Consider the following 922,746-nt stretch of genomic DNA (forward strand, 5'->3'; position numbering starts at 1 on the left):
AACTAATACGACGAGCGCGGCAAAGATTTCCTGATATTGTTGTAATCTAAGCGTCGATAAATCGAGCTCCATGGAAATGTAGCCAAGGGGTTGATTGAGATCAGTCGCGGTCTCACTCTGCAGAAAAAACTTTCCTTCGGCAATAATGGGTGCTCTTAGTATCAAACGAGAGTCAACCAGTTCGATATTGGTCAACAGAGGTATTGGTTTATCTCGGGGAAATGTTAGCGCTTCAAAGTTTGGATGAAAATTAGACGTTACAAATAGCTGATGGTTAGCATCAAAAACGGCAATGCTCCGAACGATAGCCGAATTTTTTCTGTGCGCGTAACTAATAATGCGCCGAACCGCTTCATGGCTTTGTTCCGTCATTCCATATTCGCTTGCAATCGCGAGAGGTTCTAGAATACTAGTTCCTGAAGAGATCAGCTGAGTTTCCAAATCGTTATAACGATTTGAAGTAAAAAATGTACTCAATAACAAGCCAACAATTAACGTTGGCGCTAGAGTTAGAGTGATTACGCGGGCTCGTAGGCCATATCTGGTCATTATTATCTGATTACTTATTCGCTAATTACAATGCGGTCTGGATATGGGAAAATATATCAATAGCTTAAACAAAGCACATCAATTCGACAATCTTCCCAAGTAAGAATAGTGATACTAGGACAAAAGAGACTTAACATGGCGCGTTTTTATCAACCTAAAAAGAAAACTTCATTAGATCCAAAGCATCAGCCGGTTCGTGTTGAAAGGCTCGACCATCAAGGTGCTGGTATAGCATTTTTAAACAAAAAAACGGTTTTTATCGATGGTGTATTGCCTGAAGAAGAAGTGTTGATTCAACTCACTGAGAGCAAGAGTAAATTTTCTCGTGCAAAGTTGATCAAAGTACTTAAACCAAGCCCTGAACGTATGGAAGCATTTTGTCCTGTTTATGAAGAGTGTGGAGGTTGCAATATGCAACACCTAAACCATTCTGCACAGGTAGAATATAAACAGAGTTCTCTTCGTCAGCTGATAAAAAAGTTCTCTGGTGAAGAACTCGAATTGGCAGCGCCAATTCTTGGCGAAGATCAAGGCTACCGACGTCGTGCGCGCATAAGCCTGTATTTCAATACCAAAGGTGGGCAAAGAGGGAACGGTTCAAAACTTGAGTTTGGTTTTCGCAAAAAACAGAGCAAACAAATTGTTCAGGTATTCGATTGTGCAGCCCTAGAACCCAAGCTAAATGAATTACTGCCTGAACTGTATAGTTTGCTCACTAGCTTCAAAAAACAGACAGAGTTAGGCCATTTAGAGCTGGCGTTGGGTGATGATCAACCGGTACTTATGTTGAGAGTGATGAAACCGTTACCCGATGTAGATTTGTTATCGTTACGTGAGTTCTCAAAAAGAAAAGCGTTAACGCTTTATGTTTTATCAGATCAAGACACATTACAGCGATTAGAAGGCGAAAAGCCAGCATACAGTGAAGGTGGATTTGTCATTCCATTTTTGCCGACGAACTTTATTCAGATTAACCGAAAGGTGAATCAACAGATGGTGAGCCAGGCGATAGAGTGGCTAGATATTACCAGCGAAGACAGAGTGCTAGATCTATTTTGTGGCCTTGGAAACTTTAGCCTCCCAATGGCAATTAAAGCAAAAGCGGTTGTCGGCGTTGAAGGTATACAAGAAATGGTCGACCAAGCCAAAGCGAATGCAAAGAAAAACGAGATTAATAATGTCGAGTTTTTTCAAACCAATCTTGAACAAGATATATCAAATAATGAGTGGGCTAAATCTAAGTTTGATAAAGTGTTGCTAGACCCAGCTAGAGCAGGGGCAAGCGGTGTTGTAGATCAACTTTTTGAGCTTGGAGTTAAGAGCGTAGTGTACGTTTCTTGTAATCCTGCTACGCTTGCCAGAGATTGTCAGAGTTTACTTGACCAAGGCTTTAAATTGACCCGACTAGGCATGTTAGATATGTTTCCACATACTAGTCATTTAGAGTCGATGGCTCTGTTTCAAAGAAATAGTAAATACCAAATAAATAAGACGACAGACGACGTGTCAGTCTTCAAATAGAAAAAGCTAGGAATCAAAATGGTTGCGGTACGTAGTGCGCACTTAAACAAAGATGAAGAGTTTGAGTTAGAGACATGGGTTTCTAGCTTAGGGCAGGATAATAAAACCAGTAAAAAGCTTCTGGAAGTCTATAGGCAGTGTGAGGCTCACCTTGAGGGTAAGGAGCAAGCATCGTTATTGCTTTGGCGAGGTCGAGAGATGATCGAAATATTGATCACACTTTCTATGGATAGAGCAACCTTGATTGCGGCTCAGTTATTTCCTGTTGTTTCTAGCGGTTTCTTTGAAAGAGAGGCGCTGGAAGAAGTCTATGGCAAAGAGATTATCAAGCTTATTGATGGTGTTGAAGAGATGGCCGCCATCGGTCAACTCAACGTCACCAGAGCGGATTCAGCTGCGTCTGGTCAAGTGGATAACGTCCGTCGTATGTTACTCGCTATGGTCGACGATTTTCGCTGTGTGGTTATCAAGCTTGCTGAGCGTATCTGCAATCTTCGTGAAGTCAAAGATAAGCCTATTGAAGTGCGCCAAACCGCAGCAAAAGAGTGTGCCAATATCTATGCCCCTCTGGCCAATCGACTCGGTATCGGTCAGTTAAAATGGGAAATAGAAGACTACGCGTTCCGTTATCAGCAATCAGATATCTATAAGCAGATAGCCAAACAAATTTCTGAGCGTCGAATTGTACGCGAGTATTACATCGATGATTTTGTGACAGACTTGATGTCTGAAATGAAAGCAACGAATATCAATGCTGAGGTGAGTGGTCGTCCCAAACATATTTACAGCATCTGGCGGAAGATGCAGAAAAAAAATCTCGCATTTGATGAGTTATTTGATGTTCGTGCGGTAAGGATTATTGCCGATGAACTTCAAGATTGTTATGCCGCACTAGGTATTGTTCACACCAAATACAAACACCTCCCTAGCGAATTTGATGATTATGTTGCCAATCCAAAACCAAACGGATATCAGTCTATCCATACCGTTATCCTTGGTCCAGAAGGCAAAACAATTGAGATTCAGATCAGAACGAAACAGATGCACGAGGATTCTGAACTAGGTGTCGCGGCGCACTGGAAATATAAAGAAGGCGCATCGACTGGACGCAGTGGCTATGATGAGAAAATCACGTGGTTGCGTAAGTTGCTCGACTGGCAAGAAGAGATGTCTGACTCTGGTGAAATGTTGGATGAACTTCGTAGCCAAGTATTTGATGATCGTGTTTATGCCTTTACTCCAAAAGGTGATGTCGTCGATTTACCAATGGGAGCGACACCACTTGATTTTGCCTATCATATTCACTCTGAGGTAGGGCATCGATGTATCGGCACAAAAGTGGCCGGAAGAATTGTACCGTTTACCCATAAGCTGGAGATGGGTGATCAAGTGGAGATCATTACTCAAAAAGAGCCGAACCCATCGAGAGATTGGTTGAATAGTTCACTTGGGTTTGTTCACTCAAGCAGAGCGAGAGCGAAGATTAACGCCTGGTTTAGGAAAGAGAGTCGTGAGCAGAATGTAGAAGCGGGTCGGGAAATCCTAGAGACAGAATTAGCAAAAATTGGCGCAACAGTGAAGGATGCTAATGATTACGCACTTCGACGGTTCAATGTAAATACACCGGATGAGCTTTATGCTGGCATTGGTAGTGGTGACTTGAGAATAAATCAGGTTATTAACCATATAAATGCCCTCGTAAATAAGCCGACGGCAGAAGAAGAAGATAAACAAGCGCTAGAGAAACTACAAGAATCAGAATCTAAATCGTCAAGCCAAAGCCACTCCCATAAAGACGCCATCGTGGTTGAAGGGGTCGACAACCTTATGTCTCATCTCGCGCGCTGTTGTCAGCCAATACCTGGAGACGTTATCGCAGGTTATATTACGCAAGGACGAGGCATTTCTGTTCATAGAAGTGACTGTGAGCAACTGGCAGAGTTAAGGTTACATGCACCTGAACGTATTATTGATACGGTTTGGGGAGCGAGCTTTGCGGGTAACTTTATACTTACGTTAAGGATAGAAGCATTAGAGCGAAGCGGCTTACTTAAAGACATAACCACGCTACTGGCAAACGAAAAGTTAAAGATTTCTAGTATGAAAAGCCGCAGCGATTATAAGCGTCAAATGTCGATAATGGATTTCAACATAGAGGTTAGAAATGTTGAAATACTTAGCCGAATTGTTTCAAGGATTGAGCAGATTAAAGATGTCATTTCAGTCAGAAGATTAAACTAGAGTCTCTCAGACACTCTATTCAATTATTATAAAAGGTTAAAAATGACAGCTAATCCTATTGATGAACTGATTTTGATTATGTCCCAACTCAGAGACCCAGAGCACGGCTGTCCTTGGGATCTGAAACAGAATTTTGAATCCATCGTGCCTCATACTATTGAAGAGACATTTGAGGTAGTGGATGCGATACATAATAAAGATTGGGACAATCTCAAGGAAGAGTTAGGTGACCTTCTTTTTCAGGTCATTTTTTATAGTCAATTGGCGAAAGAACAACAGCTTTTTGATTTTAATGACGTTGTAGAAACGGTCAACGAAAAGCTTATTCGTCGTCATCCACATGTATTTTCTCAAGCTAAATTTGAGAGCGTTGACGAAATAAATACGCACTGGGAAGAAGAAAAGGCGAGAGAGAAGGCCAAGTTAGGCAAAACAGAGGAGAGCATTCTCGATTCTGTACCATCGTCACTTCCTGCGCTTTCAAAGGCGAATAAAATTCAAAAACGCTGCGCTAAACATGGATTTGATTGGGATACGCTTGGTCCTGTGGTAGATAAAGTAAAAGAAGAACTCGATGAAGTTCTGGAAGAAGTGCTTCAGGTAACGCCTAATGAAGATGCTGTAGAGGAAGAGCTGGGTGATCTTCTTTTTGCCACGGTTAACCTAGTTCGTCACCTAGGGAAAGATCCCGAAGCGGCATTACGTAAAGCAAACAATAAATTCGAAAAGCGCTTTAAAGGCGTTGAGCGTCTCGTTCGTGAGAAAGGAAAACAATTGGACGATTTTAGTTTGGATGAATTGGATGCAATGTGGGATGTTGTGAAAAAGAGTGGTTAGTGAACGTTATCGAAAATAGGTTTTTCAATTGATAAGATCTGACCAGTCGCGCTGGGCCTTGCTAGAGTGAAGTATCGGTGTCTATACTTTGTTCCGAGAATAAGCCTACCCGCTCAGCGTCAGCTTATGATTGGCGGAATTGATTTGAAGCAAAAAATAAATTAACCAAGTGTGATAAGTTTCACGTTGTGGCGATAAAGGGCTTCTGGTATATTTACATCCCGTCCAGAAAGCACCTTTTTTCCCTCATTCAACCAATTTCAGGTTAAACATGACGACAAATTACATTTTTGTTACTGGCGGGGTTGTATCCTCACTAGGTAAAGGTATTGCAGCCGCATCTCTTGCCGCTATTTTAGAAGCTCGTGGTCTTAAAGTGACCATGATGAAGCTTGACCCTTACATCAACGTTGATCCGGGCACAATGAGCCCAACTCAGCACGGTGAAGTATTTGTTACAGAAGACGGGGCAGAAACCGATCTTGATCTTGGTCATTATGAACGATTCATTCGTACCAAAATGACGAAACGTAACAACTTTACTGCAGGTCGTGTTTACGCCGATGTTCTTCGTAAAGAACGTCGTGGCGATTACCTTGGCGCGACTATTCAGGTTATTCCGCATATTACTAATGAAATCAAAGATCGTGTTTATGCTGGCGCTAAAGGCCATGATATCGCACTTGTAGAAGTTGGCGGTACTGTGGGTGACATAGAGTCTTTGCCATTTATGGAAGCGATTCGTCAGCTAGCGGCTGAAGTAGGGCGTGAACATGCTATGTTTATGCACCTAACATTAGTTCCTTATTTAGCTGCTGCTGGTGAACTGAAAACGAAACCGACTCAACACTCAGTTAAAGAGCTGCTGTCTATTGGTATACAACCTGATATTTTGGTTTGTCGTAGCGATCGTATTATCCCTGCGAATGAACGTAAGAAAATTGCTCTTTTCTGCAACGTACCAGAAAAAGCGGTTATCTCTATGAAGGATGTAGATTCAATCTACAAAATCCCTCAATTAATAAAAGCTCAATCTTTAGATGATTTAGTATGCACACGCTTCGGTATTGATGCACCAGACGCTGATCTATCTGAGTGGGAGCAAGTCATCTACGAAGAAGCAAACCCAACAGCGGATGTAACCATTGGAATGGTCGGTAAATATATCGAGCTTCCAGATGCTTACAAATCTGTTAACGAAGCACTTAAACATGCCGGATTAAAAAATCGTCTAAACGTAAAAATTAAGTACGTTGATTCTCAAGATGTTGAGAGTAAAGGTGATGAGGCACTAGCAGGTCTAGATGCTATTCTTGTTCCTGGTGGATTTGGTGACCGTGGCATTAACGGAAAAATCCTTGCGGCACAATACGCACGTGAGAATAAAGTACCTTACTTAGGTATCTGTTTGGGTATGCAAGTCGCCTTAATAGAGTTTGCAAGAAATGTTGCAGGACTTGAAGGGGCACATTCAACAGAATTTGATAAAGAAACAAAGTATCCGGTGGTAGGATTAATTACCGAATGGGTCGATGGTGAAGGTAAAGTTGAAGAACGTACTGAGCAATCTGATCTTGGTGGTACTATGCGTCTTGGCTCTCAGCTATGTCATCTAGAAAAAGGCACATTGGCAAAAGAGCTCTACGGTAGCGCGACAATTCATGAGCGTCATCGCCACCGTTATGAAGTAAACAACAATCTTCGTCCGCAAATTGAAAAAGCAGGCCTTAAAGTATCAGGCCTATCCGCAGACAAGAAACTTGTTGAGGTAATAGAGAATCCAAATCATCCGTGGTTTGTTGCGTCTCAGTTTCACCCAGAATTCACGTCTACACCTCGCGATGGTCATCCGTTGTTCGCAGGATTTGTAAAAGCAGCTGGTGAATATCAGCGCGGTGAGTTAGAAAATAAATAAGTAATACAAGAATCCGGATAATCGCGCATAAGGTGTGGTTATTCTTAGTTTTGATATACAAATGAATGAGAGGAAACATCAATGTCTAAGATCGTTAAAGTTCTAGGTCGCGAAATCATCGACTCACGTGGTAACCCAACTGTAGAAGCTGAAGTACACCTAGAAGGCGGTTTCGTCGGTATGGCTGCTGCTCCATCTGGCGCATCTACTGGTTCTCGCGAAGCTCTTGAGCTACGTGATGGTGACAAAGCCCGTTTCCTAGGTAAAGGTGTTCTTAAAGCGGTTGACGCTGTAAATGGTGCAATTGCTGATGCTCTAATTGGTAAAGATGCTAAAGCTCAAGCTGAAGTTGACCAAGTGATGATCGACTTAGATGGCACAGAAAACAAAGCTAAATTTGGTGCTAACGCAATCCTAGCGGTATCTCTTGCTAATGCTAAAGCAGCTGCAGCGGCTAAAGGTATGCCTTTGTTTGAGCACATTGCTGAACTAAACGGGACTCCAGGTCAATTCTCTATGCCTCTACCAATGATGAACATCATCAATGGTGGTGAGCACGCTGATAACAACGTTGATATCCAAGAATTTATGATTCAACCTGTTGGCGCTTCTACTCTTAAAGAAGCTCTACGCATTGGCGCAGAAGTATTCCACAACCTAGCTAAAGTACTTAAAGCTAAAGGCCTAAGCACAGCAGTTGGTGATGAAGGTGGTTTTGCTCCTAACCTAGAATCTAACGCTGCTGCACTAGCTGCAATCAAAGAAGCTGTAGAGCTTGCTGGTTACGAGCTAGGTAAAGACGTTACTCTTGCTATGGACTGTGCAGCATCTGAGTTTTATGACAAAGAAGCTGGAAACTACAACATGAAAGGCGAAGGAAAAGTCTTCACTTCTGAAGAATTCAACTTCTACCTACAAGATCTTGCTAGCCAATACCCAATCGTATCTATCGAAGACGGTCTTGACGAATCAGATTGGGATGGTTTCAAGCATCAAACTGATCTTATGGGCGATAAGCTTCAACTAGTTGGTGACGATCTATTCGTAACTAATACTAAGATTCTTGCTGAAGGTATCGAGAAAGGCGTTGCTAACTCTATCCTTATCAAGTTCAACCAAATCGGTACTCTAACTGAAACTCTAGCTGCAATTAAGATGGCTAAAGATGCGGGTTATACTGCGGTTATTTCTCACCGTTCAGGTGAAACTGAAGATGCAACTATCGCTGATCTAGCGGTAGGTACTGCTGCAGGTCAAATCAAAACTGGTTCTATGAGCCGTTCTGACCGTGTTGCTAAGTACAACCAACTTATCCGTATTGAAGAAGCGCTAGGTGCTCGTGCTCCTTTCAACGGTCTTAAGGAAGTTAAAGGTCAATAATCCATTAGGATTGTTTGATTTTGTAACTCTTTAGTTGTTAGTAATATTTAAAAGCGTCTCCTTGTGAGGCGCTTTTTTATGTCTAAAGGAATCTAGGTTCTCGATCTGAAACGCTTGCTTTCTTCCCTTTTAGATTCAGATTCTCAGATTCATGGATGAACCACTAATCTCGCCCCTAGCCCTAATTTATGCTATATATACTTCCCATATCATCCACAATTAATACAACGAGAATAATCTAGCGTGCGTCTATTTACTCTTGCCTTAGTACTACTGTTTTCTTTACTGATCTACACCCTTGTTTGGGGGAAGAACGGTATGCTTGAGCGTACCAATGTAGTGAGTGAAATAGAGGTTCAACAGTCGGTAAACAGAGAGTTGAATGAAAGAAACGCGAAGATGTTTGCCGAAATCGAAGATCTAAGACAAGGGTTGGACGCTATCGAAGAGAGAGCGAGAAATGAGCTTGGCTTAGTTAAAGAAGGTGAAACTTTTTATCGAATCATCGACGACAGCTCTCAATAGGTCGAATGCGTAAATGACGACACCACACTTAAAACCACTTTATGCCATTGTTCCTGCTGCCGGTATTGGTAGTAGAATGAAAGCAGATTTGCCTAAACAATACTTAAAACTACACAATAAAACCATTTTAGAACACACCGTTGATAAGCTGTTAGAACATCCTTGTATTGATAAGGTTATTATTGCCGTTTCTGATGATGATGCTTATTTCACGCAGCTTTCACTGGCGTCAAACAAAAATGTTATCCGTGTCATCGGCGGTTTAGAACGTGCTGATTCGGTGTTATCTGGCCTTGATTATTTATTGCATACAGTTAAGAAACCGGATGCGTGGGTATTGGTACATGATGCGGCTAGACCTTGTATAGATTTAGCTGACATCGATAAATTAATTAAGCAGGTAATAGTGACAGAAGACGGGGGTATTTTAGCGGCGCCGGTACGAGATACAATGAAACGCGGAAACCGTTCGGCATCGATAAATGAAACCGTAGAGAGAGAAAATTTATGGCATGCATTAACACCCCAAATGTTTAAGGTCCAGCCACTACATGATGCACTGTCTGGTGCGATAAAGGCGGGAATTAACATTACTGATGAAGCATCAGCAATGGAGTGGGCGGGTTGTAAGCCTAAGCTAGTTGTAGGAAGAATGGATAATTTTAAGATAACGCAGCCCGAAGATTTAGCTTTAGCCGCTTTTTATCTAGGTGAACGCGTTAGTTGAATGAATATAATATTATCTCGAACAAAATGTAACCATGAAAGAACAATAGACCCTAGCATTTAGGAAGAAGGAAATAGTTGATGATCCGAATTGGCCACGGTTTTGATGTGCACAAGTTTGGTGGTGATGGCCCAATAATAATTGGCGGTGTGTCTATTCCTTATGAACAAGGATTGATTGCGCACTCCGATGGTGATGTAGCACTTCATGCTTTAACAGATGCACTTTTAGGTGCCATTTCGCAGGGTGATATTGGCCGTCATTTTCCGGATACGGATGAACAATGGAAAGGTGCAAATAGTCGTGAGTTGATGAAAGAAGTATACCGACTTGTCAACGAGAAAGGCTATCAAATTGGCAACCTAGACGTGACCATTATTGCCCAGTCTCCTAAGATGTTACCTTATATTCAATGTATGCGTGATGTTATTTCAGAAGACCTACGAACGTCTGTGGATAATGTAAACGTGAAAGCAACAACAACAGAAAAACTTGGCTTTACCGGAAGAAAAGAAGGTATTGCGTGTGAAGCTGTTGTTTTATTAAAGAAGACAGAAAACTAATGACAGATATCCTAGCCGAATTGGCTTATTTACACGGTAAGCCAACTTCAAAAGCTAAATTGAAAGCGAAACCCGAGCACTTTGTTGTAAAAGAAAATCTGGGGTTTGAATTTTCAGGATCTGGTGAGCACTTAATGGTTCGTATTCGTAAAACAGGTGAAAATACCAGTTTTGTGGTGAATGAATTAGCCAAAGTATGCGGTGTTAAATCTAAGAATATTGGATGGGCTGGCTTAAAAGATAGGCATGCGATAACTGAGCAATGGCTCAGTATCCAGCTTCCAAAATTGGAGATACCTGATTTTTCAGCGTTTGAACAACAGTATCCAAGTATTCAAATTCTCGAAACGGCACGCCATAACAGAAAGCTCCGTCCGGGAGACCTCATTGGTAACGATTTTGACATTACGTTGTCTGAAGTGACGGATACAGACGATGTCGAAGCGAAAATACAGCAAGTGATCGAAAATGGTGTACCTAATTATTTTGGTGCGCAAAGGTTTGGTAGAGAAGGCAATAATCTATCTGAAGCAAGACGCTGGGGTAGAGATAACGTTCGAACTAAAAATCAGAATCAACGTAGTCTTTATTTATCGACTGCTCGTTCTTGGATATTTAATCACATTGTGTCAAGCCGGATGAATAGAGGGGTTTTTAATACCCTTATTGCTGGCGATATCGTTAGTCAATCTGATAAGTTGATTGAGATTGATGCAGTAAACATTTCAAGCTCTCAGGTAGAATTAGAGGCAGGTAAATTCGCCTTAACAGCGGCATTAGCAGGTGATAACACTTTGCCTACAAAAGAAGCTGCGCTTGAGGTAGAACAGGCTGTGGTTGATGCAGAGCCTGAGCTGATGGCCCTCATCCGGGGTAACAGAATGCGTCACGATCGAAGGGAAGTACTATTAAGGCCTTTAGGCCTTCGCTACAAAGTGGAAGATAGTATGATCGAACTTTCATTTTCATTAACATCTGGCAGCTTTGCAACGTCTATTGTTAGAGAGTTAATTGAAGAAATCCCGGTAGAGCGTCATTTTGATCAAGGATAAGCAATGAAAATTCTACTAAGTAATGATGATGGTGTGCATGCAAGTGGAATTAAAGCACTTGCCGAATCATTAAAGGATATAGCCGAAATTGTTATTGTTGCCCCAGATCGTAATCGTTCTGGTGCATCAAACTCGTTAACACTAGAAAATCCTTTAAGGGTGGTCGAAATTGAGAAAGACATCTACTCGGTTCAAGGGACGCCAACCGATTGTGTTCATTTTGCATTAAATGAGTTGCTTAAAGATGATATGCCCGATCTTGTGCTTTCTGGAATCAATCATGGTGCTAACTTAGGCGATGATGTGCTTTATTCGGGTACGGTTGCCGCCGCAATGGAAGGACATTTTCTTGGTGTTCAGTCGATTGCATTTTCATTGGTAGGCGATCAACATTTTGAGACCGCGGGTAGAATTGTCCGTGCTATTGTCGAGCAACATAATGTGTCGCCTATTCCGGCAAACCGACTTCTTAATATCAATATACCGGATGTACCATTTGATGAACTGAAAGGGCAACAAGTCACACGACTTGGTGCACGTCATCATGCAGAAACCATGATAAAACAGCAAGACCCTAGAGGTCATGATGTTTATTGGTTAGGGCCTCCTGGAAAAGAGCAAGATGCGGGTTTAGGTACCGACTTTTATGCAATAGAGAATGGATTGGTTTCTATTACTCCAATGCAGGTCGATTTAACGGCGCATGATTCTCTTGGTAGCATGGATACTTGGCTAAAAGGTAATGTGAAATGAGCAACCCTCAAGCAGATAGATTAATAGACTTTCTATCTTCTAGTGGAATTCAATGTCCCAAAGTACTCGATGCAATTCGTCGAGTACCGAGAGAACATTTTATATCTGAAGCGCTAATGCATCAGGCCTATGATAATAATGCTTTACCGATTGCTCATGGACAAACAATCTCTCAGCCATATATCGTCGCCAAGATGACGGAATTGTTAAATTTGTTCCCTAATTCTAGATTACTAGAAATAGGGACAGGTTCAGGATACCAAACCGCGGTGTTGGCACAACTAGTGGACAAAGTTTATTCCGTTGAACGTATCAAATCATTGCAATGGGATGCGAAAAGACGGCTTAAGTTACTCGATATATACAATGTCTCTACTAAGCATGCCGATGGTTGGCAAGGATGGTCGACACAAGCGCCTTTCGATGCGATCGTCGTCACGGCCGCGGCAACTCAGGTTCCGCAAGAGTTGTTAGCTCAGCTAGCAGACAAAGGGTGTTTAGTTATTCCAGTTGGTGGCGATAATCAACAATTGTTGAAAATAGTAAGGCAAGGTGGTGAATTCATTTCAACGGTTATTGAACCGGTTCGATTTGTACCTTTAATAGCAGGTGATTTAGCGTAAAGCATGAAAAGTAAATTGAAACTGAAATTTTGTATAAGCATTTTGAGCTGCGTACTTATAGGGTGCACGGCAACTTCTCCTGCGCCGGTTTCAAGCATCAATAAAGACTACAGTACGATAGAAAGAGGCAGTTACAGAGGAAGTTTTTATCAAGTACAAAAGGGAGATACCCTTTATTTTATCGCATACGTCACAGATAAGAATGTAAATGATCTAGTTCGTTACAATAGACTTTCTGCACCTTATACGATCCGCCCCGGCCAAAAATTAAAATTATGGAGCCCTACTTATAGTGCACCGTCATATGGGGAAGCGAGTAAAGGATCATCCGCAGTCACTGTTGCATCAGTAGGCGTGGGCGCTAATGCAACTCAAGGCACATCAATTGCCTCTGTTTCTGGAGCGAAATCAAGTACTCAATCTGCTAATAAATCGACAACTAATACTAAAAAAGCAGCTTCAAATAATTCAAGTTCAACCAAAAACCCCACTAAAAAGAATGTTGATCAGAGTAAATCAAAAGAGTATGTTGGCTCTAAGAGTAAACAAAATGTTAACAAAACCGTCAGTAATCCAAAGCCAAAGAATAACAAGATTTCTAAATGGATTTGGCCTACTAAAGGTAGGGTTATTAAGAAGTTTTCTTCCGGAGACCAGGGAAATAAAGGCATTGACATAGCAGGGCAGCGAGGTCAATCCATCATTTCTACGGCAGGCGGTAAAATAGTTTACTCTGGGAATGCACTTCGAGGATACGGTAACTTAATTATTGTGAAACATAATGATAACTATCTAAGTGCATACGCCCACAACGACCGTTTGCTAGTAAGTGAAGGACAAAATGTAAAAGCAGGACAAAAAATAGCGACCATGGGAAGTTCCGGTAGCAATAACGTAAAACTGCATTTTGAAATTCGTTATCAAGGTAAGTCTGTTAATCCACAGAGGTACTTGCCTTAAGAAAAATTACTTCAACGACATTTATAAAAAGAATGTCTTGCTAGCTCGCCAAGGGGAGGCACTATGGGTATCAGCAATGCAGCAACAAAAGTCGAAGAGTTCGAGACAAACGAGAAAGCTCTGGAAGAGCTGGGTTCGGGTCGTCTTGTACAAGAAGTTAAATCTAAAAAGGTAGCCAAAGAAGAGTTAGAAGTCACCGCTAAAAGCCTAGATGCAACACAGCTTTATCTTGGAGAAATTGGTTTCTCTCCACTATTAACGGCAGAAGAAGAAGTGTTGTACGCTCGAAGAGCTTTACGTGGCGACGAAGCAGCACGCAAGCGTATGATTGAAAGCAACCTGCGTCTTGTGGTTAAAATATCACGTCGTTACAGTAACCGAGGACTCGCGTTACTTGATCTCATTGAAGAAGGTAACCTAGGCCTTATCCGTGCAGTTGAGAAGTTTGATCCAGAACGTGGGTTTAGATTCTCTACATACGCCACGTGGTGGATTCGTCAAACAATAGAACGTGCATTGATGAACCAGACACGCACCATCCGTTTACCCATCCACGTTGTTAAAGAGTTAAATATCTATCTAAGAACCGCGCGTGAACTTTCACAAAAGTTGGATCACGAGCCTACAGCAGAAGAAATTGCTGAAAAACTAGATAAGCCTGTGAGTGATGTCAGTAAGATGTTACGTCTAAACGAGCGAGTAAGCTCGGTAGATACACCGATTGGTGGCGATGGCGAAAAAGTACTACTCGATATTATTCCAGATACCAACCATTCAGATCCTGAAGTATCAACTCAAGATGATGATATTAAAAATTCGCTTATCGACTGGTTAGATGAATTAAATCCTAAGCAGAAAGAAGTACTCGCGAGACGGTTTGGATTACTTGGTTACGAACCGTCAACACTTGAAGAAGTCGGCCGTGAAATTAGCTTAACACGTGAACGTGTACGTCAGATACAGGTGGAAGGTTTACGCCGGCTACGTGAAATCTTACTCAAGCAGGGATTGAATATGGAATCTCTATTTGATGTCGATCAGATGTAATTCTACTTCGTTAAATTGAAAGGCGTTTGCTTGGTTAATTAATCTACTAACCTAGCAGCGCCTTTTTTCAATGCTTTTAAAGCAGCTTTTTCAAACGATACAACTCATCTAAAGCCTGCCTTGGCGTTAGGTCATCCGGGTCAATATTCGATAACGCTTCTTCTACTTCACTTGGTTCAGGTATTAAGCTGAGTTGATTAGCAATATCGACTTCATTTTTGTTTCCACGTGGTTGATCGGCAAGTTTTTCCAGTTGATTTAATTTTGCCCGTGCGTTTCTGATTACGGTCTTAGGTACGCCTGCTAATCCAGCCACTGCTAAACCGTAGGATTTGCTTGCGGCGCCTTCTTGCACTGCATGCATAAAGGCGATGCTGTCGCCATGCTCGACGGCATCTAGATGTACATTGGCTAAGTGGTCGACTAAATTTGGCAATTCTGTAAGCTCAAAATAGTGGGTAGCAAACAGCGTCATTGACCCAATTTGATTAGCTAACCATTCTGCACTGGCCCAGGCCAAAGACAACCCATCATAGGTGCTGGTTCCTCTACCTATTTCGTCCATTAACACTAAGCTGTGTGGGGTTGCGTTGTGTAGAATATTGGCGGTTTCAGTCATTTCAACCATAAAGGTTGAACGACCAGACGCGAGATCATCTGAGGCACCAATTCGAGTGAAAATTCTGTCAATCGAGCCAATGACTGCCTCTTCTGCTGGTACATAGGAACCAATATGGGCGAGCAATACAATAAGCGCAGTTTGGCGCATATAGGTTGACTTACCCCCCATATTTGGACCCGTAATAATCAACATTTTTCGATTTGGATTCAGGTCGATAGGGTTCGCAATAAATGGGTCATTCATCACCTGTTCAACAACCGGGTGTCGTCCATTTTTTATCTGTATTCCAGCGGAATCAGTCAATTTTGGACGGCAATAACCTAAGCTATCGGCTCTTTCTGCTAAATTTTGCAGAACATCTAATTGTGAAATCGCAGACGCTAAATTTTGCATCTGTTCTAAATGAGGAAGCAATAGGTCAAAAAGTTGCTCCCAAAGCTGTTTCTCTATCGCCAGTGCTTTAGATTTAGAGCTTAGCACCTTATCTTCATGTTCTTTCAGTTCTGGAATGATATAGCGTTCAGCGTGTTTTAGTGTTTGTCGACGCAAATAATGTGCGGGAACCAGATGGCTCTGGCCACGGCTTACTTGAATATAAAAGCCATGTACATTGTTGAATCCCACCTTTAGCGATTCTATACCGTGTGTTTCTCTCTCCTCTAATTCTAGCTTTTCTAAATATTCTGTCGCGCCGTCAGCGAGTGCGCGCCATTCATCGAGTTCTTCACTGTATCCTGGGGCGATAACGCCACCATCTCTGATAACAACAGGCGGGTTTTCTTTCACTGCGATTTCTAATAGATGACAGGTGTCGTCCATTGGCGCGGCATATTGAGCCAGTTTAGCCACGTATGGATTTGATAAGGTTTGCAAATAGCTTTCAAGTTCAGGAAGTTGTTGCATAGCATGACGCAGGCGGGCTAGATCTCTAGGTCTAGCGGTACGAATGGCTAAACGAGCAATGATTCGCTCAATATCACCAATCTGCTTAAGAACTGGCTTGAGTTCGACAAATGCACCTTGATCTTTTATTTCTGATATTGCCGATAAACGCTGATTTAAGGTCTCTTTACAACGCATAGGCTGATGGAGCCAACGTTGAAGCATTCGACTTCCCATTGCGGTAGAGCTATGATCGATTACAGATCCGAGTGTATTGTCGTATCCACCAGATAGGTTTTGCGTTATTTCTAAGTTGCGGCGAGTGGCTGCATCGAGGATTACAGAATTATCTTGGCTGTCAAAGGTGAGCGAGCGAATATGTGGCAGTGCAGTTTTTTGAGTATCCTTTACATATTGTATTAGGCATCCCGCGGCACATAGGCCTAAGCTCGCGTGCTCTACGCCAAAACCAATTAAATCACGCGTACCAAACTGTTGATTGAGCTGTTGTTTAGCGGTGTCTAGTTCAAACTCCCAAACCGGACGGCGACGGCTCCCTTTAATGCTTGAAATAACATCGATAGGTTCAAAGTCTTCAGGAAAAAGGAGTTCTTTTGGTGTGGTTCGCTGTAGCTCTGCAAGCATAGCCTCTTCAGTCTCGGGCTGAGATAACTGAAAGCGGCCAGAGGTAATATCCAATGTGGCATAACCAAATTTGCCTTTCTGGTGATAAATAGCCGCAACTAGGTTATCAGAACGTTCTGAAAGTAAGGCTTCATCAGTCACTGTTCCGGGCGTTATGATGCGAACAACTTGTCGTTCTACTGGGCCTTTACTGGTAGCGGGGTCGCCAATCTGCTCACATATAGCAATAGATTCACCCAACTGAACTAGCTTGGCGAGATAGCCTTCAACGGCATGAAAAGGAACGCCAGCCATCGGAATCGGTTCACCAGCAGACGCCCCACGTTTTGTGAGCGAAATATCTAAAAGCTGGGACGCTTTTTTAGCATCATCGTAGAAAAGCTCGTAGAAATCGCCCATGCGATAAAATAGTAAAATCTCAGGATTTTCTGCCTTGAGTCTTAGGTATTGTTGCATCATTGGCGTGTGTGTGTGAGTCGCTTTTGTCATGGTGACCTTAGTGATCGCTAGTGAACTAATTTTTGTGACGTTAAGGATACTTGAATCGACATTACAGGCAAGATGATTTAGAGGAATTTTGGATCGTCCTTCATCCAGATAACGTTAATTTAATATAAGTGACATTCCTCAATGTCATTCTTTTCGTTAGATATAAGGGCATTGCATAACCATTCATTTTTCGGATTGTCTGCGGTTGAAAATAATTAGCAAATAAAAACGAGTTCTTTGACAATGATTTTTAGAGCGTTAGGATATGTAAATAAACAATAAAAACAGAGTCAATCAGAGGGTTTTTGACCGATGCTATCACTAAGCGAATTAAGCAAAAAAGTAGGTGTTTTATTAGCAGATAATAATCATGTTTTGGTTACGGCAGAATCTTGTACCGGTGGAGGAATCGCGTCTGCCATCACAGATGTTTCAGGGAGTTCCGCTTGGTTTGATAGAGCGTTTGTTACCTATAGCAATGAAGCAAAAATGGACATGATTGATGTCAATCCTAAAACACTCAATATCTATGGTGCAGTAAGTCAGGAAACGGTAGAAGAGATGGCCTCTGGTGCGTTAAGACATTCACAAGCAACGATATCAATATCGGTGAGTGGGATTGCGGGTCCGACTGGAGGAACGGAGGATAAACCAGTAGGGACTGTATGGTTTGGTTGGAAAATAGGCAACCAGTTTGAAGAGCAAGAGATGGTTTGTTTCAGTGGTAGTAGAGAAAGTGTCCGCGAACAGGCGTGTTATCACGCCCTTGCGAAGTTAGTAGAGTTATTAAGTTAAGTCCATTACCGATGAAGAGCGAAAGTGGGTAGTGAAAGGTGCCACTTAATCGCCCCCAATCGAATGATCAATGTGGCGAGAGCTCCCGCGATAAATGCCGTTCTATTGCTGTAGTCGAAATAGAGAGCTCCAACGTGGATGCTGCCCCCGATAATGCAAGCGGTGGCATACACTTCACTTCTTAGAACCATTGGCACCTCTCGTGCGAGTACGTCACGAATAATGCCACCACCACATCCCGTAATAACTCCCATAATCACCGCAATCAAGTACGAATCTTGAAACAAGAGTGACTTTTCTACACCGATACCGACGAATGCCCCAAGCCCGATGGCATCACAAACTGGCAATACAAACCAAGGTAAACGCTTCGGTCTACGGATAATTATCATGGTTAACAAGCAGGTGATGATAATTATCCAGATGTAGGCGATGTCTGTAATCCAAAACACAGGCGTTGCACCCAACGCCATGTCTCTGATAGAACCGCCCCCAATAGCCGTAACGCTACCAAGCACAATGACACCAAATGGGTCCATCTTTAACCGTCCAGCGAGCAGTACGCCTGAAATAGCAAAAACAGCGGTACCAAATATATCAATAAAGTAAAGTAGGGTAGAATCCATAGGTGACTAAAAACTAGTTAGGGTAAAAATTGGCTCGATTTTACTCCAATTTCTAGTGTGATGACGAAGTATTTATCCTAATCCGTCGGATTACATTAATGATGGATACATTACGCGTATATTTTATCTAAGTGCCTCCGGATTGTATTCCTTTCTGGCGATGTCAAAAAATTCACAGGCTTGTGCGACGGCTTTTAATGAACGAGGAGTAGGCCGGTTTAACCAATCGGCATTAAGCGACCAGATAAACTGATGTTTAACCGCGGGTATTTGCTCTTGCCATGGTTGCCAAATTTCCGTGTTTTGTATCGTGTGAGGTGACGTAAACATCACTTCTGGTGCCTTCAAGATAACTTGTTCTAAACCTACTTGTGGGTAGGGTATGGGGGATTGCTCAAAAATATTCACGCCACCACACAGTGAAAAAACTTCGCTAGGCCAGTGGTTTTTCGCAATGGTGTATATGGGTTTACTACTTAATTGATAAAAATAGGAAACTGGAGCGTTGTTGGAGTAATGATTTTGTAACCTTTTTAACTCCGTTCGATAGGCTTGCGCATTGTCGTGACCAATCTTTGCAGAGTCCGCATATTGACTTAATTCGTCAATTCTGTCGGCTATTTCAGACAAATAAGTAGTATCAGAATAGTAGATGGAAAAGCCAAGCTCTCTAAGTTGGTTGAGAGATTTAACTGAACCTCCAGATCGCCAGGCAACAATAAGATCAGGGTTGAGAGCGACAATCCTTTCAATGTTAACACTGTCAAAACTGGCCACTATTTCTAGTGACTGTGCCTCTTCTGGATAGTTACTGTATTTGCTCACGGCAACCAGTTTATCACCTAATCCTGCCGCGTAGATTAACTCAGTAGAAGATGGCGCAAGCGAGATTACGCGCTCTATGCAATAAACAGATGAGGAGACTGAAAATAATAAAACGAACAGAGTAAGACGCAAGCTAAATCCCTTGATAAAACAAAAACATAATTATGCTTTGCAGTGCTATCCAGACAAAAAGTCGCCATGCGAGTAGTTTTTGGATTTGGCCAAGATGCAACGCCCCTGGTGCAACTCTGCCACCTATTTTTGGTCGGATAGTTTTATTGTTACCGTAAATAGCGGGCCCACCTAAGGAAAGCTCTAATTTATTGCCAACCGAAGAAAGAAGCCAAGCGGGTCCGGTCGTTGGCCATGTTTTGCTCTGCGTTAATACTTGAGCAAAAACCTGCATTGCATTCTTTCCAATGATGATCATGATACTGAACATGCGCAGTGGTATAAACTCAAACAGTGCCAACATTCGAATAGAAGTAAGGCCAAAAGGGAGAAACTCACTGCGACTAGGAGACCATGCTCTGGCTAATTCGGATATCAACCTAAACATGAGCGCGCCAATCCCGCCGGTTAAGCCAAACCAAAAAAGCACGGATACAACGTTTCGACCATAACCCAGAATCAAGGTTTCAGCACCCGCTTTGCCAATACCTAAAGGTGATAAAGACTTTGTTTCTCTATTTAGAATCGGCAGAAGAAGGCTTCGGGCAAGCTTTTTATCTTCTTTCGCAAGCGCATCCGCCAGAGCATGGCCTAGTTTTTCACTATTTCGCCAATCAATAGCAAGCAATAAAAGAGCAAGATCGAATAACTGAGGTTGCCAAACCAATGGTTTTAGTGCAACCAAAACGGCAAATGCGGGCAAGATCATCAACATCCACGCTAAAGAGCCTGAAAGAATACTTTGGGAATGGCTTTTATTTGTATTGACCTTTTCTGCCAATATTCTGGCAAAGGCGCGCCATAATGTTGCAGGATGCGCGGACATAGGAATAGGTAAGATTAAGTGGAAGAGCAATCCCCCCCACAAAACCAATAGAGCGCCATTGCTTACTATCTGGTCGAATGCTGTTTGCATATTGACTATTTCAACAATTTAACCATGTTGATTACCATCTCAGATGAATTTTTTGCTGCCAGTGGCAGAAACTCATCAAAGCTCATTGGAGACTCTTTATCCGCAACATCAGATATCGCGCGTACAACGACGAATGGGATATTAAATTGATGACAGGTCTGAGCAATGGCTGCCGCTTCCATTTCGACGGCGATAACTGACGGAAAGTAGTTGTGGATATATTGTGCTTTCTCATCGGTACAGACAAAAACATCGCCAGTACAAATAAGACCTCGAACAGAGTGTTGCCCATCTTTCATCGCAATCGCTTTTTCAGCGATGCTGATGAGATTATCATCGGCAGTAAATGCGGCGGGTTGTGCTGCCATTTGCCCCATTTCATAACCAAATGCGGTAACGTCTACATCATGATGACGTACCTCTGTAGATACAACAACATCACCTAGGTTTAGGCTCGAGTCAAAGCCTCCAGCAGAGCCAGTATTAATGACAATATCTGGACAATATTGGTCTAAAAGAATGGCGGTTCCAATGGAAGCGGCAACTTTACCAATACCCGATTGAAGCAAAACAACATCAACCTCTTCTATTTGGCCAGAAAAAAAAGTACTGCTTCCTTTTTTCTCTTCTACACAGTTAGACAATGCGTCTTTTAAGATGGAAACTTCTTGTTCCATCGCACCAATAATGCCGATTTTCATGATTTTCTCTTAGAGATTTAAATAGATAACTAAGGTGAGATTGTAGCATATAGATTTGGACTGGGAATCTAGAATTTAAGCGTGAAACTATGCCTATCTGGAAAATTAACGGTTCGGCGATGTGGATACCATAAACCAGACATCAATAGGTTGGGAGCTTCATTATTAAGTGTACAAAGAGGTCTATGTCAAAGCGTACATGGACGTTTTGAGTGGTTCGCGGAATCGAAGATATTTTGGGCATTTGATGTTTAAGATTCAAGAACAAAAAAGGCCAGCTAAAATAGCTGGCCAAAACAAAGTTTGGAAGGAAACCTTTGTTATATAAAAAGATTAAGCATTTGAAAGCATCAATGAATCTGCTTTGGCCTCCAAATTAGTCCCCCCCATCAAGTAAGCATCTACTGCGCGAGCACATTCACGGCCTTCGTTGATACAACGAACCACTAATGATTGACCTGTACGCATATCACCTGCAGCAAAGATACCTTTTTGGTTGGTAGCAAAGTCTTCTGTCGCGACGTTACCGCGATCATCCAATTTGATGTCAAGTTGGGCGAGAACACCGGTTGGTTCCGGGTGAAGGAAACCCATTGCCAAGAAAGCTTTATCACAAGGAACAACGCGTTCACTACCTTCAACTTCTTTAAAGTTTGGACGTTCGCCTGGTTTCGCGTCTTGCCACTCTATATCCGCTAAACGTAAACCCGTTACTTGGCCTGATTCGTCACCGATGAACTCTTTGGTTAGAATGTTCCAGTGACGTTCACAACCTTCTTCATGGGAAGACGATGTACGAAGAATCATTGGATACTCAGGCCATGGCATGTTTACAGGACGCTTCTCTGGTGGCATTGGCATGATTTCAACTTGAGTAATACTTGTTGCACCATGACGGTTTGATGTGCCCACACAGTCAGAACCAGTATCGCCCCCACCAATGACAATCACGTTGCAGTCTTTCGCATGAATCTCTTCAGTCTTTAGATTCATGTTGTTTGCACGGCGGTTATTTTGACCGAGGAATTCCATCGCAAAATGAACGCCTTTAAGTTCACGCCCAGGGATCGGAAGATCACGAGGAACGGTAGAACCTCCGGTTAATATAACGGCATCAAAGTCTTGACGAAATTGCAGAGCGTTAATGTCTACACCGATATGAGAATGGGTTTCAAAAATGATTCCAGCATCCTCCATCAGATTGATTTTACGATCAATAACATCCATGCCAAGTTTAAAGTCAGGGATACCAAAACGTAATAAACCACCTATTTTCTCATCACGCTCATAGACAGTCACGCAGTGGCCAGCGCTGTTCAGTTGCTCTGCAGCAGCAAGACCAGCCGGGCCTGAGCCGACAATAGCCACTGTTTTACCAGAGCGAATACGTGGCTTTTTAGGTTGAGCATACCCTTCACGGTACGCTGTCTCTACAATCGTTTTTTCAATGTTACAGATAGTGATTGGGTCTTGGTTAATACCCAGTACACAGGCTGTCTCACAAGGAGCAGGGCAAATACGACCCGTGAACTCTGGGAAGTTGTTTGTGCTGCTCAGAATGTGCCATGCTTCTTCCCAGCTATCACGATAGACCGCATCGTTAAATTCAGGAATGATATTACCAATAGGGCAGCCGCTATGACAAAACGGCACGCCACAGTCCATACAACGAGAAGCTTGAGTTTCAATGTTTTCACCAAACTCTTCGTTTAGAACGAACTCTTTATTGTTTTGAATACGAACACTAGGGTCGGTCTTCTTTGGCAGTTCACGACCATGCTCTAAAAATCCAGTAGCCTTACCCATTATACTGCCTCCAACATTTCCGTGTTTACTGCTTGAGCATCCGCTTTACGCTTTTGCATTACTGCTTTGTAATCGCGTGGCATTACTTTGATCATTTGCGCTAAGTTTGCGTCAAAATCATCAAGGAAAGCTTTTGCTACCGAACTTCCAGTGAACTTGATGTGTTTAGTTAACATCTCTTCAAGAAGATCTCTATCTTCTTGTTCAATTGGATCTAGGTCGACAAGTTCGGGGTTAAGTCTCTTATCGAAGTCCCCAACTTTGTCCCAAACATAAGCCGTACCGCCACTCATGCCTGCTGCAAAGTTTCTACCTGTTGAGCCAAGGATAATGGCAATACCACCGGTCATATATTCACAACCGTGGTCTCCAATACCTTCTACAACTACTTTCGCACCTGAGTTTCTTACACAGAAACGTTCGCCAGCAAGGCCTCTAATGAATGATTCACCAGAGGTCGCGCCGTAAAAGCAGACGTTACCAACAACGATATTCTCTTCTGGCACAATGGTAGTATTTGAATCCGGGTAGAGCACGAGGGTACCGCCAGATAGGCCTTTACCCCAGTAATCATTCGCATTGCCTTCAACTTCAAACTTCACGCCTTTTGCAAGGAATGCACCGAAGGATTGACCTGCAGAACCGGTGAATTTAACTTCCATCGGTTTTGGTAGCCCTTGGTCTTTGTATATTTTCGAAATTTCATTCGACAGCATAGTACCGGTACTACGATCGGTGTTTATTATTGGCAAGCTTGCTGAAACAGATTCGCCTTTCTCTAATGCAGGTTTCGCTATTTTAATCAGCTTACGGTCAATAACGTCGTCAAGTTGGTGGTTCTGTTTGATTTGGTTATAGACACCATCTGCTTCACGCGCTTTTTCAACATGAAGTACAGGTGTTAGGTCAAGGTTCTTATATTTCCAGTGTTTGATATCATCACGTACTTTTAGTTTGTGAGATTGACCAACCATTTCTTGAATAGTACGAAAACCAAGTTCTGCCATTACTTCACGTAGGCCTTCAGCCATGTACTGGAAGAAAGTAACCACGTCATCTACACGGCCATCGAAACGCTCACGTAGGGTCTTGTTCTGTGTGGCGATTCCTACAGGGCAAGTGTTTTTATGGCACTTACGCATCATGATACAACCTTCCACAACCAGTGCTGCCGTCGCTACACCCCACTCTTCAGCACCTAACAGTGTTGCTACTGCAAGGTCACGTGGTGTTTTCATCTGACCATCTGACTGAACAACAATACGGTTACGTAGACCATTTTTCAGTAACGTTTGGTGCGTTTCTGCCAACCCTAGTTCCCAAGGAAGACCAGTATGACGAATAGACGAAATAGGTGAAGCACCTGTACCGCCATCAAAGCCCGCAATAAGGACGACATCGGCTTTGGCTTTTGCAACACCAGAAGCGATAGTACCTACACCGGCTTCAGACACGAGTTTCACGTTCACTCGACCATCACGGTTCGCATTCTTCAAGTCGTAGATCAACTGAGCCAGATCCTCGATTGAGTAGATATCGTGGTGGGGTGGCGGTGAAATTAAACCGACACCTGGAGTCGAGTGACGAGTTGCCCCGATCCAGTCATCCACTTTATCGCCTGGTAATTGACCACCTTCGCCGGGTTTCGCTCCCTGCGCCATCTTAATCTGAATTTCATCAGCATTCGTGAGGTAGTAAGAGGTAACACCAAAGCGACCAGAGGCAACTTGTTTGATTGCTGAACGTTCCCAATCTCCATTCTCTTTTCTTTCGAAACGATCAGGGTCTTCACCACCTTCACCGGAGTTCGATTTCGCTCCAATACGATTCATCGCAACAGCAAGTGTTGAGTGCGCCTCGTAGGAGATAGAACCAAAGCTCATTGCACCAGTGGCAAAGCGCTTGAGAATGCTTTCAATTGGTTCCACTTCTTCAAGAGGAATGGAGCCAGAAGGGTTGTTAACGAAATCTAGTTGACTACGTAGTGTTGCTGCGTTGTCCCCTTGAGCGTCTACAGCATTGGTATACTGTTTGAACTGATCGTAGTCTTTGTTACGCGTAGACTTTTGAAGCAGTGAAATCGTTTCTGGATTAAACAGGTGTTTTTCACCACGTTGTTTCCATTGATAAACACCACCCACATCCAGCATCTGCACTGGAATCTCACGAGTCGGGAAGCCGATACGATGACGTACCAATACTTCTTTCGCAATGTCGTCGATAGTCAAACCTTGAATACGAGTAACGGTACCTGTGAAGTACTTATCAACCACAGATTTGCTGATACCAAGCGCTTCGAAGATCTGTGCGCCATGGTAAGACTGCAGTGTAGATATGCCCATCTTAGAGAAGATCTTAAGCAAGCCACCATTGACACCATTACGATAGTTGCAAAACAACGTTTCTGATGGCGTTTCTGCGTCTAATTTCTTCTTCTTCTGAAGGTCAACAATGGATTCCATTACTAGGTAAGGGTTAACCGCATTGGCACCATAACCAATAAGTGTTGCGAAATGGTGAGTTTCACGAGCATCACCTGTTTCAACAACGATGTCACATTTAGCACGTAATCCTTTACGAATTAAGTGATGGTGAACGGCACCAACAGCAAGCATGGCAGGAATCGCAGCATGATTAGAGTTGGTTGCACGGTCCGTTAGAAGAATAATTGAGTAGCCATCGTTAACCGCATCTTCAGCATACTGACATATTCGTTTAAGAGCGCGCTCTAGCTTGCCTTCTTCTTCACTGGCACGGAATACTATATCAAGTGTTTTAGCTTGGAGGTACTCGTTATCAATCGCTCGTAGTTTCTCTAACTCAGAGTTAGAAAGAACAGGCGACTCAAGCTCAACTTTTTGACAATGTTCTGCTGTTTCAGTCAGTAGGTTCTGATCTTTACCTAGGTAAGTATTCAGAGACATAACCATACGTTCACGAATCGGATCGATAGGTGGGTTGGTAACCTGAGCAAAAAGCTGTTTAAAGTAGTTAGATAAGTGTTGGGACTGGTGAGAAAGTATCGCCAGTGGCCAATCCGCGCCCATGGAGCCAAGAGGTTCTTTACCTTCTCTAGCCATAGGAACAATAATTTCGTTTACTTCTTCAGTGGTGATACCAAATGCCTGTTGGCTATGAAGTAAGCGTTCTGCTGAAGGTTGGTGATGCATGTTATCCGCATCAGGCAACTTCTTCAGGCTTAATAGGTTGTCTTTAACCCACTGCTGATAGGGTTGAGATGAAGCGATGCCATCTTTCACTTCTTCATCAGAAATAATGCGGCCTTGTTCAAGGTCAGCCACAAAGATACGACCTGGTTGTAAACGACCGTGATATTCCACGTTGCTTGGTTCAATTTCTACCACACCAGATTCAGATGCCATCACTAGGAAGTTATCTTTGGTTACTGTATAGCGAGAAGGGCGAAGACCGTTACGGTCTAGTGTCGCTCCTACTTGAACACCATCAGTGAAACAGACAGAAGCTGGACCATCCCATGGTTCCATCAAGTTCGCATGATACTGATAAAATGCGCGGCGGGTCTTGTCCATGTTTTTGTTTTCTTGCCACGCTTCAGGAATCATCATCATGAGTGCATGTGGCAATGAACGACCAGAAAGAACCAGCAGTTCTAGCGCCATATCAAAGTTAGATGAGTCCGACATCCCTTCCTGACAAATAGGAAGCAACATATCGATTTCAGCTTGAGTGAACAGGTCTGACTCAAGAATCGCTTCACGGGCCTTCATCCAGTTTAAGTTACCGCGTACGGTGTTAATTTCACCATTGTGTGCGATATAACGGAAAGGCTGCGCTAGACGCCATCTAGGGAATGTATTGGTAGAGAAACGAGAGTGTACTAACGCTAGAGCGGTAACCATGGCTGGATTGCCAAGGTCTAAGAAGTATTGAGGTACTTGCTCAGTAGTTAACTGGCCCTTATAAACAAGCGTCTTATAAGACATTGAGTTGATATAAAACTCGTCTTTAATATTAGAGACACTTTCTAGGCATACACGAACGGTGTAGTTACGTAATACATACAGTTTACGTTCAAGTTCTTCAGGTGTTGTTCCTGGGCTACCAGAAATAAAGACATGCTCGAATTGTGGCTCAGTAGTTAATGGATCATCACCAAGCATTGAGTTATCTACAGGGAGAACTCGATAGCCTACGATTTCTAGATCTAATCGACGTGCGTTACGCTCTAAAATATCGCGGCACTGCTGACGTTTGTACTTATCTTTAGGGAAAAGTAATACGCCCACACCATACTTTTCAAAAGACGGTAGCTTAATACCAAGCTTTACCGACTCTTCAAGTAAAAATTCATGAGGTTTTTGTAGCAAGATTCCAGCACCGTCTCCGCTGCATGGATCACAACCCTGACCGCCACGGTGTTCCATTCTCGCTAGCATATCTAGCGCCTGGGTTACAACGTCGTGCGATTTACGGTTTTTTAAGTGAGCAACAAAACCAATACCACAAGCGTCATGCTCCAATTCAGGAGTATAAAGACCTTGTTTTTTCTGCTCTCTATCTACCATAAGATACATCCTTCCAATTAAATTTCAGGCGTAACATGCCTAAGGCATTTCCACCCTGTCATTTTATTATTTGTATAGTTCATAGCATCATCAAGTGTGATGAGCTTGAGTCCATTCCGTTCTTCACAGGAAATTTATTTGTGAAAAAAACATCTCCGTTAGTGTTATCCGTTATTATCAGGCCACTTTATGGTGGTTTATGTTGGCGGGTTGGATATACACAGATTATTCTGCATTAAAATGCGGGCCCTTTCCCTAGGGTTCTAAATGCAGACATCCATCCATCCTACAATTTTGTGTAGCTTAATTCCATCAAAAAGTTGAGCTTGATTCTGTTTTTTTAATAAACACATGAATAATAAACAGTAAAAATGCCCCAAAGATGTCGATTTCAAGCGAAGATAGTGCATTTTTATTAAAATCTGTATCGCTTTATTGATATGGGATAGTGAATCACTTCGTACCACTACCTATAATTTCGCGGCGTTATTTTTCAATGATGTAATTTTCTTTCATATGCACTCAATCTTTTTTTATTGTTCATATGGAGATAACACATTAAAGCAAGTTCTTAGGCCGTTAGTACATATAGGTCAATAGCAAGAAATAGGTAGTTCGAATCGATGCAATTACATGAATTAGTCAATACCCTTGGTCAAGACCTGCAACATAGATATGGAGAAAAAGTCCATAAACTAACGTTACATGGCGGTTTTAGCTGCCCTAATAGAGATGGAACGCTAGGGCGAGGTGGCTGTACTTATTGTAATGTGGCTTCTTTTTCTGATGAGAAAACTCAGAAACAGAGCATCTTAGAACAGCTAACAGAGCGAGCGGGTGAGGTGAAGAGAGCCAAAAGGTATCTCGCTTACTTTCAAGCTTATACCAGCACCTATGCTGAAGTTCAAACCCTCAAAAACATGTATGAAGAAGCGTTAAAGCTCGCGGATATGGTTGGTTTGTGTGTGGGGACTCGGCCAGATTGTGTTCCTGACGCGGTTTTAGATTTGCTGTCTGATTATGTTCAGCAAGGTTACGAGATTTGGCTGGAGTTGGGTTTACAAACAGCAAATAACGATACGTTGAAACGTATAAATAGAGGGCATGATTTCGAATGCTATGCTGATATCACAAAAAAAGCTCGGGCATTGGGTATAAAAGTGTGTACGCATCTCATCATCGGTTTACCAAAAGAGACCAAAATCGACTATCTAGACACGATGGAGAAGGTTTTGGAAGTGGGCACCGATGGTATAAAACTTCACCCACTGCATATCGTCGAGGGCAGTACAATGGCCAAAGCGTGGAGAGCGGGTCGATTAGAAGCCCCAGAAATGGATGAATATGTTGCTATTGCGAGTGAACTCATTCGAATGACACCTCCAGAAGTGGTGTATCACAGAGTCTCTGCCGCCGCCCGCCGTCCGACCTTACTTGCTCCACTTTGGTGTGAAAATAGATGGTTAGGGATGACAGAAATCGGACGTGCATTGGACAAAGATGGTGCGCAAGGCTCTTTGATCGATGTTCCATTCGTGTACTCAATACCGATAGTTAAAGAACAGAGCAGAACAAACTGATATATTCGTAACAATTATTTATAAATGAACACGATACGAAATGGACAACCTGTTTTATCAGATAGCAAAATGGAATTACTTTGCAGAAATAGAAGTGCTGGTGGTCGTAATAGCATTCTCTATCATCATTATGCAGAGGCGAAAGTATCAAAATCAAATTACCTCTTATTATAAGAATGCGCCAATCGCAATAATGGTGATTGATAGAGAGTCAGGTATCATTTCGTTATCTAATCGAAGTGCTATGCAACAACTAGGCATAAGAAAAATTGGGGAAAAATACCTATACCCATCAGGGTTAGAACAGGCCTCTTTTCTAAAGACATTTAAACCGATCAGTGGCAAGAGCTTTCAAAACCTTGAACAGACGTGGACCACTTCAGATAGACCTCCAATCAATATTGACTTTTCTGGAAGAAAAATCCGCTTCAATAACCGCTCATCTTGGTTGTTGTATGCAACTTTGCATCAAAACTCTGGCTTAGAAAATGAACAAGTAAAAACGTCCTTAAGGATTGCTAGAACCTCTCTCGATACACTTTCTGAGCTAATTTATATTAAGAATAAAGACGGTCATATTGTCGACACTAACCACGCCTTTGATAAGTTTTGGAAAGGAAGAGTTGACGAATCCGATGTCGATATTGAGGGAATCCTTCAGGGAAGAAGTACACAGAGGCGTTGGACGACAGATCCAGAAGGTCGAGGTTGCTTGCTGGAAACCTCTCAATCGACACTGTTATCGAGCGATGGTGAGGTTCTTGGTTCCCTAGGTATAAGCCATGATGTAACTGATTGGTTTAAGATGCAGCAAGACCTACGTGATGAAATGGAGAAGCGTAAAGGAACAGAGATAGCTCTGGCACAAAGAGATACTATTTTAGAATCCTTGTTAGAATCTTCACCCGACGGTATTGCATTGTTCAATGAAAACAAAGTGTATGAAGCATGTAACCAAGCCTTTGCTGATATGCAGGGCATTGCTGATTACACGACGCTAGTGGGAAAACGAATTGAAGAGGTTTTGCCTCAGAAAATGGATAAAGATGCCTCTCGCACCGATGAGCAAGTACTCAAAGACGGTAAACCATTGAGATATCGTGAGCAGACGTTTGATGAGAACGGCCACCCTAGATGGTTTGACGTTGTAAAATCGCCTTATAAAGATCCCAACTCTGGGGCGAATGGTGTATTGCTTATGACTCGAGATGTGACCGATAGTTGCCTAGTGGAAATACAGCTAGAAGAAATGAATCATGAATTAGAAAGGCTAAGCTTTTTGGATGGCTTAACGCAGATAGCGAATAGAAGAAGCTTTGACGAACAACTTGATACGATTTTGAATATCCATAAAAGACAAAAAATGTCACTCACAGTGATGTTGTGCGATATCGATTTCTTTAAAGGCTTTAATGATAACTATGGGCATCAGAAAGGTGATGAGACGTTAAGACTCGTAGCGCAATCATTTCAAAAGGTCCTGACACGTTCATCAGATTGTGTAGCAAGGTATGGTGGTGAAGAGTTTGGCTTCGTTATTCCGAATACCAATTACAACGGTGCACAAGTACTGGCAAGAAAGATTCATGATGTGATTAAAGATCTAAATATTAAGCATGAGTTCTCGTCAGTGAGCGATCGAATTACATTGAGTATTGGTGTTGTATCGGTAACACCGACTAGCAACGATGTACCCACTAGGTTAGTGGGTTATGCAGATCAAGCTCTTTATTCAGCGAAAAAACAGGGTCGCAACCAAACCCGATATCATCAGGATTAGTGGTAAAAAGTGATAGGTAGTACTTACAAGCCGCTTTCTAATGGATAGAATAGCGTATCTTCTTATTCTCGGAGTAATAAATGAAACCAATCAAAAGCTTAGCTCAGTATTATGTTGATCTTCTCGTTAAGCTAGGCATTCTTCGGTTTTCGATTCTTCTCGCCCTTGCGCTCGTTGCTCTTGCGGTTTTCGTTCAGGTTGGTATTACATTAGGCCTGCAAGGGAATGTTGATGATATTGACATTATTCGCTCTGTTTTCTTTGGTCTTCTTATTACCCCATGGGCTGTGTACTTTTTGTCTGTTGTGGTTGATCAGTTAGAAGAATCTCGCCAGAGACTCTCTAAGTTGGTTTCTAAGTTAAAAGAAATGCGCTCACGAGACAAAGAACTGAATAATCAACTACAACAGAACATAATTAAGCTCAATCAAGAGATAGAAGAGAGACAAAAAGCGGAAGAAGCTCGACAAGATGCTATCAATGATCTTGAGAATGAAGTTTATCAGAGAGAGAAAACACAATTAGAGCTTGCTGAAAGGACAACACTACTTCGGTCTTTTATCGATACATCACCAGATCTTATTTATTACCGAAATGCAGATGGCATTTTTTCTGGGTGTAACCGCGCGGTTGAAGAACTAACGGGTCGTTCAGAGCAAGAGTTAGTTGGTTTGACTCCTTGGGATGTTTACAGCAAAGAGATTGCACAGGAAGTCGTTACCACGGATGAGTTGGTTTTTCGTAATAATGAAGAGATCACTTATGAACAGTGGTTAGAATATCCAGACGGAAAAAAAGTATATTTTGAGCTTCGTAAAGTACCATTTTATAACAAAGAAGGCCGTCACCTAGGGTTGGTAGGCTTTGGACGAGACATCACAGAGCGTAAGAAGTATCAAGATGCTTTAGAAAAGGCGAGTAGAGATAAAACCACCTTTGTCTCTACCGTGAGTCATGAATTAAGAACCCCCCTTAACGGCATTGTTGGCTTAAGTCGAATGCTGCTGGATACTTCACTTTCGGAAGAACAGCGCCAACATATGCAGACTATCAATGTCAGTGCTATTACCTTGGGTAATATTTTTAACGATATTATCGATATGGACAAATTTGATCGTCGAAAACTAGAATTATTGCCAAAAGCAATCAATCTAGAAGATTTTGTTTCAGAGATGGAGAGTATTTCGGCGTTGATGGCCGAGCAAAAAGGTTTGCGATTCGATCTGGAGCGACTGACCAACTTCCCTAGTTTTATTGAAGCCGATGCGACCCGTCTACGTCAAGTGCTTTGGAATTTAATTGGAAACGCCACTAAGTTTACCAAAGAAGGTGGTGTGGTAATGAGTGTCGGTGTTGATGTTGAAGATGGCATGGCTGATATTGTATTTGAAGTAGAAGATACGGGCATTGGTATACCTGAAAAAGAACTCGATAAAATCTTTGCGATGTATTATCAAGTGAAATCGGGTAAGGATAATTTACATGCGGTAGGGACAGGGATTGGGCTGGCTGTCTCCAAGCAATTGGTCAAAATGATGGGCGGAGATATCCTTGTCAGCAGTGAAGAAGGGTTTGGAAGCACCTTTACTCTAAATATCCGCGTACCGGTTGTTAAAGCTGTCACTGAAGTGAAGAACAAGCCGAAGCAACAAAGAGCGATTCGTATTTTCATGATAGAAGATATTCAACTGAATATTACGGTTGCTAAATCTTTGCTAGAAAGTTTGGGTCACTCTGTTGATATCGCGATGGATGGGGAGGACGCCATCGCACAGTTCTCACCGGATAAATATGATTTAGTTTTGCTGGATATTCAGTTGCCAGATATGACGGGTTTTGATGTCGCACAATATTACCGTGAAAAATTTACAGAGTTGCCTCCGTTAGTCGCATTGACCGCGAATGTAATGAAAGACAAAAAAGACTATATCGAAAAAGGAATGGATGACGCACTTAGTAAGCCTCTCTCTGTAAAAGCGATTCAAAGGGTCATTGAAAAATGGTGTATTGCCGATGAACCTAAAAAGAGTGGAGAGCCACTAAAAGAACAAGAAAAAATATCAAGCTCAGATGTTGCTTCGACGCTTTTAGATATTGAAATGCTCGAATCTTATGTGGATATCGTTGGTACGCAGCCAGTGTTAGATAGTATAAAAATGTTTGAAGATATGTTGCCGGGCTACTTAGAGATATTAGACTCTAATATGGTGGCGCAAGATCAAGACGGAATTGTATCGGAAGCGCATAAAATAAAGGGTGCAGCGGGGTCTATCGGATTAATGCATATTCAAAAGGTTGCACAAAAAGCTCAGTCACCAGAAATGCCGGCATGGTGGGAGAATATCGCGGACTGGGTGGATGAGATTAAAAATGAATATCAAAATGACATTGATATCTTGAGAGCATGGTTAGCGGGACAAGATAAGTAATAGCCGTTGAGTAGGATAACCGTAATATAAGCTTAAGGTGATAGGCGACTAATTTATAGTGCCTATCGCCGAAAGCGAATTTGTTACTCTTCTAAATCACCACAAAAACGATACCCTTCACCGTGGATCGTAGCGATGATTTCTGGTGTATCTGTGATTGATTCAAAATGCTTACGGATACGACGAATAGTGACATCAACCGTACGGTCATGTGGCTTAAGTTCGCGTCCAGTCATCTTCTTGAGAAGATCCGCTCGAGTCTGGATTTTTCCTGGATTCTCACAAAAATGAAGCAGTGCTCTAAACTCTGAACGAGGTAGCTTATAGCCGTCACCCAATGGGCTGACTAAAGAACGGCTATTTATATCTAATATCCAGCCATTAAATTCGTACTTTTCAACACTTCTTTTCTCTTCAGAGACGGTATTATCGTTCATTGAGCGAGTCAGGAGGTTGCGAGCTCTAATAGTAAGTTCACGTGGGTTGAATGGTTTGGTGATGTAATCATCGGCACCTATTTCTAAGCCCAAGATCTTATCAACTTCATTATCACGACCAGTTAAAAACATAAGAGCAACATTTGCTTGCTCTCTAAGTTCACGAGCTAAAAGTAGTCCATTCTTGCCAGGGAGGTTGATATCCATGATAACCAAATTAACTTGGTTATCAGCAAGTACATGATGCATTTCTTCACCATCACTTGCTTCGAATACAGTATATCCCTCAGCTTCAAAAATACTTTTTAACGTGTTACGAGTAACTTGCTCATCTTCAACAATGAGTATTTGCGGGGTTTGCATTGGCGACACCTAAATTGTAAAGATTTTGTGTATATTTTAAATAATGCTAAGCAAAAAGTAACATATGGGTAAAGTCTTTGCGACAACTTGTAACAAAAACCGTTAAAAAACACTTTAACTAGGTACGCCAGTCCCTGGAAATAACCTATTTTTAGAGGTAAACATATAATCGAGTATGCTTATTTACATTTTTGCTATATTTGCGATGGATTTTATTATCTTAAACGTATCGCAACAATAACAGTTTGTTAATTCTTTTCACTTTGTTGATTTACATCAATAGATATAACATAACATTTGCTCTATTTATTGAGTTTTATGTCAAGGAAGCAAGCGTGGGTAAAAATTCAAAATTGTAGAGTATTTATAAGGAGGTTTATTTCTTTATTAACAGCGAGTTAAATCTGCCTCAGTTTTTCATCAATACCGCATGAAATCCGTCCATCTGTGTAGGGTTAAAAGATGAAATTGATAGGGTAAATGAGGCTGTCAAGAGAGATTTGGGTGATTTTAGTTATTGCAAAATGTTGGATGGTGATTTAAAAAGAGCATGGTTCGAAGAAATTTGTGCTGTAAAAATGCCTCAGAATTAATGATAGAGCTCGAAATACTGTTCACCATAATGCCATATAGTTCGTGGAAAATGATCAGCTCTATTTCATATCCTGCTTAAAAAAATAACGTCTCGAGATGATACGTGGTTTCTCTCAGAAGATCGTCTTACAAAAATATTAATAGCAGATATTCATTAGCAATGAATAAGTAGAACAGAATTTAAAATCAATCACAGTTGATCTGTGTTTCGAGAGACTGTGTAAATCAAGGAGGAAAAATGAACGATATACTTCCAGATATATGTGACAAGTACGAGGATCAAGTAACATTGCTTGACCTACCACTACAAAACTTTGGTCAGCGCTATGCTTTCTTTGGTCAAGTGGTCACCGTACGCTGCTTCCATGACAACTCTAAAGTGAGAGAGGTTTTGGAACAAGATGGAAAAGGTAAAGTTCTTTTTGTCGATGGGAATGGTTCCCTTAAGAAAGCACTATTAGGTGATCAACTTGCTATCTTAGCTATTGAAAATGGCTGGGAGGGGGTCATTGTTAATGGTGCAATACGAGATGTTGCTGTTATGTCGGAACTCGACATCGGTATTAAAGCCTTGGCAGCTTGTCCATTTAAAACGGAAAAGAAAGGCGCTGGTGAGGTAAATGTATGCCTAACCATGAACCGTCAGATGGTTCACCCAGGCGATTATGTTTACGCAGATTGGAATGGCACATTGTTGTCAAATAAATTGCTCGAACTCTAAAAGCGGAAACCTAAACCCACTTCAACACCTTGCTGCCACTGTTCGTAATCGAAAGTGGCATGCAAGTCTACATTATCTGATATTTTCATTAGGCTGGTGACTTCGGCGGACACTGTACTTTCTTCAGTCCCATCTTCAAGAAACTCTTTTGTAGTATGAATTGTACTTTTAAGCGACAGTCTTTCGTTAAAGGTATAACTGACCCCACTTAGAAAACCATTCTCATTATGCAACTCGGAAGAGTTGTCTAAACGTGCCCCTACATAAAGATCGACAGAGTCAAACAAAGAATAAGCATAACCACTATCTATCTTCCAAGAGTCGGATTCATTATTGGATTCAGTTTGACTAGACAAAAACAGTTTATGAGGTGAACCTTCACTTTGAGTAGGAAGGTTTGGTAACGTAGCCGCAAAGGTGTGTGCCGAAAAAACAGAAAGGCCGACACATATGAATAGTGTTGTCTTCATTTACGCCTCCCTGCTGATTGTTATTGTTATTATGCTTGTTCGATTTTTGTTCTGACTTTGACTGTCAGTAACTTTAATTAAAACACAAAATCAGAAAAGCGGATCCTTCTATTTTGTTCTTTATATAGTTGTTTTGGTTATTTAGAGATTGATATTTCAAGCTATTTATTTGAAAAACAATCAGTTAATAAGTGAGTCTCAAAAATGGGTTTTTGTCGAAAATAAGAGGCAGAGCGAAAAAAAATTGAACTTTAAATTGACTCTATGAGTGAAAATCGGTAAATGTATGGGTAAGCAAACACAAAACACGAATATAAATACATAATTATGCATACAGTACGCCACACAATAATGACCATAACCATTATTACCGACATTACCAATGTTGGGGCAGGCTGCTAAACGAAAGAAATTTCAAAAAAAGGCCTGTATCCAAGAAGATACAGGCCTTTTTTTATACAAGTTTTAAACATACTGGAGGTAGGTAGGGATGCGAGTTCTCAAGTTTGGTGGATCATCGTTAGCAGATGCTGACCGTTTTTTAAGAGCGGCAGACATTATTGCGAACAATGCTCAACAAGAAGAGGTTGCGGTGGTTTTATCCGCACCAGGGAAAACAACAAATAAATTGGTTGCTGTTATTGAAGGCGCACTTCGAAACGGTGATGCCGATCTGCAAATTGCAGAGTTAGAGAACTCTTTTGCTCAACTATTTACAGAAATAAAAGCGATATTGCCAAATGTAGACAATGCAGCATTTGATGAACAAGTAAATGTATCTATGTTGCAACTACGCCAGTTCGTCCATGGTATTGCGTTGCTAGGTATGTGCCCAAATAACGCGAACGCTCGAATCATCAGTAAAGGAGAGAGGATCTCAATTAAACTGATGCAGGCGGTATTGGAAGCGAAAGGTCAACCGGCAAGCCTTATCGATCCTGTCAAATTTCTGTTTGCTAAAGGTGATCACCTAGAAGCGATGGTTGATGTTGAAGTTTCAACGTTAAACTTCAAAAAAGAACCACTGCCAGTTGGTCACGTGAATATCATGCCTGGTTTTACTGCGGGTAATAAAAAAGGTGAACTTGTCACCCTTGGTCGTAATGGTTCTGATTACTCCGCTGCTGTTCTTGCTGCCTGTTTGAGAGCGGATTGCTGTGAAATCTGGACAGATGTTGACGGCGTTTACAATTGCGACCCACGGTTAGTTGACGATGCAAGGTTGCTTAAGTCGCTTAGTTACCAAGAAGCCATGGAACTGTCTTATTTTGGCGCATCGGTACTTCACCCTAAAACCATTGCCCCTATTGCTCAGTTCCATATTCCCTGCTTAATCAAAAATAGTTTTAATCCTCAAGGCGCCGGTACGCTAATTGGACAAGACACTGGCGAAGATAACCTTGCAATTAAAGGTATTACAACGTTAAACAAACTGACCATGGTAAATGTATCAGGCCCAGGAATGAAGGGCATGGTAGGAATGGCTAGCCGTGTATTTGGTGCGATGTCCTCATCAGGCGTTTCGATTGTATTGATTACTCAATCTTCATCGGAATACAGCATTAGTTTCTGTATTGAAGCAGTCGATAAGCAACGAGCTGAACAGGCTCTGCATGATGCCTTTGAGCTTGAATTAAAAGATAGCCTATTAGAACCAGTCGAATTTATTGACGATGTAGCGATTGTTACCTTAGTTGGTGATGGTATGCGTACATCGAAAGGCGTCGCATCGCAGTTCTTCTCATCACTTGCAGAAGTGAACGTAAATATCGTTGCTATTGCACAGGGCTCATCTGAGAGAGCTATCTCTGCAGTGATTCCTGAAAACAAAGTGTCTGAATCTATCAAAGCTTGTCACGAGAACTTCTTCAACTCTAAGCATTTCCTCGATCTATTTATCGTTGGTGTGGGTGGTGTGGGTGCTGAACTGGTCGATCAGGTACAACGTCAACAAGCAAAATTGGCACAAAAGGGTATTGTTATTCGCGTCTGTGGCCTTGCAAATAGTAAAGGTGTCTTACTTGATGCGAAAGGATTGCCTTTAGGTGACTGGCGTGAGCGTATGGAGCATGTTTCTGAGGAGTTCTCACTAGCTGCGCTTATCTCTACGGTACAACGAAATCATATTATTAACCCCGTGTTGGTGGACTGTACGTCTAGCGAAGGAATAGCGGAGCAGTATGCTGATTTTCTAGCCGCTGGATTCCACGTTGTTACTCCGAACAAAAAAGCCAATACGGCAAGCATGGCGTATTATCATCAGTTGCGTCAGGTCGCTCGTAGTTCTCGTCGTAAACTATTGTATGAAACAACGGTAGGTGCAGGTCTACCTGTTATTGAAAACCTTCAAAATTTGATCTCTGCGGGTGATGAGTTAGACAAGTTCAACGGCATTCTTTCCGGTTCTCTGTCCTTTATCTTTGGCAAGCTGGACGAAGGTTTGACGCTTAGTCAAGCAACCAATATTGCAAAAGAGAATGGTTTTACAGAGCCTGATCCTCGAGATGATCTATCGGGTATGGATGTCGCTAGAAAACTGCTTATCCTTGCTCGTGAAGCAGGAATGGAACTAGAACTGGAGGATGTCGTTGTTGAACAAGCATTGCCACCGGGTTTTGATGACACAGGTTCTGTGGATGACTTTATGGCTCGTTTACCAGAAGCGGATGCTTACTTCACTGATTTAGTCGAGAAAGCGGCACAAGAAGACAAAGTACTTCGTTATGTTGGTGAAATCGATGAAGGAAAATGTCGAGTACGAATTGTTGCTGTTGATGGAAATGACCCAATGAATAAGGTGAAAGATGGGGAGAATGCCTTAGCATTTTATAGCCGTTATTATCAACCCATTCCACTCGTACTGCGTGGTTACGGTGCTGGTGCTGAAGTCACCGCAGCAGGCGTATTTGCAGATGTAATGCGGACCTTAGGCTGGAAACTAGGAGTATAACTGATGAATTCAAGTGATATGGCTGTTGTCGTTTATGCGCCTGCTTCTATCGGTAATGTAAGCGTCGGTTTTGATGTGTTAGGGGCTGCCGTCTCTCCTATTGATGGTACGCTTCTTGGTGACCGTGTGTTGGTGAAAGCGGGTAATTCTCCGTTTGAGTTAAAAACATCAGGTAGTTTTGTTGCAAAATTACCTATCAATCCTAAAGAGAACATTGTTTACGATTGTTGGGTGGTTTTTGCTCGCGAATTAGATAAAAAAGAGATTGAACTTAAGCCTCTAGAGATGACTCTTGAGAAGAATATGCCTATTGGTTCTGGGTTAGGTTCGAGTGCTTGCTCTATCACTGCTGCTCTTGACGCACTTAATCGTTTCCATGGTCAGCCGTTGAATGAAACAGAACTACTTGTTCTAATGGGGGAGATGGAAGGCAAAATCTCTGGCGGTATCCATTACGATAACGTCGCACCGTGTTACCTAGGTGGTTTGCAATTGATGCTAGAAGAGCTCGGCACTATCAGTCAAGAAGTGCCCTGTTTTGATGAATGGTATTGGGTTATGGCCTATCCAGGTATCACCGTGTCTACCGCAGACGCGCGCGCGATATTGCCATCGCAATACCGCCGTCAAGATGTCATTGCTCACGGTCGTCATTTGGCTGGGTTTATTCATGCTTGTCATTCTGGGCAACCTGAACTCGCTGCGAAGATGATCAAAGACGTGATCGCAGAACCATATCGTGAGAAACTATTACCGGGTTTTGCTGATGCGCGTAAATATGCAATGTCTGCAGGTGCTCTAGCGACTGGAATTTCTGGGTCAGGCCCGACACTATTTAGTATTTGCAAAGAAAAAGATGTCGCTGAGCGAGTTGCTCGCTGGTTAGAACAAAATTATATCCAAAATGAAGAAGGATTCGTTCACGTTTGTCGTTTAGATAAACAGGGTTCGAGCGTGACAGGAAGTGAGCTATGAAGCTTTATAATATCAAAGAAAATGACGAACAAGTATCCTTTGGACAAGCTGTACGCCAAGGGTTAGGCCGCAATCAAGGTCTATTCTTCCCATCTGAACTGCCAAAGTTTGATGATGTGGACGCACTGCTAGCAGAAGACTTTGTCTCCCGCAGTGGTAAGATTTTATCCGCACTTATTGGTGACGAACTTAGTGCAGAACAGGTGCTTGAACTCGTTGGAAATGCATTTCAATTTCCGGCACCAATCAAAAGCATTAAAGAAAGCGTTTATGCGCTTGAGTTATTCCACGGACCCACCTTGGCGTTTAAAGATTTCGGTGGCCGCTTTATGGCTCAGTCACTTGTGGCCGTAACGGATGGTGGAAAAATTACGATCTTAACCGCAACATCTGGTGATACTGGCGCAGCTGTAGCTCATGCCTTCTATGGAATGGAAGATATTAACGTTGTGATCCTTTATCCGAAAGGAAAGATCAGCCGACTACAAGAGCAGCTCTTCTGTACTTTAGGTAAAAATATTCATACGGTTTCAATCAACAGCGATTTCGATGCGTGTCAGTCCTTGGTTAAACAAGCATTTGACGATCAAGCACTGCGTGAAGAGATTGGACTTAATTCGGCAAACTCAATCAACATTAGCCGCTTAATGGCTCAAATCTGCTATTACTTTGAAGCTGCCGCTCAGATGAGCAAAGCAGAGCGAGAGAACCTCGTTATCTCCGTTCCAAGCGGTAACTTTGGCAACCTAACGGCAGGCCTGCTGGCGAAAGCACTGGGTTTACCGGTTAAACGCTTCATCGCCACGACTAACGTGAATGATACGGTGCCTCGTTATCTAGAAACAGGGAAGTGGGATCCAAAACCAACGATTGCTACCACGTCTAACGCCATGGATGTTAGCCAGCCAAACAACTGGCCTCGTATTGAAGAACTATGCCGTATTAAAGGCTGGGGCTTGGATACATTAGGTAAAGGTGTGGTAACGGACGAGCAGAGCGCAGAATCGGTAAAAGAGCTGAACGATCTCGGCTACCTATGTGAACCACATGGTGCTATTGCGTATCGCAGCCTAAATGAGCAACTTCAAGAAGGTGAAACAGGCCTTTTTTTGTGTACTGCTCATCCTGCAAAGTTCAAAGAAGTCGTGGACGATATTCTAGGAACCGATATTGACGTACCCGCACCGCTTGCCAAGCATGCGGTGATGGAAAACCTATCGGAAGAGTTGGATGCTGATTTTGAAGCGCTGAAAGTGGTGTTGAGAAAGGTTCAGAAGTGATTCCTATAAAAACGTGTAGTTAGGCATCAACTGCCTAAAACCGTTAATACTAAGTGTTAAGACTTACTTAAAGCGGGTGATTCAATAGAGTCACCCGCTTTTTTATGCCTATACCAAACTAACTAAGTTTGTAATCAGTATGAATATTACAGTTTTTCTTTGTGTGTTTTAAGCCGATGGACTAATTGTAATTGAATGGATTTCATCACCAAAAATTTCTGCGAAGATCGGTTGTGAGTAAGACTAACGCCATTTTCTTCCGTGGCGCTAACCATCGCTCGCAGCTTGTATTGACTGAAAAATAATAAACTAATAGCAAAAATGACAACAAAAGTAATGGAGTCAACCTGAGGAATAAATGCCAAAGTGGCAGATGAAAGCAGTAAAGATAAAGAGAATATATTAACGATATTGTGTTTTAGCCCTAGTTTTCTTGCGTCTCTTTGAACAATGTTGTCTAAAAGGTAATTATTTTTTCTCGTTATTAAGGTGTTATCAGTAAGTTGAGAGTCTGTCGCTTGGTAGGGTTTTCGTAATATCATTGATTTACTATAGTGACGTTGCTCATAAATCCACTCCTAATGGTGTGTGGGTCCGGCATACTGGTAATAAATTGCGTACAAAGAGGATTCGTTTCTACTAGGGCATCATCTTCATAAAGAATTCCGCGAACTTTCTGTCTACGCCATCTTAATGTATTTGCCGTATCGGTTTATCTACTCTCCTTGCAATATACGAAAGTATCGTCGAAGTAATGAATATTGATTAGTTCAGGTTTAACAGGTGGACTAACTTTCCATGTATAGACTTGATGACGTCGAACTCTTTGGCTGTGCGGCAACTAGCAAGGCAAACCCAATAATCTCCCGCTTCATCTGTACCTCTAAACAACGCTCGTAGTTCGTAATTCCGCCATGAAAACAGACTAAAAAACAGCGCAACAATAAATGCGATGAAGCCAAACTGAGGCACAAACGCCCACGTGACTGCGGATAACACTAAGGCCAAGCAGATGACATTGATTAGGTTACCTCTTAAACCTAATTTTCGTGCCTCTACCTGAATAATGTTATGCAAAGTGTAGTTCTTTTTTCTGATTTTTAAGTTGGTGTCTGTTAAATGAAAGTCGCTAGATTTGTATGACTTATGGAATATCATCATTGACCTCACTTTTTGAGTTTGACAATAATATTGTCTTCTCGATTAATGGTATGTAAATTTAAATACATTCACTCAATGTATGTCATTTCACTATACTTTAGTTTGGGTGACTGTTAGAAATTATGGTTATATGATGTCCTATTCTATATAGAAGTAAAACGTCAATACTTAAATGAAAAATCAAATCTATTAATGATGTGTCATTTTTATCACGAATGATCTCGAATGGTATGTAAAAAATAGCAGTAATGAATATAAATCTAAGAGATGTAACCCAACTTACCAATATAAAACGCAATAAGAAATTTTTACCGTTGTCCTTTTTGTTGCATATGTATGAGAAATAGATTCCGAGAATAATGACAACTGAACTTAAGATATCGTAACCAATATCAAAGTTGTTTAATTGGTTGTCTTTTAGAAAGACATCTAAACCTGCGATGATGCTGTAAAGTATCAAATACCAGACAGCATCGTTGTCATTTATATCGCCTTTGATTAGGTCTTCTCTTAATTTACGTATATTCACGAAATGCATAGTGATATTTCTTATTAAAGTAACCTAAAAAACTAATTAACTTCCCAAAGCCTACTCCAGTCCTTTTGAGTACAGAAAGTGCCAATAATGTAACAAGATGGCTCAAAAATCAGACGTATAATTTTTCCAGTAATAGAGCCTCTTTGTGTCACTCCCATCTGATAGGCAAGCTCTATTGCCCTGTATTTCGCAATAGGGTACATGATTTTTTCAAAGGTGCTATTTTTGCGCATTAACTTTACATAGGGAATTGCCCAATAATGATACCCTCGAACGGTTGTTTGACTTAGGTTTTTCTGAGTGAATTCAAGGTCAGCTCTCCAAATGTCATGATCTAGCATTCCTCTCTGATAAAAATGAGTGCATATTACTCTACTTTCTTTACTCCTATTATTTCTTTCTTTCGCTTCAGCTACTCGTTTCTTATAGTGCTCTGCTTTTTTCTTTGTTCCCCAGTTTGTCTTTGCTCGTTCAGCAACTTTATCTGGGTCTTTATAATATTCCTTTGCTGCTTTGGTTATAACCTTTCGTCCAATATTAACTAGCGTCTTATTACCACCGTTTATACACACTGCTTCTGATGAGTTTAATTCTTTCATAATTATGTCCTTTATGTTTTTAATGGGAAGTAAAGGTGTTAATCTTGGCGTGTTAATATTAACAATACATGTGCTTTGATAGGGTCGCTTTTATATAGTTTTATTTTATTATTTTTTTGAGAACTTGATTCAGGTTTGTTCTGAAAACGGTACGGTGTTCTAATAGTTTTTCTGGTATTAGTTTTATTTTTTCATTTGATAATTATTTTTGGTGTATATTTTTTTGGTAGTTATTTATCTTGTAATTATTTAGACTGACTTTAGTGGTGTTTATTTGTTTAGGGAAGAGGTGATAAAGGCCAAAAAACAACGATTACTGGGTGACGTTATAATCATCCAACCTGTTTCTATTTATCTAACGTGCTTTGTTATTTTTGTTCTGTTTTTATTGCTCTCTTTATATTTAACTCAAGCTTACTATTCTAGAAAGGAGACGGTGAAAGGTTATCTCATTCCTGATAAAGGTGTCGTGAGGGTTTACTCGAATCGTACAGGGGTTATAGAGCACTTATACGTTAAAGAGGGTGATGAAGTTATTCAGGGAGATAACCTTGCAAAAATCAAAAATAGCCAAAGCTTATCTTCTGGGGTTGAATTATCCGTTGCGCTGGCCAAAGAACTAACAGTCCAAATTAATGCTCTTAATCGAGAGTATGACGCAACCACATTGATGTATGAAAAAGAGTTAGCTAGCACTAAAAGCCAACTTGCCCAACTGTATCAAAGCTTAAAGGTGATTAAGAACGCTCAAAAGACAAGATCTAAAAAGCTGGCACTTAAAAAACAACAGATAACCAATAACAAGCATTTGTTTGATAAAGGGTTTCTTTCATCTAATCAGTTTGACTTATTGCAAGGCGAATATTTAGATGAACTCGAATCGAACGATCGATTAGAAAAAGAGTTGGTTACTATTCAAATTCAGATCTCGGAACTAGAGTCCGAACGCCTTGTTTTTCCAGAGCAAAAAATAGTAAAACAATCGGCCATTACACGACATATCTCAGAACTCACAGCGCAGCTTACTGAAATGCAAAACCAGTATGAATTTGTCGAAAAAGCCCCCGAAAGTGGCATTGTAACCACTGTCCAGCCAACTCTAGGTATGCGTGTAGATACCGACACACCATTGCTTAGTATTATCCCCATTGATTCACCATTAGAAATAGAATTACTACTACCGACACGCTCTGCTGGGTTTGTTCAGATAGGAGATACTGTCAATATTCGCTTCGATGCATTTCCCTACCAAAAATTTGGTTTAGTGGTTGGTAGAATATCAAGCATAGATAAATCCCTTATTCTTCCAAGTGAGAAAGCACTTCCAATATCGGTCAATCAAGCGATGTATCGAGTGCGAGCATCGCTTACTCAGCAGTCTATCCGAGCCTATGGGAAAGTATTTCCGCTTAAGGTCGGCATGATTGCCGATGCCGATATTGTTTTAGAAAGACGTAGCTTATTAGAGTGGTTGCTTGATCCTATTTACGCAGTGAAAGGTAAGTTGGGATGAGCGAGCATAGCCCGAAACCTTCAATACAAGAGGCGTTAACGAGTGCATCTGAATTGCTTGCCTATTCTGGTAAGAGAAAAGTACCTTTAGTTTTACAATCGGAAGTCGCGGAATGTGGCTTAGCTTGTATTGCAATGATTGCCTCATATTTTGGTCAGCGGATCAATTTATCTCCGTTAAGGCAACACTTGAATCTCGACACACAAGGTATGAACTTCAATCAGCTTATGGGTGTTGCAAGTGATTTGAATTTTTCGTGCAGAGCAGTTCAATGCTCGTTACATGAGGTTGGCCAGCTTAAGCTTCCCTGTATTTTACATTGGAATATGGACCACTTTGTTGTTCTTATCGGGGTAACGAAAAAAGCTATTTTTATCAATGATCCTGCGTTTGGTAAACGAAAAATAAATCTAAAACAACTCAGTACATCCTACACTGGTGTGGCTTTAGAGCTTTGCCCTACCGCTGAGTTTAAAAAGCAAGATCTTCGAGTAGTGATGAAGATCCAACAACTTTGGCATAAGGTCTCTGGCCTAAAGCGCTCTTTGTTAGCGCTATTTTCTCTTTCTATTATCTTGCAGGGCATAGCACTACTTTCGCCTTATTACATGCAATGGGTAATCGACAATGTTCTATTAAGTAACGATAAGCCACTATTGATTGTATTGGCTTTTGGTTTCGCACTGTTGATGGTCTTAAAAATTGGGGTTGGGGTGTTTAGAAGCTGGTTGGTGTTGCGTTTCAGTAGTGCTTTGAATATTCAAATGGGTGCGAATTTGTTTCATCATCTATTAAGATTGCCAATGTCTTTTTTTGAGAAAAGACACATAGGGGATATTGTATCCCGATTTGGCTCATTAGGATCTATCAGAGAAATGCTGACAACAGGCTTAGTGGAGGCTTTGATTGATGGATTAATGGCCGTTGTCGTTCTTGTTGTTATGTACCTTTATCACCCTGTTTTAGCTACGCTGGTTCTCGGTGCGGTTTTTGCCTCATTTATTATTCAGTTGCTTTTTTATTATCCCAACAGACGAATTACCGAAGAATCGATTGTTGCTGAAGCAAAAGAAGATTCTACTTTTTTGGAATCGATAAGGGCGATTCAAACCATCAAGCTTTTTTCCCATGAAAGCAGCCGTCAAAACAGATGGTTAAATCGTTTTGCCGAGGTGATCAATACCAATATTAGACTTGGAAAATTAAGCATTGCTGAAGATACCATCAATAGTTTGTTGTTTGGTTTGGAGTCTATTTTAGTTGTTTACCTTGGCGCATTAGCAGTGATGGAAGGAAGCCTTACGGTTGGTATGTTGTTGGCCTTTATCGCCTATAAAGGTCAGTTTATTGGTAGCGTAACCAGTTTTGTTGATAACTTGTTTGCCTTTAAGTTGCTTAGCTTACATTTAGAGCGTATTTCGGATATCGCATTGCAAGAGAAAGAGCAGCAAGTGAGTAATAGTGCGGTACTTCCTCGTGTAGTCAGAGGGCATCTTAGACTAGAGAAAATCTGTTTTCGTTATGCAGATAATGCAAAATGGATCCTTGAGGATATTTCTTTTGAGGTTGCGGCAGGGGAGTCGGTCGCGATCACGGGTGTTTCTGGTTGTGGTAAAACAACCTTGTTTAAAATAATTTTAGGATTGCTGAAACCAACTTCCGGAATGGTATTTCTCGATGGGATTGATGTAAACAAATTATCAATAAACGATTATAGGCGTTGTTTTGGTGCCGTAATGCAAAATGACAATCTTCTTTCCGGTACATTAGCGGAAAATATCACACTTTTTGACTCAAACTACGATGAAAATAAACTAGAGCGATGTTGTGAGATAGCGTGTATCAAGCAGGATATTGAGGCGCTACCGATGCAGTTCTATTCGTTGGTTGGTGACATGGGCAGCAGCTTTTCTGGGGGGCAATTGCAACGGCTATTTCTTGCTAGAGCTTTGTATAAAGAACCCCGAATATTGTGCTTAGACGAGTCGACTAGCCATTTGGATCATGGAAATGAGCAGGAAATAAATAGAAATATTAATGAATTAGAAATAACACGAATTTTAATTTCGCACAGCAAAGAAACGATTAGCTCGGTCGATAGGGTTATCTCTTTAACTTAGCGCTTCGTTAGGAGCACCCGTCGCTTACTATTTGCCAGTTGCGAAAATTAGTTCTTCTTATCCTTCCCAAATAAGGCTTTATACCCTTCTATAGCGAGTTGAGCGACGACGTACATGGGATATGATTTACCATACTCTTCAACGACTCCAGCAAAGCCAAAACGGTAGTATTTTACAGCATCTTCTGCGCTGTCGGCTAGGATTGGTTCGCCATCTACTTCAAATTCCGCATTGAGTAACTGCTCTTTTTCGACTAAAAATGTTTCCGAATTCATATCTAAGTAAGTGAATGTTGAACTCTGGCGACTTGGCACAATAAAAAATTGATACTTAGGCATAGAAATTCTCTCATTAGTATTAATAATCCATTATCTATATATGCCACATAATCTGTGTCAGTCGACAAATGAAGGGTGAAATTGAAAAGCATACCCTATATTTTTTTCTCAATACGCTTAACACAACACCTTTTTATCTCTTGCGGCTAGGGCTGCAAAACCGGTACAAATGAGTGCTACAACAGAGATAAGCAGTAAAGGAATAGTCCATGAATCGCTTTGAGCATGGATCTGACCCACAATCGTTGGGCCCGTTGCTGCTAGAGCATAGCCAATGCCTTGGGACATACCAGAAAGCGCTGCGGCTTGGCTGGCGTTCTCGGTTCGCAAGCCAATAAATGACAACGCAATGATAAACGTAGAGCAATTTGTAAGGCCAAACAGTCCAACCCAAAATATGGCTAAATCGGGAAGGTAAAGTAAGCCAATTAAAGCGATAAACACACTAAAGGCACATACAGTAATAAGCCATCGCTGGTTGTTCTTTCTGCCCAACACTGGAAGTAACAGTAACCCAGGAACCATCGTTGAGAACTGCAAGAAGCCGTAGATATAACCGGCATCAATCTCGCTGTAACCAAGGTCGCTTAATATTTTTGGCAGCCACCCTGCTAAAGAGTAAAAAGTGAATGAGTTTAGACCTAAGGCCAATGTAACTTGCCATGCGACACTGCTTTTTAGCAAACTGCGTATTGAGGTCGAACTCTCGACAGTATGTTGGTTTTTCACTTTCGACGTTTTTTTTCTGATTTTTGGAAACCAAATGATGAGAGCGAGGATTGGAAATAATACGTTCATAAAGAGAGCAAGCTGCCACCCAGTTGAACCAAAAAAAGTAAGCTCAGATAGAGGCACCATTAGGCTAGAACTTAGTGTTGAGCCAATTCCCATCGTGAATATATAAATAGAGGTGACGACCGCGATGCGTGTCGGATAATTGATTTTTACGACCACAGGCAAAAGTACATTCCCTATGGCGATGCCGATACCGATGAGAATAGTGCCCAAGTACAATGTTGAAATGAATCCCCATGACCGTAGACCAATACCAAATGAGATGAGCAATAGCGCAAGCAACAAGCTAGGTTCTAGGCCCAGTTTGCGAGACAAATGGGTAACCATTGGGGAAAACAGAGCAAAAGTGAGCAAAGGTAATGCGGTTAGGAAGCCAGCAGCGGATGAGGCTAGGTCAAGATCATGCATTATCTGCGCGAGCACAGGGGCCAGACTTGTAAATGGACCTCTTAGATTGAGCGCTAAGAATAGTATGCCTAGCATAATTAGAATGCTTACTCGGGTAGGCGCTCTCATGTGTTGATTCACTTCTGAGGTAGATAAGGTGTTATAGCCTACAGAGCATTGGGCTGGGAAACAATTGTAGGGAGTAAAATATCGTTAAATTAGAGCATAAAAAAGAGATCAAAAAAGGCGCCAATGTGGCGTCTTTTCGTTAAGGCTTTATTATATCAGTGATATTACCACTTCCAGCTGTTTTCAATCCAACTCCAGTGTACCGTAGGATAAGGTGCTTTTAGAGGCGGAGGGCCGACCAAGGCAAATGAGAGTACCAAGTTCGCTACAATAAGGAACAATACTGCCCAAAATGTGAACTTTTGTAGATTATTAAAAAAAAAGCCACAGGATATATTTCATTATCCTATGGCTTCGTTATCGGTCTATAACGACGATGTTTACATAGTTTCTGTAAAAGTACGCGCAACAACGTCTGCTTGCTGCTCTGGAGTCAGCGAGTTAAAACGTACAGCGTAACCAGATACACGAATCGTTAGCTGAGGGTACTTCTCAGGATTCTTGATAGCATCTTCTAACGTTTCACGCTTAAGAACATTAACGTTAAGGTGTTGGCCACCTTCAACAAGTGGTGCTGTTTCTACTGCAACTTCACGGCTCTCGAATTGACCCAAAGCAGAGGCTGAAACAACTTGGTCAGCTTCAAAGCCAGAAACCGCTGCTATGCAACGAGCTTCGTTTTTTTCTGAGTCTAGTAGCCAGATAGAGTTTAGTAGCTCATCGTTTGCTGCTTTAGTGATTTGAATACCTTGGATCATAAACTTCTCCTAGTTCACTTACGTGATTAAATTAATTAGCATATTTCGATAACTTGTTGAAGCCATAATAATATTGATTTAGGTCAAAATACAACTAAAAACCTTGTTTTTTTTGTGCTAATTTTATTGATGTAGGTCAAGAACCCTTTAGTTTCAGTGTTTTCCCGTAAAATGTTGTTCTATATGATAATTTTGTCACTTACGTATTGTAGTAAATTGACTACATTTTGATATCATACTACTAACCGTATTGCTTAACTAAATTAACAATTTGAGTGTTTGTATTGTTGACCTTATTACTATAACGTCGTTAAAAACTAACAAATGAAAGAAAGAGTTCTAATGGTGAGTAAAAAATTTATTGGTGCGCATGTATCTGCTTCGGGTGGAGTAGAGAATGCACCAATTAGAGCGAAAGAGATTGGCGCAAATGCTTTTGCCCTGTTTACTAAAAATCAGAGGCAATGGGTGGCTAAACCCCTAACAGAAGAGAGTATTAATCAGTTCAAAAAGAACTGTCTCGAATTAGGTTTTGGACCGGAAAAAATACTTCCTCACGATTCCTATCTGATTAACCTTGGCGCACCAGAGCCAGAGAAGTTAGAAAAGTCGCGCGCCGCATTTATCGATGAGATGGAAAGATGCCAGCAACTTGGTTTGCATTTGCTCAATTTTCATCCTGGGAGCCATTTGAAACAAATCTCAGAACAGGCGTGCTTAGCGGCAATTGCAGAGTCGATTAACCTTGCCCACCAAGCTGTACCAGATGTTGTGGCTGTTATTGAGAATACAGCAGGGCAGGGAACGAACCTAGGTTGGCGATTTGAACATCTTGCTGAAATAATTGATCAAGTGGAGGATAAAGAACGGGTGGGGGTTTGCCTTGATACCTGCCACACTTTTACTGCTGGGTATGATCTGCGTACGAAAGAAGCATGCGAAAAAACGTTTGCTGAATTTGATAGTGTCGTTGGTATGCACTATTTAAGAGCGATGCATCTAAATGATTCAAAAGTAGATTTTGATAGTCATGTCGATCGCCATCATTCTTTAGGTAAAGGGAAAATTGGTTGGGATTGCTTTGAATATATAGCTCAAGATAGCCGATTTGATTCTATACCTTTGATTTTAGAGACAATTGAACCTGAGATATGGGGAGATGAAATTCAAGCTCTCCGTCATTTAGAGATGCAACAGTAAGTTAAATTGAGGCGTTGAATGACGAGTTAACAATAAAATAAAAAGTTGGCATCCTTCTTTCATAGCTAGATTAAGTAAATGATCTTTAGACCGTTTGCTATACAAACCTAGCCACAACTAGCCACAATAGGATGCCAATATGCGTTTTTCATCTTTGTTACACAGCCGACCTAGAACCCCAGTGCCATACCGTCATGTACAAGGTAGAGGCCATTTTAGAACACCTCAAAGACACGCTTGATCACACTCGAATTTAGTCGTCCCCATGGAAGTGAGGGTCATCGGTTCAAAGAACCTCGCTTTCTGTTTCTCTTTTAGGTGTATATTATTCACTTCTTGTTTTAAAGGAGTGCAAACATGAGCGATAGATTGGCTTGGAACGATGTGATTGAACAAGAACAAAAGAAAGACTACTTCAGACAAACCTTAGCATTTGTTCAGTCTGAACGAGAGGCTGGCAAAGTTATTTATCCGTCAGATGCGGATGTTTTTAATGCTTTTTTTCTGACCGAAATTAGCGATATAAAAGTCGTGATTATAGGGCAAGATCCTTACCACGGTCCGAATCAAGCTCATGGTCTTTGTTTTTCTGTTTTACCTGATGTTAAGACACCTCCGTCGCTCGTCAATATCTATAAAGAATTAGCGCAAGATATTGCTAGCTTTGAAATACCCAAACATGGCTTCCTCCAAAGTTGGGCTAAACAAGGTGTCTTGTTGCTTAATACCGTGCTAACTGTGGAGCAAGGTAAAGCGCACTCTCACTCCAAAGCGGGTTGGGAGGTGTTTACAGATAAGATAATTTCCGTGATTGATACGGAGTGCCAAGACGTTGTTTTCTTATTGTGGGGGGCACACGCTCAGAAAAAGGGCAAAGTTATTGACCGTAATAAGCACCATGTTTTGAATGCTCCGCATCCCTCACCATTATCGGCTCATCGTGGTTTTTTGGGGTGTAAGCACTTCTCTTTAACCAATAAAATTCTGGTTGATACAGGTCGAAAACCGATTGACTGGCAACCTAACTTTGATTGATATGCATATTGGTAGCCTGTAATTAATTGGTTGAATTTCGACCGCTATCAAAGCACGCTTCCCATTCTTTATATACACTTATTACGGGTATGGATATAACTAACCTGAGTTCAGGTTAATTAAAAAGGAGAAGCAAGCAATGATGATGGAGCAAATCCACCGCGAACACGGGTATATGGTACGCTTGTTAGCTATTCTTAGGAGCAAATGGAATGCACTGAAGGATGAGAAACCAATTAATTACAGTTTGATCAAAGAAATTGTTGATTACCTATCTAGCCATTCTGAAACAGTACATCATCCAAAAGAAGATATACTTTATCGTTATTATGTTGAAAAGTATCCAGCAAATTCTGGAATTAAAAATTTGGAACTTGAGCACCAAAAGTTGTCTGAGAAAACTCAAGATTTTATAATAATTGTGGATATGATTCTTCAAGATGCTGTGGTACCTCAGGATGTCTTTCTGGATCAGTTAGAAAGCTTTATACAAAACCAGAAGCGTCATTTAGATATTGAAGAAAAAGAGATACTACCGCTGATAAAAAGTACCTTCACGACAGAAGATTGGCAGGAAGTGGAAAGTCGCTGGGATCATAGCGATGATGACCCTGTCTTTGGTAATACTATTGCTGACCAATATAAGCAGCTTGCTGAACGTGTCAGGCAAGTAAAAGCCGAGTAAGAATGACGGTTTAGTATGAAAAACCATTACCATCTGTAGGTTTAGAAACAGGTACTTAAGTGCCTGTTTCTGTATTTTAATTGGTATTTAATAATGATCGTTCTCTTTTAAACCATAGCTATTACAAACATCTAATTCCATCAACTCTCTTTGCAGGCGTTGACGATCTTTTATTGCTTCTATTTCACGCCATCGGCGCTTCGCTGGCTTGGCACGGCCAGAACGAGTTGGGTTAGAGTCCGATTCCATAATGTCATCTAGTAGAAAGCCTTCCATGTTGACCTCTCTTATTTAATGTACTCCTAACGGAGTCTTTTAAGTACCATAAGTGCGGTAAGAATAACTATGATGTGTTTCTCATTTGTTACCCTTTGATGAAGCTTTTATTAGAAAATCTACCTTAATTCACAGTTTTATATGGTTGAACTGTTTAAAAATTAATCAGTTAGCGCCTTCCTCCCGAGTTCTGGTTTTGTAAGTTGACTTCTGAATGAGTTCAACCAGAATGTTGTAGGTAAAATATTCTATTCGCCATCATCCACGGAGAGGACCTTGTGGCAGAAACTATCCGTTTACTTAATGATCTTTTATGGGGATCGATACTTGTCTATATACTCGTCGGTGTTGGGGTTTTCTTTACTGTTAAATTAGGTTTTATTCAGTTTCGGCATTTCACTCACACATTTAAAGTACTTAGAAATAGCCGAACCGTTGAAGGTTCAGGTATTTCTTCATTTCAAGCTTTGTGTACTAGCTTAGCCGCTCGAGTAGGAACCGGTAATATGGCTGGTGTGGCGATTGCGTTGACGGCTGGTGGACCGGGAGCTATATTCTGGATGTGGTTGATTGGTATGCTAGGTATGGCGACCTCTTTTGCTGAAAGCACCTTGGCACAGCTTTATAAAACCCGAGATGACGACGGTAATTTTCGTGGTGGTCCAGCTTACTATATGGAGAAAGGATTAGGGATGCGCTGGTTAGGCGCGCTTTTCTCTGTGTTTTTAATCATTACCTTTGGTTTGGTATTTAATGCTGTTCAAGCCAACGCTATCGCAAGTGCAATGGAAACCGCCTTCGGCTGGGATTCACTGTCCGTCGGTGTATTCGTTGTAACCCTATCGGCATTCGTTATCTTTGGTGGTATTCGCAAGGTTGCGCGTACCGCAGAAATCGTCGTGCCCTTGATGGCTCTTGCTTATTTAGCGTTGGCGGCCGTCGTGGTTGTCTTAAACGTAGATAAGGTGCCAGGGGCGCTGTTTCTCATTGTTAAGAGTGCCTTTGGGGTTCAGGAAGCTGTGGCTGGTGGTGTAGGGTATTCGATTTCTCAAGCTGTCATTAATGGGGTAGAGAGAGGCTTGTTTTCAAATGAAGCTGGTATGGGCTCAGCGCCTAATGCCGCCGCAACGGCAACGCCATATCCTCCGCATCCCGCATCCCAAGGCTATGTACAGATGCTTGGCGTATTTCTCGATACGATAGTGATATGTACTGCCACTGTAGCGATTATTCTTGTGTCTGGTGAATACGAACTTCACGGATCAGTGACTGGCATCGAACTGACTCAAAGGGCGTTGAGTTCTCAGGTAGGCGAATGGGGTAGTTCATTCATTGCCATTGCCATTTTTCTTTTTGCTTTTACTTCCATCATTGCAAACTATTCCTATGCAGAAACGAATCTGACTTTTCTAGAGCATAATCATAAAACAAGCAGTATGGTTTTGCGTGTATTGGTGTTGTGCATGGTGATGTATGGATCGGTCGAAGCATTGCCAACGATATGGGCTCTGGCCAGTGTTTCTATGGGGATGATGTCTATCGTTAACTTGATGGCGATAATGTTGCTGTCTGGTATTGTGATTAAACTTGCCAAAGATTATAACCGCCAATTAATTATGGGACGAGTGCCCAAATTTAAACCGAATGAGTTTCCAGAGTTAATGGCTCAACTGGAAAAAGATGTTTGGGAAGATTGACCAAAACCATTCATTGCTAGGAACGATTAAATAAATAGAAAAAGCCGTGCTGACTGGGCGTGATTTTTTCTATAATCTAGTCGCATAACAAATAGAATCACCAGGGAAGAAAAATTATGCTCATTGTTGTTTCACCAGCTAAGACACTGGATTATGAATCCCCGTTAGCTATTGAAAAATATACTCAACCAGAACTGATTGATCACGCTAAATTACTCATCAAAGAGTGCCGGAAGCTAACGCCTTTGGATATTTCTACCTTGATGAAGGTAAGCGATAAGATCGCTGGCTTAAATGTGGCGAGATTCGAACAGTGGAATGAAACCTTTACACCAGAGAGTGCTCGTCAAGCTATCTTGGCCTTCAAAGGCGATGTTTACACGGGTTTAGATGCCCAAACGATGAGTGAAGATGATTTTGATTACGCACAATCTCATTTGCGTATGTTATCGGGTCTTTATGGGGTATTAAGACCGTTAGATCTTATGCAACCATATCGCCTAGAAATGGGTAGCAAGTTAGCGAATGAACGCGGTTCAAATCTGTATCAATTCTGGGGGAGTGTGATTACCGATAAGCTTAATCATGCTTTAAACGAACAGGGCGACAATGTTCTGATTAATCTTGCGTCTAATGAATATTTTAAGTCAGTGAAAACCAAACAGATTGATGGCACTGTTGTTACGCCAATATTCAAAGATTGCAAGAACGGCCAGTATAAAGTGATCAGCTTTTTTGCCAAGAGAGCTCGTGGCATGATGACTCGCTATATCATAGATAACCGTACCTCCTCAATTGAGGCATTAACTCAGTTTGATGTGGCGGGTTATTATTTTGTAGAAGAAGAGTCCTCAGCGACAGAGTTGGTATTTAAGAGAGAAGAGCAGAATTAGAAAATTAATCGAATAAAAAAGCGTCATTTCCAGAGTATGGATATGACGCTTTTTATACATAGAGTAATTAAATAGTTTATTTAGTGAGACTATTTTTTCTTTTTATTTTTCTTCTTCTTTTTCACTGGCGCTGCGGTTTTCGCTTTTACTTTCTTCTTCTTGCCAACATTTGGCTTTTTATGCGTTGGGCGCATATCTTTTACAAAACGCTCTTTCACATCATCTTGGATATAACGAGCGATACGAGCCATCATTGATTGGTCGTGTGCTTCGATCAAAGATATCGCGTTACCTTTTTTACCAGCACGAGCAGTACGACCAATGCGGTGTATATAAACATCGGCAGTACGCGGTAGATCATAGTTAATTACATGGGACACATCTGGAAGGTCGATACCACGAGCGGCAACATCCGTCGCGATGAGTACGTTCACCTCGCCTTCGCGAAAACGACGAATTGCATTGTTACGGCGATCTTGTTGCATCTCACCTTGGATCCAGCTACATGGTATCTGTGCACTTTCTAGCAATGATCTTACATCCGCTAGACGATCTCGGGTTTTTACAAATATGATAGACCGATCAGCCTGTTCTTTAAGGATATGCTTTAACAGGTCGTTTTTGTGTTTTAGTGTGTCGGCACGATGATACCACTGGGTTATCTTTTTACGCTCACGTCGAGAAGGATCCGCTTCAATTTCTGCTGGTTCCTTTAGAAGATCGGCAGTAAAGCCTTCCACCCCTTTGCCTTCTAACGTCGCAGAGAAAAGCAGCGTTTGCTTTCTCCATCGGCATTCGCCCGCAAGACGGTCGACAACAGGTGCAAAGCCCATATCTAACATTCGATCCGCTTCATCAAGAATCAACCATTCGATAGCACGGCAATCAAATTTTTCACCATCGATGTATTCCATCAATCGACCCGGTGTTGCTACGACAATATCTTGTGTTTTTGCCAAAATATCAGCGTGATCTTGATACATTACACCACCTGTAATCGTAATGATTTTCAGATTGGTATTTTTTGCTAGTGCACGAGCTTGATCGGCAACCTGCATTGCCAACTCTCTTGTTGGCGTTAAAATAAGAACGCGAGCAGGTCCAGCTCTTCTGCGAGGGAAATCCTGCAAAAATTGCAAAGCAGGCAGAACAAAAGCAGCGGTTTTCCCTGTTCCTGTGGGTGCAGAAGCAAGAATATCTCGGCCATCTAATGCTAGTGGGATCGCCTCAGCCTGAATTTGAGTCGGGCGCTCAAAACCCAGTTCGGTAATAGCTTCAACAAGGTTTTCATCAAGCTCAAGGTCAGAAAAATTATTGATCACAGTAGGATCTCCACAAGCAGTAGTTAAAAGTTCGGTCGCGCATTATAGAGGAATAATGGTTATATCAACATCATTATATCTTACATCTTCAAATAAAAATCTTTCGTTAGAGCAATAAAGTCTGCCGAGTATTGCCCTGCTTGATGAATGACCAATTTTGATGGTTCGGTTTTGTGTTCTTTTAGGCTTAGTTCTATTAACAAACGACTGACTGGCTTGGTATCCGTTGGTGCAACTTGGCATAACCGAGAAACCGACCACCCCAAAGATTTCGCGGCAGAGATAAACGCCATGCCCTCAACTTGCGGGAGAATAAAGTTCGCTTTTCCATCTGGTGTTAGTCGCTTTTCACACACAACCAATAGTTGGGAGTGTGATAAAGAATCGGTATGTCGTGCGGTCGCTCTATGGGGTGAATGAGATTGTTCACCATCAGTGAAGTAAGGTGGATTACAAATAATCGTGTCGAATGGATCTACGGCTTCCCATTGTAAAATATCACCATGAATAAGATTAATTTGATCACCCCAGCCTGAATGCTGAAAATTGATTTTAGCAGCATCATAGGCCTCTAAGTCTATTTCAATCGCCGACATTTGTGCATGTGGAAAGCGTTGAGCACACATTAGTGTAAGTAAGCCAGTTCCTGTGCCTATGTCTAAAATAGCATTGCTTTGATCTGAGTCAATCCAAGCACCCAACAGTACACCATCAGTACTTACAGGCATGCCAGAGAATCCACCATAAATGTTGAACCTTTTGAATTTAAAGTCTTTTGTTCTTTTTTTTGATTCTGTCATTATCTTCTGTATTCACTATTATATGCGGAGTTTATAACTAGTTTGAATTAACTGAATGAAGTTATTAACTATATTCTGTAGTGCAAATCGTTCGTTATTCGAGTCGTATAAGCTAGGTTTTTCTATATTACTGGTCAATAAAACTGCCTTTATGTTCATATTGTGAAGTTAAATTCCGTTTTTTCTAACCTTATTGATTGTTTTTCTCTTTTTCTTCATTATCACCAACCTTAAAAAGTCAGATGTTCTGGCTGTTGTTGAATTTATGAAATATTATTATAAGGTTGACCTATGAGTCAGAACTTAAAATTAACGGATATTATTGCTGTAGGATTTATGCTCTTTGCCTTTTTCTTAGGGGCGGGAAATATCATTTTTCCTCCTTTGGCAGGGCAACTTGCTGGTGATAATGCGTTTTTAGCCATGATTGGTTTTCTGCTAACGGCTGTAGGGCTACCTTTAATAACTATCATAGCAATAGCTGTTGCCGGAGGCACGTGGGAGTCACTGACTAAAGATCTCCCCAAACGAGCGGCAACAATAATGGCGGTTTTAATCTTTGTCATCATTGGTCCTGCATTTGCGGCGCCACGTACCGGCCTTGTTGCCTATGAAATGGCAATTAAACCTTTCATTGCTAATGCGGTGCAACTTGATCTCACACTGTTCTCGATCTTATTTTTCTCCGTTGCTATGTTTTTTTCTTGGTTTCAAGGCAAGCTTATTGATGTGATTGGTAAGTTTTTAACTCCCGCGCTATTTGTCACACTCGTTGTTCTTGCGATTGCTGTATTTGTAAATCCTCAGGGCACTATTTTGGCTGCTCAAGGTGATTATATCTCTCAACCTTTGATCAAAGGATTTCTTGAAGGTTATAACACCATGGATACCTTCGGTGCGTTGATGTTTGGTATGTTAATAGTAGATTCATTGCGCAGCAAAGGCATTACGGACAAAGCCGCGACGACAAAATACTTAACTATTGCAGCAATTATTGCTGCGTTAGGGCTAGCATTTGTGTATATCTCACTATTCTATTTAGGTGCAACAAGTGGTGGTGTGGTAGAAGGCGCGGATAATGGTGGGATTATTCTTAGTCAATATGTGCAATCACTATTCGGTTCGTCTGGTCAATTTGTCCTATCGACTATCGTGTTACTGGCATGTTTAACCACGGCTATAGGGCTAGTATCAGCCTGTTCTGATTTCTTTAGTACGTTAACTCCGATCACGTACAAGGCTTGGGTCATCATTATCGGCGTTATATGCGCTACGGTAGCAAATATTGGCTTAGCTCAACTTATATCACTATCAGTGCCTGTGTTATTTGCGCTATATCCGGTGGCGATTGCGTTGGTCGCGTTAACGTTCTTTAGAAAGCGTTTACCAGACCCACAATTAGCCTATCGAAGTGTTATTACCGTTTCGCTGTTATTTGCAGTAATAGATGCCGCGAAGATTGCTGGGGTGGATGTTTCGGTATTTACGTTCTTACCATTATTTGAATATGGTATGGGTTGGTTGCTACCGACAGGGTTAGCATTGATTGCCATGCTATTTGTTGGTCGGAAGAAACAGAAGTCTCTGGTGGAAGAAGCGGCTTAGTTTTTTACTAAAAAGCCGTCTCTTAATACAATGCCCCCGCGGTTGACGCAGGGGCATTGTTGTTTATAGCCAGCAGTATTATCTCGGTGAAGGGAAGGTTGCCTATGCCAAGCAAACCAAGCTTATGCACCGCTATCTATTGAATACTAGAGGTTTAAAGTGTTTCTTGGTATTCAGTGAGGATTTGTTCACACCAATTCGCAATACGTACATCACTATGTTCGTACTGAGAATCTTCATCGAGTGCTAATCCTACAAACAATGTGCCATCTTCAGTAAGGGCTTTTGATGCCTCAAATGTGTAGCCATCCGTAGACCAATATCCAAGAAATTGTGCACCTGTTGGTATTAGCTCATCATGAAGTAGGCCCATAGCGTCCAAAAACCATTCGCCATAACCTTCTTGATCACCCAATCCAAACAGCGCGACGTGCTTGTTCTTCAATGAAACCCCTGCGATTTCTTGCCAAATCGCGCTCCAATCTTCTTGTATTTCACCAAAATCCCATGTTGAAATGCCCAGAATCAATAGATCATAATCGTTCATTACACTTAATGATGTCTCTTTGACGTTGTGAATGTCGACAAGTTCTTCTCCAATAATGGCACGTATTTTTTCCGCTGCCATTTCTGTATAGCAGGTGGTTGATCCGTAGAAGAGTCCAATTTTCATGTTAGATAGATTCGCATATTAGGTCATTGCTAAGGATTTTACCTATAAACAAGGTATGATTGCAGTCCTTAGTTTCTGTTTTGATAAAATTCTAGTAATTTAGCTTTTGCTGAATTACTCTGAAGGCCAGTGTTTGAGTGATGATAAAAGATGAATGACCAAGCTTTTGTAGAACAGTTCCTCGATGCATTATGGATGGAAAAAGGGCTTTCTGAAAATACCCTGTCTTCATATAGAAATGATCTTTTTAAGCTGATTAAGTGGATGGAAGACAATAGCTTAATGTTTACTACCATTACTATTTCTGATTTACAAGATTATCAGGCGTGGTTAACAGACAAAAACTACAAGCAGACGTCTAAAGCGAGAATGCTGTCAGCGATTCGCCGTTTATTTCAGTATGCGTATAGAGAAAAAGTGCGAATTGATGATCCTAGTGCATTGTTAATTAGCCCTAAGTTGCCAAAGCGATTACCTAAAGACCTTTCTGAACAACAGGTTGAGTCTTTGTTAGATGCACCAGACCCTAATGACCCTTTGGAACTAAGAGATAAAGCGATGTTAGAGCTTCTCTATGCGACTGGGTTACGAGTGACTGAACTGGTTAGTTTAACAATGGAGAATATGAGTCTGCGTCAAGGTGTCGTTCGTGTTATAGGCAAAGGCAATAAAGAACGTTTGGTTCCTATGGGAGAAAATGCAGTCGATTGGATTGAAAACTTTTTGCAGGACGGACGGTCTATTCTATTGGATGAAAAGAGTTCGGATGTGGTTTTTCCTAGTAAAAGAGCCAAACAGATGACAAGACAGACGTTTTGGCATCGAATTAAACACTATTCAGTGATCGCGGGAATAGATACAGACCTGCTATCACCCCATGTATTAAGACACGCATTTGCTACACATTTGCTTAACAACGGGGCAGATCTCCGTGTAGTGCAAATGTTATTAGGACATAGTGACTTATCAACAACGCAAATTTATACTCATGTTGCCACGGAAAGGTTAAAACAAATCCATTCGCAGCATCATCCTAGAGCATAAATAAGTAATATTTTTAAAAGGTGTTATTAATGAGCGTGTTACGCAATATATTGATTTTAGCTACTCCATTTCTCGTTGCGGCATGTGATGCCGCGGATACAAATGCTTCGGATACAACAAGTACCGCTGAAGTGACGACCCCTATTCAAGAAACCGTAGACAGCGCTGCTGAGGCTGGAAGTCAGTTCGATGAAGCCAAATTAAGGCGTCGATTTGAAGCGATGGGGGTGAGTATTGTTTCTATTGCACCTGCAAGCATCGATGGTCTATATGAAGTTGATACATCGAGCGGGTTGGTTTTCTCTAATGCACAGGGTGATCAATTTATTGCGGGTACCTTGTATGCACTTGGTGATAATGGTGAATATGTTGATGTGCTTGCCGAGCGACAAGCGCCACTTAATGCAGAAAAGATAGAACAATACACAGAAGACATGATTGTTTATCCGGCTGAAAATGAAAAATATGTGATTACCGTATTTACCGATACAACGTGTGCATACTGTGTGCGATTGCATCGTCAGATGAAAGACTACAATGATTTAGGTATTACGGTTCGTTACCTTGCTTACCCTCGCCAAGGTCCAACAGGTAAAGTGGCTCAAGAAATGGCCAATGTATGGTGTGCAGAAGATCCAGCTAAAGCGATGACACTCTCTAAATCGGGACAACCTTTCAAAGCAGGAACCGCGGATATAAAACAGTGTGGACAAAAGATCATGGAGCAATATGCATTGGGTCGTGATTTAGGTATCAGTGGCACGCCTGCAGTCTTTCTACCGAATGGTAAATTGTTGGCTGGATATATGCCACCAGCCGGTATGTTCCAACGCATTGAGCAAGAGATGGCACAATAAATACGATGATCATATGAAAATCGGATAGTCATTAATTTTCTCTCTAATTCCTCCTTTTTGCATATAAGGGAGCTTTAGAGAGAGATATGATTCGGCTTTCACATGTTGCTGCAATCTGGACATTTGCTCTAAAGACCTATTTCACTCACCGAGTAACCTAATTCATCATGACAGAAATAAAACGCCGTCCTCAAATTGACCTTTCAAACCTTCCTGATTCTATTCCTGAATTGCTTAGGCGCATCTATATCAGCAGAGGTATAGATAATATTAGCCAGCTTGAAAAATCAGTCCAAGGGTTACATTCCTATAAAGCACTTGGTGGAATAGAAAAAGCCGTAGAGCTACTTTTTACTGCTATTGAGCAGGGTAAGCGAATTATTGTTGTGGGCGATTTTGATGCCGATGGTGCAACCAGCTCGGCATTGTCCGTACTGGCATTACGAGCACTTGGTTGTCACAACGTTGATTATCTTGTTCCTAATCGATTTGAAGATGGATATGGGCTGAGCCCGGAAGTGGTTGATCAGGCCATTGAATATAAAGCGGATGTCATCATGACTGTGGACAATGGCGTCTCCTCTATCGAAGGGGTGAGATACGCTAAACAGAACAACATCCAAGTCATCGTTACCGATCATCATCTACCGGGAAAAGTCCTTCCCGATGTTGATGCTATGGTGAACCCGAATCTAGATACGTGCCAATTCCCATCCAAATCTTTGGCTGGGGTTGGTGTCGCTTTTTATCTTATGCTCGCGCTTCGTGCGTTCATGAGAGAGCGAAACTGGTTCTCATTGAAAGGTATTCCTATACCTAATCTTGCCGAGTTTCTCGATCTGGTAGCGTTAGGGACGGTTGCCGATGTAGTTTCTCTTGATGAGAATAACCGTATATTGGTTCATCAGGGTGTTCAGCGAATTCGTGCAGGAAAAGGGCGGCCTGGTATTCAAGCGTTAATTGAAGTCTCAAAGCGTGATGCGCGTCGTTTGATTGCCGCAGATTTTGGCTTTGCTTTAGGTCCAAGGATTAATGCGGCTGGGCGTTTGGATGATATGTCATTCGGTGTTGAGTTGTTGATGAGTAATAACATACACGCAGCAAGAAGAATGGCGAGTGAGTTAGATGGATTAAATCAGACCAGACGTGAAATAGAACAAGGCATGAAACAAGAAGCGATGGCTTTTTGTGAGCAGCTACAGTTTGGTGAGGATACCGAGCTTCCTTATGGGATAGTGTTGTTCCAGAGAGACTGGCATCAAGGTGTTATTGGAATTGTCGCCTCGCGAATTAAAGATGAATTTCATCGTCCAGTCATTGCTTTCGCTGACGGTGGTGATGGTGATATAAAAGGGTCATGTCGATCCATTCCCGGGTTGCATATGCGTGATGCTCTGGACCTTTTGGATACGACGCATCCGGGTTTAATTCTTAAATTTGGTGGCCATGCCATGGCGGCCGGTTTAACCATTAAAGAAGAGAACTTCCAAACCTTCGCGTCACTATTTGACGAGATTGTACGCAACAAGCTTGATGAGTCCGCATTGCAAGGTATTGTTTTATCTGATGGTGAATTACAGCCAGAGCAGTTCTCAATGAATACCGCTACGGAACTTAGAGAAGGTGGCCCTTGGGGACAAAATTTTCCTGAACCTATCTTTGATGGTGAGTTTAAGTTACTGCACCAAAAATTGGTTGGTGAGAAGCATCTGAAAATGATGGTGGAACCACTTTTCAAAGGACACCCTACCAATATAATGTTGGATGCAATCGCATTTAATGTGGATTTACGACGCTGGCCTGATGCCACTGCAAAAACAGTGAAGCTTGCTTTCAAGCTTGATATAAATGAGTTTAGAGGCAATCAGTCACTGCAGTTAATGGTTGATCATATTGATTGTTAGGCGAGTTTCATAAATGTTGGCAGTATTGCGCGTATTTCGTTCGAATAAAAAGCTTTTAGCCGAACCCTTTGGGCAGCGTTTGTTGGTGATTTCTACTGCGTTATCAATTTTAAAGGTAGAACCGCTACCTTTAAAATCTCTGCCTTGCATAAATGATCAACAATTCGCTGCAAAATAGCCACGAATGGCCAACAGACCCTAATGGTATTACAATTATTCCTGTATCTTCATCACATTTTTGAGTAGAATTCTTTGGTTAAATTCTATTCATAAATGTTGAGCAAACATGTTTGAAATCAATCCTATTAAAAACCGCTTACAGGACGTGACACAGCGCACGAATATCCTGAGGGGGTATCTTTGACTATGACGCCAGAAAAGAGCGTTTAGAAGAAGTAAATGCAGAATTAGAACAACCAGATGTATGGAGCGAACCTCAGCGAGCACAATCGCTAGGCAAAGAACGTTCTTCTTTAGAGGCCGTGGTTGAGACCATTGATCTTCTTGATCAAGGTGTCGAAGATGTTGACGGTTTACTTGAGCTTGCGGTTGAAGCTGAAGACCAAGAAACCTTCGATGAAATAGAGCCTGAACTTGCCGAGCTTGAAGCCAAGTTAGAAAAACTTGAGTTCCGCCGTATGTTTTCCGGTGAGCACGACAGCTCAGATTGCTATATCGATCTTCAATCGGGCTCTGGTGGTACTGAAGCGCAAGATTGGACCGCTATGTTACTTCGTATGTATCTTCGTTGGGCTGAATCCAAAGGCTTTAAGACCGAAGTTATTGAAGTGTCTGGAGGAGAAGTCGCTGGTTTGAAATCGGCTACTGTGCGGATATCCGGGGAATATACTTATGGTTGGTTACGCACAGAAACAGGTGTACATCGCTTGGTTCGCAAATCACCGTTTGATTCTGGTGGTCGTCGCCATACTTCTTTTGCTTCTGCATTTATCTATCCAGAGATTGATGACAATATCGCTATCGACATTAACCCTGCAGAGCTTCGTATCGATGTATATCGTGCATCGGGTGCTGGTGGTCAGCACGTAAACACCACAGAGTCGGCGGTGCGTATTACCCACTTGCCAACCAATACAGTGGTTCAATGTCAGAATGATCGTTCGCAGCATAAAAACAAAGATCAAGCGATGAAACAGTTAAAAGCAAAACTGTTTGAGCTTGAACTACAAAAACAAAATGCAGAAAAACAAGCGAATGAAGACTCGAAATCAGATATCGGATGGGGCAGCCAAATTCGCTCTTACGTATTAGATGATTCTCGTATCAAAGATTTACGCACCGGAATTGAAAACCGTAATACACAAGCGGTTCTTGACGGTGATCTAGATAAATTTATCGAAGCCAGCCTGAAATCAGGCTTGTAAGCGCATTATAAAGGGCAAAATAAAATGACTGAACAGGTACAACAGCCAAACGTAGAAGAGAATAAGCTGATTGCTGAGCGTCGTGCTAAATTAGATAATATCCGCACTAACTGTAAAGCAAATGGTCACCCTAACGATTTTCGTCGCGATAGTTTAGCAGGCGATATTCAAGCGCAATTCGGTGAAAAAACAAAAGAAGAGCTAGAAGAGCTGAATCATACTGTTGCTATTGCTGGTCGTATTATGGCTAAGCGTGGTCCGTTTTTAGTGATTCAAGAAACCTCTGGCCGCATTCAAGCTTATGCTGCGAAACCGGTTCAAAATGAATTAAAAGAGAAATATCAGGGCTTAGATATCGGAGATATCGTTGGTGTAAAAGGCGCTCTACATAAATCAGGTAAAGGTGATCTTTACGTGAATATGGAAGAGTACGTATTGCTGACAAAAGCATTACGTCCATTGCCTGAAAAATTCCACGGTTTAACCGACCAAGAGATGCGTTACCGTCAGCGTTACGTTGACCTTATTGTGAACGAAGACTCTCGTACCGCTTTCATTATCCGCTCTAAGCTGGTCACTGCAATTCGTAATTTCATGATTTCTAAGCAGTTCATGGAAGTAGAAACACCAATGATGCATGTTATCCCTGGTGGGGCAGTTGCACGTCCATTTATCACCCATCACAATGCCTTAGACATCGATATGTATCTCCGTATTGCACCTGAGCTGTATTTGAAGCGTTTAGTCGTAGGTGGTTTTGATCGCGTATTTGAAATTAACCGTAGTTTCCGTAATGAAGGGCTTTCTCCACGACATAACCCAGAATTCACTATGATGGAATTCTACATGGCGTACGCGGATTACAACGACCTTATGGATCTGACCGAAGAGATGCTACGTACCGTGTCTTCAGAGGTGCTCGGTGCGACTTCAATGCCTTACGGTGAAGAGACGGTAGAGTTTGGTGGCACATATCCTCGAATGAGTATGTTAGAAGCGATTAAACAGTACAGCCCAGAACGCGCTGACATACAGTCTATGACTTATGATCACGTACAAGATCGTGACTTTATGGTGAATATTGCTAAGTCTTTACATATCGATGTTGAACCATTCTGGACATGTGGACAACTGCTTGAAGAGATCTTTGGTGAAACGGCTGAACCGCAACTGATGCAACCAACGTTCATTACAGAGTATCCAGCAGATATCTCGCCACTTGCTCGTCGTAATGATGATAATACCTTTATCACCGATCGTTTTGAGTTCTTTATTGGTGGTCGTGAAGTGGCTAACGGCTTCTCAGAGCTTAATGATGCAGAAGATCAAGATGCTCGTTTTAAAGCACAGTTAGACGCAAAAGATGCTGGTGATGATGAAGCGATGTACTACGACGCCGACTATATCACGGCTCTAGAACACGGTTTGCCACCAACAGCTGGTCAAGGTATCGGAATCGATCGTTTAGTGATGCTGTTTACTAATACGCATACTATTCGCGACGTTATCCTATTCCCAGCGATGAGACCGCAAGCGTAATTACTGCAGTGAATTGAAGATAAGACCACCGCCAATGCGGTGGTCTTATCTTTTGTACCGATGTTAATGTCGTGTTTTCGAGAATATAATTCATGGAATATCAATTTGTTAAAGGTCTAACGGGTGAGTACCGCATTAAGTGCAGTATGGGGCACGAGGTGATTGGTCGTTGGTTAGAACAAGAAATATACACCGATAAAGTCCGTATTGCGTCACTACTTGTGGCAATTGAGCAGATAAAATCAGAAGATTCCCAAGAGTATTCTCTGCTCGGTAAAGAAATCAGCATTGTCATTCGACGAGACGAAGTGACCGTTCAAGAAAACGCATTAACGCATGAAGATGATACGTTGCATGACAGCGAATTCGATTTTTATGACTGTGAGAGCGACGCCGGTTGTGGTTTTGAAGATTTTGAGCAACTCATACAGTCGTGGTGTGATTTCATTAGGTATAACGCTAAGTAATCGTCCTCAGTTCAAGCCAAATAACGTTTCGCTAAAGGGTATCATGAGTAGCTATTTCCATTTCATTCGCCAGCAATGGCCGTTATTGTCATTTGGTTTTTTGACCGTATTCATTGGAAATGTCGGACAGTCTTTCTTCCTAAGTTGGTTTGGCGCAGACATCCAAAAAGACTTAGCCTTGTCGGCGACTGATTACGGAATGATATATGCTATCGCAACGCTTTGTAGCAGCATGACTATTATGTTGGTTGGCGGATTAGTCGATAAGTGGAATGTTCGTCGTTTTGTTACGCTTGTCGCCGTCATATTAGTAATAGCGTGTGTCGTTATGTCTTACGTTATTTCTCCCATCATGCTATTTTTTGCCTTTTTTATGTTGAGATTAACGGGGCAAGGTTTACTTCCTCATACCGCACAGACCACTATGATTCGTTCATATTCCCATCAAAGAGGAAAAGCGATTAGCTTAGCGTCTAGTGGTGTCGCATTAGGTGAAGTGATTCTACCTATCGTTGTAGTGCTATTAATTAGCTGGCTAGGTTGGCGGTCAAGCTGGCTCGTCTTTGCAGTGATAGTGGCTTTTGCTTACTTACCGCTTGCACACATTCTGTTGGCTAAATCGCCTCACATTAAACCTAATGTTAAGAAAACCAATGTTCAGGGAAATGCGGATAATAAAAGTGGTCGGCGACACGTGCTATCAGATTGGCGATTTTGGGCGATTTTACCTGCGGTTATGGCTGCGCCTTTCGTCGTGACTGGCGTGTTTATACAGCAAAATTTTCTGTTAACACAAAAAGAGTGGGCACCGAGCTTATTGGCAAACAGTTTTATTGCTTACGGTACCATGCATTGGTTGAGCTCGATGGTGACCGGAAGTTTGGTAGACAAGTACAGTGCGAAGCATTTACTTCCTTTCATGATAATCCCTTTGTTTTTTGGATTATGCGTACTTTCCGTATTCAACCAAAGCTGGTCAGCCGTCGTATTTATGACGTTATTTGGTATGGGGATTGGAGTGTCGGGTCCGGTGATAAACGCACTGTGGGCTGAAGTTTATGGAACCGAAAACATCGGTGCAATCCGTTCTATGATGACCTCACTGATGATTTTTGCTACCGCCGCTGCGCCGTGGATTTTCGGTTTCTTCATCGAACTTGGTTGGAGTGAGCGCATGCTATTTGGTGCCCTTTCAATGGTTATTTTCTTTATTGGAATGATGGTACTGCCTGCTTACCGAGCGTATCTAAAGCGATAACGCTATCCAAACTTGGAAGGTTATCGCTTATTAGGGTCTAACTGTGAGGGCCAATTAGGCCAACGGTAGGTAGATCTTTGTGACTAATTCATTTTCATTCACTTCATGAACAAAGTTCATATATTGGAAGAAACAAGGGAAATCTCTTAGATTTTGGCCACTTTTGGGCAACCATTGTTGGTATAAATAATAGACTGTGTCGCTTATGGAATCATGGCTACCATGATGAATTGCCAAAGCACATCGACCCGATGGAATGATCCCCGCTTTTACGCCAAACTCATTTTCTGGGACCGCACCTTCATGGCTTCCACAGATCTCAAATCGAAAACCTTGTTCTACGATATCATTTGGGTCACTGTAGGGAACACCAAAGGTTTCACTGTTCTTAATAGGGGATAGGCCAGTAGATTTTCTCCATGCGATAAACTTACTCGCCGTATCATAAACCTTTTGAGGGTTACCTTTGTGTTCTATAAGGGCAACAGGTCTTTCGTCAAAATCGATAACGTTAACGTCCATTATTTTATCTCCGTTAATAGGTGGATTAAATTCATATTTTGAGTGCCAAAATGGCCACTCCGGACGACGTCTAAATTGAGAAGGCGATTGCTCAAATATCCTTGAAAATGCACGTGAAAATGCTTCTGGGCTATCGAAATGAGCTTCATAGGCGATATCTGTAATACTTTGTTCTGGTTCAAACACTAACCGAAACGAAGCACGTTTCATTCGACTAAGCTGAACAAATTGGATAACACTTAATCCCATATAGGATTTAAAAATACGATGAAAATGAAATTTTGAGCATGCAGCTACGCGGCTTAACAGTTCAAGTGACATATCGTTATCTAAGTTACTACTGATATAATCGCAAACTCTTGTTATCTGTTTTTTATGGCATCCAGAAATATTCATTTTTTCTCTATGTGCTTTTATCGTCTCATTGACCTAAATGTGTAACAAACATTAGCGCATTCAGGTTAATTTAGAAGTCACGCAAATGATACTGTTAGATAAACGCAGATACCTGATTGAGATTGCGGTATTTTTTTAATTTTCCTCTGCCAATCCCTCTGTATTCATACTCCAATTCAACGTTGAAATTATAACCTGCACAAATTTGGGGCTTGCTCTATTCCTGCCTTAATTTAGTGAGTCTTGCGCACCAATACGGTGCGCAAATTAGAGCTTGTTTTGTTTTTAAACACTTAAACTAAACAAAAACAACAAGATAGAAAAGTGGCACAGCTCTTGATTGTTATTTCACTGTTAAAGGAATATATGCTCAGAGAGGATGCAATGAAACTAATTAACGCCATTATTAAACCATTCAAATTAGACGATGTTCGTGAAGCTTTATCGGATGTTGGTATAGAAGGTATGACGGTCTCCGAAGTTAAAGGCTTTGGTCGTCAAAAAGGACACACAGAACTATACCGTGGTGCCGAGTATCAAGTGGACTTTCTACCGAAAGTAAAACTGGAAATCGCTACTCAAGCTGAAAACGTAGATCGCGTAATTGAAGCAGTAAGCAAAGCTGCGCACACAGGCAAGATTGGAGACGGTAAGATTTTCGTTTATGACTTGAGCCAAGTTGTACGTATTCGTACTGGTGAAATGGATAGTGAAGCACTTTAAGGGATTGGAGAATATATAATGGAACTATTAACTACAGTAACTGAACTTCGTTACGCACTGGACACTTTTTTCTTCTTAATTTCAGGTGCGTTGGTCATGTGGATGGCAGCCGGTTTTGCCATGTTAGAAGCGGGCCTTGTTCGTTCAAAGAACACCACCGAAATTTTAACGAAGAACTTCGTACTTTATGCTATCGCTTGTACCATGTTTTTGTTGATTGGCTACAACATCATGTATGTAGACAATACTGAAGGTGGCATCATTCCTTCGATTGGTGCACTCATCGGCTCACAAGGTGAAGGCGCAGATCACTCTCTAGAATCAGATTTCTTCTTCCAAGTTGTATTCGTGGCGACATCAATGTCAGTGGTTTCGGGTGCGGTTGCTGAACGTATGAAACTATGGGCGTTCTTAATCTTCTCTGTTGTTCTTACGGGGGTTATCTATCCTGTTGAAGGATACTGGACTTGGGGTGGTGGTTTCCTTGCTGCTGCTGGTTTTAGTGACTTTGCTGGCTCTGGTATTGTACACATGGCCGGTGCGGCAGCGGCGTTAGCGGGTGTATTACTACTCGGTGCTCGTAAAGGCAAATATGGTAAGAACGGTGAAGTTCACCCAATACCAGGTTCAAATATGCCGCTTGCTACACTCGGTACATTTATCCTTTGGTTCGGTTGGTTCGGCTTTAACGGTGGTTCTCAGTTAATGCTTTCTGACTTTGAAAACGCAACAGCGGTTGGTCAAATATTCCTAAACACAAACGCAGCCGCAGCCGCAGGTGCTATTGCCGCTCTACTAGTGTGTAAAACAACATGGGGTAAGGCCGATTTAACGATGATTTTGAATGGTGCCTTAGCCGGTCTTGTCGCGATTACTGCTGACCCTCTATCCCCATCACCTGTTGCCGCGATTATTATCGGTGTAGTGGCAGGCGCACTCGTTGTATTCTCTATCATCGCGTTTGATAAAATCAAGATTGATGATCCAGTAGGCGCCATCTCGGTACACGGTGTATGTGGTCTATTTGGTCTATTGGTTGTTCCTGTAAGTAATGCAGATGCAACATTTGGAGCTCAGCTTCTTGGTGCCGCAGTCATCTTTGCTTGGGTATTCGGAGCAAGCCTAGTGGTTTGGGCTGTACTGAAAGCGACGACAGGTATCCGAGTGACTGAAGATGAAGAGATGGAAGGTATGGACATGCACGATTGTGGTGTTGGTGCTTACCCAGAGTTTGTTTCTCTCAAATAATCGTCATTAGATCTTATAAGTAATAACAATTCGTAATATCAAACCCGCCCTTGTGGCGGGTTTTTCTTTTGTTTGTTGATATTTATCATTGCAGAAACTATTTTTTTAAATATAATAGCGAACGATAACTATTATCATTTGCATCTATATTTAAGGAATTACGATGAAAAAAGTGCTATCTCTTTCTGTCCTGGCTTTGGTTTCTATTAGCTCACCTACTTTTGCTGCCGAAGAGGTAAATGTTTATTCTTATCGTCAACCGTTCTTGGTTGAACCAATGTTTAACGAATTTACCAAAGAAACAGGCATCAAAGTTAACGTTAAATTTGCTAAGAAAGGTTTGGCAGAGAAGCTACAACAGGAAGGTGAGTATAGCCCTGCAGATGTAATTTTAACGACGGACATTAGCCGCTTAGCGGAATTAGTTGTAAAAGATGTCGTTCAGCCAGTACAAAATGATGTGATTGAACAAAACGTGCCTGCACAATACAGAGACAGCAAAGATGAGTGGTTCGCTCTAACGCTGCGCAGCCGTAATGTCTATTCTTCTCGCGATCGTGTGGGTAAGTTAGGTGCAGAATTCGATTATGCAGATTTAGCGAATCCAGAATATAAAGGTAAAATCTGTACACGTTCTGGTAAGCATGCTTACAATGTTTCCCTTGTTTCTGCGATGATAGCGCATAAGGGTGAAGCGGAAACCAAAACATGGTTAGAAGGTGTTAAAGCGAATCTAGCACGTAAACCTCAAGGTAACGATCGAGGCCAAGTAAAAGCCATCAAAGAAGGTCTATGTGATGTTTCATTAGGTAATAGCTATTACCTAGGTAAAATGGTTAACGATAAAGAGCAAAAAGCATGGGCTGATGCTGTCTATATTAACTACCCGAATCAAAATACCACCGGTACTCATGTCAATGTAAGCGGCATGGCAATGGCTAAGTATTCTCCAAACAAAGAGAATGCGGTAAAACTGATGGAATTCCTAACTGGCGATATTGCTCAAAAAATGTATGCTGAAGTGAACTTCGAATACCCAGTTAAAGAAGGTGTGAAGCGATCTGAACTTGTCGCATCTTGGGGTGATTTCAAAGCAGATGATCTTGCATTAGAAGAGATTGCTGCCAATCATAGTAAAGCGGTAAAATTATTGGACGAAGTGAAGTTTGACCTTTAATGGTCTTATGGAAATAGGCGACATTTTAAATCGAGTGCAGTAATTTTTATGTTGTTGTATAAATGAAAGAAAAAAATCGTATCTGGAAAGCCAGTAGTGGGAGTTTATCTCTGCTACTGGTTTTGCCGATCTTAGCTATCTTCTATTTATCGCTTGGTGACTCAGGTGATCTTTTTGCACATCTAATTTCTACGGTAATGCCTACCTATATCTACAATACTGTCGTTCTTGTTTTGGGTGTGCTTGTTTTAGCACTGTTATTTGGAGTGCCAAGTGCCTGGTTAATGGCGATGTGCCGATTACCGGGTGAAAGAATATTGCAGTGGGCACTCGTACTGCCGTTGGCCATGCCAGGATACGTTGTTGGGTATATTTTTACTGACTGGTTTGATTATGCGGGTCCAATACAGATATTTATTCGGGCGTTTTTTGGCTGGCAGGCTGGTGATTACTGGTTCCCTGATTTACGTTCGCTAGGTGGTGCGACGGCCATTTTAGCTCTGGTTTTTTATCCCTATGTTTATTTGATGGCTAGAGCCGCTTTTATGGAGCAGAGTGCCAGTTTACTGCAATCGGCAAGGCTACTTCGGTGTACGCCATTCGAAAGCTTTAGACGATTATCTCTTCCACTCGCGCGTCCTTCCATTGCAGTGGGTTTGTCTTTGGTAGCAATGGAAACGATAGGCGATTTTGGCACGGTTAGCTATTTTTCAGTTAATACCTTAACCACGGCCGTTTACGATACGTGGCTTGGTTATTCAAATCTCAATGCAGCGGCAAAAATCTCTGCCATTATGTTGCTTGTGGTTATCCTATTATTGAGCACTGAACGTTATAGCCGGAGAAAGCAAAAGCTGTTTCAGGCAAACTTTACCAGCCACGAAGAGCTGCGCTATACACTCCATGGGTGGAAAAAATGGTTAGCACTGACATGGTGTTGGGGGCTGGTTTCCGTTGCGTTTATCTTGCCATTGGGCCAGCTACTTATCTATACGTATAAGTATTTTTCGCAGAGCTGGACGGAAGAATTCAGACAGTATGCGGTTAATAGCTTGCAGGTCTCTATTATTGCCGCTCTCATCGCGATATTGGTAGCATTGGTGGTCAATTTTTCACATCGACTCAATGGTAACCGTTTGAGTGTGACATTTATGCGTTTGGCCTCTCTCGGTTATGCGGTGCCAGGTACTGTGTTAGCAATTGGTGTCATGGCACCGGTGCTTACTATGGACCATTGGATAAACGATATCGCTAAACAGATGGCGTGGGGAAGACCCGGCTTGGTTCTTTCTGGTTCAATGTTTGCCATGATATTTGCTATGGTGGTGCGTTTTTCTGCTGTTGCGATTGGTAGCGTGGAAAGTAGCTTAAACAAAATCTCCCCGTCTATGGATATGGCAAGTAGAACGATGGGGTGCAATCAGAATCAGATGTTAAAACGCGTTCATTTACCTTTGGTTAGACGCGGTGTTTTGGTGGCAGGCTTGTTGGTCTTTATTGAATCAATGAAAGAACTCAATGCCGCTCTGTTGCTAAGGCCATTTAACTTCGAAACCTTAGCGACATATGTTTACAATTTTGTTTCAGATGAACACCTAGAGTTGGGCGCACTACCTGCAGTCTTGTTAATATTGGTAGGTTTAGTTCCTCTTATCGTTATCAATCGATCTTTAGAACAGGCACATTAATGAGTAGCACCTTATCCATCAACAATTTGACCTGCCAATACGAGAATGAAAACGTTCTGGAATCACTCTCCCTTGAGGTTGAGAAGGGCGAAATAGTCTGCCTGCTTGGTGCGAGCGGTTGCGGAAAAACAACACTATTAAAGGCCATTGCGGGGTTGCTTCCGTTAACGAGCGGTACCATGAGTCTGAATGACCAATTGTTGGACGATGGTGAAAGTTGGTTGCCACCTGAACAGCGCCATATTGGAATGATATTTCAAGATTACGCGCTTTTTCCGCATCTGACTGTTGCAGAAAATATCGCATTCGGGTTACGAGAAGTCTCCACCGCAGAGAAGCTGAAGATAGTCGAAGAAATGTTAACGCTGATCCATCTTCCCGGTTATCAGAATCGATATCCTCATCAGTTATCCGGTGGCCAGCAGCAGCGTATTGCGATTGCCCGCTCCCTTGCATATAAGCCAAACCTACTTTTGCTAGATGAACCTTTTTCCAATATTGATACTCAAGTACGGCACGATTTAATATTGCAGATTCGCAAAATTTTTAAGCAGCAAGGTGTCACTGCAATCTTTGTGACTCACAGCCGTGAAGAGGCATTTGCCTTCGCGGATAAGATGGCGGTTATGAACAATGGTGTTATTGAGCAATTTGGTGAAGCTTCCGATCTTTACCACCAACCGTCGAGTAAATTTGTTGCTAATTTTCTTGGTGGTGGCAGTTATTTAGCGGCAAAAAAAATAAGCGAATCAAAATTTGAGACGGTGCTTGGCATTATTACTGCTCAATCAAAAGGGAATATAGCAAATGGTGACGATTGCCAATTGCTAATACGACCGCAGTACGTGCAAGTTTCTCAGAATGTAGCAGGGGTCGCTAAGGTTGTCGAACAGCTGTTTATGGGGGATCAATGTCGCTATGTTATCGAGATAGATGATACTAAGCTCGTTGCTACTGCCGCATCGGCAATCTCGGTTGGTGATACCGTCAGTATTGCATTAGAAGAGCAATCTATATTAGCATTTTTATAAGTCATTACACGTGGATTCTCCGACGATGTTAAGTTCGTGCTTCTAGGTCATACTTAATCGACTGTTATGTAATAAATCTTTGACTTTACAATTAGATAGAATGTAATGTGGCTTCATATGTCTAAGATTGAATAATGTTTTTTTTTGCTAGGAGACGATAATGATCTATACGAATATTGAAACGGTACCCGGAAAAGAAATTGTAGAGCATTTTGGTATTGTTCAAGGAAGTACTGTTCGCGCGAAACATGTCGGTAGAGATTTTATGGCAGGTCTTAAAAATCTCATTGGTGGTGAACTTAAAGGTTACACAGAACTACTACAAGACTCCCGTGAAGAAGCGATGAATCGAATGGGAGAGCAAGCGGAATCAATGGGTGCGAATGCCATCGTCAACATTCGTTTTGCGACATCATCTGTTGCTCAAGGCGCAGCCGAACTTTTCGTCTACGGTACAGCAGTTAAAGTGGTATAGGTGATCGTATGGAACTGATACTGCAAAATCTAAATATTGTTATCTTCCTCATTTTGGTTTGTGTGGGTTACGGAGCTGGTTCCTATTTTGAGCGGGCTCATTATGCATCCATCGAAAAACGAGAGCGTGAACTCATTCATATCCCTGTTATTACCACTAAGTGGGAGCCTAAAGATGCTTCCTGCCAACGAACAGAACTTGTCACGGGTAATGTGGTTATATCTATCGATTATTTCAAGCGTCTGTTGGCCACGTTGAAAAACATATTTGGTGGCAATGTAACCTCGTACGAATCACTTGTAGATAGAGCGCGTAGAGAAGCAATACTTCGAATGAAAGAAGAGGCACTGGCTAAAGGTGCGAATATGGTGGTTAACCTACGTTTAGAAACCGCTGCGATTGGTAATAGTGCTAATCAGAAAAGGCAGGTAGGTAGTGTTGAAGTTGTCGCTTATGGGACAGCCTACATTCATTCCAATCGGTAGCGAATAGCGATGATTAAATATACGCCGAAAGTTCTTTCAGATAATCCAAATGTAACCAAAAAGCATCCGGTAGTAGAGCTTTTTTGGTTAGTAGGAGGATTGATATTTTTGATAGGCGCAATATTTGTTTCTCTCGGTATGATGACTGACTGGGCAGTATCAAAAACATCACCAGAAATCGAGGCAATATTTGCCGATAGTATTGTCGAAAAATTTGATGCTAATCCTAATGCAGAACTGAGTTTACGAGTTAATCAAATTATAGAAAAACTCCCCAGCGACTCGATCTTGAAGCAGTATGATTTTAAGATTTATCTAGGAGATGATGATGAGGTTAATGCCATGGCGTTGCCGGGCGGAAATATTGTTGTCAATTTAGGTTTGCTAAATGTGATTGAATCAGAGAATGAACTAGACATGGTACTTAGCCATGAGCTAGGGCATTTTGCCTCTCGAGATCACTTGCGTGGATTAGGAAGAGGTTTAGGTATCGCTGTTATTTCTACGTTTTTATTTGGCGTTGATAGTGAAGCAAACGAACTTATTTCAAGCACGACAATGAGTTTTCAATCCCAGTATTCTCAAGACCAAGAAGAAGTGGCGGACCTATTTGCTCTCGATTTACTGGTTTTAGCCTATGGACATGCAGGTGGTGCAACCGACTTTTTTGAGAGAATTTCAGACCAATCAGAACAAGATTATAACTTTCTTTCTACTCACCCAAATCCCACCTCTAGAGTAGAGAAACTGAACCGCCGAATTGAGCAACTTAAATACCCAATAGATGAGGTTAAACCGTATATATTGGGTAGTACTCAGTAACTAAAATGAGTCCATTTTTGCTCCAATATTGAAGGCCGAACGTACAATCGAGAGATAGAGCCTTTCCGTACTCTGTTTAGTGGTTGGCAGTAAGCTTCATTCGCAACGGTAAAAGCCTTGAATAAGCTATGTACTCATGCGTGTCCCCGTTGGTAATAGGACGCCTGCGCCATGATTGCAAGTAGGTACCATGCTCCATGTGGAATCCACTGCTCGCCCCAGCGCCAATTTTGCAACATGTCATTTTTTTGATTATCTGGATTGAATGCGATGCTATTTTCATCTTCAAAGCCGGAGGTGATGCCATTACAAATGCCGCCTTTGGCGTTAACAAAGTCATGTTCAGGCAGGTAATCAGGATTGTTCTTACCGTGACCTTCTAACATACAAATATCAAATGGGTTTAGCCCCAAAATCCAATCCATACAGTTGTGTCCATATTGCCTGAGTTTCGGTTCCAAAGTGTTCCTATCAAGATAGGGAAGTGCTAAAAATGTAGCAACGCTTAATGACGCTAAACGTGCATTTTCGCCTTGCCACCAATAACCTGATTCATTGTTGTGTGGAATGAAGAAAGCATCTTGTTTTTCCTTGTCGATGGCTTTGACATATTGGCGAGGATAGTCGAAGGGATTTACCTCCTTTTGGGTTATGGTGAGCTCAAAGATCATGGCTAACCTTACTGTTGATTTTATTGTTTTTTTTATGCTTTCTTCGGGTTCGATCGACAAGTATTCGCACAAGGCAATGACAGGTAAGCCAGCTTCGCTAGCATGGAAATAGGGGCGAGAACCGTCATCATTGGCTGACCAGAAGTTCTCAATATTATCGTCAGTGTGCTGTCTTTTTCTTAGGCGTAAGGCCCAAGATCTCGCTTCATGGAGATAAAATGGTGTATTGGTTGCACGATAAAGCTCTACGCAGGCCAGTAAGGCACAGTATTCATCTATAATGTTCTCTTCGCCGTTGTCTAAATACTGCGTATTGTTTTCGAGTAGATGCAGATAACCTTTTTCAGCGCTCGTTAGATAATCGGAATGTTTAACCTCGCCATGGTTTTCTAACCGTGATGCGGCCGCAAGAGCAGCAATGGCTATGCCGCCCCCTTGACGAAAACCTGCTTGATAATCACTAGACTTGTGACCATTTTGGGTAGCGTAAGAACAGATCTCTCTCTGATCAATATCTTTGCTCCATTTATCAAATACAGTGGTATAGAAGAATCCTTCTTCCGCTTGCATACGCACAAGGAAGTCAGCGCCATACAAGGCTTCTTCTATCAATCGAGTGCGAGGAAAATCAGAAAATAGAACGCGATTCTTCGATTGACGATTATCTGAACCCGTTGAGTCTAAAATAGACAGCCCTTTGATCATGTTCCAGACAACCATTGGTGTTTGCTGTGGATTCAAGTAATTAGCATAAGAAAGATGGCTAAGGTATTTACTGACATCACCAGATGCATCGTACCAACCACCATGAACATCGACGATTTTGTCGCTATTGAGTAGGGGGACGTGCTTGTCTTTTTCGTCAAAAATACCGCTACAACGTTGTGACGTAAAGTAATGCAGTACGTCAGAGAAGGTACGTTGCATCAAAATGCCTTCATTCAGTTCAAATATCGGCGAACACGTCGTTTTAACTTTTAGGTAAAACAGTCCTGCGTGAGTAAATGAACTGAAGTCAACGCTAGAGTAGAAACCGGTATGCCAGTTCGCTACGTTACCGTGGGTCTCTAGTGGATATGAAGCCAGTTCCTTCTTGGTTTTGGCGCAATGCAAGTAAACGGACTCAACGTCAAAATAGGATTCTTGATTTGAGATAATGGCCTGTTTAGGGCCATTAACTTCATAACCTATGTGATTGATTAATATTTGCATACTTCTCTCCGAAATTCATGACGGATTTTTACTGAGTACGGTTTTGACTGGACACTTAACGAACTTGTATCGGGTTTTCGCTGGTGGATAAACATCAAAAAGAAAAAATAAATCATGCCAATATATTCTATGCGAGTAATCGATTTTTGAAATATTAATTTGCACTATAATTGAGAGATAAGGTTCTTTTTTTATCTATCTTTGAGGAGTACGTTATTAGGAAAGACTAGGAGGTCACGGATATGACGGCATCAAAAATTATTTTAAGAGATCTATTAGGGCTATTGTTAATACTTTCTTTTATTTCAGTCGTTCTTGCTATCTTGCTTGACGTTCTTGCACTACTCACTCATTTTTCCCATGAAGACGTCATCGCCCATCTCTTTTTCTATGAGTCTCTACCCTTGTATGTTTTTGTTGTTCCAGTGGTGATTATAGGTCGATACATTAATCGACCTAATTGGGTTTCTGCGGTTCAAGATTATCAATTGAAAATGGCGAAAAAAGCTCGGTAACAATGCGTCGGTAACAATGCGTCGGTTAATCGCTTTTAGTCAGTAAGTCGCCAAATAATGGAACTAAAAACTAAATTCGTCACGGTTTAAGGTTGGTTTTTTTTGTTTTTTCGCATGATAAATAGCGAATTTAGAGGTCTTATTTATTGTCTCGCAATCCGTGAAATAATTATCAATGATAGGTGAATATTTTAGAAAACTATTTGCCACTATAAAAAGCTCGCCTCTTTTACTCAGTTTTTTTGGAGCATCGGTAAGCAGAGTTTCTGTCGCATTATAATTCGTTTCTAATCCTGAATGGAAAGGAGGGTTACTGATGATAAAGTCATAATCATTGCTGGTGTCTGAATAAACATCAGAGGCAAAGACTTTTCCGGTTAATCCATTGGCTTTTAATGTTTCAATAGAAGAAGCAATAGCAAAAGCACTGATATCACACATTTCCAGAACGATGTCTGGGTTTTTGAGTGCGAGTGTTGCCCCTATAACGCCTGCACCACACCCAAAGTCGAGCACCTTACCTTTTAGTTTTGGCAGTGAATCGACTAATAGCTTGCTTCCTACATCTAATTGCCCATGGCTGAATACACCGGGTAAGCTTTTAACAACCAATTCTTGGCCTGAGAGTTCGAATGTATAACTCTTATACCATTGCTCTAAGTCGAATGGCTCTGGTTGAGTATCGCATTGTCCCCAGTAAAAAGAACATCGACGTGCCGAATCAAATTTTGTAACTCGACCGTATTTGGTAAACATTTTTTCTATGCTTTTGACACCAGAGCGATTTTCACCGACGACAATGATTTCAGTCTCGGTACCTAAGTGTGCAAAAAGCATGGCAAGGAGGTATTCAGCCTCAGCCTTCGCTTTAGGCCAATAAAGTAAAACCATATCCGCTTGTGTGTCTTGATTAAACTGCGTACCAAAATAACTCGTTATGGTGTCTTTACTCTTAATTAAGCGGTGATAACTATAATTTGAAGTGAATACAGAAACGGACTCGCAGTGTTTAGCCAACTCTACAGGAAATAGATCTTCTGCTTCTCCAGCAACCAAAACGTGCTTCCCTTCAAAGTAGGTGAGTTGACGTTCTGCTATCTGGCTAGGGGCGGTATAAGACATGTTTTTTTCCGGAAAGACTAAAGTGGGCAGATTTTCGCATAATCTGCCCATAGCATGAAGCTATTTTAGCTCGTTCTAACTTTTGTCTTGGCTTTTTAGAAAACCATGGAACTCTTCTTCATATATATTGAATAGGACGATGGCGACAGCAAAGACTATCGGGCCATAGATTAGACCAATTAAACCAAATAATTGAATCCCTCCTAGCAACGAGAAGAAGATCATGAGTGTATTCATGCCAGCGCTGCCTTGCATTAATAATGGACGAAGAACGTTGTCGATTGAACCAACAAGTGCAATTGACCAAACGGCTAAGAAAATAGCCCAGTTGGTATCGCCTGTGATCAATAAATACAACGTTGCAGGTATCCATATCAGTGCGGTACCAACAATAGGGATAAAAGATGCGAAACCAAACATCGCCCCCCAGAAGAGTGCCGGGAATCCGCATAGCCACATACCGATACCACCTGCGAATCCTTGTGCTATAGCGGTTAAAAACGAACCAAGAACGGCCGACTTTGCAACTTTCTCCACCTCGTCCAATAGTTTATCTTCTTGGCTACGGGAGAGAGGAAGAATATGGCGCATAGCAACGATGATTTTGTCGTGATCTCTAAGTAGAAAGAATAAGACAAACAACATCAGCATGAAATCCATAAGGAAATTGGTGGCATCGCCTAAAATCTTCGCACTTATAGAGACAAGATTACTACCAAAGGTTGTCGCTAGCTTGCCAATTTTTTCTGCTATTTGTTGTGGTTCTATTGTTTCAAATGGCAAATATTCATTTACAAAATCAAGTGCCTTCACTATCCAAGGCAGTTTAAAAAATTCTTGGATACCACCTGCCGTTACCCAATGATAAATTTGTTGTGTTGCAAGGGAACCTTGCTGAACAATAGCAGCAAAAACAGCAAGTAACGGAATGACAATAATGAAGGTAAGTACAACACATGAGAGCAAGGACGAGAGATTGCTGTGTTTGGGTATTTTTTTCTCGATCCATTCATGTAAGGGGAACATTAATAGGGATATAATGAATGCCATTACGATAGAATTCATATAGGGTGCAACGAGTAGGTAGCATGCGTAGCCACTCACTAATAAGGCTGCAACGAGCACCCAATGGCTTGAGGATATCTGAAGTTTTTCTGGCACTAGGTAATCGCTTATATGTCAGAGTAATGATGATGATTATAATGGCTGTTAAAACGCTGGTTTTCAAATAATTGTTTTAATTGATTTTCGCCAACAATTGATTTCATAACTAACGGTATTCTAATAGATATGAAAATCCATCTAATAAATAATGATTAGAATCTTGTAGAGGTAGGTATGGCGTGTTGTGGTGGTAATAAAAAATGTTCCAATTCGAAAATGCGTTTTAGAAAATTTCCATGGTTCAGCGGTTTTATAGGTGTGATTCTAATTCTAGTGATTGTGAACTGGCATTAACAATGGTGAACGGACGTTTAGAACCTTTAATCCATCGATAGTTGCGTTGTTCGGATGAGCATATTGAGAATAGAATAAAAAGGGGCGATGAATATCAGCCCCTTTAGTTATATTAGTGTGCTAGAACGTTAAGCGAGTTTTGCAAAACAGCGGTCTGCTGCTGCGAGCGTTGCTTTAATCTCTTTTTCACCGTGAGCAAGTGAAGTAAAGCTCGCTTCAAAAGCGGAAGGTGCAAGGTAAATACCTTCTTCTAACATTAAGTGGAAGAAAGCTTTAAAACGTTCAACATCGCATTTCACGACCTCTTCATAGCAGGTTACTTTCTCTTGATCTGTGAAGAAGAAGCCAAACATGCCGCCAACCTGAGAAACAAACAGTGGGATATGGTTTTTATCAGCCAGAGCTTTAAAACCGTCCGCAAGTTGTTTGGTTTTTTCAGCCAGCGCTGCCTCGTTACCTTCTGCTGTTAGTGTTTTTAAACAAGCGAGACCCGCTGCCATTGCGATAGGGTTGCCTGATAGAGTACCCGCTTGATAAACAGGTCCAGTCGGCGCAATGTGTTGCATCACATCTTTACGGCCGCCAAATGCGCCTACTGGCATACCACCACCAATAACTTTACCCAAACACGTTAGATCTGGTTTGATGTTGTAATAAGCTTGTGCACAACCTTGAGCCACACGGAAACCCGTCATCACTTCATCAAAAATGAGCAGGGCACCTTCTTTATCACATATTTCGCGTAGACCTTCGTGGAAACCCTCTATCGGCGGAATGCAGTTCATGTTGCCAGCAACGGGTTCTACGATGATACAGGCTATCTCGCCTTTATTGGCATCAAATAGCGCCTGTACAGATGCTACGCTATTGAATGTCGCCGTTAATGTATATTTCGCAAAGTCGGCAGGTACGCCAGGAGAGCTAGGCTGACCCAAGGTAAGGGCACCCGATCCAGCTTTAACCAACAAGCTGTCTGCGTGGCCGTGATAACAACCCTCAAATTTGACAATTTTATCTCGGCCAGTGAAACCACGAGCTAAACGTATTGCACTCATCGTCGCTTCTGTACCAGAGTTCACCATACGAAGTTGTTCCATAGAAGGCACTATTTTTGAAACGAGTTCAGCCATCTCAACTTCTACTTCGGTCGGTGCACCAAAGCTTAGGCCTCTGTGAGCGGCTTCGATAACTGCGTTGCGAATTGCCGGGTGGTTATGACCAAGAATCATAGGGCCCCAAGAACCGACATAATCGATATAAGATTTACCATCTGCATCAAATATCAAAGGGCCATCCGCTTTTTCTACAAATATTGGTGAGCCACCCACACCGTTGAATGCTCGAACGGGAGAGTTCACACCGCCAGGAATGGTTTTTTGCGCCTTTTGATAGAGTTCTGCTGATTTGGTCATCAATATTTTCCTCATTGTTCTGACTTGAAGTGATAGCTTGGTATTGTAACGAACTTGCGCAAGATAGGTTTAGAAAATTGACGTAAATAATTAAAATAGTGATTTGATGCAGTAACAAAAGATCGAGCAAGGTTTGTAATGAAGCATAACAATACTTGAATGATTTAGTCAGGTATTAGATAATCAGCAGATATTGAAAAATCTAATATTGACTCGTATAAGATATAGAATAAATTAAGAGTTGATATGACACGAAAGAGAGAGGTCATCGTGAGCGAACTAAATGTACCATTGTCTTTTTCTGATGCGGCAGCAATTAGAGTAAAAACGCTGATCGAAGAAGAAGAAAATTCAGAATTAAAATTGCGTGTATACATTACTGGTGGTGGCTGTAGCGGTTTCCAGTACGGATTTACGTTCGATGAGAAAGTAAATGATGGTGACACGACTATTGTTAATAGTGGTGTCACACTTGTCGTGGATCCTATGAGCTTACAATACTTGATCGGTGGTATTGTGGATTATACAGAAGGCCTTGAAGGGGCACGCTTTTTTGTCAATAACCCAAATGCAACGACTACCTGTGGTTGTGGAGCATCTTTCAGCGTCTAGATCTGTTACACAGTTTTCACTGTAGAAAGTGTTATAGTTTGTCATCAAATTACTATCAAAGCCTTATGTTTGAAACTCTTACGTAAGGCTTTGCTGATTTTTGCCTACCCAAGTGACTGAACGCACGAAAACTATTATTTAGCGGTCACTTTTTATTTGTGGTAACTAAAAGGAACTCTGTTATGGCAATCCGCCACGTCGGTCGCTTTTTTTCACAACGCCCCTGGCTTATCTCATTCATACTTCTTATTGGCCTATCGCTTTGGTTAGGCTTAGGGATGCTGCAAGCCGAGGAGAATGCGAATCAAAATAATTCGGCTGAAAAACCGAAAGCATTATTAGCAAAGGTTCAGTATCAAACGTTTGAAGCTGTGTTAACGGCAAAGAATATCAACCTTTACGGCAGAACGGCACCGGATAGACAAGCAAAATTAGGGGCAGAAGTCGCCGGACGCGTGGTTACGTTGATGGTCAGGAAGGGTGATGAGGTTAAAAAAGGTCAGGCGATCGGTCAGATAGATAAAGCGGATCTAGAGATTCAGCTTGAACGAGCAAGAGCGAATCTGTCGGTTAAGGAAAAAGAGTTTAAAGCATCCAAGTCCTTAAAGAGTAAAGGATTGCAGGGAGAAGTTGCCTATAGCACAGCGCAAGCTAACCTTGTTGAGGCGAGAGCGTTAGTTAAAAAAGCTCAGCTTAACCTCCGCAATACTCTAATCAGAGCACCATTTGACGGCATTGTGGATACCTTAAATATCGAACTGGGTGATTTTGTCAGTGTTGGAGACCCTGTTGCAACCGTCATTGACCTCAACGTATTGGTTATAGAAGCTGACGTCAGTGAGCGCCATGTACAAAGTCTTAAAGTAAATCAAAAATCAAAAATAAAACTGATTGGTGGGGAACAAATAGAAGGCAGACTCAGATACATTTCTAGAGTCTCTTCAACCTCGACCAATACCTTCCCCATTGAGATTGAAATTCCGAATCCAGAGCAAAAAATTCCTGCTGGTGTCAGCGCAGAAGTTGAATTAGATCTAGAGATGAAGAAGGCGATTAAGGTTTCTCCGGCCATGCTAGCGCTTGATGAAAGTGGAAATCTGGGTGTGAAAACACTCAAAGATGATGTGGTTCATTTTGTTCCGATTCAACTTGTAAGAGCTGAGCAAGATGGCGTATGGCTAACGGGGTTGGGCTTTAGTGCTGATATCATTACCGTAGGGCAAGGTTTTGCACGGGATGGTGATACGGTTATCGCAATAAAACACGATCCAGTAAACAAAAAATAGAGCGGAGATAATTATGTTTGCGATTATAGACGCGGCTTTATCCCGTTCTAGGACGATGCTGACGCTACTGATACTGATACTAGTAGCAGGGGCAATAACGTATATCAAAATTCCAAAAGAATCGAGCCCTGATATAACTATTCCCATTATTTATGTTGGTGTGAGCCACGAAGGTATTTCGCCAGATGATGCGGAAAGACTATTGGTTCGTCCAATAGAACAAGAACTGCGTTCTATTGAAGGCGTAAAAGAGATGAGCGCAACGGCTTCAGAGGGCTATGCCTCTGTTACGTTGGAGTTTAATGTTGGTATCGATCTTGACAAAGCGATGGCTGATGTCCGCGATGCCGTTGATCAGGCAAAACCTAAACTTCCTGCCGATAGTGATGAACCGACGGTCAATGAAGTCACCCTTGCTTCATTTCAACCTGTGTTGTCCGTTGTTCTGTATGGTTCTGTACCTGAAAGAACTATCGTACAGATTGCCCGAGCGTTAGGCGACAAGCTAGAAAGCTATAAACAAGTTCTGGAAGTCGATATCGCTGGTGACAGAGAAGACATTGTCGAGATTGTTGTCGACCCCCTATTAATGGAGAGTTACAACCTAGACCAAGGTGATATCTATAACCTAATTGCATTGAATAACCGAGTAGTCGCAGCGGGCTTTGTTGATACAGGCTACGGTCGGTTTTCTGTCAAGGTACCGTCTGTTTTTGAGTCATTGAAAGATGTATTGGAGATGCCAGTAAAGGTAGATGGTAGGCAAGTTATTACCTTTGGTGATATTGCGACAGTAAGACGTTCATTTAGAGATCCTGAGAGCTATGCTCGTTTAAATGGGGAATCCGCCGTCGTTTTGGATGTTAAGAAGCGTGCAGGTGAAAACATTATCGAAACGGTTGATCTGGTCAAGCAAATAATTGTCGTCGCGCAACAGAGAGATGACTGGCCAGATAATTTAATGGTTGAATACACGTGGGACGAGTCAGAAGACGTCAAGCTTATGCTGAGCGATCTGCAAAACAACATCCTTTCTGCCATTATTCTCGTTGTCATCGTAATTATCGCTATTCTAGGTGTCCGCACTGCATTCTTGGTTGGTGTATCTATACCTGGATCGTTCCTTACTGGGCTATTGGCATTGGCGGTGTTTGGTTTAACCATCAATATTATCGTTCTTTTTGCGTTGATTATGGCGGTAGGGATGCTGGTTGATGGCGCCATTGTCGTGACGGAGTTTGCAGATAGACGGATGCACGAAGGTATGCCTCGTCGTGAAGCCTATAGAGACGCCGCCAAACGAATGGCCTGGCCTATTACCGCCTCGACGGCAACAACCTTAGCCGCGTTTGCTCCACTATTATTCTGGCCTGATACCACAGGTGAGTTTATGAAGTATCTGCCGATAACGCTAATAGCAACCTTATCGGCTTCTCTCATAATGGCGTTGCTCTTCGTCCCTGTGCTTGGCAGTTTAGTCGGTAAAGAACAATACATTAAGCCAGAATTCAGACAAGAATTGGTTGCGTTACACAACGGTGATTTTACTAAAGCCACTGGATTTACTAAGTTTTATTATAAAACGCTCGCGATTGCGGTTAATCATCCATGGAAGATACTGTTTAGTGCCATTTTACTCGCTATTGGTATTGGCTTTACCTATTCCAAGGCGGGGCTGGGAGCCGAGTTCTTCCCTGAAGTTGATCCCCCATCCTTTACTATGAAGGTTCGATCTTATGGTGATCTGTCGATCAATGAGAAAGACAAGATTATGCGAGAGATTGAATCTGAAGTTCTTGGTGGCGCAGAATTTGAGAGTATTTATACCAAAACGGGTGGCGATGATTCTATTGGCCAAATCCAGATTACCCCTATTGATTGGCAATTAAGAAGGCCAGTTAAAGAGATCATCGAAGAACTGCAAGAACGTACCTCACACATTGCTGGTGTTGAGATTGAATTTAAAAAACCAGAAGCAGGTCCACCAAGTGAACACGATTTGGTCATTCAATTGTCCTCACGTCATTACGACAAACTGGATGACGCCGCATTAATGGTAAGACACTGGGCAGACACTTATCCGGCATTTACTAACCTTAGCGACACCTCAGCAAAACCGGGTATTGATTGGCAAATAGACATTAAACGAGACGATGCGGGACGATTTGGTGCTGACGCCACCTTGGTTGGTAATACGGTTCAGTTTGTGACGAATGGGCTTAAAATTGGCGATTATTTACCAGATGATGCTAACGAAGAGGTTGATATTCTGGTTCGTTTCCCTCAAGAGCAAAGAGACATTGGAAGGTTTGATCAATTAAGGGTTAAGACGCCCGCAGGTTTAATTCCGATGACTAATTTTGCAGAAATAAGGCCTCAGCACAAGCAAGACACCATTCAGCGTATCGACGGCCAACGTATTCTTGACGTAAAAGCGGATATGAAAGAAGGATTTAATCTCGCGTTAGAACTGCCTAAAATTGATGCACAACTAAAAGCACTAGGGTTGGATGATGTTGAGTTCAAGTTACGTGGTCAAAATGAAGATCAGGAAAAATCGTCTGAGTTTTTGATGTACGCGTTTGTTGTGGCATTAGCCGCAATGGCTTTGATACTGATTACTCAATTCAACAGTTTCTATCAAGCCTTCCTCATTTTGAGTGCGGTGCTCTTCTCTACGGTGGGGGTGTTTGCTGGGTTACTGATATTTCAAAAACCATTTGGTATTGTAATGTCCGGTATTGGGGTTATTTCATTAGCAGGTATTGTCGTGAATAATAATATTGTTCTTATCGATACCTTTAATCAGCTTGTGGAGCGAGGGCTGGCTCGCAAAGAAGCGATATTAAGAACCGGTGTACAGCGCCTTCGTCCGGTAATGCTTACTACGGTGACCACAATACTTGGTTTGATGCCGATGGTACTGGAGATGAACATTGATATTATCAATCAAAAAGTTGAGTTTGGTGCGCCTAGTACGCAATGGTGGTCTCAGTTAGCGACGGCTGTCGCAGGGGGATTGGCGTTCGCTACGGTTCTAACTTTGGTACTAACACCTTGCTTGTTGATGCTTGGTAAAGGTAGAAAAACGAAAAATCAAACCTAGTATCGTTTTTCCTCTACTGATTAATACTGAAATCCCCACAAAAGTGGGGATTTTTATAAGCGGTATACACTTTAGTTTACTTGAGTATCATCGCGTTCAGTGCTATTGGCTGTATCAACCGAATCATCTTTATAAGGATGATTGGTTAAATTAACCTGCAATCGAACCACATTATCGATGAGCTTCACGAGTGGAGCCCATTTAACGTGATTCTCTTTTTCAAATAGGGTGTCGAAGTTTTCCGGTGTCCATTCCATTAGGTATTGTGGATTTAATGAACGGCCTAAAAAGCGCACTTCATAATGCAGGTGGGGCCCAGTAGAGTTGCCCGAGTTACCACATGTAGCAATCGTTTCGCCTTTACTAATAAATTGGCCGCTTTTAACATTAAATTTTTGTAGGTGAGCGTATGAACTCATAAATCCAAATGAATGTCTGACAATCAAAAAGTTGCCAAAGCCCTTCTTACTTGGTCGAACTGTTTCTACTACCCCATCCGCTGGGGCCAGGATCGGCTCGCCGCGATTACAAGTTAAATCGATTCCCGTATGGGTATGGCGCTTACCTGTAATTGGATTCAATCGGCGGCCATAGGAGGAAGAGATACGGTTATAGGCCATTGGTGTATCATTGGGGATCAACCGGAACATGGTTGCTCGTACGGCCGAATCTACTGCGGCCACATCGACTCTCTGTTCTAGATCCAAGGCATCTGGCTCTTCGTCACTTAATCCTAAAACAGATTCCACATCATAGATGCGCTTGCTTAATGTCACTAGCTGATTATTCTTTTCTGCGAGCTCTTGATTAAGCAAGTGATTGGAATTTTCGAGCTGAACAATTTGATTGGATTTATTCTGACTAAATTGTTCCGTTTGCTTGATCAGTCGCTCGGATTTCTCAATTTTGTCTGCTGCGAGTTTTGCTGCTTGAAGGCTATTACTGTGACTTTGTAGAGAAACACCCAATAATACAGGAGTGCCGATCAACAGTGATAATAAAGCCATAGTCGCTTTTTTACCGACAAAAAAAGTCTGTTCCCCACCAGAAGTAGGGATCGTAAATTTAATTTTATGGGACATAGTATTTTAGGAGTGAGCGCCTAAATCAGATAGTTGCTCAATATCTCGATGTAAAAGTTGTTCATCACCAACATTTAATTCAATTAAACGTTTGAGGTGGCTAATGCTATCAATATCAATATGTTCGATGCTGACGCGCGTATAGAGATCCGACACTTCAACCACATGTGCTTGAAGAGATACGGTGATATCGCTTTCAGGTAGACGGAAAAAAATATCTACTGGTTTGGTTGTTTCAATAGGTTCCACAATGGCATTTAACAGTAGCCCATGTAAGGAAAGATCCATTATCGAGCAACTTATTTTCAATTGCCCTTGGTGCAATTCAGCTGGTGCGTTGTAGACTATTCGAGAAAAACGTCGACGTTCGTCCATACTCCCTCTCTTACAATAATATTAATAGCTCGACTAGGTTACCATTTTAATGAGCATAAATAAAAAAATCGCGTTCAAATTATGCTTACATGTTCAGTAACCGTATCGATAAATAAGGAAAAAAGCCGTTAAAATAACGGCTTAGTTTTCATTCAGTTCGAATGAGGTTTATTTAGTAATGCGTTTATATTTAACTCTATGAGGCTCTGCAGCTTGTGCCCCTAAAGTTTGTTTCAGCCATTCTGTGTATTCAGTATAGTTGCCTTCATAGAAATTGACCTGCCCTTCATCACGGTAGTCAAGAATATGAGTGGCTATACGGTCCAAGAACCAACGGTCATGCGAGATAACCATTGCGCAACCAGGGAACTCTAACAACGCTTCTTCTAATGCACGCAATGTCTCAACATCTAAGTCATTGGTTGGTTCATCGAGTAATAAAACATTACCGCCAGTTTTAAGCAGTTTTGCCAAGTGCACGCGATTTCGTTCACCACCAGAGAGTTCACCAATGATTTTTTGTTGGTCAATGCCTCTAAAATTAAAACGAGAACAGTAAGCGCGAGCAGGGATCTCAAAATTATTGATTTTGACAATATCAGCGCCTTCCGAGATCTCTTGGAATACGGTTTTCTTGTCATCCATGCTGTCACGGAACTGATCAACGGAAGCAAGATGAACGGTATCACCTAATTCAATGGTTCCTGAATCTGGTTGCTCTGTGCCACTCAGCATTTTAAATAACGTTGATTTACCGGCACCGTTAGCACCGATAATACCGACAATCGCGCCTTTAGGCATGCTGAAGGAGAGGTTATCAATTAATACTCTGTCACCGAACGATTTGGTCAGATTTTTTACTTCAACAACTTTGTCACCTAATCGTTCACCTGGTGGGATGAATAGCTCGTTGGTTTCATTACGTTTTTGGTGCTCGGTATTATTCAGTTCTTCAAAACGAGCCATACGAGCTTTTGATTTTGCTTGTCGGCCTTTTGGATTTTGACGAACCCATTCAAGTTCTTTTTCAATGGTTTTCTGACGAGCGTTCTCTTGTGAGGATTCTTGCTTTAAACGTTCATCTTTTTGTTCTAACCAAGAGGTATAGTTGCCTTCCCACGGGATACCTTCACCTCGATCGAGCTCTAAGATCCAGCCAGCAGCATTATCTAAGAAATAACGGTCATGGGTAATCGCAACGACGGTGCCGGCATAGTCGACTAAGAAGCGTTCCAACCAACCTACTGATTCGGCATCTAAGTGGTTGGTTGGCTCATCAAGTAGCAACATGTCTGGTTTTTCTAATAGCAAGCGACAGATGGCTACACGGCGCCTTTCACCACCAGAAAGGAATTCAACTTTAGCATCCCATTCAGGCAGACGGAGTGCGTCAGCTGCTCGTTCTAATGAATTCTCAAGGTTATGACCGTCTTTTGTCTGAATAAGGTCTTCGAGTTCACCTTGTTCTTTTGCTAGCGCGTCAAAATCAGCATCTGGTTCCGCGTAAGCGGCGTAAACAGCATCGAGCCGTTTTAGTGCACCAGCAACATCCGAAACAGCTTCTTCAATAATTTCACGTACTGTTTTCGTTTCATCAAGTTTGGGTTCTTGAGGAAGATAACCAACGTTTAAACCTGGTTGAGGACGCGCTTCACCATCAATGTCAGTATCAAGACCAGCCATGATTCGAAGTAGGGTGGATTTACCAGAGCCGTTAAGACCTAAAACCCCGATTTTCGCACCAGGAAAAAAGCTAAGAGAAATGTCTTTTAATATTTTACGCTTAGGTGGTACAACTTTACTCACCCGCGACATGGTATAAACGTATTCAGCCATTGCCGATAGTTCCTACTGTTTCAGAAAATTAGCAAATATTTTAACTTAAATTGCCACTCCTGAGAATGAAAGATAATTTAACAAATAAAAGCTTGCGTAAAGGAACGATCATTTTCTAACATAAGAGTTACAGCTTATTAACTTTAGTAAGTGAGAAGGCGTGCCATAGTGGTTATATATGATATGGACTTCATTTTATAGGGATGTACAAAATAGATGCATAGGTTTAATAAACTTATCTCTGCTGTGTTGCCAGTATTGGCGTTTTCTTCTGGTGCTTTTTCTGCACCAGCGTCTCTTGAACAGCAGAGAGTTATTTACCAAAAAGCCCAAGATTATTTGGATAAAAAACAAGTAGACGAGTATTTGGAAATTCGAGATCTGATTTCAGATTATCCACTCACCCCTTATGTTGATTATCGAACGTTTCTCATTGATATAGGCAAGAGAACACCAGAAGAAGTGGATGAGTTCACAGCTAAATATCGAGACTTTCCATTTTCAAACAGCATTAGGTCTCGTTATCTAGATGCATTGATAGCAAAAAAGAAATGGGACGATTTATATCAATATCAGACGAATGAACCTCGAATGGAGAAGTACCAGTGTAGTTATTACTACGCTCGATTGAAAAATGGTGAGAAAGAACAAGCTTTTGAAGGCGCGGCTAAGCTTTGGTTGAGTGGAAAAAGTGTGTCAGATAATTGTGAACAGCTTTTCAGTGAATGGCAACAAGCCGGGTTAAGAACCGATGATATGGTACTTAGGCGAATGCTGCTTAGTTATGAGAAAAACAGCAACGATTTGACGAACTATTTAGCTAAGATGCCGACGAGTGAACAGAGTATTCAACAAGCAAAGGAAATCAAGTTCCTTGCTAAAAACTCAGAATATGTGGTTGAGTTTTCTCAGAAATATCCTGCAACTGAGTTTAATCGTAAAAAATCACAGATAGCGCTTAAGAAGCTGGCGAGGAAAGATATTGAGTTAGCGCAACGAATACTACCGATTGTATTTGAAGCACAAGCCTTTCCTGTCGATACTCAACAAAATGTTTCCGATTACTTAGCGGTTAGACTTTTTAATACAGAGGACATGGATCTAGCGAAGTGGCGGGATGAAGTGTTAACAACATCGACCAGCTTGTCGGCGATTGAACAACGTATTCGATTAGCTATTCGTCAGGCTGATTGGCAAGGGATTTCTGATTGGATTGGTCACCTACCTCAAGACGACCAAAATTCTCTGCGTTGGCAGTTTTGGCTCGGTAGAAGTGAGTTAGAACTAGGTAAGCGAAATCAAGGTATTGAACGGCTACAAGGTATTTTAGGTAAACGCAATTTCTACAGTGTAGCAGCAGCAAAGATATTGGATAAACCAGTGTCGTATCAAGTAAGTGATGATAAGCGTGCAACCGACATTCTTAAACCTTACCGTTCAAGTTTGGTTCGGATTAATGAACTCGTTGAAGTAGACAAGATTGCGGCAACAAAAAGTGAATGGAACTGGTTACTTTGGCAGGTTGGAAAAGAAGAGAAAGAAGCCTTAGCGGTCTACGCGGCGAAGAAAAAATGGCATCATTTGTCGGTAAAAGCCACGATAGAAGCAAAAATGTGGGATAACACCGTGTTGCGCTTTCCTCTTGCCCATCAATGGTGGTTTAATTTTTACGGTGAGAAACACAATATCGACCCAATTACTTTAATGTCTATCGCTAGGCAAGAGAGCGCCATGGACGTAGAGGCACGTTCTCCGGTTGGTGCGCGTGGCATAATGCAAATTATGCCGAAAACAGCAAAATATACGGCGAAGAAATACAAGCTTAAATATAAAGGTACAAGTGAACTGTATGATGTAGGTAAGAACATAGAGATCGGCAGTCACTACCTAAATGGCCTGTTAGAGCAGTATGATAACAATCGGATTTTTGCGTTTGCTGCCTATAATGCAGGGCCACATAGAGTGAAAGTTTGGCGTAAAAGATCTGACCAAAAACTGGATGCTTTCGCATTTATTGAAGCGATTCCTTACAAAGAAACCCGAGGGTACGTTCAGAATATTTTGATGTTTGAGACATATTATCGGAATCTGATGAAAGTCGATGGCGAGTTTTTGCACTCTAATGAAGTTTCGACTAAATATTGATCCAAAACAGAGTAGAACACATTACAATGTCTGCTCTGTTTTGAAATATTGGTATCTATAAATGTCATTGACTCCAGAAATCTCAGATTGGCAACACGTATTGAAGATAGTTAAAAGTGCAGCAGATAGCGAGCAACATGAAATGCTTTTAACCATGTTGATGACTTCGGATGAGAGAGAAGCTTTAGTTGCGAGAATGAATATTTTTAACGAGCTTTTGAAAGGTGAAATATCCCAGCGCCAGATTAGTCAAATGCTAGGTGTAGGAGTAGCAACCATTACTCGTGGATCCAATGAGCTAAAGATTCATACAGAAGATGAGCGTGAAGCATTGTCCCAATTGTTAAAAGTAGCAGAGAGCCAATAACCAAAAAACCGACCGATGAGCGTTTGCTACGCTCTCTTCTTGAATGCCGTTGGGTTTTTAGTTATCTAGCCTCTAGAAGCCGCGGGCATTTCATTTGTCGATGTATGATTTACGATGGTAAAAATGTAAATTAAGTCTGTCCCATTACTTGTGTTATAGGTTCTTGGGGAAATGGTCTTCGTTCATAAAAGGTATTAACGCCAGAATAAGCGCCTGATGATAAACAGAACTTCGAGTTAGCAGATGATTTGTCAGTAGGCCTATAGCTCCCCCTTTTTGTTTTATATTCTCCGTAGAAAATACCTCATCCATAACATGTCCAAGTTCTCGGCCATCCCTTAATTTCTCCAAGACTACAGGGGGAAGCATTAAGCTCGCTGAACGAGACTCACCTCTTTTGCTAGCGGATTCAATCACCATCCATGCAAAGGTAAAGTCTCCGTCATTCCCGGCTTCTAAGCCGACATAGAAATCGGCATTGTTGATCTCTATCTTGGTATTTTTTACTCGGTTTAATGCGCCAAGTTTTGTTTCTACGTCTGATATCGGTTGTTCTGGAACGTCACTTGCCACGCTAACCCCCTTAAATTGGAATGCTTGCTTTGGAAATACATCCAAAAAAGCAGCTTTAACGGCGTTAATTTTTGCTGGGTTAAGGGAAGCAATAATTACGGTCTTCATCGTTACTTCTCTCTATACAAGTTTTATTTGAGTTGGTTTGACATTCTCACTTGGGTAACACCCTAATACTTTAAGGTGCTGGGTTATTTTGGTCAGTTCGTTGATAGCCTGTTGCATCTCAGTGGATTCAACGTGCGCTTCTAGATCAACATAGAACATCTCTTCCCATGGATTACCCATAATAGGTCTGTTTTCTAGCTTAGTCATGTTGATGCCATATCGTTGTAATACGAGTAGAGTCTCTACTAATGAGCCAGCGGCTTGAGATGTGGACATGATCAGTGTTGTTTTCGCTGGGATCTGCGTTGATACTTCAACCGGTTTACGGGCAACCAAAATAAAGCGCGTATGGTTTTCTGTTTGATTAGAAATATTATTTTTTATTGGCTGCAAGCCGTATAACTTACCGCTGGATGAGTTACCTATCGCCGCGACATCTTCTCTTCCAAGATCTTTTACTTTCTGCATTGCATCTGCTGTGCTCGCGCATGATTCCAAAGTAACCCCATTTAGGTGACTAAGGAACTCACTACATTGCTGATGAGGCTGCGGATGAGAGTAAAGTGTTTTGATGTCTTCTAAATGGATATCAGAATTAGCCAATATGCAGTGATCAATAGGCAGGGTTATTTCACCAACAATGTAGAGTGTTGTGTGTTGAAGTAAATCATAAACTTCGTTGATTGATCCTGAACTCGTATTTTCTATCGGTAGCAAACCAAAATCAGCATGACCAGATTCTACGGTTTTGGTTACCTCTTTGAAATGCTCACAATTTAACTCAACCAACTCAGTATTCTTGCGGCTAAAATATTCACGACTCGCAAGGTGTGAGTATGATCCTCTAGAACCCAAGAATGCAACACGTGCGATAGGTTTTCGGCTCTGTGCCGGATTTGCCAAATTCTGTAAATGAGACTGTTGTAATAACACCGAGTCTTCAATAACCGTGTGGAATAGCTTGGTGATGTACTGTGCATCTAAGTTGTACTTTTTCTTACCATTATTAATCAATTTGACTAATAATTGTTGCTCTCGCTTAGCGTCTCTAACTGGCTTAGATGTCTCAACTTTGCTTTTTGCTACTTCAATACTTAGTGCTCGTCTTTCTGAAAGCAGCTGTAGGAGTTGATCATCGAGGTCATTTAAACGGATTCGAATTTCATCAAGGGAATATTTACTGTCTGTCATGCTAAGTAAGTCCATTTTAGTTATAAAAAAGCCCCCCGTTTGGGAGGCTTCCTATTCGTTTTTGACTTGTTTTTCCTAAAACGATTTCAGCCTCCGGTGTTAGGAGTTAAAAAAGAAGTCAAAAAAGAACAGAGAAAATGTCGTCATCATTAAATCGCTATGTTGTGGGTCTACAGACACAATAAGCAAGGGATACAAACCCGTCAAGCAAAAAAATAGCGCCCGTGGGCGCTATATAACTGAATTCCTAATTCTATTAGGTTGTTTTCCTATTCAGCTTCACTAAGCTCAACTTCGTCTAGCTCTGATACTTCAGGTTTTTCAGCGTGAGTAGCTCGGCGAGCTTCAGGCTTATGGCGCAGTTTGTTTAGCTGACGCTCCAATTTTTGTTCTACTTCTGTGATTGCTTTATATAAATCTTCATTGCTGGAAGATGCAACAAGCTTTCCTTTAGGTACAGTAATGCTTGCTTCGAATTTCATTTTCTTATTTGGTTCTTCGCTGATCGCAGTCTGGCAACCAATAATATCAACTTGCCATTTTTCAAGTTTCTCAAACTTGGACTCTATATGCGTGCGTATTGCAGAGGTGATTTCTAAGTTTTTGCCGGTAATATTTACTTTCATATAGTGTTTTCCTCTGAAACTTCCCTTATGGGTTAAGTTCAGATTACTGTTTCAAGAAGAAAATAATGTGATCCAAATCACTATAACTAGGCTGTTTCGATCAATGTTCATTTAATGTGATCTGTAACAAATCTACCAAATTAATTCGTTAAAAAAGCTTGTACTGAAATATGAAATCTATAGATTGGTAAGAAGTCACGTACTAGAAATATCCCCATTTTTAGGGGCTTAGTGCAGGCTTTTATTTGTTGTGACTAATTAATAATCAAGATGAAAATGTGATCTCGTACGACACGTATTTAGAGAGTTGATTTGTGAAATGCCACACCGTTTATGGTTGTGGCATTTTTGTTTGTCTTGAAGATTGAATTCATTCAGGTGAGACGAGTTTTAACAGGGCTGCGCTTTTTTCTTCTCTTATTTTTCTCATATCTTCTAGCTGCTTGTAAATGACGAAATAGCGATTGATGTTCGCAACATAGTTTACGGGCTCTCGGCCTATATTCCTTCGTGTAATAATTTCTACATTTTTAAACCAGATATTTGGGTCATAACCATGTTTAACGGCTAATCTGCGCATTTTACGGATATTACCGGGTCCGGCATTGTATGCGGCCAGAGATAAATAAACTTGATTGTCTCTAGTGATGTCATCATCTGAAAAATAACGATCAGTAATGAAACGCATGTATTTCACACCGGCATGAACATTGTTTTCGAGCTTTTTAATGTCTTTGATATTTACGTTGGGATCGTTGGCTGTAGAGGGGAGTACTTGCATTATTCCTACTGCGCCTTTGTGGGAGACTTTACTGTTGTCCAGACCAGACTCTTGGAATGCCTGCGCAGATATCATTAACCAGTCGAATTCATACTGATCTGAATATTTTTCAAATAGGTTAGTGAGTGACTGCATTCGCTTGATTCTATCAGGGCTAAGGGCACGGCTAAGCCATTTTGAATTGAGGATGTACCTATCGTATAACACATTACCTAAGAGCGTTCCGGCCTTAGCGGTTCGTAGATAGCTATTTACTTGTTTTTCAAGTATCGGGCTATTTTTTCGAAATGCCCATCCAATTTCTGCCCCAGAACGTAGTGGAAGATTTTCATGTATTTTTATATTGTCCATCACGCTAAGCCACAGCTCAACTTTGTGGCTATCTAAAACAGTTGAGTAGATATAGCCTTGATTAACCATTTCAATGATTTCATAGTCTTGTAGTGCTTCATCAAACAATTGGACACGGATTGGTTCTAATTTACTGAGGCTTAGATATTCGTTGATACTTTGGATACTTTCGAAGTAGCTGGAGCTTGGTCTAACCCAGATCTCTTTTCCACTGAGTTGATCTATATCCACTAGTTCAGATTCTCCCGTATGAGTGACCAAAAACTCATTGATATCACTTATCATCGGAATACTAAAGTCGAGAGACTTTTCACGTCGGATTGTTTTCGTGAGGTTAGCAACTATCACGTCACCAAAACCCGCATTAAGGGCAGGAATTAGATCATCTCTTGTCACTGGAATTATCTGAATATGTACCGAAGGGTGTTCTTTCTTTAATTTTTTTTCGAAATGATGGAGGATTTCAGCAAGCATTCCTTTTGGCTTGCCGCCTTCAACATAGTAGAAGCCCAGATCTTCTGAAACCAAAACGCGAAGGACGCCTTTTTTAGATAAAACATCTAGATCTCCCGTGTAAGGGGTGTTGTCTAAAGGAGTAAGTTCAAGAGATACACTAAAGAAGGGGACAAGAAGAAGAGATAACACCCATCGATACCAATGGTTAATCGAGTTCCTCTTAACGACTTTAATTTTCGCTTTGCTACGGGGATCTATCTTGATAGAACAATCTATTTTCATACAACAATCCGTGTTGATTTAATTATGTCGGCAATGAAATTTATTTCTGAGAACGGTTTATGTTTCCAAAGAAAACACATTAAACGTTATATCCAAACAGTATAGATTAGAAATAAAAAAACCGCTGATATTCAACGGTTTTTTTGAGTAACGCTTAGATTGGATTGAGCTTCATGAGTTCTTTGGTTCGAGCCACCGCTTCGGTTAACCCGAGCTGTTGATAGGCTTCAAGCTGAATCTCGAGCGATTTTCTTGCCGCTTCGGTATCAGGGTAGGTTTTTTGCAACTCTTGGCTTCGATTGATTGCAGCAATCCATGCTTCTCTGCGTAAATAAAAATCGGCACTGGCTAAATCGTAGTTAGCTAACCTATTCTTAAGTGCGTACATTCTTTTTTGGGCATCAGCAGCGAATGCACTATTTGGGTATCTCTGGAGCAATCTCTTAAAATCAGCAAACGCAGATTTTACGGGCTCTGGGTCGCGATCAGAACGATCAATATTAAAAATATTGTGCATGTAGTTCTGATCTTGTGCCATGTGCGATAGACCGCGCATGTAAAGTACCCAATCCATTTTCGTATGCGTTGGATTTAATCGGGAGAACCTTTCTATGGTAGCAAGAGCTAAAGGAAGATCTCCGTTTTTGTAGTAAGCATAGATTAGGTCGAGTTGAACTTGCTCCGAATACGGGCCGAAAGGATATCGAGAATCCAATGCTTCCAGCTTTTCTACGGCGGTAAGCCAGTTGCCACTTCTGAGTGAAGATTGAGCGTCAGTATAAAGTTCAGAGGCTGGGACGTCAGGTACTATTTCGTCGCTGCTTGAGCAACCAAATAGTAGTGAAAGTGCCAGTAAGCTCGATAAAGTGCGGTAATTCATGTCAGGATTCTATTTCCTTAAATTAAATAATTCTGTTGCTTCCGTTACTTCTTATCTTTTAACAGATAGAATGATGCCAACTTGGACGCTATAAATAAAGAAGCTAGCTACAATTGAAGGTAGAAAGCAGTAGCGTATTTTTTCACAGTCATGAGCATTAGTCTCATAGTTTTTTAAAAAGTTCGATATGGCTCAGCAGATAGAATTAACCGAAACCGTAAAAGATAGCCAACTTGGTCAAAGATTAGACCAAGCCATAGCAGAATTATTTTCTGATTTTTCTCGTTCTCGTTTGAAAGAATGGATAATAGCAGGAAAAGTTCAAGTTGATGGTGAAGTTGTTTCCAAAGCCCGCGTTAAAGTGATGGGTGGCGAATTAATAACCATTCAAGGTGAACTTGAAGATGAAGAGCGTTGGGAAGCTCAAGATATACCCCTAAATATTGTTTACGAAGATGACGATATTATCGTTATCAACAAACCACGAGGCTTAGTTGTGCACCCAGGTGCTGGTACGCCAGATGGAACGATACTCAATGCATTGCTATTTCACTACCCTGAAATAGCAGAAGTACCAAGAGCTGGTATCGTGCATCGTTTGGATAAAGACACCACAGGTCTAATGGTGGTGGCTAAGACGGTTCCTGCTCAAACGCGATTAGTACGTGCGCTTCAAAAACGCAAAATCACGCGAGAGTACGAAGCGATAGCGATCGGTAAAATGACCGCGGGTGGGGTAGTTGACGAACCGATTGGTCGCCACTCGACAAAACGCACTCTAATGGCGGTGAATATTACAGGTAAACCAGCGATTACACATTACCGTGTTGCTGAACATTTTAGAGAGCATACAAGAATTCGTCTGCGCTTAGAGTCCGGTCGTACACACCAGATTCGTGTGCATATGGCTTTCCTCCAACATCCATTGTTAGGTGATATAGCCTATGGTGGTCGTGCTCGAATCCCGAAAGACGCTTCAGAAGAATTAACTGAAATGATTCGTCGTTTTGATCGCCAATCTCTGCACGCCGCGATGCTAAAATTTGAGCATCCAGCAACGAGAGAAGAGATGGAGTTTCACGCCCCTATTCCGGACGATATGGTTGTGTTGACGCAAGCGCTAAGAGATGACGCAAAATATAACAAAGAGTATGACATCTAAATGGAATGGATTGTCCCTAATTGGAAAGTACCTGAAAATATAAAGGCCTTTAGTACGACTAGACTGGGTGGAGTCTCAACTGGTGTATATAAAGGGCTTAATTTAGGGCTGCACGTTGAGGATGATCCAATTGTCGTTAAGAAAAACCGTCAAATTCTTCACGAAAAAGCCATGTTACCGAGCAATCAGGTATGGCTTAACCAAACGCACTCGGACCTTGTCGTTGAGTTAAAACAACCAACAACGAAGGTTATTGATGCAGATGGTGCAATAACATCGTCATCGAATGTAGTTTGTACGGTAATGACAGCAGACTGTTTACCGATATTACTTACTGACATAGAAGGTACAATGGTCGCGGCAGTACATGCAGGTTGGCGTGGGTTAGCTGACGGTATTGTAGAGAACGCTGTTAAAAAATTCACTAAGCCTGTTATTGCGTGGCTAGGGCCCGCAATTGGTGCTGGTGCCTTTGAAGTAGGACAAGATGTGTTTGATATCTTTGTCTCACATTCATCGCTAGCAGAAAAAGCCTTTCAATCTAAGAGTAATGGTAAGTATCTAGCTGATATGAATATGCTCGCAATGCAGCGTCTAAATAGCGTGGGTGTCGAAAGTATTTATCGAAGTAATATGTGTACCTTCGAAGACTCAGAAAAATTCTATTCTTATCGCAGAGATGGTGTAACGGGTCGTCAAGCGACCTTTATTTGGATAGATTAACGTCCTCCCTTGAAAAAATGCCAACTTGTATCCATCTTGATAGCAGACAATAAATTTCATATTGGGGGCTGCTATGCGTTTAGACCGATTTACAAGCAAGTTTCAAGTAGCGATATCCGATGCCCAGTCATTAGCACTCGGGCGTGATCATCAATATATCGAACCTGTACATCTTATGGTTTCTCTATTAAACCAAGATGGCAGTGCAATTCGCCCATTACTCACCATGTTAGATATAGACATTATCCAGTTAAGATCCAAATTGTCAGAGATGATGGATCGCTTACCCAAAGTGAGCGGCATTGGTGGTGATGTTCAACTATCAAGTGGAATGGGTCAGCTGTTTAACATGTGCGACAAGATTGCACAGCAAAGAAAAGATGCCTATATCTCATCCGAAGTTTTTCTATTAGCGGCCATAGAAGATAAAGGGCCACTAGGTCTACTGCTTAAAGAAATGGGGCTTGTAGAAAAAACGTTGTCTGCTGCAATTGAACAAATACGTGGTGGACAAAAAGTGGATGACCCAAATGCAGAAGAAAAACGCCAAGCGTTAGAAAAATACACTATAGATTTAACCGAACGAGCTGAGCAAGGAAAGCTGGATCCTGTTATTGGTCGTGACGATGAGATTCGTCGTACCATTCAAGTACTCCAACGAAGAACAAAAAACAACCCGGTTATTATTGGTGAACCGGGTGTGGGTAAAACGGCTATTGTTGAAGGACTCGCTCAACGCATTATAAATAATGAAGTCCCCGAGGGTTTAAGAGGCCGTCGTGTACTTTCGTTAGATATGGGCTCTTTGATTGCCGGTGCGAAATATCGAGGTGAGTTCGAAGAACGGCTTAAGTCAGTGCTAAATGAACTGTCTAAAGAAGAAGGCAATGTCATTCTCTTTATCGATGAGCTTCATACCATGGTAGGTGCTGGTAAAGGTGAAGGCTCAATGGATGCTGGTAATATGTTAAAACCAGCGCTGGCTCGAGGCGAACTGCATTGTGTTGGCGCGACCACACTTGATGAATATCGCCAATACATTGAAAAAGACCCTGCTTTAGAACGTCGATTCCAAAAAATAATTGTTGATGAACCGAGCGTAGAAGATACGATTGCTATCCTACGTGGTTTAAAAGAGCGCTATGAACTTCACCATCATGTTGAGATTACCGATCCTGCAATTGTTGCTGCAGCACGCTTATCCCATCGTTATGTTTCGGACCGACAACTACCAGATAAAGCCATCGATTTAATTGATGAAGCAGCATCTAGCATCCGTATGCAGATTGATTCAAAGCCAGAGTCATTAGATAAACTAGAACGAAAGATCATCCAGCTAAAAATAGAACAGCAAGCGTTGGTTAACGAAGATGATGATGCGAGTAGCAAACGATTAGAAGTCATTAACCAAGAATTGAGCGTTAAGGAAAGAGACTACGCTGAACTGGAAGAGATCTGGAACGCAGAAAAAGCAGCACTTTCTGGTACGCAACATATAAAGAGCGAATTAGAGCATGCTCGTATGGATATGGACTTCGCTAGACGTGCAGGCGATCTTAATCGAATGTCTGAACTTCAATATGGACGTATTCCAGAACTAGAGAAGCAACTTGATCTTGCAGCACAAGCAGAAATGCAAGAAATGACCTTACTTAAAAATAAGGTCACTGATGAAGAAATTGCAGAAGTGTTGTCGAAACAAACAGGTATCCCTGTATCGAAAATGCTAGAAGCTGAGCGCAGTAAATTACTTGCAATGGAAGATGTGCTTCACAAGCGAGTCATTGGACAAAAAGAAGCGGTGAAAATGGTATCGAATGCGATTCGTCGTAGTAGAGCCGGTTTATCTGACCCTAATCGTCCTATCGGTTCGTTCTTATTCTTGGGCCCAACAGGCGTAGGTAAAACGGAGCTATGCAAGACACTTGCAAATTTTATGTTTGACAGTGAAGAGGCCATGGTGAGGATAGACATGTCCGAATTTATGGAAAAACACTCTGTTGCACGTTTGGTTGGGGCACCTCCGGGCTATGTTGGATACGAAGAAGGAGGGTATTTAACTGAAGCGGTTAGAAGGAAACCCTATTCTGTCATTCTATTAGATGAAGTAGAAAAGGCGCACCCTGATGTTTTCAATATACTTCTTCAGGTTCTCGATGATGGGCGTCTTACTGATGGCCAGGGACGAACTGTCGATTTTCGAAACACCGTAGTCATCATGACATCCAACTTAGGTTCCGATCGAATACAAGAACATTTCAATACACTAGACTATGAAGGAATTAAAGAAGAGGTGATGAATGTTGTGGTTAAACACTTCAGACCTGAGTTCCTTAATAGAGTAGATGAAATGGTTGTATTTCATCCCTTAGGGCAAGAGCACATTAAATCGATTGCGGTGATACAGCTAGCGAGACTAGCAAGTCGTATGAAAGATAATGGCTATGAGCTAGACGTTTCCGAAAAGGCGCTCGATCTCATTGCACATGTAGGGTTTGATCCTGTGTATGGTGCTCGACCGTTGAAACGAGCAATTCAACAAAGTGTCGAGAACCCACTGGCCAAAGCAATATTGGCAGGGAAGGTCGACCCAGATAAGAAAGTGCAGCTTTTAGTCAGTAATGATCGAATCATTGCACACCAATAATATTTGAAAAATTACTATTGATTAACAATCAAAGGGGCGAAAGCCCCTTTTTTGTTCGATTAGATTGAAAAACAAACGAACAGGACTGTTTTTGTAAATAAATGACGTATAGGTATTGTGCTCTCGTGATTTCTCCCTATAATGCGCCTCCGTTGTCACCGAATAGTTACTAACTAAACGTGTTGATGATGTCGGTCAATAAAGACTGGTGATAGAGATTTATCTTCTCTTTCTTGTTCCAGATCACTTCAAAAAGTGAAAAGCCAAACGAGAGAAAATAAATAGCAAAAAGTGTTTGACACAGAAGGCTATATCGCTAAAATGACCGTCCGCTTGAGAGAGACTTCCAAGCAACGCTCTTTAACAATTTAAACCTATATCAATCTGTGTGGGCACTCGTTGATGACAATCGAAGATGATTCTCTGCTTTAGGGCACGAAATCAACAACGGTTTCAATGAACTGAGTGACCTAATTTGATGCTTACTTTGTTTTTACTTTTTTAAAAGTGAAAACGAATTAACGTCGAACACAGTTATTTAAATATCACTCTGTTGGAGTGATAGAACTTTAAAGAACACTTTACTATTTAACCTTTGGTTATCTAAAGTAAAAGGCAATTTAAAGTCAGTATTCATTGAGCCAAAAAGAACTTAAATTGAAGAGTTTGATCATGGCTCAGATTGAACGCTGGCGGCAGGCTTAACACATGCAAGTCGAGCGGAAACGAAATTAACAATCCTTCGGGAGCGTTAATAGGCGTCGAGCGGCGGACGGGTGAGTAATGCTTAGGAATTTGCCCAGTTGAGGGGGATAACTATTGGAAACGATAGCTAATACCGCATACGCCCTACGGGGGAAAGGAGGGGACCTTCGGGCCTTCCGCGATTGGATAAGCCTAAGTGAGATTAGCTAGTTGGTGGGGTAATGGCTCACCAAGGCGACGATCTCTAGCTGGTCTGAGAGGATGATCAGCCACACTGGAACTGAGACACGGTCCAGACTCCTACGGGAGGCAGCAGTGGGGAATATTGCACAATGGGCGAAAGCCTGATGCAGCCATGCCGCGTGTATGAAGAAGGCCTTCGGGTTGTAAAGTACTTTCAGTAGTGAGGAAGACAGTAAGTTTAATACGCTTATTGTTTGACGTTAGCTACAGAAGAAGCACCGGCTAACTCCGTGCCAGCAGCCGCGGTAATACGGAGGGTGCGAGCGTTAATCGGAATTACTGGGCGTAAAGCGCATGCAGGTGGTTTGTTAAGTCAGATGTGAAAGCCCGGGGCTCAACCCCGGAAGGTCATTTGAAACTGGCAAACTAGAGTACTGTAGAGGGGGGTAGAATTTCAGGTGTAGCGGTGAAATGCGTAGAGATCTGAAGGAATACCAGTGGCGAAGGCGGCCCCCTGGACAGATACTGACACTCAGATGCGAAAGCGTGGGGAGCAAACAGGATTAGATACCCTGGTAGTCCACGCCGTAAACGATGTCTACTTGAAGGTTGTGGCCTTGAGCCGTGGCTTTCGGAGCTAACGCGTTAAGTAGACCGCCTGGGGAGTACGGTCGCAAGATTAAAACTCAAATGAATTGACGGGGGCCCGCACAAGCGGTGGAGCATGTGGTTTAATTCGATGCAACGCGAAGAACCTTACCTACTCTTGACATCCAGAGAAGCCAGTGGAGACACAGGCGTGCCTTCGGGAGCTCTGAGACAGGTGCTGCATGGCTGTCGTCAGCTCGTGTTGTGAAATGTTGGGTTAAGTCCCGCAACGAGCGCAACCCTTATCCTTAATTGCCAGCGAGTTATGTCGGGAACTTTGGGGAGACTGCCGGTGATAAACCGGAGGAAGGTGGGGACGACGTCAAGTCATCATGGCCCTTACGAGTAGGGCTACACACGTGCTACAATGGCGCATACAGAGGGCAGCCAGCTAGCAATAGTGAGCGAATCCCAAAAAGTGCGTCGTAGTCCGGATTGGAGTCTGCAACTCGACTCCATGAAGTCGGAATCGCTAGTAATCGTAGATCAGAATGCTACGGTGAATACGTTCCCGGGCCTTGTACACACCGCCCGTCACACCATGGGAGTGGGCTGCAAAAGAAGTAGGTAGTTTAACCTTCGGGGGGACGCTTACCACTTTGTGGTTCATGACTGGGGTGAAGTCGTAACAAGGTAGCCCTAGGGGAACCTGGGGCTGGATCACCTCCTTAAACGATGATTGCACATGATGAGTGTCCACACAGATTGAAATAGGTTTAGAAAAGCAAAGAGATGATAACTCAGAAATATCTTCTGTTATTGCGTCATGATTTTTCTTCGTTCAACTAAGAGAAAACATAAAGCAAGAATGGGTCTGTAGCTCAGCTGGTTAGAGCGCTCGCCTGATAAGCGGGAGGTCGGTGGTTCAAGTCCACTCAGACCCACCAAAATCTTCTTCTGCCGCGTTAAGTCAGTCGTCGCATATTATTATTATGCCTCCTCCTAACTTGCCTTGCATAAAAAGAATTTTCTCAGTTTAGTTTAATGAGTTATCAAAAAAACACCCAACTGATGGGGTTATAGCTCAGCTGGGAGAGCGCCTGCCTTGCACGCAGGAGGTCTGCGGTTCGATCCCGCATAGCTCCACCATCTTTAAGTGTTTTTACTCTGCATAGAGAAAAGAATATTTAAAAATGGTTCATTTGATGAATCTTTGCTCTTTAACAATTTGGAAAGCTGACTGATAAATAATTGATTATTATTTATCAAAATAAAAGTTCTCAAATCCTATTGGATCCTTTTTTTAAAAGGAAACTCTAGGGTCTTGTTGTCACTTCAGTGATAACAAACCAACACACATTCAAGTGTTCTTGGAAACAGCTAACTTCGGTTAGATGTTTAATATTTGAGTCCGGCAAAATCGAAAATGTTGTCTCGCTCATTCAAATAATGAGGCAACGATAGAAACCTTGGTTGCTAATACAATAACAATTCGTTGTTATTTCGCGTAAGCGAAACCCTTTGGGGTTGTATGGTTAAGTGACTAAGCGTACACGGTGGATGCCTTGGCAGTCAGAGGCGATGAAGGACGTATTAACTTGCGATAAGCGTAGATAAGGCAGTAAAAGCCACTTGAGTCTACGATTTCCGAATGGGGAAACCCACTAGCAAAAGCTAGTATTATTAACTGAATACATAGGTTAATAAGGCAAACCCGGGGAACTGAAACATCTAAGTACCCGGAGGAGTAGAAATCAACCGAGATTCCGAAAGTAGCGGCGAGCGAAATTGGATTAGCCCTTAAGCTTTTAATGATGCAGGTGAAGATTCTGGAAAGTATCGCGATACAAGGTGATAGCCCTGTAACCGACACATCATTTTAAGTGAAAACGAGTAAGGCGGGACACGTGATATCCTGTTTGAATATGGGGGGACCATCCTCCAAGGCTAAATACTACTGACTGACCGATAGTGAACCAGTACCGTGAGGGAAAGGCGAAAAGAACCCCTGTGAGGGGAGTGAAATAGAACCTGAAACCGTGTACGTACAAGCAGTAGGAGCAGGCATTGCGTCCTGTGACTGCGTACCTTTTGTATAATGGGTCAGCGACTTATATTTAGTAGCAAGGTTAACCGTATAGGGGAGCCGTAGGGAAACCGAGTCTTAACTGGGCGTCGAGTTGCTAGGTATAGACCCGAAACCAGGTGATCTAGCCATGGGCAGGTTGAAGGTTGAGTAACATCAACTGGAGGACCGAACCGACTAATGTTGAAAAATTAGCGGATGACTTGTGGCTAGGGGTGAAAGGCCAATCAAACCTGGAGATAGCTGGTTCTCCCCGAAAGCTATTTAGGTAGCGCCTCGGACGAATACTACTGGGGGTAGAGCACTGTTAAGGCTAGGGGGTCATCCCGACTTACCAACCCTTTGCAAACTCCGAATACCAGTAAGTACTATCCGGGAGACACACGGCGGGTGCTAACGTCCGTCGTGGAGAGGGAAACAACCCAGACCGCCAGCTAAGGTCCCAAAGTATAGCTAAGTGGGAAACGATGTGGGAAGGCTCAGACAGCCAGGATGTTGGCTTAGAAGCAGCCATCATTTAAAGAAAGCGTAATAGCTCACTGGTCGAGTCGGCCTGCGCGGAAGATGTAACGGGGCTAAGCTATACACCGAAGCTGCGGCAATGTAATTTATTATGTTGGGTAGGGGAGCGTTCTGTAAGCCGTTGAAGGTGGACTGTAAGGTCTGCTGGAGGTATCAGAAGTGCGAATGCTGACATGAGTAACGATAATGGGAGTGAAAAACTCCCACGCCGGAAGACCAAGGGTTCCTGTCCAACGTTAATCGGGGCAGGGTAAGTCGACCCCTAAGGCGAGGCCGAAAGGCGTAGTCGATGGGAAACGGGTTAATATTCCCGTACTTCTTATAATTGCGATGGGGGGACGGAGAAGGCTAGGTGAGCCTGGCGATGGTAGTCCAGGTTCAAGGGTGTAGGCTAATTTCTTAGGTAAATCCGGGAAATTGTTAGGCTGAGACCCGATGTCGAGTCACTACGGTGATGAAGTCATTGATGCCATGCTTCCAGGAAAAGCCTCTAAGCTTCAGATTATAAGAAATCGTACCCCAAACCGACACAGGTGGTCGGGTAGAGAATACCAAGGCGCTTGAGAGAACTCGGGTGAAGGAACTAGGCAAAATGGTACCGTAACTTCGGGAGAAGGTACGCTCTTGACGGTGAAATCCCTTGCGGATGGAGCTATCGGGAGTCGCAGATACCAGGTGGCTGCAACTGTTTATTAAAAACACAGCACTGTGCAAAATCGTAAGATGACGTATACGGTGTGACGCCTGCCCGGTGCCGGAAGGTTAATTGATGGGGTTAGTCTTCGGACGAAGCTCTTGATCGAAGCCCCGGTAAACGGCGGCCGTAACTATAACGGTCCTAAGGTAGCGAAATTCCTTGTCGGGTAAGTTCCGACCTGCACGAATGGCGTAATGATGGCCACGCTGTCTCCACCCGAGACTCAGTGAAATTGAAATCGCTGTGAAGATGCAGTGTACCCGCGGCTAGACGGAAAGACCCCGTGAACCTTTACTACAGCTTGGCACTGAACATTGACCCTACATGTGTAGGATAGGTGGGAGACTTTGAAACTTCGTCGCTAGATGGAGTGGAGTCGACCTTGAAATACCACCCTTGTATGCTTGATGTTCTAACGTCGGCCCCTTATCGGGGTTGCGGACAGTGCCTGGTGGGTAGTTTGACTGGGGCGGTCTCCTCCCAAAGAGTAACGGAGGAGCACGAAGGTGGGCTAAACACGGTTGGACATCGTGTGGTTAGTGCAATGGCATAAGCCCGCTTGACTGCGAGAATGACAATTCGAGCAGGTGCGAAAGCAGGTCATAGTGATCCGGTGGTTCTGAATGGAAGGGCCATCGCTCAACGGATAAAAGGTACTCCGGGGATAACAGGCTGATACCGCCCAAGAGTTCATATCGACGGCGGTGTTTGGCACCTCGATGTCGGCTCATCACATCCTGGGGCTGAAGTCGGTCCCAAGGGTATGGCTGTTCGCCATTTAAAGTGGTACGCGAGCTGGGTTTAGAACGTCGTGAGACAGTTCGGTCCCTATCTGCCGTGGGCGTTGGAAGATTGAAAGGGGCTGCTCCTAGTACGAGAGGACCGGAGTGGACGAACCACTGGTGTTCGGGTTGTCATGCCAATGGCATTGCCCGGTAGCTAAGTTCGGAATCGATAAGCGCTGAAAGCATCTAAGCGCGAAGCGAGCCTTGAGATGAGTCTTCCCTGGCACTTTACGTGTCCTAAAGGGTTGTTCGAGACTAGAACGTTGATAGGCAGGGTGTGTAAGCGTTGTGAGGCGTTGAGCTAACCTGTACTAATTGCCCGTGAGGCTTAACCATACAACACCCAAGGGGTTTTGTGGACTCAATGTAAGAACATTGAATGTGTGTGAACTTTTATTTAAGTCAGTAATCCAGATTATTAAAGTTTTCTATCGTGATAGGAAGCTTGACCAAATTTGCTTGGCGACCATAGCGTTGTGGACCCACCTGAACCCATGCCGAACTCAGAAGTGAAACGCAACAGCGCCGATGGTAGTGTGGGGTCTCCCCATGTGAGAGTAGGACATCGCCAGGTTTTAATATCGTTTTTATCTTTTTTAGGAAAGATAAAGGCAAAAACTAGTTAAAGCATTGTTTATGAGACTTTAATTAGCGTAAGAATACCATGTGGAGTGGTAGTTCAGTTGGTTAGAATACCGGCCTGTCACGCCGGGGGTCGCGGGTTCGAGTCCCGTCCACTCCGCCAGTTCTTACAAGAAAATAGCTTTAGGGGTGTAGCTCCAATTGGCAGAGCAGCGGATTCCAAATCCGCGTGTTGGGAGTTCGAATCTCTCCACCCCTGCCATTACAATTGCATATCTATGCAAAAAGAAAGCCCACTCTTCGGAGTGGGCTTTTTGTGTTTATAACTAAAGGAAACATATATGCTTATTAAATCGACTAGATTATCTATTTGTGAATTTGATTTGAGCATGGCAGAAAGCGTTCACCTAAATTCTTTAGACAATGACAACCGAATATTCTTGCCAGATGAAGTGTTTGAGTCGATTCAAGAAGCGCGGGATGTTCTTGAATTTCTTATCTCGTGCTACCAGACAAAAGAAGGCCCTTTTGTTTATCCTGTATTGTTGGAAAATGGAGAGCAAATAGGACATGTACAAGTGGTAAAGCTTGATGATTGTTGGGAAGTTGGATATCACATTGGACAAAGCTATACAAAGCAAGGGTATTCAACTGAGGCTCTAAAAGTGTTTTTGCCTAGGATGATGGATGCATTAGGAATAGACAATATTTTTGGTATTTGTGTTGCCGAAAATATAGCTTCACAAAGAGTGTTACAAAAATGCGATTTTAAACTAATACATAGCGGGTTAAGTGATTATAAGGGTCAAGATAAGCTAATCTGCAAATACGAGTTTAAGCGATGATTTGTTAATGTTTGGTTAGTACTTGAGTCGATGCTCTCAATAGAAAGGCCGTTAGAATTTAGCGGCCTTTTTGTATTTTGACGTCGTAAGAGGTCAAAGGTACATGTCTTCCTCTTCTCCATTGTCTGACTCATTGGTGAGTGCATTAGCCTGTATGGTTAGGCTTTCGACTTGGGAAGATAATTTCGCTACTTTGTTTTTTAATACGCTGATTTGATCATCTTTTTTATAGAATGAATTCTTCTTCACAACGCTGTTGTTCGACGTTGCTGAAAGGTGAATTTGAGTGGTACCTAAAGAGGCTGGATTATCCGTTAAAGCTAGGCCTGTTAAGTAAGCTTTACCTGTGCCTGCAAACTCCTCTATGTACTCACAAGCAGCGTGTAGTAGTTGCCCCTGTTCAACGGTATGCAATAGCTTTGAGTTAGGCTTTAGCACCGCATAGAGCTTGTTCCCCTGCTTTTCTAGTGAAGCAACAGAGCCGAGCTTTTCACCTCTTCGTTCTTGGTCTTTATTTATGCGAGCGGTATAAACGCTTGGATTATAACTTTCTGCCATTTCGTCGATAATTTGCTGGCTGATTTCTTTACCACCAACGGACACGCCCGCGGTCAAAATACAGATAGGATCAGATATAAACATAAGTCGTTCTCTTCATCGTAGGGAATGAGCCTGCGCTATTAAGTGACTTACGGCTCTTCGGTTGATAATCGTGGGATTATTTCCAAACACCACTCTTGTTTAATTTTACGGCGTCAAAATCAATAGCCGCGGCTTTGTCTAATTGCTCAATGATGTAACACAGCGACATTGATTCGAAGCTCTCTAGACGGTTGAATCTATCGTTGCGTCTTCCAAATGAACGTCTAAAGGCGCGGGCTAAGAAGTAAATGGATAAGTTATCAAAACTGGTCACCATGATGCCCCGAGCCGGAAAACAGGACGGCATAAAGGCAGGCATGGCCCCATAAGACTCTTTGATTTGTCGCATTTCTATTTGATGAACGGGTTGCTTAGGATCAACACGTTTTTGATAGAAGCTTGCCGCATCATGAGCCACTAAATCACTGCCAAGTAATACAACGAGGTCATTTACGTCACGATGACGGGGGGCTATTTTCGCCTTCACAGCGGACACAGCTTCATTAACGGTGGCGTAGTGACCATCTTCACCAATACGTATCTCTTCGCTCTCTGGGTTTAGGATAGACGCTTCTCTGTGGTCTCTTAACGCTTGAATCCAACCTTCTGTTACATCTTCGCCGTTGGGGTTAAGTGCTTCGTCGGAATCATCGGCGGTCTCTTTACCAAAAAAGCCGACGCGGATTAAATCTAAGTTCGCATGCTTTTGCATTTCACGCTCAAAACAGTCGTTAAAGTCGTCATGGTGCGCCCAAGCATCCATCGTTGCGTAGGAGATAGCGGAATCAAAGTTAACTTGTTTACATTCATAAGGCATTCCGGTGCTAGGATTTATTTTGCGCGGTATGCGTGTTCCGCCTTTGGCGGTATCGGTACGTGCTGCAATGAGTTTGCCACTGCCTAAGCCTATCGAATTGTCCATATCTCGCACCACTAGAACGAGGTTAATGCGATTGAGAAATTCGTCCGTTTCTCTCATTCGGATGAGTTCGCCTCTGGCCAGTGAACTGTTGACATTAAATGCCCCATCTTGGTCTAAGGTGTCATATTGTTTTTGCTTATCGTCTTTGTATGCGCTGAATTTTTTATCTGTGATTATGTCCATGGGTTGTCCTGTTAGGTCGTTGAATGGTTCCATTTGGTGAGGTTCTATTTAACCGATTTAAAAGACGTAACTGCACTGGATAGAATTCTAGATAGCGGTTCTAGAAGGTGATAAGCAAGATTGCGGCGGCGGGTTGGGTATTATGGCGGAGTGAGTTAGGTTCCTCTTCAGTTCATTTACTCATTGTTCATATTGGGAAGTTCAAAAGCCGCTCTCGCTGAGCGGCTTTTTTGTGTCTGTTACTTATCAAACTATTTACTTGAACACCATTGCAGGCCCTGTCGGTTCGCCTCTCGGTGGTCGTTGTGATGGGGTCAGCATGCTAATAATCTTCTCTCGTCTTTTTGCAACGTCGGGTTGTGCCTGCTCGTCAGGGGGCTGGCTATTGGAATTCTCCACAATAAATTCTTCGAATACAGAGTACTGGCGGAATCGTGCCTGACACGTTGCGCAATGGCAGCAAAATTCCCTTACTTCATTGGAAATTATCCGCGAAGTTACGATTCGATATTTCGCACCGCAGTTAGGGCAATCTAACATGTGGCCTCCGGTTTCTTTGGAAGATTAATACCTCCAATCAGGCTTAGAGACACCTTGAAAGAAGAAGAGCAATTCAAGTTAGAGCACTGACATGAGTGTTCACTCTGCTCGGCTGTCTTTTTCTGTTTGCTAATGACGTGCGCTTTGGAATAGCAAATCGGACACGTTACATACATACGTTTTCCCTCAGTTCTAAATGATGCCTTTAGAATGACGGTATCAACTCGGTGATCTTCTGAATATTCAATGACTTTCTAAAATCCATATCTAGAAAATGGCCGATGCGCAACTGTGCGTTTTTTTGCGCGCAATCAGAGCGCGCAGGCCCCGTTCGGACTCACCCTCCCCTCCGCACTACAATTCAACCTGTTAAATAAACGAAATCTGAGGCGCAAGCGATAATGGCGGGAAACCTTGATATATAAAGGCTTGGGTGAGTTTAGAAAAACAGACAAGATCGCAAACGTGCGTTTTTTTGCGTTTTATCTAAAAAATGCGCACCTAAACTGTTTTTGTGGAGTATAAAGACAGATTTTTTTGATGAGAATCGTAGAAAATTAGCTGATTGAGATGGTTATTTAAGAGAAAGACTGCAAACTGGTTCTATCCTTATTATAATTACGCCTGACTTTCTGCTGGTCTCTCCAATAAGTAATCTAGCTTACTTATTATTACGTTAGTAATTTGTCTAGAAAGTTGAATAGACGCCAATTTATGTCGAATATTTAACTGTGTTGCAAGTCGCAATGGCCAGTGAAGAGCATGTCAACAGAAAAGAACAAATTGCTTTTATAAGCATTTAATATTAGTGAATTATTTATGGGCCATTGTGATTCGTCGCAGGTTATTATTAACTACATTTTTCTAAGTATGAGGTTCTGAAAGGTTTGAAAGTCAATATCAAAACTGCTATTTGAGTCAAATAGGCTCTATTATGTATGCGTAACCTGAAGTTTTAGAAGGAGTGATAGTTTAGCAGAAAGCTTTGAGCTAAAGTCCCTCTGCTATATTGATTATGCTGTTCTGATTGACATTGGGTGGTCTTTATTCAATTGAAGTAAGTCCCAAAGGTTGCCATATAAGTCCTCAAAAACTGCAACTGTTCCATAATCTTGCTCCTTGGGAGCTCTAACAAATTTAATGCCTTCAGATACCATCCGATTATAATCACGCCAAAAGTCATCAGTATTCAAGAAAAGAAAAACTCTTCCTCCAGATTGGTTACCTATAAAGTCGTGCTGTTCTGGTTTTGATGCCTGCGCCAATAGCAAAGTAACCCCTTTTGAATTAGGAGGTGCAACGACAACCCAACGCTTATTTTGTTCTGGTTGAGCTGTATCCTCTATCAACTCAAATTTCAACTTGTTTACATAAAAATCAATAGATTCATCATAGTCCTCCACTACCAGAGCAATATGGACAATTGACTGTTTCATTATTATCATCCTTTTATATCTTACAACGACTTTTTATTTGATCCTTAAGACCAAATTCTAGGGCTTTAAACATAGGTATAGTGATGTGAAACTATACTATAGATATTTGTACCTCATTTAAGAGAGAATGCCTTTGCACTACCAAGGTTATACCTAGCAACTAATGTGGTATTGTTCTCAGTTGAACGCAACGACTTAGCATGCTTACTCGCAACTTACCAACAGCTTACAATTGCAATATCCATATCTCCTTCCAAATTTACTTCTACTTGTTAAGTTACTATTGATAAGCTTGATGAGAGCTTATAACCCATTTCTATTTAGAATAAATACAAATGGGTTATAAAAAAAGGACATGTGAGCATTAGTTGAGTCGAATTTTTCGAATTTAAACGTCAGGAAGATATTTTTAGTTGCTACATCTATTCACTGCCTAAGAAAGGGACACTTGACCTATTATGATACATAAGGAAATGATAATACTTACGATACAACATAGGAATAATTAGGTGGGTTTATGGATATTGACGTTGAAAGTTTGACGAAAACGTTACCAAAACAACTAAAAAATGGACAGGTTGTTCACTTAAGAAAGAACTCTGTGATTTTTTATAAAGGAGAAGTGACGACTCATGCATACTTTGTGTTGAGTGGAAACATAACAGTTCAAAATACTCATAGTGACGGAAATACTTATCTAATAACGGATGCGTCAACTGGATCTTTTCTATGTGATCTGGAAATAATTTCAGGTGAATTAATTAACGCCGCAACTCTTATTACTCAAACAGATTGTATGCTACTAAAGTTTACTGCTTCTACTTTTTTAAATGCTTTGAAATTGGATAGTGAATTCCTGTTTTTAATCTCGCAAAAGCTAGCCCAAAAAATGTACAGAGAATCCTATCGGCTTGGAGATAATTTATTTCTTACTGGTCTCGACAGGTTGAAAGTTTACTTAGTAAATAGATATTGCGAAAATGGGAACAGAGCGGAGTTAGTTCTACAGAAAACACGGCAAGTTATTGCAAGTGAAGTTGGGGTCAGTGTCAAGACCATAAATCGAGGAGTAAAACATCTTGCTGAGAAAAATTTTTTGGAAATATACAAAGGTAAAATTTATATGAATCAAATGCATTATGAATCTCTCTCCGAACAAGTGGATAACTAGTTCTCTAAAATGGTAGGTTATTCGTTGCATAATTCAGATGAAAGGCAAAAATGGTTGATAATTGTCAATTTTTTAAATGATAGACTGGGTTTCAGTCATACCATGCATGCATTCTTGTGTACACCCTAGGTTAAATGGAAAGTACCCCGATGATTTTGGCAATACTCCACTTTATCGATGTCTTACTAGTTTAGTAAAGAATTTGAATCATTTGCTGTCCAAAGTAATTCAGAGCACCTCACCCAAACATATCAACCTGATTTCCGTCCTGTTGTCTGCACAATTCAGGTTGGAGCTCTGGGTCTGGCTTTCCCCCAATTGGCTCAATAATCCGATGCACAGACGTGTAGGTCACGAAGATAACCCCACAGTTTAAATTTAGGCATTGGCAATACGCCTCGCGAGTGTCCTTGGTCATGGCTCTTGATGTTGCAATACGGGCTTTGCTTTCGCACTTTGGACAGGTGATTAACATCGGTTTCCCTCTTAAAACTCTAACGCGCTTCGCTTGTTGAAACACCCACCAAGCAAATCAGGCTTGCTTTACTTGATGGCCGTTTGGGATTAACAGCTAAAATTGTGTTACCGCCGCGTTCTACGTCACGGCTAACCGCCCGTTTCGAATACTGACGGTGGTCATGTCATCAATGGTGACCTTTATCCCTAGTGTTAGCGGCTTAACCAGACATTGAACCCGTTTAACGCTCCATCCGGTTAAGTCCATAAGGGCTTTTTCTAACGGTGATAGTGGCTTTTCAGGAGCAGGGTTACAGTTATTTTCAGTGCTCCGAGACGGGACTCCGTCCCTTTTTGGGGTTGCTTTTAAATCGGATTTTCTAATGATTTCCCACTGCGCTTTGATGGTGTTAACACAATGGTGCATGAAGGAAAAACCGACTATCTTTTTCACTGTCTCAAAATAGCGGTTCTCTTTCTCTTCATAGGTAATTTGCGCATCACCGATACCTTGAACAAAGTCTTTCCATCGTGATTTGTCTGCATGGCCGTGTAGCTCGGATAATTCCTCACACTTTAATGCTTTGATTTCATCAACAGAGGTCTTACGCAGTGCGCGCCAAATCGAAACAGGCGCACCACCGAATTGCTGAAACTGGCGAATACGCCAAAGAGAAGCCCATGCCCTTACTGATTGCGCTGCTTTTTTGTCGGCGTCGGACATGTGGGAGCCGTTTAGGTTTTTTGCTATGTACTTAGCAATGTAGGCCGTTGCGCCACCCTTGGAAGGATCGCAATATTTGCAGTCGAAACGCGCCCTTAGTACCGGCTTATTTCGCTTCTTCAACTTGCCGTTAACCGTCTTGTAATATAGCTCTTGTTTATCTTCTTCAATGGCAATGTCTCGCAATGTAGAAACGATGAGTTCTTTTTCTTCTTCTTTGCAGAACAAGAAATAGTGCGCGTGCGCGGTTCCGTCTTTGTGTGGCTCGGCCACTCTAAAACCGAAATAATCTATCCCTTGTTTAGCAAGTATCGCCCTTGCTCGTGACCACTGTTTCATTAGGTTTTGGTGTCCCTCTTTCGGATTGGCACCATTCCAATTTTTACTGTTCCGGTGGTACTGACTGGCAAGTGTCCAAGTAATGAAAGCAGCGGTATAACCTTTCGTGTCGGCCAGCTCTTCAAAGCCTCGACTTCTGACCATCATTTCAATACGGCGGTTTTCAGGGTTTGACGTACTCGCCATGAAGACATTTTCTAGATCAACGCTGATATCCTCATCCGCGTTATAGATACAATAATCGGCTAAGAACTTAGCTTGTTTGTCTTGCGCCTCTAGAAAGTTATTAAGCGTCATGGCGCTGACGTACTTAGATTGGTTGGCATTGTTACCCACTCGACTAAGCGCAATCTGTGAATACTCGATGTACTCGAACTTTAAACGCTCTAATCGGTCATTTATCCAGTCGTCTGTTGTCATTTTAGTGATGGCGGTAAAGTACTGCTCGAAAGTCGGGTGCTTAGGTAATCGAGGCGGCGTGATGTGATAATGCCTTATTAATTTAGACAGCTTTCGGCACAGTAAACGAAGGTGATGTTCATCGCCGTCACCATCAAACTCAAGGATCAATTTCTGTAGGTGCGTTACGAGCGTTAAACCAAACACTTTGCGCTTTTCATCAAGCATTAAGATATCATGCGTCAAGGCGTTCATGTCAGATTTAATACTGGTTTGAATCTTGCCAATTCGCCTTTTCTTACGTTCAGTGTAACGGGTAATTTTGCGGTATTCGTTACGATCAATTCGACGACTAGCAAAGGGGTAGCGGTGTTCGATATGCTCGGCAGAAAGGAAGCTTTTCTTTGTGGCTTCCATGGCGAACTTTTCAAGGCTGTCACGGGAAGCATTGTCACGCTTTGAACGAGCGTAAACCTTTTTGTTTATATCACTCACGACAAATTTAGGCAGTGTTGGATAAAAGTGTGTTTGAAAGCTAGATACTATCATGGGTTTGTTCATGCCTCTTCTTCATGCTGTCACCAGTGACGGGAGCCAAAAACGCTATATACGCTCTAAGGAAACAAACTTTCCTGACTGCACATCGCGCAAGGTGTTAAAGGTTAAATTCCGATGGTCACAACAAGCCGACGCAAGTATTTTAAATTCCGGCTCACGCTCAACAGGAACCCATACCGTGACCTTTTTGAGTCCCTTTTCATGTTGGGCTAATTCATACTTTTTATTGCGGGACATGATTCACCTTACCGAGCGTTTAAGCCTGTTGGCCTGATTGACTATGAAGGCTTTTTTACGCTCTGATTTTGAATGTTTGTATTGGAAGCGCTTAATGAGTAGCTTGAGTTCCATTGGTGGAGGGCTAGCCATAACAACCCCTATTCATCCAAATAGTCGGGGCAGTCTTCTTGGTCAGCTTGTAACCTTTCCATTGCTGCACCTGCTTCTATGTAGATTTGTTTCCACATTAAGCCAATCAGCACTTGGCTAGAGCTCTTGTCTTTAACTGAACCATCCATCAACGTGTTGTGTTTAATGGATGCAATATTTTGTAGATTTAACGCTTCATCAAAGGTGTTGATATCAATTGAGATAGTGACCATTAGTAATGCCCTTGTAGTCGTCCGTTTGTTTGAATACCCATTGTTATGCTTCCAAGCTTTCTAACAGTTGGATTGCATCAATGAGTTGCGATTGAACGGCTTCGAGATAGTCTCGATGCGCAGCAATGACTTTTCCGGCGGTGACGCATTTCAAAAGGACTTTCGCTTCACTCGAATGTGAAAAATCTATGTTGATGCTGTGTAGTGGTGTGTCCATGGTTATTCCTTAATTTAGTGGTTAAACAATGAATTCACGTGATTGCCACATAAAACCAAAGCAAGGTGTTATTTCATGAGTCTTGTAAGCGGCCATTAAGATAGGGTTACCAATACCGCTATAAAAATCAAAAACTCGAATTTCTTCCTTTTTTCCAAGCGAACAAAGCCAAATGTTAAAACTCTCTAATACATGGTTTAACGTATTCTCACTGCTTACCTTTTCGCTAAATTCACCGAGAACTTCCATTGTTGGAGTTATTAACTCAAACGCCTCAATACTTGTAATTACGGGATAATCGCCATTGCTCATGGTGTTCAACTTAATCATGACGTTGATGCTGTGCAGTGGCGTTTTCATTTTTTATATCCAAATAGTCTATAAAGTAATGTATCGAGCTTCTCGTCCATTGAATCCAGTTTGTTTAGGCGCTCTTCTATGGCTTGGAGTCGGCGCACTTCATCACGTGAAATAAGCCGTTGAACGATTTCAGCATTGAGTGAACGCCCGTTTCGATGAGCATCAAACTCTAACTGTGCTTTTATCTCTGGCGGTAATCGAAGTCCGAACGGAGCAATGTTTCGGCTCATGCGTCGCGTTCCATATTTCTAAGCTCATCTATACGTTTTCGGCTACGTGGCGGAATAGGAAGAGTGATTTGATTTGCTGCGACTCTGCGATCAAATTCCAGTTTGTTGATCAGTACTAAACCACCGGATTCTTCTTGCGGAACGGTAGGAATAACACTCTCTATAATCAGCTCTTTAACCTTGGTTCGGCTAATTCCAGACTCTTCGCAGAACTTATTAATTGTCTGAACAGTTGCGGTCATACTTTTAACCCTCTAATATCAGTCGTATGTGGTCGTATTTGGATTTGCGCGGATTTCCGCTCTAAAAATACTTTAAAGCGATTATGCGCCTTAGTCAAACTATTGTACGCATATCCGCGCAAAGTGAATGAGGTTTTTAAGTTATGACGTTGATAATAAAGAATAAAAAAAATCTAAATAATTTTAGCGATAGGCTTAAATTAGCTATTGGCGAGCATACTTATAGATCTTTTGCCGATGTTAGTGGTGTTGCTGCAACAACTTTGCGCGACTATGTAACCGGAAGGAGCTTTCCGACGCTAGACCGTTTAACTGCCATTGCTGATGCCTCGGGGCAATCATTAGAATGGTTGGCCACTGGCGAAATGCCAGATAATCGGATGATTAGCGTTTATCAATATGACTTAATGGTGAGCGCGGGAGACGGGTCGTATATCGACCACGAAAATCCAGTGGCGAAATTTGAATTCAGTGAAGATTGGCTTCGTTCTCAAAGCTTATTCAATAAAGTACTTTCTATCGTTCCAGTGAATGGTGACAGTATGGAGCCCACGCTTTACGACGGGGATTTAATAATCGTTCGTCATAGTGAGTTTGATGACGGTATTTGCGTTATTCGCATCAATGGTCGATTAATGGTGAAACGTATTCAGCATGATTTTGTTGATGATAGCTATGAAATTTCAAGCGACAACCCTCACTATAAATCGAGGACGATAACGAAAGATTTTGACGGAGATTTCTCAGTAGTCGGTCAGGTTGTAAGAGTCCTACAGAGGGTCAGACAAAATGATACAGTCCAGTGAGCAAGGGTTTTATACCACCGATGATCCAAACCGTTTTTTTAATCTTCAAAGAGACGCAAAAAATCACGAAGTAACCTTATCATTGCGCAATGATGAGCTGAACCCTAACAAGGATTATCGCAAACTAGAGGAAATGGTCACGCTTTGGTATCGGCTCCACGGTAAAACACTCCGTGACCATGTTCGACTTAGAAAGCTACTGTATCGAATGTCTGATAAGTTAGGTAACCCGATTGCTAGTGAACTAACGAATGAGCACTTTGCAAGGTATCGAGAGCAGCGAACACAAGAAGTCACAACAACAACTGCTAACCGTGAACATGCGTATCTAAGAGCGATGTTTAACGAACTAAAGCGGCTTGGTGTTGTGGATTATGATAATCCAGTATCAAACATTCGGCAGTTTAAAGAAAGGGAAGGGGAGCTTCGTTTTTTGTCTCATGAAGAGATTGGAAAGCTTTTAGACACCTGTGATCTATCTACTAATAAATCTCTAATCTATGTGGTTAAAATTTGCTTGGCTACTGGCGCTCGTTGGAGTGAGGCCGAGTCTTTGAAAGCGTCTCAAATCGCCAACGGGAAGATCACTTATCTCAATACTAAGTCAGGTAAGAACCGTTCAATTCCTATCAATGACTCGTTATTTAATGAGCTTAAAGCATTGGATAGGTCAGGGGATGAAAGGTTGTTTCTGTCTAGCCTAAGTGCATTTCGTAAAGCGGTACAAAAGGCAAAAATAAGCTTACCAAGGGGGCAAATGTCTCACGTTCTGCGCCATACCTTTGCTAGCCACTTTGTTATGGGTGGGGGAAACATTGTTGTTTTAAAAGACATTCTTGGTCATAGTGAGATTACAACAACAATGCGATACTCGCACCTTGCACCCAGCCATTTGACGGACGCGATTAAATTGAATCCGTTGAATGAGCATCAATAAAAAATCAACAACAGTCAGAGGAAACTTATGAAAGCATTAGATTGGGTCGCTATTTTAGGAGCCTTAGCATGGACACCGCATTTGTTCAGTTTTTTAAAGTCTTATTTTACTAAACCTGAAGTCAGAGTAATTACTGCGAAGGCTCCTGAAATAGGTTTTTCTACTCTTGGTACAATTTTCAATATGAGAGTAGCTTTTGCTGTTAAACATCACGATATTGTCATTTCAAACTTTAATGTTAGGTTGGTTCATGAAAGCGGAGAAGAAAAGCTATTTGAATGGCAAAACCTGAAACAACCTGTAATGAGTGCTCACACTAGCGATGGTTCTATTCCTTATGAACGGGAGACAACTGTTCTCGCAATTAAACTGAATCAAAAAGAAATAGATGAACGCTTTATACAATGTCGAGAACCATCTTTCTTAGATAACAAGATAGCTAAAGAAGACGTTTTTGTAAAAAAATTTGCTTTTGAGAAAGATAAGGAAGGTTTTGATATTATGAACCTTCTACAGGGTCAAGAAGCTAAAGATGTCTATGGTTACATTAAACAAGCTTTCTCATGGAAAACCGGAAAGTACAAAGTAATTGTAGAGTTGGGATCTCAGGAAGCTATCGATCTGATTGATAATGAATATGAGTTTTCTCTTACACCTATTGATATAGATGAAATGGAAAAAAATAAACAATGTATTGAGCAAGAATACATCAATCTACTTGTGCCTAAAGAGCATGAAGCTAGGAAGGATGTGGTTTGGAATTGGCGACATCCTTTACTTATAAAAAGTAAATTAAATCAGACTAATAAACTATTATCGTAAGGAAATAAATGCCAATAAAATTCACCTCAAGACCTTCAGGATTTTGATGTGTGATTTTTCTCCAGCATTTGACTACTTAGGTAGTCAGTCCCAATAGTGTGATAACCAGCCTCTAGGGCTGTGATTAAACCCTCTTTTACGGAGGGTTTTTGTTTATATGCCTTTTGTGAATTATCTGAATATCTACAGCATTATTATGCATTTAAACCCTATAAATAAAAACAGACTATAGAACTTTTTTTGTTCATTTTTTGTTTCCTACGCCCACTTAAGCCCACATACGCCTGATATGAAACTTTATCCTTTCTTAACTAATTGTTTTCATAGTAAGTTAATAGGTTTTCCAAATCCGCGTGTTGGGAGTTCGAATCTCTCCACCCCTGCCATTACAATTGCATATCTATGCAAAAAGAAAGCCCACTCTTCGGAGTGGGCTTTTTGTGTTTTAAATTAATAACAATAAGGTTAGTAGGGATATGTTTTTTATTTGGCGAGGTGCTGGGTGGCTCACACCAGTGATTGTTTTTGGGACATATATTGCTATGGATTTTATTTATAGCAGTTTAAGTATTGATAAATTTTCATCGGCAGCATTTAGCCTGTTTGTTTCTGGCATTTTGTTAGGACTGTTTGGGTATTACGTCAATGTTAAACAAACAAAAAAAAGTAAACCTGAATGTAGCGCTAATATAGTAACTGCCAGTAATTCTAAAGGAAAACCTCTTACTTTCAGATTCTTGACAGGAAGAGCTAATACTCTTTTCTTTGTTCCCATCCAGTATTGGTCTGTGTTCGCTATTGCAATAAGCATCATTAGTTATCGTGCAAACATTAGTGACCAGAAGCTGACAAGTCAGTTTATAACGGTTCCTAAAGTAGGAGATGTTTATATGATTGACTACAAAATCTTTAGTGATGAGTATAAAAGTGAAAACTCTATCAGTGCATGGAAAGTTCACCAGCTTTTAAAAGGTGAGGTTGTTTTTATCACAGGAGATTATGTATATAGATATGCTTCAGATATAGTGGAAGCGATTGATACTGGGAAAATGTTTTCTATAAAAATAAAAGAAGAAGATTTAAGAGTGCTTGATCTCGAAACTATTCAAATGCTCTGGACAAAAAAGGGAATAATAAGAATAAGAAGAGATATAGATAACTCATAGTGTGATCTACAAGATTTTAGTTGCCAGCTTATAGCTGGCTTTTTTGCGTTTGAAGATAAACTTTTGTCACGACCTATCAAAGATAAGCATCTTCCTCTTCCGTTCTGCCTGACTTATAGGCAAGTGACTTAGTTAGTATGAATAGAGTTTCTATTTGAACGGATAGCGCCGTTACCTTACTTTTTAATACGCTCATTTCATCTTTTTTCTCATAACAAGAACTCTCTTGCACAACACTATTATTGAGCACTTGAGTGCTATGATTAGACGTTGCTGAAAGGTGAATTTGAGTGGTACCTAAAGAGGCTGGATTATCCGTTAAAGCTAGGCCACTAGTGATAGCGGCCCTTTGTCTCTCCGGCGCACTATTCTAGTGTTACGCCCAAACGTCTGACCCGAGCTTTTTCAATTTCACATTATCAAATTCCACGGTAGCAGCTTTGCCTAGCTGCTCGACCACATACGCCATGTTCATTGACTCGAAGCTTTCAACACGGTTCTTGCTGTCGTTACGTTTACCGACGGACTTTCTAATCGTGTTGCCTTGAATGTAGATAGACAGGTTGTCGAAACTGGTCACCATAATGCCGCGAGGGGGGAAGTTGGAGACTAAAAATGAAGGTAAACCGCCATAGGTGGAAATCAACTGGCGCATTTCAATCTTCGTTTTTTCGGTTGGGGTATGAGCGTTCTCGGCATATAGCTTGGCTTGGTCAGTGGCAATCAATTCATTGCCAATAATCGCGACTAAGTCATTAGTGGCGGCAAAACGTTCATCAAGCATGGTCTTCACGGTGAGCACCGCTAGGTCTAGGTTCACAAAGTCGCCACCTTCACCAATGCGGATTGCATTCGAGTCTTTGACCACTTCGGTGAGTACGCGTTCAGGTTGATGCTCTCGTAGTGCTTGAATCCATCCTTTGTTAACGTCTTCCCCGTTCGGGTTGGCTTCTATGTCGGTATCGTCTTCCGCTGATTTACCATAAAAAGCCACACGAATTTTGTCTATATCCGCTTGCGCTCGAATCTGACCATTCACCCGTTCTTCAAAATCTTTAAGGTGAGCGAATGAGGACAACTGGTTGTAAGTTAGGTGAGTATCGAAGTTAGTTTGAGAGCAGTAGTAGGGCATCGCGCTCATGTCATGCACTGAGCGGGTCTTACGCTCACCCCCTTTCAATGTGTTGGTGCGTGATGCAATCATACAGCCTACTCCAAGGCCGATAGCCTCACCCATTTGATTATCGACTGTAATGACGTTGATACGTTCTAAAAACTCGTCAGTGAGCTTTACATCATCAATAAGCACTTGGCTTGCTGTTGGGGTCAACGTTAAACATTTCATCGGCTTTGCGGATGTTATAGAGCTTTTGAATGTTGTCTTTGTAAGTGCTGAATTTCTTTTGTACTTCAACTTTCGAACTTAGTCAGCTTCTCTTTAAGTCTAAGTTTGTTCAAAAAATAGCAGTAAACAGAAAGTCTACCATCGTGGTAACACCGCTCACTTCTTAGAATATGAACCAGTGTATATTCGCTTTCAGATTCCAAGTTTATTTGGCTCTAACTATCAGTACAAGTTCTGAATATTATGAGAATTTAGCTCATATATTTAAGGTTTTTAGAAGTTCGATTAATTTTCCTAATGATGTTAAGTGACCTGAAGCTTATCAATTATTATTCGGTAAAACAGATGAAAACCTTGCCAGTTTTAGATCTAAAAGTAATAATAATCAGTAACATAAATTAAAATAAGTGATCTACGATAAATACGGGTTAGAGACGCTATTGAACTATTGTGGAGAACTTGGCAAAGGTATAATCCTCTACGCATAAGAGTCAGGGTATGTTTTTTATATGTATCCATTGACAATCAGGTCCCCGTATATGAGAGTGGTTGAATGAATACAAATTTAGAGCAACATAAAGTACGAATTATCATCATTCCATAGGAATGGTGGGATTTCTGATGCGCTTTTTATTTGTCGAACCCACCCATAAGGTGGGTTTTTTGTCTCTGCCTTATGGGTATTATCTCACTAGGAGCTCATATGAGGAAAATAGCCGTTTTTGGTAAGCCGGGCAGTGGAAAGTCTACGGTAAGTAAATCGTTAGCTTTAGCGACAGGTATACCACTTCATCAGTTAGATTCAATAGTTTATAAGAAAAATGGTGAACGTGTAGATCGCGAAGTATTTGATGAAGCACACGAAAGTATTTTGTGCTCGGAAAGCTGGATCATTGATGGTTTTGGGCCTATAGGCTCATTTAACAAACGTCTGGAGGCGGCGGATACATTAGTTTATATTGATCTCCCGTATTCCGTTAGTTATTGGTTTGTTACTAAGCGCTTTCTCAAGGGACTCTTTATAAAGCCTGAAGGTTGGCCTGATGGAAGTTCAGTACTGAAAGGTACAATGGAAAGCTACAAAGTATTAAGGCTATGCCCAAAGTTCTGGAATGATGACTTTATGTCTAGGTTAAGAGAAAAATCGAATAGCAAAGATGTTCACGTAATCAGAACCGTTACCGAGTTGAACAATTTTGTCTTTCAGCAAACAAAGTGATACGCATATAACAAACATTTTTGGGTATCAAGACTCGTTTACTTATGTGGATGAGTCTAACAAGATTAAGCATCATAACTCGATGTTGTCCAAAAGTGAGTGGAGATTGTTGATTTCAATTAAATGATTCTGTAATTGAAAGGCCTCTAATCTGAAGTGACCCCCAATAGTTGGACGACAATTATTGGGGGTCTTTTTATGTCCAAATATAGTAGAGAATTGAAGTGTCATATTGCCAAGCAATGCTTAGACGGGACTTCATCTCGCGATTTATCTCAACAGTACTCAATACCTTCAAATCAGATCAGGTATTGGTCTCAAGTTTTTGCGATCCACCATGTGGAGGCATTTTTACCAACGAATCATGTTGATAATGCGCAAACAAAATTGCAAGCACTTCATTTAATGTGGACGAACAACTGGTCTTTCAATCACTCTAGTGCCATGTTAAACCTCTCTACCCCAGGAACATTATTTGTTTGGTTCAAAAAATATAATGAACATGGTATTAAGGGACTAGAGACTCATGCTAGAGGAAGACAGCCCGTGAAACAGCCACACCAAAGTAAGCCCAAGTCAGATGATGAAATGACTCTAGCGGAATTAAAAGAAGAATTGGCTTACTTACGTGCAGAGAATGCTGTCCTAAAAAAGTTGGAAGAGTTAGAGCAGGAAAAGCTCCGTCGAACAAAGAAAAAACGGTAGCGGCTTTAACTCTCAGAGACAAACACCCTTTAAAATATTTACTCAAAGCCCTTAAGCTTGCGAGGAGCGTCTTCTATTACCAAGCTCAAGTTAGCAAGCAGCCCGAGAGCTACAGGCATGAACTAGATATGATTAAATCTATCTATCATGAACATAAAGGACGATACGGTTATCGCCGTATCCACCTAGAATTAAGACGACAAGGTATAGAGCTCAATCACAAGACGGTACAACGACTTATGAGCCAACTTGGTTTGAAATCTATAGTTAGACCGAAGAAGTATAGTTCTTATAAAGGAAATGTTGGGACAACCGCTCCCAACATACTTGAGAGAGATTTTACTGCCACAAAACCGGATGAAAAGTGGGTAACAGATGTAACTGAGTTCAAAGTCAACGAGCAAAAGGTATACTTGTCACCAATCGTTGACTTATTTACACAAGAAATCATCGCTTATAAAGTGGCTAAGAACTCACGTTTACCACTTGTGATCGATATGCTTACGGATGCAATATCAGTGTTAGATGGAGAGTCAAAGCCAATCATACATAGTGATCAAGGTTGGCAATATCGTCATCAGGCTTATCAAAAGTCGCTCGTGGATAATGGGTTGACGCAGAGCATGTCAAGAAAAGGCAATTGCCTAGATAACGCGGTAGCAGAAAACTTTTTTGGCTTACTAAAAACTGAAATGTATCATAATCAGCGCTTTGAAAATGCAGATGATTTAATAGAACACATCAAAGAATATATCGATTATTACAATCACAAACGAATTAAAGTAAAACTAAAAGGCCTGACTCCAATAGAATATCGAAATCAGGCCTTGCAAGCCGCTTAACAGAAATGTCCAACTTTATGGGGTCACTTCAATCTAGCGGCCTTTTGTTTATTTGAAGCCCTTACTATCGAACTCTGTCTCTATTATGCTGTTTTCTCGCCAACCTTGAAGAATGACAGTTCATCGTTTAATTCTTCGGTTAGCTCATTTATCGCTTGATTGGCGCGATTAGTGTCCTCGATACCATTAAGATTACTTTGAACAAGGTTGCTGATATCCTCTAATTGATTTGAAATATCTAACGTTACCGCGCTCTGTTCTTCTGCGGCTGTAGCCACTATTGAATTCACCTCGGAAATGGCCAAGACTCTGTCGGATACATGTTTAAAAGACTCGGTTAATTCAGCCGTCGTTATTTGTGTAATGGCCGTTAACTCAACATTTTTTGTCATCGATTCATCAGCTTGCTTAGATTGGTCTTGAAGCAAAGAAACAATAGCTTGTATATCAACCGTAGACTTCTGAGTTTTGCCTGCTAGAGCTCTCACTTCATCAGCAACTACAGCAAACCCTCGTCCTTGTTCACCGGCCCTTGCCGCTTCTATCGCCGCATTCAAAGCCAATAAATTGGTCTGCTCTGAAATACTATTTATAACATCGACAACAGAACTGATTTTTTCCGAATGCTCTCTTAACGTATTCACTATCTTCTGGGCGTCATGGACTGATTCATTCACTTCTTTCGTCGTGTGGTTTGATTTCATTAAAACGTCTTGGCTTGATAAAATGATCTCTGTCGCGTCAGATACCGCTTCTTCTGCACGAGCGGCATTTAAAGCCACATCACTCGCCGTCGATGATAATTCGGTAGCGGCAGTCGCGACTTGTTCTACAGAAGACATTTCTTCAAGTGAATTGACTCTGTTTTTATCGATTGAGGACGCTATTTCTTCCTGTTTTGTCGAGAGCGATTTCATTTTATTTTGACTCTCAAACGTAACCAAAGACAGTTTTTCAGACAACTTAAACAATGATTCAGCAATCAAGTCCAACTCATTATTTGCCACTTTAATCTGAAGTTGATAAAGGTGTCCTTCAGATAATTCTTTAAGCCATTGGAGGAGAATAGGTAGGTTTTTTAACTCTCTTCGGACCAGAAAGACCGATAAAAAAGACAGAAGGAATGCCGAAAGTACCAAAAATAGCCACCCTAAAGTGTTCGAGTTATCTAAAGCTAATTTGGACTGCTGAAGTTCAACGTTAACCTCGTTTAGCTGGAGTGCGATCAGTTGAGATAAGACTTCTCCTAAATCATCTATCAGAAAGTACATTTTTTTTATTAGAACAAAATCATCAATTTCTTTGGACTCATACTCATCAATAATGATTGGTAATTGATAATGTAACTCGTGAATTTTCCCGTCCAGTATCAAAGCCAACCTTTCTTCTTCCTTGGTGAGTTTGGTCTCCATGTATGAATCAAATATGCCTTTCGCTTCATCTAAAGAACTTTGGACGCCTGATTTGAACTCCTGATATGACATCAACCCAACGTGCTTTTTATTCGCGGCGTCAATGATATTGACAGCGTATAAATCTGATATTTTTTTCAAACTAGATAACGGAATAACCCTATCTTCATAAACAGAGTTGAAACTCTGCATAACCTCATTTGCGGTTAGTCGATTATTAAAATTCATAGCCAACATGACTAAACTGAACAAAACTGGAATGATCAAAAGTTTCGAAGATATAGATTTCAAATGTAACCCCTTAACATAAACGTTTGAGATTGTTGCTTTATGTTGGTAAATGATAATGAATATCGATATACGCTAACTTCATTATTGGTAATAGTATCAATAATTGCAATGTAATAGATGACAGAAATTATCCGTTCATCTTGGTTCACGAATTGTTGCAAACTCGCACTGATTATCTTGTTCTCACTTAAATATATGGATTTTCAAAATATCTTCAGAGCTTCGCTATTCCGGTTAAAGTTTAGGTTTGGGCTGTGTACCTATAAGTGTAAAAAGGCGATGTATGGATTTATATATCAACAGATATAGCCTTTACTTTCGTTATAAAACATTGATCTTTAGGACGGTAAAGGGAGGTGAAATTTACCTGATAAATAAGGTAACCTTTCTACGTCTACCATAATTAAAGGTTTTATCAGAACTGCTGAAGAGTTCTTGAGCGGTAATGTAAAAAATACTTCGTGTTTATAAAGTGTTTGCTCTATTCGAAAAGTGTTTTGTGGAATGCATATCACTTTTGACACAGTGCTCATGTATACTGGTGAAATTACTTACTAATACTAATTGACGCATGCAATGCAAAGATAAGTTACTTACGCGGTATTATACGGTTTTGGATTCGCTTCCTGATCACGTATTTATTTTCTCCGAATCAGGCATCTATATCGATGTTTACGGTGGGGAAGATAATAGAACGGGTTTCGATTGTAAGCCATTTATAGGTCGCTCTTTGTATGATGTTGCCCCTCCAGAGATGGCCACTCAGTTTCATTCCAATATTCGTCGCGCATTAGATGAAAATGCAACGCAGTTTGTTCAATACCACTTTGCTAATCAAGATATGATTATGCTCCCTAATGATGTAACCCCTCCCAAAGATTTATGGTTTGAAGGCACGATTAAACCATTACCTATCACTGAAAATGGTGAAAGAACCGTCGTATGGATGGCTCGAAATATCACGCATCGTTATTATTTAGAGGAACGATTAAAAAAGTTATCTGAAACCGATGAATTGACAGGTATTTTAAATAGAAGAGCCTTCATGTCTCACCTTGCCGAAGAACTTAAAAGGTATCATCGCTATCAAACGAATGTGACGTTATTGATGCTGGATATTGATCGATTCAAGAATGTGAATGATCAATTGGGTCATCAGTCTGGGGATGAAGTAATAAAACATATCGTGAATTTGTGCCAATTGGGAATTCGAGAGGTCGATTGTTTAGGTCGAATTGGAGGAGAAGAATTTGCTATTGTCTTAGGACATACTGAAATGGATAGAGCGGTCGATATTGCCGAGAGAATCAGAAAGTCAGTGTCATCTTGTCCGTGTGAGATCGATGGTTACATGGTTAATGTAACGGTGAGTATCGGTATTTCTCAGTTGATAAACACAGACGATAATATTAAGTTTATTTTGTCGAGAGCAGATAAAGCGATGTATTACTCAAAAGCTGATGGTAGAAATAAAGTCACGGTTTATAGGGACAATTTAAGCGACCTCTCATAACCTCCTTCATCATTTTTCTATTCGTTGTATGCATTTACTAAGTGTACATCTGACCCCTTTTAATATGTACACGTTAGTCCGGTCAATTTAACGGCCCTAGATGTTATAAAAAGCACTCACCTTCACAAATTTGAATTCGATTCGCGTGTCGCGAATACCCATCGTTCACTTAACAAAAAGTTGCTTGCCATACCGGCCAACACGCCGAGGGTAAGGGCGATATAAACACTCAGAAAATAACTGTTAATCAGGCTCATAACGAGCTTGAAAACTAAAAAATTAGGTATTGCAGAAAAGCAAGCGACAGAAATAAATCTTTGCCACTGTATAAGCTTGTTGCTTGTACATTGGCTAGAAAATGTAAAGAGTCGATTACCTAACCATGTTGTGGTGGCAGCAACGATAAATGCGAACAGTCTAGCAACCATCATGTCGAGCTCAAGTATTTGGTACAGTAAGATAAATACCAAGGTGTCGACGACAAAACCGACACCACCAACGAAGGCAAACTTCAATAATTTAGTTGCGTCCATAACTGACCTGACAGTGGTAGAGTGTGCGCTTTGAATTTGCAATGAAATCGGTACTGCAACTCAGGTTTTCCTTAGCCATTAACGGTTCTACGCTATTTGCGTTACCAATGAGATAATAGTTGTTAAGTCCAGTCAACATCTCAATAGAGTCGAGCTGTTTAGCTTTACCATTACTGTAGAACTGTCCAGAAAATGGGCGTTTGCTGACGTAGAATACAGGGGAATCAGTCGAAATCTGATTGAAAATAACACGGTCACTTTTTTCATCGGCCTTTCCCAAGTTCAGGACCAGCATCGCGACCATTAATAGAACGGGCAATACAGCCGCTATTCCTGAAAGCCACCTGAAATCCTTATCAGTAACCAGTGATGCGACTAATAACCCTAACGCAGGTACGCCTGGCAGTATGTAGGCAGGTAGAATATTGCCTGCCATGGTAAATAAAATGAGAGGGGACAATAACCATAAGAACAGAAAGCTGGTTAATCCTTTGTGAGAAGCATGTATTGGGCTTTCGTTCTTTCGACGAACCCAGAGTAAAATGGGTAATACTACTGACCATGGGAGTGCAGATTCTAGCCAGAATAGCCAGATCATGCCTCTTGGTTGATCATGGGCAGAGCCGTATAAATCGCCTTCCCATCCACTGACGAAGAAACGCTTAAAGTGCTCACCGACAATAAAGTAGTCGATAAAACCAGGGGTGGCGAGTTCCGCCAAAAAATACCATGGAAGCGCAATAGCAAGCATAAGCACGATGCCTGTTACCAATGGAAAACGACGTTTAAACTCGATAAACGCCCCAATGAATCCATGCTGTAAAACTAACCAAGGGAATACCGCGATACCGGTAATGACTATTGCTACGGGTCCTTTGGCTAATAAGCCACACGCAAGGCCGACAAAAAATAGATATCCCCACGTTTTTGCTTTATCTGATTGATCTAACCAGCAGTAGTAAAACCCTAACATGGTCATTGTCATGGAAAGAGTTAGTGCCATATCGGTCATTACCGCGCCAGCCGCAATCGAAAAAATGCCACAGGTTGCAAGAACCGTCGCGGCAACCAACGCATTTAAACCGGATTTTTTAGCAAACAAGGCAATTAAGCTAACTGTGAATAAGCCTGCTAACCAGTGCGGGAAACGCACTGCAAATTCGCTTAATCCGAACACGTTTATCCCAACGGCGCTCATCCAAGTGAAAAGGGGTGGTTTTCCCCAAAATGGCACACCATAGTCAAACTGAGGAGTAAGCCAGTTTCCAGTCTCCACCATAAGCCGGGCCATTTCGCCATAGCGCGCTTCAGTGGTGTCCATTAATGGGTAAGTTGAAAGGGATATTAAGCGTAATAACATCGCAAAACCCAGCATTAGCCATAAGTGATTTTTATTGATATTCACGCGGTATGTCCTAGTTTAACGGTTTGTTTACTTGCAGGTTGTTCATGAATGGATTGAATTAAATAGAGTGGTCGTTGCTTAGTTTCGATGAAGATCCTACCAATGTATTCACCCATCAAGCCGATACAAAGTAGTTGAATACCGCCAAGTGCCAATTGGATCACCATAATTGATGGGTAGCCCGAAACAGGGTCGCCAAGAAAAACGGTTTTAATGACAATGAATGATCCATAAATAAAGGCCGCTATTGCGGTTAACGCTCCAATAATGGTGGCAATGCGTAACGGGCGAATGGAAAAAGAAGTAATACCATCTACCGCTAGTCCCAGCAGTTTAAGGTAGTTCCACTTAGTTTCACCACAAAAGCGCGCATCGCGCTGGAACGTCATCGTGGTCTGTCTAAATCCGGGCCAAGAAAAAAGGCCCTTCATGTAACGGTTACGTTCGGGAAGTTGATTGATATGATTAACTACTTCACGGCTTAACAATCGGAAGTCGCCTACGTTTTCAGGTACTTCTAGCTTTGCAATACTATTGAGTAATTTATAGAAACAAGCCGCAGAGAAGCGTTTAAACCAGCTTTCACCTAAGCGATCGCTACGTTGCATGTTAACGACATCATTACCTTCTCGCCATTTGGCTAATAAGTCTGGAATGAGCTCTGGAGGATCCTGCAAATCGGAATCTATTAAGATAATAGCTTCGCCCTTACAGTGTTTTAATCCTGCGCTCATGGCTGACTCTTTCCCAAAATTACGACTGAGTGAGATACAGCGTATCAAACTCGAAGAGAGGGAAAAGGATTCAACTAAAGCTTGGCTTTTATCTGTACTACCATCATCGATATAGACAATCTCACTCACAATGGGTATCTCATCCAACGTGGCGGTTAAGCGGCGATGAAACTCAGGTAACACATCTTGTTCATTATAGAATGGTACGATAACAGACAGTGTAATATGGTCATCTGAATGACGCTTAGGGCTGGTTCGTTTTATGGTATGGATAGAATGCGCGGTCATAATTAACTACTCTATAATAAACAACAGAGTGCAATTTAAAGGAAGTGATGTGAAAGAGATGTCGTCGACATATTTTCCACATCAAATAAGCGATCCTTTCTTGAAGGGAACAAGGCGAATTAAGATGAAAAGAGTGTTACTGGTTGAGGATAATCGTGAAATTGCAGGCATGCTATTTGACTATTTTGAAAGCATGAATATGGAACTGGACTACGCTGACAATGGTGCATTGGGTTTAAAACTTGCTTTGGAGAATGATTTCGACATTATTTTACTCGATTTAATGTTGCCTCGTATGGATGGATTAGCCGTTTGTAATAAGCTTCGAGAAAGTGGAAAAAACACCCCAATTTTAATGCTCACCGCGTTAGATAGCAGAGATGACCAGTTAAAAGGTTTTAAATACGGTGCGGATGATTATTTAACGAAACCATTTGATCTTGATATTTTACATGCACGAATGGAGGCTTTGTTAAGACGGTATAAGGGAAAGGTAGCAAGCAGCAAGCTTACATTTGGTGAAATTACTATTGATCAAAAAACTCGTCGAGCTTACCGTCGAGACAAACTTTTGGCACTCAATCCAACCACCTATACCATTTTAGAATTGCTCTGTTTAAAAGCTCCGGATGTCGTGACACGTAACCAGATTGCTTACCAACTTTGGCAGGAAGATGAACCGAATAACGATGTCTTGCGTAGCCATATTTATCAACTTAGAAATCAATTAGATAAACCATTTGAATCTGCACTTCTGATCACCGTACCTAAGATTGGTTTTAGGTTGGAGAGTGGAGAATGAAGAAGCCGCTTTTTATCAGTACCAAAAGCATGACAGGACGACTTGCGATGTTTTTTATCGGCGTCTCTATCATGGTGGGTATTTTTTGCTATGCCATTTTTAGTGTGGCATTGGATTGGTCAGAAGACCGAGTGGGTGAAAGACGAATATTATTCGATAGAGATCAAGCGATAGAACGATTTTTAGCTGGGGAAAAAGGGAAAATAAGACTGGATATTCTTACCGTTGCTTACAATGACCTCTCTTTGATCCCAGAGGTTCTTGCACAATATATCCAGGGTGAGAGCTACTATTTAGGTGAGACAGAATCTCGTATGCTTTATTTAGGAGAGTATACCGATGGTGGGGTCTCGTTTCCTATCCTTCTAGAATCAGAAATAGATCGGGTTGAATTTAGTGTAGAGGAGCGTGTTTATGCCATTGCCACGGTTATATCTTTGATCGCTTTAATGATGTTCTCCTTTGGTGCACTGCTTTACAAACTTTCTCAACGACTGATTGAGCCAATTAACGAGTTAACACAACAACTGGAAAAGAGTCGAGGCGAATTCAGTCAGGAATTTGAGGTACCAGATAGCGCTGCAATTGAATTTCAAACGTTAACCGATGAACTTAATAGCTATCGTTCGGAAATCAAGTCCCTAATTAAAAGAGAACAAGCATTCGCCCGATATGCAAGCCATGAACTGAGAACCCCACTCACGGTGATGCAAGGGTCTACAAAGCTGTTGTTTCGTAGTGAAAAGAATGAATTTCAAGAAAGGCAGATCACCCGCATTAGCGATGCCACCTATCAGATGAGCACCATGGTTGATGCACTACTCAGCTTGGTGCGTTATGAAAGAAGTAAAGACGATGCGCCCGTACGCCGTTTAAAGGCGAGCGAAATTCAAAAAATAGTAGAACAAAATCGCGCTCAAGCGATGGATAAAAAGTTAGATTTCGAACTGGATATTAAAGATGGCCCTCGAGTTCAAGCCAGTGAAGCGGTGCTTAATATGGTGGTCGGAAACCTGATTAGAAACGCCATTGCCGCGACGAACAAAGGCAAGATTAGTATAGAGATGACACCAGAAAGTTTGTTTGTTCGAGATGAAGGTAACGGGTTAACAGAAACCTATGACGAAAATGGGCACGGAATGGGGTTGCTTATCGTTGATCACCTTTGTCGCCGTTTCTCATGGGGTTTTGTATTAGAGAATCTTGCTGATGGTGGGTGTGAAGCAAAGATTACTTTCTAGTTAAACTAAACCCTGTATAACAACAAATTTTTCTAAAAGTGCTTCTTCACTTTCTATGTGCTTAGGATCAGTGATAATGCATTTAGTGATAGGGCAAACAGATTGACAGGTTGGTACGTCGTAGTGGCCTTTACATTCAGTGCAGAGATCAGGGTCAATCTCATAGATTTCGTCCCCCATTGAGATTGCCGAGTTAGGACATTCTGGTTCACACATGTCGCAGTTTATACAGGTGTCTTGAATTAGCAGAGCCATGAAATATACCTTGGTAACAATACGTACGCACAAAGAAGCTCATACGTAACAAGTCACGAGAGCATAATGATAAAGTGGCGCGAAGTGTACCACAGGCTAGGAAGGTGAAAAACAGGTGATGTTAGGAATTAATTACGCGGCTTTTTTGCTCGCAGTCGACCAAGAGTAGAGGTCATCATCGGTTAGATTGTCAGTAATTCGGGCCACAAGATGCAATGCTTGCTTAGTCTGTGATTCGTTGAATACATGATCGGTAATCAGTGCCCATCCACGAACAATACACTGACTTCCAGATTTGATAATCAAATCAGCAAGTTGCTCTTTACTTTTCTCACAATACGTTTCGATCTTGTAGATATCATTCATAATACAGATTCACAATTTTCTGCTTAAATGGATTGGAATCTATTTAACAGAAAACTGCCACTTGGTTGACAAGGTTATTAATATGCATAATTCATCACCATATGACAATAGTAAATCTCATATAATCGTTAAAAAATCAGGTTTATTGATAAATAAACCTGATTTTTGATAACGTTTACATACAAATTACTTACCAGTGGGATTTCTTGTATCTTGACCGTTGCCTAGATTTCGCATTAACAGAGCGAATTCTAGGTTTAGATCTTCTGGAACAGGTATAAATACAAAGTGCCCATTACCTTTCGCATCTTCGATTGATTCAGATTTTCGGTTTTCCATGGTTTCAAGCGTAAAAGTAATGTTTCCATTTGGTGTCATTAACTCTAAGCGATCACCAACAAGAAATTTGTTCTTCACATCAATTTCCGCCAATTCACCACGGCGCTGACCGGTAAATTCACCTACAAATTGCTGCGTATCAGAAATGGAATAACCGTATTCATAGTTCTGATATGCATCGTGAGTATGTCGGCGTAAGAACCCTTCTGTGTAGCCACGATGAGCCAGGCTTTCAAGGGTACCGAGTAGATTTTCATCAAAAGGTTTACCTTCCACCGCATCATCGATGGCTTTACGATAAACCTGTGCAGTACGTGCACAGTAATAAAAAGATTTCGTTCGGCCTTCAATTTTTAATGAATGAACTCCCATCTTAGTCAAACGTTCAACATGCTGCACGGCACGAAGATCTTTCGAGTTCATGATGTAAGTGCCATGTTCGTCTTCAAATGCGGCCATTTTTTCGTCAGGACGATGGCTTTCAGAAAGCAATACAACATCGTCAATCGGTTTGCCAAGGCCAAGTGTATTGTCTGGGCGTTCTGTGGCTTCTTGGATCTCTACGATTTGGCCCGAATCACTCTCTTCGGCCTTCTCTACGTTGTACTCCCAACGACAAGCATTAGTGCACGTGCCTTGGTTAGGGTCACGCTTGTTCATGTAACCTGAAAGTAAGCAGCGGCCAGAGTACGCCATGCAAAGTGCACCATGGACAAAAATTTCAAGCTCTGTTTCTGGGCAATGCTCTCGAATCTCTTCAATCTCTTCTAAAGATAGCTCCCTTGAGAGGATAACTCGCTCGACACCTTGAGTAGACCAAAACTTAACGGTTGCCCAGTTTACAGCATTCGCTTGTACAGAAAGATGGATTGCGACATCAGGAAAGGTCTCTCGGACCATCATGATCAAACCAGGATCCGACATTATTAATGCGTCCGGCCCCATTTCAACAATAGGCTTCAAATCTCGGATAAAGGTTTTCAGCTTAGAGTTATGCGGCTGGATATTACATACCACATAAAGCTTTTTCCCCTGAGCATGAGCTTCATCGATACCGATCTGCAAGTTCTCATGATTGAATTCGTTATTACGAACACGAAGGCTATAGCGTGGTTGTCCTGCGTAGACTGCATCGGCCCCATAGGCGAATGCATAACGCATATTTTTAAGACTTCCAGCAGGTGACAGTAGTTCTGGCTTAAACATATTTATATTCTCTAGTCTGATTGCAAGTCAGAATTGCACTACCAAATAGCGCAATAATTGGGAGCGCGAATATTACGCGAAAAGGAGGGAGTTTCCTAGTGATTTGGGTTTTTAATTGTGTATAAATTGAGCGAGAAAAAGGTAGAGAGTATGGCTTTTATGGGAGTAAAAGTTGCGCGGGTAACGCCATCTAATTATCGCCATTTTTTCAAGCTATCATTCCCGTATTCACGAGAATGATAGCCATTCTGGACTTAATCATAGAGTGATGGAGATGGTATTAGATCTACCATCCTAACCACAGATTTAGGCCAAGATTAAGTGGCGTTATTTGTTAACCCACCTAACTCTTTAAAAAGATTAGGTAAGAAGCTCGCTAACTCTGAACTCATCAAAGAGAAGTCAGCATCAAATCGTGCTGCTCGGTCCTCTCTTGGGATATCTTCATTTTGATCTTTTAAATCTTCATTGAATTTTAAGCGTTTGATACTGCAATCATCGGCTAGAATGAAATCGATATGCTCTTGCCAGTTTAGCGCTAGCTTAGTCACTATCTTATCCGCGTTAATATGGTTAATGATCTCTTCTGAGCTCAACTCCAGTTTTTTACAGCGAATAACGCCACCATCTTCTTTAAGCGATTGCAATTCTGCTTCATTTAGCATGGTGATACCTTGCGGCGTATTACCCGATTTGACCCACTCTGTCATCAAGCCTTCGAGTGGTTGTTCCGGAATAGCAGGAACAACGGGTAGGCTGCCGATGCTCTTACGTAACAGCGCCAACACATCTTCAGCTTTATTGAAACTACTTGCATCTACCACGATCAGTTCTTCCTTAGGAAGGATCAATACATTGGTAAACTGACTTTTGCTGAAGGCGCGAGGAAGGAGATCGATAACGATATCTTCCTTAATGTTATCTTTCTCATTTTTCTTAAGAGGGCGACCTTCTACGAGTTCCATTGCGTCTATTTTTTCGGCCATCGATTCGTTGATAACAGAGGCCGGTAGCATCTTGTCTTCTTTCTTCGCACAGATAAGAATACGGTTCTCTGATACATGAGTAAGCATGTCACCGAATTTTCCCATTACATTACACCAACCAAATTTGCTTTTATCTTGGCTGCTACATGGCGTGAAGCGAAACTCTTCAAGTTGCTTCTCTAGTTGCTCTACATCAAATTCGATATCACGGTTAAAGCGATATACCAGACAGTTCTTAAACCACATAGTCATTCTCTTATCTTAGATTTAGGCGACACATAATAGGGGAATAATCAAAATTTGTTGAGTGCTTTATACCAAGAATCTCTGTTGCTACGAAAAAATGCACAGTGTGCTTTCTATAAGTACCGCTAGGATAGGGTATTTTTAGTCGACTTGAAGATGTGACCACTATGCGACAGTTATGTGAAAAATAGTTTGCAAAGGTCACAAAAGTGTCATACTTAGCGAAGATAATGCTTAGCGTTGATTAAAACTTAAAGGTTGCTCAATTATGTCTAGAAGGATTCTGGTTGTTGAAGATGAAGCACCAATACGTGAAATGTTGTGTTTTGTTCTTGAGCAAAAGGGTTATCAAGCAGTGGAAGCAGAAGACTATGACGCTGCTCTAAATAAACTGTGCGAACCATACCCAGATCTCATATTACTTGATTGGATGTTACCGGGTGGTTCGGGTATCAATCTAATTAAACATCTTAAGCGTGAAGAGCTTACTCGCAACATCCCTGTTGTGATGTTAACCGCTCGCGGAGAAGAAGAAGATAAAGTTCGCGGGCTCGAAGTGGGGGCCGACGACTACATCACTAAACCGTTTTCACCAAAAGAGCTTGTCGCAAGACTCAAGGCGGTTATTCGTCGAGTATCGCCAACAGCGCTAGAAGATGTCATCGATGTTCAAGGTCTTAAATTGGACCCAGTTTCACACCGAGTAACCGTTAGTGATCAAGCGGTTGATATGGGGCCAACTGAATTTAAGATGTTGCATTTCTTTATGACGCATCAAGAACGAGTCTATAGTCGCGAACAGTTACTTAATAATGTTTGGGGCACAAATGTTTATGTCGAGGATAGAACGGTCGATGTACATATTCGTCGCCTTCGTAAAGCACTCGAACTCGAAGGACACGACAAGCTAGTACAAACAGTACGTGGAGCTGGCTATCGTTTCTCAACCAAAGCTTAAAGGAACTTTTCGGATAAATAGATGGTAGAAAAGTTAACATGGAAAAAGTTAGTCTGGTCACTAGCTTTTTTTTACACACCATGGATTATGATTGGCTGGTTGTTTGGATATATGCCGTGGTTGCTTCTTGCGGCGACGGCGATTCAGCTTTTATGGCATATTCACAATCAGATACGATTGTCGACTTGGTTGTGGGATGAAAAGCGTCTAACGCCACCCTCTGGTACTGGCCATTGGGAAGGGTTGTTTAACGGTATCTATCGTTTAGGTCAAAGGCAAAGAAAGAAGCGTAAAGACCTGACTAATCTTATCCGCCGCTTTAGAAATGGCGCAGAGTCATTACCCGATGCGGTGGTGGTTTTTCGCGACGAAGGCAATATTGTTTGGTGTAATAAGCTTGCCCAGTACCTTTTGGGTTTCCGGTGGCCAGATGATTCCGGACAGCCTATTTCTAACCTAATACGTACCCCTGATTTTATTAAATACCTTGGTAATAACGATTTTACAGAACCGTTAGAGATGCGATCTCCCCTGAATGTTGAACGTATGCTTGAGTTGCGTATTGTGCCCTACACGGAAGGTGAGCATTTAATGGTGGTACGTGATGTTACCCAATTGAATCAGTTGGAAGGGATGCGTCGTAACTTTTTCGCTAATGTATCTCATGAGCTACGTACTCCCATGACGGTTCTTCAAGGTTATCTTGAGATGACAGAAGACCAAGATATGCTCGTTGGCCCTATGTGGCCCAAGGCACATGGCGTGATGACGGAACAATTGAATCGCATGAATGCATTGGTCAATCAGCTTCTGACGTTGTCTAAAATAGAGGCAGCTCCAATGCACGACCTTGATGAGGTGGTGGATGTACCATCCATGCTCGATGTGTTGGAAAAAGAGGCTCAAGCACTGAGTGGAGATAGAGGCCATAAATTTGTGTTCGATATCGACCCGTTGTTAAAGATCCTCGGTGATGAAGATCAACTGCGAAGCGCAATATCTAACCTTGTTTACAATGCGGTCAAATATACACCGGACGGTGCGAATGTGCATGTCAGATGGTATCAAACCAATATGGGGGCGCATTTGGATGTAGAAGATAGTGGTGAAGGGATAGAACCTCAACATATCGTGCGACTTACGGAACGGTTTTATCGTGTGGATAGAGCTCGCTCCCGAGAGACGGGCGGCAGTGGATTAGGATTGGCCATCGTGAAGCACGCACTAAGCCACCATGATTCAGCTTTAGATATCCGTAGTGAAGTCGGTGTAGGTAGTCAATTTTCCTTTGTTTTGCCAAAACGGCTCATCGTAAAATAGGAATGTAGTTTAGGAATGAGAGTGGTCACCTGTTTGTCGATAACCCGTTTACTCTGCATCACCTTGAGCTTGCTCAGTGTGAGCCCCCAGACGTTGGCAAAAGAACTACCGAACTATAATAAAGTATCTGGTTTGTCGGGTAATTTAACCTCGGTTGGCTCCGACACTCTCGCAAGTATGTTATCCCTATGGGGAGAGGCGTTCAAAACGTATTATCCCAATGTTAATGTGCAAGTTCAGGCCTCTGGTTCTTCCACTGCTTCGCCTGCATTAACAGAAGGGACGGCACAATTTGGTCCAATGAGCAGACCAATGCGACTTAAAGAGCTTGAGGCTTTTGAAAGAGAGCATGGGTACAAACCAACAGAATTAAAGATAGCGATTGATGCTATTGGAATATTTGTTCATAAGGACAATCCGATCGAAGGGTTAAGTTTTTTTCAGATCGATAGTATTTTTTCGTCCACGTTACGTTGCGGTAGTAATCAGCCTCTAGAATATTGGTTCGAGCTAGATGTTAAGAGCGAATGGGCGAAACGTCGAATCCAATTATTTGGTCGAAATTCAGTATCAGGGACTTATGGGTACTTTAAGAAAACGGCGTTATGCGGTGGCGATTTTAAACGTAACGTTAATGAACTTCCGGGTTCAGCTTCGGTCGTTCAGGCCGTCGCATCGGGAATTAACACGATTGGCTATTCTGGCGTTGGTTACAGCGTCTCAAACGCAAAACGGCTGCCTATTTCGGTTGATGGTACGCATTATGTCGAGGCGACGAGAGAGACCATTCTGAATGGTGAGTATCCGTTATCGCGTTTTCTGTATGTGTATATCAACAAACATCCCGGTAAACAGCTATCTCTGATCGAAACGGAATTTATCCGTTTTATCTACTCCAAGCAGGGTCAGATGGTGGTCGAAAAAGATGGATATGTCGGGATTTCTGCCGATTTAGCCAATAAAGAGCTAGAAAAAATTGGGTTGTGACGTTTAGAAATCAATCACCCAATCTACTTTTTGCCAAAATTCACTTTCGGTTTCTAGGTCAGCTTGAAGCAGTTTGTTATTGTTGAGCCAATCTTTATCTTCACACTCTATCTCCCAATGATCGTCCCCCTTGATCTTGAGGTTCAGTTCAGGCAAACCTTCTTCGTTTCTTTGGCCATTCAATACAATGGATAGGCGCAGAATTCGAATGAGTTGGATAATATGCCTTTTTTTGAACAGGTTGAACTCCTGCATTTCTTGCAGCTTTAGTGATTTGCGCTGAAAGCGTGCGAGGGTAGCAAGTACAATTTGCTGTTCTTGGTTGAAGCCCGGCATGGTCGTGTGTCGAAGTATATAACTAGAGTGGCGATGAAGCCCTTGATAGCTAATACTTAGACCAACCTCATGCAGTAATGCGCTCCACCCCAATAATGAGGAGAGTTCACCACTTCTCTTAATACCGGTATCGGAAGATACCTGCATTAGAAAACTCATGGCTTGTTTTCTGACTCTATCGGCGTGATTTAAATCAACAATATGCTTTCTGGCTAAGTATTCGGTAGTACGCATGCGAATGTCTGAACGTTCGAAACGTGCCTCCATTTCGTAGAGTAAGCCTTCGCGTAACGCACCATCAGAGAAATGTAATTCTTTAATACCTAGGCCCGTAACAATAGACTCCAGAATCGCAACACCCGCTGCAAATACGGGTTTACGTTCAATCGTCAAACCTTGAAGGTCGATCTCATCGATGGATTCGAATTCACACAATGTGTCGATAAGCTTGTTGAGACGTTTAGGGGTTATAACACCATCTTCAAAGCCCAAACCAATTAACACCTCGCGAATTGCCTTGATCGTGCCAGATGAACCTATTGCTGCTTCCCAGCCTTTTTTTCGATAAGGTTTTATGAGCGATTCAAATCGTTGCTGGCTAGCGATACTGGCGTGAGCGAAGTTGGTTTTAGAAAGCTTACCGTTGGCAAAGAACTGATCGGTAAAACTGACACAGCCCATCAGTGTGCTGTTGACTAATTCTGGCTCAAACGCTTGGCCGATGATCATTTCGGTACTGCCGCCACCAATATCAATGACAAGTTTACTCTTCGATTCAGGTTGGGTGTGCGCGACGCCTGCATAAATGAGGCGAGCTTCTTCTACACCGGGAATGATTTCAATTGGGAAAGGCAGTACCTCGCGTGCGCGACGCATAAAGGCATTCGCGTTTCGAGCTTGTCGTAGTGTGTGGGTAGCCGCAATACGAACGTTTTCTGGTTCAAACCCCTGTAATCGCTCTGCAAACATTGTGAGACAATCCAGACCGCGAACGATGGCGGCTTCATTAAGTAATTTGTCTTTAGGGTTTAAGCCTGAAGCAAGCCGCACACGCTGTTTGTGGCGACTCACTATCTGTAGATCTTCTCCAACAATGTGTGCAACAACCATATGAAAGCTATTTGAACCCAAATCGATTGCGGCGACTTTACGTCTTTGAAGGTCTATTTTTTCATTCATCTTTTATCGGATTCTCATGTTCTATTCTGGTCTGCTTTTCAACTTGCTTGATGTAATCGTAAATAGCAAGTTGCGAGCGAATTTTTTTCCGGTTACCACGAGGTACATAATCGTTGTTCATGCCGCTATCAATAACACGAGCTTTCATCGTATCCGTGAACTGAATATTAATTATATCTATAATACGTTGTTTAAGTCGTTCATCGCGTATAGGCACCGTAACTTCAATTCGATAATCGATGTTACGTGTCATCCAATCCGCCGATGAGATATGCACCGATGGATTTCCGTCGTTTTCACAGATTATTACCCTAGGATGCTCTAAGAAGCGGTCTACAATGCTGATAATCTGAATGTTATCACTAATCCCTTCGACTCCGGGAACAAGTGAGCACATACCGCGAATAATCATCTTTATCTTCACACCAGCAGCGCTCGCACCATACAGCTTACTGATTAACCCTTTATCGACTAGGTTATTGATCTTAAGAGTTATGCCTGCCTTTTTACCTAATTTTTTGTTCGCAATTTCCTGGTCGATTAGCTTATAAAGTCGACTTCTGGAGTTGCGAGGAGAAACAATTAGATGATTGAATTTGACGGGGCGATAAGGATTTTCTATGTAGCCAAATACGTTGCGTACTTCTTCAACAATTTCTTTGTCTGCGGTTAAAAGTGCGAAGTCGGTATAGATACGGGCTGTTTTTTCATGGAAATTACCGGTGCCGACATGAGCATAGCGAACGATTTCACCCTCTTCACGACGGGAGATAAGCAGTAATTTTGAATGGATTTTCAGGCCGGGAGCGCCAAATTGAACGTGTACCCCAGCGTCGGTTAATACCTTAGACCATTCAATGTTGGCTTCTTCATCAAAACGAGCCTGTAGCTCAACCACAACCGTTACGTCTTTGCCACTATGTACCGCATCAATCAGCGAGTTCATTAGCTTAGAGTTTTTAGCGACTCGGTAGATATTGATCTTAATGCCGCGGACCTTTGGGTCAAAAGAGGACTGACGGACTAATTCTGCGACATGATCGAAGGTGTGATAAGGGTAATGAAGGAGAATATCTTTAGCTTTAATCGCGTCGAAACTGTTGTTATACCCTTCAAAATCAGCACAGGTTAATGGTGGTAATGGTTTGTTCTCTAGATAGTCTCGACCGACATTTGGGAAGCCGATAAAATCTTTGAAGTTATGATAACGGCCACCGGCTATGAGGCTGTCATAGTTTGATATTTTAAGCGTTTCACACAAGAAATAGAGTATCTCTTTAGGCATCTCTCGCTCATAGACAAATCGAACAGGCATTGCGGTTAAACGCTGTGCCACTCCTTCAGACATTTGTTCTAGTAAGCTGTGTTCAACCTCGAACCCCAAATCATATTCAGCATCACGAGTCATCTTCATCGAATAGCAGTGCAGTTCTTCATATTCAAAGAACCCCTGGAAGATATCATCTAAGCAGTAACGGATAATGTTATCGAGCAAAATGATAGTTTTTCGACGTTTCCCTTTTTGTTCTGGGACCATAACAAAACGAGGTAATTGATCGGTTGGGATCTCAATAAGTGCATATTGAGCTTTGTCTTTTTTCTTTTTCTTTCTCATTTCGACCGTTAAATAGGCGTACTCATCTTTTAAGAAAGAGAGTACGTCGATATCTTCCGTCATAATAAGGGGAGAAATATGGGGCAATACTTCCTTTCTGAAGTACTTTCTGATCCATTTCTCTTGCGGCTCGCTCAATTGAGTTTCATTAACTAAAAATATACGGCGACGAGCCATCTCTAAGAGTAGTTCGTTGTATAGCTCGGCGAAGTCTTTTTCTAATTGAGCCGCTTTGGATTGCATTTTCGCAAGAAGATTTTTTCCGTCGTCTTTGTTACCGCTTTCTTGGGCAATAAGAATTCGTCGTTTTACATCAGAGAAACGGACTTTGTAAAATTCATCGAAATTGTTTGAATAGATGCCTAAGAAGCGGATGCGTTCAATCAGCGGAACGGTTTTGTCTGCCGCTTCTTGCAATACACGCTCATTAAAAGATAGCCAACTTAACTCTTTATCGATATAAAGTTTTTCTGCACTCATGATACCTTCCGACAAATATTAAGGGTGTTTACCGATCATCCCCTAAAAACAGGGAAAAATAGATAGTGAAAGGTAGGCCCTTTCTGTTACATAATTATTTCAATGTTGCCTACTTTTGTTATTGGTGGCGTTTTTCAGTTGTTTACAGCTTCATTGTAATGTAACTGTCACGTAAACGAAATATTATTGATGCGCTGATAAAAAGGATTAATTTCACCATGGCAAACGCCGAATTTTCTTTAAACGAACGAGATAGGGTGAGGTACTTAAAAGATCGCTTAGCTCGTTTTGTCGTGAAGAGTGGTGGTATTGGTATCCTTGCAGCTATATTGCTTATCTTTTTCTACCTCGTATCGATGGTTTTGCCGATATTCTCGCGCGCCGAAGTAAACCCATTAGCTGACTACAGTTATCAACAACAGAACAACGCGATAGGTATTGGTGTTGGGGATTACGGCGAAAATGCGTTCGTATTCGATGAGGTAGGGCAGTTGGTCTATGTTGGGTTCGAGCAAGGAGAAGCCAAAACATTACTGACGACAGCGATTCTTGAAAATCCAACCGCATTTGCAAAGAGTGCTCAGTCGCAAGGTTGGTATGCTTATGCAAATGATAATGGCGAAGTGCTGGCAGTAAAGCCCGGCTTTAATGTGTCTTTTACAAATGATGGACGCGTACTGACACCAGATCTAAAGGTTTTTAATGATGGGAATTCTATTCTTATCGATGAGCAAAAAGACGCCATAGCGCAATTCGCATTTTCTATTCAAGATGGGATAGGCACGTTTGTTGCGGTGTCTGCCTCTGGTGATGTTAATGCGGTTCGAGTTAGCCAAACAAGTCGAACAGAGGCCGATGAACCAACCTGGCAAATAGAGCCGTTAGACTTACCTGCATTTCCTGATCGTATCGATCAACTGAACCTATCTCCAGATGGTAAACATCTATTCCTTTTATCGGAAGAGGGTTTGATGATTGCCCAGCTTACGAAAAATCGATTCAATGCTCGTGAGTTTGTCGATTTGTCTCGTGGTAGGGCAGAAAAATCCGTCAAGCAGATCAATCTACTCTCAGGTGCGTACTCTATTCTTGTCACGCACCAAGACAATACGATTTCACAGTGGTTTGATGTGCTCAAAAGCGGTGAAAGGGTACTGACTAAAATTCGAGAGTTTCCATTGAGCGAAGGTAATCAATTTCTATTGACGGATACCTATCGCAAGGGTTTTTACAGCTTTACAGAGAATGGCTTAATGCAGAGCTTTTATTCGACCAGCGAAAATCAGCTATTTTCAGGGAAAATCTATCCGCAACTGCCCAACATAGTTGCTATGTCGAACAATGAAAGCTATCTCATTGCGCTTGATAATAAAAAGCTACATATCCATGAATTAAAAAATGCTCACCCAGAGGTCACCTTCTCTTCCATCTGGAGAGAGGTTTGGTATGAAAGCTATCCTGAACCTCAATATGTGTGGCAATCGACCTCTGCCAGTGACGATTTTGAAGCGAAATTTAGCTTAGTCCCCATTGCATTTGGAACCCTTAAAGCGACCTTCTATGCCATGTTGTTTTCTGTGCCTCTTGCGGTGTTTGGTGCGGTCTATACGGCGTATTTCATGTCCTCATCGATGCGAAAGATTGTTAAACCATCGATAGAAATTATGGAAGCACTGCCAACCGTTATTATTGGTTTCTTGGCTGGGTTATGGTTAGCACCAATCGTCGAGTCCTATTTAACGGGCGTGGTTTTGATGCTCATTATGCTGCCTGTATCGGCTATTTTGATGAGCCTGTTGTGGGCGATGATCCCCAAAGTGATAATGAGTCGGCTGCCTATCGGTTGGCATGTGGTGATCCTTATTCCTGTTATATTGATTGTTGGTTACACCAGTATCCATTACTCCGTGGACATTGAGCGTTGGTTATTTGATGGGGATGTTCGAGTTTTTCTTGCGGATAACGGTATTAGCTACGATCAACGAAATGCTCTGGTGGTTGGTATCGCAATGGGATTTGCAGTAATCCCGACCATATTCACCATCGCCGAAGATGCCATTTTTTCTGTGCCGAAACACCTTTCCGACGGCTCATTGGCGTTAGGTGCCACTCAATGGCAAACATTGCTTTATGTTGTTTTACTAACCGCAAGCCCCGGTATATTTTCGGCGATAATGATAGGGTTAGGCCGAGCGGTAGGTGAAACCATGATTGTTCTTATGGCTACGGGTAATACACCAATCATGGACTTTAGTATCTTTGAAGGTATGCGAAGTCTATCTGCGACAATAGCGGTTGAAATGCCAGAAACGGAAGTGGGTGATACGCACTATAGAGTTCTATTTTTGGCAGCGCTGATCCTATTTATATTTACTTTCGCTGTAAACTCGCTCGCCGAATTGGTTAGACAAAGACTTAAGGATAAATACAGTTCAATGTAGGTTGAGCCTAAAGTGGTCGTCTCATATTAAAGTGTTGTTACTGGGGAACAATAGGCGCTCTATTGGTTAATTTTAAAGAGCTACAAATTTTAGGAATGAATTAATACGTGTTTTTTCAATGGATAAAATCAGGAAAGCCTTGGATTTGGCTTACAGGAGGAGCAGTCAGCGTTAGTCTGGTATCTGTTTTCGGCCTACTATTACTGATTGGTTGGAAAGGCCTTGTTTATTTTTGGCCTATGCCGTTATCTGTGTGGACAGATGAGAACGGTAACAAAATTGCGGGGCAGGTTTATCAGCGTGCAACTATTCCGGTTTCTCGCTTGTCTCACAGGCAAGAGAGCCTACCAAAAGAGGTGATTGAAGCGGGTAGTGTTGAACAACTTAGTATCAAGGTTGCAAATAGAGAGCTTTACCCACTCGATTTTATATCCGTATTGAAACCGAATTTGTCCGAGCCTGAATATCCCCAAGATTGGGTGGTATTAGAACGCACTCAAAACGGCTCTTTTTTTGGTAAGCCACTCGCGTATGTCACCGAGAATGGTCGATATACTACGAATGTAAAATCTCATCTCAAATATGGTGTCGACTTTGGTAATTCAATTCGTATTGAAATTGATCGTATTTTAAATGTAGAAGTGCGGGAGATTGGTTGGGAACTAAGTCAGATACGGCTTAAGAAAAGAAAAGCAGAATTTGAAGGTGAACTAACGACGCTTTACTTAGATGAATACGACGAGAAGAAAAAGGCATTAGAATCGCTTATCTCAGAGGCGGAAGCGAAACTCGCTCAACTTCGTTCCAAACTGAGAAGTGAATACCTGATAGTAGAGGAGATGTCGGGTGGTGTTCATCAGATCCCTCTTATTGATATTCTGGATGCTTGGTATCCTAACGATATGACGTATTTGGAGCAGTTTTTTCATTGGACTAAGCAAGCCAAAAAATTTCTGTTAGATGATCCAAGGGAAGCCAACTCAGAAGGGGGGGTCTTCCCTGCCATATTTGGTACTGTATTCTTGGTTCTAATGATGTCGATTATTGTGACTCCTTTAGGGGTGTTAGCGGCCGTTTATCTACACGAATATGCCGAAAACAATGCGCTTACCCGAACGATTCGAGTTGCGGTGATCAATCTTGCTGGTGTGCCCTCCATTGTATATGGTGTTTTTGGGCTCGGCTTTTTTGTTTATACTATAGGTGGCTCTATAGATGAGCTTTTTTATGCAGATAAACTGCCGACACCAACATTTGGTACGCCAGGGATACTTTGGTCTGCATTAACCTTAGCTTTGCTCACTCTACCTGTGGTGATTGTCTCTACGGAGGAAGGCTTAGGTCGTATTCCTTCTTCAGTTAGAGATGGTTCTTATGCACTTGGGGCGACACAGTTTGAAACATTGTGGCGTATTGTTTTGCCAATGGCTAGCCCTGCAATTATTACGGGATTAATCCTAGCAGTAGCACGTGCGGCGGGAGAGGTGGCTCCCCTTATGTTGGTCGGTGTTGCCAAGTTGGCACCGAGCTTGCCCGTTGATAGCCATTATCCGTATGTGCATCTTGAACGTAAATTCATGCACCTTGGTTATCATATATACGATGTAGGTTTTCAGACGCCAAATATAGAAGCCGCAAGGCCGTTAGTTTATGCCACTTCCTTCCTGTTGGTAATGGTGGTGGTGGGCTTAAACTTAACGGCTATAAATATTCGCAATAATTTGCGAGAAAAATATCGTGCATTAGGACAAGATTAATCATGTTTTCAGTTAGTTCAACACTGGGTTATGAATCACCTTTAGATGTGCAAAACCTAGCCGATAAAGATACGGCTATCGCGATAGAAAACCTCAACCTGCATTATAAAAATGGTCAGGCGCTTACGGACGTCTCAATGCGAATTCCGAAAGGCAAGGTGACCGCTTTTATCGGTCCGTCAGGTTGTGGGAAATCCACATTATTGCGTTGTATTAATCGAATGAATGACTTGGTGGAAGGGTGTCGTGTGGATGGCCGAGTTTATTTACATGGTAAGAATGTTTATCAAGAAGATGTCGATGTAGCCACACTACGACGTCGCGTTGGCATGGTATTCCAAAGGCCAAACCCTTTCCCAAAGTCTATCTACGAAAACGTAGTTTATGGTCTTCGACTCAAAGGGATTAAAACTGCGCGAACATTGGATGATGCAGTAGAGCAGTCACTACGAGCCGCGGCGCTGTGGGATGAAGTGAAAGATAGGCTACATGAAAATGCATTTGGCCTTTCAGGTGGTCAACAACAAAGATTAGTTATTGCGAGAGCCATCGCGATCGAACCGGAAGTGCTGTTACTCGATGAACCAACCTCTGCCCTCGATCCGATATCGACATTGACTATTGAAGAGCTGGTCAATGAACTGAAAACGAAGTACACCGTAGTCATCGTCACTCACAACATGCAGCAAGCGGCAAGGGTAAGCGACCATACTGCGTTTATCCACCTAGGAAAGCTCATCGAATACAACGACACAGATTCAATATTTACCTCGCCTACAAAAAAACGTACCGAGGATTATATAACCGGCCGATACGGGTAATCTGTGCTTGTTCCATCGAACAGGTTTCATTTGTACCGTTATTGAGTCGAATTGATACCACCGTTAATTTAATAGGCAAAAAATGCATTTTGGTCGTCATATATCCGGACAGTTTAATGTAGAACTCGAATCCATCCGAACCCATGTGTTGACCATGGGTGGACTGGTTGAGCAGCAGCTTTCATTCTCAATGCAGGCACTAAACAAAGAAGATATGGAGCTTGCACAACAGGTGGTTCGTGATGACCACAAAGTGAATGCAATGGAGGTCTCTATTGATGAGGCCTGTACGTTGATCATTGCTAAGCGTCAACCAACGGCGAAGGATTTACGTTTAGTGATGGCAATAATTAAAACGATAACGGATCTCGAGCGTATTGGTGATGTCGCGACTAGGATTGCACGTGTTGCATTGGAAACACCTTCAACAAAACATAAAAATTACCATGTCTCTTTAGAGACATTAAGCCGTCAGGCTATTGCGATGTTACATCAAGTCCTTGACGCGTTTGCTCGAATGGATATCGATGCCGCAGCAGAGGTATACAAGCTTGATAATCAGCTGGACACTGAGTATCGAGCGGTGATAGAGCAGCTTACTAAGAACATGATGGAAAACCCGAAAAATATCCCGAGTATTTTGCAAGTCATGTGGTCAGCAAGGGCTATCGAACGTGTGGGCGACCGCTGTCAGAATATCTGCGAATACATCATCTATTTTGTGAAAGGCAAAGATGTGCGTCATCTGGATGAAGATGATATTGATGAGCACATCAAATAGTCCTTCTTTTGTCATAGTGACGTGAGAATACCTACTTTTCCAAATATTCAGGTACATAAGATTGTTCCTCAATCGGCGCTCTTATGTAGCCATCTTTGTTAATGTTGGGCAGCGTAATTTCAGGAAACTCTATGTCATGGTATTCGATACTCGATAATAGGTGACTAATACAATTGAGTCGTGCACGTTTTTTATCATCTGATTCAACTACCCACCAAGGACATTGTTTGGTGTCGGTGTAATTGAACATCTTATCTTTCGCTTCAGAATATTCCGCCCAGCGGCTACGAGATTCAAGATCCATTGGGCTAAACTTCCAACGTTTGATGGGCGTCTGGATTCTTTCTAGGAAGCGTTTTTCTTGTTCTTCATCGGAAACAGAGAACCAGTATTTAAGAAGAATAATGCCTGAACGGGTTAGCATACGTTCAAATTCTGGACAGGAACGTAAAAACTCTTGGTATTGGTCGTCATCGCAAAAGCCCATGACCTTTTCAACGCCGGCGCGGTTGTACCAACTACGATCAAAGAGAACGATTTCACCAGCGGCTGGTAGGTGAGTGACATAGCGCTGAAAATACCACTGTGTTTTTTCTTTTTCCGTCGGGGCGGGGAGTGCAGCCACGCGACAGATACGAGGATTAAGCTTCTCTGTTATTCGCTTAATGACGCCACCTTTACCTGCTGCATCACGACCTTCAAAAATAACGACGACTTTAAGACCTTCTTGTTTTACCCAGCTTTGAAGTTTAACCAGTTCAACTTGAAGTTTTTCCAGCTCTTTTTCGTATACTTTTTTATCAGTTTTTGCCATACAAGATCTCCTCGGGTTGCCATAATGTTAGCAACTATCAGAAAAAGAAAAAGTTTTGCTAAATGAAATTGAGAGGGTTAATGCACGTTGGATGTTATTTAATAAATTAGTAGACTGTTTTGAATGACACAGGCAGTAACACTATGCTATGGACAGGGTGAATTTCAATGCGTAGACTGTGATTTACTGCGTTAAAAAATATATACTTTATTTCAATAACATACGGTTTTTCTTAATAGATACGGTGGAACTATGATTTGTCAATCTCCAGATCTAATCTCAGCTCTTAAAGAGCATGAAGGTTGGGTAGTTAAAGAAAATGAAAATACATTAGTCATAACCAATGAAGACAACATTGACGCTTTTCTTGCCATATCCGGTGAGCAGATCCTTGTAGAGGTTCTTCTATTTAGTAAAGATCAAGTAAAGAACTCACAAGATCTTAACGATTATGTGCTGAAAACCCATAAGATGTTCCCGTTAACAACGATAGGCATCAATGAGATTGACGGCGATGAGTATTATGTTGCGTTTGGTTCGCTTTCGTCTCAGTCAAAATTAGAAAGTGTTATTATAGAAGTGGCAACCTTGTTTCGTAATGTCGAAGCATTTATCGAATTATATCAAGAGTTTTTAGTGGAGAGTGGACAATGAGTGTTTGGAAAAAACTATTCTCAGCGGTAAAGGGTGGCGCAAATGAAGCAGCTGAATCCGTTGCTGACAATCAAGCCTTGCGTATCTTAGACCAAGAAATCAGAGAGGCGAAAACAGAATTACGCCGTTCTGATGAGGCGCTAGTGAGTATTATTGCAAAGCGTAAAATGTCACAAAACAAAGTCAATGCGTTTGATAAAAGCATCGCTGAATATGAAAATCATACTCGTGTAGCGATGGAAAAAAGCCAACAAGAACTTGCTCTTGAGTGCGCTCAAAAAGTCGCTAACTTGAGAAATGAAAAAGAAGCAGAAAACGTGTATTTAGAGCAATTTAAATCATCTGCACAGAGCATGAGTACAAATATCGCTCAAGCAAAAGATAAGCTTCGTCAACTCGAGCAACAGGTCGATGTTGTGAAAGCGAATGAAGCCGTACAGAAAGCGCAGTCCGCGGTTTCTGCGACAAATGTGGGTGCGAATGCAAAAATGCATACCGCTGTGGAATCGTTAGATCGGATCAAAAAGCGTCAGGAAGAGAGATCGGCGCAGCTTGAAGCCGCGGCAGAAATAGCAGACGTAGCGTCTGGTAGCTCTCTAGATAAGAAATTAGCAGACGCTGGGATCACCTCAGGCCAATCATCAGCAGAAGATGAGTTAGCTCGAATTCTGGGTAAATAAAAAACAGAGTAAAAATGAAAGCATCGCAAGGTGCTTTCATTGATTTATACAGACTTGTTTAGATGGGTGGTTTAGCGCCGTCCATTTAGATCGTGGTCTTTTGAAAAGAGGGAACGAATATGTCGTTATGGCTGGCGATGCGCCAATGGACGGTTCGTCACTTAGGTCATTTAACCGGAAGAAACCTTGTTTTCTTACTTATAGGTTATATTTCAATAAGTTGGTTGCTACTTCGTCTCGTTGGCGAGTCTGATCTTACGAATTCATTCAGTGTATTTATTTACTACTTGGTCGTGACGGCTTCCACTGTGGGGTATGGTGATTTTTCGCCTGCTACTGATATCGGAAAATGGGTAACGTCGTTATTTATTATTCCAGTGGGACTTGGTCTATTTGCAATCGTTGTAGGGCAAGTGGCAAGTCTTCTTGTGGAATCTTGGCGTAAAGGAATCATGGGGAAGCGGAGCCTTAAAATGAAGAATCATATATTGGTGCTCGGTTGGAACGAGAAACGTACATTAAATATGTTAGACATGCTATTGCATGAAGAAAAAAAGAATCGCGCTATCGTATTATGCGCCTGTGCGGAGATAGAAAACCCACTCCCAGGTGTTATCGAGTTTGTCTCAGTTCCAAGTTACGTAGACAGTCTAGAAATGGCTCGAGCAGGGATAGCTGAAGCGAGCTGTATTATAATTGATACGCCCGAAGATGACGTTACGTTGAGTGCGGCACTTTTTGTGAGCGGTCAAAACTCAAATGCACATATTTTGGCGTATTTTAATAACGAGGAATTGAGTAATCTTCTCAAGAAGCATTGTCCAAATATCGAATGTATCCCTTCGGTATCGGTTGAAATGCTGGCTAAATCTGCGGTTGATCCTGGTTCTAGCTCTCTTCATCAAGAGTTGTTGAGCACCACGACAGGCATGACTCAATATTCTGTTATTTATCCTTCAAATCATTCAACAACGTTGTTTGAAACCTTATTCCACTCTTTCAAACAGAAACATGATGCCATATTAATTGCCGTTGATAATGGCAATGGCCTGAAAATTAATCCAAACCTAAAAACCGAGATAGCAGAAGGTATGACTCTTTTCTATATCTCAGATGAGCGAATTTCAGATGTTAACTGGCCTTAATAGGAGCGAACATGTTTGATTGGTTTAAAAAGAAAGAACAACAACCTGAGCCGCTTAGTGCTCCTGAAGTTCTAGGGATGCGACTAGGTGGTGCTATAGAGTTAGACGACCTCAAGTTTCGCTTAATAGAAGAGTATCTGACAATAGAAGGTGCCGCTCGAACTCAGCTTATTAAAGCAGTTGGGGAAGTAAAATTAGATGGTCAAACGAGGTTGTTACGATTCTATACTGATGACGATGGCTACTTTCAGGTGCTACAAAACGGTAAAACAGACGCCGATGTATCGGAAGTGAAACTGGTTTATTTTTATGAAACAAAACCGGTAGACAGTGATAAGCAGTGGGAACATTGGCTTGCCACCGAGTTGGTTTTACCAAATAAAAAACTTGATGAATACACGTTTTACAAAGCTTGGGACAATGAACGCCCAGTTGCGATGACGGAAAAAACATGGTTTGAAGATGGCAGTGTGACCGAAACAGATCAATTTGCGATGGTTTACGAAAGAGAAATTAACTCAGAACTGTTTGAAGGGTTACAGATCATCGCAGAAGAGAAAATGGAAAACAATCAAACACAACGAAGTGTTGTTTTTAGCACCAGTATTGATGTGTCACCAACTGATTTTAAAATTATTGGTTGATGGTAATGACAAGATTATTAAACAATAATTATTTAAGGGATTAGCATGCAATTACTAATAGACTCCATTGGGAATGTAGGGGCATTTTTGCTCTATTTTTCTCTCTCCTTGGCATTTTTACTACTCTTCAAGGTGGTTTACGTCCGGTTTACTCCTTACGATGAATGGGCATTGATTAAAGATGGAAAGAACATTTCAGCGGCGGTAGCACTTGCTGGATCTATACTTGGTTATAGTTTGGCCATTTCGGGCGCGGCAAGTAATTCAGTGAATATTGTTGATTTTGCTGTTTGGGGCGTGGTTGCATTTCTAGCGCAAATCGTGGCTTTCTTCTTAGTTCGTTTTACCTTTATGCCCAAGGTTGTCGAGCGAATAGAAAATGGTGAGATTCCTGCTGGTATAGTGATGGCCGCAACGTCAGTTTCGGTTGGATTGTTGAACGCAGCATGTATGACTTACTGATAAGGAGATTGTGAGGATGAAAAAAACCAAACAAGTATCTTTGCAACGAATGCGAAAATCATGGCGTCCATTTGCACAAAATTCTCTTTCGGTTGCCGTTGTTTCTGCGATGCTAGCAGGGTGTGGTGATACTGAAGATGCCACTATCTACCAAGGTGTCGATGATTGCTCTGGCGATAATCCAGATTTTGCCGAGCAATGTAAGGCTGCCTATGAGTACGCGTTGGAAGAGGCAGGTCGTACGGGGCCAAAGTACAATACTGAAAATGAGTGTACTCAAGAGTTTGGTGCGAATGCTTGTGTACAAGCTCCGCGCTCTAACTGGTTTATGCCCGCAATGACGGGCTTTATGTTTGCCCGCATGATGACGAATAATCGACCATATTACTCGCAACCTATGTATTCCTCGCGTTACCCAGGTAGTATTTTTCATGACCGCTGGGTTAGCTCTGATGGTCAAGATTACGGCTCCAGTCGTTATAAGAAATCGACAGTAAAGGTCGGACGAGATCAGATGAAGCCGAAACCTACGGCAACTAAAACCATGTCTAGAGGTGGTTTTGGTTCAACTGTTTCTGCTAAATCTAGCTGGGGAAGTAGCAAATCATCATCAAGTAAAAGTTGGGGTGGTTAAGCCATGTTGAGGGTCGACGCGAAAGAAAGAAGGCATTGGAAAGCGCTGGCAAAAGAGTACGGCTTTGGTTTTCATTCGGTGTATGAAAACCCTTATTGGGACGAGTCGGCTTACTATCAGTTTACCCTTGAGCAAATAGAAAAAGATATTGAAGACCCAACAGAAGAGATCCACCAAATGTGCTTACAGGTGGTGGATAAAGTAGTTGGGGATGATTATTGGTTACGAAAATTTCAAATACCAGAACCGATGTGGGAAAACGTACTGACATCATGGAAGCAAAAAGAGTCGTCATTATATTCGCGACTCGATTTTGCCTATGATGGAAAAGGGGCGGCAAAATTATATGAAAACAATGCTGACACGCCTACGTCACTCTACGAAACAGGTTTTTGGCAGTGGTTATGGTTAGAAGACATGGTGAATAGCTCTCAGATACGCCGTGATGCAGACCAATTTAATCTTCTGCAAGAGTTACTGATAGAACGCTTTCAAGAAATTGCTATACAGCAGCCAGGGCAAACACTACATTTCAGTTGTTGCAAGGATAGCGTCGAAGATCGTGGTACCGTTCAATACATTGAAGATTGTGCTCTAGAGGCTGGTTTATCTACGTCTTTTGTTTTTACTGAAGATATTGGTCTTAACAACAAAAAAGAGTTTGTTGATCTCAATGACCAAGCCGTTCGCTGGATGTTCAAGCTCTATCCGTGGGAGTTTATGTTTAGAGAGCAGTACGCGGGGAATTTACAAGAAGCAAAGGTTAACTGGCTTGAACCTATGTGGAAATCCATTATTAGCAACAAGGCATTATTGCCTTTGCTTTGGAAAATGTTTCCTAATCATCCAAATTTAATTCCTTCTTTTTTCCCCGACGATAAGAAGATAAGCACCCTAGGTGATTATGTTATTAAACCGCTTTTCGCTCGTGAAGGTGCCAATATATCCATTGTAGAGAAAGGAAAAAAAACACTGCAGACGGATGGTCCCTATGGAGAAGAAGGTGTTATTTATCAAGCATACCATCCACTACCAAAATTTGGTGATAACTACACCTTGATAGGCAGTTGGCTGATAAATGATAAGCCCGCAGGTATGTCTATTCGAGAAGATGTCTCAAGAGTGACTCAAGACTTATCACGTTACATCCCGCATATTATTCTTGATTAGATAACTTTTTAGATTGGTATAATACTAGAATCGTGAAAAGGGCAAATAATCAAATAAAAAGCCCAAGCTTTCGCTTGGGCTTTGATCTTAGGCTGATGATTACTTTATAACTGATTGGCGTGCGTTTTACGCTTTTATATTTTGTCCAACCATAAACCTGTGTTGAGGACAGGCTTAACAGTAATTACTTGTTTAAATCGTCTTCGTGCTCAGCTAGGAATGCTGCAACGCCAGTTGGAGTTGCGTCCATACCTGCTTTACCTTCTTCCCATTGTGCAGGGCAAACTTCGCCATGTTTTAGGTGGAAGTTTAGTGCATCAACCATGCGTAGCATTTCGTCGATGTTACGACCTAGTGGAAGATCGTTAACGACTTGGTGACGAACAACACCTTCATCATCAATTAAGAAAGAGGCGCGGAAAGCAACACCAGCTTCTGGGTGCTCGATACCGTATGCTTGGCAGATTTCGTGCTTAACGTCAGCAGCGAGTGGGTATTGAACTTTACCGATACCGCCATCTGCGATAGCGGTGTTACGCCATGCGTTGTGAGAGAACTGAGAATCGATAGAAACGCCGATAACCTCAACACCCTTGTCTTGGAAGTCTTGGAAGCGTTTGTCAAAAGCAATGAGCTCTGATGGACAAACAAAAGTAAAATCTAGTGGGTAAAAGAATACTACCGCCTTTTTACCTTTAGTGAATTCTGCGAAGTTGAAGTTATCAACGATTTCGCCGTTACCTAAAACAGCTGCAGAAGTAAAATCTGGGGCTTGACGTCCTACTAGTACCATTTTCTTGCTCCTAATTAAGTATTTTCTTCAAACCATTTGGTTTGAGTTTGTGTTTCTACAAGCAAACTATAGTACATAACTGAGCATCTAAAAAAGCGAATTAAATAGATTGATTTAATCGAAAAAAGCGATTAGGTTGATTTGCGTCTTATTGAGAAACTAAACAGTAAATAAAATGGTTGGCACGGATAGATAATATGAATAAATGGCCCAGTCTAAAACAACTGCACTATATCGTCACACTACATGAAACACGGCATTTCAGTCATGCCGCAGAAAAATGTTTTGTGAGTCAATCTACTCTAAGCAAAGGAATACAAAACCTTGAAGAGATGATTGGCTGTCCTCTTTATGAGAAAAAAGATAAAAAAAGTCCGCTTGTATTTACACAGGCTGGCGAACTGGTTGTGACTCATGGCAAAGAATTACTGGCTAAAGGGCAGGACCTCATCGAGTTGGGTAAACTCTGCCAAGGTGGAACAATGCAGGGTCAACTTAGAGTGGGCTGTATTCCGACAATCGCTCCTTTTCTTCTGTGCGATTTAGTCCAAGAAGTGAATCAACGATTTCCGCAACTGAACCTTCTGCTAAGAGAAGATACCACGACAAATTTACTGGAGGCATTGAAACATGGCCAGATGGACGTATTAATTTTGGCTCTACCAGTCGATATTGGAAATATGCACAGCAAGGTTGTTGGGCAGGATCCTTTCAGGATGGTGATTAGTCGTAATCAGGCCGATGGGATTCGAGTTCCGATAAAATATGACGAACTGCCAAACGAATCCGTGTTTTTATTAGAAAATGAACACTGCTTAACGGAGCACGCGGTTTCAGCCTGTAAATTAACGGACAAAGATAAGATTAATCCATTCACTGCCACAAGTTTACATACGTTGGTGCAGATGGTCGCTAATGGGCTAGGGACAACATTTATCCCACAGATGGCGATCGAACATGGATTATTAGAAAACCAAAATTTGATTGTTGTCGATCCCCCCGGTCAACAGGCCTACCGAGATATCGGTCTTGTTTGGAGACCAAGTTCCTCGCGTTACGAGACGTTTGAAAAATTAGCAGAGGTGGTTTCTGAACTTATGTAATACCTATCTGGAAGATTAACTGAACCCGGATTTTCTTAGCTTGGTATCGCCGCTATTTTCATCGCCGTAAGAAATAAAAAAGCATTGGAAGTTGGGCTTGGCCTTCCAATGCTGAAATCTTACGTGGTCAGTTACGCGCTAGTTCTAAATTACCTAGTCGTTCTATTTAGTTTGGTAATACCTCAACGCAAGCAAGGCTAACGTCTTGGTCGATATAGGCCATTCCCAATTTATTTAGAAACGCCATACGGTCGGCTTTCATAAGATCAATGTCGGGTGCATCGAGACCACAACGCTCATAGATTATTGCTAGATGCGCCATAAAATGCTCGCCAGTTTCCATTAATAATAAACTGGCAGCTCCTACATCAGGTTTCACATTAACACGTTGTTTTTCCGATAAGTTTATCGCTAATACTATGGGGTCTTCCTTTCCTTCAAAGCGTACCGTGCGGTTTCGAACGGCTTGCTCGGCCCAATAATAGGCTAGCTCTTTACTTTGAGTTAAGAAAATCGGTTCTTGCGATTCTGTATAGCGATTACCAATGGTCGCCATGGTACTGACGGCGGCTTGGTTCAACGCTTTATCTCCTGAACGCTTTAATCCTTGTTCCTGAATTGAAGTGAGCAGAGCTGAAGAGGTGCCGTGGTACCAAACATCATTCGTTTCAAAACCATCAGACGTGAGTAATTGTTTTGCATCCTGAAGGTGAGTTGGAATTCGAGTCATTTTAGGCATCCTCATATCGGCGTTGAGTACCGCCATCCATTAGAGGGATGGCGGACTTCGCTAGGGGTTAGTTAAACTGGTTAGAAGTGTTCAAAGCACCACCGGCTTTAAGTGCATTTTCACCAGCGAAGTACTCTTTGTGATCATCACCCAAATCAGAGCCTGACATGTTTTGATGTTTAACACAGGCGATACCTTGGCGGATCTCTTTACGTTGTACGCCTTTAACGTAACCCAACATTCCTTGGTCACCAAAGTACTCTTTGGCTAGGTTGTCGGTAGACAACGCCGCGGTATGGTAGGTTGGTAGGGTAATCAAATGGTGGAAGATACCTGCATCGCGAGATGCATCAGCTTGGAAAGAACGGATCTTATCATCGGCACGAATAGATAATTCCGTTTCATCGTATTCAACACTCATCAAGCTGTCTCTATGGTAAGCAGAGACATCTTCTCCTGCTTCTACCATGGCATCATAGGCCTGTTGACGGAAATTAAGCGTCCAGTTGAAAGAAGGCGAGTTGTTATAAACAAGCTTAGCATTAGGGTGAACCGCGCGAACACCGTCCATCATCTCTTTGATCTGGCCGATGTGTGGTTTCTCTGTTTCAATCCACAGAAGATCAGCCCCTGCGTTAATCGCTTCGATACAGTCAAACACACAGCGATCTTCACCCGTTCCAGAGCGGAATTGATACAAACCTGAAGGAAGGCGCTTAGGACGAAGCAGTTTGCCATCACGATTAAAGCAAACATCGCCTTCAGCCATCTCTGCAACATCGATCTCTTCAGCATCTAAATATGAGTTATATACGTCACCTTGGTCACCGGGCTCTTTAACCACGGCGATTTCTTTCGTAAGACCAGCACCTTGTGAGTCGGTACGGGCGACAATAATTCCGTTATCAATACCTAGCTCTAAGAATGCATAACGGAGTGCACGAAGTTTTGCATGGAAGTCAGCATGAGGAACCGTCACCTTGCCATCTTGGTGACCGCACTGTTTTTCGTCCGCTACTTGGTTTTCTATTTGTAAGCAACAAGCACCGGCTTCGATCATCTGTTTAGCCATCAGGTATGTGGCTTCAGCGTTACCAAATCCTGCATCAATATCAGCAATAATCGGAACAACGTGGGTAACATGGTTATCGATTTGATCTTGAATTGATGCTTGTGCTGCCGTATCACCAGATTCACGGGCATTGTCTAAAGCGCGGAATAACCCGCCCAGCTCTCTCGCATCGGCTTGGCGTAAAAATGTGTACAGCTCTTCAACTAGGCCAGCCACCGAGGTTTTTTCATGCATCGATTGGTCAGGCAGAGGGCCAAAATCAGAACGAAGTGCAGCAACCATCCAACCGGAAAGGTAAAGGTAGCGTCCATCTGTCTTTCCACCAAAATGTTTCTTAACAGAAATCATTTTTTGTTGGCCGATAAAACCGTGCCAGCAACCTAATGACTGAGTGTAGTTGGAGTGATCATCATCATAAGCGGCCATATCAGCACGCATAATGTTTGCAGTATATTGGGCGATATCTAAACCCGTTTTAAATTTGTTTTGAGCACGCATACGAGCGGCAGATTCTGGACTAATTGCATCCCACGGGGCACCAGCTGCATTTTTAGCAGCTCCGATTGTGTCAATGTCTTTATTTATTTGTGACATAGGTATTCCTCGTTCCATGAAGTTGAGATGTAGACCAAAAAACTGGTCGATTGCTAGCGGTTAGGCATGGACAAAGTTTAACCATTCATGTGATGATTTAGCTAATTTATAGCTATTATATTCGGTATTTATTATATGAATGTGGCCAGAATCGATCTCAACTTATTGGTATATTTAGATGTTCTGCTTCGAGAGCGAAATGTTACTCGTTCTGCAAGTCAACTTGGTATCACACAACCAGCAATGAGCAATGGACTTAAACGTCTGCGTGACCTATTTGGTGATCCATTATTGATAAGAACAAGCGAAGGAATGGTGCCAACGGAACGTGCTCAGAAGCTACAGCCAATTATCAGGAATGTTTTAGCGAACGTTGAAAAGGCGGTGCAGCCGACAGCCGATTTTTGCTCTGAAGATAGCGATCGGTTGTTTCGTATTATGGCGAGTGATTATACTGAGTCGACTCTGATTCGAGCGCTATTGAAGCGATTAGGTACCGTCGCGCCCAAAGTTCGTTTGGATATTATGACACCAAGTGACGTGAGCTACCAAGATGTGGAACAGGGTACAGTAGACATTGTAATTAACCGTTTCGACCATATTCCACAATCGTTCCATCAGACCAATATCTGGCATGACACCTTCTCCTGCCTATTCAGTTGTGATAATCCAGCAGCAAAACAATTTGATTTAGATGTTTATCTTCAAGCGCAACATGTGTGGATCAGCAAGACAGGAATGGGGACGGGAGTAGGAGTGAATCCTAGCGATTCTCAAAAGTTAGGTTGGGTGGACGCTGAATTAGTTCGTTTAGGGAAAACGCGCAATATTACGGTATTTACTCGGCACTATTTAGCGGCCGTTCTCCTAGCGGAAGAGACCAACCTGATTGTAACTATTCCAACCAAAGCCGCCCAGTTACAGATGAATAATCCTAAGTTGATGATTAAGCCAGTTCCATTCCCTGTAGCACCGTTTGAACTAAAGATGGCATGGAGTCCATTGTTGCAAAGTAATCCCGGTCATCAGTGGATGCGTCGTCTTATTAAGGACGTAGCCAGTGAGTTGGAAAGTGGCATTACTGCTCAATAAATAGACATACTTATATTCATGTAAAAAATACCGAATATAAAAACTATAAATTATCTAAATTATCATCCTCTCTCTAGTATAAAATACATACTATAATCGGTAAAACTAGAGAGATATTATGAGCAATCGCATTCAACAGGGCGGCTTACAGATTGATAGCACCCTCTACGCATTAGTAAATCAACACATTATTCCTGGTACCGATCTTAATGCCGATGATTTTTGGCAATCGTTTGAAGCGATTCTTGATGACCTTGCGCCTAAAAATAGAGCGTTACTGGCTAAGCGAGAAGATCTACAACGTCGTATTAACGAGTGGCACAAAGCGCGTTCAGATAAGGCGTTAGATCCTATTGAATATAAACATTTTCTACAAAAAATTGGTTACCTCGTTGTAGAAGGTGAAGATTTCCAAGTGTTGACAAGTAACGTTGAACCAGAAATTGCCACACAGGCAGGTCCGCAGCTCGTTGTGCCGATTATGAATGCGCGCTTTGCTTTAAACGCGGCTAACTCTCGTTGGGGGAGCCTGTATGATGCTCTTTACGGTACCGATGTTATTAGTGAAGAAAGCGGAGCTGAAAAAGGCACGCAATTTAACCCAGTTCGTGGTGCTAAGGTTGTCACATACGCTCGAGATTTTTTAGATAGTGCGATCCCTTTAAATGGGGCATCACATCACGATGCCATTTGTTATACGATTAGCAATACGCTGAATGCCACTTTGAGCAACGGCGAGCAAGTCACGTTGATGGACAGCGCACAACTGATCGGTTATCAGGGCGATAGCACTGCGCCGACGGCCATCCTACTCAAGCATAATAATCTGCATCTAGAGATTCAAATCGACCCAACAACACCTATTGGTCAGTTAGATTCAGCAGGCGTAAAAGATGTTGTTATTGAATCGGCTTTGACCACCATTATGGATTGCGAAGATTCTGTCGCCGCGGTTGATGGGGAAGATAAAGCCTTAGCCTATCAAAACTGGCTTGGCTTAATGAAAGGCGATTTGCAAGAATCATTCGATAAAAATGGTAAGACTGTCGTGCGAAAAATGAGCGCAGATCGCTACTACACTAATATGCACGGGGGTGAAATCTCGTTGAAAGGCCGCAGTATGCTGTTTATACGCAATGTTGGTCACTTAATGACAAGCCCTGCGATACTGGATTCCGCAGGTAACGAGGTACCAGAGGGCATTATGGATGGCATGATCACCTCACTGATAGCCATGCACGATTTAATAGGCAATAGCCCATTTCAAAACTCAACAGCAAACAGTATTAACATCGTTAAACCTAAGATGCATGGCCCCGAAGAAGTGGCGTTTACCACGGAGCTGTTTGGCCGTATTGAAGAGGCTCTGGGTTTAGATCGTAATACGATTAAGGTTGGAATTATGGATGAGGAACGTCGTACATCCGTTAACCTGAAAGAGTGCATCCGCGCAGCGAAAGAGCGTGTGGTCTTTATTAATACTGGCTTTTTGGATCGAACCGGTGATGAAATACATACCAGTATGGAAGCTGGACCATTTGCACCAAAAGTTCAGTTAAAAAGCATGACTTGGATCGGGGCGTATGAAGACCAAAATGTGGATATAGGTTTAGCGTGCGGTCTTAAGGGCAAGGCTCAGATAGGTAAAGGCATGTGGCCAGAGCCAGATAATATGGCCAAAATGATGGGCGCCAAGATTGGTCATCCTCAAGCGGGTGCGAACACAGCGTGGGTACCTTCTCCAACGGCCGCAACATTGCATGCCTTGCATTATCATCAGGTGAATGTGCCTAGTCGCCAAGAGGAGTTACGCCATCGTACGCAAGCGAGTGTTGATGATATTTTAACGATTCCGCTACTGGGGGACCAAAAGCTGACCGCGGACGATATTCAAAAAGAGTTGGATAACAATACCCAAGGTATATTAGGTTATGTGGTTCGCTGGATAGACCAAGGTGTCGGGTGTTCTAAAGTACCGGATATCAATGACGTCGGCTTAATGGAAGACCGCGCAACATTGCGAATATCTAGCCAACATATTGCTAATTGGTTGCATCATGGAATATGCAGCAAAGAGCAAGTGATGGAAACCATGAAGAGAATGGCGGGTATCGTTGACCAGCAAAACGCGGGTGACGGCAATTACATTAATATGTCGCCCAATTTTGATGGGAATATTGCCTTTGCAGCAGCGTGCGAACTTGTCTTCGAAGGATGTGCACAGCCAAGTGGGTATACGGAACCGGTATTGCACGCAATGCGCTTAAAGCTTAAAGCGCGATAGTTTCACTGTTTTAGAGATGAGTCTCGTCATATTTTATTCAATGACGTCATTTCTTTGAAGAGGTGATGCTGTTCGGTTAAAACAAGCACCTCAAACTTCCTATCATTCCAGTGAAAAGGTTCTTTTTACTAAATGATAGGTGTTAAGCCGCACAACGGCAGACATTATTTGTATTGTATAAATGATGTCTGTTGTCACTTTCTCAAGCTCAAAACTCGTTGTTATATTTTTCTGTTTCTAATTCTGTAAATTCATCGTCATTTGGTTCTATCTCTTCTTGTAATTCAAGAAGGTGAATGGCAATGGTTACAAAATCACTATCAGTAATAATACCGACTAGTTCCTGATTAAAAACAACGGGTAAACAACCGACTTTGTGCTTTTGCATATAAACCGCACTTTCTTTTAAGCCAGCATGAGGATCAACACTCATTACGTTTCTGCGCATTGCAATATCTAAAGGGGTAGTCAAGGTATGAGACTGGTCTTCAGGTATCTTTTGTAGGCTAGACTCTTGTGCCGCCAATACATCCCTTTGGGTGACAACGCCAAGCAACCTATTTTCGGTATCCACTACGGGAATATGGCGAATATCGTGTTCTTCCATTAGATGTTTTGCATCTGATAATGAATGGGACCGCAAAAGCGTGTGAGGGTTGCGAGTCATCATGTCTTCAATTTTGATCATCTCGACCTCCAAAGGGGGCGTTATAAAGTGAACGAATAGACTTAACTATAGGAGGGTTTATAGGAATTAACTGAGAGCCAAAGCAGTATTCTTAGCCTCAGTTACAAACTTTTACAAAACAACAATTGATGATATTTTAAGGAGATAGAAGCGGGATGAATGGGTGATGAGTATTTGTCCACTTTATTGCTAGCAGACCTTGCTATTAATGGTATGCCCCCTATACTACGCTCCTGCAAATTTATTCGTTAAATAGAGTTAAAGACAACACAATGCAAGTTTCTGATTTCAGCTTTGAGCTGCCCAATGAACTGATTGCTCGCTATCCTATGGCAGAGCGTACAGCAAGCCGATTGCTTCAACTTAACGGCATTTCTGGTGAGGTAACGGATCGTACATTTACAGATGTCCTCGATCTCGTTGAAGAAGGCGATTTGTTAGTTTTTAACAATACGCGCGTCATACCCGCTCGACTTTTTGGCCGTAAGGCTAGCGGCGGGAAGATAGAAGTACTCGTTGAACGTATGATCGATGAGCATTCAATCTTGGCACATGTGCGCTCGTCTAAGTCGCCAAAACCAGGAACCGAACTATTTCTTGGTGAAAATGACCAATTCGAGGCGGAGATGGTTGCCCGTCATGGTGCGTTGTTTGAAATTCGATTTAAATCGGATAAAGCGGTATTAGAGATATTGAACGAAGTGGGTCATATGCCACTTCCTCCTTATATTGATCGTCCAGACGACGATGCAGACAAAGAGCGCTATCAGACGGTTTACAATGAAATACCAGGAGCCGTTGCTGCGCCAACTGCTGGGTTGCATTTTGATGATGACCTGCTAGAAAAAATTCAAGCTAAAGGTGTTGAATTCGCCTTTGTGACATTACATGTTGGTGCGGGCACATTCCAGCCTGTAAAGGTTGATAATATTCTCGATCATCATATGCATGCAGAATATGTCGAAGTTTCTCAACAAGTCGTTGATGCCGTTAATGCAACGAAAGCCCGTGGTGGTCGAGTGATTGCGGTGGGTACCACATCGGTACGCTCTCTAGAAAGCGCGGCACAAAGTGCTGTTAAAAATGGGACAGAATTGGTTCCGTTTTTCGATGACACAGAGATCTTTATCTATCCTGGTTACCAGTATCAGTTGATTGATTGTCTTATCACGAATTTCCACTTACCTGAGTCGACATTGATCATGTTAGTGAGTGCGTTTTCAGGATATGACAATGTAATGGCCGCCTACGAGCATGCCGTGAATGAAAAATATCGCTTCTTTAGCTACGGCGATGCGATGTTTATCAATAAAAAGATCTAATTTTTACTCCTAACAGTAACGTTACTGTTAGGGAGCGACACATAAGTCAGACTGTTTCTCTGGCACATCGGAGGTTTCGTGAAATACGAACTAATTAAAAAACAGGGCAATGCCCGTCGTGGTCAACTTCAATTTGAACGTGGTACGGTTGAAACACCTGCGTTTATGCCTGTAGGTACTTATGGTACGGTTAAAGGCATGACACCTGAAGAAGTGAAAGGTACGGGTGCAGAAATTCTATTGGGTAACACCTTCCACCTTTGGTTACGTCCGGGTCAGGAAGTAATGAAAATGCATGGTGATCTGCATGATTTCATGAATTGGCATGGCCCAATTCTCACTGACTCAGGCGGTTTCCAAGTATTTAGCCTTGGTGATATCCGTAAGATTACCGAAGAAGGTGTGCATTTCCGTAACCCTGTGAACGGCGATAAGATCTTTATGGATGCTGAAAAGTCTATGGAGATTCAAAAAGACTTAGGCTCTGATATCGTGATGATATTCGATGAGTGTACGCCATACCCAGCGACCCACGATGAAGCCAAAAAATCGATGGAGATGTCACTTCGTTGGGCGCAACGTAGCCGTGATCACTTCGATAAGCAGGAAAACCCGAATTCATTATTCGGTATTGTGCAAGGTGGTGTATTTGAAGACCTGCGTGATGTTTCTGTAAAAGGCTTAACCGAGATTGGCTTTGATGGCTATGCGGTGGGTGGTTTGGCTGTTGGTGAGCCTAAAGCAGATATGCATCGTGTGCTTGAGCATACATGTCCTCAGCTTCCTGAAGATAAGCCCCGTTATCTGATGGGAGTGGGTAAACCAGAAGACTTGGTTGAAGGTGTTCGTCGCGGTATCGACATGTTTGATTGTGTTATGCCCACTCGAAATGCCCGAAATGGCCACCTATTTGTTACTGGTGGTGTGATCAAGATCCGTAATGCGAAACATAAAACGGATACAGGATCACTAGATTCAGAATGTGACTGTTACACTTGTCAGAATTATTCGAAGTCGTATTTGCATCATCTTGATCGTTGTAACGAAATCTTAGGTGCAAGACTGAATACTATCCATAATTTGCGTTATTATCAGCGACTGATGGCAAGTATTCGTAAGGCGATTGACGAGGAGCGTTTCGAACAGTTCGTAGAAGAGTTCTACGCACGTCGAGACCGAGACGTACCGCCATTGAATAAATAAGAGCATTGATTAGACGGTTATTATGTGTCAGGGATGCAATTAAGGTCGCCAACACATAGAAATCGAACGACAATAGCTCAATATTTTGGAGTAGACCTTGAAATAAGGAAACTACTCCCCAATTTCTTATAGCAATTAAAACCTTAAAATAGAGGACGTTTTTGAATGAGTTTATTCATTTCTCAGGCTCACGCAGCAGCTGAAGGCGCGGCACCCGGTGGTGGTTTCGAGATGATAATCATGCTCGGCATGTTTGCAGCCATTTTTTACTTCATGATTTACCGCCCGCAATCTAAGCGTGCAAAAGAGCATAAAAACCTAATGTCAGCGATGGGCAAGGGTGATGAAGTGCTTACTAGTGGTGGTCTTGCTGGTAAGATTAGCAAAATCTCTGAAGACAATGATTATCTTGTGATTGCCCTAAATGACAACAATGAAGTAACGATTAAGAAAGATTACGTTACTGCAGTGCTGCCAAAGGGTACGCTCAAGTCTTTATAATTCAGCTAAAGGGTCCTTACTGTGCTGAACCGTTATCCTTTGTGGAAGTACCTGATGGTCGTGTTTGCCATTGCTATCAGTGCGCTATATGCCCTTCCAAATATCTACGGTGAAGATCCGGCTATTCAAATTACAGGGGCGCGTGGCGCCTCTGTTGATATGTCAACGCTGGATGCTGTCACTAAAACTCTTGATGAAAAGAGCTTATCAAATAAATCCATAGTATTAGAGAATGGATCGATTCTTGTTCGTTTTAACGACACAAATACTCAAATTAGTGCTCGCGATCTTGTTAGCGAATCACTAGGCGAAGATATTATTGTTGCGTTAAACCTTGCTCCAGCTACGCCTGACTGGCTTGATTCTATCGGTGCTACACCGATGAAACTTGGTTTGGATTTACGTGGTGGTGTTCACTTCCTAATGGAAGTGGATATGGATGCAGCTATGGTTAAATTAATCGAGCAGCAAGAGGAATCTTTCCGTACTGAACTACGTGAAGAAAAAATTCGTTATCGTGCTATTCGTAAGCAAGGTAAAGAAGCGGTAGAAGTCGTACTTCGTGACGCAGAGCAACTGGCTCAGGCAAAACAAGTTCTCTCTTCATTGCATGCGGATATGAGTTTTGTTGATTCTGAATCGAATGGCAATTTCTCTCTTACAGCCACATTTTTAGAAACACGCTTAGCAGAAGTTCGCAATTATGCCGTTGAGCAAAACATCACGATACTTCGTAATCGTGTAAATGAGCTTGGTGTATCTGAGCCGATTGTTCAACGCCAAGGCGCTAGTCGTATTGTTGTTGAATTACCGGGTGTGCAAGATACCGCACGCGCCAAAGAAATTCTTGGTGCAACTGCAACGCTTGAATTTCGTGAAGTGGACGATAAAGCTGATTTAGCAGCGGCGGCCAGTGGGCGTGCGCCTGCGGGTAGCGAGATTAAAACCGATCGCGATGGTCGTCCAGTTGTGCTTAAAAAGCGCATTATTCTTGGTGGTGAGAGTATTACAGACGCCAGTTCAAGCAATGATGAATATGGTCGTCCTCAAGTTAATATCTCACTTGATAGTGAAGGTGGCAGCAAAATGTCAGCATTCTCGAAAAAGAATGTCGGCAAGTTGATGGCAACCATATTTGCAGAGTATAAAGACAGTGGTCGCAAGAATGCTGAAGGCAAAGTTATTTTGTCTAAGCACGAAGAAGTTATTAACCAAGCGACGATTCAAACCGCTCTTGGTCGTAATTTCCGCATCACGGGTATCGACTCACAAGCAGAAGCACACAACCTAGCGTTGCTACTTCGCGCCGGTGCTTTGATTGCACCAATCTCTATCGTTGAAGAGCGTACCATTGGACCATCAATGGGTCAGCAAAACATAGATATGGGTATTCAGGCGTGTATCTGGGGTATGATCGCAGTAATGCTATTTACTCTGGTGTATTACCGTACGTTTGGTGTAATCGCTTGTATGGCATTGAATGCAAACTTGATTTTGATTATTGGTGTAATGTCGATGATACCGGGCGCGACGATGACGTTACCGGGTATTGCCGGTATCGTATTGACCGTTGGTATGGCGGTGGATGCGAACGTACTGATTTTTGAACGTATACGTGAAGAGCTACGGGATGGACGTAATCCGCAACAGGCGATTCATCAAGGCTATTCAAATGCATTAAGTACGATTGCCGATGCGAACATCACGACGTTAATTACTGCAATTATATTATTTGCAGTAGGTACTGGCGCGATAAAAGGTTTCGCAGTTACGCTCTCTATCGGTATCTTGACCTCAATGTTTACTGCCATTATTGGTACGCGCGCTGTCGTGAACCTTATGTATGGTGGCAAGCGCATTAAGAAATTGTCGATCTAAGGAAAAGTTATGTTTCAGATAATGAAATCAGACAAAATGATCGACTTTATGCGTTGGTCGAAAGTTGCATTTGTTTTATCAATCTTAATGATCGCGACATCAATCGGTGCGCTTTCAACTAAATGGTTGAATTGGGGCCTAGATTTTACAGGCGGTACATTAATCGAAGTCGGTTTTGAGCAACCTGCTAATCTAGAACAGATTCGCGGTGCGTTACAAGCTGAAGGTTTCGGTGATGCAACGGTTCAGAATTTTGGTTCTGCACGTGAGGTTTTGGTACGCCTTCGTCCTCGTGAAGATATGACGGGTGAAATGCTTGGTAACCAAATACTGGACACGATTAAGTTAGGTACTGGTGAGCAAGTAGAGATGCGCCGTATCGAGTTCGTAGGGCCTAATGTTGGCGATGAGCTAACCGAAGCGGGTGGTTTAGCCATTATTGCGTCGCTTATCTGTATTTTGCTTTATGTTTCTATGCGTTTTGAATGGCGACTTGCAGCCGGTGCGGTGTTAGCACTGACACATGATGTCATTATTACGCTAGGCATTTTCTCACTGCTAGAGATTGAAGTTGACCTAACCATTGTCGCTGCATTGTTGACGGTTGTGGGGTATTCGCTGAATGATACGATTGTTGTATTTGACCGAATACGTGAGAACTTCCGTAAGATGCGTAAGGGCGAATCGATTGAAGTGATGAACAACTCGATTACTCAAACACTGAGTCGTACTTTAATCACATCTGCAACCACGCTGTTTGTTGTTATCGCACTGTTTACACAGGGCGGGGCAATGATTCATGGCTTTGCACTCGCACTTCTATTAGGTATCACGGTTGGTACATACTCTTCAATCTATGTGGCTTCGGCGCTAGCATTGAAACTGGGTATTCAGCGTGAACACTTGATGCCAGCTCAAATTGAGAAAGAAGGTGCAGAATTTGACGAGATGCCATAACGGAAAATGTTGAGTGTCTTATTAAATTAAAAAAAACCGTAGCGAAAGCTACGGTTTTTTTATTTCTCTCTCAAAACTTATGTTTGGTTTACATTCCAATCTATAACATTAACGGCTCAGTAAACTTAACCACAATCCTTTATTCGGTATACCTATTCCACTAGATACGGGTCAGACAGAATGTGTCCGCACATGGATGTTTTGAGCGGTTCGCGGAATCGAGTTCAATTTGTTTACATCATCAATGTGATTGTTCTAATTCATCACTACAAATTTTTTGCTTTGTTTTGAATCGGTTAAGTTTCGATAATAAAAACACAAACTATCGGTGTAACATTGGGTCGTATAGAAAAACAATTTCAGATGGTTGAGATTATTCGCAGCAGGCGAGTAACAACGGCTTCTTACTTAGCTGAACGAATGAATGTATCCATCCGTACTATCTATCGCTATATCAATGATCTTTGTTTGTCTGGTATACCTATAGTGAGTGAAACGCGTGTCGGATATCGGCTCGATAAAAGTTTCGATATGCCACGCCTGATGTTTACAGAAGAAGAGCTGCTCGCTTTGTCTCTCGGTGCTAAATTGGTCCAGAAATGCTCAGATGAATACTTGAGTGATGCAGAAGAGACACAGACTCAGCGCGCTATACGTCCATTAGGCTTGGCTTTCTGGGGGAATGGATGGACGCTAGCAAGTTGGTGTGAAATACGTGAAGACTTTCGAGTTTTTCGATTGGATAGAATACACAATGCATGCTTAACAACACGTGCATTCTCAATTAATAATGAAATAAGCTTAGATGCCTTTATTCTTTGTCAGATGGAATAAATCTATCAAAACGGCTATCCATACACGCACTAATATCTGTGGTTATAAACCTACCATTATAGTAAAGGCTGAAAATAGTGGCGGGTGACGGACAGCTCTGAGCCATCTCTTGGGTTTCTAGTTTAATTACCTTAAGTGCGATTTCACGTTTATGGCAGCTCTCAACTAAAGAGTGAGTAACATGGTATTCGGAGTAGGGGCATCGGTTAGAATAATAGACAACACACCCTTCAACATCGACGTTGCTCTTTCTAACACAGTCTGAAAATTTAGGCATTTCATTGTTAGGTTCGAATGAGAGAGAAAGTAAAACGAAATTACATTCCGTTTTATCAGTGACTATGAAGCCCTGCTTAAGTAACCATTTAGTGTCGCTCATAAAATGATTTTTCTTTTTCCCAACGACAGTGACTAACCCTCGCATGTTTGCTTGCTTAGCGTCTTCTACTGCTTGCGCTAACAGCTGTTTTCCATGGCCATGATTCTTATATTTACCCGAGACCCAAAAGCAGCCAAGCGCTAAATAACCGGGTGCTTCAATGGGTAACCACGCATTTTCTGCAGGACCATACTCAATGAATACTTTCGCTCTTTCATTTAGGCGCCTAAATACATACCCATTATCAAACTCTCTTGATAACCAAGATTTTTTCGCTTCATAACTATCGCGGCATTTTTTATCAGAATAGGCACAGCAAATGTGTTCAGACTCAATAGTAGACTTAGACAGCGCAATGTAATTCATATGACTACTCACTTTAATTAAGAACTAAAAGACTAAGTGCGACGTCTTAGTAGAAGCTCACTCTCAACCCTTGAAATGTAATCGGACAACTGAGGATATTGTCGGACAACTTCTGTTAGCGGTGTCGGTATATCCTGAGAATTAATATTCTTAATTATGGCATAAGCAAATAAGTCAAAATAGCTTAATTTTTCTCCAAAAATAAATAAATGATACGTTAAATGAGCATTCAAAGCTTGGATATCTTTTTGACCCTCAAGTATGGATTCCATCAAATTCAGTGGTTGCTTGTTTTAATACAATCATAATCATTCCTTATGTCTTGTCATCATCTTACATAACAGCTACTGACGACAGTCTGTCAGTAGCTGTTATGTAATTATCTGAGCATAAAAAAAGCCCCCATCTTTCGATGAGGGCTGGATAGATTGAATTCTGGATTCTATTTTAGAATGGCGCTGTTACCGTTTTCACGGATATGCTTTAGAATATTCTTAGTACCGCGGGCACTTGATGCAACGACGTTACCAGATTCCATGTAATTTGTACCACCGGCGAAGTCAGTTAGGATAGCGCCAGCTTCACGAGCGATAAGTTCACCCGCCGCCATATCCCATGGTTTAAGACCAAGCTCAAAGAAACCGTCTACACGACCAGCCGCTACATAACATAAATCAAGCGCTGCTGAACCTGCACGACGGAAGTCAGAACACTCAGTAAATAGTGATGTCATGATTTTGAAATAAGCTTCAGAATGTTGTTTCTGCTTGAATGGAAAACCGGTTCCTAGAACAGTACCTTCTAGATCTTTAAGTTGTTTTACGCGAATACGTGAGTTATTTAGTTGTGCGCCAGAACCACGTTGAGCGGTGAAAAGCTCATTTAACATTGGGTCATAAACACAGGCAACTTCAGTTCTGCCATTCATGCGAACTGCAATTGAAACTGAGAATTGAGGGAAACCTTTTACAAAGTTAGTTGTGCCATCTAGTGGGTCAATGATCCATTGCACGCCTTTATCTTTGCCTTCGATTGTACCGGTTTCTTCTGCAAGGATGCAGTGATCAGGGTAGGCTGCTTTGATGATATCGATGATGATAACTTCAGCTTCTTTGTCTACGTTCGTTACGTAGTCATTACTACCTTTTAGTGTAGCTTCGATTTTTTCAGCATTTTCTAATGATTTGGCAATATGATTGCCAGCTTTTCGCGCAGCGCGAATAGCGATATTTAGCATAGGATGCATAAATTTATACCCAACAGATGTTAAAGAACAGAAAGCGGCCGCGAGTATAGCAGAGCTATCAAAAAATGGAAGTGGTTATTTTTTGCACTATGAAAGGTGGTGAAGAAGGGCATCGATAGATGGATACCAGAGTGGGTTTTAATTTGGCTTGTATACGGAATATTTAACCAATAATTTTCTGCTTATATTGAGCGAACAGTAGCACACTCAGTTCCCCGGAAACCCTAGCTGTGCTACCATTCTACGGTTTTTCAAATTGGGTAATTTTGAGCATGTTAGATAACGTTAAAGTAATACTCATAGGGACATCTCATCCCGGTAATATTGGTTCTGCCGCACGAGCAATGAAAGTCATGGGGCTAAGCCAACTTGTTTTGGTTAAACCTGAGTGTGAAGTCGATGCCCAAACTCGAGCATTAGCTGCAGGGGCGGCAGATATCGCTCAAAATGCAGTTATAGTCGATAGTTTAGAAGAAGCGGTAGCCGATTGTGGTTTGGTTGTTGGTTCTAGTGCACGTTCTCGTACATTAGAATGGCCAATGCTTGAACCAAGAGAGTGTGGTGAAAAATTTGCTATAGAAGGCGAAAATCACCCTGTTGCGCTGATTTTTGGTCGCGAACGCACCGGTCTCACAAATGAAGAGCTGCAGGCCTGTCACTATCATGTTTGCATTCCAGCGAATCCAGAATACAGTTCTTTGAACCTTGCTATGGCAGTACAGACGCTCTCCTATGAAGTGAGAGTTGCCCATCTTAATCGTCTACAAAGTGATTACCCGACGCGTGAAGAAGAGTATCCACGTCACAAAGAGTTAGAGATGTTCTATGAACACCTTGAAAAAGTGATAACGAGTACCCAGTTTATTGCTCAGGACAAACCAAATATGGTGATGACTAAACTGAGACGATTATTTAATCGCGCTCGACCAGAGTCTCAAGAAATCAACATTTTAAGAGGGATTTTAACCTCTGTTGAGAAGCAGTTACCAGGCAAAAAATAACCCTTTTCCTTGAAAGGTTAAATACTTGACTAATTTAGTCAAATAAATACTTGACCAATTTAGTCGGGTATGAAAAACTCTAACTATATTAGACATAGTAAAGAGTGTGATATGAGACTTACATCTAAAGGAAGATATGCAGTAACTGCAATGCTAGATGTTGCACTTAATTCCCAAGAGGGACCGGTGCCACTAGCCGATATATCTGAGCGCCAAGGTATTTCGCTCTCGTATTTGGAGCAATTATTTTCAAAACTGCGCAAGGCGGGTTTGGTGGCCAGCGTAAGAGGCCCAGGTGGTGGTTATCGCTTAGGTAGACAAGCGTTTGATATATCTATCGGCATTATTATTTCTGCCGTTGATGAGTCCGTTGACGCAACAAAATGCGGTGGAAAGAGTGGTTGCCAAGGTGGTACACGCTGTCTAACTCATACGCTCTGGCGGGATCTAAGTGATCGAATAAGTGATTTCTTAGACAACATCACGCTTGGTCAACTTATGACAGATAATGAAGTATTAGAGATCGCTGATCGCCAGGGAATTGAACTGGTGGTTAATAACGGGTATACACAAAAAACAAAAAGCACTGTCGAGCCCATCAGTGCAAATGTTCGCTCATAGCGGCAATTTTTTTCACTGGAGTAAAAAATGAAACTGCCTATTTATTTTGATTATTCAGCTACGTGCCCTGTTGACCCAAGAGTCGCAGAAAAAATGGTTCAGTGTATGACGATGGACGGTAATTTTGGTAACCCTGCATCGCGTTCACATCGTTACGGCTGGCAGGCAGAAGAAGCGGTAGACACCGCTCGTGAGCAAATCGCCGATCTTATCAATGCGGATCCACGTGAGATAGTTATCACATCCGGCGCAACAGAATCAGACAACCTTGCCATTAAAGGCGCTGCACATTTTTACGGTAAAAAAGGTAAGCATATTATTACCTGTAAAACTGAGCATAAAGCGGTTCTAGACCCTTGTCGTCAGTTGGAACGTGAAGGATTTGAAGTAACGTATCTTACGCCGGAAACAAACGGTCTTATCGACCTGAATAAATTACAAGACGCATTGCGTGAAGATACGGTTTTAGTCTCGTTCATGCATGTAAACAATGAAATTGGTGTCATTCAAGACATCAGCTCTATCGGCGAGTTATGTCGCGAGCGAAAAATTATATTCCACGTAGACGCTGCTCAGTCCGCGGGTAAATTACCTATTGATGTGCAAGAGATGAAAGTAGACCTTATCTCTTTCTCTGCTCATAAAGTTTACGGACCAAAAGGGATTGGCGCGTTATATGTTCGTCGCAAGCCCCGTATCCGTTTAGAAGCACAAATGCACGGTGGTGGTCATGAGCGCGGATTCCGTTCTGGTACTTTAGCCACTCATCAAATTGTTGGTATGGGCGAAGCGTTCCGTATCGCTAAAGAAGAGATGCAACAAGATTTCGACCATGGATTAGCGATGCGTGAAAGAATGCTTGCGGGCCTTGAAGGTATGGAAGCATTGACGATTAACGGTGACCTTGAGCAACGCTTACCAAATAATTTAAATATCAGCTTTGCTTTTGTTGAAGGTGAATCTCTGTTGATGGCACTGAAAGACCTTGCGGTATCTTCAGGCTCTGCTTGTACATCAGCGAGTCTAGAACCATCTTATGTTTTACGTGCTCTTGGTCTTGACGACGAATTGGCACACAGCTCGGTACGATTCTCTTTTGGTCGTTTTACGACAGAAGAAGAAATTGACTACGCGGTTCAACAAATTCGTGTTGCCGTCAGCAAGTTACGAGACATGTCTCCTCTATGGGATATGTATAAAGAAGGGGTTGATTTGAGCTCGGTAGAGTGGGCCCATCATTGATCTTAATGAAATAGAGGATTCGAGGAAAAAATTATGGCTTATAGTGAAAAAGTAATCGACCATTATGAAAACCCACGCAATGTAGGGTCTTTTGATAAAGAAGATCCAAGCGTAGGTAGTGGCATGGTAGGTGCACCAGCTTGTGGCGACGTGATGAAGCTACAGATTAAAGTGTCACCAGAAGGTATTATCGAAGATGCGAAATTCAAAACCTATGGTTGTGGTTCCGCTATTGCCTCTAGCTCATTAGTTACAGAGTGGGTTAAAGGCAAAAGTATCGATGAAGCGGCAGCGATCCAGAACTCAGAAATTGCAGAGGAACTGGAACTTCCACCCGTAAAAGTGCATTGTTCTATTCTTGCTGAAGATGCGATCAAAGCCGCGGTATCTGACTACAAAAAAAAGCATCAATAATAGCGATTGTTAACGGTAGCACCGTTAGCTAATTATTAGCATTAACTGGAAATAAGGGAGGATTTTCCTCCCTAGTACAAGAACGAAATTCTAAGGTTTAAGTATGGCCATCTCGATGACTGAAGCGGCAGCAAGCCGAGTACAAACATTTCTTGATAACCGAGGTTCAGGTATTGGATTGCGTCTTGGGGTGAAAACCACTGGATGCTCAGGAATGGCGTATGTGTTGGAGTTTGTTGACCAGTTAAACGAAGAAGATGAAGTGTTCGAAACGAACACGGTTAAGATTATCATTGATCCAAAAAGCTTGGTTTACCTTGATGGTACTGAACTAGATTTTGTGAAAGAAGGCTTAAATGAAGGCTTTCAGTTTAATAATCCGAACGTAAAAGATGAGTGTGGTTGTGGTGAAAGCTTTACCGTTTAACTGCTATTTCTAGTTCTCATCTCTCTAGCAAACTGGAACTTATCTTAATGACTCATTTTGAACTATTCGGGCTACCTATCCAATATGAATTGGATGGTAGCCTTCTTTCTTCTAAGTTTAGAGACTTACAGCGTCAATTTCATCCCGATAATTTTGCAATGGCTTCAGAAAGAGATCGTCTTCTGTCAGTGCAAAAAGCGGCGCAGATAAACGACGCGTATCAAGCGTTAAAGCAACCCATTACTCGTGCAGAATATATCCTAATGCTTAACGGCTTCGATATTAAGGGCGAGCAAAAAACATTGCAAGATCCTGTGTTTTTGATGGAGCAAATGGAGCTTCGCGAAGAGTTAGAAAATATTGCTTCTGAAGATGACCTGTTTGAGTTTGACAACAAGGTCAGCAAAATGTACAAACAAATCCTACTCGATGTTAAAAAAGAACTCGATGAATCCCTCTGGGAACAAGCGACCGATCGGGTACGTAAACTTAAATTTATTGTAAAACTTAAAAATGAAGTTGAGCGCGTTGAAGACAAACTCGTTGGTTAATCAACAGGTCAGATACGAAACTCAATTTTGTTGTAAAAATTAAGAATAAAATTGAGCATGTTGAATAAGATATTCGCGGCTCAAATAAGGACGCTCAATGTTATTGCAAATTGCTGAACCTGGACAAAGCCCAGCGCCACATGAAAGTAAACTTGCTGTCGGTATTGATTTAGGCACGACAAACTCACTTGTTGCCTCTGTACGAAGCGGTACCGCTTCACCTTTACCGGATGAAAACGGAAACCATATTCTACCTTCAGTTGTCTACTATCAAAATAAAAAACACCAAGACCAAAGCCATCAAGTTGGCGCTGAAGCGAGAAGTCATGCTCAAACAGACCCCAGTAATACCATCATCTCCGTGAAGCGACTTATCGGTCGATCATTGGCTGATATCCAAACACGTTATCCATTGTTGCCATATGATTTTCTTGAAAGTGACAATGGTTTGCCATTATTGCAAACCAAAGCCGGCGTTAAAAATCCTATCGAAGTTTCGGCTGATATCCTAAAAGCGTTAAACGAGCGAGCTGAAAATACATTAGGCGGAGAGTTAGAAGGTGTTGTCATTACGGTTCCCGCTTATTTTGATGATGCGCAGCGAGCCGGTACAAAAGACGCGGCAACATTAGCAGGAATGAAGGTGCTCAGGTTACTCAATGAACCTACCGCAGCGGCTATCGCGTATGGATTAGATTCGGGAAAGGAAGGCGTTATCGCGGTTTACGACTTAGGTGGCGGTACATTTGATATCTCCATTTTGCGTCTTTCTAAAGGTATATTTGAAGTACTTGCTACTGGTGGTGACTCTGCGTTAGGTGGTGATGATTTCGACCATTTGATCGCGAACTATTTCCAGAAACAGCTCGGGTTAGCGTCCCCATTATCTGCGCAACAAAACAGAACATTATTGGATGCGGCGACAGAAGCAAAAATTGCGCTGTCAAAAGAGTTGTCCGCCGAAGTCTCTCTTTTCAATGAGACGTGTGTGTTAACACGTGACGAATTTGAAAGCCTGATACAACCACTCATTAAGAAAACACTGCTTTCTTGTCGCCGTGTGTTGAAAGATGCCGATGTAGATAGTGAAGAGGTGTTAGAAGTCGTTATGGTCGGAGGGTCAACTCGTATTCTTCTCGTACGCGAGATGGTCGGAGACTTCTTTGGTCGCACGCCACTTACCACGATAAATCCAGATGAAGTGGTCGCCATTGGTGCCGCGATTCAGGCCGATATATTGGTTGGCAACAAGCCTGACTCTGAAATGCTATTGTTAGATGTTATCCCACTTTCATTGGGTATTGAAACCATGGGTGGACTGGTCGAAAAAATTATTCCACGTAATACCACAATACCTGTCGCCAAAGCACAAGAGTTCACGACCTTTAAAGATGGGCAAACAGGGATGATTGTGCACGTCACACAAGGTGAACGAGAGTTAATTGACGACTGTCGCTCCCTCGCTAAGTTTTCTCTTAAAGGTATTCCTCCAATGGCGGCTGGAGCGGCTCATATACGTGTGACCTATCAGGTTGATGCGGATGGGTTGTTGTCTGTTACCGCGATGGAAAAAAGTACCGGGGTTCAAGCCGAGATTCAGGTTAAGCCTTCGTACGGACTAAGCGATGATGAAATTGCTAACATGCTAAGAGACTCGATGACGCATGCCCGAGATGATATGGAGGCGAGAGCATTATCAGAGCAAAAAGTTGAGGCTGACAGAGTAATCGAAGGATTAGTCGCCGCGATGAAAGCTGATGGTGATGCATTGCTTACAGATGACGAAAGTAAAGAACTTATAAAAGCCATTGAAGCACTTATTGCGCTTCGAAATGGCAATAATGCAGATGCAATAGAGCAAGGTATTAAAGAAACAGACAAAGCGAGCCAAGAATTTGCGTCTCGTCGAATGGATATTTCGATTCGTCGTGCACTTTCGGGTCAATCTGTTGATGATATTTAGTTTGCTGTACTGATTTAAGAGTAGGAAGAGAATATGCCCAAGATAGTTGTATTACCCCATGAAGATCTTTGCCCTGAAGGCGCAGTGTTGGAAGCAAAATCAGGTGAAACGGTTCTTGATGTAGCGTTAAAAAATGGTATTGGAATTGAGCATGCGTGTGAGAAATCATGCTCATGTACAACGTGCCATATTGTCGTTCGTGAAGGGTTTGATTCTCTCAATGAGAGTGATGAAATAGAAGATGATATGTTAGACAAAGCGTGGGGGCTTGAGCCTGAGTCCCGCTTAGGTTGTCAAGCCATCGTCGCGGATGAAGATCTCGTGGTTGAGATACCAAAGTATACGGTTAACCACGCATCAGAAGAGCACTAAGTTTACGAAAGGGAGCAAATGATGAAATGGACTGATTCTCTAGATATTGCAATTGAATTGTGTGATTTGTATCCAGATACTGATCCTAAAACGGTACGGTTTACTGATTTACATAAATGGATCACAGAACTGGAAGAGTTTGATGACGATCCTCAACGTTCTAATGAGAAGATATTAGAAGCCATCATTCTCTGTTGGATGGATGAAATGGATTAATCATAAGATTAATGTTGAAGAGTAAAAAGTAAATAATTTAAAAAATAGAAGGGCATAGCCCTTCTATTTCGTTTGTAATAGTGACAACTTAGACGGTAATTACGATCGCCGAAAAAAGACGCAGTTATAAAAAAGAGCGCTGCATATAGAGCTAGGAGAAATTATGTCTACACAGATGCAAGTACAGATATCAAAAGATCAAGCGGATGCCCAATGGGGCGAAAAAGCGGTTATCTCATTTAACGAAAATGGCGCGCAGATACATACAGATGGTTCACACGATACCGGTGTTATTCAAAAAGCGGCAAGAAAGCTTGAAGGCAATGGAATTAAGTCAATCCAATTAATCGGTGACGGTTGGGGACTAGAGGAAGTTTGGACTTTTTTACAAGGATTCCGTTCTCCAAAAAACAAAGGTAATGTGGATTGGACTGCATTAGAAGATGCCGATCAAAAAGAGCTAGAAGCAAGAATAAAAACCACTGATTGGGTTCGCGATATAATCAATAAACCAGCAGAAGAGGTAGCGCCAAGGCAGCTTGCTTCTATGGCAGGTGAGTTCATAAAATCGCTCTCTCCAGAAAACGTTACTTACCGTATTGTCAAAGATAAAGATTTGCTGTCAGAAGGTTGGACAGGAATTTTTGCTGTGGGTCGTGGGTCTGAAAGGACGTCGGCAATGCTTCAGCTAGATTACAACCCAACGGGCGATAAAGATGCCCCTGTCTTTGCTTGCCTCGTCGGTAAAGGTATCACTTTTGATTCTGGTGGTTATAGTTTAAAACCTTCTAACGGCATGACATCGATGAAGGCTGATATGGGTGGTGCTGGTACCATTACTGGTGGTTTAGGGTTGGCGATTCTTCGTGGTTTGAATAAGCGCGTTAAGCTTATCCTATGTTGTGCAGAAAATATGGTGTCAGGTCGAGCACTAAAGCTCGGTGATATTATCACCTATAAAAATGGCAAAACTGTCGAAATAATGAACACAGATGCAGAAGGGCGTTTGGTTTTGGCTGATGGCCTCATCTTTGCCAGTGAGCAAAACCCAGAGCTTATTATCGACTGTGCTACGTTAACAGGTGCCGCTAAAAACGCATTGGGTAATGATTTCCATGCACTGTTGTCATTTGATGATGAGCTGTCCCATAAAGTATTAACCAGCGCAAACGAAGAGAAAGAAGGTCTGTGGCCATTGCCACTAGCCGATTTTCATAGAGGCATGTTACCTTCCAGTTTTGCCGATTTGTCTAATATCAGCAGTGGTGATTTCGCACCCGGTGCGAGTACTGCCGCTGCTTTCTTATCTTATTTTGTAGAAGACCACAAAAAAGGATGGTTACACTTTGATTGCGCAGGTACTTATCGCAAATCGGCCAGTGATAAATGGTCCGCTGGTGCAACAGGTATGGGTGTCCGCACATTAGCGCGCTTTCTTGTTGACCAATCAAAGTAAAAGATAATATAAAGTCATTAGTTAAAATAATAAGGTGGTTTATACCTCTACAATTAACCTAAATGGTTACCTAATAGAATGGGTATAAAACCACCGAATAAACGTCGTAAAGTCAATCAGCATAAACCTTACACATTTCGTAATAAGAATAGTGAAGGTAATAAAAGTAAAAAAGGAAATCATATGGCCCTTGAAAGAACATTCTCAATTGTTAAGCCTGACGCAGTGAAGCGAAATCTTATTGGTGAAATATATAACCGTATCGAGAAAGCGGGTTTACGTGTCGTGGCAGCAAAAATGCTTCGCTTAACGGATGCACAAGCGAGTGGTTTTTACGCAGAGCATGAAGGTAAAGAGTTCTTCCCTCCTCTAAAAGAGTTCATGGTATCAGGTCCAGTCATGGTCCAGGTGCTTGAAGGCGAAAATGCCATTGAACGCTATAGAGAGCTTATGGGAACAACCAACCCTGACACTGCCGCATGTGGCACGATCCGTAATGACTATGCCTTGAGCATGCGTTTCAACTCGGTGCACGGTTCAGATAGCCCTGCCTCAGCGGCTCGCGAGATAGAATTTTTCTTCCCTGAATCAGAGATTTGTCCTCGAGTAGAATAGTGTCGTAGGATAACGTTTCTAATGGAATCTTGAGCGTTTACTTTGCTCACTTCTAAAATCTGGGAAAATAGACTAGATTTCAGGAAAAAGACGTTCAAGATTCTATATTCTAAGTAATCAATCCCTTACCTACCAAGTGTGTTTCAACCCTTGTTGTACCTGATTAAACGCTGTACAATTCGCGCCCTTATTTATAATTAACTTGATGATACGCACAATGCGGTCAGGTTATTTAGTATTTTGAAAAACAACTGTCGTCGAGAGGTCACATGACTACTGCAAAAGTCAATTTAATGGATTTTGATCGTAAAGGTCTTCGCCATTTTTTTATTGAAGAATTAGGTGAGAAAGCCTTCCGAGCAGAGCAGGTGATGAAATGGATCTACCAGTTTGGCGTCGATGACTTCGAACAAATGACGAATATCAATAAAAAGCTACGCGAAAAATTACTGCGTGTCGCTGAGATCCGTGCTCCTCTTGTTTCCGATGCTCAGCATTCGTCTGATGGCACTATTAAATGGGCTATGCGTGTTGGTGATCAAGATGTCGAAACGGTCTATATCCCAGATGATGAACGCGCGACATTGTGCGTATCTTCTCAAGTTGGATGCGCCCTTGAATGTACGTTTTGCTCAACGGGTCAACAAGGTTTTAACCGTAATCTAAGGGTATCTGAAATTATTGGTCAGGTATGGAGAGCGGCGAAAGAAATAGGGTTACAAAAAGATACTGGCCGACGTCCAATTACCAATGTGGTTATGATGGGGATGGGTGAGCCACTTTTGAACATGAAAAACTTGATACCAGCATTAGAAATTATGCTCGATGATTTAGGTTTCGGTCTATCTAAGCGTCGCGTAACCGTATCTACATCGGGTGTGGTGTCTGGTTTGGATCAGATGACAGGTGTTATTGATGTGGCTTTGGCCGTGTCATTACATGCTCCGACAGATGAACTTCGTAGCCAGATTATGCCGATCAATGATCGCTGGAGCATTCAGGATCTACTTGCTTCCATTCATCGATATGTTGACTCGTCGAACGCCAACCGTGGCAAGGTTACGATCGAATATGTTTTGTTGGATCATGTAAATGATGACATGCAACATGCAAGACAACTCGCAGAAGTAATGAAAGGTACACCTTGTAAGATCAATTTAATTCCATTTAATCCTTATCCTGGTTCACCATACAAAAAGCCAAGTAACTCTCGTATCGATCGTTTCCAGAAGACACTAATGGAGTATGAACATACGGTAACAGTACGTAAAACGCGCGGCGATGATATCGATGCAGCGTGTGGTCAGTTAGTTGGTGATGTGATCGATAGAACAAAACGAACAAAACAGAACCAGCTTGGGGAACCAATTCCGGTAAAATCAATCTGATAAGATTGCAATCATTGAATCGGGTGTGACCCGTGCGCTTATTTAAGGCTTTGATTCAATGGTTAGATGGGTTGTAACAACATTTCTTGCATGCACAGTGACGGGTTGTGTTACAGTTACTGAGCAAGAGATGAGTGGTAGAAATAGTGATATTGAAGCGGCAGATGCAAGAATAGAGCTTGGTTTAGGCTATCTTGCTGATGGAAATAGACTTAAAGCAAGAGAAAATCTTGAATTAGCTATAAGATACGCACCAAATTACTACCGAACATTGAATTCAATAGCTTATTATTATCAGTTAGTTGGTGAGAAAATACTTGCCGAACAAACGTATATAAAAGCATTGCGGGAGTCTCCAAAGAACAGCGAAGTGCTTAATAATTACGGTGCATTCTTATGTCGACTTGGTCAATATGAAAAAGCCGACGAGTTTTTTACCCGTGCAATTAAGCAGCCTTCAAACTATCAAGTGGTTGATAGTTTAGAAAATGCAGCGATATGCTCACTAAAGAGTGGTAACAGAGCAAAAGCAGAGCATTATTTTACGCGTTCTTTGGATTATGACCCACACCGTTATTTCTCACTGCTTCAATTGTCTAAATTGGAGTCAGAGAATGGGGATTATAATGATGCAAGGGTTAGACTAATTAAATTTCACGATAGGTTTGGATACCAATTGAGTAGTTTACATCTGCTTATAGAGTTAGAAAATAAAGCAGGTAATAAAGAGTTAGCAAACGAATACGCTAAAATACTTAAGGTAAAATATCCGAGCTCTACAAAAAATTAGAAATACATAGCTATGACTACTGAAAAAGAACCAACTATAACTGAAGAAGTGGTAGAGACCGTTGCTGGAGTACAGGCAGGGGATATGCTTCGTACTAAGCGTGAGCAACTGGGTATTTCTCAAGAAGAAATCGCCGACCGATTAAGGTTGAGACTCACTATTATTCAAAGTATCGATGCAAATAACTATGAATTTGATCAAGTCGCTACGTTTACACGCGGCTATTTACGTTCTTATGCAAAAGCGGTTTCTTTAGACGATAAAGAAGTACTTGCCTCTCTAGATAGCTTTAAAGAAGCGCAACACTCAGATCATGAAATGCAAAGTTTTTCTCGAAAAACTAAGAGAGATAAACATGATAGTCGCATAATGAAGCTAACGTGGATAATATTTGTTGTTATTATCGGTATCTCTTCTCTCTGGTGGTATCAAAACCAACAAGATACATTAACGGAAGTCAGCACGGTTGATGCTGTCATGCCTGTTATTGCGGCTGAACCTCCACAATCAAATGAACCTGCTTCTCCTGACCGCTCTCAATTTGAGCAGCCTGAAGCGGTGACACTTCCAGCAAGTCTTGACGATGATCAGGGGAAGCCGGTAGAACAGTTACAACAAGAAGCGGCTGAGCAAGCCGCATTGCTAGAAAAAGCAAATGGCGAAGCGGCAGTGATGTCCGAAGTAGAAACAGAAATCGTCATCACGGAAGATAATTCTGAACCGCTGGAAAAAAGCGGTAATGAATTAGCCATGACCTTCTCTGCCGATTGTTGGGTGCAAGTGAAAGATGCCACCGGCAAAACGTTTGCCACAGGTGTCAAAAAAGCAGGTAGTACGATTAAATTTGCTGGAAAAGCACCGTATAAAATTATTTTGGGTGCGCCTGAAGGCGTATCGATGACATTTGCGAATGAACCAGTTGACCTTTCTGGGTATAATACTGGCAAAGTAGCAAGATTCACCTTACCTTAGAAGCTAATATGCAACACGAATCCCCTATTAAACGTCGCTCATCGACCAGAATATACGTCGGCGATGTCCCTATTGGCGACGGCGCACCAATTGCTGTGCAATCGATGACCAATACACGTACTACTGATGTGGCTGCAACTGTCGCTCAAATACGAGCTTTAGAAAAAGTCGGCGCTGATATCGTTCGAGTTTCTGTTCCAACGATGGATTCAGCAGAAGCTTTTAAGCTGATCAAACAACAAGTCTCTATTCCCCTTATCGCAGATATCCATTTTGACTATCGTATCGCCCTGAAAGTGGCTGAGTACGGAGTAGACTGTTTACGAATTAATCCCGGCAATATCGGCAATGAAAGCCGAATTCGTTCTGTGGTTGATTGTGCTCGCGATAATAATATACCGATTCGTATTGGCGTTAATGGTGGGTCGTTAGAAAAAGAAATCCAAGAGAAGTATGGCGAACCTACACCCGCCGCTCTCGTAGAATCAGCAATGCGTCATGTTGATATACTTGATAGGCTCAATTTTGATCAATTCAAAGTGAGTGTAAAAGCCTCGGATGTTTTTCTAGCAGTAGACTCTTACCGTTTGCTGGCACAAAAAATAGATCAGCCATTGCATTTAGGTATTACGGAAGCGGGTGGAGCAAGAGCGGGTTCCGTTAAGTCAGCGGTAGGGCTCGGTTTGTTGTTGTCAGAAGGTATTGGCGATACATTACGAATTTCTCTAGCCGCCGACCCTATTGAAGAAATTAAAGTGGGTTTCGATATTCTGAAATCGCTGCGAATTCGTTCTCGAGGTATTAATTTCATTGCTTGCCCAACCTGTTCTCGTCAAGAGTTTGATGTGATAGCAACGGTAAACGCTCTGGAACAGAGATTAGAAGATATTACCACTCCAATGGACGTATCTCTTATAGGTTGCGTAGTAAATGGACCCGGTGAAGCGGAAGTTTCTCATTTGGGGCTTGCTGGTAGCGCAAGAAGAAGTGCGTTTTATGAAGATGGTAAACGAACCAAAGAGCGCCTTGATAACAATGATCTTCTCGACAATTTAGAAGCAAAAATTCGTGCAAAAGCCTCCATTTTGGACGCGAAACAACGAATTGATATAAACCAAATTGAAAGTAATTAATCTCAACGATTTACGGTAATAGACAGTGGCAAAAACAATTCAAGCAATTCGAGGCATGAACGACTGCCTCCCAACTGACTCACCACTTTGGCAAAAAGTAGAGAGTACAGTAAAACAAGTAATTAGTGCTTATGGGTATAGTGAAGTACGTATGCCTATTGTTGAGCAAACGCATTTATTTAGCCGTGCAATTGGTGAAGTGACCGACGTTGTTGAGAAGGAGATGTATACCTTTGAAGACCGCAATGGGGACAGTTTAACGCTGCGCCCTGAAGGGACCGCGGGTTGTGTTCGTGCTGGTATTGAAAATGGTCTTCTGTATAACCAAGAGCAACGTCTTTGGTATATGGGACCAATGTTTAGACATGAGCGCCCTCAAAAAGGACGCTATCGTCAGTTTCATCAAGTTGGTGTCGAAGTATTTGGTCTTAATGGTCCAGATGTCGATGCAGAACTGATCATTATGACAGCACGTTTATGGCGAGAATTAGGCATTGCGGATCATGTACGTTTAGAGTTGAACTCAATCGGTTCTCTAGAGGCTCGTGCTAATTATCGTGATGCATTAGTTACGTATCTTGAACAGCACGAAGATGTTTTAGATGACGATTGTAAACGTCGTATGTATACCAATCCTTTACGTGTATTGGATAGCAAAAATCCAGAAGTACAAGCTATTTTAGGTGATGCGCCAAAGCTCTCTTCATTTTTAGATGAAGAGTCAGTGCAACACTTTTCCGGATTGTGTGAACTTCTTGACTCTGCTGGAATCGAATACCAAGTTAATGAACGTTTAGTACGCGGTTTAGATTATTACAATCGAACTGTATTTGAATGGATTACAGAAAGCTTAGGAGCTCAAGGTACGGTTTGTGGCGGGGGTCGCTATGATGGACTTGTTGAGCAATTAGGTGGAAAGGCGACACCTGGAGTCGGGTTTGCTATGGGCTTAGAGCGTCTAGTCTTACTACTCGATACATTGGGGTTAACTGATGTACGTCGTAATGTTGATGTGTACTTAGTTACCGCAGGTGAAGGCACGATGAAAGCGGGTATGAAGTTAGCCGAACAATTACGTGAAACATTACCGAGTTTACGTATTATGACCCATTTCGGTGGCGGCAATTTTAAGAAACAATTTAAGCGCGCAGACAAAGTCGGTGCAGCGGTTGCATTAGTGTTAGGTGAGAATGAAGTTGCTGAAAATACTGTTGTGGTAAAAGACCTCATCGGTGGATCGCAAACAACAGTCGCGCAAGCCGATGTTGCAGCTCAACTAATAGAATTGGTTTAAGAGGATTTAAAGTGGAATTGTACGATAGCGAAGAAGATCAAGTTCTAGCCATAAAAGATTGGTGGAAAGAGAACGGTAAAGCCGTCATTTTAGGTGGTGTTATCGGTTTCGGTGGATTATTTGGTTGGCGTTTTTATCAAGATTCAGTCATCGAAGCAAAAGAGGCTGCATCAGATAGTTATTCACAAGTGATCGAGCAACTTGCAACCAAAGGTGTTGCCGTTTCTTCTCAAGTGGAGAGCTTTATCGAGTCGAATAAAGACACTGAATATTCTGTTCTAGCCGCACTCCAGCTTGCAAAAGCTCAGGTTGATGCTGCTGAATGGGATAAAGCATTAGCGCAACTAGAGTGGGCAAAAGCCAATACTAAAGATATTGCGATAGGGCCAATTGCCAGCTTCCGCATTGCTCGAATCCAAGCTCAAAAAGAACAATTTGATGATGCGTTAGCAACACTTGGAGCGTTAGATTCAAAAGCATGGGCAGGCAGAGTCGCAGAACTTAAAGGTGATATTTTACTGCGAAAAGGCGATAAAGATGCCGCATATAGTGCCTACACTGAAGCTCAACAAGCAGCAGATGCAAGCCAAGATATCCAGTTTAAGTTGGATGATCTTGCCAAGTAAGGGCTGAAGTAATGAAGAAAACACTCAGTCGAGTATTATTAAGTACCACTATTATTATTGGACTTGCGGGTTGTGCTAGTGAGGAAGACACAGTGGTTATGGCGCCTGTTCCACAGGTTAATAGCCAGTTTACTCCAAGCAGCGATTGGTCTGCGGAAATAGGCGATGGTGCTGGCCAGTTCTTTTCAAAGCTGCAGCCTGTGTTTGCCTACGACAAAATATTTGTCGCAAGTCGTGATGGTGAAGTTAAGGCGTTGGATCCTGAAAATGGCAAAATCATTTGGAAGATCGATCTTGAAAAAGAAGGTATTGCCCGTTTATCTGGTGGCATAACTGCGTCTTATGGAAAGCTGTTTATTGGTTCTGAGAATAGTGAAGTTATCGCACTTGATAACGACACAGGTGAAGAGCTTTGGCGTCAACAAGTTATGGGTGAGGTACTATCGAAACCAGCGACTGAGAATAACCTCGTTATTGTTAATACAAGTCGCGGTATTTTAGAAGCTCTTGACTCTGAAACAGGTGAACAAGAGTGGACGATAAGTACAGAAGTTCCTAACCTGACATTGAGAGGAGATAGCTCTCCATCTACAGTGTCTGGTGGTGTTTTTTGGGGAACGGCGAATGGTCGTTTAGCCGCCGCAATTGTTGCTCGTGGTCAGTTAATATGGCAACAACCTATTGGTATTCCAAAAGGTGCAACTGAAATAGATAGATTGGTTGATGTTGATTCCTCACCCGTTATCTTGGGTGGTATGCTTTATTCCGTTGGTTTCAATGGTCAATTAATCGCCATTGACTTGCGTTCAGGTGCTCCAGCGTGGAAGCGTACCTACTCATCTACCTTGGATATGGCAACAGATGGTTCTGATTTGTTCTTAGTCTCAGACAACGATCATATCGCTGCTGTCGATGTCCGTAGTGGTACCGAAATCTGGACAAATAAACTGTTAGAAAACCGTTTGCTCACTGCGCCTGCGTTAATAAATGGGTATCTGGTCTTTGGTGATGCAGAAGGTTACTTACATTGGCTGGACACGGATACCGGTGAATTTGTTGCCCAGCAGTTGATCAATGATAGTGGTTTTGCTGTCGGTCCAATTGAAGTGAACGACGGATACCTGATCACGACACGTGATGGTAAAATCCGTAAGTTAAAAATCGACTAGATCTTAACTCAAATAATGAAAGTGTGATAGAATTCACGTTCGGCTCCTGACTTTGCGGTCAGGAGCCGTTTTGTTGTAAGAAACAACGCTTGCTGATTTGAGTTGTTGTTGAATTGAGTAGTTATAGGTAAGTCTTCAAAAACTTACCTATAACTACATAATAGAATGTTTTTTGTAGAGGTTGTTATGATTCCTGTTGTTGCCCTTGTAGGGCGTCCAAACGTAGGCAAGTCTACGCTGTTTAACCGATTGACACGTACGCGTGATGCACTTGTTGCAGACTTTCCTGGGCTGACTCGTGACCGAAAATATGGTCAAGCTAAACTTGGCGAACATGAATTTATTGTTATTGACACCGGTGGTATTGACGGCACAGAAGAAGGTGTCGAGACCAAGATGGCGGAGCAATCACTTGCTGCTATCGATGAAGCCGATGTTGTGTTGTTTATGGTCGATGGTCGTGCCGGTTTAACCGTCGCCGATCAAGCCATTGCACAACACCTGAGAAAGATAGAAAAGCCAGCTATGCTTGTGGTCAATAAAGTAGATGGTGTTGATGCGGATGCAGCAAGTGCTGATTTCTGGCAACTTGGTATGGATAAAATGTACCAAATTGCGGCCTCTCAGGGCCGCGGTGTCACGGTATTGATTGATCTCGCATTGAGTCCATTTGCTGAAGCTTTGAATGAGAAAGAGAGAGGCGAGATTGAAGATCTAACCGATCTTGTTGACGACGATGAAGAGAAGCTTGAATACACCGAAGAAGAAGCGGAAGAAGAGTTCAAGCGCTTGCAAGACCAGCCAATTAAACTGGCTATTATTGGTCGTCCAAACGTAGGTAAATCAACGTTGACAAACCGAATCCTCGGTGAAGAACGTGTGGTTGTTTACGATATGCCTGGCACTACTCGAGATTCTATCTATATCCCGATGCAGCGTGATGAACGCGAATATGTGCTAATAGATACTGCTGGTGTTCGTCGTCGTAAGCGCATCAATGAAACAGTAGAAAAGTTTTCTGTGGTGAAAACGCTTAAAGCAATAGAAGATGCTAACGTCGTGTTGGTGGTTATCGATGCACGTGAGAATATATCTGATCAAGATTTGAGCTTGTTAGGCTTTGCGTTAAACGCAGGTCGCTCCATAGTTATTGCGGTAAATAAGTGGGACGGTTTAGATACCGATATTAAAGCTGATGTTAAGAAAGAGCTGGACCGTCGATTAGGTTTTGTTGATTTCGCTCGAATTCACTTCATCTCTGCGTTACACGGTACGGGTGTTGGTCACTTATTTGAATCTGTTCAAGAGGCCTATAAATCGGCAACAACACGTGTTGGTACTTCTGTACTTACCCGTGTAATGAAAATGGCAACAGATGACCATCAGCCACCGCTTGTTCGCGGACGTCGTGTTAAGCTTAAGTATGCTCACGCTGGTGGCTATAACCCACCTATTGTGGTTATTCATGGTAATCAGGTTAAAGCGCTTCCAGATTCTTACAAGCGCTACCTAATGAACTACTATCGCCGTTCATTAGAGATTATGGGCACGCCAATTCGTATTCAGTTCCATAACAGCGAAAACCCATTTGAAGGTAAGGTCAACAAAATGACGCTCTCTCAAGGACGCAAAAGAGATCGCGTATTGAGTATGATGAAAAACAGAAAAAAATAATTAAAAAGCGCCTTTAAGGCGCTTTTTTCTTCCCCGCGATAAAATACCACCCAAAGAAATGGGTGACCGTCCCTTTGATCCGCGCCCGAAGGATCACAAAATATAAAATAAAACTTTCGTCATTTCCGTAGAGACGCAATACTGTCCTTCAAGAAACGTATGCATAAATTCACACTATTGCCTTTAACGGCGCCATTTAAAGGCACTTATTTTGTATGTGGATTTTTATGGAAGCATGAATATATCTCTGTTTATCGATAGATTACTGCTAAGTGAATTTCGATGTTTAATTTTTATTGATCAATTTTGTGAAATCCTGCGATCTAAAGATTAAATTAATCAATTAAGAATAATAATCTGTGTAAAATGCATCTACAGGATATGTAACTTATGCTTTCGGGTTGTGTGTATATTTATGTTCTTAATAGGGTAGATCGCTGATCAAAATTGATAAAGCAGAAGATCTGACGAAGATCTTTTTTTGACGAGTTATTTAGTGGCGATGGGTATTAAGGTTTAATTAAGTTTGTTGAGGAAGAGTATGTCGGTTGAAAATGTATGCCCAAAATGCAGCAGGTCATTGGAATGGCAAGTAGGATCTTATCGCTGTAACGATTGTGATGTCAGCTACACTAAAGTGGCGTTTTGTCCTAAGTGTGAAGCAGAGTTAGAAAAGCTACAAGCTTGCGGTTCGGTAAGTTACTTTTGTAATAGCTGTAATGAAATGAAATCTAAATCCGCCGTTCGGATTGAGTTTCAGGCTCAAGGTGAGTCATTAGGCTAGTTTACGGTGGAGGTAATTTCGCCATCAACAAATTGGGTGATCATTTGATCGCCCTTTTCTAATTTAGACGCATGAGATATGACGTTTCCTGATCCATCCTTACTAATCGAATAACCACGTTTCAACGTTGCTAATGGGCTAACCGCATCCAGTTTCTCTGCATGAAGCGCGAGGCTATGTTTCGACATCAACATGGTGCGATGGATAGCATCGCTTAGCTTTTGTTCTGCTTGAATCAACGCATGCTTTTGTTGATTCAATTGTTTATCTGGAGAATTAAGATGTAATCGATGATTTAGGTTCTGGATTTGATGTTGTCCTGAACGTGTTTGTTCTTCGATTGAGCGGATCAAACGAGATTCTAGATCATCTAATCTCTGGATCTGTTGCTCTAAACGGTAGCTAGGATGTTGTTTTTCAAGCCGGTGATTGGACTGTTGTAGCAGATAATGCCGCTTAGACAGATTTACTTTAATGGCATTTTCCAGACGATTTGTTCGGGAATGCAGTGCTTGTTCTTTATGGCTTTGGTCTCGACTGACTAGCTCTGCCGCTGCGGACGGGGTTGGTGCGCGAACGTCAGCAACAAAATCAGCGATAGTAACGTCGATTTCATGACCTACGGCGCTGATAATGGGAATGTCGCTTGCGGCAATAGTTCTAGCAACCACTTCATGGTTGAAACACCAGAGATCTTCTAACGAACCACCGCCACGGCCGACGATCAATACATCACACTCATCACGAGAGTTTGCTCTGCCAATTGCTTGCGCGATTTCGAACGTTGCCGCTTCTCCTTGAACCGTCGTTGGATAAACAATGACAGGTAGGTTAGGGTCTCTGCGTTTAAGGACATCTAAGATATCGTACAGAGCAGCACCTGTTTTAGAGGTGATGACACCGACGCACTTCGGGTTCTCTGGAAGTGATTTTTTTAGAGACTGAGCAAAAAGACCTTCTGCGGCCAATTGCATTTTGAGTTTATCAAACTCTTGTTGTAACTTGCCGTCGCCTTCTGGCTGCATGCTTTCAATGATTAGCTGGTAATCTCCGCGTGGCTCATAAAGAGACAGGCGTGCCTTGACCAATACTTGATTGCCGTTTTCAGGTCTGAATGTTACTCGGCGATTATTTCCACGAAACATGGCGCACTTAACCTGAGCGCGGGAGTCTTTTAGAGATAAATACCAATGTCCAGAAACAGGTGCAGAAAAGTTAGAGATCTCGCCGACTAACCAAACGATACCCATCTCGTTTTCTAGCAGTAGACGAACTTCTGCATTAAGACGGGATACAGTAAATATGTTTTGGTTGCTTTGCACAGACAAGAGAATACCACGGGACGTGAGTATGGAAATTAGCGGCAATATAATACATAGCAAGAGGGTTAATGCAAATTAAAAGTTAAAAAATGAGTAGCGAAACGATTGCGTCGTGCGTATAATCCGTTTGCAATATCAATTTAGATTCAAATTTGATTCATCCTTATTATGCGAAACGATAAGGGTGAATTTTTCGTATTTAACCTCGGTTTTTTTAAAAACCATAGTTGAGAGATATTGCAATGCTACGAATAGCAAAAGAAGCGCTCACTTTTGATGACGTTTTACTCGTCCCCGCACATTCGACAGTGCTTCCTAATACAGCGGACCTTCGCACTAAGTTAACCAAAAATATATCGCTGAATATTCCTATGTTATCGGCTTCTATGGATACCGTTACGGATGCTCGCCTTGCCATCGCTCTGGCTCAAGAAGGCGGCATCGGTTTTATTCATAAAAACATGTCCATTGAAGAGCAAGCTGAACAGGTTCGTTTAGTGAAAATCTTCGAAGCAGGTGTGGTTTCGCATCCGGTGACAGTTAAACCAACCAATACGATCGCAGATGTACTCGCTCTAACCGAAAAGAACGGTTTTGCTGGTTATCCTGTTGTTGCTGAAAACAATGAGCTAGTCGGGATTATCACTGGTCGTGATATCCGCTTTGTGACTGACCTTGATAAAACAGTCGATCAGGTGATGACACCAAAAGCACGTTTGGCTTCCGTTAAAGAAGGCGCATCTCCAGAAGAAGTTCAAGAAGAGATGCACAAAGCTCGTGTTGAAAAAGTGTTGGTTGTAAACGATGCGTTTCAACTAACGGGTATGATTACTGCAAAAGACTTCCACAAAGCAGAGCGTAAACCTAACGCCTGTAAAGATGATAAAGGTCGTTTGCGTGTTGGTGCCGGTGTCGGTGCCGGTGCTGGTAATGAAGAACGTATTGCCGCACTTGTAGAAGCAGGCGTAGACGTACTGCTTATCGACTCCTCACACGGTCATTCAGAAGGCGTACTTACTCGTATTCGTGAAACACGCGCCGCTTATCCTAATCTAGATATTGTGGGTGGTAATGTCGCAACAGGTGCCGGTGCAAAAGCACTCATCGACGCTGGTGTCAGTGCGGTGAAAGTGGGTATCGGCCCGGGTTCAATTTGTACTACTCGTATTGTAACGGGTGTTGGTGTTCCTCAAGTAACGGCGATTTCTGATGCAGTTGATGTTGCCGAACAATATGGTATTCCTGTTATTGCTGACGGTGGTATTCGTTTTTCTGGTGATGTCTGCAAAGCAATCGTTGCGGGCGCATCTTGCGTCATGGTTGGCTCAATGTTCGCTGGTACGGAAGAAGCGCCGGGTGATATCATTCTTTATCAAGGTCGCTCATACAAATCTTATCGTGGAATGGGTTCTCTAGGCGCGATGTCTCAAGGGTCTTCAGACCGTTACTTCCAAAGTGATAATGCCGCAGACAAACTGGTTCCTGAGGGTATCGAAGGTCGTATTGCTTATAAAGGTCGCTTAAAAGAGATTGTTCATCAGCAGATGGGTGGTTTACGTTCGAGCATGGGCTTAACGGGTTCGGCAACCATTGAAGATATGCGCACTAAAGCAGAATTTGTTCGTATCTCTGGCGCTGGCATGAAAGAGTCCCACGTACATGACGTGCAGATAACTAAAGAAGCGCCAAACTACCGTTTAGGTTAATTTTTTGTAATCTAGTGATCGATGTGAGTAAGGTTAAAGCAATAGACTTATGTTCACATCGATAGAGAATTGACTTGTTATAGAGTTATATCATCAACCTATTTTGAGAAGAGAAAATGACAAAAGATATCCACGATCAACGAATTTTAATTTTAGATTTTGGTTCTCAGTACACACAGCTTATTGCACGTCGAATTCGTGAAATTGGCGTTTACTGTGAATTGTGGAGCTGGGATGTCGATGAAGCGGATATCCGTGAATTTAATCCTAACGGTATTATTCTTTCTGGTGGACCAGAGAGTGTGACACAAGATAATTCTCCACGAGCGCCTCAATACGTTTTTGAAGCGGGCGTTCCTGTCTTTGGTGTCTGTTATGGCATGCAGACAATGTCTGAACAACTTGGTGGCAAAGTCGCGAGTTCTGATGAACGCGAATTCGGTTACGCACAAGTCAAGGTGATTAGTGAATGTGAACTGTTCAAAAATATCGAAGATGCGATAGCTGAAGATGGTGCACCACTGCTAGATGTTTGGATGAGCCACGGAGATAAAGTGGTTGGCATTCCATCTGACTTTGCTAAAGTTGCAGAGACAGATACCTGCCCATTTGCGGCGATGGCAAATGAAGAGAAAAGATTCTATGGTGTTCAATTCCATCCAGAAGTAACACATACCCGCCAAGGTCTGCGCATGCTAGAGAATTTCGTTCTCAATATCTGTGGCTGTGAAAAGCTGTGGACTTCTCAGTCCATCATTGAAAATGCGGTTGCTAACATAAAAGAGCAAGTAGGGGATGACGAGATTATCCTAGCATTGTCTGGCGGTGTGGATTCCTCTGTTGTCGCTATGCTTGTGCAGCGAGCGGTTGGTGATAGATTGACCTGCGTTTTTGTTGATAACGGTTTACTACGTTTGGACGAAGGTCAGCAAGTGATGGATATGTTTGGTGATCATTTTGGTCTGAACATTATCAAGATTGAAGCGGAAGAGCGCTTTTTAAGTGCATTGGCTGGTGAAGCCGATCCAGAGAAAAAACGTAAAATTATTGGCCATCAGTTCATCAACGTATTTGATGAAGAGTCGAAGAAGCTTAAGAATGCCAAATGGCTTGCGCAAGGTACTATTTACCCTGATGTGATCGAGTCGGCGGCTTCTAAAACGGGTAAAGCGCACGTTATCAAGTCCCACCATAATGTTGGTGGCCTTCCTGATGATATGGAAATGGGGTTAGTTGAACCATTACGCGAACTGTTTAAAGATGAGGTTCGTAAGATTGGTCTAGAGCTTGGCCTTCCATACAACATGTTATATCGCCATCCATTCCCTGGTCCGGGTTTAGGTGTTCGCGTATTGGGTGAGGTTAAAAAAGAGTATTGTGACCTTCTTCGTCGTGCAGATGCAATCTTTATTGAAGAGCTTCATAGTGCCGACCTTTATAATAAGGTTTCTCAAGCATTTACGGTTTTTCTTCCTGTTCGCTCTGTTGGCGTAATGGGCGATGGTCGTAAATACGATTGGGTTGTGTCATTGAGAGCGGTAGAAACTATCGACTTCATGACCGCCATTTGGGCGCATTTGCCTTATGATTTCTTAGGAAAAGTATCCAACCGAATCATAAATGAAGTGGACGGAATTTCTCGAGTGGTATATGACATCTCAGGTAAGCCGCCAGCGACGATTGAGTGGGAATAAACGCCTGATTATTTACCTTTAATTCGTACTCTAAAAACCAGCTTTCGAGCTGGTTTTTTTGATCTTAACCTATTCAATGTATTTTTTTGTTTATGATGCAGAATAACAGTTGAACCTGAACAAAATTTCATCTAGTATGCGCCAGCTTCAACTTTTTTTTATTTCTTTCAACTATTTTTGATAAGGTTAAGACCAGATGTCGACACAACTAGCAAACCCAGCCCCATTAGGTCTAATGGGCTTTGGTATGACAACTATCCTTCTAAATATCCATAACGCAGGATTTTTTCCAATCGATTCGATGATCCTAGCGATGGGTATCTTTTACGGTGGTATTGGTCAGGTTATCGTTGGCATTATGTGTTTTAAGCGTGGCGATACATTCGGTACTACAGCATTTAGTTCTTACGGCCTATTTTGGTTGACACTTGTTGGCCTTATTGTAATGCCTAAGATGGGACTCGCGGCAAGCCCTGAAGGGTTTATGGGTTGGTATCTTACTCTTTGGGGTATCTTCACTGGCTTTATGTTTATCGGCTCTCTTTGTTATCCAACGGCGAAGCAAGTCGTATTTGGTTCTCTAACTATCCTGTTTGCTCTTCTGGCCATTCGAGATTTCACGGGTAGTGAACTTGTTGGTACGATTGCTGGTTTTGAAGGTATTTTCTGCGGAGCGAGTGCGATTTACTTTGCTATGGCGCAGGTCCTTAATAATGAGTTTGGCCGTGAAGTAATGCCGGTCGGTAAGCCTTTTATTGGCCGTTTTAAAAAAGAGATCGTAGTTGCAGAGCTAACAACGGCTTAAAAGCAATTAACCACACGGTTAACAATAGACTTTACTTAAAAGGCTTTAGTGAAAACTAAAGCCTTTTTTGATCTTTCATCGTCGTTATTATCCAAATCAATATCAGTGCCTATCGCATAAATTATGGGATGAAAATGTGTTCTCTCCATCGAACACATTTTGTGTGCCCCGTTATTTAATGGAACTGGTGCAACCGTCTTCTGGTTCTGAAATCTGATAAAGCTTGTGTTCATCACAAACCGTCTCACAATTACACACCTGATCGACACCGACATTGTTTAGCCCACCACAGCTTCCCTGTATGGTTTTTTTATTAAAAATGACGCCAATGGCCATTAATAAAATAACGATCAGAAAAAAACCAAAGGTTATGAGCATCGTTGTCATGTCGAATCCTACCTTTTATCTAGCGGAGATAGGGACGATATAGGATTCATCTGTCTGAACATCGCCTTTCCATGGCCAACACCACGGTTAACGGCACCATGATGACCAGCACCATGATGACCAGCACCATGATGGTCACTGCATCCGTTTGAATGTTCTGAGCAACCACATGAATGTCCAGAGCACCCACCTTTTTGTAGGTGTTTTTTTGAAGGACGACCTTGAGTTGATTCAGTTAGTTCGATCATCGAGCTACTTATCGCCGATGCCACCGGTGTTTGCTGTGCAACTTGAAACACACGAATGCCGGAACTGAGTAATTTTCCGAGCGCTCGTTCACCTATGTTGCGCACGATGACCGCATCGGTTTTCATTTTTTTAATGAGCGTGATGCTGTCTTTTTTGTCGCTACAAGATGAATTGCCACCTGCTGCGGGGTTGATTGCGTCGTGAATAAATGAATTGTCTGCATTTATGAAAGCGAACTGCTTGGCTTTCATAAAGTGGTTAGCGACGCATTCTCGGCTGTGTGGGATAGCATAAATCATTGTTCTGACTCCTTATTTTCTAGAACAAGTGCATTACCTTCTACTAGACAAGAAGCAACCTTAAATCGAGCACGATTTACAATATTGCCAAAAGTCTGCCTTGAAACTCCCATTTGATCTGCTGCTTCCTGTTGACTCAATTTTTCAAAGTCAGCGAGTCTTATCGCTTCGAATTCTTCAGCTAGTATCTCTACCTTCTTTAGTTTTCCGAGCGGTATCCCATTGGGTTTAAAGCAGCTGTGTGCAGGTCGCCCACAAATGCGACGGCATTTTTTGGGTCTGGCCATAATTTCTCCTAAAAGAGTTTCAAGTAAACTATACGTTAGTTATTGGCATATGCCAATAAAAAGGTTGGGTTAATTTATAGCATATGCTATAAATTATGCATGAAATCCGCTTTAATCACTAGGGTATAAAATGAAAAATGTTAAGCCAAATAGCCACAACAACTGTATTGCATGTGGTGAGTCGAACTTCAACTCCAACTCACTTCAATTGCAGTTTTCATCTGACTCCGAAAATAGCGTTATGACAAAGATAAAACTAGATGAATCTTACCAAGGGTATCCGAACGTGTTACATGGTGGAGTGATCAGCACCTTATTGGACGCGGCGATGACACATTGCCTGTTTGCTCGACATTTAGAAGCCATGACAGCCGAGTTGACCGTTAGGTTCATTAAACCGGTACCGATTAATCAAGAGCTAGTTGTTGTTGGAACTTGTGTTGCGGAACAAAGAGGAATGTATAAATTGACCAGTTTTATTTCACTAAATGACAATATATTGGCTCGCGCCAAGGCCAAATTTCTTCTTATAAAAGCGTAAATTATTGTAAATACCTCTCATTACCAAATACATCAGACTAGACTTATTAAGAAAATGATCCGATGGGTTTAATCAACCGTAGAATACCCAGTTGATCGATATTTCTATAAAAGGAGAAAGGTGAGTATGGATACATCAAGTCAGTTAAAAAATGATACACAAGCTTTAAGGCCAATCCCACAGGAAGCTTTTGATTGGTATGATGAATACGCGCACGGCCTCATTGACCGCCGTGAATTTATGGCACGATTAGGTGGGCTTGTTGCTTTAGGTTTTACCATGACGGTATTGTCTAGTGCGTTGATACCCAATTACGCCAATGCTGAGCAAATTTCATTCAATGATCCTTTAATTAAAGCCTCTTATGTCAAATATGATTCTCCTAAAGGGCATGGAGAGTGTCAGGGATATTTGGTTATGCCTGCAAAATTAGAGGGTAAGGCGCCTGTCGTATTGGTTATTCATGAAAATAGAGGCCTTAACCCCTATATAAAAGATGTTGCTCGACGCCTTGCGGCGCAAGGTTTTATCGCTTTTGCACCTGACGGGTTGTATCCGTTAGGTGGTTATCCGGGTAATGATGATGAAGGACGTACCATGCAAAAAGGCATGGATAAAGTAAAATTAGAAGAAGACTTTATCGCCGCCGCTCAGTTTCTGAAGTCTCATGAAATGAGCACCGGAAAGTTAGGTGCGGTTGGTTTTTGTTATGGAGGTTACATTGTCAATATGCTTGCTGCGAGCATCCCTGAGCAACTTGATGCTGGCGTTCCGTTCTATGGCACTCCTGCTGCAGAAGCAATTCGAGATAACGTTAAAGGGCCGCTTTTACTGCAATTTGGTGAGTTAGATAAACGAGTAAATGGCACATGGCCAGATTATGAGAAATCATTGATGGCGAATAAAGTGGATTACACTGCCCATATTTATAAAGGTGTTAATCACGGGTTCCACAACGATTCTACGGGTAGATATGCGCCGGAAGAAGCGGAGCTTTCTTGGGCAAGGACGGTTGAATTTTTTAATCAACATTTAGTGTAATTGAAGGAGCCCTTGTTACCCTGAAGGGCTTCGGTTTCAATGTTTGATATGTAACTGTTCTATACTTTAGACACGAAAATTAGCAACGTGTAAAAATTATGTGCGGAAGATTGAACATCATAGATGATCCGTTAGCGGAGGCCGTGAGTGCGGCGTTAGGTATAAGTTTTTTTGCTAAAACCAACTCTGACCTTTGTCCCTCTCAACAGGTCTCTGTTGTTGGAAAAGCGGATTGCTCACTGCATCAATTTGAACTTTTGTGGGGAGTTAAACCGAGTTGGGCCAATCGTGCGATCATCAATGCTCAGGCTGAAAGTGTGGCAAGTAAAGCGACGTTTAGCGCCTCATATATAAGTCACAGAGTCGTTGTTCCTTGTTCCGGATGGTATGAATGGAAAGAAGAGGAAGGAAGTAAACAGAAATATTTGTTTTCTGATATTGAAGACAGACCGCTTTATATGGCGGGTATCGCATTAGCGAATATCCAGAATCTGGTGACGTTAACCACTCAATCGAATTCACAGTGTGCAACCATTCACCATAGAATGCCGTTGTTACTCAGAGACAGTGATGTGAACTCTTGGTTATATGGCTCGGTAGAGCAAGCCAATGCGCTAGTGTCTCTGCCCTACCAAAGAGAGTTGAAAATAACGACGAGCAAGCCGCTATCTCTACAAGGGGTTCTTTTCTAGTTACAATCGAGTCTGGTTGCCATCTTAGTACTGTCTGTCAAGGATTGGGGCAATGAGTACGCTAACAGTGGTTGCAGCGTTTTTAGGTCCGTTAACGTGTTGCAAAAATCAGCATTTTTATCTATATCTTGAGGCATAATAAATACAGCCGCCTCGCCTTTGCTAAGGTTTTTATTCGGTTTGTAGATGATCTTGTAATAAGCGGAAGGAATCTTATGAGGTTCATCGGCGGCAGGTAATACCATGGCGTCTTCTGAATAAATTGGCCCACTTATCACATATAACGAGTCTCTAAACTCGGCTTTCTCTCTCACCTTGCTTTCGAGTTCTTGCCATGCATTCTGATTTAAAGCACTTGATTGGGGGGTGATATTACTTAAGTAATTTAATGTGTACCAATACTTGTTGCCGGTAAAGCTGGCGAGTGGAACCTGATGCCCTCGGTCGGTTTTTAGTTGTTTATAAGCATTCTTGTAATCTTTCTCTTCTAGTGTTTCATCTTCTGAAAGCAGGGGTTGATTCTTCCAGTCCCTATTTGTGTGCGTGCCAAAGTTTTGCACATCCACTTCATAGGCAACCCAGTCGGCAAATTTTGTGGTGGGGTTTTGGGATAACGCATAAAGTCGTTCAAATATCATGGTATTGCCATCTATTTGGATTTCTGGACAACCGATAGGACAGTGTGGACTTTCTATTTTTGTTGATGAATTTGCCACAGATAAAGGCAAAGACGCGAAGAAGAATAAAGCGAGATTTTTCATTATTATATTCCTAACCGTACATAGTATTGATTAGGTTAGCAGGTTGCTGTGCGGTATCAAGGTTGAGAGGTGGCGTCCAACGGTTTTTCCTGTAGTACAAATGATGGGCTAGAAGTGTTGGATTGATGATGTCGCCTGCAATTATTGGTAATGAACATTGGATGTAATTCTTTGTCTTCGCAAAATTGGGCTATCTTTAAATTAAACAATTATATAGGAACGATAATATGAGTTTTGATTGGGTAGAGTGGTTTGGGTATTTAGCGTCGTTAGTGGTATTGGTTTCACTTACTATGACTTCCATCATTAAGCTTAGGGTGATCAATTTTATTGGCTGTGTCTTATTTGCCATGTTCGCGTACTTTATAGACTCGTATCCTACAATGTTCATGAACATTGGTATCGCGGGCATCAATATTTATTTCTTATGGAAAATCCGAACCACGAAAGAACAATTTACCTTAATTACCGAGTCGGTTGGTTCAGAATACTTTGATTATTTTGTTTCAAGTTATAAGAGTGAAATAGAGCTTCAAGTGTCGACAACGGAATTAAAAGGGGCTGATACGGCGTTTTATATGTTGAGAAACAACAGTATTGCAGGTGTGCTCGTGGGCAATATAAACCCTGAAGGTGAGCTGTCAGTATTACTCGACTACGTTACACCTGAGTATCGTGATTTTAAGTTGGCCCACTACTACTATGTATCGAATCCTAATGTGATTAAAGAGAGAGGAGTCAAGGTACTGAAAGCGAACGCTACAACCCCCGAGCATAAAGAGTATCTGCTTAAAGTTGGTTTCCATCTAGTGGATGAAAATGAAGGGGTATATTTCAAAGAGCTTTAGGTTTGATAAAGGCTTGTCCTTTGTTGTCTGCACCATTACCTCGATAGTGTTAATCGATTACTTTTTCAGATTAGTATTAAACGTTCAATATGCATAAAAAATGGGTTAGCGAAGGCTAACCCATGAACTGACTAAGGGGAATTTTAGTGTTGTGTGTCAGCTTCAAAATAAGGTTTATAGACATCGGCTAATGACTTGTTTTTTGCTTTGTGTTTTCTTTTTTTTGTGATGGATGGGGGCGTTTCTTGTGATTTGATTGCTTCGGCGTGTTGTTGTGCTGAATGTTGAAAGTGTGAACTTTGCTGAGCCATTTTTCGGGCTTGATTGACTCGATTGATTACATCCTGGAGCATAAGCAGTACCTCACTTCAATGAGAAATTAAATACATACTGTTCCATTTAACATTAGTCCTACTTGCCAATTTAGTCAACCCGAAATTAATAAGTGTAATCTTTTTTTTAGACGGCCTTAAGCAAGGGAATTCAATTGGTTATGTCGAAAAATTGTGAAGGTAAGCATCGGTTATTAGGTATTACCTATTTATCCGAAATGAGCAAATAAGCGACGTGTACTACTTAGGTTCTTTTCTCTTAATCCTCAGGGAATGGTTGATAATTATCAGTGAGCAAGGATAATGTTTAGCCCACTCAACTCCATAATGTGCCCGTAATGCGCCTTGATAAATTTGTTTGTAAAAGTACTGAGTTAACAAAAAATGAAGCTATAAAACGGATAAATGCGGGTGATGTTTTGGTTAATCAGTGTATTACGATGAACGAGTCGACTCAGGTGCATGAAAACAATACGATAATGCTTAATGGTGTTGAATTAACGGCTCGTGATTTTCGCTATATAATGATGCATAAACCCGCCGGTACTATTTGTTCCAATATCGATGAAGCCTATCCATCTCTGTTTAATTATGTAGACATTGAAAAAACCACAGAGCTGCATATTGCAGGTCGCTTAGATGCGGATACAACAGGGTTGGTTTTGATTACGGATGATGGACGTTGGTCATTCAATATTACGACACCCACGAAGCAGTGCAACAAAGTATATCGAGTCGGTTTGTCGCGTGTGATTTCGGATGATGTTGCCTTAACGTTTAAAAAAGGTGTGAAGTTGCAAGGCGAACAGCAATCAACGTTGCCTGCCATATTGGATGTTATTGGCCCCAAAGAGGCGCTTTTAACCATCACTGAAGGTAAGTTTCATCAGGTTAAGCGTATGTTCGCCGCCGTAGGTAACCGAGTAGTTTCGCTTCATCGTGAAGAAATTGGAGATGTTTGTTTGGATGTTGCGGTTGGACAGTGGCGTTACTTGACACGCGATGAAATTCATTCCTTTACCAAGTAAGTTAATCGGTGGGAATGTACGCCTAGGTATTCGACGTTCTTTGAACGTTGAACAAAAAAATAGAGCATCCTGCGAGAGCAGAATACTCTATTGAACCTTAACAGAGCGGACAGTAAAAAAACTGGCCATATTATCAATTAAAGAGCGTTAGCCACTTTGTCGGCGACGTCTGGAGATACCCATTTTCGCCAGATCTCAGGTTGCTCAGCCAAGAAGTACTCCATGGCACCCTCGCCATCGGCCTGATTCTCTTCTATCCAAGCGAGTACCGCACTCATCTCTTTATTGGTAAAGCTACGCTTATTCAGGTAATCCGTTATTTGAGGTTCGCGAGCTGCGAATGGTTCAGTGATGATAGTCGCCACTGTTGACGGTGGATACATGGTGACTTTAGGTGATTCGCAATCATCGATTGTGGTACAACTAAGAAACTCTTCGATATCGATGCCTGAACCGAAATCGACCTTGACCATATCGTACCGACCAAAGATTGCGGTTGGAGCCCAGTAGTAACCAAACCAAGCCTCTCCACGTATGTTCGCTTTGGCAAGAGAGCCTGACAGTCCTGCACTTGATCCTGGATCAATTAGGTCAAAGCCCGCTTCATCCAGTTTTAGAGCTCGAAACAGATTGGTTGCTGAAATTTGGCAGTTCCAACCCGCAGGACAGCCATAGAATGCTGAAGCATCAGGGTTTTCTGGGTGTTTAAATAGTTTAGCGTGCTTGATCACACCCTCAATAGTTGCCATTTCTGGGTATTTGTCCACCATGAATTTAGGGACCCAAAAGCCTTCTTCACCACCATCGCTCAGTGAAGCACCACCATAGCGAATCCGTTTGTCGGCGACACCTTGGTCTAGCAATTTTTTAGTCGCATTCGTCCACATTTCAGGGGCAATATCAGGTTCACCTTTTTCGAGCATCGAAGTACTAGTTGGTGTGGTGTCTCCCGGAACTAAAGATGCCTCGCAACCAAAACCTTTCTCAAGAATAAAACGGTCGACGCTCGCCATAAAGCTCGCAGACGTCCAGTTCATATCTGCAATAGTTACTTCTCCACACCCTTCATCGGCTTGTACTGAGTGGCTCACGACAAATAGCAAAGCTAGTAGTCTGATTTTCATTTCTCTCTCCATTTAGTGAAATACATCCATGTTTCGGCCGATAGAATACACAAAATATACTTAGAGCTCAATTAATTACTTTGCTAATGGTTAATTGATAAGAGGAAAGAGCAAAGCGTCACGAAGTGCATGATGTAGACATTAACCTAGTAAAATAGGTATTTTTCACCGATATCCACCCACTTTTACAGGGATGCGTTTAGTGGCTCATTTTAATTGTTAAATGATGTAACATTATTTTAATTAGAGCACTAAGTATTTTATAGGCGCTTTATGATAGGTTGCCATTTCTTCTCGCGTGGATTCATAACCGGTACGGTAGTTTTTCTGCTAATAAGGCTGAATCAGTATGAGATCTTTACCAAACGATACGCATCAATAATGGGTTGAACATTGGTTGTGTTGCCCTGCTGAATTCGGCTGTAATGGTTAAGCGTTTTATTCAAGTATTTTTCAGCTATTGCAGCTTGATTCGATGATTCAGATTGCCAAATTTTTTCTCCAACCGGACCAATTTGCCTGTTTTCTTCTTTCGTTGACGAAACCAGAATAACTTCATAGAAGCGTTGGTTGTCTTCAACGAGAACTTCGTTTTTCAGTCGATAATCAAGTTCGATGAGCTTTTGACGTAATGCAAATTGGTGATGAACAGGACAGAGTAAAAAATCAATATCTAATCCTGAATGCTTCTGATGAATCGCATCGATGAACGTGATCATCAAATCACCGCCAACGCCAGCGATGATAATTAGGAGCTTCCCTTCATATTGATCTAAAGGTAGCTTGGCGACGTCAAGGCAGTGAGTCTCCCATGATGAATTTGAGTAAAAACGATGAAGCTTGCCGTTTAATTCAGCCATTAGCTCGGGCACAATATCAACAAAATGGATCGTTGAAGAGACTTGGTGAGACAGTAAAGCAGCACCAAGGAAGCCGTGATCACAGCAGCAATCCCAAACGTGGACATAGTCTGATGTCACCATTTGTTCTATTTGTATTAATCTCTTACTGAGCTTCAAGGAAACCACCTACTAACGGTTAAAAACGAGCGCATTGTAATGGTTTTCTTACTTTTAGCGAAGTAGGTTAACCGAGTTTATTATGCTGTCTATCTTTTCTATACAGTGACGTATGCTTTATCAAATTATACTGCCGTCTAAACCGTAAATAGTGTTAATATTTTTGTGTCTGAGGGGGGATTTGTCACTCTCACACTACATCACATATGTTATTAAGAATAAGGACATCTGAGTGCAAAAGCGTTTTATTGATGGATCGACCCTGTATCGCCAACACCGTTTTACATTGCCGCTTAATTATCAAGATGGTGAAGGTGAACAGATACAGGTGTTCGCCCGTGAGCTTGTTGATTTAGCCAAAGATAACCACGACCTTCCTTGGTTGGTTTACTTTCAAGGTGGCCCTGGTTTTCCGTCACCACGGGTAAGCGGTGAGTCGGGTTGGTTAAAACGTGCACTTCAAGACTATCGCGTTCTTTTGTTAGATCAGCGGGGCACAGGTAACAGCTCAGTGGTTAACCAAGAATCACTCGCGCATCTGTCTGCTGAAAAGCAGGCCGAATACCTTTCTCACTTTAGAGCCGATAATATCGTACGCGACGCAGAAGCGATTCGTGAACAGTTTGGTATCGAACAATGGGCCACGCTAGGGCAGAGCTTTGGTGGTTTCTGTACGTTGTCTTACTTGTCGTTATTTCCACAAAGCTTACTCCGCTGTTACGTGACAGGCGGTATTCCTTCGATTTATCGACATGCCGATGATGTTTATATGGCGACCTATAAGCGGGTAACGGACAAGAATAACGGGTTCTTTGCTCAGTTTCCGCAAGCCCAAGACATGTGCTGTGATATTGCCCAGTACTTACTTGAAAACCAAGTGACACTGCCGAATGGTCAACACTTTACCGTTGAACAGTTTCAGTTGATTGGTATTAATCTTGGGCGTGGTGGGGCAAATCTGCCGCTCTATTACATGCTAGAAGGTGCCTTCATTGAGGTGAACGGCGACAAACAATTAAACTACGGTTTTTTGAGTCAAATGCAGCAAGAGCAGAGCTACCTCACCAACCCTATCTACGCTATTTTGCATGAATCTATCTACTGCCAAGGTTTTGCATCAAACTGGTCAGCGCATCGCGTTCGTGAACATTACTCTCAGTTTAACTATCGAATAGGGGATAGGTTCTGGTTCACGGGGGAAATGGTATACCCATGGATGTTCCGTCAGCTAAAGACATTAGAATCGCTGCGTGAAGCAGCAAATAGGTTAGCAGAGAAAGATGATTGGGGAGATCTGTATAACGCTGAGACGCTGAGTAAAAACAGAGTACCTGTCGCTTGTGCTGCCTATGCCGATGACATGTACGTTGAGCTTGATTACACCCGCGAGACATTGGAGAATATTCCGATGTCTAAGGTATGGATTACCAATGAATATGAACACAATGGTCTCGGTGTCGATGGTGAAAAGATCTTGGACCGTTTAATCACAATGGCGAATGCGTTAGACAACCTACCTAAATAGTCCATGAGTTATTCAAGAATAAAGCCCAATGGGGAAAAGTATGACAAAGAAAGTAGTGCAGTTTGAATACGAGAAAGAGACAAAAAATAGTGTTCGCTATAAGGAAGTTCCTGAAGAAGGAACGGCGCCTATTCTGGGTTCTCTGTATGTTCAGAAATGGTTTGCTGGTAATAGCAAATCGTTAGAGATAACCATTGATAAAAAAGACGACTGACAACCAACAAGGGAGGTACACGGGCGTTTTACGATCCGGAAGTACTTTCCCTTATTCAAACGAGAACGGTTGCTTCTTAGTTGTCACCGTTTATGCTTGACGGTGCTTAAGCATATCCAGCGCAACTGCTTCTGCGATTTTGATACCATCAATACCGGCAGATAAGATGCCACCAGCGTAGCCAGCGCCTTCACCACCTGGATACAAACCTTGAGTATTAATGCTTTGGAAATCAACGCCCCGCTTAATTTGTACCGGTGATGAAGTACGCGTTTCAACACCTGTTAGCATTGCGTCTTTACTATCAAATCCGCGAATTTTCTTAGCAAATGCCGGTAGAGCCTCGCGAATCGCGTCAATGGCAAAGTCTGGTAACGCATCGCTTAGATCCGTCATCTTTACGTTCGGCTTATAGGATGGTTCAATCGCTTCAAAAGGCAGGCCCTGACCAGCCGCTAAGAAATCACCCACCATTTGTGCTGGTGCGTCGTAGTTACTTCCGCCCATCACATAGGCGTTACGTTCAAGCTTACGTTGCAATGCCACACCCTGTAGAGGATCGTTGTTAAAGTCCTCAGGAGAAATACCCACCACAATCGCACTATTTGCATTGCGTTCGCTACGAGAGTATTGACTCATACCATTCGTGACAACGGCATGCTCTTCCGACGTCGCAGCGACCACAACGCCACCGGGACACATACAGAAGCTATATACCGAACGACCATTTTTACAATGATGCACAAGTTTGTAATCTGCGGCCCCCAGAATTGGATGCCCAGCATTTTTGCCAAATCGAGCTTGGTCAATCATCGCTTGTTTGTGTTCAATACGAAACCCGATCGAGAAAGACTGCGCTTCCATATGCACACCTTTATCATGCAGCATCTGGAATGTATCACGGGCACTATGGCCGATAGCCGCAACAATATGTTTACTGTTGATCACTTCGCCGCCGTTTAACGTCACGCCCGTAACATGCTGATCGTCACCAGTGCCTTCAATGTTTATCTCTTCTACGCGTGTTTCAAAGCGAATATCACCACCGAGTTCAATGATGTTGGTGCGCATTTTCTCGACCATGGTCACCAATTTGTAGGTACCAATATGCGGTTTGCTTACGTAAATGATTTCTTCTGGTGCACCAGCAAGCACAAATTCGTTTTTAACTTTTAGGCCAAGAAAGCCGGGATCTTTTACTTGGCTATATAGTTTACCGTCAGAAAATGTACCCGCGCCACCTTCACCAAATTGAACATTAGATTCCGTATTCAACTCGCTAGTACGCCAAAAACGGAAGGTGTCTTTCGCACGTTCGTGTACGGATTTACCGCGCTCCAATACAATGGGTTTAAAGCCCATTTGAGCCAAGATTAACGCCACAAATAAACCACATGGGCCCATTCCGATCACGATAGGACGTTCAGTTAAATCAGCGGGTGCGCTAGCAACATATTTGTATTCGGTATCAGGAGAGACTCGCACGTTTTGATTTTGCTCAAACCTTGTTAATAGCTGTGCTTCGTCCACCTCTTTTAACGTTATATCTAAGGTATAAATTAGGGTGATTTGATTCTTTTTTCGTGCGTCATAACCACGTTTAAATACATGGATATCAACCAACTGTTGCTCAGATATAGACAGCGTCTCTAAAACATAATCTTGTAACGCATTTTCACTGTGATCTAGCGGTAATTTTACTTGGTTGAGACGTATCATGATTCACCTGATAATTGGCCGAAAAAATAATCGCGTAGTCTACGTGATCTCTCTCAAAAATGTAATAAACATTATTACGCCAAAACAACAGCTCTTAGGTAACACGTCACTATTTTTTAGGCGGTTGACCATATGTTTTAAATTTTTCCTGCATCAGTGTCATCTCATTTCGATCTAGGATCATAGGGGTACCAAAGCTTGAGGCAATACAATGAATCTTGGCGCAGTGCTCAATCTCTTCAGCAATTTGGAATGCGGCGTCTAGGGTTCCAGATCCGGTAAGTAATCCGTGATTGGCCAACAAGACTGCTCGACGATCTTGCATCGCTTCAAAAGCAGACTCCGCCAGTTCTTGAGTACCAAAAGTTTGATATTGCGCGCAACGAACATCATAGCCTGAAAAGGCGACCAGATAATTTGAAGCGGGCAGAGACTGTCTCAAGGTTGCAATGGCAGTACAGTAAGTGGAGTGAGTGTGAACCACGGCATTGATATCTTCTCGGCGATCATAGAATATTTTATGCATACCCCATTCGCTTGATGGCTTGCGAATCGAATCAATACAGTTTCCATCCATGTCCATGATAACGACATCTTCCGGTTTGGCTGCAAAGTAATCGACACCACTTGGGCTGACTGCGATTAAATTCTGCTCTCTGTTATATATCGAAACATTGCCGCCGGTACCAACGGTAAGATTATGGTTTACGAGCTTTTTGCACGTTTCGACAATGTCGATTCTCTCTTTTTCAAGTAGCATGTTTTTTCCTATATTGGAGTATGTTGATCTTTCGAGGTTATGAGGTAGTGATTCAACGAATTCAATGGGTGTTGATAAGTGGGTTAACGGCTTATCAACACCGAAGGGAAAGATGAATTGGACGACGTCTTATTTGTCCATGATATCTGCAAACATAGCCTTTAAAGCGTCGTTATTGGCTTTGCATACGCCCTTTTCAGTAATCAAACCGGTAACCATTTCTGCCGGTGTTACATCGAATGCATAGTTGCCACATTCTGTACCTGTTGGTGCGGTATTGACAAAGCTGCGCTGCCCATTTGCGTCAATACCTTGCACATGAGATTGTTCTTTACCATTGCGCTGCTCAATCGGGATTTCTTTTACTCCGTCCCATACGCTAGGATCGATAGTTGGCGATGGCAGTGCCACATAGAAAGGCACATTATTGGCTTGTGCAGCGAGTGCTTTTAGATAGGTACCAATCTTATTGCACACATCACCGCGAGCCGTCACTCGGTCAGTACCCACAATGACCATATCCACTTCACCATGCTGCATTAGATGCCCACCGGCATTGTCGGCAATTAAGGTATGTGGGACACCGTGACCACCCAATTCAAAAGAGGTCAACGCTCCTTGGTTTCTTGGGCGAGTTTCGTCAACCCACACATGGATATTAATACCTTCATCATGCGCCAAGTACATTGGTGCTAATGCCGTACCCCAATCGACGGTTGCGAGCCAACCAGCGTTGCAATGGGTCAGGATGTTAACGGCTTCTCCGGGGGCTTTATTTGCGGCGAGCTCGCGGATGATCTCTAAACCATGCAAGCCAATACTGTGGTTTATTTCCGCGTCCTCATCACAGATGATAGCGGATTCTTCATAGGCCACTTGTACACGATCTTGTGGGGGCGTTTGTCGTAAACGCTGGCAGATACGGTCCAGTGCCCATTGTAGATTAATCGCGGTCGGGCGAGTTTTTACCAAGGTTTGATAGGCGGATTCTATTGCTTTATCGCTGCTATCGACAGACATGGCAAAGGCCATTCCGTACGCTCCCACACAACCGATCAAAGGTGCGCCACGTACTTTCATCGAAATAATGGCCTCTGCGGCTTGCTCCATGGTGGAAAGCGTTAGAATTTCAAACTCATAAGGTAATTTTTCTTGATTAAATATATGGATGTTTTTGTTATCCGTTGCTTGCCAAATAGATCGATAATGTTTGCCGTCAATTTTCATATTATTTATTTAACCTAATCTAATCTGTGGATAGTCACCAAAGGCATTCACTCTGGTGGTTTCTGGAATGAGTTAATAGTCATTGGAACTATTAATAGATGGCGCCGCTTATGAGTGAACTTAAAGCTCGATTGCCGTGTCGAGTGCCAGTTCAATCATTTGATGAAGCGACAGTTCACGTTCTTCAATTGTGAGCATGCCACCATTTTTAATGTGATCGGTTGTGGTCAATATGCCTAATGCGTTGGCACCGAGTTCTGAAGCGACGGCATAGAGTCCTGCCACTTCCATCTCGACACCGATGATGCCGTATGTTTCGAGCACTTCGAAAATATCTGGATTTGGACCGTAGAAAAGATCACAAGTGAATAAGTTACCCACTTTGACGTTTAGATCTTGTTTACGTGCTGTATTTACGGCGGTTTCTAGTAAGTGATAGTCAGCGATTGCGGCAAAGTCGTGCCCTTTGAATCGTTCACGGTTAGCTTTAGAGTCTGTGCTTGCACCCATCGCAATGACAATATCCATTAATTGGATGTCATCTCTGACTGAGCCACAAGAGCCGATACGGATTAGGTTCTTAACACCAAAATCTTTTATTAATTCATAGGCATACATAGAAATTGAAGGGATGCCCATGCCATGAGACATTACGGATAAACGTTTCCCTTTATACATGCCGGTATAACCCAACATATTGCGTACTTTGTTTACCTCAACAGCATCTGTTAGGTAGGTTTCTGCAATGTACTTCGCTCGTAGAGGGTCGCCAGGCATGATGACTGTTTCTGCAAAATCATTAGGGTTGGCTTTTATTGCTAGCGCCATATTTTTTCACCTTATATACGTTGTTTTCTCCATTGTTAAATTTAGTGGCGGTTAGTTTAGTGACATATATCACATCTAAAACTGGAATAGATATTGGTAGGTATCTCGTTATCGATATGAGTTGAAATTGTAGTTTTTCTACTTTAAGTATGAGGTATTGCTGTCTTTTGGATAACAAGCTATTGGTGTGAGACTAAAGGGTAGTAAAATGAGCTATTCATCACGTAATTATTCATGCTAGTTATGAGAAAGTCATCTCCAGTATGAACCTAATTAATGGAAAAAATTATGGAACTAGTTATTAGTATTGTAGGAATTGTCGCCTTGTTTGGTGTCGCTTATTTGCTGTCTGAAAATAAGAAGGCTATCAACTTTAGAACGGTTGGATTCGCATTTGGTATCCAATTAGCCCTTGGTGGTCTTATTTTGTACTCATCAATTGGGCAAGACATCATCTTGTCTATGGCCAACGGCGTCTCAGCGGTGATTGGTTACAGTAATGATGGGATAAGCTTTCTATTTGGTGGGCTTGTTAGCGACAAAATGTACGAACTGTTTGGTAGTGGCGGTTTTGTTATTGCCTTTAAGGTTTTGCCAATTATTGTGTTCTTTTCTTCTTTATCTGCCGTACTGTACCACCTTGGCATTATGCAGTTTATCGTCAAATGGATAGGTGGAGCACTGCAAAAACTTCTTAAAACCAGCAAAGCTGAGTCAATGTCTGCCACCGCAAACATTTTCTTAGGAGTGACAGAGGCACCTCTTCTTATTAAACCATATTTGCCTACTATGACACGCTCAGAGTTGTTCGCGGTAATGTGCGGTGGTTTAGCCTCTATCGCAGGCACCATGTTAGCTAGCTATGCACAACTTGGTGTGAGAATGGAATATCTGTTAGCCGCTTCTTTTATGGCGGCGCCGGGTGGATTATTATTTGCAAAAATACTGATACCTGAAACAGACAAAGTCAATGATGTAAACCCCGAGAAAGCAGAAGAAAATCAGACGTTAAACATCATTGATGCTGCGGCGACAGGGGCTTCTAACGGCGTGAAGTTGGCGATTGAAGTTGGTGGTATGTTGTTAGCATTTGTTGGCTTAGTTGCGTTGTTAAATGGATTGTTAGGCGGAGCGGGCAGTTGGGTTGGGTTTGATAACCTTAGCTTGCAATTGATCTTGGGTTATCTGTTTTCTCCTATCGCGTGGTTGATGGGGGTACCTTGGAATGAAGCGACGTTAGCGGGGTCATTCATTGGTCAAAAAATAGTGATTAATGAATTCTTTGCCTACATTAACTTAGCACCTTATCTGAGTGGTGACGCCATCGTCGGGGCAACGGGTATGCCGATGACGGAACGCACCCAAGTGATCATCTCCTTTGCATTATGTGGTTTTGCTAACATAGGAACGGTAGCAATAGCCATTGGTGGTATTGGTGGAATGATCGCCGAGCGTCGTTCAGAAATTGCCTCTTTAGGTTTTAAGGCGCTTGCTGCGGGTATTTTGTCGAACCTAATGGGTGCGACGATAGCCGGAATATTTTTTGGCCTAGGTTAACCAAATAAATAGCTAGAATGAAATTGTCTGCTTAACGTTAAATGAAATTAGAGGTCAAATTATGGATACGAAACTTCCAAAAGTCGTGCTTCATGAACATATTGAAGGCACTGTGACACCAGAAATGGCGCTTTTTTTAGCGGAGAAATACAGTGTCACTTTGCCTGCGGACTTTATTTACCAAGAGGGTAAATATAGCCGTAGTGAATTTCCAAATGGTCGTTACAATTATAATGAATCTGATTTTGGTGCCTTTGTTACCACCTATGATACTGTCGCGGATTTAGTGCGGGCGCCAGAAGATTACTATTTGATTGTTAAGGATTACCTGTCTCGTAATGCTGAAAAAGGCTTGGTTTACTGCGAGATTATTACATCAGCATTCCATCTGTGTTATACCGAAAAAGCGGATGGTTCAGGTGAGCTCGATAGCAATAAATATCATCAAATCATGGATGCCGTAGAACGTGCGATTGCCGAGGTAAAAACGTCATATGGTACTGAAACTCGCCTACAAGCGTGTGGCGTTCGCCATTTGAGCCTAGAGCACCTTAATTTGAGTACGGATTTTATCCAACAGCAACCAAGATCGGTTATCACTGGTTTTAATATTGCGGGCAATGAATTAGCGGGAACGTTTTCCGATTTTACCTATGTACATGAGTTGGTCGATCAAATCCCATTAGATAAATCCTATCATGCTGGCGAAATATGCGGGCCAGACAGTATCCGTCAAGCACTAAAATATGGTGCAAAACGTATCGGTCATGGCATCGCGGCGATCAAAGATGAGGCACTAATTGAAACGCTTATTCGTGACAATATTACCTTGGAGATTGCCCCTACGAGTAATCGAATTTTGGTCTCTGAACTGAATCAGTCACTTGAGCATCATCCGCTGCGTAAGTTGTATGAAAAAGGCGTACGTCTTTCTATTAATACCGATGATGCCGGGTTATTTGGAACCGACATTGGTAAGGAATATCATATTGCAGAAACACAATTTGGTTTCACAAAAGTCGAGTTGTTAGATGTCACCCTATGTGCACTTGAGGCGGCGTTTGTAGAGGATGATGTAAGGGATACGCTGATTGAGCAGACTTATCGAAAAATGAAGGAACAAGATTGGCTGGATCTTACGGCGCTGTGTACAGCGTTACCACAAGGTGCATTACAGAAACGTTTGGCTAATCGTCTTCAGTTCCGCCCCTAAGGATAGGAGTTTATTGTGTTAAATGAAGTTTTGTTGGCCGTAACATCAGGCTTGATCGTTGGTATTTTTTTTACAGCAGTAAAGTTACCCATTCCCGCTCCGCCGGTGTTGTCTGGCGTCATGGGGATTGTGGGCGTATATGTAGGCTCTATCATTTATACCAAATATATAAGTGTGCTTTTTTCCTGAGCAAGGGCTAGCTAGGTTAGGCATTATGACGATTTAATCGTAGATTGAATCAAATGCTATAGAAAAGGAATACTGACCTAGGTGAGTATTCCTTTTTGAGTATATGATGTCTGCGGCTCAGACCTTGTTGATGATAGGCAACTTGTTCATAATGTTTTCACACCAATCTGGACAATTAACTGATCAGCACTAGGGTTGTCATGGCGCCGACATCAATGGGCAGGAAGTCGCATTGCTAATGCGTACAAGAGTTCTTGAGCAGCCGGTGGAATGACATTCATGTTGATCACAAACTTACTTAGCTTGGTATAATGTAATAATTAGGAATGCAGAGGGGAATATAATCAGTGGAAGATGATCTCAAAATGGTGTTTCCCGAACCATACAAAGGAATTCAGGTTAATTATTGTGTTTCAACGGGGTGCGAGAATTTTGGTCTAAGCGACCCCAGTTTGTATCAAACGGTGTATAACACCAAAGCCTTGAATATTTATCACTGTCCTAAATGTGGGGCTTATCCTCAGGTTATTAATAATCGTTCCGTATACCAAACGATTGAACACCAAAAACGATACCATGCGTTATCTCTTACGTCCTGCCCAAACCATGAGTGCGCCTCTAAACCGTTTGCGGTACATGCCTTTCCAGAACGCTATCGCGCATTTGGCAAAACTAATTCATTGAAGCAGCGCTATCAATGTCGACGTTGTAATACCGTTTTTACCGACCAACTTTCGTGCATGAATCCACATAGCGAGGCGCAAAACGCGATATTTTACGGCATGATGTACTCGTTCGGTGTACGTAATATTTGCCAAAAATTAGAGATCACCGCCAAAGCATTTTATAAGTTGCAGCATGGCATGGTCGATAGGCTTAAATATATTGCCCATGTTAAAGAAGAATCGTTTTATAAAAAAGTTGAAAAATGCAATGTATCAACAAGCTATGAGTTTTTGGGCGAACAACAAGCGGCCATGATCATTGCAACGACGCATACAGAAAGTGGTTATGTTTTGGCATTTGATACGAATTTTACTACGGACATGGAACCGGAGTGCTTGCTTGCCGTTGAACCTAGTCTATCGACTCGCTCACCTGTTGAAGCCCCTGATAAGGGGGATTTGATAATGAGCATTACGGCGCAATATGAAGCCATCATGTCGAGAAAGAACTACTTAGATCCAACCAGCAATGACCGACCAGTAATGCACTCCTATAAAGGCCATTTAGCCTTGCCGTATTTAGCCTGTTTTGCACACGCATTGGTACTAAGAAAAAAGCTGCAACACAAATCCCATCGTTACTACTTTGTTGAACAAGATACGATGTTGAGAAATGCCTTTATGAATGCATCTTTGCAAGATTTATTGCGTTCAGAAGACCACCTATTTTATTTTCGAGAAAGCGCTCCTAAAATGACGTGGTTCAATGAGAACAAACTTAATATTCGTCATATAGGCTGGTGGCAAGATAAATGGGGTTTTTTATCCGAAGGGGATAAAACCAAAGGGGCTTGCCATATTAAGGGGCAAGGCTTGTCCGTAGAACAATGGGAAAAGTTATTACAAGAGACGAGTTTAGATAGGGTTCAGCACTATCTTGATGCCGCTAAGACTTTCTTCCAAGGTTTAGGGCCAACACTTAACGAACAATCGATTAACGATTGGCTGCATGTCTTTACGGGTTACTATAATTTTTGCTGGCCGCACCGCGATGGTAAAACGCCTGCGCAGTTGCTTGGCTTCTTTGATCGACCTATGACCTTAGGTGAGTTATTAAACGGGTACAAATTAAATTAGGGCCCAGACTGTATCTAGACCCTTTTAAACAAGGTGTTTACTTAAACTCACCTAACATGTAACGGTAGAAGGAAGGGTTAACCCATACTTTTGTCGCAACAACATCGTAGTTTTCAGCCATTGCACGCACTTGTTTTTCTTGGTCTTTTGCTTTCTCTGGCAGAGACATTAGGTCGGCTTGATAATGATCTATTATCACGCGGTTTTCAGTTAATACTTTGTAGTCGGCCATTTCGGTATATGAACGATAGAACGGCTGCCACCATGATTCAAAAAGTAGACCTTTCTCATCAGCACTGTCTTTTTTTGCATACTGATTGATCAAATCCATAAAGCTTTCTTTACGTTCTTGTGTTTGAAATTCAAAGTCCAAATTATACTCTTTAACCACAGAAACCATTTTGCCACTTTCAAGCGTTGTTACGGGGTAAGTTGGCTCGCCCCACTCTGGAAGATATAAAAATGCAGACGATTTTGGTGTGAGCTGGACTTTTGGATCAAAACCTTCACTCTTCATTAAATACAGTAATTGGATTGCGTGCTGGATATTATTGTGACCGTATCGGATCATCATACTTTGATTAAAGTTTGATTCGTCTAGCGTGTCGACAACGTTATAGCCGGTAGTAAGGCCATTATCGATGAAGCTGTTCAGCAAGCTGAGTGTTTTTTTGTCATCAATAACCGTGGAATTATTCCAAGTTTTGCTTACGCGCTCGACGATATTTTTGTCGGAAACATTACCAATATAGCGTTCAGATTGGTCGATTTGATCCTCAACAAAATGATTAAGTTTGTCAGAAAGTGTTTTTGTTTGACCCAAATCGCTTGGCTTGATTACGTTCATGTCAATGAGTAAAGCATCCGCCTGTGTGGCATCACTTATGCCCGTTACTTTCACTATTTTTTCTTGGCTATACGTTAGTGCGAGTTCACTGAGATTCAGTGCTTCTACCGCTTTTCCTGTTGTCATATCACTTGCATGTGATGCCAAAGGAAACAGAGCCAAGATGATTGCTGTTCTGATTAACTTCATTGTTGTTCCTCATTCTCATATCGGGTTTATTATTAAGGCTGAATTGACAGCTTTAAGATTGCACCCATTTTGAGTACTAACCCTGATTGATAATGTGATGGATGACGGCAAATTAATTAAAAAGAAGCGTGTGGTAGGTGCGGTTGCTTATCTTCTATAAACGGTCATTATTTACGGTGCCAAAAACAATAAAACAACTCAAATAGATAACAAAATAAATGTGACTTAGTCGGTGTTCAGGGTGGTTTTTTGTATGGTTTTGGACCATTCACTCCTTATTGACCATCATCATATGTATTTAGATAATCAGCGATGATATCACCGTGACAGTCGTCTGGTTTACAGAAACAACCCAGTCGCTTGCCTGCAAGCATCAACATACTCACTTTGGTGATGTTTAGAAAATTGTCGTAATCGAAGTCATATTTATATTTTCTTAAAACCTCGTTACGATCATCGCCATCAACACCAATAGGGTATGGGTTCCCCCATGGTGACCCTCGGCCAATATATTCAAACTGCTCGGTGCTTTGCCTTCCGTTATAGACAGGATCTCTGGTGACATTAACAACCCGAGTAATTTTAATTCTCTGAACACTTGTTTTGACAAAGCCTTGTCGTAAGGCCTTTACCTCATCAACAAACTCTTCCCCATCGCTAAATACAATGGCGTGCGTAATGTTGTGCAACGCTTTGGTTAGTGGTTGTTCAATTCGTTCGTATGCGAGGTTATGTTGCTTTGTATACTGGACCCCAAACTCATTCTTGTCATCGATGAAAATCAGCCGTGGAGACGCCAAATTTACAATGAGCATCGACAACTTTCTACTGAATTTAGAGTAGCTTTTGAATAACGTTGGATAGAGAACCAGAATACAATTCATATCAGTACAAGTGTTTTACAGAGACATTTAATTTGGTATGTTCATTCAAGTATTCCATAATCAATCATCGATGGCAAAGCTTAAGCCGATAGTTAGATACGGCTAAAATTGTGCCAATAATCGGTAAGACCATCGATATCTGATGAGCACATTAAACTCATGGCACCTTTGAGTTGCTCGTCACTCCACAACCACCATTTCATTTTCAATAACTGAGATATTTCACTATCTGAGAAACGAAAACGAATATGCTTGGCAGGATTTGAGCCGACAATCGAATAGGGTGCAACGTCCTTGGTCACAACAGAACGACTCGCGACAATAGCACCATCACCAACGGTTACACCGCTCATTATCATCGCTTCGCTTCCAATCCATACATCATTACCAATAACGGTATCACCTGAAGGTTGAAAGCCATCTTTTGCGTCAACAAAATGGTCATTATCCTGATAGAAAAATGGGAAAGTACTTACCCACTTATTTTGGTGACCTTGATTGCCTGCCATCATAAACACCGCGCCAGAACCAATTGAACAATAATGGCCAATAATTAGCTTATCCACATCCGTTCTATCAGGCAGTAAATAGCGAGCACAATCATCAAAACTGTGGTTGTGGTAATAACCAGAGTAGTAACTGTGCTTACCTACAATGATATTCGGGTTGGTGACTTGTTCCTTCAACGATTTACCAACGAAAGGGCTCTCAAAATAGTTATTCAATATACATCTCCTTAGGTGTGTCTAATACTCCATTAACTTGTACTGTGATTCAATTCAATTCAATTCAACTAGGTTGCTATCTGTCTTCTGCCGAACCTAGGTGCATGCCCATTTTATAATACGCCACGTCACTTTTATAGAAACGTTCACCTTGCGAATGCATACCGAAACGCCCGTAAAAACGTAATGCTGACTCTCTTGCATCACACCAAATATAGTTGATGTGGTTCATTCTCAAATAAGCGATCACCTCTTTCAATACCGCCGTTCCTATGCCTAGCCCTTGGAACTGAATCTCTGTCGCATACTTGCGTAAACGAGCCTTATCCCCATCGATATAGACAGAGGCAACACAAACGAGCTCGTCATTCTCAAAAGCCCCAAAATGAAGGCCATCTTCATCTCCTTCCACATAACAAAACTTGGGCGGCTTATCTGGCCATAAAACTCGATGACGGACAGGAATGGTTTGTGTCCAGTCGATTTGACGAATATCCATTACGCCTATTTCCTCTGCTACTTATAACGCGATCTATACGGCCGACTATATGCCGTATTTCTCGTTCAGATAGTGCCAATTTTCACGCTTCATTACAATCAAGGTACGAGTAGTCTCCATCGCTTTGGTTAACGGAGCAAAATGATTTGATGGTTTGATTAGCATTATGATGGTTGAGCGCGGAAGAGGCTCTTTTTCAAACGATTTTGGTATTTTATACCGTGCAGCATGAACAGATTAGCTGACGTAGTGGATGGCTATTCTATGCGTGAATTAGTTGGGAGAGGTGTGAATGTGTAATTCAACGTTGTGGTAAGCGCCAAATCGTAACCCATAGAGCCTACATTTTTCTAGACTCTATGGTTACTCGTCAGAGGTATAAATACGACCTAACTGTAAAAAGCTTCGACAACGCCTTTTAGCTTAATCAGAATGGGTTGTCCACGACGGTCTACTGCTTTAGGTGATGGAATTTTTACCCAACCTTCACTGATACAATATTCCTCAACATCAAAGCGCTCTTTGCCGTTAAGTCGAATACCAATTTTGTGCTCGAAACATTCGGCCACATGATGTGGGCTGCGAGGATTACCCGAAAGGTGGTCTGGTAAAGCGGGTTGCGATGTAGTGTCGTTCATGTTCGAGATCTGTAATAAATAAAAAGTGGCGCCATTGTAGACAATGTAGACCTAACGCTCAAGAGCTGTAATAGGGGATCGAGGCACAATTTTAATCCAGGGATTATTAATACAAGATTCACGAATATTGAATAGCTAAGTATACAAGAACAAGTTACCAAAGAGAGTCAGCGTGTAAATAAGTGGTGTTCATACAGTGTCTGTCCTTTTAGATTGGAATATGTCGAGTTCTAATAAATGAGCACATCGTAATGGTTTTCTTGTTTTTAGCGAAGTCGTTTAATTTGGTCTATTATATTGCCTGTCGTATTCGATTTTGTTTTGGTACAGGTTATAGGTTCATTGTTGGTTTTCTTAAATCGCCTTTTCATCCGTTCAAGATAGTTTGGTTACCCTTGAAGGAATACAGATAATAGAGAAACTGGCTTGCCACGAGAAATTAAGCACGGTGTAGGTACAAGGCAATTTGTATTTCAAGCCATTAAGCTTGAAATATGTGCTTAGTGAACTATATGCTACTTAAGTGATATGATTGATTATATTTGATACATTAATGCGTTCAAGTAATAGCATTTCTGTTGTTGAGTATTTTTGATTTTTATTGATTGCTACGGATAGAAAAGGCTTGTTAGATGGAATTGAAAGATCGATATTTTACCGTGTTAGATGCTTTGCCAGATCACGTATTTATATTCTCTGAATCAGGTATTTATATCGATGTTTATGGTGGAGATGACAATGCCACCGGTTTTGATTGCAAGCCATTTATTGGACGGTCACTTTATGATATTGCGCCTCCTGACATGGCCAATGAGTTTCATTCCCACATAGTAGCGGCTCTGGAGTCGAACGAAACACAGCTTGCCCATTATAAGTTTGATAGGCAGGACATGATTGACCTGCCAGAACATGTTCCATCTCCGCAAGAGATTTGGTTTGAAGGTATTATTAAGCCTCTTCCATTAATCGAAAACGGTGAGCGTACCGTTGTGTGGATAGCCAAAAATATCACGAAACGTCATCTACTAGAGCAACGATTAAAGGTGTTATCTGAGATCGATGATTTAACCGGTATTGCCAATCGTCGGTCATTTACTAACGCATTATCAACCTCTTTAAATGAGTACCAATCATGTAGCCGAAGCTTTTCCCTTCTCATGTTGGATATCGATCGCTTTAAACGTATTAATGACACACTAGGGCATTCTTATGGCGATGATGCTATTCAGTATGCTGTAAAAGTGCTTAAAGCTGAGTTAAACGAATCGGACTGTTTTGGACGAATTGGTGGTGAGGAATTTGCCATTATTCTTCATGATATTGACCTAGAAGATGCCACTATCATTGCTGAAAAGCTAAGAGAGAGGTTGGAAAAAAGCCGATTTATGGCAGATGAGTACGAAATAAACCTTACGATCAGTATCGGTGTCACGCAGGTCATTAAAACCGATAACGATGTGAAAAATATATTGGCGAGAGCAGATAAAGCCATGTATCACTCTAAGAATACCGGGAGAAATAGGGTCAGTATTTATTCCCTTGAGATTGATAAAAATAATCTTTTATCAACCGGCTGAACCTTAAACACGTTATTGTTATGCAAAAATAAAGAGACGATAGCCAAATGAAAGCTTAAGCGACGAATTGGAAGGGAGTGTTAGTGAATTCATTAAAAAGTACAGGTTTGGAGCTTCCTCTCCAGCGAGGACCGTTTCAAAATAATGGGGCAACACCTTGGTATTGTGAACTTGGTATTGGTTCTCCTAGTCAAAAACTCAAAATATGCTTTGATACAGGGAGTAACTTCAATTGGGTAACGTCTAGTTTATGTGCAGAAGATAGCTGTAAGCATTACGCCAATTCTCGATTTAACCTATCCGTTTCTTCAACATTTGAATGGATCAGTACAAAAGAGCAATCAGTGAGTTTTGGCCCGTGGGGAACAATGCAGGTTGAAACAGGAAGAGATAAATTGTCTCTTCCTCACGTTGTTCACGCTTACGATCTCTTCACCGATCTATTCCTTGCTAAAGCGTATTCAGGGTCACAGTTTGAGGAGTTGGATTGGGATGGTGGAATAGGATTACCTAGCAGCCAGAGTCGTTCGATGAATCAGGTGAATAATGCACCTCCTTTCCGATTTCATTATTCTGCGAATGACAATGGGCCTCAACCGACATTTGATTTCTTCCTACAGCTTGTACAAATGGAGCTAGTCAATGAGAAAACGCCTTATATCTCATTCTTGACCGAATCTGCTGATGCAAAGGATCCCGTTGGGGTCATAGGGTTTGGTCGGTTAGACCAATCGTATGCGTCTTCTCGCGAGTACATATTTATGCCGTGGTCATGTTATCAAGAAGAGGCCAGCTACTTGTGGAGCGCATCAGGGGCATCCGTAAGCGTAGCGGGTAGACCGGTTGGGACGGATATGTTTTTCTCTCTCGATAGTGGTTCATCACAGTTTAAAGGTGATGAGTTGGTGCTGTCTCAATTATTCGATTTAACAAAAGACAGCAACCCTGTTGTATCTATTACATTATCTGATAGTACTGGTCAGGAGTACGGCAGCTTTGAAATTACCAGTGACCTCTACAAATGCGAAATTGAAGCCGGTGAGAAAAAGGGTGAAATAGTTTCTCAATTCCAAGGCCTTTCGGGGGCAGACAATATGTTATTGGTAGGCTCGGTACTGATGGACCACCTATACACCGTTTACGAGTATGAAATGGTGTCTGATAATGATATTCAACCCAAAGGGGTTTGGGTATTTAACAAACATGGTGGCCCTGAAATTATCAAGACAAAACAGACCTTTCCGGCGTTGCTGTTTAATAACCTAAACGAGGCATTATGATGAACAAAGATTTGGCAGGTACGTGGGTTAATTCGTTTGGCTCACAGATGTCCCTTGTTATTGAAGGCACAGCGGTACGGGGAACATATTCCTCACATACAGGATCAACCGGTTCGTATTTATTAGTGGGGAGTTGTTCGGTTCATCCCCCCTCTAAAGAGCTTGGGCAAAGTATTGCAATGGCGATCTACTGGAAGAATATCCAAGATGGAATTAAAGATGAAAGCTGGCATTGGGCTGGTTCTATGTGTGGACAGCTCCAACTAGATGGCAAGATGACATTGACGAATTCAATTGTGGTCTCTGTGCCCTTCGAGAGCTATCAAAAAGGCAACTACATAGATGAATTAGTTTTTACCAAAGCTGAAAGTGCAAGGCAATCTGAGCTCTCTACTCTCAATAATGGCTTAATGGATCATGAGTCAGATACAAAGGCCTATCCAGTCGCGGGAAAGTGGCTAAGCTTAGATGATGAAATCGCGCTAAATGTTTATCAAGTAGATGCGAAAACTGGGTTAACTAAAGCCATACTGACAACCGCTAATACAGATGTTCCGTTGTTGGGTTTTATCGATACCGATGCAGAATTAGACATGGCTCAGAGCATTAGCCTGACCGGGTATTGTTTGGTGCCTAATGAAACGTGCTCTATCTCAGGAATGCTTAATTACGGTAGCGAACATCTGATTTTATATTCATGGATGGCCGGACCAACATCCCCTCAAGACAGTTTCATGCAAACCAGATTGGCAAGTATGACATTAAAAAGAGTAATAACTGAATAGCGGACCGAGCTGAATTTAAACGGCGCTACTTTTTCTATAGTAGTGCCGATAATAACCAATTAAGTTACTGGAAATAAAGAGAACTTCCATAATAACGGCGGTTGGAGAGCCGACTAAGTAATTGTGAAAAAGCCAAAAAGTCGTGCCCACCACCATAAGCTCTCTTAACCGACGGTCGTCCTTGTTAAAAGCCGCCACGGTTTGAAAAATCGATCCTAAACAACTCAATACACTGACTAGCCCGGCATAAGTAATAAAGGTAGCTAATACCGAGGCAGAGCAAAATAAGTACTTAAGCTTTGACGAGGTAGAAAATACACTCATTAAATAACGGGTAGTGGCGATGACCATTAGACTTGCCGCTGTCCATTGCTCTAGCAAAATGAAATGGCTTGAAATGAGGATACCAGCGCAAAATAGGCACGCGACAATCTTCTTCCTTTCTTTAAACTGAAAAGACATCAAGTCAAAGCCAATGGCTATTGCGACTAAGACCTGAGATAAAAAAAATGCCGACACTGGAACCTCCAAAGAATATCGCGCTTAATTAACTTGCGCAGCACAACGCAATACGATGCTTCTGTATTGCGTCATAACTATAAATATTGAATAGCATTAACAATGCAATGCGTTGTGGGTGAGATGGTTTGGTTCGTTAAATTGGCTAGACCGATGAAGCAAAATAAGCTTCGATCTCTGCCTTTGTCAATTCTTTGGTTTCGTTTGAGAAGCAATAGTAATCTGGACGTTGATCACTAAAGTATTGCATGCTCATCGCCAAACCGTTTAGCTCTGGAAACAAACCTACTGGCATGTTGTAGCTGCCGGTTTTGTTGAAGCGATAGTAAAGATGTGTACCACATTGGCCACAAAACCCACGGGTTGCCCAAGGCGACGATTTGTATTCTTTCACCATTTCAGCGTTTTGAAATTTAACATCGGTACCACACTGAACGGCAAAAAACGGACCTCCACCCCAAGTTCGGCACGTATCACAATGGCAAACTGTAAATTTTGGGTTGACCTCTTGAGCCTCAATTTTGACGCTTCCACAAAGACAACTCGCGAGCTTATTATCTGACTCTACCATTCCTTTTATCCTCTATTTCTACGTGTTGGTAATCTACATCAGTAGATTGTGATGACAAAGTAGTTAATTATACACGCTAATTTCTATCAAATTATTATCTGGATCCAAAAAATAGATCGACGTAATCTGACCTATGGCTCCCGATTTATCGACGGGACCTTCTATAATCGCTATGTTTTCGTTCTTCAAGTGCGCGACAACATCGTTTAGATCCCAATGAGTGATAAGACACAAGTCACCAGAGCCAACGTGAGCATTATTTCTTGGTTCTTGCCCTAACGTTTGAAGGTTGATTTTCTGGTTTCCAAACCTGAGTGCCTTGCGTCCGTTCGCAAATGTAATTTCATCCATAAGCAAAACCCGGCGATAAAATTTCACCGAAAATTCAATATCAGAAACAGTCAGAACTATGTGATCTATATGACGTATCATTTTGTCCCCTTGTATTAACACCTTGATAGTCAAAGAGCAATGCCCCCTTCCTCATGAAAGACAACATATCATAATCGCTGACGTTAAGCTTATCGCCTAAATCTCAGGGTATTAAAGTGGGCACTTTTACGAGGAGAATTTACGTGTGAACAACTCGCGCTTTCGCTAGTTCATCGCTCACCGGACGCGCTTCGTATTGGGAAGCAACTAGGCGATATAATGTTTAATGTGTCTGCAAGCAGAGCTTACCTTGAGCAATTCAACAGTCGCTCGCAACCTCACGTTTACGATTGGGTTTTCTGGGTTGATGAATCTAGAAAAAAAGCAAACAAACAAGTTCATCGAGTCAATGAACATAACATCAACTTTTCTATTGCTTTTCAGTCATCTAGCCCTTCTCAAGTGCTATCCACCATCAAATCGAGAATAGGTGTTGTTTTTTTAGCCGACAATATTGCAAATGAAGATAAAAGCTTAATAAAAGTAGATTTTTCTAATCTAGACAACCTCAGTTTTAACGCGCCGTTTTGGTTGTTGTATCATAGAGATCGAAAAGGTGATAAAAAAATACAAGCGTTCAGAATACAGGTGGGTGAAGTACTTGCAAATGCTCTGAACTCGCGAGCTTAAAGGCCGTGTCAACGGAATAAAATCAACCATCAACGAAGGATTTACAATGAAGATAGTACTGATTACGGGTGGTAGCAAAGGGATTGGCTTAGAGGTCGCCAAAACCTTCGTGGCTAAAGGGTATAAGGTTATAACGTGTGCCCGTTCAATAGACACATGGCATAGCGTTACTATTTCAAATCCCATTCTTTCTGATGTTGATTTTCAGGTTGTTGACCTGTCGGATAAAAAGCAAATTGATGACCTTTTTACTCATATTTCGTCGATGTATGGGCGATTAGATATTGCCGTTAATAATGCCTCACCGAAGATAAAGTCTGGAGGGGTATTTTCAGAGATAGCGGTAGATGACTTATACCATACGTTAATGAATGATTTCTGGTCACATACCTTATGCCTTAAGCATGAGTTACAGCTTATGTCGAAAGGTGCTTCCATTGTTAATGTCAGCTCAGTAAACGGTATTCGCCCAACGTCTAACGCGGCAATGTATAGCGCATCAAAGCATGCTTTAGAAGGGCTAACTCAATCCGTTGCGCTTGAGGCAATTAAAGACGGCGTTAGGGTTAACTCGGTTGCCCCAGGTGTTACTTGGACACCTCGTTGGGAAGAACGACAGGCATCGCAAAATTCCAATATCCGTAGTGAAATAGAGCCACACATACCAATGGGACGATTTGCGGAAACGGCAGAAGTAGCGAATGCTATCGAGTGGTTGAGCTCAGATAAAGCAAGCTATGTTGTGGGCCATACGCTTGTTGTCGATGGTGGATTATCGTTGGCGTAGGTGAAGGTGGCCTTTCCTATGCATTGGAGGAGCCAGTTTAATGTATCAAATTAAAATTAATCAATTAATTTTTTATAACTATTTGTTCTAAATTGATTATCTATTTTAATCTTCAACCAAAGTTTCATTACCATGTATTAGTGAGTTTAACATACTAGGTGAAGAAGGAATGAGGCCGGCTTTCAAACCGAAAGGTTTAAAAACTTTGTTCAAAATATCTGTTTTGTAGTTACCGCGATCATTTTCTATGTCTGATAATGTTTTGCGTGAGACGTTCACTAGCTTGGCGTAAACATCTTGCTTGAGTCCCAGCACATTGATTCGCAGTTCTTTTAAGGCTTGACCTTCAGTGAGTTCGCTAAACAATAAGCGTTTAATTATGTGGTTTGCTGCTTTTTTACGATCTGTTGTACTGACAGAAGTTGTGTTCTTTGACACTCTTTGTGTCATTTGAACGCTTTGATCTGTATTTTTAATAGCTTCAGTCGTCGTGCTGCGAGTAGTTGATGCTTTCTCTCGGCTGGCTCTAAGGCGAGCTACTGTGCTTTGAATCGATTCCTTAGAGACTGGTTTGTTAGTGCTCATAACAGCCCCCATTTAGTGAGCTTGTCTGAGATATGGTTTAGCCCAGTTGCTGGCATTTCCAGAATTTGTTCTGGTACTCCTTTGTCTACCAGTCTTTTTTTAAGATCAAGACACTGTTTAGCGGTACTCCTAAGCTCTGCAAGTAAGATCTCACTAGCGACGAGATCTGATAACAAATCAGCTATTCCGATGAAATCATAGGTTCCGCCAACTTCTAAAGGTGTCCGCCATTTTGTGGTTCTAGGTATACCTTCTGGATCGGCTTTCATTGGAGCAAAGTCGTAGATGGGGGCGAGCTTGATAAAGCCATCTCCTTTCAAAAATGATGTATTTCGACCATGATTATCACTATTACCAAATAGGATATTGAGTAGATCTCGTTTTACCCACTCGATGACAAAATCCTGAATATCAAAATCATATCCCTGACTACTAACCATGTGACTCTGCGTGATCTTTTCTATCAATGCTCTAATCGTCGCTTCATGATCGAGAGTAACGCCAGCCCCTTTACCTAAGATGGAATAAACAGACTCCATACCAAACCTTTCGATATGTTGTTGATCGTTAAATTTGATATCAAACCTAGGTAGCCATAATGACGGGTAGTTTATCCCTTCTTCTAGACGCATATTTTCGATAGGAATTGTATCAAATCCCATTTCTGTTAGCTCGTGGTAGTAATAGAACTCTGCTCGCAGAATATTACAGTCAATTGTGGTTCTTGAACCTCTGGGGTATTTCACTAAGTAGTGTAAGTCTTGGTTGGTATCATCATCTTGGTATGGGTCTATCCATATCTTGTTATCACTCGCGTCCTCTTCGATAGAGCAGCGTAGAAGCAGTTTTGGAGCTTCACCGCCAGCGCCAGTTGCACCACCTGCGGTGGCACCTCGTTGCTGGGCATAGTCTAAAAAATCACCCGCTCGGTTTAATACATCGCCTACAGAGAAATAGAGAGTATCTGAAACCTCGTGACGTTCGGGTAGCGAATCTTTTACCCGTAGGTTACCCACGGGTGACATGGTGCCAAATTTAAGCAAAATATAATCTTGCTCATCATAGGTAAGATCCTCAATATCCAGATGTTTAACCCAATATCGTCTACCTGCTCCACTAGGCATAATATCGTCTAGAAACTTTAACCATCCTGGTTTACCCATATCATCAAAGAAGAAAGATACGGGATGATTGATGGAAACGGCGTGAAGATCGTCTTTATTATGATGATCTAAAGCATAGTCATCGAGATAATGCAGCTCTGTAACGCTGAGATTTTTTTTGTCACTTTTAGGGAAAGAGATGATAGCAACATCTAGCCATTCTTCTTTGGTAAATGCTTGTATGGTCAGTTCTTCCATTAGTAGTACCGTTTAAATTCCTATGTGTAGTAATTTACTCGTAAGTTGTGATAAATACAAATTATGAGTATTTAATTACTCTTTATTAGAATATTATTGATTTAATGAGAGTTTTATTACTCATTAAGCGTGAGTTTATTATCCATTCTCTGAACGCTCTTCACTCGTTTACAGTTGTGAAAAGGAGATTGGTCTGCATTGTTATGCACTTAAATTTAAAGGCGTAACCTTATAATCAATAACTCCTCCATCGATATATATTTTGAATATAACGCAATTTTCGGATGTTTTAGAGTCTTTCCCATAGCTAATATACGCAATAACCAAACAAAAAAGCAGCTAATTAGGTACATTCCAATGAATACTAACTTTATTATAAAACCAATTAAAAAGAGCATGTTCGATGATTATTTAAACCAAAGTGATCTGCCGCTTACAAAAGTCAATGCAACATGGCTGGTTGTAGACTCAAAGACCGGTTACCCCTGTCGAGTATCTTTGAAAGAAGCGGAAATTGGAGAGAGAGTGTTACTTATTCCATATAAATACCATGACGTAAAATCACCATATCAAGCATCTGGGCCTATTTTTATTCGACAAAATGCCACAACGGCAGAGTTAAGTATCAATGAAATCCCGGAAATATTGACTGAAAGGTTGCTCTCAGTAAGAGCATATAGTGAAGGCCATCTTATGATTCACGCTGAAACTGTATTAGGCGTTGATTTGGAGGGTGTTATTCGTAATCAGTTCAAAGACGATAAAGCCACATACCTCCAAGTTCACAATGCAAATCCTGGTTGTTTCAATTGTACTGTTTATCGGTCTTAGGCGTGTAAAGCCCTCTCTACAAGGGCTTTTTTATAAATCTCAACAAGAATCTCTGGACAGGAAAAACACTGAGGGAAGGCAAAGCTAACCTAAATAGCCCGTTAGCACCTATCCTAGAACGGTTTAAACTGACGAAGGTTTCCCCTACATGAATACAACAACCAGAAACAAACTACACGTTCTGGCTCTCGTCTGCATTCATAATGGTTTTACAATAGTAAAAGCTCGATTAAAACCGTAGAGACACGAACATTTCTTTCAAAACTAACTAAATTCACGACATTTTTTGATTTGGGAAATTTGTTTATTTTTCTTTTCTTATGGTGTGTGTCTTCATAGTTTTATCTTTTGCAGTGTTATCCATCATTTTAAGTACTATTTAACCTACCTCAATACGGCCAATTTTTTTGTAATCAACGTAGCAAGTTCGTAGTTTGAACCAGAAAGTGAAGTAGCTATTCGCGTATCTTCAACCAGCTGTTCTATATTACTTTGTATGGTATGTGAATCTTCTAACTGTCGACGAACGCTTTGAATCACCTCTTCAACAGACGACTGGCTTTCGCGTGATTTCGCCACTAAACCTTCCATATCCTCTACAGTTTTGTCAGCAATCTCTGCACTGAAATTAATCACATCAGAAACTTCTTTTTGTTTACCCATGATCTGTGCAGAGGTATCCATAATACTTTTCATTTCATGGCTAATACTGTCAGCAGAATGCGTCGCTGTTGTAGCGAGGGTTCTCACTTCATCGGCTACTACAGCAAAACCGCGTCCGTGTTCACCTGCTCTGGCCGCTTCAATAGCAGCATTAAGTGCTAACAGGTTTGTTTGGGATGCAATACCCTTGATAGAACCCACCAGTTGGTCAATGTTTTGGTTGTTCTCTTCCAGTGAATTAAGCAGCTTAGTGAACTCACATATCTGAAGTTTTGAATCCTGAATTTGATTAAGCAGCTCGTGCATCTTATCGATGGAAAGCTTAGCGGTATCTGCGGTAATGCTTGCAGATTCAAAAGAGGCATTTGAGAGAGTTTCAATACCACTCGACTGACTAATGAAGTGTTCAATAAGCTCAGAACTCTCGGTAATGGAATCCATTCGATTTGAGGCGGCTTTATTTACATTACGCGCATTGTCAACTATCTGCTCTGCGTGCGGTAGGGGGTTGCTTTTGAGTAACTGCTTATATTTTATTTCAATTGCTTCAAGCTGATGGATGCGTTCTTTTTCTACCAACACCTTATCCGGTTGAGGGGCTTTCTTAAATAAACGAATCATAATATCTCTTTATCTGATGACAGTGCTGCTGATGGCTGCTTCATTGCATGGAGCGTCGCGGTCACACTGGCCTGAGTGGATACAAGAAAAGGAACAAAGTAGGTTATAATTATTTTTCCCAAGCGGGCGGACTCTAGCTCGCCAGCGAAAATGGCATCGCCGTGGTTGATAAACATCAGTATGGTTCCGACAATCAAAGCAACTTTAGTCGAGCGTTTCAGAATAGACGGCTGTTTGGCTGTGTTCAGGACATCTTTAATCGTGATTCTTTCACTCATGTTTGTACTCATAGTCGGGCTCTTTACTGTTTTGAGAAGTGGTACTGAGTTACCCATATACAGTAACGGCTAATGCCAGTACGATGAATAGTCAATAGTGCATAAAAACAGCCCCAGAGTACAAAAATGGAAGCGTTTTCGAGTTTAATACAACAGCTTAAGCTGGATGTTGAGGTATACCATAATGCTCAAGTGTGCGGGAACTGGCTTATTAATAAGCAGGAATCCCGTAAAACCAGCTTTCATATGGTAACGAAAGGCCAGTGTCGGCTAGAGGTACCAAATCACCTTACAACGGAGCTTGCTCCCGGTGATTTGGTTATCTTTCCCCGCTTATTGCCGCATTCGTTACGCCCCATTAACCCCGAAGACGGCGAGCAACAGCATCTGCCATACAATGAAAAACCAAGCAGCCCCGCAACGGGCTTGTTATGTGCCAATGTTGAGTTTCAGCATTTTGGTAGTCATTTTGTGTTAGATGCTTTGCCCAAAGTATTTATAGTAAAGGCGAGCCATAACACCCTGTGGAGCGATTCGTTAATGGCTATGATTATGCAAGAAGGTATGGAGTGGAGCATGGGTTCGGAGGCAGTAATGAGCCGCCTATCTGAGCTGTTGTTTATTTATGCTTTGCGTCAGTACTTAGAGGGAAATCCAGAAAAGGTTGGTATTTTGGCACTTTATACTCACCCGCGGCTCGCTAAAGCGTTGGCTGCTATTCACGAAAAACCAGATACAGACTGGTCACTGGAAGGGCTGGCAAAGCAGGTGGCTATGTCACGAACTAAGCTGGCACAAAACTTCAAGCAGATCAGTGGTTGGACGGTAATGGAATATATAACGTGGTGGCGGATGCAACTGGCATGGAGCCAGCTAGACAGAGGCGACAGTGTTGCTCTGGTGGCTGAAGTGGTTGGTTATCGATCTGAAGCTGCTTTTAGCCGAGCTTTTAAGAAGCGTTTTGGTATTACACCGGGTAAGGTTCGGAGTAAGCTCTCTGTGTAAACTCTTCACTCACAGTCATATTCAAAACCCTAGCAGAAACGCTAAGGTTTTTCGTTTCAGTAACTGCGCCGACGTTATCTTTACCCACTTATTTAAGAAGGTCGGGTATGCGTGTCTACGAGATCACGATAATAACGCAACGTATTATTGATAAGAAACAGGGTAAGAGAGATGATCAATATATAAACTGTATAAAACCTTTGTTGCAGCGTATTGATTATGATGAAAATAGTTTACAAACTTCTCTTTGTGTTGGTATGTGTCGCGTTACAAATTGCCCAGGCGAATGCTGGGTATTGTACCGATAGTAATTGGGACAAAGCCGAAAAACTCTATAACAAAGCCGAAGATCGCTACAATGTTCAAGTCGACGAGTTTAATGAACAGGTTGATATTTACAATTCATTCGACTTTATATATTCCCAAATTCCAGAAAGCACTACTAATGAGAAGTTATATCGACAACTACAAACACAAAAGTATATTGCAGAGTCGAATAGTAATGCTTTGGAGGTAATTCGGATAAAGCTAATAGAAATTAGAAGAACCACGGTGAAATCACAAAATATGTGGGATAAATTAGCTGAGTATTGTTACGACGAAGACCGATATGATGATTATAAATCGGGCCGAGATAATATGAGAATTGCTATTGGTGTGAAAGAGGACATTGACGACTTCAATGAGAAAATTCAAAGGTTCAAAAAGAAGTATAACAGAGAGGTCACTTCTATTCAGAGTGTTGTTTTTGTTGAACAACAAGTTGGAAGTGAACTTACTTGCAATGAAGCATGGAAAAAAACTAATCACATTGAAAAGACTAATGACTCCTTTAGTTATTTCCAAAACTTTCTTGAGTCAGAGCATCATTCTAATAGTCGTCACTCGTTAAATCTTCGTCCAATATCGGCGGCAAAATCTGAATATTTCGATGTAAACAATGCCGAGAAGGCGGAGTACGTCAGTAAGCTAGGCGATGCCCTTAACCTTTTAATTGCTGGCTTTACTAAAATTATAGATGGTGAGTCTAATCACTTGAATCTAGGGCCCAATACTTCAGCGATAATAATAGAAGAACTTTATCAACAAAATCGTGATGATTTTCCTCTTGAGCTTACTCATGATCTTTTAGGTGGTGGAGTAGAACTGAACCCGACGCAAGTCAGCGCTGCCAGAGAGTTTTCGATACAAGCTCGAAATGAGTTGATGGAATTTAATAAAGCATTTCTTGTTATTCTCGATAGAGACGCCGACAAAAATAAACGTGTGTATTTTCGATATGATGAGTCGTGTACTCCAGGTGTTAAAGCGCAAAATAAATCCACGGTTATAGATGGCCTGTCTTTATCATTTACCTATGTTTGTGCAGAAGATGCTGAATCTCAAATGACCTACATATATGCTATTCCAGATACCCAAGAAGCTATGGGCAAGTTAGTCACTACTTTTAAAAAGAAAGTTTGGGTGGAAGCGCAATTATTAGGGATTCAATCCGATTATTTTGTCAAGTTTTGGGCGAATGGATTTACTCGTACCTGGAATGGACTATAGTGCTTTTCTTATGGTGTGTGCCCTCATTGTTTCATTGAGGACAATTTGCCTAAGCAACGAGAGTAGACTCATGCCCATAACGTTTAACGTTGAGAACTCATCATCATTATCTAATCTAGCTACCCCACTTGGCCCCAAAACACCAAGCCCCTCGCAGCACTCAACCAAATGTTTGACAACTTAGGTAGTGAACCTTAACCTTGCGTGGCACTGGCAAAATCCAGTGTCAGGATTCGTACCCTGTTTTATAACCACGGACACATTATTGATCTATAAGTAGAAAAGTAATGTGCAGCTTTGGCATACCTAAGATATTCCGACTAACAGTATAAAACTGTTAATTGGAAAAATTATGGTGGGCTGAGCGAGGCAGCTTAGGCTGGCCGTGTCCTGTGGTGCGGTAGTACGAACCTTGTTCAGTTCACCACCCAATGATTTGTACCTTTGTGTGGTGATGTTCTAACTATCACAGGAGGTAGCAATGCCTAGTTCCAATCAAATCCCAAATCAAGATTTTTACACTCAAGTTGAAGAGTTCATTCTCCGCAGCGCAGAAGAAGATATTTCTAACTCTCAAGCCAATAAAAACGATATAGCATTGTTTCTGCTTTCTATGTTGGCGCAGCATAAACGAGATCATGTGACTTAGTTTAGGTAATGAACTAGGTTAAATTGATATTAACCGTTTTATCTATAGGACGATTTAGATTGTTACAGGTAATAAAAAGGCCACCCGAAGGTGGCCTTTCCAATGCATTGGTGGAGCTGGCGGGAGTTGAACCCGCGTCCGAAAATCATTCATCATTGGTACTACATGCTTAGTCGATCTTTAATTTCACCAACTACCTGCGAACCGACACGCTAGTAACTGACTATCCTGAATTAGTATTCGCCCTTTTCCTCTCAGGAGGGAAAATCCGGGCTAGCTAGTTTGGGTTTGATCCCTTGTTGTTCCCCGTCTTACAAGCGGAAGCTAGGGCAAGAGAGCTCTTGGCAGGTTATTAAGCTGCTAGTGCGTAGTTTTCGTCGTTTGCGACTATTTTTTTGCGGCTTTTTAACGTGGCAAACCGCACCACGGCATGCACCTCAGACTTCAGAATTCCCGTCGAATCCTGGATCAGCCCCAAGTGGTTCACGTGCATAGTAACAGAAAAGTACGCACTGTCTAGTTTCCAGTGGTTAAGTGTCGAATGTTTGTTCGTATTTCAGATTGACGCAGTAAGTCTGCCTGTATATGGGGACTAAATATTCAACACTGTGTAGCATTTATTGTTCAAGTATTTGATAAATACTTGAAAGTTGAAGCAGATAATCAATACTGGACGTATAGATAACAATTGGTTAGCTGAAAAATTGATAACAAAAGGAAAGGAATAAATGAGTAATGTAAAATGGTGTCGTTCTCGCTCCTTATTCACAACTCTTATGTATTTGCAGCAGGTATTTAATACTGGGCTCGTTGCTGTACTTATAATGTTTTCTACTCTTTTTTCTTTGCCATCTTACGCACAGCAAACGCCAAGCATTACGGTTGTGGGAAATGGCCCCTTAGTGCCTCAATCGGCACGGCAATCCATTCCGATCAGTTACATGAATATGAACGTCGTCGATATTGAAATTCTAAAAGTGACCGACCCTAATGAGTTATTACAAAACTATTACCTACTTGATCGCCTTTCCGCGTGGGAATTGCGAGAAGTTCAGCATGCGTATAGCAGCGTATTTTCCGATCGCTATGAATTACCAAAAGCAGAGCAAGATGTATTAACTTCCGCAAGGATCCCTATTCCCCATACACTCTCATCCGGGTGGTATCTCGTGGTCGTCAAAGCGCCCGGTGACTATAGTGATTTTCAAGTAAAACATATGTTGCTTACCGATATTGGCATACAAGCAAGACTGAATTATCGTGAAGGTACATTGAGTGTTACTCGCCTATCAACCGGAGAAGCAGTGGAAGGGGCCGATGTTGGTCTAATGCAAGCCGGTGAATGGATAGAATCAAAACAGACTGACGAGAAAGGGTTAGTCCACTTTTCGAAAGAGATCATCGATACCGATATGGTGATTGTTTCTAAAGACGAAGAGTACTCAATGTTGCCTATGCGAGAGGTGCCTCTTGACCTTTCTGAGTTCAATATTGGTGGTCGCCAATACAGAGATTACGAAGCCTATTTATACAGTAACCGAGATCTTGTTAAACCGGGTGAGAACCTACCGATAAATATCTTATTAAGGGATAGTGATGGGCGAGCGGTTTCGTCTGAAGAGCGCGTTGATCAACTGTTCTTAACTGTCATTGACCCAGAAAAAAATGCGTTATTGCAACAAGCATTACTATCAACGTTTTCTGGTTATTATACTTATAATCTTCAAACATCAACCAATTGGCAAATGGGTAGGTACACCGTAGAGGTGCGTATAGACCCAAGTGAGCCTAACCCTATTAGCCAATACCATTTTCAACTAGAAGAGTTTGTACCAGAGAGAATGGATTTGCTTATCTCTGATTTCGCGCCATTTGTCGTGGCTGGGCAGAGTAATTCTGTAAATTTAGAAGGTCGATACCTGTTTGGAACCCCAGCAGCCGGTAATGTACTGAAAACAGAAATAACGTATCAGCCGGTACAACATTTTAACGGAAAATACCGCGATTTTTATGTAGGGAAGCGTTTTAACCTCGACCATTATTATCAAGAGCTTGATGATAAAAAACTGTCAGACCAAGGTACGTTGACGGTTAACCTACCAACACCAAAACAAAATACCTTGAAAGGGCCAGTTGAAGTTGAAGCCAATTTTGCTTTACAAGAGTCGGGTGGGGCAGCAATACAGAGAAAAGTGCTTTTTACCACATGGCGAGATAGCCTTATCCCTGCGATTAAACCTGCTTCAGATTCTTTCGCTTATCAAAGTGAAGCTGAGTTTGAAATCGCTTTACTTGCTGCCGATGGGCAGAGTCTTAGAGAGGGACGGGTAGAGGTGAGCTTAGAGTACAACCAAGGGCCGTATTATTGGGTGTATGAAGAGGGCAGCGGTTGGAGCCGTGAAGAACAGCAAGAATGGGTGAACATTTCCAAGAAAACAATAGAGTTGGCACAAGAAGCACAGAAAGTGAATTATGGCGTGGAGTGGGGAGACTATCGGTTAAAAGTGGTTGAACTTGCCCAAGGCACCGAATCGATATATCCATTTTACGCGGGTTGGTATCAGGGTAATCGCCAGATTAAAATGAAACCGGGTCATCTAAATATCACTACAGATAAACGTGGTTATAGTGAAGGTGATGGGCATTCAAACGTCACTGTTAATAGTCCAATGGCCGGTTCGTTACTGCTCACGCTTGAAGGTGATACGATGCTGTGGTCGCAGCGGGTTCAGGTTAAAAAAGGCGATGTGCAAATAGAAGTGCCGTTAGTCGATACTGAAGGTCGGCCACTTGAGCGACACGATATTTTTCTTACGGCGACGTTAACAGGAATATCTGGAGAAACACCTAAGCGTTACCTTGGTATTGTGCCTTTAAAGTTAGATCGTAATCAGCGGGAAATAGCACTTTCTATTGAACTGCCAGAGCGTATAGAGCCGATGAAAAAGCTCTCCATTCCTATCGAAGCTACAAATTTATCCATTGATACTCTAAGTGATACATGGGTAACCGTCTCGTTGGTTGATAAAGGCATCACCAACCTTACTCGATTTATGCCAACCGACCCGTATCATTACTTCTTTGACCAGCGTCGATACAGTGCTGATATTGTGGATCTCTATTCAAGGCTATACGAGTTAAGGCCGGACCCTTTTGCTCAATCTCGTTTCGGTAGCGATCTCAATAAAAGATTAGAGAATAGCAATGACGATTTAGTCGATAGTAAAACCATTGTATTAATGTCTCAACCCCACAAACTTATCGGCGGCAAAGTCGTTATTGAGCTAGATATCCCCGACTATAACGGCGAGGCTCAAGTAGTGGTGACCGCGTTTAACAATGAACAAGTTGGACAACTGGTTCAAGATAACACCATTAGTATGCCTGTGGTTGCCGAGCTGAGTGTCCCTCGCTTTGTGGTACCGGGTGATATCACTACAACAACTATCGATATTTTCAATAACAGTGGCAAAGATAAAACGTTCACGTTGGCGCTTGAGGCAAGCGAAAATGTAAGTGAAGCAGCCCCGTCGTATATCACATCCTTGTTTTCAAACGGTTCGTTATTTACGAAAAAACTCAGGTTAGATAACGGTGAACGATGGAGCCAAAATGTCGCATTTATTCTTGATTCAGATAACCTAACAGAGAGAGCGGTACTGCAACTCAAGGTAAGTGATTCATCTCAATCCACAAATATAGATCGTCAGTGGAGTATACCGATTCGTGCCTCTATGCCATGGGTGAGTCAGGCGAAGTCTATGAAGTTGTCTGCTAATCAATCGTACCGTGTGCCTGCCTCTTTATGGAATGGTATGTCCGTAGTTCAAGGTCTCAGTGGGGAAGTTCATATCAGTGCGAAACCCATATTAAGCGTGACAGAACAAGCGAAAGGGCTATTACGCTATCCTTATGGTTGCGCAGAACAAACAACGAGTAAAGCATGGCCATTTTTACTTGATCATCCTGAACTGCAAACCCTTCAAAATAGCGCGCTACAACAGCAATCGGAGTCTACTGATAAGCGAGAGCTCATTGCCGATGCGATTAGGCGTTTGAAGAATATGCAAAAAGAAAACGGGGGATTTGGGTTGTGGGATCGCTACGGACCTGAAGAGTATTGGCTTACTCTTTACATCACCGAGTTTTTGACAGAAGCCGAGCGTCTTTACCCTAATATTGCGCCACAAGGGATGTTAGAAGATGCCTACAGACGTATTCAACAATACCTTAATGATGACGATGATGAGTCGAACTTACTTTCCAAAGTTTATGCCGCTTATCTACTGAGTGAGCAAGGGTTAATCAGTTATAGCGATATCAATTACGGGCACGATACTAGTATATATAACACGGAGCTATCTCGGCTTCATCTCATTGCCACTTTCAATAATGTTGGGGCGACGAATACCGCCAAAATTGAATTAGAAAGTGTCAGAGCATCGCGAAATAATACTATCTATTACAATGATTATGGTTCCGATATTAGAGATTTATCCTTAGCGATATTGCTGCTAAATAACATCGCTAAAAATGAGGAATTAAGGAGCCTAGCACTCGCGCTTCAGGCCGACTACATTGAAGAAGTTGCAGCGAGTTCTGCAGAAAAGAACTGGTTAAGCACCCAAGAACGCGCGGCGTTATTAAGAGCCGCAGTGCTTACAGATCAAGAAAATAGTAGCCAGTTATTATCCGTTTCAATTGATGAAAAAGTACAGCAAAAAAACGGTAAAATCAGCCAGTTGCTTGACGAAAATATGGAGATAACCAATCAGGGTGAAGATCCTATCTATCTTAAGGTGTTGGCTCAAGGTTATATGCAAAACATCAAGTTTATAGAGCCAGATAATTCGTTCAATACCATCAAGGTAACGAAGAGTGACAAAGTAAACAGAAGTTGGCGTGTGAATGGTAAGTTGGTTGATGATGCTGATTCAGGAAAACCGTTTCACAAGGTAGTGAATATAGGCGATAGAGTCACGGTCAACCTTTGGTTAAAGCTAGATGAAACCATCAATAATGCGTTGATAGTGGACCGAATTCCCGCAGGTTTTGTGTTAGAGAACCCAAACCTTGGACAGGGTGTCACTATTGTCGAAGAGGAAGAAGAACAGCATAGCGATAGTCTCCATACAGAATATAGGCACGATCGATTTGTTGTCTCTACGCATTTAATTAAAGGAAAACAGTATCGATATGCCTATACTATGCGAGCTGAAGTGCAGGGGGAATACACCGTGCCACCTATCTATATCGAATCTATGTACCAACCAGAAAAACATTATATAGGTGGGCGATCCGTTTCAATTTCGCACCAGCAACACCGAGTCAGCATTAAGGCGTCGCAATAGGATATGCCACGTTTACGTCACCTATATTGCGGCTTGGTTATTGGCCTTGTGTTATTTACCGCGATTGTGGGAATGTTGAACCAATGGTATCCGTTGCCAGTGTTATATCCCAATGGTCATTCAACGGTGGTGACTTCTCGACATGGTGAGGTACTGCGATCATTTGCTAACCGAGAAGGTATACACAGCTATCAAGTATCATCCGATCATGTTGATGGTTTTTATCTAGATGCTTTACTAAATTACGAAGACCGCTGGTTTTACTATCATCCAGGTGTTAATCCATTGTCACTTATTAGAGCGACATGGCAATGGATTGACAATGGATATGTTGTCTCTGGTGGTTCGACGATTACTATGCAGGTCGCGCGACTTATTGACCCTCATTCGCGTTCTATTTTGGGAAAAATAAAGCAGGTATGGCGAGCTTTTCAAATAGAGTGGCGTTATAGCAAAGAAGAGATACTTAACTTATATCTTAACCTAGCGCCGTTTGGAGGAAATATTCAAGGTGTAGAGGCCGCATCGCTACGCTATTTCAATAAATCTGCAAAAAAACTCACCAAAAACGAAGCGGCGCTTTTGGTCGTATTACCACAACGTCCTTCATTAAATCGACCAGACAGATACGCTGAGCGCGCTAAAGCAATGAGAAATAAAGTGCTCGCGCGCCTGACTAAAAATGGCCTTATATCGGAAGAAGAATTTCAACTATTAGCGAAAGAATCGGCAAGGGTAAAGGAAGATGTGTTGCCTTTACTTGCTCCTTTGCTAAGTAGGAAATTGCAAAGAGAAAACCCAAAAAGTACCGTGATCACGACAACCATTGACTATGAACTTCAACAAAAAGTGACTAAGTTACTGTCACGTTTAAAGTATAGCCTACCAAGAAAAACGTCATCGGCGGTTGTGATTGTAAACAATAAGAACGCAGAGGTTCTTGCTTATCAAGGTTCGGTGGATTTTACCGACCAGCAACGATTCGCACACGTAGATATGGTACAAGCCATTCGTTCGCCGGGCTCGACACTCAAACCTTTCATCTACGGCCTCGCGTTAGACCTTGGCATTATTCACAGTGAGAGCTTACTTAGTGATATTCCATCATCGTTTTCTGGCTATAAACCGAACAATTTAAGTGGCGAATTTGTTGGTGCTGTGAGTGTAAGTAATGCACTAAAACTTTCGCTTAATGTTCCGGCGATTCAAGTGTTCAATCGTGTTACTCCAGAAGTGTTTGATGAAAGACTGGCTCAAGCGGGTATTCATCTTCAACATAAACAAGCGAACCTGAGTGTTGGCCTTGGCGGCACAGGGACGAACTTAATGGTTTTAGCGAGCTTGTATCGTTCGTTAGCAAATCATGGGCAAGTGAATGATTTGAGATTGGTGAAGGATCAGCCATTGAGTAATGCAAAACCATTACTCAGCGATGCAAGCAGTTGGATTATCTTTGACACGTTAAGTGACCTCAGCGCTCCGGATAGAGTGGTGCCAAGCGCGAGAAGAAAAATAGCATGGAAAACAGGAACCAGTTACGGTTATCGCGACTTTTGGTCTGTAGGAGTTAGCTCTGATTATACCGTGGCGGTATGGGTTGGTCGACCTGATGCAAGCCCGTTAGTCGGCTATCTTGGAGCCACTCAAGCGGCTCCAATAATGTTTGATGTGTTTGATTTGTTACCAAGGGATATAAGTAAGATTAAACAACCCGCTTTAGTGAGTAAGGTGCTAACTTGCTGGCCAAGTGGACGGTCTTATGCCAGTAGTGTGAATGGGTCTTGTCTAAGAAAGACGCAAAGTCTAACCATTAATCGATTAACGCCACCTAGTATGCAGACTAATGGGCGTTTTGTTATAGGTGATCGGTGGCCAGAAGCGCTCAATACATGGCAAAAGCAGCATTCGATACTCGTAGATAGTGTTCAACAAGCTAAAATTGCCATTACCAGCCTGCGAACGGGTCAACATTATTATCAATCGCAACTGGGGTCTTTGCCGTTAACCGTAAACAGTGAAAGGAAAGAGGTTCGATGGTTTGTTAATCATCAACCGTATTTTAAGAAAAAACTCGTTCTTGCTGAGTATAATAACGAGGTTAAGATAAGTGCATGTGTGAAAATGATTTGCGATCAAAAAGTTATTCACGTGCATGAATAAAAATAGAGTGCCGCTCTTGGAGAGTGGTACTCTATTTCACGTCAAAACGAAAATGGTTAGCGCAACTTGCTCTTCATAATCCGAGCTTTATCGCGTGCCCAATCTTTTTCTCTCATATCAGTGCGTTTATCGTGAAGTTTTTTACCCTTCGCCACACCAACTTTGATTTTGACCCAAGAACGCGACCAATAGAGTGTTAATGCGGCAAGTGTCATGCCTTCTCTGTTGATTCGTCCAAACAGGTTGTCCAGCTCTTTTCTAGAAAGCAAAAGTTTGCGGACACGAGTCGGGTTAGCAACAACATGCGTTGATGCCTGATTTAAAGGGGTAATGGTCATCCCGCTGATAAAGGCTTCGCCGTCTCGCATAAAGACATAGCTTTCTGCGATATTAACTTTACCTTGACGGAGTGATTTTACTTCCCAGCCTTGAAGCTCCAAGCCAGCTTCTACTTCATCATCGATAAAGTATTCGTGGCGAACTTTCTTATTTTGAGCAATTGTATTGCTCGTAGTTTTGGATTTTGAATTTTTCTTTGCCATAATGGCGCTATTATACGGATTGACCCTCTATTGGGGAAACCTTATTTTTACTTTCCGCGTTGATAAATAATAATAATCCTTGTCGTTAGATGAGTAATAGATGTTACGAGAAAATTTATGCCACAAGTTAGACGCTCAGCACTCGTCTCTTTCAGTGCAAAGCAGATGTACGATCTCGTCAATGACGTAGACAAGTACCCAGAGTTTTTGCCTGGTTGCTCAGGTTCAAAAATACTTGAGAAGAGCGACGACGCGATGAAAGCGTCGGTCGATGTATCGAAAGCCGGTATTAGTAAAACCTTTACCACTATTAATCGCTTAACTAAAGATACCGTCATTATGATGGAGTTGGTCGATGGGCCGTTCAAATCTTTAAAAGGCGGTTGGTATTTTACCATGCTAGATGAGTACGCTTGTAAGGTAGAGCTCAAGCTGGATTTTGAGTTTTCTAGTCGGCTTATTGAAATCGCATTTGGTAAAATATTTAATGATTTAACGAATAATATGGTCAACTCTTTTACTCAAAGAGCGAAACAAGTTTATTAGTTGACCTGAACAAGGAGATATCCCGAGTGATTCATGTAGAAGTGGTGTATGCCCTACCAGACGAACAGCGTGTGCTTACTCAGCTAGTGAGTAAGGAGCTAACGGTAGAAGAGATAATAAATCATTCTGGAATATTGGAGCTGTATCCCGAGATCGATCTTAAAAAGAACAAAGTGGGCGTATTTAGTCGCAATGTAAAATTGGACGCCACCGTTCGAGATAAGGACCGAATAGAGATCTACCGGCCATTGTTGGCCGACCCTAAAGAGATTCGGCGTAAAAGGGCTGAACAAGCAAAAGCAAAAGGTAATGCGGATCCTGTGACCGGTGGTAAGCTAAATGAGTCTCGAAAAAAAGCAGTGTAAGCAACTCCTTCTAACCGCTATTTTACGATAGATGTGACGATATAAATAAAAAAAATACTTGCGCGTAATGCTGTTCGGTTAAGGTTATTTATACCTTTTTCTCTAACGAAACCAATGTCATCTCCACGAAAGTGGAGATCTAAATTTATCCAGATTCCCGTTTTCACGGGAATGACGAGGGGTTAGGGTACTGACCGAACGGCATTACACTTGCGCGGGGGTAGTGTTATTTATTTAAATAGCCTATTGTCTAGTTTAAGCCTTCGAAAAACTCTTCACCAGTAGGGAAGTCTCCCTCAACACCAAGCAAAGTCCCAGTATCACTAAAGCTAACAAAAAGGTTTTTCTGGATAGGATCGCTATGGCCTTTTTGATGGTGATAAATGTAATACCACGTATTTGGGTATCCATTTTCTACCAGCATAGGCGAGCCCATCACATAACGAACTTGTTCTTTCGTCATGCCAAACTTTAATTGATCGACCGCTTGTTGCTCAATGTAATTACCTTGATTGATATCTATCCGGTAAACTAATTTTTCTGCCAGAGAACAGCCTGTAAGCATTGTTAAGGCTAGAGGAACGGCAACTAACCATTTCTTAAATCGCATAGTTGGAAATTCTTTATTAATAAATATATTCGCTAAAACTCGCCAGATGATAAACAAGGTTGGCCGAGAAGTAAAAGAGGTATTACCTCAAGTTGAATATAAGACCGCGAAATTTGCGATTGGTTGCAAAAAAGTGGTTGAGAAAAAAGTGCTCGCAACGAAACAGACCAATGATCACACTACATACTAAGCCGCTAATAGTTCTTTTGCATTTGCTATGGTGGATTCCGTAATCTGGCTGCCACCAAGTAAGCGCGCTAACTCAGAGACGCGTTGTTCTTCGTTTAGTGAATTCATCTGTGTTTCAGTTTTGCCTGCTTTGGTCTGTTTGGCTACAAACAGCTGTTGATGACCACAACCGGCAACCTGCGGTAGATGCGTAACACAAAGGACTTGGGTCGATTCACCTAATGTACGTAGCATTTTGCCTACTACTGCTGCTGTTGGTCCGCTTATGCCTACATCCACCTCATCAAATATCAGGCTTGGTGTATCCACTTTTTGAGCCGTGATAACCTGAATCGCCAATGAAATACGTGATAACTCGCCACCAGAGGCCACTTTAGCAATAGGCTGCAATGGTTGACCTGGGTTGGTAGAAACCAAGAATGTGACGTAGTCGATACCAAGTGGCGTGGTGCGGCTATGATCTTGCTCTATGTTGATATTGAATTTGGCTTTTTCCATGCTGAGTTCATGCATGCTATGACTAATGAGCTTGTTGAGCTCTTTTGCATAACGGCTTCTGGACTTGCTCAGCTTTTCTGCACTAGTAATGAATTTTTGGTGCATAGCTTCGACCTCTTTTGCTACGGCTTCTAGCCTTTCATCCGAGCAGTCAAGATCGTCTATTTGCTTAAGCAAGTCTTGGTGGTGGGTATATAAGTCATCGGCCAATACATGATGTTTACGAGAAATAGACATCACTTTTGAAAAGCGTTCTTCAACATAGACCATTCTTTCTGGATTGATGTCGACAGTTTCTAGGTAGTGGCGTAGTTCGCTGCTGGCTTCCTCAACCTGAATAATGGCCTCGTTCAACATGGAAGGTAGCGTGCTCAATGAGCTATCTAGATCTGCCAGATCGATGAGAACTTGGTTTGTTGATTGGAGAAGTTGTAAGGCATTCACCTCTTCACCTTCATACAACGTGTGGATCGCCGATTGGCAGCTAGAGGCGAGCTCGCCACTATTGGATAGACGTTTGTGTTCTTGTTCGAGCTCTACAAACTCATTTTCGCCAAGAGAGAGCTCATTCAACTCTTTGATTTGGTATTCCAAAAGCAGTTTTTGCGCCTGGTTTTCTTGGCTGTTCTGTGTTAGTTCATCTAATTGATTTTTAACCAGACGCCACGCTTGATAATGGCTACGAGATTTATTGATTAATTCTGAATGCCCTGCATATTGATCCAACATAGACAGTTGATAATCGCTCTTCATCAATTGATGATGCGCATGCTGACCATGGATGTTGATCAGGTTTTGTCCAAGAGATTTTAACTGAGAAAGAGGGACAGGACTGCCGTTAATAAAGGCTCTTGAACGACCGTCTTTAGTGATAATACGACGAAGTATGCACTCACTTCCGTCAAGCAATTCATTGTCTTCTAACCAGCGCGTTGCATGAAGGTTATTGTCGAGCTGAAAGGACGCGCACACCTCGGTTTTTTCTTCACCTTGACGTACCATTCCGGCCTCTGCTCTGTCACCAAGGCATAAGCCGAGTGCATCAATCGCAATAGACTTACCTGCGCCTGTTTCACCAGTAATGGTTGTCATTCCAGTAGAAAGCTCTAGCTGAAGAGACTTAACGATCGCAAAATTATTAACACTTAAATGAGCCAGCATTTTAGTAACCCTGTATGAATGAACAACACTGTATAAAGAGACAGTATATACTGTTTCTTTATACAGTAAAGTTATCAGAGTGACTTTTTTGTGAGCGATTCTGTGTTTTTGAGATCTGAATTGTGCGTTAACTGTTCGCTACACCTTAGAACAGTTTGCTAGACCACCCAAGTTTATTACGAAGGACGTGGTAATAGCTGTAGTCTTCGGGGTGTATTAGTCGAAGTTTATCGGGGCTTTGAAATATGATCACTTCGTCACCCGGTGATACAGGCAAGGAGACTTGTCCATCACAGCTTATTTCTTGAATGCCTCTGTTGTCTGGAGAAACCATCAGTTTCACCTTGCTATTGCCGTCGACAACCAAGGGTCGGCTAGACAAAGTATGTGGGAACATAGGCACAATAGAAATGGCATTGAGGCTGGGCGAGAGAATGGGGCCGCCACCAGAAAGGGAATAGGCTGTTGAACCTGTCGGAGTGGAAACAATCAGGCCGTCAGAACGCTGAGAAAAGGCAAAGGTATCATCGATATAGACTTCAAATTCAATCATACGAGCAATCTTACCCGGGTGAAGAACCACTTCATTTAACGCGGTATTATGGCTTTTCAGTTGACCATCTCGATATACCTCTGCTTCTAGAAGAAAACGCTCTTCTTCAACGAACTGCCCGTTAAGTACTTTTTGCAACGGTTCTTTAAATTCTTCAGGATCAAGATCGGTCAGAAAACCGAGATTACCACGGTTTACACCGATAACAGAGATATCAAAACGGGAGAGAAGTCTTGCGGCACCAAGCATATTTCCGTCACCACCTACGGCAATGGCGAGGTCCGCTTTTGACCCAATATCGACTAAGCTTGTAAAAAATTGGTCTTCGATATCATCAAGAATATCACGAAGACGATCATCAATAACGGCGTTATAACCCTCAGAGACAAGCCAATGGAACAAATCTTTATGAGTTTGTACAGCTTTGTGATCTCTTGGTTTTCCAATTATGCCAATGGTTTTAAAAGGCTTTTTCATGAAGATAATCCAATTAAAGATGAAAGGACGCGTTTAGCGCTTGAATCATTAATATCAGTCCCCATAATAAAGGCAACTAAATCAAATACGCGAGTGTTTTATTTAAGTTTAGATGTCCGCGTCTCTTAAATTGATAACAAGACTTGCGTTAGAAACTAAATTCCGAAGTTTGGAGAAAGCATGAGTAACAAAGAAAACAAAATTGACCAAGAAGAACTAAATCAAGAAGCAGTAGAGCAGGAACTCGATTCCGATGTGGATGCTGTGGGTACCGATGGCGATATTGATTGGAATGAGACCGATGCAATTGATGAAGAAGAATCAAAGATTGCACAATTAGAAGCCGCACTACTTCAAAGTGAAATGCGAGTGAAAGAACAGCAAGAGTCCGTTCTACGCGCAAAAGCAGAAGTAGAGAACATGCGTCGCCGTTCTGAACAGGAAATGGATAAAGCACGTAAATACGCGTTGAATAAATTTGCTGAAGAACTATTACCGGTTATCGATAACCTAGAGCGCGCTATTCAAGCTGCTGATGTTGAGAATGAAGCGGTGAAACCTTTAGTTGAAGGTATTGAGCTAACGCATAAGACATTTACAGACACTGTGGCTAAGTTTGGTCTTAAAGAGATTAATCCAGAAGGCGAGGCGTTTAACCCTGAATATCATCAAGCGATGTCAATTCAAGAGAGTGCCGACCATGAACCAAACAGTGTCATGTTTGTGATGCAAAAAGGTTACGAGTTAAACGGACGAGTTATTCGTCCTGCAATGGTGATGGTTTCTAAATAACCTTCCTTCGGGATGCGACTTGTCCTGAATGCCGCTTAGATTAGCTGGGTAGTAATCAATGGATGAACGGGGTGCTTTTGGGCAACCCGTTTTTTTGAATAAAAGAAAATGGTGAATGTTTTTTTTATTCTATCCCTTGAAAAGCGATTCAATGCCCTTATCTAAGGTGCAGACACAAAACAAACATTTGGAGATAGGGGGTTGAATCCCTATTCTCCGTCCCCATTTAATGGGATATAGAAATTGAATAACTGAATTTTCGGAGATAGTCTGATGGGTAAGATCATTGGTATTGATTTAGGTACTACTAATTCATGTGTTGCTGTATTAGATGGCGACGCACCACGCGTAATAGAAAATGCTGAAGGTGAGCGTACAACGGCTTCCGTTATCGCTTATACAGATGGCGAAACGTTAGTAGGTCAACCTGCTAAGCGTCAAGCGGTTACTAACCCGCAAAATACAGTATTTGCGATCAAACGTCTGATCGGTCGTCGTTTTGAAGACGAAGAAGTTCAGCGTGATATCAAAATCATGCCATTCAAGATTGTTAAGGCTGATAACGGTGATGCTTGGGTTGAAGCACAAGGCCAAAAAATGGCTGCACCGCAAATTTCTGCAGAAATTCTGAAGAAAATGAAAAAGACAGCTGAAGATTTCCTAGGCGAAGAAGTCACTGGCGCGGTTATCACTGTTCCTGCTTACTTTAACGATGCTCAGCGTCAAGCGACGAAAGATGCAGGCCGTATTGCTGGTCTAGAAGTTAAACGTATCATTAACGAACCAACTGCAGCGGCTCTAGCCTATGGCCTAGACAAAAAAGGCGGCGATCGCACTATTGCTGTTTATGACCTTGGTGGTGGTACATTTGATATCTCTATCATCGAAATTGATGAAGTTGAAGGCGAGAAAACGTTCGAAGTACTTGCAACGAATGGTGATACTCACCTAGGTGGCGAAGACTTTGATAACCGTCTGATCAACTACTTAGTAGACGAATTCAAAGCAGACCAAGGTATCGATCTTAAAAACGATCCACTTGCAATGCAACGTGTTAAAGAAGCGGCTGAGAAAGCGAAAATCGAACTGTCTTCAGCGCAACAAACGGACGTCAACTTACCTTATGTTACTGCGGATGCGACTGGTCCTAAGCACATGAACATTAAAGTGACTCGTTCGAAACTAGAAGCACTAGTAGAAGACCTAGTTCAACGTACTCTAGAGCCTCTAAAAGTTGCTCTAGCAGATGCAGACCTTTCTGTTGGTGACATCAACGACGTAATCATCGTTGGTGGTCAGACTCGTATGCCTATGGTTCAAGCTAAAGTTGCGGAGTTCTTTGGTAAAGAAGCACGTCGTGATGTAAACCCTGATGAAGCCGTTGCCATGGGTGCAGCAGTTCAAGGTGGTGTACTTGCTGGTGAAGTTAAAGACGTTCTACTTCTAGACGTTACTCCTCTGTCTCTTGGTATTGAGACAATGGGCGGTGTAATGACTAAGCTTGTTGAAAAGAACACAACTATCCCAACAAAAGCGAACCAAGTTTTCTCAACGGCAGAAGATAACCAAAACGCGGTTACTATCCACGTTCTTCAAGGTGAGCGTAAGCAAGCGACATACAACAAATCTCTAGGTCAATTTAACTTAGAAGGTATTCAGCCTGCGCCACGTGGTATGCCCCAAGTTGAAGTAACATTCGACCTTGATGCTGATGGTATCCTTCACGTATCTGCGAAAGATAAGTCAACAGGTAAAGAGCAGAAGATTACTATCCAAGCTTCTGGTGGCCTAAGCGACGAAGATATCGAGAAAATGGTACAAGAAGCAGAAGCGAACAAAGAAACGGATAAGAAGTTTGAAGAGCTTGTGAAGACTCGTAACCAAGCGGATCAGATGATTCACGGTACTCAGAAGCAAATCGAAGAAGCAGGTGATGCGCTTCCAGCTGAAGAGAAAGAGAAAATAGAAGCAGCAATCAAAGAGCTAGAAGAAGTGAAGAATGGCGACGATAAAGAAGCTATCGACACGAAGGTTCAAGCCCTAATGACCGCCGCTCAAAAACTGATGGAAATCGCTCAACAGCAAGCACAAGCGCAAGCTGGTGAAGGCGAAGAAGCGGGCCAACAACAAGCGCAAGATGACGATGTTGTTGACGCCGAGTTTGAAGAAGTTAAAGAAGACGACAAAAAATAATTGAAGTGATTTCTTTCTCTTGTAAGGAGGAAGAAATCAAAGAATTATTTGTAGTCTCAATATATGTTGCGGGCGTTGGAGTTTTCTCTTTCGCCCGTAAATTTGTAAATAATGAATCTAACTAGATAATGGTTTATCGCCATTTTCTAGTTAGATTTGAAGCAAGTAAACGGTATTTGAAAACATGTCAAAACGTGATCTTTACGAAGTCTTAGGCGTAAGCCGTGAAGCCTCAGAGCGAGATATTAAAAAGGCGTATAAGCGTCTTGCGATGAAATTCCATCCCGATAGAAATCAGGATGATGATCAGGCTGGCGAAAAGTTTAAAGAAGTAAAAGAAGCGTATGAAATCTTAACCGATCCCCAGAAAAAAGCGGCCTATGATCAATATGGTCATGCTGCTTTTGAACAAGGTGGTATGGGTGGCGGCGGCGGCCAAGGTGGTGATTTCGGCGATATCTTTGGTGATGTGTTTGGTGACATTTTCGGCGGAGGCCGTCGTGGTGGAGGTCAAGCGCGTGCTCAACGTGGTGCTGATCTTCGCTATAATATGGAACTCTCTTTAGAAGATGCCGTTCGTGGTTGCGAAAAAGAGATTGAAGTACCGACTCTTGTAGAGTGTGAAGTTTGTGACGGTTCTGGCGCGAAGAAAGGTTCGAGCGCGCATACATGTGCAACCTGTCATGGTCACGGCCAAGTGCAGATGCGCCAAGGTTTCTTTGCTGTTCAACAAACGTGCCCAACCTGTAACGGTAAAGGCAAAACAATCAAAGACCCATGTAATTCATGTCATGGTCAAGGTCGTAAGCAGAAAACCAAAACACTTAACGTTAAGATCCCCGCTGGTGTGGACACAGGTGATCGCATTCGCCTATCAGGCGAAGGTGAAGCTGGAGAACAAGGTGCACCAACAGGTGATTTGTACGTTCAGGTTCATGTACGCGAGCACAACATCTTTGAACGTGAAGGCAACAACCTCTATTGCGAAGTACCAGTGAGTTTTGCTCAAGCAGCACTCGGTGGCGAAGTTGAAGTACCTACACTCGATGGCCGTGTAAACCTTAAGGTGCCAGAAGAGACACAAACGGATCGCTTATTCCGCATGCGTGGAAAAGGTGTGAAAGGCGTTCGTGGTGGCGGTATTGGCGACCTTATTGTGAAGCTGGTTATTGAAACGCCAGTCAAACTCAGTTCGCGTCAAAAAGAGCTGTTAAAAGAGTTCGAAGAGACGTGTGGTGGTGATGCTGCCAATAAGCACAAGCCTAAATCAGAAGGTTTCTTCAACGGCGTTAAGAAGTTTTTTGATGACTTAACCAATTAAGTAGATGAATGAGATTAACACTGGTACCTAGTTCGATAGGTACCATCACGTTAAGACTCGCGATAAAAGCCACTCACCGCAGTGGCTTTTTTGTGCCTAAATTTCGACAAGTATTTGCGGGTGAAATCTCTCGCCCTAAGATAAACAGACAGTGGTTCCAGCTATAGTTCTGAACTCCCTCCAAAATGTGTTTTCTTCGTTTAAACGTTTCAATTTTAGTTGTTAGCATCACGCCATGCATATTGTCATGCCAAGCGAAATCAGTTTGTGAACGATGACTTTTTTCGCTTGGTACTAGGAGTTATTGATGAATCGAGGATTTACCTTAGTCGAACTTCTTGTTGTTCTTTCCGTATCGAGTGTTTTGTTGTCCGTCGCCTTGCCTAACGTTCAGTTGTTTTATCAAAACTATCAACTCAGGCAGCGGGCTGTGGAGCTGAAAAGCTTTTTCAGTCAAGCTCGAGTAGAAGCACTGACGAGACGGCAAGATCTCTGGGTACGGTATTCGGAGGGTGAAGGAGGAAGTGTGAATGGTTGGCGCTTGTCTTTGGTGCAGCATAACCGAGTGACCGGTGACGATAATGAAATTGCGTCTACTCAAGGGGAGGGCACCCCGCTTTCTCCCTCTTGGACATCAATAAAACTGGATGGCAGAACAGGACGGGTATTAGAAAACGGTTATCTATTGATAGGCGATAAAGCGGCGAATCGCACCTCATTGAAACTGATTACACACCATATTACCGGGCGAGTGAGGATATGCGCTATTGGGGAGCAATTTTATGGCTATTCAAAATGTTAGTGGAATAAGAGCACTAAAACGCACCAATGTACGTGGGTTCACCTTAGTTGAGACGCTTGTGACGAGTGCGTTAACGGCGTTAGCGATGACCACTTTAACCTCTATCACGATTGCGAGTAGTTCTGCCGCTCAGAAGGAGATTCGATTACTTCTTCTGCACAGTACGGTTTCTGATTCATTGCGCTTTATTCAGGATGATCTTAGAAGAGCGAGCAAGATAATAAGCTCAGAGTCAGAACTGAGCTACGTCTATCGAGAGGGTGACGAGGTTATCTATTCCGTGTTTAAAGCCGATAGCAAAGAGAAGAAACTTAAATATTGTTCCTACAAGGTAACGAACTCATCCATCAATAATCAGTGCCATCCCTTCTATTCAGTGTTTGATCAGACTCAGATCCGTCTGGTTAGCTTTGTGGTCAAAGAAACGCAGATGAGTGGTGTTGAACCCGCCTTAATTGAGCTATCACTGACGGCTTCCTTGGTTGATATTGAGGCCCAATGTAACCTGGCGATAAGCGTGGCAATGCGATGAGAATGAAACAGAAAGGGATAGCGGTATTGATACTGTGTCACTTTTTTCTATTAGCGGCACTTGCTTTGTCTATGGCTAGCTATTCTGGCGTGTTTACGCAGTATAAAAGGGGACAAAGTGAGATTGAGTACCGTAAAAGGTTTTGGCTGGCCGAGGCGGGGTTAGAATGTGCTTTCGCCCTGTTCGCGAGTCAGTCGGTAACGAAATCAATGGCAATAGATAAACAGGTAAGCGAATGCAGCCTACCGTTTTCTGTTGAGGTGACGTGGGTTTTGGACACTGGAAAAAGTGATAAACAATATTCAATAACCTCGACGGTAGGAAGCCTGTCACTTTACCGTCAATTACTGGTTAGTGAAAAGCCTAAGTATCGCGTCGAGTGGGTGGCAGGGAGCTGGCGTGATTTTAAATAAGCAGGTTCGTGGATTTGGGCTGATGGAAGTGCTTATCGTCATGCTCCTTATTTCGTTTTCTATCTTAGGGTTAGCCCAGCTTCAAATAAACACACTGAGAAGTGCTCGGCTGGCCCAACGACAACAAGAGGCATTGTACCTCGCTGAATCTACATTAGAGCAATTGCGTTTAAAGGGTGGCAGCTTAGAAAGCCGTGTTCAATTCTCTAAAATGACTCTGCTTCCAAAAACGGTCGAGGTATTAAAAACGAGGGAAAGCCAACGATTTACGGTGACGTCAACAATCACGGACCTAGAGACCATTTCAGGCCTCAAACAGCTTGAAGTTGAGGTTAACTGGCGCGGTGTCTCGGGTGAAATTCGTCGCTTAATCTTGAAAAGTGCGCGATACAATACCGATGCCTCTAAATAACAGGTCAGATGAATGGTGTTCGCACAGAGACGCCTTGGGTGCTTGGCGGAAACGAACTCATTTTAATAAAGTAATTAATGTGATTGATATAAGGATGATGAATCGCGTTAACAGGTTCCATTTTGACGCTCAGCTACGCTACAATACGCTATCAATATTGACTGCGACAGGGTTTCCCCATTGACGACCGACACGAAAACATTTTCTGAACAAGATGCGTATTTTATGCGCCAAGCTATATCGCTTGCTCATGAAGCCGAATTGGCAGGAGAAGTACCCGTAGGTGCTGTTTTAGTAAAGGATGGGGAGATTATTGCTCGAGGTTTTAATCGTTCTATCTGTGATCACGATGCTACCGCTCACGCTGAAATACAGGTGTTAAGACAGGCTGGACAGATACTCGAAAACTACCGTTTAGTCGATACCACTCTATATGTCACTTTGGAACCATGCCCTATGTGCGCAGGTGCGTTGTTGCATAGTCGAGTAAAGCGCGTTGTTTATGGCGCACCGGATCGAAAGTCTGGGGCTGCCGGAAGCGTGCTAAATCTGTTTGATACCCAAGCGGCTTATCATTATGCCGATGTGGAGGCAGGATTACTGGAAGATGAGTGCAGAATTCAGCTGCAATCTTTCTTTAAACGAAGACGCAAAGAGAAGAAAGAGTTAAAAACAAATCAAACCGTCTGAGTTTCTTATGGAGCAGAGAAACTAGTCAAACGTTTCGCAATGAACATAAGCTCTGTGACGCCAGATAACTTTCTTTTTATTGTTGGCCAACATTCTTTTTCGACGGTTCGCTGATGATGTTTTCGTCGCGAGGCTTTTTGACTGCTTTCTAATAGAGTGCATTGTCACTCTCCTTTTTATGTAACCTTAATCTAGGTTATGTCGTGTTATCATTTTTTGTAAGCGTTCTTTATAAAGATAGTTTATTACCAAATGATGAATAGCGCAGATGAAAAAAAAGCAGATAAATGAATTATCTGCTTTTCGATTATTGCTGTACCGACTTTTCTTGCATTGGTTCTTTCTGTGTCGACGCTTTCTGTTCTGATGTTGACTCTTTTTCTGTTGTCGCTGGAAGAAGGATTGATTGCCCTTTCTCTGGTGGGCCCACCAGTTCCCCGTTCTCTTCTGGAGGCAACGGAACGTCAATAACCTGAATGCCTTCAATATCTATATCGGCGCTTAAGGCCTGCTGTTCTTCAACGTGGCCAATAATCGATTGATAATAGCGTCGAATATTCTCGACATAGTTTCTGGCTTCATCCCCTCGGGCATAGCCGTATCGAGTTTTACTATAATATTTACGTTTTTTAAGCAGTGGTAATCGCTCTTTTACATCCGCCCAAGAGTCGGGATTGCCTTTTTGTGAACGTGTCAGGCGACGAGCATCCATCATATGTCCGTAACCAACGTTATAAGAGGCGAGGGCGAACCAAATTTTCTCGTGTTCTGGTATGGAATCAGGTACTCGTTCAACAATACGCTGCAAATATTTGACCCCACCTATGATCGCTTGCTCTGGGTCTAAGCGATTCTTCACACCCACGAGCTTCGCTGTAGGCAGCGTGAGCATCATCATGCCACGAACCCCTGTCGGTGACGTTGCTCTAGGGTTCCAGTGTGACTCTTGATAAGAGAGGGCGGCTATTAAGCGCCAATCAAACTTACCTGCGTGTTCTTTAAAGAGAGATTCCCATTTTGGCAACTTGCTATCCAAAGCTCGAACAAAGGCGCGGGTATCGACGTAATCAAAGGTTTCTACGTGGCCAAAGTACTTTTCTTCGAGTGTCGCGAGATCACCCGATTGCTTCATCTCTCCAAAAAACTCTATCAATAGGGCATAAAGGCTTTCATCATCCGCTTTTCTCATATACCAAGAAATAGGTTGGTCTTCGGTCAGTTCGAGTGCGAGTGCAATATCTGGGTATAAACGTTGGGTTAAAGAGAGCTCTACTGAGTCGGCAATCGTATAAGCAAGTTCCCCGGTAGAAACCTGTCGAAGTAGGTCTTTTACATCGGAGTCCTTACTGGTGGAGTATTCCAACGTAGGATATTCAATCTTAAGATTTTCTAATGTTGGCACGAAGTGAGAGTCTGAAACGATGGCTAAGATTTCTTCTGGGTTCTTTTGTTGCCTTGCGACTAAGTTTTTAATACTTCTTGGTTTCCAACTTCCGGCTTTGTAGACAAGCTGTTGGCTAACATAATAGTACGCAGGTGCAGCACGAAATGACTGTATGCGAGCAGGTGTTTGGCTAATACCCGCCGCAATAATATCGATTTCACTGTTTTTTAATGCAGGAAACAACCCGGATAAACGATAAGCGGGTTTCATTTCCAGTCTCACTCCGAGTTCGTCTGCAAAGCGTTTTGCAAGCTCGTAATCTAAGCCAGTAGGACCGTCGGGACCAATATAATAGGCGAGCTGGTTATTCAATGTCCCAACTCTTAATACGCCTCTTTCACGGACTTTATCTAATTCACTTTTTGGATCAGATTCAATCTGACAACCGGATAAGAAAAGCCCCAAAATAAGTATTAGAGATGTTTTGTACCAGTAATGGTTAAAAAAATTACGCATTAAAAGGGGTTCTTTATAGATTGACTATGCTCTTTATAGCAGAGCTGCAATGTTCGGCAAAGAATCATTAAAGAAAACAGTGACTATTTGCAGGTTATACGCTATTTCTAGCTTTATTGGCTAGATTATCAAAAAATGGCGCAAACGGTTGCTTTTGGTGTTACGTCACAAAACTTTTTCCTCTATAATACGGCCGCAACAGGTAGGTGAAATTGGTATAAGTTCAATTTATTTTTGTAACATATTGAATTTATTCCAATATCACCTAAATCAATTGCATAAGAGACCTAAGCACATGAGAATTTTGCGTGGCTCCCCAGCTCTATCTGAGTTTCGAGTTAACAAGTTACTAGAACTTTGCCGTGAACAAGATCTGCCAATTACAGATATTTACGCTGAGTTTATGCACTTTGCCGACTTAACCGCTGACTTAAATAGCGAAGAGGTTGAAAAAGTAGAAAAATTACTTACTTACGGTCCAACTATTCAAGAACACGAACCAGCAGGAAACCTACTGTTGGTGACACCACGTCCGGGCACAATCTCACCTTGGTCTTCAAAGGCAACCGATATCGCGCGCAATTGTGGCCTAAGCAAGGTTAAGCGATTGGAGCGTGGTACCGCTTATTATGTAGAGTCATCGTCAACGCTTTCGCCGTCACAACTTGTTCAAATTCATGCACTGATTCACGATCGAATGATGGAAGTGGTGTTTACCGATACAGACAGTGCCGCGCAGTTATTTAAGGTTGCGGTTCCTGCTCCGGTTGCCGATGTCGATATCTTGTCTGGTGGTCAACAAGCATTAGAAGAAGCGAATATCGCACTAGGCCTAGCATTGGCCGATGACGAGATTGACTACCTAGTTGAGAGCTTTACAAAACTAGGCCGTAATCCAAATGATATTGAATTGATGATGTTTGCTCAGGCAAACTCTGAGCACTGTCGGCACAAGATTTTCAACGCAGATTGGACTATTGATGGGGTAGATCAAGAAAAATCATTGTTCAAAATGATTAAGAACACCTATGAAACCAACAGCGAATATGTTCTTTCTGCTTATAAGGATAACGCCGCTGTCATGACCGGTTCTCATGTTGGTCGTTTCTTCCCTAATCCTGATAACCGTCAATATGATTATCATCAAGAACTTGCGCATATTCTGATAAAGGTGGAGACACATAACCACCCAACGGCGATTTCTCCTTGGCCAGGTGCCGCGACAGGCTCTGGTGGTGAAATTCGAGATGAAGGGGCGACGGGCATTGGTGGAAAACCCAAAGCAGGTTTGGTGGGTTTTGCCGTCTCTAACCTGCGTATTCCTGGTTTTGAACAGCCTTGGGAAACCGACTTTGGTAAGCCAGGTCGTATCGTTAACGCCTTAGATATTATGCTAGAAGGTCCTTTAGGTGGCGCGGCTTTTAATAACGAATTTGGCCGACCAAACCTGCTTGGTTACTTCCGTACCTATGAAGAAAAAGTGAACTCTCACAACGGTGAAGAAGTTCGTGGGTACCACAAGCCAATCATGATCGCTGGTGGCTTAGGTAACATTCGTGATGAACATGTACAGAAAAGAGAGATCCCTGTTGGTGCAAGCTTAATTGTGCTCGGTGGTCCAGCGATGAACATTGGTCTAGGGGGCGGTGCTGCATCTTCTATGGCTTCTGGTCAGTCTGCTGAAGACTTGGATTTCGCTTCTGTTCAGCGTGAAAATCCAGAGATGGAACGTCGCTGTCAGGAAGTGATTGATCGCTGTTGGCAGATGGGTGAAGAGAACCCAATCGCCTTTATTCATGATGTTGGTGCGGGTGGTATTTCTAACGCATTACCTGAGTTAATAGACGACGGTGAGCGTGGTGGTAAATTCCAACTACGTAACGTTCCGAATGATGAGCCGGGTATGAGCCCATTAGAGATTTGGTGTAATGAATCTCAAGAGCGCTATGTTATGGCTGTTGCACCAGAAAACATGGCGTGCTTCGATGCCATTTGTCAGCGCGAGCGTGCACCATATGCCGTGGTTGGTGAAGCGACGGAAGAACGCCATCTAACGTTAGAAGATTCACACTTCGACAACACTCCCATCGACATGCCATTGGATATTCTTCTTGGCAAAGCGCCTAAGATGCATCGCGATGCGACAACATTGAAAGTAAATAATCCTGCTATGGATACGGCGGGTATCGAAGTAAACGAAGCATTAGACCGTGTGTTGAGATTACCAACCGTGGCAGAAAAAACCTTTCTAATTACTATCGGTGACCGATCAGTGACAGGGCTCGTTGCTCGTGACCAAATGGTTGGCCCTTGGCAGGTTCCGGTTGCAAACTGTGCGGTAACTGCAGCCAGTTATGATACCTACCACGGTGAAGCCATGTCGATGGGTGAGCGTACCCCAGTGGCCTTGTTAGACTTTGGCGCTTCTGCCCGCTTAGCCGTTGGTGAATCACTGACCAACATTGCTGCAACGGATATCGGTGACATTAAGCATATTAAACTGTCTGCAAACTGGATGTCGCCATCTGGCCATCCCGGTGAAGATGCCGGTTTATACGAAGCGGTGAAAGCCGTGGGTGAAGAGCTATGCCCTGCACTTGGGTTAACCATTCCTGTTGGTAAAGACTCGATGTCGATGAAAACAAAATGGGAAGAGAACGGCGAACAGAAAGAGGTGACGTCACCACTAAGTCTGGTGATTACCGCCTTCGCTCGTGTTGAAGATATACGTAAAACCGTGACGCCACAGCTGCGCACGGATAAAGGTGAAACCAGCCTACTCTATATCGATTTGGGTAACGGCAAAAACCGTATGGGTGCGACCGCATTTGCTCAGGTATACAAGGCGTTGGGTGATAAACCTGCAGATGTTGATAGCGCAGAACAGTTGAAAGGCTTCTACGATGCTATTCAGACACTTGTTCGTGAAGGCAAGGTGATGGCTTATCACGATAAAGGTGATGGCGGTCTTATTGTGACACTGGCTGAAATGGCCTTTGCAGGACATTGTGGTTTGAGTGCTGATATTGCGTCGTTGGGCAGCGATACGTTATCGACGCTATTTAATGAAGAACTTGGGGCTGTCATTCAGGTTCAGAGTGAATCCGTTGAATCGGTTCTGGTTACTTTAGCTTCCTTTGGTTTAGCTGAGCTTAGCCATGTCATTGGCGAAGTCGAGCAATCAGATAGTATCATTATTAACCATAACGATACCGTTGTATTTAAGCGTTCTCGTACAGAGCTCCGTACCATTTGGGCTGAAACGACGCACAAAATGCAAGGGCTACGTGACAATCCTAAATGCGCCGACCAAGAGTTCGCCGCAAAATCTGACGATAGCGACATAGGGCTTAATGTCGACCTTAGCTTCGATGTACATCAAGATATTGCCGCACCTTATATTCTAAAAGGTGCGAAACCTAAGATGGCCATTTTGCGTGAGCAAGGCGTTAACTCCCATGTGGAAATGGCCGCTGCGTTTGATCGTGCTGGCTTTGAAGCAACCGATATACATATGAGTGACATATTAACCGGTCAAGTGGTACTCGATGAGTATCATGGTTTAGCCGCGTGTGGTGGCTTCTCTTATGGTGATGTACTCGGTGCTGGTGAAGGTTGGGCGAAATCTATCCTGTTTAACAGCCAAGCGAGAGATCAGTTTGAAGGGTTCTTTAAGCGTGAAGACACGTTCTCTCTAGGGGTTTGTAACGGCTGCCAGATGCTCTCTAATTTACATGAACTCATTCCAGGTGCAGAGTTGTGGCCACGATTTGTTCGCAATGAATCCGAGCGTTTTGAAGCTCGCTTTAGTTTGGTTGAAGTTCAGAAATCGGATTCGGTTTTCTTTAGCGGTATGGAAGGGTCTCGTATGCCTATCGCGGTTTCTCATGGCGAAGGTCAAGTAGAGGTACGTGATATTGCACACCTAAACGCGATCGAAAATTCAGGCACGGTAGCGGTTCGTTATGTTGATAACTTGGGCAATGCAACTCAGCAATACCCAAATAACCCGAACGGCTCACCTAACGCGATTACTGGTTTAACGACGACGGATGGTCGAGTTACCATTATGATGCCGCACCCTGAGCGTGTATTCCGTACGGTTGCTAACTCTTGGGCCCCCGATTCATGGGGCGAAGATAGCCCATGGATGAGAATGTTCCGCAATGCTCGTGTGAACGTTGGTTAAATAAGAGTTAATTGGATATTGAAACGCCCTTAGTGTACAAAAAGCTAAGGGCGTTTTCATTGTCTAAACCCAATCTACCGTCATTCCTTCGACACTCGTATTTCTGTGAAAATATAATATTGTTTGATTAACATAATCGAAACCTGTCATCCCGACGAAAATTGACCTATTTTCACGAAAACTAGCGTGATCCCCATGAAAATGGGGATCAAATGTCACCAAGATTCCCGTTTGCACGGGAATGACGAAGTATTTATCATTAACCGAACAGCATTACACGAAAGTGGGGATAGAGATTTTTTTTCTCAGTTAAGTTGTAAAATTGAAATTGTCTTCGCTTTTTATTGGAAATTACCGAGCCAAATTTACAGCAATTGTTCCTCTGATATGGTTTAATGCGCGGATTGAAAAGAGTAGTGGCTCTTTTATGTACAGTGAGTAGGAAAGAAAATGAGTGTCAGTAAAAAGTTTAGCTATAAAGTTATTGAAAAACGAAATGGTTGGGCTGCCGAAATCGTTCGTCAAGTCACCGCTCAACGCACGGCGGTATCTAAGCGAGAAATGGGTTTTGAAACTGAAGCAGAAGCGATAGCATGGGGCGAAAGAGAGTTACCAGCATTTATTGCAATGCAAGCTGAGAGAAACAAACGCAAATCTGCAGAGCGTAAAAAAGCAGAAAAAGAATAAAATTTATCTTTTGATAAGGTAAATAAAAACAAAAAGGGCAGGCTTTTGTATCTACGAAAGCCTGCCTTTTGTTTAGGTAATAATAACTATCTTTAAAACGTATTATTTCTTCGGTATATTTTCCAAAATTGCCACCATTTGCTCCCAATAGAGAGCAACGGTATCAATTTTTACTTTCTCGTCTGGAGAGTGAGGGAATTTAATGGTTGGGCCAAAAGACAACATATCCATATTTGGATATGGTTCCTTAAATAAGCCACATTCTAAACCTGCGTGGATAACCATGATGTTTGGTTTTCTACCGTAAATACCTTCGTAAGTATCTCTAAACACACTCATAATTTCTGAGCTAGCATCGGGCTTCCAACCGGGATAACTACCGTTAAACTCGATCTTAGCATCGGCAAGTTTCGCGACCGATGTCAGCATGCCTTCAACGTGGCTACGACCGGAATCGATTAATGAGCGAACCAGACAAAGCACGGTGATCTTATTCTTCTTGGTGTTAATAACACCAACGTTTAAAGAGGTTTCGACTACGCCTTCAATGTCATCACTCATTCGGATAACACCGTTTGGACAGGCATTAAGTGCCTGAATAAATCGTGTTTGAGATTCTACGCTGATCATCAGAGAGTTGGTCTCAGCGACTTCGTAGTAAGAAAGAATCCCCGTTTCCACTTTGCCTAATTCCGCTCTTAGCATGCCGATGAACTGAGTAAATAGTTCATTTAACTGCCCTTCATTAACCATAGGCAGTGCCACGGTAATAAAGGCTTCACGAGGAATGGCATTGCGAAGGCTACCGCCTCTGAATTCGACCAATTGAAGTTCGAGTTCTTGGGCATGGCTCGCAAGGAATCTCGCGAGTAGCTTGTTGGCGTTACCGCGGCCCGTGTCGATATCACAACCGGAATGACCACCTTTAAGCCCTTTAATTGACAGTTCTCGGGTAACGTAGCCTGTTGGTATCTCTTCTCTTTTAATATCAAAGGTAAGCGCACCATCTACACCGCCGGCGCACCCCATGTACACTTCACCTTCTTGCTCGGAATCCGTGTTGAGTAAAATGTCGCCTTCTAGCCAACCATTTTGTAAGCCAAATGCGCCAGTCATCCCTGCTTCTTCATCGATAGTAAGAAGCACCTCTAAAGGGCCATGTTTTATGTCATCTGAAGCCAGTACAGCCACACAAGAGGCCATGCCCATGCCGTTGTCTGCACCAAGAGTTGTTCCTTTTGCTGTTACCCATTCACCGTCAATGTAGGGTTTAATAGCGTCGGTCTCGAAGTTATGTTTTGTGTCGTCATTTTTTTGCGGCACCATATCAATATGAGCCTGAAGCACTACACCTTTACGGTTTTCCATGCCTTCCGTTGCTGGTTTTTTTATAAATACGTTACCAGTAGGATCTCTTTTAACTTCGAGCTTTTGCTCCTGTGCCCAATTAATAATGTACTGGGCGAGTTCTTCTTCGTGCTTAGAAGGGTGAGGTATAGAGCAAATTTTATCAAAAAACTGCCAAATGAGTTTCGGTGACAGAGAACTGATTTCCGAGTGATGTTTAGACACAGGTAACTCCTATTTTTGTCCAAAGCTTTAATTTGAATTCAACTTAATAGCGCAACAAAGACATAGTTAATAGCTGAACCCATTGGTGATTCGGATTCAACAATCATCATTATAGAATGATTCAATCTTTGACGAAGTAAAGAAAGCACGCATCATATCACCCAGACTTTGGTTACAGAAGTGGAATCACTCTGAGATATGACGTAGATAAAAGAGGTTTTCAATACGCCACATTTATCATGTAATTTAATAACGCAAAATAAGATCAAAACGAAATAAATGTGACTAAGATCACCTTTATTGTTGTAATTTTATTTCATCATGATATAGTACTCCCGTCTTCCAAAATGAAGACATATTGCTCAAAGGATGAGCCCGAATATCGCCTCCATGGAACCGAGAACATAGTTTGTTTAATTGAATTAAGGTGATAGATATGAAAGGTTTAGTTTCTTCAACGTTTTGGGTTTCACATTCAGTTTATACCCAGAATTTTCAGTATCCTATTAGCTTCGGTTACTAATTGTAATCGCGCTATTGTGATTTGAACTTAAATGTTCGCCCCCAATATTAGAATTTTTGGCAGCCGTTAGGTTGTTCTGATTCAAGCGCTACTTTTATTGAAGTAGCGTTTTTTTTATTCGAGCAATGTAATCCATTACATTGTTTAGTGTTTTTATTAATTGGTATTGATTACTATTCTTACTCTCTATTTTTCGCAGCTTATCTATGTAATTAGGCAATAAAAACAGCAGTTAATTAGTCGATGGGATAAAAAAACATCACATGGTTTATTGCATGTTTTATTGTTATAAATTGTTTTAAAACATAATCTTAGGTTTATTCTTCTATCTATTTTGACTTGTTCATCTTCGTGCGCGCGAATAAAAAACCATTTTATATCCGAATCCTGCTGGAAATTGCCATTTGATAACTTTATAATTCGCGCCAATCGTTTACGCAATCGTTTACTTAATTTTTTGAATTATACTTTAGGGACTAATTATGCTGGAAAAGCTGTTTAAACTCAGTGAGAACAAAACCGATGTTCGGACTGAAGTTATCGCAGGTGTGACAACCTTTTTAACCATGGCTTACATCATTTTTGTAAACCCTGCGATTCTGTCTGAAACCGGAATGGATCGCGGAGCTGTTTTTGTTGCTACCTGCCTTGCTGCTGCTATTGGTTGCTTCATTATGGGGATTGTTGCTAACTATCCAATTGCTCAGGCTCCAGGTATGGGTCTAAATGCATTCTTTACCTATTCGGTTGTTTTTGGAATGGGTTACACATGGCAAGTTGCACTTGCGGCTGTGTTTGTTTCAGGTCTGTTGTTCATCTTATTAAGTATCTTTAAGATTCGTGAGTGGATAATTAATTCTATCCCAATGTCTTTGAGAACCGGGATCTCTGCTGGTATCGGTCTATTTCTCGCATTTATTGCCTTGCAAGGATCCGGTATTGTTGGCGATAACCCAGCAACATTAGTTTCTATCGGTTCAGTGACGTCTCTACAAGCCATCTTAGCGGCAATAGGCTTTTTCATCACTATCGCCTTGGTACACAGAGGTTTTAAAGCGGCAGTAATGATTGCCATTCTTATTGTAACGGTACTGGGTATTATTTTCGGTGATGTGCAATATCACGGTGTTTTCTCTATGCCACCGAGTATCGCACCTACGTTTATGCAGCTTGATTTTAGCTCTATATTTGAAGTGGGTATGATCTCAGTAGTGTTTGCCTTCTTATTTGTTGACCTGTTTGATACTGCGGGCACTTTAGTTGGTGTAGCGACAAAAGCTGACCTTATTAAGGAAGATGGTAAAATACCTCGTCTAAACCGTGCTCTACTTGCTGACTCTACAGCAACATCGGTGGGTGCGTTATTGGGAACCTCTAACACAACCTCTTATATTGAAAGTGTTTCTGGTGTTGCAGCCGGTGGTCGTACAGGATTAACTGCAGTTGTCGTTGGCATTTTATTCCTACTTGCATTATTCTTCTCGCCATTAGCAGGTATGATCCCAGCATATGCGACATCAGGCGCTCTATTTTATGTGGCAATTTTGATGATGTCTGGATTGGTATCTATCGATTGGCGTGATCTAACAGAAGCGGCCCCTGTGGTGGTTGTCTGTTTGCTTATGCCGCTTACTTACTCTATTGCAGATGGCATTGCGCTTGGCTTTATTTCTTATGCAGCTATCAAAGGTTTGAGTGGTAAAGGTCGGGAAGTTCCATTGAGTGTTTGGGTTCTTGCTGTCGTTTTTGTATTAAAATTTGCTTTCGCTTAATTATTGAATAAGTGTGAAAAGTCCAAACAGGTTAATAATAATATGAGTAACAAGTTCATCATTACTTGGGACAATATGCATATGTATTGTCGTCAACTCGCTGAGAAGCAGATGCCTGCTGAACAGTGGAAAGGCATTCTCGGTGTAAGCCGCGGTGGTTTGGTTCCTGCGGCGATTTTAGCCCGAGAACTAGGTATTCGTTATGTTGATACTATCTGCATCTCTAGCTATGATCATGATCACCAACGTGATATGACAGTAGTTAAAGCGCCAGAAGGTGACGGTGAAGGTTACCTGATCGTGGATGATCTTGTGGATAGCGGAGACACCGCTCGTAAGATTCGTGAGATGTATCCTAAAGCAAAATTCGTTACCGTAAGCGCTAAACCAGCAGGCGCGCACTTAGTTGACGAGTATATTGTCGATATTGCTCAAGATACCTGGATTGAACAACCGTGGGATATGGAAATCGCCTACGTTGACCCAATCAACAGAAAATAGTCATTTATTTATGCAAATTTGAAAATGCTCCTGTATAGGAGCATTTTTTTTTATATGATGTAATTAATTATGGCCTAACACAGTAGTGAACTATGTCTGATTCCAATGTAAATCTTTCTGAAACGCTTTTCAAAAAGCACAAGCAAGCTAAAGAAACATCTGACTTGATAAACTATATGCCCAGTAGCGTGGAGTTTCTCAAGGAAAAAAAGGAGAAAGACCATTACGCTTGGTATCGTAATGTTCGTCGCTATCAGTGGATATGGCAAGGGATAGACCCAATAGAACAAGAAGAAGTATTGTCGAAGATCGCTTCTTCCGAACATTCAAGAACGGAAGATAAGTGGCTGGATACCGTCATTGGGTTTCGTTCCGGTAACTGGGCTTATGAATGGACACAGCTTGGAATGCGTCATCAAAAGCATGCTGCTACCTTGTCGAGAGAGAAAGCGTCGGGAGAGGAAGCATCCGATGAGTTTTTCTACGCTAGCCTCTGCTACAGTATTGCGGGTTACCCTCACCTGAAGGGGGACAACCTAGCGATTCAAGCTCAAGTGTTAGCAAACTCCGCGCACGATGAAGCGATGAAGATGAGCAAATACGTGACTCGTCAATTCGAAGTTTCTTTCCAAGGAAAGAAAATACAGGCCAACTTGCATCTCCCTAATACAGATAAGCCTCAACCTGTGGTGATGGTTAGTGCGGGTTTGGACAGTTTAAAGACCGACCTGTGGCGCATTTTTAAAGACTATTTGGCTCCAATGGGAATTGGCATGCTAACGATTGATATGCCGTCTATTGGTACGAGTAGTCATTGGCAATTAACCGAAGATTCCTGCAAGTTGCATCGTGCAGTTCTGAATGAACTACCTAACCTGCCTTGGGTCGATCACCACAAAGTTGGCTTGTTGGGTTATCGCTTTGGTGGCAATGCAATGCTAAGGCTTGCATTTATCGAGCAAGATAAGATCAAAGCCTGTGTGGTCATGGGGGCGCCGCTTCACGATACGTTCTCGTCACCTGAAAAGGTGAAAAATATGCCCAAGATGTATCTGGATGTACTGGCATCCCGATTGGGAAAAACGGCGGTAGATGTGCACAGCTTAGCTGGACAAATGATGGCTTGGTCATTGAAAGTTCAAGGTTTTTTGACCAGTAAACGTACAAAAGTACCAGTATTAGCTTTGTCACTAGAGGGCGACCCTGTTTCTCCTCACTCAGACAATCGACTTGCTGCAATTTTCAGTCATTATGGGAAAGCGAAGCAAATACCATCGGATTCTATTTCTGTTGGGTATGAGCAATCACTCGATTTAGCGATTAAGTGGCTGGAGGATGAGTTAATTTGATAGCAGTTTCGTTGTTTTCTGTATAGCATAGAAATGTTGCGCAACATTTGGCACTGGAAGTTATAAATAATAATTATATCGATATGGAGTATCGCATGGCGAACAAGGTGGTTAGCCCAACTCATTTTCGACTGATAACGGCGTTAAGAGCAATAGGCCCTTATCTAAGAGAGTCTGAGTCGCACGATGGCAAATATATATTTGATTGTCTTTCTGTTTGTGTTGATGACACAAAATCTCCAGAGTTACGTGAATTTTGGGGTTGGTGGATGGAACTCGATTCCTCCAAGGAAGACGATGCTGTAAATGGATTTATCGCAAAATTTCAAGTTGGCAAGTATAACACTGAAGGTAATTGGGTTACGGCAAACGTACCGAAAAAATTCAAACAAGAAGTTGCCAGAACCCAAGAAGAATTTCTGAAAAAATTAAGCAAAGTACTTGAAGAGCGTTTTGCTTTAGAGTTTACCCTTCATGATGAGTCAGAAGAGTTTGTCTAATTTGTGTTTTTAATGTGAAAAAAGCACTTTCACAGTAAATAATAATAAAAAGGCGCATTTATGCGCCTTTTATGCTTGTACAAATTAAGATGGATTGTTAAAACATCTCTTCGAATTAAAACTTTATGTAGTAAGGCAAATGACAACTCAACAACGCGGGCAAGCATCGCAACCAAAAACGGTAGTGGGTCACAAAACAATAGTGGTGAAGCTTGGAACCAGTGTACTCACTGGTGGTACTTTGGCGCTAGACAAAGCTCATATGGTAGAGCTCGTCCGCCAATGTGCGCAGCTTAAAAAGCAAGGGCATGCCGTTGTGATGGTTTCTTCGGGAGCCATTGCCGCAGGTCGTGAGCATTTAGGTTACCCCGCACTCCCCAATTCAATGGCGAGCAAGCAGATGCTTGCTGCGGTAGGCCAAAGCCAATTGATCCAAGTTTGGGAATCGTTGTTTGCTCTTTACGGCTTAAAGATTGGTCAGATGCTGCTTACCCGAGCCGATCTTGACGATCGCGAGCGTTTTCTTAACGCTCGCGATACCATTAATGCATTGATTGAAAACGATATTATCCCCATAGTGAACGAAAATGATGCGGTGGCAACCTCAGAAATAAAGGTGGGTGACAACGACAATCTGTCGGCGCTTGTGGGGATTTTATGTGGTGCAGACAAATTACTGCTATTGACAGATCAACCGGGTTTATTTACCGCGGATCCTCGAACAAATCCTGATGCTAAATTGATTCGAGAAGTGACGACGATAGATGAAACGCTGCGCAAGATTGCTGGTGGGAGTGGAACAACACTCGGAACCGGCGGGATGGCAACCAAACTCCAAGCAGCTGATATTGCGCGAAGAGCAGGTATTGAAGTCATTATTGCGGCAGGTAGCGCAGAGAATGTTGTCGCAACCTCGATTAGTCACAGCCCACAGGGCACGAAATTTGTTGCCTTACCAGACGCGTTGGAAAATCGTAAACGTTGGATACTTGCAGGGCCCGCCGCTTTAGGCGATATTATTATTGACGATGGTGCGGTGAAAGCGGTAGTAGAAAGAGGCAGTAGCCTGCTTGGTAAAGGGATAGTGAAGGTGACAGGGCAGTTTGCTCGAGGTGAAGTAGCGAGAGTTAAAAATAGAGCAGGTCAACTTGTTGCCAAAGGTATCGTTAGCTACTCCAATAAAGATTTGGTTAAAATAATTGGTAAACACAGTAAAGATATTAATGCGATCCTTGGTTATGAATACGGTTCAGAGGTGATTCATCGCGACGATCTTGTGGTTATTAAAGAGTAACCCGTCAATTATTTAGGGTTTAAAAGTAAGGAAGAAGGCGTGGAACTAATTCAAATGGGGCAAGCCGCTAAAGATGCTGCTTTTCATCTCGCGACGACACCAACAGCACAAAAAAATAGAGCACTTGGCTTTATTGCGGATGCGCTAGAAGCGAAGGCAGAAACGATTCTGGCTGCCAACGCAAAGGATATCGAAAAAGGACGTCTAGCTGGCATGACAGAGGCCCTATTAGATCGCCTTTTGCTTAATAAAGATCGGCTCACTGGTATCGCGAACGATGTAAGAAGCGTGATTGGTCTCGATGACCCCGTAGGTAGTGAGATAGACAGCAAGGTACTTGATAATGGCATGTCATTGTCGCGCCGTCGTGTACCGCTTGGTGTCGTGGGGGTGATCTATGAAGCTCGCCCGAATGTCACCATTGATATTGCCGCGCTGTGTCTAAAAACTGGTAATGCAAGTATCTTACGTGGTGGCAAGGAAACCTTCTTTTCCAATATGGAACTGGTTAAGGTTATTCAGTCTGCATTAGAGAAAGCAGCGTTGCCAGCAGCGTCAGTGCAGTACATCGAAAAACCAGACCGTGAACTGGTCTCTAAACTGCTTAAGCTCGATGACTATGTGGATATGATCATTCCACGCGGTGGTGCTGGTTTGCACAAGATGTGTAAAGAGAACAGCACGATCCCCGTGATTATTGGTGGTTTTGGTATCAGCCATATATTTGTTGATGAAAGCGCTGATTTAGAAAGGTCGCTTTTGGTTGTTGAAAACTCAAAAGTACAAAGACCGTCAGCGTGTAACTCTTTAGACACCTTATTGGTACACGAAAAAGCAGCCAAAGAATTTCTACCAATGCTTGCCGATAAACTGAATGGCAAGGTTACGCTAGTGGCAGAAGCAAAAGCCAAAGAATACTTAACGAATGCCAACGCATTGAGAGATGCTCAAGAAGGTGATTTTGATACCGAATGGCTCGCCTTTACATTGGGGGTTAAAGTGGTTCAGGACGTACATGAAGCCGTTGATCACATGCGTATTCATAACGCGAGTCACTCGGATGCCATTATGACGAACAGTATTGAAAACGCGGAAATATTTATAAACTCTGTTGGTTCTGCGGCAGTCTATGTTAATGCGTCCACGCGCTTTACTGACGGTGCTCAATTTGGTTTGGGAGCTGAAGTGGCGGTATCGACTCAGAAGCTACATGCTAGAGGGCCTATGGGTCTGGTAGAGCTGACGAGTTATAAGTGGGTTGGTAAGGCGAACTATTTGGTTCGCCCGTGATCGACGGTTGGTTTTAAATCACTGCTCTTAATAAATAGTGCATTGTTTAAAATAAACAATGAGTAAAACAGGGGCTCTATCACAGAGCCTCTTTTTGTTTCTCTCGCCACTGTTTTTTAATTCCGTTAGACTAGACCCTAACGTGATACTGAATAGTTTAACTACATTCTGGAGGTGGTATGCATTGCCCGTTTTGTTCTGAAAATGACACCAAAGTTATCGACTCTAGGTTGGTGGCAGATGGCCATCAGGTTCGTCGCCGTCGCCAGTGTTTAGCCTGTAAAGAACGATTTACGACATTTGAAGGCGCTGAGTTAGTGATGCCTAAAGTCATTAAGTCTAATGGTAATCGTGAACCATTCAATGAAGATAAAATGGTTGGTGGTATACAGCGAGCGTTAGAAAAACGTCCCGTTAGCGCTGATTCTATAGAGCTAGCAATTAGCAATATCAAATCCAAACTCCGAGCAACTGGCGAGCGTGAAGTACCAAGCAAAATGATCGGTAATTTCGTGATGGAACAGCTTAGAGAATTAGACAAGGTTGCCTACATTCGTTTTGCTTCGGTATATAGAAGCTTTGAAGACATCAGAGAGTTTGGTGAAGAAATTGCTAGGCTCGAAGATTAATGCACAGTCAACGTTCTACTATGGACCCATCATTTAGCCTTTTTGATTATCAGATGATGTCTCGTGCTATCGAGTTAGCTAAAAAAGGGTTGTATACCACGGCACCCAACCCTAACGTTGGTTGCGTGATTGTTCTTGACGGTGAAATCATTGGTGAAGGCTTTCATTATAAAGCTGGAGAGCCGCATGCTGAAGTGTTTGCGCTTCGAGAAGCACAGGATAAAGCTCATGGCGCAACGGCTTATGTGACCTTGGAACCTTGTTCTCATTATGGTCGAACTCCGCCTTGTGCAGAAGCACTGGTAAAAGCGAAGGTCGCGAAAGTTATCTGCGCAATGCAAGACCCAAACCCTCAGGTTGCAGGTCGAGGAATTAAGATCCTACGGGACGCTGGTATTGAGGTCCAGGTTGGGCTATTAGAAGTTGACTCGATGGCACTTAATCCTGCCTTTATCAAACAGATGCAAACAGGAATGCCATTTGTACAGCTTAAACTAGCCGCAAGTTTAGATGGAAAAACGGCGCTAAAAAACGGTGTCAGTCAGTGGATAACGTCACCTGAAGCAAGAAAGGATGTTCAATCATATAGAGCGAGAGCGGGTGCCGTATTATCAACGAGCAAAACCGTGATCGATGACAACGCTTCTCTGAACGTTCGCTGGGATGACCTGCCGAAAGCTATTCAAAATAATTACCCTCAAGAAGATCTACGTCAACCCATAAGGGCAATATTGGACAAAGGTTTAGCACTCACAAAGAACCTCAATTTATTTCAGACCGACGGTGAAATCGTCCAAGTTTCGGCTTGTGATTCAGAATCTAGTGTAGACCAAAACGGTTTATCTGTTGTTCTCAAAGAGGCACAGCTAGACCTCGAAATGGTATTGAAACAGTTGAATAAACAGCATCAAGTTAACCATATTTGGGTGGAAGCGGGGGCAACCTTAGCGGCAAGTTTTATTAAGCAGAATCTTGTAGATGAGCTTATTATCTATTTAGCCCCTAAATTGATGGGAACAGACGGGCGTGGACTGATTAATATGCTAGGTTTAGAAAGCATGGATCAGGCCATCAGTTTGGATATCAAAGACATTCGTATGGTTGGCCCAGATATTCGAGTTATTGCAACGATCAAACAGGAAAGTTAGAGAAGTCATGTTTACAGGAATTATTGAGGCAGTAGGAAAGCTAACCGCTATTACTGCCAAAGGCGAAGATATCTCCATTACGGTTGATACGGGTAAATTGGATATGTCTGACGTGAAACTCGGCGACAGTATTGCGACCAACGGTGTCTGTTTAACCGTTGTTGCTTTTGGTTTGCGCAGTTATACCGCCGATCTCTCATTGGAAACCTTGAATCTGACAGGTTTTACCCAATATAAAGTGGGAGACAAAGTGAACCTAGAAAAGGCAATGTTACCAACGACGCGTTTTGGTGGACATATTGTTTCTGGTCATGTGGATGGCGTAGGGTCGATTGTTGAACGAAATCAAGTGGGTAGAGCGATAGAGTTTTGGGTGGAAATACCAAACGATATTACTAAATACGTTGCCTATAAAGGCTCGATTACCGTTGATGGTATTAGCCTGACGGTGAACGAGTTGAGAAAAAATGCCTTTAAATTGACCATTGTTCCTCATACCTCTGAAGAGACGACAATGGATAACTTTCAAGTGGGTAGAAAAGTAAACTTGGAAGTCGATGTATTAGCAAGATATATGGAACGGTTACTTCAGGGAAACTCTGAGCAGCAACCTGAACCCAAAATCACGATGGAATTTTTACAACAAAATGGTTTTGCTTAAATCCATTTTTTGTATGGGAAATTAGATAGGACGACGACAATGCCAATTAGTACGCCAAAAGAAATTATCGAAGATATTCGTTTAGGAAAAATGGTTATCCTTATGGATGACGAGGATCGTGAAAATGAAGGCGATATTATTATCGCAGCTGAACATATCACACCTGAAGCTATCAACTTTATGGCGACACATGGTCGCGGCCTCATCTGTCTAACCATGACAAAAGATCGATGCGTTAACCTTGGTCTTGCTCCAATGGTGCAAGATAACAACGCTCAGTACACCACGAATTTCACGGTTTCTATTGAAGCTGCAGAAGGGGTGACCACCGGAATTTCAGCCTCTGATCGCGCAGTGACTGTACGTGCTGCGGTAGGGAAAGACGCGAAAGCGGCTGACCTTGTACAGCCGGGGCATATATTCCCACTGACCGCGCAAGACGGTGGCGTATTGACTCGCGCGGGTCATACAGAAGCGGGTTGCGATTTAGCACGTTTAGCGGGTCTTGAACCTTCATCGGTCATTGTAGAGATTCTTAATGAAGATGGCAGCATGGCTCGCCGTCCTGACTTGGAAGTTTTCTCAGAAAAACATGATATTAAGGTAGGCACTATTGCTGACCTTATCGAGTATCGAAACAACACCGAAACGACGATCGAACGCGTTGCGGAATGTAAGCTCCCAACAGAGTTTGGTGAATTTGATTTGGTGACATATCGCGACACGATTGATAATGAAATTCACTATGCACTACGCAAAGGTTCGGTTAGCGCTAATGAAGCATGTTTAGTTCGTGTTCATTTGCATGATGTGTTTACGGATCTGCTTCGTTCAAATAGAAATGCCGATCGTAGCTGGACATTAGACACCGCGATGAAACGTATCGGTGATGAGGGTGGTATTTTAGTTATTTTGGGTCATGAAGAGTCAAGCGATCTACTTGTCCACCGCGTGAAAATGTTTGAGCAACAAGATAAAGGTCAAGCACCTACTATGGCTAAAAAGCAGGGTACGTCTCGCCGTGTTGGTATCGGTTCGCAGATTCTAGCTGATATGGGTGTGAGCAAAATGAAATTATTATCTTCGACGGACAAACGCTACCACGCTCTTGGTGGTTTTGGTTTAGAAGTGGTTGAGTACGTGACAGAATAATTTTTATTTATTCGTCATACCTGAAGTTGCAGTTACGTTAACAGCGCTGATTCACCTCAAGCACTTAGCACATCTAAGTTCGTGGGGATTCATTCGTTTGTTGTCTCGTGGCAACTTCAATTGTTTTGGGTATAGATATTGCTCACAAAATTGTGCTAGAATCCGGCGATTCTTACTGGATGAATATAGTTGAAGGAAGGCTTATGAAAGTGATCGAGGGCGGTTTCCCAGCTCCAAATGCAAAAATTGCTATTGTTATTTCTCGTTTTAATAGCTTTATAAATGAAAGTTTACTTTCTGGTGCTATCGATACTTTAAAGCGTCACGGACAAGTGTCAGAAGATAACATTACTGTTGTTCGCTGCCCTGGTGCCGTTGAATTACCTCTCGTTGCTCAACGCGTAGCGAAGACAGGGAAATTTGATGCTATCGTATCTTTGGGTACGGTTATTCGTGGTGGTACACCTCACTTCGATTATGTTTGTAGTGAATGTAATAAAGGTCTTGCACAAGTTTCTCTGGAGTACAGTCTTCCAGTAGCATTCGGTGTGTTAACCGTAGATACCATCGATCAGGCTATTGAGCGCGCGGGAACCAAGGCTGGTAATAAAGGTGCAGAGGCTGCACTAAGCGCACTTGAGATGATCAACGTTCTTTCAGAAATCGATTCCTAATGGGGGCAAGTGTGAAACCAGCCGCACGTCGTAATGCACGTCAATTTGCTTTACAAGCAATATATTCTTGGCAAATATCGAAAGATAATGTTGCCACAATTGAAGAACAATTTTTATCTGGTGGTAAGTATGATGAAGAAGAGCATCATGCTACCGAACCTGCATTGGTTGCGCCAGAAACAGACGTTGCTTACTTTCGTGACTTATTGTCAGGTGTTGTACAAAATCACACTAAGTTAGATAGCAAACTACGCCCTTACTTATCTCGTCCAATGCAAGATTTGGATATGATGGAGTTAGCGCTTTTACGTCTTGCTATGTATGAAATGACTCAACGCGCGGATGTACCATATAAAGTGGTTATCAACGAAGCGATTGAGTTGGCTAAAGTATTTGCTGCCGAAGACAGTCATAAGTTTGTCAACGGTGTGTTGGATAAAGCCGCACCGCACGTACGTAAAAAATAAAAATTGTATAGATAAAAAGGTCGGCTTTGCTGGCCTTTTTTGTTTCTATTCAACAAGCCCTAGGCCATGAGTCAAACTAGAGAATCGAGAGTCGCTAAAAATGTCCGGTGAATTTAGTTTAATAGAAAAATATTTTTCCAATCGTCAGACCCAACGTAAAGATGTTCAAATATCGCTTGGAGATGATTGTGCTGTTGTTCGATCGCCAGATAACGTTCGTATTGCAATAAGTACGGACACCTTAGTTGCTGGTACTCACTTTCTCCCAGACGCAGATCCAGCTTGGGTTGCCCATAAAGCGTTGGCCTCCAACCTAAGTGATTTAGCCGCAATGGGAGCCACACCCGCCTGGGTTTCATTGGCGTTAACTCTCCCAGAACAAGATGAATCTTGGTTAGCGCCTTTTTGCGATGCATTCTTTGAATTAGCAGACTATTTCGGCGTTCAACTGATTGGTGGTGATACAACCAAAGGGCCTTTGAGCATAACCCTAACGGTTCAAGGGTTTGTGCCTGAGAACCGAGTTCTTTGTCGCACTGGTGCTCGCGTTGGAGATTGGCTTTACGTGACCGGGGAATTGGGTGACAGTAAAGCAGGGCTTGACGTTATTTTAGGCAACGAAGATCGAAGCAAGCCGTTCGCTGAAAAACTAGAGCGCCACCATTACATTGCCACACCAAGGATATTAGCTGGACAAGCCCTGATTAACATTGCATCAAGTTGCATTGATATTTCTGATGGTTTAATTTCAGACGTTCAACATATACTTAGAAGCTCCCATGTGGGGGCGATGATTGATATCAGTGCGCTGCCTCTTTCAAGTGAGTTACTGGACTTTTGCGCAGACAGGGAAAAAGCACAAAGGTTTGCCCTGACGAGTGGTGAAGAGTATGAGCTTTGCTTTACTGTTCCCAAAGAGCATAAAGGCGGCTTAGAGAGTGCGTTGGCTCATATTGGTACCAAGGTTACTTGTATCGGTCAGATCCGCCCTGAAGGGATATTTGACCTTATTAGAGATGGCAAGAGAGTAGACTGGCAGCTTAGTGGTTATGACCATTTTAAGGACGCAGAATGACAAATCCGTTAGATAAAATATCTTTGGCGAATCCTTGGCATCTACTTGCCACTGGATTTGGTAGTGGGTTATCACCGATTATTCCTGGGACGATGGGAACATTGGCGGCGATTCCATTCTATTTTTTATTGGTTCAGTTGTCATTACCGCTCTATATTACTCTGGTTGTTATCTCCTGTTTCATCGGGGTAAAGATATGCCAGGTTGCGTCGGACGATATGGGCACACACGATCATGGTTCAATTGTTTGGGATGAATTTTCAGGCTTTTGGATCACCATGAGCTTTGTGCCTATGATGAACCTTCCTGCAACCGAGTGGAAATGGTTGGTGACAGGATTTGTGCTATTTCGCTTTTTTGATATGGTAAAACCATGGCCGATTGGCTGGCTTGATAAGCGTGTACACGGAGGCTTTGGTATTATGATTGACGATATTGTTGCCGGTGTGATGGCTTGGATTGCTTTGTTCTTGGTTGGAACCTACGCCGGTTGGATCTAGGTGATATGTTTAAATAAAAAAGGTTAAGTGATAAAAAAGCGAGATAATGGTATTACCTCGCTTTTTTATTATTACTTCGCGATATATTCTTGAATTTTAGCTTCAATACCTACTGCATCCAAACCGAGTTCGATATGCAGCTCTTCTTGTGTACCTTGAGCGATGAACTTATCAGGCAAGCCGATGTTGAGCACTGGTTTGATGAGCTTTTGTTGCATCATAAATTCAACGACACCAGCACCAGCACCACCAGCGATGGCGTTCTCTTCTACTGTTACGATGATATCGTGGCGGCTAACTAACTCTTTGATGAGCGCTTCATCTAATGGTTTAACAAAGCGCATATCAGCAACGGTAGCATCGATATTTTCGGCGGCGATAACGGCACTTTCTAGCATGGTGCCAAAGCTTAAGATGGCCACCTTCAGTTCATTAGAGGTCACTTTTTGCTGGCTGTTTTCGCGGACAATAAGCCCTTTGCCTATCTCTATTGCTGTCATTGTGTGCTCTAGAGGCTCACCTATACTTGTTCCTCTAGGATAACGTACAGCGCTTGGGCCCTGATGTTTGTGCCCGGTATATAGCATTTGACGGCATTCGTTTTCGTTACTCGGTGCCATGATAACTAGATTTGGAATGCAGCGCATAAAGCTGAGGTCAAATGCACCTTGGTGAGTCTGGCCATCAGCACCGACTATACCTGCACGATCTATCGCAAACATGACAGGCAAGTTCATAATAGCGACATCATGGATAAACTGGTCGTAACCACGCTGTAAGAAGGTAGAATAGATAGCGACAATAGGGTTGTAGCCAGCGATAGCCATCCCTGTTGCTAAGGTGATTGAATGCTGCTCTGCAATGGCAACATCAAAATATTGCTTTGGGTACGTTTTAGAAAAACGAACCATGCCTGAACCTTCACGCATAGCGGGTGTGATTGCCATGAGTTTTGGATCTTGTGCGGCCATGTCGCAGAGGAAGTCACCAAATATTTTAGAGAAGCTTGGCTTAGTGCCATTGCTTTTCGGCAAGCTGGTTTCCGCTGGGTTAAATTTAGGTACGCCGTGGTATCCGATAGGATCTTTTTCGGCAGGCTCGTAGCCTTTGCCTTTCTTCGTCATAATATGTAAGAACTGCGGGCCTTTTAACCCTCGCATGTTCTTCAGTGTCTTAACTAACTCATTAACATCGTGGCCATCAACAGGACCGATATAGTTAAAACCTAGCTCTTCAAACATGGTTCCTGGGACGACCATGCCTTTAAGGTGTTCTTCTGTTTTTCGAACCAGCTCTTTGATTGGCGGCAAACCAGAAAGTACTTTTTTGCCCCCTTCTCTAATAGAGGTGTATAGGCTACCGGAAAGAACCTGAGCAAGATGATTGTTAAGTGCTCCAACATTCTCCGATATCGACATCTCGTTGTCGTTCAGTATAACCAACATATCCGAATGGATATCTCCAGCATGATTCATTGCTTCAAATGCTATGCCTGCTGTAATGGCTCCATCACCAATAACACTGACTATTTTTCTCTCTTCCCCCTCTTTTTCGGCACAAATAGCCATGCCTAATGCGGCACTTATGGAGGTTGATGAGTGTCCAACGGAAAGTGTGTCGTATTTGCTCTCTTCTCTCCAAGGGAATGGATGAAGGCCATCTTTTTGACGAATGGTAGGGAGTTTCTCACGACGACCCGTTAAAATTTTATGAGGGTAAGCCTGATGGCCAACATCCCAAATGAGCTGGTCAAATGGTGTGTTGTAAACATAATGCAGTGCAACGGTTAATTCAACGGTGCCTAAGCCAGACGCTAAATGTCCACTTGATTGGCTCACAGAATTTAATAAATACGTACGCAATTCGTCACAAAGTTTTGGTAAAATTTCCTTTGGAAGGGTACGTAGTTCTTCAGGCGTATCAGCAAGAACCAATGTAGGATATTTCGAAATATCAAGAGTCATAAAATATTCAGCGCTTATAATGTTAGTTTTTGCGCTCGACAACGTATCGGGCGAACTCTTCGAGTAACTGCGTATTGTAAGGGATTGCATCCAATGCATGAAGTGCTTCTTGCAAAAGAGTTTGAGCTTTTTGCTGAGCACTTTCTAATCCAAGTAAAGATGGATAGGTGGCTTTATTCAAGTTTTGATCCGAACCTTGCGGTTTTCCTAGGGTTTCCGTATCGCTAACAACGTCCAATATATCGTCTTGAACTTGAAAGGCCAAGCCAATGGCTTCTGCGTATCGGTCTAGCAAAGGAAGGATAGATAGCCCTTTCTCTCCGGCTGCCAATGCACCAAGTTGAATGGCACATTTTAATAACGCGCCGGTTTTGTTTTTATGAATGGCTTCGAGCTCTTCAAGTGATACGCTTCTGTTTTCGGCATAGAGATCGAGTGCTTGTCCGACACACATCCCTTGCACACCAGACGCTTTCGCTAGCGCTTGTATCATCGATACTCGCTTTGTTTCACCAGAATCAGAAAGAGGCCCTTCCGCTAGGATAGTAAATGCCAGCGTTTGAAGCGAGTCACCAGTAAGAATGGCGGTCGCTTCGTCAAATTCGATATGACAGGTAGCGTGTCCACGCCTAAGTTCATCGTCGTCCATTGCGGGAAGGTCATCGTGAATCAAAGAGTAGGCATGTATACATTCTATAGCAGAAGCTGGCGTGTCGAGTTCGTCTAGCGAACAGCCGAGCATTTCACCCGTCACATAAACCAGAAACGGTCTTGCCCTTTTTCCACCCAGCAGTAACCCATAACGCATCGCTTGGACAAGAGGTAGCGCTTGATAGTCCAGCTTATCTAACCATGAGTCTAACTGAGCTTGGTTTCGTTCTTGATAGAATGGTAATGATGCCAACATGGATTAGTCTTCTCTTGAATGCTCATTTTGAAAATCGGACAGCGGTGCATTATCATCTTTTTCTAATAGGATAGAGACTCGTTGTTCTGCCTGAGTAAGCTTGGTTTGGCCTTCACGGGCTAACGAGATACCGCGTTCAAAGTGTTTCAATGAGTCTTCTAGTGCAAGATCGCCGCCTTCAAGCTGTTCTACAATGGAGTCGAGCTCTTCTAGCGTTGCTTCGAAGGTCATATTTTCAGGTTTTTTTGTGGCCATGATCTGTCTGCTTTTATTGAGGTGAACGAAACTTACTCTAGAGTGGATTGATGGTCAATTGGAACGATCACAAGTGACAAACTTATCTCACATACTGTAAACATTATCTCGCGTCCGGCGAATATAATCCATACCCAGTTTGGTATAAGTTAATTTCACGGCTTAAAGAGTAAAGGTAGCGTAGGGTTTATGGCTTATCTACGATTAAACCAAGCGAAACTGTGTGTTTATTCGTTGAATTAAGAAGACTTACTTGGAAATTTTCTATGCAGGGCTTATCCTGAGAACGATTCGGATTTTGCAAATATTGATATTTTTCAAACAAATCATTAAAAGATCGCGACTAGTGGCCGATAGAGTGACTATCCCATGTTGATTGCATTGAACAATTTAGCATAAGAGGTGCTTAGTGGATTTAGCAACATTAATAGGTCTGATCGGAGGATTCGCCTTCGTGATAATGGCAATGGTACTTGGTGGTAGCATTGGCATGTTTGTCGATACTGTCTCCATTTTGATCGTTGTCGGCGGTTCGACCTGCGTAGTTTTAATGAAATTTACCATGGGTCAATTCTTTAGTGCCTTTAAGATTGCCGGTAAAGCGTTCATCTTTAAGACGGATGATCCTGAAGAATTGATCGCTAAAGTTGTTGAAATGGCAGACGCCGCGCGTAAAGGTGGATTTCTTGCCCTTGAAGAGATGGAAATTTCCAGCAGCTTTATGCAGAAAGGCATTGATCTGCTCGTTGATGGTCATGATGCTGAAGTGGTGAGAGCCGCAATGCAAAAGGATATCGCATTAACCGATGAACGCCATGTTCAAGGTAGTTCGGCATTTCGAGCCTATGGTGACGTTGCACCCGCAATGGGCATGATTGGTACATTGGTTGGTTTGGTTGCCATGCTTTCAAACATGGATGACCCTAAATCGATTGGCCCTGCGATGGCGGTTGCGCTCTTAACAACATTGTATGGTGCTGTGTTAGCTAACATGGTGTTCTTCCCTATTGCCGATAAACTTTCTTTACGTCGAGAGCAAGAAAAATTGAATCGTCGCCTTATTATGGATGGTGTACTCGCCATTCAAGATGGTCAAAATCCTCGCGTTATTGATAGTTACCTTAAGAACTATCTTAACGAGAAGAGACGTGTTCTAGATATCGATAACGAGTAAGGAAGCGGAACAATGGATGACGAAGATGAGTGCAAATGTCCGCCCCCCGGTGCACCTTTATGGTTGGCAACCTTCTCAGATTTGATGTCACTTCTGATGTGTTTTTTCGTACTTCTACTCTCGTTTTCTGAGATGGATGTACTGAAATTCAAACAAATTGCTGGTTCTATGAAGTTTGCATTTGGTGTGCAAAATCGATTGGAAGTAAAAGACATCCCTAAAGGTACAAGTGTTATCGCGTTAGAGTTTAGGCCGGGTAGACCAGAGCCTACGCCTATCGACGTTATTATGCAGCAAACCATCGATATCACTCAGTCTAACCTCAACTTCCACGAAGGGGAGTCAGCAAGGGCCGGTGGTAAAAATAGAGAAGCTGGCGAGCAGACGGGTGGTCAGTCGCCAGAAACGTCGACGAAGATGAATCAAAATACTCAATCGGAATCAGAACAAGAGCAAGATCAGCAATCGCAGTCTGACGCGCAAGCGCAAGCAGAAGCGATGGCGCAAGAGACCGATGCACTAGAAGAGACCATTAAGAAAGCACTCGAGCGCGAAATTGACCAAGGCGCTATTGAAGTGGAAAACCTCGGTCAGGAAATTGTTATTCGAATTCGAGAGAAAGGTGCTTTTCCTGGAGGATCGGCTTTCTTACAACCGAAATTCAGACCACTGGTACGGCAGATTGCTGATCTCGTTAAAGATGTTCCGGGAATTGTTCGCGTTTCAGGGCATACGGATGATCAGATTTTGGAGTCAGAATTATATCGTTCAAACTGGGACTTATCGTCACAACGTGCAGTGTCAGTTGCACATGAGATGGAAAAAGTGGCAGGCTTTGACCATGCAAGGTTGAGAGTTCGGGGGATGGCGGATACTGAGCCACTAAATGGCAACGCGACATCCGCTCAGAGAGCAAAGAACCGACGAGTTGAAATCGGTATATTGCAAGGTAAACCGCAGTATAGCGATGAGGTGAGTGTTGGTCAGTAGTGGTTAATTTGCCTCTCTACAACTTGATATAAACGACGAGGCCTACCGCCGGTATTGTAATTCAACACTAGGCGGATCAGGCCTTCTGATTCCAAAAACTCCAGATAGCGTCGAGCCGTAACACGGCTCACATTCATTCGTTTACCGATATCTTCTGCTGAGAAATCAATCAATGCTTCTTCGTGAAGGATTGTTTTGAGAGAGTTCAACGTCGTGATATCGATACCTTTAGGGGTTATACGCAGCTTTTTTTCCGGCACTTTTCGTAGTATCTGATCTATCTCACCTTGGTCAACGGTTGCTCTTTGAGAGAGCTGTTGTTTGAATTGCTTATAGTCGGTTAACGTTTGGTGGACTCGAGACATTCGAATTGGTTTGACGAGATAGTCGATAACACCGAGTTGAACGACTTTCTCAACGGTTGCGGTCTCTCTTTCTGCGGTTGTCATTACAAAGTCGCATTGTGCCTTTTTTTCGCGTAGCTGGCGTATGACGTCAATTCCGTTGCCATCAGGCAATGAAATGTCTACAAAGACAAGCATTGGTTTGTATAACTCAAATTGCAATAGAGCTTCTGCGCAGGTTTCGCTGACCGCAACCACGTTAAACTCCGGGAGTTGATTGATGGTGGACTCAAGCGTGTAGCTTGCCCTAACATCGTCTTCGAGAATCATTACGGTGTATTTAATTGTCATTTTCTACATCACTCTTATCCAAGTAAATACTGAAAAGTGTGGTCTGTTTATCGGTTCGTTCCCAGTCAATACTTCCATGAAAGTAATCAACAAGTTGCTTGACTAAATACAGACCAATTCCACTATGCTCATCGTCGTGTTTGGAGCTCACACCAAATTCGAGAATATGTTCCGATATCTTATCGGGCACACCCGCGCCGCTATCCTGAACCTCAAGGATAATGTGACTACTGCGGTCACTTAGGTACACAGATACTTCAGGGTTAACATTGTTTCTATTTTGCCATGATGCCAGCAATGCATTGTCTATCAGGTTACCGATAATAGTAACAAGTTTCTCCGATGCGTTTTTTTCGTAATTCGATAAATTACTGTCCACATCGATGGTGTATTTTACGCCAATCTCTGATGCCTTATTAAATTTTGCGAGCAATATACTTGCTACGGCACTGTCTGTAATCGACATAACAATGTTGCGGAGGACGGATTGATAGCGGTCCGTCTCTTGTTGAATAAAATCTATGGTCTCATCGTACTTACCTGTTTGTAGCATGCCTGATATTACATTGAGTTTATTGGAGTATTCATGTGTCTTGCTTCGCAATATTTCTGAGTAATTCTTTAGGTAATTGACCTCACGCTCTAGTTCGTCATGGCTGAGGTTTGCAAAAAAGACGATGGCGTGGCCGAGCAGACCCTTAGAAGTGTTAATAGGGTAAATGTTGGCTCGATATTTCAATTTTCCAATCATAAATTCGCCTTGATGAAACATACTTTGCTTTGAAAGTACAAGGTGACTTAATGAGGAAGAATAGTGTGCTAAGGAGTGGTTTATATAGTCGTATCGGTTTGATGCCCCCATGGAAAGCATTTTAATGGCACTGTTGTTTATGGTGGTGATATTCATATTGCTATCGACCGCGATAATCGCATCTCGAATACTGTCAAAAACCATCTCATGTTCGTGAAATTTGTTGACTATAAATTCAGGTTCATAATCTAGAAAGGTTCGTTTTATCTTAAATACAAAGGCAAAAATGGCCGCGATTCCCAACAGATAAACACTCCCTACTATTAGGCCTATATCACTAAATTTCTTCAGAAGAATACTCGAGGTTTTTACCGATAAATAGCCAATACAAATAGCGCCTATGACTTCGCCATTAAGGCGAACAGGGGAAAAGTTGCGAATGGCTTCACCCAGAGAACCGGATGCAACACTACTGTATTCTTGACCACTTTCCAGAGCAGGATAGATATCATCTCCAATAAAGTGTTTGCCAATCTTGTCTGGAGTAGGGTGGCTTAACCGCATTGCGTTTCTATCTACGACAACGATGTAGGAGGCATCCGTACTTTTTCTTATGTCTTCAATGTAGTCTTGAAGATCATATTCTTGATTATTATTTTTTGCATCGACAGCATTAATGACGACCGGGTTATGGGCAAGCACGCGAGCAAGTTCTAATCCTCTTGCTTGAAAGCCTTCTTGGTGAGAAGTTTGCAGTAATAGTAAAATAGCTGTTGTCACGACAATAACAATAAAGGAAGACGTGGCGATTGTTGTTAAGGCTAGGTAACTCTTCAGTTTCATTATCGCGCTCTATAAATCGTAAGGTGTCATGCATCAAGAATGTCGAGATGAATCAGTATAGCGAGCATTTTATAGGCATTAATATGTGCTGTGTCAGTAATGATGCTGTTCATACCTATTGATGTAACAAATAGAAACATCAATCAACGGTTACAAAAGTTACAAAAGTAAAAATTAGTTACTTTAATCGTGCCCTCCAAATTCCAGTTCGAAAGAATTGATAAACTGTCACACAGTTCAAATTAACCCTATTAAAAATAATGAAATTCTATTTACCTTCATTCTGACAAAGGCTTTGTTGAGTGATCTTGGTAATGATGAATGACTCTTAAATAAGGAAAGAAAATGTTTTATGTTCATTTAATGCTGCTACTGGCAGTCATATTTATCGGAATTCGGCATGGTGGAATAGCCTTCGGCCTTCTAGGTGGTTTAGGTGTGTCGATATTAGCGTTTGTATTTGGTGTTGCTCCGGGCACGCCACCGGTCAGCGTTATGTTGATTATTCTCGCAGTGGTTGCCGCATCGGCTACTTTGGAGGCAACGGGAGGGTTAAAGCTTTTAGTGAAATATGCCGAAAAGCTCCTGCGTAAACATCCAAACCAGATTGTTTTTCTTGGCCCACTTAGCACTTATGCATTAACCGTTTTAGTTGGTACTGGTCATTCTGTTTATCCTCTTCTACCAGTTATCTACGATGTAGCTTACAAAAAAGGGATTCGTCCTGAACGTCCAATGGCGATAGCGACAGTTGCTTCTCAAATGGGTATTACGGCGAGTCCAATTGCCGCCGCTGCTGCCGTCGTTATGGCGACATCGGTAGATAACAATTTAGATATCGGTTTGATTGATGTTCTTAAGATAACCATACCAGCGACATTGACCGGTTTATTGGTCGCGTGTACTTGGAGCCTTACACGAGGTAAAGATCTTGATAAAGATCCTGAGTTTCAGGCTCGTTGTGAAGACGAAGAGTTCCGTAATGAGCTCATTGATACGACAGTGGAAGCAAAAGACGGCTCAACCGAAGATAAAAGAGCAAAGACAGGCTTGATTGTTTTTGTTTTAGGTATCGCTTCGGTGATTTTTGTTGCTCTGTTTGGTAAAAGTCTTAACCTGCTTCCTGACGGTGTAAAAATGTCAGTGGCTATACAGTTTTTGATGCTTTCAGTGGGCGCAATCATTTTATTGGTTACAAAGGTTCAGCCGAAAAAAATCGTTACTAGTAATGTATTTACTGCCGGTATGACCGCCGTTATCATTATCTTTGGTATCGCGTGGATGAGTAACACGATTATTAGCTTCCATAAGCCTTATCTCGTCTCAATGGTGAGTGATGTCGTTAGTGTTTACCCTTGGAGTTTTGCCATTGCGATGTTCGTGGCGTCGATTTTCCTTAAAAGTCAGGCAGCAGTACTAACTATCATGCTTCCATTAGGTTTCTCGTTGGGAATTCCAGCAGAGGTTCTTATTGGGGTGCTACCGGCTTGTTATGCCTATTTCTTCTTCCCATTCTACCCAAGTGATCTGGCCGCTATCACGTTTGACCGTTCTGGGACGACTCGTATTGGTAAATATGTGTTAAACCACAGCTTTATTGCACCTGGTTTTATTGGCGTCGTTACCGCAACGATCGTCGGTTACTTCCTTTCAATGGCTTTTAACTAATTCAAACTAAGCCTATATGAGATTCTCATATAGGCTTTTCTAAATGACCAGAACATCCAATTCTTCCGTTTCAACCATACCCTCTTTTTATTGTCTTTATTTCCGTCAAAATCGTGTATAATCTCGCGCCTTAGTTTTCTAGCTTTATCCTAGAAAAATGTAACACCCATGTGTTCAAATTAGCGAAATCACCTATTTAGCGAAACCACTTATGAAATTTATTGTTAAGCCCCATCCAGAGATTTTTGTTAAGAGTGAATCAGTGCGTAAACGTTTTACTCGTATTTTGGAATGTAACCTTCGAATTATTATCCAACGTAGAACAAAATCTGTTGCTGTATTCAATCGTCGTGATCACATTGAAGTGACAGCTAGTAGTGATGAGTATTTCCAAGAAGTTTTAACGATTCTTACCCATACACCAGGTATCCATCATGTATTGGAAGTTCAGCAGTCTGAATTTACCGATATGCATGATATCTATGAAAAAGTGTTGAAACTAAGTGGTAAGTTAATTGAAAACAAGACATTTGTTGTTCGTGCGAAACGTCGTGGTAAACATGAATTTACGTCAGTCGCGCTGGAGCAATATGTCGGTGGCGGTTTAAATCAAGCGGTTGAAAGTGCCAAAGTTAAGCTTAGAAACCCTGATGTGACGGTTAATATTGAAGTAGAGCATGAAAAGCTAAACCAAGTTATTGCTAGATACAAAGGACTCGGTGGCTTTCCTCTAGGAACACAAGAAGACGTATTGAGCTTGATTTCAGGTGGTTTTGATTCTGGTGTTTCTAGTTATCTGCATATCAAACGTGGTTCAAAAACGCATTATTGCTTCTTCAATTTAGGTGGTCCAGCACATGAGATCGGCGTGAAGCAAGTGTCACACTTTTTGTGGAACAAATATGGCTCATCTGCCAAAGTTAAGTTTATCTCGGTCGATTTTGAACCCGTAGTGGCGGAAATCTTAGAGAACGTTGATGATGGCCAAATGGGTGTCGTTCTGAAACGTATGTTTATGCGTGCAGGTGGCATGCTGGCAGAGAAATTTGGTATTCAAGCTTTGATTACGGGTGAAGCATTAGGGCAGGTTTCAAGCCAAACATTGACGAATCTACGTCATATTGACGGCGTTACCGATACCCTAATACTCAGACCTCTAATCAACTGGGACAAAGAAGATATTATCGATTTGGCTCGTGTTATTGGCACCGAAGATTTTGCTAAGGTAATGCCTGAGTATTGCGGTGTTATTTCGAAAAAACCAACGATAAAAGCGATTAAAGAGAAGCTAGAGAAAGAGGAAGAAAACTTCGATTTTTCTATCTTAGATGATGTGGTTTATAACGCTCGTATGATGGATATCCGTGATATTGAGAAAGAGAGCCAAGCGAAGGTGCCAGATGTTGAAATGGTCGCTGATGTGGACGGAGATGCCATTGTATTGGATATCCGCAGCCCTGATGAAACCGAGGACAATTCGCTCGTCATTGATGACGTAGAGGTGAAGCATTTACCTTTCTATAAGTTAGCGACCAAGTTTGGTGATTTAGATCAGTCTAAGAGTTACTTACTTTATTGTGACCGTGGTGTGATGAGCCGTTTGCAAGCGCTTTACTTGAAAGAGCAAGGCTTTGATAACGTGAAGGTGTACAGGCCTTAGCGTGTTTGTAATGAGCTATCTGTAAGTGTAAAAAAACCAGCAACTATCTGTTGGTTTTTTTTGCTTAATACATTCAAAAAAAAGCACTGCCATAGAGACAGTGCAAAAATAAATGTTTTGACAGACAGGTCAAATTAATACAGAAAGATTGGTTTGCATCAATTTGATTGATGGAAACCTAGGTAAGTTATACCCAACTCGAATTCGAGATTTGCAAACACAACAGTGCAACGAATAACCAATTGGTAAGAAACCAAGCCGTTCAGGCTATCGTTGCGGGATGAAATATAGAATTTCTCTAGCCGTCAGGCAATCGACATTTTATAATGCTTCAGATAATAAAAACTAATGCATGGAAACTAAGGTCTAGAATGTCTAGAAGATTACCTCCGCTAAACTCTTTAAAGGTTTTTGAAGCGGCTGCACGACATCTAAGTTTTACTCGTGCCGCAGAAGAATTGTTTGTTACGCAGGCAGCGGTAAGCCACCAGATTAAATCGATCGAAGAGTTTCTTGGCCTGAAATTATTCAGGCGTAGAAACCGTTCTTTATTGCTCACTGAAGAAGGTCAAAGTTATTTCCTTGATATCAAGGATATCTTTAGTGCGATTGCAGAAGCGACAGACAAAGTACTGGAGAGAAGTGAAAAAGGCGCGCTTACGATTAGCTTACCTCCGAGTTTTGCTATTCAATGGTTGGTTCCTCGTCTAGCCGATTTTAATCAGCAAGAGCCTGATATCGATGTTCGCATCAAAGCCGTGGATTCAGATGACAACTTTTTAACCGATGATGTTGATGTCGCCATCTATTATGGACGAGGTAGTTGGCCCGGATTAAGAATAGACAAACTATATCAGGAATATTTGATCCCGCTATGCTCACCCAGTTTATTGATGTCGACGAAATCGCTTACTGGTTTAACGGATTTAAAAAATCATACTTTATTGCATGATACCTCGAGAAAAGAGTGGAAGCAGTTTGTGAGAAATAATGCGATAGAAGGGGTTAATGTCAATCATGGCCCAATCTTTAGCCATTCGACGATGGTACTGCAAGCGGCTATTCATGGTCAGGGTGTTGCGCTTGGAAACAATGTGTTGGCTCAACCAGAATTAGATGCAGGAAGATTGGTTTCCCCGTTTGATGAAGTCTTGCTTAGCAAGAATGCATTTTATGTCGTTTGTCATGAAAGTCAGGCGGATACCGGTCGTATTGCAACATTTCGAGATTGGATGATAGCGAAGGCGGCGAGTGAACAAGAGGCGCTTTATGATGGCAAATGAAGCAATCAAATTGAACCACAGGCGATCCGCTAAACTGCTGGTTATTTCCGGTGTCTCAGGCTTCATTTTTGTTGCTCTGGGAGCGTTTGCTGCCCATAGTCTACAGTCTATGTTATCGGACTATTTCATTGCCGTGTTTAAGACGGGTGTGCAATATCAAGCGCTACATACCTTAGCAATTATGGCGTGTGCCATATTACTAAGGTTTAATTCTAACGAAAAAGTGCAAAAAGGGCTTTTCAGGTCGGCAATTTGCTTTATTATCGGCATCCTTTGTTTTAGCGGTAGTCTTTATGGGCTTGCGCTGACAGGGATGAAATGGTTTGGTCCTATTACTCCAATAGGTGGGGTAATGTTTCTGATTGGCTGGGTTTTCTTTGTGTACTCAGCATTACATATAAATGAGGTTGCTCAGTGAAACAAGTGATGCTTTATTGCCGTTCTGGTTTTGAGAAAGAGTGTGCAGGTGAGATTCAGGACAAAGCTAATCAACTAGAAATTTTTGGTTTTCCCCGTGTGAAGAAAAACCAAGGTTATGTTCTTTTTGAGTGTTACCAAGAGGGTGATGCTGAAAATCTGATCAAAAAAATAGACTTTCAGACCCTGATATTTGCTCGTCAAATGTTTGCTGTTGCAACGGAGTTTCAAGCACTACCAAGTGATGATCGAATTTCGCCGATATTGACCACGTTAGATGGTATTGACGCTTTTCCGATCTGTGGCGACATACGTATAGAAACACCAGATACAAATGAAGCAAAAGAATTGCTTAAATTTTGTCGTAAATTCACGGTTCCTCTTCGTCAAGCGATGAGAGGGAAAGGTCTGCTATACAAAAAAGAGAACACCAAAAAGCCGATGTTACATATCTGCTTTGTGGCGCCGGGACACTGTTACCTTGGTTATTCATACCCAGATAATAGCTCCGCCTTTTTTATGGGCATTCCTAGGCTTAAGTTCCCATCGGATGCACCGAGTCGGTCAACCTTAAAGCTGGAAGAAGCGTTCCACGTATTTATTCCAAGAGATGAATGGGATACGCGGTTGGCTCCAGGTATGTGGGCTGTTGACCTTGGTGCTTGTCCAGGAGGGTGGACGTATCAATTGGTTAAACGTTCTATGTTTGTTCACGCCATTGATAATGGCATGATGGCGGATAGCTTGATGGACACGGGGCAGGTCAAACATCACATGGTAGATGGTTTCAAGTTTGAGCCCCAGAAAAAGAATGTGACATGGCTTGTGTGCGATATGATAGAGAAGCCCTCTCGCGTTGCTCAGTTGATGGGAGAGTGGATCATTCGTGGTTTAGCGAAAGAGGCGATATTCAACCTTAAGCTGCCTATGAAAGGCCGCTATGATGAAGTTTTAGAAGATATTGAGAACCTGAAGCAATTTCTTGAAGAACATGAGGTCAAATATCGACTTCAGGCGAAACATTTATATCACGATAGAGAAGAGATCACGGTTCATATTCAATGTTTGTCGAATATTTCACCGAGATAGTGTGCGATTAGGTACATGTTGTCTGTTGCTTGGTTCACATTGAACTGAGCAACTAATTAGGGGTATATCGAATATCCTGCAAATTAAACCCGAGTTGAACATCGGTTTTGAGTGATGAAATTTGCTTACATATCTTCGCTAGCTCTATATGTTCTTCAAATTTTTTGCGATATTTTTCGACCAACTCATCTGAATTATAAGCTTCTTCTATACTGCCAAACTGGGTCAATATCTCTTTTGCCGCTTTTGGTCCAATACCAGGAATACCTGAAACCTGACTGGAGCTGATTCCAGTGAGCCCCCAGTAATCAGAAAGTTGACTGGGTTTAACGCCAAATTCATTCTCTACAAATGAGGCATCTAACCAACGATGCTGGAAATAATCTCTGATCTGCAATGTAGGCGCCAAAAGTTGACAATAGCCTTTGTCTGTCGAGACGATAGTGACGGTTTCCCCGTGTTGCGCTACTTTTACAGCAAGTGTTGCCACGAGATCATCCGCTTCATCCCCGTCTGATAGGAGTGAATCAATTCCCAGTTCCCACCACGCACCTTGAATGCTGTCTAAGCCTTGTTGTAGCGCTTCTGGCATAGGTTTACGATTTTGTTTATATTTCGGTAGCAGTTTTGCTCTCCATCCCCTGTCTTGAAGGTGATGGTCGAATACAGCGATGATATGAGTAGGCGTTGATTCTGAAAGAATACGATTGAGGGTTCTTTTGGTGGTTTCTATTGTTCTGGTTATGTCATTAGGATCAGGCTGAGCCGAGTGTACTCGCCTTATAAGGTTCAGTGCATCAATAATCACTAGATGTATAGACATAGTTTTCCAATAGAATAAGGACTTACCGTTAAGCCCTTATTCTACTCAATTTAGTTAGCTAAGTAACCTCTGATGTTTTTTTCTTAATTACCTGCGATTTTATAACATGGGATATATTCCGAACCGGGCAACTTCATTCTTTGTTGGGTAACGAAGTCATTGAGCAATTTGTCCATCTTGTCCATTAGTTCTGAATCACCATCGATGATAAATGGGCCGTGTTCTTCAATCTCTTTTATACCTTCTGCTTTGACATTGCCTGCCACGATGCCTGAAAATGCCTTTCGCAGATTAGACGCAAGGCGCTCTGTTGGCTGATCCATGTGCAGATCTAAATTAGCCATATTTTCGTGGGTAGGATCAAAGGGATGTTGGAACTCTGGAGATACGGTTAATGACCAATTATAGCTGTAAGCATCTTCGGTCGATTGTCTGTGAGCTTTAACATTTGGGATGGCCTCTTTGATAATACGAGCGGCTTTTTCCGGGTCATCGACAACGATTTGATAATGTTTCCGAGCTTGTTCACCAAGTGTATCACCGACAAACGTATCGATTGAACGGAAGTATGCTTCGCTCTCCTTCGGTCCTGTTAAAACGATAGGAATGGGTTGGTCAGCGTTATCTGGGTGCATCATTATACCCAGAATATACAAAAGCTCTTCTGCTGTGCCTGGCCCTCCGGGGAAAATCACGATGCCGTGTCCCATTCGAACAAACGCTTCTAGACGTTTTTCAATATCGGGCATGATAATGAGTTCATTGACGATAGGATTTGGTGGCTCGGCGGCAATAATGGAAGGCTCCGTTAAACCAATATACCGTGCTTCATCTTTGCGTTGTTTAGCATGACCGATAGCGGCCCCTTTCATTGGCCCTTCCATTGCTCCGGGCCCACATCCAGTACATATATTTAGGTCCCGTAATCCTAATTCATGCCCAACCTCTCGCGTATATTGATATTCGTTAGGGTTGATGGAATGGCCGCCCCAACATACGACTAAGTTAGGTTCAATACCGGGATGAAGTGCACCCGCATTTCTTAAAATAGCAAAAACCAAATTGGTAATATGTTCGGGGTCATTCTGTTTTTCTCTATGTATTTGAGCAACATGCATATTGACATAGACTATATCGCGAAGCACAGAGAATAGATGTTCTTGGATTCCGGTAATAATGGTGCCATCGACAAAGGCATCTTTTGGGGGATCGGTTAGTTCGAGTTTAATTCCGCGTTCTCGGCTAACCACATCGACATCAAAGGTCTTGTGCTTATCGAGTAACTCTTGAGAATTATCGGTATGGCTACCGGAATTGAGTACAGCCAGAGTACAGTTTCGATAAAGTTGATAGAGATCGCTCGTCGCCTCTTTTTTAAGGCGCTTCACTTCTAGTTGAGAAAGTAAATCCATACTGCCGGCTGGGCTAATATGTGTAATCATATGATCCTCCTTACGATAGGAAGTATTATTATTGGTAGGTTTTAAACCTGTAGAGACAATATAGGTAACCCTGCAAAAAATGTGGTTTAACCTGTTGAAGATTAAGGACTATAGCTTTAACCATATACGTCATTGATGCCGGAGTACAAGTGAAATACAGTTTTTTCTATAAGAATTGGTTTAAAACAGGAAAAAGAGAGAAGGGTGAGGTTACTTGATAACTATTTGATTACTGCCTTTGCGCTTGGATTCATTAAGTAGAAGATTTAATCGATCCAATACTTCTTCTGGCGTATCGGTATCTCTTAAAGATGTACATGCTGCTGATGCTGTCACACTGATACTTTGATCTCTGAACTTAAAGGGGAGTCGGCTAATATATAGTTGAATTTTTTCAATAAGCGCGCGGCTCTCTTTCATTTCGATATCAGGAAGAATCAAGATAAACTCTTCACCAGAGAAACGAGCAACGATATCGATGTCCCTTGCTTCTTTTGTAATGGTACGAGCAATGATTTTGAGTGCTTTATCACCAGCAGTATAGCCAAAGCTGTCATTGATCGATTTGAAGTTATCGATATCGAGAAGAACAAGGCAAATTTTGTTTTGTGCGCGAATCCATTTGTGATATTCAAGTTCGAGTTTTTCAAGGAATGCTGTTCGGTTGAATACTTTAGTCAAAGGATCGATGAGGATGCGTTTTGCTTGATCATCTAAGCGGCGTCGATGATCCTGAGTTAACTCGTACAACCCTTCCATTTGACGACCATTGTGTTGCATTCTTTCAATGACAGAACTTTCTCTTTGTTCGTTGTGCTTTAGGCGTTCAGTCAGCATGGTGATTTGGTCGAGCAATGGTTTTACTGCCGATTTTGCGCTTTTGAGATCGACGGCTTTATCTAATGCTTCTTGGCTTTCGTTGGAGATATCCAGTAGCTGTGTTGCCATCTGTTTTCGATGCTCTGAATAGGCATAGGTTTGCTCAGTATTTTGGTTTGAGCTTTTGATGACATTACTTAGTGAGTTGTTAACTTGAGTTAAGAACAGTTCGGATGTCTTGCGTTCGTAATGCGTACCTTCAATGACCAGTTTGAGTATCTGTAAGGTAAGTTCTATGAGTGCTTCAGTACCGACACCAACCAATAATTTGATTCGAATATCATTGAGTAAATCACCAGATTCGCCATCAAAATCAAGCTCACTGATTAGATGTTGTAACTCTTCAGCTAGCTTGTTAAGCAGTTCTTGATTGACTTCGGGTGCTTTTTGTAACGAATGAGTACTACTCGACGTAATGATCTTGATGGCTCTTTCATAGATAGTGAGTAGTCGAGTGGCTTGGTCAAGCTGGTTATGATTTTTTATTGACGGAAAACTCAATAAATTTCTTAGATCACGTTTAAGTTGGGCGGGTAGCCCAGGTATGCGTTGCAGCGTTTCGCCGCTATGTCTTACTCTGTCGTCTAGATGAATTTTCTGTTTTTCCATTGTATTACTGTTTTGTTTGAGCATGCGCTCGAGAACGGCCAAGCGAGGAATCAACTTAGATATATCTTGCTGTTGTTGAAAAGCGGCTTTCAACGATGAGACGGCGGCATCAAGTTCAACATTGTACCCCATACACGCGGTACTTAAGTTTGTCACAACCCTTTTCAGGACTTGCGCTTCCCTCGAATGCTTGAATGAGGCATCTCGGTGTTTAAGTCTTGCTTCTTCTAATTGTAATTTAAATTGGTCGATCTGCTTGAGAATTTCTTGCCGACCTGCAAGATTTAGTTCACTCATATATTAAGTAGATGGCGCACATTGGTCCTTGGAGTAATACATCTAAATGATAATAACAAAAATAACTAGCAGGTCATTCAAATTATCGTACAACAACCAGTAAATTATTCAATGATACTTAATTTTATGATGTTGTCCTCAATTTTATCACTAGAATCAATTTTTATTAGGCCGTTTTCGATAGCGGAAAGGCATGCAGACCGAATATCGTTACTGGCAAAGCTCGCAGCGGGTGCATTTTCTATTGCTCTTAAACAGACCCATTGATTTCCACCATGTTGGTGGTTTTGTAATCGGGCAAGGTTAGAAGCCATTAATAATATATCTAATAACTCTTTGTCGTTTATAGCAGTATAGGCTCTGGGTAAAAATGGATAGTCGGCAATACCAGCTCTAATAGTTCTATCAAGTAACTTTTCAGATTTAAATTCTTTTACCCAATTATTTATTTGTTCAAATAATTGGCTGGCCGTTTTATTTGGGTTGGTGTTTGGTTCAACATATAAAAACATACCGTCAGCAAAATGATAAAGCCTTGCTGGGCTGTCCAGTTTTGTCTTAATGAATGCCCCAAATTCTGCTTCGAGCTGAAGACCGGCATTGTAACCTTGTTGAAGGTAAGCGGTTCTTAAACTTGGTAACTCAATCATGATAAAACGGAGTTTATCGTGTAGAGGTTCATTGATCAGTTCGCCCGTTTTCCACTGTTCAAAGTTGGCACTACTTTGCTCTAGCGAGGAGGGTAATTTTACATTTAATAGTCGGAAGTTACGTAAGCCAGAACGAGGGTGCGTATAGTGGTCATTGTAAAGGTCATTTAGTTGGTTTCTCATTCTTCTATTCACAATACCTCGTCGAACAAAAAGTATTAAAATGAGCAATGAAATAGCAAATAATGTTGTACTTGCATATTTAAAACGCGCTTGCTTTTCATTGCTTTTTTGCAGCAATTTTGATTGGTCTTTATAATGTAAAGATTGCTCGATAAATAGTTTTTGTTCTCTAAAATCATTTTCTGAGATAGTTAATAATTGTTGCTGTTTAGCGGTTATTAATTGGTCATATTTTTTGCCACTACTAAATGCTTCAGAATAATTATTTAAATATTCATATGTTTTTGTAAGAAGAAGATACGCATGGAGCTGAATATTGCTATCGTCTATTTTTTGGCCAATTAAAAGCGCTTTTTTTGTTAGGAATAAGCTTTTATCAATATTGGTTTTCAAAAACTCTAATTCAGCACCAAGTAAAAAAGAGGTGGCCATTAAGTTGTCTATTTTTGCATAGGCCAGTAATTCGTTTGCTCGTTGCAGATATTGTTCTGTAAGAGGGTAGTTATAAAGCTGAAGATAAGTTTTTGCTAAATCCAATCGTAATTGAATAATTTCTGCCGTATTTCTATTTACCGCATCGGTGTCTAGTACGTTGAAGTAATGAACCAGTGCGAGGTTGTATCGGCCTTGAGAGTAGTAGATATCAGCCATGTTTTTGAGAATATCGGCTAGATTACTTGAGCTCTCGTAGTTGTCGTAAAAATCGGCGGCCTGAGATAGATGCTCTAACGCTTTATCTAGAACCGATTTTTTAATGAACAGATCGGCGATGATACGGTTTATCTTTGCTAACAAGACCGGTTTGTCTTTCTCGATGGCGGACCAATAAGCCGATAGTAATTGATAAAGAGCCTGATTATAATTCTCATTGGTTAAATAGTATTCACCCAAGATAATCTGATGTTTTATTAATAGCTCTTCTTGATCAAGTTTGATTAGCAAGTTATTTGCTTGAGAAAAGTAATCAAGAGCCAGCGTATTGTTTTGTAGTGATATGGCGATTTCTGCTTTTAACATCAGTAACTGGTACTTTAGCTCCGTGACCGAAATGGTGTGTTCACTATTTTCTAACTTCTCTTCAACGTTTGTTATCAGTGGGGTTATCTTGTGCTCATCCTGGGTCAGTCGCCACAGTAAAGTGGCTTTTAACAATTGAATTTTTAGCACCTGATTAGGCAGGTTATAGGTTTTGGCAAGCGTTTCTGCCTGTTCAATACTGATTATTGACCCCCTAGAATCACCCAAAATGTACTTTGCTTTTGAAATAATTTGCAGTGCCTTAATACTGGTAATAGGCGTACGGACAGCATTATCGGTAGACTGCTTTTGGATCTGCTCTTGGCTCTTCTCGGTTAACGTTCTTGCGCTAAGAAATTGTTGAGCGATTTTTTTTGAACGCTCAGGAACAATTTCGATCAGTTTTTCTGCTTCTTCTAAAAGGGTTGTTGTGGCCCCTTCAGCAAGTGCTGCCGTTCCATACAGAATGGTGGTACACAACAATACAGTCGAAATAATGAATCTAGAAAATGCAGATATTGACATTAGTTTGTTTCACACCTTGTTAAGCTATTGGCGAGCTAATCTATGATTGTGTTGTGGTGCTGACGATTCTGACGAACGGTATGGGTTGATATCCAATCCACCTCGACGCGTATAACGTGCACATACTGTTAGATAATCTGGAGAGCAATATCGAGTAATATCCATAAAGATTCTTTCTACACACTGTTCGTGAAACTCATTGTGTTCTCTAAATGAGACGAGATACCTTAATAGTGCTTCTCTATCGATTCTTTTACCCGTGTATTTAACCTCTACGCTGCCCCAGTCTGGTTGATTGGTAATCAAGCAATTCGATTTTAAAAGATGACTGTGTAACGTTTCGGTTATCTGTTCGTTTGAAATAGACCCTTTTAAAAACTCAGGATTAAATTGATAGTCGGTCACTTCAATATCTTGATCATCAATACATTCCCCGTCCATAGTGTGAATGGGTTGATTTGCGAATGACGACAAAGGGTTGAGAACTACTTGAACCGTTTCACCTGCACAAGCTGACAGGTCTTTTTCTAGTGTTTCCGTTACCTTATCCCAATTTGCAAACGGTGTCTGATTGAAACTGTTTAAATAGAGTTTGAAGGACTTCGATTCGATGAGGTTCAAACTGGTCGCAGGAATAGAGACATCGCCTATGGCAACTTGTGGAAGTCCTTTGTTGTTAAGCCAAGATAGCTCATAGAGTGTCCATACGTCGCAACCCTTAAAAGGAAGGTCATTTGTCAGGTTGAGATCATCTCGATTTAGGCTTCTTGGGACTGGTTGCAGTAATGTAGAGTCATACTGTTGACGGTATTCTGTTTTTTGTCCAAGAGTTAAGCCAACAAGTTCTGCGGAATTTGAATATTTGCTCATACTAAAATGCATTTATCGATTAGAATAACTAAGATTCTACTTAATCGCGTATACGCTGTCATTAACTCAAGTCAAGGAGGCTACATGACACAACCTGTGGCGGATGCTTTGCATCACTTTTCTGTTCAGTATAAACAAGCCTGGCAAGATAAATATCAAACATTACCTATGAATGAAGAACTCGTCGGGTTGGTTTCTCCCTGTGTGGACAAAAACATGGGCGGTGCGGTTTATTGGCAGTCAGTTCAACGAGACGAAATGGCTGATTTTGCTAACGTGGAAAATGGCATTGAAATTGATTTACATGACGACATAAAAACATTTTATGGTTGTCAGTATAGTGCTGATATGGAGGCCAACTGGCAAGATAAGCCATTTACTCTGCTGCAAGTTTGGAGCGATGAAGATTATACTCGCTTACAAGAAAACATACTGGGTCATCTAGTGACACAAAGGCGACTGAAGTTGAAACCCACGGTATTTATTGGGGTGACTGACGCCGAATTGGACGTTATTTCTATCTGTAATATTAGCGGAAATGTCATATTGGAAAGATTGGGAACAGATAAGCGTGATGTCTTAGCGCAAACGGTGACTGAATTCTTGACTGACATTGTACCAGAGGTATAGCAAGATGATTGTTGCTGAATTACAGTTCGAATGCTTTGACAACACGACGGTTTCTGCGGTCGACAAAGGCGTAAATAGCCTGATGGAGGCGCTTCGGTATAACGGTCAGATCCTTGGGAGAGAGTTTCCTATCGTCATGGGTGATGGGGTGTTTTATGTAAGAGCTGTTTGTCCTGAAGAGGAGAGTCTTCATCCTGATAACCACTCTGATTACGTTAATGTTTGTATAAAGGCGTTATCTGAAGCGAGTCTGTTGTCCCCTAAGGTTCGCTTGGTAGGAAGAGATTTAAACTCTGAAGAGGCTGCAGAGCAAGAGACACCAAACTGGCAAGTCTTGTACACAACCTATGTTCATACCTGTTCTCCACTACGAAGTGGGGAGACGCTTTTACCCATCCCACTTTATAGAAACCCAGCAACGTTAAATGGCGATCACAAAGCGGTTATTAAATGGCAAACAGAATGGCAAGCCTGCGATGAATTGCAGATGGCAGGTGGTTGCAAGGCTGAACATGCCGCCCTTGCAGAAATTACCCAGACTAATAGTGATCTATTCCGTCGAGGGTGGGATATAAGAGGCCGTATTGAATATCTAACTCAAATTCCGACTTACTACTATCTGTACCGAGTTGGCGGTAAGGGGCTTAAAGAGGAAAGAGAAAGAAGGTGTCCGAAATGCGGGGGAGAGTGGCTTTTGGATAACCCATTGCATGATGTGTTTTATTTTAAATGCGACAAATGCCGCATTGTATCTAATATCAGCTGGGATCAATTGAAGTAGCGGATTTAAGACTATCGTTTCGCTAATACTCTATCCAAATGATTAGCGAATTCTCTTCGATCTGTTTGAGACAGCGCGCTTGGTCCGCCTGTTTGAATGCCACTAGAACGCATGGTATCCATAAAATCTCGAATATTTAATCGAGCCTTTATCGTTTCCTTGGTGTACAGCTCACCTCTGGGGCTAAGGGCAAGCGCACCTTTGGTGATGACTTCATCCGCCAAAGGAATATCTGAGGTAATGATTAGGTCACCTTTTTCTACAAGTCGAACAATTTCGTTGTCCGCCACATCAAATCCACTTTCTACCTGAATGGATTTGATGTTTACGCGCGTCGGTACCGGTACTCTATGGTTTGCCACAAATATGCATTCAACGCCGGTTCTTTCTGCGGCTCTAAATAGTGTTTCCCTAATAACTTTAGGGCAGGCATCAGCATCAACCCATATCTTCATTTTGTCGCCTCTAACTCGTTCAGCCTAGTAGTTAATAGAGCAACTTGATGTTCAAGATGTTCTATTCGCTTTTCTAAATCGAGATCCTTTTTTTCTGCAATTTCTATTTTAGGGATAGATTGATTGCCTTTCCAGCTTTTGATTACGGCGATAATCGCGGGCATGGGGATACTCGTTGTCAGTTGAGCTTTGACGAGAGCAATGGTTGGTTTTTTGCCTGAGGCATGAATTTTTTGCAATGCTTGTTCAAGCTCAGCAGATACGTCTTTGGTTAGCATTTAGAACTCCACTATTTCTTTATGTTTATATCCTACTTTGTCCTTCTTGAGTTATCTAGAGCTTACGGTCCATATGTTTCGTCAATCGTTCTAAGTATTATTAGAGAACATGGTCATTTGTATCGATGACATCTCGTGGATTGAGAATATCTAATCAAGAAGTTACTTGTAAGAGATCTCTTACAAATGTGTAAGAGAAGTCGATAATACCTATAGTTATTGGTGTCCTTTTTGTTGTTAACTTGTTGTTTTTTTTAAGTATTTTATTTTGTTTTTATCGTTTCTGTAGAAAGAATACTACTGTAAGTGACTTGTTCGAAATCCTAAAGATAGTAATCTTGTCTGCGTCAACAGGACGTTGACAAAGGATTTAGGAATAGCCAAGGGTTTGGTTATCTTCAGGAAGAAGTGAGATTACTAGGATAGTAATCTAAAAGGACAAAGGACATTGCAGGATGCAACGTTAGTAGGATGCTAGCGGCAAGGATTTGCGATGGAACACCTGAAAGGATCAGGCAGGGAACGGCATCAGGATGATGTAAAGGACACCGCTCAAGGAACAAGTGATGTTTGCTAACGAGGAACGTTAGTAGTTTGGATGACTAGGACACTGCTAGGATGGCGATGTAAAGGATAAGCTGACGGATTCAGCACTATTATGGATGATGCATGGAGCATATTTGGTAGCTGGATTGCTGCAAGTAAGATCATAGCCCCGATACGAAAGTATTGGGGCTTTTCTTTTTTTATAAAATGGAATCTCCCATCCGGTAAGGTGGGATATTGAAACGTACTGGTCTAAACCCTCGCATAATGACATTCGCTTGATAACAGTCATCGCCTAAGGCAGAAAATTCAAATTGATAAGCGGTATGCCATTTTAGTTTCCCTTCTGGTGTTTTTATTCTATGAGAACCAAATGAAACACTTAAAAGTTGTAAATCGAGTTGATCGCATCGTTTAGCAATCGCGGCTTTTGCCAATTCAGACTGTCTTCGTTGTTGCCAGAATAGAAAACAACCAAAACCCAGTCCAATTATTGCCAATAGATCACTAATCATTATTTCGCCTTCGCTTTGGTGGATTGCTGTAAGCTAACGAGAGCAGTGGCTAGTTCGTCTGAAGGATGGCTATGGAGTAGTGGTAAAAGCACTGAGCGAAGCGCTGGTTGCATGACGAGATCTGCAAACAATTGATTAAATAATTTTTGATTGCCAGTTTGTGCCAACCTTAGGAGATATTGTTCTGCAATTTTTGGGTCTTCCAGTGCATGCCAAGATCGACCGGCAATACCAACCAGTATCTCTTGATGACTTAACAGTGGGCGGAGTAGTATCTCGCTGACAAGTGTTCTCAATTGCGTTGAATGCGCGCCTGATAGGGCTCTAACGTATGCCGACACCAAAAATAAATCTGGGTTGCTAAGGGCGCACTCTTTTTGAGCGAGTTCTAAAAGTATGTTGGACAGCTTTTCAGAAAGGTTGGTGTGTTCTAATACGCCCAGTAATGCGTACTTTGGTTCACTGGGAATATGGCGCAATGATTTTCGAATAATGACGCCATTCTGTTCTTGGTGAATTCGAGCACAGATATCAGCAATACCTTGTAAGCCAACGGTCTGCCATTTATCCCAACCTAATCCCCCGTTAAAATAGTGCTGAGCATGCTCATAGTATTGACTCGTTTGCATGTCTAAAAGGGCGCGGATCTGGCTGTGAAAGACAGCCATTTTATCTTCGGAAGGTTTGAATGTGTAAGGGTTATTCGCCAGTTTTTGCTCTTGTTGCTCATCCAGTTTTCCTCCTAATCTTGTTCCCATTGCTTCAATAACATATTTTATGAAGTGACCAATATCTGATTGCTTCAACAAACCTCTTTCATCAAGGGGGAACTTTAGAAACCAGATCCAAGGCTGTTTTTCTTTATTCCAATAGGCAATAGCGACATGAGCTTGTCGTTGTAGTGGATATGGGTAAGGTTGTTGACCTAGTTCAACATTAGAAAATAACGTATTCTCAACCGATAGGATGCGTCTCCCTAAATCAAAAATTTTGTATTCACAATCACTATTTTGTAGCAGTTGAGTTAGGGTCTGAATGTTTTCCATTTCGTTAATTACTCTATTGGTCTTTGGTTAATAAATGGTACTCTTACCGAAAATTTCAAGGTGGCAACGTGCAATATTCTTATGACTGACGATCTTCCTCTATTTACTCTCCTGCGAGAAACCGAAATCTGCTTACAAAGACTGTGCCTTTGGGACAGTGAAGAACCGGAAGAAAGTGCACTACAGAGTAAAGAACCTTTTGCGTTGGACACATTAGAACCTGAACAATGGTTGCAATGGATATTCATCCCGAAAATGAGAGAGATGTTAGAGCAGCAGCGCGTTCCAAGTGGTTTTGCTATTTCGCCTTATTTTGAAGAGGTTTGGAAAATGGAGACCAAGACATTGGAATTGATAACGCTATTGCACAGGATTGATGAGGAGTGTCAATAATGCTCGAGATTCTCTTTCAGGATGAGTACATCATTGCGGTAAACAAACCTGCAGGCATGCTTGTTCATCGCTCTTGGTTGGATAAGTATGAAACTCAATTTGTAATGCAAACATTACGAGATCAAATAGGTCAGCATGTGTTCCCACTGCATCGGTTAGATAGGCCGACTTCTGGTGTATTGGTTTTTGCTTTATCAAGTGAAGTTGCATCAGAAATGATGCCTTTGTTTGCCAATCATGAAATGAAAAAAACCTATCATGCGATTGTTCGAGGATGGATAGAAGAAGGCGATACGCTTGATTATCCACTGAAACAAGAGTTGGATAAAATTGCGGACAAATTCGCTAAAACAGATAAAGAACCGCAAGAAGCGGTTACCGATTATCTTCCGTTATCTGAAGTTGAAGTACCATACTCGACGGGTCGTTTTTCTACGAGCCGATATTGCCTTGTTGAATTGAAACCTCATACGGGTCGTAAACATCAGCTGCGTCGTCATATGGCGCATCTACGGCACCCTATTGTCGGGGATACGTCACATGGTGATGGTAAACATAATCGATTGTTTCGCGAAAACTATCAGGCTCATCGACTATTTCTACACGCAACGGAACTGCAGTTTGTTCACCCTTACACCCATTCTGATATCTGCATTAAAGCGAACTTCGATGATTGTTGGCTAAGGCTAATGGCGGAATTTGAGTGGAAACACGTGTTAACGAGTTAGCACTCAGGGTACGTTACCTAGTTGATTTTGTCGTTATAGTCATTTATTTAGCCGCGATAGTTGAGCTGCTTCTTACGATAAGTTGTGTTGGTATGACGCTGTCTTGCGGGACTTTTTCGCCCTTAAGAATCTTTGTAAGAACTTGCATGGCGGTTTCGCCTAATTGTTTTTGAGGTTGGCGAATCGTGGTTAATTGAGGGGTCGTGTACTGCGCAAACAATAAGTCATCAAAGCCGACAATTGAAAGTTGTTTTGGAACGTCGATACCCATCTCTATCGCTGCACGCATAGCACCTAGTGCCATCATATCGTTAAAACAAAAAAGTGCCGTCATTTCGTATTGGACAGCGAGCCTTTGAAAGGCGGCGTAACCAGAATGAAAACTAAAATCTCCAGATTCAAACGCGTTGTCGTTGATGTCAATATTGGCGTTGCTCTCTGCTTTTATATAGCCTTGCTTTCGGTCACTACAGATCGGGTTTCCCATTGGACCAGTGATGCAACCAATTCTTGTATGACCGAGTTCAATTAGGTATTCCGTTGCTCTTTTGGCAGAGTCAAAATTGTCTACGCGGACGGTTGGGATAAGGAAACCACTAAAATATTCGCAGGCCATGACAATCGGAATGTTGGCCCCTTTCTGAATGTCACTTGGAAGCTCCGATGTTAAACTGATGATACCATCGGCTTGTTTTGTTCGAACCAAATCAATGTATTCTTTTGCCTGTTGCACAGTATGAACAGAGTCACCGAGAAGAACTTTATAGCCTTCTTGTTGGGCAACCAATTGTATCCCTTTGACGATATCAGCAAAAAACATATTGGCGATATCAGGTAAAATGACAACCACAGTTTTCGATTCGCTTTTACGCAAATTTCTGGCAATGGCATTCGGTGTAAAACCGCATTCAGCTATCGCTAATTCCACTTTTTTACGATTTTTCGCCGACACTTTTTCTGGTGCTGCCATCGCTCTAGAAACGGTCGCGGTGGAGACGCCAGCCAGCTTCGCTACATCTTTTATTGTGGGCATATTTTCACCTGAATGACTACCTATTTTACGTGACAGGATACTGGACGATTGCAATTGTAACGGATTACAATTTTATGAAAATTAGTTTTCTATTTATGAAAAAGATTAATTGTATATCAGGTCAAATATCTTGTTGTAAAAGTGTTCGTTTTTTCAATATTCATCACATTATCATCCTACTTAGACTAATAATTGTCTAGTTATTAGACTATATTTGAATTCATGCACAAAAATGATGCGTTGGATATAATTGGTTTTGACACTGGATTATTAAGATATTCAACGCATTTTTATTAAGTTTTTTTTGTAATCGATTACAAAAAATGCGTTTTAACTCGCATTGTTAGGTAAGGGAATATTATGAAAGCTATTAAAGGTCCAGCACTGTTTCTTGCGCAGTTTGTAGGGGATGAAGCACCATTTAATTCGTTAGAAAACATGGTGAGATGGGCGGCAAGTATAGGCTATAAGGGGGTCCAAATCCCTACATGGGACGGACGATTATTTGATCTGGAAAAAGCGGCAGTAGATGTCGAATATTGTCGTCAACTTAAAACCATGGTTGCCTCATATGGTGTTGAAATTACCGAACTAAGTACTCACCTACAAGGGCAACTGGTTGCAGTTCATCCTGCCTATGATGAGATGTTTGACGGTTTTGCTCCTCCTGAAGTTCATAAAAATCCAAGCGCAAGACAAGAGTGGGCAGTAAATCAATTAATGCTTTCTGCTAAAGCGTCTAAAAATTTAGGGTTGACCGCACATGCTACTTTTTCGGGTGCACTTTTATGGCCATTTATGTATCCATGGCCACAGCGACCAGCAGGGTTGGTCGAGGCAGGATTCGCCGAATTGGGTAAGCGCTGGAGACCTATCTTGGATGCGTTCGATGAAGCTGGTGTCGATGTATGTTACGAAATCCACCCAGGTGAAGATTTACATGACGGTATTACATTCGAAATGTTTTTAGCCGAAGTGGGTAACCACCCAAGAGCCAATATTCTGTATGACCCGAGCCACTTTGTTCTTCAACAGCTTGATTATCTCGATTTCATTGACAGATACCACGATCGTATTCGTATGTTCCATGTCAAGGATGCGGAATTTAATCCTACTGGGCAGCAGGGCGTTTACGGAGGCTATCAAGGGTGGGTGGAAAGAGCGGCTCGATTCCGCTCTCTCGGTGACGGTCAGGTTAACTTTAAAGGTATTTTTTCCAAACTGTCTCAGTATAACTTCGATGGATGGGCCGTCGTTGAGTGGGAATGTTGTTTGAAGCATCCAGAATCAGGTGCAGCGGAAGGAGCAAGGTTTGTTTCAGAAAATATCATTAAAGTAACAGACAAGGCCTTCGATGATTTTGCAGACGCGGCGACCGATGATTCGGCAAATTTACGCATACTTGGATTGAGCTAAAGGAGACGAGGTAATGGAGAAGATTAGACTCGGTATGGTAGGCGGCGGTATTGGGGCATTTATAGGTGCTGTACATAGAATTGCCTCTCGAATTGATGGTCGTTATGAGTTGGTGGCTGGTGCATTAAGTGCCGATCCTGCAAGGGCAACAGAGTCTGGAATAGAACTCGGGCTTTCGCCTGAACGCATTTACAGTGATTTTCATGAAATGGCAAAAAGAGAGGCGGCTCGAGATGATGGAATAGATGTTGTGTCTATTGTAACGCCTAATCATATGCACTTTCCGGTCGCGAAGGCATTTCTTGATGCAGGCATTCATGTTATTTGCGATAAACCCTTAACCTCAGATCTCGCCGATGCATACAAGCTACAAGAGATAGCCAGAAAGAACGGGCAGTTGTTTGTACTTACACATAACTATACTGGCTATCCTTTAGTTCGTCAGGCGAAACAGATGATAGCCGATGGCCAATTAGGCAAACTTCGGGTTATTCAAGTGGAGTATCCACAAGATTGGATGAGCACAGATACCGAACATTCAGGCAATAAACAAGCAGAGTGGCGAACGGATCCCCAACGATCTGGTCCGGCTGGTTGCCTTGGTGATATTGGAACACATGCTTACAACTTAGTGCGGTTTGTCAGTGGTCTAAAATTGGAGCAGGTGAGTGCAGAGTTAACCACGTTTGTTGATGGTCGTCAGTTGGATGATAACGTCAGTGCAATGCTGAGGTTTGAACAGAACGTGAAAGGAATGTTATGGAGTAGTCAGGTTGCTCCGGGTAATGAAAATGGTCTGAGAATTCGTGTTTACGGAGAGAAAGGGGGGCTGGAATGGTCACAAGAAAACCCAAATCAATTGGTGTTTAACTTGTTAGGCCAAGCGGTTCAAATTTTGACACGAGCGGGTAACGGTTATTTGGAGACGGCACCGTATTTAACAAGAACGCCAGGCGGACATCCAGAAGGTTACTTAGAGGGCTTTGCCAATCTCTATTATGAAGCGGCGGATTGCATTGTAAAAGTGAAAGCAGGTGAATCAGCAGAGCAAGTGTTGAGTAAAAGCCTCCTGCCTCAATTGAAAGATGGTGTTGATGGGATGCGTTTTATCAGTGCTGTTATTGCGTCATCTGAGCAGAACAGTAATTGGATTTCGATCGAGGACTTCTAAATGGACAGACATGTAGACGAACCACTTTTACGCTTAGATTCAATCAAGAAGGATTTCTCTGGAGTACAAGTGCTTCATGGTATCAGCATTGATATTGTGGCTGGAGAGGTTCTTGGAATACTGGGTGAGAACGGAGCGGGTAAGTCTACATTGCTCAAAATCATTAATGGGATCTACCACGCGAGCAGTGGAACGATTTCGATTGATGGTTCACAAGTGGAGATTCGTTCTCCATCTGATGCTAAGAAACACGGAATCGCGATGATCCCTCAGGAGTTTAATTTAGTCGCTAGCTTGAATGTGTTTGAAAATATTTTTTTGGGACAAGAAATAAAAAAAGGCACGTTATTAGATAAATATTCTATGCGTCAACGAACGGTCGAACTCCTATCAATGCTCGATACAGAGCTTAATCCAGACGCGCTCATAGAAGATCTTAGCGTCGCTGAAAAGCAGATGGTTGAAATTGCGAAGGCGTTGGTTTATGACGCTCGAATACTCATTATGGATGAACCGACGACCGTGCTAACCAGCTTAGAAGTGGATGTTTTGTTTACTTTAATTGATAAGTTGAAAGCCCAAGGTGTCACCGTTCTATTTATTTCTCACAAACTAAAAGAAGTGAAAAGATTATGTGATCGATTAATGATTCTTAGAGATGGAAATTTAGTGTCTCTTGATAATGTGTCTGAGATAAATGAGCAAGATATGGCGACCAAAATGGTTGGGCGGGAACTGAACCAAATTTTTCCTAAAAAATCGATATCAACGAAAGAAGTCGCGTTGAAGGTGTCGAATTTATCGCTTAAAGGGATGGTTGAAAGCATCGATTTTCATGTTCATAAAGGTGAAGTTCTTGGCTTTGCTGGACTGGTTGGTAGTGGTCGAACAGAAGTTGCCGAAGCGGTAATGGGAATAAGAAAAAAACAATCTGGACAGATAGAGGTATTTGGAGAGTTAGTCGATATTCATGATATTAAGCAGGCGGTTCAAAAAGGGCTTGCCTATCTAAGTGAAGATCGTCAAGGACGGGGTTTAGTCATGGGTTTTGATCTTACAGAGAACATCAGTTTAGTTTCTCTTTCGCGCTATACCAAAGGGTTAATTAGACACAAATTAGCCCGAACTAAAACTGAGCAATATGTTTCTCAGTTTGATATTAAAGCCGCGTCATTGGATACCGAATTGCAATACCTAAGCGGTGGAAATCAACAGAAAGTTTATCTGTCGAAATGGATGGATACCGAACCGAAAATCCTTATTTTGGATGAACCGACAAGGGGGGTAGATGTAAATACTAAGAAAGATATCTACCACTTTATTCAAAACTTAACGGAGCAAGGACTTGCCGTGATTGTTATCTCGTCTGAAATGGAAGAACTGATAGGGCTGGCGCATAGAGTCATGGTTATGCGAGAGGGTAAATTGCAAGGAGAGTTAGAAAAAGAAGCGATTACAGAACAACAAATAATGTTATTGGCGGCAGGATTGCAAGCCGAAAAGACCGAGACCCAACACACACCTTCTGAGAAAGTGAGCGCATGAGTGAGGCCGCAGATATGAATAATAAAACCCTAGCGAGTAATCAAACAGAAGACAGAGTTCCGACCGCAGAGGCATCGTGGCTAAGTAAACTCAATTTTGGCAGCCTTGCTCCATTGATTGCTTTATTTGTATTGGTCATATTATCGGCTATTGCGAGTGAACACTTTCTTATTCCAAGAAATATAACGAATGTCTTGAGGCAGGTTTCTTATACTGGAATTATCGCGTTAGGAATGACCTTCGTGATTATTGCTGGTGGCATTGACTTGTCTGTCGGGTCAATGCTCGCCCTTGTTGGCGTGTTAGTTATTATGCTGCTCAATTATCTAGGCGATGGCTGGAGCGCTGTTGGCATTGCCATCATAGGGGCGATGGTTTTAGGTGCATTCTTTGGTGCAATTAATGGTTTTTTGACAACCAAGGGGAAAATAGCCTCCTTTGTTGCCACATTGGCAACCATGTCGGTATATCGTTCTCTCACATTGTATGTAAGTGACGCAGGTGAAGCGGTCTCCAATAATCAACACTACCCAGACGTTGGAACAGGATACTTTTTGGGTCTTCCTGTTCCGGTATGGGTGTTTTTTATCCTCGCAATATTAGGTCATATTTTGTTAAAGCATACGGCATTCGGTCGTCATGTTTGCGCCGTGGGTTCTAACCCGAAAGTGGCTGCATATTCAGCTATCAATGTTGAACGAATCTATTTTCTCACCTTTGTCATCCTAGGGTTTGCCGTCGGTATCTCAGCGGTAATGCTGTCATCTCGGCTTAACTCGGTCAGTCCTGGAGACGCGGGTCTATTTTATGAACTGGATGCGATTGCTGCTGTGGTTATCGGTGGTACATCCTTATCAGGAGGAAAAGGGTCCCTTTGGGGAACCGTTGTTGGTGCCATTATTTTGGGCATCATTAATAACATGCTTAATTTACTAGGGGTTAGCCCCTACCTACAAGGAACAGTGAAAGGCTTAGTAATACTGATTGCAGTGTTGATGCAATTTAAGCGGACAAGTTGAGCCAGACACTATTATTAAGAACAAAGGAGAACTACTAATGCAACTCATAAGAAAAATTGCTCAGTTGAGTCTTGGTATAGCACTTGTTGCTATTTTAGGTACGTCACAAGCCTTTGCAAAAACCTACAAAGTTGGTGTTTCAGTACCTTCAGCAGACCATGGTTGGACAGCTGGATTGTTGTGGTGGGCAGAAAAAGCAGTCGCGGATCTTAAGGAAACAGAAAAAGATTTTGAATTCTATGTCGTTGCGGCGAGTTCTGGATCCAAACAGGTAGGTGATGTTGAAGATCTAATGATACGTGGTATTGATGCACTGGTTATTTTACCTCATAACCCAGCGACCTTACAGAAGGTTATAGAAGAGGCTTATGACAGCGGCATTTATACGGTTGTTGTAGACAGAGAACTCGCTCATCCAGCTCAAAACGTGTTCATTGCAGGGGATAATGCCGGTCTCGGTAGTGTGAGTGGAAAATGGTTAGCGGAAGAGATGGATGGCAAAGGTAAGGTTGTTGTCATCGAAGGTATGTCGATTCCAATTAACAAGCAACGTGTCGATGCGTTCAATGCTGAAATCGCCAAACATAAAGGTATGGAGATTTTAGACAGCCAGCCAGCCGATTGGTCAACGCAAAAAGCCTTAGCCGTGATGGAAAATATGCTACAACGTCACTCTCGTATTGATGCAGTTTGGTGCCAAGATGACGATATGCTTAAAGGCATTATGCAAGCAATTAAAGAGTCTGGTCGTACTGAAATTAAAACAGTACTGGGTGGCGCAGGGTCTAAAGACATCATGAAAATGGTTATGGATGGAGACAAAGTGGTAAGGGCTACGGTTACCTATCCACCGAGCATGGTTGCTTCTGGTGTCGCATTAGCGGTTACGGGCTTAAAAGGTGAAAAATTAGGTAAGATGTATCACACCGTTCCTTCTCGAGTGATACTTGCGGCTGAACTTGTCGATAAGAGCAATGTAGATGATTTCTATATGCCAAGCGCAGCATACTAAATTAGTTATTTTTACGTCTACATAGGTTCAATGATTTGATGTATAAAAAAATGGCCCAGACTGATTGTCTGGGCCATTTTCTATAAGGTTTCTTTGCTACTTGAGTTTTTCTAAGTCAGATTCAATTTCGTGAATCTTGCTAGATACCACTTTTTCTAAATGACGGAGATCGGATAGAATTTTTTCTTTAAGATCTTTTCCATTGAGTTTCGCAGGTCTTGTTAATTGATTGAGCTCATCAATGACAAGTGTCAGGTTGCGGTTGATCTCTGTGACTTCTTTATATTGATGGGTTCCACCATCAACCAAAACATTTTTTATCTGTCTTGGGTATTTAAATTTCACACTCTTCGCAAACAGTTCTCCTTTTTGTTTGTGAAAATAAATTTTTAACACATCCTTGTGAGCTTCTTGGCGTAGTGAATAGCGCTCTATTTGCTTAGGATCATGAATCCCTAAACCAGTAAGGTTTGGATACATAGCTTACCTCTTGAATTATTGTGTCAAATATAGTGTGTGATTATTAATTAACTGAATTAATTAATATAACTTTAGCAGTGTAAAAGCTTAGTAGATAGATGATTTTTGTCGAGTAGAAAAGAGTTGTGGACGAGATCGCGTTCTGCTCTCTCGTCATGGTTTTTTATGCTACCTATCTGCTAGTTCTGAAACATTTTTCACTAACATACTTCTTAGTTCTGCCTGTTCGTGATCTAACAGTGATTTACCAGTAGAAGAGGTGATAATAAACAAGTCTTGTGCTCGTTCACCAAAGGTGGTTATTTTTGCACCGTGGAGATGTATGTCCAGTTGAGAAAAGGATTCACCCACTGTTGCTAGAAGACCTGGAAAATCTAAGGCTACAAACTCCATCAGTGTCCTTTTTCCCGTTTTAGTAGGGATAAAATCAACCTGAGTTTTTACATTGAAGTGTTGGAGTTGCCTCGGCGCACGCCTCACTCGAACTTTCTTTGGACCGGTATGTTTTAGAGTCTCAGTTAAACGAGTAATCAAGGTATCTTGGAACTCTTCTTTTATAGGATCGCCATTTTGGTCGAGGACCATAAACGTATCGAGTATATACCCATCTTTGCTACTCATAACCTGAGCATCATGGACATTGAGGTTACAGCGATCTATTTCAGCCACAACGCTAGCGAACAGTGCGGGCTGATCTTTAGAGTAAACAAAGATCTCTGTACCTCCACGTGTTGCTTTTTTGCTAACCAGTATAAGAGGTTGTTCCACATCACTATGTCGTAATAAATGGATGCAATGCCAAGCGATTTGTTTATGAGTATGCCTTAAGAAATAATCTGCTTTAAATCGTTGCCATAGCAGTTCGATCTCTCTAGCAGAAAAACCTTCCTTTCTTAATAGGGCTGATGATAATTGTTGGTTGTGACGAATTCTATCGCGAACATCGACTGGATTTTCAAGCCCTCTACGAAGCGCTCGTTGTGTAGAATGATACAGCTCTGCTAATAGCGTTCGTTTCCAACTGTTCCACAGCTCAGGGTTGGTGGCACATATATCAGAAACGGTCAGGCAAACTAAATAATCAAGGTACTCTTCATCACGTACTGTTTTAGCAAATTCAGCGATAACATCGGGATCATAGATATCACGTCGTTGAGCGGTTACAGACATCAGCAAATGGTTTTTCACTAACCACGAGACGAGCTTGGCTTCTGGTTTCGATAACCCATGTTCTATACAAAATGCGTAAGCTTCAACAGCACCAATTTCAGAATGATTCCCTCCGCGGCCTTTACCTATGTCGTGGAAAATGGCGGCAAGGATAAGCAATTCTTTTTTCTGCATCCTCGGGTACACTTCGCAACAAATGGGGTGTTTATTGTGGTTTTCTATATGGCTAAAGGCATGGATGTTTTTGAGCAATCGCATGCTGTGTTCATCCACGGTGTAAACGTGGAAGAGATCAAACTGCATTTGACCAACTATTTGACTCCACTGAGGGATATAGGCTGCGATAACGCCGAGTTTATGCATCAATGGAAAGGCGCGGGACAGTGAATTTGGGTGGCGACATAAAGCGAGAAATTTTTCCCTCGCTTCCGGTATGGTATGAAGAAATTTATTGAGACGACGCCTAGCAGTCCTAAGTTGACGAAGTGTTGCAGGTGCGACGCTGTCTATGCTTGAGTCGTTAGCGATATGAATGAACATATCTAATATGGTTTCGGGTCTTGCCTGGAAAAGTGCAGGTTTTTTTGCCTCAATAAGCGCGCCTCTACGCTGAAAATCATCGTCAAGATCTTCTGCCGGTAACTCTTCACCGTCATTGATAATCGCTTGCTCAAAAAGCTTAATAAGCATCTTGTTTAATTCGGCAACACGTCTTAGTGTTCGATAGAACTCTTTCATCATCATTTCAACAGGGATGTTGTATTCCCCAGTAAAACCTAGATGTAGGGCGACCTGTGCCTGATGCGCAAATGTAAGTCGGTTGTCGTAGCGTTTTAATTCCATATGAAGGGCAAACCGAACTCGCCAAAGATAATCTTGGCACTCGACTAATTCTCGATATTCTGCGTCGGTAAGAAAGCCGTATTTGCTCATCTCTAGCAAAGACGTTGCACCAAAATGCCGTCTTGCTATCCAACTTAAGGTATGGATATCTCGCAGGCCACCTGGGCTCGATTTTATATCAGGTTCAAGGTTATAGGTCGTATCGTGGTAGCGGGCATGTCTCTCTTTTTGCTCGGTTATCTTTTGTTGGCAGAAATCCACGCTGGGCCAAAAACTTTCTGATAAGACAAGCAATTTAAGTTTTATGAAGGCCTCTTCACTACCGCAAAGAAGGCGAGCTTCCTGCAAGTTAGTCGCGACAGTAAGGTCGCCACTGCCTACCTCTGAACATTCCTTTATGGTTCGTACTGCGTGACCAACCTCTAACTTTAAATCCCATAACAAGGTAATGAATTCACTGACCTTTGCGCCCAATTCTGTGGTTAATGGTTTGTCAGAAAGTATGAGAATGTCGATATCTGATAAAGGATGTAATTCACTTCTTCCATAACCACCAACCGCAATTAAACAGAGGTTTTCAACATCTGAAAACTGGTAATAATGCCATAACCTTTGTAATAACTGGTCCATATATTCTGAACGGGCGAAGACCAAATCAGTGACAGGTCGATGCTTAAGAAATTGGTCATTTTGATAATGTGATAATTTGTCGAGCTGATTCTTAATGTCCGTAGGGTTGAGTTGAGAATCGTCGAATTTTAGTGGAGATAAATTGGGCATTCCTTGCCGTCCGTGCTTGAAACCAATATTGAGACCAATGTAACAGTAGATAAAGGCATTGGAAAGGTCTGTCGAGGTCACTTATCTACGAACTCTAAGCGATAATAAATCTGAAATGTAGCGACAGCTAAAGAATAGGCGAGGATCAAATAGGAGAAAAGTCATCGCTTCAATAGTATAAAAGGACAAATTTTGGCCATAAAAAATCCTCACTATAGGCGAGGATTTTTTAAAGATGATGATTACTTGTTAATTAATACTCTAGAAATGGTCTCTTCAGCGCGAAGAGTCAGTACTTCACAACCCGTTTCAGTCACTAGTATGGTGTGCTCCCATTGTGCAGAGTTTTTCCCATCCCCAGTGTATACTGTCCAGTCATCTTCTGAGTCTACGCTACAGCCAAATTTTCCAGCATTGATCATGGGTTCAATAGTAAAGATCATACCGGGTTGAAGGATACGTCGATCGTTGTTCTTATAGTGAACGACTTGAGGTTCTTCATGAAATTCATCCCCAATGCCGTGACCACAGAAATCTTTGACGATTGAGAAACGAGGTGTCACACCTTTGATGTATTTTTGTATTGTCGTACCGATGTCACCGATAGTGTTTCCCGGTCTTACTTTACGCATTGCTGCATATAGTGACTCTTGAGCAACCATACATAGACGTTTATCCGCCGGATGGACATTACCCACAAGGAACATTTTCGATGTGTCGCCGTGATACCCCTGCGGACGTGTTTCTAGAGAGACCGTGTTGTCATTTGGAATGATGACGGTAATGTCGACATTGACAATGTCGCCATCCTTCAGCACACCAGGTTTTGGTTTACCAGTAGAACCCATGGCATCTTCTGTGGCGGGTATACCGTGACAGACGATATGGTTTACTGAAGTACAGATAGATTTAGGAAAACCGTGGTAATCGAGCGGCGCAGGATAAGCACCATTATCAATGATGAACTTATAACAAATTTGGTCAAGCTCTTCTGTTGTTACACCAGGTTTTACAAAGGGTTCAATCATCTCTAGAACTTCAGCAGCCAATTTACCTGCAATTCTCATTCTTTCAATTTCTGCGGTGTTTTTTATCTTAATCGTCATCTGTTTTCTCTAATTCTTTTTGTACGTACAGGGTACTTATGCAACGTATTCTACCAGTGAGTAGGCTAAGTGCAATTGAATTCCGTTATCATTTAGCATTACTTAAGACAAAAGGGTAAGTAGAAATCTACTTTTGTGAGGTGAATTTTCTGGCTTTTTAACGTCAATTTGTGGTATAAAGCGCGCCGGAGTTATGAACTGTTCTCTTTGACATTATGAATGTCAGCGAAGCTTTTTTGCTCCATTAACTTTTATCTTTAAATCACACACGTACCGACACATGTTCCGGGGTGCTTTATTGTGGTCTGCAAGACCAACGAATAAAGTCGGATGCATGGGGTATGTGGAGGCCTAACCCCGTAAGAGGAATTTAAAATGGCAACTGTATCAATGCGCGATATGCTTAAAGCTGGTGTTCACTTCGGTCACCAAACTCGTTACTGGAACCCAAAAATGAAACCATTCATTTTTGGCGCTCGTAATAAAGTACATATTATCAACTTAGAAAAAACGGTTCCAATGTTCAACGAAGCACTAGCTGAGCTAGGCAAAGTTGGCGAGAAAAAAGGTAAAGTTCTTTTCGTTGGTACTAAACGCGCAGCATCTGAAGCTGTTAAAGAAGCTGCTATCAACAGCAACCAATACTATGTTAACGCCCGCTGGTTAGGTGGTATGTTAACAAACTATAAAACTGTTCGTCAGTCTATCAAACGCCTTAAAGAACTTGAAGCTCAAGCTCAAGACGGTACTTTTGAGAAACTAACTAAGAAAGAAGCTCTAATGCGTACTCGTGAAATGGAGAAGCTAGAGAAATCTCTTGGTGGTATCAAAGACATGGGCGGCCTACCTGACGCATTATTCGTAATCGACGCTGATCACGAACACATTGCAGTTAAAGAAGCTAACAACCTTGGTATTCCAGTATACGCTGTTGTTGATACTAACTCTAACCCAGACGGTATTGATTACATCATTCCTGGTAACGACGACGCAATCCGCGCTGTACAGCTTTATCTAAACGCTGCTGCTGACGCTGTTAAAGAAGGTCGTAACCAAGACGCTGTTGTAGCTGTTGGCGAAAAAGACGGTTTCGTAGAAGAAGCTGAGTAATAGCGGACTTCTGACGTTAAACTTAGTTTTTGTAAAATAGGTGTGTTGAAGAAACATGATTTCTGAAAGGCGCTTTAAACATTAACTAAGTTATAGTTAGAATCAGGGGCCCATCATTTAGGCCCCTTATTTGTATCTTATCCTGAATAAACTGAGGAATAGAGAATGGCAACTGTAACTGCTGCTCTAGTTAAAGAACTTCGCGAGCGTACTGGCGCTGGCATGATGGATTGTAAAAAAGCGCTTGTTGAAGCGAATGCTGATGTTGAATTAGCGATCGAAAACATGCGTAAAAGTGGCGCTGCTAAAGCCGCTAAAAAAGCAGGCAATGTTGCTGCTGAAGGTACTATCATCATTAAACAAGCTGATGGTTTTGCTGCGCTTCTAGAAGTTAACTGTCAAACTGACTTCGTAGCAAAAGATGGCAACTTCCTAGCGTTTGCTAACGAAGTCGCTGACGCTGCTGTCGCTGAGAAGCTAGACGCGGCTGCTCTTCAAGCTAAATTTGAAGAAACTCGTATTGAGCTTGTTGCTAAGATCGGTGAAAACATCAGTATCCGTCGTGTCGAGTATATTGAAGGTGTTAGCCTTGCCTCTTACCGTCACGGTGAGCGTATTGGTGTTGTTGTTGCAGGTTCTGCAGAAGAAGAGACTCTTAAGCACGTAGCTATGCACGTAGCTGCTTCTAAGCCAGAATTTGTTAACCCTGAAGATGTACCAGCTGATGTAGTTGAAAGAGAGAAAGCGGTTCAAGTTGAAATCGCAATTAACGAAGGCAAACCAGCGGAAATCGCAGAAAAAATGGTTGTCGGCCGCATGAAGAAATTCACAGGCGAAATCTCTCTAACTGGTCAAGCGTTTATCATGGAACCGAAGAAAACAGTTGGTGACATGTTGAAAGAGAAAGGTGCTTCAGTGTCTAACTTTGTACGTTTAGAAGTTGGTGAAGGCATCGAGAAAGCTCAAGAAATGAGCTTTGCTGACGAAGTTGCTGCGGTACAAAAAGGGTAATCCTTGATGTCATCGTATTGAAAAAGACCGTGGCCTTGGCTACGGTCTTTTTATGAATGCAATAGAGTAAAATTTGAATCAGATTATCTAGCTATGATGAATGAACGTTTGAATTGAAGCTTGGTTAAAGCGTAAATTCATGACAGCTAATCAATAACTCTACACGGGAAGGTAAACTCCATGACGACAAACCCAAAACCTGCGTATCAACGTATTCTATTAAAACTTAGTGGTGAAGCTCTTCAAGGCGAAGAAGGCTTTGGTATCGACCCAGCAACTCTTGAGCGTATGGCCCAAGAGGTTAAAGAGTTGGTCGAGTTGGGCGTTCAAGTTGGTTTAGTCATCGGTGGCGGAAACCTGTTCCGTGGCGCTGGACTTGCTGAGGCGGGAATGAATCGTGTTGTTGGTGACCATATGGGAATGTTGGCTACCGTGATGAATGGTTTGGCCATGCGTGATGCACTGCATCGTGCTTATGTCAATGCACGTGTTATGTCGGCAATCCCACTTAAAGGGGTGTGTGATGATTACAACTGGGCAGATGCTATTGCTCAATTACGTCAAGGTCGTGTTGTCATTTTCGCAGCTGGTACAGGCAACCCATTTTTCACGACAGATTCTGCTGCTTGTTTGCGCGGAATTGAAATAGAAGCGGATGTAGTTCTCAAAGCCACCAAAGTGGATGGTGTATTTACGGCAGATCCTGTAGAAAACCCGGAAGCAGAACTGTATGATAAGCTATCTTACAACGCAGTCCTTGAGAAAGAGCTGAAAGTAATGGATTTAGCGGCATTTACATTGGCACGTGACCACAATATGCCAATCCGCGTATTTAATATGAATAAACCAGGCGCACTTCGTCGCGTGGTGATGGGTGAAGCAGAAGGTACACTGATTAGTAACGCTGATTAATTCATTCAAATTAGTTAAAAGTTTAAGGTGAAAACGTGATTAACGAAATCAAAAAAGACGCGCAAGAGCGCATGGAAAAAAGTGTTGAAGCGCTAAAAGGTACGCTTAGTAAAGTACGTACTGGCCGTGCACATCCAAGCATACTTTCTGGTATCACAGTCGAGTACTATGGTGCACCAACACCATTAAACCAAGTAGCCAACGTGATAGCGGAAGATGCACGTAGCTTGGCGATAACTGTATTTGACAAAGCGCTTACTCCTTTAGTTGAGAAAGCTATCATGAAGTCTGATCTTGGCTTAAACCCAATGTCTGCTGGTACCGTTATTCGCGTACCACTTCCTCCGTTAACGGAAGAGCGCCGTCGTGATTTAGTTAAGATCGTTCGTGGCGAGGCTGAAGGTGGTCGTGTTGCTATTCGCAATATTCGTCGTGATGCTAACGGTGATCTTAAGGGATTACTAAAAGACAAAGAGATCTCAGAAGATGAAGATCGCAGAGCACAAGACGATATTCAAAAGTTGACCGATGCTGCTGTGAAGAATGTTGATGACGTTCTTGCGGCAAAAGAAAAAGACTTAATGGAAGTGTAGTTAATCACTACGTCTCATGTGATTAAACGCTGTGCTAACAGCCCAGCGTTTTTTTTATGCTATTATTTCGAACCAATCAAATTTATCAATTTATAATTATGCCTGATATCCAAGTCTCCTCGTCTCATTTTCCGAAACATATAGCCGTCATTATGGATGGAAATGGTCGTTGGGCAAAAGCACGAGGTAAACCTCGCGCTTTTGGTCATCGAGCAGGTGCTAAAGCGGTAAGGAAAACGATAACAGGTGCCGCAAAGTTAGGTGTTAAAGCCATTACTCTTTTCGCTTTTAGCAGTGAAAATTGGCGTAGACCGGAAGAAGAAGTAAACCTACTTATGGAACTCTTTATTTCGGCTTTGACACGAGAAGTTAAAAAACTACATAAAAATAATCTGCAATTGCGGGTTGTCGGTAACGTCAGTCAGTTTAACTCGAAGTTACAGAAAAAAATTGCTGAAGCGGAAGTATTGACGACGAACAATACTGGTATGGTTGTGAATATAGCGGCCAATTATGGTGGCAAGTGGGATATTACCGAAGCAGCAAAGTCCATTGCTTTAAAGGTTCAAGAAGGTTCTTTGCAACCGAGCGACATTACGGAAGAACTATTCGCAAAAGAACTGACTATGTCGGATTTGCCGGAGGTTGATCTTCTCATTAGAACCAGTGGCGAATGTCGCATAAGCAATTTTATGTTATGGCAGCTTGCTTACGCAGAAATGTATTTTACGGATGTACTTTGGCCTGATTTTGATGAAGATAAGTTAGTGGACGCCGTCTCTTGGTTTGTCAGTCGAGAAAGAAGATTCGGCTGCACTAGCGGACAGATAAAAGCTTTAATGGATTAAATCTAAGGTAACGCATTTGAAACAACGAATAATTACAGCGTTAATACTAGCCCCACTAGCAGTGTTGGCTATTTTTGAACTCCCTTTGCCTCTTTTTCTACTGGTTGTAACCGGTATTACCGTTTTAGCACTTTGGGAGTGGGCTCAATTTGTAGGTAGTCAGTCGCGCTATTTGGCCATGATTCCTACCTTGACGTGTTTGGTAATCAGTTATTGGGTTATTCCTTCTGACATTGTCAGTTTAAACCAATTAACTTTTTTTCATATGGTCTTATTGATTGCCGCCTCAACCTGGTGGCTGATAGCGAGTGCGTTAGCCATAACCTATCCTAAATCAACCCGTTTCTGGCAACACTCCAAGGTATTACGACAGCTATTTGGTGTCCTAACTGTTTTGCCATTCTTTTGGAGCCTTCTAATATTAAGGGCTCAGAATATTGAATTAGAGCCTTATCATGGCGCTAAATTAGTGCTGTTTGTCTGCCTACTTGTCTGGGCGGCAGACAGTGGAGCCTATTTTGCTGGTAAAGCATTTGGTAAACGTAAAATGGCACCGAACGTGAGCCCAAATAAAACGATTGAAGGACTTGTCGGTGGTATCGTTGTTGCACTCATGGTGGGGTGGTTTACCGCCAGTATTTTTGATATTCATTTTTCAAGTGTTGCTAGTATGATCATAATTACTTTGGTCACCGTCATTATTTCTGTTCTCGGCGATCTTGTTGAGAGTATGTTCAAACGAGTGTCTGGAATTAAAGACAGCAGCAATATTATCCCCGGACACGGTGGTGTTCTGGATAGAATTGATAGTTTAACGGCTGCTTTTCCAGTATTTACACTGCTCTATTTCACAATTTAGCCGCCTCAAGAGGTATTCTAAATACCTCTTGAGTAATCTACTTATTATTCTATTTACGGCGGTTTTTTCTTGATGCAAAACATAACGATTTTGGGTGCAACAGGTTCAATAGGCAGTAGTACGCTTAAGGTTATTTCTGAAAACCCCGACAAGTTCTCTATCATAGCGCTTACCGCTGGTACAAATGTAAGCGCAATGAAGGCGCTCTGTATCAAATGGAAACCTAAATTTGCTGCAATGTCTGATCTGAAGGCAGCCAGCTTATTAGAGAAAGAACTGAAATCTCTTCATTTGTCGACAGTTGTTGTTGCGGGTGAAGCGGGTTTAAGTTTTGTTGCTTCTTTAGATGAGGTCGATAGTGTTATGGCAGCTATTGTAGGAGCTGCTGGGTTAGCTCCTACAATGTCGGCAGTCAAAGCGGGCAAACGTATTCTATTGGCGAACAAAGAAGCATTAGTTATGTCAGGCAGGTTGTTCATCGATGCCGTTGAGCAATATGGTGCAGAATTACTCCCCGTTGATAGTGAACACAACGCTATTTTTCAATGCTTACCAGAGCAAGTCCAAAAAAGTGTTGGTCGATGTGATCTTGATAAGTATGGGATAGATGCGATTTTGCTGACTGGATCTGGTGGTCCATTCCGCTATACCGATGTAGATAAACTTCAACTGGTGACGCCTCAACAGGCCGTTGCACACCCCAACTGGTCTATGGGACCAAAAATCTCTGTCGATTCTGCTACCATGATGAATAAAGGGTTGGAGTTCATTGAAGCTAAGTGGTTATTTAACTGCCAACGAGAGCAATTAAAAGTGATTATTCATCCTCAATCGGTGATCCACTCAATGGTTCAATACAGAGATGGTTCTGTTTTGGCGCAGATGGGGGAACCGGACATGTGCACTCCTATCGCGTTGACCATGTCTTATCCTGAAAGAATATCCTCAGGTGTTTCGCCACTCGATTTTACGAAGGTTGGTGAGTTAACATTTTTAGAACCTGATTATGCCCGATACCCTTGTCTTAAACTTGCTATTGATGCTTGTTATGAAGGGCAACATGCGACAACGGCGATAAATGCAGCAAACGAAATTGCAGTCAGCGCATTTTTGAATAAACAACTGAACTTTACTGATATTGCTGTTGTCAATGAACGAGTACTTTCTAAGGTTTGTTCAGAATCGCAACACTTAGTTACGGATAACTTGGAAAGCTTGCTTGAGCTAGATAGAATGGCTCGTCGTCTTGCTCAGGAAGTGGTTAGAGAACGCTCATTATGAATGATATTTTATGGAACTTCGGCAGCTTTATAATTGCTTTAGGCATTTTAGTTGCTGTACATGAGTTTGGTCACTTTTGGGTTGCACGTAAGTGCGGAGTAAAAGTCGAGAAATTTTCCATTGGTTTTGGTAAGTCTCTTTGGAAAAAAACAGGAGCAGACGGTACAGAATACAACATATCAGCGATCCCATTAGGTGGGTACGTCAAAATGTTGGATAGTCGAGTAGATGATGTTCCCGAATCAATGCTGCCGCAGGCCTTTGACCGTAAGCCACTCTGGCAAAGAACCGCTGTTGTCTCCGCGGGACCACTATTCAATTTCTTATTCGCGATTTTCGCTTATTGGTTAGTATTCCTTATTGGTGTTCCAGCGATTAAACCCGTTATTGGTGAGGTTACTCCAAATTCTATTGTTGCACAGGCAGGGATAGAACCTGGAATGGAACTTATTTCTATTGCCGGTACCGAAACCTTAGATTGGGAATCAGTCAATATGAGATTGGTCTCTCATATCGGGGATGATCAAATGGTCATGACGCTGGTTCCAAGCAAAGGATACGGGGTCGAAGAGACCAAAATATTAGATATAAGAAACTGGAAGTATGATCCCGAAAAAGAATCGGCGATGCAAACGCTGGGTTTCTTACCTTATCGACCAGAAATTTTCACCTCTATTGCTAATGTTGCGGATGCTAGTGCTGCTGAACTGGCTGGAATAGAAGTTGGCGATAAAATCGTGTCGATTGGTGGAGTGCTAATCCAAGACTGGCAACAAGTGGTTGATGAAATTAGTTCTTCACCGAACCAGATACTAGAGTTAATTGTTGAACGAAACGGCGTTTCTACTTCATTACAATTGACGCCAGCAAGTAAAGAGTTGTCTAGCGGTAAGGTAATCGGCTACGCTGGCATCGGACCTAAAGTTGCAGACTGGCCAGATGAATACAGATTTGATCTACAATATGGTGTGTTTGAATCTGTTGGTAAAGCGTTTGACAAAACAGAGCAAGTTATCGCTCTTACATTTAGCATGCTTAAGAAGCTTGTGGTTGGTGATGTTGGTCTAAATAACTTAAGTGGACCAATTTCCATCGCCAAGGGTGCTGGAGCAACAGCGGGTTATGGCCTTGTCTATTTTTTAGGGTTTTTAGCGCTGATAAGTGTGAATCTAGGCATAATTAATTTGATGCCATTACCTATTTTAGATGGTGGCCATCTGCTATTTTATGCTATTGAAGCTGTCATCCGAAGACCTGTACCAGAAAAAGTACAGGAAATGGGCTTTCGAATTGGTGGAGCAATTATTTTCTCCCTAATGGCGATAGCTGTTTTTAATGATTTTATGCGTTTGTGATATCGATATACTCAAGATAAGGCAAAGTGATTTACTTAGCGTTTTCCTGAGAATACAACCAAGCAGAAAGCAATCAGAAGTATCAAGGAATAGTCAGAACCGGTATGGCAATTAAGCAATTACTACTCGCTACTCTTTTAGTCGCAAGTTCAACAGTGAGTAGCGCAGAGCAGTTCACAGTGAAAGATATCAAGGTGGAAGGATTACAACGTGTTGCATTAGGTGCAGCTCTGTTGAAGATCCCCGTTCGTGTTGGTGATAATATCAATCAACAAGATGTCGCCGATATCATAAAAGCGCTATACAACTCCGGTAACTTTGAGAACGTCAAAGTATTGAGAGATGATGATGTACTTGTTATTCAAGTGCAAGAGAGGCCGACGGTAGCGAATATCTCGTTTTCAGGTAATAGTGCGATTAAAGAAGAGCAACTGCAGCAAAATCTAGACGCTTCAGGCGTAAGGATAGGCGAGGCACTTGATCGAACAACCTTAAGTCAAATTGAGAAAGGTTTAGAGGACTTCTACTACAGCGTTGGTAAGTATAATGCTACCGTGCAAGCTGTAGTGACTCCACTTCCTCGAAACCGAGCGGACCTAAAGTTCGTCTTTTCCGAAGGGGTGTCTGCAAAAATTCAGCAGATTAACTTCATTGGTAATGAGGTTTACGATGACGAACAGCTTTTATCTCGTTTCGATCTGAATGTTGATATCTCTTGGTGGAATTTTCTTGCTGATGATAAATATCAGAAACAAGTGTTGGCGGCCGATTTAGAAGCACTCAAGTCATTTTATCTAAACCAAGGTTATTTGAAGTTTAAAGTCGATGCGACTCAGGTAGCAATATCGCCAGACAAAAAAGGCGTTTACATCACTTTAAACTTGGATGAAGGTAAACCGTACACCATTGAAAATGTCGTTTTCAAAGGCGAATTGATTGGTAAAGAATCTGAATTCGAACAGATGGTTCCATTTGAAGATGGTGATCTCTATAACGGCGCATTGGTAACAGGATTAGAAGAAAACGTTAAAAAGACCATGGGTGAAGCAGGTTACGCTTATCCCAACGTTTTTACACAGCCTGAATTCGATGACGAGAATCAAACCGTAAATCTAACCATTAATGTTGAGGCTGGTAATCGTATTTATGTCCGAGATATTCGTTTTACGGGTAATAACTCGACAAAAGATGAAGTACTTCGACGTGAAATGCGTCAAATGGAAGGCAGCTGGTTAAACTCAAAAGCGATCGAGACCAGTAAATCTCGACTCAATCGTTTAGGTTTTTTCGAGACGGTGAACGTACAGACCGTACGCGTACCGGGTACGGATGACCAAGTTGATTTGGTTTATACGGTTAAAGAAGCGAATTCCGGAAGTATCAATTTTGGTGTCGGTTATGGTACTGAATCTGGTATTAGCTTCCAGGTTGGCCTACAACAAGACAACTTTGCGGGTTCTGGTAACCGTGTTGGCGTTAATGCCATGATGAATGACTATCAGAAAAACATAACCTTAGAGTACCGAGACCCATACTGGAACTTAGATGGTGTTAGTTTGGGTGGCAAGGTTTTCTACAATGAATTTGAAGCCTCTGAAGCCGGTATTGTTGATTATACTAACCAGAGTTATGGTACAAGCTTGACTTGGGGTTTCCCATTTGATGAACTCAATTTCTTTGAAATAGGATTGGGTTATACACACAACAAGATTTCTAACCTAGATTCTTATGTCCAAATAGAACAATTCTTGAAAGCTCAAGAAGATAACATAAGTAGTTCAGGTGAATTAGAAGTTGATGATTTTGATATTACTCTGACATGGACGCGTAATAATCTAAACCGAGGGTATTTCCCAACGGCTGGTAATCACCAGAGAGCGTCTTATAAAGCGACAGTGCCAGGGTCAGATGTACAGTACTTTAAGGCTCAGTATGATGTTCGTCAGTATTATCCATTGACGAAGAAACACGAGTTCACACTGCTCCTTAGAGGACGCCTTGGTTATGGCAATGGTTATGGGGCTTCCGATGACGGAAATGATAACCTGTTTCCATTCTATGAAAACTATTATGCTGGTGGTTTTACTACGCTCCGAGGCTTTGGTTCTAACTCCGCAGGGCCAAAAGCGGTATACGATGAAGGCGTAGGTAATAACCCTAATTACGCTGCAACTGACGATGCGGTTGGTGGTAATGCGGTCGCGCTCGCGAGTGTTGAGTTGATTGTTCCAACCCCATTTGCCTCTGAAGAAATGCAATCCCAAATTCGCACTAGTGTATTTCTTGATATGGCGAGTGTGTGGGATACAGAGTTTAATTATTTAGAGAATAATATTTCTTATGGCGAGAAATATTATTATGATTATTCTGATCCAATGAATTATCGTGCGTCTTATGGTGCAGCGGTACAATGGATGTCTCCTATGGGGCCATTAGTTTTCTCCGTTGCGAAACCAATTGAAATTTATGAAGGTGATGACGAAGAATTTTTCACTTTCACAATAGGTAGAACCTTTTAAAAGGAAAATGTTTTGAATAAATTAGTTAGAACTGTTGGTCTTAGTCTTGTTGTTGCAAGCTCTGCATTTTTTGTTAACGCAGCAGAAGCCGCGCAAAAAATTGGTTATGTTAGTACGGGCTATATCATCAGTAAGTTTCCTCAGCGCGAAGCTATTGTTAAGAAACTTCAGGCAGAATTAAAAGATGATAGAGCTGAGTTAGAGCGACTTCAGGCATCGATGACCAAAAAAAGTCAAGAGATTGAACGTAATGGCGCTCTACTCGGTGAAGAAGGTATTCAGAAGCTAAAAATTGAAATCAGCCAACTCAATGCTGAAGGTCAAATTAAGCAAGATGCCTATAAGAAAAAAGCACAATCTTTAGACGTTAAATCTAGACAGCAAATGGTTGCCGTTATTCAAAAAGCGACCACTAAAATTGCCGAAAAAGAAGGCTATGACATGGTTATAGACAGTCAAATACTTCTTTATTCAAATGAAGAATCAAACCTAACTGAAAAAGTACTAGCAGAGCTTAAATAATATTATGCCTAGAGTGACTCTTGCTGAATTAGCCGCGATTACCGACGGGGCATTATATGGTGATGGCGATGTCGTTGTGACTTCTGTCGCCCCGATGGATACATCCGGTAAAGGCCAGATTACCTTTCTTTCTAATGTAAAATATCGTAAGCATTTAGGCGAATGCCAAGCTTCTGCGATAATGGTGAAAGAGTCGGAGTTAGAGCTTTGCAAGACTAATGTATTGGTCGTATCCGATCCGTATCTAGCCTATGCCCTTGTTGCTCAAGCCTTAGACTCGACACCTAATCCGGCGAGTGACATCCATGCATCCGCTGTCGTCGCAGACGATGTGACGTTGGGGGAAGGGGTAACCATTGGTGCCAATGCAACGATTGAGTCCGGCGTCACACTTGGAGACAACGCCTCTATTGGTGCTGGTTGTTTTGTAGGTAAAAACAGCATAATTGGTAAGGGAAGTAAGCTCTGGGCAAATGTGTCGATTTATCATGGTGTTCAGATTGGTGACTTATGTTTAATCCAGTCAAATACGGTGATAGGTTCAGACGGATTTGGTTATGCGAATGACAAAGGTGAGTGGATTAAAATCCCTCAAGTCGGCTCGGTTAGGATCGGCAATCGGGTAGAAATTGGAGCATGTACTACTATTGATAGGGGTGCACTAGATGATACTGTTATTGAAGATAACGTCATTCTAGATAACCAACTGCAAATTGCTCATAATGTGCAGATCGGATATGGCACCGCCATTGCGGGTGGTACAATCATTGCTGGCAGTACTTCTATTGGTAAATACTGCATTATTGGTGGTGGTAGCGTTATCAATGGTCATATACAGATTGCAGATCAGGTAACGATAACGGGTATGGGTATGGTGATGAGAAGCATACCAGATAAAGGGATGTTTTCGTCCGGCATACCAGTGCAACCCAATAGAGAGTGGCGAAAAACAGCGGCTCGAGTGCATCGTATAGATGAACTAAATAAAAGACTGAAAGCAGTAGAGAAGAAGTTGGAGTCATAATCACCATCAATCTCTACTAATTACTGAAAAGGTCTGCAAATAGCGGATCTTTTTCGTTTATAATTACAACCAATTGAATTGTTAATAGGAATATGGTTTTGACTACTGAAAAGAAAACAATGGATATCACAAGAATTCAGGAATTACTTCCACATCGTTATCCGTTTTTACTGATAGATAGAGTGACTGAGTATGTAGAAGGCAAATATCTTATTGGCTTGAAAAATGTATCAGTAAATGAACCTCAGTTCACCGGCCACTTTCCGAAGATGCCTATTTTTCCCGGTGTACTTATTTTAGAAGCAATGGCACAAGCTACAGGTTTACTCGCCTTTGCCACGTTTGGTGCGCCAAAAGAGAACGAATTGTATTATTTTGCTAGTATTGATAAAGCGAAGTTTCGTAAACCCGTTGTTCCAGGTGATCAATTGGTTATTGAAGTCGAATTTTTAAAAGAACGCAGAGGCATTGCGGTATTTACTGGCGTTGCGAAAGTAGATGGCGCTGTAGTCTGTTCTGCTGACCTTAAATGTGCACGTAGAGAATTCCAATTATGATCCATGAAACTGCTCAGATTCATCCAAGCGCAATCGTAGAAGATGGCGCAGTTATTGGTGCAAATGTTAAAATTGGTCCATTTTGTACCGTTGATAGTAAGGTAGAGATTGGCGAAGGAACCGAGCTTTTGTCACATGTTGTGGTAAAAGGTCCGACGAAAATTGGTAAAGATAATCGTATCTTTCAGTTCGCCTCTATAGGTGAAGAGTGCCAAGATCTCAAGTTTGCGGGTGAAGATACACGCCTTGAAATTGGAGATCGCAACACAATTCGTGAGAGCGTGACCATGCATCGAGGTACGATTCAAGATAATGGTATTACTAAAGTTGGTAATGATAACCTGTTTATGATCAACGCTCATATTGCGCATGATTGTATCGTTGGCGATCGCTGTATTTTTGCTAATAATGCGACGCTTGCAGGGCATGTGATTATTGGTCAGCAAGCAATAATTGGCGGTATGTGTGCTATCCACCAGTTCTGTCACGTAGGTGATCATGCGATGCTTGGTGGTGGTTCAATCGTTGTGCAAGACGTACCGCCTTATGTGATGGCGCAAGGTAATCATTGCGCGCCTTTCGGTATTAATATCGAAGGTCTCAAAAGACGTGGTTTTGAAAAGAAAGAGATCCACGCGATACGTCGAGCATATAAAGCGTTATATCGTAACGGTAATACCGTTGACGAAGCAAAAATAGAAATAGCGAAAGAAGCGGAAGAATTTGCTGGCGTTAAACTGTTCTTAGAATTCTTAGAGAACTCGTCTCGAGGAATTATTCGTTAGTTATTGAGAATGAATGGCGAACATTTTAAAAGATCGTAACGTTGGTTACGGTCTTTTTTGTCTGTACAGTTTCTTTGTTGGTACACTTTTTTTGTTTATACAGTTATAGGGAATGGAATTTATGCCTCAATCTCGTCCTCTTGTTATCGGCATTGTTGCTGGTGAACTATCAGGAGATACTCTGGGCGAAGGCTTTATTAAAGCAATCAAACAGCAAGTGCCTGATGCGCAATTCGTCGGTATTGGTGGCCCTAAAATGAATGCGCTAGGTTGCCAGTCGTTGTTTGATATGGAAGAGCTCGCGGTCATGGGGTTGGTGGAAGTGTTAGGTCGATTACCTAGGCTTTTGAAAGTGAAAGCTGAATTGGTTAAGTACTATACATTAAATCCCCCGGATGTATTTATTGGTATTGATGCGCCTGATTTTAATCTGCGTTTAGAGAAAAATCTTAAAGATTCGGGCATTAAAACGGTCCATTACGTGAGCCCTTCCGTATGGGCTTGGCGTCAAAAACGGATTTTTAAAATCGAAGCTGCGACCAACCTCGTGCTAGCATTTTTACCATTTGAAAAAGCGTTTTACGATAAGTTTAACGTTCCATGCGAATTTATTGGTCATACTCTTGCGGATGCTATCCCATTAGAAAATCCTAAAGAGCAAGCCAGAGAAGCACTTGGCTTGAATCCAGACAAAAAATGGCTCGCAGTATTGCCGGGAAGCCGCGGTGCAGAACTGAAAATGTTGGCACAGCCATTTGTCGAAACGTGCAAAAAACTTCACCAGAAACACCCCAACCTCGGTTTTGTCGTTGCGTTAGTCAACGACAAAAGACGGCAACAGTTTGAACAAGTGTGGAAGACTCTGGCGCCTGAATTGGAATTTATCTTAGTTGATGATACCGCTAGAAATGTGATTCAAGCCTCTGATGTGGTGATGTTAGCTTCAGGAACGGTGGCATTAGAATGCATGCTAGTTAAGAGACCAATGGTTGTCGCTTATAATGTAAATCCTATCACTGCGTTTATCGCTAAACGTTTAGTTAAAAGTGAATTTGTTTCTTTACCCAACATCCTTGCGGGTAAAGAGATGGTGAAAGAGTTTATTCTAGAGGAGTGTCATGCTGATAATCTCTTCAATGAGGTTGATAGACTGCTTTTTGATGACAATGTTGAGATGTTAGAAAAATTCACAGAGATGCACCATTGGATTCGCAAAGGGGCCGATCAACAAGCTGCTACGGCAGTATTGAAATTAATGGGCAGATTGAATGATTAAAGAATTTCCTCCATTTGAATATCCACAAGGGTTCCGTCTATTCGCAGGTGTTGACGAAGTGGGCCGTGGGCCCCTTGTCGGCAATGTTGTCACCGCCGCCGTTATTCTCGATCCCAATATTCCTATCGAAGGCCTAACTGACTCAAAAAAGCTTTCAGAAAAGAAACGATTAGCACTTTTTCCTGAGATTAAAGAGAAGTCACTCGCTTGGTCAATTGGACGTTGTTCTCCCGTTGAAATAGATCAACTCAATATTTTACATGCCACAATGCTTGCTATGACTAGAGCGGTAGAAGGGTTACATATTCAACCCGATTTTGTATTGATTGATGGAAACCGGGTACCTGATATAGTGATGCAGGCTCAAGCCATTGTGAAAGGTGATTTGCGAGTAGCGGAAATCAGCGCCGCTTCTATATTGGCGAAGGTAGTACGAGACAAAGAGATGGAAGAGTTGGATAATCAATATCCAGAATTTGGCTTTGCTAAGCACAAAGGCTACCCAACTAAAGCGCATTTTGAAGCTATTGATAAATATGGTGTGATAGAACAACATAGAAAGAGCTTTAAGCCAGTTAAAAAAGCGTTAGGTCTCTGTGAGTCCTAAACCTTGAGCGAGTAACCAAAAATAATGTCTGATCCAAAATTTATACACCTAAGAGTGCACAGTGATTATTCCATGGTTGATGGACTGTCTAAAGTCCCACCATTGGTGAAAAAGGTTGCCGAGCTTGGAATGCCAGCAATGGCGCTAACTGACTTTACTAACTTATGTGGATTGGTGAAATTTTACAATACTGCGCACGCCTGCGGGATAAAGCCAATAATTGGCGCAGACTTTGCTATGCAGTCCGATCTCTTTGGTGATGAGTTAACGCAGATAACGGTTATTGCTAAAGATAATAAGGGATATAACAACCTTACATTGCTCATATCTGAGGCATATCAAAGAGGTCACGTACAACATCAACCTGTTATTGATAAAGATTGGTTAGTGAACCATAAAGAAGGGTTGATCATTCTATCTGGCGGTAAAAATGGCGAAATAGGTAGAGCATTACTCAAAGGTAATCAACCCTTGGTTGACAGCTGCGTTGAGTTTTACAATACCCATTTCCCTGATCATTTTTATTTAGAACTGTCGCGAACGGGAAGAGCAGACGAAGAGAGTTATTTACACTTTGCACTCGAGCTGGCTGATAATGTCGGGCTGCCAGTGGTCGCGACGAATGAGGTTGTGTTTCTTCATGCCGAGCAGTTTGATGCACATGAAATTCGTGTCGCGATACATGATGGATTTACTCTGGTCGATCCGCGAAGACCTAAAAACTACAGTGCTCAACAATATTTGCGTACTGAAGAAGAGATGTGCGCTCTGTTCTCAGATATCCCAGAAGCCCTTGCGAATAGTGTCGAGATTGCGAAACGATGTAATGCTACGGTTCGATTAGGCGAAATTTTCTTGCCAAATTTTCCAACAGAAGGGATGAAGATTGAAGATTATCTGATTAAAAAATCAGAAGAAGGTTTAGAAAACCGCCTTGAGTTTTTGTTCCCTGACGAACAAGTTAGATTGGATAAACGAGCAGATTATGACGAACGCCTTAAAATAGAACTTAAAGTGATTAACCAGATGGGATTTCCTGGTTACTTCTTGATTGTGATGGAGTTTATTCAATGGTCGAAAGATAATGATGTGCCAGTTGGCCCCGGTCGAGGGTCTGGTGCAGGTTCTCTGGTGGCTTATGCGTTAAGTATCACGGATTTAGACCCACTGGAATACGACCTCCTGTTTGAACGCTTCCTAAACCCTGAACGTGTATCTATGCCCGATTTCGATATCGATTTTTGCATGGATAAACGAGATCAAGTAATTGATCATGTGGCAGAGATATATGGTCGTGATGCTGTATCACAGATTATTACCTTTGGAACCATGGCCGCTAAAGCGGTAATACGGGATGTTGGCCGGGTGCTTGGCCACCCATATGGCTTTGTTGACCGCATCTCTAAGTTAGTCCCACCCGATCCCGGTATGACCCTTGAAAAGGCATTTAAAGCAGAGCCTCAGCTTCCAGAGATTTATGCGGCTGATGAAGACGTAAAAGAGCTTATTGATAAGTGCCGAATTTTAGAAGGCGTAACACGTAACGCAGGTAAACATGCCGGTGGTGTGGTTATTTCTCCCACGACGATTACGGATTTTGCGCCAATTTATTGCGATGCTGATGGGAATTTTCCTGTTACTCAATTTGATAAAAATGACGTAGAAACCGCTGGGCTGGTGAAGTTTGACTTTCTTGGTTTGCGTACACTGACTATTATCGACTGGGCGCTTGGCTTAATTAATCCCCGTTTGAAAAAAGAAGGGAAAGATCAGGTTAGAATCGAATCGATTCCACTTGAAGATCCTCGTTCATTTAAGAAGCTACAAGATTCTGAAACAACCGCCGTATTCCAATTAGAATCCCGTGGTATGAAAGAGCTTATCAAACGACTTCAACCGGACTGCTTTGAAGATATTATTGCATTGGTGGCGCTTTTTCGTCCGGGGCCATTACAGTCCGGAATGGTAGATAACTTTATTGACCGTAAACACGGTCGTGAAGCGGTATCTTACCCAGATGAAACATGGCAGCATGATTCGCTTCAAGAGACGTTAGAACCGACCTACGGCATTATATTGTATCAAGAACAGGTAATGCAGATTGCGCAGATCCTCGCAGGATATACGCTAGGCGGCGCCGATATGTTGCGGCGTGCGATGGGTAAGAAAAAACCGGAAGAGATGGCAAAGCAGCGTTCGATATTCGAACAAGGGGCTATTGATAACGGTGTCGACGGTGAATTGTCGATGAAAATATTTGACCTTGTAGAAAAATTTGCAGGGTATGGTTTTAATAAATCGCATTCAGCGGCTTATGCACTTGTTTCTTATCAAACCCTGTGGCTGAAAACCCATTATCCTGCTGAATTTATGGCTGCGGTTATGACGGCTGATATGGACAATACCGAAAAGATTATTGGGTTGGTGGACGAATGTAACCGAATGAAATTAAAGGTTTTACCACCAGATATCAATGCTGGAGACTATCGATTTAATGTGGATGAATCTGGTGCAGTTGTTTACGGCATCGGAGCGATTAAAGGCGTCGGCGAAGGGCCCATTGAAAATATCATTGAAGCGAGAAATAGTGGCGGTCATTTCAAGGATCTCTTCGATTTCTGTGCTCGTATAGATCTGAAAAAAGCCAACAAACGCGTCATCGAAAAGTTAATCCAAGCTGGTGCGTTGGATCGTTTAGGTCCACATAGGGCGGCCATGATGGCGTCAGTCAATGCGGCAGTGAAAGCAGCTGGTCAATATCATCAAGCTGAATCATTTGGTCAGTCTGATATGTTTGGTGTGCTAACGAATGCACCAGAAGCGGTAGAGCAAGCTTACGCCCAGGTGCCTGAATGGCCAGAGAAAATATGGTTGGAAGGAGAGCGGGAAACTTTAGGGCTTTATTTGACCGGACATCCAGTTAATGCATATTTAAAGGAACTTGCGAAGTACACTAGTTGTCGACTAAAAGATGCAACGGTAACAAGGCGCGATCAAAGTGTGACTTTGTCTGGCTTAGTTATTGCGGCAAGAGTGATGACAACTAAGCGTGGATCTCGTATTGGTCTTATGACATTAGATGACAGATCGGGTCGAATTGAGGTAATGATGTTCTCTGATGTGTTGGATAGGTACGCAGAATTACTAGAAAAAGACAGAATATTAGTGATTTCTGGACAGGTCAGCTTTGATGACTTCAATGGTGGCCTTAAAATGTCTGCGCGAGAAGTGATGGATATTGGTGAAGCCCGTGAGAAATATGCTCGTGGATTATCAGTATCGATTATGCAGTCGCAAATAAATGCTCAGTTTTTTGAACGATTTAGTGCAATATTGGAGCCACACAAAGCGGGAACCGTTCCAGTAAATGTGTATTATCAAAGGGAAGATGCTAGAGCAAAGCTCGCATTGGGAACTGAATGGCGAGTAACGCCAAATGATACATTGATAGACGAATTAAAACAGTTACTTGGGAAAAAACAAGTAGAACTCGAATTTAACTAAATTCAGTTGTGATAACCTAATCATTAGCTATATTGTTTATAGTGGTTAATCGCAGCTGTTTAACAAAGGATTCATGATGAGCCTGAACTTTCTAGAATTTGAAAAGCCTATTGCTGAACTAGAAGCAAAAATCGAAGCACTTCGAGATATGTCTCGCCACGGTGGTGATACAACGGTGGATCTAGATAAAGAGATTTCTCAATTAGAAGAGAAAAGCTTAGAGCTTAAAAAGAAAATATTTAACGATTTAGGTGCATGGCAAGTTGCACAACTTGCTCGTCATCCTCAGCGTCCTTATACATTAGATTATCTTGAACATGTATTTACTGAGTTTGAACTTTTAGCAGGCGACCGTGCTTATGGCGATGATAAAGCCATTGTTGGTGGCATGGCTCGTCTAGATGGACGACCAGTTATGGTTATCGGTCACCAAAAAGGACGTGAAACGAAAGAAAAAGTAATACGTAACTTTGGTATGCCAAAACCAGAAGGATACCGTAAAGCGCTTCGATTAATGCAGATGGCTGAGCGTTTTAATATGCCAGTTATTACCTTTATCGATACAGCTGGTGCTTATCCAGGTGTCGGTGCGGAAGAGCGCGGACAATCTGAAGCTATCGCTAGAAATCTAAAAGTGATGTCTGGTCTGAAAGTGCCTATAATTTGTAATGTGGTCGGTGAAGGTGGTAGTGGTGGTGCATTAGCTATTGGTGTTGGTGATTACGTCAATATGCTTCAATATTCGACCTATGCGGTGATCTCTCCTGAAGGGTGTGCTTCTATCCTTTGGCGTGATTCAGATAAGGCTCCACAAGCTGCTGAAGCGATGGGACTCGTTGCGCCACGTTTAAAAGAATTAGAGCTTATTGATGAAATCATTGAAGAGCCATTGGGTGGTGCGCATCGTGACCCTATTCAGATGGCTAAGAATATGAAAGCCAATTTAATTAAACAACTCGATGAACTTGTTGAGTACGATAGTGATACATTGCTTGAACGCCGATACCAGCGTTTGATGAACTATGGTTATTGTTAAGATTGAAGCAAATGAAAACGGATTAAGTTAGAATAAAACGGACCTTTAGGTCCGTTTTATTGTTTTTAACCGTAAACGTAAGCTAATCAGCATGCAATTTAAGACCATTTGCCTCGCCTATGATTGATTACGTAAACAATTGAGGCCCGGCTTTGTTAGATACTCTTACTTCATGTCTTGATAAATACCGACAACCCCACAGCCGTGTTGTTTTGGCATTAAGCGGTGGTGTTGATTCAAGAGTATTGCTGGATCTACTTGCGCGTTATCAGGCAGTACACAAAGAGGTAACTTGCTTAGCGGTTCATGTCCATCATGGATTAAGTGATAACGCGGATGAATGGGTATCTTGTTGCCAGACTTGGTGTGACGACGACGGTATTGAGCTGTTCATCGAGTACGTTGAACTCAATTTGGCTCGCCAAGTGAGCACAGAACAAGAGGCTCGCAACAAGCGTTATCAAGCCTTAGAAAAACATGTCAAAAGAGACGATATACTGATAACTGGCCAACACAATGCCGATCAGATGGAAACATTCTTACTGGCTCTGAAAAGAGGTAGCGGTCCCAAAGGGCTATCTGCAATGCCTGAATGCGCTTCTTTTTCCGACGGTTTATTGATTCGTCCTCTCTTAGCTATCAGCCAAGTCGCGATAATTGAGTATGCGCATTCTAAGCAACTAAACTGGAATGAAGATGAGAGTAATCAAAATACTCAATATGATCGAAATTTCTTGCGACAAGAGGTTATTCCCAAACTGAAAGCGCGATGGCCAAACATAGAACAGTCCGTATTAAGAAGCAGCAAGTTGTGTGCGAATCAAGAATCGCTCATTAATGAATTATTAAATGAAAGGCTAATACAGTTGACTGATGCTGATGGTAGTTTATCTATCCTGCAACTAGGTCAACAGAGTGAACTTGCTAGAAATCAGTTGCTAAGGCTTTGGCTAAGCGCTAGGCACAGTATGATGCCCTCTTTAGTACAATTAAGCTTGATTTGGAAAGAGGTTGCGTTAGCAAAAACAGATGGTAATCCTAAAATAAATATCACGTCTGGAGAAGTGAGACGCTTCAAAGGTCGACTCTATTTTGTGGACAAAATACCAGATGTTACCTCTTGGTCTGATTCGCTATCTTTCCAACAACGACTGGCGCTACCTGAGAAACTGGGTCATATTCAACTTATTGATAAATGCGTAGGGACATCGCTGTCGCTGCGTTCTCCTAAAAAAAATGAACGAGTATGGGTTCACTTTAATCCACAAGGTTTGACCGCTCACCCCGTTGAACGAGAACATAGTAGAAAGTTGAAGAAACTGTTTCAGGAGTATGAAATACCAAGTTGGTTACGCACGCGAACACCCATTATTATGTATGGTGATCAGCTCGCTATGGTTGCAGATCTTTTTGTGTGCAAAGAATTTCACGGTGATGATTGTGAAATTCTATGGGATAAAGTATAAGAGTGTAAGCTCAATAATTAGAATATATAAATTAAAGGAAGCGTTATGAATAAGTTAGTAACTGGATTAGTAATGGGTACGGTGTTGTTTAGTGGTTCTGTCTTAGCTGGTGACCCAGTGGCAGGAAAAGCAAAATCAATGGTATGCGGGGCTTGTCACGGCGTTGCTGGTATATCGGCCATTGACGGCTATCCAAACCTAGCTGGTCAAAACGAAAAGTACATTATTTCTTCAATTAAAGCTTATCGTAACAAAGAACGAAATGGCGGTAATGCCGCAATTATGCAACCACAGGCTGGAATACTCAGCGACCAGGATATCGAAAACTTGGCAGCATACTATTCACAAATGAAATAAGTTTGTCAGAATGTCAGTGTTGGTTATTTCGTTGATTTCAATAGTAATGCTGTCATAGATGTAGGTAAGATTAAGGGATTAATATGAAAAAGATTGAGGCAATCATCAAGCCGTTTAAATTGGATGATGTTCGTGAAGCGCTAGCAGAAGTTGGTATTACAGGTATGACAGTATCTGAGGTCAAAGGTTTTGGTCGTCAGAAAGGCCATACAGAATTGTACAGAGGTGCAGAGTATGTGGTTGATTTTCTGCCAAAAGTGAAACTTGAAATTGTTGTTACTAGCGATGTTGTTGATCAATGCATAGATACAATAATTGAAACAGCTCAAACGGGTAAAATCGGAGACGGTAAGATATTCGTTACGAATGTTGATCGTGTGGTACGAATTCGTACTGGCGAAGAAGATGAAGATGCTATTTAAAAGTGGTTGAATAAAAAGGGGCTAAGGCTCCTTTTTTGTTTTCTATTCTTAAACATCTACTTCTAATGCGGTGGTTACCTTTTAAATCGGTCGACTTTCTTTGTCGGTGGATTTTCACTTCATCTTTATAATCTCATTGTATAAATGATTTTTTAGCTAGTGGTAATAATAGGGTATGAAGAAAGTCATTAAATCGATTCTAATACTGTGTGCATCCCTTGTTGTATTGGCACTATTCTCTTTTCAGATTGTTTTTGATGTACCCGAACAGCCTCAACAACTCTTGTTAAGTCATGATCAAACGCAAGTTACACCTATCTGTTACCAAAACCCATCACCGAAACCTATTGATAAGAATGGCCATATTAACCTTTTGGTCTGGAATATCTACAAACAGAATCGAGATAATTGGGAACCGGCACTTAACCAATTTAGCCATGACGCACAGCTACTTTTGCTTCAAGAGGCGAGCCTTACAGGTGCTTTTAAGGTGTGGATTGAAAAACAATCGTGGGGAAGCAACTACGTTAAAGCATTTTCGGCTTTTGATATTAGTGCTGGTGTAGTTAATTTAGCCTCTAATTTCCCTATTACGGCTTGTGCATTTAGTGCCAAAGAACCCTGGTTAAGATTACCCAAGTCAGGATTATACGCTCTGTATCTATTGTCTAATGGTCAGCAGCTTGCCGTTGTTAACGTACACGCCATTAATTTTTCCTTGGGGATAGCAGAGTACCAGCAGCAGCTTTCTCTACTAAGAGGGGAACTCATGCAACATACTGGACCAATAATTATGGCTGGAGATTTCAATACGTGGAGTGACGATCGACTTACAGAGCTAAATGAACAGGTTGCGAAACTGGCACTTCATGAGGTGCCATTTGACCCGGATAACCGAAAGCTTTTCGTCAATGGTTTGCCTCTGGATCATGTTTTTTATAGAGGGTTAACATTGATAAATGCAAAAGCGCCCGTAACGGACGCTTCGGATCATAACCCTTTAATAGTCAATTTCAAGTTCAGTGATTCGCGACTAAATAATTAATATGTATAAAGCCCATATGAGGTAATATCCAAGCCAAGGAAGGGCCGAAATAGCAAGAGCCTGACCTTTGGAAAACTCAGTCCAAGCCCCAATAGCTGCATAGCCGAGCACAATGTACCAAGGTAGTAACAACGGCAAGGCACGAGTGAAAGAAGACCATTCATTCGTTAGCGGTAGTTTTAGTAAACCATTCAAACTGTTCAAATCCGCTGCATAACTCATCACATTGCCATGATTGATTAACAGACTCACATAGCTTGCAAAGTCACCGAGAACGGCTGGAAAAATGACGACACTGGAGGCCGCAAACCACTTCCAATAACCGTGCTGATGACGGCTAGGTTTTGCAGCCAAGAAAAACCAAAATGCAAGTAAGCCAATATTTAGAGTTCTATTAAATACGGCATTTAGAATCTCACTTGCCATGAGGGTATTTGGTTCAAGTAAGACTATTTTATCTGGGGATGTCGCCTGAAGTTGTTCGATTAGGTTGAATTTTAACCATTCAAAATCAACAATATCGAAATAATAACCCCAAAATAGGAATGGAGTTAACATTAGAAGTACATAGGTTTGCCAGCCCCAAGCGCCTCTTTTATAGAGTGCTGCGAAGCATGAGGTTGGAGCTCGAAATATATCAACAACCATGGATAATGGGTTACTAGAAGGAACTATCATACGCTGACCTTAGTGACATCGACATAAAGCTTAAGGCTTTGGCCTGGCTTGATGTACTTTTTCTTAGCCAGATTGTTCCATTTTACAATATCTGAGCTCTTAACATTAAATTTGTTCGCAATACCATTAATGGTGTCTCCTGTGCGAACTTTGTAATGAACGGTACGCATAACGGCACCGTCACTATTATTTTTCCAGATGACGAGTCTTTGACCAATTTTTAATGTGTCTTTGGGGCCCATACCATTCCATTTAGCTAAAGACTGATATGACACTTTATGCTTTCTAGAAATTGTCCATAGGCTGTCGCCACTTGAAACGGTGTGAGTAACCTTAAACTTCCCTCTGGCCGTTGATTGTGTTTTGGCCAAACGATTTTTTGCACTCAGCGCATAAGCTTCGTCACCTTTTGTCGATGTTGGAATCATCAAATGTTGTCCAACACGAATCATATTGCCGGACAGGTTATTCGCTGTTCTGATTATCTTACTTGTTGTTTCATGGTCTCTTGCTATGACACTCAGTGTATCGCCAGATTTCACCTTATAGCGAATAAGCTTCACACCTTTACCACGGTTTTCTTCTACCGATTGATTAAATGGCTCGACAGCGTCGAGTGGTAATAAAAAGTGAAATGGTCCTTCAGGTGCTGTAGCCCATTGGTTATAGGCTGGATTGTAGCTTTGCAGTTCAGTGACAGAAAGCCCAGCGTAGTTAGCCGCTATCGCGAGATCAAGTTGCTCTTTTGGATCAACGCTTTGTAATACAGGTTTGTTTGCAATAGCAGGGATGCTGACACCGTATTTTTCTTGATTAGCAACAACATCCGCTAAAGCAAGTAATTTTGGAACATAACTGCTGGTCTCTTTAGGTAATTCAAGAGAGAAGAAATCTATTGGTTTACCCGCTTTATTATTTTTAGTTATCGCTCGAGAAACACGTCCGCCACCGCTATTGTAGGCCGCGATGGCATGATTCCAGTTACCATCAAATCGTTTGTTCAAATAGGTCAGGTAGTCTAGCGCTGCATCGGTAGCCGCTGATACATCGCGTCGGCCGTCATACCAGTAGTTCTGTTCTAAGCCATACATCTTTCCTGTGCCAGGTACAAATTGCCACAATCCAGCAGCACTGCCATGTGAATAGGCAAAGGGATCAAATGAGCTTTCTACTACAGGTAATAATGCTAGCTCTAGAGGTAGGTGGCGCTGTTCTATTTTTTCCACAATTAAATAAAGGAAAGGTTCAGCTCGGTTAGAAACAGCAATGAGATGATTAGGATGGGTAATAAACCAATTACGATAGTAGTCGACACTTTTACGATCAGGCACCTCTAATTTGAGCTGCATCGCAATGCGCTCCCAAACATCGTCGCGATTCCAAGGAGTGATATCTGGTTTATTGACATCACTTTGTGACGGCGCCGTACCATCGTTAGCAGAATCTATCGTATCAGTATTACCATTATTTGCAGCACTCGAACTAGAGTCTGATTGATGGTTTGTACCTGTGGTCGAATTTGTCTCAGAAGAAGAGTCAATTTGTTGAGTCGTTTGGCAACCTGCCAACAGAAGTACTACGATCCAACTAAACAGCGTTCTCATTTATCTAACCTTGTTAAAAATTGACTGCTGATGATACTTGCGCTCATATACAGTGACAAGCTAGAAAACGTTAAAATGCGTTCTTCCACTCTCTTAAAGCAGTAAAGACTCCAATTGCAGACGTTTCTTTGGTTCTATTAGCAATGGAATTAATGATGCTAGGCTGATCAACTCGCAAGAAAGGATTAATAAGTTTCTCTTTTTGCAACGTTGTGGGTAGCGTCGGCTTTCCTTCTGCTCTCAATCGAAAAACGTCTTCACGATAGGCTAGTAAGTTTTGATTATCTGGTTCTACAGCCAACGCAAAAGAAACATTCGAGCTGGTATATTCGTGCGCTGGGTATACCTCTGTTTCATCGGGGAGGGCGAGTATCTTATTTAAAGATTCAAACATCTGTTCAGGCGTCCCCTCAAAAATGCGACCGCATCCTGCTGAGAATAAAACGTCGCCACTAAAGAGTTTACCATCGCCGACATATCCAAGGTGCCCATTGGTATGCCCAGGAAGATCAAGCACTAAGAATGTTTCATCAAACAGTGAGAATTGCGCTCCACCATTTAAGTTGTGGGTAAGGTATGGAATATTTTCTTTTTCAGGGCCAACAATTTTTATGTTTGGAAAGGCATCCAACAGAGCGGCAACCCCACCAATGTGATCGTTATGATGATGTGTAACGAGTATTGCTTCTAATGTAAGGCTATGTTGATTGAGATACTCTAAGACTGGTGTTGCGTCACCGGGGTCAACAATTGCACAACGTTTATCGCTATTTTGAATTAGCCAGATGTAATTGTCATTGAATGCGGGTATGCTCTTGATGGTTAACATTTTATTCTCCAGCAATGAATTGTAAGTTTAAGGTATCGATGAAACCAGCTCGTACTGCAAAAAAAATCGAACAACCTCACTCATGGCAGCATCTAAAAAATGGTGCTTGGGTATCCGAATCCATCCAGATGAGGCTAGACGAGTGGTGCCCTAAATTATTTGGTTATCACATGCTAAAGCTTGGTGGACTTAGTTGTGAGATAGCAAGTAGGATGTGTAATATTCAGCATCAAGTCAACCTTGATATCAAAAACTCACAGCATACTGTCATTGCAGAACATTACGACCTTCCCTTCTTAGAAAAAAGTATCGATGTAGTGCTTCTCGCCCATCAGTTAGATTACTGCAGTGATCCTCATCGTCTGTTGCGTGAAGTGGATAGAGTGATGGTAGACGATGGGTATCTAATTATGACTGGTTTTAACCCTATTAGCCTGATGGGACTCTCTAGTTTAATGCCGTGGAGGAAAAACAATCTGCCATGGAGTGGACGTATGTTTACTCCAAACCGAATTAAAGATTGGTTAGGCTTATTGAACTATCAGGTTGTGCACATTGATAGGTATGCTGTATTTCCAATGAAACATCCATTTTGGACTTGGTTGGAAAATAGCATGGGTGATCGATTAATACCTTGTGGCAGTCTCTATTTTATTGTCGCGAGAAAGAGAACCTATCCGCTCAAGTTGATTAAGCCTCACTGGCGATTAAAACGAAAATTATCGCCAGTAGGCGTGAATATGAGAGTAGGAAGCCGCGCTGAATCGACGAAGAATACCGATTAGCAATTCAAAGAAATTAACCTTCATAACCCTCATCAATATCTGACGGCGCTTCCGCAGCGGCTCTTGCTATCTCGTCGCATATTTCATTTTCTCTATGCCCAGCATGGCCTTTAACCCATCGCCAGTCGACGAAATGACGGGATGCTTCGATATCAAGCGCTTTCCATAGGTCTGCATTTTTCACCGGTTTTCTGTCAGATGTCTTCCATTCGCGCTTTTTCCAGTTGTGGATCCATTTAGTGATGCCCTGACGAACGTATTGGCTGTCCGTAGTCAGGATGACATGACAAGGCTCTTTCAGCGCTTTTAATGCGACGACTGCTGCGAGCATTTCCATTCGATTATTTGTCGTTAACGTATAACCGTTGGATAGCCTCTTTTCTGTTTGTTTATATCTAAGTACAATGCCATAACCGCCGGGGCCGGGGTTACCTAAACATGATCCATCGGTGAAAACTTCAACTTGTTTCGTCATGATTTGATACTATTACTCGATAAGCCAACTTCAATATAAATATAGTCTGACATACATATCATTATGAATACTAGTAACAATTCTAACCAACAACGAATCGTGGTACTTGATACCGAAACAACCGGTATGAACCAAGAAGGTGGACCAACCTATTTGGGGCACCGAATTATTGAGATTGGTGCTGTAGAGATCATTGATAGAAAGCTCACTGGCAAACACTTTCACGTTTATATAAAACCGGACAGGTTAATTCAAGAAGAGGCCATTGGTGTTCACGGTATTACCGATGAATTTCTTCGCGATAAGCCGATGTATCGAGAAGTCCATCATGAGTTTTTAGAATTTATTAAAGGTGCGGAACTTGTCGCGCATAATGCGCCCTTTGATGTCGGCTTTATGGATTCTGAGTTCGAGAAGCTTGATCGTAGTATTGGTAAAACAAGTCAGTATTGTAAAATTACCGATACGCTTGCCATGGCAAAAAAAATATTTCCAGGCAAGAGGAACAACCTCGATATTCTATGTGAGCGCTATGGAATAGATAATTCGCATCGAACACTCCACGGGGCGTTACTCGATGCTGAAATTCTAGCCGATGTTTATCTACTCATGACGGGTGGACAAACTTCTTTGGCATTTACTGGTGATCAACAATCAAATAGCGATGGCGAATCGATTAGACGAGCAGTATCTGAAAGAAAATCTCTTAAGGTTTTACGTGCATCTGCCGATGAAGTAGAAGCACACCAAAAACGTTTGAATATCGTCGAAGAAGGCGGAAGCTGTCTCTGGCGGCAATAGAGGAAACTATGTTTAGGATTCTGTTCTTTTTAACCTGCATATTGACCAGTTCCTTTAGTTGGTCACAAACAGAATCATCTGTTTCTTTATTGGACAACCGATTTAGGGTTGATCCAACAATCGAACAAATATCTTTTGTTATTTATAGAAAATCTCGGTCTCGATCCGTTGTATTGGTGCGTCCTGATGGTAAAAAGTACTATTCATGGGATCATCCGGAAAGCGTCTCTTGGTATGAAGAAAATGGTATGGATATTATTTCCATTGAGGATCCTATGCCGGGACCATGGCAAGCCGTTGGTAAGGTGACACCAAGAAATAATATAAAACTGCTATCTGATTTATTGCTCCACGTCGATAAATTTCCTAATCGTTTATATCAACAAGAGACGATAAAATTTACCGCCCGTCTTACTCAAGATGGCAATCCACTGGTGCTCAAAGATTTTTTAGATCGAGTACGGCTTCGCGTCAATTTTATTCATTTCGTAGAAGATGAAGAGAACCCAGAGATCGCCTCTGAACCAGAGTCAACCATTCTAGGTACCTTTCAAGATGACGGGCAAGGCTTGGATGAAATCTCTGGTGATGGCGTCTTTACTGTGGCATTGCCCATTACGGTTGCTCCAGGTAAATATAAAGCCAGAATCACCTCAGGAAATGGCGTTTTCTTAAGAGCGGTTGAGCAAACAGTACTTGTGTATCCTTCTCCCATCACGGTTGGGTTTGTTCAATCAAGGGTTGATAATGAAGGGCATCTGGTGACAATTACCGGCGAACAAGGAATGGTATTGCCAGGTACTATCGCGGCAAGCATAGAGCAAACGACGCCAGATAAACGAACTATCCTTACTCAAAGTAGTGTCGACGCAGAAGGCTTTACGACTGAATTCACTATGACGAATGACCCGTATCCAGGCAAACATACTTGGAAAGGTACGGTATACGCAACAGAAGGTGCGGCGAAAAGAGAACTCATCATTCAACTGAAAGAGAAAGCTTTCAGCGTGATGAAAAAGCTTGATATTGAACAGTCAACCAAAGAATATCAGCGTATACAGGAAGAGAAGCGCAGAGCATTTGAAATAGAAAGAATTAGGCGTGACAGAGAAGAAGCAAGAATGACCGGCATGTTGACCATACTGGTAGGAAATTTAGTGGTGATTATTCTTGGCCTTATCATCTGGTTTGTGATTAGAAAGCTGAGAACACGCAGAGTGTCAGTACCAGAAATGCAACTGGACGCCCCACCTAAACGGTGAGTGATAGAAAAATAGAAGAGCTTAAGGCTCTTCTATTTTGTTATATAGCCTCTCTTTTTTATGTGAACTCTTCATTCTTTTCTCTTATTACTCGACACTCGAAATCAAAACTAGGTAAACTCTGAGTAATCTTATTCCCTCGAAACAGTGAGAGTCACCATGTATCAAGATCTAATTCGTTCAGAATTAAATGAAGCGGCAGAAGTACTAAATAAATTTTTAAGTGATGAGCACAATATTCAACAGATAGAAGCGGCAGCCAAGATGATTGCAGATTCTTTCAAGCTTGGTGGTAAAGTTCTCTCTTGTGGCAATGGTGGCTCACACTGTGATGCGATGCATTTTGCCGAAGAATTAACAGGTCGATATAGAGAGGACCGCCCGGGATACGCGGGCATCGCTATCTCTGACCCAAGCCATATGTCTTGCGTGAGCAACGACTTTGGTTATGATTATGTATTCTCACGTTATATTGAAGCGGTTGGTTCTTCAGGTGATGTGCTATGGGGCCTTTCGACTTCAGGTAATTCAAGTAATATTCTCAAAGCAATAGAAGCCGCGAAGAAGAAAGGGATGAAAACGATCGCTTTGACAGGTAAAGATGGCGGTAAGATGGCTGGATGCGCGGATATTGAAATACGCGTGCCCCATTTTGGTTATGCTGACCGAATTCAAGAGATTCATATAAAGATCATTCATATTGTCATTCAATTAATAGAAAAAGAGATGGCGAAAGATTTCTAAAGAGCTGTTCGGACGGGTCTTTAAATAGTAGAGCGCTAATGCTCCCTCGATAGTTTAGTCGTTAAAGGTTTTCAAATGTGTGAATTGCTCGGAATGAGCGCTAACGTGCCAACAGATATCTGCTTTAGTTTTGCTGGATTGATGCAGCGAGGCGGTAAAACAGGGCCTCACAGTGACGGATGGGGCATTACCTTCTATGAAGGCAAAGGGTTTAGAACATTTAAAGACCCAAACCCAAGCTATAGCTCAAAAATAGCCGAGTTGGTACAGAACTATCCGATTAAGAGTTGTGCTGTCATTAGCCATATTCGACAGGCTAACAGAGGTGGTGTGAACTTAGAAAATACCCACCCATTTACTCGTGAATTGTGGGGGAAGTACTGGACATTTGCTCATAATGGACAGTTATCTGGCTACGAATCATTAGAAATGGATCGATTTAGACCAGTTGGAAAAACAGACAGTGAGTTGTCGTTTTGTTGGATACTAAATAAGTTGAGCTCAAAATATCCAGAACCTCCTCAAGATCTTGTGGAGATGTTCCGGTATATCGCCGAATGTTGCGATGAATTAAAAGAGTTTGGTATTTTTAACATGCTGCTCAGTGATGGCGACTATGTAATGACGTATTGTACGAATCATCTTTACTGGATAACTCGTCGAGCACCATTTGGGAAAGCGAGTCTTATTGATGAGGATATGACGGTTAACTTTCAAGAAGAGACAACGCCAAATGATGTTGTGACCGTCGTTGCGACTCAGCCATTAACAGATAATGAAACGTGGAACAGAATGAAACCAGGAGAGTTCAACCTATTTCATTTTGGTGAAATCATAGGCTGTAATTCAGAGAGTCTGATTGATATCCCGTTCGCTCCACCAAAGCAAAAATAATAACATCCGCATGCGAGTTGAATTTTTGGACAGTTCGTTTGGTAGAGAATAAACATGGTGTACTGAAGAATAAAAAAACAGCGATTGCCTATTTGGCGTTCGCTGTTTTTTTATACCTGATACACGGATTTTTATGAATGAACCAACACACGGTTAGTCTGCTGCGTATCCCAATTTACTCAGAACTTCACCATCAAGAACCGCGTCATTATCGACCATTGAAAGTCGACCTTGTACAAACCAGTTTACCGTCAATGGGTAGATGTCATGTTCTTGGGTTTGGACCCTTTCGGTAAGCGTTTCCGGGGTGTCTTCAGAGAATACAGGGACTTTAGCTTGTAAAATGACTGGGCCACCATCGAGTTTGTCAGTGACAAAATGTACGCTGGTACCGTGTTCCGTATCACCGGCATCTATTGCTCTTTGGTAGGTGTTTAATCCTGTATATTTTGGCAGCAGAGAAGGGTGGATATTGATCATTTTTCCGAGGTAGTGAGAGACAAACTCGCGACTAAGAATGCGCATATACCCAGCCAAAACAATTAGATCTGGCTGATATTTATCTATTTGCATCATTAACTCAATATCAAATAAGTCTCTGGATTCAAACGCTTTAGGATCGATAAAACTGGCGTCAATATTTAACTGTTTAGCCCTTTCAAGGCCATACGCATCTGCTTTATTGGAAAAAACAGCAACGACTTCACCATTGACTATTTGTGTCCCACAAGCATCAGTAATTGCTTGTAGATTACTACCATTTCCTGAAATGAGTACGACGATCCGTTTCATCATATTTGAATTAATCCTTAGTTTATTTCTACCTGTTCTTCGCCTTCAGATGCGTCCGCTATTTCACCGATAATCCAAGCGTTTTCGCCTTCAGATTGCAGTAACTTAACCGCTGCAGTGGCTTGTTCTTTAGGCAAGGCGACGATAAGGCCAACACCACAGTTAAATGTTCTATACATTTCAAAGGTTTCTACGTTACCTTTTTCTTGTAACCAGGTAAAGATAGCAGGCCATTGCCAGCTTTTTCCATCAATAACGGCTTTTGTACCTTCGGGTAGTACTCGAGGGATATTTTCCCAAAAGCCGCCACCTGTAATATGTGATATTGCATGAATATCGTGCTCAGCAATCATTTTAAGTGCGGACTTGATGTAGATCTTAGTGGGTTCCAACAGTTGATCACCAATAGAGCGGCCATTGAGTTCCTCTGAAAGATCAGCATTGGAAACTTCGATGATTTTACGTACTAGAGAGTACCCATTAGAATGGGGACCACTAGAACCAACGGCGATAAGTGCATCGCCAGCGGCTACTTTTGAACCGTCGATAACGTCGGCTTTTTCTACAACACCAACACAGAAACCTGCTACGTCGTAATCGTCACCCTCGTACATGCCTGGCATTTCAGCGGTTTCACCACCAATAAGTGCGCAACCAGCTTGAATACACCCTTCACCAATACCGGTGACAACTGCGGCGGCGGTATCAATATCAAGCTTACCGGTTGCATAGTAATCAAGGAAAAATAGAGGCTCACCTCCTTGAACTATCAGGTCATTGACACACATAGCAACAAGGTCGATACCTATTGTGTCGTGCTTGTTCATATCCAAAGCGAGACGAAGCTTTGTACCTACGCCATCTGTACCTGATACAAGTAGTGGTTCTTTATATTTGGTTGGTAGCTCACAAAGGGCACCAAAACCGCCGATGCCACCCATTACTTCTGGGCGGCGGGTGCGTTTTACAACACCTTTAATGCGGTCTACTAGAGCATTACCTGCATCAATATCTACACCAGCGTCTTTATAACTAAGAGAAGTGTTATTGCCACTCACGGGAAGTCCTCGTCATGATAGTTTAGATGTGAAAATCGGCGTTATTCTAACCGAGTTACCGCAATAAGGAAAACGATTGCGTAAGGTTTTTTTTCGTTGCATTGATTCGGAAAAAAATTAAGAAAACATGTATAATCACAAGGTTTATTAGAAAATCGTCGGAGATGGAAATGAAAGTTGTTGAAGTAAAACACCCTTTAGTTAAACACAAAGTTGGTTTAATGCGCGAAGGGGATATCAGCACGAAACGTTTTCGTGAGTTGGCTACAGAAGTGGGTAGCCTGTTAACTTATGAAGCGACTGCAGATTTCGAGACAGAAAAGGTAACAATTGAAGGTTGGAATGGCCCAGTAGAAGTAGACCAAATTAAAGGTAAAAAGGTTACTGTTGTTCCAATTCTACGTGCCGGATTAGGCATGATGGATGGAGTATTAGAGCATGTACCTAGTGCACGTATCAGTGTTGTTGGTATTTATCGTGATGAAGAGACGTTAGAGCCTATTCCGTATTTCAACAAGCTTGCTTCGAATATTGATGAGCGTATTGCACTCGTCGTTGATCCAATGCTTGCAACTGGCGGCTCAATGATAGCAACAATCGACTTATTAAAAGATAAGGGTTGTAAGCATATTAAAGTCTTGGTTTTAGTTTCTGCACCTGAAGGGATTGAAGCGCTTAAGAAAGCGCATCCAGATGTAGAGCTTTATACGGCCGCAATTGATGAGAAGCTAAACGATAAAGGTTATATCGTTCCAGGTCTTGGCGATGCTGGTGATAAGATCTTCGGAACTAAGTAGTCATTTAGTTTAAGAATGAAAAGGGTTGCTGTTTACAGTGGCCCTTTTTGATCTTATGTACTAGTTTGCGAGAGCGATATCACGAAGTGAATAAATAGCCTCTAAAGCATCTACCCTCTGGCTTGGCCTCGTTGTAATCTAGAAACACACAATGTCAGTAAGGGGTTTATCAATGAAAAATAGTTTTGAACATACATTACCCAACGAAGAAGGGTATTTTGGCGAATATGGCGGCAGTTTTATCCCACCACAGCTTGAAGTGATCATGAAGGAAATAAATGAGGCTTATCAGAGTTGTCGTCAAGATCCGCTATTTCAAGATGAGCTGGCTAGGCTTTATAAGCACTTTGTTGGCCGCCCAAGTCCTATTTTTCATGCTCAGAACCTGTCGGAAAAATATGGTGTAGATATCTACCTAAAAAGAGAAGATCTCAATCACACTGGCGCTCATAAAATTAATCATTGTCTTGGCGAGGCGTTACTCGCTAAAAAAATGGGTAAGAAAAAAATCATTGCAGAGACGGGTGCTGGCCAACACGGCGTTGCATTGGCGACCGCTGCCGCACTTGTAGGACTGGAATGCGACATATACATGGGTGAAGTTGATATTGCAAAAGAACATCCTAACGTGGTCAGAATGCATATTTTAGGCGCGACAGTTATACCTGTTTCGCATGGAAGAAAAACCCTAAAAGAAGCAGTAGATTCGGCATTTGAAGCGTATCTGCAAGATCCTATTACTCAACTTTATGCGATTGGTTCTGTTGTCGGCCCACACCCATTCCCTATGATGGTACGAGATTTTCAATCAATCATCGGTAATGAGGCAAAAATCCAATTTGAAGAGATGACAGGGAAGCAACCCGACAATCTTGTCGCATGTGTAGGTGGTGGTTCTAACGCAATGGGACTTTTCACTGCTTTCTTGGATAACGAAAAAATCGCTATTCATGGTGTAGAACCCGCAGGTCGAGGTCTGGAAGTTGCAGGCGAACATGCAGCAACGTTAACATTGGGTGAACCAGGTATCATGCACGGCTTTAAATCTTATATGCTTAAAGATAAAGACGGTGAACCACAAGAGGTATATTCCGTTGCAAGTGGATTAGACTATCCATCTGTAGGGCCTCAGCACAGCTATCTTAAAGATATTGGACGTGTACAGTATGGTACGGTAGATGATAAAGAAGCGATCGATGCATTTTTCGAGCTCTCCCGCTTAGAAGGGATTATCCCTGCAATAGAATCGTCTCATGCGGTTGCTTATGTCTTTAAATTGGCAAAACAAGGATTAAAAGGCAGCGTTTTAATCAACCTTTCTGGTCGTGGTGACAAAGACATCGACTTTGTCGTTGAAAATTATGGTCAAGATTACGGTATTACGTCGACGCTATAGTTAAGATAAATTAAAAGGTTGCGAATGTTACGCAACCTTTTAATTATATATACGAACTCAATTATGTAACCTAACAGAGGCGACAGGTGAAAAGCTAAGCATCATCATCTATCTGGGCATTATCGACAACGTGGTTCTCACCTAGATCATGAGGTAGCACTAAGTTTAGGATTATTGCCACAATACCGCAAAGGCTTACACCCTGTAGGCTGAACTCGCCGATACCAAAAGCCATACCGCCAATACCGAACACTAATGTTACCGCGACAATTGCAAGGTTACGCGACTTGTGTAGATCAACGTTATTCTTAATAAGTGTATTCAAACCAACCGTTGCGATGGAACCAAACAAAAGAATCATGATGCCTCCCATGACTGGCATAGGAATGGTTTGTAGAATGGCCCCCAGCTTACCGACTAACGCAAGCACAATAGCGGTAACCGCTGCCCAAGTCATAATGGCAGGGTTGTAGGATTTGGTTAACATAACAGCGCCAGTTACTTCGCTATACGTTGTATTTGGTGGTGCACCAAACATAGATGCAGCCATCGTTGCGATACCGTCGCCCATAATTGTACGGTGAAGGCCCGGTTTCTTAAGATAGTCCTTACCGGTGACATTAGAGATTGCAAGCATGTCACCAACGTGTTCAACCGCGGGAGCAATCGCAACAGGGATCATAAATAGGATCGCGTTAATGTTGAATTCTGGTGCAACAAAATTGGGTAGTGCTATCCAAGCGGCTTCCGTCACTGGGCTAAAATCTACGACACCAAACATTAAGCTTACAGCGTAACCAACAAATATACCGCCAAAAATAGGCAGTAATCTCATAAAGCCTTTTGCAAATACACTAATAGAGATAACGGACAATAGAGATAAACTGGAAATCCATAGTGCAGCGTTAGCGTCAACAAGTTGAGTCCCATCAGGTGTTCTACCTAAAGCCATGTTGACGGCAACAGGCGCTAGTCCTAGGCCAATGACCATTATCACCGGACCTACAACAACAGGTGGAAGCAGTTTATGAATGACTTCCACGCCTTTAGCTTTGATTACCGCGCCAAGTACAATATACATAAAGCCAGCAGCCATAAGGCCACTCATTGTACCCGCTATACCCCAAGTCTGTACGCCGTACATTATCGGAGCAATAAACGCAAAAGAAGAGGCTAAGAAAATTGGGACAGAGCGTTTAGTGACAACTTGAAAAAGAAGCGTACCCACACCCGCACCAAATAGTGCTACGTTGGGGTCTAATCCAGTTAATAGAGGTACAAGAACAAGTGCTCCAAATGCAACGAATAGCATTTGTGCGCCCATAAGTACGTTAGTCATGATTCCCATCCAAAATAGTTAGTTAAATAAAATTCGCAGGATTCTATCATTTATGCAAACGTTTGCCTTGCGGTTTAGATCAAAAAAAAGCGCGAAAGTTAGGATAGTTTTACCGAGATAATGTTGAATGACGAATTGTTGAGATTGCTAGTGATCAAGTTCTCACTAGTTAACTTGGTAGTGTTCCTCTTTCTCGTTATACTAGAACTGCTTAACTTGTTTTATTCACCATTCATTTTTCTTAGGGGCAGCATGCGCTATTTAGTGGTTTTGTTTATTGGATTACTCGCTTTACCTATTCAAGCATCTGTAAAAGTCGATGTCTTTAGCTCAGAAGTTGTTTTAGATGATAATCAATCGGATGCGGAAAAAAGTGCCAAATCGCAGGGGTTGAAGCAGGTCATCATTAAAGCATCTGGTGATAAGAATGCGATCAACAGCCCAGTGGTTAAAAAAGCGCTAAACAAAAGCGGCGTATATCTTTCTCAAATTGGTTACGGAGATCAGTTTGGGCAGAAAAGTCTAAAGATGATTTTTAACCCACCTCAAATCCAGTCCTTGCTTAGTCAAGCCGATCTGCCTTATTGGTCGAATATTCGTTCTAGCCTTGTCGTTTGGGTTATCCAAGAGGGGCAGTACGGTCGCGAAATTTTGTGGGAACATACGGGCAGTAGTGCTTTAAATCAGATTAAATTCTTTTCAGATCTACGTGGTTTACCGATTACCGTTCCTGTGGGGGATATTGAAGACGTCACTAGTATCGCGGGACCTGATTTATGGGGTGGGTTTACGGCACCAATAAGTAAAGCAAGTCAGCGTTATGCGTCAGATGCTGTGCTTGTTATTCGCATTCAAAAAGCGGCTGACGGCAGTTATGTTCGTTGGACGTTGTATGATGAAAAACCAGAGTATATTGTGGAGTCTAAGCGCGAACCTGTTGTTGGAAGTGCGAGTGGAGATACCTTCAAAGCATTGGAAATAGCTATCGATGAAGTAAGTAATTACTACGCACGTAGAAGCTCAATTAAGTCGAGTGGAATATCAGAAAGTACGCTTAGCGCAAGATTTATTAACGTCGCATCTGTACAGAGTTTTTTTGCATTAGAACAAATTCTAAAAGGGCTAAACTCTGTCGCCAGTGTTGATGTTGACAACATTGTCGGCAATGAGGCGACGTTTACTATTCATTTACTGGGTTCTGAAATTGATTTTGAATCGGAAGTTATTCAGAACAACCATATTCGCAGGTTCGAACCAGAGGTGTTATTTATACCTAAGCCTAATGATAACAGCGTAGTACCTGAAATTGATGCCGTTACGAATAATGTGGGACCAGTGGAGAATAACACGGAGGTAGTATTGGCTGAGCAAGAAACAGGCAGTGCTGTTGCTCCGGTAATTGAAGAAGTCGCCGTTAATATCCCTCAAGAACCTAAGATTGTGGAAGTGACACCATTGTTTTTTGAATGGATAAAATAAACTCAAACACAGTTGCTTAGAGTATGTCCATTCCAAATAAAAAAGGCCCTATAGGGCCTTTTTTATTTGGGTAAATGACTATTTATCAAATCTCTCTTTTTCTTGTTTTTCTACTTCCGACAACCTTGGCAATTTCAGTCCTAGTTCTCTCCCTCTGTTTCTTGCATAAAGTACGTTTCCTGTAAAGGCACAGCAAACTAGCAGCAGTTCTATTGCTGCAATCCATCGTTCACCTTGGTCAACATATAGAATAGTGAGTGAATGCAGGAAGTAGAGCATCAAAACAAAGTTTGCCCAGGCGTGGGTATAGGCTTTACCCGTTAATATTCCTCTCAATGGAAATAGCAGTGGGATGCACCAACCAATAGCGGCCGTGAAAGGGTTAATATGAGGATGTGGCGAAATAAATATCTGCCATAATGCTACCCAGCATAAAAGTGAAAGGTATCCACAAAGTGCTAAATAACGGTATTGTTGGGTTTTAGGTAGAACCGGATTTTCTTCCATTATTCGCTCTCTAAACTATATCCAAGACTTGTTCTGGTGGGCGACCATGTCTTGCTTTGCCGTTAGCCACAACAATAGGACGCTCAATGAGTTTTGGGTTTTTTGTCATTGCTTGAAATAGCTGATCATCGGATAAACCGTCATCGGCTAAATCGAGTTCTTTATACAACGCCTCTTTGGTTCTCATCATACTGCGTACATTAGACAGCTCTAGCTGTGAATAAAGTGTCTTAAGGGTTTCAATTGATGGGCTGTTGTCTAGATACGTTACTATCTCAGGTGTAATACCGTTTTCTTCTAGAAGCTGTAAGGTTTGTCTGCTTTTTGAACACCTAGGGTTGTGATAAATCACGACTGTCATGGAGTTTCTCCTTTTTTAAGAATTATTGTAGTGATAAAAACCGATCGCGCTGAACCATAAGTTGGTCGACTCTCGCATCATACCTTGCTTGCTCTAGGCTACCAAGTGTCGCTAATTGACTTGCTTGAGTGAAGTTTTGCAGTGCTTTATTCCAATTCCCTTGAAGGGCAAGAATTTCGCCAAGAGCTGCGAGGTTTTCGTCTGATTTACCTAATTTACCATAGGCATCTGCAAGGAGTTGCCAACCATTCATATCATTGGGAAGTTCATGGGTGTATTTTTGTAATACGCTCACGGCTTTTTGATTTTCGTCACTTTTAATCAGAGCATTAGCATAGTTAACGATCAATACAGGGTTATTCGGTTTTTTACTCAAGGCATTTTCAAGCATTTGAACCGATTTGTTTGGGTTCTCTTGATAGATATACAGATCAGATAATGCATCAAGATAGAATTCGTTCAGAGCGTCTTGCTTGAGTAAAGCCGATAAAATAGGTTCTGCTTTCTCTAACTGTTTATTGTCGAGATAAACGAGCGCTTGCCCGTATTTATACGTCGGTTCTAGTGTTGGATTGTTTTTCTTTAGTCGTCTTTCAAACCAATCAAGCGAAGCTGCTGATTCTATGTTGGCGTATCTAGCGACGATTCTTGCTTTAGCAAGATGATATTCTATTGATGGGCCTAATTTCATAGGCGAGTATTTTTGTGCTCTTGCCCTTGAGTCAGTAATACGATCTTGTGGTAATGGGTGAGTAAGTAACATTGGTGGAGGCGTACTCGCGTAGCGATATTCATCCGCTAATCGACCAAAAAATGTTGGCATTGCGTAGACATCAAAACCGGCTTTGGCCAATGTGTTAATCCCAAATCGATCGGCCTCTTTTTCATTACTGCGAGTGTAGTTAATTTGACTTTGCATATTACCTGCAGTGGTCGCCGTCAGAGCAGCAATTCCGGCCTCAGGAGAGGCAATAGCAAGCAATAATGAACCAACTAACGCGGCCATTGTCGCCGGGGATCTTCTTGCTTGGTCTTCCATGCTTCTCGCTAAATGGCGTTGCGTTACATGAGCGATTTCGTGTGCCATTACCGAGGCGAGTTCACTTTCGCTACTTGCGTGTAAAAATAGACCGGAATGTAAGGCGACGTAACCACCAAAAAATGCGAATGCGTTAATGTTCCGGTCCCTAATCATAAAGAATCGAAATGGGGTTTTGACGTCTTCAGAGTTCGCAACCAGCTTATGGCCAAGGTTGGTAATATATTCGTTTAATACCGGGTCATTAATAATAGGGCGACTGGCTCGAAGCATGCGCATATAGGCATCACCGTAGATCAGTTCTTGATCAATAGTGAGGGTGCCAGCTGCTGCCGTACCAATATCAGGTAATTCGTTGTTATTGGCAATAGCGGGTAGAGTCAGCGTGGTTGCCATTACCAAAGCGATTAAGGACCGTGTTTTTTTAAGCATTTTTATTATATGAACTCCGAGATCGTTTCGAGTTAAGACAGCAAAAAACTGCCTTGGTTCGTCTTTGTCTTAGCAAATATAGCGAAATAAAGCGTGTTAGTTGTAGATTTATTTTTGTGACGTAAAAAGTTAAGTTGAAAAGAGAAGCCCTTTTTATCAAAACCCTTTACAATAATCTCTTTATAATAAGCATCACACAATAGAATGAAACCCTATATTCTTAATTTACGTGAAGAGCGTTGTCCTATGGCGCTATTAAGAGCCAAAAGGGAGCATGCCAATTCAGGTGGTAGAGCATTTATTATTCTGATTCGTGATTTGAGTTCTATGAGTGATATTGTTCGTTTTTTTGAAAGGCACCACATTTTAGTGCATGTTGAAGAAAGACAAGATCACTATGTATTGACAGTAAATAATAAGAGAAGCTATCTAGATGTTTGATATGGTTAGTCGTTGGTATAAAAGACGTTTTTCGGATCCACATGCAGCGAGTTTAATTGCCATTCTGCTCGTTGGATTTATTACCATCTATTTCTTCGGGCACTTACTCGCCCCTTTGTTAGTGGCCATAGTGCTTGCATACTTGTTAGAGTGGCCAGCTAGTCAATTGGTTCGTTTTGGTCTTCCGCGTGTTATCTCCGTTATGATGGTACTGCTCATTTTTGTTGGCGTTATGATTCTAGCCGTTTTCGGGTTAGTACCGACCATTTGGAATCAGGTTGGCAATCTAATCAATGATATACCGACTATGTATAATGGCTTCCAAGAATTTTTGAATACCATACCAGAGCAATACCCAGAACTTGCTAATCTTCAAATTGTTGAGTCTATCTTTGAAAATACCAAAACTCAGGTGTTGGGGTTGGGTGAAACAGTAGTAAAAGGTTCTTTGGCTTCGTTGATTAACTTGGCGGCGCTGGCTGTTTATATGATTCTTGTGCCGTTATTGATTTTTTTCTTGCTCAAAGACAAAGAGGAAATGTTGTCTATTTTGAGTGGTTTATTACCGCAGAACCGCCGTCTAGCCACGAAGGTTTGGCAAGAAATGAATCTACAAATAGCGAACTATATTCGCGGTAAAGTGGTTGAGATACTTATCGTGGGCTCTGCTAGCTACATAACCTTTGTTTTGTTGGATCTAAGATACTCAGCATTACTTGGTGTTGCCGTGGGCTTATCGGTTCTCATTCCTTATATTGGTGCGGCAGCCGTGACCGTCCCTGTAGCCATTGTTGGTTTGTTCCAGTGGGGTGTAACCCCTGAATTCTATTGGCTACTTGCCGCCTACGGTATTATTCAGGCACTAGATGGAAATGTATTGGTGCCAGTATTATTCTCAGAAGCCGTCAATCTACACCCCGTTGCGATTATAGGTGCAGTGCTTGTTTTTGGTGGGATGTGGGGGTTCTGGGGCGTGTTCTTTGCTATTCCTCTTGCCACGTTGGTGAAAGCGGTATGGAACGCGATTAAGAATCAGGAAACCTCTGGTGCATTAACGATTGAAGAGTAAAAATTCCGTCATTCCAGTTTTAACGGGAATGACGGTTATATTCGCGGTACTATTTATTCAAGTAATCAAGAATGACTTCATGATGGGTTTTGGTTTTAAATTTATTGAAGACCTGCTCAATGACACCGTCTTCATCAATTAAGAATGATATTCGATGAAGGCCGTCGTAAATTCTGCCCATAAACTTCTTCTCACCCCAGACGCCAAACTGGTCTGCTGCTGCATGATCTTCATCTGATAGAAGCGTGAAGTTGAGCTCATCTCTTTCGATAAATTTACCTAGGCGTATTACCGGGTCGATACTTACACCTAGTACAACCACGTTGTGATCATCTAACTGCTTCTTTATGTCTCTAAGTCCTTGAGCTTGGACAGTACATCCAGGGGTCATCGCTTTTGGATAAAAATAGAATAGTACTTTCTTTCCTTTAAAATCAGATATAGAGGTTTCTTTCCCATCTTGGTCGAGCAAAGTGACATTAGGCGCACGTGTCCCTGCCGTTAATGTATCCATTACAGACTTCCTTTTATTGGCTGTTTTTTATAAAATTTAGAGAACCTTGCACCGTTAATGTTGCACAAAGTTGATTGAATTCTTCTTGTAACTGCATCAAATTATATTCTGCCTCAACCGTGGCACTCATCGCGATTTGGAATAAATTGTTATCACTGCTTAATTTATGTTTATCAATAGTTTGAGCACTCAGCGATGCTAAACCAATATTTCGATCGGCGAAAAACTGAGTAAATTGCTCGGTTAATCCCTTCTTATCATCAGATTCAATAAAAACCTCAATAGTGTAGCAGTGAGAAAGGTCTTGATGAGGGGAGGTTCGCTTCATCATGGTGATGAGCCCGTGTTCTTGACCAAGAACAGGGAGAGTGGTCTCCACGCGAGTAATATGGTTGGCGTTTCCTGAAACCAACATTAACAAAGTGAACTCACTGCCAAATAGTGCGATTCTGCTATCTACGATGTTACATCCTGAGCGGGTAACAAGATGAACAACTTGGTTGCATATACCAGGGCGGTCTGTTCCTACAGCTGTGATTACTAGGTGTTGAGACATAATATTTAATTTTTTAATGTGTTATTTATAAATACTAGCACAGTTGGTATTTGGATAAATAACAAACGAGTTTTCGATGGGTTGTTAGATTAATGGATAAATGTGCAATTATTCCACCGTTTAGTGTAAAACATCACACTTTAATCCCTTGTGTTACCTGAGTTTCATGCATTATTATGCAAGTAGTGAAATTAAAGGGAGATAGACATGTTTTCAGGAAGTATTGTTGCGTTAGTTACCCCATTCAAAAGTGATGGTGAAGTTGACTACGACGGCCTAAAAAAATTGGTTGATTTCCATGTGGAGTCAGGCACCGATGGTATTGTCGCTGTTGGAACCTCTGGTGAATCAGCTACGTTAACGATTGAAGAGCATGTTAAGGTAGTGAATAAAATAGTTGAGTGTGCTGATGGCCGTATTCCTGTAATAGCCGGTACAGGGGCGAATGCAACTCACGAAGCCGTAACGTTTAGTCGCTTGCTAAATAATTCTGGTATTGTTGGTGTCCTCAGCGTGACGCCTTATTACAACAAGCCAACGCAAGAAGGCTTATATCAACACTTCAAAGCGGTGAATGATGTAAGTGAAGTGCCAGTTATTCTTTATAATGTGCCCGGACGTACTGCGGTAGACTTGTTGCCAGAAACGGTCGCTCGCTTGTCGAAGCTTGAAAACATTGTTGCGCTTAAAGATGCAACCGGTGATTTAGAAAGAGTTGCCATTCACCGTGAACTTTGTGGCAAAGATTTCGTCTTACTAAGTGGTGATGATGCTACCGGAGTAGAATTTGTCCGATTAGGTGGTCAAGGTGTTATTTCGGTCAGCAATAATGTCGCGGCGAAGCCGATGGCAGAACTGTTCAATCTTATGAAAGAAGGTAAGTACGAAGAAGCCGCTGAGATTGATAAACGTTTAACATCACTACATAAAAATTTATTTGTTGAAGCAAATCCAATCCCAGTTAAGTGGGCTGTTCATCAGATGGGCCTTATTGATGATGGCAGTATGCGTTTGCCGCTGACAGTGCTTTCTGAAGAAGCACAGCCTGTTGTAAAGCAAGCGTTAATCGAAGCTGGAATATTATAAGTTAGAAAATAAATTCGAGATGGATTCATTCTTATCTCGAATTTTATTAGGAGTGCTAATGAAGTTTTCTCATCAGCTAGTGATTGGTTCACTGGCTGTTCTTGTTTTAAGTGCGTGTTCAGGTAGTCCAGAACAAAGACGCCAAGCTAAAGATGATTTCGGATATCTTGAAACCGTTCCTTTTGAAGGTTGGACAGTTCAAGAAGGAGCGAAAGGCGAGTTTTATCCCAATTATGAGATTCCTACGGGAGATTTTGATGGAAATATAGGCCGTAGTGTCGATATTCGTCCCCCTCAACAGATATTGGAACTCATACCCGGTGCTCGCTCTGAGCTCAAGGATGGGGTTGTAACGATGTGGCTTATCCGAGAGGATGAAATGAACAGCGTATGGACAACAGTCCAAGAGATGGTTCTCGAGAGGGATATTAAACTTAGAGTTAATAACGATAAATACATCGAAACGGATTGGATTTCATGGCGTTCAGAAGACGAAGAGAAACTGATTGAGGCTCGCTATTTGTTTGAACAATTTAACGCGAATAGTCGCTATGGGTTTCGTGTTAGCCTCATTGATTGGCGAGAGAATGGTTCTGCTGAAGAAGTAAGTCGTACCAATAAAGAAAGGTACAATACATTTATGACAAATGTTATTACGTCGACCTACGATCAAAAACTGAGAACAGAAGCAAACCGAAAAGCGCTTCAACTTGTTAAGCAAATTCCGATAAGCATGGGTAAGGATAGAAGTGGCTTGCCTGTTATTATTGCACGTGCTCCATACAATGTTTTTTGGCAGCGTGTAGTCAGCGTATTACCTGAGGTTGGTTTCCAGCTTGAAGAACGTAATCAGTCAGAAGGTTTGATCAAGGCCAAGTACTCGGAACCAGATGATGAGTTCTGGACCTCTATCGGTACTAAGCCTCTTAGTCTAGAAAGCAAAACGTATACCTTCCTTTTGGGGGATATGGGGAACCGAACCTCGATTAACGTTACCGATAGTGCGGGTAAACCTGTTACTGCCGAAGTACTAGAATCGATTGTTCCTACCCTTGCTGCTGTGATTGCAAAACAAGAGTAACGTTAAAATTAAGTAATAAAAGGGACACTATTTTGTGTCCTTTTTTGTTTGCTTTTGACGTTCTTTATCTAGTTCGTTTAGTCTGTCTAAATCACTTTTTTTCTTGTCTGGTTGGCCAAACTTCATATTGGCGGTGTACTTAAGTGCCGCAATGTTACCCACTACGACACTGAGTATAATAATGCTGATCACCCAAGGGTTTAAAAGAAAATCAATCATGTTATTAATCCTTGCAAATATTGGTGATGTATTGTGAGTAGATAGTATCAAAATTGGCTGTAATGGTTTGTAAATCCAACACATCTTCTATTGCTAGTGTTTCTAATATTAATGAGGCTGACAATTCAGCTAAATATGCTTCGCTACTTTCTCGATGGCTTATATGCCAAGGTTCTGCTGCAACGCCTCCGAGATCTCTTTTGTACGGAAAGAAAAAACCAAAGAGCGAAAGGTGTTCACACAGCCAGTTATAAAAAGGTGCCTGATGGCCCGTTAAATATTCCCATGGCTCCAATTGTAACCTACTGCCATGAGGCAATAGGTTTTTTGCATAAATGTCGAGATCAGTGCCCCAATGGTGCCGACTCGCGCCCGGCAAGGCTGACCATCGCAAGATAGCAAATAGGCGCTGTTGCTCAGTGAGCGTACTAAAAACAATGGGTTGGCTTTGATCGTCTAGTATGACGGCTTGACCCGAACACTTTCTATTCCAGATTGACTTTTGTCGTTGGAAATCTCGAAACCCACTTGCTACCTCTAGTTGGAATCCAGCCTTACTGGCAGCAATAACAAGACGCTCTATATCTTGTTCTATCAAATAGTTGACCTTGATAGATTGATATTCAGTCTGAATAACCTTTAGGTGAGATTCAGTTAACCCTGTTAATTGCTGCTTATTCATTCGATCACATCGTCGCAGAGGCTTACTTCCATCCTCTGTCTACTCATATCTAGTGTCATAGAGCTAACAGCTTTTGAAGCGTTTTCTCATACATGTCGGTCAGTTTTTCTAGATCAGCGATGTTGACGCATTCGTTTACTTTGTGAATGGTAGCATTTACTGGTCCAAGCTCGATTACCTGACAGTTCATACGGGCGATAAAACGACCATCTGACGTTCCCCCTGTGGTGAGGAGTTGTGGTTTGGTATGATTGATCTCTTCAACGGCTTCAACAACGGCTTCTAACAACGCCCCATGATCGGTTAAAAATGGGTCACCATTAAGTGTCCAATTTACATCATAATCTAACCCATATGAATCGAGTGTAGAGTGAATTCGACGTTTTATCTCATCATTATTTAGCTCAGTACTAAAGCGCATATTAAACTGTACGTTAAATTCTCCAGGGATCACATTTGATGCCCCCGTTCCTGCGTGCAGATTTGGGATTTGAAAGCTAGTGGGTGGGAAGTAAGCATTGCCATCATCCCATTTTGTTGTTACTAATTCGGATAGTGCTGGTAGCGCTTGATGTATGGGGTTATTTGCCAAATGAGGATAGGCAACATGACCTTGAATACCCTTAACTTTAATGTCACCGGTGATCGAACCTCGGCGACCATTTTTGACAATATCACCCGTGAAATGAGTGCTTGAAGGTTCACCTACAATACACATATCAATATTCTCATTGCGAGCCATCAGTGTTTCAATCACTTTGACCGTACCATTAATGAATGGCCCTTCTTCATCCGATGTGATAAGAAAACCTATCGATCCCTTATGATCGGGGTGTTGAGCAATAAAGCGCTCCACAGCGACAATCATACAAGCTAAAGAGCCTTTCATATCCGCAGCACCACGACCATGCAGATGGTCATCGATAATAGTCGGTTCAAAAGGTGGGGTATGCCACTGCTCTAAAGGACCAGACGGCACTACATCTGTATGCCCAGCAAAGGCGAATAAAGGTGCTTCAGTACCGCGACGGGCCCAAAAGTTGGTGGTATCGTCAAATACCATCACCTCAATGTTGAACCCCAATGCTTTCAGTCTATCTATCATGACTACTTGGCATCCGGCATCTTCAGGTGTGACGGATTGTCGACTGATCAAATCTTTAGCTAAAGCCAATACTGGGCTGTCATTCATGTTAGAAAAATCCTTTTACTTGAAAATGTCTGAATATTGAGGGGCTTTAAAGCCAATATGAAGCTGACCGTCTACGTTAAGTATAGGTCGCTTAATCATGGCTGGATGTTCTACCAGCAATGGAACGACAGATTGTTGATCTATGCTCTCTTTTTGCTCTTGAGTCAATTGACGATAAGTTGTCCCTCTTTTATTCAGTACCTGCTCCCAGCCTAGTTGCTGGCAAAAACCTTCAACGAGGTTGTTATCTACCCCGTTTTTACGGTAATCGTGAAAATCAAAACTGATATCTGCCTCTTGTAACCATTTTTTGGCTTTTTTTATGGTGTCGCAGTTTGGAATACCGTACATGGTAATAGTCATCTTTATTCCTTTATTGTCGCTTTAACGTGAATCCTATCAGGAACCTGCCTATCAAACAAAATAACAACAAAATCTAATCTATGACATATTTCTTCCTGCAGGCAGTTAACTCTTGGAAATACGAGTAGGTCGACCATCAAGGTATGGCTGGATTATGTCTTGATAAGGGACTAGTTGAGTATGCATAGACCCCCACATATCAACATTAAACCGTTTTTTGTACGGTTCAGTGTTCCCAAGATATCGGGATTGTATTAGTCTTACGATTGAAAAAAATAAACTATAATTAACAATAAATTAACGTCTATTACCCAAAGAGTTGTCTATGAATAATATTCTCAATTTTAAAGGCCGCATCATTACCGCGGCAATCACTTTCCTGATTTTATCGATGGGTATTTTATCCTATGTCTCATTTAACCGGTTGGCTACTGTCGCGACACAAGGAGCCGATAGTTATTCGATGTTGCGCATTCAACACGGTGCAGAGCAAACATCAGGTTTTATTAGAGGTATAAAGCAAGATATTGAGGTTGCAGCTGATCTATTTATTGGTTTGAAAGGTGATGATGAGGTGATGTCACTGCTAACTAATATCGATAAATTGTCAGATGCTACGGCTATTGTTGTGGGCTATGAAGATGGTAGTGCCTTGAATAGTAACAAAGGTCGGTACGACGAAGGTAAATACGATCCGAGAGTACGAGGCTGGTATACTGCTGCAAAAAATAGCCGAAAAACTATTATAACGGATATCTATACAGGTAAATCAACGGGTACGCTAATGGTCAGTATCGCCACGCCTTTTTACTCGAATAGTAAACTTGATGGCGTACTTCTTGCGGATGTAGAGCTGACAGCACTGACCAGAATTGTTGAAAAATCCGTGTTCAATGGTGCCATTGCGGCGTTATATGACAATACCGGATTGACTATCGCATCAACGGGCGAAGTTGATGTTCCTGGTCAATCCCGCCTTTCAGATTTTGCTGAATTGGTTGGGGTTGAAAACGCGATGTTGACCGAAGATAAAGGCGTGTTTGAGTTCTCACTGCTTGGTACGGACAAAGTCGCATTTTTCCAGACTATTCAGCTAACGGATGCCACTAAGTGGCACATATTGGTAGGATTGGATAAATCGGTTGTCTACAAGGTTCTGGATGAATCATTAGCTTCTTCCGTTATCACGACAATAATACTGGTTATTGTTTCTGCCATACTGCTTTCACTGGTGCTTGCTCAAGCTTACAAGCCAGTATTGGCGCTAAAGAAGACCGTGCAAGACCTTTCAAGCGGAAATGGTGACCTTACCAAACGTCTACCAATCACGAGATCGGATGACCTTGGTCAAATATCAGAAAATATCAATATCTTTGTGGAAAACTTACAGAACATGATGCTGGATATTTCGCAGGCATCGACCCACATTAGCGGTAGCATTTCCGGCTTGCAGGAACTGACAAGAAACAATGCCTCTGTACTAGGTCAGCATAAAAGTGAGACAGATCAAGTGGTTGTCGCTCTGGATGAAATGAGCGCCACATCAAATGATGTCGCTAAAAATACCGCTGATGCAGTTGAATTTACAGGTAAAACAAATACCCAAGCAGAAGAGTCAAAGCGGGTCGTGACCGGAGCAACTCAGACAGTAAGTGAACTCGTTGAGCGAGTTGAGGAAGCTTCTGGCCATATTAATCAAATGGGCAATGAGATTTCTGAAATTGCGGATGTGCTTAAGGTCATTGGTGATATCGCGGATCAAACCAATCTGCTCGCACTAAATGCGGCTATCGAAGCGGCACGAGCAGGAGAGCAGGGACGTGGGTTTGCTGTTGTAGCAGATGAAGTTCGCGCATTGGCATCTCGAACTCAACAAAGTACCTCTGAAATTCAAGGTACCATCAATCGGTTAACTAGTAGCTCAGAGAAGGTGATTAGTACCATGATCAGCACTAAATCCAGCTGTGAAGATGCTTCCACTCAGACATCTCTGGTTGTTACTGATCTGGACCAGATCAGTAATTCAGTTGAGGGGATCAATAATCTAAACTTGCAGATTGCCACAGCAGCAGAACAGCAGAATTCCGTTGCTGAAGAGATTACTCGTAATATGACGAAGATTCAGGAAATGGTTCAGCTTATTTCCGCGAGTGGAGTGGATGCTGACAATGAAGCCTCGGCGCTCGCGGCGGCAAATAGTCAACTGACAAGTATTGTCGGACGTTTTAAGCTTCAGTAATTATTACGTTGTTCCGCTTATAGTAGGTTGACGGTTTTTAATAAAAGGTCAGAAGCTTTTCGTTCTGACCTTTTTGATGCACGTCACTTAGTGCATTTATCGCCAATCTTAAGTGCAGCTTCACCTTATCGTTAAAGAATACATCTGCTCAAAGTTTGTAATGTCATATAGGGTAGTTATCACTTTTATTCCCTTTATTGTCGATTTAAGGTAAACCCTATCAAGAACCTTCCGATCAGATAAAATAACAATTAATTGTAATCTATTGCACATATTTCCCTAAATGGAATTAAGAATGTGCACTTATTGATCGAACGCAAAAACAATCATAGGGAAAAAGAAATAATGGCACACGTTGTCAATTTTATTTATTGAAATCAATAGTCCTCTAGACAAAGTAGTAATGGAGATATCGATGGAGTTGAGTCCTGTTTTTGCGAGAAGGCTGTATTTGGCGCTTTTAGTAGAAAATTTAGATAGGCCGAATGTGCCTAAATTGATCGAAAAAACTGGATGGCCGCGTAGGACTATTCAAGATGTGCTGAAAGCATTACCTGGCATAGGGATTGAACTTATGTTTGTTCAAGATGGCCGAAGGCATAATGATGGGTACTATCAGTTATCTGATTGGGGGCCTTTTGATAGCCAATGGGTTCTGGAACGCAAAGTCGAAATAGCATCTACACTCGGTTTTCGTTGAACCTAAATTATAATAGATTACTTTTTATATGAAAGAAGCGCCTTACAATAGATGTCGGCGCTTTTTGTTTAATTAAGGCCGTTATTTATGATGTTAATCGGAAGAGATAAGTCGCCATCGGGGTAATTGCACAGGTAAGCGGTGCCAACGAATGTGACTGATGTTGCAAAATCAATTGGACTGAGCAAAAAGACAGTATTTGCACCCATTTCATGCGCATGGTTTTTCATCTCGTTTAACGCCCCTCGAATCATGGTGTCGTTAGCAAAGAAAAGGTAGCTATACCAATGACCTTCATTGCCGGTTACTTCGCCCCTCCATTCACAATATTGAAATCGGTAAACGCTATCCGTACGAATATGTACCTGAGAAGCCTCAGAGAGCAAAGTCTTGCTAGGTATGCTACACCCGACCAAGAAGCTGACACAAAAAAAAGAGAACCATTTTATCATGACGACCCTAACCTAGAGATAAATAAGCAATAAATGCAATCCAGCTTACTAATAGTAGTAGCCATGGGGCTAATTGGTTGCTTTTTTTAGTAGGTGCAGGCTCGATTTGCGCAGTCTGAGTATCGTTTTGATCATTGGATGCAGTTTGTTTCTCTTTTTGATGCTTTTTTCGTGCTCGATCGGCTTGTCGATTTTTCTCTTTTTGCTGTTTTTTATATAGAGCAATGCCCTTTTCTATACCCTGAGCAATCAGTTTTGTTTGGTCTTTAGTTTGCCCTGGCTTTTGTGTTGCTTTGGCTATTTTCATTGCTTCCGCTTGTGATTCAGGTGAGATCTGGTTTTTATTGATTGTCATAGAGATTCTTACAGAAAAATGAGTAACCTACATAGATTATATGATATATCCTCTTAGATAAATAAATTGATGTAGTTAGTGATAAGTGCGTTATTCAATAGAAGAGTATGACAGTGACGGATTCTTAAAAGCGCCCAAATTACTGTGGGTAGGCTGGTTATTTTTAGCCAAGGCTTGGATCATCTTCATCGTCGCGGGAGCGAGCAGGGATATGGGAGCGAAGCTTTTAGAAATCATATACCCCGTACATGCAGCGTTATATCTTGGCTTGATCATGGGTTTTCCTGTGCTGGTCCTAATTTGGCTACTTGGTCTTCGCAAACCGGATCGAAAAAGGATCTGTAGAGTGGTTTCATATGGAAAAATCACAACGATATTAACGATATTGATCCAGATGGGGCTCGTTATCTATCAAATCTATCTTGATAATATTCAATTTGGTTGGGCGAATGCAGTTACGCTGTTAGGTCTCATTTGGTTGATGATCTATATTTCGAGAAGTAAAAGAGTAAAAGATTGTTTTCGTTCACCGTTATTAAGCTAAGAGAATGCATGGATAGTTTTAATTCAGTACATTCAATTATATATAATATAAATTAACTCGTTAGATGAATTTTTTGGAGACACGTTATGGCAAAATATCAAACTGCTATCGTCCCTGGGGCGGGACCATTCGCACTTTATGTCCAAATTAAGGTTAAATCACAGCCAAAAAAAGTAGTGCAGCAGTTAAAAATGATACCGGCATTGGTGGAAGAACTGAATAGAAGCCAAGTGAATGCCGATTTGACCTCTTCCATTGCGTTTAGCAAATCATTTTGGAGCCAAACTAATCAACCTGTCCCTGACGAGTTAATCGATTTTATTCCTCTTGGTGAAGGAACAATTATTGCGCCTGCAACGGATGTTGATGTGCTCATTCATTGTCATTCTAATCGTCATGATTTGCATTTTTATCTGCTTCGGAAATTAATGACAGAAATTTCAGAGTATGTGGATATTGTGGATGAAACCTATGGTTATCGTTTTATGGATGCCAGAGATATGACGGATTTCATAGACGGAACAGAAAATCCAGTTGGTGACGAAAGAAGAGACGTTGCAATTATTCCTGACGGTATCTTTTCTGGTGGCAGTTACGTTATGGCTCAACGATTTATTCATAATTTACCAGCATGGAATAGATTATCGGTAACAGCACAAGAAAAGGTCATTGGACGAACCAAGCCCGACTCCATTGAGCTTGATGATGTTCCTGTTGCCTCGCATGTAGGACGTGTCGACATAAAAGAAGAAGGGCAGGGGCTGAAAATTGTTCGACACAGTTTGCCTTACGGTTCGGTTACTGGCGATCATGGTTTATTATTCCTTTCTTACTGTAACACCCTACATAACATCAAAGTTATGCTAGAGAGTATGTATGGTGTTAGTGATGGAAAAAGTGATCAAATGTTACGCTTTACTCAAGCAGTAACGGGTGCTTATTTCTTTGCACCATCAAGTGAAATGTTACAAGCATTAGAGGTTTAATCGACCTTGTATTCTTTCCTCAAAGAGAGCCAATTCTAGGCTCTCTTTTTCCTAAAGTTTTTCGCTGAAGCGCCGATAACAGCCTGAGATCCCTATTTAAGAAGGCGCTATGGCTGTTACTGTTAATACCAATGTTTCTGCATTGATTGCACAACGAAACCTAAGTCTGTCAACGAATATGTTGAATCAGTCTTTAGAACGCTTGTCTTCAGGAAACCGTATTAATAGCGCCAAAGATGATGCTGCAGGTCTACAAATCTCCAATCGCCTCAATTCTCAAATGCGTGGTTTAGATGTCGCTGTTCGTAATGCAAATGATGGTATTTCTATTATGCAGACGGCAGAAGGCGCCATGAAAGAGACCACCAACATTCTCCAACGAATGCGAGATCTCTCTCTTCAGTCATCGAATGGCTCGAATAGTAAGTCCGAGCGAGTGGCTATTCAAGAAGAGATGACGGCGCTAGATGATGAACTTAATCGTATTGCCGAAACGACATCATTTGGTGGTAATAAATTATTGAATGGTAATTTTGCTAGTGCGTCCTTTCAAATAGGCGCATCGTCAGGTGAGGCCGTTCAAGTAGATTTAGAAAACATGCGTTCTGATACTAAGAATATGGGTGGGTTTAGTTACATTGCTAACGGATTGGCTGATAAAGAATGGCAAGTTAAGCCCGGACAGAATCATTTGGTTATGCAGTTCACCAATAATCGTGGTCAAGATGAAACGATTCATATAAAAGCGAAGCATGGCGACGATATTGAAGAGTTAGCCACTTACATTAATGGACAGACCGATACGGTATCGGCGTCAGTGAATGAGGATGGGCAGTTACAGATATATATAGCAGGTGATAAAGCAGGCAGTAGAATGAGTTTTGGCGGTAATCTTGCCAATGAACTTGAGATGTCTGGTCCAATCATCGAAACTGTGCATGATTTAAACCTTACCACTGTAGGGGGCTCTCAAAGAGCGGTTGCTGTTATAGATAGTGCGATGAAGTTTGTTGATAGCCATCGTTCAGAGCTTGGTGCTTATCAAAATAGGTTTAGTCACGCGATAAGTAATCTCGACAATATTCACGAGAATATAGCCAGTTCTAAGAGTCGAATCAAAGATACCGACTTTGCTAAAGAAACCACGCAGATGATAAAACAACAAATACTTCAACAGGTGAGCACGACTGTTCTAGCACAGGCGAAACAAACGCCTAATTTAGCACTAACCCTGCTGGGTTAAATTCAACGACGGCTCTCGGCCGTAAATTGAAGAACTTTAGCCTTTACTTTAAAAAACTGACTATTTTATTACTCTCTTCACGTTTTCCTGCTCAGAGGCATTTTTTTCTGATTTTTCTAAAATTTTTTCTAAAGAATTCCCAATATAAGCCGTTATAAAAAGTAACTTTGAGAGAACTACTTGGTTTTCCGAGACGTCGGAAACCGCTTTAACGGAAAATCAATTGGAGAATCACCATGGCAGTAAATGTAAATACAAACGTAGCCGCAATGACAGCACAACGTCACTTGTCTGGCGCCGCGAGCGACCTAAACAGCTCAATGGAACGCCTATCTTCTGGCTTTAAAATCAACAACGCAAAAGACGATGCAGCGGGTCTACAAATCTCGAATCGTTTGAATGCACAAAGCCGTGGCTTAGACGTAGCAGTACGAAATGCAAACGACGGTATTTCGATTGCCCAAACCGCTGAAGGCGCGATGAAAGAAACATCGAACATCCTTCAACGTGTTCGTGATTTGTCACTTCAATCTGCCAACGGCTCTAACTCAAAACAAGAGCGTGTAGCGATTCAAGAAGAAGTAACAGCACTGAACGACGAATTAAACCGAATAGCGGAAACCACATCATTCGGTGGTAACAAACTGCTTAACGGCACACACGGAACGAAATCTTTCCAAATCGGTTCGGATAATGGTGAAGCGGTCATGCTTAGCCTAAAAGACATGCGTTCAGATAATGCGATGATGGGCGGTAGCGCTTACAAAGCGGAGAATGGTCAAGGTAAAGATTGGGCTGTATCTAAAGATGCAACAATGGTTATCGGCTTGACGAACAAATCTGGCGATGTACAAGAATTTACCGTTAATGCGAAAGCTGGCGACGATATTGAAGAGCTAGCAACGTACATCAATGGTCAGCAAGATGCAGTGAGTGCTTCTGTTGATGAAGATGGTCGTCTACAAGTTTTTGCTGGTAACAACACGGTTCAAGGCGAAGTATCATTCAGTGGAACCCTAGCGGGTGAGCTTGGTATGGGCCCAGCAACGGCGGTAACGGTCGATACTCTTGACGTGACTTCTGTCGGTGGAGCGCAAGAAGCGGTTGCTGTTGTAGATGCAGCGATGAAGTATGTGGACAGCCATCGAAGTGAGCTTGGTGCATTCCAAAACCGTTTCGACCACGCAATCAATAACCTAGACAACATTAACGAGAATGTTAACGCGTCTAACAGCCGAATCAAGGATACTGACTTCGCGAAAGAAACCACCGCGATGACTAAGTCTCAAATCCTGCAACAGGCATCAACGTCAATACTTGCTCAAGCGAAGCAAGCACCGAATACAGCACTTAGCTTACTCGGTTAATTCTGACAACAACACCCGTTGTCATCTCCTTAAACCCAGCCTATATGGCTGGGTTTTGTTGTCTTAAGGAAAGCGACGTCAGCCTATATAGGCATCTTAAATCGAGAATCGAACAACGTGAGTAAAGAAAGAGGACGAAATTTGTTCCGTTTTAGTTTTTAAAGGTATAAAAAAACCGCTGATGTAAACATCAACGGTTTCTATTTCGTTACTAAGCGCTAATCGAATGAATTATTTCGTTACGCGTAGAACTGGGTTCTCACCAACAACAACAGAACCAGAAAGTTTATTTAACTCTTTGATTTCGTCCATGTTAGATATAACCACTGGCGTTAAAGTTGATTTTGCATTTTCTTCTAGGAAGGCAAGATCAAATTCAATTACTGTGTCGCCTACTTTCACTGATTGACCTTCTTCAGCGATACGCGTAAAACCTTGACCTTTCAGCTCAACAGTATCAATACCGAAGTGAACAAACAACTCAACACCGTCATCCGACTCAATAGAGAAAGCGTGGTTTGTTTCAAAGATTTTACCAATAGTTCCGTTTACTGGAGCTACCATCTTGTCACCAGAAGGTTTGATCGCGATGCCATCGCCAACAATTTTTTCTGCAAAAACAACATCTGGCACATCTTCGATGTTAACAATTTCACCAGATATTGGTGCGATGATTTCGATTGCCCCCGCATCAGCGCTATCATCAGATACTAGCTTTTTAAGCTTGTCAAACAGACCCATGTCGTGCTCCTAAACGTTTAATTTTATTCTATTCTATTGGATTATATTAGCAGATGGATTTTTCTGCGATAAATTTTTCAACATGAGCTTCAATTTCTGCCGCAGTCGCCATTTCTAAAGCTTCATCAGCCATAGCTTTAACTTCTGCGTAATCCGCACCACGGATTATTTTCTTAACGCTAGGAATTGAAATACCACTCATACTAAATTCGTCTAGGCCCATACCCAGAAGAAGTAGAGTTGCGCGTTCATCACCAGCCAACTCACCACACATACCAGTCCACTTACCTTCTTTGTGAGAGGCATCAATCACTTGCTTGATAACAGTTAATACAGCAGGCGATAGTGGATTGTATAGGTGAGAAATCAGTTCATTACCACGGTCTACAGCTAGAGTATACTGGGTTAAGTCGTTAGTACCAATACTAAAAAAAGAAACTTCTTTTGCTAAATGGTGTGCAATTGCCGCTGCTGCTGGAGTTTCGACCATAACGCCGATCTCAACTTCCTCGTCAAACGCTAAGTCTTCAGCACGAAGTTCAGCTTTATACTCTTCAATTGCTTGTTTAAGCTCACGAATCTCTTCAACAGAGATGATCATTGGGAACATGATACGAAGTTTGCCATGCGCAGAGGCGCGTAGAATACCGCGAAGTTGGTCACGAAGAATTTCACGACGATCTAAGCTGATTCGAATGGCACGCCAACCAAGGAATGGGTTCATTTCTTGGGGTAGGTCTAAATAAGGGAGGTCTTTATCACCACCTATATCCATAGTACGGATAATAACGGCTTCGCCTTCCATTGCCTCAGCAACTTCTTTATAGGCTTGGTATTGTTCTTCTTCTGTTGGTAGAGAAGTACGATCCATAAACAGAAATTCAGTACGGTATAGACCCACACCTTCACCACCGTTACGAATGATACCATCACAATCTTTAACAGTACCGATGTTACCGCATACTTCAACTCTGTGGCCATCAGTAGTAATAGCGGTAAGATCTTTTAGTTTTGCTAGTTCTTCTTTTTCTGCGATGAAAGTATCACGGATACTTCGCGCTTCAGTAAGCTCTGTTTCAGAAGGGTTAACAATAATTTTGTTGTTGATTGCATCTAGAATCAACATGTCACCGTTCTTAACTTGAGCCGTGACATTGTTTGTACCAACAATAGCTGGAAGCTCTAAAGAGCGAGCCATAATGGATGTGTGTGATGTACGCCCACCAATGTCACATGCAAAACCCAATACGTAGTCTAGGTTGATTTGTGCTGTTTCAGAAGGGGTTAGGTCGTAAGCGACAAGAATGACTTCTTCATCGATATTGCTAAGAGAGACGAGGTTAATGCCAAGAGCATTTTTAACAAAACGTGAACCGATATCGCGGATATCTGTTGCGCGTTCTTTTAGATATTCATCATCTAAAGATTCTAGTGCTACCGCTTGCTCTTCAATAACCGTATAGATTGCATTATCAACATGCATCTTGTCATGTTTTACGAGTGTTAAAATTTCTGCCTCTAACTCTTCGTCTTCAAGCAACATGATGTGGCCTTCGAAAATGGCTTCTTTTTCTTCGCCAAATGTTTCTAGAGCTTTTTGTTTGACAATATCAAGTTGATACGCGGATTTATCACGTGCTTCGTAGAAGCGTTTAACTTCAGCTTCAACTTGGTCGTCAGAAATTGAGTGAGTATTTAGAACAATTTCGTCTTCTTGAAGAAGTAGTGCTTTACCAAAAGCAATACCAGGAGATGCTAGAATGCCGGAAATCATAGCCTTACCTTAATTTGGTCAACAGTAAAAGAGAGTAGAGTGGTTAACTAAGTATATGTAGTAGAGTTTTGCCGCTAAGTCCAACAAAGCCATTTTGCTTTTAACAAAATGGCCTTGTATTTTGGAGTGCTTGGCTGTTACTCAAGGGTATCCATAAGTGCTACTAGGTGGTCTACAGCAGCTTGAGCCTGTGGGCCTTCAGCAGATAGAGTAACAACAGTACCTTTAACTAGGCCTAGAGTTTGAAGCTTGAATAAGCTTTTTGCGCTAGCGCTTTTACCGTTAGAAGTCACAGTGATATCTGCGTCGAATGATTTAGCTTCTTTAACAAACTGAGCCGCTGGACGAGTGTGAAGACCGTTTTCCGCAGTGATTTCTACTTGTTTTTGATACATGTGATATTACCCCAATCGATTTATTTATTGTTTAAGTACTAGTTTAACTTAACGATATGTCTTGCCCACAAATACAAAGTGAAAATAAGACATATGTAAAACCATTTACCAGTAAGATAAGGTATTTGTATGTAAAATATACCTTATCTCTTAATTTTCTATCTATATTGTTTTATTTCTAGCTTCAAAATAAAACATATCCTGATAGTACCAAACGATTTACAGGGATCAACAAAAAAGCCCCATAAAGGGGCTTTTTTAACGCAAAATTTGATTTAAGCACACTTTTATTACAAATTTACTGCGCGTTTTCTTTTTCTGTAAACAATCCAGAAAATAGAGCGGTACTTAGGTAGCGTTCACCAGAACTTGGTAATAAGGTCACAATAGTCTTACCTTCAAATTCAGGTAACGCTGCAATGCGGTTCGCTGCTACAACGGCTGCACCCGATGAAATACCAGCAAGAATACCTTCTTCTTCCATTAATCGGCGAGCCATTTCAATCGCTTCATCAGATGTGACGGACTCTACGCGGTCAATCAACGACAGATCTAGGTTTTCAGGGATAAAGCCTGCACCGATACCCTGAATCTTATGTGGGGAAGGTTGGATATCATCACCGGCTAATGCTTGGGCAATCACTGGAGATTCTGCTGGTTCAACAGCAACCGAAGTAACCGCCTTGTCTTTGCCTTTGAAGTAGCGTGCGGTGCCTGTGATGGTGCCACCTGTACCAACGCCAGCTACAAACACATCTATTTCACCGTCTGTAGCATCCCAGAGTTCAGGTCCAGTCGTCTGTTCGTGAACGGCTGGGTTTGCTGGGTTATTGAATTGTTGAAGAAGAAGATACTTTGCAGGGTCGCTTGCAACAATTTCTTCTGCTTTAGCTATCGCGCCCTTCATACCTTTGGCCGCTTCAGTTAACTCTAGTTTTGCACCGAGTGCTCTTAGAAGTTTACGACGCTCAAGGCTCATTGATTCTGGCATTGTTAAGGTGATTTTATATCCGCGGGCTGCAGCAACAAATGCCAGAGCAATACCAGTGTTACCACTTGTTGGTTCAACAAGTTCCACACCCGCTTTCAATTTACCGGACTGCTCTGCTTCCCAAATCATGTTTGCACCGATTCGGTCTTTAACACTAAAACTAGGATTACGAGACTCTATTTTGGCTAAAACATTGCCGCCGCTTACTCTGTTAAGACGAACAAGAGGAGTGTTACCAATTGTTAGAGAGTTATCTTCAAAAATTTTGCTCATTTATAGTTGTCCTTTTCTACACGCGATTTCATATGTTGTGTTGTTGTTAAGAATAATAAGCCCTATTAAAAAAAGCAAAAAGACCCAAAAGTTATAACATATTAATGAACGTTCGAATTATCATCATATTTTTTTGGATTTTTAGTGCTTATCTTTAAACTCTTCTACCCACATCGCTGTCGCGCCGCATACTGCAATTGGCATAACGAACAAGTTTAATATAGGTATAGCGGTAAAGAATGCGACACAAATGCCAAAACCATACGCTTTAGATTGATTCTGCTTAAGATCTTGGCGCATTTCGTGAAATGATACTTTGTGATTATCAAAAGGATAATCGCAATATTGAATAGCCATTACCCATGCAGAGAAGATAAACCAAAGTACTGGGCCTATTGTTTGGCCTAAAGCAGGTATAAATAATAGGATAAATAATCCGATCGCTTTAGGTAGGAAATAGACAATTTTTTGCAGTTCACGAGCAATAATGCGTGGGGTATCTCTAATAATGCTAATGAGGTTTTGGTCACTGTCTAACTTGCCACAGAGTTTTTCTTCGACTTTTTCCGCTAGTAACCCATTAAAAGGTGCAGCAATTAAATTTGCTAACGTACTAAAGATATAGGAAAAAGTACCTAAAATAGTAATGGTCAGGACTGGCCATAATAGATACGATAGCCAAGATAGCCAATCTGGTATATAGGATATCCATCCTGTTATCCAATCGTTAAGATGAGAGAACAGGTAAAAAAGGGCGCTACCGACTAAAAGTATGTTAGCCAGCAAAGGGAAAAGAACAAATCTGCGAATACCGGGAGTTAAAGCTAGTTTCATTCCTTGGAAAAAATAGCCAAAGCCACTCTGTTTCATTTTTATTTCTCTTTGTGAAATGTTAGAAAGGTATTGTACCTATGGGTTATGAAACTTTCAAAATGAGAAATTCGTGGTAGCTGTCACATGGTCTTGGCAACTACACGTATTAATTTATTCAAAAACTTCATACACTTTTGGTAAAGTAGGTAGATTAACCGAATTATATTCAATTTGATGTTGATTTTTTCATCAGATACAGCAGAGAGTGAACAATGCAGGAATTGCGATTAGTACTCATTATAGTTGGTGCGCTAGCCATAGCCGCGCTTCTTTTTCATGGGCTTTGGACGAGTAAGAAAGAGAGAAAAAGCAAATTCGCAGAAAAATCTGTCATTGATAGCGATCGTTTAGAAACGTCTCCGGTGATTTCTGATGATGATTTTGACGTAGTGTTAGTCGATAAAAAAGAAGCGGCATTTGGTGTTGATAGACGCTTCTCTCATGATCCGCTTGGTGTTGATGACCCGCTCGACGTAGAAGAAGAGCTTTCGGCACAAAATAGAAGCGTCGAGGCAGATGATTTTCCTCACGTCGTCTTAAATGATGATATTGATGCTCCGTTGGAGGAAAAAGTCATATTTACCGATGCTGAAGATGAGGTTATTTTTAAACCTAAAAAATCGCTCTATGAACAAAGTGAACTAGACGAACCTAAGCTCGCGCCGATGAACAGTGAAGTGGACGTACTCCCAGAATTAGCAGAAGAAAGTGAAGAAGACGAAAAAATGCAGGTTATCGTTATCAATGTTCATTGTTCGGGTGACGAACCGTTTGTTGGGACAAAGCTGTTTGATAGTATGCAACAAAACGGATTGCTTTATGGAGAGATGGATATCTTCCACCGCCATAATGATATTTCGGGAACAGGAAAAGTACTTTTTAGTGTTGCGAATATGATGCACCCGGGTACGCTAAAACACGATAACCCAGCAACCTTTACCACAAAGGGTATCTCATTTTTTATGACCTTACCTGGTTTTGGTGAAGCGGATCAGAATTTTAAAGTGATGCTAAGAACCGCCCAACAGATCGCGGACGATTTAGGTGGCAACGTTCTCGATGAACAACGAAACCTCATGACACCGGATAAGCTATTGAGTTTTCATAATCAAATAAGAGCATTTAAAGCTCGTAGCGCCCAGAAAGAAGTGTGATAAAAAAGGGTTCCGGATGGAGCCCTTTTTTATACTATTAAGAAGAAAAACGGGATTAGGAAAAAAACATGCCTCAGTCGGTCGAAGAAAGACTCATTCAACTTAAACAAGAATTGCATTATCACGGCGTAAAATATTATGTTGAGGATGCTCCTCAGGTGCCAGACGCTGAATATGACCGTTTGATGAGAGAGCTTCTGGATATAGAAGCGCAGTATCCCGAATTCGTTTCAATCGATTCCCCTAGCCAACGAGTGGGTGGATCGCCGCTAGAGGGTTTTACCCAAGTTAAGCATGAAATCCCCATGTTATCTCTCGACAATGCGTTCAGCGATGATGAGTTAGATGCGTTCAAAAAAAGAATGGATGACAGAGTAACCGGCCATGAAATTAAAACCTTTTGTTGTGAACCGAAACTCGATGGATTAGCGGTTAGTCTATTATATGAAAACGGTGTGTTGGTTCAGGCTGCCACTCGGGGAGACGGAAATACCGGGGAAAATATCACAGAAAATGTTCGAACTATAACGGCGATCCCTTTGATACTTCAGGGGGAAGGTTGGCCTACTCGAATAGAGGTTCGCGGTGAAGTGTTTATGCCCAAAGCGGGATTTGAAAAACTCAATCAAGACGCGCTTAAATTTGGCACCAAACCTTTCGTCAACCCGAGAAATGCAGCCGCAGGAAGCCTAAGACAATTGGACTCGCGTATCACAGCGAAAAGACCTTTAAATTTTTATGCTTACAGCGTTGGTGTTATAGAAGGTGGTGAGCTTGAGGGCAGTCACTACGACCGTTTTCTTCAACTTAAAGGCTGGGGGCTGCCTATGTGCCCTGAGACGAGTCAGTTAGACACTCTCGATGCGGTAAAGGCCTATTACCTAGATATTTTGCAACGCAGAGAAGCGCTAGCTTATGAAATCGACGGTGTGGTTATCAAAGTCGATGATATTGAGACTCAAGAGCAGCTTGGTTTTGTCGCAAGAGCGCCTCGTTGGGCTATTGCGTATAAGTTTCCAGCGCAAGAAGAGCTCACTAAGCTCAATGATGTTGAGTTCCAAGTTGGACGAACTGGAGCGATAACACCCGTGGCGAAACTTGAACCCGTATTCGTTGGTGGTGTGACCGTTAGTAATGCAACATTACATAATGCAGATGAGATAGAACGATTAGGCATCAAGATCGGTGACACGGTTATTATTCGTCGTGCAGGGGATGTCATACCACAGATCACCAGTGTTGTTTTAGATCGGCGGCCTGATGATGCTTCGGACATTATTTTTCCAACGGATTGTCCTGTCTGTCATTCTTCCGTGGAGAGAATAGAAGGAGAAGCGGTTGCTCGTTGTAGCGGCGGGCTGGTTTGTCAGGCACAGCGTAAAGAAGCGTTGAAACACTTTGTGTCTCGTAAGGCGCTTGATGTTGATGGGCTAGGGGTGAAAGTGATTGAGCAGCTTGTCGATAAAGAAATGGTCGACTCTCCAGCGGATCTTTTTAAGCTCTCAGCTGGGTTATTGACGGTTCTTGAACGTATGGGGCCAAAGTCTGCTCAAAATGTGGTTAATGCATTACAAGCCTCAAAAGAAACAACCTTACCTAGGTTTCTTTACTCATTAGGTATAAGGGAGGTTGGGGAAGCAACGGCAGCAAACCTAGCGGCGCATTTTAAAACCTTACCTGCGGTTCAAGATGCCACATTGGAGCAGTTGATCGAAGTTTCAGATGTTGGAGATATCGTTGCCAAGCATGTTGTTTATTTTTTCAAGCAAGAAAAAAACCAACTAGTCATTGCAGATCTTATCAGACAAGGTATCCATTGGACCGAGATTGAAGAGCTTTCTGAGGATGTGCCTCAACCTCTTGCGGGTAAAGTCGTCGTGTTAACCGGGTCACTCTCTCAGTTGAATCGCAATGACGCAAAAGCAGCGCTACAAGCACTCGGAGCCAAGGTTACGGGTAGTGTATCGAAAAAAACAGATATTCTATTTGCCGGTGAAGCAGCAGGCTCTAAACTAACCAAAGCACAAGAATTAGGGATAGAGATTCTTGATGAGCAGGCGCTTGTGGACTTGCTGAACGTGTAAATAGTTGTCTTGTTCGGGTTGGTGAATGAAAGCCGGGCTTTGCCTGGCTTTTTTTTGTTCGTATATGAATCAGTAATAGATAAACTAACATGCGATGTACCGTTGCTATTACTTTTCATTGGAGGTGTTAAATATGATGAATATTAGTCAAGTTTCGAAAACGACCCAGTTGTCTTCAAAATCTATTCGACTGTATGAGGATAAAGGGTTGATCTCGGCTCCAGTACGTTCTGCTAATGGATACCGTCAATACAGTGACTCACATATCGAGGAATTATTGATTGTTGCGAGAGCAAAAAGAGTCGGTTTTACACTAGAAGAATGCAAAGCCTTAGTCCATTTAGCAAGCAATTCAGAAACGACGAGTGCTGAAGTAAAAAGACGTGCAGAAGAAAAGTTGTTAGAAGTGAATACAAAATTGGATGAGCTGACAGTGATAAAAAACCAGTTAGAAAAGTGGGTAGCGGAGTGCCCTGGAGATTCTGGTAACGCATGTCCAATTATGGACGATTTAAAATCGTAATCAGTTGTTGAGTTATTTTGAACGACATCATGTCGTTAAGCTGAACACGTATTATGGGCTTTAATCTGCTCATTAAAGCCCATGGTTTAATGCTTTAAACTGCTTCAATGGTAACGACAATGCCATCCACATCAACGACCTTGACCAGCGTGCCAGCGGCTATGTCTTTATGGGTTCGAGCCGACCAAGTTGTATCACCTAGTCGAATACGACAATTGCCTTCTTGTACGTCTTCTTCAAGCCTTGTTATTTTACCAACTAACTGTTTTTCTCTTTGATTAAGTGAGCTATTGGCTTCAGACTGCACATCTTTTTTATACTGATACCGCCACCATCCCCACGTTGTCACTAATGAAAAACTTGCGAACGTAATCCATTGTAACTGCCAGCTCATCGGCAATAACGTAAATAAGATACCGACCAATATAGCGGATATACCTAACCATAAGAAATATCCGGCAGTCCCAATGAGTTCTCCTGAAAGCAACACGAGCCCAAACGCTATCCAATGCCAGTGGTTAACTTGGCTGAGTAGTTCTATCAACATGTATTTTTACTTCTCATCTTTTTGATGTTTAAACATCTCAGCAATGCCTGCAATAGAGCCCATTAAGCCCGATGCCTCTAGAGGTAACATGATTATCTTACTATTTTCTGCTTGTCCAATCGATTTAAGAGCGTCGGTATAACCTTGTGCAATAAAGTAATTTACCGCCTGCATATCGCCTTGAGCAATAGCATGCGATACCATTTCGGTTGCCTTAGCTTCGGCTTCAGCAGATCGTTCACGCGCTTCAGCCTGCAAAATAGCCGCCTGTTTTTCACCCTCAGCTCTTAAGATAGCAGACTGCTTATGGCCCTCAGCCTTGAGAATCTCAGCCTGACGGACACCTTCTGCTGAAAGAACATCTGCGCGCTTATTTCGTTCCGCCTTCATTTGAGCATTCATCGCTGCGGTGAGGTCTGCTGGTGGCTGTACGTCTTTAATCTCGATACGGGTGACTTTTACGCCCCAAGGATTGGTTGCTTCATCGACGATCGAGAGAAGTTTAATGTTGATCATGTCTCTTTGGCTCAACATTTCATCTAGCTCCATAGAGCCGAGAACAGTACGAATATTGGTGAGCGTTAGGTTTCTGATCGCATGTTCGAGATCGTTTACTTCATAGGCCGCTTTTGCCGCATCAACGACTTGTACAAAACAGACGGCATCAATGGTGACATTGGCATTATCTTTAGAAATCACCTCTTGCGCCGGAATATCAAGCACTCGTTCCATCATGCTGATTTTCGATCCTACACTGTCAACAAACGGGATGATTAAGTTCAGGCCAGGCTTCAACGTATGGGTGTAACGTCCAAATCGTTCAATCGTCCAGTTACTCCCTTGAGAAACCGTTTTAACACCAGCGGCTATAAAAGCAATGGTGACTACGATTAAGACCGCAATGGTAATAAGTACATCTAAAGCCATGTTATATCCTTTTTATTTTTGTCTGAAACGTAATGTCAGCCTATTGAACAATGATAAAATTATTCAGCCTTAAAATATGCCTGCTTTCGCCACAACTTCAAGCAATAAGCTGTTTTGGTGACATTATTTTGCCAGAATATCAAAGTATAGACCGCGATTAAGATATCTTGCGAGCTATTCTTCGCTAATGTAAAAATTCGCTCAGAGATAGCCAACAAGGTTCATTAGGAAGAGTGCGTTAATTGATTTAATCCGATTTAGTAGAGCAATGAGTATAGTTGTCGACGGTATTTCGCTGCGGTGCTGTTTCCTTGACCTAAAGCGGAAAGAATATCCATAAATGACTTTTTCATTTCGCCATCGGCTACATTTAGGTCTTTTACTAGAAATGACCACAGCAGCGCTAGTGACTCTTCACTTCTAGCAACTTGGTGATATTGTAATGCGAGCTCAATGGCCACTATTGCGTCGAGTGGATTTTGGTTGAGGCGATTTTCTAAAGCTTGTATCTCTGGGCTATCAGCAGCTTGATCATGCAATTCTAACTTTGCGACTAAACCTTTATAGTAATTGTCTTGATATTCTAATGGGATATGAGCAAGCAATGCTTTTGCTTGTTCAAATTGTAGGGTTTCTATTAGGCAGTCGACGGTGGCAAGTTTTATATCACCCCTTATTTTTAACTCTTCCGATAAGGTATTGATTAAAGATAATGCTAGTTCGTGTTCACCTGCTTGCAGTTTTTCTTGTGCTTCTTTTAATGTTAATTCGTCTTGGCTTGGCAAATGCTTACTTAGCATTTCCTTTATGGCTTCAATGGTTTGAGGTCCACCTAATCCGTCGACGGGTTGGCCATTCATAAAAAGAGCAATAGTAGGAAGTGCTTGCACACCAAATTGACTTGAGATCGCTTGTTCTTGTTCACAATTGAGCAGTGCGAGAGTAAATGCGCCTTTATACTGTTGAGTCAGTGTTTGTAACGCTGGGATTATCTCGGTGCTTTCTGGGCTCATTGGTGCCCAAAAGTGGATGAGAACAGGATGTTGAACAGATTGTTCTAGAACTTGTCGAAAATTTTGTTCGTTCAACTCTACGATATTCTCAGGTTGCATGCGATTTCCTTAATTAATATTGTTTCTCTTTAAATAGGGGTATGAAGGTCTAATATCAAGAGTGGCAATCCTTAAGAAACAAAAAAACGTCCAATGTGGACGTTTTTTTGTTCAAACTTGGGGGGAGGGCGCTACAGCGTTAAAATAAACAGTAGCGCAACACCCACACCAATCCAATTTAGTTGGTTTAATGTCATCGTCTTCACCGAATGTAACGCTTAAAAGCCTGTATGGTATTTACCATCGTAGTAATGGTATATACATTGTATTACAGAAACATGACAGTCTTATCAAATTCGAGAGTATTTTGAGCAAAAAAGGGCAATAATTTTCTATTTAGTACGAATTTACATCGTCACGCTGCTTTTCTAAGTATTGCGTCTAGCCATCGTCCGGGCATTATTCGTTTTAATATGGAAAACACTTTGGTTGGTGTCGTGATTCGATATCGTAGTTTTGGTCGTCGTGATCTTAGGGCGTCTAATAATGGTTCTATTATTGAATCGGCAGGTAGAGCGAATGCGTTTTTGGATTTTGTATCGGCTAATCTCGCCAGTTGGACTTGGTAAGCACTTTTATGTGCACTGTTGTCGACGTCTATCCATTGCTGAAACTTTAACAAAGCATTTGCCCGAAACTGTGTCTCTATCGGTCCGGGCTCAATAATACTTATTTTTATATCCGTATCGAATAACTCTAAACGTAAGGTATCGCTCCATCCCTCAACGGCAAACTTAGATGCATTGTATGCGCCACGATATTTCATGGCGGCGAAGCCAAGTACAGAGCTGTTTTGAATAATGCGTCCAATCCCCTGTTTTCGCATATAAGGCAATATTTCACATACAAGTTGGTGCCAACCAAAGAAATTACTTTGGAACTGTTCTTTGAGCGCTTGCACTGGCAGGTCTTCAAGTGCTCCTGTCTGGCCATAGGCACCATTGTTAAAAAGCGCATAGAGTTTGTTATCACAGAGGTGCATGGTTTTCAGTACTGCTCTTGAGATACTCTCCGGATCATTGAGATCTAACTGGATGCAGGTTAAGCCTTCTGTGATAAGTCTTTGTACATCAGCTTCATTCCGGCATGAAGCGATCACATTAAACCCTTCTTCCTTCAATGCGTGGGCACACACATAACCAATGCCTGAAGAGCACCCTGTGATAAGAATCGTTTTTGACATAGTGTTAATCTATTTTCTCTGAATAAATTTGATGAATGATTGTCACATCGTCAACGCTGTAGTAACGCTTTCATTGCGGGCTCGAGCCTAGAATAGGTGAAGTTAAAGCCTAGTTCAGTTAGACGTTTGGGTTTTGCTCGAATACTATCGAAAAGTAAGCAGCTTGATTCGCCCATGACAAGGTTAAAAAACCATTTCGGTGTCGCGAGTAATAATGGTCGATGTATTGTCGAGGCTAAGCACTGACTAAATTCTGCGTTGGCTATAGGATGAGGAGCGCTAAAATTAAAGTAACCACTTGCATGCGGAGTGTCTAACAGAAAAAGAAGACCTTTAACCATATCCAATATATGTATCCAAGGCATATATTGTTTGCCATTACCTAAGCGACTTCCGGCACCAAACTTAAACGCCGGTAGCATCAAGGGGAGTGCGCCTCCTTTGATGCCTAAAACCAATCCAGTTCGAACGATACATACACGGGTAGATTCTGACTTAGCTTGTTTGGCAATAGACTCCCATGTGGAGCAAACATGATGAGTAAATCCCTCATGGTAGGCGCTCAAAGATTCATCGAAAGAGTGACCTTGTTGATCGCCGTAATAACCAACTGCGGACCCACTGATAAAGGTTGCAGGAGGATTGGTGCTTGCGTGAATGAGCTCAACGAGCTTTTCTGTGATAGACCAGCGGCTGTTGCATATCGCTTTTTTTTGTTTATGACTCCACCTTTTTCCGGCAATGGGTTCTCCAGCAAGATTAATAACGGCGTCAATATCATTAAAATTATTGTAATCATCTAGGCTATCGACATAGGTGATGTTGCCTAAGTCCGCATGTTGGAGTTTAGATTTTGCTGCGGTGATATTTCGAGTGAGAAGTACAATTTGATGTGTCGAGAGTTGTTTGACCAATTCTGAACCGATAAAACCTGTCCCACCAGTTAGCAATATTTGCATGTGCCCTCCTTAGCGAATGATTTTTGAGCTCTAATTATATACCCAAGTTGCTAAGATCTGTTGATCTTTCGTGGTTAATTTTAATGCAGATCGACAGATCCGGATCAAACTAAATAACTTGAGCTTTAGTCAAATATCTCATTTTTGTAAAATAAAAGAGATAGTTGTGGACGTGATTTTAACTTTTGACCAACATAAGAATAAGAGAATATTCTAAAGGGAGGCGCCATGAAAGCATTGATAGCATTATTTAAAGCGATGCTTGGAAGTCTGCGCGATCTTCTCCCTATCATCATCGTTATCGCTTTTTTTCAACTTGTTGTACTGCAAGAACCTCTTCCAAATATAATGTCTATTCTTTTGGGCTTACTATTTGTTGTCCTCGGGCTAACCTTCTTTATTTTTGGTTTAAATATGGGGCTATTTCCCATCGGGGAAAGCATGGCTCAATCTTTTGCCCGTAAAGGTAGTGTTTTTTGGTTAATTTTGTTCGCGTTTTGTTTAGGCTTTGGAACCACGATAGCGGAACCTGCTTTGACGGCGGTTGCGCAAGAAGCTGCTGAAGTTGCTGCGGAAGGTGGCGTCATTGCACAAACTATAGAGGAAATGGACGATTATGCGAATGGACTTAGGATAACCGTTGCGCTTTCGGTGGGACTCGCGATTGTCATTGGTGTCGTTCGTATTCTTAAAGGCTGGCCTATTCATATTATGATCACAGGTGGCTATATAGGGGTAATTATTCTGACTTGGTTTGCACCTGAAACTATTATAGGCATCGCGTATGACTCAGGAGGGGTAACGACGTCTACCATCACCGTACCATTGGTAACGGCATTAGGGGTTGGATTGGCGTCGTCTATCAAGGGACGAAATCCAATGCTTGATGGATTCGGATTGATAGCTTTTGCCTCTTTGCTTCCTATGATGTTTGTTATGGTATATGGGATGGTATTAGCATGATTAATGTATCTCAATTTATCGATACTTTTACTGGAACGGTACTCGATGTTATTCCAATCGCGACCATTATTTTTGGATTCCAGTTAGTTGTGCTTAGAAAGCCGATTGCTAATTTAACCAGTGTCATTCTTGGTTTCTTTTACGTCATTTTGGGACTGTCCTTATTTTTGTTAGGGCTAGAGTTGGCGCTATTTCCATTGGGTGAAACGATGGCAGAGCAATTAACTGCGCCTGAATTTCTTTACTCTTTTAAAGACAACCTCACAGAGTCACTGAGCTGGATTGACTATTATTGGGTATATCTTTTTGCTTTTTCGATTGGATTTAGTACCACCATTGCCGAACCATCCTTGATTGCCGTTGCTATCAAGGCAAATCAAGTTTCAGGTGGTTCGATTAGTGTTAATGGCTTACGTATTGCGGTGGCGTTGGGTGTCGCTATCGGGATATCTTTAGGGAGCTATCGAATCGTCGTTGGCGATCCTATACATTATTACATCATGGTTGGTTATATCGTGGTGATTATACAAACAAATTTTGCCCCTAAAATGATAGTGCCATTAGCCTATGATTCAGGTGGTGTAACAACATCGACAGTGACCGTACCGTTAGTTACTGCATTGGGTTTAGGCCTTGCTTCTACTGTTCCAGGAAGAAATCCTGTTATAGATGGTTTTGGCTTAATTGCGTTTGCAAGTTTGTTCCCAATTATTTCAGTCATGGCTTATGCCCAAATTACTCAATGGTTAAATGCAAGATCTGTTTCTAAGGAGAATGAGAATGCGCTTTAAACTAATAATCGCATTTGTGGAAGACACAAAGACAGATACAGTTTTAGATGCTGCGCGCTTAGCAGGCGCTACTGGTGCTACCGTCATTAACAATGCTAGAGGGGAAGGGCTAAATCAAAAGACCACTTTCTTTGGTCTTACGTTGGAGGTTCAGAAAGATGTGCTTTTGTTCGTCGTGGAAGAACATTTATCGAGACACATACTGGAGACCATTAATACCGTAGGCGAATTTGATGAAGAGTCAGGGCAGGGTATCGCAATACAGATCGATATTGAAGATGCCGTAGGGGTTGCTCATCAGATAGAGACATTAACGAAAGTCGTAGAGGAAGAGCTATGAATCAGCACAAGGTTGTTAGAGTTCGAGATGTAATGGCAAATTCTTATGTCATGGTTGATGGAATAACAACGGTCAAAGAAGGTATTCGATTGGCGAGGCTACATGTTGTAAAAGCACTTGTTGTAAACAAACGGAATGAGGATGATGAATACGGCATTGTATTGATGAACGATGTAGCGAAAAAAGTATTGGCGCAAAATAGGTCCGTTGAGCGTACTAATATCTATGAAATCATGACGAAACCAGCCCTCTCAGTAGACCCGGATATGAATGTGAAGTATTGCGCTCGTCTCTTTGAGCGTTTTGGCGTAAGTCGCGCACCAGTGATAGATAATGGTAAAGTTATTGGTATGGTGAGTTACAACAATATTGTTGTTAATGGTATGGCTTTAGACGCATAAAATAAGAGATAAAACGTCATGAAATTATTTTTTGCTTCTGACCTGCATGGTGCCTTGCCTGTAACAGAGCTTATGCTAAAAAAATACCGACAGTCTGGTGCCGACCATTTGATAGTTTTAGGCGATATCTTAAATCATGGCCCAAGAAATCCTGTCCCTGATGGGTATCAACCTGCACAGGTTGCTGAGCGACTGAATGAATATAGCAGTGAAATAATCGCGGTACGCGGCAATTGTGATAGTGAAGTAGATCAGATGCTACTTCAATTTCCAATGCTTGAGACTAATGCATGGGTCTTGCTTGGCGGTGGCGTGCGAATATTCTTAACCCATGGTCATATTTACAATAGCGAAAATAGACCATCGTTAAGGGTAGGAGATGTGATCGCACATGGACATACTCATCTACCTATTGCGGAAAAAGTGGCCGATCAGTTTATCTACAATCCCGGCTCTATTACCTTCCCTAAAGGAGGACATGTTGCAAGCTATGGCCTTTATGAAGAAAAGACCTTTAAAGTACTGTCGTTTGCTGATGAGGTTTTAAAGCAAGTCAGTATTTGATTTTAACGGGAATGGTTTTATAAAGAGCGCCACATCTCTTAACCGCAGAAGTGGCACTTTGAATATCAGTTAAAGCATAAATTATTAGTTTGAAGAGAGAATACGTGAGCCATGATTTAGGCTAGTAAGTAATATGGCTTTCGTGTTGATTACATCCACTCTACGGCTCTGCTCTGCGTCCATGATAAATAGTGTTTTTACTATACCTAGCTGCTCTTCAGTAAAATCGACACTCGTATTCGTCGATGTTTCCTTGAACTCTTTTGGATTAATAAGTAAGTAATTATCACTCAATTCCCATTGTCCCGATTCAGAAATATTCATAACCGAAGTAATTTGGTCCTTTTTCTCGAACATCGTGAGACGAGAGACTCGTAGATACGTTCCGTTGGGCAAATATTTAACATTGCTGCTGACATAAACCTTGGTTAAAATACCAAGTCTATTGGTATCGTTATTTTGTAATTCGGGTGATACATAGCTGTTCATGGTCGATTGCCACTCACGGGATGTCAGTTCTTTTTCTAATTTTAGGTCTGAACCGAAGTATAGCCAAGAGCTAAAAATCACTGAAAGAGTGAGTACAACATAGGCGTATTTTTGATTGATCATGTTCTACTCCTAATTCTTACACAAAGCGGATATATCTTGCTGCTTTGCGATAAGCTGAATGGTAATGTTTTCCGATGTATTTGACTCAGAATAAACATAATTCATGATTAAGTTATTGTTAGGCCCAGCAGTAACGATAATCTCTATCGGCTTGTGCTTGTGCCCGGCAACATACGCAGAGACACATTTGTTAATCAGTGGTTGCCAATCATCTAATGGTGGGTGATTCTCTGTTGTACGTAATGGTATGTTTTCGATCGTATCAATTAATTTAAAATTAGATTTTGCAGGCTCAATTGCCATATAGACAAAAATAGGTAATAGCGCTGCAATGATAAGAATTACTTTCGTTATTAATCGTTCATGCTTATTCGAGGTTGAGATAAGTTGCTCATCATCGACGGGTTTGATGTGCTTTTGATCAGCCTCGGTTTCAATGGCATCTTTGAACACTTTATCCGATGAGAAAACGATGTCTTCAGTGTTCTCTTGACTAATTTCTTCGATGCTTGATGATAACGGAATAGTTTTCTCTACATTTGCAATAAACTGATAGCCTCGTTTAGGCACGGTTTTGACAAACTTTGGCGCTTTGGTTGAATCTAGTAGCACTTTTCTTAGTGTGGAAATTGCTTGAGTTAGGCTAGAGTCATCAACTTGAAACCCTTGGTCTCTCCAGACAAACTCATGGAGTTCATCGCGAGTTATGATCTGATTTGGACGCTCACAAAAAAGCAGCAGTATTCGACTTTCATTGCTACCCAAACGACTTAGTTCATTACCATCTATTTTATCGATAATGGAGTTGTTGTTCGGATCAAATACAAATCGTTGTGCCAGAAGAAATTTGGTACCTACGCTACTCATTGATTATCTTTTACACCTTAAGTGATTGAATAAAAAGTGGAATGTCTAGAGAATGCATGTGTTCACTAGACTAATGATATAAGAATTTTACAAATTTTGATAAAAACTTAGCGCAGAATAAACAAAAATGTTTGTAAAAAACACTGTTTTTATGAAACTTGACCTTGAATTTACAATTGCGAACCCTATCTATTAGCCATCAATAGGCGCTATTTAAGTCTAATTAATAAACTCAACAGCGAATGGCGCTTAAGCCAGTTTGCTCAGTGAACCTAAAACGAATGGAGTTAAAATGAGCGAAACAGCAATACAAGACAAAGAAACTCGTGGTTTTCAGTCGGAAGTGAAACAACTACTTCATCTAATGATTCACTCACTTTATTCAAATAAAGAAATTTTCTTACGTGAGTTAATCTCAAATGCGTCGGATGCGTCCGATAAACTTCGCTTTCAAGCCCTATCTAATGGAGATTTGTATCAAGGTGATGCCGATCTTGGAGTAAAGCTAGCGTTTGATGCTGAAGCGAAAACATTAACGGTTTCCGATAATGGTATTGGTATGAGTCGTGAAGACGTTATCGAGCATCTAGGGACGATAGCAAAGTCGGGTACGGCAGAATTTTTCTCACATCTTTCTGAAGACCAAAGTAAAGATTCACAACTTATTGGTCAATTTGGTGTCGGTTTCTATTCTGCGTTTATTGTCGCTGATTCCGTTACTGTAAGGACTCGTGTCGCGGGTTCTAGTACGGAAGAGGCCGTTCAATGGCACTCTTCTGGTGAAGGCGAGTACACCATAGAAACCATCAAGAAAGAGTCTCGAGGTACAGATATTATTCTTCACATGCGTGAAGACGGTGAAGAGTTTCTATCAGAATGGCGTTTACGTGATGTCATTGGTAAATATTCTGATCACATTGGTATTCCAGTTTCTATCTGGACGATAGAAAAAGATGAAGAAGGTAACGAGAAAGAAGAAGGTAAGTGGGAGCAAATAAATAAAGCTCAAGCACTTTGGACTCGAAACAAATCTGATATCGATGAAGAGGAATACAAAGAGTTCTACAAACATGTTTCTCATGATTTTGTTGATCCACTTGTGTGGACGCACAATAAAGTGGAAGGTAAAAACGACTATACCAGCCTGCTTTATATCCCAGCTAAAGCCCCTTGGGATATGATGAATCGAGATCATAAGAGTGGTCTAAAACTCTACGTACAACGCGTATTTATTATGGATGATGCCGAGCAGTTTATGCCGACGTATCTGCGTTTTGTTCGTGGTCTTGTTGATTCAAATGATCTACCTCTGAATGTATCTCGTGAGATCCTTCAAGATAACAAGGTGACGCAGACTTTACGTAATGCTTGTACTAAACGCGTATTGACGATGCTTGAACGTATTGCGAAGAATGATGAAGAAAAATATCTTTCGTTCTGGAAAGAGTTTGGTCAAGTGCTGAAAGAAGGTCCAGCAGAAGACTTTTCTAACAAAGAGAAGATTGGTGGGCTGATGCGCTTCACTTCAACAGAAGTCGATTCTGCAGATCAAACGGTGTCATTAGCTTCTTATGTTGAGCGTATGAAAGAAGAGCAAGACAAGATCTTCTACCTTACCGCGGATAGCTATGCAGCGGCCAAAAATAGCCCGCATTTAGAGCAGTTTAAGACGAAGGGAATCGAAGTTATTCTTATGTGTGATCGCATGGATGAATGGCTAATGAACTACCTTACTGAGTTTGATGGTAAAACATTCCAGTCTATTACTAAAGCAGGGCTTGATCTTAGTAAATTTGAAGATGAAGCAGAAAAAGAGAAGCAAAAAGAGGCTGAGGAAGAGTTTAAATCGGTTGTTGATCGCACTAAGAACTACTTAGGTGGTCGTGTCAAAGAAGTACGTACAACGTTCAAACTCGCCAATACTCCAGCGGTTGTTGTGACAGACGATTTCGAAATGGGTACCCAGATGGCGAAGCTACTAGAAGCGGCTGGTCAAGATGTACCGGAAGTGAAATATATCTTCGAAATTAACCCAGAGCATGAACTGGTTAAGCGTATGGCTGATGAAGCTGATGAAGAAGCATTTGGCCGTTGGGTTGAGGTGTTACTTGGTCAGGCGATGTTATCTGAACGAGGAGCAATGGAAGACCCAACTCAATTCTTAGGTGCTATCAATACACTTTTGACTAAGGTGTAAGAGAATAGATCTTGGTTAACCCGTAAACTACACAACGAGCCCGCATTCTGTGCTAGAATCGCGGGCTTCATAATCAATGAAAATCATAAATATTATACCCAAACTCATCGTTACTCGCTGGCTAAAAGAAGCACTGTGAGCTTCGGTATAAATTAAAATAAAGAGGACATGTCATGCGCATTATTCTACTCGGTGCCCCAGGTGCTGGTAAGGGAACACAAGCTCAATTCATCATGGAGAAATACGGGATTCCGCAGATCTCTACAGGTGATATGCTACGTGCAGCTATCAAAGCCGGTACTGAGATGGGTAAAGCTGCTAAAGCTGTTATCGATGCGGGACAGCTTGTTTCGGATGAAATAATCTTAGGTATAATCAAAGAACGTATCGCTCAAGCTGATTGTGAAAAAGGTTTTTTACTTGATGGTTTCCCTCGCACCATCCCACAAGCGGATGGTCTTAAAGAGTTAGGCGTTGCCGTCGACTATGTAATCGAAATTGATGTAGCTGATAGTGTTATCGTAGAACGTATGGCAGGTCGTCGTGCTCATTTACCTTCAGGCCGTACATACCATGTTGTATTCAATCCGCCGAAGGTTGAAGGCCAAGATGATGTAACTGGCGAAGATCTTGTCATCCGTGATGACGATCATGAAGATACAGTACGTGCTCGCCTTGGTGTATACCATGACCAAACGTCTCCTCTTATTCAATACTATGGAAAAGAAGCTGAGGCTGGTAACACGACTTACCTTAAGTTTGATGGAACCAAAAAAGTTGCTGCAGTAAGTGCAGAACTAGAAGACGCCCTTTCTTAATTGCAGCGTTGTTAAGTAAAAAAGAAAGAGCTAAAAAAACCGACGTTGAGTCGGTTTTTTTATGCATGTGCCTATTTTAAAATTCCGTTTTAAAACTCGCTCTACGTTTTTCTGTTCATTCTAACAGTGCGAGCAAGAAATCTTTGTTTAAGTTAATGTGACAAGCTAAGCTATGTCAACGCTCATTGATTATAAAAATAAGTATTTTCGAATGGAATTGAATTCAAATAAAGGTGTGTTAATTGTTAACTTAGGAACGCCTGATGCGCCAACTCCGGCAGCGGTTAAGAAATTTCTAAGCCAGTTTTTACACGATCATCGTGTTGTCGATATGAACCGTTGGCTATGGTGTCCACTATTACACTGGGTAATACTTCCAGTACGAACACCAAAGGTCGCCAAGCTTTATAAGAGCATATGGACCGATGATGGGTCACCGCTCATGGTGCATTCCAAAAATCAGGTAAGTAAGCTGGAACAAAAACTGGGCATTCCGGTCGAGTTAGGAATGACTTACGGGAACCCAAGCATGTTATCGGGGATTGAAGCACTTCAACAACGAGGTGCGGAACAGATAATTATCTTACCGCTCTATCCTCAATACTCTCGAACTACAACAGCAGCGGTAGAAGATGCGAAAAATAAAGCATTCTCAACGTTAAAAAATGGCCCTCAAAATACATTGATTAATGATTATCACGATCATCCTCTTTATATATCTGCATTAGCAAATAAAATACGCGTTCATTGGCAAGAACATGGCAAGGGGGATTACCTACTCTGTTCGTATCATGGTATTCCTCAACGATATGCTGATAGTGGTGATATATATCCGATACATTGTGAAAAAACGACCGAATTACTTGCTAAGGCGCTTGGATTAACTGAACAACAAATTGGGATGAGCTATCAGTCTCGGTTTGGTAAAGAAGCGTGGTTGAAGCCCTATACCGATGCGACGTTGAAGTCATTAGCTGAACATTCGGTTAAGACTCTCGATATAGTAACGCCCGCATTCTCATGTGATTGTTTAGAAACCTTGGAAGAAATCGCCCAAGAGTGCAAAGAGATATTTGTTGAGGCTGGTGGGGAGGAGTTTCATTATATTGATTGTTTAAATGACGATGATGATCATATCCTAATGATGGCTGAGCTGGTGACTCCGTACCTTAATTAACACCAAATAGTTCGAATTTGGGTTAAATAAAGAACATCTTGATTAAGATTTGAGTATCCAAAAGTGATTCTGCGTGCTGATGGTTTTTCCTATCGATAGATAGTGTTAGCATAAAAAAAATTATTCAAAGAGAGCTAGGTTTATGAGGCATTGGTATCTTCTCTACTGTAAGAGAGGCGATCAAGCAAGAGCGAAAAGCCACTTGGAAAATCAAGGTGTAGAATGTTACTACCCCGTGGTTGAAATTGAGAAAGTCGTTCGTGGCAAACGGAAAATGGTGACAGAACCGCTTTTCGCATCGTATATGTTTGTAGACTTTGATTATGAAGATGGGCCGAGTTTTACAACGGTACGCTCTACGCGAGGGGTTGTGGATTTTATTCGTCGTGGCAGTTATCCCGTCGAAGTACATAGTAACTTGATTAGTGAGCTTAAAGAGTTCGAACAGAATTCAGTTTTATACCGCAGTGTCACGTTGCCTGAAACGGGACAAGAAGTCGTCATTACAGAAGGGCATTTTGTTGGTGTTGAAGCGATTTATAAAGAACCTGATGGTGACAAACGTTCGATTTTGCTCATTTCCTTGATGAATCAAACTATCCCCGTGTCGGTGGATAACAAAGATATTGAATTAAAATAGTGTTTAACATTGTCCCGTCCTAAAATACGTTGACGGTTTTAATAGAAGGTCAGAAGCTTTTCGCTCTGACCTTTTTTGTGCACCTCGTTTGGTGTCTTCATTCCCAAGCTTAAATGCGGTCTCATTTCATTATATATCTGTATTGATTCATCAACGAGCAGTTTTAATTCATCAAGTCCTCGGCACTTGTACAACAAAAACTCCTGTTTCAGTATGCCATTTATACGCTCTGCAAGGGCATTTTGATAACAGTCATACCCATCTGTCATCGATGGCTTAATTCCGCTTCTTGTCAATGCTGTCTGATAAACACCAGAGCAATATTGTAGTCCTCTATCTGAATGATGAATGGCATTACGGCTGTATTGCCGATTCTTGACGGCCATATTCAGTGCTTTGACGACATCTGTTGCCTTCATCTCGTTACTTAATTCATATCCCATTATTTTCCTGCTGTAAGCACCAGTGACCAAAGACAAATAATGTACTCCTTGCTCTGATTCCACATAAGTAATATCGCTAACAAATACTTCTTCAGGTGTTTTGGGGGAATGCTCTTTAAGTAAGTTCGGATGCTTGCGCATCCAGTGGTTACTATTCGTCGTTTTCGTATAACTTTTACGAGGTTGGACAAGCATTCCTTGTTCTCTTAAGTAACGAAATAACCCATCCCTACCAAGCTTGATACCTTGTTTTTCCAGTTCTGGCTTAATTAGTTGGTAAAGCTTTCTAGCCCAAATTCGTGGCATATATTTGCGCCAGTACATCACGCACTCTCGAACAGGTTCGAGTTTCTTAGCTCTATTTTGTATCCGTTTGATCGCTTGATAAACACATTGAGCAGTCATCCCTAGAGCGCGACAAGCAGGAGCGAGTTTTACTTGTCCCTTTTCTTTGGCTTGCCAGAGGGTTCGGATAAGTACTTTTTTCTTAGACCTGCCCCGTATTCTTTATCCATGATATCAACCATCCCATTGAGGACGATATTCTTCATTTTCTCTTCTTCTAGTTGACGTTCGAGGCGCTTGATTTTTTGAGTTGGAGTCTCTTTTAATTTAAGCATATTGGGTACATAAATTGGTTTCGACCAATCTAGTTTACCATGCTTTCTTAACCACACGAGCACGGTGCTGCGCCCCTGGATGCCATAGTATTTTTGAGCTTGCTTGTAGGTGAAATCGCCTTTTTCAACTTGATTGACTACTGCCAATTTAAAGCCTAATGAGTAATCTCTTTGTGAGCGTCGAGCTCGGTTGGGTGTTGGATTGTCCATTTTAAAGTCCTCAATGTGTAAACACATTTCAGGACGAGACACATGATGTTAAAAAGCCTGTTAATTATAACAGGCTTTTTTGTGTCGCTATCATCACGATTGATAATACATTAAATGGTCAGAGGAACGATCACCAACGTGATAACAAACTTACCCAGCTTGATATTAGTAAGAATCGTTGTGAACGGCCTGTATAGCGCGCCCAGAAGGGTCGGCCATATTTTTGAACGTCTCATCCCACTCAATTGCTTTCGCTGAAGAACACGCGATAGAAGGGCCACCAGGCACACATTCTGCCGCTGATGGTAGAGGGAACTGCTCTTCAAAGATTTCACGGTACATATAGCCTTCTTTTGTCGCCGGCGTATTGTATGGGAATCTAAAGGCGGCATTCTCCAATTGTTGATCGGTAACTTTCTCTTCAGCAAGCTCTTTTAGTGAGTCAATCCAACCATATCCGACACCATCAGAAAATTGTTCTTTTTGACGCCATGCGATGGATTCTGGTAGGTATTCTTCAAAACACTCGCGAAGGATGTGTTTCTCCATTTTACCGTTGCCACACATCTTATCTTTTGGATTGATACGCATTGCTACATCAATAAATTCTTTGTCTAAGAAAGGAACTCGTCCTTCAACACCCCAAGCCGCTAATGACTTGTTTGCACGAGCACAATCGAACATGTTTAGGGCAAGCAGTTTACGTACCAGCTCTTCATGCATCTCTTTGTCGTTAGGTGCTTTATGGAAGTATAAGTAACCACCAAATATCTCATCAGCACCTTCACCAGAAAGTACCATTTTGATACCCATAGCTTTGATTTTACGGCCTAATAAGAACATCGGAGTTGATGCTCTAATCGTCGTAACATCGTAGGTTTCAATGTGATAAATAACATCACGAATGGCGTCGATACCTTCTTGAACGGTATAAGTCATTTCGTGGTGTACTGTGCCTAGCTTATCGGCTACTTCGCGTGCAGCAATAAGATCGGGAGCGCCTTCTAATCCAATTGCAAATGAGTGCAATTGAGGCCACCAAGCCGCTGACTTCTCGTCGTCTTCAATACGCATAGCTGCAAATCGTTTTGCTACTGCTGAAGTAATCGAGGAATCTAAACCACCAGAAAGAAGAACACCGTAAGGAACGTCAGTCATTAGTTGGCGCTTCACCGCATCTTCTAACGCTTGTGTTAGTTCTTCTTTGCTTGAAACATTGTCTTTGACCGCATCATAATCCATCCAATCACGTTGATAATAACGTTGAGGTTCAGCGTCATTAGAACTGTAGTAACTACCTGGAGGGAATTCGCTAATCGTTTTACATACAGGCACTAATGCTTTCATTTCAGACGCGATAAAGTAGTTGCCATGTTCGTCAAAACCCTGATACATAGGAATAATACCAATGTGATCACGACCGATTAAATAGGTGTCTTTTACCTCATCATAAAGAATAAACGCGAAAATACCGTTAAGCTCTTCGAGTAACTCTTCACCAAGCTCTTGGTACAAAGCAAGAATGACTTCACAATCTGAATCTGTTTGGAAATCATATCTATCTGCGTATTTAGCGCGAATTTCTTTGTGGTTATAGATCTCACCATTAACGGCCAATATGTGTTTTTTGTTTGGGCTATATAGAGGCTGAGCGCCGCTGTTGAGGCCAACAATAGATAAACGTTCGTGAGCGAGTATCGCTTTGTCTGAAGCGTAAATACCAGACCAATCTGGGCCACGGTGACGAAGTTTTTTCGACATTTCTAACGCTAATGGACGTAGAGCAGCGGCATCGCTTTTAATGTCTAAAATGCCAAATATTGAACACATAAATAAAAATCCCTATTAATTTCCGTTACAGCAATATGCTCAATTTGCCAGTATCGTTAAAAAAAGCAACCGTTAATTGTGAATAAAATCACTAATCAGGGTTATGATTAGAAAATATTTAATAATATCGCAAATAAGTGAATGAAATCTAATTCGTGCTGCTTTTTGCACCAGAATTATGAATATTGCACCAATCCGGAGTTTTTACGTGCCGGAATGAGTTAGAATGCACGAAATTGGCTATTCAACAAACCCTAATCAAATTTAGGGTTAAGTTGTTCAGTGACATGTTTAGCAAACCCACTCCCTGCTTCGTTGTAGATATTAAATGCAGCATCGGCACCGAGGTCTTGCATGGCCTCTACTTGATCTGAATAAGCAGCTATCGCTGCAGTTTGGCCTGAATAGTGTTTCAACTTTAGCTGTTCTAGCGCAAGCTGATTACCTTGATGATGTGGCATGGCTAACAAGACTAATTTCACGTTACCAGTATCTAAGATTCGTTCCCAAAAATCTGGGTCAGTCGCATCACCACAGATAACATTTCTATGCTCAGCTTGGTGCTGTTTTGCCGCTTCAGGATGCAACTCTACACCCAAGCTAATCTCTCCATGTTGATGGGTGAGTTCATCGTATGCGCCCGTGCCTATGCGGCCCATACCTAAAATGAGTATCTGAGCGCTACCCGGGTTAATACGCTGATCCATCATATTTAGTTTTTCTGCACTGCGCTCTTTGAGCCATTTTGATGACCGTTGATATAACGAATGGCCAAATCGATTAAGCGGTGCTGCAATAATAAATGAGAGTGAAACTGCGATCGCAATTGAGGCCAACATATCGCCAGATAACCACCCCATTTTGAATGCTAACCCCCCCACAATTAGACCAAATTCACTGTAGTTAAATAAGGATAGACTGGCTAACAACGAAGTACGTACTCGAAACTTGAAGCTATTAAATATCAAGTAGTAGAAGATACCTTTAACGGGAAGGAGTAATAAAAAGAGTAACGCAGTTACTGCACCTGATAAGGTTGGTTGTTCTGCAAGGCCGATGTTTAAGAAAAAACAGACTAGAAATAGTTCTTTAAGATTAAACAGTGATTTGGATAGTTCGGATGACTTTTTATGGCCTGCGAGAAGCATGCCTAAAATGAGTGCGCCGAGATCAGGTTTTAGTCCGACAAAATCGAATAAACCCGCACCAAGTACCAATGCCATGAAAATACCATAAACAACAAGCATTTCTCCGTGGCCAACGATACTGAGAAGTCGATAAAAAATAGGCCTTAAGAATGGCAGTAAGAAGAGAAATAGCGCGTACCATTCAGGCACTTTTCCTGTTGAAATACTTAAAAATAACACCGCAAAAATGTCTTGCATAACCAGGACACCAATTGCAATTGTCCCATAAGTTGCATTCATCTCTCCCTTTTCTTGTAAGCTTTTTACCGCGAATACCGTACTAGAAAATGAAAGGGCAAAGCCGAGCAATATCATCTGTTCTAGCGACATTAAACTGAACGTTGTAACACCGAGTAGTTTGAATGCGGCGATCGATAGGGTGAAAAAGAGCGTCGATAACAAGTTATGTGCAGTTGCGCCCGCCCAAATTTCTTTGGATAGAAGGGTCTTAACATCGAGCTTTAGGCCAATAGTAAATAACAATAGTGTTACGCCTAAATCAGCTAAGAGTTCGATGGTTTCATTTGACTGAAAACCTAGAAAATTTAGGCCAAATCCCGCAATTAGAAAGCCAACGAGTGGCGGAAGGTTGCATTTTAATGCAATAAAGCCTGCTGCGAATGCAGATGATATTAAAATGATTTCCATATACACCTATAGTGCGGTTTATGTTTGAAGTCGCCATAAAAAAAGGGTCATACTTATTCAAGCATAACCCGTGGTGTCTGGCGAGGAGAAAAGACTACTCTTCTAGAAGTTTTTGTAACAAAACGCCATTCAACATCGCTCTTTTAATCATGGAGAATGCGCCCATGGTTGGTTTTGCCTCTAATTCCGATGCAACAATGGGGAGATCAGTATGGAAAGTGGTGAGCGATTGAGCTTCAACATTTCGACGAATAGCGGGAAAGACAAGCTCAGCAGCTTGAGTGATATCGCCAGCAATGATGATTTTTTGTGGGTTGAAGAGGTTGACGGTAACCGCAATCACCTTACCTAACTCATTACCAACGCGAATCAAACTTTGTTTCGCAAGTTCATCACCTTCCAACGCATGTTGACAGACATCAACCATCGTTATCTTATTGAGCGAAGACAGTGAAGAGGGGTGACCTTTGCTAATGAGTGCCGTGATGCTTGCCAAAATTGCAGGATTAGAGGCCACTGTTTCTAAGCAACCAAAATTACCACATTGGCATTGGCTTCCGAGTGGGTCTATCTGAATATGGCCAATTTCGCCTACATTCCTATTTGACCCCAAAAATACCTGCCCATTAACAATAATGCCTGCTCCGGTGCCGCGATGTACGCTGACTAAGATGGAATCTTTGCAGTCTTGGCTTGCACCAAAATAGTGTTCTGCTAATGCTTTTCCTCGGATATCATTGCCTATAAAGCACTCAACATTGAAGGCCACCTTAACAATGCCACTTAGCGCAAAGTTGTCAATATCAGTATTGGGGATATAGTCTACAACCCCCTCTACAGGATCGACTAAGCCGGGAAGAACAATGCCAATGGCAATGAGCTGATTGATTTTATCTTTGTGCTCGTCAAGAAATGATTGGATATGTTGAATTAAGCCAGATTCAAGATCTGACTGATTTAAATAGTTAAAAAGACTGTGATTACTAGCAAGTTCAACGCCGTCAAGATTAAAAAGACTAAGTTGAACGTAGTCGCGCCCGAGTCTGATAGCGACAGAATGGAATGGTTCCCCTTCTGTTGTCAAAGAGATAGCTCTACGACCACCCGTGGATGCTTGTTGAGCGACCTCTTTTATCAGGCCTCGTTTCATTAACTGGCGAGTGATTTTGGTAACACTTGCGGGTGCCAATTGACTCACATCGGCAACTTGAATCCGCGAAATGGGACCTTGCTGGTCTATTAGGCGATATACCGCTGCGCCGTTTAGTTGTTTAACAAGAACTACGTTACCTATTTGTCCGCCAGTCATACTTTAAGTTTGCTCGTATTGTCCGTTTACAATTGTCGCAAGGACGTTGAAGTCACGGTCAAAAATAGCAAGGTTTGCAATCATGCCAGCCTTGAGTTGACCTAGCATTTTGTCTACTCCAATAGCTTTCGCTGGGTAGAGTGTTGCCATGCGTAGTGCTTCATCCAATGCGATACCTACGTGCTCAACCGTATTTTGCACTGCTTCTATCATCGTTAGTGCTGAGCCACCAAGTGTGCCATTTTCATCGATACACTTACCATCTCGGTAATATACTTTTTTCCCAACAAAAATAAAGTGATCCATCTCCGCACCGGCTGGAGCTGTGGCGTCTGTCACTAATACAAGCTTTTCACCTTTCAATTTATGGGCAATTCGGACGTTTGGATAATCAACATGAAATCCGTCGACAATAATGCCAGCATAGACGTCTGGTGTGTCAAATATAGCCCCCACGACGCCGGGTTCTCGCCCAGTTATCGGTGTCATAGCATTATGCAAATGAGTGGCGAAGCTAATTCCTGCGAGAAAGCCCTGTCTTGCTTGCGCATAGGTTGCGTTAGAGTGGCCTATCGAAACCACAATGCCAGCGTCACTTAGACGACGGATGTGCTCTGGGTCATTTTGTTCGGGAGCCAAAGTAACCTTGGAAACGACGTCATTGTTTAGACAGATATAGTCGATCATTGCGTCGTCGGATACACGAATGAAGTCTGGACTATGTATGCCTTTTTTCATAACGTTTAGATAAGGCCCTTCTAAATGTAAGCCCAAGGATTGATGCTTATGCAGAGCATTATACTGGCGTTGTGCCTCAACCGCTTGTCGCATATTCGCGTCTGAAGAGGTGATCAAGGTCGGCAGAAAACTGGTACAGCCAGATTTAAGGTTGACCTTGTGCATGGTGTCGAGTGTTTTCGTTGAGATGTCGTCGTTAAACATCACCCCACCACAACCGTTCAGTTGTAGGTCAATAAACCCAGGGCTTACATTCGCCCCGTCTAGATCCATTAATTCTATGCCATCGGGCAATTCTGATTCTGAGCAGACAGAACAAATTTTACCATCTTCAATTATTACCGAGAAATTCTCGAGAATATCGCTACCGGTAAATATTTTGCAGTTGGTTAGCGCATACATAAGCAGAGTCCTATTACTTGAGGTTTTTAATGTTTTCGGCTTCTAGCTCTTTGAAGTACTTGACGGTCTTAACTTTTAGCTCTTGTGTTGCCGCGTCATCACACACGATAACCGACTTAGCGTGTAACTGAAGTGCTGAAATTGTCCAAAGATGATTAACACTGCCTTCAACCGCGGCTTGAAGCGCCAATGCCTTGTTGTGGCCTGATACCAATAACATGACTTCTTTTGAATCGAGAAGCGTGCCGACACCTATTGTTAGCGCATATTTTGGTACTTGATTTATATCACCATCGAAGAACCTAGAATTAGCGATTCGAGTATCTTCTGTCAACGTTTTGATTCGAGTACGTGAAGACAGTGAAGAGGCGGGTTCATTAAATGCAATGTGTCCATCGTTACCGACACCACCCATGAACAGATGAATTTGGCCGTAAGACTTAATTCTCTCTTCGTACTGTTTGCATTCAGCTTCATGATCATCGGTGCTTCCATCTAGCAAATTGATATTTTTTTCTTGTACATCAACATGATTAAAGAAATTGTCATACATAAAGGTACGGTATGATTCAGGATGATCAGAAGGGAGCCCAATATATTCATCCATATTAAATGTGACGACGTTTTTAAAGCTTACTTCGCCTGCATTATAAAGTTCGATAAGGTGCTTATAAGTTTTTAGTGGTGAGCCGCCAGTTGGCAAACCTAATATGAATGGGCGGTCCTCTGATGGCTTGAATTTATTGATAGTGTTAATAATATGTCTAGCTGACCATAGGCCGACTTCATCAGATGTTTGTAGTGGTATAAGTCTCATCGTGGCACCTCATTTAAGTTTAGAAAACAGGTAAATATTATTACCGTAATGACATTAATTCGAATCATAAAATAAGTTTTATGATCTAGCTAGCAAAATATACCATTACGTCTAAAAATAGGTGACTATCATCACAAAAAACACGCTTTTAATTTGCGGAGTGAAATTAAAGTCATACACTAAATGTGACTAAATTGAAGGGGTGAAATAAGTCCTTCACACTAAATGGACATCCTATAGGGGGAACTCACGATGAATATTCTTGGATATTTTCAAAAAGTAGGTAAAGCACTGATGGTACCAGTTGCTACATTACCTGCAGCAGCAATACTAATGGGGATCGGATACTGGATCGATCCAACAGGTTGGGGTGGTAATAATGCGTTTGCTGCTTTTTTGATTAAAGCCGGCGCGGCAATTATAGACAATATGTCAGTGTTGTTTGCCATCGGTGTGGCATACGGTATGTCTAAAGATAAAGACGGTGCTGCTGCATTGGCTGGTTTTGTTGGGTATATGGTTATTACAACACTATGTAGTGCAGCGTCAGTTGAAGCTATAGGCCTAGTGACTTTGGATGCGGGTTCTACGCTTGCCTTTAATAAAATAGGCAATCAGTTTGTAGGTATCCTGTCTGGTATTGTTGCCGCAGAGCTTTACAACCGTTACTACCAAGTTGAACTGCACAAAGCACTCGCGTTCTTTAGTGGTAAGCGCCTAGTTCCTATCTTGACTTCTTTCGCTGCTATTGGTATCTCTTTTGTTCTCATGTTTGCTTGGCCTATCATTTTCGGCGGATTGATTTCATTTGGTGAAAGCATCGTAGGTCTTGGTGAAGTAGGTTCTGGTCTATATGGATTCTTTAACCGTCTACTTATCCCTGTTGGTTTACACCATGCATTGAATTCAGTGTTCTGGTTTGATATGGCTGGCATCAATGATCTTGGTAACTGGTGGACACCAAATGCAGTAGAAGCAGGTGTCGGTGTAGTGGGTGAAACAGGTCGTTACATGGCTGGCTTCTTCCCTATCATGATGTTTGGTCTACCTGGTGCAGCACTTGCTATCTACCATACGTCTAAGCCTGAGCATAAAGCTCGTGTCGCTTCAATTATGATTGCGGCTGGTTTCGCATCATTCTTCACCGGTGTAACTGAACCATTAGAATTCTCATTCATGTTCCTCGCGCCTATGCTGTATGTATTGCATGCTGCATTGACAGGTCTATCTCTTTACATTGCAGATATAATGAATTGGACCGCTGGTTTCGGATTCTCAGCTGGCCTTGTGGATATGATACTTTCAGCTCAAAACCCATTGGCAAACAAATGGTATATGCTGATTGTTCAGGGTTTCGCATTCTTCGGTATTTACTACTTCGTATTCCGTTGGGCTATCATTAAGTTCGGTCTTAAAACACCTGGACGTGAAGACGATGAAGACATCGCAGAAATAAGTTCTTCAGCTGTTAGCAAAGACTCAGCGGAGCTTGCGAAAAAATATCTAGCTGTACTTGGTGGTCACTCTAACATTCAAAACATTGATGCATGTATTACACGCTTACGTTTGACGGTCAATGATATGGACGTGATTAACGAGAATGAGTTAAAAGCACTCGGAGCTATGGGTGTGGTAAAACTTGGTGGAAATAACCTACAAGTTATCCTAGGTCCACTCGCTGAAATTATTGCTGGGGAAATGAAAAATATCCCTGCTACTGATAGTTAATAAGTCATTACGTTACATTTATTTGTAAAACCTCCCATATGGGAGGTTTTTTTTGTTCTGCCACTAAGTAAATTAACAAGAATTGCACTGTTTTGGTTGTGTAAATATGGCGAATCGTGGATCATAAACAAAATTATTTTTGACAATACACTAGAGGTACATAGATGACTGAAGCTGAGGCTCGTCCATCAAATTTCATTCGCCAAATCATTGATAAAGATTTAGTGGAAGGCAAACACACTAGCGTGCATACCCGATTCCCGCCGGAGCCAAATGGTTATCTACATATCGGTCACGCTAAATCCATTTGTTTGAATTTTGGTATTGCTCAGGACTATCAGGGTCAATGTAATCTTCGTTTCGATGATACAAACCCTGAAAAAGAGGACATCGAGTACGTAGAGTCGATTAAAAATGACGTGCATTGGCTAGGTTTTGAGTGGTCTGGGGATATACATTACTCTTCAAATTACTTTGATGATCTTTATCGTTATGCCGTTGAGTTGATTAATAAGGGCTTAGCGTATGTCGATGAACTTAGCCCCGATCAAATCCGCGAGTATCGTGGGACATTGAAAGAGCCGGGTAAACATAGCCCATATCGTGATCGCAGCGCTGAAGAAAACCTCGCATTATTTGAAAAAATGCGTGACGGTGGATTTAAAGAAGCAACAGCCTGCTTACGAGCCAAGATTGATATGGCGTCTCCATTTATGGTAATGAGAGATCCGGTTATTTATCGTATACGTTTTGCAGAGCATCATCAGACGGCTGATAAGTGGTGCATTTATCCAATGTACGATTTTACCCACTGTATTTCTGATGCATTGGAAGGGATAACTCACTCAATTTGTACATTGGAATTCCAAGACAACCGTCGTCTTTACGATTGGGTGCTGGATAATATTTCAATTGAATGCCAACCTCGTCAATATGAGTTTAGCCGCTTAAACCTTGAATATACGGTTATGTCTAAGCGTAAACTGAATCAATTGGTGACTGAAAACCTTGTAAATGGTTGGGATGACCCACGTATGCCGACTATCTCTGGCTTACGCCGCCGTGGCTTCACCTCGGCCGCTATTCGAGATTTCTGTCAACGTATTGGCGTGACGAAGCAAGAGAACATGATTGAGTTTGGTTCTCTAGAGTCCTGTATACGTGACGATTTAAACGAGAACGCACCTCGCTCAATGGCTGTGCTTGATCCTGTGAAAATCGTTATTGAAGATATTGAAGCTGGCAAAGTAGAAACGCTAAATGTCGCTAATCATCCAAATAAGCCAGAGATGGGTAGTAGAGAAGTACCGTTTACTCGTGAAATATGGATTGAACGAGATGACTTCCGAGAAGAGGCAAACAAAAAGTATAAGCGTCTTGTATTAGGAAAGGAAGTACGTTTGCGTGGTGCATATGTCATCAAAGCAGAACGTATTGAAAAAGACACAGAAGGTAACATAACGACTATTTTCTGTAGTTATGATGTAGATACATTGGGTAAAAACCCAGCGGATGGCCGTAAGATAAAAGGCGTGATTCATTGGGTATCTGCTGATAAGGGTTTACCTGCAGAGATTCGTCTGTATGACCGCTTGTTTACGGTACCAAATCCGGCAGCAGAGGATGACTTCAAGGCGGTAATTAATGCGGAATCGTTGCTCGTTAAGAATGGTTTTGTTGAACCAAGTTTGTGTAATGCACAAGCAGAAACAGGTCTACAGTTTGAGCGTACGGGTTACTTTTGTGTAGATAGTAAAGATTCTAAACCAGATGCACTGGTTTTTAATCGTACCGTTGGTCTACGAGATACCTGGACAAAAACGGGCGAATAATGCTTAACGCCCATTGAAGTTGGTACTATCAAGTACACTTCAATTGGAGCTCAGCCAGTAAATTAAAAAAGTAAAAAAAACCAGCGATTTAGTCGCTGGTTTTTTTTAATCTAATTTTTTATTTTATGTAGGTCTGGATTTTCTTTGCAGTTACCAGCGTTACATTTTCCGTAAAGATAAAGGCTGTGGTTAGTCAACTCAATATTGTATGAGGTTGCTATCTCTTGCTGGCGTTTTTCTATCATATCATCAGAGAATTCAATAACTTCACCACAATCTAAACAAACTAGATGATCATGGTGAAACTGTGTTGATAGTTCAAATACCGATTTACCACCTTCAAAGTGGTGACGAGTAACAATACCGGCGTCATCGAATTGATTTAGCACGCGATAGACGGTTGCTAACCCTATTTCTTCACCTTGATCTATCAGCAGTTTGTACAGTTCCTCTGCACTAATATGCTGGCATTGCGGTTGTTGAAGCACTTCAAGTATTTTTAAACGAGGTAATGTAACTTTCAGTCCCGCATCTTTAAGCGCTTTATTATTATCTGACATATTTCTTCCTGTAGACGAACTAAATCGTAAATGCGACAGCATCAATATTACACATTATAAGGTAGCATTCATTAACATTAAACCTCAAACGTCTGAGGCTTAACAAGAAAAGTTTGTAATGTGGCACTAATTTCAGATATTGTACGCTACTAATAACATTTTGTTAACAGAGATAATTATGAATAAAACTGTAGCAAAGGTGTATAAACCAAACATTGTTAAATTTGCTCTCAATATTTGGCCACCTTTTTGGGGGGCTGGTATAAAAATCATACATATAAGTAAAGACTTCCGTAATGTTAAAATGAGGCTTAAATTACGTTGGTGGAACAAAAATGCAAACCGAACCCAATATGGTGGGAGTATATTCTCTTTAACCGATCCTGTTTACGCGCTTATGTTAATGGGGATTTTAGGGGAACGTTATTTTGTGTGGGATAAGGAGGCGAGTATCAACTTTATCAAACCAGGTAACTCAGACCTGCATGCTGATTTTCTAATCTCCCAAGATACATTGGACGATATCCTCGCGAAAACAGCGGATGGAGAGAAATGCTTTCCAGAATTCATGATCTATGTAAAAGATATTCATGGAACCGTCGTCTGTGAAGTGCAGAGAAAGCTTTATGTGCGGAAAAAACCCAAGTATAGAGAAATTGAAGATGAAGTAAGTGCTTCTTAAATAAGATGTGCATCACTCGCTCAAAGCTATCAAAGAATACTATCCCCACGAAAGTGGGGATCTAATACCATCAGATTCCCGTTTTCACGAGAATGATGGCCAATTAGTAGATTTTATCTTAAGCGAGTCGCTTTTTTATAGAATATCTGATGGGTTCTGTACTGAGCCGTTCTCAGGCTAATTAATCTTCTAATTCAGCAAGACACATCTCATCATAGATTTGATTGACCCATGTTGACACACGTTTGTCAGTCAATTCTGGTTGGCGGTCTTCATCGATACATAAACCGACAAATGTTGCATCGTCAATAAGTGCTTTAGAAGCTTCAAATTCATAGCCTTCAGTTGGCCAGTTACCCAAAACAGTTCCGCCTTTTGCTTCAACGATGTCGCGAATATTACCCATAGCATCACAGAAATATTCAGCGTAATCCTCTTGGTCGCCACAACCAAAAATAGACACAAGCTTAGTAGAAAAATCAATGTCTTCTAACTCAGGAAAAAAATCATCCCAATCACATTGTGCTTCACCGTAATACCAAGTAGGAATACCCAAGATCAAAAGATCAAAATTGTCCAAATCCTCTTTACTACTTTTTGCGATATCTTGGACGTGAACGAGTTTCTTACTTAATTGTTTTTGAATCATCTTAGCAACAGCTTCTGTGTTCCCAGTATCGCTACCAAAGAAGAGACCTACACTTGCCATATTTGAATACCTACTAATAATTTGTTGATGTTGGCCAAACGCGCTATTAACGGTAATTGTTTACCGCTTAACTTTATTTGGTTTAGGTTAACCTAAACCAGTGCCTTCCCAGCTAATTTGTATAATGCCTTTAGCAATAAAGCCTGCGCAGCCTAAAAATAGAACCATCCATACTATACGTTGACCAAATACCGGAACGTTACCTTGTTTGAGTACATCTTTTATCGCCATTCCTATAAGAAAAAATATAGAAGCGAAGAGTAGATCTAAACCAATGGATTCCAATAAATCGTAATAGTAGTAAAGCATAGTTGTCCTTTATGCCAAATTTGTGCGTGAACTATACCACTGTTAACATCTAAAGTTAATGTGGAGCGACACAGTTTAGTTGTCTATTTTTAGTCGATAAAACGTTTGACAGCTCTGAGTACTTCTTGTGGCTTCTCGGCATGGAGCCAATGCCCTGTATTTGCAATAACATGTGCTTTCGCATTTGAAAACTGCGCTTGAACCTGTATTTGATGCTCTTGGGTCAAATAATCGGAATCGGCTCCTTTTAAGAACAAGGTTGGGATATCGATTTTTGAGATAATCTCCCATCCAAGAATATTCCAATAATTGTCGCTGATAGACTCAACGTTAAAGCGCCAGGTCAAACCAATTTCAGAGCGATAAAGCGATTTGCCTAAAAATTGAATAACCCCATCCATTTCTATATGTTTTGCGAGTGATCTTGTCGCTTCAATTCTGTTCGCGGGAGGGTTTGATAAGACAGCATGTAACCCAGCAAAGACGTTGTCATGCTTTCTTTCTGTATAGGCGACGGGGGCCATATCTAGTACAACGAGCTTATTGACATATTCTGGATGTTCACTGGCAAGTGTCATGGCCACTTTCCCCCCCATAGAATGACCGACTAAGGTGACCTTCGTTAGGCCTAAAAAAGTGATCAGTTGATGGATATCGTTCGCCATAACCTGATAGGTGTGTTCGTCAGAATGAAACGAGAGCCCATGGTTTCGTAAATCCATGCTCAGTACTTGATGATCTTTTTCGAGGTCTCGACCTAGCAGGCCCAAATTATCTAGATTACCAAATAAACCGTGTATAAGAACAATGGTTGCTCCTTCGCCTCGTAATTTGTAATTGAGTAGCTCTGACATTTTGATCTTTATTCATTTTTAAGATGGATATCGATCCCTATGGTAGTAATAGGAATGTTGGTGTGCAACTCAAAAATTGAGAAATACGATCTCGGAAACTCGCTTCTTGTTGTCTAATGAGTATAATCGATTAGATATTAATACAGTGAGATTGTGAAAAGCGAATGAAAACAATTGAAGTTGATGAGGATCTATACCGTTACATTGCGAGTCAGACCGAACATATTGGGGAAAGTGCGTCAGATATATTAAGGCGTCTCCTAATGGTTAGTGGTGACAAGCAAGTTTCACCTCAGATCGCAGAGCCTGAAGTGTCTCAAGAGGCTGCTCCTGCTCCTGTTGCTGACGAGCCTATAGGTATTGTAGTAAGTAAAGATGCCGGTAATGTAGAGAAAGTCGATGGTGTTAAAGCGATGCGTACATTACTTATTTCGGATGAATTTGCCACAAGCAATAAAGCGATTGATCGTTTCATGCAGGTGCTTTCTTCACTCTATCAGGTAAATAATTCGAGCTTTGCAGAAGCGACCCAAGTAAAAGGTCGAACTCGCGTCTATTTTGCCGATAATGAAGATGTATTATTGGCAAGCGGGAAGACAACCAAACCTCGTTCGATCCCGAACACTCCGTTTTGGGTTATCACGAACAATAACACCAACAGAAAACGTCAAATGGTCGACCAGCTCATGACTCGAATGAATTTCCAGTCAGATTTGATAGAAAAAGTGTGCAGTTCGATATAGTTTTTGGTTAACAGTATAGTGTTTAACAGAATATAAGCTTCATAATGAACCTGTTCCTCAGATGTCGTTATGAGGCTTTTTTTATTTTTTTAGGCTTTATTTTTAAAGGATTACAACATGGCAATGCATCCCCGAGCTGGGCAGAAAGCCCGCCAAGAAGATCTAACTAATATTCCCGCTCTCGTATCAAGCTATTACTTGCTACAACCAGACAGTGAAGATCCATCTAAACGCGTTGCGTTTGGTACGTCTGGCCATCGCGGTTGTTCTGAAAAAGAAACCTTCAATGAGAATCATATTTTAGCAATTGCTCAAGCAATTTCGGAAGTTCGCGCAGAACAGGGTACGACAGGACCTTTATTTTTAGGCAAAGATACCCACGCCCTTTCTGAGCCTGCATTCTGTAGTGTGATCGAAGTACTTGTCGCGAATGGTGTTAAAGTTATTATCCAGGAAAACAATGGATTCACCCCAACCCCTGGTATTTCTCATGCTATTTTGACTTACAACCTGAAGCACGACGAAAAAGCAGATGGTATTGTCATTACACCTTCGCATAATCCTCCACAAGACGGTGGTATCAAATATAACCCTCCACATGGTGGTCCTGCTGAAGGCCAATTGACGCAAGCGATTGAAGACCGAGCGAATGCATTTATTGCAAATGAAATGAATGGTGTTAAAGCGATGTCGAGTGGGGCCGCGAAGCAGGTTGTCTCTGAAGTAGACTTAGTCCAACCTTATGTCGATGACTTGGTGAATGTTGTTGATATGAAAGCGATTCAAAACGCGAGCATTAAAATAGGCGTTGATCCCCTAGGCGGTTCGGGTATTGAATACTGGCGTCAGATCGCTAAAACTTACAACCTAGATTTAACACTGGTAAATGAAGCAATCGACCCATCATTTCAATTTATGTCTCTAGATAAAGATGGCGTGATTCGTATGGACTGCTCATCCCCTTATGCTATGGCTAACCTCTTAGCACTTAAAGATGATTATGATCTTGCATTCGGTAATGACCCGGATTATGACCGCCATGGTATCGTAACGCCGAAAGGCCTGATGAACCCAAATCACTATTTGGCTGTCTGTATTGACTATTTATACCGTCATCGCGAAGGTTGGGGTAAAGATGTCGCGGTAGGTAAAACATTAGTATCAAGTGCGCTGATTGACCGTGTTGTTGCCGATCTTGGTCGTGAATTGTGTGAAGTACCAGTTGGTTTCAAATGGTTTGTTGATGGTCTATATAATGGAACATTTGGCTTTGGTGGTGAAGAGAGTGCAGGGGCGTCTTTCTTACGTAAAGATGGGTCACCTTGGTCTACAGACAAGGACGGCATCCTTCTTTGTTTACTTGGTGCAGAGATCACTGCTGTTACAGGTAAAAACCCACAAGAATATTATGAAGAACTTGCAGCAAAACATGGTGCTTCTCAATATAATCGTATTTCAGCCGTCGCTAACACCGAGCAAAAAAATGTACTGTCTAAACTTTCTCCAGAGATGGTTTCGGCAGAGATGTTAGCGGGTGAAATTATCACGGCACGTTTAACACATGCGCCTGGTAACGGTGCCGCGATTGGAGGCCTTAAAGTGACGACTGAAAATGGCTGGTTTGCAGCGCGTCCGTCAGGCACAGAAGAAATCTACAAAATCTACTGTGAGAGCTTTAAAGGTGAAGAACACCTGAAAGCGATAGAGAAAGAAGCTCAAGAGATAGTAAATCAAGTGTTTGCAGACGCTGGTTTGTAAAACTTAAAGTAAATGGCTAACGACAGGAAAAACCGATGAGAAAGCATCGGTTTTTTATTTCTTAACAAGTAAAACCAGACGATACCAATGGCATTAATTAGGTGTTCAAAGTGAATTTTATTCCGCGAACACGCTTCGTTTGATAAGTTAATTAATGGAACCGATATACGCTATAAGCAACGGATCATACATAAACGTAGTGTTGCATCATGTTCACTTCAAATTATTATTAGGCCAAGTGTCCGGTACGATAATCCACAACTGGCCTGATTCGGCCTGACAATGCACGGAATACTCTGCCATCGATGTTAGTCTTTCGTATGGCCTCAGGGTGCCAGGTATCCAATCTAGCTTCTGTAGCCTAAACAGAGGTTCTTTAATCCGTGATATTTGATGTTGGTAACACCAACAACCAACAATCGTTGCGTTGTTTAACTGATAACCTAAACACTGTGTAGGAATCGTTTCGTTCTCAAATGGATTGGTGTAAAGACGACCTTGAATCAACATTTTGGGTGTGACAACGTCAAAATTACCGAATCGTTGATGAAATTCTTCGCGATCTGACATTTTAAGTTGATGGCTGAGCATGCGATGAAGTTTTATATCGAGCCTATCTCGACTATCTGGGCCGTACCAACGCTCATCTTTGAGAAGATAAAACTTGATAGCGACTTCCCAATGTTCGATATGTTCTTGGTACTTAAGAAGAAAATCAATAGCACCTATGGTCTCTTTTCCTCTAAACAGTTGAACCTCTTCGGCTAAAATCTCATAGTCAGGGTGAGATACAAAAAGTCTTTTGCATAATTCCTGATAGACAAAACCAAGGCGTGTATTGCCACGATAATCGCCACTTTCTGGCAAATAATTGAGGACAAAGGGGTTTTCTGCCGCTGGCGGTTTATCTGTCTTAAATATTGGAGGATTAGTGATTATCCAATGGGTAATTTTTGCAAGTCTCTCCTGCATTATTCACATCCTGTGGTATTCTGAAAAGAATGCTAACTCTACTTATTGGTATAACATAAAATGGATCACTTGCAATTAGAATCATTGCTAAATCAAAAGCTTTCACCGGAACTTATTAAAGACTACTGCCCAAATGGATTGCAGATTGAAGGGAAAAGTGAGGTAAATAAAGTGCTTACTGGCGTGACAGCTTCGAAAGCATTAATTGACAAAGCAATAGCGTTAAAAGTGGACGCTATATTGGTTCATCATGGTTATTTCTGGAAAGGCGAAGCCGAAGTAATTAGGGGTATGAAGGGGGCGAGAATTAAAGCGCTGATAAAAAACGATATCAATCTATATGCCTATCATTTGCCGTTAGATGTACACCCTGAAATCGGTAATAACGTTAAGCTTGCTGAGTTATTAAAGATTAACGTTGATGGGGGACTGGAACCGTCAGCTCAATCAGTCGCGCTTCATGGTTCGTTGACCACACCTATATCAGGTAGAGAATTGGCTAAAAAAATTGAAGCTGTTTTAAACAGAAAACCACTCCACATCATGCCTGATATCGACAAATTAATTAAGACAATTGGATGGTGCACGGGCGGAGGGCAAGACTATATTGAGTTGGCTGCAGCCAAAGGGTTGGACGCATTTATTTCTGGTGAGATTTCTGAGCGTACTACATACTCGGCAAGAGAGCAGGGGATCCACTATTTTAGCGCGGGCCACCATGCAACAGAGCGTTATGGTGTGAAAGCTTTAGGTGAGTGGTTGGCGGTAGAGCATGGGCTAGATGTCGAGTTTATTGACATCGATAATCCAGTCTAGAATTATGATCACCTCCTTCGCTATGAAATTCGTCATCCCCACGTAAAGTGGGGATCTAAATAAAGTATACAAAGATTCTCGTTTTTACGGGAATGACGATGTTTATTTTAACGATCGTTATAGAGCGCTATGCTTATAGAACATAACGCTTCTAACGAGTAGAGTCCCAATAGACTGTATTAATTAACTATTCTCGTTCATGCAAAGGTTCAAAGTCACGCATCTTCTTACCTGTGTAAAGCTGACGTGGACGACCGATACGGTTGTCTGGATCGCCATGCATTTCATTCCAGTGTGCAATCCAACCGATAGTACGAGCCATCGCAAAAATAACCGTGAACATTGAGACAGGAATACCAATAGCCTTAAGAATGATACCTGAATAGAAATCAACGTTAGGGTAAAGTTTCTTCTCGACGAAGTATGGGTCAGACAGCGCGATACGCTCTAGTTCCATAGCAACATCTAACAATGGGTCTTCAATGCTTAGTTCTTTAAGAACCTCGTGGCACGCTTCACGCATTACAGTTGCACGTGGATCGTAGTTCTTATAGACACGGTGACCAAAGCCCATTAGGCGGAACGGGTCATCTTTGTCTTTCGCACGGTCGACATATTCAGGAATGTTATCAACACTTCCAATTTCTTCTAGCATACGTAAACATGCTTCGTTAGCTCCGCCATGTGCTGGTCCCCAAAGAGATGCAATACCTGCGGCAATACATGCAAATGGGTTCGCACCAGAAGAACCAGCTAAACGAACGGTAGATGTCGACGCATTTTGTTCATGGTCAGCATGAAGAGTAAGAATTTTATCCATCGCACGAGCAACAACAGGATTAACTTCATAGTCTTCACATGGGTTGGCAAACATCATGTGTAGAAAGTTTTCTGCGTAGCTTAAATCGTTACGAGGATAGATAAACGGTTGACCGATAGAATATTTGTAACACATTGAAGCAAGAGTCGGCATTTTAGAGAGCAGACGGAATGCAGCAATTTCACGGTGACTATCGTTGTTGATATCGAGCGAATCGTGATAGAACGCCGCTAGGGCACCTACAACACCTACCATGATGGCCATTGGGTGCGCATCACGACGGAAGCCATGGAAGAAGCTCGCAATTTGCTCGTGAACCATGGTGTGGCGAGTAACTATTTTCTTAAATTCATCGTACTGTTTGCGGTTTGGTGCTTCTCCATAAAGTAGGATATAACAAACCTCTAAATAATCCGCATTGTTGGCCAATTGGTCGATTGGGAAGCCTCGGTGTAGTAACACACCTTTGCCACCATCGATGAATGTGATTTGGGATTCGCAAGATGATGTCGCAAGAAAACCAGGGTCAAATGTGAAATATCCATTTGATCCTAGTTTACGAACATCGATTACTTCTGGACCTAAAGTGCCATCCATAATCGGCAGTTCAATGGGAGCTTTACCTTCTATGTGAAGAGTAGCTTTCTTACCTGCCATTACATTCTCCTTTGTTATAATTTAATCCGTCCGGGATTTCTTCTGAGACATTTTTTACTCAGGATCGTAAGTAAAGTCAATTTTTCTAAGTTTTTGTGTGCACTTGTTAAGATTTTCCACATTTAAAAAATTAAAAACATGTCCCATGTAGCACTTTTTGTTACGATAATTGTATTAATTTGTTGCCAAACGTATAGTGACGAGGAAGTTTGTGGTTGAGACCTTATAAATTCAAGCCTAGAAAGAAATAAACGCTTTAAAATCTAGGTGCTTGGTTAACATTTTATTAACATTCTTAGCCCTGTTTTAGGCGGAAAATCGTTAAATAGATGTTAATTTTGTGGGGTTGACACTTAAAGATCTCTCGATCTACCAAAATTCCTAATAACAATAAACGCTTAATGGAGCTGAGTGAGCAAGCCCGTGAATAAAAGAAAGTCCAGACCTGTCAATCTCGATTTACAGACCATACACTTTCCGATTACTGCAATAGTATCCATTCTTCACCGTGTTTCTGGTGTGATTACTTTTGTGGCAATTGGTATCCTGCTTTGGCTGTTATCAATATCTTTGTCCTCCCCTCAAGGCTTCATGCAAGCCGCCGACTTAATAGATAATTTTTTAGTTAAGTTTATTCTGTGGGGAATATTAACCGCACTTGCCTACCATATTGTTGGTGGAATTCGTCACCTCATAATGGACCTAGGCCATTATGAGGAATTCGAATCTGGCGTTATGACTGCCAAGGTAACCTTTGCTGCAACAGCAGTATTGTCACTACTTGGAGGAATCCTGGTATGGTAAATTCTGTATCTTCAGTAGGTCGTAATGGTATCCATGACTTCCTACTTATTCGTGCTACGGCAATAATCCTTACTCTGTATACTATATACATTGTAGGGTTTTGTGCTTTCAGTGGCGACATAACTTATCACACATGGACCGCTTTCTTTGGTGGTATTTTCACTAAAGCGTTTACCATGCTTGCTCTGACATCTATCCTCGTTCATGCATGGATTGGCCTATGGCAAGTTCTAACTGATTATATCAAGCCAACGCTAATTCGTGGCCTATTACAATTCGTAATTGTGGCCATTTTATCGGTGTATTTCTTCTCTGGCCTATTTATTCTGTGGGGTGCATAAGTGACTATTCCAGTTCGTGAATTTGATGCCGTTGTTATCGGTGCTGGTGGCGCGGGTATGCGCGCAGCATTACAAATTTCTGAGCAAGGCCTAAGTTGCGCCTTGCTTTCCAAAGTATTTCCAACCCGTTCTCACACTGTATCTGCTCAAGGCGGTATTACCGTTGCGTTAGGTAATTCCCATAAAGATAATTGGCAGTGGCATATGTACGATACGGTGAAAGGTTCCGATTATATCGGTGATCAGAATGCCATTGAGTACATGTGTAAAAATGGTCCTGAATCTGTTATTGAACTTGAAAAAATGGGTTTACCATTTTCTCGGTTTGAAGATGGTTCAATCTATCAGCGCCCGTTTGGTGGACAGTCTATAGAGTTTGGTGGTGAGCAAGCCGCCCGTACAGCAGCAGCGGCAGACCGTACTGGTCATGCGCTTCTTCATACGCTTTATCAGCAAAACATCAAACATAAAACCACCATTTTCTCTGAGTGGTATGCATTAGATCTTGTTAAGAATCAAGATGGGGCCATTATGGGTTGTACAGCAATCTGTATGGAAACTGGCGAGATAAATTATTTCAAATCTAAAGCGACTATTTTAGCAACAGGTGGTGCCGGTCGTATTTATGCCTCTACAACTAACGCACATATCAACACTGGTGACGGTGTCGGCATGGCGTTACGCGCAGGCGTTCCAATGCAAGATATCGAAATGTGGCAATTCCACCCAACAGGTATTGCTGGAGCGGGTGTCTTGGTTACGGAAGGTTGTCGCGGTGAAGGTGGTTATCTTCTCAATAAAGATGGCGAGCGCTTTATGGAGCGTTACGCACCAAATGCGAAAGATCTGGCTGGCCGTGACGTAGTCGCTCGTTCAATTATGATTGAAATCCGTGAAGGTCGTGGCTGTGATGGTCCTTGGGGTCCACATATTAAACTGAAACTTGATCATTTAGGTAAAGATGTACTGGAATCACGTTTACCTGGTATCTGCGAGCTATCTCGTACTTTTGCCCACGTTGATCCAGTGAAAGAACCAATTCCTATTATTCCAACCTGTCACTATATGATGGGTGGCGTGCCGACACAGGTTTCAGGTCAAGCGATTAAACAAGACGCAAATGGTGCCGATGTTGAAGTACAAGGCTTGTTTGCTTGTGGTGAAATTGCTTCTGTGTCTGTACATGGTGCAAACCGTCTAGGTGGTAACTCTCTACTTGATTTGGTTGTATTTGGTCGAGCAACTGGCCTACATCTTGGTGAAACGTTGGCTGCTCAATCTGAAGCTCGACCAGCAACTGAGTCTGATATCGAAGCTTCTTTGGCGCGTACAATGCGCTGGGAAAATAGTAACCGTGGTGAAGACCCTGTTCAAATTCGTAAAGACCTTCAAGCTTGCATGCAAAATAACTTCTCTGTATTCCGAGAAGGAGATGCAATGGCGACGGGCTTAGAGGAATTGAAAGTTATCCGTGAACGTCTCAATGACGCGCACCTAACGGACAAATCTTCGGAGTTCAATACACAACGTATTGAATGTTTAGAGTTAGACAACTTGATGGAAACTGCATTTTCTACTGCTGTAGCCGCAAACTACCGTACAGAAAGCCGTGGAGCACATGCTCGATTTGATTTCCCTGACCGTGATGATGAGCAGTGGCTATGTCACTCTATCTACAATCCAGAAACGGAAGAGATGTCAAAGCGTGATGTGAACATGGAACCTGTGCATCGAGAAGCCTTTCCACCTAAAGTACGTACTTACTAAAGGGAGCATAACAAGATGAAACTGAATTTCTCTCTTTACCGATACAATCCAGATGTAGACAGTAAGCCTCATATGCAGGACTACATACTCGAAGTGGATGAAGGTACAGACATGATGGTGTTAGATGCGTTGATTCTGTTAAAAGAACAAGATGCCTCTATCTCTTTCCGTCGTTCATGCCGAGAAGGTGTGTGTGGTTCTGATGGCCTGAATATGAATAGTAAAAATGGCCTAGCGTGTATTACTCCATTGTCTGCACTTATGGATCAGAGCCCTATCGTCATTCGACCATTGCCAGGATTACCTGTCGTTCGCGATTTAATCGTAGACATGACGCAATTTTATGACAATTATGCGAAAGTAAAACCTTATCTGATTTCAGATGGCAATTTGCCACCTTCTAGAGAAAATCTACAGATGCCGCAAGAACGAGCGCATTTAGATGGTCTTTATGAATGCATCATGTGTGCATGCTGTACGACAGCATGCCCATCGTTTTGGTGGAATCCGGATAAGTTCATTGGACCAGCTGGTTTACTGGCGGCCTATCGTTGGTTAATTGATAGCCGGGATACGGCGACCGATGAACGATTGTCTGAACTTGATGACGCATTTAGCGTTTTTCGTTGCCATGGCATCATGAATTGTGTAAGTGTTTGTCCTAAAGGACTTAATCCGACAAAAGCGATTGGTCATATCAAGACCATGTTAGTTAGCCGGTCGGTTTAAAAGTATAAAATTGCCAGCACTGTTAATATAGATTTTTATAGGTAACAGTGGCTGGCTGTAAATGGAAAGCCCGAATGGATCGGGAAGAAAAGTGAAAACTACTGGTTAAGGGAAAATATGCACAACGGCGTGATGAAGGCATGGCTCGAGTCTTCACACTTGGCTGGCGCCAATGCAACTTACGTAGAAGAACTCTACGAACTGTATCTAAGTGACCCCGATCTGGTAAGTGAGGAGTGGAAACGTGTATTTGAAGACTTGCCTGCGCAATCTTCTGAGGTTGTAGAACAGCCTCATTCACGGGTCCGTGATTACTTCCGGAGACTCGCTCAAGAAACAAAGCATTACAATGTCCAAGTTAGTGATCCTGATGTCGATGCTAAACAAGTAAAAGTATTGCAACTTATCAATGCCTTCCGATTTCGAGGGCATCAAGCAGCAAGCCTAGATCCACTAGGCATATGGGAACGAGACCCCGGTCCGGACCTAGAACCTGCATTCCACAACCTTACTCAAGATGATTTTGAAGAGACATTTAACGTTGGTTCTTTTGCAGTAGCACAAGATTCAATGCAGTTGGGTGATCTTTATTCTGCACTTAAGAAAACGTATTGTGGCTCAATCGGTGCAGAATATATGCACATGATTAATACAGAACAGAAACGCTGGGTTCAGCAACGTTTAGAGTCTGTATTAGGTCAGCCATCATTTACCGCCGAAGAAAAAGAAACCTTCCTAAATGAACTCACTGCCGCAGAAGGTTTGGAGCGTTATCTGGGTGCTAAATTCCCTGGAGCGAAACGTTTCTCACTAGAAGGTGGTGATGCGCTAATACCGATGACGAAAGAGTTAATTCGTCACGCTGGTAAGTCAGGAATGCGTGAAGTGGTAATTGGCATGGCTCACCGTGGCCGCCTTAATATGCTAGTCAACGTGTTGGGTAAAAAACCACAAGACTTATTTGATGAGTTTGCTGGTAAAAAAAGTGATGATAATACTTGGGGCACTGGCGATGTTAAGTACCACCAAGGTTTCTCCGCTGATTTTGCAACACCGGGTGGCGATGTTCACTTAGCATTGGCATTTAATCCATCTCATCTTGAAATCGTAAACCCAGTGGTTATTGGCTCGGTACGTGCGAGGCAAGACCGTTTAGCGGATAAAGATGGCAGCATGGTATTACCAATCACCATTCATGGTGATTCTGCTATTGCTGGTCAAGGCGTAGTGCAAGAGACATTTAACATGTCACGTGCTCGCGGATTCCAAGTCGGTGGTACGGTGCGAATTGTTGTGAATAACCAAGTTGGTTTTACGACGTCAAATCCGAAAGATACCCGTTCAACGATGTACTGTACTGATATTGCAAAGATGGTGCAGGCACCAATCTTCCATGTTAATGCTGATGATCCTGAGGCCGTTGCCTTTATCACTCGAATAGCATTGGATTATCGTAATACCTTTAAGCGCGATGTTGTTATCGATCTGGTTTGTTATCGCCGCCATGGCCATAACGAAGCCGACGAACCGAGTGCAACTCAACCTTTGATGTATCAAAAAATCAAAAAGCACCCAACACCACGTAAGCTTTATGCAGATGTGTTGATTGAGCGTGGTGAGCTTGATATTGGTAAAGCGACAGAAATGGTAAATGATTTTCGTGATGCGTTAGATCATGGTGAAGTTGTTGTTAAAGAGTGGCGTCCGATGGAAATGCACTCTGTAGACTGGAACCCTTATCTAGGTCATGACTGGAATATAGAATGGGACAGTCGTTATGAAATGACTCGCCTTAAAGCACTTGGTGAAAAGCTGTGCGATTATCCAGAAAGTCATAAGTTACAAAGTCGTGTAAATAAAATTTACAATGATCGTCGCGCCATGATCAGCGGTGAAAAGGCGCTCGATTGGGGTATGGCAGAGATATTGGCGTATGGCACGCTGGTAGATGATGGCAAGCGTATTCGTATTTCTGGTCAAGACTCAGGGCGTGGTACTTTTTTCCATCGTCACTCAGTACTTCATAACCAAGAAGATGCGAGCACTTATATTCCATTGCAGAATGTTCATACTAAACAAGGCCCTTTCCAAGTGTTTGACTCGGTTCTTTCAGAAGAAGCCGTGCTTGCATTTGAATACGGTTATGCCACCGCAGAACCAAGTGGTTTAACGTTATGGGAAGCGCAGTTTGGTGATTTTGCGAATGGTGCCCAAGTTGTTATTGACCAGTTTATTTCATCTGGTGAGCAAAAATGGGGTCGACTATGCGGTCTAACCATGTTGCTACCTCATGGATATGAAGGTCAAGGACCTGAACACTCATCTGCTCGTTTAGAACGCTACCTTCAGTTGTGTGCTGAACAAAATATTCAAGTTGTTGTTCCGTCGACACCAGCACAGGTGTATCACATGATTCGTCGTCAAGTGATTCGCCCAATGCGACGTCCTCTCGTGGTTATGTCGCCGAAGTCGCTTCTTCGTCATCCAATGTGTACCTCTTCACTTGAAGAGTTGGCTGAAGGTACTTTCCAGCCAGCAATAGGCGAAATAGATGAATTCGACCCTATGAAAGTGAAACGCGTTGTATTCTGCTCTGGTAAGGTTTATTACGACTTGCTTGATCAACGACGTAAGAACGAACAAGAAGATGTCGCCATTATCCGTATTGAGCAGCTATATCCGTTCCCTCTATTTGAGGTGCGAGATCTAATTGAGCAATATGAGAATGCGCAAGATTTCGTCTGGTGCCAGGAAGAGCCACAGAACCAAGGCGCTTGGTATTGTAGCCAACATAACTTCCGCAATGCGGTTCGTGGTAGTGATGTGAAATATTCAGGACGACCTGCTTCTGCATCACCAGCGGTTGGCTACATGTCGGTACATATGAAACAACAGAAAGCGTTGGTAGATGACGCTTTGAATCTAGATTTTGGTTAAGAACTAGAAGTTAAAGGAAGAATAAACTATGACAATTGAAATTCTGGTTCCAGATTTGCCTGAATCCGTTGCAGACGCAACGGTTGCTACATGGCACAAAAAACCTGGTGACGCAGTAGCTCGTGATGAAGTAATTGTTGATATCGAAACGGACAAAGTAGTTTTGGAAGTACCCGCTCCAGAAGCGGGTGTGTTAGAAGCTATCATTGAAGAAGAAGGTGCAACAGTACTTTCTAAGCAACTCATTGCCAAAATCAAACCGGGTGCAGTTGCTGGTGAACCAACCGTTGATACAACAACGACAACAGAAGCATCGCCAGATCAACGCCATAAAGCGTCTCTTACCGAAGAGTCCAACGATGCGTTGAGTCCTGCGATTCGCCGTCTATTGGCTGAACACAGCATAGAAGCGAGCAAGGTTAATGGTACTGGTGTTGGTGGTCGAATAACACGTGAAGATGTAGACACCTATCTAGCGAACGCTAAAGCGGCTCCTCATGCAACAGCACCTGCAATTGAAGTGCCAGCGGTAGCACGTAGTCAGAAACGAGTACCAATGACTCGTTTACGTAAACGTGTAGCAGAGCGCCTTCTTGAAGCAAAAAATAGTACGGCAATGCTAACGACGTTCAACGAAGTTAACATGAAGCCAATCATGGAGCTTCGCAAGCAGTACCAAGAACAGTTTGAGAAGCGTCATGGCACCCGCTTAGGTTTCATGTCTTTCTATGTGAAAGCCGTGACTGAAGCGCTAAAACGTTACCCGGAAGTAAACGCATCTATTGATGGTGAAGAGATTGTTTATCACAACTACTTCGATATCAGTATGGCGGTATCTACTCCTCGTGGCTTAGTTACACCGGTACTTAAAGATTGCGATATGCTAGGCATGGCCGATATTGAAAAAGGTATCAAAGAGCTTGCGATTAAAGGTCGTGATGGAAAACTGAAAGTTGAAGAACTTATCGGTGGTAATTTCACTATCACGAATGGTGGTGTATTTGGATCACTGATGTCTACCCCTATTATCAACCCGCCGCAAGCGGCGATTTTGGGTATGCATAAAATTCAAGATCGTCCGATGGCAATTAATGGGAAAGTAGAAATACTTCCTATGATGTACCTTGCGTTATCTTATGATCACCGCCTGATTGATGGCAAAGAATCGGTTGGATTCTTAGTGACAATAAAAGAATTACTTGAAGACCCAGCTCGCTTATTACTTGATGTATAAGCGTTAAAAAGAAAATGGAGTCAGGCACGCTCAACGTCTGGCTCTTTTTATCAACTAGAATTACCTTGAGATTAAAATCACTCTTTGTCTGAGTCGGCTTTATCTCAATCGGAACGAGTCCAGTAGTAACTAGTTGAGAAGTACCTTACCTACGTGAAGGCAGCCTCAATATCGTTTTATCAATGAATAATATTGGGTACCTTATGGAAATAATAATCCCTTAAGGGATAGAAAAATGGAATAGCACAATGAATTTGCATGAATATCAAGCGAAACAGCTATTTGCTGAATTCGGATTGCCAGTACCTGAAGGCTACGCTTGTGATACTCCTCAAGAAGCTTTTGAAGCGGCAGGTCGTATTAATACTGAGAAAAAAGTTGTTAAATGTCAGGTTCACGCAGGTGGACGTGGTAAAGCTGGTGGTGTTGAGCTACATGACACCAAAGATGGTGTAAAAGCGTTTGCTCAAAAATGGTTAGGTAAAAACCTAGTTACTTATCAAACGGATGCAAAAGGCCAACCAGTAACGAAAATATTGGTTGAGGAAGCCTCAAGCATTGCGAATGAATTATACCTTGGTGCCGTTGTTGATCGTTCGTCACGTCGAATCGTATTTATGGCGTCGACGGAAGGTGGCGTAGAAATAGAGAAAGTTGCAGAAGAGACACCAGAGCTTATTCATAAAGCGGCTATCGATCCACTTGTCGGCCCTCAAGCTTATCAAGGTCGCGAGCTAGCATTCAAGCTTGGCTTAGCTGGCGATCAAATCAAACAATTTACTAAGATCTTTATGGGTCTCGGAAATATGTTTGCTCAGTACGATCTCGCGCTTCTAGAAATAAATCCGTTAGTAATTACTGGCGACGGTAACCTTCTTTGTTTAGATGGTAAAATCAACATCGACTCAAATGCAATGTATCGTCAGCCAAAGCTACGAGAAATGCACGATCCATCTCAAGAGGATGTGCGTGAAGCGCATGCTGCACAGTGGGAACTTAACTACGTTGCACTTGATGGCAGCATTGGTTGCATGGTTAACGGCGCCGGTTTAGCAATGGGCACAATGGATATTGTGAACCTTCACGGTGGCCAACCTGCTAACTTCTTGGATGTCGGTGGTGGCGCAACGAAAGAGCGCGTTACTGAAGCATTTAAGATTATCTTGTCTGACGATAACGTCAAAGCCGTACTCGTTAATATCTTCGGTGGGATTGTACGCTGTGATTTAATTGCAGATGGTATTATCGGCGCAGTGGAAGAAGTCGGTGTGAAAGTTCCTGTTGTTGTTCGACTTGAAGGTAATAACGCTCCACTAGGCTCGAAGAAACTAGCTGAAAGTGGATTAAATATCATTGCCGCGAACTCGCTAAAAGAAGCAGCGGAAAAAGTAGTTGCAGCAGCGGAGGGCAAATAATGTCTATATTAATTGATAAAAACACGAAGGTTATCTGCCAAGGTTTTACTGGTGGGCAAGGTACTTTTCATTCAGAGCAAGCTATCGATTACGGCACACAAATGGTCGGTGGTGTTTCTCCAGGTAAAGGCGGTCAAATCCATTTAGGCCTTCCGGTATTTAATACAGTGCGTGATGCAGTAGAAAAAACAGGTGCGACTGCGTCGGTTATTTATGTACCTGCTCCTTTCTGTAAGGATGCCATTCTTGAAGCTATCGATGCTGGAATTAAGCTAATCGTAACGATTACAGAAGGCATCCCAACGCTTGATCTTTTAGACGTTAAAGTACGTTTAGATGAATCAGGTGTACGTATGATTGGTCCTAACTGTCCGGGCGTTATTACTCCAGACGAGTGTAAGATCGGTATTATGCCAGGCCATATTCACAAGAAAGGTAAAGTGGGTATCGTGTCTCGCTCAGGGACTCTGACATATGAAGCGGTTAAGCAGACGACGGATGAAGGTTTCGGCCAATCAACATGCGTTGGTATTGGTGGAGACCCTATCCCAGGTTCAAACTTTATCGATATTCTTAAGTTGTTCCAAGAAGATCCGGAAACGGAAGCTATCGTAATGATTGGCGAGATCGGTGGTACAGCCGAGGAAGAAGCAGCAGCATATATTAAAGAGAACGTGACTAAACCAGTTGTCTCTTATATTGCCGGTGTTACCGCGCCTCCAGGTAAGCGTATGGGTCACGCTGGTGCGATTATTTCTGGCGGTATGGGCACAGCGGAAGACAAGTTTGCTGCACTAGAGTTAGCCGGTGTTAAAACAGTGAAAAGTTTGGCCGATATCGGAACCGCTCTTCGCGAAGTGACTGGCTGGTAATCGTTATTTACTGTTCATAAATGATAGGAAGCTTGAACGATTGTTCGAGCTTTTTTTTTTGTTTTTGAATTAGTATAAACAATGCCATTTTCATGTCATTAGACTGTATATTGGTTATTGAAAAATAACGGAAATCTCACCACCGTAGTGAAGATTTTTTGCTCATCACAAGGAAGCATTGTCATGTTTAGTTTACTTTTAGGACTATTTCTATTTTTAGGGATGCATTGTGCGTCTATCTTTTTTCCATCGGTTAGAGAAAAACTGGTAGAGAAAAGTGAATTAGGTTGGAAAGCGATTTACTCTTTGGCCTCAATTGCTGGAATATACTTTATAGCGGTTGGTTATAATGCGCTTAGAATAGAGCCTGTACTTCTCTATACAACGCCTTTCTGGTTCCGTCATGTGACTTACCTGTTAATGCTGGCGGCCATGATCCTCTTTGTGGCCCCTTATTTTCCCGGTAAGATAAAACAGGTGACTAAACACCCACAGCTGCTTGCGGTAAAACTCTGGGCATTAAGCCACTTAATGGTTAATGGCATGTTAGCAGACGTCATTTTATTCGGTGCTTTCTTAGCGTGGGCGGTGTTAGATAGAATCTCAATGAAAAAACGCGAACAACGCGCACTTCCAGGCCTGAAACCATCAGGATTGAATGACATCATTAGTGTCGTTCTTGGTGTTGTGTTATCCAGTGCCTTTATCATGTTCTTACATGGAAAATTGATCGGTATGCCGTTAATGTAAACTGCCTATTTTAGGAGTTAGATCGAAAAAACGATGTGAAAGCATCGTTTTTTTATCCATTGCGTAAATATTACTTGACCTTGGTAGTGGATACCGTAAATTTATCTATACATTTTAAGGACAAAAAACATAGAGGAACGGATGGAATCTCAAAACAGAATGACGTTGTTGTTAAAAACAGTCGCGGTTACAGCGATTGCCGTTTTTTCACTTTCGGCTCAGGCAGCAGAAAAAGTGTATCGACTAAAGCTTGCTGAAACGTGGGGCCCTAATACGCCGATTTTAGGTGATGCCAGTAAAAACATGGCAAAGCTAGCCAACGAAATGTCAAATGGTCGTCTTCAAATTCGAATAGATTCAGCGAATAAGCATAAAGCGCCTCTCGGTGTGTTTGATATGGTGAAATCAGGTCAATATGATCTGGGCCATTCGAGTTCTTATTATTGGAAAGGTAAAGTGCCTAACACACTTTATTTCTCCTCAATGCCGTTTGGCATGATGACTACAGAGCAGTACGCTTGGTTCTACCGTGGTGGTGGTATAGAGTTGATGCAAGAAGTGTATGCCCCTCACAACCTGCTTTCTTTTCCTGGTGGTAACTCAGATATTCAAATGGGTGGGTGGTTTAAAAAAGAGATCAACTCTATCGATGATCTACAAGGTTTGAAGATGCGTATTCCAGGGTTCGCTGGTGAGGTCTTTGCGCGTGTCGGTGCTAAGCCTACGAATATTGCACCGGGTGAGCTCTACACCTCATTAGAGCGCGGCACAATCGATGCTCTCGAGTGGGTAGGTCCTGCATTTGATCTGAGAATGGGTTTCCAAAATATCGCACCTTATTATTATACGGCGTGGCATGAGCCAGGCTCTGAGACTCAGTTCTTGGTCAATAAGAAATCGTGGGATAAATTGCCGAAGGATCTGCAAATCATTCTTGAGACATCGTTCCGCGTTGCGGCTTTTGACATGTACACCCAAGCGATAGATGCGAATGCAACGAGCTGGGAAAAAATGTTGATTGATAATCCGGATATTAAAGTACGTGATTTCCCACCAGCGGTTCTCGAGAGAATGCGCAAAGAAAAAGATACCCTTCTCGAAGAGTTTGCCGCTAAGGACCCATTGGCGAAAAAAATCATCGACTCGCAAGCAAGTTATCTGAAAAGAGTTCGTGCATGGACGGACATCTCGACGAAAGCGTATTTGGATAGCAGTGCCGTTAAATAGTGGTATGGTTAGAAATAGGTAGTGCAGAAAGCTCGGTGTTTACCGAGCTTTTTTATATTTGTTCCGTCACACACGTTTCGTCTGACCAGTTACTTTGTGGCATTGGTATGACCCATTTAGGGTTTTAATATGAAACCACGAGAGGTCAACAGACCCTAATCATTTGTCACGTGATTACACGGGTTGAGATTTGAAACCAAACCACATGCTGACAGCACTAAGTGACGCCAGAAAACCGATAACCAAACCCAAATGCCATGCCTCTTGAATACCAAGGCTCATCAGAAACATGCTAAATAGCGCTGAGAATGTCATCTGACCCGCGCCTGAAAGAGCCGCAACTGAGCCCGCTTTTTCTTTGTACGGGACAAGCAACTGCGTTTGAGCACAAGGAAAAGCGATGCCATTTCCTAGAGTAAGAAGAAACTGACCAAACATCATAGCTATAGGAGTTAAGGGAGCGCATATCAACCATAGCCCAGCGCTTAGATGAATCGCTGGTACGCAGAAGAGCATTTTCTTTGTACCAATAATCGGACGGATTCGATTACATATTGTCCCCCCAACTAAGAGCCCACACGCTGGAATTAACGCCCACAATGCATATTGATCCGATGTCATGCCAATCTGTATCTGCATGATAAAAGGCATCACCGAGATAGAGACAACAATCAGGCTAAAGTTGAACCAACCAATACTCGCAAAGCTACAGAAATAACGCGACTTAATTAGGCTTTTGTAGGTTCTCAACATAGCGCGAACATTTGGCAATGGTTTTTTCTTAGGTAAGGTTTCGGAGAAAAGAAAAATCAATAATAGGAGCACAATAGCGATATAAGAAAGAAGGGCGATAAATACGGCTAACCAACCAAAACTGTGATTGATAAAACCACCGAGTACTGGCGCAATAATCGGTGTGAATGATGCAACGATCGTTACCCATGACAATGCCCTAGGCAAGTTGGGGCCATCGTAAGAGTCCCGTAGTGATGCCCTGGCTAATACAGCGCAACATCCTGCCCCTAGTCCTTGTATAAATCGACCAATAACTAACATGTCAAAAGAGTGACTAGCTGTCACGGTGAGTGATAAGCCTAAGAGAGCTAAAGTTAACCCTGCAATAAGTATTGGTTTTCGCCCCAATGCATCGGATATTGGTCCATAGATTAATTGTGAAGGACCAAAGCCAAGTAGATAGACAGAAATTAGTAGCTGAGCCTCGTCGGACGAAATAGCGAAATCTTGGGCTATCCATGGTAAGGATGGGAAGACTAATCCCATACTAAATTGGCCAATACTAACGATCAAACTGGCAAGTAAGACAGGTTTCCATAGAAAAAAAGTAGGCATTAATGTGTCCAATAACTATCCCAATGTTGATAGTGATCTAGGCGACGTAGACATAAGTTATGGCGACGAAAGAGGGGGGATAACGCCATCAAATAGAGGTTTGTGTAATAGAGATAATCTAGATTTTTGATGTATCTTGTTGGCGTAATTATTGTCTGAGAATCCATCGTTGTCGATGGATATTTTAATTACCTTAAAGAGGTAATCTTATTTTTCATTTTTGGTTTATTTAAAACTAAAAAAAGCTGGTGTAGACCAGCTTTTTACTTAAAAAACGCTAAATTATTTAGCTAGGTTTTCCGCTACGAATGCCCAGTTAACCAGAGACCAGAAACCATTCATGTAGTCTGGACGCACGTTACGGTAATCGATGTAGTAAGCGTGTTCCCATAAATCTACAGTCAGTAGAGGTGTTAGGCTTTCATCTGTAAGCGGTGTCGCAGCATTAGAAGTATTTACAATATCTAGAGAACCGTCCGCTTTTTTAACAAGCCAAGTCCAAGAAGAGCCAAAGTTGTTGACTGCAGAATCAGTGAACTTTGCTTTGAATGCTTCAAATGAGCCAAATGATGCTGTAATAGCATCCGCTACAGCGCCAGTTGGTTCGCCACCCGCGTTAGGTGCTAGGCAATGCCAGTAAAACGTGTGGTTCCAAATTTGAGCTGCATTGTTAAAGATACCAGCAGAAGAAGTCTTAATGATCTCTTCTAATGATTTGTTTTCAAATTCAGTACCAGGGATTAAGCCATTAAGCTTCACAACATAAGTGTTGTGATGCTTGCCGTGGTGAAAATCTAATGTTTCTGCAGAGATGTGTGGTTCTAATGCATCTTTTGCAAAAGGAAGTGCTGGTAATTCAAAAGCCATTGCCGGATTCTCCATTGATTTGAAAGAACGAATTCTTTCGATTGCTTCCAATAATTATTTTTATTTCGTCAAAATGACTGACTTGCTAACTAGTTTATCAAGTTTTTACTTTATTAAAAGCTTATTAACAAAAAAAACTCAAAAATGTCACTTTTAAAACTAGATTCTAAAAAGTAAGCATAGCGCAGAAACCCTATTTATATTGTGCTTTTTATTCTTGTGCAAACAAGTAGAATGTATCAATAATGTTAAGTCTTAAAAAGTACGGTGAGAAGACAATGGAAACTATCGATAAAATTAAACAGCAGCTCGAAGAGAATTCGATTCTACTTTATATGAAAGGTTCACCTAAACTACCTAGTTGTGGTTTTTCATCTCAAGCCTCACAGGCGCTAATGGCGTGTGGTGAGCAGTTTGCTTATGTAGATATACTACAAAACCCAGATATCCGCGCAGAGTTACCTGTTTATGCGCAATGGCCTACTTTCCCACAACTGTGGATTGGCGGTGAACTTATCGGTGGTTGCGATATTATCCTAGAGATGTTCCAAAAAGGAGAGCTTCAACCTCTTATCAAAGAAGCGGTTGAAAAAGCGGAATAAGCTTTCTCTTTTTACTGTGAAATTAGCGTCAATGTAAAAAAACCAGTCATTTCACAATGGCTGGTTTTTTTTGATGTTATTTTCGTATTGAAATTTGAAAGGTCGGCTAAAGTACCATCGCTGCAACCCAACCAAATATAATCAATGGAATATTATAGTGAACAAAGGTTGGTACAACGGTTTCCCATACGTGTTCATGTTGTCCGTCGGCATTCAGACCTGATGTTGGCCCAAGCGTTGAGTCAGAAGCCGGTGAACCCGCGTCACCTAATGCTGCGGCTGTACCCACAAGAGCAATTGTCGCCATAGGGGAAAAACCAAATGCAATCGCAAGTGGTACATAAATGGTGGCAATGATCGGGATAGTAGAAAAAGAAGACCCGATACCCATTGTAACCAATAGGCCAACAATAAGCATAAGCAGTGCAGCTAACGCTTTATTGTCACCAATACTTGTTGAAAGAGACTCAACTAATGTTTCGACGCCTCCACTCTGTTTCATCACCGCGGCGAAACCCGCAGCAGCAATCATAATAAAACCAATCATCGCCATCATATGGACGCCACGTGTAAATACATCATGCGTCTCTTTCCAAGCAATAACTCCACCGAAAGTGAATACCATGAAGCCCGCTAAACCACCAATAATCATTGAACCAGTTGAGAGTTGTGCACCAAGTGCTGCGATAATAGCTAAAGCCGCGATAGCGATATTCTTTTTATTTATCTGAACATCAGTATGAACCGTGGTGAGTTCGGTTTCGTTGTATTCACGAGGTTTGCGGTATGTAACAAAGATAGCGACAAGCAGACCAAAAATCATACCTAAACCAGGTAGCATCATTGCCGTCGGTACTTGGCTCGCGATAACGTCGGGTAACCCGTTGTCACGTAAACTCTTAAGGAGAATATTGTTTAAGAAAATGCCACCAAACCCGATTGGCAACACCATATATGGGGTTACAAGGCCAAAAGTGAGCACACAGGCAATGAGGCGGCGATCAAGCTTAAATTTTGCAAATACGCCCAAAAGAGGTGGAATCAAAATTGGAATAAAGGCGATATGAACAGGGATAACGTTTTGTGAAGACATCGTCACAAGAATTAACGCACAGATAACGGCGTATTTAAGCCCAGTAGTTGCGGCCCCATTTTCTTTGCCGTGAATTCGTTTAATCACGCTTTGTGCTAGTAAGTCGGTTAAGCCAGATTTCGAGATAGCAACCGCGAAGGTTCCTAACATGGCATAGCTCAAGGCAATGGTTGCACCGCCACCAAGACCACTTTCAAAGGCGGCGACAGCATCGTTCAAGCTCATGCCGGAAACAAGGCCTCCAACGATAGCACTAAAAGTAAGAGCAACGACGACGTTAACTCTCATCAGTGCTAGCAACAGCATGATACATACTGAAATAACTACAGGATTCATATTATTCTCGTTTGAGTTGTGTTTGTATTATTGTTGTTCAGTCTCGTCGAGGGTAAGGGGCCAGCCTCCTAAGGCTTTCCACTTATTGACGATTCTGCAAAATAACTCAGCCGTTCGTTCTGTGTCGTATAGGGCTGAGTGGGCTTCTTTACTATCAAATTCCATCCCTGCGGTTTTGCAGGCTTTGGCCAAAACGGTTTGGCCATAAGCTAATCCACTTAATGCTGCCGTGTCAAAAGTAGCAAAGGGGTGAAATGGGACTCTTTTTAACTTACCGCGTTCGCTAGCTTGCATGACAAAACTATGATCAAACGTTGCATTGTGAGCAACCATGATTGCACGACTGCAATCGGCTTGTTTCTGTTCTTTTCTGATTAACTTGTATATCTCTTTCAATGCTTCAGATTCAGGTACCGCGCCGCGCAGTGGGCTAAATGGGTCGCGAATGCCGTTAAAATCTAACGCTTCTTTCTCAATGTTCGCTCCTTCAAAAGGTTCGATATGAAAGTGAATCGTTGAAGCAGGATGAAGGTCTCCATTTTCGTCCATTCTTAACGTTATTGCGCATATCTCCAGAAGTGCATCGGTTCTTGCATTAAAACCAGCAGTCTCTACATCAATAACGACTGGAAAATAGCCGCGAAAGCGTTTTTTAAGGGTTAACTCTTCGTTTTCTACAGTCATGAGTACTTTTTATATTGATAAACAGATAAGTGCGATAGGGAAAGCATTATTACAGATTCTAAGCGTAAGCAAAATGGCTAAAATCAATTCTCTTTCTATAACTTGGCTAAGTTTTTGCAATAGAGATTACAATATAGAGGAAGTTAGCAAATAAATGGACTGGTTTTCTTAGTAAAACGGCAGCAACTTGCCGTTTCTGAATAAAGAGTTTTAATGGTTATGAAAAAACGGATTGCGTTATGTGCCTTTGTTACATCTGCTCTGATATCTCCAATTTCAGAGGCAACGGCTGTCCGCTATGCGGCATCGCCAGAGCAATCAAAATGGGAAATGGTGGCGAATAGTCCTTTGGAGTGTCGTCTGGTACACCCCATCCCTCATTATGGTCAGGCGGAATTCTCGTCTCGTGCCAGTAAAAAAATCAACCTCGACTTTGAACTAAAAATGCGTCGTCCAATGGGAGAAACTCGCAGTGTCAGTTTAGTCTCATTGCCTCCTGCCTGGCGACCAGGTGAGAGTGCCGATAGAATGAATACCATGAAATTCTTCAAACAATTTGATGGCTATGTGGGTGGACAAGCCGCGTGGGGAATACTATCGGAGTTAGAAAAAGGCCGATATCCCACTTTTAGTTATGCGGATTGGCTGAGTCGAAACCAAAGAGTTGAGGTTTCGCTATCTGCCGTTACTTTTCGACAAAAATATGACGCGTTTACTTTTTGTTTGAGTCAGTTATTGCCGTACAGTTTTGAAGATATTTCGTTTACCATTTTACATTACGATAGAAACAGCGATCAATTGAATAAGGCGTCTCAAAAACGGCTATTTCAGATAGCAGAATACGTCAGATACAATCAAGATATAGACCTTGTTTTGGTCTCCGCTTATACCGATTCTAGTGGTGAAAAAGATGTAAACCAATCACTCTCTGAAAGACGAGCGGTGGTGCTTAAAGACTATTTTAAATCGATAGGGATGAAGGATAAACGGATTCAGATTCAAGGTTATGGCGAACGTAGGCCAATTGCAGATAATGCGTCGCCAATAGGAAAAGATAAGAACAGACGAGTCGTTATATCTCTGGGTAGAAGTCAGGTTTAGTGATTTGAAAGCAATAAAAAGGCAGCCTTTAGGCTGCCTTTTTATTCTGTGCAGTCATTATAAAATAACGGTTTTATTACCATAAACAAAAACATGGTCGTTAACGACTTTTGTTAACGCTTTGCTTAACACACTTTTTTCAACGTCTCGTCCAGCTTGTGCCATATCATTAGCACTAAAATTATGGTCGACGGGTATAACATCTTGTTTGATGATAGGACCTTCATCCAGGTCATTGGTGACAAAGTGCGCGGTCGCACCAATGATTTTCACACCACGATCATAGGCTTGTTGATAAGGCTTTGCACCAATAAATGCAGGTAGGAAGCTATGATGAATATTAATGATTTTGTGGTGATAGTTTTCGACAAAACTTGGTGTAAGTACACGCATGTATTTGGCTAGGACTAAATAGTCAGCTTCATAGCTATCGATAACGTTAAGCATTTTCGCTTCATGTTCTTCACGGGTTAAGTCCACATGTGAAACATGATGATAAGGAATATCGAACTTTTCAGTTAAACCTTGCAGTGAATCATAATTACCGACAACCGCAGCAATATCGACACCTAAGCTTCCATCATATGATTTCATAAGAATATCACCCAAACAGTGGGATTCTTTTGTGACCAGAATAACAACTTTCTTTCGCAAAGAGCTCATTAGCTTGCGTTTTGTGCCTTCAGGAAGGGCTTGATCAAGATCCGCAAGGAAAGTCACATCGTTAAAATGGCCTTCAAGTTCGGTACGCATAAAAAAATGACCACTTGCATTATCGACATATTCATTATTATGGATAATGTTCAACTGGTGCTTGTAACAGATGTTGGTGATTTTTGCTATCAAACCCGGTGCGTCGCTGCAATGGGTGAGTAAGGTCTTCTTTTCCATTCTTTTTTACTTCCGAAAGTACAATTTATGTAAAATATAAAAATAGTTTTAAAAGCTCATGACTTTTATAAATAGTGACTGGTGCCACAATAATAACTCTATAGTTAATCTATTCTTGTTATTGTTTCAACAAAATAAAAATAGTATTTAACGCAGTATGCATCTTATTGGTTAGTTTTTTAAGCGTTGTTTGACTCAATTTATCATGAGGTACTATGTAATGGATAAAGAACTACTTGCTCGTAAACTCTATGGAAAAAGAATCAATAGCATGGTTGGCTCTCAAGAAATTGATGATGAAACCATGTCAGAACTTTGGGAAAGCAGAACAACACCTGCTGACGCTGCGAGAAGCATCATGTCTGAACATGATGAGTTTGAAGGCCCAGCTTGGTTGTCCAGATTTCTACATCGTAAATAATTTCCCTTTTTACTCAATTCAGTTTCTTGGTGTGGATAGATTCTCTATTCGCACCAACTCTTCAAACCTGACATAATCTTGTTATAGTTTCTCTTCCTTTGTAATGACATGATACGCAAAACGTTTTCCGCTGATGGCGCGCTTGGCAAAGCTATACCTGGTTTTTCTGCACGGAAAGCCCAGTTAGATATGGCTGAGGCCGTTGATAAAGCAATAAAAGACAAGTCTCAACTTGTGGTTGAAGCTGGTACTGGAACAGGTAAAACATTTGCTTATTTAGTGCCAGCACTGCTCAGTGGTAAAAAAGTTGTCATCAGTACTGGGTCCAAAAACCTTCAAGAGCAACTATTTCATCGTGATTTGCCATTGATGGTCGATGCACTTGGTTATTATGGCCAAGTGGCATTGCTGAAAGGGCGCTCTAATTATCTGTGTTTAGATCGACTTAGCCGCCAAGTGCTCGAGAGCCATACTAACGAAGCTGACCCCACCCTGTTAACGCAGCTTGTAAAAGTACGCAGTTGGTCTTCTGCGACTAAAAGTGGAGATCTAGGTGAATGTGAGGAGATAGCAGAGGATAGCCCTGTAATACCAACCATTACATCGAGCAATGACAATTGTTTAGGTAAGGAATGCCCTAGTTTTCAAGATTGCTTTGTTCTAAAAGCGAGAAAACGAGCAATGGATTCTGATGTAATCGTTGTCAATCATCATCTTTTTTTGGCCGATCTCGCTATCAAGGAGACCGGTTTTGGTGAGTTAATCCCAGATGCCGATGTTTTCATATTTGATGAAGCCCACCAGTTACCAGATATCGCCAGCCAGTACTTCGGACAATCAATATCAAGCAGACAAATACAAGAGCTTTCTAAAGATATTGAAATTGGTTATCGAACCGAAGCGCGTGACATGAGGCAGTTACAAAAAGTGTCGGTAAGGTTGAGTCAATCAGCCATGGAGATGCGCATTGCTTTGGGTGATACAGGATTCAGAGGTAACTGGCGAGAAGCATTGAAATCGGAGCCCATTGCGAGAGAACTCAATAGACTTATAGATGGGTTAGATCTGGCGATAGACGTGTTGAAATTGGCGCTTGGTCGCAGTCAATTATTAGATATTGCATTTGAACGAGCGAATGCAATAAAGGCAAGATTAAACAGAGTATGCGATGTGTCCATTACTGGATACTCCTATTGGTATGACATGTCACCGCGTCATTTTACTCTGCATATAACCCCACTTTCCGTTGCTGAGAAATTCAGAGAGCAGGTAGAGTTGAAAGAGGGGAGTTGGATCTTTACTTCTGCCACGTTAGCGGTATCGGATGACTTTAGTCACTTTACCCATCGCCTAGGGTTACAGCCGACGGAGCAGTTTTCTCTACCTAGCCCTTTTGATTATCAAACTCAGGCTAAGCTCTGTGTGCCAAGGTATCTTCCAGAACCAAACAGCCCAGGTCTATCTCATAAGTTGGTTGAGATGTTAGCGCCAGTCATAGAGAAAAATAACGGTCGTTGTTTCTTTCTGTGTACGTCGCATAGCATGATGAAAGAACTCACCGAAGGGTTTAGAACACAGTTAAATATTCCTGTATTGATGCAGGGCGAAACTAGCAAGCAGAAGCTTCTCGCCGAATTTATGCAGTTGGGTAATGCATTGTTGGTTGCCACTGGCGCATTTTGGGAAGGGATAGATGTTAGAGGCGATACGTTAAGCTGTGTTATTATCGACAAATTACCATTTACTGCCCCGGATGATCCGCTGTTAAAAGCACGTATTGAAGACTGTAAACTAAGCGGAGGAGAGCCTTTTTCGCAAGTTCAGCTACCAGATGCGGTGATCACGTTAAAGCAAGGGGTCGGACGATTAATCCGAGATAGAAAAGATAAAGGTGTTTTGATTATTTGTGATAATCGCTTAGTCACTCGAGATTACGGTGGCGTCTTTTTACAAAGTCTACCGCCGTTTCCTAGAACAAGAGATTTAAAACAGGTGACCACTTTTCTTGAACAACTATCTCAATCAGACAATTAAAAACTTGAGGCGTAAATGAGCGCAAAAATTCTTGCCCTAGATACATCCACCGAAAACTGTTCAGTAGCATTGGTTGTGGATGGGCAAACTTATTTCCGTAGTGAAGTGTCCCCGCGAGGGCACACGACTAAAATATTACCTATGATTGATGAGGTACTTAACGAAGCAGGTATCCGTTTGCACGATGTTGATGCGTTAGCTTATGGACGAGGTCCTGGTAGCTTTACGGGTGTCAGAATAGGTATTGGTATTGCACAAGGGCTCGCGTTTGGCGCTAATTTGCCAATGATTGGTGTGTCTACCCTAGCGGCAATGGCACAGGCAATATATAGGGTAAACGGAACGGAATACGCAGCCTGCGCAATAGATGCGCGCATGAGTGAAGTCTATTGGGGACGTTTCTGCCGCCAAGAAAATGGCGAATGGTTAAACGTTGATCAAGAGTGTGTAATATCACCAGAAAACCTAATTAAAGATGTGAAAGCTGATGATTTGGTTTGGTCATTGGCCGGAACGGGATGGACGGCGTATCAACAAGAGCTTATTGCGCTAGAATTAATTGGGGAGCAAAGTGATGTTCTCTATCCCGAAGCAGTAGATATTGCATTTTTGGCCCAATTTGAGCTCGAAAAGGGCAATACTACAAACGCCGAGGAAGCGAGTCCAGTTTACCTTCGTGATAAAGTTGCGTGGAAAAAGCTCCCAGGTAGAGAGTAACGGTAGAATGTATAAAGGTCTTTAGATGGTGACAATTAATGGCTTAACACCAACGGTAATTCATAGAAATCAAAAAGCGGCCAAGAAAGGCGCTTTGAAGAAAGAGCAAGCGAGTGACGGTGTTGTGCAAACGACCAAGGTTGCTGCTGCTGTATCCCAGTCCATAAGACAGTTAAGTGAATCTGAGCTTGAAAGAGTTCAGGTTCAGTATGACCTTCCTGAAGGGCAATCCCGTAAAGCGATGGAAGAGTATATGGATATTTTGAATCGCTCTAAGAAAGAGGAACTTGCTAGATTAATCGGAGTCGATATCTATATTTAGCACTGTTCCTTTTTGTCTATAAAGGAGTTAGAGATGATGTTTAGAACGATAAGCATACTCATCTGTTCGGCTTTAATATCAGCTTGCTCATCGCTGCCTGATTCGTTATCAACGACAAACGAGAATGTATTAACCGATTATCAACAGTGGGTAGATGCCCCAGTAGACCAAGAAAATGAAGTCCGGCTTGGTGGTATTATTGCGAATGTGACTAACCTAGAAAACCAGACCCGAATTGAGGTTGTCAACATGCCAATTAACAGCGTTGGCAAACCCAGCTTACACTCTGAACCAACAGGTCGTTATGTTGGTTACTACAATGGCTATTTAGAATCCATGTCGTTTGCAAAAGGTCGTCTTGTCACGTTATTAGGTGTGAGCGACGGAGAGGAACAAGGCAAAGTAGATGATTTCGATATGACATTTAAAGTGATGAATATAAAAGGCTTTCACCTATGGCGTATAGAAGAAACGGTTATTGTAAATGACATAGAAAGTCATTTTTCACCTTGTTATGGGCTCTATTGCCGTGGATCTAGAGGTCTACCTAGTAAGGGAAAGGTCATACAGGAAGTAAAATAAATGTTTACCGAAAATAAATTCAAACTAGTACACAATGAACTTGCGACAATGGAATTCGGTGATCCTGAAACGGCCGAACTGACGATCGTTTTTATCCATGGTTGGCTTGATAACTCAGGAAGCTTTATCAAGCTAATGAAAGAATGCCACCAATTGATGCCTGACGCACACCTTGTTGCCGTTGATCTCCCAGGACATGGGTTGTCTACCCACCGCAGCGATGATAATTATTATCTTTTTCACGACTATATAGATGATATTCACCAATTTGTGACCGCATTATCGCCGAAAAAACTGTTGTTGGTGGGACATTCACTTGGTGCATTCCTAGCAACTTGTTATAGTGCCGCGTTTTCTGAAAATGTGGCAGGGTTGGTTCAAATTGAAGGCTTTGGTCCCTTGGCTGAATCACCCAATAATACCGTGAAAAGATTACGCGAAGGGGTACTGAGCCGACAACAGATAAGAGAAAAGCGAGAGCGGTATTTTTTTAGTATTGATGAGATGGTTGATATTCGTGCCAAAGTAAATCATCTAAGAAGGCTTGAAGTGATGCCTATCGTCAAGCGAGGGTCTGTTTTTGATGGTGAAGTATGGAAATGGCGACATGACGCAAAACTAAACGCTGATTCTCTTGCTCGTATGTCACGTAAAAATGCAGAAGCCATAATGAAAGAAGTCCGGTGTCCACATTTAGTGATACTTGGGCAGTCTGGATTTGATTATCTATTATCACAAGCGAAGTTAGAGTTTGAACATCCATTGGCCGCACAAAATGAGCAGTTTAGTGTCGAATATATTCCCGGTGGTCACCACTGCCATATTCAACAGACTCAGTTAACATCAGAATTAATTTTTGGTTTAGTTAACAAAATTTAAACAAGTGTTTGATAGTTTTGTGTCCATGCATGCAAAGCTGTGTTGTAATGGAAATGTTAATAGAATGAATAAAGAGTGCACTAATACTAATCGTAATATTTATCGCAGCAGTGATTAAGTATTCTTAAAGTTGCCATTTGCCGGATGAAAATTTGCCAATAACGAGGAGTGTAATCGTGGAGAAACCTTGGCTTTCACATTACCCAATTGACGTACCTAAAGAGATAAATCCAGACGAATATCCGTCATTGATCGAGATGTTCGAAAATGCGGTACGTAATTACGCCGATCAACCAGCTTTCGAAAACATGGGGTCGATCATGACCTATCGTAAGCTAGAAGAGCGAAGTCGCGCTTTTGCTGCTTATCTACAAAATGACCTTAAGTTAAGTAAAGGTGAACGTGTAGCGATAATGATGCCCAATTTATTACAATACCCAGTTGCTCTGTTTGGTATTCTAAGAGCGGGGCTAATTGCCGTTAACGTTAACCCGCTATATACACCGCGTGAGCTTGAGCATCAGTTGAATGATTCAGGGGCAACAACGATTGTTATTGTCTCAAATTTTGCCAACACGCTTGAACAAATAGTTGACAATACGCAGATTAAAAATGTGGTACTTACTAGCCTTGGTCAAATGTTACCAAGAGCAAAAGGAACCATCGTTGATTTTGTGGTGAAGTATGTGAAAGGCATGGTGCCTAAATACCATCTTCCAGGTGCAATTTCATTTAGAAAAGCGTTGTATAAAGGGCGCCGCTTACAATACGTTAAGCCGTTTATGTCAGGTGAAGATATTGCATTCTTGCAGTATACCGGAGGTACAACGGGCGTCGCTAAAGGGGCAATCCTAACACACCGTAATATGGTCGCGAATGTTATGCAATCAAAGGGTGTGTACGGTGCTGTCCTTAAAGATGGTAGAGAGACCGTGGTGACTGCTCTGCCTCTATATCATGTCTTTGCATTAACCGTGAACTGCTTGTTATTTATTGAGTTCGGTGGAAAAAACCTACTGATTACAAACCCAAGAGATATACCGGGTTTTATTAAAGAACTGCAAAACACCAAATTTACCACCTTAACGGGTGTGAACACCCTGTTTAATGCGCTTGTTAATAACGAAGATTTCCACGAGCTCAATTTTAGTAACCTAAAATTGACCATTGGTGGTGGTATGGCGGTGCAAAGAGCGGTAGCAGATAAATGGCAAAAGGTTACCGGGGTCGCTCTTGCGGAAGGTTATGGATTGACGGAATGCTCTCCGTTGGTTTCTGTAAACCCATATAATATCTCTGAGTATAATGGGTCAATAGGGATGCCAGTATGTTCAACAGACGTTCGAATCGTTGATGATGAGAGTAAACCACTACCGATGGATCAAATTGGTGAGTTGCAGGTTAAAGGCCCGCAAGTCATGCAAGGGTATTGGCAAAGAGCGGAAGCCACACGTAGCACTATTGATGAAGATGGATGGTTGTCTACTGGTGATATAGTGAAAATTGATGAAAGAGGCTACATCACGATTGTCGATCGTAAGAAAGATATGATTTTGGTCTCCGGTTTTAACGTTTATCCAAATGAAATTGAAGACGTGGTGGCATTGCACGGTAAAGTCTTGGAGGTTGCTGCAATTGGTGAACCCCATGATGTCACTGGTGAGATTGTTAAGATATTTGTCGTGAAACGTGATCCTAGTGTCACGGTGCCCGAAATCATTGAACACTGCCGTAAATACCTAACGGGTTACAAAGTACCGAAAATCATTGAATTTAGAGATGAGTTACCAAAAACCGCAGTAGGTAAGATATTACGCCGTGAATTACGTGACGCTGATATAGCAAAACGTAAAGCAGCAGAAGCGCTTAATACCGATGATGCAGCTGCGTAGCGTGTTGAATACCTAACGGAAAAAGTATCCTCATAGGCATCACCTTATTTTGAGGTTACTTGGGTACCATCCAATGTTACTATGCCGACTATAACAGTCGGCATTTTTAATAGAGACTTTTTTGTGAATTACAAAATAATTGATACTACTCCAGCGCTTGAAGAGGTGTGTACTATAGCCAGTCAAGTGGATTGCGTTATGTTGGATACTGAGTTTGTACGTACTAGAACTTATTTCCCACAGCTTGGTCTTATTCAGCTTTATGATGGTGAAAACCTTTCACTTATTGATCCTTCCTGCATTGACGATATGTCTTCATTTGAAAAGCTTTTAAAGGACGGTTCGGTCCTAAAAGTGCTTCATGCATGTGGTGAAGATCTCGAGGTATTTAAACAGAGTTTTGGCTGTACACCATTTCCCATGTTAGATACTCAGATAATGGCGGCGTTTTTAGGCCATGGTCTATCCACCGGGTTCGCGACATTGGTGAATGAATATCTAGAGGTTGAACTGGATAAAAGTGAATCTCGAACCGATTGGCTTGCTCGCCCATTGAGTCTAAGACAATTAGAGTATGCTGCTGCAGATGTCTATTATTTAATGCCGTTATTTGAATTACTGTATCAAAAAGTGGATCAAGCGGGTTGGCGAGAAGCAGCACTTCAAGAATCCGAACTTCTTATTGAAAAAAGGAGTAGTGAGTCAGACCCAGAGCAAGTGTTTAAAGACATTAAAGGCTCATGGCAATTGACCCCTAAACAGTTGGCTGTTCTTAAGCCTCTAGCAACTTGGCGATTAAAAGAAGCAATAACAAGAGATATTGCCCTTAACTTTGTATTTAAAGAGCAAGATCTTTGGGCTGTCGCTCGATTTGGAATCACGTCCTTCAAGAGGATGGACGAAGAAGGGTTTGATCAGAGAGAGATTCGTCGTCATGGTGAAAAAGTGATAACGATTGTAAAACAGGCTGAGATGATAAACGAAGATGAATGGCCAGCAAAAATTGAGCGCCTAATGGACAAGCCCGGTTACAAACAGATCTTTAAAACGATTAAAGATGAGGTTAAACAGGTTTCTCTTTCCTCTGGTTTAGCCAGCGAATTTCTTGCTTCAAAAAAACAGCTTAATCAACTTATTAGTTGGTCTTGGAATGCTCAACAAGACCCAGAATATCTACCCGATTTAATGACGGGATGGAGAAAGGCACTTTTAGGTGAAAAGTTGTATAGTTTATTAAAGGGTTAATGATAGTTATGTTGTGTTCAATATACAAAAGTAAGAAGAAAGAGGGTGCCTATCTATACATTGCGAAGAAGGATGATTTCTCGCAAGTACCAAAAGAGTTGATGGAAATGTTTGGTGTGCCACACTTTGTGATGGTAATTAAATTAGAGCGGCGTAAATTGGCTCAAGTAGATGTCAATAAAGTGGTGAAATCAATACAAGAAGATGGTTTCTTTCTTCAACTTCCGCCACCACAAGTAAATTTGTTGGAGCAATATAAAGAGCAAAAATTAAAACAAAAATAAGCTCTATTATGCAAAAAGTCAGCTTGCTATAGGAGATGGTTAGATTTGAAAAAATTCGTCACGTTAGTGTTAGGCGCAGGCCTAACATTCGGCGTATTTGCTGAAGATAAAATCGAGTTCAGTGAGTACGTTAAGGAACTAAAACAGGAAGCCCGAGAGCTGGGTATATCAGAACAAACACTGGAAAACGCATTTGCCAATGTTAACTATAAACCTCGAGCGATAAAGGCAGATAAAAACCAACCAGAGAAAAAACTCACCTTAGATGAATATATCCCAAGAGCTGTGCCTGAATGGAAAATCAAACAGGCCAAGTCTTTGTATAAAAAACACTATGCGGATCTATCTCGAATTGGCAAAGAATATGGTGTGCAACCACGCTTTATCGTGGCGCTTTGGGGGGTAGAGAGCAACTTTGGCAAATTAACAGGTGGATATAACGTAATCGATGCTCTTGCGACATTAGCCTACGATGGTCGACGTGAAGCCTTTTTCAAGAAGGAGATGATGGCAGCGCTAACTATTCTAGAAGAAAAGCACATTTCTATTGATAAGATGAAAGGTTCTTGGGCTGGAGCAATGGGACAAAGTCAGTTTATGCCGAGTTCTTTTGTTCATTATGCTGTTGATGGTAATGGTGATGGAAAAATAGATATTTGGAATACTAAGGCGGATGTTTTTGCATCGGCTGCAAATTATCTGAAAAGTCACGGATGGAATGATACATATACTTGGGGGCGACAGGTTATCGTACCTAAAGGTTTGTCTTCTGAATTAGAAGGCCGCCAAAAAGAGAAAGCTAAAACGTTACAGAATTGGAATGATCTTGGTGTTCGAAAACGCAATGGTTTGACGTTACCAAAAACCAGCGAAGATATTGATGCATGGTTGATTATGCCAGATGATGAAGGTGGTCGGGCGTATCTGATATACGAGAATTACCAAGTATTGATGAAATGGAATCGATCTTATTACTTTGGTTTGGCTGTTAGTCACTTAGCAGACCAGATTAGGTAAATCAGTCATCGTGTAATCCCCACACAAGTGGGAATTACACGATGACGGTTTCTGTCTCGATTAGTAGGTCCTCAAATCAGAAATTTGTAAGCTTAGCTCTTTTTATATTGCTCACAGGCTATCATCGTATTTTCAATTAGACTTGCGACGGTCATTGGCCCTACCCCACCTGGTACGGGAGTAATGAAGCTAGCACGCTTCTTAGCCGCATCATATTCTACATCGCCAGCTAACTTACCATTCGCTAATCGATTGATACCTACATCAACAACGATTGAACCTTCTTTTATCCAATCACCTGGAATAAAACTGGGCTTACCTACTGCGACAACAATAATATCGGCTTGGCGCACATAGGATTCTAAGTCCTTAGTAAATCGATGGCAGGTGGTCGTTGTGCATCCTGCGAGTAACAGTTCTAAAGTCATAGGACGACCAACAATATTAGAAGCCCCAACAACCACAGCGTGCTTACCGCGTAATTCGATATTGTAGCGTTCCAAAAGAGTAATGATACCTTTTGGTGTACAAGAACGAAGCTTAGGGATGCGCTGTGCTAACCGGCCCACGTTATACGGATGGAATCCATCCACATCTTTTTCAGGAAGAATTTGTTCAAGAATTTTCGTCGTATCGATACCTGCAGGAAGAGGTAATTGGACTAGTATTCCATCTATTTCATCATCGTTATTGAGTTGCTCGATTAGATCTAACAACTCTTGCTCTTTTGCTGTGGCCGGTAAGTCGAACGACTTAGAGACAAAACCAACCTCATCACAAGCCCTACGCTTACTTCCAACGTAAATTTGAGAAGCAGGGTCTTCACCGACTAAAACTACGGCTAAACCTGGTGCGCGTAATCCCGCTTCCATACGAGCTTTAACACGAGCCGCAACTTCTGAGCGAACGGTTTGAGAAATTAACCTTCCATCGATATTTTGAGCAGTCATGAGATCCCTTGATCCAATTAATAATAGAGCGTGAGCATTGTCGCAAAATTTTCAGTCGAGGTCTATTGCGCAAACGTTTGCCTTGTTTTTATTTACGTGTTCTGACTTTTTTTTGCTCACTTAAAACAGAATGTTGGAGAAAGGCATTGACCTGAGCAAGTTCTTTCGTATAATCCACAACCTCAACGCTCCGTTAGCTCAGCTGGATAGAGCACCCGCCTTCTAAGCGGGTGGTCGCAGGTTCAAATCCTGCACGGAGTACCAAATTTCAAAAAGCCCTTATTGCTCATTGAGTAATAAGGGCTTTTTGTTTCTCGTAATAAGACAAACAGATTATGTGCGGTATTATTAGAATTCTTGGAATAATAGTGTGACTGAAGGCAAGTGTGAACAATAAATGACTAGAAACGATAAATTTCTAGTGGTTTAATGAGGTGCATGTCTCACGTAGTTGAGATGAATAAACCAGATAAAGTACCTATTTTATGGATGTTCCTGATATCAGTCATGGTTTAACCTTTGGATCCGCGATTGTTTTGCAGAATAAAGTTGTTCATGTTGATGAAGCATTTGCGTCATTGTTCGGTTTTACCTCGCTCGTTGATCTAAAAAGTTTCATATCAACCCCTCTACATTTAATCTCCCACGATTTTCATCAAAAAGTGCTGTCAAAAAGTATGTCGACTTCATTTGCGTCAGATTCGATGGATCCTAATGGGGAGATTTTTTTTACCGCCAATAGATTTGGTAAAACGATCGCTGTTTTTTCACTTATGCAAAAAACAACATGGAATAAAAAATCTGCGCTAGAAATATTATTATTCGACATTTCATCGAAAGTCAGTCCTCATCAACTTATTAATAGACCGAAATATGAAAGCCTAATCAAAAATTCCGTTCAAGGTGTTGTGATTCACCGTTTCTTTAAACCCTTGCTTATAAATCAAGCATGGGCTGATTTGATGGGTGTAGATTCTAAAGATGATTTTTTGGAAAATGGCAGCGTTCTTGATGTGATACCAAAAATACATCATGCAGGCGCATTGGATCGGTGTGAGAAGGTATTGCGTGGTGAAGCCGTCGGGGAAAGCCACATTATTGAAAACATTCGTTTAGATGGAACAAAGCGGTTCTTCAATATTTATGATCACGCGATTAACTGGGAAGGAGAGCCAGCCCTTGAAGTTGTCGCGGTTGATGTGACGGACAAGGTTGTCGCCCAACAGGAATTGGCTTACCGCGCCGATCATGATTCTCTTACTGATTTACTCAATCGTGATGCGTTATATAAATGGATTAAAGAGCATTGTCTTGATGTAAAGTCGATGAGCTGCATCCTTTTTGATATTGATAATTTTAAGAATGTTAATGATAGTTATGGGCACGAAGTGGGGGATTCTGTACTAAGGCATTTATCCTCTATTATAAAGAAACAAGTAGGTGACGACGGTGTTGTAGGACGATGGGGAGGAGAAGAGTTTATTATATTTTTGGCTGAATCATCGCAAGAAGTTAGCTATGAGCTCGCTGAAAAAATACGTTCATCGTGTGAAAGTTCGATACTCAACAGCCAGTATGGTGACATAAAAAACACACTCAGCATCGGTGTTAGCTTTACCGATGATTTTTCTAACACAATGCCAAAAGACCTCATTCGTATCGCCGATGAAAGAATGTATATCTCTAAACAATCAGGTAAAAATAGGGTCTCTTAATCTCTAGGACATTCGTTGACTACAGGTTATCGAATCGCATTTGTTTATAATAAAACTCTTTGTCTTTTTCCGATATTTTACGCATTACTTTGCATGGATTTCCCACTGCAACTACATTAGCTGGAATATCCTTTGTTACAATGCTGCCCGCACCAATAACGCTATTTTTTCCTATCGTTACCCCTGGGAGTACAACCGAATTTGCACCAATCCATACGTTTTCTTCTATGTGGATAGGTATATTAAACTGCGCTACTTTTTTCCTCATTTCCGGTTCAATCGGATGACCCGCGGTGGATAACGTCACGTTAGGAGCGATCATTACATAATCGCCAATATATATATGGGTATCATCCACCAAGGTGAGGTTGAAATTGGCATAAACATGGTTACCTAGATGAGTATGCTTGGCCCAATTCGCACGAAGAGGTGGTTCTATATAGCAGTTGTCCCCAACCTCAGCAAAGAGTTCAGAAAGCAACGCTTGCCGTTTATCTGATTCGGACGGCCGGCTATGATTGAAGTCATACAAAGTTTCTAAGCATTTCGTCTGCTCTTGCAATATTGAATCTTCGAAGAAATAGACGGTTTGTGCGTGCATTTTTTCTTTAATGTCCATCATCTGCCTTTGAGTTAATGATCTGCGATGCTGTCGATACCAATATTATTAACGAATTCCTTTCTAAAATTAAACGGTATTTCATCAAGCGTAGACCTACGTCCCCTTTTTAGTAGACGGGCTATCTTGACCACAAAGCAAGGACGGTTATGCACCTGCTATTAATAATGACAAACATCCCTAAACTATTACAATTTTCAGCCGATAATTATGTAGATCCAAAGATGCTAGGTATGGAGTTGAACCTCGGGAAGAAGGTTAGGTGTGCCTAAACTTAATTTAGAATGGAAGACCATATGAGAAATAATCAGCCTGTCACACAGAAAGAGCAACGGTTCACTTCTTCGGAAGACTTAGTATCAGTAACCGATTTGGATGGAAAGATTCGTTATGTGAATCAAGCGTTTCTCGAAATGAGTGGATTTACGCTAGAAGAGTTGATTGGGAAGGACCACAACATAGTGCGTCACCCTGATATGCCGAAAGCTGCATTTGAAGACCTATGGAAGACGGTACGTACAGGCAATGGCTGGCGTGGGTTTGTTAAAAACCGTTGTAAAAATGGTGACCATTATTGGGTCGATGCATTTGTTACTCCGGTTATGAAACAGGGCAAGGTGATTGGTTACCAATCCGTTCGTTCAGAGCCTTCTAGAGAGCAAGTTAGCAAGGCTGATCAGCTATATAAGAAACTGAGAAACAATGATTCGTTAAAACTACCGAAGATTAAGTTTATCCATCGGTTAACCTTTAAGAGTTTGTTCAATTTTACTTCTGTTGTGAATCTATTGATTTTACTTTTCGCAATATTCATGGCCTATCAAGATGCACATCCTGCGTTATTGATGCTACTTGGCGTTTCAATGTTACTGACGTTGTTTAATTGGTGGCGCTCCATCGTCGGGTTAATTCAACCATTGGATGAGATTCGTATCAGATTACGAGAGATGGCCAGCGGCGACTACAATCAACAAATTCATCTCGAATCGATGAATGAAGTAGGACGCGCCATGATGGCAGTGAAACTTCTACAGGCGAGGAGTAAAACCGTTTTAGGTCAGGTGTCTAGTGCTGCGGGTGATTTGATTATATCTGCTGAGCAGCTTTCTGGCACCAGTTATTCAATGACGAAAACCATGGCTAATCAGTCCAATCATACCACTCAAGTTGCTACGGCGATGAGTGAAATGAGCTCTACGGTTGATGAAGTGTCAAGCAATGCACAAAACTCTTCTGATACCACTACCGCAGCTCAGCAGACAGTGGTTGATGGTGACAGCGTCGTAAAGGATGCTTTACATTCAATGGAAGCATTTTCACTAGAATTAACCAATACTACCAAGCAAATTAATACCCTTTCTGCCAATAGCGAACAGATTAGCCAGATTACTAACGTGATCAGTGAAATTGCGGACCAAACTAATCTATTAGCGCTAAACGCAGCAATAGAAGCGGCAAGAGCCGGGGAGTATGGTCGAGGTTTCGCTGTTGTTGCTGATGAGGTGAGAAATCTTGCATCTCGTACACAAGACGCAACCCAAGAGATAAGAACCATGTTAGATGATTTATCTAGTGGCATTAAAAATTCCGCTGAGACGATAAAAAGAAATAACCAAGAAGCTCAAAATGCGTTAGAAAAAGTGGCGTCGTCGCGGGATATCTTTGCCCAAGTAGCACAAGGTATGGAACTTATTAATGATATGACAACTCAAATAGCTACTGCGGCAGAAGAGCAGAGTTTAGTTGCCGTTGAAATGAGCAGCAATATTGAGACTATTAGCATTGAAGCCGTATCAACGGAAGAGGAAGCGAGAAAACTTCAAGATAAAGCCTCTCAATTAAACGATAGCGCTGTTCACTTGCAAGACCTGATGAGTGACTTTGATCTAGGCAATCAAAATAATGCCATCTCGAGAAGATGAAATAATAAGGAAACCTAGTTGTGTTTGACCGCCAGCAACGTCAAATTGATTGGCGGTTTCTTTTTAATGCTGTATTGATATTGTAGATAACAATGCACCTTGGAAAACGACCCTTTAGCTAACTCTAGAGAGTGAAAATTATTCAATCATGACCAATCCTATTACCCTAGATGCACTGCGTATTTTAGATGCGATAGATAGAAAAGAAAGTTTCGCTGCCGCCGCTGAAGAGCTTTACCGAGTGCCATCGGCAGTCTCTTATACAGTAAAAAAACTGGAAGAGGATCTTAGTGTCGTCATATTTGATCGAAGTAAAAGAAAAGCCGAGTTCACAGTGACGGGGCAATTGTTACTGAAGCATGGCCGTTCTATATTGCAGGCAACGGATAATCTATCAAAACTGGTTATCCAAGCTGAAAGTGGGTGGGAACCAGAACTAAGAATCTGCGTTGACAATATTATAAATTGTCAGCCTATCTATACGCTAATTGGCGAGTTTCAAAAACATCATCCACATGTAGAGATCAAACTGGTAGAAGAGGTATTTGGTGGTACTTTTGATGCACTAGATTCTGGGCGTGTCGATCTTGCGATAGGTACACCCTTAGACATTGATACCATCAAATATCAATGTTTAGGAATAGGCAAAATCGACTTTGTGTTCGCTGTAGCCAGCGATCATCCTTTGACGGCGTTACGTCAGCCGATCACAATCGAAGAAGTAAAACAGTACCCTTCCATAGTCGTTTCAGACAGCTCTAGGAACCTACCTGCAAAGTCTTCGGGTATCTTTGAAGGTCAACGAAGACTGACGGTCCCAACAGTAGACAAAAAAATTACACTGCATCTTTTGGGATTAGGTGTGGGGTATTTACCTTTGTTTAGAATAAGAAAAGAGCTAGATTCAGGTGAGCTTGTTGTTTTAGAGACGTCTCCACTAACGAATCGAAGCAATAGTTTAGGAATCGGATGGCGTAAAGATAACACAGGAAAAGCGCTCAATTGGTTTATAGAAAAGCTATCAGAATTGAAAAGAGAAGAATTTGTGAGCTGAAACTAAAAAACTCTGAAGCATATGTTACCAGTATGTAATAAATGACACATTTGTACTCTTTTTATGTGTCAATTCCCACCCATTTATACTCCCTCGATAATTCCCCTAGTAATACAATACATTGATTAAGCGGCAATAGAGCCCGTGCTACAAGGAATGTAAAATTATTGTTAATAGTTGGCTTGCTTATTGCCTTATGTAGTCCATGCAGAGCCCAAAGATGGGCCTGTTTAAATCATATGGAGAATAAAAATGATCAAGCCACTTACCCTACTGTCTGTGTCTGCACTTGCCTTAACGAGTTTCAATGCTGCTGCTAACTGTGATCCTGGTGAAATCGTCATCAAGTTTAGCCACGTAACCAATACAGATAAGCACCCTAAAGGTATCGCTGCCTCTTTACTAGAGACACGCGTAAATGAAGAGATGAATGGAAAAGCTTGTATGCAAGTGTTCCCTAACTCTACTTTGTATGATGATGACAAAGTACTAGAAGCCTTGTTAAATGGTGATGTTCAAATGGCCGCTCCATCTCTATCAAAATTTGAAAAAATCACGAAGAAATATCGTATTTTTGACCTTCCTTTCCTTTTTGAAGATGTAGATGCCGTAGACCGTTTCCAAAACTCTGAATCTGGTGACAAGCTTAAAAATGCGATGAAACGACGCGGCCTTAAAGGCCTTGCATTCTGGCACAACGGTATGAAACAAATGTCTGCGAATAAGCCATTGATGCTCCCATCGGATGCTGAAGGCCTCAAATTTCGTGTACAAGCTTCAGATGTTCTAGTTGCACAGTTTGAGCAATTGGGTGCTAATCCGCAGAAAATGTCGTTCAAAGAAGTGTATGGCGGCTTGCAAACTAAAGTTATCGACGGGCAAGAGAATACGTGGTCCAACATCTATGGTAAGAAGTTCTTTGAAGTACAAGATGGTGTGACAGAAACCAACCACGGTATCCTAGATTATCTTGTTGTTACTTCAAATAAATTTTGGGACAACCTACCTAATGATGTTCGCGATCAGTTGGGTAAAATTGTGATGGAAGTGACCGCCACTCGTAACTCAGAGTCAAGTAAAGTGAATGCAACCAATAGGCAAAACATCATTGATGCAGGTGGAGTAGTGCGAACGTTATCCTCTGAGCAGCGTCAAGCTTGGGTTGATGCACTTAAACCCGTTTGGAGCAAATATGAAAAAGATATTGGTTCCGAGTTAATCGATGCTGCCTTGGCATCAAATAAGTAATCCGCAAAGCATGGGTAGGATTCTACCCATGCAACTTACAATAATAATGATAGCGGAGAATCCTCATGATACGGACGTTTTTTTCTAAAGTAGAAAGGGCAACCGACCTCCTTGAAGAAACCTTAATCGCTGGTTTCCTTGGGATAATGACCTTGCTTACTTTTACCAATGTTGTATTTCGTTATGTACTGAATGACAATATTTTATGGGCTCTTGAATTAACAGTATTTATGTTTGCATGGATGGTGCTAGTTGGTGCTTCTTACGGTGTAAAAAGGCACTTTCATATCGGTGTAGATGTTGTGATTAACATGGCACCAAAGGGGCTACAAAAGGTATATGCGATTATCGCTGTGTCTCTTTGTCTCTGTTTTTCGGTCATGCTGCTCATTGGTTCTTGGAATTACTGGTATCCGTTTATTTCTGAACGTGCGTGGTACGAAACGGATGACATTCCTATGCCAGAAATGTTGCAATTTTTAGCCGATCTTCTCAACGAAGGTGAGCGTTACGAAAAGCTACCTCGATTTATACCCTATGCAGTGCTACCAATCAGTATGGCAACGCTTACTGCAAGATTTCTTCAAGCCGCCTATAAAATTATAGTGGGTGATCTGGATAGATTAATTGCCAGCCATGAGGCAGAAGAAAACCTCGAAGCATTAAAAGCTGACGTTCTTAAAAATGACGAGAAGGAGGGGTAAATTATGGCAATTTTATTTCTATTTATAATGGTTATCGCTTTCATGCTTGTTGGCGTTCCAATCGCTATTTCTCTTGGTTTAGCGAGCATGTTTTTCTTGATGATTCATTCAGATGCATCTCTTGCGTCAGTTGCGCAAACATTGTTTAACGCTTTTGCAGGACATTACACCCTTTTAGCTATTCCATTCTTTATTCTTGCTTCGAGTTTCATGTCTACCGGTGGCGTTGCGCGTCGAATTATTCGATTTGCTATTGCGATGGTAGGTTGGTTCCGTGGTGGCCTTGCCATCGCATCTGTTGTGGCCTGTATGATGTTTGCGGCGCTGTCTGGGTCATCTCCCGCTACAGTGGTTGCCATTGGGAGTATCGTCATCGCTGGTATGGTAAAAAATGGATACAGCAAGGAATTCGCGGCAGGTGTTATCTGTAATGCAGGGACGCTAGGCATCCTCATTCCACCTTCAATCGTGATGGTGGTATACGCGGCAGCAACGGATGTCTCTGTAGGACGTATGTTTCTAGCGGGCGTAGTTCCCGGTTTGCTTGCTGGTCTGATGCTTATCATTGCCATTTATATTACGGCTCGTGTTAAAAATCTACCTAAGCAACCGTTTGTTGGTTGGTCTGAAGCATTTAAAGCAGCCAAAGATGCAAGTTGGGGTTTATTGCTTATTGTCATCATTTTAGGTGGTATTTATGGCGGCATATTTACGCCTACCGAAGCGGCGGCTGTCGCGGCAGTATACGCTTTCTTAATCGCTAATTTTATCTACAAAGATATGGGGCCTTTTGCGGACAAGGAGAATAAGAAACCTTGGTTCATCAAAATCTTCCAGGCGTTTGTACACAAAGATACCCACGCAACGTTATATGATGCGGGTAAGTTAACCATTATGTTGTTATTTATCATCGCTAACGCTTTGATATTAAAGCATGTTCTGACCGAAGAACGCATTCCGCAAATGATTACAGAATCCATGCTATCGGCTGGTCTGGGACCGATCACCTTCTTAATTGTTGTCAATGTTCTGTTACTGATTGGTGGTCAGTTTATGGAGCCATCAGGGTTGTTGATTATCGTGGCACCTTTAGTTTTCCCAATAGCTATCGCATTAGGTATTGATCCTATTCATCTTGGTATCATTATGGTGGTGAATATGGAAATAGGGATGATAACACCACCCGTTGGCCTCAATCTCTTTGTTACTGCGGGGGTAGCGAAGATGTCGATGTTAGCCGTTGTGAAAGCCGCGCTACCATGGGTCGGCGTTATGTTTTTGTTCCTGATCATCGTAACGTACGTACCATGGGTATCAACGTGGTTACCGACATCCCTGATGGGCCCTGAGATTATTATTAAATAGTAATGTGTCAATTTAGTTCTATAAAATAAAAATGCAGCGCTTTAGCGCTGCATTTTTTTAATTTAACTTATAGTTATCTTTGTCCAACTCATAACGCTGCATTTTGTCATATAGTGTCTTGCGTGCGAGGTTTAGAATTTCCATGGTATCTTTGATACTGCCTCCCGATTCAATCAGTGCATTCTCTATGGCGGAACGCTCAAATTCAGAGACTTGTTCGGCAAGACTTGAAGCGGTGGGTGCATTGTCTGAATCCTGATCAAGTTGTACTAGCTTACCGAGTAAAACAAATCGCTCTGCTGCGTTTCGAAGCTCTCTTACATTGCCCGGCCAACGATGAGATATCAACGTCTGAAGCTCTGTTTGAGGAAGAGTGGTTGCTGCTTTTTTATAGCGAGCTGCCGCGACCAATAAAAAGTGGTGGAATAGGGCAGGAATGTCCTCCTTTCTTTCTCGAAGAGGGGGCAAGTCCAAAGTAACGACGTTTAGGCGATAGTAAAGATCTTGTCTAAATGTCCCTTCGATAGCCGCTAGTTTTAGATCGACTTTCGTTGCAGCAATTACTCGAATATCGAGAGGTATCATCTGATTAGAACCGACACGTTCGATGTTTCTCTCTTGGAGGACTCTAAGTAACTTTATCTGAGCCTGCATAGGCATGGATTCGATTTCATCCAAGAATAGTGTGCCACCTTGGGCAAACTCAAACTTACCGATACGCTTGCTTTCTGCTCCGGTAAATGCCCCCTTTTCATGTCCGTAGAGCTCGCTCTCGATCAGATTTTCTGGCACCGCTCCACAGTTTACCGCGACAAAGTTGTTTTTCCGGCGACTGCTCTGTTCATGCAAAGACCGGGCGACTAACTCTTTACCCGTACCGGTTTCTCCAAACAACAATATATCTGCGTTGGTATCTGCCACATGGGTGATGGTCTTCCTAAGGCCTTGGACGCTGTCGGCTTCACCAATAATACGAGGTCCTAACGTTTTATTCGCTTTCAATGCCTGTTTTAGCTGTTTGTTCTCTTCCGTAAGTTGGCGTTTATCGATGGCTCTCTTAACAGTGTCTATCAGTCTATCATTTGAAAAAGGTTTCTCAATAAAATCATAAGCGCCGTCATGCATCGACTGTACGGCCATCGATATATCACCATGACCCGTGATTAAAATTACAGGTAAGTCAGCGTCTTGGCTTTTAAAACTGTTTAGTAGCGCTTGCCCCGAGATGCCTGGCAAACAGATATCCGTAACTACGACATAAGGTAAACCATCATTTTTGGCTGCGATTAACGCCGACTCAGCATCGGGAAAAAACTGAGCAGAAATATCCTCTAGTTCAAAGCTTTGCTCATGGGCAAGTCTCATATCGGGTTCATCATCAATGAAAAATACGTCGTACATGGTTATATCCTTATTTACAGCAAGCTCTGCTTATTCTTCGATATTGACTTTTTTTAGAGTAATTGTGAATCTTGCACCTCCTAGCCCTGCGACACCGGAATAGAGATCACCGCCCATAGTCTGCATAATTTGCAAAGAGATAGACAAACCTAAGCCTAATCCATTCTTCTTCGTTGTGTAGAAAGGTTCGAAAAGATGCTGTTGGTCTTTTATTTTTAGCCCTCGGCCTGAATCATCAATATGGATAAGTATTTCTGTCTCTGTTTCGCAAAGCGTTATTTCAACCTTTCTTGTTTCTGCGTTGGTTAACTCATCCATGGCGTTGGTCATTAGGTTAATCAAGACTTGCTCTAGATGGATCAAATTAACCTTACCAACCAGTTTGTCGTTTTCGATATGTGTGGCGAGTTGGATTTGATGCGCTCTATATTGTGGTTTTACTAACTCCATAGAAGAAATAATAATGGGATATATTTGAGCAACAACAAGTTCATCGCTGGATGTTTTCCGCGCGAAAGATTTTAACTGTTGGCTAATATTCGCCATTCTATCCGTCAATGCGGAAATTCGGGTGAGGTTATCCGTTGTTCTTTCTGGTTGGCCTCTATCTAAAAAGCGTTTGCCGTTCTCCGCGAAGCTCCTGATGGCGGCTAAGGGGTTGTTAAGTTCATGACTGATACTAGCAGACATTTGACCTAAAACGGCTAGCTTAGCCGCCTGAATAAGCTCTTCCTGTGTTTGCATTAACATAACTTCGGTCTTTTCTCTTTCGTCTATTTCCATTTGAAGTTCAGCAGTACGCTCCATAACCTGAAACTCCAATTTTTGCTTTGCTTCCATTTCTATTTGGGCAATTTGACGCTGCTTAATTTGCCGATTTCGAATCAAAAGCCATATCACAAAAACCAGCGCGTAAACTAACGTGGTTATCATGAAGAAATCGAATAGTTGCCAAAAAAGAAGAAGGGTTGGTGCCAGTACTCTGATTTCCAATTCTTGGGAATTTAGGGGCTGTTTAGCACTGAGGTATCGATGACTGAAAAAGACCGATGTGTTTTTTCTTATTTCACCTATTTGCGTCGAATGGTCTGTAGAGAACCCAAGACTTTCTATTTGTTTATCAAGGTAACGACGACCTTCTGCAATCTCCGCTTTCAGGGTATCAGAGATAGAAAACAGGCTTCGATAGAGCCATTTCTCATTGCTCGACATAAATATGACGCCGTTAGGGTCGGCCGCAATAAAGTAACTGTTTTCGCTGGACCAGTTTTCTTCTATATCGCTAAGGTCTGTTTTTACCACAACAACGCCTAGTCGTTCTGCCGCGAAAACAATAGGATATGAATAATAGAACCCCCGTTTTCCTGATGTGGAACCAAGGGCAAAATATTGCCCTCTCTGACCGTTGATAGCCTGTTGGAAATAGGGGCGAAAAGCAAAATTTCTACCGACGAAAGATTTGTCTGTATGCCAATTGTTTGAGGCGATAGTGGTGCCATCCTTATCCAAAAGGTAGGTATCAGACGCACCAATAATCGCATTCACATTCTGTAAATATCGGTTGGTGATATCTATCTGCGCACCGTTTTGAGGGCTGGTTAATGCATCGATCAACTCGCTATCTTTTGATAATAACTGAGGAATATAGGCGTACTTATCGAGCTGACTAGACAATTGACTCGTAAAGCGATTTAATTGAACCAGATTTTCTTCGTTTTGGTCTTCGTAAGTGGTGTGCCAGTATGCCTTGCCCCCAATTAAGATGGTAAGTAAATACAAAATAATAATAATTGAGGATATGCGTCTTAGTTTAACCATCTAAGTTTACCTAATGAACAATTAGTTCTAGGTTAAAGGCTCCCAGAAAACTTACCAATTTAAGGGGGTAAAACAAGACAAAGATCTCTTTTTAGTCATTTTAGGAAAAAAATCATCTCTCTCTATTGAAAAAACAGTTATTGTCCCCATTTCTGATGCGACATGGTAAAATAAGTTATAAATTTACCGATTTGTCGTCAACTTCTAGTGAGAATTCAGAACTTCTCTCGACAGCTATTCGTCATATCGCTAGAATGTCGCGTCTAAAATTTTGGTTCTGAGACTAATCGGAGATACCTTGCTCGTTACTTTGTTTCGTCAGAGTGTGAGAAAAGATATCGCTAATTAGTCCGATGCATCTCTTTCGTGAGTGAATGCTTACGAGAGTGTTTTGCATCAATTCTCGATTTAAATCTGTACTTCAATGAAGTACGACACACGGATATGGTCATAACCTAAAGACGGTTGGTGGCTAAAATACTCAGTAATCTGAGTTAGTTTTGAGGTTTATATATAATGCAAGCTACTGTTGAAACTCTTGAAGGCCTAGAACGCCGTCTAAATATTACTGTTCCTGCTGCAAACATCGAAGATGCAGTAACAGCGGAACTTCGCAACATCGCTAAAAATCGTCGTTTCGATGGTTTTCGTAAAGGCAAAGTGCCTATGAAGATGGTTGCAAAAATGTACGGTAAAGCTGTACGTCAAGATGCTATGGGTGAAGTTATGCAACGCCATTTCATCGAAGCGATCGTAAAAGAGAAAATCAACCCAGCGGGCGCACCTACTTTTGCTCCTGTTGAGAATGAAGCAGGAAAAGATCTGGTATTTACTGCGACTTTTGAAGTCTACCCTGAAGTAGAACTTAAGGGTTTAGAGAACATTGTTGTTGAAAAACCAACCGTGGACGTTAACGATTCTGATGTTGATGAAATGATTGAAACGCTACGTAAGCAACAAGCTTCGTGGACAGAAGTTGATACCGCTGCAGAGGAAGGTTCTCGTGCGACTATCGATTTCATTGGTTCTATCGACGGTGAAGAGTTTGAAGGCGGAAAAGCGGATAACTTCCCTCTAGAAATGGGCCAGGGTCGTATGATTCCAGGTTTTGAAGATGGAATTATGGGTAAAGTCAAAGGTACTGAGTTTGAAATTGACGTCGCTTTCCCAGAAGATTACCACGCTGAAAACCTAAAAGGTAAGCAAGCTAAGTTCCAAATCAAAGTGAACAAAGTTGAAACTCAGGACTTACCTGAAATCAACGACGAATTTGTTGCTAAGTTTGGTGTTTCTGAAGGTGGTGTTGACGCACTTAAAGCTGAAGTTCGCAAAAATATGGAACGTGAGCTTAAGCAAGCAATCAAAAACAAAATCAAAGAACAAGCTATTGACGGCCTAGTAAAAGAAAACAACATCGATGTTCCTACTGCTGTTGTTGACCAAGAGATTGGTGTTTTACGTAAGCAAGCTGCACAGCGTTTTGGTGGTAACCCAGAAGCCGCCGAGCAACTTCCTCGTGAATTGTTCGAAGAACAAGCTAAGCGTCGCGTAGTGGTTGGTCTTCTTCTTGGTGAAGTAATCAAAGCTGAAGAACTAAAAGCTGACGATGAAAAAGTGAAAGCACTTATCTCTGAGATGGCGACGGCTTACGAAGATCCAACAGAAGTTGTTTCTTACTACGAGCAAAATGAAGAGATGATGAACAACATGCGTAACGTTGCTCTAGAAGAGCAAGCTATTGACGCTATCATCGCTAAAGCTCAGGTTTCTGATAAAGAAACAAGCTTCAACGAATTAATGAACCAACAGCAGCCTGCTTAATTTCAGGTCTGTTTGGTAGAAGCAATGTCGTGAGATGTACGCTTCTAAGTAATTAATTGTGGTCCGTTTGTGCATTCATTCGGACCATATTTTTACTATTTTATATAAGTATTTTTGCGAGTGACTAAGTTGCATTGTTATCATTTTGTAACAGAAAACATGCGAAAACGTACAATTGTCAATCAATCACTTAAGAATATTTAATTTATTCTTGTTTATTCTCTAATATTGATTTAGATATTTATATAAAGCGGTAATTTTTTTAGGGATATCAAATGAGCTACCAAGAAAAAAATGTAATGTCTCCGATTATTGATGCACTTGTTCCAATGGTTGTTGAGCAAACTTCCCGCGGTGAGCGTTCTTATGACATCTATTCTCGTCTACTTAAAGAACGTGTGATTTTCCTTACGGGTCAGGTTGAAGACCATATGGCGAATCTCGTTGTGGCTCAGCTATTATTCCTTGAGTCGGAAAATCCAGACAAAGATATATTTCTATATATCAATTCGCCAGGCGGTAGTGTTACTGCAGGCATGTCTATTTACGACACAATGCAGTTCATTAAGCCAAACATTAGTACAGTATGTATGGGGCAAGCATGCTCTATGGGTGCCTTCTTACTAGCTGGTGGTGCACAAGGTAAGCGTTACTGTTTGCCTAATTCTCGAGTGATGATTCACCAACCACTTGGCGGTTTCCAAGGTCAAGCGTCAGACATTCAGATTCACGCACAAGAAATCTTAACGATTAAGCAAAAGCTGAATAAGTTACTTGCTGAACATACAGGTCAACCCCTTGAAGTGGTTGAAAATGATACTGACCGTGACAACTTTATGTCTGCGGATCAGGCGGTTGAATACGGATTAGTGGATGCGATACTCAATCATCGAGGCGAATAGAACGTAAGCACCTACAATTAGTAGACTTATGTTTTACAAGAAAATCGATGAGATTTGATATACACTCAATCTATAAGGTAAAGGCTAAGAGGTTAGCGAATGACAGATAAAAGCAAAGAGAGCAGCGGCGGAAAATTACTGTATTGCTCTTTCTGCGGTAAGAGCCAGCACGAAGTTCGCAAGCTAATTGCAGGTCCTTCGGTTTACGTCTGTGATGAATGTGTCGACTTATGTAACGATATCATTCGTGAAGAGATTAAAGATGTTCTGCCGAAGAAAGAGTCAGAAGCACTACCGACTCCGCGCAATATCCGTGAACACCTTGACGATTATGTAATTGGTCAAGATTACGCTAAGAAAGTGTTAGCAGTTGCGGTCTATAATCACTACAAACGTTTACGTAATGGCGATACCACAGCAGAAGGTGTGGAATTGGGTAAAAGTAACATCTTGCTTATCGGCCCAACAGGCAGCGGTAAAACATTGTTAGCAGAAACGCTTGCTCGTTTCCTAGACGTTCCGTTTACTATGGCTGATGCAACTACACTAACCGAAGCCGGTTATGTTGGTGAAGATGTTGAAAATATCATCCAAAAGCTTCTACAAAAATGTGATTATGATGTCGCTAAAGCGGAGCGCGGAATCGTTTATATCGATGAGATCGACAAGATTTCTCGTAAAGCTGAGAATCCGTCAATTACACGTGATGTTTCGGGCGAAGGTGTTCAACAAGCACTTCTAAAGCTGGTTGAAGGTACCGTTGCTTCCGTTCCTCCTCAAGGGGGCCGTAAGCACCCACAACAAGAGTTTTTGCAGGTAGATACCTCTAAGATTCTGTTTATTTGTGGTGGTGCATTTTCAGGCCTTGATAAAGTAATCGAACAACGTGTTTCAACGGGTTCAGGTATTGGTTTTGGTGCTGAAGTTCGTTCAAAAGACGAGACTAAAACGGTCGGTGAATTGTTTAAACAAGTGGAACCGGAAGATCTAGTTAAGTACGGTTTAATTCCAGAATTTATTGGTCGTTTACCAGTGACTACAACGCTAACTGAACTTGATGAAGAAGCGTTGATTCAGATATTGTGTGTGCCTAAGAATGCGCTTACTAAGCAATACGCAGCACTATTTGAGATAGAAAATACTGAACTTGAGTTCCGTGAAGATGCACTTAAAGCCATTGCCAAAAAAGCAATGGAGCGTAAGACAGGTGCACGTGGTCTACGCTCTATTCTTGAAAGTGTATTGCTTGAGACTATGTATGAGCTGCCATCGTCTACAGACGTAAGTAAAGTTGTAATAGATGAATCGGTTATTAACGGTGAATCTGAGCCTTTACTTATCTATGACGGAAAAGAGAATCAAGCGGCTGGTGCTGAGTCATAAGTATCACGATTTACTTGCACTAAAATTTAAAAAGGGAGATACGTTGTATCTCCCTTTTTTTACCTATTTTTTATATAAAACGTCATTTTAATCGCCCGAAGCCTTTAAAATGCCTCTTTTTTTTGATCACTTGTTGAATCCAATCAATTAGACCCCATATACTTTTCATAAGAAAAACGGATAGAGAGAAAAATATGAACTTGGAGCGTTCCGAACGTATCGAGATTCCAGTATTACCGCTGCGTGATGTTGTGGTATATCCGCATATGGTTATTCCTTTGTTTGTTGGCCGTGAAAAGTCGATCAGTTGCTTAGAATCAGCAATGGATAACAACAAGCAAGTTTTATTGGTCGCACAAAAAGAAGCGGATACCGATGAACCCGTTATCGATGATCTATTTGATATCGGTACTGTTGCGACGATTCTTCAACTGCTTAAGCTACCTGATGGCACAGTAAAAGTGCTCGTTGAAGGACAGCAGCGAGCTAAAATTCACCAATTTAAAGAAAACGAATTCTTTCTTGCGGATGCTGAGTACTTAACGACACCTGAACTTGATGAAAAAGAGCAGGAAGTGATAGTACGTAGTGCAATTAATCAGTTTGAAGGCTTTATTAAACTGAATAAAAAAATTCCACCAGAAGTGCTGACGTCATTAAATGGGATAGAAGAGGCGACACGCTTAGCCGACACTATTGCCGCGCACATGCCGTTAAAACTGACAGAAAAGCAGCAAGTCTTAGAGATTATAGATGTCAATGAACGTCTGGAATTTCTAATGGGTCAAATGGAGTCAGAAATTGACCTGCTTCAGGTAGAAAAACGAATTCGTGGCCGCGTGAAGAAGCAGATGGAGAAATCACAGCGCGAGTACTATCTGAACGAGCAAATGAAGGCGATTCAGAAAGAACTCGGCGACATGGATGATGCTCCGGATGAATTTGAAACACTTAAGAAAAAGATTGAAGAAGCTAAGATGCCAACTGAAGCCCGTGAAAAAACCGAGCAAGAGTTGCAAAAACTGAAGATGATGTCTCCAATGTCGGCAGAAGCGACAGTGGTCAGAAGTTACATCGATTGGATGGTTGGCGTTCCTTGGGCGAAACGGTCTAAGGTGAAGAGAAACCTGACTAAAGCTGAAGAAGTGCTTAATGAAGATCATTATGGTCTAGAGCGTGTAAAAGAACGTATTCTCGAGTATTTGGCGGTTCAAACTAGAATCAACAAGTTAAAAGGCCCAATCCTTTGTCTTGTGGGGCCTCCGGGCGTTGGTAAAACGTCTCTAGGTCAGTCTATTGCGTCTGCAACGGGTCGTAAGTACGTGCGTATGGCGCTCGGTGGCGTTCGTGATGAAGCGGAAATCCGAGGTCATCGCAGAACCTACATTGGTTCTCTGCCGGGTAAGATAATACAGAAGATGTCTAAAGTAGGGGTTAAGAACCCATTATTCTTGCTTGATGAAATTGACAAAATGTCTTCAGATATGCGTGGCGATCCGTCGTCAGCATTATTGGAAGTATTAGACCCAGAACAAAACAACGCCTTTAACGATCATTATTTAGAAGTAGATTATGACCTATCAGACGTGATGTTTGTTGCGACGTCGAATTCGATGGATATACCTGGACCGCTATTGGACCGTATGGAAGTGATCCGTCTTTCTGGCTATACCGAAGACGAAAAACTGAATATCGCTAAGCGTCATCTACTGGAAAAACAGATGACGCGAAATGGGCTTAAAACCAACGAAGTAACCATTGAAGATTCTGCGATCGTAGGCATTATCAGATTTTACACTCGCGAGGCTGGTGTTCGTAGTTTAGAAAGAGAAATTTCGAAGATTTGCCGTAAAGCAGTGAAGAATATCTTGTTAGATAGCTCAATAAAACAGGTCGTTGTTAATATAGATAACCTGAAAGATTACTTAGGCGTGCAGCGTTGCGATTATGGCAAAGCAGACGAAAGTAACCGTATTGGTCAAGTTACCGGTCTTGCATGGACATCAGTCGGTGGTGATCTACTTACTATCGAAACTGAGGCAATGCCAGGCAAGGGTAAGTTAACTCAAACGGGGTCTCTTGGCGAGGTAATGCAAGAATCTATACAAGCAGCGATGACCGTGGTGCGCTCTCGTGCGAGTCGGTTGGGTATTAACGAAGATTTTTATGAGAAACGTGACGTTCACGTTCACGTACCAGAAGGTGCTACACCTAAAGATGGTCCAAGTGCGGGTATCGCAATGTGTACTGCGCTTGTTTCCAGTTTAACAGGTAACCCAGTGCGCGCCGAAGTGGCGATGACAGGTGAAATTACGCTGCGTGGTGAAGTTCTTCCAATTGGTGGATTAAAGGAAAAACTTCTTGCTGCTCATCGAGGTGGAATTAAAATCGTTCTCATCCCGAAAGACAATGAACGTGATTTAGAAGAGATTCCTGACAACGTTATTGCCGATTTAGTCGTTAAGCCAGTGCAGTGGATTGATGAAGTTTTAGCCATTGCATTAGAGAAAGACCCTTCTGGTTTTACGGTTGAGTCCTCAAAATAGTGACGTGTAGCAAAAATAAGTAAAGAATTACGCTGACAAGGTATAAAAATACTTGTCAGCGTTTTTTTTGGAGGCTAACGTTACAACCTGTGACTCTAAGCTATATTCCTAAAGGCTTAGAGATAAAATTTAAAATAATCAAATGGAACGAATGTTACCTAACTAAAAATATAACTGGTAACGCATTAAGGGGAACAAAAAAGTGAACAAAACTCAATTAGTAGAAAAAATCGCGGAAAATGCAGATATTTCAAAAGCGTCAGCTGGCCGTGCATTAGATGCAGTAATTGAAGCAGTAACAGAAACACTTAAGGCTGATGAGCAAGTTGCTCTTGTTGGCTTTGGTACTTTTAGCGTTCGTACACGTGCAGCTCGCACTGGTCGTAACCCTAAAACTGGTGAAGAGATTCAAATTGCAGAAGCTAAAGTACCAGCTTTTAAAGCAGGTAAAGCTCTTAAAGAAGCTTGTAACTAAAAACGATTCGTTACTCTTTTCTATACAAGACTCTTAAATATGCGCATCTCAACACTGGTGCGCATTTCTTTTTCTGATATCATCGAACATCTCAATTTTCATACTGGGCACAGGTAATATTTCCTGCTCAATCTGCGGAGTAAAATAAGATTATGATGGAGCGATTACGCGAAGGCGTAAACAGTATCGCGGTTAAGATTATTCTTGGTCTAATTATCCTTTCTTTTGTATTTGCAGGTGTAGGTAGCTACATCGTAGGTGGTGGCAACAATGCTGCTGCTAAAGTGAATAATACAGAGATTGGTCGTGGTGCGTTTGAACAAGCCTACACAAATGAACGTAACCGTATGCAATCACAAATGGGTGATTACTTTGCTAGCTTATTAGCTGACCCAACTTACGTTCAGTCTTTCCGTAAATCAATTCTCGATCGCATGGTAAATGAGTTGCTTTTAGAACAGTATGCCGACTCTTTAGGTTTGCGTATTAGTGATAAGCAGATTCGCCAGCAGATAATTGATATGCCGGAATTCCAAAATGACGGTCAATTTGATCAAGAGGTGTACGCTGCTACGCTTCGCCGTGCTGGTTACGACGCAGATAGCTTTGCTGAGTACTTGCGCAGAGACCTGACGCGTCAACAGGTTTTGTTTGCCCTACAAGGCAGCGAGTTTTCACTTGAAAGTGAAGTCGCTACCCAGAGCCAATTATTAACTCAAACCCGAGATATTCGTTCGATTCTATTAAGTATCGAAGAATACGCTAAGGATGTTGAGTTTACGGACGAAGAGCTGCAAGCGTATTACAACGAAAATCCACGCAACTATACTCGCCCAGAGCAAGTCAAAGTTGCCTACGTTGAGTTGTCAGCACAAGAGCTTCAATCTCAGGTGACGGTATCTAAAGAACAAGCTCAAACTTACTATCAAGACAACTTAGATAAGTATTCCTCTATCGAGCAGCGTCAACTTAGCCATATTCTGGTTCAAGGTGATGACGAGGCAAAAGCTCAGGCTATTCTTGCTGAACTTAATGCGGGTGCTGATTTTGTTGAGTTAGCCAAAACCAAATCTGAAGATATTGGTAGTTCAGAAGAGGGCGGTTCACTTGGTTGGATAGAAAAAGATGTGATGGACCCTGATTTTGAAACAGCCGCGTTTGCTCTGCAAAATGTGGGTGACACAACAGGGTTAGTTAAATCGGCATTTGGCTATCATATTATCAAACTGGATGCGCTGAAAAGTGCAGAAGCAACACCATTTGCTGATGTTGAAGCCGAGATAAAAGTCGAAATTGCTGGGCAAGAAGCGGTAGAACGTTTCTATGCAATGCAAACCGAATTAGAGAAAGTCGCGTTTGAGTACCCTGATTCTTTAGACGATTCTGCTCAAGTGGTCAATCAACCAATCAAAACCACAGATTTTATTTCACGTGTAGATGCGCCAGAAATCCTGCTGACTCCTGCGGTAATGCAAGCAATTCTTAGTGCTGATGTGAAAGACGACGGACTTAATTCAGATGTTATCGAAGTCGCACCAGAACATGTGATTGTGGTTCGTGTAGAAGATACCCGAGACGAAACGGTATTACCATTTGATGAAGTGAAAGCTCAAGTCGAATCAGAGTTAGAACTCGTTAAAGGTGAACAAAAAGCGTTAGACGTTGCTAACTCGGTTATGCAAGCGTTGAAAGAGGGTGATGAATCTGTCGTTAGTTCAAATGGCCTTGAGTTTGGTGATATTGAGACAATCGATCGCCGCTCACCACTTGCACAAACGGTGTTTGCATTAACCAAGCCGGAAGATAGCAATAAGACTTACGCTCAAACGACTGACTTGGAAAGAAACATCGTTATTGTTGAACTAAGTCAAGTCAACGTAAACCAAGACGATAGTTTCAATACTCAGATCGCGGCTCAGTTAGTTCGCACTGGTTCTCAGCAAGATCTCGCCGCAGTCGTGAGTACGCTGCGTGAAGAGGCTGATATTGAGTACTACGTGGTGGATTCTCAACCGTAGTTAAATGTATTGAAATGATACAAAAACAGGCCGCTTTTGCGGCCTGTTCTATTTCTAGTTCAAAGCTAAAGACAATATACGCAGTATCTCTAATCATATGGATTCCTAACTAACCTCAAAAGGAAATTCTATGAATCCATTTACTGTTTTTATCCTCGCGATTTTAACTGCTTTATATTCGTATACGGTACCTGCTGCACCTACATCAGAACGTGATATTAAACCATCGGCGAATTCAGCAATGACAGAACATGTATTACCTATGGCAGGCGACAAATATGAAGGTATCGAAATAACGGTCAATATCAATACTGGTACCATTGAAGAGCTGTCTACACTTTTACTCGGAGTTGGAGAAAAGAAAGCACAGCTGATTATTGATTACAGGGATGAGCATGGACCATTTCAATCGGCGGAAGATTTGATGCAAGTGAAAGGGATCGGACCTTCTACGATAGAGAAAAACAGCAAGAGAATAAGGCTGTAGCAGTCAGAAATACGCCATTTATTTTAATAGGTGGCATCCGACGGTTCAAGATATTCTTGTACGCTTGACAATGGGCTTTTCTGCCCATTGATTTCTGTACTATTACATCCATGCCATTTATGTTCGCTGCATCGAACACATTTCGTCTGATCAGTTATGTAGTGGTATGGGTAGTAAACCTAACCAATACGTAAAGCACAACAGCTAGAGACAAACCAGTTATACCGCCTATCAAATGTGCCTCAATGGCAACCTCAGCTGAGATTAGCTTGGCAGTGCCTATTGACGCGCCGTAGAGCTGTTCATGAGCTATCTTTATAATTACACCAACAACGAGCAACCAACTGGATCTACGACCATATAGTGCTTCTGAGAGCGCGTAAAAGGCGAATAAACCGTGTAATACGCCTGATAGACCCGCATAAGAATGTAAAGTCGAAAAAAGTAAGCCGAGCCCGACAGAAGTTGATAAAAATAGAAGTACACCAAGTAAACTTTTAGCGGAGGGTTTAAACAGATAAGCAATCACCCACATCGCCGCTATATTCATAGAGAAGTGTATGGTGTTGGTGTGAGTGAAGTTTCCTGATAGGATCCGCCACCACTGCCCGTTCTGAATCAGTTCGTGATGCCATACGACGAGATTCTGCAAATAAGGCAACTGAAATAGAGCACTTATAACGGTAACCAAAATAAGAAAGTAGGATAATTTCAATCAATGTCTCGATATTGCTTAAAATGTGGTAAAGCGAAAAAGGCTTGTATCTGTTCTTGGATTAAAACCATAAACACGAATATTGAGCTTATCATCCTTCAACACCCTACTGAAGTTAATCGGGCAAAAGGCACCGCAAAAATCTTGAGCCTGTCGCTTGCCAATAGCCATTGCTTTGTTGGAGAAGACTTTTCACAACATAATGAGCTTAACAACCTGTTAGCAGAAAATCAGGCCAGTACGTTTGTGCTTTTTCCCTCTGAACATTCAGAAATAGTATCGCCAAAGTTGACTGAAAATAGGCGTTTGGACAATAAGATCAGAATTATTCTGTTGGACGGTACGTGGAAAAAGGCATTTAAGGTCTACCAACTCTCGGAAAATCTACACGCGCTACCTTGTCTGCGCTTGCCGCAAAGCATGAATGGTAACTATAAAATCAGAAAAGCACCGAAGAAAAACAGCCTCTCTACCGTCGAAGCTGGATATCAAGCGCTTAAAATCTTACAACCAGATCACGATTTCGAACCGTTGATCGTTGCCTTTAATGCTATGGTCGAATTCTATATTCAACAGCTTCCAGAAGGGGTCTATCAGCAAAACTATACCTGTGATGATTCGCCACTTTCTTAGGCCACAATTAGCTATTAGCAGAAAACAGTTGTTGATGAAGCTTCTGAGCATACCCGTCCGTCATTGCTGCGATGTAGTCAGAAATAACTCTCATACCTGAACCATTTACAGTGTCGGCATGTTGCCATTTTTTTCGAGTCGCTTCCGGTAATAACCTTTCAGGGTCAGCACTCAGCGCTTCAAATAGATCCATAATAATCTGTTGGCCTTTGTACTCAATAATCTGCACGTCAGGTATCTGGATAACGAATTCACTGACAAAGCTTTTGAATACCTCAAGTGCGGTGGCAAGATGCGGCTCTAGGTAAGCGTTATGGCTAAGCAGTTCATTATGAAAGTGCGTGTTGGGTACCGCTTCAACTTGGGCGCTGGTTAGTAACGTATTGACGATGCCGCCAATAGCATCTTTGCGTAGATAGTGCTCCCCAGAAAACAGCATATCGCTGATATCATTAATGTTTTCTTCAAACCACGGATCGCCGCATTCTGCCAACTGGCTAGCCGCTGATTCCTGCCACTGTTGACGATTGACCATCCCTAAAACAATGGCATCTTCTAAATCATGTACACCATAAGCGATATCATCGGCAATCTCCATAATAGAGCAATCTAATGATTTGAAACGCGTTTTATTGTGTTTATCAGGCGCAATAACCGGTTCACGCAGAGATGAAAAAAGGGCCTTATCACTTGTGGATAATGGTTCTAAAACCCAATCGAAATCGGGCTCATCACAGTTATAGATTCCTTTTGCGGGGCTCCAATCTTTCGCTTTAAGCCTACGCTGATGAGAAACAGCCTCCGGGAGAACTTCACAACGTACTTTACTTAATAATACGGGATATTTCATAAGTCCTAGCAGAGTACGTCTCGATAAGTTCATGCCATGGGACTTTGTATAAGGTTCTAGTTGGCTGACGATACGAAAGGTCTGAGCGTTGCCTTCAAATCCCCCGTGTTCTCTCATTGCATAGTTGAGTGCAACTTCACCACCGTGGCCAAAGGGTGGGTGACCGATATCATGGGCCAAACAGAGTGATTCAATCAAACTTGCAGAGGGCAATATAGGTAAAAGTTCAGGCTGTTTATTTTCAATTTGGGCTAGAATTCCAGAACCAATTTGAGCGGCTTCTAATGAGTGAGTTAGTCGAGTACGGTGAAAGTCGTTGGCGCCAGTGCCGTGAACTTGTGTTTTGGCTTGTAAGCGACGAAATGCAGCCGAGTGCAAGATTCTTGCTCGGTCTCGTTGAAACGGATCACGATGATCGTTTCGCCTTAGTTTATGCTCGATGTTTATACGTTGTTGCCAAAGTACATGCTGCTTGTCATCCATAATCACTCCATGCAAAACCCCATTGGTATTTTAATAATGCGCTGAAATAATGAGCGAGTCTAGGGAGTGTGATAACTATTTGAAGTGATTCGAATAAATGAGCTAATTCTGACGGTTCAGGAGGGCGAGGTGTGACTACCCTTATTCTTCCCAAAGAGGGAAGAATAAAAGGAAATAATAGCGAGTGCTATTTAGTCGTTATTTGAAGATATAGCTGTTAACAACGTTTTCTAGGTGTTCTTGGCGACCAGACTCCTTCGTTGGAGAAATATCGTTATCAACGGCAAACTGTGCTAATGCTTCTAGCGATAGATCACCACCAAGTATCTTCTTACCTAGGTTGTCATTCCAACCAGCATAACGTTTAGCGATATTTTCGGACAGAACATCATTCTCTATCATAGCCGCGGCTTTCTCTAGTGAAAGCGCCATCGTATCCATGCCACCAATGTGACCGTGGAACAAATCTTCACCGTCTATTGATGGGCGACGTACGTGAGCATCAAAGTTCAAGCCACCTGTTGTGAATCCGCCAGCCTTAAGGATTTCATACACAATTAAGGTGTTTTCTTCCACGCTATTTGGGAATTGATCTGTATCCCAACCTAGTTGCGGATCACCTCGGTTTGCATCAATAGAACCGAAAAGTCCAAGAGAGGTTGCGGTTGCTACTTCATGCTGGAAACTATGTCCTGCTAAGGTCGCGTGGTTTGCCTCAATGTTCATTTTGACTTCGTTCTCTAAACCAAACTGCTTTAAGAAGCCGTAGACGGTTGCCGTATCGTAGTCATACTGATGTTTCGTTGGTTCTTGAGGTTTAGGCTCAATTAGAATGGTGCCGTTAAAGCCTATTTTATGTTTGTGCTCAACGACCATTTGCATTAGACGACCGAGTTGCTTACGTTCTTGACGAAGGTCGGTGTTTAATAACGTTTCATAGCCTTCTCGGCCACCCCAAAGGACATAATTCTCACCACCCAGTCGCTTGGTTGCGGCCATAGCATTGAATATTTGAGTCGCAGCATAGGCGAAGACTTTAGGATCGGGGTTTGAACCTGCTCCTGCCATATAGCGCGGATTAGAGAAGGCGTTCGCCGTACCCCATAGTAGTTTTAGGCCAGTCTCAGACTGTTTTTGTTCTAGTATGTCGACCATTTGCGCGAAATTGTTTACATACTCCTTGATTGAATTACCTTCAGGTGCAACGTCAGTATCGTGGAAACAGTAATACGGCACATCTAGTTTTGAGAAAAATTCGAACGCGGCATCCGCTTTCATTCTTGCCATTTCTAGCGCGTCGCCACTTTTTAACCATGGACGATCAAATGTGCCAGCGCCAAAAACGTCAGACCCTGGCCAGCAGAAGTTATGCCAATAACATGCGGCAAAGCGTAAGTGATCTTTCATGGACTTACCGAGAATCATCTTATCTTTGTCATAATGGCGGAAAGCGAGAGGATTCGATGTTTCGTTTCCTTCGAATTTAATTGTACTTACATTTTTAAAGAATTCAGTCATAGCTTTTATTTCCAATATAATAGTGAACCATGTTCGCGATTAATCATTGGCTTTTTACTGAATTCATTCAATTATGATATTTGATAGTAAAATTCAGCTATTTGTTTTGTGTGGGCTACCTCTCAAAATATTTGCCATATTTATCGATTAATTTAATAAGAATGCTCATATTCTATTGACATAGAGAAACTGAAAATATCGGTTGGTCGCTATCAATTCAAACCTCATCACATAAGCAAAGTATTATAAAATGCGTATAAATAGATAAAGGAATCGGATTTTAAGTTGATAAATTGTGGGTTGATATTTTGAATTAAGATAATTTGAGTTAACGATTGAGAAACTTTCGTCAGAAATATTTTTTAATGCAACGGTTTGTATAGGTAGTATTAGCACTATTTTGACAAGGATTAGAGTATGCTGTGTAAAAATGAAATAAGGTAAACGAATAATGAATATTGCAAATTTTTAGAAGTGTGACCTCTAAGACAGTAAAAATATATAAGACGAAGCCGTAAAAGTAATAATGTTAAAAAAAACGTACCAATAACGGTGAAAGGTCGTGTATACGACGTTAATAGGTACAATCTAACGTGTTTATTACATGTTTTAATTAAATAGAAGTGTGATTCTCATTTATCAATATTATATTTAGTCCGTTTTTTTAAGCTGGATCACAATAGATTAACAAAACCAAAAAACATAAAAACAAAAAGAAATCTGCCAAAAGAAGTCCAGAACGAGTTGTTCTAAAGTCTAGTTAAATTCACCAGTACTTGTGGATTTTACCTACATCTAACGTGATACAAAGGACAGTAGAATGAAAAAGATAATAACCCTTATATGCGCAGTGTTAATAACAATAAGCGCGCCAGTATTCGCAAAATCCGTAAAAATCGGTATGGTTATCGATGACTTACGTTTGGAGCGTTGGCAGAAAGATAGAGATATTTTTGTCGAGACAGCCGAAAAACTAGGTGCCAAAATTTATGTTCAATCCGCAAATGGTAATGAGCAAACTCAGATTTCACAGATAGAGAATATGATTTCTCGCGGTGTTGATGTGCTTGTTATTATTCCAACCAATGGTGAAGTACTTTCAAACGTTATTAAAGAAGCGAAACGAGATGGTATTAAAGTGCTGGCATATGATCGCCTAATTAGTAACGCTGATATCGATTTCTACTTGTCATTTGATAACGAAAAAGTAGGTGAAATGCAGGCTAAAGCACTAATAGCGGCTAAACCAACGGGTCGTTATTTCCTAATGGGTGGCGCGCCAACAGATAATAACGCGAAGTTATTCCGTAAAGGTCAGATGAATATTCTTCAACCTAGCATTGATTCAGGCGATATCAAGGTTGTTGGTGACCAGTGGGTTGACTTCTGGCTAGCTGAGAACGCGTTGAAAATAATGGAAAATGCTTTAACAGCAAATGATAATAATATTGACGTGGTTGTGGCTTCTAATGACTCAACAGCGGGTGGCGCGATTCAAGCACTAGATGCACAGGGCCTTGCAGGAAAAGTACTTATTTCTGGTCAAGATGCTGATTTAGCCGCCGTTCGTCGTATTGCAAACGGTACGCAAACAATGACGGTTTACAAACCTATCGTCGCGTTAGCTCAACGTGCGGCAGAAATAGCGGTTGTTCTGGCTAATGACGATGCGCCTCGTATGAATTCTAAATTAAACAATGGAATGAAAGATGTAGACGCATGGTTATTAGACCCTATTGCCGTTGATGCAAAAAACCTCAAGCAAACAGTTATTGCCGATGGTTTCCACGCAGAAAAAGATGTTTATCAATAATCGACTTAGGCGCTAAGGGTTATCTTAGCGCTTCTTCCATTAGGAGTGATTTGTATGTCTTCTCCATTACTAGAGATGCACAATATCGTAAAATGCTTTGGCCCTGTTAAGGCGTTAGACGGGGTAAGCATTCGCTTAGAAAAGGGTCAAATTTTATCCCTGTGTGGTGAGAATGGATCTGGAAAGTCGACATTGATGAAGGTGCTTTGTGGTATCTACCCTCATGGTGATTACCAAGGTGAAATTATTTATCAAGGCGAAAAATTAGAACCCAAAAATATTTCAGATACCGAAGACTTAGGTATCGCAATAATCCACCAAGAACTAACCATGGTTAAAGAGCTAAGCATTTTAGAAAACCTCTTTTTAGGTTCTGAGCTTTGTAAGTATGGTGTGATGGATTATGAACTTATGCATTTTGAAGCAGAAACTTTGCTAGAGAAAGTAAAGTTGTCTGTTTCGCCAGAAACAAAAGTGGGCGACTTAGGGGTAGGGCAGCAACAGTTGGTTGAGATTGCTAAGGCCATGTCTAAAAACGCTAAATTACTTGTGCTTGATGAACCAACAGCACCACTGACCGAATCTGAAACTGAGATCTTATTGGACTTGGTTAAAGACCTACGCGATTCCGGTGTAAGTTGCATCTACATATCCCACAAGCTTGGCGAAGTAAAAGCGATATCCGATCACATCTGTGTGATTCGTGATGGGACGCATATAGGTACACGAGAAGCGAGTAATATGACCACCGACGATATCATCACTATGATGGTGGGACGTGAAATGAAGCAGTTGTTCCCAAGAGAAGAGCATGACATTGGTGAGGTGGTTCTCGAGGTCAAGAATGTGAAAGCGTGGGATAAAGCGAACTCCAGCATCCCTAAAGTACGCGACGCCAGTTTTAATTTAAGAAAAGGCGAGATACTGGGCGTTTCTGGCTTGGTCGGCGCGGGTCGAACCGAATTGATGGAATGCCTATACGGTTGTTATTTAGGTAAGCATGAGGGGCAGTTCTTTCTCAATGGAGAGCGACTTAAAACATCGACCAGTCGTGACGCCCTGGAGGCCGGAATTGCAATGGTACCAGAGGATCGAAAACGTAACGGTATCATTCCTATTATGAGTGTAGGCCAGAACATATCATTGGCTGCCATCGATCAGTTTAGCGTCGGAGGGATTGTTAATGACACCTTAGAGGCGATTGCAATCGAAGAGGCCGTTATAAAACTGACGGTTAAGACACCGAATACCAATTCGGCCATAAAAAACCTTTCAGGCGGTAATCAACAAAAGGCTATTTTAGCGCGATTTTTGATGGTTAACCCGAGCGTTCTCATTCTTGATGAACCTACCCGTGGCATCGATGTTGGCGCGAAATATGAGATTTATAAACTGATGTTTAAATTGGTCAAGAGCGGCATTAGTATCATTATGGTTTCTTCTGAACTGCCTGAAGTATTGGGCATAAGTGATCGAGTTCTTGTTATGCATGAAGGTGTTATCAAGGGTGATTTGGTCAATGAAAATTTAACTCAAGAAATTATTATGGATTGTGCTTTATCCGAAGGAGTAGCAGCATGATTGAGCAATCTAGTGAACTGAAAAAAGAGAACGGTATGAGTGTAATAGCGAAACTTAAGACCATGAATATACAGCTAATCGTCATGATTGCGGCTATTGTGTTTATTATGTTGTTCTTTAGTGTGATGACGGAATGGAGTTATCTGACCCCACGTAATATATCTAACCTTTTTAGACAAACTGCCATTACAGGCATCCTTGCCATTGGTATGGTGTTCGTTATTATCAGTGGTGAAATAGACCTTTCTGTTGGCTCCATGATGGGGTTGTTGGGCGGCGTTGCCGCTATTCTAGATGTTTGGTTTGGACTGCCGTTACCGGTTACCATTGTGATTACGCTTGTTGCCGGATTTACATTGGGCGTGTGGAATGGTTGGTGGGTTGCTTACAGAAAAGTGCCTTCGTTTATCGTTACTTTAGCTGGGATGCTAGCGTTCCGAGGTATCTTGATTGGTATTACCGATGGTACAACCGTCGCACCAACCTCTGATGCTATGTCTATTATCGGTCAGAGTTATCTACCGAATATGGTTAGTTTAGTCATTGGTATTGGCTGTTTATCTGCGTATTTTGCTTGGCAAAAAAAGCACAATGGAATGCGTAAGAAGTACAACCTGACGGTTGCGAGTACGCAATCTACGGTAACAAAAAGTGCGCTAATTGGTATTGCAGTGCTTACGATTATCTTCTTATTGAATGATTACCGTGGTGTACCAACACCAGTATTAATGCTGACCTTTTTCTTAATTGTTGGGACTTTCATCGCAACGAAATCTCGGTTCGGTCGTCGTATCTATGCGATCGGCGGCAATATTGATGCGAGTCGTTTATCCGGTATCAACGTTGAGAAAACGAAATTATCTGTATACGCAATGAATGGTCTTCTGGTTGCGGTTGCTGCCTTGATCTTGAGTTCTCGATTGGGTGCTGGTTCGCCATCTGCTGGGAACATTGCTGAACTAGATGCGATTGCTGCTTGCGTTATCGGTGGTACTAGCATGGCGGGTGGTGTCGGTACGGTTATTGGTGCGGTCATTGGTGCCTTCATTATGGCATCACTTGATAACGGTATGAGTATGATGGATGTCCCGACTTTTTGGCAGTATATCGTTAAAGGCGGAATCTTATTACTTGCGGTTTGGATGGACAGTGCCACTAAGCAAAAACGTTAATAATCTATAATGAAAGAGTGAACGACCCTTAACTCTTTTTACCGCTTCTCCATCCAATTTCTTTTCTTTGGGTGGGTAGGCGGTTTATTCCATACGATATTCTTGTAACAAGTAGATTCTTTCTCTCTTCTTCCCTTCTGATATTGAGTATGCAGTCAATCAAACACGTCTTATTACCTAAGCATTTTTAAATCTTACCTTATCATTATGTATGACAATTTATTGGGTTTTTGGAAGAAAAGCACAGAAGGCATGGGTATGTAATAAACTACTTTTTGTGGATTTATTGTATGCTTAGACTGTTTAGTTTTGTACTTACTCCGTTATTATTAGCGCGCAGTACATTTTTAATATTTGATCTTGGTGCTAATTCCTATTTTTGGTGTGTGATCAATAAGACATAATTCGGCATTTATGTTTTTCATTATAGTTTAATTATCTATTATTGTATGACAATTAATAAATGAGAATATGAAATGAATAAAATACTTGTTGCTGCTGGTTCAATTTTATTAGTTCTACCGACACTAGCCCTAGCTGATGTTGTGAATAATGGAGTGTTATCTCCAGTCCCAGCAGACAAATTTGATATGCGTAATTGGAAAATTACTATCCCTTCAGATATCAACCAAGATGGCAGAGTCGATGAGATTGAAGGCGTTGCTATGATGAGCTACTCGCATTCAGATTTTTTCTTCTTAGACAAAGAAGGAAATCTTGTGTTTGAAGTGCACAACAAAGCTGTTACAACCAAAAGTTCGAAGAATGCTCGCTCTGAACTACGCCAAATGCCTCGAGGGGCAAAGTCTCATATAAATACTGCTGATAAGCTTAATCAATGGGCACTTTCAAGTCATGTTGATTCGGAAAGCTACAGCGCTGTCGGTGGTACTTTAGAAGCAACGCTAAAAGTTAACCACGTATCTGAGCACGCGAAACATTCAGAGAGACCTCCTGCGCACTCTGTTGTTGTTGGTCAAATCCATGCTAAAAAGCACGACGAACAAATTAAGGCTAAAACTGGGTTTGGTCACGGTAACGAACCACTGAAGATCTTCTTTAAAAAGTTCCCTGAACAAAGTTATGGTTCGGTTTTTTGGAACTATGAGCGCAATCTGGCGAAGAATGATCCTAATCGCAAAGATATTTCGTATCCAGTATGGGGTAATACTTGGGAAAACCAAGAAGCACCAGGTGAAGCGGGTATCGCTTTAGGTGAAGAGTTCAGCTACAAAGTAGAAGTTAAAGGTACGATTATGCACCTGACCTTTGAAACTGCACGTCACAAAACAGTAACCTACGATATTGATTTGAGCAAAGGCATTGATGATCAAGACTATGCTCTCGGCTATGCACAAGATGACTTCTATTACAAAGCTGGTGCTTATGGTCAGTGTAGCGTAAGCGATAAACATTCAATATGGGGGACGGGTTGTGCTGGTACTGGTGATTTTTCTGTCGACAAAAAAAAGGGTGACTACAACAGCGTCACCTTTTCAAAACTAACACTCAACGGGAAATAGAAGCAGATTCATTTAAATAATGATATGAATCAATGACACTGAGTCAAGGATACACACTCTCCAGAGTGTGTATCCTTGTTGTTTCTTATTACTTTCCCGTTAACGCATTATCCCGAAATTCTTTTGGCGTCTTTTCTAGATTCTTTTTAAATACGGTATACATGTATTGTAAAGATGGGTAACCAGATAACTCTGAGATCTCCAGTATCGGGAGAGTGGTCTCTGCCAATAAGTTGCAGGCTCTCTTCAGTTTTGAATTATGAATCTCTTGATGAATGGAGTGACCTCGCTCTTCTCTAAACCTCGCTTCCATATTAGAGCGCGAAATACCCACACAACCGAGTACTTGGTCAACCTTAATACCTTTGCAGGCATTGTGACGAATATAGTGCATAGCCTGAATGACATATGGGTCTTTTAGTGCTTGAAAGTCAGTGCTTTGTCTTTCGAATACCTTGGTCGGTGGAATCAAAACTCGTGCATGTTTAAGAACTTGATTGATTGGTTTTTCTTTATCTTTTGCCAATAACAGTTTATGCAGTATCTTCGCTGAACGATAGCCCATCTCTTTGCATCCTTGACCGACGGAGCTTAGGGATACTCTTGTTAAATAGCGGGCCAACTCTTCATTGTCTATGCCTATCACGGAGACTTTATCCGGGACCATAATGTTCAATTGTTCGCATACTTGTAATAGATGGCGAGCGCGAGAATCGGTAACGGCAATGATACCTGTTGGGGTAGGTAATCTTTGTAACCAATCTGCGAGGCGGTTCATATCATATTGCCAAGTCTCTGGTGAGGTTTCATTTCCACGATATATTGATCCGCTATAACCCTCTCTTTCTACGATTTTTTTAAACGATAATTCACGCTCTTGGGCCCACCGTTTTCCTGAATTTGTAGGAATGCCATATAAAGCAAAGTTCTCTAACCCTTTTTCACGCAGGTGCTGAAACGCCAACTCTACAAGCGCATTGTTGTCGGTGGCCACATAAGGGATATCGGGATATTGGGATGGTTCAGTATAGGAACCGCCTACGCCAACAACCGGAATATCGGTACCTTTGAGCCTATCCACTACATCAGGATTATCAAAATCTGCAATAATTCCGTCGCCTCTCCATGCTTCAAAGTTATCGAGATGGGTGACGAAATCTTCTTCAAGAAAGATGTCCCATTCGCACTGTGAGGCTTGCAGGTATTCTCCAATGCCTTCAATGACCTGACGATCGTAAACTTTATTGGCATTAAAAAGCAGTGTAATTCTAAAGCGCTTATCCATAAGTTATCTTTACCGTTATTGAAAACGATGATGAGTGTAACAAGCAAATTCTCATTAGCGTGTGATCTACAACTCACTCGTTAAATCAGAGAACATAACTAATAAAAAACGTAATTGAGGGAACCTCGCTTCAAGAACATGATGAGTGCAGGAAAAACGCTATTTTAAACAAAAATCTACGCGAATAATCACAACGGTGAAGACGGCTATATCGAGTGAACGTAAACAGAGGCAGAACATATGTATATTGGAATTGATTTGGGTACATCTGGAGTTAAAGTTATTCTCCTTGACGACAATGACGTCATTATTGCATCACAAACAGAAGCGCTGACCGTTTCTCGGCCTAAAGAACTATGGTCAGAACAAAATGCTCAGGATTGGTGGGATGCAACCAATACTGCCATCTTAAAGATGCAGCAGCAGACTGATCTCACTAAAGTCAAAGCCATTGGGTTATCAGGGCAAATGCACGGTGCAACCTTGCTTGATAAAGAGGGTGAGTTGTTAAGGCCTGCCATTTTATGGAACGATGGTCGTTGTTTTGAGGAGTGTTTGCAGCTTGAAACATTGGTGCCAAATAGTCGCGACATTACCGGAAATATTATGATGCCAGGGTTCACGGCACCTAAATTGAAGTGGGTAGCAAATTATGAACCTGAAATATTTAGCAAAATAGATAAAGTGTTGTTACCCAAAGATTATCTACGTTACAAGATGTCTGGTGATTTTGCTTCAGATATGTCGGATTCGGCTGGCACAATGTGGCTAGACGTTGCTCATCGTGATTGGTGCGATGAGTTACTTGAGGCGACAGGTCTTACTAGAGAGCATATGCCCACATTGTATGAAGGTTGCGAAGTGACGGGTGTGTTGTCAAACGAGTTGGCACAGCGTTGGAATATGCCCCGCGTTCCTATCGTTGCAGGTGCAGGAGACAATGCAGCAGGTGCTGTTGGAGTAGGGATTATTGAACCGGGTCAAGCGATGTTGTCGTTAGGGACATCCGGTGTCTATTTTGCTGTTAGCGATGGATTTTTATCTAACCCCGAATCCGCATTACACAGTTTCTGCCATGCGTTGCCTAATACTTGGCATTCTATGTCGGTCATTTTAAGTGCCGCTTCGTGTTTAGATTGGGTTGCGAAACTAACAGGACAAGCGGACATTGGCGTTATGTTAGAAGACGTGCAAGCTAATGCGGACGTAGACTCTAAGGTTATTTTTTTACCTTATTTATCTGGTGAACGAACGCCTCATAATGATCCAAATGCCAAAGGAGTCTTCTTCGGCATGACGCATTCAACCACTAAATCAGAGCTTGCGCTTGCCGTTCTGGAAGGGGTAGGGTTTGCCTTCAAAGATGGGTTGGATGCACTTCATGCAACTGATTTGATACCGGAAGAAATTTCTCTTATTGGTGGTGGTGCGAGAAGTGCTTATTGGCGTCAAATGCTTGCAGATATTTTTGGGATGAGATTGGTTTATCGTTCTGGTGGTGAGGTGGGACCTGCACTTGGTGCGGCGCGTTTAGCGCATTTAGGCACGGCAAAGAACGCCCACATAACCGATGTTTGTCCCGTGCCAGAGCTGGTACAGGTTCACGAACCTGATTTAGAAAAACATAATCTTTATGATAAAAGGCGAGAAACGTATAAAGAACTATATCAGCAATTGAAAACGCTTTTTTAAGGTTGTATTTCCGAATGTTCTGTTTTGCTCTCCATGAGAGAGAGAGGGGGAAATCTATCGATTAAATGCCATTCTGGATGGTGTTTTAAATACTATTCAACTATATGAAATTGAAGAACTTATCAGAATAGTGTTTTTTAAAATAAATGTTTAAAAACATGAAAGGCATCGAAGTAACGAAATAAAAAATAAAGCATCATGTCGACGCCTTAAATATTTAAATAACAACAAAAGGTAATTGCGCTAAGGCGCAGATTGGCAAAGCGGATCATTCGTTATCGGGGGGCGATTATTGATGGTAACGCTTTGCTTTTTTTTTATCCTCAGAAACAAAAACGCTCAGATTTATCTGGCGTTTATCAGATAAACCTGAGCATTTTCAATTAAGAGAATTCGTTAAAGAACGGTGATAACATCCGTTGCTGCAAGGCGTGCTTTAGGTTGGCTGTGATTATAGTCTTCAACATCTTTGTGATAGCCCATCGCCAGGGCCACATCTACTACAAACCCATCCAGTTCGTCTTTAAATATTTCACCAATAAGTTGCGCATCAACACCTTCCATTGGCGTAGAGTCGATACCTAAACGAGCAAGAGTGTGTAAAGTATTACCTAAAGCAATATAAGTCTGCGCTTTGGTCCAATGACCGTTAAAGCCTACTTCATCTGTGTTCATTTCTGCAAATGTGAAACCACCGTTTAGCATGTTGTCATACATTTCGGCAGGTAGATGACCAGAGCTCACTTCTATATCAACTACTTTACGGTATTGGTCTTTTGTAAAACGAGGGTTGTAGGCGAACAATACGGTGTGTGAGGCTTCTTTAGCGTGTGGTTGATTGAATTGGAAGTTGTTTTCAAATGAGTCATGGAAACGTTGCTTAGCATTGTCACTTTCAATAACAATAAACTTCCAAGGTTGAGCGTTTATCGAAGAAGCAGACAAACGAATCGCCTCTTTTATGACGGTCATATTGTCAGATGAAATGCGCTTTGCTTCATCGTATTTTTTAGCCGTGTAACGGCTGTTGAGATCAGTAATAATTTGGTGAGTCATGTTCGGCTTCTCGTTAAGCAATTTGATGGGTGCATCGTAATGAGTTCAGCCATAGAAAAACAGTGCTCATATCTCCAATCATTATGGGTATAATTACCCATAATGATGTTTAGCGTTTATACATGTCGTTCTTTTGTCCGATTAGGCTGGTTGGCGTGTCGCACAGATGACGATTTCACGAATACATACACCTTGTGGCTGTTGATAAGCGTATTCAACAGAACGAGCAATATCGTCAGCTTGAAGTGCTCCGCCCATAGATTCTTTCCAGTCTTTGTATCCATCAATGATGTCAGTTGATGAAGTATGAGAAAGCAATTCAGTTTCTACTGCGCCTGGAGCGATAGTCGTCACACGAACATTTGAGTTTGATACTTCTTCACGAACATTTTCTGAAATGGCGTGAACCGCGAATTTTGTTCCGCAGTACGCCGCATGGTTGGGAAATGTCTTGCGACCAGCAATTGAACTAATATTGATTATTGTTCCACTTTGACGGGCTTTCATTGGTGCAAGAACCGCTTGCATGCCATTCATTAGGCCGATGACGTTAACGTCAAACATGGTTTTCCATTCTGCCGGGTCTTGCACATCTAATTCGCTCAATAGCATTACGCCTGCATTGTTAACAATGCAATCTGTTGGGCCATATATCGCTTCCGCTTTTGCTATGGCAGCTTCGAAAGAGGCTTTATCGGTCACATCTACTTTTGTACATAATGCATTAGGTAACGCAAGCGCTTCTAGGCGGTCAATACGGCGTGCGATAAGTAATAACGGGTGTCCTGAATTACTTAAACGACGAGCAATGGCTTCACCAATACCAGAACTTGCACCTGTAATAACGACTAATTTTTTCATAATTTGCTCCAAGGTAATGAGTTAATAGACAATGAGAAACAGCGGGTTCCTCGTTGTGATAGGCTCATATTAGGCGATTTAGTACTGTTGATATATAGGGTGCAGGTTTAAAGACTGTTGTTTATGTGCAACAATCTTTTTGTCGGTTAGGCAAGAAACGATGATGGCGTTTTAGTGGTGATCGTGTTCAAACTTTGTTGTTACAAAATCAATTAAGGCTCTAAGTCTTTTAGGTTGATATTTGTCTTTATGATAAATGGCAGAAAAGGGCGAATTTGGAACCTTCCAGTTGGGGAATATCTCGACTAATTCACCGCATTCAATGGAATGCTTACAATACATTTCAGGCACTCGAATAATCCCGTTATTGTGTAGCGCTCCAGTTATCAACACATTGCCATTTTTGCACAACAAATTACCGTCGATAGTGACCTCATAATGCTGGGTTGAATCATCTAACGATAGAAAACGCCATTTCTTCACTGAGCCTGTTAAACATTTATGCTGGTTAAGATCTTTTGGATGCAAAGGTAAGCCATGATTTTGTACATATTTTGGGCTGGCTAAGGTCACCATATTGATATCCATGAGCTTTCTTGCTACGAATCCTGCATTTTCTAATTTTCCCATGCGAAAAGCGATGTCAAATTGGTCTTCGATTAAGTCAATTCGATGGCTACTAAAATCAAGATGTATATTGATTTCTGGATATAACGCCATGAATTCACTAATGTAGGGTGCAATGATTTCTTCACCAATATATCCACCAACGCAGTTAACTCGGATCAGCCCTCGTACATCATTGGTATCATCAACCGCAGCAATCAACGCTTGGTCAATTTCATTCAGTGCTCCTTCACATTGTGCGTAAAAGGCTTCACCTGCCTGAGTTAAGCGCAGGGTTCTGGTCGTTCTAATCAGTAAGCTCACGCCAATTTTAGCTTCTAGTGCGCTAATTTGTCGTGATACATGCGATCGAGAGACTTGCAGTGCTTCTGCGGCCTTAGTGAAATTACCTAATTGAGCGATGAGCACGAAAGATCGAATATCTGAAAGATTCACGTTATTAAGCATAAGGAAGATAACCTTGAAGAATATTGTGGCCATGAGGAAATAGTTTTTCAGTATTGGCGCTATATATCAACAGAAAGTCTCTGGTGAGAGGAAAAATTGAGAATTAAAAGTGCCTTGTTAATGAGAAGGCAACCTGACAGTTGACCCTGAAGTACCGACTAGCCATGCTTCAGGGTCGGATCTTTCTGTCCATTGATGCCGGTGCGATGGCAATCATATCGCGGATCAGTTAATTTTACAGATTGGTATTAATTACACACAATCCGGCAATTGAACTTGTATCTCACCATTTACAGATCGAACTGGGTAGGTTTCAAGTTGATATTCGGGCTCTTCTAGGCATTCCCCAGTTACTAGGTGAAAATGTTGCTTATACAATGGCGATGCGACATAAGGCTGGCCTTCAATCGAGCCAATAATACCTCGGGATAAAATGGATGCTTTGCCAATTGGGTCATAGTTGGCTATTGCGTAAAGCGTATTGGTGCGTTTGCAGTTGAAAATAGCGACGTGTTTATCGTCTACTAGTGCGCAACTACCAACATTTGGCGCAAGATCTTGTTCTTTGCAAATAGATTTCCAGTTACTCATATCTCAATTCCTTACATTTTGGATTCTTTCTTAGCATGATGGTTGTTATTCCACTTCCACTATCTCTATTTTTTGTTCAGCGACAGATTTTGGGAATCGCTGCTCACGTAAAGAAACAAATTGAAGATTCTCGTCTCGTTGATCACTATTAATAAAATGACTGAATCGTTTAAGTTTTTGTGGCGATGCCAAGGTGGTTTTCCACTCACATTGGTAGTTTGCAACGCTATAGGCCATCTCTTTTTCAAGCTCATCACACACACCGATTTTGTCTTCGATAACCACTTGTTTGAGGTAATCGATACCTCCTTCAAGGTTCTCTAGCCAAACGGATGTACGTTGCAGACGGTCGGCGGTACGGATATAGAACATCAATACTCGGTCGATATATTTAATTAGTGTGCTGTCGTCGAGGTCTGTTGCGAACAAGTCTGCATGGCGTGGACGCATGCCGCCATTACCACACACATAGAGGTTCCAACCATTCTCTGTTGCAATGATACCGATATCTTTTGATTGAGCTTCTGCACACTCTCGAGTACAACCAGAAACACCAAACTTGATTTTGTGTGGCGCGCGCAATCCTTTGTAGCGGTTTTCTACGTCAATAGCGAAGCCAACGCTATCCTTGACTCCGTAGCGACACCACGTGCTGCCAACGCAAGATTTAACTGTTCGAAGTGACTTTCCATAGGCGTGTCCAGTTTCAAATCCAGCATCAACCAATTTCGTCCATATGGCAGGTAGGTCGTTCAATTGTGCACCAAATAAGTCGATACGTTGACCCCCGGTCACTTTTGTATACAGGTCAAACTCTTTGGCAACTTCGCCAATCACTATTAGCCCATCTGGCGTGATTTCTCCGCCAGCGATACGAGGCACAACAGAATACGTGCCATCTTTTTGCATGTTACCGAGGTAAATATCGTTCGTATCTTGGAGCTCCATGTGGCGGTTTTCAAGTACATAGTCGTTCCAAAAAGAGGCAAGTATAGAACCAGCTGTTGGTTTGCAAATAGCACAACCTAAACCACTGCCATGGTTTTTAAGTAGTGCATCAAATGTTTTTATTTTGTTGATTCGAACAATGTCGCTTAATTCCTGACGAGAGTAGGCGAAGTGTTCACAAAGGTTGTTGTTTACTTCCACACCCAGTTGAGCCAACTCACTGTCTAAGACCTGCTTAGCCAGTGTCGCACAACCACCACAACCCGTTGATGCATTGGTGCTTTCTTTAAGCTGCGCCATGGTCACACAACCAGAAGACACCGCTGCTTTGATATCGCCTTTGGTGACATCAAAGCAAGAACAAATAACCGCGGTATCCGGTAATGCATTGATGCCCATAGCCGGTGATTCATCATCAATCACATTAGGTAAAATCAACACAGAAGGATTTGATGGTAATGGCATGTCGTTTTGCTTTATTTGTAATAGAGTGCCATAGGCATTGGCGTCTCCCACCAATACGGCCCCAACGATTTTTGTCCCGTCTGCGGAAATGATTAGGCGTTTATACACTTGCTCTATTTCGTCGTTGTAGGTAAAAGATTGTGCGCCTTCTGTTTTACCATGTACGTCACCGATACTGGCCACATCAACACCAAGCAATTTCAACTTGGTACTCATATCTGCCCCAAGAAACGGAGAGGTTTGGTCACCTTCTGTCAATAAATGATTCGCGGCAACTTTGGCCATTTGGTAACCCGGGGCGACGAGACCAAAAATTTGATTTTGCCAAAGCGCACATTCACCAATGGCGTAGACATCCTCTAAGTTAGTTTGGCAAAAGTTGTTGATCGTGATTCCTCCACGTTCTCCAATGCCTATATCAGCACTTCTTGCGAGCTCATCTTGTGGGCGAATACCCGCGGAGAAAACAATCATGTCGGTTTCTACATGCGTACCATCGGCGAAATTCATACGATAACGAGCTGTTTCACCGTCGACAATCTCAGTGGTTGCTTTCTCAGTATGAACAATGACGCCCATATCTTCGATCTTGCGACGAAGTAGCGCACCGCCGCCATCATCAAGTTGCACGGCCATCAACCTTGGGGCAAATTCGACAACGTGTGTTTCTAGTCCGAGATTTTTAATCGCATTGGCCGCTTCAAGACCAAGTAGGCCACCGCCAATAACCACACCAATTTTGCTCTGTTTGCTTGATAACTCTATAGCGTCGAGGTCTTCAATAGTTCGGTATACAAAGCAGTGTTCTTGGTCGTTACCCGGAATAGGCGGTACAAAAGGGAAGGAACCGGTTGCTAAGACAAGCTTGTCGTAAGCTTCAATGCGACCACTGGCAGTAATAACCTGTTTATCAACGGTATTCAGTTTGGTTACTTCCTCATTGACGACATAGCTGACACCGTTTTCTTGGTAATAAGACTCGTCTGTCATCGCAAGATCTTGTGCTGTTTTACCTGTTAGATAGGAAGTCAGTTGTACTCTATCGTATGCAAGGCGAGACTCCCGGGAAAAAGTGATGATCTCAACGTCTCTTCGCTCAGATTGAATGAGGGTATCGATAAATTTGTGGCCAACCATTCCGTTGCCTACAACGATAATTCTTTGCTTGCTCATAATTACATTCCTGATTCAAAAATTACTAAATACTTACCGTTATTGCGATGTTTTAAACTACGCGGATAGTTTGAAATTTTCTTCTGAGCTGTCTGCATCAACAACCCGTTCTGTTCGCTGTTTTAGCCATTGCATTTGCTGGTTTATAGAAACCACTTTCCCGATGACGATCAAGGCCGGTGACAGGATTTGATTGCTCTGCATCATTTGCTCAAGTTCACCAAGTTCGCCAGTAAAGACTCGCTGCTCAGGAGTACAACCATTCTCAATAAAGGCCGCAGGGGTATTGCTTGGTAATCCTCCTTCAATCAGCCTGTCGCTTATCAATCTGGATTTGCTTAAGCCCATATAAATAACGAGTGTTTGATTGAGTGTTGCTAACGCAGACCAATTTAAATCAAGTTGTTTGTCGGCATGGGCGGTAATGAACGTACAGCCTTGTGCTAACCCACGGTGAGTTAAGGGGATATTTGCGTAAGTAGCACATCCTGAGGCGGCGGTAATGCCAGGTATAACGTTGACTTGGATACCTTTTTGAGTGAGTAGTAGCATCTCTTCACCACCTCTACCGAAGATAAATGAGTCGCCACCTTTAATACGGCATATGTTTTTACCTTGTAAAGCGTGCTCGACTAAAAGCTGGTTTATGTCGTTTTGCGTTGCGCTGTGCAGACCTTTCGTTTTTCCGACATAAAGGGTTTCGGCATGCTGAGGGAATGTTGTCCGAATAGCTTCGCTGACGAGATTGTCGAAAACGATTAGCTCCGCTTGCTCAATCGCTCTTGCGGCTTTTACCGTCAACAAATCAGGGTCTCCAGGGCCAGCTCCAACGAGTGTTACCGTGCCTGTTTTTGAGCAATGTTTATTCATCATCCTGACTCCTACACTAAATTCATACATAACTGAAAATCTTATGAACAGCCCATTGCAATATAGGTGCCCAAATGATGCATAATTGTTAATAATTATTTTTAATTCATATTAAACAAATAGTTATTGGCAATAAGTTCGGTTGTCATGTTTGACTGGATAGACGGGTTATCTGTTTTTTTTCTATGAATTGATTCGTTATGGTGCAAAAGGCTGTGTAGTAGTGCAAAAGATACTGAAAAGTGCATTTCTATCACAAAAATGGGCCTACTACTTTAGAGGTATTGATGTGGTTAACTTATTAATAATATAGAATAAAAAATTTAAAATGGCGCAATATGTGTAGTTGGTTCGTATGTTGCTACGTAATGACTAATAGTAAATATTTTTTATTAGGATTAAGGGCGATGATGACTCAGGTTAATGATGGTTGGATTAAGTCTACTTGTGCGTATTGTGGGGTCGGTTGTGGTATCGAAGCTCGACCAAAATTATCTGGGGAATTGGAAGTTCGCGGAGACATAGCTCACCCCGCTAACTTCGGAAAACTTTGCACAAAAGGTATCGCACTTGGAGACACGGTAATACAAGATGGTCGCTTATTAACCCCTATTGATAATAGTGTTGAAGGTGGTAAGTCATTGGACTGGGATACGGCTACATCTCAGGTAGCGGCTAAATTTGCACAGGCAATTGAAACGTATGGCCCGGATTCTGTTGCTTTCTATGTATCAGGACAATTACTTACTGAGGATTATTATGTTGCCAATAAGCTTGTAAAAGGATTTATGGGGACAGGGAATATAGATAGTAACTCACGTCTTTGTATGGCTTCTTCGGTAGTGGGCCACAAACGAGCATTTGGATCGGATACTGTACCTATCTGTTATGACGATCTTGAAAAATCAGAACTGATAGTGATTGTTGGATCAAATTTATCGTGGTGTCATCCGGTTTTATTTCAACGTTTGAGAGTAGCAAAACAGAACAACCCATCACTAAAAATAGTTGTGGTCGATCCGCGGAAAACGGACACATGTTCGATTTCGGATGCACATTTGGCGGTTAAATTAGGTTCAGATGTCGCTCTTTTTAATGGTCTACTCCGTTTTTTATCCGAACATGATTACCTCGATTCTGCCTTTATTAATACTCACACTAACGGTTTTTCTCAAGCACTTGAGTTGGCTAAATTAGAGACAAATATCGAACGGACTACCGGTTTAACACGAGAGGAATTAGGCTCTTTTTATCGGCAGTTTGCGCAGTCTAAAAAAGTCGTCACTATCTATTCCCAAGGCGTAAATCAATCGAGTTCTGGTTCAGATAAGGTAAACAGTATTATTAATTGTCACCTTGCTACCGGCAAAATAGGTAAAGTAGGTAGTGGCCCTTTCTCAGTGACTGGTCAGCCTAATGCTATGGGGGGGAGGGAAGTAGGGGCGTTAGCCAATACACTCGCCGCACATATGGAGTTTGAAAACCCAGAACATCTCGCTACGGTAAAACAGTTCTGGCAAACTGACACGTTAGCAACCACGCCGGGACTAAAAGCGGTGGATATGTTTGACGCGATGGCAGAAGGAAAAATAAAGGCCGTATGGATAATGGCTACCAACCCTGTTGTTAGTCTACCCGATAGTGAAAAAATCAAACTAGCACTAGAAACCTGCCCATTTGTCGTCGTTTCCGACTGTATTGCAGACACGGAAACCACAAGGCTTGCTGATCTGGTTTTACCCGCTCAAGGTTGGAGTGAAAAATCGGGGACAGTCACCAATTCGGAACGACGGATATCTCGTCAGCGTCGACTATTACCAAGCCCTGGTATAGCGAAACCAGATTGGTGGATAATAAGCCAAGTAGGGCAGAAAATGGGCTTTAAAGAGGCGTTTAATTATCGCCATGAGGGAGAAGTGTTTCGTGAGCATGCACAGCTAACTACGCAGGGAAATAGAAATGGTCAGCGAGATCTTGACCTGATCGGATTAACCCAATTGGATGACAAAGGCTATAGCCGTCTTGCACCACAACAATGGCCAGTAAAAACCCTTCAGACAGAGATCGTTGACCAACGTTTTTTTTCCGATGCTCAGTTTTTCACCGCTGACAAACGTGCGAGGTTCATTCCGGTTCAGCATGCTTTACCAAAAAGTAGCACCAGCAGTGCATTTCCATTGTTGTTGAACAGTGGACGTTCGAGAGATCAATGGCACACGATGACTCGAACAGGCCTATCAGCGCGATTGTCCGAGTATCGACCAGAACCCTATGTGTCGGTTCACCCAACTACAGCGGCGGCGTATTGTGTGGAAAATGGACAATTAGCTAAGGTGTCTAGCTTCAGAGGAGAGTGTCAGGTTAGGGTTGAAGTTACGGAAGATATGGCACTAGAACATCTTTTTATTCCCATTCATTGGAATAGCATTACCGCAAAAAATAGCAAACCGTGTGATCTTATTTCACCTCACACTGATTCTTTTTCAGGCCAACCTGAATTCAAACATACGCCCGTTACGATTTGCGGTTGCCAATACCAGAGCGGAGCGGTATTCGCTTCTAAGCAGCCAATGGACTTTAATGAACATGATTATTGGTCGAGGCAAAAAATTGAAGGAGGGTACCTGTACAGAATAGAGTCCTCACTTTCTGTCTATGAGCTCTCCCTGTGTTTAAAAGATAAATTAATTGATGTCGGTGGGAGGACGCTAAGCGTTGAGACGGGCATTGTTGGTACGCAACATAAATTTGCTACCACTAGCCAATATGGACTGTCCCAATTTGTCCTGATTCAAGCAGATATCAAAGAGTGGCAGATAAACAATCTAGTGTCGGAATTTAACAACCCATTCGATACAGATGCTGAATTAGCTTTTCTAGGGGAAAAGAGTGCGTAAAGGTATCCTTCTCAAGGACACACACCTTAACCCGGTGTTGATGAAAACAGCGGTTATTAAAACCAAATATGTCCTCAACTCACTTGAGCTATACATTATTACCACGACGCTAACAGATGTTAAAATGGTGAAGAGATATCAATTAAACAACCATTTGGATCTTTAGTTAAAAATCTACGTTGTCCATAAAATTCATTTCTAGGTTCTTGAATAATAGGTAGATCTAACTCTATTGCCTTTTTATAAACACTATCGACATCAGACACGACAAAAGTGACATACATTCCATTAGGTAATTGTTGATACTCTTTGGGAACCAGATCATGATTTCTTTGAATAATGCCATACTCAATTTCTGAATCTTCTGGTGAGCAAAGTTGCACATACCACTCACTATCATATTTAATTTTGAAACCAAGAAGCTCAACGTAAAATCGTTTACTTTCACATAAGTTATCTGAGCATATATTTGTGAGTATTTTCACGGGGGATTCCTTACACAAATTTCGTTTGGACACACACTACTAAATGATAAATTTCATGTTTATCAACGAAAAGCTATGATTGTAAAGCCTTGAGGATAATATCAAACTTAGTTCATTTTGAGATTATTCTCAAGGACACACACTGCAATCCCACACCGCAATCCACATGTCTATCATTTGTACAAACATGTAATAGCATCAATTTGAGTCTGTTTTAGCTGACTAACGGTATGCATTGTCTTTAGTTGCTAAAATAAGTAAGAAATGAAGGTTTTTTGGACGAGTTAGGTTACATAGGAATTAAGCTTTGCGGTAGTAGTGTGAGTAATTAGAGCGCTGAATCAATCAATATCTAGTTGTAAAGCGCATGTGCGTTTTCGTTTGTTCAGGTGATTATGTTTTCTAAGACCAGAATAGCTTCCAATCAATGTGACACGTTTATTTTCAATACTGGTACAAGCTCTCAACCAATTAGTTTGGGTTAGATTAAGTCGTTTAAGTATCGGAGGTAATGCTGCGGAAATCGTTGCTTTATCTTCTCTAAGCTGTCTTGCACTCCAATCGACTAATTCTATATAATTCATGAGCCTAAACGGGATACCCTTGAGCATTTCGTTGTTTGGGTTGCCAATGAAAGCAGATAATCCCGGAACCTTTTCTTGCAGACTATTTAGTGCCTCTAATCTCGCCTTAATGGATGTATATTTGGATGTTTCTGGCGTCTGACTTATTCTTGCTCTTATTGGGTTTAGGTCCACATAAGCCATAGCTGCAACGAGAGCTTGCTCATCCATCAGAGCTTGACTCTTAAATCGACTTTCCCAAAAGTGACCTTTGCAATGGTCTTCTTCATTGGCTCTACAGGCGATGTCGTAATTAAGTTCTTTCATGAACCAACTTAAATTGTATAGCCTAGTGCGCCAACATTTAATGATACTTTCACAGGCCCTTATTTCAGCTTGACTTAACCGTTGATTTTGTTGCCATTTCAATATCAATTGTGGGAGTTTGTGTTCTTTAGACCAACGTTCTACCACTTCATGCATCGTAAGAGTTTTGGCTTCATTTTCATCTACATGTAAAACTAGATGATAGTGGTTGCTCATCACAGCATAAGCGCAAACATCGATACAATATATCGATGCCAATGTAAGGATTTTTTTCTCTATCCATCCTCTGCGGTGCTCATAACTTTTGCCTGATACTGAATCTTCGCCACAAAGAAAAGAACGCCGTACACAGCGTGATACACAATGATAATATTGAGTTGATTCTAGGCAAACGAGCTGATTTCTGGCCGTGGTCATGATTAACTCCAGATACAATAAATTGCAATTGAAACTAAACATTATGCTTATTAAAGATACTATTCAGATGTTCGGTACATTAATGGCACAGATAGATCAAAGCATCATTCTTTAATAGTTCTTGTGGTGTATGTCCTTGATGAAAATTAACCCGATATCTTATCTAAAGTCGTTGTGCAGCTATCACAAAATATATCCATAAAGTCTTTTACTTCGGGCATGGTTTCAATGAGTTGTTCTATACGAGGATCAAGACCCTCTTTTACGTGTAAAAACTCGTCATTATGGAACCTAAGTTCATTCATTGTTTTGATGTAGGCAGAGAGGATATCAGCGGCCTTAACTACGGCTTTGTATTCAACATTTACATTTTTCTGGATAAGAAGATTAGAGAATTCGTCACGTAAATCTTCGGGTAAGGTTTCTAGACATTCTTGTTCTGCAATATCTTCGAGTTTTTTGAAAGCAGCCGTAAATTCCGGATTATGGTATTTGGTTTTGGAGTTGATGTCCTGAAGCTTTGTCTCTGAAATTTCATGATAAATGGCGACGACCGCCGCTTTCTCTGGGCTTAAGTTTCCTCCATAACGTTTGTTTTTGATGACAACCAACAAATGGGCAATAACCGATACTTGATGACAATGTTCAGAGACGTTTTCTTCCTGAAAACAGTGCATTAATGCCCAGCGTTTTATTAAAGGCATACGAGTTACCCATGCCATGAATGTACTTTGCTGTGGTTTCATTGATGATTCCCTTAACTGTTACAGAATTGGTGTGTTCGATCTAAATTTTGTCTCAATGTCTATGCTAATCAGGTGTGTGTCCTGTTCCAAAACATCCCGTTTAACTAACTTAAAATGAAAAAGGCTCCTAATAAGGAGCCTTTTATCATAGATATTTTTATTGGCTATAGGTAGTTAAAAATCGTTCAAATCGACCAATGGCTATTTCTAAGTCTTCTACGTGCGGTAAGGTGACGATTCTAAAGTGATCCGGCTTAGGCCAATTAAAGCCAGTGCCCTGTACCAAGAGTACTTTTTCTTGGACCAAGAAATCGAGAACCATTTTTTGGTCATCTTTAATATTGTACATTTTGGTATCAATTTTAGGGAACAGATACATTGCGCCCTTTGGTTTGACACAGGTGATCCCCGGTATTTGAGTAATAAGCTCGAAGGCCTTATCTCTTTGCTCTAGTAAACGTCCACCGGGCAGTATTAATTCATTAATACTCTGGTAACCACCTAATGCTGTCTGGATAGCGTGTTGCATTGGCACGTTGGCACATAGACGCATAGATGCGAGCATGTCTAGCCCGTCAATATAGCTTTTAGCAAGATGTTTTGGACCGGTTAAGAACATCCAGCCACTACGGAATCCACATACGCGATAGGCTTTAGATAAGCCGTTGAAGGTCACCATTAATACATCATCGGCTAAGCTCGCCATGGTGGTATGTGTGGCTCCATCGTAAAGGACTTTATCGTAGATCTCGTCAGCAAAGATGATCAGATTGTTTTGACGAGCGATTTCTATTACTTCGAGTAGAAAATCTCGGCTATAGACAGCACCAGTTGGGTTGTTCGGGTTAATAAGAACAATTCCGCGTGTCTTTTTGCTGATTTTCTTTTTGATATCATCAAGATCAGGGTACCAATCAGATTCTTCATCGCATATGTAGTGAACCGGTGTTCCGCCTGATAACGAGACACCGGCTGTCCACAATGGGTAATCTGGAGCCGGTACTAAAAGCTCATCGCCGTTATTCAATAACGCCTGTAAAGACATAACGATAAGTTCTGAAACACCGTTGCCTATATAGACATCTTCTACGTCTAAGCTGTGAATACCTCGGCGTTGATAGTGCTGTACTACGGCTTTACGAGCGGAGTAGATACCTTTCGAATCGGTGTAACCTTGGGAAGTCGGTAAGTTGCGAATCACATCAACAAGAATTTCGTCAGGGGCATCAAATCCAAACGGGGCGGGATTCCCAATATTTAGCTTTAGAATATTATGACCTTCTTCTTCCATGCGTTTAGCATGTTTGAGCACTGGTCCTCTAATGTCGTAGCAGACATTATCGAGTTTTGATGACATCCCGATATTATACATGGTTCTATTCCCTTTAATTCTTATTTTACTTTATCAAATTACACCACTTTGTCGTTCCATAGTATAAAAATCTGTTATGAATTAACAGGATGTTACTCCTTTTGGGCTATATTCCTTTACCACTAACTCAAAAGTGAGGATCTAACTTGATTTGGAGCTAGTCAGCAAATAGAGTGCGGTGCATAATATTAGATATTGCTATGAAACACTTAGAGGTAGATTTGTCTCATTTTAGTCAAGCCATCGATGAACTCGTTAATCAGGTCGCCAACGCTAAAGAGCAAGACATCAGAATTGCTCAACCTTTGACGTGCGCACCAAATGCAGCCTGTATTGATTGGCTTGAGGTCCAACCTCATTTTCCTAAATTTTACTGGCAGTCACGCGATACCCGTGAAGAGGTCGTTGCGTTAGGAAAAGTGCATACTTTTTCTGAGCCCGCACCAGCCTATACAATTTTGGGCGAGAATCAGCGTATTTGGGGAGGAAAATCTTTTGACAACCTACCAGAAAAGGACGGTAGCGGTCTTTCGGCGTATTTCTTTCTCCCACAAATTGAACTGGTTAGATTCGACAACAACTGGTCGCTTTGCGTGAATTTAGCGGACGATAAAGATGCGATTATCTCGGCGTTAAACATGTTATCCGTTGATGTAACGCCATTATTGCCTATCTCGTCGCATATCCAATCTATCGTGCATGTTCCTTGTGAGCAGAAATGGCGTTATCAAATCGAAGACGTTTTAGAAAGAATTGAGCGAAACCAATTTAAAAAAGTTGTTTTAGCGAGAAAAAGCCTTATTAAACTCGATAGGTTTATTTCTGCAGCGCAACTATTAAAATCAAGCTGGGCGCAGAATAAAAACAGTTTTCATTTTTTATTTGCATTAAATGATAAGCAAGCTTTTATCGGCTCAACACCTGAGAGGCTATATAGCCGCAATGGGCAGGAGCTAGAAACTGAAGCATTAGCCGGGACGATTGGACGTGGTGACAATGCTCAACAAGATCTTGAGTTTGCGAACTGGCTGACGCATGATAAGAAAAATATCGTTGAAAATCAATATGTTGTTGATGATATTGTGGAAAGGCTAACCCCTTTCACGGATGATATAGAATTGCAAAATAATGCAAAGTTGATACGTCTTAGAAAGGTTCAGCACTTAAAACGTGAGATCCATGCCCACCTCAAAAAGGGAATAAATGGTGTGCAATTGCTTGCTGCATTGCAACCAACGGCGGCCGTCGCTGGGTTACCAAGGCAAGAGGCGATTAACTACATCCAAGAGAATGAACCTTTTTCTCGTGGATGGTACAGCGGCTCGATGGGGTATATCAGCCACCAAAAGGCAGAATTTTGTGTCGCGATAAGAAGTGCATTGGTCAGTGGTGATGAATTGCATCTGTTTTCAGGGGCAGGCATCGTCAAAGGTTCTCAAGCCGATGTGGAGTGGTTAGAACTCGACAAAAAAATGGCAACTTTACTGAGTTTAATGGAAGAAAATAAACCTCTGGGAGTCGCTCTATGAGTCAAAATACGTTAAGTCGCCAAACAGATCAGGCCGTGCTTAATCGTATTTGGTCTGAAGTGATGTTAGAAGAACTGGTTAGACTAGGCGTACATCATGTTTGTATTGCTCCCGGCTCCCGTTCTACTCCGCTTACCTTAGAAGCCGATAGCAACCCAGAGCTCACCATTCATACTCATTTTGACGAACGCGGTTTAGGTTTTCTTGCTTTAGGTATGGCAAAAGCAAGTCTATCTCCTGTCGCTATCATCGTCACTTCAGGCACGGCTGTCGCGAATTTATTGCCTGCTATTGCAGAAGCTAAGCTCACGGGTGAGAAGCTGGTGGTGTTAACCGCCGATCGGCCATCAGAGTTGATCGATTGTGGTGCTAATCAAGCGATAAATCAGATTGGTATCTATTCGAGTCATGTAAATGGCAGCCTTAATTTACCAAGTCCAACTGAAAGCATACCGATTACTTGGTTGCTCTCATCTGTCGATAACCTGATGCATCAGCAAAAACGCACTGGTGGTGCCGTTCACATCAACTGTCCATTCCCAGAGCCTTTGTATTCTGATGTAGGCAAGTCTATTTACGATGACTATTTACTGAGTGTAGATACTTGGCAAAGCAAGGATACGCCTTACACTCAACAGATCCGAAGAGATGGTCGTGATATCAATGATATGATTTCGCTGCAAACGCACAAGGGCTTAATCGTAATCGGTAATGTTGATGTTGCCGATGCAGAGAAAGCAAAGGCATTAGCCATTGCCTTAGGCTGGCCAGTATTGTGCGACCCTCAATCAGGTTTATCTAGTGAATGGCAGCATTATGATCTCTGGTTACGAACAACGAATGGTAAAACCAAGCTTGAACAATGCGACCTTATTCTGCAGTTTGGGTCTAGGTTAGTATCAAAAACGTTAAACGAATTTATTAAGAAGCAGTGTACTCATTATGCCGCGAAATATTATCTGATCGATAATGAAGAAACCCGATCAAACCCTGACCATTTACCCCAAACACATATCTACTCTTGCATTGTCGCGTGGGTGAATGATCAGTTGTTGCTTAAGTTACCGTTAATCAGCCGTCATAAATCGTGGGCGGATGAGTTGAAGCTATACGCCTCACAAGCAAAAAATCTTGCGCTTGAATGTGATGAATTTTCTGAGCTGGGTGTGGCTATCGCGATTCCTAAAATAGTAGGTAAGAAAGATTTATTTATTGGTAACAGCTTAGTTGTAAGGTTGTTGGATATGGTTACTGCTCTGCTTGGAAACCGAGCTTATACTAATCGAGGTGCATCGGGCATCGATGGATTGGTAGCCACGGCGGCAGGAGTACAACGAATCAATAAAGAAGCGATGCTGGTGTTATTGGGTGATACTTCACTGCTTTACGATCTCAACTCACTTTCGTTATTTAGCCATACAATAGAGCCAATTATTATTTTGGTGACCAATAACGATGGTGGCGCTATATTTGATCTCTTGCCGGTGCCACAGGAAAAGAAAACGGCACTTTACCAAATGCCTCATGGTTATCGATTCAAATACGCAGCCAAACAGTTTGATCTTAAATATCTTGAACCAGATAATATGAATGAGTTGATTGGTGTGGCAACTGAACACCTTGACTCAGGAAAAGGCGCGTTGCTCATTGAGATGCGTGCACCTTCAGGTCAAGCCTCTGATGACATTAAAAATTTAATACAAAGAAACCATGCTGCACATTAGCCAATATCATGAACTGAGCACGAATAGCCAGCGACCTGTTTTGGTTTTTCTGCATGGTTTACTTGGCAATGGGAGTGATTGGCAGGAGGTGATTCATCGCCTTGACCAATACTCGTGCTTGGCGGTAGACCTTCCTTGCCATGGTTATAGTTGCAATCGGCATCCAGTCAGTTTATCCCATACTTGCCAGTTAATATTTAACACAATTTTGTCTCAAGTAGGACCAAATAGGTCCATTATTATCATTGGTTACTCTTTGGGGGCAAGACTGGCCATGTTTGGATTAGCCAATGGCACTTTTGATGGACTAAACATAACTGGCTATTTTCTCGAAGGAGGCAATTTTGGACTTATTGATGATAATGAACGGCAACAACGTCTGGTTAATGATAGGCGATGGGCAGAAAGGTTTAAGTGTGAACCAATTGAACAAGTTTTAAGCGATTGGTACCAGCAAGCGGTATTTAGTTCTCTAAATCGCGAGCAAAGAGATGAACTGATAACGAGAAGAGCGCACAATAAAGGGAGCGCAATTGCAGAAATGTTAGTCACTACATCCCTAGGCAATCAACCTTACCTGTTGGATAAAATTGTGCGCATTGGTAAGCCTATTCACTACATATGTGGTGAAAAAGACATGAAGTTTTTTGAATTAGCCAAGCAAAGTAAGCTATCTTTTACTTCAATAAAAGAGGCCGGGCATAATGTTCATAAGGAACAACCTGAAGAATTTGCACAGTTAATTCGAACCAAACTTATACAGCTAGAGCAGACGCTTTAGCAAGATCAACAAAACAAATTGGACCAAAACATGGCAAGAACAATTGGAATGACAGAAGAAGAACTTTACGCACCAGTAACTTGGGCAGATTGTAGTTCTGAATATGAAGATATTCATTATCATAAATCCGCCGATGGTATCGCTAAGATCACTATCGCACGCCCACAGGTTCGTAACGCTTTTCGCCCTCAAACCGTTAATGAAATGATGAAAGCATTAGCCGACGCTCGCTATGACGAAAAGGTTGGCGTCATCGTTCTTACTGGTTTAGGTGAAGATGCTTTCTGTTCCGGTGGTGACCAAAAAATTCGTGGTGACTACGGTGGTTACAGAGACGAAGAAGGTACACATCATCTCAATGTTCTTGATTTTCAACGTCAAATCCGTACCTGTCCTAAGCCAGTTATTGCTGCGGTTGCCGGTTATGCCGTTGGTGGTGGTCATGTACTGCACATGATGTGTGATTTAACGATTGCGGCAGAGAATGCTCAATTTGGTCAAACAGGTCCTAAAGTAGGTTCTTTTGATGGAGGATGGGGTGCGTCTTATATGGCTCGCATTGTTGGTCAGAAGAAAGCCCGCGAGATTTGGTTCCTTTGTCGTTTTTACGATGCGCAAGAAGCACTGGACATGGGCCTAGTTAATACAGTAGTACCTGTGGTCGAACTTGAAAAAGAGACCGTTCGTTGGTGTCGTGAAGTTCTACAACATAGCCCAATGGCTCTACGCTGTTTGAAAGCAGCTTTAAATGCAGACTGTGACGGTCAAGCGGGACTGCAAGAGCTAGCAGGTAATGCGACGATGATGTTCTACATGACAGAAGAAGGGCAGGAAGGGCGCAACTCGTTTAATGAAAAACGCCGTCCAGACTTTTCTAAATTCCCAAGAAATCCATAATCTCGTTTTTTAACCGTACTTTACGTCGCTTAGTTTTTAGAATTGAAAATTAAGCGACATAAAGGCGTTCAGTACACTCGTTTTCATTATGAGTAGATTTTAGATTGCAAACTTTTTCAATGTCACCATACCGAGGCCTTCATGCGTCAAGCTAAACTATATAAATACCAACTTCCGATGGACAGTGGAGTGATTCTCCGAGACAGCAAGCTGACAGAAAGAGTCGGGTGGATAGCCGAGCTCTCAGAGCAAGGCAAAACGGTATATGGTGAAATTGCACCACTGGTCGGTTTCAGTAAAGAAACCACCGAGCAGGCGGGTATTCAGGCCCAGACGCAACTAGAGCTTTGGGTCAACGGCAATGCATTTGCTTATGATGAGCTGTGTCCTTCTGTGGCGAGTGGGTTGTCCTTTGCTGAGATCGAACTTGCTGGCGAGTTACCAATGGCTGGTAATTATGATAGTGCGCCTTTATGCACGGGTGATCCCGATGCAATGTTGCCGGTTTTAGATGCACTTCCACTAGATAAAAAAGTGACCAAAATTAAAGTAGGGCTCTATGAACCTATTCGTGATGGAATGTTGGTTAACCTATTTTTGGAGTCGATTCCCGACCTTAGAGTTCGTTTAGATGCGAACCGAGCTTGGACGCCAGAAAAGGCAGAAAAATTTGCTTCTTATATTAATTCGTCTCGCCGCCATCGCATAGAATTTGTGGAAGAACCATGCAAAGAGCCGGGTCAGAGTTTTACCTTTGCTATTAAAACGGGCATTGCTATTGCGTGGGACGAAACGTTACAGGACGCTGTTTCAGAGCCTGACTTTGATTTAGGAAAACTGACGGGTGCGAAGGTTATTATTATTAAGCCGACGTTAATTGGTTCTGTTTATCGTTGTCAGTCGCTTGTGGAGGATGCCAACCGTCATGGAATAAAGGTTGTGATCAGTTCGAGTTTAGAATCGAGTTTGGGTCTAAATCAACTTGCTAGGCTTGCGCAATGGCTTACTCCAGAGTCTGTGCCCGGCCTAGATACAATTAAGCTATTTGGGGCTCAACTTGAAGTGAAATGGCCACAATGTGATCTTCCTATTGTTCCATTAAACGAACAACAAGTTGTTTGGCAAAGTAAGTAAAATAAGAGTAAAGACTTTGGGAACTGGCGTTAATGAATAACCAACTGGAAAATAGCGTACAAACTTGGTTATCACTATGGTCTGAAAGCGAGCCTAACAAGTGCGCGTTGGTTTTTGAAAACAATACGTACTCATGGGTTCATCTCAGCGCCTTGCTCAATGGAGTAACGGTTTCGCTGCGTGGCCAAAATATCGGTCAAGGTGATGTGGTTGCTCTCGTCTCTAAAAACAGTATTGAACTGGTACTTGCCTACTTGGCTTGTATTCATCTGGGTGCGCTTCCTGCGCTTATTGCACCGAGTACGAATACACCGCTGGTTCAAAAGCTTGATACGTTAGGTTGTAACTATGTCTGGTTTGGAAAAGGGACCAACAAACTTGTTGATAGGACAGCGCTCAACACGCTCTACTCGATTCTACAGATATCTATCGGATGTTGCGTAGAGTCAGACTCAACTACGCCTGCAAATGTTCACCCAGACAACCTTGTCAGCATTGTATTTACCTCCGGTTCTACAGGGGTACCGAAAGCCGTCGCACACACGAGCAAACAACATGAAGCTTCCGCGCATGGGTTGCTGGCTCGTTTTGGTTTTAAGCCCAACGATACGTGGTTACTCAGCTTGCCGATGTACCATGTGTCAGGTTTAGCTATTATCTGGCGATGGTTAACAGTCGGTGCTTGCCTAAAAGTAGGCGAGGGAAAGGATCTTTTTACCGATCTTCAGGGGGCAACTCATGCCTCCCTTGTTCCTACACAACTCAAACGTTTAATTGACAGTGGAAAGCGGATCACTCTTTCTCGAGTGTTATTGGGTGGTAGTCACATCCCATTGGCGCTAGCACAAGAAGCAAATCGTCGAGGGATAGAGACTTGGCTAGGTTATGGTATGACTGAATCAGCTTCTACCGTGATGGCTAAGCAAGTGGATGAACACCTAGGTGTGGGTTTCTTGTTACCTAATCGGCTTCTTAAGGTGGAAAAACAGCGAATATACGTCGGCGGAGAGACGCTGGCTTCAGGGTATTTTTATCGAGGTAAGTTAACACCAATTGTTAATAATGATTGGTTTGATAGTAAAGATTTGGGCGAATGGGAAGGCGATCAATTACGAATCCTCGGGCGTGTTGATAATTTATTTATCTCAGGCGGCGAAAATATCCATTGTGAAGAGATCGAATTTGTCTTAGCCCAACATGCCAAAATCACTAATGCGGTGGTAATTCCAGTGCAAGATAAAGAGTATGGAGCAAGGCCAGTCGCCATTATTCAAAGTGAGCATGTTTTAGAGCAAAAAGATGTGGAGCAGTTTCTGTTGCGGCGGCTTGAAAAATTCAAATGGCCTGTTGAATATATCGTTATGCCTGAAATTCTATTAGAAGGGCCATCGATAAAACTGTCTAGGTCAAAGGTAAAGGCTTGGTTTATAGGCTCTCAAGTGAGCAAGAGAAAAGCCATCTAGCGAACCAATTGGTTATGTCTTAGTCCAAAACTGAATTTTGTTTTCTTATAAGAAAGCTCAATAATAAGCATATTAGTTATTAGAGAGCTTTTAAAATGAAGATTGTGTTGATTACCACAGCAGTGCTGTTAATTGCGACCGCATTATTTAGCCAAGGCGTCGTTAAGTCTTTAGCTGAATTGGGTGCCTTTCTGACTATTGTTGGTTATCTGTATTCACGCCAGAGTCAGCCAAGCAAGTGATAAGCTTGAAACCATTACCCATAAGAAAACACCAAATAAAAGAGGCTTAGCACCGGCCGCTTTCAGTTTTTCCAAAGAAATACTTGAGCCGATAAGAAACAAGCAGACCACCAATGTTTGCTTTGCAATAGCAAAAATTCCTCCGTATATAACCTCAAACTGTGGTAAGTAATCGCTTATCAATATTGCTGCACAATAAAACAAAATAAAGAAAGGGACGGTTATTTTGTTGCTACCATTCTTAAACAACATGGCACTAATAAATGCGACGGGCACAATCCAAAGTGCTCGTGCGAGTTTTAAAGTTGTGGCCGTTTTTAGGGCTTCTTCGCCATAAGCGGAAGCAGCACCGACCACCGAAGAGGTATCATGAATAGCGATAGCCGCCCAGGTACCAAATGTATGCTGATCTAGATTAAGCGCGTGTCCGATTAAAGGGAATACAAATAGCGCAACAGAATTGAGAACAAAGACAACCGCCAAGGCTAAGCCTGTTTGTTCATCAGAGGCTCTAATAGCAGGAGAAACAGCGGCTATAGCGCTACCACCACAGATAGAAGTACCAGCAGAGATCAGATACGCACCTTCCTTATTTAAACCTATCTGTTTTGCGACTAAGGTACCTATGATTAATGTGCCAAAAATGGAAACAACGATAAGACCGATGCCCTCTCCAGTCACCGCTAGCGCTTCTTGAAAATGAATACCAAAACCTAATCCTACAATAGAGTAGGCCAGCAACTTTTTGGTTATTTTACTGACAGGTAAGTCTTGGGGTACAAAGCCCAAACTTGATAGCACAAACCCAATAACCAAGGCGGTAGGTGAAGAAACCCAAGGTGTTAAACACATTGCTGCTGCGATGAAAAAAAGGAGTTTTTTACTGTTCATTGTTGCTGCCGTATTACGTAAAAGTCACGATGAGCATAACGTGATATTGACGTTTAGTATGTCTTAATTTACTTAACCATCCGTTAAGTTTAATTAAACGAAAGTATTATCTAAACCAAAAAGCTACTTGTAGCTTCCTCGCAACTTTTGTACCTGTTCACGCATATATTCCGAATTGGCGTCTTCTGGCGAGACAGGTCTTCCCGCTTCTATCTCTAGTTTTGCCCTAAACCGATTAGGGATGCCTTTAAAGGCTCGTCCTTTATGTCGGCTAAAATAACTCCCCCACATACCTTTTAAAGCTAAAGGAATGACGGGGACAGGCGAGCGGTTAATGATGATATCGATGCCACGCATAAAGGGTTGAATTTCACCATCTCCAGTTAATCGACCTTCCGGGAAAATACAGACAATTTCACCATCTGATAGTGCTTGTTCAACCTCTTTGAACGCCTTGCGTATCGATCTACTGTTCGCCGCTGAAACGGGGATAACACCAGCACGAAATAAAAAGCGCCGAAGTGGTTTAAGGTTAGCGTAATCTTCTTCCATTACAAATCGTATTAAACGAGGGCAGACGGCACTCAATAACAGCGCGTCCATATAGCTTACATGGTTACAGACCAATAAAGCGCCTCCGTTTTTAGGCAGGTGGTGCAAGTTGGTATGCTTTACCCGGTAGATAATATGGGTAACTATCCATACAACAAATCGAACCGCGTACACAGGAACCTGTGAAAAAAGGTATAGCACCACGACAAAGTTAATAACAGAGAGAAAGATGAAAAATTCAGGAATAGGCATCTCTAGAATGCCGAGCAATACGATACCAAGTATGGCGCTACCAACCATGAAAAGCGCATTGTAGATATTGTTTGCGGCGATGACCTGTGAGCATTCTGTCTTTTTCGCTCTTAATTGCATCACAGTATAAAGTGGCACTATAAATAACCCACCAGAAATACCTAACAGAGCCAAATAAGTAAAGGTTGGCCAAAGTTCTCTATAACCAACAAAGTCTGCGAAAGAGGTAAGTGACGGTAGATTATCGGGTACCGAGTAAGCCATCAAAATACCAAACAAAGTAATGCCCATACTTCCAACAGGGACGAGTCCATACTCTATTCGATTTTTAGACAGTTTATCACATAGCTGTGATCCTATCGCGATTCCGACGGAAAACAGAGCAAGAAGGAACGAAACTGCACTTTCACTGCCGTGAAGAGAGATTTGGGTAAAGTTTGGAAATTGAGTAAGGTAACTGGCGCCTAAAAACCAAAACCAACTGATCGCTAAAATGGACTTGTGTGTCACACTATCTTTTTTTGCGATGCTTAATGTGTGTTTTGTCTGCTTTATCGGCTGCCAACGTATCTTTGCCGTTGGATTCGCGGCGGGTGTTTTTGGGATAAACCGACTCGAGATATAACCAATTATAGAGAAAAGCATTACCGAAAGGGCAGCGACATGGGTAGCGTTATCACTTGAGGCAATAATACCTGCGGCCAAGGTACCCAAAAGAATGGCAAGAAAGGTACCCGTTTCAACCAAAGCATTGCCAGTTAGAAGCTCTTCGCTTTTTAGGTGTTGTGGCAATAATGCATATTTAACCGGGCCAAAGAAAGCAGATTGGGTACCCATAAGAAAGAGCAATAGAAGCAATACCTCATAGCTTTGAGTAATAAAGCCGATAGCGCCCAAAGTCATAATGCCAATTTCTGCCAACTTAACTTTTCGTATAAACCAATCTTTATCATATTTATCAGCTAATTCACCTGCGGTTGCCGAGAACAAAAAGAAAGGAAGAATAAACAACCCCGCAGCAATATTTATAAAAAGGCTTGAAGAAATAGAAAGGGTGCCACTCGCGGTGAAGGCGACCAATATGAGTAAGACATTCTTAAAAATATTGTCATTGAATGCACCAAAGAATTGGGTAATAAAATAGGGTAAAAAACGTCTTTGAGTCAACAAAGAACTGCTGCTTGTTGGAGAGGGGTTTAGCTCAGGCATGCAAAACCTTATTCATTTTTATGCCAATTCTGTAAATAGTTAGAAAGCAGGTTTTTAATCAGTGCTTTACCGTCGATAGGGGATGACGTGAAAAATTTATCATCCACACTCAACACGGTGATACCATGAACGCCTGCCCATAAGACACGACTGGCTTCTACAATCTCGTATTCAGACTTGGTCGGAGACAAAATAGCGATCAATTTTTCTAACATACTCGTCATGTTATCGATGCGTTCGGACTGCCAATCGGGTAGGTTTTCACCATTCATCGTATGTTGGAATATTAGTTGCCAGCGGTAAGGGTTTTGTTGAGCGAAGTCATGGTAACAATACGCGAGATTATACAGTGCTTCTTCAGTGCTGTTAGAGCTCTCAAGTGCAGTGGAAGCCTCTATTCGTAGTTCGTCAACCGTTTGGGCTACAACCTGTAAGAGCAATAAATTATAGTTGCCGAATATATTGACAAGAGTACTGGGTACATAGCCAATTTGAGTAGCAATTTTTCTCAGACTAAGATTATGATGGGGCTGATCTGCCAAGAACTCCTTTACCTTCTGTAAAGTTAATTCAACCAATTCTTCGCGAGTGTGATCGTTTCTGCGTGCCATACTTTTTGTGCCATTCCCATTTATGTAACTAAATAAGATCTATAAAATGAACGTTGTTCATTATTCTATGTGGAGCCCCAAAAAGGTCAAGAACAATGCGTGCTATTTTGTCGTAATGTGGGCTTTGCAATATTTCGATACACACAAGCTTGCACAAAGGATATAAATGTAAGGGATATCCATATATCATGCGGTAATATAAAATTAAATTTTTATAATATTTAGTCCAATAAAAATAGTTTCGTGAGACAAACAAAAGGGAAAAAATGAAACGTATCTTAGCTATGGTCGCACTCATCATGTTTACAGTGACCACGTCACCGATTGCCGAAGCCAAACGATTTGGTGGTGGTAAGTCTTTTGGTAAGATGTTCAAGACAGCACCCGCGACAAACAAGAGTCAGACCAACACCAGTTCGGTTAAAAAAGACCAAACACAGAGTCCCGCCGGCAGCAAACGTGGCTTAATGGGTGGTTTGATGGGCGGCCTTCTTGCTGGTGGTTTATTAGCGGCCTTCTTTGGTGGTGCATTTGAAGGTATCCAGTTTATGGATATCCTTATTATAGGGTTGGTCGCGTTCTTTGCCTTTAAGTTTTTACGTGCCATGTTGGGTGCAAAGGCTGGAAGCATGAATCAGCAAGCGTACTCTGGCGCTGGGAATCATTACCAAAAAGAGCAGCCTACTCATCAGAGCTTTGAACAAGCTCAACCTGCGGCGGGTTTCGGGTCTGCAGGGCACAGCGATGTTCCTCATAATTACCCACCAGGATTCGATCAGGCGGCGTTTATTAATGGGTCTCGTGAGCATTATCGCATTCTGCAAGGTGCTTGGAATCATAATGAACTGAATACAATTGAAGAGTACGTGTCATCAAGTTTGTTTGATGATTTGAAGTCGGAGAGAGCGAAACTTGAGGGTGATCAGCATACGGATGTTATGTATGTAGATGCGGAAATTGTTCGTGCAAATTACGATGCGTCTAAAGCGCAGCTTAGCCTTCAGTTCAGTGGTCGATATCGGGATTCAGTGGAAGCGATTGAAGAAGATATCACAGATATTTGGCACCTAGAGCGCGATCTAACCGTAGATAATGCACCATGGCTTATCGTCGGTATACAAGCGTAAAGTAACCTGATACCAATTCTACCAATTAATGTATTTGGTATTACCGCCAGTGACAAAAAAAGAAACCCCCGAAGATTATCTTTGGGGGTTTTTCTATATGCAGCGAATACTACGCTTTTTCAGCTTGAATGACTTTCTCAGCTTGATCAGCTTGGTCAGCCTGAATCGCGGTTAGTGCGATGGTGTAAACGATGTCGTCTACCAATGCACCACGAGACAAGTCGTTGACGGGTTTACGCATACCTTGAAGCATTGGACCGATTGACACTAAGTCAGCAGAACGCTGTACAGCTTTATAAGTTGTGTTACCAGTATTGAGGTCTGGGAATACAAATACAGTTGCTTTACCTGCTACAGGAGAATTTGGCGCTTTAGAAGCGGCGACATTTTCCATAATTGCAGCGTCATACTGAAGTGGACCATCAATAACGAGGTCAGGACGTTTCGCCTGAGCCAGTTTGGTCGCTTCACGAACTTTATCAACATCTGCGCCTTTGCCAGATTCACCTGTTGAGTATGAAATCATAGCAACGCGAGGGTCAATACCAAATGCCCTAGCAGAATCAGCAGATTGAATCGCAATTTCAGCCAGTTGCTCAGCGGTAGGATCTGGGTTAATCGCACAGTCACCATAAACCAATACCTGATCAGGCAGCAGCATAAAGAATACGGAAGACACGATAGAAGCATCTGGTGCCGTTTTGATTATCTGGAATGGTGGCACAATGGTGTTAGCAGTTGTGTGTACAGCGCCAGATACAAGGCCATCAACTTCGTTATTCTCTAGCATCATCGTGCCCAAGAATACAGAGTCTTCCAGTTTTGCACGTGCAACCACTTCAGTCATGCCTTTCTTAGAACGCAATTCTACAAGACGAGCAACGTATTTTTCGCGTACAGCGTCTGTGTCGATAATCTCAACACCGGCACCAAGTTCTACACCTTGTTGCTCAGCAACGTGGCGGATCTCTTTAGGGTTACCAAGAAGTACACAAGTTGCGATGCCACGTTCAGCACAAATAGCGGCTGCTTTTACTGTACGTGGTTCATCACCTTCTGGAAGAACGATACGCTTGGCAGCGCGGCGTGCAAATTCTGTCAGCTGATAACGGAATGCTGGTGGACTTAGGCGACGAATACCCTGAGTACCTTCAGTCAACGAATCAATCCAAGGTCCATCAATGTGGCTTGCAACGTGATCATTAACAAATTCAATACGATCTTTATCATCTGCTGGAACTTCTAAGCTAAAGCTTTGTAGGTTCAGCGATGTTTGCCATGTATTACCTTGTGCTTTAAAAATTGGCAGGCCAGTATCAAATGCGCGTCGACAAAGCTTAACGATTTGTTCTGGTAGGTCATAGCCGCCAGTCAGTAGTAAAGCACCAATCTCAACACCGTTCATTGCAGCAAGTGCAGCCGCAACGATAACATCGGGCCTATCGGCAGACGTGACGAGTAATGAACCAGGTTTAAAGTGTTCAATCATATGTGGAACTGAACGGGCACAGAAAGTAATGCTCTTGATACGACGGTTGTACATATCACCTTCGTGTACGATCTCAGCATCAAGATGCTTGGCCATATCGATAGCACGAGTGGCAATGAGGTCAATGCTCCAAGGAACGCAACCTAAAACACGAATTGGGCTGGTGCTGATGATCTCCATCGTTTTGATGTTTGCTTGCTTAGCCGCATCGGCTTCATCAAAAATTTCAGAAAGGTCAGGGCGGGTTCGGCCTGCATCATCGACAGGGGCATTAAGTTTATTAACGATAACACCAGAGATACTCTTGTTCTTCGTACCACCAAAGTTAGAAACCGCTAATTCAATACGCTCTCTAAGTTGAGACGCATTGTATGTGCCTGGAGTGGCAACAAATACAATCTCTGCACCAAGTGTTTTTGCCACTTCTTGGTTTACCTGGTTCGCAAATGGGTGCTTGCGAGTCGGGACTAACCCTTCAATCAAGATAACATCAGCATCACTTAAATCATTGTAACGACCAACGATCGTTTCAAGTAAAACGTCCATCTTTTCGTTACCGATAAGAGACTCAGCATCATGCATCGGGATCGGCTGAGACGTTTGGACATTGCTGTTTGCATTGATAATAGATGACGTTAGATCGGGTTGGTTACCACCGTGACGTGGTTGAGCAATCGGCTTAAAGAACGCAACATTTACACCTTTACGCTCCATTGTGCGGATGACACCTAAGCTAACACTGGTAAGACCTACTCCAGCGCTAATAGGTACAAGCATAATAGTACGGGACATTCGTAGAATACCTCTGATTTTAAAAGAAAAGGCTCAGCAATTATCTATCATTTTAGCGAGTAACGCATTCGGTCGATATTTTCTGAGGCCCAGATCAAAACTGGCTAACGTTTGTTAGCCAGTTCAATTTTTTAAAGACCTGCTAATCGCGCAGTGTCTTCAGCAATAATCAACTCTTCATTTGTAGAGATGACCATTGCAGGAATACGGCTTTCTTCAGTAGTGATAACCCCTTCGCCGCCAAAGCGTGCTTTAAGGTTTTTCTCGCTGTCTACTTCAATACCAAATACGCCTAGACGGTTTAGGACGAGTTCACGTATTGGGCTTGAGTTTTCACCTATGCCGCCAGTAAAGACGATTGCGTCTAAACGGCCATCAAGTGTTGCAGTGTAACCTGCAATGTATTTCGCTAGACGATGACAGAACACACCCATTGCGCGTGAAGCATCTGCTTTTTCTAAATAGTTATCTTCAACATAGCGGCAGTCAGACGTCACTTGTGTTAGGCCTTGTAGGCCAGACTCTTTCGTTAGCATCGTATTGATTTTATCTAAAGAGTAACCAAGTGTGTCATGCAAGTGGAAAATGATCGCAGGGTCGATATCGCCACAACGTGTGCCCATTACAAGGCCTTCAAGAGGAGTAAGTCCCATAGACGTGTCAACTGACTTGCCGTCTTTGATTGCACACACGGATGCGCCGTTGCCTAGGTGACAGTTGATGATGTTAAGTTCACTGGTTGGCTTGCCTAAACGCTCTGCGGCTTCGCGAGCGATATATAGGTGTGATGTACCGTGCATACCATAACGACGGATACTATGTTCTGTATAAAGGTCATAAGGTAGTGCATATAGGAATGCTTCTTCAGGCATCGTCTGGTGGTAAGCGGTATCGAATACGACTGACATTGGTAGCGCAGGGAATGCTTTCTGCGCCGCTTTAATACCTACGATTGCCGCAGGGTTATGAAGAGGAGCAAGTGCTGAACAATCTTCAATACCTTGGGTCACTGAATCGTCAACCAATACAGATTTCGTAAACTTCTCACCACCATGAACAACACGGTGGCCAATAGCACCTAAAGCGTCAGAAAGTTCTGGTTTAGAAGCAAGAATAGTGTCTACGATAAATGAAAGTGCTTCATCGTGTGCTGCACAATCGCCAAGTTGAGCTTCGTGCTTACCGTCTAACTTCCATTTGATACGAGCTTCTGGAAGGTGAAGGCATTCTGCAAGGCCGGTTAGATGCTCGTTACCATTATCGGCATCAACGATAGCAAATTTAAGAGAAGAACTACCGCAGTTTAAAACTAAAACTAGCTTAGACATGAGTGACTACCTGTTAATCATCTGAAAATATCAGTTTGGTTGAAAATTAATCTCAAGGATAGCGGACTCGTCTGGTCATGCACTATCTTTGGTCAAAAAAACATCATTATCCATAAATAAAGGCACGATCAAACTTCTGTGATCATGCGAGCATTCCTTGCTATGCAACGTCATAAATTTGCCTATTTTGTAAATTAGAGCAACAATGACATTGAGGGTGCGCAAAGGATAGCGATAATAGCCTAAGATAACAAAAAAAATTCGAGCAATTTTTAATTTTAGTCAATGTTTTTACAAATTATGTTGAATAATTCAAATATTTTTTAGCGCGAGGTCGAAATGAATACGAAACCTGGACTAATCCATAGCCTAAGAAGCGGGCAAAAATATATGGATATCTGGCCGATGCGAAAGGAGTTATCGCCCATTTTTCCAGAACACCGCATTATTAAAGCGACTCGCTTTGGTATTAAAGTGATGCCGGCGGTAGCGATGATCAGCCTACTTATGCAATTGAGCTTTCAAAACATGCAAGCAATGCCACAGGCCATTGTTGTCGCACTGTTTGCGATCAGTTTACCTTTACAAGGTATATGGTGGTTAGGTAATCGCTCCAATACCAAACTTCCACCGGCGCTTGCTGGATGGTATCGAGAGCTTCATCAAAAAATACAAGAGTCGGGATTCGCATTAGAACCTGTCAAGGCTAAGCCCCGTTATAAAGAACTTGCCGTACTTTTAAACCGTGCATTTAGGCAACTGGACAAGACAGCACTTGAGCGTTGGTTTTAAATATCGGGTAGCGCGGCGCGTAATAAAATGTAAACAAGCTTTCTTTTCGAAGCTTGAGTGCGTCGCTTCTTGAACCTAGAGGCAGAGGATTGACATTTGTGATTGAAATAACAAATGTGCGAAAACTCAAAACTCAAAACTCAAAACTCATACCTCGAGCTCAATCCCCCTCATTTCTATTAATTAGCTCAATAAATAAAAACTCTTCTTCCATTCCTGCCTTGTAACTGGTAAAAATGTTTACGTAGCGTAAAGAAATACGTACAAGTTAAAAAATAAAAAAATTTAAGTACGACATTGAAACAAATAAATTGCTAATCAAGGAGTTAAGATGAAGGCAAGTCAAATTATTGCTACTGCGGTTATTGCCGGAGCAGCACTACTCTCTTCTACAGGTGTTATTGCGAAAACAGCTAGAATTGCTGTTTCTCAAATAGTTGAGCATCCAGCACTGGATGCCACTCGCCAAGGTCTTTTGGATGGACTAAAAGCGAAAGGGTATGAAGAAGGAAAAAATCTCGAGTTTGATTTTAAAACGGCGCAGGGTAACCCAGCGATCGCAGTTCAAATCGCTCGTCAATTTGTTGGTGACCGTCCGGATGTATTAGTCGGTATCGCGACGCCATCGGCTCAAGCGCTTGCAGCGGCAACGCGTGATCTTCCTATCGTATTTACAGCGGTGACGGATCCGGTTGGTGCTAAACTCGTAAGCAACGAAGAAAAACCAGGAAAAAATATTACTGGGCTTTCTGACCTGTCTCCAATTGCACAACACGTAGCATTAATCAAAGAGTTGCTTCCAAACGCGAAAACAGTCGGTGTGGTTTATAACCCCGGTGAATCTAACTCTGTAAGCTTAATGAAATTGCTAAAAGAAAGTCTAGAGGCAAATGGACTAGAGCTTATAGAAGCAACAGCACTTAAGAGTGCAGATGTGCAGAGTGCCACTCAAGCTATCTCGGCTAAATCTGATGTTCTTTATGCGATGATTGATAATACAGTAGCAAGTGCTATTGAAGGCATGACGATTGCAGCTAATCAAGCGAACACGCCAGTATTTGGTGCAACAACAACTTATATTGAAGGCGGTGCTTTCGCAGCGCTAGGTTTCGATTACTACCAAATTGGTGTGCAAACGGCGGATTATGTCGTTGCCATTCTTGAAGGTGCGAAGCCGGGTGACCTCCCAGTGAAAGTGGCTAAAGGTTCTGATCTCATCGTGAATAAAACAGCTGCGGATAAACTTGGTATCACTATTCCACAATCTGTTCTAGACCGCGCGACGGAAATTAAGTAAACCCTACCACAACACATTCTTGATGTTGTGAAGGTTAAGAAATACCTCTCGGCCAATCAATGCAAGGTTGGTCGAGAGTTTTTATACTAACGAAGAACGATAACGTTAGTGTAAGCAGAGAAGGAGTATGTATGTCTGCTTTTGCATTTTTTGGAGCACTAGAAATAGGGCTTATCTATGGTCTCGTTGCTTTAGGCGTTTATCTTACGTTTAGGGTACTGGACTTTCCTGATCTTACTGTGGATGGTAGTTTCCCTATGGGGGCTGCTGTGGCCGCGACAGGTATTGTTGCAGGACTAGACCCTTGGCTTTCTACATTTTTGGCCGTCATCGCGGCAAGTGCAACAGGGTGGGTGACGGCGTTTTTAGCCGTACGTTGCGGTATTTTGCATCTGCTCGCTTCTATATTGACCATGATTGCAGCCTTCTCCATCAATATTCGAATAATGGGTCGACCAAACATCGCACTTTTGGGCTCAGATACTATTTTGACGCCATTTGAAGCGTACGGGGACTCGATGTATATCCGACCTCTATTGGTTGGAACTTTGGTTCTTTTATCTGCTTGGTTTGTGGTTCGTCTTTTAAACAGTGATTTTGGCTTGGGGCTACGCGCAACCGGTGTGAATGCTCGTATGGTTAAAGCTCAGGGCGGAAGCACGGCTTTCTACACCTATTTCTGTTTAGCGTTATCAAACGGCTTTGTGGGGTTTGCTGGGGCGCTATTTGCTCAAACCAACAGCTTTGCTGACGTAACTTCGGGAACAGGGACGATTGTTGTCGGGTTAGCGGCCGTTATTCTTGGGCAGACACTGATCCCGGGAAGAAAGATCTGGATAGCGGTCACGGCCGTTATTGTTGGTTCAGTTTTGTATCGACTTGCCGTCGCATTTGCGTTGAGTTCAGGTATGTTTGGCTTGCAAGCTTCTGACTTGAATTTAGTCACGGCAGTATTGGTCGCAGCGGCGTTGATCGCACCAAAAGTGAAAGGAAATCTAAAGGCAAAAAAGGCGCTAACGCCAACTGAGGGCGTTGCACCACCTAAGCCAGACAAAGAATCAGGAGATGTCGCATGATTCATTTAGAAGATATTCAGGTTACCTTTAATCCTGGAACCGTTTTAGAAAACAAAGCGTTGAGAAGTGTCTCAGTACAAGTACCAGAACATCAGTTTTTGACCGTAATTGGCTCAAACGGCGCGGGAAAATCTACCTTGCTCGGTGCCGTTACGGGTGAAACGCCAATGGTTGGCGGAAAGGTTCGTATCGATGATCTAGACGTGACTCGTCAATCCGTTGACCAACGAGCGAGTCAATGTGCGCGTGTATTTCAGGACCCACTCGCAGGAACCTGCGGTGATCTTACGATTGAAGAAAATATGGCTTTGGCTTATATGCGAGGAAAGCGCAGAGGATGGCATCATTCAATATCGTCTAAACGTAGAAAAATATTCCAAGAGCGCATTAGTATTTTAGGCCTAGGCCTAGAAGACAGGTTAAGCGATAACATCGGTTTGCTTTCTGGTGGACAGCGTCAAGCGGTTAGCCTTGTGATGGCAACCCTCTCTGATAGCAAACTGTTGTTGCTCGATGAGCACACCGCGGCGTTAGATCCAAGAATGGCAGCATTTGTTCTCGACCTAACCAAAAAGGTAGTGAAAGAATTTAACCTAACAGTCATGATGGTTACGCACTCAATGAAAGATGCATTAGCGTGTGGAGACAGAACCATTATGCTTCACCAAGGCAAGATTGTATTGGATGTTGAAGGTGATCAACGGGCGAACATGGCCGTACCAGATTTATTGGAGATGTTCTCTAAAGTGCGAGGAGAAGAGTTGACAGATGACAGCTTATTATTGAGCTGACTACGCCCTTTCTCTCACCCCTAAAAATGTGATCCCTCTTCTTCCGAAGGGGGATTTTTCAATACGGTTAATGGTCTAGACTGGCATCAAATCTCCAATGCTGAGTCAGACTATGAATCCCCCCTATTTATGCCACGTTCAAACGACGGACGGATTGCTTTTCAAAAACAGATTACCGTTCAAAAATAGTGCACTGGTTGTCACTCTTAAAACAGAAGATCTTCCATTCGATAAGGTTCAGGTTCGTCACGAACCGGATAATGAAGAGTCTCTGGTCGAAATGAAGCCAGTGGGAAAAGAGGGGCGTTTGGTCTTATGGCAGGCCTCTATTCCAGTCAATAGCGACCGAGATACGACCCACTATGTATTCAAATTGATCTTGGGTAGCAATCAATTTTGGTTGGATGCAAGAGGGGGTCAGGCACGGATTCCAAGTAAGGAATACCACTTCAAATATAACGTGAACCATCAACCCCCAGAATGGGTCTCCGAACAAATATTCTATCAAATATTCCCCGACCGTTTTTGCAACGGTAACCCGAAGATAAACGTAAAAAGCGGTGAGTATCAAATCCGAGGTGGGACGGTAGACGTGGTCGCGAAAGCGTGGGGCAGTGCGATAGGGCGCTATCAGCGCGCTTCTAGTGTCGAGTTTTATGGTGGCGACTTACAAGGAATAAAAGACAAATTAGATTACCTGCAAGATCTCGGGGTGACCTCGCTTTATCTCAATCCAATATTTCAATCAAATAGTAACCACAAATACGACACGACAGATTATCTGAACGTCGATCCTCATCTGGGAACCAATCAAGATTTTGCCGACTTAAGTAAGGATGTTCATAACCGGGGTTTGAAAATCGTCCTAGATGCGGTATTCAATCACACATCTGAAGAGCACCCTTGGTTTGATAAAAATGGTAAGTACGACGCCGGTGCTTACCACAACATCGATTCTCCGTATCGACATTTTTATCTATTTGAGGGTGAAACAACAAACTACCTTGGTTGGAAAGGGGTGGCGACGTTGCCAGTATTGAACTTCGAAAATCAAGAGGTAAGAAGCTATATCTATCAATCTGAACAGTCAGTGATTAAGCACTGGTTGCGCGCCCCTTATGCGATAGATGGGTGGCGATTTGATGTAATTCATATGCTTGGTGAAGGGGATGGCGCTAAGAATAATGAATACTACGTCCGTCAGTTTCGTGAAGCGGCTAAGTCTGTCTCTTCAGAGACCTACGTGTTGGGTGAGCATTTCTTTGAGGCAACGCAGTGGCTTCAAGGAGATCAAGAAGATGGATCGATGAATTACTTTGGTTTTGCTCATCCTATCCGAGCTTTGCTTGCCGGATTAGATATCATCTACGATCCTATTTCATTGACGCCGTCAGGTTTTGCTCATTGGGTAAAAGAGGCGAACGCGAAGATACCTTGGGCCAATCAGCTTACGCAGCTCAATCAGCTGGACAGCCATGACACGACACGTTTTTTAACCATGTTGAAAGGTGACGAGCAAAAGATGCGGATGGCAGCGGTTATGCTACTCACATTTGTTGGAACCCCATGCTTGTATTATGGAACAGAAGTGGGTTTGGAAGGCGAGCTCGATCCAGATAACCGTCGGTGTTTTCCATGGGAACGCGTCGCGACGTCTAGCTGGTTGCCATTCTATAAAGATCTGATTAACGCTCGTAGAGAGAACATAGAGTGGCAGAAAGGCGCATTTGAGATACTAAGCCACTCGGATGAGCATATCGTTTATGCGCGCAAGCTTGGTACCGAGGTATCCATTATTGCTCTTAGCTTTGCCGACAATGAGTGCAGTATACCCGCTTGGAAATTGGGAATCGAAAACGCCAAGGTGCAATGCTATTTTGACGATAACCCGCGCGAGATTAAACACGGCGAGTTTACGCTCTCTATGACTCAGTGGCAGTGTGAAATAATAAAGGTGTCGTCGCTAACCTAATTCAGATTGGTACTTTTCGATACAAGAAATGATAGGAGAGGCGGTCTTAAAGGTTCTGACTTCTCTAAATAAGGTATCGGCTTGGTCATATTCATTGCGAAGATAACTGAGCCATTGTTTAACCCTATTTGGATAATAGAGGCCTTTGTCGCCCTTCATTTCATACTGAGAATATTTGAGTAGTAGCGTCACCACTTCTTCCCATGACATTGGTTGATGATTGAATTTAACCACGTTGCCTAGATTGGGAATGTTAAACGCCCCACGACATACCATCAACGAATCTATACCGGTCGTTTCAATACAATCTTGACCGTCTTGATAGTTCCAAATCTCACCGTTAGCGATGATCGGGATAGTACTGCGTTCTTTGACTTGCTTAATGTAGTCCCATTTTATCTCACTGGCCTTATAGCCACCTATTTTGGTGCGGGCGTGAATGGTCACTTCGTTGGCGCCTGCTTGTTCAATAGCATCCACAATTTCAAAGCAATCCTCTGGGTTTTCCCAACCAAGACGAATTTTGGCGCTGACAGGAATGGTATCCGATACCGCCTCGCGACACGCCTTCACTATTTTATAAATCTGTTCTGGATCTTTGAGCAGTGCTGCACCACCTCTACTTCGATTGACTAATCTCGCAGGGCAACCAAAATTAAGGTCAATGCCTCTTGCACCTAAGCTTTCAGCTTGAACAGCATTTTCTGCCATCCAATTGGGCTCTTGGCCAAGTAACTGGATATGGATTGGAGTGCCAGATTTTGTCGATGAACCGGTCTCTAGTTCTGGGCACAAGCGAGTAAATACGTGTTCAGGAAGTTTTCGATTAATAACACGAACAAACTCCGTAACGCAGAGATCATAGTCATTGATATCTGTCAGCATCTCTCGCATTAAATGGTCTAGTACGCCCTCCATAGGGCCCAGAATTACACGCATATATCCAATTTACCGATAATAAATGAGCCGGCATTCTATCTGGTATTTATCCATACATCTACATAATCTATATACAGGTTTATCACGACTGCTACTTATTAATTACACTATTTTCAGATACTCTTACGCAACGAAAACAAACCATGAAAAATTGTTATGAAAACCATCGAACTACCGAAAGATTGGCAAGGCGAGTCTTGTTATTTTCTAGAGGGCGCTATTTTAGCGTCTAATTTGACCGTGAAACCATTAGAACCTGAAAACTGGTGCGGTGCAGTCGGTATAGACCAAGAAGAATCAGATAACCTCTTAGTCCCCCGTATTAATGCTCAACATAATGTCTTACGCAGAAGTGAATACTCACTGTCTGAATTAACAAAAGAGCAACTCGCTGACTTGTCGGAAGGTTTTATGGCGGTATGGCCAATCGTAGAAACGCAATACCAAGAGGTGGAAATATTAGACAGTACACTACGTATGCTGCAAGCGTTGCTAACAACGTTCATGCTAGCGATAGATGAAGAGCAAACCCAACAGCAAATGAAGGCTTCTGGCATAGAACAGCCACCCAAATTGCAAGATCTATTGCCTCAACTAGACGTCATGATAACTGAAGTAGCTTTAGCTGCGGATGAACTGATGGTGGGGCAAAAAGGACAGAGTGTAAATCCTTACAAAGGAGTAGGGCGAAATGATTCGTGCCCATGTAGGAGTGGCAAAAAATTTAAGCAGTGTTGCGGTAAGTAAGGCTGTACGCTTGTTATCCCCAAAACCGTAGATATCCATCCTGACAGCCTCCGTCATCCCTACAGAAGTATAATGCTGTTCGGTTAGTACTAAAGACTTCGTCATTTCCGTGGAAATAGGCCAATTTTCGTCGGGATAGCAGGTTTAGATAACCTTAACCGAGCAGCATGACGTCTTCACGGAAATACGATACCGATGGTGTTACTTACTTTACCTTAAAGAACTGAGAAACCGCGACAACGGCCGCAACAACAAAACTCGCCGCGAAGATGATAACCAACCACTGTGGCATAGATAGCGTTAAGAACTGCCATACAATTTCGCTGCAATCACCTGTCGCTTCAAAAAAGGCAGGCAACCATTGATTAAGCGGTGCCCATTCTGGAAAAACAAGGGGTGAACAGGTAGCGAATATATTGTTTTGGTAGTTGACATGTTCCAAAGCCAACATCAAACCTTTTAATGATGTTCCGGCCCAAGCCAAAATTCCCACCCAGCGAATGACGAATACCTGAGGGGCGATAGCGCCCAATAATGCCGCGACACCAATGCTAATCATTGCCACACGTTCGTAGATACACATTACACATGGATCGAGCTTCATGGCGTGTTGAAATGTGTAAGCACAGGCGTTAAAAAAAACAACAAAGCAAAAAAGTAGCAGCCAAGAAAGTCGAGTGCGAGAGAAAGCATGGAGAGAAGAAAGAGGGTTCACTTTATAACATCCTAAATAACAAAAGCTCTGATTCATCAGAGCTTTTTATACCGAATAAGTTCAATGGTCAATAATAATTATTAATGACCCGTTGTCGCTGCAGCGCCAACAGCATCGGCAATATGGTGTGTCAGCCAACCCATATCGTACATCCACGCCGTCATTGGTTCTAACAAGAATGTAATGCCTACCAAACCGACTATCGCAAGTACGATTGTGTAAGGGAATGCCATGATGACCATACGCCCATATGACAATCGTACGAGTGGTGCTAGAGCCGACGTCAGCAAGAACAAGAATGCCGCTTGCCCGTTTGGTGTTGCAACAGAAGGTAGGTTTGTACCAGTATTGATAGCAACAGCCAATAAGTCGAACTGGTCACGAGTAATAACAGCGTTATCTAATGCCGTTTTCACTTCGTTTATGTATACGGTACCAACAAATACGTTATCAGACACCATAGAGAGCACACCATTCGCAAGATAGAACATGCTTAGCTGTCGACTACCCTCCATTGCCAATACGCCGTCGATAATTGGACCAAACAGATGTTGATCAATAATGACCGCCACGATAGAGAAGAATACCGCAAGTAATGCGGTAAATGGCAATGCCTCTTCAAATGCTTTCCCAAGTGAGTGCTCTTCAATAACACCAGTAAACGCGGTGGCTAGAATGATAACAGACAGGCCAATCAAACCAACAGATGCTAGGTGCAGCGCCAATCCAACGATGAGCCAAACAGCAATGATACCTTGTACATAAAGCTTAGCCACGTCTTGCTTAGTACGTTTTTTCTTCTCAGCTTGGTCATAGTCGTTAAGGATAGTACGTACATGGGTTGGTAATTCCGTGCCGTAGCCAAAGACTTTGAATTTTTCGACAAGCGCACAGGTGATCAAGCCACAGATAAACACGGGTAAGGTCACCGGTAACATCCGTACAATAAATTCACCAAACATCCATCCAGCCTGATCAGCGATGATAAGGTTTTGTGGTTCACCCACCATGGTGGTTACACCACCTAAAGCCGTACCAACACCTGCATGCATAAGCAGTGAGCGTAAGAATGAACGGTAGTTTTCTAAGTCGTCACGGGTCAGTTCAGAGAAATGGTCATCTGTTGTATGATCGTGTGACGTTTGGGTGCCTTTACCTGAAGCAACTTTGTGATAGATTGAGTAAAAGCCAATCGCGACACTAATAACAACGGCGATAACCGTTAATGCATCTAAAAATGCGGACAAGAAAGCGGCGGTAAAACAGAACGCCATAGAAAGCAGTATTTTTGAGCGTATACCCAACAGTATCTTGGTGAATATGAACAGCAATAACTGTTTCATAAAATAGATACCTGCAACCATAAAGATAAGTAGCAGCAATACCTCTAAATTATTTTCCAATTCATGCATCACCATTTGAGGTGACGTCATGCCAATTGCGACCGCTTCAATAGCAAGCAAACCACCCGGCTGAAGAGGGTAACACTTTAGAGCCATCGCCAGCGTGAATATGAATTCTACGACAAGCATCCAACCCGCTACAAAGGGGTCAACATAAAAAAATACAATTGGATTGATGACGAGAAAAGAAATGATGGCTAGTTTGTACCAGTCTGGCGCTTTGCCAAGGAAGTTTTTGATCAAAGCGTTCCCGAGTGAAATCGGCATGTTAATACTCTTACAAGTTAATATATATTCTTCTATGCTTGTATCGGTAACTATCAATGTACGGCTAACGGCGATGTATTTTTTTGGGTGAATGGGGTTGTTCCCGCACCAATAAAATACCGCTAACTATTACAAGCACTTCCTATCCTGAACTGGGAGACATTTCATTAAATAATCTTGCATAATAGCGCAATGACAACTAATACGTTATTCAACAAAGGGATGAAATCGTCAGTCCAAAACCTCGCACAGCATAGCATGTAAGTTACGAATTTTTACAATTTTATTGATATGTTGAATTGCAGGTATAAAAGGGGGAATTTTTCATATAATCATTATATTTTACAATTAGATATAATATCGACTTTGTAAAGTGGACGGGCAATAATTTTACAAGAAACTGCCTGTTTTGTGATAGCGAAAACGTTTTCGAACAAAACTTAGAGCCAACGACTTGTTAATGTGTATTTGCCTAGGCGTTAACAGAAAGTTAAAGCTGTTGATTAGGTATGGCTTCCAGATTTCGCTCAGAGTGCAAGTAGTGGTATGATGAGTCATTCGACCTAACAATAATGAATCGGACAAACTACAACATGGTTATACGGGCAAAAAGTCCAGCAGGTTTTGCTGAGAAATACATAATCGAAAGTATTTGGAATGGTCGCTTCGCACCGGGATCGATCTTACCAGCGGAACGCGAATTGTCAGAACTCATCGGAGTGACTAGGACGACTTTGCGTGAAGTTTTACAGCGCCTCGCAAGAGATGGATGGTTGACCATTCAGCATGGGAAACCAACGAAAGTGAATCAGTTTATGGAGACATCTAGTCTGCATATTTTGGATACACTGATGACGTTGGATTCTGACAATGCCAACAGTATTGTAGAAGATTTATTAGCTGCTCGTTCTAATATTAGCCCTATTTTTATGCGCTATGCGTTTAAAGCAAATAAAGAAAGTTCAGAAAAGACGATTAAAGGCGTAATCGAATCATGTGAGAGCTTGCTTTCCGCAGAGAGTTGGGAAGCGTTTATTGCTGCCTCTCCTTATGGTGACAAGATCGTACAAGCGGTTAAAGACGATGGTGAAAAAAACCCAGAACTGCGCCAAGCATTATTAATAGCAAAAACATTTAATTTTTATGACTATATGCTTTTTCAACGATTGGCTTTCCATTCGGGAAATCAGATATATGGGCTTATATTCAACGGTTTGAAAAAATTGTATAACCGAGTAGGTAACTTTTATTTCTCACATTCAGAATCGAGAGAGTTGGCATTAAAATTCTATCGTGAACTTTTGCAAAATTGCGAAAGTGGAGAAAAAGAAGAACTGCCTTTACTTATCCGTAATTATGGATTGGAAAGTGGTCAGATCTGGAATGAGATGAAAACATCTCTGCCGCCTAACTTTACGGAAGACGACCATTAATGAAGTAACCTTGCTTCGTTTATCATTATATAATAAAAAACGCCTACTTAATTAGGCGTTTTTTATTAGCATCTTCCATGAAAATAATTATTAATATGATAAATTTCTCTGTAATCCCAATAAATAAAATAAAGTATGTCGACTAATGCCCATCTGGGGGAATTAACGCGCAAGTAATAGGGTTGTCCACTGGTAGAAGGCCCAGTCTAGGCATACAAGGATGTCTTAAATGGTCGAAGGAAGGACATTCATGTGGAGCACAAACTTGCTTAATTCAGTATTATTTTTATCATACGAATAGGTGTTTTATACCGTGCATATTTGCCCTTCTTTATATTTATTTGCCGCGCTTAGCATATAGTCTGCTTAATTTTATTTCCCTGCTATACCGAAAAGATTTTAATTAATTAAGATGGTGAGATTAATTGTGTAAATCTTAAATGGGTGAATGCGTGTTGGGAAATAAATTGATGTTAAGTCGAGCAAAATGGTTGGGGTCAATATTCTTAATTGGTTTTATGACGTTTGCCGTCGGTTGTAATGGTGGGTCGGACAGTGGTGACGACTCTTCCGGTTCGGGAGGGGACCCTATTATTACCCCTGCAAGCCCCCAGATTTATGCGGAAGATATTTTTGTTAATATTATACAAGACAATGACGTGCTTATTCCTATTGAACAGCGTGCATTCCGCTCAGACAGCAAACCCGTTCAATTAGACGATGTAAAGTTGGTAGACAGTAATAACCTTTACTGCAACGACGTCAGTTTTACCAATGATGAGATTCATGTTAGTTCGCGCACCAGTGGCGTATGTGTTTATGAATATTCGGTTAGCGCCGTCACGCCGTCATCAGGTTTATCAGCGACACATTCAGACTCGTCTCGTGCAGATGAAACAGAGGCAAATACTAAGGTATCGGCACACGCCTACATTGTGGTTCAGCCTAAAAACGTTGCGTTGAGAAGCTCAAGCCCTCTTCCCACTATCTCTATGGTGGCAGGTAGCGCCGATCTCGTGATCGATATTGAAGACAAACTTGGGTCGAGTTTTCCTACGGGGGCCACGGTTGATATTGCCGTGACGGTGCTCGGTTCTGGCGTAGCCAGTGTCGATACGACGGATAAGACAATCACGTTCTCTGGTGGTAGTACGGGCGTGACTCGATTGATTTATTCTTTGACCGAAACGGATGCTTCGGTCCATTTAGGTGTTATTGATATCAGTATCTCGACACCGGGTGCGAATTCCAACCCCGTGTTCACCGATTTTGAATTTAACGGTACGATTAGCATCAACCTTGAACAAAGTGAATTGACGGGCACGATTGATATCGCTCCTTATATTTCAGATCCTGACAATGGACAGTCACCTCAAATTATTGACTACAGAGGGTTCAATATTTCCTTAACGGCATCTGCCTCCGACCCATCTAGCCTAACAAAGTTTGATTTCAAGGTGAAACTTTCCGGTGTGTACTATGTTTCAGTGACGATTAGCGACCACCATGGCGGTTATACCACCGGTCTTGTCGAGATAAATGCCAAAAACATGTTTGCGCCTATCACAGTGAATAACATGATGTTTTTACCGCCTATTTCTTTTGTGGAAGCGCAATATTCAGGTTTTGCCTATATAGGCAGCTATAAAGAAACCACAGCAACAGGGCCAAAAGATTTCGAGATGGCGTTGATGACGTATGATATTGCGGACGCGATCTGTAAATCAAAAGGCGGGCTTTTGCCTACAAGTGAGCAGATGGCGGCTTTCATTGAACAAGAGAAGACAGATAAATTATGGGGTGCCAGCAAAAAGCAATGGCCCATTGGAAAGCCATATTTTACCCAGAGTTCCGGTGATAACGTTGGTATGGTCACCTTTAGTTCGGGTCCTCCCGCGATGAGCACGGAAACCAGTGTTCAAAATGCGCTCGGTTATGTGTCTTGCGTTGACATGACGCCATTAAGCCTTTCTATAGACAATGACAGGATCTATATTGATGTGACCGATACGCTTACCGCGTCTTTCGAAACCTCATTTGGCCTAAAATACCCTTACGAAAAACCGTTAACATGGTCTATCACCTCTGGTACGGAATATGTGACCTTGGAAGACATTAATCAGGTTACTGGTGTCTCCAAAGGTACTTCGAATGTTAAAACGGTCAACTACACCAATGACCTTAGCGCAACCAAAGCAATTCCGGTGACAGGCCAACCCGTGTTGATCACTGATGTCATGAATGGAACCGTAAATGAAAATGTTAAGTTTACCTCAACGACACCGACTGCAAATCAGCTAGTAACGTGGAGCGTCACAGGGAATGATGCAACATTGGTGACGATTAATACGTCTACGGGTGTGGTGTCTATGGTTGCACGTAATTATGAACAACCGCAAGATAAAAATGCTGACAATGTATATAGTATCAACGTTGCTGCAACAGCCATATCAGGCAGTGAAAGTGCGTCAAAACCGATGATGATCACCGTTAAGAATATTGTAGAGACTTCGACCATTGACTTGAATAATATTAAAGACGAATCTGTTAATGAAGGGATTGCATTTACCTCAGAAAAACCAACAACCAGTGGTAATATAGGTAAAGTTACTTGGACGGTTGGCGGCAGTGATGCAACACATGTGAAGATCAACCGTTCTACGGGTGTGGTTACCATGGTGGCAAGAGACTATGAGAACCCAGTCGACTATAAAGGAGACAACACCTACTATATTAAGTTAATAGCCACCGATGCTGATGGTAATGTTGGCGGTAAATTCATGACAATTACCGTTAAGGATGTTAAAGAGAGGTCCACCATTACCTTGGATAATATTAAAGATGAGTCTGTTGATGAAGGGATGGCATTTACCTCAGCAACACCAACAGCCAGTGGCAATATAGGTAACGTTACTTGGACGGTTGGCGGCAGTGATGCAACACATGTGAAGATCAACCGTTCTACGGGTGTGGTTACCATGGTGGCAAGAGACTATGAGAACCCAGTCGACTATAAAGGAGACAACACCTACAATATTAAGTTAATAGCCACGGATGCTGATGGTAATGTTGGCCATAAAGTAATGACAATTACCGTTAAGGATGTTATAGAGAGGTCCACCATTACCTTGGGTAATATTAAAGATGAGTCTGTTGATGAAGGGACGGCATTTATCTCAGAAATACCAACAGCCAGTGGCAATATTGGTAACGTTACGTGGACGGTTAGCGGCAATGATGCAAATCATGTAACCATCAACCGTTCTACCGGGGTGGTTACCATGGTGGCAAGAGACTATGACAACCCAGTCGACGATGGTAAAAACAATACCTATTATATTCAATTAAAGGCTACCGATGCTGATGGTAATGTTGGAAGTAAATCAATGACGATTACGGTTCAGCAGCTTGATGACAATTTTTATACAGTGTGGAGATCATACTATACACCTGTTAATTGGCTAGACTATTGTAATCGCGTGAAAGGTGATACAACAAGAAACTTTGCTGAACCTACTTTGAGTCAACTGCGAAATAGTCCGCCGCCAAATTATTTGTTGCAAAAATATTTTGATAACTATCCTGCTCCAATTATGGCTTTGGATGATGTTGCGAATAATAAGGTTTATTATTACCCAATGAACTCTTATACTCTGAGAACAACGAGTAGAAATACAAGTACCAAGATGACGCTTCTTTGTAAGTATTCTTATAAATAAAGTAGTGCGCTATCCTCTGATACCGTCATCATGACTCTTTGGATGAAGTGATTAATAAGTAAAAAAACGAAGCCTCTTTTCTTTTTGGAAAGGGGCTTTGTTGTGTGTGGTGAGTTGTTTTTGCCTTTTAGTGTTATAGCGAGATAAAGGTGCTATTGTGATTACCGCGTTAAAGATATATTGGCAATGACTTTTTAGTCGTGACTTGTCTTACTGATAAATGAGTATGGATATCTTTTACGCTGATTATTTTATGTAACTTCCTTGTAAATGCCTCATAACCTGCCAAGTCTGGTGTGGCAACTTCTAACAGGTAGTCATATCCTCCAGAAACGATATGCCCATTGATAACCTCTTTCATGTCAGAAAGCACATATTCAAAATTTTTAATCGACTCTTCCTGGTGATTACTTAGGCTCACTTCAACAAAAAAAATCATCGCTATTCCTACTCGACCTTTGTTCAAATTCGCCTGATAATCCTCAATATAACCTTCATCCTCGAGGCGCTTTAAACGTCTTGCACAAGGAGAAGGTGATAGCCCAACTCGCTCAGACAGTTCAGCGGTAGAAAGGCGTCCCTCTTTTTGAAGTACTTCCAACATATGACGATCTATTCTATCCATACCTATTCCTTAGCGATTTAAAGCAATAATTTAATATAATGTAGTTGAAATAGCTAATAATGACCAATTTTCTCTGAATGATTGCCTAATAAATGCGCCAATATTGAAGGATAATCTTATGGCGAATTCGAGAAGGAAGGTTTTTGGTAAATGGAAAAGGTTATTCAGTCAGAAACGAGTAAATCGGGTCTCAACGATATATCACCATTAAGAAATGGGTATATAGTCATGACTATGGTCTTGCTGATTTGGTCAGGATTTTCACTTACCGTTCGTGCTATAGGCGCTTCACCTCTCAGTATCGCCGACGTCGCGTTGATAAGATTTGCTGTACCTTTAATACTTTTGGCGCCATTGGTTCCTTCTCATCTGAACGCGATAAAAAAAATCCGTTTCTCAGGTATGCTGTTGGTTTTACTTGGAGGAGTACCATTTCTTTTTTTGGCTTCTTTAGGAGCAAAAACGACACCTGCCGCTTATGTTGGAACCGTATTGGCGGGTACTCCACCGTTTTTCGTTGCTCTGCTCTCTTACGTTTTTTATCGTCAAAAGATCTCAATGACGCAAGTCTTCTCATTGTCTCTCATACTTGCGGGCATTGTAACAATGGTCTTAGACCGCACCGTTAATACGGCAAGTGAGATAACCGGAGGTATATTCTATTTGCTGAGCGCGGCAGTGATTTGGGCTGGATACACAATGGGGTTAAAGCGTGCGGGTCTGAACCCCATTACTGTAGCAATAATCCTTTCCTACTTATCATTTATCATTACGTTGGGATTAATCTATTTTGAGTTAGTCACGACCAACTTTGGTTCCTTTTCTTTTCAAGAAGCACTCCCATTTGTATTAGTTCAAGGACTGGGTGTTGGTATTCTGGCGACGATTGGTTTCTCGTATGCTGTGAATCAATTGGGTTCTGACAAAGCTTCGATTATAGGTTCTATTTCTCCGGGATTAACCGCTTTACTTGCCGTTGCAATCTTTGATGAGCCGTTATCAATAGTTATTTTATGTGGGATAGCTCTCATAATAACTGGCGTCATCTTGTCCAATCTCTCTTAGAGATATTCTTTAGGGAGAAATAAAAAGATGTTCAACAATTGGAACCGTTTGTTTATACGATACACGTAGCGATGTCTTTACATTGTGCCGCTAGGGCCTCAAATATCGAGGACCTAGCTTTCGAGTGACTAAAATATTTCGGACAGCAATATCACATGGTTAATGATGAGTGTCGTAAAGCTTAGCGTCTACTTCTTGACCTTTTTCTGGGCGTGGGACAATCTCAAATTTTGTATCAGACTCGGTAAGTGACTTCATTAGTTTCTCCAACGAGGATGCATCACCGAGAACTTCTGCACTATTTTGGTCTAACACTTCTGTTAATGTTGCTTGCTTCAAGATGATTTTCGATACGTCACTCTTGTTGATAATCAAAGTTGTATCTGCATCCATCATTTCAGAAACCCTAATGTTGTTCAGATTTCCGTTAGATATTTCGACATAAAACAGCTCATTTACATCAGGCAGGTGAATATTCATCGTAAACGGAGTCTGTTGCGCTTTTAGTGAATCGACTTTAACCGCAAGGAAATCCAGAAAGTTCTCAATGGTCATATTCGTTAATACATCTGGAGACGCAGTTTTTGGAGCGCCAGGTTGTGTACCGATGCGAAGCTCTTGCGCTCCGGTAAGGTAAATGTTTCTCCAGCCGGCACCTTCAGATTGGTAGCCGAGCTGCTCATAAGTGTCCGCGAGCAGTTGACGTGCTTCTTTGTTTTTGGGTTCAGCGTGAACAACTTTGTTTAATGCTGTCGCGACAAATCGGTATTCACCTTCACTGAAATCGACACGCGCTTTATCTATCACGGCTTCGCTGCCTCCCATATATTCAACAAATTTTACTGACTCTTGCTCGACCTGAAGTGGGTTCAGGTTTGCAGGGTTCATATCAAAGTACCCTAAGTACATGTTATATACCGCACGAGCATTGTGAGAGTATGTGCCATGGTAACCATTTGTGTGCCACGTCTTTTGAATACTATCTGGCATTATCTTATAAATTTCATCACCAATATCCTGTAGAACGACACCGTTATTGGCTAAGCGTAATGTTTGGTTGTGCGTGAAGCCGTATGCGTCACGCTGCATTTTTAGATAGTCAGAAATTTCCTCGCCACCCCAAATTGGTGCAGAGTGAGAGGCGAATAAAACATCGGTATCGGGTCCCCAGGTGATGAGCATTTCATTCATCTTTTTAGACCATTACAATCAATTACGTTAGCGGCGGAATCATTGAAAATGACTCAACCTGAGGTGAGTGGAGCGCTCAAGCGGCTCCAAACTAAATTAGGTGCGGATTTGTTTATTTGTAAGGGGCGCGGTATTGAGCCAACTAACCTTGCAATACAGTTGGCCAACCGAATTGAACCTGCAATGTTGGGGATTATGGGGGTCGTAAGTTCAATTCGTGAGTTTGATATTTCTCAGTGCTACACCTTTCACATCTTGGTCAATGAGGTCGCGTTGGCAAAGTTACAACCTCTTGTCGAGCAAGATACGTCATTAGAAAATATATCAATAGAGTTTTCGATGGTGCCGAATGACGAAGAGTCTTTAATGCACAGCCTAAGTATGCAAAAAGCCGACCTTGCGGTTGATGTTAATTACCCCAACTTGAGCAGTTACAAAACTCAGCAAGTGCAAGCGGATGAATTAATCTTAATTGCTCGCAATGGTCATCCTCGTATACAAGGGGTGATCACACAAGAACAATACTACGAAGAAAAGCACATTACCTTCCGTATGCGTCGCTCGAATCGCTATACAGCAGACTACTTTACCAAGCTCCCGATTCAAGATCGGAAAATCAGTGCAGAGTGCGACTCGCGACTGACCATGTGTGCGTTAGTGTCTAGCTCTGATTGTATTGGTAGTACTTCCCGCGAGCTAGCTATTCGGTATGCAGATAAATTTGGCCTACAAGTTTTGCATCAACCTTTCGAAACCTTGGAGATGCATCAGTATATGACATGGCACAATAGGACTGATACGAATAACGCACATCAATGGTTAAGGCAAAAAGTAAGCGAATATATGGCAAGTTAAGTGCCTCAATAAAAACAGAGGGATAAGAAAGGTAACTTTGAACTGGAATAACCAAGGAAGAACAACTAAGGACAGGAACAACTAAGGACACACATCTCATATTTCGAAATGTATGCCCTCGTTAGGCTTTTTTAGTAGATTTACTCTTCGTTTTGGCTTCGTATGCGCTATCATCCTCTTTCTTTGGTTCGCGCCATTTTTCTCATTTGTGATGGGTTTCTGCTGTATTGGGAGCTTTGTTTCCAAAAGATCCTAATACTGATTGGTGACGATGACGCGTAGATTAATAAAGGTAGCGGTTATGTGGTCTATTTCATCTGTAAAAGTAAATTCGAAACGCACAACATGTTATTACGTCTGTGATGGTCTGCCATTGGGTGAGGTAAGGGGAAAAACAGGGGGCAGTTTTCGCTTGATGATCAATGGTCTGGGTTTTATCGACATTAATGATATAGGGCATCAACCTCATGGTGAACATTACTGGGCTCTCGATTTGAATGGACAGCGTTATTGGTACGATGGTCAAGGAAATATTGAATTTGTGATTGAAAGCGATGGTTCATTTCTGGCAACTGGTCACGGGAATTGTATCTCAGGACAGCTACAAGCACTGCCTGCTGTGACTCCCGAAGTTGTGGCCTTATTTAATGAAATGATGGATAAAAAAATAGTGCCTTACCAGAACCCTCCATCAGGCACGACTAAATCAATTGAAGAATTAGAGGTGCTAGGTAAACAAAATTACCCAGGCGATCCCAATGGCTTTGATTTTGCCATGTGCTTATATGATTGGACCAGCCCAGATTTTATTCGCACAGATGCGTTTAACCAATTGGCGTATAGCGCAATAAAAGATCTCCCTTTAGATATCGCTACATTGGCAGAAACGATATGGGCGTGTGATTATCCTAGTTGCACAGCAAAAGACGCTGATTTTATGAATATGTTTTTGATGAAACCAGCAAAGTCCGAAGAAGATGTTCGTAAGCAACTTGAACCTGTCGCCACACAAGTTCAAAAATATGCCATTGCCGAGACCATACTTCATATTAATGCACTCCTTAAATTACCTAAAGTGTCATCAAAAGATTACCCACTTTTGTATCGAGGAGGTATGGCAATATCGGGTAATACCTTAAAAGACTTTGCACCTTCACTGCGTGAGTATCCGGGGAATGCAGGACCGACTACAGAACCACTTGTTTATCCATTTGAAGATGCCTTAGATAACATGTTGAAACCGGGCTCTATTATTACACTCAAAACCCCATGGAGTTTTTCAAATGACTTGGATGGTGCGAAAGTTTGGCAACGAGGGGTGCTTGTTACCTGCAAGCCTCCAGAAGGATATGATGAGTGGCCAGGTGGAGCAGATATCACCGCTTTTTCGTTGAATCCCGATACATTTGAAGTGAATTTTCCACCGAATACACGGTTTAAAATTGAATCTTATGAGTGGATTACTATTGAAGGTAAGCCCGTTTGTCATTTCACTATGCAAATGCTCGGTTATTATGGTGGGTAGCGTTTTGAGGTGTGTGTCCTTGTGAGCTTTCTTGTGAGCTTTTTGTTTGTCATTTCACTATGAAGATGCTCAACTATTGTGCTGGGTAGCGTTTTGATATACGTGTCTTCGTCATTTACGTGCCTCCATAAATGACACAATCAAACCCCGTGCTGGTGCATCGCGACAACGCACCGTATAATCGCAGGTTCATCAAAGACAAGGTAATGAAATGAATATTTGTGGTGTTGAAATTAGTGGTAATGACGCGATTGTAAGCCTGCTATCACTGTCCGATGGGGTATTTACGATTCCCGATTGCCGAGTGGCTAAGGTATCCATAGGCGATGCAAACGACACTCAAAAAATGAAAGACTTTCAGTTTTCGTTCGCTAAATTGATGCAAGATTACAAGATTGATCGTGTGGTGATCCGCCAACGCCAAGCAAAAGGTAAATTCGCTGGTGGTGCGGTCGGTTTTAAATTGGAAGCGGCAATCCAATTGATCGAGGCACTTTCGGTCGATGTCATTGCGGCTAGCGAAATTAAAGAGCGTTTGAAACGAAACCCACTTGCGGTACCGTTTAAAGAAACCGGTTTAAAGCAATATCAAGAGCCCGCGTTTCTTGTTGCCTATGCATGCATAATGCATTCAAACGAGTGATCGTTACTGCTGCCTGAAGTTAAAAAAAATTAACGTAAACTAGCGAGGACACACACCTCTAATTTCAAGGCGTATGTCCTCGTTAGTGTTATAACAGTAACCACTATGCTTAGCTAACTCAGCCTACGATATGAAAACAATGCGACGCTAGCCCATACCATCGCTCGAAAAATAAGAGCAAGAACGGTGCGAAGTTCGTATTCTTCTCCATTCATAATGTGCAATCCCAATAGCCCCAAAATTAAAACAGTTAGAATGGCAATACTAACTGATATCCATACCGCCCAACGTTGACGAAACCCTACCCCTAAGCCTGCTATAACATAAGCAAATCCTGCCAAAAAATTAAACCAAACGACAAACGGAACATAGTGACCAGCTGCTTGGGCCTTCTCTTCAATAAATAAGACGGAACCACCAGAGATGACAGTAAGAACACCAAACGCAGTGGCAACAATCGCAACGCCAAAAATTCCTATCGTATGTTCAGATTTCATAATGGCATCCTCTATGGGTTTATAATCAAGTGAATACTTCACGACTAGACAATTACCGAGCCTAAATGGTCTGGTAGAGGTGATGTCACACTGATACTTTTCAAGTATAAAGTACAGACTGAAACGATGTTGTGTGCTGGATAAGGGTTTATCAGAATGATCATATTCGCATTAAACCCTGTCCAGATATATTGACTCAGTTAAGTTGTAAAGTGGGCATTTTAATCAATCATTATGATAATCTTTAAGATGACAAATTTGTCATATTTGTTGCGAGTACGACGCATCAAGTGAGATACTTTCATCAATTGCCTCGGGGTCAACTCAATGAAAATATTGCTTGTCGAAGACGAACAAAAAATTGCAGATTTTATCTGCGAAGGCTTGCGTGCAAAAAAAATCAGCGTTACCCATTGCGCGGATGGCAATCAAGGCTACGAGATGGCAAGAAAAAACGCTCACGATGCCATCATACTTGACATCATGCTTCCGGGCCGTGATGGATTGGATATTCTCCGTTCTCTTCGTCAAGCAGGTATTGATACTCCTGTCATTCTTCTAACTGCACGTAACGAGTTGGGCGATCGGGTTCAGGGTTTAGAGATGGGCGCTGATGATTACTTAGCAAAACCTTTCTATGTGGAAGAATTGAGTGCTCGACTCCATGCGCTACTTAGACGGCATGACGGCACACCACAACATGTGGTTGAGGTTGGCTCGCTGCGACTTGATTGCATGAATCGAAGTGTCAGTTGTCACGGTCAATCTGTTGAACTTACTAGTCGGGAATTTAGCCTACTAGAGCATCTGATGCGTTCACCGAATATGGTATTAACACGGGGACAACTATTGGAGCATGTTTGGGGGTATGATTTTGACCCCTGTACCAATGTTGTGGATGTGTGTATTAAACGGATTCGCCGTAAGCTTGTTTCATTGGAAAGTGCGGGGAGAATGGTTGGTGCCATTGAGTCGGTGCGCGGTACTGGTTACCGTCTGAGTTCTCGCTGAGGTTATAGAATGTATTTCCGTACTCGCATTTTTTCCATGTCCATACTCATAGTGAGCGCTGTTCTTGCTGTTGTAATCACGTTAAGTTGGACGCGTATTATGAAGGTAGAACTTGACCATCTTGATTCTAGGCTTTGTATGGAAGCAAAGCGCTTAATGCCAAAATTAAATGCACGTAATACTCAGCCCAATTTAAATGTCTCAAATGATACGGAACTTTCAGGTAGAAAACTTATTGATGATTTAGTGGATAAGTTGCGAATTAACTCACCTAGCCAGTTGATGATATTCGTTGAATCCGATGAGAATAGTGTCTTGACGATGTCTGAAGGTGCAGACGTACAACATATATTCAGTACATTAAACTTGGTTAGCAAAGACCAATTAGAATCTACAAAGAACAACCGAACCAACACATTTTGTCAGTTCGTCTTCTTTGAACATCAGCAAAATCAATGGCGAGCTAGCTTTTTCCAACTACTAGGCACACAAAGCTTCATTGCTGTTGACGTTGCCGCCACGAGCAATGAGTTAAAAAGCACATTGAGATCTGCACTTATCGTGGTGATTCCTTTCTCTCTGTTGCTTAGTATTCTTGGAGCATGGTTCATCGCTACTACTACCATTCGGCCTATTAATCGCCTGCATAAGTCGATGGATACGGTGACACAAAAAGATCTTAGCCATCGACTACCTAAGCATAATGAAGACAAAGAGTTTAAAGTGCTCATCGATACGTACAATACAATGTTGAATCGATTGGAAAAAAGTTTTCAACAGACCTCTCGCTTTACCGCGGATGCTGCCCACGAGCTCAAAACACCACTCACTGTTTTAAGAGGGAAGCTTGAGCAGGCGGTTATCTGTGAGAATGCATCGTTACTGGATCTTAATGCGATTCTTGATGAAGTAGGGCATTTATCAGCCATCACTCGTAAATTGTTACTTCTTTCACAGGCAGATTCCGGTTCCATGGCGCTTCATCTTGAACCAATTAACATGACTGATTTATTAGATGAACTGACTACTGATATGGAGTCGTTGTCGAATGAGTTGGTGCTTCATTGTTCGATTGAACGAGAGCTAATACTAAAAGGTGATAGCGTTCTGCTAAGGCAGCTTTTAAATAATCTGCTTGTTAACGTGATGCGCTATAGCCTTCACGAGAAAGGCGTAACTATTCAAGCCAACCAAAACGAGTCAACTATTGAGGTGCTTGTTAGTAATTTTTGTCTTCCGATTTCGGATGAAGTCAGAAATCAATTGTTTGAGCGCTTCTATCGCGGAGAACCAGAACATACGCAAGGCATATCCGGTAGTGGTCTAGGTTTAGGTTTGGCTCGAGAAATTGCCCGTGCACACGGCGGTGACCTAATTCTTGAACCAAGTGAGAATGATATTGTTGCTATGCGATTATTGTTACCACTCGTTTAATGACAGCATTGTCATCCATCTCCGACGCCTAATCGATAGACTTAAGGTAACTCAATAAACCGTTACCTTAATCGTTTGGAGATTAGGCCATGATTACAAAAATTACTGTTCCCCTTATAACCTTGATGCTGCTTGTGTCTGCGGCAACTAAAGCGAATGAATCTCTCGAACTTGTCAGTACTGCGTTTTCAGATGGAGAGTCACTACCTGTTCAATTTACCTGTGAAGGTGTAGGTATTTCCCCACCATTAAACTGGAGTGGGGTACCGGATGGAACACAGACTTTAGTTGTGATTATGGATCATATGCCAGATCACATGTCAGATGTGAAACCAAAGCCTAACAATGATAGCAAAGAAGAAAATACGCCCCCTCCAGAGCCTAAGTTAAGAAAGCCAGAAGAGCTGCGTTGGTATTGGAGTATGTACAATATACCGGCACAGGTTTCTGGTATTGAAACTGGACAATCAGCGGGTACGCTTGGTAGCAATATCGTGAATAATAAGAATGAATATTCGCCACCATGCTCTAAAGGCCCCGGTCAAAAAAACTACACTTTTCATCTCTATGCACTTTCAAAGTCTTTAGATACGGTCCAATCAGGCCGTATTTCAGAATCTATTCTGCGAAAAAACATGAGTGGCTTTGTACTGGAATCTGACTCCCTGACCGTTAGATTTGAACGGAGTTGCCAAACGCCACCAAAACCTCATCAGAAACACAATAACCATCAAGAAGAAAAAAGAGATCCGCCTTCAACATTGCGACCATGTGGGCAAACCAAGGGTGAGCTCATTCCTGTATTTATCGAAGAGAAGTAATGAAGAGATCTATATGAAGAAAAATATTAAAAACACGTTGGTATTACTCCTTCTCATCGGTGGTATCGCAGCAGGTGTCGGGTACAAATACACCATGGCGCAGCAAGTTCAGTCTGTATTTGCTACCGATTTTGTCAAGCGTGGCGATATTGAAAGCGTGGTGCTGACGAACGGTGTGTTATATCCATCGAAATTGGTCAGTGTCGGTGCTCAGGTTTCGGGTTTGATAGGGAAAATTGATGTTCAGTTAGGTGATGAGATAAAGCAAGGTGATTTGATTGCTCAAATTGATAACCTGACACAGCAAAACGCACTAAAAGATGCAGAAGCTTCGCTTAAGAGTATCAATGCTCAATTTGGAGCAAAGCAAGCGCAAATTAAAGTTGCGATGTCTGAATTCAGTCGTAAGAAAAAAATGTTGGTGGATGGGGCTACCTCTCAATCGGAATATGACACAGCAGAATCAATACTTGCCGTTTATCGGGCTGATCTGGATCAGTTAAACGCCGAAAAAGAGAAGTCGGTCATTAGTGTGGATAGCGCGAGACTTGATCTAGGTTACACAACCATTACATCGCCTATTGATGGCACCGTGATATATGTTTCTGTCGAAGAAGGGCAGACCGTAAATAATAACCAAGGTACACCGAGTATTATTGAACTGGCGCAATTAGGAGTGATGACCATCAAGGCACAGGTTTCTGAAGCAGACATCATCAATGTTGGTGCAGGACAAGAAGTCTATTTCACAATTTTAGGGGCAACAGGGAAGAAGTACCGAGGTGTCTTGCGTGCCATAGAACCCGGCCCAACATTGCTGAGTGGTGACGATAGTGCTCTGATGATTGGTGATGATGAAGCTATCTATTACAACGCGCTATTTGATGTAGAGAATCCGGAAAACTTGTTGCGTTTCGGTATGACTGCGCAGGTATCTATTGTGCTTGAAAGTGCGACAGACGTATTACTTGTTCCGTCACAGATATTAATTGAAAAGCCCGGCCCGAGTCCTTCTTATCAAGTCCCAGTGAAAAAACACGACCAAGTTGAGTATCGCGATGTAGAAGTTGGTATCAACAATAAAATCTACGCTCAAATACTTTCAGGTCTCAACGAAGGTGAAGAGATCGTTATCGGTGAGTCGTCTGGTAGTGACGAGGCTGTTTCTGGTATACCAATGGGTGGTTTGTCGGGAAGAAGTATGGGTGGACAAGGTGAGCCCGGTCGGGGCAAGGGGTTATAACGTATGGTTGAAGCACTGTTAGATATTGTCGGTGTAAGTCGCACTTTTGCTGCCGGGGAGCAGGAACTGACGGTTCTGAAAAATATAAACCTCCAGATTTACCGTGGTGAGATGATCGCCATTATTGGGGCTTCTGGTTCAGGGAAATCGACGTTAATGAATATTCTGGGCTGTCTGGATAAGCCAAATAAAGGGAATTATTTCATTAATGGTCAGGACACATCGATTATGGGTGAAGATGAATTGGCGGCACTGAGACGTGAGCACTTTGGGTTCATCTTTCAGCGTTATCATCTTCTGAGTGATTTGACCGCGCTGGGGAATGTGGAAGTCCCGGCGTTGTATGCAAATGACGGTCAGCAAGTTCGACAAGAGAAAGCGAAAAAACTACTTACTCGCCTTGGATTGAGTGATCGGTTATACCATAAACCAAGTCAACTCAGTGGAGGCCAACAGCAGCGAGTAAGTGTCGCCAGAGCCCTTGTTAATGGTGGTGATGTTATTCTGGCCGATGAGCCGACCGGAGCGTTGGACAGTAGCAGCGGTGAAGAGATGATGAAGCTTCTTCAAGAGTTGCACAACGATGGCCACACCATAATTTTGGTCACGCACGATCCGAATATTGCTAAGTTTGCTGATCGAGTTATTGAGATCAAAGACGGAGAAATTATTGGCGACAAACAAAATCGTAGTACAGCCGTAACTTGTCAGGCGGTGGCAGACTGCAATCATTCTGAAGATAAAAAGCACAAAATAACGCGTGGTATACACTGGTCGCGTTACCTTGAAGCACTTAAGATGGCGTTACTTGGTATGTCCAATCACCGTCTGCGTACGTTTCTTACTATGCTCGGTATCATTATCGGTATCGCTTCAGTGGTGTCAGTGGTCGCTCTGGGTAATGGATCACAGCAATCAATCCTAGATAATATCGCCTCAATGGGGACCAATACCATTGAGATAAAACCAGGAACAGGGCGCGGAGATCGCCGTTCTGGGCGAGTTCGTTCGCTCACCGCTGAGGATGCTAAAGCGCTTAAAACGTTGCCATTTGTAGATAGCGTGACCCCAACCGTCAGGGCTAATGTCGCTATTCGCTATTCCAATGAAACGGTCACAGGTTCGGTTCAGGGGGTTGGCACCGAGTATTTTCGTGTACGGGGGTATTCCTTGGCACAGGGTCAGTATTTTGGTACGGACAGCATCGACACGCTAGAGCAGGTTGCTGTTATTGACGCGAATACTGAGCAAGAGCTTTTCTCTGATAGTGATGCATTAGGTAGCGTTATCTTTCTCGGTCGCCTTCCTGTAAGAATTATTGGCGTGACGGAACCTATTGAAAGTGTGTCTGACAACAGTGATGAGCTGAATATTTGGATACCTTATACCACGGTGTCCGGTCGTATATTTCGACAGAACTATGTCAACGACATCACAGTAAGAGTCGATGAGAATGTTTCTAGTGATGTAGCTGAACAAGGAATTGTTAGCCTACTTACTATGCGTCACAACATGGTTGATTTCTTCACTATTAACACTGATACAGTACGAAAAAGCATAGCGAAAACCTCTGAGACAATGACTCTACTTATTTCTGCCATTGCGTTTATCTCTTTGTTAGTTGGAGGCATTGGCGTTATGAATATCATGTTGGTATCCGTATCAGAGCGAACTCGAGAGATAGGTATACGTATGGCGGTAGGAGCCAGGCAGACGGACATCATGCGTCAGTTTTTGATTGAAGCGGTGCTGGTTTGTTTCTGTGGTGGGGCATTGGGAATAGGGCTTGCCTATCTTATTGGTGTGATTTTCTCATACTCCAATAGCAGCTTTCAGATGATCTATTCGAGTTCGTCTATTATTGCGGCTTTTGTTTGTTCAACGCTAATTGGCATATTATTTGGCTATCTTCCTGCCCGTAATGCGGCAAAACTCAACCCTGTTGATGCACTTTCTAGAGATTAAGGGCGAGGAAAAATGAAATGAAAACTAAAATAAAAATTTCTATCACAACGATGTTATGTGTTATTTCGTTGTTTGGTTGCAGCTCAATGCGTACTGAATATCAACAGCCAGAAATTGACACGCCAGAAAGCTGGCCTCAGGAGCGAGTGTTGGATGCTAATGTTCAGTCATCAGAGCAGGAAAGTGGCACAATTGAACGGCCTGATAGGTGGTGGACGTTGTTTGAAGACTCACAGTTAAATAGCCTTATAGACCAAGTGTTGAAATCAAACAGTGATTTAGAGAAAGCGACGCTTACGTTAAGAAAAGCACGAATGGAGGCCGGGATCAGTGAAAACAACAAGGTACCGACAATCAGTTATTCACAGGATTCATCATATGAATATGATACAGGTTCGGGCACGTCAGATACCAATTTTGATTCAAAATTATCCCTGAGCTATGAGTTGGATCTTTGGGGACGAGTAAATGCGGTTGTTGACGCAGATGAATGGTCTGCGAGAGCAAGCTACGAAGATAGAGAAAATATGGCACAAAATCTGGTGGTGACAACGGCTACGCTTTATTGGAAAGTGGGGTATCTCAACCAGATGCTTGCGCTGACAAAACAGAACATAACAGGTACAGAGCGTGTCGCCACGTTAACAAAATACAAATATAACATTGGCTCTGCCACCCGATTGGAAGTGCTTGAATCGACGCAAACCCTGTTTAACCAGCAGGTGCAGTTGAATCAATTACAACAAGAGTTGTCAGAAACTCTAAACGCGATGTCCACACTACTTAACCAACCCTTGCAAGATACGGGCATAACAATTGAGCAACTATCGGTTCAACCTGTACCTGATATTGAACCGGGAATACCTTCAGATCTTTTGTTACGCAGGCCGGATGTCCAAGCCACCTTGTATGCGCTGAAATCATCCCTTGCGAATAAAGATGCAATAGACGCAAGCTATATGCCGACATTTGAGCTAACCAGTTCATTAAGTACCTCATCTTCAAACTTATTAGAGTTACTGCAAAATCCAGTAGCTAAATTGGGAAGTGGCATTGTTTTGCCCTTTCTTGAATGGCACGAGATGGAGTTAAACAAAAGTATTTCTGAACTCGACTATCAGATGGCAGTTGTTGATTATAGAAGTACAATTTATCAAGCATTTGAAGAGGTAGCTAATCTGCTTACGGCAAAAGAACGCTATTACTATCAGGGCAACATATATAAAGAGAAGTACGTTAACGCTAAGGAAATAGAACGTATTTACGCGAGTAAATACGAAAATGGAGCAAGTGATATCATTGACTGGATTAACGCAATGGAGTCGAGGCGCAGTATTGAATCATCGTTGTTGGAAAATCGATATAACCAGTTTGTGACTCAGGTAAATCTCTACAAGTCACTTGGCGGTGGCGATATTGCCCCAGAGGCTTAACATTGGAGAAAATGCAGTCTCTAACCTTACGCTGGACGATACAGCTGTGACGATTGAAGAGTTCTCTGAAGCTTGCGGTGAAATCTCTTACCGCGCTATCGTCAATGTTGATTGTCACTTCGATGCCCGTGATAACAACATCGACTAAAATCCCGTTGTATTAGAATTTGAAAAGCCAACAGATCTCGGTCTGTTGGCTTTTTGTCATTACGTGTCTCGTCCTGAAATGTGTTATCAGAAACGATATGCGGCCGTTGCACCAACTACCCACTGATTGGCACTGTCTACAATTGGTGAATCGGATATTTTGTCACCAAGATGAGTGTAAGCCGTTGTTTGTGTTAGTTCCCATCTATCATTGATGGGCATAATTAGCTTGTAACCAAGGTTGTAAGAGATATCAGCGTTACCTTTATAGGCCTTACGTGTTTGAGTCGCTTCTTTATTTTTTACACCGAAGTAGTAATCTACGTAATCTTCACTCTGGTATGTCAAACCTGCAAATGGAACCAAATCCATACGTCCAACACTCATTGGAAGGAAATATGTCACACCAGCCAAGTAACCATCGTATGTGTCTGTCACGTCTTGTTGGAAGTACGTAGAAATAGTACCTTGAGATAGCGCAAAGTCAGCATTGATACCGAGATCCAAACTGGCTTTACGTTTGTCCATTCCTTTTAAAAAATTTGATGTATCTTGGTCGTATGCCAGACCGGATGACCCTATGTAGCCACTCATGTTGAACATGTCACCAGTGTTACCAAGGAAACGGTAGTTAATGCTTTGCAGTGTCGCATTGAAGTCCTCACCCTGATAACCAAAATTGCCCAGTAGGGTAGCGTTGTGTTTTTGATCCTTAAACAAATCACTTGCACCCGCGGCTCCTAACTCAGCAATCCAGCTGTTCTCTTTGGTATAGATGTTACCGTTTCGAATGTATGTATCACCTGCCGCATGTACTGCAGTAGCGGCAACAAGAGTAGAGATAAGAATGGTCAGTTGTTTCATCATATTGTCCTTGTGTTAACTTGTTATGAACACTGTACAGAATAAGTTAACCTGACAATATATTGACCTTGTCAATCATTTGTCATTGTTTGTCAGACTCATCGGACAAACGATCGAGCCGCAGAGTAAATTTCGCACCACCCAATATACTGGCTCCAACTTCCACCTGACCACCATGTCGTTCAGTGATAAGTTTAACAATTGCCAAACCTAAACCGAATCCCGTGTTGGCTTTGTTTCGAGACGGGTCAGCACTATAGAAAGGGTCGAAAATGAAGTTCCAGTGATCGCTAGGAATCCCCGGACCGTCGTCTTCGACAATAAATACCACTTCATCATTTTCCATTGTCGCGGACAGTAGAATGTTCTGTTCTGCATACCGCAGGGCATTAGAGAGCAAATTATTGATGGCACGTTTGAGTAAGGCGCCATCGGCTTCGACGAAAAGACCTTCAGTGATGCAAAGATCCACTATCACTGTTTTATTTTTCGGTAATTTGTTTACTAAACCTTTGAGGTAAGGGGTGCATTCAAGTCTTTCTATGCTCAATACAGAATCTGGACGCTCAACTTTGGCGAAGTAAAGCAGGTCATCGACCATCTGCTCCATCTCTTCGGTATCTTCGATAATACTGGTGATTTTCTCGTGCTGTTGTTGAGTTAAGTTCTCGTCCTGTAACATCTCGGCTTGCCATTGAATCCTGAAAATTGGTGTTCTTAAATCATGTGCGACCGAATTAGTCAGTGACCGGTTGCTCGTAATTAGGTAAGAAATTTTGTTCGCCATGTAATTAAAACTCTCGTTGAGCGAACCCACTCTATGTCTACTGCCTGTCGGTGCTCTGAAGTTAAAATCACCTTGGGCAAATTTCATGGTGGCCAGTTCAAGTGAGTTTATTTTTCGGCTGAGAAACCAGATAAGACCGGATGTGTAAATAAAGAAACCGCCTAAGATAAAGCCTAGAAGAATGACTTCATCAAACTCGATCGCTTTACGAAGGTATGAATCGGCATCGGGTTGAATTCGATAGATGGTGTCGAGAGACGAGAGCATAAACCAAAAATCTCGCTCATCATCGTAAAAAGTAAACGGATGCGCTCGGTCATTATTGAAGTAGTTTTTTACTTCATCAGGAACGTCTGAACGAGGGAATACGGTGAGAGTTTTAGTAGTATTGCCGACAAAATCGTTTAGGACAGTGAGGACTTGTTCTTGTCCCTGACTATCGGACATGGTCATTAACATGTCTCGAAATGCAGCGCCTTCCAGATCTTCTAGTACATACTCATTGTCGGTATTGAGTTGATTTACTATGGTGTCATACGCTATTAAACTCGCGAAGAACAGCACCAATAAACCGAAAAATGCCTCTATATAGAACCGGCGCATACATCATCATCCTCACGTTTTCTTTTAACTATCTGGTACGAACAAATACCCTTTGCCTCTCACTGTGATGATGCGCTTTGGTGTAGAAGAGTTATCGCCAAGTTTCTTTCGCAGGCTAACTATTTTGTTATCTATAGTACGGTCTAGGCCATCGTACTCTATACCTCTTAATGCCTGTGTTAGCACCTCCCGTGACAACACTTCATCAGGTGAACTCGCCAGTATCCACAATAGATCGAAATCACTGTCAGGCATGATGACTTGAACGCCATTGAGAGAGCAAATTTTACGAGCTTGATTCAGGCTTAACTGGCCATGAGCTAGCGTATTCGTCGACTTCGAAGCCACTTTGGCGGCTTGTTCAACTGTCGAGTTACGCCTAAGCAACATACGAATACGTGCTAACAAGACTCTTGGTTTAATGGGTTTACTTACAAAGTCGTCGGCGCCAATCTCAAGAGCGGCTACATGGTCAAAATCGTCATCACTTGCCGTCAACATTAAAACTTTACCCGAATACTTAGCTCGGATCTGTCTACAAATTGTCAGACCGTCCATACCTGGTAACATTAGATCAAGCAAAAGGATATCGGGTTGTTGTTCGACAATGGCATCAATTGCGTTTATACCATCTTCAAATGCGGTCACTTCGAAATCTTGTTTAACGAAATACTCTTCCAACATTGATCGAAGCTTTGGGTCATCTTCGATTATAAATAAGGAATGCAAAGGGGTCATCAAGATATTTAACCAGAGTTCTGAGTTTGAAATGAAGTAATAGTAGCGCAAAGCCATGTAAAATACTTTATCTCTAATAAACGATTTTATATGGATGCTTGAAAACCAAAACAAGTACGAAGATAGAGATAGCCACGAGGGGTATTTTAAAACAGAACTTGATTTAATCGTTGATGTTGTTAAGCGAGATAAAATTATTATGCTGAACTCAAGTCATCATCTAAATATCGGAGATTGGCTTACAGGTAATTAATATTGCAACTATACTCCTATAAATTTCATCAAAAATGCGAAATATGGATATCAAATCTCGTGTAATCATCCTTGGACTCACTGCTATTCTTGGTATTTCAATTAGTTTCTCCAGTTCCGTTAGAGAGCGAGCAAATGTATCCCCGTGTTAGCGCATCTTGATTCTCTAATTGAAAAAATAATACATAGACTGAAAGTTTTATCTCAGTTGTCGTGTCTTCTGCTAAACAATAAATGAATTATCAATCTATCGACGCTCAACACAACGTCGGTTTTCGAATCAGGAGTCTTCAAATGAAGAAGTTTTTTGCCCTATTAATCATGCTTGTAAGTTTCCCTTCATTCGCCGCTGACGAGATCTACACGGGAACGTTCAGCAATAAAGCAGTGAGTGGTTATGACACCGTTGCATATTTTACGGAAGGCCAACCGGTTAAAGGCGATAGCCAATGGCAAGTAGAGTACAAAGGTGCTGACTGGTATTTTTCTTCAGAAGAGAATCTAAGCAGGTTTAAAGCAGACCCAGAAAGCTACGCCCCACAATATGGTGGTTACTGTGCATGGGCGATTTCTGCCAAAAACGATTTTGCTTCCGCCGAGCCGGATTTATGGGCAATTGTCGATGGTAAGCTTTATCTAAATTACGATGCTGGCGTGAAGAAGCGTTGGGACGAAGACCGTGCAGGTCATATATCGACGGCTGACCAAAACTGGCCAAATCTAATTAAATAGCAAGGAATCCATCTAATGAAGTTTGCTCCGTTAAAGCATATTCCATCAGTATTTATCGTATTTGTATTTGTTCAGTCATTGTTCTTTAAGTTTTCGGGTTCTTACGAGACTGAGCATATTTTTGGCACGCTAGGTGAGTGGTCGGGTATTGAGTGGTTTGGCGTATACGGTGGCTACCTAATTGGTTTTGCTGAGCTGATTGCGGCAACTCTTCTGCTTACTCGTTTACACGGTTTTGGTGCTGCAATGAGTGTGGGTATCATGACTGGCGCGATTGTTTTCCACTTATTCACACCGTTAGGTGTCGTAATGCCAGAATTTAACGCGATGGGTGACGTGGTTGGCAATGACGGTGGTTTATTGTTTGGTATGGCGTGCATTGTGTGGAGCTGTGGCATGTTGCTATTTATCCGTGATGTGAAAACAGAAGGCACATTAACGAATAGTCTTCTCACCAAAAAAGCTTAGTGTAGTTAGTTTACTTATAGAGGTTAATATGGGATTTCAAAAGTTAGTTGAGTATCGCGAGGTACTGACCTTAGAGCTCAATAAAATTGCTCAGCAATATCACTTGCATTCATTGTTGGTCATGGAGTCGACGCCAGAGACAATGGTCGTGTTTGCGGCTAACGAACAACCTATTTATAGCGCGGGTGATGCAGGACCTAAAAGCAACCAAAAAGGCTGTCATGAACTGTATTGTGAACGTGTCGTTGATACGGAAAAACCGCTATTAGTCTCAGATGCCTCTCAAGATGAAGGGTGGAAAGGTAACGCAGACTTAGTTGAATTTGGATTAGGTGTTTATTACGGTGTTCCAATTATGCATAAAGGCAAAGCAGTTGGAACCGTGTGTGCATTGAATGACAAACCCTTCGACTTTATGCAAGGTGAACCCAATGTCATTACTCGATTGAACGATGTGAAGTTAGATGTAGAAAAACACCTATAAATAGCAGTTCTGTTTCATAAAACCGTTATGTATAAAGCAAGTAACTAACGAGTAACTAACAAGGACACACACCTCGGACTGAACAACCGTTAGCTTGCTTCAGCAATGTATTTTCTTAGATGAAGGGAATACATTGCTGATCTAAAAATTCCCTTACACTAAATGAAATTGACTTTGCATACCTTTCTCACGTAGCGGGATAATGGCTTGGTATGCAGCGCTGTTATACCAGTTTTGTGCACTTTCTTTGTCTGGAAACTGGATGATGGCTTTCATTGGGTGAATAGCTTCACCATGTAACACTTCCACTTCACCTTTGGCAATAAATTGACCATTAAAAGGCTTCAATGTTTCTGCCGCTTGCGCGCTGTATTCTGAGATCTGTTTTTTATCTATTGGTGTCAGGTCGACTATAACTAAACTTTTCATTTGCACTATGGCCTTGTTTGATTGAGTTGACACAGCTTAAGAGTTTAGCGAATATTAAACAATAACCTCAAAATGAACGTGTTGTTTAATTATATGAACAGTGTGAAGTTGGCTCCTTTACTCTTGATTTTCGTCGAAGTGGCAAACCGACGCTCTTTTACAGCGGCAGCTAAAAAGTTAGGTTTAAGTAAGTCAGCCGTTAGTCAGCAAATAAAGCGCTTAGAGGAATCGACGGGGCAGCAGTTATTGATACGTAATACTCGCGGCGTTGTACTGACTGCAGTAGGGGAGACGTTACTGGCACGCAGTGAATTATTGAGTGAACAACTGAGTATGACGCTAACTGAGCTCGATAGTGCAAAAGTCCAACCTAGCGGTAGCTTCAAAGTTTCCATTCCTCCTTTTTTTGAAAAAAGTTTTATCATTCCTGTACTGAGACAATTGAGCTTGGAGTTTCCCAAAATAAAACCAGAAGTGGTTGTGACAGGAAAATGGCAGGACTTGATAGAGCACAATTTAGACGCAGCGATTTTTGGTGGTGACATACCCGACTGTAACTATCGCGCATTATCAATAGGGAAAGTATCAGAAATATTTTGTGCATCACCTCGATACATTAAACAATATGGAGATATAAAGAACATAGAACAATTAAGTGAACACAAATTTATAGCGACTCCTTGGCAGCACGACAAGTTGCAGTTATTTAATCATAAACACGTGAATAAATTATTTATAAATGTCGAACATAGTGCGAAAGCAAACACGCTAACAACCGTACTGGAGATGGTGTTGAATGATATGGGTGTCGCATTATTTCCTGAATTCTTAATTCAACCAGCGCTTTCTGACGAACGGATTATTAGAGTATTACCTGAGATTCAAGGAAGAGCCTGGCACTTTTATTTTTTACATCAGTATAGAAATGAAAAACCAATACATGTCAGTCGCTTCTACCAATTATTTAAGTACTATTTTAGTAAATCCAGTATATAAAAGGGAACGAACGAGCAGAAGATCAAACGAAGACATACACCTCAGATTTCAAGATGTATCTCCTTGTTAGCTTTTGTCACAAAACACCTCTGTTTTAAAACTTTCATTCTATTGATGCTAAATCGTCCATGATGAATGGTGAATATGTGTGATGTACGTCACATGTAAATAGTGAATAATAGCGTCATCGAGTGAAAGGGGAGTTACCCCAACAAGTAGTCACTCATTTTTAACAGACACTTTAAGGGTAAATAAGATGAAAAAATTAACTGTTCTAGCCGCAACTCTCCTAATCAGCGCAACGTCATTTGCAGGTACTCAAACGGTATATAGCGAAGCAAACCTGTCAACAGCCAGTTTCGCTTCTAAAGCGGCCGCGTATGAAGCTGGGTTTGATTATGTTGATGCATTGGAAACGGCGAACCATTCTGAATTACGTTTCAAATTGGCACCCATCGGAGAAAATACAGTCTCTAACCTTACGCTGGACGACACAGCTGTGACGATTGAAGAGTTCTCTGAAGCTCGCGGTGAAATCTCTTACCGCGCTATCGTCAATGTTGATTATCATTTCGACGCCCGCGATAACAATAACGACTAATATCATGTAGTTTTAGAATTTGAAAAGCCAACAGGTCTCGGTCTGTTGGCTTTTTTGTCACTATAGATTTCAATGTAATACAATTTTTGAGGTTTGAGTCCTCGTCAGTTTCTCCATTTATGAACTTCTCTCTCTAGAGTGTTCATGCTCGAATTTTCCAAAATTATTTTAGTTGACGTTATACTTTAAAGACGTCTAGTTCTCGTTTTTGAGTTTCTGCAAGCTGAGATAACTCAGCCGATGCTTGCAACGTGTTATTCACGCCTTCAACATTCTCATTAACCAAATCATAAGCTTTAGTTGTGATCTCGGAAATTTCTTCTGTTACTTTGAATTGCTCTTGTGATGAAGTGGCTACTAAGGTGTTAATTTCAGATATCGATTCAACGGCATTAAATATATCTTCAAATGACGCTTTTACATTGTCAGCAAGCTGAACCGATTGTTCAATTAGTTCAACATTATGCACCATGTTATTTTGAGCTTTTTCCGATTGCTTTTGCAGTTTCTCAATAATTTCTTGAATGCTGACCGTTGACTCTTGTGTTTTGGACGCCAGACTACGTACTTCATCTGCAACGACTGCAAAGCCTCTACCATGTTCACCTGCACGAGCTGCTTCGATGGCAGCGTTCAGTGCAAGTAAGTTGGTTTGCTCTGAAATAGAGTTAATCACTTCGGTAACAGAACCGATTTCGATGGCAAACTGGCGTAACTCATTGACTATGTTGGCACTCTCGTTTACTGAAGTATTGATGGTGTCTGTCAATCCGATGTTTTTCTCTAAAGTAAGTTTGCCATTATTGACACTTTGTCTTGCGCCTTTTGCTTCTTCTTCTGCCATGAGGGCTCTATCGCTCACTTCTTGTGAAGTAGAGGAAAGCTCATTAATAGCGGTTGATATTTGTTCCATTTTACCCAATTCTTCTTGAGCGTTGGATTTGGTTTCATTCATAATAGCGTTCAATTCAGTGGAAGCCGAAGAGACACTTTCCGAAATACCATGAGTATTCTTTATTAATTCTGACAATTGATTAGAAAGCTTGATAAGTGAAAGGTAAATTCCGGTTTCTTTGCCTGATGATGTAATGGATTGAGAAAAATCCCCTTCTGCCATTTTTTCCATCAGCGAGGCAATTTCATTTGGCGCGCCCCCTACAGGCTTCAGAACAAGCTTTTCAACCGTAAGCATTAAAATACCAAGTGCTAATAATAAGCTTACCGTACCGACAATAGCTGAAGTAAGTAGCTGATTGTCTGCGCCTTTTTCAATCTCAGCATCTTTAATGAAAGTGACGAACTTCCATCCAGTTATATCTAACTTGGTCCAGAATGCGGTAAAGTCTGTTTCCTCACGATTAACCAAAGCACTGTAATGTAGTTCTGGGCGACTCACGCTGAAACCTTTGTACAATGGACGCTCTTTGTAGATGTTCTTCCCACGCATTTCTGTATAAATAGAAGGTGAAACTAAGATAGTGCCATCTTCTGTATATAAGAAAATATCTTGACGATTCGCTACAGACTCAAGCAAAGAATCAAGATATACGGTAGTGATAACGGCAACAGAACCATCTATTTTGTATGCCATCGCGACAATTTCTTTATTAGTGACTGCTGACACAAATGGTGCAGAAAAGAAAAATTGTTTACCTTCGTTAAATACGGCTTTGTAATATGAACGTCCTAAGTCTTTAACGTTGAAATCAAGTTTTTTTCCTTCAACGTCGTAAATCCGGCCACCGACATCAATGATATAGGCGCCTTCAATGAGTTTCGCTTGAGTCCTATAGAGCATCTCTAACTGAGTGATGGCTTTATCAGCTAATCCATCATCTTTGATGTCGGACATACTGACTTTAACACCAGAAAGAACATTGCGATAACCGATAATTTTTTGATCTAAACTCGCTTCTACGGTAGCATTTTTCTCTCGTAATACATTTTTATTTAGTGCAATACTCTCGCTTTTAAACGATATAAAACTGATTGCAATCAGGATCACCACAATAATAGCGATTATCGCTCCAATAGTGCCTGATATTCTTACTTTAAATTGATTCATACTCACCACATTTATAAAAAATTACAATAATTTCAACTAACTATTTATCAAAGCCAGTCAAATATGTGTATCAAGTAATCTCAGTACACATCATTTTGCTTAGCTTCTTATAATTTAGAAATAACAAATACTTAATAGCGCTCTTTTTATATAGGCATTAATTTATGTACTTATATCGGCTCAACTTGCTGTTATCTTGAATAAGTAGATATGCTTTTCTATAAAAATGAGATTTATGCCAAAAAAAGACCAAATTCTATCGTATGTTTTAACTAACAACTAGTTAAACATTAGGAATACGCATTAAATACTAATCGCGAAATCTGTTCGCTAAATTGGGAAGAAAATTCAGTTTGTAGGCTTGAGCTAGACTATACAATTGAAGCATTACCTGAAGCTCGCGGTGCAATATCTTACCGCGCTATCGTGAATGTTGACTATCATTTCGACGCTCGCGATAACAATAATATTTAATATCATGCAGTTTTAGAATTCGATAAGCCAACAGGTCTCGATCTGTTGGTTCAGTAAATAAGCCAAAGTGAAAAGGTAGCAGTTCTGAGTGTCATCATTTTGAGTCAAATGCTAGACTGTCTGTCTATTTTATTTAGTGTTTAAAAGGTAGTGTGATGAACCCAATTCTTGCAATGTTGAAAGAGAATAATATTAGCGACGAACAGATCCGTGAGCTTTTTGAAGTGCTGACACAGAATCCTCTTGCGGCAATGGCATCAATCGGTCAACTGGGTTTACCTCAAGATAAGCTTCAGCTTTTAATGGGACAGGTGATGCAAAACCCCGCTTTGATTAAAGAAGCAGTCAATGAGTTAGGGTTAGATTTTTCAAAAGTAGAAGCAGCGAAAGAACAACTTCAGAAGTAAATCTACCTGCGAATCTTGAAAGGTCGTTTAGAGAGGTCAAGTTGAACTCCTTTGACGACCTTTTTTGATCTTAAGGACGAATGCGCTTTACTCTCCGGAGTTTTCATTTACGAAATCATCTGAATGGAAAGGTGAAAGGACGTTCACCCAAAAACGTTTAGAACCGTGACAGTTGGCATAGTGTGATTCTCCTAAATAAGCATGTCTTATATATTATTAACCAGCCTTAACTTTTCAATCTGTCATAATTGTGTTTAGTTCTATACAGACATTTATCTACTTATAATAATTAAAGGAAATTAACATGACTCCAGCACCAATTAAAGCGCTTATTTCGTTTGATGATTTTGCGAAACTTGATATACGAGTTGGCAGAATCACTCGAGTATCTGAGATAGAAAAATCAGATAAGTTAATGAAATTATTGGTCGATTTTGGTGATCACGAGCGCTCAATTCTTGCTGGTATTAAACAAGAACGGGAGAACCCGAGAGAAATTGAAGGCAAACAGGCGTTATTTGTCGTCAATCTCCCAGAGCGAAAAATGGCGGGAGAAATATCGCAAGGAATGCTTTTTGACATTGGGTATGAAGACAAATTAACCCCTTGTCTAGCCATGCCAGAAGCAGATGTGCCTAATGGAAGTCGTGCAGGGTAGTTTTTAGTAGATAACTGAGGGGGAATACACTTGAGTTTTTAAGGTGTATGCCCCCGTTATGGCGCCATTAAAATTCAAACTTTAAGGTTAATTGGTGCGTCTTTAGTGCTTTGTAATATATCGATAATTTCTTTTGGTAGAGCGCTAATACCACTACCGATTTCCAGTGCTTGTTCTTTACTCATTATCTGAGAGGTGATTTGTGAAAACTGGTTTTCGGTCACCTCTCCTAAACGCATGATATCTAACCCAGCTTCCGTTGGAATATACCCTTTGTCATTGTTGGTTGATAAAAAAGATTACTTTGAGGTGACCTTTGCTACCTTACGCAACGTGGCAGAACCTGACATGATGAAAAATGATGCCAGAAAAAAATACAAAGACTTTTTGTCGGGATCATTCATTCAAAGCGGTGTTACTGAACTTCAAAATGGAGTCGCGACATTGGAAGATGGCTCATCAATTGAGTTTAAAAACGCCATTATTGCTTCAGGAACTCGCTATCCAACCATGCCTCTGGCCAAGTCAAACACGGCATTGGATTTAGAAGCGCGAAATGGTGAAATGCGTAGATACCATGGCGAGCTAAAATCTGCTGATAAAGTACTTATTGTCGGAGGTGGTGTGGTTGGTGTTGAATTAGCTGGCGAAATTGCTTACACGTTTCCTGAAAAGAAAACAGTGTTGGCCCATAACACAGATGCGTTATTAGACGGCTTTAAAGAGAAAACACGCAGAATTACATTAGAGCAGTTGAAAAACCTTGGTGTTGAGGTTGAATTCAATACCAACTACCGAAATGTCGATGGAGAATATGTAGATAAAAACACTGGAAAAATCAGCAATGCAGATTTTGTTTTTTTGGCTGTAGGTACATTGCCGAACAGTGATTTCTTACAATCCCATTTGCCTCATATCTTAGACAGTAAAGGGTTCATTAAAGTGAATGCTCAATTGGAAGTTGTGGGACAAAATAATTTATATGCATTAGGTGATGTTGCTGACGTAGGTGAACCCAAGTTGAGTTATCTCGCTCAACAGCAGGGCGAATATGTTGCCAAGTCGATAGTCAGGAAGTTGAAGAATAAGAAGGTAAAAGGATATAAACGCAACCCCTTAACAGCGCTTATTCCTACAAGACAAAAAAGTGGTGTTGCCGAGCTCCCATTCGCTGTGACGACGTTTAAACCGCTCATCAACATGAAGCAAAAAGACCTATTTATTAAGAAAATATTCACTGCTTTTGGCGCGTAAATAACATCATAGTCAATTCGTTAGCTGGGTCTTAAATTAAAGATGGAATTGGAGGACACACGCTTTAGGTTTCAAGGTGTATGCCCTCTCGGTCATTCTCGGTTAGTCTCTTCCCTTCAAATAAGTTAAAGAAAATTAAAGCGACATATACCTCAGTTCGGTGCTTTTACCTAGACGCTAAGTGAAATCAGGTGTCGGGTACCAAACCATGTGAAAATATTGTTAAGGAAAATGGTATAACTGCCGATATTCTAATTACAATTAGCAATAAATGAACGCGGGTTTTTCCGAGTGTCAAATGATTATGAAGTAGGGTGTATATGTTGAATCTCAAACAGCTGGGTCTTAAAAAACTGTTGCTTGTATCCGTAATGCTCCTGGTTGGGCTCTCCGTATCAGGGGTAAGTTTTGTTCTTTATCTCCAAGAAAAAGAGGCGCTAACGGAAAGCGTTATCAACGAAAGTAAAAACTATGTTGAAGCAAAATCTGGAGTTATTGAGACTCTAATTAATGAAAAAGTGGGCGGCATTAATAAGCTAGCGAAACTCTACAAAAACAAAAAGTTTGAGGGCAGCGAGCAAGAGGTAATTGACCAAACATTTTTCTTAGCAAACGCGATGAATTTAAATAGTGCAGTATTGGCTTTTGAATCTGGCGATGCTTATTGGAATCAGATTACGGACAGTTGGCCAAATCACAAATTTGATGGTGATGTGACACAAAGTTCTTGGTATCAAGACGGCAGAAACTCTTCAGGGACAACCGTAACAGAACCATATAGAGATGGTGATGTGTATTGGTTAACGATTATAGAGAAAATCAAAGGTGGAACTATTTCGGTAGATATGAAACTTGATTTTTTGAATGCCTTGGTTAAACAGTCTAATGATATTTCTGGCGCAACTGCGGTTATCCTAAATCACGATACCATGTTTTTGGCTTCGTCATCTTCCGCAATTAAGGCTGGTCAAAAAGGGACTGAATTCGCCTGGTTTAAGGATGCAGCGCTTGACGCAGTAACGAAAGAGAGCTCTGTGATTGAATATGAATTGAATGGGCAAAAGAAAGTGCTGTTTACTCATCGAATTAATGCAGGCGACAAAGATTGGTACTTTGCTGTTGGCCTAGATAAGTCGGTTGCGTTTGCTAAACTTGAAGAATCGAGAAATAAGGCTATCTATGTATCGGTGATTGCAGTCATTCTGAGTTTGATATTAAGTTATCTGCTGATTCAAATGTTGTATAAGCCTATTTTGGTATTAAGAGAAACTATTACGAATCTTGCTAGTGGTGATGCAGACCTAACACAGCGACTAAACGTTGAAACGAACGACGAGCTTGGAGATATTTCTCAGGGTATTAATAAGTTCATCGGAAATTTACAAGATATGATGCTTGAAATTCGGGAAGTAACCACTACGTTGCAATCTAATGTAGGGAGAATGAGGGAGCAATCTGAAACCAATAGTAATATCTTACAGAATCATGTTTCTGAGACTGAGCAGGTCGTTACCGCAATTGAAGAAATGAATGCGACAGCGGATTCAATGGCAAGTGATGCGGCAAATACGGCCAGTCTAACCGAAAAAGCGAATGCGACGAGTGTTGAATCTAAACGAATTGCGACGCTATCTCAGGACACCGTTTCGGGTTTAATCGCGGATGTTGATGTCTCTGCTGATAATGTGCAGAACATGAACAAAGAGACACACAGCATTAATGGTATTTTGAGTGTCATTAGTGAAATTGCAGAGCAAACAAACTTACTGGCTCTGAATGCAGCCATTGAAGCTGCACGAGCGGGTGAACAAGGCCGTGGATTCGCTGTCGTAGCTGATGAAGTCCGAAATTTAGCAAGTAGAACGAAAGACAGCACGCAGGAAGTTGAATCGGCTTTAGACAGCTTGATGAAAGGAACCGATGCAGTTGTGAGTTCAATGGCCAATACCAAATCTCGTTGTCAAGATACTGCTGATGGTGCAGGAGAGGTTGCGGTCAGCCTAGAAACGATGAGCAATTATGTGGATGATATCCATGATCTTAGTACACAAATTGCAACGGCTGCAGAGGAACAAAGCTGTGTCACGCAAGAACTAAGTAAAAACATGACGTCGATTAGCGAGATTGTTAATGAACTAGATAATAACGGTCAACGGTCTTTGAAGGATGCTGAAGATGTCGCTGAAGTGAACAGTCAACTTGTCGCAATAGTTAATCGCTTCAAAATTTAGTATTAGACGATAAACGTAAAGTGTTATTAGCGATATCCTCTTATTGTCGGTAATCGCATCTTAGAACGGCAGCAAAAATAAAAGGGATATTCACCTATGATTTGTGGATGTCCCTTTTCGTTATCCATGTTCCCTCCATTGAGTATTACTAAGCAAAAGCAGATCTGATGCAGAGCCATAGGCGGCCATCAATAAATGACAATCCGAATGCAATCAGCAACATGCCTAGAAAATTAATCAACGCCAATGATTCGTTGAGAAACAATAAGTCAAGTAGAACGGCGGAGACAGGAACGAGCAGTGTTACCAGTAATACGTTTGTTGCTCCCGCCAGTTCAAGTATCTTGAAATAAAGAACATAAGCAATAGCCGTTGAAAAAACGGCTAGCCTTGTAATGGCGGCCCATGTTTTAGTATTGGTACTCAATAGCTCAATTGGACCGTCAACGGTTAAAGCGATAGGTAGCAATATGAGTGTTGAGGCGGTGACTTGTCCTGCTGCCGTTACCACTGGATTTAAACCCGAAGCCAATCCAGACGCAATCTGAGTTTGCCCCCATACAATAAGAACAAATGGGACGACATTGTTTAATAACCCCATCGTCAAAAAAGCACCCCATACTTTTAGGCTTTTTGGTGGACGAAGCCCAATCATCAGTGCGATAGCCCATAGTGTTGCCGCAGCAATACCCATTCTAAGAGTGACGATGGTTATTGGAGGCCGTTCATTCATCGCTATGCCCACGAAGAAAAATGACCCGCCCCATAAGATCGACAGTAAAAGGAGCATGAACCATACTTTCGAATTCATAGCATGATTGATAGAAGATGTCATCGTCGATTCCATTTTGTATTGGTATGTGTTGAATTCATACTCGTTGACCCTGAAGGACGAAAACATCCGAATATTGCGTCATATTCATTTCTCTACTTTATGTGCTATCTAAAATTGTTCGGCAAGAATCAGATAGAAGAGTAAATGAAAGTATGGTGATATGGTTTTGTTATTCGCTATAAAGAGAGTGCAGTCATGGCAATGCCGTCTGAAAACCTGATGAAAAAGGCAATAGAAAGCCGAGATAAGTCCTATGACGGACAGTTTTACTACGGTGTTATTACGACCGGTGTGTTTTGCATGCCCTCATGTCCTACTAAATCTGCTCATCCAGAAAATATAAGGTTCTTACCTGACATCGAATCTGCGATTCAAGCGGGATATCGACCTTGTAAACGTTGCTATCCCGCAGGAAAAAATGCAAAAACAGAAAAGCTTATCGAAGTGGTTCGTTATATTGAAGAGCACATAGAAGATAAAATAACACTGTTGCAATTAGGCGACATAGCGGGCCTTTCTCCGTCTCGATTACAGAGGGTATTTAAGAATGTATTTGGTGTCTCCCCAAAACAGTATCAGGACGCAATTCGAATGCGCATATTCAAGCGCTCGCTAAAAGAGGGAGATAATGTAACCGATGCAATATATTCCTCAGGGTTCGGCTCTATAAGTCGAATATACGGTGAGGCTACTCGCAATATTGGTATGACACCGAAAGCCTATCGCGCGGGTGGTGACGGTGAGGTTATTCACTATGCTTGCCGAAAAACAGCATTCGGACACATGATGATGGCTGCCACAGGTAAGGGAGTCTGCTCTGTGCAGTTTGGTGACGATAGAAGTATTCTGCTTTCCTTGTTGTCCAAAGAGTTCCCCAACGCGGAGCTGGCTCTTTCTGCAGCGCAAAATGCCCTCGATTTAGATAATTGGATGGATGCCTTGGACAAACATGTCAATCTGGGCGCTCCCAGACCAGATGTACCTCTCGATATTAGAGGGACGGCATTTCAGATAAAAGTGTGGCAGTTTTTACTCAGTATCAAAGAAGGGGACGTAGTAAGTTACGGTGAAGTCGCAGAACAAATCGATAATCCTAAAGCAGTTCGAGCGGTAGGAACGGCGTGCGGGAAAAACCCTGTCGGCGTATTAATCCCTTGTCACCGTGTTTTAAGGAGTGACGGTTCTTTGGGAGGATATCGATGGGGGTTGGAACGCAAACGAGCACTGTTAGATAAAGAAAGAGCAGAGTTGTGAAGGTGTCATTGAGATACGCCCCCAATTAGAATCAATTATCGAATTATGCTTCCGATATTAGTGACATTTTGAGATACCCATCAAACAAATTTTCTAGTATGTAATGGTGAAATCCCTTGGTCTGATGGGGTACTTGATAGCTACGATAGTCAAATATCTCAAATGGGTTTTACCGAAGAAGAAAAGAACTTACTGAATAAATCCAATGATCTTTCGGTAAACGGACCGATTGCGGCTATTGAAACTAGTGCTTTTGAAGTAACGGATAAGATGACGAATAAAGCGATCCAAGAACTGACACCAGAGGAAATCAGTAGATGGTTGGTAGCGGTCGAATCTTTATTTACCAACACCTATGGAAATCATCTAACGGAGATTAACGAGCCCGCTGATCTGTTTATTGAAAAACTCGATGTTCGCACCAGTCAAGCATTAAGTGGTATAGAAAAAACCAGTTCTACACTCGGTTATACAACGCTAGATTTTACACTCTTTATATTTATTATATTAGTTTCTGCATATGTAATTATTCACCAAAAAATACTTAAGCCAATACTGAATCTTATTGATGAAACCACCTTGGTTGCAGAAGGGGATCTTACCCGTAATATTTCTGTGGCAGGAAATGATGAAATCGCGAGCTTAGTGAAAACGTTCAACACAATGATCTCGACATTGTCTGGATTGCTCCGAGATATCCGAAGTGATTCGACAAGCACTCGGGCTAATTCTGAACAATTAAAGAGGGTGGCTCAATCGAGTTTAGTCATTTCAGAAGAGCAGCGTCTATCGGTCGAAAGTATTGCCACGTCTGTCTATGAGAATTCAGTCGCTAGTCAAAAAGTCGCCAAGAACTGTGTAGATGCAGCTAGCCATGCTGAATCAATAAATAATCAGACAGAGTGTGGCCAAAAAGCAATGCAACTAAGTTTAGATTCTGTAAATCAGTTGTCTCATCAGCTTTCCGTCTCTGTCGAAAGGATGGAACAACTTACTCATTCAGTATCAAGTATGGTAGATGTCATTAGCGGATATCGGTGAGTTGGTATTTAAGATTAAAGAGATGACAAACTCTATTGCTACTGCCGCAGAGGAACAAGCAATAGTCACAGAAGATATCAGTGAGAGACTAACAGGCATCAAAGATGCGACGAGTGAGAACGCAGAACAGAGTCAAAATATTGCGACTACATCTGGAAAGCTCAGTGATATTTCCAGAAATCTTGATACGTAAGTCGGGGTCTTTAAAATTTAAATGAGCATGGTTTTTGCCAATGTTATACGTTGTCAGAAACCACCTTGTATGGCCTAAGAATAGACAATACAAGGTGGTTTCGTTTAATGCTCGTATTGGTTGCTATTCTATGTTTTATAGATAAATCACACGTCGACTACTTCAGATTTCAAGCGATATTTTTTTCATTTCTGTAATCTATTTAGCATCTAGATTCTTTTAAAACAATAATATATATAGTGATATCGCTCCCATTGATTCCCCCGTTACGTTATGTAAAATCATTTCTTAGGACTTTGTCACGGTAACCTTATGTTCATATGAGCATTATTCGTTCGAAAATAATTGATTTTATGTTCGTTTTCTATGAATGAAAATCATGAATGGTATTGCTTTGCTGTTTTTATCCTCTTATGTAAGAGGCTTTTGGGTAGTGAGAATCGAACGTTCGATTCATTTTAGGTTGGTAGTCGTTTGCGTCAATTTTGACAGGAAGTAATAAATCCGTTTTGTTTATTAGATATAAAAATAGTGATTACAAAAAAGGACTAAAGAATGAAGAAACAACTTATTACTGCTGCGATACTGGCTTCCATTGCGGGGTCGGTGTTTGCCAGTTCAGATAAACTTGTTATAGCGCACCGAGGTGCAAGTGGCTACCTTCCTGAGCACACCCTTGAAGCGTATTCTGCTGCCTATTTTATGGGGGCCGATTATATAGAACAAGATGTAGTGATGACTAAAGACAATAAGCTGGTTGTTCTACATGATCATACCCTGGACCGCACGACCGATGTAATGAGTAAATACCCAGAACGATTTCGCACAATTGATGGAGTAAAGCGTTGGTTCGCTATTGATTTTACGTTAGCTGAAATTAAAACTTTGCGAGTCACAGAAGGATTCAAAATACCGGACAATTCAGATCCTGATCAGGTGCAGGATCTTTCAAAAGCAGGCTTTCCAGATCGCTTCCCACTGTGGCAGTCAAACTTCCAAGTAGCTACCTTTGAGGAAGCCATTGAACTCATTCAGGGGCTAAATAAATCCACTAAGCGTAGCGTCGGTATTTATCCGGAAATCAAAGCACCATGGCTTCATAAAAAGGAAGGAAAAGACATTTCTTTGGCCGTGCTAGAAACGCTTAAGGCGTATGGTTATGACAGCAAAGACGATATGGTTTATGTCCAGTGTTTTGACCCTATCGAAACCAAACGTATTGCTGAGGTGCTGATGCCGAAGATGAATATCGATCTGAAAGTTGTGCAGCTTTTAGCGGAAACAAGTTGGAATGAAACCATGGTTGTTGATAAGGAAGGAAAAGTCACGCCTTATGACTATGATTGGATGTTCATGCCAGGTGCGATGGCAAAAGTGGCCAAGTATGCGGATGGAATAGGGCCATGGAAACCGATGTTGGTTGACGACAAGTCAACCAATGACAATATCATTGTTAAACCATTAATGACCGAAGCTAAAGCGGCAGGGTTAGAAGTGCATCCTTATACGTTCAGAGCGGATCAAGGTCGTATTCCTTCTTACGCAAAAAACTTTGATGACATGTTAGATGTGTTTTACTTCAAAGTAGGCGTTGACGGCGTCTTTACGGATTTCACTGATAAAGCGGTTAAGTTCTTAGATACAAAGTAATATAGATTACGTATTTAGTTCGATTAATAAATGGAAAACCAGTGCTGATGTGCGCTGGTTTTTTTCTGGATGTCACTAATATCATTTGATAAATAGAGCACAGAGATAAATAATTTTATAAAATCATCTGCAAACTGTAACAGTCCTTTCTTGTATTGCGTCTAACCCTATAGAGCCTGAATTTTTTAGGTGGTCTTAAGAGAAATATAGGGAAAATAATGAAAAAAATTATCACTACCAGGCTTCATTCGCGATATTCATCTGCAATCTTTGGCTGACCCCTATTTACTTGCGGACATTAGCCTGTGGGAAGAAATCAATGTCACTTGGACAACCAAATTTGTTCGTGATTCATTTTCAAGTAAGGCTCAAGAATTAGAGCTCTTTGGCTATTTTCAATCAGTGTCATCCATTACTGGGTTAGAATCATTCATGGAACTGAGGCTGTGATTGAATTAGCGGCTTATTCGGTAAAAGAGATAGCAACACAAGAAAAGTCTCGTTCAGCTGTTTATCTAGAATTAGAAAATGGTTCAAAGCTATATGCTGGCATGGCATTATCTTCAGTGAACACAGGGGGAGACTATATTGATTTTGTTGCATGGTCATCTCAGCAAGCTGCTGAAGAAACCGCGGCAGATATACTTGCGATTACCCCGGGTAATTTCAGACAACAATTATCTCGTGCACGCCGAGATTTACATAGTTTCATGCAAAATAAATGTGGGTTGGTTGACCTTTCTAATCCTTGCCGCTGTGAACGTAAAGCTTCTGGTTTTATGAAAGAAGGTTGGCTTGACCCCAATCAATGAAATTTTACCGGCACTCATTTGAAAAATATGAAAAACAAGGCTGAATTAAAAACTCAACCACTGGATGAATTTGCAGATAATGCCTATGGGCAGTTATATCGCCAATATCCACTACAAGAACCTTTGGGAGGCACTGGAGAAGGGGTAGATCGTATCCTTACTCGGCTACTAGATAGTTCTGAATACCACCGTATTTTTGGGTTGTCTGGCTCTTGAAGCGGACAGAGTAAACGTAACCAAAACTTACCATTGCCTTTAGCGCAATTGAAACAGGACGTTATGAGTAACCTATTTAAAGACATATATTCAGCATCATTTTATAACACGTTTTCTGAGACCTTAGCGCTTACCATTCCTCTTTTTGATAAAGATGAATTTATACAGTTGATATTCAGCGATGAATTCGCTGGTTATGAATTGAAGCAAAGGATGACTCACACGGCTAAGGTATTGCACCATTTTCTTTCTGATGATTTTGTTGAGTCTAGCTCGACGCTAAAACAATTGATCGAGAATTTACGTGCCGCGGGTATGAAGGAAGAAAGCATTGAATATATGTTTTTGCCTGAATACATTTCGATGTATGGACTCGATAATTATGAGCATGCTATTTCAGCGTTTGAAGTGGTCACTCAATTTACTAGTTGCGAATTCGCAGTACGACCTTTCATCATTAAATATGAAGAGCAGATGCTTGCGCAGATGTTGCAATGGACCGTACACGAAAATAATATGGTGAGAAGGTTAGCGAGTGAAGGCTCGAGGCCTAGGTTGCCTTGGGCGATGGCTCTGCCTAGCTTTAAAATCGATCCAGCGCCAATATTATCAATCCTAAGAAATCTAAAGAATGATCCATGTGACATCGTCAGGCGCAGTGTGGCGAATAATCTTAACGATATTTCTAAAGATAATGCGACGACAGTGATTCAGTTGGCTAGAGAATGGCATGGTCAAAACAAACCCATAGACGCCCTCATTAAGCATGCTTGCAGAACTATGTTGAAGCAAGGTGTGCCAGAGGTTCTTGAATTGTTTGGGTTTGATAGCCGGGATATCGAATTGTCTAATTTTAAGATATTGACACCCACCGTTTATATTGGTGACCAGTTGGCATTCTCTTTTACTATTGTGAATACGGGCAAAAAGACCCAAATGTTAAGGCTTGAGTATGGGCTCTATTATAAGAAGAATAATGGTGAGCTTTCTAAAAAAGTGTTCAAAATTAGTGAGCGAGAAGTCGAGCCTAACCGTATGTACGAGATAAAAAGAAAGCAAAACTTTAAAATCATAACGACGAGAAAGTTCTACACTGGTGCTCATGAACTATCGATTATTTTTAATGGTCAAGAAAGCAACAGGTTATCGTTTGATTTATTAATGCCAAATGTTGAGACCTGATAAGTGACATAAAAGCGATATACACCTTAGGTTCTTACACCTTAGATTCTGAAGTGTATGTCGGCGTTATAGCCATTCAAAATAAAGAGATATTTGATGCCTAATTTCCAAGTAATTATGAAGAGCGAATACAAATGTATGCCATGGAAAAATGGCCTTGGTAAAACATTTGAGATCCAACGTAGTGACGATCAAAACGGGTTACGCTTTCGAATTAGCCAAGCGCGTGTCATAGACAATGGGTTATTTTCGGATTTTAGCGGGTTACATCGCACTTTGGTTCTCTTGTCTGGTAATGGCATGACACTGGAGCATAAGAGTCAATCCCACAACCATTCTTATACATTGAATAACCCGTTAGATATCGCGCGTTTCTCTGGTGGTGACAAAACCTACGCCACATTAAAAAATGAGGCGATTGAAGACCTCAACATTATGGTTCGAGAGGTGGACACACAAGCTAAGGTTTCTGCCGTTACTTCTGGGCAACTGTTGATGCTATCCGACTCGGATGACCATGTATTTAGTGCGTTTTATGCTAATAACGCTTGTACGATCTATCCGAATGTCAACACGGTAGAAACACAATCTATTCATCTACCAGCAGGCAGCTTACTTTGTTTAAGAGATGATGAAGTCTTGTTGGAAAGAGGTTTTTTGGTCACAGATGGCAACGGCGTACTTATCGAAATATCAGGGAAATAAGACGCTCCCAACCGTCACCACTCCTCGTATTAAAATGTATTTACTCTTTCTGCAATAAAGCGCTTTGACAAGACTTTAATAGCTGTTCCGATAAGGCTTCATCATTTATCGCCCGAGAAATTGCCAACCCTCCAATCAACAAGACCGCTTTTTGTAAAGCTTGGGCCATATCTTGTTGTCCATCATGTTGAGTAAAACGGTGAACAAACCCTTTAAAAACTTGAGTATAAGCATCACGTACTTGCTCATCTCTTTGAGTAATATCAGTTGTTAGAAACGCCAAGGGGCAGCGTGGTTCTCCCCCTTTGTTATGATCTTGACTCAAGTAGGTAAGAATCAACTTCTCTGGATCACTTGCCGCGAATGAGTTGGCTATCCCTTTCGCTGAATTGACAATAGATTGAGCGTATAGCTCTGATTTAGAGTTAAAGTGGTTATAAAAAGCACCTCGCGTTAACTGTGCGTCAGCCATCACTTCGTTAATACTCACTTGAGCATAACCATTTAAAGCAAATAATTTAGCCGCACTCGATAAAATACGCTGCTTTGTTAGGTGTTTATGTTCGACCAGCCATGCCATATTGTGTGTCTCATAGAAAAACAACAGTTTGCCACAAACATGAAATATGTTCTTGAACATATTGTGATGCGAAATATGATGAGATTACTTTCATTCAGGAGAGAAATACAATGGAAAACAGTCTTCATATCTTTGGTCCACAATTTAGCACTTTTGTTCGTACGGTAATGCTGTGTTGTGAAGAGAAAGGAATTGAGTATAGCGTTGGCTTGTCGTCAGCAGGTATAAGTATAGAACTCAAAAGTGAAGCACATTTTGCTTTACACCCATTTGGTAAGTTTCCGGTTCTAATTCATGGAAAAAATAGAGTATTTGAAACGCCTAGCATTTGCCGATACTTAGACACCGAATTTGAAGGAACAGAACTTCAGCCCAAAGATACGACGAAAAAAATATTGGTTGATCAATGGAGCACGGCTATTGCCATATATGTAGATAAAATCTTAATCAGAGATTACCTTTTGGAGTTTGCTTTCCCTAAAGGAAAAGACGGTACGATAAGAAGAGAAGTAATAGCCGAAGTCGAACCTAGAGTAATTCAGGCTTTAAAAGATCTAGAACCACTTCTGACAGAATGTGATTTTATTTGTGGGGAACACTATAGTATGGCTGACGCCTTACTAACGCCAATGCTAGATTATCTTTATACCATGCCGATTAAAGACCATTTATTTCAATCAGTGCCAAAGCTAAAAAACTATATTATACGAATGCAACAAAGACCCTCCGGGATAAAAGTGCTCACTCATTAGGTTAGGTAAAATAGGCAAAGGACGGCAGTTTTTTGCTCTCTCTTAAACGGCCTAGCATAATCCCTTTGTCTGATTAATCGGGTATTAGGCTTCACTCAACATGTAAAGTTAGGTGCAAGCGATATGGATAACCTAAAAAGACCCATCAATGTTCATCAGCAATATCATTCACATGTATATTTTGACAAAGATACATTGCATTTTGCATCTGAGTTATGTGCTACAACAGGAAAAAGGTTTGGCTTACATGTTGGTCGAGTCCATCAAAAGCCTGTGGGTCCTCATACGAAATGGAGTTGCCAAATTCTATTTAGTAATGAAGATTTTGACGCCGTTATACCTTGGTTAGATAATCACCGCGGCAACTTAAGCGTTCTTGTCCATGGTTCAACAGGTGATGCCTTAGCTGACCATACAATCAATGCATACTGGTTGGGAGACGTTGTGGAGTTAGACCTGCGTGGTTTCTAAGTTTAGAATCTAACAAAGGATGACTGTCACGGTACTCGTGATTAACATGTTGGAGAATAGCCCAACCTACGATTCGCGCTAGATAATAGCAGTTCATATAATGCACGTGCAGCAGGGCCTGATTCTTCACCTTTGGGTAAAGTAATATGGGTAGGAACTTGGTAACGGTTGGCATTTTCGAGGGATAAGGTGACGATTTTATTGGCATCTAGCGTATCAACGATATGTTGAGGGAGACGGCAAAATCCAACGCCATCTAAGACAGCCTGTAGGGCATGGTCAAAATTGTCTACTGTTAATCTTTGTTGAGATTTTAACCAGCCAACTTCACGACTTTTTTCATCTGACACTTCTCCAAGATCTCTTATTACTACTTGAGTTTCTGTCTTTAGATCCGACAAGCATAATGTTTTTTTATTTGCTAATGAGTGATTACTTGCCACCACAGGAACCATTATGGTTGTACCAAACACTTCTGCAGGGAAATTGGTAATAGGGATATTGATGATTGCTATATCCGCTTTTTTGGCAAGTACCGTTTCTGTGGTACTGGACAGAGACGTTTCGATTAACTGAACAGAGGTAGCGCCGTTTTGGCTGTAGAACTCTCGAAGTGAAGGAAATATCCATTGTCTATTGCATAGGTGGTCAATCGCAATTGTAATTTCAGTTTCAACCCCTTTAGACAATTGTTGACTTATTACTTCTAGTTGCTGGGCTTGTTCGAGCATAGAGTTCGCTCGCCTCAGAATGGATTTCCCCTCATTCGTTAATACAGCTCTTCGACCTTTAACTTCTACTAATGTTAAACCGAGTCGCTCTTCTAACTTTCGTATCGCATAAATCAAGGTTGTATGACTTTTATTCAGGTCATTTGCAGCTGACTGGATACTCCCTGCGCGATCGACTGCTTGCAGTGTCGCCCATTGTTCTAGTGTTGTCTTAAGTCTCATTGGTCTAATTTGCCTACAGTTTGTAGCGAAATTATGAACTTTTATGTAGAAATAATAAAGATATATTGTCAACAGTAAATGAGTAGTCGTCATCAATATGCTGGCTATTTTGAGAATGTTTATTGAACAAATTGGAGAATTACTATGCGTAAATTGCTACAAGTAGATTTTAGCTACAATGGCCCTTTTGCAGAAGACATGTCGAAAGCGATGGTAGATTTAGCAGAGTCTATCAACCAAGAGTCAGGAATGATTTGGAAGATCTGGACTGAGAGTGAGAAAAGTCAATTAGGTGGTGGTATTTACCTTTTTGAAAATGAAACACTTGCCAAAAATTATATGGAAATGCATTCGGCTCGTTTAGAGAAGATGGGTGTCACGAAAATTAGGGGGATAATTTTTGATGTGAATGAATCACTTACCTATATCAACAATGGTCCGACAAATTAAATTGGTTGGGTGAGCTTTGTGCTATCTGAAGATTAAAAATAGATGGTATTGCTATTGCTTTACCTATTAAGAACATCAATACATACTAGCTTTAATTGATGGTAAAAATGGATGTATTAAGATGAAGATTGGCATAATTGGAATGGGTGATATTGCACAAAAAGCATATCTGCCAGTTTTGGCGCAAAAGCCTAGTATTGAACTGGTGTTTTGTACAAGAAACTCGAAGGTATTGTCTTCTTTAGCGAGTAAATATCGAGTCACTGAGTATTGCACAGATTATAAAGAATTGATTCGATTTAACGTTGACGCTGTGATGATTCACGCTTCAACGGTCGTTCATCCAGAGATAGCGCAATTTTTTTTAAAGCAAGGTGTTGCTACCTTTGTCGACAAGCCATTGGCCAATAGTGTTGAGCAGTGTGAGAAACTTTATGATATTGCGGAGCAAAAAGCTCAACCTCTCTACATTGGATTTAATCGGCGCCATATCCCCCTCTATAATCAGCATTTAAATGGCATACAGCATAATTCTAATCATGAACAATTATCGTCACTACGTTGGGAAAAAAATCGATATAATCAGTTAGGGAATATAAGGGACTTTATATTTGATGATTTTATTCACCCTTTAGATAGTATTAATTTGAATGCAAAAGCTGATCTTTTTGATGCTTATGTGACTTATCAATCTCAGGATGGTTTATTGGCCCGACTGGATATTCAGTGGCAGCAAAATGGAATATTGCTGCATGCATCAATGAACAGGCAACACGGAACGACGAACGAAATAGTGACGGCAAACTATGCAGGGAAATCGTATAGATTTGATTCTTTCTATCAAGGCTGTGTATGGCAAGAAAACACGCAAACGAAACTTACTCTCAAAGATTGGACACCAATGTTAACCAGTAAAGGTTTTGAGGCGATGATAGACGATTGGGTGCAAGTGGTAGAAAAGGGTAAGTTGGACAGCAAAATAGTATCAAGAAATATTGCATCGCATCAGTTGGCTGATTGCTTATGCCAAAAAATCACATCTCAAATTTAGAGATATTTAAAGGCAAACTTACGCTAAGTTAGTCGTGATTACGCTGAAAAGAGACTATGATAAAAATACTGATTATGGGGCATGTATTGGTGTTTATTACGTGTCATAAATACGAAAAATTAGCATGAAATAATGTCAGCATGTTATTGCTGGAACTTTAACGATGTGACTGCGAATGTGTCGTTGAATAGAAGGAATTGTATATGAGAATAACGCATTCGCTACTCGGCATTTTTTTGAGCCTAGCTTACGTTTCTTATAGTCTAGCAGCCCCTGTTACGCTTCGGCTCGCCTATTCATATATTGAGTCCTATCCATTCCAATTAGGTAATGGTCATGAGGTCTTCGACCCTCCTGGTTTGGCATTAGATGTAATCAATCAGTCTGTTAATAATCTTGGTATAAAGGTTGAATTTGTTCGTCTGCCAGGCAAAAGGGTATTGGAGTACATTAAAGAAGGAAAAGTAGATGGTGGTTTTATTTTCTCCTACAACGCTCAGCGCGCGCTATACGCTCGCTACCCTATGGTCGACGATATTCCCGATAGCAGCAAACGAATTGCGACCTTAGAGTATTACTTTTATAAACTAGAAGACCAGCCATTTGATTGGGATGGAACAAGTCTGATTGACTCGAATAATAAGGTTGTTGGGGCTCATTTAGGGTTCTCAATTGTTAAAGAATTGAAGTCCAAAAACATCAGGGTGGATGAAGTAAGAACCACGCCACAATTGTTAGATATGTTGTGCAATAACCGAATTTCTGCCATTGCAATCCAAGACAACATGATTAAGACGCTTCTCGAAAATAAACGTTGGTCTAATGTCGAGAAAGTGATGCCCGCCATTATAAAAAAAGACTATTACTTAGTGCTAAGTAGCCAATTTGTTCAACTCGAGCCTGATTTGGCTGAATTGATTTGGAATTCTATTGGAGATACGAGAGATGAGGTCATGTCTCAATCTATGGGTAAGTACCTTAACCAAGAGTAGAGCCGGGCAATGCGAAGATACACGAAAGAAAACGTCTAAAACCGAGACTATTGGCATCCGGTGACAAATAAGTCCCTCATTTCACGCAAACATGGCAAATTGATGACCTATCTCGTCTGGAAGTTTGATATACATGCCTGAATGTTGACAGGGAGAAAGGGATGTCAACTTTCTCCTTTTTTTGTATGATACAAAGCAATACAAACGTTGAGGTAAATAAAATGAAAGCATCACTTATTGCTGTTGTAATTACGTTCTTCCTTATTGGATGTTCGAATACATGGGATGGTGTAAAAGAAGATTCATCTACAATTTGGAATGATACTAAAGAGACGATACACGAAGCTACAGAATAATAGAGAGAGCATAAGCCAATTTAACGAACATGCTATTATTCAAAATATTATGTGATAAAGAGAGATCGCAGTGTCGAAAAGTACAGCAACATATTGGAACGTGCTCGCCACTGAAAACAGCAATCGGTGGGAGTCTATAGAAGGTAGCTCCGGAATGTTGGAGCAACTTACCCTTGCTCACGATGAGACGACAGGTGATTATACGCGGCTAACCCGCTTTAAAGCTGGCGCAGACACAAAAGAATTTGGTGGTAAATCTCATGAATACCCCGAGGAAATATATATTATTTCAGGTCGGCTTTATGATGCTGCTTTTCAGCAATGGCTAGAAGCCGGACACTTTGCAAGTCGCCCTCCTGGTGAAGTGCATGGGCCGTTCCTTTGTGAGGAAGATTGCTTAGTTATGGAAGTTTCATTTCCAAGCCAAAGTGTCTCTATCACAGGACAATAACCTTAATCACAACAATCAATAAATCATAGATTATGGAGATCCATTCTGTATTACCGTCGTGATAAGGCAAATAGGTACTATTTTGCCACGATACTTTCACTCTGCGTGAAAGATGAAACAATGGTATTGTTTGGTTTCACTATGACCCCCCATTATCTACGGACACATACGAGATATTATTTATGAACTACTTGTCGAGCGTTGAAGTGGAGCCAAACACTAAAGCAACGGCTTCTGTAATTTGGTTGCATGGTTTAGGGGCTGATGGTCACGATTTCGAACCCATAGTGGCGGAATTGAATCTCCCAAAGAAATTAGCGATTCGTTTTGTATTTCCTCATTCTCCTTCGATACCCGTGACTATTAACGGCGGTATGATTATGCCTGCGTGGTATGACATTCTGGATATGAGTATTGATCGAAAGGTAGATTCACAGCAATTAGATATCTCAGCAAATGCCGTTCAGGCGTTAATCGACCGAGAAATTGAGCGAGGTATTGACGCTAGCCGTATTATCATCGCTGGGTTTTCTCAGGGCGGGGCTGTTGCTTACCAAGCCACATTAACCTATAGCCAACCATTAGCGGGGTTATTAGTTATGTCGACTTATTTTGCTACTAAGGACACGATTCAAATACATGACAGCAATAAGCAAATTAACATCAATATCATGCATGGTAGCTTAGATCCGGTTGTTTCTCCTATATTGGGTGAACAAGCACTAAAGGCACTAGTTAATATTGGTTTTGAACCAAGGTATAAGCAATATGTGATGCAACATAACGTGTGTGCAGAGCAGATCTCCGATATTTCTGATTGGTTGCAAGAGCGTCTAATATAGTAAAAGAGTCGAGGGGATATACGCGGTATACGTAATGTTGTGTTCTACTATGGGAGGTTGAGTTATGCAAAAATTGATAGATGATTTTGTACGAATGAATCAGGCGGGTCTTATACTAGAATTATGTGAAAAATATTATGATGAGAACGTCGTTATGCTGAATAATGGCTCAGTTTTCGCGTCGTCGATGAAAGAATCTTATGACAAGCAAGAGGGCTTTATTGAATCCGTTGAACACTTTGACGTTTCTCTCGTATCAATGTGTGTATCTGAGAATACTGCAGAGCTTACTTTCCACTATAAAATGACAAATGCCCAGTCCCAAGTAAATGAATTTACAGGTAAACATATTCAAATTTGGAAGAATGGAAAGATCATTAAAGAAGAGTACCTATCCGTCGACTAACATCACATTCGTATATGGTTAGAGTTGGACAGTATTATTCCAGCGATAGTTACAACGTACTTTCGCAATCTAGGGGGCAGAGTTTTATTTCTCTATCCCCTAACGATGACTAAAGTGGAGATATCCTTAAGCTAGAGTAATGGTGAGTTTATTTTAATAGCTTGGTCAAGGTAATAGCTCATGCTGTCAACATCTGGAGAATCCATAGAAAGAACCCTCATTACTTTCCCTGATCCTGTTAGCATTTTATACGTGTCTATCATGTGCACTCCTTTTAGAAACCCTATATCAACACCATTCTTTGTTGTTCTCATATGACAGATTCCACCATTAGCATTTGAATAACTGGTTATGCGCTGTTTTCTCGTTTCGACCAGCCGATAGTGTTCGATCAGTATTTTTCTAGTGAATACAAACAACGATTGATGCTCAGACTTTATGTCGATATCGTATTGCATATATACCCTTATTCTTATTGGTCATTTTAACATGTACACATGTTGCGTAACCTCTACTTAACTTGATTTACCATTGTCATTTTCGAATGCAGGACAGCTTGGCATCCTAATATCTTTAGACAGTTCTTCAGCAATCAACAGTAATTCGGCCTCGCCATTCATTTTACCAACAAGCTGAATGCCAATAGGTAGCCCATTTCGGTCTAAACCTATCGGCATTGTAACGACGGGATGACCTATCAGGCTGATTGGAGTGGTATAGGCTGTCAGCGCATCGAAGTAGTTTACCGCTAAGCCATTGACTATCAATGGTGCTTTATAGTCTCTACTCGGCCCTCGCTCTAGAGTCGGTGGCATATGTTTGAACGCAAGGCAACATGTTACAGGCAATATCCAAGCATCAAATTGTTTGAAAAACGCTTGGCAATCATGGAGGACATCGTCTCGCTTTTTCAGAGCATTAGAATATTCGCTCGGGTTTCTGCGATAACCTTGCATTACATTATTAAGGAAGTTAGGTGATCGTTTTCGACTATCCTTTCCAGACAATAGACTGATCCATCGAACAAAGGGATTCATGAGAGCAGACGTTTCAGACCCCATGATGTTTCCAAAAATTCGCCAACACTCCGTGAAGCTGAAATGCTTAGGTTTTGAGTGCTCGCATTGATGTCCAGCCTGCTGCCAGCGGCTTACGGCTTGATCTATCCGATCCTTGATATCTGTGTCCAGCGGAAGGTCGTCTGCTTGATGCCAATAGGCCAAGTTCAAGTGCTCGGCAATATTTGGTCTATCTTCACCTTTCAGTACTTGCCAGATTAAAGCAAGATCTTGAGGCTCTCTAGCGATCGGCCCGGGACGAGCAAAATGAGGTAGGGATAATTCGGGCTTTACCAGTATCCCGACACTGCTCAGAGCACCTTCACTAGGTAACAAACTATAGACACCACAAAAGCTTGCTGGGATTCGTAATGAACCGGAGAGGTCGGTTCCGATATCAACAAAGCTCATTCCTGATGCGATTGCAGTGCATCCACCGCCACTGCTGCCGCCGCTGGTATATTCTTGATTCCAAGGGTTTTTGCAAAAACCACGAATCTTATTGTTTGTTTGAAAATCCATGGCTAAAGGAGGAAGGCTTGTTTTCCCTAGCAAATTAGCACCTTGTTGAAACAGTTTTTCTGCAATGGGTGCAGTGACTTCGCATTGCGTTGCTTGATCGAGGCCGAAACTGCAAGGTAGGTCTTTGATATGGAACTGATCTTTGAAGCTGATGGGTAAACCTGCAAGGAAAGAAGTGCTCTCACATACTTGCGTCTGATCTTGGTATATGAAAGCGCCAAGTTCTTCATCTAATTGGGTTATTCGGTTTAACAGATGTGTCTTGATTTTTTGTGGTGTTTGAGTGCCTTGTTTTAGTTTTTTACAGGCTTGAACGGCAGATAATTGATGAATAGGCATAGATAGCTCCTTGTTTAATATCCATGCCTAATTGCACCAGTATTCGACTATTCGCGCTGTTCAATCTCTGCTGTTTTTATCGGTATATAGATATGTGTTAGCCAATCTTTTGGAGGCGTTTCAGCCGGAGAGGTTAAATAGAGTTCAAAAGGCAGTGTATCTCTTAGCTCGTAGGTTGAATTTGATAACCAAGCACGAAAAGCATGATTCCATGTTTGATACAGGTAATCATAATGCCCTTTATGTTCAAATATGGCCCACAAGCCTGATTCAATTTTAAGGTAGTCTGACGTCTGTAAATGCGTTCTCGGTTCATGAAAAAGAGCCCCATATAAGACGAGGACATGATCGTCGTTAAGGCTTTGAGGGCTCGCAGGGAACGCACTAATCACCCCGTAGAGCAGTGGTTCTTGACTTAGGCGTTGAAATTCGCAAGCCACATCTTGTTGTACTTGCGTGAGAAATGTCCCGTCTACCGTGCCTTTTGTCGTCTTGTAATGATAGAAAAGATCAGGTAAAGATTTGATCTCGACCTTTGGTGCTAAATTCTTTGCTGCAATGGTATTCAAAAAAGGTCGTGATTCATCTGGGCCCAATTTGGCGTGTTTTGGTTGTGTACGAAATTCGCTTGGGCTGATTGCAAAATGCTGCCGGAATGCTCGAGAAAATGCACTATGGGTTTCAAACCCCGATTTCAGAGCTATATCGAGTATTCCGAATTCGGATTGGGTCAACAGGCTACTCGCTGCTAGCTCTAAACGGCGGTGCAATACGTACTGACTAACAGACTCGCCTAGATACGCACTAAACATTCGTTGGAAATGAAAGTTGGATAGGTTTGCATGTAGTGCAATTTGCTCCGCGGAAATTTTTGCCTCTAAATTCTGTTCGATAAACAATAGGGCTTTTTCTAGCCTATGCCGGGTTCTATCACTCATGTTGACCTCGAGTCGAAGAATACGTTGAAAAGACAATATCATGGTTCAATATTTATTCTATGAAGTTGCCGTCATTCCATCAATTCATATAAGACACAATTTGAACGAATAGCGATCAAGTTGTGTTCTTATTGACGACTGACTATAGTTGTTTGAAAGAAATAATGAGGCAGCGGTAAGTTCAATGCTGCAATATGAACATTTAAATAGAGTGCCCTATGATAAGTATTGAGTTTCTAATTACCTCTTTAGTGGTTGTCTTGATTCCCGGAACTGGGGTTCTTTATACCATTGCAACTGGATTGTTTTCAGGAAATAAAGCGAGTGTTTTTGCTGCTTTCGGATGCACTCTAGGCATCGTTCCGTCTTTGATGGCAAGTATCATGGGGTTAGCGATTATCATCCATACCAGTGCATTAGCTTTTCAAGTGATAAAAATCATAGGGGTCGCGTATCTCCTGTTTTTATCTTGGTCTATGCTGCGATCAAGTGGCTCATTAACTTTGAATGAGGGTCAAGATAAACAAAGCCTAGTTGCTGTCGCGTTTAAAGGCTTTTTAATAAATATTCTCAACCCTAAACTGACTATTTTTTTCCTTGCGTTTTTACCTCAATTTATTCCTGCCCAAGTACCCAGTCCCACTAATTACATGCTGTTGCTTGGAGTGACCTTTATGATCATGACATTTTTAGTTTTTGTCATATATGGCATTTTGGCGACAAGTGTTCGGAATTATATTATTCATTCCGAAAAGGTAAGTACTATCGTGCAACGAATATTTGCAGGTAGTTTTGCTTTATTAGGGCTAAAACTTGCCCTTACTTCACGCGAGTAAACGTGAAATACGAGTAACGATAAATTACGATATTTAGAACATTAATTGTTTGTAATTGCAGATAGGTTACATAGGTCGCATGACTAAAACCGACCAATGAGTGAACGTTGGTGTTCGCTATTAATGTTTGTTACCCTGAAGTTAGCGTTTATTGTCAATTTGAGTCCTTAATGGAAGCCGTATCCAGTCAACAAAACAGTGCCCTCGATGGGCCCATTTTCACTACGTTTTTAAAGTATTTATTGCCCTCCATCGTCGGCATGTTAGCGATGAGTTCCGCCTCTCTTGTCGATGGTATTTTTATCGGTAATTTTGTTGGTGTGCCAGCGCTAGCTGCTGTCAATCTGATTATCCCGATACTGTCAGTACTATTTGGCGTTGGTTTAATGTTGTCCATTGGCGGTTCGGTAAGAGCAGGGAAATATCTTGGGGAAAAAAATAGGGCAGCCGCGTCGGCGATATTTAGTAAAACCCTGATTGCTGTCGTTTTCTATGCGATTGTTATTATCGCAATTGGCCTAGTGCTTGAACCTTTTCTGTTTCGATTGCTTGGTGCTGGTGAAACGTTAGCCCCGTTAATGAGCGAGTACTATCGCGTTGTTATGCCTTTTCTACTGGCACAATTGATGACTATTGTACTGTACTTCTTCGTCAGGCTTGATGGATTCCCCTCACTTGCCGCTACCGCTCTAGTGATTGGTGCGGTACTTAATGTAGGTCTAGATTACCTATTTATAGCGGTGTTCAATTGGGGGTTAAGTGGCGCTGCTTGGGCCACAGGGTTGTCACAGCTATTGCCGCTATTAACGTTATTAACGTATTTTTTTAGTCGTAAGAGAAAGCTACGTTTCTCTTTGTGGCAAAAGAACTGGTCGGAAGTCTTTCAAGCCGCCTATAACGGTTTGTCCGAGTTTATTAATGAGATTTCCGGCGGAATTATCGCTTTTATTTTCAACTTGATGCTGATCTCCCGCGCCGGGGTTGAAGGTGTCGCCGCCATTACGGTACTGAACTATCTGCTGATGATTGGTTTTATGGTTTATTTCTCGATTGCTGATACTGCGCAGGTAATGATAAGTCAAAATTTTGGGGCACAAAATGCACAGCGGCTAAAAGAATTCTTAAAGATTACGTTTTTTATGACGAGTGTAGTCAGTTTACTCACAATTCTGATTTTGTTGCTGTTTAACGAATCACTCATCTACATGTTCCTAGATGATCGAGGTACCGAAGGGACCGTTGCAATGGCAATTGAATTCGTTTATTACGTTTGGCCCGTGTTTATATTTGCCGGTGCTAACATGACAATATCCGGTTACCTTACTGCTATTCACTTACCATTCCAGTCCGGTATTGTTTCATTGTCCCGTAGCCTTATTTTTCCTGCGTCACTGTTGATCTTGTTGTTTGTATTATTTGACGACAATCGATTTGTCATCGCGCTGCCCATTGGGGAATGCTTGACCTTTATCATTGCTTTAGCTTATTTCATTCGCCATAAACCAGCCCGAGCCATTGCTGAAGAAATGGTTAATAATGCATAACATTGCAACAAACTAGCGGGGGGACACACTTTAGGATTAAGGTCTGTGTTCTCGCCAGTCTTCCGATTCAAAATGTATCTCTCATAATACTTTCACGCTATTGATGCTAAATTACCCATAATGAATGGCATTTATATGTGATGCACATCACATATAAAAAGTGAATAATAGCATCATCGAGTGAGAGGGGCGGTTACCCCAACAAGTCGTCACTCATTATTAACAGACACTTTAAGGGTAAATAAAATGAAAAAATTAACGGTTCTAGCTGCGACATTACTGATGAGCGCAACGGCATTCGCAGGAACTCAAACGGTTTATAGCGAAACAAATGTATCAACAGTTGGATTTGCATCTAAAGCGGCGGCGTATGAAGCCGGTTTTGATTACGTTGATGCGTTAGAGACAGCCACTAATTCTGAGTTACATTTCAAATTAGCACCCATTGGTGAACATTCAGTGTCGAATATTCAGTTAGATGACGCGATTGTTACTATTGAGGAATTCTCTGAAGCCCGTGGTGAAATCTCTTACCGCGCTATCGTGAATGTTGATTATCATTTCGATTCCCGCGATAACAACAACGACTAATACTGCATTGTCTTAGAATTTGAAAAGCCAACAGGTTACGGTTTGTTGGCTTTTTGTCATGATGACTTATTATTTATAGGTCAAATACAAAGCTAGAATAGAGATTTTGAAAGGTCGAATAGTTCTTGATTGAATGGGCGTTTCATATTACTAATGCAGTCGATAATATCGTGATGAACCATTTCTGAATGCATCATACCGATGCAACGGCCACCATGACCTTCCAATAAAAGTTTTATCGCATACGAACCCATACGACTGGCGATAATTCTGTCTCGTGCCGTTGGCCTGCCACCGCGTTGTATGTGCCCAAGTATCGTTGTTCTTGCCTCATGTCCTGTTTGAGCCTCAATGTTTTTGGCAAGGAGGTTTACATCAGTTACATGTTCACAGATTGCAACTAGCGCATGTTTTTTGCCTTTATTAATGCCTGCTTGGATATGTGATATTAATTCTGCTTCGTCAAATCCTTTCTCTGGAACGACAACAAACTCTACCCCCCCTGCGACGGCCGCCCGCAATGTTAGATCGCCACAGTAACGACCCATGATCTCAACCACAGAGATGCGTTTATGTGATGCCGAGGTATCTCTTAGACGATCAATGGCGTCAACGACGGTATTGAGTGCCGTGTCGTAACCAATTGTATACGTAGTACCAGGTATATCATTGTCGATCGTCCCCGGTATTCCGATACATGGATACCCCATTTCTGTCAGTCTCATTGCCCCAAGATAAGAACCATCACCACCTATTACCACCAAAGCATCAATATCATGCCGTTTTAAGTTTTTAATTGCTTCCGCTCGGACGTGTTCTTCTTTGAACTCGGGAAAACGAGCCGAGCCTAAAAAGGTACCGCCTCGATTGATTACGTCAGATACCGAATGGCGATCAAGTTTTACAATTCGATTTTTATGTAGACCGGCGTAACCGTCGGAGACACCAAAAACGTCTAAACCTTGATGTAGTCCTTCCCTTACCACAGCACGAATCGCTGCATTCATACCTGGTGCATCACCGCCACTTGTTAGGACGCCTATTTTTTTAATCATATAAAACTCCATTTCATGATTAATAATCAAGCCGTTCAGTTTTGCTTTTTAAGTCAACGCCACTGGTTGTCACTTGATTGTGAATTCAATAATACGTGGTGAGATATTAGAGGTAAACCGCTGTTAACCTTCCTTGCACAATGCCGACCATTACAAATGGCGTGACACTTATTCTATCTGTATGAGTATTTTGTTTTTGACTCAGTAAAATAAGTCGACTGTGTCTCTTTACGACGTAGAGTCTGTGTAATCCCACATTACGTTGCATTTTTCTATGTTAGCAGCTGTCAAAAGTTCAATTAAAGGGAAAGCTCGATTAGCTAAATTGACAGGTGTTTCAATGGTGTCGTTTTCTTCTTCGTTTTCATTAGAAATGACGGTTGCTTTTTCAGTGTCAATAGCTGCTTTTAACTGGGTTAGTGCCGCTGGAATGTCTGCGGCCAGTATGGCCCCCGGAACCGTGCCGCTATGGCCGAGCATCTTTAGCATTTGTAACCCAACATCACCAAACATAGTGACGTTGGCATAAGCTATACAATTAAATGTGATTAACATATCGAATGACCTTTTAGGTAACCGTCAGTTTGTATCGTGTAGTTCAAACAAGACGGAACAAATGTATGAAGTAAACAAACCATACCATATATTCGATATATTGAACTTTTGTTACCCCCAATAGCGCGTGTGAAAATGGGAAGGATAACGAGATTGTGTCTTCTGATTATAGGCTTTTCGTGAAGTAATGGTTGCGCACATGTTAACTTTCTTCGTAGAAAGTAGTTGATTTTTGTGCTATATAAATTAATACAATAACAATAAGAATAACTATAAAAATAATAATCTATGCGTCTGATTGGCTTCTTGAATCTTTTAAAGGAGCTTACAATGCCGACCCTATCTATTAAAACGCGATTATACCTGCTGTCTATTCTACCATTGCTACTTCTTGCCGCGGGCATGATGTTAGAAACCTATCTGAAAATGACGGAACTGAGCAATTCCCAGATGAAAATGGTTCGTTCTCAGATGCTTGAAATGCAAAGAGATCAACTGAAGGCATATATAGAGATTGTCGATTCTGCTCTAATACCTCTTAAAGAAAGTGATGCTCCTGTAGAGCAAGTTGTTAAAGAGCTTTCAAAAATCAAATATGGACAAGCGGGTTACTTCTTTGGTTATACAAGCGAAGGGGTTCGAGTATTTAGTGGCAGTAGCTCTAAAGGTCTAGGGGATTCTTTTTGGAACAGCAAAGATTCCAACGGTAATTCCTTTATTCAGGACATTATAAACGACGCAAAAAACGGTGAAGGATATACGTCTTACTATTTTCCTAAAGCTGGACAAAATGAACCTTTGGAAAAGATGAGCTTCTCTGTATATGAACCTCAATGGGATCTCGTCATAGGGACGGGTTTCTATTTGGATGATGTAGAAGAAACCGTCTCCAATATGAGCGCCATGACAAATAAGCAAACTACCGAGAGCTTCACGACAATAGTAATAATCGGTGTAGTAACAATATTGGTCTCAGCCATGTTCGCTTTTTTTGTGACGAGAACCATTCTTAAGCCTCTTTATCAATTTGACTCATCGATCGCTGATTTTGCTAATGGTAAAGGTGACTTAACTGCCCGTATGGATCAATTTAAGGTTCCAGAATTCGCTAAATTAAGTGATAACTTCAATATATTTGTATCCAACCTCCAATCTATTATCAAAAATGTTACACACGTAAGTACTGATATCGGCGAAGAAACGTCAAACATGCGAAGCCGGGCAGACAAAGTCGATACGTTATCTATGCAGCAACGAGAAGAGACCGAACAAGTTGCCACAGCGATGACAGAGATGACGTCAACCGCTCAAGAGATTTCAAGCAATGCCGTTAATGCAGCTGAGGCCGCTCATATTGCAGAAGATAAAGCGACAGAAGCGGTGACCACGGTTGATACTGCCGTTGTATCGGTTGAATCACTAGCAAAAATCATTACTGATGCCGCGATTTCTATGGGAAAACTGGAAAGCAATGTAGTCAATATCTCTACATCTCTTAACGTGATTGAGGAAATTGCAGAGCAGACGAACCTATTGGCCTTAAATGCAGCTATTGAAGCGGCAAGAGCGGGAGAACAAGGTAGAGGGTTTGCAGTTGTGGCGGATGAGGTTCGACAGTTAGCCAGCCGAACTCAGCAGAGTACCCGTGAGATTAGTGAAGTTATCGGTGAGCTTAAAGTTTCAACAACGGAGGCTGTTTCCGCGATGAATAATAGTAACAGTCAGAGTGAACTGACGGTTGAACAAGCAACGCAAGCGGGTTCTGCGTTACAGGAAATTTTAACCGCTATAGCGACCATCATGGATATGAACGCATTGATAGCAACCGCTACCGAAGAACAGAGTCAGGTAGGAAAGGAGATATCTCAAAGGGTTGTCGTTATCTCGGATACCAGTAGCGAAACGGCAGACGTAGCGAATATGAACAGAGTAGCAAGCGGAGAACTTAACGCCAAAGCACAGGACTTAAGTGCATTAGTGAGTCAGTTTGTCGTATAAACAACGACCACAGTTTATGCTCTGCGCTCGTCAGATTGGATACGTCATTAGTTGACTTTCAACACGCGCTGCTTAAATTGATTCTATCCAAATAACTGTACATACGTACAGTTATACTCTAGCCTATTGGTACTACCCATGGCTAGAGTATTTATGATGATAAAGATTTCAGTGAGCATTGATGTATCAGATTTAAAGAAAGCAGAGGCTTTCTATGTTGAAGCGCTTGGTTGTAAAAAGGTTCGTGATCAAGGCGCTATTATGGTTGTTCTTTCTGTTGAAAATGCCGAGATATATCTGCAAGAAAAACAAGTCGGTTCAAAGCCATTGGTATCGAGTAATGTTGTCCGTGATTATGAACGTCATTGGACTCCCGTACATTTAGATTTTCTTTGCAATAATGTGAACGAACGTGTTTCAAAAATACGAGAATTGGGTGGCTCACATGAGGGAGGAGAGAGCGGTGAATGGGGTTCTATTGCTCATTGTTCAGACCCTTTCGGTAATGGATTTTGCTTAATCAACGAGTAATATTGTTCGCATATAGGGCGGTGTCATTCATAGTAGATATTCTCTCACGAATCTATTAATGATAAAAACAAAACTAACATTGATAGCCGTTATAACGTTGAGTTTACGTAATCAATGGTTAGTTTTGTTACTGAGCTAACTGCACTAAATCTGATTGTGAGTAGCTTTCTGCTTCTTGACCTTTGGTGATTAAATCGAGCACTTGAAATTCCGCCATGTCACCAAATTCTGTTTTTAGATAGTCCCTAAAAGCTTGCGGGTTCGGCCATTTACCTCGAACGATGTAACCCTCTTCTCTGTCGAAATCTTCGGTTTCAAAAAATGAAAAATCCGTCATACCGATGTTGTGGCAATATAATACAAGATACATGCTTAATCCTTAGAGTGGGGGTTAACTGGTTAGGTATTTAAAGGGATAACAGCAGTGGATGCAAGCAACAAAGCCGTCCGTGTTGGGCAACTAATATTCTAATCTGTCAGGTAACCGTTCTTGCATGAAATCAAGGAAAGCGGTTACTTTTCTTGAACGGTTAAAACGCTCTGAAGATAAGAGTGCGACGATGTCTGCGGTAGCGAGTTCGTATGAAGGGAGGACTTGTACCAGTTTCCCGTTCTCAAGTTCTTGCTGTACATCCCACTCAGAACGTTGAATTATCCCTTGTCCAGCAACGCACCAATCCTTCGTTACTTGACTGACGTTGCTTGATAAGACAGGAGAGATTCTGACATTTTTCACGTGACCAGTGATTGCTTCAGTGAATCGCCACATAATGGCATCTTCATTATTCTCTCTTAGCGCAATACATCGATGATTCCCTAGGTCTGTAGGCGTTTCTAATGGCGGTGCGGACTTGATATAACGAGGAGAAGCCAGTAAAAATCTTTTATTTTTGGCCAAAACGACTCTTTTAAGGGAAGAATCATCCAATTGACCAATGTAAAACATGATATCAGGGCTATTGTACACTGACCATTTAGGGATATCAGAGAGGCTAAGTTCAATTTTTGTTAACGGGTATTGGTTTTGAAACTCCGCCGCGATTGGGCCAATGTGTCGCTCTCCAAAGCCAATGGGCGAAACTAACTTTAAATCACCAGAAATGGCTAACTTCTTGTCCGAAATATCTTGTTGTAGGTTTTCTAATTCCAACAAGATCAGCTGTCCTTTTCTAGCAAAGATTTCCCCTTCGTTGGTCAATGATATTGAGCGAGCATTTCTTTCTACCAGTTTAATACCGAGTTTACCTTCAATATTTTGCAACCGTTGAGAGACACTTGGTGGAGTGACATTCATTTTTCGAGCGGCGGCAGCTAACGAGCGACTAGCCGCAATGGTAATGAAAAATTCAATATCTTGAGATGATACCATTAAGTTCAACCTTAACTATAAAGTTAGTAGCCATTAATTTAACTTTATTTTGTCCGGTTGTAAAATATCAATACAAAACCTCATACGAGATGTGAAATGGAACATTTATTAACGTTACACAGTGCTGATTGGGTCTATTCATTTTTATTCGCCATCGCCGTAGTCGCAGGTATCGTTGATGCGATTGCGGGTGGTGGTGGGCTTATCACGATACCTAGTCTATTATTATTTGGCTTACCTCCAATGGTTGCATTAGGCACGAATAAACTTCAAGCTGTCATCGGGGAATTGACGACGTCACTTGTGTTTATTTTCAGTAAGCAGCTACCAATGAAAGGAATAGTATTAGGGATTCTGTTTACTTCGATAGGTGCGATAGCAGGTTCCATTGCCGTGAGCCTTGTTGATAAAGAATCGCTACAGGTATTGTTGCCATTTATGATGGCGGGCCTCACGATTTACTCGATAACGTCAAGTAAGCTTAAATCAACGGATGCATCCGAAGCTAAGCTGTCTATATCCAATTTTATGGTATTAAATGGACTGCTCATTGGTTTTTATAATGGTTTTTTTGGTCCTGGAACGGGGTCATTCTGGATGCTGGCATTTGTGATATTGCTGGGTTACACCATTAAACAAGCGACAATGGTAACCAAACCTCTAAACCTTGTTGGAAACATGGCGTCACTGATACTTTTTATTGCATTAGGGCATGTAGACTATACGATGGGTTTGATTATGGGAGCAGGGCAAATAGTAGGCTCTGTCATTGGTAGTAAGTTTGTCATTGCGTATGGCACTAAGCTTGTTCGTCCTGTATTCATCTCTGTGAGTATGGCGATGACGGTCAAGTTGATATATGAAAACTTGACCATCGAATTATTTATTTAGCTTTGTGCTCTGGGGTTTCATTTACGAAATCATTCGATAGAGAAAGGGCAAGAAGATAAACCACATCAAATGTCTAGAACCGTCACTTTTGGCATCGTACTTGTTCGCTTGTCCCACAGTAAATTTATTTCCTAGAGCCCAACAACCGTAAAGACCAATCTTCGACTAAGTGCTTGTCTAAGCGACATTCGACTAGCCTTCTCCACGAGTCAACGAGAGGTAAAGTTAACAGTTGTCGAAGTTCTTGTTCATCTAGACAGCCTTCAAAAATCAGTCCCATTATTCTCGATAAGGGCCAATCTGGATAAGGTCGGTCACAGAGAATAATGTCGTCACCTTCTCCTAACTCTCCTGTTTCCAATACCCTAAAATACCAACCAGTTCGTAGTGTATTCTGTAGTCTAAGCGACATATCCGATTGCTCAAATCTCACGTTTAATTTCCAGCACGGCATTCGTCCTTGCGATACTTCAAGAAGTGTTGATCCAATACGAATTTTGTCTTCCAGACAAATTGTATATTCATTTAGACCGATTGAACTAATGTTTTCCCCAAAAGCTCCGACAGTTTTAAGGACAGGCTTTTCTCCGATCTCTTTACGCCACTCTGGGTAGTGTTCGGTCGGATAGATATGAAGTGCTTTTTCTACCCCTCCGTGAAAACGCGGATCGCCTTGCTCATCATCAGTAAAACCTAATGCTGAAACCTGTTGGCGTCCAGTCGTTGGCTTTTTATTTATTGCGCTTTGCGCTCCTTTAGCAAATGGCACTGCTTTACCAACCAAAACAGCATTTACTATTCCTAATCTTGTCATATTTACTTGCTAGTCCTCATTTCGAATAGCATCAATACGAAAAATTCTGCCTTTTATCGTAAGCCCATTCACTCGGGAATTGATGGATGCCTGTTCTTACAATGAAACTTCAACATCGATTAAATCAACACAATTCTGAGGTCGAGAACGAGTGTTATCAGTGTGCCATTGACCATTTACTGTTCTAACATTTGCTAATAGTGCAATTTGGATGCATTTCCAATCACCAGCCACGATTCCTTTGCTGTCAGTACCACCAAATTGATAACACAAGACCTGCTGTCGTCCATTTTTTTTCCCTATAACGTGAGGACACATTTCTTTTTCATGCCCTTGGTAGGTGGCAAAAATCTGCTTTTTATTAATTATTGCGTCTCGAACTAACTCATATGTAATCGCCATAAAAAATTCCTTTATTCTTTAGTTAACCGAGGTTATCAATTTACTTAATATATTCAGTTTAAATGTTATCAACTTAAAAGGCATCCATTTGAGACATGACCGTCGTTGTATCGATAAATCATATATACCTAGTAATACGTGTAGTTTACCTGAAATACTGAAGAAACGTATAAAGGGAGAGGTATTTCACGTTATAAACCGTATGTGTGTTCATTAGCCCTTTTACCCTTGTCTTTCAAGCTATAACAACGGCTTAAAAGACATTCTTTACCGCCTACTTTTTGTTAGCTACAATCTATATTTCGTACTATGGATTGCACGTTATGGTTCAGATTCAGAATGATGATACTCGTTACTTTGTCGAAATTAGTTTAATTCGTTTAGAAATCATTCGGTGTGGCTTTGACCAAAAGCAAAATTTGGACAAAGGCCAGCAAAATGATGAAGGCATTCACCGTTTGTTTTTAACTAAGGGTCAGTACAATAAATTTGTTAGTCGTTGTGAGTCACAGCTCCAATCTGTATTAGACACATGACCGACGAGTGAACAAGGAAGCGTGGTATATTTTCGCTCCTTAACGTATTAACCAATAGTTTTTTGCCATTGTTAAGGCGTTATATTTTTATTTAGGTTCGCGCCAACAATCAAGGAATAGTTATGAATTCAGGTAATAATCAATGGGTGTTAGATCTAGGTCAAAAGCACATCATTATTTAACGTAGATATGAAATGCTGGGTGCGATAAATGATGTATTGATCCCCGAGCTTTAGTCGCTAAATATAACAAGTTTTAAAGCGTGCTTTCGTTAGTCGGAATATCCTATCTTACGACTTGTTTATGGTGATAGCTTGTTGCTCCGGTTTCGCGATAGGTAACACTAAGGATCGACTATGATGTTTTTTGACAGGTTTGAATGCCGTATTGGTAGCGTTATAGTTGCTGGCGATAAAAATGGGCTGACACATCTTTGCATAGATAACGGAAGCAAAAATCTTTCAATTCCATCAGATTGGCAGCATAACTCGGATAACTTTAATGATGTACGATGGCAATTGAACGAATACCTTAGTGGTATTCGTTGCCATTTCGATCTTAAGGTTTCACCTCAAGGAACCGAGTTTCAAAAGAAGGTGTGGCAAGCTCTAACAACCATTCCTTATGCTCAAACGGAAAGTTACAAAGCGGTCGCAGAAAAGGTAGGTGATGAAAAAGCAAGCCGTGCCGTTGGCATGGCAAATAATAAAAACCCGCTGCCGATTATCATCCCTTGCCATCGAGTTATCGGCAGTAATCGCAAGCTAACGGGCTATGCCTTTGGCTTAGATATCAAAATCAAGCTGATTGAATTGGAGCAGATCAATACGGTATTTCGGCGACTAGCCAAGCATTTCGGTGAATTTACGTGGTGGCATTCTGACAATCCCTACGAGGTAATGGTGGGGGCTATTCTGACTCAAAACACCAACTGGAAAAATGTAGAAAAGGCCTTAAATAATCTAAACGGTCAACTCTGTCCTAAAAAGATATTGGCTATGCCGGAAAGTTCACTTGCAGAATTAATAAGGCCTAGCGGGTACTACAATCAGAAAGCAACCAATCTTAGAGCGATGACAAAATGGTATCAGCATTATCAGTTCGATATCGAGAATGTACGGAGCCAAGACAAGCAAAAATTGAGAAATGAACTGCTGGCAATAAAAGGCATTGGTGGCGAAACCGCTGACTCTATCCTTGTCTATGCCATCGGTAAATCATCTTTCGTTATTGATGCGTATACCCGCCGAATATTTTCTAGAGTAGGGCTTAAGGTACCGAAAGATTATGATGAGTTTAGAGCGAAGATAGAAGATGCAATAATAGATGACTGTGTAAAATACGCATACCTTCATGGCCTCATGGTCGAACACGCCAAGGCCTTTTGCCTTAAATCAAAAGCGAAATGTCTTGTTTGCCCAATAAAAGATATCTGTCAATCTTCAACGTGACATACAATTTAAGAAATAGAGAGGTTCCAAATGACAAAAACAACCCAAAGTGTCGCCGTTATATTTGAAGTGAGCCCCAAAAAAGCACATATGCAAGATTACCTTGACGTTGCCGCAGAACTAAAAGAACACCTAATGAGCATGGAAGGCTTTATATCGATAGAACGATTTCAAAGCCTTGTTGACGAGAACAAATTGTTGAGCCTATCGTTTTGGGAAAGTGAAGAAGCGGTCAAATCATGGAGAGAGCAAGTGGAACATCGACAAGCTCAGAAAAAAGGATACAAGGATTATTTTGATGACTACCGCATACGTGTTGCCAGTGTTGACAGAGACTACACAATGAACGAAAGAGAGCAAGCCCCAAAAGATTCAAATAACCATATTGAAAACAACCAATAATTTCACACCAATTGCGTCGTATTCCGCAAACCACGAAGAAAGAAACGCTAGCGCAGAGCCTCTTTGTTTAACTCAACAGCATGATTATGAAGCCTGACGACCTCCGGTGAGAGTGTTTCATCAACAAATCGTGCCAATATGGGCATGAATTCATCGGCGAATTGTAGGCAAGCGCATAATGCATCTAGCGTCGTGTTCATTGACCGCCATTTTTCATTTGTGAAAGGGATGTGCATTTCAGTGTAATGAGTGCCGTATACGTTGATTGCAATGCTTGCTTCGTAGCGCTCTATTGATTCATCGATAGAAAGTGCGTGTTTCGAATTGACACTTATTCGGAGGCTAGACGGATTCTGTGGAATTTCCGTTGTTATCGAGAGGAAATCACATCGTTCGCTGACATAGATATTAAAATGCACACCTGGTAGTTCTGATAAAGAAAGGCATAATTGATTGCCACTTTTTAGATTCTGCAGTATTTTTTTGTAAACATTGTTCATGTCTCTTTTCACTTATTTACCTTATCTGAGACTTTCCTGTCTGATGAATTCCTTTTGTGTTCGAAATGATTTTCTGATGCTTAGATTTATATAATAATTGTTTGATATGAACATCATGGAATTGTCATTTGAGTGAATGTTTTTCAGAGAATACGAAGAGAAGTGTAACTAGTTGTACACTGACGAGATTGTCAATATAAACTGAAGTGAAAATGCGCAATATACAATGCCGTAGAACAATGACCAACGAGTCGATTAAGAGGTTGATTATCGAAATAGTAGCGAACGGACACTCATTAGTAAGTGCAATATAATAAGACGATGATTTAGGGGAGGCATTATGAAGCCACACGGAAAATCATGCTGTTACATAGAGAGATTACGATTAAAAAGAGAGGCGGTAGATATCACCTCTCTTAGATGAGGCCTATGATTTGGGATTCCTCATAGCACCTCGATGAGATTGAAATTCGTCTGCGTCAATAAATGCATTATCATTCGAGTCGATACGCTCAAACATATCATCACTGTTAAATGAATTTTTTAAGAGACGACCTTCAGATTTACGCTGCTCTTGCCTTGTTTTCTGAAAGTAATCAAACTCTTCCTCAGATATTAGTCCGTCTTGATTCGTATCAAAATCAGAAAATACAGGCATCTGGGACATGCCCATTCCTCCATTTCCTCTTCCGATAGCATCAACTGACAGAGAAATAGTGAGACAACCTAGTAGTATCGATAGAAAATAGCGATTCATGGTTTTCTCCTTTGCCAACTTCTCAACCAAATTATACACCCAATTAACCACTATAATTGTAAGGTTATGTAAAGTTTATATCGATTGGCCGAGTTAGTTTTTTAAGGTAAAGGGTATACGAACGCCTTCAAAGTAACTGCTCTGATAGAAGTCCTATTTATTTCAAGATGCGACCTTCACGTCCGTCACTACGAAATGGTACGCATTGATGGATTACTGACATTTGCAGAGATCTGTTATCTGACCTAAGTTAAATATGAGCCTTTGTTAATATGTAAGGATGTAGATAGGTACGTCTATGTTCTGCGGAAACGACTAAAACTGCCTGATTAGATTTCTTAACGTAATTCTAATCAGGCAGTTTTTGGAAGTAACACGTGCAAGCAACTGATTAAAAGGAATTATAATGAATAATAGATATAAAAAAATTGTTATCGCAACTGCAGTGGCGTCTTCATTAGTTGGTATAACAGGATGTGTAGGTAGTAATGCAGTAACCGCAAGCGTGATGAAATTTAATGTGGAAGTTGTTGATAATCGATATGCTAGAGGTGGTTTGAATATATTAATGGCTCCTGTTTATGGAATATCAATAGCTGTCGATTACTTGATATTCAATTCACTTGAATTTTGGACAGGAAAAAACCCCCTCAATGGCAGCCCACATATATTCGATTCAAAAGTAGATACAGATTTCAAAATAAATGATGATTTGGACTCTTCATTGACGGAAGCTCCAGTCGAGCCACTGACTAATTTACGTATTATTGATACAGGTGAAATGAAACAAGTGGACGATAATACATTAGAGATGAAGATCACATACAACAATGGTGATGTGTCAATGCTAACTGGTGTAAGACGTGGGCAATCAATTACCTACTATATTGACGGTGTCGTCGTTAGCGAAACATCTATGACACAATTGAGTGAATTTGTAGGTTCTTAAATTGGATGATTGTGCAACAACCATGAGTGTCAACAAGGAGAAAGGCTAGTTGACACTCATGATGCAGTGCTTTGACCATCAAGCACTCACCATAACGCCCCCGTATGTTTAATACCTACAGACAGGTTAATCTAGGTGTGTCATCTAACAACCAAGATATCCAACGCCTTCTCGAATTTAATATAAACTGTTCCGTAGTTTCTATACCACTAATGATATAACCATCTGCAGGCTCAGCTTCCATTGCTGCTCTAATTACCCAGTCTTCGCTATGAATTCGTTGCCCACTCATAAGGGCATCACTTAGCTCTTGATTAGTGATAGCAATCGTTAGCCCTTGTACCGAGTGAACGCCCAATCGAGTATCAGCAAATCCGCCAATCGCTATTGGTACTGTCATTGAACAATGGCGATTTTGTGCATCAACACTTGTATACTTTCCTTCTCCAACTCGTCCTTTCATCCAAAATAGTTGTCCTTCAGTCATATTCTCCACGGTTAATATCCCCATCGTGCCTTCCGGTAAGCTTTCTAATTCGGTTGCCTGAGCGATAGCGAATATACTCAATAAGGCAAGTAAAGTAGTAAGTGACTTCATTTTGAACCCCCTTCATTGCAATAAGTTGACGTGCCTTTTTGGCTTAATAAGTAGATCAGCCAGAAAGGGCCGATAACAGGAATGATAAACACCCAACTCCACCAACCAGAACGCCCGATGTCGTGTAAGCGCCGAAGTATTATCGCCAACACAGGAATTAAGCTAACCAAGCTATAAGACACATCTAACCAGCCTGAATTTTGCAACCAGATGTCTATTGATATAAATACTATCGTCACACAGCAATGAGCTAACATAAACATCCAGAATTCTTGTCTGGACGCGCAACCTGAAAAATCAAAATAGTGCTGCCATGCATTTAGATAAAACGCAACTAAGTTAAATACCATTCGTCCACCTCTATTATTATCGCTTGATGAGATTATCTTGGTGCAGATGAGGTCTAAAAACGTCCTTAAACAGGTTTAAGGACGTACTGAAACCAGTATTTGTTAACGGAATACTTCAGTGTGCGGATTCAAACGGATATGCTGTTGATAGGTTATTGTTGAATCTACTTTGCTTACTCAGGATTAATTATGTTGGCTATTCCCGTTCCGTTTGTTGTCTCTATGTTGCTTACTTTACTTGCTGTGATTTTGTATGTGCGGATTGGCAAGCAAGCGAAGACGGTGTGCCTTTTTTTAGCTCTGTGTGCATCCACAACAACCATGGTCGGGCTGCGATGGACATTTGATGTGGCGGCGTTTAGTTACACCCAACCAATATTAGCCTCTCTTATTCCTGTCTTTGCTTGGTACACTTTTACCCGTGCGAGTTCCGGTTTAAGCGTCATTTCATATTTGCATTTATTGGGACCAACACTGGTCATTGTTAGTGTCATAACTCATCCGGTTTTGGGTTTGCCTTTAGATGGTTTTCTTTCTGGCACGTATCTGTTTTATGGCATAACGTTGGTGCGGTACTCGTCTCAAGATATATTGCTGATCAACGTTACGTTGAGTAATTGGGAAGGTGTAAAAAAAGCGGAGAAAATCGCTGGTTGGATGTTATTGTTTTCGGCATTGATCGATATGTTGTTATCTCTGGATTTTTCTGTCAACCAAGGTCGATATTCACAATATATTTTGACAGTTGGTCACCTAGTATTGTTGCCTGTATTGTCGTTTGCGGTGGTGATTGTTGGCGTTAATACGCCTATAACTGAAACCACATCAAAATTCAGTGATATAGACAATAAAAAAGCACATCCTCCACTAATTGCAGATGAAAGAATTAATGAAATAGTAGAATTATTAGATAAGAAAATTCGAGATAAGGCCATCTACCTAGATCCAGATTTAACCCTCTCAAGGTTGTCTAGGAAGCTGGGTATTCCGGCTAAACAGATTTCGATCGCAGTGAATATGGTGCATCGAAAGAATATATCAAAATTGATTAATGAATATAGAATTGAGCATGCAAAACAAGAACTCACCCATACCGATAATACGATTACGCAAGTGTTTATGAATTCAGGATTCCAAACTAAATCAAATTTTAACCGAGAGTTTTTTCGGGTAACAAAAATGACGCCAAGTGAGTATCGAAAAATAGATACGTGATAGTTATAAGCAAAAATGTCGTTGTTTGGTTGATACGACCTTACTGGTCTAATGAATAGGTTATGAGGATAAAAATGCCGTTAGTTTCAGAGCGTCTTGAGATGGTTCAGATAACGAAAAACGATGAGGATCTGTTTCGTCTATTACACACTAAACCAGCGGTCATTAGCTTATGTTTTGATCCGCCAAGCTCACAGGAAATCAAAGCCAAATTTGAATCTCGGTTACTTGATTGGGACATAGACTCTGAAAACTGGTTATGTTTAGTGATGAGAGAAAAGTCTTCAGGTAGCAGAATTGGTATTACAGGGTTTCAATTAATAGAAGGTGTCGCTGAAGTCGGTTACCTACTTTTACCTGAGTTTCACGGAAAAGGTTATGGAACCGAGTCTTTAAGTTCATTGATTCATTGGGCTTCTAACTTTCTCGATATTCTTCGATACCAAGCTATTGTAACTGAGGGGAATACTGGTTCGGAAAGAGTGTTAATAAAGTGTGGTTTTTCACTTACTAAAATTGATCCAGGAGCATATAGCATTGGAAATAAGCGATATGATGATTATATATATTCATTTGCTGTAAAGTAGTACGTTCAACTTTTTTGCCTTAACAACACTAACCTCTAAAAACGTTCATTTTATTGATGCTAAATCACCCATAATGAATGGTGAATATGTGTGATGTACGTCACATGTAAATAGTGAATAATAGCGTCATCGAGTGAAAGGGGCTGTTACCCCAACAAGTAGTCACTCATTTTAACAGACACTTTAAGGGTAAATAAGATGAAAAAATTAATTGTTCTAGCCGCCACTCTACTCGTTAGCGCAACCGCCTTTGCTGGTACTCAAACGGTTTATAGCGAAGCAAATCTATCAACAGCCAGTTTCGCTTCTAAAGCGGCCGCGTATGAAGCAGGTTTTGATTACGTAGATGCGCTGGAAGCGGCGAGTCATTCTGAATTGCGCTTCAAATTGGCACCCATCGGAGAAAATACTGTCTCTAACCTTAAGCTGGATGATACAGCGGTGACGATTGAAGAATTCTCTGAAGCTCGCGGTGAAATATCTTACCGTGCTATCGTGAATGTTGATTATCATTTCGACGCCCGCGATAACAACAACGACTAATATCCCATTTCTTTAGAATTTGAAAAGCCAACAGGTCTCTATCTGTTGGCTTTTTTGGTTGTCCATTGCGATGCATCTATTGGAAATGGCCGTCATACGAGGTCGACCAAATTCTCAAAAGTGTGTTGATTGGTTACTCATCAGTTTGTGTAAAGCCTTCTTATTGACTAATATATAAATTGTATAAATGAGATGTATATTGTTGGAGTGTAATCTTCTAGTGTTTCTTAGGCATGAGGGTAGGGCGTGGGAAAAGACAATAAGTTACTAGAAACACCAACGAGCATTCGAATCAAAAAACGAGCACGCGATGAGTTTTTGATTGGTGGTTTTATTGTCATATTTCTAATTTATTTGTCCTCTTCGTCAAATACTGAGTTAGTAGAATCGTTTTATAATTTCACGCGACACTATGAAGAGTGGGAACTTGATGAAATTATATTTGGTGTTTTATGGGTTGCTATTGTCTCGGTTATTTATGGCGCAAGACGATTATTGGACATTAGAACACTTAATCAGGATATCACTCGTAGTGCGTATTATGACGCCTTAACCGAGCTGCCGAATCGAAATCTGGCCATGTACTATCTTGAGCAACAATTGGCTAAAGCGAGTCAGTTTTCGCATAGTGTTGCTGTGATTTTTTTAGACTTTGATAATTTCAAAGGCATCAATGATAGATATGGTCATGATGCTGGTGACCAATTGATAATGTTGGTTAGTCAAAAACTGAATCAGTATAGTAGAGGCGATGAGATTGTTGCCCGACTAGGTGGCGATGAGTTTTTGATTGTGGCTGAAATTTCTGGGAAGAATACGAATATCGTGTCATTGGTTGAACGCTTTCAGCGGTGTCAGGATGATGTTTTTCTTTTAGGAAATAACGCAGTCAGTACGAACTTTAGTATAGGCGTTGCCATCTACCCCCAAGATGGTGATTCTTCTCAAAGTTTGCTTGGCGCAGCAGATATAGCAATGTATGAGGCAAAACGCATTGGAACTGGCAATGTTTGTTTTTATACGAAAAACCTAGGCGAAGAAATTGCTGAACGTAATAAATTATCATTAAGTCTTAAGCATGCACTAAAGAATAATGAATTATATATGACTTACCAGCCTATCTATAATGAGTTTAGTGTAATACAAGGTTATGAGGCATTGATCCGCTGGAAGTTAGATGGACAAATGGTGAATCCCGAAGTGATTATTAAGTTAGGGGAGGAAACTGGATTGAGCCATATCATTTCGCAATGGGTAATGAAAACAACATTTATAGAAAGTAAAACTTTGCTTAAAAACCTTCAATTTTTGGCTATTAACGTGTCCGCCAAGCAGTTTCTTGAACCTGAGTTCGTCACAAGCGTCGAGGAATTAACCAAAAAATACGGCTTTAACCCTGCAAACTTAGAGCTTGAGATTACCGAAAGTTCGATAATAACAAACTTTGAAGGGTCGATTCGTAAAATTAAACAACTGAGAGAGTCTGGTGTCAAAATTATGATTGATGATTTTGGTATTGGGTATTCGTCGTTATATCGACTAAAACATTTACACGTTGATAGGTTGAAAATCGATCGATCTTTCTTAATCGATGCGCTGAAAGATAAGAAAAGCAATGGAATATATAAGACAATTATTAAGTTAGCTCGAATTCTTGATGTTGACGTTGTGGCTGAAGGTATTGAGACAAAGGAGCAAGCTGAATTTCTACGTGAATTTGGATCATTATATATGCAAGGTGACTACTTTCAAAAACCAGCTAGAGTAATAAAGTCTCACTGCCCTGAGTTAACGAGTGTTGAGTAAAGCCTAATCGACGGCAAATATACTCCCAGATAACAATAACTACCACGCTGTTTCAGACATTTCAAAGCCAACAGGTTTCGGCCTGTTGGCGTTTTTATCACTATATTATCTGATCACGTTTTTTATGGGTAATGACTTAGAATCAGAGAATAGTTAATGATGAATTTAATATATGAGGATGTAGTATTTGCCAATTAATCGCGCACGCGTAATATACAAATGTTAGCGCTATTGAGGAAATAAGATGAACTTTCAGGAATTGACTGAAAAAGAGATACTAGATATTGCAAATCCCATTATGGATAACTTGATGATGGCATCAACGAATATTGATCATGCTAAACATGTTCAGGATTTTACTGATCGGGCAAAAGCAATAGTAACGGAAGAACACCTTGGAAGAGTGTGTGCTAGATACCAGTCTGAAAAAGGTTTTTGGAAGCATAGAGAATCCGTAGCCGTATTCAGAAGACCTGATTCGGCTGCAATTATTTGGAAACAATTTTGCACAAAAGCCGAAGGTGAGTTTGTCGCTGAGATTGTGTTAATACACAAAAACGGTCGGTTCCTCGTTGATCACGCTATGGTTTTTTAATCGAATGTCTAGAAACTATGCCAATAAGTTAGTTTAATGAGATGGTACGTCCCTCCCTTCAGCTAAACTTGAACTGGTTTAGTCTTTAAAGGAAAGTGCCACATGAATAACTCACACATTATCGGAATCGACCTAGGTAAGAACTCTTTTCATTTAGTTGGTCATGACCAAGCTGGACATCAATTATTTAAGAAAAAGCTTACTCGCCAGAAATTACTAGAGTTCTTATCTTTCCATGAGCCTGTAATTATAGCCATGGAGTCGTGTGGCGGGTCTCATTGGCTAGCTAGAAAGTGCGCTGAACTTGGTCATACAGCCAAGCTAATCCCTCCACAATATGTAAAGCCATACGTTAAAACCAATAAAAATGATTTCATCGATGCTGATGCTATCGCAGAGGCAGCTTCACGGCCAACAATGAGGTTTTCTTCAGCAAAAACCGAATCAGCTCAAGTGGTATCTACCATTCGGAAAATTCGCAGCGGATATATTAGAGAGCGCACCGCTTGTATGAACCGAATAGGATCTATCCTTCTTGAGTTCGGGATAAGTTTGCCAAAAGGGCACGCTAGTATGAAAGGTTTATTCCAGTGGTTGGTAGATAAGAATCAACACCTTCCTCCTCTAATCATCTTTGAATTGAGTGAGCTACATGAACACTATCAGAACCTCAATGAACGTATAGACTCACAAGCAGACAAGGTCGAGAGAATTCTCGCTGACAATGAGCAAGTAAAACAATTACAGACTGTTCCTGGTATTGGCCCAGTTATCGCTAGCGCTTGTATATCAACTGTCGGTAATCCAAATGACTTCAAAAACGGGCGAAATTTCGCTGCATGGATCGGGCTTGTTCCTGTTCAATATTCTACGGGTGGCAAGTCAACGCTACTTGGGATATCAAAACGAGGAAATAAAGAACTGAGAACGCTATTTATCCATGCCGCAAGGTCAATTTTATGGAGAGATAAGTCGGTCGAAAAATATTTTGGTTCATGGCTTATTGAGCTTAAGAAACGAAAACCTTTTAACGTGGCCGTGGTAGCACTAGCCAACAAGATAGCCCGTATAGCGTGGGCAATTTTAGTCCATAAAAAATCTTTTGAAATAAGAACATAATCAGAATTTGCAATGAGAATTAAAGATGACACAACGGTTAGACCACCAGACTGAAGACCTGTTGCCCCAAACAGCAACTTAAAATGCTTTTCGTTTTGTGAGGACAGTCTGGCGCACACCTCATCATAGAGCTGAGACTAATGACAGTCTCTAATAGACTCTGAATATATTAGCGCAAATCAGCTCGTTATTTTTAACTCTACTTGCAATAACGGGACGTACCATATATTGGGGCATAAATGCATATTGAGATTATATTTCTGATTTAGGCAGTGATTCTGAACCAAAGACGATATCACCTTGTAATATTGTCATTAATATTTCTGTCTGCGCAATATCATTGACCGGTAAACGGGTAATATTTTTCTCTAAAATGACTAAGTCGGCTGATTTGCCAACGGCTATCGAACCTGTAATATCACTGATCCCTAAACTTTTGGCCGCATTAATTGTGTAGGCATTTATCGCGGAATGCACGTTCGGCAAGCCCGTACTATTCATTTTTAGACTATTTGCGATGCCAACTAATGGGTTGATTTCATTTACATTCCAGTCGCTACTTAACGTAATATTAGCACCGGTATTGAATATGGCTTTTGGATTCATCAATGAATGTGTCCGCTTAACCCCTATGAAGGCTTCGGCCCATTGGTGATCATGTAGTGCCACGTATTCAGAACCTACTTGGAAATCGGCGGTCACATCGAGCTTTACGAAACGAGGAACGTCTTTTGAGTTCACTAATTCAACATGCGTAAGCGTATATGGTTTTTTTGAACCTTGATTACGAGCATGCTCGATGGCATTCAGTGATTCACGAACCGCACCGTCACCAATGGCATGGATATGGGCGCTGTAGCCAATGTTATTCAGGGCATCCAACCAAGTTTTCATTTGATGCGGTGGAATATAGTTGATGCCATAAGGCTCGTCTGGGATATAGGTGCTTAAATATGGTGCTAACGTTTTCGCTGTGCCATTTATAATGATGCCATCGCTATACATTTTCACTTGATCTACTAATAACAAACGCGAAGTATCGTTCGAATGTATTTTCTTCAAAAATGCCAGTTGGGGTACCATCGAGTCAGTAGGGTATATCCAAGGGCGCAGAGAAACTCTGGCGGTTAAGTCACCGTTTTTCTCGGCTTGTTGCCATACGTCATACCATCCGCGTTTCCAATAAAGTCGCCCATCACCAATGGTGGTAATGCCATGTGCTGAAGCTTCTTCAAGACCAATCATTAAACCTTCGTAGCTTTGGTCAAACCGATTCTCTAAGTTATTCCAAGCCATCTCCATGATGATATCGCCAGCGTTATCAAATAGAATGCCATTTAGTTCACCGCTGTTTTTGTCTTTAAGAAACTTCCCACCCTGGGGTTCGGGAGAATTTTTGGTGATACCCGCTAAATTGAGCGCTGCGGAGTTAACCCACATTGAGTGTGAAGTTTGCTCCATTAGTACGACAGGTTGTGTCGGGAAAATGCGATCAATTACGTCTAATGGTGTGCTGTGACTATCCTCATTCAAGATTGCCTCTAAAGAAAAGCCATACCCTATCAGCCAGTTATTCGATTCGAGTTTTTTACATGCGGTTAGATAGGGGATCTGCTCTTCAAGTGATGCATCCATACTTAGCTCGCAATTCCCCCCGACTTCTGAAGCCGCCTCAAACACATGATTGTGATTATCAATAAAGCCCGGTAATACATAGGCTTGTTCAAGATCGAGAATGGTAGTGTTTTTATTACGATATGCATCCATCGATTGTTTTTGACCAACAAAAGCAATGTCACCATCGCGAATGACGATCGTATTGGCATTCTCGTGACCGTAAATTCTTGCGTTTGTTAAGATCATATCAGAGCGTGTGAAAGCCAGCGTATTAGAACTGATTATTAGGCTCACGATTATTGTTAGAGGGTAAACTCGGCTCATTCTTTATTCCTTTTCTGCTCCATAATCATTGCTAGCAATCGCTCTTCTTATGCGCGGATATTCCAACCATAAGATGATGAGCTATTGCGGTAACGCAACCGCCTCAATATCAACATCGCCATTCGTCATATCCACTGCCGCTTGGTAAATACTGTCTGGGTCACCATAATGTTTGAAACTGAAATGGTAAACGTTGGCGGGTGTCCATAGTTTTTTCGCTTCTGAAGGCATGATGTCGTAGCCGTCTTGCTGGTATAGCTCTGTCGCCATTACGTTAGCGATAGCCGATTGCCTACTTGCGTTTCTGTTTACGGTTGGCTCGAGTGATGGGTTGCTAGGGTAGGACTCGCCGTTGTAGCTCATCACGCGATGAGCACCATTGCTCCATACTATGAAGTCTTGCCAACCGTTGCGATAACTGTCCGCCAAAACGACAGGGTTTTTCACTACAGTCATTCGGTTGATGACGTTGCCCTCATTATCGAACATGACAGCTGTACAACCACCACTGCCACAGAAATAGAGATCTTGCATTAAGACGATATGTTCGGCGATGCCATCGCCATTTAGATCGGCGCTACCTGTCAAGTAACCTACTTTATCTTGTGCTAAGGAAAGCCCTTCTGGTGCCAAAATGTTAGTATCTACCCAAGTGGCGATCGTGTTTGCGCTGGCGCTAACCGATGGGCTGGAAGATGAGGTGTTTTTAGGTATATTCTCGGAAGTTGAGCAGCCGACTAAAGTGAGTGAACTGAGAAGAAAAAGTCCACCTAGTGTGCGATTATTCATTTTATCTTACTCTGCTGTATTTATCTGTTGCCTATAAGTATACGCACTACAGCAAGCGATGATGTAATAAAATGATTAAAATCAGTAAAGTGCCTGTCATTTGAAATTCAATTAAATTTGTTTTTCTTCATTATAAATTGACTAGATGAAGGTTGTTATTTGCAATATATATCATCACGATAAATACTGAGTATGTAATTGGTAAAGTGAGTTCATGTCGATGGTTACGTTGTTACTTGTATAGAGAGCGAAAAGAATGAAAAAGATATCCCCAATAAACGTTGAGCTCGTTCCAGTGAATATGTCGAAATCAATTTATCCAGAACCGTTTGCAGATAGAGTAAAGGATCGCACTAAGCGAAAATTAGGTGATTTTTTTCAATTAGAAAATTTTGGCGTGAATTATACAGTTTTATCGCCAAATTCGATGTCTGCACTAAAACATCACCACGTAATGCAGGATGAGTTTATCTATATCATTACGGGTAACCCGACGCTCATCTATGGTGAAGATGAAATGCAGATGAATCCTGGTGATTGCATGGGTTTTAAAGCCAATAGTGGTGTCGGGCATCAACTGGTGAACAATACTTCAAAGGAAGTCATATTTATCGAAGTGGGTGATAGAAGTCCTAACGAAAGCGTTACGTATCCGGATGATGATTTAGCGGTAACTCAAGAGAAAAATGGGTCTTGGTCTATCCTACATAAAGATGGTTCTACTTATTAATACATGACAAGTAAGTGTTTATCACTTCACCTTACTTAGTCAGTAATAAACCATACCCTCTGTGTTTACGCCTTGCATTAATGTGTTATGAACTAGTGATGATTGTGTTTCTCATCTTTGCGCAGTGTAAGGACTTCATATCCAGATGTTGTAACCAAAATAGTATGTTCTGATTGAGCTGATAATTTTCTGTCCCGTGTAATGACCGTCCAGCCATCTTTTTTTGTTTTGATTTTTGCAGTACCTTGGTTAACCATTGGCTCTATCGTAAACACCATCCCTTCTTCTAGCTTAAGACCTTTTCCTCGTGATCCGTAATGAAGCACGTGTGGCTCTTCATGCATTTCTCTACCAATACCGTGGCCGCAGTATTCTTTTACGATACTGTAGCCATAGCTCTCAGCGTGTTTCTGGATAGCATGACCTATATCTCCAAGTCTAGCGCCAGGTTTGACTTGTTTAATTCCAGCCCACATAGCGTCATACGTCACGTCAACCAACTTTTTAGCCAAAGGTGTGGCTTCTGACATGACATACATCTTGCTGGAGTCAGCAATAAACCCTTCTTTTTCCAAAGTAATATCTAGGTTAATAATGTCTTTGATTTTTAATAATTGATTTGTGTTGGGAACACCATGACACACGACTTCATTAATCGACGAGTTTAAAACATACTGATAGTCATATTGACCTTTGCTTGCTGGTCTAGCGTTCAGCTCATTAACAATAAAGTCTTCAACTTTGTTGTTAATGTCCATGGTTGATATGCCCGGTTTTACATATGAGTCCAACATATGAAAGACCCGCGCAAGTAATTTCCCAGCATTGCGCATCAGTTCAATTTCAGAAGCAGATTTTATATTGACGCTCTTATTCACTGGTACTTCCTTCCATAACCGTTATTTTCGCTGCCGATACATCGGCTGACTTCATAAGATCTGCGACTATTTGATTGAATGACAGTTGTGGATGAAGCTCGGCTAACATACCAATTTTTATCCAGAATTCAGCTTGTGAATTGATAGAGCGTGACATAACAGAACTTGCTTTTCTTATCTCTTCATGAAGTTCTTCGGAAATTTTCACAATACCCATTTTATATATGTTCCATATATGTTTCGTATGCGTATTGTATTTACAGAGAGTGAGTAGTCAAGATAAATAATTTGGAAATCATCGTTGTTTTTCAGTGCCACTCAATCCTAGAAAACTCTTGGCTTTTAAATGGCTCAACGGTATTCCGAAATTAAGATGGCTGAAGTGCCTTCTTGAAGCGCTTCAAATACGTGTGGCAAGTCTCCGGGGTAGCAAATATAGTCGCCCTCATTAAGATCGTAAGGCTCTGATATTAAACCAACTTTGGCTCGTCCCTTGGTGATGATTACGTGTTCTATCACTCCAGAGTTGTGAGGCTTAGAGTGAACAGGTTCTCCTGGGCTGACTTCGATCCAATAGATATCACGGCGGCTATTAGATGGACATGCAGCTAGCAGCGTCGCTTGATAGTCTTTGCGTTCAGTAAGTACAGATACTCCCTCACCTTGGCGAATGATATTTGTCTTTGGTTTTGGTGTCTCGATTAGACGCGAGAAGGGGATATCCAGTACCACACAGATGGACCATAACGTTTCGATACTTGGATTACCGACCCCATTTTCTAGCTGCGACAAGGTTGACTTAGCGATATTTGCGCGTCGGGCAACTTCGGCGATGCTGAGATTTGAACGCCGTCTTTCAGCATTCAATGTAGTAGCGATTTGTGCGATAGGTGGCTTATTTTTGGTCATGATGAAAGGACGTCTTCTCAATGAATAACTTGTTCATTATATAATACGATCGATTTTTTTGACAAACTAAAAATGATCGTTCAATATAAAAACCAGTCGTTCAATATATTATTTGTTTGTTGGCGATATTGAAGGCAAATCTTAGTTTAAGAACCATTCGAAATCACATCACTAGCACTAAGGGAGGCAGAACTTGGATTACTTGATATCTGTTGTACTATTTGCAATTTCATCGTCAGTAACACCAGGTCCAAATAACATCATGGTGATGACGTCTGGGCTTAACTTTGGTATACGCAGAAGTATGCCATTGCTTATAGGAATTTGTGTGGGTTTTACCACGATGTTATTGTTGGTAGGTTTAGGTTTTGGTCAGTTATTTACATTATTCCCTCAATTAAGTTTGGTCATTAAAGTTATTGGTACCGCCTACTTGCTTTATTTGGCGTGGTTGATTGCTAGGTCCAGTAATGTAGGGGTAACTAACCAGCAAGTTAAGCCGATAGGGTTCATAAAAGGCGCTTTGTTTCAATGGGTAAATGCTAAAGCTTGGGTCGTATCCATTGGGGCTATATCAGCATTTACCACAATGGGAGAAAGCTTTTTCTCACAGAATATGACGATAGCAACCACCTTTTTTATTATTTCTTTCCCCTGTGTTGGTATCTGGTTGATGTTTGGGTCCATGTTACGTCAATTCTTAGATAATGCTGCTTACTTACGTTGGTTTAACATCACGATGTCACTTCTGTTGGTGGGCTCAGTGTTGCCTGTCGTCAAAGATATTTGGTATCAGTTTTAAACGGGTGACGAAAACACTAGAATCTTTCTATGCAAAGTAATTCATGCGTATGTCGATAGAAGAATGACGTTAAGGTGTCCTTACATGGTGGAATACAGACAAATTGATACTTGCTCAGTACCTATGAGTTTACTATTGGAAGCGGATCCTTCAGAGTTGAATATCAGTAAATACTTTTCTGGGTCATTGTGTTTTGCGGCTTATGATCAAGGTAAGATGATGGGGGTATGCGTGGTCAAATTACTCGCGAGCAGTAAATCAGAAATCTGCAATATTGCTGTATTTCCAAAGGCTCAGAACATGGGAATTGGGTCAGGGTTGTTAAAACATGTTGTCGATAACTTAGCGAAGCTAGGCGTTATAGAAATAGGTCTAGGTACGGGGGCGTTTGGATATCAATTGACTTTCTATCAGCGGTTAGGGTTTAGGGTTGATGGTGTCATTAAGAATTACTTTATCGACAATTATGATGAACCAATATACGAGAATGGCCTCCGACATGTTGATATGCTTAGGCTTACATTAACGTTGGCCTAGTATGAAACTCAATCATTATGACGTTTCGTGTTGACTGACTGAATATGCGTCCCAATTTTATCAAAAATGAATTCATCGCTTAAGGAAAGAAAAATGGTGGTACTTAGGGAAATGCGCCAAGAAGAATACCCAGCATATTGCGAGTACTTCATTGACGATTATAGTCAAGAAATTGCGCTCAATTATGGTCATTCAATGGATGTCTCCATTGAACTGGCTAAAAAAGACTTAAATAAAAGCTTTCCCACAGGGTTAGACAATAATAACCAATCATTGCTATGTATTGATGCCGAACTTAACGGAACGTTATGCTTAGTTGGGTATCTATGGCACTCAATCAATATTGCGGATGGATCGACCTTTATTTACGATTTTTTCATTGCTGGTGAGTACAGAGGCAAAGGACTTGGTAAGCAAGTAATATCAGCGTTAGAAAGACAATTACATTCTGTTGGTATTAAGCAGATAAAGTTAAGAGTGGCATATCAAAACAAGCGCGCTCTAAAACTGTATCAGGACGTTGGTTTCGCAATAACGGGTATTAACATGTCCAAAGATGTTGGTGATGAATAGTCTCAATATCTACACGTATACGGCCGAAGCTGAAGTCCGAAATGGGATCGCTGTGTTTTCTTCATCTCGGCGCTTTCTTGATTCAAGGCATTGATGTTGAGATCAAACCTTGATATCAATGATAAGCGCGATCTTATGGACATTAAGGCTGCGTTGCTTTCTGAGCAAAATTAGCCAACGCTTTTTCGATTTTCATAATGTTATCTTTGCATTCCGAAACGTTATGGCGTGTAGCGAGGTATTTTGGATCGTTATAGATAAGCCAAACGACATTGTTTTCGTCTTGAGTAATGAGCGCTTTTTGAGGCAAGTCAATCGCAATGCTTTGTTTGCAGGCGATTAAAGGGGAACCTACCTTTGGGTTACCAAAAATAAGAAGTTGAGTAGGTCGAATGGTGACGCCAATTTTCATGGCCGCATCAGAATGGCGTATACGTGAAAAAACAGTCATGCCTTTTGCTTTCAAAGCGTTTTCCAATCGATCCGTTGTGGTATTGACATCGAATGTGCTCTTGACACTTATTAATCCATTTTCTGCATAAGCGGTTGATGTTATGCAAAAAATCACTATTAATCCTAGAGTCTTAAGTGTCATAGTATTGATCCTTACGTAGTTGAGACTGAAGTGTAGCACGTTATAAAAGCGTAGTTTTCACATTCACTATTTGCAAATTGAATCATGAGATATGGTCTTAATTGAATCTTCGGTTAGTATTCACCTGACAGTAAAACTCCCTGTAATATCTCGATTTTAATAGTTGTCTGAGTGGTGAGGTTGATTGGACATTAAATAAGAGCAGCGTGTGCGGCTCTTATTTAATGTGGCGGTTTTTACTTGGTTATTGAACGCCACAGAACGACGTTACCGTTACTGAGGATTGCCTTTATCGATAATGGTTCTACCTCAACGCCATTCTTTTTAAATAGATTGTTTGAGAAATTTGCAACTATTTTACTACCATCATCAAAGCTGGTCTGTTGGATATATCCCCTCTTATCAAGCCAAATAAAGTCGATTAATTTTTTGTCCCAAAGCTGTTCGTGAATGGGTTGAAAACCATCCTGATAGTGCTTTAAGGCTTGAACCCGTGAGCTTTGATTCGACGACGCCTCGTCTCTAGTGAGATGGACCATTGACGGTGTATTGTAAAGCATGGCCGTTAGGTCTCTATAAGCTTTTACGTCGGTAAACTTGAGACTGTCGGTATGCCAGTGATGACTGTTAATCACTTCATCGTGGAATACTGTTTGATATAGCGGAACTCTATACTGAGGAGAAAAGAGCAGAGATTTGTACGGTTCATTCACCTTTGCTGGTTTGAAGAAAAAATCGGGCTTGTGATCTGGATACCAACGGCCGAGGTAATATGGTGACTGCCGGTTTGACTTCATGTCCTTATCTGTCCAACCAAATCCAACAGACTCTAGCCCATGAGCAAATGCGATTCCTCGAGTTGTGAGGCTGTTACCATCTTCAGACCCAAGTACCAGTTGATCCTGTTTAGATATCCATTCCATTCTTTCGTTGAAAGCATCAAGCATGTCAGTCTCTGTACTTTTATCTCGATAGTCTTCTCTACTCATGGCTGTAGCGTCAACATCAATAAATAAACTATTGAAATGACCATACTTTACTATATCAAGAACGCGTTTCTTTACGTAACCCAGATGACAGTTAGGATTTAGGTAATAACCATTTCCTCTGAACCCTTTTTTCTTACTTTTGTCGGCGAGCTCAATTGCACACTTATTGCGCATTGATTCGGGTAGGTTAGCGGTTAACCAACCCTCATTTGTTCCGGCGGGAATGGCAGTATTGTATGAGTCGTAAGTCGCAACCAAGTATCCTGCGCGCTTAGCCATATCTACCACGTCAGGCTGATAAAAAGCGGGCATCCAGTTATCAAAACCCAACCATAATTTATCGAGACCTGCTTTTTTTAAGCTAGTGACCATATCTAACGACAAGGCTTGCCCCCAACTTTCGGAAGGTTTTAAAAAAGGTGAGGCGTTTTCTTCGAGCCAGCTTTTTCTGTTTTGAGCCGCCAGATACTGAGCAGCAATAGTATTATCCGACAGCGTAGGGCTAGGTACTTTATATTTAATGCCTAAAGAAGTGCTAATCGAATCGAGTAATAGCTGTTTATGATACTGGCTGAACCAGTCCTTACCTTTAGACAAGGGTTGAAGTTCTTTTTTTGCTTCTTTTGGTAGAGAGAGTTTGGTTTGTTGGAGGTACCAGCTTTTTAGGCCCCACCAGTCAATCACATCCTCAGTACTGATAAGATCCTTGCCGAATAGGTAGACTTGACTAGCACCTATTAGTTTTCTTACGCTTGGATTACGTTGGACTTTTTGGGAGAGTGGATCCGAAATGTTATTTTCAACTCTCCACTGACGATAGCTTTTTGCGCCGTCAAGCCAGTTATCTCCAATTGTAATACGCACTGTAAATGGTTGTAGCTGATTTAAAACAGTAAAGCGATGCGCTGCATACATGTCCACTTTAGATTTTGAATTCAAGAAGTTAAGTTGATTGTTCGTCGCTTCAATTAGTTGGTAACTGATATATGCATTTTTTTGTTGTGCGGTCCAAAAAGGCATTTTTAGATCTTGAGTGGTATTCGCACCAGAATAATTAGTCATTAAGTAGCTGGCCCAAACTTCATCTTTCACAGGAACGCGCATCCCCTCACTGAAAGGAAGAAATAACGTATCTGTACGCTCTTCATCTAGATTGAACCACTCTAAAACAACAGGCTGATTTCGTTTGATTTTCATATCAGACGAGGCAGCAAAGCTGACGGTGAGCGCATTCTGTTGTAACGTTGCATTGACGGATATTTTACTGGGGCTCAGCAACCAACTTGCATTAGTAACAGAATTAACCTTAAGACCAGTGAGTGTTTGATTTTGGTTATTCACTCTGAGAGAGGGTGAATTAACCATCAGATTATTCCACTTAATTTCAAAGCTTTGAGGAGAAATGGTGACATGATTATTAGGGGAGTTTAACTTTACGACCGTTGCATGTGTTGCTGTTGAAAGCAAGGTTAGCGATATGACGAAGAGGAAACTCTGATTAGACTTTGTACTTCTATTAAGCATTTTTAGACTCCATGAATAACGTTTTCAGCTATTACATCTAATTTCTGCTCATGGTTTGTCACCTATTTGTATCCATTATTGTTTGGCTTCATTTTCTGGGGAGAATGGAATTGCAACTCTTTGAATATAATTAATTTTAGTACCATTCTGATATTCTGTTAACTCAACAGCGGCGCTCAGATGTTTTGCCTTGTACGAGTATGGACTTTCCTTTGGCACCGAAAGGTTACTATTCTGAATTGGTACTCTGTTTCCTAGCATGTTGTATTGTTCATCAAACCATTGCCAACTTGCGTTTACCTCTGGGCAGCCTATTACGTTTCTTGGTGGTGTGATCAGTATACTTGGAGAATGAAGTTTGTGTTCCAGCTTAAGCCAGCGCTTGTTATTGTCCATAGAAGCGATAATTGGATAGCTGTTTTGACCAATCTCTAATTGATACACTCCAGACGGTGGTTTAAGAAGCATTTCTTCAGTTTCAATTTCTTGATACTGGGCGTGTGCGATGAGCTTTCCACTGAGTAGCCTTTTGCCGTTAGGAGACACCAGAGCAATACCTTGATCGGAGGTGTTTCTCCTTGAAGATATCTTGAGTTGATAGCCTTGTGATGAGAGGCCAAAACGGCGAATAAAACTAACCTGAATGTTCGAAATAGAACTGAAGTCATTTGATAGGTCTTGGCCACATTCAGTTTGGCTAAGGATCTCTTGTTTTACTGGGACCCAAAATTGACTGTCTAGCTGATTCTGATTCAGTGCAATTTTTAGCTCCTGCCATGCCAATATTGGTTGCTGGTCAATAAGTGCCTGATAGGTACGCTGTAATGGAGTATCTGTGAACCAAGCGGCTTGAGATACGCTAGGAAAAGCGATGGCAATAATAAAAAAGAGTGGTCTGATGTTCAATTTTTTTCCTCAATTAAGCGATAACCTACACCCCGATGTGTTTCTATTTTCAATAGAGGCAATTTCTGACGCAGGCGCAACACGTGATTGTCCACCGTGCGTGTACTTGGGAATGCTTGATAACCCCATATTTTGTTTAGTAGTTCATCTCGGTGAAAAACACGGCCCTGATTCTGTACAAACAGAACCAGTAGCTTAAACTCCTTTGGTTTTAGCGCTACTAGCATGTCTTCTGAGAGAGCTTGGCGTTCAGCTATATGAATCTTGATCTTAGAGTAATGGAGATTGCAAATGCCGAGAGGGCGGAGCTGAGTGACTACTCGTGCAAGTAGCTCTTCGTTAGAGAAAGGTTTAGTCATATAATCTTTAGCGCCAGCCATCAGACCTTCGATTCGTTGGTTAACATCAACTTTGGCAGTCAGTACAATAACGGGAAGTGCTTTTAGTAAAAGCCAGTGGGGGAGATGCTGTAAGCTGTCGCCATCATCCAACTGACGATCTAGGATAACGAGATCAGCTTTAAACCATAACGATTCAGCAGAAGAGGTGTTTTGTGCCCAAAGGCATTGGTATCCTTTTGTCTGAAAGAAAACAATTAAGCCTTGTCCCAATAACGCATCATCTTCAATCAGCAGAATTGTGTTCATATGGAAGCTCCAGAATACATCGAGTAGGGTTGCGTAAAATGATCAATTTCCCATCTGCTTTTTTCATAAGATGCTCTACGATACTCAATCCAATGCCCATATTGGTATCATTGCTCTTTGGTCTTAAGCGAGAGATAAACTGATGTAGTGGAGATGGGAATTCCCCACAGTCTATTACTTCAATGACTAATTTATCCGTCAGTTTTGCTCTGACAGTGATATCTCCTTCACCATGCTGCTTAGCATTCTTAATTAGGTTATCGAGACAAATTGATAGCCAGTAATAGGGCTGATTAAGTTCAATATCTTGATCAAGTTCATAAGTAACACGATGTTTTGTACATATATAGCTGAGCCACTCTTCTAGTGATGCTCTTTGTTTTAACAAAGGTTGTGACTTATCCGAACCTAAATAGATTTTGCTGTTCTCAGTCAACTGAGACAGCCTCTGATAGTCGGATATTAAGCGCCATACCGCACTTTGAGCTTCCTTAGAAAGATTATCATACTCGTCTCGGAACATTTCGACTGTGAGTCCAATACTGGTGATTGGCGTTCGGAGTTCGTGCGTAAGCAACTGTAAAATGAATTTCTTCTCTTCTCCCTGTTTACGCTTTAAGTACCTCCCTCTAACTAAAACTGTGATTAATATCATCAATAAGGTTGCTATCAGAATGCGTAATATGGTTTGGTATTCAGTTCGCTCATTAATACATAGGTTACTGTATCGAAGTACGCAACTATCACCCCGAAGAGTGATGTTCATTCTGCTCGCTATAGGTAACCAATTTGAGGATGTAATTGCCTTCCATCCTTGTTCTCCACTAAGCCACAATGTGTCTCCTTCCTGCCATGCGCGGTAACCATCGAGCAGAGCCTGTCGCCCTTCCGATGACAAGTTTGAAAGCGTTGGATAGAGCGGATGTTGTGGGTTCGCTATAGTCAGATAGTCTTTGATTTTATTGTATTCCGATGGGAACCTTTCGAGATAACGATCAGCAAAACTTCCTCCGGCGACATGCAATAAGGAGTGTGTGGAAAACCAGCCATAATCCAGAGTCTTTCCGTTGCACAGCGCCAGTTCAAACGCTATCGCATCGGACAAGTTTGTGTTTTCCGTCTCATAAGCCTGACAGTTTCGCTTTATTGAAGACAGTAATGCGATGTCTTGCCAACGGAATTGTTTGAAATTTGGATAGCGTGAGCTGTCGATTAATAGCTTGATAGGGTACTGATTTAACGCTTGTTGCGAGACAGTGAGCGAAGAAGTGTGCCAGCTTTGTTGATATAGGGATTGCCATTTACTCTCTAAATTTTTGGCGTAGACCACTGCGGGAAACAACAATATAAAACAGAGGGCGAAGGTGAATCGGCGCATCTAATTGTTCTCGTAGAAGGTAGTCAGGCACATTCTAGAGGTTTTTCGTGAAGATTTGTAACCTATATGTCAACAAATTAAGAGCGGTTTAGAGAATTCTGATAGCTTATTTAATCGACACATTGTGTTATCCAATAAAATACAGACCGTATTTATATTATACTTTCAGTATAGATTAAACGCGCATTTTATAATTAACGAGGCTAAATAGAAACCGCGAGTTTAGGTAAAGGCACATAGATAGATTCAGCAATGTTTGAGAGCAGAAAATCATAGGTGTTGAAGATGATAAGAGAGGCATCTGTCGACATTTTGTAAAGTTGTTCTTGAGTGAATTCGAGTTCCTTTGATTCGGATATGTCTTCTAGTTGTCTGCAAAGTAGCGAGCAGACAGGTGAAGTAATGGCTAAGGGATCAATAAGCGCGAGTTGATTGAGTCGACTAACCATTAATTTGGCGTGTGGTTTTAGCTTTGCAATGCCGTCGTCTGTATCTATATCTTGAATGGCTACTCTTAATTGAGTCAATGATTCCAAGCTATCATTTATCTGATGCCAGCTCAGGTTATATTCATCAACTAAGTCAACGCGTTGAGACTCGACTAGCCACGCAAGAATGACCTCGTCAATCAAAAATACGCAGTGCCGAATTACTCTCCCGTGACTCATCTGATTCTGACTGACCGTCATATATTCCCATTCATCAATCAATTGAGTTATCTTTGAAAATAATATTCGATAGATCGGTTTATTATCGAAATGGGCTTTGCTAATCAGTGTCTTTGTTGTGGTAGACATACCTTTTTCTAGCAGAAAAATTGCATGGCTTTTGGGGTTGCCGTAGTAGAGAAGATAATGACTAGCACTGCGATGTTGCCGACATAACGTTACGAGGCTTCTCAAATCGGTGATGAGCTCATATTTTTGTTGATAACTTGATTTGCGCTTTGAAGAGAGATAAAGCATGACTAAACAGACAAAAAGCGATAATAAAACCGCGATGAATACAAACATAAAAGCCCCCTTACTTTGTTTTGGCTCTTAAGTAGTAAGCAGGGATGGTGCCACATATAAAATTCTTTAAATTCAGTTTGTTACGAACTATTGCTCTGAATTTTTTGTGTAAAATGGTGCGAGCTGCACCGGGATGAGGCGATGAACGGTTCTACATGCCAGGTACAAAGGTGGAAAAATGTGTGTTTGGCATACGACCACACTAAATACAGGATTGTGAGGGAATAAGTGTGGTCGTAAAGGAAACGGTTAATTAGGCGCTATCTTACGTTGTTCTGTTCTAATTCTGTGAAATATTTCAAGGTTTTTACTTTGAGATCATAAGTGGCTTCTTCATCACAGACAATGACAGCTTTTGGGTGCAGTTGAAGTGCACTTACCGTCCAAAGGTGGTTTATTGCACCTTCAACAGCGGCTTGCACGGCTTGCGACTTACCATGACCAATGGCAAGTATCATCACTTCTTTTGCATCGAGTAGCGTTCCGACACCGATCGTCATCGCGTTTTTTGGCACCTGATCGATCGCATGGTTAAAAAACCGAGAGTTTGCTCGACGAGTTTCCTCAGTGAGCACTTTTACTCGTGTTCGAGATGAAAGAGAAGACGCGGGTTCATTAAAGGCAATATGCCCATCACTACCCACACCACCCATGAACAAATGTATTTTTCCATACGACACTATTTTTTCTTCATAATCCTGACATTCTTTGACTAAATCTTTGGCATTACCATTAAGAAGGTTGATATTTTTTTCTTGGATATCGATATGGTCAAAAAAATGCTTATACATAAAAGAACGATAAGATTCGGGATGTTCAGGGTTAATTCCTACGTATTCATCCATATTAAAAGTAACCACGTTTTTGAAACTAATCTCTCCTTGTTTGTGCAGTTTTACCAACTCTTGGTAGGTCGACAATGGTGTACTACCAGTCGGTAATCCAAGTACAAATGGATTGCCCTTTGTTGGCTCAAATGCTTTTATTCTTTTTGCTATGTGGTGAGCACTCCAAATACCCACATTTGAACTACTTTCAAGCGGAATCAGCCTCATGTTTGTACCTTTCAACCTTTTAATTTAATTAGTTAATAACGATTTGTTTGATATCTGTGCAAACTCGATAATTATTAGTGTTGTCCGTAAATTGATCACGATGGATATTAAATCATTGGGTATTGGCGAAGGTTGCTATTGGTAATTAATTTGTAAGTGGTTACTTACAAAAATAACAAGGAAAAATGGTCAAATAGAGAACGCGACTATTGTGATTTTTGTCAAATGGATACATAGTTAAGATCGAAATTATCATTGAAATCGTTATTAAGTAAAGGCGCTTAGAATTGAACAATAAAACTATATTGGTCGTCGATGATAATAAAGAATTAAGAGATGCCCTTAGTGAATATCTGGGGCGTAGCAACTTCACTGTACTCACTGCTAGCGATGGTGAAGATATGTGGCGGATACTCGAAACCCATGAACCGAATTTGATCATACTGGATATCATGATGCCTGGAGATGATGGATTTACGTTGTGTTCACAAATTCGACGTAACTCTAGTGTGCCAATTATCATGCTAACAGCAGTAACAGAAGAGGCTGATCGTGTTGCAGGATTAGAAATGGGCGCCGATGACTATATCACCAAATCGTTTAGCCCTCGAGAGCTTCTCGCGAGAATAAAAGCTATCTTGAGGCGGGCGACCCACAGCCCAGAAGCCCCATTTGCTAGAAAAGTCACCTTTTCTGGTTGGACGCTAGATACAATAACTCGCCAATTATTGTGTCATGATAAACCAGCAAAACAGCTTTCTGGTGCGGACTTTTCTCTACTTGCTCTTTTTTTACGTCAGCCCAATGAGATACTTTCTAGAGACGCTATTGCACAGGCTATATGGGGGCGAGATTCTGAACCGCTAGAAAGAGGGATTGATGTGCAGATCAGTCGGTTACGCCATCACTTAGATGATAAACAGAGAAACACCATCATCACCGTTCGTAATAAAGGTTATATGCTAGCGGTGGAAACGTTGCATGAAATTTAAGAGGTTTGTCCCTCAGTCTTTAGCCGCACGTACCAGCACTATGCTACTCATTGTTATCATCGCATCACAATTACTTGCCGGTTTAATATGGTTCTCTCACAGCTCTGAGAATGAAGAGCAGGGATTAAAAAGCACGGTACGCAGCTTAGTGTTAAGTGCATCATCCACTATCTCTTTTTTTAGTACACTTCCTTTGGATTACCGGCATCTCGTACTCGATCAATTGAGAAGTATGGGAGGTACGCGATTCTTCGTATCGCTAAATAACCGGGAACTACCGGTCGTCCCAATAGCGGATTCTTCAAGAAAACAACTCGTACTAAATGAAGCGAAAAGGATATTGAATCAGGAGCTTGGTAGCGACAATAACATTGTTGTTGAGTTTACTACCAGAGAGGAACTTAAGGTATTTAGTACCGGCATCAGCATAGACGAGTTACCACTACTTTGGGCTCACTATAGCTTATCTTTTGGTGAAATTAGTCCGCCGATATTGGTTATTCAAATTGAAGTGTCACCGCAAGAATGGTTCTATTTGGCGGCGGTATTACCAGCCCCTTATGTCAATCTTGAAAGTTCCTTTATGGACAGTAAGCAGCTTTTCTTTTTGGCATTGTCCGCCATCATACTGCTTGTTTTTACCTGGCTTGTTGTTCGTTCAGAACTCAGACCAATCAAGAACCTTGCAAAAGCCGCAACGTTAATGGGTAACAAGCTTTCTATTCCTGAAGTTAAGGAAGAAGGAAGTTCGGAACTTAAGGCCGCGGTGCACGCTTTTAACAAAATGAATCGTCGTGTGAAATCGTATTTACGAGAACGAGAAATGTTATTTGGCGCTATTTCGCATGATCTAAAAACGCCATTAGCGTGTTTAAAATTGCGGACAGAAATGCTAGATGACGACGATACACGAGCGAAATTTGAAAAACTCACAAATGAAATTGATTTGATGGTAAAGGGGGCGCTTCAGTGTATTCGGGATACGGATATCCATGAAGAAATTGAGGCGATAAACATAATAGAGATACTGGGAATGAGTACAGAACTATATAATCGTTATGCAAAAAAGGTAACGGTATATGGGCCCAATATAAAACTGTATTACGGCAAACCTTTAGCCATTAAACGCTGTATTCAGAACCTCGTAGATAACGGCATTAAATATGGAAAATCCGTTTCAATTACAGTGAAAGATAGCCCCGAAAAAGTAGTTATTTCATTTGTTGATAAAGGGCCGGGAATCGATAAAAAACTAACGGAGAAGGTATTTGAACCCTATTTTAGAGACGCCTCTGACAGCAGTGGCAGTGGGTTAGGTTTAACCATCGCACGGAGTATCGCTAGGGCCCACGGTGGAGATGTCGTACTCATTAACCAACCAGAAAGTCAAACTTTTGAGGTCTGCTTAACACTAAGTAGAGATTAAGAATGAAATTATTAATGATTTGTATCGCGCTACTCAGTTTTGAGTCGCAATCTAAGGAAGTAGAATTCCTTCACTGGTGGACATCAAAGGGAGAAGTCGCGGCGCTAAAAGTGATGGAAGATGCATTAGTCGCTCAAGACCATATATGGAAGAGTACACCGGTCAAAGGGGGCGGTGGCGATACCGCTATGGCGGTATTGCAAGCAAGAGCGATAGCCGGAAATCCGCCAACGCTTGCACAAATTGAAGGCATGGCGATTAAATCATGGGCTAAACTGGGTTTTTTATCCTCATTAGACACCGTCGCTCAAGTTGAAAAGTGGGATGAAGTAATGCTGCCCACGGCACGAAGCATCAATAAGTTTGAGGGGCATTATGTTGCTGTGCCCATTACGATCCATCGCGTAAATTGGATGTGGGTTAATAACTTGGTATTGGCGAAGGCGGGATTAGAGGTACCACAAACGTGGTCGGAGTTTATTGCGGCGTTAAAAGTTCTCAAAACAAAAGAAGTTAAACCGCTCGCGTTGGGGAACTCACCATGGCAGATATCTATGCTGTTTGAAAATATTGCCCTTGGAATTGGAGGACAAGATTACTATCAAAAAGCGTTAGTAGAGATGTCTCCTGAAGCACTAAATAGTCAAGAAATGGTCGATATTCTTAATGTGTTTCGTCAAATAGGAGATATCACTAAAGGTAGCCTGACTAAGCAACGTTGGGATGAAGCAACCAATGAGTTAATAAATAATGAAGCTGCTTTCCAAATATTGGGTGATTGGGTTATAGGTGAATTAATCTCTGATGACGCGCAAATACCCGATCATATTTCTTGCTTTGTATCGCCTCAAACTGAGGGGGTTTATATATACAATATGGATAGCTTTGTAATATTTAACCAGAGTTTTGGGTTTCAAAAATCAGATACTGATGGTCTTGGTAAAACGTTGTCTAGCGCTTTATTTCAGGAAGAATTTAGTAAAAAGAAAGGGTCCATTCCTGCCCGAGGAGATATACCACTAAATGACTTCAATATCTGTTCGCAACAATCTCGACGAGACTTCGATCTATCGGAAAGAAACGAGGCTCTAGTGCCTAGTATGACTGACTCGATGGCCGTCGCTCCTATTGTTCAGAACGCCATAATTGAGGAGCTTTATCGCTTCTTTAACGATTCTACGAAAACGCCTGAGCAGTTGATCTCTCGATTAATTGCTATATCAAGTAGCCGCTCTGGAAACGATTAGGTGTATTCGTTTGTAATAGAACACTTACAAAAAGCCAACATTATTTAACCTTAAGCGATACCAAACTCTGTAGCTTATATATGGAAGAGATTCATCTTCTATATATAACATAGCTATGAGGTATTCTTATGAGCACAAAAATTTCGACGTTGCCGAAACAAAGCACGTCTTTATTCTCTATTCTTAAGAAAGGCATAACAAAGCTCTCAACCGTTGGTCGTGCGCTAATGCTACCTATCTCGATATTGCCAGCCGCTGGGCTATTGTTGGCGTTCGGGGACAAATTAGATATTCCGTTAATGGTTGGTGCTGGTGATGTTATTTTTAGCAATCTACCTTTATTATTTGCCGTTGGCGCCGCAGTAGGTCTAACGAAAGAATCTGGTATTGCAGGATTAGCCGCCGTCGTCGCGATGCTGGTTATGAACATGACAATTGGTGTTCATGCCGGGGTAACTCAAGAAATGGCGCTCGCAGGAGGAGCTTACGCCTTGGTGTTAGGTATACCTAGCCTTCAGATGGGTGTTTTTGGTGGATTAATTGCCGGTATTCTTGCGGCAACTATGTATAATCGTTTCCATCAAATCCAGCTCCCTGCTTTTCTCGGTTTCTTTTCTGGAAAGAGGTTTGTCCCTATTGTTACCGCAGTCAGTGCTTTCTTACTTGGCCTTATTCTACCGAGTATATGGATGCATGTTCAGGCAGGGATTGATGCATTATCAAATATCGTAAATGGTGATAACCAAGCACTTTCTACCTTCATTTTTGGTTTCACAGAAAGGGCGCTGATTCCTCTTGGTCTTCATCACATTTGGTATCCTTCATTCTGGTTTTCATTTGGTGAATATACGAATGAAGCAGGGGCTGTCATTAATGGTGATCAGACAATTTGGTTCAAAATGTTTGCGGAAGGTGTAAAAGACTTTAACTCTGATACCTATCAAGGTGCAGGGAAATTCATGCAGGGTGAGTTCCCTCTCATGCTATTTGCTTTACCAGCAGCATGTCTAGCGATGTATCATGAAGCAAAAACTCAAAACAGAAAATACGCGGCTGGTATCCTATTTTCCGCTGCCCTGACTTGCTTTATCACAGGTATAACTGAACCTGTCGAATTCACCTTTATCTTTGTATCCCCACTGCTCTATATTTTTAATGCCGTCAGTACCGGTTTTGCATACATGTTTATGTATTTACTTGACGCTCATCTAGCCAAATCATTTTCTGCTGGGTTAATCGATTATATTACTTTGGGTATCATTCCTTCATTTAATGGATTCGAAACTAACTACCTCGCGGCAGCGATAGTTGGCGTACCGATGGCTATTATGTATTACTTCGTATTCCGTCTTGTGATTCGAAAATTTGATGTGCAAACACCAGGTCGTACTGACGAAATAAAAGAAGAAGTCACCCTAAGTGATGAACAGCTTACCAAATTAACGCTTGATTTCGTCGGTGGCCACGACAACCTAATGTCCGTCACATCTTGTATCACGAGGCTTCGCCTTGAAGTTAAAGATACCTCCTTAATTAATGAAAAAGGATTATCAGATATCGGAGCAATGGGCGTTATTAAGGTTGGCTCAAACGGAATACAGATTGTGTATGGTGCAAAAGCACAATTTATAGCTGAGCGTATCAACCAACACTAGGCAACGTTTACCACGAATTGATAACGTCGTTAACGAGTTATCACTAATGAAAAGACACACCAGCAAATGTTGGTGTGTCTTTTTTGGATCTTAACGAGTTTGCTATCTAACAGATAGTGCCTTGTTTTCTTTTAACTTTGAAAACAAATGCATCCGTATTGGACATACACTCTTTTTGTAAACGGTATATATTCTCAATAGTGCCATCTACGCTCTTATTGACAATACCTTCAACGTCGCTTGAGCTGAGCCCTCTTTCGGCCATTAGCATTGCTTGTAAGGCACCACTCAAACCGGTGTATGATCTAAATGCACAACTTGGTTTTGCACCATCACAAATTACACCAGCCAGATTACCTAAAGATGTTCGTATCATGTCGGAGATCTGTTCCTTTGTAGCACCGCGTAAAAATGCAACACCACTTGCTGCGGAAGCCGTCGCAACACCAGAGCAATAACACATTGGTGATAAATGCGCGTACTCGTTGGATTTGTAGTCAAGGTAGATGTTCACAAGGTTAGACATGGCCACAGCACGAATCATTTCTTCTTCGCTACACTTACGAAAATCGGCAGCTGCGATAGGTGCCATGCTGGAAATGATACCTTGATTACCGCTTCCTGTGTTGCTCATTGCTGTATAGCCACTGCCTCCCATACGTGCATCTAAACCTGCAACGGTCCACTTGAGAACATGAGTTATTTCGTCATCAGCAATTAAGCCTTGGTCGATTTTCTGTTGTAGAGTGCGAGCCACCTGTAGACCGTATTCGTTATCTAGGCCGTCCTTACAGATACCACGTGTTAGCTCAATCGCTGTTTTGATATGATCAAGGTCGCTAATGTCGCAGCTCGAACAGAAGTCATAGATGGTTTCTACTGACAAGAAAGAGGTATCTACGGGGATGGTTTCTTGGTTCGCTAATGCTTCTTTTTCTTCCTCGCGGTTGCCAAGTAGTACTTTCCCATCTTGTTCAATAAATTTGATGCCATTATGTTCATTCCAAAGGCTTACAGAGGCGGTATGTTGGTCGGTCTCTATCGTTATCTTTAAATAGATAGACGGGGCAGGAGTAACCATATCAAGGTCAAGTTTTTGGGCGGCGACAAGTTGTTCAATAAGCTCTTCAGCTGCCTTAACATCGGTATCCGTTACCTTACTCAGTACTTCCATATCTAGATCTGCATCACCAGCAAGTACCCCTAGAAGCGTGGATAAGAAACCACCACATTTACCGCCAGTATTTGGAATTCCGACGGATTGTACTCCAATGACCATAAGACCTGAGCCTTCCATAGAAATACGTTTAATTTCACCAGGGGCATACTTTCGGGCTGTTGCTGCAGTAAGCGCGAATGCGACTGGCTCGGTACATCCCAGTGCGGGGATAAGCTCAGCTTCAAGAACCTTAACAAATGCATTTTTTTCCATAACTAACTCCAGTTAATTTTCAAAATAGATATTATGTAATTTTAGGGAGATGATACTTCCCCGATGAAGAATCCTTATATGCTATTCCGGGTTACTAGTAACAAAATTCGGCATAGCGAACCAACGTTCAATATAAAGGACTTTGTGGATAAAAAAACGTTACATTTACCTTCCTGTACGCATGTATCCAACGACGTCTGTTGCAGTCATATTTTCTAGGCCAAAGTCTTTCATGCTATAGCCTGTTTCATAGTAATTAGTTTCCAACAAGAGATTAGATAAGTCGGTCATTGCACGAATGATTGGCGTTTTTACTTGCAGGAGCTCGGCAAAGCCAATGGCACCATTGCATCCCACTGGAACATCTTCTGTGATATATCTTGAATCCAATGGGAAACGCGCCCCCTTTGGAGCTGGAAGCCATGTAGATTGATCTAAAGGTTCAGAAAATGGAAGGCGGAAATCCTCACCAAACATCATCTGACCGATTAGCCCCATTCGAGACTGAAGTACATCTTCTTCAACAGGTGTTATTCCGACGCCAAAAGCTTCTGCGATGGCGACTTGCTCCTGATAAAAAGCGTATTGTACTCGGCCTACAGCCGGTGAAACACCGTGAGCGTAAATGTCATATATCGTATCGTGGCTTCCAATATTAGGGATAATGCCCCAGTTCTCTATCGTTCCTGTATTGAGTACCACGGCAGGAACATGTAAGAGAACATTGACATTTGATAGGCCAATATCTAACGCGGTATCACCCTGAACCAATGTCGTTGCATCCAGTGCTGGAATTTCTTTACTGGCGGAAAGATATGTTTCGAAGTCGACTGAAGGTAATGTATCCACTCTAATTTCATTTTCACGATACATTACATTCACAACATCTGTTTCTGTTTCCAGATTATTAAAGTCCGTCAATCGGGCACCGTAAACCAATGATGAATATCCTGCGATAATGACGTTGGTATTGAGTCCTTGTTCATTCATTATTCGACGAAGAATTAAACTTCCGAAGTTGTCCGGGAAGATGCTGACTGTTTGTCCGTCTTCCAGTAGAGGTGCCAGTTCTTTAAAAATGGACTGAAACCCTTGAGCTTGTACTGAAACCAAAATGTGATTAGAACCTTGTACCGCTTCCTTCATGTCATAAGTGACCATATCCAGAACTGCTGTACCATTGCGTTCAAAGTTATCATGGTTTTTTTCGATACCTTCAAAGCGAACTCTTCTGCTATTCACAATACCTTTTACTTTATTATTGAACCTTGTGAACTCGTACATTCTGACTTCGGCACCGCCAAGTTTACAATCGGCAGCCAATGCGTGAGCACCGTTACCAGCACCAATTATGGTAATAATTGCCATTTCATAGCCTTTCTAGTGTTGTTTAAAAAATCAGTTGTCCTGAACGTTTTTGTTGTCCCACCGTGTGGTAGTGAATAAATCCCACGTATAAATGGAGTGCGACAATTAAATAAGTTGTTTAGATTCAGACGTATTTTCCTTTTCATCTCTTGCTTTAATCATGTAATAGCGAACGACAACAACCCCGCAGACAATGGCGCCTGAGTAGCCAAAATAGGTCATGATATAATTGAGAAGTGTCTGATAAGGGACATAAAGAGTAACAAAGTAGACTGCAGTACCAACAATTACGCAGGTTAGTTTATATTTAAGGCTGTTTTCGTCCTTAATAAACATCGAAACACAAGTCCAGATAATAGGGCAGAGCGTACTGTAAACTGCGACAAGAATAATGATAGCGAATAGCCCACCGACTGCTCCGAAAATGTTGTTTGCAAGCAGTAGATTAGGGATGGCGGCGGACACTGAGTTTTCGATGTTGCCTATGTGATTGAGCCCCATAACAATAGAACCAAAGACAAAAATAAATGCGGCAAGGCTAAGAATAATATGGGTGTATTTAATGTCATACTCGCGCAGTTCTGAGCCCATACGACCTACCATCGCGGACACAAGTAGTAAGCAGCACCCTCCGAAAGAAAGCCCAGCTAATATTGGGTTTGCACCTGCTCGTGTGACTTCGACCGTACCGCTATTAATGGCGGTATTTCCGTCACTAATAAGGGGGTAGTAAGTAAACGCCGAGATAACACCGACAACAATAGTGAACCCTACAATAACCGGTCCAATCCTACCGATAATATCGATCATTCTATTCAGTCCGGCGGCGGCAGTAATGACGGAGATTATTACAGCGATAGCACTGCCGATCGCGATAGGTATCCCCCATTGTTGGTGTAATACGTTACCAAAACCCGAAACCATGAACATATAACAACTGGCGTTAAACGACCATGCAAATGCTTCAAAGACTTTACCACCCGCAGATCCTGCATATAGTCTAAATATTTCTGAAACATCATCATATCCTCGTGTTCGACCGGCATAAGCATAAGCGCCGTAGGCCAGATACATCATAAAGAAGGTGATAACGCCAACTAATAAGCAAGCCCAGATCGAACCCCAACCAGAAAAGAACTGCATAGTTTCCTGACCAGTGGCAAATCCTGAGCCTATTAGATAAGCAAGTAGAGCACCGATGAACGTAGTTTGTTTACCTACACTCATTTTTCTATTACCCATAAGTTTCTCCTTAAAAACGTCATTCAACCAGTTCATCTTCTACCTTTGTTTGTACAAAGACCTATTAACGCTGTATCATAAAAAATGAATTAAACTAGTCGTCCGTTATAACGACCAAATGTCCTTTACAGTGAACGCCTGTTGTTTGTTGGTGTCAATTTACAACTGCAGATAACGAGACTCAGCGCAAAAAATGACCGTTTTTTTTCTGTTGAAATGTGCGCTAGATATGAATTATGCAGGTCATCAATCCTCTTTAGTCTTTGCATAATTGGTCTGAATGGAGATTATTCTCCTTTGATAAGTCTCTTTTTAATCGTGTTGCGAAATTAGGTTTCGGGATCTATTATTGCGCGGCAATTCAAGCTTAATAATAAAAATTATGTATATATAATCGCGTCAGGAAAAATAGGTTGTAAGAATATGGATGATATTTCCGCAATGGGAGACACTCTTAAACATACCAGAAATAAGATGGGTTTAAGTTTAAGTGAGGTTTCTTCCATGACCGGTGTGAGCAAAACCATGCTTAGTCAGATAGAGCGTGCGGAGTCAATGCCGACAATTGCTACTGTTTGGAAAATTGCTAACGGTCTAAGGATAAAACTAGAAACGCTGTTAAATTCTTCAGGTAAATTATATGAAGTCAAAGATATCGATGACATGATTCCTTTGAGGGATGATGATGATCGGATATTGATTTACAGTATATTTCCATTTTCTCCGACGAGTGGTTTTGAAGTTTTCTACGGAATCTTGAAGCCAGGATGTAATTATGCTAAATCGAACCATAAAAACAGTACTACCGAGCAAATATTTGTATCTCAAGGGAAAATTGAATTAGTCGTTGGAAAGAAGACATATCATATCAAAGAGGGCTGTGCGATTGCCTTCGACTCTAAAGAAGATCATACCTATATAAACTCAGGTGATAAGGATGCCTCGGTTCACATCATCGTTAACTATGAATAGAGACTCAAACTAGGCACCACAAACAATGGGCAGACAAAGAGGAGTCGCTAATCTCCTCTTATCAATTTATTTTTTAATCACATTTATTCATAGTTAACTATTATGAGTACATTTGCATCTATATCACCGGAATTTACATAAGTGTGGTCTTCTTTGGAGTCAAATGAGATCGAGCTCCCTGCTTTGATGTGGTAAGTACTTTTTCCTACAATTAATTCCAGCGTTCCTTGAGAAACAAATAGCTGTTCAGTGCTGCTGTTCATATGATTAGCATTGGAATAGTTACAACCAGGCTTGAATACACCATAAAAGACCTCGAATCCGCTCATCGGAGAAAATGGAAATATGCTGTAGATGATCATGCGGCCATCATCATCTTTAATAGACATTTTATCATCAATGCTTTTTACATCGTAAAGCTTGCTTGAATTGTCCAATAATGTATCAAGTTTAATTTTCATACCATTGGCGATTTTCCAGACAATCGCGATTGTCGGCATTGACTCTGCACGCTCTATCTGACTAAGCATGGTTTTACTCACACCGGTCATGGAAGAAACTTCACTTAGGCTCAGGCCCATTTTATTGCGAGTACTTTTGAGCTTTTCTCCCAGCGCGGATAAGCCGTCCATATAAACTTCCTTTTCCCAATATTTTATCTGATGTAGTCATCTACATACAAAGTAGACTGATTGTAATGCAAAACTCTTTAAAAAGAGCATATTAATTCCAGTGCCATCATTTCATAGCGAAACAATTAGTCTACAAAGTGATAGAAAATTGAATTTACCTAGTCATCTTAGGTCTGCTCAAACTCCACTGCAGCTGTCTCATTAATCATCCTCCCATTTGACATTGATAATTAACTAAATAACACTATTACGGACATGTGGCCACTATAGTGAACATATGGCATGTGTGAATCTTCAATAACAAATCGTACTTGGGCGATGGTAAAAGTGCCCGATAGAACTATTTCTTGATAGTTTTTTGGAGCAGTATTATGGGTAATCAAAAGATGAGTTTTAGCAAGTTGTCCAACTTAATTGGTGCTTTACTTGCCTACTTGATTGGTGCGGGCTTTGCGACTGGTCAAGAGACCGTACAATTCTTTGCAGGATGGGGTTCTGTCTGGGCTACCTTACTGATTGGGCTTATCACGTTCGCTATGATGTATCTGGCTTATACTGCATATGCATATGCTGGTCGGACTCGTGGTATTAATGATGTATCTGGTATTTTCAGGCTTTATGCTGGTCCTATCGTGGGTAAGTTGTTTGAATCTTTTTCATGGACATTTAACGCCTGTGCCTATGTTTTTATGGTCTCCGGTTTTGGTAACGTATTACACCAACAATGGGGGATGCCTATCGCAATCGGCAGCGCCATCGCTGTTATTATCTCCGTTGGTACGGCCGCTGCCGGATTAAACAAAATAATCGATATTATTGGAAAGATTGGTCCCATCATCATGGGGTTTACATTACTTATCGGCCTTATTTCTTCTTTCCACTACTATCCATTTATCGCGGCAGGAAATGCGGCAATAAATAATGGGGAAGTTCAGGTTACACGTGCTGGCGCTAATGTTCTTTTGTCCGGTTTATCTTACGGTGGAGTCTGTCTTTTGCTCGTTTCTGCCATGGTAGGTCGAATGGGCGCTGAGTTACGTGATTACGACTTCAGATACACCAAATTCATTCTTGGCATTTCTGCGTTCGCGCTTCCTTTCGTCAATATAGTAATGGGCCTCAATCATATAGGTAATATTAAGGCCGCTTCTTTGGCTCCTATTCCTAACCTGCTACTTGCTAATAATATTTTCGGAACAGTCGGTGGGCTTTTCGCTATCATTATTCTTGTCGCTGTTTACAGCACACTTTGCCCTATCATCTGGACTTGTGTCTCGATGTTTATAAAAGATGAAAAGAGCCTTAAATATAAGTTAGTTTGTGTTATCGCTGGTACGAGTGCCTATTTAATTGCTCTATTCATACCGTACCAGACTCTACTGAACTATATAATGACGTATTGCGGCTATACAGGTGCAATCGTGTGTGGAGTCGTTGTCGTCCGTTGCCATATGATTAAAGCTAAAGATAAACAAAAAGAATTGTTTGATGATAAACAAGGTATTTGAGTGCGCATAATAAATGCGGAGCAAGGTGAAGTAATTGGATTGAACTGAATATTCAACATCCATAATAAATTTGACGTTGTTAGCATAAATTCAATCACACTATGAATTAGAACCTTCGATATCTTGCTTTTTTTGTCCGTCATAACGTATTATATCCAGTATGACGTACGATATGTGATGAAGATGAAAAAGACGATAGTAGTTTTGTTGATTGGCCTAGCGATTGGTTGGGTTACTTTAGGTGGTACACAAGTGGTAATGCATGCTACCTCTGATACCGAATTTTGCCTGTCCTGCCACACCATGAAAATCCCCTATGAGGAATATCAGAGTTCCATTCATTATAGTAACCCCAAAGGTATAAGGGCTGAATGTTCTGACTGCCATATCCCACAAGATACAGTTGATTACCTGATCACCAAGATCCGTGCATCGAAAGATATCTATCATGAATTTGTAACCGGAAAAATAGATACCGAAGAGAAATACGAAGAACATCGTATGTCGATGGCACAAACGGTTTGGGATCAGATGAAAGCAAATGATTCTGCGACATGCCGTTCTTGCCATGAGTTTGACGCTATGGACACTTATGAGCAATCTGAAGAAGCCGTGAAAATGCATGCTTATGGTCAAGAAAACAACCAAACCTGCATCGAGTGCCATAAAGGTGTCGCTCACTTCCCACCAGTGCTAGAACTCGATTCAGAAGCTTTCGACAACCTGTTCTCTCTTGCAGAAGAGACTAAGGACATCGTTAAAAATGTTGTGACCATCAATGGTGCCGATATAGGTGAGTTTGGTCGTATCAATCCAGCGGTTCAGATTGAGGTGATCAAAACAAGCGGTAATAACCGAGAAGTCAAGTTATCCGGTTACCAAATGAAAGGCGCTGAACAGGTTATTTACATGGGTGAAGGGAAGCGCTCGATTATTGCCACCCTTTCCGAGAAAGGACAAGCCGCTCTTGATGTTGGTGAATATAAAGTGGACGAATATGATAACGAATGGCGTCAAGCTGAGTTAGTTATCACTATTGATGCACCAGTACTACCTTCATTTGAACCAATGTGGGCTTATGCAGAAGAGTTAGACAACGTTTATTGTTCTGCATGTCATGCAAAAATTCCTCCTGGTCACTTTACAGTTAATGCTTGGGGCCCGGTAGCGAAAGGTATGGGTGAGCGTACCGATATCTCTGAACTCGATCTAGAAATACTCACTAAATACTTCCAAAACCATGCGAAAGATATCGCTGGTTCGGGCCATTAAATGCAATAAAGGAATCTGTTTGCCTGACAAATTTCCAGTTGTATGAGATTGGATTTTCAGGGAATAGGAATCTAAAAAAAAGAGGATATTACTATGACTGAATTTACGCGTCGTAGCTTTCTAAAAAGTACAGGTGTTGTTGCTGGTGCATGTGCGTTTACATCACTTGTTCCATTATCTGCTGAAGCAAAAGTGAACGGAAAAGGGGTACTGACTGCATCTCGAATGGGGCCTTTATATGCCATGGTTAAAGATGGCAAGCTAGTTGCTACAGAAGGTGCATTACCAAAAACAGTACCCAATAGTCTTCAGTTAACCGGTCCGGACCAAGTGCACACAAAGGCACGTATTAAGTACCCGATGGTGCGTAAAAGCTACCTAGAAAACCCTGAAAATCCTGCTCTGCCTCGCGGGAAAGATGAGTATGTTCGTGTTTCATGGGACAAAGCAATGAAGCTTGTTCATGACCAGCATATGCGTATTCGTGGTGAATATGGCGATGAGACAGTATTTGCAGGTGCATATGGTTGGCGCTCGTCAGGCGTATTACATAAAGGTCGTGAACTCCTTCGTCGTTATATGTCTCTTGCTGGTGGTTATACAAGTCACCTAGGTGATTATTCAACGGGGGCGTCCCAAGTAATCATGCCACACGTAATGGGTTCTATCGAGGTGTACGAACAACAGACTACACACCCTGTTGTAATGGAAAGCAGTGATGTTGTGGTCATGTGGGGAATGAACCCAATGAACACACTTAAGATTGCTTGGACCTCGAATGAAAACTCAGGTATTGAATTCTTTCATCAGTTAAAAAAATCAGGAAAAACAGTTATTTGCATAGATCCAATGCGCTCTGAAACCATCGATTTTTTCGGTGACGCCGCTCAATGGATTGCACCCCATCCTTTTACTGATACCGCGATGATGCTTGGTGTTGCTTACTCTCTTGTTGACAAGAAGAAGCACGACAAGAAATTCTTGGATAAATATACTGTTGGGTATGGCAAGTTTGAAGAGTATTTACTCGGTAAATCTGATGGAATACCTAAGACTCCTGCATGGGCGGAGGCAATTTGTGGTGTTCCTGCGAAGCAAATGGAAACGCTAGCGGATATTTTCAGCGGTAATCGCACGATGTTAATGTCTGGCTGGTCGATGCAGCGCCAGCAAAACGGTGAACAACGCCATTGGATGTTAGCGACTCTTGCTGCAATGCTGGGACAGATTGGTCTTCCAGGTGGTGGTTTTGGTCTTTCTTATCATTACTCTAATGGTGGCAACCCAACTCGCGATGGCGGTGTGCTCCCAGCAATGGGTGCAACGGTTGGTAAAACAGGAAAGTCAGGTGCTCGTTCAGCTTCAAAAGAGGCCGTGAACGCACTACCCGTAGCTCGAATTGTCGAAGCGCTGGAAAATCCAGGCAAAAAATACATGCACAACGGCCATGAGCTGACATTCCCAGAGCTTAAACTCGTTTGGTGGACAGGTGGCGGTAACTTTACGCACCATCAAGATACAAATCGTCTAATCAAAGCATGGCAAACACTTGAGCTTTCTGTCGTCTCAGAAATTTATTGGACGGCTGCCGCGAAACATGCGGATGTTGTATTCCCGATCACGACATCATTTGAAAGAAATGATATGACGATGACTGGTGACTATTCGAAAGCACACATTGTACCAATGCCAAAAGTTGTTGAGCCTCAATTTGAATCTCGCAGTGACTTTGAAGTATTCGCTGGTATGTCAGAGCTTCTAATGCCAGGAGAAGGCCGTGAAGTCTTTACCGAAGGCAAGGAAGAGATGGATTGGCTGAAGTACTTCTACGATGAAGCGGCGAAAGGGGCCAAACGTGCTCGAGTTCGCATGCCCAAGTTCAATCAATTTTGGGATAAGAATCAACTTATTGAAATGAAGCCTAATAAGAAGAATGAAAAATTCGTTCGTCATGCAGGTTTCCGTAAAGACCCAATCATGAATGCCCTAGGCACTCCTTCTGGAAAAATAGAAATTTACTCTAAGACTATTGAAGGATTTGGATTAAAAGATTGCCCTCCCCATGCTACATGGATGGTGCCAGATGAGTACGCTGGAAACGCGAAGATAGATGAACTGACAATGATAACGTCTCATTCAGCTGATCGTCTGCATAGCCAGTTTAACTATGCGAAACTTCGCGACCAGTATGCTATTGCGAACCGCGAACCAATTTCCATTAATATAGAAGATGCTAGAGTCCGTGGCATTAAGAATGGTGACTTGGTAAGAGCGTTTAACGATCGTGGCCAGATTCTCGTTGGCGCGTTAGTTACCGACGGTATCAAGCAGGGTACCGTTTGCGTTCATGAAGGTGCATGGCCCGATCTTGATGAAAATGGTTTATGTCGCAACGGTGGGCCAAACGTGCTTACTCGTGATATCCCAACATCACGTTTAGCGAATGGTTGTGCTGCCAATTCTTCTATTGTTCGTATTGAGAAGTATAAAGGCAAAGCACCTAGTTTGATGGCATTTAGCCCCCCTAAGAACGGATAATAACGTAAAGAAAGCTTAAGAGGAGCCTATGGCTCCTCATTCATATTGCGCTGGTTTGAACTCGAGAGTGACGTTTGTAACCCCTTAGATCGAAGATACCTTCTGATCAGACCTCTAAATATATTGAATACATCACATATAGATCAGGTTCGGTTAACTCTATGGAATCCCCCCTCATAACATGACTTATCTTCTTCTGTAATTGTACCATCACTCCAATCCCGGTATCGTTGTCATCCATTCAAAATGTCATCATGTGATACTGTAAGTTATTGATTTTATTGCAACCAACTCATGAACCGACACTTTGATTATCAAATAAAACCACATTCATATTTGTATTGAATATTGGTTCGATTGTCAGAAGAAGTAAAGGTGCCATATTGCTCACAAACCTACTTAACTAAGGGGGATGGGTTAAGGGAATTAGAAATCGTTCGAGAATATATTTAGGGTTTGATGTGTTATTTTTTATATTTTTGGTTTAATCTTTAATCAAAGGTTAAAATAGTTAAATAATTGTAAATTTCAATATCAACAATATTAAAAGGGTTTTTATGATAAGTAAGTTGAAGCTTAATACTCAGCTGTATGTCTCTTTTGGGCTTATATTGCTGTTATTATCAGTTATATCTATAGCATCATACGTGGGATTCAATAGGGCACATGATGGCTTTGTTGAGTATCGAGGATTAGCAAGAGATACAAACCTTGTGGGACGCGTTCAAGCGAACATGTTGACCATGAGATTATCAGTTCTTAGCTATATTAATACTCAGTCTGATGAGTCTGTTACGCAATACAATGAACGTCGTAACAAGATGAAAGAATTCTTAGATGAGGCTAAAAAGGAAATTCAACAGCCAGAAAGAGCGGTCGCTGTGAGTAACATAGTTTCTGAGATTAAGGACTATGAGGAAGGATTTGAACAGGTCCGTAACCTTTTCAGTCAAAGAAATCAGATAGTTGAAGAAGATCTTGATCCTAATGGCTTGGAAATGCGAGAGGCGTTATCAAGTATTATTGTATCGGCATATGAGGACAAGGATAACGAAGCTGCATTTCTAGCGGCACAATTGCAAGAGCACTTATTGCTTGCTCGCCTATATGTGAATAAATTTTTGGTTTCCAACAATTCTGAAGATGCAGAAAGAGCAAAGAATGAGTTATCGGAAAAAATGCCTTTATTTTTAGAAGAACTGAATAAACGATTAAATAATAAAACTAGAATAGAGTTATTAGAAAATATTAATAAAGGACATGCTTTGTATGTGGCCGCATTTAATAATATAGAATCGGTTATAACACAAAGAAATAACTATATTGAAAACACCTTAAATACAATAGGGCCTCGCGTTGCCCAGGAAATTGAGAAAGTAAAGCTATCGGTTAAAAAAGATCAAGATACATTAGGGCCCAAAGTTCAAAGCGATACTGAAACTGGATTGACTATTATTATAGTCGTTGCCTTAATAGCGGTTGCTTTAGGCGTTATTATCTCAGTTGTCATGCCTAGAATAATAAAGAAACCTATTGGAGGGGAACCAAAAGAGATAGAAGCACTAGTAAATATTATTGCTAATGGTGATTTAACCAACGTTCCTCAATTAGATGATAATAGTGTGGGTGTCTATCGTTCTACACTAGTAATGGCAAATAATTTTAAAGAAATTATTTTTGATATTAATCAATCCTCTAACCAACTACTTGATCTATCGAGTCAGTTAGGGAGTTCATCGACTAAAGTAGATAACGCTTCAAAATCTCAGATGATGCAATTAGAGCAGGTAGCAACAGCGATGAATGAAATGACGGCAACCGTTTCTGAAGTGGCTCAAAACGCGGTTGAAGCATCAAACTCATCGAATGACGCAAGCGACAAGTCAGGGAGAGGCTTGCACGTGGTAAGTGAAATGAATAAAGATATAAATCAGTTGGTTAGTGATATTAGTCGCGTCCATTCTGCGATTACGAACGTGCAAAATGAAACAAAAAATGTTGGCGGGATATTGGATGTTATTCGAGGGATAGCCGATCAAACAAACCTATTGGCTTTGAATGCTGCTATTGAGGCTGCGAGAGCGGGTGAGCATGGCAGAGGCTTTGCCGTTGTTGCTGATGAAGTTCGTACTCTGGCAACAAAAACACAAGAAAGTACCAATGAAATACAATCGATGATACAGGTTCTTCAAGAGCAAGCTTCTCAATCCGTGAGCTTAATGAGTGAGAACTCGAGAAGTGCAGAACTAACACTAAGCAAATCGGATGAAGCGAGTAGTGCCCTTGTATTGATTGAACGTGAGATACGTACTATTCAAGACATGAACAATCAAATTGCAACGGCAGCAGAAGAACAGTCGAGTGTTGCAGCAGAGATCAATGAAAATGTCGTGAATGTTAATGACTTAGCGGCAAGCACAGCTGACGATGTTCAAGAGAACGTGAGAACAGCCGATTCCCTACAAGTCATGGCGAATCGCCTAAGTGATGCGATAAGTATGTTTAAAGTATAAAAAGGACATCAATGGCTACTTTTTGAATATATTGTTAGGGGTTCGAATGGATAATCTTAAAGATAGAATTAAATGGCACGTATTCGCTTTTGTTCTTTACTATTTCTTAGCGAGCCTTTCAATATTATTAACGAGAGATAGCCATTCTATTGCATTGATTTGGTACCCAAATGTCGTTTATGGCCTTTTATTGACGACACAACCTGTTAAGCATTGGGGCTCACTTTCGATTACTTTAGTTCTAGCAAATTTGTCCGCGAATTTACCTCATTCTTTTAGCTTTATTCAGACGATGGCCTACCTTCCTTCTAACATAATAGAAGTTATGTTAGTTGCTTATTTATGTAAGTATCATTGTGATATCAGTAAGGTACTTGAATCGAGGCATGAATTCTTAAAAGTTCTAATTTACGTGTGTTTTATTCCGCCAACAATAGGTGCAATAGTCAGTTCTTTTGTTTTTTTCTTAATGGGGCAAGTTAGTATTCCTTCCCTTTGGTTTCATTGGACAATAAGTAGTATGTTAGGAAGTGTGAGCATTCTACCCATATCATTGTGCCTAATGGCTTTTGATAGGAAAAAGATACTTGAGTTATCTTTGACACCAACTTCTTTATTATATTTCGCTATTTCAATTATTGTGACATACGCCGCGAGTAGATACTCGACTGAGCCATTTGTCATTGTGCTTATTTTACTTATCCTTGTCGCGTCCAAGTCATTTTTCAGGCTCTCATTTACCATATTTAATCTGAGTTTACTCATACCCGTCTTGATCTATTTCGAACAGTTTCCGTATTCAAAAAGCAATGATCTGGTTTATCTTTATGGTTATCTTCTGATGATTATTCTCTGTTCATTGCTTTACTCAATTACATTGAGAAAAGCAAGAATCGACAATAGAACATTGGAAAGTGTCTCGTTTAAAGCAACACAGTTGTATGAAAAAACGCCCGCAGCAATGCACTCAATTAATAATGAAGGTGTAATTGTTGCCGTCAGTGATAAATGGTTGGAGTTATTTGGTTATAGAAGGGACGAAGTCATTGGTAAAAAATCCAGTGATTTTTTGACTCGAGCTTCTGCGGAGATAGCCATCAATGAGACCCTGCCACGGTTTTTCAAAACAGGACGAATTGATAAGATTAATTATGAGTTCGTTAGATCTGACAATAAAACATTAGATATCGAATTATCCGCAATACTCATTAAAGATGAATCTGAGAGTCGGTCTTATGCGGTTTTATATGACGTGTCTAAGGAGAAAATTCTAACGAAACAGTTGTATGAAGAAAACGAGTTACTAGAAATTACACTTCAGTCCATGGGCGATGGCATGATAGCGACAGACGAACATGGATATATTACGTATCTGAATCCGGTTGCTGAGTTGCTAACTGGAGTGAAGTTTGCTGATGCAAAAGGTAAACCGTTTGAAGATGTGGTTCATCTATATGCCGACAGCTCTGGTAAGTCTTTATACAATCCAGCGGAGTTAGCGATCGAAAACAATTGTCGTATGGGGATCCCTGAGACGGCCTATTTGAAAAGCACGACTGGAGACAAATTTCTAATTCAGGATTCCGTTTCACCGATAATTGATAAACAAGGGAATGTTCGTGGTGCGGTAATGGTCTTCCAAGATGTCACCGAAACACGGGCAATATCTGAAAGAATGTCCTATCTCGCGCAACACGATATGCTCACAGATTTACCAAACCGAGTGTTATTAATGGATCGGTTGACCATAGCATGTGCGAATTACAACAGACACAAAATTGGCTTTTCTCTGCTGTTTTTGGATTTAGATAACTTTAAGACTATCAACGACTCCTTAGGACATAGCTTTGGTGACGATGTATTAAAATGCATTGCTAAAAGAATCAAATCAGTCACAAGAGAAACCGATACCGTTTCACGAATAGGTGGCGACGAATTTGTCATTATTTTGGAGGGTGATTTTAATTTGGTTCAACTATCAAAATGGTGTACTGAATTTTTGGTGAGCATAGCGACCCCTATAATAGTAAGGGGCCGTGAGTTTATAATAACGGGGAGCGTGGGTGTATCATCGTGCCCACGAGATGCGAAAGATCCTGAAACGTTGCTCCGTAGAGCTGATGTTGCAATGTATCGAGCCAAAAATCTTGGACGTAACGCGTTCAGTCTTTATTCCCGGAAAATGGAAGTAGAGCTAAATGAGCGATTACATTTAGAGCAAAAACTTAGATATGCGGTAGAGCATAAAGAGATTGTGTTTTTCTATCAACCAATTGTTGAAGCAGGTAATCAACGCGTCGTTTATGCTGAAGGGTTGTGCCGCTGGATCTCATCAGACGGTGTCATAACTCCTCCTGACAAGTTTATCCCGATTGCAGAAGAGACCCAAATCATTGTTGATATGGGTTATATGCTGCTGCGGCAGGCGTGCCAATCTATGTCTTTGTTGTCTGGTGTTTTTGGAAAGCTATCTCTCAATATTAGTGCCGTTCAACTATCCAAACCTAACTTTGTTGAAAACACAATTAGTATCATGCGCGAAGAGGGTGTGAAACCAGATAAATTTATCTTTGAAATTACAGAAACAAGTTTGATGCTAAACCCCGACGAAAGTTTGAAAGTGTTAAGTCGTTTAAAAAAGTTTGGTATTTTAATCGCGATAGACGATTTTGGTACAGGCTACTCGAGTTTGAGTTATCTAAAGCATTTTCCGGTTGATATTCTAAAAATTGATAAGGCATTTGTGGACGATATAGAGTTTAATCATCAAGATAGAACCTTTATTGAAGCGATAATTAAAATGGCCCGAACTCTTGATATCTTGGTGGTTGCAGAAGGTGTCGAAACGCGTGAGCAGGCGGATGCATTATTTGATATGGGTTGCAATTTTCTCCAAGGGTACTATTTTTCAAAACCAAAACCTTTAGAGCAAGTTATTGAGAGCAATGATTCTCTTGAAAACGTCGTCGCTATCAATAGAAAGCAATAAAGTAATATCTACAAATTAGCATGTAATACTGATAGTCGAATTGACCGTGTTTCGCTATAGATATAATCAAATGAAATCCAGAGGATACCTTGAGTTCACTGCATTTTTATTAACACGACTACCTGAAGAGCCCTTCACCGTTTTTTTTACATCTCATATAAACGTGATGTTGGGGCAGATGTCGTCAATGGTGATTGGTTTGAATACGAAAAAGGTGGTACTTTTCATTATACATTAGAGAGTATTCAAGCTCGGGAAGTTGTATACCTTGTTTGATATATACTAACTGAACGATTTGGTGTGAACGATGGGAACCATATGTCGAAAATAACTAAGATAAAAAACGAAGATAAACTACTCAAAAAAGCTCTGGAAGTTGGTAGTAAGATTGCCGAAATGCAGGGATACGAACTCACTAGCCCAAGTGCATCACAATCAATTAAAATTAAAGCGCTTTACTTGTTCTTAGTTAAAGTGCGCCAGATTACGCCTCTCCCTGCCGACAAATTAGATGGGCAAAATATTAAAAAGCGAATAGCATTATGGATGCATAACGCGTTACCTGAAGAAGACCCTCTGAAATAATCATAGATTAACCCAAATCAACGTGTGGTTGATTTGGGTGTCGCGGCGTCAGTTAATTATGGATTAAGTTTCTAATTTTGCTGCATTTAATATGACTTTTACTCGACCGACATCCCCACTTTCTAAACGAACTTTAATGCCGTGAGAGTGGTTTGGTGATTTGGTTAAGAGATCCTTCACAACCCCGGAGGTCAGTGTACCGCTACGTTGATCTTTTTTAAGTACAATCTGCACTTCTAACCCTGGATGTATATTGGCGCGTTTAGTCCCACTCATTGTCTCTACCTTAATGTATCGATTTTGCTTGAAGATACACTTAAATAGAGAGGTAGTCGAACCGACTTAGGCCTTCAGTCTGAGATTAGATTGATAACTTCGATTATCGAACACGTCAGTTTCCATTCGCCTCTTAGCATTAATCTCGTGAGGTGTAACAGAATTTATTGATGTTCACCCAAAGTTGGATAATCAATGTAGCCCACTTCGTTACCACCAAACAGTGTCGCTGCATTTAGCTCTGCGAGTTTATCGTTATTCTTTAAGCGCGAGACTAGATCTGGATTCGAAACGAAAGGACGACCGAAGGCAATAAGATCAGCGTAACCTTTATCCAGCATTTCATTTGCGCGTTCTTGTGTATAACTACCAGCAACAATAATGGTGTTAATAAAGTTTTCCCGCAATTCTATGCGGAAGCTTTCAGGAATGACGGGTGCATCGTCCCAATCAGCTTCTGATAAATGCAGGTAAGCAATATCACGTGCTTGTAGCTCTTTTGACACCTCTAAGATGGTAGGCACGATGTCTGGACAATCCATATCCTTAAATGTAATGAATGGTGCAAGTCGAACACCGACTTTGTCTGCGCCAATTGCATCAATTACAGCGTCAACAACGTCCAGAATAAATCGAATTCGATTCGTTCGGGTGCCGCCATAATTGTCCGTGCGTTTGTTTGAGTTTGTGCGAAGGAATTGGTCGATCAGATAGCCATTACCACCATGAATCTCAACGCCATTGAAACCGGCTTCCACAGCACGTTGTGCAGAGTAGGCAAAGTCTTTAATTACTCGATCTATATCTGCTTTATTCATCTCACGTGGTTGGATACATTCAACCATATTGCCGTTGCCTTCGATATCGGAAATCCAAACCTTCGTCTCTACTGGCGCTAAGGCAGACGGCGCAATAGGTCGTTCTCCTTTTTGAAATGTTGGGTGAGAAACACGGCCTACATGCCATAGCTGACAGAACATTGCCGCTCCTTGTTTTTGTGCCGCTTTTGTTACTCGTTGCCAACCATTTACTTGGTCATCAGTATATACACCAGGTGTAAATGAGTACCCTTGTGAGTCGTCTGAAATTTGAGTTGCTTCAGAAATGATCAACCCTGCGGTAGCACGTTGTTCGTAATATGTGGCCATCATTTCATTTGGAACATTCCCCGGTTGACTAGATCGTGCCCGCGTCATCGGAGCCATCACGACACAGTTTTGTAGGTCCAAGCTCTTTAGGGTTGTGTTCTGGAATAATTTGCTCATGTCGTTCTCTTTTATTGAATTATTAAATACAAATTGTTTCTTATAAATTCACAATTTGTGCTGTTACTTGCTTAATTATTCTCATTATAATCATTCGCTTCATTTTGATAATTGAGTAAAATGTGAAATTATAATTCGGTCTAACCGAATAATGGGGGAGGTGAAGGTGGATAAATTTTCTGATATGGAAATGTTCGTGAGTATCGTTAAGTATCAAGGGTTAGCGGTTGCTGGACGAGATCTTGGTCTTTCTCCAGCTACAATGACGGCAAGACTTCAAGCGCTCGAAGAACGGTATGGTGTAAAATTTCTTAATCGGAGCACAAGGCATTTGTCGTTAACGGAGGAGGGAGTGCTTTATTATAAGGCGTGCCTAGAAATACTCGATAGTGTAGGCGATGTAGAGAATCTTATACAAAACGGCGTTAATGATGTTAAAGGACCATTAAAGATAGTTGCGCCAAAGGATATTGGAAAGCAATATATCTTGAAGATATTGTCCGAATTCTCGCAACAATATCCGGATGTCGTGCCATACCTATATTTGAGTGATCATATTTCAAATATTGCAGAATCTAGTATCGATATCGTGATTCGCTATGGTGAGCTTGAAGATAGTAGTCTCATATCAAGAAGGCTATCGTCAAACCAGCGTGTACTGTGCGCATCACCAGCCTATCTCGCTAAACATGGAACCCCCATAAAACCACAAGATCTGACGGGTCATGACTGTCTAGCTATGGTTCGCAATGGAGAGGAATTGAAGACATGGCACTTCCGGAAGAAAAACGTAAAGGAATCAATGACAGTCGTTGCGAAGAGATTTTCAGATGATGGTGAAATCATTAGACAATGGGCGTTAGATGGTGCGGGGATAGCACTTAAATCATTATTAGATGTGCAAGATGATATTAACAATCAACGTCTTGTTGTCGTACTCGATGAGTATATGACGAACTTCAATGCATCTACTTTGGCGTCAAGTGCAGACTTGCATGTTGTGTACGTTAGTAAAAAATATCAACCCAAACGGATCCGACTATTTTTGGATTTTCTTTTTGAGAGATTTGGTGAGTTAGTGTAGTGGTGCGATGGATGAAGCTACAGGTGATGGTATATATCATTGAGTACGCCTTAGCGTGAAGTATTTCTGACTTATTTACATTGCTCTCGCCGAAACGCGGCGGGAGTTATTCCAACGCGTAATTTGAATTGCTGGGATAGGTGTTGCTGTGATGAAAAACCACATGCGAATGCGACATCGATTAAAGACATCGTCTGACGAGAAAGTAATTGTTTAGACAACACAATACGGCGAGATAGAACATATTGATGTGGGGAACATCCAAAGCTTATTTTGAACATTCTAGCGAAGTGAAAATCACTTAAATGAGTGAGTTTGGCCAGTTCATTTAATGTGAAAGAGTGGGACACATTTTCTTCAATAAAATCTATTGCTCGTTGTTGATTTATAGGCGATAAACCACTGGCACTGAGTGGTGTTTTTATTGGTTGGTGGCAATGCTGACGAACGAGATGAAGCAGCAATACTTGTTGTAAATGAGACACCATCAGTTTATCTGTTGAGCTCTCCCAATTAAGTTTTAGTATGGAGTCTCTGATCAGCTGATTAGTAAATGGGTCATCAACATAGGTAAGTTCTTTTAATTCTATATGACGACCTTCTTTATCAAATACCTGTTCAGAAAAATTACGCAGATGATCTTGTTCAAAATAGAAATGAAAAAAACGAAAAGGGTCTGAAAACAACCAGCTTGACCGGTGACCTTTCGGCATTAAACACAACTTATTCGCACCTCCAAATGCGTTACCTGAACTCATAATTCGTTGGGTATTTTGACCGCCTTCCAAATAGTAGCTCAATGTATGGTGTTCAGGCTTGTCATAGCTCGCTCTGCCATGGCTATTACTCCAAATAGCAGAACCCATACCGTTGTCCTGCCATAATTCCTTATGCAGAGTAGCCGTATTGTTTGTCAACACGTTGAAGACTTGTTTGCTTTTTGGCCTTAAAGGCAATCCTTTGTACATCAATACTCCTTAACCAATCTGCAATTTAATATACAGGTTGGGGCTGTCTATAAAAACAGATGAAAAAAGAAAACCGCAAGAATCTATAAAAATAACAGGAATCTAAACGCACACCTAACTTCAGATCGATACTATGAAACGGTACGATAATAATTTAACTAAGGTTAGTAAGACGATGAACAGTATTTTATACACTATAACGGTCTTTATATGGGGGTCGACGTGGCTGGCTATTTCGTATCAACTTGGTGATACACCTGTTGTTGTGTCTGTGGGTTGGAGGTTTGGTCTTGCTTCAATTGTTTTATTCGCCATTTTGATTTTTCGTAATGCATTACCAAAACTGTCTATAGAAAACCATAAAACCGCGGCGTTACTGGGTCTATGTCTATTTTCAAACAACTTTCTTTGTTTTTATGCTGCAACACAATATCTGCCTAGTGGGTTGAATGCTGTTGTGTTTTCACTCGCGCCCATTTTGAATGCTCTTAATCTCTGGGTTTTGGAAAAACATCGTCCATCTGGTCCGTTTTTACAACGTGCATTGATGGGGTTTATTGGCGTTGTTCTTCTTTTTGTATCTCAATTTTTAGGTACTGAGATGGACTGGACAATTTTGTTAGGTTTACTTCTTAGCTTTTTAGGGACGTGTTTGTTTTCAGTAGGTAATATGGTTTCTGCTCGAGCTCAAAAAAAGAAGATGCCACTGCTGCCAACTACCGCATGGGCTATGGGCTATGGTTCAGTTTATTTATTTGTTATCGCTCTAATATTCGGATTACCTCTGGGTATTACTATGACACCAATGTATCTTTCGGCACTGGTTTACCTTGCCATCATTGGGTCAGTCATTGGGTTTAATACTTACCTAGCTTTGGTGGGGAGGATCGGTGCCGCGAAGGCCGCTTATTGCACGGTTCTATTCCCTCTCGTTGCACTATCATTATCTACATTATTCGAAAGCTATGAATGGACATGGCTATCGGCACTTGGTGTCACTTTGGTGTTAGCGGGTAATCTACGTGTGTTTGGAATACCTGAGCCAATTAAACGTTGGTATAATTCTCACCTCGCCTAAGCGATTTGTGTCAGCAACCAGTTCAAACTATTTTAATGGAACACGAGATATTGAAGCGTTCAAAGTGCCATCATTAACAGGCGATAGATTAATGATCCATTGCAATCAGAACCATAAGGGTTTGGTATGAAGTTGAGTTTTAATTTTGAGGATGCGAGTCAAATATTTGTGGGTGCATTTGCGCTAGCAGTACCAATATCATTTTCCGAGGAGGCATGGAGGTTAGGTGAGACACTTCCAACGGCTAATTTACTCATGCTTTTTACCCTTTCAGTCGTTTTTCTGGGGTTATTTACCTACGAAAGCGTGTTTCAAAGAAATATAAAAACAAGACCGTTCGTTTTCATTTTGCGTATCTTTATTGCATATCTGATAACTGCGATGGTGGTTGCTCTTGTTCTTTTTTGCCTAAATAAATTGCCATTGTTAGTCGAGCCGATAGTCGCAATAAAACGAATCATCGTCATCACAATGCCCGCCTCCATGGGAGCAATCGTTGTCGATAGCTTCGACAAAGAATGAACCTGCCTAAATGAATGCTTAAGGATATACACCAAGCAGCAAAGCTGAGATGCGTTAAGTATAAGGCCAGCTCATGTAATGAGACTGGCTTAAGGAAATGCTAGAGGTCCTGCTGGGCGTCAAGGTTACTGAACTTGAGTCGCCACAGATATGCGATTCCATGTATTCATGATGGATACCAACATTATAAGTTGAGCAATTTGTACTTGTTCAAAGTACTCAGTTAGTTGCTTATATGTGGTATCGCTGACACCGTAATTAGAGATGTGTGTGATTTCTTCAGTTAACGCAAGTACTGCTCGTTCTTCTGAGGTGAATAATGGTGATTCATTCCATGCTGGAAGTGAGAACAATCGTTCTTGAGTTTCGCCTTTCTCCAACGCGGCTTTAGAGTGCATTTGAATGCAGTATGCACAGCCGTTGATCTGAGAAGTTCGAACTCGGATTAGTTCTTCAAGAATGGGTGAGAGGTTACATTTTTTTATATAGCCTTCTATGGTAAACATCGCATTGTAAGCTTCAGGTTGGGTCGCGTAGATATTGACTCGAGACATGTAAAATTCCTAATTCAATTATGGTAAATGTGTGTTCGTATTAAATATAGAGAACTTTATTGTTGACATAAATGTACATTTTGCTAAATAACTATTAGCAAAAAAGCATTAATGAGGAGAGCGAGATGAAACTTAAGCTCAGTGAATTGGAAGCGTTTGTAGCTGTGGCAGAGTCCAACAGTTTTAATTTAGCAGCAGAGAGGTTGGAAACGGCAAGTTCGGTTGTAAGTCGGAGCATCAAAAAGCTGGAATCAGAATTGGAAACCACCTTGTTTAATCGGACGACACGAAGTGTCACTTTAACGGGTGAAGGTGCGTGGCTTATGGATAGGGCAAGACGTATCTCTGAAGAAATTGTTGCAATAGATCATCATTTTTCACAGAAGCATAAGCAACCGCAGGGGGCTCTAACTGTCGATGCCGCATCATCATTCGCTTTGAATGCGATAGTTCCGTTGTTATCAGAATTCGCTCGCCTCTACCCTGATATTGAGGTGACGCTTGTCAGTAATGATTCCATTACAGATTTAATCGAAAGAAGGGTGGATGTCGCCATCAGAGTAGGGTCGCTTAGTGATTCAACGTTAAAGGCTCGAAAATTAGGGTCCACTCAGCGCGGGTTGTATGCAAGCCCCAGTTACCTAAAGCAATTTGGTTATCCTGATTGCAGCACACAATTATCTAAGTTCCAATGTTTAGGATTCGCCAAACATAAGTCTCTTAATACTTGGCCATTAATGGATGATACTGGTAATAGATTGGCTATTAACCCACAGATGAGTAGCAATAGTGGAGAGACGCTCAAGCAGATGGCTGTGAACGGGTTGGGTATTGCATGCCTATCCAACTTCACCGTTCATCAAGAGTTGGAGTCGGGTTTGCTAGAGCCTGTTTTAGAGCATCTCTGGGTGATTGAAAATATACCGATTAATGCCGTGTTTTATTCTGAACAATCACTAAGTCCAAGAGTCCGTGTTTTTATTGATTTCTTGGTGAAAGAAATAAAGTTAACGTAGGGTTTTTATTGTTGGTATTTTGACTATAAACGAGCGTTTTAGTGTGTACTTCAATCTTGGTAACGGAGATTAAAACGTTGGATGAAAGATACTTTTACTCATGGATATAGTTTATAAATGATGACTAAACGTTACGATTTCACTCGGTGTTGAAGCACAAAACGGAGGGGGTATGACCAAGAATAATAAAATGGGTTTGGGTATGACACTTGGCGCTGGATTAGGCGTTATATTTGGTGAATTTCTGTTTGATAATCATGGTGTCGGAATCGCTATAGGCGCTTTCATCGGAATTCTATTGGCCGCTATACTACCCAGTACATCCAGAACACACACGAAAAAATAATAAAGTACCCTAGAACATAACAAGACCAGTTAGAATATGATGAAACTTATCCAATTGAATAGATTTCAAATTGAATCGTTATCCCAACATGCTACAAACTCTAGAGACGTGATATTTGTTGAAGGTTCAGTCCCTCCTATTCATGTTTTGAATCGCTCTCTTTATCTTTGTCACAACGCAGCAGAGGAGCTTTGGGCATTGCCTTATTTCATGCAGAAAGCATCACACATAATTGGATGTTGTGGATTTAAAGGTGTGCCTAAGAACACCCGAATCGAGATTGGCTACAATGTAGCTCCTGACGCAAGAGGGTTGGGGGCTGCTACTTTTGCCGTGCAACAGTTGTCCCAAATCGCATTTGACTCTGGCTTAGTTAAAACGGTTGTTGCATTGATTTCCTCAGACAACAAAGCGTCGTTAAGTGTCGTTCGAAAAAATGGTTTTTCATATAAAGAATTGATAATCGACGAAGAAGGTGAAGAACTTGAATTATGGCAATTAGACATTATGCTTGAAGCCTAATTAAAACAATGTCTTCAGCCAGAGAAGAGCGAAAGATATAAGGGAATGAGAGAAAAATGATTCGTCATATAATGTTGGTGGAAATGAAACCAGAAGCCACGACCAAAGAAATTGAGGTAGCAGAGCAGGCTTTTATCGATATTCCGACTAAGATTGCAGGAATTGAAGCCGTAGAGTGGGGAATGAATAATAGCCCAGAAGGAAAAAATAAGGCCTACGACTTAGCGATCGTAATGACGTTTACGGACGAAAGTGCTCGCAATATTTATTTGACTCATCGAGAGCACGATGCCCTCAAGGTCCATTTTAAGAAGATAATCCAAGATATCGTTGTTCTAGACTATACGGTGTATTGAGTCATCAATTATCGGTATGGCTGATAAGGTTGATTGATTTTAATGTGTCTTTACTTCTCAATAGCAAAGGCACTTAACGGTTTCTACAATACTGCCTCCCTTCTTCATTCTCCCCTGGAACATGTTACCCACATCTGAAAGTATGAAGTTAGCATTTTTATTATTCTTGTGCTCATCCAATGCTATGGCTAAAACAAAGCGATTAACTAAGATACTAGGCTGATTTTAGTCGGTTAATTGGGAAATATATGCGGGTAAATAGATTCATACTAAGTCGATGTAGGTGGTTACCATTGGTATGCCTATATGGAGGCTTAGCGTTGCTCGTTGGTTGTAACGGTGGGTCAGACAGTGGTGATCAAAGTTCCAACTTGGAAGGTGGATTGACGGTTACCTCACCAAGTCCGCAAATCTATGCCGAAGATATTTTTGTTGAACTTTTACAAGATTATGAGGTGTCTATTCCTATTGAACAGCGTGTATTTCGTTCAGATGGTGGCTCGGTAGAAATACATGATGTTAAAGTGGTGGGTAGCGATAGCCTTCATTGTAACGACGTCAGTTTTACCGATGATGAAATACAATTCAACACACGCGTTAGTGGCGTATGTGTTTATGAGTACTCAGTCAATGCTTCAATGTCTTCGCTTAGCCGATCATCAACATATTCAGATACAATAGACACAAAAGCATCGGCACATGCCTATATTGTCGTTCAACCTGAAGGCGCTGCGGTGACGAGTTCAAACCTTCTCCCTATTCTTTCCGTTGTCGCGGGTACGAGTGAACTCGTGATAGATATTGAAGATGATCTTGGATCTGATTTTCCATCAGGTGCCGAGCTAAATGAGGCCGTGACGGTACTCGGTACTGGCGTCGCCCGTGTCGATACAACGGATAACACCATTACATTTTTTGGCGGCAACACGGGCGTCACGCGATTGATCTATTCCCTCTCTGCATCTGATGGAGCGGTTTCTTTGGGTGTTATTGATATCACGACCTCGACACAGACGGCGAATGTTCATCCTGTGTTTACTGATTTTGAGTATAGCGGCACGATGAGTATCAATCTTGAAAAGAGTGAATTGACTGGCACTATTGATGTTGCGCCTTATGTCTCAGATCCTGACAGCGGACAGTCACTTCAAATTATCGGCTACAGAGGATTTAACATTACCTTGAGTAGCGCCGCTTCTGATCCTTCTAGCCCAACAAAATTTGATTTTAAGGTTAACCTTGCGGGTGTTTATTATGTCTCTGTGACGATTACCGACCATCATGGTGGTTATACCACAGGTTTCGTAAAGATAAATGTTAACAATATGTTTTCACCTATCTCAGTAGATAAAACCTTATTCTTGCCGCCTATTTCCTTTGTTGAGGCACAGTATTCAGGTTTTGCGTATACGGGGAGTTATAAGGAAACGAAAGCCACTGGACCGGAAGGTTTTGTCATGGCGCTCGTGACGTATGATATCGCTGATGCGATTTGCAAATCAAAAGGAGGACGCCTGCCCAGTGTGCAGGAGATGGACGCCTTTGTAGAACAAGAGACGTCAAATAAACTGTGGGGTGATACCAATAAACAGTGGCCAATTGGAAAAGCGTATTTTACGCAAAGTGTTTCAGGTGATAATACTCACATGTACATTTTCAATACCTTCAGCATTCCGGCGTTAGGCATACAAACTAGCGTCCAAAACGCACTGGGTTATGTGTCTTGTGTTGATATGACGCCAGTCAGTCTGTCGATAGATAATGAGCGCGTTTACATCAATGTTACCTCCACACTCACCGCATCTTTCGAAACCTCTCTGGGGCTTAAGTACCCTTATAATAAACCGTTAACATGGTCTATGATTGCCGGTGATGCTTATGTGACCTTGATTGGCGACCAAGCAGAAGGGGATTCAGAGGGAGTGGCGACCATTAAAACGGTCAATCACACCAACAAGCTCATCACAACCAAAGATATTTCGATTATAGACAAACCAGAGTTGATAATGGATGTCGTGAATGGTTCAGTGAATGAAGGTATTGCGTTTACATCAACCACGCCATCACTCAGTGGTGGCTTTGGCACTATTATCTGGTCAGTGAGCGGTGACGATTCGAAAAATGTCGATATTAATAGCTCAACTGGTGTGGTCAGTATGGCGGCAATGGATTACGAAAATCCACTAGACAGTGACAAAAACAATGCCTATGACATTACGGCAAAAGCCACCGATATCGATGGAAATAGCCAGTCAAAAGTAATGGTGATCACCGTCATCAATCAATATAAAAGCGGACTTATTGGTACTAGCAATAACGGTTTAGGACCGTGTCCAAGTGAAATCGAATACAGTAAAACGGTGCAATGTAGCGTAGAGATACTGGCTGCCGAGCTATCAAATGGTGGAATTGACCTGCATATGAATACCATTCTCGATGGCGTCTATGAAGGCGGTGCATTATTGGCTGGTGGGACGAATGGTAATTTTGTGAGTGCCCATATCAATCTAACAAAACTGAACAAAATCCAAGGTTATGTTCGACGATCTGGTTTCGACGCTGTTGAGTTCCAGCTAAATCTACAAAAAATCATATGGGAATATAAAGATGACGCTACATCATATGAGATAGTAGGGAATGATGGCTCCGTTGGTATGAACACCTCTGGTAAGACTATTTCCAATATTGATACTGTCGAAAAAATTCGGTTTCATGTTCAACAGTACGCTGGAAACCGTTATATAAGAGCAATAGAATTATATTACGAATAACGATCTGTGGACTGGCATTAATATTGGTCGCAAATTTACTTAGCTTGATATAGGTTTGTGGTCAAGCAAGAGACGGCGTATTACTGTCGTAAAGAAAAAAGAGGCAGTCCGGAAATGGGCTACCTCTTTCTACGAGTAGGTTAAATTTAGCTAGCTAATCAACTTAAATTAACCATTGATGGTATTACATCACACGCATGCCCGGTTGAGCACCTTCATGCGGCTCTAATATCCAAAGGTCATTTCCACCTGGCCCTGCGGCTAAAACCATACCTTCCGACATACCGAATTTCATCTTACGTGGTTTTAGGTTCGCCACCATAACGGTATGTTTTCCGATTAGATCTTCAGGCTTATAAGCCGACTTGATACCTGCGAATACTTGACGCGTTTCACCACCGATATCAAGCTCAAGCTTGAGTAATTTGTTGGCTTTAGGTACGGCTTCGCAAGAGACTATCTTAGCGATTCGTAGATCAACTTTAGCAAAGTCATCAAATTCTATTTCATCGGCGACTGGGTCTTTGCAGAGCTCGGTCTCAGGTGAGGCTGCTTTTTCTTTCGCTGCTTGTTCTGCGGCGGCATCTTCTTTTGACGCCTCGGTCATCGCCTCAACATTTTTAGGGTCGATACGATTGAATAAGGCTTTAAATTTCGTGATGTCATGGTCAACAAGAGGTTCAGCAATGCCATCCCAAGTAAGTTCTTGGTTTAAGAAGGCCTCTGTTCTTGCGGCTAGGTCCGGCATCACAGGTTTGAGATACGTAATAAGCACACGGAATAAGTTGATACCAACAGAACAGATATCTTGCAGTTCTTGGTCTTGACCTTCTGTTTTAGCCACGACCCAAGGGGCCTTTTCGTCCACATATTGATTGGCTTTATCTGCTAAGGCGGTTATTTCTCGAATAGCACGACTAAACTCACGTGATTCATATAATCCCGCAATCTTCTCAGCAGCAGCGACAAACTCAGCGTACAATTCAGGTTCTGCAAATTGAGCGGACAACTTCCCTTCAAATCGCTTGGTAATAAAGCCTGCATTTCGTGACGCTAGATTAACAATCTTATTGACGACATCTGCGTTAACTCGCTGTGTGAAATCTTCTAAGTTAAGGTCTAGATCATCAATACGGTTATTTAATTTAGCGGCATAATAATAACGTAAACATTCAGGATCTAAGTGCTTCAGGTAAGTTGCTGCTTTAATAAACGTCCCTTTCGATTTGGACATTTTCGCACCATTAACCGTGACATAACCGTGTACGAATACATTATTCGGCTTACGGAACCCTGCTCCGTCTAGCATCGCAGGCCAGAAAAGGCTGTGGAAATAGACGATGTCTTTACCGATAAAGTGATAAAGCTCGGTAGTGCTATCTTCGGCCCAATACTCATCAAAGTTAAGATCATCTCTTTTATCACAAAGATTCTTAAATGAACCCATATAACCGATTGGAGCATCAAGCCAGACATAGAAAAACTTGTTCTTTTCACCTGGGATTTCAAATCCAAAATAAGGGGCATCGCGAGATATATCCCATTGTTTCAGCCCAGATTCAAACCATTCTTGCATTTTATTGGCGGTTTCAGTTTGAAGAGATCCAGAACGTGTCCACGTTTTAAGCATGCTTTCAAACTGTGGCAGGTCAAAAAAGAAGTGCTCAGAATCTTTCATCACTGGAGTCGCGCCAGATACCGCTGATTTTGGGTTTATCAAATCTGTTGGGCTGTAGGTCTCACCACAATTATCACAGTTATCGCCATATTGGTCTTCAGATTTACACTTAGGACAGGTTCCCTTTACGAAACGATCAGGTAGGAACATCTCTTTTTCAGGGTCAAATAACTGAGAAATAGTGCGGCTAGAAATGAAGCCACTCTCTTTAAGTCGAGTGTATATCAAACCTGCTAACTCGCGGTTCTCATCGCTATGAGTACTGTGATAATTGTCAAAGCTAATATCGAAGCCAGCAAAATCTTTTTGATGCTCTTCACTTACAGCAGCGATCATTTCTTCTGGTGATATTCCCATCTGCTGTGCTTTTAGCATGATTGGTGTGCCATGAGCATCGTCCGCACAGATGAAGTTTACTGTGTTGCCTCGTAGCCTTTGGTATCGAACCCAGATATCTGCTTGGATATGCTCAAGCATATGACCAAGGTGGATTGAACCGTTAGCGTACGGAAGGGCACAAGTTACCAAAAGTTTTCTTGGATCAGTTGCCATACTTAATAATTCACTTTAATTAGGAGGTAAAAATCAGGTTGTAATACTACCTTATACAAGGCGTTACTCCAAGAATGTAAACATTTATTCCACGAAGTTTTTGGGGTTTAGCTGTGGAGGTTCGAGTGTTAGCATGTAAGAAATGAATAAAATTCAATTCGATATCCAAATAGAACGAATAATTTGTTTGTCATGATGGGTATTACTAGGAGCAAATGCATGTCTATATTCGATTCAAAAGAAGAACTTGTCGGTTGGCTAAACCAATTTCAGCATCCTCTGCTCATCGAACGTTGGGCCGAAGATTCGTCCATTGTAAAGCGGCTAAAAAATGGCAGCGTGAGCATAGAATTACCATTCTATTCATTAGATTTACATCGTTCACTCATTCGTTGGGTTGAGAACCAAGATGTTGACGCCCAAAGAGTGTCCGTTTCTATCAATGTTGCAGCATTGGAAACGGTGGTTAAATCGGAACTCTTTAACATAAAAAACATCATCGCCGTTACCTCAGCGAAAGGAGGCGTCGGTAAATCAACCACGGCGGTGAACCTCGCGTTAGCTTTGAGTACCCAAGGTGCCCAAGTGGGGTTACTTGATGCTGATATCTACGGACCATCGGTACCAATGATGCTAGGTAAAGAAGATGAGTCACCGGACGTGCGTGATAATCAATTTATGATCCCGATTGAGTCATGTGGTATTTACACCAATTCGATAGGCTATTTGGTTGACAAGGCAGAAGCGGCGATTTGGCGTGGACCAATGGCTTCTAAGGCGCTAGCACAGTTGTTGAATGAGACCGATTGGCCACCATTAGATTATCTTGTTATCGATATGCCTCCCGGCACGGGTGATGTGCAACTGACGCTTTCACAGAGTATTCCTGTCACAGGCGCTGTGATTGTTACCACACCGCAAGATCTCGCATTAGCCGATGTCCGAAAAGGATTGGCAATGTTTGAGAAAGTCGATGTTCCTGTCATTGGGGTTATTGAGAATATGAGTTATCACATCTGTAGCCATTGTGGTGAAAAAGAGCATATATTCGGCCAAAATGGGGCAGTAAAAGTGGCACAGGAGTTTGGAGCGAGTTTACTGGCTCAAATACCACTGCATATTTCGATGCGTGAAGATATCGATGCTGGCAAACCGACCGTTTATGCACGTCCAGATAGTGAGCATGCTCAAATATACCTGCAATTGGCAGAAAAAATGGCGAGCAGCATGTATTGGTCGGGTAGTGCTAAACCAAAAAGCATTCCTTTTACAAATTTAAGCTAAAGCGATGTTTGTAAAATATAATTGGTATTTTTGATAGGTAGCTGTACGGTTTTGCTTCTTTATTATCGTATAGCTGCATTCTCTTGATACAAATCCTAGTATCTGGTCAGAGTAATCTCTATAATTACACGGTTTATTCCATTGTCCCAAGTGTAGATCATGTCTGAAAATAATAATTGCGTCATCGTAGGTATTGCTGGCGCGTCTGCGTCCGGAAAGAGTTTAATCGCAAGTACAATTTATAATGAATTGAAAGCCAAGGTCGGCGATCACCAAATTGGTGTTATAACAGAGGATTGCTACTACCAAGATCAAAGCGACTTGAGTATGGAGGATCGAGTAAAAACAAATTATGACCATCCGAATGCTCTCGATCATGACTTGCTGTGCGATCACCTAGAATCGTTGATGAAAGGGGAAACGGTTGAGATTCCTGAGTATAGTTATACGGAGCATACTCGTGTAGAGCAAACAACAAAGTTCACCCCAAAAAAAGTAATTATTTTAGAAGGCATTCTGCTATTAACAGAACCAAGGTTACGTAGTTTAATGCATGCTTCTATTTTCATGGATACGCCACTAGACATATGCTTACTTCGACGTGTGACTCGCGATGTGCAAGAGCGTGGTAGAACGATGGAATCAGTTTTGAAACAATATCAAAAGACGGTTCGACCTATGTTTATGCAGTTTATTGAACCATCGAAACAATATGCAGATATCATCGTTCCTCGTGGTGGAAAAAACAGAATCGCTATTGATGTATTGAAAGCTCATATTGGTAAATTACTGACTTCTTAATTTTAAGATAATGAGCAGTTAACAGGCTTATTGCATTAAATTGATAATATGTAGTTGAATAAATGGCACTTTATGTGCCATTTTCTGTCTTAAGAAAACAATACTATTATACCTATAATTTATTATTGCTAGGACGAGGCTGCTGCCTCATTTTTTTGCAAAGGAAAAGTGAATGAAAAAACTTCTATTAATTGTTGGCATCCCAGTTCTGATTATTATCTTGGCGATAGCCGCATTGCTTTTGTTTGTTAACCCTAATCAGTTTAAGCCACTGATTGTTGAACAGACGAAAAAACAGACAGGAATGGATCTTGTAATAGATGGAGATATCGGTTGGCAGCTTTTTCCATCTTTAGGGTTAAGTTTGGGTAAAACAGAACTTAAAAACCCTGAAGGGTTCAAAAATGAAAATCTACTGAAAATTGAAGGTATTGGTGTCGATGTTTCCGTCATGCCTCTGTTCAGCAAAGAGCTATACATTGGAAATGTGTCTCTCGATGGCGCGGAAATCCATCTTGAAACGAAAAAAGATGGGGCGAGTAACCTCGACGCGCTAACACAGACGAATAAAGCGGAATCTGTTGATTCGACGGCTTCATCCACTCCAACGACATCTGAACCTGCGCCTTCGGTACCATCAGAGCAACAAACGTCGTGGACAATCAACCTTGCGGGTGTATCGGTCACTAATGCATTGCTTGAAATACAAGATGATTCTACAGGTTCTTATACCAAGCTATATGATGTAGGTTTAACGGTATCTGAATTCGCTTTTGGACAATGGACAACGGCCACATTCGCAGCGAAAGGCAAGAATAATCAGCAAAACTTCTCAGCTGAAGGGCAAGCAGAACTTAAGCTATTGCAAGACCTTGCGACATACGAATTGCGAAACATCGTACTAGATTCTACTTTTAATGATCCTTCGACGACGATTTCAGAGGCTAAAATTGAACTGAGTACATTTGCCTTCGATAAAGAGAATCCACTTTCAGTGAGCGTGAAAGGCCGTGCCGCTGACTTAGATATTGATCTGAAACTGACCTCTACCCTGTTTATTGATAAAGAAATTAGCCAGATATTACTTAAAAATATGGACTTGAATTCAACCTTCATCGGCGACAGTTTACCTCAGTCTCCAATGAAGATAACGGGTAAGTCTGAGTTTGGTTTCGATATAAAGCAGTCACTTGTATCTCTTGACCTACAGAAACTAAACTTAAATGCGATTCAATTGGACGGAAAAAGTACCGTTAAGCTAACGGATATCCCACAGATTCGATTTAATCTGCATAGCCCTAATATAGATTTAGACGAGTTTTTAGGCTTGAACAAACCATCATCGACAGAACAATCTGCAACTGAAAAAACGGCAACAACCGGGACGTCAACCGCTTCCACACCCAGTGGAGCGCAGAAGGAAGTTGAACCAGATTTAAGTGCCCTTAAGACCTTGGACGTGAAGGGCAAAATCACCATAGACAGATTTAAAGCGAGCAATGCGAAGATGCAGGCTGTTGTGACAAGCTTTACGGTTAATCGTGGCGTTGCGGACCTTAATTCGTTTACTTCAAACCTATATCAGGGTTCGATAAAGGCTTCTGCTCAGTTAGATGCACGAAAAACACCAGCAAGTTACTGGGCTAAAAAGCAGATCAAAGGCGTTAAGGTTCAATCTTTACTTAAAGATGTGGCAGATAACGATATGTTAGAAGGCACGGGTAATATTGATGTGGACGTTAAGGGTAAAAGTTTAACACCAACAGGTATCAAGCAAAATCTTGCAGGTACTGTGAAAATTAATTTTGCTGATGGTGCCGTTAATGGCGTAAATGTAGCCCAACTGATCCGCGTTAACTATGCCAAGATTAAAGGCCAAAAGGTGGATGAGCCAGAGAAAGAAGAGAAGAAAACGGACTTTAGCGCAATGAAAGCAACACTGAAGCTCAATCAAGGTGTGATGACGACGAATGACTTATCGATTTCATCACCTTTGCTGCGAATCCATGGTGAAGGGAACGCGAACTACATTAAAGAGACGATGGATTTCTTACTGAATACGTCTGTTGTGGGTAGCTTAAAAGGACAAGGCGGTAAGGATATTAATGACTTGAAAGACATCACTATTCCTGTGCGTGTTTACAATAAGTGGTTAGATCCTAAGTATAAAATTGAGTTCGACCAGTTGTGGAAACAACTAGAATCTGAGAAAAAGAAAGAGTTAGAGGAAAAAGCAGAGAAAGAACTAAACCGTGTTCTCGGTGATAAAATAAAAGATGGGAAGACAAAAGAACTTGCCGATAAGTTGCTAAAAGGGCTGTTTAACTAACTCTCTATAGAATGCGATTTGAAACGGTAATTTAAGTTAAATAAAAAGCCAACGATTGAGAATGGTCATCAATCCGTTGGCTTTTTTATTATCTATTCTTAAAGAGCCAAAAATTCGGCCGATGTTAACCAAACAGCAAAAACGGTAGCCGGTTTACCAGTCAACGCCACGTAACGCTTTTACGCCTGATTCGAAGGCGTGCTTTACGTTCTTAACCTCAGACACTGTGTCTGCAAGCTCTATCAATGAGCGATGGGCCGCTCTGCCAGTGATAACAACAGATTGCATTTTAGGTCGTGACTGGAGAGCGTCTAACACTTCATCAAGGTCGATGTAGCCATATGTCACCATGTAAGTGAGTTCATCAAATAGAATGACATCAATGGAATCATCTTTGAGCATGCGCTTACACTCTTGCCAGACTCTTTGGGCGGCTATTGTGTCGGTTTCCTTATCTTGGGTATTCCAAGTAAACCCGGTTGCCATCACCTGAAATTCAACGCCAAGCTTTTCGAGCAGATTTTTCTCGCCATTGTCCCATGTTCCTTTAATGAATTGAGCAACAGAACATGTTAAATCGTGTCCAACCGCTCGCGCGATAGTACCAAATCCAGCGGTAGTTTTACCTTTACCGTTTCCAGTAATAACTAACAGCAATCCTTTCTCTATTTGAGCTTTTTCTATCTTTTCATCGATATGTTGCTTCACCTTTTCTTGGCGTGCTTTATATCGGTCATCTTTTGATTGATCAGAACTCATGGTATCCCTTTTAATTATGCTGAGTTAACGACTATGATAAAGGAATAAGGTCAATGGAAAAACCTTAATTTATGGAGGGTAGTATGAAGAAGATTCTCGTGGTCTGCATGGGTAATATATGTCGCTCCCCTACAGGTGAAGCCGTATTGAGGGCGACAGCCGAAAAGATGAATTTGTCAGTTGAAATAGACTCTGCTGGAACACTTGATTTTCACTCGGGAGATAAACCTGATCATCGAGCTAGGACGGCTGGGGAATTCAGGGGCTACTCGTTTGACAATATTGTCGCTCGCCAAGTGACAGAAAAAGATTTTGAATACTTTGATCTTATTTTGGCTGCTGATATGGACAATATGAGTAACCTGCTTGGTATGTGTCCCACAGAATATACTCATAAGATCAGTTTGTTTCTCAGCCACTCTGAGTCTGAATACAATGAGATTCCCGACCCATTCTATGGCGGAGGAGGTGGTTTTGAGCTGGTGTTGGATCTAATCGAAGAAGCGAGCGTAGAGTTGTTGAAGAAGCTTTAATTAACCGATGGTTAATGTAAAAAAGCCCAGCGTAATAGGCGCTGGGCTTTTTGATGTTTAGCGAATGGCGAGTAAATTAACCGGCCAATAAATCCGTCGCCACTTTGTAGCTTGGATCTTCTTTTACGTTAATTTCTACAAGGCTACCTGCTTTTTCAAGTAGGTTACGGCAATCAGGACTTAGGTGACGCAAGTGCAATGTTTTACCTACTGCAGTATAACGCTCTGCAATCGTTTCAATGGCTTCGATAGCCGAGTGGTCTGCGACACGTGAATTAGCAAAATCCACGATGACATCAACAGGGTCATTTTTCGAGTCAAATAGCTCTAAGAAGTTTGCTGCTGACCCAAAGAAGATTGGACCATTGATATGATATTCTTTTGAACCTTCTTCATTTAGACGGCTGCTCGCGTAGATGTGCTTCGCGTGTTGCCATGCAAACATGAGTGCAGAAGCGATAACACCAACGGCCACGGCTACAGCTAAATCCGTTAATACCGTAACAATAGTAACCAACACGATAACGAAGAAATCTTGTTTCGGAACGCGACGAGCAAGCTTAAACGTTGCCCACTCAAATGTACCGATAACCACCATAAACATAACACCAACCAACGCTGATAATGGGATCATCTCAATTAATGAAGAACCGAACAATATAAAGAACAGTAGGGCTAATGCTGCCATGATTCCGGAAAGTCGACCACGACCGCCCGAGTTAACATTAATCATCGACTGACCAATCATCGCACAACCACCCATCGCACCAAATACCGAGCAAGTCATATTCGCAATACCTTGACCGACACATTCACGGTTGGCCTGACCACGCGTATTCGTCATTTCATCAATGACGGTTAACGTTAGTAATGACTCAATTAAGCCTACTGCTGCTAGAATAATTGCGTAAGGCAGAATAACTTGAAGTGTTTCCAAGTTGAACGGAACCATTGGGATTGAGAAGCTTGGCAAGCTGCCTGCTAGCGTTGCCGCTTCATCACCTGACATGGACCTAAGGAAATCGACAACAGTGCGAGTATCTAGACCAAAAAGTTGCACTAATAAGGTAACAGAAACAATCGCCACTAAAGAAGAAGGCACTGCTGTAGTGAACTTAGGCAAGAAATGAATAATTGCCATCGTTAGTAGGATAAGCCCTGCCATGATGGACATTTGGTCGACTGGTAACCAACTCATCACACCATCAATGTTGGGGGCTTTAAATTGACCAAGTTGAGCTAAGAAAATTACGATAGCAAGGCCATTTACAAAACCGATCATAACGGGATGTGGCACCATACGGATAAATTTACCCAAACGGAATATACCAGCAGAAACCTGTAAAACACCGGCAAGTAGTATTGCTGCAAAGAGGTATTGCACACCATGAGTAGCAACGAGGCTCACCATAACGACGGCCATTGCGCCTGTCGCACCAGAGATCATACCTGGACGACCACCGAAGACAGATGTGATTAACCCAACAATAAAGGCGGCATAAAGGCCAACCATAGGGTCAACACCGGCAACAAAAGCGAAGGCGACTGCTTCAGGCACAAGGGCGAGAGCAACAGTTAGGCCAGAGAGCGTATCATTTTTAATGGATTGCCCTGAAAATTGTGGAAATTCAAACATTTTAGCTCAGTATATTTGCGGATAGATAAAGTGGTACCAATCTATATTGCGACTAAAGCCAAATGGTTAAGCAAGAAGCGTGCTTTAAATGCAATTGTGATCGGATTCTAATTTGACTGGCGAATCGTACAGAATAGTGTGACTGACTTCAAGAATAATTGTGATTTTGGCCCCAGAAATTAATGATTTTTTAACAACTCCCGGGTCGGTCCAACTTGTTGTAGACAGTCATCGTCGCAGAGGTTTTTTTATCAGGTCAAGATGATGGGGTGGCCCCGTTCAGGATGCGGAACAACCTGTACTGGCCAATGGTAGACATCGGCGATGTTTTCCTTTGTTAGGGTTTCCCATGGCGTCCCATCGGCGACAAGTTTACCTTCATTTAGAATCAATACTCGGTCGGCATATTGCGCAGCAAGGTTTAAGTCGTGAATAACGGTGATGACAGATGCCCCTTCATCGGTTAATGATTTTGCTAGTTGTAACGTTTTATGTTGGTGTGACAAATCCAGAGCAGAGGTTGGTTCATCTAAAAGTAATACTTTTTTGTCTTGGCTCTGTGCCAATTGGGTCAATACTCTCGCTAAATGTACACGCTGTTTCTCACCACCAGAGAGGCTAGGGTATAGGCGGTCAGAGAGATGCAGCACATCGGTTTCTCGCATATATTGTTCTGCGATAGACGAAATCTCTTTCTGCGATGCACGTAAGGTCAAGCCTCCAAGTTCAATGACCTCTTTAACAGAAAAATTAAAAGAGAGTGTACTGGACTGGGGTAATACGCCCATGTGTCTTGCTAATGTGGATGCTTTCCAGCTGTCGGAGTCGATGTCGAAATAACTTACTTTTCCTTTAAGAGGCCACTCCTTAGTGATCAGTTTCAATAAACTGCTCTTTCCGGTTCCGTTAGGTCCTAATAAGATAGTTAACTCCGATGCATGAAAATCAACGGAAACGTCATCTAGAATAGTTTTCCCACCAAGTCTGAGATGTAAATTTTTGAGAGAGATTGCGGTTGTCGTCATTAAATGCGCCCTTTTTGTTTCACCAATAACCAGATAAAGAAAGGAGAGCCAATTAACGCGGTAACAATACCTACTGGCATATCGAGTGGAGCGACTACCGTTCTGGCGATCATATCGGCAACGAGTAATAATAAAGCCCCAATAATCATTGATAGGGGGATCAGTGTGCGATGGTTGGGTCCCGTGACCATTCGACCTAAATGAGGAACGATTAATCCGATAAAACCGATCATTCCTGCAAGAGACACTGTCACGCCGACACCTGCTGCGGTAAGCAAAATAAGCCGGCGTTTTAGCGCTTGAGTTTCTATGCCCATATGCTTGGCCTCAGGTTCACCTAGTAGCAAAACATTGAGTTTATTTGCATCACGATAAAAAAGTAAAAAGAGAATAATTAGACTTGAAAAAGCCATGCCCAAACCCTGTAAGTTTGCTCCGGCCAGTGACCCCATTGTCCATAAGGAGAGATCTCTTAATGCTTTATCATCCGCAAAATAGTTCATCAAACCGAGACCTGCTCCCGCTAGAGCACTGATGGCGACTCCCGCTAGAAGCATCATAGTTACAGACGTTCCTGTTGGAGATGTGCCTAGGCGATAGACAAGTAGAGTAGTGATGGTGCCGCCTATAAAAGAGAATAAAGGCACGGTTCCAAATAACAATAGGCCGGGATATTGTTCGGCGAGGCTTCCGAAAAGGACGATGGCAATAGCCGCACCTAAAGCGGCACCGGCGGAGACACCAATAATACCAGGGTCGGCAAGAGGATTTCGGAACAGGCCTTGCATTACTGTGCCACATAAGGCCAAGATCGCGCCAACCGCGACAGCCAACAGAGTTCTTGGCAACCTGATCTGCTGAATAATTAATTCGATGTAAGCAGCATCAGCGCTTTTCGACGAAAAGTGTCCAGGCAGAATAGCGAGCATGCTGTCTATAAAACTAATATCCATCGGCCCTACGGATACTGAAGCAATCACAGCGATAAATAGAAGTGATAATCCTATAGGTGTTAATAATCGGACGGAAATTCGCCCTGAGATCATATTATTCATTTTATATTATGTCGTCTCGATAGTTTTATAATTCGTTTTGGTTGAACGTATCATGCAGCTTTTGAGCAAGTCGAATGCTTGCTATACCAAACCCACCGATTAATGCATGGCTTGGAATAGATACAATTTTGCCCGGTTGGCCTGCTGGTGTAGCGGCCAACAAAGGGAAAGCAGCCATTATACCGTCATAGCCTTCAAGGCTGCGCCATGCTCGTTCGCTAACCAATATATAGTCAGGTTGCAATGCGACAACGGACTCTATAGAAAGCGGTTTATAGGAGCGCACAGCTTCACTTGCTGGGTTAGTTGCACCAGACAATGCAATGATCTTATCGACCGTCGTCTCTCTACCGCCCACCGTAGCAGGTCGGCCTTTTTTTAGCATCAAAAAGATGACTTTAGGGCTGCGTGTCAATTCGGATCTATTCAAATTATCGACATCTTGTTTTACCGTTTGCTTAAGCTTTACCGCTTTATTGGTTGTGCCTGTGAGTTCTGCAATAATGTCAATTCGTTGAAATAAATCTTCGATTGAATTGCCCGGAGGTACAACCAAAACGTTCACATTGCTTGATCTTAGCTGAGCTAACGTTGTATCAGGTCCCATTTCATTAGAACCGATAAGATAGCTCGGATTCAGAGCCAATAATCCTTCAGAAGATAGCTTTCTGTGGTAGCCAACTTGAGGGATGTTGCTGCCAGTAAGTAGATGTTTACTCGTAGCATCGACGGCAATAAGTTGTTGCTCTGCTCCAAGGGCATAAATTAATTCAGTGACAACAGAACCTGCACTGATAATTCGTTCCTCTGCTGTGGCTGAAAAATGGGACAAAAGTAGGCTCAAACCGATTAAATAGACTCTCATGATTCTTGGTTATCCATAATTATATTGGTGGCGTTGATTTGGTTTTTTTGTAAAAAAGCCAAAAGCTTAAGCATGGCTTCTACTGATGCGGACTTATCCGCGGCAATGACAAGTGTTTTGTTCGGGTGTTTTTTGATTGTTGACATAAGGTCTTGCGTGAATCGAGCCCAATCCGAGTACTGTTTTCCTTCTATAGCCCAAAGAGAATCCTCAGCGTGTATATTGATAGTGATGACTTCTTTGTCAGGGCTCTCCAGTATTTCGTGGTCTAGTGTCTGAGGAAGATTCACTTCCATCGTTTTAATCTGAATGTTGGTCGTCAGTAATAGAAAGACTAAAACGATGAATATAAGGTCTAGTAATGGGGTTAAGTCTGGCGTTAACGCATTTTGTTGTTGATCGCCTGAAGTGATCATACAGCCTTGACCTTACATTCTTTGCTTGGCTTTGCGGTGTTGTGCAATTTGGCAGACGATTGGCAATGGATGACTTCAGGAATCGATTTCTCTAAGGAGATGCCTTCGAGGTAAAGGCTGCAGTGATTCAATGCATGTTCTATTTTTGCGATAGACCGGCCAGCCCATAACTGAAGGACTTGACTACCCAAAATAGCGGGGACAGCAATGATCAATCCGGCGGCGGTAGTCGACATCGCAAGACCTAGGCCTTTAGCAAGTGAAGAAGGCGCAATAGGACCCGTTGTCACCGCAAGGTCTTTAAACATTTCTATTAACCCGAGCACTGTACCAAGTAGGCCGATTAATGGGCTGATTGCTCCAATAATTGAAAGAAAACGCAGCCCTGATGTGTACTCTTGGCGAATGTTAGCTAACCAAATACTCACGGTTTGTTCTCTTAAGGATTGAGCAAAATTTTTGTGTGTGAGGAGCAGCGCGATCCCCTTTGATAATGTATTTTTTTTCGCCGATTGTTCTTGGATAAGCTCATTGAGTGCGTCGTTATTGTTTATATCGATGCTTCTAATTTTTCGAATCAGATAAAGACTGGATGTCCTGCTATTTATACTGAGAAAAAGAATGCGCTCTATTAACAGCATTAGCGTTAAGAGTGAGAGTAGAGTTAGCGGCAAAGCCATCAAGCCCAATTGGCTATGAATCGTCGTCAAGGTGTTCATTTATCTATCCAATTTAAAGTTTACGGGTATCTGTACTCGATGAGCGATGGCGTGACCCCGGTCGGTCGAAACGTCGAATTTCCAGTTTGATATCGCGGTTAATGCAGCACCGTCTAATGTCGAAAAACCAGAAGAATCGACGATAAACTGCTTGATCTGGTTTCCATGGTCATCGATCCAAACCTCTATAAGCACTTTGCCTTGTTGACCGCGTCTTTTCGCTAACCGTGGATAGCTGACAGGGGTTGGTCTTGCTGTAAAGGTTGGCTTTTTTATGAGCATGGGTGTGGATGCTCTAGATGTACTTACGGCACTCTCTACTGGCTTGCTCGGTATGTCAGCTCGTGTTGAGGTTTTTGTTTCTTTAATGAGTGGTTCTTTTTCAACCGTTAACGCTCGTTCGTTTTTAATATCACTACTCTTCGTCATTTTGTTTTTGGTTGTAACCCTTTCTGCTATTGGTTTGATTGGAACGATTGTTTTTTTTGGATCGATAGGTTTTTTTAATTCAGTATCTTTTTTTACTGCTTGTTTTTCGACAATAGTCGGCTGCGATTTTTGCGGTTCAACGTGTGTCTCTTGTGGGATAGGCATTGCTTTTTTAGGTGCTGCGACGAATTGCAAATGCATGTTTGCTGTTGTCGAATCCAGAGAGACAGTCAACGCATTCTGTGCCGGTTGAGCCAATAACATAAGGCTATGCAGTGCAAGAGAAACACTTCCAAATATCACATATCGTTTACCGTTCAAAGTAGACCCTTAGAATGATGTCAGTACATCTAGATAATCAATTTTCGAGTAGATTGTAAATGATAATACGAATGAGATCAATTATCATTTACAAATGTAAAAATTGACGGTAGTATTCTTGGAAATCTAAGAACGCTTTAAAAATAAGATATTTAGTAAGGTTAATGCTCACTCATGATTATTGATTTAGACGATGTTAATTTGGTTGGATGCCACTCTCCTGACCCGATAAGCACGGCATTTGTTAGAAAAGCTAGTGCACATGCAGGAGGGCAATCTACGCCCATTAGTGAGGAAAACGTTCAGTTTGAGTTGACACGTAGGTTAAAACAGCAGGGGGGAAATAATCGTTCTCGTTGCCTGTATGTACACATTCCCTTCTGTCGAGTTCGTTGTACGTTCTGTAATTTTTTCCAATATGCCTCTAGCAAAAATTTGATAGAAAATTATTTTCAGGCGCTATTAGCAGAGCTTCGTTGGAAATCTCAATTCGAATGGACGCAATCGCAGCCGTTTCACGCGGTATATATAGGTGGAGGTACACCCACGGATTTAAGTGCTGAGCAGCTAGAAATATTAGGCAAAACAATTAGACATTTATTCCCATTAACATCGGATTGTGAACTTACGCTTGAAGGTAGATTGAATGGATTTAACTCAGAAAAATTTGAGCGTGCGTTAGAAGGTGGATTCAATCGTTTTTCTTTTGGTATTCAGTCATTTAACTCAAAGGTAAGACGAGCAGCAAAGCGACTGGATGATAGAGAATACGTGCTAAACAAAGTTCAAGAGTTGGTCCGTTATAACGCCGCGCCTATTGTTCTTGATCTGCTTTATGGGTTGCCTCATCAAACATTAGATATTTGGGAACAAGACCTGAATGACTACGTGGTATCAGGGGCTCATGGAGTTGACTTATATCAGTTGATTGAAATGAAGGGATTTCCTATGGCTCAACTGGTCGAAAAAGGTAAATTACCTGCGCCTGCAGATACCGCATTGAAAGCCAGAATGTATCAATTTGGTGTTCAATTTATGGATCAACATCACCAGAAGAGATTGAGTGTAAATCACTGGGCTTCTTCTAACAGGGAAAGAAGTATTTATAACAGCCTGGCTAAAACAACCGCAGAAGTATTACCTTTAGGAGCAGGCGCAGGAGGGAATATTGGAGGGATTCAAATGATGCATACGAGAGATATGGGCGCTTATATCGAGGCGGTGACCAACCAGAAATTTCCAACAGAGATGGCGTTTGAGGCCCCAATTACCCGGGGTATTAGTGCAGAAGTAAAATCGGCTTTTGATCAAGGTGTATTAGCAAAACACCGCCTTGATTCACTCTATGGTGAAACGTTATTTGAGGCGCTACGACCATTGTTTAGCGCATGGCAAAACAATGGTCTCGTTAACCTAGAAAAAGAATACCTTACTTTAACGGTCGCGGGACAGTTTTGGTCCGTCACATTGGCTCAAAATCTTATTGAAGTCATCGAAAATAATTATAATTTAGTACGTGCTGCGTAGTCTGGAGAGAAAACAATGAATCTGTCTTGCCCAATAGAAGAGATCAGAAAAAGGATATTTGAACTTAATGAACAAGAACCGAACATTTCCGTCGCGGAGATGGCAAGTAAAGTGGAAATATCGGAAGGAGAAGCGACACTAGCGCTGCCGAGTCACTATGTTTATTCCTTTGACGGAGGTTGTACCCAAACTATTTTGCAGGCATTACCATCTTGGGGAAATGTGACCACTATCGTTCATTCCCACGGGTCAATTTTTGAGACTAAAGCCCCGTTTCCTAAAGGGAAGGTTTCGCATGGTTACTATAACCTTATGGGCAGGAGAGATGGTGAATTGAATGGCCATTTGAAGATCGATCTTGTTACTGACGTTGCGTTTGTGTCTAAGCCATTTCGTGGAATGGAAAGCCATTTCATCGGTTTCTACGAGCAAGCCGGAAACTGTGTATTTAAAGTCTATTTAGGCAGAGATAAAAAACGCCAGATATTAACCGGTCAAATAGAATTATTTAGAAGCTTACAGAGGGATCTGAGCAATGGAAAATAAACAACGCCGAATACAGAATCGGATTGGAAATGATATTTTAGAGTTTCGTCAGAATCAAAAAACACTGCAATTAGCCACACTTACTCATGACGGTTGTCCGCATGTAAGTTATACCCCATTTGTTTATTTGCCTGATGGTTACTACATCTTGATCAGTGATATAGCGAAGCATGGGCAGAATTTAAAAAATCATCAACAGGTTTCAATCATGATGATAGAGGATGAACAAGATTGCAAAAGTATCTATGCACGAAAGCGTTTGAGTTTTGATACCAAAGCAAACCTCGTTCACAGAGAATCGGATTCTTGGTTAACGGCGATCAGTGCACTTGAACAACGATTTGGAGAAATTGTTAGTAATTTGAGCAAACTAGGCGATTTTCACATGTATCAACTTATCCCAGAAAAAGGGCGCTTTGTGAAAGGTTTTGGCAAAGCGTTTGATATCTCGGGAAGCGATAGAGTGGATATCGTTCATTTAGATGGAGGCCATATAAATAATAAATAGAGCCGCACCATCATACGTGATTTAAATATCAAAAAATAATTCACAACTATAAAGGACCGGATGAGACATCAAATCTCGTTTGTGAGTTTGTTCGCCTAAAAAATGAATAAAGGAAAGAAAAATGATTAATAAAACAAGAATAGCGGTGGCGATAGCGGGGGTGCTTTCACTACCAACAACGACGAATGCGGAAACATACTCTCTTGACGAAGTAGTGGTTTCGGGGACACGTACGGAACAAAGTAAGAAAGATGTATCGTCTTCAATCGACGTGATTTCTGCAGAAGATATGAACAAAAATGTAGTGAGTGATTTGAAACAGGTGTTTCAATATACTCCCGGGGTTGATGCTCAAGGTTCGGGTCGTTTTGGTGTTTCAGGTGTCAATATCAGAGGTGTTGAAGAGAGCCGAGTCAAAATGATGGTGGATGGTGTTCAACAACCAACGCCTTATAACCCTGGTTCAAGCGAACAGCGCAAATACCCTAATACGATTGAAGTCGATACACTGCAATCAATAGAGGTGAATAAAGGCCCTTCTTCTACCCTATATGGTTCTGACGCTTTGGGTGGTGTCGTATTAATGCGTACCAAATCTCCTCAAGATTACCTTACCACATCGGGTGACGAGCATCGATTTGGTATAAAAAGTGGTTACGCTTCGGCGAGTGATGAATTTAAAACAACGGTTAACTGGGCGATGCGCAAGGATAAGCTCGAAACCTTATTGATGGCAACCTATGCCAATGGGCATGAAACTGAGACGCACGGTTCAGGTGATTCGATTGAAGGCCCTGATCGTGGTGCTGCGAACCCAGCAGACAAAGAGTTAGGTAATCTACTTGGCAAAGCCTTCTATCAAGTCAATCAAGACAATCGAATCGGCCTCACGGTTGAATACTATAATCAGCAGTACGATGAAGACGAATTGAACTATAACGGTTATAGCATTATGCCGGGGTTTACCTACACTGATAGTTATAACAAGGATATTAATGAGCGTTTTCGTATCGGTTTAGAGCATCAAATGTTTATGGAGGCATTGCTCGCGGACTCTTTAGATTGGTCAATCAATTATCAAGATTCGAGTTCATTGTCGAAAAATTATGATACGACAGGTTTTTCTGGTCAACGTATGCGGGAACGAGATGCTTCAGACAAATCGATTCAGGTGGATACCCAATTGTCTAAAATTACGATGATTGATGGCAATGCACATGAGTTTACCTATGGGGCTATGTTTTTAAATAATGATTTTGCGTTAGATAATACAGATTATAAATATGATTTTGGCACTGTTACACCGGGGAGCACGGGGATTCCCGATGCGAATGTCATCCAGTGGGGTGTATTTGTCCAAGACCAGGCTTTCTTTATGCAAGAGCGCCTAATTGTTACCGCGGGGCTTCGTTTTGATTCTTTTTCTGCTGACCCAAGTACTGACACGGGTTATACAACAGAATATGCAAAAAATAGTGACAGTGCAGTGACAGGGAAGTTTGGTTCGGTTTATCATTTGAATGATCAGCTTTCGTTATTTGGTCAAGTGAGCCAAGGCTTTAAAGCACCAACCGTCTACGATCTGTATTACTTTTATAATCAAGGGGCAATTATTGAAGCTAACCCTGACTTAAAAGCGGAGAGAAGTACGGCCTATGAGCTTGGATTACGTGGTGAAAATAGCTCAGCGCGCTTTGAGTTCGCGATGTTCTACAATGATTACACAGACTTTATTACTCAAGAGGTCACGGGCGAACGAGGCGGTAAGGATGTTATTACCAAAAAGAATCTTGATGAGGTTGAGATATATGGTGTTGAATTTAGCTCAACCATCTACCTTGACCAGATGTTTTCCGCCCCTCAAGGAATGTATAGCCGTGTCAGTGTTTCCTATTTAGATGGCGAAGACAAGAAAACAGGTGACGCATTAGATTCAGTTGCACCGCTAACGGGTGTTATCGGTTTGGGTTTGGATAGAGATGTTTATGGTGCAGCGTTGAATGTAAAAATGGTTGCGGCTAAAGATGATTGGCAAGCCGATGATAATGAAAATGTTTCGGGTTATACGTTAGTCGATTTTACGACGTATTATCAACCTACTCAAGATGTAAGAGTATCAGCAGGTTTGTTTAATGTTTTGGATAAAAAGTATTGGTTATACGATGACATCGCTGGACGAACAGCGACGAACAGCTTTAACAAAGATATAAAATCGCAACCCGGGCGTAATTGGGGTGTAGCGGTGGATTACCAATTCTAGGTTTCCCTTATCTTGTACTCTTTTAACCAAAAGCCGCCTTTGCATTAAAAAGGCGGCTTTTTTAAATTTGGATCAAATAGTGTCAAATCAGGCAGTAAAAGAAATCAATATAGAATGGCTATATGGTCATGCCATACAACATAAGAAGAAACTGGTTGTGGCAAATTGCGTTGCTGTTTTGGCTGCGGTTATCAGTGTACCAATACCTTTAATGCTTCCATTGTTAGTTGATGAAGTACTTCTACAACAACCAGGTTCTGGCATTGCATTCCTTAATCGATTAATACCTACATCATTACATAGTCCTCAAGGCTATATAGCGATGGTTTTACTGCTCATTATTATGATGCGCCTAGTCAGCCAGGGGCTGAATATATTACAAGCTCGTCAGTTTACTTTAGTGTCTAAGTCGCTCACTTGCACACTACGAAAAAGACTTTTAGAAAAACTCGGCCAAATCAATATGCGTCAGTACGAAGAGAGGGGAAGTGGTGCTCTGACTTCTTATCTCGTCACGGATATCGAAACCGTTGATAAGTTTATCGGTTCGACTATGAGTCGATTTGTGGTCAGTGTTCTATCGATTATCGGAATTTCGATGGTTTTGTTTTGGTTAGATTGGAAACTGGCGCTTTTCATCATTTTACTTAATCCAGTCATTGTACTGCTGTCCAAAAAGATGGGCCATAAAGTAAAAGAACTAAAGAAAAAAGAGAATCATTCCTTTGAAAGATTTCAGCAACGATTAGTCGAAACGCTGGATGGCCTGTATCAGTTGAGAGCGTCAAATAGAGAGCGAGAATATCTAGAAAGATTAATGCAAGATGCCGATGGTATCAGGCAAGATGCTGATAATTATGCGTGGCAATCGGATGCAGCCAATCGAATTTCTTTTTTATTATTTCTCGTTGGTTTTGAAATATTTCGAGCAGTGGCGATGGTGATGGTGCTGATGGGCGATCTTACTGTGGGCCAAATATTTGCCGTCTTTGGTTACCTTTGGTACCTGCTTTCACCTATACAGGATTTGCTTAGCATACAATATTCTTGGTTTAGTGCATCAGCAGCAATGAAGCGTTTAAATGGTTTGTTAATGTTGGAAGAGGAGAAGGTGTACCTACCAAAACTTGTTCCTTTTGAGAGAAACCAGTCGTTTGATATAGAGTTTAAGAACATTGAATTTGCCTATGACTCAGAAAGACGGGTTATCGATGATCTGAGTTTATGTATTCCTAGAGGAAAACGAGTTGCTTTGGTTGGTGCGTCTGGAGGGGGTAAATCGACACTTATTCAGTTGTTGCTTGGTATCTATCAAAAAAACAACGGGGACATTTTAATCAATGGTCATCCCATAGAGGATGTCGGTTATGAAAGCTTAAGAGATAGGTTAGCTGTTGTGTTACAGCATCCTATGATCTTCAACGATAGCTTAAGAGAAAATCTTACTTTGGGTGAGAGTTACAGTGATGAAGAACTTTGGAGCGCGCTTAAGGTTGCTCAACTGTATGAGTTTGTGATTGCGCTACCAGATCAATTGAATTCCGAACTCGGCCGCCAAGGTGTTAAGTTATCGGGGGGGCAAAGACAGCGTTTAGCGATTGCGAGAATGGTACTGGTTAACCCTGATTTCGTGGTGCTAGATGAAGCTACATCGGCGTTAGACACGTCGACAGAATCCGCATTACACCATGCTTTGAATACGTTTCTCGACGGTAAAACAACGTTGATAGTGGCGCATCGATTATCGGCTGTAAAACAAGCTGATTTGATTTATGTGCTGGAGGATGGAAAAGTTATTCAATCTGGGAATCATCATGAGCTTGTTCAAAAAGAAGGGTTGTATCAGACGCTTTATGGCACTCAGATGTAGGACCAAAAACAATAAAAAAAGGTAAGACTTCTGAAGTCTTACCTTTTTATTTATGCTTTATCTAGCAACGGACGTTAAGGGTGTAGTGTCAACAAACTACAGTGTCTTAGACGTACCTGACGATGCTTGACTGGTCGCTGATTGGCTACCTGCACCTTTAGGCTTATAGCGCTCTTCTTTTAATGGCGCTGCCTTGACTTCAATCTCTTTAATATTTTGAGGTCCAGGTGCTTTCGTCATTACTGATGTTGCACGAGCTTTTAGCTTTTGAGTGGTCGCTTTAGGTTTCGCGACGACAACCGCTTCTTGCTTGACTTCAACTTCAGCTTGTTGAGTGGCCACTTCTATTGGTGCCGCATTATCTTCAACGACTGGCGTTTCAATCACAGATGCTTCAACAACGAGTTCTTCAGTGACGGGTGTTTCCACCACCTCTGCTTCAATGGTTGGCTCTTCAGTGACCGGAGTTTCCACCATCGTCGTTTCAATAACCGGCTCGTTAATAGCTGGCGCTTCAACAACGGACTCTTCAACAACAGGTGTTCCTACTTCAGGCGTATTTTGAATAGGCGCATCAGTGACGGTTTTTTCTGTTATATCGTTCGCTGGAGCAGCCTCGTTTTGAACAGGTGCTTCGATTGGTGCTTGCTCAATAACTGGTGCAGCTTCAATCGTAGGCGCTTTGTCTTCAACAATATCGCGAAGGATAATGACTTTACCCATTGCCATTTCAGGGCACGCGAAACCATTTAGAGCGACTTGCTCTACTTCAGGAGTAATGCGTGTTCTTTCTTTATATCTTGGTTTCGCAAGATCGTACTTAGGCATCACTTTACCCATTGCCATCTCAGGAGAGGCAACACCACCTTTACGTAGGCGGAAAGGGTTCGGTCTGCGGTCACGACCACGACGGCGACGTTGTCCACTGGCACGTAAATGACGAGGAGTACGACGGTTACGGCGTTTCGTCTCTTCCTTATTTTCGCCTTCAGCAACAGCGGGCTTGTTAGCTTCAACAACCTCTTGAGCCACCTTAACGTCTTGCTCTACCTTCGCTTCAACTTGTGTCGCTTTCTCTTGTTGAGCTGCAGTATCTTGTTGGTCTTTAACTCTAACCTGTTTCTTAAGCTGACGACGTTGACGACGTTGCTTAATAACCTGTGTTTGCTTTTCTTCTACAACAGGAGCAGCAACCTCAACTTGTGCTTCAGCAGCAATTTTTTGGCCTTGCTCTGCGACTTTAGCGTTAGACTTGATAACCTTCTTGTCTTGCTTAGGACGTCGGTTATCTCTGCGTTGATTTGGTTTAGTCTCTGTTTGTTCTTCTTGCTGGTCATTGCGAACAGGCTTGTTACGATTTTTGCTTTGATCGCGGGTGCCTTGTTGATCACGATTACCATCACGAGGATTGCGACGACGGTTGTCATTGCGATTATTGCGATTATTGCGGGTATTACGATTGTTCTGAGGTTGCTCAGCAGGTTTCTCTTCCTTTACTTCTTCCACAGGAGTAGAGAAGAAACTGGTCAGTGCCTTGAATAGACGTGAAACAACACCAGGTTCGTTCGTTTCAGCTTTAGCCGGAGTATCTGCTTTAACTGACGTTGGCGCTGGAGGTGTAGGTTGAGGAGCCGGCGCAGCAAAACCTTTAAGCGCGGGTTCTTCAATCTTCTTAGGCGTAATGTCTGCTTCAGAAGGTTCTGTTGCTTCTGCTTCCTTCATCGCTTCTAATTTCTTAGGAACTAGGTATGAAAGAATGTCGTGTTCTTCGCCACCACGTACACGGACCACTTCAAAATGAGGAGTTTCCATGTCGGAGTTTGGAACAATGATTACCCTTACATTCTGTGAAGATTCAATGGTATTAACAGAACGACGTTTTTCATTAAGAAGATAGGAAGCAATTGCGACTGGGACAACAGCAACAACTTGAGAGCTGTTATCTTTTAGCGCTTCTTCTTCAATAAGTCTAAGTACAGACAGTGCAAGTGATTCATTATCACGAACCACGCCCGTACCTGTACAACGTGGACAAATATGGTGACTTGCTTCTGCTAGAGAAGGGCTCAAACGTTGACGAGACATCTCTAACAAACCGAAGCGAGAAATACGTCCGATCTGAACGCGCGCACGATCCATACGAACGGCTTCACGTAATCGATTCTCAACTTCACGTTGGTTACGAACAGGTGTCATATCAATAAAGTCGATAACCACCAATCCACCAAGATCACGCAGACGCAACTGACGAGCAATTTCATCGGCGGCTTCTAGGTTAGTGTTTAGTGCTGTTTCTTCGATATCGCTGCCCTTCGTCGCACGAGCGGAGTTGATATCAATAGAGGTTAGCGCTTCAGTTGGGTCGATAACGATTGAACCGCCAGAAGGCAAACTCACGTTACGTTGGAAGGCTGACTCTATTTGGGTCTCTATTTGATAGTGACTAAATAGCGGAACTTCGCCATCATATTTCTTAACACGGTTAAGAAAATCAGGGCGAATAAGTTGAATATGTTGTCTGGCACGTTCGTAAATAGTGGCGCTGTCTATTAATATTTCACCAATGTCACGGCGCAAATAATCACGAATTGCTCGTACAATAACGTTACTTTCTTGGTGGATTAGGAATGGAGCAGGGGTTGTGCCTGCGGCTTCCGTTATCGCGTTCCAATGATTAAGTAATACGTTCAGATCCCACTCTAGTTCTTCAGCACTTTTGCCTACACCAGCAGTACGAACAATTAAACCCATACCTTGAGGGAGGTCTAAAGTACTTAGTGCCGATTTAAGTTCTGTACGCTCATCACCTTCGATACGGCGAGAAATACCACCGGCTCTAGGATTGTTTGGCATCAGAACTAAATAGCTACCCGCAAGCGAGACAAATGTCGTTAGTGCTGCTCCTTTACTGCCGCGTTCTTCTTTTTCAACTTGTACAATGACTTCTTGGCCTTCAGTAAGCACTTCTTTAATGCTTGGACGACCTTGGTAAGTGTACCCTTTAGGGAAGTAATCGCGAGCAACTTCTTTAAGAGGAAGAAAACCATGTCTTTCTGCACCGTAGTCAACAAATGCAGCTTCTAAACTTGGTTCTATACGTGTGATTTTGCCTTTATAGATATTTGCTTTTTTCGATTCATGGCCAGGGCTTTCGATATCAAGATCGAAAAGTCGCTGTCCATCGACCAAAGCGACACGCAACTCTTCTTTTTGAGTTGCGTTGATTAACATTCTTTTCATTTTTTAATTTCTCGTTGATTATTCTTTATTTTAATTACATATGCCGCTTGGCTTCGATACCGATGGTGTCAGATCCCATGACTTAATAAGTGCAGCCTCACGGCTGGAAGGGATGCTCTCGGACACTCCAGTCATCAGGAACTAAATTAATAGGTCCTGATCCACAACTTTGGTGGTGAATACTCAACATCAGTGAACGATGAGTAGAGCGACAAGTAAGCTTTATTCTCAACGTCTTACGCCATACGCTGCATCGAATAATAAAACTCTTCTACTCATTTAGCTTATTGCTGCTGGATAATCAGAAAAATTGCGAAATGCATTCAAATTACCCATAGCAGGTGTGACTATAGCAGTGCGGTGAAAATACAGCAATCTGCTTTGTTATAAACAGGCAAAATATTTGAAAGTAGTTAAAATTTAGAAAAAGCTATCTTTTTGATAAATAATGCTTTTTATAAGGTTGCTTTAATTTTGTCCAATTTTAATCCCAATATTTATACACAGGCTACGTTCACGAGACTCATTCGACATTAATTGCCGTATATTGGTGTTAGATAAGATGAAATAAGTAAAGAGTGATAAAAACTCAATTTGAATGATAGAATGCGCGCCATGAATGAGATAAAAACGAAAGTCCAGTTTGTCGATATTGATGCTGATATGGCAGGACAGCGCATAGATAATTTCATGCGTAATCAACTTAAAAACGTGCCTAAAAGTCTGATCTATAGAATCATTCGAAAAGGCGAAGTGCGTGTAAATAAAAAACGAATCAAAGCGGAATATAAACTTCAACCGGGAGATATTGTTCGAGTGCCACCAGTAAAAATGGAAGCGGTTGAACAAAAAGATGTGCCTAACACGAAACTAAACAAAGTTGCTGAGTTAGAGAGTTGCATCATATTTGAAGATGAGCACATGCTTGTCTTAAATAAACCGTCCGGAACGGCAGTTCATGGTGGGAGTGGGTTGAAGTTTGGTGCAATAGAAGCGCTCAGAGCATTACGTCCAGATGCGCGCTTTTTAGAATTAGTCCATCGTATCGACCGGGACACATCAGGAATATTGCTTGTCGCGAAGAAACGCTCTGCGTTGAGACATTTGCAAGCCCAATTTCGTGAAAAAACGGTACAAAAATATTACTTCGCGCTTGTTATGGGGCATTGGAAGCCAAGCTGCCGACTAGTAAATGAACCATTACTGAAGAATGAAGTGAACAGTATTGTTCGTGTAAATCCTAATGGCAAGGCTTCTGAAACACGTTTCAAAATAGTAGAAAAATTCACTGAAGCAACATTGGTTCAAGCAAGTCCAATTACAGGGAGGACGCATCAAATTCGCGTCCATGCGCAATACACAGGGCACCCAATAGCGTGGGATGATCGATATGGAGATCGTCGATTTGATGCTTATACTGGCAAGGTTGGTTTAGATCGGCTTTTTTTACATGCTGCCAACATTAAGTTTTCCCATCCTGCTACAGAGGAAAAGATAGATATCTCAGCGCCTATGGAAGCAAGGTTAGAAGCGGTACTTCAGCGATTAAGAGGTTAAAAATCGTATCGTTAAGAGCCGAGAATAAAGACGCCTTGTTTTTCTAGCATATCTATCAATGTTATTAATGGGAGCCCGATTAAACTATTCGGGTCTTTCCCCTCTAATTTATCAAAGAGTGCAATGCCTAACCCTTCACTCATAAAACTGCCCGCACAGGTTAGTGGTTGTTCTCGTTTGACGTAATCTTCTATTTGTTTTTGATTAAGTGTTCGGAAATGAACCTTAAAAGTATCCAGTTTTACTGAGGTACTATCTGTGCTGGTATTATATAAAGCTAACCCAGTATAAAAAGTGATGCATTGTCCACTTGCTGCGGTAAGTTGCTTAACGGCATTTTCTACTGTGTGGGGTTTACCGATAATGTCTCCATTAATGACGCAAACCTGATCAGAACCAATGATGAGGGAATGATCATTGGTTTTGCAGCTCTTGGCTTTATTTAAAGCCAACCTAAGGACTAATTGTTCCGGTGTTTCTCTTTCTAATGGGGTTTCATCACAGCTTGGATTGGCCTGTTTAAAAGGTATTTGGATTTTTTCCAAAATGGATTTTCGAAACGGCGAGGTTGAAGCCAAAATGAGGTCCAATTTATTCATAGGAAATATCTTGTTGAGTAGAGAATAGCGACAGAATAAACGATAATTAAAAAAAGCATAACTTTTTCACTTTTCCTTTGACTCAAGACGATTAGAAATATATTATTCGCGCCCTATGCAAAAAGTAAAAATTCCACGCACGGTAGATCCGGTTAAAGCCGCACAAAGTAGACTAGATTTTGATGGTATCATCCAACCTAGTTTATTTAAGCGCTTAGCTGAGACGACCTCAGGCGTAAAACGCGACGCAGTAGTCTCATTGTCTTTTGAGATGGATGAACAACGATTAACCGTTATCTCTGGTAAAGCTAACGTTGAAGTCGATTTAGAGTGTCAGCGTTGTAACGAGATTTTCGCACATGAGTGCGAAGTTCAATTTACTTATACTCCTGTTCGCAGTGAGAAAAGTGAAGTGGATACACCCGAAGAGTACGATTTGGTAGATCGGAACGAGTACGGTGAGATTGATCTCATACAACTAGTTGAAGACGAGTTCATTCTTGGTTTGCCACAAGTGGCAATGCATGATGATGCGAATTGTAGCGTTAATTCAGATAATTTGGTGTTTGGTGTACTTCCGAAAGAAGTTGAAGAAGATAAACCAAACCCATTTGATGTTTTAAAAAGCTTAAAGCGATAAGCCTTAAGTATAGACAAAGGAGTAGGGTCCATGGCCGTACAAAAGAGCAAAAAATCACGTTCAATGCGTGGCATGCGTCGTTCACATGATGCGCTAACTACAGCTGCACTTTCTGTAGACGCAACAACAGGTGAAACTCACCTACGTCACAACGTGACTGCTGACGGTTTCTACCGTGGCAAAAAGGTTATCAACAAGTAAGGTTGACCTTTGAACACTATTACCGTTGCACTTGATGCAATGGGCGGGGATTTCGGTCCCTGCGTAACAGTGCCTGCCGTCGTGCAGGCATTGTCGCATTTCCCAGAGCTAAAAGTGATTATAGTCGGTGATCAATCCATGATCACATCTGAATTGTCTCGCCTAGGATATCTGGGAGATGATCACTCAATCAGTCATCGTTTAACTATCACCCATAGTGAACGAATCATATCTAATTCGGAAAAACCCTCCCTTGCTTTGAGAAACAGTACTGGCTCGTCGATGCGTATTGCCATTGACGCTGTAGCCGACGGCACAGCGGATGCTTGTTTAAGTGGCGGGAATACCGGAGCTTTAATGGCACTTTCTCGGTTTAGACTCAAATTATTACCCGGTATAGAGAGACCTGCTTTAGTGTCGGCCCTTCCGACGGCTTTAGGTAAGAAAACTTGGTTGCTTGACCTCGGTGCAAATGTATCAGTAGATGCGGATACGTTATTCCAATTTGCTGTGATGGGTGGAGCATTAGCTGAAGAACACCTAGATAGACCACCAAGAGTGGCTATACTCAATATCGGTGAAGAAGAGATTAAGGGTAATGACTTAGTAAAACGATGTGCTGAAATGCTGAGTCAAACTAAATCGATTAACTTTAGCGGTTATATTGAAGGCAATCAGTTACTTCACGATGCGGCCGATGTCGTTGTATGTGATGGTTTTGTCGGCAATGTTTGTTTAAAGACAGCAGAGGGGGTTGCCCATCTTTTTATTGGTAAACTTAAAGAGCATATGGCAACATCAAATCTAAAGGGTTGGATAGCAAGAAAATTATTCGCCAACCTAATAGAAGAGATAAAACAGCTGAACCCCGACCAGTACAATGGCGCAAGTTTGTTAGGATTGCGCGGTATTGTGATAAAAAGTCATGGAAGTGCTGATGTGGCTGCTATTGTCAATGCTATTGGTGAAGCAGTACATGAAGTTAAACGACAAGTACCAAGTCGTATTAGTGACCGCTTAGAAGCGGTGTTACTCGAGAGGCATTATTAGTCTATATGTACAGTAAAATATTAGGTACGGGCAGTTATCTGCCATCTCAGGTGCGTTCAAACGCAGACTTAGAGAAAATGGTAAATACCACCGATGAATGGATCGTAACAAGAACTGGGATTCGTGAACGTCGTATTTCTGCACCGGATGAAACGGTAGCGGACATGGCAACAATAGCCTCTCAAAATGCTATCGATATGGCTGGATTAGATAAGGACGATATCGATATGATTATCGTCGCAACGACCAGTGGTTCAAATGCTTTCCCATCGGCTGCCTGTGAAGTTCAAGCAAAATTGGGTATTAAACATTGCCCAGCTTTTGATATGGCGGCGGCATGCTCTGGATTTGTTTATGCGCTTTCAGTTGCGGATCAACATATCAAATCAGGTATGTGTAAAAATGTGTTAGTGGTTGGTGCGGATGCTCTATCAAAAACCTGCGATCCTACCGATCGTGGCACCATCATTCTTTTCGGTGATGCAGCAGGTGCAGTTGTGGTCGGTGTAAGCGAAGAGCCGGGGATTCTATCAACACACATCAATGCAGATGGGCGTTTTGGCGATCTATTAAGCCTTAAACATCCTGGTCGTAAAAAAGAGAAGGGTGAAGGCGAATTCGCTCAGACTGACGACATAAATAGCTGGCTTCATATGGCTGGAAATGAGGTATTTAAAGTTGCTGTTACGCAATTATCTCGTTTGGTTAAAGAAACGCTTAAAGCAAATGGTATGGATAAGTCTGAACTTGATTGGCTTGTGCCACATCAAGCAAACCTACGGATTATCTCTGCGACGGCTAAAAAATTGTCTTTGCCTTTAGAGCAGGTAGTTATTACGCTAGATCGCCACGGTAATACGTCTGCGGCAACGGTACCAACGGCATTAGATGAAGCGGTACGTGATGGTCGAATTCAACGTGGACAAACCATATTATTGGAAGCATTTGGTGGTGGTTTCACCTGGGGCTCCGCTTTAATTAAGTTTTAAAATTTAAATTCAGTAGATAGGCTTTCGTCTATCTACTTCAATTATTAATGCATTGCTTGAGGGAAAATAACTATGAGCAAATTTGCTATCATATTTCCGGGTCAAGGTTCTCAAACTGTTGGTATGCTTGCAGAGCTTGGTGAACAATTTGATGTTGTAAAAGCAACCTTCGCTCAGGCTTCTGAAGTGCTAGGTTATGATCTTTGGGCTTTGGTTCAAAATGGTCCAGCAGAAGATTTAAACCAGACTTCTCGCACTCAACCTGCACTGCTTGCTGCATCTGTGGCTATTTGGCGTGTATGGCAAGAGCAAGGTTTGGAACAACCTGCCAATTTAGCAGGACACAGCTTAGGTGAGTACTCTGCCCTTGTTTGTGCCGGAGTGCTTGATTTCCAGCAGGCGATTAAACTCGTTGAATTACGTGGTCAGTTCATGCAAGACGCTGTACCTGCTGGTGTGGGTGCGATGTATGCCATCATAGGGTTAGACGATGAATCGATCGCAAAGGCATGTGAAGAAGCGGCGCAAGACGAAATCGTCTCTCCGGTTAACTTCAATTCACCTGGTCAGGTCGTGATTGCTGGCAACAAAGCGGCAGTAGAGAGAGCGGGTGTACTTTGCAAAGCGGCGGGCGCGAAACGAGCGCTACCTTTACCTGTATCAGTGCCTTCTCATTGCGCATTAATGCAACCGGCAGCGGATAGATTAGAAATCGCACTGCAAGATATTGAATTTAACACACCAATTATCCCAGTGATTAATAATGTTGATGTCATTGCGGAAACGGATCCAGCAAAAATTAAAAATGCTTTGGTTCGTCAACTTCATAACCCTGTTCGTTGGACCGAAGGTGTTCAACAAATGAGTGAAGATGGTGTTGAAAAGCTCTATGAATTAGGCCCAGGCAAAGTGCTAACGGGTTTAACAAAACGTATTGTTAAAACGCTTACCGCTGCGGCAGTAAACGATTGTGCTTCATTAGAAGCAGCGAAGTAAAAAGAGAGATAGAAGATGAGAAACCTAGAAGGCAAAGTAGCACTGGTTACTGGTGCAAGCCGTGGTATTGGACGATCAATTGCTGAGCTTCTTGTTGAACGTGGAGCGACAGTTTTTGGTACGGCAACAAGTGAAAATGGCGCCTCGGCCATCAGTGAATATTTAGGTGAGAATGGCAAAGGTTTTAAACTCAATGTGACAGAGCCAGAATCTATCACAGACGTTATCAAAGAGATCACAACAAATTATGGCGGCGTAGATATTTTAGTTAACAACGCTGGTATTACACGTGATAATCTATTGATGCGTATGAAAGATGACGAATGGACGGATATCATAGATACTAACCTCACGTCTATTTTCAGACTGTCCAAAGCAGTTTTGCGTGGCATGATGAAAAAACGTAACGGACGTATTATTAATGTCGGTTCTGTTGTCGGAACTATGGGTAACGCAGGTCAAACTAACTATGCCGCAGCGAAAGCGGGTGTGATTGGTTTTACTAAGTCTATGGCACGTGAAGTTTCTTCACGCGGTGTAACAATTAATACTGTTTCACCCGGTTTTATTGAAACTGACATGACAAAAGCACTGAATGATGAGCAGCGTGCTGCTACACTATCTCAGGTACCTGCGGGACGCTTAGGTGACCCACGTGAAATTGCAGCAGCGGTAGCATTTTTAGCTTCTCCAGATGCGGCATATATTACTGGTGAAACACTTCATGTAAACGGTGGAATGTACATGGTTTAAATTGTGCACTATGTTTTGTGTATGATTTAGGTCAAAAATGTACCTATTTCCGGTCAAAATCGTAAAAATTGTGGTTTGACCAGCGATCACACCCTTGCAACTTTTAAAAGTTTGAATAAACTACGGAAACATCGCATAACGCGAAAGTCTGTAAAGGAAAAGAAAAAATGAGCAACCTCGAAGAACGCGTAAAGAAAATCATTATTGAACAGCTAGGTGTAGACGAAGCAGAAGTTAAGAACGAAGCTTCATTTGTTGACGACTTAGGTGCAGATTCTTTAGACACTGTTGAGCTAGTAATGGCTTTGGAAGAAGAATTCGATACTGAGATTCCAGACGAAGAAGCTGAGAAAATCACTACTGTTCAAGCTGCAATCGACTACGTTACCAGCGCTCAGTAATATTTCTCTCCCAGGCGGTCAACCTTGACCGCCTGAGTTTTATCTAAAACGCTTTATTTCCCCATCAAATCATTCATTCAATCCCGGAGAAAATTATCATGTCAAAGCGTCGCGTAGTTGTTACTGGCATGGGTATGTTGTCACCGGTAGGCAACACTGTAGAATCATCATGGAAAGCCCTGTTAGCAGGTCAAAGCGGTATCGTTGATATCGAACACTTTGATACATCCGAATTTACAACTCGATTTGCAGGTCTAGTCAAAGACTTTAACTGTGAAGAGTATATGACTAAAAAAGATGCGCGTAAGATGGATCTATTTATCCAGTACGGCATCGCAGCGGGTATTCAAGCATTAGATGACTCAGGTTTCACTGTTACTGAAGAGAACGCGCCACGCATTGGTGTCGCAATTGGTTCTGGTATTGGTGGTCTCGGTCTAATTGAAACTGGCCATAAAGTTCTTTCAGAAAGAGGCCCGCGCAAAATTAGCCCTTTTTTTGTGCCATCCACTATCGTTAATATGATCGCAGGTAATCTGTCGATAATGCGAGGCCTTAGAGGCCCCAACATCGCGATTTCTACTGCTTGTACAACTGGCTTACACAATATTGGCCATGCGGCCCGTATGATTGCGTACGGCGACGCAGAAGCGATGGTTGCTGGTGGTGCTGAAAAAGCGTCTACGCCTCTTGGTATGGGTGGATTTGCTGCTGCAAAAGCACTGTCAACGCGCAATGATGAACCATCGAAGGCTTCACGCCCTTGGGACAAAGACCGTGATGGGTTTGTTCTTGGTGACGGTGCGGGTGTTATGGTTTTAGAAGAATACGAACAAGCTAAAGCTCGTGGCGCGAAAATCTACTGCGAAGTTGTCGGTTTTGGCATGAGTGGAGACGCTTACCATATGACATCACCAAGTGCTGATGGTTCTGGTGGTGCACTAGCGATGGAAGCGGCAATGCGTGATGCTGGTATTACTGGTGAACAAATCGGTTATATCAACGCGCACGGAACGTCTACACCGGCGGGTGATGTTGCAGAGTTAAGAGGTGTAAAACGCGCTCTTGGTGAAGCAGGCTCTAAGAAAGTACTTGTCTCTTCTACGAAATCTATGACAGGCCATTTATTGGGTGCAGCAGGTTCTGTAGAAGCAATCATTACTGCAATGGCGTTAGTGGATCAAATTGTGCCACCAACGATTAACTTAGATAACCCTGATGAAGAGTGTGACCTTGACCTTGTTCCTCACACTGCACGTAAAGTCGATATGGAATACGCATTGTGTAACTCCTTTGGCTTTGGTGGAACAAACGGTTCGCTTATCTTTAAAAAAATGTGATAGTCGATTAAACTAGCTTAACAGCGGCTTGATGCTCAGCATTAAGCCGTTTTTTTTGACTATTTTTTGTATAGGTATGCGAATAGATGTTTTGGGTGAATGGACAACCAGCGTCAATGATATCTCTTTCTGATCGGTCATTTCAGTATGGTGATGGCTGTTTTACCACTATTCTTACTAAAGAAGGTGTGGCTCAGCAGTGGCCCTTACATATTGAAAGAATGCAAGCGTGCCTCGATCTGTTAGTAATTAAGAGTCCAGACTGGGATCAGGTTAAGGCCTGGGTGGATCAAGCGGCGCTCAAGGACTCGTTGGCCGGGATAAAATTGCACGTTAGTCGCGGAGAAGGAGGCAGGGGTTATAATCCTGCTGGCGTGGGCTCAGTGACGACAACAATCAGTCATTTCTCGTATCCTTCCTATTACTTAGATTGGCAAGAAAAAGGTGTCGATTTAGGTATATGTGGTCACAAGCTGGGTATAATGCCGCTTCTTGCTGGGCACAAGCATAATAATCGTTTAGAACAGGTTCTCATTAGGGGAGAGATAGAGCGTGTTGGATGTCAAGATGGTGTCGTTATGAATATTTATGATCATGTAATTGAGACCACAATGGCCAATCTGTTTTGGTCTAAAGATGACATATTATACACGCCTAGTTTGGCTTCCTCTGGTGTTGCAGGTGTTATTCGGAAAATGATTTTAAAAGATGCCCAAGACAGTGGAATAGAAGTCTCCATTGGGGAGTTTCCCCTAAACCATCTGATAAGTGCAGATGAGGTCTTTATGACGAATTCAATACTCGGTGTTGCCCCTGTGAGAAAAATAGCTAGGTCGCACTTTCCTATTGGAGCGATAACGCGACGTTTTCAGGAGAATCTAAATTCGTGATTAAGAAACTGTTGGTTTTAATGTTCATCATTGTCGGCGTTGCTGCTGGTGGTTATTTTTATATCGAGAAGCAGGTAGACCTTTATATCGACCAACCTCTCTCTATCACTAAACCTGAAATTATTACTATTAAGAGTGGTAGTAGCTTCCAAACGGTGCTCTCTAAATTTGAATCTTCTGGTTGGGTGAATCAAAGTCAATATACAAAGTTGGTAAGAAGGTTTCGCCCAGAGCTAACGAAAGTAAAAGCAGGTACATTTTTAGTTCAACCAGGTATATCTTTAAGTGATGCCATCGTTTTCATTTCCAAGGGTAAAGAACATCAATTTACTATTACCTTTGTTGAAGGGAGTCGATTTACTGAGTGGCGAACGACGCTCGAGAAAGCAGATTCGTTACGACATGAAATCACGGATTTATCGGAATCAGATATTGCAATAAAACTCGGCATCGAACACGAAAAACTGGAAGGTTTGTTTTTGGCCGAAACCTACCATTACACCGCAGGGATGTCGGACCTAGACATACTAAAGCGTTCGCATCAAAACCTGAACTCGGTATTGAATCAAGCGTGGGAAAAACGCCAAAAAGAACTGCCTATCAAGACGCCTTATGAGGCATTGATTCTCGCATCGATTATTGAAAAAGAGACAGCGGTAGAAGAAGAACGAACCAAAGTTTCCTCCGTATTTGTAAACAGACTTAATCGTAGAATGCGTTTGCAAACGGACCCAACTGTTATTTATGGTATGGGAGATAAGTACAAAGGGAATATTCGCAAAAAAGATCTGCAAACGCCAACACCCTACAATACATACACAATAAATGGATTGCCTCCGACTCCTATCGCGATGACGGGGAAAGCCTCTGTGGATGCCGCATTGAATCCTGATAAAACTCGTTACCTCTATTTTGTTGCAAGCGGCAAGGGTGGTCATGTGTTTTCCAAGAGCTTGAAAGAACATAATCGAGCCGTTCAAAACTATTTAAAACAATTAAGAAAAAAATAATGATTAAAACCAAGTTTATTGTTGTTGAAGGACTAGAAGGTGCTGGTAAAAGTACGGCAATTGCTGCGATTAATGAAGTATTAGAGCAGCAAGGTATTCAGCAGGTTGTGAATACGAGAGAGCCTGGCGGTACCGTACTCGCGGAGAAAATGCGTGCGTTGGTGAAGGAAGAACACGACGGTGAAATTTTACAAGATATGACGGAGTTGCTCTTGATGTATGCTGCTCGCGTCCAGTTGGTCGAGAATGTCATTAAACCTGCGTTAGAAAACGGTAAGTGGGTTATTGGCGATCGTCATGATATGTCCTCTCAAGCGTACCAAGGGGGTGGACGTCAGATACCTCGTGATACCATGCAAAAGTTAAAGCAGGTAACCTTAGGTGAATTTAAACCGGATTTAACCTTGTACCTAGACCTCGATCCTCGTTTAGGTCTTGAAAGAGCACGAGGTCGTGGAGAATTAGACAGAATTGAGAAGAATGATATCAGTTTTTTCGATCGTTCTAGAGCACGCTATTTGGAGATTGCCAATGAGGATGATTCCGTGCTGATTATTGATGCGAGCCAAAAAATTGAGCAGGTAGCGGCAAGTATAAAACAAACGCTACTGGATTGGCTTAAGGCGAACAGGTAACGTTTATGCGAGATATCTATCCGTGGTTATTGCCTCTGTTGCATAAATGGCAGGCATTGAGTGAAACTCATAGAGTTTCTGGGGCGATGTTATGTAGTGCCCCACAAGGCAGTGGTATTGAAAAACTAGCCGAATGGTTTGTGCATACTTTAGTATGCAGTCATTCCACGTCGGAACCTTGTGGTTTTTGTCACTCATGTGAGCTAGCGAAATCTGGCAACCACCCTGATATCCATTGGGTCTCTCCTGAAAAAGAAGGGAAGTCTATTACGGTTGACCAGATTCGTGCCTGTAACCAATGGGCCGTAGAATCGTCTCAACTTGCAGGTAAGCGCGTCATTATCATCACGCCAGCTGATGCGATGAATGAGTCAGCATCGAATGCTTTGTTAAAAACGTTAGAGTCACCGGCTAAAAACTGCGTTTTTTTATTGCTTGCGAATAATAACCATAAGCTTCTACCGACTATTATTAGTCGCTGTCAAAAATGGACAATTGCTGAGTCTAATTTGGAAGAGACTTATCAATGGTTATTAACCCAAACGACCAAACCATGTAACTATGTAGGCATTCGTTTAAGTAACGGTGCGCCGTTAAAGGCTTTAGAATTTTTTGAACAAAAAACCTATGTTGATTTTCAAAAAGTAGAGTCAGCATTACAATCGTTTTTGAGTTCAGAAGAGTCAAGTTACAACTCAGTGTGGTTATCGATAAAAGATAATCCAGTTGGGCGATTATCTTGGCTAGCGATCATAATGAGTGATATTCAAAAAGTACATTTTGGTTGCAGTGAACTTGGTATGTGTGAAAAGAGTACGGAATTAGCAGGGCGAGTGACTTATTCGGCGGCGTATAAAGCCATGCTATCCATAAACAAAATGAAAGATCAGTTAGAATCTTTTTCAGGGTTAAATACTGAGTTATTGTTAATTAATTGGTTAATCGATCTTCAAGAGGACGTATGTTTGTAGATTCACATTGTCATTTAGATAAATTAGATTATGACGAGCTGCATGATGGTATTCAAGATGTGATCGATAAAGCATCTAACGCGAAAGTTAATGAATTACTGTCGGTCGGCGTAACGCTCGATGCCTTTCCTAATATGATTGAGATGATCAGTGCCTATGATCATGTTCATGCTTCTTGTGGAGTGCATCCTCTTGACGTAGAAAGCCCGTTTTCTCTTGATACTTTGAAGCAGTATGCAACACATTCTAAAGTGGTTGCCATTGGTGAAACTGGGTTGGATTATCATTACAAGCCGGAAACCGCTGCTCTTCAAAGAGAGCGATTCGAACAACAAGTTGAGTTAGCGGTAGACCTGAATAAACCGCTCATTATCCATACAAGAGATGCACGAGAAGATACGTTGTCTATCCTAACAAATGGACATGCAGAAAAGTGTGGTGGTGTAATTCACTGCTTTACTGAAGACCTTGAGTTTGCTGAACACGCAATGTCGTTAGGCTTTTATATCTCTATCTCTGGCATAGTTACCTTTAGGCAAGCGATTGAGCTAAAAGAAGTGGTGAGACAATTGCCTTTAGATCGATTACTTATTGAAACTGATTCACCATATTTGGCACCCGTTCCTCATCGAGGCAAGCAGAATCAACCTGCTTATGTAGTGGAAGTGGCTCAGTATATTGCGCAGCTCAAATCGACATCACTTACGGAAGTCGCACAAAAGACCACTCAGAACTTTAGAGATTTATTCTTGCGATAATAACTATCGTTGATCGACATAAATAAAGGAGCGCTGCTCCTTTTTTTTTGGTTACAACTTGGCTGTTAACTATTTATGTTGAAGTTAACTGATTATGTGTATAGATCTTAAAGACAGCAAGAGGACCCTGAGATCATCTATTCGATAATGTTTGGTCGATTGCTGAAATGGGATTCTAAAAATATATATATTCATGCCAATTTTAATGAATGAAGATGATAAAAGTAGCATATATGAGAAAAGTGACGTGTGAACAAGACCTCTTTTGAGGGATTCATGTGATATTTTTTAAGGGTACTAATATTAGGGCTAAGTAAAGTTCCATTAGGACCTTACATCGTTTATCTACTTATCAGGAGCATAAAATATGTTTAAGAATCTTTTTGCCAATTTGCAAAAAGTCGGTAAGGCGCTGATGCTACCAGTATCTGTTCTTCCGGTTGCGGGTATTTTACTTGGTGTTGGTGCGGCCAATTTCAGCTGGTTACCCGAGATAGTTTCTCATCTTATGGAACAGGCTGGTGGCTCCGTATTTGGTCAAATGCCGCTGCTTTTCGCGGTAGGTGTTGCTTTAGGTTTCACCAACAATGACGGTGTATCAGGTCTTGCTGCAATTGTTGGTTACGGAATCATGGTTGCGACACTATCTGTTATGGCAGGTGTGTTAGGTGTCGATAGTATCGATACAGGCGTACTTGGCGGTATCATCGCGGGTTCTATTGCCGCTTGGTCCTTTAATCGCTTCTACACAATTAGACTGCCGGATTACTTAGGCTTTTTTGCTGGCAAACGATTTGTACCGATTGTTACTGGTTTTCTCGCTATCGCTTTAGGTGTGGTACTGGCGTTTATCTGGCAACCAATTGGTTCTGGTATTGATGCTTTCTCTGATTGGGCTGCTTATCAAAACCCAATCACTGCATTTGGTATTTATGGTGTTGTTGAACGTGCTCTCATTCCATTTGGTCTACATCATATCTGGAATGTTCCATTTTTCTACGAAGCAGGTAGCTGCGTTAACGCATCTGGTGATCAAGTAAACGGTATTATGACCTGTTTCTTGACGGCTGATGATGCTTCACGTGCTGCAGGTAATGGTTTTGGTCAGTTAGCAGGTGGATATCTATTTAAGATGTTTGGTCTTCCTGCCGCCGCGTTAGCTATTGCACATTCAGCTAAGCCAGAAAATCGTGCGAAAGTCATGGGTATCATGGTTTCTGCAGCGTTAACGTCATTCTTAACGGGTATTACAGAACCGATTGAGTTTTCATTCCTGTTCGTTGCTCCGGTACTTTATGCGATTCACGCAGTATTAGCTGGCGCAGCTTATGCGCTAACTAATGGTTTGGGTATTGTCCACGGTCATACTTTCTCTAATGGATTTATTGATTTTGTGGTTCAATCACCACGTGCTGAAAACATGGTATTGCTGGTAGGATTAGGTCTTGCTTACGCTGCGCTTTATTACGTGGTTTTCCGTACTGTTATAAGGGTGATGGATCTAAAAACGCCAGGTCGCGAAGATGAATCAGATGAGGTTGTAGTTGCGGTTTCAGAAAATGAAATGGCAGGAGAGCTGGTTGCTGCATTTGGTGGCAAAAATAATATCACTGGATTAGATGCTTGTATTACCCGTCTTCGTGTTGCCGTCGCTGATCAAGATGCGGTTGACCAAGCAAAGTTAAAACAGCTTGGTGCTGCTGGTGTGGTGGTGGTTTCTGGTGGCGTTCAGGCAATATTTGGAACCAAGTCAGATAACCTGAAAACAGATATGGATGTGTGGATGCGTAACCACGGTTAATCTCGCCTTTATTCTTAGTCTAGATTAAACAAAGGGAGGCGAAAGTCTCCCTTTTTGATCCTCTTTTTGAGTGGCAGGCTAAAGGTTAGAATTGAGTGTACTTTGGCACATGATTGTTATGAATGATGTAATCATCGATTAAATTGGAATGGTGAAAATATGGATAAGAAGTTGGCAGGATTAGTTGTTATATCGTCAATGGTTGCGTGCGGTATTCAGGCAGAGGAGATCACTCCATTGGCTGTCGGCTTTGGTATCGATCAAGGCTTTAGTGCGTTAATTCAGATAGATGAAAATATGAATTTGGCGATAGGGAATGATGGTGTCGCGTTTGATTATATTTTTAAAAAGGGCGTATTTGAAAGCAACGACTTTCCCTTTACTTGGTATGTTGGCGCGGGTGGTTGGGTAGGTTGGGATAATCACGGTGATGAATTTGGAGCTCGAATACCGTTAGGTCTAGATTGGGACTTTGCAACTAATTGGGATGCGTATGCTCAGATCCACCCAGAGTTAAGTTATAACACTAAATCGGATGACTTGGAGTTGGGTATGGGGGCTGGTGTTGGCGTTCGCTACGCGTTTTGATGCAATAAAAAAGCCAGCGATTTGAAGTGACCTCCAATTGCTGGCTTTTTATTCACATTTTTTACCTAAAAGGCAAAAAGGTGATTATTCTTTACCACTATCCATTGCACGTTTAATGCAGATAGCTGCTCCGCCCCAGGTAATACCTAGACCGATAATCATCATAATAATTGCACTAGTCGTCATCTTAAACCTCTGCGTCAACGGGTTTTTGCGGCTTGCTAACCACATTAATGATAATACCTATTACCGCTAGTAGAGCGATTAAACCCCATCCTAGGGTCATAAGCTCAGATTTCGCGTAACCACCGTAGCCATCAGCGATTAAGCTAGTGAACTTGGTGTATAGGATCGCCGCAAGTACTAATGGAGTGATAAAGCGTAGGCAAACTTCAAACCATGCACCGATTGTAAAATCGGATACTTTATTCACATATTCACGCACGTCAGCAAGCTTAACCAACCAAGCCATAAGCATAATTTCGATGAAACAGCTCGTTAAGATACCTACGTTGTTTACGAAATGATCCACTAAGTCTAGAAGCAGCAAACCACCATCGGTAGCAAATGCCATCGAGATAATTAAACCAATACCACAAACGATAGTCGCCGCTTTCTTACGTGACCAGTTTAGTTTGTCGATGACAGCCGAAACAACGGCTTCCATGATGGAAATCTGAGAACTTAAACCGGCAACAACCAAAGCTAGGAAGAATAGAGGACCTAGGATGTATGGAGCAGGTAATAAGTTAATCGCAGCGGGCAGCGTTACAAACGCAAGACCAACACCAGCAGAGACCACTTCTGTTATTGGTTTTCCTTGTTCTGCGGCCATGTAACCAAGAACAGAGAAAATCATTACACCTGCGAGGATTGAGAAACCACAGTTAATCAATACCGTCATAAAGGCGTTGTTGTTGATATCCGATTTTTCAGGTAGGTAGCTTGAGTACGCTAACATGATGGCAAAACCGATACTCAGTGTGAAGAAGATTTGACCATAAGCCGCCGCCCAGACTTTCATATCCGTAAGCTTACTGAAATCAGGTTCAAATAGGTAGTTGATACCGTCAATAGCACCAGGTAGGAAAATCATACGCGCAATCAATACAATCACCATGATGAACAAAACTGGCATCATAATTTTTGCTGCACGTTCAATTCCGGCCTTAACTCCACCCGCAATCGCGGCATAAGTGATGGCCCAAGCGATCAGCATCGAACCAGCAATTCCCCATTGCATGCCACCTAGATTAGACGGTGAATTGTCACCTAAACCTAGATATTCGCTGAAGAAGAACGCATTTGTGTCCGCTCCCCATTCCTGAGTAAATGACATACCCAAGTATGAAATTGCCCAACCAATGACGGCGACATAATACACGGCAATCGTTGCGGCAACGCCGATTTGGAACCAACCCAACCACTCAAATTTGGCGTTAATACGCGCCAGAGTGATAGGAGCCGACCCACGATTTCTTTGACCCATGCTGAACTCTAGGATCATGAATGGGATACCTGCGGTGATCATGGCAAAAAGGTAAGGAATCAAAAAGGCGCCACCACCATTTTCATAAGCCATATAAGGAAAACGCCAGATGTTTCCTAGGCCGATAGCAGATCCAACTGCGGCAAGAATAAATCCTGCACGGGATCCCCATTGTTCACGCTTCATAGTTACTCCTTTACTACTAAACTCTGAGTTATGAAGCATTTACACTTCGTCCAATATGGATTAACTACTAAGTAACATTATTAACTCTTTTAATACTAACTTGATGGAGTTAATTCTGTTATCTCTGTAGAAAACTAGATTTTATCTCTAGTTTCTAAGGTAAATTTCAGAGTTTTGTTCTGTGTTGTATAGTGTGTGTTTGCGAAATCTGAAACAATCAGCTACGCGTTGAGTGGAGATTACAGAGATAGATAGAGTAAAGCAATAGAAATGGGTTGTTAAAAAATATAATTATTTTGGTTCTAAAAGTGTTAATGCGGCTATATTTTGGGAGAATAGTTTATGTTTTATCTTAAAGGCAGTGTTAATATCTTATATTAGAGAAATTAATAGATAATATTACTTTTCCTCATGACAGTGCGTATGACTGAAAAATGTGCAATATGCACAATTATCTTACTATTTGTCTAGAATTTTGGTTATTTAAGGCTTTCATACTGATAAAGTGAAACAGACATAAAAGGTTAGAGGACGATGTGTGATAACCGCTACAGTTTCAAAGCTTGCTTGTGATGGTTGCTTGTGAATATTAGCTTCGTCTGTTATTTAGTCAATATATCAAATAAAGGAGAACGTGTTATGGAATACAACTTAAAAATGGCACTAACGGTTGTTGCAGGATCTTATGCTGTCATTCTTTTCTGTAGCTTTGTAGCGATCGCTAACTAATCGTTATATGAAGCGTACACTATGTCCAATCGGGGTGTTGTAAGTGGTATACATTCAGACTTAGATCTTATTAAGTATGGTAAGTACCAAAATGGGCGCAGTGCATTGGTTACTCAAGGAGGAGGCCAATGTGGTATTTTTACGTCTGGAGTTTTAGATGCCTTTCTCCTTTCCAATTTTGATCCCTTCGATGTCTTCTATGGTACATCAGCAGGTGCGTTAAATATTAGCGCGTACTTGTGCCGACAACCCGGTATGGGCAAAGCTTTTACATTAGATTTGACGACAGATGATAGGTTTTTCCATCTGTTCAGTTATATGCGACGTAAACAAAGTATGGATCTTGATTGGGCACTGAATAAATTTCGCGATTATCCTTACAAGCTTGATCTGGATATGGGACGAAAAATCCTAAGAGAGAGGCAAGCATTTGCTGCTGTTACCGAAGTTAGTAGCATTAAAGACAGATATGTTCCGTTATTGACAGAAAACTGGTATGACGTCATGCGGGCAACGTGTGCTATTCCGGGTCTTTACTCTGAAGAAGTGATAATTGAGGGTAAGAGGTTTGTTGATGGTGGTGTGACCGCCGCTATACCCGTCCAAGAAGCTTGGCGACAGGGTGCTCGTAATATTATTGTCATTCGAACAGAAAGCCTCGAAACAGAAGTAGAAAAAATCAGAGAGTTAAATATTGATATCCATTGGATTAAAGAACCAATGAATAATGTTCAGGAGCGTTGGAATAAAACCGTTGAACAGTGGAAAAACGAGTGGAGTGGTTTCTGGCAGGAACAAATAGATAAATCGAAACAGAAGAAAACACACCATAAGCATTTAGATATTCTTAATGGCGGGCGCTGGTTGTATGGGGCAGGCGATGTGTATCGCTTAAGTCATTTACTGGGCGGAAAGTTTGATTCAGGTTTGGCCGACTTTTTTATGGTTCATTATCAAAGCCTTACACTAACTAATGCATTCTTGAGTCACCCTCCTGACGATTGTTTTATTGTGCAAATAGTGCCTTCTGAGCCGCTAAAATCTTCACCGCTAATGAGCAAAAAAGAAGATCTTATCTTTGATTATGAACTGGGTCTTAGTGCGGGTTACGAATTTATCAAGCAACACTCTTTAGCGAGAAAGAACGCAGCGAATATACCTGAATCCAGATGTAAATATTAGGTGAGGACTTAGGGGCGGTTGATCTTTCGTGGTTAAATTTTATCCGGGATAAGCGTTTGTAGGTGATTTCTACTGCGTTATCAACTTTAAAGGTAGAACCACTACCTTTAAAACCTCCGCCTTGCATAAATGACCAACAATTCGCTGTAAAATAGCCTCGAATGATCAACCGCCCCTAGTACTGATAAGCGACTATTGCACGGTTATTATTCGCATACAGTTCGTTGAACCAATGATGTCCATTACGTCGCCCTGCGTAATAATGACAATATCACCACTATGTACATAGCCTTTATTTTTTAAAGTATTAATTGCTTCTTGAGCCGATGATATGCCCGCATCTGCATGGGAATCAAAGTACACAGGTGTAACCCCTCGATATAAAGATGATTTGTTTAAGGTCGATTCATTGCGAGAGAGTGCAAATATAGGGAGGCCAGAGCTTAGACGAGACATCATAAGTGGTGTTTTACCTGATTCTGTCAGTGATATCATTGCTTTCACACCTTCCAAATGATTGGCAGAATACATCGTTGCCATCGCTATTGCTTCTTCGGTCGCTTGGAATGTCTTATCAATACGATAACTGGATGTACTCAAAGACGGCATTTTTTCCGCACCAACACAAACGCTGGCCATTGATATTACGGTTTCAACGGGGTGTGCACCAACGGCGGTCTCGCCGGATAGCATAACCGCGTCTGTACCATCTAATACGGCGTTAGCGACATCCATTACTTCAGCACGTGTTGGCATAGAGTTGACTATCATTGACTCCATCATCTGAGTCGCGGTGATCACGGTTCGGTTTAAACTGCGAGTACGTTTAATGAGTTGTTTTTGGACTCCGATCAATTCAGGGTCACCGATCTCCACACCTAGATCACCACGGGCGACCATGATGACATCTGAAGCGAGAATTATGTCATCTATGCTTTCTGCATTTGCAACCGTTTCGGCTCTTTCAACTTTAGCGACTAATTTCGCTTCCAATCCTGCATCACGGGCAAGCCTTCTCGCGTATCTCATATCTTCCCCATTACGCGGGAATGAGATAGCGAGATAATCGACTTTTATTTTAGCCGCGGTCAAAATATCTTGTTTGTCTTTTTCAGTAAGCGCTTCTGCAGATAGTCCTCCGCCTTTTTTATTGATCCCTTTGTTGTTTGAAAGCACGCCACCGATGACAACTTCAGTAAACACTTTGTTGCCTTTCACGGATATAACTTTGAGCTGAACTCGACCATCGTCAAGCATTAACAGATCGCCGTTAGAAACATCTTGCGGTAGGTTTTTATAGTCCAAACCAACGGCGTCTTGATCACCCATCCCTGCTTCTAGTTCGCTATCTAAGGTGAATTTCTCCCCAACGACGAGGTCGACTTTGCCATTTTTAAAAGTAGAGACTCGAATTTTAGGGCCTTGTAAGTCACCAAGAATAGCGATGTGTTGACCTAATTTTGCAGCAATTTCTTTGACCTTTTTTGCTCTTTTAATGTGGTCATGAGCACTGCCATGTGAAAAATTCATGCGGACAACGTTTGCACCAGCTTTGATGATTTCTTCGAGGACATTGTCTTTATCTGTGGCAGGACCAAGTGTGGTAACAATTTTTGTTCTTCTAAGCATTTCTACCATTTTTTATCTCCGTTACTGACTTTACCCTTTGAGTATATGATATGAATCTAAGGCGAGAAAAAAGAATTGTTCTATTGGGGTGTAGTTATCATTTAGGGTAAAGTGTTTTGACAGCGTTGGAATCCTGTCCTGGATCAATTATTTCGGTGTTTGAAATATAAATTTCTCTCTATTTATGAACTAAATACGATTTGTGCGTGATACTGGTCACGGCGATTTGCTAAGGCGCTTCACAATTACTTCGCAAAGTAAAAAAATCACCCTAACAGTGTTATTTTGGAGTTTCAGATGTACATGGCTCAACCAGGCCATATTGATCATATCAAACAGTTCAATGCTGGTCGTGTGTATAAATTAATTGATGAGCTTGGCCCAATCTCTCGTATCGATCTGTCGAAAACGAGTTCTTTGGCGCCGGCAAGTATCACAAAAATTACTCGTGAGCTTATCGATGCACATCTTATTCATGAAACTACGGTTCAGGAAGCGACGAGTCGTGGGCGGCCTGCTGTCGGTTTACAAACTAACAATGAGGGTTGGCAGTTTCTCTCTATGAGATTAGGTCGTGGATATTTAACTATCGCACTGCATGAGTTAGGTGGTTCGGTTTTAGTTGATACAAAAATAGATATTCATGAAGTAGAACAAGATGATCTACTCGCACGTCTTCTCCATGAAACGGAGGAATTTTTTCAGACCTATGCCGATCAGTTAAATAGAGTAACCAGTATTTCAGTAACGCTGCCGGGTTTGGTTAACTCTGAGCACGGTATTGTGATTCAAATGCCACACTACAATGTCGCCAATTTGCCTTTGGGCCCAGAAATGTACAAGGCGACAGGTTTGCCTGTCTTTATTGCCAATGATACGCACGCATGGGCACTTGCTGAGAAACTGTTTGGGAACTCTCAGGTAAACGATAGTTCTGTGTTGATTTCGATTCATCACGGTGTTGGCGCGGGTATTGTGCTAGATGGTCGAGTACTTCAGGGTAAAAATGGTAATATTGGTGATCTTGGGCATATTCAGATAGATCCCGCTGGTAAGCGTTGTCATTGTGGTAACTATGGCTGCCTTGAAACGGTCGCGAGTTCTAAGGCAATTAGAGAAGAAGTCACAATGCGTCTTGAACAGGGAGAAGTCTCCTCTATTGATGCTGCCAACCCCACTATCGAAGCGATCTGTTCTGCCGCCGCGGCGGGTGATCCTCTCGCGGTGGAGGTGATTGAAAAGCTAGGTTATTATTTGGGGTCAGCGATCGCTATCATGATCAATCTGTTTAACCCTGAAAAAATACTCATTGGCGGTGCCATTAACCGTGCTAAATCTATTCTTTATCCTGCTATAGAGTCTTCGATTAAGAAGCAAAGTTTAGCCGTTTATCATCGAAATGTAGATATAGTCGAGAGTCGCTTTCTCAAGCAAGCCACTATGCCTGGCGCCGCGTTAATTAAACAGGCTATGTATGATGGAGAGTTATTAATGAAGGTCGTGGAGGGCTGATTTTTGGTACATGTTATGTATTGAAAATTGATATTAATCAGTTGTCTCATGTTTTCGTGGTGTGTCTATGGATACTGGATAGGTTTATCCGATGTTGTATAGTATAAATAACGGTATCGTAATTTTTTGTTTCTAAGTGTGAATTAGAACTTAATTCCAATCTCTGTGAGAAAGTTGTATGTCTGGAGTATTAAGTAGCGTTGATCAAAGAACGAACTTGGTGGGTGAAAACCGACTTGAGTTGTTGTTGTTTAAACTGAGCAATCGCCAACTGTTTGCGATCAATGTGTTTAAGGTTAAAGAAATACTAAAAGTGCCTGTTGTAACTAAATTGCCAGGCTCTCACCCAAATGTCATTGGTGTGGCTTCTTTACGTGGAGAGTCAGTACCTATTATTGATCTTCGTGCTGCTATTGGGTACCGACCTATGCACCCAGATGAAGAGCAGAATTTAATTATTACAGAATACAACCGAAGTGTTCAGGGTTTTTTAGTCGGCCAAGTTCGTAATATTGTAAACACAACGTGGACTGATATTGCGCCGCCACCTAAAACAGCTGGTAAATCAAACTACTTAACGGCCATCACCAATATAGAAGACGAAGGCGTACAGAAGATTGTTGAGATCATCGACGTAGAGAAGGTATTGGCTCAGATTATTGATTACGATATTTCTATTTCCGAAGGCGTTCTTGATGAGCGGCTTGCGACTCAAATGGTGGGTAGGAGTGTCCTAGTCGTTGATGATTCATCGACCGCTAGAGGACAAATAAAAGGTACACTTGAACAATTAGGCTTGCATATTATTGAGTGTGGTGATGGTTTAGAGGCCCTGAATTTACTACGCAAGTGGAGTGATGAAGGTATAGACGTTACTGAAAAACTGATGATGATGATTACCGACGCTGAAATGCCAGAAATGGATGGGTATAGATTAACTTACGAAGTACGGAATGACCCACGAATGAAGAATCTATTTGTTACTCTAAATACCTCTTTGAGTGGTAGTTTTAATGATGCAATGGTAGAAAAAGTCGGCTGTGATCGCTTTATCTCTAAATTCCAACCCGATCTTTTGGTGGGTGTGGCCCAAGAGAGAATGAAGCAGATTTTGGACTAGTGTTCTACGGCATTGTTACGCCGGAAATAAACTTAATGGAAATCTCGAGATTGGGTACTAAGCTGTGCGATAGAATCGGTTAAATCAATCAGCTTACCTGCAATAACATGGGTTACTTGCCCATCATGCTCTAGTATCCCTTTTACTTTTAGTATTTTAGCGGTTAGATACGCTTCCTGTTGAGCCCTTGCGGTATTAGACCATACCACTACATTGACATTACCTGTGTCATCTTCCAAAGTGAAAAATGTTACACCTGCCGCGGTCCCAGGAGATTGTCGGCCCGTAACAATCCCTGCTACCGTCACCAGTGATTTGTGTGGCTGATTTAACAATTCTACCTGCCGCGTAAATGGACCTAATATTCCTTTTTCTTCCAACAAGGTTATAGGGTGTTTTGCGAGCGATACGCCTGTTGCAGCATAGTCTTCAGTTAATGTTTCAAATTCATTCTCTTGGTATTGGAACGCATTGTTGTCGGTAGAGTTTTGTCGAAAAAGAGGGTAATCCTGTACTGAATCCATTACGGCCCAGCGGGTTGCATATCGGTCTCCTGAAAGTGCTTTTAAGGCATCAGCAGACGCTAAGGCTTCGATATCCTTTTTGTTCAAACCGATGCTTTTGAGTTGCCCACTACTGCTATACCCATTTTCTGGACGATTATTGATAAGTTGTTTGGCCCCTTTTTCTGAAAGCCCTCGAACAAGGCGAAACCCTAGGCGTAAGGCGTAACCTTGGTTGTTTCGTTGATCGTTAGGCACCATGATGTGGTCGTATTTTGAATGATTCACTGATACCGGTAGAACGGAAATATTATGTCGTCGGGCGTCTTGAATAAGCTGAGATGGGCTATAAAATCCCATCGGTAAGCTGTTTAAAATAGAGGTGTAAAAGGCTTCAGGATAATAATATTTTAGCCATGCAGAGCAGTAGGCTAATATTGCAAAAGAGGCAGAATGACTCTCAGGAAAACCATATTCACCAAAGCCGCATATTTGATTAAAGATGCGCTGTGCAAACTCAGCGTCATAACCTCTTTCTAACATGCCATTGATAAGCTTATCCTTGAACTTAAACACATGACCATTTTTTTTCCATGCGGCCATCGCTCGTCGTAGTTGGTCGGCCTCTCCTCCTGTAAAACCCGCTGCCACCATGGCTAACTTAATGACTTGTTCTTGAAATATGGGGACGCCCATCGTGCGATGTAGAACGTCACGAACGGCTTCCGAAGGGTAAGTGATAGGCTCTTTACCATCTCGCCGCTTTAGGAACGGGTGAACCATGTCGCCTTGAATAGGTCCAGGACGAACAATAGCTATTTGAATAACAAGATCGTAATAACACCTCGGTTTCAAACGCGGTAGCATGCTCATTTGAGCTCGAGATTCAATCTGAAATACACCCACGGTATCTGCTTTTTGTAGCATGGCGTAGACTTTGTCATCATCTTGCATGCGACTGATATCCGGGATAGTTAACGTACGTTGTTCATGTTTTTGTATGAGATCGAAGCATTTTCTAATCGCGCTGAGCATACCAAGAGCAAGTACATCGACTTTTAATAATTTGAGCGTTTCTAAATCATCTTTGTCCCATTGGATCACTGTTCTTTCGGGCATAGAGGCATTTTCGATTGGAACCAGTTCATATAGAGGGCCAGAAGAGATAACAAAGCCACCAACATGTTGAGATAGATGACGTGGAAACCCCATGATCTCATTAACCAGTTGTATAAATTGTTGGCCTTTTAGCGAGTCGGGTTTTAGGCCTAATTCGGTGAGCTGGGCTTGCCAATCGAGGGTGCGATCACGTCGATTGGTGTTCTTTATAAAAAAGTCCAACTGAGTTTCTGAAATGCCTAACGCCTTACCGACGTCTCGAACTGCGCTTTTGTATCGATAACTGATCACCGTTGCGGCTAAAGCGGCTCTCTCTCGGCCATATTTCTTATAGATATATTGAATCACCTCTTCTCGCCTTTCGTGCTCAAAGTCGACATCGATGTCTGGTGGCTCATCTCTCTCTTTACTGATAAAACGTTCAAACAGAACGGAGATCTGTCTTGGATCGACAGCAGTAATCTCTAAACAATAACAAACAACAGAATTGGCGGCTGAACCTCGTCCTTGATAGAGAATACGCTGACTTTTGGCGAACATGACAATGTCATGGATAGTTAAAAAATAGAAAGGATATTTTAACTCTTCTATTAGAATTAATTCCTTGTCTATCGTTGCTTGAACCTCAGTAGGAACCCCATTAGGGAAACGAATTTGTTTTCCGTTTTCAACTAATTCGCGCAGATAACTCATGGGGGTATGCCCGATGGGTATGAGTTCTGCCGGATATTGGTAACAAAGCTCTTTCATCGTAAACGTACATTGCTGTGCCAGTTTGTGCGAGGCTTGCAACCACGAAGACTCAAAGATAATTTGCAGCTTATCCATGGGGCGTAAGCTTTGCTCGGTATTACTAATAAGATGTTGTTTAATGCCAGTAATAGCACTGTTTTCTCGTATTGCTGTTAGCGTATGTTGAAGTGGTAAACGTGTTGCACTATGCATTAATACCCCGCCACAAGCCGTGATTGGAATATTGAATAAGCCCGCTAATTGTTTGCAGTGGTCGAGATAACATTTGTCTGTGCTTTTTAGGTGGCGTTGGAGGCCAAGCCACATCCTTTCTTGGTGATGTTTCACTAACCAGTCTCCCCAATATTGATCGCAGTGTTTCTGACGAGGCAACCAAAGGATATAGCAGTATTTAAGGGACATAATATCCCACTCCGAGAGATTGTATTTGCCTTTCTCTGCTCGTCTTCTTGCATTGGTGATGACTCGACATAGTTCGGCGTAAGCTTCGCGTGTAGGGCTAAGTAAGACTATCTGGCATTCAGAATTGAGCCAAAACATACTGCCGATAATAAGTCTAACCTTGAGCTTTTTCTCTTCGATGGTACGAAAAGCACGGACGACACCAGCGACTGAACATTCATCCGTAATAGCAATAGCAGAATAACGTAGGAAATCGGCCTGCAAAACCAGTTCTTCTGGGTGAGAAGCCCCTGTTAAAAAAGAGAAATTACTCTGGCAAAAGAGTTCAGCGTAGTTGAGTGAGTGGGGCGTCATTTAACTGAATACCCCATGTATGAACCACTCCTTTTCAGGGGTTCTAAATACCCACAACATCTTCCCTTTATGACCTCTGGCAATAAAATAATCTCTTGTTACTTCCCCTGCATCCCACCATCCTGTTGCGAGTCTTTCCGGACCCTGGACGATGGTGACTTTCTCCTGTAAAGGTGTTGGAAAAGGAAGCAGAATACTGGGTCTTATCTGCTTCGTTTTTTGATCAAGAGTATTATTTTCTAGAGGCTGACAAAGCCGTGTTGTTTGTTCGGGTCTTGGGTCTGAGGTTAGGGTAAGACCTGAAACGCATTCTTTACCCAACTTTGCTTGTAAGCGAGATATTAGTTCGAGAGCAGACATGCTTCCCTTCGGACCATCAAAGAGATCGTGTTCGTCTCCTTGCTGTTGGGCCACTCGGCTAATGGATAAGGTAATGCCAATGACGGGTGCATCGAGCTTAATCGACTCTAGGGTTAACTGGCTGAGTTCGTGCCATTTGCTGGCAAGATAATCACCCTGTGCTGAGGTGAACATGACTTCTTGGACTTCGTTGCTTTTTTCACGCTTGTGAAGTGTCAATATCAGCTCATAAGCGATCTGATCTCTTCGTTTAAGAAAACGTTCTAATTGCTCGAATAGCGTGTGTAATGGTTTTTCTAGCCACTGAAAATTATCTATTTCATAGAGTAATTCTAAAGATCGGGTAAATGTTTCTGGTGGATAATAAAATTCGATAAGGTGTTTAAATCGTCCGGTCAATTGACCAATATAATTAACCAATTCAATATCAAAGCGACGGGCAACGTCTGAAATATCGAGCATGAGAAGCTCACCTAAATGACGAACACCGACACGATTCAGCTTTTCTATAGTTTTTTTGGTCAATGCCGTTGCTTCTAAAGGGTAGTTTTTTAATTGCCGCTCTATTGCCCCCTTATCTTCTGAGATACGGTTGAGTTGGGCTTGAGCGAGTAATCGGGCAGAGTAGGGGGAGTAACCTGTCGCGAAACAGTATTCAATATTAAGGGCGTCTAATGGTTTTTTAATTGCTTGCCAATAACTATCTAATCCGTCATAGAGAGTCAACATATTACTGACTTTAAGCAATAAACCTGAAGGTGAGGAGAGAGAAATATCCGCTGTAACCATATATAACCAGTGAGCAATTTCTAGTAACTTTTTTTCTTCAATATCCGATTTGTATGGGTGTACTTGTAACATATTACAAAGGGAAGCGGCATTGCCTAATCCCATACCGAGTTTCAGCCCAGATTCTGTCGCAATGTTGTTGAGTTGCACGATGTGATTTTTGTGCAGAATAGCAATAGGTAATTCACCTGATTCTGAGAAAAGGGTATCGAGTTGCAGTTTAGGAAAATGAAGATAGAGCCAAAGAATCACGCGTGGCCTCGTTTCAGTAGAGGAAATGGCATAATATTACTTTGTTCGGCACTTTCCCCTTGGTTAAGGTGAGCCCAACGATGGCTCATATCGACAGAAAATGTTGATTTAAGCCAACCGCCCTTACGCTTATGGAGAGTGACTTGTATAGCATTGGCTTGAGGTTGGAGCTGCATACTCAATGAAATAGGTAAACTAATCTGATATTTTTGTTTGGTTTTGAATAAAAAATTGAGACATTGTCCTGTTTCGCTGGCGACCTGTAATCTTCTTGCTTGATGCACTTCCAATGATGGATGCCATAAAGTGACGCTGCCACAACAACCGCTTTTCAAGCTTTGCTCCGTAGACCAAAGCGCCTCTTTTTTTGTTTTAGGAAAGATCATCACGACGCGTTTGAGATCAATGCCTTGTTGAATTAAGTATTCGGAACAGAGGTGCCCAGGTGGATTGATAAATACGCTAAGCCTTTGTTTCCCATTTTCTTTTATGTACGGAGTGAGCAATCGTAGTTCGCCAATACCAAAAGCGGATGATATTTCGATCACACCATGAGTTGGAAAACCACCACCTAGTTGTTTATCGAGCTCTATATATCCTGTCGGGTGAGTTTCTACGGGATTTTGAGGTTTCGAACCCTGCCAAATCAGGTGCTTACTATGTAATAGATCAATAGCGGTTTGCATCATTCTCTCTCGATCAAATATACTGGATATATATACAGTATATTTGATCGAGAGAGAGGATCAAGGAAGAAAAGCAGTAATCAGAGAGATAAACTATTTCTATATAAAATACAGAACCTTGTATAGTATCCGAGTCTAAATCAATAATTCTCACTGAGTGAGTCGTATCTAGGAGTTATTTAATGCATCAGCAACTCATTATGCTGTTCGCACTCATTGTCATGAGTTTTTCTATCGGCTTATGGTTTCAAAAGAAATATGCAGAGATCAATCAATCTCTTAGCGTAACCTTAGGCAAATTTACTTTAACCATCATCATTCCCTACTCAATACTGACCTCTATCTGGCAACTCCCCAAAATAGAATCTCAACTTTTTTATCTTCCTTTAGTAGGGGTTGGGGTCATCTTTCTAGGAGCTCTGGTTGGTTTTGTTGCCGTGAAATGGAAAAAGCTTGCACCTAAACAAGCTGGGGCATTAGTTTCAGTTACCACTATTTATAATTTAGGTGCATTAGGTAACCTGTGTGCTTTTTTTATCTTCGGCGAAAATGGGATAGCGATTGCTGCCCTGTATAAACTAAGTGAGGAGTTAATCTATTTTGCCGGGATCTACCCTTACGCCCGAAAATGCGGAGATCAGCCGCTCAATATTGGTAAAAAATATTTCTGGCGTGACCCTATATTTTTAGCTGCAATCAGTGCTATTTTTATTGGTTTGATGCTTAACTTAAGTGGCCTCAACAGACCGCTGATTATTGGTGATATTAACCAGTATGTGATTCCATTTGGCAGCTTAATGATGGTTTTCTCTGTGGGATTGACATTTAATCTTAAGGGCGGGGATAAGTGGAAAATATTGGCGATACAGGTATCAACATGCCGGGCAGTTCTTGCTCCGGCCGTTGCGATTCTTCTCATTACATTGTTTGATTTGTGGTCAGTATACGATGGGTTGGTTGCTAAGGTATGTATTCTGTTATCGGTTATGCCAACGGGCTTTACTTCAACGATACCAACGGTGTTGTATCGCCTAGACAGCGATCTTGCCAATACGGCATGGTTCTATAGTTATTTGGCTTTTCTTATTGCTTTTCCAATAACAGTGATGCTGCTTTAGAGTGTTAAGCGTTAGCTATAAGGTCTTCTCGAACAATCACTTCGCGTTTGTCTAGGAATGAACGAAGTGACGATTCAAGAAGTGAAGAATCTCTCGATTTAAGAAGCGAACAGAGTGAACACCTAGTCAATCGAGGGGATCCTATTTAGGCTGGGCATCAATACACTGCCCATTTATCTCTTTACCTTCAGGTGCCATTAAATAGAGATAGAGTGGCATAATATCTAACGGTGTTTTTAATAAATGCGAATCCTCTGCTGGATAGGCTGTAGCCCGCATCCCTGTTCGCGTTGCGCCTGGGTTAATGGCATTAACCTTAATCACAGTGTCGGTTAACTCATCAGCAAGGATCTGCATCATACCTTCGGTCGCGAATTTGGAGATTGAATAGGTTCCCCAAAAAGCTCTGCCTTTATGTCCTACGGAAGACGAGGTGTAGACAATGCGCGCATCATCAGAATTATGTAAAATAGGCAATAAGGCCTGAGTCATCAAAAACTGCGCTTTTACATTGATTTGCATCACATCATCAAAGGTGTCTTCACTTATTTGATCGAATGGACTGATGACGCCAAGCAGGCTTGCATTATGTAATACACCATCTAAACGGCCAAACTGCTGTTCAATCGTTTCTGCCATATCAATATAGTTCTGTTTACTTGCCCCTTTCATATCCAATGGAATAATTGCAGGCTGAACATAACCAGCGGCTTCAATTTCATCATAAGTTTGTTCAAGTTTTTTAACGGTACGGCCCAATAGAATAACGGTCGCACCATATTCGGCATAACTAAGAGCCGCTTGCTTTCCTATTCCAGCGCCAGCGCCGGTAACTAAAATGATTTTATCTTTGAGTGCATCTTTTGAGACTGAATAATCCACTTCCATATCCCTATTTTTATTATTTAATGTTGGTTATCATGACAAAGTGATTACAATACACGAATTGAAATGATTGGGGATACTAGATTGGAATTTTTGTTGGACTACGGCCTATTTTTGGCCAAGATTGCGACTTTTGTTGTGGCAGTTATTGCTATTTTAGTGGTTGCAAAAGCAGTCGGTGGGAAACAAGGTGGCCCGAAAGGTGAGTTAGAGATCACCAATCTAACCGAGAGACACAAAGATAACATTGAAGTGATGGAGCATCACTTACATGATGGCACCTTTATAAAAGAGCGCGATAAAGCAGAAAAAAAAGCAGAAAAAGAGAAAGCAAAATCACGAAATAAAGAAGTGAAACAAGCGGTTAAAGAAGGGGCTTTAGAAAGTACACGTGAAGCGCATCTGTTTGTTTTGGATTTTAATGGCAGCATTGATGCTAAAGAAGTCGCGTCTCTGCGAGAAGAAGTCACCGCAATATTGTCTGTTGCTAGAGAGGGTGATGAGGTGTTACTTCGTCTAGAATCGGGTGGTGGAATGGTCCATGGTTACGGCCTTGCGTCCTCGCAGCTTGACCGTATCAAAGCCGCAAATATCCCACTGATTATCTCTGTCGACAAAGTCGCCGCAAGTGGTGGTTATATGATGGCGTGTATTGGTGACAAAATTGTATCTGCTCCTTTTGCCATTGTTGGTTCAATTGGCGTGATTGCTCAACTGCCGAATTTCAACAAACTGCTTAAAAAACATAATATAGAGTTTGAACAGCTCACCGCCGGTGAATATAAACGTACATTGACGATGTTCGGTGAGAACAGCGATAAAGCGCGGGATAAATTTAAACAAGAACTTGAAGAAACCCATGGGCTATTCAAAGATTTCATCCGTGAACGACGTCCTGCACTTGATTTAGAAAAAGTGGCAACAGGTGAGCATTGGTTTGGAACACAAGCTCAAGCGCTAGGGTTAGTGGATGAAATCAGCACATCTGATGATATCGTGGTTAATGCCTGTAAAAAGAAAACGGTACTTTCTGTCCGTTATGTTCAAAAGAAAAAAATGGCGGATAAACTGGCCAGAATCGGTGGCGAAGCCGCAGATCATTTATTGATGAAATGGTTATCTCGTGGACAGAGACCGATAATGTAGAGAATATCAGTGTGTATCGTTCAATAGGTTACATCTGTATACAAGAGTAAAACGTCGTTATTATCTACGATTATTATGTGGGTTAACAAGCTATTAGCTTAATAAAGCACTTGCTTAACCCACTTATAATGACTTGATAGTCAATTATTAAATTTTAAATTTTCCTCCTTCTTTCCTCGCTCCGCTCCTCATTTCGACCTATAATATGCCGCCGATAAAAGTGGTTCTATACGGATAGAATTGCGACACACTTAAGAATTGGAGTAATAAATGTCCTTGAAGAAACCCGTTGTAACTGTTGATGGACCTAGTGGTGCAGGTAAAGGCACGCTATGTATGTTGTTGGCTGAAAAACTCGGTTTTCACTTACTTGATTCTGGCGCTATTTACCGTGTATTAGCTCTTGCGGCTATTCATCATGGTGTCAATACAGAATCGGAAGAGGCGTTAGTACCTTTAGCGACGCATTTAGACGTACAGTTTATCGCGGAAGGTGATTTGGTTAAGGTTATTTTAGAAGGGGAAGATGTCTCTTCAGAGCTCCGTAAAGAAGAGACGGGTACCGCAGCATCAAAAGTGGCGGCATTACCACGAGTCCGTGAGGCGTTATTACGACGCCAACGTTCATTTAGCAACGAACAAGGCTTGGTTGCTGATGGGCGTGATATGGGCACGGTAGTTTTCCCAAATGCTGAAGTGAAGATCTTCCTTGACGCAACGGCTGAGGAAAGGGCGGATAGACGCCTTAAGCAGTTGCAAGAAAAGGGGTTAAGTGTTAAATTTGACCACCTTTTACGCGAGATACAGGAGCGTGATGACAGAGACCGCAACCGTGCGGTGGCTCCGTTACGTCCTGCTGATGGCGCATTAGTGCTTGATTCCACTACACTTTCTATAGGTGAAGTGGTTGATCAAGCGCTTGAATATATCGAATCTAAATTGTCTTAATTTAAGAGGCAATAGGAGGTCGGTCGCAAGGATGATGACTGGCTATTTTATCAACCCCACGCGGTAGGATGCCCGTGGAAGTTTAATAATTGAAGATCAAATTAATGACTGAATCTTTCGCTCAACTCTTTGAAGAGTCTCTAAACGAACTAGAACTTCGCCCAGGTACCATTGTTAAAGGTACTGTAGTTGCTATCGAGAACGGTTTCGTTCTTGTTGATGCTGGCCTAAAATCAGAATCTGCTATCCCAGCAGAGGAATTCAAGAACGCTGCTGGCGAACTTGATGTTGAAATTGGTTCAGAAATCGACGTAGCACTTGATGCTGTTGAAGATGGCTTTGGTGAAACTAAACTTTCTCGTGAGAAAGCTAAGCGTCACGAAGCTTGGATCGTTCTTGAGAAAGCATACGAAGAAGCTGAAACTGTTATTGGTATCATTAACGGTAAAGTTAAAGGTGGTTTCACAGTAGAACTAAACGGTATCCGTGCGTTCCTACCTGGTTCATTAGTAGATGTTCGCCCAATCCGCGACACTGCTCACCTAGAGAACAAAGAGCTAGAGTTTAAAGTAATTAAGCTAGATCAAAAGCGTAACAACGTTGTTGTTTCTCGCCGTGCTGTTATCGAATCTGAAAACAGTGTTGAGCGTGACGAGCTTCTTGAAACTCTTCAAGAAGGTAGCGAAGTTAAAGGTATCGTTAAGAACCTTACTGACTACGGTGCATTCGTTGACCTTGGCGGCGTAGATGGCCTACTTCACATTACAGATATGGCTTGGAAGCGTGTTAAGCACCCATCTGAGATCGTAAACGTAGGTGATGAAATCCTAGTTAAAGTTCTTAAGTTTGACCGTGAGCGTACTCGCGTATCTCTAGGTCTTAAGCAACTTGGTGAAGATCCATGGGTAGCAATCGCTAAGCGTTACCCAGAAGGTCACAAACTAACTGGTCGTGTTACTAACTTAACTGACTACGGTTGCTTCGTGGAAATCGAAGAAGGCGTTGAAGGTTTAGTACACGTTTCAGAAATGGATTGGACTAACAAGAATATCCACCCATCTAAAGTGGTTAACGTTGGCGATGAAGCTGAAGTTATGGTTCTTGAGATTGACGAAGAACGTCGTCGTATTTCTCTAGGCCTTAAGCAGTGTAAAGCTAACCCTTGGCAGTCATTCTCTGAAGCGCAAGTTAAAGGCGACAAAGTAACTGGTAAGATTAAGTCTATCACTGACTTTGGTATCTTTATCGGTCTTGACGGCGGCATCGACGGTCTTGTTCACTTATCTGATATCTCTTGGAATGTTGCAGGAGAAGATGCGGTACGTGATTATAAGAAAGGCGATGAAATCTCTGCAGTTGTTCTTGCAGTTGATGCAGAGCGTGAACGTATTTCTCTTGGCGTTAAGCAAATGGAAAATGACCCGTTCAACGCATTTGTTGCTGATAACAAGAAAGGCATCCTAATTAACGCAACTGTAACTGCAGTTGACGCAAAAGGTGCTACACTTGAAATTGCAGAGGGTGTTGAAGGTTACATCCGTGCATCTGAAGTTTCACGTGACCGTGTTGAAGATGCATCTCTAATCCTAAGCGTAGGCGATAGTGTTGAAGCTAAGTTCACGGGCGTTGACCGTAAGAACCGCGTAGTAAACCTTTCTGTTAAAGCGAAGGATGAAGCTGACGAGCAAGAAGCAATGGCGTCAGTGAACAAGCAAGAAGATACTTCTACTAGCGGGTTCACAAATGCTATGGCAGATGCTTTCAAGGCTGCTAAAGGCGAGTAATAATCGCAATTAGGGAGCCTTTTGGCTCCCTTTTTTTATGATTTGACGTTTTTGAAAATGTGATGAGGGTAAATATGACTAAGTCTGAACTAATAGAAAGACTCTGTGCTGAGCAAACACACCTTTCTGCGAAAGAGATAGAAGACGCTGTGAAAGATGTTCTAGAGCATATGGCTTCTACCTTAGAAAGTGGTGATCGAATCGAAATTCGTGGCTTTGGTAGTTTCTCATTGCATTATCGTGAACCTCGTTTAGGTCGTAACCCTAAAACAGGTGATAAGGTTGAACTTGACGGAAAATATGTTCCGCACTTTAAACCAGGCAAAGAGCTTCGCGAACGCGTAGATATTAGCTAGTATCACTCATATAGAGTTATAAAAAAGCGGCATATTTTAATATGCCGCTTTTTTATAAGCGGTTTCCGATGGTTTGTAGACTCAAATTACTGCATAATCAGACGTTAGCGAAATATCTGGAGTAGTGAGTCATGAAAATTATAAAAACGATTCTAGTCATTGCACTTTTTCTTGTGGCATTAGCATTAGGTGCGCAAAATCAAGAAGTCGTCTCTTTTAACTACCTATTGGCACAAGGTGAATTTCACCTGTCTACATTGCTAGGGGTTGTTTTTGTTGCTGGATTTGTACTAGCTTGGCTTATTGTGGGAAGTATGCAATTAAAATCTCAGTTAACCATTCGTCGTTTAAATCGAAAGCTGAAGAAGTCTTCTGTCAATCAGCTTCCGGTCGAGTCGAAAGCTTAATGGTGATATAGCGGTAAGCATCCATGCTTGAACTACTCTTTTTATTATTGCCAATTGCGGCAGCCTATGGTTGGTACATGGGCAACCGAAGTGCACGGCAAGATAAACAAGAACAGTCCCATCAAATTTCCCGGCAATACGTTACGGGCTTGAACCTGCTATTGTCTGATCAATCAGATAAAGCGGTCGATCATTTTATTGAATTACTTCAAGTTGATGCAGAAACTATCGATACTCACTTAGCCCTCGGAAACCTGTTCCGATCTCGTGGGGAAGTTGATCGAGCTATACGAATTCACCAAAATCTTATTTCAAGAAAAAACCTCTCTATAGATCAAAAAAATCTTGCGTTACAACAATTAGCAAAAGACTACATGGTTTCCGGTTTCTTAGATCGGGCCGAAAAAATATTTGAACAATTAGTTGATGAACCTTCTCATAAAGAAGCGGCGTTGACTCAATTGGTGAGCATCTATCAACAGACACGAGAGTGGAATAATGCAATCAAATATGCAACGGCATTAGTGAAACTTGGTCGCAAACGTATTACAGCAAATATTGCCCATTTTTGGTGTGAATTGGCACTGTTAGAGCAATCAGAAAGCAACATAGCTAAATCGATACTCTATTTTAAAAGAGCGCTCTCTGAAGATCCTAAATGCGTAAGAGCCAGTATTTCTCTAGGTAAAATATATCTTGAGAATGAAGATTATAAAGGCACTATCAAGTATATGGAGATGGTGCTAGATCAAGATGCAGACTTTATAAGCGAAGTACTTGAAACGTTGGCCGAGTGTTATCACCATATTGGGCAAGAAGAGCAACTGGTTGAGTTTCTGCGTAAATGTATAGATAAGAAGGCGGGTGTTTCGGCGGAACTGATGTTGGCACAATTGGTCGCACATCATGAGGGTTTTGCCTCTGCTCAGACATTGTTAACCCGGCAGTTACTTCGAAATCCAACGATGAAGGGCTTTCACCGCCTAATGGATTACCATTTAGCCGAAGCTGAAGAAGGGCGAGCTAAAGAGAGTTTAACGACGCTACGGTCGCTTGTCGGCGAGCAGCTTAAAACAAAGCCGCATTACCGCTGCAGAAAATGTGGCTTCTCAACGCATTCACTTTATTGGCACTGCCCATCATGCAAAGGTTGGGGAACCATTAAGCCGATTCGTGGACTTGATGGGGAATAATGAAACCGATGATATTGACGAAAAAGCCGTTATTGATGAGATTGGTGTTGTTGACCAAACCTACGTTGTTGACCAAACCTACGTTGTTGATCAAACCTACGTTGTTGATCAAAAAGTATTAGACCTCCAAATTGGAGGTTTTTTTTGAATATTAGTTAGGAGAGAAAATGTTGGATCAAAAAGTTATTGTGGCTCTGGATTATGATAATCAAGCGGATGCGTTAGCCTTTGTTGATAAGATCGATCCCAATTCTTGTCGTCTTAAGGTAGGCAAAGAAATGTTTACTCTATATGGTCCACAATTTGTACAAGAACTGCATAAACGTAATTTCTCTGTATTTCTTGACCTCAAATTTCACGATATTCCTAATACCTGTTCAAAAGCAGTAAGAGCAGCGGCAGAATTGGGTATCTGGATGGTTAATGTACACGCTAGTGGTGGAGAGAAGATGATGACAGCTTCTCGAGAGATATTAGAGCCTTATGGGAAAGAGAGACCTTTGCTTATTGGTGTCACCGTACTAACCAGTATGGAGCGCTCTGACCTCGCTGGTATCGGAATAGACATGGAACCACAACAGCAAGTGAAACGCCTTGCACTATTAACTCAAAATAGCGGTTTGGATGGCGTGGTGTGTTCGGCTCAAGAATCTTCAATGCTTAAATCTAGTCTGGGCGGTGAGTTTACGTTAGTTACGCCTGGAATCCGACCTGCTGGTAGTGCAGTAGGTGATCAAAAGCGCATTATGACGCCGACAGAAGCGGTTAAAGCAGGCTCTGACTATTTAGTAATAGGCAGGCCTATCACACAGGCAAAAGACCCAGCATTTGTGCTTACAGAAATAAATAACAGTCTGATTGATTGAATAAATACGGGCGCTTAGTTTTTGAATCTGAGTGCCTTTAGTTTTTGGCTATTGAAAGAAACTCGCGTTTTTAGCTTCTTGGATCTAGAAGGGTTTGTTGACGACCGTATTTAACCTGCCATTTTCGAAGACTCAAGACTCAAGACTCAAGACTCACTGGTCTTCCACTGTGGAATTTAAAATCATTGTCTGGTGAGGAGATGAGCTCTGCCTCGATAACGCCCAATTCTTTCACTCGTTCGGAGATATCTCTTCCTGCAATTTGTTCGGCTAGCGCAAGGTAATCTTGGTAGTGCCGTGCTTCAGAGCGTAACAGGGAGATATAAAATTTTTCCAAATCTTCGTCAAGGTAAGGGGCTAGTTTCGCAAATCGTTCGCAAGATCGTGCTTCAATGTAAGCACCGATAATTAATTTGTCGATAAGGGTATCGGGTTCGTAAGTTTTCACCTTTGATAATAAGCCCTTAGCGTATCGACTTGGCCTGATGCTTTCATATTCAATCCCTCTAGACTCAAGGATCTCTAAAACTTGATAAAAGTGATGTAATTCTTCTTTAATCAGCATGACCATTTTGTCGATTAGGTTTTGGCTATATGGTGAATCTGACTTAGCCATAATCGCTTTAGTGACCGTATTCACGCCTTTGAGTGTTGTTGAATTACCGATCTTGCGGTAAGCAATATCCTCATAAGGTTTAAACCACTCAAGTAGAGTCGCTGCGCTTTGGCTATCAACTGCGTATTTTCGTATCAGGTACATAGCCGATTGGCCGGCTTTTAATTCACACATTAGATGATCAAGAAGAATGATTTTGAGGTTTTTTTCTTTTTTGGCTTCTTCTATCCATTGCTCTGGAGTAGGGCAGTATAAAAAAGAGTGTATTGGTTCAAGAAGTTTTTGGTACATCGTTTTTTTTAAAAAATGGTTACGTTGTGAGGTAACTTTATCATGAAATCAGTCCGCTTTAACAAAAACTGTTATAGGAACGCTTACTTGGGTATATAAATTAGCTATTAAGTATTTATTTTAATTATAATTGATATAAAATGCAGGCAATTAATAGACTTATAGTTGTTGCAACTTCCTTTCATGAAAAAAGTTCTCGTTATTTCGCACTCTCAAAGTGGACAATTAACTAAATTTGTTGACTTAGCAATTTCTCCTCTGCGCAAAAGTGATTCGATAAAGGTGGATCATCATCTCGTTGAACCCGTTGTGAAATATCCATATCCATGGTCTTTTTATCCATTTTTTGATGCTTTTCCTGAAGCTATCTATATGAATGGGTGTGAGGTTAACTCAGCCGAAGGTCTGGAAGAGGATTATGATTTAGTGATTATTGCCTATACGGTATGGTTTTTATCCCCATCAATCCCAATTACTGGTTTTTTAAAGACCCCTCAAGCAAAGGCATTAATTAAAGGTAAACCAGTGATTACTTTTATTGCTTGCCGAGATATGTGGGTGATGGCTCAAGAAAAAATGAAAACTGTAATTAAAGAGCTAGAAGGCACGTTAATTGACAATGCAGTATTGACTGATCAGGGCGGTTCTATTTACGCGTTTATAACCACTCCTCGTTGGCTGCTTACCGGAAAAAAAGATCCCTTTTGGATATTTCCGGCGGCGGGTGTTTCAGAAAAAGACTTAGAAGAAAGTGAACGTTTTGGTCACCGAATAGTGTCAGCATTGGATCATGATTTAGAAAAGAAGAAAGAACCCTTACTGACTAAACTTAATGCCGTTTCGGTAAATGGAAAGCTAGTTGGTTCTGAAAAAATAGCAACGCGGTCATTTATGGTCTGGGGAAAACTCATTCAAAAATCGGGTATTCCTGGCTCTTTTCCTAGAAAGGTTGTGATTACTCTTTATGCGATATTTCTTGCCACTATGGTTCTGACATTAGTTCCTATTAACTTACTGGTTAAAAAGCTGATTTCTCCTTTTAGAAAAAAAGCATTTGAAGCAAGTATTACTTATTACGAGAAGCCATCAGGACGTTAAAAATGAACAATAAGGTGTATATCAATGATATTCAGGTCTTTCTACCTAATGAAGCTGTTGATAACAAAGAAATAGAAAATGTTCTGGGACAAGTAGGGTCCCGTCCTTCTCGAGCTAAAAATCTTATATTACGCTCAAACAAAATTAAGCAACGTTACTATGCGATAGATCCTGTAACAGGCGAAACAACACACACTAATACTCAGTTAACGGCTGCCGCAATCCGAAAACTGTCTTCTGACCGTTTTGATATCAATGATATCGAGCTATTAGCCTGCGGTACTACTATCGCGGATCAGATTTTACCTAATCATGCATTGATGGTGCATGGAGAGCTCGGGACTCCAAGTTGCGAGGTGGTGGCAACGTCAGGTATTTGTTTGTCCGGAACCATGTCTTTGAAATATGGTTACATGTCGATCTTAAGTGGACAGAGTAATAATGCTGTAGTCACTGGCTCAGAAAATGCCTCGGCAATGATGCGTGCGAATAAGTTTGAAGCAGAAATTGACACTATGGTGAGTGAGCTAGACCGTCAACCAGAAATCGCTTTTGAGAAAGACTTCCTTAGGTGGATGTTAAGTGATGGCGCAGGTGCCGCCTTATTAACGTCAAAATCTAATCAAAGTGGTATCTCTTTAGAAATTGAATGGATGATGCAGAAGTCCTATGCCAATGAGCTAGATGCATGCATGTATGCTGGGGCTGAAAAGAAAGCAGACGGCAATTTGAAAGGGTGGCGTGAATACGAATCTCAACAATGGCTTGAACGTTCGATTTTCTCTGTAAAGCAGGATGTAAAACAACTTAATGAAAATATTGTTGATTATACAGTAACTAAACCACTCAAAGAGTTGGTTGAAAGCGGTAAAATCTCACCAGATAAAGTGACCTATTTTATCCCTCATTATTCTTCAGGCTATTTTCGTGATCGCTTGTATCAAGGTATGGTTGAAGCGGGCTGTGATATTCCTCAAGAGCGTTGGTTTACAAATTTGTCAACAAAAGGAAACACTGGCTCAGCTTCTATTTATATTATGCTGGAGGAACTTTTTCATTCTGGCAAACTTAATATTGGCGATACATTACTATGTTATGTGCCAGAAAGTGGCCGCTTCTCAACGGCATTTATGCAATTGAAGGTGGTGTAATGGACGCGAAGAAAGTACCTCAAGATCAAATATCGACCTATGCGAGCCATTCAAAAGCGATATATGCAACGGATGAGAACGGTCAGTACTCGGTTGTCGCTTCTACTGGTTGGGATGTGGAAGAAGAAGTGACCAAACAAGCATTAAGTGAGTTTGAACGCTTAGCTATAGAAGCTTATCTGTTGGTAAAAAAGGGTGAAAAGTCGACTTTGTATTACCATATGTTCGCTAAAAGAATGGACCTGATGGTATTGGCTCAATCTGTAGGTTGGTTTCAATGGCGCGTTAAGCGTCATTTTACACCGAAAGTTTTTGCTAAGCTTTCGTCAGCTAAGTTAGCTAAATATAGTGATGTACTCGGGATCTCGGTGCAGGAACTGATTTTACTACCTAACCCTACTGGGGGGTGTTGATCTTTGGTGAATGGAATACGGTTTATCTCTGTTTCAACCTATGGCCTATGAAAGGTATGCTAGACAAATTTTCGAACAGTTATCGAAGGTAGCTGACCAACAGATTCTAATATAAACCAAAAAAGTGTGCCTATGAACAATAATACTCAGTTTAAACATCAACATTATGCACATTGTGAAAGTGGTGTTATGTCCTCTATGTTAACGCATCACGGTTTGCCGTTGTCAGAACCTATGGTGTTTGGCCTATCGAGTGCTCTAGTGTTTGCCTATCTACCTTTTGTAAAATTGAGTGGGCTACCTCTGATCGCTTATCGTTCGATGCCAAAATCGATAATGAAAGGGTTACAAAAAAGTATTGGTTTAAAAATGAAATTGGAAACATTTTCTCAACCAACACTAGGTACAAAAAGGTTAGATGAACTGCTTGGACAAGGAAAGATAGTTGGAGCACAAACATCAGTGTATTGGTTACCCTATTTTCCTGAAGAGATGCGCTTTCACTTTAATGCTCACAATTTGATTGTGGTAGGCAAAAAAGACTCAGTTTATCAGATTAGTGATCCGGTATTTGAGCAGTTTGTGGAGTCGGAAGAGCAAGCGTTGCAAAAAGCTCGTTTTGTAAAAGGATTGATGGCGCCTAAAGGGTCACTTTATTACCCCACGTATATACCAGAAGTCATTGATTACCATAAAGTAATAGAGAAAAGTATAAAGAAAACTGCAAAAACAATGTTGAAAACACCTGTACCAATTGCAGGGTTGAAAGGTATGTACTTCTTAGCAAAACATATTCGTCAGTTAAAAAGCAAAGATGACCATTATGCGACGTTATTTTTGGGTCATATTATTCGCATGCAAGAGGAAATTGGTACTGGTGGGGCTGGCTTTCGTTATATATATGCTTCATTTTTACAAGAGTCTTCCGAGTTAATTCACAATGAAATATTGAGATCTGCTTCTGTTGAAATGACGGAAATTGGTGATGAATGGCGTGAGTTTGCTTTGTTAATAGCAAAAGCGATCAGGCCTAAAAATAAAAAACCGATTGAGTTTGATGGTATTGCAGCAAAGCTTGAATCGATTGCAGAGAAAGAAAAGCAACTTTATCAATTATTGATGCGAGCGTTTAATGATTGAAATTAAGGCGTTAAATAAATCTTATGACGATAAAAAAGCATTAAACGATCTATCCTTAACTATTTCTAAGGATGCTATTTTTGGTTTGTTAGGTCCAAATGGAGCAGGAAAAACTACATTAATTTCTATTTTGAATGGTTTGATTTCACCTGACTCAGGTGAGATTGTTTTTTTCGGCCTGCCACTTAAAAAAAATCTTAAACTGGTGCGTGAACGATGTTCGTTAATACCGCAAAGTTTGGCATTTTACGAACACCTTACGGTGAAAGAAAATTTACTTTTTTTTGCTGGTATGCAAAAGATTAAAGGTAAAGTTCTTCAGGAAAATCTAGCCTATGCGTTAGACACAAACCGCTTATCTTCTATGATGGATCAAACTTCCGCTACGCTTTCCGGGGGGCAAAAACGTAGATTAAATATTGCGATAGGTTTGTTGAATAATCCAGATGTTCTTTTTTTTGACGAACCAACGGTCGGAATTGATCCTGAATCTCGGAATCAAATTCTAGATACTATTAAAGCGTATAAGTCAGATAGAAAAACGGTTGTTTATACCTCACACTACATGCCTGAAATTGAGAAGATCTGCGATAAGGTAGCGATCATTAATGAGGGGGGAATTGTAAAGCAAGGTTCCATTTCATCAATGGTTGATAATGAAGAAGACCAACAAGTAATTATAGAGTTATACGCTCATATTTCTACTCAAATCCCTTCAGCGATTAGTCAACTTGAAAATGTGAATGTTGTGGATGACTCAACATTGGTATTAAGTAATGCAAACAGTGTATTTGTCGGCCATATATTAGCCTTGTTGGAACAACAGCATATAAAAGTTAAGCAACTTCGATTTGGTGCAACCACATTAGAATCTTTATTTATTAATTTGACTTCAAAAAGGCGATCTGATGCTTAAGTCTATGTTAATTAAAGAGTTTTTATTGGTTGGTCGAGATAAGCATGCTTTGGCTGCACTTTTCATTATGCCGGCAGTATTCATCTTGATTATGTCATTGGCTCTTAAAGATGTGATGAATGAAGAAAAAGCACTGATGACGTATGCCGTTTTAGACAATGATAATAGCTCAGTAAGTAAAGCTTTAATTGGTAAGCTGGCTAATTTATCAACATTAGCTAATGTCGAATTAGTTTCAAATGATTATCGCTCTCCTGAAGAGGAAGGCGTACAGTTTATTGTCGATATTCCGGAAGGCTTTGATCAGAATCACCTTCCTCTACATATTAGTGTTGCCGCCAATACTTCTTCATCGTTATTAACCATTTTTAAAAACCAAATTGCACTGAGTTGGATGGAAAATAAGTTGGAGGAAGTTAGCGTTTCAGTTGGTGCTGCGTTTGGAAAAACTGAATTTTCGATGAGCTTTGATGAGAAGTCATTGATGGTAATTCAATATGCTAAATTGTCTCAAGATGAAAAACCAACCTCAACTCAACAGAGTGTGCCGTCTTGGATTGTTTTTGGTTTATTCTTTGTCATTATACCGATGTCGACCATTTTTATTAGCGAGCGAAAACAAAACACTCTAATGCGTTTGAGTACGATGAACGTCACTTTACCCATCCTATTTGGCGGTAAAATTTTACCCTATATGGTCATTAATCAAGTTCAAGTTTGGTTAATGATTGCGGTTGGTATGTTCATAGTACCTCTTTTCGGTGCAGCGCCATTAACTATTGGTGGCTCAGTAATGGGGCTGGTACTGGTTTCGTTATCGTTAAGCTTATCTGCGATTGGTTTATCAATTTTAGTGGCAACTTCGGTCGATAGTATTGAGCAAGCGACGACCATAGGAGGCATTATTAACATTTTACTCGGTGCCATTGGTGGTGTGATGGTTCCAAAATTTGTTATGCCAGAAGCAATGCAAGATTTTGCAAATGTATCCCCCATGTCATGGGGCCTTGAAGGATTTTTAGACATTTTTTTACGTAGAGGCACGGTAATGGATGTGATTTACGAATCCGTAGCTTTAACTATTTTTGGTGTTGTTTCTTTATTGCTTGCGAGTTTGGTTTTTACACATAAACAAAGGAAAAATGCATGAAGGGCTCTTTAGATACAGAGTTTAAACTAAAACTAAAGGCGATGATCTTAGAAGAATGCGATAAAGATGAGATATCTGTACACGAATTGGCTGACAATGTAGTGCTATTTTCCGATCAAAGCGGATTGGACTTTGATTCTGTTGATGGATTGCAGATTTCGATGTTATTGCAACGCCATTTTAATTTACGTTTAGTAGACCCAAAAGAGTTTCGTCGTATTGTCACGACAATTGATCATTTATCTGATCATCTTCAACCAGAATAACAGTAATGATAACTCTTTTAGGTGGTGATTTATTAAGTGCTCTTGGTGAGAAAAAGCAGAGAATAGAGTCTTTACAGCATGGGGCTTATCAGACGGTTGATAAGACGGTTCAAGTATTTGAAGAGTCGCGAACACGGCCGTATTACGCCATTCAGAATAAGGGGGATTTTTATGATCTTTTTGACCCTGTCCCTCACATTATAACTTTAATAGAGTCCTTATTTACACAATATCAAATAAATTCAGAGCAGAGGAAACGGTGCGGTGTGTTTGTCGGTTGTGCAGCGAATGATATCTCTTTGATGGTGCCAATAGGTCAAAGTATCAAAGATCAGGTTTCTCCTTTGTTGGAGCAAAAGCGAGTAGGCAACGGACATTACGCAGGTGTGATTTCAAGATATTTTGGATTGAACGCATTCAGTTTAACTTATAATACCGCTTGTACGTCCAGTTCAAATGCAATGTTAGATGCTTCAGTAATGCTGGAGAGTGGAGTGATTGACTATGCCATTGTGCTGGGCATGGAAATGTTTGCACCACACTCTTTTGAAGGCTTTGTTTCTATGCAGCTATTAGCATTAGAGCAAACAAAGCCATTTGATGCTCAAAGAGATGGGCTGCTGCTTGGCGAAGCTTTGGGTGTACTTTTAATGAGTCGAGATGATATTGCAGGCTCCCCATGGCATTTTCTTGGCGGTGCGAGTGAATGCGAAACATATAGTGTTACAGGAGTTAATGCAGATGGCTCCGGCGTTAAGCGAGTGCTCTCTCAGGCTTTATTAAACAGTCAAGTGAATGCCCAAGATATTACCGCCGTCAAGGTTCATGGAACGGCAAGTCGATTAAGTGATCTAGCTGAAATTAATGGAATGAAACAAGTCTTCGAGCAAGCGCCTAAGTTTTTTTCATTGAAGCCATATATTGGACATACGCTTGGAAGTTGTGGAGTAAGTGAATTGATACTAATGATGGATAGCATTGACAGTGGTTTCATACCGTTTACCCCTAACTTTTCAATGAAAGACAACGAACTGGACTGGACTCCACTGCAGGAAAAACAGATGTGCACTGAAGGGCTTTTTTTACTCAATTGTTTTGGATTTGGTGGGAATAACAATGCACTAATTATCGAAAAAGTATCAACATGATATATGTTCACCGAACGTCAAGTTTTAACCTGAGACAAAATGAAACCCTAGATATCAAAATAGAGTGTAAAAAAGTAGCTCCTGCCTTTGTCCGCCGTACCGACCGTTTTATTCAACTCGGATTATTAGGTGTTGCCGGTATCGCCAAATTTGGAGATATTGATGTGAATACCGCCCTGTTTATGACTTCAGGTCAAGGTAATCTAGCGGTATTTAATCGGTTATGCTTTCAACGTTATGTTGAACAAGTTCCACCTAAGCCTGTTGATTTTATAAATTCATTAAGTAACACCGCAGGGTTTTATATAGCCAAGTATTTAGGATTAGAAAGTAAGAATTTAAATTTAGCGCAACATGGATTTGTTGTTGAAAATGCTCTGTTATTGGTTAAGGCAAGTCTAGATACTAGGCAAGAGACACAAATTTTGTTAGGAGGAGTAGATGAAAAACCTGAGCAGAAAAGTCTACCTCATTCTTATCTAGAAATCACGACTGACCAAGCGATTGGTGAAGGTTCTAATTGGTTACTAATGAGCAATAATGAGCTGGGTGCGGTAGCGAGTATCGAAGTAAATACTTCAGTACTAGATGGGTCAAAGCTTATTGACTACATAATAAAACAGCCGGATATTACTCATATAGCGTTAAGTCAAAGAATAAATGAAGACAATGCTGAGCAGTTGATATTAAAAATGGGAAAGCCGATGTTTAACTGTCTCGATATGTATGACTTTTATGAAACTAATATGTTATTTGTAATGAATAGCTATATAGAGCATAAAAATGGTCTATTGGCTTATATTGATTATTTTGAAGGTGATTATAGGGTGGTATTGATTCAGTCGATAGGGTGAGCATTTACCTTTTTGATATCAGGGTTTTGTAGGGCTGATTGAAAATAAAAAAGGTCGCGAATGCGACCTTTTAAAAAAGCAGATAAAAATGGCCTGATCACCACTTTTTCTTCTCGCCAAACAAAGCTTCCATGTCGCTGTCGCGTTCTTTCTCTTCTTGAGCGACAAGATTTGCATTCTGGCTTTTTTTGTTTTTATCTAACTCATTCAACATACTCTGTAATTTTTCGCGTGCCTTAGTGGAATAAGCGTCGTTCTTAGACATCAAAATATCGATAGCTTTGTTGAGTAGTTGTCTTGCGGTTCCTGTCTGACCTCGTACAACGGCCTCATTGGCTCTCTTAATGACATTCTCAATATTTATCCGCAGTTGAATCGTTTCTAATCGAGCGTTTTCAGCGACGTAACTTTGAGTATTGAAGCGACCTTTATTGTGTTCGCTTCGAATAGTATCTTTTAGGCGTTTAACAAGCTTTAACATGACGATCGCTTGTTTATCACTGCTAGGAACCTTGAAGTTTGTACTCTCCCCACTCGTGTAGTTGCTTTTCAATGCTTGAATTTGATGCTTAATATTCTCGACACGTTGAGCGAGTTGCTTGTTTTTTGGATCAAGCATAAACATGTTTTCTAATGCGTCCAAAATACGGCTGTTTAGGCAGATCAATAAATCTTGGCTATAAGGTAGATGATGAGCATTACCGATGAGATCTTCGGTGGCATCAATAATAGCGAGATAGCGTGATGATTCGACCTTTCGAGAGGATTCAATCTTTGCATTATATTGCAACATAACGTTATAGCCGATTACCATAATCAGCAATATTGCAACGAGGATAACAATTAGACCAATATTCATAAACTTATATCTATCAGGTGGAGAATAAAACTATAGACAGCATACACTAATCTATAAGGGGTCAATAGTCGTATTGACGATGAATATAATTATTAACGTTAAGTTCGCGATTGGTAATAAAAATCGACATATATCGACAAAAATTGTGTGTTTGATTGCAAATAACACCATTAAGTGATTAATCCGGCGACAGATTATTTCGCTCGCTATGCATTTTCACTATCAATTTTTATGATTAAACGTTATAACTATTATTTATAACCTTTGATTATAACGATAGACGGTAAAGGAATACAGGTAACATAATGAAGTTACAGCAGCTAAGGTATATTGTTGAAGTCGTGAATCACAATCTCAATGTGTCCGCGACAGCAGAAAGTCTTTATACTTCTCAACCCGGTATTAGTAAACAAGTCCGTTTGCTGGAAGATGAGCTTGGTATTCAAATATTTGAACGTAGTGGTAAGCACTTGACTCAGGTGACAACGGCTGGTGTTGATATTGTAAGAATTTCAAGAGAAATTCTTTCACGTGTTGACGGTATCAAATCGGTTGCGAGTGAGCACACTAACCCGGAAATGGGCACGTTAAATATTTCCACGACACATACACAAGCTCGTTATGCTCTGCCTGATGTGATCAAAGGTTTTACTGCTCGATACCCTAAAGTTTCTTTGCATATGCATCAAGGGACACCTTCACAAATGTCAGAGGCCGTTGCGAAAGGAACCGCCAATTTTGCTATAGCGACAGAGGCATTGCACCTTTATCATGATGCCATCATGCTGCCTTGTTATCATTGGAACCGATCTATTGTAGTGACAAAAGATCACCCATTAGCACAAAAATCATCACTGACGATTGAAGATCTGGCTGCTTTTTCACTTGTGACTTATGTCTTTGGTTTCACTGGTCGTTCCGAACTAGACACAGCCTTCGATACAGCAGGTTTAACGCCTAAAATTGTCTTTACCGCAACAGATGCTGATGTCATAAAAACCTATGTTAGAATGGGTATTGGTGTTGGTGTCATCGCGAGTATGGCGATTGATCAAATTCAAGATACCGATTTAGTTGTTATCGATGCCAGTCATATCTTTGGGTCTAGTACGACAAGTATTGGTTTTAGACGTGGGACCTTCTTACGGGCTTACATGTTTGATTTTATGGAACGTTTTGCACCACATCTTACTCGCCCAGTTGTTGAACAGGCTATATCACTAAGAAATAATGTCGAAATTGAAGAGATGTTTAAAGATATAAACCTACCAATACGGTAAGCATTTATTTTTATCTGATTCCTCCTACAATTCGCTTTGCTTGGGGGAATCATGCAATCCGTTTTTTTAAAGCTCGAACACATACTCCAACAAAATCAATCCCTGTGGCGATTTGAACCCTTTCATCAGAGTATTCAATCTCAATTAGCATGCTCTGGCGATTATCCAGATTTATGCCAATGGCTATCCTCGCTATCAATAGAGCAAGTGCGACGATACAAATCGTCAACCACTGAATTAATGAATGATGTTACTTCTGTATTTCCACAAGTGGAAGAACTGAGGGGGCTTATTTCATTATCGATGATAACGAAAGATCCGATTTCGTTAGAAAGAGGGCTAGAATCGGGTATTCCAGGCCGAAAACTTGGACAGATTGTATCGATGGGGAGCTTTGCTTTAGCACATCACAAAGGGACCGAGTGGTTAGAATGGTGTTCAGGGAAAGGTTACCTAGGACGAATATTGGCATCGCGTTCGACTCAACCTGTGATAAGTTTTGAATGGCAAATCTCACTGTGTGAAAAAGGACAGCAGGAAGCAATCGAGAAATCCCTTCCTATGACATTTATCCAAGGGGATGCTTTATCGGAAAAAGCACGAGATATTGTCACTTCAAATCAACATGTCGTTGCGTTGCATGCATGTGGCGATCTTCATGTCAGATTGATTCAACACGCTAGCGCAGTAGGCAGCCAAGCTATCTCTATTTCTCCTTGTTGCTATCACCTCATTGAAAATGAAAAGTATCAACCACTTTCAGAGCAGGGTTTACGCTCGACACTTAACCTAACAAAAGCAGAATTACGCATTCCTTTGCAAGAGACCGTGACGGGGGGGAAAAGAGTATCAAGGCATCGAGAAGAAGAGATGCGTTACCGACTAGGGTTTGACCTAGTGTTAAAAAATGTACTTGGTATTGATAGCTATGTTGCCGTCCCAAGTGTCAAAAAATCAATGCTTTCTGAAGGGTTTGAACATTTTTGTAACTGGGCCGCTAAGGAAAAGGACATCATTTTACCCGTTATCGACTTTGCCCTTTGGGAAAGCGAAGGGGGAAAAAGATTTTGGCAAATGGAACGTCAAAGCCTGCTTCAGCAGATGTTTCGTCGAGCTTTAGAATTATGGCTTGTGTATGATCGAGCACTATTTTTGCAACAAAATGGTTATCAGGTTTCAGTTGCAGAATTCTGTGAAAGAGAAGTGACACCACGGAATATTATGATACATGCTGTAAAACGTAGGTGTGCTTAAGCAATTAAATTTGTTTTCCAATTATCACTATGAAAACGAGAAACTGGTTTCATTAGGTATTGATTGGTCAACACTTAGAGTGGACAAAATGCTTCGTCATTCCTGTGAAAACGGGAATCTTGGTGGAATGTCATCCCCACACTTTCGTGGGGATGACGAATGGCCTGAGGTATTCAGCCTAATTAAACATCGCTATAGCTGTTTTCGCTTCTACATATTCAAGTTCAAAGCTCTCAGCAACTTCCTTACATGTCACTTGGCCATGGATAACATTAAGTCCATCTAGGAACCCTTCATCGCCCAGTAAAGCTTCTTTGTAGCCTTTGTCTGCTAATTTTAGGATATAAGGTAGAGTGGCGTTGTTCAGTGCAAAAGTAGAGGTTCTTGCTACCGCTCCCGGCATATTTGCTACACAGTAATGGACCACATCGTCAACGACATAGGTAGGATCTGCGTGAGTGGTTGCGTGTGAGGTTTCAAAACAACCGCCTTGGTCAATGGCGACATCAACGATAGCAGAACCCGGTTTCATGTTGAATATATGTTCCTTAGTGACAAGTTTAGGGGCCGCTGCACCGGGTATAAGTACTGCGCCTACCACAAGGTCAGCTTCCAGAACATGCTTCTCTAAAGCATCCACTGTAGAATAAACCACTTTTGCTCTGCCTTGGAATTCTTCGTCTAATTGACGCAAGGTATCGAGGCTTCTATCTAAAATAGTCACATCGGCGCGCATACCAACGGCCATTCTTGCTGCATTAGACCCCACGACGCCACCACCAATTATAACGACTTTAGCGGGTTCAACACCTGGAACACCTCCAAGTAGAAGGCCGCGACCACCATTCGATTTCTCTAAAGTTTGTGCGCCAGCTTGAATAGACATTCGTCCTGCGACTTCAGACATCGGTGCTAATAGTGGCAGACGACCCATATAATCTGTTACAGTCTCATAGGCTATACAGACAGCTTTGCTCTTGATAAGCTCTTTTGTCTGTGTAAAATCTGGTGCAAGGTGTAAATAAGTGAATAATATTTGCCCTTCACGGAGCATTGCACGCTCTACAGATTGAGGTTCTTTTACCTTTACAATCATTTCTGCTTTAGCGAATACGTCAGAAGCAGTAGGAAGAATGGATGCGCCTACAGCGATGTAATCATCGTCTGAAAAGTCGATACCCGAACCAGCATTGGTTTCAATGTACACCTGATGACCATGTGAAATAAGTTCTCTCACATTTGCTGGGATCATGCCCACACGATACTCGTGGTTCTTGATTTCCTTAGGTACGCCGATAATCATGCTAACTCCTTCTCGATTTGTGGTTGTAACAACTGGGTTTTTAGTTAAAATCCCAAATATACCTCTAGTATAAAGTGTATAAAGCAATATTTGATTCTGTATATTACTAAGTTGTAGTATATTTTTTTGCAGGGAAGTTAAAAGGTGGAATAAAAAATGGCAGACAACTACAAAAAGCCGTCCAAGGAACTAGATCGCATTGATCGCAATATACTAAATGAATTGCAAAAGGATGGTCGTATATCGAATGTAGAACTGTCTAAGCGAGTAGGTCTTTCACCTACACCGTGCTTGGAGCGTGTTCGTCGATTGGAACGACAAGGGTATATAATTGGTTATACCGCATTACTAAATCCACAATATTTAGATGCGTCTTTACTCGTCTTTGTAGAGATTACATTGAACCGTGGTGCACCAGATGTATTTGAACAGTTTAATACAGCGGTACAAAAGTTAGATGATATCCAAGAATGTCATCTCGTATCTGGTGATTTCGATTATCTTCTTAAAACGCGTGTATCCGATATGAGTGCATATCGTAAACTACTCGGGGATACGCTGTTGCGATTGCCTGGTGTGAATGACACTCGTACCTACGTTGTGATGGAAGAAGTTAAACAATCGAACCAGTTGGTCATTCAAACACGATAACTGCGATAGTAGAAAGTTCTAAGTCTGGACAAGGTTCAAATTAAGGCTTTCTACAGGTTGGGTTTTTATTGGTGATATGATTAAATTTAGTTATTGAGATCTAATCACTTATTATTCGAGCGGCACTGGCCGCTCGGGTTGTTTTATAAAGTTAGTAAGCTTCTATGTTCAAAGAGCAAAAAAACAAAGTACAAACTATTATCAAAACCGGGGATGAAAGCGACCAACGTCGCCTAAGTGGTTTTCAGCGTCTTAGAGAATGCTGTTTTATCCTTGGTTCTCTCATTGCTATATTTCTCGCTATTTCCCTCTATAGCTTCAGTCCAGCCGATCCGTCATGGTCTCAAACCTCGTGGGGTGGTGAAGTCAATAATGCCTCCGGTATGTTGGGTGCATGGATAGCCGATACTTTGTTTTTTGCATTTGGCTCATTGGCATATTGTGTGCCTATCGTAATCGCGGCATTTACGTGGGGCTTTTTCAGAAAACGGGAGGATGACGATTCAATTGATTTGATGCTCTGGGGAACAAGAATTCTTGGCCTTAGTCTCGTTATCCTGACGAGCTGTGGGTTAGCCGATACAAACTTTGATGATATTTGGTACTTCTCATCGGGTGGTGTCATTGGCGATGTGCTGACAAGCTTGTCACTACCAATACTAAACCTTCTTGGCACCACCATTGTATTCTTGTTTTTGTGGGGCGCGGGTCTTACATTACTGACCGGCATATCTTGGTTATCAATTGTAGAGTGGTTAGGTTCGCGTTTTATAGGTGCGTTGACATGGGCTCTAAATACACTTCGTGGTTCGCCAAAAGAGACACTGCAATCTGTCAATAATGACCAAATAGAAGACACGACGAGTGAGAAAGAACTCGCTGTCGAGACGCCATTCGAGCACCGTCTTGAATCCGATAATGAGCAAGATAATCAACAACGTCGATATAACATCCATATTCCTAAAGAAAACCAAGAAGCATCTCGTACAAATGAAGAAGCTTCAGACGTAGAACGCTCGCAGCAACTGTATTCGACTATTGAAGAGTTAGAACAGGATGCACAGCAGCATAATGATATGCCTATAGTGACTCAAAATATCAATCTAAGAGATGACGAAACGACACCTCTTAGAATGGAGAGAACGAAATCAGATATTGATCACTTCGTGAATGAGACAGAGAAAACCGAACCGTCGATATCAAGAGAAGCGCTTGACCATCTTATCGATGATGAGTTCGTTGAAAAGAGCCGTGTTTCCGCGGTGTCAGAAATCGATGACAACAACGAACAAGAACCGATACAAACAACGAGTGCTGAAGAAAGTAAAATCGTTGTAGAAACTCGAACGGATATTCAAGGCAATGTAGTTGAAGAAGAACAAGGTGACGAAGACGTGAAAGCGTTCCAAGATCTGGTTTCAGAAGCGCAACAGAATATGGCAGCAGAGCAAAACCCTTTCTTGGTTCAAAAACAAGCCAATCTGCCTGTACCAACCGCGCCTTTACCTACATTAGAGTTACTTTATCATCCTGAGAAACGTGAGAATCACATAGATAGAGCGGCGCTCGAAGAGATTGCGCGACTAGTTGAATCAAAACTAGATGATTACAAAATCAAAGCAAGAGTGGTTGATATTTTCCCTGGCCCGGTTATCACGCGCTTTGAACTGGATTTGGCTCCAGGGGTAAAAGTGAGTCGAATTTCTAGCCTTTCTATGGATCTGGCTCGTTCGCTCTCTGCGATGGCCGTAAGGGTCGTCGAGGTTATTCCGGGTAAACCCTATGTGGGATTAGAATTACCAAATATTACCCGTCAGACGGTGTATTTTTCGGATGTTGTAAACAGCAAAATTTTCCAAGAATCTACGTCACCAACAACCGTCGTAATGGGACAGGATATCGCTGGCGAAGCTGTCATCGCTGATATCGCTAAAATGCCTCATGTACTTGTCGCGGGTACTACGGGCTCTGGTAAATCAGTTGGCGTGAACGTCATGATTCTAAGTATGCTTTACAAGGCTAAGCCAGAAGACCTTCGTTTTATCATGATCGATCCTAAAATGCTGGAGCTTTCTATATATGAAGGTATTCCTCATCTTCTTTCAGAAGTAGTGACTGACATGAAAGATGCTGCCAATGCATTGCGTTGGTGTGTTGGTGAAATGGAACGTCGATATAAACTGATGTCCGCTTTGGGTGTACGTAATATAAAAGGCTTTAATGAAAAACTGAAGATGGCTGCCGACGCAGGACACCCAATTCATGACCCGCTATGGAAAGCCGGTGACAGTATGGATCAAGTGGCGCCACTGCTTGAAAAACTGCCATATATTGTAGTGGTGGTGGATGAGTTTGCCGACTTAATTATGGTCGTGGGTAAAAAAGTGGAAGAATTGATAGCTCGTTTGGCACAGAAAGCTCGTGCGGCCGGTGTCCACTTAATTCTCGCGACTCAACGTCCATCTGTGGATGTAATTACGGGCCTTATCAAAGCAAACATACCAACTCGTGTTGCTTTCACCGTATCAACCAAGACAGATTCAAGAACCATTCTCGATCAAGGTGGTGCAGAGTCACTGCTCGGCATGGGTGACATGCTTTACTTACCTCCGGGCTCTAGTCACACAACTCGTGTACATGGTGCATTCGCTTCAGATGATGATGTCCACGCTGTAGTAAACGATTGGAAGGCGCGTGGACAACCAAACTACATCGACGAGATTGTTAATGGCCAGCAGACGGCAGATACCTTACTTCCCGGCGAGAATATGGACAGCGATGAGGATGTTGACCCTTTATTTGATCAGGTTGTTGAGCACGTAGTTCAAAGCCGTCGTGGTTCTGTTTCGGGTGTCCAGCGTAGATTTAAAATTGGGTACAACCGAGCGGCTCGAATTATCGAACAACTTGAGGCGCAAGGTATCGTTAGCTCTCCCGGACACAATGGTAATCGAGAAGTGTTAGCACCAGCGCCAATTAAAGAATAGGAACTAACCTCTCGTAAGGGAGTCAGTATACTTATCAAACATCATCTCAATGCGAATTGTTTAAGATAACGTGATGTTGTTCGGTGAGTACCAAATTCCGTCGTCATTCCCGTGAAAACCGGAATCTGAGTGAGTTTAGATTTCCACTTTCGTGGAGATGATGCTGATTTCGTGGGATGACGTAATTTGATTACTTTAAATAATTGGTACAGTTACCAACAACACTAGGTTTATAAATGAATAAAATTTTAACTCTTTTGTTTCTTTTTAGTTTTACTGCGACCGCAGCCGTATCGCCTAAGGACGAACTAAGCGAACGACTGTCTAAAACCGACGGTTTCAGTGCTTCCTTTACTCAAACGGTCATTAGTCCTGACAATGAAGTCGTGATGGAAGGAGAAGGGAAAGTAGAGATTGCACGTCCAAGCCTTTTTCGTTGGACAACGGTCATGCCAGACGAAAACGTGCTGGTATCTGATGGTAAAACACTTTGGTACTACAGCCCGTTTGTAGAACAGGTGAGTATCTATTGGCAAGAGCAAGCGACATCACAAACCCCATTTGTGCTGCTTACTCGGAATAGATCAAGTGACTGGGAGAATTATTTGGTTTCTCAGCAAGGGGATAGATTTACTTTAATCCCGACAGCCATTGACTCTAATCAAGGTCAATTTCAAGTTGATGTGGATAGTACGGGTATAATTAAGGGATTTACTGTCATCGAACAAGATGGTCAAGAAGGTCAGTTTGTTTTCAATAGTTACAGCGATGAGGTTCCAAATAAGGAACGATTCACCTTCGCTATCCCTGATGGTGTTGAAGTGGATGACCAAAGAAATTGATCGCTTCCACAGGGACTTTTGATATCCGCTGTAATTATTGATATCCAGAGTAACTATCGATATCCACAGCAGCGAATGGCATTCACCGTAACGAATAATATTTGTGGTATAGGGCGTCAAATTGAGTAATTACAATCTAGATTTTGCAGCCGATGAAGACTTTCGTCCGCTAGCTGCGCGAATGCGCCCTATGACCGTGGAACAGTATATTGGTCAGAAACATGTTCTAGGGGAAGGCAAACCGTTACGTAGAGCATTGGAAGCGGGTCATATACATTCCATGATTTTATGGGGTCCACCGGGTACTGGTAAAACAACGTTAGCAGAAGTTGCCGCGAACTATGCCAACGCTGAAGTTGAGCGTGTCTCAGCGGTTACCTCCGGTGTAAAAGATATTCGTGCTGCTATTGAAAAAGCACGAGAAAATAAACTTGTAGGGCACCGAACTATTTTGTTTGTTGATGAAGTCCATCGATTCAATAAAAGTCAGCAGGATGCTTTTTTACCACATATTGAAGATGGCACCATTACCTTTATTGGTGCTACCACAGAGAACCCATCTTTCGAACTTAATAACGCCCTGTTATCCAGAGCGAGAGTTTATAAACTCACCTCTTTAAATCAAGAAGATATCCTTTCTGTTATCGATCAAGCTGCGAAAGATAAAGAACGCGGTTTAGGTCAAATTGAAGCGAATTTTACCGATAATGTTTCAGATCGATTAGCCGAATTGGTTAATGGTGATGCTCGAATGGCACTTAATTATCTTGAGCTGCTTTATGACATGGCGGAAGAAGATGATGCGGGCATCAAGCAAATTACGTTGCCGTTACTGGCGGAAGTCGCTGGAGAGAAGGTGTCTCGTTTCGATAATAAAGGCGATATTTGGTATGACCTTATTTCTGCCGTGCATAAATCGATACGAGGGTCTAACCCAGATGCCGCACTTTATTGGTCCGCGCGTATGATGGCTGCGGGTTGTGATCCACTCTATATCGTAAGAAGATTGTTGGCTATCGCATCTGAAGATATTGGCAATGCCGATCCGAGGGCGATGCAGGTTGCGGTTTCAGCTTGGGATTGTTTTACCAGAATAGGTCCCGCCGAGGGAGAAAGAGCCATTGCCCAAGCTGTCGTGTATTTGGCCTGTGCACCTAAAAGTAATGCGGTCTATTCTGCGTGGAAGCAGGCATTGTCGGACGCGCATAATCAACCTGAATATGAAGTACCTCACCACTTACGTAACGCTCCCACCAGTTTAATGAAAGATATGGGTTACGGAGCAGAGTACCGATATGCTCATGATGAACCTAATGCTTATGCTGCCGGAGAGAATTATTTTCCAGAAGAAATGGAAGAAACGCGCTATTATTTTCCGACAAATCGCGGCTTAGAAACAAAAATTGGCGATAAGTTGGATTATCTTTCCTCATTAGATGAAAAAAGCCTGCAAAAGCGCTATGAAAAGTAGTGCTTTTTGGATATCTTTACTCGATTAATTATTCTATAACGCGTTGGTGTTGATGTTGAAGTCAATGAACAACGCGTTTTTTCACAACTTAAAGCATAGGATTAGCAATGCTGGATTCTAAATTACTTCGAACAGAGCTGAATGACACAGCTGAAAAACTAGCCCGTCGAGGATTTATTCTTGATGTAGATAAAATACGTGAACTTGAAGAACAACGTAAATCCCTTCAAGTGAAAACTGAAGAACTACAGGCGCTACGTAATTCTCGTTCGAAGTCCATTGGTCAAGCAAAAGCAAAAGGCGACCATGATGAAGCGGCACGAATTCTTGCAGAAGTCGGCAATCTTGGTAGCGAACTCGATCAAGCGAAAAATGCTCTTGCAGAGTTACAAGTCCAACTAGAAGAAATCACACTATCTGTACCTAATTTACCTGACGATGCTGTTCCATCAGGCAAAGATGAAAATGAGAATGTAGAAGTGGCTCGTTGGGGTGAACCTAAATCTTACGACTTTCAACTGAGAGATCACGTTGACCTTGGTGAAATGGGTGACGGCTTAGATTTTCAAAGTGCAGTAAAGATTTCTGGGGCTCGTTTTATCGTCATGAAAGGCCAGTTTGCGCGTCTACATCGCTCAATTGCCCAGTTCATGCTCGATCTTCATACTGAACAACACGGTTATACAGAAATGTATGTCCCATACTTAGTGAACCACGATAGCCTCTACGGTACTGGGCAGCTTCCAAAATTTGGCGAGGATCTATTCCATACTAAACCTGCGACGGAAGAAGGTCAGGGTATGTGCCTTATCCCAACGGCAGAAGTTCCAGTGACCAATATGGTGCGTGATACTATTTCTGACGAAGCTGATCTACCGCTTAAAATGACGGCTCATACACCTTGCTTCCGATCAGAAGCTGGCTCTTATGGTCGTGATACTCGTGGTCTTATTCGTATGCACCAGTTCGATAAAGTCGAGCTTGTGCAGATTACTAAACCGGAAGATTCGATGGATGCATTAGAAGAACTAACCGGTCATGCTGAAAAAGTGCTTCAACTGTTAGCACTCCCTTATCGTAAAGTCATACTTTGTACTGGTGATATGGGCTTTGGTGCTCGCAAAACCTACGATTTAGAAGTGTGGGTTCCTGCTCAAGAAACCTACCGTGAAATCTCTTCATGTTCTAACATGTGGGATTTCCAGGCGCGCCGTATGCAAGCGCGTTTCCGCCGTAAGGGTGAAAAGAAGCCGGAGCTTGTCCATACACTAAATGGCTCTGGTTTGGCTGTTGGTCGTACTATGGTTGCGATATTAGAAAACAATCAGCAAGCTGATGGAAGAATAGAAATTCCAGAAGTATTGCGTAAGTACATGAATGGATTAACTTATATCGGTTAATCTAAAGTCGCCAGATAGTTAAGTGAAAGCCGACATCCAGATGTCGGCTTTTTTGATCTATGTTTCACTACGCCCCATATTTCTGATCCGTTATTTTTCCAGAAACGCAGTGGTTAAGCGTACAGCGATGTCTTGATTAGGTATGGAGTCGCTTAAAATTCTTACATAAAACAGGCTTCGTTTTGCAATGCTTCTTCAATCACATCGATTAGCTTACTTACATGCTCTGTCGAACTGACATACGGGGGCATAATATATATCAACTTGCCAAATGGCCGTATCCAAACACCGTTATCAACAAAAAATTTCTGAATCACTTCCATATTGACCGCTTTCTTTGTTTCGATTACTCCGATTGCACCCAGCCAACGCGTGTCTTGTACCAATTCATAGCGGGTTAATTCTGGTAATTTCTTAGCAAAAAGAGATTCGATCATGGCGGTTTGTCTTTGCCAGTCACCCGTTTCAATGAGCTCCATACTTGCATTAGCAACCGCACAAGCCAATGGGTTGCCCATAAAAGTAGGACCGTGCATAAAGCAACCAGCGTCACCTCCACATACAGTATCTGCGACAACTTTAGTGGTTAACGTCGCGGACAAGGTCATATACCCGCCAGTTATCGCTTTACCTACGCACAAGATATCGGGTTGAATATCAGCATGCTCGCAGGCGAATAGCTTACCTGTTCGGCCAAATCCAGTTGCTATTTCGTCGAGAATGAGAAGAACATTGAATTCATCACATAGTGAACGTACTTGCCTAAGGAATTCTGGATGATAAATACGCATTCCTCCAGCACCTTGGACAATCGGTTCCAGTATGACCGCCGCGATCTGATTGTGGTGTTCCGTTATCTTTTTCTTAAAGTCGTTAATATCCGAGTCGTCCCACTCCTGCCAGTATCCAATCTTTGGAGAATCAGCAAATAGATGATCAGGGAGAAAACCTTTGTATAGGCTATGCATAGAATTGTCAGGATCGGTAACAGACATGGCGGCAAAGGTATCACCATGGTAACCATCGCGTAGAGTGAGGAACGTAGATTTTGCTTTGCCTTTTGCGTGCCAATATTGCATCGCCATCTTCAGGCTGACTTCAACCGCAACAGACCCCGAATCGGCAAGAAATACATGCTGAAGTTTGCTAGGTGTTAATTGTACTAATTTTTTGCATAGACTAATTGCGGGTTGGTGGGTTATCCCGCCAAACATAATGTGAGAAACGCTGTCTATTTGTTTATGTGCCGCTTCGTTTAAATGGGGGTGGTTATAGCCATGTATAGCTGACCACCAAGAGGACATGCCATCAACAAGTATTTCTCCTGTTTCTAACATAATTTCAACCCCTTCTGCGCCTGTCACGGGGTAGCAAGTTAATGGATTAATTGTAGAGGTGTAAGGGTGCCAAATATGTTGCCGATCAAATTCTAAATCCATAATGCTTCTTATTGGTTGTTTTTTAGGCAAGTGTAAACTTGATTCATTTAGTTATGTTGACAGTTTAAAGCGAATCAGTAGACTAGCCAAGTATTAAAAAAATAATTAAAGGAAGCATCACGTGGAAATTCGTCATAATTGGGAAATTGAAGAAGTTCGTGCATTACTAGAAAAGCCTTTTATGGACCTGTTGTTCGAAGCACAACTGGTTCATCGTCAACATCAGCAACATAATTATGTACAGGTCAGTACTCTTCTCTCCATCAAAACGGGTGCTTGTCCGGAAGATTGTAAATACTGCCCTCAGAGCGCCCATTACCGTACCGATGTAGACCGTGAGCGCTTAATGGAAGTGCAGAGCGTTTTAGACGCGGCGCAAAAAGCAAAAGACTCCGGCTCGACACGATTTTGCATGGGAGCGGCGTGGAAAAACCCCAAAGAGCGTGATATGCCATATCTAAAAGATATGGTGAAAGGTGTTAAGGAAATGGGTTTAGAAACGTGCATGACGTTGGGTATGCTAACACCAGATCAAGCCGTCGATTTGGCACACGCAGGGCTAGACTATTACAACCATAATCTAGATACTTCTCCTGAATATTACGGAAACATCATTACCACTCGTACCTACCAAGATCGATTAGATACTCTATCTCACGTTCGTGACTCTGGTATGAAGATTTGTTCGGGTGGCATCATCGGTCTGGGTGAGAGCGTGAACGATCGGGCGAGCTTGTTCGCTGAACTTGCCAATCTGCCAGTCCATCCTGAAAGCGTGCCAATTAACATGTTAGTGAAAGTTCAGGGTACGCCGTTAGAAGACGCAGAGGACGTAGAGCCTTTCGACTTTATACGTCTTATTGCTGTTGCACGGATCATGATGCCAGAATCAGCTGTGAGACTTTCTGCCGGGCGCGAAAGCATGAATGAACAGATGCAGGCGCTATGCTTTATGGCTGGAGCAAATTCAGTCTTCTACGGATGTAAATTATTGACAACACCAAACCCGGATGAAGATAGTGATATGCAGCTTTTCAATAAGCTGGGTATCAATAGCGTTGAGGTAAGTCAAAAGCCGGATCAAATTCAAGAAAGTGAGCTACTCGATCAGGTTGTAGAGCGAGTCGCAGCACGGCCGACAAAAGACGATCTTTTTTATGATGCGAGCATTTAAATATCGTGTTTAGTCGTCGAATTGATGCTGCCTTAGAGGGAAGGAGAACCGCCGCTTTAGACCGTAAAATAACGGTAATTGAGGGCGGTAATCAACCTAATTTTCGTCTTGGAAGCATGTGCTATACCAACTTTTCGAGTAACGATTATATGGGGTTGGCTAGTTCAAACGAATTGTCTAAAGCGTGGCAAGAGGGCATCGACAAGTATGGTGTAGGCAGTGGTGCATCGCCGTTAGTTACTGGTTTTTCAACGGCACATAAAAGGCTTGAGGAAACGCTCTGTACTTGGCTTGGTTTTGAAAGGGCAATTTTGTTCAGTTCAGGTTTTAGTGCGAATCAAGCGGTGCTTTTTTCATTGTTAGAAAAGCAAGACTTATTGATTCAAGATAAGCTAAACCACGCCTCACTTATGGAGGCGGGTATGCTTAGTCCGGCGTCGATGAAGCGATTTAAACATAACGATGTGAACCATCTTGATGAAGTACTCTCTACCAAAAAGCAAAGCCTTGTGGTGACTGAAGGCGTATTTAGCATGGACGGAGACTTAGCACCGTTAAGTGAAATAGCGGAGTTGACAAGTCGTCACGGGAACTGGTTAATGGTCGACGATGCCCATGGAGTAGGAGTCCTCGGCGAGAATGGCGCGGGAAGCAGCAACGAAGCGAATATTGAACCTCAAGTTTTGGTTGTGACATTTGGTAAAGCCTTTGGGCTTTCAGGTGCTGCGGTTCTCTGCAGTTCCGCATTGGGTGATTACCTAACACAGTTTGCAAGACATCACGTTTACTCCACGGCGATACCGCCGAGTCAAGCTCATGCCCTCACTCACGCAACTGCGATGTTACAAAACCAGCATTGGCGTAGAGATAAGTTATTGAATCTCTACGATACGTATAATGCGGTTTTGTCCGGTACTTCTGGCTTCGTAGAGACAAAAACGCCCATCAAACCTTTTATTTGTGGTGATGTTGCTAAGACAATGGCGCTAGCAGATAGTCTCAAAAAAGAGGGCAATTGGGTGACAGCAATTCGCCCCCCAACGGTGCCTAAAGAGAGTAGTAGAATTAGAATTACGCTCACGGCTAATCACACAACGAAACAAGTAACAGATTTGGCGAATAGCATTATCCAGTTTTCAGAAAAAAATAATAAAGGTTAATACTAGTGGAATGTTCCGTACCTAATAATTCGGCTCGTAAAATGGCTATTGCAGAGGCATTTAGCAAGGCTGCCCATGGCTATGACCAACATGCACAATTTCAGAGAGATGTCGGCAACGAACTGTTGAAATACTTGCCGCAAGATTTGTCGGGATTGAAGGTGTTAGACATTGGCTGTGGAACGGGGTATTTTTCCGAGCTTCTCTCTAACCGAGGAGCGGAGGTTACTGCAGCGGATCTTTCGAAAGAAATGCTCATCCAAGCCAAGACTCGTTGTAATAGTAAAGTGCTTGAATATCGACAAGCGGATGCAGAAGCATTGCCATTTGACAACCACCATTTCGATATTGTTTTTTCAAGTTTGGCTCTTCAATGGTGTGACGATTTATCTATTCCACTTAGAGAATTACAAAGAGTAACAAAAAAAGGTGGCAAGGTTCTTTTCTCTACATTAATGCAGGGATCGTTAATTGAGTTGAGAAATGCGTGGGCGGAAATTGATTCATATCAACACGTGAATCAGTTTCTAAGTGAGAAACAGATAAAAATTGCGTTAGCGCAAGCTGGATCACAAAACCATCATCTAGACTTACAAACAATTCAGCTTTGGTACGCATCAGCATTTAAGTTAATGCGGGACCTAAAGGGCATTGGTGCAACTCATGTTGGAGCACGTTCTCCTGGGTTGACCAAAAAAAGCACCTTGTCTCGTGTTGAGACCGAGTACCAAAGATTTAAAAATGACAATGAGTTGCTACCCGCAACTTATCAAGTGTGTTTAGGAACAATTTTTTATGATTAATGCATTTTTTATTGCCGGAACAGATACTGAAGTTGGTAAAACTGTTGTGTCAAAAGCAATATTACAAGCACTTGCCGAGAAAGGTTTATCAACCATCGGTTATAAACCTGTCGCCGCGGGTTGCAAAGAAACAGAGCAAGGGCTTAGAAACTCTGACGCACTTCATTTGCAAGAAGCGGCAACGATCGATATTGCTTATGGTGACGCCAATCCGTATGCACTCGTGAGCGCGACATCACCACATATAGCCGCTAGGTTCGATAATGTGCAGATAGAACCCGCGCTATTAAGCGAAAAATTAGCAACACATAAGAGTGTCGCTGATGTGGTACTAGTAGAAGGTGCGGGTGGTTGGCGTGTCCCTATCTCAGACACCGAATGTTTATCGACATGGGTAAAGCAGGAAAAGCTTCCTGTTGTATTGGTGGTCGGCATTAAACTTGGGTGCTTGAGCCATGCCATGCTGAGTGTAGAAGCGATTCAGAATGATGGCTTGGAAATTATTGGTTGGGCTGCAAATCGCATTAATCCTGGAACGGAGAACTATGCGGATATTATCCGTATGCTGGAAGAAAAAATTCCTGCACCTAAATTAGGTGAAATACCCTATGTACCTAGCGTTAAAAAGAAAAATATTGGTAAGTATATGAATATAGAACCAATTATTAACGCGTAAGATTCAATAAAAAAAAATGGGTTGCCAAATTTTGGCAACCCATTTTTTTTACAAAATTTATTTTTCGGAACTAAACCCCATCCGACAGAGTGCGTTGGGTATCCAATATTTGCTTATGAAGTAATTGGTCCTCGCCAATACCTAGTTGTTCTTTGGCTTCTTTTTCCGTGATCCCTAGGTGACAACAAAGTAAGTCGATCGCCATTTGAAAATTGGTATTCTCAACCATTGTTCTATTCCTTATCAAAGCGAACTGCAGTTGCAATCTTACGCTGCTTCGAATCTACGCTTAACGAGTCATTTTCTCAATAAGACGAAAGTCTAACATCTAGCATTACTCATTGACTTATATTATATAGATGAGCTGTGCGATAAATTTAAGCGCTACTACTATTATTATTTAATCTAATTTATAAATTAGCATTCATAATAAAAATATTGATTATACTTGCCAATAAGACTAGCATTTAAGTAGTGGTTTATTTTTCATTATGCATAGTACGAAGAACGGCCACATGAATATGGATGTTATTTAAAAATAATTAGGAAGGTGGTTATGAATATTTTATTTAAGGGGTTGTTGTTCTGTATAATTTTGTCCTCGACGAATGTTAGTGCAAAATCCGTTTCAGTATCATGGGAAGGCGTTATTACACTTCTATATCAACCAGATTTGTTTTCGACGATAAAATCAGAAGATATTCAAAGTAACGCGGAAATGCTTATCAATGATGGGGCCAATAATGTTGCCATTAATAGAGAGTATATTATTCAATATAAAGGGGATAACAACGGAAATAAAAACATAAGCACCTCAGTCGTTGTGGTTATGTATAGTTTGTAGTTAACAAGATTAGCCACCTTAAGGTGTGTATTTTTTCTCATTTTTCTTATGATCCCAACGCAACTAAATATGAAGTTAGGATCATAGATAATCAGTGGGTTAGTCTTTTTTTATCTCAGGAAATAGGCTAGCAATTGTCACCTTAACCTGTGGTGGAAAAATAACAATGGATGGTGTAATACTATTAACTTTACCAAAGTTCAGTACGAATACTGGTTGATTGTTATTTCTAAACTCAACAATACCTCCATCGACGAGAACTTCTAAATCAGTGACTGTTCCAATATGGCTGTAGGCCTCTGCATCATAGCCAAAAGTTAATGCTATTAAATTGTTGGCCAACTTTCTAACTTCAAGTAACGGTGATTGGTTAGCGAATAAAGCCAGTGTTATTGACTGACCTTCAATTAAAGAGTGGCATGCCATAATTATTCGAAATGTATTGGCTATCGGAGTAAACGAACCAGATTCTAAAGGCATTGATTGACTAAAACAATTTAGAACTTCCAAGGGCTCGTTGCGAATCAAGCCAGAATTATTAATATATACTTCGCATGGTAAAGTCATCAATTCTCTAGCACCATCCGAAACACCAAATTCTAAAATCCGACCCGAAGCTAAACTTAACATTCTTCGCGTAGTACCTAATTCACTTGTACGCACTACCTCTATTAATTTGTTGTCACAGAGATGATATTTGATATAAGACTTTCTATTAGAGCTTTGGATATATGCAGTAAGAAGTATGACTAAATTATCACCATCGGATAATGACTTGCCTACGTCAAGGCGAACACTCTTTACATCCTGTGGTAATAGTCCATCCACTGTGGTTTTCGTAATTATCTTATTTTCCGAAGAATAGATGTAAAGTACCAGAGAGTCTGAACTTTTTAACAACGATGCTTGTGTGCAGCTAACGGTATCATTGGCAATGCCTATCACCGCACCTTCTATCTTGGGGTCAAAAGGCAACGGTGCATCCTGTAATAATGGCCAAATTTTATCATCATAGTCCCAATAGTTGGCACAAAGGGTTCCGGTGTCATTGTGATAAAAAACCATATAGTTTTCATTAGAGATACCGGGAAATCTGCCAAGTACATTGTTGACGTCACAATAAATACCAATGGGATGATAGGCATTCGCATTGAGTAAAATTACTGACTGATGTTCCCAATGCACCATATCTAATGACACAGCGTGACCAACACTTCTGTCCGTGATTTGGTTAGTAGGACTGAATAAATAAAAAAGATGGTAACGATTATTTGAAAACTTTAATGCTAAAGGTTTTATGAAAGTACCGACGGCTGAGAGCAGATGCATGACTCGATCCTCTTCTATTATATTACCCAAATAGTATACCCATACATAAAATAAGGGAACTGTCTAATCTAACTTGTTGTTTTTATTGGTATATTGGTGGCATGTTATTTGCTTTATATTGAGTGGAACTTTTAATGATGTTATATGAGGGATACATGAGTCACAACATACTTACTTCAAAAATTCGATCTGACAACGTTTTAGTTAAATTAAACTGTTCTTCTCAGGATGAAGTTATAGGTCGCTTAGCTGATAGGTTGCAAGAGCAAGGAATTGTTAAGGATAGTTTTCGAGATGCAGTCATAGCTAGAGAAAATGTTTACGCAACCGGTCTTGATACGGGCAATATTTGCGTTGCTATTCCTCATACCGATCGTCAACATGTTCTTCATGACGGGATAGCGGTGGCGACACTTGAGAACCCAGTTGCATTTGTGGCAATGGGCACAGAAGACTCTATCTTAAAGGTGCAAGTGATATTTATGTTGGCAATCTCTTCTGACGATAAACAAATAGATACGCTCCAAGCTATTATGGGATTGGTGCAACACCAATCATTGTTGGAAAAAATGATCGAAGTAGAAAGTTCTTCAGAGTTATTGAATATAATAAGTAATTATTGTGACTGACCTCAATATGACTTATTTTCAGTGAGATAGCCTAAGACGTCGAAATGTAATTCTGTTTATATCAATGATAGATTGCATACCATGTTTGAATGTTAGCAAGTGAACCATATTTATGGTGTATCAATTTGTCGATAATGAATTGATATGAATCATGACTAGTTATTGGAAAATGATGTGTAAGGGAACAGGGATGAAACGGGTTAATGAGGTTGTCAATTATATTTATACGGTAGAGTCAATGGTTGACCGCTATAAAGGCTACTCAGGTGTTGCGACTCAAGATATTGCCAATGCACTTCATCTTCGCCGGAATAATGTGAGTAGTCTTCTGAATGATTTAGTGCATCGCAACATAATATTTAAAACGAAGAGCAGGCCAGTATGTTATGTCAGTCAGAAGCTTATTCAACGCTTGGACCTCGAAAACTATATAGAGGATGAAAGTGTCATTCGATTGGACCACCCTGAATTGAATGAAACTAATTCTCTTTCCTTTAATAGCCTTATCGGAGTGAAAGGTTCTTTACTGAAATCAATTGAAACAGCTCGAGCTGCAATTGCTTATCCACCTCATGGTTTACACTCAATTATATTTGGGGAAAGTGGTGTTGGTAAGTCGTTATTTGCACATTGTATGCATGACTTTTATCAAACTCATACTGAAAAACGTGTTCCTTTTGTGCATTTCAACTGTGCGGATTATCATCAAAATCCACAGTTATTACTTTCTCACCTTTTTGGACATGTAAAAGGTGCATATAGTGGGGCAGATCAAGAGCGTGAGGGGTTGGTAGCAAAAGCGAATGGAGGCATTCTATTTTTGGATGAAATTCATCGGCTACCACCAGATGGACAGGAAATGTTATTCTCTCTTATTGATAACAAAACGTATTCTAAACTTGGATCAGAAAACCTTATTCAATGTCAGGTACTTTTGATTTCAGCGACGACAGTCTCTCCAGAAAAAGCGCTGTTGAAAACATTTTTGCGTCGCATACCTGTAACAATCACGTTACCTCGGTTGAATGAAAAAAGTTTTGATGAGCTGTTCGAATTAATACGCTATCTGTTCGCAAAGCAAGCTCAGCATATTCAAAAGGATATAATAGTAAAGAGGGAGGTCATCAATAACCTAATAAAATACCTTCCATCTGGTGCTATTGGCCAATTGAGCTCCGACATAAAACAGACCTGTGCTAATGCGCTTCTATTAGATAATAATACATCTGATTTTCTAACGATTTCGAATGAAAATATTCCAATGTCGATTAGTAAGCAAAAATTCACAGAAACTTCAATTCAAGATATATATCTGTCTAATACGGGTATCGACCCAAAACTGACCGATATCAAGGTTATTGATAAACTGGAAGCGATTGGAGCGTGTGCTTCGGACCAACAGCGCAAGATATTGATTGCAGACTACTATACCTATCTACATTCCATGTATAGCTTGTCTAATCAAGATATGAGGCAAATTAATGGTTATGTTGATACCAATATCATCGATTTATGTAGAAAATTAAATGCGTTAGCTCGTGAAATAAATCCTTCTGATATCCGATATAACTTGATAAGTATACTTTCGATGCACTTACATATGCTCTCTTTTTGTAATAAGGATCTAGGAGAAAAAGCATCGAAAATATGTAGAGATTCTCCCATAGAACATAGAATTCATACACTATGTAACGAACATCAACTGTTCTTGCCAGCTCATCATGTTCAATTACTGCTTGAACTTATTAATGAAGGATCTAGGTCAACGATAAAGTCAAGAATAGGCGTCATTATAGTGTGTCATGGTATCGGCGTTGCTTCTAATATTGCCAAGGTATGTAATACCTTGTTTGATACCACGTTTATGCAAGCTATCGATATCCCTTTGGATCATTCGATTAAGGATCATTTCGACGAGATTAAGTCAAAGATTTGCTCTATCGACCAAGGGAAAGGCGTGGCTATCTTGGCTGATATGGGGTCGACAACCTCAATTGCCCAATCTATCAATGACATGACAGGCATTAAAACCGTCTGTTTTAGTAATATGTCAACACCGCTGGCCTTGGAAGTATTGCGTCGCACCCTATATGAAGATGATAGTATTGAAGAGCTTAGGGCTCACTTTGAAAAAGAACAAGGCCCCTGTGTCACTGTCAAATCTGACGCAATTCTTTCAATTTGTACTACAGGTATTGGTTCGAGCGAATTTATTACCCAAAAATTGCAAAACATAATTATTTTGTCTGAAAGGACCGACGTGAAAGTAGTCACGTTAGGGCTTTCTGATCTTCAGCAAGGTTCTGTGACATTCAAATCAGTTTTAGAAAACAGTAATATTTTATTTGCAGTAGGGACCGTTGCTCCGGAGCTGGACGTACCGTTTTATTCGATATCAGAGTTGTTTTCAGATCACGGTGAATCTACTTTTACTCAAATGTTAAAAAATCAAACCATAGAGCAATCAATATATGATGATTGTTTTGATATTCTGTCCGATTACATTATGTATTTAAATCCCAAACAGGTTATTCGCCATGTAAAGAGTTACATCGACAGTAATGATTATATATCGATGGTTAGTGACGACATCAAGCTCAAGCTTGTTTTACATATTAGTGGCATGATTGAACGTCTGACTCATAATAGTGCCGACAATCCTATTTCGGTTCCAGCCGGTGATTTTTCGCTAGAACAAACTAGACAGAATATAGAACTTATAGAGCTCGCTTATAAGATTGAAATTAGTGACATTGAATTAAGTTACATTACACAGATTGCATTTCATAGTTAAAGGAAAACAACAATAATGATTAAAAATATCGTTGATATAACAGCAAGTGACGGGATTCATGCCCGCCCGGCAGCTACGTTAGTTAAGTCGTGTAGTAAAATGGATTCGGATATTCACATTACACATAACGGTAATAAATGTAGCGCAAAGAGCATGATGGCCGTACTCAGAATGGGAATAAAAAGAGGATCACAAATCGAACTAGAAGTTGCAGGAGGAGATGAAAACCAAAATATGCAAACGTTGATGGCTGTGTTTAACACTCAAATAAATATATAGAAACTATGTAGCTGCATTTATAGAATTTAAAATAAAAGCATACAACATAAACATAAAAAAGGTCACGATAGATTCATTCGATCGTGATCTTTTTTATTACCAGTTACATTATTTTTTATCGATATTTTTAGTACTTTTGCCTCTCTTTGGTTATATATGTATGAGTTTCTAAAAGAAGTGAGGAACAAAAATTAAATTAATGATGTATATAAATAATGGGCAAGTTAGAGTCGGATAAAAAATAGTAATACGAATAATACGTAATATATTAGCAGACACTGGGCATTTATAAGTGTATCTATATAAGTCATTGAAAAATAATGTAATTACTTGGCATCTAATTTGCAATATAGAAGGTGAAATCTATTATTAGATGCTTATTATTAATTGAGGTACCTATGGAATTTTTAAATTGGTTTATGGGGTTGGGCTCGATAGTTGTACTACCTGCCCTAATCTTAGTGTTTGGTCTCATGTTAGGAACGAAGCCTAACAAGGCTATTATGTCGGCGTTAACTGTTGGGATAGGTTTTGTTGGGTTGAACTTAGTTATTGGTTTATTGGGTGAAAGTATTGGCCCTGCGGCACAACAAATGGTTGAACGCATGGGCTTAGAGTTAACGGTAATTGATGTTGGTTGGCCTGCCGCTGCTGCAATATCATATGGCACAGCATTAGGCGGACTCGCTATACCTATTGGCTTAGCACTTAATGTTGCATTGATTGTCGCGGGATTGACTCGTACGTTAAACGTGGATCTTTGGAACATTTGGCATGCTGCTTTTATTTCGTCGTTAATATATGCATTAACGAATGATATGAGTATTAGTATTGCGGCAACGTGTGTTTACATCATGATGATACTGCTGTTTGGTGATCTGCTTGGTCGTATAGTTAATCGTTTCTATGGTTTTCCAAATGTAACTTTCCCTCACGGTACTGCCATACCAGGGTTCATTTTCGCACTGCCATTCAATTGGTTATTTGATCGTATTCCGGTTCTCAAAAACTGGGAAGCGGATTCAGAAACTATTCAAAAGAAATTTGGTATTTTTGGACAATCAACAGTCATTGGTGCCTTGATTGGTTTGGTCATTGGTCTTCTTGCTGGATATGAGGCTGCTCAACTTGGTCAGCTCGCAATGAAAATGGCAGCGGTTATGATGTTAATGCCACGAATGGTTGCATTGCTTATGGAAGGTCTCACACCTATTTCCGAAGCTGCGAATGGATTTGTAAAAAGACGTTTTCCAGGTCGCGAACTCTATATAGGTTTGGATGCTGCGTTGTCGGTTGGACATCCAGCGGTTCTTTCGTCATCTCTTTTGCTTGTACCCATTACTATCTTTCTAGCCGTGATTTTACCTGGTAACACAACCTTACCATTTGGTGATTTAGCGACAATTCCATTCTTGGTCTGTTTAATGGCAGCGGTTTTCAAAGGTAACATTATCCGCACAGTAATTGCAGGCACCTTTTACATGGCGACCATATTGTATATCACATCTTGGGTTGCTCCATTAGTGACTCAAGCCGCGGTAGCCGCAAATTTTGATCTTCAAGGCAACACCACGATTACAGCGTTGGCTGAAGGTGGATTATGGACCACGTGGATGTATATCGGCTTAACCAAGTTATATAGCTGGGCAGGTATATTGAGTATAGGTGCAGTCGTGTTGGCGGGACTAGTTTACGTTAACAAGATTTTGCCGAAAAAACAGGCTCAAAGCAAACAGAGTGTTACCGAAGCACAATAATGTAAGTGAGGATTTATGAAAAAATTAATGATCATGTGTGGAACAGGGGTTGCAACATCAACGGTTGTAACAAATAAAGTCAAAGAATGGCTTGAAGAAGCGGGTCTGTCTAATAAGGTGCATCTCTATCAAGGTAAAGTCGCTGACGAGCTTGGCCGTATTGATGAATACGACATTATTATTAGCACCACGCTTGTCCCTACTAATATCCAAAACAAGGTGATCATGGGATTACCATTATTGACGGGAATGGGAGTGGATGAACTATTCGCGACTGTTCGTCAACAGATTGAATCGTGAGGATATTATGCTTGTAACTACATCAGAGATGTTTAAACAAGCAGAAATGGGCGGTTACGCCGTCCCATCTGCTAATTTTTTAGATTACAGAATGGCAAGTGCATTTGTTAAGAAAGCAGAATCATTAAACATGCCGTTAATACTTTCTTTTGCTCAGGTTCACACCAGTGTGTTGCCGCTTGAAGACGCTGCTGCCATTGGTCTTCACCTTGCTCGAAATGCAACCGTTCCGGTGGCTTTACATCTAGACCATGGGGAAGATGAAAAAACAATTGAAAAAGCGATAATGCTGGGTTTCACCTCGGTAATGATTGATGCATCAACCTGCGAATTTAATGAGAATATCGCCATTACAAAACGAGTGGTTGATTTGGCTCATTCACATGGTGTTGTTGTTGAGGCTGAACTTGGTCATGTTGGTTCAGGAGAAAGTCTCGAGGCACAAGAGGAGAGTGATTCAATCTATACCGATCCGAAACAAGCAGATTTATTCTGTAAAAAGACGGGTATAGATTCATTAGCTATATCGATTGGTACTGCACATGGTCATTATAAAGGCGTCCCCAAAATCAACTTTGAACGATTGGAGGAGGTACAAAAAGAAACTCGAACACCTTTAGTGCTCCATGGCGGTTCTTCGTCAGGAGATGAAAATTTACATAGATGTGCCAGGAATGGTATCTGCAAAATTAATATTTTTACGGATTTTATTACTGCAGCGCATAACGTAATCTATGAAGAAAAATTTGACGATATGATGGTATTGAATCAAGCCGTTTCAGAGACTTACGAAGAGACTCTTGGACACTGTTTTGGGGTTTTTGCCACTAAAAAATGGGAGGTATCAAATGAAACGAACGTTTAGTACTCCGTTTTTTACCCTAAATCCTAAAGCATATCTTTTTGGAAAAGAGTCATTGGAATTAGCACTGTATGCGGACACATTGGCTAATGAGTTGGATATTGATGTATTTTTCACAGCGCAGCATGTCGACATAGTGACTATAAAACAAGCAACATCAAGACTTATCGTTACAGCTCAGCACATCGATCCAATAAAACTGGGAAGAGGAATGGGGCATATTCTTCCTGAGAGCGTTAGAAATGCAGGCGCAGAAGCGACGTTTTTGAATCATGCCGAACATCCGTTAACCTTAGCTGAGCTCACCAAGGCAGTAGAAAGAGCCAATGATGTTGGGCTGATCACTATCGTGTGCGCTGATAGTTTAAAAGACGCTGAAATCATCGCTTACCTTGAACCGGATATTATGGTTTGTGAACAAACTGAATTGATTGGTACTGGTAAAACCGCGGATGCTCAATATATGCGAGATACCAACAGTATGATTAAGGCCATCTCACCAAATACACAAGTGCTTCAGGCTGCTGGGATAAGTACGCCAGATGATGTGTCTAAAGCTATCCAATCTGGAGCTGGAGGTACTGGAGGCACGAGTGGTATTGTGTGTGCTGATGACCCTAAAGCGGTATTGTTTACAATGCTGCAAGCCTTAAAAAAGGAGCGTAGATATGAAAGTATTTCATGAAACCATGAGTATAGAATCATGCGCAGGCCGAGTTTCATATCATAACGTTACCGACCAAGTGAAAAAAATAATTGAAAAGAGCGGTATCGTTGATGGCACAGTCTTAGTTCAAACGGCACATACCACTTGTTCGGTTATATTCGAGGAGTTTGTGCATGACCTTGATTTTAATGGTGATGAATTTCTGCACGTCGATATGAACCGCATTTTAGATAAAATAATTCCTAGGGAGTTGACGGAAAATGCTGACTATCGGTACCCAGGTCAACAACACCTTGATTTCTTAATGTCACTCAATGACCCCAACTACCCATGTGACTCTGGCACGATTTTGAATGCAGACGCTCATATTCGAGCATCGTTCTTTGGGCCCAGTGAACAGTTTATTGTCAAAGAGTGTGTGCCATTGATAGGAGAGGTTGGCTATATCTATTTTATTGATTTTGACCAAAATAGAGAACGTAGTCGAAAATGTCATGTGATGGTTATGGGGCAGTAGATTTACAGTTTTTTCTAGATTTTGATATCAATGATTCAGGTTATCATGCTGTTAATGAGTGATTTCATATCAGTATGGTAACTTGTTTCGTAATTGTACCTGATTGCTCGTCGGACAGGTTAGTTGAACACCTGACCATTATGTTTGAGCCAGCCATGTTTGTGTTTATTTCTTGGGTCGCGATGTGTCCAATGGATAATACCACCTCTATTATTCCACTCATACTCACCGTAAAACTCAACAACGTCTCCAGTTTCTAAGTTCGAAATACGCGGCGCTAAATCAATATTATGTGCCACCAAGAGAGTCTGACGATTAGACAGTTTCAATATAAATTTTTGATGCCTCGCCCCTTTAATATCGTCTGCCAATAAACGAATTACAGTACCCACGCCTTGGACTTGTACATCACTTTGTCGTGATTCAAATGCCTGCTGTAATTTACTATCATTGGACCAAGTGAAAAAAGAGGTTGCACTTAATACAACCAAGATCATCGTCAAAAATAACTTCATATCAATACCTTTCTACTGGTTGTATTTGATGTCGTTACGGAGTGTGCCAGTGCCGAACGGTTATGGTCAACAATAAATTGATCTTGGGTCGAGGGCCTATAAAAAAGAGGTGTCTAATTTTTGTGTTAGTAAGGATGTATGCTGGACAAATTAAACATCGGTATAACAAGGAACCTTAGATAACGATAAGACAAGAGGGTTTAAAGATACGGATGCCAATAAACGTGTAAATTCAATAAGGATCGAATCGGGAGTAATAACTACAATTCGTGTAATGGTAACTTATAGCTATGTACTAAATATGATAGACACAGATATGGTTATTATTTTATATCTCAGTGGTTGATTTCACGTAACTGTCTGCTGACAAAAATTGCAATCGAAGGGAAGGTCGGTAGGTAAATGTTGAATGTCGGGATAAAAATAAATATTGAGTCAGACCTTACTAGAGTGTGTTTGCTTTACTACCCGCTCCAACACAATAGTAAGGTCGCATTCGAATTATTTTTCTAGTGTAAGGAAATAATCGAAAATTTCTGGAACATTACCGTTGCCCATGCCTGCATCGAAGGCAGCCTGAAGATTGGCAGAGGTACCTTCAGCAATCTCAGCTCGCGTACCTAAGTCTTTAACCATCTCGAGGAAATAGCCTAGATCTTTGTTGGCATTGCCAATAGAGAAGCCTAAGTCACTCACGCCGTCTACAGCATAGTTCTTACAGAACTGCATGAAAGGCGAATTTGACGGACCAGTAGACATAATCTCAAACAGTTGTTGACGGTCAACACCAGCTTGGGCAGCCACAGCGAAAGCTTGAGACATGGTGCAGACCGTAGTCATACCCATAAAATTATTGATTAGTTTGGTTGTGTGACCAGCGCCTAACGCACCTAGATTGAAAATATTTTCGCCAAGCACGTCGAGGACAGGCTTAACCTTGTCGAAGGTCGCCGGATCACCAGAGGCCATGATGTTTAGCAATCCGTCTTTTGCATGAGCGGGTGTGCGGCCTAATGGAGCGTCAATCATGCCTGCCCCTTTTTTGGCTAGCTCAGCACCGATCTTACGAGTAGATGCAGGGATAGATGTTCCGAAGTCGATAAGTACAGAGCCTTCTTTCATGCCAGCGAGTATGCCGTCTTCGGCATAAACCAGTTTTTCAACAATAGCTGATGTAGTGAGGCAAAGCATCACAATGTCGCTAGCCGCGGCTAGTTCAGCTGGTGAAGTTGCTTCGGTAGCGCCGCGAGCGACAACCGCCGCAACGGCATCTTTATTAAGATCCATTACAATCGGTTCAAATCCGTTTTTTTGTAAGCACTCAACCATGTTGCTGCCCATAAGGCCGAGACCGATGAAACCTATAACTGGTTTTGTCATGTTTAACTCCTAAATATCTTATTGTATGCTTGTATTATTATATAGTATACGCCTACTTGTATTTAAGCAATCCTTGAATGATGTGAAATTATTGAAAGGTTGAGTTACTTAGTGGTATTGAGGAAATAAATCGCGGGAAATTCAGAAATTAAACTCTATTTTGGCTTAGCAAAAGAGCAGCATACCAACTCGACATTAACCCACCCTTAACCCACCCAGTGTTATGGTTTGCTCATATCTTTGGAGCTACGCTTCATTGTTGATCTACACATGTCTCTATCTGAATCAGTTGAGCATGGTTATATTTGCTATTAATCCCCTTAGTTTTTAAGGAAAAACGCCATGAAAAATTGTCCATTTTGTGGAAGTTGTATGCTAAATGTTGAGCAAAAAAGAGGTGCTTGGAACAATGCGGAGGTTGAACTGCACGTGATCTGTTCAGATTGTGCTTCTTCAGCCCCGATTTATATCTGGAATAAACGGAATGAAGAAGTAGAGCAACCAAAATTGGCTGTCATTAGATAATCGCCATGCCTCCGTTTAGAGGGTGAGATCTAGAGGCTTGATAAACTAAAGTTACGCAAGCCATTTTTAGCCGTTGTGGTCAGAACGTTAAACGGTAGTGGCTGATCTAGCCTGTATTGCAATAAACAGTGCTTTTTGGTATTGGGTGAAATCAGAGTCTACTAATATATTTCCATTGTCCAAGAACTTAATTTTTTCTCTGTCCAAAGCTCAATAATTATTGGTTCTAGGGCGGCCATTATTCTTCGAAAATCATCCTCCGTTTTACTGTCGTTGAACCAGTTTTTGACTGAATCTTGATTAAATTCAAGTTGTTTTAGGTTACCTGAATTGGTAAGAACTTCTTCACCATCAGACGCTAATTGTTCGCTAGTCAGTTTTATTTGTGATTCGAAGTACTGTTCGCCCGCTTTGTATAAATTCCAATCATCCAATCTTGTTGCTACTCGTTCCATTGAATTATCCTATCCAATTTTTGTTGGGGTAATTATGAAATCATACTCTTCATGTTAAGTATGAGATTAACCTCACAACATAATCAGCTTTCATTTTGGGATTGTAGAAATGTAGCATCCTTCAAAAAATGGTTAATTGTTGCCAGAGTCTAATGACCAAATTGACCTTAATATCGAGGTCTTTTATTTTGATCTACTTTCGCTTTGATAGAAGCACTCTCGATAGATATCAAACAACAAATAAGTACCCGTCCCCTAAGCTATGCCTTATTCACCCTCGGAGACACATGAAACGTAACTTGTGTAACTCGCTCCTCCTGAAAAAGTCGAACCGTTAGATAGAAGCATCGTGTCGTAATTAGATGGTGAAGCGCTTTGCGTGTTTGACCAGTAAGGCGCATCAGTGGGCCAACCTAACGTTGCCATGTCGCCTTTGTCTTGGAATAAGCCTTCTAATGCGGGGTTCTTAGATGCATCGTGGCTACCAATTTCTGCAATCGTTGCTGTTTTCCAGTCTGTTTTTCCAGCGAATTTCATTCGTGCTAAATCGGTACACCAACGATCATATTGACCGTTGATACCATGACTACCCGCTATGTTTCTTTGGTCAAATAGACCAAATGCTTCGCCATAGGCACTATCTTGAACAGTGGCTGAGTAATTGCGTCCATCGTTAGCACTATCTATGCCCATGCTTTGTTTATACCCGAGCCTTTGTAATACAGCAACGCTGGGTGTCGATGTGAATAATAAGGTTTTTCCTGCTACGGTCGCTGACGCTATCTTCAAACAACCACCCGCCGCGTCGATATTAACATCATTGATACCGCCTCCGGGTATAATCGAAGCGTCATCCAATGGTAAGTTAACGTCATGATTACACACTGATGATGCGGTAACAGTAAGGTTGGCTTCGTCGCTGACAATGCCATCTAATTTTGCAATCACGCGGGTACTGCCTTCATTCTTTGGGGATATATGACCCGAGTGAATGTCAGCAATATCCGAAGAGGTTATTGACCAGTCCACCTCGTCAGTAATGTCAACTTCGGTTCCATCTGAATACTTTCCAATTGCTTGATAGTTTGTTTGTGTCGACAGTTTTACCATAGGAATATAGGTAAGTGAGGTAGGTGCAATAACAATCTCATAGAGTGACGAATCGACCACAATACTAGTAGGTGGCAAATCTTTGTTATCAGTTGCGTTGCTATAGGTTTCAGAATTTGAATGGCATCCAGCTAATACTAAAATGATAGCGATGTAGCCTAGATTTGGTATGGAGTTGTACTTACTCATAGAGAACTGCTCTCAATATTCAAATGGAATTCACATCTTGTGTCGCAGACGCTTATCGATGGCAGTGATGGTAATGAAAATGAGAAATATGGTATGTAGGAATTAGCTGATAATGAAAAATATGGAGCGAGAAATGCCAATGGGACATATAGTCTAACGAAACGGGGTGTGAGTTTTTGATAAATGGATGGTGTAAGAGGTTAATCGTGTTGATTTTATAGATTATTAGTTAAGTTAAAAATGAGCGATAGGTGTCGGATAAACGATACCTATCGCAATGTACTAGTTGATCAATTCAATCTTGTTGAAATCGATATCGTTCCCTTTAGGTGAACGTTCAATCTCGCTAACTTTACGAAAGTGATACAATAAAATATATCCAAAGCAACCTAAAATTAACGCAATTGCCAATGCTCCGACCCATTGAATCTGAAGGAAATCTAATTTGAATAGCAGTGTTAATCCGCTGAGTAAAACCACATTACCGATCATGTAGCGTACTTTACCAAACCGCTGTACTGTTAGGTTTAGGTTGTCGGTATATAAACGAACCAATGAATCAAGTGAGTTGATAACAAATGTCATCCCAACCAAGACCATTGCGAGGTTGTAGAAGCCAGCAACAGGTATTGCGTTGGCGCTGTAGTAATAAAGAACACTGAACCAAATAGCGATTGGAATAGACGGGAATACCATCATAGAAACCAATACTTGGTAGGTTTTGAGACCACTGACAAAACGAGCGGTAAATTGGCCGATCATGATGCTCCATGCAAACCACCAATAAAGGTAGAATTCGTGGTAGTCGTTAAGCGGTAATACAAATTTATGCAGATTAGTAAAGTAACCGCCTAAAAGACTTAGTGTGGTAAAAAATTCGCCAACACTAGAATTATCCGATAAAAATGCACCAGACCACATCAACGCGATCAAGCCCATGAATAACCAACTGCTTCCTAAGCTTAGAATTCTGACGTAGCGGATACTTGTACTTGAGTACACGGCGACAGCAATGATGGCAAGTACCACTAAATAGAAGCTACCTATGATGGTCTCTCCATCACCTAACTCGGGTAGATACCACGGCAAGTTAACCAGCAATAGGTAAGCGGTAAACGCGCACGTACCAATAATAACCATGTTATTAATCAGTTTGATTAACGGTATCTCGAAGAATTTGACCCTTGGCTCAATAACACAGAAGTAAAAACAGGTTAAGAAATAGAAGGCCCAAATGAAGAATGCCCAAAAGCCAAACTCTATGGCCAACGGATTAGTAAAAGAGTATTCAGGGCTGGTGGCTAAATCGGCATAACCAGCGAACTCGGTTAGTGGGAACATGATCAGTCCAACGTCTAAACCAGAGGTAAAGAGGATGGCGATAAAGGTAAATTTGCGCACGGGAGTGACGCCAATACACTTCATGTTGCCCCAACGGTAAAGGACAAACACGATAGCGGCAAAGGTAAATAAAATACCTATGGATAACCAAGTAGTCATTATTTGGCCTCCGTGGGGTTGATACGAGCAAACATAATTATTTCCTTGATTTATGTTTTGATGCTATGTCCCAATTTTTTAAGACGGCACGTGCCATCAGGCCTTAAGTATCGTTTTGACGATAGTTAAAACCTGATAAATTGAACATAGTTACGGCGACCATTTGCGAACATCGCATAAGTTGGTCGTATTAATCATACTTTCTATGAACGAATGTTTTCGTTAGGTATAGGGTAGTGAATGCACTCCTTGGTTAGGGTAAATGTTTATCGCTTAGGGTTTTGTAATCGCTGGCTTGTTTGCCAATCCGATGCAGTAACCACCTGAGCCGTACTTGGTTCTAATAGCTCTTTCCCCAAAATAATATCCGCGGCGCGCTCAGCGACCATAATGGTCGGTGAATTAAGGTTACCGTTAGGGATAGTGGGGAATATTGAAGAATCAACAACGCGTAGACTGTCGATACCGTGAACCTTGGTTTCAGAGTTCACTACGGACATTGAGTCTTCACCCATTTTGCAGGAACAAGACGGATGATAGGCACTTTCAACAGAGCGTCTAACAAACTGATCGATCTCTGAATCGGTCTTCACGGTTAGCCCGGGCTGAATTTCTTCGCCCCGATATTCGTCTAGTCCAGGTTGATTTATGATCTCGCGAGTCAGACGTACGCAGGCTCTAAACCCTTCGATGTCATCTTGGTGAGACAGATAATTAAATTGGATTTTCGGGGCAATATGAGGGTCGTTTGACGAAACCTTAATGGTACCTCGGCTTTTGGGTTTGTTATGGCCAATGTGAACCTGAAAACCATGACCTGAAAAAGCTTCTTTACCGTCGTATCGCATCGCGGCGGGCAAGAAGTGATATTGGAGATCTGGCCATTCTAAATTTGCTTTAGAACGGATAAACCCACAAGACTCAAAATGATTGGTTGCACCAAGTCCGGACTTGTCGAATATCCAGCGAGTACCAATTAACAATTTGCTAAATGGGCCAAGTTTTCCGTTCAATGATATTGGTTTTAAGCATTTAAACTGGAAGTAAAACTCTAGGTGGTCCTGAAGGTTTTCGCCCACACCCGGTAATTCATGAACCTGTTCAATTCCGGCATTTTTTAATGTATCAGATGCACCTATACCAGATAGTTGTAGTATATGAGGGGAACCAACTGAGCCAGCGGAAAGCACCACTTCTTTATTGCAACGTATATCAATTATTTGATTCTTGCGTTCGTATCGAACACCAATGGCGCTTTTACCTTCGAGCAGAATTTTGTGCACAAGCGCGTGAGTAACCACCGTCAAGTTATTACGCTTCAAGGCTGGTTTCAGATAGGCATTTGCTGTTGACCAACGGACACCATCTTTTACCGTCATGTGCATTGGACCAAACCCTTCTTGCTGTTCGGCATTGTAATCGGCCGTGGCCAAATACCCTGCATCTTTACCCGCTTCAACAAATGCTTGATATAACGGGTTTTTCATATTGTTGCCGTTATTTACCGCTAGAGGGCCGAGGTCGCCTCGATAGTCGTTAGCACCGAATGACCATGTTTCCGCTTTTTTGAAATAGGGTAGGCAATGCGAATAGTCCCAATCAACTGCTCCATGTTTCTGCCATTCGTCGAAATCACGGGCATGACCGCGCACATAGACCATGCCGTTGATGGATGAAGACCCTCCTAACACTTTTCCGCGAGGGCAGTGCATATGACGGTTATCCAAAAACGGTTCAGCTTCGGTCTTAAATTGCCAAGCGTATTTTTCTGTGTTCATCGGGATAGATAATGCTGTGGGCATCTGAATGAAAATGCTTTTGTCACTGCCGCCTGTTTCTAGTAACAAGACGTTATTGCTTGGGTCGGCGGATAAACGGTTCGCGAGTACGCACCCCGCGCTTCCTGCCCCTACAATGATGTAGTCATAATTTGCGTTGGTCATTGTCATTCCTTAAAACGGGCTATCAAGTGATTGCATACCAACATATACGGCCTTGATTTGAGTGTATGCTTTTAAGGTCTCACTGCCATTTTCTCGTCCGATGCCAGACATTTTATAGCCACCTACCGGCATTTCTGCAGGTGAAGCACCATAAGCATTGATCCAGCAAATCCCTGCTTGTATTTGATGAATAACGCGGTGGGCACGACTAATGTCTTGGGTAAATATGCCAGCCGCTAATCCTAAGCGTGTGCTGTTTGCACGACGAATTACTTCGTCCTCATCGGCAAATGTGAGTACCGACATGACAGGGCCAAAGATTTCTTCTTTCGCGATGGTCATTTCATCGGTGCAGTCGGTGAAAACGGTCGGAGCAACAAAATATCCGTTAGGACAATCTTCTGGTTGCAGGGCGGTTCCGCCCGTAAGAAGTGTTGCACCCTCAGATTTGCCAATTTCAATGTAGTCGAGCACTTTTTGCTGATGATTTTTTGAAATGAGAGCCCCGAAATTGGTTTCTGCATTCATTGGGTCGCCGCAGATAATATTTTGTTCGGTACGCTCAATGAGACGTTTAATAAAATGCGGGTAAATGTCTTGTTGAACAAATACACGTGTACCGTTAGTACAAACTTCACCTTGCGTATAGAAGTTGCCGAGCATGGCAGCAGATATTGCATTTTCTATGTCAGCATCATTAAAGATGATTAGAGGAGATTTCCCACCTAATTCCATGGTCACTTCTTTAAGTGAGTTGGCGGCGGCAGCCATGACCTTTTTACCTGTACCCACTTCCCCAGTGAATGAAATTTTTGCTATGTCCTCGTGCTCTGTTAGCCACGCACCGACACGACCATCACCTTGAACAACGTTAAACACACCATCGGGTAAACCAGCCTGCGTGAATATCTCGGCCAAGCGCATTGCACCTCTCGGCGTTTCTTCTGATGGCTTAAAGATCATAGCGTTCCCACAAGCCAAGGCTGGTGCAGCTTTCCAACAAGCGATCTGCAAAGGGTAGTTCCACGCGCCGATACCCGCGCAAATGCCAAGCGGTTCGCGGCGTGTGTAATAAAAGTCATCACCAACAGTTTGTTGATTGCCTTCTATACTTGGGGCTAAGCCTGCGAAGAACTCGATTGAATCTGCACCGGTAACCACATCAACAACCGAGGCTTCTTGCCAAGGTTTGCCGGTATCAAGTACTTCACCTGCGGCAAGCTCGTCATTATAGTCGCGTAATAAAGCGACGGCTTTTAAGAGAATACGACTCCGTTCGATCGGCGTCATTTTTGACCATGTGGCAAATCCAGATTTAGCACTTTCTATTACGGCTTGTTGTATGACTTCGTTGGCGGTCTCAACTAAGTAGCTTATTTGGCCTGTCGCGGGGTTAATGACTTCAAATGTTTCACCCGTATTATTAGATAGATATTGACCGTGTACATAGTTCTGATAAACAACTAACGATGACATTAAGTTTCCTTGTACTTTAAGACCACAACATCAAATGGATTGCAGTGATTTATTCGTTGAAATTAGAGAGAAAATGCACTTTTTCAAGTGAACGTGACATCGGGTAAACTCTAAATTAGTTAGAATACTAATTATTATTGTTCTAATGATCAAGTGGGTTTGGACTATTAACTTAATTATATACTTGCTAATCTATAGTTAACTAATTGTTTTTAAAATATTTAGTTGATTTATAGTGCGCTTACCTTAAACCAATAAACTGGACTACTTACAGTTAAATCATTTGAGTTGTAATCATTTGAGTTGTAATCATTTGATCGAGGTCATGATGGCTGGTCGTTAATTTGGTTAGATTCCGTAATAATCAAGTTAACTTGGTTCGATGGGTGAAAAAAAGTTATTTATCTTGTAGTAGGAGTTGAAAGATCGATGGTGAGCACATTTAGTTGCCAAGAAGCATTGCCGACAATGCCAGTTCCAGATTTACACGATACATGCAATAGGCTTTTAGAGTGGGCTGAGCCGTTATTGACAGAAGAAGAGCGAACAAGTGCGAAAATCGTTGTAGAGCAGTTTCTTCTTTCTGGTGGAGAAGGTGAAAGACTACAAAATGAGCTGTGTGATTGGAGTGATCGTGATGATATTTCCAATTGGTCTGCATCTGCTTGGAAAGATCTCTATCTGGAATCGCGCGGGTCTTTGGTCATTAATAGCAATGTATTTTATTACCTTAAAAGTAAGCTAGATGAAAAGGTGTGTAAACAAGCGACTATCGCTGCTGCTTTCATTGTTAGTGTCTACAGGTTTATCGATTTGATTGACAAACATGATCTCAATGTCGATATGCAAAAAGAGATGCCGCTTTGCATGAATCAATATAGCAACATTTTCTCTTCAATCAGAATACCAAAAAATGGAACCGATGAGTTTAAAGTGTCTTCATCTAGGCAGCATATTATTGTCCTGCAGAATCAACATATCTATAAAATCAATATTATCGACGAAAAAGGCAATATTCGATCCCCATCTGCTATCGAATTCGATCTTGAATGCATTTTGTCTGCCTCGGATAAAGGACAAAATATAGGCTTGCTAACTACAATGCCGCGCGATCTCTGGGCAGAACGCAGAGCAGAATTGCTCGATATATCTTCGAGCAATAAAGAGGCCATGACCGTTATTGAAGAGGCGGTTTTTGCGTTGTGTTTGGATGAGAATAAGCCGGAAGCGATAACCGAAATCTCAAAACAATTGTTGCACGGTACAGGCAGCAATCGTTATTTTGATAAATCGGTACAATTTATTGTGTTTGCCAACGGGAAAACCGGAATAAACTTCGAGCATACCGGGGTGGATGGTTCGGTTATGCTTCGTTTGATTGCGCATATATATGACTCGATTGATGCGGTTATTTTTGACGAAAGCGATCGTGAAGAAACAAAATATAACGCGGTCTCATCGAATGTCGAAGACATTAAATTTGAGCTAGATGATACTTTGTGCCACATGGTACAAGACGCAGGCGACCGATTCATTCAGCATACGGCCAATACTCAAACGAGGGTGCTAAATTTTTCTCATTTTGGCAAAAATCAAATAAAACAATTTGGTGTGAGTCCAGATGCGTTTGTTCAGTTGGCGTTACAGTTGGCAGAATATAAGCTGTATGGTAAATGTTACAGCGCTTATGAGGCTGTAATGACTCGAACATTTCTTGATGGTCGCATCGATGTTTTGTACACCGTCACTCCCGAGTCGATGGCGTTTATTCGGAATGTAGATTCGTCAAACAGTAGTGTGCAAGAAAAACAACACTTACTGCGACAAGCGCTACAGAAGCACATTGCACGGGCCCATGAGTGTAGGGTTGGTAATGGGGTATACACGCATCTTCTTGCGTTAAAGTATCGGTATAAAATAGCCGGCCGTTCTATTGGTCTAAATACGCTACCAACATTGTTTACAGATACGGGCTATCAAGCATTAACCCATAGTGTCGTTTGTACAAGTACAACGTCCGAATATGGTGTTGATCTCGCGGGGTATGGGCCTATTGTCGATGATGGTTACGGGATCCGATATTTTACGAGAAACGATGGCATATGTTTCAACATGACGAGTCGAACTCAAATGCGGGAAAATTTGGATAAAATGGTGACTTACGTCGAACAATCTCTCATAGAAATGGCAGAATTGATGCGTGAAAAAACAGCGTAATGATGAGGAAGCATGATTAAGTTGGCTATCAACTAAAGACAAAACGAATTTAATATGAAATATTGTCAGTAATATTTATTAAATGATAAGTAAAGGAACGATGTAAATGGAATTTTCTAAACTCGGTAGCAGTGATATCTTGGTGTCACGAGTATGTTTAGGTAGTATGACGTGGGGTCTGCAGAACAATCAACAAGATGCAAATCGGCAGATAGAGTATGCGATAGGTGAGGGAATAAATTTTATCGATACTGCTGAAATGTATGCCGTTCCTCCTTCACCAGACACCTACGGAAAAACAGAGACCATTATTGGCAACTGGCTTGCTGATAACCCGCATCGTCGAAAAGAACTTATTATCGCAACTAAGATCGCCGGTCCAGGTATACCATGGGTGAGAGAAGGTGGTCCTATCACTGGTGATGCGGTTATTGCCGCTGTAGATGCCTCCCTCCAACGGTTACAAACCGATTACATCGACCTTTATCAATTGCATTGGCCGAATCGTACTTCGCCTCATTTTGGTAAACATCTGCCCAATAAAATCTCTTTTAGTGAGTTTGACGCCAAACAACAAGAGGCGCAGATGCTCGATATTCTGCAAGGGTTAGCTAAGTGTGTGAAAGCGGGGAAAATTCGTCACTGTGGATTATCAGACGATACACCATGGGGGGTCAATACCTACCTAAAACTGAGTGAAAAATATGACCTTCCACGTATGGTTGCAATTCAAAATGAGTTTAACTTGCTTCATGCTAAAGATTGGCCTTATCTAATCGAAAATTGTGTTCACGAGGACATTGCTTATTTGCCTTGGTCTCCACTCGCGAGTGGTATGCTTAGTGGAAAGTATTTAGACGGAAAGCGTCCAGAAGGCAGTCGTTGGACATATATGCAACGCAATGGGATTTTCCGTGATACGCCAATAGCGGGCAGCGCGATTAAAGAGTATATGGCGATTGCAGTTGCACACGATTTTACACCTAGTCAGTTAGCGTTAGCGTGGTGTAACCAAGTAGATGGTGTTACCTCTACAATTATTGGTGCGACATCTATGGATCAGCTTAAAGAAAACATTCGTGCTTTTTCTAAGCCGTTAAATCAAGAAATATTGACGAATATTGATGGTGTATTGAGAACCTACCCAGCGCCGTATTAAGCCTTTCTAGTGTCGAATTAAGGTGATGTAGAAAAGAGCATCGAATTGATCCGCTGCTCTTTTAGACATTATCTACCTACTGCAGCCACATCTTTAACGGTTTGAAGCCAATTATGTTGTTGCTCTCGGTCTGATAAAATAACCGAGCCAAATAAGTTATGTTCGGCCTTGCTAACCCCACTAAATTGAAGCGTAAACTGATCCAGTTGTTGCATGATGGGTTGTGCTTGTTCTGTTGCATAGTCAGACGGTGCGTCCATCGTTAAGATGAGCCTTGAGGTTTTACCTTTCAGTAACTGCACGGGTTCTGGGTTGTCATCTTCAAATTTAAATGCAAATCCTGGCAAAAACGTGCGATCAAATAAGCCTTTCAATTTCGCGGGTAATCCCCCCCACCAAATCGGCGCAACGATAACAATATGGTCTGCTATTAGAACGGATTGTTGAAACTCAATTAGACCCGGTTCCAATGGTTGTATCTCGTCGTAACCATTCTCTAAGCTTGGATTAAAATTCATCTCTGAAAGATTGAAGCGAGACACTTGATACTTTTTACTCGCTTCGTCCTCATAGGTATCACTCAACTGTTTGGCAAAACTGGCTTCTTTTGGATTGCCGTTCATTAATAGAATATTTCTCATCATTACTTCCTTATTTAAGTAGTGACGAATATTTTATTCTCTCCCCTTAAGGGAAGAGTCAAGCGTATTAGAAGAAAAATTCATCGCATCGATGCATTTCTCCACATTTCTTACCTTACGAGAGATAGCCAACATCTCTGCCTGCAGTTCATTTTTGACTTCTATAAGAAATTGGTTGATGCGAGCCCAGTCGATTTCGCCATCATGGTAAACGATCACGTTTTTTAATCTCGCTAATGTAACACCCAGTTTTTTAGCCTCAGAAATTAGACCGAGAATCTCAATATCTGTGTTCGTGTAGACTCGGTAACGGCCTTGCCGCAATGGCGACCGAATAAGTCCTCTCTCTTCGTAGAATCTGATCGCTTTTATGGATAATCCGGTTCTTTTTGAGACCTCACCAATAAACATATTTTTGCACTCTTTGTATTCGAGTTTTAACTTATTATCCTTGTCGCTCTCTTCTGAGTGATTTAAGACGGTTGTAAATAAGGTAATAAAGCTTCAATTTTCTCGATGTTTTCATATGCAATGGAGTATTGCATCGCATCAAAGTTGGTGTCGGCAACGACTTTGATTTTTCGCTTCAATGCAATTAACGCCAAGAAGATCAGAGAACCGACAGGCACACTGCCACCACTTGATGATGTGGTAGAAACCGTTGAATTGGGCTCTGAGGTTTCGTCATCGTTTATCTCATAAGCGTCTCGCTGATCGCCTGTTATTGTGTAATCTGGCGTTACTTCTCCAGCAAGCACTTCAGATATCCAATTTTCATAATCTGACACCTCGGTAAATACGGATGTGTCGTTGGTTGTTGCGTTGTAACAACTAGTCCAGCCGTAACTTGTGATACCCGCTTGAACATATTTAGCGTTGCTATCATCGTACCAATATAGTGGCCCACCAGAGTCACCGGAACAAGTGGAGTTATTTACACCTGTGTCATCGTTTTCCTCGCCAGACATGCAAAGCTGTGATTCGCTGATGTTGTCGAAACTGCATAGGTTCGCAGTGTTATAAGTTAACGTTGTTTGAAGCAGCTCTTCTTCGTCACCTGATTCAGTCAATCCATGGCCTACGGCGACAAATTTTTCACCTATAGAGCGATATTCTACGGACTGAGTACCTGTTGCGCGAGTGATATAATCGGCGTCACTTATGTTCATCGTTTCAACAAGTTTTATCACCGCGATATCATTTGGCCATGAGGTATCATCGTTATAGGAAGTGTCGTCATAATCACTGTGTACGTAGAATTCAGAGGCTCTAATAATTTGTACTGTTGCATCTATAAATTCTTGTTCATTTTCCATCTGTGGGACAACCGAGGTATAAACGAGATACTCTTCGTTTAAAGAACCATTTCCATCAAACAAGCAATGTGCAGCAGTTAGTACATGCTCATTATCAAGAATAGATGCGCCACAATATAGGCCATATGTACCGCTATAGTCTATTGCATCGTAATATAAGCTGGCAATTGACGGCCAGTCTCCGTCGGTACCAGTGGTGGTTTCTTCACCATTATATATGAAGCTAGATATACTCGAAGCGACAGAAATTGGCGTGTTAAGAATGACGGAAAACAAGACAAAAATAAGTCTAATACCAAATCCAACCATGTTGAGATAACCCTTAGAATAAACTTAGTCAGTATGAATAAGGATTGTGGAGTAAATTTGAAGATTATAATTAATCTGCTGGATCAATTTAAGACAGCCTGCAAATGACTTAACATCAACGTTCTGAACCATTTATAGGCATCGTTTTCTCGGTTCCTTTTGTGTTGAATTAAAAATAGATCTACATAGAGCTCCGTTTGCTGCTCAAAAGAGTATACCGGATGTAATTGTGACGACATTTGGAAATGATTTAGATGCAAATTTGACCCAAATAATAGGGCGTCAGTAGATTGTGCTACCTCAAGTAGTATCTGTGTCTGACTGCTTCTTAAGGCGGGTTTTTTGAAGGTATCAGAAAGCTCGAGTAGCTTTTGAATCGGTGATGAAAAGGCATTCAACTGATTCTCTTCAACATTCATACTGATGAAAGGGTAATTGAGTAGCTGTACCATCTTTGGGGCATCACCGTCAAAAAGAGGGTGTCCCTTTCGCGCGTAAAGTATGGGATAAATACTACCGATGTGTTCAGAGAAATATTTATGACTACTTTCCCGAGTGTAGTGCATAGTAAAGTCGATCTCACCAGCATCAAGTAAGGGGAAGGGATTGGACTTAATATTTGATTCTGTGATTGACACTTTTGGTGCTACTTTCATTATGTCTGTTGCCAAACGAGGCATTAAAAAGGAGGCGATGTAAGTAGGCACAGATAGATTAAAAGTAATTTCACTATCAGAGGGGTCAAACTCTTTTGGCACAATTAGGTGGTGTAGGTCGCTTAGTAGCGGGGCAATCAATAATTCCAATTCTATTGCTTTAGGGGTAGGAGAAATACCACTTGAGGTTCTAATAAACAGATCGTCTGCAAACATAGTTCGTAGTTTTGCCAACGTCCTACTCATTGCTGATTGGGATACAAACAATTGTTCCGCGGCTCTTGAAACGTTGCGTTCTTTCAGGAGTACTTTAAGTGACACCAGTAGATTGAGGTCAACACGAGATAATTCAAACTCTACGCTTCTTTTCATTTCAGGCATTATCCAAATTTAGCATAATTGCTTGTAAGAATAAGTCAGAATGTGAATTTTAAAAAGGTGAGGAATGTGAGTAAAACGAATGTCCGTTTGGATTGAGCCATGTTGGTGGTGTTGACCAACATGGCTATTAGTACGTAATGTTATTTCGTGCTACTTGGTTACTGTCGGTAATACACGTAGCTCACCGGAGCGAACTTGTTCACTTGGCATGTAGTGACGTACACCAAGATTAAACACGCCAGAAGGATTCTTCGTTTCGATATTATTGATGGCGTTTACACCACAACCAAAAGAGACGGTGTAAGAACCATTGGCGTTCTGAGCGGCCGTATGTGAATTCATGTTGGCGACATCATTGAACATAAAACCGGCTTTGTCGTAGACAGTAATAGACCAAAATGCCTTGTTTTTAGGGTTTTCAAAGGTTGCTGTATGACAAGTATCCGCTGGATAATTCCCCGACACTTCATACACATTATCAATGGTCTGAGCACCGCCCCAACCAATGGCCGCCCCTACTTGATATTTTTCTAATGTAAATTCGTCGTTGCTTTTATCTGTTGGGGAAGTAAACATGCCATTGAGAGCGGCATAACCATCACGTTCATTAATCTCAGGCATTTTTGCTTTCAGGCTGTTTTCGACTTTTCCGATTGAATCAAAATCGAACCTGTCTGCAGAGAAAGGCGTAGATGAACCTGCGTTAATTTTCATGGCGTCTTGAATTGCAACAACGTCCTTTTTATCTAAGCGAGAGTCAAGACGGACGACAAGGTAGACAAAATTCCCAGTATGCGTTGTTACTTTGAAGGTGCCTGCCCCATAGGTCATTGCTTGTATTCTATGGTCTTCAGTCACAGGTTGTACCGATACATACATGCCATCAGGCACTTCCGGTACTGTGTAAGTTGCCCCTTCCGATACATTGACAACAGCCATAGAGTAATAGGTGTCGCGATTCATTCGCACGACGGGTTGGTTGACAGTAGGTGTTAATTCGCGCTTGTGCTGAAATTTGTTAATACCGCCTGTTTTTTCTTGGACGATAACCATCTGACGATGAGTCTCTGCCGTAGGGTAATTACTTTCAGTAATAGGAATGAGTTTTTGAGAGTTCCCGTTTGCTATAGCTGGTGTCGCGATAATAATACTCAGAGCAATGTAGGTAAGTACTGATTTCATAATAGATCTCACGTCAGTTAAGGATAAGCTTGAATGGGTATGGTCGTTACTCTATTTGAATTTAATTTATCCATCCAATGACTTGTAGGTATAAGGTGGTATGCAGTAAGTGAATAATAGAGTGGCTATTCACTTCACGGTACTGGTGTCAATGAATGGATTATCGGTACGTCATTAAGCGTAGCATTGATAATAAAAAACGGTTGGTCGTGTTGTTGAATTATTATTTATCTCTCTGCACACTTTGCGATGTGCTTTTGTCATTGTTCTTATACAATCTAAACAGGGACTTAAATTTTATTTGGTTGGGTTTGTACTATGCGTTTTGGCTTATGTATCGTTTTATTTTTTTCAACCTCTGTATTTTCCTCTTATTCAGAGCAAGAATGGGGGATTGCTGGGGTGATGCGTTCCGCGACAATTCCTTTTGCTAATGAGTCTAACGATGATTACGTTAACTCTTTTGTACCGATGCTTTTTTTTCAGGGTGAGACTTTTTATCTCGATGGATTAGAAGGTGGTGCGAAGCTGTATACCCACCCAGAACTGGATTACAACCTCTTTGCCATATTGCGTACTCGTTTTGTTGATATACCACGTTCTCTGCAAAATGAAGCGGGTGGAGATAGTGCGGATTTTGGCTTTAAATTCCAGCGTCCATTTAATAAACATTGGGACTTCGAAGCTGAGTTAATGGGTGATGACGATATTTACCTGCATTCCAATTTTGTGTTATCAGGTGACTTTGAATTTGGTAACTGGCAGTTGGAGCCGAAGTTTACCCTGAGGTTGAAAAGCCAAGATTTCAATTCTAAATACTATGCCTTTAAGCAAGAAACCGGAGAATCAATTGATGGAGGAATAGACGCGACGGCCTCTGTTAGGGCTAAATATCATGTGACTTCTAATTTCTACTTATTGGGAAGCATCGGTGCTACGTATTTGGATAGTAATGCTTACGGGGCTGAGATTGTTGAGGAACGGTGGCAAGGTGAAGCTTATGCCGGTATTGCCTTTTTTAATGATAAAAGTATGCCATTACGAGAGTCACTCTCAATATCACCTTACTTGAGAGTGGCACACGGTTGGGCCACGACGTCTAATATGGGTGATATTCTTTTCCGCTTGGAGAGCGAAAAAGATGACAATGACGGAACACTCAGTTCAATCTTTTATGGATATCCCCTCACTGATGAACTGTTTGGATATGATTTCGATATCTATCTTACGCCTGGTTTGATTCATCATTGGACATCGGACGCTCAAGGCGCAAGCACAGAATATGTCGTGGCGGTTAAAGCGTACTACACGTTGAATTGGCCAACCAAATGGCGCATTGGTTTGGCTGAAGGGCTTTCATATATTGATAAAATCACCTACATGGAAGGAAAAAGCATGGCTGATAAAGAGTATGAACCCAGCCAACTACTTAATTATTTGGATGTTTCATATGACGTTAATCTCGGGGACTTATTCAACAAACGAGACTGGAACAATATATGGTTGGGTTACTCCCTGCATCATCGTTCTGCTATCTTTGAGTCTTCCTCTCAGTTTGGTCGAATAAAGGGCGGGAGCAACTACAATACCGTTTATCTGCAAGTCGATTTGTAATCAAAACGTCTCTAAATACTCTGTTGTTACTGTCGAAAGGTCGCAGCATAGTACCTCAAAGTGGGTTCAAATATTTTGAAATAGAGTATCAATATATTGCGTTATTAAACCCAAAATAACAGAGATATACTGATCCTATTGATGATAGCAAGCACATTGATGTTTACTTGTCATAGCCAACAAAATATGGGTAGGTACTAACATGATTACGATAAGACCATCGCAAGATAGAGGCAAGGCGAATCACGGCTGGTTAGAGAGTAAACATAGCTTTTCTTTTGCTGATTATTACGACCCGGAACATATGGGGTTTTCAGCTTTGCGAGTGATCAATGACGACGTGCTGAAACCAAACTCAGGTTTTGATACCCATGGTCACCGGGATATGGAAATCATCACTTTTGTGCTTAGAGGTGCCATTCAGCATAAAGACAGCGAAGGCAATATTAAGCAACTTTCCGCAGGAGAATACCAGTTAATGTCGGCGGGTAGTGGCATATACCATAGTGAATTTAACGCGTCGAAAAGTGATGAACTGCATTTATTGCAGATCTGGATACAACCCAATTCATTCGGTAACAACCCCGGGTACCAACAAAAATCTTTTGGTACGGATGTAGGATTAACGACGATTGCATCTCCAACTGGGCAGGGTACCGAATTTAACATCAAGCAAGATGCTACGTTGCATCAATTAGTGCTTGATCCAAATACAGAATTGAACCTCACCATTGGTTCTGGCCGAAAGGTTTATGTGCACCATATATCTGGGGAGCTAACCATGGACGACCAAACGTTGACTGAAGGCGATGGTGTGAAAATTGAGTTAGTCGATAATATATTGTTTGTTAACAAGGGTCATACTCAGGTGAAAGCGCTTGTATTTGATTTGCCTTAATTTGTTTATAAAACGGATTAAACTATAGAAAGTAAGAGGATAATAATATGGGTTTGCTCGTAGATGGTGTTTGGCACGACCAATGGTATGAAACCAAACAGAACAGCGGTAAGTTTAAGCGAGAAGAGGCCCAATTACGCAACTGGGTGACAGAAGATGGTGCCGCCGGTCCAACAGGAGAAGGTGGCTTTAAAGCAGAATCTGGTCGATATCACTTGTATGTTTCATTGGCGTGTCCTTGGGCTCATCGTGCGCTCATTTTTAGAGCAATAAAAGGCTTAGAATCTCACATAACTGTCTCGGTGGTCAGCCCGGATATGCTTACTAGTGGCTGGAGTTTCGACCGAAACAATCACAGCTCTGGTGATGATCTTTTCCAATCAGACTACTTATTTCAAATCTATACGCGCAATCAGCCTAACTATACAGGACGGGTGACAGTGCCCGTTTTATGGGATAAAAAATCCAATCGTATTGTAAGTAATGAATCATCCGAGATAATTAGAATGCTTAACGCCGCCTTTAATGGTTTGACAGGTAATCAACTTGATTTTTACCCGTTGACGCAACGAAAGCAGATCGATGAGATGAATGATATTGTCTACCACGCAATCAATAATGGTGTTTATAAAGCGGGGTTTGCAACCAGCCCCACCGCTTACAAAGAAGCATACACCGTACTTTTTTCGACGCTAGATACCATCGAAGAACTTCTCGGTCAGCAGCGTTACTTAGTTGGCAATATGTTGACTGAGGCAGATTGGCGACTTTTTACTACTTTAATTCGTTTTGACCCGGTCTATTTTGGACACTTTAAGTGTAATCGACAGCAAATAGAACAGTTTCCAAACCTTGCAGAGTACGTAAGAGATCTCTATCAGTTTCAAGGTGTTGCGGATACGGTGGATTTCTTTCATATTAAGCGTCACTATTATTTTAGCCACACAATGATTAACCCAACACAAATCGTTCCTGAAGGGCCAGAGATCAACTATATGTCTGCCCATTCACGTCAACGTCGATTCGGCTAACCAAGATCACATTATTTATCTAAATAGAGATGAACCGAACATCTAAAATCGGTCAGATCCGAATTTGTTACTAATTGAATAGTAATAAAAATAATCAGTATTTAGAAGTTTTGAGGTTGTTTTAGCACGTTAATATTCGATACTTTTATACAATACTCCAATTCATTTGCCTTAGTTAAGGCTAATTTTTAATTGGAGTATCTATGAGTAATCAGGCTGTAGAAGTCGCAACGGATGCGCAGCCAACAGGTATGGATCGATTTCTTAACTTTATAGAACGGACTGGCAATAAAATTCCAGATCCGGCTATTTTGTTTTTTTGGGCGTTGATTATTGTTTGGGTAAGCTCCGCCATTCTCGCCAATATCTCCTTTGATTTGGTTAATCCAAGAACGGGTGAAGTCCTTCAAGTCACGAACCTACTCACCGGAGAAGCACTGGCGTCGTTTCTAGCTAACATGGTGACAACGTTTACTAGTTTCGCCCCATTGGGCATCGTATTGGTTGCCATGCTTGGTGTTGGTGTCGCGGACTCTTCAGGTTTCATTACGACCGGCCTAAAGAAAATGCTGAACTTTACGCCAGCCAAATTACTTACGCCGATGTTGATCTTGGTCGCGATTGTGTCGCATACGGCAGCAGACGCTGGTTATGTGTTGGTTATTCCATTAGGCGGTATTATTTTTCATGCCGCGGGTAGACATCCATTAGCGGGCATTGCTGCGGCGTTCGCAGGTGTTTCTGGTGGTTTTTCTGCCAACTTTATTCCTTCTGGTATTGACCCTTTGCTCGCCGGATTTACCCAAACTTCAGCACAGGTTCTTGATGCCGATTATCTGATTAATCCGTTAGCCAATATCTTTTTTACTGGGATCTCTTCGGTATTAATTGTCGCGATTGGTTGGTATGTCACTGAAAAGATAATAGAACCTAGGCTTGCCTCCACATCCGTAGATGAGGATGCAGAGGACGCGCCAGATCTTGCCTCTTTTTCGGCGATAGAATCTCGTGCGTTCAAATGGGCAGGTTGGTCGATGATGGCAGGTATTGCATTGCTTGTGTTTGCGATTCTGCCTGAAAACTCCGCATTGAGATCGCCAGAGGGTGATATCACTTCGTTTTCAGCACCATTGATGAAATCTATTGTTCCCCTGATCTTTATTCTGTTTGTCATTCCGGGGATTGTCTATGGTCGAGTCGCGGGAACCTTCGCAAGTAGTAATGATGTTATTAAGGCGATGTCAAATACCATGGGAACCATGGGTGCGTACATTGTGATGTCATTTTTTTGTGCTCAATTCTTAGCCGCATTTGGTCAATCCAATATCGGAACCATGTTGGCCTTGTATGGCGCCGAAGGGCTTAAAGCGCTGAACCTGCCGGGACAGGCTACGATAGTGGGTATGATTCTATTGACCGCACTGATTAACCTACTTGTGGGGTCAGCTTCGGCTAAATGGGCGTTAATTGGTCCTGTTTTAGTGCCAATGCTTATGGCGGTAGGTATCGCGCCTGAGCTTTCTCAAGCGGCTTATCGTGTAGGTGATTCTGTATCGAATATTGTATCCCCACTCATGGTCTTCTTCCCGCTCGTCGTGGTGTATTGCCAGCGCTATGTTAAATCGACGGGTATCGGAACACTGGCCTCCTTGATGATGCCTTATTCAATCGCAATGTTGATTGGTTGGACGATATTTTTACTCGCGTATTGGGCATTAGGTATCCCTTTGGGTATCCAAGCCCCATATACCTACTCGATGTAGGCCTATTTTATGATGAGAAAGTAATACCAGACATATTTCGTCTGACCCGTTATTAAGTAGAATGGGTATATCACGACTGAGTCCGTATTATATCGAGAATCAAACAGAGCCAATAGGGGGGTATTCACACCTATTGGCTCTGTTTATTTGTCACACCGGAAAGTTGTCACTCAAATACCATCGACACGAAACCCTCCTGCATTTTTATGGGGCAGATTAATAACTGCCAATAGACACAGGAATCGTAGCAACAACAGAATCACCGCAGGAAACCATCACGTTTCTCATTACCGGCAACGGCGTCTCTAATGTGTATTCTATTTTCGCCGTCGTTATGACTTGTATGGAAGCACCTTCGGTCGCGTTTAGTGTGGTTAACCTTAGACGCAGACTTGGTGGGTTTGCTCTGTCCATCGGTCCTTTCTGCCATACCACCTGATACGCGGGTGAGGGCAGATCAACCAGTCCACTAACTTTGAGAACATAATTGTTTTCGCTACCGGTTAAAGTCGTAATGCTGGCCTGCCAATCTCTCGTGTCGTAGATGGCGCATTGTTGGGCTTGGTCGTCATGTTCAATCGGCATGTCAGATGGTTTGTCGATACTCATGCTTTGACAACCAGTAAGCGCGATTATCGCTGTAGCAATAGAGATACTTTTCATCGTCTTCCTTTAAATTAGTGCTTGAATTCGGGCTCGGTACCCTTATCTATTAACTCTAATACTTTCTATTGGGGAAGGCGAATTCATTTTTTGTCTTATTTTGTTATGGTATAACCATGAAAGTGAAGGAAAGACCTAACGTCGATATGCAGATATGAAAAGTTTGGAGTACTGGAAATGGAATTTTAAGATGGAGAAACAAAATAGATGAGTTTAATTGAATTATCGAGTTCAGTCGTGGATGTCGACTGGCTAAAAATACACCTGAACCATCCAGAGCTAACCGTGATAGATGCTAGCTGGTTTATGCCGGGCATAGAAAGGGATGGGCGGTCAGAATGGCAGTCAGAGCGAATACCCGGTGCCCTGTTTTTTGATTTTGATACCTTGATATGTGATCTAGATTCAGATTTGCCGCACATGATGCCGTCGGCAGATTATTTTGCTGAACAAGTTGGGTTGTTAGGCATTGGAAATGACACAAAAATTGTGGTCTACGATAGCCATGGTCTGTTTTCTTCGCCACGAGTATGGTGGATGTTTAAGGCCATGGGCCACAATGATGTCGCGGTTCTCAATGGTGGGTTGCCAGCTTGGAAAGCCGCCAGTGCACCATTAGACAGTAGTGAACCTATTGCCTTGCCAACCTGTCGCTATCAAGCGCAACTATGTTCACAGTGGCAGATCAATATCGAGACACTGAATACAAAGACGCATCTCCCAGAGATGGCAATAATCGACGCTCGACCAGCAGAGCGCTTCCATGGCCAACAAGCAGAACCGAGGGAGAATGTTAGAAGCGGACATATTCCCAGCTCGAAAAATTTACCATTCCCTTGTTTAGTTGAGAATGGTTATCTAAAGTCAGTTAGTGAGTTGAAAATGATGTTTGCCGACGTCTGTGACGATTCTCAGTCCCTTATTTTCACCTGTGGTTCTGGTGTCACCGCTTGCGTTTTAGCGCTTGCTGCAATGCAGTGTAATAAGAAAAAACTGTCGGTATATGATGGCTCGTGGACAGAGTGGGGTTCTAGGCACGACTTCCCTATTGAGTAATCCTGTTTGTAACTTAGTGAGTATGTAAAGTGGAAACAACGTTAATAAATCCTCCAGAGGAAACGCAATCAGTTATTTTTCAGCAACTGATTCAGTCGCGTCGTTCTGTAAGAAAATATGATCAAAGCGCTGCGTTTGATCATCAAGCGGTGAGCCGGTCCCTCGACTTGGCTATATTGTCGCCAAATAGTTCCAATATGCAACTCTGGCAATTTCATCGAATCATTGGTGAACCCGCTCGAACTGAATTAGCGGATATCTGTATGGGGCAGAAAGCCGCAAAAACTGCTAACGAACTGGTTGCCTTCGTCGTCACTCCCGATAAGTGGCGACCTCGGGCTCAAATGAATGCTGAAAATGTGCGTAAGGCCTTCGAAGGTCGCGAAGATGCGGTTTCGAAAAGAGCCTTACAATACTACGAAAAATTTATTCCTATATTATATAGAAACGATAGATTTGGCTTGTTTGGGTTATTCAGAAAGTTGTGGAGTGCGTATTTAGGTGTGAAAAAACCGTCAGTGAGAGAGGTTGGAAAGTCTGATCTTCGAGTTAGTCTACATAAAAGTAGTTCGCTTGCCGCAATGACATTTATGACCGCTATGCGGGCAGAAGGATACGATACGTGCCCAATGGAAGGTTTTGATTCAAAACGAGCCAAAGTGTTGTTAGGTTTAGAAAAAAACGCGGAAATTACCATGATAATAAGCTGTGGTTCGCGTACTGAAGATGGTATTTACAGCGAACGTCAAAGAGTCAGTCGTAATGATGTTGTATTTACTCATTAATAGGTAACCCAAACGGAGACAGATATACACCTGGCATCGAGGTTCTCTGTGATGAAAATCCCCACTTTCGTGGGGATGGCGGGGATGGCGGAATGGACCGCATTGACAGATGCTATTCCTGAGTGGAAATCATTACTTATCCTTCAAACAAATGTAGATACTCCTCGTATCCTTCTGTCCCCATCTTTTCTACTGGGACAAATCGCATTGAAGCTGAGTTCATACAATATCTAAGCCCGGTAGGTGCTGGTCCATCTTTGAATACATGACCTAGGTGTGAATCACCAAACTTGCTTCTTACTTCTGTTCTTGGATAAATCAGTTTGTAGTCCGTAGTGGTGACAACGTAACTACCCGCGAGTGGTCTGGTAAAACTTGGCCAGCCAGTTCCCGATTTGTATTTATCGGTCGAAGAGAAAAGGGGCTCACCTGTAACAACATCCACATAGATACCTTCTTTCTTATTGTCCCAATAGGGGTTGTTAAATGGGCGTTCAGTCGCATCTTTTTGGGTAACATCATATTGCAGTGAGGTTAGGTTCTTACGGATTTCTTCATCCGAGGGTTTGCGATACTGTTTTAGGTTTGCCGTCTGTTTTTTGCCGTCGATTAGTTGACGTAAAGTTACTTGGTTCTCATTTCTATCTTCTCCAAATAGCTTGTCTAAGTATTGATCTCGACCCGATGCATAGCGGTAGTAGTTATAGCGAACCTTGCTCTTTTTATAGTAATCCTGATGGTAATCTTCCGCCGGAAAGAACTCGGTATATTCTATTAATTCAGTGGCGATTGGATCCGGATATATTCCAGCATCGTCTACCTCTTTAATGAACTGCATCGCGATGGCTTTTTGTTCTGGCGTGTGATAGAAAATAGCCGGACGGTATTGCGGACCACGGTCGACAAATGAACCTTTGTCGTCTGTTGGATCCATATGCCTAAAGAGGTGATCGAGTATCTGTTCGTAGCTTAGGCTATCTGCGTCATAGGTAACCTGAATAACTTCAATGTGCCCTGATTTACCTGAAGAGACCTGTTTGTAGGTTGGGTTATCTAGCTCTCCACCGGCATAACCAGAAACGACGTCTGTAACGCCATCGAGTTTCTCGAAATCAGATTCTGTACACCAAAAGCAACCACCAGCAAGTGTGGCAACTTGACTGTTTATTGCGGTTGGTTTGTTGCTCTCTGCGTTGGCAGAGCTTTCTGGCATGATGATCAGTACGAGTGCTGGCAATATCACCGCGAAAGAGAGCAACCACTTGGATAATCGCTTCATGTCTTTCCCTTTTGTTGTTTGTAAAGTTATGTAGGAATATAGAAAGGGGATAGACCGAATTACTTTCAAAAAAGGCATATTAAATTTTAGAATCTTTGATTTTCTTGAAAAAGAGAGGCGAGTCGTCTAAGGAGAGTTGTGAATAAAGAAGAAATTATACCGTTCGTATTGCGAAAACTATCAAAATGAACTCGACTTTGCAAACTGTTCAAGACTTTTCTGTCTATTGCAATTTGTGCCATCGAGCTCATTTGATTTGATTCGCTACTTGTGACAGTCATTATTAAGTCGCCACGTTTTTCTGAATCAATTATGTGTTAAAGCTTGCTGTATTCAATCGCGATTTGAGCGCCTAAACGAGCGTTGTTTAATACGAGGTGAATATTTGAATCTAGGCTGTTGCCACCAGTTAGTTCGCAAACGCGAGCCAACAAGAATGGTGTCGATTCCTTACCTAAGATACCTTGTTCTTCCGCTTCCGCCAGCGCAGTATTGACAGCGTGAGTAATGGTGTCTGTTGGCATGGCAAATTCGACAGGAATTGGATTGGCTATCACAACGCCACCGTTTAAATTCATTTCCCATTTTGCTTTGAGTGCCAATGCAATTTGATCCGCAGTATCTAGGCGATAATCGATGCTGTGCTCACTTTCTCGCGTGTAAAATGCTGGAAGGCTGTCAGTTTGGTAACCAATAACTGGTACACCTTGGGTTTCAAGGTATTCGCGCGTAAGTCCAAGATCAAGAATCGATTTAGCACCCGCACAGATAACCGCAACATCTGTATTTGCAAGCTCTTGCAGATCAGCAGAGATGTCCATGGTTTGTTGTGCACCACGGTGAACACCACCAATACCACCAGTAGCGAAGACTTTAATGCCCGCCATTGATGCCAGAATCATTGTAGCTGCGACGGTCGTTGCGCCATCTTGCTTGCTTGCGACGACAAAAGGTATATCACGACGGCTTACTTTGGTTACGGCTGAGCCAGCTTTGCCTAGGTGTGTGATCTGTTCTTCTGAAAGTCCAACTTTTAAGCGACCATTGATGATAGCGATAGTGGCAGGTACCGCACCTTGTTCACGGATGGTGTTCTCGACCAACAGAGCCGTTTCTACATTCCTTGGAAATGGCATACCATGTGAGATGATTGTTGATTCTAGGGCAACAACAGGTTGGTTGTTGGCTAATGCTTGTGCCACTTCTGGTTGGATATCAAGGTATTTCTCTAACATGTGATGGTTTCCTCTATTAAGCGTCGAACCGCTTTTTCAGACATAGTTGAATTAATCGTGTTTTCAGCAACTAGCGCTAATCGTGCTGCGCCAAGTGCAAATTCGACAGTGTTACTCCACTGCCATTGATTCAGGTACCCGTGAGTAAGGCCAGCCATTAACGCATCGCCCGCTCCGGTTACATTGTTAACCTGTGTTTTTGATGGAGGGATAAATGTTGCTCCCTCGCTACAGCTGGAATAAGCCCCTTTGCTTCCAAGGCTTATCAGTATTTGCTCAACCCCTTTGTTGTGTAGGGTCCCAGCAATTTTTTCTAGGTCGCTCTGTTGTGTAAACGTAATGCCAGACAGTAATTCCGCTTCCATTAAGTTTGGCTTTAATGTGTGAATTTTATCTAAGAATGGCAGTAGCTTGGGCGCTTTGACTGACGAAACAGGGTCGACAAAAATGTCAATGTCACTATGAACATGAAAGAGGTATTCAAGAGCGCTGTGGCTTAAGTTAGCATCGAGAACAATCGCGCTAGAGCGAGCAATGGCCCCTTCACGCTGAGCGAGTTGCTCTGCATTAAGTCGGTCGATCAACTTCATGTCGTTAAGTGCTAATTGCATCTCGCCGTCATGGTCGTGTATCGACAAATAACTGCTAGATGTTGCGCCTGTCACTGTTAAACAGTGCTCGACACTAACGCCAGCTTCACGGCAGGCAGATTTAAGCTGCTCACCCCAATTATCGTCACCCATTGCACCAATAAACTGTACGGAACTGCCTAAACGACTAAGATTGTCAGCAATATTTCTCGCTACGCCTCCAGCGCCACTTGTGAGCTGGCCAGGATTAGAATCACCTTGTATCAAAGCGGCAGAGGAGCGTCCGCAAAGGTCCATATTGGCACCGCCAATGACCATAGCGTATTGGTTGGGTGCAATGATGTACCCTTTGCCTTGAATGAACCCTTTTTTCGTGAGGTTCATGATATGGCCAGCAACAGCGCTGCGGCTTAACCCTAGCTTATCCGCTAGAACTTGTTGTGCGATCATTGGCTCTGTTCGCAAGATACTTAATATCTGTTGTTCTCTCTCAGTCATAAACATATGTCCGTCAACCAAACTTAAGTTTGCATGATAGGCCGGCGTTCTGCAAAATGATAGTTAGAAAAGTAACCGTTTGCTCTGGATCACAATTTAAATTACATATAAGCGTCAGATTACACAGTACATTCCAATAAATAGTCGACAAATGTTCGTGTTTTGATAGGAATAAACTTACTTTTATACAACACATGTATTGGATTAGGGGTTGGTGATTCGTCATCAAGAATCTGAATAAGTGATTGGTCGGTTATCTCAGAAGTAAGTGAAATCTTCGGCTGGAGCATTATCCCAAGGCCTTGTAAAGCGGCCACTTTCAACGCATAACCATTGTTTGAGGATAAACGGATATTGGTCTTATCAAAGGCATGTGTGCCTAATCGACTTGCCTGATGAGATTGAATATCCCCATAGTGGAAGCCCAAGCAATGATGATTCACTAGGTCCTTGACCTTGCTCGGTATGCCGTAGGTGGATAAATATTTTGGGGAGGCGCTAAAGATCATCTCATACTGGCCTAATGGGCGAGCAATCAACGCTGAGTCGTTAAGATGGCCAATGCGAATGATGATGTCAACCTGATCAAGAATAGGGTCGATACGGAGATTATCCAAGGTAAGCTCTATGTTAATCTCTGGGTATAACTTAAGAAAATCGGCGACAATAGGGGCCAAAACAATACTTCCATACGTGACAGGCGCATTAATTCTTACCGTCCCTTTTGGTCTGTTTTCAACGGTGAGTATTTTATTTTCTACATTGGTGATCTCTTCTAATATTCGTTTGCAATCGCGGTAATAAAGTTGACCAGATTCAGTTAATGACTGTTTTCTCGTGGTTCGAGTGATGAGTTGAGTCCCAAGCTGTTTCTCAAGTTGTTTTATATGTTTACCAATCATGGTAGCGGTTATCGAGAAATGAACCGCGGCGCTGGAAAATGTGCCATGTTCGACCACGTAAACGAAGACCTGCATACTTTTTAACTTGTCCATTTGATATGCCCTATTAGTAACTCATGGTTTATAAACAATAAACATAATGGTCGTTTATAAAGCATGGGGAGTCAATTACATTAATGAATACAATGAACCCAAGTTATTAGAGAGATTGAAGTGGATAAAGGTCTATTTATTACAGCAGAAATTCGCATCAAAGAAGATGTGGATTATGACCATGCATTACTAGCGATCAAAGCGTTCTGTGTAAGTATGAACAGCGAAGAAGGCTGTACCATGGCAATACCGATGAAGAGTAAAACAGATTCACGGCAGTTTATATTTTGGGAGCGCTATGAAGATGAAGCTGCCTATGAAAAGCATTTTCGCGCAGAACATACGCAGAAGTTTATTAAACAAGGATTCACAGACCTTGTTAGCGCCTATCAAACTTACCAATTCTAAAGAGAAACAATATGGATAAGAAACTGAAATGGGGTATTTTAGGAACAAGCTTTATTTCCGGTGTCATGGCCGATGCCATCAAAGAAGAAGGAACAACCGAGATATATGCTGTTGCTGGTCGTTCGCTCGAACCGCTGCAAGCGTTTGCAAAACAGCATCAGGTTGAGAAGGTTTACCAAGATTTCGATGCGTTGATTAACGATAAAGAGGTTGATGTGGTTTATGTCGCCTTACCGAATCACCTTCATCATGAGTACATTATTAAAGCAGCGCAAGCTGGCAAAGCTGTCTTGAGTGAAAAGTCACTTTCTGTTGATATGGAGAAGGCCGATTTAGCGCTGCGAGCGGTCGAAAAGCACAACGTTTTTTTTGCGGAAGGTTTGATGTATCTCAACCATCCGCTTATTGCCCAGATCATGCAGGAACTTGTTAACGGAAGTATTGGCGAAGTGAAGTCGATTAATGCGCAGTATGTGGCCTCTATCGCTGAGTTTGTTAATCCAGATAGTAAAGGCGCGCTTTATAATCTAGGTTGTTATCCTGTGTCTCTTATGCATCTTGTACTAAAAAGCTGTTTTGGTGAGCAAGTGTTTGATCAATACAATTTGGCTGCATTTGGTAAAATGGGTACCGACGGGAATATATGTGATACCGCCGCAACGTTTCAATTTAAAAATGGTGTTGTTGCGCAGTTACATACGGCAGAAGACCACGGTTTGTTTCCACAATTCACGATTCTTGGAAGCAAAGGAAGCCTCACGATTTCGTCGAACCCTTGGTTACCGGAAGCAGCAGGGAATCATTTTGTGGTGACTGAGTATGAACAAGATGGAAGAGTGTTTAATGTCGATGCGAGAGGGAATGGCTTCTTGTATCAAGTACGAAATATAAGACAAGCTGTTGAGCAGGGTGAACTCACGTTGAAAGGAACCAGCGCGCGGCCGGAAGATTCCCGAACAATCATGCGACTCCTAACCGATTGGGAAGCCGCTACAGGTTTATGAACCACTAAGTCGTGGATAAGTGGTTAAACGAGATGCATTTATAGTTACGGGATGCCTTGTTGCTCATGGGACCGTTAGAACAGATGACCTCCCCACAATAGTGGGGACAACCGAACTTGGGGGGCGGATTTCATCGCCTTAAATGAAAGTATTCCCGCTAATTAAGCCGATAAAACCGTGTCTTCTACCTTTTCAGCTTGTGTGCTAAGGGGATTAAGGTATGCATCTAAAGCGTTAACTTCTGCTTGCGTATACTTGAGTCCGAGTTTACTTCTGCGCCAAAGAATATCTTCGACACTGACGGCCCACTCCTCAGCGACCAAATAATCTACTTCTGCTTGGTACAAGCCGTGTCCAAAGTGTGTACCAAGTTCTTCTACGCTACTTATCTGCTTAAGGATAGAAACGGAGAGGGTGCCGTAAGCCCTAACTAAGCGCCTCGCAAGCTTGGCTTCTAACCATGGATACTGCTTTAAAAGCGTGCTTTGCAAGCTATCTCGAGTGGTGAAGTCACCACCTGGTAATGTCGCTGTTTTGGTCCATGGTTCATTCATTTGAGGGAAGAAAGGCGAAAGCTGATCGACGGCAGCTTGACCAAGTTTTCTGTAGGTGGTGAGTTTGCCACCAAATATAGAGAGTAAAGGCGCATTTGGTTGTTGGTCATCGAGTTCAATGGTGTAATCTCTCGTTACCGCTTGTGCGTCGGATGACTCATCTTCACAAAGAGGACGGACACCAGACCAGGTTGAGATGACATCGTCTGGGGAGACGGGTTTAACAAAATGCTGATTAACGATGTCACATAGGTAGCTTATTTCGTCATCATCTATCGTCACTTTTGAAGGGTTGCCTGTATATTCCACATCGGTGGTACCGATAACTGAATAATCATCGAGATAGGGCAGTACAAATACAATTCGGTTATCTTCGTTCTGTAAAATGAAGGCATGATTTTCTTCATACATCTTGGGCACAATGACATGGCTGCCTTTCACCAATCGAATCCCACGAGGCGAAGTCATTTTTAACTGTGAGTCAAAAAATTTATCGACCCATGGCCCAGCAGCATTGACTAACGCCTTCGCTTTAAACTCGGTTGTTTTTCCTGTCAATGTATCTTCTATCGTGACCGTCCAACCTTCTTTACTGCGAGCAGCGTCAATACATTTTGAGCGCGTGTGTATCTTCGCCCCTTTCTCTTGCGCTAATTTGGCGTTAATAACCACTAAACGAGCATCGTCTACGGCGCAATCGGAATACTCGAAGCCTTTTTTCATTTGTGGCAATAAAGGGCCGTTAGAAGCAAATTTTAGTCCGTGGCTTGCGGGTAAAGAAACGCGCTTGCCGATGTTGTCGTAAAGAAATAGACCGATACGAATCATCCAAGCTGGGCGTAGATGTGGGCGATGCGGTAGTTGAAAACGTAAAGGAGCCACCAGATGAGGCGCGTTATTCAACAATACTTCACGCTCTGCTAATGCCTCACTGACTAAACGAAATTCGTAATGCTCAAGATAACGAAGTCCACCATGTATCAGTTTACTACTTGCAGAGGAGGTGGCAGATGCAAGATCGTTCATCTCAAATAACGCGACGTCTAACCCGCGACCCGCCGCGTCACTTGCGACAGCGACACCATTGATGCCGCCACCGATGACTATTAAATCATGAACGTTTTCTACTTTTTCCATTATACCGACTCTTATATGTTCGTTCGAGCATTGATGTATATATAAAAGCACATAATCGATAAAAAATCGAATAAAACCGCGTAAATATTTGTTAATTATTTTTTACAAAATTGATGGGCTAGTACTGTAAATAATCAATTGTCGTCGTTAAAGCTTGCATTATCAACTGTTTTTGTTGCTAAAATGTTGCAATTCATTGATTGCTCGTACGAGCGCAATAATGGTTCGAGCGTTTGCTGGTGGTGAAAAGGCGGAATGAAATGTAGTGGTAATATCTTCAATTAGAGCATGGTGATACAATACGATGTTCGTTGGTACAGAAGAGCCACTGTTATAGAAACCCTTCAGGCTGCATTCTATTTCCTTTATTGAATGCTCCATGTGTTCCCCCACACCACTTAGAAGATTCACCTAGTATGATTTTTGGGTTTATTGCTAGCTTTCTGGCCGCCTTTTTTCAAGCGACCAACTATATTCTTACTCAACGTTGCCAACAAAATTTTAATATTGATGGGGTGAAACTACTGATCGCGGTACATGTTACCATCGGGGTGTTTGCCGCATACCCCGTTTTGTTTATGGGTTATTGGCGATTAATAGAGCCCTCTCAAACCTTAGATATACTGCTTATTAATCTTCCTTACCTTTTTGCTCAATACATGCTTATAAAAGCCATAAAGCTAAGTGATGCTTCGGTAGTCTCACCGCTGTTGGCAATTAAAATTCCGGTATTGGCAATGATATCTGTCTTTATGTTTAATGCCGAATTTACCTTAATGCAATGGCTGTCTATTTTATTTATTCTGCTTATCGCGTGGCGGTTTTCAGCGCTGTCAGGAAAAATAGCAATGAAGCCGCTTTTACTGGTTCTGGCGGCAAGTGTCGGTTATAGCTTTGCTGATATGGCCATTGCACAGTTTTCAAAAGAGATCATTCAGTCAAACCCTTTTGAGCAGTCGGTGGTGACTATTTCTATTAACTATTTTATCTGCGGATTGGGGAGTCTATTTTTAATGCCTGTAAAAGGCGTTACTTTTAAAATGGCCTACCAAGTGAAATGGGTTGCGATAGCATGGTTAATTGCCGTGGTATTTTTGTTGGTTGGGTTCAACATGAGCGGTGTCGTCACAGGAAATGTTATCCAATCTTTACGAGGCGTGATTGGTGTTCTGCTTGCGTTTTTCTTTTTTAGGCATCAGATCCATCAGTCTAAAGTTCTTTGGCAGAAAAAATTATTTGGTGCCGCGATGATGTTTGTCGCTGTTGGCACCTTTTATCTTTAGTATGTGATACGTTAGCAAAGTTTGCTTAACCAAACATTTTGTCGAAAGGTAAGTAGATGAGGTTGCCCATGACAAGAATTATTTGGCTGATAAAGGTGAGTACCATACCTTTTTTTCTGTTGCCAAAGTTTTCGTTAAGAATCCCTGTCCCATGAAGAATTCGGCCCAATAATAGCGCTACTCCGCACAAGTGCAACAGATAAATATTGCCGCCATTTAGCTCTAAAAGAATCATTAAAACTAATGTTATAGGGATGGTTTCCGATGCATTACCGTGAGCCGAGCGGGCTATCTGAAGTTCTTTTACTCCTCCGTCTGCATACGCTATTTTTCCGGATTGGCGTTGTTTAATCACCTTAACGGTTAACCAAATTATTAACAGCATAAGTAGAGAGGCATATAGCGCAGTAATCATTGTTCATTCCATTATCTAAATCTTCAATAGAACTCTAGAGTAAAGGAGTTTGATTCTTATTTCTCATTTTTTCAATGCGCTACACTATGGCTGTTCTGTGTATTTGGTTAGCATCTGGCGTTTTTACTATTGCCAAAAGTGTTTTTGGACCTCTTTTTCTGCCTGCAATTTGTCTAGTCCAATGTCGGATAGTTGGTGCTCGGAGAGCTCGTTCAGTGCCTGTCGACTACAAGCATTGTGGTGCCATTTCTTTATCAAGGTGAAGAAATTCTTAAGCGAAACTTGCGCACTAAGACGGTTGTAATTGAGTGATGAATTTGTGTGAATAGTCATAAATACTCCTTGAACATGGTGGACTTCATGGTCAATACTCAATTAATGTGCTCGTTCTGACAAACGATAGAAATCGACATTGAGTTAAGGAGAACTTAAGTGAAAGATAAATTGCCTCCCCTACAAGGCCTGTTTTATTTTTATGTTGCTGCAGAAAAAGGCAGTTTTAAATTAGCCGCTGAGCAGTTGTTTGTTAGTGCAGCGGCAATCAGTCAACAAGTACGTCAGTTAGAAGAATGGTTAGATTGTGAGTTATTTGTGCGACAACACAGAAAAGTTTTGTTGACGACCGAAGGCGAGACGCTTTTTCAGTCAGCCAAGAAAGGGTTCGCTCACCTGCAAGATGGCGTCAGAAACCTAAACCAAGATCCAGAGCCCGGTAGATTGTCAATTTCAACCCATCCGACTTTCGCCCAACATTGGTTGATTCCGCGTATTAATCATTTTCGATCTCTCTACCCTCAGTTATCGTTATTGGTGGATCCGAAAAATGAGCTGGTTAACTTTCAAGATGGTTTAGTGGATATCTGTATTCGTTATGGTCACGGCCAATACGCTAATGTTGAATCCGTTTGGTTGATGGACGAAATTTTATACCCTGTTTGTCACCCCAGTTATCAACAGAAGCATCAACTATTTGATGTGACTAATCTATCTAAAGTAGACTTAATTGAAGATGTATGGCCGGATATGAACTGGTCAATATGGTTTGAAACGATGCAGCTTTCTACTGGGCATGCTTCCATTGAATATGACGGTTCGCAATTTGTAATGGAAGGGGCATTGTCAGCGCAAGGCGTTGCCTTAGTCAAACATAGCTTGGCTAATCGATATTTACGTGAGGGGAACTTGGTGCGTATCGGTGATAAAGCGGTAAAGTCTCGATACAGTTATTATCTTTGTGCACCTAAAGGGTACTTTCGTCGTGAAAAGATTCGTTCATTTGTTGACTGGATTCAACAACAGGTGCAAGAGTTCAAACAAAACGACGCGGAAGGTATCAACCTTCTTGATCTGCCACCGGAAAAGGATGGCGTGATTGACCTCAAAAAACCCTAGCCTTATCTAACTTGAGATAAGGCTGCGTATACAATTATTACCTAACTGAGCTACAGAAACTAACATCCGATTCATTGGTTTCTGGGTTGAAGCTATGGTAAAGCTCGAAGCATGGGCCGTCGCCCATCTCTATCCCTAGATCAACGATTTGGGCGATGTGTTCGTTCCACGCCGGTCCGTATTGGGACATGTCAGTGATCTGTTTTCGCAACGTGGCATAGCGGCCCCCGACAAATAGTTGTTTTTCTACCGTTCCTGCTACTTTTACATTCTCTGGAACCAATAAGCCAATATCCGTTCGGCACTTTTCCGCCGGCGTTATTTCAGGGTTGTCGTGGTAGATGAATATACAAGTAGCGTCTGCGACGCCTTCGGAGTTCGCCCAACCATAAAGGGCGTCTAGCGCGGGCTTGTAGTTCTCACCGTAAGGTCCAGTGACTCGAACGTAAGCTAAGGTTCCTTGGTCAAATTGTTGCTTAATCATGTTTATTCTCCTCTGTGTCGTGTGAGAAGAATTATAGGAAGTGTTTTCGACTAAGTCGTTTCCGTTTTTGCTGTGTGCGTTTCCTATCTTGCTCTTTCGAAGAACCTGAGAAAAAATGGTGAGATTGGTGCACTCACGAACTTCACTGGGGGAAAGATCAAAATGTTTGCGAAATGCTTTCGCGAAGTTTTGGGAACTGGAAAACCCTTGCTCTAAGGCGACGTCAATAATAGGTGGTTTGTTATAGAAAAGGTCGTGTGCTGCTTTTTGTAATCGAAGACGACGCAGAAATTCATTTAATGTTTCCCCAGTAACACTTTTGAAAACTCGGTGGAAGTGATAGGGGGAAAGTGCGGCTAGTTTAGCCACCTCCACTAAATTCAGCGGCACATTGTAATTTTGTTCTAAAAAACGAATAACGGGCTTCAGTTTGGTTTGGTAATCCGTTCTCATTTGGGTCTCTTTATAACAATAAATGATAGTGTAAGTGTACAATTTACTGTGTTTTTGTACAGTTAAAATCATTCGGTTCGTTAAATGCCTTCCCGATAATGCTTAGGTGCAACGTTGAAATACTTACTGAATTGATTCGAAAACTCATACTGTGATGCGTAGCCTAGATCTGCTGCGATAACCGAGATACGTTTTTTGGTCGATCTTAAAAGACGACAAGCCTCATCCATTCGTTTTCTGATCAAATATTCTTTTGGAGAGACACCAATGTGTTTTTTAAATGTCTTTCGAAATTTTTCGTAGCCCCAGCCTTTATCTGCGCAGTACGCTTTGAGGTCAAATCGAACGGCATAACGGACCTCGAAATCGGTGATGCTTTCCGTGATCATATCGCTTGGAATAGTAGCTTCATCTTGAGAGGTCAATAACGTTCTCATTATGTTCAGGAAACTTAAATAAGCATCGAATACATCCTCTTCGTTGGCGTTTTGTAACTGTGACATTAGGGATTCAATGTCGGGCTTAATACCCGGGCATACGGCATTACTGTACACCGCGATATCTCTGTTGATCAAAGACATGCCACTTAGGTGTTCATACAACTCTTCGTTACAGTCTAGATAGTATTCTTGCCAATCACTGTGGGGATTAACCACCGTGGTATGTATGACTTTTGGTCTGCGTTGAAATACACAGCCTGGCGACAACGGGTAAAGTTTGCCTTTTTCGTCGGTATAACTCCCATTTCCTCGAATGACATAAACCAAAGAAAAGAAGGGAAATTTAATATTAATATGTTCAGTTTCAATGCCGGGTTTATGTATGTATCCACACCCAATCCAGTTTTGTGACGCCCCCAATGTCCGTGAATAATTCGAAGGAGAATTAACACCAGAGCACTCTTTAGCAATCAGTTCACTCTCAAATAATGCTTCCTTTGCGTAAAACTTATGTGAATTTTTTTCTACCATTAGTGCCATCCATACGAAATATTGTTGTTGCCATTAAGCATATTCAATATACCAGACATGACATTTTATTTCGTGACAATGCTTATATAATAGGTGATAACAAAAGGTGGAGGAGGTTTTATTATGAACCAGTTAACAAAACATAAGTTATTTTACTATAAAAATTCTTATGCCAATAAGCACATCGAATTAACCAATTCGCATATCAATATGGATGGTGACAAGAGTTTTAAGCTCGACGTTGTGCATTTCGGACTAAAGCTTGGCATGGTTATTAAGTCGGTTTGCCTAGCACTCAGTGACCGTGGATTAGAGCTTTACCTCCTTGTCATTCCTTTGGGCCTCATGGCCATGTTTTTATAGGGTTGGTCCCCGTTGAGGACGCGGATAAAGCGTCCTTTTTTTTATTTTTTATCGGGATAGTCTCATCCACATGATTAACGTGCTGTTTTTTTCTGTTGTGCGATGAATACCAGAGCAATTCCGCCCAAAATACACGCGGTAGAAAGCACAATATTAAAAGAGAGTGGTTCTCTTACAATGATGGCGCCTCCAAGCAAAGCTATTGCAGGTACTGAAAGTTGAACAATTGATGCCGTAAGCACGGTGAGTTGCTTTAACGCCATATACCAGATGACATAACCTAGTGCTGAAGTGAAAACGCCAGAGCAGACAGCCAACAAAAGACCAGTTTGAGTAATACTGTCTATATTTAATAGCCATGGCAGCATTAGAAGAGCAATCACCAAACTACCCACAAAACCTTGGGTGGTAGATTGTAGAGGTGCGCCAGACGCTTTTCCTTGAAGGGTAAATATTGCCCAACATACTCCAGACACCGCCATCAATAGAGCCGAGATGAGATCTGGTCTCGTTGCAGAAGGCAAAAGCAAAACCAGAAAACCACTGATGGCAACACCAATGCCTAGCCACTCAAAACCAATAATGTGGTTTCCTCTATAAGTGTAAGCGATCAACATACTTAATTGTACCACCCCAAACAGAATAAGTGCGCCTGTCCCTGTTCCAAGTTTGATGTACGCAAATGAAAAAAACAGCGCGTAGCCAAGCAGCGATATAGACGAAATGAATACGGATTTTTTGTTGATGGGCGGGGCGGATGAGTTGGATTGACGGAAAATAAGCGTAATAACAATGAGAGTTATTGCTCCAGAAAAAATCCGAATTAGTGTGAACGATCCCGCATCGATGTGTTCTTCTAGTAACGCAATACGACATAAAATAGAGTTGGCTGCGAAAGCAAGCATAGCAACAAAGGTAAGGAGTAAGGTTTTCACATTGACCACTTCTTAGCGAATAGTTGCGCCATTGTGGCGTGTTTTTATTACCTAATCTAGTATAAGTCGTACCTTTATATACTGTTTAGGTATATAGCTTAACTTTCTAGTTGGATTTGTAATAGAGATAGCATCTGTTCGGCTTTTACTGGCTTGTAGTAAAAGTACCCTTGAGCGGAATCGCTCCCGAGTTGACGACAAATCTGAGCTTGAGTTTCAGTTTCAACGCCTTCTACAACGATAATGAGATCGAGGATGTGTCCCACGTCTATAATTGCCTTCAAAATCGCTTCATCTTTGCGATCATTCGGTACTTCTGTCACAAATGCCCTATCAATCTTAAGGTAACGGATTGGGAATTTTCGTAGATAACTTAGTGATGAATAGCCAGTGCCAAAATCGTCAATGGATATCGCCGTGCCTGCTTTTTGTAGACGTTTTAACTTAATCATCAAATCGTCGTTCGCGGCAATTAATGTGTGTTCCGTCAACTCAATGCCGAGATCTTTTGGCTGTAAGCCAAACTCGCGCAACGTGTCAAATAAGAAGGAGAAAAAGTGGTTCTGTGTTAATTGTCTACCAGAGACATTGATGTCAACTCGTATGTCTTTAATACCTTGTTGCTTCCATTGCGATATCTGTTTGCAGGCACTTCTGAGCACCCATTCGCCAATCTTAATAATCAGATCTGAACGTTCTGCAATTGGGATGAAAATATCCGGACCTACTGCCTTAATCGTAGGGGTTGGATCCCATCGAATTAATGCTTCACAAGAAATTATTTTATTATTGTTAAGGTCAACTTGAGGCTGATAAACGAGATGAAACTGATCTAAATAAAGTGAATCTCTGAGGTGATTTGAGATCTCTCGTTGGAAGCGGAGAACGTTATGAATAGATTTGTCAAAAAAACGATAGCGATTCCGGCCATCTTCCTTTGCTTGATACATGGCGGCATCTGAATATTTAAGTAACTGATCTGTATCGATACCATCCTTTGGGTATAGGCTGATTCCGATGCTTGCTGTAATGTATATATTCTGTTTAAAAAGCGTAAACGTCTGTTCGAACTCAGACATGAGTTTATGCACCACAATCTCGACGTCACTATTGTTTTGAATATTTGGCAGAACGACTAGAAACTCATCGCCACCAAATCGAGAAAGCGTATCGTACATCCTTAGACGACGCTTGAGTCGCTGAGCAACCTGTATTAATAAGCGGTCCCCAGCATTATGTCCCATAGTATCGTTAATCTCTTTAAATAGGTCGAGATCGATAAACAACACGGCCATTTTCTGATTGAATCGTTTTGCTTCGCTGATTCGGCGAGCGAGTTCTTCCTCAAAATACCTCCGGTTGGGGAGGTCAGTTAAACTGTCTGTGGTTGCTATTCGTTGCAGTTCGAGCTTCGAATTATACTGCTCGGTAAGATCAACATCGACGCAGAACATTTCTGGTTCATCCGATCCTTGTTTAAACATGATGTGGCTTGAGTACACGATTACTTGCTGGCCGTCTTTGCGTCGTAAGCAAAGCTCTCCGGCAGGAATAGCGATGTTGTGGTCGATCCACGCTTTATGGAGGTCAATAACGATCTGTTGCATGGCGTCAGGAATAATGAGATCTTCTAAGGTTTGTCCGAACGCCTCTTCTTTGGAGTATCCATAGATCTCGCAGCTTGCTTCATTCCAATAGATTACCTTCCTGTTTTTGTCATAACCTTGTACTGCCACTTTTGGCATTGACTCTATGAGCCGCAAAAATCGAGATTCATTAGGATCGTATGCGTTCATAGATTGAGTATTCAATGCGGTCCACCTCCGTACAGAGTGCTGTCATAAGGATATTCCAATGATGCCGTTCTACATTTAACTCTATGAAATTATGAGTAAAAAGCAAGTTTTCGACCGAATTCAAACCCGAATGGCATTGGTGTGTTGAGTGAGTGTACATGACCATTCAATTTTTTATGCATCAATATTAGAGAGATAGATTAATAGATCTATTGATAGTGCGACGAGTACGTACGACTAAAGGGTTATATCTCGTTTTTCTAATTTAAGCGGATAAATACGTTCAGTAATTGACCACTAGCACAAATTTAAATTGTGCGCAGGGCTATAGTAAAAGCCTAAAAAAGAGAAAAACAACGAGTGAGAAGCAATAGTAAAGATTTTACAATGGAGCGCACGTTAGAAGAAAAATTTGCCACAATCGTGACGCCGCTTTCGTTTTTACCCAAACATAAGGTAGAACAATATGAGCAATTCGTTAAAGGATATGACCCTGCCACCTGACCTGACCATTAAAAAAGGGTCTGGCCCCGTACGTACTAAATTTCCAATCTATTCAAACTCTCTGCCGCCTTGTAACCATGCATGCCCGACAGGCAGCAACATTCAAAAATGGCTATCCTTAGCGCAAGAAGAACGGTATGAAGAAGCGTTTCAAGAACTGGTACTGAATAACCCGCTTCCCGCGATTCATGGGCGCGTTTGTTATCACCCTTGCGAAACCGCTTGCAACAGAACCGATGTTGATCAACCTGTCAGTATTCATGCTGTCGAGCGCTACTTGGGCGATGTTGCTATTGAGAAAAAATGGCCAGTGCGCTTTGATGCGAAAGCGACGGGGAAAAGGGTATTAGTGGTGGGGGCTGGACCGAGTGGTTTAGCAACAGCGTATCATCTAAAACGATTCGGTCATGATGTCGAAATCCATGAAGCCGGACCGATGGCGGGTGGAATGATGCATTTCGGTATTCCTGCCTACCGCTTACCTCGAGAAGTATTGAATCAAGAAATTGCACGTATTCAAGGAATGGGCATCGATATTGTTCTCAACAGTAAAGTCGACGACCTATTAGCCGCAAAAGTGCAGGGGCGGTTTGATGCGGTATTTTTGGCTATCGGTGCCCATGTCGGTCGTGGTATTGAGATCCCGAGTGATGATCCCGGCGTAGCCATTGATGCCGTTACCTATTTGCGCAATATCGGGATGGGTGATGCGCCGACCTTGGGTAAACGCGTTGCAGTGTATGGTGGAGGTAATACCGCTATGGATGCCGCTCGTACAGCAAAACGAATGGGGGCGGAGGTGATGGTTATCTATCGCCGCAATCGAGAACTCATGCCTGCGCATGATTTTGAATGTGTGGAAGCGATGGAAGAAGGGATAGCGTTTCACTGGCTTCGAACTATCAATAGCATCGATGGTTCAACCTTTACGCTAGAAAAAATGAATATAGTTGATGGACGGCCGAAGCCAACGGGTGAATATGAAACCATACAAGCTGATTCCCTTATTCTTGCCCTTGGACAAAATATCGATACCAAATTGACCCGAAATGTACCGGGTGTTGATCATAAGGATGATGGAACTGTCGTTGTAAATAATCAAATGATGACTGGGTATCCTGGCCTGTTTGCTGGTGGTGATATGGTACCAAGTGATCGCACCGTTACGATTGCCGTAGGACATGGTAAAAAAGCCGCCGCGCATATAAATGGTTTCCTATGTGATAGAGCATATTCCAAAGCATCGAAGCAACCACTGATTAAATATGATCAACTGCATCTCTGGTATAAAACCGATGCCGATAAACGGGAGCAACCTGCCGTAGCACCTGAAATCCGGACCTCATCTTTTGAAGAAGTCGTTGGGGGCTTAACGTTACAAGAAGCCTTGTTTGAAGCCCAACGTTGTTATTCTTGTGGTAACTGCTTTGAGTGTGATGGATGCTTGGGGGCTTGTCCCTATGGTGCGATAACATCAAAAGGTAAGGGTAAAGGGTATACTGTGGATTACGATAAATGCACGGGTTGCGAAGCTTGCTACACCCAATGCCCATGTCATGCGATCGAAATGGTCGCAGCTGAAGTGAAGTAGGAGGCGCTAAATGAGTCATTTTAATCATGTCATGCATACCTGTGATGGTAATGAAGCTACAGCACATATCGCGTATCGCGTTAGTGAAGTTTGTGCCATTTACCCTATAACGCCTTCTTCTACAATGGCTGAATTTGCTGACCAATGGGCAGCAGAAGACAAACGAAATATCTGGGGGAATATCCCTTTAATTGCTGAGATGCAGAGTGAAGGAGGAGCAGCCGGAACGGTACACGGGGCGCTTCAAAGTGGGGCATTAACGACCACATTTACTGCCTCTCAAGGCTTGATGTTGATGCTGCCAAATATGTATAAGATTGCTGGAGAGTTAACGTCCGCGGTCTTCCATGTGGCGGCACGATCGCTGGCAGCACAAGGGTTATCAATATTTGGCGACCACCAAGATATTATGGCGGCTCGTGGTACTGGCTTTGCTTTACTGGCGGCATCTTCGGTACAAGAGGCGCACGATATGGCGCTTGTCGCTCATACAGCGACATTGTCTGCGAGAATACCGTTTATCCATTTTTTCGATGGTTTCCGCACTTCACACGAAGTGAACAAAATAAATCTGATCTCTGATGAAGTAATAAGAGAAATGATCCCGGACGAACTTGTACGAGCACATAGACTTAGAGGACTGAGCCCTGATACACCATTCATTCGCGGTACGGCGCAAAATCCAGATGTCTACTTTCAAGCGAGAGAGACGGTAAACCCGTATTATGCAGCAACACCAAGTATTGTTCAGGGTTGCATGGATAAGCTAGCAGAATTAACTGGCCGACATTACAAACTTATCGAATTCCATGGTGCAGAAGATGCCGAACACGTCGTTATTGCGATGGGGTCGGGGGTTGAGACCCTCACTGAAACAGTCGATTACCTTGTCGTAAAGGGCGAGAAAGTGGGGGTGTTAAAAATACGCCTTTATCGCCCATTGTCGACCGAACACCTTTTAGCTGAATTACCGGATAGCGTAAAATACATTACGGTGCTTGATCGTACGAAAGAGCCGAGTGCAACGGCGGATCCCCTTTATCAAGATATTATTACCGCGTTAATGGAAGACGGAAGTAAATTCGAATCTATGCCAAGAGTATTGGCCGGAAGATATGGTCTCTCGAGCAAAGAATTTACCCCAGCAATGGCAAAAGCGGTGTTTGATAATGTGAAAGGCGAAACTAAGCGGCATTTTACTGTTGGCATTATTGATGATGTAGGTTTGTCACATCTAGAGGTTGATGAAAGCTTTGATATTGAACCGAATGAAGTGGTTCGAGCCATGTTTTATGGCTTGGGTGCCGATGGTACCGTTGGTGCAAACAAGAACACGATAAAGATTATAGGGGACGACCCTGACTATTTTGCACAGGGTTATTTTGTCTATGATTCTAAGAAATCAGGCTCGCAAACTGAATCCCACCTTAGATTTGGTCACCATGAAATTAATAGCCCATATCTGATTCAGTCTGCAAATTTTATTGCTTGTCACCAACAGACCTTTGTCGAAAAAACAGATATGTTGGCTAAGGCGGCATTACATGCCACTTTCTTGCTTAATTCCTCGGTTGATAATGAGTTGGTGTGGGATTCTTTGCCTGCAAGGATGCAAAAACAGTTGATCGATAAACAGATGAAGCTCTATGTGATTGATGGCTATAAAGTGGCGCGTGAAACAGGGATGGGCAACAGAACCAACACCATCATGCAGACCTGCTTTTTTGCCCTCTCCGGCGTGATCGAGAAAGACCAAGCGATAGAGAAAATTAAGAAAGCGATTGAAAAAACGTATTCGAAAAAAGGATCAGCGCTCGTTGAAAAAAACTTCTTAGCGGTGGATCAAGCTCTAGCGAATCTACATCAGATTGATATTCCTAAACAGGTAACTGCAAAAATTGAAGAGATAAAATTTGTCTCTGATAAAGCGCCTGATTTTGTAAAAGAAGTGACCGCGATGATGATGGCAGGCAAGGGTGATTTGATTCCTGTTTCCCAGTTGCCAGTCGATGGCACCTATCCTTCAGGCACAACGCAGTGGGAAAAACGAAACATCGCACAGCGTATCCCTATCTGGGATTTCGATGCGTGTATTCAATGTGGCAATTGCAGTATTGTTTGTCCTCATGCTGCGATTCGAGCCAAGTTTTATGACAAATCGATGTTGGACTCTGCACCTGATGGGTTCAAAACAGCGCATATCTCGGCGAGAGGATTCCCGGAAATTCGCTACACATTGCAAGTGTACGCCGAGGATTGCACAGGATGTGGTTTATGTGTAGACGCGTGTCCGGCTATAGTAAGCGCTAACTCAAATGGGGGTGAGACGTGTAAAGCGATTAATATGGAGCTTAAAGAACCTTATCTAGAACAAGAAATTAGCAATCTGGCGTTCTTTGAAGAGTTAGATTACAACGACCGATCTCGAGTGGACTTCTCACACGTTCGAGGTGTTCAGTTCCTTCAACCTTTGTTTGAGTTTTCCGGTGCATGTTCAGGATGCGGTGAAACTCCGTATCTAAAATTGATGTCACAGCTTTTTGGTGACCGATTAATGATAGCGAATGCGACAGGTTGTTCCTCTATTTACGGTGGCAACCTACCCACAACACCTTGGTCAGTGAACAGTGATGGCAGAGGTCCGTCTTGGTCCAATTCGTTGTTTGAAGATAATGCAGAATTTGGTTTTGGCTTTAGGTTAGCGGCCGTTAAGCAGCGTGAATTGGCGGAGCAATTGTTGTTAGAAAATCGCGAACACTTTGATCCGTTATTAGTTGACCAACTGCTTAATGCAAAGCAATTAACGGAATCTGAAATACAGGCGCAGATCAAACGTGTCAATACGCTTAAGGAACGCCTTGAACAGATAGATACAGAATCAGCACGTAATCTCACTTCCGTTGCTGAGCAGCTCGTTCGCCGTTCAATATGGATTGTTGGTGGTGATGGCTGGGCTTACGATATTGATTCAGGTGGATTAGACCATGTGTTGGCTAGTGGTGCGGATGTAAACGTGTTGGTTATGGATACTGAGGTGTATTCAAATACCGGTGGTCAGATGTCAAAATCAACACCGCTAGGTGCGGTAGCGAAATTCGCTTCGGCAGGGAAGCAGGCGACGAAAAAAGATCTCGCAATGCAAGCCATTGCTTATAACAATGTTTATGTTGCTCGTATCGCACTTGGCGGGGACCCACAGCAATCACTATTGGCAATGCGTGAGGCTGAAATGTACCGCGGACCTTCTATCGTTATTGCGTATAGCCACTGTATTGCCCATGGTATTAATATGGAGGATGGTTTACGACAGCAACAACTTGCCGTCCAATCGGGTCACTGGCCTTTGTTCCGTTATAATCCATCGCTTAGAGAGGTTGATGTTAATCCCTTTTCTCTAGATTCATTAAGACCAAGTATTTCTCTTAAAGAGTATCGAATGAATGAGGATAGATATCGAATGTTACAACGAAGCGACCCGGAAATGGCAGAGAAAATTACGGAAGAGGCCCAACAGGTTGCCCACAGGAAATGGCAATTATACGAAGAGTTAGCGACTCGAAGTACGGGGACGATTGCCCCGCATGTTGAGTTGACCGCTCAGAAGTAAAACCAATCGATAGCTTACCTTAACTTCCCCCTCTTATCAGTGGGGGGAGAATGGGTTTACGATTAAAACAGACCTATCTTTAGTGCAAACATATAAATTAACTCTGGTAAAATAGCGGCGTATACTGCGAGCCAATATACCGCGAATAGAATGACGCTGGATTTCAGAATAGCGGATAAATTCGGATTCATATCGTGACCATTATGCAAGGATATTTTCTTGGTAAAGCAGTATTTGTGCCAGTTAGTAACTGTTTGATATAACATAATTAAATATATCAGACGTCAGGATGAACTGTCTTTAAGACACGCTTACTGTCAAATGGACATCTTTTGATTGTCTTTATGACGACTGGTGTGTAACTTGTTTTCCGAAATACATCTTCAATAGACTGATTTTTAAGGGCAGTTGGTATTTTCTATTGATCAATATTATCGGCACATTTCCTGCATTTTGATGTCAATTGCTCTATTTTACTAAGGTCCAACATTGTTAAACATCACTGACAAAAGCAAAGAAGACAAAATTACCCCTCTTTTAAGGCTTGGTTTCCGTCCATTCTTTCTTTTTGGTTCGTTATACACGGTTTTATCGATTCTCGTTTGGGTGTATTCATTTCAATATGGTCAACCGAGTGCACTTAACGTTCCGGCTCTTTGGTGGCATGTCCACGAAATGTTGTTTGGCTTTGCAATGGCAATCGTTGCCGGTTTTGTATTAACGGCGGTGCAAACATGGACCGGAATTAATGGTACTAAGGGTTTTCGACTCGGGGTTATTGTGTCGTTGTGGGCATTACCTAGATTACTTTTTTGGACACAAACACCTTTGTGGCTCATCTCTATAGTCGAGGCACTATTTTTGGCCGCCGTTACGTATGAAGTGGGTTTCCGAGTGATTAAGTCAAAAGGGTGGAGAAATCTATTTTTTGTTCCTCTTTTTGTTCTTGCGTTAATCGCGAATTTTGCCAGTTACGCAACAATCAAGGGATTGCCACCATTCCCTTCCCTTGCTGTGTGGCAGGCGATGCTTTGGTGGTTTATGTTACTTTTGTCCGTAATGGGTGGACGAGTAATACCATTTTTTACCGCTCGAAAATTTAATTTCGAAAAAGCTCAACCACAATTATGGCTTGATGTTGGTGCTAACTTGCCATTAGTGATGTTGTTTGTGCTCAGTTTTTTCCCTTTAGCGAATCAACAGCTGTCACAGGCCTTTTTACTCGTTGGCGCGCTATTTCAATTTATTCGTTTTGCACGTTGGAAGCCGTGGCTCACATTAAGCGAACCACTTGTATGGTCACTGCATGGTGCCTATCTTTGTATACCATTGGGTTTGCTTGCAAGCGGTCTTAGTGAAGGCTTTTTCAAACACTCTATGATTCATTTATTCGCTATTGGTGCATTGAGTGGGGTGATTTTAGCGATGATTTCTCGAGTAACGATGGGACATACAGGTCATGCTATCTATGAAGGGCCAAGAATGTGGCCTGCCTTCCTGGCCCTGTTTATCGCCGCTTTGATAAGAAGTTTTGCTGTCGCGCTATTTCCTGAACATCTGATGTTGTTAGTGAATAGTGCTGCCGTGTTATGGACGATTGCGTTTGTTATGTTTCTATATAATTTTGCTATTATGCTTATGACGCCTAGAGTGGATGGACATCCAGGTTAATAAGTGGTTAATATATTAACCAGAAAAAAAACGTATCTAATGTTATTTAGGTACGGTTTTTTATCATAGCTTTAAGGTCAAATATATATGATGGAACATTGTCTTTTACGAGCGAGTCACGTAATTAATTTAACGTTAATTGATGAAAGTTGAATGATAAAAAATATAGATAAAAGCGGTTACTCATTCGAGCCTAAACAGGCCAACGTCATCATATCAGAGGCCACGGCACCGGTAGTGATTGACAGACCTGCGAGCAAGATGACAACGGCATATTTACTTACAATTATCGCTAAACCTAGTGTATTTATTATTTTATTCATCTATGTGTCCTTTTTTAAACTGATCAAATTTATTCAATTTTAATTGTGTTTTATATATTAAGTTGAGACATAGGTCGTCTAGATTAATTGATGTTTTTCTTTATTATAAAAAAAGCGAAAATGATCATTTTTTACAATTCGATACAAATATTAATTGAGTTAATGTAATAATAAATACATAAAATTTATCGTTTTTTATATGCAATAGAGTTATTAGTGTGGACTATTGATTAAAGCGAGTGATATCAGTAGTTTTATGTCATTCCTATTGTTAACTGATTTTCAAAGATAATGGTTTGCTTGTTATTCACAGGTAGTATTGGTCGGTACTGTGACCCGTATACTATGAGATTGTACAGTGAGCCTTCATCGCAATATAACAGACCAGTTTGCCGTCGTTGGTGCTGCTGCTCTAATCTACATGGTTGCTTCAGTATTTTCTGCCATTGGGTGACGATAGACTAGTTCCTTGCATAGTGACTCAAAAACATAGCGGCTGTTTCATCGGTGATATTTTTGAGTTTTTCTAACTCTATCTTGCTACCTATATTGAGCAATAAGGGCCAGAAACAGTGTCCTTTAATCATGTTATGTAATTGGCTATTAGCAAACTCAAAATCCATTGGTTTGAGCCTGTTGTCAGCGACCGCAGCTTCCAGCCATTTAAAAAGGGTGGTTTCTCTAGCGGAGAATTTGCCCATCTCTTTTTGTAGTGCCTCAGGGTTGTAAAAAAAGTGCCCAAATGCGACGCGCGAAAGATCAAGATTTTCTTTAGCGGAGAACATCTTTGCTTCAGCCAGTAAAATAGCGCTTAATTGCTCATGTAGAGAGGTCTCTGTTAGGTACTCAAAATCAGGCTGAATGGTTGATTTTCGCCACATCTCCGCCATGATTTGCATGACGAGTATCTCTTTGGTTTCAAAATGGTTGTAAACCGTTCTTTTTGAAACTTGAGCCAATTCGGATACCTTGTCCATGCTGGTGCTCTGCACGCCATCTTTTATAAAGGCCTTCTTCGCGGCATTAAGAATTGCTTCTCTTTTAAGTTCACTTCTCGTTCTTTTTACTTCAGACATTTAAACATCAACTCATTTATAGACTGCCAATTATTTTACACTGAGTAGTTTACTTTTCAATGTATAAATGTAAACTACTCAGTGTAGTTTACAAGTTAGAGCCCTCGAATGAAGAAATTTAAAATATTTGGTTTAGGAGTTTTATTTATGACAGTTGTAACGATTGGCGCGCGTGTAACCAGTACTGGTGCGACTCAAAATGAAGGAAAGTTTGTAAATACGGAAATCAAATACAACCCGTCTCTAGGGAATCTCTGGGACATGGTAGTCGAACGTTTTAATACCAAACGAACTGCAGCGGAGCCGGCAGGTGAGGTTCCTTTGAAATCATTATCGCAGGCTCAATTACAGAGCAGTGATGAAGACGCCATTTTTCGCTTAGGACACTCAACCATCTTGATGAGGTTAAATGGTGAGTATGTCATGACTGATCCGGTATTCAGCGAAAGAGCATCACCAGTGCAATGGGCGGGGCCTAAGCGGTTTCATCCAACCCCAATTTCTATTGAAGATTTACCCAATATTAAAGTGGTGATTATCAGTCATGACCATTATGACCATTTGGACAAAGCGGCAATCAAAAAATTGGCGAACAAAGTCGAGCATTTTGTTACCCCTTTAAAAGTGGGAGACTATCTTATCGATTGGGGTGTTGAAAAATCTAAAGTGACCCAATTGGACTGGTGGCAAGATGTGCAGCTTGGCAATATTCATCTTGTTGCGACACCTGCTCAACACTTCTCTGGTCGAAGTCTGTTTGATCGAGACGAAACATTGTGGGCAAGTTGGGTAATCCAAAGCGACAGACACAATCTATTCTTTAGTGGAGATGGCGGTTATTTTGATGGTTTCAAAGAGATTGGTGAAAAATACGGTCCGTTTGATGTCACAATGATAGAGACGGGGGCTTATAATGACCTGTGGGCAGATATCCATATGCTACCTGAACATAGCATGCAGGCACACCTGGATCTTAAAGGCAAAGCGATGCTGCCAATCCACAATGGTACTTTTGATCTATCAATGCACGACTGGTTTGAACCGTTTGAGCGAATTACAGAATTGGCGAAGCAAAATAACGTTAATCTATTAACGCCAGTGTTTGGTGATGCGATTGAGCTCGACAATCCGGTTAGCAGTTATGCATGGTGGCGTGAAGCACAAGAGACGAAAGAGTCCGCGTTGGCGCTACAAGAGTAATTAAATACCTGAGTCGCTGCTTTGCCAGACTCTATAGTTAAGCAAAGCAGTGATTGCTGTATCAGGGCCTCTATTAACGACGATGAAGCGTTAATTCGAATTGATGGTTGTTCGACGTTTTATTCGATAGAAAGCGTATAAATTATCGATGTTATTGCTAAGGCGATCATCAGTATCACTAAGGCTCTTCTATTGGAAGCTAGGTTTATCTTGGTTGTCATGTTTTTTTGATAGCCTGTAAACATTGCTTTGACGAGAGGTTTGTTCTGCCATTTATAGATAATAATGGCCAGCACGTGTAGCCCTACAAGTACAAATAACCCATTAACGAGGTTTTCATGTATGAGAACGCATACATCAAATATGTCATCGTTAAGCCAGATTTGTGAACCGGGTAAGGGGTCCAACATCCCAGATAGAGCAAGACCAGTCAGCGCTTGAAGCAATAGTGCACCAATCATGGCGAGGACCATATAACCACCTGCAGGGTTATGGCCTGGTTGCTCCGAATGTTGTCCATTTAGGTATTGAACGACCGTTTTTGGTGACCGGATAAATCGTGAGAAACGACTTGTATCACTTCCGAAAAAGCCCCAAATAATACGCCATATGAGCAGAGTAAAAAGGGTTAGACCAAAGTAAACGTGTGGTCCTTGTTCCGTGAGACCGCTAAAGGCCAACCCAGCGAATAGTAGTGCCTGAATCCAATGATATAAACGTGTCGGTAAGTCCCAAACTTTCATGTCCCGTCCTTGTAGGTAGTTTGCCATTCCTCATTATACAATCTGATTAACCGAAGAGTAATGCCTATTGCAACTATTTACATAACAAACACTACTTACGTAATAACAACTATTTACTTAAGCGTGATTATTGTGTAACTATGCTTAAATAATAAACAGCTCTCATATGAGCGACATGGAGGAAGTAAAATGAAAAAGCAATTAGTAAGCCTATTTATGCTTATTTCGGTTTCGGCTAGCGCAGCAACGTTTGAAGCGGAAATAGAGGCTCGTCAGGATGCATATTCAGGTATCAAAGACAACGTCGAAGCGGTTGGCGGCATGCTCGAAAGTGGTCAATTTGATTACGCTAAGTTTGAGATGCTGGGAGAGGCACTAACCAAGCACTCATCTAGCCTAAAAACGCTGTTCCCAGAAGGAAGCCAAGAAGGCAGTAACGCCAAAAAGGCGGTATGGAAGGATTTTGAGAAATTCTCAACGAATCTAGATAAACTCGATCAAGGCTTTCAAGATTTCTATGCGGCAGCAAAGGTACAGGATCAGGCCGCTCTACTAGCCGGATTTAAAGATGCGACTGGTACCTGCAAAGGTTGTCATCGTAAGTTCCGTAATAAGAAATAAAGTAAAAAAGAGTTCTATTCACAGACTGAGATAAATCTGTCTGAGCTGTGCAATAAGCGGTTCAATTTTATTACTTTGTACATTACCATAGCCAAGAACCAGAGCATTCCAGTCGCGCTGATAGGAGTGTTTCTCATAATAAGATAGGGGTCGAACCGTGATCCCTTTTTTCTCTGCTGCTTCAACCACTTGATCTTCGCTAGGTGAACCCTGCCAACGAACGGTGGTGTGTAATCCTGCTTCTTGACTGATCACTTGCCATTCTCGCCCAAAATGTTGCGTGAGTGCGCCTCGTAATAAAATAGATTTTTGTTGATAGATTTTTCTCATTCGCCTTAGATGACGAAGAAAATGCCCCTCAGAGATAAAGTCTGCCAAAGCGGCTTGGCTATGTATCGCGGTATTGCCTGCCATTGCATCTTTAATCTTTAAACATGCCTCTACTAGACTTTCCGGCACTACCATGTAGCCAATCCTTAAGCCGTTAAACATCGTTTTACTCAACGATCCGACGTAAATACAACGGTCTGAAAACCCAGATTGTGCAGATAACCCCTGAAGTGACGTATAGGGTCTATGAGCAAATTGGAACTCGCTATCATAATCGTCTTCGATAACCCAAGCTTGGTTCGCCTCTGCCCACTGTAATATTTGTAATCGCTGCTCTGTATTGAGGCTGGTTCCCATTGGGTATTGGTTGCTGGGTGTTAAGTAAACGGCCGCCGCCTTGTGTTTTAACAATGAGGAAATATTGAGTCCCAATAACGGGTCAACTGATACTGAAGCCGTTTTAATACGATAAAGGTTCAGCACTTTACGCATCTGTGAGTATCCTGGTTCTTCCATTAACACCGTTTGATTTGGATCTAGAGTCGCGAGTGTTGCGATGGAAAGTGCTTGCTGCGCGCCGGAGGTGACGATGATTCGTTTAGGGTGACAGGAAACAGAGCGGCTTGATTGTAGATAATGGCTGAGTGCTTCACGCAATGGGAAGTAACCTTGTATGTCCCCCATTCCTGACAATGAGTCCCGGTGAATATGCCTCTGTAGCAATCGTTGCCATTTGGTATATGGGAATTCAACAAGGTCAGGTATACCGGGAGAAAATGGTCGATTTAGATAAAGTGATCGTTGTGTATCGAATGGGGACCCAAGGGTGAGTTTTTTACTATTTACGACGGATCTGTCTGGTCGTTCTGATTGGCTGATAGCGGTCTTCAGAAAATACTCGGGGATAGATACCGCGACGAAAAAACCTGAACCTTTTCGGCTTTGCAAGTACCCCTCTGCAACAAGCTGTTCGTATGCACTGGTTACCGTATTTCGACTCAGTGTAAGCTCTTCTGCCATCTTTCTGGTAGAGGGTAACTTTTGTTCTCTTTTCCAATGCCCATTGATTATTTTTTGTTGAATGGCGTCAAATAGTGTTTGTTGAAGTGTAGAACTTTGCTTTGATAGGAAAAGGTCGCCGACGTCGATTAAATTCATAACTGGCTCTTTAATTTATTTGTAATTGGATCTAATTAAGATACCAGTTTGATTGTATATTGTAAAAACACCAGACAAAAAGATCAAACTAGGGGCCAAAATAATGCTTTCAAAAACAGAACGAACAGCGATCAAAAAGGGTGCGCATAAAGCGTGCGATGACGAAGCTAAGTTGCATCAAATAATTGATGAAAGTTTGCTTGCTCATGTCGCTATTGTGGAGAAAGGAGTACCTATTGTTATTCCTATGTTAGCTTGGAGAGTCGACGATCATATCTATATCCACGGCGCGAATAATAGCCGCCTGCTCAGGACATTGAAAAATAGTGTAGAAACGAGTCTGACGTTTACACTGTTTGATGGCTGGGTACTGGCTCGATCGGCAATGCATCATAGTGCGCACTATCGAAGTGCTGTGGTATTTGGTCGGTTTGAACAGATAAGTGAAAATGACGAAAAAGACCGTATATTGAACCACTTTGTGGAACAAATCGCGCCTAATCGTACTTGTGAGGTTCGTTTAGGTAATCAAAAAGAGTTGTCTGCGACCCTGCTACTGAGAATGCCATTATCAGAAGCCTCAGTTAAAATTGGTAACCATGGTGTCAACGACGATATGGCGGATTTGGACAGACCAGTATGGGCGGGTATTTTGCCTTATAGAACGGTTATCGGGCCTCTTGAACCTGTAGCCGATCTCGGCGAAGGCATAGCAATGCCTGATTACTCTTCAGCTTACGGTGACCGTTGGTGCGGTTTAAATGAGTGAGTGAATGTCCGAGAACAGTTGCTATCTATGTTTAATACGATACATTTAACGGCATAAAATGGTTTTTAGCCGAACTATGTCTGCAAACAATAGATAAAAATCAAGGAAGATAATGAGCACAATTCTCGATTGTATACGAACGGTAGGTAAAGGCGAAAGGGGACGAAAACCTCTTAATTTTGAACAAGCTTATCAAGTGATGGATGAGTATCTCGATGGCAAAATTGGTGACGACCAGATGGCTATGTTGATGATGCTTATTCGAGTTCAAAATGAAACCCATGACGAAATTGCAGGATTTGTTAAGGCGTTCCAAACGAGGATGCCGGATATTGGCGCTGACATCGACTGGCCTTGCTATGCTGGAAAAAGGGCAAGCGCAGGAAAACCTTGGCACATTATCGCCGCCAAAATACTCGCCGAGAATGGTTACAAAGTATTGGTGCATGGACACCTAGAAGAAACCTCGATTCGTGAACACGTTCGTGACTACATTGATGCGCTTGATATTCCATTTGCAGCGGATGTGAAGCAAGCAAAAGAGATGATTGAGCATCACAATATTGTTTATCTACCTCTAACCAGTTTTGCTCCTCAAGTGGTGACCATGTTGGATTGGAAAAATCGATATGGCTTACGAACACCAATCAATACGGTAGTAAGAGCGCTTAATCCTGGCAACGCAAGATATGGTATTAGAGGTAGCTTTCACCCAGGTTTTCAGCAACTACATGCCGAAGTAGAGCAAGCAGTAGGCCTAAGCAAACACGCGGTCATCTCTTTTAAAGGCCAGTCTGGTGAGTCAGAATACAATCCTAAGGTAAGCCAAACGGTTTGGAGAAGTGATAACAATGGCGTAACTTCGCACTACTGGCCAGAAACGATGGCCTCAGATCTTCCCCAGCCCAAACAGCCGTTGCTAGGGACGGATCCTAGCGATTACAATATGATGGCAAATACGGTTGTCGCGACATTATGTGCCGTATTGTTCGCCAAGGTAAATGATAGAGATAAAGCCTACGAACTCGCCTACGCATTATGGAGTGATTGGGTAGTGAATAGCCCATATAGTAATGGCACTCGTTGATCTGGTCGCCTTTAACCTTGAACGTAATGAAATTCTAACTGCCCACATTCTGTGATTCGATGAAACCTCTCTGTTTATGTAATACGTTATGTCGTATATAAACAGAGGGTTCCTATATGCAATTTTCTTTTTCAACTCTATTTTTATCTGTTCAGTTAAGAATTCCTACTTCTATGTAGGGCTATTCCTAAACGTCCTTTGATGCGTATTTTCAGTGATATTATTTTTCTCGTAGAAAGAGCCTATATATCATTTTAAATTAACACTGAAGATACCTATTATTATGCTGAATACTTTAAATGAACGGACTAAACCGCACGACGATACGGCTATCGACTCTCATATTGCCTTACTCGGTGATGACGTATTGTTAATCTTGGTATTATTACCGTTAATCATTTCGTTTTTCTATGCGATGTATAGGCATACCAGTAAGGCGCGAGTGATTGCACAGCGTGAACTTGCCTTGACGAAGGTAAAACAGGAAGCATTTGATCTACAAAAAAATATATTAACCATGATGGGAAAGGCCATTGAGTGTCGCTCGGGAGAAACAGGAAGCCATGTTAAACGAGTCGCTCAACTATCCTATTACGTCGGCAAACTTTATGGATTAAGTGACGCGGAATGCGAAGTATTAAAAGTCATTAGCCCCATGCATGATATTGGTAAAATAGCGATCAGTGAAAAGATACTGGATAAACCGGGTAAACTCAATCATGACGAGTTTGAAGTGATGAAACGTCATACTACAGAAGGCTATAAGCTCCTTTCTTCAGGTCGTGGCCACTTAATGGAGATGGCTGCAATAGTGGCTCATGAACATCATGAGAAATGGGATGGTTCTGGGTACCCTAATGGAAAGGTGGCCGAAGAAATACATATATATGGACGAATTACTGCAATCGTAGATGTTATTGACGCTCTGTTGAGTCAACGCCCTTACAAAGAGCCATGGTCTGTGTATCAAGTTAAAGAGTTACTTAAAGGCGAGTCAGGTAAACATTTTCAGCCCGAGTTGGTCGATCTAATATTGGCACATTTCTCGAATATTATTGACGTAAGAAATGCAGCCATGACAAAAAATGAACCGCGACAGAATAACATGTCAGAACTTGAAGGAAATGGCTGGTTGGTTAATTAGTGCTGTCGCCAAATTCGCTATCCTGCGAGAAAAGTAATACAACAGATATTTTGATGATGCACTCCATAAAATCAACCTAAACTGTTAATTTATATTGATGAATCCATTATGCTAGGTGAAGAGTTTTACGGATGATTGGTCGATTCAATTTAGGGTTAAGGGCAGGGATGCAAAACAGAGTTAAAGTTATTCTACTGTTAGGGTTGTTGGTAATACTACCGAAAACGGCCGTTAGCTCAAATGATACAACCCCTTCACCATGGAAGGTCGATATTCCGAGTGTACCAATTAAGTACGATTGGGTTCTTCTTAAAAAAGGAGAGCTATTTGCAGGCGACTTGATTGCTATGTACCAAGAAGAGATTGAGTTTGATAGCGATGAAGTGGGACTCGTTGATATCGAGATGAAAGACATTAGGGAGCTGCGAACCAAGCAAAAGATGAGAGTACGTTTTAAAGATGGAATTATTAGAGATGGCCAGCTTTGGCTAACGGATTCCACTTTGACTTTTATTGACCTTCCCGACAAAGCTTACCCAAGAGAGATGATTCTCTCTATATCCCCTTCCGAAAAAAGCGAACAAAGCCTTTGGGATGGGGAGCTTGGTGCAGGACTAAAATACAAAAGCGGCAATTCAGAAAGCCTAGATTATAGTTTTAGTGCGAAAGCCCGATATCTCTCTGCTCATGGCCGGTTTCTATTTAATTATCGAGGAGTTGTGTCAGAAAGTGCAAATAATGACTCTGAAAGTAGGGAGAAAACAGAAGACAATCACAGGTTAAATGGATCCTTTGATCTGTATTACTCAGAGCAAATTTACTTTCGTCTTCCGACTTATGAACTCTATATTGATGAATTTAAGAACATTGACGCGCAGACGACACTCGGCGTTTCGATGGGGTACGAAGTGTTCGATACGAGTGATGTCGAATTGGATGTTTACGCAGGGTTTAGTGTATTGCATACAAAATACAACAGTGTGGAAGTGGGTGAAAAGAAGAACAATGTTTCACCCGTGTTTGCCTTTGGAATGGACTACGAATTAGATATCACCAAAGATCTTGAATACTTTTTTATCTACGACGGTAAGGTGGTAAATCAAGAATCAGGGCGATTTATACAACACCTAGAGACCGGTATTGAAATAGAGCTAATCGACGACATCGATCTGGAAATTGCCGCCATTATAAACAATACCTTTAGCCCTGTTGCGAACGAAGAGGGGCGCAAACCTGAAAACACCGACCTGTTGATGGTAATAGAGATCGAATACAATTTTTAGAATCAGTGTTTTTTAGCGATGCCATCCCAAAATAGAGTAAAGGTGGCGAGCGTTAACTCATCAAATTGAGATGGAGGTTGGCTCGTCAGATACCGCGCACTTGATAGGAATTGGCTGTGGCACCAGTCGGTAAGCAGTTCCTCAGAGTAGGGTTTAAATATCGACTGCTGCACACCCTCTTCGATTAATTGATATAGGAAGCTGAGTAGGCTTCTAACCTTTGTTTGTCCGAGGAGCTGGTTGACTTGCTGCAGTTGAGAGAAGGCTAAGAACAACTGTAATTTATGAGGGTGGTTGACTGCCCATTCTAAACCTGCAGACCAGATAGCTTTTGCTTGGTTTTTTATATCCGCTTCCAAAGCGGCGGTGACGACGGCTTTGTTTTGTAATACAGAATCGGAAAATTCTTGTTTTACGGTGATGAGAAGCTCTTCTAACAACGCGTTTTTCGTTGCGAAATGATGAAAAAGTGTGCCAGTGGCAACGCCTGCTTGTTTAGCAATACTAGCGGTAGATACGGAATAGAACCCGCGCTCTACAAAGAGCAACAATGCGGTATCAAGTATTTTTTGGCGTTTGTCAGATTTCATTATCAACCTATCTTAAAAAGAATTTGAGCATCATTTTTTGCACAAAATTACCGTAAGGTGGATGTATCAATTTACCGGTATTAAATGCGCCTCTTTGTAAAATAGTTTTAGCATGACTCAGTGTTCTGAACCCCTCGGTACCGTGATAGTGTCCAATTCCAGATTGACCAATGCCACCAAAAGGGGCATCTTCTGCTGCTACGTGGAATACTGTTTCGTTGATACAGACTCCACCGGAATGGGTCTGTTCAAGTACCTGACGTTGAACCGTTTCGTCATAACTCATCAAATAGAGCGCAAGTGGCCTTGGATTGCTCTTCACAAATTCAATCGCTTCTTGTAGAGATTGATATGGGACAATAGGCAAAAGTGGACCGAAAATTTCTTCCTGCATCACTCGCATGGTGTTGTTCACGTTAGCAATAATTTGAGTTGGCCACTTTTTTGATTCAGCATTAAGTCCCGTCTTGTTCTCACTGTTTAATTGAGTACTGGCTACGTTATTAGTGTCAGCGGAATAAACAATCGCACCTTTGTCTAAAGCGTCCTGCATTACAGACTCAATTCGTTGCGCCTGACGGGTATTAATTATCTGGCTGTAATCCTTGTTGTTACCGAAGTCTGGGTAAAGCGCTTGAAATTTCGTTCGATACAGAGAGATAAAATCGTCTACCTTCTCTTTGGGACAAAGTATGTAGTCGGGTGAAACACAAATTTGTCCTGCATTTAAACACTTACCATAAATGATTCGTTCGACGGCTGTGTCTATCGGCATATCTTCGGCAATGATGACCGGTGACTTGCCTCCTAGCTCCAATGTTACGGGTGTGAGGTTATCGGCGGCGGCGCGCATAACATGTTTACCCACTGGGGTCGAACCCGTGAAAAGGATATGGTCGAACGGCAATGAAGAAAACTCGCTTGCGATGTCGACTTCACCCTCTATTATCGCGACTTCTTGGTTAGAGAATATAGAGCTTAACAACATGGTAAGTACTTTATTGGTTTCCGGCGTAAACTCAGACACCTTTATCATGGTGCGATTACCCGCGGCTATAGACGTCACTAGTGGACTAAGTGACAGCATGATAGGGAAGTTCCATGGGGCGATTATACCTATCACACCTTTGGGTTGGTACTCAACTCGAACCGATGCAGGAGCAAGCAGCAAACCTGCATACCTTTTACTCGGTTTCATCCATTTCCTCAGTTTTTTAAGTGTGTAGTTAATTTGACTAATGACAGGAAGAATGTCCCCGATAAGACTATCGTGTTCTGAGCGGTAACCAAAATCGGCACTCATTGCTGAGACGAGTTCTTGTTTATAACTTAGAATCGCACTCTTTAGCTCTTTTAACTGACGTACGCGTTCCTGATAAGTAGGCAAAGGATGCTGAGCGTATTGCTGTTTTTGTTGCGAGAATAGTTCAAATAATGGTGAGAGAGCACTATCTGATTGTTGCGCAGAGGAATGTGTTGTCATTAAAGCGACCTTATATTATAAACAAACCGACTAATCAGTCGGTAAGATGATAATTGAAAAAAACAGCGATTGCAATCAAGGTTAATCACGCTGTCATTGTTGTGCTAAATACGTGTGTACTTGTTGTTTGAGATCTTCTTTGTGTTGAATAGGAATAAAAGAAGCTTCAATGGCATTGAGTGATAGCTGAGCTAACTCTTGCTTGGAAAATGGTAATGCTGCAGCAACAGCCAGAAAATTGTCAGACATGTAGCCACCAAAATATGCAGGATCATCAGAGTTAATGGTAACGTGCAGCCCTTTCCTCATTAATTCTAGGATATTGTGTTGTGCCATAGACTCGAACACTTTGAGCTTAATGTTTGATAATGGACATATTGTTAAAGGCACCTTGGAGTGAGCCAGCGACAACATGAGGTTTTCGTTGTCAATACATCGAACACCATGGTCAATTCTATCTACCTTTAGATCTTCGATAGCATCAATGATATTTTGGGCTGGCCCTTCTTCACCTGCGTGGGCTACGGCGAGAAACCCTTGCTCGCGAGCCTTCTGAAAGACGCGTTCAAACTTCTTAGGTGGATGTCCTTGTTCTGATGAATCGAGCCCAACAGCAACGATTTTGTCTTTGTGTTCAAGTGCAAGTTCAAGTGTCGAGAATGCCTCATCTTCGCTCAAGTGGCGTAGAAAGCACATAATCAAATTACTGCTAATACCCAACTCTTGCTCTGCTCTTTTAAGGGCTTTATGAATGCCTCCGACTATTATATCGAATGATATATCGCGCTCTGTGTGAGTCTGCGGATCGAAAAAGATTTCAGAGTGAATGACATTATCTTCTTTGCATCGGAGTAGGTAAGCCCATGTGAGGTCATAGAAATCTTGCTCATGTAATAAAACGTGAGCACCTTGATAATAGATATTCAAAAAAGATTGAAGGTTGTCAAACTGATAAGCAGCACGAATTTCTTCTGTCGATTTATAAGGCAGTTCAATTTGATTTCTTTTAGCCAACTCAAACATGAGCTCTGGTTCTAATGAGCCTTCAATATGAAGGTGCAGTTCAACCTTAGGTAGCCTCTGAATAAAGGTCCCCATGTCTTCTTTGCTATCAATAAAATCTTTATTGCTCATAGGGCTACCTCTATTTTTTTGTTATCTATTAAAGGTATATGAGTTACGGAAAAGCTGCAAATAAGAAGCCGAAATATTCGGTGAATATTTGACTATACTTATATCAATAGCAAAGGATAGGTGGGGTGAAGTATGGTTGATTTTGTAGAAAAACTTCGCTTAAAGGGCAAAGCCGAAGAAGATCTCTATTTTGCAAAGCACGACAGAGAACTTATAGATGCCATGCATAAGCGTGCTGATGAACTCGCCTTGGAAGGTGAATTTTCGTTAAGTGATGAAGAGATAAATATAGTTTCTAACACGGCACGAGAGAAATAAATAGCAGGTAATAAAAAAGGCTAACCTAGTTAGCCTTTAGCTCTGATTATCTTAGGAAAGTTATCTTTTTCGATGTCTCTTTCCAAAAACGACCGCGACAGCGTTTTAGCTGTGCTCGTCTAGTTCTTCTAATCATAACTTTCCTCTTCTTAATTATTGTAGATGTAGCCTATTTGAAGGTACGTCAAGTCACGTTTTCAAAGATACTAACAATTAGTTTACATCTATAAAGTGATACCTATCACATTATAGTGTTGATTCGACGACCTGACAGAATATTGACGTAAATCCCAACGCTCATACCTCTAGTAATATCGCCATTTATCACTACCTCTTTAGGGTTATAACATTTTGGTAACAATGGTGCGTGATGCACTAACAAAATGCGTCATTGGATGTGGAAGGGAAGGGATTATCTTGTTACTTACTGATATAAAAGGTAAAAATCTAACTGGCACGCTACTTGATATACGTAATTAAGTAACAAAAAATTGATGAGGTTTTTAACTCGATAACTTGCAAGTGCAATGACGACATGACAACAACGATGCGATTACTTGAAATAAGCAGAGTGTTTTTAATTGCTAATTTTTGAGAAACAGAAACCACTAATAAATTGTAGTAGCGATGAAATGGAGAATTCGGATGCAGAATAAATCAGCGATAAGAAGGGCCGTAACTGTAGCGACAGGATTTGCGTTATCGGCCTCATGTTTAGTGAGCAATGCGTGGGCAGAGGCGGGAGAACCAGAAATTGATGAGCTGAAATTCGGTTTTATTAAGCTAACTGATATGGCACCTTTAGCAGTGGCGTATGAGAAAGGTTTCTTCGAAGATGAGGGTCTGTACGTTACGTTGGAAGCGCAAGCGAATTGGAAAGTACTTTTAGACCGTGTCATCGATGGTGAATTAGACGGAGCGCATATGCTTGCTGGACAGCCACTAGGTGCAACGATTGGCATAGGTACACAGGCTGAAATTATTACTGCGTTCAGTATGGATCTCAATGGGAACGCGATTACTGTTTCTAATGATACATGGGAGCAGATGAAACCTCACTTAGAAATGCAGGCAGATGGAAAGCCGGTACATCCAATCAAAGCAGACGCGTTAAAGCCCGTGGTTACTCGCTACCAAGACCAAGGCAAACCCTTCAATATGGGCATGGTTTTCCCTGTTTCAACGCACAATTATGAGCTTCGTTATTGGCTAGCGGCTGGTGGAATTCATCCAGGTTATTATGCTCCTATAGCTGGCGACAACAGCGGGCAGATAAGTGCGGATGTTCTTTTATCGGTAACACCTCCACCGCAAATGCCAGCAACAATGGAAGCGGGGACAATCAAGGGTTACTGTGTAGGTGAACCGTGGAATCAACAAGCAGTATTTAAAAACATCGGCGTGCCAGTTGTCACCGATTACGAGATATGGAAGAACAACCCGGAAAAAGTGTTTGGAGTCTCTAAGGTGTGGGCAGATAAATACCCAAATACTCATATTAGGGTGGTTAAGGCATTGATCAGAGCGGCGGCTTGGTTGGATGAAAACGATAATGCTAACCGCGAAGAAGCGGTGAAAATGCTGGCAAAAAGTGACTATGTAGGTGCTGACGCGGATGTCATCGCAAACAGTATGACGGGGACATTTGAGTATGAAAAAGGCGATAAAAGAGAAGTACCTGACTTCAATGTTTTCTTCCGTTATAACGCAACATTTCCTTACTACAGTGACGCAATTTGGTATCTAACTCAGATGCGTCGTTGGGGGCAAATTCCAGAGGAACAAGCGGATGATTGGTATATGGATATTGCAAAAAAAGTGTATCGTCCTGACATCTATCAACAAGCAGCCGAAGCATTGGTTGAAGAAGGCGTATTGAAAGTGAATGATTTCCCAACATTTGAGTCTGAGGATGGTTTTAAAGACCCACAAACGCATTTTATTGATGACGTGGTGTATGACGGTCGTAAACCAAATGATTATCTACATCGGTTTTCTATTGGCCTAAAAGGTGCCGACAAAGTCTAATTTAGCTTGATTAAAATTTAGATAGTTGACGTGAACATGGCGTAAGTAAGATGGGTCTTTTCCCGTTTACTCCATGTTCAGGTTCAGTAAATTGGTGAAGGAGTCGTTATGTCTAGCAATGTTATTTCCATCCTGCCAGCTACCAGGTTAGTAGCAAATCAATCAAAAATGTTTGTCTACCCCTTTTTGGGTTTTGTGTTGTTCTTATTGATTTGGCATATGTCCGCGAAACAAGTTCAAACCTCACTAGGCACCCTTCCGGGACCAGTACAAACCTATACTCAGTTTGTCAATCTGATTGACGAACATGTTGGAGAACGAGATAAGAGTGATGCATTTTTTGCAAGACAAGAAAAACGCAACGCAGCAAAATTAGCCAAAAACCCCGAGGCAAAGGTAAAGATCCGGTCGTATACAGGCAAGCCTACATTTTTTGATCAGATAGGAACGAGCTTGATTACAGTCGCGGCCGGTTTTCTGTTGGCTTCGGTTATCGCGATCCCGCTTGGAATTATCCTTGGTTTGAATCAGGGGCTTTACCAAGCATTTAACCCGATTATTCAGTTATTAAAGCCGGTCTCTCCATTGGCATGGTTGCCAATAGTGACCATGGTCGTGAGCGCCAGCTATGTGAGTAGCGATCCATTAGTGCCCAAATCCTTTGTTACTTCACTCATTACCGTTGCATTGTGTAGTTTGTGGCCGACGTTAATCAATACGGCGGTTGGTGTAACAAGCGTAGATAAAGATCTGATTAATGTGAGTAAGGTGCTTCGACTCTCTTGGTGGCAAAACATTCGTACTATCGTACTACCGTCTGCAATACCGATGATATTTACGGGTCTGCGACTCTCTTTAGGCATCGCATGGATGGTGCTTATTGCTGCTGAGATGCTCGCGCAAAACCCGGGGTTAGGTAAGTTTGTTTGGGATGAATTTCAAAACGGTAGTTCAGCGTCATTAGGCAGAATAATGGTCGCGGTTATAACCATTGGATTTATTGGGCTGCTTTTAGATCGAGGCATGCTGACATTACAGAAGAAACTCTCTTGGAATAAATCTCAAGAGCTTAGATAACTGGGGAAAGGAACAAATTATGTCAAAAGTACTATTGGATTTAACCCAGTTAGGAATGCGTTTCCCAACGGCTAAAGGCGAGTTTGTCGCGCTTAAGGATGTCAATCTCAATATCAAGCAGGGCGAGTTTATCTCACTGATTGGTCATTCTGGTTGTGGCAAGTCAACCGTTCTTAACTTGGTTGCTGGTCTTCTAGAAGCCACCGATGGTGGGGTGATACTTGATGGTAAAGAAGTCGTTGAACCTGGTCCAGAAAGGGCGGTAGTGTTTCAAAATCATTCACTGTTGCCTTGGTTGACAGTGTATCAAAACGTAGAACTGGCCGTAAAACAGGTGGCTAAAGGGAAATCTAAAGCGTGGATAAAACAGCAAGTAGACCATTATCTAGAGCTTATTCAAATGCAACACGCATCTGACAAAAAGCCGGATGAGATATCTGGTGGGATGAAGCAGCGTGTAGGTATTGCAAGGGCGTTGGCGTTAAAGCCTAAAGTATTACTTATGGATGAACCCTTTGGTGCCCTTGATGCTTTGACTCGTGCCCATCTGCAAGACTCATTGATGAAAATTCAAGCGGATCTAAACAATACGGTCATTATGATTACCCATGATGTAGATGAAGCCGTCTTGTTGTCAGATAAAATTGTCATGATGACAAATGGGCCCGGCGCAACAATTGGTGAAGTTCTCGATATTGAACTAGAAAGACCGCGTAACCGCGTTGCGTTAGCGGATAATCCTATTTATCAAAAATACCGACAATCAGTATTAAGATTCCTATACGAAAAACAGGTGAAGGTTGAACCTTTGCAAACGTGTGAATCTGTCAATGAGTCGAATACGGGTGCAGACTTGCAGCCGCTAGAAAAAACAGCGAAAATCGCTTGATGTAAGCGAGACACCTTCCTGTCACACCATTGCCGTCAAAAGAGGGCAATGGTGTGTGGTTTAGTTCTGTCCATTTTTTGAAATGTGCTCTTACTGATGTTGATTTTTCTTAGTTAGCATAAATATATTTATTTGCACGAAGACGTGCTATGTGTTTTTTTGTAACTTTGGTTAATCTAGGCATGGGCTTACTAATTAAAATTTGAAAATGCTATGGGTTTTGATCATAAAAGTATCGATCTGTTTACTCTCTCCCAGTTTATCTCCAATGTTGATATGAGCTCGGAAGGGTTATTAAGAATGGTGCTTAACGTTATAGATGGTGTTGAAGCCATTGTTTGCGCAAAAGATGTTTCTGGACGTCACTATCTCGTCAACAGTTATTATGAAAAAGCGATAGGTGTTTCGCCTCATGAAGTATTGGGTAAAACGGACGCCGAAATATTTTGGTTTAATCCTGAAGTGGCTCAGGCAATACGAGAAAAAGACTTACAAGTAATAGAAGGCAAGCAAGTCGTCTTCTTTGAAGAATACTTACCTGATATTCATGGTAAATGCCGTTGGTATTATACCAATAAAGCGCCGATTTTTAATGAGATGGGTGATGTCATCGCCATAATGTGCCTAGCGATAGACATTACCAAAAAAAAAGCTGTAGAGGAAAAGCTCTACGCGGCGACTCAAGCTAAGAATACCTTTCTTGCAAAAATGAGCCATGAGATACGTACGCCGATTAGTGCTATATCTGGTTATCTAAATTTGGCGACAGAATGTGACCAAGAAACGAGTCATCACTACTTTGAGAAAATGACGAACTCTGTAGACCACCTATTGAATTTGGTGGACGATATTCTGGATCTTTCCTCTATAGAAGCGAACAAATTAAAGTTAAGTATGAAGCCCTTTGACTTAATTAATTTGCTTGATAGCGTTGTTGCTAACCTTACCCATAAAGCTAAAGACAATCATATTCAAATAGTTAAAGAGTATCGACCTATTTGTGACTGCCACCTATTCGGGGATGAAACAAGGATTAAACAGATTGTTTTTAATCTTGTTTCCAATGCGATCAAGTTCTCAAAAGATAGTTCGGTCACCGTTCGAGCAAGTATCAAACCTTCACGTTACAAAAATAAATGTAAGCTGGTTATCTTAATCAAGGATGAAGGTATTGGCATGGAATCAAATAAAAAACGGCATATATTCAAGGCGTTTGAACAATTAAAATCTTCTAGCCACTACTTTGAAGGAACAGGGCTCGGGCTATCTATCGTAAAAGAATTAACAGAAGTCATGGGTGGTAAAGTGAAGATATTCACAAAGCCTAATATCGGTACAATTGTTGCCGTCTCATTGCAACTTGATTCTTGCCCTGATAGTAGGTATTTAGAAGAAAACACCAAAAAGCATCGAGTTAAGAAAAATAGTTTGGCAGGGAGAAGCGTCTGTATTGTCGAGGACCAACCTTTTAACAGAGAGATATTAGAGACAATATTAAGGTTGGAAGGGGCAAATACGTTGTCTTTTCAAGATGGAAGTGACCTCGTTCAAGCGGCAGAAGAAGGGAGTTTGAATAGAGATATAGATTGTTTCTTACTTGATGTGCATATGCCTATTTTGAGTGGCCCTGAAACATTAATTAAGTTGCGTCAATATGAGTACTTTAAGGATACGCCAGCATTTATTGTAACAGCGGACGCAATTAAAAGTAATTTGGAACAACATCTTGCTGGTGGTTATAACCTAAGCGGGATATTTATAAAACCACTCAAACGGGATGATTTGGTCGAGGCGTTAAGTGGCCTGCCACAGCTTTAAAGTTTAGTGAAAATCCTCTCTTTTATCACCATAAAAAACAAATAAAGGGCACCTAATGTACCCTTTTTTTTTACTCATTATAGAGCGTAAAACAGTAGCCAATGTGTATTAATAGAATGGTAAAGTACGTCTAAATTTAACGATTTTACCACCATGCCTCGAACATTGCGCCGAAGCTAACGGTATCGGTAGTTGTGTTAGCCGATCCTTGTGGGGCAACATCTTTCTCACCAACGGTAGCATAGAAGCGAAGCATTGGACGGCTCCAAGGTAAGCCTCCTATAGAGATGTTTTGAGAAAGCGTTACTTTCCAACCATCCGTTTCGTTGCCGCTGTCTTCATCAACTAATGCATAGCCAGTTTCAATCCATGTGGAGTGAATATCGTTCCAACGATATTGAGGACGAACGATGAGGCTATATTCATTCTGATCGGTAGCGTCATCACCAGATTGGTTATAATAAGCGGCTAGGTAGTTAATATTCCAATTTTCGCCAGCACTAAATCCACCTTCATAACTGACAAATAAACTTTGGAAATCACCTTTAAGGCCCATTACTGAATTATTTGCACCGTCACCATATCGAACATGCAAGCTAGCAGAATCAAATTTAATTTGAGTACCGATTAACCATGCTGTCTCGCTATCTAGTCCCGCGCTTTCAATACCTTCATCTTCTGATGTAAAACCAAAGTGTGCGTATGCGTCAATTTTTGCAAATCCTGCATCAATGTCTTTAATCTTAGAGGTCGCGGCATATTTACCGTTGTCGTTTCCAAGGGATCCTTCATTATCGTCGACACCCCCAACAAAACCAAAGTCCAATTTTGCACCACCTAAGTCAAAATTTTTGAAACCACCCCCTTGACCATCTTCAATTGTTACATAGTAATCGTTTAAGCCTTGTTGCAATCGAGAATGGAAATCTCGACCTGCCCAAACATACAAACCTGGTTGTGAATCAAAAATGTTGGTGGCACCTGCGTAAAATCTTTTAAGGTTGACACCACCGTAGGATTCATCGCCCCATTCATCATTTGACCAATGTTCTACCATTACAGCAAGGTCCCAAATCGCGCCATTTTCAGCGGTGTACTTTTTCGCAATACCAAACTCACCACCATTGGCTTCGTTACCCAAACGACCAACAGTTTGTCCCGTACTACCAATACCGTTTACATATCGAGTATCACCATTTTGATATTGCGCACCATATCGAGCGTAACCAAAGAAAATTACATCATTTTCTTTTTCTGCCATAAGCGCTTGTAAGTCATCAATCTGCGCCTGCATATTGATAGTTTCGTTAGCGACAGCGCCAAAAGTTGTAAGAGAGGAGGCCACTGCTAGGGCGAGAGATAAAACCTTAAAGTTTTTCATGTACGGTCCTTAAATTATTGTAGGTTTTGTTATTTCGGGGGAAATATTAAGGAATGAAACGTTTGAAAAAACTCTACGGGCTCACACGTTTTAGAGGCATAAATTACATGAAACAAAATAAAACAATTAACAGTGGAGCTGATCAGTATTTACATATTAATATCAATAATTTATCTGTAGCCCTGTGACGGTTTGCGTACTCTGCAATCGCTTTCATTTCACAGCATATATGTGTTTTCGTCACATTTGTAATGGACTATATAGGTCGTTTTTTGGTCAGAGTTATGAAAAATTTCATATATTTGAGATCTTTCATGCAATTTATGAGTTTATAAATATAAATGAATCATAATATCTCCATAGAACATCTGAAAACTATGTTTAGATATTCTATGTTTGGTTCTTTAAGCTCGTGAATTGGCGATGAAGTGGTTGAAATTATAGATTAACTAATTAGATGTGATGTAATTTAAATAATTGCATTTAAATCTTAATGTATTAAAAAATAATATTTTCCTTATAATGAGGGTATTTTATGTAAATTTATTCTTTATATATAATAGGTTGCATGGAGTTGTCATATTTCATGAAACAAAGGTAAATTAAAATAAGTAGACGATGAAGGTATTTTTACTGAGTTGTTGTTATATATATGAATTTTCGTTGTTGTTGGTTGGTGTATACAATTGAAGTTGTTTCATTAGCTTCATAATATTAATTTTTCGTGATTTAAATCTATTTTTTTATTTGTATCTATTACTATTATGGTTTCTCCAACGCCTGTTTAAACACATTTTTACTACCTATAACAGGAGTGAGCAAAACGATAAGCAATGTCGAATTTGGTGAGCTTTAGGTTGTACCTAGTCGAAAGAACAGTGTTGGATTGCAATACAAAGTAAATCTCAAGCCTTTTCTAGCAATGATTAGCCTATCTCTGGGCAGCAGAACCAGCAGTATATGCTTTGTGAACTCCACACAGTTAAGGGGCACTTTAGTGCCCCATTTATTGTGCTTCCGAAAGTAAAACTTTTCAGTACTTTTCATGAAACAGAATGATTATCCAAACTTTATTCTGACCTTTTATCAGTTAATTTATTGTTATTAAAAAAGTTTTTATCTTTCTCGTGAGTTTTTATCTGAGTGAGATCCATGAAACAGTTTCATGGGAGGATGGTTTCCTGTCGGTGTTTTCAAGCTTTTGATGCTCCAATTTGTCACCTTAATTTCAATGTGATCCAGTTCACTAATCGCCATTTTGATTGCTCTATTATCCGTAACATGAAAGCGGTTTCCAATTTGAATGCATGACATAGGGAGGGGCAAAATGATGGCAACAATTAGAGACGTATCTGAATTCGCTGGTGTCTCTCAAGCGACAGTATCAAGAGTGGTTAATGGTTCTACCAGAGTAAGCCATGACAAAAAAATGTCGGTAGAAAAAGCGATTAAGAAACTTGGTTATCGCCCAAATTCTATTGCACAGGCATTGGCGTCTAGTCGAACGGGCAGTATTGGAGTTGTCGTTCCTGAATTGGCAGGTTTCTATTCTGGCATGCTTCAAGCAATAGAGGATCAGCTGCGTCGTTTTGGTTATCACCTGGTGGTGACGGCCGGTTCTAATGACGAAGAGGGTCAAAAACAGGCGATAGACTTTTTGCTAAGCCGACGTGTCGACGCGCTCATTCTACATACTCAGGATGTTTCCGACGACTATCTAATTGACCTAGAAACTCAGGGTATTCAGCTTGCCCTTGTGAACCGCCTTGTTCCAGAACTGAATAATAGCTGTATAGAACTCGATAACGAGTTGGGTGCAAATATCGCGACAAAATACCTTATTGATATGGGGCATCGTGAAATCGCGTGTATTACGGGTCCTCTGTCTAAATCAGATGCGCGAGGTCGTTTGCAAGGTTACCGCGAGGCGCTAGAAGAAGCGGGTATTGAATACAGTGAATCACGCGTAGTTGAAGCGGGATTTACAGAAGAAACAGGTGCAAGCGCCATGAACAAGCTTCTTAACCGTGATTGCCGTTTTAGTGCGGTCTTTGCGGCAAATGACCACATGGCTTTTGGCGCTTTTGGAGAGATGAAAAAAGCCAGTTTATTAGTCCCGGAGGATGTATCTCTTGTTGGTTTCGACAACATTTTATTTGCCCGTTACCTGACTCCAGGGCTTACAACGATCGATTTTCCAATAGAACAGATGAGTACTGAAGCGGTGCAATTAATCCTTCAAAAACTCATTAAAAAGAAAACAGAAGTAGATTTTAAACTTTCCCCCTCTTTAGTGATTAGAGAGTCGGTGAAAAAACTCACAGCTAATTTATAATAATGAAGGATTATAAGATGAACCTTAAGACTCTTACCCTATCCAGTGCGGTTGCTTTAGGACTCGCAGCAACAGCAAATGCCTCTGATGCCGATATTCGTTTTGATGGATTTCCAGATTTCGATAGCAGCTTGAAGGTTATCCTTCCTGACTTTGAAAAGCAGTCGGGTATCAAAGTAGATTATTTGATGAACAACCACGGTGACCACCACACTAAGTTAACCACTAACTTGGCAACGGGTTCTGGAGCCGGTGACGTTATTGTGGTTGATGTAGAAAAAATTGGTCCTTTCGTTGCTTCTGGTGGGCTTGTTAATCTCTCTGAACAGTATGGTGCAGACAAGTATGCTGATCGCTTTGCTCCTTACGCTTGGACTCAAGGCAAAGGTGGTGACGGCGATGTGTACGGTATTCCGGTCGACTTAGGTCCTGGTGTGATGTACTACCGCACCGACATTCTTGCTAACGAAGGCGTGAAGCAAGATGCAGTAATTAAAGATTGGGATTCTTACATTGAGTACGGTAAGAAACTAAAGCAAGACGATATCTATCTTATCGCTTCAGCGGCAGACGTAGCACAAGCAATTATTTTCACTACTGTTCCTGAAGGTGAAGGTCTTTACTTTGATAAAGATGGTAAGCCAGTCGTAACCTCAGAGCGTTTTGTTCATGCATTTGAAGTGGCTAAGCAGATCCGCGATAACGGCTTGGACGCGCGTATTACAGCATGGTCAAACGAGTGGTATGAAGGTTTCCGTAACGGTACGTTTGCTACTCAGCTTTCTGGCGCATGGCTTCTAGGTCATCTACAAAATTGGATTGCACCAGAAACTAAAGGTAAGTGGGGTGTGTCAAACCTTCCTGATGGAATCTATGGCAGTTGGGGTGGTTCATTCCTATCAATTCCGAAACAATCTGAGAAGCAAGATGAAGCTTGGAAGCTTATTGAATACATGACAACGAATCGTGATGTTCAGCTTAAGCACTTCGAAACGATTACTGCATTCCCTGCAAATATCACAACCTATGATGATGAACTATTTAATGAGGAAGTTGAATTCTTGGGTGGTCAAAAGGCTCGTCAGTTGTTTGCTGAAGTTGCGAAGAATATCAAGCCAGTAGAACCAGGCCGTGGTGATCATGTCGCTCGTTCAATTATCTTAGAAAACGCATTAATGGAAGTACTTGATGAAGGTAAAGACATCAAAACGGCGCTTAGCGAAGCTGAACGTCTAATCCTACGTCGTACCCGTAACCTTAAGTAATTATTAGTAAATTTAAGAGGCGCATTGTCCATTAGAGACAGGCGCCTCTACCTAGTGAGGTCGTTATTATGAGTCAGACAATGAAAGAAACAGTATTGTCGAATCAGGAGGAACTTTCTGAGAAGGAAGGGTTTCTTTCACGGTTAAACGTGAAAGCGCTTACACCGTATGGTTTTCTTTTGCCTTTTTTAATAATTTTTTCTGTTTTTGGTATTTTTCCGTTGCTCTTTTCCGTTTTTCTATCGTTCCATGCATGGAACCCAGTAGAAGGGATAGCCGCAATGGAATTTGTGGGTTTTGAGAACTACAGCATTGCATTAACAGACCCGTGGCTATGGCGTTCTCTTAAGAATACTTTCTGGCTAGCAATTACCTCTGGTGTCGCACAACATCTTGTTGCGATTCCGGTTGCGTACATCTTAGTTTCTCTTGGGGATAGGTTGCGTCACTGGCTGACGTCTGCCTATTTCTTACCGTACATTACGTCAACTGTAGCGGCGTCTCTGATTTTCTTTAACATGTATTCACCGAACTCAGGCGTAATCAACCAAGCATTAATGGGTTTGGCTGACAGTACATTGCTTGGTTGGGCGTTTGCGTGGGTAAACAACTACCAACCCATACGTTGGTTGGATGATGCCTCATTTATCAAACCGTCTATTGCTATCGTTGTCTTCTGGAAATATACCGGTTTCAATATCGTGCTTTATACGACAGGGTTAATGACCATACCAAAAGATATCTTAGAGGCAGCAAGAATGGATGGTGCAAATGCGCTGCATCGATTTTGGTATGTTTCATTACCGATGATTCGTCCGTTTGTTTTTTTTGCCGTCACGATGACTATCATTGGTAATTTGCAGTTGTTTGAAGAACCGTTTGTATTGACGAAAGGTCTTGGTGGTACAGGGCAGGCTGGTTTAACAATATCTATGTATTTATACAAAGTAGGTTGGGAGTGGCTAGAGATGGGAACGGCATCTGCAATTTCATGGTTGTTATTCGCACTTATTGCATTCTTCACAACGATTCAGTTTGTGTTATTTGGTAAAAAAGGCTTAGGGGAGCAATAAAATGAAATTAAGTGCACTAAAGCCAAGTTCTGACGTTTCAGAGCTAATCACAAAAATTTTATTGGCTGCGCTAGCCGCCATTCTTATCGTGTCTGCGTTGATTACGGTATTCCCGTTTTTGTGGTCTGCATTGTTGTCTACTCGCGACCGTTCCGAAATATTCGGTTCTGGCATAAGCCTAATGATGGGTGACAGCCTCGCGATTAACTACGATAAATTATTGGAAATAATGCCATTTTGGCAGGCAATGTTTAACAGTATCTATGTTGCCTTTCTTGGTACGACTATTTCGCTGCTATTTTGTAGTATGGGTGGATATGCGTTTGCCGTATTTAAGTTTAGAGGCAAGAATGTTCTATTTGGTATGTTAGTTGGGTCAATGATGATTCCACCTGTGTTAAGCCTTATACCTTATTTCATGATCGTGAAATTTCTGGGTTTAATGGATAACCATATGGCGGTGTGGTTACCGTTTACTACAACTCCGTTTGGTATCTTTCTAATGCGACAGCATGTTATTGCCTCTATTCCTAAAGAGCTATTAGAAGCTTCTAAGTTAGACGGCGCAGGCGAATTTAGAACCTATTGGAGTGTTGTGCTTCCGTTGATGAGATCAGCGCTTGCGACATTAGCCATCGTTCAGTTTGTATTTTTCTGGAACTCATTCATGCAACCGCTCGTTGTGCTTACATCGCCAGAGAATTACGTAATTACTCAGGCATTGAGAAGTGTGCAAGGGATACCAAACACCCCGTGGGGAGCGGTAATGCTAGGAACCACAATCTCGATATTACCACTTGTCACTGCTTATCTGTTTGCATCTAAACAGATGATAAGTGGGTTAACTTCTGGCGCAGTGAAAGGGTAATTCATTGCGAATTGAACCCGAATAATGACTAATTAATGCAAGGCGAGTGCAAAGCTCATAGAGAACGACACTCGTAAGCGGAGAAATATAATTATGGCAAATGTAGAATTTAGAAATATCAAAAAATCCTTCGGCGATGTTGATGTAGTAAAACAGTTCGATTTTGAAGTAGAAGATGGCGAGTTTGTTGTATTTTTAGGGCCATCTGGTTGTGGAAAATCAACCACGCTACGCATGCTTGCTGGCTTAGAGAGCATCACCTCCGGCGAGATTTATGTTGGTGGTAAGTTGATGAATAAGATAGATGCTAAAGATCGTGATTTAGCGATGGTATTTCAAAGCTACGCACTATACCCCCATATGACGGTCTACGAAAATATTGCCTTTGCCCTCAAGCTAAAAGGAATGGCAAAAGCAGACATAGATACGGAGGTTCGCAAGGCAACTAAAATGCTTGAACTTGATCCGCTATTAGACCGTAAACCGAAAGAACTGTCTGGGGGTCAACGTCAACGTGTCGCGATGGGACGTGCAATGGTGCGTACGCCGAAAGTATTCTTGTTTGATGAGCCTTTATCTAACCTAGACGCAAAACTTCGTGGTGTGATGCGTGAAGAAATAAAACATCTTCATCGTGAACTTAAAACAACAACGATATATGTAACGCACGACCAGATTGAAGCAATGACGTTGGCGGATCGTATTGTCATTCTAAAAGATGGGTATGTTGAGCAAGTTGGTACTCCGACAGACGTATTTAAGCGCCCTGCCAATAAGTTTGTGGCTCAATTTATCGGCAATCCATCAATGAACATGTTAGATGCTAATCTTGTTGATACCGATGGCGAATGGGCTATCCAATTAGGTGATATTGTTATCCCGCTGCCTGAGCGATTTAAAACGCTGGCGACCAAGAACCTTGCGTTACACATGGGGATTCGTCCTACCGACCTTCATCTGCGTAGCGAGCAAGTCGAGCATGATCGTGTATTGCCTGTGCCCGTAGTCATTCAAGATAAAGAATTACTTGGCGCAAGCATCTTACTTAAGACGCAGGTTGCGAAGCAACAAATGATGGTAGAAACGCAAGCGGCAGTTGTTGATGTGGCAAGTGCGACACTTTACATCGATTTAGATGCGATTCATCTATTCGATGCATTAAGTGGTAAGTCACTCGCGCTATAATCTAACCGATATAAAATAATAAAATTAATAAAGGTTTAATAGTGCTGCTGTTTAGGGCAGCACCTAAGGATTTGAAATGAAATTTGGTTTTTTTGACGACAAGAAAAAAGAGTATGTAGCCACAACACCAGTGACACCGATTAAATGGAGTAACTACGTTGGCACACTAAATTTTGGCGGCATCGTTGATAGCAACGGTGGCGTGCTTCTTTGTAAAGGCGATCCTGCTCTAAACCGTATTACTAAATACGTAGCACAGATGCCTAACTCGGACTTTAAGGGTTCGACCCTATATCTGAAAGTACGCAACAAAACGGGCGATGTAGAGATCTTCTCTCCATTTTTTACGCCAACGTTGAAGCCGTTAGATAGATTCGAAAATCACACAGGGCTTTCCTATACTACGATAGTTTCTGAAGCGTTCGGCGTACGTAGTGAAGTGACCTTCTTCGTACCCAAAAACGATGACGTACTCCTGCAAGATATTAAAATCACCAATATCTCTGATGAAGAGTTACACGTTGATGTTGTACCTGTATTTGAATTTACACATTTTGATGCGCTTAAGCAGTTGCTCAATGCTGATTGGGTTCCTCAAACCATGACGTTGAATGCACACACACAAGATTCAGGTCACGTGGTACTTGAACAGTATGCTTTCATGAAGCGTGATTACGCCGTTAACTTAATGACGGCGGACCGTGTGGCCACATCATTTGATGGCGATCGCCAACAGTTTCTTGGTGACTTTGGTTATGGAAGTTGGGCTGCGCCAATGGCCTTGCAAAAGGATGAATTAGGTAATACAGAGTGTCTACGCGGCGATAATATTGGTGCGTTAAATCTAAGGTTAGGTTGGCTTGGCAAGGGGGCAACAGAAAGAACGGTGGTCCAGTTGACTCAAAAATCGACGCTAAGTGAAGCGACGGAAATGATGGCAAAATATCGCATTCATAGCAATGTCGATAACGCTTTTTCTGAACTCTCTTCTGATTGGGACGTTTATTTAGATACTCTTCAGGTTAATACGCCAGATGAATCGATGAATTCGATGTTAAATATCCACAATCCACGTCAGTGTCATACCACCAAAAATTGGTCTCGTTATCTGTCGTTGTATCAACTCGGTTATGGAGCACGTGGTATCGGCTTCCGTGATTCATCTCAAGATACCCTTGGTGTGATTGCGCATATGCCCGAAGAAGCCCGTGAATTTATCGAACGTTTGCTCTCGGTCCAGAAGCGAGATGGGTCGGCAATGCACCAGTTTTTCCCTTCTACTATGGAAGCCAACGAAGGTGATTCAAGAGAAGAAGAAGACCGTCCGAGTTATTATGGTGATGACCATTTATGGATCATATACGCGGTAACGCAGTATGTAAAAGAGACAGGTAATAGTGAGTTTTTGAATAAGATTATCCCTTTCTATGAGAAAGACAGCAAGAATACACCTCTAGAGAAAGGAACGGTGTGGAACCATCTATGTCGATCCATTGAATTTACTCGTACCAATACGGGGTCACATGGTTTGCCTCTGCTTGGTTTTGCAGATTGGAACGACACCGTCAATCTGCCAACGGGTGCAGAATCACTTATGGTGGCAAACATGTACGGCAAGGCGTTGCTCGATATGCTTGACCTCTGCAAATTGCGACGTGACTTACAACTCAGTGAAGAGTTTTGCGCACAATATAAACATATGCAAAAAGTGGTGAATGATCACGGTTGGGATGGTGAATGGTATGTCCGTTATTATGATGAAAATAGCGCGCCAATTGGCTCACACAGCAATGAACAAGGTCAAATATATACAAATGGGCAGAGCTGGCCGGTTATCTCTGGTTTTGCTACAGATGAGAGAGCAGAGCAGGCGCTTGATTCTGTTAACAGAAAGCTAAATACAGCCAATGGAATTAAGCTCTCTACGCCGGGATATAATGGGTTTGAACCTCGCTTAGGTGGTGTATCAACTTATCCTCCCGGAGCAAAAGAGAACGGTGGCATTTTTCTACACTCTAACCCTTGGGTGATGATTGCTGAAGCAAAAATGGGCAATGGCGAGCGCGCGTATGAATACTACCGCCAGATTAACCCTGCATCGAAAAACGATGATTTGAATACATTTGAAACCGAACCATATTGCTATCCACAAAATATATTAGGTGACGAACATAAGCAATTTGGTTTAGGTCGAAATGCGTGGCTTTCGGGTACCTCAGCGTGGACATATGTTGCGGGTACTCAATGGATACTTGGTGTAAGACCTGAAGTGGATGGTTTGCTTGTCGACCCATGTATTCCGGCTAATTGGCCAGAGTTTACGATGAAACGTAAATTTAGAGGCGCAACCTATTGTATTCATGTCTCTAACCCTGACTCTGTTTGTAAAGGGGTTCGCGAAATGCGTGTCGATGGTGTACGTATTGAAGGTAATAAAGCGCCTGTATTCACCACTGGTGAACACAAAATTGATGTAATACTTGGTTAATTAAATTAGACGCACTCACTGCTTATAGACCGTGTTTACAATGAACAGAGAGTGCGCCTATCAAATCTACATTAGGTTTTGATGATGAGAAATACGATTCCATACACAAGTTTTACTGGTGTTTCAGAACAGATTTGTGCACAAGGTAATGCGGTAGAATTTATTCAGCCGTGGTATTCGCCAATTTCGACCACACCGAATAATACTGGTATGGCTGTTGGTGGTATAGGGAGTACCTTTACATTAACCCCTTTAGGTAATACGCCTAGTTTTGCTTTTATCCCCGGCATTTATATTGATAACAACGATAACCAGTTTAACTTTAACGATTTTTTCGTCTCGGTCGCAGATGAAATTAGCACAGACAAACTTGCTATTGCACACCTAGAAAAACTCGCGCAACATCTTCATTTTTATCCCGCCCTTTTCCAAGGGAAGATACTTGACACATCCACATCAGAGCGTGCATTAAGCGGATTAATACGGGCAGTAAAATCGGGTGATTTTTATGCAGAAAACCAACCGCAGTTCGTAAAGTGGGCCATTGAGTTCACCACGAAAACTCAAGCAGAAATAGCAGCAGATCCCCACTCGACAAGGACACAGTTATTCGTTGCCTTGGACTTTTTCAACGGTTTGATCATCAATAACAGTGCAAAAAGAGTGTCGCTTACTGCTCAGTCGGATCGCAAGGGGATTGACGCTATAGCAGAACATGAGATTGAGTATCAGGTTCTGTATCCTATGGCTCAGTATCGTTACTCTGCGTTCAGTGAGATTAACATTCAACGAAAGGTGGTATCACCTATTGTTCGTGGCGATAAAAGATTGTGCTCTTTGCCTATCCACTGGAATGAATTTGAAGTGACGAACTTATCAGACAAACCTAAGACGGTTACCTTAGTTCAGTCACTAAAAAACCTTATCGGTTCAACTTATGTTAAGCAGCGACCAGGCGTTCAAGATTCGGCTTGCACGCTTACGCAAAATCCTGTGAAGCAATCTCATATTAGTTATGAAGTTCAGGTTGGACGAACACACGGTTTTTCTGGTGTGAGGTTAGCAAATCAATCACCCTATCAGTCCGATGTCGATGGCGAAGTGTTATTTGGTGCTCAGACAGAGCGGTCACTACTGAAAAACCGATCGATTACAGTATCAACTAAGCCGTCGGTATATTCTGTCAATGAAAACGGAGCCGTAATCGATGCCTTAAATACTGGTCGAGTTAACGCGCATTTCGACAGCGGTATCTACAGTGGGCGAGAGGCGCTTTCGGCATTGGTAACGGTTCAGTTAGATCTGGAACCTAATCAGTCGTTAAGTGTTCGATTTGTTCAAGTAATGGACCACAATAAAATATTGTTGCAAGACTGGCAAAGCGAAAAAGCCTATAGTCAGTTTTATCAAAAAGCGCACCGTTCTGTCGCTATTATGGAAGAGGTGCTACCAAGTATAGACGCCATTGAACAGCGCATAATCACTGAGCAGATCCATTACCTAGATCAGGCTAAAAATGCGATAGGGGATAACGCTTCTGCGGTAAGTTTTGCGACCATGGCGATGAATACGCTGTCATTTCTTGCTGAATCGACGGTATGGGATGTGAAAGATAAGTTCCTAGTGAAAGAGTGTGTAGATTATCCATTCTTCAATTCTCTGGATGTCTATTTTTATGGTTCGTTTGCGTTGCTTTATCTGTTACCAGAGCTCGACGGTTGTGTAATGAAAGAGTTCTCCAACGGGATTCTTGCTGAAGATGTAACCAAGCGTCGTTTTTGGGAGTATGAAGACAAACCACATGCAGAGCTTATCGATGCCAAATATGAAGGGGTAAGGGCAATACGTGGTGCGGTGATACATGATCTTGGTAGCCCTTTTGATATTCAACCAGACGCTTACACTTGGCACAATGTAAAGGAATGGAAAGATCTCGCGCCAAAATATGTGTTAATGGTTTATCGTCATTTCAAACAAACGAATGATTATTCTGTTGTTGAATCCTGCTGGCAAGCAGTAAAAGAGAGCATAGAATACCTGACTAATTTGATTGAAGAAGGGGATGCATTGCCACTAACAAGAGGAACAGATGACACCTTTGATAACCTAGCCTCGCATGGTATATCGGTATACTGCGCGAGTCTTTGGGTAGCCGGCCTTTATGCGGGAGCGGAGTTAGCGAAGTTGATGGGCCAAGAGGAGTTTGAGATCGAATATAGTGATCGTGCTGATAAAGCATTGTCAGTGCTAGAACAAGGTCTGTGGGATGAGCAGAAAGGGTATTTTCACTTTTATATTACTCCAATTCAAACCAAACACTTAACGGGAACAGGTTTTCAAGAACTGGCGACGATTGGGTTACACCTAACAGGTAACCGTGTGGTCGATAAAGATATCCTAAATGAGTATCTTGATGGCGTACATACAAACTCAAATGAGAGCAAAGTACAATCGAGATACCAAGCTAAACGACTTCTTGCAGACATCGCTCCGCTGGCGTTTACTAGTGAGTATAATACCATTATTGAGATGGACTCGGATAATAGCTTTGGAGACGCTTTGCTTGCGGATAGTTACCTTAAGTTATTGGGTTTAAATGGTTTGTTTAGTCAAGATAAAGTTGAACGAGCCTTAGATTATGTTTACGAGACGAACTATAAAATAAACAGCCCTAAACTCGGTGTCGCCAACATGACCTTGGCAAACGGCATGCCGCACGACGCATTTCAGGCTCAAGATGTCTGGATAGGAGTGCAGTTTAGTGTCGCTTCAGCTCTAAGACTGAGCGGCAAAAATGATCAAGCCGTTGAATTGATGGATACCGTCTATGACGCTCTATATCATCAATCAAAAATTCCATTTGCCGCACCAGAAGGATTTAATTGTTCTGTGACCGTATCAGTCGATGATTTGGTCTCTGAGTTTTCAATCTCTAGTACTGTGGCGAATGATTGGCACACCCACTTATGTAAAACGGAATGTTTGTTACCGGATCAACGAGTAAATCCATTTATTACTTCTGAAATAGACACCTTTAGTAAATTGGTCTCCCCAATCATTGACTCGGGACATGTGGCGAGTTTGCATGTTTGGTTGCAGAATACGGGATTGAAATACACAGCAGGACGTTACTTCAGACCGGGAATGATATTTGCGTATTTACCAGAAGCATTGCAATAATGCCAAACAACGTAAATATGTAAGTTTTTGTTAAGTGAAAGCAAACGCTGTTGGTTAAAAGTACCACCGATTAAGGTGGTACTTTTAATACCAATCTGGGAAGTTAGCGATTCACAAACTTACTAGAACGAATATTTAATCGTCTAATTTCTCAAGGATCGCGTTGTCTGACGTACGATCAAATCTATCGGTGGCAACCTATCTTCATGTCGATCCCCGCTTAAGAAATTTAAGATAGAGTTGGCAGAAACGGTCCCAATCTCCTCTATTGGTTGTCTTAATGTGGTTAAGCCCGGCGTGAAGTATTGCGAGGTAGGTAAATCATCTAAACCAATCACTGAGATATCATCAGGTACGTTAAGACCGTGGTCATGGATGGCTTTAATTACACCATATGCACTGAGATCATTCGCGGCGAATATTGCCGTGACTTTGGCTTTTTCATCGTTGAGTAATTCAACCGTTTGTTTATAAGCGAGAGCCGAACTGAAATCGCCCTGTTTTATTAGCCTTTGGTTCGGTCTTAGTCCGGCTTCTTTCAAGGCTCTTTTATACCCATCAAATCGATGCAGTGAATCAGGCTGAGATGCAAGGCCTTTTATGTGTCCAATGTTTGAATGACCAAGCTGAAGTAGGTGAAGTGTGGCCATATACCCGGCTAACTCGTTATCAATGTTAATACAGCGTATTTTGCTTGCCTTTACATCATAACCTACGGCAACAATAGGTATTTCATTTGAAAATTCAATCAGTTGATTGTTCGTCAAGTTACCAGTGACTATAATGAGACCATCGATATTTTGCTGTTTGAGGCTTGTTAATGCATAAGTTTCAAGTTTCTTATCCCAGTGGCCCGAGGCAATAGTTAATTGATATCCCTGCGAAATAAGCACTTTTTCCATATCATTTAAAATTTGACTGGTGAACGGGCTATCGGGATGTTGAACGAGTGCCCCAATCGTCATCGAACGACGATTGCCAGTATTTGCAGGTTGATAAACGGGTTTGTAATCTAATGCGTTGATGGCATCTTCAATCTTATGGCTTTTTTCATCTGAAACAAACGTCGTTCTATTTAAGAATCGAGAAACAGTGGCGGGAGATACGCCGGCAAGTTTAGCCACATCATATACGGTAGCGGTTTCTTTTTTCTTTCTCATAATAAATAGCCTAAATAAAGTGATTACTTATGAATTACCGTTGATGATTTTATCACAAAGCATTCAATTTTGGGTAAAAATACATTGAACATTCGTTCATTTTTACGATGATAGGCTTAACAAATTTTTGTTTTGTGTGACGTGTTCATATTTTTTATTAAACCGTTATGAAACCCTTATTTTTACGGGCACTAGTGCGCAGATTAATTTGTTTAACATTATGTATTTAAACTATTTTTGATGTAATTTTTGTGCAGAAAATTGGGTTGTGGCAGTTTTGTTTCATAGATATTTTGAGTGGTAATTATGTGAGCCTTGATAAGGAAAGTAGAGGTGGTTTTATGGGTTAATAGCGGAAATACTTGTCGTCGAGCTATAAAAGTGAAAAGTTTATCTATTGTATCTAGGATATATCTAGGATTCGTATTATTAATATCAATTATGGTATTAATATCGTGGTTTAGTTTGGATTTAATCAAGGAATCCGCGGGCAGGATGGAGAAGATTAATAATGAATCCACGCCATTAGTCGTCCATTCAAGCCAATTGAAAGTGGCCTTGCTCAATATTAATCGCAGTTTAACACCTTACTTATTCATTTCTTATATTGATGAATTAGAGCAAGCGAATAAAGCGATTGAATCGTCGATTAGTAAATATCACAATGAATTGGAATGGTTTATTCAACATGCCGATGTAAATAGTGAACTTAATCAATATGTTGATGCTATTGCATCGAGTAGTAAATGGGTTACTGAACACTTTAATGATGTGACGACTACTCACGCTCAGTTTATCGATATCAACGAACAAAGCCTTTACGCACAATCTGATGCAGCGATGCTTTTACTGCAGGTAAGCAATGAGTTACAAGCCCAATTATCTCGTTCAGGAACCGATAAGACAGTAATAGAACAGTTGCTAAGTCAAGTAGGTTTGATTGAATCTCAATCTAAGGTGATTTTTTCGTTAAAAGACCCATTAGAACTTAAACCTGAGGCGAAAAATTTTAAACGAAGAGAGCAGGTGTACATCGAGTTGTTACAGAAGGTTCAGAAGAATAATCCTGAGATGTATTCAAATCTAAAAGGGGGATTGGATGCCGTTCAATCATTGGTTTTCTCTGAAACTGGATCGGTCATCCTCTACCTTCAGTCGATAGGGTTGAATAATCGTACTCATACTCTACGGTTAGAACTAGAAGCAGAGTTAGACAATCAATTACAAGATATTGAAACGATGGCAATATTTGCCACAGACAACGCCAATTCTTTGTTTGAAATATCAAAGCGTCAGCTTAAGCAGTCGACTCTCTACATTATTATCGCAGTGTTGACCGCGATATCGTTAGCGTGTGTTATCGGCTGGGTTGTCGCGCGATCAATCAAAGTGCCGAGCAGACAAATAAACGGCGCTTTGGATGACGTAGCCAATAAAAACCTTGCAGTACGAGTGCGCTATCAAGCTCACAATGAGTTAGGGCAGGTCGCGAGAAAGGTTAATTTGATGATTGAGCAACTCTCAACGGTTATAAACCAATTGAGTATGTCATCGAATAATCTCAATGAAGCATCGACAGAAAATCAGACAACGAGTGATAGTCTTAGTTTTGCGATCGAAGAGCAAACCGCGCAGATCTTACAAGTGGCTTCCGCAATGGAAGAGATAGAACACGCCGTGGTTGAGATTGCGAACGCCTCGAATGACTCATTTAATTTGGTGACCAATGCAGTTGCCTGTTCGGACAAAGGCAAGGCATTAATGGACGTTAACGTTCAACTTATTGAGCAACTTTCGAGTCAATTAGCGAGTTCGACAGAAAGCATCCAACAGTTGGCAATGGAGAGTGCAAGTATAGGTTCGATACTTGATGTTATTTCAAACATTTCAGAGCAGACCAATTTGTTGGCCTTGAACGCGGCGATCGAGGCGGCAAGAGCGGGGGAACAAGGACGAGGTTTTGCTGTTGTGGCAGACGAGGTGCGAGTACTCGCTTCAAAGACGACAAGCTCGACGGTAGAAATAAAACAAAAAATAGATTCTTTAAAGCAAAGTGCTGAGGTCACGGTATTCAAAATTGCCTCATGTAGTGATTATATGAACGAATACAGTGGGCATGCCGATGGGGTAAATTTAGCGTTATCAGAGGTACATCAATTTCTAGGTAAAATAGAAGAGAGTAGTCATCAGATAGCGGCTGCGACAAACCAACATAAACTCGCCGCGACAGAGGTCACTACAAACGTTGCACATATTCACGGGTTAGCACAAGACACGACTCAGAGTGCACATAGCTTAGTTCTATTAAGTGAAAAATTGGAAAAAATGGCTGAAAAGCAATCTGATTTAACAAAATCGTTTCACTTATAGCGAAGTTTTCATTTTTGTTGGGCTTAGATAAAGCGTAAAAACCCCGATTTTTAAAGGGTTACAAGTGCGTTATAACCAAATAGTACCTCTTAATAGTTATTTCTTATTGAATAAATTGGTGTTATCTATTTGTAAAATCAGTAAATTAGGTAACAATATAGTTTATAGGTTGAAAGATGTTATTCGCTAGTTTTGATTAATTAATACGAGCTTTCGGATAGATACATGCTAGATAGGTTTGAGGAGAGAAGTAATGGAAACACTAAAAGTTAAAGACTATATGGATAATCACGCGGTTAAGTTTAGCCCTGAAATGTCTCTTTCTGCCGCGCTAGACAAAGTCATGAAATCAAACCATATGGGTGGTCCTGTTGTCGACGCCGATGGAAAGGTTATAGGATTCATTTCAGAGCAGGATTTATTAGCGAATTTAATGAAGGTAGCGTATACCAGCCAAGAAACGCATATTGTTAGTGATTGCATGTATAAAGAGGTTCTTTCTGTCAGTCCAGATCTCGGTATATTTGAATTGGCGGCGATGATGAAAGTCGGAAAACCGAAAGTTTATCCTGTTGTAGACAAAGGGAAGTTACTTGGGATTATTACTCGGCGCGATGTGTTAACCGCGATTGGTAAGGCGTTAGAGACGAGTTTCAAAAATCAGCTTTAAAGGTATCAAAAAACAGAAGGCGCATTAAGCGCCTTCTGTTTTTTGATATGAACGTAAAAGGAAGATGAATGAGTACACAAACCGCGAAATTTGTTGAAGGTTCAACGATGAGACACATTTTGGTGATGTCTGGAACCGCTTCAATAGGTTTAATGGCGCTGTTTGTGGTTGATCTGATGGATATGTTGTTTATCAGTATGTTAGGTCAGGTAGAGTTGGCGGCCGCTGTAGGGTTTGCGGGCACATTGACCTTTTTTTCTACCTCGGTTTCTATTGGTTCTTCTATTGCTATGGGGGCGCTCGTCTCTAAAGCGTTAGGGGCCAAAAAAAGGCAATATGCCAGGCAGATTGCCGCGAGCACGCTGGTGGTCGCTTTTGTTGTCAGTGTTGTCGTAACCAGTATTATGTTCGTTAATATATCTGAATTGTTGGCCGCCATCGGGGCAACAGGCTTTGCGGCAGAACGCGCAGAAGCTTACTTGCAGATTCTGTTGCCTAGTAGTCCATTTATAGCATTGGCTATGGTTGCAGGTGCTGGGCTGCGTGCCGTCGGAGATGCAAAACGCTCGATGTGGGCAACGTTAGCTGGTGGAATAATCAACGCCATTTTAGATCCTTTATTTATCTTCGGTTTTGGTTGGAATGTAGAGGGAGCCGCCGCCGCGTCAGTCATGGCACGTTTTACTGTGCTTGTCTTTTCGATGGTTCCTCTGGTCCGAATTCATGATCTGGTTGGGCGACCTCAGTTTGGAATAGTGAAAGAGCATCTACCGACAATATTGGCTATCGCTCTACCTGCAATTATAACCAATACGGCAACACCCATTGGTAATGCGATTGTCACCACAAACATTGCCCAATTCGGCGAAAACTTCGTAGCAGGCTTTGCCGTAATCGGTCGCATAATGCCAGTTGCGTTTGCTGTGATCTTTGCGCTTTCGGGTGCGGTAGGGCCAATTATTGGTCAAAACTACGGTGCAGGGCGGTTAGATAGAGTGAAAGAGACGCTCTACAACGCGCTTATTTTTGTCACTATTTATTGTATATCGGTTACCGCTATTCTCTATATGGCCCAAGGTTTGATCATCTCAAGTTTTTCTTTAACCGGAGATGCAGCGATATTGGTTTCCGCATTCTGTTCCTTTGTTGCCTTAACGTTCGTATTTAACGGGGCGCTATTCGTCGCCAATGCGTCGTTCAATAATCTGGGTAAACCTTTCTATTCAACCAGTTTAAATCTAGGTAAAGCGACGCTAGGTACGTTGCCATTTGTGTACTTTGGTGCGCAGTGGTTTGGTGCTCTTGGGGTCATTTATGGTCAAGCAGCAGGTAGTATTTTATTTGGAATCATCGGAATCATCGGAATCATCGTTTTGCGTAAACATATAGGTGATTTGATGACCGATGTTATCGTCGATGTTGATGCGATCGACCCCGCAGTGAAGTGCGTTACAATGACGCCATTTAGCTCGACGGATGTGGTTGCTGCTGAAGAACTTCCTGTCCAACAGTTTGATTTAGCGTCGAGAAATCAAAATGTAAACTGACGTGTGTCATGATATATATGTTTTTTAATGAATTTTATTGTTGAATTGTAGGAAGTTTGATCTACGACTACAAATTGAGTCAAGGAATTGCCACATAATGAACGCAGATTGATCGGCGCCAGCCGGTCTTAATTTTTGGAATCTGTAAGATGGAATTGTAACCACGCTATGCGACAATATATGAAATATCTCATCCCTTTGATCATCCCTCTATTTATTTTAGTTTTACCTTTATCAGCATTTCCTTTTGACGGTATGACAATAATTCAACAGCGTGTAATTGCTATCTTTTTGCTTGCTGCTTTGTGCTGGGTTTTCGAACCAATCCCTATCTACGCAACCTCGGTTGTTATTATTGTTCTGGAGCTATTGTTGCTCTCAAATAAGGGGATTATCTTTTTTCGTCTTGGAGAAGGCACACCAGAGTTTGGAACACTACTGAACTACAAAGACATTATGGCGACGTTTGCTAGCCCAATCATTATGCTCTTTTTAGGTGGTTTTTTCCTTGCTATGGCAGCCACTAAATATCGTTTAGATGTCAACTTAGCTCGTGTGTTGCTTAAGCCATTTGGTTCAGACCCTAAGTATGTGATGCTTGGTTTGATGCTTATCACTGGCATCTTCTCCATGTTCATGTCCAATACGGCGACGACGGCGATGATGTTATCTATTCTAACGCCTGTTATTGCTGTATTTAGTCGAAATGACCCAGGTCGAATCGCCTTTGCACTTTGTATTCCGGTTGCGGCAAATATTGGTGGTATCGGTACGCCTATTGGTACCCCGCCTAACGCTATTGCGCTGAAATACTTGGTCGGTGACAACCTGATCACGTTTGGTGAGTGGATGACATTTGGTGTACCGTTCGTCATCATTATGATGGCACTGGCTTGGTTCTTAATTAATAAGCTTTATGGTGCGGATACGAAGTCGATCGACTTGAATATTAAAGGTAAATTCCTTAAAACACCAAAAGCGATCACGGTATATATCACGTTTGGTACAACAATTGTGCTTTGGTTGATGGGGTCCTCTCACGGAATGAACTCTTATACCGTTGCCTTGATTCCCGTCGCGATTTTCTCGATTACCGGCATTATCAATAAAGAAGATCTTAAGAAAATTTCATGGGATGTTTTATGGTTGGTATCCGGTGGTATTGCATTAGGCCTTGCTTTAGATAAGACAGGTCTTGCTAGGCTTATGGTGCACAGTATTCCGTTTGATGAATACTCACCATATATTGTTCTATTCGGTGCGGCATTCCTCTGTTTAACTATGGCAAACTTCATGTCACATACGGCAACCGCTAACTTGTTGATGCCAATCATGGCAGCACTGGGTGCTTCAATGACTTCTCTCGCCCCATTGGGTGGACAGATGACATTGATCCTTGTCGTTACATTTGCGGCTTCGTTAGGGATGTCTTTGCCAATTAGTACACCACCAAACGCATTAGCTCATGCAACGGGTAACGTTGAAAGTGGTCAGATGGCGAAAGTGGGTGTGATAATGGGTGTGATCGGTGTTCTAGGCAGCTTTGTTTTGGTCTGGATACTCAACGTCGTTGGTTTTATCGGATAACCTATGGATACAGAAAAGCTCACCCGTTTAGTTAGATGTTACTTTAGCCAACCTGAAAGGAGGCTAACCGTCGCTGCGGGTCGATCCATCATATTACAAGGTGGTGATAATGAGCGACTGTATTATGTTTGGAAGGGAGAAATTGAAGGCTACATTGTTGATGATGAGAGCGAAAGAGAAACGAAGATCTTCAATGGTACCGAAGGTGCCTTTTTAGGGGTTCATAGTTTTTTCTCTGAGACACTCATTGCTTCTTCAACGGTTGTAGCCAAAACCGATGTCGAACTTGCTTGGATAGATGGGCAGACGAGGGCGGTAGAGCCAGAATATTATGGCCCGTTAGCAGCTCAGTTTACACCCGTTATTGTGAGTGAATTATCGCGTCGACAGATGAGAGCAATACGGGAGTCTATCGCCAAAGAAGAGGCTTTGCAAAAGCTATATACCGCTGAGCAAATGACAACATTAGGACAACTTGCGGCAGGTATCGCCCATGAGCTTAATAATGCCGTAGGCGTATTGAGCAGTAAGACAGAGCGGATGCAGTCAGTGATCTCTCAGTTGATGGAAGAACTTCACCCTGAGGCGAGCGTCTTTTTAGAACAAGGGTTATTGCAAGGGCAGGTCGCGAGTTCCTCAGAGGTACGTAAACGTGCCAGAGAACTTGAATCAGAATTGGGTTTATCCCGTGACCTCGCCAAATCTTTAGCTCGAGCGGTACCGAGAGGTGAAGTACCTAAGCAATGGCTAGAGAACCCGAGCGAAGCCATACGTTACTGGAAAGTCGGTCGTGATTTACACGATATGCGATTAGCTGCAAGGCACTCAGTGGGTATCGTTAAATCGGTGAAGCAACTCGGTCGCTCGGATATTGATACCGATGAGTGGTTGGATATAAACGAATCGATCAACAAAGCTATCGCTTTATTACAAAGCGACTTACGAAGAGTGTCAGTACATCTTAGCCCTGCCAATCTTCCGAAGTTTAAAGGTTCGTCTACTGAATTGGTTCAGATTTGGGCGAATATTATGAAAAATGCTTGTGATGCAATGGAAGATACGGCGGAGCCGGCTATTGAGATTGCTACACGGTATACAAACAAACGGATTCTTGTCACGATTTCCAATAATGGCCCTGAAATTGATGAATTAACACGACGTCAGATCTTTCAGCCAAACTTCACTACCAAGAAAGGTGGGCTCTCTTTTGGCTTAGGGCTCGGGCTTTCAATCGTGAAAAGAATAGTGAGTGGTTATGGTGGAACTATTGCTGTGAAAAGCGGTTCGGAAAAAACCATTTTTAGAATTAAATTGCCAGTCGAGGAATAATATGGAGAAGTTGAACCTGATCTGTGTAGATGACCAACGTGAAGTTTTGAGCGCGGTACTACAAGATCTAGAACCACTTAGTACTTGGTTAAACATAGAAGATTGCGAATCAGCAGCTGAAGCTCTCGAATTGATGGATGATTTTGATGCGGAAGGTGAATTCGTCGCCTTAATTATCTCGGATCACGTTATGCCGGGTAAAACCGGGGTGGAGTTGTTGACTGAAATTTCACAAGACGGTCGTTTTTCAACAACAAAAAAAATCTTGCTAACCGGACAAGCGACGCATCAAGATACTATCACTGCTATCAATCTAGCTCGTATCGAGAGTTATTTTGAAAAGCCTTGGAATGCAGATGTCTTACGCGAACGGGCAAGAACGCTGGTCACAGAGTTTATCTTTGACCAAGGATTGGACTACACCGACTATCAAGGTAATCTAGATCAAAATGTTGTTTTAGCTCGCCTTCGTTAAATTTATGAAATCAAAGCTTGACCTTGGAGTTAACTCCAAGGTTTATGCTTGTTGGTATCTTAACAAAAGTCATTTACACCAAATGGTGATAAAGGAGATACCATGTGTACTAAGCACGAAGGCTGTCAATCAAAGGCAAGCACTCAGAATATCAGTAGCACTAGCTGCTCTACGCCAACGATTACTCAGATAAAAGCTATCGGTGCCGAAAGTGAAGGTTGTTGTAGTGGTGAGTCAGGTACTTGCAGTAGTGGTTCTGACCTCTCAGAGGAAAGTGACCCCTCAGGTTTACAATCTCTTTTTACTCAAAGCTGGAAAATTGCTGGGATGGATTGCCCATCATGTGCTCGAAAAATTGAAACGGCGGTGAGCAATATATCCGGTGTCAGCTATGTTAAAGTACTATTTGCGACTGAAAAACTTGTCGTTAAATACGATGATGCAGCTCTCACTCAAACCATCGAATCTATTGCGTTAAAGACCGGTTTTCCGTTAAATATATATACCTCTCAACCTACTACAGACGACGATTTCAGTCTGCGCGGCCTATTCAAACAAAATATCCAAGTTATCTCTCTGGCGATCGCGATGCTTATCTCTTTTGCATTACAACCACTTCTTCCTCAATTCAGTGAGTGGTCTTTTGTTGCAATTTGTTTGTTAGGGTTGGTACCTATCGGCAAAAAAGCGATCACACTAGCGAGATCTGGTACCCCATTTTCAATTGAGACACTGATGAGTGTTGCTGCGATTGGGGCATTGTATTTAGGTGAAACGATTGAAGCGGCAATGGTTTTACTGTTGTTTTTACTTGGAGAAAAACTCGAAGCCTACGCCTCTTCAAGGGCGAGAAGTGGCGTAAAGTCTTTAATGGCTCTGGTTCCTGAAGACGCGGTAAAGATTGTGGATGGAGAACGGGTTCACGTTTCAGTTAACGAATTAATTCCTGAAGACATTATTGAGGTCTCTCCCGGTTCTCGGCTTCCTGCTGATGGGGTGATTCAAACCTCGGCTAGTTTCGATGAAAGTGCGTTAACGGGTGAGTCACTTCCGGTTGAACATCTAGTGGATGATCAGGTTCTTGCTGGTTCTGTCGTCGTTGATAAAGTGGTTCGCTTACGGGTTACCTCTAAGCAAGGTGAAAACGCCATTGATCGGATACTACATTTAATCGAACAAGCCGAGTCACACAAAGCGCCACTTGAACGTTTTCTTGACCGATTCAGTCGTTGGTATACCCCTGCCATGATGGCTTTAGCATTATTGGTTATTATTACTCCTCCGCTTCTTTTTGAGCAGCCTTGGGAGACATGGGTATACCGAGGCCTTGCTTTACTGCTTATTGCTTGTCCGTGTGCCCTGGTTATTTCTACGCCTGCTGCCATAACATCTGGGTTAGCGGTTGCCGCTAAACGTGGGGCCTTAATAAAAGGTGGAGCAGCGCTAGAGCAACTTGGACGCATAGAAACGGTCGCTTTTGACAAAACGGGTACCCTGACCAAAGGTGAACCTAAAGTGACGGATGTTGTGACACTAGGAAATATAACGAGAGAACGCTTGCTCGCGCTAGCCGCATCCATCGAATTAGGTTCAACACACCCATTAGCGAAGTCGTTAGTAGCTTATGTTAACAGTCAGCATATCGCCATATCGGAAGCGACTGAGAAAACGGCTATTGCGGGTATTGGTGTTTCTGGAATAATTTCAGGCGTTAACTATTGCATAAGCGCGCCAAGCAAAGTAGACGTGCCGATATCGAATGAGATAGAGCAACACGTTGCTCGTCTCGAGAGTGTAGGAAAAACAACGGTTCTAGTTTTGGAGGCGTCGGAGGTGATTGGCGTTCTTGCTTGGCAAGACACCTTGCGTGAGGATGCGAAAGACGCGATAGATAAACTACATAAACTAGGTATTAGCACGCTAATGCTTACAGGCGATAATGCGCGAAGTGCAAAAGGTATTGCTGACAAAATTGGTGTTGAATATAAGGCAGGTCTGCTTCCTGAAGACAAAGTGGATTTTGTTCAGCAGCTTGCGAAAACGAAACAGGTTGCGATGGTCGGCGATGGTATCAATGACGCACCAGCCATGAAAGCGGCGTCAATCGGTATTGCGATGGGCAGTGGCACTGATGTTGCCTTGGAAGCGGCAGATTCAGCGTTGACCCATAACCGTCTGACGGATGTGGCAGGAATCATTACTCTTTCGAAAGCAACATTGGCAAATATTCGTCAAAATATCGCTTTGGCATTAGGGTTAAAAGCCATATTTTTGGTGACGAGCCTTCTGGGTATTACTGGATTATGGTTGGCGGTATTGGCAGACAGTGGTGCGACATTGTTAGTAACCGCAAATGCTTTAAGATTGTTGAGGTTGAAATAGTGGTATTTGGACAGGATAAATTTCAGATGCTTGCTATTCTTTTAATTGAACGAATTCCATTCAAAAGTGTAGAAAAACGTGATGCCAATCGGTTTTCTATGTAATGGCTAGTGTAATGTAAGTTTATATTGTGATTGAGATCACTCTATGGGTGGCATTTGTTCGCTACAGTTTGTCTGTCAACTTCACCCATATTCTGGATTAGCAAAATGCTGAGTCCACATTAAGGAGCCATCTATGTCTCAACCTGTTTTTCACCTTGGTATTACTGCGGCCGATCTTAAAGGCGCAACTGTTGCTATTATTCCTGGTGACCCAGATCGCGTGCCAAAAATCGCCGCTGAAATGGATAATGCAGTACAACTTTCAAGCCACCGTGAATACAATGTTTACTTGGCAGAATTAGATGGCACACCTGTTGTAGTTTGTTCTACAGGTATTGGAGGTCCTTCTACTTCTATTGCAGTTGAAGAACTTGCGCAATGTGGTGTACGTACATTCTTACGCGTGGGTACGACAGGTGCTATTCAATCAGATGTAAACGTCGGAGATATGATTGTTTCTACTGGTTCCGTTCGTTTAGATGGCGCTAGTTTGCATTTTGCTCCGCTAGAGTTTCCAGCTGTTGCAAACTTTGAAGTTGCAACGGCAATGAAAGAAGCGGTAGAAGAGTCGGGCGCGAAAGTGCACATGGGCGTAACGGCGTCTAGTGATACCTTCTATCCAGGACAAGAGCGTTATGATACGTTCTCTGGTCGTGTTGTTAAGCGTTTCCAAGGTTCAATGCAAGAGTGGCAAGACATGGGGGTTCTAAATTTCGAAATGGAATCTGCAACACTATTTACAATGTGTGCAAGCTCTGGTCTTAAAGCTGGCTGTGTTGCGGGTGTTATAATCAACCGTACTCAGAAAGAGATCCCTGATCATGCAACGCTTAAAAAAACTGAGACGCGTTCTATTCAGGTTGTTATTGCTGCTGCGCGTAAAATGCTTTAATTATTGATCGGTTGCTCTTGTCATTTTAGGAGCAACGTTGCTTAATAATAAAAATCCCGAATACATTTAGTGTTCGGGATTTTTTGTTGTCAGTCTTATCCTAAGTTTCCGTTCATCAATCACAATTCATCGTGACCACCTGCATCAGCGAACCAATGAGTTAGGTGTTTTTTCAGATCCTTCAGTTCATCAGGACCGATGAGAGCTAACCCTAAGTCTTCAGCGCGAGTGATATCGTTGTGTCTTAGCGGGCGGAAGCTAACTAACATCGCTCGAGCTTGTAAGCCACCCAATAAATCTCTCAAGGACTCGAGCTTGTAGAGAGTATCGTCACCGTCGTCGCGCATGCCCTTTGTTTTGCACTCTATTATATGTAGTTTGTTGTTCACAACAGTAGCTACATCGAGTTCATTTCGGACTTCACGTTCACCTAACTGGCGATACACCTGAACATTGAGAGAGTGGTCTTGAATGGTTGGTAGTTCATCTTGAATCTGCTTAACGGTACTATGGACCAGTGTTTCAAGCCACTCACCGTTAGAAAATCGTCTTGCGTCTTCGCTCGCAAATTTGAGAATACCATTTTGATAGGTTGCAAGCTGTGTGTCCACAAGGTCGGAGAGAAGCATATTCACTTCGCGATAACCTTGTTGTTTTTCGGTTAAGCTCACCTCTAATTTTTGCTCTTTACGACATGTTGTTGCCAAGTAGTTGAGTGTCGCAAGTCCAGGGCCAAGTTCAAGGGCGTTGCCTGCCCACCTTTGTCCGAGTTCATAGAGTTGTTGATCGAGTTGATCGGGTAAATCGTGTTCGTTAAATTCAGCCCGCGCACCAAAAATAGTTAGATAGTCAGCAATCGTGATGTGGTCTTCTAGTTGAGCATCTTTGTTTTCTTCCGGATAAATCCAGCAAATCTTATCGCTGTTTGGTTCAACAACGAAGATCTCCCAAGCATTGCGTCTAAACATCTCATAAACAGGCAATAGGCGATGACGCAACCCACAACTGGCGTTGAGCTTTAGCTCTTTGCCACGCTGACGTAGGTTTGTTTCTAGCTGATGTATCGCTTGTCTAATCAGAGGAGTGTCAGCGATGGATGTTATTTCAAAGAATTCGGTTTCGATATTTCGTTTGTCTAAAACGTATTTGAGCCTCTGAAACATTGTCTTTTGGTTCTTATCCCCAATAAAGATGATGTGCTCACAGATTGCTCTATTATCAAAAAGCGGCGTGATTAAGCGGATGGGATCTCGATCAATAATACCAACGTGAATGGCCATTTAACGTCCTTACTAATTATAAGTATTGGCCGGCATTAAAATTTTATGGGAAGGGTTCGCTGGCCTTACATTTTATATTGTAGTAACTATATAAAAAACAAGGGTGAATTGATAACAATTCACCCTTGTTAAAGTAAAAATTGACCTTAACATGACCTAGAGTTTGAATTTAGAGCTTAAATCGGCTCACCAAGCTCTCTTGCTCTTGAGCGATAGTACTTAAATTCTCACTCACAGAGGCAATTTCTGACATCGCGTGATAACTTTCATCGGCAATCTGATTAATGCCTTCTAAACTTTGCGCTATGTCACCAGTGGTTGTGCTCTGCTCTGCAGCCGCTTCAGATATATGTGTACTCATTTGACTAATCTCGAGTATTAACGCCTGAATTTCTTCCATAGAGCTGTTTGCATTTGACGCTTGAGCAACGGAGTTCTCCATATCACCCATACAGCTTTCAATGATCTGATTGGCTGATTTTGAACTCGATTGAAGGTTTGCGATCATGCTCTCGATTTCAGTAGTCGACTCCGTCGTCTTCTGAGCCAACACCCTGACTTCGTCCGCGACGACAGCAAACCCTCTGCCCTGCTCGCCAGCTCTCGCGGCTTCTATTGCGGCGTTGAGTGCCAGTAGGTTGGTTTGTTCGGCGATGCCTCGGATAACATCTAAGATTGACCCAATTTCGCTACTCATTTTTTGTAGCTCGGATACGGCACTTACCGAATCAGTTAATCGACTTTCGAGCTGGTTGATTGTTGTGATGTTCTGACTCATTACTTGACGTCCACTATCAGAAGCGCTTTCTACCTGATGTACCTTGTCTAACGAGCTTAGTGCGCTTTGTGACACCTCTGCGACAGAATGGGCCATCTCTGTCATTGCCGTGGCGACATTTGCGGTTTGTTCTCGCTGGCTACTGAGTTGGGTTTGTGCATTGTTCGAGGTGGACTGATTGGTTGTGGATGCATTAGTCAGATTGTGCGACGCGCTACTGAGTTGTTGCAGAATGTTATGTAGGTTATCTGCTAGGGTATTAATATGACCACTCACACGGCCAAACTCGTTGTTGTAGCGAATCTCTATACGCTTGGTCATGTCACCGTCTGCGAGGCTTTCTAGCGTATCAAAGATGCGGGTAAGAGGTTCTCTTACGCTATGGGCCAAACGATAGCCGATCACGATAGCAATGATAACCACCACAATACCGATAATGACGGCTTGTAATCGACCATCTTTATAGATGTTCTCAGCCTCCGTAAGTGTGCCGTTCAGTTCTTCTGTTGCAACCCGATTAAATCCACCAAGCAGATTCATGGTTTGGTCAACTTCCGCGGCTAGGTTCTCAATGTTCATGTATAGGCTAGAACGCGCTTCCAAAAAGGCCGAGTGTTGATCAAGTACGCCGCCTTTTTTGCCTATATCTTTAGTAAATTGTTTCACTGGGTTATCGAAAGAGAATTTGATCGATGGAAGTTGAGTCGTTAAACCTTCATAAGCATAAACGAGCTGCGCGACAGATTTTTTATTGTCAGCGAACGATTTTGCTACAAATTCAAGGTCATCACTCGCAAGCGCATCTGACGTAACGATTTCTGCTTTTTTAAGCTTCAAGAAATAACTTTTGGCCAATAGTTTAATAGAAATGCTGCTTTGATCATCTACAAAATCTTTCATGCCAACGGTCAATTCGGAATGAAGTCGTTGATAATTACGCGTTGATTTTCGAACCTGTTCTTGAGCAACAGACATATCCTGATAATTACCCATAGCATCTTGTGCAACGGAAAAGTACGTTGTTTCTAGGTCTTTTAACTGGAGTATATCTTTTTGCAAGGATGGGTAGTTTGAGCTTGCAGTTTCGAGTTGGCTGAATACTTGTTCAAAGCTATCTTGAGCCTGTTGAAAATTACTTTTATTTTGCTCCATCCGTTCCACATCTTGTGTGGTTAGAAAGTCTTTAAATGCTTTATCAGCAGAAAGCAGTTTAACGCTTGTCTGATTTGAAAGCGACACGAGTGGCAATGACTTCTCGGTTACCGTACTGAACATGGCGTGAATATTACTCATGCCATTCAACATGATAGTGACAGTGGCGATAAACATGATCACCAAAATGGTAAATCCGGTGTACATACGCCTGATTACAGACCCTTTCATTTTCTCTCCCCGTTAGAAAAATAAGGTATAAATATAGACACGGTATTGCACAATAATTATTGTTTTTAATGTCTTAAAATAGGTGACCAATAATACGTATTTCATACGCTACAAACCGAGATTTGAACCTCAATTTGAATTATCGGCAGCGCTTCTAAAAAATGAAGTGTTGAACGCTGTTTTTTATTGTGATTTGGTGACCCATAACGCATACTCAACAAAAATTACCGTTAACATGGAGCAGCGTAATGGCGGAAGAAACAATATTCAGTAAAATTATCCGAAAAGAAATCCCAACGGATATCGTCTACCAAGATGATTTGGTTACCGCATTTAGAGATATCAGCCCACGAGCTCCAAGTCACATTCTAATTATCCCGAATAAACTGATCCCTACAGTGAACGATGTAGAAGAAGAGGATGAGTTAATGTTGGGTAGAATGTTTACTGCCGCAAGAAAAATAGCGAAAGATGAAGGCATTGATAAAGACGGTTATCGCTTGATAATTAACTGTAATGCTCATGGTGGACAAGAGGTATATCATATTCATATGCACCTTCTTGGTGGTCGCCCGTTGGGTCCACTACTACTTGGTTAATTTAGGAATAATCTCTTTGTAAGCTTATGTTGAATAAAACGTGCCGATTACTATTTATTATCACTGTGTCAGCAACAGTGACCGCTTGTTCTACCTTATCTGCTGGTAACCTGTTTAGTCACTATAGTGCTCAAAATCGTGACGTCTATACAGCAGTAGAATCTGGACAGTATAAAAAAGCCGTGGATCTATTACCAGATTATATAGCGGGTGACATATTAGACAATATGGAAAAGGGTAGGGTTAATCTACTCAACCGGACCTATGAAGAGAGTAAAGCTTTCTTAGAGAGCAGTGAATATGCCGTGCGCGAACAACAAGATCAGGCGGTTGTTTCTATCAGTGAAAGCGCGTCTAGCATAGGATCTTTGGCTGTAAATGATAACTTGAATAGTTATTACCCTGCCGATTATGAATTGGGTTTTTTGCACCTTTATTTGGCACTTAATTATCTCAGTGAAAACTCACTAGAAGGTGCGCTAGTTGAGGTACGTAAAGCCAATCAGGTTCAGGAAAAAGCGAAGAAAACACGAGAAGCCGATCTTGCTTCTGCTGAATCAGATATGAGGAAAGACGGTTTAAGTCCTAATCTGGGCTCAGTTTTGTCCAAATATCCTGACGCGGGTAAACAGTTACAAGCGGTTCAAAATGGCTATTTACTCTTCTTGTCAGGGCTGCTTTATGAAACGTCAGGGGAACTAAATAACGCGTATGTTGACTATAGACGAGCGTTAGCAGTAATGCCGAGCAACTCAGAGATAATCGATAGCACGATTAGAGTGGCAAGAAAATTAGGCATGCGAGAAGACTTGAGCAAGCTAGTTAAGCAATATGGTGACAGAAAACCTTTGGCAAAAAACAAAGCCAGATTAATCGTTATAGATGAGCAAGGCGTCGTCTTCTCAAAGCAAGGCTGGAAACAGCCGCTTCCTATCTATACGAAAGGACAGTGGGCTTATTTTACCATGTCGCTTCCATATTATCCTTCACAGGTTTCTCGCGAGTTTGCTACGCTTAAGATAAATGGTAAATCGGTATCTAAGTCTAAACTTGTCGACGTAAACTTGATGGCGCAACAAGATCTGACGGAAAGAATGCCGACAATCTTGCTAAGACAGGCTTTACGAGTGGTGGCAAAAGAACAGATTCGTCGAGAGACAACAAATGGTGATGATATCGGAAACCTTTTGGTTAACGTATGGAATGTGTTTACAGAGCAACCCGATACGCGCAGTTGGCAAACATTGCCTGCCAATGTGTATAGCAGCAGTGATGTTGTTGATCCCGGCAATTACACGATAGACGTTGGAAGTCAGAATTACGATGTCACTGCAGGTGAAGGGAGAACTGTTTTGGTTTGGGTTTCTAGACAGGGTTCGAATGCAACAATTTGGCACAAACAACTTGGGAGTTTGTAATGAAAAAAATAGGGATAGCACTAGTTATGGCCTTGGCCTTAATCGGTTGTTCTAAAAATACAGCGGGTCTTCGAGTTGATGGCCAATCGCAAAATGTGATGTTTGGTGACAATGTCCTCGGGGGACGGTTATTAATAGACAATATAGCGACCGTAGATCAAGAGGGGCATGCACGAGGTATCGTTACGCTTACCAGCCAGTTTAAGGGTGATCAGAATATTCAGTATCGTTTCTATTGGTACGATAATGAAGGACTAGAAGTAAATTCGAAGCAAGCGGCTTGGAAACAGCAGATTGTTAGAGGTTTTGAAACGCTTTCTATTTCGGAAGTGTCTATTAATCCAAACGGCAAACAATTCCGTGTTCAAATACGCGAAGCAAATAAATAAGGGTGAGAGATGAATAAAAGTGTTATAGCGTTAATTGGACTAGCAGTTATTTTAGGCGGCTGTTCTAATAAAGTAAATTATGGCGATGCGCAAGAAGCTGAAACCACAACGATTGACTTTGGCTCTACAGATCTACAAAAGATCGCGAGCGAAATGGTTGATAGCATGCTTATGTCAGGATCGGTTGCGGCGATTACTAGAGACAGCCGCCCAATAGCATTTGTTGAAACCATCAAGAATAAGACGAGTGAACATATAGATACAGAATCAATTACCGATTCTATCAGTACTAAGATGCTGAACTCCGGTAAGTTCCGTTTTGTTGATATGGACCGAGTTGAATCAGTACGTAAACAACTTAACTTCCAGAACAACGACGAGCTAGCGGACCAAAGCAGTGCTATCCAGTTTGGTAAAATGGTCGGCGCTCAATATATGCTGTATGGCAACCTGTCTAGTATTGTGAAGCAAGCGGGCAGCAAAAAAGACGTATACTATAAAATGACGATGCGATTAATGGACTTGGAAACGGGTCTCATTGAGTGGGCTGATGAAACAGAGATTCGTAAAAATGAATCGAAGAGTTTATTAGGCCTTTAAACTCAATCTTAGACCAGCGCCGTTTAACAACGACGTTTGATTACAAGAGGGTATCCTGTGAGAATGACCTGGAGTGAAGCAACATCGCTTGACCAGTCGTTATTGTCGCTGGAACCCTTTTTTCGTGCGCCTCCTCAAATTGCCGAAATTCTTGCTGGTGGCTTAACGAATCGATGTTGGAAGATTACGTCACATTCTGGTGTCCCCTATGTCTGGCGGCCTAACTCTACTCATCTATTTCAATTTGGTATTTCTCGGATCCGAGAGAACCAATTATTGGAGTCACTGAGAGAATGCCATTTTTCTCCAACTCCGGTGCATTTAAACGACAAAGGTTTGTTGGTTGAGTGGTTAGAGGGCAGTGTAGGCGACGTACCGTTAAGTGAGCTAGAACTACTTACGACTCTGACTAAAATTCACACTGTAAACATACATAATAAGCCCGTGCCTTTGTTTGCATTTACAGCAAAAGTTGATGGCTATTGGCATAAGTTAGACCTCAGCCTAAAATCAACACAGCGCGAAGCGCTCTATCATCGCTATAGAGGGCTACCAAACATACCTCAGGTCGAGCCAGCACTATGTCATTTTGATCTGGGAGACTACAATGTAGTGAGAACCGATCAGGGCATAAAGGTTATCGACTGGGAATATGCGGGTGTAAGTGACCCTAGGATGGATTTAGCTATGACGTTAGATCTCAGTGGGCTTAATGTACTTAAAAGCGTCGTAACGTACTGTAAGCTTAGGAATCTAGAGGAAATAGATAGTTGGCTATTAGGGGTTAATCAGTGGACACCTCGCAATCAAATGATGGCAATGCTGTGGTATTTACTTGGCTATCAGCTGTGGAATGATGAGCATTATTTGTTAGAAGCCAATCGTTTAGAGGCTTTGCTCTCACCTTAACGTTGGTCTTTTGAAGGTGTGTTTTTTTGGAAACTTATCTTTTTCAATAAGTTAGCTATTCTGCAAACTTAACTTTTGAATCGAATAAGATTTTTTTTTATGCTATAAAACAATTAATGCATAAAAAATCAGGCGATTAAGTTAAAATTAATTAGTCGTAGATTTAAAGTTATACCAAAAAGGATAGTGGGAGGTACCATGATAATTTATTTACACGGCTTTGATTCAACAAGTCCAGGGAATCACGAGAAGGTACTTCAGCTTCAATTTATTGACGACGATGTTCGTTTTATTAATTACAGTACTCTTCATCCAAAACATGATATGGCACATCTTTTAAAAGAGGTGCACAAAGCAATTGAGCAATCAGATGACCGTCATCCCGTTATTTGTGGTGTTGGACTTGGTGGCTATTGGTCTGAACGCATTGGTTTTTTGTGTGGTATCAAGCAAGTTATTTTTAATCCGAACTTGTTCCCAGAATCTAATATGAGTGGGAAGATAGATCGCCCTGAAGAGTACGATGATATAGCAACGAAATGTGTTGCTCAGTACCGAATTAAAAATAAAGATCGCTGTTTAGTTATCTTATCTAAAGCCGATGATGATATTGATCACAGCCTTACGGTTGATGCGTTAGAGGATTACTATCGGATTATTTGGGATGAAACGGAAACCCATAAATTCAAGAAAATATCGCAACATCTACAAACCATTAAGGCTTTTAAAGAAGCTTGATCGGGACGAATTATTTTCAGGAAACGACCTCAATAAGAGGTCGTTTTTTTTTGTTCAATTTTTAAAATAAATTGGCTTAAGGTTAACCAAAAAGAGTGAAAATGTGATGAGGGTTAAATAATTTCTTGCGGTCCTCATTTACCTATATATAATGAAAATTCAACTTTTTTTGATATATATCAATTAAAGTTGAAATAAAAGAGTGAGCAACCCCACAAGAAGCTGACCAAAACAAAGCGTGAATATCGGCCCAATTACAGAATCCCATAGCTTGACACATTCAGGCTATTTAAAATTGTAGACTTAAAGGAGTGCCAACATGACTCGAATCATTGTTGTCGGCGGTGGAGCTGGAGGTTTAGAGCTTGCGACTAAACTGGGAAATACACTTGGACGTAAAAACAGAGCGGTAATCACATTAGTAGACCGAAAAGGAAGCCATTTGTGGAAGCCGTTGCTCCATGAAGTGGCTACGGGCTCACTCGATGAAGGTGTTGATGCTATAAGTTATCGTGCTCATGCAAAGAATCACCATTTTAATTTTGGATTAGGCACTCTTAAAGCGATAGATCGCGATCGCAAAGTCATTTTATTAGCTGAGCTAAAAGACGATGATGGTGAACTATTATTGCCTCAACGCGAATTTGAGTATGACATTCTGGTGATGGCCATTGGTTCAACCTCCAACGACTTTAATACACCGGGGGTCCGTGATAATTGTATCTTTTTGGACAGTCCTGAACAGGCACATCGTTTCCGAACCTTAATGAACAACGAATTCTTGAAGCTTCACGCGAAGGCGGGCCAAGGAACCGTAGATATCGCGATCGTTGGTGCTGGTGCAACCGGCGTTGAGTTATCTGCTGAACTGCATAATGCGATCAAAGAGTTGAGAACCTATGGATTTGGTGATCTTGACTCAAGTAAACTTAATGTGAACCTGATAGAAGCTGGCGAGCGTATTCTTCCTGCGTTGCCACCACGGATCTCCGCTTCAGCTCATCATGAACTAACGAAATTAGGCGTAACAGTAAGAACAGGGACGTTGGTGACAAAAGCGGAAACCGATGGGTTAACTACCAAAAGTGGTGACAAAATTCACGCGCATATCATGGTGTGGGCGGCGGGTATTAAAGCGCCAGATTTCATCAAAGACATTGCGGGCTTAGAGACGAACCGCATCAACCAATTGGTGGTTAATGACACCCTACAAACCACCCGTGATGACAATATCTTCGTTATCGGTGACCTAGCTCAATGCACACAAGTTGATGGCTCATTTGTACCCCCACGCGCACAAGCCGCGCATCAGATGTCTAGCCAAGCGTATACCAATATAATAGCGAAGTTAAATGGCAAGGCGCTTAAACCTTATATTTATAAAGATCACGGGTCACTGGTTTCTCTCAGCCGTTTTTCGACGGTCGGCAGTTTAATGGGTAACCTAACCAACGGCTCAATGATGATAGAAGGGCGGATTGCGCGTGTTGTCTATATCTCTTTGTATCGTATGCATCAAATGGCGTTGCATGGGATGGTTAAGACTGCACTAATGATGTTGGTTGGCCGAATTAACAGAGTTTTAAGACCAAATTTAAAGCTACATTAACTTAGAAATATATGATTGAACCGGATTAAAATGATCCGGTTCAACTTTTATATTTCAGTGGAATACTGGGCAGTCCAATTTTATCTTTGTGCTTAGATATACTCAAGAGCAATGTGCTTTCTCGTTCGATTACAATCAACCTCTATGTATTCGAAGATTGTTCGACACGTCTCATTTCGCTTCATTACTGGCTCACTTACACTTTCATGGAACGGAAGAAGCTCTCAACATAGGCATTGTACTAACCATTTCCTTTTCTACTCATACTGTGCTTTAGATTATAAGCGTTTATGAGTCCTCGATGGTCTTTAGAGCAGTAACCAATTCTCAATTTATGGAAGCAAGGAGGTGGGTTTAGTTATATTGGTCGAATTTTGGATGCAGCTCCTGGCACTGTTTGTACCGATTTCCGTGAGTCAGGTGGTATAAACCCGCAAACAAATCGAGAAATAACCAATACTTAATGTTAGAGGAACGAGAAGACGTCAAAGCTGCACTTATCGACCAAAGAGTCTCTTCGAACCATCGCTTGTATGCTTCAAAGATATCAAGGGAAATTATTACAAAGCCGTTGATGCTAATAATAGAGCCAAACGAATGGAAAAGCGCTCAAAGGCAAGTGTACTCGAACTCAACTATGAGTTGAGTTCATTAGTGATACACATGATGGAAAAGGTGTATCGATGATCAGTTCTACCTGCAGTGGCCTTTTGAGTTTAGTCACCTCAGCAGCTAGGTTTTGTTTACGCTGACCCGTGGTGGTGCTATTGATAGTGGCTGTTTACTAACCGTAGGTTTGGAACTCATGCAAAGAGAGCCGCCTTGCCGTCACTTCTACAGTCTTAGGGTTTCAGCTTTAAATTCAGGGTAATGAATAATACGTTTTTCCTTGTTTGCTATGGTTCACCACGTTAGTGCGGATTATGAAAAATTAAGTACCTGTACTTGACAGTACGGTTGATTGCAACAAGATTTTTGCCCCTGCTAGCGCATCACCTTTTGCTTTGATCCACCGATAGCTGTCTACATGTTCACTGCTTAGCAAGGCCGGTAGATAAAACGCCGCTAACCCGCCAATACAGGTAAACGGTAATGACTGTGCATTCTGGTTTTCGGCATGCAGTATAGTTTGATATAGCTTAATAATTTCTTTACAGCCTGCTTGGAAAATCGCTCTAGCTTGTGGGCAACTCTCTCGATGCTCTATTACTATCGGCGCTAATTGAGCGTACCAACTAGCTGTCGCACCTCGAAGTTGACTAAGGATATCAATTCGAGAATGTCCGATTTTATCGCAAACCGCTTGGCTTAATGCACTAAAGTCCTTAGTTTCGATATCATTAATGGTGTTTTGCATTGCTTGCAGTCCGAGCCAAGCTCCGCCACCTTGATCACCTGCAGGAAACCCCCAACCACCGACAATTTGATGGGTAAGGTTAGGGTACAAAATCGTACCAACGCTGCCCGTACCTATTGCCAAACAGTTGACTGGTTGACCTAAGTTGGCCCCCAATACAGAGCAATAAGCATCTGTTTCAATTAAACACACTGGGTGCGCTGATAATTGATGAACTAATTGCCGCTTAGCTTCCACATTGGAGGCTCCGGCTAATCCGATTGCAAGATCACAGTCAACCGCAGAAATATTATGCTTGTGTAAAGTATCCGTGATCAGTTGCGTGACAACATTTATTGCCGCTTTAGAGTCAACCGTTAGCGAAGCCGCTGTTGAACGCACCGAATCTACGGGTTTCTCGTCAACCAGCTCTTTTGCTGCGGTCTTTCGAATTAACTGGGCCACAGTTTTCGTCGCCGCCCCATCAATCACAATTGCAAACTCAGTCATCATTGCCTCTTTTGATTTACACCAATTCAATTGGACATTTTCCAGTAGGAGTTAGTTGGAAAAACAGGGTCTCCCATAGCGCTTTTTGCGCAGCCACACTTTCTTCAAACAGCGCCCAAATAGTGTTGGCTCCCGAAGCATTAAGCTGTGAAGGTATACGGGTTAATACATGCAGCACATTACTAGGCACTTTTCCCGACAATGTTGTAGCATGCGGACTTACGACAATTCCTTGGCAGAGTTTAGTGTTAGCTGATGGAATATCGCTCTCTTGGTCAAGTAATTTAATGCCTAATTGTTGACACTGCTGAGAGAACCAAGCGAAGTAATTATGTTTATCCTCTGCGTCACTAATACGGCCTCCATCGTCAAGATAGAGCCAATCGACATCTTTTATTGCCACACTGGGCAGCGGTGTTTGTGATAGTTGTGTCACAGTTGCAATTTGCATGTTCTCTTGCGCTCGAATGTGCTCTCGCTGACGAATAAGATATTGAGCCTGCTCCCAATTGGGGATCGGCCCCAATTGTTGATGCAGTTGTTGGATTTGAACCTGTGCACGTGTAATAGCATCAAAATAGTCTCTATTATCTGCATGGGTCCGATCTGCTTGTTCTATGGCTAGAATGGTTTGCGTCAAATCATGGCTAACCATAGGTATATCTACACCAGCCAACAAACTTTTGCTGATCGCTTGTGCGCGATCTCCCCATTTTACTATCGCTCCCATGGTTAGACAGTCGGATAAAACCGCGCCACCAAAACCCATTTTATGCTTAAGTAGCCCTGTCACTACCTCTGAAGATAACGACGCTGGTAGCGGCTCGGGATTTAACTGACTAAAATGAACATGAGCTACCATAATTGCCGGCAAACCTTGGTTGATCAAATCTTGAAACGGTCGCAATTCTATCTTTTCTAACCTCGCCATGTCGTGATCTATTCTAGCTAACCCTATGTGAGAATCTACATTCGTGTCTCCATGGCCAGGAAAATGTTTGGCCACAGGTATTACACCACTTTCTAGGTAGCCTTTCATTTGCGCTGAGGCAAATTGGCTCACCGTAGTCGGTTTATCAGAAAAAGCACGCACATGAATAACGGGATTGTTTGGGTTGTTATTAACATCGGTGGTAGGGGCAAAATTCATGTTAATGCCGACGGCACTTAATTCAGTTCCACAGATTTTTGCAACTTGGCGAGCATTATCGCTCTCTTGTGTGGCCGAAATCGCCATAGCACCAATTGTAGGTGTAAAGCCTTCGTCCAGACGAGTTACCACTCCACCTTCTTGGTCAACGCCAATTATGATATTTGGTCCCAATAAATCACGCAACGCATCAGTTAGAGCACGTATCTGTATCGGTGTTTCGATATTACGACGAAACAAAATAATGCCGGAGGGTCGGATCTGCAAAAGCTTCGATTGAGTATCGTCGTCAAGAATGCTGCCAGGGATCCCTACCATTAAGGTATGGCCAATACTTTTCATTTAAAAAATCCTTCTACGTGCTTGGTTTCATTTATATTCAATCTAGAGTAGGCTTTCTGCATCACAACAGTAACGATTTACAAGATTAGTTTATGTCCGTTCTTACTCGTATCAATGCCTCGTTGGCGACCTTTTCACAGAGTGAGAGAAAAATCGCCATATACATTGTTGATAATGTTGCTTGTATTTTAGACCTCAGTTCTCAGCAATTGGCGCAACAAGCGAATGTTAGCCAAAGTAGCGTAGTCAAGTCCTGTCAAAGCTAGGCTTTAAAGGTTACAGCAAATTCAAATTGGCGTTGGTTCATGACAACAGCAGCGCATTCTGTTATTTGGTGTCGGCTCCTCACGATTGGTGGCAGAAGACTTGACTTATAAGTTAACCAAACTGGGCCTACATGTGGTCTTTGGTGGCGATGCTCATATACAGTTGGCGAACTCTTCAATGCTCACACAACAAGATATATGTGTTTTATTTCTTTCTCCGGCTAAAGCCAAGAATGTTTATTAATGGCAAAAAAATGCTCAGCGCCGTCACGTTAAAGTACTCTCGGTTACTCAACTATCCTTGCGCGCAACGCGCAATTGATGATAGTCGACTGGTTATTTTTGCTGATTGTCCAGCGTTTGGAACACCGCGGAGAGTTAACCTCTTCTGCCGAGTAATCCGTTCAAGCGCTTAAAGTTTCTAAATAGGCGAAACGCAAATAAACTCGTTGCCTTATTAGGCTAACGTGTGACGAATAAACCCTTTATTCGCTGCGAGTTGACTGACAGCCTTACTGGCACTACACCCTGTTAATACCATCAAAATGGCGCTTTTACAGTGGTGATTACAAGCAGAAAGTGCGAGCTCTGCGCTGTCCAAACTACAATCAGTTGCTTGCATCACGATCCGTTTTTGACGCTCGATTAACTTGGCATTAGTCGCTTCAACGTCCACCATCAAATTGCCATATACCTTTCCACTGCGGATCATCGATGCAGTTGTCAACATATTTAAAGTCAGTTTTTGCGCGGTACCCGCTTTCAATCGGCTAGATCCGGTGACTACTTCTGCACCGACTACCGGCACCATACTAATGTCAGCGCACTGCGCCATTTCTGAGTTCGGGTTACAGGAGATACAACCTACTGTTGCACCGACAGATCTTGCGTATTGCATCGCACCAATTACGTACGGAGTTCTGCCACTAGCGGCGATACCGACTAAAACATCCTTCACGTTAAAGTCGATAGATTTAAGATCGGTAACCCCTAAATCATGATCGTCTTCTGCATTTTCTACTGCATTAAGGATCGCAGGCTGCCCGCCAGCTATCAATCCAATCACCTGTTCGGCAGGTGTACCAAACGTCGGTGGGCACTCACTAGCATCTAAAATGCCTAGTCGCCCAGAAGTTCCTGCCCCGATGTACACTAGTCGACCGCCAGCAGAAAAAGCAGAAACTATGCAATCGACCATAGCAGCAACCTCAGATAGTGTTTTTTCGACTGCTTGGGCAACTTTTTTGTCTTCTTGATTAATGACGCGAACCACTTCAAGAGTGGATAGGGTATCGATATTCTGACTTGCGCTGTTGCGACTTTCTGTGACTAGAAGTTCTAGATCCATTTTTTGCCTCTTACGACTCGGTGACTTTAATTTTAATTGCTACTAGCATAGTGGAATTTAATATTCCATTCAAATGTAAATATCAGAATAATTATTTTAGTGGGAGATTAATCATAATTTTTACATTTACATAAAACATTCAGATCAACATGAAAAACTACGGCACCTCTTATACCTTAAGCCGCGCTCTCATAGAGCCTATTATCGAGGCCCCGTTTTATGCGTCACTTCGGTACTACTTTTTATCCACTACAATTGATTTTTGTGATCAATTCGCTATCAATAATAGAATATTTTATTCTATTATTGCCATCAAATAGGAATTATTAATTACCATTAACAACCTTAAATGGAACACACCCTACATGAAAGGAATGACAGATGAGTAAGACTAAACGCACATTCACTGCGATCAGTGCTGGCATAATGCTAGCGGGATCGATGGCTGTCCCTTCAGCAGTCGCAAAGGACGTCACCTTAACTATCTTCAATAAACTTACTACCGCCCATGTGCGCAACTTTAACCCGTACAACGAAATCAGCCGAGTCGAAACCACTCGTCATTTTATCTATGAACCACTGATAATATTTAACAGCATGAACAACATGGAGCCGCATTACCGTTTAGCGACAGCATTTGAATACAACGACGACAATTCTGCTATTACCATGACGTTACGCCAAGGCGTTAAGTGGAGTGACGGACAAAGCTTTGATGCTGACGACGTGATGTTCTCTTTTGACTTAGTCATGAACAATTCCGCACTGGACGCCATCAACATCGTTGAAAAGGTTGCACGCGTTGAAAAAATCGATGATTTCACGGTTAAATTTACTCTCGCTAAACCAAGCACGCTGGGCCTATATGATGTTGCTAAAGCGATCATTGTTCCGCAACATATCTGGGCTAATGTGAACAACCCTGTCACCTTTACAAACGAAAATCCTGTAGGGTCAGGCCCGCTAACAGAGATCAAACGATTCAAGTCGATGATTTATGAGCAATGCCGCAACCCGTATTACTGGGATAACGACAACCTAGATATCGATTGTATCCGCGCACCACAATTTGCATCGAACGATCAAGCGCTGCTGGCTGCGCAAACTGGTAAACTCGATTGGTTTGGCATGTTCGTGGCTGAGATTGACAAAACCTTCGTCGCCCGGGACAAAGATAATAATAAGTATTGGTTCCCGCCAAACAGCCTTGTCTTCTACGCTATGAACAGCCAAATTGAAGATCCAGTCCTTAACGCTACATTCAATGATATTGCCTTCCGCCGCGCATTCTCGATGGCCTTAGATCGTGAAACATTACGCGTGAACGGTGCCAATGGTTATCCAACATTGAATGATGACCCAACATTACTTGGCGCGCCTTATGCCAGTTGGAATGATCCAGCTGTTCTCGACAAGTACAAAAAATACACTACTTTTTCTATCGATAATGCCAAAGCAGAGCTTGCTGCCGCGGGCTACAAAGACACTAACAATGACGGTTTTATTGAGACACCAAAAGGTGAAGCAATAGAATTTGATATTGTGGTGCCCAATGGATGGACAGATTGGATCAACGTCGTCACTTTATCGCTAGAGACACTGCGAAAAGTGGGTATTAACGCTAACCTAAAATCCCCAGAAGCGACGGTATGGACCAGCAGCCAGCTAAATGCTAATTATGAAGTTGTACTGAATGCCACAGTACGTGAGTCTAACCCATACAACTACTACAACCTGCTGCTTCACTCTGAACACATGGGTATTCCCGGTAATCGCTTTGCGTCGCATCGTTTTGCAGATAAGGAACTCGATGCCATTTTAGATGAGTTTCCAACAGCTCTTGATGACACCACTAAGGCTAACATCATTGACCGCGCGCAAGTTCGAGTTGCTGAAAATATGCCGATAATCCCTGTGTTTAACAATCCAATGTGGTACGAATATAGCACCAAAAACTTCACCGGTTTCTGGGATGGTGATAACGCGAAAGGTAACCCTATTGTTTTTCAATATAACCCGGAACGTTTGTTGATGTTGCTTGATCTTAAGCCTCGTTAATGATTGTTCCCCCTAGAAAAGAGCCCTAGTCAGGCTCTTTTCACCCTTTTGTTAGCATTTGTTTAACATTTTTCTGCTCCCGCAGCAATTTTGGAAGTATTTATGTTGTTTCTCGTTCGTCGTTTATTCTTATATTTTTTGGCCTTTATTGTCGCCGCTACCCTTAACTTTATTTTGCCCAGATTCATGCCCGGAGATCCCGTTGACGTTATCTTGGCAAATGCAGGTGATTCACTTACTTTTGAGGCCGAAACCGCTTTACGCGAAGCATTGGGTTTCACTCAAGACTCGAGTCTAATCGAACAGTATTTCCAGTACATTGGAAACGTTTTAGACTTTAATTTTGGTGTTTCAATCAAATTTTTCCCAGCGCCAGTTTGGGATATTCTTAGTCCCGCGCTAGGTTGGACGGTATTCTTAGCGGGAACTGCCACGTTACTCTCTTTTAGTATAGGTAGCTTCCTGGGTATTATCTCGGCATGGCGCCGAGGCACCCGTTTCGACTCTGTAGTTACGTTAACTGGCGTTATTTTGCATGCGATTCCACCAGTGATCATTGCCCTCCTTTCACTCCTATTATTTTCAGTGATTTTGCAGTGGTTTCCTACTGGCCGAGCGTATGACCTTTACCTCGACCCAGAATGGAGTTGGGAGTTTATCGGCAGTCTGGCCTATCACGCAGTGCTACCAATTGGTTCGTTGGTACTTTATCAATACGGCGCATACTTATTGCCAATGCGAAATAGCATGATCAATTTACTCGGTGAAGATTTTATTGCGCTAGGTCGTGCTAAAGGATTGGGAGAGAAGCGTGTAATGATGCGCTATGGCGCACGTAATGCTTTGCTTCCTGCAATAACAGCGTTGTCTATGGCGATTGGGTTTGTTTTGGGCGGCTCACTAGTGACTGAAATGATCTTTAACTACCCAGGTGTAGGCAACACTTTATTCCAAGCAATCAAAGCTAGAGATTATCCATTAATTCAGGGAGTACTATTACTTGTCACTATGACCATTTTGGTTGCAAACTTTATAGCTGATCTGCTTTACGTGGTCTTCGATCCTCGTGTTCGCACTGGAGGGGCACAATAATGAACAACGAAAACTTCTTTCAAAAGATACTAAAAAACAAAAAATCTAAAATAGGTATTGTTCTAATTGCGATAATGATGTTGTTGTCTATTTTAGCGCCTCTTATTGCTCCGTATGGCGCTTTAGAGCGCGTTGGTAACCCGCACGAAGCACCAAGTTGGGACCATCTCTTGGGTACCACTCGCTTGGGCTACGATGTCTTTTCTCAATTGATGTATGGTGGCCGTGTATCACTCTTTGTTGGCTTGGCAGCTGGTTCCATGGTGGCATTTTTGGCCGTTATGATGGGTATCACAGCCGCTTATTTTGGTAAATGGGTCGATGAATTTATCTCTGTGATTATCAATATCGTACTAGTAATCCCACAACTACCACTGCTTATTGTACTGGCTGCATTAATTGGTGAAACGGGTCCTTTATCGATTGCTCTTATTATCGGCTTAACCAGTTGGGCGTGGGGTGGACGTGTGGTTCGTTCTCAAGCTTTAGCTGTTCGTCAGCGTGATTTCATTCATGCTTCTGAGCTGATTGGCGATCCACCTTTTCATATCATTTTAAAAGAATTATTACCTAACCTAATCTCGATTATCGGCAGTAACTTTATCGGTGTGGTTATCTACGCCATCATGACTGAAGCCACCCTTTCGTTTATCGGACTAGGTAATGCTGAAATAGTCACTTGGGGTACTCAGTTGTATCACGCTAACAATTCGGCTGCGGTCGTCGTTGGAGCATGGTGGGAGCTCTTGGCCCCATGTATCGCCATCATCATCGTAGGTACAGGTCTTGCCCTACTTAACTTCGGTATAGATGAAGTGAGTAACCCCAAATTGCAAGCGCAAACTTGGTTTGCACGTTGGAAAAAAGAACAACAAAAAGCCCAAGCAGCGGAGGCAAAACAATGAGTGCTGTTATAGAAGTCAAAGATATTATAGTCGATTACATTACGGAAAGCGGCCATGCTCGAGCCGTAGACAATGTCAGTTTTTCAATTAAAAAGGGAGAAATCCTAGGCCTAGCGGGTGAAAGTGGCTGCGGAAAAAGCACCATAGCCATGGCTATCCCCCAGCTTCATCAACCTCCTGCCGTGATTAGTGGTGGCGAAGTATGGATGAGTGGTAAAGACGTACTGAAGCTTGATGAAACTGGCTTAAATAGCTTACGCTGGAATACTATCTCGCTTGTATTTCAATCTGCAATGAACGCACTAAATCCTGTGGTCTCTGTCTATAAACAGTTCGAAGATGTGCTACTGGAGCACAAAGCGGTCAACAATAAAAAAGAGGCTGAAACACGTACTCGTGAGCTATTTTCTCTGGTGGATATTCACTCCGACCGAATTTATGACTATCCGCATCAGTTTTCCGGTGGCATGCGTCAACGTATCGCAATTGCAATGGCAATGGCTCTAAATCCCGATTTGATCATTATGGATGAGCCAACTACAGCCCTAGATGTCGTGGTGCAACGCCAAATCCTTAAGAAGATCAAACAGCTGCAGGCTGACATAGGATTTTCGATTTTGTTTATCACTCACGATTTATCGCTGATGGTCGAGTTGTGTGATCGTATTGGTATCATGTACGCAGGTCGTATTGTAGAAATGAGCCCAGCTAAAACGATTCTAGAGTCGCCAAGGCACCCTTATACATTAGGTTTAAAAGAGTCGTTCCCCACTTTGCACCGCAGCACGAATGAACTACACAGTATTAAGGGTACCCCACCTAACTTGTTGGATCTTCCTGACGGTTGTGCCTTTGCTCCGCGTTGCCGCTTTGCGACTATTTCGTGTCAGCAAACTCAACCGACCATGGTCAGCAAAGAGAATGGCCAACATGTGGCTTGTTTTAATCCTATCGAGATCACCAACAGTAAGGAGGTCGTAGCATGAGTGCAGCACTTGAAGTTAGAAACCTCACTAAAGACTTTGTGATTAACAAAGGATTTTTCCGCAAAGGTCAGGCATTTCGAGCCGTTAATAATGTCTCATTTAGTATTGATACTGGCAGAGCAATTGCTATTGTTGGTGAGTCTGGTTGCGGCAAATCAACCTTGGCCCGTCTCATTTGTCAGATGGCAGGTTACACCCCTACTTCGGGTGAAATCGCTATAAATGGAAAAGTGGTCGAACCAATCAAAACGCGCCAAGACAGAATAGATTTGGCTAGTGACGTGCAAATGATCTTTCAAGACCCTTATAGTGCGCTTAATCCAGTGCACACTATCGGTTGGCATCTTGATCGCGCAGCACGTAATCAGTTTCCTAATGACAAAAAAAAGCGCGAACAAATAGCTATTGAATCGCTCGAAGCCTGCGGTCTAACGCCTGCAAAAGATGTTTTGTACAAGCACCCATTTGCGTTGTCTGGTGGGCAGCGCCAAAGAGTGTGTATTGCTCGCGTAATTGCTACAGGTGCACAAGTCATTTTGGCCGATGAGCCAACCAGCATGCTGGATGTGTCTATCCGTATCGGGGTGCTCAAGTTACTTGATGAGCTGAAAGGAAAAATCGAAGCCAGTTTTGTCTACATTACCCACGATCTTGCTAGTGCACGCTTTTTTGCCGATGATATTGTGGTGATGTACTCTGGACATGTGGTAGAAAAAGGGCCAACTCAAGCCATTATTGAAAACCCTCGTCATCCCTACACCCAGCTATTGCTAGCTAGTGTGCCAGACCCCGACCGCGAAAGCAGCAGCGACAAGGTCAGTGATGTTATTGCAGAAGCGCCAATGTGGTCACCAGATACCATTGGTTGTCCGTTTTGGAGTCGCTGTCCTAAAGCGACTGACAGATGTAACAATGAAACCCCACAATGGCGCGATTTGGACGACCGACAAGTGTTCTGTCATTACGTTGAAGAGTAACTAAGTCACGAAAGTATCAATAGGATTAAAAGTGATAGCACTTCATATTGTTATCACTCCTTTGGATTTTGTGTGTGTCTTTCTTTCACTCTCGATACTGCGCAATATTCAATTTCATCACCTAAAATATAATTAATTGGAGTTTTTATGGACTTACTGGTTAAACTGTATGACTTACCAGAATTTACTGCCAAATGCCCAGACAACATTTACGTGCGCCCAGCCATGGTGCCCGAACGCCATTTAGTGGTTGACTTCGTTCGTGAGCACTTTAGTGAATACTGGGTCAGCGAAGTTGAGTTTGCACTATCGCAACACCCTGTACGCTGTTTGATCGCCACTAGAAATTCACAAATCGTTGGTTTTGCTTGCTATGACACCACCTTCAAAGGCTATTTTGGCCCTACAGGAGTAAGTCAGACTGAACGTGGTTTAGGAATTGGAGAAGCTCTACTGCATCGTTCTATGCATTTAATGCATCTTCAAGGTTATCAGTACGCCATGATTGGTAGTGCAGGGCCTATTGAGTTCTATAAACGCTCAGTAAATGCCACCGAAATAGTTGGATCTACACCGGGTGCTTATCAAAATTTGTTGCGTAAGAATGTTATTTAAGTAGAGCGGGTTAATGAATTTAGCCTATCTCATATGTACTGAAAACCTGTTGTCCATTACCTATAAGGTGCTACACAGGTGAAACAAAATACACAGCTAGTTAAACTAACCTTTATAAATTATTTATATGATTGGTGATTGATTCTTATAGAGCAAGCTTTTGGTGTGAACATTTTTGAATAAAAGCGTGTTGTAGAATTCGTAAACTCTCAGATTTTTAATAATTTCTGTCAAGTCAAAAGTGGGCTGTTCAGAAGACCATGGACATTTTTCAGTCTCATTTTTAGGCTGATTCAAACGGCATAAGACTCATGCCATCGAGGTGGGAATGACGCCTTATTCGACGGTAGTGTCCAGTCCTGAAATGTATTTACACATTTCAGGACTAATCGGATCTAAAGACTGTATTTTTAAACAAAGAAGAGAAGAATAAAAAAAAGAACTTGGGTTTAGTTTCAAAGATCGGGAGTGATGCAAAAGACTAACCCGTCTCTTGGTTTGTCATTATAAATAAAGCGATTTCGATTGATCCCTTCATTAATGCCACCGCAAGTTAATGCAACGTTATGGCTAGGTACGTTGTCAGGGTCGCAGATTATTTCTATTCGTGTTAGGTGTAGTTTTTCGAAACAGAAACTGATTAGGGAATTCAAGGCTTCTTTGGCGTAGCCTTTTTGCTGGTGTTTATCGGCTATCCAGTACCCAAGGCTTGCAGAGTTAGAGACGAGATGGATTTCGGTGATGGCCGCCATACCAATAAATTCTTGGCTTTCTTTGCGAAACACCCCAAAGCCATATGAACTCCCTTTCACCCAGTTCAATCGGTTAGCGCGTATAAAATCCTGTGCATCTGTTTCGCTAAACCTAGGATGGCACCAATCCATCCAGTCATGCAAAGATAATGAATCAGAGATTCTATTGGCAAATGCATGGCTATGTTCTTGGCGAATGATTTTAAGCTGCAATCGCTTGGTGAATATTTCTAAATTAGTGACCAAATTGAACAGTCCAGGGGTGTAAAATGCTCCCCAAAAGGGAAGCAATGTTAATAGGTTTAGGGCAAACGGGGTTGAAGTAAATAGTCGCGTTAAGGCACTCGACGTATCTGAACAATAATGCCCATTAATGGGTGATCGAGGTAGTGCGTTTCACTGCTTCGTATGCGCCGTTTTTGATCCATTCTGTAGCTCTTCAAGAAGCGTTCCTCTTGAACCGTTGGCGACACTTCTCTCATATCACCGAACTGTACCGTTTCGTCAGAATCTGATTCTGTTAGAACCAATTGTTTATCTTCTAGGATAACGTCACGAACCCCTGGTGCTTTAAGATCTAAGGTGGTTTCTAAAAATAGATAATGTTGGACATATACCTGTAACTCTCCATCTAACTCATAAAGCGGGTTATCGATGGTTTGTTCTTGGATTGCTCCTTCGCTATTGTCAGTAAAAGCGACTTTTTGGCTGCCATCTGGATTATAAGATTTGGAATAATCTTTACCCGCACGAATCCGAAATTTAGGCGCAGAGGCTTTACCATTATCACCTTGACGCCATACTTTATGCATCAAAACCTGAAAACCAGCGTGCTTTTTGAGTCGCTCTACTTGGTTAAGAAGTTTAAATTCGTCGTAACCACGAATTGAAACGCCTTTTCTTTGTCTATATTCGCTGTTTTCAAAGGTCCCCACATTGGTGAAGTCGATCGGTGGCAATGTACTTGGCCAAGATTCACTGAGTTTGTCCGGATCGATAGAACGTTTAAATACAATAAGCTCTATATCAAATTGACGATCGGCCGCGAATGACGGCGAAGCCATGATAAAGAGTAGTAGAAAGACCAGTTTTTTCATTTCGACTCCGCAAAAATGGTGCTGTTAACGTTGAGCATCGTATTTCTTATTGGTTCATTATTGCTTATCACGCGCTTTTAGGCATTCTATTTTGTTGAAATTGTTCAAGCAAATCAGAGATAAAGCGAATTCTTTCGCGTCTATCAGCCAAAGGCAGTGTGAATTTAAGCTTAGTAGGCCCTTCCATCTTATAATTTTGGGCCTGACCTTGTAATAGTTTAACTAGAAACATTGGGTTAATGTCAGCATTTGGATAAAACTCGATGTAACCACCCTTATCGTGCGCTTCAATTTTTTTGACGTTGATAGCGGCGGCGTCCAATTTCACTTCATTGACTGAGAGTAAGTTTTTAGCTGCATCCGGTAAGGTACCAAATCGATCGATGAGTTCTACTTTCATCTCCATCAGTTGATTAAGGTTTTGAACACTCGCGATTCTTTTGTACATAGATAAACGGGTATTAATATCTGGAATGTAGTCATCAGGCAATAGCGCGGGTAGCCTAAGTTCAACCTCTGTTTGTTCTCTTAATAAGTCGTCTAGTGAAGGCTCTTTGCCTTCTTTAAGCGCCTCTACTGCTTGCTCTAGCATTTCCATATACAAGGTAAAGCCTACCGATTGTATCTGGCCGCTCTGTTCGTCACCAAGTAGCTCACCCGCCCCACGTATCTCTAAATCATGTGTTGCCAGCGTAAATCCAGCACCCAAATCTTCCAGAGAAGCGATAGCTTCGAGTCGTTTTACCGCGTCCTTAGAAAGAGCCTTAGGGTGTGGTGTCAACAGATAAGCGTAAGCTTGATGGTGTGAACGACCAACACGGCCACGCAATTGATGGAGCTGCGCTAAACCCAGCTTATCGGCTCTGTCCATCAGTATGGTATTGGCGGTAGGCACATCGATACCGGTTTCGATGATGGTAGTACAGACCAACACATTGAAACGTTGATGGTAGAAGTCGTTCATAATGCGCTCAAGTTCTCTTTCGCGCATCTGACCATGTGCCGTTGTAACTCGAGCTTCCGGAATGAGTTTGGCTAAGTCTTCGGCCACTTTATCGATGGATTCGACTTGGTTATGTAGGTAGTAAACCTGTCCGCCACGCATGATTTCACGAAGAATTGCTTCACGAATGACGCTGTCATCATTTTCCCGGACGAATGTTTTTATCGCTAAGCGACGGGCAGGGGGGGTCGCAATAATAGAAAGGTCACGCATACCACTCATCGCCATATTTAGCGTTCGAGGGATTGGTGTCGCAGTCAATGTTAAGATATCCACATCAGCACGCATCGCCTTAACTTTTTCTTTTTGCCTTACCCCAAAACGATGCTCTTCATCGACGATGAGTAGGCCTAAATCCCGGAATTTTATACTATCTTGTAGTAGCTTATGAGTGCCTATTAGTATGTCGACTTTACCTTCGGCTGTATCGCTTAGAATCAGCTTTTGTTCTTTCGCGGACTTGAATCGGGAGAGAACTTCAACCCGTATAGGTAGGTTAGCAAATCGGTCTCGGAAGTTCTCGAAATGCTGCTGTGCCAAGAGGGTTGTCGGGACAAGAACGGCAACCTGCTTGTCGTTATCGGTACAAATAAAGGTTGCGCGCATGGCAACTTCAGTCTTACCAAAACCTACGTCACCACACACAAGTCTATCCATCGCCTTTGCTTGGCACATGTCTGACATGACGGCGTCTATTGTGGTTACTTGGTCGTCGGTTTCTTCAAATGGGAAGCCAGACTTAAATGTGGCGTATTGGCCTCGATCGAGTTTGAATTTGTGGCCCGGTTTTAGTTCGCGCTTGGCATAAACATCCAGCAGTTCAGCGGCCACATCGCGCACTTTTTCTGCGGCCCGTCGTCGGGCTTTACCCCAGGCTTCTCCACCAAGTTTATGTATCGGTGCACCATCTTCAGCGCTACCAGAGTATCGGCTTATGAGATTTAAGGACGCAACTGGAACGTAGAGCTTGGCTTCATTTTGATATTCAAGTGTTACGTATTCTGTCGTTAAGCCACCAGCCTCAAGTATTTGAAGGCCAATATAGCGACCAATACCGTGTTCTAAATGAACAACGGGTTGTCCGGGTTTCAGCTCAGCGAGGTGGCGAATTATCGTGTCGCTATTAACCGCTTTCTTATCTTTTCGACGTCTTTGTATGACGCGGTCACCAAGTAAATCACTTTCACAGATAAGGGCGAAATCGGGTCCAGAATGGACGAAGCCGTGTTCAGCGGCACCAAGTATCATGGTGAACTTGCGTTTGCTTTCTACCGCTTCGTTGAGAGAGGCCATCTCGGTTGGTTTAAGTTTGATACGTCGAAGTAGCTCTAATAACGCCTCTCTTCGGCCTTCAGACTCAACGGAAAAGACAATGTTTCCGCTATAGCTCTCACTAAATTGTCTTAACTCAGCTAAGGGTTCTTTGTTTTGCTGCTTGGCGTGTAGATCTGGCAGTTTCTCCAATTTAGGATTGGTTCTGCCTGCTCTTGCTTGGATTTTTTCTATCGATAGCTGTGCAATAGGTTTCTGTTTGAAATACGAAAACAGTTCGTCTTTTTTCAGCCAAAGTTCTTTGGGTTCGAGTAATGGGCGTAAAGGGTCGATCTTGCGTTGGTCATAGCGATAATCAACATCGGTTAGAAAGGTATCTATCGCAGTTTCGAGATCACCGACATTGACCAACAAGGTATCGTCAGAGATATAATCAAACAGCGTTTCCGTGTTATCAAAAAACAGAGGTTGCCAATATTCGATACCAGCAGGCCATGTTCCTTTGGTTACCTGCATATAGATTGATTCTGGTTCACGTTTGGCTTCAAACTTTTGACGCCACCGACCACGAAACTCTTCTATCGCTTCTTTAGACGTTGGAAACTCATGAGCGGGTAATAAACGAATGGTCTCAATGTTTTCGATGGTACGTTGAGTTTCAGGGTCGAACGTTCGAATGGTGTCTATTTCATCGTCGAAGAAATCGATTCGATATGGGTCCACGCTACCCATAGGGAATAGGTCGATGATAGAGCCTCGGCTAGCATATTCGCCTGGACCAAATACCTGGTCTACATGGCGGTAGCCGGATTTCTCAAGCTGCATTCTCAATTTATCTAATGAATAAAGATCACCTGCTTTAACCATCAAAGTATGCTGCATTAAGAAATCTCTTGGGGATTGTCTTTGCAGTAAGGTGCTAATCGGTACGATGGTGATGCCACTGGATTGAGTCGGCAACTGATAGAGTTTCGCGATCCGGTCCGAGATGATATCTTGATGAGGTGAGAAATTATCGTAGGGCAGCGTTTCCCAATCGGGGAATAGGCTGACTTCTTCATTAGAGAACTGTTCTATTTCTGCTAAAAGCTTTAACGCTAACTGAGGATCCGGAACCACTAACAGTGTGTGGCCTTGGTGTTGCTCAGAAATTTCAGCAATAGCGATAGGAAGGGCTGCACCGACAAGGTTGCCCACAAACTTTTTGTCACCGGCCTTCTCAGGGGTAACAATGGAAAAAAGTGATGTTTTATTCGACATTATTTATCTGTTCTGACGGTCAATTGAACGTTGGCGTAACAATTTTTGTTGTTGATAGAGCGCCGCTTTAATCAACAAATCCTGATCGATTTCTCGAAGCAACTTATAGGTTAACGTTACGTCATAACCTAGTTCATCCTGATTACACTCAATGACTTCAGCGTAGCAGTATATTGCAGCAGGAGGATGGTCTAAGAAAAGCTTCACTCGTGCAAGCGACCCGACCGCAAATTCGTGCTCACTTTTAAATGTGAACTGACTTGCACCAAAACTGGACGTATAGAACCGATGCTCTTCTTTATCTTGCTGCGCCAGCATAAAGGTGAGTAGTAGATTCAGTTTGCCGTTTTGATGGTCAAGAAGCTGAATAACATGTTTGAAATCGCTGTTCTTTAGCTCACTCATTGCGCTTTCCGTCAAACTGTCAAGTTGACTAAATTCACTCGCGACGATGAATGGCGCTGGGATTTCTGAGATAAATGCACTTTGGCTAGGCAAGGTAAAACCACTCTCAAGAGGCTCGACATTGGCAGTCAATTTGTGGTGGACAGTAAAAAATTCTTGTTGATCCATGCCTTAATTCCTTTTCTCTAACCTTTTGATTATCGTCATGTATGGCAACATAGCAAGAGCTGTAGTGTTTTCATTGCTGAAATCGTCGGTTTTTGTCTATTTGTATCAAATAGCGCTACAAACAGAGCCAATTAATCGTTACATTAATCCCATCCACAATTTTTGGTCTTCTTATCTATGTTTCATCCTGTTTCGGCTTTTATTGGTCTGCGTTATTTAATCGGTCGCTCTGGTGATCGATTTAGTCGTTTTGTTTCCATTATGTCGACCGTTGGTATCACTATCGGGGTAATGTCTTTAGTCACGGTTTTATCTGTGATGAACGGTTTTGAATCTCAGTTGAAGAACCGCATTCTCGGTGTACTGCCGCAAGCCGTGGTACATCAACAAGATGAAAAAACAGTGAATAGTGATCAACCGCCGGCATTTTTACAAGCTATACCTTATGTCACGAATATTGCGCCGATCGTCAGAAGTGAGGCTGTCATACAAAGCCCTGCTCAGCTTTCGGCAGGATTATTAATTGGGATTACGCCACTCGAACACGATCCAATTGGTGAGTATTTGATGGGGGGAAGACTAAGTGATCTTGAAGCCGGTAAATATCAACTATTCTTGGGCCATACATTAGCAAGAAACATGAAGGTTTCGATTGGTGATAAGGTTCGTCTAATGGTGACTAGTGCCAGCCAGTTCACCCCATTAGGGCGAATGCCAAGCCAGCGCAACTTTACGGTGTCTGGCGTGTTCAATACCGGTTCTGACGTAGATGGCCAGTTGATGATCGGTAACATTGAAGATGTGGGTAAACTGATGAAGTTCAAAACAGACACGATTTCAGGTTGGCGGCTATTTTTTGATGACCCGTTTGTCGTATCGGAACTCTCCACTACTGCTTTTCCTGATGGGTGGATGTGGAGCGATTGGCGGGAGCAGCGAGGTGAGCTTTTCCAAGCGGTAAGAATGGAAAAAAACATGATGGGTTTGATGCTGGGTCTGATTGTCGGTGTCGCTGCATTTAATATCATTTCAGCGCTGATCATGGTGGTGATGGAGAAGCAATCTGAAGTAGCGATACTAAAAACCCAAGGGATGACTAACGGTCAAATCTTGGCGGTGTTTATGGTGCAGGGTGCAAGCAGTGGCATTATTGGCGCGTTGGTCGGGGGCGGGTTGGGTGTGTTACTTGCTAGTAATCTAAACCAGATTCTTGACGCGATGGGGGTGGCTTTGTTTGCGGCTGGTGGTCAATTGCCAATCAATATTGAACCTGTTCAAATCGCCGTGGTGATAGTGCTGGCCATTTTACTGAGTCTACTCGCGACACTCTTTCCTTCTTATAGAGCATCGTCAGTTCATCCTGCTGAAGCGTTAAGATATGAGTAGTTAATACCTACCTTTATGACGAATAGTTGTGATAACTAAAAAGCACCATCGGTTAACAACGCGGTGGTGCTTTTTAGTGTATGCCTCTACTTAGGCAGTTTTTAGCGATTTCGATTTCTTTACATTGATCATTACCATAAAGCCCAATCCGATAATGCATGCAAACGTCACGATAGTACTTCCTAACGCAATACCAACCGCGATTGCTAGCCAAATTAGACGCTCTACCTTGGTTAGATACTCTACAAAAAAACCTTCGATGCTGCCCGCAAAGGCGACAACCAATGCGATGGTACTTATGGTCGCAATACCAAATTCAACCATTTGACTGCTATCAAAGATTAACCCTGAAAACGCCATCATAAGAGGAATAAGGAAGAAACCTTGTGCCAGTTTAAATGCTTGAACTGCGGATCTCATCGGTGAAGCTTTTGCGATACCTGCACCAGCAAAAGCGGCTAACGCAATTGGTGGTGTTACATTGGAGGTCTGAGATAACCAAAACACAATCATATGAGCAGCCAACATACTGATACCAAAATCGAGCAGTGTCGGAACTGCCATAATGGACAAGACAATATAGGCAGCGGTAACGGGTAACCCCATACCCAAAATGACAGCCGCTAGCGCTATCAAAGCCATGGCGGCAAAGAGGTGACCACCGGAAAGTGCGATTAGGAACTGGGTAAATTGAAGCCCAATGCCCGTTTGACCAACCACGCCGACGACTATGCCAGCAGTACCACAGGCAAGCGAGATGGGTAGAGCGAGAAAAGCGCCTTGCTTCATCCCTTCAAAGAAGGTCGCTAAGGTGATCCGGCTGTGTTTTCTACACAATGACGCGACCAATATGGCGGCACAACCTGCGATACCCACCAATACTGGCGAATAACTCATCAATAACAGTGCAGTGATCAGTATTAAGGGCACCAGAAAATGCCAACCCCTCTCCATGACCACTTTTATCTGTTCGACGCTGTCCATTCCTTTTAGACCCAATTTACACGCCATGATGTGCACGTATAACAGGGTACAAGCGAAGTAAAGGATTGCAGGCATGATAGAAACCAACAAAATTTCGCTATAAGGAATACCCGTAAACTGAGCCATTACAAATGCTCCGGCACCCATAACTGGTGGCATTATTTGTCCACCAGTAGAGGCTGCGGCTTCGATACCTGCAGCCTGTTCAGGTTTGTAACCCAATTTCTTCATCATAGGAATAGTCAGGGAACCCGTTGTAACAGTATTAGCGATTGCCGACCCAGATATAGACCCTAAAGCCGCAGACGCAATAACACTTGCTTTGGCTGGACCACCTCGGTATTTACCTGCAACAGCAAAAGCACTGTCTATAAAGAACTTACCAGCACCAGTTACCTGCAAGAAAGCCCCAAAGAGTACAAAAATAAATACTACGCCAGCGGCTATAGCAAGAGGTGCTCCAAATACACCGTTAGTAGAATAAATGTGGAATCGGATGATATCTTCTAGTGGAAAACCATTACTGGCGAACTGGTCGGGTAAGTAGTTGCCATACATCGCATAAGCAAGAAAAATTAACGCAATGGCTACCATCACGAATCCAACGGTTCTGCGAGTGGCCTCCAATAACAGAACGATTATTATACAACCGGCGAGCTTGTCATAACCAACGATACCTTCTAATAAAAAGGTGATGTCGTCATAGTCAAATACCGCGATTCGCCACGTGGCCCAAAATGCTAAGACACAAAAAATAAGGTCCAACCCTCGTCCCATCAAATAGAGTACAGGGTTATGTTTATTAGAAATAATTGGGTGAGTAAGAAAAACTAAAATCATCACCCAACTAAGATGTATTGGTCGAAATATTGGCGCTGAAATATCAGCAGAGATCCCTTGCCAGATTTGAAACACAGATAAAGCGATAGCCGCAATAGCGGCTATTTTCATTAAAAGTTGGATAAGAGATTGCTGAATGGATAAAGCCTGCCGCATAAAAAACTCCATTCCTTTAAACTAAACGACGTTCTCTACATAGCTAAACTAATGGGTGATATAGTTAGCTATGTAGTTGATGTTACAATATAAAATTATTTGGACTGCTCATCAAAATATTTTTGTGCACCAGCGTGGATAGGGACACCACCAAGTCGATGCATGTTTTCTAATGTTGTGTATTGAGTCACTTTAATCGCTTGGCGAACTTGGTCGATATTTTCAAACATAGATTTGGTCATATCATAAACCAATTTTTCATCGGCATTTTTATTAACGACAAGTACATTCCAGACCGCTGGAGTATTGAATGCGGCGACATTGTGGTAACTGTCAGCTGGAATGTCTAATGGTTGGAATGATGGTATTGCTTCTGAAATGGCAGCAAGCTGTTCCGGTGTAAATGAAAGCATGCGAATATCACGAGTTAGTGCTAACTCAGTTACTGCCCCTACACCTAAACTACCAACAATTACGCCTGCATCTATCTGTCCGTTAGCAAGTGCTGACGTTGTCGCGGTGTAATTTAAGCTTTGAGATTTGAGTTCACTTTCATTGATTCCAAGTGCAGATAGAATGCCAATCGCACTCGTACGGGTGCCAGAGCCCGGTGCACCTAGAGAGACTTTCTTACCTTTTAAATCTTCAATGTTAGTAATATCTGAGTCTGCTGGAACCATGAAATGAACAACGTTCGGGTAAAGTGCCGTTATAACGGCTACGTCCATTTTTTTCGGGAAAGGTTTAACGCCTTCGTGTGCTTTTTGTACCACACTTCCCATCGCAATACCGGCTAGCTGTTTAGAGGTTGCCACTTTGATACTGTTTTCTACAGAGCCTGCAGTTACCTCGGCTCTCATATTGAAATCTGGGATTGTTTCCCCCCAAATTTTCGCTAATGTTCCACCCAATGGATAATACGTGCCGCTTTGGCTACCTGTGCCAATAGTGTAATTTTCTGCTAGTGCAGAGAATGAAAGAATCCCTGACGCGACGAGGGTAAGAACCTTTTTATTGATTGTTATCATTTAACATTTCCTTTTGTTTAAATAACGTATAGAAAAACGTACATCGAACAGCTTATACCGAGCAAGGCAATTTACCTTATTCGACTTTAGTCTATAGGTGTATGAGTGCATATTGAGTGGGTAATCATCAAATTCAAGTTTTCGTTCCTCTGATTTGAAGGTGAATATTGATAGCTGGAGGTTGCTATCGTCTTTCACACTTGGTCTGTTTGGCTTACACTAGACACTCTTCTATACGTGCACTCATGCTATTAAAGTGATTAATTATCTGCTCGTGCTATTATAATTCGTAACGTGTTGTTTTAACTGGATCAACTATGCCTGAATCAGATGTAAATTATCTTTTAAAATGTGAATCAATTAGCAAAACCTACCGTGAAGGCTCGATGGAGACTGAAGTCCTGAAAGGGGTAAGCTTCTCTATGCAGAAAGGGGAGTTAGTTTCCATCATCGGTACGTCAGGATCTGGAAAAAGCACACTTCTGCATATATTGGGGGCACTTGATGATGCGACTCAAGGTTCAGTGGAATTTTTAAGCTACAACCTAGCAAGCTTGAGTGCAAATAAACAAGCAAAGATACGTAATCGGCATATTGGTTTTGTATATCAGTTTCATCATCTTCTATCTGATTTCTCGGCGCTCGAAAATGTGGCAATGCCATTATTAATCGGGGGCGAAAAGGCAGACGTTGCCAAAGGTAAAGCGGCCGCATTATTAGATAAAGTTGGTTTGTCTCATCGGCTTCAACATCGGCCGTCTGAGCTTTCTGGAGGGGAAAGACAACGTGTAGCAATTGCTAGGGCGTTGGTCAATAAACCCGACTTGGTATTGGCGGATGAACCGACAGGTAACCTTGATCACAAAACCGCAGTAGCAATTTATGACTTGATGCGCCAGCTTAACCAAGAGTCGGGAACTGCATTTTTGGTGGTTACTCACGATGGTGAATTAGCGAGTAAAATGGATAGACAATTGAACATGCAAGATGGTCTATTGCTTAATAATCACCCTGTAGAATTGTCGGCGGAGGTGTAACTTGTTTCGTTCACTTGCTTTCTTTATTGGTCGTCGTTTTAGTGGTGGTAAGCAACGAAATAAAATGGTCTCCTTTATTTCTGTCTCTTCAACCATTGGTATTGCTGTTGGTGTCGCGGTCATTATTGTCGGTCTTTCCGCAATGAATGGTTTTGAACGAGAGTTACAAAATCGTGTTCTGTCCGTTGTCGCACATGGTGAGTTTGAAGGTGTAAAGGGTGAAATCGTAGAATGGCGGAAGGTGATGGAACAAGCCAACGCACATGAGAAAGTGAGTGCAGCGGCACCTTACGTTCGTTTTACCGCTTTGGCCGAACGAGGTCAGAATATTAAAGCCATTGAGGTTCGTGGTGTCGACCCGGAGTTAGAATCTGCGGTCTCAAACCTGACGAATTTTATTCCTGCAGACGTATGGGAAGGGTTTCGAGCGGATGAGAAACAGGTGGTCTTAGGGAAAGGAATCGCGGATAACCTTGGTTTAAAGAAAGGTGACTCGGTTACTTTGTTGATTCCTGTATTAAATGCATCGATCAATAAAGTACAAGCCCCAAGACGAGTGAGAGTGAAGGTGGCGGGCCTGTTGACGCTTGGTGGACAGATTGACCACGCTTTAGCGCTTATTCCACTCAAAGATGCGCAGGAATATGCAAGACTAGGTGAGGCGGTAACAGGGGTTTCTATTAGAACGACCGATGTGTTTAATGCGCCGTTGTATGTTAGGCAAATTGGCAATCAATTAGAAAGCTACGTCTATCTTAAGAGTTGGAAGCAGAAATACGGGTATCTCTACAGAGATATCCAGTTAGTCCGAACCATTATGTATTTGGTTATGGTGCTCGTGATAGGCGTTGCCTGCTTTAATATTGTGTCCACCTTAATGATGGCGGTGAAGGAAAGAGCGTCAGAGATCGCGATTTTACGAACAATGGGGGCATCAGATGGGTTGGTTCGCCGAATCTTTGTCTGGCTTGGGGTTTTGTCTGGTGTCTTGGGAAGTATTGTTGGCAGTGTAGTAGGGGTAGTTGCGGCACTAAACCTAACCTCTTTGATAAAGGGGCTGGAAACTGTATTAGGTCATCAGTTTCTCTCTGGTGATATCTATTTCGTTGACTTTTTGCCTTCTCAGGTTGAAAGCATGGACGTATTGATTGTTTCTGGCACCGCTATTATTCTTAGTTTATTGGCGACATGGTATCCCGCGACAAAAGCGAGCCAAATGAACCCAGCGAGAGTGCTGAGCTCTAAATAGGACCGCTGTTAAAGACAAAAAATATACGCTTAGTCTTTTGTATCAATAACCTTCATTTCAATGAAGTCACTCTCAAGAGCGGCTTCATCTCTGCGCAATAATTACGTCGTCCTCATAAAAAATGGGGACAACACGTCATACGGATTTACTTCAGGAAGTAACGACGTCATAGACGTATTAAACAAACCGTCTTGTTTGCTTGAGATGGGCATCTCTATTTTATTTCGGCTAGCATGTGGTTTGCAAAATATAATGACATCTACGTCGAAAGGTCAACGTTAAGTAGGGACGTTTTACGTACGAACGGTTATCTTGATTTTCTCTGCTGCCAACTTCTAACTACCGAATATCGCCATAAACCTCGAATACCAAAATACCCTACGGATGCGGCTAATAAGCCACAAACCAAGCAACCTAAAAGAAAGGGCGGGCCTATGGTGCTCATTTGGTTTATTAGAAAGTCCCAAGAAAGTTCGAAGTGGAACCCTTGGGAAGGTATATGCAAGATGTGCGCGCCTACTTTATAACAAAAGTAAAACATGATCGGCATAGTGATTGGGTTACTCACCCAAACGAGAGCGACTGATAGCGGTAGGTTGACGCCTAACATGATGGCCATTCCAGCAGACATGATCATCTGGCTTGGTAATGGAACAAAAGCCATAAATAAACCCAAAGCGAATGCGCCGGATGCAGAACGCCGGTTTAGACACCATAAATTAGGATTATAAAGCACATTGCCAAATATTTTGAGCGCCTTTTGACGCTTAATTAATTCGTGATCTGGCATGAAGCGCTGTATGAACTTTCTAGGCATTGTGACGAATGACTCTCTATTGCTACTACTGGAATATTATCGTTTTTATCGCGACCACATTAACTTTTCCTTATTGGCCATATCCTTTAGCCATTAAAAGTGTCGTCGCTTTTCTTATCATCATTATAGTCAGTTACCAGATGCCTGCCTTTGGTTGGGCAAGAGGCTTTTTGTTGGCACTAAGTTTGATTTCCCTTCACAGTCATCTATTTCAAGTGAAGGTTGAATCTGTATTTCGCTTTGGAAATGATACTACTATAACGGCTCGCGTTGACAGCTTTTTTAAGCAAATAACGAGAGGTAATGAATACTTGCTTAGATTAGAGTCAGTTAATGGAGAGAAAATGCCGTATTTTTTCCAACCAAACATCAAGTTAATTGCACCTAAAGAGGTAGAACTCAATCTAGGCGAACGTTGGGAGCTTGCGGTTGAGGTGAAACCAGTCATTGGTCGGCTTAACGAGGCAGGATTTGACCAAGAGAAATATTATATCAGCCAAGGTTGGCATGCCAAAGCGAAATTAACTGATATTCGTTCAGCGAAAATAATTGAACAATCCAATTCCTTAAGGCTGAGATTCTACCGAATCGTTATACGTCATATAGAAGCACTACCAAATAAAGCAATGTTGTTGGCGTTGAGCTTTGGTGATCGCAATCATATATCCGCAGAACAATGGCAACAGCTTAAGGCAAGCGGTCTGATTCACCTTGTCGCGATTTCTGGTTTGCATATCGGTATTGCATACTTTATTGGTTGGAGAGCCGGATCTCTGGTGAGGTTGATTTTTCGGCACTGGTACAGCGCTCCATTGATCATTGCACTGTTATTTTCCGCCACTTATTCATGGTTGGCAGGATTTAGTATTCCAACAATACGCGCCTTAATAATGTGTTGTATGTTAGGGGCGTTCTCGTATAGAAGGTTGCACTTCAGTTCTTGGCAGATACTTATTTTTGCTATGGCTGGATTATTGGCGTTTGATCCTTTTTCGGTACTTTCGGTGAGTTTTGGGCTCACATTTTTCGCTGTCGCTTGCATCTATATCGTAGTAAGCATCAAGTTTTTCTCCCAATCAGGTTGGTTTAGGACGCTGATCTTTATGCCTTTAGCACTGAGTGCGGTCATGGTACCCGTGACAAGTTACTATTTTGCTGGTTTTAGTTTGTCATCGAGTGTTTATAACTTCTTTTTTGTTCCTTTGTTTAGCTTCGCTATTGTCCCACTGTTGTTTGTGGCGCTTTTGGCCTCAATTACAATTCCAACGGTCGCGCCATATGTGTGGAAAGTTGTTGATAGATTACTGGACGTAGTTAACTGGAGTATTCCGTTTGCGATGGACAGTTGGATACATGTTGACCGAATGGCTTTAGCATCATTGACGGCTTTGATGGTTTTTATATGCGTTCGACCATTAATGAGAAGAGAGCATCAGATAACGGTCTTCATAACGATTTTCTTTGTTATCCAAAGTATGACGTTTAAGTCAAAAGCGATGTGGGAGGTTTCTGTTCTCGATGTGGGTCATGGTTTAGCGGTTTTAATAGAAAAAGATAGCCGATATTTTTTGTATGATACGGGTGCTAAGTGGGAGACGGGTAGTATTGCTGAAATGATTATCGCCCCAGTGTTAAGGCGTCGCGGCGTAACCCGCTTAGATCTGCTGACTATCAGTCATTTTGATTCGGATCATGCTGGTGGACGAGAGTATATTGAGCAGCAATTTTCACCTAAGCAGAAGCTAAGTAGCCAACATATCGATGGGTATTTACCTTGTATCGATAAAACAGAGATGGAATGGAATGGATTAACGCTATCGGTGGTCTGGCCTCCTAAAATAGTTAAAAGAGCCTATAACCCCCATTCATGCGTGATTAAGGTGACCGATGGGGCATCTAGCGTACTACTCACCGGGGACATAGAAGCAGTAGGGGAGTTGCTCTTAGCCCAACAAAAGGAAAGAATACGATCGGATATTTTACTCGTACCTCATCATGGTAGTAAAACCTCTTCAACCAACTATTTTTTGGATGCGGTTGGAGCAAAAGTTGGATTGGCATCCGTTGCTAAGGGCAATCAATGGGGCCTACCCGACAATAAAGTGGTGAGCCGATATACAGATCGTGGTGCAATTTGGTTGGATACGGGAGAAAGCGGACAGATATCAATAGTGTTTTCTCATGAAGGCTGGAAAATAATGACTAAACGAAGTAGACAATCACTGACTTGGTATAGGCAGATACTGCGTAAGGGGGTAGAATAAGAGGTTAATTAACTTAAAAATAACGTGTTCCTATGTCTGCTGATACCCATGATGAGACGACACTACAAACGTTTAAGCGTTTGTGGACGTATATTCGAAATTATAAGTCTGGTCTTATTGTTGCTGTTTTTGCGTTAGCAATAAACGCCGTTTCTGATACCTATATGATCTCATTGTTGAAGCCTCTTCTTGATGAAGGTTTTGGTGATGCAGAGACCGATTTTCTAAAAGTATTGCCGTTTATTATTTTAGGTGTAATGGTTATTCGTGGATCCAGCGGTTTTGTATCTGACTATTGTATGAGCTGGGTCTCAGGCAATGTGGTTATGAATATTCGTCGTAAATTGTTTAACCATTTCATGCATATGCCCGTTGCGTTTTTTGATCGTGAGTCTACGGGGGCTCTTCTTTCTCGTATTACCTATGACTCTGAACAAGTATCGGCAGCAACCAGCAAAGCGCTTGTTAGCATTGTCCGTGAAGGTGTCAGTATCATTGGTTTGCTTTTCCTTATGTTTTGGAACAGCTGGCAGCTTTCTATTGTATTACTGGTCGTCGCGCCAGTTGTCGCGTTGGCGATAGGTGTGGTATCGAAACGTTTTCGTAAGATATCTAAGAATATGCAGACTGCAATGGGTGTCGTTTCAACCTCTTCCGAACAGATGCTTAAAGGGCATAAGGTTGTACTAAGTTATGGCGGACAAGCGATAGAAGAACAGCGCTTTGATAAAGTCAGTAATTCTATGCGCCAACAAACCATGAAGTTAGTGGCCGCACAAGCTATGGCGAATCCGATAATTCAGCTTATTGCTTCGTTTGCTATTGTGGTCGTACTCTACTTAGCGAGCATTGATTCTATTCGCAGTGAACTGACACCTGGTACGTTTGGTGTCGTATTTACTGCTATGTTTGGCATGATGAGGCCTCTAAAAGCACTGACTAATGTTACGTCACAGTTTCAACGTGGTATGGCGGCATGCCAAACGCTTTTCGCTCTGATGGATCTTGATCCAGAGAAAGATAATGGTACGCATAGTGTTGATCGAGCGGACGGAGAAATCGCCGTAGAAAACGTAACATTTACCTATCAAAGTAAGGACAAACCTGCTCTAAGTAAGGTTAGTTTTGATATCCCGATTGGAAAGACCGTTGCACTTGTTGGGCGTTCAGGTTCAGGTAAAAGCACGATCGCCAACCTGTTTACCCGTTTCTATGATGTGGATAGCGGTTCAATAAAACTCGATGGGAAAGAGATCCAAGATTATACCTTAGAGAACCTACGTTCTCAGTTTGCTCTCGTGTCTCAAAATGTACACCTGTTCAACGATAGCATCGCGAACAATATTGCCTACGCAGCAGAATCGGAGTATAGCCGGGAACAGATTGTTAAAGCAGCCAAACTCGCCCATGCTATGGATTTTGTCGATACAATGAAAGACGGTTTAGATACAGTGATCGGCGAGAATGGTGCTAGTTTGTCTGGGGGACAGCGACAGAGAATCGCGATTGCAAGGGCGCTTTTACGTGATGCACCGGTGCTGATCTTAGATGAAGCAACATCGGCTTTGGATACAGAATCTGAAAAAGCCATTCAGGCGGCTTTAGATGAGCTGCAAAAGGATAAAACGGTGTTGGTGATTGCACATAGATTATCCACCATTGAAGGGGCAGACCAGATTCTTGTCGTTGATGAAGGGGAGATCATAGAGCGTGGGTCACATGCTGAATTAATAGCACGAGATGGTGCCTATGCACAACTTCATCGTATACAGTTTGGCGAATAGCTTCCATGATTGAAAAGATATGGTTTGAGAATCATTTTTTAGGCTTGCTTTTATGGCCCATCCTATGGCCACTAAGTAAGATCTTTAAATGGGTTGCAAGCTCCCGTAGAGACCGTTTTCTTCAGAATCACGCTCAAAGCTATCGGGCGCCAATACCCGTTGTAGTGGTTGGCAATATTACGGCTGGTGGTAATGGTAAAACGCCTGTTGTAATCTGGTTGGTAGAAAAACTGCAAGAAATAGGGCTAAAGCCTGCTGTGGTATCTCGCGGATATGGAGGCAAAGCCAACCAATATCCACTTATTGTTAATGAGAGTACATCAACCAAAGAGAGTGGTGACGAACCAAAGCTGATATTTAAACGCACAGGTGCTCCTGTCGTTGTCGACCCTATACGTTCAAACGCAGTGAAGGCTCTGCTTGATAGCGATGTCGACATCATCATTACCGACGATGGCTTGCAGCATTACGCATTAGCTCGTGATATTGAATTTGTCGTTATTGATGGGCAGCGTCGTTTTGGCAATGAGTCATTTATACCACTTGGTCCTTTGCGTGAAGGGCTTGATAGGTTAAATAATGTGGATTTTATAGTGAACAATGGTGGGATAACTCGTGATGATGAAATAGCCATGACGCTTTATCCGGGTTTTGCTAAAAATTTGGTGACGGGCGAAGAAAAAATGGTGAGCGAGCTAGATAAATTAGTTGCATTTGCCGCTATTGGTAACCCTAATCGTTTTTTCAAAACACTCGATTCGCTTGGCGCCGACGTTGTAAAAACGCAAGGTTTCACTGACCATCAAGATTTTAAACAGTCTGAGTTGTTTGAACTGCAGCAACTTGGCTTGAATATGATTATGACCGAAAAAGACGCAGTTAAGTGTTCTTCGTATGCGAAAGAGAATTGGTGGTACCTACCAGTAACCGCGAGTTTCTCTCAGCAAGAAGAAAAGCAAATACTAGACAAAATATTGAATGTTAGGAATGAGTATGGATCACCGTCTGCTTGAGATTGTTGCTTGCCCAGTGTGCAAAGGTAAGCTTTTTTATGATGCTGAAAATCAAGAATTAATTTGTAAGTTTGATCGTCTGGCCTATCCAATAAAAGAAGGTATTCCAGTTTTATTGGAACCAGAAGCGCGCACAATGGAAGTAGAAGAGGGTAGATAATGTCATTTACTGTTGTCATTCCGGCTCGGTATCAATCAAGTCGTTTACCCGGTAAACCGCTCGCCGATATTGGTGGCAAACCGATGATCCAGTGGGTCTATGAACAGTCATTAAAATCTGGAGCAGAACAGGTTATTATTGCTACGGATGATGAACGTGTCGAGTCTATAGCGAGAGAGTTTGGTGCTCAAGTTTGCATGACCTCCCCTAATCATGAATCGGGTACAGAGCGTCTAGCAGAAGTTGTCGATAAAATGGGTATAGATAAACATCAAATTATCGTTAATGTTCAAGGTGATGAACCACTGATTCCACCAAGTATTATTAGACAAGTTGCAGAAAACCTCGCCAAAAATAGTGTTGCTCCTATGGCAACGTTAGCGGTCGAAGTTGCTGACGAAGATGAGGTATTTAATCCAAATGCAGTAAAAGTAGTAAGAGACGAGAAGGGATTTGCGCTCTATTTTAGCCGAGCGTCCATTCCTTGGGATAGGGATAATTTTGCTAAAGATCCTAAAGATATCAAACAGTCATTACTGAGACATATTGGCATCTATGCATACCGAGCTGGGTTTATTGATACTTATATAAACTGGCAGCCTAGTGTGCTAGAAAAAATTGAAAGTTTAGAGCAGCTTCGAGTACTTTGGTACGGTGAAAAAATTCACGTAGATGTGGCAATCGAGTCTCCACCGGCTGGTGTGGATACACCAGAAGATTTACAAAAGGTGCGGGATATCGTTGCTAAGATTTAGTTATTAACGCCCGATAGTTTTAGATAAGGCCATCGGGTATTAATATATTAGTTTACCCTATTAAGACTCAGCCTTGTTCGGGCACGCACTAATTATGTTTCTACGGCCAGTCTCGGTTAACTCTTCTAGCACAATATCAAACCCCCATAATCGATACATATGTTTCAATACTTCATCGTGTCCATCGGCTAGAGGGACTCTATCATGAGGGATGTATTGGAGCGTCATCGAGCGATCGCCTCTTACGTCCACATTCCATACCTGAATGTTGGGTTCTATATTGCTTAAATTATATTGTGCCGCTAATTTTTCTCTTATTTTTCTATAACCGGGATCATCATGAATATGGCTGACCTCTATGAAATTTTGTCTGTCATCGTCCAAAACAGAAAACAGTTTGAAATCTCTAATCATTTTTGGAGAAAGATATTGGCTGATAAAACTCTCGTCTTTAAAGTTGTGCATTGCAAAGTGTAACGAATCTAACCAATTGGAACCGGCCAGATCAGGGAACCACTCTTTGTCTTCATCGGTAGGGGATTCGCAGATGCGTCGGATATCTTGAAACATCGCAAAACCAAGCGCGTATGGGTTTATTCCGCTGTAATACGGACTGTTGTAAGGGGGTTGTGCAATGACGTTGGTGTGGCTGTGAAGGAACTCAAGAATAAATTTGTCAGAGACAAGGCCTTCATCGTAAAGGTGATTCAAAATCGTATAATGCCAGAAAGTTGCCCAACCCTCGTTCATGACTTGGGTCTGCTTTTGTGGATAAAAATATTGGCTTACTTTTCTTACTATACGAACGACCTCTCGTTGCCACGATTCCAACAGAGGTGCGTTTTTTTCGATGAAATAGAGTAAATTTTCTTGAGGTTCAGAAGGGAAACGACGCTTCTCTTCTTCTGATATATCTTTGGATTTTGGAACAGTACGCCAAAGGTCATTCACTTGAGATTGCAAGTAAGCCTCGCGTTCTTCTTGGCGAATAGTTTCCTCTGCAATAGATATTTTCTCAGGGCGTTTGTATCGATCTACACCAAAATTCATCAGTGCATGACAAGAATCAAGCGTTTTCTCTACCTCATCAACACCGTGTTTTTCTTCACATTCGGTTATATAGTTTCTGGCGAACAATAGATAATCAATAATGGAACTGGCGTCTGTCCATGTTTGAAATAGGTAATTGCCTTTAAAAAAAGAGTTATGTCCGTAGCAGGCATGTGCCATGACGAGTGCTTGCATGGTGACGCTGTTTTCTTCCATCAGGTAGGCGATACAAGGGTCAGAGTTAATGACTATCTCATAGGCCAAACCCATCTGACCATGTTTGTAATTTTGTTCTGTTTGGATGAACTTTTTACCAAATGACCAGTGGTGGTAATTTATCGGCATACCAATACTTGAATAAGCATCCATCATCTGTTCAGAAGTAATCACTTCAATTTGGTTTGGGTAAGTATCTAAACGGTAGTGCTCGGCGACTCGTTTTATCTCTTGGTGATACACCTCAAGCATATCGAATGTCCAATCTGGCCCGTCTGGTAACATTTTGCCGCTGTTCTTTTTTGTCATTGCAATACTCCCTAAGCTGTTTCCTTTTTAAACAGCTCCCTAAATACAGGGAAGATATCTTCCACAGAGCGAATGTTTTTCATCGCGAAGTTGTTTGATGTTTCTTTAATCTTCTCATATTCATGCCACAGAGTTTGGTGGCTCCTTTTGGTAATTTCAATGTACGAAAAGTATTGGCAGGTAGGAAGTAAACTATCTCGTAATAGCTCCTTACACTTTGGAGAATCGTCCGCCCAGTTGTCTCCGTCAGACGCTTGTGCGGCATAGATATTCCATTCTCCTTGTGGATATCGTTCTTTAATAATCTTGTCCATTAACTTTAGAGCACTGGACACGATAGTGCCCCCAGTCTCTTGCGAATAGAAGAATTCGTGTTCATCCACCTCTTTTGCTTGGGTATGATGTCGAATGAATATCACCTCTACGTTTTCATAGGTTCGAGTTAAGAACATATACAACAAAACATAAAAGCGCTTGGCAATATCTTTTGTCGCCTGATCCATTGAACCAGAAACATCCATTATACAGAACATGACGGCTTGGCTAGATGGGACCGGTCGTCTGTCGAAATTTTTGAATCGTAGGTCAAAACTATCAATAAATGGGACACTTGAAATACGTCGCCTAAGCTCTGCTATTTCTGCTTCGATTCGTGACTCTTCGAGTGGTTGTGCGGGCTCTTGTTTTCCAATTCGGTCTAACTCAAGCTCTAGTTCTTTGAGCAGACGTCGCTTGCCCGCTGTCATGGCCGTTCTACGCGCAAGAGATTGTTGTAAAGAACGGACAATAGCAATATTGGAAGGAACCCCAGAGGTTTTGTATCCCGCGCGGGAGGTTTTCCATTCAATGATTTTATTTATCTGATTTTTTTCTAGATTAGGGAGTGCTAAGTCTTCAAACAATAAATCCAGATATTCATCTTTAGATATCTGGAAAACGAATTCGTCTTCCCCCTCTCCATCGGGACTGGCATTACCTTCTCCAGAACCACCGCCGGAACTGCCGCCTTTTGGCCGCTCCATTTTGTCACCCTTGACGAACTGATCGTTTCCCGGATGAATACGTTCTCGTCTGCCGCCTTGTCCCTGATGAAAGGTCGGCTCTTTAATATCTTTATGAGGGATAGCAATATCCTCTCCACTTTCAATATCTGTAATGGAGCGACGATTGACCGCATCGGCTATTGACTCTTTGATCCGCTCCTTATAACGACGCAAGAATCGTTGCCGATTGACAGTGCTTTTGTTTTTACCGTTGAGCCTTCTATCGATAAACTGCCCCATGAGTTACTCCTTGTAAACGCCATAGCGTAAGTATTCGCTCATCAATGAATGTATATAATGTGACGCGAATACTTCTTTCACTTGAAATAAATGCACTCGAGCGATGTTCAATCTACACATAGGCATTGGTTAAGGTTTACGTACTTAAGAGGATTTACGAACGCGTAAATACCACTCAGACAGCAATCTAACTTGTTTCTTGGTGTAGCCTTTCTCCATCATTCGAGCGACGAAATCGTCATGTTTTTTCTGGTCATCTGTCGATGTTTTGGCATTAAACGAGATAACGGGCAGTAGTTCTTCTGTATTAGAGAACATTTTCTTTTCTATTACAGTGCGAAGTTTTTCGTAACTGGTCCAAACTGGATTAGATCCTTTATTACTGGCGCGTGCGCGCAATACGAAATTTACTATTTCATTACGGAAATCTTTCGGGTTGCTTATTCCTGCAGGCTTTTCAATTTTCTCTAGTTCACTGTTAAGCGCTGATCTGTCAAATAGTTGTCCAGTTTCCGGGTCACGATACTCCTGATCCTGTATCCAAAAATCTGCATAAGTGACGTAGCGGTCAAAAATATTCTGCCCATACTCTGAATAGGACTCTAAATAAGCGGTCTGTATCTCTTTTCCGATGAACTCAATATATTTTGGTACCAAATACCCTTTTAAGAACTCTGTGTACTTTTCTGCTAATTCCGCTGGGAATTGTTCGCGTTCAACTTGTTGTTCTATGACGTAAAAGAGGTGTACAGGATTGGCTGCGACTTCTGTTTGGTCAAAATTAAACACCCGAGATAGGATCTTAAATGCAAAGCGAGTCGATAAACCTGACATACCTTCATCGACACCGGCAAAGTCTCTATACTCCTGATAACTTTTTGCTTTTGGATCGGTATCCTTGAGCGTTTCTCCATCGTAAACTCGCATTTTAGAGAACAGAGATGAGTTTTCTGGATCTTTAACTCGAGAGAGGATACTGAATTGCGCCAGCATTTCTAAGGTACTTGGTGAACACGGTGCTTTGTAAAGTTCACTGTGTTCTAACAGTTTTTTATAGATTTTAATCTCTTCAGAAACTCTTAAGCAATAAGGTACTTTGACAATATAAACGCGATCTAGGAACGCCTCATTATTCTTATTGTTTCTAAAGGTTTGCCATTCAGATTCGTTGGAGTGGGCGAGTATCATGCCATCGAAAGGTAGTGCTGAAAGCCCCTCGGTACCATTGTAGTTTCCTTCTTGTGTTGCAGTTAGTAGTGGGTGCAATACCTTGATTGGTGCTTTGAACATCTCCACAAACTCCATTAAGCCTTGGTTGGCTTTACAAAGTGCACCTGAATAACTGTACGCATCTGGGTCATCTTGTGAATAGTGCTCCAACTGTCGGATATCGACTTTACCAACCAGCGATGAGATATCTTGGTTGTTTTCATCACCCGGCTCAGTTTTCGCCACACCCACTTGGTCCAAAATAGAAGGACGCAATTTAATTACGGTAAACTTACTGATGTCTCCACCAAATTCGTGCAGTCTTTTCGCTGCCCATGGTGACATGATTGATCGTAGGTATCGTTTTTCAATACCATAGTCTTTCTTTAGTAAGGCGGCATCTTCTTCAGCATTAAATAAACAGAAAGGATGGTCGTTAACCGGGCTACGTACTCCGTTTGCGGCAAGTATATAAATTGGGCACTGTTCCATTAGCGCTTTGAGTTTTTCAGCCAATGAGGATTTACCCCCCCCAACGGGTCCCAATAGATATAGAATCTGTTTTCGTTCTTCCAACCCCTGAGCGGAATGCTTTAAGTAAGAAACGATTTGCTCAATCGCGTCTTCCATACCGTAGAAGTCCTCAAAGGTTTTGTATCGAGAAATGACTCGGTTAGAGAAAATGCGGCTCAATCGTGGATCGTGAGCGGTATCAATAACTTCTGGTTCGCCTATCGCAAGTAAAAGGCGTTCAGCTGCATTCGCGTAAGCACTTTTATCTTTTTGACAAAGTGATAAAAAATCTTGTAATGAAAGCTTCTCATCCTTGGCCGCTTCATAACGCGCCTGATAATGGTCAAAAATACTCATGCTTTACCCCTCCAAAACCGTCAAACAGACAACAGCAAAATAGTAATCCTTCATTAACTAAGACTAGACGTTGTTTTGAGATAATGTTTAACAATTATGTATTTATTTATACTTTTTTCGAATAATGGTGTTGATTGATAGCCCCAAAATGTGGGTTATATGAGTCACATTTTAGATGCCTATTTCTAATAGAAAATATGTAAAATTTCTGGTCAGTAGCACTGGTAGTAGTTATGATTTGCAAGCTTGTCGTTGAAAGAAGTTATTCGGTTATAAACAAGCGTTTAAATGCTAGATTGATTCTAATGAGAAGGTTGAGCCGTGAGAAATTTTAATAAAATCGCAATATTGAGTGTAATTGCAATAAATAGTTCTTTTGCAATGGCTAGTCCGTCACCATGGTCAGTTGGTGTTGGTGCCGCTTATTCTCCAAAGGTCTATAAAGGAACACCAACCAATAAAACCGTCATCCCTATTCTCGGTTACGAAGGTGAGAACTTCTTTTTTAGAGGGTTTAGCGCTGGATATCGATTCAATCCGAGAGGGTCGACTCATAACTTCATAGTAAGAGCGATTTATGACCCAAGGACCTTCAAACCGGGTGATTCTGATATTGCCAATATGAGGTTACTCGATGAAAGAGAAGACACTGTTTTAGCCGGTGCTAGTTATCAGTATTTGACACCTGTTGGGCTGTTTGAAGCCGCGTTAGGCGCAGACATACTTGGCGTACACAATGGACTATATGGCGAGTTAGCGTGGCGATTCCCTCTCCGGTTTAGCGGTGGTGGCATCACTCCTGCCGTAGGTTACTCATACAATGACAATAAAATGAATCAACACTTATATGGAGTCTCCCAGCAAGAGTCAGATAAGACGGGTGGGGATATAAGTGAGTTTGATATTAACGGAAGCGGGCAGTATTTCGTCGGCGTTAGTGGTTACGTTTTCTTGAGCAAAAGTGTGATGGTTCGGGGCGGTGTAAGGTACACCAATCTAGAAGGTGATATAGAAAAAAGCCCACTTTTAGATTCGACGGATTCTACCACTGCGAATATTGGAATTACCTATTCCTTCTAAATTCATATTTAATAAAACCAGAATAACAATGATCCACATCAACAAATCCATGTAATAGATTTGTTGATGTGAACCTTTCCAAATATGCGATATGCTCATGTAATAGTACGTATTATATAGGTATATATAAACATATATTTTACAGTTCGAATTAAATAAGTATTGGATGGAAATATTCTTACATAAATCGACTTAATTTTTTTATATTGCCTAGTCTTATTCCTTATTGTGATTTCTATCTCTTAATTTAACTTTCGAAATAATAACAAATAATTATTTGAGATAAGTATCACATCTAATATAGAAGATTGGCGTTATTGTAAAAAAAACAAACAGATAGTGAGTGGTTTAGATGAACCATGAATTTGGTGACCCAATAGATAGGGTTGTACAAGAATATGTGCCCGGAAAGCAGATAACGCTAGCGCATATGGTTGCAAACCCAACAGAAGAACTTTGTGAGCGGATTGGAGTTGTCCATAACGAAGCCATTGGGATACTAACGTTGACTCCGGGTGAAACAGCTATCATTGCTGGTGATATTGCCACCAAATCGGCAAACGTGGGCATAGGCTTCTTAGACAGATTTTCAGGTTCACTTGTCATTACAGGCTCTGTAGGGTCAGTAGAGGTCGCTCTTGAAGAGGTCCTGCGGACTCTGGCTGGTGATTTGTGCTATACAACCTGCAAGGCAACTCGCACATGAGTGAGCGCCTTCATGAAGGTGCTAGTACATTACCTACTCATTTTGCCGTTATCGGTGAAGTCGATGCTGGTAAGTCAGCATTGATTACTCGTTTGGTTAATCCGCAAGGAAACCAAAGGAAAACACAAACGCCAATTTATTATTCTGGTTGCGCGATAGATACCCCAGGTGAATATGTAGATAACCGAGCATGGAATGGTCCTTTGCTGTCAACAATCTCGTCAGTAAATACAATTGTCTATTTGCAACCAGCAAATGCAAAAAGATTTTCTGTGCCAGAAGGATTATTAAGAGTCTACCCTAATAAGCGTATTGTTGGTGTTATCAGTAAGGTCGATATGGATAATGCTGATGTAGATAAAGCTGAGCGATTTTTGATAAAAAATGATATTGAAGGTCCTTATTTTCATATATCTATTTTCGATGAAGAATCTATAAATAAATTAAGAATTTTTTTGTGCAGTTTAAATAAATAAAGCCTTATATAATAAGGCTGTCAAGGTGAAATTAATGAAAAAATTAATTACTGCTAATGATGTACGCGACGCTAATGCAAAAAGTATAAAAGAGATCGCTATAAAAGCAGGGTTTACTATTGTTACGCCGGAAGCCTATGACGTTGCGAAAACATTCGGGATATCTCTAATCGAAGAGGGGTCCAGTGCCATACCGACGAAGCCGAATGAAATAACTGTACAAAAGGATTCATCACTAACTCCTCCTTCTCCTAAGCAACAAACCTTACACAAAATTAAGGATGAAATTCAGTCCAGAGTCGGTGCCAATGTGGAAAGCGACTTGATTGAATCATTGATCAAAAAAGCAATGGCGGATTTCAATGTAAAAGCACCGACATGCCCACGCCAGATCAATGATGATGGCATTGTTTTAGTCCGTGGTAATTCGGTAGAGCTTGATGCATTTGATGGTGCTCCGGGTAAAAATGTGGGGCTAACCGATGTGATTGGAACCGCACAAAATAGTACGTTAGGTGTTGGTTATATGGGATGGGAGAAAGCGTTTTTCCCTTGGACACTCAACTACGATGAAGTCGATGTGGTACTTGAAGGTGAATTGCATATCAAAACGCCATCTGGCACAACGATAGGCAAACCAGGCGATGTTATTTTCATTCCGAAAGGAAGCAGTATTGAATTTGGCACACCGACGCATGTTCGCTTTGTTTATGTCGCATATCCTGCAGATTGGTCAGAGCAATAGGTGGCGTAATGAATACCTTCATTACTGAGGATTTTCTGCGAGCCGAGTTTGGCTTAGCACATGGAAGTGAAGTGCATCTTCCAAAAGAATCTCGCTTTACGCCTTCTGCTGCAGCATTGCTATCAGAGCGTAAGATATCGATTCGTTATGTTAACGAACAGGGTGAAGTCTTTGTTCCTCAGCGTGACGGCTCAGGTATTGAAAAAGTTCATCCATTAAAAATAAACAACCAAAGACCACAGAACGGTTGTTGGGCGTGCGGAAGTGATATCACTGACAAACCGTCATATATGACGCATTTAGATGACCAAGTTCTTGTGCCAAAAAATCATCCCCGTATAGCGCTTAGAGGAAAGATAGATACCGCTATTTGTTTGTGTGTTGAAGCGCAGTGTGTTCTGCAAGAACAACCACTCTTCATCACTCATGCAATGTCTGACATTCGCTCCTACCTTGGACAGTTATTGAAATCTGAGGTTACCGGTGAATCGCTATCTCTTCCTTCCTTTGGCGATATTGATTCTGAAATCATCCATAAGTGGTCACATAATCCATTAAAATATTTAGGCTACGACCACATGTTACCGGAAGCCAAATTTGGTTTGGATGTCGCTAAGCTCAATACATTGAGAGCCTCTATTCGAGAACTAGAATTAGAAGCGAGTCGAGTATTTATTGATATCAGTATGCGTTTAGAAAGGGAAGATATTGTTGCGGGGCTAAACCGTCTATCCAGTTCTGTTTATGTGGTGATGATATTAGTATGGCAATGTAAGAACGGTAACGAAAGCGTCTTAGAGAGATTGAAATAACATGGAAATTCTAGAGCAGTGTAGGCACAAATGTCGTCAAGCTCCTAAGAGAATCGTCTTTCCCGATACGGACGATGTGAGGCTTCTTCATGCTGCAAATGAACTGAAGTTAAATGGGTTAGCTGAACCAATTATTCTTGGTAATCCGTTTATGCTTCGTGACCGATCTTATAAAGCAGGCATAGCAATGCCTTGTTTAACAACGTTAGCACCAGAAACTGCGGGCTGTTTTGATGAAATGGTTCAAATATTCGTCGACAAGCAACGCAAGCCGATAACGATAGATGAAGCTCGAAAGCAGGTATCTAATCCCTTGCAATTTTCGGCACTTATGGTTGATCAAGGTTATGCCGACATATGTATAGCGGGTAATTTGTCGACAACTGGCGATGTGATTCGCAGCGCAATTCGAGGTATAGGTGTTGCTTCTGGTAGCAAAACAGTATCGAGTTTTTTCTTAATGTTGTCCCCCGATGGCACGAAGACTCATGCCTTTGCTGATGCTGGGGTTATTCCTTTGCCGACAACAGAACAGCTTGCAGATATCGCAGTTGATACGGCTAACAACTTTCAACGATTAACCGGTATCGAACCCCGTGTTGCGATGCTGTCATTTTCTACTAAAGGTAGTGCATCACACCCTGCAGCAAGCAAAATTTCTGAAGCAACAGAATTAGTTAGACAACGCTGCCCTAATCTTATCATTGACGGTGAAGTTCAATTTGATGCCGCTATAGAGCCTTTAGTCGCCGCTCAAAAAATGCCAAATAGTCCATTAGGTGGAATGGCAAATGTATTTATTTTCCCTTCTTTAAGTGCTGGCAACATTGCTTATAAAGTTGCACAGCGTTTAGGGGGGTATATTGCTCTGGGACCGATGTTGCAAGGGTTAGCAAAACCCATGCATGATCTGTCTCGGGGTTGCAGTTCCGACGATATCGTCGATATATCAGTACTTACGTCATGTATGTAATTAATGTGAATAAACGTTAGGAGAATTCAAATGGAAGCTCTAGGCATTATAGAAACAAAAGGTCTAACCGCACTTATCGAAGCATCTGATGCAATGGTAAAAGCGGCACGTGTTGAGTTAGTTGGCTATAAGCAAATTGGCTCAGGTTTAGTAACGGCAATGGTACGAGGCGATGTTGCGGCTTGTAAAGCAGCAACAGATGCAGGTGCAGCAGCAGCGCAACGTCTAGGCGAAGTAGTAGCGGTTCACGTTATTCCTCGTCCACATGGTGATTTGGAAGCTATCTTCCCAATAACTCAGGCGCCAGCACCAACACCGGCAGCTAAAAAATAAACTATTTTACGAAAAACAATGAATTTATGAGGAAATGCTAATGGATGCGTTAGGCATTATAGAAACAAAAGGGCTTACCTCCTTAATCGAAGCTTCTGATGCGATGGTAAAAGCGGCTCGTGTTGAGTTAGTTGGTTATGAGCAAATAGGCTCCGGTTATGTAACGGCGTTGGTACGTGGCGATGTTGCTTCTTGTAAAGCGGCTACAGACGCAGGTGCTGTAGTTGCACAAAAATTGGGAGAACTCGTTGCGGTTCATGTCATTCCAAGGCCTCACCAAGATCTTGAGAATGTTTTTCCTATTTCTTTGAAAAAATAAGTTGCGCGTCGCCTCCTTGCTAGGTAGGCGTTAGAAGACAAGGGGGAGACATGCGTGTAGCAAAAGTAGTAGGGCAAGTAGTGGCTACAATTCGTAGCCCGGATATGAGAGCGGACAAACTCTGTTTAGTCGAGTTTGTTGATAAGAAAGGTAATTCGACGAGTGAAGTCCATGTAGCTATGGATCAACTTGGTGCTGGTGAAGGCGAATGGGTGTTAGTTGTTGCTGGAAGCTCAGCTCGAATGGCCTATGGGACAAGTGGTGAGCATTCGCCAATTGATCTTTGCGTCGTTGGAATTATTGATGAGATCACATCAGATAAGAGTGTCCAATACCACAAAAGCTGATAAGTACCTGGATTAGGGGAAAATAGAATGGATCAGAGCGAAATTGAAGATATTGTCCGTCGGGTTGTTGTTCAACTAAAATCTGACGACCAACCGACGGGCAGTGATCATGGTGTATTTGAGTCGCTAGATGATGCGGTTACTGCCGCTCGAGATGCGCAGAAACAGATCCGTAGCTTAGCGGTTCGAGATAATATCATCACCGAAATTCGTCGCATGACAAAGAAACATGCAAAAGAGCTTTCTGAATTGGCAGTTGAAGAGACTGGATTCGGTCGTGTGGAAGATAAAATTCGTAAACATTTACTGGTCGCTTCAAGAACACCTGGTACTGAAATTCTTACTCCTCAGGCGGTGTCAGGTGATAGTGGATTGAGTCTGATAGAGAATGCTCCATGGGGCGTTATTGCATCGGTTACACCCAGTACAAATCCATCTTGTACTGTTATCAATAACTCGATCAGTATGATTGCCGCGGGTAATGGTGTGGTATTTGCACCGCATCCGGCCGCAAAAAAAGTGTCACAACGTGCTATTCAATTGGTTAATCAGGCTTCAGTTCGAGCTGGTGGGCCACCTAATCTATGCACTACGGTAAAAGTTCCGTCTTTAGATAATGCGAGAAAGCTTTTTACTTATCCTGGAATCAAACTTTTAGTGGTAACTGGCGGTGACGCCGTTGTTGATGCCGCAAAAGAGATCACAGACAAACGTTTAATTGCAGCAGGCCCAGGTAATCCTCCTGTTGTGGTTGATGAAACAGCCGATATTGACCGCGCAGCTGTCTCCATTGTTGAAGGCGCTTCGTTTGACAACAATATCGTGTGTGCAAGTGAAAAAGAAATTATTGCAGTAGAGTCTATCGCAGACAATCTAATGCATGCGATGACTCAGCATGGAGCCTATGAAATTAGTGCTAGCCAAGCAGAAGAGATCGCCAAAAAAGTATTGAAAGGTTATCCAGGTAATTCGCCCAGTGCAAATCCTCAGTGGGTTGGAAGAGACGCAAGTAAGATTGCCGCGACCATTGGATTAGATATACCAGAGTCTACTCGATTACTCGTCTTCCATGCTACCAAAGACAATGTCTTTGCAACCACAGAACAGATGATGCCCATTTTACCTGTAATCAAAGCCGCTAATGCAGATCAGGCTATTGATTGGGCAGTAGAGCTTGAATCAGGCAATCATCACACTGCCGCAATTCATTCAAAAAATATCGATGTGTTGACGCGAATGGCTTATGAAATAGACAGCAGTCTTCTCGCTAAAAATGGCCCATGTATTGCTGCAATTGGTGCAGGCGGAGAAGGCTGGACAACCATGACAATCTCTACTCCAACCGGTGAAGGTGTGACCAACTCGTTGACCTTTACACGTAAACGTCGTTGTACGGCGGTCGATTCGTTTAGGATTATTTAGTCGATGAATCAACTAGAAATTGTCACTCAACGTCTCGCGGTCATTAACGACCTTGTTAATGATGACACGCCAACAGATACGCCAGAGAACTGGATCATAGGCGTAGATCTTGGCACCGCAGATATTCAAACCGTGGTTCTAGATGGAGAAGGCGTGCCAATCGCCGCCTTCTTAGATTGGTCAAATGTCGTCAATGATGGCGTAGTTGTTGATTATATGGGGGCGTGTCGGATTGTGCGTTCTCAGATAAAGCGGGTTGAAGAAAAGTTATCTATTACGGTTGAGAGCGCGATTACGTCGTATCCCCCGGGTACTGATCCAAGAATATCAATTAACGTTGTTGAGTCGGCGGGTATTGAAGTGACGAAGGTGATTGACGAACCGTCAAGTGTCGCAGATCTACTGAATATAGAAAATGGCGCGGTAGTCGATATTGGCGGTGGAACAACAGGTACCGCGGTAATCAAAAATGGGAAGCAGCTTTATTCACTAGACGATCCTAGTGGTGGTAGACATGTTTCTTTAGTTATCGCCGGTAGCTTAAAAGTTGATGACGATGAAGCGGAACGCTTGAAGAGAACAAGCTTTGAAAAGAATGATATTGCCATCATTGTTAGGCCCGTTATCGAAAAAATGGCGGATATTGTTAAGCACCATATTAAAGAGGAGACACCCTCTCATATGTACTTAACGGGTGGTGGAACTCTGGTTAACGGCGTGAACAAAATCTTTAGCGCCACGTTTCCAGAAACGGAAATTGTAACCTTCGAGCACGCTCTGTATTTAACACCGCTCGCGATTGCAAATTATGGCTTAAATCCTGTTGTTCATAGAATAGTGGAGTAACTGACAATGTCGTTTTCTCGTGAAGAATTAGTCCAAGTGGTCACTAATAGTATTCAGCAGTCGAAACTCTACAAAGGCTTTTTCTTCCGTTCACCTGCTATTACTTTAACGGGCGGGTATAGCGTCAATCAAATTGGTGATGTGCTGATTGAGTTAGGCGTAGCCAAAGTGTTCATCGTTGTAGATAAAATGGTATATCAACTTGGTTTACTTGAAGGTTGTCAGCATTCTCTGACCTTTGCTGGAATTGAATACACTATTTTTAGCGAAGTAGTTGGCGAACCAGATTCAGACATTATCAGCAAATGCATACAGAAGATGAAAACCGCTGATGCTGACTTTGTTCTCGGCATTGGTGGTGGCTCTGCTTTAGACGTAGCAAAAGCCGTGGCTGTTATGGTCGATTATACAGGCAGTATCAGTGATTTTAAGGTCGGAGGATTGGCGTCTCGTCGGGTTGGTTTAGGTGCTATTCCGACAACGGCTGGTACGGGCTCGGAAGTCACCGATATTACGGTGGTTAAAGATCTTGCCACTGGCGTAAAACTACCGATTAAAGGACCAGCACTGGTTCCGGATTTGGCAATTATTGATCCCGCATTGATGTTAGGTGTTCCACCGGAAGTGACCGCTGCGACAGGTGTAGATACATTAACGCACGCAATTGAAGCGTATGTTTCAAGAGGGTCTAACCCATTATCTAAAGCTTATGCCTATCATGCAGTGGAAGCTGTCGCCCGATCGTTACGTAGAGCCGTTGGTTGTGGCGACAACTTGGATGATCGATACGATATGGCTGTAGCTGCCTATAAAGCAGGGCTTGCTTTCAGTAATGCGGGTCTTGGCCTAACCCACGCAATATCACATCAAATCGGTTCTCAATTTCACATTCCTCATGGAACGGCTAATGCCATTTTGCTTCCTTATGTCATGGCATTTAATGCCCTTGTCAGTGAATCAGAATATGCAGAGTTAGCCGTCGCTTTAGGTGTGGCGAGAGAAAATATGACTCAAAGAGAGTGCTGCTGGGCGGCAATTAAAGCCGTCAGCCAACTCGTTCAGGATCTCGGGCTACCCACTTCGTTAGCTCATGTAGATATACATCTTGAGTCCATGCTGTCGCTTGCTGAAGATGCATTAGACGATATTTGCTTAGGCGGCAATCCACGCACAGTGACAGCAAAGCAGATCATTTCGTTACTGCAGGATGTTGTTAGCGGCTCGATTTCTGGTGAGGTTATTGTATGAATACTAAGTTAATCACTAGCGTAGGGATTGATGTTGGTACCACCACAACTCAAGTCATATTCTCGCGATTAACATTGGTTAACCGTGCACCAGCATCGCAAGTGCCTGTCTACGAATTCATCGATAGGAAAGTAATCTATCAAAGTCCCGTCATATTTACGCCAATCAACTTTGATGGCGTGATTGACAATGAAAAAATCAAACAGTTTATAGAAGAACAAATATCCCTTGCAGGCATCACGCATGATGATATTGAGAGCGGCGCGATTATTATCACGGGTGAAACCGCGAAAGCGAAAAATGCACGTTCTTCTCTTCTCCATCTTTCACAGGAAATGGGTGACTTTGTTGTTGCTACTGCGGGTCCGCATTTAGAGTCCATTATTGCTGGTCGGGGTAGTGGTGCTCAACAGGTGTCCGAATCGAATCATCGTCGTGTTATGAACATTGATATCGGTGGTGGCACCGCCAATTTTGTTGTTTTTGATTGTGGTCGAGTAGTTGATACCGCCTGTATCAATATAGGTGGCAGGCTCATTCAGCTTGGAGAACAGGGACAAGTGACCTATCTATCCGAAGCTGGAGCCATGTTGGTAAAAGAGGTCTTTGGGGAGCAGATCAGTCCCAATGCATTAACGAAAGACCATATTAAACGTATTAGTAACAAAATGGCCGATATATTGTTCGGGTTGATAAGAGGGGAGAACACCCAGATTACTGCTCGATTATTACAAACGGCAGAGCTCAAGCAGCTTGATGATATTGATTCCATTTATATCAGTGGTGGTGTGGGTAAGTGCTTGTTTGAAGAACGAGTTGCACCCATTAACGATCTGACATTTGGTGACATGGGTCCGATGCTCGCTCGATCAATGCTAAGACACACTGAATTTGAAAGGTTGCCATTTATAGAACCAAAACAGACAGTGAGAGCAACAGTTATTGGTGCTGGTGCTCATTCACTTTCTCTTTCTGGTTCAACTATATGGTTAGAATTAGAGAGCTTACCAATAAAGAACGTTCCAGTTATCCATCCAACAATTGATTGGAACGACCCAGATTTTGATGTTAGCAAGGAAATTTGTATCTGTGCTGAACGGATGGATATTGCCCTTGCTACGGACCAATATGCTATTGCACTAGATAGTAGCATGCCGACTAAATACCGCGCGGTGCTCCAAGCTGTCAAAGGACTCGAGCAGTTTTATCGTTTACATGGTAATCACAACGATTCAGCACTAATAATTTCTCATAATGATATAGGCAAAGCACTCGGAATGGAGTTACAACCGTTGCTTTTACCTCAACCGCTTGCGGTTATTGATGAAGTTGCTACCCGAGAAGGGGACTACATCGATATTGGTAAAAGTTATTTTGGAGGGGAGATTGTTCCTCTCACGGTGAAATCTCTCGCGTTTCCGTCATAAAGGAGTGGCTAATGATTTTGAAAACTCGTCTGTTTGGTCAGACATATCAATTCTCAGACGTGAAAGAAGTGATGGCGAAAGCGTCCGATCTTCGCTCAGGAGATGTACTCGCTGGTATTGCAGCGTCTAGCTCTCAAGAGAGGGTTGCTGCGAAACAGGTGTTGTCTGAATTGACACTTAGAGACTTGCGTGAAAACCCTGCAGTTCCATATGAACTCGATGTGATCACGAGGATAAATCAGGACAGCTTGAATCGAGCTGTTTATGAAAAAATCCAGAGCTGGACCGTAAGCGAACTACGAGAGTATGTGCTTTCTAATACGCCGAGCAGAGAAGAATTCCAGAGGCTCAGCAAAGGGCTAACGGCTGAGATGGTTTCTGCAACGGCAAAGCTTTGTTCGAATGCCGACCTAATGTTTGGCGCGAAAAAATTACCAGTTGTAACTAAGGCGAATAGTACCGTAGGTATTCCCGGCCACTTTAGCTGTCGATTACAACCCAATGATACACGCGACAATATAAATTCAATTTTGGCGCAAACCTACGAAGGTCTTACGTATGGATGTGGCGACGCAGTAATCGGTATTAATCCTGTAACCGACAGTGTCGAAAATACCACTCAAATGCTTAACGCAATTCAAGATGTCATTAATAAATTTGAGATCCCAACACAGCCTTGTGTGTTGGCACATATCACTACTCAAATGGAAGCGGTTCGTAAAGGTGCGCCAGGAGGTCTTTTATTCCAGAGTATTTCCGGTTCTGAAAAAGGGTTGTCTGAGTTTGGCGTTTCTGTTGCGATGTTGGATGAAGCCTATGAAATAGGCAAACAGTATTGTCATTTAGCTGGCGACAATATGATGTATTTTGAAACAGGGCAAGGTTCTGCGTTATCTGCTGATGCTCACTATGGCGCAGACCAAATGACAATGGAAGCGCGTTGTTATGGGCTGGCTCGCCGTTATAAGCCGCACCTAGTTAATACTGTGGTTGGATTTATTGGCCCTGAATATCTCTATAATCACCAACAGATTATCCGTGCAGGCTTAGAAGACCACTTTATGGGCAAACTATCTGGCCTGCCTATGGGTTGTGATGCCTGTTATACAAACCATGCCGATACCGATCAGAACTCAAATGAGAACTTAGTAACGTTGTTAGCGGCATCAGGTATCAACTTTGTTATCGGTATGCCTATGGGGGACGACATTATGCTGAACTATCAGACAAATGCCTTTCACGATACTGCGACGGTTCGTCAATTATTAGGGCTAAGACCTGCTCCAGAATTTGAAAAATGGATGGAGAAAATGGGGCTGCTAGAAAACGGGCTATTAACTGCAAAAGCTGGTGACCCTTCAATTTTCTTTAATCGATAAGCGGAGATAACAATGAACGATAAAAATATACAAGATATTGTCTCAGCCGTTTTACAACAGCTTGGAGAAAAGGATGTCTCCGCTTCAACGGTTAAGAGAGTTGTTAGTGAAGAAATCACACCAGTTGTAAATGATGGCTCACTGCCTGATTTAGGCGACGATGAATTCAAAAACTGGAACGGTGTGGTTAATGCTCAAGATCCTAAAATAATTGAGGACCTGATCACTCAAACAGGAGCTCGAGTTGGAAATGGTTGTGCGGGACCTCGTCCTAGGACAACGGCATTGATGCGTTTCTGGGCCGATCACTCCCGTTCGAAAGACACAGTAATTAAGAACATCAGTGAGCAGTGGTTGAAAGACCATGATTTAGTAGAGGCTAAAAGCCAGGCTAAAGATAAAGATGAATACCTAACGCGTCCAGATCTGGGTCGAAAACTTTGCCCTGATAGTCGAGATATTATCACTAAAAATTGTGAGCAGTCACCACAGGTTCAGGTGGTTCTGTCTGATGGATTGAGTATGGATGCTATCACAAGCAATCTGGATGAAATTCTCCCTCCGTTGATGAATGGCATAAAGAATGCTGGGCTTAAAACAAATGCACCATTTTTCCTTAGATACGGTCGTGTAAAAGCTCAGGACGAAATCGGTGAACTACTCAATGCAGAAGTGAATATTCTGTTAATTGGTGAGAGACCAGGGCTTGGACAGTCGGAATCGTTGAGCTGTTATGCGATCTATAAACCGACTAAAGATACCGTGGAATCTGATCGTACCGTTATTTCGAATATTCATAGCGGTGGAACTCCACCGGTGGAAGCGGCTGCCGTAATAGTCGATTTAATTAAAACGATGCTGGAACAAAAAACCAGCGGCATCAATTTAAAAAGATAGAGGTGAACGATGGCTATTCAAGACAAAATTCCAGCATCTGTATTAGCAACCAGAGTGATTGCATCGGTTGAATCAGAATATGCTAAAGCACTTAAATTAAAGCCGAATCAAGTCAGTATTGGTTTGATTACTAGTGATTGTGATGATGTTACGTATTGTGCGCTAGATGAAGCAACAAAAGCCGCCAACGTAGAAGTCGTATACGCTCGTTCATTCTATGCTGGTGCGGCACACTCATCTGGACCTACATCTGGTGAAGTCATCGGTATCATTGCTGGTGAATGTCCAGCAGATGTCATTGCAGGTTTAGACCGTTGCAAGGAAGTAATAGAAAACGAGGCAGCGTTCCAGACAGCAAATGAAGCTGGAGATATTGCTTATTTTGCACACTTAGTCACCTCAACAGGCAGTTACCTTTCTGCGGAAGCGGATGTAGAACAAGGTGATGCATTGGCGTATCTAATTGCGCCACCGTTGGAAGCCATGTTTGCTATTGACGCGGCGCTAAAATCAGCTGATGTTCAATTGAAAAACTTGTTTGAACCACCATCAGAAACAAACTTTGCTGGCGCTCATTTAGTTGGTTCTCAAGCGGCTTGCCGTGCTGCCTGCGAAGCGTTTGCTGAAGCGGTAATTAGCATTGCTAGCAACCCAATCTCTCACTAAGGCACGTTAACATGAGCTCATTTTTAGATAAAGTCAGAGATGCTGGTGTCGTTGGTGCAGGAGGGGCTGGTTTTCCTACTTACGTAAAGCTAGATTGCAAAGTCGATCTGGTTCTTGCGAACGGTGCTGAATGCGAACCTTTGCTAAACAAAGATCAAGTCGTTATGCAGATCTGGGCAGATGAAATGCTCGGCGGCATGTTACTCGCGATGAAACAAACAGGGGCGTCGCAAGCTATTATCGGTATCAAAGACAAGCATCAAGATACTATCGAGATAATTGAAAGCGCAATTCAAAAACTAACAAAACCTGAAGAATTTTCGGTTTTGCAAATGCGTGACGTCTATCCAGCAGGCGATGAAGTCGAGCTGATTTACGAAGCGACAGGGAAGCGAGTGCCTTCAGGCGGTCTTCCGAAAGATATTGGCGTTTTGGTGCAAAATTCTGAGTCATATATAAATATATTTAGAGCGGCGATAGATCAACCTGTTACACATACGATGCTGACCGTTCATGGTGAGGTGCAATCGCCTTATACGGCATGGTTGCCTGTCGGTATTTCGGTCTCTGACGCTCTGGACATTGCGGGTGGGACAACCTGTGATGACTTCATTATTATTGATGGCGGCCCAATGATGGGTGGGGTGGTCAAGTCTCTTGATCAGCCGATAACACGGCTTTCAAGTGGCTTTATCGTTATTCCTAAATCATCGTCATTGGCGGTTAAAAAGACGATGCCAGAATCGACGTATCGACGTATTGGTAAAGCGGCTTGTGACCAATGTAGTTTGTGTACTTCGATGTGCCCACGAAACATGTTGGGGTATCCCATAAAACCTCATTTAGTCATGCGAGCATTACAGACATCAGGTCCTAATAGTGAAACGTATGCCTTATCGGCTCAAGCGTGCAGTGAATGTAACCTTTGTTCGATGTGGTCTTGTCCTGAAGGTTTAGACCCGAGGAATATGTGCGTAACCACTAAACGTGATTTACGTGAATCGGGAAGGCTGATGACCCCTGAACAGTTGCAAGGGCAAACTGTAGAGGTGCACCCAATGCGTGATTATCGAGGTGTTCCTACTAAGCGATTGATTCAGCGTTTGGGCTTAGTGCAATACAGCAAAACAGAAGCCAAAAATCTAGAAGGTGAATTTGACTTTAAATACGTCAACATTCCACTAAAACAGCATATCGGAGCGCCTGCTCAAGCGTGTGTCAAAGTGGGTGAAAATGTGACGGTTGGTCAAGTGATTGGTTTGGCATTAGACGATGCTTTGAGCGTCAACATTCATGCAAGCATCGCTGGTAAAGTGACCTCTGTCACCGAGCAGCATGTCGTGATAACGAAATAGATGAGTAAAAATATGATTAATGCAATTGGATGTATCGAGCTTAATTCTATCGCACGTGGTTTTTTTGTTGCTGATGTAATGTTAAAAGCGGCGCAAGTTGAAATAATTTTTAACCGTAGTATCTGTCCGGGAAAATTCATGGTGATGATATGCGGAGATGTTGCTGCGGTAAACGCATCAGTAGAAGCCGGTATGATCGCAGGTGGTACTGAGATTGTAGATGACCTAATAATTTCAAATGTTCATGAAGATGTATTTCCTGCGATCTCAGGTACGCGAGTCGTTGAGCGTACAGATGCGCTTGGAATTATCGAGACATTTTCAGTCGCTTCGATAGTTGAAGCTGCAGATGCTGCCGTGAAAGCGGCAAATGTTGAACTGCTTGAAGTCCATATGGCAATGGCCATTGGAGGCAAGGGATACGTCACTTTAACCGGAGACGTCGCTTCAGTTACTGCTGCAGTAGAGGCGGGTGCTGAGTGTATTAAACATAAAGGATTGCTCGTGGATAAGGTTGTGATTGCCCAACCACGCAAGGAAATATTGGCTGACAAAGTATAAAAATAAGGAGCACTAGCTAGTTAGTAAATAGATAGAAAAATTAAACAGAAAATAAACTAGAACAAACAGTATGTTAACTAAAAAATTATAGGGATGCATCAATCCGTACCCTACAAGAAGGATTGATCCGTCATATCACTTGGTAGTCAGACGATGATTACTGGGTTAAAAATTAAATCATACGGGTGGCTTATGTCTGAAAATAAAGCAAGTGATTTTGGTTCCTCCGAGTTTATGCATGAACGACAGCTTAAGAAAGGTGTAGCTGGTTGGTTTTTGCTCGCGACGCTAGGGGTATCTTACGTAATATCAGGAGACTATGCAGGGTGGAACTTTGGTATCGCTACTGCTGGTTGGGGTGGGATGTTAATCGCATCGGTGTTGATGGGAATAATGTACCTAACATTGGTGTTGTCATTGGCAGAAATGTCGGCAGCGATACCAACAGCAGGCGGTGGTTACAGCTTCGCTAGGAAAGTAATGGGGCCGATCGGCGGCTATGCCACGGGTTTAGCGGTATTAATAGAGTATGCAATAGCACCTGCTGCCATTGTCATCTTTATTGGTGGTTACCTTGAAGCATTAGTTGGGTGGAACGGACCAACGGTGTATGCCGTTTTTTATGCAATATTTATTGGTATCCATTTGATTGGTGCTGGTGAAGCACTACGTATAATGCTTGTTATTACAGCATTAGCTGTTGTCGCAATCATTGCAACTGCATTTGGGTTGATCCCCTATTTTGAAGTGGCTAACCTTTTTGATATACCAGCCAACCCAGCAATAGCAGGCGCAACGACGTTCTTACCACAAGGTTGGAATGGCGTTTGGGCTGCATTACCATTTGGTATGTGGTTATTCCTAGCAGTAGAAGGTGTACCTTTGGCTGCGGAAGAAGCAAAAGATCCCGCGAAGGATATGCCTAAAGGTATCATCGCGGCAATGATATTCCTATTAATCACGGCCGTTGGGGTAATGTTGTTAGTTCCTGGTGCTGCCGGTGCTAAAGCTACTGCCGGGTATGCCGCGCCATTAGTCGATGCGTTGCGTGCTGTTCATGGTGAAGATTCCATGTTAGCCAACTTCGTGAACGTGGTTGGTTTGACTGGCCTTATTGCGTCATTCTTCTCAATTATTTATGGTTATAGTCGTTTAGTATTCGCACTTTCGAGAGCGGGTTACCTACCAGCGTTCTTATCATTAACAGGTAAGCGTAAAGTACCAGTTTGGGCATTGATCATTCCAGGGATTGTAGGTTTCTTAGCGTCACTAACTGGTGAAGGTGATCGCATGATCATGATCGCGGTGTTTGGTGCAACAATCTCTTATGCTCTACAAGCTTATAGCCATATCTTGTTGAGAAAAAATGAACCTGATTTGGAACGTCCTTATAAAACACCAGGTGGCATCATTACGCCTTGGATCACGATAGTTCTTTCGTTACTAGCTCTATCATCATGTTTTGTATATGACGCAACAGCGGCATTCTGGGCTGTAGGTTTATATGTGATTGGTATGGCTTACTACTTTATCTTTAAGCATAAAGAAGTATCTAAGCATACTGCGGAAGAAGAATTTGAAGCAATCTTTAAAGCAGAAGCGGAACTGGATGATTAATCTAGTTTTGTAAATACGTAAAAAGGAGGTCAATTGACCTCCTTTTTTTATCGGAATTGTTTACCTATTATGCGTTAAATATCTGAGTAAACTCAGTAGAAGATAGGTGATATTGACGTGGGCAATTACGCCATGTTGTTAGCATACGGGCATATTTTTCTAACATAGGCATCTGGGCATTAAAGTGGTGGTCACTCTTTTCAAATTGAGGGTAAAGCCCTTCAGAATCAACGAGGAAACGAACATAATTAACGAGTTGATGTTCACTTGCGATGTCAAAACCCAAGAATTGTAGTCTACGTTGGTCAACGTTGTTCCTATCCGCTTCACTTAACATTTTGTTTGACTCTTGCATCGCGTGGTACATCTCCATGATGTTGATCACTTCGCGACATTCCTCTTCGGTGATCTTACCGAAATGTTTATCCAATTCACGCATTTGTAATTCATAGCCTCTTTCCACAATCGTTTGTAAACGGCTATATTTAGCTTCATTTTCAGGTCGGAGCTTAGACATAAGATAGTATTGATTTGAAAGGATCAAGCGTTGAGCGTTCGTCATTTCCATTGTGAGACCTCGAAGTAATTATTATCTGTTTGTTGTTAATTTATAATCAAAGTATTAATATTTTACGTTGTCGACATACTGTTCGAGTATACCCACCATTTTATCCATGGTTTCTTTACTTGGTGGATTGACCCCTTCTAGAGGGTAATCATAGCCGAGTGCTTCCCATTTATGAGCGCCCAATTTGTGATACGGCAGCAGCTCAACTTTTTCGATGTTATCCATATCTTTAATGAACGCACCTAGTAGATGTGCCGACTCTTCATCATCGGTATATCCAGGTACGATGACATATCGAATCCATGTTGTTTTACCTATTTTGTGTAGGTACCGTGCAAAGTCCAGAGTGCGCCTATTTGATACACCAATAAAGTCATGATGAATTTCATCCTTCATATGCTTGATATCAAGCATGACCAAATCGGATGCCTCTAATACTTCATCGACTACATCGGTATGTTTCCGAATATAACCGTTGGTATCAAGGCACGTATGCATCCCTTCCTTTTGGGCTGCCCGGAAAAAATCACGAACAAATTCTGGTTGAAGCATCGCCTCGCCACCGGAACAGGTAATTCCGCCGCCGGATGCTTTCATGAAGTGTCGGTACGACTTAGCTTCGTTGATTATTTCATCTACGGTAACTTCTTTACCACCATGTGTATCCCACGTATCGCGGTTATGGCAATACATACAACGCATTAAGCAACCTTGTAGAAATACGATAAAACGAATACCAGGTCCGTCTACGGTACCGCAAGATTCGAATGAATGGATACGACCAGATGTTGACATAGGTTCTTCTCAGAGAGTTTTTCTTATCTGTTATTTTATTACATTTAGGTTCCATAACCTAGTCTAACTTTCTGCTAATACGTATGTTCTTTGATTAATGAAATGCTTTGATGGTGGTTTTTTTCATTCGAGTTATCATTGTTACGATATTGTTAATATTTATCGTAGGGCGCATTTTGGTTGCGTTATTATTACTGGTGTGGCTAAGGAAAATACATGGAACGTTATTTATTCTCACAAAAAGAAAAAATATGGATTGTATTAGGGGTATTGATTGTCGGTTTTATCGGGCTGGTTGCTTACACAAGCAGTAGCTTTAAAGCAATGAATTCAGAATATCGCTTGAGTATAGATGTCACCAATGGATCCAACGAGATTGAACAGACTCAGGTGAATCTGTTCAAGTTAGCGAACAGTTTAATGACCATGAATTCAGAGAAAGTAGAGGCAGTTAAGCAGTCTTTAGCTGTTATTCAAGATAAGGGGCAGATGAATAGAGAATATCTAAATAATGTTGGTATGGAAACCGAGCAAATGAGCTGACGAACCTAATAGGCCGATATCAAAATACCGTCGAACCGTGGCTAGTTATTAGACGTGAACTGGGTTTTAGTGCTGATGATGGAAAGTTAGGTAGGCTGAAAGAAATCGCTGTGATTATAGAACAAAAAATAGCAGAAACCGGAATGGTAACGCTCAACTCTGATTTTCAAACGATGATAAAAGCGCAGCAAAACTATCTACTTACCCCTAATGAACAGAACCTGAAGTTTTTTAATCGTGCAAAAGCAGGTTTTAAGAATATGTCCAACACCTATGCGATGCTTGACCTATATGAAGAAGAGCTGGAAGCGTTTTCAGTTACTTTTGAACAGGTATCCGTGCTTTCTGGACAACTGAGTGATATTGAGTCGGATCTTTACGTCAATCAGGACGTGTTGTTAACGGCTGTGGAACAGATTACAACTGAACTTACTACTATTAGTGAGCGTTACCAAGCTTCAGCATCCTCGACAGCAGACGTTTCACTTTGGTCCGTTCATTGTCCTCGCGGTAATAACTATTGTGATATTTATTATGCTCTCTTTATCTATAACACGGCTGCTTAATCAAACCAATACGGCACTTAACTCGATTTCGAAAGGAAACCTAAGTGTACGGCTGCCAGTGACCCTCAACAATAAAGATGAATTTAACCAATTATCGATGGCAATCAACCAAACCTGCGAGAGCTTAACGGAGTTAGTTAAAGAAGTGCAAAGTAATAGTGACGCGCTTTCACTTAACGCGAAAGAACTTAATCGAGGTATTGAAAGAGTGGTAATGGGGCAATCGGAGGCCATTGAACAGACGCATATACTTGCTTGTGCGACAGAAGAGGTGAGCGTAACCACGCAAGAGGTTTCAAACAGTTTAGAGCGCGTTTCAGCAATGAGTAAGTCGTCGGCTCAGTCTGCTGATGATGGAGGTAAAATTATTACGCTTGCCATTGAGTCGATAGAGCAAGTAGGCAGTATTTTAACTCTGGCAGCGACGCATATTCAGCAATTAGAGGCGGCGTCGAACAAGATAGACTCAGTCATGGACATTATTAACGGTATTGCCGAACAAACCAACCTGTTAGCACTGAATGCGGCGATAGAGGCGGCTCGAGCGGGTGAACAGGGTAGAGGTTTTGCCGTTGTCGCTGATGAGGTTAGAAACTTGGCGGTTCGAACAGTGGAGGCTGTTTCTGAAATTTCAGGCACTATTGAGACGCTACAGACAGAGAGCGGTGAAGTGATTCAATACATTAACAAGTCTCAAAAATCGATGGAAGTAGGTCGACAAAATGGCCATGATGCTGTTCAAGCGTTGTTTGAAATAACGGATAAGGCTGAAGACGCGAGTCAACAGACGGATATGATATTTTCGTCAATTCGAGAGTTGGCAATAACAAGCCAGTCGATGCGATGGCCGATAGTATGTCTCAGATATCAACTTCGATGACTTCTATCGCCCTTAGTAATAATGAACTTAAACAGACGAGTCAACGAGTGGATAAACGTTCAACAACCTTAAATGAAAAATGCTTAAAGTTTACCCTGTAAAACATACTTTGCAGAATCAAGGAGCGTTATTAGGTCGCTTAAAACATCCAAAAAAGTGACATAGACAGATTTGCTGAGTAACCATTTAGGTCCTGTTCAAAGTCTTCTGTTTTGAATGCTAATGTCGCGCTACCACCTATAGACTCGCCATACACTGCGCCGCCAAACACGGCCGTTGCCTGAAGGTGTTCTACATCGGTAGGGTATACTTCATCTGGGCGATCGCCGTCTATGGTAATATCATTAAATCGATATCGTGCTTCGGCACCAGCGAATAGAAAAGCACCGGTTGTGTTACCCTGTACCATATAGGGCTTAAAGCTCATTTCATTCTCGGTTTTGGTACTGCCAGTACTGTCTTGCAAGTTCAACCCCCACCGCCATAAAAGTCCAGTCGCGATTTCGCTTCGATAATTGCCAGCCAAAATTCTAATCGGTGCACTGATCTCATGGGATAGACCCGCTGGATTATCAATAGTATATAACGGGTAACTACTATCATAAGAAAGGTTAGCAATGAAGGTACCTTCTATCTGATAATCCCATCCTTGAGGAGTGTCGGAGCCGACAATTTCATGCACAATTCTTTGTGCGCCTTCGGCAAAAGATTTCGGGCCTGTTACACCAATCATCAATCCGAAAGCCTGGGTGTTTTTATCTGAAATGGCAATGAGTTCTCCTTGTGTATATAAGAGACCGGCATAAGCTCGTTCATTTGGTTCTGGTTGTTCTTTTTTGATGTCCGAAGGTGTCCACATCTTCTGACCAATAGTTACGTGCCATTTATGTGTATTGAGTTCGTGATTGTCAAGCAATGATAGAGGTGAGTAGGCGACTAAAGCACGGTCTAAATCTGAAAGTGATGTCGAATAATCGATTTGGATACCGTTCGTGTAATTTTGATCAGTACCAAACGGACCATCATTATCGAAGGAGATAGCAATAATGCTATCGTTGGCGTTTGTTGCAAATGACAACAAGAAGATAGATGAGATAAATATATGTTTTAATTGGATAATATCAGCCTTAAACAACTTTTATTATAGTTACGCTTAGTGTAGCCTTTTTTTTATAAAAAACAAAAAGCCCCGCATAAATGCGAGGCTTTAATCAATGTTCGCTATAACTAGCGAGATTGAATGACGTTTACTGGATTACATAGTCTCAGTAAAAGTACGCGCGATTACGTCAGCTTGCTGCTCTGTAGTCAGAGAGTTAAAGCGAACAGCATAACCAGATACACGAATCGTTAGCTGAGGATAATTCTCAGGGTGCTTAACGGCGTCTTCTAGCGTTTCACGGTTAAGAACATTAACGTTAAGGTGTTGACCACCTTCAATGCCAGTCTCGTGGTGGAAATAACCATCCATAAGACCTGCAAGGTTCGCTTTCTGAGAGTTATCATCTTTACCTAGTGCGTTAGGTACGATAGAGAACGTGTACGAAATACCATCTTTCGCATCAGCAAACGGCAGTTTACCGACGGATGTTAGTGATGCTACAGCACCTTTTTCATCACGCCCGTGCATTGGGTTAGCACCAGGAGCAAATGGAGCGCCTGCACGACGACCGTCTGGTGTATTACCGGTTTTCTTACCATAAACCACGTTTGAAGTGATAGTAAGAATAGACTGAGTAGGTACCGAGTTACGGTAGGTTTTCAGTTTACGGATTTTGCCCATAAATACGGATACTAATTCACAAGCGATATCATCTACGCGAGAATCGTTGTTACCAAATTTAGGATAGTCACCTTCGATTTCAAAATCGATAGCGATGCCGTCTTCGTCACGTACTGGTTTAACCGTCGCGTATTTGATAGCGGACAATGAATCAGCCGCAACAGAAAGACCAGCAATACCACATGCCATTGTGCGATAAACGTCACGGTCATGTAAGGCCATTAATGATGCTTCGTAGCTGTACTTGTCATGCATGTAGTGAATGCTGTTTAGAGCTGTCACATATTGCTTAGCAAGCCAATCCATGAAGTGGTCCATCTTGCCCCAAAGTTCGTCGTATGAAAGCACTTCAGAAGTGATTTTATCCATAACAGGACCAACTTGAGCTTTAGACTTCTCATCAACACCACCGTTGATTGTGTAAAGCATGGTCTTAGCTAGGTTAGCGCGAGCTCCAAAGAACTGCATTTGCTTACCAACAATCATTGGTGATACACAACATGCGATAGAGTAGTCATCAGACTCCATATCTGGACGCATTAGATCATCGTTTTCGTACTGGATAGAAGAAGTATCGATAGATACTTTCGCACAGAAACGTTTGAACCCGTCAGGTAGTCGCTCAGACCAAAGAACCGTAATGTTCGGCTCTGGGCTTGGACCCATTGTGTATAAGCTGTTTAGGAAACGGAAGTTACTACGTGAAACTAAAGTACGTCCGTCAAGACCCATGCCGCCCATTGATTCTGTAGCCCAAATTGGGTCACCAGAGAACAACTCGTCATACTCAGGAGTACGTAGGAAACGAACCATACGTAGTTTCATCACGAAGTGATCGATCATCTCTTGAGCTTGTGCTTCAGTGATAGTGCCAGCAGCGATATCACGTTCGATGTAAACGTCTAGGAAAGTCGAAGTACGACCTAAAGACATTGCAGCACCGTTTTGAGATTTAACTGCAGCTAGGTAACCGAAGTAAGTCCACTGTACCGCTTCTTGAGCCGTTGTTGCAGGACCAGAGATATCACAGCCGTATTTAGCTGCCATTTCTTTGATTTGCTTAAGTGCACGATGTTGCTCAGCAATTTCTTCACGAAGTTGCATTGTTGCTTCTAAATCTTCGCCATTTTCAAATCTCTCTTGAAGAGAATTGAATTGAGCTAGCTTGTCCTTCATCAAGAAGTTAATGCCGTATAGAGCAACACGACGGTAATCACCGATGATACGACCACGGCCATAAGCATCAGGAAGACCAGTTAGAACACCAGACTTACGACACGCCATAATATCAGGCGTATAGATATCAAAAACACCAGCGTTATGTGTCTTACGGTATTCTGAATAGATTTTGCTAACCATAGGATCAAGTTCGCGATCGTATGCTTTTGCAGAACCTTCAACCATGCGAATACCACCGTTAGGGATGATAGCGCGTTTCAATGGAGCGTCGGTTTGTAAACCAACAATGGTTTCTAGATCTTTGTTTATATAGCCAGCATCGTGTGCAGTGATGGTAGAAATAAGAGAAGTATCGAAATCCACAGGAGCATGAGTACTGTTTTCCTGTTTGATGCCTTCCATTACTTTAGCCCAAAGCGAATTAGTTGCTTCAGTACCTTCAGAAACTAGGAAAGATTCGTCACCTTCATAAGGTGTATAGTTCTTTTGAATAAAGTCACGAACGTTTACTTCGTTTTGCCAATCTCCGTTCGCAAAACCTTCCCAAGCTTTAGCAAATTGCTCTGCCATGATATACCTACCTTTTTCGTAGAAAAATTACGTACTGTTTTTACTGATATTAGCTAGTGCCGAAGCACGCAGTACACTTTTTAATTAATAACAATATTTATGACCAAATGATACGTCATTAAACCATAGATATTGTAACCAAAATTGTCATTCGATTTTGTGATTCAAATTATATTGTAAAATTTAAAAAAAATATACAAAAAAATGGGCAGCATTTCTGCTGCCCAATTTTTATCTATTTATAGAAAGCCCGGAATGCCATATTTTCCTTCAAACATACCGACTGAAAGCATTGCAATTAAGCAGATGACGAGCACAGAAGCAGGGATAACGATTTTATCAATGATCGACAATTTTTGAGCGCGTTCTTTGTTGCCGATCAAACCATTGTTATCAAGCAACATCGTTAAGGCCCAAGCCAATACTGGATTCGCTACAGCAGAAGCGAAAATACAGATACCAGCTGCATGGGAGTCTTTCGTATCTTTAACCATTTGCATGCCCGCTTCCAATAGTGGGAGGAACACACCCACTAGAAGAGCAATACGCATAACAGGAGGCCATACTGCCACATCCATAGGGAAACCTAAGATTGCAATAATCATGACCAAAAGACCAAGCAGAATCGCACCACCCGGGATAGGACGCTTAGCAATAGCCGCTGGGATCATATAAGTACCCCAAGACGATGTAATGTTACCACCACCCACTGCGGTACCAACCATCTGACGGATAGAACACATTGTCATCGTGTCATCTACATCCATAAGAACTTTTTCAGTGCGCTTAGGATAGTTAAGTTCTTGGAAAATACGGTGACCAAGGAAGTCAGGTGACCACATTGCAACCGCCAGAATAGCAAATGGTAAAGAGGCGATAAAATGTTGCAGGTTAGGTAGACCTAACATCCAACCTTCTTGTGTATTACCCCACCAGTAAACTGGGTTTAGGTTAGGAAGACCCATCTCTGTTTCAAAGGTCAGGTCAAAACCAGCACCAAATATCAACGCGATAAGTAGTCCAGTTACCGCACAAGCTGGGATAGCCAGCCAACGCTTATTTATCTTCGCGAGGAATGCGTAAAGAACAATATTGACGCCTAACACGACCAGACCGATGTAGCCCATACTGCCTTTCGCAATCTCAGCAGACTCAAGACCTACCGCCCAGCTTTGAATCTGGCCAATCTGACTCATGGTTCCAGTGAAGCCGAGGAAAACAAGCAAGCCGCCTGCAACCCCTTCACTGGTTAAGTTGACTAACTTAGACCCACCTTTGAAGTAACTAAGTAGAAGACCAAATACACCGAGTAAAATAGCAAGCGCTAGAGGGTGAGCACCAGCAAGCGCAATCGTACCGATAAGTGGAATCATCGGTCCGTGGTTGCCTGCAAGGTTGGCACGTGGGTTAATAAAACCAGAAGCAAGGACACAGAAAAGTAGAGCAGGAATAAGCATTTCTACGCGCGCAACTTCAATCGCAAAATCTTTTCCTAAATTGATGTGGTCCCATGCTTGAGTTAGGCCATCAGCCCAAGACATCATCACAGCCGAGTACATCGCGATTATACCAATAGTACCCGCAATGGCAGGTACTAGATCTTCAATTTCGAATCGGAAATCACGGCCCGGAAGGTTTAAGGCATAACGGCGTGGTTTCATTATTTGAAGTTCGTGGTCCAGATATTCAGAACGACTAGAGAACTCAGAAGCAGGGCGATGTAGCTCTGAATAGCTTTTCTCGTCGATTTCTGAGTGGTCTGTGTTGACTACGTCTGACATAGATTCCTCATTTAGTATTGTTAGTGATTTGAATTTTAAGTAGCTGTATAGCCATCATAATTGTGTTTTGTCATCGACATACTGTGCCACATGAATGTCGTGTTTTAATCATACTTCATATTAAAGTGACAAAGGACTAAAATTTGCCCCATATTTGCTGACGGAGTCTAACAAGCTACCTATTTTGGGTGATTGATCCTGATCATTTTATGAAAAATAGTGAAATAAAACTACGGGAAAATTGGTGAAAATGTGAGTTGGTAATCAGTTTCTGTAACTGCCTTTCAATAACTTAAGCATAGGAATATCTACTTTCACAACTGTCAATATGAAATTGGCAAGATAACTAAGAAATAAATAACCAATTATAAGGGTTTACAGTTGGGGCGGAGAGTTTGAAAAGTTCATTGGTTTAAATGGATGTTTAGGTCCTTAAAAAATGCCGTATATTTGTTCGCAGCGGCGTTGTGAAAAGAAACATTTGATTGAAGATGCCATGAAACCTTATCTATTTAGGGGATTAATCTAGGTGCCAAAGAGTTTGTGATAGTTATCACTAATTTTACTACTAATATCGGAATTAATTAACTTTATATTTACATGTTGCGTTTTTTATTTTCCTCAGATTTTGCTGTTTTATGCGTTCATGGCTAGGTTTATAGTCTGTATTTGAATAAAAATGCAGCACTATCGCTTGTGTATTGCTATCTTGTCAGTTAATGATTTGTTGCATGTTTCTAGGATGAATGCTAATTTGTAGCGACTAAAGAGGTCGGATAACCTCTCGATATTGCACAGGGAGTAGTGGCGCATGAATGATGTACCAGCGCTGGACATTAAAGATCTACATAAGACATTTGGTCAAAATGAAGTACTCAAAGGTATTTCGCTTCAGGCGCACAAGGGTGACGTGATTTCGATTATTGGGTCATCCGGTTCAGGTAAAAGTACTTTTCTCCGCTGTATCAATCTTTTAGAGACACCAACCGCAGGTCAAATCTGGGTAGATGGTGAGCTCATCGAAATGAAAAATAACCGCCAAGGTGAATCTGTCCCTGTTAACGAAAAACAGGTGCAACGAATTCGTTCGCGTTTAGCTATGGTTTTTCAAGGTTTTAATCTTTGGTCCCATCTCACTGTACTAGGAAATGTAATAGAAGCTCCAATTCACGTTCTTGGCGTTCCAAAAGCTGAAGCGATAGAAAAGGGCGAAGCGCTTCTCGATAAAGTGGGACTATTGGAAAGAAAAGATTATTACCCAGGACATTTATCTGGTGGTCAGCAACAACGAGCGGCTATCGCCAGAGCGCTAGCTGTTGACCCGGAAGTGATGCTTTTTGATGAACCAACCTCGGCGCTCGACCCAGAGCTCGTTGGTGAAGTACTTGGCGTTATGCGCGATCTAGCAGATGAAGGACGAACCATGCTTGTGGTCACGCATGAAATGGCATTTGCCCGTGATGTATCAAATCATCTTATGTTTTTACATCAAGGTTTAGTGGAAGAGCAGGGTGATCCTGCAAAGTTATTTACTGACCCGAAATCAGACAGGTTAAGGCAGTTTATATCGTCTATATACTAACAATATTTCAAAAAGTAGAGGTGGTGTTAATACCTATCTTTGCTAGAAATATAACAACATGGAAAAGGTTTCATTAAGAGTCGGTTAGATTAGGAAAGCGAAGTCAATCTCCTTATTAATATAACCCAAACTTGGAAACCGAATTGCAAACACACAGGAGTATGGAAATGAAAAAGTGGTTATTAGCGGCAACATTAGCTGCTACAGCAGTAACAGGCGTAGCTCAAGCAAAGGATTGGAAGGTTGTGCGTTTCGGTATCGAAGGAGCCTATCCCCCTTTTAGTAAAACAGAAGCTGATGGCTCACTTAGTGGGTTTGATGTAGACATGGCCAACGCATTATGTGCGGAAATGAAAGTAGAGTGTAAGCTCGTTGCTCAAGATTGGGACGGTATTATTCCTTCTTTATTATCTCGTAAATACGATGCGATAATCGCAGCTATGTCGATTACCGAAGAGCGTAAAAAGAAGATTGATTTCACAGGCAAGTACGCTTTAATCCCAAATAAATTTATTGCCAAAAAAGACGCAGCTCTTGATTTCTCAAATCTTGATGGCGTGAAAATTGGTGTTCAGCGTGCAACAACCCATGACAAATACCTGACAGACAACTTTAAAAATGTTGAAGTTGTACGTTACGGTTCATTTGATGAAGCGTATCTTGACTTAGGTAATGGCCGTGTAGCCGCCGTTCTAGGTGACGCATCTGCACTAGAAGAGGGTGTGTTAAACCAACAAGGTGGTGAAGCTTATGAATTTGTTGGTCCTTCATTAACCGATCCTAAATGGTTTGGCGATGGGTTCGGTATTGCTGTTCGCAAGCAAGATAAAGATTTAACGAAGACGTTGGATGCTGCGATACTTTCTTTACGTGAAAAAGGTATTTATCAAGAGATTCAAGCTAAATACTTTGACTACGATGTCTACGGTGACTAAGTAGTAAAATGAGGAGGTGGCGGTGATTGCCACCTCTTATCTAAAAGGAGTGTCCATTCAACACGTAATTTTGCCAGAGCTATAAAACATGCGGCGGAGTAATATGTTGAATGGTCATAACTTCGGCCTAGCAGGTTTGCTGAATAATGGACTAACGACGATGTTCGACTTACAAGGTTACGAAGCCTCTATATTATCTGGTGCACTATTAACAATACAAGTCGCAGTATTGTCACTGCTTCTTGCGGTTGTGTTAGGAATGGCCGGAGCGTTAGCAAAAATGGCGCCATACCGATTTGCAAGATCCATTGCTACCTTGTATACAACTATAATTCGCGGTATCCCTGATCTCGTGCTCATGATGTTGATTTTCTTTGGTGGGCAAATTCTTCTTAACAATAGTCTTTACGCTGTGAATGAATGGATAAATGAATGGATGGTATCTTCTGACCCTGCCCATGAATGGACGGCTTATCTACCTGACTATATCGATATCAGTCCGTTTGTTGCAGGTGTATTAACCATTGGATTTATATTCGGTGCCTACATGGCGGAAACCTTCCGTGGCGCCATTATGGCGGTCGACAAAGGTGAGCTGGAAGCGGCGAAAGCGTATGGAATGAGTGGTCCAATGGCATTTAAACGTGTTCTGCTACCTCAAATGATTCGTCACGCTTTACCTGGTTTTGGTAATAACTGGTTAGTGTTATTAAAAACCACCGCATTGGTGTCTATTATTGGATTAGAAGATATGGTTCGGGTTGGCTCATTAGCCGCAGGATCAACAAAAATGCCATTCACTTTCTATATGACAATTTCGATTATTTTCCTATTTTTCACCAGCGTCTCGACAGGCTTACTTAAGCTTGCAGAGCGAAAATTCAGTATTCACACGAGGTAGATGATATGGATTTCTCATTGATAATCGAAAGCCTGCCTATTTATTTCGAAGGGCTATGGACAACGCTTTGGTTAGTTTCGGTTTCTCTTTTCTTAGGTCTATGTATTGCGATTCCATTAGCGGTTGCAAGAAATAGTCGTAATCCGTTGATTAGTTTTCCTTCATGGGCATACACCTACTTTTTTCGTGGAACACCGTTGTTAGTCCAGTTATACCTGATTTACTATGGTATGGACCAATTTGTACCGGTCAAAGATACGTTGTGGGAAAACGCTTGGTTCTGCGCTTTGGTGGCTTTTGTATTAAATACTTCGGCCTACAGTGCAGAGATTATACGCGGTTCTATAAACGGCTTGCCAAAGGGTGAAGTTGAAGCCGCTAAAGCCTATGGTATGAGTACGTGGAAAACGTATAAGCGGATTATATTACCAAGTGCTTTGCGCCGTTCTTTACCTGCCTATAGTAATGAAGCAATATTCATGCTGCATGGTTCTGCGGTTGCAGGTATTGTGACTATATTGGATTTAACCGGTGCAGCTCGATTGGTAAATTCCCGTTATTATGCGCCATTTGAATCGTTCTTGACCGCAGGGTTATTCTATATGTGCTTAACGTTCTGCATCCTTTGGTTTTTCAAATGGGCAGAGAAAAAGTATTTGGCTTATCTAAGGCCACTGAGCTAACGGTCAATCATTAGGGACAAAAAAAGCAGCGTAATAAGCTGCTTTTTTTATTTAAGGCGTAACCCAAATCACTTTCTGTTCAGTTGCGTTTGTACGTCGAACCGCTCAATTAATATTAGCCAAACGCAGACCAAATAGGTGCGTGGTCAGACGGTTTCTCTATGCCTCGCAGTTCGTAATCGATACCAGCTTCAACACATTTAGCCGCTAACTTAGGTGTTGCAAGAACGACATCGATTCGCAAACCACGATTATCATCAAATCCACGTGAGCGATAGTCGAACCAAGAGTATTGGTCTTGGACTTCAGGGTGCAAGTTTCTGAACGTATCTTCAAATCCCCAATCGAGTAGTGTTTTTAGCCATTCTCTCTCTTCTGGTTGGAATGAACATTTGCCTGTTTTTAGCCAACGTTTACGATTTGCTTCACCGATACCGATATCCAAATCAATCGGGCTAATATTGATATCGCCCATAACGATGAGGTTATCTTCGCTGGTGTGATAACCGTTTAAGTAAGCCATTAAATCTTTATAAAATTGGCGTTTATATGGATACTTTGTCTCGTGATCGATATTGTCGCCTTGAGGGAAATAGCCATTTAATACGGTGGTTTTTTCACCTTCTGCATTTTCAAAGGTTGCCATTATCATACGCTTTTGATGATCTTCATCGTCAGTCGGAAAACCGTATTGAACAGATACAGGCTCTTGTTTACACATCATGGCAACGCCGTAGTGAGCTTTCTGTCCATGAAAGTAGACCTTGTAACCCATTGCTTCAACATCTTCTAAAGGAAAAGCGTCGTTATGCACTTTAATCTCTTGTAGGCCAATCACGTCAGGTTGATGCTTGTCGATGATCGCTTGAAGTTGATGCAGTCGAGCACGGAGTCCATTTATATTAAAACTGATTACTTTCATTATATTCTCAATGTTCTATTAAACGAGTAGCAATATATTAACATTTTTCTCGTTTGGTCAAATGACAAGTTGACATAAAAATGCTGTTTCTTCGATTGTCTACCGTGTGGCTCATAGAATAGATAACATGCTCGTTTCAAAAGTGAAAATTGTGACCGATAAGTGCTAGTGGAAACGTTTTCATTCAAAAGAGAGCATTTCTGTGGTTAATTTGTGTAGGAACAAATAATGACCAGATCGTCATTGTGCTATTAGGTTGATAGTCGATAGCGAGTCGGTAATAGATTTGATGCGTCAAATTCATAGGGTATAAATATGAAAAAGTTATCCGTTCAATGGAAGATCACCTTTCTTTCTGGGCTTTGTCTGATACTTACTTCCATCGCACTTATTAGCTTTTCAGTTTATAACGCCAAACAGAATCAAAATATCATTAAAGAAAGCAGTGCTGAGTCGGTGATCAAGAAGTCGACTAAGATCTTAGAAAGTGAGTCTCAACTGAATTCTGTAGAGATACAGAAATACCTATCTGAAGCCTTTTACCGCGCCGAAATGATGGTAGAAACGGCTCTGCTCATGAAGGAGAACGCCGAATTCAACGAGACACTAAGTGAAGAGCTTAGAATGGCACAAGACGAGCAGATCAGACGTTCAGTTGAGCGATTCGATACTCTACAAAGTGCATTCCTCGTTTTCAAAAAGAATGCATTGGACGGAAAAGACGAAGAGTTTATGGGTGCCGATTATGCGGGTTCAAACGAGATAGGTCGACTTGCCACATACTGGGCAATAAACGTTGAAGGGACGAAAGCGCTCTCTAACATTCTCTATGAATCACTGTTAGTCGAAGAGAGCAACCGCGAGCGTTTTACCTGCGCTTTGGAGTCCAAGAGTAGCTGTTTGAGCACACCGAGATTTAGTGATTATGGTGATATCAGTACATTAACAACGACGATATCTATGCCAATACTTGTTGATACCGAAGTGATAGGGTTTATGGGAATAGATCTTAAGCTAGATAACCTAATTGCAATGGCAAAACAGACAGACAAAAACCTTTTTGATGCAAAAGGGTCGGTGTCGATTCTAACTGACCAGACGATGCTTATCGCCAGCGATAACCCAGATATAAAGATTGGCGAAACCTATCACAGTACGCATATTTCAGACTCTGATATGAATGGATTGATCAGCCAGAAAGCAGTTGCGACGCAATGGTCGCAAGACGGTGAGTGGCTAGTGGCCTATGCGCCAATTAATATCGCAAACAAGACATGGGGTGTTTTATTAGAGATGCCAAAGTCTAGTGTGATTGCGGATGCAGAACACCTAGATAGTATAATTGAACAACAAATTGATAAAGGTATCGTTGCTGAATTGGTGGCGGGAATCGTCTTCATTGTGGTCGGTTTTATCATTATCGCCATCGCGGCATTAAAACTGGTCACGCCGATCAGAACGGTCGTGGCGAGCCTAAAAGATATTGCTTCTGGCGAAGGAGATCTGACGCAGCGGTTAGAAGTAAAATCTGAAGATGAAATTGGTCAGTTGGCGAATAACTTCAACCTTTTCCTAGAAAAAATACAAGGAACAATTAAAGAAGTTATTCAAACGTCCAATCAAGTGGTAAATACCACCGCTAGAGCTGAACAGGCCGCGACTCAGATTAAAAATAGCAGTGACTCACAGTTTAAAGAGGTTGATTTGGTTGCTACGGCGTCAGAAGAGATGACTCAAACTGCGGGACTTGTTTTTCAGAATGCAGATATGGCGGTTAATTCAGCGACGAAGGCCAATGAAGCGGCGACGGAGAGTCAACAGGTCATTGAAAATTGCGCCGTTGAAATGAGTCGTCTGGTTGAGCAGATGAGTAATGCAGTGCCAATTGTTGAAGAATTAGCAAAACATAATTTGAGTATTACCGAGATTCTTGCCGTCATTGAAGGCATTTCTGAGCAAACCAATCTACTTGCCTTAAATGCAGCCATCGAAGCCGCGAGAGCGGGTGAGCAGGGTAGAGGGTTTGCGGTAGTTGCAGACGAAGTGAGAAACCTATCGAGTCGTACAAAAGATTCGTTGAGCGAAATTGGTAGTGTAATTGATAATATTCAATCCGGAACCAAACAGGTTGTTGCCGCCATTCATAACGGAAATGAGTTAGCAAATAATACGTCGACTCGGGTTGTACTAGCAGTAAGTGAACTGGGCTCAGTATTTGAAGCCATTTCTGAAATAACAGATATGAATACTCAGATAGTCCGAGCAGCAGAAGAGCAGCAAACGGTATCTACGGAGGTCAATCAGAGCGTCTCTAAAATTCGCGATCTAAGTGCTGAAATTTTAAGGCAAGCGAACTCTGCAGAAAAAGTTGGCAAGGACATCGCCCATATTTCTATAGAACAACAAACTATATTGAATCAATTTAAAGTGTAGTATTCATAAGTGTTACATAAGTGTTACATAAGTAAAGCGCAGGTATTTATTTTCTGCGTTTTTTTGTTTTTAATAGTTTGAAACAAAAGCAAATGTAATTAAACTTATCGATCAAAGTGTCGATAACTAATTACTCTCTGTATTAGCGCTCATTCGCAACGTAAAAGGATTTAACATGCGATCAATGTCTGTTCAATGGAAAATTTCCCTGCTCTCAGGGTTGTGCCTTGTTTTGACTTCCATATCCCTCATCGGTTTTTCTGTTTTCAATGGATATGAAAACCAAAAGACGATAAAAACGTACAGTACCGAATCAGTCATCTCTAAATCGGAGAAACTGCTCGAAGCTCAATCACAACAAAATGCGACAGAAGCGATTAAGTATCTTGATGAAGCTTTGAATCGTGCAGAAATGTTAGCTAAAACAACGCTGTTCTTACAACAGAACGCAGAGGATAACTTTACCGCTAGTGAGGTATTGAGAACCTCTTTGCAAGATATGTTACGTCAATCTGTAGAAAGTTTTGACGCCATTAAAAGTATCTATTTAGTGTTTGAGCAAGATGCCTTAGACAGTGAAGATAGCAACTATCATGGTGCGGATTATGTTGGATCCAATGAAATTGGACGGTTTTCGACACATTGGCGCCAGATGGAACCCGGGGGTGAGGCGGTTTCTAGTGTATTGTCTGAACAGGAATTAACCGGTCAAACCAATACGGAAAAGTTTGTCTGTCCTAAGAAAACGGCACAGAGTTGTATCTCGACACCTTCCTTCACTGATTTTTCTGGTACACGTGTATTTACGTCTTCAATCTCGTATCCACTAATCAAAGATGATGAAGTTATCGGCGTATTAGGAATCGTTTTAAATCTGAGTGATCTACAAAATATTGCACTTCAAACGGATAAAAAGCTCTTTGATGCGAAGGGGAAAGTCTCCATTTTAAGCGCAAATGGTACTCTGGTTGCTAGCGATGAAATGGAGAGTGAAATAGGAAAGAGTTTTTCTCCTACGAGTATTTCTAACGATGAACTCAAGCGCTTTCTTAGCGCTGCGGTTTTACAGACAACGTGGAGCCAAGATGAAAACTGGTTGATTGTGTTTGCCCCTGCAAAGGTTGCGAACCAAAACTGGGGCGTTCTGCTTGAGATACCCGCTTCAAGTGTATTGTCAGATGCGAATCAATTAGATGATGTAATCACAAAGAGTATTAACAATAGCGTTAGCTCAGAAATAATGGTCGGCGTTTTTCTAGTGGTTATTGGATTGAGCATTATTGCTATCAGTGCACGTGCCTTAGTTAAGCCGATAAAAGAAGTGGTCACTCGATTAGAAGATATTGCTTCTGGTGAAGGCGATTTAACCCAGAGAATTGACGTTAAGAGTAAGGATGAAATTGGTCAGCTCGCCGACGGATTTAATCATTTTCTAGGGAAGTTACAAACGACAATTAAACAGGTCGTTAACACCAGTTCTCAAGTCGCGACTATGACAACGGAGGCCCAAGATGCGGCGATCTTCACCCGCAATAGCAGTGGTTCACTATTTAAAGAAGTCGACTTAGTGGCGACGGCTTCAGAAGAGATGACACAAACCGCTGGGCTTGTCTTCCAAAATGCGGATGTAGCCGTCGTCGCAGCGACGAAGGCCAACGAAGCGGCCACCCTCGGACAGGATGTTATTTCTCGCTCCTCGGTGGAGATGGATAGGTTGGTTAGCCGCATGAGTGCAGCCGTACCAGTGGTAGAAGAGTTGGCGTCGAATAATGTTAACATTACAGAGATTTTAGGTGTGATTGAAGCGATCTCTCAACAGACAAATTTACTCGCTCTAAACGCAGCAATTGAGGCGGCAAGGGCAGGCGAATATGGTCGTGGATTTGCGGTCGTTGCTGATGAAGTTCGTAATTTAGCAAGTAATACTCAATCGTCAGTAGATGAAATCAAACAGGTGATTGAGAGAGTTCAGGTGGGCACTAAGGACGTTGTTAACGCTATCCAAGAGGGTAATGACCTCGCGATGAATACATCGGCAGAGGTACAAAATGCAGTTGAGAAGCTAAATGCTGTATTTGAAGCTATTGCAGAAATTAGTGAGATGAATAGTCAGATAGTACGAGCGGCGGAAGAACAACAATTGGTGTCGACGGAAGTAAACCAGAGTGTTTCTAATATCAGAGATCTTAGTGGGCAGATATTGAACCAAACGGAGTCTTCGGAATCCATTGGTAGACAAATTGCCGAGCTTTCCGCTGAACAGCAAATACTAGTAGGGCAATTCAAAGTCTAGTTTGATGTGTTCGAAAACGCTTCGTAATAAAGAGAGGAACTCAAATGGTCGATGTTTTAAAAAGGAGCGCCTTCAAGTTTAACCGGTTCTTTCGGCCAGTGGGATGCAATACCGCGCGCCATTGCTTTGACTGGTTTCCATTGTCCGTCTAAAAATATAGTTAGGTTGGTGACATCTTGGTACCCGTTTGAATGGTAGACGCAGTAGTCGCCAAATAGTATTGAAAAATGAATGCCTTTTTCTTCTAACTGTTTGTGTATATGGTCCAACATGTCATGGACTAAACCTTGCTTGCGATGACGGGGTAGAACGCATACCTCAGCAATTCCAGCGACGGGTAGCTCAACATCATCGATGATAACGTTTTTTTCATGTACCGCGATGTGGGCGATGATGTTTTCAGAATTGTCGAGAACGAAATAACGATGTTGCGGCATTTCGTTGAAAAATCGTTGTTGGCTAAAGATCGCCGTGTCTTTTGCAAAACAGGTGCTCAAAATATACCGGAGTTGTGCATCGATAATGGGAGTCACATCCTTATCGGCGATGTATTGAATGTTCATTTAGGTCACATAGTTAATTGGATTGAAAATAAAAAGGTTGCTAACCATCAGCAACCTTTTTAATTCGTTACGTTTTAAGATTATAGCTTATCTGTTAACTCGATAGCTTGACCAATGTAATTAGCTGGTGTCATCTCTTTGAGGCGTACTTTCTCGTCCTCAGGTATCTCTAAGCCGTCGATAAAGCGACGCATCGCATCGCCATCTACACGTTTACCACGGGTTAACTCTTTTAGTTTCTCGTACGGTTTTTCAATACCGTAGCGGCGCATGACAGTTTGAACTGGTTCGGCTAACACTTCCCAGTTTTTGTCTAGTTCAGCAAGAAGAGCTGCACGGTTAATTTCCAACTTGCTAATGCCTTTAAGCGTTGAAGTGTAAGCGATAATGGCATATCCACAACCTACGCCGAGGTTTCTAAGTACCGTCGAGTCGGTAAGATCCCGTTGCCAGCGTGAGATAGGTAGCTTTTGGGCAAGATGACCAAAAACAGCGTTAGCAAGTCCTAGATTACCCTCTGAATTTTCAAAATCGATTGGGTTTACTTTATGTGGCATTGTAGAAGAGCCGATTTCACCTGCAATCGTTTTTTGTTTGAAGTGACCTAAGGCAATGTAACCCCAAACATCACGATCGAAATCGATAAGAATAGTATTAAAGCGAGCGATCGCATCAAACAATTCAGCTATATAGTCATGCGGCTCAATTTGAGTGGTATAAGGATTCCACGTTACGCCTAATGACTCAGTGATAAACGTTTCACTAAATTCATGCCAGTCTACGTCAGGATAAGCCGATAGGTGGGCGTTATAGTTACCTACAGCACCATTGGTTTTTGCCAGAATCTCGACATTTTGGATCTGCTTATATTGACGCTCCATGCGATAAGCAACGTTTGCCATCTCTTTACCCATGGTAGACGGAGACGCAGGTTGACCATGGGTACGTGATAGCAGAGGAATATCTCTGTACTCTACGGACAGGGCCTTTATCGCATCAATAATGTTGCGAAGTTCTGGTAGAATAACCGTCTCGCGCGCTTCTTTAAGCATTAGTGCGTGGGAGGTGTTGTTGATATCTTCAGAGGTACATGCAAAGTGGATGAATTCATTTACCGCATGCAGCTCAGGTACACCTGCCACTTTCTCTTTTAAGAAGTATTCAACCGCTTTAACATCATGGTTTGTTGTGCGCTCAATGTCTTTGATACGTTGAGCATCGGCTTCGCTGAAATTTGCGGCGAGTTCATCAAGGAATTGGTTTGCTTCGGCACTGAATGCTGGTACTTCTTTTATTGCATCCGTTGCAGAAAGCTTCTGTAACCAACGAATTTCAACGATAGCACGATACTTTAGTAGACCGTACTCGCTGAAGATACTGCGTAACGCAATCGTTTTACTTCCGTAACGTCCGTCTACGGGTGAAACAGCAGTCAATGCTGACAGTTCCATGGTGATTCTCCTGAATAAAGTGGGTGTTAGATGTTAAAGTCGAGCTAAAAGTATTTGAGCCTGTTCGACCATTTTTTTACGTCCAAATACCATATGGCGACGCTTACCACCAACCTGCCTCCAAAGTACAGTACTACGGATGCCAGATAGCAAAAGAGCGCGAACTTTGTGTTGGTTAGTGGTTTGCTGTAATACGGATGGGGTGCCAGTTACCTGAATACGAGGACCAATGGGGCTGATTACCTCGAGGTAGATGCTTGCAATGTTGCTTATCATCTGCTCATCGAAAAGATCAAAATGATTCACTTGGCGTTCGATCATTTGAATGCGTTCGCCTAACTGTGCCATCGCTTCATTTTTTTCATTTAGCTTGCGTTCTAATGCCATCAAACTGATGATATAGCGAGTAACTTCACTTCCGGCTGGTGTGCTGTCAATACCTTTTACCATGCACTCAAGTCCGATCTTTAAGTCAGACTCTCGACCGTAGACCTCCAGTGTGTTGGAAGGGGTGGTATTGATAATGGCTTTAACAGAAGCTTCAAACGCGTCAGTATCACAATAACCGTCTTTTGCTACCTGTTGGACTAGTGCAACAGCTTGGCATATCCCAGCAAAAGCAATCGTACGATCATAAAGTGTATTTGCCACGTAGAGCTCCTAATAAGGTGTTAAATTCGTTTTGAATTAAATTCTTTGTTCAATGATACCACCACCAAGGCAAATATCATTTCTATAAAATACCGCAGATTGCCCAGGTGTCACAGCAACTTGTGGCTCGTCAAAGATTACTTTGATATTTTCATCATCGATAGGGATGATTGTACATGGAATATCTTGTTGACGATAACGCGTTTTTACTGTGCAACTCATTGATTCTGAAATTACACCTCTATTTACCCAATGCAGCTGTGATGCGAGCAATCCAGTCGATTTTAGAAGTGGATGGTCAGCCCCTTGAACTGCAATCAGTACATTTCGCTTTAAATCTTTGTCAGCAACATACCACGGATCTTCATTACCGCCACCACCTTTCTGACCACCGATATGTAACCCTTTACGTTGGCCTAGCGTGTGATACATGAGCCCTTGGTGCTCGCCAATTACTTTTCCATCTGGCGTTTCTATTTGTCCTGGTTGTGCTGGCAAATAGCGACCAAGAAAATCGGTGAACTTTCGTTCGCCAATAAAGCAGATACCCGTAGAGTCTTTTTTCTCAGCCGTAATAAGCCCTTGTTCTTCAGCGATACGGCGGACCTCTGGTTTTTCCAGTTCACCCACGGGAAAAAGGCTTCGTTCAACCTGTTCGTGGCTCAGTGTATAGAGGAAGTAACTCTGGTCTTTATTGCCATCAATACCACGCAACATCTGTGGTTTCTCCCCTTGTTGTGGGAAGGTTCGACGGACATAATGTCCCATGGCGATATAGTCAGCATCAAGGACTTCATCGGCAAATTCTAGAAATGCTTTGAATTTGATCTCTTTATTACAAAGAATGTCAGGGTTTGGTGTACGTCCTGCTTTATATTCAGCTAAAAAGTATTCAAATACGTTATCCCAATACTCGGCTGCGAAATTAATGGTATGAAGATAGATACCTAGCTTGTCACAAACCGATTGCGCATCGGCAAGGTCTTCAGCTGCAGTGCAGTACTCTTCACCATCGTCTTCTTCCCAGTTCTTCATAAACAGGCCTTCTACTTGATAGCCCTGTTGTTGGAGAAGATAGGCAGATACGGATGAATCTACACCGCCGGACATTCCGACAATGACTTTCTTTTGGCTGTTATCAGGCATTGTTTTTTACCACTAAGATCATACGGGCGGTGATTCTACCAGAAAGATTTTAAAGGATACAGTTTAGCGACGCTGTTCACAGTTTATGAGCTTTCCAGAAGAGTAAAAATCGAATTGATGTGGAATTATTTTCGAGTTTTAGCAATTATCTGTCATAGTTTAATCAGAATTTTAGAAGAGACAACAAAATGACCGATCAAAATGAATTTATGGGTGAAGCTGAATTGCTTGAAACGATAGACAATCAGTTGGCAGATGGACAACCAAAAAAAGTCACTGAGACTTTAATGAGGTTAATGATGACTGGGTCATCAAAGGAAGATGCTAAAGCGATGATGGCGTGTGCATTAACGATAGAGATATTTGATGTGATGAAAAATGATGGTAAGTTCGATGAGAAACGCTACGCACAACATCTTGATATGCTACCTGACTTGAGCTTCATGCAAGGGGAGTAGAGCTGTCACAAACGGTTCAATAACATCGTTATTATCGTGGTCTTACATGTCAATGACTCGGAACTCACCGGGTTTCAATTCTTGAAGATTTTGGTTTGCCATTGAATAACGGATAAGCCGTAAAGTAGGATGGCCAATATTCGCGGTCATTCTACGCACTTGGCGATTTCTACCTTCATAAATAGTAATCGAAAGCCAAGTCGTCGGAATTGCGGCTCTAAAACGAACTGGTGGATTTCGTGGCCATATATTCGGTTCGTCCATCACTTCAATAATCGCTGGAAGCGTTAAACCATCTTTTAATTCGACCCCCTTTCTAAGTTTGTCTATGTCCGACTCTTTTGGCGCCCCTTCGATCTGGACCCAATAAGTCTTAGGTGATTTTGAGCTCGGTTGAGTTAACTTGGCTTGCAAGATGCCGTCATTGGTTAAGATCATCAATCCTTCGCTATCCCTATCTAGTCTGCCTGCCGCGTAAATATCTTTAATGGGTATGTAATCCGCTAACGTTTTTCTTCCTTCACCATCGGTAAACTGACTTAAAGTATCGTAAGGTTTGTTGAACACGATCACTTTTCTTTCTTCCGGCGATATAGTTGGCTTAGTCCTGCGACTCTTTGCCCTGTGTTTACTCGAAGAAACAGGGTGTGCGTGTTTAAAATGCGAAGAACTAGACTTATTGAATTGTTTGGATTTAGTGCATTTTAACTGCGAAGACATGTTAACTACCTTACATTTATGTAAACAAATTGTGTGTAAAAGTTTGAATATTAGGAAAACTAAGCTATTATTTTTGCGCCGAAAATATGGATTGCTGCACGTTATGATAGACTAACTTACGTTGATTGTTTAATTATAACGATGTAACTGCTTATGGAGTGGTCAAGCTCAGTAAACTTGATCGTAAAGAGCAAACAAGCACAGTTGAATCTTGAGGATGTTTTTTAGTCAATTGTGTTAATTAAATTCGGGCTTTCTTCTCATCCAATTAGCCTGCAAAATTATAGGGAAATTTCATGCCTACAGAAAAACCGACCATCATTTATACCATTACAGATGAAGCTCCAGCTTTGGCAACGCACTCATTGCTGCCAATTATTCGAGCGTTTACAGCATCTTCTGGTATTGACGTTGATACTCGTGATATTTCGTTAGCGGGACGTGTAATAGCGAACTTCCCAGAGTATTTAAAAGAAGAACAACGCATTGACGATGCGTTAGCAGAGCTAGGTGAATTAGCCACAACCCCAGAAGCAAATATTATCAAGCTTCCCAATGTTTCTGCGTCTGTTCCACAGCTACAAGCAGTAGTTAAGGAACTTCAGTCTAAAGGATACGCGTTACCTAACTATCCTGAAGAAGCGACAAACGATGAGCAAAAAGCGGTAAAAGCCGTCTATGATAAGATTAAAGGTAGCGCAGTCAATCCTGTGTTACGTGAAGGTAATTCAGACCGCCGAGCGCCAACATCAGTGAAAAATTATGCCAAGAAAAACCCACATTCAATGGGTGCTTGGGCGAAAGATTCCAATACTCATGTTGTTAGTATGTCAGACAATGACTTCTTTGGTAGCGAAACATCCGTCACTATTGATGGCGAGGATGAGGTAAGCATTCAACTTGTTAAAGCAAGTGGTGATACGGTTATTTTTAAAGAAAAAATAGCATTGAAAGATAAAGAAATTATTGATGCCTCAGTAATGAACAAAAAAGCACTTGTTGCATTTTTTGAAGCAGAAACGGCAAAAGCAAAACAAGAAAATGTATTGTTGTCGCTTCATCTGAAGGCGACAATGATGAAGGTATCTGACCCGGTCATATTTGGTTACGCGGTTAAGGTCTATTTTAAAGCGGTATTCGAAAAATATGGCCAGCTTTTTGATGAGCTAGGTGTAGATGTAAATAACGGTATTGGTGATGTTTACGCGAAGATCCAAGATCTACCACAAGCTCAAAAAGAAGAGATTGAAGCGGCGATACAAAGTGTATACGACATTCAACCTCCTCTCGCTATGGTTGATTCAGATCGCGGTATCACTAACCTGCATGTACCTAGTGATGTCATTGTTGATGCTTCGATGCCTGCAATGATTCGAGCTTCTGGTCAAATGTGGGGTCCAGACGGTAAGCAAAAAGATACCAAAGCAATGATTCCAGATCGCTGTTATGCAGGTGTATACCAAACCGTTATTGATTTCTGTAAAGAAAATGGTGCCTTTGACCCGACTACGATGGGAAGCGTACCAAATGTTGGTTTGATGGCGCAAAAAGCAGAAGAATATGGTTCGCACGATAAAACATTTGTTATTCAAGAAGCGGGCACAGTTAATGTTGTCAACACATCTGGTGTTGTGTTAATGGAACAGGCGGTAGAAGAAGGCGATATCTTCCGTATGTGCCAAGTAAAAGATGCACCAATCCAAGATTGGGTAAAACTTGCTGTTACTCGTGCTCGTGCAACGGGTGTTCCTGCGATTTTTTGGTTAGACGAAGCGCGTGCTCATGACGCTCAACTAATCAAAAAAGTGGAACAGTATCTGCCGAATTATGACACCTCTGGATTAGAGATTAAGATTCTTTCGCCAGTTGAAGCGACAGAGTTCTCTTTGGTTAGAATAAAAGCAGGATTAGATACTATTTCAGTTACAGGTAATGTTCTTCGAGATTACCTTACTGATTTATTCCCAATTTTGGAGCTCGGTACATCCGCTAAGATGCTATCGATCGTGCCACTAATGAATGGTGGAGGCTTGTTTGAAACAGGTGCAGGAGGCTCAGCGCCAAAGCACGTACAACAAGTAGAAAAAGAAAACCATCTGCGCTGGGATTCACTTGGTGAGTTCTTAGCATTGGCCGCTTCTTTAGAGCATTTAAGTGTTGTTACTGGTAATGCTAGAGCGAAAGTTCTTGCTGATACTCTGGATAAGGCAACAGGTAAATTCTTAGATACTAACAAGTCGCCTTCTCGTCGAGTTGGTGAGTTAGATAACCGAGGAAGCCATTTCTATTTAGCAATGTACTGGGCTGAAGCGTTAAAAGAGCAGGTACAGGATGCACAACTTGCGAAAGAGTTTGCACCGATTGCCGCAGAACTGAATGCTAACGAAAATGTCATTGTGAATGAGTTAAATAAAGTGCAAGGTGTTAAAGGTGAGTTGGGCGGCTATTATGCTCCTGTTGATGCTTTGGTATCAGCGTTGATGCGACCTAGTGCTACGTTGAATCAATTGATAGATAACTTGTAATATAAATCAAAGATAAAAAAACCCGCTTAATTTGGCGGGTTTTTATTTTCTCTACTACATCATTTAAGGCAGCATTGTTATTATTTTACTTGTTGACCTTCAACGGGAACAACTGAACTAGCGTGGGAACCTTTAGGTCCGTCTTCAACTTCGTAAGATACCTGCTGACCCGCTTTTAATGTACGGTATCCGTCCATTTTTATCGTCGAGTAATGAGCAAAGATATCTCCGTCTTCACCTTCTGGGCAGATAAATCCAAATCCTTTGGCGTTGTTGAACCACTTAACTGTACCTGTAGCCATGCTTTACATCCCTCATGCATTTTGTAACTGAAGTTGTTTCATAATATTTACGTCTAAAATGCGCAAATTGTAGTGAGTAAGCCATTTTGCTGCCTAATTTACCTTCACTACAGAACATAATTTAGCCAATCAGAGAGGACAGTCAATACTAAAACACCACAAAAACGTAAAAAATATGCAACAACTCAGATTTGAGATTAACATTTTACTAACTTTGTGATCTATTGTGCAAACTGGTACGTATTTGTTCATTAAGTGCGAAGTTGATTAGGTTTTGTTCGATCAGGCGTAGAAAGTTCAAAGATGACAAAGTTTTATTTGCAGGTACACCGATGGTGAATTAGGCTCTAAGTTAAGGAAAAGTTATGTTTTAACTTTTCAACAACTCGATGTAGAAATGAGCAAACAATACGAATGGATCACTCCAGATTCAGACCTACTGGAGAAAGAACAAACTAAGGTCACAGCGCCATCTTTGTATCATGTCATTTTAAATAATGATGACTATACACCGATGGATTTTGTCATAGATATACTGGCGAGATTCTTTTCCATGGATTTGGAGAAGGCAACTCAGATAATGCTTCAAATTCATTACGAAGGTAAGGCTATTTGTGGCACTTATACTGCTGAAATTGCCGAAACAAAAGTGGCTCAGGTCACTGTGTATTCGAGGGAAAACGAGCACCCGCTTTTGTGCACGATGGAACAGGCGTAGTTTAGTCGCTATTCACCGGACACTGGTTGCTCTTTGCGGAGGTACTTATGCTTAACAAAGAATTAGAAACAAGTCTTAACGGCGCTTTTGCCCGTGCTCGAGATAAACGGCATGAGTTTATGACGGTCGAACACCTATTACTCGCTCTACTGGACAACAACGCAGCAAGAGAAACACTCAAAGCCTGTAAAGCTGATATTGAGGTGTTGAAAATTGAGCTAGATACCTTCATTGATCAAACCACACCACTTATTCCAGAAAATGATGAAAGCAGAGAGACGCAACCAACACTGAGTTTTCAGCGCGTGTTGCAAAGAGCGGTTTTTCACGTTCAGTCCTCTGGTCGCAACGAAGTGTCAGGTGCAAATGTTCTGGTCGCCATCTTTAGTGAGCAGGAGTCCCATGCGGCTTACTTGTTGAAAAAACATGACGTGAGTCGATTAGATATTGTTAACTATATCTCCCATGGTATTTCTAAGTCATCCGATAAGGATGATGAATCGTCACCTGATGTTTTTGGTAGCAGCCCACAACAAGAAGATATCCCAGCAGATGAGC

The 922,746-nt window shown here is 41.8% G+C and carries 841 protein-coding genes, 5 tRNA genes, 3 rRNA genes, 1 other RNA gene, 5 pseudogenes and 2 other annotated features (2 of these 857 only partly in view); of the genes and pseudogenes, 537 read left to right on the forward strand and 318 right to left on the reverse strand.

Annotation, left to right across the window (positions count from 1 at the left end; genetic code table 11):
- Nucleotides 1-549: the 5' end (the start) of a two-component sensor histidine kinase BarA gene (gene barA / locus L3V77_RS02295; protein ID WP_275135543.1), read on the reverse strand. Its footprint begins 2,238 nt before the window's first position; 549 of the gene's 2,787 nt are visible here — the first part of the coding sequence; its start codon is at nucleotides 547-549; its stop codon lies off the left edge, out of view.
- Nucleotides 550-684: 135 nt separating this feature from the next.
- Between barA and rlmD the strand changes: the two genes are divergently transcribed.
- The 13 genes from rlmD to rpoS all read left to right on the forward strand — a co-directional run bounded on the left by rlmD (nucleotide 685) and on the right by rpoS (nucleotide 14,693).
- Entirely contained in the window at nucleotides 685-2,070 is a 1,386-nt protein-coding gene (gene rlmD, locus L3V77_RS02300; protein ID WP_275135544.1) for a 23S rRNA (uracil(1939)-C(5))-methyltransferase RlmD, read from the forward strand.
- Nucleotides 2,071-2,088: 18 nt separating this feature from the next.
- Complete coding sequence (gene relA, locus L3V77_RS02305) at nucleotides 2,089-4,311, forward strand: GTP diphosphokinase (protein WP_275135545.1); 2,223 nt, start codon at nucleotides 2,089-2,091, stop codon at nucleotides 4,309-4,311.
- Nucleotides 4,312-4,353: 42 nt separating this feature from the next.
- Complete coding sequence (gene mazG, locus L3V77_RS02310) at nucleotides 4,354-5,148, forward strand: nucleoside triphosphate pyrophosphohydrolase (RefSeq protein ID WP_275135546.1); 795 nt, start codon at nucleotides 4,354-4,356, stop codon at nucleotides 5,146-5,148.
- Between the two features lie 271 nt (nucleotides 5,149-5,419).
- A complete protein-coding gene (locus L3V77_RS02315) occupies nucleotides 5,420-7,063 on the forward strand; it encodes a CTP synthase (RefSeq protein WP_195702185.1) in 1,644 nt (547 codons plus the stop codon).
- A gap of 81 nt (nucleotides 7,064-7,144) precedes the next feature.
- On the forward strand, nucleotides 7,145-8,443 hold the full coding sequence (gene eno, locus L3V77_RS02320; protein ID WP_275135547.1) for a phosphopyruvate hydratase: 1,299 nt from the start codon (nucleotides 7,145-7,147) through the stop codon (nucleotides 8,441-8,443).
- A 243-nt stretch (nucleotides 8,444-8,686) separates the two neighbouring features.
- Entirely contained in the window at nucleotides 8,687-8,968 is a 282-nt protein-coding gene (gene ftsB / locus L3V77_RS02325) for a cell division protein FtsB (protein WP_195702187.1), read from the forward strand.
- 13 nt (nucleotides 8,969-8,981) lie between these two features.
- The gene (gene ispD, locus L3V77_RS02330; protein ID WP_275135548.1) at nucleotides 8,982-9,695 is read left to right on the forward strand and encodes a 2-C-methyl-D-erythritol 4-phosphate cytidylyltransferase; all 714 of its coding nucleotides are present in this window, start codon (nucleotides 8,982-8,984) and stop codon (nucleotides 9,693-9,695) included.
- 80 nt (nucleotides 9,696-9,775) lie between these two features.
- Nucleotides 9,776-10,258: a 2-C-methyl-D-erythritol 2,4-cyclodiphosphate synthase gene (ispF, locus tag L3V77_RS02335; protein ID WP_275135549.1), complete on the forward strand. Its 483-nt coding sequence runs from the start codon at nucleotides 9,776-9,778 to the stop codon at nucleotides 10,256-10,258.
- The gene (gene truD, locus L3V77_RS02340; protein WP_275135550.1) at nucleotides 10,258-11,310 is read left to right on the forward strand and encodes a tRNA pseudouridine(13) synthase TruD; all 1,053 of its coding nucleotides are present in this window, start codon (nucleotides 10,258-10,260) and stop codon (nucleotides 11,308-11,310) included. The genes ispF and truD overlap by 1 nt, the downstream gene beginning before the upstream one ends.
- A 3-nt stretch (nucleotides 11,311-11,313) precedes the next feature.
- Nucleotides 11,314-12,063, forward strand: coding sequence for a 5'/3'-nucleotidase SurE (gene surE, locus L3V77_RS02345; protein ID WP_275135551.1), 750 nt, complete (start codon nucleotides 11,314-11,316; stop codon nucleotides 12,061-12,063).
- On the forward strand, nucleotides 12,060-12,686 hold the full coding sequence (locus L3V77_RS02350; protein WP_275135552.1) for a protein-L-isoaspartate(D-aspartate) O-methyltransferase: 627 nt from the start codon (nucleotides 12,060-12,062) through the stop codon (nucleotides 12,684-12,686). The genes surE and L3V77_RS02350 overlap by 4 nt, the downstream gene beginning before the upstream one ends.
- Before the next feature lie 3 nt (nucleotides 12,687-12,689).
- Nucleotides 12,690-13,646, forward strand: coding sequence for a peptidoglycan DD-metalloendopeptidase family protein (locus L3V77_RS02355; protein ID WP_275135553.1), 957 nt, complete (start codon nucleotides 12,690-12,692; stop codon nucleotides 13,644-13,646).
- Between the two features lie 63 nt (nucleotides 13,647-13,709).
- Nucleotides 13,710-14,693, forward strand: a complete 984-nt coding sequence (gene rpoS / locus L3V77_RS02360; protein ID WP_195702194.1) for an RNA polymerase sigma factor RpoS — start codon at nucleotides 13,710-13,712, stop codon at nucleotides 14,691-14,693.
- A 76-nt stretch (nucleotides 14,694-14,769) separates the two neighbouring features.
- On the opposite strand, the gene mutS is transcribed toward rpoS, so the two are convergent.
- Complete coding sequence (gene mutS, locus L3V77_RS02365) at nucleotides 14,770-17,331, reverse strand: DNA mismatch repair protein MutS (RefSeq protein WP_275135554.1); 2,562 nt, start codon at nucleotides 17,329-17,331, stop codon at nucleotides 14,770-14,772.
- Between the two features lie 312 nt (nucleotides 17,332-17,643).
- Here mutS and L3V77_RS02370 point away from each other — a divergent pair, with 312 nt between their 5' ends.
- On the forward strand, nucleotides 17,644-18,126 hold the full coding sequence (locus L3V77_RS02370) for a CinA family protein (protein WP_275135555.1): 483 nt from the start codon (nucleotides 17,644-17,646) through the stop codon (nucleotides 18,124-18,126).
- Nucleotides 18,127-18,131: 5 nt separating this feature from the next.
- On the opposite strand, the gene L3V77_RS02375 is transcribed toward L3V77_RS02370, so the two are convergent.
- The 6 genes from L3V77_RS02375 to gltB all read right to left on the reverse strand — a co-directional run bounded on the left by L3V77_RS02375 (nucleotide 18,132) and on the right by gltB (nucleotide 27,718).
- On the reverse strand, nucleotides 18,132-18,752 hold the full coding sequence (locus L3V77_RS02375) for a TRIC cation channel family protein (RefSeq protein WP_275135556.1): 621 nt from the start codon (nucleotides 18,750-18,752) through the stop codon (nucleotides 18,132-18,134).
- Between the two features lie 123 nt (nucleotides 18,753-18,875).
- Complete coding sequence (gene btuF, locus L3V77_RS02380) at nucleotides 18,876-19,709, reverse strand: vitamin B12 ABC transporter substrate-binding protein BtuF (RefSeq protein ID WP_275135557.1); 834 nt, start codon at nucleotides 19,707-19,709, stop codon at nucleotides 18,876-18,878.
- 1 nt (nucleotide 19,710) lies between these two features.
- Nucleotides 19,711-20,664 carry a cobalamin biosynthesis family protein gene (locus tag L3V77_RS02385; RefSeq protein ID WP_275135558.1) on the reverse strand — a complete coding sequence of 318 codons (954 nt, stop codon included), beginning with the start codon at nucleotides 20,662-20,664 and terminating at the stop codon, nucleotides 19,711-19,713.
- Between the two features lie 5 nt (nucleotides 20,665-20,669).
- A complete protein-coding gene (mtnN, locus tag L3V77_RS02390) occupies nucleotides 20,670-21,365 on the reverse strand; it encodes a 5'-methylthioadenosine/S-adenosylhomocysteine nucleosidase (protein WP_275135559.1) in 696 nt (231 codons plus the stop codon).
- Nucleotides 21,366-21,698: 333 nt separating this feature from the next.
- Nucleotides 21,699-23,171, reverse strand: coding sequence for a glutamate synthase subunit beta (locus L3V77_RS02395; protein WP_275135561.1), 1,473 nt, complete (start codon nucleotides 23,169-23,171; stop codon nucleotides 21,699-21,701).
- Entirely contained in the window at nucleotides 23,171-27,718 is a 4,548-nt protein-coding gene (gltB, locus tag L3V77_RS02400; protein ID WP_275135562.1) for a glutamate synthase large subunit, read from the reverse strand. Before gltB ends, L3V77_RS02395 begins: the two co-directional genes overlap by 1 nt.
- A 623-nt stretch (nucleotides 27,719-28,341) precedes the next feature.
- Between gltB and L3V77_RS02405 the strand changes: the two genes are divergently transcribed.
- The 3 genes from L3V77_RS02405 (at nucleotide 28,342) to arcB (ending at nucleotide 33,507) form a co-directional block, all read left to right on the forward strand.
- Entirely contained in the window at nucleotides 28,342-29,298 is a 957-nt protein-coding gene (locus tag L3V77_RS02405; protein ID WP_275135563.1) for a TIGR01212 family radical SAM protein, read from the forward strand.
- Nucleotides 29,299-29,338: 40 nt separating this feature from the next.
- Nucleotides 29,339-31,078, forward strand: coding sequence for a diguanylate cyclase (locus tag L3V77_RS02410; protein ID WP_275135564.1), 1,740 nt, complete (start codon nucleotides 29,339-29,341; stop codon nucleotides 31,076-31,078).
- An 80-nt stretch (nucleotides 31,079-31,158) separates the two neighbouring features.
- Entirely contained in the window at nucleotides 31,159-33,507 is a 2,349-nt protein-coding gene (gene arcB / locus L3V77_RS02415) for an aerobic respiration two-component sensor histidine kinase ArcB (protein WP_275135565.1), read from the forward strand.
- Between the two features lie 83 nt (nucleotides 33,508-33,590).
- Here arcB and arcA read toward each other — a convergent pair whose 3' ends face one another.
- Nucleotides 33,591-34,307, reverse strand: a complete 717-nt coding sequence (arcA, locus tag L3V77_RS02420) for a two-component system response regulator ArcA (protein ID WP_195702206.1) — start codon at nucleotides 34,305-34,307, stop codon at nucleotides 33,591-33,593.
- Nucleotides 34,308-35,139: 832 nt separating this feature from the next.
- Here arcA and L3V77_RS02425 point away from each other — a divergent pair.
- The gene (locus tag L3V77_RS02425; RefSeq protein WP_195702207.1) at nucleotides 35,140-35,622 is read left to right on the forward strand and encodes a putative 4-hydroxy-4-methyl-2-oxoglutarate aldolase; all 483 of its coding nucleotides are present in this window, start codon (nucleotides 35,140-35,142) and stop codon (nucleotides 35,620-35,622) included.
- Here the strand turns inward: L3V77_RS02425 and L3V77_RS02430 are convergent.
- On the reverse strand, nucleotides 35,619-36,092 hold the full coding sequence (locus L3V77_RS02430) for a ribonuclease regulator (RefSeq protein ID WP_275135567.1): 474 nt from the start codon (nucleotides 36,090-36,092) through the stop codon (nucleotides 35,619-35,621). The two genes, L3V77_RS02425 and L3V77_RS02430, sit on opposite strands and share 4 nt — an antisense overlap.
- A gap of 340 nt (nucleotides 36,093-36,432) precedes the next feature.
- Nucleotides 36,433-36,549 (forward strand) — a sequence feature (Thr leader region).
- A 33-nt stretch (nucleotides 36,550-36,582) separates the two neighbouring features.
- On the opposite strand from L3V77_RS02430, the gene thrA reads away from it, so the two are divergent.
- The 3 genes from thrA to thrC are packed head-to-tail and all read left to right on the forward strand — an operon-like array spanning nucleotide 36,583 to nucleotide 41,297.
- Nucleotides 36,583-39,042 (forward strand): bifunctional aspartate kinase/homoserine dehydrogenase I, encoded by a 2,460-nt coding sequence (gene thrA, locus L3V77_RS02435; RefSeq protein WP_275135568.1) that lies wholly within the window; start codon nucleotides 36,583-36,585, stop codon nucleotides 39,040-39,042.
- A gap of 18 nt (nucleotides 39,043-39,060) precedes the next feature.
- Nucleotides 39,061-40,017, forward strand: coding sequence for a homoserine kinase (gene thrB / locus L3V77_RS02440; RefSeq protein WP_275136676.1), 957 nt, complete (start codon nucleotides 39,061-39,063; stop codon nucleotides 40,015-40,017).
- Nucleotides 40,014-41,297, forward strand: a complete 1,284-nt coding sequence (gene thrC, locus L3V77_RS02445) for a threonine synthase (RefSeq protein WP_275135569.1) — start codon at nucleotides 40,014-40,016, stop codon at nucleotides 41,295-41,297. The genes thrB and thrC overlap by 4 nt, the downstream gene beginning before the upstream one ends.
- Nucleotides 41,298-41,443: 146 nt before the next feature.
- On the opposite strand, the gene L3V77_RS02450 is transcribed toward thrC, so the two are convergent.
- The 3 genes from L3V77_RS02450 to L3V77_RS02460 form a co-directional block, all read right to left on the reverse strand.
- Nucleotides 41,444-41,839 carry a hypothetical protein gene (locus L3V77_RS02450; protein ID WP_275135570.1) on the reverse strand — a complete coding sequence of 132 codons (396 nt, stop codon included), beginning with the start codon at nucleotides 41,837-41,839 and terminating at the stop codon, nucleotides 41,444-41,446.
- Between the two features lie 223 nt (nucleotides 41,840-42,062).
- Nucleotides 42,063-42,374, reverse strand: a complete 312-nt coding sequence (locus tag L3V77_RS02455; RefSeq protein ID WP_275135571.1) for a hypothetical protein — start codon at nucleotides 42,372-42,374, stop codon at nucleotides 42,063-42,065.
- Between the two features lie 654 nt (nucleotides 42,375-43,028).
- The gene (locus tag L3V77_RS02460; protein ID WP_275135572.1) at nucleotides 43,029-43,595 is read right to left on the reverse strand and encodes a hypothetical protein; all 567 of its coding nucleotides are present in this window, start codon (nucleotides 43,593-43,595) and stop codon (nucleotides 43,029-43,031) included.
- A gap of 289 nt (nucleotides 43,596-43,884) precedes the next feature.
- On the opposite strand from L3V77_RS02460, the gene L3V77_RS02465 reads away from it, so the two are divergent.
- Nucleotides 43,885-45,108, forward strand: a complete 1,224-nt coding sequence (locus tag L3V77_RS02465; protein WP_275135573.1) for an HlyD family efflux transporter periplasmic adaptor subunit — start codon at nucleotides 43,885-43,887, stop codon at nucleotides 45,106-45,108.
- Complete coding sequence (locus L3V77_RS02470; protein WP_275135574.1) at nucleotides 45,105-47,228, forward strand: peptidase domain-containing ABC transporter; 2,124 nt, start codon at nucleotides 45,105-45,107, stop codon at nucleotides 47,226-47,228. Before L3V77_RS02465 ends, L3V77_RS02470 begins: the two co-directional genes overlap by 4 nt.
- Before the next feature lie 47 nt (nucleotides 47,229-47,275).
- On the opposite strand, the gene L3V77_RS02475 is transcribed toward L3V77_RS02470, so the two are convergent.
- The 3 genes from L3V77_RS02475 to grcA form a co-directional block, all read right to left on the reverse strand.
- Nucleotides 47,276-47,566, reverse strand: a complete 291-nt coding sequence (locus L3V77_RS02475) for a hypothetical protein (protein ID WP_275135575.1) — start codon at nucleotides 47,564-47,566, stop codon at nucleotides 47,276-47,278.
- Nucleotides 47,567-47,683: 117 nt separating this feature from the next.
- A complete protein-coding gene (locus tag L3V77_RS02480; RefSeq protein ID WP_275135576.1) occupies nucleotides 47,684-48,877 on the reverse strand; it encodes an MFS transporter in 1,194 nt (397 codons plus the stop codon).
- Between the two features lie 380 nt (nucleotides 48,878-49,257).
- Entirely contained in the window at nucleotides 49,258-49,635 is a 378-nt protein-coding gene (grcA, locus tag L3V77_RS02485; RefSeq protein WP_275135577.1) for an autonomous glycyl radical cofactor GrcA, read from the reverse strand.
- Nucleotides 49,636-49,977: 342 nt separating this feature from the next.
- Here grcA and nfo point away from each other — a divergent pair, with 342 nt between their 5' ends.
- The 3 genes from nfo (at nucleotide 49,978) to L3V77_RS02500 (ending at nucleotide 52,555) form a co-directional block, all read left to right on the forward strand.
- A complete protein-coding gene (gene nfo, locus L3V77_RS02490) occupies nucleotides 49,978-50,835 on the forward strand; it encodes a deoxyribonuclease IV (RefSeq protein ID WP_275135578.1) in 858 nt (285 codons plus the stop codon).
- A 357-nt stretch (nucleotides 50,836-51,192) separates the two neighbouring features.
- Nucleotides 51,193-51,870 carry a uracil-DNA glycosylase gene (gene ung, locus L3V77_RS02495; RefSeq protein WP_275135579.1) on the forward strand — a complete coding sequence of 226 codons (678 nt, stop codon included), beginning with the start codon at nucleotides 51,193-51,195 and terminating at the stop codon, nucleotides 51,868-51,870.
- A gap of 139 nt (nucleotides 51,871-52,009) precedes the next feature.
- Nucleotides 52,010-52,555 carry a hemerythrin domain-containing protein gene (locus tag L3V77_RS02500; RefSeq protein WP_275135580.1) on the forward strand — a complete coding sequence of 182 codons (546 nt, stop codon included), beginning with the start codon at nucleotides 52,010-52,012 and terminating at the stop codon, nucleotides 52,553-52,555.
- 87 nt (nucleotides 52,556-52,642) lie between these two features.
- Here L3V77_RS02500 and L3V77_RS02505 read toward each other — a convergent pair whose 3' ends face one another.
- On the reverse strand, nucleotides 52,643-52,831 hold the full coding sequence (locus L3V77_RS02505) for a DUF3545 family protein (RefSeq protein ID WP_275135581.1): 189 nt from the start codon (nucleotides 52,829-52,831) through the stop codon (nucleotides 52,643-52,645).
- Between the two features lie 278 nt (nucleotides 52,832-53,109).
- Here L3V77_RS02505 and L3V77_RS02510 point away from each other — a divergent pair, with 278 nt between their 5' ends.
- The gene (locus L3V77_RS02510; RefSeq protein ID WP_275135582.1) at nucleotides 53,110-54,528 is read left to right on the forward strand and encodes a sodium:alanine symporter family protein; all 1,419 of its coding nucleotides are present in this window, start codon (nucleotides 53,110-53,112) and stop codon (nucleotides 54,526-54,528) included.
- 116 nt (nucleotides 54,529-54,644) lie between these two features.
- A complete protein-coding gene (gene yaaA, locus L3V77_RS02515) occupies nucleotides 54,645-55,421 on the forward strand; it encodes a peroxide stress protein YaaA (RefSeq protein WP_275135583.1) in 777 nt (258 codons plus the stop codon).
- An 89-nt stretch (nucleotides 55,422-55,510) separates the two neighbouring features.
- Here yaaA and srmB read toward each other — a convergent pair whose 3' ends face one another.
- Nucleotides 55,511-56,743 carry an ATP-dependent RNA helicase SrmB gene (srmB, locus tag L3V77_RS02520; RefSeq protein WP_275135584.1) on the reverse strand — a complete coding sequence of 411 codons (1,233 nt, stop codon included), beginning with the start codon at nucleotides 56,741-56,743 and terminating at the stop codon, nucleotides 55,511-55,513.
- Nucleotides 56,744-56,823: 80 nt separating this feature from the next.
- A complete protein-coding gene (locus tag L3V77_RS02525) occupies nucleotides 56,824-57,543 on the reverse strand; it encodes a tRNA1(Val) (adenine(37)-N6)-methyltransferase (protein WP_275135585.1) in 720 nt (239 codons plus the stop codon).
- Between the two features lie 291 nt (nucleotides 57,544-57,834).
- Here L3V77_RS02525 and brnQ point away from each other — a divergent pair, with 291 nt between their 5' ends.
- Entirely contained in the window at nucleotides 57,835-59,148 is a 1,314-nt protein-coding gene (brnQ, locus tag L3V77_RS02530) for a branched-chain amino acid transport system II carrier protein (protein WP_275135586.1), read from the forward strand.
- Between the two features lie 154 nt (nucleotides 59,149-59,302).
- On the opposite strand, the gene fldB is transcribed toward brnQ, so the two are convergent.
- A complete protein-coding gene (fldB, locus tag L3V77_RS02535) occupies nucleotides 59,303-59,821 on the reverse strand; it encodes a flavodoxin FldB (protein ID WP_275135587.1) in 519 nt (172 codons plus the stop codon).
- A 150-nt stretch (nucleotides 59,822-59,971) separates the two neighbouring features.
- On the opposite strand from fldB, the gene xerD reads away from it, so the two are divergent.
- From xerD to L3V77_RS02570, 7 genes are all read left to right on the forward strand, one after another.
- Nucleotides 59,972-60,865, forward strand: coding sequence for a site-specific tyrosine recombinase XerD (xerD, locus tag L3V77_RS02540; protein ID WP_275135588.1), 894 nt, complete (start codon nucleotides 59,972-59,974; stop codon nucleotides 60,863-60,865).
- Between the two features lie 29 nt (nucleotides 60,866-60,894).
- Complete coding sequence (locus L3V77_RS02545) at nucleotides 60,895-61,722, forward strand: thioredoxin fold domain-containing protein (RefSeq protein ID WP_275135589.1); 828 nt, start codon at nucleotides 60,895-60,897, stop codon at nucleotides 61,720-61,722.
- Between the two features lie 167 nt (nucleotides 61,723-61,889).
- Nucleotides 61,890-63,626 (forward strand): single-stranded-DNA-specific exonuclease RecJ, encoded by a 1,737-nt coding sequence (gene recJ, locus L3V77_RS02550; RefSeq protein WP_275135590.1) that lies wholly within the window; start codon nucleotides 61,890-61,892, stop codon nucleotides 63,624-63,626.
- Between the two features lie 286 nt (nucleotides 63,627-63,912).
- Nucleotides 63,913-65,011, forward strand: a protein-coding gene (gene prfB / locus L3V77_RS02555) for a peptide chain release factor 2 (protein ID WP_275135591.1) whose coding sequence is annotated in 2 segments (ribosomal slippage) — nucleotides 63,913-63,987 and nucleotides 63,989-65,011 — 1,098 coding nt in all. Because the reading frame shifts where the segments join, the coding sequence is not laid out codon by codon here.
- Between the two features lie 24 nt (nucleotides 65,012-65,035).
- Entirely contained in the window at nucleotides 65,036-66,550 is a 1,515-nt protein-coding gene (gene lysS / locus L3V77_RS02560) for a lysine--tRNA ligase (RefSeq protein WP_275135592.1), read from the forward strand.
- Nucleotides 66,551-66,642: 92 nt separating this feature from the next.
- Complete coding sequence (locus tag L3V77_RS02565) at nucleotides 66,643-67,017, forward strand: YacL family protein (RefSeq protein ID WP_275135593.1); 375 nt, start codon at nucleotides 66,643-66,645, stop codon at nucleotides 67,015-67,017.
- Nucleotides 67,018-67,060: 43 nt separating this feature from the next.
- Nucleotides 67,061-68,275: an MFS transporter gene (locus L3V77_RS02570; RefSeq protein ID WP_275135594.1), complete on the forward strand. Its 1,215-nt coding sequence runs from the start codon at nucleotides 67,061-67,063 to the stop codon at nucleotides 68,273-68,275.
- A gap of 54 nt (nucleotides 68,276-68,329) precedes the next feature.
- Here the strand turns inward: L3V77_RS02570 and L3V77_RS02575 are convergent, their stop codons facing one another.
- The gene (locus L3V77_RS02575; RefSeq protein WP_275135595.1) at nucleotides 68,330-69,193 is read right to left on the reverse strand and encodes an AraC family transcriptional regulator; all 864 of its coding nucleotides are present in this window, start codon (nucleotides 69,191-69,193) and stop codon (nucleotides 68,330-68,332) included.
- Nucleotides 69,194-69,577: 384 nt separating this feature from the next.
- On the opposite strand from L3V77_RS02575, the gene glnK reads away from it, so the two are divergent.
- The 8 genes from glnK (at nucleotide 69,578) to L3V77_RS02615 (ending at nucleotide 76,842) form a co-directional block, all read left to right on the forward strand.
- Nucleotides 69,578-69,916 (forward strand): P-II family nitrogen regulator, encoded by a 339-nt coding sequence (glnK, locus tag L3V77_RS02580; RefSeq protein ID WP_195702233.1) that lies wholly within the window; start codon nucleotides 69,578-69,580, stop codon nucleotides 69,914-69,916.
- Between the two features lie 18 nt (nucleotides 69,917-69,934).
- Entirely contained in the window at nucleotides 69,935-71,164 is a 1,230-nt protein-coding gene (locus tag L3V77_RS02585; RefSeq protein WP_275135596.1) for an ammonium transporter, read from the forward strand.
- Nucleotides 71,165-71,327: 163 nt separating this feature from the next.
- Entirely contained in the window at nucleotides 71,328-72,341 is a 1,014-nt protein-coding gene (locus L3V77_RS02590) for a Fe(3+) ABC transporter substrate-binding protein (RefSeq protein ID WP_275135597.1), read from the forward strand.
- Nucleotides 72,342-72,403: 62 nt separating this feature from the next.
- A complete protein-coding gene (locus L3V77_RS02595) occupies nucleotides 72,404-74,029 on the forward strand; it encodes an iron ABC transporter permease (RefSeq protein WP_275135598.1) in 1,626 nt (541 codons plus the stop codon).
- On the forward strand, nucleotides 74,029-75,060 hold the full coding sequence (locus L3V77_RS02600) for an ABC transporter ATP-binding protein (protein ID WP_275135599.1): 1,032 nt from the start codon (nucleotides 74,029-74,031) through the stop codon (nucleotides 75,058-75,060). The genes L3V77_RS02595 and L3V77_RS02600 overlap by 1 nt, the downstream gene beginning before the upstream one ends.
- Before the next feature lie 160 nt (nucleotides 75,061-75,220).
- Nucleotides 75,221-75,535, forward strand: a complete 315-nt coding sequence (locus L3V77_RS02605; RefSeq protein ID WP_275135600.1) for a YbjQ family protein — start codon at nucleotides 75,221-75,223, stop codon at nucleotides 75,533-75,535.
- Between the two features lie 8 nt (nucleotides 75,536-75,543).
- Nucleotides 75,544-76,020, forward strand: a complete 477-nt coding sequence (locus L3V77_RS02610) for a YbjQ family protein (protein ID WP_275135601.1) — start codon at nucleotides 75,544-75,546, stop codon at nucleotides 76,018-76,020.
- A 9-nt stretch (nucleotides 76,021-76,029) separates the two neighbouring features.
- A complete protein-coding gene (locus L3V77_RS02615) occupies nucleotides 76,030-76,842 on the forward strand; it encodes a M48 family metallopeptidase (protein ID WP_275135602.1) in 813 nt (270 codons plus the stop codon).
- Nucleotides 76,843-76,976: 134 nt separating this feature from the next.
- Here the strand turns inward: L3V77_RS02615 and L3V77_RS02620 are convergent, their stop codons facing one another.
- Entirely contained in the window at nucleotides 76,977-78,725 is a 1,749-nt protein-coding gene (locus tag L3V77_RS02620; protein WP_275135603.1) for a glycoside hydrolase family 9 protein, read from the reverse strand.
- Nucleotides 78,726-78,967: 242 nt separating this feature from the next.
- Here L3V77_RS02620 and L3V77_RS02625 point away from each other — a divergent pair, with 242 nt between their 5' ends.
- Nucleotides 78,968-79,240 carry a D-fructose-6-phosphate amidotransferase gene (locus tag L3V77_RS02625; protein ID WP_275135604.1) on the forward strand — a complete coding sequence of 91 codons (273 nt, stop codon included), beginning with the start codon at nucleotides 78,968-78,970 and terminating at the stop codon, nucleotides 79,238-79,240.
- Between the two features lie 63 nt (nucleotides 79,241-79,303).
- Here L3V77_RS02625 and rsmC read toward each other — a convergent pair whose 3' ends face one another.
- From rsmC to hemL, 3 genes are all read right to left on the reverse strand, one after another.
- The gene (rsmC, locus tag L3V77_RS02630; RefSeq protein ID WP_275135605.1) at nucleotides 79,304-80,362 is read right to left on the reverse strand and encodes a 16S rRNA (guanine(1207)-N(2))-methyltransferase RsmC; all 1,059 of its coding nucleotides are present in this window, start codon (nucleotides 80,360-80,362) and stop codon (nucleotides 79,304-79,306) included.
- A gap of 75 nt (nucleotides 80,363-80,437) precedes the next feature.
- Nucleotides 80,438-81,523 carry an AI-2E family transporter gene (locus tag L3V77_RS02635; RefSeq protein WP_275135606.1) on the reverse strand — a complete coding sequence of 362 codons (1,086 nt, stop codon included), beginning with the start codon at nucleotides 81,521-81,523 and terminating at the stop codon, nucleotides 80,438-80,440.
- Between the two features lie 425 nt (nucleotides 81,524-81,948).
- A complete protein-coding gene (gene hemL, locus L3V77_RS02640) occupies nucleotides 81,949-83,232 on the reverse strand; it encodes a glutamate-1-semialdehyde 2,1-aminomutase (protein ID WP_275135607.1) in 1,284 nt (427 codons plus the stop codon).
- Between the two features lie 270 nt (nucleotides 83,233-83,502).
- Between hemL and erpA the strand changes: the two genes are divergently transcribed.
- The 3 genes from erpA to L3V77_RS02655 all read left to right on the forward strand — a co-directional run bounded on the left by erpA (nucleotide 83,503) and on the right by L3V77_RS02655 (nucleotide 88,236).
- On the forward strand, nucleotides 83,503-83,844 hold the full coding sequence (gene erpA / locus L3V77_RS02645) for an iron-sulfur cluster insertion protein ErpA (RefSeq protein ID WP_275136677.1): 342 nt from the start codon (nucleotides 83,503-83,505) through the stop codon (nucleotides 83,842-83,844).
- A 182-nt stretch (nucleotides 83,845-84,026) separates the two neighbouring features.
- Nucleotides 84,027-85,130: an efflux RND transporter periplasmic adaptor subunit gene (locus L3V77_RS02650; protein ID WP_275135608.1), complete on the forward strand. Its 1,104-nt coding sequence runs from the start codon at nucleotides 84,027-84,029 to the stop codon at nucleotides 85,128-85,130.
- A gap of 13 nt (nucleotides 85,131-85,143) precedes the next feature.
- Nucleotides 85,144-88,236, forward strand: coding sequence for an efflux RND transporter permease subunit (locus L3V77_RS02655; RefSeq protein ID WP_275135609.1), 3,093 nt, complete (start codon nucleotides 85,144-85,146; stop codon nucleotides 88,234-88,236).
- 71 nt (nucleotides 88,237-88,307) lie between these two features.
- Here L3V77_RS02655 and L3V77_RS02660 read toward each other — a convergent pair whose 3' ends face one another.
- The 3 genes from L3V77_RS02660 to ettA all read right to left on the reverse strand — a co-directional run bounded on the left by L3V77_RS02660 (nucleotide 88,308) and on the right by ettA (nucleotide 91,529).
- Nucleotides 88,308-89,318 carry a M23 family metallopeptidase gene (locus L3V77_RS02660; RefSeq protein WP_275135610.1) on the reverse strand — a complete coding sequence of 337 codons (1,011 nt, stop codon included), beginning with the start codon at nucleotides 89,316-89,318 and terminating at the stop codon, nucleotides 88,308-88,310.
- A 6-nt stretch (nucleotides 89,319-89,324) separates the two neighbouring features.
- Nucleotides 89,325-89,693: a PilZ domain-containing protein gene (locus L3V77_RS02665; protein ID WP_275135611.1), complete on the reverse strand. Its 369-nt coding sequence runs from the start codon at nucleotides 89,691-89,693 to the stop codon at nucleotides 89,325-89,327.
- A 168-nt stretch (nucleotides 89,694-89,861) separates the two neighbouring features.
- Nucleotides 89,862-91,529 carry an energy-dependent translational throttle protein EttA gene (ettA, locus tag L3V77_RS02670; protein WP_275135612.1) on the reverse strand — a complete coding sequence of 556 codons (1,668 nt, stop codon included), beginning with the start codon at nucleotides 91,527-91,529 and terminating at the stop codon, nucleotides 89,862-89,864.
- A 216-nt stretch (nucleotides 91,530-91,745) separates the two neighbouring features.
- Here ettA and sltY point away from each other — a divergent pair, with 216 nt between their 5' ends.
- A complete protein-coding gene (gene sltY / locus L3V77_RS02675; RefSeq protein WP_275135613.1) occupies nucleotides 91,746-93,674 on the forward strand; it encodes a murein transglycosylase in 1,929 nt (642 codons plus the stop codon).
- A 61-nt stretch (nucleotides 93,675-93,735) separates the two neighbouring features.
- Complete coding sequence (gene trpR / locus L3V77_RS02680) at nucleotides 93,736-94,041, forward strand: trp operon repressor (protein WP_275135614.1); 306 nt, start codon at nucleotides 93,736-93,738, stop codon at nucleotides 94,039-94,041.
- Nucleotides 94,042-94,194: 153 nt separating this feature from the next.
- Here the strand turns inward: trpR and yjjX are convergent, their stop codons facing one another.
- From yjjX to L3V77_RS02705, 5 genes are all read right to left on the reverse strand, one after another.
- Entirely contained in the window at nucleotides 94,195-94,722 is a 528-nt protein-coding gene (gene yjjX, locus L3V77_RS02685) for an inosine/xanthosine triphosphatase (protein ID WP_275135615.1), read from the reverse strand.
- A gap of 12 nt (nucleotides 94,723-94,734) precedes the next feature.
- The gene (gene pheA, locus L3V77_RS02690) at nucleotides 94,735-95,913 is read right to left on the reverse strand and encodes a prephenate dehydratase (protein ID WP_275135616.1); all 1,179 of its coding nucleotides are present in this window, start codon (nucleotides 95,911-95,913) and stop codon (nucleotides 94,735-94,737) included.
- Nucleotides 95,914-95,934: 21 nt separating this feature from the next.
- Nucleotides 95,935-96,058 (reverse strand) — a sequence feature (Phe leader region).
- A 124-nt stretch (nucleotides 96,059-96,182) separates the two neighbouring features.
- Entirely contained in the window at nucleotides 96,183-96,539 is a 357-nt protein-coding gene (raiA, locus tag L3V77_RS02695; protein ID WP_275135617.1) for a ribosome-associated translation inhibitor RaiA, read from the reverse strand.
- A 370-nt stretch (nucleotides 96,540-96,909) separates the two neighbouring features.
- Entirely contained in the window at nucleotides 96,910-98,409 is a 1,500-nt protein-coding gene (locus tag L3V77_RS02700) for a lytic transglycosylase F (RefSeq protein WP_275135618.1), read from the reverse strand.
- Between the two features lie 154 nt (nucleotides 98,410-98,563).
- Nucleotides 98,564-99,289, reverse strand: a complete 726-nt coding sequence (locus L3V77_RS02705; RefSeq protein WP_275135619.1) for an outer membrane protein assembly factor BamD — start codon at nucleotides 99,287-99,289, stop codon at nucleotides 98,564-98,566.
- Nucleotides 99,290-99,476: 187 nt separating this feature from the next.
- Between L3V77_RS02705 and rluD the strand changes: the two genes are divergently transcribed.
- The 11 genes from rluD to L3V77_RS02760 all read left to right on the forward strand — a co-directional run bounded on the left by rluD (nucleotide 99,477) and on the right by L3V77_RS02760 (nucleotide 110,814).
- Nucleotides 99,477-100,451 carry a 23S rRNA pseudouridine(1911/1915/1917) synthase RluD gene (gene rluD, locus L3V77_RS02710; protein ID WP_275135620.1) on the forward strand — a complete coding sequence of 325 codons (975 nt, stop codon included), beginning with the start codon at nucleotides 99,477-99,479 and terminating at the stop codon, nucleotides 100,449-100,451.
- Nucleotides 100,452-101,174 (forward strand): peptidoglycan editing factor PgeF, encoded by a 723-nt coding sequence (pgeF, locus tag L3V77_RS02715; protein WP_275135621.1) that lies wholly within the window; start codon nucleotides 100,452-100,454, stop codon nucleotides 101,172-101,174.
- Nucleotides 101,175-101,247: 73 nt separating this feature from the next.
- Nucleotides 101,248-103,821, forward strand: a complete 2,574-nt coding sequence (clpB, locus tag L3V77_RS02720) for an ATP-dependent chaperone ClpB (RefSeq protein ID WP_275135622.1) — start codon at nucleotides 101,248-101,250, stop codon at nucleotides 103,819-103,821.
- A gap of 654 nt (nucleotides 103,822-104,475) precedes the next feature.
- Nucleotides 104,476-106,028, forward strand: a 16S ribosomal RNA gene (locus tag L3V77_RS02725).
- A gap of 139 nt (nucleotides 106,029-106,167) precedes the next feature.
- A tRNA-Ile gene (locus tag L3V77_RS02730) sits at nucleotides 106,168-106,244 on the forward strand.
- Nucleotides 106,245-106,370: 126 nt separating this feature from the next.
- Nucleotides 106,371-106,446 (forward strand) — tRNA-Ala (locus L3V77_RS02735).
- A 384-nt stretch (nucleotides 106,447-106,830) separates the two neighbouring features.
- A 23S ribosomal RNA gene (locus L3V77_RS02740) occupies nucleotides 106,831-109,723 on the forward strand.
- 122 nt (nucleotides 109,724-109,845) lie between these two features.
- A 5S ribosomal RNA gene (gene rrf / locus L3V77_RS02745) occupies nucleotides 109,846-109,961 on the forward strand.
- The 16S, 23S and 5S rRNA genes sit together here with 4 tRNA genes alongside, the layout of an rRNA operon.
- Nucleotides 109,962-110,055: 94 nt before the next feature.
- Nucleotides 110,056-110,132 (forward strand) — tRNA-Asp (locus tag L3V77_RS02750).
- A 22-nt stretch (nucleotides 110,133-110,154) separates the two neighbouring features.
- Nucleotides 110,155-110,231: transfer RNA gene (locus L3V77_RS02755), tRNA-Trp, on the forward strand.
- A gap of 79 nt (nucleotides 110,232-110,310) precedes the next feature.
- Nucleotides 110,311-110,814 carry a GNAT family N-acetyltransferase gene (locus L3V77_RS02760; protein ID WP_275135623.1) on the forward strand — a complete coding sequence of 168 codons (504 nt, stop codon included), beginning with the start codon at nucleotides 110,311-110,313 and terminating at the stop codon, nucleotides 110,812-110,814.
- Between the two features lie 267 nt (nucleotides 110,815-111,081).
- Here the strand turns inward: L3V77_RS02760 and L3V77_RS02765 are convergent.
- The 4 genes and pseudogenes from L3V77_RS02765 to L3V77_RS02780 all read right to left on the reverse strand — a co-directional run.
- Nucleotides 111,082-111,456, reverse strand: a pseudogene (locus L3V77_RS02765) (GPO family capsid scaffolding protein); the annotation flags it as partial.
- 76 nt (nucleotides 111,457-111,532) lie between these two features.
- Nucleotides 111,533-112,561, reverse strand: coding sequence for a P2 family phage major capsid protein (locus L3V77_RS02770; RefSeq protein ID WP_275135624.1), 1,029 nt, complete (start codon nucleotides 112,559-112,561; stop codon nucleotides 111,533-111,535).
- A gap of 255 nt (nucleotides 112,562-112,816) precedes the next feature.
- Nucleotides 112,817-113,101, reverse strand: coding sequence for a transcriptional regulator (locus tag L3V77_RS02775; protein ID WP_275135625.1), 285 nt, complete (start codon nucleotides 113,099-113,101; stop codon nucleotides 112,817-112,819).
- Nucleotides 113,102-114,114: 1,013 nt separating this feature from the next.
- Entirely contained in the window at nucleotides 114,115-114,537 is a 423-nt protein-coding gene (locus L3V77_RS02780) for a VOC family protein (protein WP_275135626.1), read from the reverse strand.
- 517 nt (nucleotides 114,538-115,054) lie between these two features.
- Between L3V77_RS02780 and L3V77_RS02785 the strand changes: the two genes are divergently transcribed.
- Nucleotides 115,055-115,708: a Crp/Fnr family transcriptional regulator gene (locus L3V77_RS02785; protein WP_275135627.1), complete on the forward strand. Its 654-nt coding sequence runs from the start codon at nucleotides 115,055-115,057 to the stop codon at nucleotides 115,706-115,708.
- A 238-nt stretch (nucleotides 115,709-115,946) separates the two neighbouring features.
- Here L3V77_RS02785 and L3V77_RS02790 read toward each other — a convergent pair whose 3' ends face one another.
- The 8 genes from L3V77_RS02790 to L3V77_RS02825 form a co-directional block, all read right to left on the reverse strand.
- Complete coding sequence (locus L3V77_RS02790) at nucleotides 115,947-116,183, reverse strand: ogr/Delta-like zinc finger family protein (RefSeq protein ID WP_275135628.1); 237 nt, start codon at nucleotides 116,181-116,183, stop codon at nucleotides 115,947-115,949.
- A gap of 120 nt (nucleotides 116,184-116,303) precedes the next feature.
- Nucleotides 116,304-118,187 (reverse strand): replication endonuclease, encoded by a 1,884-nt coding sequence (locus tag L3V77_RS02795; protein ID WP_275135629.1) that lies wholly within the window; start codon nucleotides 118,185-118,187, stop codon nucleotides 116,304-116,306.
- 42 nt (nucleotides 118,188-118,229) lie between these two features.
- Complete coding sequence (locus L3V77_RS02800; RefSeq protein WP_275135630.1) at nucleotides 118,230-118,421, reverse strand: hypothetical protein; 192 nt, start codon at nucleotides 118,419-118,421, stop codon at nucleotides 118,230-118,232.
- A gap of 140 nt (nucleotides 118,422-118,561) precedes the next feature.
- Nucleotides 118,562-118,786 (reverse strand): hypothetical protein, encoded by a 225-nt coding sequence (locus L3V77_RS02805; protein WP_275135631.1) that lies wholly within the window; start codon nucleotides 118,784-118,786, stop codon nucleotides 118,562-118,564.
- A 43-nt stretch (nucleotides 118,787-118,829) separates the two neighbouring features.
- Complete coding sequence (locus L3V77_RS02810; protein ID WP_275135632.1) at nucleotides 118,830-119,003, reverse strand: hypothetical protein; 174 nt, start codon at nucleotides 119,001-119,003, stop codon at nucleotides 118,830-118,832.
- Between the two features lie 21 nt (nucleotides 119,004-119,024).
- On the reverse strand, nucleotides 119,025-119,363 hold the full coding sequence (locus L3V77_RS02815) for a hypothetical protein (protein ID WP_275135633.1): 339 nt from the start codon (nucleotides 119,361-119,363) through the stop codon (nucleotides 119,025-119,027).
- Nucleotides 119,360-119,593, reverse strand: a complete 234-nt coding sequence (locus L3V77_RS02820) for an Arc family DNA-binding protein (RefSeq protein WP_275135634.1) — start codon at nucleotides 119,591-119,593, stop codon at nucleotides 119,360-119,362. Before L3V77_RS02820 ends, L3V77_RS02815 begins: the two co-directional genes overlap by 4 nt.
- Complete coding sequence (locus L3V77_RS02825) at nucleotides 119,590-119,835, reverse strand: hypothetical protein (RefSeq protein WP_275135635.1); 246 nt, start codon at nucleotides 119,833-119,835, stop codon at nucleotides 119,590-119,592. The genes L3V77_RS02820 and L3V77_RS02825 overlap by 4 nt, the downstream gene beginning before the upstream one ends.
- Before the next feature lie 143 nt (nucleotides 119,836-119,978).
- Here L3V77_RS02825 and L3V77_RS02830 point away from each other — a divergent pair, with 143 nt between their 5' ends.
- The 4 genes from L3V77_RS02830 (at nucleotide 119,979) to L3V77_RS02845 (ending at nucleotide 123,566) form a co-directional block, all read left to right on the forward strand.
- Entirely contained in the window at nucleotides 119,979-120,641 is a 663-nt protein-coding gene (locus tag L3V77_RS02830) for an XRE family transcriptional regulator (protein WP_275135636.1), read from the forward strand.
- Nucleotides 120,625-121,578, forward strand: a complete 954-nt coding sequence (locus L3V77_RS02835; RefSeq protein ID WP_275135637.1) for a tyrosine-type recombinase/integrase — start codon at nucleotides 120,625-120,627, stop codon at nucleotides 121,576-121,578. Before L3V77_RS02830 ends, L3V77_RS02835 begins: the two co-directional genes overlap by 17 nt.
- Before the next feature lie 27 nt (nucleotides 121,579-121,605).
- The gene (locus tag L3V77_RS02840; protein ID WP_275135638.1) at nucleotides 121,606-122,400 is read left to right on the forward strand and encodes a hypothetical protein; all 795 of its coding nucleotides are present in this window, start codon (nucleotides 121,606-121,608) and stop codon (nucleotides 122,398-122,400) included.
- Between the two features lie 476 nt (nucleotides 122,401-122,876).
- A complete protein-coding gene (locus tag L3V77_RS02845) occupies nucleotides 122,877-123,566 on the forward strand; it encodes a hypothetical protein (protein WP_275135639.1) in 690 nt (229 codons plus the stop codon).
- Nucleotides 123,567-123,942: 376 nt separating this feature from the next.
- Here L3V77_RS02845 and L3V77_RS02850 read toward each other — a convergent pair whose 3' ends face one another.
- Nucleotides 123,943-124,911, reverse strand: a complete 969-nt coding sequence (locus L3V77_RS02850; RefSeq protein ID WP_275135640.1) for a P2 family phage major capsid protein — start codon at nucleotides 124,909-124,911, stop codon at nucleotides 123,943-123,945.
- Nucleotides 124,912-125,614: 703 nt separating this feature from the next.
- Here L3V77_RS02850 and L3V77_RS02855 point away from each other — a divergent pair.
- The 3 genes from L3V77_RS02855 (at nucleotide 125,615) to L3V77_RS02865 (ending at nucleotide 127,677) form a co-directional block, all read left to right on the forward strand.
- Nucleotides 125,615-126,130 carry an adenylate kinase gene (locus tag L3V77_RS02855; RefSeq protein ID WP_275135641.1) on the forward strand — a complete coding sequence of 172 codons (516 nt, stop codon included), beginning with the start codon at nucleotides 125,615-125,617 and terminating at the stop codon, nucleotides 126,128-126,130.
- A 198-nt stretch (nucleotides 126,131-126,328) separates the two neighbouring features.
- The gene (locus tag L3V77_RS02860) at nucleotides 126,329-126,835 is read left to right on the forward strand and encodes a helix-turn-helix domain-containing protein (RefSeq protein ID WP_275135642.1); all 507 of its coding nucleotides are present in this window, start codon (nucleotides 126,329-126,331) and stop codon (nucleotides 126,833-126,835) included.
- Nucleotides 126,745-127,677 (forward strand): IS3 family transposase, encoded by a 933-nt coding sequence (locus L3V77_RS02865; protein ID WP_275136678.1) that lies wholly within the window; start codon nucleotides 126,745-126,747, stop codon nucleotides 127,675-127,677. Before L3V77_RS02860 ends, L3V77_RS02865 begins: the two co-directional genes overlap by 91 nt.
- A gap of 83 nt (nucleotides 127,678-127,760) precedes the next feature.
- On the opposite strand, the gene L3V77_RS02870 is transcribed toward L3V77_RS02865, so the two are convergent.
- Nucleotides 127,761-129,380, reverse strand: coding sequence for a methyl-accepting chemotaxis protein (locus L3V77_RS02870; protein WP_275135643.1), 1,620 nt, complete (start codon nucleotides 129,378-129,380; stop codon nucleotides 127,761-127,763).
- A gap of 571 nt (nucleotides 129,381-129,951) precedes the next feature.
- On the opposite strand from L3V77_RS02870, the gene L3V77_RS02875 reads away from it, so the two are divergent.
- The gene (locus tag L3V77_RS02875; RefSeq protein WP_275135644.1) at nucleotides 129,952-130,893 is read left to right on the forward strand and encodes a GGDEF domain-containing protein; all 942 of its coding nucleotides are present in this window, start codon (nucleotides 129,952-129,954) and stop codon (nucleotides 130,891-130,893) included.
- Nucleotides 130,894-131,015: 122 nt separating this feature from the next.
- On the opposite strand, the gene L3V77_RS02880 is transcribed toward L3V77_RS02875, so the two are convergent.
- From L3V77_RS02880 to L3V77_RS02890, 3 genes are read right to left on the reverse strand one after another with little or no spacing between them, the layout of a single operon-like run.
- A complete protein-coding gene (locus L3V77_RS02880; RefSeq protein ID WP_275135645.1) occupies nucleotides 131,016-131,426 on the reverse strand; it encodes a GtrA family protein in 411 nt (136 codons plus the stop codon).
- Nucleotides 131,413-132,831, reverse strand: a complete 1,419-nt coding sequence (locus tag L3V77_RS02885) for a glycosyltransferase family 39 protein (protein WP_275135646.1) — start codon at nucleotides 132,829-132,831, stop codon at nucleotides 131,413-131,415. The genes L3V77_RS02880 and L3V77_RS02885 overlap by 14 nt, the downstream gene beginning before the upstream one ends.
- Complete coding sequence (locus tag L3V77_RS02890; RefSeq protein WP_275135647.1) at nucleotides 132,828-133,853, reverse strand: glycosyltransferase family 2 protein; 1,026 nt, start codon at nucleotides 133,851-133,853, stop codon at nucleotides 132,828-132,830. Before L3V77_RS02890 ends, L3V77_RS02885 begins: the two co-directional genes overlap by 4 nt.
- A 124-nt stretch (nucleotides 133,854-133,977) precedes the next feature.
- Here L3V77_RS02890 and L3V77_RS02895 point away from each other — a divergent pair, with 124 nt between their 5' ends.
- Together L3V77_RS02895 and L3V77_RS02900 are read left to right on the forward strand one after the other, a co-directional pair.
- Nucleotides 133,978-134,655, forward strand: coding sequence for a response regulator transcription factor (locus L3V77_RS02895; protein WP_275135648.1), 678 nt, complete (start codon nucleotides 133,978-133,980; stop codon nucleotides 134,653-134,655).
- Nucleotides 134,652-135,896, forward strand: a complete 1,245-nt coding sequence (locus L3V77_RS02900; RefSeq protein ID WP_275135649.1) for a HAMP domain-containing sensor histidine kinase — start codon at nucleotides 134,652-134,654, stop codon at nucleotides 135,894-135,896. The genes L3V77_RS02895 and L3V77_RS02900 overlap by 4 nt, the downstream gene beginning before the upstream one ends.
- Here the strand turns inward: L3V77_RS02900 and L3V77_RS02905 are convergent, their stop codons facing one another.
- The 4 genes from L3V77_RS02905 to rdgC all read right to left on the reverse strand — a co-directional run bounded on the left by L3V77_RS02905 (nucleotide 135,897) and on the right by rdgC (nucleotide 139,294).
- Entirely contained in the window at nucleotides 135,897-136,151 is a 255-nt protein-coding gene (locus tag L3V77_RS02905) for a YfhL family 4Fe-4S dicluster ferredoxin (RefSeq protein ID WP_275135650.1), read from the reverse strand. It abuts the gene before it with no gap.
- 132 nt (nucleotides 136,152-136,283) lie between these two features.
- Nucleotides 136,284-136,517 (reverse strand): hypothetical protein, encoded by a 234-nt coding sequence (locus L3V77_RS02910; protein WP_195702306.1) that lies wholly within the window; start codon nucleotides 136,515-136,517, stop codon nucleotides 136,284-136,286.
- A 186-nt stretch (nucleotides 136,518-136,703) separates the two neighbouring features.
- On the reverse strand, nucleotides 136,704-138,062 hold the full coding sequence (gene yegQ / locus L3V77_RS02915) for a tRNA 5-hydroxyuridine modification protein YegQ (protein WP_275135651.1): 1,359 nt from the start codon (nucleotides 138,060-138,062) through the stop codon (nucleotides 136,704-136,706).
- 317 nt (nucleotides 138,063-138,379) lie between these two features.
- Entirely contained in the window at nucleotides 138,380-139,294 is a 915-nt protein-coding gene (gene rdgC / locus L3V77_RS02920) for a recombination-associated protein RdgC (protein WP_275136679.1), read from the reverse strand.
- A gap of 268 nt (nucleotides 139,295-139,562) precedes the next feature.
- Here rdgC and phoB point away from each other — a divergent pair, with 268 nt between their 5' ends.
- Genes phoB through L3V77_RS02935 form a run of 3 tightly spaced genes read left to right on the forward strand, consistent with a single transcriptional unit; the run spans nucleotide 139,563 to nucleotide 142,559 of the window.
- Nucleotides 139,563-140,252 (forward strand): phosphate regulon transcriptional regulator PhoB, encoded by a 690-nt coding sequence (gene phoB / locus L3V77_RS02925; protein WP_195702308.1) that lies wholly within the window; start codon nucleotides 139,563-139,565, stop codon nucleotides 140,250-140,252.
- Between the two features lie 21 nt (nucleotides 140,253-140,273).
- On the forward strand, nucleotides 140,274-141,572 hold the full coding sequence (gene phoR / locus L3V77_RS02930) for a phosphate regulon sensor histidine kinase PhoR (protein ID WP_275135652.1): 1,299 nt from the start codon (nucleotides 140,274-140,276) through the stop codon (nucleotides 141,570-141,572).
- Nucleotides 141,573-141,587: 15 nt separating this feature from the next.
- Nucleotides 141,588-142,559 (forward strand): PstS family phosphate ABC transporter substrate-binding protein, encoded by a 972-nt coding sequence (locus L3V77_RS02935; RefSeq protein WP_275135653.1) that lies wholly within the window; start codon nucleotides 141,588-141,590, stop codon nucleotides 142,557-142,559.
- A gap of 3 nt (nucleotides 142,560-142,562) precedes the next feature.
- Here the strand turns inward: L3V77_RS02935 and ppx are convergent, their stop codons facing one another.
- Both ppx and ppk1 read right to left on the reverse strand, forming a co-directional pair.
- Nucleotides 142,563-144,074, reverse strand: coding sequence for an exopolyphosphatase (gene ppx, locus L3V77_RS02940; RefSeq protein WP_275135654.1), 1,512 nt, complete (start codon nucleotides 144,072-144,074; stop codon nucleotides 142,563-142,565).
- Nucleotides 144,067-146,169, reverse strand: coding sequence for a polyphosphate kinase 1 (gene ppk1, locus L3V77_RS02945; RefSeq protein WP_275135655.1), 2,103 nt, complete (start codon nucleotides 146,167-146,169; stop codon nucleotides 144,067-144,069). Before ppk1 ends, ppx begins: the two co-directional genes overlap by 8 nt.
- A gap of 218 nt (nucleotides 146,170-146,387) precedes the next feature.
- On the opposite strand from ppk1, the gene L3V77_RS02950 reads away from it, so the two are divergent.
- The 4 genes from L3V77_RS02950 (at nucleotide 146,388) to phoU (ending at nucleotide 151,969) form a co-directional block, all read left to right on the forward strand.
- On the forward strand, nucleotides 146,388-148,610 hold the full coding sequence (locus L3V77_RS02950) for an ABC transporter permease subunit (protein ID WP_275135656.1): 2,223 nt from the start codon (nucleotides 146,388-146,390) through the stop codon (nucleotides 148,608-148,610).
- 107 nt (nucleotides 148,611-148,717) lie between these two features.
- Nucleotides 148,718-150,367 (forward strand): phosphate ABC transporter permease PstA, encoded by a 1,650-nt coding sequence (gene pstA / locus L3V77_RS02955; protein ID WP_275135657.1) that lies wholly within the window; start codon nucleotides 148,718-148,720, stop codon nucleotides 150,365-150,367.
- A gap of 2 nt (nucleotides 150,368-150,369) precedes the next feature.
- Nucleotides 150,370-151,188 carry a phosphate ABC transporter ATP-binding protein PstB gene (gene pstB / locus L3V77_RS02960; protein ID WP_195702315.1) on the forward strand — a complete coding sequence of 273 codons (819 nt, stop codon included), beginning with the start codon at nucleotides 150,370-150,372 and terminating at the stop codon, nucleotides 151,186-151,188.
- Nucleotides 151,189-151,270: 82 nt separating this feature from the next.
- Nucleotides 151,271-151,969, forward strand: a complete 699-nt coding sequence (gene phoU, locus L3V77_RS02965; RefSeq protein ID WP_195702316.1) for a phosphate signaling complex protein PhoU — start codon at nucleotides 151,271-151,273, stop codon at nucleotides 151,967-151,969.
- Between the two features lie 31 nt (nucleotides 151,970-152,000).
- Here the strand turns inward: phoU and ppk2 are convergent, their stop codons facing one another.
- A complete protein-coding gene (gene ppk2 / locus L3V77_RS02970) occupies nucleotides 152,001-152,783 on the reverse strand; it encodes a polyphosphate kinase 2 (RefSeq protein ID WP_275135658.1) in 783 nt (260 codons plus the stop codon).
- Between the two features lie 252 nt (nucleotides 152,784-153,035).
- Here ppk2 and L3V77_RS02975 point away from each other — a divergent pair, with 252 nt between their 5' ends.
- The 7 genes from L3V77_RS02975 to L3V77_RS03005 all read left to right on the forward strand — a co-directional run bounded on the left by L3V77_RS02975 (nucleotide 153,036) and on the right by L3V77_RS03005 (nucleotide 158,172).
- On the forward strand, nucleotides 153,036-153,437 hold the full coding sequence (locus L3V77_RS02975; protein WP_275135659.1) for a DUF2170 family protein: 402 nt from the start codon (nucleotides 153,036-153,038) through the stop codon (nucleotides 153,435-153,437).
- Entirely contained in the window at nucleotides 153,434-154,117 is a 684-nt protein-coding gene (locus L3V77_RS02980; RefSeq protein ID WP_275135660.1) for a PspA/IM30 family protein, read from the forward strand. Before L3V77_RS02975 ends, L3V77_RS02980 begins: the two co-directional genes overlap by 4 nt.
- Before the next feature lie 119 nt (nucleotides 154,118-154,236).
- Nucleotides 154,237-155,262 carry an ion channel gene (locus L3V77_RS02985; protein ID WP_275135661.1) on the forward strand — a complete coding sequence of 342 codons (1,026 nt, stop codon included), beginning with the start codon at nucleotides 154,237-154,239 and terminating at the stop codon, nucleotides 155,260-155,262.
- An 11-nt stretch (nucleotides 155,263-155,273) separates the two neighbouring features.
- Complete coding sequence (locus L3V77_RS02990; protein WP_275135662.1) at nucleotides 155,274-155,906, forward strand: YjfK family protein; 633 nt, start codon at nucleotides 155,274-155,276, stop codon at nucleotides 155,904-155,906.
- Nucleotides 155,907-155,951: 45 nt separating this feature from the next.
- On the forward strand, nucleotides 155,952-156,368 hold the full coding sequence (locus L3V77_RS02995; protein WP_275135663.1) for a DUF350 domain-containing protein: 417 nt from the start codon (nucleotides 155,952-155,954) through the stop codon (nucleotides 156,366-156,368).
- Nucleotides 156,369-156,384: 16 nt separating this feature from the next.
- Complete coding sequence (locus L3V77_RS03000) at nucleotides 156,385-157,002, forward strand: DUF1190 domain-containing protein (protein WP_275135664.1); 618 nt, start codon at nucleotides 156,385-156,387, stop codon at nucleotides 157,000-157,002.
- 3 nt (nucleotides 157,003-157,005) lie between these two features.
- Nucleotides 157,006-158,172 carry a glutathionylspermidine synthase family protein gene (locus L3V77_RS03005; RefSeq protein ID WP_275135665.1) on the forward strand — a complete coding sequence of 389 codons (1,167 nt, stop codon included), beginning with the start codon at nucleotides 157,006-157,008 and terminating at the stop codon, nucleotides 158,170-158,172.
- 184 nt (nucleotides 158,173-158,356) lie between these two features.
- Here L3V77_RS03005 and L3V77_RS03010 read toward each other — a convergent pair whose 3' ends face one another.
- The gene (locus tag L3V77_RS03010; protein WP_195702325.1) at nucleotides 158,357-158,965 is read right to left on the reverse strand and encodes a peroxiredoxin C; all 609 of its coding nucleotides are present in this window, start codon (nucleotides 158,963-158,965) and stop codon (nucleotides 158,357-158,359) included.
- Nucleotides 158,966-159,162: 197 nt separating this feature from the next.
- Between L3V77_RS03010 and L3V77_RS03015 the strand changes: the two genes are divergently transcribed.
- Entirely contained in the window at nucleotides 159,163-160,068 is a 906-nt protein-coding gene (locus L3V77_RS03015; RefSeq protein ID WP_275135666.1) for a hydrogen peroxide-inducible genes activator, read from the forward strand.
- Between the two features lie 166 nt (nucleotides 160,069-160,234).
- On the opposite strand, the gene L3V77_RS03020 is transcribed toward L3V77_RS03015, so the two are convergent.
- Complete coding sequence (locus L3V77_RS03020; protein WP_275135667.1) at nucleotides 160,235-160,813, reverse strand: hypothetical protein; 579 nt, start codon at nucleotides 160,811-160,813, stop codon at nucleotides 160,235-160,237.
- A 52-nt stretch (nucleotides 160,814-160,865) separates the two neighbouring features.
- Nucleotides 160,866-162,464, reverse strand: a complete 1,599-nt coding sequence (locus L3V77_RS03025; protein ID WP_275135668.1) for an isocitrate lyase — start codon at nucleotides 162,462-162,464, stop codon at nucleotides 160,866-160,868.
- A gap of 135 nt (nucleotides 162,465-162,599) precedes the next feature.
- On the opposite strand from L3V77_RS03025, the gene L3V77_RS03030 reads away from it, so the two are divergent.
- Both L3V77_RS03030 and L3V77_RS03035 read left to right on the forward strand, forming a co-directional pair.
- A complete protein-coding gene (locus L3V77_RS03030) occupies nucleotides 162,600-163,556 on the forward strand; it encodes a LysR family transcriptional regulator (protein ID WP_275135669.1) in 957 nt (318 codons plus the stop codon).
- Nucleotides 163,557-163,674: 118 nt separating this feature from the next.
- Nucleotides 163,675-165,840 (forward strand): malate synthase G, encoded by a 2,166-nt coding sequence (locus L3V77_RS03035; RefSeq protein ID WP_275135670.1) that lies wholly within the window; start codon nucleotides 163,675-163,677, stop codon nucleotides 165,838-165,840.
- Nucleotides 165,841-166,048: 208 nt separating this feature from the next.
- Here L3V77_RS03035 and L3V77_RS03040 read toward each other — a convergent pair whose 3' ends face one another.
- Nucleotides 166,049-166,528, reverse strand: a complete 480-nt coding sequence (locus tag L3V77_RS03040) for a CBS domain-containing protein (RefSeq protein ID WP_275135671.1) — start codon at nucleotides 166,526-166,528, stop codon at nucleotides 166,049-166,051.
- A 272-nt stretch (nucleotides 166,529-166,800) separates the two neighbouring features.
- Here L3V77_RS03040 and queA point away from each other — a divergent pair, with 272 nt between their 5' ends.
- From queA to L3V77_RS03070, 6 genes are all read left to right on the forward strand, one after another.
- Nucleotides 166,801-167,850, forward strand: coding sequence for a tRNA preQ1(34) S-adenosylmethionine ribosyltransferase-isomerase QueA (queA, locus tag L3V77_RS03045; protein WP_275135672.1), 1,050 nt, complete (start codon nucleotides 166,801-166,803; stop codon nucleotides 167,848-167,850).
- A 78-nt stretch (nucleotides 167,851-167,928) separates the two neighbouring features.
- On the forward strand, nucleotides 167,929-169,053 hold the full coding sequence (tgt, locus tag L3V77_RS03050) for a tRNA guanosine(34) transglycosylase Tgt (RefSeq protein WP_275135673.1): 1,125 nt from the start codon (nucleotides 167,929-167,931) through the stop codon (nucleotides 169,051-169,053).
- Nucleotides 169,054-169,218: 165 nt separating this feature from the next.
- Entirely contained in the window at nucleotides 169,219-169,554 is a 336-nt protein-coding gene (gene yajC, locus L3V77_RS03055; RefSeq protein WP_195702334.1) for a preprotein translocase subunit YajC, read from the forward strand.
- 21 nt (nucleotides 169,555-169,575) lie between these two features.
- Nucleotides 169,576-171,432 carry a protein translocase subunit SecD gene (secD, locus tag L3V77_RS03060; protein WP_275135674.1) on the forward strand — a complete coding sequence of 619 codons (1,857 nt, stop codon included), beginning with the start codon at nucleotides 169,576-169,578 and terminating at the stop codon, nucleotides 171,430-171,432.
- A 9-nt stretch (nucleotides 171,433-171,441) separates the two neighbouring features.
- Nucleotides 171,442-172,389: a protein translocase subunit SecF gene (secF, locus tag L3V77_RS03065; RefSeq protein ID WP_275135675.1), complete on the forward strand. Its 948-nt coding sequence runs from the start codon at nucleotides 171,442-171,444 to the stop codon at nucleotides 172,387-172,389.
- 336 nt (nucleotides 172,390-172,725) lie between these two features.
- A complete protein-coding gene (locus L3V77_RS03070) occupies nucleotides 172,726-173,223 on the forward strand; it encodes an HTH domain-containing protein (RefSeq protein WP_275135676.1) in 498 nt (165 codons plus the stop codon).
- Here the strand turns inward: L3V77_RS03070 and L3V77_RS03075 are convergent.
- Together L3V77_RS03075 and suhB are read right to left on the reverse strand one after the other, a co-directional pair.
- Nucleotides 173,201-173,968: an N-acetyltransferase gene (locus L3V77_RS03075; protein ID WP_275135677.1), complete on the reverse strand. Its 768-nt coding sequence runs from the start codon at nucleotides 173,966-173,968 to the stop codon at nucleotides 173,201-173,203. The two genes, L3V77_RS03070 and L3V77_RS03075, sit on opposite strands and share 23 nt — an antisense overlap.
- Before the next feature lie 442 nt (nucleotides 173,969-174,410).
- Nucleotides 174,411-175,214: an inositol-1-monophosphatase gene (gene suhB, locus L3V77_RS03080; protein WP_275135678.1), complete on the reverse strand. Its 804-nt coding sequence runs from the start codon at nucleotides 175,212-175,214 to the stop codon at nucleotides 174,411-174,413.
- A gap of 272 nt (nucleotides 175,215-175,486) precedes the next feature.
- Here suhB and trmJ point away from each other — a divergent pair, with 272 nt between their 5' ends.
- The 20 genes from trmJ to L3V77_RS03180 all read left to right on the forward strand — a co-directional run bounded on the left by trmJ (nucleotide 175,487) and on the right by L3V77_RS03180 (nucleotide 193,922).
- The gene (trmJ, locus tag L3V77_RS03085) at nucleotides 175,487-176,215 is read left to right on the forward strand and encodes a tRNA (cytosine(32)/uridine(32)-2'-O)-methyltransferase TrmJ (RefSeq protein WP_275135679.1); all 729 of its coding nucleotides are present in this window, start codon (nucleotides 175,487-175,489) and stop codon (nucleotides 176,213-176,215) included.
- A 111-nt stretch (nucleotides 176,216-176,326) separates the two neighbouring features.
- A complete protein-coding gene (gene iscR / locus L3V77_RS03090; protein WP_195702341.1) occupies nucleotides 176,327-176,836 on the forward strand; it encodes a Fe-S cluster assembly transcriptional regulator IscR in 510 nt (169 codons plus the stop codon).
- 27 nt (nucleotides 176,837-176,863) lie between these two features.
- Entirely contained in the window at nucleotides 176,864-178,078 is a 1,215-nt protein-coding gene (locus L3V77_RS03095) for an IscS subfamily cysteine desulfurase (RefSeq protein ID WP_195702342.1), read from the forward strand.
- Between the two features lie 33 nt (nucleotides 178,079-178,111).
- Nucleotides 178,112-178,492 carry a Fe-S cluster assembly scaffold IscU gene (iscU, locus tag L3V77_RS03100; RefSeq protein WP_195702343.1) on the forward strand — a complete coding sequence of 127 codons (381 nt, stop codon included), beginning with the start codon at nucleotides 178,112-178,114 and terminating at the stop codon, nucleotides 178,490-178,492.
- A 103-nt stretch (nucleotides 178,493-178,595) separates the two neighbouring features.
- Nucleotides 178,596-178,919 carry an iron-sulfur cluster assembly protein IscA gene (gene iscA / locus L3V77_RS03105; protein WP_195702344.1) on the forward strand — a complete coding sequence of 108 codons (324 nt, stop codon included), beginning with the start codon at nucleotides 178,596-178,598 and terminating at the stop codon, nucleotides 178,917-178,919.
- Between the two features lie 47 nt (nucleotides 178,920-178,966).
- On the forward strand, nucleotides 178,967-179,470 hold the full coding sequence (gene hscB / locus L3V77_RS03110) for a co-chaperone HscB (protein ID WP_275135680.1): 504 nt from the start codon (nucleotides 178,967-178,969) through the stop codon (nucleotides 179,468-179,470).
- A gap of 97 nt (nucleotides 179,471-179,567) precedes the next feature.
- The gene (gene hscA, locus L3V77_RS03115; RefSeq protein WP_275135681.1) at nucleotides 179,568-181,433 is read left to right on the forward strand and encodes a Fe-S protein assembly chaperone HscA; all 1,866 of its coding nucleotides are present in this window, start codon (nucleotides 179,568-179,570) and stop codon (nucleotides 181,431-181,433) included.
- A 33-nt stretch (nucleotides 181,434-181,466) separates the two neighbouring features.
- The gene (gene fdx / locus L3V77_RS03120; RefSeq protein WP_275135682.1) at nucleotides 181,467-181,805 is read left to right on the forward strand and encodes an ISC system 2Fe-2S type ferredoxin; all 339 of its coding nucleotides are present in this window, start codon (nucleotides 181,467-181,469) and stop codon (nucleotides 181,803-181,805) included.
- 21 nt (nucleotides 181,806-181,826) lie between these two features.
- Complete coding sequence (gene iscX, locus L3V77_RS03125; protein WP_275136680.1) at nucleotides 181,827-182,021, forward strand: Fe-S cluster assembly protein IscX; 195 nt, start codon at nucleotides 181,827-181,829, stop codon at nucleotides 182,019-182,021.
- Nucleotides 182,022-182,184: 163 nt separating this feature from the next.
- Nucleotides 182,185-183,477, forward strand: a complete 1,293-nt coding sequence (pepB, locus tag L3V77_RS03130) for an aminopeptidase PepB (protein WP_275135683.1) — start codon at nucleotides 182,185-182,187, stop codon at nucleotides 183,475-183,477.
- A 183-nt stretch (nucleotides 183,478-183,660) separates the two neighbouring features.
- The gene (ndk, locus tag L3V77_RS03135) at nucleotides 183,661-184,092 is read left to right on the forward strand and encodes a nucleoside-diphosphate kinase (RefSeq protein WP_275136681.1); all 432 of its coding nucleotides are present in this window, start codon (nucleotides 183,661-183,663) and stop codon (nucleotides 184,090-184,092) included.
- Between the two features lie 269 nt (nucleotides 184,093-184,361).
- Nucleotides 184,362-185,480, forward strand: coding sequence for a bifunctional tRNA (adenosine(37)-C2)-methyltransferase TrmG/ribosomal RNA large subunit methyltransferase RlmN (locus L3V77_RS03140; RefSeq protein WP_275135684.1), 1,119 nt, complete (start codon nucleotides 184,362-184,364; stop codon nucleotides 185,478-185,480).
- A 58-nt stretch (nucleotides 185,481-185,538) separates the two neighbouring features.
- Nucleotides 185,539-186,270 carry a type IV pilus biogenesis/stability protein PilW gene (pilW, locus tag L3V77_RS03145; protein ID WP_275135685.1) on the forward strand — a complete coding sequence of 244 codons (732 nt, stop codon included), beginning with the start codon at nucleotides 185,539-185,541 and terminating at the stop codon, nucleotides 186,268-186,270.
- 12 nt (nucleotides 186,271-186,282) lie between these two features.
- Nucleotides 186,283-187,242 carry a cytoskeleton protein RodZ gene (gene rodZ / locus L3V77_RS03150; RefSeq protein ID WP_275135686.1) on the forward strand — a complete coding sequence of 320 codons (960 nt, stop codon included), beginning with the start codon at nucleotides 186,283-186,285 and terminating at the stop codon, nucleotides 187,240-187,242.
- Nucleotides 187,243-187,250: 8 nt separating this feature from the next.
- Entirely contained in the window at nucleotides 187,251-188,375 is a 1,125-nt protein-coding gene (gene ispG / locus L3V77_RS03155; RefSeq protein WP_275135687.1) for a flavodoxin-dependent (E)-4-hydroxy-3-methylbut-2-enyl-diphosphate synthase, read from the forward strand.
- Between the two features lie 25 nt (nucleotides 188,376-188,400).
- A complete protein-coding gene (hisS, locus tag L3V77_RS03160; protein ID WP_275135688.1) occupies nucleotides 188,401-189,669 on the forward strand; it encodes a histidine--tRNA ligase in 1,269 nt (422 codons plus the stop codon).
- 11 nt (nucleotides 189,670-189,680) lie between these two features.
- Nucleotides 189,681-190,295: a YfgM family protein gene (locus L3V77_RS03165; RefSeq protein WP_275135689.1), complete on the forward strand. Its 615-nt coding sequence runs from the start codon at nucleotides 189,681-189,683 to the stop codon at nucleotides 190,293-190,295.
- 11 nt (nucleotides 190,296-190,306) lie between these two features.
- A complete protein-coding gene (gene bamB / locus L3V77_RS03170) occupies nucleotides 190,307-191,464 on the forward strand; it encodes an outer membrane protein assembly factor BamB (RefSeq protein WP_275135690.1) in 1,158 nt (385 codons plus the stop codon).
- Between the two features lie 186 nt (nucleotides 191,465-191,650).
- Nucleotides 191,651-193,138 (forward strand): ribosome biogenesis GTPase Der, encoded by a 1,488-nt coding sequence (gene der / locus L3V77_RS03175; protein ID WP_275135691.1) that lies wholly within the window; start codon nucleotides 191,651-191,653, stop codon nucleotides 193,136-193,138.
- 541 nt (nucleotides 193,139-193,679) lie between these two features.
- Nucleotides 193,680-193,922, forward strand: coding sequence for a zinc ribbon domain-containing protein (locus tag L3V77_RS03180; RefSeq protein WP_275135692.1), 243 nt, complete (start codon nucleotides 193,680-193,682; stop codon nucleotides 193,920-193,922).
- On the opposite strand, the gene xseA is transcribed toward L3V77_RS03180, so the two are convergent.
- Nucleotides 193,919-195,250, reverse strand: coding sequence for an exodeoxyribonuclease VII large subunit (gene xseA / locus L3V77_RS03185; protein ID WP_275135693.1), 1,332 nt, complete (start codon nucleotides 195,248-195,250; stop codon nucleotides 193,919-193,921). The genes L3V77_RS03180 and xseA overlap by 4 nt on opposite strands.
- A 236-nt stretch (nucleotides 195,251-195,486) precedes the next feature.
- On the opposite strand from xseA, the gene guaB reads away from it, so the two are divergent.
- From guaB to L3V77_RS03200, 3 genes are all read left to right on the forward strand, one after another.
- Entirely contained in the window at nucleotides 195,487-196,950 is a 1,464-nt protein-coding gene (gene guaB, locus L3V77_RS03190) for an IMP dehydrogenase (RefSeq protein ID WP_275135694.1), read from the forward strand.
- Nucleotides 196,951-197,066: 116 nt separating this feature from the next.
- A complete protein-coding gene (guaA, locus tag L3V77_RS03195; RefSeq protein ID WP_275135695.1) occupies nucleotides 197,067-198,644 on the forward strand; it encodes a glutamine-hydrolyzing GMP synthase in 1,578 nt (525 codons plus the stop codon).
- Nucleotides 198,645-198,840: 196 nt separating this feature from the next.
- A complete protein-coding gene (locus L3V77_RS03200; RefSeq protein WP_275135696.1) occupies nucleotides 198,841-199,449 on the forward strand; it encodes an acetate uptake transporter in 609 nt (202 codons plus the stop codon).
- A gap of 171 nt (nucleotides 199,450-199,620) precedes the next feature.
- Here the strand turns inward: L3V77_RS03200 and nqrM are convergent, their stop codons facing one another.
- Genes nqrM through L3V77_RS03215 form a run of 3 tightly spaced genes read right to left on the reverse strand, consistent with a single transcriptional unit; the run spans nucleotide 199,621 to nucleotide 200,671 of the window.
- A complete protein-coding gene (nqrM, locus tag L3V77_RS03205; RefSeq protein WP_275135697.1) occupies nucleotides 199,621-199,836 on the reverse strand; it encodes a (Na+)-NQR maturation NqrM in 216 nt (71 codons plus the stop codon).
- An 8-nt stretch (nucleotides 199,837-199,844) separates the two neighbouring features.
- Nucleotides 199,845-200,384 carry a NifB/NifX family molybdenum-iron cluster-binding protein gene (locus L3V77_RS03210; protein ID WP_275135698.1) on the reverse strand — a complete coding sequence of 180 codons (540 nt, stop codon included), beginning with the start codon at nucleotides 200,382-200,384 and terminating at the stop codon, nucleotides 199,845-199,847.
- On the reverse strand, nucleotides 200,381-200,671 hold the full coding sequence (locus L3V77_RS03215) for a DUF134 domain-containing protein (RefSeq protein ID WP_275135699.1): 291 nt from the start codon (nucleotides 200,669-200,671) through the stop codon (nucleotides 200,381-200,383). The genes L3V77_RS03210 and L3V77_RS03215 overlap by 4 nt, the downstream gene beginning before the upstream one ends.
- A gap of 130 nt (nucleotides 200,672-200,801) precedes the next feature.
- Here L3V77_RS03215 and L3V77_RS03220 point away from each other — a divergent pair, with 130 nt between their 5' ends.
- From L3V77_RS03220 to L3V77_RS03230, 3 genes are all read left to right on the forward strand, one after another.
- On the forward strand, nucleotides 200,802-201,212 hold the full coding sequence (locus tag L3V77_RS03220; RefSeq protein ID WP_275135700.1) for a PaaI family thioesterase: 411 nt from the start codon (nucleotides 200,802-200,804) through the stop codon (nucleotides 201,210-201,212).
- Between the two features lie 126 nt (nucleotides 201,213-201,338).
- Nucleotides 201,339-202,253 (forward strand): dienelactone hydrolase family protein, encoded by a 915-nt coding sequence (locus tag L3V77_RS03225; RefSeq protein ID WP_275135701.1) that lies wholly within the window; start codon nucleotides 201,339-201,341, stop codon nucleotides 202,251-202,253.
- Between the two features lie 110 nt (nucleotides 202,254-202,363).
- Entirely contained in the window at nucleotides 202,364-202,945 is a 582-nt protein-coding gene (locus tag L3V77_RS03230) for an SOS response-associated peptidase family protein (RefSeq protein ID WP_275135702.1), read from the forward strand.
- Here L3V77_RS03230 and L3V77_RS03235 read toward each other — a convergent pair.
- Nucleotides 202,942-203,706 (reverse strand): DNA/RNA non-specific endonuclease, encoded by a 765-nt coding sequence (locus L3V77_RS03235; RefSeq protein ID WP_275135703.1) that lies wholly within the window; start codon nucleotides 203,704-203,706, stop codon nucleotides 202,942-202,944. The two genes, L3V77_RS03230 and L3V77_RS03235, sit on opposite strands and share 4 nt — an antisense overlap.
- A 227-nt stretch (nucleotides 203,707-203,933) precedes the next feature.
- Between L3V77_RS03235 and L3V77_RS03240 the strand changes: the two genes are divergently transcribed.
- On the forward strand, nucleotides 203,934-204,554 hold the full coding sequence (locus tag L3V77_RS03240; RefSeq protein WP_275135704.1) for a hypothetical protein: 621 nt from the start codon (nucleotides 203,934-203,936) through the stop codon (nucleotides 204,552-204,554).
- Nucleotides 204,555-204,697: 143 nt separating this feature from the next.
- Here L3V77_RS03240 and L3V77_RS03245 read toward each other — a convergent pair whose 3' ends face one another.
- On the reverse strand, nucleotides 204,698-204,907 hold the full coding sequence (locus L3V77_RS03245) for a hypothetical protein (protein ID WP_275135705.1): 210 nt from the start codon (nucleotides 204,905-204,907) through the stop codon (nucleotides 204,698-204,700).
- Nucleotides 204,908-205,224: 317 nt separating this feature from the next.
- Here L3V77_RS03245 and L3V77_RS03250 point away from each other — a divergent pair, with 317 nt between their 5' ends.
- On the forward strand, nucleotides 205,225-205,914 hold the full coding sequence (locus tag L3V77_RS03250; protein WP_275135706.1) for a pseudouridine synthase: 690 nt from the start codon (nucleotides 205,225-205,227) through the stop codon (nucleotides 205,912-205,914).
- Between the two features lie 137 nt (nucleotides 205,915-206,051).
- On the opposite strand, the gene L3V77_RS03255 is transcribed toward L3V77_RS03250, so the two are convergent.
- Together L3V77_RS03255 and L3V77_RS03260 are read right to left on the reverse strand one after the other, a co-directional pair.
- Entirely contained in the window at nucleotides 206,052-207,038 is a 987-nt protein-coding gene (locus tag L3V77_RS03255) for an ABC transporter substrate-binding protein (protein WP_275135707.1), read from the reverse strand.
- 344 nt (nucleotides 207,039-207,382) lie between these two features.
- Nucleotides 207,383-208,057 (reverse strand): tRNA (adenine(22)-N(1))-methyltransferase TrmK, encoded by a 675-nt coding sequence (locus L3V77_RS03260; RefSeq protein WP_275135708.1) that lies wholly within the window; start codon nucleotides 208,055-208,057, stop codon nucleotides 207,383-207,385.
- A gap of 232 nt (nucleotides 208,058-208,289) precedes the next feature.
- Between L3V77_RS03260 and L3V77_RS03265 the strand changes: the two genes are divergently transcribed.
- Nucleotides 208,290-209,582 carry an alpha/beta fold hydrolase gene (locus L3V77_RS03265; RefSeq protein WP_275135709.1) on the forward strand — a complete coding sequence of 431 codons (1,293 nt, stop codon included), beginning with the start codon at nucleotides 208,290-208,292 and terminating at the stop codon, nucleotides 209,580-209,582.
- A gap of 40 nt (nucleotides 209,583-209,622) precedes the next feature.
- Entirely contained in the window at nucleotides 209,623-209,796 is a 174-nt protein-coding gene (locus L3V77_RS03270; RefSeq protein WP_275135710.1) for a hypothetical protein, read from the forward strand.
- Between the two features lie 90 nt (nucleotides 209,797-209,886).
- Here the strand turns inward: L3V77_RS03270 and L3V77_RS03275 are convergent, their stop codons facing one another.
- The 4 genes from L3V77_RS03275 to deoD all read right to left on the reverse strand — a co-directional run bounded on the left by L3V77_RS03275 (nucleotide 209,887) and on the right by deoD (nucleotide 214,330).
- Complete coding sequence (locus L3V77_RS03275) at nucleotides 209,887-211,515, reverse strand: NAD(P)/FAD-dependent oxidoreductase (protein ID WP_275135711.1); 1,629 nt, start codon at nucleotides 211,513-211,515, stop codon at nucleotides 209,887-209,889.
- Nucleotides 211,516-211,624: 109 nt separating this feature from the next.
- Nucleotides 211,625-212,275: an L-fuculose-phosphate aldolase gene (locus L3V77_RS03280; RefSeq protein WP_275135712.1), complete on the reverse strand. Its 651-nt coding sequence runs from the start codon at nucleotides 212,273-212,275 to the stop codon at nucleotides 211,625-211,627.
- A 129-nt stretch (nucleotides 212,276-212,404) separates the two neighbouring features.
- The gene (gene mtnA, locus L3V77_RS03285) at nucleotides 212,405-213,502 is read right to left on the reverse strand and encodes an S-methyl-5-thioribose-1-phosphate isomerase (protein ID WP_275135713.1); all 1,098 of its coding nucleotides are present in this window, start codon (nucleotides 213,500-213,502) and stop codon (nucleotides 212,405-212,407) included.
- 120 nt (nucleotides 213,503-213,622) lie between these two features.
- On the reverse strand, nucleotides 213,623-214,330 hold the full coding sequence (gene deoD / locus L3V77_RS03290) for a purine-nucleoside phosphorylase (RefSeq protein WP_275135714.1): 708 nt from the start codon (nucleotides 214,328-214,330) through the stop codon (nucleotides 213,623-213,625).
- 288 nt (nucleotides 214,331-214,618) lie between these two features.
- Here deoD and L3V77_RS03295 point away from each other — a divergent pair, with 288 nt between their 5' ends.
- The 4 genes from L3V77_RS03295 to L3V77_RS03310 all read left to right on the forward strand — a co-directional run bounded on the left by L3V77_RS03295 (nucleotide 214,619) and on the right by L3V77_RS03310 (nucleotide 219,091).
- On the forward strand, nucleotides 214,619-215,887 hold the full coding sequence (locus tag L3V77_RS03295) for a NupC/NupG family nucleoside CNT transporter (RefSeq protein ID WP_275135715.1): 1,269 nt from the start codon (nucleotides 214,619-214,621) through the stop codon (nucleotides 215,885-215,887).
- A 61-nt stretch (nucleotides 215,888-215,948) separates the two neighbouring features.
- A complete protein-coding gene (gene add / locus L3V77_RS03300) occupies nucleotides 215,949-217,100 on the forward strand; it encodes an adenosine deaminase (RefSeq protein ID WP_275135716.1) in 1,152 nt (383 codons plus the stop codon).
- Between the two features lie 15 nt (nucleotides 217,101-217,115).
- Nucleotides 217,116-217,289, forward strand: a complete 174-nt coding sequence (locus L3V77_RS03305) for a XapX domain-containing protein (RefSeq protein WP_195702383.1) — start codon at nucleotides 217,116-217,118, stop codon at nucleotides 217,287-217,289.
- Nucleotides 217,290-217,636: 347 nt separating this feature from the next.
- Nucleotides 217,637-219,091, forward strand: a complete 1,455-nt coding sequence (locus L3V77_RS03310) for a hypothetical protein (RefSeq protein ID WP_275135717.1) — start codon at nucleotides 217,637-217,639, stop codon at nucleotides 219,089-219,091.
- 37 nt (nucleotides 219,092-219,128) lie between these two features.
- Here L3V77_RS03310 and L3V77_RS03315 read toward each other — a convergent pair whose 3' ends face one another.
- The 5 genes from L3V77_RS03315 to L3V77_RS03335 form a co-directional block, all read right to left on the reverse strand.
- Nucleotides 219,129-220,127, reverse strand: coding sequence for a hypothetical protein (locus L3V77_RS03315; RefSeq protein ID WP_275135718.1), 999 nt, complete (start codon nucleotides 220,125-220,127; stop codon nucleotides 219,129-219,131).
- A 275-nt stretch (nucleotides 220,128-220,402) separates the two neighbouring features.
- Entirely contained in the window at nucleotides 220,403-220,942 is a 540-nt protein-coding gene (locus tag L3V77_RS03320; RefSeq protein ID WP_275135719.1) for a DUF4326 domain-containing protein, read from the reverse strand.
- 161 nt (nucleotides 220,943-221,103) lie between these two features.
- A complete protein-coding gene (gene catB / locus L3V77_RS03325) occupies nucleotides 221,104-221,736 on the reverse strand; it encodes a type B chloramphenicol O-acetyltransferase (RefSeq protein WP_275135720.1) in 633 nt (210 codons plus the stop codon).
- 76 nt (nucleotides 221,737-221,812) lie between these two features.
- Entirely contained in the window at nucleotides 221,813-222,235 is a 423-nt protein-coding gene (locus L3V77_RS03330) for a GNAT family N-acetyltransferase (RefSeq protein WP_275135721.1), read from the reverse strand.
- A 389-nt stretch (nucleotides 222,236-222,624) separates the two neighbouring features.
- Nucleotides 222,625-222,873, reverse strand: coding sequence for a DUF3297 family protein (locus L3V77_RS03335; RefSeq protein WP_195702389.1), 249 nt, complete (start codon nucleotides 222,871-222,873; stop codon nucleotides 222,625-222,627).
- Nucleotides 222,874-223,505: 632 nt separating this feature from the next.
- On the opposite strand from L3V77_RS03335, the gene L3V77_RS03340 reads away from it, so the two are divergent.
- From L3V77_RS03340 to L3V77_RS03350, 3 genes are all read left to right on the forward strand, one after another.
- Nucleotides 223,506-224,450 carry a sensor domain-containing diguanylate cyclase gene (locus L3V77_RS03340; protein ID WP_275135722.1) on the forward strand — a complete coding sequence of 315 codons (945 nt, stop codon included), beginning with the start codon at nucleotides 223,506-223,508 and terminating at the stop codon, nucleotides 224,448-224,450.
- 83 nt (nucleotides 224,451-224,533) lie between these two features.
- Nucleotides 224,534-225,730, forward strand: coding sequence for a pepsin-like aspartic protease (locus L3V77_RS03345; protein WP_275135723.1), 1,197 nt, complete (start codon nucleotides 224,534-224,536; stop codon nucleotides 225,728-225,730).
- A complete protein-coding gene (locus L3V77_RS03350) occupies nucleotides 225,727-226,515 on the forward strand; it encodes an avidin/streptavidin family protein (RefSeq protein WP_275135724.1) in 789 nt (262 codons plus the stop codon). The genes L3V77_RS03345 and L3V77_RS03350 overlap by 4 nt, the downstream gene beginning before the upstream one ends.
- 15 nt (nucleotides 226,516-226,530) lie before the next feature.
- Here L3V77_RS03350 and L3V77_RS03355 read toward each other — a convergent pair whose 3' ends face one another.
- The 3 genes from L3V77_RS03355 to L3V77_RS03365 form a co-directional block, all read right to left on the reverse strand.
- Complete coding sequence (locus L3V77_RS03355) at nucleotides 226,531-227,034, reverse strand: YgjV family protein (RefSeq protein ID WP_275135725.1); 504 nt, start codon at nucleotides 227,032-227,034, stop codon at nucleotides 226,531-226,533.
- A 145-nt stretch (nucleotides 227,035-227,179) separates the two neighbouring features.
- Nucleotides 227,180-227,605, reverse strand: coding sequence for a GFA family protein (locus L3V77_RS03360; RefSeq protein ID WP_275135726.1), 426 nt, complete (start codon nucleotides 227,603-227,605; stop codon nucleotides 227,180-227,182).
- A gap of 63 nt (nucleotides 227,606-227,668) precedes the next feature.
- Nucleotides 227,669-228,037 (reverse strand): VOC family protein, encoded by a 369-nt coding sequence (locus L3V77_RS03365; protein ID WP_275135727.1) that lies wholly within the window; start codon nucleotides 228,035-228,037, stop codon nucleotides 227,669-227,671.
- 219 nt (nucleotides 228,038-228,256) lie between these two features.
- Between L3V77_RS03365 and L3V77_RS03370 the strand changes: the two genes are divergently transcribed.
- Together L3V77_RS03370 and L3V77_RS03375 are read left to right on the forward strand one after the other, a co-directional pair.
- Nucleotides 228,257-228,667 (forward strand): LysR substrate-binding domain-containing protein, encoded by a 411-nt coding sequence (locus L3V77_RS03370; protein WP_275135728.1) that lies wholly within the window; start codon nucleotides 228,257-228,259, stop codon nucleotides 228,665-228,667.
- Nucleotides 228,668-228,713: 46 nt separating this feature from the next.
- A complete protein-coding gene (locus tag L3V77_RS03375; RefSeq protein WP_275135729.1) occupies nucleotides 228,714-229,454 on the forward strand; it encodes an SDR family oxidoreductase in 741 nt (246 codons plus the stop codon).
- A 105-nt stretch (nucleotides 229,455-229,559) separates the two neighbouring features.
- On the opposite strand, the gene L3V77_RS03380 is transcribed toward L3V77_RS03375, so the two are convergent.
- Nucleotides 229,560-230,051 carry a helix-turn-helix transcriptional regulator gene (locus L3V77_RS03380; protein WP_275135730.1) on the reverse strand — a complete coding sequence of 164 codons (492 nt, stop codon included), beginning with the start codon at nucleotides 230,049-230,051 and terminating at the stop codon, nucleotides 229,560-229,562.
- Nucleotides 230,036-231,400, reverse strand: a complete 1,365-nt coding sequence (locus L3V77_RS03385) for a HipA domain-containing protein (RefSeq protein WP_275135731.1) — start codon at nucleotides 231,398-231,400, stop codon at nucleotides 230,036-230,038. Before L3V77_RS03385 ends, L3V77_RS03380 begins: the two co-directional genes overlap by 16 nt.
- A 357-nt stretch (nucleotides 231,401-231,757) precedes the next feature.
- Between L3V77_RS03385 and L3V77_RS03390 the strand changes: the two genes are divergently transcribed.
- Entirely contained in the window at nucleotides 231,758-232,231 is a 474-nt protein-coding gene (locus L3V77_RS03390; protein WP_275135732.1) for a DUF1203 domain-containing protein, read from the forward strand.
- A gap of 384 nt (nucleotides 232,232-232,615) precedes the next feature.
- Here L3V77_RS03390 and L3V77_RS03395 read toward each other — a convergent pair whose 3' ends face one another.
- Together L3V77_RS03395 and nrtS are read right to left on the reverse strand one after the other, a co-directional pair.
- Complete coding sequence (locus L3V77_RS03395) at nucleotides 232,616-233,515, reverse strand: methyl-accepting chemotaxis protein (RefSeq protein ID WP_275135733.1); 900 nt, start codon at nucleotides 233,513-233,515, stop codon at nucleotides 232,616-232,618.
- Nucleotides 233,512-233,805, reverse strand: a complete 294-nt coding sequence (gene nrtS / locus L3V77_RS03400) for a nitrate/nitrite transporter NrtS (protein ID WP_275135734.1) — start codon at nucleotides 233,803-233,805, stop codon at nucleotides 233,512-233,514. The genes L3V77_RS03395 and nrtS overlap by 4 nt, the downstream gene beginning before the upstream one ends.
- A 114-nt stretch (nucleotides 233,806-233,919) precedes the next feature.
- Here nrtS and L3V77_RS03405 point away from each other — a divergent pair, with 114 nt between their 5' ends.
- The 3 genes from L3V77_RS03405 (at nucleotide 233,920) to L3V77_RS03415 (ending at nucleotide 236,998) form a co-directional block, all read left to right on the forward strand.
- Entirely contained in the window at nucleotides 233,920-234,798 is an 879-nt protein-coding gene (locus tag L3V77_RS03405; RefSeq protein ID WP_275135735.1) for an AraC family transcriptional regulator, read from the forward strand.
- Nucleotides 234,799-235,017: 219 nt separating this feature from the next.
- A complete protein-coding gene (locus tag L3V77_RS03410) occupies nucleotides 235,018-236,349 on the forward strand; it encodes a hypothetical protein (protein ID WP_275135736.1) in 1,332 nt (443 codons plus the stop codon).
- Nucleotides 236,350-236,830: 481 nt separating this feature from the next.
- Nucleotides 236,831-236,998: a hypothetical protein gene (locus L3V77_RS03415; RefSeq protein ID WP_275135737.1), complete on the forward strand. Its 168-nt coding sequence runs from the start codon at nucleotides 236,831-236,833 to the stop codon at nucleotides 236,996-236,998.
- A gap of 108 nt (nucleotides 236,999-237,106) precedes the next feature.
- Here the strand turns inward: L3V77_RS03415 and ssrA are convergent.
- Nucleotides 237,107-237,474, reverse strand: a transfer-messenger RNA (tmRNA) gene (ssrA, locus tag L3V77_RS03420).
- Nucleotides 237,475-237,726: 252 nt separating this feature from the next.
- Here ssrA and L3V77_RS03425 point away from each other — a divergent pair.
- Together L3V77_RS03425 and pbpC are read left to right on the forward strand one after the other, a co-directional pair.
- Nucleotides 237,727-242,349 carry an MG2 domain-containing protein gene (locus L3V77_RS03425; RefSeq protein WP_275135738.1) on the forward strand — a complete coding sequence of 1,541 codons (4,623 nt, stop codon included), beginning with the start codon at nucleotides 237,727-237,729 and terminating at the stop codon, nucleotides 242,347-242,349.
- 3 nt (nucleotides 242,350-242,352) lie between these two features.
- The gene (gene pbpC, locus L3V77_RS03430; protein ID WP_275135739.1) at nucleotides 242,353-244,509 is read left to right on the forward strand and encodes a penicillin-binding protein 1C; all 2,157 of its coding nucleotides are present in this window, start codon (nucleotides 242,353-242,355) and stop codon (nucleotides 244,507-244,509) included.
- A 56-nt stretch (nucleotides 244,510-244,565) separates the two neighbouring features.
- On the opposite strand, the gene smpB is transcribed toward pbpC, so the two are convergent.
- Nucleotides 244,566-245,051 (reverse strand): SsrA-binding protein SmpB, encoded by a 486-nt coding sequence (gene smpB, locus L3V77_RS03435; RefSeq protein WP_195702414.1) that lies wholly within the window; start codon nucleotides 245,049-245,051, stop codon nucleotides 244,566-244,568.
- Between the two features lie 117 nt (nucleotides 245,052-245,168).
- On the opposite strand from smpB, the gene L3V77_RS03440 reads away from it, so the two are divergent.
- Both L3V77_RS03440 and L3V77_RS03445 read left to right on the forward strand, forming a co-directional pair.
- Nucleotides 245,169-245,597, forward strand: coding sequence for an SRPBCC family protein (locus tag L3V77_RS03440; RefSeq protein WP_275135740.1), 429 nt, complete (start codon nucleotides 245,169-245,171; stop codon nucleotides 245,595-245,597).
- Nucleotides 245,598-245,602: 5 nt separating this feature from the next.
- Nucleotides 245,603-245,962 carry an RnfH family protein gene (locus tag L3V77_RS03445; RefSeq protein WP_275136682.1) on the forward strand — a complete coding sequence of 120 codons (360 nt, stop codon included), beginning with the start codon at nucleotides 245,603-245,605 and terminating at the stop codon, nucleotides 245,960-245,962.
- 250 nt (nucleotides 245,963-246,212) lie between these two features.
- On the opposite strand, the gene bamE is transcribed toward L3V77_RS03445, so the two are convergent.
- On the reverse strand, nucleotides 246,213-246,572 hold the full coding sequence (gene bamE, locus L3V77_RS03450) for an outer membrane protein assembly factor BamE (protein ID WP_275135741.1): 360 nt from the start codon (nucleotides 246,570-246,572) through the stop codon (nucleotides 246,213-246,215).
- A gap of 46 nt (nucleotides 246,573-246,618) precedes the next feature.
- On the opposite strand from bamE, the gene L3V77_RS03455 reads away from it, so the two are divergent.
- The gene (locus tag L3V77_RS03455; RefSeq protein ID WP_275135742.1) at nucleotides 246,619-246,762 is read left to right on the forward strand and encodes a hypothetical protein; all 144 of its coding nucleotides are present in this window, start codon (nucleotides 246,619-246,621) and stop codon (nucleotides 246,760-246,762) included.
- Here the strand turns inward: L3V77_RS03455 and recN are convergent.
- Both recN and nadK read right to left on the reverse strand, forming a co-directional pair.
- Entirely contained in the window at nucleotides 246,759-248,420 is a 1,662-nt protein-coding gene (gene recN, locus L3V77_RS03460; RefSeq protein ID WP_275135743.1) for a DNA repair protein RecN, read from the reverse strand. The genes L3V77_RS03455 and recN overlap by 4 nt on opposite strands.
- A gap of 145 nt (nucleotides 248,421-248,565) precedes the next feature.
- Nucleotides 248,566-249,450 (reverse strand): NAD(+) kinase, encoded by an 885-nt coding sequence (nadK, locus tag L3V77_RS03465; RefSeq protein ID WP_275135744.1) that lies wholly within the window; start codon nucleotides 249,448-249,450, stop codon nucleotides 248,566-248,568.
- 180 nt (nucleotides 249,451-249,630) lie between these two features.
- Here nadK and grpE point away from each other — a divergent pair, with 180 nt between their 5' ends.
- The 9 genes from grpE (at nucleotide 249,631) to tadA (ending at nucleotide 256,605) form a co-directional block, all read left to right on the forward strand.
- Nucleotides 249,631-250,242 (forward strand): nucleotide exchange factor GrpE, encoded by a 612-nt coding sequence (gene grpE, locus L3V77_RS03470; protein WP_275135745.1) that lies wholly within the window; start codon nucleotides 249,631-249,633, stop codon nucleotides 250,240-250,242.
- Nucleotides 250,243-250,515: 273 nt separating this feature from the next.
- On the forward strand, nucleotides 250,516-252,435 hold the full coding sequence (gene dnaK, locus L3V77_RS03475) for a molecular chaperone DnaK (RefSeq protein WP_275135746.1): 1,920 nt from the start codon (nucleotides 250,516-250,518) through the stop codon (nucleotides 252,433-252,435).
- A 184-nt stretch (nucleotides 252,436-252,619) separates the two neighbouring features.
- Nucleotides 252,620-253,756 (forward strand): molecular chaperone DnaJ, encoded by a 1,137-nt coding sequence (dnaJ, locus tag L3V77_RS03480; protein WP_275135747.1) that lies wholly within the window; start codon nucleotides 252,620-252,622, stop codon nucleotides 253,754-253,756.
- An 8-nt stretch (nucleotides 253,757-253,764) separates the two neighbouring features.
- Complete coding sequence (locus tag L3V77_RS03485) at nucleotides 253,765-253,923, forward strand: hypothetical protein (protein WP_275135748.1); 159 nt, start codon at nucleotides 253,765-253,767, stop codon at nucleotides 253,921-253,923.
- A 140-nt stretch (nucleotides 253,924-254,063) separates the two neighbouring features.
- A complete protein-coding gene (locus L3V77_RS03490) occupies nucleotides 254,064-254,558 on the forward strand; it encodes a prepilin-type N-terminal cleavage/methylation domain-containing protein (protein WP_275135749.1) in 495 nt (164 codons plus the stop codon).
- Nucleotides 254,539-255,090 carry a prepilin-type N-terminal cleavage/methylation domain-containing protein gene (locus tag L3V77_RS03495; protein ID WP_275135750.1) on the forward strand — a complete coding sequence of 184 codons (552 nt, stop codon included), beginning with the start codon at nucleotides 254,539-254,541 and terminating at the stop codon, nucleotides 255,088-255,090. The genes L3V77_RS03490 and L3V77_RS03495 overlap by 20 nt, the downstream gene beginning before the upstream one ends.
- A 2-nt stretch (nucleotides 255,091-255,092) precedes the next feature.
- Entirely contained in the window at nucleotides 255,093-255,503 is a 411-nt protein-coding gene (locus L3V77_RS03500; protein WP_275135751.1) for a hypothetical protein, read from the forward strand.
- Nucleotides 255,490-255,915, forward strand: a complete 426-nt coding sequence (locus L3V77_RS03505) for a prepilin-type N-terminal cleavage/methylation domain-containing protein (RefSeq protein ID WP_275135752.1) — start codon at nucleotides 255,490-255,492, stop codon at nucleotides 255,913-255,915. The genes L3V77_RS03500 and L3V77_RS03505 overlap by 14 nt, the downstream gene beginning before the upstream one ends.
- Nucleotides 255,916-256,140: 225 nt before the next feature.
- Nucleotides 256,141-256,605 (forward strand): tRNA adenosine(34) deaminase TadA, encoded by a 465-nt coding sequence (tadA, locus tag L3V77_RS03510; RefSeq protein WP_275136683.1) that lies wholly within the window; start codon nucleotides 256,141-256,143, stop codon nucleotides 256,603-256,605.
- Nucleotides 256,606-256,626: 21 nt separating this feature from the next.
- Here tadA and L3V77_RS03515 read toward each other — a convergent pair whose 3' ends face one another.
- Together L3V77_RS03515 and mltF are read right to left on the reverse strand one after the other, a co-directional pair.
- On the reverse strand, nucleotides 256,627-256,767 hold the full coding sequence (locus L3V77_RS03515) for a hypothetical protein (RefSeq protein ID WP_195702426.1): 141 nt from the start codon (nucleotides 256,765-256,767) through the stop codon (nucleotides 256,627-256,629).
- Between the two features lie 145 nt (nucleotides 256,768-256,912).
- The gene (mltF, locus tag L3V77_RS03520) at nucleotides 256,913-258,505 is read right to left on the reverse strand and encodes a membrane-bound lytic murein transglycosylase MltF (RefSeq protein ID WP_275135753.1); all 1,593 of its coding nucleotides are present in this window, start codon (nucleotides 258,503-258,505) and stop codon (nucleotides 256,913-256,915) included.
- A gap of 295 nt (nucleotides 258,506-258,800) precedes the next feature.
- Between mltF and purL the strand changes: the two genes are divergently transcribed.
- Together purL and L3V77_RS03530 are read left to right on the forward strand one after the other, a co-directional pair.
- Nucleotides 258,801-262,694 (forward strand): phosphoribosylformylglycinamidine synthase, encoded by a 3,894-nt coding sequence (gene purL / locus L3V77_RS03525; RefSeq protein ID WP_275135754.1) that lies wholly within the window; start codon nucleotides 258,801-258,803, stop codon nucleotides 262,692-262,694.
- 450 nt (nucleotides 262,695-263,144) lie between these two features.
- Nucleotides 263,145-263,375, forward strand: a pseudogene (locus tag L3V77_RS03530) (DUF3622 domain-containing protein); the annotation flags it as partial.
- Between the two features lie 108 nt (nucleotides 263,376-263,483).
- On the opposite strand, the gene L3V77_RS03535 reads toward L3V77_RS03530, so the two are convergent.
- Nucleotides 263,484-264,953, reverse strand: coding sequence for an aminoacyl-histidine dipeptidase (locus tag L3V77_RS03535; protein WP_275135756.1), 1,470 nt, complete (start codon nucleotides 264,951-264,953; stop codon nucleotides 263,484-263,486).
- A gap of 1,005 nt (nucleotides 264,954-265,958) precedes the next feature.
- Here L3V77_RS03535 and L3V77_RS03540 point away from each other — a divergent pair.
- The 14 genes from L3V77_RS03540 (at nucleotide 265,959) to pgpA (ending at nucleotide 278,488) form a co-directional block, all read left to right on the forward strand.
- Nucleotides 265,959-267,248 carry an NCS2 family permease gene (locus tag L3V77_RS03540; protein WP_275135757.1) on the forward strand — a complete coding sequence of 430 codons (1,290 nt, stop codon included), beginning with the start codon at nucleotides 265,959-265,961 and terminating at the stop codon, nucleotides 267,246-267,248.
- Nucleotides 267,249-267,290: 42 nt separating this feature from the next.
- Complete coding sequence (gpt, locus tag L3V77_RS03545) at nucleotides 267,291-267,749, forward strand: xanthine phosphoribosyltransferase (RefSeq protein WP_195702432.1); 459 nt, start codon at nucleotides 267,291-267,293, stop codon at nucleotides 267,747-267,749.
- 92 nt (nucleotides 267,750-267,841) lie between these two features.
- Nucleotides 267,842-269,098, forward strand: a complete 1,257-nt coding sequence (frsA, locus tag L3V77_RS03550) for an esterase FrsA (protein WP_275135758.1) — start codon at nucleotides 267,842-267,844, stop codon at nucleotides 269,096-269,098.
- A 95-nt stretch (nucleotides 269,099-269,193) separates the two neighbouring features.
- Complete coding sequence (gene crl / locus L3V77_RS03555) at nucleotides 269,194-269,598, forward strand: sigma factor-binding protein Crl (RefSeq protein WP_275135759.1); 405 nt, start codon at nucleotides 269,194-269,196, stop codon at nucleotides 269,596-269,598.
- A 139-nt stretch (nucleotides 269,599-269,737) separates the two neighbouring features.
- Entirely contained in the window at nucleotides 269,738-270,892 is a 1,155-nt protein-coding gene (gene proB / locus L3V77_RS03560; protein ID WP_275135760.1) for a glutamate 5-kinase, read from the forward strand.
- Nucleotides 270,893-270,931: 39 nt separating this feature from the next.
- Nucleotides 270,932-272,182 (forward strand): glutamate-5-semialdehyde dehydrogenase, encoded by a 1,251-nt coding sequence (locus L3V77_RS03565; protein ID WP_275135761.1) that lies wholly within the window; start codon nucleotides 270,932-270,934, stop codon nucleotides 272,180-272,182.
- Between the two features lie 179 nt (nucleotides 272,183-272,361).
- Nucleotides 272,362-272,811 carry a transcriptional regulator NrdR gene (gene nrdR, locus L3V77_RS03570; RefSeq protein ID WP_195702437.1) on the forward strand — a complete coding sequence of 150 codons (450 nt, stop codon included), beginning with the start codon at nucleotides 272,362-272,364 and terminating at the stop codon, nucleotides 272,809-272,811.
- On the forward strand, nucleotides 272,811-273,959 hold the full coding sequence (gene ribD / locus L3V77_RS03575; protein WP_275135762.1) for a bifunctional diaminohydroxyphosphoribosylaminopyrimidine deaminase/5-amino-6-(5-phosphoribosylamino)uracil reductase RibD: 1,149 nt from the start codon (nucleotides 272,811-272,813) through the stop codon (nucleotides 273,957-273,959). The genes nrdR and ribD overlap by 1 nt, the downstream gene beginning before the upstream one ends.
- Nucleotides 273,960-273,966: 7 nt before the next feature.
- The gene (locus L3V77_RS03580; RefSeq protein ID WP_275135763.1) at nucleotides 273,967-274,620 is read left to right on the forward strand and encodes a riboflavin synthase; all 654 of its coding nucleotides are present in this window, start codon (nucleotides 273,967-273,969) and stop codon (nucleotides 274,618-274,620) included.
- A gap of 39 nt (nucleotides 274,621-274,659) precedes the next feature.
- Nucleotides 274,660-275,772 carry a bifunctional 3,4-dihydroxy-2-butanone-4-phosphate synthase/GTP cyclohydrolase II gene (ribBA, locus tag L3V77_RS03585; RefSeq protein ID WP_275135764.1) on the forward strand — a complete coding sequence of 371 codons (1,113 nt, stop codon included), beginning with the start codon at nucleotides 274,660-274,662 and terminating at the stop codon, nucleotides 275,770-275,772.
- A gap of 203 nt (nucleotides 275,773-275,975) precedes the next feature.
- Complete coding sequence (gene ribE / locus L3V77_RS03590) at nucleotides 275,976-276,446, forward strand: 6,7-dimethyl-8-ribityllumazine synthase (RefSeq protein WP_004415274.1); 471 nt, start codon at nucleotides 275,976-275,978, stop codon at nucleotides 276,444-276,446.
- Nucleotides 276,446-276,913 carry a transcription antitermination factor NusB gene (gene nusB / locus L3V77_RS03595; RefSeq protein ID WP_275135765.1) on the forward strand — a complete coding sequence of 156 codons (468 nt, stop codon included), beginning with the start codon at nucleotides 276,446-276,448 and terminating at the stop codon, nucleotides 276,911-276,913. The genes ribE and nusB overlap by 1 nt, the downstream gene beginning before the upstream one ends.
- A gap of 100 nt (nucleotides 276,914-277,013) precedes the next feature.
- Entirely contained in the window at nucleotides 277,014-277,988 is a 975-nt protein-coding gene (gene thiL / locus L3V77_RS03600; protein WP_275135766.1) for a thiamine-phosphate kinase, read from the forward strand.
- Complete coding sequence (gene pgpA / locus L3V77_RS03605) at nucleotides 277,985-278,488, forward strand: phosphatidylglycerophosphatase A (RefSeq protein WP_275135767.1); 504 nt, start codon at nucleotides 277,985-277,987, stop codon at nucleotides 278,486-278,488. Before thiL ends, pgpA begins: the two co-directional genes overlap by 4 nt.
- 71 nt (nucleotides 278,489-278,559) lie before the next feature.
- Here pgpA and dxs read toward each other — a convergent pair whose 3' ends face one another.
- From dxs to xseB, 3 genes are read right to left on the reverse strand one after another with little or no spacing between them, the layout of a single operon-like run.
- Entirely contained in the window at nucleotides 278,560-280,452 is a 1,893-nt protein-coding gene (dxs, locus tag L3V77_RS03610; RefSeq protein ID WP_275135768.1) for a 1-deoxy-D-xylulose-5-phosphate synthase, read from the reverse strand.
- Nucleotides 280,453-280,474: 22 nt separating this feature from the next.
- Entirely contained in the window at nucleotides 280,475-281,359 is an 885-nt protein-coding gene (ispA, locus tag L3V77_RS03615) for a (2E,6E)-farnesyl diphosphate synthase (RefSeq protein WP_275135769.1), read from the reverse strand.
- 3 nt (nucleotides 281,360-281,362) lie between these two features.
- A complete protein-coding gene (gene xseB / locus L3V77_RS03620; protein WP_195702445.1) occupies nucleotides 281,363-281,614 on the reverse strand; it encodes an exodeoxyribonuclease VII small subunit in 252 nt (83 codons plus the stop codon).
- Nucleotides 281,615-282,023: 409 nt separating this feature from the next.
- Here xseB and pomA point away from each other — a divergent pair, with 409 nt between their 5' ends.
- Nucleotides 282,024-282,788, forward strand: a complete 765-nt coding sequence (gene pomA, locus L3V77_RS03625; RefSeq protein WP_195702446.1) for a flagellar motor protein PomA — start codon at nucleotides 282,024-282,026, stop codon at nucleotides 282,786-282,788.
- Between the two features lie 12 nt (nucleotides 282,789-282,800).
- On the forward strand, nucleotides 282,801-283,778 hold the full coding sequence (locus L3V77_RS03630) for a flagellar motor protein MotB (protein ID WP_275135770.1): 978 nt from the start codon (nucleotides 282,801-282,803) through the stop codon (nucleotides 283,776-283,778).
- On the opposite strand, the gene L3V77_RS03635 is transcribed toward L3V77_RS03630, so the two are convergent.
- Together L3V77_RS03635 and L3V77_RS03640 are read right to left on the reverse strand one after the other, a co-directional pair.
- Complete coding sequence (locus tag L3V77_RS03635; protein WP_275135771.1) at nucleotides 283,772-284,473, reverse strand: response regulator; 702 nt, start codon at nucleotides 284,471-284,473, stop codon at nucleotides 283,772-283,774. The two genes, L3V77_RS03630 and L3V77_RS03635, sit on opposite strands and share 7 nt — an antisense overlap.
- Entirely contained in the window at nucleotides 284,463-286,067 is a 1,605-nt protein-coding gene (locus tag L3V77_RS03640) for a sensor histidine kinase (RefSeq protein ID WP_275135772.1), read from the reverse strand. The genes L3V77_RS03635 and L3V77_RS03640 overlap by 11 nt, the downstream gene beginning before the upstream one ends.
- A 345-nt stretch (nucleotides 286,068-286,412) precedes the next feature.
- Between L3V77_RS03640 and L3V77_RS03645 the strand changes: the two genes are divergently transcribed.
- From L3V77_RS03645 to rlmM, 5 genes are all read left to right on the forward strand, one after another.
- Nucleotides 286,413-287,735 (forward strand): anaerobic C4-dicarboxylate transporter, encoded by a 1,323-nt coding sequence (locus tag L3V77_RS03645; protein WP_275135773.1) that lies wholly within the window; start codon nucleotides 286,413-286,415, stop codon nucleotides 287,733-287,735.
- A gap of 211 nt (nucleotides 287,736-287,946) precedes the next feature.
- The gene (gene thiI / locus L3V77_RS03650; RefSeq protein ID WP_275135774.1) at nucleotides 287,947-289,395 is read left to right on the forward strand and encodes a tRNA uracil 4-sulfurtransferase ThiI; all 1,449 of its coding nucleotides are present in this window, start codon (nucleotides 287,947-287,949) and stop codon (nucleotides 289,393-289,395) included.
- A gap of 371 nt (nucleotides 289,396-289,766) precedes the next feature.
- Entirely contained in the window at nucleotides 289,767-290,678 is a 912-nt protein-coding gene (locus L3V77_RS03655) for a transcriptional regulator GcvA (RefSeq protein ID WP_275135775.1), read from the forward strand.
- On the forward strand, nucleotides 290,668-291,096 hold the full coding sequence (locus tag L3V77_RS03660) for a DUF423 domain-containing protein (RefSeq protein WP_275136684.1): 429 nt from the start codon (nucleotides 290,668-290,670) through the stop codon (nucleotides 291,094-291,096). Before L3V77_RS03655 ends, L3V77_RS03660 begins: the two co-directional genes overlap by 11 nt.
- On the forward strand, nucleotides 291,093-292,184 hold the full coding sequence (rlmM, locus tag L3V77_RS03665; RefSeq protein ID WP_275135776.1) for a 23S rRNA (cytidine(2498)-2'-O)-methyltransferase RlmM: 1,092 nt from the start codon (nucleotides 291,093-291,095) through the stop codon (nucleotides 292,182-292,184). The genes L3V77_RS03660 and rlmM overlap by 4 nt, the downstream gene beginning before the upstream one ends.
- Nucleotides 292,185-292,236: 52 nt before the next feature.
- Here rlmM and xni read toward each other — a convergent pair whose 3' ends face one another.
- The 5 genes from xni to queF all read right to left on the reverse strand — a co-directional run bounded on the left by xni (nucleotide 292,237) and on the right by queF (nucleotide 299,479).
- A complete protein-coding gene (gene xni, locus L3V77_RS03670; RefSeq protein ID WP_275135777.1) occupies nucleotides 292,237-293,007 on the reverse strand; it encodes a flap endonuclease Xni in 771 nt (256 codons plus the stop codon).
- Nucleotides 293,008-293,090: 83 nt separating this feature from the next.
- The gene (gene ppnN, locus L3V77_RS03675) at nucleotides 293,091-294,449 is read right to left on the reverse strand and encodes a nucleotide 5'-monophosphate nucleosidase PpnN (protein ID WP_275135778.1); all 1,359 of its coding nucleotides are present in this window, start codon (nucleotides 294,447-294,449) and stop codon (nucleotides 293,091-293,093) included.
- Between the two features lie 210 nt (nucleotides 294,450-294,659).
- Entirely contained in the window at nucleotides 294,660-296,234 is a 1,575-nt protein-coding gene (locus tag L3V77_RS03680) for a GGDEF domain-containing protein (RefSeq protein ID WP_275135779.1), read from the reverse strand.
- A 104-nt stretch (nucleotides 296,235-296,338) separates the two neighbouring features.
- The gene (locus L3V77_RS03685; protein WP_275135780.1) at nucleotides 296,339-298,609 is read right to left on the reverse strand and encodes a tetratricopeptide repeat protein; all 2,271 of its coding nucleotides are present in this window, start codon (nucleotides 298,607-298,609) and stop codon (nucleotides 296,339-296,341) included.
- A 24-nt stretch (nucleotides 298,610-298,633) separates the two neighbouring features.
- Nucleotides 298,634-299,479 (reverse strand): NADPH-dependent 7-cyano-7-deazaguanine reductase QueF, encoded by an 846-nt coding sequence (queF, locus tag L3V77_RS03690; protein WP_275135781.1) that lies wholly within the window; start codon nucleotides 299,477-299,479, stop codon nucleotides 298,634-298,636.
- 84 nt (nucleotides 299,480-299,563) lie between these two features.
- Between queF and syd the strand changes: the two genes are divergently transcribed.
- Together syd and L3V77_RS03700 are read left to right on the forward strand one after the other, a co-directional pair.
- Entirely contained in the window at nucleotides 299,564-300,109 is a 546-nt protein-coding gene (syd, locus tag L3V77_RS03695; protein WP_275135782.1) for a SecY-interacting protein, read from the forward strand.
- A gap of 4 nt (nucleotides 300,110-300,113) precedes the next feature.
- Entirely contained in the window at nucleotides 300,114-300,890 is a 777-nt protein-coding gene (locus L3V77_RS03700; protein ID WP_275135783.1) for a Zn-ribbon-containing protein, read from the forward strand.
- A gap of 11 nt (nucleotides 300,891-300,901) precedes the next feature.
- Here L3V77_RS03700 and L3V77_RS03705 read toward each other — a convergent pair whose 3' ends face one another.
- From L3V77_RS03705 to L3V77_RS03720, 4 genes are all read right to left on the reverse strand, one after another.
- Nucleotides 300,902-301,345 (reverse strand): YaiI/YqxD family protein, encoded by a 444-nt coding sequence (locus tag L3V77_RS03705; RefSeq protein WP_275135784.1) that lies wholly within the window; start codon nucleotides 301,343-301,345, stop codon nucleotides 300,902-300,904.
- Entirely contained in the window at nucleotides 301,342-301,623 is a 282-nt protein-coding gene (locus L3V77_RS03710) for a hypothetical protein (protein WP_275135785.1), read from the reverse strand. Before L3V77_RS03710 ends, L3V77_RS03705 begins: the two co-directional genes overlap by 4 nt.
- A 746-nt stretch (nucleotides 301,624-302,369) precedes the next feature.
- A complete protein-coding gene (locus L3V77_RS03715; protein ID WP_195702462.1) occupies nucleotides 302,370-302,684 on the reverse strand; it encodes a DUF3301 domain-containing protein in 315 nt (104 codons plus the stop codon).
- Nucleotides 302,684-303,730, reverse strand: a complete 1,047-nt coding sequence (locus L3V77_RS03720) for a DUF3549 family protein (RefSeq protein ID WP_275135786.1) — start codon at nucleotides 303,728-303,730, stop codon at nucleotides 302,684-302,686. The genes L3V77_RS03715 and L3V77_RS03720 overlap by 1 nt, the downstream gene beginning before the upstream one ends.
- Nucleotides 303,731-303,811: 81 nt before the next feature.
- Between L3V77_RS03720 and L3V77_RS03725 the strand changes: the two genes are divergently transcribed.
- A complete protein-coding gene (locus L3V77_RS03725) occupies nucleotides 303,812-304,123 on the forward strand; it encodes a YqcC family protein (RefSeq protein WP_275135787.1) in 312 nt (103 codons plus the stop codon).
- Nucleotides 304,123-304,851 carry a tRNA pseudouridine(65) synthase TruC gene (truC, locus tag L3V77_RS03730; RefSeq protein WP_275135788.1) on the forward strand — a complete coding sequence of 243 codons (729 nt, stop codon included), beginning with the start codon at nucleotides 304,123-304,125 and terminating at the stop codon, nucleotides 304,849-304,851. Before L3V77_RS03725 ends, truC begins: the two co-directional genes overlap by 1 nt.
- Nucleotides 304,852-304,894: 43 nt before the next feature.
- On the opposite strand, the gene L3V77_RS03735 is transcribed toward truC, so the two are convergent.
- A complete protein-coding gene (locus L3V77_RS03735) occupies nucleotides 304,895-305,884 on the reverse strand; it encodes a LacI family DNA-binding transcriptional regulator (RefSeq protein WP_275135789.1) in 990 nt (329 codons plus the stop codon).
- A gap of 360 nt (nucleotides 305,885-306,244) precedes the next feature.
- Here L3V77_RS03735 and L3V77_RS03740 point away from each other — a divergent pair, with 360 nt between their 5' ends.
- The 5 genes from L3V77_RS03740 to L3V77_RS03760 are packed head-to-tail and all read left to right on the forward strand — an operon-like array spanning nucleotide 306,245 to nucleotide 312,047.
- Nucleotides 306,245-307,300, forward strand: a complete 1,056-nt coding sequence (locus L3V77_RS03740) for a sugar phosphate isomerase/epimerase (RefSeq protein WP_275135790.1) — start codon at nucleotides 306,245-306,247, stop codon at nucleotides 307,298-307,300.
- Between the two features lie 13 nt (nucleotides 307,301-307,313).
- A complete protein-coding gene (locus L3V77_RS03745) occupies nucleotides 307,314-308,471 on the forward strand; it encodes a Gfo/Idh/MocA family oxidoreductase (protein WP_275135791.1) in 1,158 nt (385 codons plus the stop codon).
- Entirely contained in the window at nucleotides 308,472-310,016 is a 1,545-nt protein-coding gene (locus L3V77_RS03750) for a sugar ABC transporter ATP-binding protein (protein ID WP_275135792.1), read from the forward strand.
- Between the two features lie 14 nt (nucleotides 310,017-310,030).
- On the forward strand, nucleotides 310,031-311,035 hold the full coding sequence (locus L3V77_RS03755; protein ID WP_275135793.1) for an ABC transporter permease: 1,005 nt from the start codon (nucleotides 310,031-310,033) through the stop codon (nucleotides 311,033-311,035).
- Between the two features lie 37 nt (nucleotides 311,036-311,072).
- Nucleotides 311,073-312,047, forward strand: coding sequence for a substrate-binding domain-containing protein (locus L3V77_RS03760; RefSeq protein ID WP_275135794.1), 975 nt, complete (start codon nucleotides 311,073-311,075; stop codon nucleotides 312,045-312,047).
- Between the two features lie 96 nt (nucleotides 312,048-312,143).
- Here the strand turns inward: L3V77_RS03760 and L3V77_RS03765 are convergent, their stop codons facing one another.
- From L3V77_RS03765 to map (L3V77_RS03775), 3 genes are all read right to left on the reverse strand, one after another.
- Nucleotides 312,144-312,527 carry a DUF3461 family protein gene (locus L3V77_RS03765; RefSeq protein WP_195702471.1) on the reverse strand — a complete coding sequence of 128 codons (384 nt, stop codon included), beginning with the start codon at nucleotides 312,525-312,527 and terminating at the stop codon, nucleotides 312,144-312,146.
- Nucleotides 312,528-312,695: 168 nt separating this feature from the next.
- Complete coding sequence (glnD, locus tag L3V77_RS03770) at nucleotides 312,696-315,320, reverse strand: bifunctional uridylyltransferase/uridylyl-removing protein GlnD (RefSeq protein ID WP_275135795.1); 2,625 nt, start codon at nucleotides 315,318-315,320, stop codon at nucleotides 312,696-312,698.
- 242 nt (nucleotides 315,321-315,562) lie between these two features.
- Nucleotides 315,563-316,426, reverse strand: a complete 864-nt coding sequence (gene map, locus L3V77_RS03775) for a type I methionyl aminopeptidase (RefSeq protein WP_275135796.1) — start codon at nucleotides 316,424-316,426, stop codon at nucleotides 315,563-315,565.
- A gap of 375 nt (nucleotides 316,427-316,801) precedes the next feature.
- On the opposite strand from map (L3V77_RS03775), the gene rpsB reads away from it, so the two are divergent.
- The 21 genes from rpsB (at nucleotide 316,802) to L3V77_RS03880 (ending at nucleotide 339,515) form a co-directional block, all read left to right on the forward strand.
- Nucleotides 316,802-317,536, forward strand: a complete 735-nt coding sequence (rpsB, locus tag L3V77_RS03780; RefSeq protein WP_195702474.1) for a 30S ribosomal protein S2 — start codon at nucleotides 316,802-316,804, stop codon at nucleotides 317,534-317,536.
- Nucleotides 317,537-317,701: 165 nt separating this feature from the next.
- Complete coding sequence (gene tsf / locus L3V77_RS03785) at nucleotides 317,702-318,547, forward strand: translation elongation factor Ts (RefSeq protein ID WP_275135797.1); 846 nt, start codon at nucleotides 317,702-317,704, stop codon at nucleotides 318,545-318,547.
- A gap of 180 nt (nucleotides 318,548-318,727) precedes the next feature.
- Nucleotides 318,728-319,459: a UMP kinase gene (gene pyrH, locus L3V77_RS03790; protein ID WP_195702476.1), complete on the forward strand. Its 732-nt coding sequence runs from the start codon at nucleotides 318,728-318,730 to the stop codon at nucleotides 319,457-319,459.
- A 35-nt stretch (nucleotides 319,460-319,494) separates the two neighbouring features.
- The gene (frr, locus tag L3V77_RS03795; RefSeq protein ID WP_275135798.1) at nucleotides 319,495-320,052 is read left to right on the forward strand and encodes a ribosome recycling factor; all 558 of its coding nucleotides are present in this window, start codon (nucleotides 319,495-319,497) and stop codon (nucleotides 320,050-320,052) included.
- A 98-nt stretch (nucleotides 320,053-320,150) separates the two neighbouring features.
- Nucleotides 320,151-320,900 carry an isoprenyl transferase gene (locus tag L3V77_RS03800; protein ID WP_275136685.1) on the forward strand — a complete coding sequence of 250 codons (750 nt, stop codon included), beginning with the start codon at nucleotides 320,151-320,153 and terminating at the stop codon, nucleotides 320,898-320,900.
- A gap of 16 nt (nucleotides 320,901-320,916) precedes the next feature.
- Nucleotides 320,917-321,759 (forward strand): phosphatidate cytidylyltransferase, encoded by an 843-nt coding sequence (locus L3V77_RS03805; protein WP_275135799.1) that lies wholly within the window; start codon nucleotides 320,917-320,919, stop codon nucleotides 321,757-321,759.
- A gap of 72 nt (nucleotides 321,760-321,831) precedes the next feature.
- Entirely contained in the window at nucleotides 321,832-323,040 is a 1,209-nt protein-coding gene (gene ispC / locus L3V77_RS03810) for a 1-deoxy-D-xylulose-5-phosphate reductoisomerase (protein ID WP_275135800.1), read from the forward strand.
- On the forward strand, nucleotides 323,037-324,395 hold the full coding sequence (gene rseP / locus L3V77_RS03815) for a sigma E protease regulator RseP (RefSeq protein WP_275135801.1): 1,359 nt from the start codon (nucleotides 323,037-323,039) through the stop codon (nucleotides 324,393-324,395). Before ispC ends, rseP begins: the two co-directional genes overlap by 4 nt.
- Nucleotides 324,396-324,499: 104 nt before the next feature.
- Nucleotides 324,500-326,914, forward strand: coding sequence for an outer membrane protein assembly factor BamA (gene bamA / locus L3V77_RS03820; protein WP_275135802.1), 2,415 nt, complete (start codon nucleotides 324,500-324,502; stop codon nucleotides 326,912-326,914).
- A gap of 12 nt (nucleotides 326,915-326,926) precedes the next feature.
- A complete protein-coding gene (locus L3V77_RS03825) occupies nucleotides 326,927-327,436 on the forward strand; it encodes an OmpH family outer membrane protein (RefSeq protein ID WP_195702483.1) in 510 nt (169 codons plus the stop codon).
- A 4-nt stretch (nucleotides 327,437-327,440) separates the two neighbouring features.
- A complete protein-coding gene (gene lpxD, locus L3V77_RS03830; protein ID WP_275135803.1) occupies nucleotides 327,441-328,460 on the forward strand; it encodes a UDP-3-O-(3-hydroxymyristoyl)glucosamine N-acyltransferase in 1,020 nt (339 codons plus the stop codon).
- Between the two features lie 119 nt (nucleotides 328,461-328,579).
- Nucleotides 328,580-329,017 carry a 3-hydroxyacyl-ACP dehydratase FabZ gene (gene fabZ / locus L3V77_RS03835; RefSeq protein WP_195704987.1) on the forward strand — a complete coding sequence of 146 codons (438 nt, stop codon included), beginning with the start codon at nucleotides 328,580-328,582 and terminating at the stop codon, nucleotides 329,015-329,017.
- Nucleotides 329,014-329,802: an acyl-ACP--UDP-N-acetylglucosamine O-acyltransferase gene (gene lpxA / locus L3V77_RS03840; RefSeq protein ID WP_275135804.1), complete on the forward strand. Its 789-nt coding sequence runs from the start codon at nucleotides 329,014-329,016 to the stop codon at nucleotides 329,800-329,802. The genes fabZ and lpxA overlap by 4 nt, the downstream gene beginning before the upstream one ends.
- Before the next feature lie 121 nt (nucleotides 329,803-329,923).
- Nucleotides 329,924-331,078 carry a lipid-A-disaccharide synthase gene (gene lpxB / locus L3V77_RS03845; RefSeq protein ID WP_275135805.1) on the forward strand — a complete coding sequence of 385 codons (1,155 nt, stop codon included), beginning with the start codon at nucleotides 329,924-329,926 and terminating at the stop codon, nucleotides 331,076-331,078.
- Nucleotides 331,071-331,685: a ribonuclease HII gene (rnhB, locus tag L3V77_RS03850; RefSeq protein WP_275135807.1), complete on the forward strand. Its 615-nt coding sequence runs from the start codon at nucleotides 331,071-331,073 to the stop codon at nucleotides 331,683-331,685. Before lpxB ends, rnhB begins: the two co-directional genes overlap by 8 nt.
- Nucleotides 331,686-331,709: 24 nt before the next feature.
- On the forward strand, nucleotides 331,710-335,189 hold the full coding sequence (gene dnaE / locus L3V77_RS03855) for a DNA polymerase III subunit alpha (protein ID WP_275135808.1): 3,480 nt from the start codon (nucleotides 331,710-331,712) through the stop codon (nucleotides 335,187-335,189).
- 76 nt (nucleotides 335,190-335,265) lie between these two features.
- Nucleotides 335,266-336,225, forward strand: coding sequence for an acetyl-CoA carboxylase carboxyl transferase subunit alpha (gene accA / locus L3V77_RS03860; RefSeq protein ID WP_195702489.1), 960 nt, complete (start codon nucleotides 335,266-335,268; stop codon nucleotides 336,223-336,225).
- Between the two features lie 152 nt (nucleotides 336,226-336,377).
- On the forward strand, nucleotides 336,378-337,691 hold the full coding sequence (gene tilS, locus L3V77_RS03865; protein WP_275135809.1) for a tRNA lysidine(34) synthetase TilS: 1,314 nt from the start codon (nucleotides 336,378-336,380) through the stop codon (nucleotides 337,689-337,691).
- Between the two features lie 45 nt (nucleotides 337,692-337,736).
- Nucleotides 337,737-338,048, forward strand: a complete 312-nt coding sequence (locus L3V77_RS03870) for a cytochrome c (RefSeq protein WP_275135810.1) — start codon at nucleotides 337,737-337,739, stop codon at nucleotides 338,046-338,048.
- 83 nt (nucleotides 338,049-338,131) lie between these two features.
- Nucleotides 338,132-338,470, forward strand: coding sequence for a nitrogen regulatory protein P-II (gene glnB, locus L3V77_RS03875; protein ID WP_195702492.1), 339 nt, complete (start codon nucleotides 338,132-338,134; stop codon nucleotides 338,468-338,470).
- A gap of 175 nt (nucleotides 338,471-338,645) precedes the next feature.
- A complete protein-coding gene (locus L3V77_RS03880) occupies nucleotides 338,646-339,515 on the forward strand; it encodes an endonuclease/exonuclease/phosphatase family protein (protein WP_275135811.1) in 870 nt (289 codons plus the stop codon).
- Here the strand turns inward: L3V77_RS03880 and L3V77_RS03885 are convergent.
- The 3 genes from L3V77_RS03885 to gloB all read right to left on the reverse strand — a co-directional run bounded on the left by L3V77_RS03885 (nucleotide 339,504) and on the right by gloB (nucleotide 342,626).
- The gene (locus L3V77_RS03885; protein ID WP_275136686.1) at nucleotides 339,504-340,190 is read right to left on the reverse strand and encodes a YIP1 family protein; all 687 of its coding nucleotides are present in this window, start codon (nucleotides 340,188-340,190) and stop codon (nucleotides 339,504-339,506) included. The genes L3V77_RS03880 and L3V77_RS03885 overlap by 12 nt on opposite strands.
- Nucleotides 340,190-341,797: a LysM peptidoglycan-binding domain-containing protein gene (locus L3V77_RS03890; protein ID WP_275135812.1), complete on the reverse strand. Its 1,608-nt coding sequence runs from the start codon at nucleotides 341,795-341,797 to the stop codon at nucleotides 340,190-340,192. The genes L3V77_RS03885 and L3V77_RS03890 overlap by 1 nt, the downstream gene beginning before the upstream one ends.
- Nucleotides 341,798-341,867: 70 nt before the next feature.
- Nucleotides 341,868-342,626, reverse strand: coding sequence for a hydroxyacylglutathione hydrolase (gloB, locus tag L3V77_RS03895; RefSeq protein WP_275135813.1), 759 nt, complete (start codon nucleotides 342,624-342,626; stop codon nucleotides 341,868-341,870).
- A 38-nt stretch (nucleotides 342,627-342,664) separates the two neighbouring features.
- Here gloB and L3V77_RS03900 point away from each other — a divergent pair, with 38 nt between their 5' ends.
- Nucleotides 342,665-343,411, forward strand: coding sequence for a methyltransferase domain-containing protein (locus tag L3V77_RS03900; protein ID WP_275135814.1), 747 nt, complete (start codon nucleotides 342,665-342,667; stop codon nucleotides 343,409-343,411).
- Nucleotides 343,412-343,424: 13 nt separating this feature from the next.
- Here L3V77_RS03900 and rnhA read toward each other — a convergent pair whose 3' ends face one another.
- Entirely contained in the window at nucleotides 343,425-343,886 is a 462-nt protein-coding gene (gene rnhA, locus L3V77_RS03905; protein ID WP_275135815.1) for a ribonuclease HI, read from the reverse strand.
- Nucleotides 343,887-343,949: 63 nt separating this feature from the next.
- Between rnhA and dnaQ the strand changes: the two genes are divergently transcribed.
- The 4 genes from dnaQ (at nucleotide 343,950) to L3V77_RS03925 (ending at nucleotide 347,587) form a co-directional block, all read left to right on the forward strand.
- Nucleotides 343,950-344,687, forward strand: a complete 738-nt coding sequence (gene dnaQ, locus L3V77_RS03910; RefSeq protein ID WP_275135816.1) for a DNA polymerase III subunit epsilon — start codon at nucleotides 343,950-343,952, stop codon at nucleotides 344,685-344,687.
- An 8-nt stretch (nucleotides 344,688-344,695) separates the two neighbouring features.
- Nucleotides 344,696-345,949, forward strand: coding sequence for a TIGR03503 family protein (locus L3V77_RS03915; protein ID WP_275135817.1), 1,254 nt, complete (start codon nucleotides 344,696-344,698; stop codon nucleotides 345,947-345,949).
- Between the two features lie 159 nt (nucleotides 345,950-346,108).
- Complete coding sequence (gene lpcA, locus L3V77_RS03920) at nucleotides 346,109-346,693, forward strand: D-sedoheptulose 7-phosphate isomerase (RefSeq protein WP_195702500.1); 585 nt, start codon at nucleotides 346,109-346,111, stop codon at nucleotides 346,691-346,693.
- 75 nt (nucleotides 346,694-346,768) lie between these two features.
- Nucleotides 346,769-347,587: a class II glutamine amidotransferase gene (locus L3V77_RS03925; protein WP_275135818.1), complete on the forward strand. Its 819-nt coding sequence runs from the start codon at nucleotides 346,769-346,771 to the stop codon at nucleotides 347,585-347,587.
- Nucleotides 347,588-347,740: 153 nt separating this feature from the next.
- Here the strand turns inward: L3V77_RS03925 and purN are convergent, their stop codons facing one another.
- Together purN and purM are read right to left on the reverse strand one after the other, a co-directional pair.
- Nucleotides 347,741-348,379, reverse strand: a complete 639-nt coding sequence (gene purN, locus L3V77_RS03930) for a phosphoribosylglycinamide formyltransferase (protein WP_275136687.1) — start codon at nucleotides 348,377-348,379, stop codon at nucleotides 347,741-347,743.
- Between the two features lie 17 nt (nucleotides 348,380-348,396).
- Nucleotides 348,397-349,437 (reverse strand): phosphoribosylformylglycinamidine cyclo-ligase, encoded by a 1,041-nt coding sequence (purM, locus tag L3V77_RS03935; RefSeq protein WP_275135819.1) that lies wholly within the window; start codon nucleotides 349,435-349,437, stop codon nucleotides 348,397-348,399.
- A gap of 170 nt (nucleotides 349,438-349,607) precedes the next feature.
- Here purM and upp point away from each other — a divergent pair, with 170 nt between their 5' ends.
- Together upp and trpB are read left to right on the forward strand one after the other, a co-directional pair.
- The gene (gene upp / locus L3V77_RS03940) at nucleotides 349,608-350,234 is read left to right on the forward strand and encodes a uracil phosphoribosyltransferase (protein ID WP_195702503.1); all 627 of its coding nucleotides are present in this window, start codon (nucleotides 349,608-349,610) and stop codon (nucleotides 350,232-350,234) included.
- A gap of 172 nt (nucleotides 350,235-350,406) precedes the next feature.
- The gene (trpB, locus tag L3V77_RS03945; RefSeq protein ID WP_275135821.1) at nucleotides 350,407-351,630 is read left to right on the forward strand and encodes a tryptophan synthase subunit beta; all 1,224 of its coding nucleotides are present in this window, start codon (nucleotides 350,407-350,409) and stop codon (nucleotides 351,628-351,630) included.
- Between the two features lie 94 nt (nucleotides 351,631-351,724).
- Here the strand turns inward: trpB and L3V77_RS03950 are convergent, their stop codons facing one another.
- The gene (locus L3V77_RS03950) at nucleotides 351,725-352,969 is read right to left on the reverse strand and encodes a uracil-xanthine permease family protein (protein WP_275135823.1); all 1,245 of its coding nucleotides are present in this window, start codon (nucleotides 352,967-352,969) and stop codon (nucleotides 351,725-351,727) included.
- Between the two features lie 252 nt (nucleotides 352,970-353,221).
- On the opposite strand from L3V77_RS03950, the gene L3V77_RS03955 reads away from it, so the two are divergent.
- Nucleotides 353,222-354,448, forward strand: a complete 1,227-nt coding sequence (locus tag L3V77_RS03955; RefSeq protein WP_275135824.1) for a DUF2066 domain-containing protein — start codon at nucleotides 353,222-353,224, stop codon at nucleotides 354,446-354,448.
- Between the two features lie 78 nt (nucleotides 354,449-354,526).
- Here the strand turns inward: L3V77_RS03955 and L3V77_RS03960 are convergent, their stop codons facing one another.
- Genes L3V77_RS03960 through L3V77_RS03970 form a run of 3 tightly spaced genes read right to left on the reverse strand, consistent with a single transcriptional unit; the run spans nucleotide 354,527 to nucleotide 356,787 of the window.
- Nucleotides 354,527-354,955: a DUF2069 domain-containing protein gene (locus L3V77_RS03960; RefSeq protein WP_275135825.1), complete on the reverse strand. Its 429-nt coding sequence runs from the start codon at nucleotides 354,953-354,955 to the stop codon at nucleotides 354,527-354,529.
- Between the two features lie 10 nt (nucleotides 354,956-354,965).
- Complete coding sequence (arsC, locus tag L3V77_RS03965) at nucleotides 354,966-355,316, reverse strand: arsenate reductase (glutaredoxin) (protein WP_275135826.1); 351 nt, start codon at nucleotides 355,314-355,316, stop codon at nucleotides 354,966-354,968.
- Nucleotides 355,317-355,338: 22 nt separating this feature from the next.
- On the reverse strand, nucleotides 355,339-356,787 hold the full coding sequence (locus L3V77_RS03970) for a M48 family metallopeptidase (protein ID WP_275135827.1): 1,449 nt from the start codon (nucleotides 356,785-356,787) through the stop codon (nucleotides 355,339-355,341).
- 204 nt (nucleotides 356,788-356,991) lie between these two features.
- On the opposite strand from L3V77_RS03970, the gene L3V77_RS03975 reads away from it, so the two are divergent.
- A complete protein-coding gene (locus L3V77_RS03975; RefSeq protein WP_275135828.1) occupies nucleotides 356,992-357,228 on the forward strand; it encodes a sulfurtransferase TusA family protein in 237 nt (78 codons plus the stop codon).
- Nucleotides 357,221-358,297: an AI-2E family transporter gene (locus L3V77_RS03980; RefSeq protein ID WP_195702511.1), complete on the forward strand. Its 1,077-nt coding sequence runs from the start codon at nucleotides 357,221-357,223 to the stop codon at nucleotides 358,295-358,297. The genes L3V77_RS03975 and L3V77_RS03980 overlap by 8 nt, the downstream gene beginning before the upstream one ends.
- Before the next feature lie 49 nt (nucleotides 358,298-358,346).
- On the opposite strand, the gene bcp is transcribed toward L3V77_RS03980, so the two are convergent.
- Together bcp and L3V77_RS03990 are read right to left on the reverse strand one after the other, a co-directional pair.
- The gene (gene bcp / locus L3V77_RS03985; RefSeq protein ID WP_275135829.1) at nucleotides 358,347-358,811 is read right to left on the reverse strand and encodes a thioredoxin-dependent thiol peroxidase; all 465 of its coding nucleotides are present in this window, start codon (nucleotides 358,809-358,811) and stop codon (nucleotides 358,347-358,349) included.
- Nucleotides 358,812-358,824: 13 nt separating this feature from the next.
- The gene (locus L3V77_RS03990; protein WP_275135830.1) at nucleotides 358,825-359,367 is read right to left on the reverse strand and encodes a glycine cleavage system protein R; all 543 of its coding nucleotides are present in this window, start codon (nucleotides 359,365-359,367) and stop codon (nucleotides 358,825-358,827) included.
- 207 nt (nucleotides 359,368-359,574) lie between these two features.
- Between L3V77_RS03990 and dapA the strand changes: the two genes are divergently transcribed.
- Together dapA and bamC are read left to right on the forward strand one after the other, a co-directional pair.
- Nucleotides 359,575-360,453 carry a 4-hydroxy-tetrahydrodipicolinate synthase gene (gene dapA / locus L3V77_RS03995; RefSeq protein ID WP_275135831.1) on the forward strand — a complete coding sequence of 293 codons (879 nt, stop codon included), beginning with the start codon at nucleotides 359,575-359,577 and terminating at the stop codon, nucleotides 360,451-360,453.
- Between the two features lie 58 nt (nucleotides 360,454-360,511).
- Nucleotides 360,512-361,534: an outer membrane protein assembly factor BamC gene (bamC, locus tag L3V77_RS04000; RefSeq protein WP_275135832.1), complete on the forward strand. Its 1,023-nt coding sequence runs from the start codon at nucleotides 360,512-360,514 to the stop codon at nucleotides 361,532-361,534.
- A gap of 27 nt (nucleotides 361,535-361,561) precedes the next feature.
- Here the strand turns inward: bamC and L3V77_RS04005 are convergent, their stop codons facing one another.
- The 4 genes from L3V77_RS04005 to L3V77_RS04020 are packed head-to-tail and all read right to left on the reverse strand — an operon-like array spanning nucleotide 361,562 to nucleotide 363,990.
- On the reverse strand, nucleotides 361,562-361,753 hold the full coding sequence (locus L3V77_RS04005) for a DUF2897 family protein (protein WP_275135833.1): 192 nt from the start codon (nucleotides 361,751-361,753) through the stop codon (nucleotides 361,562-361,564).
- Between the two features lie 4 nt (nucleotides 361,754-361,757).
- Nucleotides 361,758-362,435, reverse strand: coding sequence for a M15 family metallopeptidase (locus L3V77_RS04010; RefSeq protein ID WP_275135834.1), 678 nt, complete (start codon nucleotides 362,433-362,435; stop codon nucleotides 361,758-361,760).
- A gap of 55 nt (nucleotides 362,436-362,490) precedes the next feature.
- Nucleotides 362,491-363,627 (reverse strand): succinyl-diaminopimelate desuccinylase, encoded by a 1,137-nt coding sequence (gene dapE / locus L3V77_RS04015; RefSeq protein ID WP_275135835.1) that lies wholly within the window; start codon nucleotides 363,625-363,627, stop codon nucleotides 362,491-362,493.
- Nucleotides 363,628-363,642: 15 nt separating this feature from the next.
- Nucleotides 363,643-363,990, reverse strand: a complete 348-nt coding sequence (locus L3V77_RS04020; protein ID WP_275135836.1) for an ArsC family reductase — start codon at nucleotides 363,988-363,990, stop codon at nucleotides 363,643-363,645.
- 325 nt (nucleotides 363,991-364,315) lie between these two features.
- On the opposite strand from L3V77_RS04020, the gene L3V77_RS04025 reads away from it, so the two are divergent.
- Both L3V77_RS04025 and L3V77_RS04030 read left to right on the forward strand, forming a co-directional pair.
- On the forward strand, nucleotides 364,316-366,229 hold the full coding sequence (locus L3V77_RS04025) for a methyl-accepting chemotaxis protein (protein WP_275135837.1): 1,914 nt from the start codon (nucleotides 364,316-364,318) through the stop codon (nucleotides 366,227-366,229).
- Between the two features lie 415 nt (nucleotides 366,230-366,644).
- The gene (locus L3V77_RS04030) at nucleotides 366,645-366,929 is read left to right on the forward strand and encodes a helix-turn-helix domain-containing protein (protein ID WP_195702521.1); all 285 of its coding nucleotides are present in this window, start codon (nucleotides 366,645-366,647) and stop codon (nucleotides 366,927-366,929) included.
- A gap of 68 nt (nucleotides 366,930-366,997) precedes the next feature.
- Here L3V77_RS04030 and L3V77_RS04035 read toward each other — a convergent pair whose 3' ends face one another.
- Together L3V77_RS04035 and L3V77_RS04040 are read right to left on the reverse strand one after the other, a co-directional pair.
- Nucleotides 366,998-367,381 carry a DUF4156 domain-containing protein gene (locus tag L3V77_RS04035; RefSeq protein WP_275135838.1) on the reverse strand — a complete coding sequence of 128 codons (384 nt, stop codon included), beginning with the start codon at nucleotides 367,379-367,381 and terminating at the stop codon, nucleotides 366,998-367,000.
- 7 nt (nucleotides 367,382-367,388) lie between these two features.
- Nucleotides 367,389-367,736, reverse strand: a complete 348-nt coding sequence (locus L3V77_RS04040; RefSeq protein WP_275135839.1) for a DUF2956 domain-containing protein — start codon at nucleotides 367,734-367,736, stop codon at nucleotides 367,389-367,391.
- 85 nt (nucleotides 367,737-367,821) lie between these two features.
- Here L3V77_RS04040 and L3V77_RS04045 point away from each other — a divergent pair, with 85 nt between their 5' ends.
- The 4 genes from L3V77_RS04045 (at nucleotide 367,822) to L3V77_RS04060 (ending at nucleotide 371,876) form a co-directional block, all read left to right on the forward strand.
- A complete protein-coding gene (locus tag L3V77_RS04045; RefSeq protein WP_275135840.1) occupies nucleotides 367,822-368,280 on the forward strand; it encodes a DUF2919 domain-containing protein in 459 nt (152 codons plus the stop codon).
- A gap of 86 nt (nucleotides 368,281-368,366) precedes the next feature.
- Complete coding sequence (locus L3V77_RS04050; RefSeq protein ID WP_275135841.1) at nucleotides 368,367-369,266, forward strand: Dyp-type peroxidase; 900 nt, start codon at nucleotides 368,367-368,369, stop codon at nucleotides 369,264-369,266.
- A gap of 109 nt (nucleotides 369,267-369,375) precedes the next feature.
- Nucleotides 369,376-370,509, forward strand: a complete 1,134-nt coding sequence (locus L3V77_RS04055) for a flagellin (protein ID WP_275135842.1) — start codon at nucleotides 369,376-369,378, stop codon at nucleotides 370,507-370,509.
- A 236-nt stretch (nucleotides 370,510-370,745) separates the two neighbouring features.
- Nucleotides 370,746-371,876 (forward strand): flagellin, encoded by a 1,131-nt coding sequence (locus L3V77_RS04060; RefSeq protein ID WP_275135843.1) that lies wholly within the window; start codon nucleotides 370,746-370,748, stop codon nucleotides 371,874-371,876.
- A 231-nt stretch (nucleotides 371,877-372,107) separates the two neighbouring features.
- On the opposite strand, the gene crr is transcribed toward L3V77_RS04060, so the two are convergent.
- The 5 genes from crr to cysZ all read right to left on the reverse strand — a co-directional run bounded on the left by crr (nucleotide 372,108) and on the right by cysZ (nucleotide 376,920).
- Nucleotides 372,108-372,617: a PTS glucose transporter subunit IIA gene (gene crr / locus L3V77_RS04065; RefSeq protein WP_195702528.1), complete on the reverse strand. Its 510-nt coding sequence runs from the start codon at nucleotides 372,615-372,617 to the stop codon at nucleotides 372,108-372,110.
- 46 nt (nucleotides 372,618-372,663) lie between these two features.
- Nucleotides 372,664-374,391 carry a phosphoenolpyruvate-protein phosphotransferase PtsI gene (gene ptsI / locus L3V77_RS04070; RefSeq protein WP_275135844.1) on the reverse strand — a complete coding sequence of 576 codons (1,728 nt, stop codon included), beginning with the start codon at nucleotides 374,389-374,391 and terminating at the stop codon, nucleotides 372,664-372,666.
- A 137-nt stretch (nucleotides 374,392-374,528) separates the two neighbouring features.
- On the reverse strand, nucleotides 374,529-374,786 hold the full coding sequence (locus L3V77_RS04075) for an HPr family phosphocarrier protein (protein ID WP_195702530.1): 258 nt from the start codon (nucleotides 374,784-374,786) through the stop codon (nucleotides 374,529-374,531).
- A gap of 298 nt (nucleotides 374,787-375,084) precedes the next feature.
- The gene (cysK, locus tag L3V77_RS04080; protein ID WP_275135845.1) at nucleotides 375,085-376,050 is read right to left on the reverse strand and encodes a cysteine synthase A; all 966 of its coding nucleotides are present in this window, start codon (nucleotides 376,048-376,050) and stop codon (nucleotides 375,085-375,087) included.
- A gap of 141 nt (nucleotides 376,051-376,191) precedes the next feature.
- Complete coding sequence (gene cysZ / locus L3V77_RS04085; protein WP_275135846.1) at nucleotides 376,192-376,920, reverse strand: sulfate transporter CysZ; 729 nt, start codon at nucleotides 376,918-376,920, stop codon at nucleotides 376,192-376,194.
- A 215-nt stretch (nucleotides 376,921-377,135) separates the two neighbouring features.
- Here cysZ and zipA point away from each other — a divergent pair, with 215 nt between their 5' ends.
- The 3 genes from zipA (at nucleotide 377,136) to cueR (ending at nucleotide 380,684) form a co-directional block, all read left to right on the forward strand.
- On the forward strand, nucleotides 377,136-378,077 hold the full coding sequence (zipA, locus tag L3V77_RS04090) for a cell division protein ZipA (RefSeq protein WP_275135847.1): 942 nt from the start codon (nucleotides 377,136-377,138) through the stop codon (nucleotides 378,075-378,077).
- 68 nt (nucleotides 378,078-378,145) lie between these two features.
- On the forward strand, nucleotides 378,146-380,161 hold the full coding sequence (gene ligA / locus L3V77_RS04095; protein WP_275135848.1) for an NAD-dependent DNA ligase LigA: 2,016 nt from the start codon (nucleotides 378,146-378,148) through the stop codon (nucleotides 380,159-380,161).
- 136 nt (nucleotides 380,162-380,297) lie between these two features.
- Nucleotides 380,298-380,684 carry a Cu(I)-responsive transcriptional regulator gene (gene cueR, locus L3V77_RS04100; protein WP_275136688.1) on the forward strand — a complete coding sequence of 129 codons (387 nt, stop codon included), beginning with the start codon at nucleotides 380,298-380,300 and terminating at the stop codon, nucleotides 380,682-380,684.
- 94 nt (nucleotides 380,685-380,778) lie between these two features.
- On the opposite strand, the gene L3V77_RS04105 is transcribed toward cueR, so the two are convergent.
- The 5 genes from L3V77_RS04105 to L3V77_RS04125 all read right to left on the reverse strand — a co-directional run bounded on the left by L3V77_RS04105 (nucleotide 380,779) and on the right by L3V77_RS04125 (nucleotide 385,412).
- Nucleotides 380,779-381,228 carry an NfeD family protein gene (locus L3V77_RS04105; protein WP_275136689.1) on the reverse strand — a complete coding sequence of 150 codons (450 nt, stop codon included), beginning with the start codon at nucleotides 381,226-381,228 and terminating at the stop codon, nucleotides 380,779-380,781.
- Between the two features lie 9 nt (nucleotides 381,229-381,237).
- Complete coding sequence (locus L3V77_RS04110) at nucleotides 381,238-382,158, reverse strand: SPFH domain-containing protein (RefSeq protein WP_275135849.1); 921 nt, start codon at nucleotides 382,156-382,158, stop codon at nucleotides 381,238-381,240.
- Between the two features lie 257 nt (nucleotides 382,159-382,415).
- On the reverse strand, nucleotides 382,416-383,270 hold the full coding sequence (locus L3V77_RS04115) for a co-chaperone YbbN (protein ID WP_275135850.1): 855 nt from the start codon (nucleotides 383,268-383,270) through the stop codon (nucleotides 382,416-382,418).
- A gap of 355 nt (nucleotides 383,271-383,625) precedes the next feature.
- The gene (locus L3V77_RS04120) at nucleotides 383,626-384,453 is read right to left on the reverse strand and encodes an SDR family oxidoreductase (RefSeq protein ID WP_275135851.1); all 828 of its coding nucleotides are present in this window, start codon (nucleotides 384,451-384,453) and stop codon (nucleotides 383,626-383,628) included.
- A gap of 50 nt (nucleotides 384,454-384,503) precedes the next feature.
- Entirely contained in the window at nucleotides 384,504-385,412 is a 909-nt protein-coding gene (locus L3V77_RS04125) for a TIGR01777 family oxidoreductase (RefSeq protein WP_275135852.1), read from the reverse strand.
- A 228-nt stretch (nucleotides 385,413-385,640) separates the two neighbouring features.
- Between L3V77_RS04125 and L3V77_RS04130 the strand changes: the two genes are divergently transcribed.
- The 5 genes from L3V77_RS04130 to yfcE are packed head-to-tail and all read left to right on the forward strand — an operon-like array spanning nucleotide 385,641 to nucleotide 388,471.
- Nucleotides 385,641-386,375 (forward strand): DUF1538 domain-containing protein, encoded by a 735-nt coding sequence (locus L3V77_RS04130; RefSeq protein ID WP_275135853.1) that lies wholly within the window; start codon nucleotides 385,641-385,643, stop codon nucleotides 386,373-386,375.
- A complete protein-coding gene (locus L3V77_RS04135) occupies nucleotides 386,372-387,166 on the forward strand; it encodes a DUF1538 domain-containing protein (protein WP_275135854.1) in 795 nt (264 codons plus the stop codon). Before L3V77_RS04130 ends, L3V77_RS04135 begins: the two co-directional genes overlap by 4 nt.
- Nucleotides 387,156-387,506, forward strand: coding sequence for a P-II family nitrogen regulator (locus L3V77_RS04140; protein ID WP_275135855.1), 351 nt, complete (start codon nucleotides 387,156-387,158; stop codon nucleotides 387,504-387,506). Before L3V77_RS04135 ends, L3V77_RS04140 begins: the two co-directional genes overlap by 11 nt.
- Nucleotides 387,503-387,907 (forward strand): CBS domain-containing protein, encoded by a 405-nt coding sequence (locus tag L3V77_RS04145; protein ID WP_275135856.1) that lies wholly within the window; start codon nucleotides 387,503-387,505, stop codon nucleotides 387,905-387,907. Before L3V77_RS04140 ends, L3V77_RS04145 begins: the two co-directional genes overlap by 4 nt.
- A gap of 18 nt (nucleotides 387,908-387,925) precedes the next feature.
- Entirely contained in the window at nucleotides 387,926-388,471 is a 546-nt protein-coding gene (yfcE, locus tag L3V77_RS04150; RefSeq protein WP_275135857.1) for a phosphodiesterase, read from the forward strand.
- An 84-nt stretch (nucleotides 388,472-388,555) separates the two neighbouring features.
- Here yfcE and L3V77_RS04155 read toward each other — a convergent pair whose 3' ends face one another.
- Together L3V77_RS04155 and L3V77_RS04160 are read right to left on the reverse strand one after the other, a co-directional pair.
- Nucleotides 388,556-389,083, reverse strand: a complete 528-nt coding sequence (locus L3V77_RS04155) for a regulatory protein ToxS (protein WP_275135859.1) — start codon at nucleotides 389,081-389,083, stop codon at nucleotides 388,556-388,558.
- Nucleotides 389,084-389,092: 9 nt separating this feature from the next.
- Nucleotides 389,093-389,950: a transcriptional regulator gene (locus L3V77_RS04160; RefSeq protein WP_275135860.1), complete on the reverse strand. Its 858-nt coding sequence runs from the start codon at nucleotides 389,948-389,950 to the stop codon at nucleotides 389,093-389,095.
- 292 nt (nucleotides 389,951-390,242) lie between these two features.
- Here L3V77_RS04160 and htpG point away from each other — a divergent pair, with 292 nt between their 5' ends.
- The 4 genes from htpG (at nucleotide 390,243) to rfaH (ending at nucleotide 394,782) form a co-directional block, all read left to right on the forward strand.
- Complete coding sequence (gene htpG, locus L3V77_RS04165) at nucleotides 390,243-392,147, forward strand: molecular chaperone HtpG (RefSeq protein WP_275135861.1); 1,905 nt, start codon at nucleotides 390,243-390,245, stop codon at nucleotides 392,145-392,147.
- Nucleotides 392,148-392,320: 173 nt separating this feature from the next.
- Nucleotides 392,321-392,965: an adenylate kinase gene (gene adk, locus L3V77_RS04170; protein WP_275135862.1), complete on the forward strand. Its 645-nt coding sequence runs from the start codon at nucleotides 392,321-392,323 to the stop codon at nucleotides 392,963-392,965.
- Between the two features lie 211 nt (nucleotides 392,966-393,176).
- Nucleotides 393,177-394,142: a ferrochelatase gene (hemH, locus tag L3V77_RS04175; RefSeq protein ID WP_275135863.1), complete on the forward strand. Its 966-nt coding sequence runs from the start codon at nucleotides 393,177-393,179 to the stop codon at nucleotides 394,140-394,142.
- Nucleotides 394,143-394,284: 142 nt separating this feature from the next.
- Nucleotides 394,285-394,782 (forward strand): transcription/translation regulatory transformer protein RfaH, encoded by a 498-nt coding sequence (gene rfaH / locus L3V77_RS04180; RefSeq protein ID WP_275135864.1) that lies wholly within the window; start codon nucleotides 394,285-394,287, stop codon nucleotides 394,780-394,782.
- Nucleotides 394,783-394,820: 38 nt separating this feature from the next.
- Here rfaH and L3V77_RS04185 read toward each other — a convergent pair.
- From L3V77_RS04185 to nagB (L3V77_RS04210), 6 genes are all read right to left on the reverse strand, one after another.
- Nucleotides 394,821-396,055 (reverse strand): IS3 family transposase gene (locus L3V77_RS04185; protein WP_275135865.1). Its coding sequence is split into 2 segments (ribosomal slippage): nucleotides 394,821-395,704 and nucleotides 395,704-396,055, totalling 1,236 coding nucleotides; the frame shifts between segments, so codons are not numbered across the junction.
- Nucleotides 396,056-396,220: 165 nt separating this feature from the next.
- A complete protein-coding gene (gene asnB, locus L3V77_RS04190; RefSeq protein WP_275135866.1) occupies nucleotides 396,221-397,885 on the reverse strand; it encodes an asparagine synthase B in 1,665 nt (554 codons plus the stop codon).
- A gap of 254 nt (nucleotides 397,886-398,139) precedes the next feature.
- Nucleotides 398,140-399,720, reverse strand: a complete 1,581-nt coding sequence (locus L3V77_RS04195; RefSeq protein ID WP_275135867.1) for a cation:proton antiporter family protein — start codon at nucleotides 399,718-399,720, stop codon at nucleotides 398,140-398,142.
- 94 nt (nucleotides 399,721-399,814) lie between these two features.
- Nucleotides 399,815-401,029 carry an ROK family protein gene (locus tag L3V77_RS04200; RefSeq protein WP_275135868.1) on the reverse strand — a complete coding sequence of 405 codons (1,215 nt, stop codon included), beginning with the start codon at nucleotides 401,027-401,029 and terminating at the stop codon, nucleotides 399,815-399,817.
- Between the two features lie 3 nt (nucleotides 401,030-401,032).
- Nucleotides 401,033-402,169 carry an N-acetylglucosamine-6-phosphate deacetylase gene (gene nagA, locus L3V77_RS04205; protein WP_275135869.1) on the reverse strand — a complete coding sequence of 379 codons (1,137 nt, stop codon included), beginning with the start codon at nucleotides 402,167-402,169 and terminating at the stop codon, nucleotides 401,033-401,035.
- 13 nt (nucleotides 402,170-402,182) lie between these two features.
- Entirely contained in the window at nucleotides 402,183-402,986 is an 804-nt protein-coding gene (gene nagB / locus L3V77_RS04210) for a glucosamine-6-phosphate deaminase (protein WP_275135870.1), read from the reverse strand.
- Between the two features lie 252 nt (nucleotides 402,987-403,238).
- On the opposite strand from nagB (L3V77_RS04210), the gene nagE reads away from it, so the two are divergent.
- Together nagE and glnS are read left to right on the forward strand one after the other, a co-directional pair.
- Nucleotides 403,239-404,714 (forward strand): N-acetylglucosamine-specific PTS transporter subunit IIBC, encoded by a 1,476-nt coding sequence (gene nagE, locus L3V77_RS04215; protein ID WP_195702556.1) that lies wholly within the window; start codon nucleotides 403,239-403,241, stop codon nucleotides 404,712-404,714.
- Between the two features lie 164 nt (nucleotides 404,715-404,878).
- Complete coding sequence (gene glnS, locus L3V77_RS04220; RefSeq protein WP_275135871.1) at nucleotides 404,879-406,546, forward strand: glutamine--tRNA ligase; 1,668 nt, start codon at nucleotides 404,879-404,881, stop codon at nucleotides 406,544-406,546.
- 110 nt (nucleotides 406,547-406,656) lie between these two features.
- On the opposite strand, the gene fcrX is transcribed toward glnS, so the two are convergent.
- On the reverse strand, nucleotides 406,657-407,106 hold the full coding sequence (fcrX, locus tag L3V77_RS04225; RefSeq protein WP_275135872.1) for a ferric iron uptake transcriptional regulator FcrX: 450 nt from the start codon (nucleotides 407,104-407,106) through the stop codon (nucleotides 406,657-406,659).
- A gap of 178 nt (nucleotides 407,107-407,284) precedes the next feature.
- On the opposite strand from fcrX, the gene L3V77_RS04230 reads away from it, so the two are divergent.
- Nucleotides 407,285-407,788 carry a DUF4442 domain-containing protein gene (locus L3V77_RS04230; protein WP_275135873.1) on the forward strand — a complete coding sequence of 168 codons (504 nt, stop codon included), beginning with the start codon at nucleotides 407,285-407,287 and terminating at the stop codon, nucleotides 407,786-407,788.
- A 181-nt stretch (nucleotides 407,789-407,969) separates the two neighbouring features.
- On the opposite strand, the gene fldA is transcribed toward L3V77_RS04230, so the two are convergent.
- The 3 genes from fldA to L3V77_RS04245 all read right to left on the reverse strand — a co-directional run bounded on the left by fldA (nucleotide 407,970) and on the right by L3V77_RS04245 (nucleotide 409,660).
- On the reverse strand, nucleotides 407,970-408,497 hold the full coding sequence (fldA, locus tag L3V77_RS04235) for a flavodoxin FldA (protein WP_275135874.1): 528 nt from the start codon (nucleotides 408,495-408,497) through the stop codon (nucleotides 407,970-407,972).
- A gap of 87 nt (nucleotides 408,498-408,584) precedes the next feature.
- Nucleotides 408,585-408,806, reverse strand: coding sequence for a DUF2788 domain-containing protein (locus L3V77_RS04240; RefSeq protein ID WP_195702561.1), 222 nt, complete (start codon nucleotides 408,804-408,806; stop codon nucleotides 408,585-408,587).
- An 89-nt stretch (nucleotides 408,807-408,895) separates the two neighbouring features.
- Nucleotides 408,896-409,660, reverse strand: coding sequence for an alpha/beta fold hydrolase (locus tag L3V77_RS04245; RefSeq protein WP_275135875.1), 765 nt, complete (start codon nucleotides 409,658-409,660; stop codon nucleotides 408,896-408,898).
- Between the two features lie 164 nt (nucleotides 409,661-409,824).
- Here L3V77_RS04245 and seqA point away from each other — a divergent pair, with 164 nt between their 5' ends.
- Nucleotides 409,825-410,403, forward strand: a complete 579-nt coding sequence (gene seqA, locus L3V77_RS04250; protein ID WP_275135876.1) for a replication initiation negative regulator SeqA — start codon at nucleotides 409,825-409,827, stop codon at nucleotides 410,401-410,403.
- Between the two features lie 117 nt (nucleotides 410,404-410,520).
- Complete coding sequence (gene pgm, locus L3V77_RS04255) at nucleotides 410,521-412,161, forward strand: phosphoglucomutase (alpha-D-glucose-1,6-bisphosphate-dependent) (protein ID WP_275135877.1); 1,641 nt, start codon at nucleotides 410,521-410,523, stop codon at nucleotides 412,159-412,161.
- A 213-nt stretch (nucleotides 412,162-412,374) separates the two neighbouring features.
- Here pgm and L3V77_RS04260 read toward each other — a convergent pair whose 3' ends face one another.
- Nucleotides 412,375-413,133, reverse strand: coding sequence for a DUF1853 family protein (locus L3V77_RS04260; RefSeq protein ID WP_275135878.1), 759 nt, complete (start codon nucleotides 413,131-413,133; stop codon nucleotides 412,375-412,377).
- Between the two features lie 60 nt (nucleotides 413,134-413,193).
- Between L3V77_RS04260 and L3V77_RS04265 the strand changes: the two genes are divergently transcribed.
- Entirely contained in the window at nucleotides 413,194-413,949 is a 756-nt protein-coding gene (locus tag L3V77_RS04265) for a Nif3-like dinuclear metal center hexameric protein (protein WP_275135879.1), read from the forward strand.
- A 187-nt stretch (nucleotides 413,950-414,136) separates the two neighbouring features.
- Here L3V77_RS04265 and L3V77_RS04270 read toward each other — a convergent pair whose 3' ends face one another.
- Nucleotides 414,137-415,426 (reverse strand): citrate synthase, encoded by a 1,290-nt coding sequence (locus L3V77_RS04270; protein WP_195702567.1) that lies wholly within the window; start codon nucleotides 415,424-415,426, stop codon nucleotides 414,137-414,139.
- Nucleotides 415,427-415,837: 411 nt separating this feature from the next.
- Here L3V77_RS04270 and sdhC point away from each other — a divergent pair, with 411 nt between their 5' ends.
- The 10 genes from sdhC to L3V77_RS04320 all read left to right on the forward strand — a co-directional run bounded on the left by sdhC (nucleotide 415,838) and on the right by L3V77_RS04320 (nucleotide 427,502).
- The gene (gene sdhC, locus L3V77_RS04275; RefSeq protein ID WP_275135880.1) at nucleotides 415,838-416,230 is read left to right on the forward strand and encodes a succinate dehydrogenase cytochrome b556 subunit; all 393 of its coding nucleotides are present in this window, start codon (nucleotides 415,838-415,840) and stop codon (nucleotides 416,228-416,230) included.
- Complete coding sequence (gene sdhD, locus L3V77_RS04280; protein ID WP_275135881.1) at nucleotides 416,224-416,571, forward strand: succinate dehydrogenase, hydrophobic membrane anchor protein; 348 nt, start codon at nucleotides 416,224-416,226, stop codon at nucleotides 416,569-416,571. The genes sdhC and sdhD overlap by 7 nt, the downstream gene beginning before the upstream one ends.
- Nucleotides 416,572-418,338, forward strand: coding sequence for a succinate dehydrogenase flavoprotein subunit (gene sdhA, locus L3V77_RS04285; RefSeq protein ID WP_195702570.1), 1,767 nt, complete (start codon nucleotides 416,572-416,574; stop codon nucleotides 418,336-418,338).
- A 15-nt stretch (nucleotides 418,339-418,353) separates the two neighbouring features.
- Nucleotides 418,354-419,067: a succinate dehydrogenase iron-sulfur subunit gene (locus tag L3V77_RS04290; RefSeq protein WP_195702571.1), complete on the forward strand. Its 714-nt coding sequence runs from the start codon at nucleotides 418,354-418,356 to the stop codon at nucleotides 419,065-419,067.
- 117 nt (nucleotides 419,068-419,184) lie between these two features.
- Entirely contained in the window at nucleotides 419,185-422,004 is a 2,820-nt protein-coding gene (gene sucA / locus L3V77_RS04295; protein WP_275135882.1) for a 2-oxoglutarate dehydrogenase E1 component, read from the forward strand.
- A gap of 28 nt (nucleotides 422,005-422,032) precedes the next feature.
- Nucleotides 422,033-423,238 (forward strand): 2-oxoglutarate dehydrogenase complex dihydrolipoyllysine-residue succinyltransferase, encoded by a 1,206-nt coding sequence (gene odhB, locus L3V77_RS04300; protein WP_275135883.1) that lies wholly within the window; start codon nucleotides 422,033-422,035, stop codon nucleotides 423,236-423,238.
- 248 nt (nucleotides 423,239-423,486) lie between these two features.
- The gene (gene sucC / locus L3V77_RS04305; RefSeq protein ID WP_195702574.1) at nucleotides 423,487-424,653 is read left to right on the forward strand and encodes an ADP-forming succinate--CoA ligase subunit beta; all 1,167 of its coding nucleotides are present in this window, start codon (nucleotides 423,487-423,489) and stop codon (nucleotides 424,651-424,653) included.
- Nucleotides 424,653-425,525 carry a succinate--CoA ligase subunit alpha gene (sucD, locus tag L3V77_RS04310; protein WP_195702575.1) on the forward strand — a complete coding sequence of 291 codons (873 nt, stop codon included), beginning with the start codon at nucleotides 424,653-424,655 and terminating at the stop codon, nucleotides 425,523-425,525. Before sucC ends, sucD begins: the two co-directional genes overlap by 1 nt.
- A 183-nt stretch (nucleotides 425,526-425,708) precedes the next feature.
- Nucleotides 425,709-426,275: an NnrU family protein gene (locus L3V77_RS04315; protein ID WP_275135884.1), complete on the forward strand. Its 567-nt coding sequence runs from the start codon at nucleotides 425,709-425,711 to the stop codon at nucleotides 426,273-426,275.
- Between the two features lie 141 nt (nucleotides 426,276-426,416).
- The gene (locus L3V77_RS04320) at nucleotides 426,417-427,502 is read left to right on the forward strand and encodes a TRAP transporter substrate-binding protein (protein WP_275135885.1); all 1,086 of its coding nucleotides are present in this window, start codon (nucleotides 426,417-426,419) and stop codon (nucleotides 427,500-427,502) included.
- A gap of 174 nt (nucleotides 427,503-427,676) precedes the next feature.
- On the opposite strand, the gene L3V77_RS04325 is transcribed toward L3V77_RS04320, so the two are convergent.
- Both L3V77_RS04325 and sodB read right to left on the reverse strand, forming a co-directional pair.
- A complete protein-coding gene (locus tag L3V77_RS04325; protein ID WP_275135886.1) occupies nucleotides 427,677-428,852 on the reverse strand; it encodes a multidrug effflux MFS transporter in 1,176 nt (391 codons plus the stop codon).
- Nucleotides 428,853-429,134: 282 nt separating this feature from the next.
- The gene (gene sodB, locus L3V77_RS04330) at nucleotides 429,135-429,719 is read right to left on the reverse strand and encodes a superoxide dismutase [Fe] (protein WP_275135887.1); all 585 of its coding nucleotides are present in this window, start codon (nucleotides 429,717-429,719) and stop codon (nucleotides 429,135-429,137) included.
- Nucleotides 429,720-429,997: 278 nt separating this feature from the next.
- Between sodB and grxD the strand changes: the two genes are divergently transcribed.
- Complete coding sequence (grxD, locus tag L3V77_RS04335; RefSeq protein WP_195702580.1) at nucleotides 429,998-430,321, forward strand: Grx4 family monothiol glutaredoxin; 324 nt, start codon at nucleotides 429,998-430,000, stop codon at nucleotides 430,319-430,321.
- Between the two features lie 106 nt (nucleotides 430,322-430,427).
- Here the strand turns inward: grxD and L3V77_RS04340 are convergent, their stop codons facing one another.
- Both L3V77_RS04340 and rnt read right to left on the reverse strand, forming a co-directional pair.
- On the reverse strand, nucleotides 430,428-431,750 hold the full coding sequence (locus L3V77_RS04340; RefSeq protein WP_275135888.1) for a Na+/H+ antiporter family protein: 1,323 nt from the start codon (nucleotides 431,748-431,750) through the stop codon (nucleotides 430,428-430,430).
- A gap of 27 nt (nucleotides 431,751-431,777) precedes the next feature.
- Nucleotides 431,778-432,434: a ribonuclease T gene (gene rnt / locus L3V77_RS04345; protein WP_275135889.1), complete on the reverse strand. Its 657-nt coding sequence runs from the start codon at nucleotides 432,432-432,434 to the stop codon at nucleotides 431,778-431,780.
- Nucleotides 432,435-432,653: 219 nt separating this feature from the next.
- Between rnt and L3V77_RS04350 the strand changes: the two genes are divergently transcribed.
- Entirely contained in the window at nucleotides 432,654-433,535 is an 882-nt protein-coding gene (locus tag L3V77_RS04350) for an OmpA family protein (protein WP_275136690.1), read from the forward strand.
- Nucleotides 433,536-433,592: 57 nt separating this feature from the next.
- Here L3V77_RS04350 and purU read toward each other — a convergent pair whose 3' ends face one another.
- The gene (gene purU / locus L3V77_RS04355; RefSeq protein WP_275135890.1) at nucleotides 433,593-434,426 is read right to left on the reverse strand and encodes a formyltetrahydrofolate deformylase; all 834 of its coding nucleotides are present in this window, start codon (nucleotides 434,424-434,426) and stop codon (nucleotides 433,593-433,595) included.
- A 220-nt stretch (nucleotides 434,427-434,646) separates the two neighbouring features.
- Here purU and L3V77_RS04360 point away from each other — a divergent pair, with 220 nt between their 5' ends.
- The 10 genes from L3V77_RS04360 to L3V77_RS04405 all read left to right on the forward strand — a co-directional run bounded on the left by L3V77_RS04360 (nucleotide 434,647) and on the right by L3V77_RS04405 (nucleotide 443,819).
- Entirely contained in the window at nucleotides 434,647-434,847 is a 201-nt protein-coding gene (locus tag L3V77_RS04360) for a hypothetical protein (RefSeq protein ID WP_275135891.1), read from the forward strand.
- 108 nt (nucleotides 434,848-434,955) lie between these two features.
- The gene (locus tag L3V77_RS04365; RefSeq protein ID WP_275135892.1) at nucleotides 434,956-436,881 is read left to right on the forward strand and encodes an ATP-dependent DNA helicase; all 1,926 of its coding nucleotides are present in this window, start codon (nucleotides 434,956-434,958) and stop codon (nucleotides 436,879-436,881) included.
- Nucleotides 436,882-436,896: 15 nt separating this feature from the next.
- Entirely contained in the window at nucleotides 436,897-437,598 is a 702-nt protein-coding gene (gene tsaB, locus L3V77_RS04370) for a tRNA (adenosine(37)-N6)-threonylcarbamoyltransferase complex dimerization subunit type 1 TsaB (protein WP_275135893.1), read from the forward strand.
- A gap of 25 nt (nucleotides 437,599-437,623) precedes the next feature.
- Nucleotides 437,624-437,920: a chromosome partitioning protein ParA gene (locus tag L3V77_RS04375; RefSeq protein WP_275135894.1), complete on the forward strand. Its 297-nt coding sequence runs from the start codon at nucleotides 437,624-437,626 to the stop codon at nucleotides 437,918-437,920.
- 33 nt (nucleotides 437,921-437,953) lie between these two features.
- Nucleotides 437,954-438,502 (forward strand): Slp family lipoprotein, encoded by a 549-nt coding sequence (locus L3V77_RS04380; protein ID WP_195702589.1) that lies wholly within the window; start codon nucleotides 437,954-437,956, stop codon nucleotides 438,500-438,502.
- Complete coding sequence (locus L3V77_RS04385; RefSeq protein WP_275135895.1) at nucleotides 438,503-439,381, forward strand: alpha/beta hydrolase; 879 nt, start codon at nucleotides 438,503-438,505, stop codon at nucleotides 439,379-439,381.
- Nucleotides 439,382-439,557: 176 nt separating this feature from the next.
- On the forward strand, nucleotides 439,558-441,273 hold the full coding sequence (gene fadD, locus L3V77_RS04390) for a long-chain-fatty-acid--CoA ligase FadD (protein ID WP_275135896.1): 1,716 nt from the start codon (nucleotides 439,558-439,560) through the stop codon (nucleotides 441,271-441,273).
- Between the two features lie 123 nt (nucleotides 441,274-441,396).
- Nucleotides 441,397-442,518 (forward strand): ribonuclease D, encoded by a 1,122-nt coding sequence (gene rnd / locus L3V77_RS04395; RefSeq protein ID WP_275135897.1) that lies wholly within the window; start codon nucleotides 441,397-441,399, stop codon nucleotides 442,516-442,518.
- Nucleotides 442,519-442,526: 8 nt separating this feature from the next.
- The gene (locus L3V77_RS04400) at nucleotides 442,527-442,802 is read left to right on the forward strand and encodes a YcgL domain-containing protein (protein WP_275135898.1); all 276 of its coding nucleotides are present in this window, start codon (nucleotides 442,527-442,529) and stop codon (nucleotides 442,800-442,802) included.
- Nucleotides 442,803-442,847: 45 nt separating this feature from the next.
- Nucleotides 442,848-443,819 (forward strand): lytic murein transglycosylase, encoded by a 972-nt coding sequence (locus tag L3V77_RS04405; RefSeq protein ID WP_275135899.1) that lies wholly within the window; start codon nucleotides 442,848-442,850, stop codon nucleotides 443,817-443,819.
- 92 nt (nucleotides 443,820-443,911) lie between these two features.
- Here L3V77_RS04405 and folD read toward each other — a convergent pair whose 3' ends face one another.
- Complete coding sequence (gene folD, locus L3V77_RS04410; protein WP_275135900.1) at nucleotides 443,912-444,769, reverse strand: bifunctional methylenetetrahydrofolate dehydrogenase/methenyltetrahydrofolate cyclohydrolase FolD; 858 nt, start codon at nucleotides 444,767-444,769, stop codon at nucleotides 443,912-443,914.
- A 187-nt stretch (nucleotides 444,770-444,956) separates the two neighbouring features.
- Between folD and L3V77_RS04415 the strand changes: the two genes are divergently transcribed.
- Together L3V77_RS04415 and L3V77_RS04420 are read left to right on the forward strand one after the other, a co-directional pair.
- A tRNA-Arg gene (locus L3V77_RS04415) sits at nucleotides 444,957-445,033 on the forward strand.
- A 221-nt stretch (nucleotides 445,034-445,254) separates the two neighbouring features.
- Complete coding sequence (locus L3V77_RS04420; RefSeq protein ID WP_275135901.1) at nucleotides 445,255-446,484, forward strand: sensor domain-containing diguanylate cyclase; 1,230 nt, start codon at nucleotides 445,255-445,257, stop codon at nucleotides 446,482-446,484.
- 19 nt (nucleotides 446,485-446,503) lie between these two features.
- On the opposite strand, the gene L3V77_RS04425 is transcribed toward L3V77_RS04420, so the two are convergent.
- On the reverse strand, nucleotides 446,504-447,103 hold the full coding sequence (locus tag L3V77_RS04425) for a sugar O-acetyltransferase (protein WP_275136691.1): 600 nt from the start codon (nucleotides 447,101-447,103) through the stop codon (nucleotides 446,504-446,506).
- Nucleotides 447,104-447,399: 296 nt separating this feature from the next.
- Here L3V77_RS04425 and L3V77_RS04430 point away from each other — a divergent pair, with 296 nt between their 5' ends.
- From L3V77_RS04430 to L3V77_RS04450, 5 genes are all read left to right on the forward strand, one after another.
- A complete protein-coding gene (locus tag L3V77_RS04430) occupies nucleotides 447,400-449,025 on the forward strand; it encodes a PAS domain-containing methyl-accepting chemotaxis protein (protein WP_275135902.1) in 1,626 nt (541 codons plus the stop codon).
- A gap of 148 nt (nucleotides 449,026-449,173) precedes the next feature.
- On the forward strand, nucleotides 449,174-450,079 hold the full coding sequence (locus tag L3V77_RS04435; RefSeq protein ID WP_275135903.1) for a LysR substrate-binding domain-containing protein: 906 nt from the start codon (nucleotides 449,174-449,176) through the stop codon (nucleotides 450,077-450,079).
- Between the two features lie 252 nt (nucleotides 450,080-450,331).
- Nucleotides 450,332-451,327, forward strand: coding sequence for a TRAP transporter substrate-binding protein (locus tag L3V77_RS04440; protein ID WP_275135904.1), 996 nt, complete (start codon nucleotides 450,332-450,334; stop codon nucleotides 451,325-451,327).
- Nucleotides 451,328-451,392: 65 nt separating this feature from the next.
- Nucleotides 451,393-452,031, forward strand: coding sequence for a TRAP transporter small permease (locus tag L3V77_RS04445; protein WP_275135905.1), 639 nt, complete (start codon nucleotides 451,393-451,395; stop codon nucleotides 452,029-452,031).
- 3 nt (nucleotides 452,032-452,034) lie between these two features.
- A complete protein-coding gene (locus L3V77_RS04450; protein ID WP_275135906.1) occupies nucleotides 452,035-453,396 on the forward strand; it encodes a TRAP transporter large permease in 1,362 nt (453 codons plus the stop codon).
- A gap of 57 nt (nucleotides 453,397-453,453) precedes the next feature.
- Here the strand turns inward: L3V77_RS04450 and L3V77_RS04455 are convergent, their stop codons facing one another.
- On the reverse strand, nucleotides 453,454-454,797 hold the full coding sequence (locus L3V77_RS04455; RefSeq protein ID WP_275135907.1) for a sigma-54 dependent transcriptional regulator: 1,344 nt from the start codon (nucleotides 454,795-454,797) through the stop codon (nucleotides 453,454-453,456).
- A gap of 30 nt (nucleotides 454,798-454,827) precedes the next feature.
- Entirely contained in the window at nucleotides 454,828-456,615 is a 1,788-nt protein-coding gene (locus tag L3V77_RS04460) for an ATP-binding protein (RefSeq protein WP_275135908.1), read from the reverse strand.
- A gap of 516 nt (nucleotides 456,616-457,131) precedes the next feature.
- On the opposite strand from L3V77_RS04460, the gene tig reads away from it, so the two are divergent.
- From tig to L3V77_RS04495, 7 genes are all read left to right on the forward strand, one after another.
- On the forward strand, nucleotides 457,132-458,436 hold the full coding sequence (tig, locus tag L3V77_RS04465) for a trigger factor (protein ID WP_275135909.1): 1,305 nt from the start codon (nucleotides 457,132-457,134) through the stop codon (nucleotides 458,434-458,436).
- A gap of 275 nt (nucleotides 458,437-458,711) precedes the next feature.
- Entirely contained in the window at nucleotides 458,712-459,338 is a 627-nt protein-coding gene (clpP, locus tag L3V77_RS04470; RefSeq protein WP_275135910.1) for an ATP-dependent Clp endopeptidase proteolytic subunit ClpP, read from the forward strand.
- Between the two features lie 99 nt (nucleotides 459,339-459,437).
- On the forward strand, nucleotides 459,438-460,721 hold the full coding sequence (clpX, locus tag L3V77_RS04475) for an ATP-dependent protease ATP-binding subunit ClpX (protein WP_275135911.1): 1,284 nt from the start codon (nucleotides 459,438-459,440) through the stop codon (nucleotides 460,719-460,721).
- Between the two features lie 194 nt (nucleotides 460,722-460,915).
- A complete protein-coding gene (gene lon / locus L3V77_RS04480; RefSeq protein WP_275135912.1) occupies nucleotides 460,916-463,267 on the forward strand; it encodes an endopeptidase La in 2,352 nt (783 codons plus the stop codon).
- A gap of 202 nt (nucleotides 463,268-463,469) precedes the next feature.
- Nucleotides 463,470-463,742, forward strand: coding sequence for an HU family DNA-binding protein (locus L3V77_RS04485; RefSeq protein WP_195702609.1), 273 nt, complete (start codon nucleotides 463,470-463,472; stop codon nucleotides 463,740-463,742).
- A 152-nt stretch (nucleotides 463,743-463,894) separates the two neighbouring features.
- Nucleotides 463,895-465,760 (forward strand): peptidylprolyl isomerase, encoded by a 1,866-nt coding sequence (ppiD, locus tag L3V77_RS04490; protein ID WP_275135913.1) that lies wholly within the window; start codon nucleotides 463,895-463,897, stop codon nucleotides 465,758-465,760.
- Nucleotides 465,761-466,001: 241 nt separating this feature from the next.
- Nucleotides 466,002-466,247: a ComEA family DNA-binding protein gene (locus L3V77_RS04495; RefSeq protein ID WP_275136692.1), complete on the forward strand. Its 246-nt coding sequence runs from the start codon at nucleotides 466,002-466,004 to the stop codon at nucleotides 466,245-466,247.
- Nucleotides 466,248-466,401: 154 nt separating this feature from the next.
- Here L3V77_RS04495 and rrtA read toward each other — a convergent pair whose 3' ends face one another.
- A complete protein-coding gene (gene rrtA, locus L3V77_RS04500) occupies nucleotides 466,402-466,962 on the reverse strand; it encodes a rhombosortase (protein WP_275135914.1) in 561 nt (186 codons plus the stop codon).
- A gap of 3 nt (nucleotides 466,963-466,965) precedes the next feature.
- On the opposite strand from rrtA, the gene L3V77_RS04505 reads away from it, so the two are divergent.
- Nucleotides 466,966-467,595, forward strand: coding sequence for a tRNA-uridine aminocarboxypropyltransferase (locus L3V77_RS04505; protein WP_275135915.1), 630 nt, complete (start codon nucleotides 466,966-466,968; stop codon nucleotides 467,593-467,595).
- A 7-nt stretch (nucleotides 467,596-467,602) separates the two neighbouring features.
- On the opposite strand, the gene L3V77_RS04510 is transcribed toward L3V77_RS04505, so the two are convergent.
- Nucleotides 467,603-468,928: an anti-phage deoxyguanosine triphosphatase gene (locus tag L3V77_RS04510; RefSeq protein ID WP_275135916.1), complete on the reverse strand. Its 1,326-nt coding sequence runs from the start codon at nucleotides 468,926-468,928 to the stop codon at nucleotides 467,603-467,605.
- A gap of 198 nt (nucleotides 468,929-469,126) precedes the next feature.
- On the reverse strand, nucleotides 469,127-470,446 hold the full coding sequence (xylA, locus tag L3V77_RS04515; RefSeq protein ID WP_275135917.1) for a xylose isomerase: 1,320 nt from the start codon (nucleotides 470,444-470,446) through the stop codon (nucleotides 469,127-469,129).
- Nucleotides 470,447-471,266: 820 nt separating this feature from the next.
- Between xylA and xylF the strand changes: the two genes are divergently transcribed.
- The 4 genes from xylF to L3V77_RS04535 all read left to right on the forward strand — a co-directional run bounded on the left by xylF (nucleotide 471,267) and on the right by L3V77_RS04535 (nucleotide 476,535).
- Nucleotides 471,267-472,259, forward strand: coding sequence for a D-xylose ABC transporter substrate-binding protein (gene xylF, locus L3V77_RS04520; protein ID WP_275135918.1), 993 nt, complete (start codon nucleotides 471,267-471,269; stop codon nucleotides 472,257-472,259).
- A 54-nt stretch (nucleotides 472,260-472,313) separates the two neighbouring features.
- A complete protein-coding gene (locus L3V77_RS04525) occupies nucleotides 472,314-473,840 on the forward strand; it encodes a xylose ABC transporter ATP-binding protein (RefSeq protein ID WP_275135919.1) in 1,527 nt (508 codons plus the stop codon).
- Nucleotides 473,837-475,012 carry a sugar ABC transporter permease gene (locus tag L3V77_RS04530; RefSeq protein WP_275135920.1) on the forward strand — a complete coding sequence of 392 codons (1,176 nt, stop codon included), beginning with the start codon at nucleotides 473,837-473,839 and terminating at the stop codon, nucleotides 475,010-475,012. The genes L3V77_RS04525 and L3V77_RS04530 overlap by 4 nt, the downstream gene beginning before the upstream one ends.
- A 476-nt stretch (nucleotides 475,013-475,488) precedes the next feature.
- Nucleotides 475,489-476,535, forward strand: coding sequence for a polysaccharide lyase family 7 protein (locus tag L3V77_RS04535; RefSeq protein WP_275135921.1), 1,047 nt, complete (start codon nucleotides 475,489-475,491; stop codon nucleotides 476,533-476,535).
- A gap of 88 nt (nucleotides 476,536-476,623) precedes the next feature.
- Here the strand turns inward: L3V77_RS04535 and L3V77_RS04540 are convergent, their stop codons facing one another.
- On the reverse strand, nucleotides 476,624-477,820 hold the full coding sequence (locus L3V77_RS04540) for a DNA-binding transcriptional regulator (RefSeq protein WP_275135922.1): 1,197 nt from the start codon (nucleotides 477,818-477,820) through the stop codon (nucleotides 476,624-476,626).
- Nucleotides 477,821-478,060: 240 nt separating this feature from the next.
- On the opposite strand from L3V77_RS04540, the gene xylB reads away from it, so the two are divergent.
- Nucleotides 478,061-479,512 carry a xylulokinase gene (xylB, locus tag L3V77_RS04545; protein WP_275135923.1) on the forward strand — a complete coding sequence of 484 codons (1,452 nt, stop codon included), beginning with the start codon at nucleotides 478,061-478,063 and terminating at the stop codon, nucleotides 479,510-479,512.
- A gap of 396 nt (nucleotides 479,513-479,908) precedes the next feature.
- Here the strand turns inward: xylB and L3V77_RS04550 are convergent, their stop codons facing one another.
- The 6 genes from L3V77_RS04550 to cobA form a co-directional block, all read right to left on the reverse strand.
- Nucleotides 479,909-480,568, reverse strand: coding sequence for a nitroreductase family protein (locus tag L3V77_RS04550; RefSeq protein WP_275135924.1), 660 nt, complete (start codon nucleotides 480,566-480,568; stop codon nucleotides 479,909-479,911).
- A 141-nt stretch (nucleotides 480,569-480,709) separates the two neighbouring features.
- A complete protein-coding gene (locus tag L3V77_RS04555) occupies nucleotides 480,710-481,429 on the reverse strand; it encodes an SDR family oxidoreductase (RefSeq protein WP_275135925.1) in 720 nt (239 codons plus the stop codon).
- Between the two features lie 171 nt (nucleotides 481,430-481,600).
- Nucleotides 481,601-482,503: a LysR family transcriptional regulator gene (locus L3V77_RS04560; protein WP_275135926.1), complete on the reverse strand. Its 903-nt coding sequence runs from the start codon at nucleotides 482,501-482,503 to the stop codon at nucleotides 481,601-481,603.
- Between the two features lie 252 nt (nucleotides 482,504-482,755).
- On the reverse strand, nucleotides 482,756-483,094 hold the full coding sequence (gene nirD / locus L3V77_RS04565; RefSeq protein WP_275135927.1) for a nitrite reductase small subunit NirD: 339 nt from the start codon (nucleotides 483,092-483,094) through the stop codon (nucleotides 482,756-482,758).
- A 45-nt stretch (nucleotides 483,095-483,139) separates the two neighbouring features.
- The gene (gene nirB / locus L3V77_RS04570; protein WP_275135928.1) at nucleotides 483,140-485,680 is read right to left on the reverse strand and encodes a nitrite reductase large subunit NirB; all 2,541 of its coding nucleotides are present in this window, start codon (nucleotides 485,678-485,680) and stop codon (nucleotides 483,140-483,142) included.
- A gap of 57 nt (nucleotides 485,681-485,737) precedes the next feature.
- Nucleotides 485,738-486,553, reverse strand: coding sequence for a uroporphyrinogen-III C-methyltransferase (cobA, locus tag L3V77_RS04575; RefSeq protein WP_275135929.1), 816 nt, complete (start codon nucleotides 486,551-486,553; stop codon nucleotides 485,738-485,740).
- 407 nt (nucleotides 486,554-486,960) lie between these two features.
- On the opposite strand from cobA, the gene L3V77_RS04580 reads away from it, so the two are divergent.
- On the forward strand, nucleotides 486,961-489,447 hold the full coding sequence (locus tag L3V77_RS04580) for a nitrate reductase (protein WP_275136693.1): 2,487 nt from the start codon (nucleotides 486,961-486,963) through the stop codon (nucleotides 489,445-489,447).
- 119 nt (nucleotides 489,448-489,566) lie between these two features.
- Here L3V77_RS04580 and L3V77_RS04585 read toward each other — a convergent pair whose 3' ends face one another.
- From L3V77_RS04585 to L3V77_RS04600, 4 genes are all read right to left on the reverse strand, one after another.
- Nucleotides 489,567-489,932 (reverse strand): VOC family protein, encoded by a 366-nt coding sequence (locus L3V77_RS04585; RefSeq protein WP_275135930.1) that lies wholly within the window; start codon nucleotides 489,930-489,932, stop codon nucleotides 489,567-489,569.
- Between the two features lie 341 nt (nucleotides 489,933-490,273).
- Nucleotides 490,274-491,239: a transposase gene (locus L3V77_RS04590; protein WP_275135931.1), complete on the reverse strand. Its 966-nt coding sequence runs from the start codon at nucleotides 491,237-491,239 to the stop codon at nucleotides 490,274-490,276.
- A gap of 146 nt (nucleotides 491,240-491,385) precedes the next feature.
- Nucleotides 491,386-491,985, reverse strand: a complete 600-nt coding sequence (gene yfbR / locus L3V77_RS04595; protein ID WP_275135932.1) for a 5'-deoxynucleotidase — start codon at nucleotides 491,983-491,985, stop codon at nucleotides 491,386-491,388.
- Nucleotides 491,986-492,142: 157 nt separating this feature from the next.
- Entirely contained in the window at nucleotides 492,143-493,357 is a 1,215-nt protein-coding gene (locus L3V77_RS04600; protein ID WP_195702627.1) for a pyridoxal phosphate-dependent aminotransferase, read from the reverse strand.
- A gap of 200 nt (nucleotides 493,358-493,557) precedes the next feature.
- Between L3V77_RS04600 and L3V77_RS04605 the strand changes: the two genes are divergently transcribed.
- The 7 genes from L3V77_RS04605 to L3V77_RS04635 all read left to right on the forward strand — a co-directional run bounded on the left by L3V77_RS04605 (nucleotide 493,558) and on the right by L3V77_RS04635 (nucleotide 501,127).
- The gene (locus L3V77_RS04605; RefSeq protein WP_275135933.1) at nucleotides 493,558-494,886 is read left to right on the forward strand and encodes an isochorismate synthase; all 1,329 of its coding nucleotides are present in this window, start codon (nucleotides 493,558-493,560) and stop codon (nucleotides 494,884-494,886) included.
- On the forward strand, nucleotides 494,883-496,610 hold the full coding sequence (gene menD, locus L3V77_RS04610) for a 2-succinyl-5-enolpyruvyl-6-hydroxy-3-cyclohexene-1-carboxylic-acid synthase (protein WP_275135934.1): 1,728 nt from the start codon (nucleotides 494,883-494,885) through the stop codon (nucleotides 496,608-496,610). The genes L3V77_RS04605 and menD overlap by 4 nt, the downstream gene beginning before the upstream one ends.
- Nucleotides 496,597-497,391, forward strand: coding sequence for a 2-succinyl-6-hydroxy-2,4-cyclohexadiene-1-carboxylate synthase (menH, locus tag L3V77_RS04615; protein ID WP_275135935.1), 795 nt, complete (start codon nucleotides 496,597-496,599; stop codon nucleotides 497,389-497,391). Before menD ends, menH begins: the two co-directional genes overlap by 14 nt.
- A 30-nt stretch (nucleotides 497,392-497,421) precedes the next feature.
- Nucleotides 497,422-498,288: a 1,4-dihydroxy-2-naphthoyl-CoA synthase gene (menB, locus tag L3V77_RS04620; protein WP_275135936.1), complete on the forward strand. Its 867-nt coding sequence runs from the start codon at nucleotides 497,422-497,424 to the stop codon at nucleotides 498,286-498,288.
- Nucleotides 498,289-498,429: 141 nt separating this feature from the next.
- Nucleotides 498,430-499,422: an o-succinylbenzoate synthase gene (menC, locus tag L3V77_RS04625; protein WP_275135937.1), complete on the forward strand. Its 993-nt coding sequence runs from the start codon at nucleotides 498,430-498,432 to the stop codon at nucleotides 499,420-499,422.
- A gap of 32 nt (nucleotides 499,423-499,454) precedes the next feature.
- Nucleotides 499,455-500,885, forward strand: a complete 1,431-nt coding sequence (menE, locus tag L3V77_RS04630) for an o-succinylbenzoate--CoA ligase (protein ID WP_275135938.1) — start codon at nucleotides 499,455-499,457, stop codon at nucleotides 500,883-500,885.
- Nucleotides 500,886-500,980: 95 nt separating this feature from the next.
- Nucleotides 500,981-501,127 carry a hypothetical protein gene (locus L3V77_RS04635; RefSeq protein ID WP_275135939.1) on the forward strand — a complete coding sequence of 49 codons (147 nt, stop codon included), beginning with the start codon at nucleotides 500,981-500,983 and terminating at the stop codon, nucleotides 501,125-501,127.
- Here the strand turns inward: L3V77_RS04635 and L3V77_RS04640 are convergent.
- From L3V77_RS04640 to L3V77_RS04650, 3 genes are all read right to left on the reverse strand, one after another.
- A complete protein-coding gene (locus L3V77_RS04640) occupies nucleotides 501,101-502,018 on the reverse strand; it encodes a putative sulfate exporter family transporter (protein WP_275135940.1) in 918 nt (305 codons plus the stop codon). The genes L3V77_RS04635 and L3V77_RS04640 overlap by 27 nt on opposite strands.
- 123 nt (nucleotides 502,019-502,141) lie before the next feature.
- Nucleotides 502,142-504,031, reverse strand: a complete 1,890-nt coding sequence (locus L3V77_RS04645; RefSeq protein WP_275135941.1) for an MFS transporter — start codon at nucleotides 504,029-504,031, stop codon at nucleotides 502,142-502,144.
- An 8-nt stretch (nucleotides 504,032-504,039) separates the two neighbouring features.
- Nucleotides 504,040-504,642: a TetR-like C-terminal domain-containing protein gene (locus L3V77_RS04650; RefSeq protein WP_275135942.1), complete on the reverse strand. Its 603-nt coding sequence runs from the start codon at nucleotides 504,640-504,642 to the stop codon at nucleotides 504,040-504,042.
- 266 nt (nucleotides 504,643-504,908) lie between these two features.
- Here L3V77_RS04650 and L3V77_RS04655 point away from each other — a divergent pair, with 266 nt between their 5' ends.
- A complete protein-coding gene (locus L3V77_RS04655; protein WP_275135943.1) occupies nucleotides 504,909-505,769 on the forward strand; it encodes a TIM44-like domain-containing protein in 861 nt (286 codons plus the stop codon).
- Between the two features lie 109 nt (nucleotides 505,770-505,878).
- Here L3V77_RS04655 and pta (L3V77_RS04660) read toward each other — a convergent pair whose 3' ends face one another.
- Together pta (L3V77_RS04660) and L3V77_RS04665 are read right to left on the reverse strand one after the other, a co-directional pair.
- Nucleotides 505,879-508,050 (reverse strand): phosphate acetyltransferase, encoded by a 2,172-nt coding sequence (gene pta, locus L3V77_RS04660; RefSeq protein WP_275135944.1) that lies wholly within the window; start codon nucleotides 508,048-508,050, stop codon nucleotides 505,879-505,881.
- A gap of 131 nt (nucleotides 508,051-508,181) precedes the next feature.
- Nucleotides 508,182-509,378, reverse strand: a complete 1,197-nt coding sequence (locus L3V77_RS04665; protein ID WP_275135945.1) for an acetate kinase — start codon at nucleotides 509,376-509,378, stop codon at nucleotides 508,182-508,184.
- Between the two features lie 339 nt (nucleotides 509,379-509,717).
- On the opposite strand from L3V77_RS04665, the gene yfbV reads away from it, so the two are divergent.
- The 5 genes from yfbV to malZ all read left to right on the forward strand — a co-directional run bounded on the left by yfbV (nucleotide 509,718) and on the right by malZ (nucleotide 515,306).
- Nucleotides 509,718-510,170, forward strand: coding sequence for a terminus macrodomain insulation protein YfbV (gene yfbV, locus L3V77_RS04670; RefSeq protein WP_275135946.1), 453 nt, complete (start codon nucleotides 509,718-509,720; stop codon nucleotides 510,168-510,170).
- 331 nt (nucleotides 510,171-510,501) lie between these two features.
- Nucleotides 510,502-511,467 (forward strand): ABC transporter substrate-binding protein, encoded by a 966-nt coding sequence (locus tag L3V77_RS04675; protein WP_275135947.1) that lies wholly within the window; start codon nucleotides 510,502-510,504, stop codon nucleotides 511,465-511,467.
- Between the two features lie 131 nt (nucleotides 511,468-511,598).
- Nucleotides 511,599-512,543 (forward strand): ABC transporter permease, encoded by a 945-nt coding sequence (locus L3V77_RS04680; RefSeq protein WP_275135948.1) that lies wholly within the window; start codon nucleotides 511,599-511,601, stop codon nucleotides 512,541-512,543.
- The gene (locus L3V77_RS04685; RefSeq protein WP_275135949.1) at nucleotides 512,540-513,334 is read left to right on the forward strand and encodes an ABC transporter ATP-binding protein; all 795 of its coding nucleotides are present in this window, start codon (nucleotides 512,540-512,542) and stop codon (nucleotides 513,332-513,334) included. Before L3V77_RS04680 ends, L3V77_RS04685 begins: the two co-directional genes overlap by 4 nt.
- 112 nt (nucleotides 513,335-513,446) lie before the next feature.
- A complete protein-coding gene (gene malZ, locus L3V77_RS04690) occupies nucleotides 513,447-515,306 on the forward strand; it encodes a maltodextrin glucosidase (RefSeq protein WP_275135950.1) in 1,860 nt (619 codons plus the stop codon).
- On the opposite strand, the gene dusC is transcribed toward malZ, so the two are convergent.
- Nucleotides 515,298-516,245: a tRNA dihydrouridine(16) synthase DusC gene (gene dusC, locus L3V77_RS04695; protein WP_275135951.1), complete on the reverse strand. Its 948-nt coding sequence runs from the start codon at nucleotides 516,243-516,245 to the stop codon at nucleotides 515,298-515,300. The genes malZ and dusC overlap by 9 nt on opposite strands.
- A gap of 156 nt (nucleotides 516,246-516,401) precedes the next feature.
- Between dusC and L3V77_RS04700 the strand changes: the two genes are divergently transcribed.
- Entirely contained in the window at nucleotides 516,402-516,992 is a 591-nt protein-coding gene (locus L3V77_RS04700; protein ID WP_275135952.1) for an SEC-C metal-binding domain-containing protein, read from the forward strand.
- A 205-nt stretch (nucleotides 516,993-517,197) separates the two neighbouring features.
- Here L3V77_RS04700 and dsbB read toward each other — a convergent pair whose 3' ends face one another.
- On the reverse strand, nucleotides 517,198-517,707 hold the full coding sequence (gene dsbB, locus L3V77_RS04705) for a disulfide bond formation protein DsbB (RefSeq protein ID WP_275135953.1): 510 nt from the start codon (nucleotides 517,705-517,707) through the stop codon (nucleotides 517,198-517,200).
- Nucleotides 517,708-517,787: 80 nt separating this feature from the next.
- Nucleotides 517,788-519,377, reverse strand: a complete 1,590-nt coding sequence (gene nhaB / locus L3V77_RS04710; RefSeq protein WP_275135954.1) for a Na(+)/H(+) antiporter NhaB — start codon at nucleotides 519,375-519,377, stop codon at nucleotides 517,788-517,790.
- A 593-nt stretch (nucleotides 519,378-519,970) separates the two neighbouring features.
- On the opposite strand from nhaB, the gene fadR reads away from it, so the two are divergent.
- Entirely contained in the window at nucleotides 519,971-520,810 is an 840-nt protein-coding gene (gene fadR, locus L3V77_RS04715; RefSeq protein ID WP_275136694.1) for a fatty acid metabolism transcriptional regulator FadR, read from the forward strand.
- A 470-nt stretch (nucleotides 520,811-521,280) separates the two neighbouring features.
- Nucleotides 521,281-524,529 (forward strand): hypothetical protein, encoded by a 3,249-nt coding sequence (locus L3V77_RS04720; protein ID WP_275135955.1) that lies wholly within the window; start codon nucleotides 521,281-521,283, stop codon nucleotides 524,527-524,529.
- Nucleotides 524,530-524,698: 169 nt separating this feature from the next.
- Here L3V77_RS04720 and L3V77_RS04725 read toward each other — a convergent pair whose 3' ends face one another.
- On the reverse strand, nucleotides 524,699-525,154 hold the full coding sequence (locus L3V77_RS04725; RefSeq protein ID WP_275135956.1) for an Lrp/AsnC family transcriptional regulator: 456 nt from the start codon (nucleotides 525,152-525,154) through the stop codon (nucleotides 524,699-524,701).
- A gap of 150 nt (nucleotides 525,155-525,304) precedes the next feature.
- Here L3V77_RS04725 and L3V77_RS04730 point away from each other — a divergent pair, with 150 nt between their 5' ends.
- Entirely contained in the window at nucleotides 525,305-526,219 is a 915-nt protein-coding gene (locus tag L3V77_RS04730) for a DMT family transporter (protein WP_275135957.1), read from the forward strand.
- Nucleotides 526,220-526,378: 159 nt separating this feature from the next.
- On the opposite strand, the pseudogene L3V77_RS04735 reads toward L3V77_RS04730, so the two are convergent.
- Nucleotides 526,379-527,437, reverse strand: a pseudogene (locus L3V77_RS04735) (alkyl sulfatase dimerization domain-containing protein); the annotation flags it as partial.
- Here L3V77_RS04735 and L3V77_RS04740 point away from each other — a divergent pair.
- From L3V77_RS04740 to L3V77_RS04750, 3 genes are all read left to right on the forward strand, one after another.
- Nucleotides 527,432-528,265, forward strand: coding sequence for a LysR family transcriptional regulator (locus tag L3V77_RS04740; RefSeq protein WP_342752071.1), 834 nt, complete (start codon nucleotides 527,432-527,434; stop codon nucleotides 528,263-528,265). The pseudogene L3V77_RS04735 and the gene L3V77_RS04740 overlap by 6 nt on opposite strands.
- 301 nt (nucleotides 528,266-528,566) lie before the next feature.
- Nucleotides 528,567-529,790 carry a hypothetical protein gene (locus tag L3V77_RS04745; RefSeq protein WP_275135959.1) on the forward strand — a complete coding sequence of 408 codons (1,224 nt, stop codon included), beginning with the start codon at nucleotides 528,567-528,569 and terminating at the stop codon, nucleotides 529,788-529,790.
- 211 nt (nucleotides 529,791-530,001) lie between these two features.
- On the forward strand, nucleotides 530,002-530,433 hold the full coding sequence (locus tag L3V77_RS04750) for a DUF3010 family protein (protein WP_275135960.1): 432 nt from the start codon (nucleotides 530,002-530,004) through the stop codon (nucleotides 530,431-530,433).
- 113 nt (nucleotides 530,434-530,546) lie between these two features.
- Here the strand turns inward: L3V77_RS04750 and L3V77_RS04755 are convergent, their stop codons facing one another.
- Nucleotides 530,547-530,930 carry a hypothetical protein gene (locus L3V77_RS04755; protein WP_275135961.1) on the reverse strand — a complete coding sequence of 128 codons (384 nt, stop codon included), beginning with the start codon at nucleotides 530,928-530,930 and terminating at the stop codon, nucleotides 530,547-530,549.
- Between the two features lie 327 nt (nucleotides 530,931-531,257).
- Between L3V77_RS04755 and L3V77_RS04760 the strand changes: the two genes are divergently transcribed.
- The 7 genes from L3V77_RS04760 (at nucleotide 531,258) to L3V77_RS04790 (ending at nucleotide 538,985) form a co-directional block, all read left to right on the forward strand.
- Nucleotides 531,258-531,941 carry a response regulator transcription factor gene (locus L3V77_RS04760; RefSeq protein ID WP_275135962.1) on the forward strand — a complete coding sequence of 228 codons (684 nt, stop codon included), beginning with the start codon at nucleotides 531,258-531,260 and terminating at the stop codon, nucleotides 531,939-531,941.
- A gap of 99 nt (nucleotides 531,942-532,040) precedes the next feature.
- Entirely contained in the window at nucleotides 532,041-533,375 is a 1,335-nt protein-coding gene (locus L3V77_RS04765; RefSeq protein WP_275135963.1) for an ATP-binding protein, read from the forward strand.
- A gap of 89 nt (nucleotides 533,376-533,464) precedes the next feature.
- Nucleotides 533,465-534,196, forward strand: coding sequence for a YbhB/YbcL family Raf kinase inhibitor-like protein (locus tag L3V77_RS04770; RefSeq protein WP_275135964.1), 732 nt, complete (start codon nucleotides 533,465-533,467; stop codon nucleotides 534,194-534,196).
- 94 nt (nucleotides 534,197-534,290) lie between these two features.
- Nucleotides 534,291-535,439 (forward strand): efflux RND transporter periplasmic adaptor subunit, encoded by a 1,149-nt coding sequence (locus L3V77_RS04775; protein WP_275136695.1) that lies wholly within the window; start codon nucleotides 534,291-534,293, stop codon nucleotides 535,437-535,439.
- Between the two features lie 3 nt (nucleotides 535,440-535,442).
- Nucleotides 535,443-537,404, forward strand: coding sequence for a MacB family efflux pump subunit (locus L3V77_RS04780; protein ID WP_275135965.1), 1,962 nt, complete (start codon nucleotides 535,443-535,445; stop codon nucleotides 537,402-537,404).
- Between the two features lie 17 nt (nucleotides 537,405-537,421).
- A complete protein-coding gene (locus tag L3V77_RS04785; RefSeq protein WP_275135966.1) occupies nucleotides 537,422-538,837 on the forward strand; it encodes a TolC family protein in 1,416 nt (471 codons plus the stop codon).
- Nucleotides 538,821-538,985: a hypothetical protein gene (locus L3V77_RS04790; RefSeq protein ID WP_275135967.1), complete on the forward strand. Its 165-nt coding sequence runs from the start codon at nucleotides 538,821-538,823 to the stop codon at nucleotides 538,983-538,985. The genes L3V77_RS04785 and L3V77_RS04790 overlap by 17 nt, the downstream gene beginning before the upstream one ends.
- Nucleotides 538,986-539,071: 86 nt before the next feature.
- On the opposite strand, the gene ompV is transcribed toward L3V77_RS04790, so the two are convergent.
- From ompV to L3V77_RS04805, 3 genes are all read right to left on the reverse strand, one after another.
- Complete coding sequence (ompV, locus tag L3V77_RS04795; RefSeq protein WP_275136696.1) at nucleotides 539,072-539,848, reverse strand: outer membrane protein OmpV; 777 nt, start codon at nucleotides 539,846-539,848, stop codon at nucleotides 539,072-539,074.
- 82 nt (nucleotides 539,849-539,930) lie between these two features.
- Nucleotides 539,931-541,238, reverse strand: a complete 1,308-nt coding sequence (locus tag L3V77_RS04800; protein ID WP_275135968.1) for an ATP-binding protein — start codon at nucleotides 541,236-541,238, stop codon at nucleotides 539,931-539,933.
- Between the two features lie 24 nt (nucleotides 541,239-541,262).
- A complete protein-coding gene (locus L3V77_RS04805; protein WP_275136697.1) occupies nucleotides 541,263-541,976 on the reverse strand; it encodes a response regulator in 714 nt (237 codons plus the stop codon).
- A 94-nt stretch (nucleotides 541,977-542,070) separates the two neighbouring features.
- Here L3V77_RS04805 and L3V77_RS04810 point away from each other — a divergent pair, with 94 nt between their 5' ends.
- From L3V77_RS04810 to L3V77_RS04825, 4 genes are all read left to right on the forward strand, one after another.
- A complete protein-coding gene (locus tag L3V77_RS04810; protein WP_275135969.1) occupies nucleotides 542,071-542,229 on the forward strand; it encodes a hypothetical protein in 159 nt (52 codons plus the stop codon).
- Nucleotides 542,230-542,522: 293 nt separating this feature from the next.
- Nucleotides 542,523-542,960 (forward strand): YHS domain-containing (seleno)protein, encoded by a 438-nt coding sequence (locus L3V77_RS04815; RefSeq protein WP_275135970.1) that lies wholly within the window; start codon nucleotides 542,523-542,525, stop codon nucleotides 542,958-542,960.
- A gap of 15 nt (nucleotides 542,961-542,975) precedes the next feature.
- Entirely contained in the window at nucleotides 542,976-543,428 is a 453-nt protein-coding gene (locus L3V77_RS04820; protein WP_275135971.1) for a hypothetical protein, read from the forward strand.
- Between the two features lie 28 nt (nucleotides 543,429-543,456).
- On the forward strand, nucleotides 543,457-543,912 hold the full coding sequence (locus tag L3V77_RS04825) for a GAF domain-containing protein (protein ID WP_275135972.1): 456 nt from the start codon (nucleotides 543,457-543,459) through the stop codon (nucleotides 543,910-543,912).
- 153 nt (nucleotides 543,913-544,065) lie between these two features.
- On the opposite strand, the gene L3V77_RS04830 is transcribed toward L3V77_RS04825, so the two are convergent.
- Nucleotides 544,066-544,341 (reverse strand): DUF1330 domain-containing protein, encoded by a 276-nt coding sequence (locus L3V77_RS04830; protein ID WP_275135973.1) that lies wholly within the window; start codon nucleotides 544,339-544,341, stop codon nucleotides 544,066-544,068.
- A 93-nt stretch (nucleotides 544,342-544,434) separates the two neighbouring features.
- On the opposite strand from L3V77_RS04830, the gene L3V77_RS04835 reads away from it, so the two are divergent.
- Nucleotides 544,435-545,337 (forward strand): LysR family transcriptional regulator, encoded by a 903-nt coding sequence (locus L3V77_RS04835; RefSeq protein WP_275135974.1) that lies wholly within the window; start codon nucleotides 544,435-544,437, stop codon nucleotides 545,335-545,337.
- 256 nt (nucleotides 545,338-545,593) lie between these two features.
- The gene (locus tag L3V77_RS04840; protein ID WP_275135975.1) at nucleotides 545,594-545,938 is read left to right on the forward strand and encodes a DUF3316 domain-containing protein; all 345 of its coding nucleotides are present in this window, start codon (nucleotides 545,594-545,596) and stop codon (nucleotides 545,936-545,938) included.
- 178 nt (nucleotides 545,939-546,116) lie between these two features.
- On the opposite strand, the gene L3V77_RS04845 is transcribed toward L3V77_RS04840, so the two are convergent.
- Nucleotides 546,117-548,003 carry a methyl-accepting chemotaxis protein gene (locus L3V77_RS04845; protein WP_275135976.1) on the reverse strand — a complete coding sequence of 629 codons (1,887 nt, stop codon included), beginning with the start codon at nucleotides 548,001-548,003 and terminating at the stop codon, nucleotides 546,117-546,119.
- Between the two features lie 629 nt (nucleotides 548,004-548,632).
- On the opposite strand from L3V77_RS04845, the gene L3V77_RS04850 reads away from it, so the two are divergent.
- A complete protein-coding gene (locus L3V77_RS04850) occupies nucleotides 548,633-548,884 on the forward strand; it encodes a DUF2999 family protein (RefSeq protein WP_275135977.1) in 252 nt (83 codons plus the stop codon).
- 304 nt (nucleotides 548,885-549,188) lie between these two features.
- The gene (locus L3V77_RS04855; protein ID WP_275135978.1) at nucleotides 549,189-549,542 is read left to right on the forward strand and encodes a tRNA-binding protein; all 354 of its coding nucleotides are present in this window, start codon (nucleotides 549,189-549,191) and stop codon (nucleotides 549,540-549,542) included.
- Nucleotides 549,543-549,616: 74 nt separating this feature from the next.
- On the opposite strand, the gene L3V77_RS04860 is transcribed toward L3V77_RS04855, so the two are convergent.
- Nucleotides 549,617-549,781, reverse strand: a complete 165-nt coding sequence (locus L3V77_RS04860) for a hypothetical protein (RefSeq protein ID WP_275135979.1) — start codon at nucleotides 549,779-549,781, stop codon at nucleotides 549,617-549,619.
- Between the two features lie 34 nt (nucleotides 549,782-549,815).
- Here L3V77_RS04860 and L3V77_RS04865 point away from each other — a divergent pair, with 34 nt between their 5' ends.
- Both L3V77_RS04865 and L3V77_RS04870 read left to right on the forward strand, forming a co-directional pair.
- Nucleotides 549,816-550,796 carry an FAD-dependent oxidoreductase gene (locus L3V77_RS04865; protein ID WP_275135980.1) on the forward strand — a complete coding sequence of 327 codons (981 nt, stop codon included), beginning with the start codon at nucleotides 549,816-549,818 and terminating at the stop codon, nucleotides 550,794-550,796.
- Nucleotides 550,797-551,116: 320 nt separating this feature from the next.
- On the forward strand, nucleotides 551,117-553,027 hold the full coding sequence (locus L3V77_RS04870) for a methyl-accepting chemotaxis protein (protein ID WP_275135981.1): 1,911 nt from the start codon (nucleotides 551,117-551,119) through the stop codon (nucleotides 553,025-553,027).
- A 148-nt stretch (nucleotides 553,028-553,175) separates the two neighbouring features.
- Here the strand turns inward: L3V77_RS04870 and L3V77_RS04875 are convergent, their stop codons facing one another.
- The gene (locus L3V77_RS04875) at nucleotides 553,176-553,862 is read right to left on the reverse strand and encodes a DMT family transporter (protein ID WP_275135982.1); all 687 of its coding nucleotides are present in this window, start codon (nucleotides 553,860-553,862) and stop codon (nucleotides 553,176-553,178) included.
- 195 nt (nucleotides 553,863-554,057) lie between these two features.
- Between L3V77_RS04875 and L3V77_RS04880 the strand changes: the two genes are divergently transcribed.
- From L3V77_RS04880 to L3V77_RS04915, 8 genes are all read left to right on the forward strand, one after another.
- A complete protein-coding gene (locus L3V77_RS04880; protein WP_275135983.1) occupies nucleotides 554,058-555,116 on the forward strand; it encodes a methylated-DNA--[protein]-cysteine S-methyltransferase in 1,059 nt (352 codons plus the stop codon).
- A gap of 162 nt (nucleotides 555,117-555,278) precedes the next feature.
- Nucleotides 555,279-556,157 carry a methyl-accepting chemotaxis protein gene (locus tag L3V77_RS04885; protein WP_275135984.1) on the forward strand — a complete coding sequence of 293 codons (879 nt, stop codon included), beginning with the start codon at nucleotides 555,279-555,281 and terminating at the stop codon, nucleotides 556,155-556,157.
- Complete coding sequence (locus L3V77_RS04890) at nucleotides 556,135-556,350, forward strand: hypothetical protein (protein ID WP_275135985.1); 216 nt, start codon at nucleotides 556,135-556,137, stop codon at nucleotides 556,348-556,350. Before L3V77_RS04885 ends, L3V77_RS04890 begins: the two co-directional genes overlap by 23 nt.
- 555 nt (nucleotides 556,351-556,905) lie before the next feature.
- The gene (gene glpQ, locus L3V77_RS04895; protein WP_275135986.1) at nucleotides 556,906-558,000 is read left to right on the forward strand and encodes a glycerophosphodiester phosphodiesterase; all 1,095 of its coding nucleotides are present in this window, start codon (nucleotides 556,906-556,908) and stop codon (nucleotides 557,998-558,000) included.
- Nucleotides 558,001-558,446: 446 nt separating this feature from the next.
- Nucleotides 558,447-558,812 (forward strand): hypothetical protein, encoded by a 366-nt coding sequence (locus tag L3V77_RS04900; protein WP_275135987.1) that lies wholly within the window; start codon nucleotides 558,447-558,449, stop codon nucleotides 558,810-558,812.
- 27 nt (nucleotides 558,813-558,839) lie between these two features.
- The gene (locus L3V77_RS04905) at nucleotides 558,840-559,028 is read left to right on the forward strand and encodes a hypothetical protein (RefSeq protein WP_275135988.1); all 189 of its coding nucleotides are present in this window, start codon (nucleotides 558,840-558,842) and stop codon (nucleotides 559,026-559,028) included.
- Nucleotides 559,029-559,091: 63 nt separating this feature from the next.
- Nucleotides 559,092-560,210, forward strand: coding sequence for a DNA alkylation repair protein (locus L3V77_RS04910; RefSeq protein WP_275135989.1), 1,119 nt, complete (start codon nucleotides 559,092-559,094; stop codon nucleotides 560,208-560,210).
- A 96-nt stretch (nucleotides 560,211-560,306) separates the two neighbouring features.
- Complete coding sequence (locus L3V77_RS04915; RefSeq protein WP_275135990.1) at nucleotides 560,307-560,915, forward strand: HutD family protein; 609 nt, start codon at nucleotides 560,307-560,309, stop codon at nucleotides 560,913-560,915.
- A 40-nt stretch (nucleotides 560,916-560,955) separates the two neighbouring features.
- On the opposite strand, the gene L3V77_RS04920 is transcribed toward L3V77_RS04915, so the two are convergent.
- Nucleotides 560,956-561,495, reverse strand: coding sequence for a TetR/AcrR family transcriptional regulator (locus tag L3V77_RS04920; RefSeq protein ID WP_275135991.1), 540 nt, complete (start codon nucleotides 561,493-561,495; stop codon nucleotides 560,956-560,958).
- 110 nt (nucleotides 561,496-561,605) lie between these two features.
- Here L3V77_RS04920 and L3V77_RS04925 point away from each other — a divergent pair, with 110 nt between their 5' ends.
- The gene (locus tag L3V77_RS04925; protein ID WP_275135992.1) at nucleotides 561,606-562,247 is read left to right on the forward strand and encodes a glutathione S-transferase family protein; all 642 of its coding nucleotides are present in this window, start codon (nucleotides 561,606-561,608) and stop codon (nucleotides 562,245-562,247) included.
- A gap of 123 nt (nucleotides 562,248-562,370) precedes the next feature.
- Nucleotides 562,371-562,718, forward strand: a complete 348-nt coding sequence (locus tag L3V77_RS04930; RefSeq protein ID WP_275135993.1) for a DOPA 4,5-dioxygenase family protein — start codon at nucleotides 562,371-562,373, stop codon at nucleotides 562,716-562,718.
- A 41-nt stretch (nucleotides 562,719-562,759) separates the two neighbouring features.
- On the opposite strand, the gene L3V77_RS04935 is transcribed toward L3V77_RS04930, so the two are convergent.
- The gene (locus L3V77_RS04935; protein ID WP_275135994.1) at nucleotides 562,760-563,671 is read right to left on the reverse strand and encodes a LysR family transcriptional regulator; all 912 of its coding nucleotides are present in this window, start codon (nucleotides 563,669-563,671) and stop codon (nucleotides 562,760-562,762) included.
- Nucleotides 563,672-563,815: 144 nt separating this feature from the next.
- On the opposite strand from L3V77_RS04935, the gene L3V77_RS04940 reads away from it, so the two are divergent.
- The 6 genes from L3V77_RS04940 to L3V77_RS04965 all read left to right on the forward strand — a co-directional run bounded on the left by L3V77_RS04940 (nucleotide 563,816) and on the right by L3V77_RS04965 (nucleotide 568,219).
- Entirely contained in the window at nucleotides 563,816-564,121 is a 306-nt protein-coding gene (locus L3V77_RS04940) for a monooxygenase (RefSeq protein WP_275135995.1), read from the forward strand.
- A 121-nt stretch (nucleotides 564,122-564,242) separates the two neighbouring features.
- Complete coding sequence (locus tag L3V77_RS04945; protein ID WP_275135996.1) at nucleotides 564,243-565,172, forward strand: Gfo/Idh/MocA family oxidoreductase; 930 nt, start codon at nucleotides 564,243-564,245, stop codon at nucleotides 565,170-565,172.
- A gap of 203 nt (nucleotides 565,173-565,375) precedes the next feature.
- The gene (locus tag L3V77_RS04950; RefSeq protein WP_275135997.1) at nucleotides 565,376-566,164 is read left to right on the forward strand and encodes a transporter substrate-binding domain-containing protein; all 789 of its coding nucleotides are present in this window, start codon (nucleotides 565,376-565,378) and stop codon (nucleotides 566,162-566,164) included.
- Nucleotides 566,165-566,590: 426 nt separating this feature from the next.
- The gene (locus tag L3V77_RS04955; protein ID WP_275135998.1) at nucleotides 566,591-566,971 is read left to right on the forward strand and encodes a cupin domain-containing protein; all 381 of its coding nucleotides are present in this window, start codon (nucleotides 566,591-566,593) and stop codon (nucleotides 566,969-566,971) included.
- 182 nt (nucleotides 566,972-567,153) lie between these two features.
- Entirely contained in the window at nucleotides 567,154-567,813 is a 660-nt protein-coding gene (locus L3V77_RS04960) for a carboxylesterase (RefSeq protein WP_275135999.1), read from the forward strand.
- A 64-nt stretch (nucleotides 567,814-567,877) separates the two neighbouring features.
- Nucleotides 567,878-568,219, forward strand: a complete 342-nt coding sequence (locus tag L3V77_RS04965; protein WP_275136000.1) for a hypothetical protein — start codon at nucleotides 567,878-567,880, stop codon at nucleotides 568,217-568,219.
- A 131-nt stretch (nucleotides 568,220-568,350) separates the two neighbouring features.
- On the opposite strand, the gene L3V77_RS04970 is transcribed toward L3V77_RS04965, so the two are convergent.
- From L3V77_RS04970 to L3V77_RS04980, 3 genes are read right to left on the reverse strand one after another with little or no spacing between them, the layout of a single operon-like run.
- Complete coding sequence (locus tag L3V77_RS04970) at nucleotides 568,351-568,677, reverse strand: hypothetical protein (protein ID WP_275136001.1); 327 nt, start codon at nucleotides 568,675-568,677, stop codon at nucleotides 568,351-568,353.
- Nucleotides 568,678-568,734: 57 nt separating this feature from the next.
- Nucleotides 568,735-570,138 (reverse strand): amidase, encoded by a 1,404-nt coding sequence (locus L3V77_RS04975; RefSeq protein WP_275136002.1) that lies wholly within the window; start codon nucleotides 570,136-570,138, stop codon nucleotides 568,735-568,737.
- A gap of 47 nt (nucleotides 570,139-570,185) precedes the next feature.
- Entirely contained in the window at nucleotides 570,186-571,076 is an 891-nt protein-coding gene (locus L3V77_RS04980) for a helix-turn-helix domain-containing protein (RefSeq protein ID WP_275136003.1), read from the reverse strand.
- Between the two features lie 218 nt (nucleotides 571,077-571,294).
- Here L3V77_RS04980 and L3V77_RS04985 point away from each other — a divergent pair, with 218 nt between their 5' ends.
- The 3 genes from L3V77_RS04985 to L3V77_RS04995 all read left to right on the forward strand — a co-directional run bounded on the left by L3V77_RS04985 (nucleotide 571,295) and on the right by L3V77_RS04995 (nucleotide 574,047).
- Nucleotides 571,295-571,912: a LysE family translocator gene (locus L3V77_RS04985; protein WP_275136004.1), complete on the forward strand. Its 618-nt coding sequence runs from the start codon at nucleotides 571,295-571,297 to the stop codon at nucleotides 571,910-571,912.
- 170 nt (nucleotides 571,913-572,082) lie between these two features.
- The gene (locus L3V77_RS04990; RefSeq protein WP_275136005.1) at nucleotides 572,083-573,456 is read left to right on the forward strand and encodes an MATE family efflux transporter; all 1,374 of its coding nucleotides are present in this window, start codon (nucleotides 572,083-572,085) and stop codon (nucleotides 573,454-573,456) included.
- A gap of 246 nt (nucleotides 573,457-573,702) precedes the next feature.
- Nucleotides 573,703-574,047: a DUF3316 domain-containing protein gene (locus tag L3V77_RS04995; RefSeq protein ID WP_275136006.1), complete on the forward strand. Its 345-nt coding sequence runs from the start codon at nucleotides 573,703-573,705 to the stop codon at nucleotides 574,045-574,047.
- 92 nt (nucleotides 574,048-574,139) lie between these two features.
- Here the strand turns inward: L3V77_RS04995 and pfkA are convergent, their stop codons facing one another.
- Nucleotides 574,140-575,102: a 6-phosphofructokinase gene (gene pfkA / locus L3V77_RS05000; RefSeq protein ID WP_275136007.1), complete on the reverse strand. Its 963-nt coding sequence runs from the start codon at nucleotides 575,100-575,102 to the stop codon at nucleotides 574,140-574,142.
- A 228-nt stretch (nucleotides 575,103-575,330) separates the two neighbouring features.
- A complete protein-coding gene (locus L3V77_RS05005; RefSeq protein ID WP_275136008.1) occupies nucleotides 575,331-575,657 on the reverse strand; it encodes a DUF1840 domain-containing protein in 327 nt (108 codons plus the stop codon).
- 330 nt (nucleotides 575,658-575,987) lie between these two features.
- Here L3V77_RS05005 and L3V77_RS05010 point away from each other — a divergent pair, with 330 nt between their 5' ends.
- Nucleotides 575,988-577,655, forward strand: a complete 1,668-nt coding sequence (locus L3V77_RS05010; protein ID WP_275136009.1) for a methyl-accepting chemotaxis protein — start codon at nucleotides 575,988-575,990, stop codon at nucleotides 577,653-577,655.
- Nucleotides 577,656-577,793: 138 nt separating this feature from the next.
- The gene (locus L3V77_RS05015) at nucleotides 577,794-578,186 is read left to right on the forward strand and encodes a VOC family protein (protein ID WP_275136010.1); all 393 of its coding nucleotides are present in this window, start codon (nucleotides 577,794-577,796) and stop codon (nucleotides 578,184-578,186) included.
- A 127-nt stretch (nucleotides 578,187-578,313) separates the two neighbouring features.
- Here L3V77_RS05015 and L3V77_RS05020 read toward each other — a convergent pair whose 3' ends face one another.
- A complete protein-coding gene (locus tag L3V77_RS05020; protein ID WP_275136011.1) occupies nucleotides 578,314-578,556 on the reverse strand; it encodes a hypothetical protein in 243 nt (80 codons plus the stop codon).
- A 90-nt stretch (nucleotides 578,557-578,646) separates the two neighbouring features.
- Complete coding sequence (locus L3V77_RS05025) at nucleotides 578,647-579,555, reverse strand: LysR substrate-binding domain-containing protein (RefSeq protein WP_275136012.1); 909 nt, start codon at nucleotides 579,553-579,555, stop codon at nucleotides 578,647-578,649.
- A 96-nt stretch (nucleotides 579,556-579,651) separates the two neighbouring features.
- On the opposite strand from L3V77_RS05025, the gene L3V77_RS05030 reads away from it, so the two are divergent.
- Nucleotides 579,652-580,446 carry a TSUP family transporter gene (locus L3V77_RS05030; protein WP_275136013.1) on the forward strand — a complete coding sequence of 265 codons (795 nt, stop codon included), beginning with the start codon at nucleotides 579,652-579,654 and terminating at the stop codon, nucleotides 580,444-580,446.
- 124 nt (nucleotides 580,447-580,570) lie between these two features.
- Here the strand turns inward: L3V77_RS05030 and L3V77_RS05035 are convergent, their stop codons facing one another.
- Together L3V77_RS05035 and L3V77_RS05040 are read right to left on the reverse strand one after the other, a co-directional pair.
- Nucleotides 580,571-581,260: an MOSC domain-containing protein gene (locus tag L3V77_RS05035; RefSeq protein WP_275136014.1), complete on the reverse strand. Its 690-nt coding sequence runs from the start codon at nucleotides 581,258-581,260 to the stop codon at nucleotides 580,571-580,573.
- A 96-nt stretch (nucleotides 581,261-581,356) separates the two neighbouring features.
- Nucleotides 581,357-581,662 (reverse strand): hypothetical protein, encoded by a 306-nt coding sequence (locus tag L3V77_RS05040; RefSeq protein WP_275136015.1) that lies wholly within the window; start codon nucleotides 581,660-581,662, stop codon nucleotides 581,357-581,359.
- Between the two features lie 323 nt (nucleotides 581,663-581,985).
- Between L3V77_RS05040 and L3V77_RS05045 the strand changes: the two genes are divergently transcribed.
- The 3 genes from L3V77_RS05045 to L3V77_RS05055 all read left to right on the forward strand — a co-directional run bounded on the left by L3V77_RS05045 (nucleotide 581,986) and on the right by L3V77_RS05055 (nucleotide 584,051).
- Nucleotides 581,986-582,198, forward strand: coding sequence for a hypothetical protein (locus tag L3V77_RS05045; RefSeq protein ID WP_275136016.1), 213 nt, complete (start codon nucleotides 581,986-581,988; stop codon nucleotides 582,196-582,198).
- A 356-nt stretch (nucleotides 582,199-582,554) separates the two neighbouring features.
- On the forward strand, nucleotides 582,555-583,649 hold the full coding sequence (locus L3V77_RS05050; RefSeq protein WP_275136017.1) for a methylated-DNA--[protein]-cysteine S-methyltransferase: 1,095 nt from the start codon (nucleotides 582,555-582,557) through the stop codon (nucleotides 583,647-583,649).
- 30 nt (nucleotides 583,650-583,679) lie between these two features.
- Nucleotides 583,680-584,051 (forward strand): antibiotic biosynthesis monooxygenase, encoded by a 372-nt coding sequence (locus L3V77_RS05055; RefSeq protein ID WP_275136018.1) that lies wholly within the window; start codon nucleotides 583,680-583,682, stop codon nucleotides 584,049-584,051.
- Between the two features lie 47 nt (nucleotides 584,052-584,098).
- Here the strand turns inward: L3V77_RS05055 and L3V77_RS05060 are convergent, their stop codons facing one another.
- Nucleotides 584,099-584,563: a hypothetical protein gene (locus L3V77_RS05060; protein ID WP_275136019.1), complete on the reverse strand. Its 465-nt coding sequence runs from the start codon at nucleotides 584,561-584,563 to the stop codon at nucleotides 584,099-584,101.
- A gap of 415 nt (nucleotides 584,564-584,978) precedes the next feature.
- A complete protein-coding gene (locus tag L3V77_RS05065) occupies nucleotides 584,979-585,308 on the reverse strand; it encodes an EF-hand domain-containing protein (RefSeq protein ID WP_195702701.1) in 330 nt (109 codons plus the stop codon).
- A 406-nt stretch (nucleotides 585,309-585,714) separates the two neighbouring features.
- On the opposite strand from L3V77_RS05065, the gene L3V77_RS05070 reads away from it, so the two are divergent.
- Nucleotides 585,715-586,257 carry a DUF3332 family protein gene (locus L3V77_RS05070; protein WP_275136020.1) on the forward strand — a complete coding sequence of 181 codons (543 nt, stop codon included), beginning with the start codon at nucleotides 585,715-585,717 and terminating at the stop codon, nucleotides 586,255-586,257.
- Between the two features lie 115 nt (nucleotides 586,258-586,372).
- Here L3V77_RS05070 and L3V77_RS05075 read toward each other — a convergent pair whose 3' ends face one another.
- Complete coding sequence (locus tag L3V77_RS05075) at nucleotides 586,373-586,855, reverse strand: hypothetical protein (protein WP_275136021.1); 483 nt, start codon at nucleotides 586,853-586,855, stop codon at nucleotides 586,373-586,375.
- Nucleotides 586,852-587,205 (reverse strand): DUF805 domain-containing protein, encoded by a 354-nt coding sequence (locus L3V77_RS05080; RefSeq protein WP_275136022.1) that lies wholly within the window; start codon nucleotides 587,203-587,205, stop codon nucleotides 586,852-586,854. Before L3V77_RS05080 ends, L3V77_RS05075 begins: the two co-directional genes overlap by 4 nt.
- Nucleotides 587,206-587,394: 189 nt before the next feature.
- Between L3V77_RS05080 and L3V77_RS05085 the strand changes: the two genes are divergently transcribed.
- The 6 genes from L3V77_RS05085 to L3V77_RS05110 all read left to right on the forward strand — a co-directional run bounded on the left by L3V77_RS05085 (nucleotide 587,395) and on the right by L3V77_RS05110 (nucleotide 593,070).
- Complete coding sequence (locus L3V77_RS05085; RefSeq protein WP_275136023.1) at nucleotides 587,395-588,420, forward strand: AraC family transcriptional regulator; 1,026 nt, start codon at nucleotides 587,395-587,397, stop codon at nucleotides 588,418-588,420.
- A gap of 74 nt (nucleotides 588,421-588,494) precedes the next feature.
- Nucleotides 588,495-589,007, forward strand: a complete 513-nt coding sequence (locus tag L3V77_RS05090; RefSeq protein WP_275136024.1) for a GNAT family N-acetyltransferase — start codon at nucleotides 588,495-588,497, stop codon at nucleotides 589,005-589,007.
- Between the two features lie 198 nt (nucleotides 589,008-589,205).
- Nucleotides 589,206-589,550, forward strand: coding sequence for a DUF3316 domain-containing protein (locus tag L3V77_RS05095; RefSeq protein ID WP_275136025.1), 345 nt, complete (start codon nucleotides 589,206-589,208; stop codon nucleotides 589,548-589,550).
- Between the two features lie 246 nt (nucleotides 589,551-589,796).
- The gene (locus L3V77_RS05100; RefSeq protein ID WP_275136026.1) at nucleotides 589,797-591,356 is read left to right on the forward strand and encodes an EAL domain-containing protein; all 1,560 of its coding nucleotides are present in this window, start codon (nucleotides 589,797-589,799) and stop codon (nucleotides 591,354-591,356) included.
- A 244-nt stretch (nucleotides 591,357-591,600) separates the two neighbouring features.
- Nucleotides 591,601-591,951, forward strand: a complete 351-nt coding sequence (locus L3V77_RS05105) for a hypothetical protein (RefSeq protein WP_275136027.1) — start codon at nucleotides 591,601-591,603, stop codon at nucleotides 591,949-591,951.
- Between the two features lie 102 nt (nucleotides 591,952-592,053).
- Nucleotides 592,054-593,070, forward strand: a complete 1,017-nt coding sequence (locus L3V77_RS05110; RefSeq protein ID WP_275133889.1) for an IS110 family transposase — start codon at nucleotides 592,054-592,056, stop codon at nucleotides 593,068-593,070.
- A gap of 252 nt (nucleotides 593,071-593,322) precedes the next feature.
- Here L3V77_RS05110 and L3V77_RS05115 read toward each other — a convergent pair whose 3' ends face one another.
- Together L3V77_RS05115 and L3V77_RS05120 are read right to left on the reverse strand one after the other, a co-directional pair.
- Nucleotides 593,323-595,011 (reverse strand): amidohydrolase, encoded by a 1,689-nt coding sequence (locus tag L3V77_RS05115; protein WP_275136028.1) that lies wholly within the window; start codon nucleotides 595,009-595,011, stop codon nucleotides 593,323-593,325.
- A gap of 81 nt (nucleotides 595,012-595,092) precedes the next feature.
- On the reverse strand, nucleotides 595,093-595,800 hold the full coding sequence (locus L3V77_RS05120; protein ID WP_275136029.1) for a hypothetical protein: 708 nt from the start codon (nucleotides 595,798-595,800) through the stop codon (nucleotides 595,093-595,095).
- A 256-nt stretch (nucleotides 595,801-596,056) separates the two neighbouring features.
- Between L3V77_RS05120 and L3V77_RS05125 the strand changes: the two genes are divergently transcribed.
- Nucleotides 596,057-596,530, forward strand: coding sequence for a cupin domain-containing protein (locus tag L3V77_RS05125; protein WP_275136030.1), 474 nt, complete (start codon nucleotides 596,057-596,059; stop codon nucleotides 596,528-596,530).
- A gap of 92 nt (nucleotides 596,531-596,622) precedes the next feature.
- On the opposite strand, the gene map (L3V77_RS05130) is transcribed toward L3V77_RS05125, so the two are convergent.
- The 3 genes from map (L3V77_RS05130) to L3V77_RS05140 form a co-directional block, all read right to left on the reverse strand.
- Nucleotides 596,623-597,363: a type I methionyl aminopeptidase gene (gene map, locus L3V77_RS05130; RefSeq protein WP_342752072.1), complete on the reverse strand. Its 741-nt coding sequence runs from the start codon at nucleotides 597,361-597,363 to the stop codon at nucleotides 596,623-596,625.
- Between the two features lie 37 nt (nucleotides 597,364-597,400).
- Nucleotides 597,401-597,625, reverse strand: a complete 225-nt coding sequence (locus L3V77_RS05135) for a ParD-like family protein (protein WP_275136032.1) — start codon at nucleotides 597,623-597,625, stop codon at nucleotides 597,401-597,403.
- 134 nt (nucleotides 597,626-597,759) lie between these two features.
- Nucleotides 597,760-598,317, reverse strand: a complete 558-nt coding sequence (locus L3V77_RS05140) for an XRE family transcriptional regulator (protein ID WP_275136033.1) — start codon at nucleotides 598,315-598,317, stop codon at nucleotides 597,760-597,762.
- A gap of 193 nt (nucleotides 598,318-598,510) precedes the next feature.
- Here L3V77_RS05140 and L3V77_RS05145 point away from each other — a divergent pair, with 193 nt between their 5' ends.
- The 3 genes from L3V77_RS05145 to L3V77_RS05155 all read left to right on the forward strand — a co-directional run bounded on the left by L3V77_RS05145 (nucleotide 598,511) and on the right by L3V77_RS05155 (nucleotide 600,229).
- Nucleotides 598,511-599,119 (forward strand): LysE family translocator, encoded by a 609-nt coding sequence (locus tag L3V77_RS05145; RefSeq protein ID WP_275136034.1) that lies wholly within the window; start codon nucleotides 598,511-598,513, stop codon nucleotides 599,117-599,119.
- Between the two features lie 87 nt (nucleotides 599,120-599,206).
- On the forward strand, nucleotides 599,207-599,656 hold the full coding sequence (locus tag L3V77_RS05150) for a GNAT family N-acetyltransferase (RefSeq protein ID WP_275136698.1): 450 nt from the start codon (nucleotides 599,207-599,209) through the stop codon (nucleotides 599,654-599,656).
- Nucleotides 599,657-599,749: 93 nt separating this feature from the next.
- Entirely contained in the window at nucleotides 599,750-600,229 is a 480-nt protein-coding gene (locus tag L3V77_RS05155) for a GNAT family N-acetyltransferase (protein WP_275136035.1), read from the forward strand.
- Nucleotides 600,230-600,371: 142 nt separating this feature from the next.
- Here the strand turns inward: L3V77_RS05155 and L3V77_RS05160 are convergent, their stop codons facing one another.
- The 7 genes from L3V77_RS05160 to nagB (L3V77_RS05190) all read right to left on the reverse strand — a co-directional run bounded on the left by L3V77_RS05160 (nucleotide 600,372) and on the right by nagB (L3V77_RS05190) (nucleotide 608,336).
- A complete protein-coding gene (locus L3V77_RS05160; protein WP_275136036.1) occupies nucleotides 600,372-600,824 on the reverse strand; it encodes a DUF302 domain-containing protein in 453 nt (150 codons plus the stop codon).
- A gap of 236 nt (nucleotides 600,825-601,060) precedes the next feature.
- The gene (locus L3V77_RS05165; protein ID WP_275136037.1) at nucleotides 601,061-603,337 is read right to left on the reverse strand and encodes a glycoside hydrolase; all 2,277 of its coding nucleotides are present in this window, start codon (nucleotides 603,335-603,337) and stop codon (nucleotides 601,061-601,063) included.
- A 75-nt stretch (nucleotides 603,338-603,412) separates the two neighbouring features.
- Complete coding sequence (locus L3V77_RS05170; RefSeq protein WP_275136699.1) at nucleotides 603,413-604,237, reverse strand: DUF2861 family protein; 825 nt, start codon at nucleotides 604,235-604,237, stop codon at nucleotides 603,413-603,415.
- A gap of 2 nt (nucleotides 604,238-604,239) precedes the next feature.
- Nucleotides 604,240-604,890 (reverse strand): response regulator transcription factor, encoded by a 651-nt coding sequence (locus tag L3V77_RS05175; RefSeq protein WP_275136038.1) that lies wholly within the window; start codon nucleotides 604,888-604,890, stop codon nucleotides 604,240-604,242.
- Nucleotides 604,868-606,268 carry a DUF3404 domain-containing protein gene (locus L3V77_RS05180; RefSeq protein ID WP_275136039.1) on the reverse strand — a complete coding sequence of 467 codons (1,401 nt, stop codon included), beginning with the start codon at nucleotides 606,266-606,268 and terminating at the stop codon, nucleotides 604,868-604,870. The genes L3V77_RS05175 and L3V77_RS05180 overlap by 23 nt, the downstream gene beginning before the upstream one ends.
- Nucleotides 606,269-606,471: 203 nt before the next feature.
- Nucleotides 606,472-607,281 (reverse strand): hypothetical protein, encoded by an 810-nt coding sequence (locus L3V77_RS05185; RefSeq protein ID WP_275136040.1) that lies wholly within the window; start codon nucleotides 607,279-607,281, stop codon nucleotides 606,472-606,474.
- A 260-nt stretch (nucleotides 607,282-607,541) separates the two neighbouring features.
- Entirely contained in the window at nucleotides 607,542-608,336 is a 795-nt protein-coding gene (gene nagB / locus L3V77_RS05190) for a glucosamine-6-phosphate deaminase (RefSeq protein ID WP_275136041.1), read from the reverse strand.
- A gap of 287 nt (nucleotides 608,337-608,623) precedes the next feature.
- Between nagB (L3V77_RS05190) and L3V77_RS05195 the strand changes: the two genes are divergently transcribed.
- From L3V77_RS05195 to L3V77_RS05210, 4 genes are all read left to right on the forward strand, one after another.
- Entirely contained in the window at nucleotides 608,624-609,328 is a 705-nt protein-coding gene (locus L3V77_RS05195; protein WP_275136042.1) for a response regulator transcription factor, read from the forward strand.
- Nucleotides 609,318-610,754: an ATP-binding protein gene (locus tag L3V77_RS05200; RefSeq protein WP_275136043.1), complete on the forward strand. Its 1,437-nt coding sequence runs from the start codon at nucleotides 609,318-609,320 to the stop codon at nucleotides 610,752-610,754. The genes L3V77_RS05195 and L3V77_RS05200 overlap by 11 nt, the downstream gene beginning before the upstream one ends.
- Before the next feature lie 2 nt (nucleotides 610,755-610,756).
- A complete protein-coding gene (locus tag L3V77_RS05205) occupies nucleotides 610,757-612,001 on the forward strand; it encodes an ABC transporter substrate-binding protein (RefSeq protein ID WP_275136044.1) in 1,245 nt (414 codons plus the stop codon).
- Nucleotides 612,002-612,129: 128 nt separating this feature from the next.
- The gene (locus L3V77_RS05210) at nucleotides 612,130-613,656 is read left to right on the forward strand and encodes a PTS transporter subunit EIIC (protein WP_275136045.1); all 1,527 of its coding nucleotides are present in this window, start codon (nucleotides 612,130-612,132) and stop codon (nucleotides 613,654-613,656) included.
- Nucleotides 613,657-613,762: 106 nt separating this feature from the next.
- Here L3V77_RS05210 and L3V77_RS05215 read toward each other — a convergent pair whose 3' ends face one another.
- From L3V77_RS05215 to L3V77_RS05225, 3 genes are all read right to left on the reverse strand, one after another.
- Nucleotides 613,763-615,088 (reverse strand): L-serine ammonia-lyase, iron-sulfur-dependent, subunit alpha, encoded by a 1,326-nt coding sequence (locus L3V77_RS05215; protein WP_275136046.1) that lies wholly within the window; start codon nucleotides 615,086-615,088, stop codon nucleotides 613,763-613,765.
- 165 nt (nucleotides 615,089-615,253) lie between these two features.
- Nucleotides 615,254-616,456 carry an NAD/NADP-dependent octopine/nopaline dehydrogenase family protein gene (locus tag L3V77_RS05220; protein ID WP_275136047.1) on the reverse strand — a complete coding sequence of 401 codons (1,203 nt, stop codon included), beginning with the start codon at nucleotides 616,454-616,456 and terminating at the stop codon, nucleotides 615,254-615,256.
- 105 nt (nucleotides 616,457-616,561) lie between these two features.
- Nucleotides 616,562-617,698, reverse strand: coding sequence for a hypothetical protein (locus L3V77_RS05225; RefSeq protein WP_275136048.1), 1,137 nt, complete (start codon nucleotides 617,696-617,698; stop codon nucleotides 616,562-616,564).
- A gap of 423 nt (nucleotides 617,699-618,121) precedes the next feature.
- Between L3V77_RS05225 and L3V77_RS05230 the strand changes: the two genes are divergently transcribed.
- On the forward strand, nucleotides 618,122-618,670 hold the full coding sequence (locus L3V77_RS05230) for an XRE family transcriptional regulator (RefSeq protein ID WP_275136049.1): 549 nt from the start codon (nucleotides 618,122-618,124) through the stop codon (nucleotides 618,668-618,670).
- 83 nt (nucleotides 618,671-618,753) lie between these two features.
- Here the strand turns inward: L3V77_RS05230 and L3V77_RS05235 are convergent, their stop codons facing one another.
- The gene (locus tag L3V77_RS05235; protein WP_275136050.1) at nucleotides 618,754-619,302 is read right to left on the reverse strand and encodes an XRE family transcriptional regulator; all 549 of its coding nucleotides are present in this window, start codon (nucleotides 619,300-619,302) and stop codon (nucleotides 618,754-618,756) included.
- A gap of 371 nt (nucleotides 619,303-619,673) precedes the next feature.
- Here L3V77_RS05235 and L3V77_RS05240 point away from each other — a divergent pair, with 371 nt between their 5' ends.
- From L3V77_RS05240 to L3V77_RS05265, 6 genes are all read left to right on the forward strand, one after another.
- A complete protein-coding gene (locus tag L3V77_RS05240) occupies nucleotides 619,674-620,810 on the forward strand; it encodes a hypothetical protein (RefSeq protein WP_275136051.1) in 1,137 nt (378 codons plus the stop codon).
- Nucleotides 620,811-620,987: 177 nt separating this feature from the next.
- Complete coding sequence (locus L3V77_RS05245; protein WP_275136052.1) at nucleotides 620,988-622,082, forward strand: NapC/NirT family cytochrome c; 1,095 nt, start codon at nucleotides 620,988-620,990, stop codon at nucleotides 622,080-622,082.
- A gap of 93 nt (nucleotides 622,083-622,175) precedes the next feature.
- Complete coding sequence (locus L3V77_RS05250; RefSeq protein ID WP_275136053.1) at nucleotides 622,176-624,620, forward strand: molybdopterin guanine dinucleotide-containing S/N-oxide reductase; 2,445 nt, start codon at nucleotides 622,176-622,178, stop codon at nucleotides 624,618-624,620.
- A 557-nt stretch (nucleotides 624,621-625,177) separates the two neighbouring features.
- The gene (locus tag L3V77_RS05255) at nucleotides 625,178-627,133 is read left to right on the forward strand and encodes a methyl-accepting chemotaxis protein (protein ID WP_275136054.1); all 1,956 of its coding nucleotides are present in this window, start codon (nucleotides 625,178-625,180) and stop codon (nucleotides 627,131-627,133) included.
- A 46-nt stretch (nucleotides 627,134-627,179) separates the two neighbouring features.
- A complete protein-coding gene (locus L3V77_RS05260; RefSeq protein WP_275136055.1) occupies nucleotides 627,180-630,122 on the forward strand; it encodes an EAL domain-containing protein in 2,943 nt (980 codons plus the stop codon).
- Between the two features lie 318 nt (nucleotides 630,123-630,440).
- Nucleotides 630,441-630,707 (forward strand): DUF5062 family protein, encoded by a 267-nt coding sequence (locus tag L3V77_RS05265; protein WP_275136056.1) that lies wholly within the window; start codon nucleotides 630,441-630,443, stop codon nucleotides 630,705-630,707.
- A 63-nt stretch (nucleotides 630,708-630,770) separates the two neighbouring features.
- Here the strand turns inward: L3V77_RS05265 and L3V77_RS05270 are convergent, their stop codons facing one another.
- Entirely contained in the window at nucleotides 630,771-630,983 is a 213-nt protein-coding gene (locus L3V77_RS05270) for a YwbE family protein (protein ID WP_275136057.1), read from the reverse strand.
- A gap of 164 nt (nucleotides 630,984-631,147) precedes the next feature.
- Complete coding sequence (locus L3V77_RS05275) at nucleotides 631,148-632,248, reverse strand: alkene reductase (RefSeq protein ID WP_275136058.1); 1,101 nt, start codon at nucleotides 632,246-632,248, stop codon at nucleotides 631,148-631,150.
- 166 nt (nucleotides 632,249-632,414) lie between these two features.
- Between L3V77_RS05275 and L3V77_RS05280 the strand changes: the two genes are divergently transcribed.
- Complete coding sequence (locus L3V77_RS05280; protein WP_275136059.1) at nucleotides 632,415-633,332, forward strand: LysR family transcriptional regulator; 918 nt, start codon at nucleotides 632,415-632,417, stop codon at nucleotides 633,330-633,332.
- A 71-nt stretch (nucleotides 633,333-633,403) separates the two neighbouring features.
- Here the strand turns inward: L3V77_RS05280 and L3V77_RS05285 are convergent, their stop codons facing one another.
- Complete coding sequence (locus L3V77_RS05285; protein ID WP_275136060.1) at nucleotides 633,404-634,300, reverse strand: AraC family transcriptional regulator; 897 nt, start codon at nucleotides 634,298-634,300, stop codon at nucleotides 633,404-633,406.
- A 175-nt stretch (nucleotides 634,301-634,475) separates the two neighbouring features.
- On the opposite strand from L3V77_RS05285, the gene L3V77_RS05290 reads away from it, so the two are divergent.
- Nucleotides 634,476-635,378 (forward strand): EamA family transporter, encoded by a 903-nt coding sequence (locus L3V77_RS05290; protein ID WP_275136061.1) that lies wholly within the window; start codon nucleotides 634,476-634,478, stop codon nucleotides 635,376-635,378.
- Nucleotides 635,379-635,504: 126 nt separating this feature from the next.
- On the forward strand, nucleotides 635,505-635,900 hold the full coding sequence (locus tag L3V77_RS05295; protein ID WP_275136062.1) for a DUF2391 family protein: 396 nt from the start codon (nucleotides 635,505-635,507) through the stop codon (nucleotides 635,898-635,900).
- A 125-nt stretch (nucleotides 635,901-636,025) separates the two neighbouring features.
- Here the strand turns inward: L3V77_RS05295 and L3V77_RS05300 are convergent, their stop codons facing one another.
- Nucleotides 636,026-636,454, reverse strand: a complete 429-nt coding sequence (locus L3V77_RS05300) for a carboxymuconolactone decarboxylase family protein (RefSeq protein WP_275136063.1) — start codon at nucleotides 636,452-636,454, stop codon at nucleotides 636,026-636,028.
- 125 nt (nucleotides 636,455-636,579) lie between these two features.
- Here L3V77_RS05300 and L3V77_RS05305 point away from each other — a divergent pair, with 125 nt between their 5' ends.
- From L3V77_RS05305 to L3V77_RS05325, 5 genes are all read left to right on the forward strand, one after another.
- Nucleotides 636,580-637,470 (forward strand): LysR family transcriptional regulator, encoded by an 891-nt coding sequence (locus L3V77_RS05305; RefSeq protein WP_275136064.1) that lies wholly within the window; start codon nucleotides 636,580-636,582, stop codon nucleotides 637,468-637,470.
- 172 nt (nucleotides 637,471-637,642) lie between these two features.
- Nucleotides 637,643-637,816 carry a hypothetical protein gene (locus L3V77_RS05310; RefSeq protein WP_275136065.1) on the forward strand — a complete coding sequence of 58 codons (174 nt, stop codon included), beginning with the start codon at nucleotides 637,643-637,645 and terminating at the stop codon, nucleotides 637,814-637,816.
- A 36-nt stretch (nucleotides 637,817-637,852) separates the two neighbouring features.
- Complete coding sequence (locus L3V77_RS05315) at nucleotides 637,853-638,338, forward strand: GNAT family N-acetyltransferase (protein WP_275136066.1); 486 nt, start codon at nucleotides 637,853-637,855, stop codon at nucleotides 638,336-638,338.
- Nucleotides 638,339-638,394: 56 nt separating this feature from the next.
- The gene (locus tag L3V77_RS05320) at nucleotides 638,395-638,694 is read left to right on the forward strand and encodes a Dabb family protein (protein ID WP_275136067.1); all 300 of its coding nucleotides are present in this window, start codon (nucleotides 638,395-638,397) and stop codon (nucleotides 638,692-638,694) included.
- Nucleotides 638,695-638,987: 293 nt separating this feature from the next.
- Nucleotides 638,988-641,465, forward strand: a complete 2,478-nt coding sequence (locus L3V77_RS05325; protein ID WP_275136068.1) for a cadherin repeat domain-containing protein — start codon at nucleotides 638,988-638,990, stop codon at nucleotides 641,463-641,465.
- Nucleotides 641,466-641,649: 184 nt separating this feature from the next.
- On the opposite strand, the gene metG is transcribed toward L3V77_RS05325, so the two are convergent.
- On the reverse strand, nucleotides 641,650-643,695 hold the full coding sequence (gene metG, locus L3V77_RS05330; RefSeq protein ID WP_275136069.1) for a methionine--tRNA ligase: 2,046 nt from the start codon (nucleotides 643,693-643,695) through the stop codon (nucleotides 641,650-641,652).
- Between the two features lie 219 nt (nucleotides 643,696-643,914).
- Here metG and apbC point away from each other — a divergent pair, with 219 nt between their 5' ends.
- The 3 genes from apbC (at nucleotide 643,915) to L3V77_RS05345 (ending at nucleotide 648,109) form a co-directional block, all read left to right on the forward strand.
- Nucleotides 643,915-644,979, forward strand: a complete 1,065-nt coding sequence (gene apbC / locus L3V77_RS05335; protein WP_275136070.1) for an iron-sulfur cluster carrier protein ApbC — start codon at nucleotides 643,915-643,917, stop codon at nucleotides 644,977-644,979.
- Between the two features lie 159 nt (nucleotides 644,980-645,138).
- Nucleotides 645,139-645,780, forward strand: coding sequence for a uridine kinase (gene udk / locus L3V77_RS05340; RefSeq protein ID WP_275136071.1), 642 nt, complete (start codon nucleotides 645,139-645,141; stop codon nucleotides 645,778-645,780).
- A gap of 172 nt (nucleotides 645,781-645,952) precedes the next feature.
- Nucleotides 645,953-648,109, forward strand: coding sequence for an AsmA family protein (locus L3V77_RS05345; RefSeq protein ID WP_275136072.1), 2,157 nt, complete (start codon nucleotides 645,953-645,955; stop codon nucleotides 648,107-648,109).
- A 153-nt stretch (nucleotides 648,110-648,262) separates the two neighbouring features.
- Here L3V77_RS05345 and cobO read toward each other — a convergent pair whose 3' ends face one another.
- Nucleotides 648,263-648,868 (reverse strand): cob(I)yrinic acid a,c-diamide adenosyltransferase, encoded by a 606-nt coding sequence (gene cobO, locus L3V77_RS05350; RefSeq protein WP_275136073.1) that lies wholly within the window; start codon nucleotides 648,866-648,868, stop codon nucleotides 648,263-648,265.
- A gap of 83 nt (nucleotides 648,869-648,951) precedes the next feature.
- On the opposite strand from cobO, the gene L3V77_RS05355 reads away from it, so the two are divergent.
- On the forward strand, nucleotides 648,952-649,401 hold the full coding sequence (locus L3V77_RS05355; protein WP_275136074.1) for a low molecular weight protein-tyrosine-phosphatase: 450 nt from the start codon (nucleotides 648,952-648,954) through the stop codon (nucleotides 649,399-649,401).
- Between the two features lie 76 nt (nucleotides 649,402-649,477).
- Here L3V77_RS05355 and L3V77_RS05360 read toward each other — a convergent pair whose 3' ends face one another.
- The 7 genes from L3V77_RS05360 to L3V77_RS05390 form a co-directional block, all read right to left on the reverse strand.
- Nucleotides 649,478-651,037, reverse strand: coding sequence for a SulP family inorganic anion transporter (locus L3V77_RS05360; protein ID WP_275136075.1), 1,560 nt, complete (start codon nucleotides 651,035-651,037; stop codon nucleotides 649,478-649,480).
- Between the two features lie 251 nt (nucleotides 651,038-651,288).
- The gene (locus tag L3V77_RS05365; protein WP_275136076.1) at nucleotides 651,289-652,062 is read right to left on the reverse strand and encodes a heme ABC transporter ATP-binding protein; all 774 of its coding nucleotides are present in this window, start codon (nucleotides 652,060-652,062) and stop codon (nucleotides 651,289-651,291) included.
- On the reverse strand, nucleotides 652,062-653,117 hold the full coding sequence (locus tag L3V77_RS05370) for an iron ABC transporter permease (RefSeq protein ID WP_275136077.1): 1,056 nt from the start codon (nucleotides 653,115-653,117) through the stop codon (nucleotides 652,062-652,064). Before L3V77_RS05370 ends, L3V77_RS05365 begins: the two co-directional genes overlap by 1 nt.
- 25 nt (nucleotides 653,118-653,142) lie before the next feature.
- Nucleotides 653,143-653,982: an ABC transporter substrate-binding protein gene (locus L3V77_RS05375; protein ID WP_275136078.1), complete on the reverse strand. Its 840-nt coding sequence runs from the start codon at nucleotides 653,980-653,982 to the stop codon at nucleotides 653,143-653,145.
- Nucleotides 653,979-654,398, reverse strand: coding sequence for a biopolymer transporter ExbD (locus L3V77_RS05380; RefSeq protein WP_275136079.1), 420 nt, complete (start codon nucleotides 654,396-654,398; stop codon nucleotides 653,979-653,981). Before L3V77_RS05380 ends, L3V77_RS05375 begins: the two co-directional genes overlap by 4 nt.
- Nucleotides 654,395-655,117: a MotA/TolQ/ExbB proton channel family protein gene (locus L3V77_RS05385; protein WP_275136080.1), complete on the reverse strand. Its 723-nt coding sequence runs from the start codon at nucleotides 655,115-655,117 to the stop codon at nucleotides 654,395-654,397. Before L3V77_RS05385 ends, L3V77_RS05380 begins: the two co-directional genes overlap by 4 nt.
- Nucleotides 655,118-655,867: an energy transducer TonB gene (locus L3V77_RS05390; protein WP_275136081.1), complete on the reverse strand. Its 750-nt coding sequence runs from the start codon at nucleotides 655,865-655,867 to the stop codon at nucleotides 655,118-655,120.
- Between the two features lie 174 nt (nucleotides 655,868-656,041).
- Here L3V77_RS05390 and hutW point away from each other — a divergent pair, with 174 nt between their 5' ends.
- The 5 genes from hutW (at nucleotide 656,042) to L3V77_RS05415 (ending at nucleotide 662,578) form a co-directional block, all read left to right on the forward strand.
- Nucleotides 656,042-657,394, forward strand: coding sequence for a heme anaerobic degradation radical SAM methyltransferase ChuW/HutW (hutW, locus tag L3V77_RS05395; protein WP_275136082.1), 1,353 nt, complete (start codon nucleotides 656,042-656,044; stop codon nucleotides 657,392-657,394).
- 15 nt (nucleotides 657,395-657,409) lie between these two features.
- Complete coding sequence (gene hutX / locus L3V77_RS05400; protein WP_275136083.1) at nucleotides 657,410-657,940, forward strand: heme utilization cystosolic carrier protein HutX; 531 nt, start codon at nucleotides 657,410-657,412, stop codon at nucleotides 657,938-657,940.
- Entirely contained in the window at nucleotides 657,930-658,448 is a 519-nt protein-coding gene (gene hutZ, locus L3V77_RS05405) for a heme utilization protein HutZ (RefSeq protein ID WP_275136084.1), read from the forward strand. The genes hutX and hutZ overlap by 11 nt, the downstream gene beginning before the upstream one ends.
- Before the next feature lie 121 nt (nucleotides 658,449-658,569).
- Nucleotides 658,570-660,708, forward strand: a complete 2,139-nt coding sequence (locus L3V77_RS05410) for a TonB-dependent hemoglobin/transferrin/lactoferrin family receptor (RefSeq protein ID WP_275136085.1) — start codon at nucleotides 658,570-658,572, stop codon at nucleotides 660,706-660,708.
- A 79-nt stretch (nucleotides 660,709-660,787) separates the two neighbouring features.
- The gene (locus tag L3V77_RS05415; protein ID WP_275136086.1) at nucleotides 660,788-662,578 is read left to right on the forward strand and encodes an ABC transporter ATP-binding protein; all 1,791 of its coding nucleotides are present in this window, start codon (nucleotides 660,788-660,790) and stop codon (nucleotides 662,576-662,578) included.
- A 96-nt stretch (nucleotides 662,579-662,674) separates the two neighbouring features.
- On the opposite strand, the gene rne is transcribed toward L3V77_RS05415, so the two are convergent.
- A complete protein-coding gene (rne, locus tag L3V77_RS05420; RefSeq protein WP_275136087.1) occupies nucleotides 662,675-665,818 on the reverse strand; it encodes a ribonuclease E in 3,144 nt (1,047 codons plus the stop codon).
- A gap of 615 nt (nucleotides 665,819-666,433) precedes the next feature.
- On the opposite strand from rne, the gene rluC reads away from it, so the two are divergent.
- The gene (gene rluC / locus L3V77_RS05425; protein ID WP_275136088.1) at nucleotides 666,434-667,375 is read left to right on the forward strand and encodes a 23S rRNA pseudouridine(955/2504/2580) synthase RluC; all 942 of its coding nucleotides are present in this window, start codon (nucleotides 666,434-666,436) and stop codon (nucleotides 667,373-667,375) included.
- Between the two features lie 11 nt (nucleotides 667,376-667,386).
- On the opposite strand, the gene L3V77_RS05430 is transcribed toward rluC, so the two are convergent.
- Nucleotides 667,387-667,974, reverse strand: coding sequence for a nucleoside triphosphate pyrophosphatase (locus L3V77_RS05430; RefSeq protein WP_275136089.1), 588 nt, complete (start codon nucleotides 667,972-667,974; stop codon nucleotides 667,387-667,389).
- Between the two features lie 115 nt (nucleotides 667,975-668,089).
- Between L3V77_RS05430 and yceD the strand changes: the two genes are divergently transcribed.
- From yceD to L3V77_RS05505, 15 genes are all read left to right on the forward strand, one after another.
- Nucleotides 668,090-668,614 carry a 23S rRNA accumulation protein YceD gene (gene yceD / locus L3V77_RS05435; RefSeq protein WP_275136090.1) on the forward strand — a complete coding sequence of 175 codons (525 nt, stop codon included), beginning with the start codon at nucleotides 668,090-668,092 and terminating at the stop codon, nucleotides 668,612-668,614.
- A 30-nt stretch (nucleotides 668,615-668,644) separates the two neighbouring features.
- Nucleotides 668,645-668,815, forward strand: coding sequence for a 50S ribosomal protein L32 (gene rpmF / locus L3V77_RS05440; protein WP_275136091.1), 171 nt, complete (start codon nucleotides 668,645-668,647; stop codon nucleotides 668,813-668,815).
- 9 nt (nucleotides 668,816-668,824) lie between these two features.
- Entirely contained in the window at nucleotides 668,825-669,865 is a 1,041-nt protein-coding gene (gene plsX / locus L3V77_RS05445) for a phosphate acyltransferase PlsX (RefSeq protein ID WP_275136092.1), read from the forward strand.
- Nucleotides 669,866-669,870: 5 nt separating this feature from the next.
- On the forward strand, nucleotides 669,871-670,854 hold the full coding sequence (locus L3V77_RS05450; protein WP_275136093.1) for a beta-ketoacyl-ACP synthase III: 984 nt from the start codon (nucleotides 669,871-669,873) through the stop codon (nucleotides 670,852-670,854).
- A 72-nt stretch (nucleotides 670,855-670,926) separates the two neighbouring features.
- The gene (gene fabD / locus L3V77_RS05455) at nucleotides 670,927-671,850 is read left to right on the forward strand and encodes an ACP S-malonyltransferase (protein ID WP_275136094.1); all 924 of its coding nucleotides are present in this window, start codon (nucleotides 670,927-670,929) and stop codon (nucleotides 671,848-671,850) included.
- Nucleotides 671,851-671,865: 15 nt separating this feature from the next.
- Complete coding sequence (gene fabG / locus L3V77_RS05460; RefSeq protein ID WP_275136095.1) at nucleotides 671,866-672,603, forward strand: 3-oxoacyl-ACP reductase FabG; 738 nt, start codon at nucleotides 671,866-671,868, stop codon at nucleotides 672,601-672,603.
- A gap of 167 nt (nucleotides 672,604-672,770) precedes the next feature.
- The gene (acpP, locus tag L3V77_RS05465; protein WP_017051317.1) at nucleotides 672,771-673,004 is read left to right on the forward strand and encodes an acyl carrier protein; all 234 of its coding nucleotides are present in this window, start codon (nucleotides 672,771-672,773) and stop codon (nucleotides 673,002-673,004) included.
- A gap of 98 nt (nucleotides 673,005-673,102) precedes the next feature.
- Entirely contained in the window at nucleotides 673,103-674,344 is a 1,242-nt protein-coding gene (fabF, locus tag L3V77_RS05470) for a beta-ketoacyl-ACP synthase II (RefSeq protein WP_275136096.1), read from the forward strand.
- A gap of 86 nt (nucleotides 674,345-674,430) precedes the next feature.
- Entirely contained in the window at nucleotides 674,431-675,234 is an 804-nt protein-coding gene (pabC, locus tag L3V77_RS05475) for an aminodeoxychorismate lyase (RefSeq protein WP_275136097.1), read from the forward strand.
- Complete coding sequence (gene mltG / locus L3V77_RS05480; protein ID WP_275136098.1) at nucleotides 675,231-676,244, forward strand: endolytic transglycosylase MltG; 1,014 nt, start codon at nucleotides 675,231-675,233, stop codon at nucleotides 676,242-676,244. Before pabC ends, mltG begins: the two co-directional genes overlap by 4 nt.
- Nucleotides 676,244-676,879: a dTMP kinase gene (gene tmk, locus L3V77_RS05485; protein ID WP_275136099.1), complete on the forward strand. Its 636-nt coding sequence runs from the start codon at nucleotides 676,244-676,246 to the stop codon at nucleotides 676,877-676,879. The genes mltG and tmk overlap by 1 nt, the downstream gene beginning before the upstream one ends.
- Before the next feature lie 5 nt (nucleotides 676,880-676,884).
- The gene (gene holB, locus L3V77_RS05490) at nucleotides 676,885-677,850 is read left to right on the forward strand and encodes a DNA polymerase III subunit delta' (protein ID WP_275136100.1); all 966 of its coding nucleotides are present in this window, start codon (nucleotides 676,885-676,887) and stop codon (nucleotides 677,848-677,850) included.
- A complete protein-coding gene (locus tag L3V77_RS05495) occupies nucleotides 677,841-678,608 on the forward strand; it encodes a YchF/TatD family DNA exonuclease (RefSeq protein WP_275136101.1) in 768 nt (255 codons plus the stop codon). Before holB ends, L3V77_RS05495 begins: the two co-directional genes overlap by 10 nt.
- Before the next feature lie 367 nt (nucleotides 678,609-678,975).
- Nucleotides 678,976-680,409, forward strand: a complete 1,434-nt coding sequence (gene ptsG, locus L3V77_RS05500) for a PTS glucose transporter subunit IIBC (protein ID WP_275136102.1) — start codon at nucleotides 678,976-678,978, stop codon at nucleotides 680,407-680,409.
- A 159-nt stretch (nucleotides 680,410-680,568) separates the two neighbouring features.
- Nucleotides 680,569-680,997: a hypothetical protein gene (locus L3V77_RS05505; RefSeq protein WP_275136103.1), complete on the forward strand. Its 429-nt coding sequence runs from the start codon at nucleotides 680,569-680,571 to the stop codon at nucleotides 680,995-680,997.
- Between the two features lie 84 nt (nucleotides 680,998-681,081).
- On the opposite strand, the gene L3V77_RS05510 is transcribed toward L3V77_RS05505, so the two are convergent.
- Together L3V77_RS05510 and L3V77_RS05515 are read right to left on the reverse strand one after the other, a co-directional pair.
- Nucleotides 681,082-681,183, reverse strand: a complete 102-nt coding sequence (locus L3V77_RS05510; protein WP_195702769.1) for a MetS family NSS transporter small subunit — start codon at nucleotides 681,181-681,183, stop codon at nucleotides 681,082-681,084.
- Nucleotide 681,184: 1 nt separating this feature from the next.
- On the reverse strand, nucleotides 681,185-682,672 hold the full coding sequence (locus L3V77_RS05515) for a sodium-dependent transporter (RefSeq protein ID WP_275136104.1): 1,488 nt from the start codon (nucleotides 682,670-682,672) through the stop codon (nucleotides 681,185-681,187).
- Between the two features lie 639 nt (nucleotides 682,673-683,311).
- Here L3V77_RS05515 and L3V77_RS05520 point away from each other — a divergent pair.
- Nucleotides 683,312-683,401, forward strand: coding sequence for a YnhF family membrane protein (locus tag L3V77_RS05520; protein ID WP_275136105.1), 90 nt, complete (start codon nucleotides 683,312-683,314; stop codon nucleotides 683,399-683,401).
- A 21-nt stretch (nucleotides 683,402-683,422) separates the two neighbouring features.
- Nucleotides 683,423-684,583 (forward strand): patatin-like phospholipase family protein, encoded by a 1,161-nt coding sequence (locus L3V77_RS05525; protein ID WP_275136106.1) that lies wholly within the window; start codon nucleotides 683,423-683,425, stop codon nucleotides 684,581-684,583.
- Between the two features lie 192 nt (nucleotides 684,584-684,775).
- Here L3V77_RS05525 and pyk read toward each other — a convergent pair whose 3' ends face one another.
- Complete coding sequence (gene pyk / locus L3V77_RS05530) at nucleotides 684,776-686,221, reverse strand: pyruvate kinase (RefSeq protein ID WP_275136107.1); 1,446 nt, start codon at nucleotides 686,219-686,221, stop codon at nucleotides 684,776-684,778.
- A 288-nt stretch (nucleotides 686,222-686,509) separates the two neighbouring features.
- Here pyk and L3V77_RS05535 point away from each other — a divergent pair, with 288 nt between their 5' ends.
- Both L3V77_RS05535 and L3V77_RS05540 read left to right on the forward strand, forming a co-directional pair.
- On the forward strand, nucleotides 686,510-687,724 hold the full coding sequence (locus tag L3V77_RS05535; RefSeq protein ID WP_275136108.1) for an ROK family protein: 1,215 nt from the start codon (nucleotides 686,510-686,512) through the stop codon (nucleotides 687,722-687,724).
- A 178-nt stretch (nucleotides 687,725-687,902) separates the two neighbouring features.
- Nucleotides 687,903-688,844 (forward strand): chemotaxis protein CheV, encoded by a 942-nt coding sequence (locus L3V77_RS05540; RefSeq protein ID WP_275136109.1) that lies wholly within the window; start codon nucleotides 687,903-687,905, stop codon nucleotides 688,842-688,844.
- Nucleotides 688,845-688,876: 32 nt separating this feature from the next.
- On the opposite strand, the gene L3V77_RS05545 is transcribed toward L3V77_RS05540, so the two are convergent.
- The 3 genes from L3V77_RS05545 to imuA are packed head-to-tail and all read right to left on the reverse strand — an operon-like array spanning nucleotide 688,877 to nucleotide 694,065.
- Nucleotides 688,877-691,975 carry an error-prone DNA polymerase gene (locus L3V77_RS05545; RefSeq protein ID WP_275136110.1) on the reverse strand — a complete coding sequence of 1,033 codons (3,099 nt, stop codon included), beginning with the start codon at nucleotides 691,973-691,975 and terminating at the stop codon, nucleotides 688,877-688,879.
- Nucleotides 691,976-693,373, reverse strand: coding sequence for a DNA polymerase Y family protein (locus tag L3V77_RS05550; protein WP_275136700.1), 1,398 nt, complete (start codon nucleotides 693,371-693,373; stop codon nucleotides 691,976-691,978).
- Entirely contained in the window at nucleotides 693,373-694,065 is a 693-nt protein-coding gene (gene imuA / locus L3V77_RS05555) for a translesion DNA synthesis-associated protein ImuA (RefSeq protein WP_275136111.1), read from the reverse strand. Before imuA ends, L3V77_RS05550 begins: the two co-directional genes overlap by 1 nt.
- Before the next feature lie 179 nt (nucleotides 694,066-694,244).
- Between imuA and L3V77_RS05560 the strand changes: the two genes are divergently transcribed.
- Nucleotides 694,245-695,180, forward strand: a complete 936-nt coding sequence (locus L3V77_RS05560; protein WP_275136112.1) for an AEC family transporter — start codon at nucleotides 694,245-694,247, stop codon at nucleotides 695,178-695,180.
- A 141-nt stretch (nucleotides 695,181-695,321) separates the two neighbouring features.
- Here L3V77_RS05560 and L3V77_RS05565 read toward each other — a convergent pair whose 3' ends face one another.
- Nucleotides 695,322-696,062, reverse strand: coding sequence for a YciK family oxidoreductase (locus L3V77_RS05565; RefSeq protein ID WP_275136113.1), 741 nt, complete (start codon nucleotides 696,060-696,062; stop codon nucleotides 695,322-695,324).
- A gap of 87 nt (nucleotides 696,063-696,149) precedes the next feature.
- Between L3V77_RS05565 and sohB the strand changes: the two genes are divergently transcribed.
- The 8 genes from sohB (at nucleotide 696,150) to pyrF (ending at nucleotide 702,765) form a co-directional block, all read left to right on the forward strand.
- Nucleotides 696,150-697,211, forward strand: a complete 1,062-nt coding sequence (sohB, locus tag L3V77_RS05570) for a protease SohB (RefSeq protein WP_275136114.1) — start codon at nucleotides 696,150-696,152, stop codon at nucleotides 697,209-697,211.
- 270 nt (nucleotides 697,212-697,481) lie between these two features.
- Nucleotides 697,482-698,159, forward strand: a complete 678-nt coding sequence (cmk, locus tag L3V77_RS05575; RefSeq protein WP_275136115.1) for a (d)CMP kinase — start codon at nucleotides 697,482-697,484, stop codon at nucleotides 698,157-698,159.
- Nucleotides 698,160-698,263: 104 nt separating this feature from the next.
- Nucleotides 698,264-699,943: a 30S ribosomal protein S1 gene (rpsA, locus tag L3V77_RS05580; RefSeq protein WP_195702781.1), complete on the forward strand. Its 1,680-nt coding sequence runs from the start codon at nucleotides 698,264-698,266 to the stop codon at nucleotides 699,941-699,943.
- 74 nt (nucleotides 699,944-700,017) lie between these two features.
- Nucleotides 700,018-700,299 carry an integration host factor subunit beta gene (ihfB, locus tag L3V77_RS05585; RefSeq protein WP_195702782.1) on the forward strand — a complete coding sequence of 94 codons (282 nt, stop codon included), beginning with the start codon at nucleotides 700,018-700,020 and terminating at the stop codon, nucleotides 700,297-700,299.
- A gap of 131 nt (nucleotides 700,300-700,430) precedes the next feature.
- On the forward strand, nucleotides 700,431-700,706 hold the full coding sequence (locus L3V77_RS05590) for a lipopolysaccharide assembly protein LapA domain-containing protein (RefSeq protein ID WP_275136116.1): 276 nt from the start codon (nucleotides 700,431-700,433) through the stop codon (nucleotides 700,704-700,706).
- Nucleotides 700,707-700,729: 23 nt separating this feature from the next.
- On the forward strand, nucleotides 700,730-701,899 hold the full coding sequence (gene lapB, locus L3V77_RS05595) for a lipopolysaccharide assembly protein LapB (protein ID WP_275136117.1): 1,170 nt from the start codon (nucleotides 700,730-700,732) through the stop codon (nucleotides 701,897-701,899).
- Nucleotides 701,889-702,047: a hypothetical protein gene (locus L3V77_RS05600; protein WP_275136118.1), complete on the forward strand. Its 159-nt coding sequence runs from the start codon at nucleotides 701,889-701,891 to the stop codon at nucleotides 702,045-702,047. Before lapB ends, L3V77_RS05600 begins: the two co-directional genes overlap by 11 nt.
- A 19-nt stretch (nucleotides 702,048-702,066) precedes the next feature.
- Nucleotides 702,067-702,765 (forward strand): orotidine-5'-phosphate decarboxylase, encoded by a 699-nt coding sequence (pyrF, locus tag L3V77_RS05605; protein ID WP_275136119.1) that lies wholly within the window; start codon nucleotides 702,067-702,069, stop codon nucleotides 702,763-702,765.
- 139 nt (nucleotides 702,766-702,904) lie between these two features.
- Here pyrF and L3V77_RS05610 read toward each other — a convergent pair whose 3' ends face one another.
- A complete protein-coding gene (locus L3V77_RS05610) occupies nucleotides 702,905-703,672 on the reverse strand; it encodes a tRNA isopentenyl-2-thiomethyl-A-37 hydroxylase MiaE (RefSeq protein ID WP_275136120.1) in 768 nt (255 codons plus the stop codon).
- A gap of 183 nt (nucleotides 703,673-703,855) precedes the next feature.
- Here L3V77_RS05610 and L3V77_RS05615 point away from each other — a divergent pair, with 183 nt between their 5' ends.
- From L3V77_RS05615 to L3V77_RS05655, 9 genes are all read left to right on the forward strand, one after another.
- Nucleotides 703,856-704,770, forward strand: a complete 915-nt coding sequence (locus tag L3V77_RS05615; RefSeq protein WP_275136121.1) for a dialkylrecorsinol condensing enzyme — start codon at nucleotides 703,856-703,858, stop codon at nucleotides 704,768-704,770.
- 2 nt (nucleotides 704,771-704,772) lie between these two features.
- Entirely contained in the window at nucleotides 704,773-705,921 is a 1,149-nt protein-coding gene (locus L3V77_RS05620) for a beta-ketoacyl-ACP synthase III (protein ID WP_275136122.1), read from the forward strand.
- Entirely contained in the window at nucleotides 705,921-706,334 is a 414-nt protein-coding gene (locus L3V77_RS05625; RefSeq protein ID WP_275136123.1) for a hypothetical protein, read from the forward strand. Before L3V77_RS05620 ends, L3V77_RS05625 begins: the two co-directional genes overlap by 1 nt.
- A gap of 132 nt (nucleotides 706,335-706,466) precedes the next feature.
- Nucleotides 706,467-707,474, forward strand: coding sequence for a BtrH N-terminal domain-containing protein (locus L3V77_RS05630; RefSeq protein ID WP_275136124.1), 1,008 nt, complete (start codon nucleotides 706,467-706,469; stop codon nucleotides 707,472-707,474).
- Complete coding sequence (locus L3V77_RS05635; RefSeq protein ID WP_275136125.1) at nucleotides 707,467-708,390, forward strand: ABC transporter ATP-binding protein; 924 nt, start codon at nucleotides 707,467-707,469, stop codon at nucleotides 708,388-708,390. Before L3V77_RS05630 ends, L3V77_RS05635 begins: the two co-directional genes overlap by 8 nt.
- Nucleotides 708,383-709,540: an ABC transporter permease gene (locus tag L3V77_RS05640; RefSeq protein ID WP_275136126.1), complete on the forward strand. Its 1,158-nt coding sequence runs from the start codon at nucleotides 708,383-708,385 to the stop codon at nucleotides 709,538-709,540. Before L3V77_RS05635 ends, L3V77_RS05640 begins: the two co-directional genes overlap by 8 nt.
- Nucleotides 709,537-709,806 carry an acyl carrier protein gene (locus L3V77_RS05645; protein ID WP_275136127.1) on the forward strand — a complete coding sequence of 90 codons (270 nt, stop codon included), beginning with the start codon at nucleotides 709,537-709,539 and terminating at the stop codon, nucleotides 709,804-709,806. Before L3V77_RS05640 ends, L3V77_RS05645 begins: the two co-directional genes overlap by 4 nt.
- Nucleotides 709,807-709,811: 5 nt before the next feature.
- Entirely contained in the window at nucleotides 709,812-710,954 is a 1,143-nt protein-coding gene (locus tag L3V77_RS05650; protein ID WP_275136128.1) for a beta-ketoacyl synthase N-terminal-like domain-containing protein, read from the forward strand.
- Entirely contained in the window at nucleotides 710,951-711,808 is an 858-nt protein-coding gene (locus L3V77_RS05655; RefSeq protein ID WP_275136129.1) for a hypothetical protein, read from the forward strand. The genes L3V77_RS05650 and L3V77_RS05655 overlap by 4 nt, the downstream gene beginning before the upstream one ends.
- A gap of 97 nt (nucleotides 711,809-711,905) precedes the next feature.
- Here the strand turns inward: L3V77_RS05655 and L3V77_RS05660 are convergent, their stop codons facing one another.
- Nucleotides 711,906-712,667, reverse strand: a complete 762-nt coding sequence (locus L3V77_RS05660; protein ID WP_275136130.1) for a DNA repair protein — start codon at nucleotides 712,665-712,667, stop codon at nucleotides 711,906-711,908.
- 305 nt (nucleotides 712,668-712,972) lie between these two features.
- Between L3V77_RS05660 and cysB the strand changes: the two genes are divergently transcribed.
- Together cysB and L3V77_RS05670 are read left to right on the forward strand one after the other, a co-directional pair.
- Nucleotides 712,973-713,947 (forward strand): HTH-type transcriptional regulator CysB, encoded by a 975-nt coding sequence (gene cysB / locus L3V77_RS05665; protein ID WP_195702796.1) that lies wholly within the window; start codon nucleotides 712,973-712,975, stop codon nucleotides 713,945-713,947.
- A gap of 51 nt (nucleotides 713,948-713,998) precedes the next feature.
- Entirely contained in the window at nucleotides 713,999-715,201 is a 1,203-nt protein-coding gene (locus tag L3V77_RS05670; RefSeq protein WP_275136131.1) for a methyltransferase, read from the forward strand.
- 178 nt (nucleotides 715,202-715,379) lie between these two features.
- Here L3V77_RS05670 and ald read toward each other — a convergent pair whose 3' ends face one another.
- On the reverse strand, nucleotides 715,380-716,504 hold the full coding sequence (gene ald, locus L3V77_RS05675; protein ID WP_275136132.1) for an alanine dehydrogenase: 1,125 nt from the start codon (nucleotides 716,502-716,504) through the stop codon (nucleotides 715,380-715,382).
- 156 nt (nucleotides 716,505-716,660) lie between these two features.
- Here ald and lrp point away from each other — a divergent pair, with 156 nt between their 5' ends.
- From lrp to serS, 5 genes are all read left to right on the forward strand, one after another.
- Nucleotides 716,661-717,155 carry a leucine-responsive transcriptional regulator Lrp gene (gene lrp / locus L3V77_RS05680; RefSeq protein WP_195702799.1) on the forward strand — a complete coding sequence of 165 codons (495 nt, stop codon included), beginning with the start codon at nucleotides 716,661-716,663 and terminating at the stop codon, nucleotides 717,153-717,155.
- 164 nt (nucleotides 717,156-717,319) lie between these two features.
- Nucleotides 717,320-720,142: a DNA translocase FtsK 4TM domain-containing protein gene (locus tag L3V77_RS05685; protein ID WP_275136133.1), complete on the forward strand. Its 2,823-nt coding sequence runs from the start codon at nucleotides 717,320-717,322 to the stop codon at nucleotides 720,140-720,142.
- Between the two features lie 236 nt (nucleotides 720,143-720,378).
- Nucleotides 720,379-720,984: an outer membrane lipoprotein chaperone LolA gene (gene lolA / locus L3V77_RS05690; protein ID WP_275136134.1), complete on the forward strand. Its 606-nt coding sequence runs from the start codon at nucleotides 720,379-720,381 to the stop codon at nucleotides 720,982-720,984.
- A gap of 121 nt (nucleotides 720,985-721,105) precedes the next feature.
- Nucleotides 721,106-722,455, forward strand: a complete 1,350-nt coding sequence (locus tag L3V77_RS05695) for a replication-associated recombination protein A (RefSeq protein WP_275136135.1) — start codon at nucleotides 721,106-721,108, stop codon at nucleotides 722,453-722,455.
- Between the two features lie 107 nt (nucleotides 722,456-722,562).
- A complete protein-coding gene (gene serS / locus L3V77_RS05700; RefSeq protein WP_275136136.1) occupies nucleotides 722,563-723,855 on the forward strand; it encodes a serine--tRNA ligase in 1,293 nt (430 codons plus the stop codon).
- Nucleotides 723,856-724,016: 161 nt separating this feature from the next.
- Here serS and bioA read toward each other — a convergent pair whose 3' ends face one another.
- Nucleotides 724,017-725,294, reverse strand: a complete 1,278-nt coding sequence (gene bioA, locus L3V77_RS05705; protein ID WP_275136137.1) for an adenosylmethionine--8-amino-7-oxononanoate transaminase — start codon at nucleotides 725,292-725,294, stop codon at nucleotides 724,017-724,019.
- Nucleotides 725,295-725,415: 121 nt separating this feature from the next.
- Between bioA and bioB the strand changes: the two genes are divergently transcribed.
- The 4 genes from bioB to bioD are packed head-to-tail and all read left to right on the forward strand — an operon-like array spanning nucleotide 725,416 to nucleotide 729,107.
- Nucleotides 725,416-726,468, forward strand: coding sequence for a biotin synthase BioB (gene bioB, locus L3V77_RS05710; protein ID WP_275136138.1), 1,053 nt, complete (start codon nucleotides 725,416-725,418; stop codon nucleotides 726,466-726,468).
- Nucleotides 726,469-726,473: 5 nt separating this feature from the next.
- On the forward strand, nucleotides 726,474-727,628 hold the full coding sequence (gene bioF / locus L3V77_RS05715) for an 8-amino-7-oxononanoate synthase (protein WP_275136139.1): 1,155 nt from the start codon (nucleotides 726,474-726,476) through the stop codon (nucleotides 727,626-727,628).
- Nucleotides 727,629-727,669: 41 nt separating this feature from the next.
- Complete coding sequence (gene bioC / locus L3V77_RS05720) at nucleotides 727,670-728,431, forward strand: malonyl-ACP O-methyltransferase BioC (protein ID WP_275136701.1); 762 nt, start codon at nucleotides 727,670-727,672, stop codon at nucleotides 728,429-728,431.
- Nucleotides 728,424-729,107, forward strand: a complete 684-nt coding sequence (gene bioD / locus L3V77_RS05725) for a dethiobiotin synthase (protein WP_275136140.1) — start codon at nucleotides 728,424-728,426, stop codon at nucleotides 729,105-729,107. The genes bioC and bioD overlap by 8 nt, the downstream gene beginning before the upstream one ends.
- A 70-nt stretch (nucleotides 729,108-729,177) precedes the next feature.
- Here the strand turns inward: bioD and L3V77_RS05730 are convergent, their stop codons facing one another.
- Nucleotides 729,178-729,336, reverse strand: coding sequence for a hypothetical protein (locus L3V77_RS05730; protein ID WP_275136141.1), 159 nt, complete (start codon nucleotides 729,334-729,336; stop codon nucleotides 729,178-729,180).
- A gap of 327 nt (nucleotides 729,337-729,663) precedes the next feature.
- Here L3V77_RS05730 and L3V77_RS05735 point away from each other — a divergent pair, with 327 nt between their 5' ends.
- On the forward strand, nucleotides 729,664-729,951 hold the full coding sequence (locus L3V77_RS05735; RefSeq protein ID WP_275136142.1) for a hypothetical protein: 288 nt from the start codon (nucleotides 729,664-729,666) through the stop codon (nucleotides 729,949-729,951).
- A 99-nt stretch (nucleotides 729,952-730,050) separates the two neighbouring features.
- Here L3V77_RS05735 and L3V77_RS05740 read toward each other — a convergent pair whose 3' ends face one another.
- Nucleotides 730,051-731,280 (reverse strand): hypothetical protein, encoded by a 1,230-nt coding sequence (locus L3V77_RS05740; RefSeq protein WP_275136143.1) that lies wholly within the window; start codon nucleotides 731,278-731,280, stop codon nucleotides 730,051-730,053.
- Nucleotides 731,281-731,435: 155 nt separating this feature from the next.
- On the opposite strand from L3V77_RS05740, the gene L3V77_RS05745 reads away from it, so the two are divergent.
- The 8 genes from L3V77_RS05745 to L3V77_RS05780 all read left to right on the forward strand — a co-directional run bounded on the left by L3V77_RS05745 (nucleotide 731,436) and on the right by L3V77_RS05780 (nucleotide 739,085).
- Nucleotides 731,436-731,909, forward strand: coding sequence for a PTS sugar transporter subunit IIA (locus L3V77_RS05745; protein WP_275136144.1), 474 nt, complete (start codon nucleotides 731,436-731,438; stop codon nucleotides 731,907-731,909).
- A 190-nt stretch (nucleotides 731,910-732,099) separates the two neighbouring features.
- Entirely contained in the window at nucleotides 732,100-734,703 is a 2,604-nt protein-coding gene (locus L3V77_RS05750) for a sigma 54-interacting transcriptional regulator (protein ID WP_275136145.1), read from the forward strand.
- Nucleotides 734,704-734,718: 15 nt separating this feature from the next.
- Nucleotides 734,719-734,982, forward strand: a complete 264-nt coding sequence (locus L3V77_RS05755) for an HPr family phosphocarrier protein (protein WP_275136146.1) — start codon at nucleotides 734,719-734,721, stop codon at nucleotides 734,980-734,982.
- A 398-nt stretch (nucleotides 734,983-735,380) separates the two neighbouring features.
- Entirely contained in the window at nucleotides 735,381-736,739 is a 1,359-nt protein-coding gene (locus L3V77_RS05760; RefSeq protein ID WP_275136147.1) for a PTS transporter subunit IIC, read from the forward strand.
- 15 nt (nucleotides 736,740-736,754) lie between these two features.
- A complete protein-coding gene (locus tag L3V77_RS05765) occupies nucleotides 736,755-737,039 on the forward strand; it encodes a PTS sugar transporter subunit IIB (RefSeq protein ID WP_275136148.1) in 285 nt (94 codons plus the stop codon).
- A gap of 7 nt (nucleotides 737,040-737,046) precedes the next feature.
- A complete protein-coding gene (locus tag L3V77_RS05770; protein WP_275136149.1) occupies nucleotides 737,047-737,904 on the forward strand; it encodes a class II fructose-bisphosphate aldolase in 858 nt (285 codons plus the stop codon).
- Nucleotides 737,888-738,586 carry a triose-phosphate isomerase gene (locus L3V77_RS05775; protein WP_275136150.1) on the forward strand — a complete coding sequence of 233 codons (699 nt, stop codon included), beginning with the start codon at nucleotides 737,888-737,890 and terminating at the stop codon, nucleotides 738,584-738,586. Before L3V77_RS05770 ends, L3V77_RS05775 begins: the two co-directional genes overlap by 17 nt.
- Complete coding sequence (locus L3V77_RS05780) at nucleotides 738,570-739,085, forward strand: YjbQ family protein (RefSeq protein ID WP_275136151.1); 516 nt, start codon at nucleotides 738,570-738,572, stop codon at nucleotides 739,083-739,085. Before L3V77_RS05775 ends, L3V77_RS05780 begins: the two co-directional genes overlap by 17 nt.
- A 119-nt stretch (nucleotides 739,086-739,204) precedes the next feature.
- Here L3V77_RS05780 and L3V77_RS05785 read toward each other — a convergent pair whose 3' ends face one another.
- A complete protein-coding gene (locus tag L3V77_RS05785; protein WP_275136152.1) occupies nucleotides 739,205-739,600 on the reverse strand; it encodes a DUF3465 domain-containing protein in 396 nt (131 codons plus the stop codon).
- Between the two features lie 501 nt (nucleotides 739,601-740,101).
- A complete protein-coding gene (locus L3V77_RS05790) occupies nucleotides 740,102-740,980 on the reverse strand; it encodes an NAD(P)-dependent oxidoreductase (RefSeq protein WP_275136153.1) in 879 nt (292 codons plus the stop codon).
- Between the two features lie 342 nt (nucleotides 740,981-741,322).
- Between L3V77_RS05790 and L3V77_RS05795 the strand changes: the two genes are divergently transcribed.
- The gene (locus tag L3V77_RS05795; RefSeq protein ID WP_275136154.1) at nucleotides 741,323-741,505 is read left to right on the forward strand and encodes a hypothetical protein; all 183 of its coding nucleotides are present in this window, start codon (nucleotides 741,323-741,325) and stop codon (nucleotides 741,503-741,505) included.
- 161 nt (nucleotides 741,506-741,666) lie between these two features.
- Here the strand turns inward: L3V77_RS05795 and L3V77_RS05800 are convergent, their stop codons facing one another.
- The 5 genes from L3V77_RS05800 to betB all read right to left on the reverse strand — a co-directional run bounded on the left by L3V77_RS05800 (nucleotide 741,667) and on the right by betB (nucleotide 748,178).
- Complete coding sequence (locus L3V77_RS05800) at nucleotides 741,667-741,960, reverse strand: hypothetical protein (RefSeq protein ID WP_275136155.1); 294 nt, start codon at nucleotides 741,958-741,960, stop codon at nucleotides 741,667-741,669.
- Between the two features lie 267 nt (nucleotides 741,961-742,227).
- Nucleotides 742,228-743,259, reverse strand: coding sequence for a hypothetical protein (locus L3V77_RS05805; protein WP_275136156.1), 1,032 nt, complete (start codon nucleotides 743,257-743,259; stop codon nucleotides 742,228-742,230).
- A 282-nt stretch (nucleotides 743,260-743,541) separates the two neighbouring features.
- Nucleotides 743,542-744,759 (reverse strand): hypothetical protein, encoded by a 1,218-nt coding sequence (locus tag L3V77_RS05810; protein WP_275136157.1) that lies wholly within the window; start codon nucleotides 744,757-744,759, stop codon nucleotides 743,542-743,544.
- A 266-nt stretch (nucleotides 744,760-745,025) separates the two neighbouring features.
- Nucleotides 745,026-746,702, reverse strand: a complete 1,677-nt coding sequence (betA, locus tag L3V77_RS05815; RefSeq protein ID WP_275136158.1) for a choline dehydrogenase — start codon at nucleotides 746,700-746,702, stop codon at nucleotides 745,026-745,028.
- Between the two features lie 9 nt (nucleotides 746,703-746,711).
- Nucleotides 746,712-748,178 carry a betaine-aldehyde dehydrogenase gene (betB, locus tag L3V77_RS05820; RefSeq protein ID WP_275136159.1) on the reverse strand — a complete coding sequence of 489 codons (1,467 nt, stop codon included), beginning with the start codon at nucleotides 748,176-748,178 and terminating at the stop codon, nucleotides 746,712-746,714.
- Nucleotides 748,179-748,607: 429 nt separating this feature from the next.
- Between betB and L3V77_RS05825 the strand changes: the two genes are divergently transcribed.
- Together L3V77_RS05825 and L3V77_RS05830 are read left to right on the forward strand one after the other, a co-directional pair.
- Entirely contained in the window at nucleotides 748,608-750,395 is a 1,788-nt protein-coding gene (locus tag L3V77_RS05825) for a choline/carnitine O-acyltransferase (protein ID WP_275136160.1), read from the forward strand.
- Between the two features lie 106 nt (nucleotides 750,396-750,501).
- Nucleotides 750,502-751,554: an aldo/keto reductase gene (locus L3V77_RS05830; RefSeq protein WP_275136161.1), complete on the forward strand. Its 1,053-nt coding sequence runs from the start codon at nucleotides 750,502-750,504 to the stop codon at nucleotides 751,552-751,554.
- A gap of 68 nt (nucleotides 751,555-751,622) precedes the next feature.
- Here L3V77_RS05830 and L3V77_RS05835 read toward each other — a convergent pair whose 3' ends face one another.
- The 5 genes from L3V77_RS05835 to L3V77_RS05855 all read right to left on the reverse strand — a co-directional run bounded on the left by L3V77_RS05835 (nucleotide 751,623) and on the right by L3V77_RS05855 (nucleotide 756,039).
- Complete coding sequence (locus tag L3V77_RS05835) at nucleotides 751,623-752,198, reverse strand: NAD(P)H-dependent oxidoreductase (protein WP_275136162.1); 576 nt, start codon at nucleotides 752,196-752,198, stop codon at nucleotides 751,623-751,625.
- 30 nt (nucleotides 752,199-752,228) lie between these two features.
- A complete protein-coding gene (locus L3V77_RS05840) occupies nucleotides 752,229-752,606 on the reverse strand; it encodes a MerR family transcriptional regulator (RefSeq protein ID WP_275136163.1) in 378 nt (125 codons plus the stop codon).
- A 62-nt stretch (nucleotides 752,607-752,668) separates the two neighbouring features.
- A complete protein-coding gene (locus L3V77_RS05845) occupies nucleotides 752,669-753,820 on the reverse strand; it encodes a serine protease (protein WP_275136164.1) in 1,152 nt (383 codons plus the stop codon).
- A gap of 83 nt (nucleotides 753,821-753,903) precedes the next feature.
- Nucleotides 753,904-754,848 carry a LysR family transcriptional regulator gene (locus L3V77_RS05850; protein WP_275136165.1) on the reverse strand — a complete coding sequence of 315 codons (945 nt, stop codon included), beginning with the start codon at nucleotides 754,846-754,848 and terminating at the stop codon, nucleotides 753,904-753,906.
- A 159-nt stretch (nucleotides 754,849-755,007) separates the two neighbouring features.
- Nucleotides 755,008-756,039, reverse strand: coding sequence for a DUF1254 domain-containing protein (locus tag L3V77_RS05855; RefSeq protein WP_275136166.1), 1,032 nt, complete (start codon nucleotides 756,037-756,039; stop codon nucleotides 755,008-755,010).
- 318 nt (nucleotides 756,040-756,357) lie between these two features.
- Here L3V77_RS05855 and L3V77_RS05860 point away from each other — a divergent pair, with 318 nt between their 5' ends.
- The 4 genes from L3V77_RS05860 to L3V77_RS05875 all read left to right on the forward strand — a co-directional run bounded on the left by L3V77_RS05860 (nucleotide 756,358) and on the right by L3V77_RS05875 (nucleotide 761,345).
- Nucleotides 756,358-757,653 carry a MipA/OmpV family protein gene (locus tag L3V77_RS05860; protein ID WP_275136167.1) on the forward strand — a complete coding sequence of 432 codons (1,296 nt, stop codon included), beginning with the start codon at nucleotides 756,358-756,360 and terminating at the stop codon, nucleotides 757,651-757,653.
- A gap of 202 nt (nucleotides 757,654-757,855) precedes the next feature.
- Entirely contained in the window at nucleotides 757,856-758,551 is a 696-nt protein-coding gene (locus L3V77_RS05865) for a pirin family protein (protein WP_275136168.1), read from the forward strand.
- A 47-nt stretch (nucleotides 758,552-758,598) separates the two neighbouring features.
- Complete coding sequence (locus L3V77_RS05870) at nucleotides 758,599-759,582, forward strand: glutathione S-transferase family protein (RefSeq protein ID WP_275136169.1); 984 nt, start codon at nucleotides 758,599-758,601, stop codon at nucleotides 759,580-759,582.
- A 203-nt stretch (nucleotides 759,583-759,785) separates the two neighbouring features.
- Nucleotides 759,786-761,345 (forward strand): AbgT family transporter, encoded by a 1,560-nt coding sequence (locus L3V77_RS05875; RefSeq protein ID WP_275136170.1) that lies wholly within the window; start codon nucleotides 759,786-759,788, stop codon nucleotides 761,343-761,345.
- Nucleotides 761,346-761,561: 216 nt separating this feature from the next.
- Here the strand turns inward: L3V77_RS05875 and L3V77_RS05880 are convergent, their stop codons facing one another.
- Nucleotides 761,562-762,008, reverse strand: a complete 447-nt coding sequence (locus L3V77_RS05880; RefSeq protein WP_275136171.1) for a hypothetical protein — start codon at nucleotides 762,006-762,008, stop codon at nucleotides 761,562-761,564.
- 207 nt (nucleotides 762,009-762,215) lie between these two features.
- Here L3V77_RS05880 and sseA point away from each other — a divergent pair, with 207 nt between their 5' ends.
- Together sseA and L3V77_RS05890 are read left to right on the forward strand one after the other, a co-directional pair.
- Nucleotides 762,216-763,064 (forward strand): 3-mercaptopyruvate sulfurtransferase, encoded by an 849-nt coding sequence (sseA, locus tag L3V77_RS05885; RefSeq protein ID WP_275136172.1) that lies wholly within the window; start codon nucleotides 762,216-762,218, stop codon nucleotides 763,062-763,064.
- A gap of 29 nt (nucleotides 763,065-763,093) precedes the next feature.
- Nucleotides 763,094-763,849, forward strand: a complete 756-nt coding sequence (locus L3V77_RS05890) for a nitroreductase family protein (protein WP_275136173.1) — start codon at nucleotides 763,094-763,096, stop codon at nucleotides 763,847-763,849.
- A 136-nt stretch (nucleotides 763,850-763,985) separates the two neighbouring features.
- Here the strand turns inward: L3V77_RS05890 and msrB are convergent, their stop codons facing one another.
- From msrB to L3V77_RS05910, 4 genes are all read right to left on the reverse strand, one after another.
- Nucleotides 763,986-765,128: a peptide-methionine (R)-S-oxide reductase MsrB gene (msrB, locus tag L3V77_RS05895; protein WP_275136174.1), complete on the reverse strand. Its 1,143-nt coding sequence runs from the start codon at nucleotides 765,126-765,128 to the stop codon at nucleotides 763,986-763,988.
- Nucleotides 765,129-765,445: 317 nt separating this feature from the next.
- Complete coding sequence (locus L3V77_RS05900; protein WP_275136175.1) at nucleotides 765,446-766,363, reverse strand: pseudouridine-5'-phosphate glycosidase; 918 nt, start codon at nucleotides 766,361-766,363, stop codon at nucleotides 765,446-765,448.
- A complete protein-coding gene (locus L3V77_RS05905; protein ID WP_275136176.1) occupies nucleotides 766,357-767,451 on the reverse strand; it encodes a PfkB family carbohydrate kinase in 1,095 nt (364 codons plus the stop codon). Before L3V77_RS05905 ends, L3V77_RS05900 begins: the two co-directional genes overlap by 7 nt.
- Before the next feature lie 119 nt (nucleotides 767,452-767,570).
- The gene (locus L3V77_RS05910) at nucleotides 767,571-768,446 is read right to left on the reverse strand and encodes a LysR substrate-binding domain-containing protein (RefSeq protein WP_275136177.1); all 876 of its coding nucleotides are present in this window, start codon (nucleotides 768,444-768,446) and stop codon (nucleotides 767,571-767,573) included.
- Between the two features lie 120 nt (nucleotides 768,447-768,566).
- Here L3V77_RS05910 and L3V77_RS05915 point away from each other — a divergent pair, with 120 nt between their 5' ends.
- Both L3V77_RS05915 and L3V77_RS05920 read left to right on the forward strand, forming a co-directional pair.
- Nucleotides 768,567-768,854 carry an antibiotic biosynthesis monooxygenase gene (locus L3V77_RS05915; protein ID WP_275136178.1) on the forward strand — a complete coding sequence of 96 codons (288 nt, stop codon included), beginning with the start codon at nucleotides 768,567-768,569 and terminating at the stop codon, nucleotides 768,852-768,854.
- A gap of 23 nt (nucleotides 768,855-768,877) precedes the next feature.
- Complete coding sequence (locus L3V77_RS05920; protein ID WP_275136702.1) at nucleotides 768,878-769,858, forward strand: Gfo/Idh/MocA family oxidoreductase; 981 nt, start codon at nucleotides 768,878-768,880, stop codon at nucleotides 769,856-769,858.
- A gap of 161 nt (nucleotides 769,859-770,019) precedes the next feature.
- On the opposite strand, the gene glpD is transcribed toward L3V77_RS05920, so the two are convergent.
- Together glpD and L3V77_RS05930 are read right to left on the reverse strand one after the other, a co-directional pair.
- On the reverse strand, nucleotides 770,020-771,549 hold the full coding sequence (gene glpD / locus L3V77_RS05925; protein ID WP_275136179.1) for a glycerol-3-phosphate dehydrogenase: 1,530 nt from the start codon (nucleotides 771,547-771,549) through the stop codon (nucleotides 770,020-770,022).
- A gap of 162 nt (nucleotides 771,550-771,711) precedes the next feature.
- On the reverse strand, nucleotides 771,712-771,930 hold the full coding sequence (locus L3V77_RS05930; RefSeq protein WP_275136180.1) for a hypothetical protein: 219 nt from the start codon (nucleotides 771,928-771,930) through the stop codon (nucleotides 771,712-771,714).
- A gap of 35 nt (nucleotides 771,931-771,965) precedes the next feature.
- Between L3V77_RS05930 and L3V77_RS05935 the strand changes: the two genes are divergently transcribed.
- Nucleotides 771,966-772,832: an EamA family transporter gene (locus L3V77_RS05935; RefSeq protein ID WP_275136181.1), complete on the forward strand. Its 867-nt coding sequence runs from the start codon at nucleotides 771,966-771,968 to the stop codon at nucleotides 772,830-772,832.
- Nucleotides 772,833-772,857: 25 nt separating this feature from the next.
- On the opposite strand, the gene L3V77_RS05940 is transcribed toward L3V77_RS05935, so the two are convergent.
- Together L3V77_RS05940 and L3V77_RS05945 are read right to left on the reverse strand one after the other, a co-directional pair.
- The gene (locus L3V77_RS05940) at nucleotides 772,858-773,247 is read right to left on the reverse strand and encodes an MAPEG family protein (RefSeq protein WP_275136182.1); all 390 of its coding nucleotides are present in this window, start codon (nucleotides 773,245-773,247) and stop codon (nucleotides 772,858-772,860) included.
- 126 nt (nucleotides 773,248-773,373) lie between these two features.
- Nucleotides 773,374-773,580 carry a DUF1127 domain-containing protein gene (locus tag L3V77_RS05945; RefSeq protein WP_275136183.1) on the reverse strand — a complete coding sequence of 69 codons (207 nt, stop codon included), beginning with the start codon at nucleotides 773,578-773,580 and terminating at the stop codon, nucleotides 773,374-773,376.
- 99 nt (nucleotides 773,581-773,679) lie between these two features.
- Here L3V77_RS05945 and L3V77_RS05950 point away from each other — a divergent pair, with 99 nt between their 5' ends.
- A complete protein-coding gene (locus L3V77_RS05950) occupies nucleotides 773,680-774,639 on the forward strand; it encodes a LysR substrate-binding domain-containing protein (RefSeq protein WP_275136184.1) in 960 nt (319 codons plus the stop codon).
- 37 nt (nucleotides 774,640-774,676) lie between these two features.
- Here the strand turns inward: L3V77_RS05950 and L3V77_RS05955 are convergent, their stop codons facing one another.
- Together L3V77_RS05955 and L3V77_RS05960 are read right to left on the reverse strand one after the other, a co-directional pair.
- On the reverse strand, nucleotides 774,677-775,576 hold the full coding sequence (locus L3V77_RS05955) for a helix-turn-helix domain-containing protein (RefSeq protein ID WP_275136185.1): 900 nt from the start codon (nucleotides 775,574-775,576) through the stop codon (nucleotides 774,677-774,679).
- A gap of 80 nt (nucleotides 775,577-775,656) precedes the next feature.
- Nucleotides 775,657-776,547 (reverse strand): AraC family transcriptional regulator, encoded by an 891-nt coding sequence (locus tag L3V77_RS05960; RefSeq protein WP_275136186.1) that lies wholly within the window; start codon nucleotides 776,545-776,547, stop codon nucleotides 775,657-775,659.
- A 123-nt stretch (nucleotides 776,548-776,670) separates the two neighbouring features.
- On the opposite strand from L3V77_RS05960, the gene L3V77_RS05965 reads away from it, so the two are divergent.
- The gene (locus L3V77_RS05965) at nucleotides 776,671-776,910 is read left to right on the forward strand and encodes a hypothetical protein (RefSeq protein ID WP_275136187.1); all 240 of its coding nucleotides are present in this window, start codon (nucleotides 776,671-776,673) and stop codon (nucleotides 776,908-776,910) included.
- A 74-nt stretch (nucleotides 776,911-776,984) separates the two neighbouring features.
- Here the strand turns inward: L3V77_RS05965 and L3V77_RS05970 are convergent, their stop codons facing one another.
- Both L3V77_RS05970 and L3V77_RS05975 read right to left on the reverse strand, forming a co-directional pair.
- Nucleotides 776,985-777,845, reverse strand: a complete 861-nt coding sequence (locus L3V77_RS05970; protein WP_275136188.1) for a DMT family transporter — start codon at nucleotides 777,843-777,845, stop codon at nucleotides 776,985-776,987.
- Nucleotides 777,846-777,943: 98 nt separating this feature from the next.
- The gene (locus L3V77_RS05975; RefSeq protein ID WP_275136189.1) at nucleotides 777,944-779,656 is read right to left on the reverse strand and encodes an EAL domain-containing protein; all 1,713 of its coding nucleotides are present in this window, start codon (nucleotides 779,654-779,656) and stop codon (nucleotides 777,944-777,946) included.
- A gap of 451 nt (nucleotides 779,657-780,107) precedes the next feature.
- Between L3V77_RS05975 and L3V77_RS05980 the strand changes: the two genes are divergently transcribed.
- Both L3V77_RS05980 and nifJ read left to right on the forward strand, forming a co-directional pair.
- The gene (locus L3V77_RS05980) at nucleotides 780,108-781,736 is read left to right on the forward strand and encodes an NAD(P)-binding protein (protein WP_275136190.1); all 1,629 of its coding nucleotides are present in this window, start codon (nucleotides 780,108-780,110) and stop codon (nucleotides 781,734-781,736) included.
- A gap of 10 nt (nucleotides 781,737-781,746) precedes the next feature.
- Complete coding sequence (gene nifJ / locus L3V77_RS05985) at nucleotides 781,747-785,343, forward strand: pyruvate:ferredoxin (flavodoxin) oxidoreductase (protein WP_275136191.1); 3,597 nt, start codon at nucleotides 781,747-781,749, stop codon at nucleotides 785,341-785,343.
- Nucleotides 785,344-785,405: 62 nt separating this feature from the next.
- On the opposite strand, the gene L3V77_RS05990 is transcribed toward nifJ, so the two are convergent.
- Nucleotides 785,406-785,534: a hypothetical protein gene (locus L3V77_RS05990; RefSeq protein ID WP_275136192.1), complete on the reverse strand. Its 129-nt coding sequence runs from the start codon at nucleotides 785,532-785,534 to the stop codon at nucleotides 785,406-785,408.
- Nucleotides 785,535-785,832: 298 nt separating this feature from the next.
- On the opposite strand from L3V77_RS05990, the gene L3V77_RS05995 reads away from it, so the two are divergent.
- On the forward strand, nucleotides 785,833-787,014 hold the full coding sequence (locus tag L3V77_RS05995) for an NnrS family protein (protein ID WP_275136193.1): 1,182 nt from the start codon (nucleotides 785,833-785,835) through the stop codon (nucleotides 787,012-787,014).
- 179 nt (nucleotides 787,015-787,193) lie between these two features.
- On the opposite strand, the gene L3V77_RS06000 is transcribed toward L3V77_RS05995, so the two are convergent.
- Nucleotides 787,194-787,337: a hypothetical protein gene (locus L3V77_RS06000; RefSeq protein ID WP_195702847.1), complete on the reverse strand. Its 144-nt coding sequence runs from the start codon at nucleotides 787,335-787,337 to the stop codon at nucleotides 787,194-787,196.
- A gap of 461 nt (nucleotides 787,338-787,798) precedes the next feature.
- Nucleotides 787,799-788,413, reverse strand: coding sequence for a TetR/AcrR family transcriptional regulator (locus L3V77_RS06005; protein ID WP_275136194.1), 615 nt, complete (start codon nucleotides 788,411-788,413; stop codon nucleotides 787,799-787,801).
- Between the two features lie 108 nt (nucleotides 788,414-788,521).
- Here L3V77_RS06005 and L3V77_RS06010 point away from each other — a divergent pair, with 108 nt between their 5' ends.
- Nucleotides 788,522-789,613, forward strand: a complete 1,092-nt coding sequence (locus L3V77_RS06010; RefSeq protein WP_275136195.1) for an MBL fold metallo-hydrolase — start codon at nucleotides 788,522-788,524, stop codon at nucleotides 789,611-789,613.
- Between the two features lie 119 nt (nucleotides 789,614-789,732).
- Here L3V77_RS06010 and L3V77_RS06015 read toward each other — a convergent pair whose 3' ends face one another.
- On the reverse strand, nucleotides 789,733-790,356 hold the full coding sequence (locus L3V77_RS06015; protein ID WP_275136196.1) for a cytochrome b/b6 domain-containing protein: 624 nt from the start codon (nucleotides 790,354-790,356) through the stop codon (nucleotides 789,733-789,735).
- Nucleotides 790,357-790,545: 189 nt separating this feature from the next.
- Here L3V77_RS06015 and L3V77_RS06020 point away from each other — a divergent pair, with 189 nt between their 5' ends.
- The gene (locus L3V77_RS06020; protein ID WP_275136197.1) at nucleotides 790,546-790,977 is read left to right on the forward strand and encodes a cytochrome c; all 432 of its coding nucleotides are present in this window, start codon (nucleotides 790,546-790,548) and stop codon (nucleotides 790,975-790,977) included.
- An 18-nt stretch (nucleotides 790,978-790,995) separates the two neighbouring features.
- Here the strand turns inward: L3V77_RS06020 and L3V77_RS06025 are convergent, their stop codons facing one another.
- Complete coding sequence (locus L3V77_RS06025) at nucleotides 790,996-792,465, reverse strand: PLP-dependent aminotransferase family protein (RefSeq protein WP_275136198.1); 1,470 nt, start codon at nucleotides 792,463-792,465, stop codon at nucleotides 790,996-790,998.
- 103 nt (nucleotides 792,466-792,568) lie between these two features.
- On the opposite strand from L3V77_RS06025, the gene L3V77_RS06030 reads away from it, so the two are divergent.
- The 4 genes from L3V77_RS06030 to L3V77_RS06045 all read left to right on the forward strand — a co-directional run bounded on the left by L3V77_RS06030 (nucleotide 792,569) and on the right by L3V77_RS06045 (nucleotide 796,748).
- Complete coding sequence (locus L3V77_RS06030; protein ID WP_275136199.1) at nucleotides 792,569-793,234, forward strand: pyridoxamine 5'-phosphate oxidase family protein; 666 nt, start codon at nucleotides 792,569-792,571, stop codon at nucleotides 793,232-793,234.
- Between the two features lie 112 nt (nucleotides 793,235-793,346).
- Nucleotides 793,347-794,321 (forward strand): glycosyl transferase family protein, encoded by a 975-nt coding sequence (locus L3V77_RS06035; RefSeq protein ID WP_275136200.1) that lies wholly within the window; start codon nucleotides 793,347-793,349, stop codon nucleotides 794,319-794,321.
- A 283-nt stretch (nucleotides 794,322-794,604) separates the two neighbouring features.
- Nucleotides 794,605-795,465: an HD domain-containing phosphohydrolase gene (locus L3V77_RS06040; protein WP_275136201.1), complete on the forward strand. Its 861-nt coding sequence runs from the start codon at nucleotides 794,605-794,607 to the stop codon at nucleotides 795,463-795,465.
- Nucleotides 795,466-795,596: 131 nt separating this feature from the next.
- On the forward strand, nucleotides 795,597-796,748 hold the full coding sequence (locus L3V77_RS06045) for a DUF481 domain-containing protein (protein ID WP_275136202.1): 1,152 nt from the start codon (nucleotides 795,597-795,599) through the stop codon (nucleotides 796,746-796,748).
- A gap of 2 nt (nucleotides 796,749-796,750) precedes the next feature.
- Here the strand turns inward: L3V77_RS06045 and L3V77_RS06050 are convergent, their stop codons facing one another.
- From L3V77_RS06050 to L3V77_RS06060, 3 genes are all read right to left on the reverse strand, one after another.
- A complete protein-coding gene (locus L3V77_RS06050) occupies nucleotides 796,751-797,338 on the reverse strand; it encodes a TetR/AcrR family transcriptional regulator (protein WP_275136203.1) in 588 nt (195 codons plus the stop codon).
- Nucleotides 797,339-797,345: 7 nt separating this feature from the next.
- Nucleotides 797,346-798,821, reverse strand: coding sequence for a coniferyl aldehyde dehydrogenase (locus L3V77_RS06055; RefSeq protein ID WP_275136204.1), 1,476 nt, complete (start codon nucleotides 798,819-798,821; stop codon nucleotides 797,346-797,348).
- 93 nt (nucleotides 798,822-798,914) lie between these two features.
- Entirely contained in the window at nucleotides 798,915-799,919 is a 1,005-nt protein-coding gene (locus L3V77_RS06060) for an adenosine deaminase (protein WP_275136703.1), read from the reverse strand.
- Between the two features lie 168 nt (nucleotides 799,920-800,087).
- On the opposite strand from L3V77_RS06060, the gene L3V77_RS06065 reads away from it, so the two are divergent.
- The 5 genes from L3V77_RS06065 (at nucleotide 800,088) to L3V77_RS06085 (ending at nucleotide 806,085) form a co-directional block, all read left to right on the forward strand.
- The gene (locus L3V77_RS06065; RefSeq protein ID WP_275136205.1) at nucleotides 800,088-800,273 is read left to right on the forward strand and encodes a hypothetical protein; all 186 of its coding nucleotides are present in this window, start codon (nucleotides 800,088-800,090) and stop codon (nucleotides 800,271-800,273) included.
- 645 nt (nucleotides 800,274-800,918) lie between these two features.
- Nucleotides 800,919-802,301 (forward strand): CmpA/NrtA family ABC transporter substrate-binding protein, encoded by a 1,383-nt coding sequence (locus L3V77_RS06070; RefSeq protein WP_275136206.1) that lies wholly within the window; start codon nucleotides 800,919-800,921, stop codon nucleotides 802,299-802,301.
- Nucleotides 802,302-802,409: 108 nt separating this feature from the next.
- Nucleotides 802,410-803,378: an ABC transporter permease gene (locus L3V77_RS06075; RefSeq protein ID WP_275136207.1), complete on the forward strand. Its 969-nt coding sequence runs from the start codon at nucleotides 802,410-802,412 to the stop codon at nucleotides 803,376-803,378.
- 19 nt (nucleotides 803,379-803,397) lie between these two features.
- On the forward strand, nucleotides 803,398-804,267 hold the full coding sequence (locus tag L3V77_RS06080; RefSeq protein WP_275136208.1) for an ABC transporter ATP-binding protein: 870 nt from the start codon (nucleotides 803,398-803,400) through the stop codon (nucleotides 804,265-804,267).
- A gap of 213 nt (nucleotides 804,268-804,480) precedes the next feature.
- Nucleotides 804,481-806,085, forward strand: a complete 1,605-nt coding sequence (locus L3V77_RS06085) for a PAS domain-containing sensor histidine kinase (protein WP_275136209.1) — start codon at nucleotides 804,481-804,483, stop codon at nucleotides 806,083-806,085.
- A 145-nt stretch (nucleotides 806,086-806,230) separates the two neighbouring features.
- Here the strand turns inward: L3V77_RS06085 and L3V77_RS06090 are convergent, their stop codons facing one another.
- Nucleotides 806,231-807,466 carry a carbohydrate porin gene (locus tag L3V77_RS06090; protein WP_275136210.1) on the reverse strand — a complete coding sequence of 412 codons (1,236 nt, stop codon included), beginning with the start codon at nucleotides 807,464-807,466 and terminating at the stop codon, nucleotides 806,231-806,233.
- A gap of 1,330 nt (nucleotides 807,467-808,796) precedes the next feature.
- Between L3V77_RS06090 and L3V77_RS06095 the strand changes: the two genes are divergently transcribed.
- The 7 genes from L3V77_RS06095 to L3V77_RS06125 all read left to right on the forward strand — a co-directional run bounded on the left by L3V77_RS06095 (nucleotide 808,797) and on the right by L3V77_RS06125 (nucleotide 819,860).
- Nucleotides 808,797-809,801 carry a LacI family DNA-binding transcriptional regulator gene (locus tag L3V77_RS06095; RefSeq protein ID WP_275136704.1) on the forward strand — a complete coding sequence of 335 codons (1,005 nt, stop codon included), beginning with the start codon at nucleotides 808,797-808,799 and terminating at the stop codon, nucleotides 809,799-809,801.
- A gap of 17 nt (nucleotides 809,802-809,818) precedes the next feature.
- Nucleotides 809,819-811,066, forward strand: a complete 1,248-nt coding sequence (locus tag L3V77_RS06100) for an extracellular solute-binding protein (RefSeq protein WP_275136211.1) — start codon at nucleotides 809,819-809,821, stop codon at nucleotides 811,064-811,066.
- An 80-nt stretch (nucleotides 811,067-811,146) separates the two neighbouring features.
- On the forward strand, nucleotides 811,147-812,139 hold the full coding sequence (locus tag L3V77_RS06105; protein WP_275136705.1) for a sugar ABC transporter permease: 993 nt from the start codon (nucleotides 811,147-811,149) through the stop codon (nucleotides 812,137-812,139).
- A gap of 1 nt (nucleotide 812,140) precedes the next feature.
- Complete coding sequence (locus L3V77_RS06110) at nucleotides 812,141-813,007, forward strand: carbohydrate ABC transporter permease (protein ID WP_275136212.1); 867 nt, start codon at nucleotides 812,141-812,143, stop codon at nucleotides 813,005-813,007.
- Between the two features lie 93 nt (nucleotides 813,008-813,100).
- Nucleotides 813,101-814,192, forward strand: coding sequence for a sn-glycerol-3-phosphate ABC transporter ATP-binding protein UgpC (ugpC, locus tag L3V77_RS06115; RefSeq protein ID WP_275136213.1), 1,092 nt, complete (start codon nucleotides 813,101-813,103; stop codon nucleotides 814,190-814,192).
- Nucleotides 814,193-814,268: 76 nt separating this feature from the next.
- A complete protein-coding gene (locus tag L3V77_RS06120; RefSeq protein WP_275136214.1) occupies nucleotides 814,269-816,680 on the forward strand; it encodes a glycosyl transferase in 2,412 nt (803 codons plus the stop codon).
- A gap of 84 nt (nucleotides 816,681-816,764) precedes the next feature.
- Nucleotides 816,765-819,860, forward strand: coding sequence for a GH116 family glycosyl hydrolase (locus tag L3V77_RS06125; protein ID WP_275136706.1), 3,096 nt, complete (start codon nucleotides 816,765-816,767; stop codon nucleotides 819,858-819,860).
- 143 nt (nucleotides 819,861-820,003) lie between these two features.
- Here L3V77_RS06125 and L3V77_RS06130 read toward each other — a convergent pair whose 3' ends face one another.
- A complete protein-coding gene (locus L3V77_RS06130; protein WP_275136215.1) occupies nucleotides 820,004-821,020 on the reverse strand; it encodes a substrate-binding domain-containing protein in 1,017 nt (338 codons plus the stop codon).
- A 495-nt stretch (nucleotides 821,021-821,515) separates the two neighbouring features.
- Between L3V77_RS06130 and L3V77_RS06135 the strand changes: the two genes are divergently transcribed.
- The 8 genes from L3V77_RS06135 to udp all read left to right on the forward strand — a co-directional run bounded on the left by L3V77_RS06135 (nucleotide 821,516) and on the right by udp (nucleotide 832,376).
- The gene (locus tag L3V77_RS06135; protein ID WP_275136216.1) at nucleotides 821,516-823,390 is read left to right on the forward strand and encodes a methyl-accepting chemotaxis protein; all 1,875 of its coding nucleotides are present in this window, start codon (nucleotides 821,516-821,518) and stop codon (nucleotides 823,388-823,390) included.
- Nucleotides 823,391-823,643: 253 nt separating this feature from the next.
- Entirely contained in the window at nucleotides 823,644-824,060 is a 417-nt protein-coding gene (locus tag L3V77_RS06140; protein WP_195702870.1) for a CBS domain-containing protein, read from the forward strand.
- A 68-nt stretch (nucleotides 824,061-824,128) separates the two neighbouring features.
- A complete protein-coding gene (locus tag L3V77_RS06145) occupies nucleotides 824,129-825,607 on the forward strand; it encodes an MATE family efflux transporter (RefSeq protein WP_275136217.1) in 1,479 nt (492 codons plus the stop codon).
- A 168-nt stretch (nucleotides 825,608-825,775) separates the two neighbouring features.
- Nucleotides 825,776-827,194, forward strand: coding sequence for an SLC13 family permease (locus tag L3V77_RS06150; RefSeq protein ID WP_275136218.1), 1,419 nt, complete (start codon nucleotides 825,776-825,778; stop codon nucleotides 827,192-827,194).
- 3 nt (nucleotides 827,195-827,197) lie between these two features.
- Nucleotides 827,198-828,523, forward strand: a complete 1,326-nt coding sequence (locus L3V77_RS06155) for an ATP-binding protein (protein WP_275136219.1) — start codon at nucleotides 827,198-827,200, stop codon at nucleotides 828,521-828,523.
- Between the two features lies 1 nt (nucleotide 828,524).
- Nucleotides 828,525-828,998 (forward strand): response regulator, encoded by a 474-nt coding sequence (locus L3V77_RS06160; RefSeq protein WP_275136220.1) that lies wholly within the window; start codon nucleotides 828,525-828,527, stop codon nucleotides 828,996-828,998.
- A gap of 102 nt (nucleotides 828,999-829,100) precedes the next feature.
- Complete coding sequence (locus L3V77_RS06165) at nucleotides 829,101-831,380, forward strand: zinc/cadmium/mercury/lead-transporting ATPase (protein ID WP_275136221.1); 2,280 nt, start codon at nucleotides 829,101-829,103, stop codon at nucleotides 831,378-831,380.
- A gap of 237 nt (nucleotides 831,381-831,617) precedes the next feature.
- A complete protein-coding gene (udp, locus tag L3V77_RS06170; RefSeq protein WP_275136222.1) occupies nucleotides 831,618-832,376 on the forward strand; it encodes a uridine phosphorylase in 759 nt (252 codons plus the stop codon).
- Nucleotides 832,377-832,495: 119 nt separating this feature from the next.
- Here udp and L3V77_RS06175 read toward each other — a convergent pair whose 3' ends face one another.
- Entirely contained in the window at nucleotides 832,496-833,656 is a 1,161-nt protein-coding gene (locus tag L3V77_RS06175) for a DUF1887 family protein (RefSeq protein ID WP_275136223.1), read from the reverse strand.
- A gap of 169 nt (nucleotides 833,657-833,825) precedes the next feature.
- Nucleotides 833,826-835,817 (reverse strand): methyl-accepting chemotaxis protein, encoded by a 1,992-nt coding sequence (locus L3V77_RS06180; protein WP_275136224.1) that lies wholly within the window; start codon nucleotides 835,815-835,817, stop codon nucleotides 833,826-833,828.
- Nucleotides 835,818-836,065: 248 nt separating this feature from the next.
- Here L3V77_RS06180 and hinT point away from each other — a divergent pair, with 248 nt between their 5' ends.
- From hinT to L3V77_RS06215, 7 genes are all read left to right on the forward strand, one after another.
- A complete protein-coding gene (gene hinT / locus L3V77_RS06185) occupies nucleotides 836,066-836,416 on the forward strand; it encodes a purine nucleoside phosphoramidase (protein WP_195702879.1) in 351 nt (116 codons plus the stop codon).
- 26 nt (nucleotides 836,417-836,442) lie between these two features.
- Complete coding sequence (locus L3V77_RS06190; RefSeq protein WP_275136225.1) at nucleotides 836,443-837,834, forward strand: hypothetical protein; 1,392 nt, start codon at nucleotides 836,443-836,445, stop codon at nucleotides 837,832-837,834.
- Entirely contained in the window at nucleotides 837,834-838,223 is a 390-nt protein-coding gene (locus tag L3V77_RS06195; protein WP_195702881.1) for a YcfL family protein, read from the forward strand. The genes L3V77_RS06190 and L3V77_RS06195 overlap by 1 nt, the downstream gene beginning before the upstream one ends.
- A 9-nt stretch (nucleotides 838,224-838,232) precedes the next feature.
- Nucleotides 838,233-838,823, forward strand: coding sequence for a penicillin-binding protein activator LpoB (lpoB, locus tag L3V77_RS06200; RefSeq protein WP_275136226.1), 591 nt, complete (start codon nucleotides 838,233-838,235; stop codon nucleotides 838,821-838,823).
- A gap of 63 nt (nucleotides 838,824-838,886) precedes the next feature.
- A complete protein-coding gene (locus tag L3V77_RS06205; protein WP_275136227.1) occupies nucleotides 838,887-839,732 on the forward strand; it encodes a phosphotransferase in 846 nt (281 codons plus the stop codon).
- Between the two features lie 198 nt (nucleotides 839,733-839,930).
- Entirely contained in the window at nucleotides 839,931-840,470 is a 540-nt protein-coding gene (gene ycfP / locus L3V77_RS06210) for an alpha/beta hydrolase YcfP (RefSeq protein ID WP_275136228.1), read from the forward strand.
- Between the two features lie 319 nt (nucleotides 840,471-840,789).
- Nucleotides 840,790-842,079, forward strand: a complete 1,290-nt coding sequence (locus L3V77_RS06215; RefSeq protein ID WP_275136229.1) for an NAD(P)/FAD-dependent oxidoreductase — start codon at nucleotides 840,790-840,792, stop codon at nucleotides 842,077-842,079.
- Nucleotides 842,080-842,171: 92 nt separating this feature from the next.
- Here L3V77_RS06215 and L3V77_RS06220 read toward each other — a convergent pair.
- From L3V77_RS06220 to murQ, 4 genes and pseudogenes are all read right to left on the reverse strand, one after another.
- Nucleotides 842,172-842,398: pseudogene (locus tag L3V77_RS06220) on the reverse strand (IS3 family transposase); the annotation flags it as partial.
- A gap of 612 nt (nucleotides 842,399-843,010) precedes the next feature.
- On the reverse strand, nucleotides 843,011-843,928 hold the full coding sequence (locus L3V77_RS06225) for a BadF/BadG/BcrA/BcrD ATPase family protein (protein WP_275136230.1): 918 nt from the start codon (nucleotides 843,926-843,928) through the stop codon (nucleotides 843,011-843,013).
- 13 nt (nucleotides 843,929-843,941) lie between these two features.
- On the reverse strand, nucleotides 843,942-845,417 hold the full coding sequence (gene nagZ, locus L3V77_RS06230; RefSeq protein WP_275136231.1) for a beta-N-acetylhexosaminidase: 1,476 nt from the start codon (nucleotides 845,415-845,417) through the stop codon (nucleotides 843,942-843,944).
- A 723-nt stretch (nucleotides 845,418-846,140) separates the two neighbouring features.
- A complete protein-coding gene (gene murQ, locus L3V77_RS06235; protein ID WP_275136232.1) occupies nucleotides 846,141-847,031 on the reverse strand; it encodes an N-acetylmuramic acid 6-phosphate etherase in 891 nt (296 codons plus the stop codon).
- Between the two features lie 381 nt (nucleotides 847,032-847,412).
- Between murQ and L3V77_RS06240 the strand changes: the two genes are divergently transcribed.
- The 6 genes from L3V77_RS06240 (at nucleotide 847,413) to L3V77_RS06265 (ending at nucleotide 853,664) form a co-directional block, all read left to right on the forward strand.
- The gene (locus L3V77_RS06240) at nucleotides 847,413-849,089 is read left to right on the forward strand and encodes an ABC transporter substrate-binding protein (RefSeq protein ID WP_275136233.1); all 1,677 of its coding nucleotides are present in this window, start codon (nucleotides 847,413-847,415) and stop codon (nucleotides 849,087-849,089) included.
- Nucleotides 849,090-849,191: 102 nt separating this feature from the next.
- A complete protein-coding gene (locus tag L3V77_RS06245) occupies nucleotides 849,192-850,181 on the forward strand; it encodes an ABC transporter permease (RefSeq protein ID WP_275136234.1) in 990 nt (329 codons plus the stop codon).
- Nucleotides 850,181-851,086, forward strand: coding sequence for an ABC transporter permease (locus tag L3V77_RS06250; protein WP_275136235.1), 906 nt, complete (start codon nucleotides 850,181-850,183; stop codon nucleotides 851,084-851,086). The genes L3V77_RS06245 and L3V77_RS06250 overlap by 1 nt, the downstream gene beginning before the upstream one ends.
- Nucleotides 851,083-852,072: an ABC transporter ATP-binding protein gene (locus L3V77_RS06255; RefSeq protein ID WP_275136236.1), complete on the forward strand. Its 990-nt coding sequence runs from the start codon at nucleotides 851,083-851,085 to the stop codon at nucleotides 852,070-852,072. Before L3V77_RS06250 ends, L3V77_RS06255 begins: the two co-directional genes overlap by 4 nt.
- Entirely contained in the window at nucleotides 852,069-853,049 is a 981-nt protein-coding gene (locus L3V77_RS06260) for an ABC transporter ATP-binding protein (protein WP_275136237.1), read from the forward strand. Before L3V77_RS06255 ends, L3V77_RS06260 begins: the two co-directional genes overlap by 4 nt.
- A 147-nt stretch (nucleotides 853,050-853,196) precedes the next feature.
- Nucleotides 853,197-853,664, forward strand: coding sequence for a GNAT family N-acetyltransferase (locus L3V77_RS06265; protein ID WP_275136238.1), 468 nt, complete (start codon nucleotides 853,197-853,199; stop codon nucleotides 853,662-853,664).
- Between the two features lie 455 nt (nucleotides 853,665-854,119).
- Here the strand turns inward: L3V77_RS06265 and L3V77_RS06270 are convergent, their stop codons facing one another.
- The 4 genes from L3V77_RS06270 to L3V77_RS06285 all read right to left on the reverse strand — a co-directional run bounded on the left by L3V77_RS06270 (nucleotide 854,120) and on the right by L3V77_RS06285 (nucleotide 859,621).
- Nucleotides 854,120-854,662 carry a GNAT family protein gene (locus L3V77_RS06270; protein WP_275136239.1) on the reverse strand — a complete coding sequence of 181 codons (543 nt, stop codon included), beginning with the start codon at nucleotides 854,660-854,662 and terminating at the stop codon, nucleotides 854,120-854,122.
- Nucleotides 854,663-854,751: 89 nt separating this feature from the next.
- Nucleotides 854,752-855,513 carry a peptidoglycan binding protein CsiV gene (locus L3V77_RS06275; RefSeq protein WP_275136240.1) on the reverse strand — a complete coding sequence of 254 codons (762 nt, stop codon included), beginning with the start codon at nucleotides 855,511-855,513 and terminating at the stop codon, nucleotides 854,752-854,754.
- Nucleotides 855,514-855,580: 67 nt separating this feature from the next.
- The gene (mfd, locus tag L3V77_RS06280) at nucleotides 855,581-859,048 is read right to left on the reverse strand and encodes a transcription-repair coupling factor (protein ID WP_275136241.1); all 3,468 of its coding nucleotides are present in this window, start codon (nucleotides 859,046-859,048) and stop codon (nucleotides 855,581-855,583) included.
- A 3-nt stretch (nucleotides 859,049-859,051) separates the two neighbouring features.
- Complete coding sequence (locus L3V77_RS06285) at nucleotides 859,052-859,621, reverse strand: PilZ domain-containing protein (RefSeq protein ID WP_275136242.1); 570 nt, start codon at nucleotides 859,619-859,621, stop codon at nucleotides 859,052-859,054.
- Between the two features lie 177 nt (nucleotides 859,622-859,798).
- Here L3V77_RS06285 and lolC point away from each other — a divergent pair, with 177 nt between their 5' ends.
- A complete protein-coding gene (gene lolC, locus L3V77_RS06290; RefSeq protein ID WP_275136243.1) occupies nucleotides 859,799-861,007 on the forward strand; it encodes a lipoprotein-releasing ABC transporter permease subunit LolC in 1,209 nt (402 codons plus the stop codon).
- A 90-nt stretch (nucleotides 861,008-861,097) separates the two neighbouring features.
- On the opposite strand, the gene L3V77_RS06295 is transcribed toward lolC, so the two are convergent.
- Entirely contained in the window at nucleotides 861,098-862,987 is a 1,890-nt protein-coding gene (locus L3V77_RS06295) for a TRAP transporter fused permease subunit (protein WP_275136244.1), read from the reverse strand.
- A 95-nt stretch (nucleotides 862,988-863,082) separates the two neighbouring features.
- Nucleotides 863,083-864,015 carry a TAXI family TRAP transporter solute-binding subunit gene (locus tag L3V77_RS06300; RefSeq protein ID WP_275136245.1) on the reverse strand — a complete coding sequence of 311 codons (933 nt, stop codon included), beginning with the start codon at nucleotides 864,013-864,015 and terminating at the stop codon, nucleotides 863,083-863,085.
- A 317-nt stretch (nucleotides 864,016-864,332) separates the two neighbouring features.
- Between L3V77_RS06300 and lolD the strand changes: the two genes are divergently transcribed.
- Both lolD and lolE read left to right on the forward strand, forming a co-directional pair.
- Nucleotides 864,333-865,052, forward strand: coding sequence for a lipoprotein-releasing ABC transporter ATP-binding protein LolD (gene lolD, locus L3V77_RS06305; RefSeq protein WP_275136246.1), 720 nt, complete (start codon nucleotides 864,333-864,335; stop codon nucleotides 865,050-865,052).
- A gap of 1 nt (nucleotide 865,053) precedes the next feature.
- Complete coding sequence (gene lolE / locus L3V77_RS06310) at nucleotides 865,054-866,301, forward strand: lipoprotein-releasing ABC transporter permease subunit LolE (protein ID WP_275136247.1); 1,248 nt, start codon at nucleotides 865,054-865,056, stop codon at nucleotides 866,299-866,301.
- 307 nt (nucleotides 866,302-866,608) lie between these two features.
- Here the strand turns inward: lolE and L3V77_RS06315 are convergent, their stop codons facing one another.
- Complete coding sequence (locus L3V77_RS06315; RefSeq protein WP_195702894.1) at nucleotides 866,609-867,118, reverse strand: DUF2062 domain-containing protein; 510 nt, start codon at nucleotides 867,116-867,118, stop codon at nucleotides 866,609-866,611.
- 8 nt (nucleotides 867,119-867,126) lie between these two features.
- On the opposite strand from L3V77_RS06315, the gene L3V77_RS06320 reads away from it, so the two are divergent.
- Genes L3V77_RS06320 through kdsB form a run of 5 tightly spaced genes read left to right on the forward strand, consistent with a single transcriptional unit; the run spans nucleotide 867,127 to nucleotide 873,094 of the window.
- Nucleotides 867,127-869,382: a DNA internalization-related competence protein ComEC/Rec2 gene (locus L3V77_RS06320; RefSeq protein ID WP_275136248.1), complete on the forward strand. Its 2,256-nt coding sequence runs from the start codon at nucleotides 867,127-867,129 to the stop codon at nucleotides 869,380-869,382.
- Between the two features lie 32 nt (nucleotides 869,383-869,414).
- Nucleotides 869,415-871,166: a lipid A ABC transporter ATP-binding protein/permease MsbA gene (gene msbA, locus L3V77_RS06325; protein WP_275136249.1), complete on the forward strand. Its 1,752-nt coding sequence runs from the start codon at nucleotides 869,415-869,417 to the stop codon at nucleotides 871,164-871,166.
- Between the two features lie 5 nt (nucleotides 871,167-871,171).
- Nucleotides 871,172-872,179, forward strand: coding sequence for a tetraacyldisaccharide 4'-kinase (gene lpxK / locus L3V77_RS06330; RefSeq protein ID WP_275136250.1), 1,008 nt, complete (start codon nucleotides 871,172-871,174; stop codon nucleotides 872,177-872,179).
- Complete coding sequence (locus L3V77_RS06335) at nucleotides 872,160-872,339, forward strand: Trm112 family protein (protein ID WP_195702898.1); 180 nt, start codon at nucleotides 872,160-872,162, stop codon at nucleotides 872,337-872,339. Before lpxK ends, L3V77_RS06335 begins: the two co-directional genes overlap by 20 nt.
- The gene (gene kdsB, locus L3V77_RS06340) at nucleotides 872,339-873,094 is read left to right on the forward strand and encodes a 3-deoxy-manno-octulosonate cytidylyltransferase (protein ID WP_275136251.1); all 756 of its coding nucleotides are present in this window, start codon (nucleotides 872,339-872,341) and stop codon (nucleotides 873,092-873,094) included. The genes L3V77_RS06335 and kdsB overlap by 1 nt, the downstream gene beginning before the upstream one ends.
- A gap of 60 nt (nucleotides 873,095-873,154) precedes the next feature.
- Here the strand turns inward: kdsB and L3V77_RS06345 are convergent, their stop codons facing one another.
- The 3 genes from L3V77_RS06345 to L3V77_RS06355 all read right to left on the reverse strand — a co-directional run bounded on the left by L3V77_RS06345 (nucleotide 873,155) and on the right by L3V77_RS06355 (nucleotide 878,031).
- Entirely contained in the window at nucleotides 873,155-874,669 is a 1,515-nt protein-coding gene (locus L3V77_RS06345) for a SpoVR family protein (RefSeq protein WP_275136252.1), read from the reverse strand.
- Nucleotides 874,670-874,680: 11 nt separating this feature from the next.
- Entirely contained in the window at nucleotides 874,681-875,952 is a 1,272-nt protein-coding gene (locus tag L3V77_RS06350; RefSeq protein ID WP_275136253.1) for a YeaH/YhbH family protein, read from the reverse strand.
- A gap of 144 nt (nucleotides 875,953-876,096) precedes the next feature.
- Nucleotides 876,097-878,031 carry a PrkA family serine protein kinase gene (locus L3V77_RS06355; protein WP_275136254.1) on the reverse strand — a complete coding sequence of 645 codons (1,935 nt, stop codon included), beginning with the start codon at nucleotides 878,029-878,031 and terminating at the stop codon, nucleotides 876,097-876,099.
- A 321-nt stretch (nucleotides 878,032-878,352) separates the two neighbouring features.
- Between L3V77_RS06355 and L3V77_RS06360 the strand changes: the two genes are divergently transcribed.
- From L3V77_RS06360 to eat, 19 genes are all read left to right on the forward strand, one after another.
- A complete protein-coding gene (locus tag L3V77_RS06360) occupies nucleotides 878,353-879,111 on the forward strand; it encodes a MipA/OmpV family protein (protein WP_275136255.1) in 759 nt (252 codons plus the stop codon).
- Between the two features lie 352 nt (nucleotides 879,112-879,463).
- Nucleotides 879,464-879,817, forward strand: coding sequence for a BMC domain-containing protein (locus L3V77_RS06365; protein ID WP_195702903.1), 354 nt, complete (start codon nucleotides 879,464-879,466; stop codon nucleotides 879,815-879,817).
- Nucleotides 879,814-880,293 (forward strand): EutP/PduV family microcompartment system protein, encoded by a 480-nt coding sequence (locus L3V77_RS06370; RefSeq protein WP_275136256.1) that lies wholly within the window; start codon nucleotides 879,814-879,816, stop codon nucleotides 880,291-880,293. The genes L3V77_RS06365 and L3V77_RS06370 overlap by 4 nt, the downstream gene beginning before the upstream one ends.
- Nucleotides 880,294-880,327: 34 nt before the next feature.
- Entirely contained in the window at nucleotides 880,328-881,038 is a 711-nt protein-coding gene (eutQ, locus tag L3V77_RS06375) for an ethanolamine utilization acetate kinase EutQ (RefSeq protein ID WP_275136257.1), read from the forward strand.
- A gap of 8 nt (nucleotides 881,039-881,046) precedes the next feature.
- On the forward strand, nucleotides 881,047-881,850 hold the full coding sequence (gene eutT, locus L3V77_RS06380; RefSeq protein WP_275136258.1) for an ethanolamine utilization cob(I)yrinic acid a,c-diamide adenosyltransferase EutT: 804 nt from the start codon (nucleotides 881,047-881,049) through the stop codon (nucleotides 881,848-881,850).
- A gap of 1 nt (nucleotide 881,851) precedes the next feature.
- A complete protein-coding gene (gene pta / locus L3V77_RS06385; protein ID WP_275136259.1) occupies nucleotides 881,852-882,823 on the forward strand; it encodes a phosphate acetyltransferase in 972 nt (323 codons plus the stop codon).
- 24 nt (nucleotides 882,824-882,847) lie between these two features.
- Entirely contained in the window at nucleotides 882,848-883,156 is a 309-nt protein-coding gene (gene eutM, locus L3V77_RS06390) for an ethanolamine utilization microcompartment protein EutM (protein ID WP_331275673.1), read from the forward strand.
- Nucleotides 883,157-883,190: 34 nt separating this feature from the next.
- Nucleotides 883,191-883,475, forward strand: coding sequence for an ethanolamine utilization microcompartment protein EutM (gene eutM / locus L3V77_RS06395; protein ID WP_195702909.1), 285 nt, complete (start codon nucleotides 883,191-883,193; stop codon nucleotides 883,473-883,475).
- Between the two features lie 50 nt (nucleotides 883,476-883,525).
- Complete coding sequence (locus L3V77_RS06400) at nucleotides 883,526-883,822, forward strand: EutN/CcmL family microcompartment protein (RefSeq protein WP_195702910.1); 297 nt, start codon at nucleotides 883,526-883,528, stop codon at nucleotides 883,820-883,822.
- A gap of 27 nt (nucleotides 883,823-883,849) precedes the next feature.
- Nucleotides 883,850-885,244, forward strand: a complete 1,395-nt coding sequence (locus tag L3V77_RS06405) for an aldehyde dehydrogenase family protein (protein ID WP_275136260.1) — start codon at nucleotides 883,850-883,852, stop codon at nucleotides 885,242-885,244.
- A 3-nt stretch (nucleotides 885,245-885,247) separates the two neighbouring features.
- Nucleotides 885,248-886,090, forward strand: coding sequence for an ethanolamine utilization protein EutJ (gene eutJ / locus L3V77_RS06410; protein ID WP_275136261.1), 843 nt, complete (start codon nucleotides 885,248-885,250; stop codon nucleotides 886,088-886,090).
- 6 nt (nucleotides 886,091-886,096) lie between these two features.
- Nucleotides 886,097-887,338 carry an iron-containing alcohol dehydrogenase gene (locus L3V77_RS06415; RefSeq protein ID WP_275136262.1) on the forward strand — a complete coding sequence of 414 codons (1,242 nt, stop codon included), beginning with the start codon at nucleotides 886,097-886,099 and terminating at the stop codon, nucleotides 887,336-887,338.
- On the forward strand, nucleotides 887,335-888,765 hold the full coding sequence (locus tag L3V77_RS06420; RefSeq protein WP_275136263.1) for an ethanolamine ammonia-lyase reactivating factor EutA: 1,431 nt from the start codon (nucleotides 887,335-887,337) through the stop codon (nucleotides 888,763-888,765). The genes L3V77_RS06415 and L3V77_RS06420 overlap by 4 nt, the downstream gene beginning before the upstream one ends.
- Before the next feature lie 11 nt (nucleotides 888,766-888,776).
- The gene (locus L3V77_RS06425; RefSeq protein WP_275136264.1) at nucleotides 888,777-890,144 is read left to right on the forward strand and encodes an ethanolamine ammonia-lyase subunit EutB; all 1,368 of its coding nucleotides are present in this window, start codon (nucleotides 888,777-888,779) and stop codon (nucleotides 890,142-890,144) included.
- 12 nt (nucleotides 890,145-890,156) lie between these two features.
- Nucleotides 890,157-891,041: an ethanolamine ammonia-lyase subunit EutC gene (eutC, locus tag L3V77_RS06430; protein ID WP_275136265.1), complete on the forward strand. Its 885-nt coding sequence runs from the start codon at nucleotides 890,157-890,159 to the stop codon at nucleotides 891,039-891,041.
- A 9-nt stretch (nucleotides 891,042-891,050) separates the two neighbouring features.
- Nucleotides 891,051-891,707, forward strand: a complete 657-nt coding sequence (eutL, locus tag L3V77_RS06435; RefSeq protein WP_195702917.1) for an ethanolamine utilization microcompartment protein EutL — start codon at nucleotides 891,051-891,053, stop codon at nucleotides 891,705-891,707.
- An 11-nt stretch (nucleotides 891,708-891,718) separates the two neighbouring features.
- Nucleotides 891,719-893,062 carry a 4Fe-4S dicluster domain-containing protein gene (locus L3V77_RS06440; RefSeq protein ID WP_275136266.1) on the forward strand — a complete coding sequence of 448 codons (1,344 nt, stop codon included), beginning with the start codon at nucleotides 891,719-891,721 and terminating at the stop codon, nucleotides 893,060-893,062.
- Nucleotides 893,063-893,074: 12 nt separating this feature from the next.
- The gene (locus L3V77_RS06445; protein ID WP_275136267.1) at nucleotides 893,075-893,623 is read left to right on the forward strand and encodes a BMC domain-containing protein; all 549 of its coding nucleotides are present in this window, start codon (nucleotides 893,075-893,077) and stop codon (nucleotides 893,621-893,623) included.
- A gap of 192 nt (nucleotides 893,624-893,815) precedes the next feature.
- Nucleotides 893,816-895,240 (forward strand): ethanolamine permease, encoded by a 1,425-nt coding sequence (eat, locus tag L3V77_RS06450; protein WP_275136268.1) that lies wholly within the window; start codon nucleotides 893,816-893,818, stop codon nucleotides 895,238-895,240.
- Between the two features lie 67 nt (nucleotides 895,241-895,307).
- On the opposite strand, the gene L3V77_RS06455 is transcribed toward eat, so the two are convergent.
- Both L3V77_RS06455 and pflA read right to left on the reverse strand, forming a co-directional pair.
- Nucleotides 895,308-895,808 carry a YfbU family protein gene (locus tag L3V77_RS06455; protein ID WP_195702921.1) on the reverse strand — a complete coding sequence of 167 codons (501 nt, stop codon included), beginning with the start codon at nucleotides 895,806-895,808 and terminating at the stop codon, nucleotides 895,308-895,310.
- 54 nt (nucleotides 895,809-895,862) lie between these two features.
- On the reverse strand, nucleotides 895,863-896,603 hold the full coding sequence (gene pflA, locus L3V77_RS06460) for a pyruvate formate lyase 1-activating protein (protein WP_275136269.1): 741 nt from the start codon (nucleotides 896,601-896,603) through the stop codon (nucleotides 895,863-895,865).
- A gap of 216 nt (nucleotides 896,604-896,819) precedes the next feature.
- Between pflA and L3V77_RS06465 the strand changes: the two are divergent.
- A pseudogene (locus L3V77_RS06465) lies at nucleotides 896,820-898,693 on the forward strand (methyl-accepting chemotaxis protein).
- Between the two features lie 38 nt (nucleotides 898,694-898,731).
- On the opposite strand, the gene L3V77_RS06470 reads toward L3V77_RS06465, so the two are convergent.
- The 3 genes from L3V77_RS06470 to L3V77_RS06480 all read right to left on the reverse strand — a co-directional run bounded on the left by L3V77_RS06470 (nucleotide 898,732) and on the right by L3V77_RS06480 (nucleotide 903,905).
- Entirely contained in the window at nucleotides 898,732-899,727 is a 996-nt protein-coding gene (locus L3V77_RS06470) for a lipid A deacylase LpxR family protein (protein WP_275136270.1), read from the reverse strand.
- Nucleotides 899,728-899,847: 120 nt separating this feature from the next.
- On the reverse strand, nucleotides 899,848-902,124 hold the full coding sequence (gene pflB / locus L3V77_RS06475; RefSeq protein ID WP_275136271.1) for a formate C-acetyltransferase: 2,277 nt from the start codon (nucleotides 902,122-902,124) through the stop codon (nucleotides 899,848-899,850).
- Nucleotides 902,125-902,363: 239 nt separating this feature from the next.
- Nucleotides 902,364-903,905 (reverse strand): DUF3360 family protein, encoded by a 1,542-nt coding sequence (locus L3V77_RS06480; protein WP_275136272.1) that lies wholly within the window; start codon nucleotides 903,903-903,905, stop codon nucleotides 902,364-902,366.
- 811 nt (nucleotides 903,906-904,716) lie between these two features.
- Here L3V77_RS06480 and L3V77_RS06485 point away from each other — a divergent pair.
- From L3V77_RS06485 to L3V77_RS06500, 4 genes are all read left to right on the forward strand, one after another.
- The gene (locus L3V77_RS06485) at nucleotides 904,717-905,487 is read left to right on the forward strand and encodes an ATP-binding cassette domain-containing protein (protein WP_275136273.1); all 771 of its coding nucleotides are present in this window, start codon (nucleotides 904,717-904,719) and stop codon (nucleotides 905,485-905,487) included.
- A gap of 167 nt (nucleotides 905,488-905,654) precedes the next feature.
- A complete protein-coding gene (locus L3V77_RS06490) occupies nucleotides 905,655-906,422 on the forward strand; it encodes an ABC transporter substrate-binding protein (protein WP_342752065.1) in 768 nt (255 codons plus the stop codon).
- Nucleotides 906,423-906,582: 160 nt separating this feature from the next.
- A complete protein-coding gene (locus tag L3V77_RS06495; RefSeq protein ID WP_195705019.1) occupies nucleotides 906,583-907,323 on the forward strand; it encodes an ABC transporter permease in 741 nt (246 codons plus the stop codon).
- Between the two features lie 5 nt (nucleotides 907,324-907,328).
- Entirely contained in the window at nucleotides 907,329-908,006 is a 678-nt protein-coding gene (locus L3V77_RS06500; RefSeq protein WP_195702928.1) for an ABC transporter permease, read from the forward strand.
- 115 nt (nucleotides 908,007-908,121) lie between these two features.
- Here the strand turns inward: L3V77_RS06500 and xthA are convergent, their stop codons facing one another.
- On the reverse strand, nucleotides 908,122-908,928 hold the full coding sequence (gene xthA / locus L3V77_RS06505) for an exodeoxyribonuclease III (protein ID WP_275136274.1): 807 nt from the start codon (nucleotides 908,926-908,928) through the stop codon (nucleotides 908,122-908,124).
- Nucleotides 908,929-909,243: 315 nt separating this feature from the next.
- On the opposite strand from xthA, the gene L3V77_RS06510 reads away from it, so the two are divergent.
- Together L3V77_RS06510 and L3V77_RS06515 are read left to right on the forward strand one after the other, a co-directional pair.
- Entirely contained in the window at nucleotides 909,244-911,361 is a 2,118-nt protein-coding gene (locus L3V77_RS06510; protein ID WP_275136275.1) for a methyl-accepting chemotaxis protein, read from the forward strand.
- A gap of 175 nt (nucleotides 911,362-911,536) precedes the next feature.
- Entirely contained in the window at nucleotides 911,537-913,654 is a 2,118-nt protein-coding gene (locus L3V77_RS06515; RefSeq protein WP_275136276.1) for a methyl-accepting chemotaxis protein, read from the forward strand.
- Nucleotides 913,655-913,710: 56 nt separating this feature from the next.
- On the opposite strand, the gene L3V77_RS06520 is transcribed toward L3V77_RS06515, so the two are convergent.
- From L3V77_RS06520 to mnmA, 4 genes are all read right to left on the reverse strand, one after another.
- Nucleotides 913,711-914,217: a GNAT family N-acetyltransferase gene (locus L3V77_RS06520; RefSeq protein ID WP_275136277.1), complete on the reverse strand. Its 507-nt coding sequence runs from the start codon at nucleotides 914,215-914,217 to the stop codon at nucleotides 913,711-913,713.
- An 80-nt stretch (nucleotides 914,218-914,297) separates the two neighbouring features.
- Nucleotides 914,298-915,668 carry an adenylosuccinate lyase gene (gene purB, locus L3V77_RS06525; protein ID WP_275136278.1) on the reverse strand — a complete coding sequence of 457 codons (1,371 nt, stop codon included), beginning with the start codon at nucleotides 915,666-915,668 and terminating at the stop codon, nucleotides 914,298-914,300.
- Nucleotides 915,669-915,701: 33 nt separating this feature from the next.
- Nucleotides 915,702-916,319 carry a high frequency lysogenization protein HflD gene (hflD, locus tag L3V77_RS06530; protein ID WP_275136279.1) on the reverse strand — a complete coding sequence of 206 codons (618 nt, stop codon included), beginning with the start codon at nucleotides 916,317-916,319 and terminating at the stop codon, nucleotides 915,702-915,704.
- A gap of 36 nt (nucleotides 916,320-916,355) precedes the next feature.
- Nucleotides 916,356-917,465, reverse strand: coding sequence for a tRNA 2-thiouridine(34) synthase MnmA (gene mnmA / locus L3V77_RS06535; protein ID WP_275136280.1), 1,110 nt, complete (start codon nucleotides 917,463-917,465; stop codon nucleotides 916,356-916,358).
- A 188-nt stretch (nucleotides 917,466-917,653) separates the two neighbouring features.
- Here mnmA and L3V77_RS06540 point away from each other — a divergent pair, with 188 nt between their 5' ends.
- Nucleotides 917,654-917,923: a hypothetical protein gene (locus L3V77_RS06540; RefSeq protein ID WP_275136281.1), complete on the forward strand. Its 270-nt coding sequence runs from the start codon at nucleotides 917,654-917,656 to the stop codon at nucleotides 917,921-917,923.
- 42 nt (nucleotides 917,924-917,965) lie between these two features.
- Here the strand turns inward: L3V77_RS06540 and L3V77_RS06545 are convergent, their stop codons facing one another.
- Nucleotides 917,966-918,643, reverse strand: a complete 678-nt coding sequence (locus L3V77_RS06545) for a pseudouridine synthase (protein ID WP_275136282.1) — start codon at nucleotides 918,641-918,643, stop codon at nucleotides 917,966-917,968.
- Nucleotides 918,644-918,939: 296 nt separating this feature from the next.
- Between L3V77_RS06545 and L3V77_RS06550 the strand changes: the two genes are divergently transcribed.
- On the forward strand, nucleotides 918,940-921,168 hold the full coding sequence (locus L3V77_RS06550) for an NADP-dependent isocitrate dehydrogenase (protein ID WP_275136283.1): 2,229 nt from the start codon (nucleotides 918,940-918,942) through the stop codon (nucleotides 921,166-921,168).
- Nucleotides 921,169-921,248: 80 nt separating this feature from the next.
- Here the strand turns inward: L3V77_RS06550 and cspD are convergent, their stop codons facing one another.
- Nucleotides 921,249-921,470: a cold shock domain-containing protein CspD gene (gene cspD, locus L3V77_RS06555; protein WP_275136284.1), complete on the reverse strand. Its 222-nt coding sequence runs from the start codon at nucleotides 921,468-921,470 to the stop codon at nucleotides 921,249-921,251.
- 397 nt (nucleotides 921,471-921,867) lie between these two features.
- On the opposite strand from cspD, the gene clpS reads away from it, so the two are divergent.
- A complete protein-coding gene (gene clpS, locus L3V77_RS06560; RefSeq protein WP_275136285.1) occupies nucleotides 921,868-922,188 on the forward strand; it encodes an ATP-dependent Clp protease adapter ClpS in 321 nt (106 codons plus the stop codon).
- Nucleotides 922,189-922,235: 47 nt separating this feature from the next.
- Nucleotides 922,236-922,746 carry the 5' portion of an ATP-dependent Clp protease ATP-binding subunit ClpA gene (clpA, locus tag L3V77_RS06565; protein WP_275136286.1) on the forward strand. Its footprint extends 1,760 nt past the window's final position, so the window shows 511 of its 2,271 coding nt (coding positions 1-511); its start codon is at nucleotides 922,236-922,238; its stop codon lies off the right edge, out of view.

Origin of the sequence: Vibrio sp. DW001, assembly GCF_029016285.1 — a bacterium.
Lineage (GTDB): Bacteria > Pseudomonadota > Gammaproteobacteria > Enterobacterales > Vibrionaceae > Vibrio.

Coding starts and splice junctions, on each gene's coding strand:
- mfd (WP_275136241.1), bottom strand. CDS start 859,048: ATGTCGAATAAAACATCACTTTTTTCCATTGTTACCCCTGAGAAGGCC.
- L3V77_RS03495 (WP_275135750.1), top strand. CDS start 254,539: ATGGCTATTCAAAATGTTAGTGGAATAAGAGCACTAAAACGCACCAAT.
- arcA (WP_195702206.1), bottom strand. CDS start 34,307: ATGCAAACCCCGCAAATACTCATTGTTGAAGATGAGCAAGTTACTCGT.
- L3V77_RS04755 (WP_275135961.1), bottom strand. CDS start 530,930: ATGAAATCTGAACATACGATAGGAATTTTTGGCGTTGCGATTGTTGCC.
- L3V77_RS05850 (WP_275136165.1), bottom strand. CDS start 754,848: ATGAAAAGAAGCGTAGAGTTTGAATTATCTCGTGTTGACCTCAATCTA.
- holB (WP_275136100.1), top strand. CDS start 676,885: ATGCGAGATATCTATCCGTGGTTATTGCCTCTGTTGCATAAATGGCAG.
- yajC (WP_195702334.1), top strand. CDS start 169,219: ATGAGTTTATTCATTTCTCAGGCTCACGCAGCAGCTGAAGGCGCGGCA.
- L3V77_RS05295 (WP_275136062.1), top strand. CDS start 635,505: ATGAAGTTGAGTTTTAATTTTGAGGATGCGAGTCAAATATTTGTGGGT.
- dnaE (WP_275135808.1), top strand. CDS start 331,710: ATGTCTGATCCAAAATTTATACACCTAAGAGTGCACAGTGATTATTCC.
- L3V77_RS03700 (WP_275135783.1), top strand. CDS start 300,114: ATGATTGTTGCTGAATTACAGTTCGAATGCTTTGACAACACGACGGTT.
- L3V77_RS06020 (WP_275136197.1), top strand. CDS start 790,546: ATGAAAAAGCAATTAGTAAGCCTATTTATGCTTATTTCGGTTTCGGCT.
- L3V77_RS04435 (WP_275135903.1), top strand. CDS start 449,174: ATGACCAATCCTATTACCCTAGATGCACTGCGTATTTTAGATGCGATA.
- L3V77_RS05105 (WP_275136027.1), top strand. CDS start 591,601: ATGAACTTTCAGGAATTGACTGAAAAAGAGATACTAGATATTGCAAAT.
- L3V77_RS03395 (WP_275135733.1), bottom strand. CDS start 233,515: ATGATTCGTTTATTTAAGAAAGCCCCTCAACCGGATAAGGTGTTGGTA.
- eutJ (WP_275136261.1), top strand. CDS start 885,248: ATGAATCAACTAGAAATTGTCACTCAACGTCTCGCGGTCATTAACGAC.
- L3V77_RS04425 (WP_275136691.1), bottom strand. CDS start 447,103: ATGGACATTAAAGAAAAAATGCACGCACAAACCGTCTATTTCTTCGAA.
- L3V77_RS06030 (WP_275136199.1), top strand. CDS start 792,569: ATGCTTTCAAAAACAGAACGAACAGCGATCAAAAAGGGTGCGCATAAA.
- dnaJ (WP_275135747.1), top strand. CDS start 252,620: ATGTCAAAACGTGATCTTTACGAAGTCTTAGGCGTAAGCCGTGAAGCC.
- pilW (WP_275135685.1), top strand. CDS start 185,539: ATGGTTAGATGGGTTGTAACAACATTTCTTGCATGCACAGTGACGGGT.
- ribE (WP_004415274.1), top strand. CDS start 275,976: ATGAAAGTGATCGAGGGCGGTTTCCCAGCTCCAAATGCAAAAATTGCT.
- L3V77_RS05315 (WP_275136066.1), top strand. CDS start 637,853: ATGATGAAACTTATCCAATTGAATAGATTTCAAATTGAATCGTTATCC.
- L3V77_RS05240 (WP_275136051.1), top strand. CDS start 619,674: ATGGGTAATCAAAAGATGAGTTTTAGCAAGTTGTCCAACTTAATTGGT.
- kdsB (WP_275136251.1), top strand. CDS start 872,339: ATGTCATTTACTGTTGTCATTCCGGCTCGGTATCAATCAAGTCGTTTA.
- sseA (WP_275136172.1), top strand. CDS start 762,216: ATGAGTTTAATTGAATTATCGAGTTCAGTCGTGGATGTCGACTGGCTA.
- L3V77_RS04970 (WP_275136001.1), bottom strand. CDS start 568,677: ATGCAATACGATATCGACATAAAGTCTGAGCATCAATCGTTGTTTGTA.
- clpP (WP_275135910.1), top strand. CDS start 458,712: ATGAGCTACCAAGAAAAAAATGTAATGTCTCCGATTATTGATGCACTT.
- L3V77_RS04010 (WP_275135834.1), bottom strand. CDS start 362,435: ATGAATAAGCAGCAATTAACAGGGTTAACTGAATCTCACCTAAAGGTT.
- fldB (WP_275135587.1), bottom strand. CDS start 59,821: ATGAAAATTGGACTCTTCTACGGATCAACCACCTGCTATACAGAAATG.
- L3V77_RS05800 (WP_275136155.1), bottom strand. CDS start 741,960: ATGGAACGAGTAGCAACAAGATTGGATGATTGGAATTTATACAAAGCG.
- odhB (WP_275135883.1), top strand. CDS start 422,033: ATGACAATTGAAATTCTGGTTCCAGATTTGCCTGAATCCGTTGCAGAC.
- L3V77_RS03295 (WP_275135715.1), top strand. CDS start 214,619: ATGGAACTAGTTATTAGTATTGTAGGAATTGTCGCCTTGTTTGGTGTC.
- phoU (WP_195702316.1), top strand. CDS start 151,271: ATGCATTTTGGTCGTCATATATCCGGACAGTTTAATGTAGAACTCGAA.
- trpB (WP_275135821.1), top strand. CDS start 350,407: ATGAAAAATAGTTTTGAACATACATTACCCAACGAAGAAGGGTATTTT.
- L3V77_RS03960 (WP_275135825.1), bottom strand. CDS start 354,955: ATGGAAGAAAATCCGGTTCTACCTAAAACCCAACAATACCGTTATTTA.
- L3V77_RS04975 (WP_275136002.1), bottom strand. CDS start 570,138: ATGCCTATTCATCAATTATCTGCCGTTCAAGCCTGTAAAAAACTAAAA.
- ppnN (WP_275135778.1), bottom strand. CDS start 294,449: ATGATTACACATATTAGCCCAGCCGGCAGTATGGATTTACTTTCTCAA.
- L3V77_RS03515 (WP_195702426.1), bottom strand. CDS start 256,767: ATGCACTCTATTAGAAAGCAGTCAAAAAGCCTCGCGACGAAAACATCA.
- L3V77_RS03340 (WP_275135722.1), top strand. CDS start 223,506: ATGGAATTGAAAGATCGATATTTTACCGTGTTAGATGCTTTGCCAGAT.
- L3V77_RS02795 (WP_275135629.1), bottom strand. CDS start 118,187: ATGAACAAACCCATGATAGTATCTAGCTTTCAAACACACTTTTATCCA.
- L3V77_RS02935 (WP_275135653.1), top strand. CDS start 141,588: ATGAGAGTGGTCACCTGTTTGTCGATAACCCGTTTACTCTGCATCACC.
- rpmF (WP_275136091.1), top strand. CDS start 668,645: ATGGCCGTACAAAAGAGCAAAAAATCACGTTCAATGCGTGGCATGCGT.
- L3V77_RS05660 (WP_275136130.1), bottom strand. CDS start 712,667: ATGAATATTGGTCTAATTGTTATCCTCGTTGCAATATTGCTGATTATG.
- L3V77_RS04445 (WP_275135905.1), top strand. CDS start 451,393: ATGATACGGACGTTTTTTTCTAAAGTAGAAAGGGCAACCGACCTCCTT.
- L3V77_RS04160 (WP_275135860.1), bottom strand. CDS start 389,950: ATGAGTAGCGTAGGTACCAAATTTCTTCTGGCACAACGATTTGTATTT.
- L3V77_RS05375 (WP_275136078.1), bottom strand. CDS start 653,982: ATGAGAGTCTATTTAATCGGTTTGAGCCTACTTTTGTCCCATTTTTCA.
- L3V77_RS06080 (WP_275136208.1), top strand. CDS start 803,398: ATGTCAAAAGTACTATTGGATTTAACCCAGTTAGGAATGCGTTTCCCA.
- L3V77_RS03720 (WP_275135786.1), bottom strand. CDS start 303,730: ATGGAAAACATTCAGACCCTAACTCAACTGCTACAAAATAGTGATTGT.
- L3V77_RS05165 (WP_275136037.1), bottom strand. CDS start 603,337: ATGCTTAATAGAAGTACAAAGTCTAATCAGAGTTTCCTCTTCGTCATA.
- L3V77_RS05155 (WP_275136035.1), top strand. CDS start 599,750: ATGGTGGTACTTAGGGAAATGCGCCAAGAAGAATACCCAGCATATTGC.
- L3V77_RS03335 (WP_195702389.1), bottom strand. CDS start 222,873: ATGAACGACACTACATCGCAACCCGCTTTACCAGACCACCTTTCGGGT.
- purU (WP_275135890.1), bottom strand. CDS start 434,426: ATGGAAAAGAAGACCTTACTCACCCATTGCAGCGACGCACCGGGTTTG.
- ppiD (WP_275135913.1), top strand. CDS start 463,895: ATGATGGAGCGATTACGCGAAGGCGTAAACAGTATCGCGGTTAAGATT.
- hemH (WP_275135863.1), top strand. CDS start 393,177: ATGGAATTGAATTCAAATAAAGGTGTGTTAATTGTTAACTTAGGAACG.
- L3V77_RS04450 (WP_275135906.1), top strand. CDS start 452,035: ATGGCAATTTTATTTCTATTTATAATGGTTATCGCTTTCATGCTTGTT.
- L3V77_RS06065 (WP_275136205.1), top strand. CDS start 800,088: ATGGTTGATTTTGTAGAAAAACTTCGCTTAAAGGGCAAAGCCGAAGAA.
- L3V77_RS03315 (WP_275135718.1), bottom strand. CDS start 220,127: ATGAAGTTAATCAGAACAGCAATCATCTTGGCTCTGTTTCCTTTGGCA.
- L3V77_RS04510 (WP_275135916.1), bottom strand. CDS start 468,928: ATGGATGACAAGCAGCATGTACTTTGGCAACAACGTATAAACATCGAG.
- L3V77_RS03725 (WP_275135787.1), top strand. CDS start 303,812: ATGACTGACGATCTTCCTCTATTTACTCTCCTGCGAGAAACCGAAATC.
- L3V77_RS06480 (WP_275136272.1), bottom strand. CDS start 903,905: ATGTCAGACGTAGTCAACACAGACCACTCAGAAATCGACGAGAAAAGC.
- sucA (WP_275135882.1), top strand. CDS start 419,185: ATGCACAACGGCGTGATGAAGGCATGGCTCGAGTCTTCACACTTGGCT.
- L3V77_RS03275 (WP_275135711.1), bottom strand. CDS start 211,515: ATGATACGTCTCAACCAAGTAAAATTACCGCTAGATCACAGTGAAAAT.
- L3V77_RS05735 (WP_275136142.1), top strand. CDS start 729,664: ATGAATATTTTATTTAAGGGGTTGTTGTTCTGTATAATTTTGTCCTCG.
- L3V77_RS06260 (WP_275136237.1), top strand. CDS start 852,069: ATGAGTGCAGCACTTGAAGTTAGAAACCTCACTAAAGACTTTGTGATT.
- mazG (WP_275135546.1), top strand. CDS start 4,354: ATGACAGCTAATCCTATTGATGAACTGATTTTGATTATGTCCCAACTC.
- yegQ (WP_275135651.1), bottom strand. CDS start 138,062: ATGTTTAAGCCAGAACTACTGTCACCTGCTGGAAGTCTTAAAAATATG.
- L3V77_RS02775 (WP_275135625.1), bottom strand. CDS start 113,101: ATGTTAGATTGCCCTAACTGCGGTGCGAAATATCGAATCGTAACTTCG.
- L3V77_RS06425 (WP_275136264.1), top strand. CDS start 888,777: ATGATTTTGAAAACTCGTCTGTTTGGTCAGACATATCAATTCTCAGAC.
- rodZ (WP_275135686.1), top strand. CDS start 186,283: ATGACTACTGAAAAAGAACCAACTATAACTGAAGAAGTGGTAGAGACC.
- L3V77_RS04680 (WP_275135948.1), top strand. CDS start 511,599: ATGTCTGCTTTTGCATTTTTTGGAGCACTAGAAATAGGGCTTATCTAT.
- L3V77_RS04025 (WP_275135837.1), top strand. CDS start 364,316: ATGAATAATATTCTCAATTTTAAAGGCCGCATCATTACCGCGGCAATC.
- tmk (WP_275136099.1), top strand. CDS start 676,244: ATGATTAAAACCAAGTTTATTGTTGTTGAAGGACTAGAAGGTGCTGGT.
- L3V77_RS03215 (WP_275135699.1), bottom strand. CDS start 200,671: ATGGCCAGACCCAAAAAATGCCGTCGCATTTGTGGGCGACCTGCACAC.
- ugpC (WP_275136213.1), top strand. CDS start 813,101: ATGGCAAATGTAGAATTTAGAAATATCAAAAAATCCTTCGGCGATGTT.
- L3V77_RS03915 (WP_275135817.1), top strand. CDS start 344,696: ATGTTTAGGATTCTGTTCTTTTTAACCTGCATATTGACCAGTTCCTTT.
- L3V77_RS05755 (WP_275136146.1), top strand. CDS start 734,719: ATGATTAAAAATATCGTTGATATAACAGCAAGTGACGGGATTCATGCC.
- L3V77_RS03710 (WP_275135785.1), bottom strand. CDS start 301,623: ATGCTAACCAAAGACGTATCTGCTGAGCTTGAACAAGCATTGCAAAAA.
- L3V77_RS04805 (WP_275136697.1), bottom strand. CDS start 541,976: ATGACCCCTTTGCATTCCTTATTTATAATCGAAGATGACCCAAAGCTT.
- L3V77_RS02985 (WP_275135661.1), top strand. CDS start 154,237: ATGTCGTTATGGCTGGCGATGCGCCAATGGACGGTTCGTCACTTAGGT.
- L3V77_RS04720 (WP_275135955.1), top strand. CDS start 521,281: ATGTTAAGTCGAGCAAAATGGTTGGGGTCAATATTCTTAATTGGTTTT.
- nfo (WP_275135578.1), top strand. CDS start 49,978: ATGGTGAGTAAAAAATTTATTGGTGCGCATGTATCTGCTTCGGGTGGA.
- L3V77_RS02975 (WP_275135659.1), top strand. CDS start 153,036: ATGATTTGTCAATCTCCAGATCTAATCTCAGCTCTTAAAGAGCATGAA.
- dxs (WP_275135768.1), bottom strand. CDS start 280,452: ATGACTCTTGATATTTCGAAATATCCTACATTGGTTCTTGCTGATACG.
- ispF (WP_275135549.1), top strand. CDS start 9,776: ATGATCCGAATTGGCCACGGTTTTGATGTGCACAAGTTTGGTGGTGAT.
- L3V77_RS03360 (WP_275135726.1), bottom strand. CDS start 227,605: ATGGTAGAGTCAGATAATAAGCTCGCGAGTTGTCTTTGTGGAAGCGTC.
- L3V77_RS06315 (WP_195702894.1), bottom strand. CDS start 867,118: ATGCCTAGAAAGTTCATACAGCGCTTCATGCCAGATCACGAATTAATT.
- L3V77_RS06285 (WP_275136242.1), bottom strand. CDS start 859,621: ATGGATCAACAAGAATTTTTTACTGTCCACCACAAATTGACTGCCAAT.
- L3V77_RS03440 (WP_275135740.1), top strand. CDS start 245,169: ATGCCACAAGTTAGACGCTCAGCACTCGTCTCTTTCAGTGCAAAGCAG.
- L3V77_RS04350 (WP_275136690.1), top strand. CDS start 432,654: ATGAAAAAACGGATTGCGTTATGTGCCTTTGTTACATCTGCTCTGATA.
- rluC (WP_275136088.1), top strand. CDS start 666,434: ATGAATGAGATAAAAACGAAAGTCCAGTTTGTCGATATTGATGCTGAT.
- L3V77_RS03740 (WP_275135790.1), top strand. CDS start 306,245: ATGAAAGCTATTAAAGGTCCAGCACTGTTTCTTGCGCAGTTTGTAGGG.
- L3V77_RS05625 (WP_275136123.1), top strand. CDS start 705,921: ATGGACGCGAAGAAAGTACCTCAAGATCAAATATCGACCTATGCGAGC.
- L3V77_RS04240 (WP_195702561.1), bottom strand. CDS start 408,806: ATGCTTTACTACTATTACGATTTATTGGAATCCATTGGTTTAGATCTA.
- truD (WP_275135550.1), top strand. CDS start 10,258: ATGACAGATATCCTAGCCGAATTGGCTTATTTACACGGTAAGCCAACT.
- L3V77_RS06100 (WP_275136211.1), top strand. CDS start 809,819: ATGAACCTTAAGACTCTTACCCTATCCAGTGCGGTTGCTTTAGGACTC.
- L3V77_RS06075 (WP_275136207.1), top strand. CDS start 802,410: ATGTCTAGCAATGTTATTTCCATCCTGCCAGCTACCAGGTTAGTAGCA.
- suhB (WP_275135678.1), bottom strand. CDS start 175,214: ATGCATCCTATGCTAAATATCGCTATTCGCGCTGCGCGAAAAGCTGGC.
- L3V77_RS06520 (WP_275136277.1), bottom strand. CDS start 914,217: ATGAACATTCAATACATCGCCGATAAGGATGTGACTCCCATTATCGAT.
- L3V77_RS03760 (WP_275135794.1), top strand. CDS start 311,073: ATGCAACTCATAAGAAAAATTGCTCAGTTGAGTCTTGGTATAGCACTT.
- L3V77_RS04645 (WP_275135941.1), bottom strand. CDS start 504,031: ATGCCTGAGCTAAACCCCTCTCCAACAAGCAGCAGTTCTTTGTTGACT.
- nagB (WP_275136041.1), bottom strand. CDS start 608,336: ATGAGGCTGATTCCGCTTGAAAGTAGTTCAAATGTGGGTATTTGGAGT.
- pflA (WP_275136269.1), bottom strand. CDS start 896,603: ATGTCAACATCTGGTCGTATCCATTCATTCGAATCTTGCGGTACCGTA.
- L3V77_RS06275 (WP_275136240.1), bottom strand. CDS start 855,513: ATGAAAAAACTGGTCTTTCTACTACTCTTTATCATGGCTTCGCCGTCA.
- L3V77_RS05910 (WP_275136177.1), bottom strand. CDS start 768,446: ATGGACAAGTTAAAAAGTATGCAGGTCTTCGTTTACGTGGTCGAACAT.
- glnB (WP_195702492.1), top strand. CDS start 338,132: ATGAAAAAGATTGAGGCAATCATCAAGCCGTTTAAATTGGATGATGTT.
- pepB (WP_275135683.1), top strand. CDS start 182,185: ATGTCTACACAGATGCAAGTACAGATATCAAAAGATCAAGCGGATGCC.
- L3V77_RS05140 (WP_275136033.1), bottom strand. CDS start 598,317: ATGACCAAAAATAAGCCACCTATCGCACAAATCGCTACTACATTGAAT.
- L3V77_RS06110 (WP_275136212.1), top strand. CDS start 812,141: ATGAAATTAAGTGCACTAAAGCCAAGTTCTGACGTTTCAGAGCTAATC.
- L3V77_RS02545 (WP_275135589.1), top strand. CDS start 60,895: ATGAGCGTGTTACGCAATATATTGATTTTAGCTACTCCATTTCTCGTT.
- pyrH (WP_195702476.1), top strand. CDS start 318,728: ATGACGACAAACCCAAAACCTGCGTATCAACGTATTCTATTAAAACTT.
- lpcA (WP_195702500.1), top strand. CDS start 346,109: ATGTATCAAGATCTAATTCGTTCAGAATTAAATGAAGCGGCAGAAGTA.
- L3V77_RS02620 (WP_275135603.1), bottom strand. CDS start 78,725: ATGCAAATATTAATCAATCACATAGGTTATGAAGTTAATGGCCCTAAA.
- L3V77_RS06195 (WP_195702881.1), top strand. CDS start 837,834: ATGAAAAAAATAGGGATAGCACTAGTTATGGCCTTGGCCTTAATCGGT.
- L3V77_RS02410 (WP_275135564.1), top strand. CDS start 29,339: ATGGACAACCTGTTTTATCAGATAGCAAAATGGAATTACTTTGCAGAA.
- L3V77_RS04665 (WP_275135945.1), bottom strand. CDS start 509,378: ATGTCTAAGCTAGTTTTAGTTTTAAACTGCGGTAGTTCTTCTCTTAAA.
- accA (WP_195702489.1), top strand. CDS start 335,266: ATGAGCCTGAACTTTCTAGAATTTGAAAAGCCTATTGCTGAACTAGAA.
- L3V77_RS02835 (WP_275135637.1), top strand. CDS start 120,625: ATGATACAGTCCAGTGAGCAAGGGTTTTATACCACCGATGATCCAAAC.
- L3V77_RS03490 (WP_275135749.1), top strand. CDS start 254,064: ATGAATCGAGGATTTACCTTAGTCGAACTTCTTGTTGTTCTTTCCGTA.
- nifJ (WP_275136191.1), top strand. CDS start 781,747: ATGAGTCATTTTAATCATGTCATGCATACCTGTGATGGTAATGAAGCT.
- L3V77_RS02910 (WP_195702306.1), bottom strand. CDS start 136,517: ATGAATGATATCTACAAGATCGAAACGTATTGTGAGAAAAGTAAAGAG.
- purL (WP_275135754.1), top strand. CDS start 258,801: ATGAGAATTTTGCGTGGCTCCCCAGCTCTATCTGAGTTTCGAGTTAAC.
- L3V77_RS06500 (WP_195702928.1), top strand. CDS start 907,329: ATGGATTTCTCATTGATAATCGAAAGCCTGCCTATTTATTTCGAAGGG.
- L3V77_RS04785 (WP_275135966.1), top strand. CDS start 537,422: ATGAAAACTAAAATAAAAATTTCTATCACAACGATGTTATGTGTTATT.
- L3V77_RS04890 (WP_275135985.1), top strand. CDS start 556,135: ATGTCATTAGCGGATATCGGTGAGTTGGTATTTAAGATTAAAGAGATG.
- L3V77_RS06040 (WP_275136201.1), top strand. CDS start 794,605: ATGCTGAATACTTTAAATGAACGGACTAAACCGCACGACGATACGGCT.
- L3V77_RS04385 (WP_275135895.1), top strand. CDS start 438,503: ATGTTTACCGAAAATAAATTCAAACTAGTACACAATGAACTTGCGACA.
- clpX (WP_275135911.1), top strand. CDS start 459,438: ATGACAGATAAAAGCAAAGAGAGCAGCGGCGGAAAATTACTGTATTGC.
- L3V77_RS02590 (WP_275135597.1), top strand. CDS start 71,328: ATGAAAAAAGTGCTATCTCTTTCTGTCCTGGCTTTGGTTTCTATTAGC.
- cysB (WP_195702796.1), top strand. CDS start 712,973: ATGAAGTTACAGCAGCTAAGGTATATTGTTGAAGTCGTGAATCACAAT.
- proB (WP_275135760.1), top strand. CDS start 269,738: ATGACAACTCAACAACGCGGGCAAGCATCGCAACCAAAAACGGTAGTG.
- L3V77_RS02880 (WP_275135645.1), bottom strand. CDS start 131,426: ATGGACGCAACTAAATTATTGAAGTTTGCCTTCGTTGGTGGTGTCGGT.
- L3V77_RS03010 (WP_195702325.1), bottom strand. CDS start 158,965: ATGGTACTAGTAGGACGTCAAGCCCCAGATTTTACTTCTGCAGCTGTT.
- malZ (WP_275135950.1), top strand. CDS start 513,447: ATGAATCCCCCCTATTTATGCCACGTTCAAACGACGGACGGATTGCTT.
- L3V77_RS04700 (WP_275135952.1), top strand. CDS start 516,402: ATGAAAACCATCGAACTACCGAAAGATTGGCAAGGCGAGTCTTGTTAT.
- menE (WP_275135938.1), top strand. CDS start 499,455: ATGAATAACCAACTGGAAAATAGCGTACAAACTTGGTTATCACTATGG.
- eat (WP_275136268.1), top strand. CDS start 893,816: ATGTCTGAAAATAAAGCAAGTGATTTTGGTTCCTCCGAGTTTATGCAT.
- L3V77_RS03390 (WP_275135732.1), top strand. CDS start 231,758: ATGAATACTAACTTTATTATAAAACCAATTAAAAAGAGCATGTTCGAT.
- lolC (WP_275136243.1), top strand. CDS start 859,799: ATGTTTCATCCTGTTTCGGCTTTTATTGGTCTGCGTTATTTAATCGGT.
- truC (WP_275135788.1), top strand. CDS start 304,123: ATGCTCGAGATTCTCTTTCAGGATGAGTACATCATTGCGGTAAACAAA.
- L3V77_RS06510 (WP_275136275.1), top strand. CDS start 909,244: ATGAAAAAGTTATCCGTTCAATGGAAGATCACCTTTCTTTCTGGGCTT.
- L3V77_RS06150 (WP_275136218.1), top strand. CDS start 825,776: ATGCGACAATATATGAAATATCTCATCCCTTTGATCATCCCTCTATTT.
- L3V77_RS02385 (WP_275135558.1), bottom strand. CDS start 20,664: ATGCAAACAGCATTCGACCAGATAGTAAGCAATGGCGCTCTATTGGTT.
- L3V77_RS05450 (WP_275136093.1), top strand. CDS start 669,871: ATGTACAGTAAAATATTAGGTACGGGCAGTTATCTGCCATCTCAGGTG.
- L3V77_RS04265 (WP_275135879.1), top strand. CDS start 413,194: ATGGATCACTTGCAATTAGAATCATTGCTAAATCAAAAGCTTTCACCG.
- L3V77_RS06145 (WP_275136217.1), top strand. CDS start 824,129: ATGAGTACACAAACCGCGAAATTTGTTGAAGGTTCAACGATGAGACAC.
- L3V77_RS05980 (WP_275136190.1), top strand. CDS start 780,108: ATGAGCAATTCGTTAAAGGATATGACCCTGCCACCTGACCTGACCATT.
- L3V77_RS03630 (WP_275135770.1), top strand. CDS start 282,801: ATGGATGACGAAGATGAGTGCAAATGTCCGCCCCCCGGTGCACCTTTA.
- L3V77_RS05185 (WP_275136040.1), bottom strand. CDS start 607,281: ATGTTTGTATTCATCGCGGTTTTATTATCGCTTTTTGTCTGTTTAGTC.
- rnhA (WP_275135815.1), bottom strand. CDS start 343,886: ATGACGAAACAAGTTGAAGTTTTCACCGATGGATCATGTTTAGGTAAC.
- bioC (WP_275136701.1), top strand. CDS start 727,670: ATGGCTATTGCAGAGGCATTTAGCAAGGCTGCCCATGGCTATGACCAA.
- L3V77_RS05545 (WP_275136110.1), bottom strand. CDS start 691,975: ATGACGCCCCACTCACTCAACTACGCTGAACTCTTTTGCCAGAGTAAT.
- map (WP_275135796.1), bottom strand. CDS start 316,426: ATGACGATTAAGATAAAAAACACCGCAGAAATTGAAAGAATGAGAATT.
- ihfB (WP_195702782.1), top strand. CDS start 700,018: ATGACTAAGTCTGAACTAATAGAAAGACTCTGTGCTGAGCAAACACAC.
- yfcE (WP_275135857.1), top strand. CDS start 387,926: ATGAAATTATTTTTTGCTTCTGACCTGCATGGTGCCTTGCCTGTAACA.
- bioD (WP_275136140.1), top strand. CDS start 728,424: ATGATTAATGCATTTTTTATTGCCGGAACAGATACTGAAGTTGGTAAA.
- L3V77_RS03540 (WP_275135757.1), top strand. CDS start 265,959: ATGCTGGAAAAGCTGTTTAAACTCAGTGAGAACAAAACCGATGTTCGG.
- menD (WP_275135934.1), top strand. CDS start 494,883: ATGAGTCAAAATACGTTAAGTCGCCAAACAGATCAGGCCGTGCTTAAT.
- L3V77_RS05110 (WP_275133889.1), top strand. CDS start 592,054: ATGAATAACTCACACATTATCGGAATCGACCTAGGTAAGAACTCTTTT.
- L3V77_RS02585 (WP_275135596.1), top strand. CDS start 69,935: ATGGAACTATTAACTACAGTAACTGAACTTCGTTACGCACTGGACACT.
- L3V77_RS02350 (WP_275135552.1), top strand. CDS start 12,060: ATGAGCAACCCTCAAGCAGATAGATTAATAGACTTTCTATCTTCTAGT.
- pgm (WP_275135877.1), top strand. CDS start 410,521: ATGGCAATGCATCCCCGAGCTGGGCAGAAAGCCCGCCAAGAAGATCTA.
- L3V77_RS03655 (WP_275135775.1), top strand. CDS start 289,767: ATGTCTAGAAGATTACCTCCGCTAAACTCTTTAAAGGTTTTTGAAGCG.
- L3V77_RS02615 (WP_275135602.1), top strand. CDS start 76,030: ATGATTAAATATACGCCGAAAGTTCTTTCAGATAATCCAAATGTAACC.
- adk (WP_275135862.1), top strand. CDS start 392,321: ATGCGCATTATTCTACTCGGTGCCCCAGGTGCTGGTAAGGGAACACAA.
- L3V77_RS04290 (WP_195702571.1), top strand. CDS start 418,354: ATGAAACTGAATTTCTCTCTTTACCGATACAATCCAGATGTAGACAGT.
- L3V77_RS05215 (WP_275136046.1), bottom strand. CDS start 615,088: ATGGAAAAAAATGCATTTGTTAAGGTTCTTGAAGCTGAGCTTATCCCC.
- relA (WP_275135545.1), top strand. CDS start 2,089: ATGGTTGCGGTACGTAGTGCGCACTTAAACAAAGATGAAGAGTTTGAG.
- gpt (WP_195702432.1), top strand. CDS start 267,291: ATGAGTAACAAGTTCATCATTACTTGGGACAATATGCATATGTATTGT.
- L3V77_RS03975 (WP_275135828.1), top strand. CDS start 356,992: ATGAAACCCTATATTCTTAATTTACGTGAAGAGCGTTGTCCTATGGCG.
- L3V77_RS05940 (WP_275136182.1), bottom strand. CDS start 773,247: ATGATTACTGCGCTATATGCCTCTCTACTTATGCTGTTAATAATTTGG.
- L3V77_RS06155 (WP_275136219.1), top strand. CDS start 827,198: ATGGATACAGAAAAGCTCACCCGTTTAGTTAGATGTTACTTTAGCCAA.
- L3V77_RS04775 (WP_275136695.1), top strand. CDS start 534,291: ATGGCGCAGCAAGTTCAGTCTGTATTTGCTACCGATTTTGTCAAGCGT.
- L3V77_RS03020 (WP_275135667.1), bottom strand. CDS start 160,813: ATGAGGATGCCTAAAATGACTCGAATTCCAACTCACCTTCAGGATGCA.
- L3V77_RS05050 (WP_275136017.1), top strand. CDS start 582,555: ATGATGTTTTTTGACAGGTTTGAATGCCGTATTGGTAGCGTTATAGTT.
- L3V77_RS04365 (WP_275135892.1), top strand. CDS start 434,956: ATGATACGCAAAACGTTTTCCGCTGATGGCGCGCTTGGCAAAGCTATA.
- L3V77_RS05230 (WP_275136049.1), top strand. CDS start 618,122: ATGGATGATATTTCCGCAATGGGAGACACTCTTAAACATACCAGAAAT.
- nirD (WP_275135927.1), bottom strand. CDS start 483,094: ATGAGTAACTGGAAATCTATTTGCAAAGAACAAGATCTTGCGCCAAAT.
- L3V77_RS05095 (WP_275136025.1), top strand. CDS start 589,206: ATGAAAAAATTAATTGTTCTAGCCGCCACTCTACTCGTTAGCGCAACC.
- asnB (WP_275135866.1), bottom strand. CDS start 397,885: ATGTGTTCAATATTTGGCATTTTAGACATTAAAAGCGATGCCGCTGCT.
- mnmA (WP_275136280.1), bottom strand. CDS start 917,465: ATGCCTGATAACAGCCAAAAGAAAGTCATTGTCGGAATGTCCGGCGGT.
- L3V77_RS04495 (WP_275136692.1), top strand. CDS start 466,002: ATGACAGAACATGTATTACCTATGGCAGGCGACAAATATGAAGGTATC.
- L3V77_RS06130 (WP_275136215.1), bottom strand. CDS start 821,020: ATGAGAAAGAAAAAAGAAACCGCTACCGTATATGATGTGGCTAAACTT.
- sucD (WP_195702575.1), top strand. CDS start 424,653: ATGTCTATATTAATTGATAAAAACACGAAGGTTATCTGCCAAGGTTTT.
- lolA (WP_275136134.1), top strand. CDS start 720,379: ATGAATAAAATTTTAACTCTTTTGTTTCTTTTTAGTTTTACTGCGACC.
- L3V77_RS03270 (WP_275135710.1), top strand. CDS start 209,623: ATGACAAAGAAAGTAGTGCAGTTTGAATACGAGAAAGAGACAAAAAAT.
- L3V77_RS03500 (WP_275135751.1), top strand. CDS start 255,093: ATGAAACAGAAAGGGATAGCGGTATTGATACTGTGTCACTTTTTTCTA.
- L3V77_RS05210 (WP_275136045.1), top strand. CDS start 612,130: ATGAGCACAAAAATTTCGACGTTGCCGAAACAAAGCACGTCTTTATTC.
- L3V77_RS03040 (WP_275135671.1), bottom strand. CDS start 166,528: ATGATCAAAATTGAAGACATGATGACTCGCAACCCTCACACGCTTTTG.
- L3V77_RS03685 (WP_275135780.1), bottom strand. CDS start 298,609: ATGTCAATATCTGCATTTTCTAGATTCATTATTTCGACTGTATTGTTG.
- L3V77_RS04640 (WP_275135940.1), bottom strand. CDS start 502,018: ATGAACAGTAAAAAACTCCTTTTTTTCATCGCAGCAGCAATGTGTTTA.
- L3V77_RS03580 (WP_275135763.1), top strand. CDS start 273,967: ATGTTTACAGGAATTATTGAGGCAGTAGGAAAGCTAACCGCTATTACT.
- recN (WP_275135743.1), bottom strand. CDS start 248,420: ATGCTGGCTCATTTAAGTGTTAATAATTTTGCGATCGTTAAGTCTCTT.
- L3V77_RS05760 (WP_275136147.1), top strand. CDS start 735,381: ATGGAATTTTTAAATTGGTTTATGGGGTTGGGCTCGATAGTTGTACTA.
- L3V77_RS05930 (WP_275136180.1), bottom strand. CDS start 771,930: ATGGAGCATTCAATAAAGGAAATAGAATGCAGCCTGAAGGGTTTCTAT.
- lpxK (WP_275136250.1), top strand. CDS start 871,172: ATGATTGAAAAGATATGGTTTGAGAATCATTTTTTAGGCTTGCTTTTA.
- L3V77_RS06545 (WP_275136282.1), bottom strand. CDS start 918,643: ATGTCTTCGCAGTTAAAATGCACTAAATCCAAACAATTCAATAAGTCT.
- L3V77_RS02840 (WP_275135638.1), top strand. CDS start 121,606: ATGAAAGCATTAGATTGGGTCGCTATTTTAGGAGCCTTAGCATGGACA.
- lpxB (WP_275135805.1), top strand. CDS start 329,924: ATGCCTCAATCTCGTCCTCTTGTTATCGGCATTGTTGCTGGTGAACTA.
- L3V77_RS03370 (WP_275135728.1), top strand. CDS start 228,257: ATGTTTAATGTGTCTGCAAGCAGAGCTTACCTTGAGCAATTCAACAGT.
- L3V77_RS04560 (WP_275135926.1), bottom strand. CDS start 482,503: ATGCTTAATAACGTGAATCTTTCAGATATTCGATCTTTCGTGCTCATC.
- L3V77_RS03455 (WP_275135742.1), top strand. CDS start 246,619: ATGATAAACAAGGTTGGCCGAGAAGTAAAAGAGGTATTACCTCAAGTT.
- L3V77_RS05115 (WP_275136028.1), bottom strand. CDS start 595,011: ATGAGCCGAGTTTACCCTCTAACAATAATCGTGAGCCTAATAATCAGT.
- L3V77_RS05385 (WP_275136080.1), bottom strand. CDS start 655,117: ATGAACACCTTGACGACGATTCATAGCCAATTGGGCTTGATGGCTTTG.
- zipA (WP_275135847.1), top strand. CDS start 377,136: ATGCAGGAATTGCGATTAGTACTCATTATAGTTGGTGCGCTAGCCATA.
- L3V77_RS02830 (WP_275135636.1), top strand. CDS start 119,979: ATGACGTTGATAATAAAGAATAAAAAAAATCTAAATAATTTTAGCGAT.
- mtnN (WP_275135559.1), bottom strand. CDS start 21,365: ATGAAAATCGGCATTATTGGTGCGATGGAACAAGAAGTTTCCATCTTA.
- bamA (WP_275135802.1), top strand. CDS start 324,500: ATGGCAATTAAGCAATTACTACTCGCTACTCTTTTAGTCGCAAGTTCA.
- L3V77_RS02480 (WP_275135576.1), bottom strand. CDS start 48,877: ATGAGAGCGCCTACCCGAGTAAGCATTCTAATTATGCTAGGCATACTA.
- L3V77_RS03735 (WP_275135789.1), bottom strand. CDS start 305,884: ATGCCCACAATAAAAGATGTAGCGAAGCTGGCTGGCGTCTCCACCGCG.
- tig (WP_275135909.1), top strand. CDS start 457,132: ATGCAAGCTACTGTTGAAACTCTTGAAGGCCTAGAACGCCGTCTAAAT.
- L3V77_RS05540 (WP_275136109.1), top strand. CDS start 687,903: ATGTCTGGAGTATTAAGTAGCGTTGATCAAAGAACGAACTTGGTGGGT.
- cueR (WP_275136688.1), top strand. CDS start 380,298: ATGAATATTAGTCAAGTTTCGAAAACGACCCAGTTGTCTTCAAAATCT.
- dapA (WP_275135831.1), top strand. CDS start 359,575: ATGTTTTCAGGAAGTATTGTTGCGTTAGTTACCCCATTCAAAAGTGAT.
- L3V77_RS03380 (WP_275135730.1), bottom strand. CDS start 230,051: ATGGGGGCTGTTATGAGCACTAACAAACCAGTCTCTAAGGAATCGATT.
- L3V77_RS06540 (WP_275136281.1), top strand. CDS start 917,654: ATGACCGATCAAAATGAATTTATGGGTGAAGCTGAATTGCTTGAAACG.
- L3V77_RS02660 (WP_275135610.1), bottom strand. CDS start 89,318: ATGTCCCATAAAATTAAATTTACGATCCCTACTTCTGGTGGGGAACAG.
- L3V77_RS06250 (WP_275136235.1), top strand. CDS start 850,181: ATGAACAACGAAAACTTCTTTCAAAAGATACTAAAAAACAAAAAATCT.
- guaB (WP_275135694.1), top strand. CDS start 195,487: ATGCTACGAATAGCAAAAGAAGCGCTCACTTTTGATGACGTTTTACTC.
- deoD (WP_275135714.1), bottom strand. CDS start 214,330: ATGGCGCTAGCAATAAAAGCCAACCCTAATGATTTTGCAGAAACAGTC.
- lapB (WP_275136117.1), top strand. CDS start 700,730: ATGCTTGAACTACTCTTTTTATTATTGCCAATTGCGGCAGCCTATGGT.
- L3V77_RS05040 (WP_275136015.1), bottom strand. CDS start 581,662: ATGGCGATTACATATGAGTTAGTTCGAGACGCAATAATTAATAAAAAG.
- hutZ (WP_275136084.1), top strand. CDS start 657,930: ATGGAAAATAAACAACGCCGAATACAGAATCGGATTGGAAATGATATT.
- L3V77_RS04420 (WP_275135901.1), top strand. CDS start 445,255: ATGGATGTTCCTGATATCAGTCATGGTTTAACCTTTGGATCCGCGATT.
- L3V77_RS04040 (WP_275135839.1), bottom strand. CDS start 367,736: ATGACAATCAATAAAAACCAGATCTCACCTGAATCACAAGCGGAAGCA.
- eutT (WP_275136258.1), top strand. CDS start 881,047: ATGAATACCTTCATTACTGAGGATTTTCTGCGAGCCGAGTTTGGCTTA.
- pyrF (WP_275136119.1), top strand. CDS start 702,067: ATGTTGGATCAAAAAGTTATTGTGGCTCTGGATTATGATAATCAAGCG.
- glpQ (WP_275135986.1), top strand. CDS start 556,906: ATGAAGAAACAACTTATTACTGCTGCGATACTGGCTTCCATTGCGGGG.
- L3V77_RS04870 (WP_275135981.1), top strand. CDS start 551,117: ATGTTGAATCTCAAACAGCTGGGTCTTAAAAAACTGTTGCTTGTATCC.
- L3V77_RS05670 (WP_275136131.1), top strand. CDS start 713,999: ATGCAATCCGTTTTTTTAAAGCTCGAACACATACTCCAACAAAATCAA.
- L3V77_RS03925 (WP_275135818.1), top strand. CDS start 346,769: ATGTGTGAATTGCTCGGAATGAGCGCTAACGTGCCAACAGATATCTGC.
- L3V77_RS04580 (WP_275136693.1), top strand. CDS start 486,961: ATGACTCAGGTTAATGATGGTTGGATTAAGTCTACTTGTGCGTATTGT.
- L3V77_RS05505 (WP_275136103.1), top strand. CDS start 680,569: ATGGATAAGAAGTTGGCAGGATTAGTTGTTATATCGTCAATGGTTGCG.
- L3V77_RS05250 (WP_275136053.1), top strand. CDS start 622,176: ATGACTGAATTTACGCGTCGTAGCTTTCTAAAAAGTACAGGTGTTGTT.
- ptsI (WP_275135844.1), bottom strand. CDS start 374,391: ATGATTTCCGGCATTCTAGCATCTCCTGGTATTGCTTTTGGTAAAGCA.
- L3V77_RS03705 (WP_275135784.1), bottom strand. CDS start 301,345: ATGAAGATATGGGTTGATGCTGATGCCTGCCCTAAAGTTATTAGGGAA.
- L3V77_RS04730 (WP_275135957.1), top strand. CDS start 525,305: ATGGAAAAGGTTATTCAGTCAGAAACGAGTAAATCGGGTCTCAACGAT.
- rdgC (WP_275136679.1), bottom strand. CDS start 139,294: ATGTGGTTTAAGAACTGTCTGGTATATCGCTTTAACCGTGATATCGAA.
- ettA (WP_275135612.1), bottom strand. CDS start 91,529: ATGGCTGAATACGTTTATACCATGTCGCGGGTGAGTAAAGTTGTACCA.
- L3V77_RS05135 (WP_275136032.1), bottom strand. CDS start 597,625: ATGGGTATTGTGAAAATTTCCGAAGAACTTCATGAAGAGATAAGAAAA.
- eutC (WP_275136265.1), top strand. CDS start 890,157: ATGAACGATAAAAATATACAAGATATTGTCTCAGCCGTTTTACAACAG.
- seqA (WP_275135876.1), top strand. CDS start 409,825: ATGAAAACAATTGAAGTTGATGAGGATCTATACCGTTACATTGCGAGT.
- L3V77_RS04075 (WP_195702530.1), bottom strand. CDS start 374,786: ATGTATCAAAAACAAGTAGAAATCACTGCGGAAAACGGTCTTCACACT.
- L3V77_RS06495 (WP_195705019.1), top strand. CDS start 906,583: ATGTTCGACTTACAAGGTTACGAAGCCTCTATATTATCTGGTGCACTA.
- L3V77_RS05085 (WP_275136023.1), top strand. CDS start 587,395: ATGTTGGCTATTCCCGTTCCGTTTGTTGTCTCTATGTTGCTTACTTTA.
- L3V77_RS02780 (WP_275135626.1), bottom strand. CDS start 114,537: ATGAAACAGTCAATTGTCCATATTGCTCTGGTAGTGGAGGACTATGAT.
- L3V77_RS03635 (WP_275135771.1), bottom strand. CDS start 284,473: ATGACAATTAAATACACCGTAATGATTCTCGAAGACGATGTTAGGGCA.
- L3V77_RS02895 (WP_275135648.1), top strand. CDS start 133,978: ATGAAAAGAGTGTTACTGGTTGAGGATAATCGTGAAATTGCAGGCATG.
- L3V77_RS06165 (WP_275136221.1), top strand. CDS start 829,101: ATGTGTACTAAGCACGAAGGCTGTCAATCAAAGGCAAGCACTCAGAAT.
- L3V77_RS04945 (WP_275135996.1), top strand. CDS start 564,243: ATGAAGATTGGCATAATTGGAATGGGTGATATTGCACAAAAAGCATAT.
- L3V77_RS04135 (WP_275135854.1), top strand. CDS start 386,372: ATGATTAATGTATCTCAATTTATCGATACTTTTACTGGAACGGTACTC.
- L3V77_RS04800 (WP_275135968.1), bottom strand. CDS start 541,238: ATGCGCCGGTTCTATATAGAGGCATTTTTCGGTTTATTGGTGCTGTTC.
- L3V77_RS04910 (WP_275135989.1), top strand. CDS start 559,092: ATGAGTAACCTATTTAAAGACATATATTCAGCATCATTTTATAACACG.
- acpP (WP_017051317.1), top strand. CDS start 672,771: ATGAGCAACCTCGAAGAACGCGTAAAGAAAATCATTATTGAACAGCTA.
- betA (WP_275136158.1), bottom strand. CDS start 746,702: ATGACCAACGCAAATTATGACTACATCATTGTAGGGGCAGGAAGCGCG.
- rne (WP_275136087.1), bottom strand. CDS start 665,818: ATGAAAAGAATGTTAATCAACGCAACTCAAAAAGAAGAGTTGCGTGTC.
- L3V77_RS03990 (WP_275135830.1), bottom strand. CDS start 359,367: ATGTCTCAACACCTAGTAATCACAGCTGTAGGAACAGACCGCCCTGGT.
- L3V77_RS04920 (WP_275135991.1), bottom strand. CDS start 561,495: ATGGCATGGCTGGTCGAACATAAACACCTAACAAAGCAGCGTATTTTA.
- L3V77_RS04120 (WP_275135851.1), bottom strand. CDS start 384,453: ATGTCAAAAACGATTCTTATCACAGGGTGCTCTTCAGGCATTGGTTAT.
- L3V77_RS03140 (WP_275135684.1), top strand. CDS start 184,362: ATGACTACTGCAAAAGTCAATTTAATGGATTTTGATCGTAAAGGTCTT.
- L3V77_RS03425 (WP_275135738.1), top strand. CDS start 237,727: ATGAGTAATGTAAAATGGTGTCGTTCTCGCTCCTTATTCACAACTCTT.
- L3V77_RS04400 (WP_275135898.1), top strand. CDS start 442,527: ATGTTGTGTTCAATATACAAAAGTAAGAAGAAAGAGGGTGCCTATCTA.
- ptsG (WP_275136102.1), top strand. CDS start 678,976: ATGTTTAAGAATCTTTTTGCCAATTTGCAAAAAGTCGGTAAGGCGCTG.
- L3V77_RS05785 (WP_275136152.1), bottom strand. CDS start 739,600: ATGAAGTTATTTTTGACGATGATCTTGGTTGTATTAAGTGCAACCTCT.
- L3V77_RS05045 (WP_275136016.1), top strand. CDS start 581,986: ATGGTTCAGATTCAGAATGATGATACTCGTTACTTTGTCGAAATTAGT.
- msbA (WP_275136249.1), top strand. CDS start 869,415: ATGTCTGCTGATACCCATGATGAGACGACACTACAAACGTTTAAGCGT.
- L3V77_RS03375 (WP_275135729.1), top strand. CDS start 228,714: ATGAAGATAGTACTGATTACGGGTGGTAGCAAAGGGATTGGCTTAGAG.
- L3V77_RS03035 (WP_275135670.1), top strand. CDS start 163,675: ATGAGCAATCGCATTCAACAGGGCGGCTTACAGATTGATAGCACCCTC.
- lon (WP_275135912.1), top strand. CDS start 460,916: ATGAACTTGGAGCGTTCCGAACGTATCGAGATTCCAGTATTACCGCTG.
- L3V77_RS04525 (WP_275135919.1), top strand. CDS start 472,314: ATGTCTTCTCCATTACTAGAGATGCACAATATCGTAAAATGCTTTGGC.
- L3V77_RS02705 (WP_275135619.1), bottom strand. CDS start 99,289: ATGAATTACCGCACTTTATCGAGCTTACTGGCACTTTCACTACTATTT.
- ribD (WP_275135762.1), top strand. CDS start 272,811: ATGCACAGTCAACGTTCTACTATGGACCCATCATTTAGCCTTTTTGAT.
- L3V77_RS05805 (WP_275136156.1), bottom strand. CDS start 743,259: ATGAGTAAGTACAACTCCATACCAAATCTAGGCTACATCGCTATCATT.
- L3V77_RS05765 (WP_275136148.1), top strand. CDS start 736,755: ATGAAAAAATTAATGATCATGTGTGGAACAGGGGTTGCAACATCAACG.
- L3V77_RS02405 (WP_275135563.1), top strand. CDS start 28,342: ATGCAATTACATGAATTAGTCAATACCCTTGGTCAAGACCTGCAACAT.
- L3V77_RS05945 (WP_275136183.1), bottom strand. CDS start 773,580: ATGACTATTCACACAAATTCATCACTCAATTACAACCGTCTTAGTGCG.
- purB (WP_275136278.1), bottom strand. CDS start 915,668: ATGGAACTGTCAGCATTGACTGCTGTTTCACCCGTAGACGGACGTTAC.
- L3V77_RS03365 (WP_275135727.1), bottom strand. CDS start 228,037: ATGATACGTCATATAGATCACATAGTTCTGACTGTTTCTGATATTGAA.
- L3V77_RS05905 (WP_275136176.1), bottom strand. CDS start 767,451: ATGACTGAGAGAGAACAACAGATATTAAGTATCTTGCGAACAGAGCCA.
- L3V77_RS05235 (WP_275136050.1), bottom strand. CDS start 619,302: ATGGACGGCTTATCCGCGCTGGGAGAAAAGCTCAAAAGTACTCGCAAT.
- L3V77_RS06225 (WP_275136230.1), bottom strand. CDS start 843,928: ATGATGACTGAGTTTGCAATTGTGATTGATGGGGCGGCGACGAAAACT.
- L3V77_RS04005 (WP_275135833.1), bottom strand. CDS start 361,753: ATGATTGATTTTCTTTTAAACCCTTGGGTGATCAGCATTATTATACTC.
- L3V77_RS06320 (WP_275136248.1), top strand. CDS start 867,127: ATGACTCTCTATTGCTACTACTGGAATATTATCGTTTTTATCGCGACC.
- L3V77_RS03320 (WP_275135719.1), bottom strand. CDS start 220,942: ATGCTCATTGTAAATTTGGCGTCTCCACGGCTGATTTTCATCGATGAC.
- L3V77_RS05300 (WP_275136063.1), bottom strand. CDS start 636,454: ATGTCTCGAGTCAATATCTACGCGACCCAACCTGAAGCTTACAATGCG.
- L3V77_RS04555 (WP_275135925.1), bottom strand. CDS start 481,429: ATGAAAAAATTAGTCGTTATTACAGGTGCAAGTTCTGGTATTGGTGAA.
- grxD (WP_195702580.1), top strand. CDS start 429,998: ATGGAAACTATCGATAAAATTAAACAGCAGCTCGAAGAGAATTCGATT.
- L3V77_RS06050 (WP_275136203.1), bottom strand. CDS start 797,338: ATGAAATCTGACAAACGCCAAAAAATACTTGATACCGCATTGTTGCTC.
- L3V77_RS03410 (WP_275135736.1), top strand. CDS start 235,018: ATGATGAAAATAGTTTACAAACTTCTCTTTGTGTTGGTATGTGTCGCG.
- L3V77_RS04155 (WP_275135859.1), bottom strand. CDS start 389,083: ATGATCAATCAAAAATACGCCTATGTTGTACTCACTCTTTCAGTGATT.
- L3V77_RS05025 (WP_275136012.1), bottom strand. CDS start 579,555: ATGGTATCATCTCAAGATATTGAATTTTTCATTACCATTGCGGCTAGT.
- L3V77_RS05370 (WP_275136077.1), bottom strand. CDS start 653,117: ATGAATAATATGATCTCAGGGCGAATTTCCGTCCGATTATTAACACCT.
- L3V77_RS03385 (WP_275135731.1), bottom strand. CDS start 231,400: ATGGAAGAACTGACCATACAAGCATTTACCAAAGAAGAATGGCTAGAT.
- frsA (WP_275135758.1), top strand. CDS start 267,842: ATGTCTGATTCCAATGTAAATCTTTCTGAAACGCTTTTCAAAAAGCAC.
- L3V77_RS04540 (WP_275135922.1), bottom strand. CDS start 477,820: ATGGATAAGCGCTTTAGAATTACACTGCTTTTTAATGCCAATAAAGTT.
- rpsB (WP_195702474.1), top strand. CDS start 316,802: ATGGCAACTGTATCAATGCGCGATATGCTTAAAGCTGGTGTTCACTTC.
- fabG (WP_275136095.1), top strand. CDS start 671,866: ATGAGAAACCTAGAAGGCAAAGTAGCACTGGTTACTGGTGCAAGCCGT.
- L3V77_RS05600 (WP_275136118.1), top strand. CDS start 701,889: ATGGGGAATAATGAAACCGATGATATTGACGAAAAAGCCGTTATTGAT.
- L3V77_RS06215 (WP_275136229.1), top strand. CDS start 840,790: ATGACTCGAATCATTGTTGTCGGCGGTGGAGCTGGAGGTTTAGAGCTT.
- L3V77_RS03030 (WP_275135669.1), top strand. CDS start 162,600: ATGAATGTGGCCAGAATCGATCTCAACTTATTGGTATATTTAGATGTT.
- L3V77_RS05310 (WP_275136065.1), top strand. CDS start 637,643: ATGACCAAGAATAATAAAATGGGTTTGGGTATGACACTTGGCGCTGGA.
- L3V77_RS04270 (WP_195702567.1), bottom strand. CDS start 415,426: ATGGCAGGTAAGAAAGCTACTCTTCACATAGAAGGTAAAGCTCCCATT.
- tadA (WP_275136683.1), top strand. CDS start 256,141: ATGCGCCAAGCTATATCGCTTGCTCATGAAGCCGAATTGGCAGGAGAA.
- L3V77_RS05835 (WP_275136162.1), bottom strand. CDS start 752,198: ATGATGAGAAATATTCTATTAATGAACGGCAATCCAAAAGAAGCCAGT.
- ispC (WP_275135800.1), top strand. CDS start 321,832: ATGCAAAACATAACGATTTTGGGTGCAACAGGTTCAATAGGCAGTAGT.
- L3V77_RS06445 (WP_275136267.1), top strand. CDS start 893,075: ATGATTAATGCAATTGGATGTATCGAGCTTAATTCTATCGCACGTGGT.
- L3V77_RS05740 (WP_275136143.1), bottom strand. CDS start 731,280: ATGCATCTGCTCTCAGCCGTCGGTACTTTCATAAAACCTTTAGCATTA.
- glnK (WP_195702233.1), top strand. CDS start 69,578: ATGAAACTAATTAACGCCATTATTAAACCATTCAAATTAGACGATGTT.
- L3V77_RS06490 (WP_342752065.1), top strand. CDS start 905,655: ATGAAAAAGTGGTTATTAGCGGCAACATTAGCTGCTACAGCAGTAACA.
- L3V77_RS03250 (WP_275135706.1), top strand. CDS start 205,225: ATGCGCCTTGATAAATTTGTTTGTAAAAGTACTGAGTTAACAAAAAAT.
- L3V77_RS04815 (WP_275135970.1), top strand. CDS start 542,523: ATGAAGAAGTTTTTTGCCCTATTAATCATGCTTGTAAGTTTCCCTTCA.
- L3V77_RS06405 (WP_275136260.1), top strand. CDS start 883,850: ATGGATCAGAGCGAAATTGAAGATATTGTCCGTCGGGTTGTTGTTCAA.
- L3V77_RS02845 (WP_275135639.1), top strand. CDS start 122,877: ATGTTTTTTATTTGGCGAGGTGCTGGGTGGCTCACACCAGTGATTGTT.
- ppx (WP_275135654.1), bottom strand. CDS start 144,074: ATGAATGAAAAAATAGACCTTCAAAGACGTAAAGTCGCCGCAATCGAT.
- L3V77_RS03210 (WP_275135698.1), bottom strand. CDS start 200,384: ATGATTTATGCTATCCCACACAGCCGAGAATGCGTCGCTAACCACTTT.
- L3V77_RS05750 (WP_275136145.1), top strand. CDS start 732,100: ATGAAACGGGTTAATGAGGTTGTCAATTATATTTATACGGTAGAGTCA.
- L3V77_RS06090 (WP_275136210.1), bottom strand. CDS start 807,466: ATGAAAAACTTTAAGGTTTTATCTCTCGCCCTAGCAGTGGCCTCCTCT.
- L3V77_RS04725 (WP_275135956.1), bottom strand. CDS start 525,154: ATGGATAGAATAGATCGTCATATGTTGGAAGTACTTCAAAAAGAGGGA.
- L3V77_RS04855 (WP_275135978.1), top strand. CDS start 549,189: ATGACTCCAGCACCAATTAAAGCGCTTATTTCGTTTGATGATTTTGCG.
- L3V77_RS04375 (WP_275135894.1), top strand. CDS start 437,624: ATGGTGACAATTAATGGCTTAACACCAACGGTAATTCATAGAAATCAA.
- xni (WP_275135777.1), bottom strand. CDS start 293,007: ATGTCTATACATCTAGTGATTATTGATGCACTGAACCTTATAAGGCGA.
- yaaA (WP_275135583.1), top strand. CDS start 54,645: ATGCTCATTGTTGTTTCACCAGCTAAGACACTGGATTATGAATCCCCG.
- L3V77_RS05020 (WP_275136011.1), bottom strand. CDS start 578,556: ATGTATCTTGTATTATATTGCCACAACATCGGTATGACGGATTTTTCA.
- L3V77_RS02790 (WP_275135628.1), bottom strand. CDS start 116,183: ATGTTAATCACCTGTCCAAAGTGCGAAAGCAAAGCCCGTATTGCAACA.
- L3V77_RS06295 (WP_275136244.1), bottom strand. CDS start 862,987: ATGCGGCAGGCTTTATCCATTCAGCAATCTCTTATCCAACTTTTAATG.
- menC (WP_275135937.1), top strand. CDS start 498,430: ATGCGTCAAGCTAAACTATATAAATACCAACTTCCGATGGACAGTGGA.
- L3V77_RS04685 (WP_275135949.1), top strand. CDS start 512,540: ATGATTCATTTAGAAGATATTCAGGTTACCTTTAATCCTGGAACCGTT.
- brnQ (WP_275135586.1), top strand. CDS start 57,835: ATGAGTCAGAACTTAAAATTAACGGATATTATTGCTGTAGGATTTATG.
- L3V77_RS03680 (WP_275135779.1), bottom strand. CDS start 296,234: ATGAGTGAACTAAATCTTGCAGGTCGGCAAGAAATTCTCAAGCAGATC.
- rnt (WP_275135889.1), bottom strand. CDS start 432,434: ATGACTGTAGAAAACGAAGAGTTAACCCTTAAAAAACGCTTTCGCGGC.
- L3V77_RS03765 (WP_195702471.1), bottom strand. CDS start 312,527: ATGTATCCAAACCTTACTGGTTTAGGGATTCATGATCCTAAGCAAATA.
- iscR (WP_195702341.1), top strand. CDS start 176,327: ATGAGACTTACATCTAAAGGAAGATATGCAGTAACTGCAATGCTAGAT.
- L3V77_RS04840 (WP_275135975.1), top strand. CDS start 545,594: ATGAAAAAATTAACTGTTCTAGCCGCAACTCTCCTAATCAGCGCAACG.
- L3V77_RS02605 (WP_275135600.1), top strand. CDS start 75,221: ATGATCTATACGAATATTGAAACGGTACCCGGAAAAGAAATTGTAGAG.
- L3V77_RS04770 (WP_275135964.1), top strand. CDS start 533,465: ATGATTACAAAAATTACTGTTCCCCTTATAACCTTGATGCTGCTTGTG.
- lpxD (WP_275135803.1), top strand. CDS start 327,441: ATGCCTAGAGTGACTCTTGCTGAATTAGCCGCGATTACCGACGGGGCA.
- L3V77_RS02425 (WP_195702207.1), top strand. CDS start 35,140: ATGAACGATATACTTCCAGATATATGTGACAAGTACGAGGATCAAGTA.
- L3V77_RS05005 (WP_275136008.1), bottom strand. CDS start 575,657: ATGTTAATCACATTTAATTGTATAGCTTATGCCAACGTCACTATGTTT.
- nrdR (WP_195702437.1), top strand. CDS start 272,362: ATGCATTGCCCGTTTTGTTCTGAAAATGACACCAAAGTTATCGACTCT.
- yceD (WP_275136090.1), top strand. CDS start 668,090: ATGCAAAAAGTAAAAATTCCACGCACGGTAGATCCGGTTAAAGCCGCA.
- L3V77_RS05965 (WP_275136187.1), top strand. CDS start 776,671: ATGAACCAGTTAACAAAACATAAGTTATTTTACTATAAAAATTCTTAT.
- L3V77_RS02820 (WP_275135634.1), bottom strand. CDS start 119,593: ATGAGCCGAAACATTGCTCCGTTCGGACTTCGATTACCGCCAGAGATA.
- gltB (WP_275135562.1), bottom strand. CDS start 27,718: ATGGTAGATAGAGAGCAGAAAAAACAAGGTCTTTATACTCCTGAATTG.
- L3V77_RS06105 (WP_275136705.1), top strand. CDS start 811,147: ATGAAAGAAACAGTATTGTCGAATCAGGAGGAACTTTCTGAGAAGGAA.
- L3V77_RS05630 (WP_275136124.1), top strand. CDS start 706,467: ATGAACAATAATACTCAGTTTAAACATCAACATTATGCACATTGTGAA.
- xthA (WP_275136274.1), bottom strand. CDS start 908,928: ATGAAAGTAATCAGTTTTAATATAAATGGACTCCGTGCTCGACTGCAT.
- arsC (WP_275135826.1), bottom strand. CDS start 355,316: ATGACAGTCGTGATTTATCACAACCCTAGGTGTTCAAAAAGCAGACAA.
- L3V77_RS05855 (WP_275136166.1), bottom strand. CDS start 756,039: ATGAAATCAGTACTTACCTACATTGCTCTGAGTATTATTATCGCGACA.
- L3V77_RS04115 (WP_275135850.1), bottom strand. CDS start 383,270: ATGCAACCTGAGAATATCGTAGAGTTGAACGAACAAAATTTTCGACAA.
- L3V77_RS06415 (WP_275136262.1), top strand. CDS start 886,097: ATGTCGTTTTCTCGTGAAGAATTAGTCCAAGTGGTCACTAATAGTATT.
- lpxA (WP_275135804.1), top strand. CDS start 329,014: ATGATCCATGAAACTGCTCAGATTCATCCAAGCGCAATCGTAGAAGAT.
- L3V77_RS03220 (WP_275135700.1), top strand. CDS start 200,802: ATGAAAAATGTTAAGCCAAATAGCCACAACAACTGTATTGCATGTGGT.
- L3V77_RS03350 (WP_275135724.1), top strand. CDS start 225,727: ATGATGAACAAAGATTTGGCAGGTACGTGGGTTAATTCGTTTGGCTCA.
- L3V77_RS05840 (WP_275136163.1), bottom strand. CDS start 752,606: ATGTTTATTGGTGAGGTCTCAAAAAGAACCGGATTATCCATAAAAGCG.
- L3V77_RS03225 (WP_275135701.1), top strand. CDS start 201,339: ATGGATACATCAAGTCAGTTAAAAAATGATACACAAGCTTTAAGGCCA.
- L3V77_RS04200 (WP_275135868.1), bottom strand. CDS start 401,029: ATGACTGGCGGACAAATAGGTAACGTAGTTCTTGTTAAACAACTAAAC.
- L3V77_RS03025 (WP_275135668.1), bottom strand. CDS start 162,464: ATGTCACAAATAAATAAAGACATTGACACAATCGGAGCTGCTAAAAAT.
- L3V77_RS02355 (WP_275135553.1), top strand. CDS start 12,690: ATGAAAAGTAAATTGAAACTGAAATTTTGTATAAGCATTTTGAGCTGC.
- L3V77_RS04825 (WP_275135972.1), top strand. CDS start 543,457: ATGGGATTTCAAAAGTTAGTTGAGTATCGCGAGGTACTGACCTTAGAG.
- L3V77_RS06355 (WP_275136254.1), bottom strand. CDS start 878,031: ATGAGTATTTTTGACCATTATCAGGCGCGTTATGAAGCGGCCAAGGAT.
- pflB (WP_275136271.1), bottom strand. CDS start 902,124: ATGGCAGAGCAATTTGCTAAAGCTTGGGAAGGTTTTGCGAACGGAGAT.
- L3V77_RS03280 (WP_275135712.1), bottom strand. CDS start 212,275: ATGCTACTTGAAAAAGAGAGAATCGACATTGTCGAAACGTGCAAAAAG.
- L3V77_RS02505 (WP_275135581.1), bottom strand. CDS start 52,831: ATGGAAGGCTTTCTACTAGATGACATTATGGAATCGGACTCTAACCCA.
- lysS (WP_275135592.1), top strand. CDS start 65,036: ATGACTGAACAGGTACAACAGCCAAACGTAGAAGAGAATAAGCTGATT.
- L3V77_RS05355 (WP_275136074.1), top strand. CDS start 648,952: ATGAAGAAGATTCTCGTGGTCTGCATGGGTAATATATGTCGCTCCCCT.
- L3V77_RS03870 (WP_275135810.1), top strand. CDS start 337,737: ATGAATAAGTTAGTAACTGGATTAGTAATGGGTACGGTGTTGTTTAGT.
- L3V77_RS05635 (WP_275136125.1), top strand. CDS start 707,467: ATGATTGAAATTAAGGCGTTAAATAAATCTTATGACGATAAAAAAGCA.
- recJ (WP_275135590.1), top strand. CDS start 61,890: ATGACAGAAATAAAACGCCGTCCTCAAATTGACCTTTCAAACCTTCCT.
- L3V77_RS04915 (WP_275135990.1), top strand. CDS start 560,307: ATGCCTAATTTCCAAGTAATTATGAAGAGCGAATACAAATGTATGCCA.
- L3V77_RS04130 (WP_275135853.1), top strand. CDS start 385,641: ATGAAAGCATTGATAGCATTATTTAAAGCGATGCTTGGAAGTCTGCGC.
- udp (WP_275136222.1), top strand. CDS start 831,618: ATGTCTCAACCTGTTTTTCACCTTGGTATTACTGCGGCCGATCTTAAA.
- bamC (WP_275135832.1), top strand. CDS start 360,512: ATGAAGTTTTCTCATCAGCTAGTGATTGGTTCACTGGCTGTTCTTGTT.
- nhaB (WP_275135954.1), bottom strand. CDS start 519,377: ATGCCGATTTCACTCGGGAACGCTTTGATCAAAAACTTCCTTGGCAAA.
- cobA (WP_275135929.1), bottom strand. CDS start 486,553: ATGATGAATAAACATTGCTCAAAAACAGGCACGGTAACACTCGTTGGA.
- xerD (WP_275135588.1), top strand. CDS start 59,972: ATGAATGACCAAGCTTTTGTAGAACAGTTCCTCGATGCATTATGGATG.
- glnS (WP_275135871.1), top strand. CDS start 404,879: ATGACTGAAGCTGAGGCTCGTCCATCAAATTTCATTCGCCAAATCATT.
- L3V77_RS04455 (WP_275135907.1), bottom strand. CDS start 454,797: ATGTACGACGTATTTTTCATTGATGATGAACCCGATATGAGACTTGCC.
- L3V77_RS04360 (WP_275135891.1), top strand. CDS start 434,647: ATGGATAAAGAACTACTTGCTCGTAAACTCTATGGAAAAAGAATCAAT.
- L3V77_RS06370 (WP_275136256.1), top strand. CDS start 879,814: ATGAGTGAGCGCCTTCATGAAGGTGCTAGTACATTACCTACTCATTTT.
- hemL (WP_275135607.1), bottom strand. CDS start 83,232: ATGACCAAATCAGCAGAACTCTATCAAAAGGCGCAAAAAACCATTCCT.
- map (WP_342752072.1), bottom strand. CDS start 597,363: ATGCGCAATGCTGGGAAATTACTTGCGCGGGTCTTTCATATGTTGGAC.
- L3V77_RS04750 (WP_275135960.1), top strand. CDS start 530,002: ATGAATATTTGTGGTGTTGAAATTAGTGGTAATGACGCGATTGTAAGC.
- L3V77_RS06135 (WP_275136216.1), top strand. CDS start 821,516: ATGGAGAAGATTAATAATGAATCCACGCCATTAGTCGTCCATTCAAGC.
- L3V77_RS04925 (WP_275135992.1), top strand. CDS start 561,606: ATGGAAAACAGTCTTCATATCTTTGGTCCACAATTTAGCACTTTTGTT.
- L3V77_RS04590 (WP_275135931.1), bottom strand. CDS start 491,239: ATGACCACGGCCAGAAATCAGCTCGTTTGCCTAGAATCAACTCAATAT.
- L3V77_RS06350 (WP_275136253.1), bottom strand. CDS start 875,952: ATGGGGCAGTTTATCGATAGAAGGCTCAACGGTAAAAACAAAAGCACT.
- L3V77_RS05790 (WP_275136153.1), bottom strand. CDS start 740,980: ATGACAAAACCAGTTATAGGTTTCATCGGTCTCGGCCTTATGGGCAGC.
- L3V77_RS05200 (WP_275136043.1), top strand. CDS start 609,318: ATGAAATTTAAGAGGTTTGTCCCTCAGTCTTTAGCCGCACGTACCAGC.
- apbC (WP_275136070.1), top strand. CDS start 643,915: ATGTCTATATTCGATTCAAAAGAAGAACTTGTCGGTTGGCTAAACCAA.
- L3V77_RS04760 (WP_275135962.1), top strand. CDS start 531,258: ATGAAAATATTGCTTGTCGAAGACGAACAAAAAATTGCAGATTTTATC.
- L3V77_RS03330 (WP_275135721.1), bottom strand. CDS start 222,235: ATGGATATTCGTCAAATCGACTGGACACAAACCATTCCTGTCCGTCAT.
- eno (WP_275135547.1), top strand. CDS start 7,145: ATGTCTAAGATCGTTAAAGTTCTAGGTCGCGAAATCATCGACTCACGT.
- fdx (WP_275135682.1), top strand. CDS start 181,467: ATGCCCAAGATAGTTGTATTACCCCATGAAGATCTTTGCCCTGAAGGC.
- thrA (WP_275135568.1), top strand. CDS start 36,583: ATGCGAGTTCTCAAGTTTGGTGGATCATCGTTAGCAGATGCTGACCGT.
- betB (WP_275136159.1), bottom strand. CDS start 748,178: ATGTCATCGTTAGTTGTTTATCAGAACTATGTACACGGTCAATATCTA.
- L3V77_RS05275 (WP_275136058.1), bottom strand. CDS start 632,248: ATGAGCAAATTATTCCAGAACACAACCCTAAAGAGCTTGGACCTACAA.
- L3V77_RS02565 (WP_275135593.1), top strand. CDS start 66,643: ATGGAATATCAATTTGTTAAAGGTCTAACGGGTGAGTACCGCATTAAG.
- L3V77_RS03980 (WP_195702511.1), top strand. CDS start 357,221: ATGTTTGATATGGTTAGTCGTTGGTATAAAAGACGTTTTTCGGATCCA.
- L3V77_RS04020 (WP_275135836.1), bottom strand. CDS start 363,990: ATGACTATTACCATGTACGGTATTCCAAACTGCGACACCATAAAAAAA.
- nagA (WP_275135869.1), bottom strand. CDS start 402,169: ATGTATGCGCTAACCAACTGCAAAATATTTACCGGTAGCGATATTCTC.
- L3V77_RS04830 (WP_275135973.1), bottom strand. CDS start 544,341: ATGAAAAGTTTAGTTATAGTCGACCTGACACCAATAGATAAAAAACAG.
- L3V77_RS02475 (WP_275135575.1), bottom strand. CDS start 47,566: ATGCCTAAGTATCAATTTTTTATTGTGCCAAGTCGCCAGAGTTCAACA.
- L3V77_RS03180 (WP_275135692.1), top strand. CDS start 193,680: ATGTCGGTTGAAAATGTATGCCCAAAATGCAGCAGGTCATTGGAATGG.
- bcp (WP_275135829.1), bottom strand. CDS start 358,811: ATGGATACATTAACGGCAGGGACACGTGCGCCTAATGTCACTTTGCTC.
- ispA (WP_275135769.1), bottom strand. CDS start 281,359: ATGTTGGCATCATTACCATTCTATCAAGAACGAAACCAAGCTCAGTTA.
- L3V77_RS05810 (WP_275136157.1), bottom strand. CDS start 744,759: ATGACTACTTGGTTATCCATAGGTATTTTATTTACCTTTGCCGCTATC.
- pta (WP_275135944.1), bottom strand. CDS start 508,050: ATGTCCCGTACTATTATGCTTGTACCTATTAGCGCTGGAGTAGGTCTT.
- L3V77_RS05510 (WP_195702769.1), bottom strand. CDS start 681,183: ATGACGACTAGTGCAATTATTATGATGATTATCGGTCTAGGTATTACC.
- L3V77_RS05845 (WP_275136164.1), bottom strand. CDS start 753,820: ATGGTTGGATTTGGTATTAGACTTATTTTTGTCTTGTTTTCCGTCATT.
- L3V77_RS05090 (WP_275136024.1), top strand. CDS start 588,495: ATGCCGTTAGTTTCAGAGCGTCTTGAGATGGTTCAGATAACGAAAAAC.
- L3V77_RS06095 (WP_275136704.1), top strand. CDS start 808,797: ATGGCAACAATTAGAGACGTATCTGAATTCGCTGGTGTCTCTCAAGCG.
- L3V77_RS05225 (WP_275136048.1), bottom strand. CDS start 617,698: ATGGGTAATAGAAAAATGAGTGTAGGTAAACAAACTACGTTCATCGGT.
- gloB (WP_275135813.1), bottom strand. CDS start 342,626: ATGTTAACCATCAAGAGCATACCCGCATTCAATGACAATTACATCTGG.
- L3V77_RS02810 (WP_275135632.1), bottom strand. CDS start 119,003: ATGGACACACCACTACACAGCATCAACATAGATTTTTCACATTCGAGT.
- L3V77_RS04940 (WP_275135995.1), top strand. CDS start 563,816: ATGCGTAAATTGCTACAAGTAGATTTTAGCTACAATGGCCCTTTTGCA.
- iscU (WP_195702343.1), top strand. CDS start 178,112: ATGGCTTATAGTGAAAAAGTAATCGACCATTATGAAAACCCACGCAAT.
- L3V77_RS02430 (WP_275135567.1), bottom strand. CDS start 36,092: ATGAAGACAACACTATTCATATGTGTCGGCCTTTCTGTTTTTTCGGCA.
- cysZ (WP_275135846.1), bottom strand. CDS start 376,920: ATGAAACAGAGTGGCTTTGGCTATTTTTTCCAAGGAATGAAACTAGCT.
- nirB (WP_275135928.1), bottom strand. CDS start 485,680: ATGAGCAAGCAAAGAATTATCGTTGTAGGCAACGGAATGGTTGGCCAC.
- L3V77_RS04145 (WP_275135856.1), top strand. CDS start 387,503: ATGAATCAGCACAAGGTTGTTAGAGTTCGAGATGTAATGGCAAATTCT.
- L3V77_RS05285 (WP_275136060.1), bottom strand. CDS start 634,300: ATGTACAAAGGATTGCCTTTAAGGCCAAAAAGCAAACAAGTCTTCAAC.
- queF (WP_275135781.1), bottom strand. CDS start 299,479: ATGAGCAAATATTCAAATTCCGCAGAACTTGTTGGCTTAACTCTTGGA.
- L3V77_RS03095 (WP_195702342.1), top strand. CDS start 176,864: ATGAAACTGCCTATTTATTTTGATTATTCAGCTACGTGCCCTGTTGAC.
- L3V77_RS02370 (WP_275135555.1), top strand. CDS start 17,644: ATGCTATCACTAAGCGAATTAAGCAAAAAAGTAGGTGTTTTATTAGCA.
- L3V77_RS05830 (WP_275136161.1), top strand. CDS start 750,502: ATGGAATTTTCTAAACTCGGTAGCAGTGATATCTTGGTGTCACGAGTA.
- L3V77_RS02700 (WP_275135618.1), bottom strand. CDS start 98,409: ATGAAAATAGATTGTTCTATCAAGATAGATCCCCGTAGCAAAGCGAAA.
- tsaB (WP_275135893.1), top strand. CDS start 436,897: ATGAGCGCAAAAATTCTTGCCCTAGATACATCCACCGAAAACTGTTCA.
- mutS (WP_275135554.1), bottom strand. CDS start 17,331: ATGACAAAAGCGACTCACACACACACGCCAATGATGCAACAATACCTA.
- L3V77_RS05865 (WP_275136168.1), top strand. CDS start 757,856: ATGATTACGATAAGACCATCGCAAGATAGAGGCAAGGCGAATCACGGC.
- L3V77_RS04650 (WP_275135942.1), bottom strand. CDS start 504,642: ATGGCACGCAGAAACGATCACACTCGCGAAGAATTGGTTGAATTAACT.
- L3V77_RS02575 (WP_275135595.1), bottom strand. CDS start 69,193: ATGAATATTTCTGGATGCCATAAAAAACAGATAACAAGAGTTTGCGAT.
- iscA (WP_195702344.1), top strand. CDS start 178,596: ATGGCCATCTCGATGACTGAAGCGGCAGCAAGCCGAGTACAAACATTT.
- L3V77_RS04030 (WP_195702521.1), top strand. CDS start 366,645: ATGGAGTTGAGTCCTGTTTTTGCGAGAAGGCTGTATTTGGCGCTTTTA.
- L3V77_RS06440 (WP_275136266.1), top strand. CDS start 891,719: ATGAGCTCATTTTTAGATAAAGTCAGAGATGCTGGTGTCGTTGGTGCA.
- der (WP_275135691.1), top strand. CDS start 191,651: ATGATTCCTGTTGTTGCCCTTGTAGGGCGTCCAAACGTAGGCAAGTCT.
- rpsA (WP_195702781.1), top strand. CDS start 698,264: ATGACTGAATCTTTCGCTCAACTCTTTGAAGAGTCTCTAAACGAACTA.
- L3V77_RS06085 (WP_275136209.1), top strand. CDS start 804,481: ATGGGTTTTGATCATAAAAGTATCGATCTGTTTACTCTCTCCCAGTTT.
- L3V77_RS03900 (WP_275135814.1), top strand. CDS start 342,665: ATGAAACCAGCTCGTACTGCAAAAAAAATCGAACAACCTCACTCATGG.
- L3V77_RS04905 (WP_275135988.1), top strand. CDS start 558,840: ATGAAAAACAAGGCTGAATTAAAAACTCAACCACTGGATGAATTTGCA.
- L3V77_RS06175 (WP_275136223.1), bottom strand. CDS start 833,656: ATGGCCATTCACGTTGGTATTATTGATCGAGATCCCATCCGCTTAATC.
- L3V77_RS02610 (WP_275135601.1), top strand. CDS start 75,544: ATGGAACTGATACTGCAAAATCTAAATATTGTTATCTTCCTCATTTTG.
- yfbV (WP_275135946.1), top strand. CDS start 509,718: ATGAATACGAAACCTGGACTAATCCATAGCCTAAGAAGCGGGCAAAAA.
- pgpA (WP_275135767.1), top strand. CDS start 277,985: ATGACAAATCCGTTAGATAAAATATCTTTGGCGAATCCTTGGCATCTA.
- dapE (WP_275135835.1), bottom strand. CDS start 363,627: ATGAATGACAGCCCAGTATTGGCTTTAGCTAAAGATTTGATCAGTCGA.
- hutX (WP_275136083.1), top strand. CDS start 657,410: ATGAATCTGTCTTGCCCAATAGAAGAGATCAGAAAAAGGATATTTGAA.
- L3V77_RS02850 (WP_275135640.1), bottom strand. CDS start 124,911: ATGAAATGTTTAACGTTGACCCCAACAGCAAGCCAAGTGCTTATTGAT.
- L3V77_RS04600 (WP_195702627.1), bottom strand. CDS start 493,357: ATGTATAATATCGGGATGTCATCAAAACTCGATAATGTCTGCTACGAC.
- guaA (WP_275135695.1), top strand. CDS start 197,067: ATGACAAAAGATATCCACGATCAACGAATTTTAATTTTAGATTTTGGT.
- L3V77_RS06240 (WP_275136233.1), top strand. CDS start 847,413: ATGAGTAAGACTAAACGCACATTCACTGCGATCAGTGCTGGCATAATG.
- L3V77_RS04860 (WP_275135979.1), bottom strand. CDS start 549,781: ATGCGTTTAGGAGAGGTGACCGAAAACCAGTTTTCACAAATCACCTCT.
- L3V77_RS05495 (WP_275136101.1), top strand. CDS start 677,841: ATGTTTGTAGATTCACATTGTCATTTAGATAAATTAGATTATGACGAG.
- L3V77_RS05030 (WP_275136013.1), top strand. CDS start 579,652: ATGGAACATTTATTAACGTTACACAGTGCTGATTGGGTCTATTCATTT.
- L3V77_RS06005 (WP_275136194.1), bottom strand. CDS start 788,413: ATGTCTGAAGTAAAAAGAACGAGAAGTGAACTTAAAAGAGAAGCAATT.
- L3V77_RS02470 (WP_275135574.1), top strand. CDS start 45,105: ATGAGCGAGCATAGCCCGAAACCTTCAATACAAGAGGCGTTAACGAGT.
- L3V77_RS03880 (WP_275135811.1), top strand. CDS start 338,646: ATGAAGAAAGTCATTAAATCGATTCTAATACTGTGTGCATCCCTTGTT.
- nagE (WP_195702556.1), top strand. CDS start 403,239: ATGAATATTCTTGGATATTTTCAAAAAGTAGGTAAAGCACTGATGGTA.
- L3V77_RS03970 (WP_275135827.1), bottom strand. CDS start 356,787: ATGCTTAAAAAAACACGGTCCTTAATCGCTTTGGTAATGGCAACCACG.
- ispD (WP_275135548.1), top strand. CDS start 8,982: ATGACGACACCACACTTAAAACCACTTTATGCCATTGTTCCTGCTGCC.
- L3V77_RS05875 (WP_275136170.1), top strand. CDS start 759,786: ATGAGTAATCAGGCTGTAGAAGTCGCAACGGATGCGCAGCCAACAGGT.
- L3V77_RS02900 (WP_275135649.1), top strand. CDS start 134,652: ATGAAGAAGCCGCTTTTTATCAGTACCAAAAGCATGACAGGACGACTT.
- upp (WP_195702503.1), top strand. CDS start 349,608: ATGAAAGTTGTTGAAGTAAAACACCCTTTAGTTAAACACAAAGTTGGT.
- L3V77_RS02815 (WP_275135633.1), bottom strand. CDS start 119,363: ATGAAAACGCCACTGCACAGCATCAACGTCATGATTAAGTTGAACACC.
- L3V77_RS03240 (WP_275135704.1), top strand. CDS start 203,934: ATGAGTTTTGATTGGGTAGAGTGGTTTGGGTATTTAGCGTCGTTAGTG.
- L3V77_RS06335 (WP_195702898.1), top strand. CDS start 872,160: ATGGATCACCGTCTGCTTGAGATTGTTGCTTGCCCAGTGTGCAAAGGT.
- L3V77_RS04965 (WP_275136000.1), top strand. CDS start 567,878: ATGCAAAAATTGATAGATGATTTTGTACGAATGAATCAGGCGGGTCTT.
- L3V77_RS04550 (WP_275135924.1), bottom strand. CDS start 480,568: ATGACTCACCAAATTATTACTGATCTCAACAGCCGTTACACGGCTAAA.
- xylF (WP_275135918.1), top strand. CDS start 471,267: ATGAAAAAGATAATAACCCTTATATGCGCAGTGTTAATAACAATAAGC.
- glnD (WP_275135795.1), bottom strand. CDS start 315,320: ATGCCCAATTTATCTCCACTAAAATTCGACGATTCTCAACTCAACCCT.
- L3V77_RS03800 (WP_275136685.1), top strand. CDS start 320,151: ATGCCTGATATCCAAGTCTCCTCGTCTCATTTTCCGAAACATATAGCC.
- L3V77_RS05795 (WP_275136154.1), top strand. CDS start 741,323: ATGAAAAATTGTCCATTTTGTGGAAGTTGTATGCTAAATGTTGAGCAA.
- L3V77_RS05650 (WP_275136128.1), top strand. CDS start 709,812: ATGATAACTCTTTTAGGTGGTGATTTATTAAGTGCTCTTGGTGAGAAA.
- yfbR (WP_275135932.1), bottom strand. CDS start 491,985: ATGAAACCACAGCAAAGTACATTCATGGCATGGGTAACTCGTATGCCT.
- L3V77_RS04850 (WP_275135977.1), top strand. CDS start 548,633: ATGAACCCAATTCTTGCAATGTTGAAAGAGAATAATATTAGCGACGAA.
- L3V77_RS02570 (WP_275135594.1), top strand. CDS start 67,061: ATGAGTAGCTATTTCCATTTCATTCGCCAGCAATGGCCGTTATTGTCA.
- L3V77_RS05730 (WP_275136141.1), bottom strand. CDS start 729,336: ATGGTTGAGAATACCAATTTTCAAATGGCGATCGACTTACTTTGTTGT.
- L3V77_RS03645 (WP_275135773.1), top strand. CDS start 286,413: ATGTTTTATGTTCATTTAATGCTGCTACTGGCAGTCATATTTATCGGA.
- L3V77_RS05410 (WP_275136085.1), top strand. CDS start 658,570: ATGATTAATAAAACAAGAATAGCGGTGGCGATAGCGGGGGTGCTTTCA.
- L3V77_RS02860 (WP_275135642.1), top strand. CDS start 126,329: ATGTCCAAATATAGTAGAGAATTGAAGTGTCATATTGCCAAGCAATGC.
- nusB (WP_275135765.1), top strand. CDS start 276,446: ATGGGGGCAAGTGTGAAACCAGCCGCACGTCGTAATGCACGTCAATTT.
- rfaH (WP_275135864.1), top strand. CDS start 394,285: ATGAGGCATTGGTATCTTCTCTACTGTAAGAGAGGCGATCAAGCAAGA.
- ppk2 (WP_275135658.1), bottom strand. CDS start 152,783: ATGGCAAAAACTGATAAAAAAGTATACGAAAAAGAGCTGGAAAAACTT.
- L3V77_RS05520 (WP_275136105.1), top strand. CDS start 683,312: ATGGAATACAACTTAAAAATGGCACTAACGGTTGTTGCAGGATCTTAT.
- L3V77_RS04935 (WP_275135994.1), bottom strand. CDS start 563,671: ATGAGACTTAAGACAACACTAGAACAATGGGCGACACTGCAAGCAGTC.
- surE (WP_275135551.1), top strand. CDS start 11,314: ATGAAAATTCTACTAAGTAATGATGATGGTGTGCATGCAAGTGGAATT.
- L3V77_RS05160 (WP_275136036.1), bottom strand. CDS start 600,824: ATGACACTTAAGACTCTAGGATTAATAGTGATTTTTTGCATAACATCA.
- yjjX (WP_275135615.1), bottom strand. CDS start 94,722: ATGAAGACCGTAATTATTGCTTCCCTTAACCCAGCAAAAATTAACGCC.
- L3V77_RS02990 (WP_275135662.1), top strand. CDS start 155,274: ATGTTTGATTGGTTTAAAAAGAAAGAACAACAACCTGAGCCGCTTAGT.
- L3V77_RS05180 (WP_275136039.1), bottom strand. CDS start 606,268: ATGCGCCGATTCACCTTCGCCCTCTGTTTTATATTGTTGTTTCCCGCA.
- L3V77_RS06485 (WP_275136273.1), top strand. CDS start 904,717: ATGAATGATGTACCAGCGCTGGACATTAAAGATCTACATAAGACATTT.
- L3V77_RS03745 (WP_275135791.1), top strand. CDS start 307,314: ATGGAGAAGATTAGACTCGGTATGGTAGGCGGCGGTATTGGGGCATTT.
- L3V77_RS06060 (WP_275136703.1), bottom strand. CDS start 799,919: ATGGGGACCTTTATTCAGAGGCTACCTAAGGTTGAACTGCACCTTCAT.
- L3V77_RS05645 (WP_275136127.1), top strand. CDS start 709,537: ATGAAGGGCTCTTTAGATACAGAGTTTAAACTAAAACTAAAGGCGATG.
- L3V77_RS02650 (WP_275135608.1), top strand. CDS start 84,027: ATGGCAATCCGCCACGTCGGTCGCTTTTTTTCACAACGCCCCTGGCTT.
- L3V77_RS06420 (WP_275136263.1), top strand. CDS start 887,335: ATGAATACTAAGTTAATCACTAGCGTAGGGATTGATGTTGGTACCACC.
- mltF (WP_275135753.1), bottom strand. CDS start 258,505: ATGCGTAATTTTTTTAACCATTACTGGTACAAAACATCTCTAATACTT.
- L3V77_RS04060 (WP_275135843.1), top strand. CDS start 370,746: ATGGCAGTAAATGTAAATACAAACGTAGCCGCAATGACAGCACAACGT.
- rsmC (WP_275135605.1), bottom strand. CDS start 80,362: ATGTCTTATACCGCCCCTAGCCAGATAGCAGAACGTCAACTCACCTAC.
- tsf (WP_275135797.1), top strand. CDS start 317,702: ATGGCAACTGTAACTGCTGCTCTAGTTAAAGAACTTCGCGAGCGTACT.
- L3V77_RS02665 (WP_275135611.1), bottom strand. CDS start 89,693: ATGGACGAACGTCGACGTTTTTCTCGAATAGTCTACAACGCACCAGCT.
- rseP (WP_275135801.1), top strand. CDS start 323,037: ATGAATGATATTTTATGGAACTTCGGCAGCTTTATAATTGCTTTAGGC.
- L3V77_RS04765 (WP_275135963.1), top strand. CDS start 532,041: ATGAAGGTAGAACTTGACCATCTTGATTCTAGGCTTTGTATGGAAGCA.
- L3V77_RS04245 (WP_275135875.1), bottom strand. CDS start 409,660: ATGTCAGAGCTACTCAATTACAAATTACGAGGCGAAGGAGCAACCATT.
- L3V77_RS05935 (WP_275136181.1), top strand. CDS start 771,966: ATGATTTTTGGGTTTATTGCTAGCTTTCTGGCCGCCTTTTTTCAAGCG.
- L3V77_RS06070 (WP_275136206.1), top strand. CDS start 800,919: ATGCAGAATAAATCAGCGATAAGAAGGGCCGTAACTGTAGCGACAGGA.
- L3V77_RS05860 (WP_275136167.1), top strand. CDS start 756,358: ATGCGTTTTGGCTTATGTATCGTTTTATTTTTTTCAACCTCTGTATTT.
- eutQ (WP_275136257.1), top strand. CDS start 880,328: ATGAAAAAATTAATTACTGCTAATGATGTACGCGACGCTAATGCAAAA.
- L3V77_RS02450 (WP_275135570.1), bottom strand. CDS start 41,839: ATGATATTACGAAAACCCTACCAAGCGACAGACTCTCAACTTACTGAT.
- cysK (WP_275135845.1), bottom strand. CDS start 376,050: ATGAGCAAAATTTTTGAAGATAACTCTCTAACAATTGGTAACACTCCT.
- L3V77_RS04440 (WP_275135904.1), top strand. CDS start 450,332: ATGATCAAGCCACTTACCCTACTGTCTGTGTCTGCACTTGCCTTAACG.
- L3V77_RS04980 (WP_275136003.1), bottom strand. CDS start 571,076: ATGAGTGATAGAACCCGGCATAGGCTAGAAAAAGCCCTATTGTTTATC.
- L3V77_RS05610 (WP_275136120.1), bottom strand. CDS start 703,672: ATGTACCAAAAACTTCTTGAACCAATACACTCTTTTTTATACTGCCCT.
- L3V77_RS05870 (WP_275136169.1), top strand. CDS start 758,599: ATGGGTTTGCTCGTAGATGGTGTTTGGCACGACCAATGGTATGAAACC.
- xseB (WP_195702445.1), bottom strand. CDS start 281,614: ATGGCCACAAAAAAACCTGAAAATATGACCTTCGAAGCAACGCTAGAA.
- L3V77_RS05265 (WP_275136056.1), top strand. CDS start 630,441: ATGTCGAAAATAACTAAGATAAAAAACGAAGATAAACTACTCAAAAAA.
- L3V77_RS06400 (WP_195702910.1), top strand. CDS start 883,526: ATGCGTGTAGCAAAAGTAGTAGGGCAAGTAGTGGCTACAATTCGTAGC.
- L3V77_RS04745 (WP_275135959.1), top strand. CDS start 528,567: ATGTGGTCTATTTCATCTGTAAAAGTAAATTCGAAACGCACAACATGT.
- L3V77_RS03660 (WP_275136684.1), top strand. CDS start 290,668: ATGGCAAATGAAGCAATCAAATTGAACCACAGGCGATCCGCTAAACTG.
- sucC (WP_195702574.1), top strand. CDS start 423,487: ATGAATTTGCATGAATATCAAGCGAAACAGCTATTTGCTGAATTCGGA.
- L3V77_RS05990 (WP_275136192.1), bottom strand. CDS start 785,534: ATGAATCCGAATTTATCCGCTATTCTGAAATCCAGCGTCATTCTATTC.
- L3V77_RS05430 (WP_275136089.1), bottom strand. CDS start 667,974: ATGAATAAATTGGACCTCATTTTGGCTTCAACCTCGCCGTTTCGAAAA.
- thrC (WP_275135569.1), top strand. CDS start 40,014: ATGAAGCTTTATAATATCAAAGAAAATGACGAACAAGTATCCTTTGGA.
- L3V77_RS05320 (WP_275136067.1), top strand. CDS start 638,395: ATGATTCGTCATATAATGTTGGTGGAAATGAAACCAGAAGCCACGACC.
- raiA (WP_275135617.1), bottom strand. CDS start 96,539: ATGAAAGTAAATATTACCGGCAAAAACTTAGAAATCACCTCTGCAATA.
- L3V77_RS04880 (WP_275135983.1), top strand. CDS start 554,058: ATGGCAATGCCGTCTGAAAACCTGATGAAAAAGGCAATAGAAAGCCGA.
- thiL (WP_275135766.1), top strand. CDS start 277,014: ATGTCCGGTGAATTTAGTTTAATAGAAAAATATTTTTCCAATCGTCAG.
- L3V77_RS03950 (WP_275135823.1), bottom strand. CDS start 352,969: ATGACTAACGTACTTATGGGCGCACAAATGCTATTCGTTGCATTTGGA.
- L3V77_RS05880 (WP_275136171.1), bottom strand. CDS start 762,008: ATGAAAAGTATCTCTATTGCTACAGCGATAATCGCGCTTACTGGTTGT.
- serS (WP_275136136.1), top strand. CDS start 722,563: ATGCTGGATTCTAAATTACTTCGAACAGAGCTGAATGACACAGCTGAA.
- L3V77_RS04835 (WP_275135974.1), top strand. CDS start 544,435: ATGAACAGTGTGAAGTTGGCTCCTTTACTCTTGATTTTCGTCGAAGTG.
- L3V77_RS02500 (WP_275135580.1), top strand. CDS start 52,010: ATGATGATGGAGCAAATCCACCGCGAACACGGGTATATGGTACGCTTG.
- L3V77_RS03890 (WP_275135812.1), bottom strand. CDS start 341,797: ATGAGAACGCTGTTTAGTTGGATCGTAGTACTTCTGTTGGCAGGTTGC.
- phoR (WP_275135652.1), top strand. CDS start 140,274: ATGGTAGAAAAGTTAACATGGAAAAAGTTAGTCTGGTCACTAGCTTTT.
- menB (WP_275135936.1), top strand. CDS start 497,422: ATGGCAAGAACAATTGGAATGACAGAAGAAGAACTTTACGCACCAGTA.
- L3V77_RS04810 (WP_275135969.1), top strand. CDS start 542,071: ATGCTTGAAAACCAAAACAAGTACGAAGATAGAGATAGCCACGAGGGG.
- hutW (WP_275136082.1), top strand. CDS start 656,042: ATGATTATTGATTTAGACGATGTTAATTTGGTTGGATGCCACTCTCCT.
- L3V77_RS05365 (WP_275136076.1), bottom strand. CDS start 652,062: ATGACGACAACCGCAATCTCTCTCAAAAATTTACATCTCAGACTTGGT.
- L3V77_RS02785 (WP_275135627.1), top strand. CDS start 115,055: ATGGATATTGACGTTGAAAGTTTGACGAAAACGTTACCAAAACAACTA.
- L3V77_RS02875 (WP_275135644.1), top strand. CDS start 129,952: ATGCAATGCAAAGATAAGTTACTTACGCGGTATTATACGGTTTTGGAT.
- L3V77_RS03485 (WP_275135748.1), top strand. CDS start 253,765: ATGAGATTAACACTGGTACCTAGTTCGATAGGTACCATCACGTTAAGA.
- L3V77_RS05960 (WP_275136186.1), bottom strand. CDS start 776,547: ATGGTAGAAAAAAATTCACATAAGTTTTACGCAAAGGAAGCATTATTT.
- L3V77_RS05745 (WP_275136144.1), top strand. CDS start 731,436: ATGAGTCACAACATACTTACTTCAAAAATTCGATCTGACAACGTTTTA.
- L3V77_RS05290 (WP_275136061.1), top strand. CDS start 634,476: ATGAACAGTATTTTATACACTATAACGGTCTTTATATGGGGGTCGACG.
- iscX (WP_275136680.1), top strand. CDS start 181,827: ATGAAATGGACTGATTCTCTAGATATTGCAATTGAATTGTGTGATTTG.
- L3V77_RS05120 (WP_275136029.1), bottom strand. CDS start 595,800: ATGAATAATCGCACACTAGGTGGACTTTTTCTTCTCAGTTCACTCACT.
- rlmD (WP_275135544.1), top strand. CDS start 685: ATGGCGCGTTTTTATCAACCTAAAAAGAAAACTTCATTAGATCCAAAG.
- L3V77_RS05655 (WP_275136129.1), top strand. CDS start 710,951: ATGATATATGTTCACCGAACGTCAAGTTTTAACCTGAGACAAAATGAA.
- syd (WP_275135782.1), top strand. CDS start 299,564: ATGACACAACCTGTGGCGGATGCTTTGCATCACTTTTCTGTTCAGTAT.
- pyk (WP_275136107.1), bottom strand. CDS start 686,221: ATGGTAGAAATGCTTAGAAGAACAAAAATTGTTACCACACTTGGTCCT.
- L3V77_RS05685 (WP_275136133.1), top strand. CDS start 717,320: ATGTTCAAAGAGCAAAAAAACAAAGTACAAACTATTATCAAAACCGGG.
- L3V77_RS05770 (WP_275136149.1), top strand. CDS start 737,047: ATGCTTGTAACTACATCAGAGATGTTTAAACAAGCAGAAATGGGCGGT.
- L3V77_RS05070 (WP_275136020.1), top strand. CDS start 585,715: ATGAATAATAGATATAAAAAAATTGTTATCGCAACTGCAGTGGCGTCT.
- ribBA (WP_275135764.1), top strand. CDS start 274,660: ATGCCAATTAGTACGCCAAAAGAAATTATCGAAGATATTCGTTTAGGA.
- L3V77_RS06025 (WP_275136198.1), bottom strand. CDS start 792,465: ATGAATTTAATCGACGTCGGCGACCTTTTCCTATCAAAGCAAAGTTCT.
- ppk1 (WP_275135655.1), bottom strand. CDS start 146,169: ATGAGTGCAGAAAAACTTTATATCGATAAAGAGTTAAGTTGGCTATCT.
- grpE (WP_275135745.1), top strand. CDS start 249,631: ATGAGTAACAAAGAAAACAAAATTGACCAAGAAGAACTAAATCAAGAA.
- dnaK (WP_275135746.1), top strand. CDS start 250,516: ATGGGTAAGATCATTGGTATTGATTTAGGTACTACTAATTCATGTGTT.
- L3V77_RS06345 (WP_275136252.1), bottom strand. CDS start 874,669: ATGACAAAAAAGAACAGCGGCAAAATGTTACCAGACGGGCCAGATTGG.
- fabZ (WP_195704987.1), top strand. CDS start 328,580: ATGGATATCACAAGAATTCAGGAATTACTTCCACATCGTTATCCGTTT.
- L3V77_RS04320 (WP_275135885.1), top strand. CDS start 426,417: ATGGAATCTCAAAACAGAATGACGTTGTTGTTAAAAACAGTCGCGGTT.
- lolD (WP_275136246.1), top strand. CDS start 864,333: ATGCCTGAATCAGATGTAAATTATCTTTTAAAATGTGAATCAATTAGC.
- nagB (WP_275135870.1), bottom strand. CDS start 402,986: ATGAGACTTATACCACTACAAACATCTGATGAAGTCGGCCTATGGTCA.
- L3V77_RS02905 (WP_275135650.1), bottom strand. CDS start 136,151: ATGGCTCTGCTAATTCAAGACACCTGTATAAACTGCGACATGTGTGAA.
- L3V77_RS02395 (WP_275135561.1), bottom strand. CDS start 23,171: ATGGGTAAGGCTACTGGATTTTTAGAGCATGGTCGTGAACTGCCAAAG.
- xylB (WP_275135923.1), top strand. CDS start 478,061: ATGTATATTGGAATTGATTTGGGTACATCTGGAGTTAAAGTTATTCTC.
- purN (WP_275136687.1), bottom strand. CDS start 348,379: ATGAAACGGATCGTCGTACTCATTTCAGGAAATGGTAGTAATCTACAA.
- pbpC (WP_275135739.1), top strand. CDS start 242,353: ATGCCACGTTTACGTCACCTATATTGCGGCTTGGTTATTGGCCTTGTG.
- pstB (WP_195702315.1), top strand. CDS start 150,370: ATGTTTTCAGTTAGTTCAACACTGGGTTATGAATCACCTTTAGATGTG.
- L3V77_RS03640 (WP_275135772.1), bottom strand. CDS start 286,067: ATGAAACTGAAGAGTTACCTAGCCTTAACAACAATCGCCACGTCTTCC.
- sltY (WP_275135613.1), top strand. CDS start 91,746: ATGCATAGGTTTAATAAACTTATCTCTGCTGTGTTGCCAGTATTGGCG.
- L3V77_RS05590 (WP_275136116.1), top strand. CDS start 700,431: ATGAAAATTATAAAAACGATTCTAGTCATTGCACTTTTTCTTGTGGCA.
- L3V77_RS04260 (WP_275135878.1), bottom strand. CDS start 413,133: ATGCAGGAGAGACTTGCAAAAATTACCCATTGGATAATCACTAATCCT.
- L3V77_RS05825 (WP_275136160.1), top strand. CDS start 748,608: ATGGTGAGCACATTTAGTTGCCAAGAAGCATTGCCGACAATGCCAGTT.
- L3V77_RS06160 (WP_275136220.1), top strand. CDS start 828,525: ATGGAGAAGTTGAACCTGATCTGTGTAGATGACCAACGTGAAGTTTTG.
- L3V77_RS03750 (WP_275135792.1), top strand. CDS start 308,472: ATGGACAGACATGTAGACGAACCACTTTTACGCTTAGATTCAATCAAG.
- bamE (WP_275135741.1), bottom strand. CDS start 246,572: ATGCGATTTAAGAAATGGTTAGTTGCCGTTCCTCTAGCCTTAACAATG.
- menH (WP_275135935.1), top strand. CDS start 496,597: ATGCTGCACATTAGCCAATATCATGAACTGAGCACGAATAGCCAGCGA.
- hinT (WP_195702879.1), top strand. CDS start 836,066: ATGGCGGAAGAAACAATATTCAGTAAAATTATCCGAAAAGAAATCCCA.
- eutL (WP_195702917.1), top strand. CDS start 891,051: ATGGCTATTCAAGACAAAATTCCAGCATCTGTATTAGCAACCAGAGTG.
- eutM (WP_195702909.1), top strand. CDS start 883,191: ATGCTAATGGATGCGTTAGGCATTATAGAAACAAAAGGGCTTACCTCC.
- L3V77_RS05220 (WP_275136047.1), bottom strand. CDS start 616,456: ATGGCAATTATTACCATAATTGGTGCTGGTAACGGTGCTCACGCATTG.
- L3V77_RS04050 (WP_275135841.1), top strand. CDS start 368,367: ATGGCAAAATATCAAACTGCTATCGTCCCTGGGGCGGGACCATTCGCA.
- msrB (WP_275136174.1), bottom strand. CDS start 765,128: ATGAAGCGATTATCCAAGTGGTTGCTCTCTTTCGCGGTGATATTGCCA.
- ligA (WP_275135848.1), top strand. CDS start 378,146: ATGCCTCAGTCGGTCGAAGAAAGACTCATTCAACTTAAACAAGAATTG.
- nagZ (WP_275136231.1), bottom strand. CDS start 845,417: ATGAAAAGTATTGGCCATACCTTAATGGTAGGGATCCCTGGCAGCATT.
- L3V77_RS05380 (WP_275136079.1), bottom strand. CDS start 654,398: ATGATCACTTCAGGCGATCAACAACAAAATGCGTTAACGCCAGACTTA.
- L3V77_RS05065 (WP_195702701.1), bottom strand. CDS start 585,308: ATGAATCGCTATTTTCTATCGATACTACTAGGTTGTCTCACTATTTCT.
- clpB (WP_275135622.1), top strand. CDS start 101,248: ATGCGTTTAGACCGATTTACAAGCAAGTTTCAAGTAGCGATATCCGAT.
- L3V77_RS05270 (WP_275136057.1), bottom strand. CDS start 630,983: ATGAGTGGGACTAAACGCGCCAATATACATCCAGGGTTAGAAGTGCAG.
- L3V77_RS04845 (WP_275135976.1), bottom strand. CDS start 548,003: ATGAATCAATTTAAAGTAAGAATATCAGGCACTATTGGAGCGATAATC.
- fabD (WP_275136094.1), top strand. CDS start 670,927: ATGAGCAAATTTGCTATCATATTTCCGGGTCAAGGTTCTCAAACTGTT.
- L3V77_RS04675 (WP_275135947.1), top strand. CDS start 510,502: ATGAAGGCAAGTCAAATTATTGCTACTGCGGTTATTGCCGGAGCAGCA.
- L3V77_RS02760 (WP_275135623.1), top strand. CDS start 110,311: ATGCTTATTAAATCGACTAGATTATCTATTTGTGAATTTGATTTGAGC.
- L3V77_RS03405 (WP_275135735.1), top strand. CDS start 233,920: ATGGAAGCGTTTTCGAGTTTAATACAACAGCTTAAGCTGGATGTTGAG.
- L3V77_RS02890 (WP_275135647.1), bottom strand. CDS start 133,853: ATGACCGCGCATTCTATCCATACCATAAAACGAACCAGCCCTAAGCGT.
- L3V77_RS03200 (WP_275135696.1), top strand. CDS start 198,841: ATGTCGACACAACTAGCAAACCCAGCCCCATTAGGTCTAATGGGCTTT.
- pfkA (WP_275136007.1), bottom strand. CDS start 575,102: ATGATTAAAAAAATAGGCGTCCTAACAAGTGGCGGTGATGCACCAGGT.
- L3V77_RS05525 (WP_275136106.1), top strand. CDS start 683,423: ATGTCCAATCGGGGTGTTGTAAGTGGTATACATTCAGACTTAGATCTT.
- murQ (WP_275136232.1), bottom strand. CDS start 847,031: ATGGATCTAGAACTTCTAGTCACAGAAAGTCGCAACAGCGCAAGTCAG.
- dusC (WP_275135951.1), bottom strand. CDS start 516,245: ATGCGTGTAATTCTGGGCCCTATGGAGGGCGTACTAGACCATTTAATG.
- L3V77_RS05080 (WP_275136022.1), bottom strand. CDS start 587,205: ATGGTATTTAACTTAGTTGCGTTTTATCTAAATGCATGGCAGCACTAT.
- fabF (WP_275136096.1), top strand. CDS start 673,103: ATGTCAAAGCGTCGCGTAGTTGTTACTGGCATGGGTATGTTGTCACCG.
- L3V77_RS06000 (WP_195702847.1), bottom strand. CDS start 787,337: ATGAATAAAATAATAAATACACTAGGTTTAGCGATAATTGTAAGTAAA.
- htpG (WP_275135861.1), top strand. CDS start 390,243: ATGAGCGAAACAGCAATACAAGACAAAGAAACTCGTGGTTTTCAGTCG.
- mtnA (WP_275135713.1), bottom strand. CDS start 213,502: ATGAAAATTGACGGCAAACATTATCGATCTATTTGGCAAGCAACGGAT.
- L3V77_RS05955 (WP_275136185.1), bottom strand. CDS start 775,576: ATGAGAACGGATTACCAAACCAAACTGAAGCCCGTTATTCGTTTTTTA.
- L3V77_RS02855 (WP_275135641.1), top strand. CDS start 125,615: ATGAGGAAAATAGCCGTTTTTGGTAAGCCGGGCAGTGGAAAGTCTACG.
- fldA (WP_275135874.1), bottom strand. CDS start 408,497: ATGGCAAGTGTAGGTCTCTTCTTTGGTAGCGATACTGGGAACACAGAA.
- nqrM (WP_275135697.1), bottom strand. CDS start 199,836: ATGACAACGATGCTCATAACCTTTGGTTTTTTTCTGATCGTTATTTTA.
- L3V77_RS04995 (WP_275136006.1), top strand. CDS start 573,703: ATGAAAAAATTAACGGTTCTAGCTGCGACATTACTGATGAGCGCAACG.
- arcB (WP_275135565.1), top strand. CDS start 31,159: ATGAAACCAATCAAAAGCTTAGCTCAGTATTATGTTGATCTTCTCGTT.
- L3V77_RS05175 (WP_275136038.1), bottom strand. CDS start 604,890: ATGAACACAATTCTGCTGATTGAAGATGATGCGTTATTGGGACAAGGC.
- clpS (WP_275136285.1), top strand. CDS start 921,868: ATGAGCAAACAATACGAATGGATCACTCCAGATTCAGACCTACTGGAG.
- L3V77_RS02825 (WP_275135635.1), bottom strand. CDS start 119,835: ATGACCGCAACTGTTCAGACAATTAATAAGTTCTGCGAAGAGTCTGGA.
- L3V77_RS05015 (WP_275136010.1), top strand. CDS start 577,794: ATGGCTAGAGTATTTATGATGATAAAGATTTCAGTGAGCATTGATGTA.
- folD (WP_275135900.1), bottom strand. CDS start 444,769: ATGACTGCTCAAAATATCGATGGAAGGTTAATTTCTCAAACCGTTCGC.
- ompV (WP_275136696.1), bottom strand. CDS start 539,848: ATGAAACAACTGACCATTCTTATCTCTACTCTTGTTGCCGCTACTGCA.
- queA (WP_275135672.1), top strand. CDS start 166,801: ATGCAAGTTTCTGATTTCAGCTTTGAGCTGCCCAATGAACTGATTGCT.
- L3V77_RS04325 (WP_275135886.1), bottom strand. CDS start 428,852: ATGCCTACTTTTTTTCTATGGAAACCTGTCTTACTTGCCAGTTTGATC.
- hscA (WP_275135681.1), top strand. CDS start 179,568: ATGTTATTGCAAATTGCTGAACCTGGACAAAGCCCAGCGCCACATGAA.
- L3V77_RS04960 (WP_275135999.1), top strand. CDS start 567,154: ATGAACTACTTGTCGAGCGTTGAAGTGGAGCCAAACACTAAAGCAACG.
- phoB (WP_195702308.1), top strand. CDS start 139,563: ATGTCTAGAAGGATTCTGGTTGTTGAAGATGAAGCACCAATACGTGAA.
- L3V77_RS04340 (WP_275135888.1), bottom strand. CDS start 431,750: ATGAATCCTGTAGTTATTTCAGTATGTATCATGCTGTTGCTAGCACTG.
- ald (WP_275136132.1), bottom strand. CDS start 716,504: ATGATTATCGGCGTACCTAAGGAAATCAAGAACCACGAGTATCGTGTG.
- L3V77_RS06035 (WP_275136200.1), top strand. CDS start 793,347: ATGAGCACAATTCTCGATTGTATACGAACGGTAGGTAAAGGCGAAAGG.
- L3V77_RS02460 (WP_275135572.1), bottom strand. CDS start 43,595: ATGAAAGAATTAAACTCATCAGAAGCAGTGTGTATAAACGGTGGTAAT.
- L3V77_RS06550 (WP_275136283.1), top strand. CDS start 918,940: ATGCCTACAGAAAAACCGACCATCATTTATACCATTACAGATGAAGCT.
- ung (WP_275135579.1), top strand. CDS start 51,193: ATGAGCGATAGATTGGCTTGGAACGATGTGATTGAACAAGAACAAAAG.
- cmk (WP_275136115.1), top strand. CDS start 697,482: ATGTCCTTGAAGAAACCCGTTGTAACTGTTGATGGACCTAGTGGTGCA.
- trmJ (WP_275135679.1), top strand. CDS start 175,487: ATGTTAGATAACGTTAAAGTAATACTCATAGGGACATCTCATCCCGGT.
- ycfP (WP_275136228.1), top strand. CDS start 839,931: ATGATAATTTATTTACACGGCTTTGATTCAACAAGTCCAGGGAATCAC.
- sodB (WP_275135887.1), bottom strand. CDS start 429,719: ATGGCTTTTGAATTACCAGCACTTCCTTTTGCAAAAGATGCATTAGAA.
- L3V77_RS06265 (WP_275136238.1), top strand. CDS start 853,197: ATGGACTTACTGGTTAAACTGTATGACTTACCAGAATTTACTGCCAAA.
- imuA (WP_275136111.1), bottom strand. CDS start 694,065: ATGATGCAAACCGCTATTGATCTATTACATAGTAAGCACCTGATTTGG.
- L3V77_RS04195 (WP_275135867.1), bottom strand. CDS start 399,720: ATGGAAATCATTTTAATATCATCTGCATTCGCAGCAGGCTTTATTGCA.
- L3V77_RS03075 (WP_275135677.1), bottom strand. CDS start 173,968: ATGAATTACATTGCGCTGTCTAAGTCTACTATTGAGTCTGAACACATT.
- L3V77_RS05010 (WP_275136009.1), top strand. CDS start 575,988: ATGCCGACCCTATCTATTAAAACGCGATTATACCTGCTGTCTATTCTA.
- L3V77_RS05305 (WP_275136064.1), top strand. CDS start 636,580: ATGAAACTTAAGCTCAGTGAATTGGAAGCGTTTGTAGCTGTGGCAGAG.
- L3V77_RS03715 (WP_195702462.1), bottom strand. CDS start 302,684: ATGATTAGTGATCTATTGGCAATAATTGGACTGGGTTTTGGTTGTTTT.
- xylA (WP_275135917.1), bottom strand. CDS start 470,446: ATGACTGAATTCTTTAAAAATGTAAGTACAATTAAATTCGAAGGAAAC.
- L3V77_RS05035 (WP_275136014.1), bottom strand. CDS start 581,260: ATGACAAGATTAGGAATAGTAAATGCTGTTTTGGTTGGTAAAGCAGTG.
- L3V77_RS03755 (WP_275135793.1), top strand. CDS start 310,031: ATGAATAATAAAACCCTAGCGAGTAATCAAACAGAAGACAGAGTTCCG.
- L3V77_RS03015 (WP_275135666.1), top strand. CDS start 159,163: ATGAATAAATGGCCCAGTCTAAAACAACTGCACTATATCGTCACACTA.
- L3V77_RS02770 (WP_275135624.1), bottom strand. CDS start 112,561: ATGGACATAATCACAGATAAAAAATTCAGCGCATACAAAGACGATAAG.
- L3V77_RS04035 (WP_275135838.1), bottom strand. CDS start 367,381: ATGATAAAATGGTTCTCTTTTTTTTGTGTCAGCTTCTTGGTCGGGTGT.
- glpD (WP_275136179.1), bottom strand. CDS start 771,549: ATGGAAAAAGTAGAAAACGTTCATGATTTAATAGTCATCGGTGGCGGC.
- L3V77_RS04885 (WP_275135984.1), top strand. CDS start 555,279: ATGGGTTTTACCGAAGAAGAAAAGAACTTACTGAATAAATCCAATGAT.
- L3V77_RS05900 (WP_275136175.1), bottom strand. CDS start 766,363: ATGTTAGAGAAATACCTTGATATCCAACCAGAAGTGGCACAAGCATTA.
- L3V77_RS06205 (WP_275136227.1), top strand. CDS start 838,887: ATGACCTGGAGTGAAGCAACATCGCTTGACCAGTCGTTATTGTCGCTG.
- L3V77_RS05515 (WP_275136104.1), bottom strand. CDS start 682,672: ATGAAGCGTGAACAATGGGGATCCCGTGCAGGATTTATTCTTGCCGCA.
- L3V77_RS06125 (WP_275136706.1), top strand. CDS start 816,765: ATGAGAAATACGATTCCATACACAAGTTTTACTGGTGTTTCAGAACAG.
- L3V77_RS02525 (WP_275135585.1), bottom strand. CDS start 57,543: ATGACAGAATCAAAAAAAAGAACAAAAGACTTTAAATTCAAAAGGTTC.
- L3V77_RS03005 (WP_275135665.1), top strand. CDS start 157,006: ATGTTGAGGGTCGACGCGAAAGAAAGAAGGCATTGGAAAGCGCTGGCA.
- pabC (WP_275136097.1), top strand. CDS start 674,431: ATGTTTTGGGTGAATGGACAACCAGCGTCAATGATATCTCTTTCTGAT.
- cobO (WP_275136073.1), bottom strand. CDS start 648,868: ATGAGTTCTGATCAATCAAAAGATGACCGATATAAAGCACGCCAAGAA.
- L3V77_RS02995 (WP_275135663.1), top strand. CDS start 155,952: ATGCAATTACTAATAGACTCCATTGGGAATGTAGGGGCATTTTTGCTC.
- L3V77_RS04505 (WP_275135915.1), top strand. CDS start 466,966: ATGTCTCGATATTGCTTAAAATGTGGTAAAGCGAAAAAGGCTTGTATC.
- L3V77_RS04990 (WP_275136005.1), top strand. CDS start 572,083: ATGGAAGCCGTATCCAGTCAACAAAACAGTGCCCTCGATGGGCCCATT.
- rnhB (WP_275135807.1), top strand. CDS start 331,071: ATGATTAAAGAATTTCCTCCATTTGAATATCCACAAGGGTTCCGTCTA.
- thiI (WP_275135774.1), top strand. CDS start 287,947: ATGAAATTTATTGTTAAGCCCCATCCAGAGATTTTTGTTAAGAGTGAA.
- L3V77_RS05780 (WP_275136151.1), top strand. CDS start 738,570: ATGAAAGTATTTCATGAAACCATGAGTATAGAATCATGCGCAGGCCGA.
- L3V77_RS02375 (WP_275135556.1), bottom strand. CDS start 18,752: ATGGATTCTACCCTACTTTACTTTATTGATATATTTGGTACCGCTGTT.
- L3V77_RS04875 (WP_275135982.1), bottom strand. CDS start 553,862: ATGACATCTTCTATCAATCATGCTATGAATTCGAAAGTATGGTTCATG.
- crl (WP_275135759.1), top strand. CDS start 269,194: ATGGCGAACAAGGTGGTTAGCCCAACTCATTTTCGACTGATAACGGCG.
- L3V77_RS04530 (WP_275135920.1), top strand. CDS start 473,837: ATGATTGAGCAATCTAGTGAACTGAAAAAAGAGAACGGTATGAGTGTA.
- add (WP_275135716.1), top strand. CDS start 215,949: ATGGATACGAAACTTCCAAAAGTCGTGCTTCATGAACATATTGAAGGC.
- L3V77_RS06300 (WP_275136245.1), bottom strand. CDS start 864,015: ATGATAACAATCAATAAAAAGGTTCTTACCCTCGTCGCGTCAGGGATT.
- hscB (WP_275135680.1), top strand. CDS start 178,967: ATGACTCATTTTGAACTATTCGGGCTACCTATCCAATATGAATTGGAT.
- L3V77_RS06190 (WP_275136225.1), top strand. CDS start 836,443: ATGTTGAATAAAACGTGCCGATTACTATTTATTATCACTGTGTCAGCA.
- lrp (WP_195702799.1), top strand. CDS start 716,661: ATGGCAGACAACTACAAAAAGCCGTCCAAGGAACTAGATCGCATTGAT.
- L3V77_RS06245 (WP_275136234.1), top strand. CDS start 849,192: ATGTTGTTTCTCGTTCGTCGTTTATTCTTATATTTTTTGGCCTTTATT.
- L3V77_RS05775 (WP_275136150.1), top strand. CDS start 737,888: ATGAAACGAACGTTTAGTACTCCGTTTTTTACCCTAAATCCTAAAGCA.
- cspD (WP_275136284.1), bottom strand. CDS start 921,470: ATGGCTACAGGTACAGTTAAGTGGTTCAACAACGCCAAAGGATTTGGA.
- L3V77_RS04820 (WP_275135971.1), top strand. CDS start 542,976: ATGAAGTTTGCTCCGTTAAAGCATATTCCATCAGTATTTATCGTATTT.
- sdhD (WP_275135881.1), top strand. CDS start 416,224: ATGGTAAATTCTGTATCTTCAGTAGGTCGTAATGGTATCCATGACTTC.
- L3V77_RS05205 (WP_275136044.1), top strand. CDS start 610,757: ATGAAATTATTAATGATTTGTATCGCGCTACTCAGTTTTGAGTCGCAA.
- rpoS (WP_195702194.1), top strand. CDS start 13,710: ATGGGTATCAGCAATGCAGCAACAAAAGTCGAAGAGTTCGAGACAAAC.
- L3V77_RS02800 (WP_275135630.1), bottom strand. CDS start 118,421: ATGTCCCGCAATAAAAAGTATGAATTAGCCCAACATGAAAAGGGACTC.
- L3V77_RS06055 (WP_275136204.1), bottom strand. CDS start 798,821: ATGACAACACATTCCTCTGCGCAACAATCAGATAGTGCTCTCTCACCA.
- L3V77_RS06045 (WP_275136202.1), top strand. CDS start 795,597: ATGATTGGTCGATTCAATTTAGGGTTAAGGGCAGGGATGCAAAACAGA.
- L3V77_RS04230 (WP_275135873.1), top strand. CDS start 407,285: ATGAATAAAACTGTAGCAAAGGTGTATAAACCAAACATTGTTAAATTT.
- bioA (WP_275136137.1), bottom strand. CDS start 725,294: ATGGATTTAGAATTTGATCGGCAACATATTTGGCACCCTTACACCTCT.
- L3V77_RS03000 (WP_275135664.1), top strand. CDS start 156,385: ATGAAAAAAACCAAACAAGTATCTTTGCAACGAATGCGAAAATCATGG.
- grcA (WP_275135577.1), bottom strand. CDS start 49,635: ATGATCCAAGGTATTCAAATCACTAAAGCAGCAAACGATGAGCTACTA.
- L3V77_RS06515 (WP_275136276.1), top strand. CDS start 911,537: ATGCGATCAATGTCTGTTCAATGGAAAATTTCCCTGCTCTCAGGGTTG.
- rluD (WP_275135620.1), top strand. CDS start 99,477: ATGGCTCAGCAGATAGAATTAACCGAAACCGTAAAAGATAGCCAACTT.
- L3V77_RS04930 (WP_275135993.1), top strand. CDS start 562,371: ATGGATAACCTAAAAAGACCCATCAATGTTCATCAGCAATATCATTCA.
- L3V77_RS04140 (WP_275135855.1), top strand. CDS start 387,156: ATGCGCTTTAAACTAATAATCGCATTTGTGGAAGACACAAAGACAGAT.
- L3V77_RS05055 (WP_275136018.1), top strand. CDS start 583,680: ATGACAAAAACAACCCAAAGTGTCGCCGTTATATTTGAAGTGAGCCCC.
- thrB (WP_275136676.1), top strand. CDS start 39,061: ATGGCTGTTGTCGTTTATGCGCCTGCTTCTATCGGTAATGTAAGCGTC.
- L3V77_RS04055 (WP_275135842.1), top strand. CDS start 369,376: ATGGCTGTTACTGTTAATACCAATGTTTCTGCATTGATTGCACAACGA.
- L3V77_RS03955 (WP_275135824.1), top strand. CDS start 353,222: ATGCGCTATTTAGTGGTTTTGTTTATTGGATTACTCGCTTTACCTATT.
- L3V77_RS04460 (WP_275135908.1), bottom strand. CDS start 456,615: ATGGTTAAACTAAGACGCATATCCTCAATTATTATTATTTTGTATTTA.
- L3V77_RS04430 (WP_275135902.1), top strand. CDS start 447,400: ATGAGAAATAATCAGCCTGTCACACAGAAAGAGCAACGGTTCACTTCT.
- L3V77_RS05245 (WP_275136052.1), top strand. CDS start 620,988: ATGAAGATGAAAAAGACGATAGTAGTTTTGTTGATTGGCCTAGCGATT.
- L3V77_RS02950 (WP_275135656.1), top strand. CDS start 146,388: ATGGCAAACGCCGAATTTTCTTTAAACGAACGAGATAGGGTGAGGTAC.
- L3V77_RS02980 (WP_275135660.1), top strand. CDS start 153,434: ATGAGTGTTTGGAAAAAACTATTCTCAGCGGTAAAGGGTGGCGCAAAT.
- L3V77_RS06455 (WP_195702921.1), bottom strand. CDS start 895,808: ATGGAAATGACGAACGCTCAACGCTTGATCCTTTCAAATCAATACTAT.
- fadR (WP_275136694.1), top strand. CDS start 519,971: ATGGTTATACGGGCAAAAAGTCCAGCAGGTTTTGCTGAGAAATACATA.
- L3V77_RS02315 (WP_195702185.1), top strand. CDS start 5,420: ATGACGACAAATTACATTTTTGTTACTGGCGGGGTTGTATCCTCACTA.
- L3V77_RS05125 (WP_275136030.1), top strand. CDS start 596,057: ATGAAAAAGATATCCCCAATAAACGTTGAGCTCGTTCCAGTGAATATG.
- fcrX (WP_275135872.1), bottom strand. CDS start 407,106: ATGTCAGATAATAATAAAGCGCTTAAAGATGCGGGACTGAAAGTTACA.
- L3V77_RS05345 (WP_275136072.1), top strand. CDS start 645,953: ATGAAAAAACTTCTATTAATTGTTGGCATCCCAGTTCTGATTATTATC.
- L3V77_RS04950 (WP_275135997.1), top strand. CDS start 565,376: ATGAGAATAACGCATTCGCTACTCGGCATTTTTTTGAGCCTAGCTTAC.
- udk (WP_275136071.1), top strand. CDS start 645,139: ATGTCTGAAAATAATAATTGCGTCATCGTAGGTATTGCTGGCGCGTCT.
- L3V77_RS03245 (WP_275135705.1), bottom strand. CDS start 204,907: ATGCTCCAGGATGTAATCAATCGAGTCAATCAAGCCCGAAAAATGGCT.
- L3V77_RS05260 (WP_275136055.1), top strand. CDS start 627,180: ATGGATAATCTTAAAGATAGAATTAAATGGCACGTATTCGCTTTTGTT.
- ndk (WP_275136681.1), top strand. CDS start 183,661: ATGGCCCTTGAAAGAACATTCTCAATTGTTAAGCCTGACGCAGTGAAG.
- L3V77_RS06255 (WP_275136236.1), top strand. CDS start 851,083: ATGAGTGCTGTTATAGAAGTCAAAGATATTATAGTCGATTACATTACG.
- L3V77_RS06140 (WP_195702870.1), top strand. CDS start 823,644: ATGGAAACACTAAAAGTTAAAGACTATATGGATAATCACGCGGTTAAG.
- L3V77_RS03255 (WP_275135707.1), bottom strand. CDS start 207,038: ATGAAAATCAGACTACTAGCTTTGCTATTTGTCGTGAGCCACTCAGTA.
- nadK (WP_275135744.1), bottom strand. CDS start 249,450: ATGAAAAAGCCTTTTAAAACCATTGGCATAATTGGAAAACCAAGAGAT.
- L3V77_RS06015 (WP_275136196.1), bottom strand. CDS start 790,356: ATGAAAGTTTGGGACTTACCGACACGTTTATATCATTGGATTCAGGCA.
- metG (WP_275136069.1), bottom strand. CDS start 643,695: ATGGCAACTGATCCAAGAAAACTTTTGGTAACTTGTGCCCTTCCGTAC.
- L3V77_RS04110 (WP_275135849.1), bottom strand. CDS start 382,158: ATGGCTTTAGATGTACTTATTACCATTGCGGTCTTAATCGTAGTCACC.
- L3V77_RS04380 (WP_195702589.1), top strand. CDS start 437,954: ATGATGTTTAGAACGATAAGCATACTCATCTGTTCGGCTTTAATATCA.
- L3V77_RS03235 (WP_275135703.1), bottom strand. CDS start 203,706: ATGAAAAATCTCGCTTTATTCTTCTTCGCGTCTTTGCCTTTATCTGTG.
- L3V77_RS04780 (WP_275135965.1), top strand. CDS start 535,443: ATGGTTGAAGCACTGTTAGATATTGTCGGTGTAAGTCGCACTTTTGCT.
- ispG (WP_275135687.1), top strand. CDS start 187,251: ATGCAACACGAATCCCCTATTAAACGTCGCTCATCGACCAGAATATAC.
- L3V77_RS05560 (WP_275136112.1), top strand. CDS start 694,245: ATGCATCAGCAACTCATTATGCTGTTCGCACTCATTGTCATGAGTTTT.
- L3V77_RS05640 (WP_275136126.1), top strand. CDS start 708,383: ATGCTTAAGTCTATGTTAATTAAAGAGTTTTTATTGGTTGGTCGAGAT.
- crr (WP_195702528.1), bottom strand. CDS start 372,617: ATGGGTCTGTTTGACAAGCTTAAAAAGCTAGTATCTGATGATAGCGCT.
- pheA (WP_275135616.1), bottom strand. CDS start 95,913: ATGACAGACAGTAAATATTCCCTTGATGAAATTCGAATCCGTTTAAAT.
- L3V77_RS04655 (WP_275135943.1), top strand. CDS start 504,909: ATGAAACGTATCTTAGCTATGGTCGCACTCATCATGTTTACAGTGACC.
- L3V77_RS04635 (WP_275135939.1), top strand. CDS start 500,981: ATGAAGATTGTGTTGATTACCACAGCAGTGCTGTTAATTGCGACCGCA.
- L3V77_RS05535 (WP_275136108.1), top strand. CDS start 686,510: ATGTACATGGCTCAACCAGGCCATATTGATCATATCAAACAGTTCAAT.
- L3V77_RS05255 (WP_275136054.1), top strand. CDS start 625,178: ATGATAAGTAAGTTGAAGCTTAATACTCAGCTGTATGTCTCTTTTGGG.
- secF (WP_275135675.1), top strand. CDS start 171,442: ATGTTTCAGATAATGAAATCAGACAAAATGATCGACTTTATGCGTTGG.
- trpR (WP_275135614.1), top strand. CDS start 93,736: ATGTCATTGACTCCAGAAATCTCAGATTGGCAACACGTATTGAAGATA.
- L3V77_RS02805 (WP_275135631.1), bottom strand. CDS start 118,786: ATGGTCACTATCTCAATTGATATCAACACCTTTGATGAAGCGTTAAAT.
- L3V77_RS06010 (WP_275136195.1), top strand. CDS start 788,522: ATGAAGAAATTTAAAATATTTGGTTTAGGAGTTTTATTTATGACAGTT.
- bamB (WP_275135690.1), top strand. CDS start 190,307: ATGAAGAAAACACTCAGTCGAGTATTATTAAGTACCACTATTATTATT.
- lpoB (WP_275136226.1), top strand. CDS start 838,233: ATGAATAAAAGTGTTATAGCGTTAATTGGACTAGCAGTTATTTTAGGC.
- L3V77_RS03415 (WP_275135737.1), top strand. CDS start 236,831: ATGCCTAGTTCCAATCAAATCCCAAATCAAGATTTTTACACTCAAGTT.
- L3V77_RS04535 (WP_275135921.1), top strand. CDS start 475,489: ATGAATAAAATACTTGTTGCTGCTGGTTCAATTTTATTAGTTCTACCG.
- L3V77_RS02655 (WP_275135609.1), top strand. CDS start 85,144: ATGTTTGCGATTATAGACGCGGCTTTATCCCGTTCTAGGACGATGCTG.
- L3V77_RS05615 (WP_275136121.1), top strand. CDS start 703,856: ATGAAAAAAGTTCTCGTTATTTCGCACTCTCAAAGTGGACAATTAACT.
- L3V77_RS04315 (WP_275135884.1), top strand. CDS start 425,709: ATGTTTAGTTTACTTTTAGGACTATTTCTATTTTTAGGGATGCATTGT.
- L3V77_RS05620 (WP_275136122.1), top strand. CDS start 704,773: ATGAACAATAAGGTGTATATCAATGATATTCAGGTCTTTCTACCTAAT.
- L3V77_RS02625 (WP_275135604.1), top strand. CDS start 78,968: ATGACGGCATCAAAAATTATTTTAAGAGATCTATTAGGGCTATTGTTA.
- L3V77_RS05360 (WP_275136075.1), bottom strand. CDS start 651,037: ATGTTTGAATTTCCACAATTTTCAGGGCAATCCATTAAAAATGATACG.
- L3V77_RS05075 (WP_275136021.1), bottom strand. CDS start 586,855: ATGAAGTCACTTACTACTTTACTTGCCTTATTGAGTATATTCGCTATC.
- nrtS (WP_275135734.1), bottom strand. CDS start 233,805: ATGAGTACAAACATGAGTGAAAGAATCACGATTAAAGATGTCCTGAAC.
- pta (WP_275136259.1), top strand. CDS start 881,852: ATGGAAATTCTAGAGCAGTGTAGGCACAAATGTCGTCAAGCTCCTAAG.
- L3V77_RS04985 (WP_275136004.1), top strand. CDS start 571,295: ATGATAAGTATTGAGTTTCTAATTACCTCTTTAGTGGTTGTCTTGATT.
- L3V77_RS04605 (WP_275135933.1), top strand. CDS start 493,558: ATGAAACACTTAGAGGTAGATTTGTCTCATTTTAGTCAAGCCATCGAT.
- L3V77_RS06365 (WP_195702903.1), top strand. CDS start 879,464: ATGAACCATGAATTTGGTGACCCAATAGATAGGGTTGTACAAGAATAT.
- L3V77_RS06120 (WP_275136214.1), top strand. CDS start 814,269: ATGAAATTTGGTTTTTTTGACGACAAGAAAAAAGAGTATGTAGCCACA.
- L3V77_RS02600 (WP_275135599.1), top strand. CDS start 74,029: ATGAGTAGCACCTTATCCATCAACAATTTGACCTGCCAATACGAGAAT.
- pgeF (WP_275135621.1), top strand. CDS start 100,452: ATGGAATGGATTGTCCCTAATTGGAAAGTACCTGAAAATATAAAGGCC.
- smpB (WP_195702414.1), bottom strand. CDS start 245,051: ATGGCAAAGAAAAATTCAAAATCCAAAACTACGAGCAATACAATTGCT.
- L3V77_RS06180 (WP_275136224.1), bottom strand. CDS start 835,817: ATGAAAGGGTCTGTAATCAGGCGTATGTACACCGGATTTACCATTTTG.
- dnaQ (WP_275135816.1), top strand. CDS start 343,950: ATGAATACTAGTAACAATTCTAACCAACAACGAATCGTGGTACTTGAT.
- L3V77_RS04125 (WP_275135852.1), bottom strand. CDS start 385,412: ATGCAAATATTGCTAACTGGTGGGACAGGTTTTATCGGTTCAGAATTG.
- L3V77_RS02595 (WP_275135598.1), top strand. CDS start 72,404: ATGAAAGAAAAAAATCGTATCTGGAAAGCCAGTAGTGGGAGTTTATCT.